The organism is Enterobacter sp. 6722112 (assembly GCF_058661685.1).
This window is the reverse complement of sequence record NZ_JBZWGR010000007.1, coordinates 3,546,890-4,469,635: the sequence shown is the minus strand read 5'-3', so window position 1 is coordinate 4,469,635 and position 922,746 is coordinate 3,546,890. Positions and strand designations below refer to the sequence as shown.

850 protein-coding genes, 12 tRNA genes, 13 rRNA genes, 1 other RNA gene, 15 pseudogenes, 2 riboswitches and 1 other annotated feature (2 of these 894 only partly in view) are annotated in these 922,746 nt (G+C 55.6%); of the genes and pseudogenes, 485 read left to right on the top strand and 406 right to left on the bottom strand.

The genetic code is table 11. The features are described 5' to 3' along the window. On the bottom strand, window positions 1-295 hold the 5' portion of the coding sequence (locus AC4OVU_RS22840) for a lipocalin family protein (protein WP_110292776.1). 230 nt of this gene lie to the left of the window's left edge; 295 of the gene's 525 nt are visible here — the first part of the coding sequence; its start codon is at window positions 293-295; its stop codon lies off the left edge, out of view. Between the two features lie 117 nt (window positions 296-412). Between AC4OVU_RS22840 and AC4OVU_RS22835 the strand changes: the two genes are divergently transcribed. The 4 genes from AC4OVU_RS22835 to AC4OVU_RS22820 all read left to right on the top strand — a co-directional run bounded on the left by AC4OVU_RS22835 (window position 413) and on the right by AC4OVU_RS22820 (window position 3,945). Then, entirely contained in the window at window positions 413-1,138 is a 726-nt protein-coding gene (locus tag AC4OVU_RS22835; protein WP_032103799.1) for a MerR family transcriptional regulator, read from the top strand. A 99-nt stretch (window positions 1,139-1,237) separates the two neighbouring features. Beyond that, window positions 1,238-1,648: a hydroxyisourate hydrolase gene (uraH, locus tag AC4OVU_RS22830; RefSeq protein WP_491928792.1), complete on the top strand. Its 411-nt coding sequence runs from the start codon at window positions 1,238-1,240 to the stop codon at window positions 1,646-1,648. A 102-nt stretch (window positions 1,649-1,750) separates the two neighbouring features. Further along, a complete protein-coding gene (locus AC4OVU_RS22825; RefSeq protein ID WP_015570076.1) occupies window positions 1,751-2,710 on the top strand; it encodes a YbgA family protein in 960 nt (319 codons plus the stop codon). Window positions 2,711-2,856: 146 nt separating this feature from the next. Beyond that, window positions 2,857-3,945, top strand: coding sequence for an AAA family ATPase (locus tag AC4OVU_RS22820; protein ID WP_033487005.1), 1,089 nt, complete (start codon window positions 2,857-2,859; stop codon window positions 3,943-3,945). A 28-nt stretch (window positions 3,946-3,973) separates the two neighbouring features. On the opposite strand, the gene AC4OVU_RS22815 is transcribed toward AC4OVU_RS22820, so the two are convergent. The 14 genes from AC4OVU_RS22815 to AC4OVU_RS22750 all read right to left on the bottom strand — a co-directional run bounded on the left by AC4OVU_RS22815 (window position 3,974) and on the right by AC4OVU_RS22750 (window position 17,802). After that, window positions 3,974-4,927, bottom strand: a complete 954-nt coding sequence (locus tag AC4OVU_RS22815; RefSeq protein ID WP_017383650.1) for a GlxA family transcriptional regulator — start codon at window positions 4,925-4,927, stop codon at window positions 3,974-3,976. Window positions 4,928-4,952: 25 nt separating this feature from the next. Then, entirely contained in the window at window positions 4,953-5,732 is a 780-nt protein-coding gene (locus AC4OVU_RS22810) for an MBL fold metallo-hydrolase (RefSeq protein WP_110292772.1), read from the bottom strand. An 89-nt stretch (window positions 5,733-5,821) separates the two neighbouring features. Continuing rightward, a complete protein-coding gene (locus tag AC4OVU_RS22805) occupies window positions 5,822-7,072 on the bottom strand; it encodes an HlyD family secretion protein (protein ID WP_017693988.1) in 1,251 nt (416 codons plus the stop codon). A gap of 6 nt (window positions 7,073-7,078) precedes the next feature. Further along, window positions 7,079-7,828, bottom strand: coding sequence for a hypothetical protein (locus AC4OVU_RS22800; RefSeq protein WP_110292773.1), 750 nt, complete (start codon window positions 7,826-7,828; stop codon window positions 7,079-7,081). Further along, the gene (locus AC4OVU_RS22795; protein ID WP_491928791.1) at window positions 7,825-9,921 is read right to left on the bottom strand and encodes a peptidase domain-containing ABC transporter; all 2,097 of its coding nucleotides are present in this window, start codon (window positions 9,919-9,921) and stop codon (window positions 7,825-7,827) included. The genes AC4OVU_RS22800 and AC4OVU_RS22795 overlap by 4 nt, the downstream gene beginning before the upstream one ends. Before the next feature lie 67 nt (window positions 9,922-9,988). After that, entirely contained in the window at window positions 9,989-10,174 is a 186-nt protein-coding gene (locus tag AC4OVU_RS22790) for a hypothetical protein (protein ID WP_001196016.1), read from the bottom strand. Between the two features lie 23 nt (window positions 10,175-10,197). Next, entirely contained in the window at window positions 10,198-10,392 is a 195-nt protein-coding gene (locus tag AC4OVU_RS22785) for a hypothetical protein (protein WP_013094846.1), read from the bottom strand. Between the two features lie 73 nt (window positions 10,393-10,465). Beyond that, the gene (locus AC4OVU_RS22780; RefSeq protein WP_110292775.1) at window positions 10,466-11,119 is read right to left on the bottom strand and encodes an EcpB family pilus assembly chaperone; all 654 of its coding nucleotides are present in this window, start codon (window positions 11,117-11,119) and stop codon (window positions 10,466-10,468) included. A gap of 6 nt (window positions 11,120-11,125) precedes the next feature. Beyond that, on the bottom strand, window positions 11,126-12,724 hold the full coding sequence (locus tag AC4OVU_RS22775; protein ID WP_023302845.1) for a fimbrial adhesin EcpD family protein: 1,599 nt from the start codon (window positions 12,722-12,724) through the stop codon (window positions 11,126-11,128). Continuing rightward, window positions 12,702-15,296 (bottom strand): CS1-pili formation C-terminal domain-containing protein, encoded by a 2,595-nt coding sequence (locus tag AC4OVU_RS22770; protein WP_040117024.1) that lies wholly within the window; start codon window positions 15,294-15,296, stop codon window positions 12,702-12,704. Before AC4OVU_RS22770 ends, AC4OVU_RS22775 begins: the two co-directional genes overlap by 23 nt. Before the next feature lie 6 nt (window positions 15,297-15,302). Beyond that, window positions 15,303-15,980 carry an EcpB family pilus assembly chaperone gene (locus AC4OVU_RS22765; RefSeq protein ID WP_015570085.1) on the bottom strand — a complete coding sequence of 226 codons (678 nt, stop codon included), beginning with the start codon at window positions 15,978-15,980 and terminating at the stop codon, window positions 15,303-15,305. Window positions 15,981-16,025: 45 nt separating this feature from the next. Further along, on the bottom strand, window positions 16,026-16,649 hold the full coding sequence (locus AC4OVU_RS22760; RefSeq protein WP_003860995.1) for a common pilus major fimbrillin subunit EcpA: 624 nt from the start codon (window positions 16,647-16,649) through the stop codon (window positions 16,026-16,028). 256 nt (window positions 16,650-16,905) lie between these two features. Next, entirely contained in the window at window positions 16,906-17,346 is a 441-nt protein-coding gene (locus tag AC4OVU_RS22755; RefSeq protein ID WP_258364702.1) for a hypothetical protein, read from the bottom strand. 18 nt (window positions 17,347-17,364) lie between these two features. Then, entirely contained in the window at window positions 17,365-17,802 is a 438-nt protein-coding gene (locus AC4OVU_RS22750) for a hypothetical protein (RefSeq protein WP_491928790.1), read from the bottom strand. A 53-nt stretch (window positions 17,803-17,855) separates the two neighbouring features. Here AC4OVU_RS22750 and AC4OVU_RS22745 point away from each other — a divergent pair, with 53 nt between their 5' ends. Then, window positions 17,856-18,836, top strand: coding sequence for an IS5-like element IS5 family transposase (locus tag AC4OVU_RS22745; protein ID WP_000019403.1), 981 nt, complete (start codon window positions 17,856-17,858; stop codon window positions 18,834-18,836). A gap of 107 nt (window positions 18,837-18,943) precedes the next feature. Here AC4OVU_RS22745 and AC4OVU_RS22740 read toward each other — a convergent pair whose 3' ends face one another. Then, complete coding sequence (locus AC4OVU_RS22740) at window positions 18,944-19,375, bottom strand: winged helix-turn-helix domain-containing protein (protein ID WP_491928789.1); 432 nt, start codon at window positions 19,373-19,375, stop codon at window positions 18,944-18,946. A gap of 374 nt (window positions 19,376-19,749) precedes the next feature. Here AC4OVU_RS22740 and AC4OVU_RS22735 point away from each other — a divergent pair, with 374 nt between their 5' ends. The 4 genes from AC4OVU_RS22735 to AC4OVU_RS22720 are packed head-to-tail and all read left to right on the top strand — an operon-like array spanning window position 19,750 to window position 24,667. After that, window positions 19,750-20,334 (top strand): fimbrial protein, encoded by a 585-nt coding sequence (locus AC4OVU_RS22735; protein ID WP_017383657.1) that lies wholly within the window; start codon window positions 19,750-19,752, stop codon window positions 20,332-20,334. 52 nt (window positions 20,335-20,386) lie between these two features. Continuing rightward, entirely contained in the window at window positions 20,387-21,079 is a 693-nt protein-coding gene (locus AC4OVU_RS22730; RefSeq protein ID WP_015570089.1) for a fimbrial biogenesis chaperone, read from the top strand. A gap of 15 nt (window positions 21,080-21,094) precedes the next feature. Next, window positions 21,095-23,587, top strand: a complete 2,493-nt coding sequence (locus tag AC4OVU_RS22725; protein ID WP_110293057.1) for a fimbria/pilus outer membrane usher protein — start codon at window positions 21,095-21,097, stop codon at window positions 23,585-23,587. A 15-nt stretch (window positions 23,588-23,602) separates the two neighbouring features. After that, window positions 23,603-24,667: a fimbrial protein gene (locus tag AC4OVU_RS22720; protein ID WP_491928788.1), complete on the top strand. Its 1,065-nt coding sequence runs from the start codon at window positions 23,603-23,605 to the stop codon at window positions 24,665-24,667. 6 nt (window positions 24,668-24,673) lie between these two features. Here the strand turns inward: AC4OVU_RS22720 and AC4OVU_RS22715 are convergent, their stop codons facing one another. After that, the gene (locus AC4OVU_RS22715; RefSeq protein ID WP_047364899.1) at window positions 24,674-25,309 is read right to left on the bottom strand and encodes a LuxR C-terminal-related transcriptional regulator; all 636 of its coding nucleotides are present in this window, start codon (window positions 25,307-25,309) and stop codon (window positions 24,674-24,676) included. A 570-nt stretch (window positions 25,310-25,879) separates the two neighbouring features. Here AC4OVU_RS22715 and AC4OVU_RS22710 point away from each other — a divergent pair. Further along, window positions 25,880-26,500 carry a LuxR C-terminal-related transcriptional regulator gene (locus AC4OVU_RS22710; RefSeq protein WP_110292831.1) on the top strand — a complete coding sequence of 207 codons (621 nt, stop codon included), beginning with the start codon at window positions 25,880-25,882 and terminating at the stop codon, window positions 26,498-26,500. Window positions 26,501-26,575: 75 nt separating this feature from the next. Next, window positions 26,576-27,256: an EAL domain-containing protein gene (locus AC4OVU_RS22705; RefSeq protein ID WP_047364897.1), complete on the top strand. Its 681-nt coding sequence runs from the start codon at window positions 26,576-26,578 to the stop codon at window positions 27,254-27,256. Between the two features lie 33 nt (window positions 27,257-27,289). Here AC4OVU_RS22705 and nlpA read toward each other — a convergent pair whose 3' ends face one another. Both nlpA and AC4OVU_RS22695 read right to left on the bottom strand, forming a co-directional pair. Next, entirely contained in the window at window positions 27,290-28,090 is an 801-nt protein-coding gene (nlpA, locus tag AC4OVU_RS22700; protein ID WP_020480549.1) for a lipoprotein NlpA, read from the bottom strand. 229 nt (window positions 28,091-28,319) lie between these two features. After that, window positions 28,320-29,819 carry an MDR family MFS transporter gene (locus AC4OVU_RS22695; RefSeq protein WP_015570095.1) on the bottom strand — a complete coding sequence of 500 codons (1,500 nt, stop codon included), beginning with the start codon at window positions 29,817-29,819 and terminating at the stop codon, window positions 28,320-28,322. Window positions 29,820-29,897: 78 nt separating this feature from the next. Between AC4OVU_RS22695 and AC4OVU_RS22690 the strand changes: the two genes are divergently transcribed. Further along, a complete protein-coding gene (locus tag AC4OVU_RS22690; RefSeq protein WP_017383663.1) occupies window positions 29,898-30,545 on the top strand; it encodes a TetR/AcrR family transcriptional regulator in 648 nt (215 codons plus the stop codon). Here AC4OVU_RS22690 and AC4OVU_RS22685 read toward each other — a convergent pair. Beyond that, window positions 30,542-30,961 carry a GNAT family N-acetyltransferase gene (locus tag AC4OVU_RS22685; RefSeq protein ID WP_032646705.1) on the bottom strand — a complete coding sequence of 140 codons (420 nt, stop codon included), beginning with the start codon at window positions 30,959-30,961 and terminating at the stop codon, window positions 30,542-30,544. The two genes, AC4OVU_RS22690 and AC4OVU_RS22685, sit on opposite strands and share 4 nt — an antisense overlap. Before the next feature lie 185 nt (window positions 30,962-31,146). On the opposite strand from AC4OVU_RS22685, the gene AC4OVU_RS22680 reads away from it, so the two are divergent. The 6 genes from AC4OVU_RS22680 to AC4OVU_RS22655 all read left to right on the top strand — a co-directional run bounded on the left by AC4OVU_RS22680 (window position 31,147) and on the right by AC4OVU_RS22655 (window position 39,045). Beyond that, window positions 31,147-31,716 carry a TetR/AcrR family transcriptional regulator gene (locus AC4OVU_RS22680; protein ID WP_000104919.1) on the top strand — a complete coding sequence of 190 codons (570 nt, stop codon included), beginning with the start codon at window positions 31,147-31,149 and terminating at the stop codon, window positions 31,714-31,716. Between the two features lie 147 nt (window positions 31,717-31,863). Next, on the top strand, window positions 31,864-32,985 hold the full coding sequence (locus AC4OVU_RS22675; protein ID WP_110292828.1) for an efflux RND transporter periplasmic adaptor subunit: 1,122 nt from the start codon (window positions 31,864-31,866) through the stop codon (window positions 32,983-32,985). Next, complete coding sequence (locus AC4OVU_RS22670) at window positions 32,985-36,095, top strand: efflux RND transporter permease subunit (protein ID WP_491928787.1); 3,111 nt, start codon at window positions 32,985-32,987, stop codon at window positions 36,093-36,095. Before AC4OVU_RS22675 ends, AC4OVU_RS22670 begins: the two co-directional genes overlap by 1 nt. Further along, entirely contained in the window at window positions 36,095-37,459 is a 1,365-nt protein-coding gene (locus AC4OVU_RS22665; RefSeq protein ID WP_039269378.1) for an efflux transporter outer membrane subunit, read from the top strand. Before AC4OVU_RS22670 ends, AC4OVU_RS22665 begins: the two co-directional genes overlap by 1 nt. A 49-nt stretch (window positions 37,460-37,508) precedes the next feature. Continuing rightward, entirely contained in the window at window positions 37,509-38,666 is a 1,158-nt protein-coding gene (locus AC4OVU_RS22660; RefSeq protein WP_110292826.1) for a multidrug effflux MFS transporter, read from the top strand. An 82-nt stretch (window positions 38,667-38,748) separates the two neighbouring features. Continuing rightward, window positions 38,749-39,045: a YicS family protein gene (locus AC4OVU_RS22655; protein WP_003861030.1), complete on the top strand. Its 297-nt coding sequence runs from the start codon at window positions 38,749-38,751 to the stop codon at window positions 39,043-39,045. A 48-nt stretch (window positions 39,046-39,093) separates the two neighbouring features. Here the strand turns inward: AC4OVU_RS22655 and AC4OVU_RS22650 are convergent, their stop codons facing one another. Beyond that, a complete protein-coding gene (locus tag AC4OVU_RS22650; protein WP_015570102.1) occupies window positions 39,094-40,044 on the bottom strand; it encodes a LacI family DNA-binding transcriptional regulator in 951 nt (316 codons plus the stop codon). 293 nt (window positions 40,045-40,337) lie between these two features. Between AC4OVU_RS22650 and AC4OVU_RS22645 the strand changes: the two genes are divergently transcribed. The 6 genes from AC4OVU_RS22645 (at window position 40,338) to AC4OVU_RS22620 (ending at window position 46,247) form a co-directional block, all read left to right on the top strand. Then, the gene (locus AC4OVU_RS22645) at window positions 40,338-40,652 is read left to right on the top strand and encodes a PTS sugar transporter subunit IIB (RefSeq protein WP_003861034.1); all 315 of its coding nucleotides are present in this window, start codon (window positions 40,338-40,340) and stop codon (window positions 40,650-40,652) included. A gap of 11 nt (window positions 40,653-40,663) precedes the next feature. After that, window positions 40,664-41,989, top strand: coding sequence for a PTS sugar transporter subunit IIC (locus tag AC4OVU_RS22640; RefSeq protein ID WP_491928786.1), 1,326 nt, complete (start codon window positions 40,664-40,666; stop codon window positions 41,987-41,989). Window positions 41,990-42,006: 17 nt separating this feature from the next. Beyond that, window positions 42,007-43,383, top strand: coding sequence for a glycoside hydrolase family 1 protein (locus AC4OVU_RS22635; RefSeq protein WP_045141768.1), 1,377 nt, complete (start codon window positions 42,007-42,009; stop codon window positions 43,381-43,383). A gap of 5 nt (window positions 43,384-43,388) precedes the next feature. Continuing rightward, window positions 43,389-43,691, top strand: coding sequence for a PTS lactose/cellobiose transporter subunit IIA (locus AC4OVU_RS22630; protein ID WP_014168006.1), 303 nt, complete (start codon window positions 43,389-43,391; stop codon window positions 43,689-43,691). Window positions 43,692-43,827: 136 nt separating this feature from the next. Then, a complete protein-coding gene (locus tag AC4OVU_RS22625; protein WP_017694006.1) occupies window positions 43,828-45,207 on the top strand; it encodes a carbohydrate porin in 1,380 nt (459 codons plus the stop codon). A 134-nt stretch (window positions 45,208-45,341) separates the two neighbouring features. Beyond that, a complete protein-coding gene (locus AC4OVU_RS22620) occupies window positions 45,342-46,247 on the top strand; it encodes an EamA family transporter (RefSeq protein ID WP_017383673.1) in 906 nt (301 codons plus the stop codon). Between the two features lie 48 nt (window positions 46,248-46,295). Here the strand turns inward: AC4OVU_RS22620 and nepI are convergent, their stop codons facing one another. The 3 genes from nepI to AC4OVU_RS22605 form a co-directional block, all read right to left on the bottom strand. Further along, window positions 46,296-47,486, bottom strand: coding sequence for a purine ribonucleoside efflux pump NepI (gene nepI / locus AC4OVU_RS22615; RefSeq protein WP_110292825.1), 1,191 nt, complete (start codon window positions 47,484-47,486; stop codon window positions 46,296-46,298). Window positions 47,487-47,655: 169 nt separating this feature from the next. After that, the gene (locus AC4OVU_RS22610) at window positions 47,656-48,174 is read right to left on the bottom strand and encodes an SRPBCC domain-containing protein (RefSeq protein ID WP_017694007.1); all 519 of its coding nucleotides are present in this window, start codon (window positions 48,172-48,174) and stop codon (window positions 47,656-47,658) included. A gap of 97 nt (window positions 48,175-48,271) precedes the next feature. Beyond that, window positions 48,272-48,724: a DUF1198 domain-containing protein gene (locus tag AC4OVU_RS22605; RefSeq protein WP_045338704.1), complete on the bottom strand. Its 453-nt coding sequence runs from the start codon at window positions 48,722-48,724 to the stop codon at window positions 48,272-48,274. Window positions 48,725-48,823: 99 nt separating this feature from the next. On the opposite strand from AC4OVU_RS22605, the gene AC4OVU_RS22600 reads away from it, so the two are divergent. Beyond that, window positions 48,824-49,726, top strand: a complete 903-nt coding sequence (locus tag AC4OVU_RS22600; RefSeq protein WP_110292824.1) for a LysR family transcriptional regulator — start codon at window positions 48,824-48,826, stop codon at window positions 49,724-49,726. On the opposite strand, the gene AC4OVU_RS22595 is transcribed toward AC4OVU_RS22600, so the two are convergent. From AC4OVU_RS22595 to AC4OVU_RS22540, 12 genes and pseudogenes are all read right to left on the bottom strand, one after another. Further along, window positions 49,714-50,718, bottom strand: coding sequence for an alpha/beta fold hydrolase (locus tag AC4OVU_RS22595; protein WP_110292823.1), 1,005 nt, complete (start codon window positions 50,716-50,718; stop codon window positions 49,714-49,716). The genes AC4OVU_RS22600 and AC4OVU_RS22595 overlap by 13 nt on opposite strands. Window positions 50,719-50,881: 163 nt before the next feature. Continuing rightward, window positions 50,882-52,273 (bottom strand): hexose-6-phosphate:phosphate antiporter UhpT, encoded by a 1,392-nt coding sequence (gene uhpT, locus AC4OVU_RS22590; protein ID WP_006808805.1) that lies wholly within the window; start codon window positions 52,271-52,273, stop codon window positions 50,882-50,884. A gap of 132 nt (window positions 52,274-52,405) precedes the next feature. Then, window positions 52,406-53,716, bottom strand: coding sequence for an MFS transporter (locus tag AC4OVU_RS22585; protein WP_032668899.1), 1,311 nt, complete (start codon window positions 53,714-53,716; stop codon window positions 52,406-52,408). Next, window positions 53,709-55,214: a signal transduction histidine-protein kinase/phosphatase UhpB gene (uhpB, locus tag AC4OVU_RS22580; protein ID WP_110292822.1), complete on the bottom strand. Its 1,506-nt coding sequence runs from the start codon at window positions 55,212-55,214 to the stop codon at window positions 53,709-53,711. Before uhpB ends, AC4OVU_RS22585 begins: the two co-directional genes overlap by 8 nt. Continuing rightward, window positions 55,211-55,804, bottom strand: coding sequence for a response regulator transcription factor UhpA (gene uhpA / locus AC4OVU_RS22575; protein WP_003861054.1), 594 nt, complete (start codon window positions 55,802-55,804; stop codon window positions 55,211-55,213). Before uhpA ends, uhpB begins: the two co-directional genes overlap by 4 nt. Before the next feature lie 82 nt (window positions 55,805-55,886). Further along, the gene (ilvN, locus tag AC4OVU_RS22570; RefSeq protein ID WP_015570113.1) at window positions 55,887-56,174 is read right to left on the bottom strand and encodes an acetolactate synthase small subunit; all 288 of its coding nucleotides are present in this window, start codon (window positions 56,172-56,174) and stop codon (window positions 55,887-55,889) included. A 3-nt stretch (window positions 56,175-56,177) separates the two neighbouring features. Further along, window positions 56,178-57,866 carry an acetolactate synthase large subunit gene (gene ilvB / locus AC4OVU_RS22565; RefSeq protein ID WP_015570114.1) on the bottom strand — a complete coding sequence of 563 codons (1,689 nt, stop codon included), beginning with the start codon at window positions 57,864-57,866 and terminating at the stop codon, window positions 56,178-56,180. A 106-nt stretch (window positions 57,867-57,972) separates the two neighbouring features. Further along, a complete protein-coding gene (ivbL, locus tag AC4OVU_RS22560) occupies window positions 57,973-58,071 on the bottom strand; it encodes an ilvB operon leader peptide IvbL (protein ID WP_057979964.1) in 99 nt (32 codons plus the stop codon). Between the two features lie 107 nt (window positions 58,072-58,178). Beyond that, a complete protein-coding gene (locus AC4OVU_RS22555; protein ID WP_032668901.1) occupies window positions 58,179-58,658 on the bottom strand; it encodes an Hcp family type VI secretion system effector in 480 nt (159 codons plus the stop codon). Between the two features lie 195 nt (window positions 58,659-58,853). Further along, window positions 58,854-59,309, bottom strand: a complete 456-nt coding sequence (locus tag AC4OVU_RS22550; protein WP_491928785.1) for a hypothetical protein — start codon at window positions 59,307-59,309, stop codon at window positions 58,854-58,856. Window positions 59,310-59,315: 6 nt separating this feature from the next. After that, window positions 59,316-60,341, bottom strand: a complete 1,026-nt coding sequence (locus tag AC4OVU_RS22545; protein ID WP_040118421.1) for an IS630 family transposase — start codon at window positions 60,339-60,341, stop codon at window positions 59,316-59,318. Between the two features lie 54 nt (window positions 60,342-60,395). Beyond that, window positions 60,396-60,665 (bottom strand): annotated as a pseudogene (locus tag AC4OVU_RS22540) (hypothetical protein); the annotation flags it as partial. Window positions 60,666-61,391: 726 nt separating this feature from the next. Between AC4OVU_RS22540 and tisB the strand changes: the two are divergent. From tisB to emrD, 4 genes are all read left to right on the top strand, one after another. Then, on the top strand, window positions 61,392-61,481 hold the full coding sequence (tisB, locus tag AC4OVU_RS22535; protein ID WP_017383683.1) for a type I toxin-antitoxin system toxin TisB: 90 nt from the start codon (window positions 61,392-61,394) through the stop codon (window positions 61,479-61,481). A 64-nt stretch (window positions 61,482-61,545) separates the two neighbouring features. After that, window positions 61,546-61,992: a GNAT family N-acetyltransferase gene (locus AC4OVU_RS22530; protein ID WP_003861064.1), complete on the top strand. Its 447-nt coding sequence runs from the start codon at window positions 61,546-61,548 to the stop codon at window positions 61,990-61,992. Between the two features lie 62 nt (window positions 61,993-62,054). Further along, on the top strand, window positions 62,055-62,888 hold the full coding sequence (locus AC4OVU_RS22525) for an EamA family transporter (RefSeq protein WP_110292659.1): 834 nt from the start codon (window positions 62,055-62,057) through the stop codon (window positions 62,886-62,888). 175 nt (window positions 62,889-63,063) lie between these two features. Continuing rightward, the gene (gene emrD, locus AC4OVU_RS22520; protein ID WP_040118260.1) at window positions 63,064-64,248 is read left to right on the top strand and encodes a multidrug efflux MFS transporter EmrD; all 1,185 of its coding nucleotides are present in this window, start codon (window positions 63,064-63,066) and stop codon (window positions 64,246-64,248) included. Here emrD and AC4OVU_RS22515 read toward each other — a convergent pair. Both AC4OVU_RS22515 and dsdC read right to left on the bottom strand, forming a co-directional pair. Then, a pseudogene (locus AC4OVU_RS22515) lies at window positions 64,154-65,239 on the bottom strand (cellulase family glycosylhydrolase); the annotation flags it as partial. The gene emrD and the pseudogene AC4OVU_RS22515 sit on opposite strands and share 95 nt — an antisense overlap. 84 nt (window positions 65,240-65,323) lie before the next feature. After that, window positions 65,324-66,250 (bottom strand): DNA-binding transcriptional regulator DsdC, encoded by a 927-nt coding sequence (dsdC, locus tag AC4OVU_RS22510; protein WP_491928804.1) that lies wholly within the window; start codon window positions 66,248-66,250, stop codon window positions 65,324-65,326. A gap of 204 nt (window positions 66,251-66,454) precedes the next feature. On the opposite strand from dsdC, the gene dsdX reads away from it, so the two are divergent. Both dsdX and dsdA read left to right on the top strand, forming a co-directional pair. Beyond that, window positions 66,455-67,792, top strand: coding sequence for a D-serine transporter DsdX (dsdX, locus tag AC4OVU_RS22505; RefSeq protein WP_023295668.1), 1,338 nt, complete (start codon window positions 66,455-66,457; stop codon window positions 67,790-67,792). Between the two features lie 17 nt (window positions 67,793-67,809). Beyond that, window positions 67,810-69,096, top strand: a complete 1,287-nt coding sequence (gene dsdA, locus AC4OVU_RS22500; protein WP_110292660.1) for a D-serine ammonia-lyase — start codon at window positions 67,810-67,812, stop codon at window positions 69,094-69,096. An 82-nt stretch (window positions 69,097-69,178) separates the two neighbouring features. On the opposite strand, the gene AC4OVU_RS22495 is transcribed toward dsdA, so the two are convergent. The 4 genes from AC4OVU_RS22495 to AC4OVU_RS22480 all read right to left on the bottom strand — a co-directional run bounded on the left by AC4OVU_RS22495 (window position 69,179) and on the right by AC4OVU_RS22480 (window position 72,897). After that, window positions 69,179-69,526: a DUF202 domain-containing protein gene (locus tag AC4OVU_RS22495; RefSeq protein ID WP_017383689.1), complete on the bottom strand. Its 348-nt coding sequence runs from the start codon at window positions 69,524-69,526 to the stop codon at window positions 69,179-69,181. After that, window positions 69,516-69,863, bottom strand: a complete 348-nt coding sequence (locus AC4OVU_RS22490; RefSeq protein ID WP_003861080.1) for a YidH family protein — start codon at window positions 69,861-69,863, stop codon at window positions 69,516-69,518. Before AC4OVU_RS22490 ends, AC4OVU_RS22495 begins: the two co-directional genes overlap by 11 nt. Before the next feature lie 92 nt (window positions 69,864-69,955). After that, window positions 69,956-71,278, bottom strand: coding sequence for a 6-phospho-alpha-glucosidase (locus tag AC4OVU_RS22485; protein ID WP_015570123.1), 1,323 nt, complete (start codon window positions 71,276-71,278; stop codon window positions 69,956-69,958). Continuing rightward, entirely contained in the window at window positions 71,275-72,897 is a 1,623-nt protein-coding gene (locus AC4OVU_RS22480; protein ID WP_017694019.1) for an alpha-glucoside-specific PTS transporter subunit IIBC, read from the bottom strand. The genes AC4OVU_RS22485 and AC4OVU_RS22480 overlap by 4 nt, the downstream gene beginning before the upstream one ends. 222 nt (window positions 72,898-73,119) lie before the next feature. Here AC4OVU_RS22480 and AC4OVU_RS22475 point away from each other — a divergent pair, with 222 nt between their 5' ends. Further along, entirely contained in the window at window positions 73,120-73,866 is a 747-nt protein-coding gene (locus tag AC4OVU_RS22475; protein WP_017383690.1) for a GntR family transcriptional regulator, read from the top strand. Here the strand turns inward: AC4OVU_RS22475 and AC4OVU_RS22470 are convergent. The 3 genes from AC4OVU_RS22470 to ibpA form a co-directional block, all read right to left on the bottom strand. Next, complete coding sequence (locus AC4OVU_RS22470) at window positions 73,834-75,495, bottom strand: putative transporter (RefSeq protein WP_032103318.1); 1,662 nt, start codon at window positions 75,493-75,495, stop codon at window positions 73,834-73,836. The genes AC4OVU_RS22475 and AC4OVU_RS22470 overlap by 33 nt on opposite strands. 191 nt (window positions 75,496-75,686) lie before the next feature. Further along, window positions 75,687-76,115 carry a small heat shock chaperone IbpB gene (gene ibpB / locus AC4OVU_RS22465; protein WP_015570126.1) on the bottom strand — a complete coding sequence of 143 codons (429 nt, stop codon included), beginning with the start codon at window positions 76,113-76,115 and terminating at the stop codon, window positions 75,687-75,689. A gap of 136 nt (window positions 76,116-76,251) precedes the next feature. Further along, entirely contained in the window at window positions 76,252-76,662 is a 411-nt protein-coding gene (ibpA, locus tag AC4OVU_RS22460) for a small heat shock chaperone IbpA (protein ID WP_006177605.1), read from the bottom strand. Next, window positions 76,656-76,730 (bottom strand) — a sequence feature (ROSE (Repression Of Heat Shock gene Expression) occurs in the 5'-region of heat shock genes and acts as an RNA thermometer to modulate expression.). It overlaps the preceding gene by 7 nt. A gap of 247 nt (window positions 76,731-76,977) precedes the next feature. Here ibpA and AC4OVU_RS22455 point away from each other — a divergent pair. After that, on the top strand, window positions 76,978-77,310 hold the full coding sequence (locus AC4OVU_RS22455; RefSeq protein ID WP_017383693.1) for a YceK/YidQ family lipoprotein: 333 nt from the start codon (window positions 76,978-76,980) through the stop codon (window positions 77,308-77,310). On the opposite strand, the gene AC4OVU_RS22450 is transcribed toward AC4OVU_RS22455, so the two are convergent. The 8 genes from AC4OVU_RS22450 to AC4OVU_RS22415 all read right to left on the bottom strand — a co-directional run bounded on the left by AC4OVU_RS22450 (window position 77,307) and on the right by AC4OVU_RS22415 (window position 85,531). Then, on the bottom strand, window positions 77,307-78,536 hold the full coding sequence (locus AC4OVU_RS22450; protein ID WP_072202415.1) for a YidR family protein: 1,230 nt from the start codon (window positions 78,534-78,536) through the stop codon (window positions 77,307-77,309). The two genes, AC4OVU_RS22455 and AC4OVU_RS22450, sit on opposite strands and share 4 nt — an antisense overlap. A gap of 51 nt (window positions 78,537-78,587) precedes the next feature. Beyond that, window positions 78,588-79,925: an MFS transporter gene (locus AC4OVU_RS22445; protein ID WP_015570129.1), complete on the bottom strand. Its 1,338-nt coding sequence runs from the start codon at window positions 79,923-79,925 to the stop codon at window positions 78,588-78,590. 117 nt (window positions 79,926-80,042) lie between these two features. Next, window positions 80,043-81,191: a galactonate dehydratase gene (gene dgoD, locus AC4OVU_RS22440; RefSeq protein ID WP_048973091.1), complete on the bottom strand. Its 1,149-nt coding sequence runs from the start codon at window positions 81,189-81,191 to the stop codon at window positions 80,043-80,045. After that, window positions 81,188-81,805 (bottom strand): 2-dehydro-3-deoxy-6-phosphogalactonate aldolase, encoded by a 618-nt coding sequence (locus AC4OVU_RS22435; RefSeq protein WP_047729024.1) that lies wholly within the window; start codon window positions 81,803-81,805, stop codon window positions 81,188-81,190. Before AC4OVU_RS22435 ends, dgoD begins: the two co-directional genes overlap by 4 nt. After that, entirely contained in the window at window positions 81,789-82,667 is an 879-nt protein-coding gene (locus AC4OVU_RS22430; RefSeq protein WP_047050629.1) for a 2-dehydro-3-deoxygalactonokinase, read from the bottom strand. Before AC4OVU_RS22430 ends, AC4OVU_RS22435 begins: the two co-directional genes overlap by 17 nt. Continuing rightward, complete coding sequence (gene dgoR, locus AC4OVU_RS22425) at window positions 82,664-83,353, bottom strand: D-galactonate utilization transcriptional regulator DgoR (RefSeq protein ID WP_003861109.1); 690 nt, start codon at window positions 83,351-83,353, stop codon at window positions 82,664-82,666. The genes AC4OVU_RS22430 and dgoR overlap by 4 nt, the downstream gene beginning before the upstream one ends. Window positions 83,354-83,579: 226 nt before the next feature. Next, window positions 83,580-84,392 (bottom strand): sugar-phosphatase, encoded by an 813-nt coding sequence (gene yidA / locus AC4OVU_RS22420; protein ID WP_023295661.1) that lies wholly within the window; start codon window positions 84,390-84,392, stop codon window positions 83,580-83,582. Window positions 84,393-84,505: 113 nt separating this feature from the next. Next, a complete protein-coding gene (locus AC4OVU_RS22415; RefSeq protein WP_023295660.1) occupies window positions 84,506-85,531 on the bottom strand; it encodes a zinc-dependent alcohol dehydrogenase family protein in 1,026 nt (341 codons plus the stop codon). A 113-nt stretch (window positions 85,532-85,644) separates the two neighbouring features. Here AC4OVU_RS22415 and AC4OVU_RS22410 point away from each other — a divergent pair, with 113 nt between their 5' ends. Then, window positions 85,645-86,580, top strand: coding sequence for a LysR family transcriptional regulator (locus tag AC4OVU_RS22410; RefSeq protein ID WP_017694028.1), 936 nt, complete (start codon window positions 85,645-85,647; stop codon window positions 86,578-86,580). Between the two features lie 33 nt (window positions 86,581-86,613). Here the strand turns inward: AC4OVU_RS22410 and gyrB are convergent, their stop codons facing one another. From gyrB to dnaA, 4 genes are read right to left on the bottom strand one after another with little or no spacing between them, the layout of a single operon-like run. Then, window positions 86,614-89,025, bottom strand: coding sequence for a DNA topoisomerase (ATP-hydrolyzing) subunit B (gyrB, locus tag AC4OVU_RS22405; protein WP_033487038.1), 2,412 nt, complete (start codon window positions 89,023-89,025; stop codon window positions 86,614-86,616). Window positions 89,026-89,053: 28 nt separating this feature from the next. Further along, a complete protein-coding gene (gene recF, locus AC4OVU_RS22400; protein ID WP_000060091.1) occupies window positions 89,054-90,127 on the bottom strand; it encodes a DNA replication/repair protein RecF in 1,074 nt (357 codons plus the stop codon). Further along, window positions 90,127-91,227 carry a DNA polymerase III subunit beta gene (dnaN, locus tag AC4OVU_RS22395; protein ID WP_003861122.1) on the bottom strand — a complete coding sequence of 367 codons (1,101 nt, stop codon included), beginning with the start codon at window positions 91,225-91,227 and terminating at the stop codon, window positions 90,127-90,129. Before dnaN ends, recF begins: the two co-directional genes overlap by 1 nt. A 4-nt stretch (window positions 91,228-91,231) precedes the next feature. After that, complete coding sequence (dnaA, locus tag AC4OVU_RS22390; RefSeq protein WP_017383700.1) at window positions 91,232-92,626, bottom strand: chromosomal replication initiator protein DnaA; 1,395 nt, start codon at window positions 92,624-92,626, stop codon at window positions 91,232-91,234. Between the two features lie 601 nt (window positions 92,627-93,227). Here dnaA and rpmH point away from each other — a divergent pair. The 9 genes from rpmH to AC4OVU_RS22345 all read left to right on the top strand — a co-directional run bounded on the left by rpmH (window position 93,228) and on the right by AC4OVU_RS22345 (window position 100,747). Then, window positions 93,228-93,368: a 50S ribosomal protein L34 gene (gene rpmH / locus AC4OVU_RS22385; RefSeq protein WP_000831330.1), complete on the top strand. Its 141-nt coding sequence runs from the start codon at window positions 93,228-93,230 to the stop codon at window positions 93,366-93,368. Between the two features lie 16 nt (window positions 93,369-93,384). Continuing rightward, window positions 93,385-93,744: a ribonuclease P protein component gene (gene rnpA / locus AC4OVU_RS22380; RefSeq protein WP_006808764.1), complete on the top strand. Its 360-nt coding sequence runs from the start codon at window positions 93,385-93,387 to the stop codon at window positions 93,742-93,744. Then, window positions 93,708-93,965 carry a membrane protein insertion efficiency factor YidD gene (gene yidD / locus AC4OVU_RS22375; RefSeq protein WP_001307474.1) on the top strand — a complete coding sequence of 86 codons (258 nt, stop codon included), beginning with the start codon at window positions 93,708-93,710 and terminating at the stop codon, window positions 93,963-93,965. Before rnpA ends, yidD begins: the two co-directional genes overlap by 37 nt. 2 nt (window positions 93,966-93,967) lie before the next feature. Beyond that, window positions 93,968-95,611 carry a membrane protein insertase YidC gene (gene yidC, locus AC4OVU_RS22370; protein WP_003861138.1) on the top strand — a complete coding sequence of 548 codons (1,644 nt, stop codon included), beginning with the start codon at window positions 93,968-93,970 and terminating at the stop codon, window positions 95,609-95,611. 72 nt (window positions 95,612-95,683) lie between these two features. Continuing rightward, window positions 95,684-97,048: a tRNA uridine-5-carboxymethylaminomethyl(34) synthesis GTPase MnmE gene (gene mnmE / locus AC4OVU_RS22365; RefSeq protein ID WP_058685129.1), complete on the top strand. Its 1,365-nt coding sequence runs from the start codon at window positions 95,684-95,686 to the stop codon at window positions 97,046-97,048. A gap of 111 nt (window positions 97,049-97,159) precedes the next feature. Beyond that, complete coding sequence (locus tag AC4OVU_RS22360; protein WP_015570137.1) at window positions 97,160-98,335, top strand: MFS transporter; 1,176 nt, start codon at window positions 97,160-97,162, stop codon at window positions 98,333-98,335. Further along, complete coding sequence (gene yidZ / locus AC4OVU_RS22355) at window positions 98,304-99,275, top strand: HTH-type transcriptional regulator YidZ (protein ID WP_017383702.1); 972 nt, start codon at window positions 98,304-98,306, stop codon at window positions 99,273-99,275. Before AC4OVU_RS22360 ends, yidZ begins: the two co-directional genes overlap by 32 nt. Before the next feature lie 122 nt (window positions 99,276-99,397). Then, complete coding sequence (locus tag AC4OVU_RS22350; RefSeq protein WP_110292662.1) at window positions 99,398-100,144, top strand: 4'-phosphopantetheinyl transferase family protein; 747 nt, start codon at window positions 99,398-99,400, stop codon at window positions 100,142-100,144. 36 nt (window positions 100,145-100,180) lie between these two features. Continuing rightward, window positions 100,181-100,747 carry an NADPH-dependent FMN reductase gene (locus AC4OVU_RS22345; protein ID WP_003861147.1) on the top strand — a complete coding sequence of 189 codons (567 nt, stop codon included), beginning with the start codon at window positions 100,181-100,183 and terminating at the stop codon, window positions 100,745-100,747. An 88-nt stretch (window positions 100,748-100,835) separates the two neighbouring features. Here AC4OVU_RS22345 and adeP read toward each other — a convergent pair whose 3' ends face one another. Continuing rightward, complete coding sequence (gene adeP, locus AC4OVU_RS22340) at window positions 100,836-102,173, bottom strand: adenine permease AdeP (RefSeq protein ID WP_017383704.1); 1,338 nt, start codon at window positions 102,171-102,173, stop codon at window positions 100,836-100,838. Between the two features lie 165 nt (window positions 102,174-102,338). On the opposite strand from adeP, the gene yieH reads away from it, so the two are divergent. Beyond that, on the top strand, window positions 102,339-103,004 hold the full coding sequence (gene yieH / locus AC4OVU_RS22335) for a 6-phosphogluconate phosphatase (protein WP_110292663.1): 666 nt from the start codon (window positions 102,339-102,341) through the stop codon (window positions 103,002-103,004). 44 nt (window positions 103,005-103,048) lie between these two features. Here yieH and phoU read toward each other — a convergent pair whose 3' ends face one another. The 24 genes from phoU to asnC form a co-directional block, all read right to left on the bottom strand. Continuing rightward, complete coding sequence (gene phoU, locus AC4OVU_RS22330; RefSeq protein ID WP_003861153.1) at window positions 103,049-103,774, bottom strand: phosphate signaling complex protein PhoU; 726 nt, start codon at window positions 103,772-103,774, stop codon at window positions 103,049-103,051. Between the two features lie 26 nt (window positions 103,775-103,800). Beyond that, complete coding sequence (gene pstB / locus AC4OVU_RS22325; RefSeq protein ID WP_003861154.1) at window positions 103,801-104,574, bottom strand: phosphate ABC transporter ATP-binding protein PstB; 774 nt, start codon at window positions 104,572-104,574, stop codon at window positions 103,801-103,803. A gap of 47 nt (window positions 104,575-104,621) precedes the next feature. After that, window positions 104,622-105,512, bottom strand: coding sequence for a phosphate ABC transporter permease PstA (gene pstA, locus AC4OVU_RS22320; protein WP_003861156.1), 891 nt, complete (start codon window positions 105,510-105,512; stop codon window positions 104,622-104,624). Further along, window positions 105,512-106,471: a phosphate ABC transporter permease PstC gene (pstC, locus tag AC4OVU_RS22315; RefSeq protein ID WP_015570141.1), complete on the bottom strand. Its 960-nt coding sequence runs from the start codon at window positions 106,469-106,471 to the stop codon at window positions 105,512-105,514. The genes pstA and pstC overlap by 1 nt, the downstream gene beginning before the upstream one ends. Window positions 106,472-106,599: 128 nt before the next feature. Continuing rightward, the gene (gene pstS, locus AC4OVU_RS22310; protein ID WP_017383706.1) at window positions 106,600-107,640 is read right to left on the bottom strand and encodes a phosphate ABC transporter substrate-binding protein PstS; all 1,041 of its coding nucleotides are present in this window, start codon (window positions 107,638-107,640) and stop codon (window positions 106,600-106,602) included. A 246-nt stretch (window positions 107,641-107,886) separates the two neighbouring features. Beyond that, complete coding sequence (locus AC4OVU_RS22305; protein WP_110292664.1) at window positions 107,887-108,939, bottom strand: fimbrial protein; 1,053 nt, start codon at window positions 108,937-108,939, stop codon at window positions 107,887-107,889. A 9-nt stretch (window positions 108,940-108,948) separates the two neighbouring features. Next, entirely contained in the window at window positions 108,949-111,426 is a 2,478-nt protein-coding gene (locus tag AC4OVU_RS22300) for a fimbria/pilus outer membrane usher protein (protein WP_032672189.1), read from the bottom strand. Between the two features lie 38 nt (window positions 111,427-111,464). Beyond that, window positions 111,465-112,148, bottom strand: a complete 684-nt coding sequence (locus AC4OVU_RS22295) for a fimbrial chaperone (RefSeq protein ID WP_032672190.1) — start codon at window positions 112,146-112,148, stop codon at window positions 111,465-111,467. Window positions 112,149-112,243: 95 nt separating this feature from the next. Next, window positions 112,244-112,768: a fimbrial protein gene (locus AC4OVU_RS22290; protein ID WP_032668932.1), complete on the bottom strand. Its 525-nt coding sequence runs from the start codon at window positions 112,766-112,768 to the stop codon at window positions 112,244-112,246. Between the two features lie 331 nt (window positions 112,769-113,099). Next, window positions 113,100-114,929, bottom strand: coding sequence for a glutamine--fructose-6-phosphate transaminase (isomerizing) (glmS, locus tag AC4OVU_RS22285; protein WP_015570148.1), 1,830 nt, complete (start codon window positions 114,927-114,929; stop codon window positions 113,100-113,102). 225 nt (window positions 114,930-115,154) lie between these two features. Beyond that, entirely contained in the window at window positions 115,155-116,525 is a 1,371-nt protein-coding gene (gene glmU, locus AC4OVU_RS22280) for a bifunctional UDP-N-acetylglucosamine diphosphorylase/glucosamine-1-phosphate N-acetyltransferase GlmU (protein WP_023302808.1), read from the bottom strand. A 138-nt stretch (window positions 116,526-116,663) separates the two neighbouring features. After that, the gene (locus AC4OVU_RS22275; protein ID WP_006177560.1) at window positions 116,664-117,083 is read right to left on the bottom strand and encodes a F0F1 ATP synthase subunit epsilon; all 420 of its coding nucleotides are present in this window, start codon (window positions 117,081-117,083) and stop codon (window positions 116,664-116,666) included. Between the two features lie 20 nt (window positions 117,084-117,103). After that, on the bottom strand, window positions 117,104-118,486 hold the full coding sequence (atpD, locus tag AC4OVU_RS22270; RefSeq protein ID WP_015570150.1) for a F0F1 ATP synthase subunit beta: 1,383 nt from the start codon (window positions 118,484-118,486) through the stop codon (window positions 117,104-117,106). 31 nt (window positions 118,487-118,517) lie between these two features. Further along, window positions 118,518-119,381, bottom strand: coding sequence for a F0F1 ATP synthase subunit gamma (gene atpG, locus AC4OVU_RS22265; RefSeq protein ID WP_003862364.1), 864 nt, complete (start codon window positions 119,379-119,381; stop codon window positions 118,518-118,520). Window positions 119,382-119,432: 51 nt separating this feature from the next. Continuing rightward, window positions 119,433-120,974, bottom strand: coding sequence for a F0F1 ATP synthase subunit alpha (gene atpA / locus AC4OVU_RS22260; RefSeq protein WP_003862367.1), 1,542 nt, complete (start codon window positions 120,972-120,974; stop codon window positions 119,433-119,435). A 12-nt stretch (window positions 120,975-120,986) separates the two neighbouring features. Continuing rightward, window positions 120,987-121,520: a F0F1 ATP synthase subunit delta gene (gene atpH / locus AC4OVU_RS22255; protein ID WP_015570151.1), complete on the bottom strand. Its 534-nt coding sequence runs from the start codon at window positions 121,518-121,520 to the stop codon at window positions 120,987-120,989. Window positions 121,521-121,534: 14 nt separating this feature from the next. Continuing rightward, entirely contained in the window at window positions 121,535-122,005 is a 471-nt protein-coding gene (atpF, locus tag AC4OVU_RS22250) for a F0F1 ATP synthase subunit B (protein ID WP_003862370.1), read from the bottom strand. A 48-nt stretch (window positions 122,006-122,053) separates the two neighbouring features. Further along, on the bottom strand, window positions 122,054-122,293 hold the full coding sequence (gene atpE, locus AC4OVU_RS22245) for a F0F1 ATP synthase subunit C (RefSeq protein WP_000429386.1): 240 nt from the start codon (window positions 122,291-122,293) through the stop codon (window positions 122,054-122,056). Between the two features lie 49 nt (window positions 122,294-122,342). Further along, the gene (atpB, locus tag AC4OVU_RS22240; RefSeq protein ID WP_003862373.1) at window positions 122,343-123,158 is read right to left on the bottom strand and encodes a F0F1 ATP synthase subunit A; all 816 of its coding nucleotides are present in this window, start codon (window positions 123,156-123,158) and stop codon (window positions 122,343-122,345) included. A gap of 8 nt (window positions 123,159-123,166) precedes the next feature. Next, on the bottom strand, window positions 123,167-123,547 hold the full coding sequence (gene atpI / locus AC4OVU_RS22235; protein ID WP_003862375.1) for a F0F1 ATP synthase subunit I: 381 nt from the start codon (window positions 123,545-123,547) through the stop codon (window positions 123,167-123,169). Window positions 123,548-124,162: 615 nt separating this feature from the next. Then, on the bottom strand, window positions 124,163-124,786 hold the full coding sequence (rsmG, locus tag AC4OVU_RS22230) for a 16S rRNA (guanine(527)-N(7))-methyltransferase RsmG (protein WP_017383708.1): 624 nt from the start codon (window positions 124,784-124,786) through the stop codon (window positions 124,163-124,165). A 102-nt stretch (window positions 124,787-124,888) separates the two neighbouring features. Next, window positions 124,889-126,778 (bottom strand): tRNA uridine-5-carboxymethylaminomethyl(34) synthesis enzyme MnmG, encoded by a 1,890-nt coding sequence (gene mnmG, locus AC4OVU_RS22225; protein WP_003862379.1) that lies wholly within the window; start codon window positions 126,776-126,778, stop codon window positions 124,889-124,891. Between the two features lie 374 nt (window positions 126,779-127,152). Continuing rightward, window positions 127,153-127,602: an FMN-binding protein MioC gene (gene mioC / locus AC4OVU_RS22220; RefSeq protein ID WP_003862381.1), complete on the bottom strand. Its 450-nt coding sequence runs from the start codon at window positions 127,600-127,602 to the stop codon at window positions 127,153-127,155. A 90-nt stretch (window positions 127,603-127,692) separates the two neighbouring features. Beyond that, entirely contained in the window at window positions 127,693-128,151 is a 459-nt protein-coding gene (gene asnC / locus AC4OVU_RS22215) for a transcriptional regulator AsnC (RefSeq protein WP_003862383.1), read from the bottom strand. Between the two features lie 151 nt (window positions 128,152-128,302). On the opposite strand from asnC, the gene asnA reads away from it, so the two are divergent. Continuing rightward, window positions 128,303-129,295: an aspartate--ammonia ligase gene (gene asnA, locus AC4OVU_RS22210; RefSeq protein WP_003862385.1), complete on the top strand. Its 993-nt coding sequence runs from the start codon at window positions 128,303-128,305 to the stop codon at window positions 129,293-129,295. Here the strand turns inward: asnA and viaA are convergent, their stop codons facing one another. Further along, window positions 129,296-130,747, bottom strand: coding sequence for an ATPase RavA stimulator ViaA (viaA, locus tag AC4OVU_RS22205; RefSeq protein WP_491928784.1), 1,452 nt, complete (start codon window positions 130,745-130,747; stop codon window positions 129,296-129,298). It lies immediately after the preceding gene. Beyond that, window positions 130,741-132,237, bottom strand: a complete 1,497-nt coding sequence (ravA, locus tag AC4OVU_RS22200; protein ID WP_003862389.1) for an ATPase RavA — start codon at window positions 132,235-132,237, stop codon at window positions 130,741-130,743. The genes viaA and ravA overlap by 7 nt, the downstream gene beginning before the upstream one ends. A gap of 222 nt (window positions 132,238-132,459) precedes the next feature. On the opposite strand from ravA, the gene kup reads away from it, so the two are divergent. The 7 genes from kup (at window position 132,460) to rbsR (ending at window position 140,397) form a co-directional block, all read left to right on the top strand. Beyond that, window positions 132,460-134,328 carry a low affinity potassium transporter Kup gene (kup, locus tag AC4OVU_RS22195; RefSeq protein WP_006808744.1) on the top strand — a complete coding sequence of 623 codons (1,869 nt, stop codon included), beginning with the start codon at window positions 132,460-132,462 and terminating at the stop codon, window positions 134,326-134,328. 214 nt (window positions 134,329-134,542) lie between these two features. Further along, window positions 134,543-134,962 carry a D-ribose pyranase gene (rbsD, locus tag AC4OVU_RS22190; protein ID WP_045906982.1) on the top strand — a complete coding sequence of 140 codons (420 nt, stop codon included), beginning with the start codon at window positions 134,543-134,545 and terminating at the stop codon, window positions 134,960-134,962. A 7-nt stretch (window positions 134,963-134,969) separates the two neighbouring features. Next, window positions 134,970-136,475 (top strand): ribose ABC transporter ATP-binding protein RbsA, encoded by a 1,506-nt coding sequence (gene rbsA, locus AC4OVU_RS22185; protein ID WP_058700879.1) that lies wholly within the window; start codon window positions 134,970-134,972, stop codon window positions 136,473-136,475. Window positions 136,476-136,479: 4 nt separating this feature from the next. After that, window positions 136,480-137,445, top strand: coding sequence for a ribose ABC transporter permease (rbsC, locus tag AC4OVU_RS22180; RefSeq protein ID WP_003862395.1), 966 nt, complete (start codon window positions 136,480-136,482; stop codon window positions 137,443-137,445). A 27-nt stretch (window positions 137,446-137,472) separates the two neighbouring features. Then, window positions 137,473-138,363: a ribose ABC transporter substrate-binding protein RbsB gene (gene rbsB / locus AC4OVU_RS22175; protein WP_003862397.1), complete on the top strand. Its 891-nt coding sequence runs from the start codon at window positions 137,473-137,475 to the stop codon at window positions 138,361-138,363. 108 nt (window positions 138,364-138,471) lie between these two features. Beyond that, window positions 138,472-139,401, top strand: a complete 930-nt coding sequence (gene rbsK, locus AC4OVU_RS22170; RefSeq protein ID WP_015570155.1) for a ribokinase — start codon at window positions 138,472-138,474, stop codon at window positions 139,399-139,401. A gap of 3 nt (window positions 139,402-139,404) precedes the next feature. After that, window positions 139,405-140,397: a ribose operon transcriptional repressor RbsR gene (rbsR, locus tag AC4OVU_RS22165; RefSeq protein WP_003862402.1), complete on the top strand. Its 993-nt coding sequence runs from the start codon at window positions 139,405-139,407 to the stop codon at window positions 140,395-140,397. Here the strand turns inward: rbsR and mdtD are convergent. Further along, window positions 140,363-141,796, bottom strand: coding sequence for a multidrug transporter subunit MdtD (mdtD, locus tag AC4OVU_RS22160; protein WP_003862403.1), 1,434 nt, complete (start codon window positions 141,794-141,796; stop codon window positions 140,363-140,365). The genes rbsR and mdtD overlap by 35 nt on opposite strands. Then, window positions 141,793-142,500, bottom strand: coding sequence for a FadR/GntR family transcriptional regulator (locus AC4OVU_RS22155; protein WP_110292658.1), 708 nt, complete (start codon window positions 142,498-142,500; stop codon window positions 141,793-141,795). Before AC4OVU_RS22155 ends, mdtD begins: the two co-directional genes overlap by 4 nt. Window positions 142,501-142,955: 455 nt before the next feature. Between AC4OVU_RS22155 and AC4OVU_RS22150 the strand changes: the two genes are divergently transcribed. The 4 genes from AC4OVU_RS22150 to rrf (AC4OVU_RS22135) all read left to right on the top strand — a co-directional run bounded on the left by AC4OVU_RS22150 (window position 142,956) and on the right by rrf (AC4OVU_RS22135) (window position 147,933). Then, a 16S ribosomal RNA gene (locus tag AC4OVU_RS22150) occupies window positions 142,956-144,497 on the top strand. A gap of 84 nt (window positions 144,498-144,581) precedes the next feature. Further along, a tRNA-Glu gene (locus tag AC4OVU_RS22145) sits at window positions 144,582-144,657 on the top strand. Between the two features lie 183 nt (window positions 144,658-144,840). Further along, window positions 144,841-147,745 (top strand): 23S ribosomal RNA (locus AC4OVU_RS22140). Window positions 147,746-147,817: 72 nt separating this feature from the next. Continuing rightward, window positions 147,818-147,933 (top strand): 5S ribosomal RNA (rrf, locus tag AC4OVU_RS22135). Together the 16S, 23S and 5S rRNA genes with 1 tRNA gene alongside form the textbook arrangement of a ribosomal RNA operon. 99 nt (window positions 147,934-148,032) lie before the next feature. On the opposite strand, the gene mobB is transcribed toward rrf (AC4OVU_RS22135), so the two are convergent. Together mobB and mobA are read right to left on the bottom strand one after the other, a co-directional pair. Further along, window positions 148,033-148,536 (bottom strand): molybdopterin-guanine dinucleotide biosynthesis protein MobB, encoded by a 504-nt coding sequence (gene mobB / locus AC4OVU_RS22130; RefSeq protein WP_017694039.1) that lies wholly within the window; start codon window positions 148,534-148,536, stop codon window positions 148,033-148,035. Then, window positions 148,533-149,117, bottom strand: a complete 585-nt coding sequence (gene mobA, locus AC4OVU_RS22125; RefSeq protein WP_017694040.1) for a molybdenum cofactor guanylyltransferase MobA — start codon at window positions 149,115-149,117, stop codon at window positions 148,533-148,535. Before mobA ends, mobB begins: the two co-directional genes overlap by 4 nt. A gap of 68 nt (window positions 149,118-149,185) precedes the next feature. On the opposite strand from mobA, the gene AC4OVU_RS22120 reads away from it, so the two are divergent. The 3 genes from AC4OVU_RS22120 to dsbA all read left to right on the top strand — a co-directional run bounded on the left by AC4OVU_RS22120 (window position 149,186) and on the right by dsbA (window position 151,168). Continuing rightward, window positions 149,186-149,455 carry a YihD family protein gene (locus AC4OVU_RS22120; protein WP_003861904.1) on the top strand — a complete coding sequence of 90 codons (270 nt, stop codon included), beginning with the start codon at window positions 149,186-149,188 and terminating at the stop codon, window positions 149,453-149,455. Window positions 149,456-149,530: 75 nt separating this feature from the next. Further along, window positions 149,531-150,517 carry a serine/threonine protein kinase gene (locus AC4OVU_RS22115; RefSeq protein ID WP_491928783.1) on the top strand — a complete coding sequence of 329 codons (987 nt, stop codon included), beginning with the start codon at window positions 149,531-149,533 and terminating at the stop codon, window positions 150,515-150,517. A gap of 27 nt (window positions 150,518-150,544) precedes the next feature. Then, the gene (gene dsbA / locus AC4OVU_RS22110; protein ID WP_015569896.1) at window positions 150,545-151,168 is read left to right on the top strand and encodes a thiol:disulfide interchange protein DsbA; all 624 of its coding nucleotides are present in this window, start codon (window positions 150,545-150,547) and stop codon (window positions 151,166-151,168) included. A 22-nt stretch (window positions 151,169-151,190) separates the two neighbouring features. Here dsbA and yihG read toward each other — a convergent pair whose 3' ends face one another. Further along, entirely contained in the window at window positions 151,191-152,099 is a 909-nt protein-coding gene (yihG, locus tag AC4OVU_RS22105; RefSeq protein WP_032620765.1) for a 1-acylglycerol-3-phosphate O-acyltransferase, YihG family, read from the bottom strand. A 439-nt stretch (window positions 152,100-152,538) separates the two neighbouring features. Here yihG and polA point away from each other — a divergent pair, with 439 nt between their 5' ends. Continuing rightward, window positions 152,539-155,331, top strand: coding sequence for a DNA polymerase I (gene polA, locus AC4OVU_RS22100; RefSeq protein ID WP_032652015.1), 2,793 nt, complete (start codon window positions 152,539-152,541; stop codon window positions 155,329-155,331). A gap of 166 nt (window positions 155,332-155,497) precedes the next feature. Continuing rightward, window positions 155,498-155,545 (top strand): small protein SpfP, encoded by a 48-nt coding sequence (gene spfP / locus AC4OVU_RS22095; RefSeq protein WP_071892919.1) that lies wholly within the window; start codon window positions 155,498-155,500, stop codon window positions 155,543-155,545. Between the two features lie 98 nt (window positions 155,546-155,643). On the opposite strand, the gene yihA is transcribed toward spfP, so the two are convergent. Continuing rightward, window positions 155,644-156,273 (bottom strand): ribosome biogenesis GTP-binding protein YihA/YsxC, encoded by a 630-nt coding sequence (yihA, locus tag AC4OVU_RS22090; RefSeq protein WP_003861913.1) that lies wholly within the window; start codon window positions 156,271-156,273, stop codon window positions 155,644-155,646. Between the two features lie 579 nt (window positions 156,274-156,852). Here yihA and yihI point away from each other — a divergent pair. Next, window positions 156,853-157,368 carry a Der GTPase-activating protein YihI gene (gene yihI / locus AC4OVU_RS22085; protein ID WP_015569898.1) on the top strand — a complete coding sequence of 172 codons (516 nt, stop codon included), beginning with the start codon at window positions 156,853-156,855 and terminating at the stop codon, window positions 157,366-157,368. A 188-nt stretch (window positions 157,369-157,556) separates the two neighbouring features. Next, on the top strand, window positions 157,557-158,930 hold the full coding sequence (gene hemN, locus AC4OVU_RS22080; protein WP_110292939.1) for an oxygen-independent coproporphyrinogen III oxidase: 1,374 nt from the start codon (window positions 157,557-157,559) through the stop codon (window positions 158,928-158,930). A 100-nt stretch (window positions 158,931-159,030) separates the two neighbouring features. On the opposite strand, the gene AC4OVU_RS22075 is transcribed toward hemN, so the two are convergent. The 4 genes from AC4OVU_RS22075 to glnA all read right to left on the bottom strand — a co-directional run bounded on the left by AC4OVU_RS22075 (window position 159,031) and on the right by glnA (window position 163,302). Next, window positions 159,031-159,141: a YshB family small membrane protein gene (locus tag AC4OVU_RS22075; RefSeq protein WP_017382667.1), complete on the bottom strand. Its 111-nt coding sequence runs from the start codon at window positions 159,139-159,141 to the stop codon at window positions 159,031-159,033. A gap of 110 nt (window positions 159,142-159,251) precedes the next feature. Continuing rightward, window positions 159,252-160,664: a nitrogen regulation protein NR(I) gene (gene glnG / locus AC4OVU_RS22070; RefSeq protein ID WP_003861919.1), complete on the bottom strand. Its 1,413-nt coding sequence runs from the start codon at window positions 160,662-160,664 to the stop codon at window positions 159,252-159,254. 11 nt (window positions 160,665-160,675) lie between these two features. Further along, window positions 160,676-161,725, bottom strand: coding sequence for a nitrogen regulation protein NR(II) (gene glnL, locus AC4OVU_RS22065; RefSeq protein ID WP_003861923.1), 1,050 nt, complete (start codon window positions 161,723-161,725; stop codon window positions 160,676-160,678). Window positions 161,726-161,892: 167 nt separating this feature from the next. Beyond that, entirely contained in the window at window positions 161,893-163,302 is a 1,410-nt protein-coding gene (glnA, locus tag AC4OVU_RS22060) for a glutamate--ammonia ligase (protein ID WP_003861925.1), read from the bottom strand. Window positions 163,303-163,679: 377 nt separating this feature from the next. Here glnA and typA point away from each other — a divergent pair, with 377 nt between their 5' ends. Then, a complete protein-coding gene (gene typA / locus AC4OVU_RS22055; protein WP_006808726.1) occupies window positions 163,680-165,503 on the top strand; it encodes a ribosome-dependent GTPase TypA in 1,824 nt (607 codons plus the stop codon). An 80-nt stretch (window positions 165,504-165,583) separates the two neighbouring features. On the opposite strand, the gene ompL is transcribed toward typA, so the two are convergent. From ompL to yihU, 7 genes are all read right to left on the bottom strand, one after another. Continuing rightward, a complete protein-coding gene (ompL, locus tag AC4OVU_RS22050; protein ID WP_003861929.1) occupies window positions 165,584-166,270 on the bottom strand; it encodes a porin OmpL in 687 nt (228 codons plus the stop codon). A 74-nt stretch (window positions 166,271-166,344) separates the two neighbouring features. After that, window positions 166,345-167,769, bottom strand: a complete 1,425-nt coding sequence (locus tag AC4OVU_RS22045) for an MFS transporter (RefSeq protein WP_017382668.1) — start codon at window positions 167,767-167,769, stop codon at window positions 166,345-166,347. Window positions 167,770-167,812: 43 nt separating this feature from the next. After that, window positions 167,813-169,195, bottom strand: a complete 1,383-nt coding sequence (locus AC4OVU_RS22040; RefSeq protein ID WP_006808723.1) for an MFS transporter — start codon at window positions 169,193-169,195, stop codon at window positions 167,813-167,815. Between the two features lie 45 nt (window positions 169,196-169,240). After that, window positions 169,241-171,265: an alpha-glucosidase gene (locus AC4OVU_RS22035; protein ID WP_023304654.1), complete on the bottom strand. Its 2,025-nt coding sequence runs from the start codon at window positions 171,263-171,265 to the stop codon at window positions 169,241-169,243. A gap of 16 nt (window positions 171,266-171,281) precedes the next feature. Continuing rightward, window positions 171,282-172,523 carry a sulfoquinovose isomerase gene (gene yihS, locus AC4OVU_RS22030; RefSeq protein ID WP_017382670.1) on the bottom strand — a complete coding sequence of 414 codons (1,242 nt, stop codon included), beginning with the start codon at window positions 172,521-172,523 and terminating at the stop codon, window positions 171,282-171,284. Window positions 172,524-172,537: 14 nt separating this feature from the next. Beyond that, entirely contained in the window at window positions 172,538-173,413 is an 876-nt protein-coding gene (gene yihT / locus AC4OVU_RS22025) for a sulfofructosephosphate aldolase (protein WP_100135133.1), read from the bottom strand. A 17-nt stretch (window positions 173,414-173,430) separates the two neighbouring features. Continuing rightward, window positions 173,431-174,321: a sulfolactaldehyde 3-reductase gene (gene yihU / locus AC4OVU_RS22020; protein ID WP_100135134.1), complete on the bottom strand. Its 891-nt coding sequence runs from the start codon at window positions 174,319-174,321 to the stop codon at window positions 173,431-173,433. A gap of 155 nt (window positions 174,322-174,476) precedes the next feature. Between yihU and AC4OVU_RS22015 the strand changes: the two genes are divergently transcribed. The 6 genes from AC4OVU_RS22015 to fabY all read left to right on the top strand — a co-directional run bounded on the left by AC4OVU_RS22015 (window position 174,477) and on the right by fabY (window position 179,221). Further along, window positions 174,477-175,373, top strand: a complete 897-nt coding sequence (locus tag AC4OVU_RS22015) for a sugar kinase (RefSeq protein ID WP_110292391.1) — start codon at window positions 174,477-174,479, stop codon at window positions 175,371-175,373. 34 nt (window positions 175,374-175,407) lie between these two features. Next, window positions 175,408-176,208, top strand: coding sequence for a DeoR/GlpR family DNA-binding transcription regulator (locus AC4OVU_RS22010; protein ID WP_045142558.1), 801 nt, complete (start codon window positions 175,408-175,410; stop codon window positions 176,206-176,208). A gap of 118 nt (window positions 176,209-176,326) precedes the next feature. Then, window positions 176,327-176,926, top strand: a complete 600-nt coding sequence (gene yihX, locus AC4OVU_RS22005; RefSeq protein ID WP_003861947.1) for a glucose-1-phosphatase — start codon at window positions 176,327-176,329, stop codon at window positions 176,924-176,926. After that, complete coding sequence (locus AC4OVU_RS22000) at window positions 176,920-177,801, top strand: virulence factor BrkB family protein (RefSeq protein WP_003861949.1); 882 nt, start codon at window positions 176,920-176,922, stop codon at window positions 177,799-177,801. Before yihX ends, AC4OVU_RS22000 begins: the two co-directional genes overlap by 7 nt. Next, a complete protein-coding gene (gene dtd / locus AC4OVU_RS21995) occupies window positions 177,798-178,235 on the top strand; it encodes a D-aminoacyl-tRNA deacylase (RefSeq protein ID WP_015569909.1) in 438 nt (145 codons plus the stop codon). Before AC4OVU_RS22000 ends, dtd begins: the two co-directional genes overlap by 4 nt. Before the next feature lie 44 nt (window positions 178,236-178,279). After that, a complete protein-coding gene (gene fabY / locus AC4OVU_RS21990) occupies window positions 178,280-179,221 on the top strand; it encodes a fatty acid biosynthesis protein FabY (protein ID WP_015569910.1) in 942 nt (313 codons plus the stop codon). 8 nt (window positions 179,222-179,229) lie between these two features. On the opposite strand, the gene AC4OVU_RS21985 is transcribed toward fabY, so the two are convergent. Then, window positions 179,230-180,150: an alpha/beta hydrolase gene (locus AC4OVU_RS21985; protein WP_110292390.1), complete on the bottom strand. Its 921-nt coding sequence runs from the start codon at window positions 180,148-180,150 to the stop codon at window positions 179,230-179,232. Window positions 180,151-180,348: 198 nt separating this feature from the next. Here AC4OVU_RS21985 and AC4OVU_RS21980 point away from each other — a divergent pair, with 198 nt between their 5' ends. Both AC4OVU_RS21980 and AC4OVU_RS21975 read left to right on the top strand, forming a co-directional pair. Continuing rightward, window positions 180,349-180,591, top strand: coding sequence for a ribbon-helix-helix domain-containing protein (locus AC4OVU_RS21980; protein ID WP_015569912.1), 243 nt, complete (start codon window positions 180,349-180,351; stop codon window positions 180,589-180,591). A gap of 2 nt (window positions 180,592-180,593) precedes the next feature. After that, window positions 180,594-180,965: a type II toxin-antitoxin system VapC family toxin gene (locus tag AC4OVU_RS21975; RefSeq protein ID WP_077266491.1), complete on the top strand. Its 372-nt coding sequence runs from the start codon at window positions 180,594-180,596 to the stop codon at window positions 180,963-180,965. Between the two features lie 39 nt (window positions 180,966-181,004). On the opposite strand, the gene fdhE is transcribed toward AC4OVU_RS21975, so the two are convergent. Genes fdhE through fdnG form a run of 4 tightly spaced genes read right to left on the bottom strand, consistent with a single transcriptional unit; the run spans window position 181,005 to window position 186,528 of the window. Beyond that, window positions 181,005-181,934 carry a formate dehydrogenase accessory protein FdhE gene (gene fdhE, locus AC4OVU_RS21970; protein WP_003861956.1) on the bottom strand — a complete coding sequence of 310 codons (930 nt, stop codon included), beginning with the start codon at window positions 181,932-181,934 and terminating at the stop codon, window positions 181,005-181,007. Beyond that, window positions 181,931-182,566: a formate dehydrogenase cytochrome b556 subunit gene (fdoI, locus tag AC4OVU_RS21965; protein ID WP_003861958.1), complete on the bottom strand. Its 636-nt coding sequence runs from the start codon at window positions 182,564-182,566 to the stop codon at window positions 181,931-181,933. The genes fdhE and fdoI overlap by 4 nt, the downstream gene beginning before the upstream one ends. Then, a complete protein-coding gene (gene fdxH, locus AC4OVU_RS21960; RefSeq protein WP_014072386.1) occupies window positions 182,563-183,465 on the bottom strand; it encodes a formate dehydrogenase subunit beta in 903 nt (300 codons plus the stop codon). Before fdxH ends, fdoI begins: the two co-directional genes overlap by 4 nt. Before the next feature lie 12 nt (window positions 183,466-183,477). Continuing rightward, window positions 183,478-186,528: a formate dehydrogenase-N subunit alpha gene (gene fdnG / locus AC4OVU_RS21955; protein ID WP_085929672.1), complete on the bottom strand. Its 3,051-nt coding sequence runs from the start codon at window positions 186,526-186,528 to the stop codon at window positions 183,478-183,480. Window positions 186,529-186,899: 371 nt separating this feature from the next. Here fdnG and fdhD point away from each other — a divergent pair, with 371 nt between their 5' ends. The 6 genes and pseudogenes from fdhD (at window position 186,900) to AC4OVU_RS21925 (ending at window position 193,057) form a co-directional block, all read left to right on the top strand. Beyond that, the gene (fdhD, locus tag AC4OVU_RS21950; RefSeq protein WP_017382677.1) at window positions 186,900-187,736 is read left to right on the top strand and encodes a formate dehydrogenase accessory sulfurtransferase FdhD; all 837 of its coding nucleotides are present in this window, start codon (window positions 186,900-186,902) and stop codon (window positions 187,734-187,736) included. Between the two features lie 114 nt (window positions 187,737-187,850). Then, window positions 187,851-188,063 carry a YdgH/BhsA/McbA family protein gene (locus AC4OVU_RS21945; RefSeq protein WP_015569916.1) on the top strand — a complete coding sequence of 71 codons (213 nt, stop codon included), beginning with the start codon at window positions 187,851-187,853 and terminating at the stop codon, window positions 188,061-188,063. A gap of 486 nt (window positions 188,064-188,549) precedes the next feature. Beyond that, window positions 188,550-189,263 carry a DUF1120 domain-containing protein gene (locus AC4OVU_RS21940; RefSeq protein WP_015569917.1) on the top strand — a complete coding sequence of 238 codons (714 nt, stop codon included), beginning with the start codon at window positions 188,550-188,552 and terminating at the stop codon, window positions 189,261-189,263. Window positions 189,264-189,340: 77 nt separating this feature from the next. Then, complete coding sequence (locus AC4OVU_RS21935; RefSeq protein WP_129541635.1) at window positions 189,341-190,027, top strand: fimbria/pilus chaperone family protein; 687 nt, start codon at window positions 189,341-189,343, stop codon at window positions 190,025-190,027. A 26-nt stretch (window positions 190,028-190,053) separates the two neighbouring features. After that, window positions 190,054-192,467 (top strand): annotated as a pseudogene (locus AC4OVU_RS21930) (fimbrial biogenesis usher protein). Further along, a complete protein-coding gene (locus tag AC4OVU_RS21925; protein ID WP_110292388.1) occupies window positions 192,458-193,057 on the top strand; it encodes a DUF1120 domain-containing protein in 600 nt (199 codons plus the stop codon). The pseudogene AC4OVU_RS21930 and the gene AC4OVU_RS21925 overlap by 10 nt, the downstream one beginning before the upstream one ends. Window positions 193,058-193,098: 41 nt before the next feature. Here the strand turns inward: AC4OVU_RS21925 and AC4OVU_RS21920 are convergent, their stop codons facing one another. After that, window positions 193,099-193,422: an AzlD domain-containing protein gene (locus AC4OVU_RS21920; protein ID WP_015569921.1), complete on the bottom strand. Its 324-nt coding sequence runs from the start codon at window positions 193,420-193,422 to the stop codon at window positions 193,099-193,101. Continuing rightward, window positions 193,422-194,081, bottom strand: a complete 660-nt coding sequence (locus tag AC4OVU_RS21915) for an AzlC family ABC transporter permease (protein ID WP_015569922.1) — start codon at window positions 194,079-194,081, stop codon at window positions 193,422-193,424. Before AC4OVU_RS21915 ends, AC4OVU_RS21920 begins: the two co-directional genes overlap by 1 nt. A 103-nt stretch (window positions 194,082-194,184) precedes the next feature. On the opposite strand from AC4OVU_RS21915, the gene AC4OVU_RS21910 reads away from it, so the two are divergent. The 4 genes from AC4OVU_RS21910 to AC4OVU_RS21895 all read left to right on the top strand — a co-directional run bounded on the left by AC4OVU_RS21910 (window position 194,185) and on the right by AC4OVU_RS21895 (window position 199,297). Next, complete coding sequence (locus AC4OVU_RS21910) at window positions 194,185-194,733, top strand: helix-turn-helix domain-containing protein (RefSeq protein ID WP_003861973.1); 549 nt, start codon at window positions 194,185-194,187, stop codon at window positions 194,731-194,733. Between the two features lie 17 nt (window positions 194,734-194,750). Then, complete coding sequence (locus AC4OVU_RS21905; protein WP_003861974.1) at window positions 194,751-195,746, top strand: LacI family DNA-binding transcriptional regulator; 996 nt, start codon at window positions 194,751-194,753, stop codon at window positions 195,744-195,746. Between the two features lie 105 nt (window positions 195,747-195,851). Next, window positions 195,852-197,975, top strand: coding sequence for an alpha-galactosidase (locus tag AC4OVU_RS21900; RefSeq protein ID WP_047734721.1), 2,124 nt, complete (start codon window positions 195,852-195,854; stop codon window positions 197,973-197,975). 44 nt (window positions 197,976-198,019) lie between these two features. Further along, window positions 198,020-199,297 carry an MFS transporter gene (locus tag AC4OVU_RS21895; RefSeq protein WP_015569924.1) on the top strand — a complete coding sequence of 426 codons (1,278 nt, stop codon included), beginning with the start codon at window positions 198,020-198,022 and terminating at the stop codon, window positions 199,295-199,297. Here AC4OVU_RS21895 and rhaM read toward each other — a convergent pair. The 9 genes from rhaM to rhaB all read right to left on the bottom strand — a co-directional run bounded on the left by rhaM (window position 199,285) and on the right by rhaB (window position 209,177). Then, the gene (gene rhaM, locus AC4OVU_RS21890) at window positions 199,285-199,599 is read right to left on the bottom strand and encodes an L-rhamnose mutarotase (RefSeq protein WP_015569925.1); all 315 of its coding nucleotides are present in this window, start codon (window positions 199,597-199,599) and stop codon (window positions 199,285-199,287) included. The genes AC4OVU_RS21895 and rhaM overlap by 13 nt on opposite strands. Further along, window positions 199,596-200,744 (bottom strand): lactaldehyde reductase, encoded by a 1,149-nt coding sequence (fucO, locus tag AC4OVU_RS21885; protein ID WP_110292387.1) that lies wholly within the window; start codon window positions 200,742-200,744, stop codon window positions 199,596-199,598. Before fucO ends, rhaM begins: the two co-directional genes overlap by 4 nt. Before the next feature lie 97 nt (window positions 200,745-200,841). Then, window positions 200,842-201,846: an ABC transporter permease gene (locus AC4OVU_RS21880; RefSeq protein ID WP_015569926.1), complete on the bottom strand. Its 1,005-nt coding sequence runs from the start codon at window positions 201,844-201,846 to the stop codon at window positions 200,842-200,844. After that, on the bottom strand, window positions 201,843-202,847 hold the full coding sequence (locus tag AC4OVU_RS21875; RefSeq protein ID WP_047364481.1) for an ABC transporter permease: 1,005 nt from the start codon (window positions 202,845-202,847) through the stop codon (window positions 201,843-201,845). Before AC4OVU_RS21875 ends, AC4OVU_RS21880 begins: the two co-directional genes overlap by 4 nt. Continuing rightward, entirely contained in the window at window positions 202,847-204,349 is a 1,503-nt protein-coding gene (locus tag AC4OVU_RS21870) for a sugar ABC transporter ATP-binding protein (RefSeq protein WP_110292386.1), read from the bottom strand. Before AC4OVU_RS21870 ends, AC4OVU_RS21875 begins: the two co-directional genes overlap by 1 nt. A 106-nt stretch (window positions 204,350-204,455) precedes the next feature. Further along, the gene (rhaS, locus tag AC4OVU_RS21865) at window positions 204,456-205,442 is read right to left on the bottom strand and encodes a rhamnose ABC transporter substrate-binding protein (protein ID WP_015569929.1); all 987 of its coding nucleotides are present in this window, start codon (window positions 205,440-205,442) and stop codon (window positions 204,456-204,458) included. An 82-nt stretch (window positions 205,443-205,524) separates the two neighbouring features. Further along, on the bottom strand, window positions 205,525-206,355 hold the full coding sequence (rhaD, locus tag AC4OVU_RS21860) for a rhamnulose-1-phosphate aldolase (protein WP_110292385.1): 831 nt from the start codon (window positions 206,353-206,355) through the stop codon (window positions 205,525-205,527). A gap of 96 nt (window positions 206,356-206,451) precedes the next feature. Beyond that, window positions 206,452-207,711: an L-rhamnose isomerase gene (gene rhaA / locus AC4OVU_RS21855; RefSeq protein WP_110292384.1), complete on the bottom strand. Its 1,260-nt coding sequence runs from the start codon at window positions 207,709-207,711 to the stop codon at window positions 206,452-206,454. Further along, window positions 207,708-209,177: a rhamnulokinase gene (gene rhaB / locus AC4OVU_RS21850; RefSeq protein ID WP_110292383.1), complete on the bottom strand. Its 1,470-nt coding sequence runs from the start codon at window positions 209,175-209,177 to the stop codon at window positions 207,708-207,710. The genes rhaA and rhaB overlap by 4 nt, the downstream gene beginning before the upstream one ends. A 301-nt stretch (window positions 209,178-209,478) precedes the next feature. Between rhaB and rhaS (AC4OVU_RS21845) the strand changes: the two genes are divergently transcribed. Beyond that, window positions 209,479-210,315, top strand: a complete 837-nt coding sequence (rhaS, locus tag AC4OVU_RS21845) for an HTH-type transcriptional activator RhaS (RefSeq protein WP_015569934.1) — start codon at window positions 209,479-209,481, stop codon at window positions 210,313-210,315. 73 nt (window positions 210,316-210,388) lie between these two features. After that, window positions 210,389-211,237 carry an HTH-type transcriptional activator RhaR gene (rhaR, locus tag AC4OVU_RS21840; protein WP_017382695.1) on the top strand — a complete coding sequence of 283 codons (849 nt, stop codon included), beginning with the start codon at window positions 210,389-210,391 and terminating at the stop codon, window positions 211,235-211,237. Here the strand turns inward: rhaR and rhaT are convergent, their stop codons facing one another. Beyond that, complete coding sequence (rhaT, locus tag AC4OVU_RS21835; protein WP_015569935.1) at window positions 211,238-212,272, bottom strand: L-rhamnose/proton symporter RhaT; 1,035 nt, start codon at window positions 212,270-212,272, stop codon at window positions 211,238-211,240. Between the two features lie 288 nt (window positions 212,273-212,560). Between rhaT and sodA the strand changes: the two genes are divergently transcribed. Next, window positions 212,561-213,181, top strand: coding sequence for a superoxide dismutase [Mn] (gene sodA, locus AC4OVU_RS21830; protein WP_047736671.1), 621 nt, complete (start codon window positions 212,561-212,563; stop codon window positions 213,179-213,181). A gap of 66 nt (window positions 213,182-213,247) precedes the next feature. Next, window positions 213,248-213,931, top strand: coding sequence for a 6-hydroxyaminopurine reductase (gene yiiM, locus AC4OVU_RS21825; protein ID WP_017382697.1), 684 nt, complete (start codon window positions 213,248-213,250; stop codon window positions 213,929-213,931). Between the two features lie 43 nt (window positions 213,932-213,974). On the opposite strand, the gene cpxA is transcribed toward yiiM, so the two are convergent. Then, window positions 213,975-215,348: an envelope stress sensor histidine kinase CpxA gene (gene cpxA / locus AC4OVU_RS21820; protein WP_015569937.1), complete on the bottom strand. Its 1,374-nt coding sequence runs from the start codon at window positions 215,346-215,348 to the stop codon at window positions 213,975-213,977. Then, the gene (gene cpxR / locus AC4OVU_RS21815) at window positions 215,345-216,043 is read right to left on the bottom strand and encodes an envelope stress response regulator transcription factor CpxR (RefSeq protein ID WP_003862004.1); all 699 of its coding nucleotides are present in this window, start codon (window positions 216,041-216,043) and stop codon (window positions 215,345-215,347) included. The genes cpxA and cpxR overlap by 4 nt, the downstream gene beginning before the upstream one ends. Window positions 216,044-216,193: 150 nt before the next feature. Here cpxR and cpxP point away from each other — a divergent pair, with 150 nt between their 5' ends. The 6 genes from cpxP (at window position 216,194) to AC4OVU_RS21785 (ending at window position 222,339) form a co-directional block, all read left to right on the top strand. Beyond that, on the top strand, window positions 216,194-216,700 hold the full coding sequence (gene cpxP / locus AC4OVU_RS21810) for a cell-envelope stress modulator CpxP (RefSeq protein ID WP_003862006.1): 507 nt from the start codon (window positions 216,194-216,196) through the stop codon (window positions 216,698-216,700). Between the two features lie 153 nt (window positions 216,701-216,853). Then, window positions 216,854-217,738: a CDF family cation-efflux transporter FieF gene (gene fieF / locus AC4OVU_RS21805; RefSeq protein ID WP_110292382.1), complete on the top strand. Its 885-nt coding sequence runs from the start codon at window positions 216,854-216,856 to the stop codon at window positions 217,736-217,738. A gap of 184 nt (window positions 217,739-217,922) precedes the next feature. After that, window positions 217,923-218,885 carry a 6-phosphofructokinase gene (gene pfkA, locus AC4OVU_RS21800; protein ID WP_003862009.1) on the top strand — a complete coding sequence of 321 codons (963 nt, stop codon included), beginning with the start codon at window positions 217,923-217,925 and terminating at the stop codon, window positions 218,883-218,885. Between the two features lie 231 nt (window positions 218,886-219,116). Next, window positions 219,117-220,106 carry a sulfate ABC transporter substrate-binding protein gene (locus AC4OVU_RS21795; protein WP_045142629.1) on the top strand — a complete coding sequence of 330 codons (990 nt, stop codon included), beginning with the start codon at window positions 219,117-219,119 and terminating at the stop codon, window positions 220,104-220,106. A gap of 111 nt (window positions 220,107-220,217) precedes the next feature. After that, complete coding sequence (locus AC4OVU_RS21790; protein ID WP_003862014.1) at window positions 220,218-220,961, top strand: CDP-diacylglycerol diphosphatase; 744 nt, start codon at window positions 220,218-220,220, stop codon at window positions 220,959-220,961. A gap of 73 nt (window positions 220,962-221,034) precedes the next feature. Next, on the top strand, window positions 221,035-222,339 hold the full coding sequence (locus AC4OVU_RS21785) for an SLC13 family permease (RefSeq protein WP_045142630.1): 1,305 nt from the start codon (window positions 221,035-221,037) through the stop codon (window positions 222,337-222,339). A 36-nt stretch (window positions 222,340-222,375) separates the two neighbouring features. Here the strand turns inward: AC4OVU_RS21785 and tpiA are convergent, their stop codons facing one another. Further along, window positions 222,376-223,143, bottom strand: coding sequence for a triose-phosphate isomerase (tpiA, locus tag AC4OVU_RS21780; protein ID WP_110292381.1), 768 nt, complete (start codon window positions 223,141-223,143; stop codon window positions 222,376-222,378). 111 nt (window positions 223,144-223,254) lie between these two features. Next, window positions 223,255-223,851: a DUF1454 family protein gene (locus AC4OVU_RS21775; RefSeq protein WP_064489291.1), complete on the bottom strand. Its 597-nt coding sequence runs from the start codon at window positions 223,849-223,851 to the stop codon at window positions 223,255-223,257. A 112-nt stretch (window positions 223,852-223,963) separates the two neighbouring features. On the opposite strand from AC4OVU_RS21775, the gene AC4OVU_RS21770 reads away from it, so the two are divergent. Continuing rightward, window positions 223,964-224,383, top strand: a complete 420-nt coding sequence (locus tag AC4OVU_RS21770; RefSeq protein WP_006808672.1) for a DUF805 domain-containing protein — start codon at window positions 223,964-223,966, stop codon at window positions 224,381-224,383. Here AC4OVU_RS21770 and fpr read toward each other — a convergent pair whose 3' ends face one another. The 4 genes from fpr to AC4OVU_RS21750 all read right to left on the bottom strand — a co-directional run bounded on the left by fpr (window position 224,384) and on the right by AC4OVU_RS21750 (window position 228,712). Then, window positions 224,384-225,130: a ferredoxin--NADP(+) reductase gene (fpr, locus tag AC4OVU_RS21765; RefSeq protein WP_110292380.1), complete on the bottom strand. Its 747-nt coding sequence runs from the start codon at window positions 225,128-225,130 to the stop codon at window positions 224,384-224,386. Window positions 225,131-225,226: 96 nt separating this feature from the next. Continuing rightward, on the bottom strand, window positions 225,227-226,237 hold the full coding sequence (glpX, locus tag AC4OVU_RS21760) for a class II fructose-bisphosphatase (RefSeq protein WP_015569942.1): 1,011 nt from the start codon (window positions 226,235-226,237) through the stop codon (window positions 225,227-225,229). Between the two features lie 99 nt (window positions 226,238-226,336). Continuing rightward, a complete protein-coding gene (glpK, locus tag AC4OVU_RS21755; RefSeq protein ID WP_006808669.1) occupies window positions 226,337-227,845 on the bottom strand; it encodes a glycerol kinase GlpK in 1,509 nt (502 codons plus the stop codon). A 21-nt stretch (window positions 227,846-227,866) separates the two neighbouring features. Then, the gene (locus tag AC4OVU_RS21750) at window positions 227,867-228,712 is read right to left on the bottom strand and encodes an MIP/aquaporin family protein (RefSeq protein ID WP_015569943.1); all 846 of its coding nucleotides are present in this window, start codon (window positions 228,710-228,712) and stop codon (window positions 227,867-227,869) included. Between the two features lie 399 nt (window positions 228,713-229,111). On the opposite strand from AC4OVU_RS21750, the gene zapB reads away from it, so the two are divergent. After that, window positions 229,112-229,351, top strand: coding sequence for a septal ring assembly protein ZapB (zapB, locus tag AC4OVU_RS21745; RefSeq protein WP_003862031.1), 240 nt, complete (start codon window positions 229,112-229,114; stop codon window positions 229,349-229,351). Between the two features lie 584 nt (window positions 229,352-229,935). On the opposite strand, the gene rraA is transcribed toward zapB, so the two are convergent. The 7 genes from rraA to priA all read right to left on the bottom strand — a co-directional run bounded on the left by rraA (window position 229,936) and on the right by priA (window position 237,870). After that, on the bottom strand, window positions 229,936-230,421 hold the full coding sequence (gene rraA, locus AC4OVU_RS21740) for a ribonuclease E activity regulator RraA (RefSeq protein WP_003862032.1): 486 nt from the start codon (window positions 230,419-230,421) through the stop codon (window positions 229,936-229,938). Between the two features lie 92 nt (window positions 230,422-230,513). Next, window positions 230,514-231,440, bottom strand: coding sequence for a 1,4-dihydroxy-2-naphthoate polyprenyltransferase (gene menA / locus AC4OVU_RS21735; protein WP_085929678.1), 927 nt, complete (start codon window positions 231,438-231,440; stop codon window positions 230,514-230,516). Between the two features lie 62 nt (window positions 231,441-231,502). Beyond that, window positions 231,503-232,834, bottom strand: coding sequence for an ATP-dependent protease ATPase subunit HslU (gene hslU, locus AC4OVU_RS21730; protein WP_045344672.1), 1,332 nt, complete (start codon window positions 232,832-232,834; stop codon window positions 231,503-231,505). A gap of 9 nt (window positions 232,835-232,843) precedes the next feature. After that, complete coding sequence (gene hslV / locus AC4OVU_RS21725) at window positions 232,844-233,374, bottom strand: ATP-dependent protease subunit HslV (RefSeq protein WP_003862036.1); 531 nt, start codon at window positions 233,372-233,374, stop codon at window positions 232,844-232,846. Between the two features lie 94 nt (window positions 233,375-233,468). Beyond that, window positions 233,469-234,437 (bottom strand): cell division protein FtsN, encoded by a 969-nt coding sequence (ftsN, locus tag AC4OVU_RS21720; protein ID WP_047055747.1) that lies wholly within the window; start codon window positions 234,435-234,437, stop codon window positions 233,469-233,471. A 92-nt stretch (window positions 234,438-234,529) separates the two neighbouring features. After that, the gene (gene cytR, locus AC4OVU_RS21715) at window positions 234,530-235,555 is read right to left on the bottom strand and encodes a DNA-binding transcriptional regulator CytR (protein ID WP_110292363.1); all 1,026 of its coding nucleotides are present in this window, start codon (window positions 235,553-235,555) and stop codon (window positions 234,530-234,532) included. A gap of 119 nt (window positions 235,556-235,674) precedes the next feature. After that, on the bottom strand, window positions 235,675-237,870 hold the full coding sequence (gene priA, locus AC4OVU_RS21710; protein WP_032104298.1) for a primosomal protein N': 2,196 nt from the start codon (window positions 237,868-237,870) through the stop codon (window positions 235,675-235,677). Window positions 237,871-238,070: 200 nt separating this feature from the next. Here priA and rpmE point away from each other — a divergent pair, with 200 nt between their 5' ends. Then, complete coding sequence (gene rpmE, locus AC4OVU_RS21705; protein WP_003862040.1) at window positions 238,071-238,283, top strand: 50S ribosomal protein L31; 213 nt, start codon at window positions 238,071-238,073, stop codon at window positions 238,281-238,283. 48 nt (window positions 238,284-238,331) lie between these two features. Here the strand turns inward: rpmE and metJ are convergent, their stop codons facing one another. Continuing rightward, window positions 238,332-238,649: a met regulon transcriptional regulator MetJ gene (metJ, locus tag AC4OVU_RS21700; RefSeq protein WP_006179183.1), complete on the bottom strand. Its 318-nt coding sequence runs from the start codon at window positions 238,647-238,649 to the stop codon at window positions 238,332-238,334. A gap of 275 nt (window positions 238,650-238,924) precedes the next feature. Between metJ and metB the strand changes: the two genes are divergently transcribed. The 4 genes from metB to katG all read left to right on the top strand — a co-directional run bounded on the left by metB (window position 238,925) and on the right by katG (window position 245,950). Further along, on the top strand, window positions 238,925-240,085 hold the full coding sequence (gene metB, locus AC4OVU_RS21695) for a cystathionine gamma-synthase (RefSeq protein ID WP_015569951.1): 1,161 nt from the start codon (window positions 238,925-238,927) through the stop codon (window positions 240,083-240,085). A gap of 2 nt (window positions 240,086-240,087) precedes the next feature. Continuing rightward, complete coding sequence (locus AC4OVU_RS21690) at window positions 240,088-242,520, top strand: bifunctional aspartate kinase/homoserine dehydrogenase II (protein ID WP_110292365.1); 2,433 nt, start codon at window positions 240,088-240,090, stop codon at window positions 242,518-242,520. A gap of 213 nt (window positions 242,521-242,733) precedes the next feature. Next, entirely contained in the window at window positions 242,734-243,624 is an 891-nt protein-coding gene (gene metF / locus AC4OVU_RS21685; RefSeq protein ID WP_003862045.1) for a methylenetetrahydrofolate reductase, read from the top strand. Window positions 243,625-243,769: 145 nt separating this feature from the next. Further along, the gene (gene katG, locus AC4OVU_RS21680) at window positions 243,770-245,950 is read left to right on the top strand and encodes a catalase/peroxidase HPI (RefSeq protein ID WP_017383105.1); all 2,181 of its coding nucleotides are present in this window, start codon (window positions 243,770-243,772) and stop codon (window positions 245,948-245,950) included. A 92-nt stretch (window positions 245,951-246,042) separates the two neighbouring features. Here katG and gldA read toward each other — a convergent pair whose 3' ends face one another. From gldA to argE, 3 genes are all read right to left on the bottom strand, one after another. Beyond that, complete coding sequence (gene gldA, locus AC4OVU_RS21675; protein WP_003862047.1) at window positions 246,043-247,146, bottom strand: bifunctional L-1,2-propanediol dehydrogenase/glycerol dehydrogenase; 1,104 nt, start codon at window positions 247,144-247,146, stop codon at window positions 246,043-246,045. Between the two features lie 206 nt (window positions 247,147-247,352). Next, the gene (ppc, locus tag AC4OVU_RS21670; RefSeq protein WP_110292366.1) at window positions 247,353-250,004 is read right to left on the bottom strand and encodes a phosphoenolpyruvate carboxylase; all 2,652 of its coding nucleotides are present in this window, start codon (window positions 250,002-250,004) and stop codon (window positions 247,353-247,355) included. A 271-nt stretch (window positions 250,005-250,275) separates the two neighbouring features. Further along, window positions 250,276-251,427, bottom strand: coding sequence for an acetylornithine deacetylase (argE, locus tag AC4OVU_RS21665; protein ID WP_015569956.1), 1,152 nt, complete (start codon window positions 251,425-251,427; stop codon window positions 250,276-250,278). A gap of 88 nt (window positions 251,428-251,515) precedes the next feature. Here argE and argC point away from each other — a divergent pair, with 88 nt between their 5' ends. From argC to oxyR, 4 genes are all read left to right on the top strand, one after another. Further along, window positions 251,516-252,520 (top strand): N-acetyl-gamma-glutamyl-phosphate reductase, encoded by a 1,005-nt coding sequence (gene argC / locus AC4OVU_RS21660; protein ID WP_110292367.1) that lies wholly within the window; start codon window positions 251,516-251,518, stop codon window positions 252,518-252,520. Between the two features lie 6 nt (window positions 252,521-252,526). Beyond that, entirely contained in the window at window positions 252,527-253,303 is a 777-nt protein-coding gene (argB, locus tag AC4OVU_RS21655) for an acetylglutamate kinase (RefSeq protein WP_015569958.1), read from the top strand. A gap of 105 nt (window positions 253,304-253,408) precedes the next feature. Next, a complete protein-coding gene (argH, locus tag AC4OVU_RS21650; protein WP_110292368.1) occupies window positions 253,409-254,782 on the top strand; it encodes an argininosuccinate lyase in 1,374 nt (457 codons plus the stop codon). Between the two features lie 305 nt (window positions 254,783-255,087). Beyond that, complete coding sequence (gene oxyR, locus AC4OVU_RS21645; protein ID WP_003862055.1) at window positions 255,088-256,005, top strand: DNA-binding transcriptional regulator OxyR; 918 nt, start codon at window positions 255,088-255,090, stop codon at window positions 256,003-256,005. Here oxyR and sthA read toward each other — a convergent pair. Continuing rightward, window positions 255,988-257,388, bottom strand: coding sequence for a Si-specific NAD(P)(+) transhydrogenase (gene sthA, locus AC4OVU_RS21640; RefSeq protein WP_110292369.1), 1,401 nt, complete (start codon window positions 257,386-257,388; stop codon window positions 255,988-255,990). The genes oxyR and sthA overlap by 18 nt on opposite strands. Before the next feature lie 196 nt (window positions 257,389-257,584). Here sthA and fabR point away from each other — a divergent pair, with 196 nt between their 5' ends. Together fabR and AC4OVU_RS21630 are read left to right on the top strand one after the other, a co-directional pair. Beyond that, window positions 257,585-258,223, top strand: coding sequence for an HTH-type transcriptional repressor FabR (fabR, locus tag AC4OVU_RS21635; RefSeq protein ID WP_003862059.1), 639 nt, complete (start codon window positions 257,585-257,587; stop codon window positions 258,221-258,223). A 9-nt stretch (window positions 258,224-258,232) separates the two neighbouring features. Further along, on the top strand, window positions 258,233-258,592 hold the full coding sequence (locus tag AC4OVU_RS21630) for a YijD family membrane protein (protein WP_017383113.1): 360 nt from the start codon (window positions 258,233-258,235) through the stop codon (window positions 258,590-258,592). 80 nt (window positions 258,593-258,672) lie between these two features. Here the strand turns inward: AC4OVU_RS21630 and trmA are convergent, their stop codons facing one another. Then, window positions 258,673-259,773: a tRNA (uridine(54)-C5)-methyltransferase TrmA gene (trmA, locus tag AC4OVU_RS21625; RefSeq protein ID WP_003862063.1), complete on the bottom strand. Its 1,101-nt coding sequence runs from the start codon at window positions 259,771-259,773 to the stop codon at window positions 258,673-258,675. A gap of 104 nt (window positions 259,774-259,877) precedes the next feature. Next, a riboswitch (cobalamin riboswitch) is annotated at window positions 259,878-260,053 on the top strand. A gap of 66 nt (window positions 260,054-260,119) precedes the next feature. On the opposite strand from trmA, the gene btuB reads away from it, so the two are divergent. The 9 genes from btuB to AC4OVU_RS21580 all read left to right on the top strand — a co-directional run bounded on the left by btuB (window position 260,120) and on the right by AC4OVU_RS21580 (window position 268,544). Then, window positions 260,120-261,970 carry a TonB-dependent vitamin B12 receptor BtuB gene (gene btuB / locus AC4OVU_RS21620; protein ID WP_110292370.1) on the top strand — a complete coding sequence of 617 codons (1,851 nt, stop codon included), beginning with the start codon at window positions 260,120-260,122 and terminating at the stop codon, window positions 261,968-261,970. Further along, window positions 261,915-262,766: a glutamate racemase gene (gene murI, locus AC4OVU_RS21615; RefSeq protein ID WP_003862067.1), complete on the top strand. Its 852-nt coding sequence runs from the start codon at window positions 261,915-261,917 to the stop codon at window positions 262,764-262,766. Before btuB ends, murI begins: the two co-directional genes overlap by 56 nt. Before the next feature lie 386 nt (window positions 262,767-263,152). Further along, window positions 263,153-264,694, top strand: a 16S ribosomal RNA gene (locus AC4OVU_RS21610). 70 nt (window positions 264,695-264,764) lie between these two features. Then, window positions 264,765-264,841 (top strand) — tRNA-Ile (locus tag AC4OVU_RS21605). 105 nt (window positions 264,842-264,946) lie between these two features. Beyond that, window positions 264,947-265,022 (top strand) — tRNA-Ala (locus tag AC4OVU_RS21600). A gap of 170 nt (window positions 265,023-265,192) precedes the next feature. Beyond that, a 23S ribosomal RNA gene (locus AC4OVU_RS21595) occupies window positions 265,193-268,098 on the top strand. 70 nt (window positions 268,099-268,168) lie between these two features. Continuing rightward, window positions 268,169-268,284: ribosomal RNA gene (gene rrf, locus AC4OVU_RS21590) — 5S ribosomal RNA — on the top strand. Between the two features lie 55 nt (window positions 268,285-268,339). Beyond that, window positions 268,340-268,416, top strand: a tRNA-Asp gene (locus AC4OVU_RS21585). A gap of 52 nt (window positions 268,417-268,468) precedes the next feature. Further along, window positions 268,469-268,544 (top strand) — tRNA-Trp (locus AC4OVU_RS21580). Window positions 268,545-268,643: 99 nt separating this feature from the next. Here AC4OVU_RS21580 and hdfR read toward each other — a convergent pair. Next, window positions 268,644-269,465, bottom strand: a complete 822-nt coding sequence (gene hdfR, locus AC4OVU_RS21575) for an HTH-type transcriptional regulator HdfR (protein ID WP_045339136.1) — start codon at window positions 269,463-269,465, stop codon at window positions 268,644-268,646. 118 nt (window positions 269,466-269,583) lie between these two features. Here hdfR and AC4OVU_RS21570 point away from each other — a divergent pair, with 118 nt between their 5' ends. Continuing rightward, window positions 269,584-269,922 (top strand): MaoP family protein, encoded by a 339-nt coding sequence (locus tag AC4OVU_RS21570; protein WP_006808641.1) that lies wholly within the window; start codon window positions 269,584-269,586, stop codon window positions 269,920-269,922. A gap of 27 nt (window positions 269,923-269,949) precedes the next feature. Here the strand turns inward: AC4OVU_RS21570 and AC4OVU_RS21565 are convergent, their stop codons facing one another. Then, window positions 269,950-271,470, bottom strand: coding sequence for a YifB family Mg chelatase-like AAA ATPase (locus AC4OVU_RS21565; protein ID WP_032620478.1), 1,521 nt, complete (start codon window positions 271,468-271,470; stop codon window positions 269,950-269,952). A gap of 340 nt (window positions 271,471-271,810) precedes the next feature. On the opposite strand from AC4OVU_RS21565, the gene ilvL reads away from it, so the two are divergent. From ilvL to ilvA, 7 genes are all read left to right on the top strand, one after another. Then, entirely contained in the window at window positions 271,811-271,909 is a 99-nt protein-coding gene (gene ilvL / locus AC4OVU_RS21560; protein ID WP_001311244.1) for an ilv operon leader peptide, read from the top strand. 86 nt (window positions 271,910-271,995) lie between these two features. Beyond that, complete coding sequence (ilvX, locus tag AC4OVU_RS21555) at window positions 271,996-272,046, top strand: peptide IlvX (protein ID WP_166792073.1); 51 nt, start codon at window positions 271,996-271,998, stop codon at window positions 272,044-272,046. A 2-nt stretch (window positions 272,047-272,048) separates the two neighbouring features. Beyond that, complete coding sequence (gene ilvG, locus AC4OVU_RS21550) at window positions 272,049-273,695, top strand: acetolactate synthase 2 catalytic subunit (RefSeq protein ID WP_017382572.1); 1,647 nt, start codon at window positions 272,049-272,051, stop codon at window positions 273,693-273,695. Continuing rightward, window positions 273,692-273,955, top strand: coding sequence for an acetolactate synthase 2 small subunit (ilvM, locus tag AC4OVU_RS21545; protein WP_003860184.1), 264 nt, complete (start codon window positions 273,692-273,694; stop codon window positions 273,953-273,955). Before ilvG ends, ilvM begins: the two co-directional genes overlap by 4 nt. A gap of 18 nt (window positions 273,956-273,973) precedes the next feature. Then, window positions 273,974-274,903 (top strand): branched-chain-amino-acid transaminase, encoded by a 930-nt coding sequence (ilvE, locus tag AC4OVU_RS21540; RefSeq protein ID WP_003860182.1) that lies wholly within the window; start codon window positions 273,974-273,976, stop codon window positions 274,901-274,903. A 60-nt stretch (window positions 274,904-274,963) separates the two neighbouring features. Then, window positions 274,964-276,814 (top strand): dihydroxy-acid dehydratase, encoded by a 1,851-nt coding sequence (ilvD, locus tag AC4OVU_RS21535; RefSeq protein WP_008501574.1) that lies wholly within the window; start codon window positions 274,964-274,966, stop codon window positions 276,812-276,814. Between the two features lie 2 nt (window positions 276,815-276,816). Beyond that, the gene (gene ilvA, locus AC4OVU_RS21530; protein ID WP_026094330.1) at window positions 276,817-278,361 is read left to right on the top strand and encodes a threonine ammonia-lyase, biosynthetic; all 1,545 of its coding nucleotides are present in this window, start codon (window positions 276,817-276,819) and stop codon (window positions 278,359-278,361) included. A gap of 45 nt (window positions 278,362-278,406) precedes the next feature. Here the strand turns inward: ilvA and ilvY are convergent, their stop codons facing one another. Next, on the bottom strand, window positions 278,407-279,297 hold the full coding sequence (ilvY, locus tag AC4OVU_RS21525; RefSeq protein WP_017693777.1) for an HTH-type transcriptional activator IlvY: 891 nt from the start codon (window positions 279,295-279,297) through the stop codon (window positions 278,407-278,409). Window positions 279,298-279,449: 152 nt separating this feature from the next. On the opposite strand from ilvY, the gene ilvC reads away from it, so the two are divergent. Then, window positions 279,450-280,925: a ketol-acid reductoisomerase gene (ilvC, locus tag AC4OVU_RS21520; RefSeq protein WP_006808634.1), complete on the top strand. Its 1,476-nt coding sequence runs from the start codon at window positions 279,450-279,452 to the stop codon at window positions 280,923-280,925. Between the two features lie 38 nt (window positions 280,926-280,963). On the opposite strand, the gene trmL is transcribed toward ilvC, so the two are convergent. From trmL to lldP, 5 genes are all read right to left on the bottom strand, one after another. Then, the gene (gene trmL, locus AC4OVU_RS21515) at window positions 280,964-281,437 is read right to left on the bottom strand and encodes a tRNA (uridine(34)/cytosine(34)/5-carboxymethylaminomethyluridine(34)-2'-O)-methyltransferase TrmL (protein ID WP_003860178.1); all 474 of its coding nucleotides are present in this window, start codon (window positions 281,435-281,437) and stop codon (window positions 280,964-280,966) included. Window positions 281,438-281,482: 45 nt separating this feature from the next. Then, a complete protein-coding gene (locus AC4OVU_RS21510; protein WP_047718912.1) occupies window positions 281,483-282,823 on the bottom strand; it encodes an MFS transporter in 1,341 nt (446 codons plus the stop codon). 180 nt (window positions 282,824-283,003) lie between these two features. Then, complete coding sequence (gene lldD / locus AC4OVU_RS21505) at window positions 283,004-284,191, bottom strand: FMN-dependent L-lactate dehydrogenase LldD (protein WP_015572772.1); 1,188 nt, start codon at window positions 284,189-284,191, stop codon at window positions 283,004-283,006. After that, window positions 284,188-284,961 carry a transcriptional regulator LldR gene (lldR, locus tag AC4OVU_RS21500; RefSeq protein WP_006808630.1) on the bottom strand — a complete coding sequence of 258 codons (774 nt, stop codon included), beginning with the start codon at window positions 284,959-284,961 and terminating at the stop codon, window positions 284,188-284,190. The genes lldD and lldR overlap by 4 nt, the downstream gene beginning before the upstream one ends. Further along, the gene (gene lldP / locus AC4OVU_RS21495; protein WP_003860175.1) at window positions 284,958-286,613 is read right to left on the bottom strand and encodes an L-lactate permease; all 1,656 of its coding nucleotides are present in this window, start codon (window positions 286,611-286,613) and stop codon (window positions 284,958-284,960) included. The genes lldR and lldP overlap by 4 nt, the downstream gene beginning before the upstream one ends. Window positions 286,614-287,712: 1,099 nt before the next feature. Here lldP and AC4OVU_RS21490 point away from each other — a divergent pair. The 4 genes from AC4OVU_RS21490 to AC4OVU_RS21475 are packed head-to-tail and all read left to right on the top strand — an operon-like array spanning window position 287,713 to window position 292,588. Then, the gene (locus AC4OVU_RS21490; protein ID WP_015572771.1) at window positions 287,713-288,294 is read left to right on the top strand and encodes a fimbrial protein; all 582 of its coding nucleotides are present in this window, start codon (window positions 287,713-287,715) and stop codon (window positions 288,292-288,294) included. Between the two features lie 30 nt (window positions 288,295-288,324). Continuing rightward, complete coding sequence (locus tag AC4OVU_RS21485) at window positions 288,325-288,999, top strand: fimbrial biogenesis chaperone (RefSeq protein ID WP_023295610.1); 675 nt, start codon at window positions 288,325-288,327, stop codon at window positions 288,997-288,999. A 4-nt stretch (window positions 289,000-289,003) separates the two neighbouring features. Continuing rightward, window positions 289,004-291,484: a fimbria/pilus outer membrane usher protein gene (locus tag AC4OVU_RS21480; protein WP_053070194.1), complete on the top strand. Its 2,481-nt coding sequence runs from the start codon at window positions 289,004-289,006 to the stop codon at window positions 291,482-291,484. A 9-nt stretch (window positions 291,485-291,493) separates the two neighbouring features. Beyond that, entirely contained in the window at window positions 291,494-292,588 is a 1,095-nt protein-coding gene (locus tag AC4OVU_RS21475) for a fimbrial protein (protein ID WP_110292787.1), read from the top strand. Between the two features lie 32 nt (window positions 292,589-292,620). Here AC4OVU_RS21475 and AC4OVU_RS21470 read toward each other — a convergent pair whose 3' ends face one another. From AC4OVU_RS21470 to AC4OVU_RS21455, 4 genes are all read right to left on the bottom strand, one after another. Further along, window positions 292,621-292,983, bottom strand: coding sequence for a YibL family ribosome-associated protein (locus AC4OVU_RS21470; RefSeq protein ID WP_015572767.1), 363 nt, complete (start codon window positions 292,981-292,983; stop codon window positions 292,621-292,623). A 58-nt stretch (window positions 292,984-293,041) separates the two neighbouring features. Beyond that, window positions 293,042-293,632: a mannitol operon repressor MtlR gene (mtlR, locus tag AC4OVU_RS21465; RefSeq protein ID WP_032651946.1), complete on the bottom strand. Its 591-nt coding sequence runs from the start codon at window positions 293,630-293,632 to the stop codon at window positions 293,042-293,044. Then, window positions 293,629-294,777, bottom strand: a complete 1,149-nt coding sequence (mtlD, locus tag AC4OVU_RS21460; protein WP_023304617.1) for a mannitol-1-phosphate 5-dehydrogenase — start codon at window positions 294,775-294,777, stop codon at window positions 293,629-293,631. The genes mtlR and mtlD overlap by 4 nt, the downstream gene beginning before the upstream one ends. A 101-nt stretch (window positions 294,778-294,878) precedes the next feature. Further along, the gene (locus AC4OVU_RS21455; protein ID WP_110292786.1) at window positions 294,879-296,786 is read right to left on the bottom strand and encodes a PTS mannitol transporter subunit IICBA; all 1,908 of its coding nucleotides are present in this window, start codon (window positions 296,784-296,786) and stop codon (window positions 294,879-294,881) included. 436 nt (window positions 296,787-297,222) lie between these two features. On the opposite strand from AC4OVU_RS21455, the gene AC4OVU_RS21450 reads away from it, so the two are divergent. The 3 genes from AC4OVU_RS21450 to selB all read left to right on the top strand — a co-directional run bounded on the left by AC4OVU_RS21450 (window position 297,223) and on the right by selB (window position 301,155). After that, window positions 297,223-297,831 carry a glutathione S-transferase gene (locus AC4OVU_RS21450; protein WP_015572763.1) on the top strand — a complete coding sequence of 203 codons (609 nt, stop codon included), beginning with the start codon at window positions 297,223-297,225 and terminating at the stop codon, window positions 297,829-297,831. Window positions 297,832-297,934: 103 nt separating this feature from the next. Then, a complete protein-coding gene (gene selA, locus AC4OVU_RS21445; RefSeq protein WP_064489867.1) occupies window positions 297,935-299,320 on the top strand; it encodes an L-seryl-tRNA(Sec) selenium transferase in 1,386 nt (461 codons plus the stop codon). Next, window positions 299,317-301,155: a selenocysteine-specific translation elongation factor gene (gene selB / locus AC4OVU_RS21440; protein WP_017693788.1), complete on the top strand. Its 1,839-nt coding sequence runs from the start codon at window positions 299,317-299,319 to the stop codon at window positions 301,153-301,155. The genes selA and selB overlap by 4 nt, the downstream gene beginning before the upstream one ends. A 3-nt stretch (window positions 301,156-301,158) precedes the next feature. Here the strand turns inward: selB and AC4OVU_RS21435 are convergent, their stop codons facing one another. Next, on the bottom strand, window positions 301,159-302,043 hold the full coding sequence (locus AC4OVU_RS21435) for an ROK family protein (protein WP_015572761.1): 885 nt from the start codon (window positions 302,041-302,043) through the stop codon (window positions 301,159-301,161). Window positions 302,044-302,209: 166 nt separating this feature from the next. Here AC4OVU_RS21435 and aldB point away from each other — a divergent pair, with 166 nt between their 5' ends. The 3 genes from aldB (at window position 302,210) to AC4OVU_RS21420 (ending at window position 304,602) form a co-directional block, all read left to right on the top strand. After that, a complete protein-coding gene (aldB, locus tag AC4OVU_RS21430) occupies window positions 302,210-303,748 on the top strand; it encodes an aldehyde dehydrogenase AldB (RefSeq protein ID WP_110292785.1) in 1,539 nt (512 codons plus the stop codon). A gap of 249 nt (window positions 303,749-303,997) precedes the next feature. Further along, window positions 303,998-304,183: a type II toxin-antitoxin system HicA family toxin gene (locus AC4OVU_RS21425; RefSeq protein ID WP_110292784.1), complete on the top strand. Its 186-nt coding sequence runs from the start codon at window positions 303,998-304,000 to the stop codon at window positions 304,181-304,183. A gap of 14 nt (window positions 304,184-304,197) precedes the next feature. Continuing rightward, a complete protein-coding gene (locus AC4OVU_RS21420; protein WP_110292783.1) occupies window positions 304,198-304,602 on the top strand; it encodes a type II toxin-antitoxin system HicB family antitoxin in 405 nt (134 codons plus the stop codon). A 55-nt stretch (window positions 304,603-304,657) separates the two neighbouring features. Here the strand turns inward: AC4OVU_RS21420 and AC4OVU_RS21415 are convergent, their stop codons facing one another. Both AC4OVU_RS21415 and AC4OVU_RS21410 read right to left on the bottom strand, forming a co-directional pair. Further along, complete coding sequence (locus AC4OVU_RS21415; protein WP_110292782.1) at window positions 304,658-306,607, bottom strand: glycoside hydrolase family 127 protein; 1,950 nt, start codon at window positions 306,605-306,607, stop codon at window positions 304,658-304,660. 10 nt (window positions 306,608-306,617) lie between these two features. Continuing rightward, the gene (locus tag AC4OVU_RS21410) at window positions 306,618-308,018 is read right to left on the bottom strand and encodes an MFS transporter (RefSeq protein WP_110292781.1); all 1,401 of its coding nucleotides are present in this window, start codon (window positions 308,016-308,018) and stop codon (window positions 306,618-306,620) included. 226 nt (window positions 308,019-308,244) lie between these two features. Between AC4OVU_RS21410 and AC4OVU_RS21405 the strand changes: the two genes are divergently transcribed. Beyond that, on the top strand, window positions 308,245-309,063 hold the full coding sequence (locus AC4OVU_RS21405) for an AraC family transcriptional regulator (protein WP_032649828.1): 819 nt from the start codon (window positions 308,245-308,247) through the stop codon (window positions 309,061-309,063). Here the strand turns inward: AC4OVU_RS21405 and araD are convergent, their stop codons facing one another. From araD to yiaK, 8 genes are all read right to left on the bottom strand, one after another. Next, the gene (araD, locus tag AC4OVU_RS21400) at window positions 309,064-309,759 is read right to left on the bottom strand and encodes an L-ribulose-5-phosphate 4-epimerase (RefSeq protein ID WP_023304611.1); all 696 of its coding nucleotides are present in this window, start codon (window positions 309,757-309,759) and stop codon (window positions 309,064-309,066) included. It abuts the gene before it with no gap. Next, window positions 309,753-310,613, bottom strand: coding sequence for an L-ribulose-5-phosphate 3-epimerase (locus AC4OVU_RS21395; protein ID WP_017693794.1), 861 nt, complete (start codon window positions 310,611-310,613; stop codon window positions 309,753-309,755). Before AC4OVU_RS21395 ends, araD begins: the two co-directional genes overlap by 7 nt. Before the next feature lie 2 nt (window positions 310,614-310,615). Continuing rightward, window positions 310,616-311,269 carry a 3-keto-L-gulonate-6-phosphate decarboxylase UlaD gene (gene ulaD / locus AC4OVU_RS21390; protein WP_017693795.1) on the bottom strand — a complete coding sequence of 218 codons (654 nt, stop codon included), beginning with the start codon at window positions 311,267-311,269 and terminating at the stop codon, window positions 310,616-310,618. Beyond that, on the bottom strand, window positions 311,266-312,771 hold the full coding sequence (locus AC4OVU_RS21385) for an FGGY-family carbohydrate kinase (RefSeq protein WP_015572756.1): 1,506 nt from the start codon (window positions 312,769-312,771) through the stop codon (window positions 311,266-311,268). The genes ulaD and AC4OVU_RS21385 overlap by 4 nt, the downstream gene beginning before the upstream one ends. Window positions 312,772-312,847: 76 nt before the next feature. Next, entirely contained in the window at window positions 312,848-314,167 is a 1,320-nt protein-coding gene (locus AC4OVU_RS21380; protein WP_022652031.1) for an MFS transporter, read from the bottom strand. A 45-nt stretch (window positions 314,168-314,212) separates the two neighbouring features. After that, a complete protein-coding gene (locus AC4OVU_RS21375; RefSeq protein WP_045339158.1) occupies window positions 314,213-315,139 on the bottom strand; it encodes a DUF4862 family protein in 927 nt (308 codons plus the stop codon). 26 nt (window positions 315,140-315,165) lie between these two features. Then, window positions 315,166-315,633 (bottom strand): YhcH/YjgK/YiaL family protein, encoded by a 468-nt coding sequence (locus tag AC4OVU_RS21370; RefSeq protein ID WP_015572753.1) that lies wholly within the window; start codon window positions 315,631-315,633, stop codon window positions 315,166-315,168. Between the two features lie 10 nt (window positions 315,634-315,643). Further along, on the bottom strand, window positions 315,644-316,642 hold the full coding sequence (gene yiaK / locus AC4OVU_RS21365; protein WP_015572752.1) for a 3-dehydro-L-gulonate 2-dehydrogenase: 999 nt from the start codon (window positions 316,640-316,642) through the stop codon (window positions 315,644-315,646). A 224-nt stretch (window positions 316,643-316,866) separates the two neighbouring features. Between yiaK and yiaJ the strand changes: the two genes are divergently transcribed. Further along, window positions 316,867-317,685: an IclR family transcriptional regulator YiaJ gene (yiaJ, locus tag AC4OVU_RS21360; RefSeq protein ID WP_015572751.1), complete on the top strand. Its 819-nt coding sequence runs from the start codon at window positions 316,867-316,869 to the stop codon at window positions 317,683-317,685. Between the two features lie 3 nt (window positions 317,686-317,688). Further along, the gene (locus AC4OVU_RS21355; protein ID WP_023295598.1) at window positions 317,689-318,144 is read left to right on the top strand and encodes a 4Fe-4S dicluster domain-containing protein; all 456 of its coding nucleotides are present in this window, start codon (window positions 317,689-317,691) and stop codon (window positions 318,142-318,144) included. Between the two features lie 7 nt (window positions 318,145-318,151). Here the strand turns inward: AC4OVU_RS21355 and avtA are convergent, their stop codons facing one another. Together avtA and AC4OVU_RS21345 are read right to left on the bottom strand one after the other, a co-directional pair. Continuing rightward, window positions 318,152-319,405, bottom strand: coding sequence for a valine--pyruvate transaminase (gene avtA, locus AC4OVU_RS21350; RefSeq protein ID WP_110292780.1), 1,254 nt, complete (start codon window positions 319,403-319,405; stop codon window positions 318,152-318,154). 190 nt (window positions 319,406-319,595) lie between these two features. Continuing rightward, window positions 319,596-321,626: an alpha-amylase gene (locus AC4OVU_RS21345; RefSeq protein WP_023304609.1), complete on the bottom strand. Its 2,031-nt coding sequence runs from the start codon at window positions 321,624-321,626 to the stop codon at window positions 319,596-319,598. A 314-nt stretch (window positions 321,627-321,940) separates the two neighbouring features. Between AC4OVU_RS21345 and AC4OVU_RS21340 the strand changes: the two genes are divergently transcribed. Continuing rightward, window positions 321,941-322,765 carry a protein bax gene (locus AC4OVU_RS21340; protein WP_023295596.1) on the top strand — a complete coding sequence of 275 codons (825 nt, stop codon included), beginning with the start codon at window positions 321,941-321,943 and terminating at the stop codon, window positions 322,763-322,765. Between the two features lie 35 nt (window positions 322,766-322,800). Here the strand turns inward: AC4OVU_RS21340 and xylR are convergent, their stop codons facing one another. From xylR to xylF, 4 genes are all read right to left on the bottom strand, one after another. Continuing rightward, a complete protein-coding gene (gene xylR / locus AC4OVU_RS21335; protein ID WP_032620462.1) occupies window positions 322,801-323,979 on the bottom strand; it encodes a D-xylose utilization transcriptional activator XylR in 1,179 nt (392 codons plus the stop codon). A gap of 33 nt (window positions 323,980-324,012) precedes the next feature. Beyond that, complete coding sequence (gene xylH, locus AC4OVU_RS21330; RefSeq protein ID WP_003860151.1) at window positions 324,013-325,194, bottom strand: xylose ABC transporter permease XylH; 1,182 nt, start codon at window positions 325,192-325,194, stop codon at window positions 324,013-324,015. Continuing rightward, on the bottom strand, window positions 325,172-326,713 hold the full coding sequence (locus AC4OVU_RS21325) for a xylose ABC transporter ATP-binding protein (protein WP_032651914.1): 1,542 nt from the start codon (window positions 326,711-326,713) through the stop codon (window positions 325,172-325,174). The genes xylH and AC4OVU_RS21325 overlap by 23 nt, the downstream gene beginning before the upstream one ends. 72 nt (window positions 326,714-326,785) lie before the next feature. Next, window positions 326,786-327,778, bottom strand: a complete 993-nt coding sequence (gene xylF, locus AC4OVU_RS21320) for a D-xylose ABC transporter substrate-binding protein (RefSeq protein ID WP_006808602.1) — start codon at window positions 327,776-327,778, stop codon at window positions 326,786-326,788. A gap of 371 nt (window positions 327,779-328,149) precedes the next feature. On the opposite strand from xylF, the gene xylA reads away from it, so the two are divergent. Both xylA and xylB read left to right on the top strand, forming a co-directional pair. Continuing rightward, complete coding sequence (xylA, locus tag AC4OVU_RS21315) at window positions 328,150-329,472, top strand: xylose isomerase (protein WP_026080557.1); 1,323 nt, start codon at window positions 328,150-328,152, stop codon at window positions 329,470-329,472. Between the two features lie 59 nt (window positions 329,473-329,531). Next, window positions 329,532-330,986 (top strand): xylulokinase, encoded by a 1,455-nt coding sequence (gene xylB / locus AC4OVU_RS21310; RefSeq protein WP_103269657.1) that lies wholly within the window; start codon window positions 329,532-329,534, stop codon window positions 330,984-330,986. Between the two features lie 52 nt (window positions 330,987-331,038). On the opposite strand, the gene AC4OVU_RS21305 is transcribed toward xylB, so the two are convergent. After that, on the bottom strand, window positions 331,039-332,034 hold the full coding sequence (locus AC4OVU_RS21305) for an acyltransferase (protein ID WP_045911885.1): 996 nt from the start codon (window positions 332,032-332,034) through the stop codon (window positions 331,039-331,041). A 184-nt stretch (window positions 332,035-332,218) separates the two neighbouring features. Here AC4OVU_RS21305 and AC4OVU_RS21300 point away from each other — a divergent pair, with 184 nt between their 5' ends. The 3 genes from AC4OVU_RS21300 to glyS all read left to right on the top strand — a co-directional run bounded on the left by AC4OVU_RS21300 (window position 332,219) and on the right by glyS (window position 335,675). Further along, complete coding sequence (locus AC4OVU_RS21300) at window positions 332,219-332,524, top strand: YsaB family lipoprotein (protein WP_017693801.1); 306 nt, start codon at window positions 332,219-332,221, stop codon at window positions 332,522-332,524. 160 nt (window positions 332,525-332,684) lie between these two features. Then, on the top strand, window positions 332,685-333,596 hold the full coding sequence (gene glyQ / locus AC4OVU_RS21295; RefSeq protein ID WP_003860141.1) for a glycine--tRNA ligase subunit alpha: 912 nt from the start codon (window positions 332,685-332,687) through the stop codon (window positions 333,594-333,596). 9 nt (window positions 333,597-333,605) lie between these two features. Continuing rightward, the gene (gene glyS, locus AC4OVU_RS21290; RefSeq protein ID WP_110292779.1) at window positions 333,606-335,675 is read left to right on the top strand and encodes a glycine--tRNA ligase subunit beta; all 2,070 of its coding nucleotides are present in this window, start codon (window positions 333,606-333,608) and stop codon (window positions 335,673-335,675) included. 142 nt (window positions 335,676-335,817) lie between these two features. On the opposite strand, the gene fadA is transcribed toward glyS, so the two are convergent. After that, a complete protein-coding gene (fadA, locus tag AC4OVU_RS21285; protein WP_000416981.1) occupies window positions 335,818-336,981 on the bottom strand; it encodes an acetyl-CoA C-acyltransferase FadA in 1,164 nt (387 codons plus the stop codon). A gap of 9 nt (window positions 336,982-336,990) precedes the next feature. Then, window positions 336,991-339,180, bottom strand: a complete 2,190-nt coding sequence (gene fadB, locus AC4OVU_RS21280; RefSeq protein ID WP_110292778.1) for a fatty acid oxidation complex subunit alpha FadB — start codon at window positions 339,178-339,180, stop codon at window positions 336,991-336,993. Between the two features lie 190 nt (window positions 339,181-339,370). Here fadB and pepQ point away from each other — a divergent pair, with 190 nt between their 5' ends. The 11 genes from pepQ (at window position 339,371) to birA (ending at window position 350,974) form a co-directional block, all read left to right on the top strand. Continuing rightward, window positions 339,371-340,702 (top strand): Xaa-Pro dipeptidase, encoded by a 1,332-nt coding sequence (gene pepQ, locus AC4OVU_RS21275; RefSeq protein WP_110292777.1) that lies wholly within the window; start codon window positions 339,371-339,373, stop codon window positions 340,700-340,702. Further along, window positions 340,702-341,316, top strand: coding sequence for an IMPACT family protein (locus tag AC4OVU_RS21270; protein ID WP_015572737.1), 615 nt, complete (start codon window positions 340,702-340,704; stop codon window positions 341,314-341,316). The genes pepQ and AC4OVU_RS21270 overlap by 1 nt, the downstream gene beginning before the upstream one ends. Window positions 341,317-341,357: 41 nt before the next feature. After that, complete coding sequence (gene trkH / locus AC4OVU_RS21265; protein WP_006808591.1) at window positions 341,358-342,809, top strand: Trk system potassium transporter TrkH; 1,452 nt, start codon at window positions 341,358-341,360, stop codon at window positions 342,807-342,809. A gap of 10 nt (window positions 342,810-342,819) precedes the next feature. Next, entirely contained in the window at window positions 342,820-343,365 is a 546-nt protein-coding gene (hemG, locus tag AC4OVU_RS21260; protein ID WP_017382603.1) for a menaquinone-dependent protoporphyrinogen IX dehydrogenase, read from the top strand. Window positions 343,366-343,720: 355 nt separating this feature from the next. Further along, window positions 343,721-345,262 (top strand): 16S ribosomal RNA (locus AC4OVU_RS21255). Between the two features lie 70 nt (window positions 345,263-345,332). Continuing rightward, window positions 345,333-345,409 (top strand) — tRNA-Ile (locus AC4OVU_RS21250). Between the two features lie 105 nt (window positions 345,410-345,514). Continuing rightward, window positions 345,515-345,590: transfer RNA gene (locus AC4OVU_RS21245), tRNA-Ala, on the top strand. Window positions 345,591-345,760: 170 nt separating this feature from the next. Then, a 23S ribosomal RNA gene (locus AC4OVU_RS21240) occupies window positions 345,761-348,666 on the top strand. Window positions 348,667-348,736: 70 nt separating this feature from the next. Further along, window positions 348,737-348,852 (top strand): 5S ribosomal RNA (rrf, locus tag AC4OVU_RS21235). A 134-nt stretch (window positions 348,853-348,986) separates the two neighbouring features. Continuing rightward, a complete protein-coding gene (murB, locus tag AC4OVU_RS21230) occupies window positions 348,987-350,015 on the top strand; it encodes a UDP-N-acetylmuramate dehydrogenase (RefSeq protein ID WP_110292657.1) in 1,029 nt (342 codons plus the stop codon). Continuing rightward, window positions 350,012-350,974 carry a bifunctional biotin--[acetyl-CoA-carboxylase] ligase/biotin operon repressor BirA gene (gene birA / locus AC4OVU_RS21225; protein WP_017384195.1) on the top strand — a complete coding sequence of 321 codons (963 nt, stop codon included), beginning with the start codon at window positions 350,012-350,014 and terminating at the stop codon, window positions 350,972-350,974. Before murB ends, birA begins: the two co-directional genes overlap by 4 nt. A 35-nt stretch (window positions 350,975-351,009) precedes the next feature. Here the strand turns inward: birA and bcsG are convergent, their stop codons facing one another. From bcsG to bcsE, 3 genes are read right to left on the bottom strand one after another with little or no spacing between them, the layout of a single operon-like run. Continuing rightward, window positions 351,010-352,689 carry a cellulose biosynthesis protein BcsG gene (bcsG, locus tag AC4OVU_RS21220; RefSeq protein ID WP_110292656.1) on the bottom strand — a complete coding sequence of 560 codons (1,680 nt, stop codon included), beginning with the start codon at window positions 352,687-352,689 and terminating at the stop codon, window positions 351,010-351,012. After that, entirely contained in the window at window positions 352,682-352,876 is a 195-nt protein-coding gene (bcsF, locus tag AC4OVU_RS21215) for a cellulose biosynthesis protein BcsF (RefSeq protein ID WP_017384193.1), read from the bottom strand. Before bcsF ends, bcsG begins: the two co-directional genes overlap by 8 nt. After that, window positions 352,873-354,435, bottom strand: a complete 1,563-nt coding sequence (gene bcsE, locus AC4OVU_RS21210) for a cellulose biosynthesis c-di-GMP-binding protein BcsE (RefSeq protein WP_110292655.1) — start codon at window positions 354,433-354,435, stop codon at window positions 352,873-352,875. Before bcsE ends, bcsF begins: the two co-directional genes overlap by 4 nt. Before the next feature lie 174 nt (window positions 354,436-354,609). Here bcsE and bcsR point away from each other — a divergent pair, with 174 nt between their 5' ends. The 9 genes and pseudogenes from bcsR to AC4OVU_RS21165 all read left to right on the top strand — a co-directional run bounded on the left by bcsR (window position 354,610) and on the right by AC4OVU_RS21165 (window position 370,460). Then, a complete protein-coding gene (bcsR, locus tag AC4OVU_RS21205) occupies window positions 354,610-354,798 on the top strand; it encodes a cellulose biosynthesis protein BcsR (RefSeq protein ID WP_003861175.1) in 189 nt (62 codons plus the stop codon). Between the two features lie 11 nt (window positions 354,799-354,809). Next, a complete protein-coding gene (gene bcsQ / locus AC4OVU_RS21200; protein ID WP_003861177.1) occupies window positions 354,810-355,562 on the top strand; it encodes a cellulose biosynthesis protein BcsQ in 753 nt (250 codons plus the stop codon). After that, window positions 355,559-358,174 carry a UDP-forming cellulose synthase catalytic subunit gene (gene bcsA / locus AC4OVU_RS21195; protein ID WP_110292654.1) on the top strand — a complete coding sequence of 872 codons (2,616 nt, stop codon included), beginning with the start codon at window positions 355,559-355,561 and terminating at the stop codon, window positions 358,172-358,174. Before bcsQ ends, bcsA begins: the two co-directional genes overlap by 4 nt. A gap of 10 nt (window positions 358,175-358,184) precedes the next feature. Further along, window positions 358,185-360,608 carry a cellulose biosynthesis cyclic di-GMP-binding regulatory protein BcsB gene (bcsB, locus tag AC4OVU_RS21190; protein WP_491928782.1) on the top strand — a complete coding sequence of 808 codons (2,424 nt, stop codon included), beginning with the start codon at window positions 358,185-358,187 and terminating at the stop codon, window positions 360,606-360,608. A gap of 6 nt (window positions 360,609-360,614) precedes the next feature. Continuing rightward, window positions 360,615-361,721 (top strand): cellulose synthase complex periplasmic endoglucanase BcsZ, encoded by a 1,107-nt coding sequence (gene bcsZ / locus AC4OVU_RS21185; protein ID WP_017384189.1) that lies wholly within the window; start codon window positions 360,615-360,617, stop codon window positions 361,719-361,721. Beyond that, window positions 361,703-365,174, top strand: a pseudogene (bcsC, locus tag AC4OVU_RS21180) (cellulose synthase complex outer membrane protein BcsC). The gene bcsZ and the pseudogene bcsC overlap by 19 nt, the downstream one beginning before the upstream one ends. Before the next feature lie 120 nt (window positions 365,175-365,294). Then, the gene (gene hmsP, locus AC4OVU_RS21175) at window positions 365,295-367,301 is read left to right on the top strand and encodes a biofilm formation regulator HmsP (RefSeq protein WP_110292652.1); all 2,007 of its coding nucleotides are present in this window, start codon (window positions 365,295-365,297) and stop codon (window positions 367,299-367,301) included. 159 nt (window positions 367,302-367,460) lie between these two features. Next, complete coding sequence (gene dctA / locus AC4OVU_RS21170; protein ID WP_015571524.1) at window positions 367,461-368,747, top strand: C4-dicarboxylate transporter DctC; 1,287 nt, start codon at window positions 367,461-367,463, stop codon at window positions 368,745-368,747. Between the two features lie 222 nt (window positions 368,748-368,969). Further along, complete coding sequence (locus AC4OVU_RS21165) at window positions 368,970-370,460, top strand: M16 family metallopeptidase (RefSeq protein WP_023295577.1); 1,491 nt, start codon at window positions 368,970-368,972, stop codon at window positions 370,458-370,460. A gap of 62 nt (window positions 370,461-370,522) precedes the next feature. On the opposite strand, the gene kdgK is transcribed toward AC4OVU_RS21165, so the two are convergent. After that, on the bottom strand, window positions 370,523-371,452 hold the full coding sequence (kdgK, locus tag AC4OVU_RS21160; protein ID WP_017384186.1) for a 2-dehydro-3-deoxygluconokinase: 930 nt from the start codon (window positions 371,450-371,452) through the stop codon (window positions 370,523-370,525). A 230-nt stretch (window positions 371,453-371,682) separates the two neighbouring features. On the opposite strand from kdgK, the gene pdeH reads away from it, so the two are divergent. Both pdeH and AC4OVU_RS21150 read left to right on the top strand, forming a co-directional pair. Then, a complete protein-coding gene (gene pdeH, locus AC4OVU_RS21155; protein WP_015571521.1) occupies window positions 371,683-372,456 on the top strand; it encodes a cyclic-guanylate-specific phosphodiesterase in 774 nt (257 codons plus the stop codon). 65 nt (window positions 372,457-372,521) lie between these two features. Continuing rightward, complete coding sequence (locus AC4OVU_RS21150; protein WP_110292651.1) at window positions 372,522-374,564, top strand: AsmA family protein; 2,043 nt, start codon at window positions 372,522-372,524, stop codon at window positions 374,562-374,564. Between the two features lie 510 nt (window positions 374,565-375,074). Here the strand turns inward: AC4OVU_RS21150 and AC4OVU_RS21145 are convergent. The 3 genes from AC4OVU_RS21145 to AC4OVU_RS21135 form a co-directional block, all read right to left on the bottom strand. Continuing rightward, the gene (locus AC4OVU_RS21145) at window positions 375,075-376,397 is read right to left on the bottom strand and encodes an MFS transporter (protein ID WP_015571519.1); all 1,323 of its coding nucleotides are present in this window, start codon (window positions 376,395-376,397) and stop codon (window positions 375,075-375,077) included. A 261-nt stretch (window positions 376,398-376,658) separates the two neighbouring features. Further along, entirely contained in the window at window positions 376,659-377,684 is a 1,026-nt protein-coding gene (gene yhjD, locus AC4OVU_RS21140; RefSeq protein WP_023295574.1) for an inner membrane protein YhjD, read from the bottom strand. A 50-nt stretch (window positions 377,685-377,734) separates the two neighbouring features. Further along, the gene (locus AC4OVU_RS21135; RefSeq protein WP_015571517.1) at window positions 377,735-378,634 is read right to left on the bottom strand and encodes a LysR family transcriptional regulator; all 900 of its coding nucleotides are present in this window, start codon (window positions 378,632-378,634) and stop codon (window positions 377,735-377,737) included. 119 nt (window positions 378,635-378,753) lie between these two features. On the opposite strand from AC4OVU_RS21135, the gene AC4OVU_RS21130 reads away from it, so the two are divergent. Both AC4OVU_RS21130 and AC4OVU_RS21125 read left to right on the top strand, forming a co-directional pair. Beyond that, window positions 378,754-379,512, top strand: a complete 759-nt coding sequence (locus tag AC4OVU_RS21130; RefSeq protein WP_017384183.1) for an SDR family NAD(P)-dependent oxidoreductase — start codon at window positions 378,754-378,756, stop codon at window positions 379,510-379,512. A gap of 174 nt (window positions 379,513-379,686) precedes the next feature. Then, complete coding sequence (locus AC4OVU_RS21125; protein WP_017384182.1) at window positions 379,687-380,289, top strand: response regulator transcription factor; 603 nt, start codon at window positions 379,687-379,689, stop codon at window positions 380,287-380,289. On the opposite strand, the gene AC4OVU_RS21120 is transcribed toward AC4OVU_RS21125, so the two are convergent. Continuing rightward, the gene (locus AC4OVU_RS21120; RefSeq protein ID WP_015571514.1) at window positions 380,268-380,606 is read right to left on the bottom strand and encodes a lysozyme; all 339 of its coding nucleotides are present in this window, start codon (window positions 380,604-380,606) and stop codon (window positions 380,268-380,270) included. The genes AC4OVU_RS21125 and AC4OVU_RS21120 overlap by 22 nt on opposite strands. Window positions 380,607-380,683: 77 nt before the next feature. After that, the gene (locus AC4OVU_RS21115; protein ID WP_110292750.1) at window positions 380,684-381,217 is read right to left on the bottom strand and encodes a GNAT family N-acetyltransferase; all 534 of its coding nucleotides are present in this window, start codon (window positions 381,215-381,217) and stop codon (window positions 380,684-380,686) included. Window positions 381,218-381,363: 146 nt separating this feature from the next. On the opposite strand from AC4OVU_RS21115, the gene AC4OVU_RS21110 reads away from it, so the two are divergent. Beyond that, on the top strand, window positions 381,364-382,950 hold the full coding sequence (locus tag AC4OVU_RS21110; protein WP_023304591.1) for an STY4199 family HEPN domain-containing protein: 1,587 nt from the start codon (window positions 381,364-381,366) through the stop codon (window positions 382,948-382,950). Window positions 382,951-383,007: 57 nt separating this feature from the next. On the opposite strand, the gene AC4OVU_RS21105 is transcribed toward AC4OVU_RS21110, so the two are convergent. From AC4OVU_RS21105 to AC4OVU_RS21090, 4 genes are all read right to left on the bottom strand, one after another. Further along, complete coding sequence (locus AC4OVU_RS21105) at window positions 383,008-384,657, bottom strand: alpha,alpha-trehalase (protein WP_015571511.1); 1,650 nt, start codon at window positions 384,655-384,657, stop codon at window positions 383,008-383,010. 241 nt (window positions 384,658-384,898) lie between these two features. Beyond that, window positions 384,899-385,186: a hypothetical protein gene (locus AC4OVU_RS21100; RefSeq protein WP_032655457.1), complete on the bottom strand. Its 288-nt coding sequence runs from the start codon at window positions 385,184-385,186 to the stop codon at window positions 384,899-384,901. A gap of 171 nt (window positions 385,187-385,357) precedes the next feature. After that, on the bottom strand, window positions 385,358-386,710 hold the full coding sequence (gene gorA, locus AC4OVU_RS21095; RefSeq protein WP_017384179.1) for a glutathione-disulfide reductase: 1,353 nt from the start codon (window positions 386,708-386,710) through the stop codon (window positions 385,358-385,360). Between the two features lie 70 nt (window positions 386,711-386,780). Then, entirely contained in the window at window positions 386,781-387,623 is an 843-nt protein-coding gene (locus AC4OVU_RS21090; protein ID WP_006808562.1) for a 23S rRNA (adenine(2030)-N(6))-methyltransferase RlmJ, read from the bottom strand. A 208-nt stretch (window positions 387,624-387,831) separates the two neighbouring features. On the opposite strand from AC4OVU_RS21090, the gene prlC reads away from it, so the two are divergent. After that, a complete protein-coding gene (gene prlC / locus AC4OVU_RS21085) occupies window positions 387,832-389,874 on the top strand; it encodes an oligopeptidase A (RefSeq protein WP_032649784.1) in 2,043 nt (680 codons plus the stop codon). 7 nt (window positions 389,875-389,881) lie between these two features. After that, on the top strand, window positions 389,882-390,634 hold the full coding sequence (rsmJ, locus tag AC4OVU_RS21080) for a 16S rRNA (guanine(1516)-N(2))-methyltransferase RsmJ (RefSeq protein WP_017693818.1): 753 nt from the start codon (window positions 389,882-389,884) through the stop codon (window positions 390,632-390,634). Window positions 390,635-390,767: 133 nt separating this feature from the next. Here the strand turns inward: rsmJ and uspA are convergent, their stop codons facing one another. Further along, a complete protein-coding gene (gene uspA, locus AC4OVU_RS21075) occupies window positions 390,768-391,205 on the bottom strand; it encodes a universal stress protein UspA (protein WP_003861223.1) in 438 nt (145 codons plus the stop codon). A gap of 283 nt (window positions 391,206-391,488) precedes the next feature. Between uspA and uspB the strand changes: the two genes are divergently transcribed. Further along, on the top strand, window positions 391,489-391,824 hold the full coding sequence (uspB, locus tag AC4OVU_RS21070) for a universal stress protein UspB (protein ID WP_003861224.1): 336 nt from the start codon (window positions 391,489-391,491) through the stop codon (window positions 391,822-391,824). A 54-nt stretch (window positions 391,825-391,878) separates the two neighbouring features. On the opposite strand, the gene pitA is transcribed toward uspB, so the two are convergent. Beyond that, entirely contained in the window at window positions 391,879-393,378 is a 1,500-nt protein-coding gene (gene pitA / locus AC4OVU_RS21065; RefSeq protein ID WP_003861225.1) for an inorganic phosphate transporter PitA, read from the bottom strand. Between the two features lie 228 nt (window positions 393,379-393,606). Between pitA and AC4OVU_RS21060 the strand changes: the two genes are divergently transcribed. The 7 genes and pseudogenes from AC4OVU_RS21060 to AC4OVU_RS21030 all read left to right on the top strand — a co-directional run. Beyond that, entirely contained in the window at window positions 393,607-394,809 is a 1,203-nt protein-coding gene (locus tag AC4OVU_RS21060; RefSeq protein ID WP_110293109.1) for a BaiN/RdsA family NAD(P)/FAD-dependent oxidoreductase, read from the top strand. Between the two features lie 142 nt (window positions 394,810-394,951). Next, window positions 394,952-395,794 (top strand): TnsA endonuclease N-terminal domain-containing protein, encoded by an 843-nt coding sequence (locus tag AC4OVU_RS21055; protein ID WP_000090707.1) that lies wholly within the window; start codon window positions 394,952-394,954, stop codon window positions 395,792-395,794. Then, window positions 395,781-397,904, top strand: coding sequence for a TnsB C-terminal domain-containing protein (locus AC4OVU_RS21050; protein ID WP_000351433.1), 2,124 nt, complete (start codon window positions 395,781-395,783; stop codon window positions 397,902-397,904). The genes AC4OVU_RS21055 and AC4OVU_RS21050 overlap by 14 nt, the downstream gene beginning before the upstream one ends. Continuing rightward, window positions 397,904-398,515 (top strand): annotated as a pseudogene (locus AC4OVU_RS21045) (AAA family ATPase); the annotation flags it as partial. The gene AC4OVU_RS21050 and the pseudogene AC4OVU_RS21045, both read left to right, overlap by 1 nt. A gap of 54 nt (window positions 398,516-398,569) precedes the next feature. Next, a pseudogene (locus AC4OVU_RS21040) lies at window positions 398,570-399,267 on the top strand (IS1 family transposase). 79 nt (window positions 399,268-399,346) lie between these two features. Continuing rightward, window positions 399,347-399,769 (top strand): annotated as a pseudogene (locus AC4OVU_RS21035) (IS1-like element IS1X4 family transposase); the annotation flags it as partial. Between the two features lie 16 nt (window positions 399,770-399,785). Beyond that, window positions 399,786-400,394: pseudogene (locus tag AC4OVU_RS21030) on the top strand (AAA family ATPase); the annotation flags it as partial. Between the two features lie 33 nt (window positions 400,395-400,427). On the opposite strand, the gene AC4OVU_RS21025 reads toward AC4OVU_RS21030, so the two are convergent. Then, window positions 400,428-401,635 (bottom strand): IS3 family transposase gene (locus tag AC4OVU_RS21025; RefSeq protein WP_089617520.1). Its coding sequence is split into 2 segments (ribosomal slippage): window positions 400,428-401,314 and window positions 401,314-401,635, totalling 1,209 coding nucleotides; the frame shifts between segments, so codons are not numbered across the junction. A gap of 84 nt (window positions 401,636-401,719) precedes the next feature. Here AC4OVU_RS21025 and AC4OVU_RS21020 point away from each other — a divergent pair. The 5 genes and pseudogenes from AC4OVU_RS21020 to AC4OVU_RS21000 all read left to right on the top strand — a co-directional run. After that, window positions 401,720-401,983: pseudogene (locus AC4OVU_RS21020) on the top strand (ATP-binding protein); the annotation flags it as partial. A 40-nt stretch (window positions 401,984-402,023) separates the two neighbouring features. After that, window positions 402,024-403,580, top strand: a complete 1,557-nt coding sequence (locus tag AC4OVU_RS21015; protein ID WP_058661229.1) for a TnsD family Tn7-like transposition protein — start codon at window positions 402,024-402,026, stop codon at window positions 403,578-403,580. Between the two features lie 11 nt (window positions 403,581-403,591). Then, a complete protein-coding gene (locus AC4OVU_RS21010; protein ID WP_164525681.1) occupies window positions 403,592-404,518 on the top strand; it encodes a hypothetical protein in 927 nt (308 codons plus the stop codon). A gap of 352 nt (window positions 404,519-404,870) precedes the next feature. After that, window positions 404,871-405,170 carry a helix-turn-helix domain-containing protein gene (locus tag AC4OVU_RS21005; RefSeq protein WP_001097216.1) on the top strand — a complete coding sequence of 100 codons (300 nt, stop codon included), beginning with the start codon at window positions 404,871-404,873 and terminating at the stop codon, window positions 405,168-405,170. Between the two features lie 563 nt (window positions 405,171-405,733). Beyond that, on the top strand, window positions 405,734-407,560 hold the full coding sequence (locus AC4OVU_RS21000; protein ID WP_001239419.1) for an AAA family ATPase: 1,827 nt from the start codon (window positions 405,734-405,736) through the stop codon (window positions 407,558-407,560). A 168-nt stretch (window positions 407,561-407,728) separates the two neighbouring features. Here the strand turns inward: AC4OVU_RS21000 and copM are convergent, their stop codons facing one another. The 4 genes from copM to silR all read right to left on the bottom strand — a co-directional run bounded on the left by copM (window position 407,729) and on the right by silR (window position 411,057). Continuing rightward, window positions 407,729-408,079 (bottom strand): CopM family metallochaperone, encoded by a 351-nt coding sequence (copM, locus tag AC4OVU_RS20995; RefSeq protein ID WP_000647571.1) that lies wholly within the window; start codon window positions 408,077-408,079, stop codon window positions 407,729-407,731. A gap of 147 nt (window positions 408,080-408,226) precedes the next feature. Further along, window positions 408,227-408,658: a silver-binding protein SilE gene (gene silE / locus AC4OVU_RS20990; RefSeq protein WP_000790485.1), complete on the bottom strand. Its 432-nt coding sequence runs from the start codon at window positions 408,656-408,658 to the stop codon at window positions 408,227-408,229. 244 nt (window positions 408,659-408,902) lie between these two features. Then, complete coding sequence (gene silS / locus AC4OVU_RS20985) at window positions 408,903-410,384, bottom strand: copper/silver sensor histidine kinase SilS (protein ID WP_000555733.1); 1,482 nt, start codon at window positions 410,382-410,384, stop codon at window positions 408,903-408,905. Next, window positions 410,377-411,057: a copper/silver response regulator transcription factor SilR gene (silR, locus tag AC4OVU_RS20980; protein ID WP_000697966.1), complete on the bottom strand. Its 681-nt coding sequence runs from the start codon at window positions 411,055-411,057 to the stop codon at window positions 410,377-410,379. The genes silS and silR overlap by 8 nt, the downstream gene beginning before the upstream one ends. 189 nt (window positions 411,058-411,246) lie before the next feature. Between silR and silC the strand changes: the two genes are divergently transcribed. From silC to AC4OVU_RS20925, 11 genes and pseudogenes are all read left to right on the top strand, one after another. Further along, complete coding sequence (gene silC, locus AC4OVU_RS20975; protein ID WP_001507116.1) at window positions 411,247-412,632, top strand: Cu(+)/Ag(+) efflux RND transporter outer membrane channel SilC; 1,386 nt, start codon at window positions 411,247-411,249, stop codon at window positions 412,630-412,632. A 27-nt stretch (window positions 412,633-412,659) separates the two neighbouring features. Further along, the gene (locus AC4OVU_RS20970) at window positions 412,660-413,013 is read left to right on the top strand and encodes a Cu(+)/Ag(+) efflux RND transporter periplasmic metallochaperone SilF (RefSeq protein ID WP_001246152.1); all 354 of its coding nucleotides are present in this window, start codon (window positions 412,660-412,662) and stop codon (window positions 413,011-413,013) included. Window positions 413,014-413,126: 113 nt separating this feature from the next. Continuing rightward, window positions 413,127-414,419: a Cu(+)/Ag(+) efflux RND transporter periplasmic adaptor subunit SilB gene (silB, locus tag AC4OVU_RS20965; RefSeq protein WP_001446341.1), complete on the top strand. Its 1,293-nt coding sequence runs from the start codon at window positions 413,127-413,129 to the stop codon at window positions 414,417-414,419. Between the two features lie 10 nt (window positions 414,420-414,429). Further along, complete coding sequence (silA, locus tag AC4OVU_RS20960) at window positions 414,430-417,576, top strand: Cu(+)/Ag(+) efflux RND transporter permease subunit SilA (protein WP_110293178.1); 3,147 nt, start codon at window positions 414,430-414,432, stop codon at window positions 417,574-417,576. Window positions 417,577-417,661: 85 nt separating this feature from the next. Then, window positions 417,662-418,102, top strand: coding sequence for a DUF411 domain-containing protein (locus AC4OVU_RS20955; protein WP_000720618.1), 441 nt, complete (start codon window positions 417,662-417,664; stop codon window positions 418,100-418,102). Between the two features lie 127 nt (window positions 418,103-418,229). Then, window positions 418,230-418,529 (top strand): annotated as a pseudogene (locus AC4OVU_RS20950) (YHS domain-containing protein); the annotation flags it as partial. Window positions 418,530-418,608: 79 nt separating this feature from the next. Beyond that, the gene (gene tnpA, locus AC4OVU_RS20945) at window positions 418,609-419,013 is read left to right on the top strand and encodes an IS66-like element accessory protein TnpA (protein WP_491928619.1); all 405 of its coding nucleotides are present in this window, start codon (window positions 418,609-418,611) and stop codon (window positions 419,011-419,013) included. Continuing rightward, window positions 419,010-419,357 carry an IS66 family insertion sequence element accessory protein TnpB gene (gene tnpB / locus AC4OVU_RS20940; protein WP_000612626.1) on the top strand — a complete coding sequence of 116 codons (348 nt, stop codon included), beginning with the start codon at window positions 419,010-419,012 and terminating at the stop codon, window positions 419,355-419,357. Before tnpA ends, tnpB begins: the two co-directional genes overlap by 4 nt. Window positions 419,358-419,405: 48 nt before the next feature. After that, the gene (locus AC4OVU_RS20935; protein ID WP_004201219.1) at window positions 419,406-420,944 is read left to right on the top strand and encodes an IS66-like element ISKpn24 family transposase; all 1,539 of its coding nucleotides are present in this window, start codon (window positions 419,406-419,408) and stop codon (window positions 420,942-420,944) included. A gap of 38 nt (window positions 420,945-420,982) precedes the next feature. Continuing rightward, window positions 420,983-423,142: pseudogene (gene silP, locus AC4OVU_RS20930) on the top strand (Ag(+)-translocating P-type ATPase SilP); the annotation flags it as partial. A gap of 40 nt (window positions 423,143-423,182) precedes the next feature. Next, window positions 423,183-423,380 (top strand): DUF2933 domain-containing protein, encoded by a 198-nt coding sequence (locus AC4OVU_RS20925; protein WP_000843494.1) that lies wholly within the window; start codon window positions 423,183-423,185, stop codon window positions 423,378-423,380. Window positions 423,381-423,413: 33 nt separating this feature from the next. Here the strand turns inward: AC4OVU_RS20925 and AC4OVU_RS20920 are convergent, their stop codons facing one another. Beyond that, window positions 423,414-424,151 carry a peptidoglycan DD-metalloendopeptidase family protein gene (locus AC4OVU_RS20920; RefSeq protein ID WP_000287499.1) on the bottom strand — a complete coding sequence of 246 codons (738 nt, stop codon included), beginning with the start codon at window positions 424,149-424,151 and terminating at the stop codon, window positions 423,414-423,416. Between the two features lie 274 nt (window positions 424,152-424,425). Then, the gene (locus AC4OVU_RS20915) at window positions 424,426-424,875 is read right to left on the bottom strand and encodes a copper resistance protein (protein WP_079953524.1); all 450 of its coding nucleotides are present in this window, start codon (window positions 424,873-424,875) and stop codon (window positions 424,426-424,428) included. 234 nt (window positions 424,876-425,109) lie between these two features. On the opposite strand from AC4OVU_RS20915, the gene pcoA reads away from it, so the two are divergent. From pcoA to AC4OVU_RS20875, 8 genes are all read left to right on the top strand, one after another. Further along, window positions 425,110-426,927: a multicopper oxidase PcoA gene (gene pcoA / locus AC4OVU_RS20910; RefSeq protein ID WP_000925243.1), complete on the top strand. Its 1,818-nt coding sequence runs from the start codon at window positions 425,110-425,112 to the stop codon at window positions 426,925-426,927. Between the two features lie 5 nt (window positions 426,928-426,932). Next, on the top strand, window positions 426,933-427,823 hold the full coding sequence (gene pcoB, locus AC4OVU_RS20905; protein WP_072252507.1) for a copper resistance outer membrane transporter PcoB: 891 nt from the start codon (window positions 426,933-426,935) through the stop codon (window positions 427,821-427,823). A 39-nt stretch (window positions 427,824-427,862) separates the two neighbouring features. Next, window positions 427,863-428,243: a copper resistance system metallochaperone PcoC gene (gene pcoC, locus AC4OVU_RS20900; protein ID WP_000025662.1), complete on the top strand. Its 381-nt coding sequence runs from the start codon at window positions 427,863-427,865 to the stop codon at window positions 428,241-428,243. Window positions 428,244-428,298: 55 nt separating this feature from the next. Then, window positions 428,299-429,177: a copper resistance inner membrane protein PcoD gene (gene pcoD, locus AC4OVU_RS20895; RefSeq protein WP_229692861.1), complete on the top strand. Its 879-nt coding sequence runs from the start codon at window positions 428,299-428,301 to the stop codon at window positions 429,175-429,177. Between the two features lie 54 nt (window positions 429,178-429,231). Next, on the top strand, window positions 429,232-429,912 hold the full coding sequence (gene pcoR / locus AC4OVU_RS20890) for a copper response regulator transcription factor PcoR (protein ID WP_001188930.1): 681 nt from the start codon (window positions 429,232-429,234) through the stop codon (window positions 429,910-429,912). Beyond that, window positions 429,909-431,309, top strand: coding sequence for a copper resistance membrane spanning protein PcoS (gene pcoS, locus AC4OVU_RS20885; RefSeq protein WP_001211180.1), 1,401 nt, complete (start codon window positions 429,909-429,911; stop codon window positions 431,307-431,309). The genes pcoR and pcoS overlap by 4 nt, the downstream gene beginning before the upstream one ends. Before the next feature lie 217 nt (window positions 431,310-431,526). Next, on the top strand, window positions 431,527-431,961 hold the full coding sequence (gene pcoE, locus AC4OVU_RS20880; protein WP_000723069.1) for a copper resistance system metallochaperone PcoE: 435 nt from the start codon (window positions 431,527-431,529) through the stop codon (window positions 431,959-431,961). 430 nt (window positions 431,962-432,391) lie between these two features. Further along, window positions 432,392-433,417, top strand: coding sequence for a TerC/Alx family metal homeostasis membrane protein (locus AC4OVU_RS20875; protein ID WP_015571505.1), 1,026 nt, complete (start codon window positions 432,392-432,394; stop codon window positions 433,415-433,417). A gap of 60 nt (window positions 433,418-433,477) precedes the next feature. Here AC4OVU_RS20875 and AC4OVU_RS20870 read toward each other — a convergent pair whose 3' ends face one another. The 3 genes from AC4OVU_RS20870 to AC4OVU_RS20860 form a co-directional block, all read right to left on the bottom strand. Further along, complete coding sequence (locus tag AC4OVU_RS20870) at window positions 433,478-434,140, bottom strand: HAD family hydrolase (RefSeq protein WP_003861228.1); 663 nt, start codon at window positions 434,138-434,140, stop codon at window positions 433,478-433,480. A 106-nt stretch (window positions 434,141-434,246) separates the two neighbouring features. After that, complete coding sequence (locus tag AC4OVU_RS20865) at window positions 434,247-435,041, bottom strand: SDR family NAD(P)-dependent oxidoreductase (protein WP_017384097.1); 795 nt, start codon at window positions 435,039-435,041, stop codon at window positions 434,247-434,249. 32 nt (window positions 435,042-435,073) lie between these two features. Beyond that, window positions 435,074-435,955, bottom strand: coding sequence for a LysR family transcriptional regulator (locus AC4OVU_RS20860; protein WP_110293048.1), 882 nt, complete (start codon window positions 435,953-435,955; stop codon window positions 435,074-435,076). Window positions 435,956-436,054: 99 nt separating this feature from the next. Here AC4OVU_RS20860 and AC4OVU_RS20855 point away from each other — a divergent pair, with 99 nt between their 5' ends. The 8 genes from AC4OVU_RS20855 to arnF all read left to right on the top strand — a co-directional run bounded on the left by AC4OVU_RS20855 (window position 436,055) and on the right by arnF (window position 444,231). Further along, the gene (locus AC4OVU_RS20855) at window positions 436,055-436,561 is read left to right on the top strand and encodes a phenolic acid decarboxylase (protein ID WP_017384099.1); all 507 of its coding nucleotides are present in this window, start codon (window positions 436,055-436,057) and stop codon (window positions 436,559-436,561) included. Between the two features lie 324 nt (window positions 436,562-436,885). Beyond that, a complete protein-coding gene (gene arnB / locus AC4OVU_RS20850) occupies window positions 436,886-438,025 on the top strand; it encodes a UDP-4-amino-4-deoxy-L-arabinose aminotransferase (RefSeq protein WP_110292446.1) in 1,140 nt (379 codons plus the stop codon). Between the two features lies 1 nt (window position 438,026). After that, window positions 438,027-439,010: an undecaprenyl-phosphate 4-deoxy-4-formamido-L-arabinose transferase gene (gene arnC, locus AC4OVU_RS20845; RefSeq protein WP_045348748.1), complete on the top strand. Its 984-nt coding sequence runs from the start codon at window positions 438,027-438,029 to the stop codon at window positions 439,008-439,010. Continuing rightward, the gene (gene arnA / locus AC4OVU_RS20840; protein WP_015571500.1) at window positions 439,007-440,989 is read left to right on the top strand and encodes a bifunctional UDP-4-amino-4-deoxy-L-arabinose formyltransferase/UDP-glucuronic acid oxidase ArnA; all 1,983 of its coding nucleotides are present in this window, start codon (window positions 439,007-439,009) and stop codon (window positions 440,987-440,989) included. The genes arnC and arnA overlap by 4 nt, the downstream gene beginning before the upstream one ends. Beyond that, window positions 440,986-441,888, top strand: coding sequence for a 4-deoxy-4-formamido-L-arabinose-phosphoundecaprenol deformylase (arnD, locus tag AC4OVU_RS20835; RefSeq protein WP_062939217.1), 903 nt, complete (start codon window positions 440,986-440,988; stop codon window positions 441,886-441,888). The genes arnA and arnD overlap by 4 nt, the downstream gene beginning before the upstream one ends. Then, window positions 441,885-443,528, top strand: coding sequence for a lipid IV(A) 4-amino-4-deoxy-L-arabinosyltransferase (gene arnT / locus AC4OVU_RS20830; RefSeq protein ID WP_015571498.1), 1,644 nt, complete (start codon window positions 441,885-441,887; stop codon window positions 443,526-443,528). The genes arnD and arnT overlap by 4 nt, the downstream gene beginning before the upstream one ends. After that, window positions 443,528-443,851 carry a 4-amino-4-deoxy-L-arabinose-phosphoundecaprenol flippase subunit ArnE gene (gene arnE, locus AC4OVU_RS20825; protein WP_015571497.1) on the top strand — a complete coding sequence of 108 codons (324 nt, stop codon included), beginning with the start codon at window positions 443,528-443,530 and terminating at the stop codon, window positions 443,849-443,851. Before arnT ends, arnE begins: the two co-directional genes overlap by 1 nt. Next, the gene (gene arnF, locus AC4OVU_RS20820) at window positions 443,848-444,231 is read left to right on the top strand and encodes a 4-amino-4-deoxy-L-arabinose-phosphoundecaprenol flippase subunit ArnF (protein WP_017693827.1); all 384 of its coding nucleotides are present in this window, start codon (window positions 443,848-443,850) and stop codon (window positions 444,229-444,231) included. The genes arnE and arnF overlap by 4 nt, the downstream gene beginning before the upstream one ends. Here arnF and acpT read toward each other — a convergent pair. The 20 genes from acpT to AC4OVU_RS20720 all read right to left on the bottom strand — a co-directional run bounded on the left by acpT (window position 444,203) and on the right by AC4OVU_RS20720 (window position 460,854). Beyond that, window positions 444,203-444,796, bottom strand: coding sequence for a 4'-phosphopantetheinyl transferase AcpT (acpT, locus tag AC4OVU_RS20815; RefSeq protein WP_017384106.1), 594 nt, complete (start codon window positions 444,794-444,796; stop codon window positions 444,203-444,205). The two genes, arnF and acpT, sit on opposite strands and share 29 nt — an antisense overlap. 2 nt (window positions 444,797-444,798) lie before the next feature. After that, window positions 444,799-446,028, bottom strand: a complete 1,230-nt coding sequence (locus tag AC4OVU_RS20810; RefSeq protein WP_017384107.1) for a beta-ketoacyl-ACP synthase — start codon at window positions 446,026-446,028, stop codon at window positions 444,799-444,801. Beyond that, window positions 446,025-446,756 carry a 3-ketoacyl-ACP reductase FabG2 gene (locus AC4OVU_RS20805; RefSeq protein ID WP_026080665.1) on the bottom strand — a complete coding sequence of 244 codons (732 nt, stop codon included), beginning with the start codon at window positions 446,754-446,756 and terminating at the stop codon, window positions 446,025-446,027. Before AC4OVU_RS20805 ends, AC4OVU_RS20810 begins: the two co-directional genes overlap by 4 nt. Continuing rightward, window positions 446,750-447,223 carry a hotdog family protein gene (locus AC4OVU_RS20800; RefSeq protein ID WP_026080666.1) on the bottom strand — a complete coding sequence of 158 codons (474 nt, stop codon included), beginning with the start codon at window positions 447,221-447,223 and terminating at the stop codon, window positions 446,750-446,752. Before AC4OVU_RS20800 ends, AC4OVU_RS20805 begins: the two co-directional genes overlap by 7 nt. Further along, window positions 447,223-448,389 (bottom strand): beta-ketoacyl-[acyl-carrier-protein] synthase family protein, encoded by a 1,167-nt coding sequence (locus AC4OVU_RS20795; RefSeq protein WP_023304573.1) that lies wholly within the window; start codon window positions 448,387-448,389, stop codon window positions 447,223-447,225. Before AC4OVU_RS20795 ends, AC4OVU_RS20800 begins: the two co-directional genes overlap by 1 nt. 1 nt (window position 448,390) lies before the next feature. Beyond that, a complete protein-coding gene (locus AC4OVU_RS20790) occupies window positions 448,391-448,969 on the bottom strand; it encodes a DUF3261 domain-containing protein (protein ID WP_110292447.1) in 579 nt (192 codons plus the stop codon). Further along, complete coding sequence (locus tag AC4OVU_RS20785) at window positions 448,966-451,287, bottom strand: MMPL family transporter (RefSeq protein WP_110292448.1); 2,322 nt, start codon at window positions 451,285-451,287, stop codon at window positions 448,966-448,968. Before AC4OVU_RS20785 ends, AC4OVU_RS20790 begins: the two co-directional genes overlap by 4 nt. Then, entirely contained in the window at window positions 451,256-451,861 is a 606-nt protein-coding gene (locus AC4OVU_RS20780) for an outer membrane lipoprotein carrier protein LolA (RefSeq protein ID WP_110292449.1), read from the bottom strand. The genes AC4OVU_RS20785 and AC4OVU_RS20780 overlap by 32 nt, the downstream gene beginning before the upstream one ends. Next, window positions 451,858-452,280 (bottom strand): acyl-CoA thioesterase, encoded by a 423-nt coding sequence (locus AC4OVU_RS20775; RefSeq protein ID WP_006812302.1) that lies wholly within the window; start codon window positions 452,278-452,280, stop codon window positions 451,858-451,860. The genes AC4OVU_RS20780 and AC4OVU_RS20775 overlap by 4 nt, the downstream gene beginning before the upstream one ends. Before the next feature lie 3 nt (window positions 452,281-452,283). Then, window positions 452,284-453,975: a glycosyltransferase family 2 protein gene (locus AC4OVU_RS20770; protein ID WP_110292450.1), complete on the bottom strand. Its 1,692-nt coding sequence runs from the start codon at window positions 453,973-453,975 to the stop codon at window positions 452,284-452,286. After that, complete coding sequence (locus AC4OVU_RS20765; protein WP_033488080.1) at window positions 453,966-454,316, bottom strand: ApeI family dehydratase; 351 nt, start codon at window positions 454,314-454,316, stop codon at window positions 453,966-453,968. The genes AC4OVU_RS20770 and AC4OVU_RS20765 overlap by 10 nt, the downstream gene beginning before the upstream one ends. Beyond that, complete coding sequence (locus AC4OVU_RS20760) at window positions 454,303-455,649, bottom strand: class I adenylate-forming enzyme family protein (protein WP_110292451.1); 1,347 nt, start codon at window positions 455,647-455,649, stop codon at window positions 454,303-454,305. Before AC4OVU_RS20760 ends, AC4OVU_RS20765 begins: the two co-directional genes overlap by 14 nt. Next, window positions 455,642-456,241, bottom strand: a complete 600-nt coding sequence (locus AC4OVU_RS20755) for a COG4648 family protein (protein WP_023304569.1) — start codon at window positions 456,239-456,241, stop codon at window positions 455,642-455,644. The genes AC4OVU_RS20760 and AC4OVU_RS20755 overlap by 8 nt, the downstream gene beginning before the upstream one ends. Next, on the bottom strand, window positions 456,213-456,464 hold the full coding sequence (locus tag AC4OVU_RS20750; protein ID WP_003861262.1) for an acyl carrier protein: 252 nt from the start codon (window positions 456,462-456,464) through the stop codon (window positions 456,213-456,215). The genes AC4OVU_RS20755 and AC4OVU_RS20750 overlap by 29 nt, the downstream gene beginning before the upstream one ends. Before the next feature lie 11 nt (window positions 456,465-456,475). Further along, window positions 456,476-456,733: a phosphopantetheine-binding protein gene (locus AC4OVU_RS20745; RefSeq protein WP_003861263.1), complete on the bottom strand. Its 258-nt coding sequence runs from the start codon at window positions 456,731-456,733 to the stop codon at window positions 456,476-456,478. Beyond that, complete coding sequence (locus tag AC4OVU_RS20740; RefSeq protein WP_110292452.1) at window positions 456,714-457,529, bottom strand: lysophospholipid acyltransferase family protein; 816 nt, start codon at window positions 457,527-457,529, stop codon at window positions 456,714-456,716. Before AC4OVU_RS20740 ends, AC4OVU_RS20745 begins: the two co-directional genes overlap by 20 nt. Next, window positions 457,526-458,248, bottom strand: coding sequence for a beta-ketoacyl synthase chain length factor (locus AC4OVU_RS20735; RefSeq protein WP_015571484.1), 723 nt, complete (start codon window positions 458,246-458,248; stop codon window positions 457,526-457,528). The genes AC4OVU_RS20740 and AC4OVU_RS20735 overlap by 4 nt, the downstream gene beginning before the upstream one ends. Before the next feature lie 125 nt (window positions 458,249-458,373). Continuing rightward, window positions 458,374-459,423, bottom strand: coding sequence for an AI-2E family transporter (locus AC4OVU_RS20730; protein WP_003861270.1), 1,050 nt, complete (start codon window positions 459,421-459,423; stop codon window positions 458,374-458,376). A 135-nt stretch (window positions 459,424-459,558) separates the two neighbouring features. Next, on the bottom strand, window positions 459,559-460,116 hold the full coding sequence (locus AC4OVU_RS20725) for a DcrB family lipoprotein (RefSeq protein WP_003861272.1): 558 nt from the start codon (window positions 460,114-460,116) through the stop codon (window positions 459,559-459,561). A 72-nt stretch (window positions 460,117-460,188) separates the two neighbouring features. After that, window positions 460,189-460,854 carry a 7-cyano-7-deazaguanine/7-aminomethyl-7-deazaguanine transporter gene (locus tag AC4OVU_RS20720; protein ID WP_006812293.1) on the bottom strand — a complete coding sequence of 222 codons (666 nt, stop codon included), beginning with the start codon at window positions 460,852-460,854 and terminating at the stop codon, window positions 460,189-460,191. 169 nt (window positions 460,855-461,023) lie between these two features. On the opposite strand from AC4OVU_RS20720, the gene tusA reads away from it, so the two are divergent. From tusA to AC4OVU_RS20700, 4 genes are all read left to right on the top strand, one after another. Next, window positions 461,024-461,266: a sulfurtransferase TusA gene (gene tusA / locus AC4OVU_RS20715; RefSeq protein ID WP_032653764.1), complete on the top strand. Its 243-nt coding sequence runs from the start codon at window positions 461,024-461,026 to the stop codon at window positions 461,264-461,266. Between the two features lie 233 nt (window positions 461,267-461,499). Continuing rightward, a complete protein-coding gene (locus AC4OVU_RS20710; RefSeq protein ID WP_015571483.1) occupies window positions 461,500-462,471 on the top strand; it encodes a TRAP transporter substrate-binding protein in 972 nt (323 codons plus the stop codon). A gap of 12 nt (window positions 462,472-462,483) precedes the next feature. After that, window positions 462,484-462,993: a TRAP transporter small permease gene (locus tag AC4OVU_RS20705; protein WP_015571482.1), complete on the top strand. Its 510-nt coding sequence runs from the start codon at window positions 462,484-462,486 to the stop codon at window positions 462,991-462,993. Between the two features lie 10 nt (window positions 462,994-463,003). Continuing rightward, a complete protein-coding gene (locus AC4OVU_RS20700; RefSeq protein WP_491928781.1) occupies window positions 463,004-464,290 on the top strand; it encodes a TRAP transporter large permease in 1,287 nt (428 codons plus the stop codon). Window positions 464,291-464,389: 99 nt separating this feature from the next. Here AC4OVU_RS20700 and zntA read toward each other — a convergent pair whose 3' ends face one another. Both zntA and AC4OVU_RS20690 read right to left on the bottom strand, forming a co-directional pair. Continuing rightward, window positions 464,390-466,561: a Zn(II)/Cd(II)/Pb(II) translocating P-type ATPase ZntA gene (zntA, locus tag AC4OVU_RS20695; protein ID WP_110292453.1), complete on the bottom strand. Its 2,172-nt coding sequence runs from the start codon at window positions 466,559-466,561 to the stop codon at window positions 464,390-464,392. Between the two features lie 76 nt (window positions 466,562-466,637). Then, window positions 466,638-467,264 (bottom strand): lysoplasmalogenase, encoded by a 627-nt coding sequence (locus AC4OVU_RS20690; RefSeq protein WP_003861515.1) that lies wholly within the window; start codon window positions 467,262-467,264, stop codon window positions 466,638-466,640. A 129-nt stretch (window positions 467,265-467,393) separates the two neighbouring features. Between AC4OVU_RS20690 and AC4OVU_RS20685 the strand changes: the two genes are divergently transcribed. After that, complete coding sequence (locus AC4OVU_RS20685; protein ID WP_017384123.1) at window positions 467,394-467,753, top strand: DUF2500 domain-containing protein; 360 nt, start codon at window positions 467,394-467,396, stop codon at window positions 467,751-467,753. Window positions 467,754-467,836: 83 nt separating this feature from the next. On the opposite strand, the gene AC4OVU_RS20680 is transcribed toward AC4OVU_RS20685, so the two are convergent. Both AC4OVU_RS20680 and rsmD read right to left on the bottom strand, forming a co-directional pair. Continuing rightward, on the bottom strand, window positions 467,837-468,118 hold the full coding sequence (locus AC4OVU_RS20680; protein WP_017384124.1) for a DUF1145 family protein: 282 nt from the start codon (window positions 468,116-468,118) through the stop codon (window positions 467,837-467,839). Next, window positions 468,102-468,704 (bottom strand): 16S rRNA (guanine(966)-N(2))-methyltransferase, encoded by a 603-nt coding sequence (gene rsmD, locus AC4OVU_RS20675; RefSeq protein ID WP_015571477.1) that lies wholly within the window; start codon window positions 468,702-468,704, stop codon window positions 468,102-468,104. The genes AC4OVU_RS20680 and rsmD overlap by 17 nt, the downstream gene beginning before the upstream one ends. Before the next feature lie 127 nt (window positions 468,705-468,831). Between rsmD and ftsY the strand changes: the two genes are divergently transcribed. From ftsY to livJ, 6 genes are all read left to right on the top strand, one after another. Then, the gene (gene ftsY / locus AC4OVU_RS20670; protein ID WP_015571476.1) at window positions 468,832-470,292 is read left to right on the top strand and encodes a signal recognition particle-docking protein FtsY; all 1,461 of its coding nucleotides are present in this window, start codon (window positions 468,832-468,834) and stop codon (window positions 470,290-470,292) included. A gap of 2 nt (window positions 470,293-470,294) precedes the next feature. Then, window positions 470,295-470,960 carry a cell division ATP-binding protein FtsE gene (gene ftsE, locus AC4OVU_RS20665; protein WP_006812284.1) on the top strand — a complete coding sequence of 222 codons (666 nt, stop codon included), beginning with the start codon at window positions 470,295-470,297 and terminating at the stop codon, window positions 470,958-470,960. Then, entirely contained in the window at window positions 470,953-472,008 is a 1,056-nt protein-coding gene (gene ftsX, locus AC4OVU_RS20660; protein ID WP_017384126.1) for a permease-like cell division protein FtsX, read from the top strand. The genes ftsE and ftsX overlap by 8 nt, the downstream gene beginning before the upstream one ends. Window positions 472,009-472,258: 250 nt before the next feature. Continuing rightward, on the top strand, window positions 472,259-473,116 hold the full coding sequence (gene rpoH / locus AC4OVU_RS20655; RefSeq protein ID WP_000159624.1) for an RNA polymerase sigma factor RpoH: 858 nt from the start codon (window positions 472,259-472,261) through the stop codon (window positions 473,114-473,116). Window positions 473,117-473,252: 136 nt separating this feature from the next. Beyond that, complete coding sequence (locus tag AC4OVU_RS20650; RefSeq protein ID WP_017384127.1) at window positions 473,253-474,518, top strand: 4-aminobutyrate--2-oxoglutarate transaminase; 1,266 nt, start codon at window positions 473,253-473,255, stop codon at window positions 474,516-474,518. Window positions 474,519-474,715: 197 nt separating this feature from the next. Further along, window positions 474,716-475,816, top strand: coding sequence for a branched chain amino acid ABC transporter substrate-binding protein LivJ (gene livJ / locus AC4OVU_RS20645; protein WP_015571474.1), 1,101 nt, complete (start codon window positions 474,716-474,718; stop codon window positions 475,814-475,816). 162 nt (window positions 475,817-475,978) lie between these two features. On the opposite strand, the gene panM is transcribed toward livJ, so the two are convergent. Then, window positions 475,979-476,362, bottom strand: a complete 384-nt coding sequence (panM, locus tag AC4OVU_RS20640) for an aspartate 1-decarboxylase autocleavage activator PanM (RefSeq protein ID WP_015571473.1) — start codon at window positions 476,360-476,362, stop codon at window positions 475,979-475,981. Window positions 476,363-476,786: 424 nt separating this feature from the next. On the opposite strand from panM, the gene livK reads away from it, so the two are divergent. The 10 genes from livK to ugpQ all read left to right on the top strand — a co-directional run bounded on the left by livK (window position 476,787) and on the right by ugpQ (window position 486,879). After that, window positions 476,787-477,896, top strand: a complete 1,110-nt coding sequence (gene livK / locus AC4OVU_RS20635; RefSeq protein WP_023295547.1) for a high-affinity branched-chain amino acid ABC transporter substrate-binding protein LivK — start codon at window positions 476,787-476,789, stop codon at window positions 477,894-477,896. 46 nt (window positions 477,897-477,942) lie between these two features. Next, window positions 477,943-478,869 carry a high-affinity branched-chain amino acid ABC transporter permease LivH gene (gene livH / locus AC4OVU_RS20630; RefSeq protein ID WP_015571470.1) on the top strand — a complete coding sequence of 309 codons (927 nt, stop codon included), beginning with the start codon at window positions 477,943-477,945 and terminating at the stop codon, window positions 478,867-478,869. After that, the gene (locus AC4OVU_RS20625) at window positions 478,866-480,143 is read left to right on the top strand and encodes a high-affinity branched-chain amino acid ABC transporter permease LivM (RefSeq protein ID WP_003861542.1); all 1,278 of its coding nucleotides are present in this window, start codon (window positions 478,866-478,868) and stop codon (window positions 480,141-480,143) included. The genes livH and AC4OVU_RS20625 overlap by 4 nt, the downstream gene beginning before the upstream one ends. Beyond that, entirely contained in the window at window positions 480,140-480,904 is a 765-nt protein-coding gene (gene livG / locus AC4OVU_RS20620; RefSeq protein ID WP_003861544.1) for a high-affinity branched-chain amino acid ABC transporter ATP-binding protein LivG, read from the top strand. The genes AC4OVU_RS20625 and livG overlap by 4 nt, the downstream gene beginning before the upstream one ends. A gap of 1 nt (window position 480,905) precedes the next feature. Then, window positions 480,906-481,619, top strand: coding sequence for a high-affinity branched-chain amino acid ABC transporter ATP-binding protein LivF (gene livF, locus AC4OVU_RS20615; RefSeq protein WP_015571469.1), 714 nt, complete (start codon window positions 480,906-480,908; stop codon window positions 481,617-481,619). Between the two features lie 247 nt (window positions 481,620-481,866). Next, the gene (gene ugpB, locus AC4OVU_RS20610) at window positions 481,867-483,183 is read left to right on the top strand and encodes a sn-glycerol-3-phosphate ABC transporter substrate-binding protein UgpB (RefSeq protein ID WP_045333883.1); all 1,317 of its coding nucleotides are present in this window, start codon (window positions 481,867-481,869) and stop codon (window positions 483,181-483,183) included. A 157-nt stretch (window positions 483,184-483,340) separates the two neighbouring features. Beyond that, a complete protein-coding gene (ugpA, locus tag AC4OVU_RS20605; protein WP_003861551.1) occupies window positions 483,341-484,228 on the top strand; it encodes a sn-glycerol-3-phosphate ABC transporter permease UgpA in 888 nt (295 codons plus the stop codon). After that, window positions 484,225-485,070 (top strand): sn-glycerol-3-phosphate ABC transporter permease UgpE, encoded by an 846-nt coding sequence (ugpE, locus tag AC4OVU_RS20600; RefSeq protein ID WP_015571468.1) that lies wholly within the window; start codon window positions 484,225-484,227, stop codon window positions 485,068-485,070. Before ugpA ends, ugpE begins: the two co-directional genes overlap by 4 nt. A 1-nt stretch (window position 485,071) precedes the next feature. Continuing rightward, the gene (locus AC4OVU_RS20595; RefSeq protein ID WP_110292456.1) at window positions 485,072-486,142 is read left to right on the top strand and encodes a sn-glycerol-3-phosphate import ATP-binding protein UgpC; all 1,071 of its coding nucleotides are present in this window, start codon (window positions 485,072-485,074) and stop codon (window positions 486,140-486,142) included. Next, on the top strand, window positions 486,139-486,879 hold the full coding sequence (gene ugpQ, locus AC4OVU_RS20590) for a glycerophosphodiester phosphodiesterase (RefSeq protein ID WP_110292457.1): 741 nt from the start codon (window positions 486,139-486,141) through the stop codon (window positions 486,877-486,879). The genes AC4OVU_RS20595 and ugpQ overlap by 4 nt, the downstream gene beginning before the upstream one ends. On the opposite strand, the gene AC4OVU_RS20585 is transcribed toward ugpQ, so the two are convergent. After that, window positions 486,869-487,240, bottom strand: a complete 372-nt coding sequence (locus AC4OVU_RS20585; RefSeq protein ID WP_017384131.1) for a DUF2756 family protein — start codon at window positions 487,238-487,240, stop codon at window positions 486,869-486,871. The two genes, ugpQ and AC4OVU_RS20585, sit on opposite strands and share 11 nt — an antisense overlap. Window positions 487,241-487,362: 122 nt before the next feature. Between AC4OVU_RS20585 and ggt the strand changes: the two genes are divergently transcribed. After that, on the top strand, window positions 487,363-489,108 hold the full coding sequence (gene ggt, locus AC4OVU_RS20580; RefSeq protein WP_072203352.1) for a gamma-glutamyltransferase: 1,746 nt from the start codon (window positions 487,363-487,365) through the stop codon (window positions 489,106-489,108). 87 nt (window positions 489,109-489,195) lie between these two features. On the opposite strand, the gene yhhY is transcribed toward ggt, so the two are convergent. Next, window positions 489,196-489,684: an N-acetyltransferase gene (gene yhhY, locus AC4OVU_RS20575; protein ID WP_015571463.1), complete on the bottom strand. Its 489-nt coding sequence runs from the start codon at window positions 489,682-489,684 to the stop codon at window positions 489,196-489,198. Between the two features lie 309 nt (window positions 489,685-489,993). Between yhhY and AC4OVU_RS20570 the strand changes: the two genes are divergently transcribed. From AC4OVU_RS20570 to gntU, 5 genes are all read left to right on the top strand, one after another. Continuing rightward, window positions 489,994-491,031: an oxidoreductase gene (locus tag AC4OVU_RS20570; protein ID WP_047718145.1), complete on the top strand. Its 1,038-nt coding sequence runs from the start codon at window positions 489,994-489,996 to the stop codon at window positions 491,029-491,031. A 123-nt stretch (window positions 491,032-491,154) separates the two neighbouring features. Then, window positions 491,155-491,850: a pirin family protein gene (locus AC4OVU_RS20565; RefSeq protein WP_003861565.1), complete on the top strand. Its 696-nt coding sequence runs from the start codon at window positions 491,155-491,157 to the stop codon at window positions 491,848-491,850. Window positions 491,851-491,941: 91 nt separating this feature from the next. Then, window positions 491,942-492,937: a gluconate operon transcriptional repressor GntR gene (gene gntR / locus AC4OVU_RS20560; RefSeq protein ID WP_003861567.1), complete on the top strand. Its 996-nt coding sequence runs from the start codon at window positions 491,942-491,944 to the stop codon at window positions 492,935-492,937. Between the two features lie 126 nt (window positions 492,938-493,063). Then, a complete protein-coding gene (gntK, locus tag AC4OVU_RS20555) occupies window positions 493,064-493,591 on the top strand; it encodes a gluconokinase (protein WP_003861569.1) in 528 nt (175 codons plus the stop codon). 3 nt (window positions 493,592-493,594) lie between these two features. Continuing rightward, window positions 493,595-494,935: a gluconate transporter gene (gene gntU / locus AC4OVU_RS20550; RefSeq protein WP_003861572.1), complete on the top strand. Its 1,341-nt coding sequence runs from the start codon at window positions 493,595-493,597 to the stop codon at window positions 494,933-494,935. A gap of 153 nt (window positions 494,936-495,088) precedes the next feature. Here the strand turns inward: gntU and AC4OVU_RS20545 are convergent, their stop codons facing one another. Next, window positions 495,089-495,535, bottom strand: a complete 447-nt coding sequence (locus AC4OVU_RS20545) for a hypothetical protein (RefSeq protein WP_110292458.1) — start codon at window positions 495,533-495,535, stop codon at window positions 495,089-495,091. 365 nt (window positions 495,536-495,900) lie between these two features. Beyond that, a complete protein-coding gene (gene yhgN, locus AC4OVU_RS20540) occupies window positions 495,901-496,494 on the bottom strand; it encodes an NAAT family transporter YhgN (RefSeq protein ID WP_003861574.1) in 594 nt (197 codons plus the stop codon). 178 nt (window positions 496,495-496,672) lie between these two features. On the opposite strand from yhgN, the gene asd reads away from it, so the two are divergent. The 6 genes from asd to glgP all read left to right on the top strand — a co-directional run bounded on the left by asd (window position 496,673) and on the right by glgP (window position 507,384). Beyond that, entirely contained in the window at window positions 496,673-497,776 is a 1,104-nt protein-coding gene (gene asd / locus AC4OVU_RS20535) for an aspartate-semialdehyde dehydrogenase (RefSeq protein WP_110292459.1), read from the top strand. 239 nt (window positions 497,777-498,015) lie between these two features. Beyond that, window positions 498,016-500,202, top strand: a complete 2,187-nt coding sequence (glgB, locus tag AC4OVU_RS20530; RefSeq protein ID WP_017384137.1) for a 1,4-alpha-glucan branching enzyme — start codon at window positions 498,016-498,018, stop codon at window positions 500,200-500,202. Further along, window positions 500,199-502,172: a glycogen debranching protein GlgX gene (glgX, locus tag AC4OVU_RS20525; RefSeq protein WP_017384138.1), complete on the top strand. Its 1,974-nt coding sequence runs from the start codon at window positions 500,199-500,201 to the stop codon at window positions 502,170-502,172. Before glgB ends, glgX begins: the two co-directional genes overlap by 4 nt. A 17-nt stretch (window positions 502,173-502,189) precedes the next feature. Further along, a complete protein-coding gene (glgC, locus tag AC4OVU_RS20520) occupies window positions 502,190-503,485 on the top strand; it encodes a glucose-1-phosphate adenylyltransferase (protein ID WP_017384139.1) in 1,296 nt (431 codons plus the stop codon). Continuing rightward, complete coding sequence (glgA, locus tag AC4OVU_RS20515) at window positions 503,485-504,918, top strand: glycogen synthase GlgA (protein ID WP_017384140.1); 1,434 nt, start codon at window positions 503,485-503,487, stop codon at window positions 504,916-504,918. Before glgC ends, glgA begins: the two co-directional genes overlap by 1 nt. Window positions 504,919-504,936: 18 nt before the next feature. After that, the gene (glgP, locus tag AC4OVU_RS20510) at window positions 504,937-507,384 is read left to right on the top strand and encodes a glycogen phosphorylase (RefSeq protein WP_015571454.1); all 2,448 of its coding nucleotides are present in this window, start codon (window positions 504,937-504,939) and stop codon (window positions 507,382-507,384) included. Between the two features lie 87 nt (window positions 507,385-507,471). On the opposite strand, the gene glpD is transcribed toward glgP, so the two are convergent. After that, entirely contained in the window at window positions 507,472-508,980 is a 1,509-nt protein-coding gene (glpD, locus tag AC4OVU_RS20505; protein WP_015571453.1) for a glycerol-3-phosphate dehydrogenase, read from the bottom strand. Window positions 508,981-509,265: 285 nt separating this feature from the next. Between glpD and glpE the strand changes: the two genes are divergently transcribed. Genes glpE through AC4OVU_RS20490 form a run of 3 tightly spaced genes read left to right on the top strand, consistent with a single transcriptional unit; the run spans window position 509,266 to window position 511,251 of the window. Then, window positions 509,266-509,598 (top strand): thiosulfate sulfurtransferase GlpE, encoded by a 333-nt coding sequence (gene glpE / locus AC4OVU_RS20500; protein ID WP_110292460.1) that lies wholly within the window; start codon window positions 509,266-509,268, stop codon window positions 509,596-509,598. 47 nt (window positions 509,599-509,645) lie between these two features. Continuing rightward, window positions 509,646-510,476, top strand: coding sequence for a rhomboid family intramembrane serine protease GlpG (gene glpG, locus AC4OVU_RS20495; RefSeq protein ID WP_015571451.1), 831 nt, complete (start codon window positions 509,646-509,648; stop codon window positions 510,474-510,476). 16 nt (window positions 510,477-510,492) lie between these two features. Further along, the gene (locus tag AC4OVU_RS20490; protein WP_017384141.1) at window positions 510,493-511,251 is read left to right on the top strand and encodes a DeoR/GlpR family transcriptional regulator; all 759 of its coding nucleotides are present in this window, start codon (window positions 510,493-510,495) and stop codon (window positions 511,249-511,251) included. 98 nt (window positions 511,252-511,349) lie between these two features. Here the strand turns inward: AC4OVU_RS20490 and malT are convergent, their stop codons facing one another. Continuing rightward, window positions 511,350-514,055 (bottom strand): HTH-type transcriptional regulator MalT, encoded by a 2,706-nt coding sequence (malT, locus tag AC4OVU_RS20485; RefSeq protein WP_491928780.1) that lies wholly within the window; start codon window positions 514,053-514,055, stop codon window positions 511,350-511,352. Between the two features lie 572 nt (window positions 514,056-514,627). Between malT and malP the strand changes: the two genes are divergently transcribed. Both malP and malQ read left to right on the top strand, forming a co-directional pair. Further along, the gene (malP, locus tag AC4OVU_RS20480; protein ID WP_015571448.1) at window positions 514,628-517,021 is read left to right on the top strand and encodes a maltodextrin phosphorylase; all 2,394 of its coding nucleotides are present in this window, start codon (window positions 514,628-514,630) and stop codon (window positions 517,019-517,021) included. Between the two features lie 9 nt (window positions 517,022-517,030). After that, on the top strand, window positions 517,031-519,109 hold the full coding sequence (gene malQ / locus AC4OVU_RS20475) for a 4-alpha-glucanotransferase (RefSeq protein WP_048973144.1): 2,079 nt from the start codon (window positions 517,031-517,033) through the stop codon (window positions 519,107-519,109). A gap of 111 nt (window positions 519,110-519,220) precedes the next feature. Here malQ and gntT read toward each other — a convergent pair whose 3' ends face one another. From gntT to gntX, 3 genes are all read right to left on the bottom strand, one after another. Then, complete coding sequence (gene gntT / locus AC4OVU_RS20470) at window positions 519,221-520,537, bottom strand: gluconate transporter (RefSeq protein WP_017384145.1); 1,317 nt, start codon at window positions 520,535-520,537, stop codon at window positions 519,221-519,223. Window positions 520,538-520,842: 305 nt separating this feature from the next. After that, on the bottom strand, window positions 520,843-521,418 hold the full coding sequence (nfuA, locus tag AC4OVU_RS20465) for a Fe-S biogenesis protein NfuA (protein WP_003861601.1): 576 nt from the start codon (window positions 521,416-521,418) through the stop codon (window positions 520,843-520,845). Between the two features lie 61 nt (window positions 521,419-521,479). After that, complete coding sequence (gntX, locus tag AC4OVU_RS20460; protein ID WP_110292650.1) at window positions 521,480-522,160, bottom strand: DNA utilization protein GntX; 681 nt, start codon at window positions 522,158-522,160, stop codon at window positions 521,480-521,482. Between the two features lie 36 nt (window positions 522,161-522,196). On the opposite strand from gntX, the gene bioH reads away from it, so the two are divergent. After that, on the top strand, window positions 522,197-522,979 hold the full coding sequence (gene bioH / locus AC4OVU_RS20455; RefSeq protein WP_047731219.1) for a pimeloyl-ACP methyl ester esterase BioH: 783 nt from the start codon (window positions 522,197-522,199) through the stop codon (window positions 522,977-522,979). On the opposite strand, the gene feoC is transcribed toward bioH, so the two are convergent. From feoC to greB, 5 genes are all read right to left on the bottom strand, one after another. Continuing rightward, the gene (gene feoC, locus AC4OVU_RS20450; protein ID WP_017384148.1) at window positions 522,954-523,190 is read right to left on the bottom strand and encodes a [Fe-S]-dependent transcriptional repressor FeoC; all 237 of its coding nucleotides are present in this window, start codon (window positions 523,188-523,190) and stop codon (window positions 522,954-522,956) included. The genes bioH and feoC overlap by 26 nt on opposite strands. A gap of 11 nt (window positions 523,191-523,201) precedes the next feature. Beyond that, window positions 523,202-525,520, bottom strand: coding sequence for a Fe(2+) transporter permease subunit FeoB (gene feoB / locus AC4OVU_RS20445; RefSeq protein WP_110292649.1), 2,319 nt, complete (start codon window positions 525,518-525,520; stop codon window positions 523,202-523,204). A gap of 30 nt (window positions 525,521-525,550) precedes the next feature. Beyond that, a complete protein-coding gene (gene feoA, locus AC4OVU_RS20440; RefSeq protein ID WP_015571441.1) occupies window positions 525,551-525,778 on the bottom strand; it encodes a ferrous iron transporter A in 228 nt (75 codons plus the stop codon). A gap of 319 nt (window positions 525,779-526,097) precedes the next feature. Continuing rightward, window positions 526,098-528,428, bottom strand: a complete 2,331-nt coding sequence (locus AC4OVU_RS20435; RefSeq protein WP_015571440.1) for a Tex family protein — start codon at window positions 528,426-528,428, stop codon at window positions 526,098-526,100. Window positions 528,429-528,515: 87 nt separating this feature from the next. Further along, window positions 528,516-528,989: a transcription elongation factor GreB gene (greB, locus tag AC4OVU_RS20430; RefSeq protein ID WP_017384149.1), complete on the bottom strand. Its 474-nt coding sequence runs from the start codon at window positions 528,987-528,989 to the stop codon at window positions 528,516-528,518. 228 nt (window positions 528,990-529,217) lie between these two features. On the opposite strand from greB, the gene ompR reads away from it, so the two are divergent. Then, complete coding sequence (gene ompR / locus AC4OVU_RS20425) at window positions 529,218-529,937, top strand: osmolarity response regulator transcription factor OmpR (protein WP_001157751.1); 720 nt, start codon at window positions 529,218-529,220, stop codon at window positions 529,935-529,937. After that, entirely contained in the window at window positions 529,934-531,280 is a 1,347-nt protein-coding gene (gene envZ, locus AC4OVU_RS20420) for a two-component system sensor histidine kinase EnvZ (RefSeq protein WP_003861615.1), read from the top strand. Before ompR ends, envZ begins: the two co-directional genes overlap by 4 nt. A gap of 93 nt (window positions 531,281-531,373) precedes the next feature. Here envZ and pckA read toward each other — a convergent pair whose 3' ends face one another. Then, window positions 531,374-532,990 (bottom strand): phosphoenolpyruvate carboxykinase (ATP), encoded by a 1,617-nt coding sequence (pckA, locus tag AC4OVU_RS20415; RefSeq protein ID WP_015571439.1) that lies wholly within the window; start codon window positions 532,988-532,990, stop codon window positions 531,374-531,376. Between the two features lie 421 nt (window positions 532,991-533,411). On the opposite strand from pckA, the gene AC4OVU_RS20410 reads away from it, so the two are divergent. Then, window positions 533,412-535,124 carry a DUF4153 domain-containing protein gene (locus tag AC4OVU_RS20410; RefSeq protein WP_372670149.1) on the top strand — a complete coding sequence of 571 codons (1,713 nt, stop codon included), beginning with the start codon at window positions 533,412-533,414 and terminating at the stop codon, window positions 535,122-535,124. Between the two features lie 122 nt (window positions 535,125-535,246). On the opposite strand, the gene hslO is transcribed toward AC4OVU_RS20410, so the two are convergent. From hslO to AC4OVU_RS20390, 4 genes are all read right to left on the bottom strand, one after another. After that, the gene (gene hslO / locus AC4OVU_RS20405) at window positions 535,247-536,125 is read right to left on the bottom strand and encodes an Hsp33 family molecular chaperone HslO (protein WP_023304550.1); all 879 of its coding nucleotides are present in this window, start codon (window positions 536,123-536,125) and stop codon (window positions 535,247-535,249) included. 24 nt (window positions 536,126-536,149) lie between these two features. Next, window positions 536,150-536,551: a ribosome-associated heat shock protein Hsp15 gene (gene hslR, locus AC4OVU_RS20400; protein WP_017693863.1), complete on the bottom strand. Its 402-nt coding sequence runs from the start codon at window positions 536,549-536,551 to the stop codon at window positions 536,150-536,152. After that, window positions 536,548-537,231: a GMP/IMP nucleotidase gene (gene yrfG, locus AC4OVU_RS20395; RefSeq protein WP_000550486.1), complete on the bottom strand. Its 684-nt coding sequence runs from the start codon at window positions 537,229-537,231 to the stop codon at window positions 536,548-536,550. Before yrfG ends, hslR begins: the two co-directional genes overlap by 4 nt. A gap of 64 nt (window positions 537,232-537,295) precedes the next feature. Continuing rightward, window positions 537,296-539,434 carry an intracellular growth attenuator family protein gene (locus AC4OVU_RS20390; protein WP_017384151.1) on the bottom strand — a complete coding sequence of 713 codons (2,139 nt, stop codon included), beginning with the start codon at window positions 539,432-539,434 and terminating at the stop codon, window positions 537,296-537,298. A 327-nt stretch (window positions 539,435-539,761) separates the two neighbouring features. Between AC4OVU_RS20390 and nudE the strand changes: the two genes are divergently transcribed. After that, window positions 539,762-540,322: an ADP compounds hydrolase NudE gene (gene nudE / locus AC4OVU_RS20385; RefSeq protein WP_003861622.1), complete on the top strand. Its 561-nt coding sequence runs from the start codon at window positions 539,762-539,764 to the stop codon at window positions 540,320-540,322. 94 nt (window positions 540,323-540,416) lie between these two features. Here the strand turns inward: nudE and mrcA are convergent, their stop codons facing one another. Continuing rightward, window positions 540,417-542,969, bottom strand: a complete 2,553-nt coding sequence (gene mrcA, locus AC4OVU_RS20380) for a peptidoglycan glycosyltransferase/peptidoglycan DD-transpeptidase MrcA (protein ID WP_491928779.1) — start codon at window positions 542,967-542,969, stop codon at window positions 540,417-540,419. A gap of 120 nt (window positions 542,970-543,089) precedes the next feature. On the opposite strand from mrcA, the gene AC4OVU_RS20375 reads away from it, so the two are divergent. The 12 genes from AC4OVU_RS20375 to trpS all read left to right on the top strand — a co-directional run bounded on the left by AC4OVU_RS20375 (window position 543,090) and on the right by trpS (window position 553,053). Further along, on the top strand, window positions 543,090-543,863 hold the full coding sequence (locus AC4OVU_RS20375) for a type IV pilus biogenesis protein PilM (RefSeq protein ID WP_110292646.1): 774 nt from the start codon (window positions 543,090-543,092) through the stop codon (window positions 543,861-543,863). Beyond that, complete coding sequence (locus AC4OVU_RS20370) at window positions 543,863-544,354, top strand: PilN domain-containing protein (RefSeq protein WP_047745740.1); 492 nt, start codon at window positions 543,863-543,865, stop codon at window positions 544,352-544,354. Before AC4OVU_RS20375 ends, AC4OVU_RS20370 begins: the two co-directional genes overlap by 1 nt. A 3-nt stretch (window positions 544,355-544,357) precedes the next feature. Further along, complete coding sequence (locus tag AC4OVU_RS20365; protein ID WP_110292645.1) at window positions 544,358-544,810, top strand: HofO family protein; 453 nt, start codon at window positions 544,358-544,360, stop codon at window positions 544,808-544,810. Beyond that, complete coding sequence (locus AC4OVU_RS20360) at window positions 544,800-545,204, top strand: HofP DNA utilization family protein (RefSeq protein WP_045907644.1); 405 nt, start codon at window positions 544,800-544,802, stop codon at window positions 545,202-545,204. The genes AC4OVU_RS20365 and AC4OVU_RS20360 overlap by 11 nt, the downstream gene beginning before the upstream one ends. Further along, a complete protein-coding gene (gene hofQ / locus AC4OVU_RS20355; protein WP_023295533.1) occupies window positions 545,116-546,354 on the top strand; it encodes a DNA uptake porin HofQ in 1,239 nt (412 codons plus the stop codon). The genes AC4OVU_RS20360 and hofQ overlap by 89 nt, the downstream gene beginning before the upstream one ends. Before the next feature lie 286 nt (window positions 546,355-546,640). Then, window positions 546,641-547,162 carry a shikimate kinase AroK gene (gene aroK / locus AC4OVU_RS20350; RefSeq protein ID WP_003861630.1) on the top strand — a complete coding sequence of 174 codons (522 nt, stop codon included), beginning with the start codon at window positions 546,641-546,643 and terminating at the stop codon, window positions 547,160-547,162. A gap of 57 nt (window positions 547,163-547,219) precedes the next feature. Then, window positions 547,220-548,308, top strand: a complete 1,089-nt coding sequence (aroB, locus tag AC4OVU_RS20345) for a 3-dehydroquinate synthase (protein WP_047728584.1) — start codon at window positions 547,220-547,222, stop codon at window positions 548,306-548,308. Between the two features lie 92 nt (window positions 548,309-548,400). After that, a complete protein-coding gene (gene damX / locus AC4OVU_RS20340) occupies window positions 548,401-549,705 on the top strand; it encodes a cell division protein DamX (RefSeq protein WP_110292644.1) in 1,305 nt (434 codons plus the stop codon). Window positions 549,706-549,772: 67 nt separating this feature from the next. Continuing rightward, entirely contained in the window at window positions 549,773-550,585 is an 813-nt protein-coding gene (gene dam, locus AC4OVU_RS20335; protein WP_015571432.1) for an adenine-specific DNA-methyltransferase, read from the top strand. A gap of 39 nt (window positions 550,586-550,624) precedes the next feature. Beyond that, complete coding sequence (gene rpe / locus AC4OVU_RS20330) at window positions 550,625-551,302, top strand: ribulose-phosphate 3-epimerase (protein ID WP_003861634.1); 678 nt, start codon at window positions 550,625-550,627, stop codon at window positions 551,300-551,302. Further along, complete coding sequence (gph, locus tag AC4OVU_RS20325; RefSeq protein WP_015571431.1) at window positions 551,295-552,056, top strand: phosphoglycolate phosphatase; 762 nt, start codon at window positions 551,295-551,297, stop codon at window positions 552,054-552,056. The genes rpe and gph overlap by 8 nt, the downstream gene beginning before the upstream one ends. Then, window positions 552,049-553,053 (top strand): tryptophan--tRNA ligase, encoded by a 1,005-nt coding sequence (gene trpS, locus AC4OVU_RS20320; RefSeq protein ID WP_015571430.1) that lies wholly within the window; start codon window positions 552,049-552,051, stop codon window positions 553,051-553,053. The genes gph and trpS overlap by 8 nt, the downstream gene beginning before the upstream one ends. 137 nt (window positions 553,054-553,190) lie before the next feature. Here trpS and AC4OVU_RS20315 read toward each other — a convergent pair whose 3' ends face one another. The 5 genes from AC4OVU_RS20315 to tsgA all read right to left on the bottom strand — a co-directional run bounded on the left by AC4OVU_RS20315 (window position 553,191) and on the right by tsgA (window position 559,322). Then, the gene (locus tag AC4OVU_RS20315) at window positions 553,191-553,361 is read right to left on the bottom strand and encodes a YhfL family protein (protein WP_008503029.1); all 171 of its coding nucleotides are present in this window, start codon (window positions 553,359-553,361) and stop codon (window positions 553,191-553,193) included. 142 nt (window positions 553,362-553,503) lie between these two features. After that, complete coding sequence (gene cysG, locus AC4OVU_RS20310; RefSeq protein ID WP_110292643.1) at window positions 553,504-554,877, bottom strand: siroheme synthase CysG; 1,374 nt, start codon at window positions 554,875-554,877, stop codon at window positions 553,504-553,506. A gap of 134 nt (window positions 554,878-555,011) precedes the next feature. Continuing rightward, entirely contained in the window at window positions 555,012-555,338 is a 327-nt protein-coding gene (nirD, locus tag AC4OVU_RS20305) for a nitrite reductase small subunit NirD (protein WP_015571429.1), read from the bottom strand. Then, window positions 555,335-557,878, bottom strand: a complete 2,544-nt coding sequence (nirB, locus tag AC4OVU_RS20300; protein ID WP_017384160.1) for a nitrite reductase large subunit NirB — start codon at window positions 557,876-557,878, stop codon at window positions 555,335-555,337. Before nirB ends, nirD begins: the two co-directional genes overlap by 4 nt. Window positions 557,879-558,137: 259 nt before the next feature. After that, a complete protein-coding gene (gene tsgA, locus AC4OVU_RS20295; RefSeq protein WP_015571426.1) occupies window positions 558,138-559,322 on the bottom strand; it encodes an MFS transporter TsgA in 1,185 nt (394 codons plus the stop codon). A gap of 278 nt (window positions 559,323-559,600) precedes the next feature. On the opposite strand from tsgA, the gene ppiA reads away from it, so the two are divergent. The 4 genes from ppiA (at window position 559,601) to argD (ending at window position 562,764) form a co-directional block, all read left to right on the top strand. Continuing rightward, a complete protein-coding gene (gene ppiA / locus AC4OVU_RS20290; RefSeq protein ID WP_003861649.1) occupies window positions 559,601-560,173 on the top strand; it encodes a peptidylprolyl isomerase A in 573 nt (190 codons plus the stop codon). 104 nt (window positions 560,174-560,277) lie between these two features. Further along, entirely contained in the window at window positions 560,278-560,862 is a 585-nt protein-coding gene (locus AC4OVU_RS20285) for a putative adenosine monophosphate-protein transferase Fic (RefSeq protein WP_023295530.1), read from the top strand. Between the two features lie 30 nt (window positions 560,863-560,892). Beyond that, complete coding sequence (gene pabA / locus AC4OVU_RS20280; protein WP_017693873.1) at window positions 560,893-561,456, top strand: aminodeoxychorismate synthase component 2; 564 nt, start codon at window positions 560,893-560,895, stop codon at window positions 561,454-561,456. An 87-nt stretch (window positions 561,457-561,543) separates the two neighbouring features. Next, window positions 561,544-562,764 carry a bifunctional acetylornithine/succinyldiaminopimelate transaminase gene (gene argD / locus AC4OVU_RS20275; RefSeq protein ID WP_491928778.1) on the top strand — a complete coding sequence of 407 codons (1,221 nt, stop codon included), beginning with the start codon at window positions 561,544-561,546 and terminating at the stop codon, window positions 562,762-562,764. Here the strand turns inward: argD and AC4OVU_RS20270 are convergent. Further along, complete coding sequence (locus AC4OVU_RS20270; RefSeq protein ID WP_110292642.1) at window positions 562,761-564,848, bottom strand: YccS/YhfK family putative transporter; 2,088 nt, start codon at window positions 564,846-564,848, stop codon at window positions 562,761-562,763. The two genes, argD and AC4OVU_RS20270, sit on opposite strands and share 4 nt — an antisense overlap. Window positions 564,849-564,905: 57 nt before the next feature. Then, a complete protein-coding gene (crp, locus tag AC4OVU_RS20265; RefSeq protein WP_000242758.1) occupies window positions 564,906-565,538 on the bottom strand; it encodes a cAMP-activated global transcriptional regulator CRP in 633 nt (210 codons plus the stop codon). Window positions 565,539-565,848: 310 nt separating this feature from the next. Between crp and AC4OVU_RS20260 the strand changes: the two genes are divergently transcribed. Then, the gene (locus tag AC4OVU_RS20260; RefSeq protein WP_015571423.1) at window positions 565,849-566,253 is read left to right on the top strand and encodes an OsmC family protein; all 405 of its coding nucleotides are present in this window, start codon (window positions 565,849-565,851) and stop codon (window positions 566,251-566,253) included. 85 nt (window positions 566,254-566,338) lie between these two features. Here AC4OVU_RS20260 and AC4OVU_RS20255 read toward each other — a convergent pair whose 3' ends face one another. The 3 genes from AC4OVU_RS20255 to AC4OVU_RS20245 are packed head-to-tail and all read right to left on the bottom strand — an operon-like array spanning window position 566,339 to window position 568,476. After that, window positions 566,339-567,208 carry a phosphoribulokinase gene (locus tag AC4OVU_RS20255; protein ID WP_003861663.1) on the bottom strand — a complete coding sequence of 290 codons (870 nt, stop codon included), beginning with the start codon at window positions 567,206-567,208 and terminating at the stop codon, window positions 566,339-566,341. Between the two features lie 30 nt (window positions 567,209-567,238). Then, window positions 567,239-567,457 carry a YheU family protein gene (locus AC4OVU_RS20250; protein WP_014171926.1) on the bottom strand — a complete coding sequence of 73 codons (219 nt, stop codon included), beginning with the start codon at window positions 567,455-567,457 and terminating at the stop codon, window positions 567,239-567,241. Further along, window positions 567,457-568,476 (bottom strand): hydrolase, encoded by a 1,020-nt coding sequence (locus AC4OVU_RS20245; protein WP_017693875.1) that lies wholly within the window; start codon window positions 568,474-568,476, stop codon window positions 567,457-567,459. Before AC4OVU_RS20245 ends, AC4OVU_RS20250 begins: the two co-directional genes overlap by 1 nt. A 228-nt stretch (window positions 568,477-568,704) precedes the next feature. Between AC4OVU_RS20245 and mdcA the strand changes: the two genes are divergently transcribed. The 8 genes from mdcA (at window position 568,705) to mdcH (ending at window position 575,751) form a co-directional block, all read left to right on the top strand. After that, window positions 568,705-570,360, top strand: a complete 1,656-nt coding sequence (mdcA, locus tag AC4OVU_RS20240) for a malonate decarboxylase subunit alpha (protein WP_015571421.1) — start codon at window positions 568,705-568,707, stop codon at window positions 570,358-570,360. Then, window positions 570,360-571,217, top strand: coding sequence for a triphosphoribosyl-dephospho-CoA synthase (locus tag AC4OVU_RS20235; RefSeq protein WP_110292641.1), 858 nt, complete (start codon window positions 570,360-570,362; stop codon window positions 571,215-571,217). Before mdcA ends, AC4OVU_RS20235 begins: the two co-directional genes overlap by 1 nt. A gap of 9 nt (window positions 571,218-571,226) precedes the next feature. Continuing rightward, on the top strand, window positions 571,227-571,526 hold the full coding sequence (mdcC, locus tag AC4OVU_RS20230) for a malonate decarboxylase acyl carrier protein (RefSeq protein WP_000411786.1): 300 nt from the start codon (window positions 571,227-571,229) through the stop codon (window positions 571,524-571,526). Continuing rightward, a complete protein-coding gene (locus AC4OVU_RS20225) occupies window positions 571,519-572,352 on the top strand; it encodes a biotin-independent malonate decarboxylase subunit beta (RefSeq protein ID WP_017384167.1) in 834 nt (277 codons plus the stop codon). The genes mdcC and AC4OVU_RS20225 overlap by 8 nt, the downstream gene beginning before the upstream one ends. Continuing rightward, a complete protein-coding gene (gene mdcE / locus AC4OVU_RS20220) occupies window positions 572,352-573,152 on the top strand; it encodes a biotin-independent malonate decarboxylase subunit gamma (RefSeq protein ID WP_110292640.1) in 801 nt (266 codons plus the stop codon). The genes AC4OVU_RS20225 and mdcE overlap by 1 nt, the downstream gene beginning before the upstream one ends. A 123-nt stretch (window positions 573,153-573,275) precedes the next feature. Then, complete coding sequence (locus tag AC4OVU_RS20215; protein WP_000222846.1) at window positions 573,276-574,235, top strand: AEC family transporter; 960 nt, start codon at window positions 573,276-573,278, stop codon at window positions 574,233-574,235. Between the two features lie 2 nt (window positions 574,236-574,237). After that, window positions 574,238-574,855 carry a malonate decarboxylase holo-ACP synthase gene (locus tag AC4OVU_RS20210; RefSeq protein ID WP_017693876.1) on the top strand — a complete coding sequence of 206 codons (618 nt, stop codon included), beginning with the start codon at window positions 574,238-574,240 and terminating at the stop codon, window positions 574,853-574,855. Next, a complete protein-coding gene (mdcH, locus tag AC4OVU_RS20205) occupies window positions 574,855-575,751 on the top strand; it encodes a malonate decarboxylase subunit epsilon (RefSeq protein ID WP_110292638.1) in 897 nt (298 codons plus the stop codon). Before AC4OVU_RS20210 ends, mdcH begins: the two co-directional genes overlap by 1 nt. A gap of 84 nt (window positions 575,752-575,835) precedes the next feature. Here mdcH and AC4OVU_RS20200 read toward each other — a convergent pair whose 3' ends face one another. Continuing rightward, window positions 575,836-576,768 (bottom strand): LysR substrate-binding domain-containing protein, encoded by a 933-nt coding sequence (locus AC4OVU_RS20200; protein ID WP_017384171.1) that lies wholly within the window; start codon window positions 576,766-576,768, stop codon window positions 575,836-575,838. A gap of 15 nt (window positions 576,769-576,783) precedes the next feature. Then, window positions 576,784-578,688: an ABC transporter ATP-binding protein gene (locus tag AC4OVU_RS20195; RefSeq protein WP_045142204.1), complete on the bottom strand. Its 1,905-nt coding sequence runs from the start codon at window positions 578,686-578,688 to the stop codon at window positions 576,784-576,786. Window positions 578,689-578,820: 132 nt separating this feature from the next. Here AC4OVU_RS20195 and kefG point away from each other — a divergent pair, with 132 nt between their 5' ends. The 4 genes from kefG (at window position 578,821) to slyD (ending at window position 582,076) form a co-directional block, all read left to right on the top strand. Next, complete coding sequence (gene kefG, locus AC4OVU_RS20190; RefSeq protein ID WP_003861686.1) at window positions 578,821-579,372, top strand: glutathione-regulated potassium-efflux system ancillary protein KefG; 552 nt, start codon at window positions 578,821-578,823, stop codon at window positions 579,370-579,372. Beyond that, complete coding sequence (gene kefB, locus AC4OVU_RS20185; protein ID WP_284965237.1) at window positions 579,372-581,177, top strand: glutathione-regulated potassium-efflux system protein KefB; 1,806 nt, start codon at window positions 579,372-579,374, stop codon at window positions 581,175-581,177. The genes kefG and kefB overlap by 1 nt, the downstream gene beginning before the upstream one ends. A 13-nt stretch (window positions 581,178-581,190) precedes the next feature. Then, entirely contained in the window at window positions 581,191-581,391 is a 201-nt protein-coding gene (locus AC4OVU_RS20180) for a YheV family putative zinc ribbon protein (protein ID WP_003861689.1), read from the top strand. 94 nt (window positions 581,392-581,485) lie between these two features. Then, window positions 581,486-582,076, top strand: coding sequence for a peptidylprolyl isomerase (gene slyD / locus AC4OVU_RS20175; RefSeq protein WP_003861691.1), 591 nt, complete (start codon window positions 581,486-581,488; stop codon window positions 582,074-582,076). A 51-nt stretch (window positions 582,077-582,127) separates the two neighbouring features. On the opposite strand, the gene AC4OVU_RS20170 is transcribed toward slyD, so the two are convergent. Further along, window positions 582,128-582,346, bottom strand: a complete 219-nt coding sequence (locus AC4OVU_RS20170; RefSeq protein WP_003861693.1) for a protein SlyX — start codon at window positions 582,344-582,346, stop codon at window positions 582,128-582,130. A gap of 238 nt (window positions 582,347-582,584) precedes the next feature. Here AC4OVU_RS20170 and fkpA point away from each other — a divergent pair, with 238 nt between their 5' ends. The 11 genes from fkpA to bfr all read left to right on the top strand — a co-directional run bounded on the left by fkpA (window position 582,585) and on the right by bfr (window position 590,786). After that, a complete protein-coding gene (fkpA, locus tag AC4OVU_RS20165) occupies window positions 582,585-583,403 on the top strand; it encodes an FKBP-type peptidyl-prolyl cis-trans isomerase (protein WP_003861695.1) in 819 nt (272 codons plus the stop codon). A gap of 167 nt (window positions 583,404-583,570) precedes the next feature. Continuing rightward, window positions 583,571-584,293, top strand: coding sequence for a helix-turn-helix transcriptional regulator (locus AC4OVU_RS20160; protein ID WP_003861697.1), 723 nt, complete (start codon window positions 583,571-583,573; stop codon window positions 584,291-584,293). Then, window positions 584,293-584,679, top strand: coding sequence for a sulfurtransferase complex subunit TusD (gene tusD / locus AC4OVU_RS20155; RefSeq protein WP_015571410.1), 387 nt, complete (start codon window positions 584,293-584,295; stop codon window positions 584,677-584,679). The genes AC4OVU_RS20160 and tusD overlap by 1 nt, the downstream gene beginning before the upstream one ends. Further along, window positions 584,679-585,038: a sulfurtransferase complex subunit TusC gene (gene tusC, locus AC4OVU_RS20150; protein ID WP_003861700.1), complete on the top strand. Its 360-nt coding sequence runs from the start codon at window positions 584,679-584,681 to the stop codon at window positions 585,036-585,038. The genes tusD and tusC overlap by 1 nt, the downstream gene beginning before the upstream one ends. A 7-nt stretch (window positions 585,039-585,045) precedes the next feature. Next, window positions 585,046-585,333 (top strand): sulfurtransferase complex subunit TusB, encoded by a 288-nt coding sequence (gene tusB / locus AC4OVU_RS20145; protein ID WP_015571409.1) that lies wholly within the window; start codon window positions 585,046-585,048, stop codon window positions 585,331-585,333. A 124-nt stretch (window positions 585,334-585,457) separates the two neighbouring features. After that, a complete protein-coding gene (gene rpsL, locus AC4OVU_RS20140; protein ID WP_000246815.1) occupies window positions 585,458-585,832 on the top strand; it encodes a 30S ribosomal protein S12 in 375 nt (124 codons plus the stop codon). A 96-nt stretch (window positions 585,833-585,928) separates the two neighbouring features. Next, complete coding sequence (gene rpsG, locus AC4OVU_RS20135; protein WP_003861706.1) at window positions 585,929-586,399, top strand: 30S ribosomal protein S7; 471 nt, start codon at window positions 585,929-585,931, stop codon at window positions 586,397-586,399. Window positions 586,400-586,495: 96 nt separating this feature from the next. Then, the gene (gene fusA / locus AC4OVU_RS20130; RefSeq protein ID WP_006812195.1) at window positions 586,496-588,610 is read left to right on the top strand and encodes an elongation factor G; all 2,115 of its coding nucleotides are present in this window, start codon (window positions 586,496-586,498) and stop codon (window positions 588,608-588,610) included. Window positions 588,611-588,679: 69 nt separating this feature from the next. After that, on the top strand, window positions 588,680-589,864 hold the full coding sequence (gene tuf, locus AC4OVU_RS20125) for an elongation factor Tu (protein ID WP_017693880.1): 1,185 nt from the start codon (window positions 588,680-588,682) through the stop codon (window positions 589,862-589,864). 178 nt (window positions 589,865-590,042) lie between these two features. After that, complete coding sequence (gene bfd, locus AC4OVU_RS20120; protein ID WP_003863268.1) at window positions 590,043-590,237, top strand: bacterioferritin-associated ferredoxin; 195 nt, start codon at window positions 590,043-590,045, stop codon at window positions 590,235-590,237. Between the two features lie 72 nt (window positions 590,238-590,309). Continuing rightward, window positions 590,310-590,786, top strand: a complete 477-nt coding sequence (gene bfr / locus AC4OVU_RS20115; protein ID WP_003863270.1) for a bacterioferritin — start codon at window positions 590,310-590,312, stop codon at window positions 590,784-590,786. On the opposite strand, the gene AC4OVU_RS20110 is transcribed toward bfr, so the two are convergent. Next, window positions 590,770-591,243 carry a prepilin peptidase gene (locus tag AC4OVU_RS20110; protein ID WP_017383731.1) on the bottom strand — a complete coding sequence of 158 codons (474 nt, stop codon included), beginning with the start codon at window positions 591,241-591,243 and terminating at the stop codon, window positions 590,770-590,772. The two genes, bfr and AC4OVU_RS20110, sit on opposite strands and share 17 nt — an antisense overlap. A gap of 380 nt (window positions 591,244-591,623) precedes the next feature. On the opposite strand from AC4OVU_RS20110, the gene rpsJ reads away from it, so the two are divergent. The 31 genes from rpsJ to AC4OVU_RS19955 all read left to right on the top strand — a co-directional run bounded on the left by rpsJ (window position 591,624) and on the right by AC4OVU_RS19955 (window position 606,453). Then, window positions 591,624-591,935 carry a 30S ribosomal protein S10 gene (gene rpsJ / locus AC4OVU_RS20105; RefSeq protein WP_001181005.1) on the top strand — a complete coding sequence of 104 codons (312 nt, stop codon included), beginning with the start codon at window positions 591,624-591,626 and terminating at the stop codon, window positions 591,933-591,935. A 32-nt stretch (window positions 591,936-591,967) separates the two neighbouring features. Next, window positions 591,968-592,597 carry a 50S ribosomal protein L3 gene (gene rplC, locus AC4OVU_RS20100; protein ID WP_003863274.1) on the top strand — a complete coding sequence of 210 codons (630 nt, stop codon included), beginning with the start codon at window positions 591,968-591,970 and terminating at the stop codon, window positions 592,595-592,597. Between the two features lie 10 nt (window positions 592,598-592,607). Beyond that, window positions 592,608-593,213, top strand: a complete 606-nt coding sequence (gene rplD / locus AC4OVU_RS20095; RefSeq protein ID WP_000424395.1) for a 50S ribosomal protein L4 — start codon at window positions 592,608-592,610, stop codon at window positions 593,211-593,213. Continuing rightward, complete coding sequence (rplW, locus tag AC4OVU_RS20090) at window positions 593,210-593,512, top strand: 50S ribosomal protein L23 (RefSeq protein WP_000617546.1); 303 nt, start codon at window positions 593,210-593,212, stop codon at window positions 593,510-593,512. Before rplD ends, rplW begins: the two co-directional genes overlap by 4 nt. A 17-nt stretch (window positions 593,513-593,529) precedes the next feature. Further along, the gene (gene rplB / locus AC4OVU_RS20085) at window positions 593,530-594,351 is read left to right on the top strand and encodes a 50S ribosomal protein L2 (protein WP_000301859.1); all 822 of its coding nucleotides are present in this window, start codon (window positions 593,530-593,532) and stop codon (window positions 594,349-594,351) included. A 16-nt stretch (window positions 594,352-594,367) separates the two neighbouring features. Next, window positions 594,368-594,646 (top strand): 30S ribosomal protein S19, encoded by a 279-nt coding sequence (gene rpsS, locus AC4OVU_RS20080; protein WP_001138117.1) that lies wholly within the window; start codon window positions 594,368-594,370, stop codon window positions 594,644-594,646. A 14-nt stretch (window positions 594,647-594,660) separates the two neighbouring features. Further along, window positions 594,661-594,993 (top strand): 50S ribosomal protein L22, encoded by a 333-nt coding sequence (rplV, locus tag AC4OVU_RS20075; protein ID WP_002919773.1) that lies wholly within the window; start codon window positions 594,661-594,663, stop codon window positions 594,991-594,993. Between the two features lie 17 nt (window positions 594,994-595,010). Continuing rightward, the gene (rpsC, locus tag AC4OVU_RS20070) at window positions 595,011-595,712 is read left to right on the top strand and encodes a 30S ribosomal protein S3 (protein WP_000529945.1); all 702 of its coding nucleotides are present in this window, start codon (window positions 595,011-595,013) and stop codon (window positions 595,710-595,712) included. A gap of 12 nt (window positions 595,713-595,724) precedes the next feature. Next, window positions 595,725-596,135, top strand: a complete 411-nt coding sequence (gene rplP / locus AC4OVU_RS20065) for a 50S ribosomal protein L16 (RefSeq protein ID WP_002919759.1) — start codon at window positions 595,725-595,727, stop codon at window positions 596,133-596,135. Next, window positions 596,135-596,326 carry a 50S ribosomal protein L29 gene (gene rpmC / locus AC4OVU_RS20060; protein WP_003863282.1) on the top strand — a complete coding sequence of 64 codons (192 nt, stop codon included), beginning with the start codon at window positions 596,135-596,137 and terminating at the stop codon, window positions 596,324-596,326. Before rplP ends, rpmC begins: the two co-directional genes overlap by 1 nt. Next, complete coding sequence (rpsQ, locus tag AC4OVU_RS20055) at window positions 596,326-596,580, top strand: 30S ribosomal protein S17 (protein ID WP_002438707.1); 255 nt, start codon at window positions 596,326-596,328, stop codon at window positions 596,578-596,580. The genes rpmC and rpsQ overlap by 1 nt, the downstream gene beginning before the upstream one ends. A 166-nt stretch (window positions 596,581-596,746) precedes the next feature. Further along, the gene (gene rplN / locus AC4OVU_RS20050) at window positions 596,747-597,118 is read left to right on the top strand and encodes a 50S ribosomal protein L14 (protein ID WP_002919748.1); all 372 of its coding nucleotides are present in this window, start codon (window positions 596,747-596,749) and stop codon (window positions 597,116-597,118) included. Between the two features lie 10 nt (window positions 597,119-597,128). Beyond that, window positions 597,129-597,443 carry a 50S ribosomal protein L24 gene (gene rplX / locus AC4OVU_RS20045; RefSeq protein ID WP_003863287.1) on the top strand — a complete coding sequence of 105 codons (315 nt, stop codon included), beginning with the start codon at window positions 597,129-597,131 and terminating at the stop codon, window positions 597,441-597,443. 14 nt (window positions 597,444-597,457) lie between these two features. Then, complete coding sequence (gene rplE, locus AC4OVU_RS20040) at window positions 597,458-597,997, top strand: 50S ribosomal protein L5 (RefSeq protein ID WP_003863290.1); 540 nt, start codon at window positions 597,458-597,460, stop codon at window positions 597,995-597,997. A 14-nt stretch (window positions 597,998-598,011) separates the two neighbouring features. Beyond that, window positions 598,012-598,317 carry a 30S ribosomal protein S14 gene (rpsN, locus tag AC4OVU_RS20035; protein WP_003863291.1) on the top strand — a complete coding sequence of 102 codons (306 nt, stop codon included), beginning with the start codon at window positions 598,012-598,014 and terminating at the stop codon, window positions 598,315-598,317. A 30-nt stretch (window positions 598,318-598,347) separates the two neighbouring features. Beyond that, window positions 598,348-598,740, top strand: coding sequence for a 30S ribosomal protein S8 (rpsH, locus tag AC4OVU_RS20030; protein ID WP_006178918.1), 393 nt, complete (start codon window positions 598,348-598,350; stop codon window positions 598,738-598,740). A gap of 12 nt (window positions 598,741-598,752) precedes the next feature. Continuing rightward, window positions 598,753-599,286, top strand: coding sequence for a 50S ribosomal protein L6 (gene rplF / locus AC4OVU_RS20025; protein ID WP_006178917.1), 534 nt, complete (start codon window positions 598,753-598,755; stop codon window positions 599,284-599,286). Between the two features lie 9 nt (window positions 599,287-599,295). Then, on the top strand, window positions 599,296-599,649 hold the full coding sequence (gene rplR, locus AC4OVU_RS20020) for a 50S ribosomal protein L18 (protein ID WP_003863297.1): 354 nt from the start codon (window positions 599,296-599,298) through the stop codon (window positions 599,647-599,649). Between the two features lie 14 nt (window positions 599,650-599,663). Then, window positions 599,664-600,164 (top strand): 30S ribosomal protein S5, encoded by a 501-nt coding sequence (gene rpsE / locus AC4OVU_RS20015; RefSeq protein ID WP_003863299.1) that lies wholly within the window; start codon window positions 599,664-599,666, stop codon window positions 600,162-600,164. Between the two features lie 6 nt (window positions 600,165-600,170). After that, window positions 600,171-600,350: a 50S ribosomal protein L30 gene (rpmD, locus tag AC4OVU_RS20010; protein ID WP_003863301.1), complete on the top strand. Its 180-nt coding sequence runs from the start codon at window positions 600,171-600,173 to the stop codon at window positions 600,348-600,350. A 3-nt stretch (window positions 600,351-600,353) separates the two neighbouring features. Further along, window positions 600,354-600,788: a 50S ribosomal protein L15 gene (gene rplO / locus AC4OVU_RS20005; RefSeq protein ID WP_003863304.1), complete on the top strand. Its 435-nt coding sequence runs from the start codon at window positions 600,354-600,356 to the stop codon at window positions 600,786-600,788. A gap of 7 nt (window positions 600,789-600,795) precedes the next feature. Beyond that, window positions 600,796-602,127, top strand: a complete 1,332-nt coding sequence (secY, locus tag AC4OVU_RS20000) for a preprotein translocase subunit SecY (protein WP_003863305.1) — start codon at window positions 600,796-600,798, stop codon at window positions 602,125-602,127. Window positions 602,128-602,158: 31 nt separating this feature from the next. Continuing rightward, entirely contained in the window at window positions 602,159-602,275 is a 117-nt protein-coding gene (rpmJ, locus tag AC4OVU_RS19995; RefSeq protein ID WP_000868187.1) for a 50S ribosomal protein L36, read from the top strand. Window positions 602,276-602,421: 146 nt separating this feature from the next. Beyond that, window positions 602,422-602,778 (top strand): 30S ribosomal protein S13, encoded by a 357-nt coding sequence (rpsM, locus tag AC4OVU_RS19990; protein ID WP_003863308.1) that lies wholly within the window; start codon window positions 602,422-602,424, stop codon window positions 602,776-602,778. A 16-nt stretch (window positions 602,779-602,794) separates the two neighbouring features. After that, window positions 602,795-603,184, top strand: a complete 390-nt coding sequence (gene rpsK / locus AC4OVU_RS19985; RefSeq protein WP_003863312.1) for a 30S ribosomal protein S11 — start codon at window positions 602,795-602,797, stop codon at window positions 603,182-603,184. A 32-nt stretch (window positions 603,185-603,216) separates the two neighbouring features. After that, window positions 603,217-603,837 carry a 30S ribosomal protein S4 gene (gene rpsD / locus AC4OVU_RS19980; protein WP_003863314.1) on the top strand — a complete coding sequence of 207 codons (621 nt, stop codon included), beginning with the start codon at window positions 603,217-603,219 and terminating at the stop codon, window positions 603,835-603,837. 25 nt (window positions 603,838-603,862) lie between these two features. Continuing rightward, complete coding sequence (locus AC4OVU_RS19975) at window positions 603,863-604,852, top strand: DNA-directed RNA polymerase subunit alpha (RefSeq protein ID WP_002919219.1); 990 nt, start codon at window positions 603,863-603,865, stop codon at window positions 604,850-604,852. Window positions 604,853-604,892: 40 nt separating this feature from the next. Then, window positions 604,893-605,276: a 50S ribosomal protein L17 gene (rplQ, locus tag AC4OVU_RS19970; protein WP_001216368.1), complete on the top strand. Its 384-nt coding sequence runs from the start codon at window positions 604,893-604,895 to the stop codon at window positions 605,274-605,276. Between the two features lie 107 nt (window positions 605,277-605,383). Next, window positions 605,384-605,752 (top strand): DnaJ family domain-containing protein, encoded by a 369-nt coding sequence (locus tag AC4OVU_RS19965; protein WP_023295520.1) that lies wholly within the window; start codon window positions 605,384-605,386, stop codon window positions 605,750-605,752. Between the two features lie 2 nt (window positions 605,753-605,754). Next, window positions 605,755-606,180 carry a Zn(2+)-responsive transcriptional regulator gene (gene zntR, locus AC4OVU_RS19960; protein ID WP_110293171.1) on the top strand — a complete coding sequence of 142 codons (426 nt, stop codon included), beginning with the start codon at window positions 605,755-605,757 and terminating at the stop codon, window positions 606,178-606,180. A 57-nt stretch (window positions 606,181-606,237) separates the two neighbouring features. Further along, complete coding sequence (locus AC4OVU_RS19955) at window positions 606,238-606,453, top strand: alternative ribosome-rescue factor A (RefSeq protein ID WP_017383729.1); 216 nt, start codon at window positions 606,238-606,240, stop codon at window positions 606,451-606,453. Here the strand turns inward: AC4OVU_RS19955 and mscL are convergent, their stop codons facing one another. The 5 genes from mscL to def form a co-directional block, all read right to left on the bottom strand. Then, window positions 606,454-606,867, bottom strand: coding sequence for a large-conductance mechanosensitive channel protein MscL (mscL, locus tag AC4OVU_RS19950; protein ID WP_003863335.1), 414 nt, complete (start codon window positions 606,865-606,867; stop codon window positions 606,454-606,456). Between the two features lie 146 nt (window positions 606,868-607,013). After that, entirely contained in the window at window positions 607,014-608,390 is a 1,377-nt protein-coding gene (trkA, locus tag AC4OVU_RS19945; RefSeq protein ID WP_491928777.1) for a Trk system potassium transporter TrkA, read from the bottom strand. Between the two features lie 22 nt (window positions 608,391-608,412). Next, complete coding sequence (gene rsmB, locus AC4OVU_RS19940; protein ID WP_129541191.1) at window positions 608,413-609,699, bottom strand: 16S rRNA (cytosine(967)-C(5))-methyltransferase RsmB; 1,287 nt, start codon at window positions 609,697-609,699, stop codon at window positions 608,413-608,415. Window positions 609,700-609,751: 52 nt separating this feature from the next. Further along, on the bottom strand, window positions 609,752-610,699 hold the full coding sequence (fmt, locus tag AC4OVU_RS19935; RefSeq protein WP_017383727.1) for a methionyl-tRNA formyltransferase: 948 nt from the start codon (window positions 610,697-610,699) through the stop codon (window positions 609,752-609,754). 24 nt (window positions 610,700-610,723) lie between these two features. Continuing rightward, window positions 610,724-611,233 (bottom strand): peptide deformylase, encoded by a 510-nt coding sequence (gene def / locus AC4OVU_RS19930; RefSeq protein ID WP_006812188.1) that lies wholly within the window; start codon window positions 611,231-611,233, stop codon window positions 610,724-610,726. A gap of 127 nt (window positions 611,234-611,360) precedes the next feature. Between def and dprA the strand changes: the two genes are divergently transcribed. The 6 genes from dprA to AC4OVU_RS19900 are packed head-to-tail and all read left to right on the top strand — an operon-like array spanning window position 611,361 to window position 615,144. Further along, entirely contained in the window at window positions 611,361-612,485 is a 1,125-nt protein-coding gene (gene dprA / locus AC4OVU_RS19925) for a DNA-protecting protein DprA (RefSeq protein ID WP_110293174.1), read from the top strand. Next, on the top strand, window positions 612,457-612,930 hold the full coding sequence (gene smg / locus AC4OVU_RS19920; protein ID WP_000460665.1) for a DUF494 family protein Smg: 474 nt from the start codon (window positions 612,457-612,459) through the stop codon (window positions 612,928-612,930). The genes dprA and smg overlap by 29 nt, the downstream gene beginning before the upstream one ends. A gap of 26 nt (window positions 612,931-612,956) precedes the next feature. Continuing rightward, window positions 612,957-613,511, top strand: a complete 555-nt coding sequence (locus AC4OVU_RS19915; RefSeq protein WP_032649692.1) for a DNA topoisomerase family protein — start codon at window positions 612,957-612,959, stop codon at window positions 613,509-613,511. Then, window positions 613,504-614,076, top strand: a complete 573-nt coding sequence (tsaC, locus tag AC4OVU_RS19910; protein ID WP_017383724.1) for an L-threonylcarbamoyladenylate synthase type 1 TsaC — start codon at window positions 613,504-613,506, stop codon at window positions 614,074-614,076. Before AC4OVU_RS19915 ends, tsaC begins: the two co-directional genes overlap by 8 nt. Window positions 614,077-614,080: 4 nt before the next feature. After that, window positions 614,081-614,899: a shikimate dehydrogenase gene (aroE, locus tag AC4OVU_RS19905; protein ID WP_032104911.1), complete on the top strand. Its 819-nt coding sequence runs from the start codon at window positions 614,081-614,083 to the stop codon at window positions 614,897-614,899. Further along, a complete protein-coding gene (locus tag AC4OVU_RS19900; protein ID WP_015571398.1) occupies window positions 614,896-615,144 on the top strand; it encodes a DUF1488 family protein in 249 nt (82 codons plus the stop codon). Before aroE ends, AC4OVU_RS19900 begins: the two co-directional genes overlap by 4 nt. Here the strand turns inward: AC4OVU_RS19900 and AC4OVU_RS19895 are convergent. Next, window positions 615,120-615,674: a gamma carbonic anhydrase family protein gene (locus AC4OVU_RS19895; protein WP_023295516.1), complete on the bottom strand. Its 555-nt coding sequence runs from the start codon at window positions 615,672-615,674 to the stop codon at window positions 615,120-615,122. The two genes, AC4OVU_RS19900 and AC4OVU_RS19895, sit on opposite strands and share 25 nt — an antisense overlap. 477 nt (window positions 615,675-616,151) lie before the next feature. On the opposite strand from AC4OVU_RS19895, the gene AC4OVU_RS19890 reads away from it, so the two are divergent. From AC4OVU_RS19890 to rrf (AC4OVU_RS19865), 6 genes are all read left to right on the top strand, one after another. Continuing rightward, a 16S ribosomal RNA gene (locus AC4OVU_RS19890) occupies window positions 616,152-617,693 on the top strand. An 84-nt stretch (window positions 617,694-617,777) separates the two neighbouring features. Further along, a tRNA-Glu gene (locus AC4OVU_RS19885) sits at window positions 617,778-617,853 on the top strand. Between the two features lie 183 nt (window positions 617,854-618,036). Then, window positions 618,037-620,942 (top strand): 23S ribosomal RNA (locus tag AC4OVU_RS19880). A gap of 72 nt (window positions 620,943-621,014) precedes the next feature. Next, window positions 621,015-621,130 (top strand): 5S ribosomal RNA (gene rrf / locus AC4OVU_RS19875). Between the two features lie 14 nt (window positions 621,131-621,144). Next, window positions 621,145-621,220 (top strand) — tRNA-Thr (locus AC4OVU_RS19870). A gap of 43 nt (window positions 621,221-621,263) precedes the next feature. Then, window positions 621,264-621,379: ribosomal RNA gene (rrf, locus tag AC4OVU_RS19865) — 5S ribosomal RNA — on the top strand. 335 nt (window positions 621,380-621,714) lie between these two features. On the opposite strand, the gene AC4OVU_RS19860 is transcribed toward rrf (AC4OVU_RS19865), so the two are convergent. The 3 genes from AC4OVU_RS19860 to AC4OVU_RS19850 form a co-directional block, all read right to left on the bottom strand. Further along, window positions 621,715-621,936: a lipoprotein gene (locus AC4OVU_RS19860; protein ID WP_003860364.1), complete on the bottom strand. Its 222-nt coding sequence runs from the start codon at window positions 621,934-621,936 to the stop codon at window positions 621,715-621,717. A gap of 248 nt (window positions 621,937-622,184) precedes the next feature. Next, window positions 622,185-625,298: an efflux RND transporter permease subunit gene (locus tag AC4OVU_RS19855; RefSeq protein WP_110293176.1), complete on the bottom strand. Its 3,114-nt coding sequence runs from the start codon at window positions 625,296-625,298 to the stop codon at window positions 622,185-622,187. 11 nt (window positions 625,299-625,309) lie between these two features. Next, the gene (locus AC4OVU_RS19850) at window positions 625,310-626,449 is read right to left on the bottom strand and encodes an efflux RND transporter periplasmic adaptor subunit (protein ID WP_110293177.1); all 1,140 of its coding nucleotides are present in this window, start codon (window positions 626,447-626,449) and stop codon (window positions 625,310-625,312) included. Between the two features lie 396 nt (window positions 626,450-626,845). On the opposite strand from AC4OVU_RS19850, the gene envR reads away from it, so the two are divergent. Beyond that, window positions 626,846-627,493, top strand: coding sequence for an acrEF/envCD operon transcriptional regulator (gene envR / locus AC4OVU_RS19845; RefSeq protein WP_023295515.1), 648 nt, complete (start codon window positions 626,846-626,848; stop codon window positions 627,491-627,493). Here envR and AC4OVU_RS19840 read toward each other — a convergent pair. After that, a pseudogene (locus tag AC4OVU_RS19840) lies at window positions 627,488-629,573 on the bottom strand (putative bifunctional diguanylate cyclase/phosphodiesterase). The gene envR and the pseudogene AC4OVU_RS19840 overlap by 6 nt on opposite strands. Window positions 629,574-629,713: 140 nt before the next feature. After that, window positions 629,714-629,878: a DUF2556 family protein gene (locus AC4OVU_RS19835; protein WP_032669065.1), complete on the bottom strand. Its 165-nt coding sequence runs from the start codon at window positions 629,876-629,878 to the stop codon at window positions 629,714-629,716. A gap of 366 nt (window positions 629,879-630,244) precedes the next feature. Between AC4OVU_RS19835 and AC4OVU_RS19830 the strand changes: the two genes are divergently transcribed. The 4 genes from AC4OVU_RS19830 (at window position 630,245) to AC4OVU_RS19815 (ending at window position 633,372) form a co-directional block, all read left to right on the top strand. Further along, window positions 630,245-631,471: a tyrosine-type recombinase/integrase gene (locus AC4OVU_RS19830; RefSeq protein WP_491928776.1), complete on the top strand. Its 1,227-nt coding sequence runs from the start codon at window positions 630,245-630,247 to the stop codon at window positions 631,469-631,471. 92 nt (window positions 631,472-631,563) lie between these two features. Further along, window positions 631,564-632,382, top strand: coding sequence for a hypothetical protein (locus AC4OVU_RS19825; RefSeq protein ID WP_127348256.1), 819 nt, complete (start codon window positions 631,564-631,566; stop codon window positions 632,380-632,382). 94 nt (window positions 632,383-632,476) lie between these two features. Beyond that, entirely contained in the window at window positions 632,477-632,761 is a 285-nt protein-coding gene (locus tag AC4OVU_RS19820) for a helix-turn-helix transcriptional regulator (protein WP_045340731.1), read from the top strand. A 20-nt stretch (window positions 632,762-632,781) separates the two neighbouring features. Next, a complete protein-coding gene (locus AC4OVU_RS19815) occupies window positions 632,782-633,372 on the top strand; it encodes a Rha family transcriptional regulator (RefSeq protein ID WP_045340732.1) in 591 nt (196 codons plus the stop codon). A 123-nt stretch (window positions 633,373-633,495) separates the two neighbouring features. Here the strand turns inward: AC4OVU_RS19815 and AC4OVU_RS19810 are convergent, their stop codons facing one another. Continuing rightward, window positions 633,496-633,690, bottom strand: a complete 195-nt coding sequence (locus AC4OVU_RS19810; protein ID WP_024194847.1) for a hypothetical protein — start codon at window positions 633,688-633,690, stop codon at window positions 633,496-633,498. Here AC4OVU_RS19810 and AC4OVU_RS19805 point away from each other — a divergent pair. The 7 genes from AC4OVU_RS19805 to AC4OVU_RS19775 all read left to right on the top strand — a co-directional run bounded on the left by AC4OVU_RS19805 (window position 633,677) and on the right by AC4OVU_RS19775 (window position 638,064). Then, window positions 633,677-634,036: a host cell division inhibitor Icd-like protein gene (locus AC4OVU_RS19805; protein ID WP_491928775.1), complete on the top strand. Its 360-nt coding sequence runs from the start codon at window positions 633,677-633,679 to the stop codon at window positions 634,034-634,036. The genes AC4OVU_RS19810 and AC4OVU_RS19805 overlap by 14 nt on opposite strands. Beyond that, a complete protein-coding gene (locus tag AC4OVU_RS19800) occupies window positions 634,029-634,217 on the top strand; it encodes a hypothetical protein (RefSeq protein ID WP_001549752.1) in 189 nt (62 codons plus the stop codon). Before AC4OVU_RS19805 ends, AC4OVU_RS19800 begins: the two co-directional genes overlap by 8 nt. Next, the gene (locus AC4OVU_RS19795; RefSeq protein WP_004150967.1) at window positions 634,210-634,524 is read left to right on the top strand and encodes a hypothetical protein; all 315 of its coding nucleotides are present in this window, start codon (window positions 634,210-634,212) and stop codon (window positions 634,522-634,524) included. The genes AC4OVU_RS19800 and AC4OVU_RS19795 overlap by 8 nt, the downstream gene beginning before the upstream one ends. Continuing rightward, window positions 634,521-634,889, top strand: coding sequence for a hypothetical protein (locus AC4OVU_RS19790; protein ID WP_049007535.1), 369 nt, complete (start codon window positions 634,521-634,523; stop codon window positions 634,887-634,889). The genes AC4OVU_RS19795 and AC4OVU_RS19790 overlap by 4 nt, the downstream gene beginning before the upstream one ends. After that, window positions 634,886-635,251 (top strand): hypothetical protein, encoded by a 366-nt coding sequence (locus AC4OVU_RS19785; protein WP_045340734.1) that lies wholly within the window; start codon window positions 634,886-634,888, stop codon window positions 635,249-635,251. The genes AC4OVU_RS19790 and AC4OVU_RS19785 overlap by 4 nt, the downstream gene beginning before the upstream one ends. Then, window positions 635,251-637,386 (top strand): DUF927 domain-containing protein, encoded by a 2,136-nt coding sequence (locus AC4OVU_RS19780; protein WP_491928774.1) that lies wholly within the window; start codon window positions 635,251-635,253, stop codon window positions 637,384-637,386. Before AC4OVU_RS19785 ends, AC4OVU_RS19780 begins: the two co-directional genes overlap by 1 nt. 342 nt (window positions 637,387-637,728) lie before the next feature. Next, window positions 637,729-638,064, top strand: a complete 336-nt coding sequence (locus AC4OVU_RS19775; RefSeq protein ID WP_491928773.1) for a hypothetical protein — start codon at window positions 637,729-637,731, stop codon at window positions 638,062-638,064. A 47-nt stretch (window positions 638,065-638,111) separates the two neighbouring features. Here the strand turns inward: AC4OVU_RS19775 and AC4OVU_RS19770 are convergent, their stop codons facing one another. Further along, complete coding sequence (locus AC4OVU_RS19770; protein WP_491928772.1) at window positions 638,112-638,624, bottom strand: hypothetical protein; 513 nt, start codon at window positions 638,622-638,624, stop codon at window positions 638,112-638,114. A 266-nt stretch (window positions 638,625-638,890) separates the two neighbouring features. On the opposite strand from AC4OVU_RS19770, the gene AC4OVU_RS19765 reads away from it, so the two are divergent. The 10 genes from AC4OVU_RS19765 (at window position 638,891) to AC4OVU_RS19720 (ending at window position 645,436) form a co-directional block, all read left to right on the top strand. Then, entirely contained in the window at window positions 638,891-640,057 is a 1,167-nt protein-coding gene (locus AC4OVU_RS19765) for a phage major capsid protein (protein ID WP_491928771.1), read from the top strand. Between the two features lie 51 nt (window positions 640,058-640,108). Then, a complete protein-coding gene (locus tag AC4OVU_RS19760; protein WP_172701059.1) occupies window positions 640,109-640,669 on the top strand; it encodes an HK97 family phage prohead protease in 561 nt (186 codons plus the stop codon). 1 nt (window position 640,670) lies between these two features. Continuing rightward, a complete protein-coding gene (locus AC4OVU_RS19755; protein WP_172701058.1) occupies window positions 640,671-641,897 on the top strand; it encodes a phage portal protein in 1,227 nt (408 codons plus the stop codon). Continuing rightward, entirely contained in the window at window positions 641,894-642,232 is a 339-nt protein-coding gene (locus AC4OVU_RS19750) for a phage head closure protein (protein ID WP_032655287.1), read from the top strand. The genes AC4OVU_RS19755 and AC4OVU_RS19750 overlap by 4 nt, the downstream gene beginning before the upstream one ends. Then, window positions 642,229-642,522 carry a head-tail connector protein gene (locus AC4OVU_RS19745; protein ID WP_032655285.1) on the top strand — a complete coding sequence of 98 codons (294 nt, stop codon included), beginning with the start codon at window positions 642,229-642,231 and terminating at the stop codon, window positions 642,520-642,522. Before AC4OVU_RS19750 ends, AC4OVU_RS19745 begins: the two co-directional genes overlap by 4 nt. Beyond that, complete coding sequence (locus AC4OVU_RS19740; RefSeq protein ID WP_127791643.1) at window positions 642,522-642,965, top strand: HNH endonuclease signature motif containing protein; 444 nt, start codon at window positions 642,522-642,524, stop codon at window positions 642,963-642,965. Before AC4OVU_RS19745 ends, AC4OVU_RS19740 begins: the two co-directional genes overlap by 1 nt. Next, window positions 642,958-643,110: a hypothetical protein gene (locus AC4OVU_RS19735; RefSeq protein WP_165410125.1), complete on the top strand. Its 153-nt coding sequence runs from the start codon at window positions 642,958-642,960 to the stop codon at window positions 643,108-643,110. The genes AC4OVU_RS19740 and AC4OVU_RS19735 overlap by 8 nt, the downstream gene beginning before the upstream one ends. Window positions 643,111-643,240: 130 nt before the next feature. Continuing rightward, window positions 643,241-643,597 (top strand): phage terminase small subunit P27 family, encoded by a 357-nt coding sequence (locus AC4OVU_RS19730; RefSeq protein WP_000113647.1) that lies wholly within the window; start codon window positions 643,241-643,243, stop codon window positions 643,595-643,597. Beyond that, window positions 643,581-645,242 (top strand): terminase large subunit, encoded by a 1,662-nt coding sequence (locus AC4OVU_RS19725; protein WP_049040949.1) that lies wholly within the window; start codon window positions 643,581-643,583, stop codon window positions 645,240-645,242. The genes AC4OVU_RS19730 and AC4OVU_RS19725 overlap by 17 nt, the downstream gene beginning before the upstream one ends. Before the next feature lie 2 nt (window positions 645,243-645,244). After that, entirely contained in the window at window positions 645,245-645,436 is a 192-nt protein-coding gene (locus AC4OVU_RS19720) for a hypothetical protein (RefSeq protein WP_001549737.1), read from the top strand. 153 nt (window positions 645,437-645,589) lie between these two features. On the opposite strand, the gene fis is transcribed toward AC4OVU_RS19720, so the two are convergent. From fis to acuI, 12 genes are all read right to left on the bottom strand, one after another. Continuing rightward, window positions 645,590-645,886: a DNA-binding transcriptional regulator Fis gene (fis, locus tag AC4OVU_RS19715; RefSeq protein ID WP_491928770.1), complete on the bottom strand. Its 297-nt coding sequence runs from the start codon at window positions 645,884-645,886 to the stop codon at window positions 645,590-645,592. A 23-nt stretch (window positions 645,887-645,909) separates the two neighbouring features. Continuing rightward, window positions 645,910-646,875, bottom strand: coding sequence for a tRNA dihydrouridine synthase DusB (dusB, locus tag AC4OVU_RS19710; protein WP_006812176.1), 966 nt, complete (start codon window positions 646,873-646,875; stop codon window positions 645,910-645,912). Between the two features lie 330 nt (window positions 646,876-647,205). After that, complete coding sequence (locus AC4OVU_RS19705; protein ID WP_110292545.1) at window positions 647,206-647,946, bottom strand: carbonic anhydrase; 741 nt, start codon at window positions 647,944-647,946, stop codon at window positions 647,206-647,208. A 137-nt stretch (window positions 647,947-648,083) separates the two neighbouring features. Continuing rightward, entirely contained in the window at window positions 648,084-648,965 is an 882-nt protein-coding gene (prmA, locus tag AC4OVU_RS19700; protein ID WP_015572021.1) for a 50S ribosomal protein L11 methyltransferase, read from the bottom strand. Between the two features lie 11 nt (window positions 648,966-648,976). Then, entirely contained in the window at window positions 648,977-650,428 is a 1,452-nt protein-coding gene (gene panF / locus AC4OVU_RS19695; RefSeq protein WP_040118164.1) for a sodium/pantothenate symporter, read from the bottom strand. Continuing rightward, on the bottom strand, window positions 650,418-650,660 hold the full coding sequence (locus AC4OVU_RS19690; protein ID WP_003860385.1) for a YhdT family protein: 243 nt from the start codon (window positions 650,658-650,660) through the stop codon (window positions 650,418-650,420). The genes panF and AC4OVU_RS19690 overlap by 11 nt, the downstream gene beginning before the upstream one ends. 108 nt (window positions 650,661-650,768) lie before the next feature. Next, complete coding sequence (gene accC, locus AC4OVU_RS19685; RefSeq protein WP_003860388.1) at window positions 650,769-652,118, bottom strand: acetyl-CoA carboxylase biotin carboxylase subunit; 1,350 nt, start codon at window positions 652,116-652,118, stop codon at window positions 650,769-650,771. A 10-nt stretch (window positions 652,119-652,128) separates the two neighbouring features. Then, on the bottom strand, window positions 652,129-652,593 hold the full coding sequence (gene accB, locus AC4OVU_RS19680; protein WP_015572018.1) for an acetyl-CoA carboxylase biotin carboxyl carrier protein: 465 nt from the start codon (window positions 652,591-652,593) through the stop codon (window positions 652,129-652,131). A gap of 21 nt (window positions 652,594-652,614) precedes the next feature. Next, window positions 652,615-653,067, bottom strand: a complete 453-nt coding sequence (gene aroQ / locus AC4OVU_RS19675; protein WP_003860391.1) for a type II 3-dehydroquinate dehydratase — start codon at window positions 653,065-653,067, stop codon at window positions 652,615-652,617. 234 nt (window positions 653,068-653,301) lie between these two features. After that, entirely contained in the window at window positions 653,302-653,901 is a 600-nt protein-coding gene (msrQ, locus tag AC4OVU_RS19670; protein WP_003860393.1) for a protein-methionine-sulfoxide reductase heme-binding subunit MsrQ, read from the bottom strand. Further along, entirely contained in the window at window positions 653,902-654,903 is a 1,002-nt protein-coding gene (gene msrP, locus AC4OVU_RS19665) for a protein-methionine-sulfoxide reductase catalytic subunit MsrP (protein WP_015572016.1), read from the bottom strand. A gap of 77 nt (window positions 654,904-654,980) precedes the next feature. After that, the gene (gene acuI, locus AC4OVU_RS19660) at window positions 654,981-655,955 is read right to left on the bottom strand and encodes an acrylyl-CoA reductase (NADPH) (RefSeq protein ID WP_491928769.1); all 975 of its coding nucleotides are present in this window, start codon (window positions 655,953-655,955) and stop codon (window positions 654,981-654,983) included. Between the two features lie 184 nt (window positions 655,956-656,139). Here acuI and csrD point away from each other — a divergent pair, with 184 nt between their 5' ends. From csrD to tldD, 8 genes are all read left to right on the top strand, one after another. Beyond that, window positions 656,140-658,080 carry an RNase E specificity factor CsrD gene (gene csrD / locus AC4OVU_RS19655; protein WP_110292546.1) on the top strand — a complete coding sequence of 647 codons (1,941 nt, stop codon included), beginning with the start codon at window positions 656,140-656,142 and terminating at the stop codon, window positions 658,078-658,080. Window positions 658,081-658,362: 282 nt separating this feature from the next. Then, complete coding sequence (gene mreB / locus AC4OVU_RS19650; RefSeq protein ID WP_000913396.1) at window positions 658,363-659,406, top strand: rod shape-determining protein MreB; 1,044 nt, start codon at window positions 658,363-658,365, stop codon at window positions 659,404-659,406. A 62-nt stretch (window positions 659,407-659,468) separates the two neighbouring features. Next, on the top strand, window positions 659,469-660,485 hold the full coding sequence (mreC, locus tag AC4OVU_RS19645) for a rod shape-determining protein MreC (RefSeq protein WP_491928768.1): 1,017 nt from the start codon (window positions 659,469-659,471) through the stop codon (window positions 660,483-660,485). Further along, complete coding sequence (gene mreD, locus AC4OVU_RS19640; protein ID WP_003860402.1) at window positions 660,485-660,973, top strand: rod shape-determining protein MreD; 489 nt, start codon at window positions 660,485-660,487, stop codon at window positions 660,971-660,973. Before mreC ends, mreD begins: the two co-directional genes overlap by 1 nt. Before the next feature lie 9 nt (window positions 660,974-660,982). Continuing rightward, the gene (locus tag AC4OVU_RS19635) at window positions 660,983-661,576 is read left to right on the top strand and encodes a Maf family protein (protein ID WP_040118162.1); all 594 of its coding nucleotides are present in this window, start codon (window positions 660,983-660,985) and stop codon (window positions 661,574-661,576) included. After that, window positions 661,566-663,035 carry a ribonuclease G gene (rng, locus tag AC4OVU_RS19630; RefSeq protein ID WP_003860405.1) on the top strand — a complete coding sequence of 490 codons (1,470 nt, stop codon included), beginning with the start codon at window positions 661,566-661,568 and terminating at the stop codon, window positions 663,033-663,035. The genes AC4OVU_RS19635 and rng overlap by 11 nt, the downstream gene beginning before the upstream one ends. A 42-nt stretch (window positions 663,036-663,077) precedes the next feature. Further along, window positions 663,078-666,884 carry an AsmA2 domain-containing protein YhdP gene (yhdP, locus tag AC4OVU_RS19625; protein ID WP_110292547.1) on the top strand — a complete coding sequence of 1,269 codons (3,807 nt, stop codon included), beginning with the start codon at window positions 663,078-663,080 and terminating at the stop codon, window positions 666,882-666,884. 83 nt (window positions 666,885-666,967) lie between these two features. After that, window positions 666,968-668,413 carry a metalloprotease TldD gene (gene tldD, locus AC4OVU_RS19620; protein ID WP_017382710.1) on the top strand — a complete coding sequence of 482 codons (1,446 nt, stop codon included), beginning with the start codon at window positions 666,968-666,970 and terminating at the stop codon, window positions 668,411-668,413. 49 nt (window positions 668,414-668,462) lie between these two features. On the opposite strand, the gene aaeR is transcribed toward tldD, so the two are convergent. Continuing rightward, window positions 668,463-669,389, bottom strand: coding sequence for an HTH-type transcriptional activator AaeR (gene aaeR, locus AC4OVU_RS19615; RefSeq protein WP_491928767.1), 927 nt, complete (start codon window positions 669,387-669,389; stop codon window positions 668,463-668,465). A gap of 179 nt (window positions 669,390-669,568) precedes the next feature. On the opposite strand from aaeR, the gene aaeX reads away from it, so the two are divergent. From aaeX to AC4OVU_RS19590, 5 genes are all read left to right on the top strand, one after another. Beyond that, window positions 669,569-669,772 carry a p-hydroxybenzoic acid efflux pump operon protein AaeX gene (aaeX, locus tag AC4OVU_RS19610; RefSeq protein ID WP_003860416.1) on the top strand — a complete coding sequence of 68 codons (204 nt, stop codon included), beginning with the start codon at window positions 669,569-669,571 and terminating at the stop codon, window positions 669,770-669,772. Between the two features lie 7 nt (window positions 669,773-669,779). Continuing rightward, on the top strand, window positions 669,780-670,712 hold the full coding sequence (gene aaeA / locus AC4OVU_RS19605; RefSeq protein WP_017382713.1) for a p-hydroxybenzoic acid efflux pump subunit AaeA: 933 nt from the start codon (window positions 669,780-669,782) through the stop codon (window positions 670,710-670,712). Between the two features lie 5 nt (window positions 670,713-670,717). Continuing rightward, on the top strand, window positions 670,718-672,685 hold the full coding sequence (gene aaeB, locus AC4OVU_RS19600) for a p-hydroxybenzoic acid efflux pump subunit AaeB (protein ID WP_048246793.1): 1,968 nt from the start codon (window positions 670,718-670,720) through the stop codon (window positions 672,683-672,685). A gap of 86 nt (window positions 672,686-672,771) precedes the next feature. Continuing rightward, on the top strand, window positions 672,772-674,226 hold the full coding sequence (locus tag AC4OVU_RS19595; RefSeq protein ID WP_063405268.1) for an NAD-dependent succinate-semialdehyde dehydrogenase: 1,455 nt from the start codon (window positions 672,772-672,774) through the stop codon (window positions 674,224-674,226). 45 nt (window positions 674,227-674,271) lie between these two features. Continuing rightward, the gene (locus AC4OVU_RS19590) at window positions 674,272-674,544 is read left to right on the top strand and encodes a barstar family protein (RefSeq protein WP_003860424.1); all 273 of its coding nucleotides are present in this window, start codon (window positions 674,272-674,274) and stop codon (window positions 674,542-674,544) included. A gap of 59 nt (window positions 674,545-674,603) precedes the next feature. On the opposite strand, the gene yhcN is transcribed toward AC4OVU_RS19590, so the two are convergent. Together yhcN and argR are read right to left on the bottom strand one after the other, a co-directional pair. Then, entirely contained in the window at window positions 674,604-674,867 is a 264-nt protein-coding gene (gene yhcN, locus AC4OVU_RS19585; RefSeq protein WP_023304501.1) for a peroxide/acid stress response protein YhcN, read from the bottom strand. Between the two features lie 378 nt (window positions 674,868-675,245). Continuing rightward, window positions 675,246-675,716: a transcriptional regulator ArgR gene (argR, locus tag AC4OVU_RS19580; protein ID WP_003860428.1), complete on the bottom strand. Its 471-nt coding sequence runs from the start codon at window positions 675,714-675,716 to the stop codon at window positions 675,246-675,248. A gap of 397 nt (window positions 675,717-676,113) precedes the next feature. On the opposite strand from argR, the gene mdh reads away from it, so the two are divergent. After that, window positions 676,114-677,052: a malate dehydrogenase gene (gene mdh, locus AC4OVU_RS19575; RefSeq protein ID WP_003860429.1), complete on the top strand. Its 939-nt coding sequence runs from the start codon at window positions 676,114-676,116 to the stop codon at window positions 677,050-677,052. Between the two features lie 51 nt (window positions 677,053-677,103). Here mdh and degS read toward each other — a convergent pair whose 3' ends face one another. The 3 genes from degS to zapG all read right to left on the bottom strand — a co-directional run bounded on the left by degS (window position 677,104) and on the right by zapG (window position 680,200). Next, entirely contained in the window at window positions 677,104-678,171 is a 1,068-nt protein-coding gene (gene degS / locus AC4OVU_RS19570) for an outer membrane-stress sensor serine endopeptidase DegS (protein WP_003860430.1), read from the bottom strand. 92 nt (window positions 678,172-678,263) lie between these two features. Beyond that, the gene (gene degQ / locus AC4OVU_RS19565; RefSeq protein WP_015572006.1) at window positions 678,264-679,631 is read right to left on the bottom strand and encodes a serine endoprotease DegQ; all 1,368 of its coding nucleotides are present in this window, start codon (window positions 679,629-679,631) and stop codon (window positions 678,264-678,266) included. Window positions 679,632-679,801: 170 nt separating this feature from the next. After that, window positions 679,802-680,200 (bottom strand): Z-ring associated protein ZapG, encoded by a 399-nt coding sequence (gene zapG, locus AC4OVU_RS19560; RefSeq protein WP_003860432.1) that lies wholly within the window; start codon window positions 680,198-680,200, stop codon window positions 679,802-679,804. A gap of 189 nt (window positions 680,201-680,389) precedes the next feature. On the opposite strand from zapG, the gene zapE reads away from it, so the two are divergent. The 10 genes from zapE (at window position 680,390) to nanQ (ending at window position 689,030) form a co-directional block, all read left to right on the top strand. Next, the gene (gene zapE, locus AC4OVU_RS19555; RefSeq protein WP_110292548.1) at window positions 680,390-681,520 is read left to right on the top strand and encodes a cell division protein ZapE; all 1,131 of its coding nucleotides are present in this window, start codon (window positions 680,390-680,392) and stop codon (window positions 681,518-681,520) included. A gap of 292 nt (window positions 681,521-681,812) precedes the next feature. Then, window positions 681,813-682,241 (top strand): 50S ribosomal protein L13, encoded by a 429-nt coding sequence (gene rplM / locus AC4OVU_RS19550; RefSeq protein WP_003860434.1) that lies wholly within the window; start codon window positions 681,813-681,815, stop codon window positions 682,239-682,241. A 15-nt stretch (window positions 682,242-682,256) separates the two neighbouring features. After that, the gene (gene rpsI / locus AC4OVU_RS19545) at window positions 682,257-682,649 is read left to right on the top strand and encodes a 30S ribosomal protein S9 (protein WP_003860436.1); all 393 of its coding nucleotides are present in this window, start codon (window positions 682,257-682,259) and stop codon (window positions 682,647-682,649) included. A 307-nt stretch (window positions 682,650-682,956) separates the two neighbouring features. Further along, window positions 682,957-683,595, top strand: a complete 639-nt coding sequence (sspA, locus tag AC4OVU_RS19540) for a stringent starvation protein SspA (RefSeq protein ID WP_003860438.1) — start codon at window positions 682,957-682,959, stop codon at window positions 683,593-683,595. A gap of 5 nt (window positions 683,596-683,600) precedes the next feature. After that, window positions 683,601-684,098: a ClpXP protease specificity-enhancing factor gene (gene sspB, locus AC4OVU_RS19535; protein ID WP_110292559.1), complete on the top strand. Its 498-nt coding sequence runs from the start codon at window positions 683,601-683,603 to the stop codon at window positions 684,096-684,098. Between the two features lie 102 nt (window positions 684,099-684,200). Further along, window positions 684,201-684,983 carry a transcriptional regulator NanR gene (gene nanR / locus AC4OVU_RS19530; RefSeq protein WP_017382717.1) on the top strand — a complete coding sequence of 261 codons (783 nt, stop codon included), beginning with the start codon at window positions 684,201-684,203 and terminating at the stop codon, window positions 684,981-684,983. A gap of 122 nt (window positions 684,984-685,105) precedes the next feature. After that, entirely contained in the window at window positions 685,106-685,999 is an 894-nt protein-coding gene (nanA, locus tag AC4OVU_RS19525) for an N-acetylneuraminate lyase (protein WP_015572001.1), read from the top strand. Window positions 686,000-686,111: 112 nt separating this feature from the next. Then, on the top strand, window positions 686,112-687,602 hold the full coding sequence (locus AC4OVU_RS19520) for an MFS transporter (RefSeq protein WP_015572000.1): 1,491 nt from the start codon (window positions 686,112-686,114) through the stop codon (window positions 687,600-687,602). An 88-nt stretch (window positions 687,603-687,690) separates the two neighbouring features. Further along, complete coding sequence (gene nanK, locus AC4OVU_RS19515) at window positions 687,691-688,563, top strand: N-acetylmannosamine kinase (RefSeq protein WP_015571999.1); 873 nt, start codon at window positions 687,691-687,693, stop codon at window positions 688,561-688,563. Beyond that, window positions 688,563-689,030, top strand: coding sequence for an N-acetylneuraminate anomerase (nanQ, locus tag AC4OVU_RS19510; RefSeq protein ID WP_172609137.1), 468 nt, complete (start codon window positions 688,563-688,565; stop codon window positions 689,028-689,030). The genes nanK and nanQ overlap by 1 nt, the downstream gene beginning before the upstream one ends. 89 nt (window positions 689,031-689,119) lie before the next feature. Here the strand turns inward: nanQ and AC4OVU_RS19505 are convergent, their stop codons facing one another. From AC4OVU_RS19505 to gltB, 4 genes are all read right to left on the bottom strand, one after another. Continuing rightward, window positions 689,120-690,412, bottom strand: coding sequence for a cytosine deaminase (locus tag AC4OVU_RS19505; protein WP_015571997.1), 1,293 nt, complete (start codon window positions 690,410-690,412; stop codon window positions 689,120-689,122). Continuing rightward, window positions 690,402-691,652 carry a cytosine permease gene (codB, locus tag AC4OVU_RS19500; RefSeq protein ID WP_110292550.1) on the bottom strand — a complete coding sequence of 417 codons (1,251 nt, stop codon included), beginning with the start codon at window positions 691,650-691,652 and terminating at the stop codon, window positions 690,402-690,404. The genes AC4OVU_RS19505 and codB overlap by 11 nt, the downstream gene beginning before the upstream one ends. Window positions 691,653-691,839: 187 nt before the next feature. Further along, entirely contained in the window at window positions 691,840-693,258 is a 1,419-nt protein-coding gene (gene gltD, locus AC4OVU_RS19495) for a glutamate synthase subunit GltD (protein ID WP_017382721.1), read from the bottom strand. Between the two features lie 9 nt (window positions 693,259-693,267). Next, window positions 693,268-697,728 carry a glutamate synthase large subunit gene (gltB, locus tag AC4OVU_RS19490; protein ID WP_045334237.1) on the bottom strand — a complete coding sequence of 1,487 codons (4,461 nt, stop codon included), beginning with the start codon at window positions 697,726-697,728 and terminating at the stop codon, window positions 693,268-693,270. A gap of 687 nt (window positions 697,729-698,415) precedes the next feature. On the opposite strand from gltB, the gene mnmL reads away from it, so the two are divergent. After that, entirely contained in the window at window positions 698,416-699,357 is a 942-nt protein-coding gene (gene mnmL / locus AC4OVU_RS19485; RefSeq protein WP_096152317.1) for a tRNA modification radical SAM protein MnmL/YtqA, read from the top strand. Here mnmL and AC4OVU_RS19480 read toward each other — a convergent pair. Beyond that, window positions 699,337-700,839, bottom strand: coding sequence for a helicase HerA-like C-terminal domain-containing protein (locus AC4OVU_RS19480; protein WP_023304496.1), 1,503 nt, complete (start codon window positions 700,837-700,839; stop codon window positions 699,337-699,339). The genes mnmL and AC4OVU_RS19480 overlap by 21 nt on opposite strands. Window positions 700,840-700,976: 137 nt before the next feature. On the opposite strand from AC4OVU_RS19480, the gene AC4OVU_RS19475 reads away from it, so the two are divergent. Further along, a complete protein-coding gene (locus tag AC4OVU_RS19475) occupies window positions 700,977-702,623 on the top strand; it encodes a dihydroxyacetone kinase subunit DhaK (RefSeq protein WP_032649667.1) in 1,647 nt (548 codons plus the stop codon). Window positions 702,624-702,715: 92 nt separating this feature from the next. Here AC4OVU_RS19475 and ahr read toward each other — a convergent pair whose 3' ends face one another. The 5 genes from ahr to pepA all read right to left on the bottom strand — a co-directional run bounded on the left by ahr (window position 702,716) and on the right by pepA (window position 709,373). Next, window positions 702,716-703,735: an NADPH-dependent aldehyde reductase Ahr gene (ahr, locus tag AC4OVU_RS19470; protein WP_003861889.1), complete on the bottom strand. Its 1,020-nt coding sequence runs from the start codon at window positions 703,733-703,735 to the stop codon at window positions 702,716-702,718. 83 nt (window positions 703,736-703,818) lie between these two features. Beyond that, window positions 703,819-704,322 (bottom strand): GNAT family N-acetyltransferase, encoded by a 504-nt coding sequence (locus AC4OVU_RS19465; RefSeq protein ID WP_017693907.1) that lies wholly within the window; start codon window positions 704,320-704,322, stop codon window positions 703,819-703,821. 123 nt (window positions 704,323-704,445) lie between these two features. After that, window positions 704,446-707,301, bottom strand: a complete 2,856-nt coding sequence (locus AC4OVU_RS19460; protein ID WP_110292551.1) for a valine--tRNA ligase — start codon at window positions 707,299-707,301, stop codon at window positions 704,446-704,448. Continuing rightward, on the bottom strand, window positions 707,301-707,744 hold the full coding sequence (holC, locus tag AC4OVU_RS19455; protein ID WP_003861884.1) for a DNA polymerase III subunit chi: 444 nt from the start codon (window positions 707,742-707,744) through the stop codon (window positions 707,301-707,303). Before holC ends, AC4OVU_RS19460 begins: the two co-directional genes overlap by 1 nt. Window positions 707,745-707,861: 117 nt before the next feature. Then, on the bottom strand, window positions 707,862-709,373 hold the full coding sequence (gene pepA / locus AC4OVU_RS19450) for a leucyl aminopeptidase (RefSeq protein WP_003861882.1): 1,512 nt from the start codon (window positions 709,371-709,373) through the stop codon (window positions 707,862-707,864). 265 nt (window positions 709,374-709,638) lie between these two features. Here pepA and lptF point away from each other — a divergent pair, with 265 nt between their 5' ends. The 5 genes from lptF (at window position 709,639) to mtgA (ending at window position 715,900) form a co-directional block, all read left to right on the top strand. Then, window positions 709,639-710,739 carry an LPS export ABC transporter permease LptF gene (gene lptF / locus AC4OVU_RS19445; protein WP_003861881.1) on the top strand — a complete coding sequence of 367 codons (1,101 nt, stop codon included), beginning with the start codon at window positions 709,639-709,641 and terminating at the stop codon, window positions 710,737-710,739. Continuing rightward, window positions 710,739-711,821 carry an LPS export ABC transporter permease LptG gene (gene lptG / locus AC4OVU_RS19440; protein WP_001147540.1) on the top strand — a complete coding sequence of 361 codons (1,083 nt, stop codon included), beginning with the start codon at window positions 710,739-710,741 and terminating at the stop codon, window positions 711,819-711,821. The genes lptF and lptG overlap by 1 nt, the downstream gene beginning before the upstream one ends. A 137-nt stretch (window positions 711,822-711,958) precedes the next feature. Beyond that, window positions 711,959-714,292 carry an aerobic respiration two-component sensor histidine kinase ArcB gene (gene arcB, locus AC4OVU_RS19435; RefSeq protein WP_017382727.1) on the top strand — a complete coding sequence of 778 codons (2,334 nt, stop codon included), beginning with the start codon at window positions 711,959-711,961 and terminating at the stop codon, window positions 714,290-714,292. A 232-nt stretch (window positions 714,293-714,524) separates the two neighbouring features. After that, window positions 714,525-715,178 carry an isoprenoid biosynthesis glyoxalase ElbB gene (gene elbB, locus AC4OVU_RS19430; protein ID WP_015571987.1) on the top strand — a complete coding sequence of 218 codons (654 nt, stop codon included), beginning with the start codon at window positions 714,525-714,527 and terminating at the stop codon, window positions 715,176-715,178. After that, window positions 715,175-715,900 carry a monofunctional biosynthetic peptidoglycan transglycosylase gene (gene mtgA, locus AC4OVU_RS19425; RefSeq protein WP_045348879.1) on the top strand — a complete coding sequence of 242 codons (726 nt, stop codon included), beginning with the start codon at window positions 715,175-715,177 and terminating at the stop codon, window positions 715,898-715,900. Before elbB ends, mtgA begins: the two co-directional genes overlap by 4 nt. A gap of 39 nt (window positions 715,901-715,939) precedes the next feature. On the opposite strand, the gene npr is transcribed toward mtgA, so the two are convergent. From npr to AC4OVU_RS19370, 11 genes are all read right to left on the bottom strand, one after another. Beyond that, on the bottom strand, window positions 715,940-716,212 hold the full coding sequence (gene npr, locus AC4OVU_RS19420; RefSeq protein ID WP_003861872.1) for a PTS phosphocarrier protein NPr: 273 nt from the start codon (window positions 716,210-716,212) through the stop codon (window positions 715,940-715,942). After that, on the bottom strand, window positions 716,209-717,063 hold the full coding sequence (gene rapZ / locus AC4OVU_RS19415; RefSeq protein ID WP_110292552.1) for an RNase adapter RapZ: 855 nt from the start codon (window positions 717,061-717,063) through the stop codon (window positions 716,209-716,211). The genes npr and rapZ overlap by 4 nt, the downstream gene beginning before the upstream one ends. A gap of 45 nt (window positions 717,064-717,108) precedes the next feature. Beyond that, the gene (ptsN, locus tag AC4OVU_RS19410) at window positions 717,109-717,600 is read right to left on the bottom strand and encodes a PTS IIA-like nitrogen regulatory protein PtsN (RefSeq protein WP_003861869.1); all 492 of its coding nucleotides are present in this window, start codon (window positions 717,598-717,600) and stop codon (window positions 717,109-717,111) included. Between the two features lie 82 nt (window positions 717,601-717,682). Beyond that, the gene (gene hpf / locus AC4OVU_RS19405) at window positions 717,683-717,970 is read right to left on the bottom strand and encodes a ribosome hibernation promoting factor (protein WP_003861866.1); all 288 of its coding nucleotides are present in this window, start codon (window positions 717,968-717,970) and stop codon (window positions 717,683-717,685) included. Window positions 717,971-717,992: 22 nt separating this feature from the next. Further along, entirely contained in the window at window positions 717,993-719,426 is a 1,434-nt protein-coding gene (rpoN, locus tag AC4OVU_RS19400; RefSeq protein ID WP_023295498.1) for an RNA polymerase factor sigma-54, read from the bottom strand. Between the two features lie 47 nt (window positions 719,427-719,473). After that, entirely contained in the window at window positions 719,474-720,199 is a 726-nt protein-coding gene (gene lptB, locus AC4OVU_RS19395; RefSeq protein WP_023304493.1) for an LPS export ABC transporter ATP-binding protein, read from the bottom strand. 6 nt (window positions 720,200-720,205) lie between these two features. Further along, window positions 720,206-720,760, bottom strand: a complete 555-nt coding sequence (gene lptA / locus AC4OVU_RS19390) for a lipopolysaccharide ABC transporter substrate-binding protein LptA (RefSeq protein ID WP_006812136.1) — start codon at window positions 720,758-720,760, stop codon at window positions 720,206-720,208. Then, a complete protein-coding gene (gene lptC, locus AC4OVU_RS19385) occupies window positions 720,729-721,304 on the bottom strand; it encodes an LPS export ABC transporter periplasmic protein LptC (RefSeq protein ID WP_015571983.1) in 576 nt (191 codons plus the stop codon). Before lptC ends, lptA begins: the two co-directional genes overlap by 32 nt. Beyond that, window positions 721,301-721,867 (bottom strand): 3-deoxy-manno-octulosonate-8-phosphatase KdsC, encoded by a 567-nt coding sequence (gene kdsC / locus AC4OVU_RS19380; protein WP_017693909.1) that lies wholly within the window; start codon window positions 721,865-721,867, stop codon window positions 721,301-721,303. Before kdsC ends, lptC begins: the two co-directional genes overlap by 4 nt. Before the next feature lie 14 nt (window positions 721,868-721,881). Beyond that, entirely contained in the window at window positions 721,882-722,868 is a 987-nt protein-coding gene (kdsD, locus tag AC4OVU_RS19375; RefSeq protein ID WP_003861853.1) for an arabinose-5-phosphate isomerase KdsD, read from the bottom strand. 13 nt (window positions 722,869-722,881) lie between these two features. After that, on the bottom strand, window positions 722,882-723,859 hold the full coding sequence (locus AC4OVU_RS19370; RefSeq protein WP_003861852.1) for a calcium/sodium antiporter: 978 nt from the start codon (window positions 723,857-723,859) through the stop codon (window positions 722,882-722,884). Window positions 723,860-724,086: 227 nt separating this feature from the next. Here AC4OVU_RS19370 and mlaF point away from each other — a divergent pair, with 227 nt between their 5' ends. The 7 genes from mlaF to murA all read left to right on the top strand — a co-directional run bounded on the left by mlaF (window position 724,087) and on the right by murA (window position 728,880). Further along, window positions 724,087-724,899 (top strand): phospholipid ABC transporter ATP-binding protein MlaF, encoded by an 813-nt coding sequence (gene mlaF, locus AC4OVU_RS19365; protein ID WP_017382730.1) that lies wholly within the window; start codon window positions 724,087-724,089, stop codon window positions 724,897-724,899. A gap of 7 nt (window positions 724,900-724,906) precedes the next feature. Further along, window positions 724,907-725,689: a lipid asymmetry maintenance ABC transporter permease subunit MlaE gene (gene mlaE, locus AC4OVU_RS19360; protein WP_003861848.1), complete on the top strand. Its 783-nt coding sequence runs from the start codon at window positions 724,907-724,909 to the stop codon at window positions 725,687-725,689. Between the two features lie 4 nt (window positions 725,690-725,693). Then, complete coding sequence (gene mlaD, locus AC4OVU_RS19355) at window positions 725,694-726,242, top strand: outer membrane lipid asymmetry maintenance protein MlaD (RefSeq protein WP_006812131.1); 549 nt, start codon at window positions 725,694-725,696, stop codon at window positions 726,240-726,242. Between the two features lie 18 nt (window positions 726,243-726,260). Continuing rightward, the gene (gene mlaC, locus AC4OVU_RS19350; protein ID WP_006812130.1) at window positions 726,261-726,896 is read left to right on the top strand and encodes a phospholipid-binding protein MlaC; all 636 of its coding nucleotides are present in this window, start codon (window positions 726,261-726,263) and stop codon (window positions 726,894-726,896) included. After that, window positions 726,896-727,189, top strand: a complete 294-nt coding sequence (gene mlaB, locus AC4OVU_RS19345; protein WP_003861843.1) for a lipid asymmetry maintenance protein MlaB — start codon at window positions 726,896-726,898, stop codon at window positions 727,187-727,189. Before mlaC ends, mlaB begins: the two co-directional genes overlap by 1 nt. A gap of 126 nt (window positions 727,190-727,315) precedes the next feature. Beyond that, a complete protein-coding gene (gene ibaG, locus AC4OVU_RS19340) occupies window positions 727,316-727,570 on the top strand; it encodes a BolA family iron metabolism protein IbaG (RefSeq protein WP_003861840.1) in 255 nt (84 codons plus the stop codon). A 50-nt stretch (window positions 727,571-727,620) separates the two neighbouring features. Next, window positions 727,621-728,880, top strand: a complete 1,260-nt coding sequence (murA, locus tag AC4OVU_RS19335; protein WP_006812128.1) for a UDP-N-acetylglucosamine 1-carboxyvinyltransferase — start codon at window positions 727,621-727,623, stop codon at window positions 728,878-728,880. A gap of 63 nt (window positions 728,881-728,943) precedes the next feature. Here murA and sfsB read toward each other — a convergent pair whose 3' ends face one another. Continuing rightward, window positions 728,944-729,231, bottom strand: coding sequence for a DNA-binding transcriptional regulator SfsB (gene sfsB / locus AC4OVU_RS19330; RefSeq protein ID WP_020480545.1), 288 nt, complete (start codon window positions 729,229-729,231; stop codon window positions 728,944-728,946). A 229-nt stretch (window positions 729,232-729,460) separates the two neighbouring features. Further along, entirely contained in the window at window positions 729,461-730,432 is a 972-nt protein-coding gene (gene ispB / locus AC4OVU_RS19325; RefSeq protein WP_006812126.1) for an octaprenyl diphosphate synthase, read from the bottom strand. A 257-nt stretch (window positions 730,433-730,689) separates the two neighbouring features. On the opposite strand from ispB, the gene rplU reads away from it, so the two are divergent. The 4 genes from rplU (at window position 730,690) to cgtA (ending at window position 733,530) form a co-directional block, all read left to right on the top strand. Continuing rightward, complete coding sequence (gene rplU / locus AC4OVU_RS19320; RefSeq protein WP_003025032.1) at window positions 730,690-731,001, top strand: 50S ribosomal protein L21; 312 nt, start codon at window positions 730,690-730,692, stop codon at window positions 730,999-731,001. Between the two features lie 19 nt (window positions 731,002-731,020). After that, a complete protein-coding gene (gene rpmA / locus AC4OVU_RS19315) occupies window positions 731,021-731,278 on the top strand; it encodes a 50S ribosomal protein L27 (protein WP_003861831.1) in 258 nt (85 codons plus the stop codon). 95 nt (window positions 731,279-731,373) lie between these two features. Continuing rightward, window positions 731,374-732,339: a DMT family transporter gene (locus tag AC4OVU_RS19310; RefSeq protein ID WP_063624333.1), complete on the top strand. Its 966-nt coding sequence runs from the start codon at window positions 731,374-731,376 to the stop codon at window positions 732,337-732,339. A 15-nt stretch (window positions 732,340-732,354) separates the two neighbouring features. Further along, window positions 732,355-733,530, top strand: a complete 1,176-nt coding sequence (gene cgtA / locus AC4OVU_RS19305) for an Obg family GTPase CgtA (protein WP_006812124.1) — start codon at window positions 732,355-732,357, stop codon at window positions 733,528-733,530. Window positions 733,531-733,563: 33 nt separating this feature from the next. On the opposite strand, the gene pmrB is transcribed toward cgtA, so the two are convergent. The 3 genes from pmrB to dacB are packed head-to-tail and all read right to left on the bottom strand — an operon-like array spanning window position 733,564 to window position 736,702. Further along, entirely contained in the window at window positions 733,564-734,607 is a 1,044-nt protein-coding gene (gene pmrB, locus AC4OVU_RS19300) for a two-component system sensor histidine kinase PmrB (protein ID WP_017693913.1), read from the bottom strand. Further along, window positions 734,604-735,266 carry a two-component system response regulator PmrA gene (gene pmrA / locus AC4OVU_RS19295; RefSeq protein WP_015571977.1) on the bottom strand — a complete coding sequence of 221 codons (663 nt, stop codon included), beginning with the start codon at window positions 735,264-735,266 and terminating at the stop codon, window positions 734,604-734,606. Before pmrA ends, pmrB begins: the two co-directional genes overlap by 4 nt. Before the next feature lie 2 nt (window positions 735,267-735,268). Further along, entirely contained in the window at window positions 735,269-736,702 is a 1,434-nt protein-coding gene (gene dacB / locus AC4OVU_RS19290) for a serine-type D-Ala-D-Ala carboxypeptidase (RefSeq protein WP_015571976.1), read from the bottom strand. A 228-nt stretch (window positions 736,703-736,930) separates the two neighbouring features. Between dacB and greA the strand changes: the two genes are divergently transcribed. Beyond that, window positions 736,931-737,407 (top strand): transcription elongation factor GreA, encoded by a 477-nt coding sequence (gene greA, locus AC4OVU_RS19285; RefSeq protein WP_006812122.1) that lies wholly within the window; start codon window positions 736,931-736,933, stop codon window positions 737,405-737,407. Window positions 737,408-737,558: 151 nt separating this feature from the next. Here greA and yhbY read toward each other — a convergent pair. Next, window positions 737,559-737,859: pseudogene (gene yhbY / locus AC4OVU_RS19280) on the bottom strand (ribosome assembly RNA-binding protein YhbY). 127 nt (window positions 737,860-737,986) lie between these two features. On the opposite strand from yhbY, the gene rlmE reads away from it, so the two are divergent. The 6 genes from rlmE to AC4OVU_RS19250 all read left to right on the top strand — a co-directional run bounded on the left by rlmE (window position 737,987) and on the right by AC4OVU_RS19250 (window position 743,578). Beyond that, window positions 737,987-738,613, top strand: coding sequence for a 23S rRNA (uridine(2552)-2'-O)-methyltransferase RlmE (rlmE, locus tag AC4OVU_RS19275; RefSeq protein WP_003861812.1), 627 nt, complete (start codon window positions 737,987-737,989; stop codon window positions 738,611-738,613). Between the two features lie 102 nt (window positions 738,614-738,715). Continuing rightward, window positions 738,716-740,650 (top strand): ATP-dependent zinc metalloprotease FtsH, encoded by a 1,935-nt coding sequence (gene ftsH, locus AC4OVU_RS19270; RefSeq protein ID WP_003861810.1) that lies wholly within the window; start codon window positions 738,716-738,718, stop codon window positions 740,648-740,650. Window positions 740,651-740,748: 98 nt separating this feature from the next. Continuing rightward, a complete protein-coding gene (gene folP / locus AC4OVU_RS19265; protein ID WP_017693916.1) occupies window positions 740,749-741,597 on the top strand; it encodes a dihydropteroate synthase in 849 nt (282 codons plus the stop codon). Further along, window positions 741,590-742,927, top strand: coding sequence for a phosphoglucosamine mutase (glmM, locus tag AC4OVU_RS19260; protein WP_003861804.1), 1,338 nt, complete (start codon window positions 741,590-741,592; stop codon window positions 742,925-742,927). The genes folP and glmM overlap by 8 nt, the downstream gene beginning before the upstream one ends. Window positions 742,928-743,149: 222 nt before the next feature. Further along, window positions 743,150-743,482, top strand: coding sequence for a preprotein translocase subunit SecG (gene secG, locus AC4OVU_RS19255; protein WP_003861803.1), 333 nt, complete (start codon window positions 743,150-743,152; stop codon window positions 743,480-743,482). A 9-nt stretch (window positions 743,483-743,491) separates the two neighbouring features. After that, a tRNA-Leu gene (locus AC4OVU_RS19250) sits at window positions 743,492-743,578 on the top strand. A 187-nt stretch (window positions 743,579-743,765) separates the two neighbouring features. Here AC4OVU_RS19250 and argG read toward each other — a convergent pair. After that, complete coding sequence (gene argG, locus AC4OVU_RS19245) at window positions 743,766-745,112, bottom strand: argininosuccinate synthase (protein WP_015571974.1); 1,347 nt, start codon at window positions 745,110-745,112, stop codon at window positions 743,766-743,768. Window positions 745,113-745,398: 286 nt separating this feature from the next. On the opposite strand from argG, the gene AC4OVU_RS19240 reads away from it, so the two are divergent. From AC4OVU_RS19240 to mtr, 12 genes are all read left to right on the top strand, one after another. Next, a tRNA-Met gene (locus AC4OVU_RS19240) sits at window positions 745,399-745,475 on the top strand. 207 nt (window positions 745,476-745,682) lie between these two features. Next, the gene (rimP, locus tag AC4OVU_RS19235) at window positions 745,683-746,135 is read left to right on the top strand and encodes a ribosome maturation factor RimP (RefSeq protein ID WP_014833432.1); all 453 of its coding nucleotides are present in this window, start codon (window positions 745,683-745,685) and stop codon (window positions 746,133-746,135) included. Window positions 746,136-746,163: 28 nt separating this feature from the next. Then, complete coding sequence (gene nusA / locus AC4OVU_RS19230; protein WP_003861798.1) at window positions 746,164-747,666, top strand: transcription termination factor NusA; 1,503 nt, start codon at window positions 746,164-746,166, stop codon at window positions 747,664-747,666. 24 nt (window positions 747,667-747,690) lie between these two features. After that, window positions 747,691-750,378, top strand: coding sequence for a translation initiation factor IF-2 (gene infB / locus AC4OVU_RS19225; RefSeq protein ID WP_006812117.1), 2,688 nt, complete (start codon window positions 747,691-747,693; stop codon window positions 750,376-750,378). 106 nt (window positions 750,379-750,484) lie between these two features. Then, a complete protein-coding gene (gene rbfA, locus AC4OVU_RS19220; protein ID WP_003861793.1) occupies window positions 750,485-750,889 on the top strand; it encodes a 30S ribosome-binding factor RbfA in 405 nt (134 codons plus the stop codon). Further along, window positions 750,889-751,839, top strand: a complete 951-nt coding sequence (gene truB, locus AC4OVU_RS19215) for a tRNA pseudouridine(55) synthase TruB (protein WP_017693918.1) — start codon at window positions 750,889-750,891, stop codon at window positions 751,837-751,839. Before rbfA ends, truB begins: the two co-directional genes overlap by 1 nt. A 154-nt stretch (window positions 751,840-751,993) precedes the next feature. Beyond that, the gene (rpsO, locus tag AC4OVU_RS19210) at window positions 751,994-752,263 is read left to right on the top strand and encodes a 30S ribosomal protein S15 (protein ID WP_003861789.1); all 270 of its coding nucleotides are present in this window, start codon (window positions 751,994-751,996) and stop codon (window positions 752,261-752,263) included. Between the two features lie 242 nt (window positions 752,264-752,505). Then, window positions 752,506-754,644 (top strand): polyribonucleotide nucleotidyltransferase, encoded by a 2,139-nt coding sequence (gene pnp / locus AC4OVU_RS19205; protein WP_017693919.1) that lies wholly within the window; start codon window positions 752,506-752,508, stop codon window positions 754,642-754,644. Between the two features lie 110 nt (window positions 754,645-754,754). Beyond that, entirely contained in the window at window positions 754,755-755,639 is an 885-nt protein-coding gene (gene nlpI / locus AC4OVU_RS19200) for a lipoprotein NlpI (RefSeq protein ID WP_491928766.1), read from the top strand. 107 nt (window positions 755,640-755,746) lie between these two features. Continuing rightward, window positions 755,747-755,827 (top strand): protein YrbN, encoded by an 81-nt coding sequence (gene yrbN / locus AC4OVU_RS19195; protein ID WP_097397692.1) that lies wholly within the window; start codon window positions 755,747-755,749, stop codon window positions 755,825-755,827. Then, complete coding sequence (locus tag AC4OVU_RS19190; protein ID WP_003861780.1) at window positions 755,820-757,715, top strand: DEAD/DEAH family ATP-dependent RNA helicase; 1,896 nt, start codon at window positions 755,820-755,822, stop codon at window positions 757,713-757,715. The genes yrbN and AC4OVU_RS19190 overlap by 8 nt, the downstream gene beginning before the upstream one ends. A 142-nt stretch (window positions 757,716-757,857) precedes the next feature. After that, window positions 757,858-759,102: a tryptophan permease gene (mtr, locus tag AC4OVU_RS19185; RefSeq protein WP_015571971.1), complete on the top strand. Its 1,245-nt coding sequence runs from the start codon at window positions 757,858-757,860 to the stop codon at window positions 759,100-759,102. Window positions 759,103-759,191: 89 nt separating this feature from the next. Here the strand turns inward: mtr and AC4OVU_RS19180 are convergent, their stop codons facing one another. From AC4OVU_RS19180 to ubiU, 3 genes are all read right to left on the bottom strand, one after another. Then, complete coding sequence (locus AC4OVU_RS19180; RefSeq protein WP_110292554.1) at window positions 759,192-760,199, bottom strand: luciferase-like monooxygenase; 1,008 nt, start codon at window positions 760,197-760,199, stop codon at window positions 759,192-759,194. Window positions 760,200-760,277: 78 nt separating this feature from the next. After that, a complete protein-coding gene (locus tag AC4OVU_RS19175) occupies window positions 760,278-761,156 on the bottom strand; it encodes a U32 family peptidase (RefSeq protein ID WP_015571970.1) in 879 nt (292 codons plus the stop codon). A gap of 7 nt (window positions 761,157-761,163) precedes the next feature. Continuing rightward, on the bottom strand, window positions 761,164-762,159 hold the full coding sequence (ubiU, locus tag AC4OVU_RS19170) for a ubiquinone anaerobic biosynthesis protein UbiU (protein ID WP_003861773.1): 996 nt from the start codon (window positions 762,157-762,159) through the stop codon (window positions 761,164-761,166). A 221-nt stretch (window positions 762,160-762,380) separates the two neighbouring features. Here ubiU and ubiT point away from each other — a divergent pair, with 221 nt between their 5' ends. Both ubiT and AC4OVU_RS19160 read left to right on the top strand, forming a co-directional pair. Next, window positions 762,381-762,905, top strand: a complete 525-nt coding sequence (gene ubiT, locus AC4OVU_RS19165; protein WP_063405147.1) for a ubiquinone anaerobic biosynthesis accessory factor UbiT — start codon at window positions 762,381-762,383, stop codon at window positions 762,903-762,905. Beyond that, on the top strand, window positions 762,899-763,402 hold the full coding sequence (locus AC4OVU_RS19160) for a GNAT family N-acetyltransferase (protein ID WP_110292555.1): 504 nt from the start codon (window positions 762,899-762,901) through the stop codon (window positions 763,400-763,402). Before ubiT ends, AC4OVU_RS19160 begins: the two co-directional genes overlap by 7 nt. Here the strand turns inward: AC4OVU_RS19160 and AC4OVU_RS19155 are convergent. Next, entirely contained in the window at window positions 763,389-763,718 is a 330-nt protein-coding gene (locus AC4OVU_RS19155; RefSeq protein ID WP_003861768.1) for a GIY-YIG nuclease family protein, read from the bottom strand. The genes AC4OVU_RS19160 and AC4OVU_RS19155 overlap by 14 nt on opposite strands. Window positions 763,719-763,732: 14 nt before the next feature. On the opposite strand from AC4OVU_RS19155, the gene AC4OVU_RS19150 reads away from it, so the two are divergent. Continuing rightward, window positions 763,733-764,167, top strand: a complete 435-nt coding sequence (locus AC4OVU_RS19150) for a YhbP family protein (protein ID WP_015571966.1) — start codon at window positions 763,733-763,735, stop codon at window positions 764,165-764,167. Here AC4OVU_RS19150 and AC4OVU_RS19145 read toward each other — a convergent pair. Continuing rightward, window positions 764,147-764,665: a type 1 glutamine amidotransferase domain-containing protein gene (locus AC4OVU_RS19145; protein ID WP_015571965.1), complete on the bottom strand. Its 519-nt coding sequence runs from the start codon at window positions 764,663-764,665 to the stop codon at window positions 764,147-764,149. The two genes, AC4OVU_RS19150 and AC4OVU_RS19145, sit on opposite strands and share 21 nt — an antisense overlap. 128 nt (window positions 764,666-764,793) lie before the next feature. Between AC4OVU_RS19145 and AC4OVU_RS19140 the strand changes: the two genes are divergently transcribed. Next, complete coding sequence (locus AC4OVU_RS19140) at window positions 764,794-765,438, top strand: NAD(P)H-binding protein (RefSeq protein ID WP_023304489.1); 645 nt, start codon at window positions 764,794-764,796, stop codon at window positions 765,436-765,438. Window positions 765,439-765,478: 40 nt separating this feature from the next. Beyond that, window positions 765,479-766,516: a permease gene (locus tag AC4OVU_RS19135; protein WP_023295492.1), complete on the top strand. Its 1,038-nt coding sequence runs from the start codon at window positions 765,479-765,481 to the stop codon at window positions 766,514-766,516. Window positions 766,517-766,565: 49 nt separating this feature from the next. Here the strand turns inward: AC4OVU_RS19135 and dolP are convergent, their stop codons facing one another. Genes dolP through AC4OVU_RS19115 form a run of 4 tightly spaced genes read right to left on the bottom strand, consistent with a single transcriptional unit; the run spans window position 766,566 to window position 770,254 of the window. Then, window positions 766,566-767,141, bottom strand: coding sequence for a division/outer membrane stress-associated lipid-binding lipoprotein (gene dolP, locus AC4OVU_RS19130; protein WP_006812102.1), 576 nt, complete (start codon window positions 767,139-767,141; stop codon window positions 766,566-766,568). Window positions 767,142-767,150: 9 nt separating this feature from the next. After that, window positions 767,151-767,741 carry a DnaA initiator-associating protein DiaA gene (gene diaA / locus AC4OVU_RS19125; protein ID WP_003861754.1) on the bottom strand — a complete coding sequence of 197 codons (591 nt, stop codon included), beginning with the start codon at window positions 767,739-767,741 and terminating at the stop codon, window positions 767,151-767,153. Window positions 767,742-767,762: 21 nt separating this feature from the next. Then, a complete protein-coding gene (locus AC4OVU_RS19120; RefSeq protein ID WP_003861751.1) occupies window positions 767,763-768,158 on the bottom strand; it encodes a YraN family protein in 396 nt (131 codons plus the stop codon). Then, the gene (locus AC4OVU_RS19115) at window positions 768,116-770,254 is read right to left on the bottom strand and encodes a penicillin-binding protein activator (RefSeq protein ID WP_022651910.1); all 2,139 of its coding nucleotides are present in this window, start codon (window positions 770,252-770,254) and stop codon (window positions 768,116-768,118) included. Before AC4OVU_RS19115 ends, AC4OVU_RS19120 begins: the two co-directional genes overlap by 43 nt. A gap of 61 nt (window positions 770,255-770,315) precedes the next feature. On the opposite strand from AC4OVU_RS19115, the gene rsmI reads away from it, so the two are divergent. Continuing rightward, the gene (rsmI, locus tag AC4OVU_RS19110; RefSeq protein ID WP_000809144.1) at window positions 770,316-771,179 is read left to right on the top strand and encodes a 16S rRNA (cytidine(1402)-2'-O)-methyltransferase; all 864 of its coding nucleotides are present in this window, start codon (window positions 770,316-770,318) and stop codon (window positions 771,177-771,179) included. 67 nt (window positions 771,180-771,246) lie between these two features. Here rsmI and AC4OVU_RS19105 read toward each other — a convergent pair whose 3' ends face one another. The 11 genes from AC4OVU_RS19105 to kbaZ all read right to left on the bottom strand — a co-directional run bounded on the left by AC4OVU_RS19105 (window position 771,247) and on the right by kbaZ (window position 783,344). Beyond that, a complete protein-coding gene (locus AC4OVU_RS19105; RefSeq protein WP_023304487.1) occupies window positions 771,247-773,136 on the bottom strand; it encodes an alpha-galactosidase in 1,890 nt (629 codons plus the stop codon). A 16-nt stretch (window positions 773,137-773,152) separates the two neighbouring features. Next, the gene (locus AC4OVU_RS19100) at window positions 773,153-774,325 is read right to left on the bottom strand and encodes a MalY/PatB family protein (protein ID WP_023304486.1); all 1,173 of its coding nucleotides are present in this window, start codon (window positions 774,323-774,325) and stop codon (window positions 773,153-773,155) included. 12 nt (window positions 774,326-774,337) lie between these two features. Further along, window positions 774,338-775,909: a maltose/glucose-specific PTS transporter subunit IIBC gene (malX, locus tag AC4OVU_RS19095; protein WP_110292557.1), complete on the bottom strand. Its 1,572-nt coding sequence runs from the start codon at window positions 775,907-775,909 to the stop codon at window positions 774,338-774,340. Window positions 775,910-776,026: 117 nt separating this feature from the next. Then, on the bottom strand, window positions 776,027-776,899 hold the full coding sequence (gene kbaY / locus AC4OVU_RS19090; protein ID WP_032104419.1) for a tagatose-bisphosphate aldolase subunit KbaY: 873 nt from the start codon (window positions 776,897-776,899) through the stop codon (window positions 776,027-776,029). A gap of 12 nt (window positions 776,900-776,911) precedes the next feature. After that, the gene (locus AC4OVU_RS19085; RefSeq protein WP_015571960.1) at window positions 776,912-778,057 is read right to left on the bottom strand and encodes an SIS domain-containing protein; all 1,146 of its coding nucleotides are present in this window, start codon (window positions 778,055-778,057) and stop codon (window positions 776,912-776,914) included. 246 nt (window positions 778,058-778,303) lie between these two features. Further along, window positions 778,304-779,437, bottom strand: a complete 1,134-nt coding sequence (nagA, locus tag AC4OVU_RS19080) for an N-acetylglucosamine-6-phosphate deacetylase (protein WP_023304484.1) — start codon at window positions 779,435-779,437, stop codon at window positions 778,304-778,306. Further along, window positions 779,434-779,868: a PTS galactosamine/N-acetylgalactosamine transporter subunit IIA gene (gene agaF, locus AC4OVU_RS19075; protein ID WP_017382441.1), complete on the bottom strand. Its 435-nt coding sequence runs from the start codon at window positions 779,866-779,868 to the stop codon at window positions 779,434-779,436. The genes nagA and agaF overlap by 4 nt, the downstream gene beginning before the upstream one ends. Window positions 779,869-779,885: 17 nt before the next feature. Next, window positions 779,886-780,764, bottom strand: coding sequence for a PTS N-acetylgalactosamine transporter subunit IID (gene agaE / locus AC4OVU_RS19070; protein WP_017693933.1), 879 nt, complete (start codon window positions 780,762-780,764; stop codon window positions 779,886-779,888). Further along, window positions 780,754-781,533 (bottom strand): PTS N-acetylgalactosamine transporter subunit IIC, encoded by a 780-nt coding sequence (agaW, locus tag AC4OVU_RS19065; protein ID WP_003861730.1) that lies wholly within the window; start codon window positions 781,531-781,533, stop codon window positions 780,754-780,756. Before agaW ends, agaE begins: the two co-directional genes overlap by 11 nt. 10 nt (window positions 781,534-781,543) lie before the next feature. Beyond that, window positions 781,544-782,017 carry a PTS N-acetylgalactosamine transporter subunit IIB gene (gene agaV, locus AC4OVU_RS19060; RefSeq protein WP_003861728.1) on the bottom strand — a complete coding sequence of 158 codons (474 nt, stop codon included), beginning with the start codon at window positions 782,015-782,017 and terminating at the stop codon, window positions 781,544-781,546. Window positions 782,018-782,036: 19 nt separating this feature from the next. Continuing rightward, a complete protein-coding gene (kbaZ, locus tag AC4OVU_RS19055) occupies window positions 782,037-783,344 on the bottom strand; it encodes a tagatose-bisphosphate aldolase subunit KbaZ (RefSeq protein ID WP_047741486.1) in 1,308 nt (435 codons plus the stop codon). Between the two features lie 239 nt (window positions 783,345-783,583). On the opposite strand from kbaZ, the gene AC4OVU_RS19050 reads away from it, so the two are divergent. Continuing rightward, window positions 783,584-784,387 carry a DeoR family transcriptional regulator gene (locus AC4OVU_RS19050; protein WP_017693937.1) on the top strand — a complete coding sequence of 268 codons (804 nt, stop codon included), beginning with the start codon at window positions 783,584-783,586 and terminating at the stop codon, window positions 784,385-784,387. Between the two features lie 540 nt (window positions 784,388-784,927). Here AC4OVU_RS19050 and garD read toward each other — a convergent pair. Continuing rightward, entirely contained in the window at window positions 784,928-786,499 is a 1,572-nt protein-coding gene (garD, locus tag AC4OVU_RS19045) for a galactarate dehydratase (protein WP_110293054.1), read from the bottom strand. Window positions 786,500-786,866: 367 nt separating this feature from the next. On the opposite strand from garD, the gene garL reads away from it, so the two are divergent. The 12 genes from garL to AC4OVU_RS18985 all read left to right on the top strand — a co-directional run bounded on the left by garL (window position 786,867) and on the right by AC4OVU_RS18985 (window position 801,759). Then, a complete protein-coding gene (gene garL / locus AC4OVU_RS19040; RefSeq protein WP_129541202.1) occupies window positions 786,867-787,637 on the top strand; it encodes a 2-dehydro-3-deoxyglucarate aldolase in 771 nt (256 codons plus the stop codon). Between the two features lie 21 nt (window positions 787,638-787,658). Next, on the top strand, window positions 787,659-788,549 hold the full coding sequence (gene garR, locus AC4OVU_RS19035; RefSeq protein ID WP_015571956.1) for a 2-hydroxy-3-oxopropionate reductase: 891 nt from the start codon (window positions 787,659-787,661) through the stop codon (window positions 788,547-788,549). A 56-nt stretch (window positions 788,550-788,605) separates the two neighbouring features. Beyond that, window positions 788,606-789,751, top strand: a complete 1,146-nt coding sequence (garK, locus tag AC4OVU_RS19030; RefSeq protein ID WP_284965207.1) for a glycerate 2-kinase — start codon at window positions 788,606-788,608, stop codon at window positions 789,749-789,751. A 32-nt stretch (window positions 789,752-789,783) separates the two neighbouring features. Then, window positions 789,784-790,160: RNase P RNA component class A (gene rnpB / locus AC4OVU_RS19025), an RNA gene on the top strand. A gap of 327 nt (window positions 790,161-790,487) precedes the next feature. Continuing rightward, window positions 790,488-791,513, top strand: coding sequence for an IS630 family transposase (locus AC4OVU_RS19020; RefSeq protein ID WP_040118421.1), 1,026 nt, complete (start codon window positions 790,488-790,490; stop codon window positions 791,511-791,513). A 417-nt stretch (window positions 791,514-791,930) separates the two neighbouring features. Further along, window positions 791,931-792,851 carry a transcriptional regulator TdcA gene (tdcA, locus tag AC4OVU_RS19015; RefSeq protein WP_006812085.1) on the top strand — a complete coding sequence of 307 codons (921 nt, stop codon included), beginning with the start codon at window positions 791,931-791,933 and terminating at the stop codon, window positions 792,849-792,851. Window positions 792,852-792,947: 96 nt separating this feature from the next. Further along, window positions 792,948-793,937 (top strand): bifunctional threonine ammonia-lyase/L-serine ammonia-lyase TdcB, encoded by a 990-nt coding sequence (tdcB, locus tag AC4OVU_RS19010; RefSeq protein ID WP_023304478.1) that lies wholly within the window; start codon window positions 792,948-792,950, stop codon window positions 793,935-793,937. Between the two features lie 10 nt (window positions 793,938-793,947). Further along, entirely contained in the window at window positions 793,948-795,279 is a 1,332-nt protein-coding gene (tdcC, locus tag AC4OVU_RS19005; protein WP_006812083.1) for a threonine/serine transporter TdcC, read from the top strand. A 30-nt stretch (window positions 795,280-795,309) separates the two neighbouring features. Then, window positions 795,310-796,518: a propionate kinase gene (gene tdcD / locus AC4OVU_RS19000; RefSeq protein ID WP_032618950.1), complete on the top strand. Its 1,209-nt coding sequence runs from the start codon at window positions 795,310-795,312 to the stop codon at window positions 796,516-796,518. A 15-nt stretch (window positions 796,519-796,533) separates the two neighbouring features. After that, complete coding sequence (gene pflB / locus AC4OVU_RS18995; protein WP_110292320.1) at window positions 796,534-798,828, top strand: formate C-acetyltransferase; 2,295 nt, start codon at window positions 796,534-796,536, stop codon at window positions 798,826-798,828. A gap of 274 nt (window positions 798,829-799,102) precedes the next feature. Continuing rightward, window positions 799,103-800,434 carry an SLC5/6 family protein gene (locus AC4OVU_RS18990; protein ID WP_017693942.1) on the top strand — a complete coding sequence of 444 codons (1,332 nt, stop codon included), beginning with the start codon at window positions 799,103-799,105 and terminating at the stop codon, window positions 800,432-800,434. Between the two features lie 20 nt (window positions 800,435-800,454). Then, on the top strand, window positions 800,455-801,759 hold the full coding sequence (locus AC4OVU_RS18985) for an L-cysteine desulfidase family protein (RefSeq protein WP_015571948.1): 1,305 nt from the start codon (window positions 800,455-800,457) through the stop codon (window positions 801,757-801,759). An 80-nt stretch (window positions 801,760-801,839) separates the two neighbouring features. Here the strand turns inward: AC4OVU_RS18985 and AC4OVU_RS18980 are convergent, their stop codons facing one another. Beyond that, complete coding sequence (locus AC4OVU_RS18980) at window positions 801,840-802,541, bottom strand: pirin family protein (RefSeq protein WP_017382430.1); 702 nt, start codon at window positions 802,539-802,541, stop codon at window positions 801,840-801,842. Window positions 802,542-802,645: 104 nt separating this feature from the next. On the opposite strand from AC4OVU_RS18980, the gene yhaJ reads away from it, so the two are divergent. After that, complete coding sequence (gene yhaJ, locus AC4OVU_RS18975; RefSeq protein WP_003862655.1) at window positions 802,646-803,548, top strand: DNA-binding transcriptional regulator YhaJ; 903 nt, start codon at window positions 802,646-802,648, stop codon at window positions 803,546-803,548. A 38-nt stretch (window positions 803,549-803,586) separates the two neighbouring features. On the opposite strand, the gene AC4OVU_RS18970 is transcribed toward yhaJ, so the two are convergent. The 11 genes from AC4OVU_RS18970 to AC4OVU_RS18920 form a co-directional block, all read right to left on the bottom strand. Continuing rightward, complete coding sequence (locus AC4OVU_RS18970; protein ID WP_015571946.1) at window positions 803,587-803,952, bottom strand: DUF805 domain-containing protein; 366 nt, start codon at window positions 803,950-803,952, stop codon at window positions 803,587-803,589. A 106-nt stretch (window positions 803,953-804,058) separates the two neighbouring features. Further along, entirely contained in the window at window positions 804,059-805,045 is a 987-nt protein-coding gene (locus AC4OVU_RS18965; RefSeq protein WP_017382429.1) for a glutathione S-transferase family protein, read from the bottom strand. 72 nt (window positions 805,046-805,117) lie between these two features. After that, window positions 805,118-805,510 (bottom strand): DoxX family protein, encoded by a 393-nt coding sequence (locus tag AC4OVU_RS18960; protein ID WP_023304475.1) that lies wholly within the window; start codon window positions 805,508-805,510, stop codon window positions 805,118-805,120. 205 nt (window positions 805,511-805,715) lie between these two features. Continuing rightward, on the bottom strand, window positions 805,716-806,012 hold the full coding sequence (locus AC4OVU_RS18955; protein ID WP_003862649.1) for a YqjK-like family protein: 297 nt from the start codon (window positions 806,010-806,012) through the stop codon (window positions 805,716-805,718). Further along, the gene (locus AC4OVU_RS18950) at window positions 806,009-806,407 is read right to left on the bottom strand and encodes a phage holin family protein (RefSeq protein WP_003862647.1); all 399 of its coding nucleotides are present in this window, start codon (window positions 806,405-806,407) and stop codon (window positions 806,009-806,011) included. Before AC4OVU_RS18950 ends, AC4OVU_RS18955 begins: the two co-directional genes overlap by 4 nt. Window positions 806,408-806,409: 2 nt before the next feature. Continuing rightward, window positions 806,410-806,715, bottom strand: a complete 306-nt coding sequence (locus AC4OVU_RS18945; RefSeq protein ID WP_003862645.1) for an ElaB/YgaM/YqjD family protein — start codon at window positions 806,713-806,715, stop codon at window positions 806,410-806,412. 29 nt (window positions 806,716-806,744) lie between these two features. Next, a complete protein-coding gene (locus AC4OVU_RS18940; RefSeq protein ID WP_017382428.1) occupies window positions 806,745-807,113 on the bottom strand; it encodes a DUF1090 domain-containing protein in 369 nt (122 codons plus the stop codon). 143 nt (window positions 807,114-807,256) lie between these two features. Continuing rightward, entirely contained in the window at window positions 807,257-807,640 is a 384-nt protein-coding gene (mzrA, locus tag AC4OVU_RS18935; RefSeq protein ID WP_003862640.1) for an EnvZ/OmpR regulon moderator MzrA, read from the bottom strand. Window positions 807,641-807,642: 2 nt separating this feature from the next. Then, window positions 807,643-808,305: a DedA family general envelope maintenance protein YqjA gene (gene yqjA, locus AC4OVU_RS18930; protein ID WP_003862638.1), complete on the bottom strand. Its 663-nt coding sequence runs from the start codon at window positions 808,303-808,305 to the stop codon at window positions 807,643-807,645. 341 nt (window positions 808,306-808,646) lie between these two features. Further along, window positions 808,647-809,423 carry a transcriptional regulator ExuR gene (exuR, locus tag AC4OVU_RS18925; RefSeq protein ID WP_003862635.1) on the bottom strand — a complete coding sequence of 259 codons (777 nt, stop codon included), beginning with the start codon at window positions 809,421-809,423 and terminating at the stop codon, window positions 808,647-808,649. A 188-nt stretch (window positions 809,424-809,611) separates the two neighbouring features. Beyond that, window positions 809,612-810,910, bottom strand: a complete 1,299-nt coding sequence (locus AC4OVU_RS18920) for an MFS transporter (RefSeq protein ID WP_015571942.1) — start codon at window positions 810,908-810,910, stop codon at window positions 809,612-809,614. Between the two features lie 475 nt (window positions 810,911-811,385). Here AC4OVU_RS18920 and uxaC point away from each other — a divergent pair, with 475 nt between their 5' ends. Continuing rightward, entirely contained in the window at window positions 811,386-812,798 is a 1,413-nt protein-coding gene (gene uxaC, locus AC4OVU_RS18915) for a glucuronate isomerase (RefSeq protein WP_023295485.1), read from the top strand. A gap of 17 nt (window positions 812,799-812,815) precedes the next feature. After that, the gene (locus tag AC4OVU_RS18910; RefSeq protein ID WP_015571940.1) at window positions 812,816-814,303 is read left to right on the top strand and encodes a UxaA family hydrolase; all 1,488 of its coding nucleotides are present in this window, start codon (window positions 812,816-812,818) and stop codon (window positions 814,301-814,303) included. Window positions 814,304-814,389: 86 nt separating this feature from the next. On the opposite strand, the gene sstT is transcribed toward AC4OVU_RS18910, so the two are convergent. The 4 genes and pseudogenes from sstT to AC4OVU_RS18890 form a co-directional block, all read right to left on the bottom strand. Beyond that, complete coding sequence (sstT, locus tag AC4OVU_RS18905) at window positions 814,390-815,631, bottom strand: serine/threonine transporter SstT (RefSeq protein WP_017382425.1); 1,242 nt, start codon at window positions 815,629-815,631, stop codon at window positions 814,390-814,392. Between the two features lie 256 nt (window positions 815,632-815,887). Further along, entirely contained in the window at window positions 815,888-816,853 is a 966-nt protein-coding gene (locus AC4OVU_RS18900) for a TerC family protein (protein WP_023304474.1), read from the bottom strand. 251 nt (window positions 816,854-817,104) lie between these two features. Further along, the gene (locus tag AC4OVU_RS18895; RefSeq protein WP_003862623.1) at window positions 817,105-818,103 is read right to left on the bottom strand and encodes a Gfo/Idh/MocA family protein; all 999 of its coding nucleotides are present in this window, start codon (window positions 818,101-818,103) and stop codon (window positions 817,105-817,107) included. Between the two features lie 70 nt (window positions 818,104-818,173). Further along, window positions 818,174-818,677 (bottom strand): annotated as a pseudogene (locus AC4OVU_RS18890) (YgjP-like metallopeptidase domain-containing protein). Between the two features lie 83 nt (window positions 818,678-818,760). Between AC4OVU_RS18890 and rlmG the strand changes: the two are divergent. Continuing rightward, window positions 818,761-819,897: a 23S rRNA (guanine(1835)-N(2))-methyltransferase RlmG gene (gene rlmG, locus AC4OVU_RS18885; protein ID WP_015571936.1), complete on the top strand. Its 1,137-nt coding sequence runs from the start codon at window positions 818,761-818,763 to the stop codon at window positions 819,895-819,897. Between the two features lie 103 nt (window positions 819,898-820,000). Here the strand turns inward: rlmG and AC4OVU_RS18880 are convergent, their stop codons facing one another. The 3 genes from AC4OVU_RS18880 to lsrR all read right to left on the bottom strand — a co-directional run bounded on the left by AC4OVU_RS18880 (window position 820,001) and on the right by lsrR (window position 824,791). After that, complete coding sequence (locus AC4OVU_RS18880; RefSeq protein WP_015571935.1) at window positions 820,001-822,022, bottom strand: NADPH-dependent 2,4-dienoyl-CoA reductase; 2,022 nt, start codon at window positions 822,020-822,022, stop codon at window positions 820,001-820,003. Between the two features lie 184 nt (window positions 822,023-822,206). Continuing rightward, on the bottom strand, window positions 822,207-823,787 hold the full coding sequence (gene lsrK, locus AC4OVU_RS18875; RefSeq protein ID WP_045327433.1) for an autoinducer-2 kinase: 1,581 nt from the start codon (window positions 823,785-823,787) through the stop codon (window positions 822,207-822,209). 32 nt (window positions 823,788-823,819) lie between these two features. Next, a complete protein-coding gene (lsrR, locus tag AC4OVU_RS18870) occupies window positions 823,820-824,791 on the bottom strand; it encodes a transcriptional regulator LsrR (RefSeq protein ID WP_110292318.1) in 972 nt (323 codons plus the stop codon). 215 nt (window positions 824,792-825,006) lie between these two features. Here lsrR and lsrA point away from each other — a divergent pair, with 215 nt between their 5' ends. From lsrA to lsrG, 6 genes are read left to right on the top strand one after another with little or no spacing between them, the layout of a single operon-like run. After that, on the top strand, window positions 825,007-826,494 hold the full coding sequence (gene lsrA / locus AC4OVU_RS18865; RefSeq protein ID WP_032669124.1) for an autoinducer 2 ABC transporter ATP-binding protein LsrA: 1,488 nt from the start codon (window positions 825,007-825,009) through the stop codon (window positions 826,492-826,494). Beyond that, the gene (gene lsrC, locus AC4OVU_RS18860) at window positions 826,491-827,522 is read left to right on the top strand and encodes an autoinducer 2 ABC transporter permease LsrC (RefSeq protein ID WP_110292317.1); all 1,032 of its coding nucleotides are present in this window, start codon (window positions 826,491-826,493) and stop codon (window positions 827,520-827,522) included. The genes lsrA and lsrC overlap by 4 nt, the downstream gene beginning before the upstream one ends. Continuing rightward, entirely contained in the window at window positions 827,523-828,500 is a 978-nt protein-coding gene (gene lsrD, locus AC4OVU_RS18855) for an autoinducer 2 ABC transporter permease LsrD (RefSeq protein WP_032103364.1), read from the top strand. A gap of 1 nt (window position 828,501) precedes the next feature. Further along, on the top strand, window positions 828,502-829,503 hold the full coding sequence (lsrB, locus tag AC4OVU_RS18850) for an autoinducer 2 ABC transporter substrate-binding protein LsrB (protein ID WP_017382416.1): 1,002 nt from the start codon (window positions 828,502-828,504) through the stop codon (window positions 829,501-829,503). Window positions 829,504-829,514: 11 nt separating this feature from the next. Beyond that, window positions 829,515-830,402: a 3-hydroxy-5-phosphonooxypentane-2,4-dione thiolase gene (lsrF, locus tag AC4OVU_RS18845; RefSeq protein WP_110292316.1), complete on the top strand. Its 888-nt coding sequence runs from the start codon at window positions 829,515-829,517 to the stop codon at window positions 830,400-830,402. Continuing rightward, window positions 830,399-830,692, top strand: a complete 294-nt coding sequence (gene lsrG, locus AC4OVU_RS18840; protein WP_017694768.1) for a (4S)-4-hydroxy-5-phosphonooxypentane-2,3-dione isomerase — start codon at window positions 830,399-830,401, stop codon at window positions 830,690-830,692. Before lsrF ends, lsrG begins: the two co-directional genes overlap by 4 nt. Before the next feature lie 294 nt (window positions 830,693-830,986). On the opposite strand, the gene AC4OVU_RS18835 is transcribed toward lsrG, so the two are convergent. After that, a complete protein-coding gene (locus AC4OVU_RS18835; protein ID WP_284965205.1) occupies window positions 830,987-831,676 on the bottom strand; it encodes a B3/B4 domain-containing protein in 690 nt (229 codons plus the stop codon). 42 nt (window positions 831,677-831,718) lie between these two features. On the opposite strand from AC4OVU_RS18835, the gene AC4OVU_RS18830 reads away from it, so the two are divergent. After that, window positions 831,719-832,321 (top strand): helix-turn-helix domain-containing protein, encoded by a 603-nt coding sequence (locus AC4OVU_RS18830; protein ID WP_032655173.1) that lies wholly within the window; start codon window positions 831,719-831,721, stop codon window positions 832,319-832,321. A 34-nt stretch (window positions 832,322-832,355) separates the two neighbouring features. On the opposite strand, the gene AC4OVU_RS18825 is transcribed toward AC4OVU_RS18830, so the two are convergent. The 9 genes from AC4OVU_RS18825 to ygjG all read right to left on the bottom strand — a co-directional run bounded on the left by AC4OVU_RS18825 (window position 832,356) and on the right by ygjG (window position 841,730). Continuing rightward, complete coding sequence (locus AC4OVU_RS18825; protein WP_023295473.1) at window positions 832,356-833,072, bottom strand: fimbria/pilus periplasmic chaperone; 717 nt, start codon at window positions 833,070-833,072, stop codon at window positions 832,356-832,358. Next, entirely contained in the window at window positions 833,065-833,586 is a 522-nt protein-coding gene (locus tag AC4OVU_RS18820; RefSeq protein WP_017692635.1) for a fimbrial protein, read from the bottom strand. The genes AC4OVU_RS18825 and AC4OVU_RS18820 overlap by 8 nt, the downstream gene beginning before the upstream one ends. Before the next feature lie 9 nt (window positions 833,587-833,595). Then, window positions 833,596-834,141: a fimbrial protein gene (locus AC4OVU_RS18815; RefSeq protein ID WP_193547454.1), complete on the bottom strand. Its 546-nt coding sequence runs from the start codon at window positions 834,139-834,141 to the stop codon at window positions 833,596-833,598. 9 nt (window positions 834,142-834,150) lie between these two features. Then, entirely contained in the window at window positions 834,151-835,158 is a 1,008-nt protein-coding gene (locus AC4OVU_RS18810) for a fimbrial protein (RefSeq protein ID WP_023295472.1), read from the bottom strand. Beyond that, a complete protein-coding gene (locus AC4OVU_RS18805; RefSeq protein WP_063150847.1) occupies window positions 835,159-837,783 on the bottom strand; it encodes a fimbrial biogenesis usher protein in 2,625 nt (874 codons plus the stop codon). Between the two features lie 60 nt (window positions 837,784-837,843). After that, window positions 837,844-838,554, bottom strand: a complete 711-nt coding sequence (locus tag AC4OVU_RS18800) for a fimbria/pilus periplasmic chaperone (RefSeq protein ID WP_045336403.1) — start codon at window positions 838,552-838,554, stop codon at window positions 837,844-837,846. Between the two features lie 46 nt (window positions 838,555-838,600). Continuing rightward, window positions 838,601-839,134, bottom strand: a complete 534-nt coding sequence (locus AC4OVU_RS18795) for a fimbrial protein (protein ID WP_017382406.1) — start codon at window positions 839,132-839,134, stop codon at window positions 838,601-838,603. Window positions 839,135-839,205: 71 nt separating this feature from the next. Continuing rightward, the gene (locus AC4OVU_RS18790) at window positions 839,206-839,748 is read right to left on the bottom strand and encodes a fimbrial protein BcfA (protein WP_017382405.1); all 543 of its coding nucleotides are present in this window, start codon (window positions 839,746-839,748) and stop codon (window positions 839,206-839,208) included. A gap of 602 nt (window positions 839,749-840,350) precedes the next feature. Beyond that, on the bottom strand, window positions 840,351-841,730 hold the full coding sequence (gene ygjG, locus AC4OVU_RS18785; RefSeq protein ID WP_020480128.1) for a putrescine aminotransferase: 1,380 nt from the start codon (window positions 841,728-841,730) through the stop codon (window positions 840,351-840,353). Between the two features lie 422 nt (window positions 841,731-842,152). On the opposite strand from ygjG, the gene AC4OVU_RS18780 reads away from it, so the two are divergent. Both AC4OVU_RS18780 and AC4OVU_RS18775 read left to right on the top strand, forming a co-directional pair. Continuing rightward, entirely contained in the window at window positions 842,153-843,673 is a 1,521-nt protein-coding gene (locus tag AC4OVU_RS18780; RefSeq protein ID WP_015571918.1) for a methyl-accepting chemotaxis protein, read from the top strand. A 239-nt stretch (window positions 843,674-843,912) separates the two neighbouring features. Further along, entirely contained in the window at window positions 843,913-845,472 is a 1,560-nt protein-coding gene (locus tag AC4OVU_RS18775) for a methyl-accepting chemotaxis protein (RefSeq protein WP_284965204.1), read from the top strand. Here the strand turns inward: AC4OVU_RS18775 and AC4OVU_RS18770 are convergent. Continuing rightward, window positions 845,469-845,963 (bottom strand): PadR family transcriptional regulator, encoded by a 495-nt coding sequence (locus AC4OVU_RS18770; RefSeq protein WP_017382401.1) that lies wholly within the window; start codon window positions 845,961-845,963, stop codon window positions 845,469-845,471. The two genes, AC4OVU_RS18775 and AC4OVU_RS18770, sit on opposite strands and share 4 nt — an antisense overlap. Before the next feature lie 145 nt (window positions 845,964-846,108). Between AC4OVU_RS18770 and AC4OVU_RS18765 the strand changes: the two genes are divergently transcribed. Further along, window positions 846,109-846,873, top strand: a complete 765-nt coding sequence (locus AC4OVU_RS18765; RefSeq protein WP_017692642.1) for a siderophore-interacting protein — start codon at window positions 846,109-846,111, stop codon at window positions 846,871-846,873. On the opposite strand, the gene AC4OVU_RS18760 is transcribed toward AC4OVU_RS18765, so the two are convergent. Together AC4OVU_RS18760 and AC4OVU_RS18755 are read right to left on the bottom strand one after the other, a co-directional pair. Beyond that, window positions 846,874-848,043, bottom strand: coding sequence for a coiled-coil domain-containing protein (locus AC4OVU_RS18760; protein WP_015571915.1), 1,170 nt, complete (start codon window positions 848,041-848,043; stop codon window positions 846,874-846,876). A gap of 321 nt (window positions 848,044-848,364) precedes the next feature. Next, window positions 848,365-848,544: pseudogene (locus tag AC4OVU_RS18755) on the bottom strand (type VI secretion system tube protein Hcp); the annotation flags it as partial. 206 nt (window positions 848,545-848,750) lie between these two features. Here AC4OVU_RS18755 and AC4OVU_RS18750 point away from each other — a divergent pair. Continuing rightward, window positions 848,751-849,143 (top strand): polymorphic toxin type 44 domain-containing protein, encoded by a 393-nt coding sequence (locus tag AC4OVU_RS18750; protein ID WP_110292532.1) that lies wholly within the window; start codon window positions 848,751-848,753, stop codon window positions 849,141-849,143. Further along, window positions 849,121-849,585, top strand: a complete 465-nt coding sequence (locus tag AC4OVU_RS18745; protein ID WP_017692646.1) for a hypothetical protein — start codon at window positions 849,121-849,123, stop codon at window positions 849,583-849,585. The genes AC4OVU_RS18750 and AC4OVU_RS18745 overlap by 23 nt, the downstream gene beginning before the upstream one ends. A 453-nt stretch (window positions 849,586-850,038) precedes the next feature. Here the strand turns inward: AC4OVU_RS18745 and AC4OVU_RS18740 are convergent. Then, a tRNA-Ile gene (locus AC4OVU_RS18740) sits at window positions 850,039-850,114 on the bottom strand. 124 nt (window positions 850,115-850,238) lie between these two features. Between AC4OVU_RS18740 and mug the strand changes: the two genes are divergently transcribed. Beyond that, complete coding sequence (gene mug / locus AC4OVU_RS18735) at window positions 850,239-850,745, top strand: G/U mismatch-specific DNA glycosylase (RefSeq protein ID WP_017384024.1); 507 nt, start codon at window positions 850,239-850,241, stop codon at window positions 850,743-850,745. A 101-nt stretch (window positions 850,746-850,846) separates the two neighbouring features. Here mug and rpoD read toward each other — a convergent pair whose 3' ends face one another. The 3 genes from rpoD to rpsU all read right to left on the bottom strand — a co-directional run bounded on the left by rpoD (window position 850,847) and on the right by rpsU (window position 854,914). Then, window positions 850,847-852,691 carry an RNA polymerase sigma factor RpoD gene (gene rpoD, locus AC4OVU_RS18730; protein ID WP_491928765.1) on the bottom strand — a complete coding sequence of 615 codons (1,845 nt, stop codon included), beginning with the start codon at window positions 852,689-852,691 and terminating at the stop codon, window positions 850,847-850,849. 149 nt (window positions 852,692-852,840) lie between these two features. Next, complete coding sequence (dnaG, locus tag AC4OVU_RS18725) at window positions 852,841-854,583, bottom strand: DNA primase (protein WP_023304449.1); 1,743 nt, start codon at window positions 854,581-854,583, stop codon at window positions 852,841-852,843. Between the two features lie 115 nt (window positions 854,584-854,698). After that, entirely contained in the window at window positions 854,699-854,914 is a 216-nt protein-coding gene (gene rpsU / locus AC4OVU_RS18720) for a 30S ribosomal protein S21 (protein WP_001144069.1), read from the bottom strand. Between the two features lie 236 nt (window positions 854,915-855,150). Between rpsU and tsaD the strand changes: the two genes are divergently transcribed. Continuing rightward, window positions 855,151-856,164 carry a tRNA (adenosine(37)-N6)-threonylcarbamoyltransferase complex transferase subunit TsaD gene (tsaD, locus tag AC4OVU_RS18715; RefSeq protein WP_015571911.1) on the top strand — a complete coding sequence of 338 codons (1,014 nt, stop codon included), beginning with the start codon at window positions 855,151-855,153 and terminating at the stop codon, window positions 856,162-856,164. A gap of 43 nt (window positions 856,165-856,207) precedes the next feature. On the opposite strand, the gene ureG is transcribed toward tsaD, so the two are convergent. The 10 genes from ureG to plsY all read right to left on the bottom strand — a co-directional run bounded on the left by ureG (window position 856,208) and on the right by plsY (window position 864,022). Further along, window positions 856,208-856,825 (bottom strand): urease accessory protein UreG, encoded by a 618-nt coding sequence (ureG, locus tag AC4OVU_RS18710; protein ID WP_014071813.1) that lies wholly within the window; start codon window positions 856,823-856,825, stop codon window positions 856,208-856,210. Window positions 856,826-856,834: 9 nt separating this feature from the next. After that, window positions 856,835-857,509 carry an urease accessory protein UreF gene (locus AC4OVU_RS18705; protein ID WP_110292531.1) on the bottom strand — a complete coding sequence of 225 codons (675 nt, stop codon included), beginning with the start codon at window positions 857,507-857,509 and terminating at the stop codon, window positions 856,835-856,837. After that, on the bottom strand, window positions 857,509-858,048 hold the full coding sequence (locus AC4OVU_RS18700; protein WP_015571909.1) for a HupE/UreJ family protein: 540 nt from the start codon (window positions 858,046-858,048) through the stop codon (window positions 857,509-857,511). Before AC4OVU_RS18700 ends, AC4OVU_RS18705 begins: the two co-directional genes overlap by 1 nt. Before the next feature lie 9 nt (window positions 858,049-858,057). Further along, window positions 858,058-858,522 carry an urease accessory protein UreE gene (ureE, locus tag AC4OVU_RS18695; protein WP_060459974.1) on the bottom strand — a complete coding sequence of 155 codons (465 nt, stop codon included), beginning with the start codon at window positions 858,520-858,522 and terminating at the stop codon, window positions 858,058-858,060. A 9-nt stretch (window positions 858,523-858,531) separates the two neighbouring features. After that, window positions 858,532-860,235: an urease subunit alpha gene (gene ureC / locus AC4OVU_RS18690; protein ID WP_110292530.1), complete on the bottom strand. Its 1,704-nt coding sequence runs from the start codon at window positions 860,233-860,235 to the stop codon at window positions 858,532-858,534. Further along, window positions 860,228-860,542, bottom strand: coding sequence for an urease subunit beta (locus AC4OVU_RS18685; protein ID WP_015571906.1), 315 nt, complete (start codon window positions 860,540-860,542; stop codon window positions 860,228-860,230). Before AC4OVU_RS18685 ends, ureC begins: the two co-directional genes overlap by 8 nt. Window positions 860,543-860,552: 10 nt before the next feature. Continuing rightward, window positions 860,553-860,855 (bottom strand): urease subunit gamma, encoded by a 303-nt coding sequence (locus tag AC4OVU_RS18680; RefSeq protein WP_003862556.1) that lies wholly within the window; start codon window positions 860,853-860,855, stop codon window positions 860,553-860,555. Between the two features lie 10 nt (window positions 860,856-860,865). After that, window positions 860,866-861,693, bottom strand: a complete 828-nt coding sequence (locus AC4OVU_RS18675; RefSeq protein ID WP_015571905.1) for an urease accessory protein UreD — start codon at window positions 861,691-861,693, stop codon at window positions 860,866-860,868. Window positions 861,694-861,848: 155 nt separating this feature from the next. Continuing rightward, on the bottom strand, window positions 861,849-863,315 hold the full coding sequence (locus AC4OVU_RS18670) for an MFS transporter (RefSeq protein ID WP_032669210.1): 1,467 nt from the start codon (window positions 863,313-863,315) through the stop codon (window positions 861,849-861,851). A 92-nt stretch (window positions 863,316-863,407) separates the two neighbouring features. Next, complete coding sequence (gene plsY, locus AC4OVU_RS18665) at window positions 863,408-864,022, bottom strand: glycerol-3-phosphate 1-O-acyltransferase PlsY (RefSeq protein WP_017384031.1); 615 nt, start codon at window positions 864,020-864,022, stop codon at window positions 863,408-863,410. A 107-nt stretch (window positions 864,023-864,129) separates the two neighbouring features. Here plsY and folB point away from each other — a divergent pair, with 107 nt between their 5' ends. Next, a complete protein-coding gene (folB, locus tag AC4OVU_RS18660; protein ID WP_015571902.1) occupies window positions 864,130-864,498 on the top strand; it encodes a bifunctional dihydroneopterin aldolase/7,8-dihydroneopterin epimerase in 369 nt (122 codons plus the stop codon). Between the two features lie 106 nt (window positions 864,499-864,604). Further along, complete coding sequence (gene bacA / locus AC4OVU_RS18655; protein WP_003862545.1) at window positions 864,605-865,426, top strand: undecaprenyl-diphosphate phosphatase; 822 nt, start codon at window positions 864,605-864,607, stop codon at window positions 865,424-865,426. A gap of 13 nt (window positions 865,427-865,439) precedes the next feature. On the opposite strand, the gene AC4OVU_RS18650 is transcribed toward bacA, so the two are convergent. Together AC4OVU_RS18650 and AC4OVU_RS18645 are read right to left on the bottom strand one after the other, a co-directional pair. After that, entirely contained in the window at window positions 865,440-866,681 is a 1,242-nt protein-coding gene (locus AC4OVU_RS18650) for a multifunctional CCA addition/repair protein (protein WP_017692652.1), read from the bottom strand. A gap of 60 nt (window positions 866,682-866,741) precedes the next feature. Then, a complete protein-coding gene (locus AC4OVU_RS18645; protein ID WP_001303390.1) occupies window positions 866,742-867,362 on the bottom strand; it encodes a TIGR04211 family SH3 domain-containing protein in 621 nt (206 codons plus the stop codon). 237 nt (window positions 867,363-867,599) lie between these two features. Here AC4OVU_RS18645 and AC4OVU_RS18640 point away from each other — a divergent pair, with 237 nt between their 5' ends. Genes AC4OVU_RS18640 through hldE form a run of 3 tightly spaced genes read left to right on the top strand, consistent with a single transcriptional unit; the run spans window position 867,600 to window position 873,249 of the window. After that, window positions 867,600-868,901: a CYTH domain-containing protein gene (locus tag AC4OVU_RS18640; protein WP_017384034.1), complete on the top strand. Its 1,302-nt coding sequence runs from the start codon at window positions 867,600-867,602 to the stop codon at window positions 868,899-868,901. Between the two features lie 21 nt (window positions 868,902-868,922). Next, complete coding sequence (gene glnE, locus AC4OVU_RS18635; RefSeq protein WP_017692653.1) at window positions 868,923-871,778, top strand: bifunctional [glutamate--ammonia ligase]-adenylyl-L-tyrosine phosphorylase/[glutamate--ammonia-ligase] adenylyltransferase; 2,856 nt, start codon at window positions 868,923-868,925, stop codon at window positions 871,776-871,778. Between the two features lie 40 nt (window positions 871,779-871,818). Beyond that, on the top strand, window positions 871,819-873,249 hold the full coding sequence (hldE, locus tag AC4OVU_RS18630) for a bifunctional D-glycero-beta-D-manno-heptose-7-phosphate kinase/D-glycero-beta-D-manno-heptose 1-phosphate adenylyltransferase HldE (protein ID WP_040118125.1): 1,431 nt from the start codon (window positions 871,819-871,821) through the stop codon (window positions 873,247-873,249). A gap of 115 nt (window positions 873,250-873,364) precedes the next feature. Here hldE and ubiK read toward each other — a convergent pair whose 3' ends face one another. Then, window positions 873,365-873,661: a ubiquinone biosynthesis accessory factor UbiK gene (ubiK, locus tag AC4OVU_RS18625; RefSeq protein ID WP_000566823.1), complete on the bottom strand. Its 297-nt coding sequence runs from the start codon at window positions 873,659-873,661 to the stop codon at window positions 873,365-873,367. Between the two features lie 120 nt (window positions 873,662-873,781). After that, window positions 873,782-873,932, top strand: a riboswitch (FMN riboswitch). 105 nt (window positions 873,933-874,037) lie between these two features. On the opposite strand from ubiK, the gene ribB reads away from it, so the two are divergent. Next, window positions 874,038-874,691, top strand: coding sequence for a 3,4-dihydroxy-2-butanone-4-phosphate synthase (gene ribB / locus AC4OVU_RS18620; protein ID WP_015571897.1), 654 nt, complete (start codon window positions 874,038-874,040; stop codon window positions 874,689-874,691). A 44-nt stretch (window positions 874,692-874,735) separates the two neighbouring features. Here the strand turns inward: ribB and AC4OVU_RS18615 are convergent, their stop codons facing one another. The 5 genes from AC4OVU_RS18615 to zupT form a co-directional block, all read right to left on the bottom strand. Beyond that, window positions 874,736-875,797 carry a fimbrial protein gene (locus AC4OVU_RS18615; RefSeq protein WP_045141809.1) on the bottom strand — a complete coding sequence of 354 codons (1,062 nt, stop codon included), beginning with the start codon at window positions 875,795-875,797 and terminating at the stop codon, window positions 874,736-874,738. Next, on the bottom strand, window positions 875,781-876,542 hold the full coding sequence (locus AC4OVU_RS18610) for a fimbrial biogenesis chaperone (protein ID WP_032655065.1): 762 nt from the start codon (window positions 876,540-876,542) through the stop codon (window positions 875,781-875,783). The genes AC4OVU_RS18615 and AC4OVU_RS18610 overlap by 17 nt, the downstream gene beginning before the upstream one ends. Window positions 876,543-876,551: 9 nt before the next feature. After that, complete coding sequence (locus tag AC4OVU_RS18605; RefSeq protein WP_110292529.1) at window positions 876,552-878,996, bottom strand: fimbria/pilus outer membrane usher protein; 2,445 nt, start codon at window positions 878,994-878,996, stop codon at window positions 876,552-876,554. A 76-nt stretch (window positions 878,997-879,072) separates the two neighbouring features. Beyond that, window positions 879,073-879,633: a fimbrial protein gene (locus tag AC4OVU_RS18600; RefSeq protein ID WP_032672010.1), complete on the bottom strand. Its 561-nt coding sequence runs from the start codon at window positions 879,631-879,633 to the stop codon at window positions 879,073-879,075. Between the two features lie 267 nt (window positions 879,634-879,900). Next, window positions 879,901-880,674 carry a zinc transporter ZupT gene (zupT, locus tag AC4OVU_RS18595; RefSeq protein WP_015571892.1) on the bottom strand — a complete coding sequence of 258 codons (774 nt, stop codon included), beginning with the start codon at window positions 880,672-880,674 and terminating at the stop codon, window positions 879,901-879,903. A 130-nt stretch (window positions 880,675-880,804) separates the two neighbouring features. Between zupT and ygiD the strand changes: the two genes are divergently transcribed. Continuing rightward, a complete protein-coding gene (gene ygiD, locus AC4OVU_RS18590; RefSeq protein WP_017692656.1) occupies window positions 880,805-881,593 on the top strand; it encodes a 4,5-DOPA-extradiol-dioxygenase in 789 nt (262 codons plus the stop codon). An 82-nt stretch (window positions 881,594-881,675) separates the two neighbouring features. Here ygiD and AC4OVU_RS18585 read toward each other — a convergent pair whose 3' ends face one another. The 3 genes from AC4OVU_RS18585 to tolC form a co-directional block, all read right to left on the bottom strand. Next, the gene (locus AC4OVU_RS18585; protein ID WP_017384039.1) at window positions 881,676-882,836 is read right to left on the bottom strand and encodes a glutathionylspermidine synthase family protein; all 1,161 of its coding nucleotides are present in this window, start codon (window positions 882,834-882,836) and stop codon (window positions 881,676-881,678) included. Window positions 882,837-882,838: 2 nt separating this feature from the next. Then, window positions 882,839-883,504: a DUF1190 family protein gene (locus tag AC4OVU_RS18580; RefSeq protein WP_003862522.1), complete on the bottom strand. Its 666-nt coding sequence runs from the start codon at window positions 883,502-883,504 to the stop codon at window positions 882,839-882,841. Between the two features lie 194 nt (window positions 883,505-883,698). Beyond that, the gene (gene tolC, locus AC4OVU_RS18575; RefSeq protein WP_491928764.1) at window positions 883,699-885,177 is read right to left on the bottom strand and encodes an outer membrane channel protein TolC; all 1,479 of its coding nucleotides are present in this window, start codon (window positions 885,175-885,177) and stop codon (window positions 883,699-883,701) included. A 203-nt stretch (window positions 885,178-885,380) separates the two neighbouring features. Between tolC and nudF the strand changes: the two genes are divergently transcribed. From nudF to parE, 5 genes are read left to right on the top strand one after another with little or no spacing between them, the layout of a single operon-like run. Next, window positions 885,381-886,013, top strand: coding sequence for an ADP-ribose diphosphatase (gene nudF / locus AC4OVU_RS18570; RefSeq protein ID WP_017384042.1), 633 nt, complete (start codon window positions 885,381-885,383; stop codon window positions 886,011-886,013). Next, window positions 886,010-886,432 (top strand): DUF1249 family protein, encoded by a 423-nt coding sequence (locus tag AC4OVU_RS18565; RefSeq protein ID WP_003862516.1) that lies wholly within the window; start codon window positions 886,010-886,012, stop codon window positions 886,430-886,432. Before nudF ends, AC4OVU_RS18565 begins: the two co-directional genes overlap by 4 nt. 27 nt (window positions 886,433-886,459) lie before the next feature. After that, window positions 886,460-887,287, top strand: coding sequence for a 3',5'-cyclic-AMP phosphodiesterase (gene cpdA, locus AC4OVU_RS18560; protein WP_017384043.1), 828 nt, complete (start codon window positions 886,460-886,462; stop codon window positions 887,285-887,287). Then, window positions 887,287-887,868 (top strand): esterase YqiA, encoded by a 582-nt coding sequence (gene yqiA, locus AC4OVU_RS18555; RefSeq protein ID WP_015571888.1) that lies wholly within the window; start codon window positions 887,287-887,289, stop codon window positions 887,866-887,868. The genes cpdA and yqiA overlap by 1 nt, the downstream gene beginning before the upstream one ends. Before the next feature lie 28 nt (window positions 887,869-887,896). Next, window positions 887,897-889,789 (top strand): DNA topoisomerase IV subunit B, encoded by a 1,893-nt coding sequence (gene parE, locus AC4OVU_RS18550; protein ID WP_017384044.1) that lies wholly within the window; start codon window positions 887,897-887,899, stop codon window positions 889,787-889,789. An 85-nt stretch (window positions 889,790-889,874) separates the two neighbouring features. Here the strand turns inward: parE and AC4OVU_RS18545 are convergent, their stop codons facing one another. After that, entirely contained in the window at window positions 889,875-892,004 is a 2,130-nt protein-coding gene (locus AC4OVU_RS18545) for a TonB-dependent siderophore receptor (protein WP_015571887.1), read from the bottom strand. A 384-nt stretch (window positions 892,005-892,388) separates the two neighbouring features. On the opposite strand from AC4OVU_RS18545, the gene AC4OVU_RS18540 reads away from it, so the two are divergent. From AC4OVU_RS18540 to AC4OVU_RS18520, 5 genes are read left to right on the top strand one after another with little or no spacing between them, the layout of a single operon-like run. After that, window positions 892,389-893,201, top strand: a complete 813-nt coding sequence (locus AC4OVU_RS18540) for an ABC transporter ATP-binding protein (protein ID WP_017384046.1) — start codon at window positions 892,389-892,391, stop codon at window positions 893,199-893,201. After that, window positions 893,198-894,181 carry a FecCD family ABC transporter permease gene (locus AC4OVU_RS18535; protein WP_045348147.1) on the top strand — a complete coding sequence of 328 codons (984 nt, stop codon included), beginning with the start codon at window positions 893,198-893,200 and terminating at the stop codon, window positions 894,179-894,181. Before AC4OVU_RS18540 ends, AC4OVU_RS18535 begins: the two co-directional genes overlap by 4 nt. Further along, on the top strand, window positions 894,178-895,218 hold the full coding sequence (locus tag AC4OVU_RS18530) for a FecCD family ABC transporter permease (protein WP_017692658.1): 1,041 nt from the start codon (window positions 894,178-894,180) through the stop codon (window positions 895,216-895,218). Before AC4OVU_RS18535 ends, AC4OVU_RS18530 begins: the two co-directional genes overlap by 4 nt. Before the next feature lie 9 nt (window positions 895,219-895,227). Then, complete coding sequence (locus AC4OVU_RS18525; RefSeq protein WP_015571884.1) at window positions 895,228-896,178, top strand: iron-siderophore ABC transporter substrate-binding protein; 951 nt, start codon at window positions 895,228-895,230, stop codon at window positions 896,176-896,178. Next, window positions 896,175-897,050: a MurR/RpiR family transcriptional regulator gene (locus tag AC4OVU_RS18520; RefSeq protein ID WP_015571883.1), complete on the top strand. Its 876-nt coding sequence runs from the start codon at window positions 896,175-896,177 to the stop codon at window positions 897,048-897,050. The genes AC4OVU_RS18525 and AC4OVU_RS18520 overlap by 4 nt, the downstream gene beginning before the upstream one ends. 41 nt (window positions 897,051-897,091) lie before the next feature. On the opposite strand, the gene AC4OVU_RS18515 is transcribed toward AC4OVU_RS18520, so the two are convergent. Next, window positions 897,092-897,931, bottom strand: a complete 840-nt coding sequence (locus AC4OVU_RS18515) for an AraC family transcriptional regulator (protein WP_062938528.1) — start codon at window positions 897,929-897,931, stop codon at window positions 897,092-897,094. A gap of 166 nt (window positions 897,932-898,097) precedes the next feature. Between AC4OVU_RS18515 and AC4OVU_RS18510 the strand changes: the two genes are divergently transcribed. Genes AC4OVU_RS18510 through AC4OVU_RS18500 form a run of 3 tightly spaced genes read left to right on the top strand, consistent with a single transcriptional unit; the run spans window position 898,098 to window position 902,425 of the window. Further along, entirely contained in the window at window positions 898,098-899,912 is a 1,815-nt protein-coding gene (locus AC4OVU_RS18510; protein WP_110292228.1) for a DUF2264 domain-containing protein, read from the top strand. A 31-nt stretch (window positions 899,913-899,943) separates the two neighbouring features. Beyond that, on the top strand, window positions 899,944-901,209 hold the full coding sequence (locus AC4OVU_RS18505; RefSeq protein ID WP_110292227.1) for an oligosaccharide MFS transporter: 1,266 nt from the start codon (window positions 899,944-899,946) through the stop codon (window positions 901,207-901,209). A gap of 28 nt (window positions 901,210-901,237) precedes the next feature. Next, window positions 901,238-902,425, top strand: a complete 1,188-nt coding sequence (locus AC4OVU_RS18500) for a glycoside hydrolase family 88 protein (protein ID WP_110292226.1) — start codon at window positions 901,238-901,240, stop codon at window positions 902,423-902,425. Window positions 902,426-902,457: 32 nt separating this feature from the next. Here AC4OVU_RS18500 and lysM read toward each other — a convergent pair whose 3' ends face one another. From lysM to qseB, 5 genes are all read right to left on the bottom strand, one after another. After that, window positions 902,458-902,898, bottom strand: coding sequence for a peptidoglycan-binding protein LysM (gene lysM / locus AC4OVU_RS18495; RefSeq protein WP_014885249.1), 441 nt, complete (start codon window positions 902,896-902,898; stop codon window positions 902,458-902,460). A 153-nt stretch (window positions 902,899-903,051) separates the two neighbouring features. Then, on the bottom strand, window positions 903,052-903,366 hold the full coding sequence (locus tag AC4OVU_RS18490; protein WP_015571877.1) for a putative quinol monooxygenase: 315 nt from the start codon (window positions 903,364-903,366) through the stop codon (window positions 903,052-903,054). 30 nt (window positions 903,367-903,396) lie between these two features. Next, a complete protein-coding gene (locus AC4OVU_RS18485) occupies window positions 903,397-903,978 on the bottom strand; it encodes an NAD(P)H-dependent oxidoreductase (RefSeq protein WP_015571876.1) in 582 nt (193 codons plus the stop codon). Between the two features lie 104 nt (window positions 903,979-904,082). Beyond that, window positions 904,083-905,432: a quorum sensing histidine kinase QseC gene (gene qseC, locus AC4OVU_RS18480; RefSeq protein ID WP_032655040.1), complete on the bottom strand. Its 1,350-nt coding sequence runs from the start codon at window positions 905,430-905,432 to the stop codon at window positions 904,083-904,085. Then, the gene (gene qseB / locus AC4OVU_RS18475) at window positions 905,429-906,088 is read right to left on the bottom strand and encodes a quorum sensing response regulator transcription factor QseB (RefSeq protein WP_017692662.1); all 660 of its coding nucleotides are present in this window, start codon (window positions 906,086-906,088) and stop codon (window positions 905,429-905,431) included. Before qseB ends, qseC begins: the two co-directional genes overlap by 4 nt. A gap of 139 nt (window positions 906,089-906,227) precedes the next feature. On the opposite strand from qseB, the gene AC4OVU_RS18470 reads away from it, so the two are divergent. From AC4OVU_RS18470 to AC4OVU_RS18450, 5 genes are all read left to right on the top strand, one after another. Further along, a complete protein-coding gene (locus tag AC4OVU_RS18470) occupies window positions 906,228-906,629 on the top strand; it encodes a YgiW/YdeI family stress tolerance OB fold protein (protein ID WP_023304432.1) in 402 nt (133 codons plus the stop codon). 118 nt (window positions 906,630-906,747) lie between these two features. After that, window positions 906,748-909,006 carry a DNA topoisomerase IV subunit A gene (gene parC / locus AC4OVU_RS18465; RefSeq protein ID WP_491928763.1) on the top strand — a complete coding sequence of 753 codons (2,259 nt, stop codon included), beginning with the start codon at window positions 906,748-906,750 and terminating at the stop codon, window positions 909,004-909,006. A 163-nt stretch (window positions 909,007-909,169) separates the two neighbouring features. Beyond that, window positions 909,170-909,907, top strand: coding sequence for a 1-acylglycerol-3-phosphate O-acyltransferase (gene plsC / locus AC4OVU_RS18460; RefSeq protein WP_003862497.1), 738 nt, complete (start codon window positions 909,170-909,172; stop codon window positions 909,905-909,907). Between the two features lie 61 nt (window positions 909,908-909,968). Further along, window positions 909,969-911,381, top strand: coding sequence for a cell division protein FtsP (ftsP, locus tag AC4OVU_RS18455; protein ID WP_017692665.1), 1,413 nt, complete (start codon window positions 909,969-909,971; stop codon window positions 911,379-911,381). Window positions 911,382-911,511: 130 nt separating this feature from the next. After that, window positions 911,512-913,686 carry a YgiQ family radical SAM protein gene (locus tag AC4OVU_RS18450; RefSeq protein ID WP_017692666.1) on the top strand — a complete coding sequence of 725 codons (2,175 nt, stop codon included), beginning with the start codon at window positions 911,512-911,514 and terminating at the stop codon, window positions 913,684-913,686. A gap of 86 nt (window positions 913,687-913,772) precedes the next feature. On the opposite strand, the gene dkgA is transcribed toward AC4OVU_RS18450, so the two are convergent. Both dkgA and yqhD read right to left on the bottom strand, forming a co-directional pair. Next, window positions 913,773-914,600: a 2,5-didehydrogluconate reductase DkgA gene (gene dkgA, locus AC4OVU_RS18445; RefSeq protein WP_003862493.1), complete on the bottom strand. Its 828-nt coding sequence runs from the start codon at window positions 914,598-914,600 to the stop codon at window positions 913,773-913,775. 105 nt (window positions 914,601-914,705) lie between these two features. After that, on the bottom strand, window positions 914,706-915,869 hold the full coding sequence (gene yqhD / locus AC4OVU_RS18440) for an alcohol dehydrogenase (RefSeq protein ID WP_032103337.1): 1,164 nt from the start codon (window positions 915,867-915,869) through the stop codon (window positions 914,706-914,708). Between the two features lie 195 nt (window positions 915,870-916,064). Between yqhD and AC4OVU_RS18435 the strand changes: the two genes are divergently transcribed. Then, window positions 916,065-916,964, top strand: coding sequence for an AraC family transcriptional regulator (locus tag AC4OVU_RS18435; RefSeq protein ID WP_017382749.1), 900 nt, complete (start codon window positions 916,065-916,067; stop codon window positions 916,962-916,964). Window positions 916,965-917,009: 45 nt separating this feature from the next. Here the strand turns inward: AC4OVU_RS18435 and yghB are convergent, their stop codons facing one another. Continuing rightward, a complete protein-coding gene (gene yghB, locus AC4OVU_RS18430) occupies window positions 917,010-917,669 on the bottom strand; it encodes a DedA family general envelope maintenance protein YghB (protein WP_015571869.1) in 660 nt (219 codons plus the stop codon). 142 nt (window positions 917,670-917,811) lie between these two features. Beyond that, window positions 917,812-918,999, bottom strand: a complete 1,188-nt coding sequence (gene metC / locus AC4OVU_RS18425; RefSeq protein WP_015571868.1) for a cystathionine beta-lyase — start codon at window positions 918,997-918,999, stop codon at window positions 917,812-917,814. 251 nt (window positions 919,000-919,250) lie between these two features. Here metC and exbB point away from each other — a divergent pair, with 251 nt between their 5' ends. Both exbB and exbD read left to right on the top strand, forming a co-directional pair. Beyond that, entirely contained in the window at window positions 919,251-919,982 is a 732-nt protein-coding gene (exbB, locus tag AC4OVU_RS18420) for a tol-pal system-associated acyl-CoA thioesterase (protein WP_003862482.1), read from the top strand. A 4-nt stretch (window positions 919,983-919,986) separates the two neighbouring features. Further along, window positions 919,987-920,412, top strand: coding sequence for a TonB system transport protein ExbD (gene exbD, locus AC4OVU_RS18415; protein WP_001251472.1), 426 nt, complete (start codon window positions 919,987-919,989; stop codon window positions 920,410-920,412). Between the two features lie 80 nt (window positions 920,413-920,492). Here the strand turns inward: exbD and AC4OVU_RS18410 are convergent, their stop codons facing one another. Together AC4OVU_RS18410 and AC4OVU_RS18405 are read right to left on the bottom strand one after the other, a co-directional pair. Then, window positions 920,493-920,918, bottom strand: coding sequence for a hypothetical protein (locus AC4OVU_RS18410; protein WP_017382748.1), 426 nt, complete (start codon window positions 920,916-920,918; stop codon window positions 920,493-920,495). Between the two features lies 1 nt (window position 920,919). Then, on the bottom strand, window positions 920,920-921,324 hold the full coding sequence (locus AC4OVU_RS18405) for a hypothetical protein (protein ID WP_032649523.1): 405 nt from the start codon (window positions 921,322-921,324) through the stop codon (window positions 920,920-920,922). A gap of 103 nt (window positions 921,325-921,427) precedes the next feature. On the opposite strand from AC4OVU_RS18405, the gene AC4OVU_RS18400 reads away from it, so the two are divergent. Together AC4OVU_RS18400 and AC4OVU_RS18395 are read left to right on the top strand one after the other, a co-directional pair. Continuing rightward, the gene (locus AC4OVU_RS18400; RefSeq protein ID WP_033487658.1) at window positions 921,428-921,931 is read left to right on the top strand and encodes an ESA_00282 family adhesion-associated protein; all 504 of its coding nucleotides are present in this window, start codon (window positions 921,428-921,430) and stop codon (window positions 921,929-921,931) included. Between the two features lie 43 nt (window positions 921,932-921,974). After that, window positions 921,975-922,463, top strand: coding sequence for a TIGR00645 family protein (locus tag AC4OVU_RS18395; protein ID WP_006811956.1), 489 nt, complete (start codon window positions 921,975-921,977; stop codon window positions 922,461-922,463). Between the two features lie 113 nt (window positions 922,464-922,576). Here AC4OVU_RS18395 and AC4OVU_RS18390 read toward each other — a convergent pair whose 3' ends face one another. Further along, a protein-coding gene (locus AC4OVU_RS18390; protein ID WP_017382745.1) for an aldo/keto reductase crosses the window boundary here: on the bottom strand, window positions 922,577-922,746 show its end. 871 nt of this gene lie beyond the right edge of the window; only the last 170 of its 1,041 coding nucleotides appear in the window; its start codon lies off the right edge, out of view; the stop codon is at window positions 922,577-922,579.

Sequence of the window (922,746 nt, the reverse complement as noted above, 5' to 3'; positions counted from 1 at the left end):
GTTTGCCGGTAAAGTACGCCTTTCCTTCGCTCTCATTCCATTTTTTCTTCACCGGATCGTAGCCGCGGTTCAGTACGCTGATACCGCCATCGCTGCGCTTGCCGTACGTCGCGGTGACCTGTTCCAGACCGCGCTCGAAGCGATTTTCCAGTCGGGCGACTTCATACCATTTGCCGAGATAGCGGCTGGCATCAAAGCCGGTAATGGGCTGCACGCCTTTCGGCGGCGTGGGAGATTTACAGGCAACCAGCGTCAGCGCAATGGCGACACCGGTAACGACAGGCCATAGCCTCATGAGAACTCCTTTCATTTACGCGGTTGGACGTTAAGTGTAGCGCACCCGTGCGGCGCTTCATCCCGTCGGGGAATATTCGTAGTATATTGAGACAACTCCTTCTCTTCGGATGCAGACATGGCTTACTCCATCGGCGAATTCGCCAGACTCAGCGGCATCACCGCCACCACGCTGCGGGCGTGGCAGCGACGCTATGGCTTGCTCAAACCCGAGCGTACGGACGGCGGTCACCGCCTGTACAGCGATGAGGACGTTCAGCAGGCGCTGAAAATCCTCGACTGGGTAAAAAAAGGCGTACCCATCGGTCAGGTAAAATCACTGCTGGAACGCCCTGCGCCGCGCCGCGCCAATAACTGGCAAACCCTGCAACAGGCCATGCTGCAAAAGTTGCAGGAGGGGAAAATTGAGTCCCTGCGTCAGATGATTTACGACGCCGGACGCGAATACCCAAGGCCAGAGCTGGTCACTAACGTGCTGCGTCCGTTGCGCAGCCAGATATCGGCCAACGTCGCCGCCGCCATGACGCTGCGTGAGATCCTCGACGGCATCCTCATCGCCTATACCTCGTTTTGCCTTGAGGGCGATAAAAAAGCGCCGGGCGATAACATCCTCATCAGCGGCTGGCATCTGAACGACCCCTGTGAGATCTGGCTTGAAGCTCTGACGCGCACCGGCCAGGGCCACCGCATCGACATACTGCCGGTTCCCCCTGCCGCGCTGGCCCCGGAAATTTTCCCGGACCGCAAATGGCTGCTGGTCACCAGCGGTAAACTTACCGCCGTGCGGAAAAAGCAGGTTGCGCAGTGGCAGCAGCAGGTTTCCCTTGAGGTGATTATCCTCTGATTATTTTCTGCTGAGGCAATCTTCACGAAAAGTTGAATATTTTTTCGCACAGCGAGTGCTAACGTTTTCCTGTCACCGACAACTCAACAGGAAAACACGATGAAAAAGACACTCCCTTTGATGATGCTGGTTACAATGGCTTTCGCGCCTGCCGCGTTCAGCGCCCCGGCAGGCACCCTGAGCGTTCACGTTCTGGACCAGCAAACCGGTATGCCGCCAGCGGATGTGGCCGTCACGCTGGAGAAGCAGGAGCAGGACAAGTGGACCCCGATTGCCAGCGGTAAAACCGACCACGACGGGCGCATCAAATCGCTCTATCCGCAGGATCAGGATATGGCGCCTGGCGTGTATAAAGTGACCTTCAAAACCGCCGATTACTTCCACGGTAAAAAGCTGGACTCCTTCTTCCCGGAAGTGCCGGTGCTGTTCACCGTCACCCGCACCAATGAAAAACTGCACATCCCGCTTCTGCTCAGCCAGTACGGTTACTCAACCTACAAGGGCAGCTGATTGCTCTTGATTTTAAAGACGATTTAAAAATAATCCCGCCAATACTTGGACAAATACGCATTGTTGTGTAACTTTTAGGTATGAGATCGGGAGGTGCACACCATGACAACAAAACCTGTGCTGGGTATTAGCGGATGTTTGACCGGTTCCGCCGTTCGCTTTGACGGCGGGCATAAGCGTATGGGCTTTGTGATGGATGAGCTGGCGCAGTGGGTCGCTTTCCGTCCGGTATGCCCTGAAATGGCTATCGGCCTGCCCACGCCTCGTCCGGCGCTGCGTCTGGTGATGACCACCGGCGGCGAGACAGAAATGCGGTTCAGCAAAGCGCCGCACGATGACGTCACGCAGAAGATGGCCGCATTTACGGCGGATTATCTGCCGAAAATCGGCGATCTGGCGGGTTTTATCGTCTGTGCAAAATCGCCCAGCTGCGGCATGGAGCGCGTGCGGCTGTACGACGAAAACGGCAACCGGGGCCGCAAGGAGGGTGTCGGGCTGTTCACCGCCGCCCTCCTTGAAACTTTCCCCTGGCTGCCCGTCGAAGAAGACGGTCGCCTGCACGATCCGGTACTACGGGAAAACTTTGTTGAGCGCGTTTTCGCTCTCCACGAACTGAACGTAATGCGTAAAAATGGCCTGACGCGCCGTGCCCTGCTGGACTTTCACAGCCGCTATAAGCTTCAGCTTCTGGCGCACCATCAGGCAGGCTACCGTGAAATTGGTCCGTTCGTGGCATCACTGCACGAGTGGGACGATCTGGACGCGTTTTTCGTGACCTATCGCGACAAGCTGATGACGATCCTGAAAAAACCCGCTTCGCGGAAGAATCACACTAACGTGCTGATGCACATTCAGGGCTATTTCCGTAACCAGCTGAACAGCCGCCAGCGTGGAGAACTGCGGGATGTGATCCTGCATTACCGGGACGGGCTGCTGCCGATCCTCGCGCCGCTGACGCTGCTGAAGCATTATCTGGCTGAATACCCTGACCGGTATCTGATGACGCAAAACTACTTTGATCCCTATCCTGATGATTTGGGTCTGCGTCTGGCCGTTACCTGATAAGAAAGAAGCGAAGGCCCTGTTGACCCACAGAGGCCCAAAGCAGTACCCCGTTTAGACGACACCCTCACTGTCGTCTTTTTTTTGCGCTCAGCGTAGAATACTGTAATTCTGTACAGGTTAAGCGTGCGCAGCGGAGTACCCCGATGATCAAAAATTTGCATATTCAGAACTACCGCTCAATTCGCGATATGTCGCTTGAGCTGGAACAGCTCAATATCGTGTTCGGCCCCAACGGCACCGGAAAATCCAATATTTATAAAGCGATTTACCTGATGCACAGCGCGGCGCAGGGGCAATTCTCCCAGGCGCTGGCGAACGAGGGGGGAATTTTGAAAGTGTTCTGGGCGGGCAAAACCCGCAGCGACCAGCTACGACGCATGAACCTGGCGGTGGAAACGGAAACCTATGAATATGAGCTTCAGGTCGGGTTCGTGGAAAAGCTGCCCTACCCCTCACAGTTTCAGCTCGATCCGGTGATCAAAGAGGAATCTATCTGGCTCGGCGGACAGCACCGTCGCCCGTCGTCACAGCTGATGAAGCGTAAGAATCAGGCGGTATTCCTGAACAACGTGCATCACGAAAAAGTGACCCACAGCGGTACGCTGTATGAGAACGAGTCGGTGTTCGGTCAGCTCGGTGAACCGCACCTCTACCCCGAAGTGTCGCAGATGCGCGAGTCCCTGCGTAACTGGCGATTTTATCACGAGTTTTCCGTCTCATCCGGCTCGGCGATCCGTGCCCCGCAGGTGGGCTTTCGTTCCCCGGTGCTGGCCAGCGACGGCGCGAACCTGGCCGCCGCGTTTCAGACCATTGTCGAAATTGGCGACGAGCTGCTGCTGATGCGCATTCTCGACCAGGCCTTCCCCGGCTGCGTGTTTTACAGCGACAACACCGGCGGGCGCTTCCGCATGATGATGCAGCGCGAGGGGCTGAGCAGACCGCTGGAACCGGCAGAGTTCTCCGACGGCACGCTGCGTTTTTTGTGCCTGGCGGTGGCGCTGTTAAGCCCGCGCCCTCCCGCATTCATCGCCCTCAACGAACCGGAAAACAGCCTGCATCCGCAGATGCTGCCCGCTCTGGCAAGCCTCATTGCCGAGGCCAGCCGCTACTCGCAGATCTGGCTCACCAGCCACTCGCCGGAGCTGGCGCAGTTGATTGAGAAGCACCGATCGTTTTCGCTGTATCAGCTGTCGATGGCGGAGGGGGAGACGAGGATGGAGAGGCTGGGGTAATTGCCAGGTGGCGCTACGCTTACCTGGCCTACTGGCGAGTACGAAACGTCTTGCGCCACTCCGCCGGGCTGACGCCAAAGCGCGCCTTAAATTGCTGCCGATACGTCACCGCTGATAAAAACCCCACCTGCCCGGCGACATTTTCGATTGGCAGGTTGCCGGACTCCAGCAGGATCTGGCTGCGCCGCAGGCGCTCGGCGGTAAGCCAGTCGGCAACGCTCATGCCCGTCGCTTTGATAAAATGGCGGGTCAGCGTGCGCCGGCTCATCGACACCACTTCCGCAAGAGAGTCCAGGTTATGCGGTTCGGAAATATGCTGCTGAAGGTAGTCAATCAGACAGTTAATCCGCCCATCACGGGTATCTTTCGGCACAGGTTGCGCAATAAACTGCGCCTGCCCGCCCTCTCGGTGCGGCGGGACGATCATCCGGCGGGCAATCTGATTGGCGACGACGCTGCCAAAGCGCTGGCGGATGATGTACAAACAGCAGTCGAGCGCGGCGGCGGTACCCGCCGAGGTAATCATATTGCCGTCATCCACGTAGAGGGCGTTGATATCCAGTCGGACGTCCGGAAATAGCGACTGGAACTGGCGTTCAAACTCCCAGTGAGTGGCGGCCCGTTTGCCGCTGAGTATGCCCGCATAGCCCAGCACAAACGATCCCAGACACAGCCCAACAATTTCCGCCCCGTTGTCTCTGGCCTGAACCAGGCTGTCGAGCAGCGTCTGAGGCGGGCGCTCCAGAACGTGCTGCCAGTAGGGTACAACCACAATTTCAGCCGATGCGATCGCGGAAAAATCCTGCGTCGCATGCAGGGCAAAACCGTCTTTCGAGTTCAGGAATCCCGGTTTTTCAGCGCAGATCGTGACGTTAAAGCGCTTTTCCCCGGATACCGTGTCGCCAAACAGGATGCATGGGACGGAGTAGTGGAACGGGCTAAACCCGTCCACCGCGACAATGGCAACGTTAATAAGCGGCATCTGTCTCTCCTGTCCCCTTTAACAGTCAGAATATAACGGTTTCGCCGTCCTGGGGAATGCTCACCGCGTCACCTGCCTCGTTGGCATCAACATACTCGCGCAGCGCGCGGCGGGTCAGCAGGCAGTGGTTGAGAGCTTCCATATGGGTCGCGACAAGCTGCGCCTGTGGCAGCTGGAAGTGGACGTTCAGCACATCTTGCTCGCCCATGATAATTGGCCCGAAGCCAATCACATGCGCATAACCGGCATTAAGCACCACCACATCCGGCTGGTGTTTTTGCAGGTCGGCGGCCACCTCTTCACGCCAGATCGTATCCCCGGCGATATAGAGCGTCTTCTCATCCGGGTGGCTGAAGACCACGCCGCAGGCTTCGCCTAGCCGTTCTGCCAGTTCCGGCACCGCGTAGGCGCGGTCAGTACCGTGCTGGCCGCCGTGGGTTTTCACTATCCGGATATCGCCGTACGTTGTTTCCCCGGTCATGATCGTCAGGTTGGTAAATCCCTGGCTGCGCAGCAGCGCGGCATCGCTATCATTTTGCACGTAGATCGGCTTGCCTTTGGCGATCAGCTCAACGGCGTGCTGATCCCAGTGATCGGCATGGGTATGGGTGACGATCACCGCGTCAGCATCCAGAAGCGTTTGAACGTCAACGGGAAGCTCGACCATCGGGTTGCGAATATCAGCCCGCGCCGTGCCGGGAAAACCCGGATAAGTGCCTTTTGGCGCCAGCATTGGGTCGATTAAAAAGCGTTTTCCCGCGTAAGTGATCAGCTGGGTGGCATTGCGAATTTGCGTAATGTTCATGGGCTATCCTCCGGTTGGTATGAGAAGGAGAATAGCCCCAGGGTGCCGTTAAGAATGTGGGCTAAAGGGCGATGATCGATGAAATCGGGTCAATCGATAAACCGCTTGCGTACCCTTTCCAGCGGCGCAATCAGCAGATTGATAAGCGGCTTACGATCGATAACGATATCGGCGTTCACCGTCATTCCGCCCATCAGCATGCGCTTTTTCTTGTCCGGGTCGGTAAACCAGGAGGGGACGCGCACTTTAGCCAGGTAGTAGTTCTGCCCCTCCTGGAGCGGGATCAGCGCCGAATGGGCATCAATGTTTACCTCATAGAAATCGGACAACGTCGCTTCCACGGAACCGTATTTGTCTACGGGCCAGGAGTCGAAGCGCAGCTTGACCTTATCGCCTTTCGCCACGCGCCCCACCCCCGTTGCCGGAACATACAGGTACCCCTCCATCGTCGCCGCGGTATTTTTACGGATCACCACCACCACCTCGCTATTTTGCGTAATGGCCCGGCCAGGCGGGAAGTTAATCGCCACCACGTAACCGTCGGAAGGGGCCAGCATCGCCATGGTGGAACTTCCCCGGCTGGACAGGTTGCGGTCAATTTCGCTGATGCGGTTTTTCACATACAGCTGCTCTTCGCTCAGAGAGTCAATTTGCGACTGGGTGCTGTCGGTCAGGCTGGTTTTTCGTGCCTCAAGCTCAAGAATAGTGCTCTCCTCCAGCGTCAGGTTGAGCTGCGCATTGAGCACATCGTTGTGGCTTTTATCGAGATCCACTTTGGAGACATAGCCCTTCCCGGAGACGGATTTCCACGCCTCGTAGGTGTCGGTGCTGTTTTTTAACAACGCGCGCAGCTTCTTCACCTTATCGCGGGAAACGGCGATCTGCTTGTCAGTGAGAGCCAGCTGCTGCGCCAGATTTTTGCGATACGACGCAATCGAGTCCTCAATGGCCTGGATGCGCTGCTCGCTGCGCTTCTTCTCCGCTTCCATCTGCTGGCGGTCAAACTGCACCACCGAGCCCTGCTTGCCGCCATAGTCCTGCGACACGGTGAACAGCGGATCGTTTTCCTTCACGTACTGGCCCGGCCGTACGGCAAAATCCACAAGCGTACCGGACTCTCTGGCGCGGACTTCCACATCGCCCTGCGCCGGGATCAGCACCCCGCGTGCCAGCGTGGTTTCCGAAAAGTTAAAGACAATCGCAAAGACCAGCAGGCAGAGAAAAAAGGTGATGAACAAGGTCAGCACGGCTTTCAGCCGTGGCGCGTTGATGTGATAGCTTTTTGAGAAATGATGCGGGATCAGCGCCCGCCGCTGTCGGCTTCGGTTTTTTAATTTCACGATATGTCATCCATGATAAATCACTGAAAGATCGTCCCATGCACTCCAGAGCGTGGGGGTTTTGCGCAGCGCGTTCAGCGTGTCGGCGGCGGCCTGACGGTAATCCTCTGGCGCATACGCCTGACTCTCCAGCCCAAACTCCACCGCATGCAGCGAACAGATCGGCAGCAGCGTTCGGACGCTGTAGCCATAGCGCGATAAAAACCGCGTTGAGACATCCGTTAACCACGCCTTTTGATCCCCTGCCTGGGTGGAGAACAGCGGCGCATCCGGCAGGCGTTCGTCCATCAGCAGCACCGTCACCAGGCGGTGAGGGGCGAAAAACGAGCTGGCGCGTCGGCCTTCGTGCGCGGCCATCAGCTTATGCAGCGCAGGGTGACGGGTAATAAACTGAAAGCGCACATCGGCTGGCGCGGTGGCGAGCAGCGCATCCACGATCAGACCAAAGCCCGCCCAGCGCATTCCCAGAAGCAGGGTGCGAGATGAACTGTAAAACGCCTGCTCCTGCGTCCACTGCGCCACGTACGCGTGCAGATCGAAGCGGACGTTGCGCGCCCAAAGCGCGGGCGGGAAGATCTGCTCCACGAAGTTAAACCCGCTCAGCTCATGGGCGTTCTGATGCAGAAAATCAGCCGGGACATCGGCCTCCGGGCAGCGCATAAACTGGCTGTAGTTTTGCGTGATCCGGTTTGCCAGCAGCGTGCGCCCGGCCTGGCGCGCGCAGAGTCGCGCATAGAGACGCGGCAGAAACATCATTGCTCATTCTCCCGCAGGGTGCCGTTTTCCATGGTATAGAGACACCCCTGACAGCCCACCACGTCCGGCGAGTGGGTGACAAACACCAGGCCAATCCCCAGGCTACGCAGGTTCGCCAGCACTTTCTGCGCGGTCGTTTTATCCAGGTTCGCCGTCACTTCGTCACAGAGCAGAAGCTTAGGCTGGCTGTACAGGGCGCGCGCCAGAACCAGACGCTGCATCTCCCCGGCAGAGAAAAAGGTGTTCCCCGGCAGCATCTCCGTTTCGTAGCCGTGCGGCAGCCTGGCGACGACGTGGTCCACCTCCGCCAGCCGACACGCGGCAATGACCTGCTCTTTATCCGGTGCGCTGTCAAAGCAGGCGATGTTGTCCAGAATCGAGCCGGTGAAGAGAATATCGTCCGCATGGACGATGCGGATGTGCTGACGCAGCGAGGAAAGATCGCACTCCTCAATGGGGATCTTATTGATCCGCAGCGTGCCAGACGATGCCAGCAGCATGCCGGAGATCAGACGCAGCAGCGTGGTTTTCCCCGACCCGCTCTGGCCCACAATCACCGCTTCTTCGCCCTGCTTCAGGGTCATATTGATATGCTGTAGCGTGGCCTCCCGGCCAGGATAGGCAAATGAGACATCCTCAAATTGCAGACAGACCGGCGAGGTGACAATCCGCTTCCCAAACTGGCTGGTTTCAGAGGGGGCAAACAGCAGGTCGCCCACGCGATCCAGCGGCCCCTTGAGGGCATTTTTGTCCAGCAGCTTCTGCGCCACCTGCACCATGGCATCGGAAAAATAGCGCTTATAGCTGATATTGGCGTAAAGCATCCCGATGCTCATCTGCCCTTCCAGGATCAGCCACGCGCCAAAGCAGACCACCAGCAGCTGCTCGGCATTGATCACCAGCAGCGAAGCCACGTCAAAGCGGGCCAGCAGCCGCTCTTTACGCATCAGCCCGGCGATGTGTTCGCGCTGGGATTTATCCATCACCGCATCCCGGGCCTGCTCCATATTGTTCGCTTTGAGCGTAATGATCCCTTTCTGCGTCTCCACCAGCAGGGATTCATACTGGGCGGTGCGCTCGATGGAGTCATCCACCGCGCGTTGATAGGGGCCGATCAGCGAAAAGCGGATCAGGAAAAACACGCCCATCAGCAGCATCGTCAGCAGCGCAATTTTGACGTTATACAGCAGCATAAACAGCAGGCTGGTGACGGCGATCAGGCTGGAAAAGAGAATTTGCACGTAACCATTGCTGATGAACTCCGCGCAGGCGTGGAGCGATTTTTCAATGGCCAGCACGATGCCCGGCGGGCGCGAGCGGAACCAGCTGGTCTGGGTGCGCAGCATGTAGTGGCGCACGGACTGGCTTAAATCGTCATAGGCAATGTTACTCATCAGGATCTCAAGCAACTGCTTGAGGAATTTACCGATGACTTCAAAGATAAAGACGATAGCGAAGATCGCGGTGAGCAGGATCACCAGATCGCTGTCGCTGCGGGAAATGGCCTCATCCATAATCAGCTGCACGTAGGTGGGGCTTGCCAGCATGGTGATGAGGGTAAAAATACAGAGCACAAACAGCAGCAGCTGGCGCTGAAACAGGCTCGGGGATTTATTGGCTAACCGGCCAAGCGTGAGCTTTTCATCCGGGGATTTCTTTTCGAAGCACGGCGTGGGCTTAAGCTCAAGAACATAGCCGGAAAAGAGTTTTTCCGCCTCTTTCAGACGGTAACGACGCACGCCGCTGGCGGGGTCGTGAACGGTCACGCTGCGGCTGTCGATCTTCACGATGACCACGAAATGGTTGCCGCGCCAGAAGGCGATGAGCGGCAGCTCAGACGTTTCTATTTCAGTGATTTCGCCTTTAAGCACCCGGCCAGACATATTTTTATCGCTGGCAAGGGTCATCAATTCCGCCATTGAGGTTCCCGCATCGGCGGAAACGGAAATCTCCCGGCGCAGCTGGCTGACGGAGACATGGTGGTCGTAGTGCCCCAACACCATCGCCAGGCAGGCCAGTCCACATTCGGTAAATTCATGCTGGCGAATAACAGGGGTCTTACCCTGTTTTTTATACTGAAAGAGCGAAAACATAATGATCCGTGGCTGAAATAAAAAAATGGCCCGGCAATGCGGGCCATGCGTACAACGTGCTTCTCGCTTAGGCGCTGAAGAAACCGCCGATGAAGCCGCCCACCAGGCCGAACACGCCGCCGATGGTGCCGCCCAGCGCGCCTAACATCTGGCTGCCCGCGTTATAGCCCGCGCTTGCGCCCTGAATAGCGGCAGCAAACGGATCCCAACCACCGATGATGGCCTGTGCTTTTTTGAAATCGATAACTTGCATGAGTCTTTTCCTGTTAACGTGAATTAGTTGTAGCTACCAACCAGCGCACCCAGGAAGCCCATTGCGCCACCCAGAATTCCGCCAACCACACCGCCAACCATGCCCATGATGCTTGCGCCGGTGTCGTAACCCAGCTGTGCACCTTTAACCAGACCAGCGAACGGGTTTAACGCGCCACCGATAATGTCTTTCGCTTCTACGAATGAAATCGCTTTCATTTTTATCTCCTGTAGTGATGGATCTTTAGCATGATGCTAAAGGCTAATTTCCTTTTATGAAGGAAAGCGGTTGCTACGGGCAGGTGGTAAGCGGAATGATTTTATTGCCATAAATAATCATCCGCCTTGCAGCCTGCCGGGCATTATCTATTTCCAGCCGTTGCCCCGGCGGAATATATTTTGAATTGTTGTATTGCGTACTGCACCCTTCCGAGGAAACATATTTAAAATAGGTATTCCCGGTATTACTCACCACCCCGTTGCTAAACGCATAATCAAAATGTCGTGTCCATGGACGGACAATCAAAATAGCCTCAAGCGAGACCACCACATCCGACTGGATGCGCTGGCCTTTGCGCGTGATAACCTTTGCCTGGAGCGGCGTCTCGGTGAATTTTACGCGATAGTATCGCTCTTTGTTGTCATGCGGGCCGGTATAATAAAATTTAAAACCCGCGCGTTCACCGCTCCCCAGCGTTAATTGCTTAGGCGAATACATGACTTCGCCGTCTTTTATTTCGGTTTCTTTTCCCTTCTCTTTAGGAACGTCTACCTGAATAAGCGAAACGGTATAATTCTGACGCTCGCTGGTATCGTTTTTTATCGGCTGAAAAACAACTTCTCTTTCGGGAAGAAAATCAATACTCAGACTTTCGATAATTAAAGCATTTGCCCCTGTGGAAATGAAGCAATTTATTGCAAAAATAGCCAGGAATTTTCCAGTCATGGTTGATTAATTCCAGGATGCGCTAACATCTATTCTTCCCTGCGCGGTCACTTCGCCAAACCAGCTATTTCCGTCATAGGTGGTTTTCGATACCGGATTATCCATAACGAACTGGAGGATCAGCGGTGTTTTCCAGAGCCACATATCGGTCACGCCGGAACTCATTTTGTCCCACTCTTCCGCATGGGTGGCCGGCGCCGGGATCGACAGTACTTCGCCTTTACAGTTGTGCGCCATCAGCGTCTGGCTTTTCCCCACCAGCACGTTGCCCGGAATGGGAACCGTGAAACCGTTGCCGCTAAAGGCGCAGTAGTCCACCCCATTCAGGCTTTGGGTAGGCCCGGTGACTTTTACCGTGACCGCAATCGCCGCATCTTTTTGCGCCCCGCTGTAGGTGATGGTGTAGGGGATCTCAATGGGCGCTTCGCCGATAATGCCTTTCCCGGAGCCGCCCAGACCGTCAGGATCGAGGGTGTAATCCGGGTTGTCTGGCACAATCTCCAGCCCGGGCTCGATAGGGTTAATCACCAGGCCGCCCCCCGGCTGGAAGCAGAAATCCGCCGCCAGCGAGCTGTTGCCGGGCGTCAGACACAGGCTGACGATATTGCCAATGTTGCTGCCGTCCCCCGCCTGCGCCACGCTCAGAATTAACGCTTTCGGCAAAAAGATTTTAAGGGACGCTTTGCCGCCGTTTTTCTGCGGCGCTGCAAGGAAGGTGTTCGCCAGGACACGCGTATCGCTCAGGATACCGCCGGAGATACTGTACCAGGTGTTTTCATCGAAGGTCAGCTCGGCGGCAAGCCCGGTGCCGCCGCTCATGTGCGATTGCAGCACGCTGTTGACGCGGGAAGAGGTGAGCGCCAGCCCCCCGTTGTAACCGGAGATATCCTCCCCAACAAACGTGTATTCGAGCAGGTCGCACAGGACGCCAGAGACCGTGTTGCGGGTGTATTTGGTGCAGGTGGCCCCCGTTGATCCATCGACAATCGTCACCTCACCGCTGATCGGGTCAATCCCCAGGTTAAGCGCCCTGGCGTTGGTCATGGTCAGCGTGCCCACCTTGTGAAGCGTATTGGTGGTGGTCACTTTGTTGATGGAGCTGATTTGCGGCGTGGAGGTGATGGTCACTTCATCCCCTGGCGCGGCGTTGAGCAGATAGTTAAAGAACGGATCGCCCAGTACCCAGCGCCCGTATGACGTGCCGGGCTCCATCACCGGCGGCTTAACCACCATCGACGTGTCGGTATAGCTGGTCGTCGGGGTGTACCCCGTGTTGCCGCAGGACGAGGAACACGCCGTCCCTTTGAAGAACGGAGAGGCGCTGGAACCGGTCACCGAAAAGTCGATGGTCAGCGCGCTGCCTGCCGGACCGCTGTAGCTGTTGTCCGGGATGTAAGTGGCGATACCGTTATTCGTTTTCGCACTCAGGGTCGGCCACTCGCGCGAACCGTGTAAAAACGCGGTCGACGTGCTGTTCAGACTAAACAGCCCCGCGCTGTTTCCCGTCCCGTTATTGTCCGGGTTATTAATGGCGAAATAGGGCAGCTCCTGCGCCTGGGCCGCCGCGCTCATCAGCAGTAAATTAAGAGCGAATATCTTTTTCATCGTCACGTTCCTGCGTTCCTTTTGCTTCCTGCCAGACAAAATCGCCTTTGTCGCAGGAGATGTCCCCGAGCCACAGCGCACCGCGGTTAGACTCGATGTCCAGGCGCACTTCGCAGACGCTGTCGTCCGGCGTGGCGATACTCAGGACAGGGTTGTTCTTATCAACGTCGATCACGAAGCGTCCGTCGTTTTCCGTCCGGGTCAGCCCGACATGGTTTTTGATCTGCATGGCGCCAACCGGGGCCCCGTTTGCATCCACAAGACGACCAAACAGGGTGACGATTTTCTTCACCTGCGGCTTCATCACCACGGTATTGCCCGGATAAACCGTGATATGGCGACGCGCATTCGCGCCAATCTCATAGCTTTCCGTACCGGTTTCACTGTTCATCACTTCCAGGTCATAAGCCTGGTATGCCGGCAGCGACAGCCAGGTTTTATCCCCTTTGATGCGTTCTGCCCGGCCGTTAAGCTTCAGGGTCAGCGCTTCATCAGATTTGAGACCGGTACTGACAATCACCCCTGCGCTTTCGGTGCCTTTCCCGGCGGCGATGGCCTCTTTGGACCAGCCCACGCTGCCGTCACTGGTCAGCGTGGAGTTCCAGCCTTTACTCATGCCGCTCTGGACGCTGAGGATGTTGCTGTTCCACGGCGTGTCGAAGTTCACGCTGCCGCCGCCGCTTACGCTGCGATCCTGGCGGCTGTTAAAGGCTTTCGAGACGTTGGCGGTAGCCGATTTCAGGTAATCGCCCTCAAACTGGCGGCTGGCGCTGACGTTCAACGCCGTGCCGGTATCGCGATTGTGGGAAACGCCAACCGACACGGTATTGCCGAGCGGTATGGCGAAATCGAGCATTACGTAACGATCTTTCTCTTCGTAATACCCGTCGTATTTGTTGCGCGACATCCCCACCCGCAGGCGCGCCGTACCGTAGCGACCGGCGTATAACCCCTGGGAGTAGTCCAGCTGATAGCGTTTATAGCGATAGAGGTCGTCTTCCTGACGCATCAGGCTCAGGTTGCCTGCCGAGGGCAGGCCGAATGACGGCAGGCTAAAGGAAGCGCCCCAGGTGTTGCCCTTGCTCTCATAGATATCCAGGAACTTGCCGCTGGAGAGCTGTTCATGGGAGTACCACACCGAGCCGATCTGCCACGGCAGGCTGAGATTCGCCCCATAGTTGGCGCGATACGTTCCGTCGGAGGCGGCCATGGTCTGGGTATTCACCGAGAAATAGCCCGTCAGGTTCAGGGAGGCCCACAGCTCGCTGACGATGTGTTCCCGCATCATGTAGGTAGAGGCGTTCCAGTCGACCATCCCGCTGCGCTTGCTGAACGAGGCTCCCACCAGCGACATGGTGTCTTTATGTTTGGTGTCGTAATCGTAGTAGTAGGTGTTATCCTGCTCGTTTTTGCGTTTCGCGTATTTTTTATAATTGACGACGGATTTATCGCGGCTATACATCCCGCCCCACATCTGCCAGCGCAGCGTTTCCGACACGTTGCTGGAGAACGGTTTATTTACGGTGTACATGCTGCGCGACACGGTGCGGCTTCCGCTCACCACTTCAACTTCGACGCTGTAGATCCCGTAGGGCAGGCTGCTGGTGTCAATTTCATGGTTGCCGACGTCAAAGCGCTGAATGCCGATAAGCTGCCCGTCACGGCGAATACGGGCCTCGCCCGCCGTGGGGAAATAGACCACCACCGGCGTCAGAGAGAGCGTGTTGTCGCGCTTGCGGGAGTTGGCCTGGTTGCCCATGGAAACGCCGTAGACTTCCCCGCCTGAAATCCCGCTGACGCTCGCCAGAGACTGCATCGCCCAGCCGTTCAGCATGCCCGCGGCGTAGCGCATCCCCTGATAGTCGCGCTCCCACATAACCGCGTTCATCTGGGTATCGCTGCTGTTCTCGTTGACGTAGCCAGAGCCGTCGATCAGCACATGATCGACGCCCATTGAGATCCAGTTTCTCGCGTTCAGATAGCCCGACGACCAGCTGTCACCGTAGCCGCTCTCGGTGTGATACGCTCCGAGGTTGTAGGAGAACGTGCCGCTCAGGTCGTCAGACTCCGGCGCATCAATGTCCACCTCACGCGGGCGAATATTCACCCCGTAGTCGCTCTGCGACAGATTCAGCAACAGGCGCATTTTTTTCTGATCCAGTTCGAACGCCGAACCCGCGCTAACAGGAATACGCATCTGGTCATCAAACTGCTTATCGTTAATGCTTTGCAGTAACGCCCGCATCTCTTTTGACAGACGAATGCCGTTATCAGACTCCTGGACCTGAACATCCCTCAGCCCCAGCTTCAGATCTTTTGCAAAGAGCGTCACGTCACCGATACGAACATATTCGCTCGCCGTGCCTTCGTGGTTCCCTTGTTGTGCTGAGTGTGGACGCGTATTCACCAGATAGACGGGAATTTTGATCCCCTGCTCCAGCAGTGCATAAAGCGAGTCGGGAAAACGGTAATTAGCGATAACCACGGAGCTTGAGGCTGCATGCGCAAGCGCGGGCAGCGTGCCGGATGCGCAAGCCATCATCACCGGCAACACTAATTTATTTTTCACCATGCATCCTTACTTAACAGGAATGAACTGTTTCAGGTCCCATATTCCGAGATGAAAATGGTTATCCGTAACGTTGATATCCTCGATAGCGCGCGAGGTCTCTGGCATCAGGTAGAAGTTTTTGCTACACGGCGTGCCGGGGGATTCCGGATTCGGCTTCAGGCAGGTCCCGGTCGCATTGACGCGAAACGAGGTGTTCCCTTTATTGGTTATTTTTCCCGCCACATAGACGAAATCAATCTTCTTATCCCGGGGCTGAACCACCAGAATGGTGCTCACCACCGCACGCGTCATCCCGGTGCCGTTTTTTGGCGAACCGCTGTCCACCTCTTCGCTTACCCCTTCATCCGTGAAGGTAATGCGGTAGTAACGCTCTTTGTTATCGGCGTTCCCGTGATAGTAAAATTTGACAATATTGCTGGTACCGGCGGGCATTACCATGCGCGTGGGCGTCAGCAACAGTTCGTCCACTTTCTCCGGATTAATGACGATCCCTTCATCCATTGGGCTGCTGATCCGCTGTGCGCGAACAGAAACAATACGCACGCTGTCTGCTTCGTTTTTTATTTCCTTGGCGGTGGAGTCAGCATCCGCAGAAATAATGGTGGTGACTTTTCCCACATTAATGGCCAGCGCGGAGGAAGAGATAAATAATAAAAATAAGAAGGTGGATTTGAGGTTAAACATGCTATTTCCCTAAACAGGGGCTTGCGCCCCTGGATCGATCAGGCCTTAGCCCCAGGTTGCGCGGAACGCAACAGACACGGTCCCTTCCCACAGGCTGTTGGTCAGGTCTTTGAACTCTTTCGCAGTACCCGCGTTGTCCTGAGCGGAGTCAACGTAGAAGACGAATTTGTCCTGGCCGGTAATTTCGGTATCTGCCGCCGCGCCTGCACTGGTGGTCAGGTTCCACAGGCCAGAAGAGACGCCGGTGTTAGAAGAAGAATCAACCAGCGTGGTCCATGCGGTCGATTTCGCCCCCACGGTGCCACCGATAGAGCCCAGGTCGTTACCGCCCCAACGCGCACCCACTTTCAGCTTGGTCGCTTCACCACCCACGCTGAACAGCGTGTTGTTTGAATCGTCGAGGATAGCTTCGAGTTTGAAGCTGGTCGCCGTAGAGTGATCGCCACGGATAGCCACATCAAACAGACCGGTATCGGTGTTGAAAGATTTGGTATTGGCGCTGTAAACGAAGTTCAAAGCACGCGTTGGCGTAACAACCAGATCGGATTCGCTGTCTTTGGTCGCGGTTGCCTGCCAGGTGGCAGAAGCCGTCGTTTCAGCTGCATTAACTGCGCTCAGGGCAGAAACAGACAGCAGGGAGCCCAGAACGATAGCGTTCAGTTTGTTCATTTATTTAGTCCTTCAAAAAAGAATCCACGTGTATAAAAAGGGGAGCCCCTTTTTCGAGGCGGAGTATAGACAGCCGCAAAATAACGAGGCAATACAGAAAAATTCACTCGACGGAGAGTAACAATAAAAATATAAATAAATTTCTCGTATCTTATTGTTACGTATTGAGTAAATTACTCAATTTCCCGAGTAATAGATAAATATCGATTTTTCAATAAAGAGAAATATCAGGACGTCGGGACAGCCACACACATCATTACAGGCAACACCAGCCCTTAATTAACCACGCATGTTTTTTTACGCTGGTAATATAGAAGAAGTTGATATTATCAAGTAACATTTCGTTTACAACGCCATCCGGCGCCGCATCATCTTCAGATTTATTCAGCTTTTTATCCTTAATATAAAAGATATTGCTGCCGTCGACTTTTTCCACGCTGAGCGTGTAATTTCTGTCAATCAGGTAGCTTTTGCCCTCTTTCTTGAGTACGCCTTTATGAATAACCGTCACAACATCTTTGTTGTTAAACAGGAAAAGCGTGGTTAGCGACATATCGGTTGACTCACCCGTGGAATAGGTTTTCCAGGAAATGGTATCTGACTGGCAGCCAAACCCCTCATCCTGCGTTCTGGTAAAATAGACCCATAACAACGCGATGACAGACAGCGCCAGTACGATACTGAACAGTACACTCATTTTAGTCCTTGACATATTTTAACTCCCGGTCAGGCTTCTGTAAGAAATGCAGTTCTTATAATCGTCGATACTGTCCTGCTGATAACAGATGGCCAGGAAATAATTTTCTATCTGCGACTTTTTAAACCTGGAATAGTAAGCATCTGCAACCTGATGTTGACAGTCGATATGTTGACTGGCGATGACCTCTTTTACGTGATTAAAGTAGTGCTGTCGCGGCTGATACATATTCTTATCGATCAGGTATATCGTACACCTGTCCACTTTACCGAGCAGATGCATATCAGAATCTTTCAGGCTCTCGGCATAGGAATCCCGCTGGTGCAACAGTAAAACAGCGGTGCCGGTAACAATAATCAATAATAACGTGCAGAGAGAAATAAAGAGTCTGTGCAGCGATATTATTTGTTTAGGCGGATCGGCATCTTTCTTATGCGCTAGGGAAGGTGCGAACAAGTCCCTGATATGAGATCATGTTTGTCATCTGGAGCCATGGAACAGGGTTCATCATGAGTCATCAACTTACCTTCGCCGACAGTGAATTCAGCAGTAAGCGCCGTCAGACCAGAAAAGAGATTTTCCTCTCCCGCATGGAGCAGATTCTGCCATGGCAAAACATGGTGGAAGTCATCGAGCCGTTTTACCCCAAGGCTGGTAATGGCCGGCGACCTTATCCGCTGGAAACCATGCTACGCATTCACTGCATGCAGCATTGGTACAACCTGAGCGATGGCGCGATGGAAGATGCTCTGTACGAAATCGCCTCCATGCGTCTGTTTGCCCGGTTATCCCTGGATAGCGCCTTGCCTGACCGCACCACCATCATGAATTTCCGCCACCTGCTGGAGCAGCATCAACTGGCCCGCCAATTGTTCAAGACCATCAATCGCTGGCTGGCCGAAGCAGGCGTCATGATGACTCAAGGCACCTTGGTCGATGCCACCATCATTGAGGCACCCAGCTCGACCAAGAACAAAGAGCAGCAACGCGATCCGGAGATGCATCAGACCAAGAAAGGCAATCAGTGGCACTTTGGCATGAAGGCCCACATTGGTGTCGATGCCAAGAGTGGCCTGACCCACAGCCTGGTCACCACCGCGGCCAACGAGCATGACCTCAATCAGCTGGGTAATCTGCTGCATGGAGAGGAGCAATTTGTCTCAGCCGATGCCGGCTACCAAGGGGCGCCACAGCGCGAGGAGCTGGCCGAGGTGGATGTGGACTGGCTGATCGCCGAGCGCCCCGGCAAGGTAAGAACCTTGAAACAGCATCCACGCAAGAACAAAACGGCCATCAACATCGAATACATGAAAGCCAGCATCCGGGCCAGGGTGGAGCACCCATTTCGCATCATCAAGCGACAGTTCGGCTTCGTGAAAGCCAGATACAAGGGGTTGCTGAAAAACGATAACCAACTGGCGATGTTATTCACGCTGGCCAACCTGTTTCGGGCGGACCAAATGATACGTCAGTGGGAGAGATCTCACTAAAAACTGGGAATAACGCCTTAAATGGCGAAGAAACGGTCTAAATAGGCTGATTCAAGGCATTTACGGGAGAAAAAACGGCTCAAACATGAAGAAATGAAATGACTGAGTCAGCCGAGAAGAATTTCCCCGCTTATTCGCACCTTCCCTAGCGTATCGAATGCTTCAGAAGCAGATTCTTCGCTAAGCGTTGAAATAACCGGCGGCCTGACCGTGTGGTGTTCAATATGCGCGGCAAGGCTAAATCCCTTGCCACGTATCGTTTTTATCAGTAAAGGGTCGCAGCCTAATGTACGAAATGCTTTTCTGATTTCACTTATGGCAACATTCAGACTCACCGAAGAACCAGAGAAACCATGATCCTCCCAGACCTTCTTTATCAGGTCGTCTCTGTCGAGTGTTTTACCATTATTGATGATAAGTTCATAAAGCAGACGACCCGCCTGGTTAGATAACTTAATGGATGACTCTTCCTCTCCATTAATCATGATCATACCGGTGTCGACTTCATAAAGCATTGTAAGATCAATGAGATACTTCATATTATTATTACGCCATTGTTAAATTTTTGTGCATTTGCCAGGCAATAATAAGTCTAAAGTTTGTGTGGTCAAGTCGCGTGATATTAATTGAGAGATGAATTCATAAAGCTTCATTAATTAACGATTATTAAAGCATTAATAAAAATCTTCGAACCAACGCATTTAGGTTAAAACATTAAAAAAAACATACTGAAAAGATTATAATCTTAAACTTTATAAGTTGTTGGAATAATGTTTTGTTATGTACTTTTTTAGTGCAACATAATATCGTCAAAGCATTCTCCCGAGTCGCCATGCGTCTAGCCGGTACATCAGGGACATGTGTAGCCGATTAACATTCATTTTAAATAACACAAATCTTCATGGAGTTTATCATGTTCAAATCGATCATGACCGTATCACTGCTGGCCGCCGCTATTGCCTCTACCAGCGCAGTGGCCGCAGACAATTCGGCGGGTGGTATCATTAACTTTACCGGCGCTATTACCGATACAACCTGTACCATTAACGGCGGTAAAAGCGCGGACTTTACCGTTGCGCTTTCCCCTATTTCGGTAAAAGATGCGGGCACCACGGTTGGCCTGATCACCCGAAATAAAAAATCTATTGCGCTGACATTCTCTGGTTGCTCACCAGCAGCCGGAACGACCGGTACCCCGCTGAAAGTTTATTTCTCCAGCGCGGATAATATTTCCACTGACGGTAAATACCTGCTGAATAACAGCGTGAACGAAAGCGATGCCAGCGTGGCACGTAATGTCGGCTTTGCGTTAGTGGAGCCAGGTTCGTCTACGCCTATTACCCTGAACCAGCCTTACACGACAAATATTATGGGTACAGCGACCGCGCCAGATTCCGAAACGCTGACGCTGGACGTTTATTACTATAAAACAAACGCCGCTGCCGCCACCGTGGGCGAGTTAAGCTCCAACGTAACGTATACCATTTCCTACCTGTAATAGTGATTATTCAGGCTCTGTTTTCGCAGAGCCTGTATTTAAGGTTGCAATCATGCGCAAGGCAATTTTGCTGGCAGGCTTACTGCTAAGCACGGGTCACTCATGGGCCAATATTGTCATTAATGGCACCCGTGTCCTTTATCCTGAAAATAACAAAGAGGTGATCGTCCAGTTAATGAATACGGGCGATGCGCCGGCTCTGGTACAATCCTGGATAGATGACGGTGATATTAATTCCACGCCGGAAACAGCCAATGTGCCGTTTCTGTTGTCGCCGCCGGTGATAAAGGTTAACGAACATAATGGTCAACAGCTTCGTATTAAAAAGCTGCCGTCCAGCTTGCCTGCGGATCGCGAATCCGTCTTTTTCCTGAATGTCCTCGACATTCCGCCCAGACCTGAAAATCTGCAAAACCAGAATACCGTTCAGCTGGCGATTAAATCCCGTATCAAACTTTTTTATCGGCCCGCTGCGCTGAAAGGCACGCTGGATGACGCGGTGGCGAAACTGACGCTCGCCGCCGACGGCGATCGCTTTCGCATTACAAATAACAGTCCGTTCCATATTACGGTCGCCAATATTTCGCTGGGTAAAACGAAATTGCTCCAGGAGTCCCCGATGGTTTCCCCGTTTGGGCAGCTGACGGTCGCCGCCAAAAATACGGTTAAGCGCGGACAGACCTTCCAGCTGATGTATGTGGACGATCTTGGCGCGTATAAAACCCGGACTTTCACCAGTCAGTGATCGGAAAGACTCACCATGAAAATGAAACAAAACAGACTCTGTCTGCTGGCAGTCTGCACGCTTCTGCTTTCGCATAAATCAGGGGCCGTCTCGTTTGATCCCTCCCTGCTTGCTGGCGCATCCGGTGAGTCCGATTTGTCTCGCTTTTCCGAAAACAACGCCATGCCTGCCGGCAGTCAGGAGATGGATATCTACGTAAACGGCAGCTGGAAGGGACGTTATACCGTCATCTACGGCGAGCAGCGTGACGACATCCGCCTTGCCTGGAAAGATGCCCGGTCGCTGGGCATCAACACCACGTCCGTGCCTGCGCCCGCCATTGCGCACGGGCAGGTTCAGCTGCGCGATCTGGTTCAGGGCGGTGAAGTCAAAACCGATACCAGCACCCTGAGTCTGGCGCTTACCGTTCCGCAGGCGGCCGTGCTGCGTACTGAAGAAGGTTACATTGCCCCCCAGTTCTGGGACGAGGGGATACCGGCGCTGATGCTCTCGTGGAACACGACCTGGTATAACACCCGCGCGAAAGGCACTGCGAAAGACACAAATGATGATTTTTATGCCGGGCTGGATTCCGGCGCCAACCTGTTCGGCTGGCAGTTTCGCGACAGCAGCGCCTGGCGGAAAACCGCCAGCGGAGAGAGTAGCTGGCAGAATAATACCCGCTACCTGCGCCGTCCCCTGGCCTCGCTGAAATCCAACCTGACGCTGGGTGACTTTTATATTCCTGGCGATCTGTTTGATTCCCTGCGCGTGCGCGGCGTGTCGCTGGCGTCGGACATGAAGATGCGCCCAAATTCACAGCAGGGTTTTTCACCAGTGGTTCACGGCGTGGCACGGACGAACGCCCTGGTGAAAGTTATCCAGAATGGCAACGTGATCTATCAGGAGAACGTGCCGCCGGGCCAGTTTACCCTCGACAGCATTCAGCCTACCGGCTCCGCGGGCGATTTGCTGGTGGTGGTGCGTGAAGCGGACGGTTCACAGCAGTCCTTCACGGTGCCGTTTTCCGCCGTGCCCGGGATGCTAAAAGAAGGGGTGAGTCAGTACAGCGTGGTGGCGGGTAAAGTGCACCAGAACACGCTCGATGCCGAACCCGCATTCATGCAGGCCACGCTGCGCTACGGGTTTAATAACCTCATCACCGGGTATACCGGGACGATTATTAGCGATAACTACCAGGCCGGGCTTGTCGGTACCGGGTGGAACCTTCCCTTTGGCGCGGTCTCGTTTGATGTCACCCACGCCAAAACCACCCTACAGGATCGCACCAGCAGCGGTCAGAGTTATCGCGTGTCGTACAGCAAATTTATCGATACCACCGCCACCAACTTCACCCTGGCAGCCTATCGCTATTCCACTAAAGGCTATTACAGCTTCAGCGACGCGCTCTATTCGCGCGAAGGGTATCAGCGCCTGAGAGCGCAGTACGACGACTATGAAGATCGGTTTGGCGTCGCGCCCGACATGTCGCTAAGCACCTGGGACGCCCTGCGCGCGGCGCAGCCCAAGAATACCTTTACGCTTAACCTTAATCAGCGCCTGCTCGATAACTGGGGCACGGTGTTTGTCTCCGGCACACAGCGCGATTACTGGAACTCACAGCAAACCACGCGCGAATATCAGATGGGCTATTCCAACGCCATCGGCCGCGCCAGCTATACCCTGTCGGCCAGCCGGGTACGGAACAGGGACAGTGAAGAAGAGACGCGCCTTTACCTCTCCCTCAGCCTGCCGTTCTCGCTGTTTGATAATAATGCGTGGATCACCTCCAGCCTGACGGCCAGCGATTCGCATTACGAACAGAGCAATATCAGCATGAGCGGAAACGCGCTGGCGTCGAACCGCCTGAGCTACACCCTCTCCGGCAGTAATGCGCGGGGGGGTAAAAATGCGGCAAGCGTTAACGCCGCGTACCGTTCGAACTTCGCGACACTCTGTGGCTCTTACAGCGAATCCTCCGACTACCGCCAGACCGGGCTCAGCGGACGCGGAAGCCTGGTGGCCTACCCGTGGCACGTTCTCGCCTCAAACGAAACCGGCACAACCATGACTATCGTCGATGCGCCAAAGGCGGAGGGGCTGATGGTGAACGGCGATGAAAGTATTATGACGAACCGCGATGGCGTGGCGCTGGTGCCTTACGCCACCCCGTATCGCAAAAACGCCATTACGTTAACCGAAACGGAAAACAGCGCAGGCGCGGAGGTGATCGGCAATATGGCTAACGTGGCGCCTTACGACGGGGCGGTGAGCTATATCCGCTTCGAAACCGACAAGCGCCAGTCATGGGTACTTCATGCGACGCGCGCCGACGGCAAACCGCTGCCCTTTGGCACCGAAGTGCTGGATGAACACGGTGGATCTGTCGGGTATGTCGGCCAGGCCAGCGTACTGTATATCCGCGCTGAACAGCCGCCACGCACGCTCAACGTGCATCTCCGCGGCGGGAAGTGCGAAATCTCCTCCCCGGCCTGGGGGCTGAACAGCCCCTCATCGGTTTGCCATTAATTACGGATTATCAAAATGTTACGATCATTCATGTTCCTGCTCCTCACCAGCATTAGCGGGATGAGCTATGCCACCTGCTCCGGCAGCAGCATCGTTTATGGCACACCGATTACCATTGATTTATCGGATAAGCTGAGCCCGGCCACGCCCACATGGACCGGCAGCTTCAGCACCCAGTACAGCGGCTCGTTCAACTGTACGACGGGTAACAGTGAATTTTCTTACACGCCGATCCTCTCGACCGACAGCAAATACGCGACCATCCTCGGGTTCAGCAACAACAAGTATATGGTGCGGGCGGAGATCACCAATCCCCCGGCCAATAAAACCCTGTCTACCAGCGGTAGCCATACGGCGTCTGAGCTGAACACACCGTTTACGGTTCGCTTCACCCTCGTTAACCAGAGCGGTACCACCCTGACGGGGGATACGGCGAACATGAGCGACGTTCTGTTCGTCAGCGACATGAGCGGGTTATCCATCTGGGAAATCATCACCTGGCCAATCAATCAGGTCATCAAGATAGCGCAGTGGTTATTCAGCGGGTTCAAGTGGCCTTACGACAACCGAGATATGTTTGGTCAACCGATGATCATCAAATACGCGCCGAAACTGACTACCTGTTCCTTTGATAATGCGGGGCTGACCGTGGCGCTGCCGACGCTCGGCATTCCCCAGCTCAGTGCATCCTCACAGCCGGGGCTGACGCCTTTTTCACTGAACATGAGCTGTCAGAACGTCGGGGTTAATGGCAATTCCGATCGGGCAATTGAGATGTTTCTGTCCAGCACGCAGCTGCTCTCAACCGACAGCTCGGTGCTGATCGACAGCAGCAGTAGCGCGGCGCAGGGCGTGGGGCTCCGCCTGATAAAACGTGACGCCCCGCAAACGCCGGTGACCTTCTCTACCTCAACCACCAGCCGTGGCAACGCCACGATGATTTTCAGCGTGGCGGCTGGCGCGGCGCTGGACGAACATTTCACCCTTCCGATGGCGGCGTACTATTACGTGTGGGCGCCCGCCCAGGTGAGCCAGGGTAAGATCAATACATCGGCTACGCTGAATATTATCTATCCCTGATGTGAACTATTCCTCCATCTTTCCAACCGCTTGCACATACTTAATCAGTTCGCTGTGGTTGGAAAGATTCAGCTTTTTCATTGCATTGTGTTTCTGTGTCGCAATGGTACTGACCGAACGGTTTCGATGACGGGCAATCTCCGTCGTTGAAAATCCTTCCACGATAAGATGAAGCACCTCCCACTCTCTGGCCGAGAGGATGGAACGCGCCCGGGAGCCGGACCGCATTACCCGCCTGAGCCACGAAGAGATCGACGGTTTTTGCCCGTCCGCCATGAGCAACGCGGGTAATTCCTTTTTCAGTTCAGTCAATTCATCCTGCTGACTGATGGTTAATTCAAATTTCATCTCCAGAACTTTTTTTAACAGCCCGTAAGGCAGCTCGGGCACCAACAGAACACGCCTGACGTGATGGATTTTACATAAAGATGTAAAACGGCTGCTGACCTCCGCACTCCACTCTTTATGATTAAGCAGATAATTAAATTCAGTGAAGAAAACATCCACGTTATTATCCGCCACCGCCGCCAGCGCCTGTTCAGTGGAATCGACCTGAGTAATGTTCAGTACGTAATCGGGTAAAAGATCATGGAGCGCCCGGAATATTATCTCTTTAAATATATTTATTTTGTAAAACACCATTACCCTTACGATACGTTCAGTATTATTCATGTCTTTTCTAAATTCTCGTGACCGGAGGAAAATGATAATAGTTTATGTACTCACCACTCACAACCTCTTCGCGCCAGGATTTTATCCTTCTCAGGCTTAAAAATCTGAACAAGGACATTAAATTCATAGAAAAAATTCTATTTTATTCTGCACGCCGTTTCCCCTCGCAGATAAAGCCCTGTCGATAATCCTGCCACGATCACAATTTTTCTTACAGGAACAGCAGTAAATCACTGAAAAAGCGGTGGATTAACCCCATTAATCAACTACCTAACACTTAATATCCACTCCTTTACAGAATAAAAACCTGTCATGAATATTATTAGAAGATTAAAACAATTGCATATACCATTAAAACCATTTTTCAATTTTATCTTCCGCTAATAATTGGCTTCAGCTTTACTCGACGGTTTGTATTGGCTTACATTGATGCCATCGCATCGCGTTATTTAAAAAAGTGCTCGCTATTCTTTTAATAAGAGAGTGCGAACCGCCATTTTCTCTTATATGGACTGTTTACTCAGCGAAAGGAGAATGCCAATGCAAAATAAAAAAACAATTCACGTTGCCGTTGTTGACAGCTGCGAATTCACGATGATTGGCCTGCAATCGCTTGGAAAGCGTGAGCCTGATGAAAAACACAACGTTATTTTCCATGGATTTACCCATATCGAAGAACTTGCTTTGAGTGAACAACTCTTTGATATCATCATTTATGATCCGTTGAATACGCGTCATTTCCGGGTGACGACGAATGACGACATTCTCTGCATAAAACAGAAACAAGTGACGGCGAAGATCTATATCTATTCGTTATCCGCCGGCTATTTGAAATTTAAACATGTTGATGGAGTCATCAGCAAAAGAGTCTCCCTGGGGGATATCAAAGCGCTGTGGCAAATACTGATGAGCCAGACGCCGCAAGAGTCTGGCCGTTATAACGTAGGCATGACGACCCGCTTACGCACCCCGGCGAGGCTGTCCAGCGAGGAGGCCAGCGTATTGCGCGGCTATTCCTGTAATCTCAAAACCAAGCAAATCGCCCGCCAGCTGGGGTGTAACGTCAGGCTGGTTTACTTCTATAAGAACAACGCCATGAACAAGCTTAAAGCCGTGCGTGGCCCCTCGTTTTACCAGAGCATTCGCTGGATCCTGAATTAAGAATTTGACCGTGTGTCGTTTGCCTTTTGTTCCCGTGTCCGCGGGAACCTTTTTTCATTTCCTGAAGGCTGTTCCATGTATACCGTTCTTCCCTCTCCCCTGTTGCAACGTATCTCAGGGCTGCGATTCCAGCCGCTTGTCGATCTTCATTCGGGCCAGGTGTTCGCGCATGAAGTTCTCGTGGAGATCCATAACGTCAATCTTGAGGTGCTGTTTGCCTCGCTGCCCTCGCGCAGCGCGCTGCAAATCTTCTTCTGGCAGGCCAACACCCTGTTACAGATACCCGCCCGGGACGCTTACTGGCTAAACCTTCCGGCAGAACACCTTCTCGACGAACGCGCTATCCGGTTGTTGCTGGCGTTACGCCATCAGCAGCGGTTAACGATTGAAATTCAGGATCCACTCACCATCACACGGCTGAGCGAGGCTGAGCAACGTCGTCTTCATGCCACGCTTGTTCGGTTAAAAGAGGCGGGATGGCAAATCTGGCTGGACGATTTAACCCGGGAGTTGGCTGAGGCGTTCGCGCGGCTTGCGCTGCCGCTGGATGGGGTAAAAATTGACCGCTCAGCGCTGCGCGAGCGCGCGCCGCTTGCCCCGTTTGTACAGGAGGTCAGGGCAGGTATCGCGCAATCAATTCTTATAGAAGGCATCGAAAACTCGCGGGATCTGGCGCGCGCCCGCGCGTCCGGCGCACAGTCTGGTCAGGGTTTTCTGTGGCCCGAAAGCCGAACCGATGCCCGCGTAACGCTTTGACGGCCAGCGGAGCGCTGGCCTTTTTACCGGGGCTTACCAGCCCGGCACCGCGCCACCGTTAAAAATGGTCTCCGCCGCTTTCGCCACTTCCGGCGACTGATAGGACTGGATAAATTCCTTCACGTTTTCGGCGTCTTTGTTCTCTTCACGCGTGACCACAATATTCACGTAGGGTGAGTTTTTGTCTTCGATAAAGACGCTGTCGTGTACCGGAGAAAGCCCCGTTTGCTGGAGATAGGTGGTACTGATGATGGCCACATCCACTTTCGGATCGTCCAGCACGCGCGGCAGCTGCGCCCCTTCCAGCTCCATAATCTGTAAGTTTTTCGGGTTCGCGGTAATATCCAGCGCCGTTGGCAGCAGGCCAACATCCGGTTTAAGGGTAATCAGCTTCTCTTTTTGCAGCAGCAACAGCGCGCGGCCAAGGTTGGTGGGATCGTTTGGAATCGCAATGGTTGCGCCGTCCTTCAGCTCAGAGACCGATTTAATCTTTCGGGAGTAACCCGCCATCGGGAAGACGAAGGTATTGGCCACGGCGACCAGCTTGTAATTGTGCGCCTTGTTATCTTCTGCGAGGAACGGGCGATGCTGGAAGACGTTGGCGTCCAGTTCGCCCTGGTTGGTGGCATCGTTGGGTAGCAGCGAGCCGCTAAAGCCCACCAGCTCAACATCCAGACCGTATTTCTCCTTTGCCACCTTTTTGGCGACTTCCGCCACGTCCTGCTCAGCGCCATTGATCACGCCGACTTTAATGTGTCTGGCATCATTGCCGCCCTGATCACAGCCCGCGAGCAGCAGGCCAGTCAGGAGAAGCGCACCCAATCGAAGTTTCACGAGACAGTTCCTTTTGATAGACGTTTTGAAGACTATATCGACAACGAGACGGCAGGCTAAAAAACGAAAAGGAATCAGTAAGACGGTTAAGTTATATGCGGCCTGTTGCCGGGTGGCGCTGCGCTCACCCGGCCTACGTGACGGGGGAAGTGTAGGCCCGGTAAGCGTAGCGCCACCGGGCGATGGGCATCAGGCTACGGTAGTCCAGGCGCAAGCAGAACCGCTTCCCTCACGCCTGCCGACGCAGCGGCGCTTCGCGCAAAAACCACGACAGCACAAACGCCAGCACCATAATCCCCGCCGCCAGCATGAATACCGCATGGATCGCCGAGCCGAACGCATCCAGATAGTCCAGACGCAGGGCATCAGGCAGATGGTGTATGGCAACGGGATTAAGTTCGCGCGGCAGTTCCGCCCCTTCCGGCAGCCTGTCGATCAGGCCTGATTGCAGAATATGGGTGAACACCGCGCCAAACAGCGCAACGCCAATCGCCCCGCCAATGGAACGGAACAGCGTCACCCCAGACGTCGCGACGCCGTATTGATCGGCTGACACGCTGTTCTGCACCGCCAGCACCAGCACCTGCATCACCAGTCCCAGCCCCATGCCCAGCACGCCGGTAAACAGGTACAGCTGCCAGGTTGGGGAGGTGATTGAAATGCGCGTCAGTAATACCATCCCCACCACGCCGAGCAGCGTGCCGAGGATCGGGAACAGACGATATTTCCCGGTACGGCTGATGATGCGCCCGCTGATGATGGAGGTGAGCAACAGCCCCCCCATCAGGGGGATCAGCTGCAAACCGGCCTGCGTCGGCGTGGCGTCTTTTACCACCTGTAAATAGAGCGGCAGGAAAGTGACGGAGCCAAACAGCGACATGCCGATAATAAAACCGATCAGGCTACAGAGCAGGAAGCTGCGGTCGCGGAAGAGCGACAGCGGGATAATCGGCTCCCACGCCAGCCGCTCTTCGTAGATAAACCCGGCGATCCCCGTCAGGCCGAAGGCCAGAATGCACCACAGCTGCGGGTCGCTCCATTGGCGGATCGTCCCGCCCTCGGTGGTAAACAGAATGATGCACAGCAACGCCATGCTGAGGTAAATCGCCCCCAGGTAGTCAATCTCATGCTTGCTGCGCCGCGCGCTGCCGTGGAAAACCGCGCCAATCACCAGCAGGGCAAACAGCCCCAGCGGCAGGTTGATGTAGAAAATCCAGCGCCAGGATGCGTGCTGAACGATAAACCCGCCGATCAGCGGCCCTATCACCGTCGCCAGGCCAAACACGCCGCCAAACAACCCCTGATAGCGACCCCGATCGGCAGGCGGGATCACGTCCGCCACGGCAGCCATGCTGATCACCATCAGACCGCCGCCCCCCAGCCCTTGCAGGGCGCGCATCAGCACCAGCTGGGTCATGTTCTGCGCCAGACCGCACAGCGCGGACCCTACAAGAAACAGCACAATCGCGATTTGCAGAACGATTTTTCGGCCAAACAGATCGCCGAATTTGCCGTACAGCGGCACCACGATGGTCGAACTGAGGATATAGGCCGTTACCACCCACGAGAGCTTATCCAGCCCGCCCAGCTCACCGACGATGGTCGGCAGCGCGGTGGAGACAATGGTCTGATCCAGCGCCGAGAGCAGCATCACCAGCAGGAGTGCGCTGAACAGCAGCTTAATCGACGGCGCCTTTTTCGCAGGTTGAGTCATTACGTCGGACTCCATAAGACATCACTTGAAATTAATTAATCGTATAATTAATATTTGTGGAAGTGATGAATAAGATCAAGAGATACGGTGACCATGCCAGCACAAAAGGACAATTCTGAACCCCGCCGCCCCGGTCGGCCACGCGGCGGCAAGCGCGTTACCGCCAGCCGTGAACAGCTGCTGGATATCGCCCTGAACCTCTTTTCCCGCCAGGGGATCGCCAATACGTCGTTGAACGCCATCGCCCGCGAAGCAGGCGTGACGCCCGCCATGCTGCACTACTACTTCAACTCCAGAGAACAGTTGCTGGATGCGATGATTGAGGAGCGCTTCCTGCCGTTACGCGAGCGGATCGGGGCGATTTTCGCCGACAACCGGGATTCGCCGGTGGATGCCCTGACGGAAATGGTCAGGGTGCTGGCCGAACTGGCGGAAAAGTATCGCTGGTTTGCCCCGCTGTGGATGCAGGAGGTGATTGGCGAGATGCCGGTACTGCGCACCCATTTGCAGGCACGCTTTGGCGATGAGAAATATCACACCACGCTGGCAACCATCAAAGGCTGGCAGCAGGAAGGAAAGCTGAATCCGGCGCTGGCCCCCGAACTGCTGTTCACAACGCTGCTGAGCCTGGTGCTGGTGCCGTTCTCCCGCATGCGCAATGACGAGAGGCTAAGCGCCCTCTCACCGGAGATCGTGGTGCGCCACGTGTTAGCCGTGATTGGCACCGGGATCGGCGGTTAAAGATGTTTGGTCAGATAGTGTCTCTGCATTCCCTGATAAGGGTAATCCTGCAAGGACATCTGCACCTGATAACCCTGCTTTTCATAGAACGGGCGCGCCTGGAAGCTGACCGTATCCACCAGCGCGTGACGACAGCCTTTGCGACGGGCCTCCTCTTCAGCCGTTTTGATAAGCTGGCTTCCCACGCCCGTTCCCCGCACGCTGTCGCTGACCCACAGATAGTCGATGTTCAGCCAGTCGCCTTTCCGTACGCCGATTAACCCGCCCAGCATGACGCCATTGTCGTCTCGCATATATACGCCAATATCGCCGCCAAACGACGGCAGATCTAAAAACTGCGCGTTATAGGCTCTTAGCCCCGTTAATAATTCTTCTTTTTCTTCGGCTGTGACATTATCTGTAATGCTCAGATGCATAATTCTCTCCTTATTTTCAGCGCAATCTGAATATCTCACAGCTTAACCTTCATAAAAACTCCTTATTTTCTCCATTGTTTATACCTGGAAATATTCATTCAATATGTAAATAAAAAAAGCCTTTCCAATAGTCTCCGAAAACGTATAATGAGAACGATCATTCTCATTTTTTACGGTAGCCGACAATGAGTACAAAGCTGGAAGAACGACAAAAACTGCGCCAAGACGAAATCATTACCGCCGCGCGCCGCTGCTTTCGCGCCAGTGGATTTCACGCTGCCAGCATGTCGCAGATCGCCAGCGAAGCCAGGCTCAGCGTCGGACAAATCTATCGCTATTTCAGTAACAAAGACGCGATTATTGAAGAGATGATCCGGCGCATTATCGACTCACGTATTGAAGAGATGCAGGGCAAAACCCTGGTTGAAGGGATGCCGCAGGCGCTTGCCTGGCGCCAGACGCTTAACGAAGACGATGACGCGCTGATGCTCGAAATGTCCGCAGAGGCCACGCGCAATCCGCTGGTGGCAAACATGCTGATCGAAGCCGAAGCCCGCATGTTCGCCAATGCCTGTGAGCACCTGAAAAAGCAGTTCCCTCACCTGAGCGATGAGCATATTCGCTGCTGCGTGGAGATTACCGCCGTGATGATCGAAGGCACGATTTACCGTCGACTCACGCCTTTAAAAGTACCATCAGAACAATTAGAGCCTATATACCAGAATATTTTAAATATGATTTTCTCTGCGAAGTAATCGCATGTGAATAATTAGCGGAAATAAGTAATTTCCCTTTTTTCATTTCTGGCTCAGCCAGAGATGCGGGATCGCTGTGCTTTTAATTAGCCCTCCTCCCTGTTAAGCGATTAACAGGGCAGGCTTCGTTCACCCTGGAAAAAGATTATGAAAACCATAACAACCTCCATCGCGGCATTACTCCTCCTGACAGGGTGCGATAATGCGCAAACATCTGCTCCTCAACGTCCTCTTCCGGAAGCGGGGATTGTCACCCTCATGAGCCAGCCGGTGTCCGTCGTCAGCGAGCTGACCGGCCGCACCGCCGCCGCAATGAGCGCCGAAGTGCGCCCCCAGGTAGGTGGCATTATCCAGAAGCGCCTGTTCACCGAAGGCGATACGGTCAAGGCCGGGCAGGCGCTGTATCAGATCGATCCTTCCAGCTACCGCGCCGCGTATGATGAAGCCGCCGCCGCACTGAAACAGGCGCAGGCGCTGGTGCAGGCCGACTGCCAGAAAGCCCGGCGTTATGCGCAGCTGGTGAAGGACGACGGCGTATCACGTCAGGATGCGGAAGACGCGAAGTCCACCTGCGCGCAGGACAAGGCCAGCGTCGAGTCAAAGAAAGCCGCGCTGGAAAGCGCCCGCATTAACCTCAACTGGACCACCGTCACCGCGCCGATTGCCGGACGTATCGGCATCTCCTCTGTGACCCCCGGCGCGCTGGTGACCGCCCAGCAGGATACCGCGCTGGCCACCATTCGCGGGCTGGACAGTATGTACGTCGATTTAACCCGTTCCAGCGCCGATCTGCTGCGTTTACGCAAGCAAACCCTCGCCAGCAACAGCGATACGCTGAACGTGTCGTTGATTCTCGAAGACGGCAGCAGCTACAGCGAAAAAGGCCGCCTGGCGCTGACCGAAGTGGCGGTGGATGAGTCTACCGGCTCAGTTACCCTGCGCGCCGTCTTCCCGAACCCGCAGCATCAGCTTCTGCCGGGCATGTTCGTTCGCGCCAGAGTGGATGAAGGCATCATGAATGACGCGATCCTCGCCCCGCAGCAGGGCATCACCCGCGACGCCAAAGGCACCGCCACCGCGCTGGTGGTGAACGCCAGCAACAAGGTGGAGCAGCGTCAGCTCGAAACGGGCGACACCTACGGCGACAAATGGCTGGTGCTGAGCGGTTTGAAGGCGGGCGATAAGCTGATTGTGGAAGGCACCGATAAAGTCACCGCCGGGCAGGAAGTGAAAGCTGAAGAGATGAAAACCAACGGAGGAAACGCCTGATGTTTTCCCGTTTCTTCGTGCGTCGCCCGGTCTTTGCCTGGGTTATCGCCATTCTCATCATGCTCGCCGGGATGCTGGCGATCCGCACGCTGCCCGTTGCGCAGTACCCGGACGTGGCTCCGCCGTCGATCAAAATCTCCGCCACCTATACCGGTGCCTCCGCACAGACGCTGGAAAACAGCGTGACGCAGGTGATCGAGCAGCAGCTCACCGGGCTGGATAACCTGCTCTACTTCACCTCCACCAGCAGCTCGGACGGGTCAGTGAGCATTACCGTCACGTTTGAACAGGGAACCGATCCGGACACCGCTCAGGTACAGGTGCAGAACAAAGTCCAGCAGGCGGAATCGCGCCTGCCGACCGAGGTGCAGCAGTCCGGGATCACCGTCGAAAAATCCCAGAGCAACTTCCTGCTGATCATGGGCGTATATGACAAAACCGACACCGCCAGCAGCTCGGATATCGCCGACTGGCTGGTGATTAATATGCAGGATCCGCTGGCGCGCGTGGATGGCGTCGGTAGCCTACAGGTGTTCGGTGCAGAATACGCGATGCGCATCTGGCTCGACCCGGCGAAGCTGGCGTCGTACTCGCTGATGCCCTCCGACGTGCAGAGCGCGATTGAAGCGCAGAACGTGCAGGTTTCCGCCGGTAAAATCGGCGCGCTGCCCTCGTCGAACGCCCAACAGCTGACCGCCACCGTCCGCGCTCAGTCGCGTCTGCAAACGGTCGATGAGTTCAAAAAGATCATCGTCAAGAGCCAGTCCAACGGTGCGGTGGTGCGCATCAGCGACGTCGCGCGCGTGGAGATGGGCAGCGAAGATTACACCGCCACCGCGAAGCTGAACGGCCACCCGGCGGCGGGTATGGCGGTGATGCTCTCACCGGGCGCCAACGCGCTTAACACCGCCACAGCGGTAAAAGATAAGATCGCCGAGTTCAAAAAGTCGATGCCGGAAGGCTACGACGTAGCCTATCCGAAAGACAGCACCGAGTTCATCAAAATCTCCGTTGAGGACGTGATTCAGACGCTGTTCGAAGCCATTATCCTCGTGGTGGTGGTGATGTACCTGTTCCTGCAAAACATCCGCGCGACGCTGATCCCGGCGCTGGCGGTGCCGGTGGTGCTGCTGGGCACCTTCGGCGTGCTGGCGCTGTTCGGTTACTCCATCAACACCCTGACGCTGTTTGCGATGGTGCTGGCGATAGGGCTTTTGGTGGATGACGCCATCGTGGTGGTGGAAAACGTCGAGCGTATTATGCGCGACGAAGGGCTGCCCGCCCGGGAAGCGACCGAAAAATCGATGGGCGAAATTTCCGGCGCGCTGATCGCCATTGCGCTGGTGCTCTCTGCGGTATTCCTGCCGATGGCCTTCTTCGGCGGCTCTACCGGGGTCATTTACCGCCAGTTCTCGGTCACCATTATTTCGGCGATGTTCCTCTCCGTGGTGGTGGCGCTGACCCTGACGCCCGCGCTGTGCGGCTCGATCCTGAATCACACCGCTCCGCACAAAAAGGGCTTCTTCGGCGCGTTTAACCGCTTCTACAGTAAGACCGAGCACGGCTATCAGAACAAGGTGCTGCGCGCCCTGCGCCGTTCCGGTGGCATGCTGGTGATCTACGCCCTGCTCTGCGGCGCGATGGGGTTCGCCATGCTAAAACTGCCGGGCAGCTTCCTGCCAACCGAAGACCAGGGTGAAATCATGGTGCAGTACACCCTGCCCGCCGGCGCAACCGCGGTGCGTACTGCCGAGGTAAGCCGCCAGGTACGCGAGTGGTTCCTCACCAAAGAGAAAGCCAATACCGACGTGATCTTCACCATTGAAGGCTTCAGCTTCAGCGGCAGTGGCCAGAACGCCGGGATGGCGTTCGTCTCCCTGAAAAACTGGTCAGAGCGCAAAGGCAATGAGAATACCGCCCAGGCCATTGCCCTGCGCGCCACGCAGGAGCTGAGCACCATTCGGGATGCCACAATTTTCGCCATGACGCCCCCGGCGGTGGATGGTTTAGGCCAGAGCAACGGCTTTACCTTTGAGCTGATGGCCAGCGGCGGCACCGACCGCGACGCGCTGCTGAAACTGCGTAACCAGCTGATTGGCGAAGCCAACCAGGACAACTCGCTGCACGCCGTGCGCGCCAACGATCTGCCGCAGATGCCGCAGCTTCAGGTGGATATCGATAACAACAAAGCCGTGTCGCTGGGGCTCTCCCTGAGCGATGTTACCGACACCCTCTCCAGCGCCTGGGGCGGCACCTACGTGAACGACTTCATTGACCGTGGCCGCGTGAAAAAGGTCTACATCCAGGGCGACAGCGACTATCGCGCGGTGCCATCGGATCTTAACAAATGGTATGTGCGCGGCAGCGACAGCACCATGACCCCGTTCTCCGCCTTCGCCACCACCCGCTGGGAGTATGGCCCGGAAAGCCTGGTGCGCTACAACGGCTCGGCGGCGTATGAGATTCAGGGCGAAAACGCCAGCGGCGCCAGCTCCGGTACGGCGATGAGCAAAATGGAGCAGCTGGCGAATAACCTGCCGTCCGGCAGCACCTGGGCATGGAGCGGTTTGTCGTTGCAGGAAAAACTGGCAAGCGGTCAGGCAATGAGCCTCTATGCCCTCTCGATCCTGGTGGTGTTCCTGTGCCTGGCGGCGCTGTATGAGAGCTGGTCGGTGCCGATTTCGGTCATCATGGTGATCCCGCTAGGGGTGCTGGGTGCGGCGGTTGCCGCCTCCCTGCGCGGCCTGAACAACGACGTCTATTTCCAGGTGGCGCTGCTGACCACCATCGGTCTGTCGTCGAAGAACGCTATTCTGATTGTCGAGTTTGCCGAAGCCAAAGTGGCCGAAGGCTACTCCCTGACGCGCGCCGCCCTGCGGGCCGCCCAGACGCGTCTGCGTCCGATCATCATGACCTCGCTGGCGTTTATCGCAGGCGTGACGCCGCTGGCGATTGCCACCGGCGCCGGGGCCAACAGCCGCGTGGCGATCGGTACCGGTATTATCGGCGGGACGCTGGCCGCGACGCTGCTGGCCATCTTCTTTGTTCCTTTATTCTTTGTACTGGTGAAACGTCTGTTCTCCGGTAAGCACGCAAACCGGAGGTCATAATGTTTCGTGTAACCGTATTAACGTTAGCGCTGCTGAGCGCGGGCTGTGTGTCATTAGATCCCACGTATCAGCGCCCGGACGCCCCCGTCCCGGCGACGTTGCCGGGCGCCCATGGCGAAGCCAACGCCGTGGTGAGCCAGTGGCAGCAGGTGATGAATGATGCGCGGTTGAAAAGCGTGGTGACGATGGCGCTCAACAGCAACCGCGACGTGCAAAAAGCGATTGCGGATATCGACGCCGCCCGTGCCCAGTATGGCGAAACGCGCTCGTCCCTGTTCCCGACGGTGGACGCGGAACTGAGCCACACCCGCAGCCGCACGCTGGCGAGCGGCGTCGCGACAAGTGACGAAGCCAACGGCGCGGTCTCCAGCTTCGAACTGGATCTGTTTGGCCGCAACCAGAGCCTGTCGCGTGCCGCGCGTGAAACCTGGCTTGCCAGCGAATTCACCGCGCAGAACACGCGCCTGACGATGGTCAGCGAGCTGACCACGGCCTGGGTGACGCTGGCGGCGGATAACAGCAATCTGGCGCTGGCGAAGTCCACCCTGGAGAGCGCCGCAAACTCACTCAAGATTGTGAAGCGCCAGCAGGAAGTGGGCGTGGCAGCGGCAACGGACGTCAGTGAAGCGATGGCGGTTTACCAGCAGGCGCGCGCCAGCGTGGCGAGCTACCAGACGCTGGTGATGCAGGACAAAAACGCTCTCAACCTGCTGGCGGGCGATACGGTGCCCGAGAACCTGCTGCCCGACACGCTGGAGAGCCTGAGCGACAACGCCATCACGCTGATCCCGGCGGGCGTCAGCTCCAGCGCGCTGCTGCGTCGTCCGGACATTCAGGAGGCGGAACATAACCTGCTGAGCGCCAACGCCAACATCGGCGCGGCGCGCGCCAACTTCTTCCCGACCATCTCGCTCACCGCCAGCGCGGGCGTCGGCAGCGATTCGCTGTCGTCCCTGTTCAGCCACGGGATGAAGGTCTGGTCGTTTGCACCTTCCATCACCCTGCCGCTGTTCAGCGGCGGCAACAATATGGCGCAGCTGCGCTATGCGGAAGCCGAGAAAAAAGGGTTAATTGCGACCTATGAGAAAACCATCCAGAGCGCGTTCAAGGACGTGGCCGACGCGCTGGCCCGGCGCGAAACGTTGAGTGAACAGCTTGATGCCCAGCGTGAATACGTGGCGGCGGAGCAAAAAACGCTGGATGTGGCGACGCGCAGTTACAAGGCTGGCGCGGGCGATTATCTGACGGTGCTCACCGCGCAGCGGTCGCTGTGGTCGGCGCAGGAATCACTGATTGCCTTGCAGCAAACCGACCTGGAAAACCGCATCACGCTGTGGCAGTCGCTGGGCGGCGGGATCCAGTAACATCACTGCCGGGCGGCGCAACGTTGCCCGGCCATCAGAGTAAATACCTATGGCAAAACTCTCTTTTTCTTTCGCGGCCATCCTTGGCCTGCTGACGGCGATCGGGCCGCTGTGTTCCGATTTTTATCTTCCGGCGCTGCCGGAGATCGCCACCCAGCTCAACACCTCCACAACGCTGACGCAGCTTTCTCTTACCTCGGCGCTGATTGGCCTGGGGCTGGGACAACTTTTTTTCGGCCCGCTAAGCGATCGCATCGGACGTAAAACGCCGCTGCTGTTCTCACTTTTGCTGTTTGTACTGGCTTCAGTGCTTTGTGCCAGCACGCAGAATATTTACGCCCTAATCGGCTGGCGATTTGTGCAGGGCGTTGCCGGGGCGGGCGGCTCCGTACTTGCCCGCTCTATCGCCCGTGATAACTATCATGGCACGATGCTAACGCAGTTTTTTGCCCTACTGATGACGGTCAACGGCATCGCGCCCGTGGTGTCCCCGGTACTCGGTGGCTATATCGCGTCGCATTTCGACTGGCGGATGCTGTTCTGGGTAATGGCAGGGGCGGGTCTGGCGCTGCTGATCGTCAGCCAGCTTTTTATCCGCGAGTCCCTCACAGAGAAACAGGGCGGGGGATCGCTGACGCAAACCGCCAGGACGGTACTTAAAAATCGTCGCTTTATGCGCTACTGCCTGATCCAGGCCTTCATGCTGGCGGGGCTGTTCGCCTATATCGGGGCATCCTCCTTTGTGATGCAAAACGAGTATGGCCTGAGCGCCATGCAGTTCAGCCTGCTGTTCGGTGTGAACGGTATCGGCCTGATCGTCTCAGCGCTGATTTTCTCCCGTCTGGCACGCCGACACCCGGCGGAAGGGTTAATGCAAATAGGCCTGGTGTTGGCCGTAACCTGCGCGGGGCTGACGTTGCTCTTTGCGTGGATGCAGCTTTCCGTTCCGGCACTAATTGCACTCTTTTTCACCGTCGCATTTAACAGCGGGATCAGCACCATTGCGGGTTCAGAAGCGATGAGCGCAGTCGACGCGAAGGAGTCCGGCACAGCGTCAGCCATTCTGGGCATGCTGATGTTTTTATTCGGCGGGATCGCAGCGCCTCTTGCCGGTATCGGCGGAGAAACGATGCTGAAAATGAGTCTCGCGGTGTTAGTAAGCTATGGCATTGCACTGGCGATCGGATCTCGCACGCAGAATGCGTAAATTCATACTTTTGGCTTGAATCGCGTTGATGAATGTAACGATATATTTCAGGGGAAGCATGTGACTTTCAAAGGAGGTTTCGATGAAATCTGCACACCTGGTTTGCCTGCTCGTTTGCCTGATTTTCGCTGCGTTTGTTCACGCGCAGGAGAAGAGCGCTCCGGAGAAAGAGGCCCAGATAAAACAGCAGGTCCTGAAAGATGTGAAGAAAACCTGTACCCCGCAGAAAAAGCAGAGCGATAAGGCCTGGCAGGCGATGATTTTGTCGTCTGAGGCCAATCAGCTGCTGATCAAAAACGCCATCACCGCCGTGAAGCGTGACAACCTGGACGCCTACTGGGATGCAGTAAGTCAGGTGGATTGTATGGAAGATTACTGAGGGTTGAGCGCCGGGTGGCGCTGCGCTTACCCGGCCTACATCACACGTTTAACGCTTCCGCACATCCGGAATAATCAAATCACCGCGCAGAACGTAGGACCCGAGCATCTGCGTTTTCTCTGTCAGCCAGCTCACGATGCGCGCCGCCATGGCGTCCATGGAATACTCAATGGCCGGGATCACCGGAATACCCGGCAGATGCAGCGAACCGCCGAGGCTGAAAACCATGATGTCTTCCGGTACCGATTTATTAAACGCCTGTAACTGCGGGATCACCCGCTGGGCTTCCTGCTCATCCGCCACCAGCAGCGCGTTGAAGTTCAGCGTGGACGCGTTGTTGAGTAATTCCTGAAGCGCAACGGACGATGAAGTCGCGTCCATAAACACGAGGTTGCGATTAAAGGGCAGGAAGTTTTTCTCCAGCGCGTGTTTGTAGCCCAGCAGCACCTGATCGGCAAAGCCGCTGCCTTGCGGGTGGATCAGCGCTATCTGGCGACGCCCCTGGCTGGTGAGATAGTTACAGGCCGTTTCAGCCGCGAACGCGTGATCGAACTGAATGCTATTGGCGTTATCGGCTTCCATACAGTCGACCAGAATCACGTTGTCCATGTCCACGTCCAGCGGGAAACGCGCGCCAATCACCAGAATGTCATCACATAAACCGCAGGAGAGTTCTTCAAGGGCGTTCATCACTTCTGTTTTTGTGTGTGCGAAACGCAGCAGCAGATGTTTTTGATGCTGGCTGAGGTGTTTTTCCAGCGCGTACAGGTAACCGGTGGTCTGGTTAATGTTTTCCTGCGCGCAAATCACCCCAATGCAGCCCGTCGACTGGCTGAGCAGCGACTGGGCGATCACGTTGGGACGATAGTTCAGCTCGTCCACCGCTTTCAGAACAGCCTGGCGGCTGGCTTCTTTAACGCCACGCGACCCGCTCAACACCCGTGATACCGTGGCTTTGGACACCCCGGCCAGACGCGATACATCGTTGATTGTAGACATCTCTCTCCCCTGTCAGACGCAACTGGCGTCTGTAATTTCCATCACCGCTACGGCTCACATTATAGCCACAACGGAGTATATCCGTTTCCGTTTTCCATGGAAACCGATTTTCCGTTTCCACTCAATTTGATGCCAAAACAGCCAAATTATGTGACCCACATCCGGTTAATTAGCCTCATAAGTATTGGATCTTGATGGTTATCACACTTCTGTCTTTTATAAATGGAAACCGGTTTCCGTATCATGTCCAATCATCCTCGCAATAACTTTTTACATTTTGAGGATGGTTGTCGATGTTCAAGATTATGCTGTGCTGCTCTGCCGGGATGTCCACCAGCCTGCTGGTCAGCAAAATGATCGATGTTGCAAAAGAACGGGGCTTGCCCGTGAAGATAGATGCGTATGGCGTATCCGAATTTGATACGCAGTTTCCGCACTATCAGGTGGTGCTTCTCGGACCGCAAGTGAAATACATGTTAAAGACGCTCTCAGACAAGGCAGCGACGCAAGGCATTCCGGTGCAGCCCATCGACATGATGGATTACGGCATGCAGCGTGGCGATAAAGTACTGGACTATGCTCTGTCGCTCATCGAAGCGGCACACTAAAAGGTGTTCACATGAGTTCGTTATATCAATCCATGGTCGCGGTGATTGAGCAGTCAATTACGCCGCTGGCCGCGAAGCTCGGTCAGCAAAAGTATGTGATTGCCATCCGCGACGGCTTTACCGCTGCGCTGCCGTTTATGATCATCGGCTCGTTTATGCTGGTGTTTATCTTCCCGCCGTTTTCGGCGGATACCACCAACAGCTTCGCCCGCGGCTGGCTGGATTTCTCCGAGACCTACCGCGAACAGCTGATGCTGCCGTTTAACCTCAGCATGGGCGTGATGACCTTCTTCATCTCGGTAGGGATTGGGGCAAGCCAGGGGCGTCAGTTTAACCTCGATCCGGTGATGTCCGGCCTGCTGGCCTTTATGGCCTTCCTGCTGGTCGCCGCGCCCTATGCCGATGGCAAAATTTCGACCCAGTATCTCTCCGGTCAGGGGATCTTCACTGCGCTTATCACCGCGATCTACTCCACTCGCGTCTATGCGTGGCTGAAACAGAACAACGTCACCATCCGCCTGCCGAAGGAAGTGCCGACCGGCGTGGCGCGTTCGTTTGAGATCCTGATCCCGGTGATGGTGGTGATCGGAACGCTGCACCCGCTGAACCTGTTCATTGAAGCGCAGACCGGGATGATCATCCCGCAGGCGATTATGCACCTGCTGGAGCCGCTGGTGTCGGCGTCTGACTCGCTGCCCGCCATTCTGCTCTCCGTGCTGCTGTGCCAGATCTTCTGGTTCGCTGGTATCCACGGGTCGCTGATTGTCACCGGCATCATGAACCCGTTCTGGATGGCGAACCTCTCTGCAAACCAGGCGGCGCTGGCGGCGGGCGCGGCGCTGCCGCACGTTTATCTGCAAGGTTTCTGGGATCACTACCTGCTGATTGGCGGCGTAGGCTCCACCCTGCCGCTGGCGTTCCTGCTGCTGCGTAGCCGCGTTACCCACCTGCGCACCATCGGCAAAATGGGCGTGGTGCCAAGCTTCTTTAACATCAACGAACCGATTCTGTTCGGCGCACCGATCATCATGAACCCGATGCTGTTTATCCCGTTCGTGTTTGTTCCGCTGGTCAACGCCTGCCTGGCGTACGGCGCAACCAAACTCGGCTGGCTGGCTCAGGTGGTTTCGTTAACCCCGTGGACCACGCCCGCGCCGATTGGCGCCTCGTGGGCGGCGAACTGGGCGCTGAGCCCGGTGGTGATGTGCCTGGTCTGCATGGTGATGTCCGCCCTGATGTACCTGCCGTTCCTGCGCGCCTATGAGCGTACGCTCATCAAAAATGAAGAGCAGAAAGCCCAGGCAACCGTCGGCACCGCTGAAACAGTCAGCAATTAAGTCAAAGAGGAAGGGTCATGAAATACGCATTTCCCGATAACTTCTGGTGGGGCAGCGCAAGCTCCGCTCTCCAGACGGAAGGGGCAAGAGAGGGCGAAACCACGTGGGATTACTGGTTTGCCCGCGAGCCGAACCGTTTTCACAACGGCGTGGGGCCGCAGCACACCTCCACGTTTTATCAGCACTGGAAAACGGACATTCAGCTGTTAAAGCAGCTGAACCACAACAGCTTTCGCACCTCGATTAGCTGGGCGCGCCTGATCCCCGACGGTATCGGTGAAGTGAGCCCGGACGCGGTCGATTTTTACAATCAGGTCATTGATGAGCTAAACGAGCAGGGTATCACGCCGTTTATCACCCTGTTCCATTTCGACATGCCGATGGCGATGCAGGAGATTGGCGGCTGGGAAAACCGTGACGTGGTGGACGCGTACGCCCGCTATGCGCAGATTTGCTTCGAGCTGTTCGGCGACCGCGTGCTGCACTGGTTTACCTTCAACGAGCCGATTGTTCCGGTGGAAGGCGGTTATCTGTACGACTTCCACTACCCGAACGTGGTGGATTTTCGTCGGGCAGCCACCGTGGCGTATCACACCGTGCTGGCCCACGCGAAGGCCGTTCAGGCTTACCGCGCCGGACACTACGCGGGTGAGATCGGCATCGTGCTCAACCTGACGCCGTCGTACCCGCGCTCCCGGAACCCGGCGGACGTGAAGGCGGCGCACATAGCGGATCTGATGTTTAACCGCAGCTTCCTCGACCCGGTGCTGCGCGGGGAGTATCCGGCGGACCTGGTGGCATTGCTGAAATCTTACGATCAGCTGCCCGCCTGCAAGCCGGAAGACGGTTTCCTGATTGCGGAAGGGAAAATCGACCTGCTCGGCGTTAACTACTATCAGCCGCGTCGCGTGAAGTGTCGCGACAGCGCGGTGAACCCGCAGGCGCCGTTTATGCCGGAGTGGTTCTTTGATAATTACGAGATGCCGGGCCGTAAGATGAACCCGTACCGCGGCTGGGAAATCTACGCGCCGGGTATTTACGATATTCTGGTTAACCTGCGCGATAATTACGGCAACCCTCGCTGCTTTATTTCGGAAAACGGCATGGGCGTCGAAAACGAGCAGCGCTTTATTGAAAATGGCCAGATTAACGATCAATACCGCATCGATTTTATTTATGAGCATTTATCGTGGCTGCACAAAGGTATTAGCGAAGGCTGCAATTGCCTTGGCTATCATATGTGGACGTTTATTGATAACTGGTCGTGGTGTAACGCGTATAAAAATCGCTACGGTTTTATTCAGCTCGATGTAGAGACGCAGCAGCGCACCATTAAAAAAAGCGGAGAGTGGTTTGCCGCCACCGCCTTAAATAATAGTTTTGATAAAGAGTAATGATGATGATCGCACTAGAAGAAGCCGTAATGGAAATTATCGTCAACGCCGGCCAGTCCCGCAGCCTGTGCTTTGAAGCCCTGCACGCGGCGCGTCAGGGCAACCTTGACGAGGCCAAAAGCCTGCTGCGCGAAGCCGACGGCTACGCACGCCAGGCGCACAAGATGCAGACCAAACTGATCGAGCAGGATGCGGGCGAAGCCCGCCAGCCGATGACCTTAATTATGGTGCACGCCCAGGATCATTTAATGAATTCCTTATTAGCGCGCGAGTTATCCGAAGAAATTATTCATTTATATCAGAGATAGTCTATGGCGAAATAATTACTGTAATACCTCTGTACCCTAAATAGAGATCCACTTGTTCTGATGATAGCGACATACTCTGTCAGATCGGAGCGGGATGGTTATTGTCTGAATAAAATTAAACTATATTGAGATAACCATGAATACGATTAAAAAACTTCCAGTAACCATGGCGGTTATCGCCGCGCTTTGCCCAATTTCCGTCCTCGCTCAGGAATTCACTCAGGAGCAAATCGACGCCATTGTGGCGAAAGCGGTGGATAAAGCCCTGGCCGAGCGTCAGGCCAAAATGGATGCTGCGGTCGCGAAAAAAGCGGACGTGGTGACCGAGCCGCAGAGCGCGGCGCAATCTCCGGATATGGCGATCCCGTTCGGGGTTAAATTTACCGGCTACGCCCGCTACGGCGCGCACTTCCAGGCCGCCGATCAGAAATACGTGGCGGTGGACGGCTCCTACAACGGCGCGTCCGCCATTGGTCGTCTGGGCAACGAAGGCAACGGCGGCGAGTTCCAGCTCTCTAAAGCCTTCAAGGGCGAAAACGGCGCCATCTGGGACATCAACGTGATGATCGACCACTGGGGCGACGAAGTTAACCTCAAGAAAGCCTACGCCGGCGTGACCAACATTATGGCCTCCAACCCGAACGCCTACTTCTGGGCGGGTCGCGACTTCCACCAGCGTCCGCAGCAGGGCATCAACGATTACTTCTGGATGAACCACGACGGTCAGGGCGCCGGGGTGAAGAACTTCGACATCGGCGGCGTGCAGTTTGACGTGGCCGCCGTGGCAGCGGTGGAATCCTGTAGCCCGGAAGTGATGGAGGACGAAGCGAACCCGTCGCGCATCACCTGTACCGGCGGGTCCGGCACGGGCGACAAAGGCAACTACGCCGCGACGTCTAAAATCCATGGTATGAAGCTCGGTCCGCTGGATCTGGAGCTGTACGCCAACTACGGCTTTGACTCGAAAGCGGTGGAGAGCGACGAACGTCTGAACGCCTGGCAGGGCGGCGTGGTGCTGAGCCACACCAACGACAGCGGCGTGAACAAGGTGATTGCCCGCTACTCCGATAACGCGGACAACAGCGTGTTCAACAAAACCGAGGATCTGACCACGGTCTACGCCAGCTTCGAAGGGCTGTACAAATTCACCCAGGCGACGCAGGTGGAGTATCTCCTCGCCTTCCATGACTACGACAACAGCCGCGATAAGACCGACAACCGCAAGAACTACAACGCCATCGTGCGCCCGATGCACTGGTGGAACGACGTTCACTCCACCTGGCTGGAAGCGGGCTGGCAGCACGTGGATTACGACAACGGCGGCGACAACAAGGGCTGGAAGCTGACCCTGTCGCAGAACATGTCTATCGCCATGGGGCCGGAGTTCCGTCCGATGCTGCGCTTCTACGTGACCGGCGGCAAGGTGGATAACGAACGTACCGCGCGCGTGAACAATACCAAAGATGAGACGCTGGACGACTTCAACGTCGGCGCGATGTGGGAGGCGTGGTTCTAGTACAGCGACGTTTGTTTCGCCCGGCGGCGCTGCGCTTGCACGGGCCTACAAAACCTTGTAGGCCGGGTAAGCGCAGCGCCACCCGGCAAGATCCCATGTTATGCTACAAAAAAACCAACATAACAGGGGAGAACATGGGTTCCACACGCAAAGGGATGCTCAACGTCCTGATCGCCGCCGTTTTATGGGGCAGTTCCGGGGTTTGCGCGCAGTACATCATGGAGAAAAGCCACATCTCTTCGCCTTACCTGACCATGGTTCGTCTGCTGTTTACCGGCGTGATCCTGCTGACGCTCTCCTTCGTTCACGGCGACAAGATTTTCTCGGTCGTCAAAAACCGCAAAGACGCCCTCAGCCTGCTGTTTTTCTCGCTGGCTGGCGCGCTTACCGTGCAGCTCACCTTCCTGCTGACAATTGAAAAATCCAACGCCGCGACGGCCACCGTGCTCCAGTTTCTGTCGCCGACCATTATCGTGGCATGGTTTGCGCTGGCGCGGAAAACGCGTCCCGGCATATTTGTCTTATCCGCGATTTTCACGTCGCTTGTGGGTACCTTCCTGCTGGTAACCCACGGCGACCCGACGTCGCTCTCCATCTCGCCGGCCGCGCTGTTCTTCGGTATCGCCTCGGCGTTTGCCGCGGCGTTTTATACGACGTACCCGTCGACGCTTATCGCCCGCTACGGCACGCTGCCGATTGTCGGCTGGAGTATGTTGATTGCGGGACTAATGCTGACGCCGTTCTACGCCGGACGCGGCACCACCTTCGTGATCGACGGGGGCCTGCTGCTGGCGTTTTTCTACCTGGTGGTGATAGGTACCGCGCTGACGTTCAGCCTGTATCTGAAAGGCGCACAGATGATCGGCGGGCCGAAGGCGAGCATTCTGAGCTGCGCCGAGCCGCTGAGCAGCGCGCTGCTGTCGGTGGTGTTGCTGGGGGTGGCATTCACCCTGCCGGACTGGCTGGGGACGCTGCTGATTGTGTCGTCGGTGGTGTTGATTTCGATGGATTCGAGAAGACGGGTTCAGACATCGGCGTAGCCTGATGCCCTCACCCCAACCCTCTCCCACGGGAGAGGGAGAAAAGCACTACTTCGCCTTAACCTTCCCCGCCACCAGCAGCGCGGTCAGCAGCATCAGCGTGCCGGAAATTACCAGCGGCGAGGTCAGCCCCAGGTGGTCGAGCGCTACGCCGCCCACCGCCGCGCCGCAGGTATTCGCCAGCTGGATCACCGCCACCTGAATCGACCCGGCTTTTTCCGCCTGATCGGCAAGCGAGCGGGTGATCCACGTCGACCAGCCCACCGGCACCAGCGCAAAGGCAAAGCCCCAGATAATCGCGATCGCCGAAGCGACCCACTTATCGCTGCCCCACAACACCAGCGCCGCGGCGCTGATCGCCAGCACCAGCGGGGCACCCGCCAGCGCCACCTTCAGGGAGCGCTTCAGGAACTGGGACGACAGCGAGGTGCCGACAAAACTGGCGATCCCGAAGCTCAGGAGCACCAGCGTCAGGCCATCCACGTCAAAGCCCGCCATGGTCATATACACCGGGCGGATATAGGTGAAGAAAGCAAACTGCCCGGCAAAGGCCATGAAGATGGCGGTCATCCCCGCCAGCACGCCCGGGCGCTTCAGCAGCGCGAACATGTTCTGTTTGTGGTGCGCCGCTTCCCCCGGAAGGGACGGCAGCGCCTTCCACACCCAGATAATGCACAGCACGCCCATCACCGCCGCCGCGTTGAACACGTTACGCCAGCCGATAATCCCGCCGAGGAAACTGCCCAGCGGCGCGGCGATCACCAGCGCGATGGAGACCGCGCCGAAGATGACGGACAAGGCTTTTGGCACCGTACGCGCGGGCACCAGGCGCATGGTCAGCGAGGCCGACATCGCCCAGAAGCCGCCTAATCCCAGCCCCAGGCAGGCACGGCCGAGCAGCAGCAGGGTGAAGCTTTCAGCGAAAGAAACCAGCAGGCAGGAGAGCGTCAGCAGCACGCTGAACAGAATGACCACCTTGCGGCGGTCGATGGTGCCGATCGCCTGGGTGATAAACAGGCTGGCGAACATCGCCACAAACGCGGTGACGGTCACGGACTGCCCCGCCACGCCCTCGGAAATGCCCAGATCCTGCGCCATCGGCGTCAGCAGGCTGACCGGCAGGAACTCGACGGTGATCAGGCAGGCGACGCAAAATGCCACGGAGAAAACCGCCAACCAGTTGGGGCGTGAAACCTCTTTGGCCTGCGGTGTAGTCGTGGGCTGGGTATGTTCTGTCATGGCATCACCTGAAGATAAAAACGTGCGGAAAAGTCGCGCAGTTTATCATCAAAAGTGTGACGAATTTAACGTTTCGACAACTTTTGTCGTTTTTTAATGCCGGGCGGCGCTGCGCTTGCGCCGGCCTACGGGCTTGTAGGCCCGGTAAGCAAAGCGCCACCGGGCAAAATTACCCGCGAGCCTTAAGAGCGGCATTCGCTAATCCCACGATCCACTCCTGATGCCCGTTAATCATTGGGTTCGGCACCGTGCGCGCTAATTCCTGCGCCGGCACGCCTTTCTGCGACTCCTGAGTCAGAATGCGCACGCGGTTTCCCGGCAGGTCTTCAAACAGCCAGGCGTGGATCACGTCCAGACGCGAATTTGCATCCCCTTCTACCCAACCGTGCCACGCGATACGCGCGGCTTCGCCCTCCACGGGCGGAACATACTCCGTCACCTGCGCCTCAACCGGGAAGCCAAAGGTGGTGAAGCGGAAGCGGGCGTTGGCGCTCAGCGCCGGGCCGCTGCCGTCGTGAAAACGGATATCTTCGGCGTTGCTGTAGTAGTTCGGCCACAGGGTGGTGTCGTTGAGCTGCGCCCAAATCTCTTTTGCGCTCAGCCCGGCGACGATGATTTCGTTGGAGGCAAAGTTATCGGTGGTGCCGGGCAGGTAGTCGTTCGGCCAGATAATGGCGGATTGTTTCATGGTTCACCTCATCGGTTAGTTGATAAGGTGATGGTGCGCCTGCGGGTGATATAAATCTAATGACGATGCTTTATACTCTTCATCACGTTTTGTGATATCAGTGCAGGTAAAACACGCCCTCTTCCGGCAGGAAAAGCTGGTTGTAGCGCAGCTGGAAGGCGTTGAACTCCTGCGGGTCTGGCTCTATCTCGCGCATAAAGCCGAGCGCGAGGCGGATTTGCGCGTCGGTGATCGGCGCGGCCAGACGGGCTTTACGCAGCATGCGGTGCCAGGTATGCAGATTCTCTTCGCTGGCGTCGACGATGCAGACCTGCCAGATCAGCAGCACCTGGGCGGCATTTAGCAGATGCGCCTCGTCGGGGCGTTCAAGATAGCGGATAAACTCATTGCCCGGCGTTTTACCGAACTGGTCAATCATCGACTCGACCGGCATCGGGGTGATCCCCAGCCGCTCGCTTAAACGTTTGATGGCGCGGCGGGAGTCTGAGGTCAGGACACGAAATCCAACCACAAACACCACGGCAAGCGTTGCCAGCATTATCCAGACCATGCGTTCTCCTTAGACTAGCCGCCCATCATAGCGGGAAACGCAGCGCGTCAACAGCGGGCAGCGCCATAATAGTAAACGGAAAAGAGGTGGAAAAACGTCATGAAAGCGGATCTGCGCACGCTGGATCTTAACCTGCTGAAAACGCTGGATGCCCTACTGGACGAACGCAGCGTCACCCGCGCGGCGGCGCGTCTTGCCCTGACCCAGCCAGCGGTAAGCGGCATGCTTAACCGCCTGCGGGATTACTTTGAAGACCCGCTGTTTATCCGCGCGCCGCACGGCATCGTGCCTACCACCCGGGCGGAAGCAATGGCGGCTCCCGTCAAACGCATTCTGGCAGATATCGACGAGCTGCTTCAGCCGATCGCCTTTGATCCGCTCACCGCAACGTTCACCTTCACGCTTGCCGCGACCGACTACGCCCTGCGCGCGGTCGTCGTGCCGTTTATCGCTGCGCTTAAGGTGCAGGCGCCGGGTATTCGCGTGCGCGTGGTGCCTGTGGAATCTGACCGTCTGGTCAGCCAGCTCGAACAAGGCTCTGTCGACGTGGCGCTGATCACCCCGCACGCCACGCCAGATGAGCTTCACAGCCGGGCGCTTTATGATGAACGGTACGTTTGCATGATGCGTGCCGATCATCCGGATGCCGGACAGCCCATGACGTTAGACCGGTTTTGCGCCCTGGAGCATGTGCTGGTCTCTTACGAGGGCGACGGTTTTCGCGGCGTAACGGATGGCGCGCTGGAGAAAACTGGCCGAACGCGGCATGTTGGCTTATCGGTGAGTAACTTTTTAGTCCTGCCGGACGTGCTGGCCCTCAGCGATATGATTGCCGTTGTGCCATCACGCATAGCGGAAAAGCAGACGGGGATGTTCGTCTGCGAGACGCCGGTTCCCGTGCCCGGCTTTACCAAAAGCATGGCCTGGCACGGCAGAACGCACCGCAACCTCGCGCAGGCGTGGCTGCGCGGGCTGTTGCTGGAGACCAGTCAGCGCGCCTGAAGCCCTTTCAGCAGCGCCTCGTGGAAGCGGGCAGGATCCTGCATCTGCGGCGCGTGGCCCATGTCGTTAAATTCAATCAGCGTCGCGTGCGGAATGCGCTTCGCCGTCTCTTTGCCCAGCACCGCGTAATTGCCGAGCGTCTTGCGGATCTCCGGTGGGGCGAGATCCTTCCCGATGGCGGTGTTGTCCTTCGTGCCGATCATCAATAATACCGGCATCTTCAGCTCGCTAAATTCATAGACGACCGGCTGGGTATAAATCATGTCGTAGAGCAGCGCCGAGTTCCACGCCACGCGCGCTTTGCCCGGCCCGTTGTTTAACCCGGCAAGCATGGTGACCCAGCGCTCGTACTCCGGCTTCCACTCCCCGGCGTAGTAGGTGTTTTTCTCGTACTGACGAATACCGTCGGCGCTGACTTTTAGCTCGCGCTGGTACCACTGGTCGACCGTAATATGCGGCACGCCGCGCGCTTTCCAGTCTTCAAGCCCTATTGGGTTCACCATCACCAGCTGCTCCACCTGCTGCGGCCACATCAGCGCGTAGCGGGTCGCCAGCATGCCGCCGGTCGAATGGCCGATAACCGTGACGCGATCAACGCCCAGCGTTTTCAGCAGCGCGTGGGTGTTATCCGCCAGCTGCTGGAAGGTGTACTGATAATGCTCCGGCTTGGTGGATTTGCAGAAGCCGATCTGGTCGGGTGCGATCACGCGATACCCGCTGGCTGCAAGCGCGCGGATCGTGCCGTCCCAGGTGCCAGCGCAGAAGTTTTTGCCGTGCATCAGCACCACGGTGCGGCCGTTGGGTTTTTCCGGCTTCACGTCCAGGTAAGCCATATCCAGAGGCTGGTTCTGCGAGGTAAAGGTAAAGTGTTTTACCGGCCAGCCGTAGTCAAAACCTTCCAGCTTCTCGCCGTAGGTGGGGGCATCCGCGGCCATTGCGGGGGAGGCCAGCGCCATCAACAGCGCCAGGCAGGACAATCGTCGGGTCAACATGCAAGCTCTCCGTTAGCAAAAGGGGCTAAGGCTGCACGAAAGGCGGCAGCAAAAAAAACTGTAGAGCATGGAGAGGGGCGGGTGTGTAAAGCGGGGTAAAGGTAGGATACGCAAATAAAAAAAGCCCAGCATCACACACCGGGCAAAGAAGTTACCTGCACACTCAGGCTACTTTTAATTTCTGCGCACGGTTCTCACGGCGGATCTTACGCTCTTCCAGCACCGCAACCATCGCCATCAGGACGATACAGCCAATCGCTGCCGCATCCAGCGCGGCAAAGGTGCCCGCCCAGCCGGTGAGGCCGAAAATTGGCGTGCCGTCGGCGATCATGCCCAGACCGAGCTTGGCGAAGCTGTCGCCGATCAGGTAAGCGAAGGTGCCTTTAATCCCATCGGCTGCGCCGATCGCTTTTTTCGGCACAAAGCCAACCGCCGCCACGCCGATCAGCAGCTGCGGACCGAACACCAGGAAGCCGAGCGCAAACAGCGACGCCAGGTAAACGTACTGGTTGCTGGCGTGCTGGTAAACGCCGAGCGTGGCGATAATCAGCGCCAGCGCGACGCAGGCCACCAGCGCGCGACGGCCGTTGGCGAGGTCCGAGAGCCAGCCCCACAGCAGGGTGCCGACCAGCGCGCCCACCTCGAACAGAGTGAAGCCCTGAATCGCCACCTCTTTCGAGAGCTTCAGCTCCTGGAAGGCATACACGGTGGACCACTGGTCGATACCGATACGCACCACGTACAGGAAGATGTTCGAGAAGCAGAGCAGCCAGATCACTTTGTTTTTCAGCACGTACTCAACAAAGATCTGCCATTTGGACATCTCGTTTTCTTCGGTCTCTTTGTCCTCCTCGCTGATCTCCTCCCCGAACAGCTCTTCAGCTTTGCCGAGGCCGTAGGATTCCGGGGAATCGCTGCCGTAGCGCAGGCCGATAAAGCCGACAATCAGGGCGATAATCGACGGGAAGATAAACATGCCAATCACGTGGCCGTCGAACAGGTAGTTCGCACCGAACAGCGCCACGCCGGCCGCGCCCGCTCCGCCGAGGTTGTGGGAGATGTTCCACATGCCGAGGTACGAACCCCGCTTGCGGCGCGGGGTCCATTTGGTGATGGTGGAGTAGCTGCACGACCCGCCGGTGCTCTGGAAGAAACCGCTCAGGGCGTAGAAGGCGATCATCAGGAACAGGCTGACGGAGCCTGCGCCCATGCTGGCGCTGAAGCCGAGCATACAGATGGCGGAGAGGATCAGCATAAACGGCAGGAACTGCTTGGTATTTTTGCCGTCCGCGTAGTAGGACACAACCGTTTTCCCCACGCCGTAGGTGATGGAAAAGCCCAGGCCAATCATCCCCAGCTGCGTCATGCTCAGCCCGTAGGTTGAGATCATGTCGTTCTGCGCGATGTTAAAGTTTTTGCGGATCAGGTACATGGTCAGGTAGCCGATGAAGACCACCAGATAGGACTGCATGAACGGTTTGAACCACATCTTGCGCCGCACGTCGAGCGGCAGATCCAGGGTCGGCTTGCGCACCTGATTTAAGAAGGCCAGCATGACTGAGTTACTCCTGAGCTGATTTTTGCAGCATTGTAAAAACCAGCCAGGAGAGATGCCTGAGACAGCGTCCAGGTGAAACCGGGAAAATTTCTTAGTTTTGCGCGTCTCGGCAGCAAAAGGTGAGGCGCGTCACGCTTCGCGCGGTGCCTGCGCGTGCAAAAACGGCAGCAGCAGCAAGGCGGAGATGCCCGCCGCGATGGCGATCACCGCGAAGAACCCGCTCCAGTGCCAGATGTCGATCACCCGCGCCAGCGGCCAGCCGGAGAGCGATGCGCCAAGGTAGGCAAACAGCCCGACAAAGCCCGTCGCCGCGCCTGCCGCCTCTTTGTGGGAACACTCCGCCGCCGCCATGCCGATCAGCATCTGCGGGCCAAAGACGAAGAAGCCGATGGTGAAGAAGCACGCCGCCTGCATCACGTAGCTGGCGAACGGCATCAGCCACAGCGAGCCGACGGAGAGTAAGATCCCGGCAGCAAAAATCAGGTTCATCGGACCACGGTTGCCGTTGAACAGCTTATCCGAGCCCCAGCCCGCCACCAGCGCGCCGATAAACCCGCCCAGTTCAAACATGGTCACCGCCGAGTTGGCGGTCACCAGATCCACGCCGAGCGTCTCGGACATGTACAGGTTGCCCCAGTCGTTGATGGCCGCGCGCACCACGTAGACCAGCACGTAGCAGAGCGACAGCAGCCAGATGTAGGGGTTTTTCAGCACGTATTTGGTGAGGATCTCCTGGCGGGACAGCCCGGCCCCTTCCTGCTGCTGGGCGATCTCCATCTCGTCGTGCCGCCAGTCACCTACCGGTGGAAGGCCGACGGTTTGCGGCCTGTCGCGCAGGCGCCAGCAGAGGAACAGCCCGGCGACAATCGCGAGGCCACCGGCAATCATCATCCCCGCGCGCCAGCCGTAGTGCAGCGCCGCCGCGCCGACCACCATCGGGATCAGCGCCCCGCCGACGTTATGCGCGGTATTCCATATCGCCCACCAGCCGCCGCGCTCGTTGCGTGAGTACCAGGCAGTGAGCAGGCGGGCGCAGACCGGCGCGCCCCAGCCCTGGAAAAAGGCGTTCAGCGCCCACAGCAGGGCGAAGGCCCATAGCGACGTCGAGAAGCCAAACAGGATGTTCACCACCCCGGTGGCGATCAGCCCAACGCCCATAAAATAACGCGCGTTGGAGCGGTCGCTGACGATGCCGGAGAAGAACTTCGACAGGCCGTAGGTGATGTAAAACAGCGTCGCCAGCAGGCCGATATCGGTGCGCGTCATCACGCCGCTGGCGAGGATTTCCGGTGCGGCGGCGTTGAAGCTTTTGCGGGTGAAATAGAACAGCGCGTAGCCGAGCCAGATGGTAATCAGGATATGGCGACGCCAGTAGCGGTAGCGGGCATCGATTTCCGCTTTGTTGCTTAGCGGGGCGGCGCTGGCGGGGGTTTTAAACATGGTGCGTCCTTAACGGCAAACTGACGCTGACGCGCGTCCCGTGGGTGCAGGAGATGTTCAGCGTGCCGCCCAGCGCCTTTACGCGCTCGCGCATGCCCGCAAGACCAAACCCCTGCTGGCCGGAGCCCGGCGGCAGGCCGCAGCCGTCGTCTTCAATCACCAGCATCAGGCGCTCGTCCTGCTGCCAGCCCTGGATCGTTACCGCGCTGGCGCTGGCGTGTTTGACGATGTTGTTCAGCCCTTCCTGGCAGACGCGGAAAAGGGTCACGCGCTGGCCTTCGCTCAGCACAGGTTCGTTAATGCGCCAGTCGAGATGGCTGACAATCCCGCGGCTCTCCAGCTCCATCTCGCGCATCAGAGAGCGTATTGCCTGCTCGAGCGAAAGATCGTCAAGCTGGCGCGGGCGCAGCCGCCCTAACAGGCGACGAACGGAATCATAGACGCCCAGCGAAAGCTGTTCGATATGCGCCCCGCCCTGCTTCACGCCCGCGTTTTCTGCCGCCAGGCGCTGAATAATGCCCGCCTGGGTGCGGATGGCGGTGATGGTCTGGCCGATGTCATCGTGCAGCTCGCGAGCAACCTCCTGGCGCACGCTCTCTTCCGTCTCCAGCAGACGCTCCGCCAGACGGCGGTTGCGCGCCAGCTCGGCTTGCAGAGACTGGTTCAGCTCGCGCAGGCGCTGTATGCCCGCGCCGAGCAGCAGCCCGGTCAGGCTCTGGGCCAGCAGCGAGAGCAGCAGATCTACCGGGTGATCGTGCCAGGTCTGGCTGGCAATCAGCGCGATGGCGTTCATCAGCGTGGCGATCAATGCGCCCTGCCAGCCGTAATGCCAGGCAAGGGCGATGATCGGCAGCGCCAGACAAAACGGCGTGAAGCGTGATAATTCAGCGGGCAGACCAAGCTGCAACCACAGGCTCACCACAAACAGCAGCAGATACCAGATCAGGTGCCGGGCGCGCCAGTTCACCGGCTGGGAGACCAGCGCCGGGCCGAGCGGCTGCCAGACGGTGCTGGTAAGGTAATGCCAGAAAACCAGGCAGGTCGGGGCCAGCGTCAGGCCGCCGGTAAGGGTCAACAGCAGGGCGTTAAGCACCTCCTTTTCACCCAGCCACGGCAGGGACTGCAACAGCGCGGCGGCAATCAGCGCCGCCCCCTGACGCAGCAGCGTGCGCCAGTCGCGCTGGTGACGGTAGCGGGAAATCAGGGCGACCGGGATAAGCGTGAGCAGGCTTCCGGTCATCAATAAAGGCAGATGCGCCAACGCCACTTCCTGCGCCAGCCAGATCAGCATCAGCCACTCTGCGCCCAGCAGCACCGGCCAGTAGCCGCGCGGGCATTGCAGCATTAGCCCCAGCCGCAGGCCAAAGGGGAACAGCAGCACCGCCAGCTCCGGGCGCTCGACAAGATGCAGGCTGATACTCCACAGACAGAACCACGCGGCGGAGAAGATGAAAAAGCTGGCAACAACGGCGATCAGCCGCGAAAACAGGGAGTTCATTGCCAGCTGTCAAACATACGGCGCGCCAGCTCGACATCGTTACTGACGTTGAGTTTTTCCATCAGGTTGGCGCGATGAACGTGAACGGTCTTTGGCGACAGCCCCAGCTCTACGGCAATCTCTTTCACCGACATGCCCTGGGCAAGTTTCTCTGCCACCTGGCGCTCGCGTCTGGTGAGCGGATCCTGCCGTCCCGCCGCCAGCTTGATGGCAATATCCGGCGTCAGGTAGCAGCCGCCGGTGGAGACGGTACGCACGGCGGCAATCAGCTCGTCCGGGCTACAGCGTTTAGAGAGAAACCCGCGCGCCCCCGCGTTGAGCGCCTGCTCGACCAGCGCCGGGCTGTCGTGGACCGAGAGCATAATCGTCGCCATCCCTTTCGGCAGCTGGCTTAACAGCTCCAGCCCGGAGAGGTCCGGCATGGAGATATCGCAGATACAGACCTGCACCCCGCGTCCCGGCAGGCCCGCCAGCGCCTCGCGTCCTGAGCCAAACTCGGCCACGACCTGAAAATCCGGTTCGAGGTTTAAAAGCTGGGCAAAGCCGGAGCGAACGATAAGGTGGTCGTCGATAAGGGCGATGGTGGTCATGCGTGTTCCTGCGGTCTGAAAATGCCGGATGGCGCTGCGCTTATCCGGCCTACAAGAGCGAAAGACGCTTACCTTAAGCGATTTACTCAAAAAACACCGCAATTTTGTTAAACATGGTGGGATCGGACTGGTTGCGTGCCACTTTGGTGACGTCCTCCAGCTTGTCGATCTGCGCCATCATCTGCTCCAGACGCTGGTCGTCGTTCACCAGTAGCCAGATGCGGCTGTGCTCGCTGCCCTGAATCGGCAGACACAGAATACCTTCCACGTTAAACGCCCGACGGGCAAAGAGCCCACAGACGTGGGTCATGACGCCTGGGTGGTTGCGGACGGTGAGTTCCAGAATGACGTTATCACATTGTTTCTGCATGGCTTATTCCCCCACCATCTCAGTATTTGCCGCACCCGGCGGCACCATCGGATACACTTTTTGTTCAGGGTCGATACGCACGTGGATCAGCGCCGGGCCAGGGCGAGAAATCGCATCCTGCAACGCCGCGTGGGCATCTTCTTCGGCGTTCAGATCGCAGGTGTGCAGGCCAAAACCAGCGGCAATCTGCATGAAGTTGATCATCCCCGGATAGGTCGCCGCAAACACGCCCTGCTTGTAGAACAGGCTCTGCTGCTGGTGCACCAGACCCAGCGCCTCGTTGTTCATCAGAATGATTTTGACGTCTAACTGGTTTTCGGCCGCCGTCGCCATCTCCTGAATATTCATCATCAGGCTGCCGTCACCGGAGAAGCAGATCACCTTACGGTCCGGGTTGGCGAGCGCCGCGCCAACCGCTGCTGGCAAGCCGAAGCCCATGGTGCCAAGGCCGCCGGAGGTCAGCCACTGGCGCGGGCGGTTCAGCGGATACGCCTGAGCGGTCCACATCTGATGCTGGCCGACGTCGGTGGTGATAATCGCGCTGTCATCCACGCAGGCGGCGACGGCGTTGATAAGACCATAGTGGCTCAGCGGGTCGCCCTCGGTTGGGATAGCGCCCGGGAACTCCCGTTGCAGATCGGCTACCAGCTGGCGCCAGTCCGCGCGGTCGGTTGCCTCCGTCTGCGGGATCAGCTGCGCCAGCACCTCGGCCACGTCGCCCTGGATCGCCACGTGCGGCTGCTTGATTTTACCCAGCTCGGCGCGGTCGATATCCACGTGAATGATTTTGGCGTTCGGGCAGAACTGCTCGGTTTTGCCAATCGCCCGGTCATCAAAACGCGCCCCCATAACTATCAGCAAATCCGCCTCTTGCAGGATGTAGTTGGTGCTGCGCGCGCCGTGCATGCCCAGCATGCCGAGAGAGAGCGGGTGCGCTTTTGGCAGCATACCCAGCGCCATCAGGGTCATAGTGGTGGGCAAATTAGCTTTTTCAGCGAACTGGCGGATTTCATCCGCGGCGTTGATCGTCCCGCCGCCCAGATAGAGCACCGGGCGTTTGGCGGCGTTGATCATCGCCGCCGCATCGCGCACGCTCTCAGCGCTGAATTCTGGCGCGGGGGCACGGTCACCCGGCTCCGGCAGAACGTCGATCTCAATTTCTGCGGTCTGGACATCCTTAGGAATGTCTATCCACACCGGGCCCGGGCGGCCAGACTGCGCAATGCGGAACGCATCGCTGATAACCTGAGGCAGCTCGCTGATATCGCGAACTAAATAGTTATGTTTGGTGATGGGGATAGAGATGCCGTAGGTGTCGACTTCCTGGAACGCATCGGTGCCGATCATCGAGGACGGCACCTGGCCGGTAATGCAGATCAGCGGAATGGAGTCGAGACGCGCGTCGGCGATGGCGGTCACCAGGTTAGTGGCGCCCGGCCCGCTACAGGCCATACAGACCGCCGGTTTACCCTGGGTACGCGCCATGCCCTGGGCGATAAAGCCTGCGCCCTGCTCGTGGCGCGCCAGCACGTGGCGGATCTGTGTGCTTTGGCTTAACGCATCATACAGCGGCAGTACGGTCCCACCCGGGATGCCCGCAACGGTGGTGATGCCCTGTCGTTCCAGTAAATGAACAATCAGCTGCGCGCCTGTAAAACGCGTCTTGGTGGATGTTGTGCCCGAACTTGCCATGCTCCAGTCCTTTTCTTCTGAGCCAGCCTTCCGGGGAGGGTCCTAAACGAAAAACCCCGCCCGGTTTGCGCCGGCGGGGTTTTGGATTCGTGTGTTGATCCAGTCCCTACGGCGCATTGCCGACGACCACCACCACACGCACGACGACCACTGCGGCAGGTTGCGCAGTTTTTAGTAGGGTCGAAGTGAAGATGGATGAAGTCATTGGGGACCTGTGTTTGGAATCATTAATTGAATTTATACAAACACAGGTTTTCGGATGTGACAATGGAAATATTTTCATCTGCGCAAAAATGCGTCAGGGATCACGTTTCAGTACGTTGCTCGCTCATTCCAGGTGTCACTATAGATGACATTGCCGTCGCAATGCTTCCAGGTGATTTTCTCGTAGCGTATGAGAACCGTTTCAAGGTGGGTTCCGGTGTTTGCGCCGGGATACAGGTCTGGTGTGATTGAGGTTATTTTCACATTCTCCAGGAAGATATTAAAATACTCCTGTTCAAAACCCGCCTCATTAATCTGATACATCTTAATAGTGGCTGACTTGAGCGTTCTTCCCGTACTCAATGCGCGAAAGAGAAGCGGGGTTACACGATCAAATTCTTTTTGAAACATGATGGGCATGTGTATACGCGTACCCGTCAATTTCCCGGTATTCCCGTCGACCGGGACGTTGACATTATGAGTGAACGTTTTAAGTTCAATTGCACCTTCACGCCCTGACACAAGGCAAGGGCCAACCATGGGAGAACCATTTTCATCTGTTAAAAACAAATAAGCTGGGTTTGACATAAAAATCCTTTTAATAACATTTAATCGTATTTATCAAAGTGGCCAAAAATCATCGGGTGAACAATAATAAACACAACGATAGCAATGAATATTAGTAAGACCCAGTGGTCAGGTACCAACCACAGGAACAAAGAGGCGCACGCAAAAATATAAACAGGGAATAAAATATCCGTTAATAGAATTGATAACAGACTTTTAAACATGCTCCTTGCCCTTTAAGTCTTTATAAATTGCATCGAAATCCTTATAGAATCCCAACTGCACCTTCTTAATGAGTTCAGACAGGAAAGGCTCAAAAAAGTAGTAAAGCATCTCCAGTTGTGCGGCATAGAGGGTGGCGTAATACTTAGGGTCCAATGTTTTCAGGCGACGAGCAGCAAGAGCGCACTTCTGTTCCGTTCCAATCAATTGAAGCGCCATGACTACGTTAGGTACGCGGCGTGCAAGCCGTTCGACGACGATTTCAGACAGCAGGCCAGATTCGGAAAGGGATTTGGCCAGACCCCATGCTATCGCTAAACGCGCGGCCTTGCTGGTCGGTATGTTATTAACAAGCCCGGTTACTTTTGAATCCATCTTACGAACGCGATTGTTTTCATTTCCATTTTCAGAATCGGAAATAACACTTTCAAAATAAAGATATATACCCAATAAACCTCAAGATGCAGGTTTGAGCACCTGAAAATGATCGTTAATTCGGGACGTCAGAAAACCCGCTATCCCCGGTAACGTATGGCTGAAAAATTCAGATATTGCATCCCTGAACTCCCTGCTGTTGCTGAAGTAGCGGTTATTCCGGGCATGTTCGTTCATTAACTTCCACATTCGTTCTATCGGATTCAGGTTCGGGCTGTACGGCGGGAGGTAATGAAGTTTTATATTTACCACCTCCGCCCAGTCTTTCACTAACTGTGAACGGTGATAACCAGCACCATCCAGAATAACATGAACTTTCTGCTGATAATCTGGATAAATTTTACGTATCTCATTGAAAAAACGAGATACGTTGTATTCATTAACCGTTTTATATTCGCAGATTAGCGGATGTTCCGGGGCCTTCAGATTCAGCGCCCCCATGATATTCAGCCGTGTACGACTACCTGTTGTTTTTACCGCTTTTCTCTGGCCTTTACGTATCCAGCCATAACCTATTTTGGTGGCCTGAGTCGGATGGACAGCATCAATAAAAAGAACCGGTTCATCACCTGCGGTGGCTTTGAGTTCCTCATAATATTCAATGAATTGCTTTTGTTTCTCTTCACTGAATTTATGCGGGACGCCTGACGGTTTTTTATAGGTGAAGCCGTTCCGGTGCAGCCACTTATTCATTCCCGGAATGCTGAAAACGATGTTCCATGTCCGCGCGACAAACGCGACAATATCACGGGTATGGTAAAATAAATTGTCGGATAAGTGGCTGATTAAAAAAGCCGTTTGTTCAGCGCTGAGTTTGCTGTCTGAGCCGCCATTTTCGGGCTTCAGCTTGCCTTTGTTCAGAAACTCGCTGATATGGTGGTCAACAGTAGTCTGATGCAGGCGTAAAGCCTGAGCGATCATGGCCGAACTCCAGCCCTCGGAGGCCAGAAGAATGGCTTTAATGCGATCGCAAACGCGCTTATCACGACTGGAGTCATGAAGACGCTCAAGTTCAGCTTTTTGTTGGTCAGTGATAAAGATTTTCATGGGGACAGCATGATCTCCTGTTGCTGAAAAATCAAGCGTCTTCAATGATCACGGGTATAGCATGTGTGCTATTACATCGCGATAACGGTAAAGCGAGAGAATTGAGAGGTACATTCTCTTTTCTTCTGAGAGAAGCTCGTCACACACATCGTGATAGCTGGGGATTAAGCATGATGAGTACCAACTTACACGCTCAATTCCTGAGTAAATATCAGAGCCGATCCCCTGTAATGCTTTCCATGTCCCTGCTACGCCCTGCTGTCCATAAATAGCCAACTGCCTGTCGCTTTGGAACTTCATCTTTAAATAATCAGATGCCTGCATAATGTATCCATACTATGCGCGTGGTTATAGATAGTACAATGAAAAATCGAATAATTCAAATTAAGGAGGGTTAACCCCGCAAATATTTAAGGAAAATATAAATTAGTTCATTATTATTTACTGCAATTATAGTCGATACCATTTTTTCACTTTCAGAAGAGTATTGATGTCTGGAATGAGTTTATGTATTGAGAGACGTAAACTTGTATAAGTGGCCTAGAACCAGAACCACTGCTTATTAGAACTTATTAAATTAATCATTGAATCATACTGCATGCCAGCCGCACCCATTGCCAATAAGTCAACAAGCACCTTTTCTGGGCTGCCCTGAAAACAAAAAACCCCGCCTAAGCGAGGTTTTTATCAGGGTTTTGCGGTTGGTTGCCGCAGAACACACTGTGTTACGTCAACGCGAAAAGTATACGCGATCGAAGACGAACGCGCAATTCCGGCACGGATTTTGACGTTTTTGAGTATGGATCGCCTTCCAAATTTTGTCCATAAAATACTGTTCATACATACAGTATTTATCTATACTGAGGGTGTTCGCAGTGAGCGAGGGGGCCGCAGTTTACCGGCGCAACGAAGTCCTGGCTGAAACGGGTGGTGCCGTCAGTGCCTTAACCCCTGAAGTGAGCACACTGTGTTACGTCAATCCAGGTGCTGGCCACAGGCGGCGGAAAGGTACGCCAGCATCGTGCTCCTTTTAACCAAAAGGAGACGCGTATGAGCGTCGTGGATATGGTCATACTTGTCCTCAAACTCATTGTTGCTGTATTGCAACTGCTTGATGCTGTCCTGAAATACGTTCGGTGATTCAGGTTCAAGTCGCACCTGAGAGGGGCGGGCAACCGCCCCTCTTTAATAACGAGGGAATGCTATGTCGCGTCTGTTAATTGAGCCTGTCACGCCCGATGAACCCGGGTATATCGCCCTGAAGGCGGAGAGTATCGCGTTGAATTTCAATATGCTGCGCAGGCTGGAAGAGAACTGGCAGCGGGGTGAAAACCGCTTTAACGCGCCGGGTGAAAAACTGCTGGGGGCGTTTCTTAACGGCAGGCTGGTGGGCGTGTGCGGCCTTAATCGCGATCCGTTCAGCCAGCAGCCGCGCGCCGGACGTATTCGTCATCTCTACGTCAGCGAGAAGTGCCGTGGGCAGGGCATAGGCAAACAGCTTTTGACCGTGGTGATGGCGGATGCCAGCATCTGGTTTGATTTTCTTAATACCCATGCGCCGGAAACCGCGTACGGATTTTACCATCGGGCGGGCTTCAGGCTGGTGTCAGACGAACCCCGGGTGACGCACCGCCTTTTTTGCGCAGTGTAAGCGGCTGGCAGCATCGACGGGTGAATGTTACAGTTGGATGACATTTCACCAACCGATACGCCATGACCATCACCGTTTTCTGCATTTTACTGTTCGCCGCACTGCTGCATGCCAGCTGGAACGCCATCGTTAAAGCCGGAACGGATAAACTCTACTCGGCGATCGGAGTCAGCGGTTCAGCCGCGCTTATTGCCCTGATTTTACTGCCCTTCTCTCCTCAGCCAACTGCCGCAAGCTGGCCATATTTGTTCGTCTCCTGTGCGTTACAGGTGGTGTACACCGTGCTGGTAGCGAAGACCTATCAGGTCTCCGACATGAGCCAGACCTACCCCCTTATGCGCGGGACGGCTCCTCTGCTGGTGGCGCTGATCAGCGTATTAATGCTCGGGGATCATCTCTCCTGGCTTGCCTGGTCCGGCATTGGGGTCATTTGTCTGTCGATTCTGGCCATGGCGATGAACGGCCGCATGCAGTCACGCAAGGGGATCTGGCTGGCGCTGCTGAACGCCTGTTTTATCGCCGGGTATACCCTGGTGGACGGCACCGGTGTGCGACTCTCGGACACTGCGCTGGGCTATACGCTCTGGACCTTCTTCATGAACGGTTTCTGCCTGCTGAGCTGGGCAATGGTGGCGCGGCGTCGCGAAGCGTCCAGCTACCTGCGCCTGCACTGGAAAAAAGGGCTGCTCGGCGGCGTCGGGACGATGGGATCTTACGGTCTGGCACTCTGGGCGATGACCCAGGCACCGCTGGCTGTGGTCGCGGCACTGCGTGAAACCTCTATTCTCTTCGGCGCATTAATCGCATTTGTGCTTTTAAAAGAGAAGGTTGCCGGCCTGCGCATCGCGGCGGCACTGGGTATTGCTGCCGGTGCGGTCCTGCTGCGCCTGGCGTAATTCGCTGGCAACATTAGTTGCCGATCTTGTTTACAAATCCTGCCTTCACGTCTTCTGTCATTCATCACAGTAATGCTTAAATTGTCATCTCTCTGTGGTAGATTCCTCGCGCATTTATGGGAATGCGTAGTCACTTATTCTTTATTTATCTCTTTTGGCAAAAGTATTCAGCGACATGAAAAAGCAACGGAACGTGAACTTATTGTTGATGCTGGTGTTACTGGTGGCCGTCGGGCAGATGGCACAAACCATCTACATTCCGGCGATTGCCGATATGGCAAAAGATCTGAGCGTCCGCGAAGGTGCAGTCCAGAGCGTGATGGCAGCCTATCTGCTGACCTATGGCGTTTCACAGCTGGTTTATGGTCCCCTGTCCGATCGCGTCGGGCGTCGTCCGGTTATTCTGGTGGGCATGAGCATTTTCATGGTAGCGACGGTGATTGCCATTACCACTCACAGCCTGACCGTCCTGATTGCCGCCAGCGCCCTTCAGGGCGTGGGCACCGGCGTTGGCGGGGTTATGGCGCGTACCCTGCCGCGTGATATGTACCAGGGCACACAGCTTCGTCACGCCAACAGTCTGTTAAATATGGGTATTCTGGTCAGCCCGCTGCTGGCCCCGCTGATTGGGGGTCTGCTGGACACCGTCTGGTCCTGGCGCGCCTGTTACGCCTTCCTGCTGGTGCTGTGCATTATTGTCACCTTCAGCATGGCGCGCTGGATGCCGGAAACCCGCCCAAAAGACGCGCCGCGCACGAAGCTCATCGCCAGCTACAAAACGCTGTTCGGTAATGGGTCCTTTACCTGTTATCTGTTGATGCTAATCGGCGGCCTGGCGGGAATTGCGGTGTTTGAAGCCTGTTCCGGCGTGCTGCTGGGCGCAGGCCTTGGCCTGAGCAGCATGGTGGTGAGTATTCTGTTTATTCTGCCGATCCCGGCGGCGTTCTTTGGCGCATGGTTCGCCGGACGTCCGAACAAGCGTTTCTCCACGCTGATGTGGCAGTCGGTGATCAGCTGTCTGCTGGCCGGGCTGATGATGTGGATCCCGGGGCTGTTTGACGTGATGTCGGTCTGGACGTTGCTCATCCCGGCAGCGCTGTTCTTCTTCGGCGCGGGCATGCTGTTTCCCCTCGCCACCAGCGGCGCGATGGAGCCGTTCCCGTTCCTCGCAGGCACGGCAGGCGCGCTGGTGGGCGGTTTGCAGAACATCGGTTCCGGCGCGCTGGCCTGGCTTTCGGCTATGATGCCGCAGACCGGGCAGGCGAGTTTGGGCCTGCTGATGACGCTAATGGGGCTGCTGATTTTGCTGTGCTGGCTGCCGCTGGCGTCGCGTGCCTCGCATCACGAACAGCCGGTTTAACCGCATGATGGCCCGGCTTCTCGCCGGGCTTTTCACAGACGGGCGCAATCATCGCCTGCAATAGCCGCTCTGGGGCAGGCCGCCACGCCCCCTCTTCCCCGTCATAAAACTGAATATCGGCGTTTATCGCATACGGGATGTTGGCCTGTTGCAGCTCGCACGCCATAAACGTGGCAAACGCCATCTGCGAGGCGGTTGGCGTCAGGCTTTTCGATTCGCCCACGCCCCAGCCGCCAACCCAGCTCACGTGCCCGGTTTTTTGCTGCCAGTGCAGCGCGGCGTTGATTCGGTTACGGATAGCCGCTTTCTCAGCCGCGGTTCCGGACGTCCACGGGTATTTGCCGTTCGTTTTCAGCGGACCCCAGGGGAAAATATGCCACTCCGCCAGCAGGTAATTCTGGCTGTGCGCGGGCAGCTTCAGGCTGGATAAATCCTCCGGCGCGGCGCGCAGACGAGGGGCGATAAAAATCATGCGGCTGGCATCAATGGCGTGAATGTCTTTGATCGCTTTCTCATACACCCGGTTGAGCGAAGCAACGTTGTGGTTGAGCTTGTCCGCCGGTTCGTAGATCAGGTCAAAGCCCAGCAACGGCGAGCGCTGACCAAAATAGTGCGCCACGGCAATCCACCAGTTAATCACCTCTTTTTCGGTATCCGCTTTCGGGTCGTTTTTATATTCATCGGCCTGATAAGCGATGATGGGGATGACGCCGTATTGCTCACAGGCCTCCACCAGCTTACGCAGGTGAATCAGCCGCGCTTCCGTCGGTTCGCCCGCCACCCGGATACGGACATGGTGTATGCCTTTCACCTGAAAATCACGGACCACCAGCGGGTCGAACTCGCGGATACCGCGCTCGGTGCGTGCCCAGTCGACATCCATTCCGACGCCCAGCATCTGCGCGTAACGGGCAGCCGTCAGCGGCGGCTCAGCGGCAATCGCCCAGCCGGAAGAGAGTAAGATCGCAGTGGCAATAAAAGGCTTTAACACGGTTTACCCTGGATAAATCAAAAGCATTACCTGTATTTAGCACGCTTTTTCACATTTGGTGTAGAGCGAAAGCGTAATAATTCTTCAACCCGCCAGTTCTCTTAGCCAGCCGATAAAGGCGTCAATTTTCGGCCACTGACGGCCGGGAAGCGTTGAGACGTAATAATGCTGATGGCACTTGAGAGTTTTCCCATCAAAGGGTGCGATCAACTCCCCTCGTTCGAGATGTTTTTGCACCAGCCGCTTTCTCCCCATCGCCACCCCCACATTATTCATGGCCGCGATAATGGCTAAATCAGAGCGATCGAAGCCAATACCCGATGACAACGGCATATTCGCCGCGTAATGCTGCGCCCAGCTCAGCCACTCATCCGTACCGGAATCATTGCTCCAGGCCTGACGGTCGTGCAGTAACGTGCAGTGGCTGAGGTTATGAGGGTTTTTCAGCAGTTCATGCTCCCGGGCATACGCCGGCGAGCAGACGGGCAAAATCTCTTCATCCATCAAAAAGTGATGAGAAAGGTGGTTTGGCGGCGTATCGTCGAAATAGAGCGCCAGATCGATGCCGGTTCGCTGCATGTTGACGTAATCATTACCAGTCAGAATAGTAAGTGAAATCGACGGGTAGCGGCGGGTAAAATCCCCCAGCATCGGCACCAGCCAGCACTGGGCGATCGACGGCCGGGAGTACACCGTTAGCGTACCTGACAGCGCCTGGTTTTTAATATCCAGGATCTCCTGATTCAGGGTGTCGAGGGACGATTTCAGCGTCCAGTAAACGCGCTTGCCTTCCTGCGTCAGCTCCACTTTACGGTGTGAGCGGACAAACAGCTGAATGCCCAGCTCCTCTTCCAGCAGATTTATGCGGTGGCTCACCGCGCTGGGGCTGAGCGACAGCTCCGCCGCCGCCAGCGCGAAGGACTCATGCCGGGCGGCCACTTCAAAGGTGTACATTTTCGACAGTTGCCAGCCGTTTAACAGCCGGTTTCTGCCTTCATTCGCATCGGTCATCACAATTCCCATACGTAATTTCTGCGTTCAGCATACCGCTCAAGAATGAATTTATGTGAACCTAATACGAGTTAAGTGCGCTTTTTAGAACACAGTCACTCAGTTGATCCAATCTGGCTCATCTGAACGCCAATTTATATCGTTTGTCAGCCCACGCCGTTTTTTCGTCCAATACCCCCAGATGACATAAGGGTGAGGTGAGATATGGGATCTCAGGTCTGGGTTGTGGCAACGCTGCTTGTCAGCATCGTATTGATTGTTTTAACCATCGTAAAACTGAAGTTTCACCCGTTCCTCGCGCTGCTGCTGGCAAGCTTTTTCGTCGGCGCGATGATGGGGATGAGCCCGCTGGATATGGTGAACGCCATTGAGAGCGGGATTGGCGGTACGCTGGGCTTCCTGGCGGCGGTTATCGGTCTTGGCACTATTCTCGGCAAAATGATGGAAGTCTCCGGCGCGGCAGAGCGCATCGGGATTACGTTGCAGCGCTGCCGCTGGCTGTCGGCGGACGTGATTATGGTCCTGGTCGGCCTGATCTGCGGCATTACGCTGTTTGTGGAAGTGGGCGTGGTACTGCTGATCCCGCTGGCGTTTTCCATCGCCAAAAAGACCAACACGTCGCTGCTCAAGCTGGCCATTCCGCTCTGTACCGCACTAATGGCAGTGCACTGCGTGGTGCCTCCGCATCCGGCCGCGCTGTTTGTCACCAATAAATTAGGGGCGGACGTCGGGACGGTGATTGTCTACGGTCTGATGGTGGGCCTGATGGCGTCTCTGGTTGGCGGCCCGCTGTTCCTGAAGCTGCTCGGCGATCGTCTGCCCTATAAGCCGGTTCCGGCGGAATTTTCAGACCTGAAGGTGCGGGAAGAACACACGCTGCCGTCGCTGAGCGCCACGCTGTTCACCGTGCTGCTGCCGATTGCCCTGATGCTGGTGAAAACCATTGCCGAGCTGAACATGGCAAAAGAAGGCTCGCTGTATACCCTGCTGGAGTTTATCGGCAACCCCATCACCGCGATGTTTATCGCCGTGTTTTTTGCCTACTACCTGCTGGGGATCCGCCAGCACATGGGCATGGGCGCAATGCTGACCCATACGGAGCACGGCTTTGGCTCTATCGCCAACATTTTGCTGATTATCGGCGCGGGCGGCGCGTTCAACGCCATCCTTAAAACTAGCGGTCTGGCGGAGACGCTGGCGCATATTCTCTCGAACCTGCATATGCACCCTATCCTTCTCGCCTGGCTGGTGGCACTGGTGCTGCACGCCGCCGTCGGTTCGGCAACGGTAGCGATGATGGGTGCCACGGCGATAGTGGCGCCGATGCTGCCGCTCTACCCGAACGTAAGCCCGGAGATCATCACCATTGCCATCGGGTCCGGCGCTATTGGCTGCACGATCGTGACCGATTCTCTCTTCTGGCTGGTGAAGCAATACTGCGGCGCGACCCTGAACGAGACCTTCAAATACTATACGACGGCGACGTTTATCGCCTCGGTGCTTGCACTTGGCAGCACATTCCTGCTTTCTTTCATTATCTGAGCGCGAAGAGACGTATTATGGAAAACGCAACTATCACTACTTTAACCGCACAGTTTCCTCTGGTTGAGGATCTGATTGCCCTGAAAGAAACCACCTGGCTTAACCCGCGCACCACGACGCTGGCGGAAGGATTGCCGTATGTCGGGCTGACCAAAGCCGACGTGGACGACGCGCACGCGCGCCTGAAACGCTTTGCGCCGTATCTGGCGAAAGCGTTCCCGGAAACGGCGGCAACGGGCGGGATTATCGAATCCGACCTGGTCGCGATCCCGGCGATGCAGGCGCGGCTGGAGAAAGAGTCCGGTAAGGCCATTCCAGGCACGCTGCTGCTGAAAAAAGACAGCCATCTGCCGATTTCCGGCTCGATCAAAGCGCGCGGCGGCATCTATGAGGTGCTGACTCATGCGGAGAAACTGGCGCTGGACGCCGGGTTGCTGAGCCTTGAAGACGACTACAGCGTTCTGCTGGAGCCGCGCTTTAAGAACTTCTTCAGCCAGTACAGCATCGCGGTGGGCTCAACCGGCAACCTGGGGATGTCCATCGGCATTATGAGCGCCCGCATTGGCTTTAAGGTGACGGTGCATATGTCCGCCGACGCCCGCGAGTGGAAGAAAGCCAAACTGCGCAGCCACGGCGTGATCGTCGTGGAATATGAGCAGGATTACGGCGTGGCGGTGGAGCAGGGACGCAAAGCGGCGGAAAGCGATCCGAACTGTTTCTTCATTGACGATGAAAACTCCCGTACGCTGTTCCTGGGCTATGCGGTTGCTGGCGAGCGCCTGAAGGCGCAGTTTGCCGAGCAGGGCCGCGTGGTGGATGCCGATCATCCCCTGTACGTCTATCTGCCGTGCGGCGTCGGCGGTGGTCCCGGCGGCGTGGCGTTTGGCCTGAAGCTGGCCTTTGGCGATAACGTCCACTGCTTCTTCGCGGAGCCAACGCACTCACCATGTATGCTGCTGGGCGTTTATACCGGGCTGCACGATGAGATTGCGGTGCAGGATCTGGGCATTGATAACGTGACGGCGGCGGACGGTCTGGCGGTAGGGCGTGCGTCCGGCTTCGTGGGCCGCGCGATGGAGCGCCTGCTCGACGGGTTCTATACCCTCTCCGATCAAAGCATGTACGACATGCTCGGCTGGCTGGCGCAGGAGGAAGGGATTCGCCTGGAGCCGTCGGCGCTGGCGGGGATGGCCGGGCCGCTGCGCGTGCAGGCGGATGCCAACCCCACGCACCTGGTCTGGGCGACCGGCGGCGGCATGGTGCCGGAGGATGAGATGGCGAAGTATTTAGCTAAAGGGAAGTAATTATGCCGGGTGGCGGCTACGCCTTACCCGGCCTACAGTTCGCGGCAGTTGTAGGCCCGGTAAGGCGCAGCCGCCACCGGGCTTATAAGCTCATAATTTGCTGAATGTGAGTAACTGCAAAGAGTAAAGACAGAGACAGCACAGCCAACGCAATCAGGAACTTATCCCGCACCGCTTTCGGCTGCGCAAAGTCGTTCTGCGCCACGTCCATCAGGTTACGGCTGCGGGTGTAGCGCCATAAAATGACGGCTACCAGCGCCAGCACAACAATGGAGATCCAGAATGGCGCCCCCGTGCGGTGCCAGTTGTGCTTAATGGCAAGAGCGATCAGCGCGCCATACCCCAGCAGCGTGCGCAGCCAGGCCAGCGAGGTTCGCTCCGGCTGAAGCCCGGGGTCCGCTTCCCGCCGTGCTTTGCGGCTATCCGGCATACAACACCAGTAACATCACTACGCCCGCAACCATCAGCAAAATCGTACTAATGATGAGCAAGCCGCGCGTGTAGGGGAGATCCTGCTTCAGACGCATCGCCTTTTCATTTCTAAGCCAGCGCAGATAGCCATAAATCGCCAGCACACCGGCAATCAGGCACAGCAGCAGGGCCAGCACTTCGCGAATCAACGGGGTGGCAAAATCGGGGGCGAGCTGATCAAGACCGACACCTGCGGCCAGAAAGCCCAGGGCGGTGCGGATCCACGCTAAGAACGTGCGTTCGTTAGCCAGTGAGAAGCGGTAGTCCGGTGCTTCACCGAGGCGGGAAATGTTCATGAAGGTTCCTTGTCGTGCTGCATGCAGGCTTCAGCATAGCGTAATTCAGCCAGGACAAGGAGACCGGCATCTGGCGATGCCGGTCAGGAAAATTAATGCAGTTCCGGCCAGTACTCTTTGTTGGCTTCAATCAGATCGTCCAGAATCGCCTTCGCCACCGACGCGCTCGGTACGGTTTTCGACAGGGTAATCGCCTGCCATAGTTTCTGATACGAGCGCTGCTCCCAGGCGTCCACCACCAGTTTTTCCACCGCCACCTGCTGGCTCATGAGCCCTTTCTGGAAGTGCGGAATATCACCAACGGTCAGCGGCTCCGGTCCGTTGTGGCCGACCAGACAAGGGATTTCTACCATCGCGTCGGCGTCAAAATTATGGATAGCCCCATTGTTAGGCACAATCAGCAGCATACGTTCCTGGGTATTAAAGGCGATCGCGGTCGCCAGATCGACGATGTACGACGCATGTTCGTCGATTTCCAGTTCACCGGCAGAAGAATGACCGGCTTCGATAATCGCCCGGCATGAACTGAATACATGCTTCTCACGGTGATCCATCACTTCATTGGCGCGGGTACGCTCCGGGTTGGAATGGGCGACCACATAGTCCGGGAACAGGTAATACTTCAGGTAGGTGTTCGGCATGGTGTCCGGATCCAGCGCCTGTACGTCTTTAGCCTTGGCGAAAGTATCATTCCAGCTCGCTTCAGTATGCGCATCTTCCGAAGGCGGAACATAACCGTTTTTCGCCACGTATTCGCGCAGTTTCGGCATCAGATCGTTGCCGTTCAGATCTTCAATCGACGTCCACCAGCCGAAGTGGTTCAGACCGTAGTAGCGCACGCGCATCTCTTTGCGGTCTTTCAGACCGACGATTTGCGCCATACGTCCTTCAATGCCGATCGGCATGTCGCAGATGTTGAGAATTTTCGCGTTCGGACGCAGGCGGCGCGTGGCTTCCGCGACAATCGCCGCCGGGTTGGAGTAGTTCAGCATCCACGCGTTCGGGGAGTACTGCTCCATGTAATCCACCAACTCCAGCACGCCGCCGATGGAGCGCATGCCGTAGGAGATGCCGCCCGGCCCGCACGTTTCCTGGCCCAACACGCCGTGGCGCAGCGGGATTTTTTCATCTTTTTCACGCATGGGGTATTTGCCCACGCGAATATGCGCCATCACGAAATCCACATCGGTAAAGGCCGCTTCAGGATCGGTGGTGTAACTAAATTCAATCTCCGGCGCCTGCTCCTTAAGGATGATTTTGCACGCCTCGGCGATGATCTCCTGACGTGCTCCGTCATTGTCATAGAACTTCAGCGCACGCAGCGGGAAACGGTCACGGTTGGCTAACAGCATCAGGACGATACCAGGCGTGAATGTACTGCCGCCGCCTGCAATAACAACTGAGAATTTTTTCATGATATAGCCTCTGTCAGAGTGGTTTGTTCGTTTGTTAAGGGGGTTTTCATCAGCGATTCCAGCTGGTCGCGCACCTGAGGAACGTGCAGACCGACAATCACCTGTATGCCGTTGCCGCGCCGCACCACACCGTGTGCGCCCAGGGCTTTGAAGACGTCGTCGCTTTGGGTTTTCGTCATATCCACCAGGGCGATACGCAAGCGGGTGGCGCAGTTATTGATACTTTCGATGTTTGCTGCGCCGCCGAGCGCCTGTAAGAACCCAGCAGCCTGCCCGACCTGCTGGCTGGCTGCCGCCGGGGCGGTGGTTTGCCCGCGCGCGGCCTTATAGTCGGCTTTGTTGTAGAGTTTGATTTCGCTCTCTTCCCGGCCCGGCGTTTTGAGATTCAGACGTTCGATAAGCGTTCTGAAGACCACGAAGTAGATCCCGGTGAAGCAGAGGCCGATGCCAATCTGGGTGAATACCGTCGAGGCGTGGTTATGGAACATCGGGATCCAGTTTTGCGGCAGGAACTGGTCCAGCAGACCGCCCCCCATGTTCCCCACCACCCCGAAGGTATACATCACCGTCGCCATCGTTGCGGCCAGCACGGCGTGGATGGCAAACAGCAACGGCGAGATAAACAGGAAGGTGAACTCCAGCGGTTCGGTAATGCCCACCAGCACGGCGGTAAGCGTGGCCGGGATCAGCAGACCTGCCACTTTGACGCGGTTCTCCGGCGACGCGGTATACCAGATAGCCAGCGCAATACCGACTGAGCCAAACACCTTAGAGTTGCCGTGCAGCGCGAATCCGCCCTCCGGAAACAGCGTTTTCAGCGGCACAGTGCTCTGGCTGAATTCCTGAAGGTGCTGTGCCCAGTAGACCTGAATGCCGCCTTCTACCGCAGCCGGGCCGAAGATAAACGGGCCGTAGACAAAGTGGTGCAATCCGGTTGGGATCAGAATGCGTTCCAGGAAGGTATAGACCCATACGCCCAGCGCACCAGCGGTACGTAGAAAGGCCTGCAACGACTCAATACCCATCTGCACTTTCGGCCATCCCAGCAGCGTCAGCCAGGCGCAGGGGATCATGACGAAGAACGCGAGGATAACGACAAACGAGGTGCCCTGGAAAATCCCCAGAAAGACCGGCAACGGCTTGTCGAAAAATCGATTGTGGATGGCGGTGACGAGCCCGGAAATGATAATCGCCCCGATGATGCTGGTATCAAGCGTTTTGATTCCGGCAATCATCGCCAGCCCGCTGCCGGCAGTGGGTTCAGCAGAGAAGTCGACGCCAAAGAAGTGACCCCAGGTCATCCCCATCGCGTTGATAAAGTAGTTCCAGGTCAGGAAGCTAATCAGCACCGCCAGACAGGCGCGGCCCTGCGCCTGCTTTGCCAGGCCAATCGGTAAGCCGACAGCAAAAATCAGCGGCATATTTCGGAACACCGCCCAGCCGCCCTCTTCGATGATGTGAACAATTTGCGCGAACAGATTATCCGGCGCGGTTAAGGCCTCACCGACAAACAGCGGATTGCGAAGCATGATGGCGATCCCAACCACGATCCCGGCAAAGGGAAACAGCAAAACCGGGGTGAACATGGCGCCGCCAAAACGTTGTATTTGACTGAGCATTTTTAAATCCTCATGAAACAACCTGTAGGGGATAGAGGCCTTTATGGTTTTTTACTGGCCTGAGGTGAGCATAAGAACTTACTGATGCAGCAACATGGTATGCCGCTGCGATTCGTGATCGCATTCATGGTTTTAATTTGACCAATCAGGTCTACTTTTTAAACTAAACATAGACAAGTTAAGACGTAATCCACGCCATGATGTGCGCAGAGAGGTCTACTGGTGATCTACAAATCAATTGCCGATCGGCTGCGGCTGCGGCTGAATTCCTCGGACTACAACATTGGTAGTCCGTTACCTGGAGAAAAAGCGCTGGCAAAGGAGTTTGGCGTAGCCCGGATGACCATCCGCAAGGCGCTGGATCTGCTGGTAAGCTGGGGGCTGGTTGAACGTCGACACGGCAGCGGGACGTTCGTGGCGCGCAAAGACGTTCATCATGAAACGACTAACCTGACCGGGCTGGTGGAGGTGCTGCGCCAGCAGGGGAAAGAAGTGCAGAGCAAGGTGTTGCAGTTTGAAGTGATGCCCGCGCCGCCCGCTATCGCCAGCCAGCTGCGGATTCAGGTTGATGAGCGGATCTATTTTTCAAGGCGGGTGCGTTACGTGGACGGAAAACCGCTGATGCTGGAGGACAGCTTTATGCCGGTGAAGCTGTTCCGCAATCTTTCCCTGGCGCATCTCGAAGGATCTAAGTTTGATTACATCGAGAAGGAATGCGGGATCACCATCAGCGGCAACTACGAGAGCCTGACGCCGGTGCTGGCAGATAAACAGCTGGCCGGTTATATGAATGTGCCGGAACAGACGCCGCTGCTGCGCATCACCTCCCTTTCCTACAGCGACAGCGGCGAGTTCCTCAATTATTCCGTGATGTTCCGGAACACCAGCGATTACCAGGTGGACTACCATTTGCGGCGTATCCACCCGGAAGACTTGTTAGCCCATCCCCCAGAACAGCACCGCCAGTAGCTGCGGGGTGATGATGCGCAGAAACATCACCAGCGGATAAACCGTGGCGTAGGACAACGCCGCCGCGCCGCTGGTGGCGTGCAGGTTGTTGGCGAACGCCAGCGCGGGCGGATCGGTCATGGAACCGGCCAGCATGCCGCACAGCGTGAGATAGTTCATTTTAGCGAAGATACGTGCCAGTAATCCGACCGTTATCAGTGGGATAGCGGTAATAAATATGCCGTATCCTACCCAGCTCATCCCTTCGCCGTTCACCAGAGTATCGACAAAATCGCCGCCGGATTTCAGCCCCACCACTGCCAGAAACAGCACGATGCCTAACTCCCGCAGCGCCAGGTTAGCGCTCGGCGGCATAAACCAGTAGAGCTTGCCGACAGAGCCGATACGCCCGAGAATCAGCGCCATAATGAGCGGCCCGCCTGCCAGACCCAGCTTCAGTGCTACCGGGAAGCCGGGCACGTACAGGGGGATGGAGCCAAGCATGACGCCAAGCCCGACGCCGATAAAGACCGGCAGCATCTGCACCTGCTGGAGTTTTTGCTGGGCGTTGCCTACCATGTCCGCTACGGCATCAATGGATGAGGGACGCCCGACGAGGTTGAGAATATCACCGAATTGCAGGCTGGCATCCTGGCTGGCCACCAGCTCGACACCGGCGCGGTTAAGCCGGGAGATCACCACGTCATAACGCTCTTTAACCTGCAAATCGCGTATTTTCTTGCCCAGGACTTTCTCATTGGTCACTACCACCCGCTCCACGCGCATGTCCGTTCCACGGGTTGAGAGTGATGTATCCACCTCCTGACCGATCACCAGCCGGGCATTGTTTAAATCCGCCGGTTGCCCTACCAGATGCAGGAGATCGCCGTGCTGAATAAGGGTATCCGGTGAAGGCACCATCAGCGTTTCATCACGTTTCAGGCGGGAACAGATAATGGTCGCGCTGTTCAGAATGGGAACATCCTGTATCGCCATATTGTTCAGGTTGGGGTTTTCGACGCGAATGTTGATGGTTTTAATGAGCGCATGGCCGTTGGTCAGCGTGCTTTCATGCTCTTTTGCCTCCTGCTCGACGTTAACGCGGAACAGCACGCGCACCAGCCACATCGAGAGCAAAATACCGCAAATGCCAAACGGATAGGCCATGGCGTAGCTCATCCCCATCTGATCGACGACATCAGCAGGGATACCCAGATCGCGCAGAATTTGCTGGCCCGCCCCGAGCGCGGGCGTATTCGTGACGGCGCCGGAGAAGATGCCCAGCACAACGGGCAGCGGAATCGCGAAGAGTTTATGCAGAATGGCGGTAACCAGCCCACCCATCACGACGATGCCGAAGGCAAAGAGATTAAGGCGTAAACCGGAGACGCGCAGGGAAGCGAAGAAGCCAGGTCCCACCTGAATACCGATGGTATACACAAAGAGGATCAGGCCGAACTCCTGGATGAAATGCAGCATATCGGCGCTGAGCACCCACCCAAGCTGGTCGGCAAAATGGCCGACAAAAATCCCGCCGAACAGCACCCCGCCGATGCCAAATCCGACGCCGCGGATTTTGATATTCCCCAGCCATAGCCCCACTACCGCGACAAGGGCCAACACGCTAACGGTTAACGCGATATCACTCATGATCCACATCCTGTGTATAACCATAGTTATGCTAAGGATTCTCTCAGAGCTGACGGCGGTTGTATGGGCGATGGCGCACAAAAAAGCCCTGCCGGGGCAGGGCTTCATGGCATCTGTGAGCGAGTCGGGTGGCGGCTGCGCCTTACCCGACCTACAGGATCGGCAGGTTTTCCACCCGGCAAAAACGTGGTTTAGCTGTTCAACGCCGGGCGTTCGCTAATGGCGATGCGCTGAGGCGCAATGGCTTCCGGCACGTTACGGGTGAGGTCAATGTTCAGCAGCCCGTTAGTGAACGTCGCGCCAGAAACTTCCATATGGTCTGCCAGGGTAAAGCTCAGGCTAAACGGCTGAGTGACAAGCCCCTGATGCAGCCATTTGGTCTCGGTGTCTGGTTTTTCCGGTGACCCTTTCACGGTCAGGCGCGTACCCTCCAGCTGGATGTCGAGATCTTCCTGGCGGAACCCGGCCAGCGCAAGCGTGATGCGGTAGTGGTTATCATCGCTTTTTTCGATGTTGTACGGCGGAAAGGTCTGCTGTTCGGTTGCGCTTTGCAGCGCGTTAGCCAGTTTGTCAAAACCTATCCACTGACGCAGCAGGGGGGATAAATCGTAGTTACGCATACTAAATCTCCTTCTGAGAAGCGAGTTCGGCACAGTTTAATTTTGTGCACAGTTGTACCTGCAAACCCTTGCGGATTCGCATATGCTCCCGTTACGGCAAGCAAGTTCGGGTGGGCCGCTCACGCGACCCGCGTAATTAGTTGATTTCGATACGACGCGGTTTTTTCTCTTCCGGAATCACACGTTCCAGTTCGATAAACAGCAGGCCGTTCACCAGGTTCGCGCCCTTGACGTGGATGTTCTCAGCCAGCTGGAACTTGCGCTCAAAGTTGCGCTCTGCGATGCCCTGGTAGAGGTAGGTTCGTTCTTTCTGCTCGGCCGTATGGGAGCCTTTCACCACCAGCAGATTGTCCTGCGCGGTGATCTCCAGTTCGCTCTCTGCGAAACCGGCAACAGCAATCGCAATGCGATAGTGGTTTTCGTCAACCAGTTCAACGTTGTAAGGAGGATAGCCGTTGCTCTGGCTCTGGTTGTTTTCTAAGTGGTTGAACAGACGATCGAAACCAATGGCAGAACGGTATAGCGGAGAGAGATCGAAATTACGCATGGATAAATGCTCCTGAAATCAGCGAGAAAATGTAGCCTTCCACCATGGACAGGCTTCTGCTTCCCCGAACACCCATCAGGCGTGTCCGTTATCGGGTTACATTCTTAAAATGGGTCTGGATACGGCCTTTTCAAGACTGTTGATGTGAGATTTTTTTGCACTTTGCTGGTTGTCGCATAGACTCAGGGGCACAGCACAAAGGGTTAAATTGCGATGACGACCACAGTGCGGGAGTTTTGAGCTATCCATTTTGGACGCGCCTCGCTATAACCCTGAGTTGCAGGTCAATGCCGTGCTACTAAAGATGACTGAGTGATGATGAGAAATGTTCTGATTAAGCTGGCGTCGTTCAGCGGGGTTGTTTTACTTTGCGGGTGTTCGAGCGTGATGTCGCACACCGGCGGTAAAGAAGGAACATATCCGGGGACGCGCGCCAGTGCCGCAATGATCTCTGATGATGAGACAAACTGGGGTACCAAATCTCTGGCGATTCTTGATATGCCGTTTACGGCGGTTGCCGATACGCTTCTGCTGCCGTGGGATATGTTCCGCACCGACAGCTCAGTGCGTTCGCGCGTTGAGAAAAGCGAGCAGGAAAAGCTGGCGACCAATTCCGTCATCCCGCCCGCAGAGATGCCTCCACGCTAATTCTGTGCGGTTTCCGTTAGCCACAGCTGGCGGAAACCGTCCTTCTCTTCCATCCATGCAATAAATCGTCCGTCCGGGGAAAACACCACAGCGTCAGCAGACGGCGGATTGCCGTGATCGGACGTCAAAAACGTCACCTCTCCGGTCTGCGCATCGCAGCAGGCAATACGGCCTGCAAGCACAAATCCCAGCCCGTTGCCGGAAGGATGCCAGTTAAAGGCCGACTGAATATCACGCTCAGTGTGGGTCAGCTGACGCGGCTCGCCGCCCTCAGGGGAGATAAGCCACAGCTGCACAACGCCGTTATCGTCCCGCATTAAAAACGCAATCTGCGTCCCCTGCGGATTGCTGCGCACCCAGTGGCGCGGTACGTTCACCAGCCCCGGATACGCCTTCTGATGGGTGAAGGTTAAGCGACGTTGCGTTACGCCCGCAGGCGGCGCGGGCATTGTATCAGGCGTTCCCTGCAACGGCGCATCGCCCGCCCGTTTCCAGCCCTGCTCGTCTTTGGGGAGATCGACAATAAACAGTTCGGGCACTTTCTCGCCTTTCGCAGACACCGTATCGCCGATAAACGCCAGCCTGTCGTTGCCCACCCAGCCCTCTTCATAGGCGCGGTTTACCTCATCGCTGCCCGGTTTCGGGTTCGGCGTTGTCCGGCTTACCAGTACGCTCCAGAAGGTGCCGGCATATTCCCGCGGATGGTTCCCCTGTGGGTTTACTGGGCCAAAAGGCGCCGCCACCCCGACGTTACGCAAATCCAGCTGCGGATCGCGCGCGTGCAGCACATGGTCGTTGTAGGTAAAGCTGACGAACTGCCCGTTCGGGCTAAAAACGTGGACGTGGCTGCCGCCACGCAGCGCCCCTGCGGTGTAAGGCGCGGTGATATCCATTGCATCAAGATTGCTCACCTGACCATTGTGCGCAATCACCCCCTGACGATGGTGAAAATCATACTGCCAGTCTGCATCCGGGTTTTTCGGGCCGTGGATAAAAACATATTTGTCCTGCGCCGGATGAACGGTTACCACGCCGACATGCGCGCCGTCAGTCGCACGGTAGATCGCCTCAACCTCGCCCGTACTAACATTGACCCGCTCAATGGTTTCACCGGTAAACGACGCGCCGGACGGGCGGACATCATAGACAAGCCACTGGCTGTCTGGCGTCCAGGTGTTGATGTTGGTGAGCTGGTGGTTGCGGGAAGCGAAGGTGATTTGTTTCATGAAAATACCCTGATGCGCGGTTATCGCATCAGGGTAAAACATCCGAAGGGATTAGCCTACTCGTTTAACGTCGCCGACCAGCAGGATGTAGGAGAGCGCCCCGATCAGCGCCACGGCAGAGATATACACCAGAGCCGGACCAAAGCCGTAGTCCTGCGCCAGGTAACCGATGACCAGCGGTACGGTGATCCCGCCCAGGCCGCCAACGAAGTTAAACACGCCACCAGTCAGGCCGATCAGACGCATCGGCGCCAGGGACGACACCAGCGACCAGGTGATGGAGGCAAAACCGTTTCCGAAGAACGCTACCGCCATCAGGGTCATGATCCACACCGGATCGTTGGTGTAGTTCGCTCCCATGATGCAGGTAGAGATCAGCAGTCCGCAGATAATTGGCGTTTTACGCGCAACGCCCAGTGAGAAGCCTTTTTTCACCAGTTTGTCCGCCAGCCAGCCCGAGAGCAGCACGCCGAAAAACGCCGCAAGGAACGGTACGGTGGTCATAAAGCCCGCCTTCAGCGCGGTAATGCCCTTCTCCTGCGTCAGATAGTTCGGGAACCAGGTGAGGAAGAACCACAGCGTGGAGGTCACTGCGAACTGGCCCAGATATACGCCCACCAGCTTACGGTGGAAGACCAGCTTCCAGTCCGCTCTGGTCAGCGGCTGGCGCGCCTCTTTTTTCACCGGCGCATCGCCGTCCACCAGGCCACCGCCGTCGCGGATGTAGTCCAGTTCGGCTTTGGTGATGCTTTTGGTCAGGCGCGGCGGCTGATAAACCTTAAACCAGATGAGCGACCAGATAATGCCGATCCCGCCGGTGACGATAAACACCCAGTGCCAGCTCAGCAGCTCCTGGATCCAGATTAACAGCGGCGTCAGAAACGCCAGACCAACAAACTGCCCGGAGGTGTAAAAACCAACAGCGGAAGCGCGTTCGTGTTCAGGGAACCAGCTGGTCACCATGCGGTTGTTGGTCGGAAACGCCGGCGCTTCAAACACCCCGGTGATGGCGCGCAGGCCAATCAGCGACATCAGCCCGGTCGCGAAGCCCTGGAACAGGGTCGCCACGGACCAGCCAAAAATAGCGATAAAGTAGGTCAGACGTGAACCCACGCGGTCAAGGAACCAGCCACCGGGGATCTGACAGAGCGTATACAGCCAGGCAAACGCCGAGAAGACGTAGCCCATTTCCGCTTTGGTGATGCCAAACTCTTCCTGAATATGAGCCGATGCCACGGCAAGGTTGGCGCGGTCGACATAACAGATGACCACGGTAATAAAGATCATGATCAGCGTCAGGTAACGACGACGCCCGGTTTTTGCAGCAGTAACTGGAATATCCATCGCAATCTGTCTCCAGATTTTGGGCATAGCGAAGCCGCTCACCATGCCCTGTAATTTACAGAGGGTTATATTTTTTCTATGTACGTTTTTTTTGCCCGGTGGCGCTTCGCTTACCGGGCCTACGAGAGAGTAGGCCGGATAAGCGTAGCGCCATCCGGCGATTTACCACTCGGCTACGGAACCGTCTTCAAGACGCCACAGTGGGTTACGCCAGTCCGGCGCACTTTTACTCAGCTCAATGACTTTGGCTTCGTCGATCTCCACGCCAAGGCCCGGCTTTGTTAACGGTTTAAAGAAACCACCTTCCATGCTGAAGTCTTCTTTGTTTTTCACAAAGTCGAGCAGCTCCGCGCCCTTGTTATAGTGTATGCCCATGCTTTGTTCCTGGAACACCGCATTGCGGGAGACGAAGTCGACGTGCAGGCAGGCCGCCAGCGCAATCGGCCCAAGCGGACAGTGCGGCGCCAGCGCCACATCGTAGGCTTCTGCCATTCCGGCAATTTTGTAGCATTCGGTGATGCCGCCCGCGTGGGAGAGGTCCGGTTGCAGGATCGCAATGCCGCCCGCTTCCAGCACGCGTTTAAACTCGAAGCGCGAGAACATGCGTTCCCCCGCCGCGATGGGAATGTGCGTCTGTTCAGCCAGTTTCGGATAGTATTCCGCCTGCTCGGCCAGCACCGGCTCTTCGATAAACAGCGGGCGATACGGCTCCAGCTCTTTAATCAGCACTTTGGCCATTGGCGCGCTGACGCGGCCGTGGAAATCCAGACCAAACTCAATCTCGTTGCCGAAAGCCTCGCGGATTTGCGCCACGGTGTTCACCGCCCGGTCTACCGCGCGCGAGTTGTCTATAACGCCCATCTCTTCGCAGCCGTTGAGTTTGAAGGTGTCAAAACCGATGTTGCGCAGTTGCCGGATACCGTTGATCACTTCCGCAGGGCGGTCACCGCCCACCCAGCTGTAGGCTTTGATTTTGTCGCGCACCAGGCCGCCCATTAATTGCCAGACCGGGGCATTCAGCACTTTGCCTTTGATATCCCACAGCGCCTGATCAATACCGGCGATGGCGCTCATCAGGATCGGACCGCCACGGTAAAATCCCGCCCGGTACATGACCTGCCACAGGTCGTTGATGCGCGCCGGATCCTGGCCAATCAGGTATTCGCCCAGCTCGTGAACCGCGGCTTCAACGGTGCGCGCACGGCCTTCAATCACCGGCTCGCCCCAGCCAACCACGCCTTCGTCGGTTTCGATTTTCAGGAACATCCAACGCGGGGGTAAACGATACGTGGTGAGTTTGGTTATTTTCATTGCACTGCCTCTCGATACGCTTTCACAAATGCTGCCGCCTGCTGTGCGGTACGCTCAACGGGCTGCCCGGCACGATAGAGATCGCTGCCCAGCCCGGCGCCCACACAGCCCGCTTTTATCCACTGCACCAGGTTTTCCGGCGTGACGCCACCCACGGCAAAGACCGGCACGCTGGCGGGTAAGACCGCTTTCAGCGCTTTGATGTAATTCGGACCAAAGGCCGACGACGGGAAAATTTTGAGAGACTGTGCGCCCGCATCGAGGGCGGCAAAGGCTTCTGTGGCCGTGGCGCAACCCGGGCAGACGGTCATGCCGTACTCCACCGCCCGGCGGATCACCTCGGGGTTGATATTCGGTGTGACGATAAGCTTGCAGCCCATCTTCGCCAGTTCATCCACCTGCTCCGGCTGTAATACGGTGCCAGCGCCAATCAGCGCCTTATCACCAAACGCCTTCACAACTGCCGGAATGCTTTTTTCCCACTCCGGGGAGTTGAGCGGGATTTCCACCGCGTCGAACCCGGCGTCGATCACCGCGCCAACGTGCGCTAAGGCCTCACCGGGCGTGATACCGCGCAAAATCGCGATCAGGGGAAGTTCAGTTTGCCACTGCATGAGCGATGCTCCTTATGCCTGCCTGAAATGCCGTGTCGCCTTCCACCGCAGCAACATCCCGTCCGATAGCGTGGAACGCCTGGCGGTAACGAGACGTCAGCGATGAACCCGCGACGAGCGTGATGGCCTGCTGCCCGGCGAACGCGTCGCTCAGGGTGGCGACTTCTGCGCCAATCAGCAGGCCGGACAGAAATTCGCTGACCTGTTCGCGCGGAAGATTTCCCAGCACGTGCGAGGCGCGAACCTCAAAAAGTTGCGGCAAAACGACAGGGGAGGCGATCCCGCGCTCAAGCCCGGCGGCAAACGCTTCCGGCGAAGGGGTCTGCTCCGGCAAACCGGCCCCCACCAGCGAATGCTTAAGCAGCAAGTGGTGCAGTTCGCCGGTCATCACGGTGCGGAAATCATGAATTTGCTCAGCATCCGCCAGAACCCATTTGCAGTGCGTCCCGGGCATGACGTAGACAGAAGAAGGAGAAAGGGTGCGCGCCCCGAGCAGCTGCGTCTCTTCGCCGCGCATCACGTTATGGTTATCGTCGCGAGAGACGCATAAACCGGGAATAATCCAGACATTGTCGTCAACGGACGTTAACTGCTCGCCAACGGCGGTGAAATGCACCGGAACCGACAGGTAAGGCGCGACCTTCCACCCCACGTTACTGCCGACCATTCCGGCCATCACCACTGGCGTTGTACCGTCGCGCCAGTTTTGTGTCACCTCTGCTAACACCGCTGCGGGGGATTTACCGTTCAGGCGCGTCACACCTGCTTCTGATTGCCTGCTTTCCAGGCACTGCTCACCCTGGTAGAGCCAGGCGCGCAGATTGGTCGATCCCCAGTCAATTGCGATGTAGCGTGATGTCATGTGATTTCCTTCAACCTTCGTGTCGAGCTGGCGATCATGGTCAGCGCCGCCTGCTCTGCCGCATCGCCGTCCTGATGCCGTATCGCATCGAACAGCGCTTTATGTTCCTGAAGCGTTTTCGGCATGTTGGCCTCATCGCCCATCCAGGTACGTTCAAATACTGCTCGCTGTAGCGAGCTGATCGCCACGCTAAGCTGCTGTAAAACCGGGTTATGCACCGACTGCAATACCGCTTCGTGGTAGCGAATGTCCGCTTCGTTGAACGCCTCCCGATTCTGGTTATTGGCGATCATGTCATTTAAAGCCGACTCAATCTGAGCCAGGTCACCTGACGTTGCGCGCTCAGCCGCCCAGCGGGCGATAGCCGGTTCCACCAGATTTCGGACTTCGCTCATCGCGCCGATAAGCCGTGGGTCGTAGTCGTTTTCCAGCACCCATTGCAGAACATCGGTATCGAGGTAGTTCCACTGGTTACGCGGCGCCACAAACGCGCCGCGATAGCGCTTCATTTCAATCAGCCGCTTCGCCATCAGCGAGCGGAACACTTCCCGGATGATGTTGCGCGAGGTTTCAAACTCCTCGCACAGTTCCGCCTCTGCTGGTAGCGGCGAACCGGGAACGTATTTGCCACCCACAATCTGAGTGCCCAGCGTGATGACAATGCGATCGGTTTTATTGAGTGTCATGGAGAGTCCTTGTGCTCTGTAAGTCCATCACTACTTTACCGCGACCGCTGAATTTCGCCTCACTTTTGCAGTACAAACGTGAGGCCTTCCGCCTTTGCTGTGGTGATAATGTAGTACAATCAATTAATGTTGTACTACAATACAGATCACAAAAAGAACAATTCGATAAATTCAGGGCCAAAAAAAGCCCCGGTTAATAACCAGGGCTAATCTTTCAAAGCACTTGTTACGACAGAACGAATTTCTCGATCGCCCAGGCAACGCCGTCTTCCAGGTTAGATTTGGTCACGAAGTTCGCCACTTCTTTTACCGACGGGATGGCGTTATCCATCGCCACGCCCATGCCCGCATATTCGATCATCGCAATATCGTTTTCCTGGTCGCCCAGCGCCATGATCTCCTCAGGCTTGATGCCCAGCGCATCGGCAAGCGATTTGACGCCCGTGCCTTTATTGACGCGTTTATCAAGGATTTCGAGGAAGTACGGCGCACTTTTCAGCACGGTGTATTTCTCTTTTACCTCAGCCGGAATGCGTGAGATGGCTTTGTCGAGAACCGCAGGTTCATCAATCATCATCACTTTCAGGAACTGGGTCGCCGGGTCCATTTTCTCCGCTTCGCAGAACACCAGTGGAATGGTTGCAACGTAGGACTCGTGCACCGTGTAGTAGCTGATATCGCGGTTGGCGGTGTAAAGCGTATTGCGATCGAGCGCGTGGAAGTGAGAGCCCACGTCGCGGGAGAGTTTTTCCAGGAAACGGTAGTCATCATAGCTCAGTGCAGTTTGCGCCACCGTGCTGCCATCGGCTGCCTTTTGCACCAGCGCGCCGTTATAGGTGATGCAGTAATCGCCAGGCTGGTTCATGTGCAGCTCTTTCAGGTAACTGTGCACCCCGGCATACGGGCGTCCGGTGGTGAGCACCACGTTCACGCCTTTTTCGCGTGCGGCGGCGATCGCATTTTTAACGGCAGGAGAGATAGTGTGGTCTGGCAGCAGCAGCGTGCCGTCCATATCGATTGCAATGAGTTTGATAGCCATGAGGTCCCCGGGATAAATGAGTGCTACCTCATGCTAACGCGATTAAGCACACAAAAATAGAGCTACCTTGCGCAACAAAAAGCCCCTTTTACGTTTATCCCGGGAACGGGAACTCACTCGCGGGTGAGAACGATTTTGCCAAACGCACCGCGATCCAGATGTTCAAGCGCCTGTTCCAGCTCGTCAAAGCGGTAGCGATGCTCAATCACCGGTTTTAACTCCGTGACATCAACAGCACGGACAAAATCTTCCAGCGCCCGGCGGTGTCCAACCCCAATCCCCTGAATGACGGGAGATTTCAGCAACAGCTCGCTTGCAGGCAGAGAAATTTCTGTCCCGGCCAGCACGCCAATGACCGATATCCGCCCATGAACGGCAACGGCGCGCAGGGAATGTCTCAGGTTCTCCCCACCCACCGTTTCGATAATATGGTCGATGCCGCGATCCTGCGTCAGTGCCAGCGTATTTTCAGCCCAGTCGCCTTTCAGTCGGTTGATGCCCTGGCTGGCCCCCAGCTTTTTGGCCCGCGCCAGTTTTTCATTACTCCCCGACGTAACAATAACTTCTGCGCCGTGCGCTTTTGCTATCTGCAAAGCGAATAGCGCCACACCGCCCGTCCCTTGTACCAGCACCGATTGCCCGGCGCGTAAATGACCGCGCTCCACCAGCGCGAACCATGCGGTAAGCCCCGCGCAAGGAAGCGTGCTGGCCTCAGCGTCATCCAGGCTTTCCGGGGACGCCACCAGCGCGTTTTCACTCACAATCACATATTCGGCCAGCATGCCCTGGAAGTATCCACCGGACGTTTTATAGGGCAAATCGCGCGCGTCTGCCTGCGGCTTGCCGTCGATCCATTCCGGGAAGAAGGTTGAGATGACGCGTGCGCCGGGCTTGAAACGCGTAACGCCTTCGCCGATGCTGTCCACCACGCCTGCCATGTCAGATGCTGGGGTAAACGGGAAGGAAAGCGGAATCGGCATCGTGCCTTCAATCACCATTTTATCCCGGTAGTTGAGCGCAACGGCTTTAACCCTTACGCGAACCTCCCCCGGGCCTGGCTGTGGAACAGGCTCCTGAACGAGCCTGAGGCTTTCACGACCAAGGGCATCCATTGACCAGCGTTGCATTGTTTCAGTCATTTTTTTCTCCTGTCATCAGATGATTTTCAGTTCTGACAGTCTACCGTTGACTCAGCGTCGCCAGTGGCGATAAGTTTTCCCTTCATTGATGACCAAATTGACACAATCCGTCCATGACCGATACGCTGAAAGATATTCCCGTTTTCGTTGCCTCCGTTGAGGCAGGAAGTTTTGCCCAGGCCGCCGTCCGTCTGCATTTGTCGCGCTCGGCGGTAGGAAAAAGCATTGCTCGTCTTGAAGAGAGGCTGGGGGTTCGTCTGTTTCATCGGACCACCCGCAGTCAGAGGCTGACCGATAACGGCGCGCTTTTTTATGAACGCTGCCTGCGCGCGCTGGAGGAGATCCGTGGCGCTGAATCGCAGCTTGAAACCGGAAAACATCAGGTCAGCGGTCGGCTGCGTGTTGCCGTGCCGGTGCTGTTTGGTCGCCAGTGTATCGCCCCGCTGCTAATAGAGCTGGCGCAGGAGCATCCAGGGCTTGAGCTTGAAATGTCCTTCAGCGACCGCGTCGTGGATCTCGTGGAAGAAGGGTTTGATATGGCGGTGCGCAATGGCGCTCTGGCTGACAGCAGCGTGCTGGTCGCCAGAAGGCTGGGGGAGCACCGGATGGTGCTGTGCGCCGCGCCGGATTATCTGCTTAAGAATGGCCAGCCGCAAACCGTTGATGATTTACGCCAGCATACGGCCATTAACTACACGCGTGCGGGCAGAGTCCTACCCTGGCAGCTGATGGATTACGATGGCACGTCGCGCACGTTTATTCCCCGCTCATCGCTCAATATGGATGATTTGCAGGCGATCTGCGACGCGGCGCTGGCCGGCCACGGCCTTGCATGGTTACCCTGCTGGATGGTCATTAAAGAAATTCAGCAGGGAGATCTTGTCCCGCTCTTAAAGCAGGCCCCGGATGTACGCTTCGACGTTCATGCCGTCTGGCAGCAGACGCCACACCTGCCGCTAAGGGTAAGAATTGCCATAGATATGCTGGTCAAACGTTTACCGGCAGTGATGTCGCTGGAGTTTCCTGCGTCCATAAAAAAGCCGCGCTGAAGCGCGGCCAGTTATGCTGTCGTAAAGCGACGATTAAATATCGATATTCGCCGCCTTCAGGGCGTTCTCTTCGATGAAGGCGCGACGTGGTTCAACCGCATCGCCCATCAGGGTCGTGAACAGCTGATCCGCTGCGATTGCGTCTTTAACGGTGACGCGCAACATGCGACGGCTTTCCGGATCCATGGTGGTTTCCCACAGCTGATCCGGGTTCATTTCGCCCAGGCCTTTATAACGCTGAATAGAGAGACCACGACGGGACTCTTTTACCAGCCACTCCAGCGCCTGTTCGAAGCTGGCTACCGGCTGACGACGTTCGCCACGTTCGATAAACGCATCGTCTTCGATCAGACCGCGCAGCTTCTCGCCGAGGGTGCAGATACGGCGGTATTCCGGACCGGCCACAAATTCGTGCTCCAGCGGGTAGTCGGTATCGACGCCGTGGGTACGCACGCGGACGATCGGCTCGAACTGCTGCTCAGCGTTCTGCTGGACGTCGAACTTCCACTGGCTGCCATGCTGCTCTTTCTCGTTCAGCTCGCTCACCAGGGTGTTCACCCAGCGGGTGACGGTCTGCTCGTTGCTCAGATCGGCTTCGGTCAGGGTCGGCTGGTAAATCAGCTCTTTCAGCAGCGCTTTCGGATAGCGACGCTCCATACGGCCAATCATTTTCTGCGTGGCGTTGAACTCGGAGACCAGACGCTCCAGCGGCTCACCGGCCAGCGCTGGCGCGCTGGAATTTGCGTGCAGGGTCGCACCATCAAGGGCGATCGCGATTTGGTACTGATCCATCGCGTCGTCATCTTTAATGTACTGTTCCTGCTTGCCTTTCTTCACTTTGTACAGCGGCGGCTGGGCAATGTAGACGTGGCCGCGCTCAACGATTTCCGGCATCTGACGATAGAAGAAGGTCAACAGCAGCGTACGGATGTGCGAGCCGTCGACGTCCGCATCAGTCATGATGATGATGCTGTGATAGCGCAGTTTGTCCGGGTTGTACTCGTCGCGACCAATGCCGCAGCCCAGCGCGGTGATGAGCGTCGCCACTTCCTGAGAAGAGAGCATCTTGTCGAAGCGCGCTTTCTCAACGTTAAGGATTTTACCCTTCAGCGGCAGAATCGCCTGGTTCTTGCGGTTACGGCCCTGCTTCGCAGAACCGCCCGCGGAGTCCCCTTCCACAAGGTACAGTTCAGACAGCGCCGGGTCGCGTTCCTGACAGTCAGCCAGTTTGCCCGGCAGGCCTGCCAGGTCCAGCGCGCCTTTACGACGGGTCATTTCACGCGCTTTACGCGCCGCTTCACGGGCACGCGCCGCATCGATAATTTTACCCACCACGATTTTCGCGTCGGACGGGTTTTCCAGCAGGTATTCACTCAGCAGTTCGTTCATCTGCTGTTCAACCGCCGATTTCACCTCAGAAGAGACCAGCTTGTCTTTGGTCTGTGAGGAGAACTTCGGATCCGGCACCTTCACGGAGACCACGGCAATCAGGCCTTCACGGGCATCGTCGCCGGTGGCGCTGACTTTCGCTTTTTTGCTGTAGCCTTCTTTGTCCATGTAGGCGTTCAGGGTTCGGGTCATCGCCGCGCGGAAGCCCGCCAGGTGCGTACCGCCATCGCGTTGTGGAATGTTGTTGGTGAAGCAGTAGATGTTTTCCTGGAAACCGTCGTTCCACTGCAAGGCCACTTCCACACCGATACCGTCTTTTTCAGTAGAGAAGTAGAAGATATTCGGGTGAATTGGCGTTTTGTTCTTGTTCAGATACTCAACGAACGCCTTGATACCACCTTCGTAATGGAAGTGGTCTTCTTTGTTGTCGCGTTTGTCGCGCAGACGAATCGACACGCCGGAGTTCAGGAACGACAGTTCACGCAGGCGTTTCGCCAGAATGTCGTACTCGAATTCGGTGACGTTGGTGAAGGTTTCGAGGCTCGGCCAGAAACGCACCATGGTACCGGTTTTATCGGTATCACCCGTGACGGCCAGCGGAGCGTCAGGCACGCCGTGCTGGTAGATCTGACGGTGAATTTTGCCTTCGCGCTGGATAACCAGCTCCAGCTTTTGCGACAGAGCGTTTACTACGGATACGCCTACGCCGTGCAGACCGCCGGAAACTTTATAGGAGTTATCATCGAACTTCCCGCCTGCGTGCAGAACGGTCATGATGACTTCCGCAGCAGATACGCCCTCTTCCGGGTGAATACCGGTTGGGATACCACGACCGTCATCGGTAACGGACACGGAGTTGTCCGCATGGATCGTGACCACGATGTCTTTACAGTGACCCGCGAGCGCTTCGTCGATAGCGTTATCTACCACCTCGAATACCATGTGGTGCAGACCGGTGCCGTCATCCGTGTCGCCGATATACATACCCGGGCGCTTACGCACCGCATCCAGCCCTTTCAGGACTTTGATACTGGAGGAGTCATAAGAATTCGACATCAACGTTTCTCGCTCATTTCAACTTGGGTTAATCCGTTATTTTACCCTTTTCCACGGTAAACATCTTCGAATTTTCGTCCGACATGTCTATAACGTGTTCAGCACTAATGGCGCTGACGAAAACCTGCGACTGCGTGGCTTTTAAGCGGCTGGCAAGCAGCCCGCGCCGCGCGTCGTCAAGTTCCGAGGCAAAATCATCTATCAGGTACAGGCAGCGTCGCCCGCTCTCTCGAGTGAGGAACTCCCCCTGCGCCAGGCGCAGCGCGCACATCAGGAGCTTCAGCTGCCCGCGCGACAGCGTGTCTTCCACCGGCGCACCGTCGGCACGAATGCGGAAATCCGCCTTGTGCGGGCCGTGCGCGGTGTAGGTCAACATGCGATCGCGCTCGAAGCTTCTCTCTAACACCTCGGCATAATCCGTCTCTTTTTCCCAGCCACGCTGAAAAGAGAAGGTGAGAGAGAACTCGGGTAAAAACTGTTTACAGGTGTCGGCCATGTCTTCGGCGATACCTGCGCTGTATTCGGCACGCCAGCGGCTGATTTGTTCCGCAAGAGGGATGAGTTCCATGTCCCACGGACGCAGCTGAGCGTAGCGCGTGACCTGGCGCAATGCGGCGTTACGCTGTTTAAGCAGACGCTTCAGGTTGCTCCAGGCGTTAAAGAAACCGGCTTCATTGTGAAAGCATCCCCAGTCGAGGAACGCTCTTCTGTATTTGGGGCCGCCGTTGAGTAAAGTAAACCCCTCGGGCGTAATCAGCTGCATCGGCATCAGCAGCGCCAGCTCCGCCACTTTGTGGCCATCGGTGCCGTCGATGCGCACCTTGCTGTCGCCCTGCTTGTCTTTGGTCAGGCCGATGGCGGTTTCCCGCTCTGCGCCCTGCAAACGCCCGTGCAGAACAAAAGATTCCTGCTCGTGGCGAATCACGCGACCAATCTGCAAACTGCGAAACGCCCGGCCGTGGCCGAGCGTATAGATGGCTTCCAGCACGCTGGTTTTGCCGCTGCCGTTCGCGCCAACCAGGAAGTTAAAGCCAGGGGATAAAGCGAGATCCGCGCTTTCGATATTGCGAAAGTCGCGGATCAACAGACGGGTGAGCGACATTACAGTCTCATTGGCATGACAACATAAGCAGCCGACTGTGATGCGGCATCTTCAATCTGTACGCTCGAAACGGAGTCAGTCAGCAGGATGCGAACGTTCTCGCATTTCAGTGCATTCAGCACATCCAGCACATAGCTGACGTTGAAGCCGATTTCCATCTCAGCCCCGGCGTAGGTGACGTCCAGAATCTCTTCTGCCTCTTCCTGCTCCGGGTTGTTGGCGGTGATTTTGATCTGGTTTTCACTCACGTACAGACGTACGCCGCGGAATTTCTCGTTGGAGAGAATAGCGGCACGCGCGAACGCCTGCTTGAGGATGTCGCAACCCGCCTCCAGCGTTTTATCCGGGTTCTTCGGCAATACGCGGCGATAATCCGGGAAACGACCGTCTACCAGCTTCGATGTGAAGACAAAATCGCCCACGTGGGCACGAATATTGTTGCTGCCGATCTGCACGCGCAGCGGCGTGTCGCCGCCGTCGAGCATGCGCATCAGTTCAATTACGCCTTTACGCGGTACGATCACCGAATGGTTTGGCAGTGAATCGCCAATCGGCATGGAACAAACCGCCAGACGGTGACCGTCGGTCGCCACGGTACGCAGCTCTTCACCTTCGGTTTCGAACAGCATGCCGTTTAAGTAGTAACGAACGTCCTGATGCGCCATGGAGAACTGCGTGGCTTCAATCAGACGCTTCATCGTCGCCTGTGGCAGGGTGAATTCAACTTCGCTCTGCCAGTCGTCCAGGTTCGGGAAGTCCGCAGCGGGCAACGTGGAGAGGGAGAAACGGCTGCGGCCAGAGCGCACCAGCATGCGGTCGCCCTCCAGCTGCACTGCGATTTCAGCGCCTTCCGGCAGCCCACGGCAAATATCAAAGAATTTACGTGCCGGAACCGTGGTCGCGCCCGCGTCGTGCGGCTGAGTCAGCGTAACGCGCGCGATCATTTCCATTTCCAGATCTGTGCCGGTCAGCGACAGCGTACCGTCCGCGACCTGAAGCAGCAGGTTTCCAAGAATAGGCAGCGTAGGGCGGCCGCCTAATGGGCCACTCACCTGTTGCAGCGGTTTTAATAAATGTTCACGTTCAACGGTAAATTTCATAGCGTCACGATGATAATGTTCTGATTAAATTGGAAAAATCTTCTTTTATGTCGTGGCTTTCTTCGCGTAACTGCTCGATCTTGCGACAAGCGTGCAGCACGGTCGTATGGTCACGGCCACCAAACGCATCACCGATTTCCGGCAGGCTGTGGTTGGTTAGCTCTTTTGCCAGCGCCATCGCCATCTGACGCGGACGCGCCACCGAGCGGGAACGACGTTTAGACAGTAAATCTGCCACTTTGATCTTGTAGTACTCAGCCACCGTCTTCTGAATATTGTCGATAGTGACCAGTTTTTCCTGCAAAGCCAATAAATCGCGCAGCGCTTCACGCACAAAATCGATGGTGATCGCCCGACCGGTGAAGTTGGCGTTGGCGATAACGCGATTCAGCGCCCCTTCCAGTTCACGCACGTTGGAACGCAGACGCTTGGCAATGAAGAACGCCACTTCACCCGGCAGGCGAATGTCGTTCTCGTCGGCTTTTTTCATCAGGATCGCGACGCGGGTTTCCAGCTCCGGCGGCTCGATCGCCACGGTCAGGCCCCAGCCGAAGCGGGATTTGAGACGATCTTCAACGCCGTTGATCTCTTTTGGATAACGATCCGAGGTCAGAATGATCTGCTGATTGCCTTCCAGCAGGGCGTTAAAGGTATGGAAAAACTCTTCCTGCGATCGTTCTTTATTGGCAAAGAACTGAATGTCATCGATCAGCAGCGCATCAACGGAACGGTAGTAGCGTTTAAACTCTTCGATCGCATTGTTTTGCAGGGCTTTTACCATGTCCTGAACGAAGCGTTCGGAGTGCATATACACCACTTTCGCATTGGGCTTACGCGCCATAATGCCGTTACCCACCGCATGCAGCAGGTGCGTTTTACCGAGACCCGTGCCGCCATACAGAAACAGCGGGTTGTAAGCGCCACCGGGGTTATCGGCTACCTGGCGAGCCGCCGCGCGCGCCAGCTGGTTCGACTTACCTTCAACGAAGTTATCGAACGTGTGTTTCACGTTAACGTTAGAGCGGTAGGTAGGCTCAGCGGGGGCCGGAACGTTATCCCAGCCCTGACGAACCGGTGCAACGCGAGGCGCTGGCGCGGGCGCCGCCTGTGCAGGGGCTGCCACATTGACAACTTCACGAACGGTTTGGGTGACCGGCTTTGTGCCCACTTCAAAACGCAGCTGTGGGGCATCTGACCCGCAGAAATCGTTCAGCAGTCCATTGATGTTATTAAGGTATTTATCCCTTACCCAATCGAGCACGAAACGGTTTGGCGCATACAAAGCCAGCGTGTTATCGCTCAGTTCCGCCTGCAACGGGCGGATCCACATACTGAATTCTGTGGCTGGTAACTCATCCTGCAATCGGGCAAGACACTGCTGCCAAAGCGAAAGTGACACGGCGGACTCCACTCGAACAATAAAAGAAAACTATTGAATATTCATGATTGTTGGCGCACATCGACATGACCCTGTGCAAAAGGGTGATGTGCGAACCGCTATCTGCGGTTATACCCGGCCTGGATCGCTGGATCCCGATCGGGACCGCGGATCATAGCCTAAACTGAGCCAGAGATCTTCTGTTTCTCACAGATTCTTCCCGATTTATCCACAGGAAGATCCGGAATCGGGTAAGTGTAAACGATCCTGACGCGAGTGCCTCGCGATTTAGGCCGCATATTGGAAAATTTAATGAGCACAGACAATTTTTGGCTTAAATGATCTAACGAAGATCCGGGACGATCCTTGCGCTTTATCGTTGAGCCCGTATAATCCTCGACCCGGCGCGTGATGCTCATCTTCCTGCGTCGTCCGCTGCTCATTTTCCACGCGAAAACGTGCGGAAATACACAGGGATTTAAGGAAAGAGAATTGACTCCGGAGTGTACAATTATTACAATCCGGCCTCTTTAATCACCCACGGCTTCGGCGTCCGTCATTCGAAACTCGGTCGGGCATCCGCAAAAGTCATGAATTTTTTCAAGTTTAGGTAGAAATCGCCATGAAACGCACTTTTCAACCGTCTGTACTGAAGCGCAACCGTTCTCACGGCTTCCGTGCTCGTATGGCTACTAAAAATGGTCGTCAGGTTCTGGCACGTCGTCGTGCTAAAGGCCGCGCTCGTCTGACCGTTTCCAAGTAATAAAGCTAACCCCTGAGTGGTTAAGCTCGCATTTCCCAGGGAGTTACGTTTGTTAACTCCCACTCATTTCACTTTCGTCTTCCAGCAGCCATTACGGGCTGGCACGCCGCAAATCACCATCCTCGGCCGCCAAAATTCGCTGGGGCATCCCCGCATCGGTCTCACAGTCGCCAAGAAAAACGTTAAGCGTGCGCATGAACGCAACCGGATTAAACGTCTGACGCGTGAAAGCTTCCGTTTACGTCAGCACGAACTGCCTTCAATGGATTTCGTGGTGGTGGCTAAAAAAGGGGTTGCCGACCTCGATAACCGTGCTCTCTCGGAAGCGTTGGAAAAATTATGGCGCCGCCACTGTCGCCTGGCTCGCGGGTCCTGATAGCCCTCATTCGGGTCTATCAACGCCTGATTAGTCCGCTACTCGGGCCACACTGCCGTTTCACGCCAACATGCTCAAGCTACGGAATTGAGGCATTGCGCAGGTTTGGAGTGATAAAAGGCAGTTGGTTGACGGTGAAACGCGTATTAAAATGCCACCCTTTACACCCAGGTGGAGACGACCCCGTCCCTCCAGGACCTTTTGATACCAGAGAACACTAACGATGGATTCGCAACGCAATCTTCTTATCATCGCTTTGTTGTTCGTGTCTTTCATGATCTGGCAGGCATGGGAGCAGGATAAAAATCCTCAACCCCAGCAGCAGACCACGCAGACCACGACCACCGCAGCGGGTAGCGCCGCCGACCAGGGCGTACCGGCCAGTGGCCAGGGGAAACAGATTACGGTTAAGACCGATGTGCTTGAGCTGACTATCAACACCCGTGGTGGTGATGTTGAGCAGGCGCTGCTGTTGACCTACCCGAAAGAGCTGAAGTCTACCGAACCGTTCCAGTTACTGGAAACCACGCCTGAATTTATCTACCAGGCGCAGAGCGGCCTGACCGGTCGTGATGGCCCGGATAACCCGGCTAACGGTGCGCGTCCACTGTATAACGTCGAGAATGACACGTTTGTGCTGGCTGATGGTCAGAACGAACTGGTTATCCCGATGACCTACACCGACGCGGCAGGCAACACCTTCACCAAAACCTTCACCCTGAAACGCGGTGAGTATGCGGTGAACGTGGGCTACAGCGTACAGAACGCCGGTGCGAAACCACTGGAAATCTCTACCTTTGGTCAGTTGAAGCAGTCCATCAATCTGCCGTCTCACCGTGACACCGGAAGCAGCAACTTTGCGCTGCATACCTTCCGTGGCGCGGCTTACTCCACGCCAGATACCAAGTACGAGAAATACAAATTCGACACCATTGCCGATAACGAAAACCTGAACGTCAGCTCTAAAGGCGGTTGGGTCGCAATGCTGCAACAGTATTTCGCGACGGCGTGGGTACCGAATAACGACGGTACGAACAACTTCTACACCGCGAACCTCGGCAACGGTATTGCAGCCATCGGCTACAAATCTCAGCCGGTTCTGGTGCAGCCGGGTCAAACCGGGAAACTGGCAAGCACCCTGTGGGTCGGCCCGGAAATCCAGGACAAAATGGCTGCCGTTGCGCCGCACCTGGATCTGACCGTCGATTACGGTTGGTTGTGGTTCATCTCTCAGCCGCTGTTTAAGCTGCTGAAGTTCATCCACAGCTTCCTGGGTAACTGGGGCTTCTCCATCATCGTTATCACCTTTATCGTTCGTGGCATCATGTACCCGCTGACTAAAGCGCAGTACACCTCCATGGCGAAGATGCGTATGCTACAGCCGAAGATTCAGGCTATGCGTGAGCGTCTGGGCGATGACAAACAGCGTCAGAGCCAGGAGATGATGGCCCTGTATAAAGCAGAGAAAGTGAACCCACTGGGTGGTTGCTTCCCGCTGCTGATTCAGATGCCAATCTTCCTTGCGCTGTACTACATGCTGATGGGTTCCGTTGAGCTGCGCCACGCGCCGTTCGCTCTGTGGATCCATGACCTGTCCGCACAGGACCCGTACTACATCCTGCCGATCCTGATGGGCGTGACGATGTTCTTCATCCAGAAGATGTCTCCGACCACCGTGACCGACCCGATGCAGCAGAAGATCATGACCTTTATGCCGGTCATCTTCACCGTGTTCTTCCTGTGGTTCCCGTCAGGTCTGGTGCTGTACTATATCGTCAGCAACCTGGTGACCATCATCCAGCAGCAGCTGATTTACCGTGGTCTGGAAAAACGTGGCCTGCATAGCCGCGAAAAGAAAAAGTCCTGATTCGGTAACTTAACGCTAAAATAAGGGCGGTCGATTGACCGCCTTTTTTATTTGTATTGAACGAGAGCAACCATGAGCCATAACGACACTATCGTCGCCCAGGCAACCCCACCGGGACGCGGTGGTGTAGGCATTCTGCGCATCTCCGGCCTGAAGGCGCGTGAGGTGGCCGAAGCGGTGCTGGGTAAACTGCCAAAGCCGCGCTACGCTGATTATCTGCCGTTTAAGGATGCCGACGGCACACCGCTGGACCAGGGCATCGCGCTGTGGTTCCCCGGCCCAAACTCCTTCACCGGCGAAGACGTGCTGGAGCTTCAGGGTCACGGCGGCCCGGTGATCCTCGACCTGCTGTTAAAACGTATTCTGACCCTGCCTGGCCTGCGCATTGCAAAGCCGGGTGAGTTCTCCGAGCGTGCTTTCCTCAACGATAAGCTCGACCTGGCGCAGGCCGAGGCGATTGCCGACCTGATCGACGCCAGTTCCGAACAGGCAGCCCGCTCCGCGCTGAATTCGTTGCAGGGGGCATTTTCCACACGCGTGAATCACCTTGTGGAAGCACTTACTCACCTGCGAATCTATGTCGAAGCGGCTATCGACTTCCCGGACGAGGAGATCGACTTCCTCTCAGACGGTAAAATTGAAGCTCAGCTCAACCAGGTGATGAACGATCTCGATGCCGTTCGCGCCGAAGCGCGCCAGGGCAGCCTGCTACGTGAAGGAATGAAGGTGGTGATTGCTGGTCGCCCCAATGCCGGAAAATCGAGCCTGCTGAACGCCCTGGCGGGCCGTGAAGCGGCGATCGTGACCGACATAGCCGGCACCACCCGCGATGTCCTGCGCGAGCATATCCATATCGACGGCATGCCGCTGCACATCATCGACACCGCTGGCCTGCGCGATGCGAGCGATGAAGTCGAGCGTATCGGTATCGAACGCGCCTGGCAGGAGATCGAGCAGGCCGACCGCGTGCTGTTTATGGTGGACGGCACGACAACCGACGCCGTTGACCCGGCTGAAATCTGGCCAGACTTTATCGCCCGTCTCCCGGCTAAACTGCCGATCACCGTGGTCCGCAACAAGGCCGACGTTACCGGCGAAACGCTGGGCATCAGCGATGTGAATGGTCACTCACTTATTCGCCTGTCGGCCCGTACCGGTGAAGGCGTGGAAGCCCTGCGTAGCCATCTCAAACAGAGCATGGGCTTCGACACCAGTATGGAGGGCGGCTTCCTGGCACGTCGTCGTCACTTGCAGGCGCTGGAAGAGGCGGCTCGCCACCTTGAGCAGGGTAAAGCCCAGCTGATCGGCGCGTGGGCCGGTGAACTGCTGGCGGAAGAGCTGCGTCTGGCGCAGCAGAACCTGAGTGAGATCACCGGGGAGTTTACGTCGGACGATCTGCTGGGTCGGATTTTCTCGAGCTTCTGCATTGGTAAGTAATTCCCGTTAATACAGGGTGATTTCCTCCAGGGAAATCACCATTGTCCAAATGGCAACTCGCTTAATCCCTCCACGCCCCCTATCCTGCTTGCCTGCATCTATGGGGGATTTATGGCTCGTTTTCTGTTCTGTAGTTTTGCGCTGGTTCTGCTGTATCCGTCCGGCATTGATATGTATCTGGTGGGGCTACCGCATATTGCCCGCGATCTGGGTGCCAGCGAGGCGCAGCTGCACATCGCGTTTTCGGCCTACCTCGCGGGAATGGCGTCGTCGATGGTATTTGCCGGGAAAATCGCGGATAAAGCAGGCCGTCAGCCCGTCGCCATTACGGGTGCAGTTATCTTTGCGCTGGCATCAGTACTGTCTTCAGTAGCTCAGGAAAGCACAATGTTCCTGTCAGGCCGTTTTATCCAGGGCATTGGCGCGGGTGGCTGTTACGTGGTGGCGTTTGCTATTCTTCGCGATACCTTAAGCGCCCAGCGCCGCGCTAAAGTGCTGTCGATGCTGAACGGCATTACCTGCATCATCCCGGTGCTGGCACCGGTTGTAGGCTACCTGATTATGCTTAAATTTCCGTGGCAGAGTCTTTTCTGGACCATGGCCGCAATGGGCGCCATCGTCTTTATCCTGTCCGTGACGGTGCTGAAAGAGACCCATCCCGGTTCGCAACAGCCATATCACACCGCAACCCTCCATCCGGCTGAAAAGCTGATGAATCGCTTTTTCCTGAGTCGGCTGACAATCACCACGCTTAGCGTGGCGGTGATCCTCACCTATGTAAACGTTTCCCCGGTGTTGCTGATGGAGACGATGGGCTTCGATCGCGGTGAGTATTCGACGGTGATGGCGCTAACCGCGATGGTGAGCATGGCGGTTTCATTCTCCACGCCCTTTGCGCTCAACATCTTCCGCCAGCGCACGCTGATGCTCACCTCACAGACGCTGTTCCTCGCCGCAGGCGTGATCCTGGCGACCGCCACCTCACACGCTGTAATGCTGGTGGGCATTACTCTGATCTGCGCCGGATTCTCCGTCGGCTTTGGTGTGGCGATGAGTCAGGCACTTGGCCCGTTTTCATTGCGGGCAGGCGTGGCAAGCTCGGTGCTGGGCATTGCGCAGGTCTGCGGTTCGTCACTGTGGATTTGGCTGGCGGCGGTGATCGGCCTTAACGCGCTGAATATGCTGATCGGGGTTCTGATTGGCTGTAGCATACTCTGCATTACCTTACTTATGGTCATCCAGCCCGCGGCGCACTATGAAGAAGCCCATCAGCAGTCTCGATCTTAATCTTTTACTTTGCCTGCAACTTTTGTTGCAGGAGCGCAGCGTCACCAAAGCCGCGAAGCGGATGAACGTGACGCCGTCCGCGGTGAGTAAATCGCTGGCGAAGCTGCGCGACTGGTTCGACGATCCGCTGTTTGTGAAAACGCCTTTAGGGCTACTGCCCACGCCGCTGACGGTGAGTCTGGAACAGGACTTGGCCGACTGGATGCAGATTGGCAACCAGATCCTCGATAAATTCCACCATAGCTCTCCAGGCGGGCTTAAGTTTGTGCTCGCCGCCGAAACACCGCTGATGCTGATCCGCTTTAATACCCTGCTGGAGCAGGTGAATGAACGCTACCCACAGGCGACGGTGAAGCTGCGCCAATGGGATTACGATTCGCTGGACGCCATTACGCGCGGAGAAGTGGATCTGGGCTTCACCGGGCGTGAAACGCACCCTCGCTCGCGCGAACTGCTAAAGCTGATGCCGTGGTTTATCGACTACGAAATCCTGTTCAGTGACCGTCCGTGCGTGTATTTGCGCGAGGATCATCCCGCGCTCCAGGAAGCGTGGGATCTGGAGACGTTTCTGCGCTACCCGCATATCAGCATCTTCTGGGAACGCAGCGACACCTGGGCGCTCGATGAGGTGCTAAGGGAGATGGGCCGGGAGCGTAACATCGCCATGAGTTTGCCCGGTTTTGAACAGTCGATGTTTATGGCAGCCCAGCCGGATCACAACTACATTGCCACTGCGCCGCACTACTGCCATCACTACAATCAACTCCACCAGCGTAATCTGGTCTGTCTGCCCATTCCCATCGATGAGGCGCAGGCAGAAAAGCTCACCGTCCCCTTCACGCTGATCTGGCATAAACGGAACAGCCATAATCCGAAAATCCTCTGGCTGCGCGAGACGATCAAAGCGCTGTATACCGCACCAGGTCAGGTTTTTGCCTAAGATAATGTAAAGTTCGGTGCTCAGGCTTCTCTTATTTCCATTTACTGATTAAAACAGAAGCTGAGTTAAGCGATAATCATGTAACCGTTTAACCGACTACGACCATTATCAAGGAGCGAAAAATGGCTACGCATTTTGCACGAGGAACATTAACGGAAGGGCATCTCGTATCGGCCAGAATATCTTCAGCCTGTCACAGTGAGGCGCTCAAACTACCTGAACACCGCAGGACGCGGTTTTTAGCTTCCAGAGCGCTCCTCGCAGAACTGCTTTTTATGCTCTACGGCACCAGCGAATTACCGGACATACTCACCCAGCCAGAAGGTCGCCCGGTTTTTGCGGACCCGGCACTCCCCCATTTTTCCATTGCGTATACCGGCAACATTGTTGGCGTCGCGCTGACGACGGAAGGTGATTGCGGCCTGGATATGGAGCTACAACGCGTCACGCGCAGCTTCCATGGTGCGAACGCGCTCGATGAATACCCGCTCTCCAGCAATGAAAAGCTGTGGATACGTAACCAGAACGACCCCGTTGAAGCCAGAGCGCAGCTCATTACCCTTCGCCAGAGCATCCGCAAACTGAGCGGCGCGGCGTCAGACGACGCCAGCCTGTTGCAGCTGCTCCCCGGCTCCGGACGCCTGCGCGCGACAAAAGCCTCGCTGGTAGAGGCGCTCTGCGACGCTGAGGACGTACTGATCTGGTCCGTTGCGGTGACCCCCGCCATCGAACGGCTGAAAATCTGGGAGTTTGACAGCACTCGCGGTTGGCGTAGTCTTCCGGATGTACCTGAGCGCGCCAACGAGCCCGCCGCGCGCCTGATGCGATTAACCAGTTTACCGGCAGAAAAAGCATACACCCATAGCTGATCCGTCCAGGATCATCATGATGAAACAGGAGTAATCATGTCTGATACGTTGAAAGTTGTTACGTTACTGGGAAGCCTGCGCAAAGGTTCTTTTAACGGGATGGTTGCCCGTACGCTGCCGCAGCTGGCGCCTGCGGGAATGGAGATCAGTGCCCTGCCGTCCATTGGCGACATCCCGCTTTATGATGCTGACGTTCAGCAGGAAGAAGGGTTCCCGCAGAGTGTGGAAGCGATAGCCGAGCAAATCCGTCAGGCTGACGGCGTGGTGATTGTGACGCCTGAGTATAACTACTCGGTGCCGGGTGGTCTGAAGAACGCCATTGACTGGCTGTCCCGTTTACCGGAGCAGCCGCTGTCTGGTAAACCTGTGCTGATCCAGACCAGCTCAATGGGCGCCATCGGCGGCGCGCGCTGCCAGTATCACCTGCGTCAGATCCTGGTGTTCCTGGATGCGATGGTGATGAACAAGCCGGAATTTATGGGCGGCGTGATTCAGAACAAGGTCGACCCGCAGACGGGTGAAGTGGTGGATCAGAGTACGCGTGACCATCTCTCTGGCCAGCTGACCGCGTTTGGGGATTATATTAAGCGGGTGAAGGCCTGATAAAAAAGCCCGGTGGCGCTAGCGCTTACCGGGCCTACATTCGTCAGTAGGTCAGGTAAGCGAAGCGCCACCTGACACCACCAGCATCTTAGTGTGCATCAATAAACACAATCTTCAGCACAAACAGCAGCGCCACAATAATCACGCACGGGCTAAGTTCGCGGAAGCGGCCGGTACCGATCTTCATCACGCAGTAAGAGATAAAGCCCAGCGCGATACCTTCGGTGATCGAGAAGCTGAACGGCATCATCACCGCGGTAATAAATGCCGGAACGGCTTCCGTCAGATCTTCCCACTTCACGCGCGCCAGGCTTGAGGTCATCAGCACGCCGACGTAGATCAGCGCGCCGGCTGCCGCGTATGGTGGCACCATCCCCGCCAGCGGAGAGAGGAAGATCACCAGCAGGAACAGCAGACCCACAACTACCGCCGTCAGGCCGGTACGACCACCCACGGACACACCGGAAGAGGATTCAATGTAAGCGGTAACAGACGAGGTACCGATGAAAGAGCCTGCAACGGAAGAGATGCTATCCACATACAGCGCCTGCTTCATGCGCGGGAATTTGCCTTTTTCATCTGCCAGACCCGCTTTGTCGGTCACGCCAATCAGCGTACCGGAGGAGTCAAACAGGTTGACCAGCATGAAGGAGAAAATCACCCCGGCCAGTCCCAGGTTCAGCGAGCCCGCCAGATCAACGTGGCCAATCACGGTAGAGACGCTCGGTGGCGCAGAGACGATACCGTTGTAATGCACGTCACCCAGCATCCAGCCCAGCAGTGTGGTCACAATGATAGAGACCAGCACCGCAGCATGGATGTTGCGCGATGCCAGGATCGCGATGATAAAGAAGCCCAGCACGCCCAGCAGCACGCTGTGAGAGGTCAGGTTACCAATGCTCACCAGCGTTTCCGGGTTCGCCACGATAACGCCAGCGTTTTTCAGCCCCATCATGCCGATGAACAGACCGATACCGCTGGTGATGCCCACGCGCAGGCTCACGGGAATGTTCGCAATCATCCAGTAGCGCACGCGGAAGATGGTCAGCAGCAGCAGGCCGACCGCGCCCCAGAAAATAGCGCCCATCCCAACCTGCCACGGCAGGCCCATCGCCTGAACCACCACGAACGCAAAGAACGCATTCAGACCCATTGCCGGGGCCAGCGCCACGGGCAGATTAGCGAAAACGCCCATCAGGATGCTGCCAAGGGCCGCGATCAGACAGGTGGTTACAAAGACGGCGCTGGTGTCCATGCCAGCCACGCCCAGAATTTGCGGGTTAACGAAAACGATATAGACCATCGTCAGGAAGGTAGTAAAACCGGCGATCACTTCGGTGCGTGCCGTTGTGCCGTGCTCGCGCAGTTTGAACACGCGCTCAAGCAGCCCCTGACCAGACGTCTGGGTAGTGTGTTGTTGACTCATCATCAATTTCCGAACAAGGAGGGAAAATTCGTCGCTATCCTATACCAAAATGCGACAATAGTGGCGGTTACGGGATACTTTTTTCATTGATTTTGCTTATACGGCAACGATTGCGTCCCGGTGAACTGCCGTACGAAAACGTTAAACTTGTTAAAAGGGAAAGGCATGTCCGGAATTGAAGCGGTATTTTTCGACTGTGACGGTACGCTGGTCGACAGTGAGGTCATTTGTTCCCGCGCGTATGTCGCCATGTTCCATGAATTTGGTATTACGCTCGATCTCGAAGAGGTGTTCAAACGCTTTAAGGGCGTGAAGCTGTACGAGATCATCGACATCATTAACGAAGAGCACGGGGTGGATCTGGTGAAAGCGGATCTGGAACCGGTGTACCGCGCCGAGGTCGCACGCCTCTTCGACGCCGAGCTGGAAGTTATCGCCGGCGCTAACGCGCTGCTGGATGCGATGACGGTGCCGATCTGCGTAGTCTCTAACGGACCGGTCAGCAAAATGCAGCACTCGCTCGGCAAGATGGAGATGTTGCACCACTTCCCGGAAAAACTGTTCAGCGGCTACGATATCCAGCGCTGGAAGCCCGATCCGGCGCTGATGTTCCACGCGGCGAAGGCGATGAACGTCAACGTGGAGAACTGCATTCTGGTGGATGACTCATCTGCCGGCGCGCAGTCAGGGATTGATGCGGGGATGGAGGTGTTTTACTTCTGCGCCGATCCGCACAACAAGCCGATCGACCATCCAAAAGTGACAACCTTTACCGATCTGGCGCAACTGCCAGCGTTGTGGAAGGCGCGCGGGTGGGATATTACGCGTTGAATTAACGTAGGGCGGGTAAGCGTTAGCGCCACCCGCCACACATATCACTCTTTCGGATCTTTACCCGCCAGCAGCTTGTCCAGCTCGTCGCCGCCCACGTGTCGGAAATCCTGCCCCTTCACGAAATAGAAAATGTATTCGCAAATGTTCTGGCAACGGTCACCGATACGCTCGATGGAGCGCGCACAGAACAGCGCGGTCAGTACGCTTGGAATGGTACGAGAATCTTCCATCATGTAGGTCATCAGCTGACGCACAATGCCTTCGTATTCCTGGTCAACTTTCTTGTCTTCACGGTAGATACGGACCGCTTCGTCCAGATCCATGCGCGCGAAAGCGTCCAGCACGTCGTGCAGCATCTGCACGGTGTGGCGCCCGAGAGACTCCAGGCTCACCAGCAGCGGCTGGTGCTGCTGGGAGAATTTCTCCAGCGCGGTACGGCAGATTTTATCCGCCACGTCACCGATACGCTCCAGCTCGGCGATGGTTTTGATGATCGCCATCACCAGACGCAGGTCGCTCGCCGTCGGCTGACGCTTCGCAATGATGCGCACGCAGGCTTCGTCGATGGCGACTTCCATCATATTGACGTTGTGGTCGCCTTCAATAACGCGCTTCGCCAGCTCGCTGTCCTGGTTGTGCATCGCCGTGATCGCGTCAGAAAGCTGCTGCTCGACCATGCCGCCCATGGTCATCACCTGGGTGCGAATGCTTTCCAGCTCTGCGTTAAACTGGCCGGAAATGTGTTTATTAAGATTGAGGTTGTCCATGGTTTCTCCACATGCACTAAGGCAAATCAACCGTAGCGGCCAGTAATATAATCTTCGGTTTGTTTCTTCGCCGGACGAGTGAACAGCGCGTCCGTATCGCTGAACTCAATCAACTCGCCCAGATACATAAACGCCGTGTGGTCAGAACAACGTGCAGCCTGCTGCATGTTGTGGGTCACGATCACCACGGTGTAATCCTGCTTCAGCTCGGTGATCAGCTCTTCGATACGCCCGGTTGAGATCGGGTCCAGGGCTGAGCACGGCTCATCCAGCAGCAAGACTTCCGGGCGAATGGCGATACCGCGCGCAATGCACAGACGCTGCTGCTGACCACCGGAGAGAGAGTACCCACTCTGGTGAAGTTTATCTTTGGTTTCGTTCCATAATGCGGCCTTGGTCAATGCCCACTGCACGCGCTCGTCCATATCCGCACGGGAGAGCTTCTCAAACAGACGCACACCAAAGGCGATGTTGTCATAGATCGACATCGGGAACGGCGTGGGTTTCTGGAATACCATCCCCACTTTCGCACGCAGCAGGGCGATATCCTGGGTATTGGTCAGGATGTTGTCACCGTCCAGCAGAATTTCACCTTCTGCGCGCTGCTCCGGATAGAGCGAATACATTTTGTTAAAGGTGCGCAGCAGCGTGGATTTGCCACAGCCGGACGGACCGATGAATGCCGTTACCTGGTTCTTTGCGATATCCAGGTTGATATTCTTCAGGGCATGGAATTTGCCGTAGTAGAAGTTCAAATCACGAACCTGAATCTTACCCGGGGCAGTATCAACCATACTCATTGACTCATTTCCTCATTCGGCGCCGCGATGTGCCGCGCCGTAAAAATTTAACCGTGTTTCTTCTTCGCGAAAATGACGCGCGCCAGAATGTTCAGCAACAGTACGCAAAGGGTGATGATCAGCACCCCGGCCCAGGCCAGCTGCTGCCATTCCGCGAATGGGCTCATCGCAAATTTAAAGATCGTCACCGGCAGGTTGGCGATCGGCTGCATCATGTCCGTGCTCCAGAACTGATTGGAGAGGGCGGTAAACAGCAGCGGTGCGGTTTCACCGGCGATACGGGCGATAGCCAGCAGGATACCGGTCATGATCCCCGAGACGGACGCTTTCAGGGTGATAGCCGAAATCATCTTCCATTTAGGCGTACCCAGCGCGTAAGCCGCTTCACGCAGGCTGTCCGGCACCAGTTTCAGCATGTTTTCAGTGGTACGAATAACGATAGGCACCTGCAACAGCGCCAGCGCAATCACACCCGCCCAGCCGGAGAAGTGTTCCATTTGCGCCACCACGATGGTGTAAACAAACAGACCCACGACAATCGACGGGGCAGAAAGCAGAATGTCGTTAATGAAGCGGATGACTTCAGCGATCCAGGACTTGCGGCCATATTCCGCCAGATAGATACCCGCCATGATGCCCAACGGCGTACCGAAAACGGTCGCCCACAGGATCAGCAGGCCGCTGCCCGCCAGGGCGTTTGCCAGACCACCACCCGCCGTGTTCGGCGGCGGCGTCATCTCGGTGAACAGCGCCAGGGACATTCCATCAATACCCCGGGTGATGGTGGACATCAGGATCCAGATCAGCCAGAACAGGCCGAACGCCATCGTCGCCATGGAAAGCGTCAACGCAATGCGGTTTTTAATCCGGCGCTTTGACTGCATTTTGCGACGGGATTCCGCAAGCTGAGCGGTGTTTTGCATGTCGAGAGTCGCCATTAGCGTGCCCCCTCGTTTTTAGCCAGACGCATAATCATCAGCTTGGAGATAGCCAGCACAATAAAGGTGATAACAAACAGGATCAGGCCCAGTTCCATCAGCGCGGCGACGTGCAGCCCGGATTCCGCTTCGGCAAATTCGTTCGCCAGCGCAGAGGTAATACTGTTCCCCGGCATATAAAGCGAGGCGCTGTCGAGCTGGTAGGTGTTGCCGATGATAAAGGTGACCGCCATGGTTTCACCCAGCGCGCGGCCTAAGCCCAGCATAATGCCGCCAATCACCCCGTTTTTGGTGAACGGAAGGACGATGCGCCAGATAACTTCCCAGGTGGTGCAGCCGATGCCGTAGGCGGACTCTTTCATCATCACCGGGGTTTGTTCGAAGACATCGCGCATGACCGCCGCAATGTACGGAATAATCATGATGGCGAGGATCACACCTGCCGCCAGAATGCCGATACCGAATGCCGGGCCGGAGAACAGCGCCCCCACAAACGGAATGGCAGAGAGAACGTTACCGACCGGCTCCTGGAAGTACGTCGCAAACAGCGGCGCGAAGATAAACAGGCCCCACATGCCGTAAACGATACTTGGGATGGCCGCCAGCAGTTCAATGGCGATACCCAGCGGACGTCGCAGCCAGCCTGGCGCCAGTTCCGTCAGGAACAGGGCAATACCAAAGCTCACCGGAACCGCAATCAGCAGGGCGATAAAAGAGGTCACCAGCGTGCCGTAAATCGGCACCAGCGCACCATAAATATCGTTCGGCGCATCCCACTCTTTGGTCCACAGGAAGGCGAAACCAAATTTTTGAATGCTCGGCCAGGAGGAGAAAATCAGGGACACGATAATGCCGCCCAGCAGCAATAGCACAATCAGCGCAGCCAGTTTCACCAGCGCGCTGAAAATCATGTCACCTTTTTTACCCGGAGGGTTAAATGCAGGCTTGGTTGCAGCCATAAATTACTCTTCTGTTTGAGACGTTTTTACGAATATGCCCGGCGGCGCTGACGCTTACCGGGCCTACAGAGTAAACCGTAGGGCGGGTAAGCGCAGCGCCACCCGCCATCTTCGTTAAATATATCCTGTTAATACAGCGCTTTACCGCTGCTGTCTTTCACGTTGGTTTTCCATGCAGCACGGATCTGCTCAACCACGCTGTCTGGCAGGCTGGCGTAATCCAGATCGTTAGCCTGTTTGCCGCCATTTTTATATGCCCAGTCGAAGAACTTCAGCACTTCAGCACCCTGCTCAGGCTTCTTCTGCTCTTTGTGGACCAGAATGAAGGTGGTAGACGTGATAGGCCATGCATCGTCGCCTTTCTGGTTGGTCAGGTCCTGCGCGAAGGATTTGCTCCAGTCAGCGCCTTTCGCGGCGTTGGCGAAGTTCTCTTCGGTCGGGCTAACCGGTTTGCCGTCGGCAGAAACCAGTTTGGTGTAAGCCAGGTTGTTCTGCTTAGCGTAAGCGTATTCTACGTAACCGATGGAGCCTGGCAGACGCTGTACGAAGGCTGCGATACCGTCGTTGCCTTTACCGCCCAGACCGGTTGGCCAGTTAACGGTAGAGCCGGAACCGACTTTAGATTTCCACTCTTCGTTCACTTTCGCCAGGTAGCTGGTGAACACGAAAGAGGTACCAGAGCCGTCAGCACGACGAACCACCGCGATATTCTGCGAAGGCAGCTTAACGCCCGGGTTCAGCTTAGTGATGGCTTCGTCATCCCATTTTTTGATTTTGCCCAGGTAGATGTCACCCAGGGTTTTGCCGTCCAGCACCAGCTCGCCTGATTTCAGGCCAGGGATGTTAACAGCCAGCACAACGCCGCCGATCACGGTCGGGAACTGGAACAGGCCTTCCTGATTCAGTTTCTCATCAGACAGCGGAGCGTCGGATGCGCCGAAATCAACGGTATTCGCGGTAATTTGTTTTACGCCACCGGAGGAGCCGATACCCTGATAGTTGACCTTGTTACCGGTCTCTTTCTGGTAGGTATCCGCCCATTTGGCATACACCGGCGCAGGGAAGGTTGCACCAGCGCCAGTCAGGCTTGCTGCTGCAAAGGCAGAGAAAGCGCTCATTGATAAGGTCGCGGCGACAACAGTTGCGACAGTGGTACGCATAACTTTCATAATGTCTCCTGCAAGGATTTCGTAAATCATTGTTTAAGTGGCTACGATGAGCAAAATAGGACAAACAGGTGACAGATAAATGTACGAAATATGACAGTTTTATGACAAAGCCAGCGACAGATGTAACCACTTGAAAAATATAGCCATTAATTCACGACATGGTCATATTTTTGTCATCTTTTTTGTAATGAAACAGTTTTAGCGTAGCTGATATGACAACGGCTGTCATAAACAGCCGTTGTCATTTTAATGTGCGATTTCAATCGTCAGAGTTGCCGTTGCATTGAACTGGCCTGGTTTGGGTCTCGCTCCCGTTGCGCTGGCAGGTGCGCTTGAAAATGTCAGCGATCCCAGCGTATCCCCCATGATGTCGGGAATTTTAGTCGTTTCTGCTTCAAGGTTGCCGCCATTCGTATTCACTTCCCGATTGTATTTGTCGTAGACCTTAATTCCTACGTCTTCGTTGTCCGTCGCAATCATCGAATTATCAGAAGCCACGGCTGAGGCATGCAGGGTTGCGCCGAGCTTGTCGTAGAACATCATATTGGTGCATTTGATGTTCACGGTACGCGTGATTTTGCGATCGGTCAGCGCTTTCCCTTTCGTCGACGAAAACTCTGACGCCAGGATTTTATTGAAATCAAAAACAATGGCCTGCCCCTCGTCAATCTCACAGGATTGAGGAACCGTCACTGTTCCCTGAACAATCACATCAGAAATAATCTCATTCGAGACGGTACGCGGATCGATGGTGGCATAGATATTCGCCACCACCGTCGCCGGGATCGTCATCACCCCGGTGAAGGCTTTTTTAACGTACAAATAGATCTGCCCCGAGCCGCCGCTATAAAACGTGGTGGCGGAACTTACGCCGCTGTGACATTGATAGGGAGTACCGGTTTTATTAGGCAGATGATCAAAGGGCACTGCCGTATAACCGACACCGAGTATGTAAACAAGCAGGCCGATATCAACGTTATCATTCAGGTTAAAATAGGCGACATTGTTCCTGCTTCCCGCAGGCACCAGCGCTGGATTAACGACGCTGGTGATATAGGTATGATCGTAACTCTGATTCGGCCCGGTCAGACAGTAGCAGGTACCTTTAAACGAGGTATTGTTGTTATTCACATTAATAAGCGTTGACGTTCCGGCTATATTGTCCGTAATGGAAAACTGCTCTGTAAAATTCAGGTAGTTATGATATTTGCCATTGTCTGGCGCGCAGTAGCCGGTTGGGGCCGCATGCGCATAGAAGACGCAGGTCAGTAAGGCTAAAAGACCGTATTGCAGTTTCATTTTAATCCTTTATCGACACGTGACGGGCATCTGCACCAGTCCAGCGTCAGGCTGTTGTTGAAGCGTGTATTCCGCCCGACAGGTTGCGCCGTCGTTAAGCGTCAACGTAAATTGCCCCTTTTCCGGCAGGCCTGAGAGATAGAGTTCGCCCTCTTCTCCGACAATGCCCGTAACGCTTCCGGTGTCCAGCGTTGCCGATCCCGTTGCCCCAAAAGGCGCAGGTTTGCCATTGCTGAGATGAACGTTGAAAAGGATGCGGTAGCCGATATGCGTAACGAATTCCGCTTTTACTACCGCTCCACGGGTGGGAACCAGATTCTGGACGCTTTTTTCCAGTTCAACATTGCCAGAGGCAAAGTCGCTGTCGCCAATTGCGATACGATTTTCATCATAGGGTGACAGCTGCGTTTTTACGGTGTAGCCGCGCCAGTCCGTCGCGACACCGCTGCTGTTTTCCACCGCCAGGCCCGCCGCTCCTGGAGCTTTCACCAGCGCGACGGTTTCTCCCATTTCCTGTGAGAAGGTGACACCTTCTGAATGCAGTAGAATGCCGCCGCTGACGCCATAATTGAGACTTCGGGTTTCGTTGCTCCAGGCATAGTTACCTTTCATGGAGCCATAAGCCGCGTCCCATGCCAGTCCCGCATTCCCCCCCGTACTGCCGCCACTTTCATCAACGGATTGCTGTATGTTCCAGTTCAAGTTGTTGTTCTGAAGCAGCCTTCCGTTCAGGCCTACCTGATGGGAGACGCTGTTTTTATTGTTGCCAGTAACGTTATAGTTGGCGTAGGTGTTCGGTAACCACTGGGAGAGCGGAAGCGAGAGTGACAGCATGAAAACGTGTTCGTTTTCGCCATCCTTTTCCCAGTCCCCATCGTGATGATTCGCAGTATCGGTATAGTTCCATGACGCATTCCACGTCATCTGTTTCCAGCTGTTGCTGTAACCAATCTGGATCAGCCGTTCAACGCTATCCGTTCGCCAGTACTGTTCACGGCTCAGCGTCAGGTAAATATTTCCATACCCCTGCGCAAAAGGTTGTGTCCACGTTCCCTCCAGACGGCTTCTGCGGTTACCCGTTTGCCAGAACGTCTCGCTATCGCTCCTGCGGGAAGCCCACTCATCCAGGGTATAAAATCCTTCCGTTGAATAGCGATAGCCTACTATTCGCAGGCTGGTATTACTTACATCGAACGTCTTGGAATAGAGAAAACGCCAGGATTGCCCCTGCTCCGTATCATCGACAAAACGAGACGCCGCATGGGTGACATCCATCGATATCGCCCCGATCTCGCCGAGATCCTGACCAATACCAGCCGCTATGGCAGTGTAATTCTCAGCTAACTGTGTGCCGCCATACAGCGTCATTCCCCCTTGCATGCCGCGTAAAAGCTGAGCCTGCAATAAATCAGGTGAATAGCGATCGCTGTTGTTCAGTTCGCCAATGCTGATATCAAAGTCCGTCTGGCCTTCCCGTCGCAATATCGCCAGGGAAGCATAAGGCTGCGTAAAATGCTGCTCACTACCATCTTCTTCTTTGATCGTAACGTCGAGATCGCCCCCACTGCTGGTGGTGTTGAGATCGGTCAGGGCAAACGGCCCCTGAGGAACAGCAGATTGATAGATAATGTAGCCATTCTGACGAATGGTGACGACGGCATTACTTTTAGCAATGCCCCGGACGACGGGTGCGAAGCCGTTCAGACTATCCGGCAGCATGTCATTATCGGTATACAGGCGCACGCCGCGCACCTGGCTGCTATCGAATAGATCATTTGCCGTCCAGGTATCCCCCATCATTATCTGGCTTCGCAGGCTGGCAATATCACGTTGTAAATACGTACTCGCAGAATGATAACTGCCGTTGCTGTTTACCGCATTGAGGGTGCTGTAGTTGCGAAGTCGCCAGCTGCCAAGGTTAATACCGCTACGCATGTTCAGATAATACAGATCGTCACTGTCATAGTCTGATTTCAACGTCTGGGTGGTTGAAAAATCATAATTCACCATCAGGGCATTAATACCCTGATCCCAGCGTGAAGGCGGAATGGCGTCACGCGCTGAAGAATCCATATAAATCTGCGGTATAGAGACCCGTAACGCGAGCTTTTCGTCATCCAGAACCCATGTAGCTCCCGCCAGCGGGGGAACGGGCTCGCAGCGGCTGGTGTTAATCGTAGCCAGTGCTTTTATGGCATCCACTTTTATGCCAAACGTAGCCAGCGTATTTTTTAAGTCGCGGAAACAGGGCTGGAGTGCGCTCTCGTTGTTTGTTCGAAAAAAATGGATTTCACGGCGCTCAAAAAAGCGCTCGTTGATATAAATATCAACCTGATAATCCCCTTCAGGGAGATTATCGGGCCGGCTAAACTGACTGATATCAATGTCGACCGGATGTTCAAGTTCTAACAATCGTGAGTTAAAGGTTTCACCAGCAGCGTGCCCGGAATACGTGCCGCTGACCCACAGCGACACCAGGGATAACATAAAATAGATGCGCTTCAACGTTAACCATCTCGCCTGAGTCAAAGGGGGTGTTTGATGGCGTCGCTTATCGCGCCATAATCATTGATGCTATGCCAGATGAGTGTCTTACTCGCGACACCAGCGGGTAAGGGAATGTTGAGCGTCTCAAAGGGCTTAATCATCGCCAAATCCAGCGGTTTGCCGTCTACAGCAACATCAATAACGTTGATATGGATAGCCGTAGGATTATTAACCACCAGGGTATTGCCTTGTTTGCGCCAGATGACTTTTAGGCTGGCGGTTTCAGGCTTTTCAGTAATGCTGGCAGGGCGCCAGAATAACTTAATGCGCGTTTTAATCGCGATTTCCAGCTTGCTGTTCTGTTTGTCCGGCGTTGGAGGGATATTCTTAACATTCAGCCAAAAGACAGATTCCCGCTCGGTGGGTAAATCGCCTTTTGTTTTAATAATGCGCAATACGCGCTCCTGTTTTGGCTCCAGCCTTGAAACAGGAGGAATAACGGTAAACGGTGGTTTCGTTTTCTCTGTGGCTAAAAAAGGATCAATCCATGCCTGAATCAGATAGGGTAAGGAAGTATCATTATTTATTACAGAAATAGTGGTATCTGTTTTATTGCTGGGGAAAATAATCCGCGTACCACCGATAATAATCCCACCCCATGAGGGAGAGGCACACACGACTAAAAAGAGAATAATAAAAATATCGATAAAACGCCTGCGCATATCATATCCTGTGACAGGCCTGCGAGGTTTCGCTGTCCATTAGACGTAAAGAAACCTGCCTTGCCAGGCCTGATTTTATTTCGGAAAGCTAGAGGTTAATTACTGTAAGTGATAGTAAATTCAGAATCCGCATTTGCCACACCTGGCGTTACGGTTGCGGAGGTAGCCATATAGCGAGCCATGAACGGCAGTGTCGCCTTGCCATCAGCGTCGATATCTGCACTGACTGACTGGTTGTAAAGCTTCAGCAAGCTGTTGTCAGCACGGTTGTAGATGGCAACGGCAACCCCTGTAGCTCCACCAGCGTTCAGTTTAAGGTAACCGTCTCCATCTTCTGTACCATCAAAGCGAGCGGTGGCTTTTTTATATGTATCAGGGCAATTTTCAAGATCGATCTGGAAAGCCTGTACGGAAGCCGTCGAGCCTGCACCAGAAAAGGCGGATTTATTGACTTTACCAAGGTCAACGGTTTGAGTTTGTGTTGGCGCAGTAACCTCACAGGTGCTGTCAATAATTTCGCCTGTAAAGTGTACAGTACCATTGCCGTTCCCCGCGTGCGCCTGCCAACCTAAAATCAAAGATGAGCAAACTAATGCGCTTTTAAAAAGTTTTCCATTCATTATGACATTATCCTGAAGTTATGAATAATCATGTTTCATTATTAAAACAAATATTGCCGAACCATCCCGGCCAGGAAATAGTAAACTGAAAAATGAAAATAACAAGGAGAAATAATATTGTATTAATTATTACTGATGGAATAAGAGAATAAACATAAGCGTTTTATTACTTAATATAATTTTATATCACACAGAAAAGTCGACACACTGTAATTAGTTTTTATTTAATAAGAAGTGGGAAACTTTATTTTTCAGAAAATATTTATGTTTTGATATAAAAATAACCCCGTAATCATAAATTAACGGGGTTATTCCTAAGTGATATATAATATTATTCTACGGTAACAGACTTCGCCAGATTTCGCGGCTGATCAACGTCGGTGCCTTTGATCAGCGCGACGTGATAAGCCAGCAGTTGCAGCGGAACGGTATAGAAGATCGGCGCAATCACCTCTTCCACATGCGGCATCTCGATGATGTGCATGTTGTCGCTGCTGGCGAAACCGGCATCTTTATCCGCAAAGACGTACAGAACACCACCACGGGCGCGCACTTCTTCGATGTTAGATTTCAGTTTTTCCAGCAGTTCGTTGTTCGGTGCCACCACGATAACCGGCATATCCGCGTCGATCAGCGCCAGCGGGCCATGTTTCAGTTCACCTGCCGCGTAAGCTTCAGCGTGAATGTAAGAGATCTCCTTCAGTTTCAGCGCGCCTTCCAGCGCAATCGGATACTGATCGCCACGCCCCAGGAACAGGGAGTGATGTTTGTCAGAGAAATCTTCCGCCAGCGCCTCAATGCGTTTGTCCTGAGACAGCATTTGCTCGATACGGCTCGGCAGCGCCTGAAGGCCATGCACAATGTCGTGTTCAACGGAGGCATCCAGACCTTTCAGACGCGCCAGTTTCGCCACCAGCATCAGCAGAACGGTTAACTGAGTGGTAAACGCCTTGGTGGAAGCCACGCCAATTTCAGTACCGGCTTTGGTCATCAGCGCCAGATCGGATTCACGTACCAGCGAAGAGCCCGGCACGTTACAGATGGCCAGCGAGCCCAGGTAACCCAACTCTTTAGACAGACGCAGCGCCGCCAGGGTATCAGCCGTTTCGCCAGACTGAGAAAGGGTGATCATCAGGCTGTTACGACGCACCGCAGATTTGCGGTAGCGGAACTCAGACGCGATTTCCACATCACACGGCACGCCCGCCAGGGATTCAAACCAGTAGCGCGAGACCATACCGGAGTTATAAGAGGTACCGCAGGCCACGATCTGAATGTGCTCGACTTTGCCCAGCAGTTCGTTGGCATTGGCGCCCAGCTCGCTCAGATCCACTTCGCCGTGGCTGATGCGCCCGGTCAGGGTGTTTTTAATGGCGTTTGGCTGTTCGTAGATCTCTTTCTGCATGTAGTGACGGTAAGCACCTTTGTCGCCCGCGTCGTATTGCAGGTTTGATTCGATCTCCTGACGCTTAACCTGCTCGCCTTTCGTGTCGAATACGGTCACGCTGCGACGTGTCACCTCGGCAATGTCTCCCTCTTCCAGGAAGATAAAGCGACGGGTAACCGGCAGCAGCGCCAGCTGGTCGGAAGCGATAAAGTTTTCACCCATGCCCAGACCAATCACCATCGGACTACCGGAACGCGCGGCCAGCAGCGTGGACGGGTCGCGGGAATCCATGATCACCGTACCGTAAGCACCACGCAGCTGAGGGATAGCGCGCAGCACCGCATCACGCAGTGTACCGCCCTTTGCCAGCTCCCAGTGCACCAGGTGAGCAATCACTTCGGTGTCGGTTTCAGAGACGAAGGTATAGCCGCGCGCTTTCAGTTCTTCACGCAGCGGTTCGTGGTTTTCGATAATGCCGTTATGCACCACCACAATGTGTTCAGACACATGCGGGTGTGCGTTGCCTTCAGATGGCTCACCGTGGGTCGCCCAGCGGGTATGTGCAATACCGGTGCCACCGTGCAGCGGATGTTCTTCCGCAGCCTGGGCCAGCATCTGCACTTTACCGAGACGACGCAGACGGGTCATATGACCTTCTGCATCGACCACAGCCAGACCGGCTGAGTCGTAACCACGGTATTCCAGACGACGTAAACCTTCGAGAAGGATTTCAGCAATATCACGCTGCGCAACTGCGCCAACAATTCCACACATAGTTAGATTTCCTGATTATGGCGTTATGCCATGCGTTGTCGCTGACCTGTATTTGCCCTTTCCGGGCGCCCCGAGCCTTGTAGAGAGTGGGGTTATTTTTATGGGTACTGCTTGTGGGGGGAGATATATATTTATCTCCTCTCCCGGGTTTGCCTGATGTCGGCTACGCCTTATCAGGCCTACTCAATCGTAGGGCGGGTTAGCATAGCGCCACCCGCCTTGTTGTTACTTCTTCTTCACCGGGCGTTTCCAGCCCTGCTTGCTGACCTGCGGCACACGGCTTAACACCAGCTCGTTCTCGGCCACATCGCGCGTAACGGTTGTCCCGGCGGCAATGGTCACGCCTTTGCCCACGGTGACGGGCGCCACCAGCTGGGTATCGGAGCCTACAAACACATCATCACCGATGATGGTTTTAAACTTATTGGCACCGTCATAGTTACAGGTGATGGTTCCAGCACCGATGTTTACGTTGTCGCCAATTTCCGCATCGCCCAGATAGGTCAGATGACCGGCTTTCGAGCCCTTACCCAGACGCGCTTTTTTCATTTCCACAAAGTTACCTACGTGAGCGCCTTCCAGCAGCTCAGCGCCCGGGCGCAGACGCGCAAACGGGCCGATGGTACATGCCGCCTCAAGATGGGCATCTTCCACCACGCTGTACGGGCTGATTTCGCAGTCGTCACCGATCACGCTGTTTTTAATCACGCAGCCAGTGCCGATTTTGACGCGGTTGCCCAACGTGACGTTACCTTCCAGGATAACGTTAGTATCTATTTCAACGTCGCGCCCGTGGGTCAGCGTGCCACGCAGATCGAAACGCGCCGGATCGCGCAGCATAACGCCCGCGAGCAACAGCTTTTCTGCCTGCTCGGACTGGTAAATACGCTCCAGGCGAGAAAGCTGGAGACGGTTGTTTACCCCGTCCGTTTCGCTGATGCGAGCCGGGTGAACGGCGGCAATTTCACGCCCTTCGTGGTACGCCATCGCAATAATATCGGTGATGTAGTATTCACCCTGCGCGTTGTTATTGTTGAGTCTGGACAGCCAGCGCTTCATATCCGCACCGTTCGCAATCAGGATGCCGGTGTTGATCTCCTGAATCTGGCGCTGTTCGTCAGTGGCATCTTTATGCTCAACAATCCCGGTTACCTTGCCGTTTTCACGCGTAATGCGGCCATAGCCGGTTGGATCGTCCAGCACGACGGTCAACAAACCGATGCCGCCCTGCGGTTTGGCTTCACGCAGGCGAGTGAGGGTTTCAACGGAGATCAGCGGGACGTCGCCGTAGAGCATCAGGATATCTTCATCATCAGCGAAGAAGGGTGCAGCCTGCTGCATCGCATGGCCTGTACCCAACTGTTCTGCCTGTAGCACCCAGTTGAGATTGTCATCACGCAGCGTTTTTTTCAGCAGGTCGCCGCCATGTCCATAAACCAGATGCACCTGGCTGGCGCCTAATTCATTCGCTGCATCAATAACATGCTGAACCATTGGCTTTCCTGCCAGCGTGTGGAGCACCTTAGGCAGATCGGAATACATGCGGGTACCTTTGCCTGCGGCAAGGATCACCACGCTCATCGCACTGTTTAACATACGCATCCTGACGGTAGTTTGTGTGAGAAGTAAAAACGTTTGATGCTTAAAATTCTACATCTTTTTCATCATGAATTAAGGCCGAAAAAAAAAGCCAGTCTGGGATCCAGACTGGCTTTTGTGCTTTTCAAGCCGGTGTTACATCGCTTTTTTGGTCAACTCGATAACGCGCAGTTTCGCGATCGCTTTGGCCAGCTCCGCAGACGCCTGAGCGTAATCCACGTCACCATGAGAGCTGCTAATGTGCTCTTCAGCCTTACGCTTCGATTCCAGGGCTCGCGCTTCGTCGAGATCCTGGCCACGAATAGCGGTATCGGCCAGAACGGTCACACTGCCTGGCTGCACTTCAAGAATGCCGCCGGACAGATAGATAAACTCTTCATGACCGAACTGTTTAACGATGCGGATCATACCAGGCTTAATGGCGGTGAGCAGCGGTGCGTGACCCGGGAAAATACCCAGTTCACCTTCACTACCCGTTACCTGGATTTTCTCGACCAGACCAGAGAACATTTGTTGCTCTGCGCTGACGACGTCCAGGTGGTAAGTCATTGCCATATCACCCTCCGATTAAGGCGTTAAAGTTTTTTGGCTTTTTCCACGGCTTCTTCGATGGAACCAACCATGTAGAACGCCTGCTCTGGCAGGTGATCGTATTCGCCTTCCATGATGCCTTTAAAGCCACGGATGGTGTCTTTCAGGGAAACGTATTTACCCGGTGCACCGGTGAATACTTCCGCAACGAAGAACGGCTGGGACAGGAAGCGCTGGATCTTACGCGCACGTGCTACCACCAGTTTGTCTTCTTCAGACAGTTCATCCATACCCAGGATGGCGATGATGTCTTTCAGTTCCTGATAACGTTGCAGCAGGGACTGTACGCCACGCGCGGTGTCGTAGTGCTCCTGGCCAACAACCAGTGGATCCAGCTGACGGCTGGTGGAGTCCAGCGGATCAACGGCCGGGTAGATACCCAGAGACGCGATCTGACGGCTCAGTACCACGGTTGCATCTAAGTGAGCAAAGGTGGTGGCTGGGGATGGGTCAGTCAAGTCATCCGCAGGTACGTATACCGCCTGAACGGAGGTGATAGAACCGGTTTTGGTAGAGGTGATACGTTCCTGAAGAACACCCATCTCTTCCGCAAGCGTAGGCTGATAACCTACCGCTGAAGGCATACGACCCAGCAGTGCAGATACTTCAGTACCGGCCAGGGTGTAACGGTAGATGTTATCAACGAACAGCAGAACGTCACGACCTTCGTCACGGAACTTCTCAGCCATGGTCAGGCCGGTCAGCGCAACGCGCAGACGGTTTCCTGGTGGCTCGTTCATCTGGCCGTAAACCAGGGATACTTTATCCAGAACGTTGGAGTCGGTCATTTCGTGGTAGAAGTCGTTACCCTCACGAGTACGTTCACCCACGCCCGCAAACACGGAGTAACCGGAGTGCTCGATCGCGATGTTACGGATCAGCTCCATCATGTTTACGGTTTTACCTACACCCGCACCACCGAACAGACCGACTTTACCGCCCTTCGCGAACGGACACATCAGGTCGATAACTTTGATGCCGGTTTCCAGCAGTTCCTGAGAGCTGGACAGCTCTTCGTAGGAAGGTGCCGCGCGGTGGATAGCCCAACGCTCTTCTTCACCGATGTCGCCTTTCATGTCGATTGGCTGACCCAATACGTTCATGATACGACCCAGCGTTGCTTTACCTACCGGGACTTCGATCGGGTGCTCAAGGTCTTTTACTTCCAGACCACGACGCAGACCGTCGGAAGAACCCATGGCGATGGTACGCACGATACCGCCGCCGAGCTGCTGCTGAACTTCCAGCACCAGGCTCTCGTTACCATTCTGTACCTCAAGCGCGTCGTACACGCGTGGTACGGCGTCCTGAGGGAACTCGACGTCCACCACGGCGCCGATTACCTGGACAATCTTTCCAGTAGCCATCTTGAATCCTCTACGTAATTCGTAAACCTGGTTAAACCGCGGCGGCCCCCGAGACGATCTCGGTGAGTTCCTGAGTAATGCTGGCCTGACGAGCTTTGTTGTAAACCAACTGCAGCTCTTTAATCAGGCTGCCGCCATTATCGGTCGCGGCTTTCATCGCCACCATTCGTGCGGCCTGCTCGCTGGCCAGGTTTTCTACAACGCCCTGATAAACCTGAGATTCAACGTAACGACGCAGCAGGGTATCCAGCAGCGGTTTCGGATCGGGTTCATACAGGTAATCCCAGGCTTTCTGTTTCAGCTCGTCATCTTCTGATGCCGGTAACGGCAGCATCTGAGTGAGCGTAGGCACCTGAGACATGGTGTTAATAAATTTGTTGCTGACAACGTACAGTCTGTCCAGACGGCCTTCATCGTAGGCCTGCAACATCACTTTAACCGGGCCGATCAGTTCGGACAGGGACGGGTTATCACCCATACCGGTCACCTGAGCGACAATGTTGCCGCCAACGGAGTTAAAGAAAGAGACGCCTTTAGAGCCAATCAGTGCCAGATCGCACTGAACGCCTTTATCGGACCAGCCTTTCATATCCGCCAGCAGTTTTTTGAACAGGTTAATGTTCAAGCCGCCACACAGACCACGGTCAGTCGACACCACCAGGTAGCCCACGCGCTTAACGTCGCGTTCTTCCAGGTAAGGGTGCTTATATTCCAGATTACCGTTCGCAAGGTGACCAATCACTTTGCGCATGGTCTCTGCATAAGGACGGCTGGCCGCCATGCGATCCTGCGATTTACGCATTTTGGAAGCGGCGACCATCTCCATCGCTTTAGTGATCTTTTGCGTGTTCTGGACGCTTGCGATCTTACTACGTATCTCTTTTGCGCCGGCCATGAGCTTCTCCTCAATGCCAGACGGCTTGTCCTGAGACAAGCCGCCGGACGATTACCAGGATTGGGTTGCTTTGAAGGAATCGAGGATAGCTTTCAGCTTGCCTTCGATTTCGTCGTTATAGCCACCGGTCTGGTTGATCTCTTGCATCAGCGGAGCGTGATCACGGTCGACGTAAGCCAGCAGAGCGGCTTCGAAGCTACCGATTTTCGCCAGTTCCACATCTTCGAGGTAACCGCGTTCAGCCGCGAACAGTACCAGGCCCTGCTGAGCAACAGACATTGGCGCGTACTGTTTCTGCTTCAGCAGCTCGGTCACTTTCTGACCGTGGCTCAGCTGTTTACGGGTTGCTTCGTCCAGATCGGATGCGAACTGAGAGAACGCAGCCAGTTCACGATACTGTGCTAGCGCGGTACGGATACCACCGGACAGTTTCTTGATGATCTTGGTCTGAGCAGCACCACCCACACGGGATACGGAGATACCCGGGTTAACCGCCGGACGAATACCGGAGTTAAACAGGTTGGTTTCCAGGAAGATCTGACCATCGGTAATGGAGATTACGTTGGTCGGAACGAACGCAGAAACGTCACCCGCCTGGGTTTCAATGATCGGCAGAGCGGTCAGAGAACCTGTTTTACCCTTCACTTCACCTTTGGTGAAGTTCTCGACGTATTCCGCGTTAACGCGGGAAGCACGCTCCAGCAGACGAGAGTGGAGGTAAAATACGTCGCCCGGGAATGCTTCACGTCCTGGTGGACGACGGAGCAGCAGGGAAACCTGACGATAAGCAACGGCCTGTTTAGACAGGTCATCGTATACGATCAGCGCATCTTCACCGCGGTCACGGAAGTATTCGCCCATTGCGCAACCGGCGTATGGCGCCAGGTATTGCAGTGCAGCAGATTCAGACGCGGTTGCTACCACAACGATGGTGTTAGACAGTGCGCCGTGCTCTTCCAGTTTACGAACCACGTTGGAAATGGTGGACGCTTTCTGGCCGATAGCCACGTACACACATTTGATGCCGGAATCACGCTGGTTGATGATGGCGTCGATTGCCATCGCGGTTTTACCGGTCTGACGGTCACCGATGATCAGTTCACGCTGACCACGACCGATTGGGATCATGGCGTCAACGGACTTATAACCCGTCTGCACTGGCTGATCAACGGACTGACGGTCGATAACGCCTGGTGCGATAACTTCGATTGGGGAGAAGCCATCGTGCTCAACCGGACCTTTACCGTCGATTGGCGCACCCAGGGTGTTAACAACGCGACCCAGCAGGCCACGGCCAACCGGTACTTCCAGAATACGGCCAGTACACTTAACCTTCATGCCTTCGGCAAGGTCAGCGTATGGACCCATCACAACGGCACCTACGGAGTCGCGCTCCAGGTTCAGTGCGATAGCGTAACGGTTACCCGGCAGGGAAATCATCTCACCCTGCATACAATCGGCCAGGCCGTGGATGCGGATAACACCGTCACTTACAGAAACAATAGTACCTTCGTTGTGAGCTTCACTCACAACATTGAACTGAGCAATGCGCTGCTTGATCAGTTCGCTGATTTCGGTGGAATTCAGTTGCATGCTCCAGTCCCCTTAAGACTGCAAGACGTCTGCAAGGCGCTCAAGACGGCCGCGTACGCTGCCATCAATGACCATATCACCCGAGCGGATGATTACGCCTGCCATTACAGACTTATCGATTTTGCAATTCAGCTTAACTTTGCGTGACAGACGTTTTTCCATCGCGGCGGTGATTTTCGCAAGCTGTTCGTTACTCAGTTCAGTCGCAGAAGTTACTTCAACTTCAGCGGTAGCTTCACTAAGGGCACGTAAGTGCTCAAACTGCTCGAGAACATCCGGGAGCACACGGAGACGACCATTTTCCGCCATCACCTTAATCAGGTTCTGGCCGTTGGCATCCAGTTGCTCTCCGCACACGGCGATAAACGACGCGGCGAGGGTTTCAGGCGCTAACGCACCAGAAAGCAACTCGGCCATTTGTTCGTTTTTCGTCACCTCAGCGGCAAACGCCAGCATATTCTGCCAGCGATCGACATTTTGGTGTTCGACAGCAAAGTCAAAAGCTGCTTTGGCGTAGGGGCGAGCTACCGTAACAAATTCAGACATCAGCCCCTCCCTCCTTACAGTTCAGCGACAAGTTTGTCCACGATGTCGCTGTTAGCAGCTTCATCCACGGAACGTTCGATGATCTTCTCGGCGCCAGCAACAGCCAGAATCGCAACCTGCTTACGCAGTTCTTCACGAGCACGTTTACGCTCAGCTTCAATTTCAGCCTGAGCCTGTGTCACGATCTTAGTACGTTCCTGTTCTGCTTCAGCTTTGGCTTCGTCCAGGATCTGAGAACGGCGTTTGTTAGCCTGTTCAATGATTACCTGAGCTTCAGCTTTCGCTTTTTTCAGCTGGTCTGTCGCGTTGGCCTGTGCAAGGTCCAAATCTTTCTTAGCGCGTTCTGCGGAAGCCAGACCGTCAGCAATTTCTTTCTGACGTTTTTCAATGGCAGCCATTAAAGGCGGCCATACATACTTCATGCAGAACCAGACAAAGAGAATAAACGCGATGGCCTGGCCGAGGATTGTTGCGTTCATGTTCACAGCACAATACCTCTTAAATTTCTGTGGCTTGGGGTTTTAAAACAACTACTACGCGACAGCAAACATCACGTACAGACCCAGACCTACAGCGATCATTGGGATTGCATCCACCAGACCCATAACGATAAAGAACTGAGTACGCAGCAGAGGAATCAGATCAGGTTGACGCGCTGCGCCTTCCAGGAATTTGCCCCCGAGGATGCCGATACCGATCGCAGCACCGATAGCCGCCAGACCCATCATCACAGCGGCAGCCATGTACAGCAGATCCATATTCAGGTTTTCCATGACAGTCTCCAGTTTGTTTCAATTAAAACGTAGTAGTGTTGGTAAAAAATCAGTGCTCTTCAGACGCCATCGACAGATAGACGATCGTCAGAACCATGAAGATAAAGGCTTGCAGCGTAATGATCAGGATGTGGAAAATGGCCCATGGCACATTCAGAATCCACTGTGACCACCACGGCAGAAGACCCGCGATCAGAATGAAAATCAGCTCACCCGCATACATGTTGCCGAACAGTCGCAGACCCAGTGAAACAGGTTTGGACAGCAGGCTAACGCCTTCCAGGATCAGGTTGACCGGAATAAACGCCCAGTGGTTGAACGGCTGCAAGGTAAGCTCTTTCACAAAGCCGCTTACGCCTTTCATTTTGATGCTGTAGAACAGAATGAGGATAAATACGCCCAGCGCCATCGACAGGGTGATGTTCACGTCGGCAGACGGAACCACGCGCAGTGCAGGCAGGCCGAGTACGTGCTCACCGATCCAAGGTAAGAAATCGATAGGCAGGAGGTCCATCAGGTTCATCAGGAAGACCCAAACGAACACGGTCAGGGCCAGCGGAGCAATCAGTTTGCTCTTACCATGGTACATGTCTTTCACGCTGCCATGGACGAAGCCGATGATCATCTCGATGAACGTCTGGAATTTCCCTGGAACACCGCTGGTCGCCTTTTTAGCAACGCTGCGGAACATGGCCAGGAACAGAAGACCCAAAACCACCGAGAAGAACATGGAGTCGATGTTGATCGTCCAGAAGGTGGCCGGGGGGTTATGTGGATCCACCAGCGAGAATGTACGCAGGTCCAGCTGAAGGTTATTCAGATGGTGACCTATGTAATCCTGCGGCGTCATATTTTCTGAAGCCATGATGCCTTTTACCCTTTGTTATTGATTACAGCTGGAGCCAGAACTTGTACCACCAGCACCAAAACCCACGTTGCTATCAGCGGCATGAATACCACTTTCAAAACCGCCAGCGCCATCACCAGTAGAGCAAAGGTCAGCAACACCTTACACACTTCGCCGAGAGCGAAGGACCAGGCCACGCGGCCTTTGGCGGGTGTATGCGCCTGATGACGCCAGGCAAAAATCATAAACAACACGTTTGGCAGAACCACCGCCAAACCTCCGCACGCGGCGGAGATGCCCCAGAAGGGGTCTTTGAGGCTAAACAGCAGTCCACTTGCTATCACAGCCAGAAACTGAATGAACAGAAGCTTACGAGCAACGTTTCTACTCAAGAGCGACACAGACATCACGTTTTTACTCCTGCTCCCTTCGAGGTATGCCGCGTGTCGTATAAAACGTCCTTTAAGGCTCAGAGTCAAGCATCAAAAAGCGGTCAAATTATACGGTGCGTACCCGTGATTTCAAACATTAAGTAGCGAAAAGGTGAATAAATGTTTAAATATTTTTCCCCAGTCCTATTTTTCAACTTTTGACCTAAGTGCCGACCTTCAGGCAAAACTGCAAACAGCGCGGAAACGTTGGTGATAAAGCGTGCACGAGATCACAAAATACACATTTGCGATAAAGTGGTATTTATCAAAGACGTAAAACGATTTATTTCATCTGTATGAAATTAAAGCAAAAAAATCGCAACTATTTTTAAAACAGAGCCATATACAACAAAAACCTTTTATTGACATTCTTAATAAATATTTAACATTCCATTCTTGTTGCCTTTACCCACTTTTAGCAGGCTGATATTTTCATGGTTGATTATCCTCAGAGTGAACAACTCACTTCAGGTTAACCATAAGAAAACCCATGGTAACAACAAGGTTAAATTAACAACGGCCAAAACAGACGGGATGTGCTGCTTTTTAACACGATCAGAACAGCACAAATTCCACATTTTTTATTAATTTTTAAAAAGTGTTTGGCTTAATTATCACCAGATGACGCTCACCTTCGAGCTGAGGGATCTGAAGTTTCTCAATGGATTCGACAGCAAAACCGTCCGGAAGCAGCTCGATTTCGTCCCCCGGAAGTTGCCCTTTCAGCGCATAAAAACGCCCCTTCTCCGCCGGCAGGTGTTTGCACCAGCTCACCATGTCATTGAGTGACGCAAATGCGCGGCTGATAACGCCGTCAAACGGTGGCTCAGCCGGGAACTCCTCTACCCTGCTCTGCACGGGCGTGATGTTTTCCAGCTTCAGCTCATGCTGGACCTGGCGTAAAAAGCGTACGCGCTTACCCAGGCTGTCCAGCAGCGTGAATTGACTCTCCGGTCGAACAATAGACAACGGAACGCCCGGCAAGCCCGGGCCGGTGCCCACGTCGATAAAACGTTCCCCGTTCAGATACGGCGCCACGACGATGCTATCGAGAATATGGCGAATCAGCATCTCGTTGGGATCGCGTACGGAGGTGAGGTTGTACGCTTTATTCCATTTGTTCAGCATATCGACATAGGCCACCAGCTGATTTTTCTGGTGATCGGTGAGCGAAATACCTGCCTGTTCCAGCAGACGAGAGAGTTTATTGAGCACGGTGGATACCTGTTGAGAAACTTAAGTGGCGGGTGGCGCTTCGCTAACCCGCCCTACGGGTTCAGTAGGCCCGGTAAGCGCCACCGGGCAATTTTCAGAGCATTACGCGCTGCGGCGCAGCATACCCTGCTTTTTCAGCCACACCAGCAGAATCGAAATCGCGGCAGGTGTGACGCCGGAGATACGTGAGGCCTGGCCAATCGACACAGGTTTGTGATCGTTCAGCTTAGCGATCACTTCGTTGGAAAGGCCCGTCACCTGACGATAGTCCAGCATTTCCGGCAGCAGCGTGTTTTCGTTGCGCTGCTGTTTTTCGATCTCATCCTGCTGACGCGCGATGTAGCCTTCGTATTTCACCTGGATTTCGACCTGCTCGGCCGCTTCCGCGTCTTCAAGGCCCGGCGCGAACGCGGTCAGTTTGACCAGATTCTCGTAGGTGACTTCAGGACGGCGCAGCAGATCTTCCCCGCTGGCTTCGCGCGACAGCGGTGCTGTTAAGTGAGCGTTTACTTCGGCAGCGGTTTCCGCCTGCGGATTCACCCAGGTGGTTTTCAGGCGCTGACGTTCCTGTTCGATACGCTCCAGCTTCTCGTTGAAGCGCGCCCAGCGTTCGTCATCCACCAGACCCAATTCACGGCCCACCTCAGTCAGACGCAGATCGGCATTGTCTTCGCGCAGCATCAGGCGATATTCCGCACGAGAAGTAAACATGCGGTACGGTTCTTTGGTCCCCAGCGTGCAGAGATCGTCGACCAGAACGCCCAGGTAAGCCTGAGAACGCGCCGGTGCCCAGCCCTCTTTCTCGGCAGAGAAGCGAGCGGCGTTCAGACCGGCCAGCAACCCTTGTGCGGCAGCTTCTTCGTACCCGGTGGTACCGTTAATCTGGCCTGCGAAGAACAGACCCTGGATGAATTTGCTTTCCAGCGTCGGCTTCAGGTCGCGCGGATCGAAGAAATCGTACTCAATAGCGTAGCCAGGACGAACGATCTTCGCGTTTTCCATGCCCTGCATTGAACGCACAATCTGCATCTGCACGTCGAACGGCAGGCTGGTGGAGATGCCGTTTGGATAAATTTCGTTAGAGGTCAGCCCTTCAGGTTCGAGGAAGATCTGGTGCTGGTTACGATCGGCAAATCGCATCACCTTGTCTTCGATCGACGGGCAATAACGTGGGCCGATCCCTTCGATCACACCGGCGTACATTGGGCTGCGATCGAGGTTATTGCGGATCACGTCATGGGTTTTTTCATTGGTGTGCGTGATGTAGCACGGCACCTGCTGCGGATGCTGAGCCGCATTGCCCATGAACGAGAACACCGGCATCGGGTTATCGCCGTGCTGCTGTGCGAGCACGCTGAAATCAATGGTGCGCGCATCAATACGCGGCGGCGTACCGGTTTTCAGGCGGCTTACGCGCAGCGGCAGTTCACGCAGACGACGAGATAACGGAATCGACGGCGGATCGCCAGCACGGCCACCGCTGTAGTTGTCCAGACCAATATGGATTTTACCGTCCAGGAATGTCCCGACCGTCAGCACAACCGCTTTTGCGCGGAACTTAAGACCCATCTGGGTCACGGCGCCAACAACACGATCGTTCTCCACGATAAGATCTTCTACCGCCTGCTGGAAGATCATCAGGTTCGGTTGGTTTTCCAGCGCGGTGCGCACAGCCTGACGGTAAAGCACGCGGTCTGCCTGTGCACGGGTGGCGCGAACAGCCGGACCTTTACTCGCGTTTAGTATCCTAAACTGAATGCCCGCATGATCGATCGCTTTCGCCATCAGGCCGCCAAGTGCATCCACTTCTTTTACCAGGTGTCCTTTCCCAATGCCGCCAATCGCCGGATTACAGGACATTTGTCCCAGCGTGTCGATATTGTGTGTCAAAAGCAGGGTCTGCTGACCCATTCGCGCTGCGGCCATTGCGGCCTCAGTGCCTGCGTGACCCCCGCCAATGATGATGACGTCAAAAGGATCCTGATAAAACATGGTGGTCTGCCTCGCGTAAAGCGGTATGAAAATGGATTGAAGCCCGGGCCGTGGATTCTACTCAACTTTAGTCTTTCGAGAAAGCATTGGGATCCTGGGCTATTAAAAAGAAGATCTTTTTATTTAGAGATCTGTTCTATTGTGATCTCTTATTAGGATCGCAGACCTCTGTGGATAAGTCCGATCCCATAAATAAGATCATGCAGTTAGGAAGGATCGTTTGCTGTGAATGATCGGTGATCCTGGACCGTATAAGCTGGGATCAGATCGCCACTTTATACACAGGTCAAAAACTAAACCAACGTTGTTCTTTGGATAACTACGGCTTAATACGAGCTTTTAACCAGAGTTATCCACATCTGATCGCACGATCTTTAATCGTTTTTGAGTAAATTTTTCCATTCCGCGAGCCAGATCTCGGCTGGATCTTCGGGAATATCATGATCGAGGATGTTGATCTTTAGCGTTTCACCCAGCTGTTTTGCTCCGCAGGCGGTCACCGCAGCTTCTACTTTCTCTATGGCGCCACAGAAAGTGTCATATTCACGGCTGCCGATCCCCACAGCGCCAAACCGGACGTTTGACAGATCGGGCTGTTGTTCCAGCAGTTCGTCATATAAAGGTTGCAGGTTATCCGGCAGATCGCCCGCGCCGTGCGTGGAGGTGATCAGCAGCCAGACCCCGTCAGTCGGGAGATCTTCCAGCAGCGGTCCGTGCAGCGTTTGTGTAGAAAAGCCCGCATCTTCCAGCTTCTCAGCCAGATGTTCCGCTACATATTCCGCACCGCCCAGGGTGCTGCCGCTGATAAGAGTAATGTCCGCCATTGATCGCTCGCTCAGATAAAGAGGCGGCCATTGTACGCTGTGAACGAGCTGGGATCTACCTGTGGAAAATGTGGGAATGAAATTGCCCGATCACGGGCGGATAGTACGCATGATCGGGTTTTGCAGGGAGATCAGGGTTTCAGTGGACTGAATTTCATCGATTGTTTGGATCTTGTTGATAAGTACCTGCTGGAGGGCGTCAATGGATCGGCACATCACCTTTATAAAGATGCTGTAGTGCCCGGTGGTGTAGTACGCCTCGGTGACTTCATCCAGCGCGTTCAGTTTCTCCAGCGCGGAGGGGTAATCTTTGGCGCTTTTCAGAATAATGCCGATGAAGCAGCAGACGTCGTAGCCAAGTTGCTTCGGGCTGACATCAATGCGTGCGCCGGTGATGATCCCGGCCTGCTTCATTTTCTCGACGCGAACGTGAATGGTCCCCGGGCTGACGCCAAATTGTTTCGCCAGTTCGGCATACGCGGTGCGTGCGTTGGCCATTAGCGCTTCCAGAATGCCGCGGTCCAGATTGTCGATCTGATAATTTTCCATAGGTTTTTCTTATGAAGATTAATGATTCCCTCTATTCTAGCGTCTTATTTTAACGAATCAAAAGTGAAGGCGGCTTTTTATTGATGGGTTATTGAATTAAGCGCCTGTTCTGTTGCTTAATCAGTATCAACAGGACGCAGGAGTATAAATAATGAAAACCGCTTACATCGCAAAACAACGCCAGATCAGTTTCGTAAAATCCCATTTTTCCCGCCAGCTGGAAGAGAAGCTTGGCCTTATTGAAGTTCAGGCGCCGATTCTGAGCCGCGTGGGTGACGGGACGCAGGATAACTTGTCTGGTTGCGAAAAAGCGGTACAGGTAAAAGTGAAAACACTGCCAGACGCCCAGTTCGAAGTGGTTCATTCCCTGGCGAAGTGGAAGCGTCAAACCCTGGGACAACACGACTTCAGCGCGGGCGAAGGGCTTTACACGCACATGAAAGCCCTTCGCCCCGATGAAGACCGCCTTTCCCCGATTCACTCTGTCTACGTTGACCAGTGGGACTGGGAGCGCGTAATGGGAGATGGCGAGCGTCACGTCGGTACGCTGAAATCCACTGTTGAGGCGATCTACGCCGGGATCAAAGCAACCGAAGCGGCCGTGAGCAAAGAGTTTGGTCTGGCACCGTTCCTGCCGGAAACGATCCACTTTGTTCACAGTCAGGAATTGCTGAGCCGTTTCCCGGATCTGGATGCCAAAGGCCGTGAACGCGCGATCGCCAAAGAGCTGGGCGCGGTATTCCTTATCGGCATTGGCGGGAAATTGTCTGATGGTAAACGTCACGACGTCCGTGCGCCGGATTACGATGACTGGAGCACCGTGGGCGAAAGCGAATATGCCGGTCTGAACGGCGATATTCTGGTCTGGAACCCGGTTCTGGAAGATGCGTTTGAACTCTCTTCGATGGGGATCCGCGTGGATGCTGAAGCACTGAAGCGTCAGCTGGCCGTGACCGGTGATGAAGATCGTCTGCAACTGGAGTGGCACCAGGCACTGCTGCGCGGTGAAATGCCGCAGACCATCGGCGGTGGTATTGGCCAGTCTCGTCTGACCATGCTGCTGCTGCAACTCTCTCACATTGGTCAGGTACAGTGTGGGGTCTGGCCGCAGCAGGTACGTGAGAGCGTCGGTTCTCTTCTTTAATTAACGTCGCCAGCGTCTGAGCAGGCGGCTACGCAACCCGGTATCAAAGCGCCAGATATGATCGAAGATGCGCATGATGCCGGGTTTTCCATGTGCAGACATCGCCACGGCATGGAAACGGTGCTGGTGCACGCGCTGCATCTCCTTCACTTTATTCACGACGTCGTCCGGCAGCCGCTGGGCAATAAAATCGGAAATCACCACCGCATCCGCGTCGTACCAGTCTCCGCCCTGCATGCGCTCAATGATGCTGCGAAAACAGCTGGCCAGATCGGTGCCGCCGCGAAAGCGCTGGCTTAAAAAGCGGATCGCCTGCTCCAGCCCCTGTGGGCTGGTCAGTTCATACCCCACCACTTCGCTGGAAAATAACATGATGTAGCAGCGACGACGATCGGCGAGCGCCACGCGCATCAGGGCCAGGCAGAACGCTTTTGCGCACTGTTCATTAAAGCCCCCCATCGATCCGGACGTATCGACGCAAACAATAAATGGGCCGCGCGGTTGCTCATCAAAATCCTGGTGCACTACCGGACGCTGGCTGATCTTCTCGCGCCAGGCTTCGCCATGCAGTCGATAGGTAATGAGCTGTTTTTCCACCAGCCGACGATAAAACTCATACTCCAGTTCGGTCATTCCCAGCGTGCTGAGTTCCGTGGGCAGCAGGCGCAGGATGTCATCGCTTTGCTGTAGCCCGTCCACCTGCTCCGGTACGGTGGAGGGTTCGCGTACCAGCGTACGGAAGGTCTCCATCGGCGCATCTTTCTTTGGGACCGACCGGGCCTCCCGGGAGCGGCCGAGCTGTTCTGCAAGCTTCATCAGCTCCGGCTGTTGCGCCAGAAAGTCGCCGTACTTCACGATCAGCTGATAATCGCCCCGCTTTAACTGGCCGGCACTCATATCCCAGAGTCGACCGGCGGCGTTTTCATTCTCCACCAGCACCTGTTCTAAATGGCCGCTCAGGGTCATTCGCTCCTGGACTTCACTGAGCAACTGTTCGCGCTCTTCGTCCAGCAACTGCTGATTAAGGGCCGTGGCCTGGACCACAAGGCTCAGACGCCAGCGCTGTAAAAACAGCGTATGCAGGGCGGGAGTAAAGCTGGGGTTGTCAGTGACCAGCGCTCTGGCCTGGCTGGCAAACGGGGAGTGAACGTTATCAAGCAGCGTCAGGGTTTGCTGTAGCTGGGCAATAAACTGCGGTGTTGAAAGCCGCTGGCACTGCTGGTAACCAGCCACTTCCTCTGTCAGTTCCGGCGGGACTTCCGTCTCCTTAAACCGCTGTCGCAGGTTATCGCGCCAGCGGGGCAGATCGTCCGTCATTGCTTTTCGGAGCTTCGGGAATTTTTCAAAGAAGGCCGCCAGCTGCGGTGAAGCGAGCAGGGTAATGACGACCTCTTCGATCAACCCTTCTTCGCTAACCGCCAGCATGACGTTAAGCGTGTCCAGCGTTAGCATTGACGCGCCTGTTTGATCTGCGCGCTGACATCCTGCAAGCTGGCTTCAATGCGACCTAACCAGTCGCTATGGATAAAGAGGCATTTCTGCTGCTCGCTGAAGCGCGTGTGCTGCTGATGCCATTCGTTATCCAGCGCGTCGAGCTGCTGTTTGATCTCCTCCGGAACAGTATCGGAGGCCGTGCCCGGCAGCGCCAGGCGCGATCCCTGAAGGCTGACGTCGCGGATCACAAGGTGCTGGCTGCTGTCGACTTCCATCGACAGCGGCTGTGCAAAGCCGATACCGTTGAGTTTACCGCGGATCTCACCGCCTTTATCCAGCCACTGAACCAGCGCAACGCGTTCGATCGTCACGTGCACAACCTGCATATCATGAAGCTTCAGCGGTTGCTGAAGAAGAAGCGTGAGCGAGGCGTCAGTCAGCCCGGCGGGCAGTTCATAGTGCGGTTTACGGGCAAACATCCCGCCAAGACGGTTCACCTTCAGCGCGGTTTTGTCACTTTGCTGCTGCTGGAGCTGAAGGCGACGTTGGGCAATCGCGCCTAGTTGATTAAGCATCGACTGTTGACCCCACGCGTGTCCGGTCATCAAAACGTCCAGCTGCTGTTGCATCAGATTCATCCCTTCTGCGTCGTGCCACAGGCAGTCTTTCAGCAGGATCAGATCGATTGGGGCGACAGCATCGCGGCCGCTAAACAGCGCGCTTGCCTGGAGCAGGCGAATGGCTTTTTTCCAGCGACGATCGGAGACGTACGGCGCGGAAGGCAGCAAATCAAGCTGCTGGCGCAGCATAAAGATCAGCTCAAAAACGGGATCGGGCAGTTTTATCTTGCCGATCTCCTCCTGCCACTGGTGGTATTCCTCGTCCGTGACCTGCAATGACGCTGCCACCGGGTTTTCGTTTTCATCCTGCTGGCTTACCAGCATGGAACGGAAGTTTGATTTATCCTGGACTTTATCCAGCCACAGGCGGATCAGCATACGGTCATACAGCGCTTCCAGGCTGCTGTCGGCTTCGGGCAATTCGTTAGACGCGGCCACCAGCAGGCGCATGGGGATCTTCTCTTCGCTGGCGCCGTTGCGGAAGCGGCGTTCGTTAATTGCCGTCAGCAGGGTATTCAGAATGGCCGGGCCGGCTTTCCAGATCTCATCAAGAAAGACGATTTCCGCTTCCGGAAGATAGCCCGCCGTCAGACGTTCATAGCGTCCCTCATCTTTTAACGCCTGAATGGAGAGTGGGCCGAAAACTTCTTCCGGCGTGGAGAAGCGCGTCATCAAATACTCGAATGCGCGCGCGTTCTGGAAAGCGAATTTGAGGCGGCGTGCGATCAGACTTTTGGCAATGCCCGGCGGGCCCAGCAGAAATACGCTTTCCCCACTCAGCGCCGCCAGTAAACAGAGGCGAATGGCGTGGCTACGCTCGTAAAGGCCTTTCTCCAGCGCACTGCTGAGGCGGGAAATTCTTTCTGCTAATAAATGTGAGTGAGCCATAATAGTTTTGCATCCTTTCGCCGTCGTGGCGGCTAATTGAAGCGAGTATAGACGTTTCGGTCTGGCCTGGTAATAGGCTGAAGTGCGGCGCTATTTTCTTTGCGCTACATTAATGCGGCTGCATTTAGGGGTACGATTTTGCATTGAATCGTGCATACTGTGCGCTTTTTGTGGGCCAAGGGACTAAGCACACATTTGTTATTCAAACGAAAAGACTAGTCTATGAGCACTGATAATAAGCAATCATTACCCGCAGTAACGCTTGCGGCGATCGGGGTTGTCTACGGTGATATCGGCACCAGCCCGCTTTATACGCTTCGTGAATGTCTGTCCGGTCAGTTTGGTTTTGGTGTAGAGCGTGACGCCGTATTTGGTTTCCTCTCGCTCATCTTCTGGCTGCTGATCCTGGTGGTCTCCCTTAAGTATCTCTCTTTCGTAATGCGGGCTGATAACGCGGGCGAGGGCGGTATTCTGACCCTGATGTCCCTTGCCGGGCGCAATACGTCCGCAAGAATGACCTCCGTGCTGGTCATCATCGGCCTGATTGGCGGCAGCTTCTTCTATGGAGAAGTCGTGATTACGCCGGCGATTTCTGTAATGTCGGCCATAGAGGGGCTGGAGATTGTCGCGCCACAGCTTGATACGTGGGTGGTGCCACTCGCTATTATCGTGCTGACGTTGCTGTTTGCCATACAAAAACACGGTACCGGGCTGGTGGGTAAGCTGTTCGCGCCTATTATGCTGGCCTGGTTCCTGATCCTGGCGGCGCTGGGCTTACGCAGTATTATCGCCAACCCGGATGTCCTGCACGCGCTGAACCCAATGTGGGCGGTGCATTTCTTCCTTGAATATAAAGTGGTGTCGTTTGTGGCGCTGGGCGCGGTGGTGCTGTCCATTACCGGTGTTGAAGCGCTGTATGCGGATATGGGCCACTTCGGGAAACTCCCTATTCGCGTCGCCTGGTTTAGCGTGGTCTTGCCTTCACTGGTGCTGAATTACTTCGGTCAGGGCGCTCTGCTGCTTGCACACCCTGAAGCGATTAAAAACCCGTTCTTCCTGCTGGCGCCGGACTGGGCGCTGGTTCCGATGCTGATCCTGGCGACGCTGGCGACGGTCATTGCCTCTCAGGCTGTCATTTCCGGCGTATTCTCCCTGACGCGTCAGGCCGTGCGTCTGGGATATCTCTCCCCAATGCGCATTATCCATACCTCGGAGATGGAGTCTGGCCAGATCTACATTCCCTTCGTCAACTGGCTGCTCTATTTCGCGGTGGTGATTGTTATCGTCAGCTTTGAGCACTCCAGTAATCTGGCGGCGGCGTACGGTATCGCGGTAACCGGAACGATGGTGTTGACCTCTATTCTCTCCACCACCGTGGCGTACCGTAACTGGCACTGGAATAAGTTCCTCGTGGGGCTGATCCTGGTTGGCTTCCTCTGCATCGACGTGCCGCTGTTCTCTGCGAACCTCGACAAGATTGTCTCCGGCGGCTGGCTGCCGCTGACGCTGGGTCTGGTGATGTTTATTGTGATGACGACGTGGAAGAGCGAACGTTTCCGCCTGCTGCGTCGTATGCATGAGCACGGTAACTCTCTTGAGGCGATGATCGCCTCGCTGGAGAAATCCCCACCGGTGCGCGTGCCGGGCACAGCGGTGTATATGTCTCGCGCGCTGAACGTGATCCCGTTTGCGCTGATGCATAACCTCAAGCACAACAAAGTGCTGCACGAGCGCGTGATCCTGCTGACGCTGCGTACCGAAGATGCGCCGTACGTTCACAACGTGCGTCGCGTACAGATTGAACAGCTGTCGCCAACCTTCTGGCGCGTGGTGGCAAGCTACGGCTGGCGCGAAACGCCGAACGTGGAAGAGGTGTTCCACCGCTGCGGTCTGGAAGGCCTGAGTTGCCGCATGATGGAGACGTCGTTCTTTATGTCCCATGAGTCGCTGATCATCGGCAAGCGCCCATGGTATCTGCGCCTGCGCGGCAAGCTGTATCTCATTCTGCAACGTAACGCCCTGCGTGCGCCTGACCAGTTTGAGATCCCGCCTAACCGCGTGATTGAGCTGGGGACGCAGGTCGAGATTTAACCCTTCTGAATATGCCGGGTGGCGCTGCGCTTACCCGGCCTACCAGACCCGTAGGCCCGCGCAAGCGTAGCGCCGCCGGGCAATTTTCCTCTATTGCATTTCACTTAGCGAAACGTTTCGACGTTGATCACAAATCCGTTACGTCATGATGGTTTTCTGAACACTTCTGCGGCTACACTGTTTTTAGCGAAACGTTTCGCTAGTGGAGCAAAAAATGAAGAAAGGCACAGTACTCAACTCAGAAATCTCATCGGTGATTTCCCGTCTTGGGCATACCGATACGCTGGTGGTTTGCGATGCAGGCTTACCGGTTCCGCGCAGCACAACCCGTATCGATATGGCGTTAACGCAGGGCGTACCCTCGTTCATGCAGGTACTGGAAGTGGTCACCGCGGAGATGCAGGTTGAGGCGGCCATTCTCGCGGCGGAAATCGAACAACATAATCCGCAACTCCACGAAACGTTGCTCAGCCACATTGAGCAACTGCAACAGCACCAGGGAAACACCATAGAAATTCGTTACACAACGCACGAGCAGTTCAAACAACAAACCGCAGACAGTCAGGCGGTGATTCGCAGCGGGGAGTGCTCCCCGTATGCGAATATCATTCTCTGTGCTGGCGTCACCTTCTGAGGCCATCATGGACGCATTACTGCAACTCAAAGGGATCGATAAGTCGTTCCCGGGCGTAAAAGCCCTCTCCGGTGCGGCGCTGAACGTCTATTCCGGGCGCGTCATGGCGCTGGTGGGCGAAAACGGCGCCGGCAAATCCACCATGATGAAAGTGCTGACCGGTATCTACCAACGCGATGCCGGTTCGCTGCTGTGGCTGGGTAAAGAGACCACCTTTAACGGCCCGAAATCCTCTCAGGAAGCGGGCATCGGCATCATCCACCAGGAGTTGAACCTGATCCCGCAGCTCACCATTGCGGAGAACATCTTCCTCGGCCGTGAGTTCGTGAACCGGTTTGGCAAAATCGACTGGAAAACCATGTATGCCGAAGCGGACAAACTGCTGGCGAAGCTGAATCTGCGCTTTAAGAGCGACCGACTGGTGGGCGACCTTTCCATCGGCGATCAGCAGATGGTGGAAATCGCGAAGGTGCTGAGCTTCGAGTCGAAGGTCATCATTATGGATGAACCGACCGACGCCCTGACCGATACCGAAACCGAATCCCTGTTCCGCGTGATCCGTGAGCTGAAATCCCAGGGCCGCGGCATTGTCTATATCTCACACCGCATGAAAGAGATCTTCGAGATCTGCGACGACGTCACCGTCTTTCGCGACGGGCAGTTTATTGCCGAGCGCGAAGTGGCAACCCTGACCGAAGATACCCTGATTGAAATGATGGTGGGACGTAAGCTCGAAGATCAGTATCCGCATCTGGAGAAAGCGCCGGGAGAAATCCGCCTGAAGGTGGATAACCTCTGCGGGCCGGGTGTGAATGACGTCTCCTTTACTCTGCGCAAGGGCGAGATCCTTGGCGTCGCGGGCCTGATGGGCGCGGGGCGAACCGAACTGATGAAAGTGCTCTATGGCGCACTGCCGCGCACCAGCGGCTACGTTAACCTTGACGGCCATGAGGTGGTCACCCGCTCGCCGCAGGATGGCCTGGCGAACGGCATTGTCTATATTTCCGAAGACCGTAAGCGCGACGGCTTAGTGCTGGGCATGTCGGTGAAAGAGAACATGTCCCTGACGGCGCTAGGCTATTTCAGCCGAAGCGGCGGCAGCCTGAAACACAAAGATGAGCAGCAGGCGGTCAGCGATTTTATCCGTCTCTTTAACGTTAAAACCCCATCGATGGAGCAGGCGATTGGCCTGTTGTCCGGCGGGAATCAGCAGAAAGTGGCGATTGCCCGCGGGCTGATGACGCGCCCAAAAGTGTTGATCCTTGATGAACCTACCCGCGGCGTGGACGTGGGCGCGAAGAAAGAGATATATCAGCTGATTAACCAGTTCAAGGCCGACGGTCTGAGCATCATTCTGGTCTCTTCCGAGATGCCAGAGGTATTAGGCATGAGCGATCGCATTATCGTCATGCATGAAGGGCATCTCGGCGGTGAATTCACTCGCGAGCAGGCCACCCAGGAAGTTCTGATGGCTGCCGCTGTGGGCAAGCTTAATCGCGTGAATCAGGAGTAAGAAGATGACTACCCAGGCTGTTTCTGGTCGCCGCTATTTCACAAAGGCATGGCTGATGGAACAAAAATCGCTGATTGCCCTGCTGGTGCTGATCGCGATTGTCTCGACCATGAGCCCGAACTTTTTTACCGTCAATAACCTGTTCAACATTCTTCAGCAGACCTCCGTCAACGCCATTATGGCGGTGGGGATGACGCTGGTGATTTTGACCTCGGGTATCGATCTGTCCGTCGGTTCCCTGCTGGCCCTCACCGGCGCGATCGCCGCGTCGATTGTTGGTATTGAGGTCAACGCGCTGGTGGCCGTTGCCGCTGCCCTGGCGGCAGGTGCGGCAATTGGCGCCGTAACCGGCGTGATTGTGGCGAAAGGTCGCGTTCAGGCGTTCATCGCCACGCTGGTGATGATGCTGCTGCTGCGCGGTGTGACCATGGTGTACACCAACGGCAGCCCGATTAATACCGGTTTTACCGATAACGCCGATCTGTTTGGCTGGTTCGGTATCGGTCGCCCGCTGGGTGTCCCGACCCCGGTCTGGATCATGGCTATCGTCTTCCTGGCGGCATGGTACATGCTGCACCATACCCGTCTGGGTCGTTATATCTATGCGCTGGGCGGTAACGAAGCGGCAACGCGCCTGTCCGGTATCAGCGTTAATAAAGTCAAAATTATCGTTTACTCCCTGTGCGGCCTGCTGGCGTCTCTGGCGGGCATCATCGAAGTGGCGCGCCTCTCTTCCGCGCAGCCAACGGCGGGTACGGGCTATGAGCTGGATGCCATCGCGGCAGTGGTTCTGGGCGGTACGAGCCTTGCGGGTGGTAAAGGTCGCATTGTTGGGACATTGATCGGCGCACTGATCCTCGGTTTCCTGAATAATGGTTTGAATTTGTTAGGTGTTTCCTCCTATTACCAGATGATCGTTAAGGCAGTGGTGATTTTGCTGGCGGTACTGGTAGACAACAAAAAACAGTAACTGACGACACTACAGGACATCTTAGATATGAACATGAAAAAACTGGCTACCCTGGTTTCTGCTGTCGCGCTGAGCGCAACCGTAAGTGCTAACGCCATGGCGAAGGACACCATCGCGCTGGTTGTCTCTACCCTGAACAACCCGTTCTTCGTCTCTCTGAAGGATGGCGCGCAGAAAGAAGCAGATAAACTGGGCTACAACCTGGTGGTGCTGGATTCTCAGAACAACCCGGCGAAAGAGCTGGCTAACGTTCAGGACTTAACCGTTCGTGGTACCAAAATCCTGCTGATCAACCCAACCGATTCCGACGCGGTCGGTAACGCCGTGAAGATGGCAAACCAGGCGAAGATCCCGGTCATCACCCTTGACCGTCAGGCAACGAAAGGGGATGTGGTCAGCCACATTGCGTCTGATAACGTACTGGGCGGTAAAATCGCTGGCGACTACATCGCGAAGAAAGCAGGTGAAGGCGCGAAAGTGATCGAGTTGCAGGGGATCGCCGGGACTTCCGCGGCCCGTGAACGTGGTGAAGGTTTCCAGCAGGCTGTAGCGGCGCACAAATTCAACGTGCTGGCGAGCCAGCCGGCAGACTTCGACCGTACAAAGGGCCTGAACGTCATGCAGAACCTGCTGACCGCGCATCCTGATGTGCAGGCGGTATTCGCACAGAACGACGAAATGGCGCTCGGTGCGCTGCGTGCGCTCCAGACTGCGGGTAAATCAGATGTGATGGTTGTCGGATTTGACGGCACGCCGGATGGTGAAAAAGCAGTAAATGATGGCAAACTGGCTGCGACCATCGCTCAGCTGCCTGAGCAAATTGGCGCGACTGGCGTGCAAACTGCCGATAAAGTGCTGAAGGGCGAAAAAGTTCAGGCCAAATATCCTGTTGACCTGAAACTGGTCATTAAGCAGTAAAGGCGATTCAGGCAGTCGCTGGCTGCCTGAGGGACACCAAATAAAAGAAAAGTGTGGCATACGCCACCGGGTAATACCGGTGGCGCTCTCAGATGGACACCTCAATACATGAAAACCGCAGGCAACCTCGTCGTCCTTGGCAGTATCAATGCCGATCACATTCTTAACCTTGAAACGTTCCCCACTCCGGGCGAAACCGTCACTGGCAATCAGTATCAGGTGGCGTTCGGCGGTAAGGGCGCAAACCAGGCGGTTGCCGCCGGACGCAGCGGGGCGAATATCGCGTTTATCGCCTGTACGGGTGATGACGATACCGGCGAGCGCGTACGCAAACAGCTGGCAAGCGACAACATCGACATTGCACCCGTCAGCGTGGTTGCAGGGGAATCTACCGGCGTGGCGCTGATTTTCGTCAATGCGGAAGGTGAGAATGTCATCGGTATTCATGCAGGGGCTAATGCCGCGTTAACGACTGAACGCGTCGAAGCGCAGCGTGGAATCATCGCCGGAGCGGAAGCCCTGCTGATGCAGCTGGAGTCACCGGTTGAAAGCGTGCTGGCCGCCGCGAAAATTGCGCATGAAAATCATACGTCTGTCGTACTTAACCCTGCGCCTGCCCGTGTATTATCAGATGAGCTGCTGGCGCTGGTGGATATCATCACCCCGAACGAAACCGAAGCGGAAAAGCTGACGGGTATCCGTGTCGAAAATGATGACGATGCCGCGCGTGCCGCGCTTGCACTGCATGAAAAAGGCATCGGCACCGTAATCATCACCCTCGGCAGCCGTGGGGTGTGGGCTAGCGTCAATGGCGAAGGCCGTCGCGTACCGGGCTTTAAGGTCAAAGCCATTGATACCATCGCCGCAGGAGACACCTTCAACGGTGCGCTGGTAACGGCGCTGCTGGAAGGAAAAGCAATGGATGACGCGATCCGCTTCGCGCATGCCGCCGCTGCGATTGCGGTGACGCGTAAAGGCGCTCAGCCTTCTGTTCCATGGCGTAAAGAGATTGATGAATTCTTAAGTCAGCAGGGGTAACGCTTGGCCACAATGAAAGATGTCGCCCGTATGGCGGGCGTTTCTACCTCGACTGTCTCCCACGTAATCAATAACGATCGCTTCGTCAGCGAGGCGATTCGGGAGAAAGTTGACGCTGCAATTAAAGAACTCAACTATGCGCCGTCTGCGCTGGCCCGCAGCCTGAAGCTCAACCAGACGCGCACCATCGGCATGCTGATCACGGCCAGTACCAACCCTTTTTATTCTGAACTGGTGCGCGGCGTGGAGCGCAGCTGCTTCGAGCGCGGCTACAGCCTGGTGCTGTGCAATACCGAAGGCGATGAGCAGCGCATGAACCGTAACCTGGAAACGCTGATGCAAAAACGCGTCGACGGGCTGCTGCTGCTCTGTACCGAAACGCATCAACCTTCGAAAGAGATCATCCAGCGTTATCCTTCTATTCCCACGGTGATGATGGACTGGGCGCCGTTCGACGGCACCAGCGATCTGATCCAGGATAACTCGCTGCTGGGCGGCGATATGGCGACTCAGCATCTGATCGATAAAGGTCATACCCGCATTGCCTGTATTACCGGCCCGCTGGATAAAACCCCGGCGCGCCTGCGTCTGGAAGGCTATCTTTCGGCCATGGAACGGGCGGGGCTTGCCATTCCTGATGGCTATCGCATCACCGGCGATTTCGAATTTAACGGTGGATTTGAAGCAATGCAGAAACTGCTGGCGCAAGAGCCGCGTCCGCAGGCGGTGTTTATCGGTAACGATGCGATGGCATTCGGAGCATATCAGGCGCTGTATCAGGCGGGATTACGTGTTCCGGACGATATGGCGATCGTCGGTTACGATGATATCGAACTGGCGCGCTACATGACGCCCCCACTGACCACCATCCATCAGCCGAAGGATGAACTGGGCGAGCTGGCCATCGATGTGTTGATCCACCGCATGGCCCAGCCCACGCTGCAACAGCAACGTTTGCAGCTTACTCCTGTTCTGATGGAACGCGGTTCGGTTTAGCCTTCTCTTTGTGACGCTCTTTAATCAGGTTCCGGCCGTCTTTTGGTTTTAACAACATAAAGACCACCGCCGATACCACGGTAAGCGCGCCCATAGTGATAAAGGTATAGTGGAACTGCTCAACGGTATTTGTACCGTCAAACCCTTCATAAAACCGCAGTACCGCCGCGCTCACGGCAACCCCGAGGCTGATCGACAGCTGTTGAGTGACCGCCAGTACGCTGTTGCCGCTGCTGGCATTCTCGTCGGTGAGGTCCGCAAGGGTGATGGTGTTCATCGACGTAAACTGCGTCGACATGGCCATACCCAGCACAAACAGCGGCAGGATCAGCATCCAGATTGGTAACGCCGCAGATTGCAGGGAGAACTGCGCAATCATCAATCCGATAAAGATCGTCACGCCAACCAGCGTCTTACGATAGCCAAACCAGCGCAGCACCTGCGTGACCGTCGATTTTGCCAGAATCGAGCCCATCGCCGTGGGCGCCATCATGCAGCCAGCAATCAGGGCCGGATAGCCGAAACCGACCTGGAGCATCAGCGGCATCAGGAACGGTACGCAGCCCGTGCCCAGACGCGAGGCAATATTGCCCGCGATCCCGACGGAGAACGTTCGGGTGTTAAACAGAGATAAAGAGATAAGCGGTGTCGGATGGCGACGCGCATGACGTATATATAGAAGGAACAGCAGAATACCGCTGAGGATGACGGCCAGCGCCAGCCACGTCGCTACGATTTTCTCGCCAAACAGCTCCATCCCGCTGGAGAACAGGACCAGGCTCAGGCCAAACAGGAAGAAACCACCCATATCGAAGCTGCGTCTTGGCGTGGTGAAGTTCGGCATATATTTGCGGGCATAAATCAGCCCTGCCACACCAATCGGAATATTAATCAGGAAGATCCAGTGCCAGCTAGCCCAGGTCACCAGTACGCCGCCGAGAACCGGGCCAAGTATCGGGCCGACCAGGCCCGGCATAGTCACAAAGTTGAGCACCGGGAGCAGTTCGCTGCGCGGATAGGCGCGTAATAACGCCAGACGCGCGACGGGCATCATCATCGCGCCGCCTATCCCCTGTAGAACGCGGAAGATAACCAGTTCCGTCAGAGAGGTGGAGAGGGCGCAAGCCAGAGAACCGAGCGTGAACAGCGTCACCGCCAGCATGAACACTTTGCGTGTGCCGAAACGATCGGCCAGCCAGCCGCTGACCGGAATAAGCATCGCCACTGTCAGGGTGTAGCTGATGATGGCGGATTGCATCGCCAGCGGGGAGCGGTTAAGGCTTTGGGCTATGGCGGGAAGGGCGGTATTGAGGATAGTGGCATCCAGTGCCTGCATAAAGAACGCCATGGCTGCAATCCACGGCAGTCCGGCCATACTGCGTGCTTTTTTCTCTGTCATTTATTTATCTGCTGGTGGGTTGGCGCGGCCAGCAACGCCTGGCACGCACTCAGGGCTCGCTGCCCGTCGCTCTCCTGAATGGCATCGACTATCGCCTGATGCAGATCCAGCTTCACCACCTCATCCTGCGTGATAGAGGTAAAGTAAGTGTGGTACACAGAATGGAATAAAGAAGCAAAGGAGGTCAGGAAAGGATTTCCGCTCATATTATAGATATGTTCATGCCAGGCCATATCGACCGCTATCCAGCGCTCGCGGTTAAAGTGCTTTTTCAGATCCACCATCTCTTCCATCAAAGTATTGAGCTGCGCTTTTTGCTCGGCTGTGCCGAGCGTGGCGGCAAGCAGGCAGGCCTGAGGCTCAAGACTGCTGCGCATGACCAGAAAGTGATCGACGACCTGATTAAAGTTATCTTCGGTCATCCACCAGGTGAGTAACTCCTGATCGAGAAAGTTCCAGTTTCCCTGAGGCATAACGCGGGTGCCAATGCGCGGGCGTGGAAGCACCATCCCTTTCGCCGTTAATGTTTTTACCGCTTCGCGAACGGCGGTACGGCTAACGCCAAACTGATCTCCCAGCTCCATCTCGCTTGGCAGGATGCTACCTGGAGCATATTTACCCGCTAAGATCAGCTGCGCCAGTTTCTCTGCCAGCACATAGGACAGGTTTTTTTGAGCTGCCAGCTGTTGTGCGCTTAATGGCATCGCTTTTATTCCTTAAATATTGATGCGGTTAATTATGCCATCTCAGGTGTGATTGTGGTTGCAGATACATCAAATAGAACAATTTGTAGCTTGAACTCATCGCTTTTGGTGAAAAAAAACACGGTCAGAAACTTTTTTTAAATTTCCTCTTGTCACTTCAGAAGAACTCCCTATAATGCGCCTCCACTGACACGGAACAACGGCACGCAAGCCGCCGGGTCAGCAGAGAAAAGCAAAACAAACGCTTGACTCTGAAGCGGGAAAGCGTAATATGCACACCCCGCGCCGCAGCGAAAACGAAGCGGCACTGCTCTTTAACAATTTATCAGACAATCTGTGTGGGCACTCAAAGTGACATGGATTCTTAATGTCCTCGGACACTAAATGAATACCAAGTCTCAACGAGTGAACACGTAATTCATTACGAAGTTTAATTCATTGAGCATCAAACTTTTAAATTGAAGAGTTTGATCATGGCTCAGATTGAACGCTGGCGGCAGGCCTAACACATGCAAGTCGAACGGTAACAGGAAGCAGCTTGCTGCTTCGCTGACGAGTGGCGGACGGGTGAGTAATGTCTGGGAAACTGCCTGATGGAGGGGGATAACTACTGGAAACGGTAGCTAATACCGCATAACGTCGCAAGACCAAAGAGGGGGACCTTCGGGCCTCTTGCCATCGGATGTGCCCAGATGGGATTAGCTAGTAGGTGGGGTAACGGCTCACCTAGGCGACGATCCCTAGCTGGTCTGAGAGGATGACCAGCCACACTGGAACTGAGACACGGTCCAGACTCCTACGGGAGGCAGCAGTGGGGAATATTGCACAATGGGCGCAAGCCTGATGCAGCCATGCCGCGTGTATGAAGAAGGCCTTCGGGTTGTAAAGTACTTTCAGCGGGGAGGAAGGCGATAAGGTTAATAACCTTGTCGATTGACGTTACCCGCAGAAGAAGCACCGGCTAACTCCGTGCCAGCAGCCGCGGTAATACGGAGGGTGCAAGCGTTAATCGGAATTACTGGGCGTAAAGCGCACGCAGGCGGTCTGTCAAGTCGGATGTGAAATCCCCGGGCTCAACCTGGGAACTGCATTCGAAACTGGCAGGCTAGAGTCTTGTAGAGGGGGGTAGAATTCCAGGTGTAGCGGTGAAATGCGTAGAGATCTGGAGGAATACCGGTGGCGAAGGCGGCCCCCTGGACAAAGACTGACGCTCAGGTGCGAAAGCGTGGGGAGCAAACAGGATTAGATACCCTGGTAGTCCACGCCGTAAACGATGTCGACTTGGAGGTTGTGCCCTTGAGGCGTGGCTTCCGGAGCTAACGCGTTAAGTCGACCGCCTGGGGAGTACGGCCGCAAGGTTAAAACTCAAATGAATTGACGGGGGCCCGCACAAGCGGTGGAGCATGTGGTTTAATTCGATGCAACGCGAAGAACCTTACCTACTCTTGACATCCAGAGAACTTTCCAGAGATGGATTGGTGCCTTCGGGAACTCTGAGACAGGTGCTGCATGGCTGTCGTCAGCTCGTGTTGTGAAATGTTGGGTTAAGTCCCGCAACGAGCGCAACCCTTATCCTTTGTTGCCAGCGGTTAGGCCGGGAACTCAAAGGAGACTGCCAGTGATAAACTGGAGGAAGGTGGGGATGACGTCAAGTCATCATGGCCCTTACGAGTAGGGCTACACACGTGCTACAATGGCGCATACAAAGAGAAGCGACCTCGCGAGAGCAAGCGGACCTCATAAAGTGCGTCGTAGTCCGGATTGGAGTCTGCAACTCGACTCCATGAAGTCGGAATCGCTAGTAATCGTGGATCAGAATGCCACGGTGAATACGTTCCCGGGCCTTGTACACACCGCCCGTCACACCATGGGAGTGGGTTGCAAAAGAAGTAGGTAGCTTAACCTTCGGGAGGGCGCTTACCACTTTGTGATTCATGACTGGGGTGAAGTCGTAACAAGGTAACCGTAGGGGAACCTGCGGTTGGATCACCTCCTTACCTTAAAGAACCTGCCTTTGTAGTGTCCACACAGATTGTCTGATGAAAAGTAAATAGCAAGGCGTCTTGCGATTGAGACTGTACGTCCCCTTCGTCTAGAGGCCCAGGACACCGCCCTTTCACGGCGGTAACAGGGGTTCGAATCCCCTAGGGGACGCCACTTGCTGGTTCGTGAGTGAAAGTCACCTGCCGTCATATCTCAAAACTGACTTGCGAGTCATGTTTGAGATATTTGCTCTTTAAAAATCTGGATCAAGCTGAAAATTGAAACGACACACAGCTCATGTGTGTTCGAGTCTCTCAAATTTTCGCAATCAGAAGATGAAACATCTTCGGGTTGTGAGGTTAAGCGACTAAGCGTACACGGTGGATGCCCTGGCAGTCAGAGGCGATGAAGGACGTGCTAATCTGCGAAAAGCGCCGGCGAGGTGATATGAACCTTTGACCCGGCGATGTCCGAATGGGGAAACCCAGTGCAATCCGTTGCACTATCGTTAACTGAATACATAGGTTAACGAGGCGAACCGGGGGAACTGAAACATCTAAGTACCCCGAGGAAAAGAAATCAACCGAGATTCCCCCAGTAGCGGCGAGCGAACGGGGAGCAGCCCGGAGTCTGAATCAGCTTGTGTGTTAGTGGAACGGTCTGGAAAGTCCGACGGTACAGGGTGATAGTCCCGTACACGAAAATGCACATGCTGTGAACTCGAAGAGTAGGGCGGGACACGTGGTATCCTGTCTGAATATGGGGGGACCATCCTCCAAGGCTAAATACTCCTGACTGACCGATAGTGAACCAGTACCGTGAGGGAAAGGCGAAAAGAACCCCGGCGAGGGGAGTGAAAAAGAACCTGAAACCGTGTACGTACAAGCAGTGGGAGCCTCTTTATGGGGTGACTGCGTACCTTTTGTATAATGGGTCAGCGACTTATATTCTGTAGCAAGGTTAACCGTATAGGGGAGCCGAAGGGAAACCGAGTCTTAACTGGGCGTTAAGTTGCAGGGTATAGACCCGAAACCCGGTGATCTAGCCATGGGCAGGTTGAAGGTTGGGTAACACTAACTGGAGGACCGAACCGACTAATGTTGAAAAATTAGCGGATGACCTGTGGCTGGGGGTGAAAGGCCAATCAAACCGGGAGATAGCTGGTTCTCCCCGAAAGCTATTTAGGTAGCGCCTCGTGAACTCATCTTCGGGGGTAGAGCACTGTTTCGGCTAGGGGGCCATCCCGGCTTACCAACCCGATGCAAACTACGAATACCGAAGAATGTTATCACGGGAGACACACGGCGGGTGCTAACGTCCGTCGTGAAGAGGGAAACAACCCAGACCGCCAGCTAAGGTCCCAAAGTCATGGTTAAGTGGGAAACGATGTGGGAAGGCACAGACAGCCAGGATGTTGGCTTAGAAGCAGCCATCATTTAAAGAAAGCGTAATAGCTCACTGGTCGAGTCGGCCTGCGCGGAAGATGTAACGGGGCTAAACCATGCACCGAAGCTGCGGCAGCGACACTATGTGTTGTTGGGTAGGGGAGCGTTCTGTAAGCCGTTGAAGGTGTGCTGTGAGGCATGCTGGAGGTATCAGAAGTGCGAATGCTGACATAAGTAACGATAAAGCGGGTGAAAAGCCCGCTCGCCGGAAGACCAAGGGTTCCTGTCCAACGTTAATCGGGGCAGGGTGAGTCGACCCCTAAGGCGAGGCCGAAAGGCGTAGTCGATGGGAAACAGGTTAATATTCCTGTACTTGGTGTTACTGCGAAGGGGGGACGGAGAAGGCTATGTCAGCCGGGCGACGGTTGTCCCGGTTTAAGCATGTAGGCGGAGGTTCCAGGTAAATCCGGTACCTTATTAACGCTGAGGTGTGATGACGAGGCACTACGGTGCTGAAGTGATAAATGCCCTGCTTCCAGGAAAAGCCTCTAAGCATCAGGTAACACGAAATCGTACCCCAAACCGACACAGGTGGTCAGGTAGAGAATACCAAGGCGCTTGAGAGAACTCGGGTGAAGGAACTAGGCAAAATGGTGCCGTAACTTCGGGAGAAGGCACGCTGATGTGTAGGTGAAGCCCCTGCGGGTGGAGCTGAAATCAGTCGAAGATACCAGCTGGCTGCAACTGTTTATTAAAAACACAGCACTGTGCAAACACGAAAGTGGACGTATACGGTGTGACGCCTGCCCGGTGCCGGAAGGTTAATTGATGGGGTTAGCGGCAACGCGAAGCTCTTGATCGAAGCCCCGGTAAACGGCGGCCGTAACTATAACGGTCCTAAGGTAGCGAAATTCCTTGTCGGGTAAGTTCCGACCTGCACGAATGGCGTAATGATGGCCAGGCTGTCTCCACCCGAGACTCAGTGAAATTGAACTCGCTGTGAAGATGCAGTGTACCCGCGGCAAGACGGAAAGACCCCGTGAACCTTTACTATAGCTTGACACTGAACACTGGTCCTTGATGTGTAGGATAGGTGGGAGGCTTTGAAGCGTGGACGCCAGTCTGCGTGGAGCCAACCTTGAAATACCACCCTTTAATGGCTGGTGTTCTAACGTAGACCCGTAATCCGGGTTGCGGACAGTGTCTGGTGGGTAGTTTGACTGGGGCGGTCTCCTCCCAAAGAGTAACGGAGGAGCACGAAGGTTGGCTAATCCTGGTCGGACATCAGGAGGTTAGTGCAATGGCATAAGCCAGCTTGACTGCGAGCGTGACGGCGCGAGCAGGTGCGAAAGCAGGTCATAGTGATCCGGTGGTTCTGAATGGAAGGGCCATCGCTCAACGGATAAAAGGTACTCCGGGGATAACAGGCTGATACCGCCCAAGAGTTCATATCGACGGCGGTGTTTGGCACCTCGATGTCGGCTCATCACATCCTGGGGCTGAAGTAGGTCCCAAGGGTATGGCTGTTCGCCATTTAAAGTGGTACGCGAGCTGGGTTTAGAACGTCGTGAGACAGTTCGGTCCCTATCTGCCGTGGGCGCTGGAGAATTGAGGGGGGCTGCTCCTAGTACGAGAGGACCGGAGTGGACGCATCACTGGTGTTCGGGTTGTCATGCCAATGGCACTGCCCGGTAGCTAAATGCGGAAGAGATAAGTGCTGAAAGCATCTAAGCACGAAACTTGCCCCGAGATGAGTTCTCCCTGAGACCTTGAGTCTCCTGAAGGAACGTTAAAGACGATGACGTTGATAGGTCGGGTGTGTAAGCGCAGCGATGCGTTGAGCTAACCGATACTAATGAACCGTGAGGCTTAACCTTACAACGCCGAAGGTGTTTTGGCGAAGAGACAGACAATCAAATTTCAGCTTTGATACAGATTAACAGAATTTGCCTGGCGGCTTTAGCGCGGTGGTCCCACCTGACCCCATGCCGAACTCAGAAGTGAAACGCCGTAGCGCCGATGGTAGTGTGGGGTCTCCCCATGTGAGAGTAGGGAACTGCCAGGCATCAAACAAGTGAAGAGGCCATCCGGAAGGATGGCCTTTTTGCGTTTGTACGTCGAAAAACGGCAGGCCGGGCAAGGCGAAGCCGCCACCCGGCAGATCTCAGACTGCACACCACGCCAAAATAAACGCTGCAATCCCCTCCACATTATTCAAATCCAGAACCGGTACTTCCAGCGACAACGCAACGTCACTGGCCACGGCAATCACATGCTCATCCAGCATTAGTTCGCTAACATCATGCCCGGCGCCGTTTCTGAACAGCAAGATCTTAGGCACGGCCTCATGCTTAAACCCCTCAACCAGCACCAGATCCAGCGTGGAGTGATCCATCCGGCTGACAAGATAAGCGAGATCCAGCGGTGCTTCATCCGGTGTTTCTGTCATTAACGCCCAGCGCTGGTTACTCGCCACCATCGTTTGTGCAGCGCCAGCCTTACGCAGCTCATAGCTATCTTTCCCCGGCTTATCGACATCCATGTTATGGTGCGTATGCTTAATCAATCCGGGACGAATGCCTTTGGCGCAAAGTGCAGGTATTAGTTTTTTTAGCAGCGTAGTCTTCCCGGTGCCACTCCAGGCAGAGATCGCTAATACGGGGATCATTTCTTCTCCTGCATTATCTGCAAATCTTCCGTCGTGTTTACATTCACAAACGCCGATTTCATGTCGCTGAAATCAACGGAATGCCCTCCGGACTGACGCATAAATACCATAACGCGTCGCTCTCCTGCGGCCAGGTAATCTTCCAGCGCTGATATTAACGAGCGATTAATCAATGCGATCGTTGGATGGTCGCGTTCACCGTCGTGTACCCAGACGACGGGAGCACCACCGCGCCGCTGCACCAGACGTTCAACCAGGCAGGACGGGATGAAGGGCGTATCACATGAACAAAAGAGAAACCACTCTCCATGCGACTGCTGCATAACGGAAAGCATTCCCGCCAGCGGACCGGGGTAGTCCACCAGGTTATCCTGATAAACCGGATACCCGCTGCGCTGATAAATATCAACATGTCGGTTAGCGCTGATCGCCATCGAGGACACCTGATCTGCAAGCGTATCAGCAACATGCTGCCATAATGGTGTGTTATTCAGGAGCTGAAGCCCCTTATCCTTTCCGCCCATACGCGTTGCCCTGCCCCCGGCCAGAACAACTCCGATGATTTCCTGGCATTGATTCACGAATATCGCCTCTTTTATTGTGGGATTGACCCTGCTAACGTGTCTCTCTAAATGAAAGGAGCACTACCATGAAATGTAAACGTCTTAATGAAGTCATTGAGCTTCTCCAGCCGGCCTGGCAAAAAGAGCCAGAGCTGAATCTGATGCAATTTTTACAGAAACTGGCGAAAGAGTCAGGTTTTGATGGCGAACTGGCAGACCTTTCTGACGACATCCTGATCTACCACCTGAAAATGCGTGACTCGGCTAAAGATGCTGTTATTCCTGGCATTCAGAAAGATTATGAAGAGGATTTTAAAACCGCATTACTGCGTGCCCGAGGCGTAATTAAAGAGTAAAAGCTTGTAAGCGGAGCCACCGAAATCGCCACAAGATGATATCCTGAATCATTCGTATAATTTCCGGATGATCGGATGAACGACCAGGCTTTTACTTTCCAGACACTACACCCGGATACCATTATGGATGCGCTGTTCGAGCAGGGTATTCGGGTGGATTCCGGGTTAACCCCTTTAAACAGCTACGAAAACCGTGTCTACCAATTTCAGGACGAAGAGCGCCAGCGCTTTGTCGTAAAGTTTTACCGTCCACAGCGCTGGTCCGCAGAACAAATTCAGGAAGAGCATCAGTTTGCCCACGATCTGCTGGATGATGATGTTCCCGTTGCGGCACCGCTCAAATTCAATAACCAAACGCTGCTGACCCATCAGGGCTTTTACTACGCGGTATTTCCGAGCCTGGGCGGAAGACAGTTTGAGGCGGATAATATCGATCAGATGGAATGGGTTGCCCGCTATCTGGGGCGCATTCATCAGACGGGACGTAAAAAACCGTTTGTTGCCCGTCCGACGATTGGTGTTCAGGAATATCTTATTGAGCCGCGACAGGTATTCGAAACATCGGCGCTGATCCCGAATGCCCTAAAGGATAATTTCCTCACGGCGACCGATAAGCTTATTGATGCTGTAAAAGCCTGCTGGCGGGATGATATTACTACTCTGCGCCTGCACGTTGACTGCCACGCCGGGAATATTCTCTGGCGTGAAGGGCCGCTATTTGTCGATCTTGATGACGCACGTATGGGACCCGCGGTGCAGGATCTGTGGATGCTGCTCAACGGTGATAAAGCCGAGCAGCGCATGCAGCTTGAGACCATAATTGAAGCTTATGAAGAATTTAGCCCCTTTAATTCAGACGAAATTGCCTTGATAGAACCTTTACGTGCGATGCGATTTGTTTATTATCTCGCGTGGTTAATCAGGCGTTGGGAAGACCCGGCTTTTCCCCGAAATTTCCCCTGGCTTACCGGGGAGGATTACTGGCGCAACCAGATATCCACATTTACCGCGCAGGTTAAGGTTCTACAGGAACCCCCTTTGCAATTAACGCCGATGTATTAATTGGACACACCCAGGAGAGAGTTAATCATGAAAAAAATTTGGCTGGCGCTGGCTGGTATGATTCTGGCATTTAGCGCAACTGCTGCGCAGTTTACCGACGGCAAGCAGTACATTACGCTGGACAAGCCTGTTGCTGGCGAGCCTCAGGTGTTGGAGTTCTTCTCCTTCTACTGCCCGCACTGCTACGAGTTTGAGCAGGTACTTCATGTTTCTGACAACGTGAAGAAAAAGCTGCCGGAAGGCACCAAAATGACGAAATACCACGTTGAGTTCCTTGGTCCACTCGGTAAAGATCTGACTCAGGCATGGGCGGTCGCGATTGCGCTGGGTGTGGAAGATAAGATCACCGCGCCTCTGTTTGAAGCCGTACAGAAAACCCAGACCGTACAAACTACGGCAGATATCCGTAAAGTGTTCGTGGATGCCGGTGTTAAAGGTGAAGACTACGACGCTGCCTGGAACAGTTTCGTGGTGAAATCTCTCGTGGCACAGCAGGAAAAAGCTGCCGCTGACTTCCAGTTGCAGGGCGTGCCGGCGATGTATGTTAACGGCAAATACCAGGTGAATATGCGTGGTATGGACACGACCAGCATGGATATCTTCGTACAACAGTACGCTGATACCGTGAAATACCTGGTTGAGAAAAAGTAACAAACATAAAGAAAAACGCCGGTCACTGACCGGCGTTTTTGTATGAAGATTTAATCTTAGCTATCTGCTCGTCTTTCTCTTTCCAGAGTGTATTAAGCCAAAGCTGGAAACGACGTTTGAAGTTTTTATCGTTGACATAATCCCCGTGCAGTTCAGTGTTGACGGGCATCAGATCAACGCGGACAACGATACGCGTCAGCCTGCCGCTGAGCATATCGTAGAACGGCGTCCTGTCATTTTCCGGATAGCAGAGCGTTACGTTCAACAATTTATCGAACTGCTCACCCAGCACGTTGAGCGCCATTGCGATGCCCGCAGCCTTTGGCGGCAACAGGTTCTGATAAGGAGAACGAGTCTGCTGGCGCTTCTCTTCGGTAAAGCGTGATCCTTCGACGAAGTTAACAATGGTGGTGGGATGCGCGCGAAACTTCTCGCAAGAACGGCGCGTGGTTTCCACGTCCTTACCGCGGCGTTCCGGATGACGAATTAAATAGCTGCGTGAATAGCGTTTCATAAACGGCATATCCAGCGCCCAGCAGGCCAGTCCAATGAAAGGCACCCAGGCCAGCTGCTGTTTCAGAAAGTATTTGTTCATCGGAATGTGTTTGCGAAACAGTACGCACAATACAACGATGTCGGCCCAGCTGTGGTGATTGCAGATCAGCAGATACCAGTTCTTTTTGTTCAGCTTCTCCAGCCCCTGAACATCCCACTTCAGCCAGGGGTTCAGATGCAGCAGGATCGCCAGCCCTTCACACCAGCAGTACATCATAAAATTACAAAAAGCAGACACCGCGCGCCATACCGGAGGGACAGGCAGCAGAAGTTTAATTATTCCGGCAACGATGATTGGCACAGAACAGGCGATGGTAACCAGAATAGTTAAAATGACGCTTAACCATAATGTTATCGCTGCGAGTATTCTCGACATAATGAATTTATTCAGATAGTTAGCTGTAATTGAGCAGCCGGCTATCCGGTGCTGGGCGCCGATCTTATCAGAAATTCGCTCAGACCAGGGCGGTTTCACACCAGGAGGCTGCGGCTTTTCCTGCCAGGCAGCGAATTTTTGCATATAGACAGAGTGCTTAAGTCTTATATCCACATAGACTAAATAAACATCAGTGAAGCGCGATCTTAAGTGATCTTATAGCAATGCTTTGATTTTATTAGATAAATAATTTTTCAGTATCACTTTTATAAATCTGTTATTCACCTGTATTAAAAATATGCACAAACTTATCCACAGTTTTGTTTTGCGAGCGATCTTCCCGATCGCAAAATCTTTTTCTGTATAAAGCGCTAAAACCTGATGTTTTCATCCTTCTGTGGCATCCTTTACCCATAAATTCATAAAAGGCACGGACATTATGGTTCAGATCCCAGAAAACCCACTTATACTCGTCGATGGCTCTTCTTACCTGTATCGGGCGTATCATGCGTTTCCTCCTCTGACCAACAGCGCAGGGGAACCTACCGGCGCAATGTACGGCGTGCTGAATATGCTTCGCAGCCTGATTCTGCAATACCACCCAACCCATGCGGCCGTGGTGTTTGATGCAAAGGGTAAAACCTTCCGCGATGAATTATTTGAGCACTACAAATCTCACCGTCCCCCTATGCCTGACGATCTGCGTGCGCAAATTGAACCGTTGCACGCTATGGTGAAAGCGATGGGGCTGCCACTGCTGGCGGTCTCAGGCGTTGAAGCTGATGACGTAATTGGTACCCTGGCGCGCGAAGCGGAAAAAGCAGGCCGCCCGGTTCTGATCAGTACCGGTGATAAAGACATGGCGCAGCTGGTAACGCCCGGGATCACGCTGATCAACACCATGACAAACACCATTCTTGGCCCGGAAGAAGTGGTCGCCAAATATGGCGTGCCGCCAGAGCTCATTATTGATTTCCTCGCCCTGATGGGCGATTCCTCGGATAACATTCCTGGCGTACCGGGCGTAGGCGAAAAAACAGCTCAGGCGCTGCTGCAAGGGCTGGGCGGGCTGGATACGCTGTATGCAGAACCCGACAAAATTGCCGGTCTTACCTTCCGTGGCGCAAAAACCATGGCCGGAAAGCTCGCCGATAACAAAGAGGTGGCTTATCTCTCCTATCAGTTGGCCACCATCAAAACTGACGTAGAGCTGGAGCTTACCTGCGAGCAGCTGGAAGTGCAGGAACCCGCCGCCGACGAACTGCTTGGCCTGTTCAGAAAATACGAATTTAAACGCTGGACCGCGGATGTTGAAGCCGGGAAATGGCTTCAGGCGAAAGGGGCTAAACCTGCGGCGAAGCCGAAAGAGACCATCGTTGTCGATGCCGAAGAGCAGGCAGAAGAAGAGGCGGCAGCGCTCTCCTTCGACAACTATGAAACCATCCTTGAAGAGTCACGGCTCATCGCCTGGATTGAAAAGCTGAAAAAAGCGCCAGTATTTGCTTTCGATACCGAAACAGACAGCCTTGATAACATTACGGCTAATATGGTGGGCCTGTCATTCGCAACGGAGCCGGGTATTGCAGCCTATGTTCCGGTGGCTCACGACTATCTGGATGCGCCGGAGCAAATCTCCCGCGAGCGCGCCTTTGAACTGCTGAAGCCGATTCTGGAAGACGAGAAAGCGCTGAAGGTCGGGCAAAACCTGAAGTACGACCGCGGTATTCTGCAAAACTACGGCATTGAGCTGCGTGGTATCGCTTTTGACACCATGCTGGAATCTTACATTCTGGACAGCGTGGCGGGCCGCCATGATATGGATTCCTTATCCGATCGTTGGCTGAAACACAAAACCATCACCTTTGAAGAAATTGCCGGTAAGGGCAAAAATCAGCTGACCTTTAACCAGATCGCGCTGGAAGAAGCAGGCCGCTACGCCGCGGAAGACGCTGACGTCACGCTACAGCTGCATCTCAAAATGTGGCCGAAATTGCAGAAGCACGAAGGGCCGCTGAATGTGTTCCAGAACATTGAGATGCCGCTGGTGCCTGTGCTGTCCCGCATTGAGCGCAATGGCGTTAAAATCGACCCAACGGTGCTGCATAACCACTCTGGTGAGCTGGCGCAGCGCCTGACCGAGCTTGAACAGAAGGCTCATGAGCTTGCTGGCGAGGCATTTAACCTGTCTTCACCGAAACAGCTGCAAACCATCCTGTTTGAAAAACAGGGTATCAAGCCGCTGAAGAAAACCCCGGGTGGCGCCCCTTCAACGTCTGAAGAGGTGCTGGAAGAGCTGGCGCTGGACTATCCGCTGCCAAAAGTTATTCTGCAATACCGTGGTCTGGCTAAGCTGAAATCGACCTATACCGACAAACTGCCGTTGATGATCAACCCGAAAACGGGCCGCGTGCACACCTCCTATCACCAGGCTGTGGCGGCGACCGGGCGACTTTCGTCAACCGATCCTAACCTTCAGAACATTCCGGTGCGTAATGAAGAGGGCCGCCGTATTCGCCAGGCTTTCATTGCGCCAGAGGATTATCTGATTGTCTCCGCGGACTACTCGCAAATCGAACTGCGTATTATGGCGCACCTGTCACGCGACAAAGGCCTGCTGACGGCCTTTGCCGAAGGGAAGGACATCCACCGGGCAACCGCTGCCGAAGTGTTTGGGCTGCCGCTGGAGAGCGTGACAAACGAGCAGCGTCGTAGTGCAAAAGCGATCAACTTCGGTCTGATTTACGGCATGAGTGCCTTTGGTCTTTCACGCCAGCTCAATATCCCGCGTAAAGAGTCGCAGAAGTATATGGATCTCTACTTCGAGCGGTATCCGGGCGTGCTGGAATATATGGAACGTACCCGCGCACAGGCGAAAGAGAAAGGATACGTTGAAACGCTGGATGGCCGTCGTCTCTACCTTCCGGACATCAAATCCAGCAACGCCGCGCGCCGGGCTGGTGCTGAACGTGCTGCGATCAACGCCCCTATGCAGGGCACTGCGGCGGACATCATTAAACGCGCAATGATTGCCGTCGATGCCTGGCTCGAAAAAGAGAAACCGCGCGTGAAAATGATCATGCAGGTACACGATGAACTGGTCTTTGAAGTTCATAAAGACGATCTGGAGACGGTCTCTCAGAAGATCCATGAACTGATGGAAAACAGCATGAAGCTGGACGTACCATTGCTGGTGGAAGTGGGTAGCGGCGAAAACTGGGATCAGGCTCACTAAGGGTTATCGGAATAACGCGCGTTTTATGTAAGTAAGCAACATAAGTACGCGCGTTTTGTGACGATCATTAGAATTCCCTATGTAAAGAATGAAAAAAAACTACAAAAAGTGCTTTGTCCAGCGATAAAAAAAGAGTAGAGTTAACGACGTAGGGTACAGAGGTAAGATGTTCTATCTTTCAGACCTTTTACTTCACGTAATCGGATTTGGCTGAATATTTTAGCCGCCCCAGTCAGTAATGACTGGGGCGTTTTTTATTGCGGCAAAGAAAGTTTCAGGCGAAAAAAAGCGCGGTCATCGCCGCGCCTGTTGTTACTCTGCTTCCGCTTCAGTCGCCGGTTCCAGATCGTTAAACCAGCTGTCGAGCTTCTGTCGCAGTTTATCCACGCCCTGCTTTTTCAGCGAGGAGAACGGTTCAACCTGTACATCACCGTTGAATGCCAGCACCGCTTCACGAACCTTGTTCACCTGCGCCTTGCGCGCGCCGCTTGCCAGCTTATCCGCTTTTGTCAGCAGCACCAGCACCGCAATATCGCTTGCCACCGCCCAGTCAATCATCTGCTGGTCGAGATCTTTTAGCGGATGACGAATATCCATCAGCACCACCAGACCTTTCAGACACATGCGTTTTTCCAGGTATTCACCCAGCGCACGCTGCCATTTGATCTTCATCTCTTCCGGTACCTGCGCGTAACCGTAGCCCGGTAAATCGACCAGGCGTTTGCCTTCAGCCACTTCAAACAGGTTAATCAGCTGAGTACGGCCAGGTGTTTTTGAGGTACGCGCCAGGTTTTTCTGATTGGTGAGCGTATTCAGGGCACTGGATTTTCCCGCATTGGAGCGGCCAGCAAATGCCACTTCAATCCCTGTGTCTGAGGGCAGGTGGCGAATATCGGGCGCACTGGTGACAAAATGCGTCTGTTGGTAGTTCCAGGTAGTCACGTGGTCGTCTCCAAAAATCGTAATCTGCGGGGATTATACCTGAATGCGGGCAAAAGGCTTTTCCCTTCGTCATTGACATGTAAGTGAAAGCCCTACGGAATGTAAGAGATCTGCCCTTAAGCGTATGAGAAATTTAAGAGAAATCGCAGGCGCTAAAAAACTCAAAATATTAAAATTCAAAGAGTTATTAATGAGTAATTATCTGAAAATCCGGTTTTGTACCTTTTCATAGCTTGTTAGTTTAAGGGACCAAGGTAAAGTGTGTGCCAGGGCGAGGATGCCAACAGGATAACGACTTAAGGATAAGGGTCAGGAGCGCCAGGAGGCGAAGACTCAGGATTGTCAGGACGACCGGCGCCTGGAGGCGTTTTTAACAGGAAACGGAACCGTATCACGGACGGTAGTAGCCAAGGGATAAACAGGGTTTGTTGCAGGCAAACAGGGAATGTCTGACCCGTTAAGGGTTGTGAGTCAGGAAAAAAGGCGACAGATTGCTCTGTCGCCTTTTTTCTTTGCTTGCTTTCTGCTAGATTTCGCCGCAATTCTATACTGAAGAAAACGACTTAAAGATAAAACATCATGAAAAAACCGACCTCCGCTGCGGGCGTGAAACGCCCTGCAAAAGCACGCCGCAAAACGCGCGAAGAACTGAATCAGGAAGCGCGCGATCGCAAACGCGATAAAAAACATCGTGGCCATGCTGCGGGTAGCCGTGCTAACGGTGGCGGTGCCGCAGGCGCTTCTGCAAAAGGCAAACAGCAGAAAGATCCTCGTATCGGCAGTAAAACTCCCATTCCACTGGGCGTGACAGACACGCCGGTCACTAAGCAGCACAAACCAAAGAGCGAGAAACCTATGCTTTCACCGCAGGCTGAGCTGGATATGCTGGAGAACGATGAGCGCCTGGATGCGCTGCTGGAACGTCTTGAAGAGGGTGAAACCCTGACCGCTGAAGAGCAGTCCTGGGTGGACGCCAAACTGGACCGCATTGATGAACTGATGCAGAAGCTGGGTCTGTCCTACGATGATGAAGAAGACGAAGAGGAAGACGAAAAGCAGGAAGATATGATGCGTCTGCTGAAAGGTGGAAACTAACATTTGCACCCGGCAGGTACACTCGTCCTGCTTATAACCCTTCCGGTTATATGTTATCTGGTGTGGTTATTCGTTAAACTACGGCGGTTGTCGCGGCGACAGAAGTGGCTGCGCACCCGAATGATGGCCCGCAACGGGACCAGAACGGGCCGCCGTATACGAACGCGACACCAACGGAAGGAGTGAGCATGTCTGTACCATCTATCGACTGGGATTTGGCCCTGATCCAGAAATATAACTATTCCGGGCCGCGTTATACCTCATACCCCACCGCGCTGGAGTTTTCTGATGCTTTCGGCGAGGCGGATTTTCAGCAAGCTGTGGCGCGCTATCCCGAGCGCCCGCTGTCGCTCTACGTCCATATTCCGTTCTGCCATAAGCTCTGCTACTTCTGCGGCTGCAATAAAATCGTTACCCGCCAGCAGCACAAAGCCGATCAATACCTCGATGCGCTCGAACAGGAAATTCTGCACCGCGCACCGCTGTTTAAAGGGCGTCACGTCAGCCAGCTTCACTGGGGCGGTGGTACGCCAACTTATCTGAATAAAGCGCAGATCAGCCGCCTGATGGCGCTGCTGCGCGGCAATTTTAGTTTTAACGACGACGCCGAAATTTCGATCGAGGTCGATCCGCGTGAAATCGAGCTGGATGTGCTGGATCATTTACGCGCCGAAGGTTTCAACCGCCTGAGTATGGGCGTACAGGACTTCAACAAAGAAGTACAGCGCCTGGTAAACCGCGAGCAGGACGAAGCGTTTATCTTTGCCTTACTCAACCATGCGCGTGAAATCGGCTTTACCTCAACGAATATAGACCTGATTTACGGCCTGCCGAAGCAGACGCCGGAGAGCTTCGCCTACACGCTTAAACGCGTGGCTGAGCTTAACCCGGACCGTCTGAGCGTCTTTAACTATGCGCACCTGCCGACGCTGTTCGCCGCTCAGCGCAAAATCAAAGATGCGGATCTGCCTTCCGCCCAGCAGAAGCTGGACATTTTGCAGGAGACCATCGCCTCGCTGACCGAAACCGGCTATCAGTTTATCGGAATGGATCACTTTGCCCGCCCTGACGATGAACTGGCGATTGCCCAGCGCGAAGGTGTTCTCCACCGTAACTTCCAGGGCTACACCACCCAGGGCGATACCGATCTGCTCGGAATGGGCGTCTCCGCCATCAGCATGATTGGCGACTGCTACGCCCAGAATCAGAAAGAGCTGAAGCTGTACTATCAGCAGACAGACGAAACCGGCAACGCGCTGTGGCGCGGCATTGCGCTAACGCGCGACGACTGCATCCGTCGGGACGTAATTAAGGCGCTTATCTGCAACTTCCGTCTCGAATTTCGCGAGGTGGAGTCGCAATGGGATCTGCAATTCAGCGATTACTTTGCCGAAGACCTGAAGCTTCTGGCGCCGCTGGCGAAAGACGGGCTGGTGGATGTGTCGGAGAGTGCGGTTGTCGTCACGCCGAAAGGACGTCTGTTGATTCGTAATATCTGCATGTGCTTCGATGCCTATCTGCGTCAGAAGGCGCGTTTACAGCAGTTCTCGCGGGTGATTTGAGCTGCAATGCCGGGTGGCGCTTCGCTTACCCGGCCTACATCTCGCACTTATGTAGGCCGGGTAAGGCGAAGCCGCCACCCGGCTTTTCATCAACAGCTCGTTAGCTAAACAGCCCAACCAGTGCCGCACACAATACCGCCGCAACGGCAGTTTGTGGCGTGTGGCTTTCTGCTGCTCCGCTCGAAAGCAAAGTCACTAATGATTCCAGCATGATGCTCCCCCCTGTTTCCGGGCACGATCATACAAAACTCATCGGAACAGTAAAGCGCAAAATAACGGCACTTTGCGCTCAATTAGTAACCTTTACACAGCGGAGTAAGATCACTCCATTCCCAGCTCTTTCAGCTTGCGCGTCAGGGTGTTTCGACCCCATCCCAACAGGCGAGCCGCTTCCTGTTTGTGGCCCTGGGTATGACGAAGCGCGGTAGTCAACAGCGTGCGCTCCATCTCAGGCTGCGCTTCGGAGAGCAGATTTTGATGACCGGAACGCAGCGCGCGATCTGCCCACTGCGCCAGCAGCGTCGCCCAGCTGTCCGGCAGCGCATGTCCGGCGGTGCTTTCGGGCACGGTGGCTTCAAACAGCTCGGCGGGGAGATCCTGAATCAACACTTCCTGTCCGGCGGCCATCACGGTCAGCCAGCGACAGGTGTTTTCCAGCTGACGCACGTTGCCCGGCCACGCCAGACGGGTGAGGGCGGCATCCGTTTCCGGATGAAGCTGCTTGGCTTCCACGCCTAGCTCGCGGGCCGCCACTTGCAGGAAATGGCGCGCCAGACGCGGGATATCTTCCCGACGCTCGCGCAGCGGCGGGAGGTGGACGCGGATCACGTTCAGACGATGGAATAAATCCTCACGGAATTTCCCCTCCTGCACGCGCAGCTCCAGGTTCTGGTGCGTCGCGGCAATAATACGCACGTCCACCTTCACCGGCGCATAGCCGCCCACGCGGTAAAACTGGCCATCTGCCAGCACGCGCAGCAGTCGGGTCTGAACATCCAGCGGCATATCGCCGATTTCATCCAGGAATAGCGTTCCGCCGTCAGCCTGTTCAAAGCGTCCCTGACGAATGGTATTTGCCCCGGTAAACGCCCCTTTTTCGTGGCCGAACAGCTCAGATTCAATCAAATCTTTGGGGATCGCCGCCATGTTCAGGGCGATGAAAGGCGCTTTCGCCCGCGGGCTGTGGCGATGCAGGGCGTGCGCAACCAGCTCTTTACCGGTCCCTGATTCACCGTTAATCAAGACGCTGATAGACGAGCGCGACAGACGCCCGATGATGCGAAACACGTCCTGCATGGCCGGCGCTTCACCGATGATGTCCGTCGTAGGCCCGAAATCCGGCGCGTGTCGGGGCTGCTGTTGCTCCTGATAGTGACTGATGGCGCGTTCGACCAGGGCAACGGCTTCGTCGATATCAAACGGTTTTGGCAGGTAATCAAACGCCCCCTGCTGGTAGGCGCTAACGGCGGCATCCAGGTCGGAGTGGGCGGTCATTATGATGACCGGAAGCATGGGGTGGCGCTGTTTGATCTGCTTTAAGAGCGCCAGTCCGTCCATGCCCGGCATGCGAATATCCGAGAGCAGAACGTCCGGCGTTTTGGTGGTGAGTGCGTCGAGCACTTCGCTGCCGCTCTCAAATGTCGTGCAGCTTAATCCCGCTCCTGTGAGCGCGCGTTCAAGCACCCAACGGATGGAGCTATCGTCATCGACTACCCAGACTATCCCTCGTTGCATAAACGTCACCTTTATTTTTTAATCGGCAGGAAAACCGAAAACTCGGTATGTCCCGGCCAACTGGTAAATTCAATTTTGCCGGAGTGTTGGTCAATCAAATTACGGGCGATGGATAACCCCAGCCCGGTGCCGCCTTCGCGACCGCTGACCATCGGGTAGAACAGGGTGTCCTGGAGATGCGGCGGGATCCCCGGCCCGTTATCTTCCACATCAATACGTGCCGCCAGACGATAACGCACGCCGTGCAGCGTCAGCTGGAACGCGGTGCGGGTACGCAGAATAATTTCGCCACCCTCCGGGCCCAGCGCCTGCAACGCGTTACGCACAATGTTCAACAGCACCTGTTCAATCTGGTCCGGATCGTGCGCCAGCTCCGGCAGGCTTGGGTCGTAATCACGCACCAGCGTGACGTTATCTGGCAGCTCCATAGAGACGAGTTTCACCACCCGCTCCGCGACCTTGTGAATGCTTTCTGAAACATGCATCCCCGGCTGCTGCGGCCCGAGCAGACGATCGACCAGATTACGCAGACGGTCCGCCTGCTCGATAATGACGTTGGTATACTCCGCCAGGGCAGGGTCAGGCAGCGCTTTGGTCAAAAGTTGTGCCGCACCGCGTAAGCCGCCCAGCGGGTTTTTAATTTCATGAGCCAGCCCGCGCACCAGGTCGCGCGCCGCAATCTGCTGCGCATGCTGAAGCTGCTCCTGGCTGAGACGACGCTGGTTATCCATCGGCGCCATTTCCAGCAGAATCATGCCATCCGGCAGGCGCTGTGCGGTGAGGGACAAAATATGCGAGCGTCCGTCAATCACCAGCGTCACTTCGTTATCGGTGAAGCCCTGACCCGCCTGCAAACTCTCCTGCATCAGGCCAATATTCAGCGAGAAATAGCTCAGCAGTTCCGGCAGCGGCGTGCCAAACAGTTTACGGGCGCTTTGGGCGAGCAGCTGCTGCGCCGCCGGGTTGGCGTAATGCACCGCCAGCTCGTCGTCGACCAGCAAAATACTGTTAATCAAAGAATTGAGGATCTGCCCAGCATCGGGCAGCGTGCCAGTTGCCATTCAGCAGTCTCCTGGAGTCGTTGCACTATTTTAGTGCAGTATAGCGTTTTAGAGGTAAAAAGCGCGTGAGATCAGGTTGTTGGTGGAGAAAAAAGCCCATCCGAAGATGGGCTAAAGTTTCCACGGCAACTACTCCCGACGCGTATGCGCCGGGTAAAACAAATCAATTAAACGCTGTAGTACAGTTCGAACTCAACCGGGTGCGGCGTCATGCGAACGCGGTCGTTTTCTTCGGTACGCAGCGCGATGTAAGCGTCGATAGCTTCATCGGTGAACACGCCGCCAGCGGTCAGGAACTCACGGTCTGCGTCCAGCGCTTGCAGGGCTTCTTCCAGAGAGCCGGCAACCTGTGGGATCTCTTTCGCTTCTTCTGGCGGCAGGTCGTACAGGTTTTTGTCCATGGCTTCGCCCGGGTGGATCTTGTTCTTGATACCGTCCAGACCGGCCATCAGCAGTGCTGCGAAGCACAGGTATGGGTTAGCCGCCGGGTCCGGGAAGCGCACTTCGATACGACGCGCTTTCGGAGACGCCACCACCGGGATACGGATAGACGCAGAACGGTTACGGGCAGAGTAAGCCAGCATCACCGGTGCTTCGTAACCTGGGACCAGACGCTTGTAGGAGTTGGTGGTCGGGTTCGCCAGGGCGTTGATCGCTTTAGCGTGCTTGATAACACCGCCGATGTAGTGCAGCGCCTGCTCAGACAGACCCGCATATTTGTCGCCAGAGAACAGGTTGGTGCCGTTCTTGGACAGGGACATGTGGCAGTGCATACCGGAACCGTTGTCGCCGAACATGGGTTTTGGCATGAAGGTCGCGGTTTTACCGAAACGGTGCGCAACGTTGTGCACAACGTATTTGTAGATCTGAATCTCATCCGCTTTCTTAGTCATGGTGTTGAAGCGGGTTGCGATTTCGTTCTGGCCAGCCGTTGCCACTTCGTGGTGGTGCGCTTCAACAACCAGGCCCATCTCTTCCATGATCAGACACATGGTAGAACGGATGTCCTGTGAAGAATCGACCGGAGGAACCGGGAAGTAACCGCCTTTCACGCCCGGACGGTGACCTTTGTTACCACCTTCGTATTTGGTGGAAGAGTTCCATGCGCCTTCGATGTCATCGATAGCGACGTGGGAACCAGAAATGGAAGCGCCAAAACGGATGTCGTCGAACAGGAAGAACTCTGGCTCTGGCCCGAACAGAACGGTGTCTGCGATGCCGGTAGAACGCAGGTACTCTTCAGCGCGTTTTGCGATGGAGCGTGGGTCACGGTCATAGCCTTGCAGCGTGCCAGGTTCCAGGATATCGCAGCGGATGATCAGCGTAGGTTCTTCGTAGAACGGGTCAATGAGCGCAGTGGTTGCGTCTGGCATCAGAACCATGTCGGATTCGTTAATGCCTTTCCAGCCGCCAATGGAGGAGCCGTCAAACATTTTGCCTTCTTCAAAGAATTCGGCGTTCACCTGATGAGCAGGGATCGTGACGTGCTGTTCTTTACCTTTGGTATCGGTGAAGCGCAGATCAACAAACTTCACTTCATGTTCGTTCAGCATCGTCAAAACGTGTTCAGCGGACATACTTAACTCTCCAGATTGGTCATTGTCGTCGTGGTAACGAGGTCTTCAAATCGGCTGGGCTGCCATATTTTTACTGTATTTCTGTAAAGCGAAATCTGTGCCAACTTTTAAAACACCCCAAAAAGGCGTTATCATGCGCACCATAGTGCAGAAGGGCTGCACCACATTGGATTTGTTGCACCATTATAGTGCTTCTGTGTGAACATCGAGCACCATATTGGTGCAATTTACGTTAAAGTGCCCTTTTACCGCTCCGTGAAAGCGATCACAAAGCATCTCTGCAATACTTGTTTGCGGGGGATGTTTGTGATCCTGTTTTGTAGTGCGATTAATCCGTGTACAATAACGCGCTATTTCTAAATGCCTGAGGCAAAGTTGTGATCGAAAAATTGCGTAATATCGCCATCATCGCGCACGTCGACCATGGTAAAACTACCCTGGTTGATAAGCTGCTACAGCAGTCCGGTACGTTTGATGCTCGTGCCGAAACTCAAGAGCGTGTGATGGACTCCAACGATTTGGAGAAAGAGCGTGGGATTACCATCCTCGCCAAAAACACCGCTATCAAATGGAATGACTACCGTATCAACATCGTTGATACCCCAGGGCACGCCGACTTCGGTGGTGAAGTTGAGCGCGTGATGTCCATGGTGGATTCCGTGCTGCTGGTGGTTGACGCATTTGATGGCCCTATGCCGCAAACGCGCTTCGTGACCAAAAAAGCATTTGCCCACGGCCTGAAACCTATCGTTGTGATCAACAAGGTTGACCGTCCTGGCGCGCGTCCTGACTGGGTTGTTGACCAGGTCTTCGACCTGTTCGTTAACCTCGACGCGACCGACGAACAGCTGGACTTCCCTATCGTTTATGCGTCTGCGCTGAACGGTATCGCCGGTCTGGATCACGAAGACATGGCGGAAGACATGACTCCGCTGTACCAGACGATTGTTGACCGCGTTCCTGCGCCAAACGTTGACCTGGAAGGCACCCTGCAAATGCAGATCTCTCAGCTCGACTACAACAACTACGTTGGCGTAATCGGCATTGGTCGTATCAAGCGCGGTAAAGTGAAGCCTAACCAGCAGGTCACTATCATCGATAGCGAAGGCAAAACCCGTAACGGTAAAGTCGGTAAAGTTCTGACTCACCTGGGTCTTGAGCGTATCGAGAGCGACATCGCTGAAGCGGGCGACATCATTGCCATCACCGGTCTGGGTGAACTGAACATCTCCGACACCATCTGCGATCCGCAGAACGTCGAAGCGCTGCCAGCCCTGTCCGTTGATGAACCAACCGTATCCATGTTCTTCAACGTCAACACCTCTCCGTTCTGTGGTAAAGAAGGTAAGTTTGTTACCTCTCGTCAGATCCTTGACCGCCTGAACAAAGAGCTGGTGCACAACGTTGCGCTGCGCGTTGAAGAAACCGAAGACGCTGATGCATTCCGCGTTTCGGGTCGTGGTGAGCTGCACCTGTCTGTTCTGATTGAGAACATGCGTCGTGAAGGTTTCGAGATGGCGGTTTCCCGTCCGAAAGTTATCTTCCGCGAAATCGATGGCCGTAAACAAGAGCCATTCGAAAACGTAACGCTGGACGTTGAAGAACAGCACCAGGGTTCTGTGATGCAGGCACTGGGTGAGCGTAAAGGCGACCTGAAAAACATGAATCCAGATGGCAAAGGCCGCGTACGTCTCGACTACGTGATCCCAAGCCGTGGCCTGATCGGCTTCCGTTCTGAGTTCATGACCATGACTTCCGGTACCGGTCTGCTGTACTCCACCTTCAGCCACTACGACGACGTTCGTCCGGGCGAAGTGGGCCAGCGTAACAACGGCGTGCTGATCTCCAACGGTCAGGGTAAAGCGGTTGCGTTTGCGCTGTTCGGTTTGCAGGATCGCGGTAAGCTGTTCCTGGGCCACGGCGCTGAAGTTTACGAAGGCCAGATCATCGGTATTCACAGCCGTTCTAACGACCTGACGGTAAACTGCCTGACCGGTAAGAAACTGACCAACATGCGTGCGTCCGGTACTGACGAAGCAACGGTTCTGGTTCCACCGATCAAGATGACGCTGGAGCAGGCTCTGGAATTCATCGATGATGACGAACTGGTCGAAGTGACGCCTCAGTCAATTCGTATCCGTAAACGTCACCTGACCGAGAACGATCGTAAACGTGCAATGCGCGGTGCGAAAGAAGAGTAATTCGGTTATGCCGTAGGCCGGGTAAGCGCATGCGCCACCCGGCAACGAAAAAGCCGCTGAGCGATCAGCGGCTTTTTTTATTAGAACGAATACCGCAACCCTAAACGGATCCGGTACTGCTCGCGGTTGTAATCATTCCATCGGTCCAGCCACTGTAGCTCAAGATACGGCAGCCAGTTTCTGTCGATCTTATAGCTGAATTTATTGGTAATTTCCCAGTGATGATCTTTGCCATTTTTGCTGTGGTAATCATTCACCCGCTGGAAAAAGTGCGGCTCAAAGGTGTAGAAAAACGCATCCGTCACTTTGAAATTCCAGTAGTTGGCAAATTCATGTGTGTCGTTCTTATCCATCTGCCCGTTATAGTCCGGCGTATCGTAATTGTTATGGTTATAGCGATAGCGGAACGTCAGATTAAACCAGTCCGTAAATTTATAGTTAGTATCTAAATAAACCGCGCCACCTGATCCTGCGCTGCTGTCATTAATCAAGCCGCCGGGCTGGAAGGTCAGTTTGTCGGTCGGTTTGAAGAGTGGATACCACCCCTCAATTTCGTTATAGCTGTGCTTCAGTTCGTCCCATTTCCCCACGTTATAAGCGTTGGTGAACATCAGTCCCGCGCCCATATCGAAGTTATAGCCCGCACGCAGGATCACTTCGTGCAGCTCAGAGGCGGTGTTGTAGGCTTCGCGCGTTTCGACATAGGCCCCGGCAAAAACCGGGCAGGACACAGACGACACGATCAGTACGGTGATGATTCTTTTCATAATTTGTCCATGTATCAGGTACAGAAAGGCCTCCCTCCTGATAAACAGGAAGGACATACTGGCCGGATTTATTGTTATAAAGTGACTGCTGACGCTTTATTGTTGGTGGTTATCTCAGGGGTATTTGCTGTCTGTTTTTTCCGTTTTCCAATCTCCTCGATAATAAAGGCGAAGCGCGCTTCGTTGAGTTTATAAAACAGCCCCATGGTCACGGCGGCAACGATCGCCAGGCCGCACGGCCAGAGGAAAATAAGCTGGCGCAACCCAAGCAGCGTGCCTGCGCTCTGTACGGCATGGGGAACATAGCCAATCTGGGTCAGCATGATACCGGGCAGAAAACCGGCCAGCGCCGCGGAGATTTTGCGCGAGAAGGTATAGCCGGTATACACCGACCCTTCGGCGCGGATCCCGGTTTTCCACTCGCCGTAATCAACCGTATCCGGCACCAGCGCCCAGTTCAGGCTGTTCACAAACGCGGTGCCGAAAAAGGCCATGCAGGAAAAGAGCACGAACAGCAGGGAACTGGTTCCCCAGACGAAGTTCAGCACGTCGCCCACCGCCCATAGCGTCAGCCCGCCCAGATAGACCGGCTTCTTGCCAAAGCGCTTCACCGCGCCAGGCACCAGAAACACGCCAATCAGAATGCAACCCATGCTGAAAAAGCCCATCCACGACAGGAGATGCAGATCGTTCAGCACGTACTGGGTGTAATAGACCTGAATCGCCAGCTTGATGTTAAACGCGGCGAGGGTACACAGGTTGGCGATGCACAGCACCAGCAGCGGCGGATTGCGGAAAATCGCGCAGAACGATTTCAGAATGCCGGGCTTATGGTGATCGGGCGTAAGCTCGACGTAGCGCTCTTTCACCCCGCTGTAGCACCACCACATGCAGAACAGTCCCCCGGTGACGAACACCAGCGCGGCCACCAGATAGCCGAGTGAGGGCTGGCTGACGAACAGCGCCTGAATCGGCATAAAGCCGACAGTACAGAGCAACAGTCCTACCGTTGCGCCGCCCTGACGCCACGCCGCAAGCTGCGCGCGCTCGTTCGGGTTTTTGGTGATGGCCGGAACCATTGCACCGTAGGCGCAGTTCATCAGGCTGTAGCAGAGGCCAAACATCATGAAGAGCACGGTGGCGAGGGCCGTTTTCACCGTCAGGCTAAAGTCGTTGGCCATAAACTGCGCCGTGGCCACCAGCGCCACCGGAACGGAGGCGTAGAGAATGAATGGCCGGAATTTGCCCCGCGCGCCGATATTACGCCGGGAGTCCAGCAGCACCCCGGTCAGCATGTCGGTAAACGCGGTAAAGAACTTGGCGACCAGAAAAATGATGCCGCCGTAGAACGCGGGCATGCCCAGCTCGTCCGTGTAAAACTTTAGCAGATACAGCGTGCCAATACACAGCATCAGGTTCGAGCCAAAATCACCCATCCCGTAGGCGCACTTCTCTCGCAGGCTCAATTTCAGGGTTAACGGATCAGTATTATGTGTCATGGTCGATCCTCAAAGCGCCCCGCAGGGCGCTCAATCACGTCATTTATGCCGTACGTTTGCGCAGCTCAATTTCTTCCACGATGCGCACATACATCTTCTCGTTAAGGTTGTAGAAGCAGCCCATCGCCACGATGGTGATGACTGCCAGCAGACTCGGATAGATAAATATCAGCTGCCGTAGCCCTTCAACCGTGCCGGCGGATTGCACCACGTTGGGCACATAGCCGATCTGCGTGAGCATGATCCCCGGGAAGAAGCCCGCCAGCGCCTGCGATACCTTACGGAAGAAGGTAAAGCCGGTGTAGACCGTCCCCTCGGAGCGTACGCCGGTGCGCCACTCGCCGTATTCCACGGTATCGGACACCAGCGCCCAGTTCAGGCTGTTCACGAACGCGGAGCCGAAGAACGCCAGGCAGGAGAACGCCACGAAGCTCACCGAGCCGCCGCCGAAGAAGTAGTTAAGCAGATCGCCCGCCACCCAAATCGTCAGCCCGCTGATGTAGACCTTTTTCTTGCCGAAGCGCCGCACCGCGCCGGGCATCATAAAGACGCCGATAAAAATACAGCCCATGCTGAAGAAGCCCATGTACGACAGCAGGATCGGGTCGTTCAGTACGTACTGCGTGTAGTAGACCTGAATGGCGAGCTTAACGTTAAAGGCGCCCAGCGTGCACAGGTTAGCGATGCACAGGATAAACAGCGGACGGTTCCCGGCGATGGCGCGAAACGACTGCAACAGCCCCGGTTTCTGCGCCGGGTTAGCAGGCTGCGTCTCGACGTAACGCTCGGTTACGCCTTTATAGCACCACCACATAAAGAACAACCCGAACAGCGAGAAGAGGGTGGCGGCAAAGATGTAGCCAAGCTGGTCGTTGCCCTCAATCAGGTTCATCACCGGGACAAAGCCCACCGTACAGAGCAGCAGACCCAGCGTGGCGCCGCCCTGGCGCCAGGCGGCCAGCGAAGCACGCTCGTCCGGGTTTTTGGTAATGGCGGGCACCATCGCGCCGTAGGAGCAGTTCATCATGCTGAAGAACAGGCCGTACAGCATGAACAGCACCGTCGCCATCACCGTTTTACCGGTAATTTCAAACGGTGTGCCGACGAAGTTAGCTATCGCCAGCAACGTTACCGGGAAGGCTGCATACAGCACGAACGGGCGGAATTTCCCTTTCGGGCCGATCTTGCGCCGGGAATCGAGCATGATCCCGGTGCCCATGTCGGTGAAGGCGGTAAAAAACTTTGCAATCAGGAAGATAATCCCGCCGTAGGTGCCAGGCAGCCCCAGCACGTCGGTGTAGAACTTCAGCAGATACAGCGTGCCGATATCAAGCAGGATGTTAGAGCCGAGATCGCCCATCCCGTAGGCGAGTTTTTCTTTAAACGGCAGGCGCAGGGTTGCCGGATCAGAAGTATGTTGACTCATTATTGTTCTCCGTCTGCCCGCAGGTTTCCCCGCGGGCGAGCCTTATCAGATATGACGTAAGGTGCTAAACAGATCTGCCCATTCGCTGTGCTGGCGATAGAAGACCGGCGGTTTGCCGAGCGGGGCATCAACGGTGATGGCACCGCCCTGGCAGGTTTCCCCGGTCCACGCATTGACCCAGGTGTCCTGCGGCAGATAGAGCGACCAGTCGCGGCGTCCCTCTTCATGAACCGGCGCCACCAGCAGATCGCGGCCAAACAGGTACTGGTATTTCAGCGTGTAGGCGCGCGCATCGTCCTCGAAGTGCAGGAACAGCGGGCGCATCACCGGTAGGCCGCTCTTCGCATTCTGCGCTACCGCAGCTTTGATGTACGGCTTCAGAGTGGTGAAGACGGTGGTCATGCGCGCGAAGTGGGCGATAGTTTCCGCGTCGCCATCGAACTGCCAGTTATCGCCAGGGCGGTTGCCCTCGTGGGTACGCATCATCGGCGTAAAGGCGCTGAAGTCGCACCAGCGCAGCAGCAGCTCTTTGCTGCGCTTCATCTCGAAGAGGGTCGTATAGCCGCCAATGTCGCTGTGGTGCAGCCCGTGCCCGGTCATCGCCAGCGACAGCGCCGCCGGTACGACGGACGCCAGACCATCGTCCAGGCTCCAGTCGACGTTCTGATCCCCCGCCCACATCATCACCGAGTGTTTCTGGCTACCGGTGTAGCCCGCGCGCATGAAGAACAGGATCTCCCCGAGCTTGCCGGTCTCCTCCAGCGCTTCGTAGTTACATTTCGCCCACAGGGCAGGCCAGGCGTTATGCATGATCTCCGCGCTCACGCCGTTGTGCAGGAAGGTATCGGTCGGCAGATATTCCCCGAAATCGGCCATCCAGCCGCCGCAGCCCAGTTCGATCAGGTTCTTTTTGATCACCTCTTTGTACCAGCTGTAGGCTTCCGGGTTAGTCAGGTCGATAACGCCCGCGTAGAACTCGCCGAACTCAACGTGGTAATCCTTGCCGTCGGCATCTTTGGTCAGATAGCCGCGCTTCGACGCCTCTTCGCAGAGATCTTTATCGCTGGCGACGTACGGGTTGATATAGGAGAGGAACTGCACGCCTTCCTCTTTCCACTGCGCAATCCGCTCATCAAGCTGCGGATAGAGCGCGCTGTTCCACTTCCAGTTCCACATTACGCGTTTGCCAAAGGAGGTCATCCGGATGCCGGACCAGTCCTGCGCCCAGATGCCGTTTACCTTCACGCCGCCCTCGCGCATGGCGTCGAGCTTCTGCTGACACACCTCGGTGCCGCCCTGAATACCCAGCGTCACGCCGTCGTAAACCCAGTCCGGCAGTTCAGGCTGACGCCCCAGCAGGCCGGTCAGTTTTTCCAGCAGATCGACGTAGGTTTCTGCGCATTCGAAGCGCAGCGTGGCGTTATCTTCCCAGAATGCCAGCTCGTGGAAGTCCGGCGCGCTGAAGTCGAAGTTCATATAACAGCTGTTATCCACGTGGCAGTAGTACTTCTGGGTGCTCACGAAGGTAGGCTGTGGGAAGAAGGTCCAGTAGTAATCGCCGCCCGCGTTCTCTTTGCAGTCGGCCTGCCAGGTGACGTAAGTCTGCTTGTTGCGGCCCACGCCCTGCTCGCTGGTCCACAGCGGGAACGGCTTGCCGCGCAGATCGAAATACGAGAACTGCTCGCCGCAGCCGTAGATATGATCGTCAGGCTGAGCCGCCAGCCGCAGCCAGATGCGGTTATGGCTGGCGGCGTCATTTTTCAGCTTCAGCTCCAGACGGCCCTCACCATCCACGCCCACCAGCAGCGTCGCGCTCACCGCGTCGCCGCGGGTAAAGCGGATTGCCCAGCCCGCGCTTTGCTGCGTGACGGTCGCGTTCGTCAGGGCAATCTTTTCGTTAAGCTTGTCTTTGATGCTGAAATTGCCGCGAAACATCTCGATATCCGCTTCGCCTGCACCGATCCACAGGCAGGGGGCATCCGCAGAGTGGGATAAAATCAGACGGTCCTGCCAGCGCAGGGTGAAACCACTTTCGTTATTTTTCAGGTCAATATTGTGTAGGGTACGCATAAAAACTCCGTCTTTATTATTTGGCCAGGCTATCCAGTAATCCGGCGGCTACGGCAGGGGCTAAGCCCGGCGCCAGCGGCAGGCGGGGGATCACCAGGCAGTGCAGCAGGTGGTAAATATCCTGCTTGCCGTCCCAGACTTTGGTGGTCACTTCGTTATTGGTGTCCAGCTCCTGCCACCAGGAACCGTTTTCGTAATCCATCAGGTACTTGATGCAGTAATCCCACCATTTCTGATACCAGGCTTCGTACTGCGCCTCGCCAGTGACGGTGTAGAGGGCATAGGCCGTGCCCATCGCCTCGACGATTGGCCAGCGCACGCGTTCGCGCACGATAGGCTTGCCGTCCCAGCCCACGGAGTAGACAAAGCCGTCCGCCCCGTCGGGTGCCCAGGCGTCGCGAATAGTGGCGTGAAACAGGCCTTTCGCATCTTCCAGCAACCATTCCGGCGGGGTTTCAAAGCGGGCTTCCAGCGCGGCACGCAGGTGCAGCATCAGGCGGCCCCACTCGATCCAGTGTCCCGGCGTGCCGCCGTAGGCGCGGAAGCGGTGGGCAGGGTTATCGATGTTGTAATCGCGGATCGGGTTCCAGCTGGTGTCGAAATGCTCGTTAACGCGGTACTCCCCTTTGCGCGCCACGTCGTGAATAATCACCGAGGCGATGCGCAGGGCGCGGTCGAGCCATTTCCGGTCGTGGGTCACGTCATAGACGATGAGGAAGGCTTCCACGGCGTGCATATTGGCGTTACCGCCGCGATAGTCTTCCGTTTTGCTGAAGGCTTCGTCCCAGGACTCCAGGCACATCTGCTCCTGTTCGCTCCAGAAGTAGCGCTCAATCACCTCGATGGCATTGTCCAGCAGCTTGCGTGCCTGCGGGTGGCCGGTGGTGACGGCGCTCGCCGCGCCCAGCAGGACGAAGAAATGCTGATAGCCCTGCTTGGACGCATCAATCACGCCTTCATCGTTTACGCAGGCGTACCAGCCGCCGTGCTGTTTGTCGCGCAGCGGACCGTTCAGGGCATTAATGCCGTGCTCAACCAGGGCGTACGCGCCGGGACGCCCCATGTTCGCCGCCACTGCGTAAACGTGCAGCATGCGGGCGGTGATCCACAGATGGGTGCCCATATCGCTGCGCACCTGCCCGTTATTGCCCAGCCAGCCAAAGCCGGTCGGTACGGCGGCGTTTTTACCGAAATCGAGAATGCGGTCGGTCTCTTGTTCGAGCCAGCGGTTATGGCTCAGGGTGTTAAACCATTTCATGTTCGGGTCCTTTCTTAACGGCGAGCCATCATTTCGTCGACGATCTCACCCAGACGCTGAAGTTTTGGTACGGAAATATCACGCAGCATCAGCTCGGTGTCCGGCAGGCCAATCACCGATGACCAGACGGCGCGACCGGCTAAAAAGCCTGATGCCCCCGCCTGCATGGCGACGCTTACGGCACGCGGGAATAACTTATCGTCCACGCCGGAGGAGAGGATCACCCACGGCATGGCGATGTTCTCGTTCAGCTTCTGCGAGGCCGTCAGCAGTTCCTGCTGCGTGCCCTTGCCAAACAGCGGCATTTCCACTTTGTAGAGGTCGGCACCGCTGTTGCCCAGCTCTTTGGCCGCATCGATAATCGCCTGCTCGCGGTCAAACGCGGCGCCGCGGCGCGGTGGACGCACAACCGGCTCGATAATGCTCAGCAGTCCGTTGTCGTGGCACAGCGTATTGAACGCCTTCACCATCTCCAGGCGCTGCTGTGGATCTTCATCGCTGCGCCACAGCACCAGCAGCTTCAGCGCCTTGCCGCCATCGCGTTTAACCGCCTGCGCGTCGACGTTCTTGTCGATCACCACGCTGTCGACCGGAATGCCGTTCCCCGGGATAAACTCGTCGGCGGCGACAATCATTGCGCAGCTTTTGGCCACGGCCTGCTGCTCGACAATCTGGCGGTAGCAGAACTGCTGGTCGACGAGGATCGCAGAGGCGTACGGCGACAGAATTTTTGCCGCATTGACTTTAAAATCCGTCAGATGCTGGTCGGTTACCGGCACCGGCGCGCCTGCGGCGGCAAACATCAGGCGCATCGCTTCGCGCTGATCCACGGCCAGCATCGCAAAACCGCCGGAAGGTCGGGTGATATCTTTCAGGGTGTACATCGTCATTCCTCAGTCCTTTCGTATCAGTGTGTTTTTTTCAGCCCGGCAGATGCGCGAACCTGTTCAAGAATGGCTGTCCAGTCTTCGCGCCCGCGCCCGGCGGCGCGTGCCTGGTTGTAAACTTCGCGGGAAGCCGCGCCCAGCGGCATCGGAACGTGGAGCTGGTTGGCCACGTCGAGGGCGATCCCCAGATCCTTATGCGCAAGGTCGATCATGAAGGCGGGTGAAAGATCCCCTTTCAGCACCTTGTTCGGCCATGACGTGGTGAAGTGGCCTTTACCCGCCGGTGTGCCGCTCATCACCTTGAGCGCCACGTCAAAGGAGAGGCCAAGCGCTTCGCACAGTACGGCGGCCTCGGCGGAAAGGGCGTTCAGGGCGATGCTCATGTAGTTATTGATGAGCTTCACGCGGATGCCCATGCCCGGCCCGCCAGCGTTAATCAGTTCATTGCCCATCGCCATTAAGACGGGGGTGGCGCGCTCAATCTGCGGCGCCGTACCGCCCGCCAGCAGGAGCAGCGTACCGGCGATGGCATGGTCAGAGGTGCGTCCGACGGGCACGTCCATCAGGCTGAAGCCTTGCTCAGTCATGTCGCGGATCAGCGCGTCGGTTTGCAGCGGGTGAATGGTGGACATATCAATGACCAGTGCGTCGCGGGATAACCCTTCGCACACGCCGTGCTCGCCGAACAGCACGCTGCGCACCAGGTCGCCGTTTGGCAGCATAGTGATCACGAATTCGGCATCCGTTGCTGCCTGTGCGGGCGTAGCCGCCGCCCGGGCTCCGCTCTCTACCAGCGCCTGAACCGCCTGCGGGTTCACATCAAAAACGTTAAGCTGGTGGCCCTGTTTCAACAGATTCTTCGCCATGGGCGCGCCCATCTGTCCTAAGCCGATAAATGCGATTGCTGACATGCCTCTCTCCTGTCACATCGTGTCAATTTTTGCGCGTTTGTGGTGTCTGTTTTTGATCGTATTTGTAATTTATAGTCAAAAAATTGACACGGGTCACTTTTTAAACATTTGGTGAAATTAAAATGAAGGCATCAGAAATCGCAGAAGGAATCACCATGACTCGCATCGTTTGTGTCGGCATTACCGTGCTGGATCGCATCTGGTATCTCGATGATTTACCGAAAGAAGGTGGGAAATATGTCGCAAAAGATTATACGGAAGTGGGCGGCGGCCCGGCGGCAACGGCGGCGGTGGCAGCCGCGAAACTGGGTGCGGAAGTGGATTTTATTGGCCGGGTGGGGGACGACGATACCGGCAGACGGCTGCTCGCGGAGCTGGAATCCCTGGAGGTGAATACCCGCTACACGCGCGTGTGTAAGGGTGCCCGATCGTCGCAATCGGCGGTGCTGGTGGACGCAGGTGGGGAAAGAGTGATTGCCAACTACCCCAGCCCCGATCTCCCTGCGTCGGCAGACTGGCTGCAAGAAATCGACTTCTCTCAGTGGGACATTGTCTTAGCCGACGTGCGCTGGCATGACGGGGCAAAACAGGCATTTACCCTGGCCCGCCAGCAGGGCGTACCGACGCTGCTGGATGCGGATGTCACCCCGCAGGACATCGCGGATCTGATTGCCTTAAGCGACCACGCGGCCTTCTCCGCGCCAGGACTGCGGCGGTTCACGCAGCTGGATGAAACCGAAAACGCACTTAAGAAAGCACAAACGCTCACAAATGGACATGTGTATGTCACACAGGGGCGAGACGGCTGTTTCTGGCTGGAAAACGACACGCTATGTCATCAGCCTGGTTTTGAAGTGAACGTCATTGATACCACCGGGGCGGGCGACGTGTTCCACGGTGCGCTGGCGGTCAGCCTGGGGCAGAAATTACCCGCCGCAGACGCCGTGCGTTTTGCCAGCGCCGTCGCAGCACTGAAATGTACAAAGCCCGGCGGGCGCGCGGGTATACCCGACTGTGATCAAACCCGCTCTTTTTTGTCACTTTTTGTATAAAATGCGGGGCGTGATGGTTTTCAGAGGACAGCCCATGAGCCTTACCGAACTGACCGGCAACCCGCGTCACGATCAGCTGCTGACGCTGATTGCCGAACGCGGCTATATGAACATTGATGAACTGGCGCAGCTGCTGGATGTCTCCACGCAAACCGTGCGCCGGGATATCCGTAAGCTCAGCGAGCAGGGGCTGATCACCCGTCATCACGGCGGCGCGGGCAGGGCATCCAGCGTGGTCAACACGGCGTTCGAACAGCGTGAAGTCTCGCTTACCGAAGAGAAACGGGCGATTGCCGAAGCGATTGCGGACTATATTCCCGACGGTTCGACCATTTTTATCACCATCGGGACGACCGTGGAGCACGTTGCCCGGGCACTGCTTAACCATAATCATCTGCGCATCATCACTAACAGCCTGCGGGTGGCGCACATTCTTTATAAGAATCCGCGCTTTGAGGTGATGGTGCCCGGCGGTACGCTGCGCCCGCATAACGGCGGCATTATCGGTCCTGCGGCAACGGCGTTCGTGTCAGGATTTCGCGCAGATTACCTGGTCACCAGCGTCGGGGCGATAGAGCACGACGGCGCGATGATGGAATTTGACGTTAACGAAGCCAGCGTGGTGAAAACCATGATCGCTCACTCCCGTCACATTTTACTGGCGGCCGATCATACGAAATACCACGCCTCCGCGGCGGTTGAAATCGGCAACGTGGCGCAGGCGACGGCGCTGTTCACCGATGAGCTGCCCGGCCCGGCGCTGCAAAATCACCTCAAATCCAGCAAGGTTGAGGTTGTCGAAGTCAATTCCGGAGAAGAGCAGCAGGCTGGCTGAAAATCCTATGGCCCGATATTGCGATTCGGGCCTTTCCTTTCTCTAAGCTGAATCTGGCGCATAGCTAAAGTTTCTCTTTCCCGCTACAGTTACTTTTCCACGGCGAAAGGAGATAAACATGCTTTATATCTTTGACTTAGGAAATGTAATCGTCGATATCGATTTTAACCGGGTGCTGGGCGCATGGAGCGATTTTAGCCGTGTTCCGCTGGCGACGTTAAAGCAGAATTTCGCGATGGGTGAGACTTTCCATCTGCACGAGCGCGGTGAGATCAGCGATGAAGCGTTCGCAGAGCGTTTCTGTCAGGAAATGGGTCTCTCGTTAAGCTACGAGCAGTTTTCCCACGGTTGGCAGGCCATATTTGTCGCGATCCGCCCCGAAGTGATCGACATCATGCACAAGCTGCGCGAGCAGGGGCATCGTGTCGTCGTCCTGTCGAATACCAACCGCCTGCATACCACCTTCTGGCCGGATGAATACCCGGAAATCCACGCGGCGGCAGATAAGGTGTATCTCTCCCAGGAGATGGGGATGCGTAAACCTGAGGCGCGCATCTATCAGGCGGTATTGCAGGAAGAAGGATTCACGGCGGCGGATGCGGTCTTTTTTGACGACAACGCCGATAATATAGAAGGGGCTAATCAGTTAGGTATCACCTCCATTCTGGTGACCGGAAAAGAGACGATACCGAACTACTTTGCGAAGCAGTTATGCTAAAAACCGTTCATCAAAAAGCCAATCACCACACGCGCCCGCTGAGGGCGTGGCTGAAACTCCTCTGGCATCGCATTGACGAGGACAACATGACCACGCTGGCGGGCAATCTCGCTTACGTGTCCTTGCTCTCGCTGGTGCCGCTGGTGGCGGTGATTTTTGCGCTTTTTTCGGCGTTTCCGATGTTTGCCGATGTGAGCATGCAGCTTCGCCATTTTGTTTTCGCGAACTTTATTCCTGCCACCGGCGATGTGATCCAGAACTACATTGAACAGTTTGTCGCAAACTCCAGCAAGATGACGGCGGTGGGGGCATGTGGGCTTATTGTTACCGCGCTGCTGCTGATGTACTCCATCGACAGTGCGCTCAACACCATCTGGCGGAGCAAAAAAGTCCGCCCGAAGGTTTACTCCTTTGCCGTCTACTGGATGATTTTAACCCTTGGCCCATTGCTGGCGGGGGCAAGCCTGGCGATCAGTTCCTACCTTCTTTCGCTGCGCTGGGCGACCGACTTAAACAGCGTGATCGATAACGTGCTGCGTATCTTCCCGCTGATTTTATCGTGGCTTTCGTTCTGGCTGCTCTACAGCGTGGTACCAACCACGCGCGTACCCAACCGGGATGCCGTGGTGGGTGCGCTGGTCGCGGCGTTGCTCTTTGAGCTGGGCAAGAAAGGATTCGCGCTTTATATCACCATGTTCCCCTCTTATCAGCTGATTTACGGCGTGCTGGCGGTGATCCCCATTTTGTTTGTCTGGGTCTACTGGACGTGGTGTATCGTCTTGCTTGGCGCCGAAATAACTGTCACTCTCGGGGTCTACCGCGAACTCAAAAAAGCAGCAGAAGCTGAAAAACAACAAGAAGCAGACCAACCATGATTGCATTGATTCAGCGCGTAACCCGTGCCAGCGTCACCGTGGCGGATGAGGTGACGGGTGAAATTGGCCCAGGACTTTTGGTGCTCCTGGGTGTCGAAAAGGATGACGACGAACAAAAAGCCAACCGCTTGTGTGAGCGCGTACTGGGCTACCGCATTTTCAGCGATGCGGAAGGCAAGATGAACCTGAACGTTCAGCAGGCGGGCGGCAGCGTGCTGGTGGTCTCCCAGTTTACGCTGGCCGCGGATACCGAACGCGGCATGCGCCCGAGTTTTTCGAAGGGCGCGGCACCGGATCGCGCAGAAGCCCTTTACGAGTACTTTGTTGAGCGCTGTCGCCAACAGGACATGAATACACAAACCGGACGATTCGCTGCGGATATGCAGGTTTCGCTGGTGAACGATGGCCCCGTCACATTCTGGCTCCAGGTATGAGCCAACTGGCGGCATGGCCGCGGGTAACAAGAGAGAGTACAGCTATGTATCACCTTCGAGTACCGCAAACGGAAGAAGAATTAGACGCTTATTACCATTTCCGCTGGGAAATGCTGCGCAAGCCACTGCATCAACCTAAAGGCTCTGAACGCGACGCCTGGGACGCGATGGCGCACCACCAGATGGTGGTTGATGAAGAGGGCAACCTCGTTGCCGTGGGACGTCTGTATATCAATGCCGACAACGAAGCTTCAATCCGCTTTATGGCCGTTCATCCCTCCGTGCAGGACAAAGGCCTTGGAACGCTGATGGCTATGACGCTGGAATCCGTTGCCCGTCAGGAAGGGGTCAAGCGTGTCACCTGTAGCGCCCGCGAAGATGCCGTTGAGTTCTTTGCCAAGCTTGGTTTCGTGAATCAGGGGGAAATCACCGCCCCGCAAACTACGCCGATTCGTCACTTTTTGATGATCAAACCCATCGCCACGCTGGACGATATTCTCCATCGCGCCGACTGGTGCGGGCAGCTCCAGCAGGCATGGTATCAGCACATTCCGCTCAGTGAAAAAATGGGTGTGCGTATTCAGCAGTACACCGGGCAAAAATTTATTACCACCATGCCGGAAACCGGCAACCAGAACCCGCACCATACCCTGTTTGCCGGCAGCCTGTTTTCACTCGCCACGCTCACCGGCTGGGGACTGATCTGGCTGATGCTGCGCGAACGTCATCTCGGCGGCACCATTATTCTGGCCGATGCCCATATCCGCTACAGCGCCCCGATCAGCGGCAAGCCGAGCGCGGTTGCTGACCTGGGCGCACTGGGTGGCGATCTCGACCGTCTGGCGCGTGGACGTAAAGCACGCGTACAGATGCAGGTGGAGCTGTTCGGCGATGAAACGCCAGGCGCGGTGTTTGAAGGCACCTATATCGTTCTGCCAGCGAAGCCGTATGGCGCGTATGAAGAGGGCGGGAACGAGGAGGAGTAGTCTCCTTTTCATTCTCGCCCGGCATGGTTAATGCGCCAGGCAATATCTCGCATAACGTCTCGCGCTGACTGGCTAATTCCACCCAACTGGAAGAAGCCGTGAATTACACCCCGCCATCGTGGAGCGGTACACTTCACGCCTTGCTCCGTGAGGCGCTGATAAAGCGCCTCGCCTTCGTCGCGTAACGGATCATACTCCGCGGTAACAATATGGACCTTCGGCAGACCGCTAAAGTCGTTGCGCCACAGTGGGCTGACTTCAGGATGTTGACGGTCGGCTCCAGCCAGATACATTTCATAGCCGCTCAAAAGGGTATCGCGAGTAATCACGTAATCCATGCCATTGAGGGTATAGCTTTCAAAACTGGCCGTAGCGTCGAGCATGGGGTAGATAAGAATGAGCTGCGCGGGATCCCAGAGACCTTTGGCCTTAAGCCGCAATGACGTTACCAGCGCAAGATGACCTCCCGCACTGTCTCCACAAAGTGTAATCCGGTTTTTATCCACACCTAATTGTTCTGCATTTTGCCAGACAAGATCTGCCGCTCTCTCTGCATCGTCATGCGCAGCGGGGAAAGTATGCTCGGGTGCGAGTCTGTACTGAACCGCAATGACCCGACAGTTACCGTAAAACGCCAGTTGGCGAAGCTGATTATCATGGGTTTCAAACCCACCGCTGACAAAACAACCGCCATGATAGTAGAGGACACAAGATAACGTTTCAGGGGCATTGAAAGGCGAAAATACCCGAAAGGTCATATCCTCAAGAACAAGCGTTTCAACCTGGACACGCGTTTCTGTTTCCCCGGCTAGCGCTGTGCTGGCGACATATCCGCTTCTCCGGTCATCAATACTCTGCTTTCGCGAGGAAGGTCGTCCTGCGGCAATAAACTCCTGTACCAGCTTATCAATACCCTTTTCCAGTGCCATGATTACGTCCTTTTACTGTGTTTTTATACAGTTTATAGCCTGGTTTACAGCAGATGAAAACAGAGAAATGTTGAGAGGTGCATATTGTGGAAAGTGGCTCGCAAAATCGATCATTCCCTAAAAAACGTCCTTTCACCCTAAATTGATAAAGAGTATTTTGCCTGAAAATTAACCAAAGATGATATACTAAGGTGATATATGAGCGTTTTGGCGGAACTTGATATGGGCAGAATACTTATTGATTTGTCTGATGACGTGATTCAACGTTTGGATAATCTCAAGCAATTGCGAAATCAGCCACGTGCTGAACTGCTTCGGGAAGCGATAGAACTGTATCTCGACCAGCAGAGTTCTTCTGTTATCCGAAATGCGCTTGGTCTGTGGGGAGACAGAAAAGAGGACGGGCTTGAGTATGAACGCAAGCTGCGTGAGGAGTGGTAATCATGGAGCACATGGCAGTGTTTGATACCAATATTCTCATTGATCTCTTCAACAACCGTGTTGAAGCTGCGGATGCGATTGAGCATACCGCGTCGCATCGTGCCATCAGCTTAATTACCTGGATGGAAGTAATGGTGGGCGCTCGCAGGCATGGTCATGAAGCGAAAACGGCAGCCGTGATGGGCGCTTTTGAAATTATTGATGTGTCTCGGGATATTGCGGAAAGAAGCGTTTTACTACGTGAGAAGCATGGAATGAAACTGCCTGATGCTATCATTCTGGCCACAGCGCAGAGCAGAAAATGTCCGTTGATTTCTCGCAACACGAAAGATTTTGCGGGTATTGACGAGGTCCTTACGCCTTACCAGGTGTAGGCCGGGCAAGCTCGCGCCGCCCGGCACTCTCACAGGAGATTACTCCCCTTCACCCGGGAACAGGAACGGGTTGATCGAGCTGCGGGCAAAGCCCTCCTGCTCCATCTTCGCGTCCAGAATCAGCGAGGCGAGATCGTCGGCTACGGCTTCGACTTTCGGGTCTTTTTCCTGATACAGAATCTTCAGGTAGGTCCCGCAGTCGCCGCAGCTCTCCGCTTTCACCGCCGCGTCTTCATTTTCCAGCGACCAGTAGTTCAGATCGCGGGTCTGTTCGCAGTTGCTGCACTTGATGCGCACCACGTGCCACTCGGTTTCACACAGGTTGCAGTGCAGGTAGCGCAGCCCCTGAGTGGTGCCGATTTGCACCATGCTGGAGACCGGCATTGAACCACACACCGGGCAGAACTGGCGCGCTTCGCCGTATTCGGCGCGGGCTTTACCTGGAATCAGGCTCGCCATTTGCGCCCAGTAGAGCGACAGCGCAGCCCAGATGAACGGCGCTTTATCGCTGCTCACCAGTGAGAAGTCGGAAGCAAACAGCGCGCTCGCCATCTCTTCCAGCTCCTGATCGGAGGCTTTTTCCAGGTTCTCAATGACTGCCAGCGCCGTGCCGCTCATCTCGGGCTTCAGCTCGGCGATCAGGGAATGCAGCAGCTTATGCCAGTGCTTGTCGCGCGGCAGGACGTGAATATCCAGCGGCGGTTTGCCCTGCTCATTGGCTTCCTTGATGCGTGCGGTCAGGTCCATTTGCAGCGGATGGTCGTACAGCACCACTTCCTGCGCATGGGCGACCAGCGCGGCAAAACGCAGAAAATCGCCCAGCGGGTTGTTCTCTGCCAGCTCGCGCAGACGCTCTGCGCGGCGGTTGTAGAGGTTCTTGAGTCTGGGGAATAACAACGGCGGAATATACTCCGCCGTACGTTTCTCGCTCGACCCCAGCTCATCTTGCGGGATTATGCGAATACTCATTCAGATGACTTTTCCTGTTTCTGGCGGACTTCTCGGTACCAGCGCGGGTGATGTTTCTTCGCCCACGTTTTGGTGACCCAGCCTTCCACCATCGCGGTAATGGTGCCTTTCACCCAGAGGGCGGCGTAAATATGCACCATGATAACCACAATTAACGCCACTGCGGCAAATGAATGCAGCATCAGCGCGAATCGGATCACCGGGATTGAGAAAGCAGGCGCAAAGTACGGACGCCAGATGATCACGCCGCTCACCAGCAACAGGACCAGGAAGATAATCGCCGCCCAGAATACGCATTTCTGGCCGAAGTTATAACGCCCGGTATCACCCACTTCCTCGTTGACGACGATCTTACGAATATTCTTCGCCCAAAAGATATCATCCCGATTGATTAGGTTATGGTGCCAGTAACGGAAAAACATGATGATGAACGACGCGAACATGATGACGCCCACAAACGGGTGCAGTATACGCGCCAGCTGTGGTGTCCCCATGATCTGCATCAGCCAGTTGAAGGACGGGAAGAAGAACCCCAGCCCGCTTATCGCCGCCAGCATGAAGCAGAAGGCGGTGACCCAGTGGTTGATGCGTTCCGGCGCGGTGTAGCGCACGATGGTGTCACGTTTTCTCATTTGCGCACCTCGTCTTTCTCTTCATGCAGGTTGTCGTCTTCCTCTTCCGCACGGTTCGGACCAACGCCGACGTAGTGGAAGATGCTCGCTGCGAAGGTGGCCGCAAAACCGACCGCGGCCAGCGGTTTCCAGATGCCTTTCCAGAACTTCACGGTCGCGCTGATTTCCGGGTTCTCCGGCAGGCCGTGATACAGATTCGGCTTGTCGGCGTGGTGCAGCACGTACATCACGTGCGTACCGCCAACCCCGGCCGGATCGTACAGGCCTGCGTTATCGTAACCACGGGTTTTCAGCTCGCCCACGCGCTCTGCCGCCAGCGTTTTCATATCCTCTTTGGAGCCAAAGTGGATAGCGCCAGTTGGACAGGTCTTCACGCACGCTGGCTCCTGGCCGACATTTACGCGGTCAACGCACAGCGTACATTTGTAGACGCGGTTGTCTTCCGGGTTCAGGCGCGGCACGTCAAACGGACAACCCGCGATGCAATAGCCGCAGCCAATACACTGCTCGGACTGGAAGTCGACGATGCCGTTGGCATACTGAATGATAGCCCCTTCTGACGGACACGCCTTCAGGCAGCCCGGATCCGCACAGTGCATACAGCCATCTTTGCGGATAAGCCATTCCAGTTTGTCGTTCTGCTCCACTTCCGAGAAACGCATTACCGTCCAGGACTTGGCGGTCAGGTCCGCCGGGTTGTCGTACACCCCGACGTTGTGACCCACTTCGTCACGGATGTCGTTCCACTCTGAACAGGCCACCTGACAGGCTTTACAGCCGATACAGGTGGTCACGTCGATAAGCTTCGCCACTTCCTGCTGGTGGTCCCGCGCCTGAGGCGCGGGCGTGAAACCGTTAGTCGCGGAACGACGGATAATGTCTTGAGATTGATAAGCCATAAGTCGTCTCCGTTACACCTTTTCCACGTTCACGAGGAAGGCCTTAAACTCCGGCGTCTGCGTGTTCGCATCGCCGACGAACGGCGTCAGGGTGTTCGCAATGAACCCTTTCTTCGCCACGCCCTCATAACCCCAGTGAATTGGGATGCCGATGGTATCCACCTGCTGACCGTGAACGTTCAGCGTGCGAATACGCTTGGTCACCACCGCCTTGGCTTTGATGTAGCCGCGGTTAGAGGAGACCTTCACGGTATCGCCATGGGCAATGCCGAGTTTGTTCGCCAGCTTCTCGCCGATCTCCACAAACTGCTCCGGCTGCGCGATGGCATTCAGCAACGCGTGCTTGGTCCAGTAGTGGAAGTGCTCGGTCAGACGGTAAGTGGTGCCGACATACGGGAACTTGTCCTTTTTACCCAGCGCTTCAAAATCGCCCTTGAAGATGCGGGCTGCCGGGTTAGAGACCACGTTCGGGTGCAGCGGGTTGGTACCCAGCGGCGTCTCAAACGGCTCGTAGTGTTCCGGGAACGGACCTTCCGCCATCTTATCGATAGCAAACAGGCGCCCCATCCCTTCAGGCTGCATGATAAACGGCCCGACATCGCTGCCTGGTGCGGCAGTGCTGTAGTCCGGAATATCCACGCCGCCCCATTTCGCGCCGTCCCACTTCAGCAGCTGACGCTTCGGATCCCACGGGTTGCCCTGCGGGTCAGCTGAGGCGCGGTTATAGAGGATGCGGCGGTTAAGCGGCCATGCCCATGCCCAGCCCAGCGTATTGCCGAGGCCCGACGGGTCGGCGTTATCGCGGTTGGCCATCTGGTTGCCTTTCGGCGTCCAGCTACCGGCAAAGATCCAGCAGCCGCTGGAGGTCGTACCGTCATCGCGCAGGTGCGCAAAGGTGCTGAGCTGATCGCCTTTCTTCGCCAGCACCGCACCGGTCGCCGGGTCGATAACGTCCGCCAGCGCCTTACCGTTGCTCTCCATCGCCACTTCTTCCGGAGACGGATTCTCTGGCGTCGAGTAGTTCCAGGTCATGTTCAGCACCGGCTCAGGCGTTGCGCCGCCTTCAGCCGCGTACATTTTACGCAGACGTAAGAAGATACCGGCCAGGATCTCGCCGTCGTTCAAGGCGATGCCCGGGGCATCCGCGCCTTTCCAGTGCCACTGCAACCAGCGGCCGGAGTTGACGATAGACCCGTTCTCTTCCGCGAAGCAGGTAGACGGCAGACGGAACACTTCGGTCTGAATCTTCGACGGATCGACATCGTTCGACTCACCGTGGTTCTGCCAGAACGTCGACGTTTCGGTATTGAGCGGGTCAATCGTCACCAGGAACTTCAGCTTCGACAGAGACTCGACAACCTTGTTCTTGTTCGGGAACGACGCCACCGGGTTAAAGCCCTGGCAGATATAGCCGTTGACCTGGCCCTGGTGCATCATTTCGAAGTACTGAAGTACGTCGTAACCTTTGTCCCACTTCGGCAGCCAGTCAAAGCCCCAGCTGTTTTCCGCCGTCGCCTTGTCGCCGTAGAAGGCTTTCATCAGCGAGACGAAGAACTTCGGATAGTTGCCCCAGTAGTTCACCTGGCCTTCGAGCAGCGGTTTTGGCGTGCTGGCCGTCAGGTAGGTTTGCAGATCGGTCTGTTTCTCGCTCGGCAGGTTCATGTAACCCGTCAGGCTCTGAGACAGCAGGCCGAGGTCGGTCAGACCCTGAATGTTGGAGTGACCGCGCAGGGCGTTCACGCCGCCGCCTGCCATCCCCATGTTGCCGAGGAGCAGCTGAACCATCGCCATGGTGCGGATGTTCTGCGCGCCGATGGAGTGCTGCGTCCAGCCGAGCGCATACAGGAACGACGCGGTTTTATCTTTCGCGCTGGTTTCCGCAATCAGCTCGCACACCTTCAGGAAATCCGCTTTCGGCGTCCCACAGATGTTTTCGACAACCTCCGGCGTATAGCGGGAAACGTGCTCTTTCAGCAGGTTCCACACGCAGCGCGGGTGTTGCAGGGTGGTGTCGCGCTTCGCAAAGCCGTTTTCGTCCAGCTCGTAGTTCCAGCTGGTTTTGTCGTATTTGCGTTTTTCGGCGTCATAACCGCTGAACAGGCCATCTTCGAAGTGGTAATCCTCACGCACGATCAGGCTGGCGTTGGTATAAGCTTCGGTGTACTCGCGGTTATATTTTTCGTTGGTCATCAGGTACAGCAATACGCCTGACAGGAAAGTGATGTCAGTACCTGAACGAATAGGGGTGTAGAAATCCGCCACTGACGCTGTACGCGTAAAGCGGGGATCGATCACAATCAGCTTCGCGCCGTTGTGGATTTTGGCTTCCATCGCCCAGCGGAACCCGACAGGGTGCGCTTCAGCGGCGTTACCGCCCATCACCACAATGAGGTTGGCGTTTTTGATGTCGACCCAGTGGTTGGTCATCGCACCGCGACCAAATGTTGGAGCAAGACTTGCTACCGTTGGTCCGTGTCAGACACGCGCCTGGTTGTCGACCGCGAGCATACCGAGTGCGCGCGTAAATTTCTGGGTTAAATAGCCGGTTTCGTTACTCGACGCTGAAGCACACAGCATGCCGGTGGAGAGCCAGCGGTTAACGGTGGTGCCTTCGGCATTCTTCGCGATAAAGTTGGCATCGCGGTCTTCTTTCATCAGCTTAGCGATGCGATCGAACGCTTCCTCCCAGCTGATTTGCTGCCATTTGTCAGAGCCGGGAGCGCGATACTCAGGAAACTTCAGGCGGCTTTCGGAGTGGATAAAATCTACCAGACCGGCCCCTTTCGGACACAGCGCACCACGGTTGACCGGGTGATCCGGATCGCCTTCGATGTGGAAAATGGATGCTTTGGCGTTTTTCGCACCGTCGCCGAGGCTATACATTAACAGCCCACAGCCGACGGAGCAGTACGTACAGGTGTTACGGGTTTCGCGGGTGCGCAGCAGTTTATACTGCCGTGTTTCCGCCAGCGCTACACCGGGCGCAAAGCCCAGTGCCGCCGCCGTGGTGCCTGCCATACCGCCAGCGCAGATCTTAAAGAACTGCCTTCTGCTGACCTGCATGGGTCACTCCTTGGTTCATTACGACATTGCTATGTAGTTTTACTTTGCGGTTGAGAATTAACCGCAAAGGAGAAAAATTTGCATTAATCCCTCATTTCTCCGAGGGATAAGCCCAGAATACCACAATGTCGGTACGCCTGTTCTAACGGGGTTAAAACAAAGTGAACGTATTATCACGGCATTGATTATAAAATGTGATATCAATCACATTTTATCCTGTGCATGTTAAAGAGGTGTAGCAGCTGATCGGTTGCACCCCTCCGTATTGAGTAGGAGAATGGTTGCTGAAAAGTTGATCCATACTATGCGTAAGGCCTGCCGTTTGTGTTGCAATAGCAGGCTCACTTCCGTGGTTGTTCAGGAATACCGTTGTGTCTAAACAAAACCGTGCTGCCCACGTGTCGCCACTGCCTGCGGGCATTGTGGAACTGTCGGTACACAGACCGCCTCACATTTCACATGCCACGCCGGATTTTCTGGCGGAAGAGGTCCCCGTTGCCCTGGTTTACAACGGGATTTCGCATGTGGTGATGATGGCTTCGCCGAAAGATCTGGAACTGTTCGCCATAGGTTTTTCCCTCTCGGAAGGCATCATTGCGCATCCGCAGGAGATCTACGGTATGGATGTGGTTCAGGCCTGTAATGGTCTTGAAGTACAAATCGAACTCTCCAGTCGTCGCTTTATGGGGCTGAAAGAGCGCCGCCGGGCGCTGGCCGGACGTACCGGCTGCGGCGTGTGCGGCGTTGAACAGCTTAACGATATCGGTAAGCCCGTCGCGCCGCTGCCGTTTACCCAGACCTTCAACCTCGGTAACCTCGACAAAGCCCTGGAGCACCTCAATGATGTCCAGCCCATAGGTCAGCTGAGCGGCTGTACACATGCTGCGGCGTGGGTGCTCCCGTCGGGCGAGATCGTCGGAGGTCATGAAGATGTGGGCCGCCATGTGGCGCTGGATAAGCTGCTGGGCCGTCGCGCGCGTGAAGATGCCGTCTGGCAGCAAGGGGCCGCGCTCGTTTCCAGCCGCGCCAGCTATGAAATGGTGCAGAAAGCGGCCATGTGCGGCGTGGAGATCCTGTTTGCGGTGTCGGCTGCGACAACGCTGGCGGTCGAAGTGGCAGAGCGCTGCAACCTGACGCTGGTGGGGTTCTGCAAGCCGGGCAGGGCGACAATTTACACCCATCCGCAGCGATTAATTGTTAATCAGTAATTTTGAATGAGTATAGCAAAACCTTCCGCTTTTAGTTGTTCATGATGAGGGCTAGTATTTATCTCATCAAGGCACGGTGCCTTATCTAAACAACTTAACGAAAAGGTTTATCTCATGAAAAGCATCAAAACTTTTGTCGCTGTAATCGCTCTGGCTGCTTCTTTCGGTTCTTTCGCTGCGCAGACTGTGACTGCATCCGCCTCTACCCTCGATGGCGCAGAAGCCAAAATCGCCGCACAGGCTCAGGAAGCGGGCGCGTCATCCTACAAAATTACCCAGGCATTCACCGGTAACCGCGTACACATGACCGCTGAACTGAACAAATAAGTCATATAGCCGCTGTCCCTTGCTCTTCGGAGCAGGGACAGGTTTCATTCTGCTCCCCTGTTTTAACCCGCCTTCCTGTACAAACCGCCTGTATTTTCAACCTGACAGAAGATAGCCATATCCTCCGGGATATTTCTTATTGGTTGAATAATAACTATAATGTGCCGTCCGGTTGAGTTACCCTTACTTAAAAATCAGCAATCTCATACATGATCTAAATACAAGGTCTGACCAGTTCTTTTAATTCATTTCAATAATGTATGATTTCATGTCTTTCAGACTGTATTTCGGGGTTTATTATATAAATAATCAATAATTGATCCCAAATAATAAGGAAATCCTCAGGCTTTAATCCTAAAGAGATTCGGAGTCATTGACCCCGGTTATTCATGATGATAGTTTCAAAAACAATATTAAATCTTTACCCCTAAAACCAAATATTTCTCTTTTGGTTTATTTTGTATTTAACTCATATAAGGAAATTAAATGAACGCGATGTTTAAAAAAGGAGTGCTGGCATCTGTACTGGCAGTAGCGGCGTCTTCAGCAATGGCGGCTTCCAGTGTTGATATTCAGGTTACGGGGAAAATTGTTCCGTCTTCCTGTACACCGGCATTTATTAGCGGTGGCGGTATTGCTGATTTTGGTACCATGAAGGTGGCTAGTCTGAATTCCACCACCCCAACCCCTCTGGCGGATGTTAAAATTATCCCTATTTCTATTACCTGTGAAGAAGCGACCCGCGTTGGCGTGACCTTTAACGATTCGCATGTGGATTCTGCGCCTACGGAGAATATGCCGGTGAACTTTATTGATTCGGATTTCATTACCAGTGCGGGTTTTACGGCTGGCCTGGGGATGTATGGCGATAAGAAGATTGGCGCTTATTCAATGGGTATCCAAAAGACCGACGGGGCGACGACTAACGGAGACGGTGTAAACCTTTATCCAATCTTCACCAGCGATAACGGCGCATCATGGGGAGTTAAAAGCGGGTTTCGCTACTTACAGGTGAAACCTGATAAGAGTGAGATTTATTCCTTCACAGATCAAGCGACCGGTACAGTGGCACCTGTTGCACAAACTAAAATTAACTTCAACGTGGGCATTGCCGCGATGATTAACCCAACCAACGATTTAAATATCACGGATGAAGCCACCCTGGACGGCTTAACCAACGTTGAGCTGGTTTATCTGTAATCACCCCCACGTATCATGAAATACCTGACACCTCACCCCGGTGGGGTGTCCTATACCAATATTAATGGACTAATATTATGCTGCTTTTAAAGAGAACGCTGATCTGTGCCTGCCTGCTGGCCTCATTCAACGGTATGGCTGCCGGGATGGTGCCGGATACCTCGCTGCTTATTGTCAATGAAGACAAGCAGGGGGCCAGCATGGATGTCAAAAACACCGATGCTGAAGCACAGCTGCTGTACACCAAAATTATTGATCTCCCGGACGACCCCAAACCGGGTCTGATTGCCACGCAGCCGGTTGTGCGCGTAGATGCGGGTAAAACCCAGCGCGTGCGTTTTGTGCTGAAAAATAGTAATGAGCCGCTGAAGGTGGAACATTTTAAGCGTGTCATTTTTACCGCTATCCCACAGCGTGAAAAAAATAAAGTTAAAGTGGTGTTTAGCCAGAACCTTCCCGTCATTATTCACCCGGCTGGCCTGGCGGTAAATATTGAACCCTGGAAGGCACTCACCTGGCAGATAAAAAATGGCAATGTCACGGTTGAGAATAATACGCCTTATGTCGTCCGACTGGAGCAAAAGGTGAAATTAATGGCCTCGGGTACGATCGCGACATTAGCTAAGACCTACATTCTTCCTGGCGAAAAAATGACGGCCAGCGCGTCAGTCAAAATATCAGCATCCGAAAAACAAATCGAAATCTATCCGGCAACGCGTTATGGCTACAAGGCAGGGAATTATATCGCCGACCTTCAGCAATAAAATCACTTAACAAACATGGAGTAGTTATGTTAAACGGTTCCTGTAAAAAGGGAATGCTCGTGTTTTGCCTTAGCGTGCTGGCATTTAATATTCGGGCTGAGATTTCCTCTAATGCGAATGAATCTCTGGAACTGGCGCGAGCCATATTTGACAGCGATGCTTTAAAAAATAACGGGCTTGATCCGGCCATTGCGGATTACTATTCCCTCACTCCCCGTTTTACCCCTGGCTACCATAATGTGACGGTTAATATTAATGGTAAGCAGCGCAATATTATGCCCGTGAAATTTGATGAGGAAGGAACGCCCTGTATTGATAAAGCGTTTCTGGAAAACGCGGGCCTGATTAAACAGACGAAAAGAGGCACCTGCCCGAAGATTTATCACTACTGGTCCGGATCAACGATTCAGACTTCGCCGGATATTGATGAAATATCGGTTGTTGTACCGCCTGAAGCGATCGACCCTGATTATGGCCGACAGTTCGCCGAGGTGCGTGGCGGACGTGCAGCCATGCTGAATTACTCCATGTTTGGCACCCATGATCACTATGATGATGAGAACGCTGACCGTTTCCAGTCGACCTTTGAAATGGGCTTTAATGCCGGAGACTGGATTGTGCGCAGCACGCAGTTCATTAGCGACGGCAGCGATCAGGATTTTGATGTCGACTCCCTCTACACATATGCCCAGCGTACCTTTACCGATTATGGCGTGATGGTGCAGGGTGGCCAGATTAACATCGCCAACAGCCGCTTCAGTATTCCGGGAATTTACGGGGTCCAGATGATGCCGGATACCGCACTCACTCCTCAGGTGGGGACGGGCGTCGAAGTCAGCGGTATTGCCCGTAATCCGCAGGCGCGCGTCGATATCCGCCAGGGCGGACAGCTTATTTACTCAACGCTAGTTCCTGCCGGTCCGTTCAACCTGGATGACGTGCCGCTGGCGAACCTCAACACCGACCTGAACGTAACGGTCACCGAGACTGACGGCAGCGAAAACCGATTCACTGTCTCGGCAAGTACGTTCCGCAGCAATCATATAGGCCGTGCCCCGGGCTTTACGCTGGCTATGGGCCGCGTTGAAGACATGGACTCACGCTTTGAAAATCCGTGGGTGGTGTCCGCCAACAACGGCTGGTCTGTCAATAAGCGTGTCAATTTCCTGGCCGGTATGGTGATGGCGGATAACCACTATTATGGCTTCTCCGGCAACCTCGATACCATACCCATGCAGAACCTGTATGCCTCGTTGGGTTTTCTGGCGTCAATAGACAACCAGACGCAAACCGACGGCAACAAAACGACGCTGGATCTGGGTTACTCCCTGCCGTGGGGCATTGGGCTTTCGCTGGGCGGTAGCTATGGCACACCGGACTATCGCGAGATGGCGGAACTTTACGGCGACGATGACGATATGTCGCAAACCAAATACGACACCAGCGTCGGTATCAACTGGTCGAGTACCACGCTGGGCCGCTTTTCCCTCAGCTATTATCGCAACGAGAGCTGGAACAGCGACTATGACAGTCGCCGGTTTATCTCGTCGTGGTCACAGACTTTTAAATACTTCAACGTGAGCGTGAACTGGGAGTCGGATGTCAGCCGGCACGACAGCAGCGACAACGATCAGTTTTACGTAAACGTGTCGATCCCGCTGGGACGCTCAGGCGTGACAACCAGCTCCTGGTATCGCGAGAGCGAAGGTAAGCGTCGCGGGCGATGGGCTCGCTCAACGCTGAGAACCAGTACACGGTGGGGGTCACTCAGGACCAGGAAGAGAACACCACCAGCTGGGACAGCTCGCTGAACAGTAATCTGCATTACACCAACCTGGCGCTGGCGGCAGGAGGAGATAACGACAGCAATACCAACTACTCAGCAGCATTAAGCGGCGGGATTGTCGCCCACAGCGACGGGGTGACCTTCTCGCCTTACCGCGTGACCGATACGTACGCCATTGCCAGACTGGATAAACCGGTGGCTGGCATCGAGATAGGTACCCCGCGCGGCGCGGTATGGACCGATAAATGGGGCCAGGCGATTATTCCTGCGCTGTCGCCATTCCGTGAAAGCACGATTGAGATCAACACGGAAAGCCTGCCAGGCAATCTGGACGTAAGAAATGGCAGAACAGCGATCAAAGCGTCTCACGGCGCTGTGGCGAAGTGGGAGTTTGCGACGTTAAGCCAGCGCCGCGTGCTGCTCAGTATACGCCGTGCGGACGGTACGCCGCTGCCGGAAGGTGTCTCGATTGTGGACGCGGCAGGGGAGTATGTGACGAGTGCGCCAGAAGACGGCGTGATCTTCCTGAACGATATCTCTGCCAGCCAGCAGCTGTATGCGAAGCTGGATGAAGGGCGTTGCAGGCTGACGTACACCCTGCCGGAGGCAGAACCGAATAAATTCTATGAAGAGGTGACAGGGAAATGTCTCTGAATAACGTTTGTCAATACGCGCTGATGCTTATGCTGCTCTGCGGCGCAGCGGGACTTTCGGGAATGGCGCAGGCCGATGACGGCGCCTGTGAAATGATGTCGGCGGTGAAGAAAGTCGATTACGGGCGCTACCGTAAAGAGGATATGCGGCAAACGTCCGCTGAACATATTGGCAAAGTGTACAACGGTTATGCTTCTGTGATGCGTGAAGTTCAGGTTTCGGTGCTGTGTCCGGATGTGCGCAAAATGCGCATCTCCGTAGACGGGATTGCCCGACAGAACCTGGCGTATCGTTTTACGGACAGCGGCGCGATGAAAATCGAATTCAAAGATGGGCGGGTGGACGGGAACCCCGTGCAGCTGGCCGCGGTCGATATTGGCGCGGTAGCCGTTCAGGGAGGCGCTTCTCAGGTGACGCTAAAGCCGGAAAAAGCGCTGGCTGCGGTAAACGGTACAGAAGTGGCGGGCGAGCAGTTTGTCGCCACCATGATGATCACGACCTATCTCTCTGACAAGGCGTTTAGCGTTACTAACACCACGGATTTTGAAGAAACGCTGACGCTTAACGTCGATACGCTTCCTGCGCATTAACCCCTCAGATGCCCGGCAGCGCTGTTCTGTCGGGCATTTTCTTAGTGGATCCCCGCCAGACGCAGCAGCGCCGTCACCACCGCCGCCGCGACGATCACCACAATTAACGGCATTTTGCGCCAGGCCAGAAACACCGCGAACCCCACCCCCAGTACGCGCGCCATCCCGGCAAAATGGTCCCCTTCATAAAACGTTGTTGCCAGCGCGACGGAGAACAACAAAACGGTTGCCGCGTCTGAAAGCAGCGCCTGCGACCGTTCAGAAAGCGCCAGCCGGCTACCGAGTTTCGCCCCGCCGAGACGCATCAGATAGGTTCCGGCAGAAAGAATGGCGATGCCGAGAATAAAGACCGTCATGTTTTCCATTATTTTTTCCTCGCGGCAAGGCCGAGCAAAGAGAGCAGCACCGGCAGGCCAACCGGCGCAAACGGTACGGCGGCCAGCGACAACACTGCGCCGCTACAGGCGCGGATCAGCGTGGTACGGTTTTTAAATGCCGGCACCACTAACGCCAGCAGGATCGCCGGGAACACCGCGTCCAGCCCGATGGTTTCCGGGTCCGGCAGCAGCTTGCCGACCATCGCGCCCAGCACCGCCCCCAGCGGCCAGATGATTGCCACGCCCAGGCCGCACAGCCAGTAGGCCGCTTTACGCTGCTCGGCGGTTTTTTGCGACAGGCCGAACACCACACTTTCATCATTCATGATATGACAGCCCAGAAAGCTCAGGCCGCGCTTGCCCACCAGTTCACGCACCGTAACGCCGAACGGCACATGGCGCGCGTTAACCAGTAAACCGGCTGCTGCCGCTGCCAGCGGATTGCCGCCGCTCGCCACGATGCCGATAAACATAAACTCGGATGCGCCTGCCAGCACCGTGAGGGAGAGGACAAACGGTACCCACAGCGGGAAACCGTAGGCCATCGCCAGTGAGCCATAAGACATGCCGACCACGCCCACCGCGAGGCAGACCAGGACGATCGCTTTTATCGTGTCGCCTTTCAGGCAAGAGAGGTGATTCTTCATACCATTTTAGCCATATCGAACGTATTTCCATTATAATGAACGCATCAGAAACGTTTTACAAGACGAACGATTCGTTCGTTATAGAGAGAAAGAGGCCGTTATTATGACGCAGCCAATCAGCGTGATCGCCAAAAGCCTGGTGCGAGAACGCTTGCGAACCGGGCTCTCACTGGCGGAAATTGCCCGCCGTGCCGGGATCGCCAAATCCACGCTTTCTCAACTGGAGTCTGGCAACGGCAATCCTAGCCTGGAAACGCTGTGGTCGCTTTGTGTGGCGCTGGATATTCCGTTTGCCCGGTTACTGGAGCCGCAGCAACCCGTCACGCAGGTGATCCGCCGCGGCGAGGGCACAAAAGTCGTCGCCGGGCAGGCGAACTACGAGGCGATTTTGCTCGCGGCGTGTCCGCCTGGCGCGCGTCGTGATATCTATCTGCTGCTGACTCAGCCGGGGGCAGACCGTATTTCCCAGCCCCATCCGCCTGGTTCGGTTGAGCATATTATCGTGACCCAGGGGCGGGCGATGGTCGGACTGATCGACGCGGCGGAAGAGCTCGGCCCGGGAGATTACATTTGCTACCCCGCTGACCAGCCGCATATCTTTAAGGCGCTGGAGCCAGATACGCACGCGCTGCTGGTGGCGGAACAAAACTAACAAAGATACGGAAAATCATGTCGCTTAAAGCCATTGCCAAAGAACTGGGGCTGTCTGTTACCACCGTCAGCCGCGCCCTCAACGGGTATGACGACGTTTCTGCTGAGACGCGCGCCCGCGTGGAAGCGGAGGCCCAGCGCCGTGGCTACCGACCAAATACCTTTGCCCGTCGCCTGAAGATGGGCAAAATCGACGCCGTCGGGCTGGTGTTTCCGGTGCATCCTGTTCCGCTCAATAACAGCGTTTTTATGGACATGGTCGGCGAAATTAGCCACGAACTGGCGCGACATGAGATTGACCTGCTGCTCATCGCTGACGACGATCTGGCGGACAAACACAGCTATATGCGCATGGTGCAGAGCCGACGCGTGGATGCGCTGATTGTGGCGCATACGCTGGATCACGATCCGCGTCTTGAGCAGCTACAGGCCGCCGGGTTCCCGTTCCTGGCGCTCGGCCGCAGCCAGCTCCCGCAGCCGTACGCGTGGTTCGATTTCGACAACTATGCCGGCACATATCAGGCCACCCGCTGGCTGATCGAGAAAGGCCATCAGCGCATTGCGCTGCTGGGCGAAAGCAACAACCAGGCATTCATCACCCAGCGCCGCCAGGGCTACCTGGACGCGCTGCGGGAAGCCGGACTTTCCAGCGAATGGCTGCGCGCCATGCCCCCTTCGCGTCGCGTGGGGTATGCCACCACGCAAGAACTTCTCTCCCTGCCGCAGCCGCCCACGGCCATCATTACCGACTGCAACACCCACGGCGACGGCGCAGCGATGGCCCTGGCGCAGATGGGGCGCTTAACCGGTGAAAATGCCGTTTCGCTGGTGGTCTATGACGGCTTACCGCAGGACAGCATTGTCGATATCGACGTCGCGGCGGTGATCCAGTCTACCCGTCAGGGTGTCGGGAAACAGATTGCCGATATGGTGCGCCAGCTGATTAATGGCGACGACATTGACACCCTTCAGGTGCTCTGGCAGCCAGAATTCTCCCCAGGCCAGACTGCCTGATTACACCAAAAATTCCAGACCCGATCACAGATCCGAAACGTTTTGGTTTGTATCCGAAACGTTTCGGATCAACACTCAGGACATCCCGATGACAGGAGATGTCTGATGCAAGATTCCATTTTTCGACTTGAAAGCAATACGGTTGACGTGGTGGTAAAAACCCACCCGTTCGCCGAAATTCTCTACTGGGGGGCACACCTTGAGCACTTTTCGCCGCAGGATGTGCTGAGTATTGCGCGCCCGGTTGCTAATGGCAGGCTGGACGTCGACTCCCCCGTCACGCTGATGGCAGAGCTGGGGCATGGGCTGTTTGGCTCGCCGGGCATCGAGGGGCACCGCCAGGGGCTGGACGGATCGCCGGTATTTAAAACCACGCAGGTGCAGCAGGCGTTAAACGCCCTGACAATCACTGCTGAAGACGAGCATGCAGGCCTGCGTCTGACCAGTGAAATAACGCTGGATGCCAGCGGCGTACTGGTGGTGCGTCATGGGTTAACCAACCTGAAAACGCAGGCGTGGCAGGTGGATCGCTTTGCCGTGACGCTGCCGGTGGCCGAACGCGCGCAGGAGGTGATGGCCTTCCACGGACGCTGGATCAGGGAGTTTCAGCCGCACCGCGTGATGCTTGAACATGACAGCTTTGTGATTGAAAACCGTCGGGGTAAAACCTCCCATGAACATTTCCCGGCGCTGATTTCAGGTACGCCGTCATTCAGTGAAATGCACGGCAACGTCTGGGGTATACATCTGGGCTGGAGTGGTAACCACCGCCTGCGCGCAGAGGCGAAAACCGATGGCCGCCGCTATATGCAGGCCGAAGCGCTCTACCTGCCGGGTGAAATGGCGATTGAAGAGGGGGAAACGCTCTGGACGCCGCGCCTGTATGCCAGTCACTCCCCGCACGGGCTGAACGGCATGAGCCAGCAGTTCCACCGCTACCTGCGCGACAATGTTATCCGCTTCCCGGAAGATAAACCGCGCCCGGTGCACCTCAATACCTGGGAGGGGATCTACTTCAACCACGACCCGGACTACATCATGCGCATGGCCGACGAGGCCGCAGCGCTGGGTGTCGAGCGCTTTATCATTGACGACGGCTGGTTCAAAGGCCGCAACGACGACCACGCCGCGCTGGGCGACTGGTATCTGGACGAGAAAAAATACCCGAACGGCCTAAAGCCGGTAATCGATCACGTTAAACAGCTCGGCATGGAGTTTGGTATCTGGGTTGAGCCGGAGATGATTAACCCGGATTCCGATCTGTATCGCGCGCACCCTGACTGGGTGCTGGCGCTGCCGGGCTACGCCCAGGCGACCGGGCGACACCAGCTGGTCCTCAATCTCAATATTCCGCAGGCCTTTGAATATCTGGTCGAACGCATGAGCTGGCTGCTGGGCGAACACGCGGTCGACTACGTGAAATGGGATATGAACCGCGAGCTGGTGCAGCCAGGGCACAAGGGCAAAGCCGCCGCCGACGCCCAGACGCGCCAGTTTTACCGCCTGCTGGACGTGCTGGGCGAGCGCTTCCCGCACATTGAGTTTGAATCCTGCTCGTCCGGCGGCGGGCGAATCGATTATGAAGTGCTGACCCGCTGCCACCGCTTCTGGGCGTCCGACAACAACGACGCGCTGGAGCGCAACACTATCCAGCGCGGCATGAGCTACTTCTTCCCGCCGGAGGTGATGGGCGCGCATATCGGTCACCATAAATGTCACGCCACCTTCCGCCAGCACAGCATTCAGTTCCGCGGGCTGACGGCGCTGTTTGGTCACATGGGGCTGGAGCTGGATCCGCTCACCGTCGATGCGCAGGAGCGTGAAGGCTATCGCCATTACGCCGCGCTGCACAAGCAGTGGCGAGAGGTCATTCATCACGGCACCCAGTGGCGCGTGGATATGCCGGACGCCACCACCCTGGCGCAGGGTATAGTGAGCGAAGACAAGACGCAGGGGCTGTATTTGGTCAGCCAGCTCGCGATGCCGGATTACACCCTGATGATGCCGCTGCGCATGCCGGGGTTAGACGCCAGCGCGCTGTACCGCATCACGCTGCTCGATCACCCGAACATCCAGATTACGGGCGAGGGCGGGCACACCATGCGTAAGCTGCCGGCGTGGATGAACGCGCCGCAAACGGTAAGCGGTGAGTGGCTGATGCAGGCGGGTATTGCACTGCCGATTCTGGATCCGGAAACCGCCATTCTGATTGGTGTGGAACGCGTGTAAGGGTGACGGGCCGGGCAACCGGCCCTCCGTTGAGGATAAAAATAATGAACACAACAACCTGTACCCACAAAGACAACCCTAATTTCTGGATCTTCGGGCTGTTCTTCTTTCTCTACTTCTTCATCATGGCCACCTGCTTTCCGTTCCTGCCGATCTGGCTGTCGGACATCATCGGCCTGAACAAAACCCATACCGGGATTGTTTTCTCCTGCATCTCGCTGTCGGCCATTGCCTTCCAGCCGGTGCTGGGGGTCATTTCGGACAAGCTGGGGCTGAAAAAACACCTGCTTTGGATCATCTCGGTGCTGCTGTTCCTGTTCGCGCCGTTCTTCCTGTACGTCTTCGCCCCGCTGCTGAAAACCAATATCTGGCTGGGGGCGCTGAGCGGTGGGTTGTATATCGGCTTTGTCTTCTCAGCGGGGTCGGGGGCGATTGAGGCCTATATTGAGCGCGTAAGCCGCAACAGCTTTTTTGAGTACGGCAAGGCGCGTATGTTCGGCTGTCTCGGCTGGGGGCTGTGCGCCTCAACTGGCGGCATCCTGTTCGGCATCGATCCGTCGTACGTCTTCTGGATGGGGTCGGCCGCGGCGCTGTTGCTGATGCTGCTGCTGGTGGTCGCGAAACCGAAGCCTAACCAGACGGCGCAGGTGATGAACGCCCTGGGCGCGAATCAGCCGCAGATCACCGCTAAAACCGTCTTTACCCTGTTCCGCCAGCGCAGAATGTGGATGTTCATCCTGTACGTGATTGGCGTGGCCTGCGTGTATGACGTCTTCGACCAGCAGTTTGCCACCTTCTTCAAAACCTTCTTCGCCACGCCGCAGGAGGGGACCCGTGCCTTTGGTTTCGCCACCACGGCGGGGGAAATCTGTAACGCGATCATTATGTTCTGCTCGCCGTGGATCATTAACCGCATCGGCGCGAAAAACACGCTGCTGATTGCCGGGGTGATCATGGCGACGCGCATTATCGGCTCGTCGTTTGCCACCACCGCCGTGGAGGTGATTGCCCTGAAGATGCTGCACGCGCTGGAAGTCCCGTTCCTGCTGGTGGGGGCATTCAAGTACATCACCGGGGTGTTTGATACGCGCCTGTCGGCCACCATCTACCTGATTGGCTTCCAGTTTGCCAAACAGTCGGCGGCGATCTTCCTCTCCGCCTTTGCCGGAAATATGTATGACCGGGTCGGCTTCCAGGAGACGTATCTGATACTGGGCTGCTTCGTGCTGGCGATCACGGTGGTGTCGGCGTTTACGCTGAGTGGCAGGCGGGAGATTGCTGCCGCCTCGGGGGCAGCAGCGTTAACACATCAGTCCAGGTAAAACACCTCTTTCAGCGCCGAACTCACCGGGCTGTTATCCGGGTTCGACGGCATAACGTCACCCATATATTTCCACCAGCGCTGGCAGACATCGGTGTTTGCCACCGCGTTCCAGCGCTCTTCCGATTCAATCTCCACCGTCGCAAACAGCAGGTTGCGAGCTTTGTCGAGATAGATGGCGTAGTGGTGCGCGCCGTGGGCTTTCAGTACCGCCTCCAGCTCAGGCCAGATCGGGTTGTGGCGACGTGCGTACTCCTCGTGCGCGTCCGGGTTTACCTGCATCACAAACGCTTTGCGGATCATAAAGCCTCCAGGTACAGCTCGCGGACCTCATCGCGGCTGGCGGTGCGCGGGTTGCACGGCGCGCACGGGTCGGCGAGGGCTTTATCCAGCCAGCCTTCAATATCGGCTTTGGCGACGCCGAGCTGGCTAAATCCGGACGGAATGCCGACGCGAGCGCTCAGGTCGCGAATCGCCTGAATGGCCGACATGCTGGCGGCTTCGTCGCTCATGCCGCGCGTGTCAACGCCCATCGCCTGCGCCACGCGGGCGAAACGTGCGACCGCGTTCGGGCGGTTAAAGTTTTCGATGATCGGCAGCAGAATGGCGTTGCACACACCGTGCGGCAGGTTGTGCGTCGCGCCCGGCTGGTGCGCCAGGGCGTGCACCAGCCCCAGACCGGCGCTGTTAAACGCCATGCCCGCCAGATACTGACCAAAGGCCATCTGCTCGCGCGCTTCCAGGTTGTGACCGTCGTCGACCGCTTTCGGCAGCCACAGGTTGATCAGGCGAATCGCTTCCAGCGCGTTGGCATCAGTCAGCGGGTGCGCGCCGACGGACACGTAGGCTTCAATCGCATGAGTCAACGCATCCATGCCGGTTGCGGCGGTCACGGAGGCGGGAATATCGAGCATCACGCTGGCATCGTCCACGGCGATATCCGGGATGATGTTCGGGTCGATAATCACCTCTTTCACCTGCCGCGCGGCGTCAATGATCACCGCGTTGCTGGTCATCTCCGCCGCCGTGCCTGCGGTGGTGTTGATCGCCACCAGCGGCACGCCCGCGTTTTTCACCTTGCCGACGCCGGAGTAATCGGTTGACGGACCAGGGTTGGCGGTGAGGATTTTGATCGCCTTGGCAGTATCAATCGGGCTGCCGCCGCCAAAGGCAATCAGGTAATCACACTCCGCATCCTGATATGCCGCATAGCCTTTTTGCACCAGCGCTTCCGTCGGATTCGGGAATACCTCATCGAACAGGTGATACGACATCTGATGGGCGTCGAGCGCGGAAAACAAACTGTCGAGCAGGCCAAGTTTCACCAGCTGGCCGTCGGTGACAATCAGCGCTTTTCCCCACTGTTTGTTTGCCACCAGATTGACCATATCGCCGATCGCGCCCGCGCCGTGCAGGCTGATTTTTGGAAGCGCCAACATAAAGCTCATGATAATTCTCCTTAATTACTGTGATTTTTATGCCCGGCGGCGCTGCGCTTGCGCGGGCCTACGGTTAAGTAGGCCGGGTAAACGCAGTGCCACCCGGCTATGAGATCCGTCTTCGCTGCATCACCCGGCGGGTAATAATCGGCAGCGAAATCACCACGATCAGCATCGCGCCGATAATCACCGACATCACAATGCCGGGCACGTTGAGCAGGCTCAGGCCGAAGGTCACCAGCCCCATCAGGAAGGCGGCGATAATCACGCCCACCATGCTGCCGGACCCGCCGAGAATATTGACGCCGCCGAGCACCGCCATCGTCACCACCGCCAGCTCCCAGCCCATCGCGATGGTCGGGCGGGTACTGCCCAGACGCGAGGTGAGCAGCACCGACGCCAGGCCGGACATCAGTCCTACCAGCGCAAACAGGATCAGGTTGTGGCGCTTCACGTTGATGCCGGAGTACCACGCGCCGGTCGGGTTGTTGCCGATGGCGTAGGTGCGGCGGCCAAAATTGGTGCGGTGCAGCACAAAGGCAAACAGAGCGGCCAGCACGATAAACAGCGCGAACTCAAACGACAGCGCGCCCCAGACGTAGCCCTGGCCGAACCAGGCGAAGCTCTCCGGGTAGCTGTTCAGCGCCTGGTCCCCGAGCAGGATGTAGGTGATCCCGCGGTACAGGCTCATGGTGCCGATGGTGATGACGATGGACGACAGGTTAAAGCGCGTCACCAGAATACCGTTGAACAGCCCGCACAGTAGCCCGACGCCTAATCCCACGCACACCAGCAGTGGCGTATCGACGCCCGCTGCCGCGCAAAAGCCCATCACCGTGGAGCTGAGCGCGATGGTGGAGGCCACAGACAGGTCAATTTCCCGGGCGATAATCAGCATCGCCATCGGCAACACAATGATCGCTTTTTCCGTGAAGTTGAACGTCGCGTCGGAGAGGTTCCAGATATTGAGGAAGTAGGGCGAGGCGAGCGCGTTCACCACAAACACCGCCAGCGTCACCGCCAGCAGGAAGCCCTCCCAGCACAGCAGGCGCTGGAAGATGCCCGGCGCAGAAGTGGGTTTGAACTCTTCAGATGTCATCATTTTGCTCATGGTTTCACCGCCAGTTTCTGACGTGCCAGCGCCGCGTCGCGCAGGATCAGCCTGCCTTTGCGCCTGTTGCCGCGCTCGTTCAGCAGCACAGCGATGACAATGACCGAGCCGGAAATCGCCATCTGCCAGAACGGGGAGACGCCGATCACCGGCAGGGCGTTGTTGATGACGCCAAGGAACAGCGCCCCGAACAGACAGCCGAGCACGCGGCCGGTGCCGCCCATGGTGCTGATCCCGCCAATCACACAGGCTGCCACCACCTGCAATTCAAAACCGTTAGCGACGTCAACATACGCAACGGCAAAGCGTGATATCCACAGGTAGCCGCAGAACCCGGCCAGCAGACCGGAAAGGCAGAAGCTGATGAACTGCATTTTCCCGGCGTTGATCCCGGTGTAGTACGCTGCCGTGGCGTTCCCGCCTGCGGTGTAGAGCGCCCGTCCGGTGCGACTGTAGCGCAGGAAGTAGCCCACCAGCAGCAGTACGGCGATGGCGCACCAGCTCAGCACCGGCAGGCCCAGCACTGACGCACGCGGCAGGCCGAGGAAGTTTGCACCCATCTGGTTGGAGTTCACCCAGCCGCCGCCGGAGAGCAAAAAGATCATTCCGCGGTAGATGCTCATGGTGCCGAGTGTCACCACAATCGCCGGAATGCCCAGTTTCCACACCAGCAGGCCGTTTATTGCGCCCATCAGCAGCCCAAGCGCGCTGGCAAGGATCAGCAGCGCCCAGACGGGCACGTCCGGGTAATGGAAATTAATCAGGGCGACAATCATCCCGGTCAGGGCCAGATTAGCCGCCATCGACAGGTCGATGCCTTTAGTGAGCAGCACCATCATCTGCCCGAGCGCGAGGACGATCAGAATGGCGGTGTCGTTAAACATCTCCACCAGGTTGCCCGGTGCGATAAACGATGGCACGCGGCTGCCAATGGCGACGACCATCAGGACAATCACCGCGCCAAGCAGCGCCTCGCGGTGTTTTAACAGTGAGGTAAGCATTATGCCGCCTCCTGTTTTGCACCGCTGGCGGCGCTGACGATGGTTTCCGCCGTCGCGTCTCCCGCCTGGTATTCGGCCACCATCAGCCCCTCGTGCATGACGATAATGCGATCCGCCATGCCCATCACTTCCGGCAGTTCGGACGAGACCATAATCACCGCCAGCCCCTGACTGACCAGCTCGGACATAAACTGATGCACGGCTGCCTTTGAGCCGATATCGATGCCTTTTGTTGGCTCATCGAGGATGATCACGTCAGGGTGCGTCGCCAGCCATTTGCCGATCACCACCTTTTGCTGGTTGCCGCCAGAGAGGGTCTCCACCGCCTGCTTCCAGCTGAAGGCTTTCACTTGCAGGCGTTTGGCGTACTCGTCCGCCAGCTTCCATTCGCGGTCGTCATGCAGCACGCCGTTCGGATTGAGCCTGCTGAGCTGAGGCAGGCTGATGTTCTGGGCAATCGGCAGGGCGATAATCGCCCCCTGTTTCTGCCTTTCTTCCGGCACACAGACGATACCGGCCTTGATCGCATCCGCAGGCTGGCGGAAGCGCCGGGGCTGTCCGTTGAGGATAATTTCCCCGGACGATGGCCGCGTGACGCCGGAAAGCGCCTGCATCAGCTCGGTACGCCCGGCACCCACCAGCCCGTAAAAGCCGAGGATCTCCCCTTTACGCAGGGAGAACGAGATATGCGCAAACTCGGTCGGATGGCAGAGGTTTTTCACCTCCAGCACCGTCTCGCCTTTTTCGCAGTCGATTTTCGGGAAGGTTTGGGTAATGGCGCGCCCGACCATCATCGACACCATCCGCTCCTCGGTGATCTCATTTATTGCCCCTGCACCGACGGACACGCCGTCGCGCAAAATGGTGTAGTGATCGGCCAGCTCAAAAATCTCGTCGAACTTGTGGGAGATAAACAGGATGGCTTTTCCCTCCTGCTTTAAGCGCTCCACAATCTGGTAAAACTCGAGGATTTCATGCTGTGACAGCGCCGCCGTGGGTTCATCGAGGATCACCACCTGCGCCTCAAACGACAGCGCGCGGGCAATCGCCACCATGTGACGCTGGGCGATGCTCAGGGTTTTCAGCGTTGCGCGCGGGTCGATTTGCACCTCAAGGCGGGCGAGAATAGCCTGCGCCCGGCGGTGCATTTCCGGCCAGTCGAGCTTTTTCAGGAAGCCTTTGTGAAGGTACTGACCGACAAAGATATTTTCGGTGACCGAGAGTTCATCGAACAGGACGGTTTCCTGGTGAATGGCGGTGATGCCCATTTTATGCGCCGACTCCGGCGTCGGAAGGTGAACGGGGATCGCCTTGTAAAGAATTTCGCCCTCGTCGGGCTGGTATATGCCGGTCATCACTTTGACCAGTGTCGACTTGCCCGCGCCGTTTTCGCCGATAAGCGCCGTCACTTTGCCGGGCCACAGCGCAAGCTGCACGTTCTCAAGAGCACGCACGCCGGGGAACACCTTGGTGATGCCAGAAAGCTGTAGCAATGGGGTCATGATAGTTCTCCGTTTGGTTCACCCTCACCCCGACCCTCTCCCAAAGGGAGAGGGGGTTAACGTTCCCTCTCCCTTTGGGAGAGGGCTAGGGTGAGGGGGGAAAGGATCAAAAGATTTTTGAGAACTTATCAATATTGCTGGCATCGTAAACGAACGGCTCGGCCATCGCGCCGTTGCCGTCGGCATCCAGCTTCACTTTGCCCAGCTTGCCCATGCTGGCCTCGCCTTTCGTGGCGTTGCCTTTCACCAGGTCATCCGCCAGGTAGGTTGCGGCATAGCCCAGGTCAATCGGGTTCCAGATGGCAAAGCTCTTGCTTGCGCCGGACTTCACCGCGCCCGCCATCTCAGACGGCAGGCCTAAACCGGTGACGTACACTTTGCCAATCTTGCCCTGGTCCTTCACCGCCTGCGCGGCAGCCACAATGCCCACGGAAGAAGGCGAAACAATAACTTTCAGCTCCGGGTAGGTTTTCAGCAGGCCGACAGCTTCGCGGTAGCTCTTGTCAGAGAGATCGTCCCCGTAGGCCACGGTCACCAGATTGACGGACGGGTACTTCGGCAGCACCTTTTTCATCTCCGCAATCCAGGTGTTCTGGTTGGTGGAGGTTGGCGTGGCGCTCAGCACCGCCACATCGCCTTTCTCCACGTTCAGCGCTTTCAGGGCATCGGCGGCGAGCTTGACGTTGGTTTCGCCAATCAGGGCGTTATTGGACGGGTTGAGGTGGATCTGACGCCCGGCTTTCGCCACGCCGGAATCCCACGACACAACCTTGATGCCGCGCTGCATCGCTTTTTTCAGCACCGGCACGACGGCGTCCGGATCGTTCGCGGAAATCGCGATCGCATCCACGCCCTGGGCGATCAGCCCGTTCAGCACCTCGATCTGCGCTTCCGCCGTGGTGGTGGTCGGGCCGGTATAAATCACTTTTACATCGCCTAACTCTTTGGCCGCCTCCTGCGCGCCGACGTTCGCTGCCTCGAAGAATCCATTCCCTAAGGACTTCGCCACCAGGGCGATTTTCACTTCTGCTAAAGCGGAACCGGACAACGCCAGAGCGGCAACGGTGAGGATCAAGCTTGCTTTTATTTTCATTGCTTTTACTCCACTGACTTGAGTTAGTTGTAGGGATTGCAGGTGGTTTTCACCCCGTCTCGGTGAGCGGGGCGCGATGTTGTTATTGGTACAAATCTAACGCCGACTGCATGGGGGTGACGCCAAAGCGTTTACCCAGGGCGATCAGTTCTTCCCGGATGATGGTCTGCTTCATGCCGCCCATGGAATAGACCTTCACCAGCACTTCCGCGGATTTCTCGGCGGTGTCGATCAGGCCGAAGGTTTCATCCAGCGTCGGGCCGCTGCCGAAGACGCCATGGAACGGCCACAGCACCAGTGAATGTTTCTGCATGTCCGTCGCGGTTGCCTGGCCGATTTCGTCGGTGCCCGGCACCATCCACGGCAGAATGCCGACGCCGTCCGGGAACACCACCAGACACTCGGTGCTGCCTTCCCACAATTTGCGGGTGAAGAAATCAGAATTGTTTTCCAGCACGTAGGTCAGGGCGATCAGGTTGGTGGCGTGGCAGTGCATGATCACGCGGTCCTTGCCATTGGTCGCCTTGATGCGCTCGCAGTGGGAGAGGAAGTGCGCCGGCAGCTCAGAGGTTGGCACCGCCTCATCCGTCAGCCCCCACAGAATGTGGTAGCCCGCGCCGTCGCTATCCACTTTCACTACGCCGAGGTTGGCCTGCGGGTCGAGCTGAACGTTGCGGAAGAACTTCCCGGAACCGGTGACGATAAACGGCGTGTTGGCGAGCAGCGGCATCGGCTGGCTCAGGGCGATATAGCGCGGCTTCTGGTGGAAATCGGCTGCGAACGGTTCGATATCCGCATCGTCCAGGCGTAGCGTCAGGTTGCCGCCGTTGCGCTCGTCCCAGCCCTTCAGCCAGGCGTCGGAGGTGGCTTTGATCATGCCCTGGACGAACCAGGAGGTGGTGATGGTCTGCATACTGTGTTTCCTTTGAAAATGCCGGGTGGCGCTACGCTTACCCGGCCTACTTTTACCTGTAGGCCCGGCAAGCAACGCGCCGCCGGGCAATGTTTTTTACTGACGAGCGGCAAGAACGTCTTTCTCATATGCCCGCACGTTGTCCAGCCACTGGCTGCCCGCAGGCGCATCGTGACGCTGGCAGTACATCTCCCACACCGCCTGCCACGGCAGGGATTTCTGCTCTTCCAGCAGCGCCAGGCGCGCGGTGTAGTCGCCGTTTTCTTCCAGCTGTTTCAGGGCGGCGACAGGCTCCAGCAGCGCGCGCAGCAGGGCTTTCTTCATGTTGCGGGTGCCGATAACCCACGCCGCGATGCGGTTGATGGAGGCGTCGAAGAAGTCGAGGCCAATGTGTACGCGGTCGAAGAGGTCGTGGCGGATGATTTCGCTGGCAATCGCCTGGGTTTCGTCATCCAGCAGCACCACGTGGTCGCTGTCCCAGCGCACCGGACGGCTGACGTGCAGCAGCAGGCGCGGCACGAAGAGCATGGCGGCGGAGATCTTGTCGGAGATCACCTCGGTTGGGTGGAAGTGGCCGGCATCCAGGCACAGCGCGGTCTGGCGGCTGGTGGCATAACCCATGTAGAACTCGTTCGAGCCGACGGTGTAGCTCTCGGCGCCAATGCCGAACAGCTTGCTCTCGACGGCGTCGATGTGGTGCGCCGGGTCCAGCTTCTCGCTGATGGCTTCATCCAGCGCGGCCAGCAGGCGCTGGCGCGGGGCCAGTCGGTCTACGGTGATATCCTTCATGCCGTCCGGGATCCAGATGTTCATCACCGACGGCGTGCCAAGCTGCTCGCCGAAATACGCAGAAACGCGGCGGCTGGCTTTGACATGGTCGATCCAGAACTGGCGGATTTCGTCGTTGACGTGCGCAAGGGTAAAGCCGTCCGCGCTCAGCGGGTGCGAGAAGCAGGAGGGGTTAAAGTCCAGGCCCAGCTTGTTGGCTTTCGCCCACGCCACCCAGTTCGTAAAGTGCTCCGGTTTGATTTCATTACGCGCCACCGGCTCGTCGGATTCGAGATAAATGGCGTGCAGATTCAGGCGCTTTGGCCCGGGGATCAGGCTCAGCGCCAGCTCCAGATCCGCACGCAGTTCGGTGGCGTTGCGCGCTTTGCCCGGATAGTTACCCGTGGCCTGAATCCCCCCCGTCAGGGAACCGCCCGGGTTCTCGAAGCCAGCAACGTCATCACCCTGCCAGCAGTGCATGGAGACGGGCAGACGGTCGAGCTGGCGCAGCGCCTCTTCGACATCCACGCCGACGGCGGCGAAACGCTGTTTAGCCAGGTCCCAGGCTTGTTCAAGTTGAGTGGTCATGCGCAAAGCTCCTTAGTCAGTCGTTTTTGCTGAAACTGCGCCCGGTAGCGGGCAATTTCATGGCAGGGATGGGGGGTGAAGGTGGTCAGGCTGTTATTCGCCGTCACCACCGAACGGAAATCGTCGACGTTTGAAAGTTCGTCCAGGGTCATCAGCTGAATGCCGATATTGCCGAGCGTGGAGGCTTCAATCGGACCTGCCACCACGGTAATGCCGCAGGCATCCGCGCAGAGCTGGTTCAGCAGCTGGTTCTGGCAGCCGCCGCCCACGATATGCAGCTGCGTGAACGGTTTGCCGCGAAGGTCAGCCAGCTCGCTCAGGATGTCGGCATAGAGCAGGGCGAGACTGTCAAAAATGCAGCGCGCCAGCTCGGCGGGGCGGGAAGGTACCGGCTGTCCCGCTTCAAAACAGGCGGCCTGGATTTCAGCGCTCATGTGCGCCGGATTGATAAAGCGGTCGTCGTTCGGGTTAATCAGGAAGGTGCAGGCCTTCAGCGTTTCGGTTTCCGCGATAAGCGCGGGCAGGTCGGTGATGTTCTGCTCTTTCCGCACCCGCTGGAGCAGCCACAGGCCCATGATGTTCTTCAGCACCCGGTAGCGCCCTTCGGCGCCACCTTCGTTAGTGATGTTCGCCGCCAGTGCGGCATCGCTGGTGTAGGGTGTTTTGCTCTCAAAGCCCATCAGCGACCAGGTGCCGGAAGAGAGGTACGCCGCGTCTTTGCCGGCGAGCGGCGAGGCAATGACCGCGCTCGCGGTGTCGTGACTGGCGACGGCGACAACAGGGATTTCATTCCCCTGCGGGCAAAGCCAGTGGCCGATCACATTGCCCGGATGGGTTGGCGCGCCGAACCAGGACGGCGAGGCGCCCGTCCAGGCCAGCAGATGTTCATCCCAGTTATCGGTGTTGATGTTAACCAGCTGCGTGGTGGTGGCGTTGGTGTATTCCCAGTTCATGTTGCCGGTCAGACGGTAGCTTAAGTAGTCCGGGATCAGCAGCGCATGCGCCACCTTTTCGACCAGCTCTGGCTGTTGCTCAACCACCGCGCGCAGCTGATACAGCGTGTTAAACGGCAGAAACTGAATGCCGCTGCGACCATAGATGTTCTCCTTGCCAAGCTGGGCAATGGCGTGCGCCATTAGCCCATCGGTGCGGCTGTCGCGGTAGGAGACGGGCAGGCCGACGCGTTCGCCGTGACTGTCCAGCAGTAGGTAATCCACACCCCAGGTATCAATACCGATACTGTCGATGCGAATACCGTCTTCGCAGACGTTGTGAAGTCCGGTGCGGATCTCTGCTTCCAGGGCGTCGATATCCCAGGTAACAAAACCGTCCTGTTTTTGCAGACAATTGGCGAAACGGTGCATTTCGCGAAGCGTAAGGGTGTGCAGGTCGCAGTCCCAGGTGGCGAGCATTACACGGCCGCTGGATGCGCCTAAATCGACAGCCACACAATGGCGAAAAGTCATGGTCGGGTCCTTTCTTAAGTCATTAGCGAGGAGTGTAAGAAAGGGAAGAAATAGCCACCTTCTCGCCACTGACAGCCCAAATCTCGCGCTGGCAAGAAAGCAAAGATGAACGTGAGGGAGTTCACAGTTTCCAGTAATGGCGGGGTTTGCAGGCAGTGTGACGCTGACCGCATTTCCTGATCTTTCCGTCTGTTTCTTGAAAAACCGACAGCTTTTGCGCGGTTTGCTGTCAAAAATTTAAGGTGAGCGTGGAAGGCCTTAATTACTATTTTGAGAACTTTTCTCATTGGTGGGGGCCGTTATGACCGTACTGCACAGCGTCGATTTTTTTCCTTCGGGGGCTTCGCCGGTCGCGATTGAGCCACGGCTGCCTCAGGCTGCGTTCCCGGAGCATCATCATGATTTTCATGAAATTGTGATTGTTGAGCACGGAACGGGCATCCACGTGTTTAACGGTCAGCCGTATACCATCAGCGGCGGTACGGTGTGCTTCGTGCGCGATCACGACAGGCACCTGTATGAACATACCGACAACCTTTGCCTGACCAATGTGCTCTATCGTTCTCCGGATGCGTTCCAGTTTCTCTCCGGGCTGAATCAGCTGTTGCCGCAGGAGAAGGACGGTCACTACCCCTCGCACTGGCGGGTGAATCAGTCCACGTTGCAGCAGGTGCGTCAGCTGGTGAGCCAGATGGAGCAGAGCGAGGATGGACAGGAGACGCACGCCATTGCTACCCGCGAGCTGCTGTTTATGCAGCTGCTGGTGCTGCTGCGGCGCAGCAGCCTGGTGGAAGGGCTGGAAAATAACGACGCGCGCCTGAATCAGCTGATGGCCTGGCTGGAAGATCATTTTGCCGAAGATGTCTGCTGGGAAACGCTGGCGGATGACTTTTCGCTCTCGCTGCGCACGCTGCATCGTCAGCTCAAGCAGCATACCGGGCTGACGCCGCAGCGCTACCTCAACCGTCTGCGCCTGATCAAAGCGCGGCACCTTTTACGTCATACCGACGAAAGCGTCACCGATATCGCCTATCGCTGCGGATTCGGCGACAGTAACCACTTTTCGACGCTTTTTCGCCGGGAGTTTAACTGGTCGCCGCGCGATATTCGTCAGGGGAAAGACGCGTTGCTTCAGTAACGCGAGGGCAGTCACCGTTTTTTTGCTGCAAAAAGGCTAATAATGTCCGGTTATTCGCCGTAGAGGTTGTGGTGTGGCTGCTCAGCTCATTCTTCGCAAAGATGATTTTTTTGCCTCCGCGAGTCAGGCCGTCGCGGTGGCCGACCGCTACCCGCAAAACGTCTTTGCCGAGCACACCCACGAGTTTTGCGAGCTGGTGCTGGTATGGCGAGGCAACGGCCTGCACGTCCTCAACGACCGCCCCTACCGCATCACGCGCGGAGACCTGTTCTACATCCGCGCTGAAGACAAACACTCCTACGCCTCGGTTAACGATCTGGTGTTGCAGAACGTCATCTACTGCCCCGACAGACTTAAACTGAATGTCGACTGGGCGGGCAATATCCCCGGTTTTCATGATGCCAGAGGCGAACCGCACTGGCGCTTAAGCAGCAACGGCATGGCTCAGGTGCGCCAGACGATTTCCCAGCTGGAGCAGGAGAGCCAGAAGAGCGATCCGGTGGCAAACCAGATGTCGGAGCTGCTTTTTGCCCAGCTGGTGATGACCCTGAAGCGGCATCGTTACGCTACGGATAATCCCTCTGCTACCACGCAGGAAGCGCTGCTGGATAAGCTCATCACCCGGCTTGCGGGCAGTCTGAACAAGAGTTTCGTGCTGGAAAAATTCTGCGAGCAGGAGCAGTGCAGCGAGCGCGCGCTGCGCCAGCAGTTCCGCACCCAGACGGGGATGACGGTCAACCACTATCTGCGCCAGCTGCGCATCTGCCACGCCCAGTACCTGTTACAGCATACGGAGCTGATGGTGAGTGAAGTGGCGATGCGCTGCGGCTTTGAGGACAGTAACTACTTTTCGGTGGTGTTTAACCGTGAGGTGGGGATGACGCCGGTTCAGTGGCGTCATCGCAGTCGAAAGGCAGCGTAATCAGTTCGCCATGCCGAGGCCGACGATATTGGCCGCAATGATAATCACCACACAGCCCAGGCTCAGCACGCCAACCGGACGACGCCCGGCATTGTTCCACTCTTTCAGCACCAGCCCAACCAGCCCGCCGCACAGCACGTAGAAGCTCATGTGCAGCATCCAGCTCATGTAGTCATACTGCGCCGGAATACTGGCGTGACCCCAGGCGTAGAAGAAGAATTGCAGATACCACATCAGACCGCCGAGGGCGGAGAGCAGGACGTTGGTGACGATCAGCGGTTTTGCCAGCGAGAAGTCGGCTTTTACCGACAGGTTCTTCACTTTTGCCAGACGAATGAAGCAGAAGCCGAGGTTTACCAGCGCGCCGCCGCCCATGATCACCACGTAGCTTGGCAGGGCAACGTACAGCGGATCGACGCCCAGCGCCGCAGCGGCGTCGTGCATCGGTTTGGCGGCGTTCATGGCGAACGACATGCCCGCCGAGAATACGCCGCACATCACCGCCAGCAGCAGCCCTTTCTTCAGGTTGAACTCTTCGGCTTTGATGCCCATCTTGCGTTCTTTCAGCTGGCCTGCGCGGGTGACGATGCCCACGCCGATCACCGCCACCAGCACGCCCAGCAGCGTCATTCGCCCGCCCTGAGTGTTGATCAGCACGTCGAAGTGGCCGTTGAGGATTGGCGTCATCAGGGTGCCAACAATCAGCGTAATGCCAATCGCGATGCCAATCCCCATCGACATGCCTAGGTAGCGCATGGTGAGGCCGTAGTTGATATTACCGATGCCCCACATCGCGCCGAACAGGAATACCGGCAGCAGGGTGGAGGCGTTGAAGGAGGAGAAGTAGCCCCAGAAATCGGGCAGCAGCATGGCGCTGATTGTCCACGGCAAAATCAGCCAGGACACGGTGCCGCCAACGGACCACATGGTTTCCCATGACCAGCCTTTCACCTTTTTAAACGGGGCATAGAAACAGGCTGCACTGGCCGCGCCTATCAAATGCCAGAAAATACCCATCGTAATCGCATGATTCATTTTTACATCCTCATCGTTTTTATAGCCGGAGGCTTCCCGCCGACTTGATGAGTGTAAAAATGAGGCGGTTTGGGAACCTTCAGAAGGTTGCCGCACTTTTGTTCAGGATGGCAATCACCACGTTAAGCACGTGAGCAGACTCACAATTTTGTCATTTATCAAAAATCTAATAACCTTATAAAAAATACGGCATTGATAATCATTTTCAATATCATTTAATTAACTATAATGAACCAACTGCTTACGCGGCATTAACAGCTGTGCCGCCCGACAATAATGGAGAGGATTATGAGTTATACACTGCCATCCCTGCCGTATGCCTACGACGCACTGGAACCGCATTTCGACAAGCAGACGATGGAAATCCATCACACTAAACACCACCAGACCTATGTGAACAACGCGAATGCTGCGCTGGAAAGCCTGCCAGAGTTCGCTAATCTGCCTGTTGAAGAGCTGATCACCAAACTGGACCAGCTGCCGGCAGACAAGAAAACCGTGCTGCGCAACAACGCGGGCGGTCACGCTAACCACAGCCTGTTCTGGAAAGGCCTGAAAACCGGCACCACCCTTCAGGGCGACCTGAAAGCGGCTATCGAGCGTGACTTCGGTTCCGTTGACAACTTCAAAGCGGAATTCGAAAAAGCCGCTGCAACCCGTTTCGGCTCTGGCTGGGCGTGGCTGGTCCTGAAAGATGACAAACTGGCGGTCGTTTCTACCGCTAACCAGGACTCCCCGCTGATGGGTGAAGCTATCTCTGGCGCATCCGGCTTCCCAATTCTGGGTCTGGACGTGTGGGAACACGCTTACTACCTGAAGTTCCAGAACCGTCGCCCTGACTACATCAAAGCCTTCTGGGATGTAGTGAACTGGGACGAAGCAGCAGCGCGTTTCGCCGCTAAAAAATAAGGTTGCATTGACGCCTGTGAGAAGCGAGTCTGATGACTCGCTTTTTTTGTATCTGAAGGAGTGGAGATGCATTACCCGGTGAATGTGTTTACAGGCAAGGTAAGGGAGTACGAAGGCAGCCGCCCGAGCGCCATCGCCAAAGTGCAGGTCGACGGTGAGCTGACGTTGACCGATCTCGGGCTTGCGGGTGACCAGCAGGCTGAAAAGAAAATCCACGGCGGGCCCGATCGCGCGCTGTGCCACTATCCGCGCGAGCACTATCAGCACTGGAAAGCCGAATTTCCTGAACAGGCGGACCTCTTCGTCGCCCCCGCGTTTGGCGAAAATCTCTCAACGGAGGGGCTGACGGAGAAGAACGTCTTTATCGGCGATATTTACCGCTGGGGCGATGCTTTGATTCAGGTCACCCAGCCGCGCTCACCGTGCTTTAAGCTTAATTACCATTTCGGCATTCAGGATATGTCGGCCCAGCTGCAAAACGCGGGTAAAACCGGCTGGCTGTATCGCGTTGTGCAGGCGGGACAGGTTTCGGCGGATGCGCCGCTTGAGCTGGCTTCGCGCTTGAGTGAGGTGTCGGTATACGAGGCCTGCGCAATTGCCTGGCATATGCCGTTTGATGACGAGCAGTATCACCGCCTGCTGTCAGCGGCGGGATTATCCACCAGCTGGACCAGAACGATGCAGAAGCGGCGGTTAAGCGGCAAGATCGAGAGCAGTTCGCGGAGATTGTGGGGGAAAGAGGTTCCGTAGAAAGTAGGCCGGGTAAGGCGAAGCCGCCACCCGGCACATACGGTTACGAACGCTTATACAGCGGCAGCCATAGCGTTAACCTCAGCCCGCCCAGCGGGCTGTCATCGGCTTTCACCCAGCCACGGTGCTGTTGCATGGCGGTTTCAACAATCGCCAGACCTAGCCCCGTACCACCAGATTCACGGTCGCGCGCCTCGTCGGTGCGGTAGAACGGACGGAAAATCTGCTCGCGATCTTCCGGGCTGACGCCAGGACCATCGTCATCGACAATGACGGTAATCCCGTCTTTATCCACCGAAAACGCCACTTCAATCTTCGTGTGCGAATAGCGCAGGGCGTTACGCACGATATTCTCCAGCGCGCTTTCCAGCGTGTTGGGGTTACCGTAGAGCGGCCACGGGCCCGGCGGGAAGTTGACGGTGAACGATTTGCCCATCTGCTCCGCTTCGAACGCCGCGTTGTCCAGCACCTCATGCCAGAGGTGATTGGCTTTCACCGTTTCGCTCACCAGCGCGTTTTTCTGCTGATTGCGCGACATCACCAGCAGATCGTTGATCATGCTGTCCAGGCGATGCGCTTCCGTCTCAATACGCTCCAGCTCTTTGCTCTCGCCGCTGCGGCGGCGCAGCAGGGCGGTACCCAGCTGTAAGCGCGTGAGCGGCGTCCGCAGCTCGTGGGAGATATCCGACAGCAGGCGTTGCTGCGCGGTCATCATGCGGTCAAGAGCAGAGACCATCTGGTTAAAACTGGTTCCGGCGGCCAGGAACTCCTGCGGCCCGGATTCCAGCTCCGGATGCTGCCTCAGGTTGCCCTGCGCCACTTCGTCCGCCGCATTTTTCAGCTTACGCGCCGGTTTCGCCAGGCTCCACGCCAGCCATAACAGCAGCGGGGAACTGACCAGCATCGTGACAATCAACAGCAAAAGCGGACGGTCAAACAGCAGGTTGATAAAGTCGGACTGGGAACTGCTCGCAGGGCGAATCAGATAGAGCTGGTAATTGTCTTCCCCATCCCGCACCGAGAAAGGACCGACCATCTCTACCCGACCATATTTCTTTTTCTGTGGGTGATCGGCATTATCCGCCTGGCCAATAAAGTTGCGGATAATCTGCATTTCATTGCGATCGGCCCCAATCACGCGGCCTTCACTGGTGACCAGTAAAAGACGTTGTCCGGGGGGCGCCCACTTGTCGATAGCGCGAAACAGCCTGCGCCACCACATTAAATCGTTCGGCGGATCGTTTGCCAGCTCCGCTTCCACGTGCTGCTCGATCATCACGCCCTGACGTTGCTCGCTGTCGAGTAGCTCCGTCATCTGGCGTGAGTCGAGTTTTGGCAACATCAAAACGAGCATTAAAACCAGTGCCAGCGTCAGCCAGAAGATGGCGAAGATGCGGGCGGTTAAGCTGCCTATCATGAAGCGGAAACCATCAGATAACCACGACCACGCAGGGTTTTGAACCAGGGATGACCGTCTTTACGCTCCGGCAGCTTACGGCGCAGGTTCGAGATATGCATGTCGATGGCGCGGTCAAACGGGGTGAGGCGTTTGCCCAGCACTTCCTGGCTTAAGTGTTCACGCGACACCACCTGGCCGAGATGCTGCGCCAGCAGATACAGCAGGGTGAACTCGGTGCCGGTTAGCTCCAGCGTTTCACCGTCGAAGCTCGCTTCCTGGCGGCCCGGGTTCAGGCTCAGGGAGTCTACTTCCAGCGTAGGCGAGCTGTTGTCGGTATTCTGCTGCTGCTCGCTCCAGTGAGAGCGGCGCAGGATCGCGCGAATACGGGCCACCAGTTCACGGTCGTTGAACGGCTTAGGTAAATAGTCATCCGCACCCAGCTCAAGGCCGAGTACGCGGTCAAGCTCGCTGCCGCGTGCGGTCAGCATAATGACGGGGGTCTGGTGTGTCTGGCGAAGCTCTTTCAACGTATCAATACCGTTTTTCTTCGGCATCATGACGTCGAGCAAAAGTAAATCGATGCTGTCGTCAAGGAGACTCAGCGCCTGTTCCCCATCATGGGCAACCAGGACGTTGAAACCTTCCATGTCGAGCAACTCCTTTAAAAGAGATGTGAGCTCTCGGTCATCATCAACTAACAGGATTTTATTCATTGTTTAAATACCTCCGAGGCAGAAATTACGACATCAAGGCTATCTAATCCATGACTTTACGTTGTTTTACACCCCCTGACGCATGTTTGCAGCCTGAATCGTAGACTGTCTCTCGTTGAATCGCGACACGAAAGATTTTGGGAGCAAGTGATGCGCAAAGTTACCGCTGCCGTCATGGCCTCAACGCTGGCCTTCAGTGCGTTTAGCCAGGCTGCTGTAGCTATCATCAGCGATAACGGTTCCTCAGCAGAGGGCGCAACGCAGCACAGCAGCCAAAGCCATATGTTTGACGGCATAAGTTTAACCGAACATCAGCGTCAACAGATGCGAGATCTGATGCAGAGGGCAAGACACGACCAGCCCCCTGTTAATGTTAGCGAAATGGAGACAATGCATCGCCTTGTCACCGCAGAAAATTTTGACGAAAGCGCTGTACGCGCTCAGGCCGAAAAAATGGCGCAGGAACAGGTTGCCCGCCAGGTAGAGATGGCGAAGGTTCGCAACCAGATGTTCCACCTGCTAACGCCCGAGCAGCAAGCGGTTTTGAATACCAAACATCAGCAACGGATGAACCAGTTGCGTGAGGTTGCACGGATGCAGCGAAGCTCAGATATGACGCTTTTCAGTAGCAATAGCAGTACCCGTAGTAACCAGTAAACCCTGTTTTCCTTGCCATAGACACCATCCCTGTCTTCCCCCACATGATGTGGGGGTTTTTTTTGCCCATCGTTCAGGTTTGTTAACGCTTTATTCATCCTTTCACTCCACCACCATCCGTTATACTAGCGCCATGGCATGACAGGAGTGTTTATGAATCAATCCTATGGACGGCTGGTAAGCCGGGCCGCAATAGCCGCGACGGTGATGGCGTCGTGTTTGCTGATCATTAAAATTTTCGCGTGGTGGTACACCGGGTCGGTCAGTATTCTGGCGGCGCTGGTGGATTCACTGGTGGATATTGCCGCCTCGCTGACCAACCTGCTGGTGGTGCGCTACTCGCTGCAACCGGCGGATGAAAAGCATACGTTTGGCCACGGCAAAGCGGAATCGCTGGCTGCGCTGGCACAAAGCATGTTTATTTCGGGCTCCGCCCTTTTCCTGTTTTTGACCGGCATTCAGCACCTTATTTCGCCTTCTCCGATGAACGATCCGGGCGTTGGCGTGGTCGTAACGGTAGTTGCACTTATAAGCACACTTGTTCTTGTAACGTTCCAGCGCTGGGTTGTACGCAAAACACAAAGCCAGGCTGTACGGGCCGATATGCTTCATTATCAGTCTGATGTTATGATGAATGGGGCTATTCTTATTGCGCTCGGTCTGGCCTGGTATGGCTGGCATCGGGCCGATGCGTTGTTTGCGTTAGGGATAGGGATCTATATTTTATACAGCGCGTTGCGGATGGGGTATGACGCGGTGCAGTCGCTTCTTGACCGTGCGCTTCCGGACGCAGAACGTGATGAAATTTATGCCATCGTGACCAACTGGCCTGGCGTCAGTGGTGCTCACGATCTTCGTACGCGGCAGTCAGGGCCGACCCGCTTTATTCAGATTCATTTGGAAATGGAAGACAACCTGCCACTGGTTCAGGCGCATATGGTCGCTGAACAGGTGGAGCAGGCGATTTTGCAGCGTTTCCCTGGGTCAGACGTCATTATTCATCAGGATCCGTGCTCTGTCGTACCCAGGGCGTTTTGAGCTTTCGTAATTCGTTGTAAAAAAGTGAGCCAGAGCAGCATTTTGTGGATAAATTACCACCATATGGCCTGACCTGAATCAATTCAGCTGGAAGGGATTGATATACTATTTGCAGTATTCGACGGTTGAACAGTTTCTTCCGGCAGCAGATTTCAATTTTGCATTCCTAAGTTCAGAGGTAGTCATGATTAAGAAAATCGGTGTGTTGACAAGCGGCGGTGATGCGCCGGGCATGAACGCGGCAATCCGTGGGGTTGTCCGTGCAGCGCTGACGGAAGGTCTGGAAGTTTTTGGTATCTATGACGGTTACCTGGGTCTGTATGAAGACCGCATGGTTCAGCTCGACCGCTACAGCGTGTCTGACATGATCAACCGTGGCGGTACTTTCCTCGGTTCTGCGCGCTTCCCGGAATTCCGTGACGAACACATCCGTGAAGTGGCTATCGAAAACATGAAAAAACGGGGTCTGGATGCGCTGGTGGTTATCGGCGGCGACGGCTCGTACATGGGTGCAAAACGTCTGACTGAAATGGGCTTCCCGTGCATCGGCCTGCCTGGCACCATCGACAACGACATCAAAGGCACCGACTACACCATCGGTTACTTCACCGCGCTGGGTACCGTTGTGGAAGCGATTGACCGCCTGCGTGACACCTCTTCCTCACACCAGCGTATTTCTATTGTTGAAGTGATGGGCCGTTACTGCGGTGACCTGACTCTGGCGGCGGCAATTGCCGGTGGCTGTGAGTTCGTGGTGGTGCCGGAAGTGGAATTCAGCCGTGAAGATCTGGTCGCTGAAATCAAAGCCGGTATCGCGAAAGGTAAGAAACACGCCATCGTTGCTATCACCGAGCACATCTGTGACGTTGACGAGCTGGCGAAGTACATCGAAACCGAAACCAAACGCGAAACCCGCGCGACCGTTCTGGGTCACATTCAGCGTGGTGGTTCCCCAGGCCCGTACGACCGTATCCTGGCGTCCCGCATGGGCGCGTACGCGATCGAGCTACTGCTTCAGGGCCACGGCGGCCGCTGCGTCGGTATTCAGAACGAGAAACTGGTTCACCATGACATCATCGATGCCATTGAAAACATGAAGCGTCCGTTCAAAGGTGACTGGCTGGACTGCGCGAAAAAACTGTACTGATTGGCTCTGTTGCCCGGTGGCGGCAAGGTAAATGCAAAACGGTAACCCTTGGGTTACCGTTTTTTATGGTTGCTCCCTCTCCCGTGGGAGAGGGTTGGGGTGAGGGCATCAGGCCGCTCATTCACTTTTTTTATTCCTGCACGTTATAGCCAATCTTTTTTTATTCTTTAATCATCGGTTAGCTTTCTGGCACGCTGCATTCATCAAAACACTACACAAGAGAGCTGGGCGATGAATAAATGGGGCGTGGGGTTAACATTATTGCTGGCATCGACCAGCGTTCTGGCAAAGGACATTCAGTTACTGAACGTGTCGTACGATCCGACGCGTGAACTATACGACCAGTACAACAAAGCCTTCGCGGCGCACTGGAAACAGGAAACCGGCGATAACGTGGTGGTTCGCCAGTCTCACGGCGGTTCCGGTAAGCAGGCGACATCGGTGATCAACGGTATTGAAGCCGACGTGGTGACCCTGGCGCTGGCTTATGACGTGGACGCGATCGCGGAGCGTGGCCGTATCGACAAAAACTGGATCAAGCGTCTGCCGGACAACTCTGCGCCATACACCTCGACCATTGTCTTCCTGGTGCGTAAAGGCAACCCGAAACAGATTAAGGACTGGAACGACCTGATTAAGCCAGGCGTGTCTGTCATTACCCCGAACCCAAAAAGCTCCGGCGGCGCACGCTGGAACTATCTGGCAGCCTGGGGCTACGCGCTGCACCACAACAACGGCGATCAGGCCAAAGCACAGGACTTCGTCAAAGCACTGTTTAAAAACGTCGAGGTGCTGGACTCCGGCGCGCGCGGCGCAACCAACACCTTCGTCGAACGCGGCATTGGCGACGTGCTGATCGCCTGGGAAAACGAAGCCCTGCTGGCGACCAACGAGCTGGGTAAAGACAAGTTCGAGATCGTCACCCCGAGCGAATCGATCCTGGCTGAGCCGACCGTCTCCGTCGTCGATAAGGTTGTTGATAAGAAGGGCACCAAAGCGGTGGCGGAAGCCTATCTGAAGTACCTCTACTCACCTGAAGGGCAGGAAGTTGCGGCGAAAAACTTCTACCGCCCACGCGATGAGGCCGTCGCGAAGAAATACGAAAACGCCTTCCCGAAACTGAAGCTGTTCACTATTGATGATGTGTTTGGCGGCTGGACCAAAGCGCAGAAAGAGCACTTCTCTAACGGCGGCACCTTCGACCAGATCAGCAAGCGCTAAGCGTTTTACAAAGAACGACACGGTAACCCGGTGTGAGAAATCCGCCGGGTTTTTTATTTGGTCATCATTTTGCGTTACTCTTTTGCCTCTATTGAAAACAGGGAACGCGTTGTGAAAAAAATTATCTTACTGATTCTGATCGTTATCGCCCTTGCCGCAGGCGGCGTGTACTGGATGAAAGCGGGTAATCCGAATGCGTTGCGTCATATCGTTCTCGACCAGTGTGTGCCCAACCAGCTGCATAACCGTAACCCGGCACCGTGTGCGCAGGTGAAGCCAGATGCGGGCTACGTGGTGTTCAAGGACCGCAACGGGCCGCTGCAATACCTGCTGATGCCCACGTACCGTATCAACGGCACCGAAAGCCCGCTGCTGACTGAGCCGCAGACACCGAATTTCTTCTGGCTGGCATGGCAGTCTCGTCATTTTATGAGCATGAAACGGGGGGCCGACGTGCCTGACAGCGCCGTTTCGCTGACCATCAACTCCCCGACCGGGCGCACGCAAAACCATTTTCATATCCACATCTCCTGTCTGCGCCCAGACGTGCGCGAGAAGCTGAACGCGTCGCAGGGGCAAATCAGCACCCAGTGGTTACCGCTTCCGGGCGGGCTGGAAGGGCATGAATACCTTGCCCGTCGGGTGACGGAGAACGAACTGGTGCAGCGCAGCCCGTTTATGATGCTGGCGGAAGAGCTGCCGGAAGCCCGCGATCATATGGGACGCTTCGCGCTGGCGATGGCGCAGCAGTCGGACGGCTCGTTTGTATTGCTGGCGACAGAGCGTAACCTGCTTACCTTTAACCGCGCGTCGGCTGAGGAATTGCAGGATCATCAATGCGATATCCTGAAGTGACCCCACCATAAATAGCGTTTACTCGCCCTGCCTGTCGCCGTAGACTTGCTGAAAAATTCTACAGGAGACAGGTATGTCGCTCTGGTTAACGCATCCTCTGCTGCTTCCCTCGCTGATCGTCGGCGTCACCATCGTGCTGTGGGCGACGTCGCTGTTGCCGGAATTTATCACCGCGCTGCTGTTTTTCACGGCGGCGATGACCGCCAGAATCGCCCCGCCGGAAGTGATCTTCGGCGGCTTCGCCTCGTCTGCCTTCTGGCTGGTGTTCAGCGGCTTTGTGCTGGGTGTGGCGATTCGGAAAACTGGCCTAGCGGACAGGGCCGCCCAGGCGCTGTCGGCAAAGCTTACCGACTCCTGGGTGCTGATGGTGGCGAGCGTTGTGCTGCTGAGCTATGCCCTGGCATTCGTGATGCCGTCGAACATGGGACGTATTGCGCTGCTGATGCCGATTGTCGCCGCGATGGCGAAGCGGGCCGGCATTCCTGATGGCTCGCGGGCCTGGTTTGGCCTGGCGCTGGCGGTCGGGTTTGGCACCTTCCAGCTCTCGGCCACTATTTTGCCCGCCAACGTGCCAAACCTGGTGATGAGCGGCGCGGCGGAAGGCTCATACGGTATCCACCTCAACTATGTCCCGTATCTGCTGCTGCACACCCCGGTGCTGGGTATTCTCAAAGGCCTGATTCTGATTGGCCTGATCTGCTGGCTGTTCCCCGGCAACCCGAAACCGGCGAAGGATCTCGCGCCATCGGAACCGATGGGGCGTGACGAAAAACGACTCGCCTGGCTGCTGGCGGTGGTGTTGACGATGTGGGTGACGGAGAGCTGGCATGGCGTTGGGCCAGCGTGGACGGGGCTGGCGGCCTCGGTCATCGTTATGCTGCCGCGCATCGGTTTTATCACCGGGGAGGAGTTCTCGGCGGGGGTGAATATGCGCACCTGTATTTACGTCGCGGGTATACTCGGGCTGGCCATTACGGTGACGCAGACCGGTATCGGTGCGGCCGTAGGCGAGGCGTTGCTCCATATCATGCCGCTGGATGCAGACCGCCCGTTTACCAGCTTCCTGGCGCTGACGGGGATCACCACGGCGCTCAACTTCATTATGACCGCCAACGGCGTTCCTGCGCTGTACACCACGCTGGCGCAGAGCTTCTCCGACGCGACCGGCTTCCCGCTGCTGTCGGTGATCATGATTCAGGTGCTGGGGTATTCCACGCCGCTGCTGCCGTATCAGGCGTCGCCGATTGTGGTGGCGATGGGCTTAGGGAAAGTGCCTGCGAAGGCGGGGATGCTGCTCTGTCTGGCGCTGGCGATTGCGACGTATCTGGTGCTGCTGCCGCTGGATTATTTGTGGTTTAGCGTGTTAGGTCGTTTGTAGGGCGGGTTAGCGAAGCGCCACCCGCCACAAAGGCAATTACGCCTGCTTAGCCGCTTCTGCCGCTTTAACGATCACCGCGAAAGCGTCTGCTTTCAGGGATGCGCCGCCAACCAGTGCGCCATCGATGTCTGGCTGGGTGAACAGCTCAGCTGCGTTTGATGCGTTAACGGAACCGCCGTACTGGATGATGACCTGCTCAGCCACTTTCGCGTCTGCTTTTGCAATGTGGTCACGGATGAACTTGTGCACCGCCTGTGCCTGCGCTGGAGTTGCAGATTTGCCGGTACCGATCGCCCAGACTGGCTCGTAAGCGATAACCGCGCCTTCGAACGCTGCCGCGCCCTGGGTTTTCAGCACAGCGTCGATCTGACGTGCGCACACTTCTTCGGTTTTGCCTGCTTCGTTTTCTGCTTCGGTTTCACCGATGCACAGAACCGGGATCAGACCCTGCTCTTTCAGCACAGCGAATTTCTTCGCGATGAACTCATCGGATTCTTTGTGATAGATGCGACGCTCGGAGTGGCCGATGATGATGTATTTCGCGCCGATATCTTTCAGCATTTCAGCGGAGGTTTCACCGGTGAACGCGCCAGACAGGTTAACGTCAACGTTCTGCGCGCCCAGAATGATGTGGCTGCCGTCAGCGGCACGTTTAGCCAGATCCAGGTACATATCCGGCGGAGCGATAGCAACCGCGCAGCCGGTCACGCCAGCCAGCTCTTTACGCAGGTTAGCAACCAGTTCGTTTACCATGTGGCGGCTGCCGTTCAGTTTCCAGTTACCCATCACTAAAGGATGTCGCATTTCAATTCTCCACGCTCAATAAGCGAATTAAGGAATATGGCCGCCCTGTCGGGCAGCATGGTCTGTGAATCAGTATAGAGATTTTCCCTCGAAAGGCTTTGCTTTTTGTCATTAATTCGCCCCCTCGAGTGCGTCTGATAGGGCCAGCTTAATCGGTTCAACCGCGAAGGTCAGCCCCTTTTCGCCGTTATCTGCGACGACATAGCGAACGGCACCTTCCGTATCGGCGTAATAGCGTTTGTTTTTCCCGGCGGTAAGCAGTTTTTGCAGCTTTTGCTGGCTTTGCGCTTTCGTGAAGGTGGGGGTAAAGGCGCGCAGAATAGCGCTCATGTACTCCAGCGCTTTCGCTTTCGCCGCTTTCTGCTCTGGCCCCTGAATCGGCAGCCAGGTGATCTGCATACTTTTGATTTTTAACGTTCCGCGCTCAAGGGCGGTAGAGGCATACAGATTCTCGTTAATTTTGCTGGCCGCGCGGGTCAGGGTCGGCGTATCGCGGGCGCTGTCAATCGCACGGAACTCTCCCAGCGGAAGTGAGGGGTTTTCTTTGTTGAAGGCTTCGCGGAACTGGCTGATAGATTGATCGAAAGAGGGGGCGCCCGCCAGAAGATAGGGGGCGGTGACCGGGGAAGCCGTTTCCGAGGCATACAGGGAAAAACTGGCGCTCAGCATCGCTAAACACAAATAAAGAGAGTGTGCCGAACTTTTCATCAACATTGCCCCTGGCCGTCATTGCCCATGATTAAAACGATATCTGGTCGGCTTGTCAAAAGGTCACAACTCCAGGGTAAAATGCGGGCTAAACAATAATAAGGAACCTTACATGACCATACAGCAGTGGCTGTTTTCATTCAAAGGGCGTATTGGACGCCGTGACTTCTGGATCTGGATTGCAACGTGGGTTGTCGCCATGCTGCTTCTGTTTTTTGTTGCCTACAACGCATGGCTGAGCACGCAAACGGCGGCATTTGCGCTGGTCTGTTTACTGTGGCCAACCGCCGCCGTAGTGGTGAAACGTCTGCACGATCGTGGCCGCTCCGGCGCATGGGCTTTCCTGATTATTCTGGCGTGGATGCTGGTGGCGGGGAACTGGTCAATGCTGCCCTCAATCCTCCCATGGGTGGTGGGCAGACTGCTGCCGACGGTTATCTTTGTAATGATGGTTGTCGAACTGGGCGCGTTTATCGGCACCCAGAGCGAGAACAAATATGGAAAAGATACCCTTGAGGTGAAGTACCGCTGATCACCAGTAGTGTTCGGCGGTCATGTGGCCCGGCCGGCGGCGAAGGTGCTTCGTCATCTGCCGGGTATCCTTCAGCAACTGCTGCGTATCGCGTACCATCTGCGGGTTACCGCACAGCATCACATGGCTGGTTTCGGTATTCAACGGTAAACCCACCGCTTCTTCCAGCGCGCCGCTTTCAATCAACGCCGGAACGCGACCGGTTAACGAGCCGGCTGCGGTTTCGCGGCTGACCACCGTCTGAATTTTTAACTTCCCGCCATATCGCTGTTCCAGCGCCTGCATCTGCGGCAAATAGCTCAGGTCTGCGGCGTAGCGCGCGGCGTGAACCAGCACGATATTTTTAAAGCGCTCCAGATCTTTGCCGTATTGCAGAATGGAAAGATACGGGCCAATGGCCGTGCCGGTCGCCAGCATCCAGAGCGTGTCACAGTCGGGGATTTCATCCAGCACGAAGAACCCCGCCGCGTCGGAGACAATCTGCACTTCATCGCCCGGCTTCAGCGCGGCGAGGCGTGGGCTGAGCTTACCGTCCGGGACGGTGACCAGATAGAACTCAAGGTCCGGGTTATCAGGCGCATTAACGTAAGAGTAGGCGCGCTGTACGCGTTCACCGTCGATATCCAACCCGAGCTTGGCAAACTGCCCGGCAGTAAACGGATGAACGGGAGCGTGCAGCGTGAGGCTAAATAGCGCATCGGTCCAGAACTGTACCTTTGTGACTTTACCTGTTACCCAGTCCGCCATGATCTTCTCCTGTGCTGTTTCTCTCTTCTATCTTCCGTACTTGCGGGAAACATTTCCAGCCCATTCGGGCCGGAAAGCTCTATCGATCAAACGGTTTTACAGAATGTGCGTCTGTACGTCCGGATCTTTACGATCGAGATAATGAATGGACTTAATGCGACGAATGGTGCGGGATTTACCACGGATCAGCAGGGTTTCAGTGGTGGCCATGTTGCCCTTGCGGGTGATGCCGTCCAGCAGATCGCCTTTGGTGATGCCGGTTGCGGAGAAGACCACGTTATCGCTGCGGGCCATCTCGTTCAGCGCGAGCACTTTATTGGCCTCGATGCCCATCGCCGCGCAGCGCGCCAGTTCGTCTGCACCAATGCGAAGGTTCTCGTCGCTGTCGCCTTTGACCTCATGGCGTGGCAGCAAACGCGCCTGCATATCGCCGTCCAGCGCGCGGATCACTGCCGCAGAGACCACACCCTCCGGCGCGCCGCCGATGCCGTAAAGCACGTCGACTTCGCTGTCAGGCATGCAGGTCAGAATAGAGGCGGCAACGTCGCCATCCGGAATAGCAAACACGCGTACGCCGAGCGCTTGCAGGTACGCAATGGTGGCGTCGTGGCGCGGTTTCGCCAGAATGGTCACGGTGAGTTCGCTGAGCGCTTTACCCAGCGCCGCAGCGATATTGCGCAGGTTGGCGTCCAGCGGCAGGCTAAGGTCGATAGCGCCTTTAGCGCCAGGACCGACGATCAGTTTTTCCATATACATATCGGGGGCGTTGAGGAAGCAGCCCTTATCGCCCACCGCCAGTACCGCCAGCGCGTTGGCCTGGCCCATCGCCGTCATGCGCGTGCCTTCAATCGGGTCGACCGCGATATCCACCGCATCGCCTTTGCCCGTCCCGACTTTTTCACCTATATAGAGCATCGGCGCTTCGTCGATTTCGCCTTCGCCAATGACGATAGTGCCATCGATATTGACCTGATTAAGCACAATGCGCATGGCGTGGACGGCAGCGCCGTCTGCGGTATTTTTGTCGCCACGGCCCAGCCACTTGTAGCCTGCGAGGGCGGCAGCTTCGGTGACGCGGGAAAACTCGATAGCAAGTTCACGTTTCATGAGGTACTCGTACAATCAAAAGGAATTGCACGAAGTTTATCACAGAGTGGGGTTACGAGTTCCCTCTCCCCTAAGGGGAGAGGGTTAGGGTGAGGGGGATTACTCGTCGTGCTCTTCCCACGCCAGGGCACGTTTCACCGCTTTCTTCCAGCCGCTGTAGCGGTAGTTGCGCTCGGTGGTTTCGATGCCAGGACGGAATTCGCGTTCGATAACCGCTTTTTCCTGAAGCTCGTCGAGGTTTTGCCAGAAGCCAACCGCCAGACCTGCCAGATACGCCGCGCCCAGCGCCGTCACTTCTCGCACCTCAGGACGTTCAACGCGGGTGCCCAGAATGTCGGACTGGAACTGCATCAGGAAGTTGTTCGCGACCGCACCGCCGTCCACGCGCAGGGCGTGCAGACGAATGCCGGAGTCAGCCTGCATCGCTTCCAGCACGTCGCGCGTCTGGTAGGCGATGGATTCCAGCGTCGCGCGAATGATGTGGTTTGAGTTCACGCCGCGCGTCAGGCCGAAAATCGCGCCGCGGGCATACGGATCCCAGTACGGTGCGCCCAGACCGGTGAACGCTGGCACCACGTACACGCCGTTGGTGTCTTTCACTTTGGTCGCGAAGTATTCGGAGTCAAACGCGTCGCTGATCAGCTTCATCTCGTCGCGCAGCCACTGAATGGAAGCACCCGCCATGAATACCGCGCCTTCCAGGGCATAGTTCACTTCGCCGCGCGGGCCGCAGGCGATGGTGGTCAGCAGACCGTTTTCTGATTTCACCGCTTTCTCGCCGGTGTTCATCAGCATAAAACAACCGGTGCCGTAGGTGTTCTTCGCCATCCCTTCCTTGACGCACAGCTGGCCGAACAGGGCCGCCTGCTGGTCACCGGCGATACCGGCGATAGGAATACGGGTGCCACCTTTACCGCCAATGTTGGTCTGGCCGTATACTTCAGAAGACTTACGGACTTCTGGCAGCATCGCGCGCGGAATGTCCAGCGCGTCCAGCATCTTGTCATCCCACTCAAGGGTGTTGATGTTGAACAGCATGGTGCGCGAGGCGTTGGTATAGTCGGTAACGTGAACGCGTCCCTGAGTCATCTTCCAGATAAGCCAGGTATCGACGGTGCCGAACAGTAGCTCGCCACGTCGTGCGCGCTCGCGTGAACCTTCCACGTGGTCAAGGATCCACTTCACTTTGGTGCCGGAGAAATACGGGTCAACCACCAGGCCGGTGGCGCTGCGCACGTACTCTTCCATTCCTTCGCGCTTCAGCTGTTCGCAGATCTCTGACGTACGACGGCACTGCCAGACAATGGCGTTGTAGATGGGCTTACCGGTTTCGCGCTCCCAGACCACAGTCGTTTCACGCTGGTTGGTGATACCGATAGCGGCAATCTGGTCAGAACTGATGTCGGCTTTCGCCAGCACTTCCACCAGCGTGGAGCTTTGCGACGCCCAGATCTCCATCGGGTCGTGTTCTACCCAGCCTGGACGCGGATAAATTTGCTCAAATTCGCGTTGAGACACGCTGACAATGTTCGCGTCATGATCCATTACGACAGCGCGGGAGCTGGTGGTGCCCTGGTCGAGCGCAACGATATATTTTTTTTCGGTCATGGTATGTGTCCCGTAGTCAGATTACAGCGAAGCTTTTTGTTGTGTGGTGGAAGCCGTCTCTTTCTCCTCTTCCACACAGGTGTCGCACGGTAAGTGGCGACCAATTAATTTGCGATAGCCGAATGCGCCCAGCGCCGCCCCTACGATTGGCCCGAACAGCGGAACCAGGAAGTAAGGAATGTCTTTGCCGCCCGTGAAGGCGACATCGCCCCATCCCGCAAAGAAGGCGAAGGTTTTTGGACCCAGGTCACGCGCCGGATTCATCGCAAAGCCGGTCAGCGGACCCATGGATGCGCCGATCACCGCAATCAGAAGGCCAATCAAAAGTGGTGCCAGCGGGCCGCGCGGAATGCCGTTTCCGTCGTCGCCCAGCGCCATAATGACGCCCATCAGAATAGCGGTAATCACCATTTCAACTGCGAACGCCTGCACAAAATTGATATGCGGATTCGGATACGTTGAGAAAATGCCTGCCAGATCCAGACTTTCGACACTGCCACGCACCATATGATGCGTCTGTTCGAAGTCGATGAAAAGATTGTAATAAAGCCCGTAAACTAACGCCGCTGCGCAAAAGGCGCCGGCAAATTGCGAAATGATGAAAGGAACAACTTTGCGTCCGTCAAAGCACGCGAATAGCCACAACGCGATGGTCACCGCCGGGTTAAGATGTGCGCCGGAAACCCCTGCGGTCAGGTAGATGGCCATCGCCACGCCCAGACCCCAGATAATACTGATTTCCCACTGACCAAAACTGGCACCCGCCACTTTCAGTGCTGCGACACAGCCTACTCCGAAGAATATCAACAACCCGGTACCCAGGAACTCGGCAATACACTGGCCTTTTAAGGTTGATGTCTGACTCATAATCGGAATCCTGCAAAAGAGTAATGTTTATTGTTTGCGTGACCGCCCGTGACAGTCACGATGCCCTGTAGACATAGTGTTAATTTATCGTTAACGAGCACAAACGAGAAATATCGAAATCTAAATGTGTGGTCTGCGTCAATAAAATGAGCGTTTTCGCGCCATAAAGCGCGTTTTTGCATCAGATAATGATTATGGGCTGAATCATTTCTTTAACTTATGGGTTAACAACTTAGGGGTATATGCGGCGAACGCACCAGGACGAGGCCGAAAAGTGTTGCAAACCGCGATCTGCGTGGCATGCCGCTGGACAGGGGCGACGGCGCTCCATACAATCGGAACATATGTTGTGCGCGTTTACGTTAAAGCGTCGCCTTGCAATTCAGGAGAGGTAGGATCATGTCTTTAGAAGTGTTTGAGAAACTGGAATCGAAAGTACAGCAGGCGATTGACACCATCACGCTGCTGCAAATGGAAATTGAAGAGCTGAAAGAAAAGAACAACTCCCTGTCACAGGAAGTTCAGAATGCTCAGCACAGCCGTGAAGAACTGGAGCGCGAAAACAACCAGCTGCGCGAACAGCAGAACGGCTGGCAGGAACGCTTGCAGGCGCTGCTGGGACGTATGGAAGAAGTTTGATTTCCTTAGGGAATGAATTGAACAGGCCGGGTAAGGCGAAGCCGCCACCCGGCTTTTTTATGGTTTCCCTAACCGATATCAAACCATAAAAAAGGCCGCCCTGGGCGGCCTTAACGCTACTTGTCCTGCGCTGTCGTAGCAAAAGCAACAAACCCAACAGGTTCATCGCTCTTTACAACGAGTACGCTGGCGACAATGAACGCGATACATAAATAGCGTTTCATTATGCGGTCCCTGCTGCTTACCGCTCCACCGTTCACCACCGGTGATAAGTCGGTGGACACAAGCCCGGTTAAAGGTTGCTTTACGGTTGTGAATACACCTTTCCCTGGACCGATGCCCATTTGCGAGATGGCGGAAAGGGACACAGCATCATAATGAGCAACAGCTGCGGAGTTAAGGTTTCCACACATAATTAGGAATTTATAAAGGGTCGACAGGGGTTACCTGAGGAATGAACCAGGGTAAGATAAAAATCCTGGTTAAAGGTTGCAATATCACCCAACGGACCGCGAATCCCGAGGGACAAAAAAACCGCCACATTGCTGTTGGCGGTTTTTTTATGCATCTCGCTTACCGATTAACTACTCAATATCCAGCGCATCCTCAGAAAGGATAATGCCGGTATTGTCAGCATAAAGGTGGTCACCCGAGAAGAAGGTCACGCCGCCGAAATTGACGCGCACGTCGCTTTCGCCGATGCCTTCACCCGCTGCGCCAACCGGAATGGCGGCAATGGCCTGAATACCGATATCCAGGTCTTCGAGATCGTCCACCTGGCGCACGGAGCCGTAGACCACAATCCCTTCCCACTCGTTTTGCACCGCAAGGCGGGCGAGGTCCGCATCGATCAGTGCACGGCGCACTGAACCGCCACCATCCACCAGCAGGACGCGACCACGACCGTTCTCTTCGAGCAGATCGTACAGCAACCCGTTGTCCTCGAAACATTTCACCGTGATGATTTGTCCGCCAAACGACGACCGTCCACCAAAGTTGGAGAACAGGGGTTCAACGACGTTGACATCTTCCTGGTAGATGTCACAAAGCTCGGAGGTATCGTATTTCATAGGTTTAACGCTCTGTTGCTGCGAATGTGTTCAGTATATCGTGCGAAATGCGTTGTTGGCAAAATCATCAATTGTTAATTGATATTTGTCAGCTAACTCAGCGTCTGGCTTAAGACAATCCCGATGACGAACAGCAGGTTAGTCAGTAACGCGCCTTTTACCGTACGTTCCAGCATCGGTGGCATGGCGGCCGGGCTGAGTTCACGCATGACGTAGCGGGCCTGCTTAATCAGCAGCGGTGCGGCGAGCACAAACAGCCAGCCCCAGAGGCTGTGCAGCGAACTCAGATTGAACAGCGCCAGGCAGACCAGCGCGCCGATGAGCAGGCAGGCGTGATAGCGGCGTGCATTCACCGGACCCAGACGCACGGCCAGCGTGTTTTTACCGTTCTCGCGGTCGCTATCGATGTCGCGCAGATTATTGATATTCAGCACCGCCGTCGCCAGCAGACCACAGGCGGTCGCCGGCAGGAACAGGGCAGGGATCACCGTGTGCGCCTGTAAGTACCAGCTTCCCATCACGCTCAGCCAGCCGAAGAACACCAGCACGGAGATGTCGCCCAGACCAATATACCCGTAAGGACGCGTCCCGACGGTATAGGTAATGGCTGCAATAATGGCGAGCAAGCCCAGCACCAGGAAGCCAATGAAATCACTGGTGGTTTTCGAGGCGACCGTCACCAGCGCCAGCCCGGACAGGCAAATCAACACCACGGTGATAATCAGCGCCCGCTTCATCTGTGCCTGGGTAATCACCCCTTTTTGCATGCCGCGCAGCGGCCCGATGCGGTCAGGCTTGTCGCTGCCTTTTACCGCATCGCCGTAATCATTGGCGAGATTAGAGAGGATTTGCAGCAGCCCGGCGGTGACAAGCGCCAGACCTGCTACCAGCGGATCGAAATGACCCTGCCACCAGGCAAGCGTGGTACCGACGATAATGGCGGCAAAAGCCAGAGGAAGCGTTTTAGGACGCAGACTTTCGAGCCACGCCTGTGTACGGCTGATATCAGTCATAGTTATTTAGCCAATAAAAATGGGGGCCATAGCCCCCATCAACAGTGATGAAAATGCATTGAACGCGATTATAGAATAAAACGGCTCAGATCTTCATCTGCCACTAACGCATCCAGGTGTTTGCCCACATAGTCTGCGTCAATGGTAATGCTTTGACCGTTAAGGTCGCTCGCATCATAAGAGATGTCTTCCATCAGGCGTTCCAGCACGGTGTGCAGACGACGCGCACCGATGTTCTCGGTGGTTTCGTTGACCTGCCACGCGGCTTGGGCGATGCGCTTGATACCGTCATCGGTAAATTCAATGTTCACGCCTTCGGTCGCCATCAGCGCTTTGTACTGTACGGTCACAGAAGCGTTTGGCTCAGTCAGGATACGTTCGAAATCTTCGGTGGTCAGCGCCTGCAACTCGACGCGGATTGGCAGACGTCCCTGAAGTTCCGGGATCAGGTCAGACGGGCTGGCAATCTGGAACGCACCGGAGGCGATAAACAGAATGTGGTCAGTTTTAACCATGCCGTGCTTGGTGGAGACGGTGCAACCTTCCACCAGCGGCAGCAGGTCGCGCTGAACGCCTTCGCGTGAGACATCCGGGCCGGACGCATTGCTGCGCTTACAGATCTTGTCGATTTCGTCGATAAACACGATACCGTGCTGCTCAACCGCGTCGATAGCATCCTGTTTCAGCTCTTCCGGGTTAACCAGCTTCGCGGCTTCTTCTTCAATCAGCAGCTTCATCGCGTCTTTGATTTTCAGCTTACGCGCTTTCTGCTTCTGTCCGCCCAGGTTCTGGAACATGGACTGCAACTGGCTGGTCATCTCTTCCATGCCCGGAGGCGCCATAATTTCTACGCCCATTGGCGCGGCAGCGAGATCGATCTCAATCTCTTTGTCGTCCAGCTCGCCTTCGCGCAGTTTTTTGCGGAATGCCTGACGCGCAGCAGAAGGTTCAGGCTGCTGTTCAGCCTGTCCCCAGTTGTTTTTTGCCGGTGGGATCAGCACGTCGAGAATACGCTCTTCGGCCATCTCTTCGGCGCGATAGCGGTTTTTCTCAATTGCCTGGACACGCACCATCTTAATCGCCGAGTCGGTCAGGTCGCGGATGATGGAGTCCACTTCTTTACCCACATAGCCCACTTCGGTGAACTTGGTGGCTTCAACTTTGATGAACGGCGCGTTAGCCAGTTTGGCCAGACGACGGGCGATTTCGGTTTTACCCACACCGGTCGGGCCGATCATCAGAATATTTTTTGGCGTCACTTCGTGGCGAAGCTCTTCGTCGAGCTGCATGCGACGCCAGCGGTTACGCAGTGCGATAGCCACGGAGCGCTTGGCGTCGTCCTGGCCGATAATGTGCTTGTTCAGTTCGCTGACAATTTCGCGTGGGGTCATTTCAGACATGGGCGATCCTTACGCTTTAGACGGTAATTCTTCGATGGTGTGATTGTGGTTGGTATAGATGCAGATATCACCTGCAATATCCAACGCTTTCACCGCGATATCGCGCGCGTTCATGTCGGTATTTTCCAACAGCGCACGGGCTGCGGCCTGGGCGTACGGGCCGCCAGAGCCGATGGCAATCAGGTCGTTTTCAGGCTGAACCACGTCGCCGTTACCGGTGATGATCAGCGAGGCGTTTTCGTCAGCCACGGCCAGCAGCGCTTCGAGCTTGCGCAGCATGCGGTCGGTACGCCAGTCTTTTGCCAGCTCAACGGCGGCTTTCACCAGATGACCCTGATGCATTTCCAGTTTGCGTTCAAACAGTTCAAACAGCGTGAAGGCATCAGCCGTGCCGCCTGCGAAACCGGCGATCACTTTGTCGTTATAAAGACGACGTACTTTCTTCACGTTGCCTTTCATGACGGTATTACCCAGCGTGGCCTGGCCATCACCGGCAATTACCACCTGGCCGTTACGGCGTACACTTACTATTGTTGTCACGAGCAGACCCCCTGGTTACAGATTCGGGAAACAGAAGCCCTGAGCCTGTGCTCAGGGCTGAATTAAATGATAGATGGGGGGGATTTTGGGGGTTTCAACCCCCGGAGGCGAGTCGAATGCAGTTTGTGTGGCCAGCCACTTTCAAACGGGAAATGGTGCCGTCTGCGTTTTCTTTGCCTTTGACCGGTCCAATCACTACGCGATTCCAGCCGTTGTTGGTGGTAATGCGAGAGTCAAATCCTTCAAATGCCAGCTGAGCACGCACCGTTTCTGCCTGTTCGGCGCCTTTAAACGAACCGCACTGAACCATCCAGCGGCGTTCATCTTTTTTCTCAGCCGTCTGCTTCGGTGCCTCGGTCTCTTTGGTGACCGGCGCAGCCTGCTGCGTTTTTGGCTGTTGCGCAGTGGTATGCGCAGGCGTCTGCAACAGATCCTGATACGGCTGTGCCGTTTGCTTCTGCGGCTGCGCCTTCGGTTGCTGCTGGACAGGCTGAGTTTGTACGGTACGCGTCTGCTGCTGCGGTTGTGAACGCGGCTGCTGTACCGGCTGCGTCTGCGTCCACTGCTGCTGTTGCGTTTGCTGCTGAGCCTGACGCTGGCGCTGCAACGTTTGCTGACGCTGCGCCGGGGTTTGTTCGTTCCACGGTACTTCGTTCAGCTGCGTAGGCTGCTGGCGCATGTCCGCCTGCATCTGAGCGAGCAATTGACGCTGTTCGTCCGTCAGCTGATCGGCATTCTTTACTTCACCCCCGGCAGAAGGCTCGGTAGGCGCACGTACGCCAGGCTGGCGGCTTTCCAGCTCTTTAATGTAGCGCCAGCGCTCTTCAGGCTTCGGCGGCAGGCCGTTGCCGACGACCTTGTTACCCTGAAGGGCTTCAGACTCTTCTTTTTTATGATGCGTAATGAAGTAGAGGCCGCCAATAAAGGCCACCAGCACAGCCGCAGCAATGGCGACCATAGCTGGGGAGACAGCAGACAGGCTGCGTTGCTTGCTTTTTGAACTACTCTTTTTGCGTCGCGAAGGTGCCGGCTGGCCGCGACGTACATAATCTCGTTGTGCCACTATCGTTTCGCTGTATTTATTCGTTCGTCAGCCCGCCATGTTACTTAAGCGACGGGGCTTTGACCAGATAAGGGTGTCGAAAGGTATTTACTTTAAGTTAATGCCTGGGTAGAGCCGCGCACAATCAGCTCACAATCCAGTAGCCGTGACCCACTGCTAACTGTTTGACCGTGCAGCTGATCCAGCAAAAGCAGCATCGCTTCACGGCCGATGTCATACCGCGGCTGTGCAACGGTCGAAAGCGGCGGATCGCAAAACTCCGAAAGTGAAATATTATCAAAACCGATTATCGACAGGTCCTGCGGCACGCGCAGGCCGTGACGTTTGGCGTAGGATAACGCCCCCAGCGCCATCACGTCGCTGTGGCAGAAGACCGCGGTGGGCGGTTCTGGCAAGGACAGCAATTTTTCCAGCGCCTGCCCGCCCGCTTCAAAGGTGAAATCACCGCGCGCAATGTAGTGCGGATCGACGATAGCCCCGGTACGGCGCAGCGCCTGAACGTAGCCCTGCAAGCGGTAATGACACAGCGGCATCTCTTCTGGTCCGGCGATACAGCCGATACGCTTATGCCCCAGTTCCTGAAGATAGTTCACGGCGTTGAATGCGGCGGTGAGGTTATCGATATGAACGGTTGGCAGCTCCAGCTCCGGCGCGAATTCGTTCGCCATGACCATCGGCGGTAAATTGCGCTGTTCTTCAATGCTGGCATCAAACGGCAGGCGTGAGCCAAGCAGCAGCATGCCATCAATCTGCTTGGTGATGATCAGGTCGATGAACGTTTTTTCCTGCTGGTTCTGGTGAGCACAATCGCCAATCAGCACCAGATAGCCCTGGGCGGCGGCCGTGACCTCAATGCCGCGGATGATTTCGCTGAAGAAGGGATCGCAGATATCCGGCACGATCACCAGGATGGTGCGGGATTCGTTGCGTTTAACGTTGCGCCCCATGGCTTGCGGGAAATAACCGACCTCAAGCGCCGCCTTTTCAACCCGGTTTCGGGTCGCCTGGGAGACTTTGTCAGGGTTCATCAATGCGCGGGACACGGTTGCTGTTGAGACTTGTGCTTTCTCGGCAACGTCTTTCATGGTCGCCGAGGCAACCTCTTTCCTGGACTTCAACGTCTTCTCCTCGCCTGAACACCGAACTGCGGACAGCACCATTTTTACAGATAGTTAATGGAATCGGTTACAGAATTTTCATAAAAAGTGTGAGGCGCATTAAATTTTTCGATCCGTCTTCAGCCTTCAATCGGATCGACGTCAAGAACCCACTTCACTTTTCGCGCTTCCGGTAGGGTATTGATCAGCGCCAGCGTGCCGCTGACGATCTGCTGTAAACGGATACGCGAGGGGTGCTGAAGTAAGAGTTGCCAGCGGAAACGGCCCCCGCGTTTCGGGGCGAGCGCGGGTACCGGGCCTAAAATCCACAGCTGATTATCCACCAGCGGGCTGGCTTGCAGGAGGTTTCTCAGCTGTTGCAGGAACAGCGGCGCCTGCTGGTTATTATGATCTTCCGCACGGATGATAACGTGGCTGGTCCACGGAGGAAGCTGCATCGTCTGACGTTCGGCCAGCGCCTGGTCCGCGAAGGCGTCATAGCCTTTGTGCAGCAGAGTTTGCAGCAGCGGATGTTCAGGGTGGTGCGTTTGCAGCACCACCTCGCCCTGCTTACCCGCTCGACCAGCGCGACCGGCAACCTGGGTATAAAGCTGGGCGAAACGCTCGGCGGAGCGAAAATCCGCGGAGAACAGCGCGCCGTCGACGTCCAGCAGGGCGACCAGCGTCACGTCCGGGAAGTGGTGCCCTTTCGCCAGCATCTGAGTACCAATCAGGATGCGCGCGCCGCCGCGATGCACTTCCGCCAGTTGCTGCTCCAGCGCCCCTTTACGGCTGGTGGTATCCCTGTCGATACGGGAGATGGGTACGTCCGGGAAGAAGGGCGCGAGCGCCTGTTCAAGCTGTTCCGTTCCCAGACCGACCGGCACGATGTGCGTTGAGCCGCAGGACGGGCACTGACGGGGGACCGGACGCTGGCTGTCGCAGTGGTGGCAGCGCAAATGGCGCTGAGCCTGGTGGAAGGTGTAGTAGTGATCGCAGCGCGGGCACTCCGCGATCCAGCCGCAGTCGTGGCACAGCAGCGCAGGCGCGAAGCCGCGGCGGTTCAGGAACAGGATCACCTGGTTGCCCGCCTGCAAATGCTGGCGCATGCGGCTAATCAGCGCAGGCGCTAACCCGGCCTGCACCTGCTGGCCTTTCAAATCCAGCACATGCTGAATGGCCGGGCGGGCATTCCCCGCACGGCGCGTCAGGCGCAGCATGTGGTATTTACGCTGGCGAACGTTGTGCAGCGTTTCAAGCGCGGGGGTGGCGGACCCGAGAATAATGGGGATTTGCTCGCTGTGGGCGCGGTACACGGCTAAGTCGCGGGCGTGATAGCGCCAGCCTTCCTGCTGTTTATAGGAGCTGTCATGCTCTTCATCGATTACGATAACGCCGAGATTTTTAAAGGGCGTAAACAGCGATGAACGGGTGCCGATCACAATTGCTGCTTCGCCGTTTTTCGCTTTCAGCCAGGCGCTGAGGCGCTCGCTGTCGTTCAGGCCGGAGTGCAGGACCTCAACGGGCGCATTAAAGCGTTCACGAAAACGCGCGATGGTTTGCGGCGTCAGGCCGATTTCCGGCACCATCACCAGCGCCTGTTTGCCCTGCGCGAGCACGTTTTCCAGCACGCTCAGATACACTTCGGTTTTACCGGATCCGGTGACGCCCGCCAGCAGCCAGGCGGAAAAATGGTCGGCGGCGCTGTGAATCGCGCCCACGGCGGTGGCCTGCTCGGTATTCAGACGCAGACGATCGCCCGAGACGGAAAAGCCGTCGCGCCAGTCGTGAAGGGCAGGTGCTTCACTGGCCAGCTCGCTCAGCCCTTTCTTCCTTAATGCCTGCAACGCGGTTTCGCTTACCTCAAGCTCGTCGACCTGATGGCGCCAGATTTTTCCCTGGCGCAGCGCGGCCAGCGCCTGCTGCTGTTTCTGCGAGCGCTTCAGGCTGTTAATGTCCACCGCCTGGCCCTGCTCGGTGGCAAACCAGTACCACATTGGCGCGTGGCTGGCGCTCTTGCCCTGGCGCAGCATAATGGGCAGGGCATGGAACAGCACGTCGCCAATCGGATGATGATAATAATCTGCCGCCCACAGCAGCAGTCGCCAGGTGCTGGTGGAGTAAACCGGCTCGCTGTCCAGCACCTCAACAACCGATTTCAGCTCGTTAAGCGGCAGTTCGCTGTGTTCGCTGACGGACACCACGATCCCCACGCGCTGCTGTTTGCCAAACGGCACGGTCACGCGACAGCCCGCTTTGGCGCTCATGCTGTCGGGCAGCAGGTAGTCAAAGGTGCGGGGAAGCGGAACGGGCAGGGCAACGTGAGCGACGGGCATCGAATCTTCCTGACTTGAAAAGTGGCGCGTTAGTATACACATTAGTGAAAGCGGCGTGCGGATCAGTTTGCATACGTTGGTCAAATTCTGTATGATTCGCCGCCTTTGGTGTATTTTACGCCAAAGAACTTACATTCAACATCGCGTGGTGTCTGGCGTTAGGGCTGGAAGAGCGACGCGGCCTTAACTGAGGTTCTCCCATGAAAAAAGATATTCACCCGAAATACGAAATGATTACTGCAAACTGCTCTTGCGGTAACTCTATCCAGATCCGCTCTACCGTGGGTCACGATCTGAACCTGGACGTGTGCGGCAAATGCCACCCGTTCTACACTGGTAAGCAGCGTGATGTTGCAACCGGTGGCCGTGTTGACCGCTTCAACAAGCGTTTCAGCATCCCGGGCGCTAAATAAGTTTCCCGAAAAAAAGGCACCGCAAGGTGCCTTTTTTGTATCCGCTTATCAGTATTCCCACGTATCCGGGTCGATACCCAGTTCACGCATGATCACCTTCGCCTCTTCTGGAATTTCGTCACTGCGCTCTTTGCGCAGATCGTCATCGTTCGGCAACGGTTGGCCGGTAAACGCATGCAGGAACGCTTCGCACAGCAGTTCGCTGTTGGTGGCGTGACGCAGGTTGTTCACCTGACGACGCGTACGTTCATCGGTGAGGATCTTCAACACCTTCAGAGGAATGGACACCGTGATTTTCTTGACTTGCTCACTCTTCTTACCGTGCTCAGCGTATGGGCTGATATATTCGCCGCTCCATTCAGCCATGAGATACCTTTAATCCTCTCAGTCATTAATCTAAAGGTGCAAAACCGGTAACCATCAGTTTTGAACCGTAATCTTGCGTAGTTTACCGTAGAGACGATACCGAGGCACGGATATTGCCGCTGTAGCGTGTCCTAAAGCATATAATTTTAACGGCTATTTGCACATTGCTCAATCTATACGCAAAGAAGTTTAGATGTCCAGATGTATTGACGTCCATACTTTCAATGTTTACTCTGGTGCCTGACTTTTCACCTCATTCGCCAGGAAGCCTCACCATGACGCGTAAACAGGCCACCATCGCAGTGCGTAGCGGATTGAATGATGACGAGCAGTACGGCTGCGTTGTCCCGCCAATTCATCTCTCCAGCACCTATAATTTCACCGGATTTAATGAACCCCGCGCGCATGACTACTCGCGTCGCGGCAATCCTACGCGTGACGTCACGCAGCGCGCGCTGGCGGAACTGGAAGGCGGCGCGGGTGCGGTATTAACCAATACCGGCATGTCTGCCATTCACCTGGTGACTACGGTGTTCCTGAAACCTGGCGATCTGCTGGTGGCGCCGCACGACTGTTATGGCGGCAGCTATCGTCTGTTTGATAGCCTGGCGAAACGTGGCTGCTACCGTGTGCTGTTTGTCGATCAAAACGACGAACAGGCGCTGAAACAGGCGCTTGCCGAGCAGCCGAAGCTGGTGCTGGTGGAAAGTCCAAGCAATCCATTGTTGCGCGTAGTCGATATTGCGAAAATTTGTCAGCTCGCAAGGGATGCGGGAGCGATAAGTGTAGTGGATAATACGTTCCTCAGTCCGGCCCTTCAGAACCCACTGGCACTGGGTGCCGATCTGGTGTTGCATTCATGCACTAAATATCTGAACGGCCATTCTGACGTAGTAGCAGGTGTGGTGATTGCCAAAGATCCTGAGGTAGTCACCGAACTGGCATGGTGGGCCAATAACATTGGCGTCACCGCGGGCGCGTTCGACAGCTATTTGCTGTTGCGCGGCATCCGTACGCTGTCGCCGCGTATGGACGTGGCGCAGCGTAATGCCCAGGCGATCGTGGATTTCCTGAAAACCCAGCCGCTGGTGAAGAAGCTTTATCACCCGTCGCTGCCGGAAAATCAGGGGCACGAGATTGCCGCGCGCCAACAGAAAGGATTTGGCGCGATGTTAAGTTTTGAACTGGACGGTGACGAGCAAACGCTGCGTCGCTTCCTGAGCGGGTTGTCATTGTTTACGCTGGCGGAATCCTTAGGGGGAGTAGAAAGCTTGATCTCCCACGCCGCAACCATGACGCACGCAGGTATGGCACCCGAAGCACGTGCCGCCGCCGGGATTTCCGAGACGCTGCTGCGTATCTCGACCGGTATTGAAGATTCTGAAGATTTAATTGCCGATCTGGAAAATGGCTTCCGGGTCGCAGCCAAGGGGTAATCATGAGTGTGATAGCGCAGGCAGGGACGAAGGGTCGTCAGCTGCACAAGTTTGGTGGTAGTAGTCTTGCTGATGTGAAATGTTACCTGCGTGTCGCAGGGATCATGACCGAGTATTCACAGCCGGGGGACATGATGGTTGTCTCTGCGGCGGGCAGCACCACCAACCAGTTGATTAGCTGGCTGAAACTGAGCCAGACCGATCGCCTCTCTGCGCATCAGGTGCAACAGTCCTTACGTCGTTACCAGAGTGAACTGATTGCCGGTTTGCTGCCTGCGGACGTGGCGGACGGGCTGATTAGCGCTTTTACGCACGACCTTGAGCGTCTGGCCGCTCTGCTGGACAGCGGCATTACCGATGCAGTGTATGCGGAAGTGGTTGGCCACGGTGAAGTGTGGTCTGCGCGCCTGATGGCCGCCGTGCTGCAACATCTTGGTGTGGAAGCCGCCTGGCTCGACGCGCGTGATTTCCTGCGTGCCGAACGTGCCGCGCAGCCGCAGGTGGACGAAGGGTTGTCTTACCCGCTGCTGCAACAGCTGCTGGTGCAACATCCTGGTAAATGTATTGTCGTCACCGGTTTTATCAGCCGCAGCAATGCTGGCGAAACCGTTCTGCTGGGCCGCAACGGCTCTGACTACTCGGCAACGCAGATTGGCGCCCTGGCGGGCGTGTCCCGCGTCACCATCTGGAGCGACGTGGCCGGTGTCTACAGCGCGGACCCGCGCAAAGTAAAAGATGCCTGCCTGCTGCCGCTGCTGCGTCTCGACGAAGCGAGCGAACTGGCGCGTCTGGCGGCCCCGGTGCTGCACGCGCGCACGCTACAGCCGGTTTCCGGCAGCGACATCGACCTGCAACTACGCTGTAGCTACACGCCGGATCAGGGTTCCACCCGCATTGAACGCGTGCTGGCATCCGGTACGGGCGCGCGCATTGTCACCAGCCATGATGACATCTGCCTGATTGAGTTCCAGGTGCCTGCGGGCCAGGATTTCAAACTGGCACACAAAGATATCGACACCATCCTGAAACGTGCCCAGGTGCGTCCGCTGGCCGTTGGCGTACATAACGATCGTCAGCTGTTGCAGTTCTGCTATACCGCTGAAGTGGTGGACAGCGCCCTGAAAATTCTGGATGAAGCGGGCCTGCCGGGCGAGCTTCGCCTGCGTCAGGGGCTGGCGCTGGTGGCGATGGTGGGCGCGGGCGTCACCCGTAACCCGCTCCACTGCCACCGCTTCTGGCAGCAACTGAAAGGTCAGCCGGTGGAGTTCACCTGGCAGTCGGAAGAGGGCATCAGTCTGGTTGCCGTGCTGCGTAAAGGGCCAACCGAAAGCCTGATTCAGGGTCTGCACACCTCCCTGTTCCGCGCGGAAAAACGCATCGGCCTGGTACTGTTCGGGAAAGGGAACATCGGTTCCCGCTGGCTGGAGCTGTTCGCCCGCGAGCAGGTAACGCTTTCGGCGCGTACCGGGTTTGAATTTATTCTGGCAGGGGTGGTGGACAGCCGCCGCAGCCTGCTGAACTACGAAGGGCTGGACGCCAGCCGGGCGCTGGCCTTCTTTAACGATGAAGCGGTTGAGCAGGATGAAGAGTCGCTGTTCCTGTGGATGCGCGCGCACCCGTACGACGATCTGGTGGTGCTGGATGTGACCGCCAGCGAACAGCTGGCCGATCAGTATCTGGATTTCGCCAGCCACGGTTTCCACGTCATCAGCGCCAACAAACTGGCGGGCGCGAGCAGCACTGATAAATACCGTCAGATCCATGACGCATTCGAAAAAACGGGCCGTCACTGGCTGTATAACGCCACCGTTGGCGCGGGCCTGCCAGTGAACCATACCGTGCGCGACCTGATTGAAAGCGGCGACAGCATTCTGGCGCTGAGCGGGATCTTCTCCGGCACGCTCTCCTGGCTGTTTTTGCAGTTTGACGGCACCGTTCCGTTCACCGACCTGGTGGATCAGGCGTGGCAGCAGGGCTTAACCGAGCCGGATCCGCGCGTTGACCTTGCCGGTAAAGATGTGATGCGTAAGCTGGTGATCCTGGCGCGTGAAGCCGGCTACGACATTGAGCCGGGTCAGGTACGCGTTGAGTCTCTGGTGCCTGCGGGCTGCGAGGAAGGGTCCGTTGATCACTTCTTCGAGAACGGTGACGAGCTGAACGAGCAGATGGTGCAACGTCTGGAAGCGGCTAACGAGATGGGCCTGGTGCTGCGTTATGTGGCGCGTTTCGAGGCGAACGGTAAAGCGCGCGTGGGCGTGGAGGCGGTGCGTCCTGAACATCCGCTGGCGGCGCTCCTGCCGTGCGACAACGTCTTCGCCATCGAAAGCCGCTGGTATCGCGATAACCCGCTGGTGATCCGTGGCCCGGGCGCGGGACGCGATGTCACCGCCGGAGCCATTCAGTCTGATATTAATCGTCTGGCTAAGCTGCTGTAACCCCTCACCCTAACCCTCTCCCCAATGGGGAGAGGGCGTGCTTCTCACCCCCATCATGAACGCCCTTCATCTTTCCTGAACAAACCTCACCGTTAATGTTGATTATTTCTGTTGACGTCATCCCGCTTTTCCGTCATTTTTACATCTGGACGTCTAAACGTATAGAAGTTCACAACACAACAAACAACGACACGCGAAAGATAGAGGTAAGGTATGAGCTTTTTTCACGCCAACCAGCGGGAAGCCCTGAATCAGAGCCTGGCCGAAGTAAACGGCCAGATTAACGTCTCTTTTGAATTTTTCCCGCCGCGCACCAGTGAAATGGAGCAAACCCTGTGGAGCTCTATCGATCGTCTGAGCAGCCTCAAGCCGAAGTTCGTCTCCGTGACCTACGGCGCCAACTCCGGTGAGCGTGACCGCACGCACAGCATCATTAAGGGCATTAAAGATCGAACCGGTCTGGAAGCGGCACCGCACCTGACCTGTATCGACGCCACCCGTGATGAATTGCGCGCCATTGCCCAGGACTACTGGAATAACGGCATTCGCCACATTGTGGCCCTGCGCGGCGACCTCCCGCCAGGCAGCGGCAAGCCAGAGATGTTTGCCGCCGATCTGGTCGGGCTGCTGAAAGACGTTGCCGACTTTGATATCTCCGTGGCCGCCTACCCTGAAGTTCACCCGGAAGCCAAAAGCGCCCAGGCGGATCTGCTCAACCTGAAGCGTAAAGTGGAGGCCGGTGCTAACCGCGCGATTACTCAGTTCTTCTTTGACGTGGAAAGCTACCTGCGCTTTCGCGACCGCTGCGTCTCGGCGGGTATTGATGTCGAAATCATTCCTGGCATTCTGCCGGTCTCGAACTTCAAACAGGCGAAGAAATTCGCAGATATGACCAACGTGCGCATTCCGCTGTGGATGTCCAAAATGTACGAAGGGCTGGACGACGATCCGGAAACACGTAAGCTGGTGGGGGCCAATATCGCGATGGACATGGTGAAGATTTTAAGTCGCGAAGGGGTGAAAGATTTCCATTTCTATACCCTGAACCGCGCGGAAATGAGCTACGCCATTTGCCATACGCTCGGTGTTCGCCCGGCGCTGTAAAGTAAAAAACCCCTCATAAAATGAGGGTTTTTTAATCGAACGGAGAGTTAAAAGGTATTAGCTATCGAATCTGTGGATTAATTCAACTATCTCTTATCGCTAGTGGTGTATATCGTAACGGTAACACTGTAAAGGGAGCATAGCGATGAGCATGTCAGACGAGACCAATAACGCGGCATCCGCCGGCAAATGTCCGTTCCACCAGGGCGGCGTCGATCATAGCGCGGGTGCAGGTACCGGCAGCAAAGAATGGTGGCCTAAACAACTTCGCATCGATCTACTTAATCAACACTCCAGCCGTTCTAACCCTCTGGGTGAAGACTTCGACTACCGCAAAGAATTCAGCAAGCTCGACTATTCCGCCCTTAAGGGCGATCTCAAAGCACTGTTAACCGACTCACAACCGTGGTGGCCTGCCGACTGGGGCAGCTATGCGGGCCTGTTTATCCGTATGGCCTGGCACGGTGCGGGTACCTATCGCTCCGTTGACGGTCGCGGCGGCGCCGGACGCGGTCAGCAACGCTTTGCACCGCTGAACTCCTGGCCGGATAACGTCAGCCTGGATAAGGCTCGCCGCCTGCTGTGGCCAATTAAGCAAAAATACGGACAAAAAATCTCCTGGGCTGACCTCTTTATCCTCGCGGGTAACGTGGCGCTGGAGAACTCCGGCTTCCGCACCTTTGGTTTCGGTGCCGGGCGTGAAGACGTCTGGGAACCGGATCTGGACGTGAACTGGGGCGATGAAAAAGCCTGGCTGACCCACCGTGACCCGGAAGCGCTGGCGAAGCGCCCGCTTGCGGCCACCGAAATGGGCCTGATTTACGTTAACCCGGAAGGGCCGAACGCCAGCGGTGAACCGCTGTCTGCGGCGGCGGCGATCCGCGCCACCTTTGGCAACATGGGCATGAATGACGAAGAGACCGTCGCGCTGATTGCGGGCGGCCATACGCTCGGTAAAACGCACGGCGCAGGTGAAGCCACGCACGTGGGCACTGACCCGGAAGCGTCGCCGATTGAAGCGCAGGGCCTGGGCTGGGCCAGCACGCACGGCACCGGTATTGGCGCTGACGCCATCACCTCCGGGCTGGAAGTTATATGGTCTCAAACCCCGACCCAGTGGAGCAATTACTTCTTCGAGAACCTGTTCAAATACGAATGGGTGCAGACGCGTAGCCCGGCGGGCGCAATTCAGTTCGAAGCCGTGGATGCGCCGGAAATTATGCCTGACCCGTTCGACCCGTCGAAAAAACGCAAGCCAACCATGCTGGTCACCGACCTGACGCTGCGTTTTGATCCGGAATTCGAGAAAATTTCCCGTCGCTTCCTGAACGATCCGCAGGCCTTCAACGAAGCCTTTGCGCGCGCGTGGTTCAAGCTGACCCACCGCGATATGGGGCCAAAAGCGCGGTACATCGGCCCGGAAGTACCGAAAGAAGATCTGATTTGGCAGGATCCGCTGCCTCAACCGGTGTTCCATCCGACGCAGGAAGATATTGAAAGCCTGAAAGCGGAAATCGCGGCCTCTGGTCTCTCCGTGAGCGAGCTGGTTTCCGTGGCCTGGGCGTCGGCATCGACCTTCCGCGGCGGCGACAAGCGCGGCGGTGCCAACGGCGCGCGTCTGGCGCTGGCGCCTCAGCGCGACTGGGATGTGAACGCCGCAGCGGTGCGGGCGTTACCGGCTCTGGAAGCCATCCAGCGCACCACCAACAAAGCTTCACTGGCCGATATCATCGTGCTGGCGGGTGTCGTAGGCGTTGAGCAGGCTGCGAAAGCCGCAGGTGTTTACGTCAACGTACCGTTCACCCCGGGCCGCGTGGATGCGCGTCAGGACCAGACGGACATCGAGATGTTTAACCTGCTCGAACCGGTTGCTGACGGTTTCCGCAACTACCGTGCGCAGGTGGATGTATCCACCACGGAGTCGCTGCTGATCGACAAAGCCCAGCAGCTGACCCTGACTGCGCCGGAACTGACGGTGTTGATCGGCGGTTTGCGCGTACTGGGTGCAAACTTCGATGGCAGCAAGAATGGCGTGTTTACCAACCGCGAGGGCGTGCTGAGCAACGACTTCTTCGTTAATCTGCTGGATATGAACACCCAGTGGAAGGCGACCGACGACTCAAACGAGCTGTTTGCCGGTAGCGATCGCGCCAGCGGGGAAGTGAAATACACCGCGACCCGCGCCGATCTGGTCTTCGGTTCAAACGCCGTCCTGCGTGCGCTGGCCGAAGTTTACGCCAGCAGTGATGCACACGAGAAGTTCGTTCGTGATTTTGTTGCCGCATGGGCGCGAGTGATGGATTTGGACCGGTTTGATGTGAAGTAACCATTGTGCCGGGTGGCGGCTACGCCTTACCCGGCCTACAAATTAAAGTGCCATGTAGGCCGGGTAAGCGCAGCTCCACCCGGCTTTTTTCGTTACTCCCACTCCTGCAAGAACCGCTGTCCGTACTGGTCCGCCACCAGCAGCGCCGCATAGACCTGATCCGGCGTGACGCCGCCAGGCATGTTGTGAATGGTTTCCCCTTCGGCGCAGGACGCCTCCGCGATCAGCCGCATTTTGGCCGGAATATCCTCTTTGATATTCAGCTGCGCCAGCGTGATCGGCAGCCCAACACTGTGGCAAAGCGCGGCGACGGTCTCAATTTCTTCAACCGGCGCGTTCTCCAGTACCAGTTGCGTCAGCGTGCCGAACGCGACCTTTTCACCATGGTAGAAATGATGCGCATCCGGCACCGCCGTCATGCCGTTGTGAATGGCATGCGCCGCCGCCAGCCCGCCGCTTTCAAAGCCCACGCCGCTGAGATAGGTGTTGGCTTCGATAATGCGTTCCAGCGCCGGTGTGACCACGTGCTGTTCCGCCGCCAGCATCGCTTTCTCGCCCTCTTCAACCAGCGTGTTGTAGCACAGCTCTGCCAGCGCTAACGCTGCCTGCGTGCACTTGCCGCCCGCCATGGTCGTCGCGCCGCTACGTGAGCAGGCACGCGCTTCAAACCAGGTTGCCAGGGCATCGCCAATCCCGGCGGCCAGCAGGCGCGCAGGTGCGCCCGCCACCACTTTGGTATCGACAATCACCATGTTCGGGTTGTGCGGCAGCATCAGGTAGCGATCGAACTCGCCGCTGTCGGTATAAATCACGGAAAGGGCGCTGCACGGCGCATCGGTGGAGGCAATGGTCGGGGCAATGGCCACCGGCACGTCCATAAAGTGGGCCAGCGCTTTGGCAGTATCCAGCGTTTTTCCGCCGCCGATACCCAGCACCGCCAGACAGTCAGCGCTGTCGGCCAGCTTTTTCAGGCGATCGATTTCATTTTGCGAACATTCGCCACCAAATGGTGCAATTTCGGCATGGAGTCCGGCTTTTTTAAAACTCTGGCGCAGGGTTTCTTCAGCAAAACCCAGCACAAATTTATCGCCCACCACCAGCCAGCGATTTGCCAGCGGCTTCAGGTAGTCGCCGAGGCGAGTGAGAACATCTGCGCCCTGGATGTATTTTCCCGGGGATTGAATGACACGGTCCATAACATTACTCCCTTAGTGTTTGAGGTAAATTCTGTCCTGTTCGAACTGCACTAAGAGTGACTCTACTCCCGGCGTGCCGGTCATTTGTTGCGCTACGTCTAAGGGAAACGTGATTGCCTTACCGGTGGCAAAGATTGAGGGGGAGATCAGGGAAGGGGGAAGATCGAGAAGTGCCCGGCAAGCGTAGCGCTGCCGGGCACTGAGCATTAACCGGTGTTGCGCATACCTGCCGCAACGCCTGCTATCGTTACCATCAGCGCCTGTTCAACGCGCGGATCCGGCTCTTTACCTTCCTCCTCCGCCAGACGCGAACGGTGCAGCAGTTCAGCCTGTAAAACGTTCAGCGGGTCGGTGTAGATGTTACGCAGCTGGATAGACTCGGCGATCCACGGCAGGTCTTCCATCAGGTGGGAGTCATTAGCGATATCCAGCACCACTTTAATATCGCCTTCAAGCAGCTCGCGCAGCTCTTTACCCAGCGCCCACAGCTCTGGTTTCACCAGACGCTGATCGTAGTATTCCGCCAGCCACAGGTCGGCTTTCGAGAAGACCATCTCCAGCATGCCCAGACGGGTAGAGAAGAACGGCCAGTCACGGCACATGGTTTCCAGTTCGCTCTGCTTTCCGTCTTCCACCACTTTTTGCAGCGCCGCACCGGCACCCAGCCAGGCCGGCAGCATCAGACGGTTTTGTGTCCAGGCGAAGATCCACGGAATGGCGCGCAGGGATTCAACGCCGCCGGTCGGGCGACGCTTGGCCGGGCGCGAACCCAGAGGCAGTTTACCCAGCTCCTGCTCAGGCGTTGCTGAGCGGAAGTAAGGCACAAAGTCTTTGTTTTCACGCACGTAGCCGCGATAGAGGTCGCAGGAGATGTCAGACAGCTCGTCCATGATCCGGCACCAGGACTTTTTTGGCTCCGGCGGCGGCAGCAGGTTGGCTTCCAGGATCGCACTGGTATAGAGCGACAGGCTGCTGATGGTCACTTCCGGCAGGCCGTACTTGAAGCGGATCATCTCACCCTGCTCGGTCACGCGCAGGCCGCCTTTCAGGCTTCCTGGTGGTTGAGAGAGCAGCGCTGCGTGTGCAGGCGCACCGCCACGACCAATGGAGCCGCCGCGTCCGTGGAACAGGGTCAGTTCAATACCGGCTTTTTCGCAGGTTTTGATTAGCGCATCCTGCGCCTGATACTGCGCCCAGGAGGCTGCCATCACGCCCGCATCTTTCGCGGAGTCGGAATAGCCAATCATCACCATCTGTTTGCCCTGAATAAAGCCGCGATACCAGTCGATGTTCAGCAACTGGGTCATCACGTCGTTAGCGTTGTTCAGGTCGTCGAGGGTCTCAAACAGCGGGGCCACTGGCAGAGCATAGTCAATGCCCGCTTCTTTCAGCAGAAGGTGAACGCCCAGCACGTCGGACGGGGTCTTCGCCATGGAGATCACATAGGCGGCCACCGATCCTTTCGGCGCATCCACGATCGCTTTACAGGTGTTGAGCACTTCGCGGGTGTCGTTGCTTGGCTCCCAGTTGCGCGGCAGCAGCGGGCGCTTGGAGTTCAGCTCGCGGATCAGGAACGCCTGTTTGTCGGCTTCTGACCAGCTTTCATAGTCGCCGATGCCGAGGTAGCGGGTCAGCTCGCCCAGTGCTTCGGTATGACGGGTACTTTCCTGACGAACGTCGATACGCACCAGCGGCACGCCGAAACACTTCACGCGGCGCAGGGTGTCGAGCAGTTCGCCGTTGGCAATGATGCCCATCCCACAGGCCTGGAGCGATTTATAGCAGGCGTACAGCGGCTCCCAGAGCTGTTCGTTCTGGCTCAGCAGACCTTCCGGCTTCGGCAGGCGCTGGCCTTTAAGGCGCGCTTCCAGCCAGGCCTGAGTGGCCATCAGCTGACCGCGCAGTTTTTTCATCAGGAAACGGTACGGTTCGCTGGCGCCTTCTTCACCGGCCAGCGCGCGCAGTTCCGGCGTGGCTTCCACCATCGACAGCTCGGAGATCAGCACCTGAATATCTTTCAGGAACAGGTCGGTCGCTTTCCAGCGGCTCAGCAGCAGGACGTGACGGGTGATTTCCGCCGTCACGTTCGGGTTGCCGTCGCGGTCGCCGCCCATCCAGGAGGTGAAGCGCACCGGAACAAAATCAACCGGCAGGCGGTAGCCCAGGTTCTCTTCAAGCTGTTCGTTCAGCTCGCGCAGGTAGTTGGGGACCCCTTCCCACAGGCTGTTTTCCACCACCGCAAAGCCCCATTTGGCTTCGTCGACCGGGCTTGGGCGATGCTTACGAATTTCATCCGTGTGCCAGGACTGGGCAATCAGCTGGCGCAGACGGCGCATAAGCTGGTTACGTTCGTAGTCGGCAATGTCTTTGTTATCCAGTTGCTTCAGACAGTTGTTCACTTCCACCATTTTGTGGATCAGCGTACGACGGGTGATTTCGGTTGGGTGTGCGGTCAGCACCAGCTCCAGCGAAAGGGATTCCACCGCTTTTTTGATGGTCGCTTCGTTGAGGTCGGGCTGGTCTTTGAGTTTACGAAGGGTGCGGGCAATGACTTCCGGGTTGCTGGCCGCTTCGCCTTTTGGCGAAATGCTGTGGTATTGCTCAGCGGTGTTTGCCAGGTTCAGAAACTGGCTGAAGGCGCGGGCAACGGGCAGCAGCTCATCGTTAGAGAGGTTCTGCAAGGTGGTGAGCAGCTCCTGACGATTGGCCTCGTTACCGGCGCGGGAAGATTTGGACAGCTTGCGGATGGTTTCAACGCGGTCGAGGATGTTCTCCCCCAGTGCGTCTTTGATGGTATCTCCAAGCACTTTGCCGAGCATACTGACATTACTACGCAACGCGGAATATTGTTCGTTCATAAAAACCCAGTCACCCCATCATTTTTGTTTATGCCCATGCGAAAATCTTCTGGACATTATTTTGTCATCTCCCTTTATAAAGCCACGTAAAACCCCCGTCGTCAATTGCTGCGAAAACGGTTCAGCAAACGAATAAATGTGGGCAATTTACGAAATTTAATTCGTATTGCGTCAGATAAGAGATGCTTATGGGAATGTGACGAAGATCATGCGATTTGTTGCCCTCACCCTAACCCTCTCCCACAGGGAGAGGGGACTGTTCGGTGCGTTTTTAATGCCAGCAGAAGTGATGCACAACCTGGGTAATGAGTTCGCGAGTGGGCTTGATGAAGCGGGTTTCGAGATATTCGTCCGGCTGGTGGGCCTGGTTGATGGAGCCAGGGCCCAGAACCAGCGTCGGGCACAGCGTCTGAATAAACGGCGCTTCGGTGCAGTAGTTCACCACGTCGGTTTTCTCACCGAGCAGTTTTTCCACCACCTGAACCAGCTGATGGTCAGGCGGACATTCGTAGCCTGGAATCGGCGGATGCAGTTCGGAGACCGTCAGACGGCCCGGCCAGCGCTCGCTGACCGGTGCCAGCGCTTCGTTCAGTAAGCCATCCAGATCGCTCAGCGTCATGCCCGGTAGAGGACGGATATCCATATGCAGTTCGCAGCAGGCGCAGATACGGTTGGACGCATCACCGCCGTGCAGGCTGCCGAGGTTTAGCGTCGGATACGGCACGGTGAACGCCTCGTAGTGATAGCGCTCTTTCAGATCGTCGCGCAGGGTCATGATGCGGCCAATCGCGTCATGCATCAGCTCGATGGCGTTCACGCCGCGCGCCGGATCGCTGGAGTGGCCGGACTGTCCGAGCACGCGCACCGCGGTAGAAATATGGCCTTTGTGCGCCCGAATCGGTTGCAGAGAGGTCGGTTCGCCGATGATCGCGCAGTCAGGACGAATCGATGTGTTTTCAGAGAAATAACGTGCGCCCGCCATGCTGGTCTCTTCATCGGCGGTCGCCAGAATGTAGAGCGGCTTTTTCAGGGTTGTCACGTCCACGTCACGCAGCGCGTCGAGGATAAAGGCGAAAAAGCCTTTCATGTCGGCGGTGCCCAGACCATAAAGCTTGTTGTCATGCTCGGTCAGCGTGAACGGATCGCGCGTCCAGCGGCCATCATCAAACGGCACGGTGTCAGTGTGGCCAGCCAGCAGCAGGCCGCCCGCGCCATGTCCGGTACTGGCGAGCAGGTTAAATTTGTGGCGTGTTCCGGGGACGGGCTGAACCTCAACGTTAAACCCAAGATCGCTAAACCAACCCGCCAGCAGATTGATTAAAGACTCATTGCTCTGATCCAGGGCTTCTTCCGTCGCGCTGATGGAGGGTGTGGCAATCAGGGCGCGGTAAATCTCGATAAATGGCGGTAAGTTCATTTTCATTGTTGACACACCTTAGGTCGTGATAGTATCAATATTCATGCAATAAATGTGAATAAAAATACATTATCGTTGAGCATAAAGGAACCCGATGTTGAATACGCTGATTGTAGGCGCTAGCGGTTATGCGGGCGCAGAGCTTGTAAGCTACGTAAATCGCCACCCTCATATGACCATAACCGCTTTGACCGTGTCAGCGCAAAGCAATGATGCCGGAAAGTTAATTTCCGATTTGCATCCACAGCTTAAAGGCGTGGTTGATTTGCCTTTGCAGCCCATGTCTGACATCAGCGAGTTCACCGACGGCGTTGACGTTGTGTTTTTAGCCACGGCGCATGAAGTTAGCCACGACCTGGCACCGCAATTTTTAGCGGCCGGCTGCGTGGTCTTTGATCTCTCCGGCGCGTTTCGCGTTAACGACAGCGCGTTCTACGAAAAATATTATGGTTTCACCCATCAGCACCCGGATCTGCTCGAAAAAGCGGTGTACGGCCTGGCGGAGTGGAGCGCTGACAAAATGAAAGAAGCGGATCTGATTGCCGTGCCGGGCTGCTACCCGACGGCGGCGCAGCTTTCCCTGAAGCCGCTGATCGACGCCGGTCTGCTGGATCTGAACCAGTGGCCGGTGATCAACGCCACCAGTGGCGTGAGCGGCGCCGGGCGCAAAGCGGCGATCTCCAACAGCTTCTGCGAAGTGAGCCTTCAGCCGTATGGCGTGTTTAATCACCGCCATCACCCTGAAATCACGACGCATCTGGGTGCGGACGTCATTTTCACCCCGCACCTCGGCAGCTTCCCGCGTGGGATCCTCGAAACCATTACCTGCCGCCTGAAGCCGGGTGTGACCAAAGAACAGGTGAGCGAGGTCTTCACGCAGGCGTATGCGGATAAACCGCTGGTGCGCCTGTATGACAAAGGCGTGCCGGCGTTGAAAAACGTGGTTGGCCTGCCGTTCTGCGACATCGGCTTTGCCGTGCAGGGCGAGCATCTGATTGTGGTCGCCGCAGAAGATAACTTACTCAAAGGCGCTGCCGCACAGGCAATGCAGTGTGCAAATATTCGTTTCGGCTTCCCTGAAACGCAGGCTCTTATTTAAGGTGTGATGATGAATCCATTAATTATCAAACTCGGTGGTGTACTGCTGGACAGCGAAGAAGCGCTGGAGCGCCTGTTTACCGCACTGGTGAACTATCGCGAATCACACCAACGTCCGCTGGTGATTGTGCATGGCGGCGGTTGCGTGGTGGATGAGCTGATGAAAGGGCTCAACCTGCCGGTGAAAAAGAAAAATGGCCTGCGCGTGACGCCAGCGGATCAGATTGACATCATTACCGGCGCGCTGGCGGGAACGGCGAACAAAACGCTGCTGGCGTGGGCGAAGAAACACCATATCGCCTCCGTTGGCCTCTGTCTGGGCGATGGAGATAGCGTAAAAGTGACCCAGCTCGACGAAGAGCTTGGCCATGTTGGACTGGCGCAGCCAGGTTCGCCTGAGCTGATTAACACCCTGCTGGAAGGCGGTTTCCTGCCGGTGGTGAGCTCAATCGGCGTGACCGAAGAGGGCGAACTGATGAACGTCAATGCGGACCAGGCGGCGACGGCGCTGGCGGCAACGCTGGGCGCAGACCTGATCCTGCTCTCCGACGTGAGCGGCATTCTGGACGGCAAAGGCCAGCGCATTGCGGAAATGACCGCCGCAAAAGCCGAGCAGCTGATCGATCAGGGCATTATCACCGACGGCATGATCGTTAAAGTTAACGCCGCGCTGGATGCGGCCCGCACGCTGGGCCGCCCGGTGGATATCGCCTCCTGGCGTCACGCAGAGCAGCTTCCGGCGCTGTTTAACGGCACGCCGATTGGCACGCGTATTCTGGCTTAAGATTCTGTGCCGGATGGCGCTTCGCTTATCCGGCCTACGTGAATTTTGTAGGCCCGGTAAGCGCAGCGCCACCGGGCAAAAATATCATCATTAAGGAAATTCGTTATGGCACTTTGGGGTGGGCGTTTTACACAGGCAGCGGATCAGCGGTTCAAACAGTTCAACGACTCTTTGCGCTTCGACTACCGCCTGGCCGAACAGGATATTGTCGGCTCTGTGGCCTGGTCCAAAGCGCTGGTGACCGTTGGCGTGCTGACCGCAGACGAACAGCAGCAGCTGGAAGAGGCGCTGAACAACCTGCTGGAAGAGGTGCGTCTGGATCCGGAGCAAATCCTCCAGAGCGATGCCGAAGATATTCACAGCTGGGTGGAAGGCAAACTGATCGACAAAGTCGGCCAGTTGGGTAAAAAGCTCCATACCGGGCGTAGCCGTAATGACCAGGTGGCGACCGACCTGAAGCTGTGGTGCAAAGAGACCATCGGCGAACTGCTGGCGGCGAATCGTCAGTTGCAGAGCGCACTGGTGGACACCGCGCAGAGCAATCAGGATGCGGTGATGCCGGGTTATACCCACCTGCAACGCGCGCAGCCGGTGACGTTCGCGCACTGGTGTCTGGCCTACGTTGAGATGCTGGCGCGTGATGAGAGCCGTTTACAGGATACCTTAAAGCGTCTGGACGTCAGCCCGCTGGGCAGCGGCGCGCTGGCCGGTACGGCGTATGAAATCGACCGTGAGCAGCTGGCAGGCTGGCTGGGCTTTGCCTCCGCCACCCGCAACAGCCTGGACAGCGTCTCTGACCGTGACCACGTGCTGGAGCTGCTCTCGAATGCCTCTATCGGGATGGTGCACCTGTCGCGCTTTGCCGAAGACCTGATCTTCTTTAACTCTGGCGAAGCCGGGTTTGTAGAGCTGTCCGACCGCGTGACGTCCGGCTCCTCCCTGATGCCGCAGAAGAAAAACCCGGATGCGCTGGAGCTGATCCGCGGTAAGTGTGGCCGTGTGCAGGGCGCGCTGACCGGTATGATGATGACCCTGAAAGGGCTGCCGCTGGCATACAACAAAGATATGCAGGAAGACAAAGAGGGGCTGTTCGACGCGCTCGACACCTGGCTGGACTGTCTGCATATGGGCGCGCTGGTGCTGGACGGCATTCAGGTGAAACGTCCGCGCTGCCAGGAAGCGGCGCAGCAGGGGTATGCTAACTCTACCGAGCTGGCGGACTACCTGGTGGCGAAAGGCGTACCGTTCCGCGAGGCGCACCATATTGTGGGTGAAGCGGTGGTGGAAGCGATTCGTCAGGGTAAAGCCCTTGAAGAGCTGGCGCTTGCCGACCTGCAAAAATTCAGCGCGGTTATCGGGGATGATGTCTACCCGATTCTGGCCCTGCAATCCTGCCTGGATAAGCGTGCAGCGAAAGGTGGCGTGTCGCCGAAGCAGATAGCGCAGGCGATTGCGGATGCGAAAAACCGGTTGGTTTGAATAGTGCGGGCTGGTGCCCTCACCCCGGCCCTCTCCCACAGGGAGAGGGAGAAAAACGGAGCCTGGCTTAGTGCTGGGCTTTTTTTTACGCAAAAAAAAGCGGACCACGGGGTCCGCAAAAGTTCACGTTGGCTTTAGTTTTTCGAGTTTTGAGAGAAACTCGCTGACGGTGCGGGGACGTCAAGGGTCAAACACGTGCCGCCTCGTCTATGTGATGTATTATTCAACAGAATGCTTGATAGGGATAATCGTTCGTTGCTATGCTATCTATCGCCATGAACTATCGTGGCGACGGAGGATGAATAATGAATATTCGTGATCTTGAATACCTGGTAGCGTTAGCTGAGCATCGCCATTTTCGCCGCGCGGCAGACTCCTGCCACGTCAGCCAGCCAACGCTGAGCGGTCAGATCCGCAAGCTGGAAGATGAGCTGGGCGTGATGCTGCTGGAGCGCACCAGTCGTAAGGTACTGTTCACGCAGGCAGGTCTTCTGCTGGTGGATCAGGCGCGCACCGTACTGCGCGAGGTCAAAGTGCTCAAGGAAATGGCAAGCCAGCAGGGGGAAGCGATGTCCGGCCCGCTGCATATTGGCCTGATCCCAACCGTTGGCCCGTACCTGTTGCCGCAAATCATTCCGATGCTGCACCAGACGTTCCCGAAACTCGAAATGTACCTGCATGAAGCGCAAACCCATCAGCTGCTGGCGCAGTTAGACAGCGGCAAGCTCGACTGCGCGATCCTGGCGCTGGTCAAAGAGAGTGAAGCGTTTATTGAAGTACCGCTGTTCGATGAGCCGATGATGCTGGCGATCTATGAAGATCACCCGTGGGCGAACCGCGATCGCGTGCCGATGGCCGATTTGGCCGGTGAAAAACTGCTGATGCTGGAAGATGGCCACTGTCTGCGCGATCAGGCGATGGGCTTCTGCTTCGAAGCGGGTGCCGATGAAGATACCCATTTCCGCGCAACCAGCCTGGAAACGCTGCGTAATATGGTGGCGGCGGGAAGCGGTATTACGCTGCTGCCGGCGCTGGCGGTGCCGCACGAGCGTAAACGTGATGGCGTGGTCTATCTGCCGTGTATTAAGCCGGAGCCGCGTCGCACCATTGGTCTGGTTTATCGTCCGGGGTCACCGCTGCGCAGCCGCTATGAGCAGCTGGCAGAGGCCATCCGGGGTGCGATGGATGGCCATTTCGACAGCGCGTTAAAACAGGCGGTTTAAGCCGTTCAGCGCAGCTACCCGATAGGCTTCCGCCATGGTCGGGTAGTTAAAGGTGGTGTTAACGAAGTACTCAATGGTGTTACCGCCACCTTTTTGCTCCATGATCGCCTGGCCGATATGAATGATTTCCGCCGCGCGTTCACCGAAGCAGTGAATACCGAGGATCTCTTTCGTCTCGCGATGGAACAGGATCTTCAGCGTACCCACGCTCATTCCCACGATTTGCGCCCGCGCCAGATGTTTAAACTGGGCACGACCCACCTCGTAAGGCACCTTCATGGCCGTCAGCTGCTGCTCGGTTTTGCCGACAGAACTGATTTCCGGAATGGTGTAGATGCCCGTCGGGATATCTTCAATCAGATGCGCCGTCGCTTCACCTTTCACCAGCGCCTGTGCGGCGATGCGGCCCTGATCGTACGCGGCGGAGGCCAGGCTTGGGTAACCAATCACGTCGCCCACCGCGTAAACGTGCGGCAGCGCAGTCTGGTACATGCTGTTGACCTTGAGCTGACCGCGGCTGTCGGTTTCAAGCCCGATATTCTCCAGCTGCAATGAATCCGTGTTGCCGGTACGGCCGTTGGCGTACAGCAGGCAGTCCGCCTTCAGCTTCTTACCGGATTTCAGGTGCATGATCACACCGTCGTCGCAGCCTTCGATTTTCTCGTACTCTTCGTTGTGGCGAATCACCACGCCGCTGTTCCAGAAGTGGTAGGAGAGGGAATCTGACATCTCCTGATCGAGGAACGCCAGCAGCCGGTCGCGGGTGTTGATCAGATCAACTTTGACCTCCATTCCCCGGAAAATCGACGCATATTCGCAGCCAATCACGCCCGCGCCGTAGATGATCACATGGCGTGGCTCGTGGTGCAGGCTGAGGATGGAGTCGCTGTCGTAAATGCGCGGGTGCGAGAAATCCACGTCTGCCGGATGGTAAGGACGGGAGCCGCAGGCGATCACAAATTTTTCAGCGGTGAGCGTCTCAACCGAACCGTCGTGGCACTCCAGCGCCAGGGTTTGTTCATCCACAAAATGCGCGTTCCCTTGCAGAATTTCACAGTGGTTGCGCTCATAGAAACCCTGACGCATGCGCGTCTGCTGGTTAATGACCGTGTCTGCGTGATTCAGGATATCGGCAAAGGAGGAGCGAAGAAGTCGGGAGTGGTCGCTGTAAAGAGGGTTCTGGTTAAATTCGATAATGCGGCTAACGGCGTGGCGGAGGGCTTTCGAAGGGATGGTGCCCCAGTGGGTGCAACCGCCGCCGACGTTATGGTAGCGCTCAATAACCGCTACTCTGGCTCCCTGTTTTACCAGACCCATAGCAGCACCTTCGCCGCCGGGGCCGGAACCAATAACTATTGCGTCGTAATCGTAGGAATGTGGCATGGCAAGGCTTACCTGTTCTTATACATAAAAGCAACAGAATCATAACATCATTGCCAGGGTAACCCAATTATCGTTGTGCTTTTTTCGGGCAGTGGAGCACAAACCGCCCGTAAACAATCATTCACAAAGCCAGGTAAACAGATTAATTTTATTCTCTGGTATAGTGCCAACGGGCCTTTGGAAGGATTCAACTATCGTGATGGGCGTAAGAGCACAACAAAAAGAGAAAACCCGGCGTTCGCTGGTGGAAGCCGCATTCAGTCAACTGAGTGCTGAGCGGAGTTTTGCCAGTTTGAGCCTGCGTGAAGTGGCGCGCGAGGCCGGGATTGCGCCAACGTCCTTCTATCGTCATTTCCGTGATGTGGATGAACTGGGCCTGACCATGGTCGACGAGAGCGGTTTGATGCTGCGCCAGCTTATGCGTCAGGCGCGTCAGCGTATCGCCAAAGGCGGCAGCGTGATCCGCACCTCCGTGTCGACATTTATGGAATTTATCGGCAATAACCCTAACGCGTTTCGCCTGCTGTTGCGTGAGCGTTCCGGAACGTCAGCCGCGTTTCGTGCCGCCGTCGCGCGTGAAATTCAGCATTTCATCGCGGAACTTGCCGACTATCTTGAACTCGAAAACCATATGCCGCGTGCGTTTACTGAAGCACAGGCCGAGGCGATGGTGACGATTGTTTTCAGCGCGGGTGCCGAAGCGCTGGATGTCAGCATTGAACAACGTAAGCAACTCGAAGAGCGACTGGTATTGCAGCTGCGGATGATTTCTAAAGGTGCGTACTACTGGTATCGCCGTGAACAAGAGAAGTTGGCACATCAAAACGATGAGTGAAGGTGAGTAATGAAACAGTCAGGTCAGGATAAAGGAACGCTGTTGCTGGCATTGATCGCTGGCTTATCCATCAATGGTACGTTTGCGGCGGTTTTTAGCTCAATTGTACCGTTCTCGATTTTCCCGATTATCGCGCTGGTGCTGACGGTGTACTGCCTGCATCAACGTTATCTGAACCGCACCATGCCGGTTGGGTTACCGGGACTGGCCGCAGCCTGTTTTATTCTGGGTGTACTGTTGTACAGCACCGTGGTGCGCGCAGAGTATCCGGATATTGGCTCTAACTTCCTGCCTGCGGTACTGTCTGTGGCGCTGGTGTTCTGGATTGGCTCGCGCATGCGTAGCCGCAAGAGCCAGTTACCGGAGTAATGAATTATTTGTAGGGCAGGTAAGCGAAGCGCCATCTGCCAAAAAATGCCGGATGGCGCTACGCTTATCCGGCCTACAGATCACCGTGCGGTAAGTAAAACGCCGCACTCCATATGGTGCGTATACGGGAACTGATCGAACAGCGCCAGACGTTCAACCTTGTGCGTCTGGCTTAATGTTTCCAGATTCTTGCACAGCGTCTCCGGGTTACAGGAGATGTACAAAATACGCGGGTAAGCCTGCACCATCTTCTCGGTTTCGCTGTCCAGGCCACTGCGCGGCGGATCGACAAAAATTGTCTCACACTGGTAGCTCTTCAAATCAATCCCTTGCAGGCGGTTAAACTCGCGTACGCCGTTCATCGCCTGGGTAAATTCTTCTGCCGCCATACGAATAATTTGTACGTTATCAATATGGTTAGCGGCGATGTTGTACTGCGCGGCGGCCACCGACGGTTTGGCGATTTCCGTCGCCAGCACGCGCTCGAAATTACGCGCCAGCGCCAGCGAGAAGTTGCCGTTACCGCAGTAGAGCTCCAGCAGATCGCCCTTAGACCCTTCTGTCGCCTTCAGCGCCCACTCAAGCATCTGCACGTTCATGGCGGCGTTCGGCTGGGTGAAGCTGTTCTCTACCTGACGGTAAACCATCTCTTTACCTGCTACCGGCAGACGCTCGTCGATGTAATCCTGGTCCAGCATGATTTTGGTTTTGGTCGCGCGGCCAATCAGGTGCACGTTGATGTTCTGCGCGCGCAGCGCATCGCGCAGGGCTTCTGCCTGCTCGCGCCACTCGTCGGTCAGCGCTTTGTGATAGAGCAGAGAAACAATGGCCTGATTGCTTTGGGTGGTCAGGTAGTCAATCTGGAACAGCTTGTTGCGCAGCACCGGATTATTGCGTACACCGTCGATCATTAGTGTCATCAGCTGGTTGATGAGCTCACTCGCCGCCGGAAAACTGTCTACGCGAATACGGGATTTCGTCTGCTGATCGAAAATGATGTGGTACAGGTCATCGCCATCGTGCCAGATGCGGAACTCAGCGCGCATACGGTAGTGGCTGACCGGAGAACGAAACACCTCGGGAACCGGCGCGTTGAAAGGCGTCATCATACTTTGCAGGCGGACAACTTTTTCTGCCAGCTGTGCGTCGTACTGTTCTGTCGGGAGGTGTTCGGGGGTCATGATGCGTCCTGAGTGATAAAGAATTACGCGGGGATTGTAGGGATTGTGCAGTGGATGTCCAGATTTAATGGCTAATAGCTATCTGGACATCTATACGTGTCTAATTGTAGCATTCTGTTTCCGGTCTCCTGAGAGTGAAAAGGGAATCCAGTGCAAATCTGGAGCTGACGCGCAGCGGTAAAGACTGGCGGGATGAGAGTTGTAGACACTGTGAAAATGGGAAGTCTTCATCCGTATAACGCCACCCAGCCCGAAGACCTGCCGGGATCACGTCGCATTTGGTTTCATCATCGCGTGCTATCGATGAGGCCTGCGGCATCCTTCTTATATTGTGGATGCTTTAACAATGATTAAAAAAGTATCGCTGTTGACGGCATTTTCCGTCACGGCATTTTCGGGCTGGGCGCAGGAAAGCGCCGACTCGTTGGTGGTGACAGCAAACCGTTTCGAACAACCAGCAAAAACCGTTCTGGCTCCGACCTCCGTCGTGACCCGTGAGGATATTGAACGCTGGCAGGCAACGAGTGTTGTGGAAATCATGTCACGCCTGCCGGGTGTGGACATCGCACAAAGCGGCGGGATGGGGTCGACCTCTTCAACGTTTATTCGCGGTACGGAATCCCGCCATGTTCTGGTACTGATTGATGGTATCCCCCTGAATAATGCCGGGATCAGCAATGTTCCCGATTTAAGCCAAATTCCGACGTCGCTGATTCAGCGTATTGAGTACATTCGCGGCCCACGTTCGGCGCTGTATGGCTCCGACGCGATTGGCGGTGTGATTAACATCATTACCGGGCGCGACAAGCCGGGTGCGGAAATTTCTGCGGGTGTCGGTTCAAAGGGGTATCAAAACTATAACGGTGCCTTCCAGCAGGTGTTCGATAAAACCAAAATCACCATGGCCGGTGATTATACCTATACCCGTGGTTTTGATATTGCCGCAAAAGATGCCCCGCGCCAGCCAGACCGCGATGGTTTTATGAGTAAATCGCTGTTTGGCTCGGTGGAGCAGCAGTTTACCGACAGCGTCAGCGGATTCGTCCGTGGCTTTGGCTACGATAACCGCTCCGCGTATGACGGTTACGATCACTATGGTGCGACCGGCATTGATGGGCGGCCGGACACGCGTCAGGTTTACAGCCAGAACTGGGACACCGGGTTGCGCTATAACCAGGGTATTTTCCAGTCACAGCTGGTGGCAGGGTATGGCCGTAGCAAAGATCAGAACTATGATCCGAAAAAAGGCCGCTACGCTGACTCCGCAACCATGGATGACGTGAAGCAGTACACCACCCAGTGGCTGAATACGGTTGACGTGGGGCACGGCAATATCGGCGCGGGTCTGGACTGGCAGAAGCAGAAAACCCAGGCGGGTCCGGGCTATCTGGAAAAAGGTTACGAACAACGTAATACCGGCGTGTTCCTTTCGGCGATGCAGCAGTTCAACAGCGTGACGCTGGAAGCGGCGGCGCGTAATGACGATAACTCTAATTTTGGCAATCACGCCACCTGGCAGACCAGCGCCGCATGGGAGTTCATCGAGGGGTATCGCATCATCGGTTCTTACGGTACAGCGTATAAAGCACCGACCATGAGCCAGATCCACAGTAAAGATTACGGTAATCCGGATCTGAAGCCAGAAGAGAGTAAGCAGTGGGAAGGTGGCTTTGAAGGTCTGACGGGGCCGGTAAACTGGCGTGTGACGGGCTATCGTAATGATATCGATAACCTCATTAATAGCGACCCGCGGACTTACCGTTATTACAACGTCGATGAAGCCCGTATTAAAGGAATCGAGGCGACGGCCCAGTTCGACACTGGCCCGGTAGGGCATCAGATTTCTTACGACTACGTCGACCCGCGTAATGCGAAAACTAACGAAGTCCTGGCTCGTCGCTCAAAGCAACAGGTTAAGTATCAGCTTGACTGGCAGGTGTGGGATCTCGACTGGAATCTGGCGTACCGTTATCTGGGCACTCGCTATGACGTTGCCGTTGATCCGAATACCTACGCCACAGAACGCGTGAAAATGGGCGGCGTCAGCCTGTGGGACGTCGCGGTTTCATATCCTGTCACCTCTCATCTCACAGTTCGTGGTAAAATAGCCAACCTGTTCGATAAAGATTACGAGACAGTTTATGGCTACCAAACTGCAGGACGGGAATACACCTTGTCTGGCAGCTACACCTTCTGATCCGCGTCCCACCGTGCTGGTGTTTGATTCCGGCGTCGGTGGGCTGTCGGTCTATGATGAGATTCGGCAGCTCCTGCCGGATCTCCATTACATCTACGCCTTCGATAACGTCGCGTTCCCGTATGGGGAAAAGAGTGAAGACTTTATTGTTGAACGTGTGGTTGAAATCGTCACCGCGGTACAAAAGCGTTATCCCCTGGCGCTGGCGGTCATTGCCTGTAATACGGCAAGCACGGTCTCTCTTCCTGCCCTGCGCGAAAAATTCCCGTTCCCGGTTGTGGGCGTTGTTCCGGCAATCAAACCTGCGGCGCGTCTGACGGCGAACGGCATTGTGGGGTTGCTGGCTACGCGCGGTACGGTAAAACGTCCTTATACGCGTGAGCTTATAGAGCGCTTTGCCAATGAATGCCAGATCGCCATGCTCGGCTCCGCGGAGCTGGTGGAAATGGCGGAAGCGAAACTGCACGGCGAGACGGTATCGCTTGAAGAGCTGCGCCGTATTCTGCGTCCATGGCTGCGGATGCAGGAACCACCGGATACGGTTGTTCTCGGCTGCACCCATTTCCCGCTATTACAGGAAGAGCTGTTAAAGGTTCTGCCTGAAGGGACCCGGCTGGTGGATTCCGGTGCTGCGATTGCGCGTCGGACGGCCTGGCTGCTGGAACACGAGGCGCCGGATGCGAAATCAGCGGATGCGAACATCGCTTTCTGTATGGCGATAACAAAAGAAACCGAACAACTTTTGCCCGTTTTACGTCGTTATGGCTTCGAAACGCTCGAAAAACTGGCGCTGTAGCACGGTTTTGAGCAAAAAAGAGACGGTTGAACGTTTTTTTTCAAAGAGGGGTTGTCAACGTCGGAGAACTCCCTATAATGCGCCTCCACTGACACGGAACAACGGCTTACAAGCCGCCGGGACAGCGGGGTTCAGAGATGAATGCCAACAGAGAAAAGTGAAAATAATTGCTTGACTCTGAATGAGGAAAACGTAATATACGGGACCTCGCAACGATGAGCTGAAAGCCGCGTTGCAACTGCTCTTTAACAATTTATCAGACAATCTGTGTGGGCACTCAAAGTGACATGGATTCTTAATGTCCTCGGACACTAAATGAATACCAAGTCTCAACGAGTGAACACGTAATTCATTACGAAGTTTAATTCATTGAGCATCAAACTTTTAAATTGAAGAGTTTGATCATGGCTCAGATTGAACGCTGGCGGCAGGCCTAACACATGCAAGTCGAACGGTAACAGGAAGCAGCTTGCTGCTTTGCTGACGAGTGGCGGACGGGTGAGTAATGTCTGGGAAACTGCCTGATGGAGGGGGATAACTACTGGAAACGGTAGCTAATACCGCATAACGTCGCAAGACCAAAGAGGGGGACCTTCGGGCCTCTTGCCATCGGATGTGCCCAGATGGGATTAGCTAGTAGGTGGGGTAACGGCTCACCTAGGCGACGATCCCTAGCTGGTCTGAGAGGATGACCAGCCACACTGGAACTGAGACACGGTCCAGACTCCTACGGGAGGCAGCAGTGGGGAATATTGCACAATGGGCGCAAGCCTGATGCAGCCATGCCGCGTGTATGAAGAAGGCCTTCGGGTTGTAAAGTACTTTCAGCGGGGAGGAAGGTGTTGAGGTTAATAACCTCAGCAATTGACGTTACCCGCAGAAGAAGCACCGGCTAACTCCGTGCCAGCAGCCGCGGTAATACGGAGGGTGCAAGCGTTAATCGGAATTACTGGGCGTAAAGCGCACGCAGGCGGTCTGTCAAGTCGGATGTGAAATCCCCGGGCTCAACCTGGGAACTGCATTCGAAACTGGCAGGCTAGAGTCTTGTAGAGGGGGGTAGAATTCCAGGTGTAGCGGTGAAATGCGTAGAGATCTGGAGGAATACCGGTGGCGAAGGCGGCCCCCTGGACAAAGACTGACGCTCAGGTGCGAAAGCGTGGGGAGCAAACAGGATTAGATACCCTGGTAGTCCACGCCGTAAACGATGTCGACTTGGAGGTTGTGCCCTTGAGGCGTGGCTTCCGGAGCTAACGCGTTAAGTCGACCGCCTGGGGAGTACGGCCGCAAGGTTAAAACTCAAATGAATTGACGGGGGCCCGCACAAGCGGTGGAGCATGTGGTTTAATTCGATGCAACGCGAAGAACCTTACCTACTCTTGACATCCAGAGAACTTTCCAGAGATGGATTGGTGCCTTCGGGAACTCTGAGACAGGTGCTGCATGGCTGTCGTCAGCTCGTGTTGTGAAATGTTGGGTTAAGTCCCGCAACGAGCGCAACCCTTATCCTTTGTTGCCAGCGGTTAGGCCGGGAACTCAAAGGAGACTGCCAGTGATAAACTGGAGGAAGGTGGGGATGACGTCAAGTCATCATGGCCCTTACGAGTAGGGCTACACACGTGCTACAATGGCGCATACAAAGAGAAGCGACCTCGCGAGAGCAAGCGGACCTCATAAAGTGCGTCGTAGTCCGGATTGGAGTCTGCAACTCGACTCCATGAAGTCGGAATCGCTAGTAATCGTGGATCAGAATGCCACGGTGAATACGTTCCCGGGCCTTGTACACACCGCCCGTCACACCATGGGAGTGGGTTGCAAAAGAAGTAGGTAGCTTAACCTTCGGGAGGGCGCTTACCACTTTGTGATTCATGACTGGGGTGAAGTCGTAACAAGGTAACCGTAGGGGAACCTGCGGTTGGATCACCTCCTTACCTTAAAGAACCTGCCTTTGTAGTGTCCACACAGATTGTCTGATGAAAAACAGCAGTAAAAAACCTCTACAGGCTTGTAGCTCAGGTGGTTAGAGCGCACCCCTGATAAGGGTGAGGTCGGTGGTTCAAGTCCACTCAGGCCTACCAAATTTTTGCTGATGCTGCGTTGCGGCGACATTCACATACATAAGTATGCTTCGTGTCACCACGCCTTGCCTCAACAAAAATTACCGGTACAGAGGTGACTACGATGGGGCTATAGCTCAGCTGGGAGAGCGCCTGCCTTGCACGCAGGAGGTCTGCGGTTCGATCCCGCATAGCTCCACCATCTTTTACTGCGAACACAAGAAAACTTCAGAGTGAACCTGAAAAGGTGCACTGCGAAGTTTTGCTCTTTAAAAATCTGGATCAAGCTGAAAATTGAAACGACACACAGCTCATGTGTGTTCGAGTCTCTCAAATTTTCGCAATCAGAAGTGAAACATCTTCGGGTTGTGAGGTTAAGCGACTAAGCGTACACGGTGGATGCCCTGGCAGTCAGAGGCGATGAAGGACGTGCTAATCTGCGAAAAGCGCCGGCGAGGTGATATGAACCTTTGACCCGGCGATGTCCGAATGGGGAAACCCAGTGCAATCCGTTGCACTATCGTTAACTGAATACATAGGTTAACGAGGCGAACCGGGGGAACTGAAACATCTAAGTACCCCGAGGAAAAGAAATCAACCGAGATTCCCCCAGTAGCGGCGAGCGAACGGGGAGCAGCCCGGAGTCTGAATCAGCTTGTGTGTTAGTGGAACGGTCTGGAAAGTCCGACGGTACAGGGTGATAGTCCCGTACACGAAAATGCACATGCTGTGAACTCGAAGAGTAGGGCGGGACACGTGGTATCCTGTCTGAATATGGGGGGACCATCCTCCAAGGCTAAATACTCCTGACTGACCGATAGTGAACCAGTACCGTGAGGGAAAGGCGAAAAGAACCCCGGCGAGGGGAGTGAAAAAGAACCTGAAACCGTGTACGTACAAGCAGTGGGAGCCTCTTTATGGGGTGACTGCGTACCTTTTGTATAATGGGTCAGCGACTTATATTCTGTAGCAAGGTTAACCGTATAGGGGAGCCGAAGGGAAACCGAGTCTTAACTGGGCGTTAAGTTGCAGGGTATAGACCCGAAACCCGGTGATCTAGCCATGGGCAGGTTGAAGGTTGGGTAACACTAACTGGAGGACCGAACCGACTAATGTTGAAAAATTAGCGGATGACCTGTGGCTGGGGGTGAAAGGCCAATCAAACCGGGAGATAGCTGGTTCTCCCCGAAAGCTATTTAGGTAGCGCCTCGTGAACTCATCTTCGGGGGTAGAGCACTGTTTCGGCTAGGGGGCCATCCCGGCTTACCAACCCGATGCAAACTACGAATACCGAAGAATGTTATCACGGGAGACACACGGCGGGTGCTAACGTCCGTCGTGAAGAGGGAAACAACCCAGACCGCCAGCTAAGGTCCCAAAGTCATGGTTAAGTGGGAAACGATGTGGGAAGGCACAGACAGCCAGGATGTTGGCTTAGAAGCAGCCATCATTTAAAGAAAGCGTAATAGCTCACTGGTCGAGTCGGCCTGCGCGGAAGATGTAACGGGGCTAAACCATGCACCGAAGCTGCGGCAGCGACACTTATGTGTTGTTGGGTAGGGGAGCGTTCTGTAAGCCGTTGAAGGTGTGCTGTGAGGCATGCTGGAGGTATCAGAAGTGCGAATGCTGACATAAGTAACGATAAAGCGGGTGAAAAGCCCGCTCGCCGGAAGACCAAGGGTTCCTGTCCAACGTTAATCGGGGCAGGGTGAGTCGACCCCTAAGGCGAGGCCGAAAGGCGTAGTCGATGGGAAACAGGTTAATATTCCTGTACTTGGTGTTACTGCGAAGGGGGGACGGAGAAGGCTATGTCAGCCGGGCGACGGTTGTCCCGGTTTAAGCATGTAGGCGGAGGTTCCAGGTAAATCCGGTACCTTATTAACGCTGAGGTGTGATGACGAGGCACTACGGTGCTGAAGTGATAAATGCCCTGCTTCCAGGAAAAGCCTCTAAGCATCAGGTAACACGAAATCGTACCCCAAACCGACACAGGTGGTCAGGTAGAGAATACCAAGGCGCTTGAGAGAACTCGGGTGAAGGAACTAGGCAAAATGGTGCCGTAACTTCGGGAGAAGGCACGCTGATGTGTAGGTGAAGCCCCTGCGGGTGGAGCTGAAATCAGTCGAAGATACCAGCTGGCTGCAACTGTTTATTAAAAACACAGCACTGTGCAAACACGAAAGTGGACGTATACGGTGTGACGCCTGCCCGGTGCCGGAAGGTTAATTGATGGGGTTAGCGGCAACGCGAAGCTCTTGATCGAAGCCCCGGTAAACGGCGGCCGTAACTATAACGGTCCTAAGGTAGCGAAATTCCTTGTCGGGTAAGTTCCGACCTGCACGAATGGCGTAATGATGGCCAGGCTGTCTCCACCCGAGACTCAGTGAAATTGAACTCGCTGTGAAGATGCAGTGTACCCGCGGCAAGACGGAAAGACCCCGTGAACCTTTACTATAGCTTGACACTGAACACTGGTCCTTGATGTGTAGGATAGGTGGGAGGCTTTGAAGCGTGGACGCCAGTCTGCGTGGAGCCAACCTTGAAATACCACCCTTTAATGGCTGGTGTTCTAACGTAGACCCGTAATCCGGGTTGCGGACAGTGTCTGGTGGGTAGTTTGACTGGGGCGGTCTCCTCCCAAAGAGTAACGGAGGAGCACGAAGGTTGGCTAATCCTGGTCGGACATCAGGAGGTTAGTGCAATGGCATAAGCCAGCTTGACTGCGAGCGTGACGGCGCGAGCAGGTGCGAAAGCAGGTCATAGTGATCCGGTGGTTCTGAATGGAAGGGCCATCGCTCAACGGATAAAAGGTACTCCGGGGATAACAGGCTGATACCGCCCAAGAGTTCATATCGACGGCGGTGTTTGGCACCTCGATGTCGGCTCATCACATCCTGGGGCTGAAGTAGGTCCCAAGGGTATGGCTGTTCGCCATTTAAAGTGGTACGCGAGCTGGGTTTAGAACGTCGTGAGACAGTTCGGTCCCTATCTGCCGTGGGCGCTGGAGAATTGAGGGGGGCTGCTCCTAGTACGAGAGGACCGGAGTGGACGCATCACTGGTGTTCGGGTTGTCATGCCAATGGCACTGCCCGGTAGCTAAATGCGGAAGAGATAAGTGCTGAAAGCATCTAAGCACGAAACTTGCCCCGAGATGAGTTCTCCCTGAGACCTTGAGTCTCCTGAAGGAACGTTAAAGACGATGACGTTGATAGGTCGGGTGTGTAAGCGCAGCGATGCGTTGAGCTAACCGATACTAATGAACCGTGAGGCTTAACCTTACAACGCCGAAGGTGTTTTGGCGAAGAGACAGACACGATTTTCAGCCTGATACAGATTAAACAGAATTTGCCTGGCGGCTGTAGCGCGGTGGTCCCACCTGACCCCATGCCGAACTCAGAAGTGAAACGCCGTAGCGCCGATGGTAGTGTGGGGTCTCCCCATGTGAGAGTAGGGAACTGCCAGGCATCAAATTAAGTAGTAAGCCGGTGTATTAATCCGGTGGTTACAGAAGTATTCGGTGGAGCGGTAGTTCAGTCGGTTAGAATACCTGCCTGTCACGCAGGGGGTCGCGGGTTCGAGTCCCGTCCGTTCCGCCACTTATTAAGACATTAAGCCTGCCTTTCCGGCAGGCTTAATGGCAAAAACTTTAGGGGCGTAGCTCAGTTGGTAGAGCACCGGTCTCCAAAACCGGGTGTCGCGAGTTCGAGTCTCTCCGCCCCTGCCATATAGAATCCTTTGCTTCGGCAAAGGATTTTTTTTGCCTGCAAAACAGCTCAACACCTTCCTGAAGAATAAGCAGCCTGCGTTTCCGCAGGCTTTTGCGTTAATCCAGTATGCTGGTTTTTAACAGATCTTTTATCTGCGACTGCTTATCGCTGTTTTGCAGCCAAATGGCATACAGCGGCCTGGAGAGCGTTGTCGAATCGGTGACAACATGGAGTGTAGGTTTATTATCCGCCCAGCGAACAGGTAACCAGGTACAGCCTTTCAATGCGGGAAGATGCTGGCATGCGATCTCCGCTGAGCTTGTCGTGAGCTGCGGGATATCATCGCTGGCAATTAACCCCGTCTCGTGTTGCTGAAAATCAGGCCCCCATTCCAGGCGTAAATAATTCAGGTCGGCCTTCATCATTGCAGGCTCCGATGCATAGAGCGCCAGGCTAAACTGTCCAACAATCTGGCTGCTAAATTCGTCCATCTTGGGGGCTTCTGTGGTGATCAGCAGATCAAGCTGCCGCTCGTGGAGTTGCTTAACCAGCGACTGACGTTGCGCAATCCTCGCCTCAAATTGCAGATGGTTGTGTGTGCGATATAGCCGCATAAGCCATTGGCTGAGCATGCATTCCCATAGCGATGCGCTGGCACCGATCGAGAATTCATTATGCCGGGAGGTGTGCGCAACCTCCTTTCGCGCTGCCTGCCAGGTATTCATCAGGGTTTCTGCATAAGGCAACAACTTTTCACCAGCCGGAGTTAAACGAATATTGTTGCGATGGCGGGTAAAAAGGTTCACACCCAGTTGATTTTCCAGCTGTCGAATACGAAAACTGACTGCTGACTGCGTCAGGTAGAGGGCTTCAGCTGCTCGCCCAAAGTGTCGCGTTCTGCTCACTTCGAGGAAAGTTTTTAGCAATTCCGTATCCACATCTTTCTCCACAAAATTATTTGTCGTTATGATTTAAATGTTTTGTTTTACACTCTGTCAAGCGTAACTAATACTCCGCGCCATAAATAGCTCGGCCAAAGAATTAGGAGCGTGTAGGATGGCGGAAAGCTTTACGACGACTAATCGTTTTTTCGACAATAAACATTACCCGCGCGGGTTCTCTCGTCACGGCGATTTCACTATCAAAGAAGCTCAACTTCTTGAGCGCCATGGTTATGCCTTTAACGAGCTGGATCTGGGTAAACGTGAACCGGCAACCGAAGATGAAAAACAGTTTGTCTCTGTTTGCCGTGGTGAGCGTGAGCCGCAGTCTGATGCAGAACGTGTATGGATCAAGTATATGGCTCGCATTAAGCGTCCTAAGCGTTTCCATACGCTGTCTGGCGGTAAGCCGCAGATGGAAGGTGCAGAAGACTACACCGAGTCTGACGATTAAGAAGAGAAGGGGCTACGGCCCCTTTTTTTATGCCAGCATTTTTTGCAGATGCAACAGCAGCCGATCGATCGCACGATAACTTAATGCCTCCTGCAAATGCCGCCTCTCTATTCCGGGGCAGCCCTCCACGTCGGCGACCGTGCGCGCTACTTTCAACAAACGCTGCCACGCGCGAATGGATAGCCCAAACCGCGTCAGTGTCTCTTCCAGCCAGCCTGCATCTTCAGCGTTGAGAGAACAAAACTGTCGGATCCCGCTGTTATCCAGCCGGGCATTCAGCCTGTTCTGACGAGCATACTGCCGCGCCTGCGCCGCAATAACCCGTTCACGCACAGTTGCTGAGCTTTCGCCCCTAATACCGGTTTGCCTCAGCAGACCGGGCGGGGGCAGGGGGATCTCGAGAGATAAATCAAAACGGTCGAGGAAGGGGCCAGACAGCTTACTCAGATAGCGCAGCGTCTGCTCCGGCGTACAGCGGTTATGATTGCCCTGATAATGACCCGTAGGGCTAGGGTTCATCGCCGCGACTAGCTGAAACTGCGCAGGGTAGCTTATTTTGGCCCGAGTACGAGACAAATGGATTTCGCCGGATTCAATCGGCTCCCGCAATGCATCCAGCACGCGGCGTTCAAACTCTGGCAATTCATCCAGAAACAAAATGCCGTTGTGCGCCAGTGAGATTTCACCCGGTCCGGGGATCGAACCCCCGCCCACCATCGCGGTAAGAGACGCACTGTGGTGTGGAGAGCGGAAAGGACGGCGGCGCCACTGTTTATGCAGCGACGTAGAACTGACCAGGCTAAATATCGCGGCGCTTTCCAGTGCTTCATGATTATTGAGGGGTGGCAACAGGCCGCTCAATCTGCTCGCCAGCATCGTTTTCCCCGTGCCTGGCGGACCTATCAGTAACAGGTTATGCCCACCCGCGGCCGTTATCTCTAACGCCCGCTTACCCTGTTCCTGACCCATAATATCGCTGAGATCTTCGGGCGAAGCTGGCGCCACCTCGTCATTCTCCTGCGGCTCGGCAAGCTCGTGTCGGCCTTCCAGCCAGGCGCAAACCTCTTGCAAATGTCCTGCGACAAGACACCCCTTTTCGGCGATAAGGCTTACTTCAGAGGCATTTTCATTGGCCACAATGATTTGTCTTCCCGCGCGTATGGCTTCAAGCGCACCCGAGATTGCTCCGGGAACGCCTCTTAACGCGCCTGTAAGCGCTAATTCACCCACGAACTCACACGAGCTTAGCCCTGGCGTATTGAGCTGTTCAGAAGCCGCGAGAAGCGCTATAGCAATAGGTAAATCATATCGCCCTCCCTCCTTTGGCAAATCGGCGGGCGCAAGGTTAATGGTGATCTTCTTCGCCGGAAAAGCATAACCGCTATTAATAATTGCGCTGCGCACGCGATCCCTCGCCTCTTTAACGGTCGTTTCTGGTAAGCCGACCAGCGTCAGTCCGGGCAGTCCATTACTTAAATGAACCTCTACAGAAATAAGCGGTGCCTTCACGCCGATGGCCGCGCGTGTATAAACAACTGACAGTGACATAAGCCCTCCTTGGCGGTGACTATGCCAGCATCATTTTTTCCTGTTTAGCACTAATTCACTGAATTACGGCGCTCGTTCCAGCCTTTTAGCGGCAAAATGTAATCCTTACATGTCGGTGGAATCGGCCTCGCAGAAAAGAAATCATGCGCGCCTTGCCGGATGAAGCAGGACAAAAAAATGAAAAATCTTCATTTCTATTTTTTCCCTATATAAAACAACGATTTTGAAAGAAATAGTTCGCATGCTACAGATATAGGTCATAAAAAAATCTTGTGTCAGATGAAATATCTGTGGTAACTCTTTAGGTATTCCTTCGAACAAGATGCAAAAAGAACTGAAAATGACAGCCCTTCTACGAGTGATTAGCCTGGTCGTGATTAGCGTGGTGGTGATTATTATCCCACCGTGCGGGGCTGCACTTGGACGAGGAAAGGCTTAGAAATCAAGCCTTAACGAACTAAGACCCCCGCACCGAAAGGTCCGGGGGTTTTTTTATGACTAAAAAACTTAAATGAGGAGCAGAGAATGACGACTAGCACAAAATTCTGTTTCTCCAGATTTATGACGGGGAACTAACTATGAATGGGGCACAATGGGTAGTACATGCGTTGCGCGCGCAGGGAGTCGAAACCGTATTCGGTTATCCGGGTGGCGCAATTATGCCGATTTACGATGCACTGTATGACGGCGGCGTGGAACACCTGTTGTGCCGACACGAGCAGGGCGCAGCGATGGCCGCCATCGGTTATGCCCGTGCGACCGGTAAAACCGGCGTCTGTATGGCCACCTCCGGTCCGGGCGCAACGAACCTGATCACCGGCCTGGCTGACGCGCTGCTCGATTCCGTACCCGTGGTGGCGATCACCGGCCAGGTGGCCTCTCCGTTCATCGGCACCGATGCCTTCCAGGAAGTGGATGTGCTCGGTTTATCGCTGGCCTGCACCAAACACAGCTTCCTCGTTCAGTCTCTCGAAGAGCTGCCGCGGGTGATGGCCGAAGCGTTCGAGGTTGCCAGCTCTGGCCGTCCTGGCCCGGTTCTGGTTGATATCCCGAAAGATATCCAGGTTGCACTCGGCGATCTGGAGCCGCATTTCTCTACCGTGGAAAGCGATAATGCGTTCCCGCATGCAGAGGTGGAAGAGGCGCGTCAGATGATGGCGCAGGCCAAACAACCGATGCTGTACGTAGGCGGCGGCGTGGGCATGGCGCAGGCTGTTCCGGCGCTTCGCGCGTTCATTGCGACCACGCAAATGCCCGCCACCTGCACGCTGAAAGGTCTCGGTGCGGTAGAGGCGGATTACCCGTACTACCTCGGCATGCTGGGGATGCATGGTACCAAAGCGGCAAACCTGGCGGTGCAGGAATGCGACTTGCTTATCGCCGTCGGCGCCCGTTTTGACGACCGCGTTACCGGCAAGCTGAATACCTTCGCGCCGAACGCCAAAGTGATCCATATGGACATCGACCCGGCGGAGATGAGCAAACTGCGTCAGGCGCATGTCGCGTTGCAGGGCGATCTTAACGCGCTGTTACCGGCGCTGGAGCAGCCGCTGGATATCAACCCATGGCGTCAGCACACCGCTGATATGCGTACTGAACACGCGTGGCGTTACGATCACCCAGGCGACGCCATCTATGCGCCGCTGCTGTTGAAACAGCTGTCAGACCGTAAACCCGCAGACAGCGTGGTAACGACGGATGTCGGCCAGCATCAGATGTGGTCAGCCCAGCACATGACCTACACCCGCCCGGAGAACTTTATCACCTCGAGCGGCTTAGGCACGATGGGCTTCGGTCTGCCAGCAGCCGTTGGCGCGCAGGTTGCCCGCCCGAACGATACCGTTATCTGTATCTCCGGTGACGGCTCCTTCATGATGAACGTCCAGGAGCTCGGCACCGTGAAGCGTAAGCAGTTACCGCTGAAGATCGTCTTGCTCGATAACCAGCGTTTAGGCATGGTTCGCCAGTGGCAGCAGCTGTTCTTCCAGGAGCGTTACAGCGAAACGACCCTGACCGATAACCCCGATTTCCTCACCCTGGCCAGCGCCTTCGGCATTCCTGGCCAGCACATCACCCGTAAAGACCAGGTTGAAGCGGCACTCGACACCATGCTGTCAAGCGAAGGGCCATACCTGCTTCATGTCTCAATCGACGAGCTTGAGAACGTCTGGCCGTTGGTACCGCCCGGTGCCAGTAACTCACAAATGCTGGAGAAATTATCATGATGCAACATCAGGTCGCCGTGCAGGCTCGCTTCAACCCGGAAACGTTAGAACGCGTATTGCGCGTGGTTCGCCACCGTGGCTTTCAGATTTGCTCTATGAATATGGAAACGGCCACCGACGCGCAGAACATCAGTATCGAATTAACCGTTGCCAGCCCGCGGCCGGTCGACTTACTGTTTAGTCAGTTATCAAAACTGGTAGACGTTGCCCATGTTGCCATCTGCCAGAGCACAACCACATCACAACAAATCCGCGCTTAAGCGTGACAGGACGAAAAAATGACGACAAAAAAAGCTGATTACATTTGGTTCAATGGTGAGATGGTTCGCTGGGAAGACGCGAAAGTTCACGTGATGTCCCACGCGCTGCACTACGGCACCTCCGTGTTTGAAGGGATCCGTTGCTACGACTCTCACAAAGGGCCAGTGGTGTTCCGCCATCGCGAACACATGCAGCGTCTGCATGACTCAGCCAAAATTTATCGTTTCCCGGTCTCCCAAAGCGTTGATGAGCTGATGGAAGCCTGCCGCGAGGTGATTCGCCAGAACAAACTGACCAGCGCCTATATTCGTCCGCTGGTCTTCGTGGGTGATGTCGGCATGGGCGTCAACCCGCCCGCTGGCTATAACACCGATGTGATCATTGCCGCGTTCCCGTGGGGCGCCTACCTGGGCGCGGAAGCGCTGGATCAGGGGATCGACGCAATGGTTTCTTCCTGGAACCGCGTGGCGCCAAACACTATCCCGACTGCGGCTAAAGCGGGCGGTAACTACCTTTCCTCACTGCTGGTCGGCAGCGAAGCGCGCCGTCACGGCTATCAGGAAGGTATCGCGCTGGATGTGAATGGCTACATCTCCGAAGGCGCGGGTGAAAACCTGTTTGAAGTGAAAGACGGCATTCTGTTCACCCCGCCATTCACTTCGTCCGCGCTGCCGGGCATCACCCGCGACGCCATCATCAAGCTGGCAAAAGATCTGGGTATCGAAGTGCGCGAGCAGGTACTGTCCCGCGAATCCCTGTACCTGGCTGACGAAGTGTTCATGTCCGGTACCGCGGCTGAAATTACGCCGGTGCGTAGCGTCGATGGCATTCAGGTGGGCGAAGGCCGCTGTGGCCCGGTCACCAAACGCATTCAGCAAGCCTTCTTCGGCCTGTTCACCGGCGAAACAGAAGACAAATACGGCTGGTTGGATCAGGTTAATCACTAAATATAAATTTGGGACGGCACGCACCGTCCCATTAAATAGTCAGACGGGAGTAAATAAAGCATGCCTAAGTATCGTTCAGCCACCACCACCCACGGCCGTAATATGGCGGGTGCCCGCGCACTGTGGCGCGCCACCGGAATGACCGACGCCGATTTCGGCAAGCCAATTATCGCCGTGGTGAACTCCTTCACCCAGTTTGTGCCGGGCCACGTGCACCTGCGCGATCTCGGTAAGCTGGTCGCCGAGCAAATCGAAGCCTCCGGCGGCGTGGCGAAAGAGTTCAACACCATTGCGGTGGATGACGGTATCGCAATGGGCCACGGGGGAATGCTCTATTCACTGCCGTCGCGTGAGCTGATCGCCGACTCGGTGGAGTACATGGTTAATGCCCACTGCGCCGATGCGATGGTCTGTATCTCCAACTGCGACAAAATCACCCCGGGGATGCTGATGGCCTCCCTGCGCCTGAACATTCCGGTGATCTTCGTCTCCGGTGGCCCAATGGAAGCGGGGAAAACCAAGCTTTCCGACAAAATCATCAAGCTCGACCTGGTCGATGCGATGATCCAGGGCGCGGACCCGAAAGTCTCTGACGAGCAGAGCGACCAGGTGGAGCGCTCCGCGTGTCCGACCTGCGGCTCCTGTTCCGGTATGTTTACCGCCAACTCCATGAACTGCCTGACCGAAGCGCTGGGTCTTTCTCAGCCGGGTAACGGCTCGCTGCTGGCGACCCACGCCGACCGTAAACAGCTGTTCCTTAACGCGGGCAAGCGCATCGTTGAGCTGACCAAACGCTACTACGAGCAGGACGACGCCAGCGCGCTGCCGCGTAACATCGCCAGCAAAGCGGCGTTCGAAAACGCCATGACGCTGGATATCGCCATGGGCGGTTCCACCAACACCGTTCTGCACCTGCTGGCCGCCGCGCAGGAAGCTGAAATCGACTTCACCATGAGCGACATCGACAAGCTCTCCCGCAAAGTGCCGCAGCTGTGTAAAGTCGCGCCGAGTACCCAGAAGTACCACATGGAAGATGTCCACCGTGCGGGTGGCGTGATTGGTATTCTCGGCGAGCTGGATCGTGCCGGGCTGCTGAACCGCGACGTGAAAAACGTGCTCGGCCTGACGCTGCCGGAGTCGCTGGAGCAGTACGACGTGATGCTGACCAAAGACGACGCGGTGAAAAACATGTATCGCGCCGGTCCGGCGGGCATCCGTACCACCCAGGCGTTCTCGCAGGATTGCCGCTGGGACACGCTGGATGACGATCGCGCCGAAGGCTGCATTCGCTCGCTGGAACATGCCTACAGCAAAGACGGCGGTCTGGCCGTGCTGTACGGTAACTTCGCGGAAAATGGCTGCATTGTGAAAACCGCAGGCGTGGACGACAGCATCCTGAAATTTACCGGCCCGGCAAAAGTGTATGAAAGCCAGGACGAAGCGGTAGACGCTATCCTCGGCGGCAAAGTGGTGGAAGGCGACGTGGTGGTCATTCGCTACGAAGGGCCGAAAGGCGGCCCCGGCATGCAGGAGATGCTCTACCCGACCACCTTCCTGAAATCGATGGGCCTCGGCAAAGCTTGCGCGCTGATCACCGATGGTCGTTTCTCTGGCGGCACGTCAGGCCTCTCCATTGGTCACGTCTCGCCAGAAGCGGCAAGCGGCGGCAATATCGCGATCATCGAAGATGGCGACCTGATCGAAATCGACATTCCGAACCGCGGCATTCAGCTGAAGCTGAGTGACCAGGAGATTGCGGCCCGTCGTGAGGCGCAGGAAGCCCGCGGCGACAAAGCCTGGACGCCGAAAGATCGTCAGCGTGAAGTCTCCTTCGCCCTGCGCGCTTACGCGAGTCTTGCCACCAGTGCAGATAAAGGCGCGGTGCGCGATAAATCTAAACTGGGGGGCTAATGATGGCCGAGTCACAACCCTTATCCGCCGCCCCGGAGGGGGCGGAATACCTGAGAGCGGTACTACGCGCGCCGGTCTATGAAGCGGTGCAGGTCACGCCCCTGCAAAAAATGGACAAACTCTCTTCGCGTCTCGACAACGTCATTCTGGTGAAGCGTGAAGACAGGCAGCCGGTGCACAGCTTCAAGCTGCGCGGCGCCTACGCGATGATGGCCGGGCTGACGGACGAGCAGAAAGCGCGCGGGGTGATTACCGCCTCGGCGGGCAATCACGCGCAGGGCGTGGCGTTCTCCTCGGCGCGTCTGGGGCTGAAGGCGCTGATCGTGATGCCGGTCGCCACCGCAGATATCAAGGTCGACGCGGTGCGCGGGTTCGGCGGAGAAGTGCTGCTTCACGGCGCTAACTTTGACGAAGCCAAAGCCAAAGCGATTGAGCTGGCGCAGCAGCAGGGCTTCACCTGGGTGCCGCCGTTCGATCACCCGATGGTGATTGCCGGGCAGGGTACGCTGGCGCTGGAACTGTTGCAGCAGGACGCCCATCTCGACCGCGTTTTCGTCCCGGTGGGCGGCGGTGGCTTAGCCGCAGGTGTGGCGGTGCTGATCAAACAGCTGATGCCGCAGATCAAAGTGATTGCGGTTGAAGCGGAAGACTCTGCCTGCCTGAAGGCGGCGCTGGACGCCGGACATCCGGTAGATCTGCCGCGCGTCGGGCTGTTCGCCGAGGGCGTGGCGGTGAAGCGCATTGGCGACGAAACGTTCCGCCTGTGCCAGGAGTATCTCGACGATATCGTCACCGTCGACAGCGACGCTATCTGCGCGGCGATGAAAGATCTCTTCGAGGATGTGCGTGCGGTGGCGGAACCATCCGGCGCGCTGGCGCTGGCGGGAATGAAAAAATACATCGCCCAGCACAATATTCGCGGCGAGCGTCTGGCGCACGTGCTTTCCGGTGCCAACGTGAACTTCCACGGTCTGCGCTACGTTTCCGAGCGCTGTGAGCTGGGTGAGCAGCGTGAAGCGCTGCTGGCGGTGACCATTCCGGAAGAGAAGGGCAGCTTCCTGAAGTTCTGTCAGCTGCTGGGCGGTCGTTCGGTAACGGAGTTCAACTACCGCTTTGCCGATGCCAAAGATGCGTGCATTTTTGTCGGCGTGCGTCTGAGCCGTGGCGTGGAGGAGCGCAAAGAGATCCTCAGCCTGCTGCATGACGGCGGCTACAGCGTGGTCGATCTCTCCGACGACGAGATGGCGAAGCTGCATGTGCGTTACATGGTCGGCGGCCGTCCATCCAAGCCGCTCAAGGAACGCCTGTTCAGCTTCGAGTTCCCGGAATCGCCGGGCGCGCTGCTCAAATTTTTGCACACGTTGGGTACGCACTGGAACATCTCTCTGTTCCACTACCGCAGCCATGGCACCGACTATGGCCGCGTGCTGGCGGCGTTCGAGCTGGGCGAGCACGAACCGGATTTCGAAACGCGCCTGAACGAGCTGGGCTATGAGTGCCATGACGAAACCCACAACCCGGCGTTCCGTTTCTTCCTGGCGGGCTAAGGTTTGAACTGCGTGTAGGCCGGGTAAGCGCAGCGCCACCCGGCTTTAGTGGTTCGGCAATATCGTCCAGAACGCATCAATAAGCGGCTCATGCAGCCGCTTTTTTTGTGCGCACACGCCGAGCTCGAACGGCGTTTTCTCATCGCTGCGTTCTAAAATCATCACGCGATTGCGCACCGGCTCCGGGCTGTTTTCCAGCACCACTTCCGGTAGCAGCGCTACGCCGCAGCCGAGCGCCACCATCGATACCATCGCCTCATGGCCGCCGACCGTGGCGTAAATCGACGGGTTACTGATCTTCTGGCGGCGGAACCACAGCTCAATGCGGCGGCGCACCGGCCCCTGATCGGCCATGATAAACGGCACCGTGGACCAGTCCGGTTTCTCCACCGAAACCTGGTTGCGCACCGGGCAGGGCAGCGCCGGGGCAATCAGCACTACCGCCAGATTCTCCAGCATCGAGAACGCCACCGCCCCCGGCAGCGTTTCAGGTTTTCCGGCAATCGCCAGATCCGCTTCGCCCGTAACCACTTTTTCCATCGCGTCGGCGGCATCGCCAGTGGTGAGCTTAATTTCAACCGACGGATGTTCCGCGCGGAAGCGGTCGAGAATGGGGGGAAGATGGCTGTAGGCAGCGGTCACGGAACAGAAAATATGCAGCTCGCCGGAAAGCGACGGCCCCTGCTGGTCGATGGTGTGCCGCAGCTGCTGATACTGTAATAACGTCTGCTGAGCAAAGATGCGCAGCTCTTCACCTGCTTCCGTGAGGGTGACGGTGCGGTTATCGCGCACGAACAGCGGCTGGCCGAGGTCTTCCTCAAGGCGCTGGATCTGGCGCGACAGCGTGGAGGGGCTGACGTGCATCGCCCGGGCGCTACGGCCAAAGTGACGGCTTTCCGCCAGGTGCAGGAACATTTTCAGATCGCGTAAATCCACCGATTCCACTCCCTCTTTTTACATTGCATAAATTGCAATGTGACGTTGTGAATATATCAATTTCCGCAATAAATTTCCTGTTGTAATGTGGGTACATTCTCGCTGAAACGCGAACCGAACAATAAGACACACAACATCACGAGGTATCACCCATGGCTAACTACTTTAATACACTGAACTTGCGCCAGCAGCTGGCGCAGCTGGGCAAATGCCGCTTCATGGCGCGCGATGAATTTGCTGATGGCGCGAGCTACCTTCAGGGTAAAAAAGTGGTCATTGTCGGCTGTGGCGCACAGGGTCTGAACCAGGGCCTGAACATGCGTGACTCCGGGCTGGATATCTCCTACGCCCTGCGTAAAGAAGCGATTGCCGAAAAGCGTGCTTCCTGGCGTAAAGCGACCGAAAACGGCTTCAAAGTGGGTACCTACGAAGAGCTGATCCCGCAGGCGGATCTGGTGGTTAACCTGACGCCGGACAAGCAGCACTCTGACGTTGTGCGTTCCGTACAGCCGCTGATGAAAGACGGCGCCGCGCTGGGTTACTCCCACGGCTTCAACATCGTTGAAGTGGGCGAGCAGATCCGTAAAGACATCACCGTAGTGATGGTGGCACCGAAGTGTCCGGGCACCGAAGTGCGCGAAGAGTACAAACGTGGCTTCGGCGTACCGACGCTGATCGCCGTTCACCCGGAAAACGATCCGAAAGGCGAAGGCATGGCGATTGCCAAAGCCTGGGCAGCGGCCACTGGCGGCCATCGTGCGGGCGTGCTGGAATCTTCCTTCGTTGCGGAAGTGAAATCTGACCTGATGGGCGAGCAGACCATCCTGTGCGGCATGCTCCAGGCCGGCTCTCTGCTGTGCTTCGATAAGCTGGTGGAAGAAGGCACCGATCCGGCATACGCGGAAAAACTGATTCAGTTCGGCTGGGAAACCATCACCGAAGCGCTGAAGCAGGGCGGCATTACGCTGATGATGGACCGTCTGTCCAACCCGGCAAAACTGCGCGCGTTCGCACTCTCTGAACAGCTGAAAACCATCATGGCGCCGCTGTTCCAGAAACACATGGACGACATCATCTCCGGCGAGTTCTCTTCCGGCATGATGGCGGACTGGGCGAATGACGATAAGAAACTGCTGACCTGGCGCGAAGAGACCGGTAAAACCGCGTTCGAAACCGCACCACAGTATGACGGCAAGATCACCGAGCAGGAGTACTTCGATAAAGGCGTCCTGATGATCGCGATGGTGAAAGCGGGCGTTGAGCTGGCGTTCGAAACCATGGTGGATTCGGGCATCATTGAAGAATCTGCGTACTACGAATCGCTGCACGAGCTGCCGCTGATCGCAAACACCATCGCCCGTAAACGTCTGTATGAGATGAACGTGGTGATCTCCGATACTGCCGAGTACGGTAACTACCTGTTCTCTTACGCCTGCGTACCGCTGCTGAAAGAGTTCATGACCACCCTGCAAGCGGGCGATCTGGGCCAGGCGATTGCGGAAGGAGCGGTTGATAACGCGCAGCTGCGTGACGTCAACGAAGCGATTCGCAGCCACGAAATCGAGAAAGTGGGCCAGAAACTGCGTGGCTACATGACCGATATGAAACGTATCGCGGTAGCAGGCTAAACACGACGAATCGGGTGGCGTAAGCCACCCGAACTGTTTTAGCTACGCAATATCGCGCCGGGATAACCCAGCTGGCGCCACGCCTCATACACCACCACCGACACCGCATTCGACAGGTTCATGCTGCGGCTGTCCGGCATCATCGGAATACGAATTTTCTGCTCAGCGGGCAGGGCATCCAGAATGGTGGCCGGCAGGCCGCGGGTTTCCGGACCAAACATCAGATAATCCCCGTCCTGATAGCTTACGGCGCTGTGCGCTGGCGTACCTTTGGTGGTCAGGGCGAACATGCGCTGTGGTTTTTCGGATCCCAGAAACGCGGCGTAATCGTGATGACGAACGACGGCGGTAAACTCATGGTAGTCCAGCCCCGCGCGGCGCAGACGTTTGTCGTCCCACGTAAAGCCCATCGGCTCAATAATGTGCAGACGAAAACCGGTGTTGGCGCACAGGCGGATAATATTGCCGGTGTTCGGCGGAATTTCTGGTTCGAATAAGACGATGTTAAGCATGCTGCCCCCTTAATTGCGGGGGCAGAATAGCAGAAAAGAGAGGGACTAGGCGACGCCCGGCTCCTGCGCGCGGCTATACAGCATTTTGTAGACGGTTGCCGCCGCAGCCACGAGAGCAGGTACGCTGAGGATCATTAAAATACTGTCCGCCTGCCACTGCATGGAAAGAAGCTGGGCGCTGGTCATGGTGCCCGCCACGCCGCCGAAGCGGCCGATCCCCTGCATCCAGGCGATACCCGTCGCTCGGCACTCGGTAGGGTAAAAGGTGGCGGCCAGGGTCTGCATGCCCGACTGCGCGCCGTTCATCGCGATCCCCATCAGGAAAATTAACCCGCCAAACAGGGCGATATGGTTATGCTCAATGCCGAGTAAAAGAATCAGGCCCATCGTCAGCACGAAACCACACGCGACCACCTTGTGCGCTTCCCAGCGATCCATCATCCAGCCCGCGAGCAAAATGCCAGCGGTGCCGCCGAAGGTGAACAGCGAGGTAAGCCAGGCGGATTCCGTCAGCGCATATCCCATCCCCTGCATCAGCGTTGGCATCCAGCTCAGCAGGACGTAATAAATCACCAGCCCCATAAAATAGGTGACCCACAGCATCAGGGTGCCGGGCAGCCAGGGCATGGAAAACAGCTGCGACACGCTGCCTTTTTTCGACGCGACTTTCTCCTCCGCGAGGAAAAAGCCCGTGACGCTATCCAGCGTGCTGCGGGCGAACCGGCTGGCGATGCGGCGAACCTGGGCGACGTCTTTCCCGCGCTGCACCAGAAACTTCACCGACTCCGGCAACAGCAGCGCCAGCAGCACCGTTAAAATCAGCGGCGCAATCGCGCCGGTCAGCAGCACGCTTCGCCAGCCGTGGTGAGGGATAAGCCAGGACGAGATCGCCCCGCCGCCCGCCGCACCCAGCGGAAAGCCGCAGTACATGGTGTTAATTACCATGGCGCGGCAGCGCTGGGGGGCAAACTCGGAGATCAGCGTGATGGCGTTAGGCATGGCAGCGCCGAGGCCCAGGCCCGTCAGAAAGCGCCACAGCGTCAGGGTATTCAGACTTTGCGCCCAGGCCGTGCCCAGGCTCGCCAGGCCGAAGAACAGGCATGAAAAGACCAGTACGCGCTTGCGTCCCATCCGGTCCGATACCGGACCTGCAATCAGGGCTCCCAGCGACAGCCCCAGCAGCGCCGCACTCAGCACCGGCCCCAGATCCTGTTTATGTATTCCCCACTCTGTCGACAGCGTAGGCGCAATGTAACCCATCGCTGCGGTATCAAACCCATCAATCGCCAGCACCAGAAAGCCCAGCACAATAAGAAGCCAGTGAAACCCTGAAAAAGGACTTTCATCGATCACCTGCTGAATATCCACCCGACCTGAATACGTCATACGTTCCCCTCCGATGTGATGTTGTTTTTGTGTTCTTGTATTTGCTTGTCTATACAATTGCGGAGAGGCGGGGTGTGTCAAATTTTCTTATCCAGAATGTTACGCAGGTGTTATTTTCAACTAAAAAAGCGCCCGAGGGGGAAGTCGGGCGCGGAAGAAGGGAAGGCTAACCGGGGGAGATCAGGCCGCGTTTCCCTGAGAAAGAGGGGCCAGCGCCGCAGGCAGCTTACTGAGCTCCTGCACCAGAGAGTCTTTGCTGATTTCACCGATTGTTTTCGCACCGGTCAGCGTCATCGCCACCTTCATCTCTTTCTCGATCAGGTTCAGCAGATTCGCCACGCCCGCCTGGCCGCTGGTGGCCAGCGCGTACAGGTAAGCACGGCCCAGCAGCACGCTGTCCGCGCCCAGGGCGATCATGCGCACCACGTCCAGCCCGTTACGGATGCCGCTGTCGGCCAGGATCGCAATATCGCCTTTCACCGCATCGGCAATGGCCGGCAGGGCGCGGGCGGAGGAGAGCACCCCGTCAAGCTGGCGGCCACCATGGTTAGAGACCACGATCCCATCGGCGCCAAAACGTACCGCGTCGCGGGCATCTTCCGGGTCGAGGATCCCTTTGATCACCATCGGGCCGTCCCAGAATTCGCGGATCCACTCCAGGTCTTTCCATGAGATCGACGGATCGAAATTGTTCGCCAGCCAGCCGATGTAATCCTCCAGCCCGGTCGGTTTACCCAGGTAGGCCGAAATATTGCCCAGATCGTGCGGACGGCCGTTCACGCCCACATCCCACGCCCACTGCGGGTGCGTCACCGCCTGCCAGTAACGGCGCAGGGCCGCGTTAGGGCCGCTCATGCCGGAGTGGGCGTCGCGGTAGCGCGCGCCGGGGGTCGGCATGTCGACGGTAAAGACCAGCGTTGAGCAGCCCGCCGCTTTGGCGCGCTCCAGTGCGTTGCGCATAAAACCGCGATCGCGCAGGACGTACAGCTGGAACCACATCGGGCGCTTGATAGTTGGGGCGACTTCTTCAATCGGGCAGACGGACACGGTGGAAAGGGTAAACGGAATGCCTTTGGCATCTGCGGCGGCGGCGGCCTGCACTTCACCGCGACGGGCATACATGCCGCATAAACCGACAGGTGCGAGCGCTACCGGCATGGAGAGCGTTTCGTTAAACAGCTTCGTCTCAAGGCTCAGGTCAGACATATTCTTCAGCACGCGCTGGCGCAGGGCCACCTCCGACAGGTCTTCCACGTTGCGGCGCAGGGTGTATTCGGCATACGCCCCGCCGTCAATGTAGTGGAACAGGAACGGGGGCAAAATGCGCTGCGCCGCGGCGCGATAATCACTGGCTGCTGAAATAATCATGCTTTGTTCTCCCTGGAAATATCACTCTCGCCAGGCAGACGGGTAATACGCGCCTGTCGGGCCTGATCTTCATCGAATCGTTTAATGGTGGTATGCACGAAGCCGAGATGCGCCATCATCGCCTTGCGCGCGGCCTCGGCATCACCGGCCAGAATGGCGTTGAGCACCGCCTCGTGCTGTTCGGTCAGCTGAGCAAACACCGGCGGGACCAGATACATGCGCTGGCGGCTCTGCTTCACGGAGGATTGCAGCAGGTCGAAGAACCCGCGCATGGTTTGCAGCAGCACCACGTTGTGCGAGGCCTCGGCAATCGCCAGATGGAACCGCACGTCCGCCTGGGAGGCGATGTCCGGGTCGCTGCTTTGCGTGGCCTCAAAACAGGCTTTGAGCTTCTCTTTGTCGGCGTCGGTTGCCCGCATCGCCGCGTGCCACGCTGTACTGGTTTCGATGGCGTGACGCGCTTCGAGGATGTCGAAGCTGTAGTCCGGGTCGTTTTCCATCAGCGTCTTCAGCGGCTGCACGATGTTTTGTTCGGACCAGTCGTCATGCTGCCAGCGCACGAAGGTGCCGCCGCCGCGACGGCTCAGCAGCACCCCTTCACTAACCAGCGTCGCCAGCGCCTCGCGCAGTGAGTTGCGCGACACGCCAAGCTGAGCGGCAAGCTGACGCTCGGCGGGCAATCTCATGCCCGCTTCCAGCTGTTGTTCTTCTATCAGCGCCCGTACGCGAGTGGCAATCTCGTCGGACAGGCGTCTGGGCATCACTATCATGGAATCATCCAGGTTAAGACATAGGCCTGCAATGTGGTGATCACGCCCACCATGCAGGTAAATATCAGGCTGTGTTTAACGGTAAAGCGGAACAGATCCGACTCTTTGCCTACCAGCCCCACCGCGGCACAGGCAATGGCGATGGACTGCGGCGAGATCATCTTCCCGGTCACGCCGCCGGTGGTGTTCGCGGCGACCAGCAGCACGTCCGAGACGCCAATCTGCTGCGCAGCCGTGGCCTGTAGGGCGGCAAACAGGGCGTTAGATGACGTATCTGAACCAGTCAGGAACACCCCCAGCCAGCCGAGGAACGGCGAGAAGAAGGTAAACGCGTGGCCGGTATGCGCCAGCGCTAACGCCAGCGTCGACGACAGGCCGGAGTAGTTCGAAATAAACGCGAACGCCAGCACCATGCCGATGGAGTAAATCGGCAGCATCAGCTCTTTAATCGTCGCCGCAAAGGTCTGCACCGCGGCGGCAGGCTTCATGCGCAGCCACACTACGGAAAGGATAGCGGCAAACAGGATGGCCGTGCCGGTGGCTGAGAACCAGTCGAACTTAAACACTGCCGCATATGGCGTGGCGTCGTGCACCACCGGCGGCATACGGGCGACCATTTTGTCGAGGAACGGCACGGAGATATTAATCACCATGTCGTACAGCGCGCCGCCCGGGGCGAACAGGGCTTTAAAAGGCGGAATGCTCCACAGCGTCACGGTGGCGGTCAGGAACAGGAACGGTGACCATGCGCGCACAATCTGTCCGGCGGTATAGCCGGTGCGCGCCAGCGTCTGATCCACGTGCGATGCGCCCATGTCAGCAAAGCGGAAGATACGTACCGGCTGCCAGCGTTTCAGGAACAGCGTCAGGCAGACCAGCGACACCAGGGAAGAGATGATGTCCGGCAGTTCCGGGCCGAGGAAGTTGGAGCTGAGATACTGGGCAATGGCGAACGAACCGCCCGCTACCATCACCGCAGGCCAGGTCTCCTTCACGCCGCGCCAGCCGTCCATAATCGCCATGATCCAGAACAGCACGATAATGGTCAGGAACGGCAGCTGGCGACCCACCATCTGGCCGATCTCGAAGCTGTCCAGCCCGGTCACCTGGCCCGCCACCAGAATCGGAATGCCCATCGCGCCAAACGCCACCGGGGCGGTGTTCACAATCAGGCACAGGCCAGCGGCATACAGCGGGTTAAAGCCCAGCCCGACCAGCAGAGCGGCGGTGATCGCCACCGGCGCGCCAAATCCTGCCGCCCCTTCAAGGAACGCCCCGAAGGAGAAACCGACAATCAGCATCTGTAAACGCTGGTCCGGTGTAATAGAGAGAATCGACGAGCGAATAATGTCGAACTGCCCGGTTTTGACCGAGATTTTGTAGACAAAGACGGCGGCGATGATGATCCACGCAATCGGCCACAGGCCGTAGAAGAAACCATACACCACGGAGGCCAGCGCGCGATCGACCGGCATTTTATAGAAGAACAGCGCCACCAGCAGGGCGATGGCAACGGTGTACGTTGCGGCAAGGTAGCCCTTCAGCTTGAGCTTAATTAGCGCAAAGAAGAAGAACAGGATCGGTAGCGATGCGATCAGGCTCGACAGCCAGATATTCCCGGCCGGATCGTAGTTTTGTTGCCAGAGGCTCATGCAGGTCTCCTGAGGACCACACAGGTGTTCGGTCGGGTGAGTCTCTGCTCATCTCAGCGTCACACTTAGTGTAAAAGTGGTCCGTCCAATATTGTGATGTAGGGTTAATGGCAATAAATGGTTAACCAAGTGTTGCTATTCGGCAATGGTTTTGTGAAGTGGAGCATCAAAACTGTGAACGATGGATAGCTTTGCACATGATTGGTAGGACCAAACCCGCAAAATTAACTTACCGTGTGCGATGGGAGCGGTAGTCAGGTGGAGAGCATTACATTCGTTTTTGAGCAGATACGACGCGTAAAAGATGTTGAATAAAATGGGGAGGTGATAATATTACGTGAATTGAATGAGGTTTGTTTGCTTTATTTGTGTTTTTGAAAAGCTGTATATATGTGAGCAGAGTGATTTATTTCCTATAAATAAAATTTTTTTTGGTTAAAAATGCGAAATCTAAGCTGTAGCAAAAAATTTTAATTAAGGTAAATTTCACATATAGATTTTAACAGTGTATTACAAACGATCAATTGCTGATCGATAAAGAAATATCCTGTTTAACCGTGATTTTTCAGGATAAAGGGCAAGAATTTTTTGCTGAAGTGACATTTTTTGGCTAATAATATTCTGAAATAAATTGATCAAACAATGATCAGTTGGCTCTCTTGTAATTTAGTTACGGTATTAAAAGCAAATTAATAATTATCAGGGCAATCGAAAGGGGTTAAATTTGTTAGCTGAGTGTTAATTCCAGAGTGTTTACAGACGCGGCGTACTGCTTTTCAATACGTAGACGTTAAAAGGCATATGATTTACTATTTATTCAGAAGCAACGTTACAGAAGACATTAAATTTATTACTAACCACAACGTATTCAGTGTTATTTTCGGCCAGAAGTCATTTCCTCAGTTGCAGGATATCTGTGTATGGCCTTCTGAAAATATACGGATTATCACCATGGGATGGACCCTGCTTTATTCTATAAGGTCGCGTCACCCATTCTGCTAAAACCCTTTTGGTGGCGTTTTTAAATCCTTATAGCGGTTATTGTACCTGGTACAACAAGTCTATATCTGTTTAATTTACAGAGGGGAAAGTGTTCCAAATGAAAATCAAAAATGTGGCGCTGGCGATTGCCGCGGCGGGGCTGCTGTTATCTTCTCAATCAGTACTGGCAAGCAGTGATTCTGGTGTTAATGCTTCCCTGGATACAGGCGCTGGCTCGCAGAGCACAGGCGGCGTGATCAACTTTACCGGGAAAATCACCCTTATTTCCTGTGATATTACCCCTGCGTCAAAAAGCAAAACGGTAGACCTCGGCGCGTGGGCGAAAAGCTACTTCGACGATCACAGCGAAACGACGCCGCGTGAGTTCAAAATCAACGTAGAGAACTGCCCGGAGACGGTTGAATCGGTTGCGGTACTGTTTGACGGAACCAAAGATACGGTGAATGACACACTGCTACAGGTTACGCCAGGCGAAGGTATGGCGACGGGCGTCGGCGTGAAGCTTTATAACAGCGATCGCAGCACCGCGATTAAACCGGGTACGGTATCTGAAACAACCGCACCGGATGCTGAAGGCAATGCTGAATTAACGTTTTATGCCTCTCTCGACAAAGACGGTTCGGAAATTAACGCGGGCGACGTCAATGCCGTTTCCAACTTCCTGATGGTTTATAACTGATTTCACTCTCAGCCACCTCCAGAGATAATAATGATGAAACGTTTATCGTATATTATGCTCACTGCATTAATGGTTAGTTCTGCGTCAGTTTCCGCTGGCGTTGTAATGGGGGGAACACGGATCGTATACCCACAACACAGCAAGGAGGTGGCATTTTCTGTTTCTAATATGGAAAGTGCGGTTCCCTATCTTATTCAGTCGTGGGTTGAAGGTGATGGGCAGGATAAAAATAACGCTGCGCCATTTATTGTCACACCACCTCTGTTCAGACTTGATCCGGAGCAGACCAACACGCTGCGTATTCAATATACCGGCGCTCCGCTGCCCACAGATCGTGAATCTGTATTCTGGCTCGATATTAAAGCGATTGCGCCAAAGCCAAAAGAGAGCAGCAACGAATTACAAGTTAACGTTAAATCGAAATTTAAAATTTTCTACCGCCCGGACAACCTTAAAGGGGACGCTGCCACTGCCTGGCAGAAAATAACGTTTTCGCGGACGGGAAAAGGGCTTAAGGCCGCCAACCCGACGCCATACTACGTCTCTTTTTATCGACTGTCCGTTGGCGGGCATAAAATTGAGCAGCCGGGCATGATCGGTCCAGGGGAAATCCGCGAATGGCCTGTGTCCGCCTCCGGGGGCGTAAGCTGGTCGGCTATTAATGATTTTGGTGCCATCACCGCCACCCACACCCAGCCTCTTTAAGACCATGTCTTTTCGCCTGTTTCGTTACGCGCCGCTTTCGGTGTTGCTGCTTAGCTTCAGCCGCGCGGGGATGGCCGAGGATTACTTTGATCCCGCCGCGCTGGAGCTTTCCTCTACCGAACAGAAAACGGCGGATCTGCACTATTTCTCTGAAAAGGGCGGGCAGATGCCAGGCACCTGGCTCGTGACGCTGGAGATTAACGGACGCGAGGAGCGGCATCAGGAGATCACCTTCGTCAATGAGAAAGGCAGCCTGCAACCCGTTTTAAGCGTATCGCTGCTGGAAGCGCTTGGGGTGAATGTCAGGGCCATTCCTGCATTCTCACGGTTGCGGGAGGGAGAAACGTTCACGCACCTCGCGGATTTCATTCCGGCAGCGCGAACCTCCTATGATTTCAACCAGCAGCGTCTCTTTCTCAGCCTGCCGCAGGCGGCGATGAAACACCGCAGCCGTGGCTACGTGCCGCAGTCGCAGTGGGACGATGGTATCCCGGCGGCCTTTACTGATTACAGTCTGTCGGGCGGCCAGGCACATCATCAGCGTGGCGTCACGACATCCAGCTATCTGAGCCTGCGTAACGGTATCAATCTGGGGGCGTGGCGGTTGCGCAACACCTCCGCCTGGAGCCACAGCGACGCGGGCGGCGACCATTTTCAGTCGCAAAGTAGCTGGCTGACCCGGGATATTCGCCGTCTTAACAGCCAGCTACGGATCGGCGATGCCTGGACCGCAGGCGACGTCTTCGATAGCGTGGCGTTTCGCGGGGTACAGCTCACATCAAGCGAAAGCATGTTGCCCGACAGCCAGCGCGGCTTCGCACCAACCATCCGCGGCGTCGCACACAGCTTCGCTAAAGTCTCCGTTTCGCAAAATGGCTATGTGATCTATGAAACCTGGGTGGCCGCCGGGCCATTTATCATTAACGATCTGTTCCCCGGCGCACAAAGTGGCGATCTACAGGTGACGGTCACGGAAAGTGACGGCTCAACGCGCGTCTTTACCCAACCCTATTCTGCGGTGCCGTTTATGCGACGCCTGGGCAGCCTGAAATACAGCCTCAACGCCGGACGATTTCACTCCGGCTCCGGCGATGCGCGTTCACCTGAGTTTGTTGAAGGCGCTTTCTTCTACGGTCTGCTCTCCAGGATGACGGTGTATGGCGGCTTTCGTACGGCGAGCAACTATCAGGCCGGTGCAATTGGCGTAGGCAGAGGGTTTGGCGCATTTGGCTCGCTGGGCATTGACGATACGCTGGCAAAAAGCTGTTTACCCAATGGCAAAAGCGCGATGGGGCAGGCGTGGCGCATTCAGTATCAGAAAGATTTCAGCGCTACCGGCACCGCCTTCAACCTGGCGAGTTATCGCTATGCCTCGCGCAATTACTATGAATTCAGTGAACTGAATCAGTCTGACAGCCAACAGCTGCAACTCAATAATCGCCGTAGCCGCTCGCAGGTCACCTTCTCACAGACGCTGGGTCAGTTCGGCAGCCTCAGCGTCTCGGCATGGATGCAGGATTACTGGCATACGTCCGGGCAGGATAAAACCATCCACATTGGCTGGTACACCAGCTGGCGAGGCATTTCCTGGGGCGCGGGGTATGACTACACCGACTCAGCGCTTGAGCAGCATCCCGATCGTACCGTGTCGTTTAACGTCAATGTTCCGCTTGGTCACTGGTTACCGGACAGCTCGGTCAGTTACTTCATCAACCACAACAATCGTGGGATGACCACTCAGCAGGTGTCACTCAACGGCAGTGCGCTGGCGAATCGCAACCTTAATTACAGCGTTCAGCAGAGTAAGGCCAGCGAGGGACAAGCCGACAGTACCAGCCTGGCGCTGCAATACAACGGTGGCTACGGCAACGTCAGCCTCGGTTATGACCACAGCCGAAGCGGTAGCAACGCGAGCCTCGGACTCGCCGGAGGCGTTATCGCCACGCAGTATGGCGTCACGCTTAGCCAGCCGCTGGGCGATACCGTCGCCCTGCTACGCGTGCCCGGCGCGGCGAACGTTGAGCCGGAGGGCTACAACGGGATCCATACCGACAGCCGCGGCTATGCGGTCATGCCAACGCTCTCGGCGTACCGCAAAAATACCGTCAGTCTTGATACGGCGACGCTGGGTGAGAACGTCGACGTTGAGCAGAGCGGTCTGACGCTCATTCCCACCAGCGGCGCGGTGGTGCTGGCCAATTACAAAACCCACATTGGTTATCGCGTTCTGTTTTCCCTGCGCTACCACGGCGAACCGTTGCCGTTTGGCGCGCAGGCTGAAGTGGTGGAGCAGAACCGCCATTCTGCAAACCGAAGCATGGTCGCTGACGGCGGTCAGGCCTACCTGAGCGGCGTACCAGAGCGCGGCACCCTGCGCGTCAGCTGGTATCAGGACGGGGAGCAGCAGCAATGCCAGACACCTTTCAGACTGGGGAAAGCTCATATGGCCCCCGGTATCGCCACGCTGTCCGTTGAGTGCCATTAGAGGAATATCATGCGTCGTTTTATTCACTGGTTTTTCTATCTGAGCCTTCTTTCGCTTTTTGGCATGCTGAGTTTTCATGCCCATGCCCAGACTTCAACCTGCCGCACCACGCGCGATCAGTGGGTCGTTCAGGTGCCTTATGCCATTGGGTATGCGCCCGGCACGGCGGACTGGACGCAGATATCTGCGCCGATACAGTCTACCGGGGCGGATTTCTACAGCTGTGATGGCGGGAATGATGCCTGGCGTAGTATCGGCTTTGTCGACGTGGATAACCCCGTCGGCACCGTGGTTGGTGAAGACGGCGCGTCACGTCACGTCTATAAAACTCAGATCGACGGCATCGGCTACGCGCTGGGGTTCCGGGAACAGCAGTACTGCGGCGCCGATGCGGTACGCTATATTGACGGCACAAGTCAGGTGAATGGCAATGAGTCCAGGCGCATTTGCGACGCATCGCAAAACCCCGCCTTTGCCAGCGCCTCAATGTATAAAATGCAGTTCTGGGTGGTGTTTTACAAAATTCCAACGACCAGCGCCATGCCTGACGATAACGCCAATTCCCAGGAGCAAAATGTCGGATCGCTGATATTGCAGGCGGGAGAAAATCAAGCCAGCGCCACCAACGTGGCGACACCGGTACAGATCCATCTCGCCAGCTTCACCGTCAGGCGTACCAGCTGTTCAGTGGGCTCTCGCAGCATTCTTGTTCCCATGGGGAGCGTGAGCCAGCGTGAATTTCATGGCATAGGCTCCCGCGCCGGAGGCGGACGCTTCAGCATTCCGGTGACCTGCGAAAATAACACGGCGGTGAAGATGGGTTTCTTTGGCGATACCACGCCGGGCAACGATCGGGCGCTGGCATTGACGAAGCAGGAGGATAGCGCCAGCGGTGTCGGGATCGAACTGCTTTACGGTGACAATACCGGTTCGGTTCAGGGGCAGGTGGTACCGTGGAACACCCCACAGGTGTCAGCATTTGGGCAAGTGGGGGATAACCAGACGCAAACCTTCTGGTTTGATGCCCATTACCTTCAGACGGAAGAGAACGTGACGGCGGGAAAAGCGGATGCGATGGCGACGTTTAACCTGATTTACAACTGAGTTTCCCCTGCCGCAGCGGCAGGGGAGGACGATCAGAACGCGGTCTTACAAAAACCCGTCATCTCTTTCAGGCCCATTTCGCGACCAAGCTCAGTCATCGGGTGCACCACCACCAGGCCACGGACGCTTTTCTTCAGCTTGCCCATGTCGGCCTGCTCTTTTTTGGTGATCGCGCGGCGATGCGGCATGTTCATCAGCTTCTGCGCTTCTTTACTCAGCTTCTGGCCTTTCACTTCGCGCAGGCGTTCAATTTCCGCCTCCAGCTTCACGGACTCTTTTTCCAGCTCGGCATATTTCTCGGCGGAATCGACCAGGGAGAGGCCAGCCATCTGATGGCGGATCAGATCCAGACGGTCGCTCAGGCGTTTAATTTCGTTCTTTTCGACTTCTTTCATGACAAATAACTCTGAAAACGGGGAATTTACAGGGAAGGATACACCAATGTGTGCGGGCTTACTTCTGAAACGCTTTTTTTAAGCTGATTTTAGAAATCAGCTCAGTCAGGGAAAGCACCATGGTGGAGCGCACAACCTGTTGATAACGCAGCTTTTGCATCGCGTACAGATCAGGGTCGCTGTTATCAAACTGAGGTGCGGGAGGGAGCGCGGATACGCAGTGCAGTTCGCCGAAGGGCCCCAGTATCTCATCATCGGTAAAGGTGTACTCATTACCGTCATGATTGAGCTCTTCGCGCAGCGCCATTAACAGCTCGGCGTCTTCATACTCCTGGCGGTTCAGCACGCCAAGACCGTAAATCAGCTTCAGCCGTACCGATAAATCGCCCAGCGGTCCGTCTCCGTCCAGTAACGGTTCTACAGCATACTTTACCGCGTAGTCGTCTTTGCGAAACACCTGAAGCACCAGAATGTTCACCGCCTCGGTTAACAGCTCGACGGCGGCAATCAGGAAACTTCGTACGGTTTTGCCAGCATTCAGACGCTCAAGCACACGATTTTCAAAGGCCTGGGTTTGTTCCATTATTGCCTGCATATCTGACAATCTGTTATTCGGGCGCAGGCTAACCTGCGCCGGACTCTGCATCATTTGGTTGCGTTGTATGCGCTGACCGCCTCCGCAACTACGTCACTGTTGGCATCCAGACCGGAGATCTGCGCCAGCGCAGCCTGCGCGCCTTTGTCATCAATCAGCTGAGCCAGCTCAATCGCCTGCGGGTCCTGCTCGCTGCGGTAGTGCATGGCGGCAGCGATGCCCTTCACCAGGTTAGCGTGCGGCAGGCCGTATTCCAGCGTGCCCAGCAGCGGTTTAATCAGGCGGTCGCCCGCGCTTAGTTTACGCAGCGGCTGACGACCCACGCGCTCAACGTCATCTTTCAGATACGGGTTTTCAAAACGACCGAGGATTTTCTGGATGTATGCCGCGTGTTTATCAGCATCAAAACCGTAGCGTTTGATCAGCACCGCGCCGCTCTCTTCCATTGCCCCTTTGACCACCGCACGGATGTTCTCATCGAGGATCGCGTCACGAATCGTCTGATGACCGGCCAATTTTCCGAGGTACGCGGTTATAGCATGCCCGGTGTTCAGCGTGAAGAGTTTACGTTCGACAAATGCCATCAGGTTATCGGTTAATTCCATTCCCGGAATGGTCGGCAGCGCACCCTTAAACTGGGTTTTATCCACGATCCACTCGCTGAAGGTTTCCACGGTCACTTCCAGCGGGTCGTTGGTGGCGGATGCTGACGGCGGAACGATGCGGTCAACGGCGGAATCCACAAAACCCACGTGCGCTTCAACCCAGGCTTTATCTTCGTCTGCGACGGTCGCAAGAACATGGCCTTTCAGCTGCGTGGTGCCGCGCACCATGTTTTCACAGGCGATGATGTTCAGCGGCGTTTCAACGCCCTGTGCTTTACGCTTCGCCAGGCCTTTCGCGACCGCCGGGGCGATACGCTCAAGCACCACCGGACCCACGGCGGTGGTGACCAGATCAACGCTCGCGATGAGGTCAATCACGTCGTCGCCAATGCTGCTTACCGCGTTGACGCCAGAGACCGTTTCAACCTGTTCGTTTTCACCCACCACGTGAACCTGATAGCTATGACGGGCATTCAGGGCATCCAGAACCACCTGATTCACATCGGCGAATGTCAGGGTAATGCCCGCGTCTGCCAGCAGTTTACCGATAAAGCCACGACCGATATTACCTGCGCCAAAATGTAATGCTTTCATAGTGTTAACCTTCATCAATGTTTTTACCCGAGAGGGCTGGGGTGAGGAACGTTTTCCCCTCACCCTAGCCCTCTCCCCGGGGGGAGAGGGAAGAGGCGCTGTTACTTGTTCAGCAGGGCCAGAACTTCTTCAACGCTGGTGGTGTTGGCCAGACGCTCAATAACCGTTTCGTCATCCAGCGCGTTGGTCAGGCTGGTAATCACCTGGATATGCTCGTTGTTGCGAGCGGCGATACCAATCACCAGACGGGCGATGTCGTCCTCTTCTTCACCGAAGCGCACACCATCAGGATACTGACAGAACACCACGCCGGTTTTCAGCACGCGGTCTTTGGCTTCCACCGTACCGTGTGGAACCGCGATGGATTCACCCAGGTAGGTTGGGGTCAGCTTTTCGCGTTCCAGCATCGCCTCAACGTACTCAGGCTGAACGTAGCCGCCTTTCACCAGCTGCTCACCGGCGAAGCGAATGGCCTCTTCTTTATTGGTCGCCGTGCGGCCAAGGAAGATGTTTTCAGCGCCCAGTTTGAACAGATGCGCGTTGCTCTCGTCGAAGCTGTCTTGCAGGCTGGTACGCACTTTCACTTCGTTATCTTCATGGCGCTGCGCCGCCACCAGGCGTTCGGTCAGGCTGGCGTACAGGCCGCTGTCGAGGAAGTTGGTCAGGGAAATGTGCTGTGCCTGCGGTACCTGACGCATAGCGCGTTCGGTCAGATCGCGGTGCGTAATCACCAGGTCAACGTCCGGCGGCAGGCTGTTAATCGCGCTGTTGGTGACGGAGATGTTGGTCAGACCCGCATCCTGCACTTTCTTCCGCAGTACGCCCGCACCCATTGCGCTGGAGCCCATACCGGCATCACAGGCCACGATGATTTTACGCACGTGGCTCAGGTCGTTAGAGACATCACCCGCCGCCAGCGGCGTTGCGCCTTTGGATTCGGCTTTCATGTCATGCATACGACGGGTTGCCGCTTCGATATCGTCGTCTTCTTTCACCTTGCTGGTTTTCAGCAGGATAGCGGAGGCCACGAAGGAGACCGCCATGGCCGCACAGATCGCCGCGATGTTCGCGAAGTAGGCGCCTTTCGGGGTCATCGCCAGCACCGCCAGGATAGAGCCTGGAGAAGCAGGAGACACCAGACCACCGCCCAGTACGCTCAGGGTGAACACGCCGGTCATACCGCCAAGGATAACGGCCAGGATCAGACGTGGGTTCATCAGCACATACGGGAAGTAAATTTCGTGAATACCGCCCAGGAAGTGAATGATCGCCGCGCCGCCAGCAGACTGTTTCGCGCTGCCGCGACCAAAGAACATGTACGCCAGCAGAACGCCCATACCTGGACCCGGGTTCGCTTCAATCAGGAAGAAGATGGACTTGCCGAAATCGTGTGACTGCTGAATACCCAGCGGTGAGAAGATACCGTGGTTGATGGCGTTGTTCAGGAACAGGATTTTCGCTGGTTCAACAAAGATAGACGCCAGCGGCAGCATGTCGTGCGCCACCATGAAGTTAACGCCCGCCGCCAGCAGCTTGGACAGCACTTCAACCGCCGGGCCAATGCCGAGGAACGCCAGAATGGCGAGGATCATCCCGATGATGCCCGCAGAGAAGTTGTTCACCAGCATTTCGAAGCCGGATTTGATCTTGCCATCAACCCAGACGTCGAATTTCTTGATTGCCCAGCCGCCCAGAGGACCGGCAATCATCGCACCGAGGAACATCGGCATATCCGCACCGACGATCACCCCCATGGTTGTGATGGCACCCACGACGCCACCGCGGTCACCGCCAACCAGACGACCACCGGTATAACCGATGAGCAGTGGCAGGAGATAGGTAATCATTGGGCCAACAAGTTTTGCCAGCGTTTCGTTAGGCAACCACCCTGTCGGAATAAATAATGCGGTGATAATACCCCACGCGATAAACGCGCCGATATTTGGCATCACCATGTTGCTGAGGAAACGACCAAAGCTTTGCACTTTGATCTTGAAATCGGATGACATAAAACACCCCTTCTTATGTTTACGCTTAGGCTTGTGGCCCGAGGTTTATCGTTAATGTGCGGCGGCAGAGGTAGCCGGGCCCTGTTCTGATGCTGTGAAATCTGGCACTGAATCGTTCAACTGTCCAGACAGTGAAATTTTGTGTGATCTGAATCACATGAATGTAGGGGGTGAGGACATTAATGAAGTGATCGCGATCACATAACGAGTGTGTAAAAAAAATACATCGCTCAGAATTACGCCAAAATGGGCGGTGTTTTGTGATTTGCATCACAATGTTAAGTTGGTTGTTTGTTTCCAGATTGTGATTTGATTCACAAAATATTTTTATGCAGATTTCTCCCGTATCCCCTCATGGCAGGAATGCGATACGCACACCTGCCTTTTTCCACGGCTTGATCCATACTGACCTCTTTGTGGGCATTAAGGATAAGCAATGAAACTCATCGGCAGTTATACCAGTCCTTTCGTGCGTAAGATTTCGATTCTCCTGCTGGAGAAAGGGATTGAATTTGAATTCGTAAATGAACAGCCCTACAACGCAGAGAACGGCGTTGCGCAGTACAACCCGCTGGGGAAAGTCCCGGCGCTGGTAACGGACGAGGGCGATTACTGGTTTGATTCCCCGATCATTGCGGAGTACATCGAACTGCTTGGCGTTGCGCCAGCCATGCTGCCGGCGGATCCAAAAGCAGCGCTGGCGATGAAGCAAATTGAAGCCCTGGCGGATGGCATTATGGATGCGGCATTGACGTCCGTACGCGAGCAGGCAAGGCCCGCCGCCCAGCAGTCAGAAAATGAGCTGCTGCGCCAGCGCGAAAAAATCAGCCGCAGCCTGGATATGTGCGAACAGCTGATCCGCGACGGGAAAATTCAGAGCGATAGCCTGAATCTGGCGACGATCGCCATCGCCTGCGCCATTGGCTACCTCAATTTCCGCCGCGTCTCGCCGGGCTGGTGCGTGGATCGTCCGCTGCTGGTCAAACTGGCGGAGACGCTCTTCCAGCGCGAAAGTTTTGCCCGGACTGAACCGCCAAAGGCTTGATGCGGGTTATAACACTTCCTGGCGGGAGGCGGTACAATCCCCCCACATGTTAACTCCCTCTCCCGTCGGGAGGGGGGAAGATATTTACTCGCCAGGCGCATTCATGACTACTCATCATTCCCTCTACAGCCAGATCCCCGCTACCGATCGTCTGCTTCGTGACCCGCGCATCACTGCGGTGCTGGAGCAGTTTGGCCATACTGCAACGGTCGGCATGCTACGCCAGCTTCAGGACGATGCGCGTCGCCATATTCAGGCTGAGAACGCGCTACCCGGCTGGTGCGTGGCGTGGGAGCAGGAAGTTGAACGCAGGCTGAGCAAGCACGGGCAAAGCGCGTTGCGCCCGGTTATTAACCTGTCAGGCACGGTTCTGCACACCAATCTGGGCCGGGCACAGCAGGCCGAAGAGGCAACAGAGGCCGTCACCCGTGCCATGCGCTCGCCGGTGACGCTGGAGTACGATCTGGACGGCGCCGGGCGTGGGCATCGCGATCGCGCACTGGCGGATCTTCTCTGCCAGATCACCGGCGCGGAAGATGCCTGCATTGTGAATAACAACGCGGCGGCGGTGCTGTTAATGCTGGCGGCCATCGCGAGCGGAAAAGAGGTTGTCGTCTCTCGCGGCGAGCTGGTGGAGATCGGCGGGGCGTTTCGTATTCCGGACGTCATGCGCCAGGCGGGCTGCACGCTGCATGAAGTGGGCACAACCAACCGTACCCATGCAAAAGATTATCGCGCGGCGGTGAATGAAAACACCGCCCTGCTGATGAAAGTGCATACCAGCAATTACCACATTGAGGGTTTCACCAAAACGGTGGAAGAGGCCGAACTGGCCGCCATCGGGCGCGAGCTAAACGTGCCGGTGATTGCCGATCTCGGCAGCGGGTCGCTGGTGGATATGCGCCAGTACGGTCTGCCGAAAGAGCCCATGGTGCAGGAAATGGTTGCCGCGGGCGTAAGCCTGGTCAGTTTCTCCGGTGATAAATTGCTGGGCGGGCCGCAGGCGGGGATTATCGTCGGCAGGCGCGAGCTGATTGCGCAGCTACAGCAGCATCCGCTGAAGCGCGCCCTGCGTGCCGATAAAATGACGCTGGCCGCGCTGGAAGCCACGCTGCGGCTCTATCTCCACCCGGAGAAACTGGCTGATCGCCTGCCCACGTTGCGTTTGCTGAGCCGTGATGCGGCCTCCATTCGCGCGCAGGCGGAAGCGCTACTGCCGCAGGTTGCTCCTCATTACCCTGAGTTTGACGTTCGTAACGAGCCTTGCCTGTCGCAAATTGGCAGCGGCTCGCTGCCGGTGGACAGGTTACCGAGCGAAGCGCTGACGTTCACCCCGCGCGACGGACGCGGAAGCCAGCTTGAGGCGCTGTCGGCGCGCTGGCGCGCATTACCGACGCCGGTGATTGGCCGGATCGGTGACGGGCGCATGTGGCTGGATTTACGCTGTCTGGAAGATGAAGTGCGGTTTCTGGAGATGATGTTGAAATGATTATTGCCACCGCCGGTCATGTTGACCACGGCAAAACCACGTTATTGCAGGCCATTACGGGCGTGAATGCCGATCGCCTGCCGGAAGAGAAAAAGCGCGGCATGACCATTGACCTGGGTTACGCCTACTGGCCGCAGCCCGACGGTCGCGTGCTGGGCTTTATCGACGTGCCCGGCCACGAGAAGTTTCTGTCCAATATGCTCGCGGGCGTGGGCGGGATCGATCATGCTCTGCTGGTGGTCGCGTGCGATGACGGGGTGATGGCGCAAACGCGCGAGCATCTGGCGATCCTCCAGCTGACGGGAAACCCGCAGTTGACCGTCGCCCTCACCAAAGCGGACCGTGTGGATGAGGCGCGTATCGACGAGGTGCGTGAAGAGGTGCTGGCGGCGCTGAGTGAGTACGGTTTTAGGGATGCCGCACTGTTTGTCACCGTGGCGACAGAAGGCCGCGGTATCGACGCTCTTCGCGACCATTTGCAGCAGATCCCGTCTCGTGAACATGCCAGCCATCACCGCTTCCGTCTGGCGATAGACAGGGCGTTTACCGTGAAAGGGGCTGGGCTGGTGGTGACCGGCACCGCGCTGAGCGGCGAAGTGAACGTGGGCGATACCCTGTGGCTGACGGGCGTGAACAAACCGATGCGCGTGCGCGGGCTTCACGCGCAAAACCAGCCGGTGGAACAGGCCCACGCCGGGCAGCGTATCGCCCTGAATATTGCCGGTGATGCCGAAAAAGACCAGCTTAACCGCGGCGACTGGCTGCTGGCCGACGCACCGCCGGAGCCTTCTGAACGGATCATCGTTTCACTCCAGACCCACACGCCGCTGACCCAGTGGCAGCCGCTGCATATCCACCACGCGGCCAGCCACATCACCGGACGCGTGTCGCTGCTGGAAAACGATCTCGCCGAACTGGTGTTCGACTCCCCGCTCTGGCTGGCGGATAACGACCGCCTGGTTCTGCGCGATATTTCGGCGCGGGAAACGCTGGCGGGCGCGCGCGTGGTCATGCTGGATCCGCCCCGTCGCGGCAAGCGTAAGCCCGAGTATTTACAGTGGCTGGCCGCACTGGCCCAGGCCCGCGATGATAAGTCTGCGTTAGATATCCACCTTGAGCGTGGTGCGGTGGATCTGGCGGCGTTCGCGTGGGCGCGCCAGCTCAGCGGCGAAGGATTGCGTCTTCTGACGCAGGAGCCAGGTTTTATTCAGGCCGGCAACAGCCTGCTGAACGCGCCGGTGGCGGCGCGCTGGCAGCGCAAAGTGCTGAGCACGTTGGCGACCTACCATGAACAGCATCAGGATGAGCCCGGCCCGGGCCGTGAACGTCTGCGGCGCATGGCGTTGCCCATGGAAGACGACGCGCTGGTGTTGTTGCTGATTGAAAACATGCGTGAAAGCGGCGTGATTGCAAGTCATCACGGTTGGCTGCACCTGCCGGAGCACAAGGCCGGTTTTACCGCTGAGCAGGACGCGGTCTGGCAAAAAGTGGCGGCGCTGTTTGGCGATGAACCGTGGTGGGTGCGCGATCTGGCGCGTGAAACCAATACCGATGAGCAGCTGATGCGTCAGGTACTGCGCCATGCGGCGCAGCAGGGGATGATTGTGGCGATCGTGAAAGATCGTTATTACCGCAACGATCGGATCGTGGCATTTGCGAACCTGATCCGGGAGCTGGATCAGGCGCGCGGATCAACCTGCGCCGCAGACTTCCGCGATCGGCTGAACGTAGGACGCAAACTGGCGATTCAGATCCTGGAGTATTTCAACCGCATCGGGTTTACGCGTCGTCGTGGCAATGACCATGTGCTACGCGACGCGCAGTTATTTCCTTAAGCGTTAAGCGCTGCGCGCCTGCTTCTGCTTAGCCAGCCAGACCGCACCCAGCCTTCCCGCCTGGTTACCCAGCTCGCAGGGAAGGATGGGCACCCGGAGCGCTTCCCACTCCTCGAATCGCTGTAGGTATTTATCCAGCAGGAGATAGATTTTCTCCTGCTCGCTAATGCCGCCGCCAATCAGCACCGCCTGCGGATCAAACATGGAGATCACGCTGTAGATGCCCCGCGAGAGGAAATGCGCCCACTCTTCTATGGCCTCACGCAGATGCACGTCGCTGTCCATGCGTCTAAACAGCTCCTCACCGTCAGGCATCTCATCTTCCGACACGGCCAGCGCGCGGCGGCAGGCTTTCATCAGGCCGCTGGCGGACGCCACTTCGTGCATCGGCTCGCCGTTGTTGCCAACGGGCAGCACGCCAAACTCACCCGCCCGGTAGTGCGACCCACGGTAGAGATCGCCCTCCATGACGATACCGCCGCCGATGCCGGTGCCGATGGTGATGCAGACAAAATGCTCATAATCCTTACCGGCGCCCTGCCAGCGTTCGCCCAGCGCCGCGCAGTTGGCGTCATTTTCGGTTGTTACGGGGAGATCGGTCAGCTGTGCGAAAAGCTCGCACAGGTTTTCACCGTCAAGGTAATCCAGCGCCCCGGCCTTGGCCGCTTCGCCAGTATGGTGATTGATGTGGCCCGGAAAACTCACGCCGATGCCGACGATCTCATGCTCCTGGCGGTACTTATCCACCACCGCTTTCCACTTCTGTTTGAAGGTGCTTTCATCGTCAGGCGTATCATATTCATCGGATGTCAGTTCTTCGCCGTTTTCGTTGATCACGCCGTGTTTGATGTGGGTTCCGCCCACGTCAAAGCCGATAAATAGCTGCATTGCATCGTTCCTCATGAGCCCCTGAGCTATTAAGTATGGCTCCGGCGGCAGAAACGAAACGTAAAGTACGGTAATCCGTGATACGGCTCGTAAACCCGTTACCGGCTGGCGAGAAAATCACCAGCCGGAACTACCCTTGTTGTACACCTACTGCAAGGAGACGGTCATGACAAACAATCCTCCCTCATCGCGTATCCAGCCAGGCGAGTATGGTTTTCCCCTTAAGCTGAAGCCCCGCTATGACAACTTTATCGGCGGCGACTGGGTGGCGCCCGTCGACGGCGGATACTATTCCAACCTGACGCCCGTTACCGGCCAGCCGCTGTGTGAAATTGCCAGTTCGGGCAAGCGGGATATCGATTTAGCGCTGGATGCGGCGCATAAGGCGAAAGATAAGTGGGGACAAACGTCCGTTCAGGACAGAGCGGCCATTTTGTTCAAAATCGCCGATCGGATGGAGCAGAATCTGGAGCTGCTGGCGACCGCGGAAACGTGGGACAACGGCAAGCCGATCCGGGAAACCATGGCGGCGGACGTGCCGCTGGCGATTGACCATTTCCGCTATTTTGCGTCCTGCATTCGTGCCCAGGAGGGGGGAATAAGTGAAGTTGACAAAGATACCGTGGCGTATCACTTCCACGAGCCGCTCGGCGTGGTGGGGCAAATTATTCCGTGGAACTTCCCGCTGCTGATGGCGAGCTGGAAAATGGCGCCCGCGCTGGCGGCGGGTAACTGCGTGGTGCTGAAACCTGCACGCTTAACGCCGCTTTCGGTACTGCTGCTGATGGAGGTGATTGGCGACCTGTTGCCGCCGGGGGTCATTAACGTGGTCAACGGGGCCGGGGGAGAGATCGGCGAATATCTGGCTACTTCAAAGCGTATTGCTAAAGTGGCGTTTACCGGCTCAACGGAAGTGGGTCAGCAGATCATGCAGTACGCGACCCAGAACATCATTCCGGTCACCCTGGAGCTGGGCGGGAAATCGCCGAACATCTTCTTTGCCGACGTGATGGATGAAGAGGACGCCTTCTTCGACAAAGCGCTGGAAGGGTTTGCGCTGTTCGCGTTCAACCAGGGTGAAGTCTGCACCTGTCCGAGCCGCGCGCTGGTGCAGGAATCCATTTATGAGCGCTTTATGGAGCGGGCGATCCGGCGCGTGGAGTCGATTCGCAGCGGTAACCCGCTGGATAACGTCACCCAGATGGGAGCGCAGGTATCGCATGGCCAGCTGGAAACCATCCTCAACTATATTGATATCGGTAAAAAAGAGGGGGCCGATGTGTTGACCGGCGGTCGCCGTAAGGTGCTGGGCGGCGATTTGCAGGAGGGTTACTACCTTGAGCCGACCATCCTGTTCGGTAAGAACAACATGCGCGTTTTTCAGGAGGAAATTTTTGGACCGGTGCTTGCCGTCACCACGTTTAAAACCATGGACGAGGCGCTGGAGCTCGCCAACGACACGCAGTATGGCCTGGGGGCGGGCGTCTGGAATCGTAACGGTAATCTGGCCTATAAAATGGGCCGCGGCATTCAGGCCGGACGCGTATGGACAAACTGCTATCACGCCTATCCGGCTCATGCGGCGTTTGGCGGCTACAAGCAGTCGGGCATCGGGCGTGAAACCCATAAGATGATGCTGGAGCACTACCAGCAAACGAAATGTCTGTTGGTCAGCTACTCCGATAAACCGCTGGGGCTGTTTTAATCTCCGGGCTCAGGCCGTCCCGGGTGGGGTGACCTGAGCCGGGTTAAAGCCGGGTGGCGGCTTCGCCTTACCCGGCCTACGAGAGTGTCCGCATTTTTATCTGCAACATGACATGCCTCCTTCTTCTTTTCTCGACGCCTCTTCCTGTTTCGACAAAGCCTGGCTGCACTGCCTTTTTTAATGCGCTAATGTCATTCAATCCAGTAGTGGTGGTGTGTATCATGCGTATAATCAGGGAAGGGTTGGGATGTGAAAAGTGCGGATATTATTGCTGTTCTGGTTTGCCATGGCTGGAAATGTGTAAGAACGAAGGGAAGCCATCATCAGTTTCGCCATCCAGTGCAAAAAGGGTTGGTAACCGTTCCGCATCCTAAAAAGGACATTAAACCGGGCACTCTCGCACAGATCTGGCGACAGGCGGGCATTAAACACTGATATCAGGAGTAGTTATGTTTTATCCGGCTTACATTCATTCTGATTCCGACGGTAGCGCCAGCGGTTTCTTCCCCGACGTTCCGGGATGTTTTTTTGCGGGGGATTCACTTGATGACGCTTTTCAGGATGCACGTGATGCGCTCACGGCGCACTTCGAAGCGCTGTTTGAAATGGATGAAGCATTGCCTCTCCCGGGTAATGTCGAAGTGCACCTTGAAAATCATCCTGACGACTTCACAGGCGGGCAATGGTTGCTGGTGGATATTAATATGAAGCAGTTCGACGGCAGAGCCGAACGCATCAACATCACGATGCCTCGACGTTTGCTGGTGAAGATTGATTCCTTTGTCAGCGAGCATCCTCAATTCGGCAATCGAAGCGCATTTCTGGCCGAGGCAGCACGTCGCGTGCTGCCGTAGCATTCACCCTCTCCCGTGGGAGAGGGCTGGGGTGAGGGCAACAGGCCGCAGTTATTCAGCTTTCATCCACCCATATCCGCATTTCCCCTTCTCCCCGGTTTGCCCAGCTAAACCACGGAATAAAGATCAGCGTCCGGGGCTGACGTTCTACCGGCGAGTGGTCGTACTGCCACAGAGCATCAGTGTCCTTCGCCTGACACCCGATCCCTTCCGCCTGTATCAGCATCTTGTGCGCGAAAATGCCTTTGCCTTCGAAGACCCGAAACGCGCTGTCCTGGGGCAAAGAAAGGTTATGCAGATTTGCGCCGTTATCGGCTTCTTCCAGGCAGTAAACCAGCGGTCCACGCTGCAATGCGACTTTCCCCGCCTGCTGGCGCACCTGCGGGTTGCCGTACACGCGGCGGACCGGCATCGGTAACGTCAGCGTCAGCGTGTCGCCTTCCTGCCAGCTTCGGTTGAGGTATAAGTATCCACGGGAGACCTCGCCTGTAATGGTCTGACCATTGAGCGAAACAGCCGGTTCCGCACACCAGTCCGGCAGCCTCAGGGCCAGCGTGTGAGTCACCGGAACTGGTGAGGTAATCTCGATTTTCACCTGCTCATGCCACGGATAGTTCCCGCTAATCCGCAGCTGGAGGATGTTATCCCCAACCGGAATGGCGACGTCGTTCCCCACGTACAGGTTGATCAACAGCGCGTCCGGGCGAACGGTATAAATGTAGTGCCCCAGCGAGGTCAGCACGCGCGCAATATTCGGCGGGCAACAGGCGCAGCCGAACCAGCGCTGGCGCACCGGTTTGACGTGGTCATAGATATGGTTAAAGGCCAGGGTTTTCGGGTGCACTTCCAGCGGATTCACATAAAAGAAATGCTTACCGTCCAGCGCCATGCCGCCCAGCACCGTGTTGTACAGCGCGCGCTCCATCACGTCGGCGTAGTGGCCGTCCGCCTCCATCTCCAGCATCCGGCGGGCAAACATCATCAGGCCGATGGAGGCGCAGCTTTCGGCGTAGACCGTATCGTTGGGCAGATCGTAATCGCTGCTGAACGCCTCGCCGCTGCTTTGGGAGCCAATCCCGCCGGTGATGTACAGTTGGCGCTGTGCCATGTTGTTCCACAGCCGCAGGCAATCCTGACGTTTCCCCTCGTCGCTGCTCAGGCGCGCCAGATGTGCCATGCCCGCCATCAGATAGACAAAACGCACGGCGTGGCCGATGGCCGTTTGTTGTTCCGCAAGGGGCAGATGCGCCTGGCTGTAGGCTTTGTCCTTGACCATCCACGCCGGGCCATAGGTGTTCCAGTATGACGTTCCGCCGCGCTTCTCGTATTCGATATCGTAGAAGTGAGGCTGCGCGCCGCGTTCCTCAATAAAGTATTTCACCAGATTGAGATAGCGTTGCTCCTGCGTGACGTCGTACAGCCGCATCAGCGCCAGCTCGATTTCCGGGTGGCCAGGGTAACCGTGCAGCTGGTTTTCGCCCGGGCCAAACACGCTGTCGATATGATCCGCCAGCCTGCACACCACGTCCAGCAGGCGGCGTTTTCCGGTTCCCTGGAAATACGCCACGCCCGCTTCAATCATATGTCCGGCGCAGTACAGTTCGTGGCATTCGGCCAGATTGGTCCAGCGCTCGGCCGGTGCTTTCACCGTGAAATAGGTATTGAGATAGCCATCTTCGCACTGCGCCGCTGCGACCAGCTCGATCGCCTCGTCGGCGGTTTTTTCCAGTTCAGCATCCGGCTTCTGGCACAGCGACCACGCCACGGCTTCGAGCCATTTCGCCACGTCGCTGTCCTGAAAGACCATCCCGTAGAACTCCCCCTGTTCCAGACCGGCCGCAATGCGGAAGTTGGCGATGGCGTGGCTGGGTTCGGCCTCCGCCACGCGATCGTTAAGCGCATCCCACTGGTAGGGGATCACCACATCGCGGACCAGCCGTTGGTACTGACCAAGAAACGGGTCGTTGATTTTCAGCTGATGCAGGTCGGCTTCCATTATGGTCATATCGTTCTCCTCAGGACTGTACATGACGCTGGCGCAAATCGGTGGCAATGCGCGACATCACGGGATTGTTAAGCCTGCACCAGCGGATAGCGACCGCCAGCAGCAGGTGGAAAAGGGCAGGAAGCAGCGTCTCCATGGCGGAGATGCCCTGCAATGAGGCGGGTGTCTGGTTACCTGCGCCTGGCTGATAGGCCACGGCAATAAACACCAGGCTGATGATCCCGGCGCTGGATGCCCACGCGAGCTTGATGAAAAACAGATTGAAGGCGAAGTTCATCCCCGATGAGCGCACGCCGGTTTTCCATTCGCCGTAGTCATCGGCAAAGGCCATCAGCGAGAAGTGCAGCGGCAGCGTGAAGCCCAGGATCACGCCGTTACTTAAAATCACGATTAGCCAGAGCGTCTGGTGCGCCGGGCCACCCGGCAGGAACCACATTCCCACCGCAAGAGCAGCGAGTACCAGGTTGGTGTAGTAGTAGAGTTTGACGGTATCGATCCGCCGCGACAGCGGACTGACGATCACCGCGCCCAGAATGGCGGCAAAGGTCACCATGGTGAAAAACAGCGAGGTGTACGCCGTGCTGCCCTGAAGCACGTAGGTGATGAAGTACATGTATCCGCCGCCGCGAATGTTGAAGACGTTGATCAGCAGAAACGACATCACCAGCATCAGCAGCAGCTGATCATTTTTACGCAGGCCCGCCAGGTGCTCGCGCAGGGTGAATTTACCCATCAGCGCAAGCGGGACGCGCTCGCGCACCCAGAAGAAGCAGCACAGGAACATCACCACGGCGATGGCGCACAGCACGCCGACGCCCAGCTGATAACCCCGGGCGGCATTGCCCTGTCCCAGCTCTGACACCAGCCACGGCAGGCCAACGGAGACCAGAAAACCCGCCACGCCGCACAGTACGAAGCGCCAGGACTGGCAGGATATAACCTCGTTGTGACGGGTGGTCATGGTGTTGATCAGCGCGCAATATGGCACGTTGATGGCGGTATAGCCCACTGAAAGCAACAGATAGGTGCCGAACGCCCAGGCGATTTTCACGCCCATGCTGGCGTCCGGGACGGTGAAGGTCAGCACGCCGACGATCCCGATCGGAAGCGCGACCCACAGCTGCCAGGGACGAAAACGCCCCCAGCGGCTCTGCGTGCGGTCGGCAATCACGCCCATCACCGGATCGGAAATCGCGTCAAATACCCGAAGGGCAATAAACAGCGTGCCCACCAGCGCGGGCGTCAAGCCAAATACATCGGTATAGAAAAAGGTCAGGAAGTTCATGATCAGGCAGGTAATTACCGTGCCGCCCGCGTCGCCCAGGCCGTAGCCAATTTTCTCGCGGACTGACAACCGGTCATCGGCTGCCTGTTTTGCAACTTCTGCGTCTGTAATCGGTGTGGAAGTCATGGGGTAACTCCTCGATAAACGATTTTTTTATCGTATTTGTGCAAGGTACCCCATTTATTCTGCATTCAACGGGCAGACCAACAAGGGAAGGGAAAAGTATAAAAAGGTGACGATTCCGACCTGATGGTAAAACTGTGAGTTTGATCGAACCGTTCTGCTGATATTTATTAATAATCAAGGGATAAAGACAATATCAGCCACTATAAAAGCGGAAAAATGAATATCCATGCTTGAATTATCCATAGCACTTCCGATCAGGGTTCAAAATGGCGGGTTATTTATCTCCCGGGGCGTGGGCCGTCATCCCGCACGAAAATTATCTTCGTGGGAGATAATTTTTGTCGAAAAAGGGACATTAACGATCCAGGAGGAAAATACGCTGTTTGAGGTAAACGCTGGCGAGAGTTTATTACTTTGGCCGAAGCGGCGGCATGTCGGCGTGGAAGATTTTCCGGGCGATCTCAAATTTTACTGGCTGCATTTTGAGGTGGATGAACGCTTGCCGGTGTTGCCAGGCGCGACGCCGCTGTCGATTGAGCAACACTGTAGCGTGCGGGATCCGCAATATGTTATTGCGTTATTCCGTCAGTTTTTAAGCGAGCAGGAAAAATTACAGCGTAGCCAGGCGCTGGAGATAATTTTGCTGTTAATTTTGCAGCAGATATCGCTCTCGCCGGGATATGAAGATAAAGCGGATGATGCGGGCGCGGCAATGGCGTGGAAGGCCAAGCAGCTTATCCGCACGCACTTTCATTTGCCCCTGTCCACTTCGCAGCTGGCAAAAGAGCTGCACTGCAACGCAGATTACCTGGGGCGGGTATTTCGTCGGACGTTTCATTTAACCCTGACGGAGGCAATTCACCGCCAGCGCGTCAGGGCCGCTGAAAAACTGCTGCTGAACGATGCGGCCTCATTAACTGAAGTGGCCGCCCGGTGCGGTTTTAATGACGTGGGTTATTTCCGGCAAATATTCTCAAAACATACCGGGTTAACGCCCGCCGTCTGGAAACGGCGGTACTGTAAAGAGCATATTAATTCCGGATGATCACTGGCCGTAATAGGCATTTGCGCCATGCTTGCGCAGGTAATGCTTATCCAGCAATTCCTGCTGCATAACCGGAAGCTGAGGTGCAAGCTGGCGCGAGAAAAGCCCCATATAGGCGCACTCTTCCAGCACCACGGCATTGTGTACCGCATCGGCAGCGTCTTTGCCCCAGGCAAACGGGCCGTGAGAATGAACCAGCACCGCCGGGACCTGCATCGGGCTTATGTCGCGCTCCTCGAAGGTTTTGATAATGACTTCCCCCGTCTGGTATTCATATTCACCCGCGATTTCAGCCGGGGTCATCAGCCGCGTGCAGGGGATCGCACCGTAGAAATAGTCCGCGTGCGTCGTGCCCCACGCGGGTAAATCCTGCCCCGCCTGCGACCAGATGGTGGCGTGGCGGGAATGGGTATGCACAATGCCGCCAATTTCCGGGTAACGACGATACAGCGCGAGATGGGTCGGGGTGTCGGAGGAGGGCTTTTTACTCCCCTCGACCACTTTACCCGTGGCGATATTTACCACCACCATATCTTCTGCGGTCATCACGTCGTACTCCACGCCGGATGGTTTGATCACCATCATGCCGCTGGCACGGTCAACCGCGCTGACGTTGCCCCAGGTGAACGTCACCAGCTGGTGGGCGGGCAGGGCGAGATTTGCCGCCAGCACCTCGGCTTTGAGTTGTTCTAACATGTCATGCCTCCTTCCTGCATTCGGGCTTCAATCCAGCGGCGCGCCTGGATGATCTCCAGCACCGGCTCTTTGGCTTTCTCGGTCCACATTTCAATCAGAAATGCGCCGCGATAATTAAGTTGATTCAGCGTGTTAAACACGCCAACGAAATCGACGCAGCCCTCGCCAAACGGCACATCGCGGAACTGTCCGGGGCTTTGCTCGGTAACGGGCCGGGTATCTTTCAGGTGGATAGCGGCGATGCGGTCAATGCCCAGCGTCAGCTCGGCGGTGACGTCGTTGCCCCACGCGCTCAGGTTGCCGACGTCCGGGTAAACGCTGAACCACGGCGAGGCGAGCATGTCGTCCCACTTTTTCCACTTGCTGATGGAGTTCATAAACGCAGTGTCCATGATCTCTACCGCCAGCATTACCTGCGCGGCGGCAGCCTGCTCTACGGCCCACGCCAGCCCTTCGGCAAAGCGCTGTTGCGTGCCCTCATCGTGTTCCTCGTAGTACACGTCATAACCCGCAAGCTGGATGGTGCGAATACCCAAATCACGGGCCAGCCGGATGGCTTTGGTCATGATCTCGCGGGCGCGTTCGCGCACGATTTCATCGCGGCTGCCAAACGGGAAGCGACGATGGGCAGACAAGCACATCGACGGGATGGCCACGCCGGTCTCCAGCATCGCTTCCACAAGAGAGGCGCGCTGCGTGGTACTCCATTCAAGGCGCGATAAACGCTCGTCGGTCTCATCCACCGACATCTCCACAAAATCGAAGCCGCAGCTTTTTGCCAGAACCAGGCGCTCCGGCCAGGAGAGATCTTTTGGCAGCGCTTTTTCGTAAATGCCTAACGGATGCTGACGCATGGTTACTCTCCCCAGATGTCGCGGATTTGCGAATGGAATGCCTGTGCCACCTGCGGCGGATTATCGGCGCCTGCCAGCGCGCGCCCGGCAATGAAGGCTTTGACGTTGATCTGCTTAAACAGCGACAGGTCAGCGGGGGTGATACCGCCAGTTATAGAAAGCTGCAAACCGATATCGGACAGCGCCTTCATTTTGCTGAGATCCGCCTCACCCCACTGCTGGCCGCTGGCCTGTGCGTCGCGCCCGCGGTGGTAAATCGCCTGCTTCACCCCGATGCGATGCCACGCGCGCGCGTCGTCCAGCGTCCAGTTGCCAAACAGCTCCATCTGGATCTCGCCGCCGCCGCGCAGTGCGACCTCGTGGCCACGTTCAACGGTGGCCAGCGGGGCGGCACAGATGATGGTCATCCAGTTTGCGCCTGCGCCAAACGCCTGCTCAGCCAGCGTTTCTCCGGCATCGGCGACTTTCCAGTCCGCCACGATAATTTTATCCGGACACTGCGCACGCAGGGCGCGAACGGCGTTTAGCCCTTCGGTCAGGCATAGAATGGTGCCGGCTTCGACGATGTCGACGTGATCGGAAAGCGTCGCGACATCGCGCTGCGCGGCCTGAAGCGAGGTGTGGTCGAGCGCCAGCTGCAATAATGGTCGGCTCATAGGTCGTACTCCTTAACACGGGCGTGATAGCCCTGTAATGCTGAAATCAGTAGCTGGTAACGGTGATATTTGCGCTGGTAGGCGGCATGGGCACGCATGTCAGGTTCAATCATCCGGATGTCATGCCTGAGGGCGCGCTGAGCGGCGTAAAAATCGGGATAAAGGCCTGTACCGACGAGCGCGGCCAGCGCCGCACCGGAACAGCCGGTCTCTTCCACCTGCGGGAGTTCAATCGCCAGGCCGCTGACGTCTGCGAGCATCTGCATCCACACGTCCGAATGGGTTGGGCCGCCCGTCACACGCAACGCCTGCACGTGGGGAAAGCGTTCGAGCATACGGTTGAGGTGGGTCATGTGGCTGAATACCACCCCTTCATAAACCGCCTGGAGGAGGTGCGCGCGGGTATGCAGCGCCTGCAAGCCATAGAAGCCGCTGGTCATCTCCAGCCCGGCGTTGCTGCCGTAGAGGAAAGGCAGGAAGAACACATCGCTTTCAGCTTTTGGCAGGCTGGCCACGGCGTGGTTAATCTCATCGAATGACATATCGCCCCATTGGGCCGTCAGCCATTCCAGGTTGCCGGACGACGTGGGGCTGGCTTCATGAACGATGAACTGCTGCGGATGGACGTAGCGGCCATAGACGTAGGGGAAAGGCTCGTTGTCGCGGATGCCGTGGGCAATCCCACTGGTTACGGCCCAGGTCCCCATTACGGCATTCAGCGTATGTTCGTCATGCAGCCCGGCGCAGATCGCGGTGGAAACCACATCAAACAGTCCACCAACGACGGGAGTACCCGCCGTGAGACCGGTCAGTGCGGCTGCCTGAGCGGTGATTTCCCCGCAAATTTCTGCTGAACCGATAATAGGTGGCAGGGCACCGTCAATGTCGCTGATGCCGAGCCAGCGCGTGAGCTGCGGATCGTACTGCCCGGTATTCATGTTGTAGAGATTGGATTCCGAGATGTTGCTCTCTTCGCAGCCTTTGACCCCGGTCAGACACCAGCGCAGGTAATCGTGCGCCATCATCACGCTGCCAATTTGCTGATACCGCTGCGGCTCGTTCTCTTTAACCCAGCGCAGGAGTGAGGCCGGATGCCCCGTCCACAGCGTCTGGCGAGTATGCGGATAGAGCTTTTCGGGTATACCGTCCTGCTGCCAGCGTTGCACGATCTCCAGCGCACGGCGATCGGAGGAGAGTATGGCGTTACCCAGGGGGCGATCCTGTTTATCGAGCAGAAACAGCCCCTTGCCCTGGGCTGAAATGCCAACGCCTTTGATCTGACCGCCGTCAGCGCCTGAATTTTTGAGCAGCAGGGCGACAGTTTTGTGGCAGTGCTGCCAGAGCTGGTGCATATCCCGCTCGGCGTAGCCGGCGCGGGGGCTGAGCGTGGCCACTGAGCGGCGTTCAATACAGACTTCTTTGCCCTGGCTGTTGTATAAACCGGCTTTCAGATAAGTACCGCCACAATCGATACCCAGCCAGAAGGGCTCTTTTTCACTCATCTTCTTCTCGCTTAATTGCCGGGTGGCGCTTCGCTTACCCGGCCTACGGTTTGGTTTAGTGGGTCAGGTGAGGGCCTCAGGCCGCACGTTTATGTGGAGTCACCGTGGGGTTGGGCTCTGCTCCGGCATCGCATTTCGCCGGTAACAGCAGGGCCAGCAGCGATGCCAGCGCCAGCGAAACTGCCAGGCAGTAAACGCCTGCGTCTTTGCTGTACAGGGTGATCAGTACGCCTACCGCATAAGGACCGCAGAACCCGCCGAGGTTGCCCAGGGCATTAATCACGCCGCGAGCGCCACCCGCCATCTCAGCGCTGAACAGACGCGCCGGTATGGTCCAGAACACCCCCGCTGCGGATTGCAGGAAGAAGCCACAGCCCACCAGCGCGGCATAGGCCAGCCAGGTGTGCTCTTTCAGCGCCACGGAGAGGAACATGCAGAGCGCAAAGCCAATCAATGGCAGGGAGACAAACAGCTTGCGCTTGCCGGTGCGGTCAGAGAGCGAAGAGAACAGGAACATACCGGCAATAGCGCCGATGTAAGGCAGAATGGCGAGCATTCCCACCTGGCCGATGCTGGTGTGCGTCAGCTCCTTCAGAATGGTGGGCAGCCAGAGGGTGTAACCGTAAATGCCAGTCTGGTAGAAGAAGTTGAGGGCGATCAGCTGCCACATGGTTTTGTCAGACAGCACCGCGCTGAGCGAGGCGTTTTTCACCTCTTTACCCGCAATGGCCTGCTGCTCTGCCGCCAGCGTTTGTACCAGGTAGTTTTTCTCGGCCTCAGAGATCCAGCGTGCTTCCTGCGGTCGGTCGTAGACGGTGAACGCCCACAGCACCAGCACAACAACGGACATCAGACCTTCAATAATGAACAGCCAGCGCCAGTCGAGAGCGGTAATAATCCAGCCCGACAGCGGGGCGGTGATGATCCCGGCGATGGGCACGAACATGATCACAATCGCGTTGGCGCGGCCGCGCTCGGCATCCGGGAACCAGTTACTGATCATCGTGAGCACAACGGGCAGCATCCCACCTTCCGCCACGCCGAGTAAGAAGCGCAGCACCAGCAGCTGATACTGGTTGGTCACAAGCCCGGTCAGAACCGAGATCACCGCCCAGGCAACCAGCGACCAGCCGATAAACTTCTTACCGCTGCCGTGCACGGCAATTTTGCCGCCGGGAACTTGCAGGAACAAATAGCCGATAAAAAAGATCCCCCCCGCCAGGCCCGCCATCGTGGCGGAAATGCCCAGCTCTTCATCCATACCGCCGGGCATCGCAAAAGCTATATTTACGCGGTCCATATAGGAAATAATGCAGGCGATAAGAATAGGGGGAATGATCCTTAGCCAGCGCTGGCGCGGAATGTCCGCGTGTAGAGCATTAGAAGAAATATTCATAGTTAATATCTCATTGAAGGTAACCGGAAAATGTATTCTTTATTTTTATTGTGACGCTTTATTCATAGCGCTAATGCCGTCGCGCAAAATAGCGATGCGATGGCTGACGTCAGCATTAGCATTTATTTCCAGTAATTTAATACCGGAGAATTTCAATGTTGCGGCGCTCGCCGCAGTAAACAGCGTTTTTACATGTTCAGTGGACATGAGACTGTCGGCGCAGAACGAAGAAAACGGCGCGTGCAGATCCTGCCATTCTCCATACTCACCGTGAGGGGTCGTGCCCGAAAACATCAGCGCCCCCAGCTTCCCGGCAGCGAGTGCCGCCTGAACATGTTCCAGCGGAAGGGCGGTGTTGCGACCTTCGATGGCCGAACGTGCCCAGTTGATACAGACGCTGATATCGGTCTCTTTCACTACCTCCAGCACCTGCTCTAAGGGCAAGAACCCTTTACGCGGCGCCGGGCCATTCATCGCATCACAGTGTTCCAGCACCAGATCGCAGCCCCAGTCCCAGCTCGCGATTTCCCGTACCGAGCGGGAGAATGCTTCTGTCGCTTGCTCGACAGAATCATTACCCGCCTGCGGTGCGGCCTGCATTTCCAGAGCGATCACTTTCCCGGGAAAGCGGGTGTTAACGGCATCAATCTTTTGATGCAGATGGCGGTAATATTCAATGCACGCTTTACGCTGTTCTTCGTCCGCGGACGCCAGGCCAAACGCGCCGTTGCTGCCGCGGCGGCGCATGGTTTCCATAACGGCTGTGACAACGATCTGCCAGTCGCCCGGCGTATGACAAAACAGCCATTCATCACCAAACGGATGGAGATTTTCAAGGCAAGGTTGTTCCAGCCCGCGAATATTTGGCGTGTCGGAAAGTTCCCGCCAGAAGGCGTATTCTTCCTGCTCCCCTTTCTGGTGAAATGAGGGTGCACAGGGGTACGCACCAATAATAAAACCGGTGTTGGTCATTTCGCATTCCTGTATTTATCAGAAAATTAATCTAATTCGCTGATGGCCACTTTCACCACAATTTTACGAATTGCGGATCCCTTGTTTTTAATACAGGCAGGACGGTGAACATCCTGCGGGAAAAATATGGCGTAACTGCCAGGTATCATTTCGATAAATGACTCATGTTCGCTGTCGTGATAAAAAATAATATCCCGTTGCTCCAGCAATGATTCGCTGATTTTGTTATTCCCGGTATCAATAGCAATACCGATTTTTTCTTCGCCCCAGGCCAGAAACTGGATATCCAGATAGCGGCGATGGACTTCAGGGCGGTTCTCGTGCTGTTCCTTTGTGGTGAGGTCGAGAACCTGGGCGAAAATGTTGCGGCCTTCAATTTCGATCACGCCCGGCGCCAGGGTGGTGAAATCCGTGGTACGCAGAAAATTAAGCGCCTTTTCTATCGCCAGCGGCAGGCGACATGGATTTGGCTGTGCAATATGTCCGAATATCATGACCCACTCCTTACAGAGACTGGATTTTCGCCCACACGCTGTCGTCAACCGTGATGCCGTTGCGGCGATTCTCCTCCAGCAGGCGTGTGAACTCATGGCCTGGCAGACGGACGGCGACATTTTCATCAGCGCGTTCTGCGGTGGTGATGAAGTCCATGATGCGCTGTAGTTTGGCATCGCGGGTTGGACCGTCGATCAGGCGATCCACTTCGATGGCGATAAAGATCTGCGATACGCCGTATTCGTCGCTGTTGTCCTGGGTCACTTCCGCGACGGACGCGCCGTCAGAGAGCAGGGTGGCGATCATGTCGAGCACAATCGACAAGCCGGAACCTTTCCAGTAGCCCATGGGCAGAATGCGACGGTTTTTCTCAATCACGCCCGGCTCTCTGGTCAGATTGCCTTCATCGTCAAAGCCGCCGTCGACCGGTAATTCGCGTCCGGCCAGGCGATTCACCTCCAGCATGCCGTAGGAGAACATCGACATCGACATATCGACCATGGTGATTGGATTCGACGGGATAGCGACGATCAGCGGGTTTGTGCCGATGCAGCATTCTTTTGATCCCCACGCGGGCATCACGGCAATAGAGTTGGTCCAGCAGATGCCGATATAGCCTTTCTCCGCCGCCTGCCAGCCGTAGCTGCCGCCGCGCATCCAGTGGTTAGCGTTACGCAGCGCCACCAGGCCGATCCCGTGATCGGACGCCAGCTCGGTAGCACGGTCCATCATCTTCTTCGCCGTCAGGTTGCCGATGGAACGCTGGGCATCCCACTGTTCGATGGCACCTAATGTCGTTACGCGTTTCGGCTGGGCGTCAGGGATGATGTCGCCTGCGTCAAGCTGCTGAATAAATCGCGGGAAGCGGTTGACGCCGTGTGAATAAACGCCGGACTCCGTGGTGCGGGCGAACATCTCGGCGCAGGCGTCTGCGGTATCCGCTTTTACACCGCGATCGAGCAGAACCCGATTGAACGCCGCTTTCAACTCTTCGAAGGTCACTTTCATCCCTGTTCTCCTGTTTTTTTAGGGGCAAGTGCGAGTGCTTTTTTATCGCTAAATTTCACTATACGAAATCTGATTTCAAATATAACGATCAAATTTTGTCAGATCAACGACATTCACGTTTTTCAAAATCGATTAAAATCAAATGGTTGTGTTTTTTCTGTTGAGATCGTGAACTAAACCACACTTTGCGCTACCATCAGGGCGCGATAAACAGGAGCCATTTGATGAGCATAAAAGAGAGCGAAATGACGCAAGAAAAAGAGAGGCCAGCAGGTAGCCAGAGCTTGTTTCGCGGCCTGATGCTGATTGAAATCCTCAGTAACTATCCGAACGGGTGTCCGCTTGCGCATTTATCAGAACTGGCGGGGCTGAATAAAAGCACCGTGCACCGGTTATTGCAGGGGTTGCAGTCGTGCGGGTACGTGACGCCGGCGCCGGCGGCAGGGAGCTATCGTCTGACCACCAAATTTATCGCCGTCGGGCAAAAGGCGCTTTCATCGCTCAATATTATTCACGTGGCGGCGCCGCACCTCGAGGCGCTGAACATTGCCACCGGCGAAACGGTCAACTTCTCCAGCCGTGAAGATGATCACGCGATCCTGATTTATAAGCTTGAGCCGACAACCGGTATGCTGCGCACGCGCGCATATATCGGCCAGCATATGCCGCTCTATTGTTCTGCGATGGGCAAAATCTATATGGCGTTTGGCCATCAGGATTACGTGGCGAGCTACTGGGAAAGCCACCAGGAACAGATCCAACCTTTGACCCGCAACACCATCACCGAACTGAGCGCGATGTATGATGAGCTGGCGGAAATTCGCGATCACAGTATGGCGATGGATAAAGAAGAGAACGAACTGGGTGTGTCATGTATCGCCGTGCCGGTCTTTGATATTCACGGGCGCGTGCCCTATGCCATCTCCATTTCGCTGTCGACGTCGCGCATGAAGCAGGTGGGTGAGAAAAACTTGCTAAAACCGCTGCGTGACACGGCGGAAGCTATCTCGAAAGAACTGGGGTTTAACGTGCGCGAGGCGTAACTGATGAACCGATTTATTCTGACGGATCCAGAAAAATGTATCGGGTGCCGCACCTGTGAGGTGGCGTGCATGATGTCGCATCAAAGCAGCGCCACGCCAGAAGCGCTTACGTCACGGATCCGCGTGGTTAAGGGGGGTACCTTCACCACGGCCGTGGGCTGCCACCAGTGTGAAGATGCGCCCTGCGCGAATGTCTGCCCGACGGGGGCCATTCACCGTGCTGCGGGAGCCTGGCTCGTTGAGCAGGCTCGCTGTATCGGCTGCAAAAGCTGTATGGTGGCGTGCCCGTTCGGGGCAATGCAGGTTCGGGTCGTGGAAGATCGCGTTCAGGCGCTGAAATGTGATTTGTGCGCGCATCGCGAGGGCGGTCCCGCCTGCGTCGAAGCCTGTCCCACCCACGCGCTGCGCTGCATAGACCCCGCCAGATTACGCGCGGAACGGCTGCGTAATCTGGCCTGAGGTTTTATTAACCGGCTTCGCGCCAGGCGTTCTCAATCTCTTCGGCGAGAATTTTCACACCCGCTTCGATTTTTTCCGGGTCCGGGACGTAGTTCATGCGCATGCACTGGTGCGTGTGCGGCCACGGCTTATCCAGCCCCGGGAAGAAGTAATCCCCTGGCACCATCAGTACGCCACGTTTTTTCAGACGCTGATAAAGCAGCTCTGTCGTAATGGGCAGATCCTTAAACCACAGCCACAGGAAAATTGCCCCTTCCGGTTTATGGATCAGGCAGCGTTCTTCCGGTAAGTAGCGGCGAAGGATGGCAATAGTTTCCTGAACGCGCTGAGAGTAAAACGGCTTAATCACCTCATTCGACAGGCGCAGCAGGTCGTTACGCCTGATCATCTCGCACATCATCGCCGGGCCGATGCCGCCAGGAGAAAGGCTAATAATGCCGTTCATGTTGGTAATGGCGGTGATGATTTTCTCGTTAGCAATGATAATGCCGCAGCGGCTGCCCGGCAGGCCCAGCTTGGAGAGGCTCATGCAGAGGATGATATTCGGGTTCCATAGCGGACGCGCTTCGCTGAAGATGATCCCCGGGAACGGTACGCCATAGGCATTATCGATCACCAGCGGGATGCCGTGCTGATTCGCCAGCGCATCCAGCTTCATCAGCTCGTCGTCGGTGATCACGTTGCCCGTCGGGTTGGTGGGACGTGATACGCAGATCATGCCCGTCTCTTCACCGATATGCAGATGTTCAAAATCGACGTGATATTTGAACTGGCCCTCTGGCAGCAACTCGATATTCGGACGTGCGGAAACAAACAGGTCTTCTTCGAGGCCGGCATCGGCATAGCCGATATACTCCGGTGCCAGCGGGAACAGCACTTTTTTCGTGGTGCCGTCGGCGCGGCGTCCGGCGAACAGATTGAATAAGTAGAAAAACGCGCTCTGACTGCCGTTTGTCAGTGCAATATTCTGTTGTTCGATATCCCAACCCAGCGCTTCCCGCAGCATTGCCGCCAGAAGCGTCAGTAGTTCTGTTTTACCCTGAGGGCCGTCGTAATTACATAGCGCATCGGTTGCTTTACCGTTTTCCAGCATCTCTGCCAGCAGCGTCTGGAAGTAGGTGTTCATCTCCGGAATTTGAGCCGGGTTTCCGCCACCAAGCATGATAGCGCCTGGGGTGCGCAGCCCGTCGTTGAGGTCCTCCATCAGGCGGGTAATGCCTGAATGGCGGTTAAATTTGTCGCCGAATAGTGAAAACGTCATAGCAGGTGATCTGTCGGGCTTAATATGAAAGGCAGTAACCATAACGCCAGCACCGTGTTGGTGCAAATCGGCGAATGTGGTCGGATTTGTTGTTTTATGTGGTAGGTTTGTATTTGTGTGGTGAATTGTTCTGGTGAACGCCCCTCACACCGGCCCTCTCCCCCTGGGGAGAGGGTTAGGGTGAGGGGGTCTATTGATTACCCGCCCACACCACCATCACCTTATCGCCCTTGTGCTCGCGCACAAAGCCGTAGCCCTCTTTCATTGACAGCGTTGTTTGCTTGCCTTCACCCACCGCCGGATGACGGGCGCGGAACTGCCCCAGAAGCTGCCAGTGGGCGACAGTTAACGCCTGTTTACCCGTGACGTCCTGCCAGTTCATATCCGAACGGGTTCCCTGTAGCGGATCGGAGCCCGTCGGGCCGAATGGACGCTCTGATTCATCGCCGTAATAGATCTGGACGCTTCCCGGTGCCAGCAGCAGTAACTCAGCGGCGCGCTGGCCCCCTTCACGGAACAGACGCGTATCATGGGAGGAGAGATAGCTCAGCACATTAAAACTTTGCAGCTTTTCTGCCATTTGCTGCCAGGTCAAATCCATATCGGCCAGACAGTCCACCGCTTTCGCCGCCTGCTCCTGATAGTCAAAGTTGATCATCGCATCGAAGCCGTGGCGGTAATAATCGCTCTGCATCACGCCGTGGCCCCAGGATTCACCGGTCATCCAGAATGGCGCATTGTCGAGTTTTTTGTCCGGGTTGGCGGCTTTCCACGCGGCCAGCGCCTGGCTGGCCTGGTTTTTCAGTTGCTGCCAGGCTTCAGGCTCAACGTGCTTAGCGGTATCGACCCGGAAGCCGTCGATGCCGTAGTCACGTACCCACTGGCTGAGCCAGTGGGTCAGGTAATCTCGCGGCGTGAAATTCGTCATCACTTTCGCGTTGGTGTCGGGCTTGTGTTGATAAAAGTTCGGCAAACCTGACGGGATCTTAGATTCCGTTTTCAGATCCGGCAGGAAGGCCAGCGACATGGTCAGATCGTCAAAGCCCGGGTTGTCATAATCACCGATATCGGTACGGATCCATTTTTTACCCCACCATTTTTCCCATGCGGCTTTGTCACTGAAGTTGATGTAATCGTTGAAGCTGTGCCAGCTTTGACCGGCGCCTGGCTTCCAGTCAGTCCAGCGCTCGCCGAGGGTTTTTTTCAGCTCATCGCCCTGCAAATAGAGCGCGCCAAACTGATACTCCTGCATATCTGCAAGCGTCGCATAACCCGCGTGGTTCATGACAATGTCAAACAGGACGCGGATACCGCGCCTGTGCGCGTCGTCGACAAGCTGGCGTAAATCATCTTCGCTGCCCATGTTGGCGTCGAGTTTCGTCCAGTCCTGAGTGTAATAGCCGTGATAGGCGTAGTGGGGGAAATCCCCTTTGGTGCCGCCGCCAACCCAGCCGTGGATTTGCTCCAGCGGTGAGCTTATCCAGAGCGCATTCACGCCCAGTTGCTGAAGGTAATCCAGTTTGCTGGTAAGCCCTTTCAGATCGCCGCCGTGGAAAGTACCAATCTCCTGCATACCGTCTTTATGGCGGCCATAGCTGTTGTCGTTGGTGGGGTCGCCATTTACGAAGCGATCGGTCAGCACGAAATAGACGGTGGCGTTTTGCCAGCTGAATGGCGCGGGTTTGTCCGTCTCGGCGCGCTCAAGCAGCAGCAGGCCATTGCTGTTGGCGGCTGGCTGAAGAATTACTTTGCCGTTTTGAACGGTCGCGGTCTGTTTGCTGTAAAAATCACGCACCACCGTGCCTTCCGGAAAGGTGTTAACGACATCGATCGTGAGCGGTTTGCCGTCCCACTTCGGGCACTGGCGGGTAACGTTTGCGACAGGCTGTGGCGCCGCACTTTGTACCGTCAACATCAGCGTCGGCGTTCCCGAGCGCGTATCAATACGCATCTGATAAACGCCGTCACGGAATAACCGCCACTGCGGTGGGGTCCCTTCGCAGGGTTTGAGCGACAGCATCTCGTTGAGTTTAATGGCACCTGTCGGCTGCCAGCACGCGTTATCAAGACTCAACGTCAGCGGGCGGGTACCCTTCGCAAGCGTTGCCTGGCTGGTAAAGACGCCGGTACCTTCAGCGCTAAACGCGTTAAATTCCGGCGATGACCAGTCGGCATGCGCGAATGCGGGTAACATCAGAACAGCTAATGCAGTGCGTTTCATTCCATTTTCCTGTCGCGGCATTTTTGACCAGTGTGCCACTCGGCTCAGGGGAAAAACTCCTCCTCTGAGGCTTTCTGCCAGGAGGACGCGAAGGGATGAGTGATCCCGCGCAAAATTAGGCAGTTATCTGCGATATCGCGCACATTTTTCCAGTGCTGGTGATTTAATGAGCATGTTCCGGATGACATAGTTTCGGAATTGGACTATTTGTATACGTGCTCTTGAGGACTATTTTTGGTATGATTTGAGATTCCGCTCTCAAATTTTTGAAGAAAATAAGGTGTTGGAATGTTTATATCCGACCAGGAGACCTAATGATATCGACTCCCATTCGACGATATGGGGCCGCGATACTCATGTTACTCACCATGGCATTTTCAGGTGAGGTGCTTGCAAAGACGCACGCGGATACAACGAGTAAGAAAGCCCACGTAATAAAGACGACAAGCAGTAAGGTTAGCAGTAAACAAGAGTATTCTCGCAATAGTGCAAAGAGTAGTTCACTTCCTGATTTGCGAAAATACCCTTCCGGGACACCAAGGAAAAAAGCGTTTCTCCGGACGGTAATGCCTTACATTAAAAGTCAAAATGCCGCGATTACTGCGGATCGTAACTGGCTGATCTCCAAACAGTACGATAGCCGCTGGTCGCCGTCTGAGCGCACTCGCCTGAAAGACATCGCCAAACGCTATAAAGTGAAGTGGAGCGGGAACACGCGTCGTGTGCCGTGGAACACTCTGTTAGAGCGTGTGGACATTATTCCAGGCAGTATGGTCGCGACAATGGCCGCCGCCGAAAGCGGTTGGGGCACCTCGAAGCTGGCGCGCAACAACAACAATCTGTTTGGCATGAAATGCGCAAAAGGTCGTTGTACTAATGCACCCGGCAAGGTGAAGGGCTATTCACAGTTTGAATCGGTGAAAGATTCCGTGAATGCCTATGTGGTGAACCTGAACACCCATCCGGCCTACTCCTCGTTCCGTAAGTCACGCGCTCAGCTGCGTAAGGCGGATCAGGAAGTAACGGCTACGGCGATGATCCACAAGCTGAAAGGTTATTCCACTCAGGGACAGCGTTATAACAATTACCTGTTCTCCATGTACCAGGATAACCAGCGTCTGATTGCCGCACATATGTAATGAAAAACGCCTTCCACTTGAAGGCGTTCTTTTTTCTAGAGCAGGACTTCACTGTACCGTTCCCGGTACTCCTTCGGCGTGGTGTCATACTCTTTTCTGAACACCGAATAGAAATACTGAAGCGACGGATAGCCGCACATCTGTGAAATCTCGTTGATCGACAGCGAGGTGGAGATCAGCAGACTGCGCGCTTTCTCCAGCTTTTCCGCATGGATCACGGCGTGAATCGTCTCACCGACTTCCTCTTTGAACCGCTTCTCCAGATTCGAACGTGAAATGCCGACCGAATCGAGCACCTGATCGACCTTAATCCCTTTGCAGGCATGATTGCGAATGTAGTGCATCGCCTGAATCACGGCCGGATCGTTTAAGGAGCGGTAGTCAGTTGAGCGACGCTCGACCACGCGAACGGGCGGAACCAGCAGACGCTGGAGCGGCAGGGATTCGTTGGCTAACAGTCTGTGCAGCAGCTTTGCGGCCTGATAGCCCATCTGACGGGTACCCTGAGCCACGGATGAGAGCGCCACGCGCGACAGATAGCGCGTAAGCTCTTCGTTATCAATACCAATCACGCACAGCTTTTCAGGCACCGGAATATGCAAATGTTCGCACACCTGTAATACGTGGCGGGCGCGGGCGTCCGTCACGGCGATAATCCCTGTCTGGGGTGGCAGAGTTTGCAGCCAGTCAGCCAGGCGATTTTGTGCGTGCTGCCAGTTTTCTGGCGCGGTTTCCAGCCCCTGATAAACGACGCCGCGATACTTCTCCTGGGCAACCAGCTGGCAGAAGGCATATTCACGCTCCATCGCCCAGCGCTTTCCGCTGGTGGCGGGCAATCCGTAAAACGCAAAACGATGTACGCCTTTCTCCTTTAAATGGAGGAAGGCGGTCTCGACCAGAGCATGGTTATCCGTGGCGATATAGTGAACGGGGGGGTAATGTTCCGGTGTATGGTAAGAGCCGCCAACGCCCACGATAGGCACGTCGACGCCACTCAGCAACTGTTCAATCACGGGGTCGTCAAAGTCAGCGATGACCCCGTCTCCCAGCCAGTCTTTGATGTTCTCCAGACGGGTACGGAAATCTTCTTCGATGAAAATATCCCATTCGGATTGCGACGCCTGCAAATATTCGCCAACCCCTTCAACCACCTGCCGGTCATAGGCTTTGTTGGCATTGAATAACAACGTAATGCGGTGACGCTTTTCAAACATGGCTCATTTCCCAAATTAGTCACGATAGTGTTATCAGGCGCGCCGCTTGGTGGCAGAGTCCATCCAGACTGCCAGCAAAAGAATGGCACCCTTGACGATATACTGCCAAAACGTCGGCACGTCCATCATACTCATCCCGTTATCCAGCGAAGCCATAATAAATGCGCCCATCACCGCTCCCGCCACGCTGCCAATGCCCCCGGCGAGGCTGGTCCCGCCAATCACGCAGGCGGCGATGGCGTCCAGCTCGGCAATATTACCCGCAGACGGGGAGCCCGCCCCCAGTCGCGAACTGAGGATCAGCCCCGCGATGGCCACCATCAGGCCGTTGATGGCAAAGACGGCGAGTTTGGTGCGTTCTACGTTGATACCAGATAAACGCGCGGCTTCCAGATTGCCGCCGATGGCATAAATACGGCGACCGAATGCGGTACGTGTGGCCATAAACATTCCACCTAACAGCAACAGCGCCAGCAGCAGAACGGGCGTTGGGACGCCGCGATAATCGTTTAACAGCCAGATGGCGCCCAGCACAATCACCGCAGTAAGCGCCTGACGGCCGACAACCGAGGTTGAGGCAGGCGAGGCCAGCCCCAGCGCCTGGCGACGCATGCGTCCTCGCCATTGCCACGCGACAAACGCCATCAGCCCAACCACGCCGATCGTAAAACCGACGCCATCAGAGAGGTAGCTTTGGCCAATCTGGGACATCGAGGCGCTGGTCGGGGAGACGGTGGTGCCGTTGGTGATCCCAATCAGAATGCCGCGGAAGGCCAGCATCCCCGCTAAGGTGACGATAAACGACGGGACTTTACGGTAGGCCACCCACCAGCCATTCCACGCCCCCAGCAGCAGACCTAGCACCAGCGTGACCGCAATCGTCAGCGGCAGCGGCCAGCCTAGCCAGACGTCAAAAATTGCCGCCACGCCGCCGAGCAGACCCATCATCGACCCTACCGACAGGTCAATTTCCGCTGAGATAATCACAAAGACCATCCCCACCGCCAGGATCCCGGTGATGGCGGTCTGACGCAGCAAGTTAGAGACGTTACGTGCGCTCAAATAGGAGCCATCGGTCATCCAGGTAAAGAACAACATGATCACGATAATGGCGGCAATCATTACAAAAACTTGCAGATTCAGCGATTTAAGTCCTGCGAACGCACCGGGCGTCGGAACAGCGACTTTGATATCAGACGGGTTGCTTTTCGACATGGCGTTCGCTCCTTAAGGCAGCTTCCATCACCTGCTCTTGCGTCAGGTTCTGGTTGTTCAGGTTGGCTTTGAGTTTCCCTTCATGCATGACCAGCACGCGGTCGCTCAGCCCCAGCACTTCAGGCAATTCGGACGAGATAACAATGACGGCAATCCCTTGCTGCACAAGCTGGTTGATCAGCTTGTAGATTTCATACTTCGCGCCGATATCGATCCCGCGGGTGGGTTCGTCCAGAATTAAAATGCGCGGATTAAGCAGCAGGCAGCGCGCCAGAATCGCTTTCTGCTGGTTGCCGCCGCTCAGGCGTCCTATCGCCAGCTCCGGCGAGGAGGTTTTCACCTTTAGCCGGGCAAGCGACTGGAGAATACACTGCTGTTCTGCGGCATCATCCAGGCTGCCCAGCGCGCCGGAAAACTGGCTGAGCGCCGCCAGCGTGATATTTTTTCCCACCGCCATTACCGGCACGATGCCGTCTTTTTTGCGGTCTTCTGGCACCATGGCAATGCCCTTAGCAATAGCCTGCTGGCAGTTGTCGATTTTTACCGGCTGACCGTCGATATAAATTTTGCCTTCCCAGCGCCCCGGCCAGACGCCAAAGAGACACTGCACGGCCTCGGTTCTTCCCGCACCCACTAAACCCGCAATGCCGAGAATTTCGCCGCGGTGCAGCGAGAAGGAGAGGTTATCCACGCGCTTGATATGGCGGTTAACGGGATGCCACGCCGTCAGGTTTTCCACGCGCAGGAGCTCTTCGCCGATGGTGTGCGGTTCGTTGGGATACAGCGCGGTGAGTTCGCGACCCACCATCATGGTGATGATGTCATCCTCGCTCATGCCTTCTGCTTCACGCGTGCCGATGTGCTGCCCGTCGCGGATGACGCAGATGGTGTCGGAAATGGCTTTCACCTCATTGAGCTTGTGCGAAATATAGATGCAGGCGATACCGTGGTTTTGCAGATCGCGGATGATATTGAGCAGTACGGCGGTTTCCTGTTCGGTGAGTGAGGCGGTTGGTTCGTCGAGGATCAGCAGGCGCACCTGTTTGTTCAGCGCCTTGGCGATCTCGACCAGCTGCTGCTGGCCTAAACCTAAGTCGCCCACGCGCGTATCCGGTGAGATAGCCAGGCTCACCTGAGCCAGCAGTTTTTCGCAGCGCAGCGTCATGGTGTCGTAATCCAGTACGCCGTGGCGTGAGAGTTCGGCACCGAGAAAGATATTTTCCAGCACGGTAAGGTGCTTCACCAGCGCCAGCTCCTGGTGAATGATAGCGATGCCTTTACGTTCGGTATCGCGAATGTGCGTGGCCTGGAGCACCTCACCGGCAAAAACAATTTCGCCCTCGTAGCTGCCGTGCGGGTAGATCCCGCACAACACTTTCATCAGCGTGGATTTTCCCGAGCCATTTTCGCCGCACAGCGACATCACTTCGCCGGGATTCAGCCGCAGGCTTACGTTATCGACTGCTTTCACCGCTCCGAAGGCTTTGGTGATGCTTTTCATTTCAAGTAAATAAGACATAACTGCTCCGCATAGCCCAACAGATGAACAGGGCAGGTCAATGCGCCCCTGCCGGGCAGGGGCTGCGCTGGATTACAGTTCACTCTTCTTATGGAAACCGTCTTTCACCACGGTGGCGTCAATATTCTCTTTGTTGACTTCGATAGGGGTAAGCAGGCGAGCAGGTACGTCTTTCAGGCCGTTATTTAACGTCGCGTCTGCTTTAGGTTGCTGGCCATTGCCCAGCTCAACGGCAATTTCGGCGGCCGTATTGGCAAGCTCGGTAATGGGCTTATACACCGTCATGGTCTGGGTACCCGCGATGATGCGTTTTACACCCGCAAGGTCGGCGTCCTGGCCGGAAATAGCGACTTTCCCGGCCAGACCCTGCGCGCTCAGCGCCTGAATGGCGCCACCCGCAGTGGCATCGTTAGAGGCCACCACCGCATCGATTTTGTTGTTATTTGCGGTCAACGCGTTTTCCATAATTTTCAGCGCGTTTTCCGGTAACCAACCGTCAGCCCACTGGTCGCCGACGACTTTAATTTTGCCCTCGTCGATATACGGCTTCAGCACTTTCATTTGTCCCTGGCGGAACAGTTTGGCGTTGTTATCCACAGGCGAGCCGCCCATCAGGAAATAATTCCCCTGAGGCACTTTTGCGACCAGGCTTTTAGCCTGTAATTCACCCACCTTTTCATTGTCGAACGAAATATAATAATCAATATCGGCATTATTAATCATGCGGTCATAAGCCAGGACTTTTATCCCTTCCTGTTTCGCTTCTTTCACCACGTTGCTTAATACCTGGCCGTTATACGGGATAATGACCAGCACATCGACGCCACGGTTGATCATATTCTCGATTTGCGACATTTGCGTCTCTTCGTTGCCGTTAGCGGACTGAACGAACACCTCCGCGCCGAGAGATTCCGCTTTTTTAACAAAGATATCGCGATCTTTTTGCCAGCGCTCCAGGCGTAAGTCATCAATCGCCATGCCGATTTTGACCTCTTTGGCGTGTCCGGCAAAGCTTGCAAGCAGGAGAGTAGTGCAGAGCGTTAGGGTCAGGTTCTTTATCTTCATAATTATTAGGCCTTTTTGTAGGGGTATGTGTAGCTGAGATAAAAGAAACGTTCACTGCTGAGACGCAGCAAATTTTTAACGTGGAAAGGCCTGCTGGCAATTACAGATTTTTATCTTCTCATTACGATATTTGGTTTATTTCTGAATTTATGACCGCGATCGGATTTTAAAAAGCGTAACCTATTAATTACATTTGATTCTGGAATGCGCGCCGAAAAATAGTTTGTCTGCGCATTATTTTGCGAGCCAGCGCACAATTGCGCATTATCTCAATAGCAGTGTGAAATAACGTAATTGAGCAACCTCCAATGTCTATTCACTATTACTCCAGAAGCAAGACCACGCCGCATACCCTGATTATGGAGCTCAATATGCAAGCTTATTTCGACCAACTCGATCGCGTTCGTTTCGAAGGCACGAAAACGACCAATCCTTTAGCATTTCGTCACTACAACCCGGATGAGCTGGTGCTGGGTAAGCGCATGGAAGATCACTTGCGCTTTGCCGCCTGCTACTGGCACACCTTCTGCTGGAACGGTGCCGATATGTTCGGCGTGGGCTCTTTTGACCGTCCATGGCAACAGCCGGGCGAGGCCATTGAGCTGGCGAAGCGTAAAGCCGACGTCGCGTTCGAGTTCTTCCATAAGCTGAACGTGCCGTACTACTGTTTCCACGATGTGGACGTGTCGCCGGAAGGGGCATCGCTGAAAGAGTATCTGAACAATTTCGCGCAGATGGTCGACGTACTGGCTGAAAAACAGCAGCAAAGCGGCGTGAAGCTGCTCTGGGGTACGGCTAACTGCTTTACCAATCCTCGCTATGGCGCGGGTGCGGCAACCAACCCGGACCCGGAAGTCTTCAGCTGGGCGGCAACCCAGGTCGTGACCGCGATGAACGCCACGCATCAGTTGGGCGGTGAGAACTATGTACTCTGGGGCGGTCGTGAAGGCTATGAAACGCTGCTGAATACCGACCTGCGTCAGGAGCGTGAGCAGATTGGTCGCTTTATGCAGATGGTTGTGGACCACAAACACAAAATCGGTTTCCGCGGCACGCTGCTGATTGAGCCAAAACCACAGGAGCCAACCAAGCATCAGTATGATTATGATGTCGCCACCGTGTATGGCTTCCTGAAGCAGTTTGGTCTGGAAAAAGAGATCAAAGTGAATATTGAGGCTAACCACGCTACCCTGGCGGGCCACTCGTTCCATCACGAAATTGCCTCTGCGATTGCGCTGGGCATCTTCGGCTCTGTCGATGCTAACCGTGGTGATCCACAGCTGGGCTGGGATACCGACCAGTTCCCGAACAGCGTGGAAGAGAATGCGCTGGTGATGTACGAGATCATCAAAGCGGGCGGTTTCACCACCGGCGGCCTGAACTTCGACGCCAAAGTGCGTCGCCAGAGCACCGACAAATACGATCTGTTCTACGGGCATATTGGCGCGATGGACACCATGGCGCTGGCGCTGAAAGTAGCGGCCCGTATGATTGAAGACGGTGAGCTGGATAAGCGCGTGGCGAAGCGCTACAGCGGCTGGAACAGTGAGCTGGGCCAGCAAATTTTGAAAGGTCAGTTATCGCTTGCGGAGATCGCGAAGTACGCTGAACAGCATCAGCTTGCGCCGCAGCATCAGAGCGGCCATCAGGAGCTGCTGGAAAACCTGGTCAATCACTACCTGTTCGATAAATAACAGCATCCAGGCCCGGTAAGCGCAGCGCCACCGGGCATTTTCGTCAAAGGAGCCACCACATGTATATCGGGATCGATCTTGGCACGTCGGGGGTGAAAGCCATCCTGTTAAGCGAGCAGGGCGATGTATTAGCCACGCAGACTGAAAAGTTGCAGGTTTCACGTCCGTATCCGCTTTGGTCGGAACAAGATCCGGAGCAGTGGTGGCAGGCGACAGAGCGTGCGATGAAAGCCTTAGGCGAGCAGCATAGCCTGCGCGACGTGAAGGCGCTGGGCATTGCCGGGCAAATGCATGGCGCAACGTTGCTGGATAGTCAGCATCGCGTTCTGCGCCCGGCTATTCTCTGGAACGATGGCCGCTGTGCGGCAGAGTGCGCGATCCTTGAGGAGCGTGTGCCTGCATCCCGTGAAATTACGGGCAACCTGATGATGCCCGGTTTTACCGCGCCAAAACTCCTGTGGGTGCAGCGCCATGAGCCTGAGATTTTTCGTCAGGTGGCGAAGGTTCTGTTGCCGAAAGACTACCTGCGTTTTCGCATGACGGGGGATTTTGCCAGCGACATGTCTGACGCCGCGGGCACGATGTGGCTCGACGTGGCGAAACGGGACTGGAGCGAGGCGATGCTGGATGCCTGCCAGCTGACGCGCGACCATATGCCTGCGCTGTTTGAAGGCAGTGAAATCACGGGGGCTTTACAGCCTTCTGTTGCTGAACGCTGGAACATGCCAGCCGTACCTGTCGTTGCCGGCGGCGGCGATAATGCGGCGGGTGCGGTCGGCGTGGGGATGGTCGAGGCAGGGCAGGCCATGCTCTCACTCGGTACCTCCGGCGTCTATTTTGCCGTCAGTGACGGGTATCGTAGCAACCCTGGAAGCGCCGTACACAGCTTCTGCCACGCGTTGCCGGGTAAATGGCATTTGATGTCGGTGATGCTGAGCGCGGCTTCCTGCCTCGACTGGGCGGCAAAGCTAACCGGAATGGCGGACGTCCCGGCGCTTATCACAGCGGCAAAGCAGGCAGATGATAATGCCGGTGCGGTTTGGTTTTTACCGTACCTTTCCGGCGAGCGGACGCCGCATAACAACCCGGAAGCGAAAGGGGTGTTCTTCGGTCTTACCCATCAGCACGGCCCGGCAGAGCTTGCGCGCGCGGTGCTTGAAGGCGTTGGCTATGCTCTGGCGGACGGAATGGATGTCGTGCATGACTGTGGACTGACGCCATCCAGCATTACGTTAATTGGCGGCGGTGCACGAAGCAGCTACTGGCGGCAAATGCTTTCCGATATCAGCGGGTTGCAGCTGGACTATCGTACGGGAGGCGATGTCGGCCCGGCGCTCGGTGCGGCACGGCTGGCGCAAATTGCGCTGAACCCGGATAAACCACTGCACCAGCTTTTGCCCCAGCTGCCGCTTGAACGGCAGCATCGTCCTGATGCGAAAAATCATGCTCGCTATGCTGAAAGACGAGACGTGTTCCGCAAAATCTATCAGCAGCTTTTGCCGCTAATGTCATAAACAGGAGCCGGGTGGCGCTAACGCTTACCCGGCCTACCAGCCTTCAACCGGGTTAGCTTACAAACCTGCGCGTATCGATTCTTTGCAGCAACATTGACAGCAGCAGGCTGACAACCAGCGTAACGGTAAATATCCAGACAATATCCAGCACCGGCCAGCTTTTAAGCTCAACGCCGCGGGTGCGCAGGGCGTGGATCACCAGCGCGTGAAAACCGTAAATGCCCAGCGAGTGGCGAGAGATAAACCCCAGCACCGGAAGCGGGCGGGCATTCAGGGTGTTTTTAACCAGCGTCAGCAGAGAGATCGCGCAGATAAAGACCATCGGCCCGCAGTAGAGATACCAGGTATCGGCAAAGTTGCCGCGCCATTGCAGCTCATGCAGCGTCCCGCGAGAGATAATAAACACACCGACGAGAAACGCGGCCGCGCATAGCCAGTTTATTCCTCGCTTTTGCGTCTCCAACATGCCAATGGCGCGCCCCAGCATGCCGTACAGCACGTAATAAAACGTATCCCCGGTGATATAAAGGTTAACGGGCAGCCATTCAAAGCCATCAATTTTCTGTGAAACGGTATTCGGGTTGGCCACGATCCCGATTATTACCATCAAGGCCAGCAGCATTTTACCGCTGACGTTTTTTACCTGAATTAACGGTGACACCAGATAGATAACGATTATCGCGAAGAAAAACCACAGATGATAGAACACCGGTTTTTGCAACAAATTGAGCAGGGAACGTTCAGCGTTAATTGAAGTGAACAGGATGATATAGAGCAGCGAAATGGCGCTGTAAAACAGCAGACAGGAGACAATACGGATGAAATGTCTTGGCTGCGCGCTACGCTCGCCAAAAAAGAGAAAACCGGAAATCATAAAGAACAGCGGGACGCTCACGCGGGAGGCCGAGTTCAGAATATTGGCGACATCCCAGTTAACAGGGCTGATACTGTGCGCGTTCGTGACATACCAGGTCGTTGTGTGGATCATCACCACCATCAGACAGGCTATTCCCCGCAGGTTATCAATCCAGTTAATTTTTGACTGCATCAGTTCCTCTGTATTCCTGATAAAAAAAGTGTGACTGCGATTGTGTAAAACTTTTCCCTTGGAAAATTCTGAGTTTAGCCAGGCTAACTTGTAGGGAGCTGGCGAGATTCGCAGAATGACGGACTTTAATCTATAAACGTGTTGCTACTAAAAATAACAGCCACTGACCAGGGCGGTAATAAAAATGATGATGAAGCGTGGGGTGTCACTCTTTCTGTTGCTCTTATTAACAGGATGCAGTGCTTCTGAGGAGATACCTGTCCAAAAAGCGCAGCAGGGGAAAATGAGCCCGGAGCGTTCCCTGAATATGGAACAGCTGTGCAGGGATCAGGCGGCTCACCGCTATAATTCCGAAGCACAGAAAATTCATATAAACGGCTTCGAGCGCTTTCAGGGCAGCTATGAACTGAAAGGCTATACGGCGCGTAAAGAGGGCTTTGTCTGCTCTTTTGATGCAGACGGCCAGTTTTTACATCTCTCAATGCGTTAAATTGCTCGTATAAGCAGCAACCAGAGCCTTCGCAGGTTCTGGCTGTAGGGCTTATTCCCCAATTTTCCCTAAACAACCCCGTTTCGTACTGTATATCTTGCAGCCAGCGGGTATACTGATCCCTTCCATTTAAAACCACACGTATCCAGCACGAAATACTATGCAAAAGTTTGATACCAAGACCTTCCAGGGCCTGATCCTGACCTTACAGGATTACTGGGCTCGTCAGGGCTGCACCATTGTTCAACCTTTGGACATGGAAGTTGGCGCAGGCACCTCACACCCGATGACCAGCCTGCGCGCGTTAGGGCCAGAGCCAATGGCGACCGCCTATGTGCAGCCATCCCGTCGTCCGACCGATGGCCGTTACGGCGAAAACCCGAACCGTTTGCAGCACTACTATCAGTTCCAGGTGGTGATTAAGCCATCACCCGACAACATTCAGGAACTGTACCTCGGGTCACTGAAAGAGCTGGGTATGGATCCAACCATTCACGACATTCGTTTCGTGGAAGATAACTGGGAAAACCCAACGCTGGGTGCCTGGGGTCTGGGTTGGGAAGTGTGGCTGAACGGCATGGAAGTGACCCAGTTCACTTACTTCCAGCAGGTTGGCGGTCTGGAATGTAAACCGATTACCGGCGAAATCACCTATGGTCTGGAACGTCTGGCCATGTACATTCAGGGCGTAGACAGCGTTTACGACCTGGTCTGGAGCGACGGCCCGCTGGGTAAAACCACCTACGGCGACGTGTTCCATCAGAACGAAGTGGAGCAATCCACCTATAACTTCGAATACGCGGACGTGGACTTCCTGTTCACCTGCTTCGAGCAGTACGAGAAAGAAGCCCAGCAGCTGCTGGCGCTGGAGACTCCGCTGCCGCTGCCTGCCTACGAGCGTATTCTGAAGGCTGCCCACAGCTTCAACCTGCTGGATGCCCGCAAAGCGATCTCCGTGACTGAACGTCAGCGCTACATTCTGCGTATTCGTACCCTGACCAAAGCCGTTGCAGAAGCTTACTACGCGTCCCGTGAAGCCCTTGGCTTCCCGATGTGCAACCGAAACAAATAAGAGGCGGCCATGTCTGAGAAAACTTTCCTGGTGGAAATCGGCACTGAAGAGCTGCCACCAAAAGCCCTGCGCAGCCTGGCTGAATCTTTCGCTGCGAACGTCACTGCTGAGCTGGATAACGCTGGCCTGGCGCACGGTAAAATTGAGTGGTTTGCTGCGCCGCGTCGTCTGGCGCTGAAAGTGGCAAACCTGGCGGCGTCCCAGCCGGATCGCGAAGTTGAAAAACGTGGCCCGGCCATTGCTCAGGCGTTCGACGCGGAAGGCAAGCCGAGCAAAGCGGCAGAAGGCTGGGCGCGCGGCTGCGGCATCACCGTTGATCAGGCTGAGCGTCTGACCACCGACAAAGGTGAATGGCTGCTGTACCGTGCCCATGTGAAAGGCGAAAGCGCCGAAGCGCTGCTGCCTGACATGATCGCGACCTCGCTGGCAAAATTGCCGATTCCTAAGCTGATGCGCTGGGGCGCGTCCGACGTACACTTTGTGCGTCCGGTTCACACCGTGACCCTGCTGCTGGGCGATACCGTTATCCCGGCGACCATTCTGGGCGTGGCGTCCGATCGCGTGATCCGCGGCCATCGCTTTATGGGCGAGTCGGAGTTCACTATCGACAATGCTGACCAGTACCCGCAGATCCTGCTGGAGCGCGGCAAGGTCATTGCTGACTACGAACAGCGTAAAGCCAAAATCAAAGCGGACGCAGAAGACGCGGCGCGCAAAATTGGCGGTAATGCCGATCTGAGCGACAGCCTGCTGGAAGAGGTGACTTCGCTGGTCGAATGGCCGGTTGTACTGACCGCGAAATTCGAAGAGAAATTCCTGGCCGTTCCGGCAGAAGCGCTGGTTTACACCATGAAGGGTGACCAGAAGTACTTCCCGGTTTACGCCAACGACGGCAAGCTGCTGCCAAACTTCATCTTCGTGGCGAATATCGAATCGAAAGATCCGAGCCAGATTATCTCCGGTAACGAGAAAGTGGTGCGTCCGCGTCTGGCGGATGCCGAGTTCTTCTTCAATACCGACCGTAAAAAACGTCTGGAAGACAACCTGCCGCGTCTGCAAACCGTACTGTTCCAGCAGCAGCTGGGTACGCTACGCGACAAGACCGACCGTATCGCGGAGCTGTCCGGCTGGATTGCCCGTGAAATTGGCGCCGACGTTAACCACGCTACCCGTGCGGGCCTGCTCTCCAAGTGCGACCTGATGACCAACATGGTGTTCGAATTTACCGACACTCAGGGCGTGATGGGTATGCACTACGCGCGTCACGATGGCGAAGCGGAAGACGTGGCGGTAGCCCTGAACGAGCAGTATCAGCCGCGCTTTGCCGGTGACGATCTGCCGTCTAACCCGGTTGCCTGCGCCGTGGCGATTGCCGATAAGATGGACACCCTGGCGGGTATCTTCGGTATCGGTCAGCATCCGAAAGGCGACAAAGACCCGTTCGCGCTGCGTCGTGCTGCGCTGGGCGTGCTGCGAATCATCGTAGAGAAGAACCTCAACCTCGATCTGCAAACGCTGACCGAAGAAGCGGTACGTCTGTACGGCGATAAGCTGACCAACGCGAAGGTTGTGGATGATGTTATCGACTTTATGCTCGGTCGTTTCCGCGCGTGGTATCAGGACGAAGGTTACTCCGTTGATACCATTCAGGCGGTGCTGGCGCGTCGTCCGACCCGTCCGGCAGATTTCGATGCGCGTATGAAAGCGGTATCCCACTTCCGTACGCTGGAAGCGGCGTCTGCGCTGGCCGCGGCCAACAAGCGTGTATCCAACATCCTCGCGAAATCCGACGAAACGCTGAACGAGCGCGTCAACGCTGCAACCCTGAAAGAGCCGGAAGAGATTTCTCTGGCGATGCAGGTTGTGGTGCTGCGCGACAAGCTGGAGCCGTATTTCGCGGAAGGTCGCTACCAGGAAGCGCTGGTGGAGCTGGCGGAGCTGCGTGACATCATCGACGCCTTCTTCGAGAAAGTGATGGTGAACGTGGAAGATAAAGAGCTGCGGATTAACCGTCTCTCAATGCTTGAGAAACTGCGTGAGCTGTTCCTGCGCGTGGCGGATATTTCGCTGCTGCAATAACGTAAAAAACCCGCCCCTGACAGGCGGGAAGAACGGCAACTAAACTTTTTCTCTTCGTAGGCCGGGAAAGCGTAGCGCCTCCCGGCAAAAGCCCGATGGCGCGATGCTTATCGGGCCTACGTTACTTTGAGATACTTTTTCTTTACACCCTCTCAAACACCGTCGCGATACCCTGACCCAACCCGATACACATCGTTGCCAGACCAAACTGGGCATCTTTGCGTTCCATCAGGTTAATCAGCGTGGTACTGATACGCGCCCCGGAGCAGCCCAGCGGGTGACCGAGGGCGATCGCGCCGCCATTGAGGTTAATCTTCTCGTCGATCTGATCCATCAGCCCCAGATCTTTAATGCACGGCAGGATCTGCGCGGCGAACGCTTCGTTCATCTCAAAGAGATCGATATCACTTGCGCTCAGCCCCGCTTTTTTCAGCGCCAGTTTTGATGCCGGAACCGGGCCGTAGCCCATGATGGAAGGATCGCAGCCCACGACCGCCATCGAACGCACGCGGGCGCGTGGCGTCAGGCCTAATTCGCGGGCGCGGCTTTCGCTCATCACCAGCATCGCGGCGGCACCGTCGGACAGGGCAGACGAGGTGCCCGCCGTTACCGTGCCGGTGACCGGATCAAACGCCGGACGCAGGGTAGAAAGCGCTTCGACCGTGGTTTCCGGGCGGATAACTTCGTCGTAGCTGAACTGCTTCAGTACGCCGTCTGCGTCGTGACCGCCGGTTGGGATGATCTCATTCTTAAAGGCACCAGACTGCGTGGCGGCCCAGGCGCGGGCATGCGAGCGTGCGGCAAACGCATCCTGCATCTCACGGCTGATGCCGTGCAGACGGGAGAGCATCTCGGCGGTCAGGCCCATCATACCGGCGGCTTTCGCCACGTTGCGGCTCATGCCAGGATGGAAATCGACCCCGTGGCTCATTGGCACGTGGCCCATGTGTTCCACGCCGCCCACCAGACAGGCCTGCGCATCGCCGGTCATGATCATCCGCGCCGCGTCGTGCAGCGCCTGCATCGACGAACCGCAAAGACGGTTGACGGTGACGGCCGGAACCGAATGCGGGATCTCCGCCAGCAGGGACGCGTTACGGGCAATGTTGAAGCCCTGCTCCAGCGTCTGCTGCACGCAGCCCCAGTAGATATCGTCCAGCGCTGCTGGGTCCAGCGCCGGGTTACGCGCCAGCAGGCTACGCATCAGGTGCGCGGAGAGATCTTCCGCGCGCACGTTACGGAACGCACCGCCTTTTGAACGGCCCATCGGGGTGCGAATCGCATCAACAATGACAACCTTTTCCATTGTGACTCCTTAAGCCGTTTTCAGTTCGCCAACCGGACGGGCTGGCTCAACTGCTGGGTAGTAGGGTTCGTTATGGCGCGCTTTGTTACGCAGCCCTTCCGGCACCTCATAAAGCGGGCCGAGGTGCTGGTACTGCTGAGCCATATCGAGATAGCGGGCGCTGCCGAGCGTATCCAGCCAGCGGAACGCGCCTCCGTGGAACGGAGGGAAGCCGAGGCCGTACACCAGCGCCATATCCGCTTCTGCCGGGCTGGCGATAATGCCTTCTTCGAGGCAGCGCACCACTTCGTTGATCATCGGGATCATCATCCGGGCGATGATCTCATCGTCAGTGAAGTCGCGTTTCGGCTGACTGACGTCGGCCAGCAGGCCATCCACCGCCGGATCTTCTTCTTTTTTCGGTTTGCCTTTGCTGTCTTCTTTATAGCGCCAGAAGCCCAGACCGTTTTTCTGACCAAAGCGGTTGGCGTCGAACAGGGCGTCAATGGCGTCGCGATAGTCTTTCTGCATGCGCTGCGGGAAGCCCGCCGCCATCACCGCCTGCGCGTGATGGGCAGTGTCGATGCCGACAACGTCCAGCAGATACGCCGGGCCCATCGGCCAGCCGAACTGTTTTTCCATCACTTTGTCGATTTTGCGGAAGTCTGCGCCGTCGCGCAGCAGCTGGCTGAAACCGGCGAAGTACGGGAACAGCACGCGATTAACGAAGAAGCCCGGGCAGTCGTTAACCACGATCGGCGTTTTGCCCATCTTGCTCGCCCACGCCACCACTTTGGCGATGGTTTCGTCGGAGGTTTTTTCCCCACGGATCACTTCGACCAGCGGCATGCGGTGCACCGGGTTAAAGAAGTGCATCCCGCAGAAGTTTTCCGGACGCTTCAGCACGCTCGCCAGTTCGCTGATCGGAATGGTGGAGGTGTTAGAGGCCAGCACGGTTTCCGGACGCACCTTGTCTTCGGTTTCGGCCAGCACCGCTTTTTTGACTTTCGGGTTCTCGACGACCGCTTCAACCACCACGTCCACACGGTCGAAACCGCTGTATTCCAGCACTGGCTGGATGGTGGAGATCACGCCTGCAAGCTTCAGACCGTCAATTTTGCCGCGCTCAAGCTGTTTATTCAGCAGCTTGGCCGCTTCGGTCATGCCCAGCGTCAGGGATTTCTCGTTGATGTCTTTCATCACCACCGGCACGCCTTTCCAGGCAGACTGGTAGGCGATGCCGCCCCCCATAATGCCCGCGCCGAGTACCGCCGCGTGTTTTGGCGTTTCAACGTTTTTGGTGAGTTGTTTGGCTTTGCCTTTCACGAACTGATCGTTAAGGAAGATACCAACCAGCGCGCGGGCTTCGTTGGTGTGCGCCAGCGGGACAAAGCTCTGGTTTTCAAGCTTCAGAGCGTCATCACGGCCCAGACGGGCTGCCGCTTCAATGGTTTTCACCGCCGTGATCGGCGCCGGGTAGTGTTTACCCGCCGTCTGCATCACCATGCCTTTGGCGATGGTGAAGCTCATGGTGGCTTCAATTTTGCTGAGCTTTAATGGCTCCAGCTTTGGCTGACGTTTGGCTTTCCAGTCGAGATCGCCGTTAATCGCCTGACGCAGAATGGCGATAGCACCCTCAATCAGTTTTTCAGGCTTAACCACGCCGTCCACCAGGCCGATTTTCTGCGCCTGTTCTGCGCCGACATCTTTACCCGCGGCAATGATCTCCAGCGCGCTGTCGGCACCCAGCATGCGCGGCATACGCACGGAACCGCCAAAGCCCGGCATGATGCCCAGCTTGGTTTCCGGCAGGCCGATGCGCAGGTCCGGCGTCGCCAGACGGTAGTCGGTCGCCAGCACGCACTCGCAGCCACCGCCCAGCGCGTAGCCGTTAACGGCGGAAAGGGTCGGGACAGGCAGATCTTCCAGACGATTAAAAACGCTGTTGGCAAAGTGCAGCCACTGGCTCAGCTGTTCTTCGGGCACCAGGAACAGCGACAGGAATTCGGTGATATCCGCGCCAACGATAAAGGCCGCTTTGTTGGAGCGCAGCAGCAGCCCTTTCAAATCTGATTGCTTTTCAAGTACATCCAGCGCCTGGCCAAGACTGGCCACCGTCGCGGTATCAAGCTTGTTCACTGAGCCGGGGGCATCGAACACCAGTTCGGCAATGCCATCTTCCAGCCAGTCTACGTACAGGGTGTCGCCTTTGTAGAGCATGTCGGTCTCCTGAATCCAGCAATTGGATCTGGTCATACCAGATGAAACGGAGTGTGGAATTTATGTTAATAAAATGCAAATTAGTCATTAAGAAATTGCTGCGCTGATCACGGTCGGTGGAAATCACGCAGCCGGAGTGAGGTGTGCTAAGATGCGATGACTTGAGGTCAAAAAAACGAAAGGAAGAATGATGGACTCACTGGCTTCGCTTTATAAAAATCATATCGTTACCCTACAGGAACGTACCCGCGATGTACTGGCCCGCTTCAAGCTGGATGCCCTGCTGATCCACTCCGGCGAGCTGATGAATACTTTTCTTGATGACCATGCTTATCCCTTCAAGGCTAACCCGCAGTTTAAAGCCTGGGTGCCTGTCACGCAGGTTCCAAATTGCTGGCTGCTGGTGGATGGCGTGAACAAGCCGAAACTGTGGTTCTACCTGCCGGTCGATTACTGGCACAACGTGGAGCCGCTGCCGACCTCATTCTGGACCGAAGAAATTGACGTGATTGCGCTGCCAAAAGCAGACGGCATTGGCAGCCAGCTGCCAGCGGCGCGCGGCAACATCGGCTACATTGGTCCGGTTCCTGAGCGTGCGCTGGGTCTGGATATTCCGGCAGATAAACTCAACCCGAAAGGCGTGCTGGATTATCTGCACTACTATCGCGCCTACAAGACCGACTACGAACTTTACTGCATGCGTGAAGCGCAAAAAACGGCGGTGAATGGCCACCGTGCGGCGCACGAAGCGTTCCAGTCCGGTATGAGCGAGTTCGATATCAATCAGGCTTACCTGACGGCGACCGGCCACCGCGATACCGACGTGCCGTACAGCAACATCGTGGCGCTGAATGAACATGCCTCAGTTCTGCACTACACCAAACTTGATCATCAGGTTCCGGCTGAGATGCGCAGCTTCCTGCTGGATGCGGGGGCTGAGTACAATGGCTATGCGGCAGACCTGACCCGTACCTGGGCGGCGAATGCGGACACCGATTTTGCGCAATTGATCAAAGACGTGAACGACGAACAGCTGGCGCTGATTGGCACCATGAAGGCCGGAACCAGCTACGTGGATTATCACATCCAGTTCCATCAGCGCATCGCTAAACTGCTGCGTAAGCATCAGATTGTCAAAGACATGAGCGAAGAGGCGATGGTTGAGAACGATCTGACCGGGCCATTTATGCCGCACGGTATCGGCCACCCGCTGGGTTTGCAGGTTCATGACGTCGCGGGCTTTATGCAGGATGATACCGGTACGCACCTGGCGGCGCCGTCTAAATATCCTTATCTGCGCTGCACCCGCGTTCTGGCGCCGCGTATGGTATTGACCATCGAGCCGGGCATCTACTTTATTGAATCCCTGCTGGCGCCGTGGCGCGAAGGGCAATTCAGCAAGCACTTCAACTGGGAGAAAATTGAAGCGCTGAAGCCGTATGGCGGCATTCGTATCGAGGATAACGTGGTTATTCACGAGAACAGCATTGAGAACATGACGCGAGATCTGAAGCTGGCCTGATGGAAAGCTGGCTGATACCGGCCGAGCCGGTCACCTTTGTTGAGGAAATCAAGAAAAGCCGCTTTATCACGCTGTTGGCGCATACCGACGGCGTGGAGGCGGCGAAGGCGTTTGTCGAGTCCGTCCGCGCGCAGCACCCCGATGCCCGCCATCACTGTGTGGCGTGGGTCGCGGGGCCGCCAGACGACTCACAGCAGCTTGGGTTCTCTGACGACGGTGAACCGGCGGGTACGGCCGGAAAACCGATGCTCTCCCAGTTGATGGGCAGCGGCGTGGGTGAAATCACCGCCGTCGTGGTCCGCTACTACGGGGGCATTTTGTTAGGCACCGGAGGGCTGGTTAAAGCCTATGGAGGTGGTGTCCAGCAGGCGCTTAATCTGCTGATAACAACCCGCAAAACGCCACTTACGGAATATACTTTGTTATGCGATTACGCCCAGCTATCGGGTATCGAAGCACTGCTTAAACAGTTTAACGGTGTCATCGCACACAGTGATTATCAGGCAATGGTGCAATTACGCGTGGCGCTTCCTCAGGCGGAACTGGCTGCTTTTTCAGCAAAACTCGCTGATTTTAGTCGCGGTTCATTGCAATTACTGCCGATTGAAGAATAATCCCCACCTCACAATTTTGAATACCTAAGGAAGCGGCAGAGATGCATTTTCGTGCCATTACCCGAATCGTTGGATTGCTGGTCATACTTTTCTCCGGGACAATGATCATTCCCGGACTGGTGGCGCTCATCTACCGGGACGGCGCGGGGCGTGCATTTACGCAAACCTTTTTTGTCGCGCTGACGATTGGCTCCCTGCTGTGGTGGCCAAACCGCCGTGAGAAAGGTGAACTGAAATCCCGGGAGGGGTTTCTGATTGTGGTCCTGTTCTGGACGGTACTGGGAAGCGTGGGTGCGCTGCCGTTTATCTTCTCCGAACAACCGAATCTCACCGTCACGGATGCGTTTTTTGAATCGTTCTCTGGATTAACGACCACCGGGGCTACCACGCTGGTGGGGCTGGATTCGCTCCCGCATGCGATTCTCTTTTACCGGCAGATGCTCCAGTGGTTCGGCGGTATGGGGATCATCGTCCTGGCGGTGGCTATCCTGCCGATTCTGGGCGTCGGGGGGATGCAGCTTTACCGGGCGGAGATGCCCGGCCCGCTGAAAGATAACAAGATGCGCCCGCGTATTGCGGAGACGGCGAAAACCCTGTGGCTTATCTATGTCCTGCTGACGGTGGCCTGCGCGCTGGCGCTGTGGTTTGCCGGGATGCCTGCGTTTGATGCCATTGGGCATAGCTTTGCGACTATTGCTATCGGCGGGTTCTCCACCCACGACGCCAGCGTCGGCTACTTCGACAGCCCGACAATCAATACCATCATTGCCATCTTTCTGCTGATTTCAGGCTGTAACTACGGTCTACACTTCTCGTTGCTTAGCGGACGGAGCCTGAAGGTGTACTGGCGCGACCCGGAATTCCGGATGTTTATTGGCGTCCAGCTGACCCTGGTGGTTATCTGTACCTTGGTACTGTGGTTCCACGATGTTTATAACTCGGCGGTCACGACCCTGAACCAGGCCTTCTTCCAGGTGGTATCGATGGCGACAACCGCTGGTTTCACCACGGACAGTATTGCGCGTTGGCCATTGTTCCTGCCGGTGCTGCTGTTGTGCTCTGCGTTTATCGGCGGTTGCGCCGGGTCAACGGGCGGCGGTCTGAAGGTGATCCGCATCCTGCTGCTGTTCAAGCAGGGGAACCGTGAGCTGAAACGTCTGGTCCACCCGAATGCGGTTTACAGTATTAAGCTGGGGAACCGCGCGCTGCCGGAGCGCATCCTCGAAGCGGTGTGGGGATTCTTCTCCGCTTATGCACTGGTCTTTATTGTCAGTATGCTGGCGATTATCGCCACGGGCGTGGATGATTTCTCTGCCTTCGCCTCTGTGGTGGCAACGTTAAACAACCTGGGGCCGGGGCTGGGCGTCGTGGCGGATAACTTCGCCAGTATGAACCCGGTGGCGAAGTGGATCTTAATCGCCAATATGCTGTTTGGGCGTCTTGAGGTCTTTACGCTGCTGGTGCTGTTTACCCCAACATTCTGGCGTGAGTAAGGAGACATTGGTGAAAACGTTAATTCTTTTCTCAACGCGTGACGGACAAACGCGTGAGATTGCTTCATATCTGGCTTCTGAACTCAAAGAGCTGGGCATTTATTCTGATGTGGTGAACCTGAATCGCACAGAGCAGATTGCCTGGCAGGATTACGACCGCGTGGTCATTGGCGCTTCAATTCGTTACGGCCATTTCCATCCGGCGCTGGATCGCTTTGTGAAAAAGCATACGGCGGAGCTCGCTCAACTGCCTGGCGCGTTTTACTCGGTCAACCTGGTTGCCCGTAAAGCGGAGAAGCGTACGCCGCAGACCAACAGCTATACGCGCAAGTTTTTGCTAAGTTCGCCATGGCAGCCCGATATCTGTTCTGTCTTTGCTGGCGCGCTGCGTTACCCGCGTTACCGCTGGTATGACCGCTTTATGATCCGCCTGATCATGAAAATGACGGGCGGGGAAACGGATACGCGTAAAGAAGTGGTTTATACCGACTGGGCCCAGGTCGCCAGTTTTGCCCGTGAAATTGCGCGTTTAACGGACGATGCGCGGGATAAATAAGCGTTGAGTTTGAAAAGTGAGCGAACGGAAAGTTTTTTGTATTTAGTGCTTGTCACTTCAGAAGAACTCCCTATAATGCGCCTCCACTGACACGGAACAACGGCACGCAAGCCGCCGGGTCAGCAGAGAAAAGCAAAACAAACGCTTGACTCTGAAGCGGGAAAGCGTAATATGCACACCCCGCGCCGCAGCGAAAACGAAGCGGCACTGCTCTTTAACAATTTATCAGACAATCTGTGTGGGCACTCAAAGTGACATGGATTCTTAATGTCCTCGGACACTAAATGAATACCAAGTCTCAACGAGTGAACACGTAATTCATTACGAAGTTTAATTCATTGAGCATCAAACTTTTAAATTGAAGAGTTTGATCATGGCTCAGATTGAACGCTGGCGGCAGGCCTAACACATGCAAGTCGAACGGTAACAGGAAGCAGCTTGCTGCTTCGCTGACGAGTGGCGGACGGGTGAGTAATGTCTGGGAAACTGCCTGGTGGAGGGGGATAACTACTGGAAACGGTAGCTAATACCGCATAACGTCGCAAGACCAAAGAGGGGGACCTTCGGGCCTCTTGCCATCGGATGTGCCCAGATGGGATTAGCTAGTAGGTGGGGTAACGGCTCACCTAGGCGACGATCCCTAGCTGGTCTGAGAGGATGACCAGCCACACTGGAACTGAGACACGGTCCAGACTCCTACGGGAGGCAGCAGTGGGGAATATTGCACAATGGGCGCAAGCCTGATGCAGCCATGCCGCGTGTATGAAGAAGGCCTTCGGGTTGTAAAGTACTTTCAGCGGGGAGGAAGGCGATAAGGTTAATAACCTTGTCGATTGACGTTACCCGCAGAAGAAGCACCGGCTAACTCCGTGCCAGCAGCCGCGGTAATACGGAGGGTGCAAGCGTTAATCGGAATTACTGGGCGTAAAGCGCACGCAGGCGGTCTGTCAAGTCGGATGTGAAATCCCCGGGCTCAACCTGGGAACTGCATTCGAAACTGGCAGGCTAGAGTCTTGTAGAGGGGGGTAGAATTCCAGGTGTAGCGGTGAAATGCGTAGAGATCTGGAGGAATACCGGTGGCGAAGGCGGCCCCCTGGACAAAGACTGACGCTCAGGTGCGAAAGCGTGGGGAGCAAACAGGATTAGATACCCTGGTAGTCCACGCCGTAAACGATGTCGACTTGGAGGTTGTGCCCTTGAGGCGTGGCTTCCGGAGCTAACGCGTTAAGTCGACCGCCTGGGGAGTACGGCCGCAAGGTTAAAACTCAAATGAATTGACGGGGGCCCGCACAAGCGGTGGAGCATGTGGTTTAATTCGATGCAACGCGAAGAACCTTACCTACTCTTGACATCCAGAGAACTTTCCAGAGATGGATTGGTGCCTTCGGGAACTCTGAGACAGGTGCTGCATGGCTGTCGTCAGCTCGTGTTGTGAAATGTTGGGTTAAGTCCCGCAACGAGCGCAACCCTTATCCTTTGTTGCCAGCGGTTAGGCCGGGAACTCAAAGGAGACTGCCAGTGATAAACTGGAGGAAGGTGGGGATGACGTCAAGTCATCATGGCCCTTACGAGTAGGGCTACACACGTGCTACAATGGCGCATACAAAGAGAAGCGACCTCGCGAGAGCAAGCGGACCTCATAAAGTGCGTCGTAGTCCGGATTGGAGTCTGCAACTCGACTCCATGAAGTCGGAATCGCTAGTAATCGTGGATCAGAATGCCACGGTGAATACGTTCCCGGGCCTTGTACACACCGCCCGTCACACCATGGGAGTGGGTTGCAAAAGAAGTAGGTAGCTTAACCTTCGGGAGGGCGCTTACCACTTTGTGATTCATGACTGGGGTGAAGTCGTAACAAGGTAACCGTAGGGGAACCTGCGGTTGGATCACCTCCTTACCTTAAAGAACCTGCCTTTGTAGTGTCCACACAGATTGTCTGATGAAAAACAGCAGTAAAAAACCTCTACAGGCTTGTAGCTCAGGTGGTTAGAGCGCACCCCTGATAAGGGTGAGGTCGGTGGTTCAAGTCCACTCAGGCCTACCAAATTTTTGCTGATGCTGCGTTGCGGCGACATTCACATACATAAGTATGCTTCGTGTCACCACGCCTTGCCTCAACAAAAATTACCGGTACAGAGGTGACTACGATGGGGCTATAGCTCAGCTGGGAGAGCGCCTGCCTTGCACGCAGGAGGTCTGCGGTTCGATCCCGCATAGCTCCACCATCTTTTACTGCGAACACAAGAAAACTTCAGAGTGAACCTGAAAAGGTGCACTGCGAAGTTTTGCTCTTTAAAAATCTGGATCAAGCTGAAAATTGAAACGACACACAGCTCATGTGTGTTCGAGTCTCTCAAATTTTCGCAATCAGAAGTGAAACATCTTCGGGTTGTGAGGTTAAGCGACTAAGCGTACACGGTGGATGCCCTGGCAGTCAGAGGCGATGAAGGACGTGCTAATCTGCGAAAAGCGCCGGCGAGGTGATATGAACCTTTGACCCGGCGATGTCCGAATGGGGAAACCCAGTGCAATCCGTTGCACTATCGTTAACTGAATACATAGGTTAACGAGGCGAACCGGGGGAACTGAAACATCTAAGTACCCCGAGGAAAAGAAATCAACCGAGATTCCCCCAGTAGCGGCGAGCGAACGGGGAGCAGCCCGGAGTCTGAATCAGCTTGTGTGTTAGTGGAACGGTCTGGAAAGTCCGACGGTACAGGGTGATAGTCCCGTACACGAAAATGCACATGCTGTGAACTCGAAGAGTAGGGCGGGACACGTGGTATCCTGTCTGAATATGGGGGGACCATCCTCCAAGGCTAAATACTCCTGACTGACCGATAGTGAACCAGTACCGTGAGGGAAAGGCGAAAAGAACCCCGGCGAGGGGAGTGAAAAAGAACCTGAAACCGTGTACGTACAAGCAGTGGGAGCCTCTTTATGGGGTGACTGCGTACCTTTTGTATAATGGGTCAGCGACTTATATTCTGTAGCAAGGTTAACCGTATAGGGGAGCCGAAGGGAAACCGAGTCTTAACTGGGCGTTAAGTTGCAGGGTATAGACCCGAAACCCGGTGATCTAGCCATGGGCAGGTTGAAGGTTGGGTAACACTAACTGGAGGACCGAACCGACTAATGTTGAAAAATTAGCGGATGACCTGTGGCTGGGGGTGAAAGGCCAATCAAACCGGGAGATAGCTGGTTCTCCCCGAAAGCTATTTAGGTAGCGCCTCGTGAACTCATCTTCGGGGGTAGAGCACTGTTTCGGCTAGGGGGCCATCCCGGCTTACCAACCCGATGCAAACTACGAATACCGAAGAATGTTATCACGGGAGACACACGGCGGGTGCTAACGTCCGTCGTGAAGAGGGAAACAACCCAGACCGCCAGCTAAGGTCCCAAAGTCATGGTTAAGTGGGAAACGATGTGGGAAGGCACAGACAGCCAGGATGTTGGCTTAGAAGCAGCCATCATTTAAAGAAAGCGTAATAGCTCACTGGTCGAGTCGGCCTGCGCGGAAGATGTAACGGGGCTAAACCATGCACCGAAGCTGCGGCAGCGACACTTATGTGTTGTTGGGTAGGGGAGCGTTCTGTAAGCCGTTGAAGGTGTGCTGTGAGGCATGCTGGAGGTATCAGAAGTGCGAATGCTGACATAAGTAACGATAAAGCGGGTGAAAAGCCCGCTCGCCGGAAGACCAAGGGTTCCTGTCCAACGTTAATCGGGGCAGGGTGAGTCGACCCCTAAGGCGAGGCCGAAAGGCGTAGTCGATGGGAAACAGGTTAATATTCCTGTACTTGGTGTTACTGCGAAGGGGGGACGGAGAAGGCTATGTCAGCCGGGCGACGGTTGTCCCGGTTTAAGCATGTAGGCGGAGGTTCCAGGTAAATCCGGTACCTTATTAACGCTGAGGTGTGATGACGAGGCACTACGGTGCTGAAGTGATAAATGCCCTGCTTCCAGGAAAAGCCTCTAAGCATCAGGTAACACGAAATCGTACCCCAAACCGACACAGGTGGTCAGGTAGAGAATACCAAGGCGCTTGAGAGAACTCGGGTGAAGGAACTAGGCAAAATGGTGCCGTAACTTCGGGAGAAGGCACGCTGATGTGTAGGTGAAGCCCCTGCGGGTGGAGCTGAAATCAGTCGAAGATACCAGCTGGCTGCAACTGTTTATTAAAAACACAGCACTGTGCAAACACGAAAGTGGACGTATACGGTGTGACGCCTGCCCGGTGCCGGAAGGTTAATTGATGGGGTTAGCGGCAACGCGAAGCTCTTGATCGAAGCCCCGGTAAACGGCGGCCGTAACTATAACGGTCCTAAGGTAGCGAAATTCCTTGTCGGGTAAGTTCCGACCTGCACGAATGGCGTAATGATGGCCAGGCTGTCTCCACCCGAGACTCAGTGAAATTGAACTCGCTGTGAAGATGCAGTGTACCCGCGGCAAGACGGAAAGACCCCGTGAACCTTTACTATAGCTTGACACTGAACACTGGTCCTTGATGTGTAGGATAGGTGGGAGGCTTTGAAGCGTGGACGCCAGTCTGCGTGGAGCCAACCTTGAAATACCACCCTTTAATGGCTGGTGTTCTAACGTAGACCCGTAATCCGGGTTGCGGACAGTGTCTGGTGGGTAGTTTGACTGGGGCGGTCTCCTCCCAAAGAGTAACGGAGGAGCACGAAGGTTGGCTAATCCTGGTCGGACATCAGGAGGTTAGTGCAATGGCATAAGCCAGCTTGACTGCGAGCGTGACGGCGCGAGCAGGTGCGAAAGCAGGTCATAGTGATCCGGTGGTTCTGAATGGAAGGGCCATCGCTCAACGGATAAAAGGTACTCCGGGGATAACAGGCTGATACCGCCCAAGAGTTCATATCGACGGCGGTGTTTGGCACCTCGATGTCGGCTCATCACATCCTGGGGCTGAAGTAGGTCCCAAGGGTATGGCTGTTCGCCATTTAAAGTGGTACGCGAGCTGGGTTTAGAACGTCGTGAGACAGTTCGGTCCCTATCTGCCGTGGGCGCTGGAGAATTGAGGGGGGCTGCTCCTAGTACGAGAGGACCGGAGTGGACGCATCACTGGTGTTCGGGTTGTCATGCCAATGGCACTGCCCGGTAGCTAAATGCGGAAGAGATAAGTGCTGAAAGCATCTAAGCACGAAACTTGCCCCGAGATGAGTTCTCCCTGAGACCTTGAGTCTCCTGAAGGAACGTTAAAGACGATGACGTTGATAGGTCGGGTGTGTAAGCGCAGCGATGCGTTGAGCTAACCGATACTAATGAACCGTGAGGCTTAACCTTACAACGCCGAAGGTGTTTTGGCGAAGAGACAGACACGATTTTCAGCCTGATACAGATTAAACAGAATTTGCCTGGCGGCTTTAGCGCGGTGGTCCCACCTGACCCCATGCCGAACTCAGAAGTGAAACGCCGTAGCGCCGATGGTAGTGTGGGGTCTCCCCATGTGAGAGTAGGGAACTGCCAGGCATCAATCAAGTGAAGAGGCCATCCGGAAGGATGGCCTTTTTGCGTTTCTGCACCTGCTTCCTTTCCATAAACAAATCACCTATCCCCCCATATATACGGTAAACTATCCCGGTTTTTGCATCAGGATAGCGTCTATGAATCACTCCCTTAAGCCCTGGAATACCTTTGGTATTCAACGGAATGCTAATCAAATTGTACGTGCCGACAGTGCTCAGCAGTTGCTGAATGCATGGCAAAACGCAACAGAAAACGGTGAACCCGTACTTATTCTGGGCGAAGGAAGTAATATCCTGTTTCTCGATGATTTTGCGGGGACGGTAATCGTCAATCGCATCATGGGGATTGAGCGTAAAGAGAGCGCTGACAGCTGGCATTTACACGTGGGTGCTGGCGAGAACTGGCACCATCTGGTGCAATATACCCTTGAAAAAGGGATGCCAGGGCTGGAAAACCTGGCTCTGATCCCGGGCTGTGCAGGATCATCTCCTATTCAAAACATCGGTGCCTACGGCATCGAACTGAAACACGTCTGCGAATATGTCGACTGCATCGAACTCGCGACCGGAACGGCGAAGCGCCTGACCGCAGAGCAGTGCCGCTTTGGCTATCGCGACAGCATTTTCAAGCACGACTATCAGGATCGTTTCGTCATTGTGGCCGTTGGCCTGCGCCTGGCGAAAGCCTGGAAACCCGTTCTGACTTACGGCGATCTGACCCGTCTCGACCCGGCTACCGTCACACCGCGTGAGGTATTTGATTCCGTATGCCACATGCGAATGACCAAGCTCCCGGACCCGAAAGTAAACGGAAATGCGGGTAGTTTCTTCAAAAACCCGGTGATCAGCAGCGAAAATGCAAAAGCGTTTCTCGCCGGCTGGCCAACGGCCCCGCATTATCCTCAGGCGGATGGTAGCGTGAAGCTGGCCGCAGGCTGGCTTATCGATCAGTGTGAATTAAAAGGTACGACTCTTGGTGGCGCTGCTGTTCATCGTCAGCAGGCGCTGGTACTGATCAACCAGTCCAACGCGACAAGTGAGGATGTCGTCAACCTGGCGCATCATGTTCGCCAGCGCGTGGGCGAAAAATTCAACGTCTGGCTGGAGCCTGAAGTTCGCTTTATTGGCCGAACGGGCGAAGTGAATGCCGTGGAGACCATTGCGTGAAGGACAATACTATCCCGTTAACTCTCATCGGTATCCTTGCCGATGGCGAGTTTCATTCTGGCGAGCAGCTGGGCGAACAGCTGGGCATGAGCCGTGCTGCGATCAATAAGCATATTCAAACGCTCCGCGACTGGGGCGTGGATGTGTTTACGGTGCCGGGAAAAGGCTACAGCCTGCCGGAACCGATCCAGTTACTGAATGAAGAGGTCATCCGCAGCCAGATTGGGCACGGTAACGTCGCGGTATTGCCGGTCATTGATTCGACGAACCAGTATCTGCTGGATCGCCTGAGCGAGCTGAAATCCGGTGATGCCTGCGTTGCCGAGTACCAACAGGCAGGGCGTGGCCGCCGGGGGCGTAAGTGGTTCTCACCATTTGGCGCCAACCTCTACCTTTCCATGTACTGGCGGCTTGAACAGGGGCCAGCTGCGGCCATCGGGCTGAGCCTGGTCATCGGCATTGTGATGGCAGAGGTGCTGCACGATCTGGGTGCCGATCAGGTGCGGGTAAAATGGCCCAACGATCTGTATCTCAACGATCGAAAGCTGGCGGGGATCCTGGTTGAACTGACGGGAAAAACAGGCGATGCCGCACAGATCGTCATTGGGGCGGGACTGAACATGGTGATGCGAAACGTGCAGAACGATGTCGTGAACCAGGCCTGGACCAACTTGCAGGAAGCGGGGATCACCATCGATCGCAATACGCTTGCCGTCCGCATGATCAATGAGTTGCGTAGTTCGCTGACGCTCTTTGAACAAGAGGGGTTAGCGCCATTCCTGTCCCGCTGGGAAAAGCTGGATAACTTTATTAACCGACCGGTGAAGCTGCTGATTGGAGATAAAGAAATTTACGGCACATCACGCGGCATTGACGCGCAGGGCGCGTTGCTTCTTGAACAGGATGGCGTGATTAAGCCCTGGGTGGGCGGTGAAATTTCGTTACGAAGTGCGGAGTAACCCTCTCCCCACAGGGGAGAGGGTGTAGCAGGTCATCACTGCGGATACGGCACCCAATCCCCGGCATTCAGTCGGACATAAGGCTTATTCTGATACTGGATCACCACCGCATTGGCGTTTTCCGATACCTCCGCCGTTTGCGGCAGCCCGCTGGTGAGTTGATCCCAGTTCACGCTATCTTCCACAAACAGCTTACCGTCTACAGCGCGAGCAACCAGTTCCGAGATAGCCAGATAGCTGCTTGGCTGGGTGATTTCAATGGGCGCTCCCTGATGCGGCGCCTTCATGCCAAAGAACTTAATCCCGGCCGGAACGTTAGTGATGGACGGGCTTGGGATATCGCGCAGACCAGACACCTGCATCCTGTCGCCTTTCAGCGCCCCTCCGTGTTCTGGTGCTACCACCACCATCACTTTGCGACCTGATTTTTCCAGCTCGTTGAAGAACGCGTTCAGCTCGTCAAAGAACTTCTGAGCACGGGCCTTATAATCGGCCGTTTTACTCACGCCGGGATAATGGTTCCCGTCGTGCAGCGGCAGCGTGTTATAGAACGTCGCACTACGTGTCCCTTCCTCTTTGCCGACGGTATCTAACCAGCGCTGAAGCACGGCGGTATCGTCATACACTGGCGAGCCATCAAAGCCCAGCAACGTTACCGGCAGCCCTTTCTGGTCCATCAGCGGGGCCTGCATGCCACCCTGTTCACGCACTTCTTTCAGGAAGTTACCGAACTGACCGTTATGGCCCATCATCAGGTGCTGGGTAAAGCCCAGTTTTGCGAGGTTATCAAACAGATAACACTGGTTAGCTGCCGGCTGGTAGAGGTTCTTATGCGAAGGCTGTCCGCAGCTGGCGCGCAGCAGGCGGATAGCCGCCGGGCCGCTGTACGACGTGGCCGAGTTGAAGTCCTTAAACTGAATATCGAAATGCGACCACAGCGGGTGCGACATCAAACCAGCCGCGTCAACGTCAGCCCAGGACAGAGAACAGATGTTAATGACCAGCAGCTCAAACGGCTGAGCATCGGCAGGCAGCGCGTCCGGGAATTTCGTCTGACGCTTATCTTCCGCAGCGTAAAAACTGGAGAGCCACGCGTTCAGGTTAGTGGATGTCGGCGGTGCAGTCTGCGCAGGAATATCCCCAACCACAGGCGTATCCCCTGCTGTCGCAACGGTCGCGGCGGCGGAACCGCCCGTGGTGGTAACGGTTGTTGTCGGCTGACCGGCTGGCCACAGCGAGAAGCTCGGGCCCGTCAGCGTCAGCACGTTTAGCCAGATCATAATTGCGACGACAAACACCGTCACCCGGATCCACTGAGACAGGAACAGCCAGGCGACCAGCAGGACAAATACCGCGCCAATCATCTGCCAGTTAATAAAGCGCTCAACCAGATCGAGCATATAGTCCGCACTGAAACCTGCGACCTGGGAGCCCTGGCTCATGATGCTTTCAGGGCCGGGCAGCCAGGTATCATGCCAGAACAGGGCGAAACCGATGGGGATAGCGACCCAGTGACGTATACGGTGCAGCCTGAGGTTCGGGATTGGCATCAGCAGGAATGCCATAAACACCAGGTTAAGCAGAGGGTGGAAATTAAGATAGCCTGCCCACAGCAGACCAAACTTCACCAGAAAGTAGAAATTCCAGCCGGACAGGCCGCGCCAGTATTGCCAGAGTGGCGATGGCGCCGAAGAGGTATAGGTAGAATTAGTCATGTTTTCGGTTTGCCTTGACGTTCGGAGCGCGAGTCAGTGTTCCGGCGGGTTTAATATAGCGAGGTTTGACGAACAGTAATCTGATCGTATCGCGAATACGGCGCAGGGAATGGCGTGCATAGTAGCCAAGCGGCAAAAAAATCAGCGCGCACAGAACAACCAGTTGGATGATATCGCTGATATTCATAATGGCGCGCTCTCCTTGTTCTCATCCAGTAAGCGTAGCGGCTCGGGTACCCGTCGCCAGACATGCCCGTCATGTTTCGCGTTCAGAACCGGTTTGGCGCCGCTTGTGACAGGCAACGGTTTGGCCCACTTTTCAGGTGGCAGGGCACGCATCTGGACAAGCTCAGCCGCGATCAGGTTATCTTCAAACCAGACCATACGGTTCGAGAAGATATCCGCGGTAGGAAGCGGGAAGATATGGTTAAGCGCAGTATCCAGATCGTTCACCCGGCAGAAGGAGAGGAACAGCACCAGGCGGTTATCGCCAATGGTCATGATGTCCCCGATACGGTTAGGGCGGCACAGAGTAAGCGCCTGCTCAACGCGAATACCCGGCACGGGGCGCAGGGCAACCATCACCCCTTTTCCGTCTGCCGGTAACAGCGTATTGCTCATCATGTTGCCCACCGCATCGCAGAAGGTGTCCCATTTCTGGTAGCCGCGCAGTTTCATCGGCTGCGTCATTGAAAGCAGGGTGCTGATATCTTCCGGAACATGTCGATTAAACTGCTGGCCCTGGATGCTTTCGATCAGCGTCAGACAGCGCGACAGGGGAGCATTCCACGGAATGACCATATTCGCGCCGCAGCCCAGTAATAAGCGCTCATCGGTGGCGCGCAGGCTGGTATTATTTTCACGCACCACAATTTTTAACGCGCTGCCGCGCTGGCGACGTAATGTGTGAATGTGCCTTGCCAGCGTTTCGATTTGGTTATTCTGGATCAACGAGAAGATAATAGTCGCCGCCTGCGTGGTGCGCGCCTCATCAAATAAGGCTTCATTGGTATCGAACAGTGACCAGTGCTCAGACAGTGCAGGCGCACCTTCCAGTACCGCAATATGGCTCAGAACACGTTTTTCATCACTGCGTGGCTGAACTACCGTCTCTTCCTGTTGAGCAAGATGCCACTCATCCCCGACTTGTTTGAGTGTAAGTTGTTGTCGGGAGCTCACCCCTTTTTCATTGCACCAGAAAGCCACGTCGTAAAGATGGCTGTCGGTCTGGACCCGAATACTGGCCAGGCCATAGAGAGAACGGTATTCACTCATTAAAAGTGAAAAAAGCTTGTCATTATTACTGCCTGGGTTAACAACCAATAAGGTGCAATTTTGATTTTTTGCCCATCTGTTGATTCTTTCCAGCCATTTCAGCAGCTTTTCAGACGGTATATTTTGCAGGCCATCATTAGAGCATTTTAGAATCAGTAAATAGTGTTCAGGAACAATAGAACACTGAATATCGTGGGGTAAAAAGTATAGACTGTCAGCTTCCGCAGGCATGGAAAATAATCGTACTGTCTGGGGTCCACGGTCACTGTCGAGTCTGATGATTGACTTCGGCTCTTCGCCCATCGTAATGACGGCCACGCGGGAATCCTTCCCCTGCGCCGCTATCGTCTGGTTTACCAGACTGATGGCATCTTCATTACGATCCGTATTAACCCACCAGACTCCTCCGACTGGCATGTGGCGCAATTCGTCCCATAATGACTGGATGCCAATAGAAAATATGGAGTCCACGGTGTCCCTCTTTTCGTCGAATTTCTATGTCTCTCAGTTTACTAGCGAAAGCGTAGAAATAAACCTAACATTGAAATTAAAGAACATCAGATTTAGCATGTAAATGAAATTTAGTGGGCAGGACGCCTCGCTGCATCTGAATCTTATGATTTTACTCAAAGGGATGAAAAAAGAATGCAAAATAACGAACCCGCAACCCCAGTCGACTCAAGTCTGGGTTACACATTCCAGAACGATTTTTTGGCACTCACGCAGGCTTTTTCTTTGCCTGAAATAGATTACACCGATATTTCCCAGCGTGAACAGTTGGCGGCGGCTATTAAACGTTGGCCGTTATTAGCTGAGTTTGCCCAACAACAATAAGGAAGCCATTGATGGCTGTACTAGGATTACAGGGCGTCCGTGGTGGGGTGGGTACAACTTCCGTTACCGCGGCGCTGGCGTGGTCATTGCAGGTATTAGGTGAATCGGTACTGGTCATTGATGCCTGTTCCGATAATTTGCTGCGCATGTCATTCAATGTCGACTTTACGCATGCAAACGGCTGGGGACGCGCGCTTCTGGACGATAAAGACTGGCGGGATGCGGGTTTGCGTTATACCTCCCAGCTCGATTTGCTTCCCTTTGGTCAATTGACCGAAACCGAGCGCGGGAATGAAGCCGCGTACCAGCGCCTGTTCTCTCGCTTCATCACCGCATTGCAGAGCCTGAAAGAGAGCGGGCACTATCAGTGGATCCTACTGGACCTGCCGCACGGTGCCGCGTCGCTGACCCGCCAGCTGCTGGCGCAGTGCGACCATGTGCTCTCCATCGCGAACGTAGATGCGAATTGTCATATCCGTCTGCATCAGCAGCCGATGCCTGCCAATGCCCATATTCTGATCAACGATCTGCGCATTGGCAGCCAGATCCAGGACGATCTCTACCAGGTCTGGCTCCAGAGTCAGCGCCGCCTGTTGCCGATGGTGATCCATCGTGACGAAGCGATGGCGGAGTGCCTCGCGTCCAAACAACCTCTCGGGGAGTACCGTAGCGATTCACTGGCGGCGGAAGAGATCCTGACGCTGGCCAACTGGTGTCTGCTGCACTTTGCTAAACGGCCGGAGCCTGCCGGGAGTTCAGTATGAGCCGCCTGACTAACTGGCTGCTCATTCCGCCGGTCAGTTCGCGCTTAAGTGAACGCTACCGCCATTACCGTCATCACGGCGCCTCGTCGCTGAGCGCTGCGCTGGGCTGTTTGTGGATGATTCTGGCGTGGATGTTCATCCCCCTCGAACATCCCCGCTGGCAACGCATTCGTGCGCGCCACGGTGAACTCTATCCGCATATCAACCCTGACAAGCCGCGTCCGCTGGATCCCGCGCGCTACGCTATTCAGTCCATCTGGCTACTAACGACCTCAACGGGCGCGGAGAAAAAAACGTCCCGCTGGCGCAGCTTCGATCGTGTGCAGAACCTGCGTGAACACTACCACCAGTGGCTTGACCGGCTACCTGACCGGGTGGGCGACAAAACGGGTCATTTAGATAACCACAAAGAGCTCGGGCACCTACACCCGGGCTTGCGGCGTTTTATTCTCGGCGTGGTTGTGGTGTTCTCGCTGATTCTTGCGCTGGTCTGTATTACCCAGCCCTTCAACCCGCTGGCGCAGTTCACCTTCCTGATCCTGCTGTGGGGCGTGGCGCTGCTGGTGCGGCGCATACCAGGGCGTTTTTCTGCCCTGATGCTGATTGTGCTATCGCTGACCGTTTCCTGCCGCTACATCTGGTGGCGATATACCTCAACGCTGAACTGGGACGATCCGGTCAGCCTGGTGTGCGGCTTAGTGCTGCTGTTTGCTGAGACTTACGCCTGGATCGTGCTGGTGCTGGGTTACTTCCAGGTTATCTGGCCGCTGAATCGACAGCCGGTGCCGCTGCCAAAAGACACGACCCAGTGGCCTACGGTTGACCTTTTCGTGCCGACCTACAACGAAGATCTGTCGGTGGTAAAAAACACCATTTACGCCGCGCTGGGTATCGACTGGCCGAAGGATAAAATCAAAATCTGGATCCTCGATGACGGTGGCCGTGCCGAGTTCCGCCAGTTCGCGGACGAAGTGGGGGTAGAGTACATCGCCCGTACCACGCATGAACACGCGAAAGCCGGTAACATCAACAATGCGCTGAAATATGCCAAAGGGGAGTTCGTCTCTATTTTCGACTGCGACCACGTGCCAACGCGCTCGTTCCTGCAAATGACCATGGGCTGGTTCCTGAAGGAGAAAGAGCTGGCGATGATGCAGACGCCGCACCACTTCTTCTCGCCGGACCCGTTTGAACGTAACCTCGGCCGTTTTCGTAAAACCCCGAACGAGGGCACGCTGTTCTATGGACTCGTGCAGGACGGGAACGACATGTGGGACGCAACGTTCTTCTGCGGCTCCTGTGCGGTGATCCGCCGGAAACCGCTGGATGAAATTGGCGGGATCGCCGTCGAGACGGTCACGGAAGATGCGCACACCTCGCTGCGTCTGCACCGTCTTGGCTATACCTCCGCCTACATGCGTATTCCTCAGGCTGCGAGGCTGGCGACGGAATCCCTGTCGGCGCACATCGGCCAGCGTATTCGCTGGGCCCGCGGCATGGTGCAAATTTTCAGGCTCGATAACCCGCTGATGGGTAAAGGGCTGAAGCTGGCGCAACGGCTGTGCTACGTCAACGCCATGTTCCACTTCCTGTCCGGTATTCCACGGCTTATCTTCCTCACTGCGCCGCTGGCGTTCCTGCTCCTTCACGCTTACATCATCTATGCGCCTGCGCTGATGATTGCCTTGTTCGTTCTGCCGCACATGATCCACGCCAGCCTGACGAACTCGAAGATTCAGGGGAAATATCGCCACTCCTTCTGGAGTGAAATTTACGAAACGGTGCTGGCCTGGTACATCGCGCCGCCAACCATGGTGGCGCTGATTAACCCGCATAAAGGGAAATTCAACGTCACCGCGAAGGGCGGGCTGGTGGAAGAGGAATATGTCGACTGGGTGATCTCCCGGCCCTATATCTTCCTGGTGCTGCTGAATATTGTGGGCGTGATTGTTGGGATCTGGCGCTACTTCTACGGCCCGGAAAACGAAATTCTGACGGTCTTCGTGAGTATGGCGTGGGTGTTTTATAACCTGATTATCCTCGGTGGCGCGGTGGCGGTATCGGTGGAGAGCAAACAGGTTCGCCGCGCGCATCGCGTCGAAATAAGCATGCCAGCGGCCATTGCCCGCGACGATGGACATCTCTTCTCCTGTACCGTACATGACTTTTCGGATGGCGGTCTGGGTATCAAGATCAACGGTCAGGCGAAGGTGCTGGAGGGGCAGAAGGTCAACCTACTGCTTAAGCGCGGCCAGCAGGAGTATGTCTTCCCGACGCAGGTGGTGCGTGTGAGAGGAAATGAAGTGGGTCTGCAACTGATGCCGCTGACCAAAAAGCAACACATTGATTTTGTGCAGTGTACGTTTGCCCGCGCGGATACGTGGGCTCTCTGGCAGGACAGCTTCCCTGAGGATAAGCCTCTGGAAAGCCTGCTGGATATTCTTAAGCTGGGGTTCCGTGGCTATCGTCACCTTGCAGAATTTGCCCCGTCGTCGGTGAAATTAATTTTCCGGTCACTTACTTCACTGGTTTCCTGGGTCGTGTCGTTCATTCCGCGTCGACCTGAGCGAGATGAAGCGAAGCAGGCGGACCCGGTTATGGCTCAACAATGATGATAACGCGATGAAAACAAAACTTTCCTGGTTATGTGCAGTGGCAATGGGGATGAGTGCGCTCCCTGCAACAGTGGCTAACGCAGCGCCTGATAACGCAGCGGCCACGCCCGCGCCAACGGTGCCTGTCGTCGCGCAAGCGACCGATCCGGTTGTGACGGCCGCGCCGGGGCAGACGGAAAACGTCGTCCCGAATCAGCCGACGACGGGGAATACGCTGCCCGCCGACAACCCGGTGGTTGGGCAGGTCATGCCTGGCGTGCCGGGAGCCAGTGCGCCGGTGGTTGCCGAAAATACGCCGTCGCGTGATGTTAAGCTGACGTTTGCCCAGATCGCGCCTCCTCCGGGCAGCATGGTTCTGCGCGGCATCAACCCAAATGGCGGTATCGAATTCGGTATGCGCAGCGATGAAGTCGTGTCGAAAGCGATGCTCAACCTGGAATACACCCCATCGCCGTCGCTGCTGCCGGTGCAGTCCCAGCTTAAGGTCTATCTGAATGACGAGCTGATGGACGTCCTGCCCGTCACCAAAGAGCAACTGGGTAAGAAAACCCTGGCTCAGGTGCCGATTAATCCGCTGTTTATCACCGACTTTAACCGCGTGCGTCTGGAGTTTGTCGGCCACTACCGCGATGTCTGTGAAAACCCGGCCAGCAGCACCCTGTGGCTGGATGTCGGCCGTAACTCTTCGCTTCAGATGACCTATCAGCCGCTGGCGTTGAAAAACGATCTCTCCGCCTTCCCGGTGCCGTTCTTCGACCCGCGTGATAACCGTCCGCTGAACCTGCCGATGGTCTTTGCCGGCTCTCCCGATGTGACCGAACAGCTGGCGGCCTCTATCGTGGCATCCTGGTTTGGTTCCCGCTCCGGCTGGCGTGGTCAAAGTTTCCCGGTCATGTACGACAAAATGCCGGACAAAAACGCGATCGTGTTTGCCACCAACGCCAAACGTCCAGCTTTCCTGCGTGACCATCCGGAGGTGAAAGCGCCCACCATCGAGATGATCAGCCATCCGGACAATCCGTACGTGAAGCTGTTGGTGATCTTCGGCCGTGATGACAAAGATCTGGTGCAGGCGGCGAAAGGCATTGCGCAGGGGAATATCCTGTTCCGCGGTAACAGCGTTGTGGTGGACGAGGTGAAACCGCTGCTGGCACGTAAGCCTTATGATGCGCCGAACTGGGTACGTACCGACCGGGCCATCACCTTTGGCGAACTGAAAACCTATGAAGAGCAATTGCAGTCAACCGGGCTTGAACCTTCTCCTGTCAGCGTGTCGCTGAACCTGCCGCCGGATCTCTATCTGCTGCGCACCAACGGCATTGATATCAATCTGAACTACCGTTACACCGCGCCGGCGACCAAAGACAGCTCGCGCATGGATATCAGCCTCAACAACCAGTTCCTGCAATCGTTCAGCCTGACCAGCAGCCAGGAGACAAACCGGTTGATGCTTCGTCTGCCTGTATTACAGGGGCTGCTGGATGGCAAAACCGATGTGTCGATCCCGGCGCTGAAGCTCGGTGCGGTGAACCAGCTGCGGTTTAACTTCCAGTATATGAACCCCATGCCGGGAGGATCGGTGGAAAACTGCATTACCTTCCAGCCGGTGCAAAACCACGTGGTGATTGGTGACGACTCCACGATCGACTTCTCGAAGTATTACCACTTTATTGCGATGCCGGATCTGCGTGCCTTTGCTAACGCCAGCTTCCCGTTCAGCCGCATGGCAGACCTCTCTGAATCGATTGTCGTGATGCCAAAAGCGGCCAACGAAGGCCAGGTTACCACGCTGCTGGACACCATGGGCACCGTCGGGGCGCAAACCGGCTTGCCGGCGATCAACGTGACGGTGACGGATGACGGGAGCCAGATCCAGAACAAAGATGCCGATATCATGGTCATCGGCAACATTCCGGACAAGCTGAAAGACGAGAAGCGCGTCGATCTGCTGGTGCAGGCGGCTCAGTCATGGGTTAACACGCCGCTGCGTCAGACCGAGTTCCCGAGCATCATGCCGGACAGCGGCGATCGTCAGGCCAATATCAGGACGACCGTAAGCTCAACGGGTCCGATGGCCGCGATTGTCGGCTTCCAGTCGCCGTATAACGACCAGCGCAGCGTTATCGCCCTGCTGGCGGACAGCCCGCGCGGGTATGAGCTACTCAACACGGCCATGAACGACAGCGGTAAACGGGCGGCAATGTTCGGTTCCGTCTCGGTGATCCGTGAGTCGGGGGTAAACACCCTGCGCGTGGGGGATGTCTACTACGTCGGTCATCTGCCGTGGTTCGAACGCCTGTGGTACGCCCTGTCTAACCACCCGGTGCTGCTGGCCGTGCTGGCTGCGCTCAGCGTTGTACTGCTGGCGTGGGTACTGTGGCGTCTGCTGCGAATCATCAGCCGTCGTCGTCTTAACCCGGACCATGAGTAAGCGGTGATGAAAATCTTTCGCGGGTGTGTAGTCGCAGCGTTGATGCTGGCGGCGGCGAATCTTCACGCCGCCTGTCGCTGGCCTGCCTGGGAGACGTTCAAGCAGGATTATATGAGCGAAAGTGGGCGCGTCATTGATCCCAGTGACGCGCGCAAAATCACCACCTCCGAAGGGCAAAGCTACGGACTGTTCTTTGCCCTCGCGGCAAACGATCGCAAGGCGTTCGATCTGCTGCTGGCATGGACGCGCGATAACCTTGCCGAGGGAGATTTAACCCAACATCTCCCGGCCTGGCTGTGGGGGAAAAAGGACGACGAAACCTGGGCGGTTATCGACCCTAACTCCGCGTCTGATGCCGATATCTGGATTGCCTGGTCGCTGCTGGAAGCCGGGCGGCTGTGGAAAAATCCCGATTACACGCGCACGGGTAAGGCGCTGTTGACGCGCATTGCCAGTGAGGAAGTGGTGAAGGTGCCGGGGCTGGGTTCTATGCTGCTGCCGGGTAAAGTCGGTTTTGCCGAAGAGAGTGTCTGGCGCTTCAACCCCAGCTACCTGCCGCCGCAGCTTGCGAGCTATTTCACCCGTTTTGGCGCGCCGTGGACGACGCTCCGTGAAACCAACCTGCGTCTGCTGCTGGAGACCGCGCCTAAAGGATTTTCCCCGAACTGGGTGAAATACCAGAAAAAGGGCGGCTGGCAGCTGTCGCAGGATGCATCCCTGATCGGCAGCTACGATGCGATTCGCGTCTATCTGTGGGTAGGGATGATGAACGATAACGATCCGCAGAAAGCCCGGCTACTGGCGCGTTTCAAGCCCATGGCGACCACCACAATCAAACAAGGCTTGCCGCCGGAGAAAGTGGACGTCGCGACCGGGAAACGCACCGGAGATGGGCCGGTAGGGTTTTCTGCCTCCCTCCTTCCGTTTTTACAAAACCGGGACGCGCAAGCGGTGCAACGCCAGCACGTCGCCGATCGTTTTCCCGATAACAATGCTTATTACAGCTACGTTCTGACCCTCTTTGGACAAGGGTGGGATCAGCATCGTTTTCGTTTCACCGTGCAAGGTGAATTACTACCGGACTGGGGCCAGGAATGCGCACGTTCACACTGAATCTACTCACCTTATCGCTTGGCCTGGCGCTAATGCCCTTGGCCCAGGCCGCCAACTCCCCGCAGCAGAGACAGCTGCTGGAACAGGTCCGTCTGGGGGAATCCACCCAGCGTGAGGATTTAGTGCGCCAGTCGCTCTATCGCCTTGAGCTGATCGACCCCAACAACCCGGACGTGATTGCCGCGCGCTTCCGCTACCTGTTACGACAGGGCGATACGGCGGGCGCGCAAAAAGAGCTGGATCGCCTGAAAGGAATGGCGCCCGATTCCAGTGCCTATCAGTCCTCCCGTACTACCATGCTGCTCTCCACGCCGGATGGTCGCCAGTCCCTCCAGCAGGCTCGCCTGCTTGCCACCACCGGGCACACCCAGGAAGCCATTGCCGCGTATGACAAACTGTTTGACGGTAAGCCGCCCAGTGGCGACATCGCGACGGAGTACTGGAACGTGGTGGCGAAAGAGCCAGCCCGCCGCAACCTGGCCATTAATCAGCTTAAGAAAATAAACGCCAGCAGTCCGGGCAACGTCCCGCTACAGTCCTCGCTGGCACAGCTTTTGTTCCAGAGCGGACGGCGTGATGAAGGGTTTGCGGTGTTACAGGAGATGGCCAAATCGAATAATGGCCGCAGTCAGGCGTCGGACATGTGGTACCAGCAGATCAAAGATCAGCCGGCCAGCAGCGCCAGCGTTACCGCGCTGCAACAATACCTGAGCGTGTTCAGCGATGGCGATAACGTGACGGCGGCGCGCGCCCAGCTTGAAGCGCAGCAAAAACAGCTCGCCGATCCGGCGTTCCGCGCCAAAGCCGAAGGGTTAGCCGCAGTGGATGCCGGGCAGGGCAGTAAAGCGGTAACGGAGTTGCAAAAAGCAGTCAGCGCCAACCACGCCGACAGTGAAGCCGTAGGCGCGCTGGGGCAGGCCTATTCTCAGAAAGGCGATCGCGCGCGCGCGGTTGCGCAGTTTGAAAAGGCGATCGCCCTCGATCCGCAGAGCGATAACCGGGGCAAATGGGACAGCCTGCTGAAGGTCAACCGATACTGGCTGCTGATCCAGCAGGGGGATAACGCCCTGAAAGCCAACAATACGGCCCAGGCCGAACGCTATTACCAGCAGGCGCGCAATATCGACAATACCGACAGCTACGCGGTTCTGGGCCTCGGTGATGCGGCGGCGGCGCGCAAAGATAACGACGCGGCCGAGCGCTATTACCGCCAGGCGTTGCGGATGGACAGCGGCAACAGCAACGCGGTACGCGGTCTCGCCAATATTTATCGCGCGCAGTCACCACAGAAGGCGACGCAGTTTATTCAGTCGCTCTCTGCCAGCCAGCGCCGCAGCATTGATGATATTGAACGTAGCCTGACGAACGAGCAGTTGTCAGCCCAGGCCGAACAGCTGGAAAGCGAGGGGAAATATGCGCAGGCCGCAGAAATTCAGCGCCGACGCCTTGTGCTTTCCCCGGGCGACGTGTGGATCACCTACCGACTGTCACGCGATCTGTATAGCGCGGGTCAGCGCAGCCAGGCGGATAACCTGATGCGTCAGCTGGCAAGCCAGAAACCGGGCGATCCGGATCAGGTTTACGCCAGCGGGCTGTACCTGTCCGGTAACGATCAGGACCGGGCGGCGCTGGCGCATCTGAACACGCTGCCGCGCGACAAGTGGAACGGCAACATTCAGGCGCTGGCGGACCGCCTGCAAAGTAACCAGGTGCTGGAAACCGCCAACCGCCTGCGCGACAGTGGAAAAGAGCAGGAGGCGGAAACGTTGCTTCGCCAGCAGCCTCCGTCCACCCGTATCGACCTGACGCTGGCGGACTGGGCTGAACAGCGTGGCGATCATGAGGCCGCGAAAACAGCCTACAACACCGTCCTGCAACGCGAACCGCAGAACGAAGACGCGATCCTCGGCCTGACCGAGGTCTATCTTGCCCAGGACAACAAGGACGCGGCGCGCGCGGCGCTGGCGAAACTGCCCGCGGCACAGAACGGCGAACCGCTCTCCATCAATATGCAGCGCCGGCTTGCCATGGCGCAGGCTGGCCTGGGTGATCATGCCGCGGCAGAAAAGACCTTCAACGCCATTCTTCCGCAGGCCAAATCGCAGCCGCCTTCGATGGAAAGTGCGCTGGTGATGCGCGATGCCGCCCGTTTCCAGGCACAAAATGGTCAGCCTAAGCAGGCGCTGGACACCTGGAAAGATGCGATGGTCTCATCGGGCATCACAACGACCCGTCCGACCGATAACGACAGCTTTACGCGGCTCACGCGTAACGATGAGAAAGATGACTGGCTGAAGCGCGGCGTGCGCAGCGATGCAGGCGATCTTTATCGTCAGCAGGATCTGAACGTCACGCTGCAACACGACTACTGGGGCTCCAGCGGCACGGGAGGCTATTCCGACCTGAAAGCGCACACCACCATGCTCCAGGTTGATGCGCCGCTGTCGGATGGACGTATGTTCTTCCGTAGCGATCTGGTCAATATGAACGCCGGTTCCTTTGCCACCGATAACGGAACCTACGATCCGACATGGGGTACCTGTGCCGAAACGCCATGTCACGGCAGCACGAACCAGTCGGCCAACGGCGCCAGCGTGGCCGTCGGCTGGCAGAACAAAACCTGGGCGTGGGATATCGGTACAACGCCGATGGGCTTCGACGTGGTCGATGTGGTGGGTAGCCTGAGCTACAGCAACGATTTAGGGCCGATTGGCTACACCCTGAACGCCCATCGCCGTCCGATTTCCAGCTCGGTGCTGGCCTTCGCCGGGCAAAAAGATCCCAATACCGACACCACCTGGGGCGGCGTGCGTGCCACCGGTGGCGGCGTGAGCATGAGCTACGACAAAGGCGAAGCTAACGGGATCTGGTCAAGCCTGAGTGCCGACAGCCTCACCGGGAAGAATGTCGAAGATAACTGGCGCGTCCGCTGGATGACCGGCTATTACTACAAGCTCATCAATCAGAACAACGAACGCCTGACGGTGGGCGTGTCCAACATGCTCTGGCATTACGATAAGGATTTAAGTGGCTATTCGCTGGGCCAGGGCGGTTACTACAGTCCCCAGGAGTATGTGTCGGGTGAACTGGCGTAAACGCACAGAGAACTGGTCATGGGAGCTGGGCGGCTCCGTCTCCTGGTCTCATTCAAAAACAAAAGATGTGATGCGTTATCCGTTACAGGGGCTGATCCCGGACAATGAGCCAGGCCGTTATACCGATAAAGGTGTAATGGAAACCGGAAGTAGCTCGTCAGGGACGGGTTATACCGCAAGGGCGATTGTTGAACGCCGCGTGACGTCCAACTGGTTTGTCGGACTGGGCGTCGATATTCAGGAAGCAAAAGACTATACCCCGAGCCATGCGCTGCTCTACGTTCGGTATTCTGCCGCGGGCTGGCAAGGTGATATGGACTTACCACCGGAACCGCTGGTGCCTTATGCAGACTGGTGATCGGATTTTTTCTTAATCTAATTGTAAGTCTCTCTTAAAAGTGCAGCTATCGGGTATACTCGGGCGCACCAGGTTTACACCCTGGTGCGCCCTGCGCTTCGAGTTTTGTGGAGAGTCATTTTGCGTGTCAGCCGTTCCTTAACGATCAAACAGATGGCGATGGTGTCTGCCGTCACAATGCTGTTTGTCTTCATCTTCTGCGTCATTTTGCTGTTTCACTCCGTACAGCAGAATCGCTATAACACGGCTTCGCAACTGGAAAGTATTGCCCGCTCGGTGCGGGAACCCCTGTCAGCCTCGATCCTGAAAGGGGATATCCCCGAGGCGGAATCCATCCTGAAGCGCATTCAGCCCGCCGGTATCGTGAGCCGCGCGGATGTCGTGCTGCCGAACCAGTTCCAGGCGCTGCGGATGAGCTTTATCCCGGAGCGTCCCGTCCCGATGATGGTGATGCGCCTGTTTGAACTGCCGGTGCAAATTTCCCTGCCTCTCTATTCCCTGGAAAGACCGGCTAACCCGCAGCCGCTGGCCTACCTGGTGCTACAGGCCGACTCGTACCGCATGTATAAATTCGTCATGAGTTGGGTTGCTACGTTAGTGACTACTTACTTACTTTTGACACTAATGCTGAGCGTGGCGCTGACGTGGTGTATCAACCGGTTAATTGTGCATCCGTTGCGCCGCATAGCCCGGGAGCTGAACGACCTCTCTCCACAGGAGCACATGGGGCATCAGCTTCCCTTGCCGCGCCTGCATCACGACGATGAAATTGGCATGCTGGTCCGGAGTTACAATATCAACCAGCAGCGTGTCCTGCGTCAGCAGGAAGAGCTCAGTAGCAACGCCACCCGTTTTCCGGTATCCGATCTGCCAAACAAAGCGTTTTTAATGGCCTTGCTGGAGCAGACCGTCGCCCGCCAGCAGACCACCGCGCTGATGGTGATTGCCTGCGAAACCTTGCAGGACACGGCGGGCGTGCTGAAAGAGAGCCAGCGCGAGATGCTGTTGCTGACGCTGGTGGAAAAGGTGAAATCCGTTCTGGCGCCGCGCATGGTGCTCACCCAGGTCAGCGGTTATGACCTGGTGGTGATCGCGCACGGTGTTAAAGAGCCGTGGCACGCCATTACGCTAGGTCAGCAAGTACTCACTGTCATTAATGAGCGGCTGCCCATTCAGGGTATCCAGCTTCGCCCGAGCGCCAGCATCGGTATTGCGATGTACTACGGGGGGCTGACCGCCGAGCAGCTTTATCGTCGGGCCTTCTCGGCCGCATTCACCGCGCGCCGGAAAGGCAAAAACCAGATCCAGTTCTTTGATCCGGAGCAGATGGAAAAAGCCCAGCAGCGCCTGACGGAAGAGAGCGACATTCTGACGGCGATGGACAATCGCCAGTTTGCGCTCTGGCTACAGCCGCAGGTCAATTTGCGCACGAGTGAAGTGACCAGCGCCGAAGCGTTGCTGCGTATGCAACAGCCGGACGGCACGTGGGAGCTGCCTGAGGGGATGATCGAACGTATCGAGTCCTGCGGCCTGATGGTCACCGTCGGCTACTGGGTGCTGGAAGAGTCCTGCCGCCAGCTTGCGGCCTGGCAACAACGGGGCATCACGCTGCCGCTGTCGGTGAATCTCTCTGCGCTACAGCTGATGCACCCGACCATGGTGCCGGAGATGCTCGAGTTGATCCACCGCTACCGCATTCAGCCCCACACGTTGATCCTGGAAGTCACCGAGAGCCGTTGTATCGACAATCCTGACGATGCTGTCGCCATTCTGAAACCGCTGCGTAATGCCGGGATCCGCATTGCGCTGGACGATTTTGGTATGGGGTATTCCGGCCTGCGTCAGCTCCAGCACATGAAAACGTTGCCGGTGGACGTCCTGAAAATCGACAAAACCTTTGTGGATGGGCTGCCGGAGGATTGCAGCCTGGTACAGGCCATTATTCAGATGGCGCACAGCCTGAATCTGCACGTAATTGCCGAGGGTATTGAAACCGACGCCCAACGTGAGTGGCTGGCTGCGGCGGGCGTGGAGAGCGGACAGGGCTTCCTGTTTGACCGCGCCGTACCGACGGATATCTTTGAGCAACGCTATCTCGCCGACGCTGGCAATAACGCAAAAGTGTAATTTTGTTGCTGGCTTGTGCGAGCCAGCTCAAAGTTCTTAACATTTGTGTTTCAAATTTGAACCCCGTTTATTTCTGTCCTGTTATGTGGGTGTTATTTTAAAGCCGCAGGTTAACCATAACCTTACAAAGCCTGTAGTTTTTCTTTCCAGGGACACCCTATGAAAACCTCACTCTTCAAAAGTCTTTACTTCCAGGTCCTGACAGCCATCGCCATCGGTATTCTGCTCGGTCACTACTACCCGGAGCTGGGCGCGCAGATGAAACCGCTTGGCGACGCGTTCGTTAAGCTCATCAAAATGATCATCGCGCCGGTCATTTTCTGTACCGTGGTGACCGGTATCGCTGGCATGGAAAGCATGAAGGCGGTCGGGCGTACGGGGGCGGTTGCCCTGCTGTACTTCGAGATTGTCAGTACCATCGCGCTAATTATCGGCCTGATAATTGTCAACGTAGTACAGCCTGGCGCGGGCATGAACGTCGACCCGGCCACGCTGGATGCGAAAGCGGTGGCGGTTTACGCTGAACAGGCGAAAGATCAGGGGATTGTTGCCTTCCTGCTGGACGTGATCCCGAGCAGCGTGATTGGCGCGTTCGCCAGCGGAAATATCCTCCAGGTGCTGCTGTTTGCCGTGCTGTTTGGCTTTGCCCTGCACCGTCTTGGCAGCAAAGGGCAGCTGATTTTTAACGTCATTGAAAGCTTCTCGCAGGTGATCTTCGGCATCATCAACATGATCATGCGTCTGGCCCCGATTGGCGCCTTTGGCGCGATGGCCTTCACCATCGGGAAATATGGCGTCGGCACGCTGGTACAGCTTGGCCAGCTGATCGTCTGTTTCTACATCACCTGTATTCTGTTTGTGGTGGTGGTGCTCGGCTCCATCGCCCGTGCGACCGGCTTCAGCATCTTCAAATTTATCCGTTACATTCGTGAAGAGCTGCTGATTGTCCTCGGCACATCCTCTTCGGAGTCCGCGCTGCCGCGTATGCTCGATAAAATGGAAAAGCTGGGCTGCCGTAAGTCAGTGGTGGGGCTGGTTATTCCTACGGGCTACTCCTTTAACCTGGACGGCACCTCGATATACCTGACGATGGCGGCGGTCTTTATTGCCCAGGCCACTAACAGCCACATGGATATCTTCCATCAGATTACGCTGCTGGTGGTGCTTCTGCTCTCTTCAAAAGGGGCGGCGGGCGTAACGGGCAGCGGATTTATCGTGCTGGCGGCCACCATTTCGGCGGTGGGCCATCTGCCGGTGGCGGGCCTGGCCCTGATCCTCGGTATTGACCGCTTTATGTCTGAAGCCCGTGCGTTAACCAACCTGGTCGGCAATGGCGTGGCGACGATTGTGGTGGCGAAGTGGGTGAAAGAGCTGGATCACAAGAAGCTTAACGATACGCTGAATAACCGCACATCTGAGGACAAAACCCCCGGTTTATCCTCTTAATCCCTCATAAATGCCCGTATTCCCTTGTGGGGATGCGGGCACCTGCGCATAATAACTGTTCATACCTGTCATAATTCGACAAGATTTTTTTTGGGTATATTTCACTTCCGCCCGTGACGTTTAGTCGAACACGCTGTCTAATCGGAAGGTTTTCATCGTCATCTTTGAGTGCTCACGTCGCGAGACACTCTCTTTAACCAGGAATGTTGATCAGGGGTTCACATGCAGGGCACAAAAATTCGACTCTTAACCGGCGGTTTGCTGATGATGGCAGCAGCCAGTTATGTGCAGGCAGATGCGCTCCAGCCAGACCCGGCCTGGCAACAGGGAACACTGGCGAACGGTTTCCAGTGGCAGGTATTATCCACTCCGCAACGTCCGAGCGATCGCATTGAAATCCGTCTTTCTGTGAATACCGGCTCCCTCACTGAAAGCACCCAGCAGACCGGCTTAAGCCACTTTATTCCTCGACTGGCGCTCACCCAGAGCGGCAGTTTGCAGGCGGTTCAGGTGCGTTCTTTATGGCAACAGGCCATCGATCCGAAACGCCCGCTGCCCCCGGCTGTGGTCTCCTATGACTACACCATGTTTAACCTGAGCCTGCCCAACAACCGTAACGATCTGCTTAAAGAAGCACTGACCTATCTTTCGGATGCCACCGGCAAACTGGCGATTACGCCTGAGACCGTTAACTATGCGTTGAGCAACAGCGACATGGTGGCGACCTGGCCGACGGATACCAAAGAAGGCTGGTGGCGCTACCGCCTGAAAGGGTCAACGCTGCTTGGCCACGACCCGGCAGAGCCGCTGAAACAGCCGGTTGATGCCGCGCAGGTGAAATCTTTCTACCAGCAGTGGTACACCCCGGATGCCATGACCCTGATTGTGGTGGGCAACGTGGACAGCCGTGCGGTGATAGAACAGATCAACAAAGCATTTGGCGATCTGAAAGGGAAGCGTGAAACGCCCGCCCCTGTTCCTACCTTGTCCCCGCTGCGTCCTGAGACGGTCAGCATCATGACGGATACCGTGCGTCAGGATCGTCTTTCAATGATGTGGGATACGGCCTGGCAGCCGATCCGCGAGTCTTCTGCGCTGTTGCGTTACTGGCGTGCGGATCTCGCGCGTGAAGCGCTGTTCTGGCACGTTCAGCAGACGCTCAGCAAGAACAACGTGAAAGATATTGGCCTGGGCTTTGACTGCCGAGTGCTGTTCCAGCGCGCCCAGTGCGCCATTAACGTGGAATCGCCGGGCGATAAGCTGAATGCCAATCTCGGCGTGGTGGCGAAAGAGCTGGCTAAAGTGCGGAAAGAGGGCCTGTCTGAAGAGGAGTTTAACGCGCTGGTGGCGCAGAAATCCCTCGAATTGCAGAAACTGTTCGCCACCTATGCCCGCGCCGATACCGATATCTTAATCAGCCAGCGCATTCGCTCCTTGCAGAATCAGGTGGTGGATATCGCGCCGGAGCAGTATCAGAAACTGCGTCAGGACTTCCTGAACGGTCTGACCGTGGAGATGCTGAATCAGGATCTGCGTCAGCAGCTGTCGCAGGATATGGCGTTGATTCTGTTGCAGCCGAAAGGTGAGCCGGAATATGACATGAAAGAGTTGAAGGCCACCTGGAGCGCCATCATGGCGACGCCGCCGCAGCCAGCGCAAACGGCAGCCGATGATTTACACCAGGATGCGAGCGATATTCCGCAGGGCCAGTAAGCTCTGCGTTCCCTCAGCCCTGAGGGAGAGGGTTAGGGTGCGGGCATCAGCCCGCACAGTCCTTAAGCAGGCATCGCCTCGCGCGGAATAATCGCTCCGCGATACTGAATCACCGTGCTGGCCGTCAAATGACCGCGCTGCGCCGCCGCTTCCGGCGTCCCCCCCGTCAGACGTACCGCCAGATACCCCGCGCTGAAAGAATCTCCCGCCGCCGTGGTATCGATTACCTTCTCTTTCGCCAGCTTCACCGCCGGCACCTCTGTCACGGCTTCACCTGCAACCGCCACCAGGCAAGACTCCGCCCCGCGCTTGATCACCACTTCGCTGACCCCGGCAGCCTGCGTCCGGGCAATGACCTCATCAACCGGTTTTTCGCCCCACAGAGCATCTTCATCATCCAGCGTCAGGAAGGCGATATCGGTGCATTCGAGCATCTGCTGGTAGACCTGCTGCGTCTCTTCGCGGCTGGCCCACAAACGCGGACGGTAGTTGTTATCGAAAATCACCTTACCGCCATTGGCACGGCATTCGCGCAGCAGTGACAGCAGCTTTTCACGGCTCTCCTGGCTCAGGATCGCCAGGCTGATCCCGCTCAGGTAGAGGTAATCGAAGGTCGCCAGTTCTTCGCAAATGGCAGCGGCGGCCTCGCTTTCCAGCCAGAATTTGGCGGCCGCTTCATTACGCCAGTAATAGAAGGTGCGCTCGCCGGTGCTGTCGGTTTCGATGTAGTACAAACCCGGCAGGCGGTTTTCCATTCGCTGGATCAGCGAGGTCCCAACGTTTTCACCCTGCCAGGCTTCCAGCATCTGCTGGCTGAAGCTGTCCGTTCCCAGCGCGGTAACGTAGCTCACGCTCAGCGCGTCGGGGGCGACCTGACGGGCAATGTAAACGGAGGTGTTCAATGTATCGCCACCAAAACCGCGGCTGACTTCCGCGCCTTTCTGGGACAGCTCAATCATGCATTCGCCAATCACGGCAATTTTTTTAGACATAGTCGTGAACCTGAACAAAGAAATTAAGGGTAGTGTGCGCTGTGTGTTTTTTATGGTCAACTATATTAAAACGACGTTCCATTATTTTTTTTGAGCCAGCGCGTATTCCGGCATATTTCTGTCATCTTAATTTCATTTTCCCGGTGAATTGAACATAAAGTTCTCACCTGGCGGGCCGATAACTCAGTGACGAGTCCAGAAAGGCTATCCCATACAACAGGACATCCGAAATGAAGTCAGAGCAGGTTATCCAGCGGCTGAGCACTACGCCTGAGGCAAGTATTGAGAACTTGCAGGAGCATCGCTACTGGCTGCAATGTGAGCGAGCGTACACCTATCAGCCCATCTACCGTACCGATGGTCGGTTAATGGCGATTGAGGTGTTAACGGTCGTCACTCATCCATCGAATCCTTCACAGCGTATTGCACCGGACCGCTATTTTGCGGAGGTTGCCGTGCGTCAGCGTATCGACGTGCTGGAAGAGCAGCTGAGAATGCTGGCGACGAAGCAGGCGTTCTTCGAGCAGCACGGTATTCTGGCGTCGGTGAACGTGGATGGCCCAACCCTGATGGCGTTACGTCAGAACGCGACATTGCAGGCGCTGATTGCCACCTTGCCGTGGATGCGCTTCGAGCTGGTGGAACATGTTCAGCTGCCACAGGACTCCTCGTTTGCCTCGATGTGTGAGTTTGGCCCGCTGTGGCTGGATGATTTCGGTACCGGTATGGCCAACTTCTCCGCCCTGAGCGAAGTGCGTTATGACTACATCAAAGTGGCCCGCGATCTGTTTATCATGCTGCGCCAGACGCCGGAGGGACGGAACCTGTTTACGATGCTCCTGCAACTGATGAACCGCTATTGCCAGGGCGTCATTGTGGAAGGCGTAGAGACGCTGGAGGAGTGGCGCGACGTGCAAAATTCCCCGGCAGCGGCGGCACAGGGTTATTTCCTCTCTCGTCCTGTCCCCATGGATACCCTGGAAAAGGTGATAACCACCCTCTGATCTGCCCGCTTCCCTTTGTCTGAACTATAGTTTTAGAGGCAAGTTCATCAGGAAAGGGGACAACAATGACAAAAACAACCAGGGTGATTTCCTGGACAGCAGGGATTTTCTTGTTGCTGATCGTGGTCTTAATCATCATTATCGCCACGTTTGACTGGAACCGGCTCAAACCGACCATCAACCAGAAAGTCTCAACCGAGCTAAACCGCCCCTTCGCAATACGTGGCGATTTGGGTGTCGTGTGGGAGCGCCAGAAAGAGGAAACCGGCTGGCGAAGCTGGGTGCCATGGCCGCACGTTCACGCCGACGACATCATTCTCGGCAACCCGCCGGACATCCCCGAAGTGACCATGATCCACCTGCCGCGCGTGGAAGCCACGCTGGCGCCGTTAGCCCTGTTAACCAAAACGGTGTATCTGCCGTGGATCAAACTTCAGCAGCCCGACGCGCGGCTAATTCGCCTGTCAGAGAAAAACAACAACTGGACGTTCGATCTCGCCAGCAGCGGCGATAAAGATCAGAATGCGCAGCCCTCTTCGTGGTCTTTCCGCCTCGACAATATTCTGTTCGATCGGGGGAGGATCGCTATTGACGATAAGGTGAGTAAGGCTGACGTGGAGATCCTCGTCGATCCGCTGGGCAAGCCGCTGCCGTTTAGCGAAGTGACGGGCAGTAAAGCCAAAGGCGATGACAGCAAAGCGGGCGATTACGTCTTCGGCCTGACGGCGAAAGGGCGCTACAACGGCCAGCCGCTGACCGGTAAAGGCAAAATCGGCGGCATGCTGGCGCTCAGGAGTGAGGGCACGCCGTTCCCGGTGCAGGCGGATTTCCGCTCGGGCAACACCCGCGTGGCGTTCGTGGGCACGGTTAACGACCCGATGAACATGGGCGGCGTCGACCTCCAGCTTAAGTTTGCCGGGGATTCGCTGGGTGAACTGTACGATTTGACCGGCGTGCTGCTGCCGGATACCCCGCCGTTTGAAACGGACGGGCACCTGGTTGCCAAAATCAACACCGAAAAATCGTCCGTCTTTGACTACCGGAATTTTAACGGGCGCATCGGCGACAGCGATATCCACGGCACGCTGACCTACACCACCGGTAAACCGCGCCCGAAACTGGAGGGGGACGTTGAATCCCGCCAGCTGCGTCTGGCCGATCTTGGTCCGCTGATTGGCGTAGATTCGGGCAAAGGCACGAAGTCTAAAGAGGTTAAAAAGGACGTTCAGCCTGCGGGTAAAGTGCTGCCTTATGACCGCTTCGAAACCGACAAATGGGACGTGATGGATGCGGATGTACGCTTCAAAGGACGTAAAATTGAGCATGGCAGCACGCTGCCGCTGAGCAACCTCTCGACCCATATCATCCTGAAAAACGCCGACCTGCGCCTGCAACCGCTGAAGTTTGGCATGGCCGGGGGAACCATCTCATCGAATATCCACCTGGAGGGGGATAAAAAGCCAATGCCGGGAAGGGCGGAGATCCAGGCGCGTCGGCTGAAGCTGAAAGAGCTGATGCCGGACGTGGAGCTGATGCAGAAAACCCTCGGTGAGATGAACGGCGACGCGGATATTCGCGGCACGGGTAACTCGGTAGCGGCGCTGCTGGGTAGCGGAAACGGCAACCTGAAGCTGCTGATGAACGACGGGCTGGTGAGCCGTAACCTGATGGAGATCCTGGGGCTGAACGTCGGGAACTTTATCATCGGGCAAATCTTCGGTGACGACGAAGTACGCGTTAACTGCGCGGCGGCAAATCTGGATCTGGTCAACGGCGTGGCGCGTCCGCAGATCTTCGCCTTCGACACGGAAAACGCGGTTATCAACGTCACCGGTACCGCCAGCATGGCGTCCGAGCAGCTGGATTTAACCATCGATCCGGAAAGTAAAGGCATTCGTATCATTACCCTGCGCTCGCCGCTGTACGTTCGCGGAACCTTCAAAGATCCGCAGGCGGGCGTGAAGGCCGGGCCGTTGATTGCGCGTGGTGCGGTCGCCGCCGCGCTCGCTACGCTGGTCACTCCTGCGGCGGCGCTGCTGGCGTTGATTTCGCCGTCGGAAGGCGAAGCGAATCAGTGTCGGACGATTTTGTCGCAGATGAAGAAGTAGTCCCGTTTCTCCCTCTCCCTGTGGGGAGAGGGGGCTCCAGTAATTTGAAAGCAAAAGCTATAACGTTGCCTCAGAATAACTGAGGGCTTTCAGCGATGCCTCGGTCCGGCTGTAAATCGCTGAGGCGTTTCCTGTAGGCCGGGGCGAGGCGCAGGGATGCGCCGAGAGGGCGGGCTTTACAGGGATGTTACCTCCGCCCGTCCCCGATAAGCCGGAAGGAATAAGCCGAAGGCACCGCGAAGCGGCGATTTTCCGCCGGAAGCCCGGGTCGCCAGGGTGGTGGCGACTGAGCCACCCTGGCACGTTCACCGCTCATGTCGTGACAGAGTAGCAAGGAACATAAAGTGAACGGAATGACCACCTGAGCCGTATGTTCCCCCTCACCCCAGCCCTCTCCCTCAAGGGAGAGGGGGCCGTCTGTGCAGGCATTATTTTGTGGGGAGCCCTCAGCCCTGTGGGTGAGGGCTGAATCGTAGGCCGGGTAAGGCGTAGCCGCCACCCGGCATTCACTTACAGCGCCTGATGCTTCGTCTCGTGCGTCAGCAGCAGCGCAATCAGCGTCAGCGCTGCCATTGCCGCCAGATAGACACCCACATAGAACAGGCCATAGTTCGCCTGAAGCCATGTGGCGATATACGGAGCCACCGAGGCGCCCAGAATCGACGAAACGTTATAGGAGAACGACGCGCCGGTGTAACGCACTTCAGTCGGGAACAGCTCCGGCAGCAGCGCGCCCATTGGGCCAAAAGTCAGCCCCATCAGGCTCAGGCCAATCAGCAGATACGCCATCACCAGCGCAGGGCTACCTGAACCCAGCAGCGGCGGGAAGACAAACAGCGCGAACAGAATAATCAGCGAGGTGATGACGATCATGCTTGAACGACGGCCAAATTTATCCGCCAGCAGGCCCGCGATGGGCACCATCACACCAAATCCGATGACCGCCATCATCAGCATCCACAGCACTTCGTTACGCGGCAGGCCCAGGCCGACCGGCGCGGCGGCGGTACTGAAGGTCATGGAGTAAACGGTCATGATGTAGAACAGCGTGTAGGTTGCCAGCATGATGAACGTGCCCAGCACGGTCACGCGGAGGTGTTTGGTCAGCAGCGTCCCCAGCGGAACTTTAACCTGCTTTTTCGCCGCGGCGACTTTAGCGAAGACCGGCGTCTCGTGCAGCGACACGCGAACGTACAGGCCAATCAGCACCAGCACGGCAGAGAAGACGAATGGAATACGCCAGCCCCAGTTCATGAACTGTTCATCAGTCAGCAGCCAGGAGAGGAGCAGGAAGGTGCCGTTAGCGAAGAAGAACCCAATCGGTGCGCCCAGCTGCGGGAAAGAGCCATACAGGGCTCGTTTGCGCGCCGGGGCGTTTTCGGTCGCCAGCAGTGCCGCGCCGCCCCATTCCCCGCCCAGCCCCAGACCCTGCCCAAAGCGCGCCAGCGCCAGCAGCACAGGCGCCAGAATGCCAATAGTTTCATAGGTCGGCAGCAGGCCGATGGCGACGGTGGAGATCCCCATCGTCAGCAGCGAGGCAACCAGCGTCACTTTACGGCCGACGCGATCGCCAAAATGCCCAAAGACCGCTGAACCAATCGGACGCGCAACGAAGGCGATAGCAAAGGTGGCTAAAGACTGTAGCGTGGCTGCCGTCGGGTCGCCCTGAGGGAAGAAAATATGCGGAAAGACAATGACCGCAGCGGTGGCGTAAATATAAAAGTCGAAGAACTCAATGGCGGTGCCAATCAGCGATGCGACGACGACTTTATTGCGCGAGTTGACCGGAACGTGTTCCGCCCCTTCGTTAAGTGTGGTGGCTGTTGCTTGCATAATATTTTCTTATTTTTGGACGAACGAAGGGCCATATTAGGCATAGCAAAAGCGACATTTCAATCTGTAACAAAGGCGTGGTGTGGTCATAAAAGCAACAAAAAGCGGATAATTTTCAGACCAGCGAAAACACTTCCATGAAATGCTTCACACTTTTTAAATATCAGTCATTAAAACTGGTTTTGCGTTAAATAAAAAGTTACGACCTGGATTTATATGCTGAAATGGCGGATCGGGCTGAAATATCAGCCCGACATGATATCAGCGGTGGGTTTTACCCGGCATGCGCGGGTCATCTTTATACTCTGCCGTGGCGATCCACGCGGCGCAGAACAGCGTCAGGCGAGCGAAGAAATAGAAGAAAGCCATCAGCCCCAGCACCGAACCAAAGGCCGCGCCGGAGGGAGACTTCACCAGCGACGGCAGCGTATAGGTCATCACAATCTTGATCACCTCAAAACCAATGGCGGCAATCAATGTCCCGCGCATCAGCGCCTTCTTGCGCGGACGATGGCGGGGCAAACGCCAGAAGATCCAGAAGAACAGAAGGTAGTTAGCAAAGATAGAAATGGCCAGCCCAATGCCGCGCCAGGCCGGTTTCAGCCATTCAATGTAATCCAGGTACAGCGCGGAGATAATCATCTGCTGCGCGGAACCGGCGACCGAGGTGATGGAGAGCGTAATGACCAGCGCCACCAGCAGCCCAATCAGCGAAATAAAGTCGCGCAGATACTTCACCCATATCTTCTCCTGATCCTGCGGTCTACGCTCCCAGACGTCACGCGACTGGGCGCGAATAGCCTCACGCAGGTTGCCCATCCAGTTCACCCCGGAATAGAGCGCAATCAGCAACCCGACGATACCCACGGTGGTACGCTGCTGCACGGCGGTGTTGATGGTGCTTTTGAGCGTTGCGGCGAGCGTCTGGTCGCTGACGTTGGTCAGGATCTTATTGAAGATGTCCTGCAACAGCGTCGGGTGAGACGCCAGCACAAAACCGGCGGCGGCAAATGACACCATCAGGATGGGGATCATCGACAGGAACGAGAAATAGGTAATCGCCGCGCCAAACTGATTTCCCATGCGGTCGTTAAAGCGCTCAGCGGCGCGTATCAGGTGAGCAATCGCGGGTATCTGCTGAATTTTTTCGGCTATGCCGGTCACGGTGCCCAGCGCTTTACTGGCCGTTCCAGGCTCTTTCGGCGCTTCAGGTTCGTTATCCATCTTTTTGATGGGTTCATAATCTAAATGTTGAGTCGGTCGTTGCGGGTTATTTTCCGGCGTCACGCGCATTTTCCTTTTCGTTGAGCTGGATGTTACTGAATTATAGCTTGTGACTAGTCGACGTAACCTTTTGTGAGTTCGGTAAGCCACTCCATAAACACATGCACCCGGCGGGAGAGGTTACGGCGGTGGGGATAAATGAGGGAGACGGGCATCGGTTCAGCCCGGTATTGCGGCAGGATCTCAACGAGTTTTTTCGTGCGCAGGACATCACGTACCCCGACGCGCGGAACCTGAATAATGCCAAGCCCGGCGATACAGGCGGCCTGGTAGGTTTCCGTGCTGTTAACCGTCAATACGCCTCCCGTTTTTACCCACTGGGTCGCGCTGCCGTTGTAATACTCAAAACCCTGCGGACGCGTGCCCAGCGTGGCGGAGTAGTGGATGAGGGCATGCGAAGCCAAATCGTCCAGCGTCTCAGGGTAGCCGAATCGCGTCAGATAATCCGGGCTGGCGCAGTTAATCACCGAGAGTTTCCCAAGCGGGCGGGCGATAAGCCCGGAGTCCTTTAAGTTTCCCACGCGAACCACGCAGTCAAATCCTTCGCGGATGACATCGACCAGACGATCGCTGCTACTCAGCTCCAGCTCAATGCCGGGAAACTGTTGTAAAAATGCAGGCAGTTTCGGAATGACTACATTTCGCGCAATGGCAACGGGCATATCCACACGTAGCCGACCGCTGATGGTTGAAGGGTCGTGCAGGAACATGCCGTCCAGTTCGTCCAGATTCATCAGCAGATCTTTAGCGCGCTCGTAATAAACCATGCCGTCCTGCGTCAGGCTGACGCGGCGGGTAGTGCGGTGCAGCAGCTGCGTGCCCAGTGCGTTTTCCAGTGCCTGGATCTGTCGCGATACGCTCCCCTTCGGCAGGCTTAGCGTCTCCGCCGCGCGGGAAAAACTTTCCAGTTCCGCGACCCGAAGGAAAAGCTGCATTGCGTGTATTTTATCCATAGATGTGGGTCATTGTTGTTATGAATGAAACAGTGAAGCGCTGACGGCACTATTTATTGATTTTCTACCATCTAATAAGCTCTTTCTCAATCTTCATCACAGCCGAAACGAGGTGAATTATGAGTGAACGTATTGCTTTAGTGACGGGCGGTAGCCGCGGCCTGGGGAAAAATGCCGTTTTGAAGCTGGCCGCGGAAGGGACAGGCATCATCCTGACCTGGAACAACAGCCAGCAGGAGGCGCAGGAAGTTGTGCGCGAAATCGAGGGAACAGGTGGAAAAGCGGCAGCATTGCAGCTTAACGTCGGCGATACGGTAAGCTTTTCGCGCTTTGCTCAGCAGGTGAAGGATACCCTCAAACACATCTGGCAACGTGACACCTTTGACTATTTAGTGAACAACGCAGGTACAGGGTTATACGCACCCTATACCGAGACGACGGAAGCGCAATTTGATGATGCGCTGAACATTCACTTCAAAGGGCCGTTTTTCCTCACGCAACAGCTGCTGCCGCTCATAAAAGACGGAGGGCGGATCCTGAACGTCTCCAGCGGACTGGCCCGTTTTACTCAGCCCGGTTCAGGCACCTACGCGGCAATGAAAGGGGCGATGGAAGTGCTGACCCGCTATCAGGCAAAAGAGCTTGGTGCGCGCGGAATTTCCGTCAATATCATCGCGCCCGGCGCGATTGAAACCGACTTTGGGGGCGGACGCGTGCGGGATAATGCGGAGCTTAACCAGCTGCTGGCCTCGCAGACAGCGCTGGGACGCGTGGGCCTGCCCGATGATATTGGTGACGCCATTGCGGCGTTGCTCAGTGACAAACTGGGCTGGATGAATGCGCAACGTATTGAAGTTTCAGGCGGTATGTTCCTGTAATGTTCAGTCTTAAGGGGGAGGGAACCCTCTTAAGGAAATCCTTAAAACAGGTATGTCTAAATGCTGGAAGATATAAAGAGAGCTGGGTGATTTGTAACCTCTCCATTCATTGAGTTTTTTCTTAAAAAATGCCTCTGTAGAATCCCCCTTCGCTATTCTCAGAGGAGTAAAACGATGCGAGTAATCATGTTTGACAGGCAGTCATTATTTATTCATGGAGCGATGTACAGTTTGCAGAAGTTAATTCCGAAAATAGAGATGACAGGGGCTCGTCAGACTGATGAATTATGGGCGCAATTATCCGCGTCACCCTCCGCTATCGTCATGATAGATGGGTATTTAATTCGTGATAATGGTGTGGCTTTACTGGAAGAGATTATGGATCGTTTTCCAGCGTCGCGCGTGGTGTTGGTGTTAACGAAAAAAGAGCGACGTTGGGTTGAGCAAATGTTTCAGCGCAACGTGGTGGCGATAATTCCCCGCAATGCGAATCCCGAACGCTTTTCCGCAGTGCTGGATTCCGTATCGCGTGGAATGGTCTGTTTTCCCGGCGAGTGGCTGAAGCAGCACTCCTCTCAGGATGAACTGGCAGTGTTAAGCGAGCGCCAGCGTGAGGTATTGAAGTTACTGGCGGCCGGAGAGTCCAATAAAGAGATTGGTCGTAATCTCAACATCAGTGCGGCAACGGTAAAAGCCCATCTTGAGACGCTTTTCCGGCGTCTTGATGTCAAAAACCGGACGCAGGCCGCGATGTACTACACCCGGGCGACGGCCTGAAGGATCTTCTCAGGCAGAGGGGACTCTTCCCCAAAACTGAAGAGGGTTAATATCAGGGCGTCATGCTGCTGTTGGGTTAATGGGCGTTTGTTCATTTCCCGCAGTAGCGCCTCACATAATTGAATATCATTAAAAAGCAAATTCTCCGCCTCAATCGGCGTGATGAGACTGTTAAATTTTTCCCACTGGCGAATCACGTGACCATAACCAATAACCCATATACCCTTTTCGTCACGGTATTTCTCCAGGGAAAGACCCTGTTGTTTTTTAATTAATGCGATTGCAGCAGAAGATATCTGCATTGCATAACCCGTCATAAGCGTTTCCTCTTAGTGGCGCGACTATAGAGGAAACGCCTCCGGGGAAATATCCGCCAAATGGCTGTTGATCAGGTTTAACTGAACGGAAATTCCTTTTTCAGTAAACCGAATAGCCAGTCGTTATGCCATTGCCCTGAAAGGAAATAACTCTCACGCAACTCACCTTCCAGTTGAAAACCTGTTTTTTCCAGCAGTCGCCTTGAGGCGATATTTCCCGCCGTCACGGTGGCGGTGAGCCGACGGATATTACCCTGAGTCAGCGCGAAATCACACACAGCCCGCAGAGATTCAAAGCCGTAACCTTTCCCCTGCGCAGAGGGCGCAAAGAGAAAACCGACTTCAGCACAATCTGCTTCCCGGTGCACATAGCCGGTTACGCCCAGCGGCGTCTGGCTGGCCGTCTCACGCACCACAAGGCAGAGCCAGTGCGAGCTGCCCGGCATCCACGGCAACAGACGAGACTCAAAGGCTTCCCGAATGTCCGCCTCGCTACGCGCAGGGGCGACAAAACGCATCACCTCAGGATTTTGCTGTAGCGACAGAAAAAAGGGCCAGTCTTGCTCTTGCAGCGGCGAGCAGGTGAGACGCGCGGTGGTTAAGGTGGGCATGACGATCCTCCGGAGGCATTGCAAATGATTATAAGGTTGTCACTTTATTTCAACAGAAAGTCAGGTATGTTTAACCTCATATAAATAAAAAGAAAAACGACTTTTAATGCCGCTTTAGCGGTACTCATTGTCTCTCAAGGAAAACAATGATGATTAGCTCATCGCATCATACCCGCGAACAGTTTGAACACTGTCTGGCAGCGATCCGTCAGGCGTCTGTTGAAATTTTACTTCTGTTGAATGTACATGTTTCTGAAGGAAAAGATCCACGCTGGTTTCTGGAGCAACTGGATAGCGCCCGCCTGGGGCTGGGCGGGTGGGGCGCCGTAGCCAGGAAGCTGAATCTGAATGATGCGGAAATGACGGCCTTTACGCTGCAATTACGCTTGCTTCAGCAGCGTGTTCCCCAGTATGAAAGCGGGCAGGATGTCAGCGAAAATCAGCTGATTGCGGCGATGCGCTTCGTCACCTCCCTTGAATATCTGCGTCTGCAACAGCCCCTCCTGACCTACGAAACCGGGAGGGTGCCAGAGAAGGAGAGCCAGCTTCAGGCGCAGAAACAGGTGCGTGCCATTGAGCTGATGATTAAAGGGCTGATACAGCAGGCGTGGCCCGATCCGGTGCGGCTGAATAATCATCTTAAGACCTTGTTTAACGCTGAACGCGTGCGTCGCTGGCTGAAAAACGGTGAGATTAATGATGTTCTGAGCGGCATGTTGTTCAGCGAACTGGCCCAGCTGCTGGTGGATAAAAAAGAATTTAGCCGCTACTACGCGCCGCTGTTTAACGCTCCGGACATGCTGACGCTGCTGGTAGAGCCCCGCAAAACCCTGCAAACCTTCCTCGAAGATATTCGACAAATCCGCAACAGCATCACCGTGCAGCAGCCGTTAAGCGGGGCGCAAATCCAGCTGCTCGACTGCTATTACACGCAGATCACCCGCTCCGTTCAGCGCGCGTTTGAGGAAGGGCGGACACGCGTTAACCCGGCGGCGCTGATGGCGGTGGACGAAAGCGAGCTGCACGCGTTCTGGGAAAAGGCGCAAAAAATGGACCGCACCACAGGCGGCGATCTTTTTGAAGTGCGCGACAGTATAGAAAAACCGACTCAGCGCGCCGCGCGTACGCCAGAGCAGCGCGAACAGCTGATTTCCGGCGTGCTGTGGGGAGCGGTTGGCGTGATGGTTATCGCGATTGTCGTGGGGGGATTCTGGCTGGTGACCAGCAGTAAACCGCAGCCGGCTGTGGCCAGTACGGCATCTCCCGCGCAGGTGCAGGAAATGCGCGAAACGCCTTCCTCACGCGAGACGTTAACCCGCATGGGTGTTACCTGGGATGAGAATAATTTCCGCTCGGCCATCAATCGCAATGACACCCGCGTGGCGCTCCTGTTTTTGCAGGGCGGGATGGACTGGAAAATGTCATGGACGGAGGAGGCGTTGTCGGCAGGCTACGACGATGTACTGGAAGTAATGTTGCGCTACCGCCTGCAAATGACAGAGCAAAAGCCCTGCCGACGCTTTATTAATACGCTTAGCCATGCGATGGCGAACGGCGAATCGCTGACGCCTATGCGTAAGCAGTACCTGGAAGCATTCTGTACCGTTCCCGCGGTGGTGAAACGCCAGCAGCACGACGCCGATATGGCAACGCGCCGCGCGAAGACGCAGCCCGATGCCAGCACAAAAAAATGGCAGTCCATCCAGACTGCCATTTATGAGGTGATCCGCTGATTATTTTTCCCCCTCACTCTGCCCCTCAGGGGAGAGGGGCAGGGTGAGGGGTGAGGCTCAGGGCTCCCCATACAGCCCAATCAACCGCCGCACCACGCCATTCGTCCAGCCGAAGCCATCCTGCAACGGATACTCACCCCCGCCACCTTCGCGTGGCGTGCTGCTGGCGATGTGGTACTTCTCAATCAGCTTATGATGGGTTTTGTAGTAATGGTTCACCGTGTGCAGCCAGCTCCAGGCGATCTCATCTCCCAGCGAGTCGTTGCCGTACTGCTTGAACCCCTGGATCGCCATCCACTGGAGCGGCGCCCAGCCGTTCGGCTTATCCCACTGCTCCCCGGTTTCATATTCGGTGGCGAGAATACCGCCCGGCGTGAGCAGACGGGCTTTAACGGCATCGGACAGCCGTTCAGCCTGCTCATGCGTCGCCATGCCCACATAGAGCGGCACAATGCTGGCCGCAGAGAACAGCGCCAGGGCTTCACGCCGCCAGTCGTAATCACGATAACAGCCGTTCTCTTCGTCCCACAGATAGCGGTTCACCGCCGCGCGCCGGTCGCTGGCTTTCTGGCGGAACAGATCAGCCGTCTCTTTATCCCCTTTCGACGCGGAGATATTGGCGATAGCGCTCTCCAGTTTGAACAGGAATGCGTTCAAATCAATGGGGATAAATTGTGTCGTGCGGATGCTGGCCAGCCGCGCAGGATCGCGCAGCCAGCGGGATGAGTAATCCCATCCTGAGGCTGCCCCGGCGCGCAGGTCGCGATACACCTCGTTCGGCGGACGACCGGAATGACGGGCGGTTTCCACATCCTCAATCCACGATTCATCTCGCGGCGTGTCGCGATCGTCCCAGTAGCGGTTGAGCAATGAGCCATCCGGCATGCGTACCGCACTGCGATAGGCCTGATTGAGCAGCAGCGATTCCGCCCCGTCCATCCAGAAGGCGTACTCCATCTTAAGATGCTCAAGATAGCGCTTCGCCCCGCGCACGCCGTCCTCTTCAAACAGCTCCACCATCAGGGCAAAAACGGGCGGCTGGGAGCGGCTGAGATAGTAGGTACGGTTGCCGTTCGGGATATGGCCGTAGCGCTCAATCAGCCAGGCGAAGTTATCGGCCATACATTTCAGCAGATCGTTACGACCGCTTTCAGCAAGCCCCAGCATGGAGAAGTAAGAGTCCCAGTAGTAGGTCTCACTGAATCGCCCACCGGGCACAATATAGGCCTGAGGCAGCGCCAGCAGCGACGACCAAGGGATGTGATCCTGCGGCTCGCGCGTCAGCACCGGCCACAGATTATCAATATGTTCTTTCAGGGACAGGCCGGGGTCAGAGACGTACTCTTTGCTGTAGTCCTCCGGCAGCCAGAAGTGATTCTCCACAAAGCGCGCCAGGTCAAAATCACGGTGACGACGCACCTTGCGATAGCGGATCAAAATATCCAGCGGATCCATCTTCGGCGCGCAGTCGGGAAAGGTTTTGCTGTCCGCAAACAGCCGCGACGACTGGACGTGTTCAAACAGTTCAAGGTAGCGGTCTGCGGGCGTAAGGGCATCGGACGCCGGCAGCCCTTCAATCATTTCCGGTTCCGGCTCTGCCTCGATCATCTCATCCAGTTTTAACTCACAGGGATCGGTTTCGTAGCGCAGCTCTTCTGCAATCTCGAACTCGATATCCTCGGCAGTCTGTAGTTTCTGGTTGAACATGGTGTTCAGGACCTCCGGTTTTTGTCGTAACCAATACGGGTTTTTCCCGGCTATCTTTAAAGCGTAGACATTCGCTTCGGTTAATGCGGTGCGAAGTGTGCGGTAGATCACGCTTTCAAAATGGATTTAAACACGCTGAAAATCAGATATCCCTTTGATTATGAAATTATTAAATCAGAATCTTTGGAAACAGAGCAGGAATAAAATTCAGAGCATTCGGTATTCTGCATATAAGCACGGATTAATGTGCCTGACGCGCATCGCCCTGAAGGCTGTTGGCGGTTTGACTGGCTTTCTGGCTGGCGCCTTCGCTTTTATCCATCGCCTTGCTGGCTGCTTTTTCCGCATGGGCGGCGCTGTACGCAGCCAGATGGGAAATCACGATGGCGTAAATGCTCATTAACGACACCCACAGAATGCTGTTTTTCCACCACAGCAGGGTAGGAATAGTCAGTATCGCCCAAACCAGCGCGAGAACAAGGTGCATTTTGGCCATCAGTTTTGCGGTGATCTTTACGTGCATTTTCATATCTCTAATCTTTTTCCGTAGTAACAGGCGAACGCGTAGCGCTTTCTAAGATTAGTTAATTCCACCGCGGGTATCGGGTTATTTTGTTACCGTTTGTACACCCGTTGGGTTTACCCGCCAAAGGCATAAAAAAACCGGCCAGCTGGCCGGTTTTGTTGCGGATCAGACGGATCAGCGCATAGTCACAAACTCTTCCGCCGCAGTCGGGTGGATCGCCACGGTGTTATCGAAGTCTTTCTTCGTTGCGCCCATCTTCAGCGCCACCGCGAAGCCTTGCAGGATCTCGTCCATGCCGAAGCCAATGCCGTGGATGCCAACGATCTTCTCTTCCGGGCCCACGCAGACCAGCTTCATGCGGCACGGCTGACGGTGCGAGGTGACCGCGGTATACATCGCGGTAAACGCCGATTTATACACTTTCACCTGGTCATCGCCGTACTGCTCACGCGCCTGCGGCTCGGTTAAGCCGACGGTACCGATTGGCGGGTGGCTGAAGACCACGGTCGGGATGTTGCTGTAGTCCAGATGTTCGTCCGGCTTGTTATTAAACAGACGCTCGGAAAGACGACGTCCCGCCGCCACGGCAACCGGCGTCAGCTCTACGGCGCCGGTGTTATCACCGACGGCATAAATGCCCGGTACGCTGGTGTTCTGGAACTTATCAACGACAATGTAGCCTTTTTCATTGGTTTTCACCCCGGTTGCGGCCAGGTTGAAGTTGTCGGTGGCCGGTTCACGACCAATCGCCCAGATCAGGCAATCAACGGTCTGGCTGCGGCCATCTTCCAGCTCCAGAGTCAGGCTACCGTCCGCATTTTTCACCACCGCTTTTGGCACGGCGTTGGTGTGCAGGGTTGGGCCTTCGGCGTTCATCACCTCGACCAGCGTGTCGACGATCAGCGGGTCAAAGCTGCGCAGCGGCGCGTGTTTACGCACGAACAGGTGCGCTTCCGCTCCCAGGCCGTTAATCACGCCGGCCAGCTCAACCGCGATGTAACCTGCGCCCACAATGGCCACGCGTTCTGGCAGAGCAGGCAGCTCGAAGAAACCGTCGGAGTCGATACCGTATTCCGCGCCCGGAATGTTCGGGTGGCTCGGACGGCCGCCGGTGGCGATCAGGATGTGATCGGCGGTGATCGTCTCGCCGTTCACTTCGATCGTCTTCGCATCCACGAAACGGGCGAAGCCGCGGATCACGTCGACGTTATTCTTGCCCAGCACGTTATCGTACGAGGTGTGAATACGGTCGATGTAGGCGGTACGGCTGGCGATCAGTTTATCCCAGTCGAAGTGGTTGATGGTGGTGTCAAAGCCGTAGTCCGGGCCATACATATGGATAGCTTCACGGATTTGCGCGGCATGCCACATCACTTTCTTCGGTACACAACCCACGTTCACGCAGGTGCCGCCGAGTTCTTTGGCTTCAATCAGCGCACACTTCTGGCCGTACATGGCCGCACGGTTGATGGAGGCGATGCCGCCGCTGCCGCCGCCGATTGCGATGTAGTCATAATGCTTAGTCATAGCGTTGTCCTTAATCGTGAATTGCCGCGATTGTATACCTGAAATCAATAGTTTCCACCGATGGCTGCGATTACTCCGGCACGATCCAGCTCACGGTGGCGTGACCCGTACCGGCTGGCACCAGCGTTTTGTGCAGCCACGGCAGCACGTTGTTCATCTGTGCTTCGAGCTTCCACGGCGGGTTAATGACGATCATGCCGGACGCGGTCATGCCGCGCTGGTCGCTGTCAGGGCGCACCGCCAGCTCAATTTGCAGGATTTTACGAATGCCGGTCGCTTCGAGGTCTTTGATCATGCGTTTAATTTGCGCGCGCAGCACTACCGGATACCACAGGGCATAGGTGCCGGTCGCAAAGCGTTTGTAACCTTCGTTAATGCCGGTCACCACCGCCTGATAGTCGGTTTTGATTTCGTACGGCGGGTCGATCAGCACCAGGCCGCGACGGGAAACCGGCGGCAGTTTGGCTTTCAGCTGCTGGTAGCCATCGGCTTTGTCCACGCGGGCGCGGTTATCTTTCTGAAACTCAGAACGCAGCAGCGGGAAGTCGCTCGGGTGCAGCTCTGTCAGCTGAAGGCTGTCCTGCTCACGCAGCAGCTGGCGGGCAATCAGTGGTGAACCCGGGTAGTAACGCAGTTGGCCGTTGCGGTTGAAGTGATTCACCACGCCAATGTACGGCTCCAGCTCGGCAGGCAGATCGTCCTGCTGCCAGATACGCGCAATCCCTTCCAGATATTCACCGGTACGCTCGGCATGCTCGCCGCTCAGCTGATAACGGCCCGCGCCCGCGTGGGTGTCCAGATAAAGGAACGGTTTATCCTTTTCTTTAAGCGATTCGATGATCAGGCTCTGAACGGTATGTTTGAGGACGTCGGCGTGGTTGCCTGCGTGGAAGCTGTGGCGATAACTGAGCATGGGTAATGATATTCCGCTGAATTGACGATTTGCCACAGTTTACAGCAGAACGGCACAGATTACCCGCAGGCCCGGTAAGCGCAGCGCCAACGGGCGTTTTTCGACAACCTTCGGCATTGAAATCCTCTACACTTAACCCCATTACTGAAAACAATATGCACAGCGCCGGATGCGCGCTTCATTCATCTATTTCAACAGGACAGCGTTTATGACCAATCCATTACTGACGCCTTTTTCGTTGCCACCGTTTTCTAAAATCCTCCCTGAGCATGTGGTTCCGGCCGTTACCCAGTCGCTGAACAACTGCCGTGCGGCGGTAGAAAGCGTGGTCGCGCAGGGCGCGCCGTACACCTGGGAAAATCTGTGTCAGCCGCTGGCCGAAGTGGACGACGTGCTGGGGCGTATTTTCTCCCCGGTGAGTCACCTGAACTCGGTGAAAAACAGCCCGGAGCTGCGTGAAGCCTACGAACAGACCCTGCCGCTGCTCTCTGAGTACAGCACCTGGGTCGGTCAGCATGAGGGGCTCTACAAAGCCTACCGCGACCTGCGCGACGGCGACCACTATGCCGAACTGAACACGGCGCAGAAAAAATCGGTCGATAACGCCCTGCGTGATTTCGAACTGTCCGGGATTGGCCTGCCAAAAGAAAAACAGGTTCGCTACGGCGAAATCGCCGCGCGCCTGTCCGAGCTGGGCAACCAGTACAGCAACAACGTCCTCGACGCCACCATGGGCTGGACGAAGCTGATTACCGATGAATCTGAACTGGCGGGTATGCCGGAAAGCGCGCTGGCGGCGGCAAAAGCCCAGGCCGAAGCGAAAGAGCAGGAAGGCTTCCTGTTAACGCTGGATATCCCAAGCTATCTGCCGGTGATGACCTACTGCGACAACCAGGCCCTGCGCGAAGAGATGTACCGCGCCTACAGCACCCGCGCCTCCGATCAGGGGCCGAATGCCGGTAAGTGGGATAACAGCCCGGTGATGGCGGAGATCCTCGCCCTGCGCCACGAACTGGCACAGCTGCTGGGCTTCGACAGCTATGCCGATAAATCCCTTGCCACCAAAATGGCCGAGAACCCACAGCAGGTGCTCGACTTCCTGACCGATCTGGCGAAACGCGCCCGTCCTCAGGGTGAAAAAGAACTGGCTCAGCTGCGCGCCTTTGCGAAAGTGGAGTTCGGCGTGGACGAGCTTCAGCCGTGGGATATCGCGTACTACAGCGAAAAACAGAAACAGCACCTCTACAGCATCAGCGACGAACAGCTGCGTCCGTACTTCCCGGAAAACAAAGCCGTTAACGGCCTGTTCGAGGTGGTGAAACGCATCTACGGCATTACCGCGAAAGAGCGTACCGACATCGACGTCTGGCATCCGGACGTGCGCTTCTTCGAGCTGTATGACGAGAAAAACGAGCTGCGCGGCAGCTTCTATCTGGATCTTTACGCGCGTGAAAACAAACGTGGCGGGGCGTGGATGGACGACTGCGTGGGCCAGATGCGTAAAGCGGATGGTTCCCTGCAAAAACCGGTCGCCTACCTGACCTGTAACTTCAACCGCCCGGTGAGCGGCAAACCTGCGCTGTTTACCCACGATGAAGTGATCACCCTGTTCCACGAGTTCGGTCACGGCCTGCACCACATGCTGACCCGCATCGAAACCGCTGGCGTCGCCGGTATCAGCGGTGTGCCATGGGATGCGGTCGAGCTGCCAAGCCAGTTTATGGAAAACTGGTGCTGGGAGCCGGACGCGCTGGCATTTATCTCCGGCCATTACGAAACGGGCGAACCGCTGCCGAAAGAACTGCTGGATAAAATGCTGGCGGCGAAAAACTACCAGGCGGCGATGTTCATCCTGCGTCAGCTGGAGTTCGGCCTGTTCGACTTCCGCCTGCACGCCGAGTTCAGCCCGGAGCAGGGGGCGAAAATCCTCGAAACCCTGGCTGAGATTAAAAAGCAGGTCGCGGTTATTCCAGGCCCTACCTGGGGACGCTTCCCGCACGCGTTCAGCCATATCTTCGCAGGCGGGTACGCCGCAGGCTACTACAGCTACCTATGGGCCGACGTGCTGGCGGCAGATGCCTTCTCGCGCTTCGAAGAAGAGGGGATTTTCAACCGCGAAACCGGTCAGTCGTTCCTTGATAACATCCTGACGCGCGGCGGTTCAGAAGAGCCTATGGAGCTGTTCAAACGCTTCCGTGGCCGCGAGCCGCAGCTGGATGCGATGCTGGAGCATTACGGAATCAAAGGCTGATTGCTACGTGAAGATCTGCTTAGTAGATGAAACAGGCGCCGGGGACGGCGCCTTATCTGTTCTGGCGGCCCGCTGGGGGCTGGAACATGATGAAGACAACCTGATGGCGCTGGTGATGACGCCGGAACATCTGGAGCTGCGCAAGCTCGATGAGCCAAAGCTTGGCGGGATTTTTGTCGATTTTGTCGGCGGCGCGATGGCGCACCGGCGTAAGTTTGGCGGCGGTCGCGGTGAAGCGGTGGCCAAAGCGGTCGGCATTAAAGGCAGCTATCTGCCGGACGTGGTGGATGCCACGGCGGGGCTGGGGCGCGATGCCTTTGTGCTGGCGTCTGTCGGCTGTCGGGTGCGGATGCTGGAGCGTAATCCAGTTGTCGCCGCGCTGCTCGACGACGGGTTGACGCGGGGCTACGCGGACCCGGAAATCGGCCCGTGGTTACAGGAACGTTTGCAACTTATTCATGCCTCCAGCCTGACGGCGCTGACCGATATCACCCCGCGCCCGCAGGTGGTCTATCTCGACCCCATGTTCCCGCATAAGCAGAAAAGCGCGCTGGTGAAGAAAGAGATGCGGGTGTTTCAGTCTCTGGTGGGGCCAGATTTAGATGCCGATGGCCTGCTGGAGCCGGCTCGTCAGCTGGCGACGAAGCGGGTGGTGGTGAAGCGGCCGGACTATGCGCCGCCGCTGGCGGACGTTGCGACCACTAACGCGGTGACCACGAAAGGGCATCGGTTTGATATTTATTCGGGAACGCCAGAATAGTGCGGGCTGATGCCCTCACCCTAACCCTCTCCCACAGGGAGAGGGAACAAACATTAAAAACGGCAACCGTGTTGCCGTTTTGCTTTTACCTTGTAGGCCCGGTAAGCGTTAGCGCCACCGGGCTTTTTTGCACTTACTCGTCTTCTTCGTCACGCAGTGGAACAATCAGCATATCCACGTGTACGGTGTTAATCAGCTGGCGCGCGGAAGACATCAGCTTGCTCCAGAAGTCCTGGTGATGACCGCATACCACCAGGTCCATATCGTATTTCTTAATCGCATCAACCAGCACCTGGCCCAGATCGCCGCTACCGCTTAAGGTTTCAGTGATTGGATAGCCCGCGTTGGTAGAAAGCTCGCTCAGCGCGTGGTGAGTCTCTTCGGAGATGCGTTTCTGCATATCGCCGAGATTCACGTCGATCAGACCGGTGTAGAGGTCGGAGTAATTCACATCAACGTGAATCAGCGAAACTTTCGCGTTGTAGGGACGTGCCATGGATACTGCTTTATCAACCAGCACTTTACTCTCCGGGGAGAGGTCTACCGCGATGAGAATGTGTTTGTAAGCCATAGTGTTACTCCTTCCTTAAGTTATCGATGACTAAATGGGAAAGCCGTCGTCTGATGCTTTCATTACGGCCCAGTTAAACATATTTTTCAAGCTTTGGTGTTGATAACGATTAACCTTGTGGCAAAAAAATTAACGGATCTCCTACACTATTTAATGAGCCGTTCGGATATTAAAACGCGAACCGGATCGACTTTTGGTCATTCTTTCACTGAACTGTCTGTCAGGGCATTGGGGTGCGGTAGCTCAGGAGCCTTGCTTCGTGGGCGGACGCCGGGGAGGATGTATGATTAGCACCGTCGCATTGTTTTGGGCGTTATGCGTGGTTTGCATAGTGAATATGGCGCGCTACTTCTCATCGTTACGTGCGCTGTTAGTGGTACTTCGTGGTTGCGATCCGTTGCTTTATCAGTATGTGGACGGTGGAGGGTTCTTCACCTCGCACGGACAGCCCAGCAAGCAGATGCGTCTGGTGGGGTATATCTACTACCAACGCTACCGCGATCACCACGATGAAGAGTTTATCCGTCGCTGCGAGCGCCTGCGTCGTCAGTTCATTTTGACCAGCGCCCTGTGTGGTCTGGTTGTGGTGAGTATGATTGCGCTGATGATTTGGCACTGAGCATAAAAAAAGCGGGCCAGTTTCCTGACCCGCTTTTTTGTCGCCTTCAGCCGATTAAATCAGCTTCAGCGAAATCCAGTACAGACCGCCAGACAGCAGGATGGACGCCGGGAGGGTGAACACCCAGGCCATCAGAATGTTGGTCACGGTTTTACGCTGCAAACCGCCGCCGTCAACAATCATGGTACCTGCCACGGACGAAGAGAGTACGTGGGTGGTGGAGACTGGCATACCGGTGTAGCTCGCCAGACCGATAGATACCGCTGCCGTCATCTGCGCGGACATACCCTGCGCATAGGTCATGCCTTTCTTACCGATCTTCTCACCGATGGTGGTCGCCACACGACGCCAGCCAATCATCGTACCGATACCCAGCGCCAGCGCGACCGCCATGATGATCCAGATTGGCGCGTACTCAATGGTGTTGAGCATATCGCCTTTCAGTTTCTTCAGCAGACGTTGGTCGTCAGCATTAACCTCTGGCAGCTTCGCGACTTTATCCGTCACGTCGGAGATACAGAGCATGATGCGACGCAGTTGACCACGCTGTTCAACAGCCAGTTTGTCATAGCTTTCGATATCGGCCAGCATACCTTTCGCACGTTCCAGCGCGTTAATCGCGTTTGCCGGATGGCAATGGAACTCGCCCGGTGCCGTCGTTGCGCCTGACTCCGGAGAAGGAATCAGCTGGTCCACGCCGGTCGCTTTCTTCAGCAAATCAGGATGCTGCTGGAAGTAAGTCTCAACGTTGTTTACCGCATCACGGGTACGGGTGATTTCGTAACCGGAGGCGTTCATGTTAACCACGAAGCCCGCCGGTGCGACGCCAATCAGAACCAGCATCACCAGGCCGATACCTTTCTGACCATCGTTCGCGCCATGAGAGAAGGCGACGCCAATAGCGGAAATGATCAGCGCGATACGCGTCCAGAACGGCGGCTTTTTCTTGCCGTCTTTCTTCTCACGCTCTGCTGGCGTCAGATGGATACGCGCACGTTTTTTCGTGTTGCTCCAGTAGCGACGCAGGATGAAAATCAAGCCACCCGCCACCACCAGACCGACGATAGGGGAGATGATCAGAGAGCCGAAAATACCGAGAACTTTCGGGATATTCAGCGCATCAACGACGGAGGTCCCGGTCATCAGGGCATTGGTTAACCCGATACCGATAATCGCGCCGATGAGGGTGTGAGAGCTGGATGCCGGCAGGCCGAAATACCAGGTACCGAGGTTCCAGATAATCGCAGCAAGCAGCATTGAGAACACCATGGCCAGGCCATGACCGGAACTCACGTTAAGCAGCAGATCCGTTGGCAGCATATGCACAATGGCATACGCAACGCTCAGTCCGCCCAGGAGGACACCAAAAAAGTTAAATACCGCCGCCATCACGACCGCAAGCTGCGATCGCATTGCGCGAGTGTAGATAACCGTTGCTACTGCGTTTGCAGTGTCGTGGAAGCCGTTGATCGCTTCGTAAAACAGCACAAAAACCAGAGCAAGCAATAATAAAAGCCCGGTATGTAAATCCAGGCCGGCAAACAAATGTAGCATAGGACGTTACGCCATTTTGAGGACATGAACGCGGCGCATTATCCAGGACAAATGCGCAACGGGCAAAGTGAAATATAGACTTTTTTTGACATACCACCTGATTTGAGAAATGTGCCTGAAAGGATAATCTTTAAATATCAATGAAATGGCTTTGTAATATCTTTTTACGCTGGTGCGACCACTGAGGAAACTTTACAATCCGCGGCAGTTAACGAAGAGGATTTTGACGTGGAAAGGTTTGATGCCGTAGTAATTGGCGCCGGTGCGGCGGGTATGTTTTGTGCGGCGATGGCCGGACAAGCGGGTCGTCGCGTGCTGCTGCTGGATAACGGAAAAAAGCCTGGCCGCAAGATCCTGATGTCTGGCGGCGGGCGATGCAACTTTACTAATCTTTATGTCGAGCCTGCGGCCTATTTGAGCCAGAACCGTCATTTTTGCAAATCTGCGCTGGCGCGCTACACCCAGTGGGATTTTATCGAGCTGGTGGGTAAACACGGTATCGCGTGGCATGAGAAGACGCTGGGGCAGCTGTTCTGCGACGACTCCGCGCAGCAAATTGTCGATATGCTGGTGGCCGAGTGCGAGAAAGGCGGCGTAGTTATGCGCCTGCGCACCGAAGTGCTGGACGTCGCCCGTGACGAGCAGGGCTACACGCTGCAACTCAACGGTGAAACCGTCAGCGCCGATAACCTGGTGATCGCCAGCGGCGGCCTCTCGATGCCGGGGCTGGGCGCTTCACCGTTCGGCTATAAAATTGCCGAGCAGTTTGGCCTGAAGGTACTGCCCACCCGCGCCGGGCTGGTACCGTTCACGCTGCATAAGCCGCTGCTGGAACAGCTTCAGACGCTCTCCGGCGTGTCTGTGCCGTCGGTCATTACGGCCGAAGACGGCACGGTGTTCCGCGAAAATCTGCTCTTTACTCATCGCGGACTCTCGGGCCCGGCGGTATTGCAGATCTCCAGCTACTGGCAGCCGGGGGAGTTTGTCTCCGTAAACCTGGTGCCGGACTGCGATCTGGACGCCTTCCTTAACGAGCAACGCGCCGCGCATCCGAATCAAAGCCTGAAAAATACCCTGGCGATGCAGCTGCCGAAGCGTCTCGTGGAGTGCTTGCAGGTATTAGGGCAAATTCCGGATGTCGCGCTCAAGCAGCTCAACAGCCGCGAACAGGAAGCGCTGGTGGAGACGCTGACGAACTGGCGCGTACAGCCAAACGGCACCGAAGGCTACCGCACGGCGGAAGTGACGCTGGGCGGCGTGGATACAAACGAACTCTCATCCTGCACGATGGAAGCCCGCAACGTGCCGGGTCTTTATTTCATTGGTGAAGTGATGGACGTGACCGGCTGGCTCGGCGGGTATAACTTCCAGTGGGCGTGGGCCAGTGCCTGGGCATGCGCGCAGGCACTCGCTGATGTCCGAGGACAATAAAGTTGTACACAAAGCACTAAAGTTGTAACCATTCTCAAAAAACGACGCTAATGTTGTATACTTACTGAATGTGTAGTTATAGGGTTGGAGACTATAAAATGCACATATAGGTACGTATCAATGTCGTTTTTAGGGTACGATCATGGCTAGGGGTAGGCGTCTCAAATCCTATTTGGATTATGAAAATGCGCTAGGTGACGGCATAGGAGTGGGCTATGGCCAAAGTTATCAGCCCTGGCTTAGAGCTCAGGACGTTAAATCCCGTGGAAACCGTTCGATAGTCTTTGGCCTTAAGACGTTTCGAAACCATCATCTCCTTTCTTCTGTCGAAAGTAACTTTTTCTATCTGGCTGAGTTTAATGACTCGGTGATTGATATCCGGGAACAATTCCCACTCTTTCCTCTCCGGCTTACCCAACAAATAGCAAATCATCTACATTTTCAACATCCTATGGTGAGGGGAGTAAGAGGAGTACCTGTCGAAGTTCTGAATGTTATGACAACCGATTTTTTACTGACCTTGAGAACTCCTGAAGGCGGACTTCGATACAAAGCTATAGCAGTAAAACATAACGAGAGCATACCTGAACGCGAAGCCCAAAAACTTGAAATAGAGAGGATGTTTTGGCAGTTGATTGATGTTGAGTTTCAAATTTATGTTGGCTCGGAACTCAATAACGTCGTCGGTAAAAACATTTGCTGGGCTACTTCTGTATTAAGAGATGGTTCTGAATTTTATGATAAATATCCTCTTGATAAAATCCTATGGAAGCTTAAACCAGATGTTTATCCCATAGTAGGACTACGTGCAATGATTTCATCAATCTTTGGGGTAGATGCACAAGAAGCGATGATGTTATTGCAGGCAATGATTGGATTAAAAATGATAAATGTTGATTTATCATATCCAATACTCGAAACCGGTCTGATAAAGATAATTTCCAATGACCACTATATAGGACTGAACGCAAATGGATATTATTAGGAATTCAGTCTGGCTCTCTCAAGGCACTGATTTGCTTGCAGAGGGACTTTACCGTGTTTTGGATTTTGACAGAAAGGTCGATTTGTTAATTTTGTTTAAAATAAAATCAGAAAGAACGGGTAAGCCAATCCCTTTCTCATTTTCAATGTTTAAATATTATATTGAATCAAATAGCATAACTTGTAAAGATTATATATATCCTTCATATATGTTAGTAGATGAGAAAGAAATAACAGATAAAGACAGAGGAAGGCGAGATGAAAATTACAATATCATTAAAGATCTTGTAGATGACAGAATGTTTCTGTTCGACTATGCATTACATAAAAAGTCGCACCTTTTAATGGATTACTCCAGAAATAAAAAAATATCACAATATACTATCAGAACGCTTCTGGCGTTGTATTGGCGACATGGGCAGGATATTTATGCATTGCTACCCGCATTCTCGAACTGTGGCGCCGCTGGGAAAAGTAGAATCAAACATGAAATTAAACTTGGGAATTCCAAAAAAAACAGAGCATTACCTAATGAACGATCACGTGTTTTCATTCTTAATGAAAGAGATATAAATAATATTAGAAAATCTCTCATTACGTATCATTATAAAGTTAACGGAGATACGATAAAGAAAACATTAGAGAGACATATTGATTTGTATTTTAGGGATGAAATTAAAACAGCAAACCTAGAAAATAGAGCTCCATATGTTCCTTCTTTAAAACAATTTTCATACTGGAATAAAAAACTCTTCACTAAAGATTTCTCGATAAATAAGAAGAACACGAAAAAAGAAATAGACCTCAAAATGCGGGCGCTTTTAGGTAGTGTGGCTAATACAACTGTTTTGCCGGGTGATGTTTTCGAAATAGACTCAACTGTCGCTGATGTACATCTTATTTCGAGTTTAAACAGACGAAAAGTCATTGGGCGTCCTACTATTTATACAGTGGTGGATCGTGCAACAAGAATGATTGTTGGCCTTCATGTTTCTTTATACCATGCTTCATGGCGAGCCGCCCGACAAGCGTTAGCAAATTGCTTTATGCCAAAAAAAGAATATTGTAGATTATTTGGAATCTCTATTACTGATGATGATTGGCCTTGTTCTCACATTCCATTAACATTGATGTGTGACAACGGGGAGATGATTGGTCTTAAACCTCAGGAAGAGATGACCCCCCTGACAAAGCTTGAGTTTGCGCCAGTCGGTAGAGGCGACAGAAAAAGCATTGTTGAACGCTGTTTCGGCATTCTGAATGATGAGGTTATTCATAGGCTTATTGGAACAACACGAAGGGGAAAGATTGTTAAAGGAGAGCCAACACCGCAATCCAGGGCTTGTTTAACGATTCAGGAGGTCACGTCTTTACTGATTCGGGAGATACTTGCACATAATCAGAGAACGTATGAGGAACTGGCTTATATCAATCCCTTACTGATTGAAAATGATCTCGTAATATCACCAAAAAATAGTTGGATGATAAGCTTAAAGCACGGGAGATTCAGCGCAAGAGCCGTTGGGGCCGACGAAGTGATCGCACGATTGTTAATCCCTGTGAACGCTAACATTACCGCCGGTGGGATTCAGTACAATAATCTTTTTTATGAATGTGATCCTGAAATTGCATCAGGTGTCAGAGTATTTGGAAGAACCACTTGTGAAGCAAGAATAGATGACAATTGCGTAGATTATATATATGTAAGATTTGACAAAAATAGCATTTTCAAAAAACATTACCTACTTAAGAAAAGAGATGTATTTAAAGGGAAAGCTCATCTTGATACAGATGTAATGGCTGATTGGGTAGATACTCAAAAAGAAATTAATTTATTTACTCTGGATTCGCTCAGCAATATCAATAATAAAGATGAATTTAACAGGAAAGGTAACGAAAGATTAAATGAAATATACGAATCTCGCCGGGTACATGGTAAAGATATTAAAAAGAACAGGAAAAATGAACTTGATTCATTAGGGCGAACTCATGTTGCTAATGGAAGATCTGAACCCCTACTTCCTTCATCCAGTAATGTTCTGCTTTTGCCTGGCCGGGAGGAGAAACAAAGATGGTTAAAAGGTAAGAAGAAGACTGAGGACGCAGAATAATGAACCTTATACGGCGCGTTTCAGCGATATATAAAGAACAGGAGTTACCTGAGTATCGTGGCAATCCCTTAATTGAAGCACTTCCTGAAGCGCTTACGGAAGATGAAGTACTTCTGGAAATGAGTTATTTCCCCGAAATTGACGAAAAAATCCGCTGGACTGCCCCGGCGAATGTTAGAGAGCAGTATGTCGAACGTATAAAGAAATTCCGTTGCCCTCAAACCAATCTTATCCAGGCTTATAAGATGATCTTACGGGCACTTAGGGAAAGCTATGCAGCTCGTAATCCTTTAAAAAGCGGAACAATTCAATATCTTCATTACTATGGAAATGAGCGTCCTGATATTGAGCCAGAAAGTGGATATTTTAAATCCCAGGCTGAAACTATTACGATAGTTGGAATGAGTGGTTCTGGAAAAACTACCATGATTGAGCAAGTCATGGATCATTTCCCTCAGATTATAGAACACAGCAGCTATAAAGGAGTTTTTCCCGGCTTCAGTAAGCAAATTGTATGGGTAAAGATTAATTGTCCATACAATTCAAGTGTGAGAGACCTTTGTGAAGAGATTTTACAAAAATTAGATGATGCAATTGGTATTGAACGAACGGTAATGGTGCCAACTTACTGATTTAGTGTATGATGGTGTTTTTGAGGTGCTCCAGTGGCTTCTGTTTCTATCAGCTGTCCCTCCTGTTCAGCTACTGAAGGCGTGATGCGTAATGGCAAAAGTACTGCCGGGCATCAACGTTATCTCTGCTCTCACTGCCGTAAAACATGGCAGCTCACCTTCACTTATGCCGCTTCTCAGCCCGGTACGCACCAGAAAATCATTGATATGGCCATGAATGGTGTTGGATGCCGGGCAACCGCCCGCATTATGGGCGTTGGCCTCAACACGATTTTACGTCACTTAAAAAACTCAGGCCGCAGTCGGTAACCTCGCGCATACAGCCGGGCAGTGATGTGATTGTCTGCGCTGAAATGGACGAACAGTGGGGCTAGGTCGGTGCTAAATCACGTCAGCGCTGGCTGTTTTACGCGTATGACAGGATACGCAGGGTGGTGGTAGCCCACGTCTTCGGTGAACGCACTCTGGCCACACTGGAGCGTCTTCTGAGCCTGCTGTCGGCCTTTGAGGTCGTGGTATGGATGACGGATGGCTGGCCGCTTTATGAATCACGCCTGAAGGGAGAGCTGCACGTAATCAGCAAGCGATATACGCAGCGCATTGAGCGGCATAACCTGAATCTGAGGCAACATCTGGCAAGGCTGGGCAGGAAGTCACTGTCGTTCTCAAAATCGGTGGAGCTGCATGACAAAGTCATCGGGCATTATCTGAACATAAAACACTATCAGTAAGTTGGAGTCATTACCCGTCGCTGACATCGTGCAACGACACAGAGCTAACGCTTAGGGTGTCATTTCGCCCTCAGCCGGAACCGACCCCATACAGCCGGGCAGTGACGTCATCGTCTGCGCGGAAATGGACGAACAGTGGGGATACGTCGGGGCTAAATCGCGCCAGCGCTGGCTGTTCTACGCGTATGACAGGATACGGAGGACGGTTGTGGCGCACGTCTTCGGTGAACGCACTCTGGCCACACTGGAGCGTCTTCTGAGCCTGCTGTCGGCCTTTGAGGTCGTGGTATGGATGACGGATGGCTGGCCGCTGTATGAATCCCGCCTGAAGGGAAAGCTGCACGTTATCAGCAAGCGTTACACTCAGCGCATTGAGCGACATAACCTGAATCTGAGACAACATCTGGCAAGGCTGGGACGGAAGTCACTGTCGTTCTCAAAATCGGTGGAGCTGCATGACAAGGTCATCGGGCATTATCTGAACATAAAACACTATCATTAAGTTGGAGTCATTACCTGAACGAACTACACCTGAGATTAGAAATGGTGCTCTGGCTCGCCAGATTGCACAAAGAATTAAATCATCATTTTTGGGTATCCTTGTTATTGATGAAATGCAGAGGCTTAAATTTTCAAGAACCGGGGGTGAGAGTAAGTTGATTGATTTTTTACATGAAATTGTAGATTCCATGGGGGTATCTATGGTTTTTTGTGGAAATCATCCTTTTGACGAGACGCTGACAAAGAAAATGAGAATTGCCAGGCGGGCAGAGTCTGGTGGTTACATGAAAATTAAGAATGTTAGATACGATTCACAAGACTGGCAATCGTTTATTCATTATTTATGGCCATTACAATGGACAAATGTTGAAACTCCATTAAATGATGAGTTAAACGAAAAATTATTCATTTTATCTAAAGGCAATATTGGATTGGCTCAGATGATTTATCGGGGGGCACAATTAAAGGTTATCGGTAGCGGCAATGAAATCATCACTGGCGCAGTCTTGTCGGCCTCTGTACCGGTACTCGTGAGTCATACGGAGGAATATAAGGATACTCCACTCCCGGGGGCCGCGACTGAAGATGAGGAAGCTAAATGGCTCTCTGCATCTAATGAGGGTGATCTTGACCCTCCATCTCCGAACAGCTTTTGTATCTTAAGTTAACGATGTCCGCTGCCGCCGGTATTCCCTCGGGGAGTGATATCCCAGCGCGCTGTGCGGGTGGTTTTCATTGTAATGCGTGAACGCTACTGCAAGGTTTCGCAGTGCTGTTCTCACATCCGGTTTTGGCATGAACGCGATATAGTCTTCTTTCATCGTTTTCACGAACCGTTCGGCCATGCCATTACTCTGCGGGCTGCTCACCGCTGTTGTGCAGGGCTCCAGATTCAGCTCTCTCGCGAACCTCCGCGTTTCATACGCGGTATACGCTGAACCGTTATCCGTCAGCCACTGCACCGCTGTGTCGGGCAACCTGTCGCCGAAGCGCTTTTCCACCGACCTCAGCATCACATCCTGCACGGTCGAACTGTCATAGCCTCCCGTGCTTGCTGCCCAGTCTATGGCCTCACGGTCGCAGCAGTCCAGCGCGAACGTTACCCGCAGTTTTTCGCCGTTGTCGCAGCCGAACTCGAAGCCATCTGAACACCAGCGCATATCGCTTTCTGCCACCGCTATCTTGCCCTTATGTTCACGCTTCGGTCGCTCTGGTTTGTGATGCAACAACAACAGGTTATGCTCGCTCATTATCCTGTAAAGCCGTTTGGCATTCACAGGTGGCTGTCCCTCTGTGCGACGTTGCTTGCGCAGGATGCCCCACACGCGTCGATAACCATAACTCGGCATATCGCTGATAATGTTGAGGATAGCCGACAGTATTTCTGCGTCTGCTTCTTCATTACGCCGGTTACAGCGCCTGTCCTGCCAGTCGGCAGAACGGTTAATCCGCAGTGACAGTTGCGCACGCGACACGCCCATGGTCCGGCTGACCATGGCTATTCCCCGTCCTTTGGCAACAAGGGCGCGTGCGCTATCCATTTTCGCGACTGACCGTACTCCACGGCTTCTTTCAGGATCTCAACTTCCATCGTTTTCTTGCCCAGAAGGCGCTGAAGCTCCCGGACCTGCTTCAGAGCAGCAGTAAGCTCAGAAGCAGGAACGACTTCCTCTCCAGCCGCAACGGCGGTGAGGCTGCCTTCCTGATATTGCTTCTTCCACTTAAACAGCAGGCTGGGCTGGATACCATGCAGGCGGGCGACATGGGAGACATTCATACCCGGCTCCATCGTCTGCTGGATAATGGCGATCTTCTCCTGAGGAGTTTTACGTTTACGGACTTCTTGCCCTAACAGGATCCCGGTCATCTCAAAATTGGCGTTAGTGTTAGACATATATTCAAGCCTATCTCTTATCTGGAGATACAGCTACTGTCCGGTGTTTCAGGGGGCTACATCACTGCATCTAATGAGGGTGATGCTTCGGCTAAAATCATGGCAGAGAAGTCCCTAAAGTCTTTGATCCCTGGGGATATAGACAGGCCACAGCACAAGGAATTCGTAGGAAAAATAGACGAGGTTTTGCGCAATTTCGACGAGAAAATACTGTCTCTTGACCACGATCTTGTTATCAACAGAACAGCTGAAAAGAAAAATACCTACGATGCTCTTCAGCGTTGCGGGCTTATAAATATAGATCCACTTAATAAATTGTAATGAGGTAACAGTTCGTAACGGTCAAAGAGAGGTGTGGGAAATGAGAATGTTGCCTGTTTTGCCTGATGAATCCTTGTTCAGCCGGTTTTGTCGGACAACTACCGTGTACGGTATGTCCCCATCTTCTCTGTTAACGATCATTTTCAACAAACCTGATATGAACGTCCATCCAATTCTCAATTCAGGATTAAAGGCTATTTCTCTTCATACATCCGAAAGTGCAGATCAGCTCTGGCATGAACAGACTTTACTCCCTCTTTTTGCCTGGGCACTACCAATCAGTCGTAATGAAATTATGGATTTCAACACGACCCCTGCCAGGCTTAATCGATTGTGCCGCCTTAGTAATTTTTCACTAGGGCAGCGCACACTATTGAAGTTTTGCCCGGTTTGCGCTCGTGAAGATACTTTTCATTATGGTGTTACTTATTGGCATCTGGCGCATCAGCTTCATGGGGTTACAACCTGCCATCGGCATCCGGTAGCGCTTGAAAGCATCCATGTCCCTTCTTCACCGCACATACGTATTGGACTGATGCCTCCTGTTTCGTATACAGAACAACTTAGCAATGAGATAGACTTCGATTTTGCTAAGTTTTGTTATGAGTCCCTAAATATAATCAGAAGAAAAGATATTACACACCCCAATTACATGGATGTACTTAAAAAGTTGAATTTATTATCATTGGATGGAAATTTAAAGAAAAATGTATTCTACGCACATGTTTATGCTAAGTGCCAGTTATTTGGGGAGGGTTCATCGGGAATTATACCAACATCCCTAACTGATTATCATTACTGGGAGCCTATACTCAAAGACAAATGTTGTCAGCATCCCACAAAGCATCTTTTGCTTTGTTATTGTTTGTTAAATACTTGCTGGCCAACGTATGCAGGAAGTCGTACTAATAAAAAGAAAGAAATCTTTAAAAGTCATAAGAAATACAGTTTTCATATAGTTGAAAATAATACTAGTGTTAGCAACCTTGGGAAGGAATTTAGTCGCAGCAGATGTTACATTAAAACACTTATTTATAAAAAATACCTGAGGGCGTTTAAGCGAAACACAAAAATTAATATATTCACTGAATTGCTTATCAAGTCTATGGCTGTAAGGGGGTTTAGTCTGGCATCCATAGCTGAGAAAAACTCATTATCGGAAGGAGCTGTATCCTCTGTAATTTCATCTTGTTACGGTTTATGCTCATGGCGTAAAAAATGTAAAAAAGATTCTTTAAGACGGCGTCATAAGCAGAAAATATTAAGATTTATACATAATCAATCCGTTTCTATAACACGAAAGTTAGTCAAAGAAAGTTGTTATGCAAGTTTCTATTGGCTAAATAAACATGAATGTGACTGGCTTAATTCCTGTCTTCCTAAAACAATACGATGCTATAAAAATAAAAGAGTAGACTGGAGCGAGAGAGATATTATCTCATCATCATTAATAAATGATGTTTTATCTCAGGGGCAGTACTCGATGTCACTTACAAGTCTAGATGCTTTACTGGGAGGGCATGGCTGGCTTTTGAAATACAGAGATAAACTACCAATGACAATGATACTTCTCAGAAAAATGGAACTAATTAAATAAGAGGGAGTTATATGGTTTACGAAAATGAATTGTGGCACAGTTTTCTTCTGCGTTCACAGATAATGTATAACTTATCCAATTGCAGGAACATAATATCAAAGCATGGCGCACTAAGGTACGATGCCTTTCCTCGTTTCGAACTGATTGATATGTACAAATTGCATAGCTTGCAGGATATATATGACATTCTTGCCACTAGAAATGGTTATATACTAACTTCCAATATAGTGTCGTTATCTTCTGGTGTTTACGGGTATTTTAACGCTGTTGAAGATGCCTGTCGGAAAAATTTTCACATAACTAATTCATATCCATTGGTAAACATCTCAAACATTCGTTACTGTCACAAATGTATTGTTGAAGATATACACTCTAAAGGCATTGGTTATCTGCGTCATAGATGGTTGTTTGAATCTAAATGTGCAGTTCATAGTACCAGTTTATATGAGGTTTGTTTTGATAACTATTTGAATGCAGTGAAAGGACTTAGTGACTTAATTATAAGTGGAATAAATCCTCATGGTTATTGTTCCCTTGTGGTTGACGTTTCAAACCCTTTCAAAAATCCAGTGTATATATTACCATGTGCACGTAATAAAATTTTAAAATGGATTTCGGACAATAAAAATATGCTGATTTACTTTCTCTTTGATCTCTTCAAATGTAAGTCGCATTCAAGTTTATCTAAGGTTATCGAAGTCAAGATAATGCATGATAGATATATTTCTGCGGTGTTCAAGATGTTAAGTGAAGTTAATTTTTGTAATTTCAACTCATTTATTTCTGATATTTTTGAGGACGTAAGTTATGCCTCTATCGGACTTGATGATTATTCTGTTAATGTGCATTTTCTCAGGCTAAGGGCTGTAGATTGTAAATTTTGCCAGTTGAATGGTAAATATTTTTGCTCACTTTACAATGTAAAACTTCTTCGCTAATTTCACTTCATTTATAAAATACTAAGAAAGCTAGTTAGATAAGGTTTTATATTTTGACTGGGGCAGGAATAAATTATCACTCATAGAGTTTCCCTGGGGGTTACCACCTGTGTATGATGCCGGTTAGCAACAACGTCTAAAAGACCTGCGATCACGTGGGTCCCTCTCCAGCAAAGGGGCAAGGGGTGCTATATAACGGTGTACTGCTTACCCAATACGGCCTTGTATTTGAAAGATGCCGCATCTTGGCAAGATTCGTATTACAGCCTATAGTCTGTTAATGAGCATTACAGCCTATATGCTGTAAATCCCTGCGTTATGCTTGTTAACCCGTCGATACGGAAGGTCACTTATGAACACTCAATACGCTTTGAAGACTTTGAATCAGTTACGTCCTGTTTTAATCGGCTTTCGCAAAGCCAATGGACTGACGCAAAAAGATGTTTCTGAACGTTTGGGTATAACACAGCAAACTTATGCCCGACTAGAGGCCAACCCTGCAAGTGCGGGTTTTGAGCGTTTGTTTAGGGTGTTCAGCGTCCTTGGAGTGGAGATCGTACTTTCATCCAGGGAACCATTGTCAGATGCAAAGCCCGAATACGGAGCTATGCACAATTATTCTTCACTTCCAGCCAGGCGGGAGAAATGGTGACGCCTGGCGCTTCCCGGTCTAATTTTTCTTCAACAAGATTAACCCCTTAGCGGCCTGAAGTATCAGGTTGCGATAGAGCCTTTCATTTCTTCTGTTATGTTAAATACACCATTTTGAGCTATTTCGCTCGGCCTTAAATTATCTCTTCATTCTTCAGTGAAAATTTTATGTCGATCACGTTATCGATGAATTTAGGAAATAATCCGTAAATGAAAATCTATCTTCTTTTAAATTCATCAGTGTCAGTAGCAAATATTACGCATAAAAGAATGGTTATTATTATCATTTAAATTATAAAGCTCATGAGTCAATTCCAAAAAATATAATAAGCATTGAAATCATTACCCGTGATTCTGGAGTTTTAACTTTGCCATGTAACCAACCACAAGTTAGTTTCCGGTGTTTTGAGGGGCAGTAAAGTTCTGAAAGCGCGACCAGATCATAATCCCGAAATGTCGTTAAGATATTCTGAATAACGGTTATCCCTGCTTGTTGGCAGGCCTTTGAAAATATATTTTGTATTCAGGTTGCAGCAAAACGCTTTCTTACACACAGGACTTCATATGCGGCTCAGAAAATTAAAACTGAAAAACTTCAGAGGCTACAGAAACTCTACTGAAATCATTATTGATGAAAGCATGACGGGTATTGTCGGTCGTAATGACTTTGGGAAATCAACGCTTCTGGAAGCGCTGGCTATTTTTTTTGAAACAGAAGGAATGAAGGCTGACAAGAATGACATGAACTGTTTCAGCCTAAGAGAAGGGGACGGCCGTTTTGAAATAGCCTGTGAATTTGATGACCTGCCCGATTTTATCATGATCGACGACAGGGTGCAGACCACGCTCGCCTCAGAACATCTGCTGAATGAGGACGGCAATTTTGAAATCGTCAAAACGTTTAAAGCAACGACCTCAGGAAAACCGGAGCAGACCTGCATCCGCTGCATCCACCCGGATGAGGAGCCCCTGAGAAATTTACTGGGCATGAAAATTTCTGAGCTCAAGGCGGTGGGAAAAGAAGTTGAAAAAAATGTGGCGGATAAACGCACTGCATCGTTATGGCGTCAGGCCATCAGGGAAGCCGCAGCCCCCTATACCTGTTCGGAAATTATGCTGGATGTCGATAAAGAGTTCGGAACCGACACAAAATCATTATGGGGTAAGATCCTCGATTTGCTGCCCACGTATGCGATTTTCAAAGCCGACAGGGAAAGCAGCGACGGGGATTCCGAAGCTAAAAACCCCTTACAGCAGGCCGTAAAAGACGCTCAGGCTGCGCTGCAGGACAAAATTACAGCGCTGGAAAATGAGATTCAGGACAGCGTCCTGGATGTCGCACAGAGAACGCTGGATAAATTACGTGAAATGGCCCCCGAACTCGCCAGTGAACTGACTCCACGATTTAAGGAGAAACCCAAGTGGACCTTCAATTTCACCCTGGACGGGGAAAATGGCATCCCCATCAATAAGCGCGGCAGCGGGATAAGGAGGCTTATCCTGTTGAATTTTTTTCGGGCTGAGGCTGAAAAGAATGTCGCGGGGACGCCCAGAAATGTGATTTATGCCATAGAGGAGCCTGAAACGTCACAGCATCCGAACTATCAGATGATGCTGATGAAAGCGTTACTGGCACTGGCAGGCCAGCCGCACCGTCAGATTATCGTCACCACCCATGTCCCGGCGCTGGCCGGATTAATCCCTGTCGAAGGCGTACGTTATGTTACCCGAAATGAGGCGGGTGAACCCGTAGTAAAAATGCCGGATGACGCAGTGCTGAAGGAAGCCACTGAAAGCCTGGGGGTGCTGCCAGAGACCGGTATGGAAAGGGCGCAGGGGATTGTTCTGGTAGAGGGAAAGTCGGATGTTACTTTCCTGAGGCATGCGGCCAGTTCATTAAAACAGTCAGGTGCGCTGCCAGCCTCTCTGGAGGACGTGAAAATAGTGCCAGTCCTCATAGGAGGGTGTGGTAGCGTCAAACACTGGGTTACATTGAATCTGGCCAAAGATCTGGGGCTTCCCTGGTGCGTATTTCTGGACTCCGATATTGGGGGAGACCCTGCACAGGTTCTGTCCATCCAGAAGCGTAAAAAAGAAGTAGAGGAGGCCGGTAAGGTATTTTTCGCTACGCGCAAACGTGAGATAGAAAACTATCTGTGCCCGGATCTTATCGAGGAAATTACTGGTGTAGCCGTCACGTTTACGGACACCTGTGACGCTAAAAAAATAATCGGCCGGGCTGTGGGAATGAAACCCGATAATGTACTAGATAAATTCTGGCCTCAGATGACATCAGAAAGAATCATCTCAAGATCAACCTATCATGACGGAACGCAGGAGAGAAGCGAGCTGGTTGAGATCCTGAGCGACATTGTATCCATGACGAGATAATGTATTAAATAAGCATCTCAGGTGCATATATTCCGGTCCTCAACAAAGGACCGGAGTACAGAGTAGTAAAAACCCGCAATTAATCGGGTTTGAATTATATAAAGATTAACCGACTCCCGCGCCCAGGAACGATGTAAAATCACGCTTGTCGTGACATTTCTACAATGTTTACTTTTGACTATCAAGCCATTTATTCATCTGCTCAATTTCACCTTTTTGAGCTTTAATGATGTCCTGCGCGAGCTTTCTCATTTTCGGATCTTTTCCGTATTTGAGCTCGGTCTCAGCCATTGCTATTGCCCCTTCATGGTGCGCTACCATGCCTTTCGCAAAAGCCTTGTCGGGATCGGACTCATTTACGGCAGCCATCATTTTGTCATGCATGTCTTTCATGCCAGCCATATATTCCTGTGACGAAGCCGAGGTAGACATATCAGTCATTTTCATTTCTGAATGTTCTGCTGAAATCGCTGGCAGGGATAACATCAATACTGCAAATAAAGTGTTTCTGGCTTTCATAAAAAATATCCTTTTAGCGTTGATGCCCGTTAACTGTAGCAGAATCTGATAAAAATGCCCCCTGTAGGGGGCAAAGATGTTGCCATATATCCGGTTACGGAAAAATCTATCAAGGAAATAAGGACAGCACAGATACTTCCCTCGCCGTCAGCCTGCACTGAGCATGCGACGATGCGCTTCGGCCATGGCCTGATGTGGGCCAGACTGACCGTTATTCATAAATTCATGGGCAACTGCAGCTCTTTCATGCTCATTCATTGCCGCTAATGACTTCGACGGCCCGGTAGGGGAAACGGTCTGACTTCCCATCATCCTCTGATGACTTTCCACCATTTTCTGGTGCGCATCCGCCGACCCGTTCGTCATGGTTTCATGAGCAATAATGGCCTGTTCATGCTGGTCCATACCGGCCATACGAGGTGCAGTCCCCTGGATCCCGACAGGAGCCGCAGCAGACTGCATCTGGTGAGCAGGTGCCTGTGCATTGTTGACCCGCTCATGGATATTCACGGTTTCAGTGGCCCAGGCCGAAGAAATTAAGCCAAAGCCCAACAAGGATGCTAATACGATATTTTTCATGATAACTCTCCATTTCTTAATTAGTGATGTCCGGGGGAGTACAACCGGTGTTTTCAGTTCCATAACTGAAACAGGTTCGGAAGTGTTTATTTCTCCGGGAGGGGACTGGATATTCATTTCCTGGCGTCCACTGACGCCGGATATTGATAAAGCAATCCAGCCTTCCTGATAAGTTGCACTAATTATATCGAATGGCTTCTGTTTGCTGCATGACAGGCTAATGACATCTTTGTCATTTAAATCTTTATTCCCAGCACTGGGTGTCCGGAATCATTTTCTCCAGTCTGGGCACGGATAAGATAAAACGCGTTGAGTGTACGTCCGATTCCACCTGCACTCTTCCGTGATGTGCTTCCACGATTGACTTCACAATCGCAAGGCCGATGCCGCTGCCTTCTCCTTTTCGTTGTCTGGACGGATCCACCCGATAAAAACGGTCAAACAACCTTGATAAATGCTCTTCAGGGATTGGTTTCCCCGGATTTTCAATCACAAGGTCAAAAAAGCTCTCCTGCTCTCTTATTGAGACGGTGATTGCCTGTCCCTCTGGGGTATAACGCAGGGCGTTGGATAACAGATTATTGATCGCTCTTCTGAACATTTGTGGATCTCCCTCAACCAGGCAGGGCATCCCGTTAAATTTGAGCATAATATTGCGTTCTTCGGCCCAGGCTTCGAAAAACTCGAAGACTTTCATGACTTCTGCTCTGAGGTCAAACCGAACCCTGTCAGGTATCAGCTGATTATTGTCCGCCTGTGCCAGGAACAGCATGTCGCTGACCATTTTGGTCATCCGGTTATACTCTTCAAGGCTGGAATAGAGGACATCCTCAAGTTCCTTCTGCGTTCGATCCTGACTCAGAGCGATTTCAGTCTGCGTCACCAGATTGGTGATGGGTGTTCTGATCTCGTGCGCGATATCGGCAGAGAAATTGGCCTGGCGGGTAAAAACATCCTCAATCTTTCCAATCATATGATTGAACGAGATAACCAGCTGCTCCAGCTCAATGGGAACGCGTGTCGGTTCCAGCCGCGCATCAAGATTCTCGGAGGTGATGTTTTTAATGGCATTGCTGACATTACGAAGGGGCAGGTGCCCCTGACGGACAGCAATGCGAATGATCAGAACAATCAGCAGGCTTATCACGACGGCAATCGCAATCAGATTTTTTTTCAGCGCATCGAGGTAATGGAGATGGAAATTAATGGAGAGGCCAGTCAGCATGACATAGTTCTGCTGTTTGCCCTGAAATGTCGCCTGGCCAGAGGAGGCGATAATCCGGTACGTTTCCATCTTCATTCCGGACCCGGTATCCATCGCTCTCGCAGTATCCTCCACCGTCCAGAGAAAGACATCCCGTGCGCGGCTGTGCTCGCTAAAATCGGCTGAATTCACGGCCGGGCGTAGTGCTGCCCCCTGCGCAGAGCTGTACAGCACCTCACCCCGGGGATTGAGGAGCAAAAGGGCAACGTTGCGGTAGCTGGCGATCGATTCCTTTATTTTGCTTACTTTTTTTTCATCCGGATCTGCCGGGGACTGGAGTATACGGCTCAGTGTGGTGCTGATTTGTTGCAGATCGCTGACATCCTGCTCGGCAAAATGCTTTTCAACAGAATGCAGCATAAACCAGGTGAAGGCGATAAACGCCAGTATTGTGGACAGGCTGATAAAAAAGGTCAGCCGCAGAGCGAGTGAGAAAGGTCGTCTGGACGGTTTGCTATGCATCCGGGATCTCCAGCATGTAGCCCACGCCCCGCACTGTCTGGATCAGTTTTGTCCCGTAATCGTTGTCTATTTTAGCGCGGAGTCGCTTTACTGCGACATCAATCGCGTTAGTGTCGCTGTCAAAATTCATGTCCCAGACCTGAGAGGCAATCAGGGAGCGGGGAAGAACTTCTCCCTGATGGCGAATGAAGAATTCCAGCAAGCTGAACTCTTTACTGGTGAGCACAATGCGGTTCCCGGCGCGGCTGACTTTTCTGGATACGAGATCAACCGAGAGGTCAGCCACTTTAAGCTGGCTTTCCGTGATCATCGTGTTTCCCCGCCTGAGGAGGGTTCTTACCCGGGCGAGCAGTTCAGCAAACGCAAAGGGCTTCACCAGATAATCGTCCGCACCCAGCTCAAGTCCTTTGACCCTGTGTTCAATCGTGCCAAGGGCCGTCAGCAGTAATACCGGCATCCCCTTTCCGGCACTGCGCAGCATACGGATGATATCCCAGCCGTTTACATCAGGCAGCATGATATCCAGGATGGCTAAATCATACTCGGCTGTCATGGCAAGATGATATCCGGTCAGACCATTATCAGCGTGATCCACGACGAACCCCGCCTCTGTCAGCCCCTTGCTGAGATATTCACCTGTTTTAATTTCGTCTTCAACGATTAATATTTTCATCATGCTCCCCGGCTGGCTGCTAATGTCATTTTATTGCGCCCACGATCGTTATCAACGGATTACAGCAAAAATGACAACATTGTCATTATCCTGTCACCCGGCAAACAGAGAGCGTTCGGTAAAGTATCCCTATCAATACTCTGGACTTCGTTTGAACCATTTACCAGGTCTGCCTGTACGAGAAGCGTTATGTTCAAATTAAAATTACTCAGCATCAGTACCATATTCATCCTGGCTGGTTGTGTTTCTCTGGCACCTGAATATCAGCGTCCGCCAGCTCCGGTTCCCCAGCAGTTTTCATTGTCTAAAAACAGTCTGACGCCTGCGGTAAACAGCTATCAGGATACGGGCTGGCGAAACTTTTTTGTCGATCCCCAGGTCAGCAGGCTGATCGGTGAAGCCCTGAATAATAACCGTGATTTGAGAATGGCTGCCCTGAAGGTTGAAGAGGCCCGGGCCCAGTTCAACGTCACGGATGCAGATCGTTATCCCCAACTGAATGCCTCATCCGGGATCACATACAACGGTGGTCTGAAAGGTGACAAGCCGACCACACAGGAGTACGACGCGGGTCTGGAGCTCAGCTATGAGCTCGATTTTTTTGGCAAACTTAAGAACATGAGTGAGGCTGATCGCCAGAACTACTTTGCCAGCGAAGAAGCCCGTCGTGCCGTACACATCCTGCTGGTCTCCAACGTTTCACAGAGCTATTTCAGCCAGCAACTGGCGTACGAACAACTCCGTATTGCGCGGGAAACGCTGAAAAATTATGAACAGTCTTATGCATTCGTTGAGCAACAACTGGTGACCGGGAGTACGAACGTTCTGGCGCTTGAACAAGCCAGGGGGCAAATCGAAAGTACCCGCGCCGAAATAGCCAAACGAGAAGGCGATCTGGCTCAGGCAAACAATGCCCTGCAACTGGTGCTGGGAACGTACCGCGCAGTTCCGTCAGAAAAAGGGATTAAAGGTGGGGAGATCGCACCAGTAAAATTGCCACCAAATCTGTCGTCACAAATATTGCTGCAGCGTCCGGATATTATGGAAGCGGAATACCAGTTGAAAGCGGCTGATGCCAATATTGGCGCAGCGCGAGCGGCTTTTTTCCCGTCCATTACCCTGACCAGTGGTCTCTCCTCAAGCAGTACGGAGCTGTCCAGCCTCTTTACGTCAGGAAGTGGAATGTGGAATTTTATTCCTAAAATTGAAATTCCTATATTTAATGCTGGCAGGAACAAAGCCAATCTGAAGCTGGCTGAAATTCGCCAGCAACAGTCCGTGGTTAATTACGAACAAAAAATTCAGTCAGCCTTTAAGGATGTTTCCGACACGCTTGCGCTGCGCGACAGCCTTAGCCAGCAACTTGAGTCACAGCAGCGTTATCTTGATTCACTTCAGATAACTCTACAGCGTGCCAGAGGATTGTATGCAAGTGGTGCTGTCAGTTACATCGAAGTGCTGGATGCAGAACGTTCCCTCTTCGCGACGCAGCAAACCATTCTCGATCTTACCTATTCCCGACAGGTTAACGAAATTAATCTGTTTACCGCGCTGGGTGGCGGTTGGGTAGAGTAAATTTATTCAATTAATCAGGAAATTAAAATGCGTAATTCACTTAAAGCCGTTTTATTTGGTGCCTTCTCTGTCATGTTTTCTGCCGGTCTTCATGCTGAAACACATCAGCATGGCGATATGAATGCTGCCAGTGATGCTTCGGTACAGCAGGTTATCAAGGGCACCGGTATCGTTAAAGACATTGATATGAATAGTAAAAAGATTACCATTTCGCACGAAGCAATCCCGGCGGTGGGCTGGCCTGCAATGACCATGCGCTTCACTTTTGTTAATGCAGACGACGCTATCAATGCCCTGAAAACCGGCAACCATGTCGATTTCTCGTTTATTCAGCAGGGCAATATCTCCTTACTCAAAAGCATTAACGTTACGCAATCCTGATTAACAGTCCGGAGCGAATACATCCAGTGCGCCTGAACATTCATTATGGGATTACTGTGAATGAATAATCGTGCGCATATGCCAGGTGTTTTGATTTTTCAGCGAGAAATTGTATGGCTTCTTTAAAGATAAAATATGCTGCAATAATTATCAGCAGCCTCATAGCAGGGGGGCTGATATCGGTTACTGCCTGGCAGTATTTAAACTCATCACAAAAAACAGTACCAGCAGAACAAAAGGCACCGGAGAAAAAGGTACTTTTCTGGTATGACCCTATGAAACCGGATACCAAATTTGATAAACCCGGAAAATCGCCTTTTATGGATATGGACCTTGTGCCGAAATATGCTGATGAAAGTGGCGATAAAAGCAGTGGCGGGATCCGTATCGATCCAACTCAGGTTCAGAATCTGGGATTAAAAACGCAAAAAGTCACGCGAGGAATGCTGAATTATTCTCAGACAATCCCGGCTAATGTCAGTTACAACGAATATCAGTTTGTCATTGTGCAGGCGCGTTCTGACGGTTTCGTCGAAAAAGTGTATCCCCTGACGATTGGCGATCATGTGAAGAAAGGCACTCCGCTTATCGATATCACCATTCCTGAATGGGTTGAGGCACAAAGTGAGTTTCTGCTGTTATCCGGTACAGGCGGTACGCCAACCCAGATAAAAGGGGTTCTGGAGCGACTTCGTCTGGCTGGTATGCCGGAAGAGGATATTCAAAGGCTGCGTTCAACCCGCACAATCCAGACCCGTTTTACCATTAAAGCACCTATTGATGGTGTCATTACTGCATTTGACCTGCGCACCGGCATGAATATTTCCAAAGATAAGGTGGTGGCTCAGATTCAGGGGATGGACCCGGTCTGGATCAGCGCTGCAGTGCCAGAATCTATCGCCTATCTGCTGAAAGATACGTCGCAGTTTGAAATTTCGGTACCGGCTTATCCGGATAAAACATTCCATGTCGAAAAATGGAACATTCTTCCCAGCGTGGATCAGACAACCCGCACGCTTCAGGTCCGCCTCCAGGTTACTAACAAGGATGAGTTTCTCAAGCCGGGCATGAATGCCTATCTCAAACTGAATACCCAAAGTCAGGAGATGCTGCTGATACCAAGCCAGGCCGTTATCGATACCGGCAAAGAACAGCGCGTGATTACTGTTGATGATGAAGGCAAGTTTGTGCCGAAACAGATCCACGTTCTGCATGAATCACAGCAACAGTCCGGCATTGGCTCCGGTCTTAATGAAGGCGATACCGTGGTGGTCAGTGGCCTGTTCCTCATTGACTCCGAAGCCAATATTACGGGCGCGCTGGAACGTATGCGCCACCCTGAAAAAACAGAAAACAGTATGCCAGCAATGTCTGAGCAGCCTGTAAATATGCATTCAGGGCACTGAGGAGACGACGATGATTGAATGGATTATCCGGCGCTCTGTCGCCAACCGTTTCCTGGTCATGATGGGCGCACTGTTTCTCAGCATCTGGGGCACATGGACGATAATTAACACGCCGGTCGATGCGCTGCCTGACCTGTCAGATGTGCAGGTCATTATTAAAACCAGCTATCCCGGACAGGCTCCGCAGATTGTAGAAAACCAGGTCACCTATCCGCTTACCACCACCATGCTGTCCGTACCTGGCGCAAAAACCGTGCGTGGCTTTTCACAGTTCGGTGATTCGTATGTGTATGTCATTTTTGAAGACGGGACCGATCTGTACTGGGCCCGTTCGCGCGTGCTGGAATACCTGAATCAGGTTCAGGGCAAACTGCCTGCGGGTGTGAGCTCTGAAATCGGTCCGGACGCCACGGGAGTGGGCTGGATATTTGAATATGCCCTGGTCGATCGCAGCGGAAAACACGACCTTTCAGAACTGCGTTCTTTGCAGGACTGGTTTCTGAAATTTGAACTGAAGACCATCCCGAACGTGGCTGAGGTAGCCTCGGTTGGTGGCGTGGTGAAGCAGTACCAGATTCAGGTCAATCCGGTAAAACTGTCCCAGTATGGGATCAGCCTGCCCGAAGTGAAACAGGCTCTTGAATCGTCTAACCAGGAGGCCGGTGGTTCATCCGTTGAAATGGCCGAAGCGGAGTATATGGTCCGTGCCAGCGGTTATCTTCAGAGCATTGATGATTTTAATAACATCGTCCTGAAAACAGGTGAGAACGGCGTGCCGGTTTATCTGCGGGATGTTGCCCGCGTGCAGATCGGGCCCGAAATGAGGCGTGGTATTGCCGAGCTGAACGGCCAGGGAGAAGTCGCTGGCGGCGTGGTGATCCTGCGGTCGGGTAAAAATGCGCGCGACGTTATCACGGCAGTGAGGGATAAACTGGAGACGCTGAAGGCCAGCCTGCCGGAAGGCGTTGAAATCGTGACCACCTACGATCGCAGCCAGTTAATCGACCGGGCGATTGATAACCTCAGTTCCAAACTTCTGGAAGAGTTTATCGTGGTGGCCATCGTCTGTGCTCTGTTCCTGTGGCACGTACGTTCTGCCCTGGTGGCGATTATCTCTCTGCCGCTTGGCCTGTGTATCGCCTTTATCGTCATGCACTTCCAGGGACTGAACGCCAATATCATGTCGCTGGGAGGGATAGCGATTGCCGTCGGTGCGATGGTGGATGCCGCCATTGTGATGATTGAAAATGCGCACAAACGGCTTGAGGAGTGGGATCATCAGCATCCGGGTGAGCAGATTGACAACGCCACCCGCTGGAAGGTGATTACCGACGCCTCCGTGGAAGTGGGACCCGCGTTGTTCATTAGCCTGCTGATCATCACCCTGTCCTTTATTCCTATCTTTACCCTGGAAGGGCAGGAAGGTCGTCTGTTTGGCCCGCTGGCATTCACGAAAACGTACTCCATGGCGGGAGCGGCCGCACTGGCCATCATCGTCATTCCTATTCTGATGGGATTCTGGATCCGGGGGAAAATTCCTGCAGAGACCAGTAACCCCCTGAACCGGGTGCTGATCAAAGCGTATCATCCTTTGCTGCTGCGGGTCCTCCACTGGCCAAAAACAACCCTGCTGGTTGCGGCCTTGTCCATTTTCACGGTTATCTGGCCACTGAGTCAGGTGGGCGGTGAATTTCTGCCGAAGATTAACGAGGGCGATCTGCTGTATATGCCGTCGACCTTGCCTGGCGTCTCTCCGGCAGAAGCTGCAGCGCTCCTGCAGACAACAGACAAGTTAATCAAAAGCGTTCCTGAAGTGGCTTCTGTATTTGGCAAGACCGGTAAAGCAGAGACCGCAACGGATTCCGCGCCGCTCGAAATGGTGGAAACCACGATCCAGCTCAAACCTGAGGATCAGTGGCGTCCCGGCATGACAATTGACAAGATTATTGATGAACTCGACAGGACAGTCCGTTTACCGGGTCTGGCAAACCTCTGGGTGCCGCCTATCCGTAACCGTATTGATATGCTCTCAACCGGGATCAAAAGCCCGATAGGTATCAAAGTGTCCGGGACTGTTCTGTCCGATATCGACGCGACGGCGCAGAGTATCGAGGCGGTAGCCAAAACCGTGCCTGGCGTGGTGTCTGTCCTGGCTGAGCGACTTGAGGGCGGGCGCTACATCGATATCGATATCAACCGGGAGAAAGCCTCCCGCTACGGGATGACGGTAGGTGATGTCCAGCTGTTCGTCTCTTCAGCAATCGGAGGTGCTATGGTGGGTGAGACAGTTGAAGGGGTGGCCCGGTACCCTATTAACATTCGCTACCCGCAGGATTACCGGAACAGTCCGCAGGCGCTGAAACAGATGCCGATCCTGACCCCGATGAAGCAGCAGATCACGCTGGGCGATGTCGCGGATATTAACGTCGTTTCTGGACCAACCATGCTGAAAACCGAAAATGCCCGGCCAGCCAGCTGGATTTATGTTGATGCCCGCGGCAGGGACATGGTGTCGGTGGTTAACGACATTAAGACGGCCATCAGCGAGAAAGTGAAACTGAGACCGGGAACCAGTGTGGCATTCTCCGGACAGTTTGAACTGCTTGAGCATGCCAACAAGAAACTGAAGCTGATGGTGCCGATGACGGTGATGATCATTTTCATCCTGTTGTATCTGGCATTCCGCCGGGTTGACGAAGCCCTGCTGATCCTGATGAGCCTGCCGTTCGCCCTGGTTGGCGGAATATGGTTCCTGTACTGGCAGGGCTTCCATATGTCAGTGGCGACCGGAACCGGGTTTATCGCCCTGGCCGGGGTGGCAGCAGAGTTTGGCGTGGTCATGCTGATGTATCTGCGTCATGCCATTGAAGTGCACCCGGAATTGTCCCGTAAAGAGACGTTCACACCGGAAGGTCTTGATGAAGCCCTTTATCATGGTGCCGTGCTGCGTGTCCGGCCGAAAGCCATGACCGTGGCGGTGATCATCGCGGGTCTGCTGCCGATACTCTGGGGAACCGGCGCAGGTTCAGAAGTCATGAGCCGTATTGCGGCCCCCATGATTGGCGGGATGATCACAGCTCCGCTGCTGTCTCTGTTCATTATTCCTGCCGCCTATAAACTCATCTGGCTGCGCAGACATAAAAAGAGCGTGTCATAACCCTGAAAGGACACCCCTGCGGGTGTCCTTTTGCATAAATTCACCCTGACGTCAGGGTTTACATCGATAACATACAGAGGTGAGTATGAAAAAAATAATTTTAATGGCCCTGGCTTTTGGCCTTTCACTTCCGGCAATGGCAGGTGAAAAAGTAATAGACATGTACAAGTCTGAAAACTGTGGTTGCTGTTCCCTGTGGGGCAAGGCGATGGAAAAGGACGGGTTTGAGGTACGGACCCACGTCATGAATGATCAGGCTCTGTCAGCCCTGAAAGAAAAATATGCTGTTCCTGCTGAGCTGAGAAGCTGTCATACCGCAGTTACTGGTAATTTGATCATTGAAGGTCATGTGCCTGCCACAACGATACATAAGGCAATGCAGTCTGGTTCAGGGATTTATGGCCTTGCCACCCCCGGTATGCCTGCGGGAAGCCCGGGAATGGAGATGGGGGCCCGTAAAGAGGCTTACGATGTTATCGCATTCTCTCCGGAGGGCAGTAAAAAGATCTTCCAGCGAATCGAATAGTCAGCGGAACGGCTGATAACGGGACGCCGGTAGCAGGCACTCCTGTGCCGGCGACATTCGTGGTAATCGCATCCATGACATAACCTGAATACAGAAGACGCTTCAGGTTTGCATAAGGAGAGTTACTGTGAAAAATGACAATGCAGTGCAACACAACAACCAGACTGCCTCTGAACAGACATTATCCCCGGACGAGAGTCACGTATTGCATAAGGTGAGAGATCCCGTGTGCGGGATGACAATCATGCCCGATAAGGCGCACAGCAGCATTCGATACCAGGAGCATCAGCTTTATTTCTGCTCCGCCAGCTGTGAGAGCAAATTTAAAGCTCATCCCGATCATTATCTTACAGAAGATGCCAGTGAACATTCCCATCACCACCATCACCACCATCACCACGAGGTCATCCCTGATCAGATAAAACGTAAGCGTCGTCTCAGCACCGTCTGGCAGATCCTGAAATTCCTGAGAGGATAATGGACACCAAATATGGTGGACGCTATCCATGAAATCATTAACCGCAGTGCGTAAAAAAAGCCCTAATTATCCCGTTGAGTTCAAAATCAAAATGGTTGAACTCTCGCATCGACCAGAGATCTCCGTAGCGCAACTCGCTCGTGAGCATGGGATCAACGATAATTTGCTGTTCAAGTGGCGCCAGTACTGGCGCGAAGGAAAACTACGTCCTCCTTCAACAACAGAAAACAACGTGCCTGAGCTGTTCCCGATAACACTTGATGCCGAAGATGTTGTCCCTGCAACCTCCCCCCGGTCACAACCTGTAGCTGCTGCGGCACCTGAATCACTCAATATCAGCTGTGAAGTGACGTTCCGGCACGGATCACTCCGTCTGAATGGTGCCATCAGCGAAAATATCCTGAACCTGCTGATACGGGAGCTCAAACGTTGATCCCATTACCATCAGGGACAAAGATCTGGCTGGTCGCTGGCATCACCGATATGAGAAACGGCTTCAACGGCCTGGCGGCAAAGGTGCAGACGACGCTGAAAGACGATCCGATGTCAGGTCACGTTTTTATCTTCCGTGGGCGTAATGGCAGTCAGGTAAAGCTCCTCTGGTCTACCGGCGATGGACTGTGTCTGCTGACCAAACGGCTGGAGCGCGGCCGCTTCGCCTGGCCGTCAGCCCGGGATGGCAAAGTGTTCCTCACACCGGCACAGCTGGCGATGCTCCTTGAAGGTATCGACTGGCGGCAGCCTAAAAGACTGCTTACGTCACTGACTATGTTGTAGGCCTCTTTATCCTGGTCGACGCTGAATGAGCCTGGTAATATACCCGGTATGAACAGCTTACTTCCTGACGATATCGATGAACTGAAACGTCTCCTTGCCGAACAGGAGGCGCTGAACCGTGCCCTTCTGGAAAAGCTGAACGAGCGTGAACGCGAAATAGATCACCTGCAGGCGCAACTGGATAAGCTGCGCCGGATGAACTTCGGCAGCCGCTCCGAAAAAGTCTCCCGCCGTATCGCGAAGATGGAAGCCGACCTTAAGCAGTTGCAGAAAGAAAGCGATACCCTTACCGGCCGGGTGGATGACCCGGCCGTGCAGCGCCCGCTGCGGCAGACCCGTACCCGCAAACCGTTCCCTGAATCACTTCCCCGTGACGAAAAACGGCTGCTGCCGGCAGCGTCATGCTGCCCGGAATGTGGTGGTGCGCTGAGTTACCTGGGTGAAGATGCCGCCGAACAGCTGGAGCTGATGCGCAGCGCCTTCCGGGTTATCCGGACAGTACGTGAAAAGCATGCCTGTACTCAGTGCGATGCCATCGTGCAGGCCCCCGCGCCTTCACGGCCCATCGAGCGGGGTATCGCAGGACCGGGGCTGCTGGCCCGCGTGCTGAGTTCAAAGTATGCAGAGCACACCCCGCTGTACCGCCAGTCTGAAATATACGGCCGCCAGGGTGTGGAGCTGAGCCGCTCACTGCTGTCGGGCTGGGTGGATGCGTGTTGCCGGCTACTGTCACCGCTGGAAGGGGCGCTTCAGGACTATGTGCTGACTGACGGTAAGCTCCATGCTGATGACACGCCTGTCCCGGTGCTGTTGCCAGGTAATAAGAAAACGAAGACCGGGCGGTTGTGGACGTACGTTCGTGACGACCGTAACGCCGGGTCAGAGCTGGCGCCGGCAGTGTGGTTCGCTTACAGCCCGGACAGAAAAGGTATCCACCCGCAGAGCCATCTCGCTGGCTTCAGCGGTGTTCTGCAGGCGGATGCGTACGCCGGGTTCAACGAACTGTACCGCAATGGACAGATAACGGAAGCTGCCTGCTGGGCTCATGCCCGCCGCAAGATCCACGATGTGCACGTTCGCACCCCGTCAGCGCTGACGGAGGAAGCCCTGAAACGGATCGGTGAGTTATATGCCATCGAGGCGGAAATAAGGGGGATGCCGGCGAAGCGACGCCTTGCAGAACGTCAGCAAAAAGCTAAACCGCGGCTGAAATCCCTGGAAAGCTGGCTGCGTGAAAAGGTGAAAACGCTGTCGCGACACTCAGAACTGGCGAAAGCGTTCACGTACGTACTGAACCAGTGGCCGGCGCTGGCTTACTATACTGACGACGGCTGGGCCGAGGCAGATAACAACATAGCTGAGAATGCGCTACGGATGGTCAGCCTGGGCCGCAAAAACTACCTGTTCTTCGGTTCGGATCATGGAGGAGAGCGGGGAGCGCTGCTGTACAGCCTGATCGGGACATGCAAACTGAACGGAGTGGAGCCAGAAAGCTACCTTCGCCATGTGCTTGATGTTATAGCTGACTGGCCGATAAACCGGGTCAGCGAACTACTCCCCTGGCGCGTAGCACTGCCAACTGAATAACACATCCCCGTCAATACGGTTCTCGCTGCACGCTTACGATAAAACAGCCTCACCACCAGGCGGAGAACGATATTTCTGAAGGTGTGTGGACATGCCCGATGCACCCGGAGATACGCCGTCGTGGTCCAGGAAGCTGTCCTGTCTGTGGAATGGCACTGGAACCACTCGTAGCCACGGCATCCACGGGGCCAAGCGATGAACTTCGCGACATGACAAGACGCTTCTGGCTGGGGTTGTTGCTGGCGTTTCCGGTTCTGATACTCGAAATGGGATCTCATCTGTTTCCCGCCTTGAGAAATATAGTATCGCCACAGTACAACACATGGCTGCAGCTGCTTCTGGCCTCTCCTGTCGTGTTGTGGTGTGGCTGGCCATTTTTCGCCCGGGCCGGGATGTCGTTACGTAACCGTTCCCTGAATATGTTTACCCTTGTTGCTATGGGGACCGGCGTAGCCTGGGTTTACAGCGTCATTGCAACTGTCTTCCCCTCCTGGTTTCCTGCATCGTTCAGAAACATGGATGGCCTGGTGGCCGTTTATTTTGAAGCCGCGGCAGTAATTACGGTGCTTGTACTGCTGGGACAGGTTCTTGAGCTGCGGGCACGGGAACAAACCTCAGGTGCCATTACTGCGCTTCTGAACCTTGCCCCCAAAACCGCCAGGCGGCTGGACCATGACGGTCATGAAACGGATATTAATGCGGAAGATGTCCTGCCTGGCGATAAGCTCCGCATCAGACCTGGGGAGAGTATTCCGGTCGACGGTATCGTGGTCGAAGGCACAACAACCGTTGATGAATCGATGGTGACCGGGGAGTCTATGCCGGTTACCAAAACGGAGGGTGCCCCTGTCATTGGGGGGACGATTAATCAGACAGGTAGTCTTATCATCCGTGCAGAGAAAGTCGGAGATGAAACGATGCTCTCACGAATTGTTCAGATGGTCGCTGATGCACAGCGTTCGCGAGCCCCCATCCAGAGAATGGCTGACAGCGTTTCAGGCTGGTTTGTTCCTCTGGTGATACTTATCGCGGTTGTTGCTTTCGTGATCTGGTCTGTCTGGGGGCCCGAGCCCAGGATGGCGCACGGTCTGATTGCGGCTGTGTCGGTCCTGATTATTGCCTGTCCCTGCGCGCTGGGGCTGGCCACGCCGATGTCGATAATGGTGGGGGTGGGCAAAGGAGCCCAGGCCGGGGTGTTAATCAAAAATGCCGAAGCCCTTGAGCGTCTTGAAAAAGTGGACACGCTGGTTGTCGACAAAACAGGCACGCTCACGGAAGGTTCGCCTACGGTGACAGGAATTATCAGTCTCAGTCCGGGTGGGGAAGCCTCTCTTTTGCGTGTAACGGCCGCAGTGGAAAAAGGCTCGCAGCATCCGCTGGGTATGGCAGTCGTCAGAGCAGCACAGGAAAAGGGGATCGCAATACCCGCAGTCACTCATTTCGATGCGCCGTCGGGTAAAGGTGTCACAGGCGATGTCGAAGGTCAACGGATTGTTATTGGTAATGAACTGGTTATGCAGGAAAACAGTATCGTTGTTGATAATCAAAAGGCCGTTGCGGATACGTTGCGGATGGAAGGCGCTACCGTTATCTATGTGGCCACGGACGGGGACCTTGCAGGCCTGATAGCTATTTCGGATCCCGTGAAAGCAACCACGCCGGATGCACTTAAAGCGTTGCGTCAGGCGGGGATCCGCATCGTTATGCTCACCGGGGATAACCAGCTTACCGCTGAAGCAGTCGCACGGAAACTGGGAATAGATGAGGTTGAAGCCGGGATTCTGCCGGATGGCAAAAAAGCAGTGATAACCCGACTGAAAGCGTCTGGCCATGTGGTTGCGATGGCCGGAGACGGTGTGAATGATGCCCCGGCGCTGGCAGCGGCTGACGTGGGAATAGCCATGGGAACGGGTACAGATGTGGCAATTGAAAGTGCCGGAGTCACCCTTCTCAAAGGCGACCTGATGATACTGAACAGGGCCCGTCATCTGTCAGAGATCACCATGAAAAATATCCGACAGAATCTGTTTTTTGCATTTATCTACAACGCACTTGGTGTGCCGGTGGCTGCAGGCCTGCTTTATCCTGTGTATGGAATACTGCTGTCGCCAGTTATTGCGGCGGCGGCCATGGCTCTTTCTTCCGTCAGCGTCATTGTGAATGCGTTGCGTCTGAAAAGTGTCAGGCTCGGGAAATAACACTGAGTGAAGGGTCTGTTATGAACAGAAGGAGTCCAGTATGAAAAGTACCACCTATGCGCTTATTGCTGTCGCCGCGATCGCGGCATTTGCCCTCCTGCGAGAACACTGGTCACATGTGGCAGGTTACTGGCCATATCTGTTATTGCTGGTCTGCCCGCTAATGCATCTTTTCCACGGCCACGGAGGGCATGGGGATCACCAACATCACGGAAGCGAAAACGATAAAAAAAATTAATCCGGCAAACGGGGCCGCGTCGCGGTCCCGTTATCAGTCCAGGTATCGTTCGTAGTCTCTGGCATGCGCAAAGGCATGCTGTTCGAGTTTGTTATCAGCGGGTGCCGATGCCCGGAACGCCAGTGAATTAACAGGATTGTTATTGATGACCAGCTCGTAATGTAAATGAGGACCGGATGAACGTCCGCTGTTACCGGATAACGCAATAGCACCTCCCCGGGTAACTCTGGCCCCTTTAGTAACGAGTATTTTATTGAGGTGGAGATAGCGAGTTTTAACACCGGCTTTTCCCGTTACTTCAACAAAATATCCCATGGTACTGTTGTATTCGGCCCGGGTGATTTTTCCGTCGATGACGCTGACTATTTTCGTGTTCATGGGCATGGAATAATCAATGCCATTATGGGGACTCACTTTTCCCGATACCGGGTTAAGTCTTGCAGGATTGAAAGGTGAACTGAGTCTTGCTGTGGCTGGTAACGGATAATCGAGACTGCCTTTCCCGGAAGTATCGGAAAGATTATAGAACTTTTTGTCTGATATACGATACGCCGTGTAATTAAATGAGCCGGACGTAAATTTATAAGCCACTACACGTGATTTTCCCGCTTTCTTTTGCAGTACGAGTTTTAATGATTCATTTTTTTTCAAATGCCGAAGATTAAAGCGGGAAGGCAAAGAGCGCTGAAGGATAGCGATCTCGTTCGATTCCAGCCCCGAGCGGGTGGCTGAAAGGTAAGCATTTTCTTTTACGACATCGGTAGAATACATTTACTGGAATTCGCCGTTAGCATGAACACTGCGGCGTATGCTAGGGGTTTTCAGGAGGCGTGTCATCTGCCAGTTAATCGGGAGCACCGTTGATGGTCGTCATTTTTGTAACATATCTTGTTTCCCGTTTGCTCCTGAAGATCTGGGAACTGTATGACCAGCCTGACGGTGATGATTAACGGGACTGAAACAGGTTACGGCAGAGCAATATGGGGCTCATGTCCTGCTACGTAACCCGTCAGTAAAGCCCTGCTAAGCACTAACCCGCTTGCAGTTACCTGGAGGAATACAGGCCGGGAAGCTTTCTTGCCTGTGTCTGATGAGCTTCCGCACCGGCATTATTGACCTGCTCATGCACGAGGGCGGCTTTCTCTCCGGCATTCAGTTCGTTAAAAGAAGAAGAGGAGGTCTTTGAATTTGCACCACTGTCGGACAGCATTTTTTTATGTTCCTCAATCATTTTCTGATGTGCATAGGACGCGCTGTTGTTCATAAATGAATGAGCAACAATGGCCCTTTCATGTTCATTCATTTCAGAGAATGAGGGCGTGTTGTTTTTATTAACCCTGTCCGGTAAGTTTTCATGCGTCGAGGAATTCACATGACTGACGGCTGAGGCATTATTAACAAATCGATGTGCTTCATGGGCAATATCACTGGACTGAGCAAAAGCTGCCCCACAAAATAAAGCTGTAAACGCAGTGGCCGTGATTAATATATTCATGTGTAATTACCTTCTGAGGTACATAAAAGATGTCCTTATGATCATATATAAAAATAATCAACCTGTGGGGAAGATGACGTAAATGTAATACAGCTATGTACATTACACGATTGTAATGAATTTGTTTCTTAAGGTGTGCTAGATTCATTTCATTGTAAGTGGATGAACCAGTAATTTAATTTAAATCGGTTCTCGAATTCTGTCAGTAACCATACTTTAAATAAGGGAATGCGCATGCTGTTGAAAACGTCTCGACGAACTTTCCTGAAGGGGTTAACCCTCTCTGGCGTAGCCGGAAGTCTTGGCGTATGGAGTTTCAATGCGCGTTCCAGTCTGAGCCTGCCAGTTGCCGCATCCCTGCAGGGTACTCAGTTTGACCTGACCATTGGTGAAACGGCCGTCAATATCACGGGCAGTGAGCGTCAGGCCAAAACAATCAATGGAGGCCTGCCGGGGCCCGTTCTTCGCTGGAAAGAAGGTGACACCATTACCCTGAAGGTCAAAAACCGTCTTAATGAACAGACGTCCATTCACTGGCACGGCATTATTCTTCCGGCCAATATGGATGGTGTTCCGGGGCTGAGTTTTATGGGCATAGAGCCTGATGATACCTACGTTTACACCTTTAAGGTTAAGCAGAACGGGACTTACTGGTACCACAGCCATTCCGGTCTGCAGGAACAGGAGGGGGTATACGGTGCCATTATCATCGATGCCAGGGAGCCAGAACCGTTTGCTTACGATCGTGAGCATGTGGTCATGTTGTCTGACTGGACCGATGAAAATCCTCACAGCCTGCTGAAAAAATTAAAAAAACAGTCGGATTACTACAATTTCAATAAACCAACCGTTGGCTCTTTTTTCCGCGACGTGAATACCAGGGGGCTGTCAGCCACCATTGCCGATCGGAAAATGTGGGCTGAAATGAAAATGAATCCGACTGACCTCGCGGATGTCAGTGGCTACACCTACACCTATCTCATGAACGGGCAGGCCCCGCTGAAAAACTGGACCGGACTGTTCCGTCCCGGTGAAAAGATACGCTTACGGTTTATCAACGGCTCGGCAATGACCTATTTCGATATCCGTATCCCCGGGCTGAAAATGACGGTCGTGGCTGCAGATGGCCAGTATGTAAACCCGGTTACCGTTGACGAATTCAGGATTGCCGTTGCCGAAACCTATGATGTCATTGTGGAGCCTCAGGGTGAGGCCTATACCATCTTCGCACAATCCATGGACAGGACCGGTTACGCTCGAGGGACACTGGCCACGAGAGAGGGGTTAAGTGCTGCCGTTCCCCCCCTCGATCCTCGTCCTCTGTTGACCATGGAAGATATGGGTATGGGGGGAATGGGACATGATATGGCAAGAATGGACCACAGCCAGATGGGAGGCATGGATAACAGCGGAGAGATGATGTCTATGGACGGTGCTGACCTTCCGGATAGCGGGACATCCTCCGCGCCCATGGATCACAGCAGCATGGCCGGTATGGATCATTCCCGGATGGCCGGAATGCCGGGTATGCAAAGTCATCCTGCGTCAGAAACGGATAACCCACTGGTTGATATGCAGGCGATGAGCGTCTCTCCGAAATTAAATGATCCGGGTATTGGTCTTCGAAATAACGGAAGAAAGGTTCTCACGTACGCGGATTTGAAAAGCCGCTTTGAGGATCCTGACGGACGTGAACCTGGCCGTACCATAGAACTGCATTTAACCGGCCACATGGAAAAGTTTGCCTGGTCATTTAACGGAATCAAGTTTTCAGATGCCGCACCGGTGCTGCTGAAATACGGTGAGCGGCTCAGGATCACGCTGATCAACGATACCATGATGACTCACCCCATTCACCTGCATGGTATGTGGAGCGATCTGGAAGATGAAAACGGTAATTTCATGGTTCGTAAACACACAATAGATGTTCCCCCTGGTACAAAACGCAGTTACAGAGTGACAGCAGATGCGCTTGGCCGCTGGGCGTATCACTGCCATTTGCTCTATCACATGGAAATGGGAATGTTTCGTGAAGTCCGGGTGGAGGAATGATGCGAATGAAGAGAAATTTGAAGGCCATACCTGTTCTGGTCGCCTGTTTGTTTACCTCACAGCTTTCTATTGCGGCGGGCTCCGTCTCTGCAGATCCCCACGCCGGGCACGACATGTCTGCCATGCAGATGCCAGCAGATGAGAATTTCACTGAGATGACGTCAATGGAGCCCATTGTAACTGAGAGCAGAACGCCAATTCCGCCTGTTACCGATGCCGACCGGAAGGCTGCATTCGGCAATTTACAGGGGCATGCGATTCACGACAGTGCGATTAATTATCTGGTTCTGCTGGATCAACTGGAATGGCAACGGTCGGATAACACCAACAATTTCAGCTGGAGTGTTAACAGCTGGATTGGAGGCGACACAGATCGGATTTGGCTAAAGAGTGAAGGTGAACGAAGCAATGGGGAAACGGAGGCGGCTGAAGCGCAGTTACTCTGGGGACATGCGGTTGGCCCATGGTGGGATTTGGTTGCGGGTGTCAGGCAGGATTTCAGACCTGCTTCTGCCCGGACCTGGGCTGCTGTCGGTTTTCAGGGGCTGGCACTCTATAATTTTGAGTCTGAAATTACGGGTTTTGTCAGTAATGGCGGAAAAGCAGCCCTTCGTCTGGGAGGAGAATACGACGTTTTACTGACTAACCGGCTCATACTCCAGCCATCCTATGAGGTGAATTTCTACAGTCAGGATGATGAATCGCGGGGTCGCGGCAGGGGACTGACTGACACAGAGCTGGGGCTCCGGCTGCGCTATGAAATACGCCGTGAGTTTGCACCCTATATAGGCGTTTCCTGGAATCAACTTTACGGGAAAACATCCGATATGGCGAAAAGAGAAGGTGAGAAAGACCATCAGGTAGTATTCCTGGCGGGAGCCAGAATCTGGTTTTAACGCACTGATATAAAACACTCAACTAAACAGGTAAATAAAATGTCGATTTTAAATAAAGCCATTCTTACAGGTGGCCTCGTTATGGGCGTTGCTTTCTCTGCTATGGCCCATCCGGAATTAAAAAGCTCTGTGCCACAGGCTGATTCAGCCGTAGCGGCCCCGGAAAAGATTCAGCTTAATTTCTCGGAAAATCTGACCGTGAAATTCTCAGGTGCAAAATTAACGATGACGGGTATGAAAGGCATGTCATCACATTCTCCGATGCCGGTCGCGGCAAAAGTGGCGCCAGGCGCTGACCCTAAATCGATGGTCATTATTCCGCGAGAGCCTTTACCCGCTGGCACTTATCGTGTTGACTGGCGCGCGGTTTCTTCAGATACGCACCCTATTACCGGTAATTACACCTTTACAGTGAAGTAATATTATGAACGACCTGATTATGATTGTTATTCGTTTTCTTCTTTATCTGGATTTGATGGTAATATTTGGATTGCCATTTTTTCAGATATATGGAATAAGCGGTGTCAGACATGAAACCTATAACCTGACTAATTTCAGGTCGTTTATAACCTTTGCTGTTGTTACAGGCATCATTCTTACTGGCATTAATATGCTCCTGGTATCTAATGCCATGAGTGGAGTAACTGACCTCAGAGAATTATCCATCCATGTTATCGAGATGGTGATAGAAGAAACTGATGTGGGTATTAGCTGGATTGTCAGGCTCTGTGCCCTGTTTACCACACTCGGTGCTTTGTTCCTTTACACTAATAAGAGAGTATTGTCCTGCCTGCTGATGACGATGAGTGGGGGCGTGGCGCTGGCTACACTTGCCTGGGGAGGACACGCCGTTATGCATGACGGTCTGCATTACTATCTCCATTTACTGAGCGATCTGACCCATCTCGGCGCTGCAGGTGCCTGGACAGGTGCTCTGGTTGCATTTGCTATCCTGCTGATGCGCAGAAACGAGCATAATGCACAGAGCGTCATTGTGATATCTGACTCCCTGGCAAAATTTGCCACGGCAGGAACGGTGATTGTTGTAGCCCTGATCCTGAGTGCGCTGGTCAACTATCTGTATATTGCTGAGGGTAACTTAACTCCCTTATTCAATAGTTCCTGGGGGAGGATATTGCTTGCCAAGACGGCTCTGTTTGTTCTGATGCTTCTTCTGGCTGCAGCAAACCGGTTTCACCTGGGTCCCCGGCTTGAAGTTATGGTCAGGGAAGGGAATTATGATCGCAGCGTTGCCCTGATGCGAAACAGCATCCTGACAGAATTCGTTGTTGCGATTATCATTCTGGGCGCCGTAGCGTGGCTCGGAATGCTTGCTCCGTCTCAGGTCAGCTAGGGGACAGCCAAAGCTCATGCGTGAGATTTTTACTTTCATATCAGCGAGTTGACCATGCAGCGTATTTTAATCGTTGAAGACGAACAAAAAACAGGTCGTTACCTGCAGCAGGGACTGGTTGAGGAAGGCTATCAGGCCGATCTCTTTAATAATGGCCGCGATGGTCTCGGGGCCGCGTCGAAGGGACAGTATGATTTGATAATACTGGACGTGATGCTGCCTTTCCTCGACGGGTGGCAAATCATCAGCGCACTGAGGGAGTCCGGGCACGAAGAACCGGTCCTGTTTTTAACCGCAAAGGACAACGTGCGGGACAAAGTGAAAGGACTGGAGCTTGGCGCAGATGACTACCTGATTAAGCCCTTTGATTTTACGGAGCTGGTTGCACGTGTAAGAACCCTACTGCGCCGGGCACGCTCGCAGGCCGCAACAGTCTGCACCATCGCCGATATGACCGTTGATATGGTGCGCCGGACCGTGATCCGTTCGGGGAAGAAGATCCATCTCACCGGTAAAGAATACGTTCTGCTTGAGTTGCTGCTGCAACGCACCGGAGAAGTGTTACCCAGGAGTCTTATCTCGTCCCTGGTCTGGAACATGAATTTTGACAGTGATACGAATGTGATTGATGTCGCCGTGAGACGTCTGAGAAGTAAAATTGATGATGACTTTGAGCCAAAACTGATCCATACCGTTCGCGGTGCCGGATATGTCCTGGAGATCAGAGAAGAGTGAGGTTCAAAATTTCCCTGACCACACGCCTGAGCCTGATTTTTTCTGCGGTGATGCTTACGGTATGGTGGTTATCAAGTTTTATCCTGATTAGCACCCTTAATGGCTATTTCGATAATCAGGACCGCGATTTTCTGACAGGTAAACTTCAGCTCACCGAAGAGTTTCTTAAAACAGAGACGTTCAGGAACAAAACGGATATTAAGTCATTATCAGAAAAAATAAACGATGCGATGGTGGGGCACAATGGCTTATTCATTTCTATAAAAAACATGGAAAATGAAAAAATTGTTGAACTCTATGCCAAAAATTCTGTTGTTCCAGCGGTCCTGCTTAATAAGTCAGGTGATATTCTCGACTATATGATCCAGACGGAAGAAAATAACACCGTGTACCGCAGTATCTCGCGGCGGGTTGCCGTGACGCCGGAACAGGGTAAAAGCAAACATGTCATCATTACGGTTGCCACGGATACTGGGTATCACACCCTGTTTATGGACAAACTCAGTACCTGGCTGTTCTGGTTCAATATCGGTCTGGTCTTTATTTCTGTTTTTCTGGGCTGGCTGACCACACGTATTGGTCTGAAACCGCTACGGGAAATGACCAGTCTGGCTTCCTCCATGACCGTACACAGCCTGGATCAGCGTCTAAATCCCGATCTGGCTCCGCCGGAAATCTCTGAGACCATGCAGGAGTTCAATAATATGTTTGATCGCCTGGAGGGGGCATTCCGGAAACTGTCAGATTTCTCGTCTGACATCGCGCATGAGCTGCGCACACCAGTCAGTAATCTGATGATGCAGACGCAGTTTGCACTGGCTAAGGAAAGGGATGTTTCGCATTACCGCGAAATTTTATTCGCTAACCTGGAAGAACTGAAAAGGTTGTCACGAATGACCAGTGACATGCTTTTTCTGGCACGTTCAGAGCATGGTCTGCTGCGGCTGGATAAACATGATGTGGATCTGGCAGCCGAACTGAATGAATTACGTGAGTTGTTCGAGCCCCTGGCAGACGAAACAGGAAAGACAATCACGGTTGAAGGAGAGGGCGTTGTTGCCGGAGACAGCGATATGCTCCGACGTGCTTTCAGTAACCTGCTTTCCAATGCAATCAAGTATTCTCCCGATAACACCTGTACAGCGATACACCTTGAGCGTGACAGTGACTGTGTGAACGTGATGATTACGAATACGATGTCCGGCCAGGTTCCCGCTAATCTGGAACGTTTGTTTGACCGGTTCTATCGCGCAGACTCATCAAGGTTCTACAACACGGAAGGCGCGGGGCTGGGATTATCAATTACAAGGTCGATCATTCATGCTCACGGCGGCGAGCTGTCAGCAGAACAGCAGGGGCGTGAAATTGTGTTCAAAGTGCGCCTGTTAATGGATTAATCCCGTTGTTCAGGAGAAACCTGGAAGGTGACAAAATTGTCATCATTCAGTCACGCGATAAACAGAGGCGGTTTTTTATAATTATTCATAAATCAGGAGCAGCGTGATAACACAATCACCTGGTTCCTGGAGTGATGATTAACCCGCCCTGAGATCAACTGCTTTCTCTGTTATAAGCCATTGATTGTTTGGGTATGTAAACACCGGAGACCCAACCATGAAAAAGATTCTCGTATCATTTGTTGCCATTATGGCTGCCGCTTCATCTGCCATGGCTGCAGAGACAATGAACATGCATGACCAGGTAAATAATGCACAGGCACCTGCCCACCAGATGCAGTCATCTGCTGAAAAAAGTGCAATTCAGGGAGACAGCATGACAATGATGGATATGAGCAGTCACGATCAGGCCGCAATGTCCCATGACATGATGCAAAACAGCAATTCTGCTGCCCACCAGGACATGGCTGAAATGCATAAAAAAATGATGAAAGCTAAACCCGGAGCTACCAACGAAACAGCAAAGTCATTTTCTGAAATGAGCGAGCATGAGAAGGCCGCAGCTGTACATGAGAAGGCGAATAATGGTCAGTCTTCCGTTGTTCACCAGCAGCAGGCTGATAAGCATCGCAGTCAGATCACCCAGAATTAACCCGCAGCTCCACTTGTTAGACCCTCATTTGACGCCGAAGTCACTGGCTTACGCTCCCGTCCGGGAGCGTTTTTTTTTCCCATATATCAAACTTTAACTCTGAAGAGGTGGAAGTATCTGACCAACACTGTCACGTAACGCCAGATAACTACAAAAACACCTTTTTCCTCCTGTAAATTGCAGTTCCTGCAAGAACATCAAGGCATAATGTTGGAACAGCGTGTGATACACACTTAGCATCATGTTTTGTATGTGTTTTTTTTAAAACTTTACAACTTTAAAGTCTTTTTCAGGTTAAAGGATACAACTTTAATGTCTCTACACAGCTGAAAAGAACGGTTAATATTTATTTTTTTAGCGTGCTGCGTCCTTAACGGGTCCACGCTTTTTATTGTGTGCATGGTGTTTTGTCTTCTTAAAAGGGTTGTCTATGTCTGCTGCTCATCTCGGTTTCCCGACGGAAACCGTTGTTGTCTTCGTGGTGATGGCCGTTGGGGCGATGTTTATCGACCTCTTCATGCACCGTCACGATAAACCGATCTCGCTGAAAAGCGCGGTCATGTGGTCCATCTTCTGGGTCATGATGGCGATGGCCTTCGCCGGATTCTTATACGTGCACCACGGCGCGGAGATGGCCAGTCTGTTCCTGACCGGCTATGCGCTGGAAGAGGTGCTCTCCGTCGACAACCTGTTTGTGATGATGGCGATCTTCGCCTGGTTTGGCGTGCCGGATAGATATCGTCACCGCGTGCTCTACTGGGGCGTGCTCGGGGCGATTGTGTTCCGTGGTATTTTTGTTGCCATTGGCACCAGCCTGCTGAGCCTGGGACCGTATGTTGAGGTCATTTTTGCGCTGGTCGTCGGCTGGACGGCGGTGATGATGCTGAAACGCAATGAAGAGAGCGATGAAGTAGAAGATTACTCCAACCATCTGGCGTACCGCCTGGTGAAACGCTTCTACCCGGTGTGGCCAAAAATCAGCAGCCATGCGTTTATCCTGACCCAGAAAGAGGTGGATGCCGAACTGGAGAAACCTGAAAACAAGGATGTGATGGTAGGCCGCGTGAAGAAGGCGAAGCGCTACGCGACGCCGCTGCTGCTCTGCGTCGCGGTGGTGGAGCTGTCCGACGTGATGTTCGCCTTCGATTCCGTACCCGCAATCATCGCCGTCAGCCGTGAGCCGCTGATCATCTACAGCGCAATGATGTTCGCGATCCTCGGCCTGCGTACCCTCTACTTCGTGCTGGAAGCGCTGAAGCAGTATCTGGTGCATCTGGAGAAAGCGGTAGTGTTACTGCTGTTCTTCGTGGCGTTCAAGCTGGGGCTGAATGCGACCGACCACTTCTGGCATCACGGTTATAACATCGGCGCCACGGCAAGCCTGTTTGTGGTGCTGGGGGTACTGGCGCTGGGGATTATTGCGAGCGTGATGTTCCCGGGAAAACGTGAGGCCTGATGTACCGCTTTTCTCCCTCTCCCTGTGGGAGAGGGCCGGGGTGAGGGCACCGGGCCGCACCTAACCCTTAATTGGTGAATTTCGGCGCTTGCTCGGATGATGAAAATGCCGCCAGTGCGGATCCTGCGCCGCCGCCAGCAACTCGTGGTCGCCACGCGTGTCGCCCCAGGCGCGCAGGTGATACGCGTTCAAATCCCCATACACCTTCTCCAGCCTCGCCACCTTCTGGGCACAACGGCAGTTGTGGCCGGTGATCCGCCCGGTCAGCTTGCCGTCTTTCACTTCCAGCTGAGTGCCAATCAGCTTAATGCCGAGCTTATCGGCCCACGGCTGCAATACCAGCGCCGGGGAAGCAGAGCAAATCGTCACTTCCGCACCGGAATTGACCTCGTTGGCGACGGCCAGCACACCTTCCGGGCGCATCAGCTTGTTCCAGTATTTTTCACAGAAGGCTTCCGCCTGCTGACGTAACCAGTGCTCATCCACCCCCGTCAGGAAGGTTTTGATCAACACCTCTTTCAGCTCATCTCGCGTCAGCTTGCGGCGCACACAGTGCAGCGTAGGCAGGGCCATGCGCACCAGTCGGCCAGCAAAGTAGCGCTTGCCAAAGGCAAAGCGCAGGAACGGGATAAAACTGTCGTGGTGCGTCAACGTACCATCAAAGTCAAAGACAGAGAGCACGCTGGACTTCGCCACGGCTTCGTCGGCAATCATATTGGTCATAAATACGTCTTAGCTGAAATACACATTCTGTTCACTAGTTTACCTGCTTTACCTTCACAGTCCTTATATCAGGTCGCATTTTTTCCTGAACCTGTGGCCTGACGGGTCAAACAATGTCATCCACCACGCCGCCGTCAACGCGCAGCGCCGCGCCGGAAGTCGCGGAGGCCTGCATGGAACAGACATATACCACCATATTTGCCACTTCTTCCACCGTGGCGGCGCGCTGGATCACCGAGCTGGGGCGATTCGCCATCACGAACTCTTTCGCCAGCTGTTCCAGCGATTTACCGGTTCTTTCGATCTCGTCTTTCATCATCGCGGCAAAACCGTCCGACATTGTCGGGCCCGGCAGCACGCTGTTCACCGTCACGCCGCTGCCTGCCACGAACTTCGCCAGACCGCGCGCCAGCGAGAGCTGGGCGGTTTTTGTCACGCCATAGTGGATCATATCCGCAGGAATATTGCAGGCCGATTCTGACGAGATAAACACTACCCGACCCCAGCCCTTTTGTACCATGCCGGGCAGCAGGGCACGAGAGAGGCGCACGCCGGACATCACGTTGGTCTGCCAGTAGCGTTCCCAGGTCTCGTCGTCCGTGGAATAAAAATCCTGCTGGCCATAGATCCCGGCGTTATTCACCAGAATATCGACGTGCGAGGCGACCCTGAGCAGTTCGTCAACGCCCTCCTGCGAGCTTAGATCGGCGATGGCGGCACGGACCTGTACGCCAGGCACCACCTGCTGTAGCGCCTGAATGCCTTTGTTCACCGAGTCGACGCTGCGCCCGTTCACGATCACTTCCGCACCGCTCTCCGCCAGCCCGCGGGCGATGGCAAACCCAATACCGCCGGTGGACGCGGTCACCAGCGCTACTTTCCCCGTTAAATCAATTTTCATCATTCGCTCCTTGTCATCTTATGGTTCAAAACTTAAAGCGTAGCACTTGACGATGACGGCTCCTGTTTAAAAAGGCGCAACAGCGTCTCAACCTGCTCGTCCAGCGGGCTGAGGGAGCGTTTGACGATGAGGTGCAGCGGCGTGGCGCGACGTACGCCGTGGCTGAGCGGCAGCGTTTTAAGGATGCCCTGCTGGAGCGGGGTCTGAATGCGTTCTTCCGGTAACCAGCCGTATCCAACCTGATACATCACCGCTTCGATCGCGGCATCGATGGTGGAGAAGGTCCACGACTCCCCGGTGGGGTGAGCGGTGGGCTGGCTGTCTGCGATCTGAATGCGCGGCCACGGTCGTAGCACCTCGTCGTTAAGCGGTGTATCCAGCGCAAACAGCGGGTGAGCGTGATGCGCGACGGCAACAAAATCGATATTCATCAGCCATTCCCCCAGGCCGGTAATGTCCTGGCGGCGGGTTAAGACCATCACGTCGGCTTCATCATTGAGCGCATCCGCGCGGCTGTTTTCCAGCACCTCGGTAAGCCGCACCTGCGTTTGCGGGTACAGCTGCTGAAACTGGCGCAAAATCGCGAACAGCCGGCTGCGCGGAAAAATACTGTCTACCATCAGGTCGATACGGGTTCGCATCCCGCTGCGCAGGGTCGCAGCGCGCGTTTCAACATAGGCGAAGGCTTTCAGCAGCGGTTTAACCTGATTCAGCAACAGCTCACCCGCCGGTGTCAGCACGGCACGCCGTCCCTCTGTCATCAGGAGCGCCACGCCCAGCCGCTCCTGCAACAGCGACAGGTTATAGCTGACCGAGGACTGGCTGCGGTGGGTCTCTTCCGCCGCCTTAGCGAAGCTGCCAGCCTCGATGACTCTCTCCAGCAAGGCCCACTGTTCGAGCGTCGTCTTGTGCATAATTAATCTAAATTTTGGATGAATTTGATTCAAACATAGCGTTATTTATTCATTTTTTGAAGGGGTACGATCGTCTCATCAAAACAAAGGAGACATCGTATGAGCACCTTCGATAAACATGATTTAAGCGGCTTCGTCGGCAAACATCTGGTATATACCTACGATAATGGCTGGAATTACGAAATTTACGTTAAAAACGAAAACACCCTGGACTACCGTATTCACAGCGGTCTGGTGGGCAACCGTTGGGTGAAAGATCAGCAGGCCTACATTGTTCGCGTTGGGGAGAGCATCTATAAAATTTCCTGGACGGAGCCAACCGGTACCGACGTGAGCCTGATCGTGAACCTGGGCGACAGCCTGTTCCACGGCACCATCTTCTTCCCGCGCTGGGTCATGAATAATCCGGAAAAAACCGTCTGCTTCCAGAACGATCACATTCCACTGATGAATAGCTACCGTGATGCCGGGCCAGCGTATCCAACCGAAGTGATTGATGAATTTGCGACCATCACCTTCGTGCGCGACTGCGGTGCGAATGACGACAGCGTTATTGCGTGCGCGGCCAGCGAGTTGCCAAAAAACTTTCCTGATAATTTAAAATAAGCGCGACAATTAACTAAAAAGAAAAGTTCCCGACTCATTTCATATTTATTGGAAATGGTCGGGGATTTTTTTATTTGTTGATGTTTGGTTTAGATAATTGACTTTAATACGGTGAGCGGAATCACATAATAAATAATTCATAATTACTTAAACTATTGTTTAATAATGAATTTATATAAATTCACCCCTCCTTTTTATCACCATCTTAATTTTTCCCTAAGAAATGAACGTTACCTTGAGATGAGTTTATGGTTCGTTGAAATAAACGAATCGGCATTTGGTTAATATCAAAAAGTTGCCATGCATAACTCAAGGAAATTAATAATGCGTGATTTTTTGCCTTTTTCCCGGCCCTCAATGGGCGCGGAGGAAATCGCCGCGATACAGGAGGTAGTAACCTCCGGCTGGATCACCACCGGGCCGAAAAATCAGATGCTTGAAGAGGCGTTCTGTACGCTTACGGGAAACCGTCATGCGATTGCCGTCTCCTCTGCCACGGCGGGGATGCACGTCACCCTGATGGCGATGGGGATTGGTCCCGGCGATGAGGTGATTACGCCCTCCCTGACCTGGGTATCGACGCTGAATATGATCGTGCTGCTGGGTGCCATACCGGTGATGATCGACGTCGACAGAGACACGCTGATGGTGACGCCTGAAGCGGTCGACGCCGCCGTTACGCCTCGCACCAAAGCCATTGTGCCGGTTCATTATGCGGGTGCGCCGTGCGATATTGACGCCATCCGCGCCGTCGGTGAACGTCACGGTATTCCTGTCATTGAAGACGCGGCCCATGCCGCCGGAACGTACTACCACAGCCGTCATGTGGGCTGGCGGGGCACCGCAATTTTCTCCTTCCACGCCATCAAAAACATGACCTGCGCCGAAGGTGGGCTGGTGGTGACGGATGACGAGCAGCTGGCGCAAAACATCCGTAGCCTGAAATTCCACGGTCTGGGCGTTGATGCCTATGACCGCCAGACCCATGGCCGCGCGCCGCAGGCCGAGGTCATCACCCCGGGTTTTAAATACAACCTCGCGGATATCAACGCCGCGCTGGCGCTGGTGCAGCTCGGCAAGCTGGGCGAAGCCAACAGGCGCCGTCGCGACATTGCCGACCGCTACCTGCTTGAACTCTCGGATACCCCTTTCCAGCCGCTGTGCATTCCGTCATGGCCGCATCTGCACGCCTGGCACCTGTTTATCATTCGCGTGGATGAGGCCCGGTGCGGCCTCTCGCGTGATGCCCTGATGGCCGCGCTGAAGGAGCAGGGCATCGGTACGGGCCTGCATTTCCGTGCGGCACATACGCAAAAATACTACCGCGAGCGTTTCCCTGATGTGTCGCTTCCGAACTCTGAATGGAACAGCGCGCGTATTTGTTCTCTCCCTCTTTTCCCGGACATGACCCATGACGACACAACCCGCGTCATTACCGCGCTCCATCAGCTTGCAGGACATTGATATGTTCAGTGCGCCGCCTGTACAAAAAGTTTCCGTGGTGATCCCGGTCTATAACGAGCAGGAGAGCCTGCCGGAACTGATCCGCCGCACGACTGCCGCCTGCGAGACGCTCGGCAAAGCTTATGAAATTCTGCTGGTTGACGACGGCAGCAGCGACAATTCCGCGCGGATGCTGACCGACACCGCGCAGGCGGAGGGCAGCCACATTGTTGCCGTACTGCTCAACCGTAACTACGGCCAGCACTCGGCAATTATGGCCGGGTTCAGCCACGTTACGGGAGATCTGGTGATTACCCTGGATGCTGATCTGCAAAACCCGCCGGAAGAGATCCCGCGTCTGGTCGCCAAAGCCGACGAAGGCTACGACGTGGTCGGCACCGTGCGGCAAAACCGCCAGGACAGCCTGTTCCGTAAGCTGGCGTCTCGCACCATCAACCGTCTGATCCAGCGCACCACCGGTAAAGCGATGGGCGACTACGGCTGCATGCTGCGCGCCTATCGCCGCCACATCGTCGACGCCATGCTGCACTGCCATGAGCGCAGCACCTTCATTCCGATTCTGGCGAACACCTTTGCCCGTAAAGCGACGGAGATCCCGGTGCTGCACGCCGAGCGCGAGCACGGGGAGTCAAAGTACAGCTTCATGCGTCTCATCAACCTGATGTACGACCTGATCACCTGCCTGACCACCACGCCGCTGCGCCTGCTGAGCGTGTTCGGCAGCGTTATCGCGCTGGCCGGGTTTGCGCTTTCCGTTCTGCTGGTCGTTCTGCGGCTGGTCTTTGGTCCCCAGTGGGCGGCGGAAGGGGTCTTTATGCTGTTTGCCGTGCTGTTCACGTTCATTGGCGCCCAGTTCATCGGTATGGGTCTGCTGGGTGAGTACATTGGCCGTATTTACAACGATGTTCGCGCGCGTCCGCGCTATTTTATTCAACGTGTTGTCCGTCAGGAGCACCTGGCATCTCAAGAGGAAAACCACCCATGAAAACCGTCGTCTTTGCCTATCACGATATGGGTTGCACGGGCACGCAAGCCTTGCTGGACGCAGGCTTCGACATTACCGCCATCTTCACCCATCCGGATGTTGCCGGGGAAAACCACTTCTTCGGCTCGGTGGCGCGTATTGCGGCTGAACACGGTATTCCGGTTTACGCCCCGGACGATGTGAACCATCCGCTGTGGGTGGATCGTATTCAGAAGCTTGCGCCGGACGTGATTTTCTCTTTCTACTACCGCAATCTGCTTTGCGACGACATCCTGAGCGTGGCGACAAAAGGCGCATTTAACCTGCACGGCTCGCTGCTGCCTGCCTACCGTGGCCGTGCGCCGCTGAACTGGGCGCTGGTTAACGGTGAAACGGAAACCGGCGTAACGCTGCACAAAATGGTACGCCGTGCCGATGCGGGCGGTATCGTGGCACAGCTGAAAGTGGGCATTGGCGCTGATGAAACGGCGCTGGAGCTGCACCACAAGCTCTGCATCGCCGCGCAAAGCCTGCTTCGCGACGCGCTGCCGACGATCCGTCAGGGGACTTTTACCGAAACCGCGCAGGACGAAAGCAAGGCAAGCAGTTTTGGTCGCCGCACGCCGGAGGACGGGCGACTGGACTGGGCGAAACCGGCGCGTCAGCTGCATAACCTGGTGCGCGCCGTGACCGACCCGTGGCCGGGCGCGTACAGCTTCGCCGGGGTCAGTAAATTTATCGTCTGGAAATCCCGCGTGCGTGAGGACATTCCGGCGGCAAAACCGGGCACCGTCATCTCCGTCTCTCCGCTGATTGTGAGCTGCGGCGAGCAGGCGCTGGAGATCGTCACCGGACAAACGGATAACGGGCTGTACGTGCAGGGGGCGCAGCTGGCGCAGTCTCTGGGGCTGGTGGCGGGGGCGCTGATCACCAGCGCGCCGGTGGTGGCGATCAAACGCCGCACGCGCGTCTTAATCCTCGGCGTAAACGGGTTTATCGGTAACCATCTGACCGAACGGCTGCTGGAAGACGACAATTACGAGATCTACGGTCTCGATATCGGATCCGATGCGATCGGTCGATTCCTCACTAATCCCCGTTTCCACTTCGTTGAAGGGGACATCAGTATCCATTCCGAATGGATCGAGTACCACATCAAAAAATGTGACGTGGTGCTGCCGCTGGTGGCGATTGCCACCCCGATTGAATACACCCGTAACCCGCTGCGCGTGTTCGAACTCGATTTCGAAGAGAACCTGAAGATTATCCGCGACTGCGTGAAATACGATAAGCGCATCATCTTCCCGTCGACGTCGGAAGTGTACGGCATGTGTACCGACAATAACTTCGATGAAGACACCTCCAGTCTGGTGGTCGGGCCGATTAACAAGCAGCGCTGGATCTACTCCGTCTCCAAGCAGCTGCTGGATCGCGTGATTTGGGCCTACGGCGAGAAAGAGGGACTACGCTTTACCCTGTTCCGTCCGTTTAACTGGATGGGGCCGCGCCTGGACAACCTGAACGCCGCGCGTATCGGCAGCTCCCGCGCCATCACCCAGCTGATCCTCAACCTGGTGGAAGGTTCGCCCATTAAGCTGATTGAAGGTGGCAAACAGAAACGTTGCTTCACCGATATCAGCGACGGTATTGAAGCGCTGTTCCGCATCATCGAAAACAAAGACGGCCGCTGTAACGGAGAGATCATCAACATCGGTAACCCGGACAACGAAGCGAGCATCCGCGAGCTGGCGGAAATGCTGCTGGCAAGCTTTGAACGTCACCCGCTGCGCAGCCAGTTCCCGCCGTTTGCCGGTTTCCGCGAAGTGGAGAGCAGCAGCTACTACGGCAAGGGTTATCAGGACGTTGAGCACCGCAAGCCGAGCATCCGCAATGCGAAGCGCTGCCTGAACTGGACGCCGACGGTGAAGATGGAGCAGACCATTGATGAAACGCTCGACTTCTTCCTGCGCACCGTGGAGCTGTCGGAACAGGCATCATGAAAAAGGTCGGTTTACGCATTGACGTCGACACCTTTCGCGGCACGCGCGAGGGTGTGCCGCGGCTGCTGGAACTGCTGAGCAAGCACGACGTGCGTGCCAGCATTTTCTTCAGCGTCGGGCCAGACAACATGGGGCGTCACCTGTGGCGCCTGGTTAAACCGGCCTTTCTGTTCAAAATGCTGCGCTCGCGCGCGGCATCGCTCTACGGCTGGGATATCCTGCTGGCCGGAACCGCATGGCCCGGCAGGCGCATCGGCGCGGAAAATGAAGCGATCATCTGCAAGGCCGCGCAGCATCATGAAGTGGGGCTGCACGCCTGGGATCACCATGCCTGGCAGGCCTGGGCGGGCGTGTGGGATATCCCCCGCCTGGCGCGTGAGGTTGAGCGCGGCGTGCTGGAGCTGGAAGCCATTACCGGCCAGCCTGTGCGCTGTTCCGCCGTGGCGGGATGGCGGGCCGACCAGCGCGTGGTGAAGGCCAAAGAACACTTTGCCTTTCGCTACAACAGCGATTGCCGGGGCACCGGACCGTTTTTACCGCTGCTGGGGGAAAACCGAACCGGCACGGTGCAGATTCCGGTCACTCTTCCGACGTGGGATGAAGTGGTCGGGCGCGAGGTGAGTGCCGACAGGTTTAACCGTTACATTCTGGATGCGATGCACCGCGATGCCGGTACGCCGGTTTATACCATCCATGCCGAAGTGGAAGGCATTGCGTATCAGCAGGATTTCGACGCGTTGCTTGCGCTGGCGGCGCAGGAGGGCATTCAGTTCTGCCCGTTAAGCCAGCTGTTGCCGGAGGATCCTGGCACGCTGCCCCTGGGAAAAATCGTCCGTCGTGAAATGGCTGGCCGGGAAGGCTGGCTTGGCTATCAACAAACCGTGAGCCCGGCACTATGAAAACAGCCCGCTATGGCCTGACGCTTCTCGCCCTGTTTGTCGTTTACTACCTCCTTCCGGTCAACCTTCGCCTGTTATGGCAGCCTGATGAAACGCGCTATGCGGAAATCAGCCGCGAAATGCTGGCCTCCGGCGATTGGGTGGTCCCGCATTTCCTCGGGCTGCGTTACTTTGAAAAACCCATTGCCGGTTACTGGGTGAACAGCATCGGGCAATGGCTATTTGGACACACCAATTTTGCCGTTCGCGCGGGGGCGATATTCTGCACCGGGCTGACGGCGCTGCTGGTGATCTGGCTGGCCTGGCGTCTCTGGCAGGATAAGCGGGTGGCGATCTTCTCCGGCCTGATCTTCTTAACCCTGTTCCTGGTCTATGGCATCGGCACCTACGCCGTGCTGGATCCCATTATCACCCTCTGGCTGGTGGCGGCTATGTGCAGCTTCTGGCTGGCTTCGCAGGCGAAAACGATAGCCGGAAAAGCGGGGGGCTACATTCTGCTGGGGCTGGCCTGCGGCATGGGCGTCATGACCAAAGGCTTCCTGGCGCTGGCGGTACCGGTGATTGGCGTGCTGCCGTGGGTGATTGCGCAACGACGCTGGAAGGAGGTGCTGGTTTTCGGCTGGCTGGCGATCCTCAGCTGCGTACTTATCGTCCTGCCCTGGGGGCTGGCAATCGCTCAGCGTGAACCCGATTTCTGGCGTTACTTCTTCTGGGTGGAGCATATCCAGCGCTTTGCCCGGAGCGATGCCCAGCATAAAGCGCCGTTCTGGTACTATCTGCCGTTCCTCATCGCGGGAAGTCTGCCGTGGCTGGCGATGCTGCCGGGCTCGCTGCGCCTGGGATGGCGAGACAGAGAAAACGAGAGGGCGGGGCTTTATCTGCTGGGCTGGATAGTGATGCCGCTGCTGTTCTTCAGCATCGCCAAAGGCAAGCTGCCGACCTATATCCTGCCGTGCTTTGCGCCGCTGGCGATCCTGATGGCGCGCTACGCCTGCACCGTCGCCGAAAAAGCGTTACGTATTAACGGTGGGATCAATATCGCGTTTGGCGTGCTTGGCATGCTGGCGGCGCTGGTGGTATCGCCATGGGGGCTTGCTAAACATCCAGTCTGGACACCGGTCGAATTGTACAAAGTCTTCTGTGCCGTGGTGGCGTTTCTGGTCTGGGCCTCGGTGGGCTGGTTTACCCTTAAAAATCCGCAGCGCTGGTGGCTGGCGGCGCTTTGCCCTGCCGGGCTGGCCCTGCTGGTGGGTTTTGCGATCCCGGACCGGGTAGTGGATTCCAAACAGCCGCAGTCGCTGGTGGATTCCGTTCGCGAGCCATTACAGATGAGTAAATTCGTCCTGGCGAACAACGTTGGTATAGCCTCCGGGCTGGCGTGGGAGCTTCAGCGTAATGACATCATTTTGTATGGGCAGAGCGGTGAGCTGAAATACGGCCTGGATTATCCGGACGCTAAGGGGCGTTTTGTGAGCAAAGATGATATCGCGCACTGGCTTGAAGCGCATCGTCAGCAAGGACCGGTGTCGCTGGTGATCCTGCTGTCGAAAAACGACGACCTGGCCCGCGCCGGGCTGCCAAAACCGGACAACCTGACGATTCAGGGGCGTCTGGCTTACCTGCAATATCTGCCGCAGTGATGGCCTGGATCTGGCTGGTGCTGGCAAGCCTGTTGAGCTGCGCAGGTCAACTGTGCCAGAAACAGGCGACCCGGGCAGGCGGCGGTCAGCAGGTCGCCCTGTGGCTTGGGCTGGCCCTGCTGATGCTGGGTGGCGGGATGGTTGCCTGGCTGGTGGTATTGCAGCATCTGCCCGTCGGGGTGGCGTACCCCATGCTGAGCCTTAACTTTGTCTGGGTAACGCTGGCGGCAAAAATCGTCTGGCATGAGCCTGTCCCGCTACGTCACTGGCTGGGCGTCGGGTTGATTATCGTCGGGGTTATTTTGCTGGGAGGAAGCCTGTGAACGGTGCGTGTTGGGCGTTATGCAGCGTAGTGTTAGTCAGCGTGGCGCAGCTGCTGCTGCGTCATGCGATGGTGACGCTGCCCCCGATGAGCGACGCTTTCTGGGCAGCCCTCTGGCATATAGCCCCCGGTACGGGCGCGCTGATGCTGGGGCTGACAGGCTATTGCGCCTCAATGGGCTGCTGGTATCTGGCATTGCATCGTATGGCGCTCAGCAAAGCGTATGCCTTGCTGAGCCTCAGTTACATCCTGGTGTGGAGTGCTGCAATTTTACTGCCCGGCTGGGGAGAATACTTTTCCTGGCGCGGGCTGGCGGGCGTCGGCTTGATTATACTCGGCGTGCTGGTCATTTTTATGCCGCAGAAATACCGGAGTAAGTAACCGCTTCCGCCGTTAAGGTGAAAGGCGTAGGGGTACAGACCGCCAGGCTCAGCGAGCCGAAGCGTAGCTGACTGACCGGGAGGGGCTGGGCGGTGCTGTCAATACTGACAATCTGCCACGCGCTGCCGCCACGCTGTTTGACGATCGCCTCTTTGCGCGTCCAGATACGCCAGAATGCGGAAAGCTGCTCTTCCGGCGCTTCACGTTCCAGCTCGTCATGTTCGGTGAGGCTGAAAACGGCATTCGCCAGCGCCTGCCAGTTCTCCCGCGGGCGGATCACTTCGATATCGCAGCCCACTTCACCTTCATCGCTCATCAGCAGGGCAATGTCGTCCCCGCTGTGGCTCAGGTTAAACCACAGAGGATGGCCGTTAGCGAAGGCCGGTTTTCCCTGCTCGCCGTAAATTATCTCGGGAAGCGGTGAGGGGGATAAGGTTCTGGCGAGCAGCGTCCGGCCTGCAAGCCAGGAAGCGTGTCGTGCACCCTGAGGTGCCATGTCTGCGAGCGTTGACGCCAGCGGGTCCGCGCTAAGGGTGGAGATCTTTCCCAGTACAAACTGGTACATAGTTACGCCCAGCGTTTAATGATTATCGAGGTATTGATGCCGCCAAAGGCAAAGTTATTGCTCTGAATAAATTCGCAATCAATCGGGCGGGTTTCCCCCATAATATAATCTAAAGCGCCGCATTGCTCATCCGGTTGTCTTAAATTGAGCGTTGGCGTGAACCAGCCCTCCCGCATCATGTGCAGACTCAGCAAGGCTTCCAGCGCGCCGCAGGCGCCCAGGGTATGGCCGAAATAACTCTTTAAGGATGAGATGGGCACGCTGTCGCCGAAAATGGCGGCGGTCGCCTGACTCTCGGCGATGTCCCCGCGATCGGTTGCCGTGCCGTGGGCAGAAATGTAGCCAATCTCCTGAGGGCCAAGGCCCGCCATCGCCAGCGACTGCGCCATACACACCTGCATGGTTTCACGCTGGGGCTGGGTGATGTGCGCCGCATCGCAGTTGGTGGCAAAGCCCACGATCTCGCCATAGATTGTCGCCCCGCGCGCTCTGGCGTGATCCAGCGCTTCCAGCACCAGCGTGCCCGCCCCTTCGCCAATCACCAGACCATCGCGCTGAACGTCAAACGGCGACGGCGTGGTTTTTGGCGCGTCGTTACGCTGGCTGGTGGCAAACAGGGTATCGAAAACCGCCGCTTCCGACGGGCACAGCTCTTCCGCGCCGCCTGCCACCATCACCGTCTGGTAGCCGTGACGAATCGCTTCCCAGGCGTAGCCAATCGCCTGGCTGCCAGAGGTACAGGCGCTCGAGGTGGGGATCACCCGTCCGCGCAGGCCAAAGAACAGCCCGGTATTCACCGCCGTGGTGTGCGGCATCATCTGCACGTAGGTGGTGCCGGTGATGTTGTGGGTGTGCTTTTCGGTGAGCATAGAGGCAAACTCGCTGACCGGCCCGGTGCTGCCGGTCGACGAGCCGTAGGCGATGCCGGTCTGACCGTTGGTCAGCACCGCGTCGTCGATCAGTCCCGCCTGCTCCAGCGCCAGCTCGGTGGCGCGGGTAGAGAGCAGCGACACCCGGCCCATGGCGCGAATGCGCTTACGGGTATAGTGAGCGGGGAGAGTGAAGTCTTCAATCGGCGCGGCGAGCAGGGTTTGCAGGCCGTCATACGCCTGCCACTCCGTCATGGTACGCACCGCATTTTCATACTCGCGCAGACGGCGCGAGATGGTCGGCCAGTCCTCGCCGAACGCGGTGACGCCGCCCATGCCCGTAATCACTACCCGGCGGGTCATAGCATGCCTCCGTTAATCGAAATCACCTGACGCGTCACATAGCCTGCTTTATCCGACATCAGGTAACTCGCCAGCCCGGCGACCTCCTCGGCCTGGCCCATACGCTGCATCGGGATCATCGACATCGCCGCGTGCAGCGCAGCTTCGTCCATCTCGATCATGCCGGTATCGATCAGCCCCGGCGCGATGCAGTTGACGGTGATTTTGCGTTTTGCCAGCTCGGTGGCGAGCGCTTTGGTGGCGCCGATGATCCCGGCTTTCGCCGCGCTGTAGTTCACCTGCCCACGGTTGCCCATAATGCCTGACACCGACGACAGAGTGATGATCCGCCCGCCCTTGCGGGTGCCGATCATCGGCATAATGCAGGGATGAATGACGTTATAAAAACTGTCGAGATTGGTGTGGATCACGCTGTCCCAGTCATCGTCGCTGAGCGCCGGAAAAGCACCGTCGCGGGTAATACCGGCGTTACTGACCACGCCATACCACGCGCCGTGGTCAGCGATCTCCTGTTCCAGCACCGTGCGGCACTGCTCGCGGTTGCTCACGTCGAAGGTGAGTAAACGGCCCGCGCCGCCTGCCTGGACAATCGCTTCCAGCGTCTCCTGCGCGCCCGCTTCATCACGATGGTAATGCACGCCGACGGTGAAACCGTCCGCCGCAAGCTGAAGGGCGATAGCGCGGCCAATGCCTTTGCTGGCGCCGGTGACCAGTACGGATCTCATGATGGTGTTCCCTGGTTGAAAAGTGTGGTTAATTCTTCCTCGCTCGGCTGGAAGGTGTTCACGCGGCCCGTGGCGAGGGAGACACTATCCGCATGAATGGTGCACTCGAAGCTGCCAAAGCGTTCATCCTGCATCAGACGTTCGATGGTGATGATCAGCGTGCTGCCTGCGGCAAAATGCCCTGCGTCGCACACCAGCTCGCGCGCGCCCAGCACCATGCCCAGCGCACAGTGCGGCAGCCCTTTTTGCATCCGGTGCCATTCAGACCAGACGCCCACGGTCTGGGCCATCAGCTCCAGCGCAAACCAGCCAGGCAGGTTGCCGTCCGCGTCCAGGAACGGAGCCAGAACGCCCCGATCGTTCACCGTCACGCTGCAAACGGCGCGGTCATCGGTGACGCTTTCCACGCTCTCAAGCAGCAGCATCGGCGTGTCGTGAGGAAGATAATCCCCGGGAGGTAAGTAGCGCATCATACCCTCCCCAGCAGAAGGCTGGCGTTGTTGCCGCCAAACGCGAAGGAGTTTGACAGGATCGCCGGTTTATTCAGCGGTGCGCTCTGGTGCAGCAGGCCGAAGGCGGGCAGGGTGTCGTCTGGCGCGTAGCGGGAAAAATCCTGCGGCGGCAGCGGCAGATCTCGGGTCAGGATCAGCCAGCTCAGGGCGGCCTCGGTGATCCCCGCTGCGCCCAGCGTGTGGCCGGTAAGATGTTTCGTGGAGCTGCACGGCACTCGGTCGCCAAAGAGATCGTGGATCACCTGCGCCTCAATGCGATCGTTCAGCGGCGTGGCGGTGCCGTGCAGGTTGATATAGCCGACGTCCGCCGCCGTCATGCCCGCCTCGTTCAGCGCCTGGTTGATGGCGCGGATCGCCCCTTCGCCCTGCGGATGCGGGGCGGAAATATGGTACGCATCGCTGGATTCCCCCGCGCCCAGGAGCGCAACCTCGCCCGGCTCGCGGGTCAGCACCATCAGTGCCGCCGCTTCGCCAATGGTGATCCCCCGACGGTGGCGGCCAAACGGTTCGCACAGGGTTGGGGAGAAGGACTCCAGGCTGTTGAAGCCGTTGACCGGCATGCGGCTCAGGCTGTCGGCCCCGCCGACGATGGCGACGTCCACCAGCCCGGCGTCAATCAGACGACGACCGCTGACGATCGCCCGCGCGCTGGAGGAGCAGGCGGTTGAGATGGTATACGCCGGGCCGTCCAGCGCAAGCCAGCGGGCGAGAAAGCGCGACGGATCGCCCAGCTCCTGCTGCGGATATTGCCACTGCGGGCTGCTCTCGCCGTTCTGCGCGCGGCGCACGTACTCATCACCCTCGTCCAGCCCGGAGGTGCTGGTGCCCAGAACAACCGCCACGCGGTCGCGCCCCACGCGCGCAATGGCCGCATCGACGGCGGGCCGGATTTGCGCCAGCGCCGCCAGCAGCAGTTGGTTGTTGCGGCTGCGATGCGCAGAAAAAGACCCGGGGACAGGGGGAAGTTCACCCTCCACGCCCCCCAGCACGGCCTCGGGTAAGCCCTGTAGCCAGCCCGCACGCTGACGCATCCCGGGGGCCACGCCAGCGATCAGGTTCGCCGCTATTTCATCAGCCGAGTTGCCGAGCGCGTTGACCATGCCAACGGCAGAAAGGTAAATCATCTCAGTCACCCAGATATTGAATGGTGATGTGGTAGTGAAATGCGTGCTGCACAATGCTAATCGGCTCGCGCCTGCCGTTACGGTTCAGGTAGACAATTTCCGTGACCAGTTTGCCCTCGGGGTTGCGCAGTTCGCGTCTGGTGTCAGTATCGTTCAGCGTCCAGCCTTTCGGCAACTGCGGCTGCCAGGCGCTGAGCGGCCAGTGGCTCAGCATCACGTCGGCCAGCACCTGGCTGGCTGGCGGCAGCTGTGGCATCACAACCGACTGCTCGGTGTGGATCCCGATGTCGTCGTAGGTGGCGAGGAACAGGCGGATCCCGACGGAGGAGAGGCCGGCAAGCGTCACTTTATTTTCATCGGCGTTCAGCATTACCAGCAGCGACTGGGTCTGGCCTTTAAAACTGCCGGTAAGCAACTGCTGCGCGCGGATGGCAGGCGTGATGCCCGGCGGGGGCAGCGTGACGCGGGTGCCGGGCTGGAGCCAGGCCTGAGGGCGTGCGTCATCGCGGTTCGTCGTATGGCTACACCCCGCCAGCAGCAGGGCCAGCATCACTGCCGCCAGGCGAATGAAACGGGTCATGGTAAGTTCTCTTTGTTAGACGGCATCGCCAGCGGGGCGAGCAGGAACGCGGTGAAGATACCGCTCACCAGCACAATGCCAAAGCTGCTGATGGCCTGAGTGGTGCTGAACACCAGCATCCCCAGCGTCAGCAGGGTAGTCATCATGGCGAGGGTAATCGCCAGCATGGAGGTCAGCGGCGTGCCGCGCGGGTTGCTGAAAAACAGCGTGTAGTTAATGCCAATGCCGAGGACCAGGACCAGCGCCAGCAGGGAAAACAGGTTCACCGGATGGCCCGTCACGGCCAGCGCCGCCAGCCCGCCGGCCAGCGACAGCACGGACGGCACCAGCGCCACCAGCCCTTTTCGCCAGCCGAGGCGTAGCATCGCGCCGCAGGCAATCACCGCCAGCGCCACGCCCAGCAGCCCCGTCAGCAGCGAGCGGTAGAGCGCAAACAGGCTGTCGAAGCTGGCCTTACGGTCAACCCAGACGACCCCGGGATGGCGGGCGGCCAGCTCACCGAGCGCGGCGCTGTTTCTGACGCCATCGACCGGGACCAGCACACCGCTTTTGCCGTCCGGCAGCGTCAGCCACAGCAAACGCCAGCCCTCGCTGGCCGGGCTGGCGAGCCACGCTTCCACGCTGACAGGCATGGCGTTCAGGTTCGGTGGGACGGCGTTCAGCCCCGTGCTTTGCAGCATTTTCATCACCGTCGGCGCGGCGTTACGCAGAAGATGCAGATCGCTGTTCTGCCGCGCCAGCGAGTTCAGCGGCAGGGTGCGCCAGCGGGTTAATTCACCGGCTTTTTGCGCCTGCGCCAGCGCCGGGGTAAACGCCTCCAGCCGCTCCAGCGTTTCCTGAGCCGACGCGCCGTACACCACGAACCACTTCTGATCGACATTTTGCCCGGTCAGGGCGGTGATGGTTTTTTCCTGCGCCAGAATGTCCTGCGGCAGCGCCTGAAGCCGGGCGATATCGTCATCCACCCGCAGGCTGGCGATCCCGATGGCGGAGAGCAGCGCCAGCGCTACCGGCAGCCCGACAGAGAGGGCTTTACCGTCGCGCCAGGCGTTCAGCCAGCGCTGCATAATCCCTCTCAGGGGGACCGGGCGGACCGGCATGCCCCGGCACAGCCACGGATGCCAGAACATTACCGTCAGGCACGAGGCGCTCAGCCCTGCGGCGGCGAACACCGCCATCTGACGAATGCAGGGGAAGGGGGCCAGCATCATGAAGAGATACGCCACGACGGTGGTCAGCAGCGCCAGCAGCAGCGCGTTACGTACCTTCGCCAGGCTTTGCCAGGGCGAGTGTTCCGCGCCGTGCACCATCCGCTCCGTGAGGTAGTAAATCGTATAGTCCGCCGAGATGCCGATGATGCTCATGCTCATCACCAGCGTCATCAGGTGCAGTTCACCGAACAGCAGCAGCGTCACGACCGTCCCCGCCAGCGCGCCGATGGCAATGGAGAGCAGGCTCAGCAGCAGCGGACGCACGGAGCGAAACACCGACACAATCAGCAGGATCACCCCGAGCACCGTGGCGACGCCAAGCGTGGAAATATCGTTTTTAGCCTGCTGGCTGGCGTAATCGCTGTAGAACACCGTCCCGCGCGAGAGCAGCTGCGCCTGTGGATACTGGCTTTTCAGCGTCTGCTGCAACGCGTTAAGGGTAGTCACCAGCTGGTGGGTTTGCTGCATATCAAACGACGAGCCCGCCTGCTCGCCGTGCAGCAGATACCAGTAGTTCCCGGCCGCGTCTTTTGTCACCAGCCAGCCGTCCATCAGCTGCATCTTCTGGCTGTTTTTCGCCAGTGCGAGCTGCGCGCCGCGCATCAGCATCAGCGGATCGTTTTGCAGCTCCTTGCCGCTCACGCCGGAAAAGGCGGAGTAGAGCTGGGACAGGACCCACTGTGCCTGTGCTTCACCGCCGTTTTGCAGGCGGGCGCGGGTGGCCGGATCGACCAGGCCATTGCGGTGCTGCCAGAAGAAATCTCCCCAGGCCTGTTGCCCGGCGGCATCCAGCGGACCTTTTACGACACTCAGCGCCTGGCTGCGTTGCAGCAGGGTTAACCACTGCTTCGCCACGCGCGGGTCCGGCTGTTTGCCGGGGCTGACCAGCCAGATGAGCTGGCGGTCGAGGCGCTGCATAAATCCGTCGTTGAGAGCGGGAGGGATCGCGCCGAGCGTCTGTTTCGGCAGCATGGCGAGCACGCTGCTGTTCAGCCGCGCGCCGGGCAGCAGCGACAGCAGCACGCCCAGCAGGATCAGGCATACCGCGGCCCACAGCAGCGCCGGGCGCAGGGCGTTACGGTGCGGCAAAGCGCTGGCGTTCTGCATCGGTCAGGCGGGCGGGCGTCAGTTGGTGGCGGGAGAGGGCGATATCCGTCGTGTCGCCCTGCTTATCGTTCAGGCGAATGGATTCCAGATAGATCGCCCCCTTCAAATCAAGGGTGGAGAAAATCTTGTCCAGCGGCGTGGTGACGGGCGTCAGCACCAGCGACCAGCGGCCTTCGCCCAGGTCTTTGAAATCGACGCGGAAGTTCTCTTCCAGCACCTTGCGGTCGGCCTGGAACAGCGCCCGCAGCAGATGGTTGAACTGGAACATCTGCGGGTTAGTGTCGGCGGTAATGGTCTGCGGCGGCTGACCGTTGACGATCTGCACCATCCGTTTGTCATCCAGCAGCAGCGTCATCGGGAAGGGCGCTTTTTGATCCCACAGCAGGCCATTGTCACGGGCGATCAGCATCTCCCCCTGCGAGCGCAGGGGCTGAGGCATATCCTTGATCGTGCGGATCTGTTCGAAGTGTGCGCGCACTACCGGTTGCTCCGCAAACCGCTGTTGCAGTTCATCCAGCGTGATCGCGTTCACCAGCGGGCTTACCAGCAGCGCGAGTAGCGTTATCCATTTCATGGCGCGATCCCCATGCGTTCGAACAGAATGGCCGGGCTGACAAAGCACATCTCCCGGCTTGCTTCTTCCACCGCCACCTGAATCGTGTAGCCGGTGGTGGTGCGTTTCCCGGTTTGCGCGTCGAAGATTTGATAGGCGATGCGCAGACGGTTTTCAACCTCTTCAATGTGGGCGCGGACGCGAATGCGCTGCTCGAAGGTCACCGCGTCGCGGTATTTCACCCGGGTATCCACCACCGGCCAGACGTAGCCGGACGCTTTCATCTGGCGATAGCCGTAATCAAACTGGTTGAGCAGCGCTTCGCGGGCAATCTCAAAGTAGCGGAAGTAGTTGCCGTGCCACACCACGCCCATCATATCGACGTCGTGGAACGGAACGGTGATTTCAACTTCAGCCGTAAAGCGGGGATCGGTCAGCACCCTTTACTCCTTCTCGTTGACCTCTGGCAGCTGCCAGAAATCGAAAAAATTAAACCAGTCGAGCGGCGACAAGAGCGCGTAATGCTCCAGCCGCTGCGCATAGCGGTCGACGGTCTGCTGTAGCGCCTGCTGGCGTTCGCCGCGCGGCAGCAGCAGCGGGTCGGCAAACGGCTCGCAGTGCAGGGTCAGCTTTCCCTGCTGACAGAGGGCAAAAATCAGCACCACCGGGCAGCGCAAAATGGACGCCAGGATAAACGGCCCCTGCGGGAACGGCGCGGGCTGGCCCATAAATTCGCTCCATATCACCCGCCAGCTACCGCCGCGCTGCGGGGTGACGGCGATGCGATCGCCCACGATCGCCACCCATTCGCCGCGATCCAGCTTCTCTTTAATGAGGATCGCAGTCTCCGGGCCAATGTCGGTGACCGGCATCAGGTGAATGCCCGCCTGCGGTGCCATCTCCTCCATCACCTGCTTAAAGCGTCTGGCGTTGTCGCTAAAGACCAGCGCGTTGATGGTTTTTGCCCCTTCGCGCTGGGCCAGCGCCCGACAGGCTTCCACATCGCCAAGATGCGACGCGAGCAGCAGTTTGCCCTGAGGATCGTCGAGCCCCAGCGCCTCCTGCGCGCCTGGCGCAAAGACCAGATCGCGATGGAGTTTCATTTCGCCGCGCCAGCTGGCCACTTTATTCAGCATGGCATGACCGAAGCGCAGGAAGTGGGAAAAACTGTTTAGCCGCGCGAGGGGCGGCATTTGCCGCTGTGCCATCACCGTTTTAACCCGCGCCAGCCACTGCTGCGACGCCTGGCGCGCAGAACGGGCGGTCAGCCAGTATACGGCGGTGACCGGCCACAGCAGGGCGGTAAACGCCTTACGCCCCAGCAGCTGCCAGACGCGCAGCATCAGGCGCATGCCCCATAATCCTTTTACCTCCTGCTGCTGCGCCCAGTGCTGTGAGCGGCGACGCATCAGCAGGGAAGGAATGCGCGGCAGCATGCCGAGAAACAGACGGGTATGCATCAACGAGATGCGCACGTTGTCTTTCAGGGCATCAAAATGGGATACCCCGTCCGGCGGATAGGTCACGCGGGTGGGCAGAAAATAGCTGGTGTTGCCCTGCCAGTAGAGGCGCACCATCACTTCGGTATCAAAATCCATTCGCCTGCCGAGCGGCGTGGTTGCTGCAAGGCGCAGAACCGGGGCTATCGGGTAAACGCGAAACCCGCACATACTGTCTTTCAGTTGCAGGGAGAGGGTTTCAATCCAGACCCAGACGTGCGTTATCCAGCGCCCGTACAGGCGCGAACGGGGGATTGAGTCATCGTAAACGGGCTGCCCGGAAATGAGCGCATCGGGATGACGCCCGGCCAGCGCCAGCAGTTTGGGAATGTCCTCGATAGCGTGCTGGCCGTCAGCGTCCACCTGAACGGCGTGGGTGAAGCCGCGATCGGCGCAGGCTTTCAGCCCCTGCATCACCGCCGCGCCTTTGCCGCTGTTTTCGGCCAGCCGCAGCAGTGTGATCTGCGGACGATCCGCCGCCAGCGCTTCAAGCGTGCGGCGCGTGGTTTCATCGCTGCCGTCGTCCACCACCAGACAGGGCAGATCGAAAGGTGCCAGGCGCGCCAGCACCGAAGCCATCATCGCCCCGTGGTTGTAGCAGGGGATCAGCACGCAGGGACGGAAGGTTACTGACATAAGCGAATCTTCCCGCTGCTGGCGGTGTGGCGCTGGTTACCCGCATGGCGCTGGTAGCTAAAGGTCAGCAACTGGCGTTCAGGCTGCCAGGCAAGGAGCAGCGTGACCGTGTTCTCCGGCAACAGCGGGGCGGCGAACTTCACGTTCTGAATACTGTGAAAACGGTAGCCCGACGCCAGCGCGGCGGCGTAATGCATCACCCAGTCGAGCTGCGCCACGCCCGGCAGCAGCGGCTGTACGGCGAAATGTCCCTTAAACCAGAGCAGGTCAGGATCAAGATAAAAGGTTATCTCCAGATGCTGTGGATCGGGCTGGAGGCGCCCGATTTCAGGGATCTTCATGAAACAACTCCTGTAGCTGCGCAGTCACGCGCTTGTTCATGCTGTTGACCGGGATTTCATCAACGATCCGCCAGTAGCGCGGTACGGCAACCGGTTCAAGCCAGGGGCGAAGGGCGCGTCGCCAGGCGAGCTCCTGCGCTGTTTTGCTCTGTTCGTGTTGCTGACGCACCGCTTCATTCAGCACCAGCAATACGCCAATGCCCTGACGCCCGCCGCGCGTCACCGTCAGCGCGGCGGCCTCGCGGATGCCGTCCAGCGCCAGCAGGCGGCGCTCAATGTCATCGAGCGAAATGCGTTTATCCTCAATTTTGACCACCCGACCACGACGCCCGACGAGGCTGAACTGCCCGTCAGCCGTGAAGTGCAGGATATCATCCAGCACGATTCCCTCCGCCTCGGGGATCAGCGGCGACGTCACGCGATCGCCGTGAAACGCCACGCCGGGAAAAGGCTGCCAGCGCGTGCTTTCCTCCTGACGGTAGCGCCAGGCCATTACGCCCGTTTCCGTGCTGCCGTATATTTCATCCGGCCAGACGTTGAGCCAGGCCTGAACCGCGGCGACCTCCAGCCAGGGCAGTGCGCCGCCGGCGGAGACGAGCAGGTTGACGGGGGGCGGCGTCAGCGACGCGTCCAGCCGCTTGAGAAACGCCGGACTGCTGATGAAAAGATAGCGTTTATCGTCGGGAAGGGCAGAGAGCTGCTCGGCATAGTTGAGCAGGCTGGCATGCAGCGGCAGGCCGAGCGCCATGGGTAAGACAACACGAAACGTCAGGCCATACAGGTGGTGCAGCACCACGGAAGCCACGACGTGACAGCCCGCCAGACGCTCGCCAAAATGCGCCGCCAGCAGACGAGCCTCACGATCAAGGCTGACCACCGGCTTACTTACCCGCTGCGGCGAGCCGGTCGAGCCGGAGGTGTAAAGCTCGATCGTGCGCATCTCACCGATGGCAGGCAGCGGTGAAAAGGGATGGCCTGCCCGCTGCGCGGAAGCCACCCGCAGCTGTCGCCCCTGAAAATCGAGCGTGGTGTCGCTCAGGACGCCGCTGAACAGCGCCCGCTGTTCGTTAAGCTGCGCCGCCCGGCTGTGCCCGGGGAGGACCGGCGTTTTACCCGCATGCAGCGTCGCCAGCAGCGCGACAATAAACAGATAACCGTTTTCGATGCACAACGCCCAGCGCTCGCCATCTTCACGACGCAGCGTGTCGACCAGCTGAGTGACGTCGTGGCGCAGATCGCCAAGCGTCCAGAGATGGTCGTCCTGCCAGGCGACAGGGGTGTCGTCAGGGCGGGGCGCACTGAGCCACTGGCTAAGCGGAAGAGGGTTAAGCATCGTTTTTCATCGCCCGTTGTCGCACCACCCACTCGCCAGCCATCAGCGTGCCCATCAGGAGATAGGCAATCATCCCATTCCACAGCGTCCACAGACGGATATCGGCGTGTAATACGGTAAACAGCGCGATCGCCCCGTTGATAATAAAAAAGCCGCACCAGACCTGGGTAACCCGGCGCGTGTAACGTACCCCGACGGGGGAGAGATCCGGTTCACGCAGGCGCGCCAGCCGTTCAACGACAGGCATTGCCGTCCACAGCGAACCGCCAAACACCACCAGCATCACCAGATTCACCACCACCGGATATAACAGCACCCACTGGTGCGCGTGCAGGACGTAGCTCGCCGCGCAAAGCGCTATGCCAGCCAGCGCCACGCTCACGAACAGATAACGCAGGGGGCCGCCCTGCCGACGGGCCTGGCAGACGCGCAACAGCAGCACCAGCGCCATCACGGGCAGTATCCCGTGCAGGCTATTATTCGCCAGCCCGAAGCCGATCAAAAACGGCCATGCCAGCAGCATCAGCCCCGTCAGGGCGGGAAGAACTGGAATCGAACGCACGTTACGCGTCGCGCTGAAGCTGTTCCACAACGTCCACGACGTCCTGCACCGTGCGCACCGCTTTGAAGGTTTCGGGCTTGATTTTATGGCCCGTTTTCTTTTGCAGGTGCACCACCATATCGACGGCATCAATGCTGTCGAGGTCCAGATCCTCGTAAAGACGTGCCTCAGGGGTAATATCCTCTGGGGCGATTTCAAACAGCGTAATAAGAAGCGCAGAGACTTCCTGATAAATCGTTTGTTGTTCTGTCATAGCGGTCATTCTCAGGCGCGTTGTTGATGGATAAAAGCCGCGAGCGTGGCAACGGAATAGAAGTGCTGACGCATCTCGTCACTTTCGGCAGAAAGCACTACGCCGTACTGATTTTTTACCGCCAGACCCAGCTCAAGGGCGTCGATTGAGTCCAGACCGAGGCCGTCGCCAAAGAGCGCGGCGTCTGTATCAATATCCTCTGGGGTAAGTTCTTCCAGATTCAGCGTAGAGATAATGAGATTCTTAATTTCAAGATAGAGCGCTTGCATCTTTCGTTCCTGACAAAGATTGAAGACCGGTTGTTAACTGATGCTGCATATGCCGGTTTAACTGCCTTGCTGCCAGCGCGGGTTCGTGCTGACTCGCATCATAAAAATCATGAATGTTGATGCGTTCGCGAACATCCACGGTGAAAACAGGTTTGTTGGGGGGCACGTTATACCAGCTGCTCTGTTTATCCAGCATCCGTTCGCTACAGTGGATCACCACCACGCGCAAGGCGCTGTTGCAGCGAACGGCGATATTCGCCGCCCCACGTTGCAGGGTCATGGCTTCCCCCACCCGGGTGCGGGTGCCTTCGGGGAAGATAAGCAGGGTGTCGCCCTGGGCCAGACGCTGCTGGCTTGCGGCAAGCAGCGTGTCGGCTTCGCTGTTAATCAGATAGTCAGCCGCGCGGATCACGCCGCTGACGAACGGGTTACGCAGCAACGCGCTTTTCACCAGACAGTCGGTTTCGTTCATCACCGACGCCAGCAGAACGTAGTCCAGCAGCGAGGGATGATTCGCAATCACCAGACAGCCCCGCTCGGCGCGCAGAACGTCCAGGTTGTTGAAACGGTAATCCAGCACCCCTGCACCGCGTACCACCGCGAGGAACAGGCGAAAACTGGCAGAAATAGTGCGGCGTGCCAGGCGGCGACGTTGAGTGCGGTCGCGCTGGAAAATCAGCAGCAGGTTAAACCACACCAGCGACAGCGTCAGCCCGCCGAGGCCGAACAGGACGAAGCACAATCCGGTCATCAGCATCCGCCATACCCGATCGAGGCGGGAACGTAACCCTCTCATTGGCGCGTCCATTGCCACAGCAGGCGCTCGCCCGGCAGGGTAAACTGGCGCTCGTCCCGCAGGTAATGGCGAAGGAACTGGAGACTTTGCGGCAGCGCGGGCTCTTCAGGCGCGCGGTTGACGTGCGTTTCACAGCTGAGCGTATTTCCCGCCTCAATCACCAGCGCCAGCGCGTAGGGCCAGACGGGCATCTGCGGCGGCAGCCCGGCGTGATAAAAATCAGGCAGCAGACCGTCGAAATCCACCAGCAACACGCGGGAGTAGCCCGCATGCAGCAGGCTCAGCACGTCGCACAAGCTCTGCTGGAAGGTATCCATACCGGCGGAAACCGACGAAGAGACAACAGGCTGACGCGCGGCGATAGTAAGATTGCCGACCGCCGAGTTGTGTACCGACATGGCAAAATCGGTGGGGGAAACGGGCTGTTCTGCCGCCAGGGCCTGGAGAATACGGAAATTGCGCTCCAGCTCCCCATGACGGCTGCTGTAGACGACGGCATCGATGCGGTGTTTGCGCAGCATCATCAGGCCAAGATCGACGGCCAGCCTGCTGCCTGAATTCAGGCGGCGGGCGGTCATCATCGGCAGATCGGTCAGTTTCGCCAGCGGTGCAGCGGGATCGATGGCGTCAGACCGGCGTGACCATGCCTGCCATTCGTCGGCATCGCTGAGTCCTGGCGCTCTTGCCTGCCAGTCGATAAGGGTAAGTGTAAATTTCATCTACGCGCGTCCGCGATAAACCTGTTTCTGTGACTTTTTCTTCGCCAGCGCGATTTGCTGCGCACATCGTACAATGTTGTCGTCGCGCTGGCGAATAAACGTCACTTTTGACCCTTTCCACCCGGTTATCCCGGCAAACGGCTTTTTGGCCGACCCGGACCCAGAAGAATGGCGAGTTTACTGCCTCCTTTCGTGGTTTCCATCCAGATTTTACAGACGCTGGTGAGCGGCACGGAGAGCAGCATGCCCACCGGACCCAGCAGCCATCCCCAGATCAGTAACGATAAAAACACCACCATCGTCGACATGCCCAGACGGTGGCCCATCATGCGCGGCTCGAGAATGTTACCCAGCACCATATGCACGACAAGGAACAGCGCCCCTACCAGCATGCACTCATAAAAACCGTTAAACAGGAACGCCTGGATCATCGGCGGAACGGCGGAAAGCACCGCGCCGATATTGGGTACGTAGTTTAGTAAAAAGGCCAGCACGCCCCACATCAGCGCGAACTGCACGTCCAGCAGTACCAGCCCCAGCCAGACGATCACGCCGGTCCACAGGCTTAACAGCGTTTTCAGCGCCAGATATTTGGATACGCCCTTCAGCGCGCGGTGCAAGCCGGCAATGTGGATCTGAGGATTGTTCAGGGCAAAACGCAGTTTATACGGCACGTGGCGTACTTCGAACAACATAAACACCACCGTCATCACCAGCAGCAGAATGCTGGCCATTGCCCCGGAAAGCCCGGTCATCAACGTGGTGGCGTAGGTCATCACCTTCTCGGAATCCATCCGACGCAGCATCCGTTCCGGTGAGATATGCAGATTCACGAACGGCAACATGCGCTGAAGATCGACCAGCTTGCGCGTCAGCTCTTTATTGTACTGCGGCAGCATGGTGGAAAATTCGCTCAGCGAGGCAGCGAGCACGCCGAACAGCGCCGTCAGGACAACCAGCATCACCATCACCACAATGGTAATCGCGACCGGGCGGCTGATGCCCCGGCGTAAAAACCATGTCACTAGCGGGTTGAGCACAATGGCGAAAAACAGCGCCAGCAGAAGCTGAACAATGATATCCGCCGCCGCGTGGATACCCGCAAGGATAACCACCAGGCAGGCAAGTTTTAATAAAATATGAAGTCCGGCTTTGTCGGGCGGGCTGGCAGTCATAAGAATTCCTTTTTCCGGGGGGCGTGTTAATTGTAGTGCGCCGGATGGGCTTCGTCTGGCGTGTTAGTCTGAAAGTCGTGGCAAAAAAATGGCCCCCGGCGCAAGCGACGGAGGCCACAGCATCCTGGTGAACGATTACTGGATCACGAGGGTGTTAATGATGTTTTCAGCGGCGGTCTGCGCTTTCTGCTGATTGTCTGCCGGCAGGGTGATCTGCATGGTCAGCAGTTTATTGTCCACCTTGCCGAGCACCACGGAGGAGTAGGCGGTCTGGCCTTTGGCAGAGATGATGCTGTCCAGTTGTTGCAGCGTGTGGCCTTTCAGTTCAACAGACTTGTTGGTGACCACCTGAAGCTGCGGGTCGCGGCTGCGCTGCTGATCTTCCAGGCGTTTGGCCAGCACGCCCAGATCTTCGCTGGTATCGTCACCGACGATCACAATCACCGCTTTTTGGCCGGTGGCATCGGAATAGACGTGCATATTGTTCGCCTGGGTACCCAGCTTACCGCTCTGGTCGGTCATGTCCGCAGGCAGAGAGAAACTGAGTTTGCCATCCATCAGGCTCACCGGCTGACCGGTGGCGTTGCTTTCTGCTGACGCGCCCTGAGCAGGCGTTTTGGTGTCGCTGTTATCACAGGCTGCAAGGCCAACAACCAGCAGGCCAATCCCGACATATTTAACCAGATTGCGCATTGACTTCTTCCTTTCGATAAACGGCCATAACGGCTCATTCGTTCATCTTATCACAACTGATAAAGCGAACCCTTAACCTGCCTGCAATGCGGAGATTTCAGATTTATCTGCCAGCCTTTTCAGCAGCATATTCAACAGTACGCCGTACATCGGCAGGAAGAAGACCAGACTGATAAGCACCTTAAAGGCGTAGTCCACCAGAGCGATTTCCATCCAGTGTTCTGCCATGAAGGCGTCCGGGCTGCGCCAGAAGGCGATGAAGAAGAAGGCCAGCGTATCGCTCACGTTACCGAACAGCGTGGAGGCCGTTGGCGCCATCCACCAGCGATGGTTTTGACGCAGGCGGTTAAACACGTGGACATCGAGGATCTGCCCGAGGGCATAAGCCATAAAGCTGGCGGCGGCAATACGCGCGACAAACAGGTTGAAGTGCATCAGCGCGTCGAAGCCCTGCCAGCTGCCCATGTAAAACAGCGAGGAGATGGCGTAGGAGACAAACAGTGCCGGGATCATCACCGCAAAAATAATCCGCCGCGCCAGCGGTGCGCCAAATATACGCACGGTTAAATCCGTCGCGAGGAAAATAAACGGGAAACTGAACGCGCCCCAGGTGGTATGGAAACCAAAAATGGAGATGGGGAGCTGTACCAGATAGTTACTGGAGATGATCACCAGCAGATGAAATAGCGAAAGCCAGAACAACGCCTTGACGCGCTGCGATTGTGTAAAGGAGTTCATATTGTACCTTTTTGATTAATATTTGGGGTGAGGGAACCCAATAAAGCCGCCGCATGATACTGCTTTGACGACACTTTGCAATGGCTAATTTTCACGCAATCGTTAACCTGGTTTGCATTGGCGATAGCGGGGCGTAAACTACAGCCGTTTTTACCTGAACGAGAAGAAAATGACCGACCTGTTTTCCAGCCCAGACCACACGCTTGATGCTCAGGGCCTCCGTTGCCCGGAGCCGGTAATGATGGTGCGCAAAACCGTGCGCAACATGCAGACCGGCGAAACGCTGCTGATCATCGCTGACGACCCGGCTACCACCCGTGATATCCCCGGCTTTTGTACCTTTATGGAACATGAACTGGTGGCGCAGCAAACCGAGACCTTGCCGTACCGGTATTTGATTCGTAAGGGGTAAGTGCGGCCTGATGCGCGGCGGCGCTTCGCTTGCACGGGCCTACGGGTGTAGTAGGTCGGGTAAGGCGCAGCCGCCACCCGACAAGTACACATCACAATTTCGAACCATCGTTTCAAAATTTCGCGCTTTTGTGAGGCGCTTCACCCTCCCTTTTCCAGCCGTAGTCTAATTTTTAAGCGTCAAAAACTAAAACATCGTTTTAACGCTTATCTCACTACCCTGGAGTTGACTCAATGAAAACGACCCTCAAGCCGTTACTGGCCGCGCTGTGTCTGTCTGCTTTCGCCTGCACCGTTTCTGCCCAGACCATTAAAGCCGCCGATGTGCATCCCGAAGGCTACCCGAACGTGGTGGCGGTTCAGCACATGGGTGAAAAACTCAAACAACAAACCGATGGCAAGCTGGAGATTAAGGTCTTTCCCGGCGGCGTGCTGGGGGATGAAAAGCAGATGATTGAGCAGGCGCAGATGGGGGCGATCGACATGATCCGCGTCTCTATGGCGCCGGTGGCCGCCATCCTGCCGGATATCGAAGTGTTTACGCTGCCCTACGTATTCCGCGATGAAGACCACATGCACAAGGTGATCGACGGGGATATCGGCAAGCAGATCGGCGACAAACTCACCGCCAACCCGAAATCGCGTCTGGTCTTCCTTGGCTGGATGGATTCCGGCACCCGTAACCTGATCACCAAAGAGCCGATCGTCAAACCGGACGATCTGAAAGGGAAGAAAATCCGCGTGCAGGGCAGCCCGGTGGCGCTGGCCACGCTGAAAGCGATGGGGGCGAACTCGGTGGCGATGGGCGTCAGCGAGGTTTACAGCGGCATGCAGACCGGGGTGATCGACGGCGCGGAGAACAACCCGCCAACCTTTATCGCCCACAACTATATGCCGGTCGCCAAAAACTACACGCTGAGCGGCCACTTCATCACCCCGGAAATGCTGCTCTATTCCAAAGTGAAATGGGACAAGCTCAGCGCTGACGAACAGCAAAAGATCCTGGTGCTGGCCCGCGAAGCGCAGTTCGAGCAGCGCAAGCTGTGGAATGCGTATAACGACCAGGCGCTGGCGAAAATGAAGGCCGGCGGGGTGCAGTTCCACGACATCGATAAAACGGTGTTTATCAAGGCGACAGAGCCGGTGCGCGCGCAGTATGGCGATAAGCATCAGGATCTGATGAAAGCCATCGCTGACGTCCAGTAAACCGGAGTACGTATGTCCGAACTCTACCTGAAGTGGATGGACCGTCTGTACCTGTTCGCCATGGCGGTGGCAGGTATTTCGCTGTTGGTGATGACGATTGTCATCCCCATCGGCATTTTTTCACGCTACGTGCTCAATCGCGGCGAATCCTGGCCGGAGCCGATCGCCATTATCTGCATGGTGACGTTTACCTTTATCGGCGCGGCGGTGAGCTACCGCGCCGGGTCGCATATTGCGGTCAACATGCTCACCGACCGCCTGCCCGCGTCGCTGCAAAGAGTGTGCGCGCGGATGGTGGATCTGCTGATGCTGCTGATTTCAGGCCTGATGTGCTGGTACAGCTACTGGCTGTGCGTCGAGCTGTGGGAGCAGCCGGTGGCGGAGTTTCCGCTTCTGACCTCCGGCGAAAGCTATCTGCCGCTACCTGTCGGGTCGGCCATTTTGATCCTGTTTGTGCTTGAACGCCTGCTGTTTGGCTCGCAGGAAAACCGTCCGGTCGTGCTGATCGGCAATCACAGTTAAGGGGTGAACAATGGATGCGTTTGTTTTGTTATTCACCCTCGCCATTTTGCTGGCGCTGGGGATGCCGGTGGCCTTCGCCGTCGGGTTAAGCGCCGTGGCGGGGGCGTTGTGGATCGATCTGCCGCTGGAGGCGTTGATGATCCAGATCACCAGCGGGGTGAATAAATTTACCCTGCTGGCGATCCCGTTCTTCATTCTTGCCGGGGCGATCATGGCGGAAGGGGGCATTGCCCGACGGCTGGTCAACTTCGCGTACGTTTTTGTCGGCTTTATTCGCGGCGGGCTGTCGCTGGTGAACATCGTGGCATCAACGTTCTTCGGCGCGATTTCCTGCTCGTCGGTGGCGGATACGGCGTCTATCGGCAGCGTGATGATCCCGGAGATGGAGAAGAAGGGCTATCCGCGCGAATACGCGGCGGCGGTGACGGCCAGCGGGTCGGTGCAGGCGATCCTGATCCCGCCCAGCCACAACTCGGTGATTTACTCCCTGGCGGCAGGGGGAACGGTCTCCATCGCCACGCTGTTTATCGCGGGCGTGCTGCCGGGCCTGCTGCTGGGCGTGAGCCTGATGGTGCTCTGCCTGTGCTTCGCCCGCAAGCGCGGCTATCCGAAAGGGGACAAAATCCCGTTCAGGCAGGCGCTGAAAATCATGCTCGATGCTCTGTGGGGGCTGATGACGGTGGTGATTATCCTCGGCGGGATCTTGTCCGGGATCTTCACGGCGACCGAATCTGCCGCCGTGGCCTGCCTGTGGGCGTTCTTCGTCACCATGTTCATCTACCGCGATTACAAGTGGAATGAGCTGCCGAAGCTAATGTGTCGCACGGTGAAAACCGTCACCATCGTGATGATTTTGATTGGCTTTGCCGCGGCGTTTGGCGCGGTAATGACCTACATGCAGCTGCCGATGCGCATCACCGAATTCTTCACGTCGCTGTCCGATAACAAATACGTGATCCTCATGTACCTCAACATCATGCTGCTGCTGATTGGCACGCTAATGGACATGGCGCCGATCATCCTGATCCTGACCCCGGTACTGCTGCCGGTGACCAACTCGCTGGGGATCGATCCGGTGCATTTCGGAATGATCATGATGGTGAACCTGGGGATTGGGCTGATCACGCCGCCGGTCGGGTCGGTGCTGTTCGTGGCGAGCGCGGTGAGTAAGCAGAAGATCGAGCACGTGGTGCGGGCGATGCTGCCGTTTTACGGTATGTTGCTGGTAGTGCTGGGGATGGTGACATACATCCCGGCGATATCATTGTGGTTGCCGGGGGTGCTAGGGATGCAGTGACGCCGTTTTATGCCGGGTGGCGGCTACGCCTTACCCGGCCTACGGTTACGGTTCGGAGATGTTGTAGGCCCGGTAAGGCGTAGCCGCCACCGGGCATTTTTACCGACGGCGCAACAGCCGCAACGCGTTCGCCGTAACCAGCACCGTAGCCCCCGTATCCGCCAGCACCGCCAGCCACAGTCCGGTCATGCCGAGCAGGGTGGTGACGAGGAATATCCCCTTCAGCCCCAGCGCAATCCCAATGTTCTGGCGGATGTTGGCGCGCGTCGCCCGCGCCAGGCTAATCATCTGCGCCAGCCCGGTCAGGCGGTTGTGCGTCAGCGCCGCGTCGGCGGTCTCCAGCGCCACGTCGGTGCCGCTGCCCATCGCAATGCCGATGGTGGAAGCCTTCATTGCCGGGGCGTCGTTTATCCCGTCCCCGACCATCGCCAGCGGGGCATGACCGTTCAGCTCGGTTACCGCGCTGACTTTATCCGCAGGCAACAATCCGGCCTTAAACTCCAGCCCCAGCTCGCCGGCAATCGCCGCCGCCGCACGCGGGTTATCACCGGTCAGGATCACGCCCTGTACCCCCAGCCTGTGCAGCGCGTCGACGGCGTCTTTCGCATCGTCACGCAGGGTGTCGCGCAGCGCCAGCATGCCCATCGGTACACCGTCCTGCATCACGGCAACGACCGTCTGCCCGGCCTGCTCTAATGCCTCAACCTGTGGATTCGGGAACGCGCCTGCCGCGGCGATCAGCACTTTTTTGCCTTCGACCACAGCCTCAATCCCTGACCCGACCAGCGCTCGCTGGGCGGTTGCCGGAGGGATGGTCAGCCCGCGCCCCTTCGCTTCACGCACAATCGCCTGCGCCAGAGGGTGGGTGGAGCCCTGTTCAACGGCGGCGGCCAGTATAAGCAACTCGTCTTCACTGATGTCCTGCGGATACACGCCGGTCACCTGCGGCTTGCCGACGGTCAGCGTGCCGGTTTTATCGAAGGCGATGTGCTGAATCTGGCTCAGCTGTTCCAGCGCCGCGCCGCCCTTAATCAGCGCCCCGCGACGTGCCGCCGCCGCCAGCCCTGAGGTAATCGCCGCCGGGGTGGAGATCACCAGCGCACACGGACAGCCGATCAGCAGCAGCGTCAGCCCTTTGTAAATCCAGCCCTCCCACGGCGCGCCGAAGAACAGCGGCGGGACGACGGTGACCAGCAGCGCCACCAGCATGATGGCGGGGGTGTAAATCCGGCTGAAGCGATCGAAAAAGCGTTCTACCGGCGCGCGGCGCTCCTCGGCTTCTTCTATCAGCCTGAGGATGCGGTCGATGGCGCTGTCGCCCGGTTCGGAAAGGACCGTCAACTGCACCAGTCGGTCGACGCTGGTGGCGCCCGCAGGCACCTTTTCACCTGCCGCGCGCGCTACCGGGATGGATTCCCCGGTCAGGGCGCTTTCGTCAAAGCTCGCGGTGGCGGTAATGAGGGCCCCATCGGCTGGCAGACGTCCGCCTGCGGGCACTTCAATCACGTCGCCCGGGCGCAGGGTATTGATGGCGACCGTTTCACGCTGACCATGAATAACCCGCGTGGCGGTTTCCGGCTTCAGCGCCATCAGCGCGCTCACCCCTTTACGCGCCCGGCTCGCCGCCCAGCCCTCAAGGCGTTCGCCAATTAAGAACAGCAGCAGCACCATCGCCGCTTCGGCCGTCGCGCCAATAAACAGCGCCCCGATAGCCGCCACGCTCATCAGCGTTTCGATGGCAAACCAGCTGCCGCTTCTCATCAGACGCAGCGCCTGACGCGCAATCGGGAACAGGCCAACCAGCGTGGTGGCGATAAACGCCAGGTTGCCGAACGGGTGGTTGATTTGCTCCAGCCCCCAGCTCAGGGCCATCATGATGATGAGGGTAATGAGCGGCAGATTTTCTTTTAGCGGGGACGTTTTTTCTGCGGGCGCCGTTTCGCTGCGCAGGGTATAACCCGCTTTGCTGACGGCGGCTTCAACCTGTCTGCTGACGTCGTTTTCGGCGCTGACCAGCAGCTTTTCGGTAGCGAACAGCACCTGAACGTGTTTCACACCCGGCACCTGCTTCACCGCATTTTCCACTTTGCGGGCGCAGGCCGCGCAGTCCATGCCGTTGACCACCCAGCTGTAGTGATTGCCGTTTTCAGGCAGCGCTTCGGTCCGGGTTTCGCACGCGCCCTCGCAGCAGCATTCCTCTTTTGGCGGAACCGGGCTGAGCTTAAGTGCCGAGAATTGGGGAACTTTTTTAGGTATTTCTGGAGTCGACATGGCAGTCTCCGGTAATGATAATTTTCTCATTAACCGCAGCATACACTCTGGAGTCGACTCCAGAGTCAAGCGTTATTTAGATATACAGCGAACGCACAATCAGGAAGTGTCCGGCAAAGTAACAGGCGGCGGAAATCGCATTATCCGCACGGAAGCGGCGGCGATAGTGGCTGCCCAGCCAGACGATATTACCCAACAGCAACAGTGCGGCACCGAAGAACGCAGACATTGCCGGAGCGGTCGGACGGAAGAACCACAGCTCGCCCGCCAGCCACACCATCACCAGCGTCATGGCGATAAACGTACAGACCGGGAGACGCATCTCTTCCAGACGCGACCAGATCACCGCGATCAGCAGGGCGCCAATCACCAGCAGCACCAGCGGCAGCGGCCAGAAGAAGGAGAGCGTCATCTGGCTGGCAAAGTAGATGGTATAGAGCAGATGCGACAGGAAGAACGCCCCCACGGCGTACAGCAGGCGCTGGCGCGGCAGCAGGGTTAAGGCATCGCCAATCAGGGAAGCACATAGCCCCGCGAGGACAAGATAGCTAACGGCGTTAAACATCGGGGCCTGCCAGGCAAGCAACAGCAGGAGTAATAGCGTGACGGGTTTAAACAACCAGCGCTGCCAGGCTGGGCCACGGTAAGACGCATCGACGTAAAGCCATGCGGAAAAACAGACAGCGATAAATGACCAAAGCATATTAACTCCCTGTAACTGTTGAGGCTGAATGATCAGTTCCTGATCCAGTGTAGTGACGCGAGCGGGCGTTTGGCAATGCCGGGGCAGGCGAGGTATCCTGAATTCCGCATAATCTGATGGGATTTTTCAATGAGCAAGATGCCGCTGTTTTTCATTATCGTGGTGGCGATTATCGTCATTGCCGCCTCGTTTCGCTTCGTGCAGCAGCGCCGTGAGAAGGCCGACAATGACGCCGCGCCGCTGATGCAAAAGCGCGTGGTGGTGACGAACAAGCGTGAGAAGCCGCTTAATGACCGCCGCTCCCGCCAGCAGCAGGTGACGCCTGCGGGCACAACGATGCGCTATGAAGCGAGCTTTAAGCCGGAAACCGGCGGGCTGGAGATGACCTTCCGCCTGGAGGCGCAGCAGTACCACCAGCTGACGGTGGGGGAGAAAGGCACGCTGAGTTACAAAGGGTCGCGGTTTGAAGGTTTTGAACCGGAGCTGTAATTTTCCCCTCACCCCGGCCCTCTCCCAAGGGGAGAGGGTGTAATCGTCCCCTCTCCCCTTGGGAGAGGGTTAGGGTGAGGGGCCTACTTCTTCACCTGCGCCTTAAACTTCTTCATCCACACCAGCAGCTCAAACACGCCGAAAATAAACACCCGCAGCTGCTGCCAGCCGGTCATCGGTGGGCCATCTTTAGGCAGACCGTTTTTCAGCATCACCATCTGCAAGGCATGCATGAACGCGGTAAAAATCAGCGCCACGTTAATAAAGATATTCAGCGGACGCGGGAACGGGTGCACCAGATTCAAAATCAAAAATGCCCAGACGCACAGCATCAGCACGCGCCCTACGTTAATCAGTACTGGCATCGGATCCTCCTTGTGCCTGACGGTGATACAGACGATAAGCCACCTGGCCGGCGACCTTCTCGCGGTGTAGATCCCAGTGAACGGGAACGGGCGGCAGGCCATTTTCCACTTCGCTTTCAACGTAAATCAGCGCGTCGTCTGCCAGCCAGCCATTTTTTTCCAGCAACGATAATGTCTCTTCCAGCAGCCCTTTACGGAACGGCGGGTCAACAAACACCACGTTGAACGGCGTCCCCTGTTGGGCGAGGAAGCTCAGCGTGTTGGTATTCACCACTTTCGCGTTGGTTGCCTTCAGCGTAGCCAGATTTTGCTGCAATGTCTGCGCGACGCCGCGCTCCATCTCCAGCAGCGTGGCGCTGGCGGCATAACGCGACAGCGCTTCCAGCCCCAATGCACCGCTTCCGGCGAAGCAGTCCAGGCAGTTGGCGTCTACCATAGACGGGGCGAGCCAGTTAAACAGCGTCTCGCGAACGCGGTCCGTGGTGGGGCGTAAACCGGGGCTGTCCGGCACCGGTAATTTCCGGCCTCGCCACTGACCGCCGATAATGCGAATTTGACCGGCCGGGGCGCGGGTGGGTTTCTTCATCTCAGGAAAGCTCTGTTAACCATTGCCCTGCGATTGCGGGCGGTGATGTCAATTAAGTAAAGTGTTAGACTATTTCATCATTTTTTTAGCTTCCCTGTATATAGCGCCGCGAGGAGTGTAGTCGCAGATGGCAAAACAAAAAAAACGTGGCTTCTTTTCCTGGTTGGGTTTCGGTGAAAAAGAGCAAGAAACAGAACAGAAAACCGAAGAACAGCAGGTTGTAGAAGAGCCGTCACAGCCTGAAACGCCTGTCGAAACCGCTGCGGTTGTCGAAGCGGAAGAGCCAGCCCACAGCAAAGAAGAGATTGAATCCTTTGCCGAAGAGGTGGTTGAGGTTACTGAACAGGTTCAGGAGAGCGAAAAACCAGAGCCGGTTATCGTTGAAACCCTTAACGAAGCGCCGCAGGCCACTATCGAACACGAAGAGCTGCCGCTGCCGGAAGAGGTGAAAGCTGAAGAGGTTTCTGCCGAAGAGTGGCAGGCCGAAGCGGAAACCGTTGAAATTGTTGAGGCGGTGGAAGAAGAAGCGGCCCTTGAGCCAGAGTTGACCGACGAAGAGCTGGAAGCCCAGGCGCTGGCGGCGGAAGCGGCTGAAGAAGCGGTCATCGTCGTGCCGGTGGAAGCGCAGGCCGAAGAAGAGATCGTTCAGGAGCAAGAAAAACCGACCAAAGAAGGTTTCTTCGCGCGCCTGAAGCGCAGCCTGCTCAAAACCAAAGAAAACTTAGGTTCCGGATTTATCAGTCTGTTCCGCGGCAAAAAGATCGACGACGATCTGTTTGAGGAGCTGGAAGAGCAGCTGCTGATTGCGGACGTGGGCGTGGAAACCACCCGGAAGATCATCGCCAACCTGACCGAAGGGGCGAGCCGCAAACAGCTGCGTGACGCCGAGGCGCTGTACGGCCTGCTGAAAGACGAGATGGGTGAAATTCTCGCAAAAGTTGACGAACCGCTTAATATTGAAGGCAAAATGCCGTTTGTTATCCTGATGGTTGGCGTCAACGGCGTGGGCAAAACCACCACCATCGGCAAGCTGGCGCGCCAGTTTGAGCAGCAGGGCAAATCGGTGATGCTGGCGGCGGGCGATACCTTCCGTGCGGCAGCGGTGGAACAGCTTCAGGTGTGGGGCCAGCGCAACAATATTCCGGTTATTGCTCAGCACACCGGCGCGGATTCCGCGTCCGTGATTTTCGATGCCATCCAGGCGGCGAAGTCGCGTAACGTGGACGTGCTGATTGCGGATACCGCAGGGCGTTTGCAGAACAAATCGCACCTGATGGAAGAGCTGAAGAAAATCGTTCGCGTCATGAAGAAGCTGGACGAAGATGCACCGCATGAAATTATGCTGACTATCGATGCCAGCACCGGACAGAACGCCATCAGCCAGGCGAAACTGTTCCATGAAGCGGTAGGACTGACCGGGATCGCGCTGACCAAGCTGGACGGGACCGCGAAAGGCGGGGTGATCTTCTCCGTGGCCGACCAGTTCGGCATTCCTATCCGTTACATCGGTGTGGGCGAGCGTATTGAGGATTTACGTCCGTTTAAAGCGGACGACTTTATTGAGGCACTATTTGCCCGAGAGGACTAACAATGATTCGCTTTGAACACGTCAGCAAGGCCTATCTCGGCGGGAGACAAGCGCTACAGGGGGTGACATTCCACCTCCAGCCAGGCGAGATGGCATTCCTGACCGGCCATTCCGGCGCGGGGAAAAGTACCCTGCTCAAGCTGATCTGTGGGATCGAGCGGCCAAGCGCCGGGAAAATCTGGTTCAGCGGCCATGAAATTAGCCGTCTTAAGAACCGTGAAGTGCCGTTCCTGCGTCGTCAGATTGGCATGATTTTCCAGGATCACCACCTGCTGATGGATCGCACGGTTTTCGATAACGTCGCGATCCCGCTGATTATTGCTGGCGCCAGTTACGATGATATCCGCCGTCGCGTTTCGGCGGCGCTGGATAAGGTCGGGCTGCTGGACAAAGCGAAGAACTTCCCGATCCAGCTCTCCGGCGGTGAGCAGCAGCGCGTGGGTATCGCCCGCGCGGTAGTGAACAAGCCTGCCGTTTTGCTGGCGGATGAACCGACCGGTAACCTGGACGATGCTCTCTCTGAAGGGATCCTGCGTCTGTTTGAGGAATTTAACCGCGTGGGGGTCACGGTACTGATGGCGACGCACGACATGGGGCTGATCTCCCGCCGTTCGTACCGCATGCTGACCCTGAGCGACGGGCATTTGCACGGAGGCCACGGTGAATAAGCGTGATGCAATGAACCAGATTCGGCAGTTCAGCAACCGGTTTGACCGTTTCCGCAAGCCTCAGGGCGGCGGGGACGGCAATCGCAATGCGCCTAAGCGTGCCAAAGCGGCACCGAAACCGAACTCCCGCAAAACCAACGTCTTTAACGAGCAGGTGCGGTACGCCTTCCAGGGCGCGTTGCAGGATCTGAAAAGCAAACCGCTGGCGACGTTCCTGACGGTGATGGTGATTGCCATCTCCCTGACGCTGCCCAGCGTCTGCTACATGGTTTACAAAAACGTAAACCAGGCGGCGTCCCAGTACTATCCGTCGCCGCAGATCACCGTTTATCTGGATAAAGCCCTCGACGATAACGCGGCGGCTCAGGTGGTGGGGCAGATTCAGGCCGAGCAGGGCGTGGAGAAGGTGAACTATCTTTCCCGCGATGAAGCGCTGGGTGAGTTCCGCAACTGGTCCGGATTCGGCGGCGCGCTGGATATGCTTGAAGAGAACCCGCTGCCCGCCGTGGCGGTGGTGATCCCGAAACTCGATTTCCAGGGCACGGATTCGCTCAACACCCTGCGCGACCGCATTACCCGCATTAACGGGATTGATGAAGTGCGCATGGACGACAGCTGGTTTGCCCGTCTTGCCGCCCTGACCGGGCTGGTAGGACGCGTGTCGGCGATGATCGGCGTGCTGATGGTGGCGGCGGTGTTCCTCGTCATCGGTAATAGCGTGCGCCTGAGCATCTTCGCCCGTCGCGATACCATCAACGTGCAGAAACTGATTGGCGCAACGGATGGTTTCATCCTCCGCCCGTTCCTTTACGGCGGCGCGTTATTAGGTTTTTCTGGTGCATTTCTTTCATTGATATTGTCAGAAATTTTGGTGATGCGGCTGTCGTCTGCCGTGACTGAAGTGGCGCAGGTTTTCGGAACTAAGTTTGATATCAGTGGCTTAGGGTTCGATGAGTGCCTGCTGTTGCTGCTGGTGTGCTCCATGATCGGCTGGGTGGCGGCATGGCTGGCAACGGTTCAACATTTACGCCACTTTACTCCCGACTAATAAAAGCGTGATATAATCTTTCCCTGCACCGAGATGTTCGCTTGCAGGGAAAGCGTCCCTGTTGTCTCTTCCCCTGTAATCATCTTCATGTCACATTTTGTGCGTAATTTATTCACTGTTGCACCTGGAACTTGTGGATAAAATCACTGTCTGATAAAAGAGTGAATGCTAATCTCGTTGCTCAAACGCTTTGGCATGGTTGTTGCCTGACGGGGACAACCTGGACCAGAAGAAACATTGAGAGGAATGAATGACCAAAGAAATGCAAACTTTAGCTTTAGCCCCTGTTGGTAACCTGGAATCTTACATCCGGGCTGCGAACACCTGGCCGATGTTAACGGCTGAGGAAGAAAAGGAGCTTGCTGAAAAGCTGCATTACCAGGGCGATCTGGAAGCAGCTAAAACGCTGATCCTGTCTCACCTGCGCTTTGTTGTTCACGTTGCTCGTAATTATGCGGGCTACGGCCTGCCGCAGGCGGACCTGATTCAGGAAGGTAACATTGGCCTGATGAAGGCGGTACGTCGCTTTAACCCGGAAGTGGGTGTGCGACTCGTCTCCTTCGCCGTGCACTGGATCAAAGCGGAAATTCACGAATACGTCCTGCGTAACTGGCGTATTGTGAAAGTCGCCACGACGAAAGCGCAGCGCAAACTGTTCTTCAACCTGCGTAAAACCAAGCAGCGTCTGGGCTGGTTCAATCAGGATGAAGTGGAAATGGTGGCGCGCGAGCTGGGCGTTTCCAGCAAAGACGTCCGCGAGATGGAATCCCGTATGGCCGCGCAGGACATGACGTTTGATATGTCTGCCGACGACGACGCATCCGACAGCCAGCCGATGGCCCCGGTTCTGTATCTACAGGATAAAACCTCTAACTTTGCTGACGGCATTGAAGAGGATAACTGGGAAGACCAGGCGGCGAACAAGCTGACCTTCGCGATGGAAGGCCTCGACGAGCGTAGCCAGGATATTATCCGTGCCCGCTGGCTGGACGAAGATAACAAGTCCACGTTGCAGGAACTGGCCGACCGCTACGGCGTCTCCGCTGAACGTGTGCGTCAGCTTGAGAAAAACGCCATGAAAAAACTTCGCGCCGCTATCGAAGCGTAATTTCCGCGAAGTACACCGAGAACCCTCGAATGCAAATTCGGGGGTTTTGTTTTTTTAGCGCCCGCTCTGGCGAATTTCTTCCCCCTGGCAAACACTTACTGATGCGCTAAGCAGGCGACTTTCAGAGGGTGACAGGGTGAAAAATAACGAACTGAACGACCGGCGTTTACAGGCGACGCCGCGCGGTATCGGCGTCATGTGTAACTTCTATGCCGATAAAGCCGAAAACGCCACGGTGTGGGACGTGGAAGGTAACGAGTATATTGATTTTGCCGCCGGGATCGCCGTGCTGAATACCGGGCATCGTCATCCTAAAGTTATCGCCGCCATCGAAAAACAGCTTCACGCCTTTACCCATACCGCTTATCAAATCGTCCCCTATGAAGGTTATGTGGCGCTTGCCGAGCGCATCAACCAGCGCGTACCCATAGAGGGGCCAGCCAAAACCGCCTTCTTCTCAACGGGGGCGGAAGCGGTCGAAAACGCGGTGAAAATCGCCCGCGCGTACACCAGACGTCCCGGCCTTATCACCTTCGGCGGCGCGTTCCACGGCCGTACCTTTATGACCATGGCGATGACCGGCAAAGTGGCGCCCTATAAGCTCGGCTTCGGCCCGTTCCCCGGCTCGGTGTACCACGCGCAATTCCCCAACAGCCTGCACGGGGTTAGTACCGCCGAAGCGCTAAAAAGCCTGGAGCGCATCTTCAAAGCCGATATCGCGCCCGATCAGGTGGCGGCAATCATTATTGAACCGGTTCAGGGCGAGGGCGGGTTCAACGTCGCGCCCGCTGATTTTATGCAGGCGCTGCGTGCCCTGTGCGATACCCACGGGATTTTACTGATTGCCGACGAAGTGCAAACCGGCTTCGCCCGTACCGGCAAGCTGTTCTCCATGGAAAACCACTGCGTGAAGCCCGATCTGATCACCATGGCGAAAAGCCTGGCGGGCGGGATGCCGCTCTCTGCCGTCTCTGGCCGGGCGGAGGTGATGGATGCGCCCGCCCCGGGCGGGCTGGGCGGAACCTACGCGGGTAACCCGCTGGCGATTGCGGCGGCCCATGCGGTGCTGGATGTGATTGACGAGGACGATCTCTGCACCCGCGCGGCGCATCTCGGGCATCATCTGGTCGAGGTGCTGAATAAAGCGAAGGATGGCTGTCCGTATATCGCCGATATCCGTGGGCAGGGCTCGATGGTGGCGGTAGAATTTACCGATCCGCAAACCGGACAGCCGTCGCCCGAATTTACCCGTCAGGTTCAGGAGCGCGCGTTGAACGAAGGGCTGCTGCTTTTGAGCTGCGGCGTTTACGGCAACGTTATTCGCTTCCTCTACCCGCTCACCATCCCCGAAGCGCAGTTCCGTAAAGCGCTGGATATTATTTCCGCCTCGCTGACACGATAAAGCCAAAAGCCCGGCTGAAATGACAGTTGGGCTTATCATATTTTCATTTCAAATTAGCTATTCCAAAATCATAAAAATGGGGTATGTTTTAGCAGAGTATGCTGAAAAAGCGCGAACAGCACGCCTATAACTGAAATAAAGCGCTACACAACAACATCACAACAATCGTTATAACCATAATAATGGGGAATCTCAGGATGAACATGAAGGGTAAAGCGTTACTGGCAGGATGTATCGCGTTGGCATTCAGCACTATGGCCCAGGCCGATATTAAAGTGGCCGTGGTGGGCGCGATGTCCGGTCCGGTAGCACAGTACGGCGACCAGGAATTTACCGGCGCGGAACAGGCGGTTGCAGACATTAATGCTAAGGGCGGCATCAAGGGCGAAAAGCTGCAAATCGTAAAATATGACGATGCCTGTGACCCGAAACAGGCGGTCGCGGTGGCGAACAAAGTGGTCAACGACGGGATTAAATACGTTATCGGTCACCTGTGCTCCTCTTCCACCCAGCCCGCGTCTGACATCTACGAAGACGAAGGCATTCTGATGATCACGCCGGCCGCGACGGCGCCAGAGCTGACCGCGCGCGGCTATAAGCTGATCCTGCGTACCACCGGTCTGGACTCCGATCAGGGGCCAACCGCCGCGAAATACATCGTGGAAAAAGTGAAGCCGCAGCGCATCGCGATTGTTCATGACAAACAGCAGTACGGCGAAGGCCTGGCCCGTGCGGTGCAGGATAACCTGAAAAAAGCGAACGCCAACGTGGTGTTCTTTGACGGTATCACCGCCGGTGAGAAAGACTTCTCGACCCTGGTCGCGCGTCTGAAGAAAGAAAATATCGATTTCGTTTACTACGGCGGCTACCACCCGGAAATGGGGCAGATCCTGCGCCAGGCGCGTGCGGCGGGTCTGAAGACGCAGTTCATGGGGCCAGAAGGTGTCGCGAACGTTTCACTGTCTAATATCGCGGGTGAATCCGCTGAAGGGCTGCTGGTGACCAAACCGAAGAACTACGACCAGGTGCCTGCGAACAAACCTGTTGTCGATGCCATCAAGGCGAAGAAACAGGATCCAAGTGGTGCGTTCGTCTGGACCACCTACGCAGCGTTGCAGTCTCTGCAAGCGGGCCTGAACCAGTCAGCCGATCCGGCGGAGATTGCCACCTGGCTGAAAGCGAACTCGGTGGAAACCGTGATGGGGCCGCTGTCCTGGGATGAGAAGGGCGATTTGAAGGGCTTCGAGTTCGGCGTGTTTGACTGGCATGCCAACGGCACGGCGACTGACGCAAAATAAACGCAAAAAGGCAACGCAAGTTGCCTTTTTTAATGTTTTCTCCCTCTCCCCGTGGGAGAGGGCCGGGGTGAGGGCATCAGCCCGCTCAGCCCTCTTTTGCCCGGTGGCGCTTCGCTTACCGGGCCTACTATGAGCACCTCGCAGCCGCCACCCGGCTTTCTTTTAGCGCTTCTCCCACCCGTTCGCCTGCGCCGTAAATCCCAACGCCTGCATAAACGCCGCCATCACGCCGCGATCCTCTACGCCCACGTCGGCCATCCACCAGGAGGTTACGCTCGGGTTTTCGCGGATCACCTCTTCAATCAAATACTGCCCGACCCCGCGACGACGGGTCACGTCGCGCACGCGCAGGGAGTCCAGCGCCCCTTCCGTGCCGCTCAGCGTTACGCGGACGGCGGCCAGCAGACGTTCATTAAAACGCGCGGCATAGATGCGGTGGTTTTCATCGACGGCCAGCGATGAAGGGGAATATTCCGGCCAGATCTTGCCCAGGTCGATACGATCCTGGTCGCTAAAGGTCACCAGACGCACGATAGTCAGTTTCATTAGCTGCTTGTCCAAATCAAAAAGAGTAGGGCCAGTGTACTCAATTTATTTGCTCAGGCACTTTCTCTTTTTCTTCCCATTTACCAGGTGATTAGTTTTTTGGCAGCGCGATGGGCAGTTTGAAAACACATGGATCGAAAAATAAGCAGAATTTTAACCTGAAGGGCAGTGATTTATTCGGCGCTTTGTACCGTTATTTTATGCTGCAAACCGCGCTTTTATTTGTTTATCTCCGCCTAATTTCAGAATATTATCTTTGCTTAATCGCCTGAAAAATAGAGATTTTAGTCTGGTTTTTGACAAAAAACTGCGCTAAACCATTAAAGGCACTGGTAAAAATAGCGTTGTTCATAAAAAGTACAGAATGCTTTTTAACCATAATAAAACAAAATATAAACATGACATCACGAATGGGGATTCAGAGATGAAAAGGAACGCGAAGACGTTAATCGCGGGGATGGTCGCACTGTCGATCTCGCATGCCGCTATGGCAGACGACATTAAAGTTGCGGTAGTGGGGGCGATGTCCGGCCCTGTTGCCCAGTGGGGTGACATGGAGTTCAACGGCGCGCGTCAGGCCATCAAAGATATCAACGCCAAAGGCGGCATCAAAGGCGACAAGCTGGTAGGCGTGGAGTATGACGACGCCTGCGATCCTAAACAGGCCGTCGCGGTCGCCAACAAAATCGTTAACGACGGTATCCAGTACGTCATCGGGCACCTGTGTTCTTCCTCCACGCAGCCTGCGTCTGATATCTACGAAGACGAAGGCATTCTGATGATCACCCCGGGTGCCACCAACCCGGAACTGACCCAGCGCGGCTACCAGCACATCATGCGTACCGCCGGTCTGGACTCCTCTCAGGGGCCAACCGCCGCCAAATACATCCTCGAAACCGTTAAGCCGCAGCGTATCGCCATCATTCATGATAAGCAGCAGTACGGCGAAGGCCTGGCGCGTTCCGTGCAGGATGGCCTGAAAAAAGGCGGCGCAAACATCGTCTTCTTCGACGGCATTACCGCTGGTGAGAAAGACTTCTCCGCGCTGATCGCCCGCCTGCAAAAAGAGAATATCGACTTCGTTTACTACGGCGGCTACTACCCGGAAATGGGGCAGATGCTGCGCCAGGCGCGCGCCACCGGCCTGAAAACCCAGTTTATGGGGCCAGAGGGCGTCGGTAATGCCTCCCTGTCCAACATCGCGGGCGATTCTGCCGAAGGCATGCTGGTGACGATGCCAAAACGCTATGACCAGGATCCGGCGAATAAGGCTATCGTGGATGCGCTCAAGGCGCAGAAGAAAGATCCGAGCGGTCCGTACGTCTGGATCACCTACGCGGCCGTGCAGTCTCTGGCCACCGCGCTGGACCGTACCGGCAGTAAAGAGCCGCTGGATCTGGTGAAAGATTTAAAAGCACACGGGGCGAACACCGTGATTGGGCCGCTGAACTGGGATGAGAAAGGCGATCTGAAGGGATTTGAGTTTGGTGTCTTTAAGTGGCACGCCGACGGGTCTTCCTCGGTCGCCAAATAATCATCCCACCGCCCGGCTCACCGGGCGGGTATAAAAAGGTTTTCTTATGTCCGAGCAGTTTCTCTACTTCTTGCAGCAGATGTTTAACGGCGTCACGCTGGGAAGCACCTACGCGCTGATCGCCATCGGCTACACGATGGTTTACGGCATTATCGGCATGATCAACTTCGCCCACGGCGAGGTGTACATGATCGGTAGCTACGTCTCCTTTATGATTATCGCCGCGCTGATGATGATGGGCATCGACAGCAGCTGGCTGCTGGTGGCCGCCGGGTTTGTCGGCGCGATTGTGATCGCCAGCGCCTACGGCTGGAGTATTGAACGGGTGGCCTACCGGCCGGTGCGCAGCTCCAAACGCCTGATCGCGCTGATCTCCGCCATCGGTATGTCCATTTTCCTGCAAAACTACGTCAGCCTGACCGAAGGTTCACGCGACGTGGCGCTGCCAAGCCTGTTTAACGGCCAGTGGATTGTGGGGGCCAGCGAAAACTTCTCTGCCACCATCACCACCATGCAGCTGGTTATCTGGGTTGTGACCTTTATTGCCATGCTGGCCCTGACCCTGTTCATCCGCTACTCCCGCATGGGACGCGCCTGCCGCGCCTGCGCGGAAGATCTGAAGATGGCGAGCCTGCTCGGGATTAACACCGACCGCGTGATTGCCCTGACCTTCGTGATCGGCGCAGCGATGGCGGCGGTGGCTGGCGTGTTGCTCGGCCAGTTCTACGGCGTAATCAACCCGTACATCGGCTTTATGGCCGGGATGAAAGCCTTCACCGCGGCGGTACTGGGCGGCATCGGCAGCATTCCGGGCGCGATGATCGGCGGCCTGATCCTGGGCGTGGCCGAAGCGCTCTCCTCGGCGTACCTGAGCACCGAATATAAAGATGTGGTGTCGTTTGCCCTGCTGATTCTGGTGCTGCTGGTCATGCCTACCGGTATTCTGGGCCGTCCGGAGGTAGAGAAAGTATGAAACCGATGCATTTTGCGATGGCGCTGCTCTCTGCCGCCATGTTCTTCGTCCTGGCGGGCGTCTTTATGGGCGTCCAGTTAGGACTGGACGGCACGAAGCTGGTGGTGGATACCGCTCCCGACATCCGCTGGCAGTGGGTGTTTATCGGCACCGCTGTGGTGTTCCTGTTCCAGCTGTTGCGTCCGCTGTTCCAGAAGACGCTGAAAAACGTCTCCGGGCCGAAATTCGTCCTGCCGGCGATCGACGGTACAACGGTGAAACAGAAGCTGTTCCTTGTGGCGCTGCTGGTGGCTGCCGTGGCGTGGCCGTTTATGGTCTCGCGCGGGACGGTGGATATTGCCACCCTGACCATGATCTACGTGATTCTGGGGCTCGGTCTGAACGTGGTGGTGGGGCTGTCTGGCCTGCTGGTGCTGGGCTACGGCGGGTTCTACGCCATCGGCGCGTACACCTTCGCGCTGCTGAACCACTATTACGGCCTCGGCTTCTGGACCTGTCTGCCGCTGGCGGGGCTGGTCTCTGCCGCGGCGGGCTTCCTGCTCGGCTTCCCGGTGCTGCGCCTGCGCGGTGACTATCTGGCGATTGTGACCTTAGGCTTCGGCGAAATCGTCCGTATTCTGCTGCTCAACAATACCGAAGTGACCGGCGGTCCGAACGGCATCAGCCAGATCCCGAAACCGACCTTCTTCGGCCTGGAGTTCAGCCGTACCGCCCGTGAAGGCGGCTGGGATACCTTCAGCAATTTCTTTGGCATCAAGTACGATCCGTCCGACCGCGTGATCTGGCTCTATCTGGTGGCGCTGCTGCTGGTGGTGATTACCCTGTTCGTGATCAACCGTCTGCTGCGCATGCCGCTGGGCCGCGCCTGGGAAGCGCTGCGCGAAGATGAAATCGCCTGCCGCTCCCTGGGCCTGAACCCGACCCGCATCAAGCTGACCGCATTTACCATCAGCGCCGCGTTTGCCGGTTTCGCCGGGACGCTGTTTGCCGCACGTCAGGGCTTCGTCAGCCCGGAATCGTTCACCTTTGCCGAATCCGCCTTTGTGCTGGCGATTGTGGTGCTCGGCGGAATGGGCTCGCAGTTCGCCGTGATCCTCGCGGCTATCCTGCTGGTGGTCTCCCGCGAGCTGATGCGCGACTTTAACGAATACAGCATGTTAATGCTGGGTGGTTTGATGGTGCTGATGATGATCTGGCGTCCGCAGGGTCTGCTGCCGATGACCCGTCCACAGCTGAAGCTGAAACGCACACAGGCGAAAGGAGAGCAGGCATGAAGCCTTTATTATCCGTTAACGGCCTGATGATGCGCTTTGGCGGCCTGCTGGCGGTCAACAATGTGAATCTGGATCTGCACAAGAAAGAGATTGTCTCCCTGATTGGCCCGAACGGCGCGGGAAAAACCACGGTCTTTAACTGTTTGACCGGCTTCTACAAGCCGACGGGCGGCACCATCATGCTGCGCGACCAGCACCTTGAAGGGCTGCCGGGCCAGCAGATTGCCCGCATGGGCGTGGTGCGCACCTTCCAGCACGTGCGTCTGTTCCGCGAGATGACGGTGATTGAGAACCTGCTGGTGGCACAGCATCAGCAGCTGAAAACCGGGCTGTTCTCCGGCCTGCTGAAAACCCCGGCCTTTCGCCGCACGCAGGAGGAGGCGCTCGACCGCGCCGCGACCTGGCTCGACCGTATCGGCCTGCTCCAGCACGCCAACCGCCAGGCGAGCAACCTCGCTTACGGGGATCAGCGTCGCCTTGAGATCGTGCGCTGCATGGTGACCCAGCCGGAGATCCTGATGCTCGACGAACCAGCGGCAGGTCTCAATCCGAAAGAGACCAAAGAGCTGGACGAGCTGATTGCCGAGCTGCGCGACCATCACGACACCACCATCCTGCTGATTGAGCATGACATGAAGCTGGTGATGGGCATTTCGGACCGTATCTACGTGGTAAACCAGGGCACGCCGCTGGCAAACGGCACGCCGGAAGAGATCCGCAACAACCCGGACGTGATCCGCGCATACCTTGGTGAGGCATAAGATGGAAAAAGCGATGTTAACGTTCGACAAGGTCAACGCGCACTACGGCAAGATCCAGGCGCTGCACGACGTCAGCCTGCACATCAATCAGGGCGAAATCGTCACCCTGATTGGCGCCAACGGCGCGGGTAAAACCACGCTGCTCGGCACCCTGTGCGGCGACCCGCGCGCCACCAGCGGGCGGATTGTGTTTGACGGCAAAGATATTACCGACTGGCAGACGGCTAAGATCATGCGTGAAGCGGTGGCGATTGTCCCGGAAGGGCGCCGCGTATTCTCCCGCATGACGGTGGAAGAGAACCTGGCGATGGGCGGTTTCTTCGCCCATCGGGATGAATTCCAGACCCGCATCAAGTGGGTGTACGAACTCTTCCCGCGCCTGTGGGAGCGTCGTATTCAGCGAGCGGGCACCATGTCCGGTGGCGAGCAGCAGATGCTGGCGATTGGCCGCGCGCTGATGAGCCAGCCGCGCCTGCTGCTGCTGGACGAGCCGTCGCTTGGTCTTGCGCCGATCATTATCCAGCAGATTTTCGACACCATCGAGCAGCTGCGCAAAGAGGGGATGACCATCTTCCTCGTCGAGCAGAACGCTAACCAGGCGCTGAAGCTCGCTGACCGTGGCTACGTGCTGGAAAACGGGCGCGTGGTGCTCTCCGATACCGGCGATGCGCTGCTGGCGAACGAAGCGGTGCGGAGCGCGTACCTGGGCGGCTGAGCCGTCTGTATTGCCCGGTGGCGCTTACGCTTACCGGGCCTACGGATACCATGTAGGCCGGGCAAGGCGCAGCCGCCACCCGGCTTTTTTCATATTAACCCCCTTCACACAACCATCATCCCCCTGACGCCTGGCTGTCACTTATCTGTAAACAAACAGTTATTTTTCTGTCATTCGAGCATGTCATGTTACCTCGCGAGCATAAAACGCGTGATATCGCGCATCCGGCACAATAAGAGAGATGACAATGACATCGTTACGACACACAGCTTTGGGTCTGGCACTGGGTCTGGCTTTTGCGACGAACGCAATGGCTGTGACCACCATTCCGTTCTGGCATTCCATGGAAGGGGAGTTGGGTAAAGAGGTTGACTCCCTGGCGCAGCGTTTCAACGACACCCACCCGGATTACAAAATTGTGCCGGTGTACAAAGGCAACTACGAGCAGAGCCTGAGCGCGGGCATCGCCGCCTTCCGTACCGGTAACGCGCCTGCGCTGTTACAGGTTTATGAAGTGGGCACCGCCACCATGATGGCCTCCAAAGCCATCAAGCCGGTCTATGAAGTGTTCAAAGAAGCGGGCATTAACTTCGATGAATCCCAGTTCGTACCGACCGTCTCCGGTTATTACACCGATTCCAGAACCGGCCACCTGCTGTCCCAGCCGTTTAACAGCTCCACGCCGGTGCTGTACTACAACAAAGACGCCTTCAAAAAAGCCGGTTTAGATCCGGAGCAGCCGCCAAAAACCTGGCAGGATCTGGCGGAGTACACCGCGAAGCTGAAAGCGGCGGGGATGAAGTGCGGCTACGCCAGCGGCTGGCAGGGCTGGATCCAGATTGAAAACTTCAGCGCCTGGCACGGGCTGCCGGTTGCCACCCAAAATAACGGCTTCGACGGTACCGACGCGGTGCTGGAGTTCAACAAGCCGGAGCAGGTGAAGCACATCGCGCTGCTGGAAGCACTCAACAAGAAGGGCGACTTCAGCTACTTCGGGCGTAAAGACGAATCCACCGAGAAGTTCTACAACGGCGACTGTGCCATTACCACCGCCTCGTCCGGCTCGCTGGCGGATATACGTCACTATGCCAAATTCAACTACGGCGTGGGCATGATGCCGTACGACGCCGACGTGAAGGGCGCGCCGCAAAACGCCATCATCGGCGGGGCGAGCCTGTGGGTGATGCAGGGTAAAGACAACGGCACCTACAAAGGCGTGGCCGAGTTCCTCGACTTCCTGGCGAAGCCGGAAAACGCCGCCGAGTGGCACCAGAAGACCGGCTATCTGCCGATCACCAAAGCCGCGTACGACCTGACCCGCGAGCAGGGCTTCTATAGCAAAAACCCAGGGGCGGACATCGCGACGCGCCAGATGCTGAACAAGCCGCCGTTGCCGTTCACCAAAGGCCTGCGTCTGGGCAACATGCCGCAGATCCGCACCATCGTGGATGAAGAGCTGGAAAGCGTGTGGACCGGTAAGAAAACCCCACAGCAGGCGCTGGACTCTGCGGTAGAGCGCGGAAATCAGCTGCTGCGCCGCTTTGAGCAGTCGACGAAATCGTAATCCGTGATTCGCCCGGTGACGCGTAGCGATCCGGGCCTACGGGGATCGTGCGGGCTGATGCCCTCACCCCAACCCTCTCCCACGGGGAGAGGGAGAAATATTTGTAGGCCGGGTAAGGCGTAGCCGCCACCCGGCATTGTTCAGGAACCTAATCTCAATGTCCTCATCCCGTCCGGTGTTCCGTTCCCGCTGGCTGCCGTACCTGTTGGTCGCACCGCAGCTGGTCATCACCGTTATCTTCTTTATCTGGCCTGCGGGCGAAGCGCTGTGGTACTCGGTACAAAGCGTGGATCCGTTCGGGCTTTCCAGCCAGTTTGTCGGGCTGGACAACTTTACCGCGCTGTTCCACGACAGCTACTACCTGGACTCCTTCTGGACGACGATCAAATTCAGTGCGCTGGTCACCGTGAGCGGTCTTGTCGCGTCGCTGTTTTTCGCCGCGCTGGTGGATTACGTGGTGCGCGGCAGCCGTCTGTATCAGACCCTGATGCTGCTGCCCTACGCCGTGGCTCCTGCCGTGGCCGCCGTGCTGTGGATCTTCCTGTTTAACCCAGGGCGCGGGCTGATTACCCACTTCCTGGGCGAATTTGGCTACGACTGGAACCACGCCCAGAACAGCGGTCAGGCGATGTTCCTGGTGGTGTTCGCCTCGGTGTGGAAGCAGATCAGCTATAACTTCCTGTTTTTCTTTGCCGCGCTACAGTCTATCCCGCGTTCGCTGGTGGAGGCCGCCGCCATCGACGGTGCAGGGCCGGTGCGCCGCTTCTTCCGGCTGTCGCTGCCGCTGATCGCCCCGGTGAGTTTCTTCCTGCTGGTGGTGAACCTGGTGTACGCCTTCTTCGACACCTTCCCGGTGATCGACGCGGCGACCGCAGGCGGTCCGGTGCAGGCGACCACCACGCTGATCTACAAGATCTACCGCGAAGGCTTTGCGGGGTTGGATCTCTCCGCTTCTGCCGCGCAGTCGGTGGTGCTGATGTTCCTCGTCATCATCCTCACGGTGGTGCAGTTCCGCTATGTCGAAAGTAAGGTGCGCTACCAATGATTGAGAACCGTCGCGGGCTGACGATTTTCAGCCATACCATGCTGATTTTAGGGATTATCGTCATCCTGTTCCCACTGTACGTGGCCTTCGTCGCCGCCACGCTGGACACCAAAGCGGTGTTCGACACGCCGATGACGCTGATCCCAGGCGGGCATCTTTTCGAGAACATGAAGACCATCTGGACCCAGGGCGTGGGCGCCAACAGCGCGCCGTTCTGGCTGATGATGCTCAACAGCTTCATCATGGCGTTTGGCATCACCGTCGGCAAAATTACGGTGTCGATGCTCTCAGCGTTCGCCATCGTCTGGTTCCGCTTTCCGCTGCGTAACCTGTTTTTCTGGATGATTTTCATCACCCTGATGCTGCCGGTAGAGGTGCGTATCTTCCCGACGGTGGAGGTGATCGCCAACCTGAAGATGCTCGACAGCTACGCGGGCTTAACCCTGCCGCTGATGGCCTCGGCGACCGCCACCTTCCTGTTCCGCCAGTTCTTTATGACCCTGCCGGATGAGTTGATTGAAGCCGCGCGCATCGACGGGGCCTCGCCGATGCGCTTCTTCCGCGACATCGTGCTGCCGCTGTCGAAAACCAACCTCGCGGCGCTGTTTGTGATCACCTTTATCTACGGCTGGAACCAGTACCTGTGGCCGTTGCTGATCGTTCAGGACGTCAACCTCGGCACCGCCGTGGCAGGCATTAAAGGCATGATCGCCACCGGCGAAGGCACCACCCTCTGGAACCAGGTGATGGCGGCGATGCTGCTCACCCTTATCCCACCCGTAGTCATTGTTTTAGCCATGCAGCGCGCGTTTGTCCGCGGCCTGGTCGATAGCGAGAAATAAGATGGCAGGTTTAAAATTACAGGCAGTTACCAAAAGCTGGGACGGTAAAACCCAGGTCATTCAGCCGCTGACGCTCGACGTGGCGGACGGGGAATTTATCGTGATGGTCGGCCCGTCCGGCTGCGGAAAATCCACCCTGCTGCGTATGGTGGCCGGGCTGGAGCGCGTAACATCCGGGGATATCTGGATTGACCGCCAGCGCGTCACCGAGATGGAACCCAAAGATCGCGGTATCGCGATGGTGTTTCAGAACTACGCCCTCTATCCGCACATGAGCGTGGAAGAGAACATGGCCTGGGGGCTGAAAATCCGCGGCATGGGCAAAGGCCATATCGCGGAGCGTGTGAAAGAGGCCGCGCGCATTCTGGAACTTGACGGCCTGCTTAAGCGCCGCCCGCGCGAGCTCTCCGGTGGCCAGCGTCAGCGCGTGGCGATGGGGCGCGCCATCGTGCGCGACCCGGCGGTATTCCTGTTCGACGAACCGCTGTCAAACCTCGACGCCAAACTGCGCGTGCAGATGCGCCTTGAGCTACAGCAGCTGCATCGCCGCCTGAAAACCACGTCCCTCTATGTGACTCACGATCAGGTTGAAGCCATGACCCTCGCCCAGCGCGTGATGGTGATGAACAAAGGCATCGCCGAGCAGATTGGCACCCCGGTGGAGGTCTACGAAAAACCGGCCAGCCGTTTTGTGGCGAGCTTTATCGGCAGCCCGGCGATGAATCTGCTGGACGGGCGGATCAATACGGCGGGAACCCACTTCGAGCTGGAAAGCGGGATGGCGTTGCCGATCAACTGGTACTATCGTGGCTACGCCGGGCGTAAGATGACGCTCGGTATCCGCCCGGAGCATATTGGTTTGACGTCTCAGGCGGACGGCGGCGTGCCGCTGGTGATGGACACGCTGGAGATGCTGGGCGCAGACAACCTGGCGCACGGGCGCTGGGGCGAGCAAAAGCTGGTGGTGCGTCTGCCGCACCAGGAGCGCCCGAAGGCAGGCAGCACGCTGTGGCTGCATATGCCGGAAAATCACCTGCACTTATTTGACGGTGAAACAGGACAACGAGTATGAGCAACTGGCCTTACCCCCACATCGTCGCCCACCGTGGCGGCGGTAAACTGGCGCCGGAAAACACCCTGGCGGCAATTGACGTTGGCGCGCGCTACGGCCACACGATGATCGAGTTCGACGCGAAGCTGTCGAAGGACGGCGAAATTTTCCTGCTGCACGACGACAATCTCGAACGCACCAGCAACGGCTGGGGCGTGGCGGGCGAACTGCCGTGGCGTGACCTGCTGAAGGTGGATGCCGGTAGCTGGTACAGCGGCGAATTTAAAGGCGAACCGCTGCCGCTGCTGGCGGAAGTGGCGGACCGCTGTCGTCAACACGGCATGATGGCCAACATCGAAATCAAACCGACCACCGGCACCGGGCCGCTGACGGGTAAAGTGATTGCCCTTGCCGCGCGCGAGCTGTGGGAAGGGATGACCGCGCCGCTGTTATCGTCGTTTGACATCGACGCGCTGGAAGCCGCACAGGCCGCCGTTCCGGAGTTGCCGCGCGGGCTGCTGCTGGATGAGTGGCGAGAAGACTGGCGCGCGCTGGCGACCCGCTTAGGCTGCGTGTCGATCCACCTCAACCATAAGCTGCTGGATGAAGCGCGCGTGACGCTGTTGAAGGAGGCCGGTCTGCATATCCTGGTGTATACCGTCAACAAACCCCAGCGTGCAGCCGAGCTGCTGCGCTGGGGCGTGGACAGCATCTGTACCGATACGATTGACCAGATTGGGCCGAACTTTATTTATTAAGCATACTGCCGTTCTGCTGGGTCGGCAGCATGTGCTGCTGACCGCTGCTTTGCGACACCCCGCCCCCTAACATCCCACCGTTTGAGTTTGGCAGCGGCTGCTCCCGCATCTGGCCCTGCTGCACGCGCTGGGTGTTGGTATTCATCTGGTTTTGCAGGTGCTGCTGCTGCACCTGGGTCTGCGTTTTTAACTGCTGATTGAGCATCCCTTTCTGCTGCTGTTGCTGGCTCATCATCTCCGTCTGCATACGCTGCTGGCTCGGAATGACGTAGCCCGGCTGGTTCGGGTTGTTCAGGGTGTTGATTGGCTGTGCGAGCGCGGCGAACGGAAGCAGCGCGGTCAGGATCAGTAATCGTTTCATGGTTATCTCCTCCTTTGAGGCTTCTCTTAAGTTTACCCTGATTCCGGCATAACGATGATTTTTTAAGAGTTGTGAACCAGGCTTAAGCGGGGAATATGGGCCCCTTCACCTGGAGAACAATAATGATGAAACCAACCTTTTTGCGCTGGGTCGCCATCGCTGCGCTGATGGCAGGCGGCACATTTACCGTGGCGGCCAACCCGCCCGCCGCTCCTCCGGTCTCTTACGGCGTGGAGGAGGATGTTTTTCACCCCGTGCGGGCGACGCACGGCATGGTGGCCTCGGTTGACGCGCTGGCAACGCAGGTGGGCGTCGATATTCTTAAGCAGGGCGGTAACGCGGTGGATGCGGCGGTTGCGGTGGGATATGCGCTGGCGGTGACGCATCCACAGGCGGGGAACCTGGGCGGCGGCGGGTTTATGATGCTGCGCACCAAAGACGGTAAAACCACGGCCATCGACTTCCGTGAGATGGCGCCGAACCAGGCTTCCCGCGATATGTTCCTCGACGATCAGGGCAATCCGGACAGTAAAAAGTCTCTGACCTCGCACCTTGCCTCCGGCACGCCGGGCACCGTTGCGGGCTTCTCGCTGGCGCTGGAAAAATACGGCACGCTGCCGCTGAATAAAGTGGTGCAGCCTGCCATCAAGCTGGCGCGCGACGGCTTCGTCGTCAACGACGCGCTGGCGGACGACCTCAAAACCTACGGCAGCGAAGTCATTCCCAATCATGAGAACAGCAAGGCTATCTTCTGGAAAGACGGCGAGCCGCTGAAGAAGGGCGATAAGCTGGTGCAGAAGAACCTCGCAAAAAGTCTCGAACTGATTGCTGAAAACGGTCCGGACGCCTTCTATAAGGGGCCGATTGCCGATCAGATTGCCGATGAGATGCAGAAGAACGGCGGGCTGATCACCAAAGCGGATCTGGCGGAATATAAGGCGGTGGAGCGCGAGCCGATCAGCGGCACCTATCGCGGCTACGAGGTCTTCTCCATGCCGCCGCCGTCCTCCGGGGGGATTCACATCGTGCAGATCCTCAATATTCTGGAAAACTTCGATATGCACAAGTTCGGCTTCGGTAGCGCCGATGCCATGCAGGTGATGGCGGAGGCGGAGAAGCGCGCCTACGCTGACCGCTCGGAATACCTTGGCGATCCGGACTTCGTGAAGGTGCCGTGGCAGGCGCTGACCAACAAAGCCTATGCCAAATCGATTGCCGACGAGATCGACATCAACAAGGCTAAGCCGTCGAGCGAGATCCGCCCGGGCAAGCTGGCGCCGTACGAAAGTAACCAGACCACCCATTTCTCGGTCGTGGACAAAGACGGAAACGCGGTGGCGGTGACGTACACGCTTAACACCACCTTCGGTACCGGGATTGTGGCGGGCAACAGCGGCATTTTGCTGAACAACGAGATGGATGATTTCTCTGCCAAACCGGGCGTGCCGAACGTCTACGGGCTGGTCGGCGGCGATGCGAATGCGGTCGGGCCGAAGAAGCGCCCGCTGTCGTCCATGTCGCCCACCATCGTGGTGAAAGACGGCAAAACCTGGCTGGTGACCGGCAGCCCTGGCGGGAGCCGGATTATCACAACCGTGCTGCAAATGGTGGTGAACAGCATCGACTTTGGGATGAACGTCGCCGAAGCGACTAATGCGCCGCGTTTCCACCACCAGTGGCTGCCGGACGAGCTGCGCGTCGAGAAGGGCTTTAGCCCGGACACCATTAAGCTGCTTGAGCAGCGCGGGCAGAAGGTGGCGGTGAAGGAGGCGATGGGCAGCACCCAGAGCATTATGGTCGGGCCGGACGGGGCGCTGTTTGGCGCATCGGACCCGCGTTCGGTGGATGATTTGACGGCGGGGTATTGATTTTTTTGCCCGGTGGCGCTGCGCTTACCGGGCCTACAATGGCATGCACGTAGGCCGGGTAAGGCGAAGCCGCCACCCGGCAACAAACTACTTCATACGCGCCATATAATACGCGTCCACATATTCGCCGTTGCGCAGGGCGTAGCGCCTGCCGGTGCCTTCAATCTCAAACCCGTGCTTTTTGTACACCGCGATTGCCGGTTCGTTATCCACAAACACCGTTAACTCGATGCGGTCGACGCGCAGCCAGTTGTCGCACATATCGATCATGGTGCGAATCAGCGCGCTGGCCACGCCGCGGTTATGCCACTGCGCGCCAACGCAGATACCGAAATCGGCAACGTGGCTGCGGCGTGGTCGCTGGGCGACATCAATGGTGAGGTGGCCGACCACGATATCATCAATGCAGGCAACCAGCTGTTTAATGCCCGGCTGTTCGCCTAGCCGCATTTGCCACATTTCCATTGAAGGATGAGGAACCTGTAGCGTGTTGTGGTACACCTCCGGCTGGGCGTGGATCTGACGAATGGCGTCGTAATCTTTCGGTTCAGCGTGGCGTATCACTATCTCACTCATTCCTTGTTCCTCAGTCAGTTAAAAGTCCCTTCCAACATCAGTGACTTTAAAAGTTGAGTCAATCGCTATTTTTTGCAAAAAGTGTTGGACAAGTGCGAATGAGAATGATTATTATTGCTCTGCATTCAGGAAGACCTCTACGGGAACCTGAAAGCACGACATTGCTCACATTGCTTCCAGTATTACTTTAGCCAGCTTCTCGCTGGCTTTTTTTTGCCCTTTTTCTCCCTTTCCCCGTAGGAGAGGGCTGGGGTGAGGGCAAAACATGCGCTATGGTAAAACCCAGTAACCTTCCAAAAGGACTGAGCCATGACACTACATTGTGCATTTATTGGATTTGGCAAAAGCACCACGCGTTACCACCTTCCGTATGTTCTTAACCGAAAAGAGACCTGGCACGTGGCCCATATCTATCGCCGCCGCGCGAAGCCAGAAGAGCAGTCTCCGCAGTATTCCCATATTCATTTCACCAGCGATCTTGATGAGGTGCTTAACGACCCGCAGGTGAAGCTGGTGGTGGTCTGTACCCACGCTGACAGCCACTTTGACTACGCGAAACGCGCGCTGGAAGCGGGTAAAAACGTGCTGGTGGAAAAACCGTTCACCCCGACCCTCGCCGAAGCGAAGGAGCTGTTCGCGCTGGCGAAAAGCAAAGGGCTGACCGTCACGCCGTATCAGAACCGTCGCTTTGACAGCTGCTTTCTGACTGCAAAAAAGGCAATTGAGAGCGGCAAACTCGGCGAGATCGTGGAAATCGAAAGCCACTTCGATTACTACCGCCCGGTGGCGGAAACCCAGCCCGGACTGCCGCAGGACGGATCTTTCTACGGTCTCGGTGTGCACACCATGGACCAGATCATCTCCTTGTTTGGCCGCCCGGACCACGTGGCGTATGACATCCGCAGCCTGCGCAATAAGGCCAACCCGGACGATACCTTTGAAGCGCAGCTGTTCTACGGCGACCTGAAAGCCATCGTAAAAACCAGCCATCTGGTGAAAATCGACTACCCGAAATTTATCGTTCACGGCAAGAAAGGCTCCTTTATCAAGTACGGTATTGACCAACAGGAGACCAGCCTGAAGGCCAATATCATGCCGGGTGAACCGGGCTTTGCGGCAGATGATTCCGTGGGCGTGCTGGAGTACGTGAACGACGAGGGCCTGACGGTCAGGGAAGAGCTGAAGCCGGAAACGGGCGACTATGGACGCGTCTACGATGCGCTGTATGACACCCTCGCCACCGGCGCGCCGAATTATGTCAAGGAATCTGACGTTCTGACCAACCTGGAAATCCTTGAACGGGCCTTCGAACAGGCTTCTCCTGCCACGGTAACCCTCGCCAGATAAGCAAAAATGGCTCCTCTGCGCTTGTTCTAAATTTTTGAACAGAGGAGTCAATTTTCACCCTCTATGATCCCAGGGCGTTTGCGTCCACACTTACTCCATCGAAACGAACTGAGGGTGAAAACAATGATCTACTTACGCAAAGCAAACGAACGTGGTCACGCGAATCATGGCTGGCTGGACTCATGGCATTCATTCTCGTTTGCCGACTACTACGACCCGAACTTTATGGGCTTCTCCGCACTGCGCGTGATTAACGACGACGTGATTGATGCAGGCCAGGGCTTCGGTACCCACCCGCACAAAGACATGGAAATCCTGACCTATGTGCTGGAAGGGGCGGTTGAGCACCAGGACAGCATGGGCAACAAAGAGCAGGTTCCGGCGGGCGAGTTCCAGATTATGAGCGCGGGTACCGGGGTGCGTCACTCTGAGTACAACCCGAGCAAAACGGAAAAACTGCACCTGTATCAAATCTGGATCATTCCAGAAGAGACCGGCATCACGCCACGCTACGAGCAGCGCCGCTTCGACGCGAAACAGGGCAAACAGCTGGTGCTGTCCCCGGATGCGCGTGAAGGTTCCCTGAAAGTGCATCAGGATATGGAGCTGTACCGTTGGGCGCTGGCGAAAGATGAACAGTCTGTACACCAGATTGCCGCTAACCGCCGCGTGTGGATCCAGGTGGTGAAAGGTGAAGTGTCCATCAACGGCACCAAAGCGACAACCGCCGATGGCCTGGCAGTCTGGGATGAGCAGGCGCTCTCCGTGCATGCCGACAGCGAAAGTGAAATTCTGCTGTTTGACCTGCCGCCGGTCTAAATAATTTCTCAACCTTCCCTTTAAACGGGGAAGGTTGAGCTTTGTCCGTGATAAACTGAGCAAATCTCTCACTTCAAGATTTCTCAGGACGATGAAAAAGAAACGCCCCGTACTTCAGGATGTCGCCGATCGCGTCGGTGTGACCAAAATGACGGTCAGCCGTTTTTTACGTAACCCGGAACAGGTTTCCGTGGCGTTGCGTGGCAAGATTGCCGCCGCCCTTGATGAACTGGGTTATATCCCCAACCGCGCGCCCGATATTCTCTCCAATGCAACCAGCCGTGCGGTGGGCGTCCTGCTTCCTTCCTTAACCAACCAGGTATTCGCCGAAGTGCTGCGTGGCATTGAAAGCGTCACCGATGCGTTTGGCTATCAGACCATGCTCGCCCACTACGGGTACAAGCCGGAACTGGAAGAGGAACGTCTTGAATCCATGCTTTCCTGGAACATCGACGGCCTGATTTTAACGGAACGTACTCACACCCCGCGCACGCTGAAAATGATTGAAGTGGCAGGCATTCCGGTGGTGGAACTGATGGACAGCCAGTCGCCGTGCCTCGATATCGCCGTGGGGTTCGATAACTTTGAAGCGGCGCGTCAGATGACGGCTGCGATTATCGCCCGTGGTCATCGCCATGTGGCCTATCTGGGTGCGCGTCTGGATGAACGTACTATCATCAAACAGAAGGGATATGAGCAGGCGATGCTCGACGCCGGTTTAACCCCGTACAGCGTGATGGTGGAGCAATCTTCTTCTTACACGTCGGGTATTGAGCTGATGCGTCAGGCGCGACGCGAGTATCCGCAACTGGACGGTATTTTCTGCACCAACGATGACCTTGCGGTCGGCGCGGCGTTTGAGTGCCAGCGTCTGGGGCTCAAGATCCCGGATGATATGGCGATTGCCGGCTTCCACGGCCACGACATTGGCCAGGTGATGGAGCCGCGTCTGGCGAGCGTCCTGACCCCGCGTGAACGCATGGGCCGCATAGGTGCAGAACGCCTGCTGGCGCGCATTCGTGGTGAGGCAGTTACTCCTAAAATGTTAGATTTAGGTTTCACCTTGTCACCAGGTGGATCTATTTAATCCGACAAATTTGAAGTAGCTCACACTTATTCACTTCGCGCACGTTTGGATATTGCTTCTCTTATGCCCCGGCAGGACAATGTTACCGATAACTGTTACCCGTAACAATTGACTGAGGGACACCCTTTGAGCACGACTAATCACGATCACCACGTTTACGTCCTGATGGGCGTGTCCGGTAGCGGTAAATCTGCCGTGGCGAGCGAAGTGGCGCATCAACTCCAGGCTGCGTTTCTTGATGGTGACTTCCTCCATCCGCGCAGCAACATCATGAAAATGGCTTCCGGCGAGCCGCTGAACGACGACGACCGCAAACCGTGGTTGCAGGCGCTGAATGACGCCGCGTTCGCGATGCAGCGCACCAATAAAGTCTCCCTGATCGTCTGTTCCGCGCTGAAAAAAACCTATCGCGACCTGCTGCGCGACGGCAACCCGAACCTCTCTTTCATCTACCTGAAAGGCGATTTTGGGGTGATTGAAAGCCGCCTGAAGGCGCGTAAAGGCCACTTCTTCAAAACCCAGATGCTGGTAACGCAGTTCGAAGCGTTGCAGGAGCCGGGTGCTGACGAGCAGGATGTCTTAGTGGTTGATATCGATCAGCCGCTGGAAGGTGTTGTTGCCAGCACCATCGAGGTTATTAATAAAAGGCAGTAAGTTTTGAGTACATTAACGCTAGTTTTGACAGCAGTGGGTTCCGTATTGCTGCTGCTGTTTTTAGTGATGAAGGCACGTATGCACGCCTTCGTTGCTTTGATGGTGGTTTCTATTGGTGCCGGTCTCTTTTCCGGCATGCCGCTCGACAAAATCGCGGCGACGATGGAAAAAGGGATGGGCGGCACGCTCGGCTTCCTGGCCATTGTGGTGGCGCTGGGCGCGATGTTTGGCAAGATTTTGCACGAGACGGGCGCGGTCGATCAGATTGCCGTCAAGATGCTGAAATCCTTCGGCCACAGCCGTGCGCACTACGCGATTGGTCTGGCCGGTCTGATTTGCGCGCTGCCGCTGTTCTTTGAAGTGGCGGTGGTGCTGCTGATTAGCGTGGCGTTCTCCATGGCGCGGCATACTGGTACCAACCTCGTGAAGCTGGTCATTCCGCTGTTTGCGGGCGTGGCGGCTGCGGCGGCGTTCCTGCTGCCGGGGCCTGCGCCGATGCTGCTGGCCTCCCAGATGCATGCTGACTTTGGCTGGATGATCCTGATTGGCCTGTGCGCGGCAATTCCGGGGATGATTATCGCCGGTCCGCTGTGGGGCAACTTCATCAGCCGCTACGTTGAGCTGCACATTCCGGATGACATCACCGAGCCGCACCTGGGCGAGGGCAAAATGCCATCCTTCGGCTTCAGTCTGTCGCTGATCCTGCTGCCGCTGGTGCTGGTGGGCCTGAAAACCATCGCTGCGCGCTTTGTGCCGGTGGGGTCAACCGCTTACGAATGGTTCGAATTTATTGGTCATCCGTTCACCGCGATCCTGGTGGCGTGTCTGGTAGCAATTTACGGCCTGGCGATGCGTCAGGGCATGCCGAAAGACCGCGTGATGGAGATCTGTGGTGCCGCGCTGCAACCGGCGGGGATTATCCTGCTGGTGATCGGGGCGGGCGGCGTGTTCAAGCAGGTGCTGGTGGATTCCGGCGTTGGTCCGGCGCTGGGCGAAGCGCTGACCGGGATGGGGCTGCCGATTGCAGTCACCTGTTTCGTGCTGGCTGCGGCGGTGCGTATCATTCAGGGCTCCGCGACCGTAGCGTGCTTAACCGCCGTGGGTCTGGTGATGCCGGTGATTGAACAGCTGAACTACTCCGGTGCGCAGATGGCGGCGCTCTCTATCTGTATCGCGGGTGGCTCGATTGTGGTTTCTCACGTTAACGACGCGGGCTTCTGGCTGTTCGGTAAATTTACCGGCGCAACCGAAGCGCAAACCCTTAAAACCTGGACGCTGATGGAAACCATCCTCGGCACGACGGGTGCGGTTGTCGGGATGATTGCGTTTACGCTGCTGAGCTAATCCCTGTTTTCTCCCTCTCCCTGTGGGAGAGGGTTGGGGTGAGGGCATCAGGCCGCAGAGGGCGTATTTTGTCGGGTGGCGGCTTCGCCTTACCCGACCTACAAAAACCTCAGGTCCCGTAGGCCGGGTAAGCGTAAGCGCCACCCGGCTTTTTTACAGCGGCACGATGCCTTCCTTTGTGCGCAACCAGCGCGGCGCTTTCAGCGTATCACTGTAAAACCCCACTAAATCCTGCAACAAATCTCCTGCGACTCTTTTATCGCTCGCCGAGAGCGTTCGAGCCAACAGCATTTGCGTTAGCAACTGGCAATACCGTCCTAACTGATCCACTTCCGGCTCGAAGACCGGCACGTCCAGCGGCAGGTCATCCACCGTCAGGCTGGCTTTTAGATATTCCGGAACAGGTTCAAGCAGCGTGGGCTGGAGCAGGGCGAGGCAGGCGGAAAGCCGTCCGCATAGCGCCATCTTTTGTGCTGAATCGTCACATTCAACCAGCACGTCTACGAATCGCTCGCAGTTGTCTGCCAGTTCGGTGAAATCGGTAGTGTGATCGAACGGGGTAGTAAATAAAGTGTGAGAAAAGTTAGGGGGAGTAGTCATAAGACAGCCTCTAATGAGTTGAGTTGACCATCTTTGGAGGGACCAACCCCACTGGTGATGGACTGAACGGAGTTGGTCCTACCGGCCTCATCAGCTACCGGCGCGCCTTGCGGCGCCACCGTCCAGCCCACCATTGAAGTGTAACTGACTGCGCGATAAAAAGAGATTCATCGCGGATGAGGATAACAGGGGACCAACCCTGACGCCTGATTTTGCAGGCGCGGCAAGAAGATACTGCGTTGGGGGCGGAGTGGCAAGAGAGGCTCTGGAAGGCGGCTCGCAAAACGAATGAATATTTTTGATGGTAGAGGCATCAGGTCCCGTAGGCCGGGTAAGCGCAAGCGCCACCCGGCTTTTTTACATCTTCACCCTTTCATCCACGCCCGGATCCCGTCCAGGAACATCTGCGTTGCCATCATCACCAGAATTAGCCCCATCAGGCGCTCCAGGGCGTTTACCCCTTTCTCACCCAGCAGGCGCAGGAACAGCGACGACTGCAACAGGATAATAAACGTCCCGCCCCAGGCGATCAGCAGGGCAATCACCAGATGGCTCATCTGATTCGGATACTGATGCGACAGCAGCATCAGCGTCGCCAGAATCGTTGGCCCGGCGACCAGCGGAATTGCCAGCGGCACGATAAACGGCTCTTCACCCGCAGGCAGGCCGCTGCTGCTGCCCTCCGCGCTCGGGAAAATCATCTTAATAGCAATCAGGAACAAAATGATCCCGCCGGAAATGGAGACCGTTTCGGCGCGTAAGTTCAGGAAAGCGAGGATTTTTTCACCGGCGAACAGGAAGATAAACATCACCAGCAGGGCGATGAGCAGCTCGCGGATCATGATCGCCCGGCGGCGCTTCGGCTCGGTATGCTTCAGCACCGACATGAAGATCGGCAGATTACCGAGCGGATCCATAATCAGGATCAATAAAACCGCTGCGGAAATGATTTCACTCATCTTAAATTATCCCTGATACTTATTGTGGTCATTGCGATGATTAGCACTTTTTCTGATTGCCGGGCAATCATCGATTAATTTCGCTTGCGACTTTGGCAGCATTTTGTAATGTGAAGCATATCCCAGTTCAATACTGGCTTGCACAATCAGCACACACCCCTTGCAGGAAAAAAATGCTATGAAAAAAGTTGGTTTTATCGGCTGGCGCGGTATGGTCGGCTCTGTACTCATGCAACGCATGGTTGAAGAGCGCGATTTCGACGCCATCCGCCCGGTCTTCTTCTCCACTTCCCAGCTCGGCCAGGCTGCACCGTCCTTTGGGGGTACCACAGGCACGTTGCAGGATGCTTACGATCTGGAAGCGCTGAAGGCACTCGACATTATTGTGACCTGCCAGGGCGGCGATTATACCAACGAAATCTATCCGAAGCTGCGTGAAAGCGGCTGGCAGGGCTACTGGATTGATGCGGCCTCTTCGCTTCGCATGAAAGACGATGCCATCATTATTCTTGACCCGGTTAACCAGGGCGTCATCACTGACGGCCTGAACAACGGCGTGAAAACCTTTGTTGGCGGTAACTGCACCGTCAGCCTGATGCTGATGTCCCTCGGCGGCCTGTTCGCACAGGATCTGGTGGAGTGGGTCTCCGTGGCGACCTACCAGGCGGCCTCCGGCGGCGGCGCGCGTCATATGCGTGAGCTGCTGACCCAGATGGGCCAGCTGCACCAGAGCGTCGCTGCCGAGCTGGCAGACCCGGCGTCCGCCATCCTCGACATCGAGCGTAAAGTCACTCAGCTCACCCGCAGCGGCGAGCTGCCGGTGGATAACTTTGGCGTACCGCTGGCCGGTGGCCTGATCCCGTGGATCGACAAACAGCTGGATAACGGCCAGACCCGCGAAGAGTGGAAGGGCCAGGCTGAGACCAACAAAATCCTCGGCACCGCGAACACCATTCCGGTTGACGGTCTGTGCGTGCGTATCGGCGCGCTGCGCTGCCACAGCCAGGCCTTTACCATTAAACTGAAAAAAGATGTGTCTATTCCGACCGTGGAAGAGCTGTTGGCCGCACACAACCCGTGGGCGAAAGTGGTGCCAAACGATCGCGATATCACCATGCGCGAACTGACCCCGGCAGCCGTTACCGGCACGCTGACCACCCCGGTTGGTCGTCTGCGCAAGTTGAACATGGGGCCGGAGTACCTCTCCGCGTTCACCGTTGGCGATCAGCTGCTGTGGGGTGCAGCCGAGCCGCTGCGCCGTATGCTGCGCCAGCTGGCGTAATAATTTGTTAAACACGGGGGGTGATTGTCACCCCCTTTTTTTGCGTACTACATGGAGTAAAACGCAGATGTCTTATTTTTTATCAGGAGGACCCACGACGTTGGCTATGCTTTAAGGAAGATTTATTTCTCACCTGAGGGTAGGGCGGAGCAGAGAGGATTAACTGCACCGTTTAGGTCACATTAAAAGTCGTCCCGGAGCGCGTAAAAAGGGCGACATAAAAAAACAGGATGAACACCATGTCCGATCGTATTTCGAGAGACGTGATTAATGCGCTTATTGCGGGTCACTTTGCCGACCCCTTTTCTGTGCTAGGGATGCACCGTACAGAGGCCGGACTGGAAGTTCGGGCGCTGTTACCGGATGCAACAGAAGTGTGGGTTATCGAACCCAAAACCGGCCGCAAAGTGGGTAATCTGGAATGCCTCGACTCGCGTGGCTTCTTCTCGGGCGTCATGCCCCGCCGTAAAAATCCTTTTCGTTATCAGCTTGCCGTTATCTGGCACGGTCAGCAAAACCTGATTGACGATCCCTATAGCTTCGGCCCGCTCTTAAAAGAGATGGACGCCTGGCTGCTGTCCGAAGGGACCCATTTACGCCCCTACGAAACGCTGGGTGCCCATGCGGATACCATGGACGGTATCACCGGCACGCGTTTTGCCGTATGGGCGCCAAACGCCCAGCGCGTCTCCGTCGTCGGGCAGTTCAACTACTGGGACGGTCGTCGTCACCCCATGCGCCTGCGCCGGGAAACCGGCATCTGGGAGCTGTTTATCCCCGGCGCGCACAACGGTCAGCTCTACAAATTCGAGATGATCGATGCCAACGGCAAGCTGCGCATTAAATCTGACCCGTACGCCTTTGAGGCAGAGCTACGCCCGAATACCGCCTCGCTGATTTGCGGCCTGCCGGAGAAGGTTGTCCAGAGCGAGGAGCGCAAGCAGGCCAACCGCTTTGATGCGCCAATCTCCGTCTATGAAGTGCATCTCGGCTCGTGGCGTCGCCACACCGATAACAACTTCTGGCTGAGCTATCGCGAGCTGGCGGACCAGCTGGTGCCGTACGCCAAATGGATGGGCTTTACCCATCTGGAGCTGCTGCCGATCAACGAACACCCATTTGACGGCAGCTGGGGCTATCAGCCAACCGGGCTGTATGCGCCCACGCGCCGCTTCGGCACGCGCGATGACTTCCGCTATTTCATCGATGCCGCGCACGCCGCCGGGCTGAACGTGATCCTCGACTGGGTGCCGGGCCACTTCCCGTCGGATGATTTTGCGCTGGCAGAGTTCGACGGCACAAAGCTGTACGAGCACAGTGACCCGCGCGAAGGCTATCACCAGGACTGGAACACGCTGATCTACAACTACGGTCGCCGTGAAGTATCGAACTACCTGGTCGGGAACGCGCTGTACTGGATCGAACGTTTCGGCATTGATGCCCTGCGCGTGGATGCGGTGGCGTCGATGATCTACCGCGACTACAGCCGCAAAGAGGGGGAGTGGATCCCGAACGAGTATGGTGGCCGTGAAAACCTCGAAGCGATTGAGTTTCTGCGCAACACCAACCGGATTATCGGCGAGCAGGTGGAAGGCGCTGTGACCATGGCAGAAGAGTCCACCGACTTCCCGGGCGTTTCCCGTCCACCGGCAATGGGTGGTCTGGGCTTCTGGTACAAATGGAACCTCGGCTGGATGCACGACACGCTCGACTACATGAAGCTCGACCCGGTTTATCGTCAGTATCACCACGATAAGCTCACCTTCGGGTTGCTCTATAACTACACCGAAAACTTCATGCTGCCGCTGTCGCACGATGAAGTGGTGCACGGCAAGAAATCCATTCTCGACCGCATGCCGGGCGACCCATGGCAGAAGTTTGCCAACCTGCGCGCTTACTACGGCTGGCTGTTTGCTTTCCCGGGTAAAAAGCTGCTGTTTATGGGCAACGAGTTCGCTCAGGGCCGCGAATGGAACCACGATAGCAGCCTTGACTGGCATCTGCTGGAAGGTGCGGACAACTGGCACCACGGCGTACAGCGTCTGGTCCGTGACCTGAACCTGACCTATCGCCATCACAAAGCGCTGCACGAGCTGGACTTCGATCCGTACGGCTTTGAGTGGCTGGTGGTGGACGACCACGAGCGCTCGGTGTTTGTCTTTGTGCGCCGCGACAAGGCGGGTAACGAGGTCATTGTCGCCAGCAACTTCACGCCGGTGCCGCGCGAACACTACCGCTTCGGCATTAACCAGCCGGGTAAATGGCGCGAAATTCTCAATACCGACTCCATGCACTACCACGGCAGCAACGCGGGTAACGGTGGCCTGGTGCAGAGCGATGCCATTGAAAGCCACGGCCGTCCGAACTCCCTGAGCCTGACGCTGCCGCCGCTTGGTACAATCTGGCTGGTGCGGGAGGGTGAATGACGCAGCTTACGGCAGGTAAACCCGAACCGCTCGGGGCGAGTTTTGACGGAAAGGGGGTGAACTTCACGCTCTTTTCCGCCCATGCGGAGCGGGTGGAACTCTGTGTGTTTGACGGGGAAGGTAACGAGCACCGTTACGATTTACCGGCGCGCACGGGGGATACCTGGCATGGCTACCTGGCCGGAGGACGGCCGGGGATGCACTACGGTTTTCGCGTACACGGCCCCTGGGAGCCCTCTCAGGGGCACTGGTTTAACCCGGCGAAGCTGCTGATTGACCCGTGCGCGCACCGCGTGGACGGTGAGTTTAAAGATGACTCGCTGTTCCACGTTGGCTACGGCGAACCTGACCACCGCGACAGCGCGCCCGTCGCGCCCAAAAGCGTGGTGGTGCACGATCTCTACGACTGGGAAGACGATGCCCCGCCGCGCACGCCGTGGGGCAACACCGTCATTTATGAAGCCCACGTTAAAGGGCTGACATATCTGCACCCGTCAATCCCTAAAGAGATGCGCGGCACCTACAAAGCGCTTGGGCATCCGACGATGGTCGCGTACCTGAAGCACTTAGGGATCACCGCGCTGGAGCTGTTGCCCGTGGCGCATTTCGCCAGCGAGCCGCGGCTACAGCGTCTTGGGTTAAGCAACTACTGGGGCTACAACCCGCTGGCGATGTTCGCCCTCGACCCGCGCTACGCGGTGCAGCCGGAGAAGGCACGGGATGAGTTTCGCGATGCGGTGAAGGCGCTTCACGCGGCGGGTATCGAGGTCATTCTGGACGTGGTGCTGAACCACAGTGCGGAAAGCGATCTTGACGGCCCGACGCTCTCACAGCGCGGAATCGATAACCGTAGCTATTATTGGATCAGGGACGACGGCGATTACGAGAACTGGACCGGGTGCGGTAACACCCTCAACCTCAGTCATCCGGCCGTTACGCATTACGCGTACGAGTGCCTGAAATACTGGGTTGAGACGTTCCACGTGGACGGTTTTCGCTTCGACCTGGCGCCGGTGATGGGGCGCACCCCGGCGTTCAGCCAGCAGGCGCCGCTGTTTGAGGCCATCAAAAACTGCCCGGTGCTCTCAAAGGTTAAGCTGATCGCGGAGCCCTGGGACATCGGAGAGGGCGGTTATCAGGTGGGGAATTTCCCGCCGCTGTTTGCCGAGTGGAACGACCACTTCCGCGATGCCATCCGCCGCTTCTGGCTGACGCGCGATCTGTCGCTGGGGGAGTTTGCCGGTCGCTTTGCCGGCTCCAGCGATCTCTTCAAGCGTGACGGCAAACGTCCGTCGGCCACCATTAACCTGCTGACGGCACACGACGGTTTTACGCTGCGCGACTGCGTTTGTTTCAATCAGAAACACAATGAGGCAAACGGCGAGGAGAATCGCGATGGGACTAACAATAACCATAGCTTCAACCATGGTATAGAAGGGTTAGGCGGAAGTCTGGATGTGATCGAGCGGCGACGCGCCAGCGTTCATGCGCTGCTGACGACGCTTTTGTTGTCGCAGGGCACGCCGATGCTGCTGGCGGGCGATGAGCACGGCCACAGCCAGCACGGCAACAACAACGCCTATTGCCAGGACAACACCCTGACCTGGCTCGACTGGGGAGAAGCGAACAGCGGGCTGACCCATTTCACCGCGGCGCTGATCCATCTTCGCCAGCGCATCCCCGCGCTCACCGCCGACCGCTGGTGGGAAGAGGGCGACGGAAACGTTCGCTGGCTGAATAAAGACGCGCAACCGTTAAGCGCGCAAGAGTGGCAACACGGCATACCCTGTCTGCAAATCCTGCTTTCGGATGCGTGGCTGGTGACGCTGAACGCGACGGATGACGTCGCAGAGATTGTTTTACCTGACGGGGAATGGCGAGCCATTCCTCCCTTTGCCGGAGCGGATAATCCGGTTGTTATGGCTGTCTGGCACGGGCCTGCGCACGGAGTGTGCGTATTCCAAAGATGATAAAAAAGGAGTTAGTCATGGTTAGATTAGAGAAGAACGATCCGTTAATGTTGGCGCGCCAGCTACCATTAAAAACAGTTGCCCTGATACTCGCGGGCGGGCGTGGTACCCGTCTGAAAGATTTGACCATCAAGCGCGCCAAACCGGCCGTTCACTTTGGTGGTAAGTTCCGTATTATCGATTTTGCACTTTCCAACTGCCTGAACTCAGGCATTCGCCGTATTGGCGTCATTACCCAGTATCAGTCGCACACGCTGGTGCAGCACATTCAGCGCGGCTGGTCATTCTTCAGCGAAGAGATGAACGAATTTGTCGATCTGCTCCCGGCGCAGCAGCGCGTTCATGGGGAGAACTGGTACCGCGGCACGGCGGATGCCGTGACCCAGAACCTCGACATCATTCGTCGCTACAGCGCGGAATACATCGTTATCCTCGCCGGGGACCACATCTACAAGCAAGATTACTCCCACATGCTGATCGACCACGTCGAAAAAGGGGCGCGCTGCACCGTGGCGTGTCTGCCGGTGCCTGTTGCGGAAGCAACCGCGTTTGGCGTGATGCATGTAGATGGCGACGACAAGATTATCGACTTTGTCGAAAAACCGGCGAACCCGCCAACCATGCCGGGCGACGACACCAAATCGCTCGCCAGCATGGGGATCTATGTCTTTGATGCCGATTATCTTTATGAACTGCTGGAAGAGGACGACAAAGACGAAAACTCCAGCCACGACTTCGGTAAAGATATCATCCCGAAAATTACCAAAGCTGGCATGGCGTATGCACATCCCTTCCCGCTGTCCTGCGTGCAGTCCGATCCGAATGCGGAGCCTTACTGGCGCGATGTGGGAACGCTGGAAGCGTACTGGAAAGCCAACCTCGATCTGGCGTCCGTCACGCCTGAGCTGGATATGTACGACCAGAACTGGCCGATTCGCACGCATATGGAATCGTTGCCGCCGGCGAAGTTCGTTCAGGATCGCTCCGGCAGCCACGGCATGACGCTCAACTCGCTGGTCTCTGGCGGTTGCATTATCTCCGGTTCGGTGGTGGTGCAGTCCGTGCTGTTCCCGCGCGTGCGTATAAACTCATTCTGTAATATCGATTCGGCAGTTCTGCTGCCGGATGTCTGGGTAGGACGCTCATGTCGTCTGCGTCGCTGCGTTATCGATCGTGCCTGCATCATTCCCGAAGGGATGGTGATTGGGGAAAACGCGGAAGAAGATGCGCGTCGTTTCTACCGTTCGGAAGAGGGGATCGTGTTAGTAACACGGGAAATGTTGCGGAAGCTGCAAATCAAACAGGAGCGATGATGCAGGTTTTACACGTATGTTCTGAGATGTTCCCGTTGTTAAAAACGGGCGGCCTGGCGGATGTTCTTGGTGCATTACCAGCGGCGCAAATCGCCGGAGGGGTGGATACCCGCGTGTTGTTGCCCGCTTTTCCGGATATCCGGCGCGGTATTCCCGATGCAAAGGTTGTTACCCGTCGCGAGACCTTCGCGGGACGTATCACCCTGCTGTTTGGACATTACAATGGCGTAGGGATTTACCTGATTGATGCCCCGCATTTATACGATCGACCCGGCAGCCCGTATCACGATACCAACCTGTACGCCTATACCGATAACGTGATGCGCTTTGCCCTGCTCGGCTGGGTGGGGGCGGAAATGGCCGTCGGACTGGATCCGTTCTGGCGTCCGAACGTGGTGCACGCGCATGACTGGCATGCGGGGCTGGCTCCTGCGTATCTGGCGGCGAAGGGGCACCCGGCCAAATCGGTGTTTACGGTGCACAACCTGGCGTATCAGGGCATGTATTACGCGCATCATATGAATGACATCGATCTGCCATGGTCGTTCTTTAACATGCACGGACTGGAGTTTAACGGACAGATTTCGTTCCTGAAGGCGGGTCTGTACTACGCCGACCACATCACGGCGGTCAGCCCAACCTACGCGCGGGAAATTACCCAGCCGGAGTTCGGTTACGGTATGGAAGGGCTGCTGCAACAGCGCCACCGTGAAGGTCGCCTGTCGGGCATTCTGAACGGCGTGGATGAACAGATCTGGAATCCGGAAACGGACCTCCTGCTGGCGGCGCGCTATGGTCGCGACTCCGTGGAGGACAAAGCGGAGAACAAGCGCCAGCTACAGATTGCGATGGGGCTGAAGGTCAACGACAAGGTGCCGCTGTTTGCGGTGGTCAGCCGCCTGACCAGCCAGAAAGGGCTGGATCTGGTGCTGGAAGCGCTGCCGGGATTACTGGAGCAGGGCGGCCAGCTGGCGCTGCTCGGCGCGGGCGACCCGGTATTGCAGGAAGGTTTCCTCGCGGCCGCGGCGGAACATCCGGGGCAGGTGGGCGTGCAGATTGGCTATCACGAAGCGTTCTCGCACCGCATCATGGGCGGCGCGGACGTGATACTGGTGCCGAGCCGCTTCGAGCCCTGCGGCCTGACGCAGCTCTATGGTCTGAAATACGGCACGTTGCCGCTGGTACGCCGCACGGGCGGGCTGGCGGATACGGTGTCTGATAGCTCCCTCGAAAACCTGGCGGACGGTATCGCCAGCGGGTTTGTTTTCGAGGACAGTAATGCCTGGTCGCTGCTTCGGGCGATCCGGCGTGCTTTCGTCTTGTGGTCCCGTCCATCCCTGTGGCGTTACGTACAACGTCAGGCGATGTCCATGGACTTTGGCTGGCACGTTGCGGCGCAGTCCTACCGCGACCTTTATCAACGCTTGATGTAACGAGGCGAAGTTACTGATATGAATGCTCCATTTAGCTACTCTTCCCCCACGCTCAGCGTTGAGGCGTTGAAACACTCCATCGCCTATAAGCTGATGTTTACCATCGGGAAAGATCCCGTTATTGCCAACAAACATGAGTGGCTGAACGCCACGCTGTTTGCGGTGCGTGACCGTATGGTCGAACGCTGGCTGCGCTCTAACCGCGCCCAGCTTTCGCAGGAGACGCGACAGGTCTATTACCTGTCGATGGAGTTTCTGATTGGTCGCACCCTCTCCAATGCGCTGTTATCGCTCGGGATTTATGACGACGTCAAAAACGCACTGGAAGAGATGGGGCTGGATTTAGAAGAGCTGATTGACGAAGAGAACGACCCGGGGCTGGGTAACGGTGGTCTCGGGCGTCTTGCCGCCTGTTTCCTCGATTCACTGGCGACGCTGGCGCTGCCCGGGCGCGGCTACGGTATTCGCTACGACTACGGTATGTTCAAGCAGAACATCGTGGATGGTCGTCAGAAAGAGTCTCCAGACTACTGGCTGGAGTACGGTAACCCGTGGGAGTTCAAGCGCCACAACACGCGCTACAAGGTGCGTTTTGGCGGGCGTATTCAGCAGGAAGGGAAAAAATCCCGCTGGGTGGAAACCGAGGAGATCCTCGCCGTGGCCTATGACCAGATCATCCCCGGCTACGACACCGATGCGACCAATACGCTGCGCCTGTGGAACGCGCAGGCCAGTAGCGAGATCAACCTGGGTAAATTCAACCAGGGTGACTACTTCGCGGCGGTGGAAGATAAAAACCACTCCGAGAATGTGTCACGCGTACTGTATCCGGATGACTCGACCTACTCAGGCCGCGAGCTGCGCCTGCGTCAGGAGTATTTCCTCGTCTCGGCAACGATTCAGGATATCCTTAGCCGTCACTATCAGCTGCACAAAACCTATGCGAATCTGGCGGAAAAAACCGCCATTCACCTCAACGATACCCATCCGGTGCTGTCGATCCCTGAGCTGATGCGCCTGCTGATTGACGAGCATAAGTTCAGCTGGGATGACGCGTTTGAAGTAACCTGCCAGGTGTTCTCGTACACCAACCATACGCTGATGAGTGAAGCGCTGGAGACGTGGCCGGTGGATATGCTCGGCAAAATTCTGCCGCGCCATCTGCAAATCATCTTCGAGATCAACGACTACTTCCTCAAGACCTTGCAGGAGCAGTACCCGAACGATACCGGTCTGCTGAGCCGCGCCTCGATCATTGATGAATCCAACGGGCGTCGCGTACGCATGGCCTGGCTGGCGGTGGTGATCAGCCACAAGGTGAACGGCGTGTCAGAGCTGCACTCGAACCTGATGGTGCAGTCCCTGTTTGCGGACTTTGCGAAGATCTTCCCGACGCGTTTCTGCAACGTGACCAACGGCGTCACCCCGCGCCGCTGGCTGGCGCTGGCGAACCAGCCGCTCTCCGATGTTCTGGATGAGAACATTGGCCGCACCTGGCGCACGGATTTGAGCCAGCTGAGCGAGCTGGAGCAGCACATTGATTTCCCGACGGTGAATAAAGCGGTACGGGAAGCCAAGCTGCTGAACAAGAAGCGTCTGGCGGTCTGGCTGGCGATGCATCTGAACGTGGTGGCGAACCCGAAAGCGCTGTTCGACGTGCAAATCAAACGTATCCACGAGTACAAGCGTCAGCTGATGAATGTCCTGCACGTTATTACCCACTACAACCGCATTAAGGCTGACCCGACGGCGGAGTGGGTGCCGCGCGTGAAAATCTTTGCCGGTAAGGCGGCGTCCGCGTACTACATGGCGAAGCACATCATTCATCTCATCAACGATGTGGCGAAGGTGGTGAACCACGATCCGGACATTGGCGATAAGCTGAAGGTCGTGTTTATCCCGAACTACAGCGTGAGCCTGGCGCAGCTGATTATTCCGGCGGCGGATCTCTCTGAGCAGATTTCCACGGCGGGGACGGAAGCATCCGGCACCAGCAACATGAAGTTTGCCCTGAACGGCGCGCTGACTATCGGCACGCTGGACGGCGCAAATGTCGAAATGCTGGAGCATGTGGGCGCGGAGAATATCTTTATTTTCGGGAATACGGCGGAAGAGGTGGAGGCGCTGCGCAAGCAGGGCTACTCGCCGCGTGAGTATTATGAAGAGGATGACGAGTTACGCCAGGTGCTGACGCAAATCGCCACCGGCGTGTTTAACCCTGAGGAGCCCGGACGCTATCGCGATCTGGTGGACTCGCTGATTAACTTTGGCGATCACTATCAGGTGCTGGCGGATTACCGCAGCTACGTGGATTGTCAGGATAAGGTGGACGAACTGTACCGTCAGCAGGAGAAGTGGACCAGCGCCGCGATGCATAACATCGCCAACATGGGATACTTCTCGTCGGACAGGACCATCAAAGAGTATGCCGAGAATATCTGGCATATTGATCCGGTGCGGTTGTAAAAACAAAGCCCGGTGGCGCTGCGCTTACCGGGCCTACGGGATCGAGTAGGCCGGGTAAGGCGGAGCCGCCACCCGGCTTTTTTTTAATTACGACGCCAACGACAATTCACGCTTTCCCGCATGTTGTTGCAACCATTGCGCCACGCGAGACTGCTGCTCGGCATTCAGCCACATCCCTTCTTTAGTACGACGCCAGATAGCATCGTCCAGACGGCGCACCCATTCGTGTTCCACCAGATAGCGCAGTTCCGCTTCGTACAGCTCATGGCCAAAATGCTCGCCCAGATCGGCAATCTCTTTCGCCTCGCCGAGGAACAGTTCGGTGTTGCTGCCGTAGGTACGGGCATAGTGGCGCGCCATTCCTTCGGTAATGAACGGGAAGCGGCGACGCAGCTTCGCGGCGTAATCGTCGCGGTTATCGCCGATATCGCCGCCAGGCAGCACGGCGCCTTTCGTCCATGCCGGGCCGATGCCTTTGTAATACGGCGCCAGTTTCTCCAGCGCGTGCTCCGCCAGTTTACGGTAGGTGGTGAGCTTACCGCCAAACACCGACAGCAGGGGCGCCTGACCGTCCACGTCATGAATATCAAGCGTATAGTCACGGGTGATGGCCTGCGGTGAGTCAGACTCGTCATCACACAGCGGACGCACGCCGGAGTAGGTCCAGACCACGTCATCGCGCGCCAGCTGTTTCTTAAAGTGCGCGTTGTACACTTTCAGCAGGTAGCTGACTTCACTCTCGTCGATCTCTACGTTTTTCGGATCGCCTTTGTACTCTACGTCGGTGGTGCCGATGATGGAGAACTCGTCCATCCACGGGATCACAAACACGATGCGCTTGTCTTCGTTTTGCAGGATATAAGCCTGTTTCTGGGTATGCACGCGCGGCACCACAATGTGGCTGCCCTTGATCAGGCGGATGCCGTACGGAGAAGGCAGGTGCATACCGTCATCGAAGAACTGTTTTACCCACGGGCCGGTAGCGTTCACCAGGCCGCGCGCTTTCCAGCTGAACTTCTCGCCGGTATCCACGTCTTCCGCTTCCACAATCCACAGGCCGTTTTCGCGGCGTGCGGCGGTCGCGCGGGTACGGGTTTTCACCTCGCCGCCTTTCTTCTCGACCATCTGCGCGTTAGCCAGCACCAGACGCGCATCGTCCACCCAGCAGTCGGAATATTCGAAACCGCGCACGATTTCAGGCTTAAGGACCGACTCTGAGCCAAAACGCAAACCAGTCGAACCCGGCAGGCTGGTGCGTTTACCCAGATGATCGTACATAAACAGACCAATGCGGATCATCCACGCCGGACGCAGATGCGGGCGATGTGGCAGGCGGAAGCGCATCGGGATCGCCAGATGCGGAGCCATTTTCAGCAGTACTTCGCGTTCGGCCAGCGCTTCGCTGACCAGGCGGAATTCGTAGTGTTCCAGGTAGCGCAGGCCACCGTGGATCAGCTTGGAGCTGGCGGACGACGTCGCGCAGGCGAGATCGTTAGCTTCCAGCATCAGCACGGATAAACCGCGTCCTGCGGCATCAACCGCAATACCGGCACCGTTGATGCCACCGCCTATCACAATCAGATCTTTGGTTTCCATAACACCCTCATGCACTTTCGTTAAAGCTCAAAAATGTTCGATATCGCTCATAATAGCAAAGGAACGCGCTTTTGGTAACATCAAAAAAACAATTTAGAGTGATATGGATAACATAATGGCGTTTACCCGCCGCCAGGACGTACACTACGGGGTAAAATAGTGCGGTCTGATGCCCTCACCCCAGCCCTCTCCCACGGGGAGAGGGTGATCCGTTTCCCTCTCCCTCCGGGAGAGGGTAGGGTGAGTGGAAAACCGCACCACACCTGAATATAAGATGAGAACACCATGGATCAGTTTGAATGTATTAACGTAGAAGAAGCCCACCAGAAGATGCACCACGGACAAGCGGTGCTGGTGGATATCCGCGATCCGCAGAGCTTCGCGATGGGCCACACGCCGGGCGCATTCCATCTCACCAACGACACGCTGGGCGCGTTTATGCGCGATAACGACTTCGATACCCCGGTGATGGTGATGTGCTATCACGGCAACAGCAGTAAAGGCGCGGCGCAGTATCTGCTCCAGCAGGGTTACGACGCGGTGTACAGCGTCGATGGCGGCTTCGATGCCTGGCATCGTCATTTCCCGGCAGAAGTTGAATACGCGTTTGAGCGCTGATCCCGCTATACTGTCCCCTTTTGTGTGGAAATAAGCGACCGCTGCCCATGTTGATGATCACCTCTTTTAGCAACCCGCGCGTCGCCCAGGCGTTTGTCGACTATATGGCGACGCAGGGCATTATCCTGACTATTCAGCAGCATACACAGACGGATGTCTGGCTGGCAGACGAAAGCCAGGCCGGCCGCGTGAACGACGAGCTTGCGCGTTTTCTGGAAAACCCCGGCGACCCGCGTTATCTGGCGGCAAGCTGGCAATCCGGCCAGACCGGCAGTGGCCTGCACTATCAACGTTTTCCGTTTCTCGCCACCCTCCGCGAGCGCGCAGGACCGTTTACGCTGCTTTTGATGGCTGCCTGCATCATCGTCTTCATTATTATGAGCGTGGTGGGCGACCAGAGCGTGATGATTGCCCTCGCATGGCCCTACGATCCCTCCCTGCAATTTGACGTCTGGCGCTACTTCACGCATGCGCTGATGCACTTCTCGGTGATGCATATCCTCTTTAACCTGCTGTGGTGGTGGTATCTCGGCGGGGCGGTGGAGAAGCGGCTCGGCAGCGGCAAGCTGATTGTGATCACCCTTATCAGCGCCCTGTTAAGCGGCTACGTGCAGCATAAATTCAGCGGTCCGTGGTTTGGCGGGTTATCCGGCGTGGTGTACGCCCTGATGGGTTACGCCTGGCTCAGAGGCGAGCGCGACCCGGATAGCGGCATCTATTTACAACGTGGATTAATAACCTTTGCGTTAATATGGCTTATTGCCGGATGGTTTGATCTGTTTGGTATGTCTATCGCCAATGGTGCGCACGTTACCGGCCTGGCGGTTGGGCTGGCGATGGCGCTGGCCGATACGCTCCATGCGCGAAAACGAACATAATTCCCAGGGATATTTCATGAAACAAACACAACGTCATGACGCCATTATCGAACTGGTAAAAAAACAGGGATACGTCAGTACTGAAGAGCTGGTGGAGCAGTTTGCCGTCAGCCCGCAAACCATCCGTCGTGACCTCAACGACCTGGCCGATCAGAACCGTATTCTGCGTCACCACGGCGGCGCCGCGCTGCCGTCCAGCTCGGTGAACACCTCATGGCATGACCGTAAGGCGACGCAAACGGCAGAGAAAGAGCGTATCGCCCGTAAAGTGGCGAGCCAGATCCCGAACGGCGCGACGCTGTTTATTGATATCGGCACCACGCCGGAAGCGGTCGCCCATGCGCTGCTGAACCACGAGAACCTGCGCGTGGTGACCAACAACCTGAACGTGGCCAACACGTTGATGCAGAAAGACGATTTCCGCATCATCCTCGCGGGCGGCGAACTGCGCAGCCGCGACGGGGGCATCATCGGCGAAGCGACGCTCGATTTTATCTCTCAGTTCCGCCTCGATTTCGGCATTCTGGGGATCAGCGGCATCGACAGCGACGGCTCGCTGCTGGAGTTTGATTACCACGAGGTGCGCACCAAGCGTGCGATCATTGAAAACTCACGTCACGTGATGCTGGTGGTGGACCACTCCAAATTTGGCCGTAACGCGATGGTCAACATGGGCAGCATCAGCATGGTGGATGCGGTTTACACCGACGTAATGCCGCCGGCGGGCGTGATGCAGGTAATTAAGGATAACAATTTGCAGCTGGAATTGTGCTAGCGGTTGTGTCGGGTGGCGCTGCGCTTACCCGACCTACAAAATTTTCTCCCTCTCCCTGTGGGAGAGGGCCGGGGTGAGGGCATCAGACCGCAGAGGATCTACACTCCATATCCCATCATCTTCAACAGCTGCTGTGCATGCTGCACCGCATCCTGTCGATGCGCTACGCCCAGCTTCTGATACAGATTGCGAATGTGCGTTTTGATGGTGGTCGCCGCCACCGCCAGCTCACCGGCAATCTGCTCGTTGCTGTAGCCGGAATAGATCAGCCCCAGCACCTGCCATTCACGCTGGGTGAGCGGGCTGGTGCGGATAAGCTCCGGCACTTCCGGATGGTTCAGCAGACGTTCAACAAAGTTCTCATCGAAGTGCGCAAACTTGTGGCGGTGGTGCTGGTTAATCTCTCGCAGAATGCGCTGGGCGCGATGCTGATCCAGTTCTGGCAGTGTGTTGAGCTGAATCAGCTGGCGCAGCTGCTGGGCCATCACTTCACCCTCAATCACAAAGTGGCTGATAAACCCGGTGCGGTTCGCCAGCTGCAACGCTTCCAGCAGTACGCGCTGGGCATCGTTTTTACGTCCCGCCTGCCAGTAAAGCTGGTTTAACAGCAGCAGGTTGCGGTTTAAATCGCTCATCAGGCGCAGGCTGCGGGCGTTTTCGTTTAACTCTTCCAGCACAATCTCGGCAGGCTCAAAGTCACCCAGCAGGATCTGCACGCGAGCGATGTTGCGCCACTGGCTTTGCAGGAAGTGGTTATTGGCAAATTCCGGTTTAGGCGTATGACGCAGCCAGTTGGCGGCGGACTTTTTATCGCCGGTCATCTGCCAGTAAATCACCCGCACCTTATCGGCGTTGGATACCCAGTCGCTATGGTACTGCCCGTTGCCGAGCAGGTTTTCCAGGCGGTTAAGATGGTTGCGGGCATTATCCAGGTCGCCGCGCGCCAGCGAGCACTGCACCAGCAGAGCCAGACACTGGAGCTGCTGCTGCGGCTGGAAGCTCGAAAGGACATTCAGACCCTGGCGGGCGCTGCTTTCTGCTTCATCCAGACGCGACCATGCCCACAGCAGCTGAGCGCGAATACGCAACAGGAACTCGTGCATCGGCAGCTGTTCCAGATGCTGTTCACGGATCAGCTGGAACGCTTTCTCCTGGTTTTCCCAGGCGGCTTGCAGGAACCCCTGAGCAAATAAAATCTCGCTTTGCTGGATCAGGCTCCAGAGGGCGTAATGCCAGACATCGTGGCGGCGCGCCATCTGTTCGGTTTGCTGCATGAGTGAAAGCGAACGCGTGAGATCGCCCTTACAGTGCAGCACTTCGCCGTGTACCGAGGTGGCCACAATACGGCTGTAAAAATTCGCCAGCGGCAGCTCATCCAGCGCGACCATCGCCAGCCGTTCGGCTTCCTCAGGGTCACCGTCGTTAATCGCCACCTGCGCACGCAGGGCGTTAAATTCGCCATGCAGGGTGGTATCCATCTCGCTTTCCATCTCCTGCTCGGCGCGCGCCAGCAGGGTATTCACTTCGCTGTAGCGATGCTGGCTCTGCATCAGCCAGGCCTGGAGCAGCACCAGACGCGGATTCTCCAGCAGGCTTTCCCACGGCAGCGCTTTTAACGACTCTTCCAGCAGCGTCAGTTCACTGTGGTTGAACAGTCCCCACGCGTGGTTGAGCAGAATATCGCGCAGCATACCGGCATCCCCGGCGGCCAGCGCATGGTGGATAGCTTCGCTCGGGAAACCTTGCGCCATCCAGCTTTCGGCGGCGGCGCGGTGAATGTCAGGCAGCTCTGCGGCCAGTTCCCACTGGCAACGCTGGCGCAGGAAGCTGCCAAACAGCGGATGGTAGCTAAACCATTCGCCGGGATCGTCCATGCGCGTCAGGAACAGACCCTGACGTTCAATCTCTTCGAGCTGAAGCTGCCCGTTTTCAATGCCGGTGACGCGTACAATCAGCGCATCGTTCATGGAACGCAGCAGGGAGCTTTTCAGCAGGAAATGGCGGGTGGAGAGGTCAACGCTGTCGAGTACCTCATCCACCAGATAATCCGACAGGTGGCTGGCGTTGATGCCCGCCAGGCGGCGTGCGGACTGATGCGTCGGGCTGTTGTTTTGCCGCGCGGAGAGGGCAATCAGCTGAAGCGCCGTGGCCCAGCCGGCAACGTCATCGCACAGGCGGCTGCTTTCCGACGCCTCAATCGGAGACGTCAGGCGGCAGTCAAAGAACTGCTTCGCTTCCTGATGGGTAAAGGCCAGCTGCTGACTGCCGATTTCCAGCAGCTGATCGCGCACGCGCAGGTTGGCAATGCCCAACTGCGGAAGGTTACGCGACAGGACAACCAGCGTCAGGTTTTCCGGCTGATGGCGCAGGAAGAAACGCATGGACTCGTGAATAACCGGGTTGGTGATCAGATGATAATCATCAATCACCACATACAGCGGGCGATGCCATTCGGCCAGCTCGATAAACAGCTGGGAGAAAAGAGAGGACAGGCTGGCGTACTGGCGCTTTTGCACCATCACCTCGCTGGTGACGCAGTGTCCGTTGGTTGCCTGCTGAATCGCGGCTATTAAATAGCTGGCAAAACGCTCCTGCTGGTTATCCCCTACATCCAGGGAGTACCAGCCAAGATCGCTTTTACCTGCCGCCCATTGCGAAATGAGCGTTGTTTTTCCATAACCCGCAGGACTCGTAACCAGCGCCAGTCGGAAATTATGCGCACCGGAAAGTTTAGCCAGCAGGCGCTCGCGGACCACAGTATGGTCAAGACGAACCGGGCGACTTAATTTGGACGGAATCAACATAGTTTTCACTTCACTGTGGGGAATGAGAGAATTTATTTTTTTTGCGCTTCGTAATTAATATCTATAAGTTCGGCCAATAGAGGAACTATTGCAAGTTATGTCTGGGTTTGGAGGCTCTGAATTTGCACTCTGTCACAAAACATTCTCATCACTGATGGAACTTTCCGTAAATGGCTGGATGCCGCGCTGCTTCTGGCTTGTGTGCATAAGTCGCGGTTGCGCTGAAACTGGTTTCAGAAAGAGATAATGACGCTGAAGTTAATTAACTTCGGGGAAAGTTGCATCGGCTTAATAGGGGTGCTGAATAATCCCGACGCGCGGAAATATTATTCTACGTAAGTAATCATTTCAGCGATGATTAATTTCCTCCGAAACTGCATTTCATTTCTTTGACGCTCATCCGGGATCGCTTTTTCAGCGAAGCGCACACTCACACAGTGGCCTCGATCACACTTTTATGCTCATCCCCGCTACTCCTCCCTGTCTAATCCCCGACAGGAGGAGGAAGAGGCGCAATGAGCCAGGCACACTAGCGCTAAATGTTTTTACTCTCTACAGGATGCCGATTCCCTATGTCACAGCCTACTTTCAACAAAGCTCAATTTCAGGCTGCCCTGACGCGTCAGTGGCAGCGTTTTGGCCTTCATGCTGCAAACGAAATGACGCCTCACCAGTGGTGGCAGGCGGTGAGCGGGGCGCTCGCAGAGCAGCTGGACGCTCAGCCTGTGACGAAGCCCGTGAAAGGCCAGCGTCACGTTAACTACATTTCAATGGAGTTCCTGATTGGCCGTCTGACGGGTAACAATCTGCTGAACCTTGGCTGGTATCAGGAGGTCGGTGACGTGCTGAAAGAACACGACATCAACCTGACCGATCTGCTGGAAGAAGAAATTGATCCGGCGCTGGGTAACGGCGGTCTGGGACGTCTGGCAGCCTGCTTCCTGGATTCCATGGCAACCGTGGGTCAGTCGGCGATTGGCTATGGCCTGAACTATCAGTACGGCCTGTTCCGTCAGTCGTTTGCCGACGGCCATCAGATGGAAGCGCCGGACGACTGGCACCGCAATACCTATCCGTGGTTCCGCCACAACGCGCAGCTGGATGTGCAGGTCGGGATTGGCGGGAAAGTCACGAAGCAGGGGCTCTGGGAACCGGCGTTCACCATTACCGGTGAAGCCTGGGATCTGCCGGTACTCGGCTACCGTAACGGCGTGGCGCAGCCGCTGCGTCTGTGGCAGGCGAAGCACGCGCATCCGTTTAACCTGACCAAATTCAACGACGGTGATTTCCTGCGCGCCGAGCAGCAGGGGATCGATGCCGAGAAGCTGACCAAAGTCCTCTACCCGAACGACAACCATCTGGCGGGTAAAAAGCTGCGTCTGATGCAGCAGTACTTCCAGTGCGCCTGCTCCGTGGCGGACATTCTGCGTCGCCACCACCTGGCGGGCCGCAAGCTGGCTCAGCTGCCGGACTTCGAAGTTATTCAGCTTAACGACACGCATCCGACCATTGCCATCCCGGAACTGCTGCGCGTGCTGATCGACGAGCATCAGCTGAGCTGGGACGACGCCTGGGCCATCACCAGCCGCACCTTCGCCTACACCAACCACACCCTGATGCCGGAAGCGCTCGAGTGCTGGGATGAGAAGCTGGTGAAAACGCTGCTGCCGCGCCATATGCAGATCATCAACAAGATTAACGACCAGTTCAAAACGCTGGTGGAGAAAACCTGGCCGGGCGATAAGGCCGTCTGGGCGAAGCTGGCCGTTGTGCACGACAAGCAGGTGCGCATGGCGAACATGTGCGTGGTCAGCGGCTTTGCGGTGAACGGCGTGGCCGCGCTGCACTCGGATCTGGTGGTGAAAGATCTCTTCCCGGAATACCACCAGCTGTGGCCGACTAAGTTCCATAACGTGACCAACGGCATCACGCCGCGCCGCTGGATCAAGCAGTGCAACCCGCTGCTGGCCGGTCTGCTGGACAAGACCCTGAAGAAAGAGTGGGCCAACGACCTGGACCAGCTCATCAACCTGGAAAAACAGGCCGACAACGCGAAGTTCCGCGAGCAGTACCGCGCCATTAAGCTGGAGAACAAGGTTCGTCTGGCCGAGTTTGTGAAAATGCGCACCGGAATTGAGATCAACCCGAATGCGATTTTCGATATCCAGATCAAACGACTGCACGAGTACAAACGTCAGCACCTGAACCTGCTGCACATTCTGGCGCTGTACAAAGAGATCCGCGAGAACCCGCAGGCCGACCGCGTCCCGCGCGTGTTCCTGTTCGGTGCGAAAGCGGCGCCGGGCTACTACCTGGCGAAAAACATTATCCTTGCCATTAATAAAGTGGCGGCGGCGATCAATAGCGATCCGAAAGTGGGCGACAAGCTGAAGGTGGTGTTCCTGCCGGACTACTGCGTTTCTGCGGCTGAAATGCTGATCCCGGCGGCGGATATTTCCGAGCAGATCTCTACCGCCGGTAAAGAAGCGTCCGGTACCGGCAACATGAAGCTGGCCCTGAACGGCGCGCTGACCGTCGGCACGCTGGACGGTGCGAACGTCGAAATTGCCGAGAAGGTCGGCGAAGAGAACATCTTTATCTTCGGCCATACTGTTGAAGAAGTGAAAGCCATCAAAGCCAAAGGGTACGACCCGGTGAAATGGCGTAAAAAAGATAAAGTGCTGGATGCGGTGCTCAAAGAGCTGGAAAGCGGGAAGTACAGCGACGGCGACAAGCACGCGTTTGACCAGATGCTGCACAGCATGGACAAACAGGGCGGCGACCCGTACCTGGTGATGGCTGACTTCTCGGCTTACGTTGAAGCGCAGAAGCAGGTCGACGTGCTGTATCGCGACCAGGATGCCTGGACCCGCGCGTGTATCCTGAACACCGCGCGCTGCGGTATGTTCAGCTCTGACCGCTCAATCCGTGATTATCAGGCTCGTATCTGGCAGGCAAAACGCTAAGGAAGCGCGATGGAGAGTAAACGTCTGGACAGTGCCGCGCAGGCGGCGGGAATTAGCCTCAGTTACATCAATGCGCACGGCAAACCGCAGTCTATTGGTGCGGACACCAAAAGACGTTTGCTGGATGCCATGCACAAAACCGACGCGAAAGCGTCGGGTGCGCCGGTGCCGAACGTCAAGGTCTTTACCGCAGGCAAAAAGATGCCGCTGGCGGTGGAAGGGCGCGGCGAGTTCAGTTGGCTGCTCACCACCGAAGAGGGGCATCAGCACAAAGGCCATGCCACCGGCGGCAAAACCCTCAACCTTCCGGCGAAGCTGCCGGAGGGCTACCACACGCTTACGCTGACCCGGGACGACCAGCGTTTTCACTGTCGGGTGATTGTGGCGCCAAAGCGCTGCTATGAGCCGCAGGCGCTGCGTGAAGGCAAAAAGCTGTGGGGCGCCTGCGTGCAGCTCTATACCCTGCGTTCGGACAGCAACTGGGGCATTGGTGATTTTGGCGACCTGAAAAAGATGCTGGCATCTGTTGGTGAGCGCGGCGGCGCGTTCATCGGCCTCAACCCGATCCACGCCCTCTATCCGGCGAATCCGGAAAGCGCCAGCCCGTACAGCCCGTCTTCCCGTCGCTGGCTGAACGTGATTTACATCGACGTTAACGCGTTAGACGATTTCAAAAACAGCAAAGAGGCGCAGGCGTGGTGGAAGCTTGAGACCACGCAACAGCTGCTGAAACAGGCCCGCGATGCGGACTGGGTTGATTACGCCTCCGTTACCGCGCTGAAAATGGCGGCTCTGCGTCTGGCCTGGAAGGGCTTTGCGAAGCGTGACGACGAGCAGATGGCAGCCTTCCGCCAGTTTGTGATGCAGGAAGGTGAGAGCCTTTACTGGCAGGCAGCGTTTGATGCGCTGCATGCGTATCAGGTTCAGGAGGACGAGATGCGCTGGGGCTGGCCGGTGTGGCCGGAAGCCTATCAGTCCGTTGATACCCCGGAAGTGAAGGCATTCTGTGAGACGCATGCCGACGAGGTGGATTTCTATCTCTGGTTGCAGTGGCTGGCGTACAGCCAGTTTGCCGCCTGCTGGCAGGTGAGCCAGGGCTATAACATGCCGATCGGGTTGTATCGCGATCTGGCTGTCGGCGTGGCGGAAGGCGGGGCGGAAACCTGGTGTGACCGTGAACTTTACTGCCTGAAAGCTTCTGTGGGGGCGCCGCCGGATATTCTGGGCCCGCTCGGTCAGAACTGGGGCTTACCGCCGATGGATCCGCACGTGATGACGGCGCGTGCCTACGAGCCGTTTATCGACCTGCTGCGCGCTAACATGCAGAACTGCGGTGCGTTGCGTATCGACCACGTGATGTCCGTGCTGCGCCTGTGGTGGATCCCGTACGGTGAAACGGCTGACCACGGGGCGTACGTGCAGTATCCGGTGGACGACCTGCTCTCAATCCTCGCGCTGGAGAGTAAACGTCATCAGTGCATGGTGATTGGCGAAGATCTCGGTACCGTGCCGGTGGAAATTGTCAGCAAGCTCCGCGACAGCGGGGTTTACTCCTACAAAGTGCTCTATTTTGAAAACGACCATGAGAAAACCTTCCGCGCGCCGAAAGCGTACCCTGAACAGTCAATGGCAGTCGCGACGACGCATGATCTTCCTACGCTCAGAGGCTACTGGGAAAGCGGCGACCTGACGCTCGGCAAAACGCTGGGTCTCTACCCGGATGAAGAGGTTCTGCGTGGGCTGTATCAGGATCGCGAGCTGGCGAAGCAGGGGCTGCTGGATGCGCTGCATAAGCATGGCTGTCTGCCGAAGCGCGCCGGGCATAAGGCGTCGCTGATGTCGATGACGCCAACGCTTAACCGTGGCTTACAGCGCTATATTGCCGACAGCAACAGCGCGTTGCTTGGTCTGCAACCGGAAGACTGGATTGATATGGCGGAGCCGGTAAACATCCCCGGCACCAGCTATCAGTACAAAAACTGGCGCCGCAAGCTGTCCACAACGCTTGAAGCGATGTTCGCCGATGACGGGGTGAACAGGTTGATTAAGGATTTGGATAAACGGCGAAAAGCAGCCGCGAAGAAATGATAAAAAACCCGCCAGTGGCGGGTTTTTTATTGCCCGGTGGCGCTAACGCTGACCGGGCCTACGTGCATTAAGTAGGTCGGGTAAGGCATAGCCGCCACCCGACTTAATACATCAAACCACCATATTCAACAGCAGCACCCCGACCAGACCGCACACCGAAATAATGGTTTCCAGCGCGGACCAGGACTTGATGGTTTCACCGATGGTCAGGTTGAAGTACTCCTTGAACAGCCAGAAGCCCGGATCGTTCACGTGGGAGAAAATCACGCTACCGGAACCAACCGCGATAACCATCAGCTCAGGGCTGACGCCCGTGGTCGCAATCAGCGGCGCAACGATACCGCCCGCGGTAATCGCCGCAACGGTCGCAGAGCCCAGCGCGATACGCAACACCGCGGCAATAGACCATGCCATCAGCAGCGGGGAGACGTTGGTTTCATGCATCATGGCCGCGATGTATTTATCCACGCCGCTGTCGACCAGCACCTGCTTGAACGCGCCGCCACCGCCGATGATCAGCAGCATCATGGCAATGATTTTGATGGAAGAGGTCAGCGTGTCGTTGATCTGATCCATGGAACGACCACGGTTAAGACCGAAGGTGAACATGGCGATCAGGACCGCAATCAGCGTCGCCATCACCGGGTCGCCCAGGAACTCCGCAACGGACAGGAACGCGTGACCTTTCGGCAGAACCATCTCTGCTATGGCACGCATCGCCATCAGGATCACCGGTACCAGTGAGGTCCAGACGCTGACGCCAAAGCCTGGCATCTCTTCTTCAGTAAAGGTTTTGGCGCTGTACAGCCCTTCCGGGATAGGCTTATCAATGCCTTTCAGGAAGCGCGCATACACCGGGCCTGCCAGAATCACCGTCGGGATCGCCAGAATCGTACCAAACAGCAGGGTTTTACCCATATCGGCATGGAAGATGGTGGCGATAGCCGTTGGGCCCGGATGCGGCGGCAGGAAACCGTGGGTGACGGACAGCGCCGCAGCCATCGGCACACCCACGAACAGCAGCGGGATGTTGGCGGCAGCGGCGATGGTGAACACCAGCGGCAGCATCAGCACGAAGCCCACTTCATAGAACAGCGCGAAACCGACGGTAAAACCGGTTAACACCACCGCCCATTGAATGTTCTTCTTACCAAATTTGTCGATCAGCGTGGTGGCAATACGCTGTGCGCCACCGCAGTCCGCGAGCATTTTACCGAGCATGGCGCCGAAGCCCATGATCAGCGCCAGGCTGCCGAGCGTACCGCCGACACCGGCTTTAATGGAGCTGATAACTTTAACCAGCGGCATTCCCTGCATCAGACCGACTGCAAGTGCCACCAGAACCAGAGCGATAAATCCGTTCATTTTGAAGCGGATCATCAAGAGCAGTAATAACACAACACCGATAGCGACGATGACTAATGGCATGATTGACCTGGCCTTTGAATTGTTATGGGTAACGTCATTGTTTCAACGACAAATTCCGGTTGTCCCAACTGGGAACAGAGTGTTAACGGCACTCATACTGATGCCTGCGAAAACGTTAAGTTTAGTCGGCTGTTATAAGGGTGTTGAGTGCCCACGAGAATGATACGGGTAACATGCGGTGATTGAGAATCACCCAGGGAGGCAAAATTTGAATTATGAGACGCAGGTCAACATACAGAGGGGGAGGCAAGAAAAAGTAGGCCCGGTAAGCGCAGCGCCACCGGGCAATACAGACGGGTACTGAATCAGTAGTAAGAGTGCTCGCCGCGCTGGTGCTCGGTCAGATCGCGCACGCCTTTCAGTTCCGGGAATTCGTTCAGCAGCTGCTTCTCGATCCCTTCTTTCAGGGTTACATCAACCATGGAGCAGCCGTTACAGCCGCCGCCGAATTGCAGAATCGCCAGACCATCTTCGGTGATTTCCATCAGGGAAACACGTCCCCCGTGGCCGGCCAGCTGCGGGTTGATCTGCGATTGCAGCAGATATTCCACACGCTCCATCAGCGGGGCATCGTCAGAGACTTTACGCATCTTCGCGTTTGGCGCCTTCAGCGTCAGCTGAGAACCCAGCTGGTCAGTGACGAAATCAATCTCCGCATCTTCAAGATACGGCGCGCTCAGCTCATCAACGTACGCGGTGAGCTGTTCAAATTTAAGGGCAGTGTCAGTTGCTTCCACAGCATCCGGAGGACAATAAGAGACACCACATTCTGCATTCGGAGTGCCTGGATTGATCACAAACACGCGGATCTGCGTCCCTTCTTCCTGATTTGCCAGCAGTTTGGCAAAGTGCGCTTGTGCAGAATCGGAAATACGGATCATAGCTTTGGCCTAATAGTTGACTAAATTACCTGGGTATAATCATACGCCCATTGAAGAAGGGCTACAAGGTACGGCACAGACACCATACCTGAACTGACGCGGCGCCGCTTTGCAAAAGCAGTCGGGAAAGTTCAGCCACGGTACTGCCCGTGGTGACGACATCATCCACAATCGCGATATGGAGGCCGTTGACCGGCAATTCAAGGCGAAAGGCGTTTTTCAGGTTCCTTTTGCGCGACCGGGCGTTGAGCCGGTGCTGAACGGCAGTGGCATGAGTACGTTTCAGCGCAGAGGCTGGGTACCGGCAACCCAGCCAGTGGGCGAGCGGACGGCACAGCAGGTCGCTCTGATTGTATCCCCGCCGCCAGTGCCGACGCTGAAACAGTGGCACGTTCACAAGCGTGTCGACCGGCGGCAGCCCGCGCGTTCTTCGCGCCTGTAATACCGCCAGTAACAACAGGCGTGCCAGGGGCTGCGCCAGTGCAGTCTGGCTGGAAAACTTAAACTGATGAACCAGACGACTCAGCGGCAAAACGTAATCATCTACCGCCACCAGCGCGCTCCACGGCGGCGCTTTTTTCAGGCAACGGCCGCAGGGGAGCGTCTGGCTTACGGCAGGCAAGCCGCATTGCGGACAGCCCTTCAGGTAACCCAGTGCTCGCGTGCAAACGGAACAGACGCCCCACGCGCGCATCGCAAGTGGCATTCGGCATAGCCAGCACAAGCCGGGCACTGTTAGCATACGCAACCTCCATGTGAAAAAAGAGAACGTTAACTGATGAAGACGCTGTGGTGGCAGACCGTTGGGACGGGAAATTGTCATCTTGTGCTGCTGCACGGATGGGGACTGAACGCCGAAGTGTGGCGTTGCATAAGTGAGGAACTGGCCTCGCAATTCACGGTACACCTGGTGGATCTACCGGGCTATGGCCGCAGCCACGGCTACGGCGCGATGACGCTCGACGACATGGCGGAGCAGGTTCTGGAAGCGGCGCCGCAAAAAGCCGTCTGGCTCGGCTGGAGCCTGGGCGGGCTGGTGGCAAGCCAGATTGCGCTGCACCATCCTGCACGGGTCCAGGCGCTGATCACCGTTGCCTCATCACCCTGTTTCAGCGCCCGCGAGGCGTGGCCGGGCATCAAACCTGAGGTGCTGGCCGGGTTCCAGCATCAGCTGAGCGAAGACTTCCAGCGGACGGTGGAGCGTTTCCTGGCATTACAGACGATGGGAACAGAAACCGCCCGTCAGGATGCGCGGACGCTGAAGCAGACGGTGCTTTCTCTGCCGATGCCGGAGGTTGAGGTGCTGAACGGAGGGCTGGAGATCCTGAAAACGGCCGATCTGCGCGAGCCGCTGGCGTCGTTAACGGTGCCACATCTGCGTATTTATGGCTATCTGGATGGACTGGTTCCGCGCAAGGTGGTTCCGCTGCTGGATGCGCTGTGGCCGGAGAGTAAATCAATGGTGGTTGCCAAAGCGGCACATGCGCCGTTCATCTCTCATCCTGCTGAGTTTTGTTCGGCGCTGTCCGGTTTTATCAGCGAAGCGTCCACCACTCCCTGAGACAGGCTTTACCTTCAGGACAACTCTTACAACTGCCGGACAGACAACCGTCCGGCTCTTCCTGAATGCGCACGGCTTTCCCCATGGCCTCCAGCCTTTCCAGCATGGCATCGATCATCGGCTGCGGCGTATGCAGGCTGAGGCTGAGCTGCTTCGCCTCCATTCGCCCCTGTAACGCCAGTAAGTCACGAACCTGAATCAACGATGCCATCTTTCTTCCCCTTAGTGACAGTCGCCCGCAGGGCTGCTACAGCAGGTCGTCGGGGTTTTGCGCGTTGCCAGCAGGTTAACGTCAACGCGGCTACGCGCCCGGCGCAGCAGGCCAATCACCATCACGTTAAACAGGATCACCGCGAGGATACAGACCAGGCTGTAGCGCGGATGCTGGCTGTAATTGACGGCCTGATAAAACACGGTCGCCAGCGAGTAGGCAATGTTCAGCCCCCACAGAATGGAGAAGCCCATCCAGCCGCGGCTGGACTCACGGGCAATGGCGCCCATGACCGAGATGCACGGAATATAGAGCAGGACGAAGATCAGGTAGCTGTAGGCCGCCGACGCGCTGCCAAATTTCTGGCCCATCACGCCCATTGCTCCGGTCGCCATTTCGCCGTCGCCTTTGCTGGCTTCAATCGGGTTCGCCAGTACGCTCAGGCTGAAGGTGTCTTTCAGGCTCTGCCAGGTTTCTTCCACCGCGCCAAGCAGTTCATCGCCGAGGTTGAACGCTGTCGGATTAAACTCCTCTTCCTGGATGTTTTCCGCGGTGTAAAGCGTGTTCAGGGTGCCGACAACCACCTCTTTTGCCATCGCGCCGGTGAACAGGCCCACGGTTGCCTGCCAGTTGTCTTCCTGAACGCCAATCGGTTTGAAGACCGGCGTAATGATCCGGCTGACGGAGGCCAGGGCAGAGTCATTAATGTTGTCCGCGGCCTGGCCGCTCAGAGTGAAGCTGTTCAGGGCGCTCAGGAAAATGCTGACCACCACAATCACCTTACCGGCGCGCAGAACGAAGCCCTTCAGGCGCTGCCATGTCTGAATAATCAGGCTTTTCAGATGCGGAACGTGATAAACCGGCAGTTCCATCACGAACGGCGACGCTTCGCCACGCATGATGGTGTGCTTCAGCATCAGGCCGGTGAGAATAGCCATCACGATACCCAGCACATACAGGGAGAAGACGGCCAGCGCTCCTTCCTGACCAAAGAACGCCGCGGCAAAGACCGCGAAGATCGCCAGCCGCGCGCCGCAGGACATGAACGGCGCCATCATGATGGTCATCAGGCGTTCGCGCGGGGCATCCAGCGTACGCGCGCCCATGACTGACGGCACGTTACAGCCAAAGCCGACAATCAGCGGCACGAAGGATTTGCCCGGCAGCCCCAGCGCCTGCATCAGGCGGTCCATCACGAAGGCGGCGCGCGCCATGTAACCGGAATCCTCAAGGAAGGAGAGGAACAGGTACATCATGCCGATCTGCGGCACCAGCGGCAGGACGGTATTGATCCCGCCGCCGATCCCCTGCGCAAGGAAGATGGTCAACCATTCCGGGAAGTGGAGGGTGTAGCCCAGCCACTGAATACCGTGCACGAAGATAGCGACAGAGCCGCCATCAAAGATAGGTTGTAATGCACCGCCGATGTTAATGGCGAGCAGGAACATCACATACATCACCAGTAAAAAGATCGGTAAACCGAGGAAGCGGTTGAGCACAATTTTATCCACGGCGGCGGTGAAGCGGCTGGGTTCAGCGGTTAATGCATTGCTGACCACGTCACAGATAGCGGCGATGGCCTGATAGCGCGCATCCGCAATGTGCAGGGCCGGGTCATCCAGCTCGTCGCTAAGGCGAGCCTGTGCGACATCCAGCTTATCCGCCGCATCGCCTGCGTAGGCGCGGCTGTAGATATCGCCTTCCAGCATTTGCAGGCCAAGCCACAGACGTTGTCTGGCGGGCATGCTGTTATCCATCTCCTGCGCCAGCTGCCCGGCTTCGCGCAGCAGCGGCTGGGCGTAGTGCACCAGTTCGACGTCGGCATTGCCCGTGTGGCGGTCAATCGCCAGCTTCAGGGCGTCAATGCCGCGAGCGCGGGTGGAAACCAGCGGAACCACCGGGCAGCCCAGACGGGCGGAGAGGGCATCGACGTCGATGCGCAGCTTTTGCTTCTCCGCGATGTCGAGCATGTTAAGCGCCACGATGCAGGGAATACCCAGCTCCAGCAGCTGTAACGTGAGATACAGATTTCGTTCGAGGTTAGAGGCATCCACCACGTTGATAAGCAGATCCGCGTCGCCGCTCAGAATATAGTGGCAGGCAATTTGCTCATCGAGAGAGGTCTGGGATGAAATCGTGGTGAGGGAATAGGTCCCCGGTAAATCAACCAGCGTGACCTGATTATCTGTCGTGGTGAACTGGCCTTCTTTGCGTTCAACCGTCACGCCTGCCCAATTTCCCACACGCTGGCGTGCGCCAGTTAACTGATTAAATAAGGTTGTCTTGCCGGAATTAGGATTGCCAATTAAGCCAATAGTTAATTTTTTCATTGTAGTAGACTCACTGAAACCGCTGGCTTGTTAACGGGATAAAGATTCAATTTCAATTAATGCGAGATCTTTTTTACGCAGAACCAGATTAACGCGTCGGGTTTCGATATGAACTGGATCGCCCAACGGCGCAACGCGCACAACCTGGAATGATGAGCCGGGTAGCATGCCCAGTGACAGGAGCTTCTGCCGATAGGCCGGGCTTATCTCACGGGTAAAACCGATAATTTTCCACGCACTGTCTGGAGTGAATTGCATAGCGCCTGATTCCACGATAGGTTAAATAATCTACACTGCGATGATAATGAGAATAGTTTTTATCAGCAATAATAAAAATGTGACGGGATGTTGTTAATCGTATTAATTTGCGGTCTGCTTGACCTTGCTCAATATTTTCGAAATTGAGGTGAAAATAAAAAGAGGGCTATTTGTTAATGAGGTGATAATTCGTGGTTTAAATATGGATACAACATATTTATTTTAATTCCCTGCGGCCTGCTTGCCGGGCGGCACTGCGTTTGCCCGGCCTACAAAACCGTAGGCCCGGTAAGCGTCGCGCCACCGGGCATTTACAGCATTAGCGTTTCTTACCCATCGCCGCTGCCAGCGCATCCATCATCGCGCTGTTGCCCGCCGGCTGTGCGTCACGTCCGCGTGGCTTCGCGGCTTTCGCTGCCGGACGCTGCTGTTCACGGCCACCGCCATTACCGCCACGGCGCGCGTTAGTGTCGCCCGGCTGCTCGTCCAAACGCATGGTCAGGGCAATACGCTTGCGCTGGAGATCCACTTCCAGCACTTTCACCTTCACGATGTCGCCCGCTTTGACCACGGTGTGCGGATCTTCAACGAACTTGTCGGCGAGGGAAGAGATATGCACCAGACCATCCTGATGCACGCCGATATCCACAAATGCGCCAAAGTTGGTGACGTTGGTTACCGCCCCCTCCAGCACCATGCCCGGCAGCAGGTCGTTCATGGTTTCTACGCCCTCAGCAAAGGTCGCGGTTTTAAACTCAGGGCGTGGATCGCGGCCCGGTTTTTCCAGCTCTTTGATGATGTCGGTGACCGTCGGCACGCCGAACTGTTCGTCGGTGAAATCCACCGCTTTCAGGTTACGCAGCGCGCTGCTGTCGCCCATCAGGTCTTTCAGCGCCTGCCGGGTGGCGGCCAGGATACGCTCGACAACCGGATAGGCTTCCGGGTGAACGGTAGAGGCATCCAGCGGGTTATCGCCGTGGTTGATGCGCAGGAAGCCCGCGCACTGCTCAAATGCTTTTGGCCCCAGACGGCTCACCTTCAGCAGCTGCTGGCGGTTCTGGAACTGACCGTTTTCATCACGCCAGGCGACGATATTCTGCGCCATCATACGGGTCAGGCCCGCCACGCGGGTCAGCAGGGGCACGGAAGCGGTGTTCAGATCCACGCCAACGGCGTTAACACAGTCTTCCACTACCGCATCCAGCTTACGCGCCAGCTGCGTCTGGCTCACGTCGTGCTGATACTGGCCCACGCCGATGGATTTCGGGTCAATCTTCACCAGCTCCGCCAGCGGATCCTGCAAACGACGGGCGATAGAGACCGCGCCGCGCAGGGAAACGTCCAGATCCGGGAACTCCTGCGCTGCCAGTTCCGAGGCGGAATAGACAGATGCCCCCGCTTCACTGACGATCACTTTCTGCGCCGTCACTTTCGGGAACTGCTTCTGCACGTCGAGATAGAAACGTTCAGTTTCTCGGGACGCCGTACCGTTACCGATGGCAACCAGCTCAACGTTGTACTTCTCGCACAGCGCGGCGACGACGACAGCCGCTTTCGCTGCCTGACCGGTGTGCGGGTAAATGGTGTCGGTGGCAACCAGCTTGCCGGTGCCGTCAACCACGGCCACCTTCACGCCGGTACGCAGACCCGGATCGAGACCCATGGTGGCGCGCAGGCCAGCTGGCGCCGCCATCAGCAGGTCGTGCAGGTTACGGGCGAAGACGTTGATCGCTTCGTCTTCGGCGCGCTCGCGCACGGTGCCCATCAGCTCGGTTTCGAGGTGCATCAGCACCTTGATGCGCCAGGTCCAGCTCACCACGCCTTTGCGCCAGCTGTCCGCCGGGGCGTTGTTCAGGCGCAGGCCCAGATGGTCGATAATGATCTGCTCGCAGTGGCTCTCTTTTGGCGGCTCGTCAAACTGTGGATCGGCATTCAGGGAGAGTTGCAGCACGCCTTCGTTACGGCCGCGGAACATCGCCAGCGCGCGGTGAGACGGCGCGGTAGAAATGGGTTCGTGGTGATCGAAGTAGTCGCGGAATTTCGCGCCTTCTTCCTCTTTGCCGGACACCACGGTGGAGACGATATGCGCGTTCTTCCACAGGTAATCACGCACTTTGGCCAGCAGCGCCGCGTCTTCGGCGAAGCGCTCCATCAGAATATAGCGCGCGCCGTCCAGCGCGGCTTTGGTGTCCGCTACGCCTTTATCGGCGTCGATAAATTTGGCGGCTTCGGTTTCCGGATCGTGAGACGGCTCGTTCCACAGCAGATCGGCCAGTGGCTCAAGGCCGGCTTCGATCGCAATCTGCCCGCGCGTGCGGCGCTTCGGTTTGTACGGCAGATAGAGGTCTTCGAGCTCGGTTTTACTCAGGGTACCGTTAATGGCTTTTTCCAGGTCACTGGTCAGCTTGCCCTGCTCGCCGATAGATTTGAGGATCGCCTGACGTCGGTCTTCCAGCTCGCGAAGATAGCCCAGACGGGTCTCCAGGTTTCGCAGCTGCGTGTCATCCAGACCGCCGGTGACTTCCTTACGATAACGTGCAATAAACGGCACGGTGTTCCCTTCATCAAGCAGGCGAACGGCAGCTTCTACCTGTTCGGCTCTGGCCTGAAGTTCACCCGCAATAATGCGGCAGAGCGACTCTTTCATCATGGTCAGTTCATCTTGTGGATCGAAAATCAGGGGGATAGTTATACGGGCTGACACCAAAAAATGCCAGCCGGGGAGGGCGCTCTCGGACTATTTAACATACTCGATTTCGTTGACGTACCAGCTTGCTTCACCCGCAGGCGTCTGGACAACGGCTAAATCGCCTACCTCTTTTTTCAGCAGGGCGCGGGCCATGGGTGAGTCGATAGAAATGTAATCCTTACGACCGAAAATTTCATCGTAGCCGACGATACGAAAACGCAGGGTGTCGCCGCTGTCGTTTTCAATTTCGACCCACGCGCCGAAGAAGACTTTACCTTCCTGCTGCGGGGAGTAATCGACAATTTTGAGATTCTCGAGGCACTTCGTCAGGTAGCGTACCCGGCGATCGATTTCGCGCAGCCGCTTTTTATTGTACTGGTAGTCCGCATTCTCGCTGCGGTCGCCCAGGCTTGCTGCCCAGGTGACTTTTTTGGTCACTTCCGGACGCTCTTCGCGCCACAGGTAATCCATCTCTTTTTTGAGTTTCTCGTACCCTTCACGGGTGATCAGAGGCGTTTTCATGGTGCAGTCTTTAATGCCGGTTAACTGTCTTTGCGCACAATACGTAGCGCACAGTGTAACAGACAAGATTAATAATGATTTATGTGATGAAATGAACAGATAAGCTGCTGTTAAATATGCTTTGTAACAATTTCGTCTAGAATTTATACCAGAATTTGCTGGTCGAACCCGTGCACTTTTTTAGAATACGCTGTTCCAGGCTTATCCGAACCTTTGGGAGTACACACAATGCAAGAGAACTACAAAATTCTGGTCGTAGATGACGACATGCGCCTGCGTGCGCTGCTGGAACGTTATCTGACCGAGCAGGGCTTCCAGGTTCGTAGCGTCGCGAACGCGGAACAGATGGATCGTCTGCTGACGCGTGAATCTTTCCACCTGATGGTGTTGGACCTGATGCTGCCTGGCGAAGACGGGCTCTCTATTTGCCGCCGTCTGCGCAGCCAGAGCAACCCGATGCCGATCATCATGGTGACGGCGAAGGGTGAAGAAGTTGACCGCATTGTCGGCCTTGAGATCGGCGCTGATGACTACATTCCAAAGCCGTTCAACCCGCGTGAACTGCTGGCGCGTATTCGCGCCGTGCTGCGTCGTCAGGCGAACGAGCTGCCGGGCGCGCCATCTCAGGAAGAGGCCGTCATTGCATTCGGTAAGTTCAAGCTGAACCTCGGCACCCGTGAAATGTTCCGTGAAGATGAGCCAATGCCGCTCACCAGCGGTGAGTTCGCGGTGCTGAAAGCGCTGGTCAGCCACCCACGTGAGCCGCTCTCCCGTGACAAGCTGATGAACCTGGCGCGTGGTCGTGAATACTCCGCGATGGAGCGTTCTATCGACGTGCAGATCTCTCGTCTGCGCCGCATGGTGGAAGAAGATCCGGCGCATCCTCGTTATATTCAGACCGTGTGGGGTCTAGGCTACGTGTTTGTTCCGGACGGCTCTAAAGCATGAGGCGAATGCGCTTCTCGCCGCGAAGTTCGTTTGCCCGCACGCTGTTATTGATCGTCACCCTGCTGTTTGTCAGTCTGGTGACGACCTACCTGGTGGTGCTGAACTTTGCAATCCTGCCGAGCCTTCAGCAGTTTAATAAGGTGCTGGCATACGAAGTGCGTATGCTGATGACCGACAAACTGCAACTGGAGGACGGCACGCAGTTGGTTGTTCCCCCGGCGTTCCGTCGGGAAATCTACCGTGAGCTGGGCATTTCTCTCTACTCGAACGAAGCGGCGGAAGATGCCGGCCTGCGCTGGGCGCAGCACTATGAATTCCTTAGCCAGCAGATGGCGCAGCAGCTTGGCGGCCCGACGGAAGTGCGCGTTGAGGTCAATAAAAGCTCGCCGGTTGTCTGGCTGAAAACCTGGCTGTCACCCAACATCTGGGTGCGCGTTCCGCTCACCGAGATTCATCAGGGCGACTTCTCGCCGCTGTTCCGATACACCCTGGCGATCATGCTGCTGGCCATCGGTGGCGCATGGCTGTTTATTCGTATCCAGAACCGACCGCTGGTCGACCTGGAGCATGCGGCATTGCAGGTCGGTAAAGGTATTATCCCACCGCCGCTGCGTGAGTATGGCGCATCGGAAGTGCGCTCGGTAACGCGTGCGTTTAACCACATGGCGGCAGGCGTTAAACAGCTGGCGGACGACCGTACGCTGCTGATGGCGGGGGTCAGCCATGACCTTCGCACCCCGCTGACGCGTATCCGGCTGGCAACAGAGATGATGGGCGAGCAGGATGGTTATCTTGCAGAGTCCATCAACAAGGATATCGAAGAGTGTAACGCTATCATCGAGCAGTTTATCGACTACCTGCGCACCGGGCAGGAGATGCCGATGGAGATGGCGGATCTGAATGCGGTTCTGGGCGAAGTGGTTGCCGCCGAAAGCGGCTACGAACGTGAAATTGCGACCGACCTTCAGGCAGGTGAGATTCAGGTACGTATGCACCCGCTCTCCATTAAACGCGCGGTGGCGAATATGGTGGTTAACGCGGCGCGGTACGGCAACGGCTGGATCAAAGTCAGCAGCGGTACGGAACTCAACCGCGCCTGGTTCCAGGTGGAAGACGATGGTCCGGGCATTAAGCCTGAGCAGCGTAAGCACCTGTTCCAGCCATTTGTGCGCGGCGACAGCGCGCGCAGCACCAGCGGAACCGGCTTAGGCCTGGCGATTGTGCAGCGTATTGTTGATAACCATAACGGACTGCTGGAAATTGGCACCAGCGAGCGGGGCGGTTTGAGCATTCGTGCGTGGTTACCGGTGCCGGTTTTACGGGGGCAGGTGAAAGAGAGTTAAAAAAGGGGGGGGCCTGATGCCCTCACCCCGGCCCTCTCCCACGGGGAGAGGGAGAAAACATTAAAAAAGGCAACTTTCGTTGCCTTTTTGCTTTTACCTTGGTCCCGCACTCACCAGCGCAGCACCGGCCGGGGTGTCGGTATACTTCTCGAAGTTTTCGATAAACAGTTTCGCCAGCGATTCAGCCTTCTCACGCCACTGTTCCGGTGAACCGTAGGTGTTACGCGGATCCAGGATACGCGTATCCACGCCCGGCAGCGCTGTTGGGATCGCCAGATCGAACATCGGCAGCGTAAAGGTCTCAGCGTTATCCAGCGAACCATCCAGAATCGCGTCGATGATGGCGCGTGTATCTTTGATGGAGATACGTTTGCCCGTACCGTTCCAGCCGGTGTTCACCAGGTACGCCTGGGCGCCGGATGCCTGCATGCGTTTCACCAGCACTTCCGCGTACTGCGTTGGGTGCAGCGACAGGAACGCCGCGCCGAAGCAGGCGGAGAAGGTTGGGGTTGGCTCGGTCACACCGCGCTCGGTACCCGCCAGTTTAGCGGTAAAGCCGGAGAGAAAATGGTACTGCGTCTGGCTGGCGGTCAGGCGGGAAACCGGTGGCAGCACGCCGAACGCATCCGCGGTCAGGAAAATCACCTTCGTGGCATGACCCGCCTTCGATACCGGCTTGACGATGTTCTCGATGTGGTAGATCGGGTAAGAGACGCGGGTGTTTTCCGTTTTCGAGGCATCGTCGAAGTCGATAGAACCATCGGCACGCACGGTGACGTTTTCCAGCAGCGCATCGCGGCGAATCGCGTGGTAGATATCCGGCTCTGCCTCTTCCGACAGGCGAATGGTCTTCGCGTAGCAGCCGCCTTCAAAGTTAAACACGCCGTCATCATCCCAGCCGTGTTCATCGTCGCCAATCAGACGACGTTTTGGATCGGTGGACAGCGTTGTTTTACCGGTGCCGGAAAGGCCGAAGAACACTGCTACATCGCCTTTTTCCCCGACGTTCGCCGAGCAGTGCATGGAGGCGATACCGCGCAGCGGCAGCAGGTAGTTCATGACTGAGAACATCCCTTTCTTCATTTCGCCGCCGTACCAGGTACCGCCGATCAGCTGGATACGCTCGGTCAGGTTGAAGGCGATAAAGTTTTCGGAGTTCAGACCCTGCTCTTTCCACTGCGGGTTGGTGCATTTCGCGCCGTTCATCACGATAAAGTCAGGGGTGAAGTCTTGCAGTTCTTCATCGGTCGGACGAATGAACATGTTCTTCACGAAATGCGCCTGCCAGGCCACTTCAGTAATGAACCGTACGGAGAGACGGGTGTCGGCGTTAGCGCCGCAGAACGCATCAATAATAAACAGACGCTTGCCGGAAAGCTGATGGGTGACAAGTCCTTTCAGATGCTGCCAGGTTTCCGGGGAGAGCGGTTTGTTATCGTTCTTCCCTTTGCCCTTATCAGCCCACCACAGCGTATCGCGGGTGGTGTCGTCTCGGACGATATACTTATCTTTAGGCGAACGACCGGTAAAAATACCCGTATCGACGGCGATAGCACCCAGGTTCGTCAACACACCGCGCTCGTATCCTTCCAGTGCCGGATTGAGCTCTTCCTGATACAGCGTATCGTAATCGGGGTTGTAGACCACTTCCTGGACGTCGTGAATACCATAAGCCTTGAGATCTTGCGGGGTTAAACCATTAACACGCATATCACTGCTCCTTAGCCAATATGTACTGCCTGAAATTGTAGGGTTTTTCTGGGGATGTTAACCGCGACGGGGCTCATAGATTTACGTATCTGGTCAAAACCCTTACTAACGGAAAACGCTGCGACTCCAGTCACAGGGCGGGCAGATTATCGCAGGAATCGCTTTTTGGATGGGGAAAATGTTCTTAAAAGGTTAATCTCTGGTGAATTTATCCAGAAGAATGTGAATGTAATCGCATACATGTAAGAAAATTACGTAAGGGTTACACTGGCAAAACGATTCAGGTCTCTTGGGTCAGCTATTTTCAGAGTTTGAGGTGGGGGCCAGAGTTTTGCTTTGATGAGACAATAGATTTTTCATGAACAAGGGATGAGAAATGGAAAACCGTGAGACGTTATCCCCTTCAACGCGCGTAGCCGTCGTGCTGGCGGGGGCTCTACAGGGCGTAATTTGCTATGTAATCACGTGGTATATCGAGTACGCAAAATTGCCATCGGATACGCTGTGGCTGATGTGTGTAGTACCTGCCACCGTGGTAATGACAACCACATTGTCGCTTGCCATGACGTCATTCAAAAAGCCATTTTTGTGGCTGTCACTCGGGATGATTGGCGCGGCAGTCGCGGGGATGGGCGGCTGGCTTAAGTGGAGCGTTGCGGGGCTGGACAACTGGGATACCAGAAATGCGGTGCTCCTTTTCGGTTTTCATCTGTTCCTGATGACGCTTCTCCTGTTGCCATGGCTTCAGCGACGCCTTGAGACCGCACCGACGGACGCTTTCTACCGCGATTTCAACGATAAAAACTGGCATAACGCGCTGACATTTCTTCTTGTTTTTGTCTCGAATGGGCTGTTCTGGCTGGTGCTTTTCCTCTGGGCTGAGCTTTTTAAACTCATTGGCATCTCTTTTTTTGATCGGCTTTTCTTTAATTCTGACTGGTTTATTTCAGTGGCGATTGGTGTGGTTTCAGCCAGCGCGGCAGTACTTGCGCGTATGCAGGTTCGGCTGATTCTGGCATTGCAAAATCTCCTTACGCTTATCGCGACAGGTTTGCTTCCACTGATGGCTGCGCTGGCGCTGCTCTTTATAGGCATATTGCCCTTCGTTGGCTTAGAGGCTGTTTCAGCACGGATCTCGGCTGCGGGCTTACTGACGACGCTGGCGCTGTTACTGTTATTGCTGGTGACTGTCGTATGGCACCCACAACGTCAAAAGCTGCCTTACTTCTCTCCCCTGCGAGGAATGATTCATCTTGCCGTGATTATCGCTCCTGCGTATCCCGTCCTGGCGGGCTGGGCGCTCTGGCTGCGCATCGCACAGTATGGCTGGTCACCGGAGCGTCTGTACGGTGTGCTGATTACGATAGTGGCGCTGGTCTGGACGGTAGGATTCTGTCTTAGCGTACTTTTTTACCGTCGGGATCCACAAAGGCTCCAGGCTCATATCACTCCGGCTACCGGATTACTGGCGCTGATCTTCCTGGTGTTGGTCTATACACCGGTGCTTGATCCCTGGCGTATCAGCGTTGAAAGCCATATGGCGCGTTATCAGGATGGCAGAATAAACGCAGACCAGGTAAGCCTGTATATGCTCAGCAATACCGGACGAAAGGGGCGAGAGGCGATGCAAATGCTGCAAAATGATCCACAGTTTATCTCAAACCCAAAACGCCAGCGTGAAATAAATGGTCTTCTCTCCGGGAACGCTGGCGGAGCAGGTAAGATGACCGCCGCGATGCTGGAAAAACAGATCCAGCTCGCACCGGGAATGGCCCGTCCTGATAAGGCATTGTGGCGAGCCATGCTCAGCAATCAGTATCGCTTTGAGAGCTGCGATAGCGCCCAGAGAAACTGTTTACTCATGCCGCTGGATCTTAACAGCGACGGCAAGCCGGAAGCCGTGCTATTTCAATTTACCGATCGCAGGATCGTGGCTTACACACAAACCAACACGGGCTGGAGGATCGCCGGGGACGCGTGGAAAATGCCGGAGGCGTTGACCAGAGAAGAACTTGACCGCGCATTAAGGCAGAGGAAAGTGAAATCTGTCGTGAAGCCCTGGGCGGATATTGAGATTTTTGGGGAGCGTGTCGATATGAGCTACGACAGTTACAATAATGCGCAGTGGCGTTAGTGCTTTTTCTTGCCGGGTGGCGCTACGCTTACCCGGCCTACAATTAGCAATCATATCAAAAAATTGCACAATTCATTGTAGGCCCGTGCAAGCATAGCGCCGCCGGGCAACAGGCTCAGAGCTTAGTGAACCTGCGGGTCCGCCGGAGAGGCGTTATTGCGGATCTCCGCGATATCCATGGAATTGAACACGTAGTGCGTACCGCAGTAATCACAGTGCATATCGATCTCACCGTCTTCCGCCATGATGCTGTCGATCTCTTCATCCGGCAGCGTTTTCAGGGCGCCAGCACAACGCTCGCGAGAGCAGGTGCACTTAAATTCCACATCCTGCGGATCGTAAACCGTCACTTCTTCTTCGTGGTACAGACGCCACAGCACGTCGGTCGCCGACAGGGTGAACAGCTCTTCCGCTTTGATGGTTTCCGTCAGCGTTGCCAGATGCTCGAAATCATTGGTCTGCGCATCCTGCGCAGGCAGAACCTGAAGCAGCATACCACCGGCAGCAGGCTGACCATCCACTTCACCGGTGCGGATGAACAGGCGGGTTGGCAGCTGTTCGGAACGCATGAAGTAATCTTCCAGGCAGGCGGCAAGCGTGTCGCCTTCCAGACCGACAACGCCCTGATAGCGCTCACCCTCTTCAGGCGAGATCGTGATAACCAGGTAGCCATTTCCGACCAGCGTTTTCAGATCCGCATTTTCAGGGATATCGCCCTGAACGCGCGCCACGCCGCGCATCTGCTGCTGGTTATTGCCGTTGATCACCGCCAGCGACATCGGGCCATCACCCTGCAACTGAACGGTAATATCGCCAGCGAACTTCAGCGTGGCGGTCAGCAGGCTGGTGGCAACCAGCAGTTCGCCCAACAGGGTTTTCACCGGCAGCGGGTAGTTGTGGTTTTCCAGAATCTGTTTCCAGGTTTCGGATACGGTGACCAGCTCGCCGCGCACGGCGAATTGTTCAAACAGATAGCGGTGTAATTGGTCGTGTTGGGCCATTTTCATCTCTCGTGCAGGTGAGGGTTACTCGCTCTCACCGTGTTTAAATTTCATCAGATCGCGGCGCTCTTTTTTATCCGGTCGCCGGTCCGGGTGAGGCATGGTCAGCGCATTCATCTTGCGCGCCAGCGCGGTTTTCTCGCGCTTCTCTATGCTTTCGGCCGTCTCTTCATACAGCAAAACGGCTTCGGTTGCGGGCCGCCGCTGCTCGGTAATGGCTTTCACCACCACCGTTTTCTCATCGTTGCCCTGGCGAAGCGTTAGCGTGGCATTCAGTTCAACCAGCTTGCTCGGTTTGCTGCGCTGACCGTTGTAATGCACCTTTCCGCCATCAACCATTTCACGGGCAAGGGCGCGCGTTTTGTAAAAACGGGCGGCCCACAGCCATTTATCCAGTCTTACCCCATCAGCGGGTTTTTCTTTCATGGCGTCTCCTTCACGGTGAGTGAGGGGATCATCCGGCGATAGTCGTTCAGCCCCGGATGTCGCAGATAGCTTTTTTCAGCCAGGCCGGAATCCGGATTAGTCACGCCCAGACAATAGCGAATGCCAAAAGCGGCCGCAGAATCCAGAATCGGCTCGCTGTCGTCAATAAACAGCGTGCGTTCCGGCTGTAAACCGGTCTCTTCCACCACGGCATGCCACAACCGCTGATCCTCTTTCGGATAACCAAATGTGTGGGTGGAAAGCAATAAATCAAGGTGTGAAGCAAGACCGGTATGTTCCAGCTTCACGGCCAGGTTATGGGGATGCGCATTCGTCAGCAAAATGCGGCGCTTACCGCAGGCTTTCAGCGCATCCAGGAACGGGACCGTATCGTCGCGCAGTACGGCGCGTGCGCCCTGGGCGGTGGTCATGGCACAAATATCCAAACCGAGTCGCTCGCTCCAGTAGTCAAGACAGTACCAGTTTAGCGTATGCTGCACCGCGCTATATTGCGAACGAATGAATTCCTGCGCTTCCGCCGGGGAGATCCCCTGCTGTTCACCGTATGTTTCCGGGACCAGCTTTTGCCAGAAATAGTTATCAAAGGCGAGATCAAGCAGCGTGCCGTCCATATCAAGCAGGACGGTATCGACCGCCTGCCAGTCGATATTAAGATGCATAAGGGGGAACTCCAGCCAGAAGAAACGTGCGCGACAGGGTAGCACAACTTGTCGCGCAGGGACGTTATCCGATCAGGCTCTCGGAAGAGGAGATCAGTTTCGGGTTCAGGCAATTTTCGTAGTAGGCCTGGATTTCTGCCAGCCGCGTGCGGGAACGCTGATAGCGGCGTACGGCCTGATAACCGTTCCAGACAATGCACGCCAGCATTGCAATCAGCAGCAGGGATGTCCCTATATAGCGCCACAGGCCAGCGCTATCCGGCATACGGTGCAGGCCAATATGACGCGTGCCGTTGGCGTCGGTAAAGAGGGTGGTGACGATCCCTTCCGCGCTGAATGGCGTCTGCATCAGCATCTGCGCCAGACGCTGGAATTCGCTCCACTGCTCCTGGGCAGGATAGTCATACAGCGAAACCTGCGGATAAGGTTGATCCACCAGGTCGCTGCCTTCATCGCTGGCAATCACAAAACCGCCGGGCGCCGGGCTGTTAAGCGCCTGGGCGGCACGGGTGGTTTCACGCATCACGAAGGGGGCGGTAGAGGTCGCCACCAGGTTATCCAGCGACTCGGCGCTGACCGGACGCAGAAGCACGTTCACACCGTCCAGGCGTCCCGCTTCGGCGCGTTTCACCAGCGCGTCCCAGTCTTTGCTGTTGCCGAGGTTGACCAGCGCGTTCTTGAGCCGGATACAGTCATCCTGGGCGGAACAGAGATCCTCTGTTTTCAGGACGATTTCGCCAAAGTCATCCAGCAGTACCATGCCCGACTTCTGAATAGCCGAACGCAGGGCAGGGCTGACGCGAGAATCATCATCCGGTTTTGGATGGAGCTGGCGATTAATCGTCTGGGTGAGCGCAGTGGCCTTGTTGACCACATCCGATTCCGGCAGCGGTAGCGGAGAGGCGTCATTCCAGATGATCTGAGAGCAGTCGAACGGCGCGAACGGCGAGTTCTGGCGCGTGTTCCAGGCGCCCGGCGTGTGGATATTACACATCCCGGTGCCTTTGAGGCGCAACGTATCTCCCACGCGTACACCCGCTTCTTCGAGCTGCTGTACGCTGGTGGCTTCCACAGTTTGCGCCCCTTTGATCCACGACAGGGTAAATTTAATCGGCATATCCAGCGGCACGAAGAGCAGCAGCATGACGAAGATTAACGCGGCACCACCGGCAATCACCGCGCTGCGGAGCCAGTGCTGAAGCGGGAAGTTTTTCACTTCGTCGTGCAGGGATAAGTAGCGCCCCTGGCGTACAACGTGGCGGTCGAGATAGATATCAATATCCGTTTTGTGGCCAAGGTCCTGCGCAATCCACGGCTGCCAGTGGCGCGGATAGATAAGATCGATGATCCCGAGCGAGATATTGTTGATATGTTCCTGATCGTTCTCACCGAACAGTCCCCAGCGTTTTGGGGTTCCGCGCAGGCAGTGAATTTCGCGTAATGACGTTTTTGCCGGCGGAGCAAATATGCCCCACAGCCCGGCGGCCAGAAGCAGTACTGCGCCACCCGCGAGCCACGGAACAAACACGTCCGGCGTCAGCAGGCAGATGAAAAAGAGCAGGAACGAGGCGACAATCAACACCGCTTCGCGAATGCCATCCGGGCGGCTCAGGACGTACTCTTCATGCGTCTCCTGGCGGATGTTCAGCAGTTCGATCTGCTCAGTCTCTTCACCGCGAATAGAGGCCTGCGTTCCGCTTGCGCGTTCCAGCGCAAAGCGTGGCGCTTCCTGAACATATTCGCTCAGAGTATGACCATTGAGGGAGATAACCAGTGGCAGCGTATCGGTATGGATGAGCTCGACGCTGTTTTCGTCGTTAATATACTGCTCCCAGAAGGGAGGCAGGTGCACTTCAACAGAGTCGAGATAGTAACGCCACTTGTTGGGATCGTCGGTTGTAATGCCGTAGCGGGTAATGGAGCGCGTTACGCACAGAACGGTGTCACTTTGGGCGTTCAGGTTGAGCGATACGGGGGCGGCGCTGGCACCGGTAGGGCCAGGCGAAAGCCGGGATCGGTTCAGCGTGTCGAGATACTGCTCAACGGTGCTGCGTTCCTCTGGCGAAAGCTTGCGCGTGTTTGCCCCGGCAAACGCGTTCAAAAAGGGCAGCCGATAACGGCGATGTACGCGGCGCCTGAATACCCACACCGCAATCGACGCGCAGGCCAGCACAGCAGCGAGAAAAATCAAAATGGTGCTCATGCTTTCCCCATCTTACTTATCTTCTTACAGGTGTTGTCAGTCGCACCTTTTGTACAATGAATGAGATTCTGTGGTCGGCTATCGGCAAGTATGGAGTCTAACTTGAGCATGTTGACGCGCATCCCAGTGACCGGTAATGATAACAAAGCCTGTTCCGGCGCGATATCAGCAAATTCCTGGAAACATTTCAACCTCTTGACATTTGTTTTGAAATGAGAATCGCCTACAGTTACGTTGCATAAATGTAAATAAAGAGCAATTGACATTGCCGAAACCGTGCGGCGTATCGCACAATAAAGCCAGTTCACCCAGCAAAGACCCGTCAAGATGACCAAACCCTTACAAAAGCCCACCATTCTGAATGTTGAAACCGTCGCGAAATCGCGTCTGTTTAATGTCGAAAGCGTGGATCTGGAGTTCAGCAACGGTGTGCGTCGTGTTTATGAGCGTATGCGCCCCTCCTCGCGTGAAGCGGTGATGATTGTGCCCATCGTCGACGAGCACCTGATCCTCATTCGTGAATACGCCGTGGGCACAGAATCCTACGAACTGGGCTTCTCCAAAGGACTGATCGACCCGGGCGAAACGGTGTTTGAAGCGGCAAACCGGGAGCTGAAAGAAGAGGTCGGTTTTGGCGCGAAAGAGCTGACGTTCCTGAAAAAGCTGAGCATGGCGCCGTCCTATTTCTCCAGCAAAATGAACATCGTTGTCGCGGAAGATCTCTATCCTGAATCGCTGGAAGGAGACGAGCCGGAACCGCTACCGCAGGTTCGCTGGCCGCTGGCTCATCTGATGGATTTGCTGGAAGATCCTGACTTTAACGAGGCGCGCAACGTGAGCGCACTGTTCCTGGTGCGGGAGTGGCTGAAGGGGCAGGGGCGTTTGTAGCGCCACCATTAAAAACGGCAACGGAAGGTTGCCGTTTTGCATTGACGTTGTAGGCCGGGTCAGGCGTAGTCGCCACCCGGCTTTTTTGTTGGCGTCAGAACAGCTCGTGCGTTTCGCCGTTATCAATCAATTCCGTACCCACCTCATGCACTGCCTGCGTGGTTGGCTGAGTGCCCTCGATGAAATACTCGGCACGGCTGTTACCGCCATTCGCGAGCTGTCCGGTACTGCGGTCGATATTCACCGTCACCACGCCCGGTGGAGGCGTTATCGGCTGCTCTGGTACGCCCTCGAGAACGGCCTTCATGTATGCATCCCAGGCAGGTTGCGCACTCTTCGCGCCGCCTTCGTAACCGGAAATCTGATCTTTAATCGCGCCAGAGGCGGTCGTGCGCCCCAGATCGCGGCGGTGATCGTCAAAACCAATCCAGACGGAGGTGACAACCCCCGGGCCATAACCTGAGAACCAGGCATCTTTTGAACTGTTGGTTGTCCCGGTTTTGCCGCCGATGTCGTGGCGCTGCAAATCGCGGCCCGCTCGCCAGCCGGTGCCTTGCCAGCCCGGTTCACCAAAGATGTTGGTGTTCAGTGCGCTCTTAATCAGGAACGACAGCGGCGTGCTGATCACGTGCGGGGCATACTCCTGCGCGCCACTCTGGGCGACCAGCGCCTGATTGGCCTGTTCCAGCTGAGGCTGCGGCACCGCCAGATTCTGACGTTCCTGAGAGATCGCCACATCTTCCATATCCTTGTTTTCCAGGACATTGGATTTTGGCGTGTCGCCGTAAATCACCGGAATATCGCATTCAGGGCAGGCAATTTTCGGTTTCGCTTCAAACAGTACGCCGCCCTGATCGTTCTCTATTTTGCTGATGAAATACGGATCGACCAGGAAGCCGCCGTTCGCCATCACCGAGTAGCCACGCGCAACCTGGAGCGGCGTAAAGGACGCGGAGCCGAGCGCCAGAGATTCAGTATGAACGATGTTTTGCGCCGGGAAGCCAAAGCGTTGCAGATACTCTGCCGCATAATCCACGCCCATCGCACGCATCGCGCGAACCATGACCACGTTCTTCGACTGGCCAAGGCCCTGGCGCAGACGGATAGGGCCAGCGTATTGCGCCGGAGAGTTCTTCGGCTGCCAGTCAGAGCCCGCACCGGCATCCCAGCGGGAAATTGGCACGTCGTTGAGAATGCTGGCGAGAGTCAGCCCCTTATCCATCGCCGCGGTATACAGGAACGGTTTGATGTTCGAACCAACCTGACGCAGCGCCTGGGTCGCGCGGTTAAATTTGCTCTGGTTGAAATCGAACCCGCCAACCAGCGCCATCACGGCGCCGTTCTGCGGATTGATGGAGACCAGCGCAGAGTTTACGTCCGGCACCTGCGCCAGCCACCAGGCATCGCCGACCTGACGCACCCAGATTTGTTGTCCGGTTTGTACGACATCGGTCACTTTACGTGGCGTTGGCCCCTGAAGTGTGTCAGAACGGTATGGACGCGCCCAGCGGACACCCTCCATGCGCAGCGAAACGGATGTGCCATCGGCCATCATCGCCACCGCTTCCTGTGGATCGGCCTGGGTGACGACCGCCGGACGCAGCGGGCCATAGGTCGGCAGCGCTTTCAGGGAATCCGTGATTTTTTTACTGTCCCATTCGCTTTCACCCACTTTCCACAGCACGTTGGACGGGCCGCGATAGCCGTGACGCATATCGTAATCCATCACGTTATTACGCACCGCCTGCTGGGCAGCCTGCTGCACCTTGCGGGTCACGGTGGTATAGACGCGATAACCATCTTCATACGCTTTATCACCGTAGCGACTCACCATCTCCTGGCGAACCATTTCAGTAAGATACGGTGCAGAGAAGGCGATTTCCGGCGCATGGTAATTGGCGTCAATAACGTCGCTGCGCGCCTTATCGTACTCAGACTGGCTGATATAGCCTTCGCTCAACATACGCGACAGCACCACGTTACGGCGCGCGGTGGCGCGGTCCAGCGAGTAGAGCGGGTTAAACGTGGATGGCGCTTTTGGCAGGCCGGCAATGGTCGCCATTTCGCTCAGCGTGAGCTGATCGATCGGCTTACCAAAATAGACCTGAGCCGCAGCCCCTACGCCATAGGCGCGGTAGCCCAGATAGATCTTGTTGAGGTAAAGCTCAAGGATCTCGTCTTTGCTCAGCAGTTGCTCAATGCGGATCGCGAGGAACACCTCTTTGATCTTACGCATCAGCGTCTTTTCCGGGCTGAGGAAGAAGTTACGCGCCAGCTGCTGGGTAATGGTACTTGCCCCCTGAGAGGCATGACCGGAGAACAGCGCCACGCTTGCCGCACGGAAAATACCGACCGGATCGACACCGTGGTGCTCGTAAAAACGGCTGTCCTCGGTGGCGATAAAAGCCTTCACCATCACGGGTGGAATTTGATTTAAGGTCAGAGGGATACGACGTTTCTCGCCGTATTGCGCCATCAGTTCACCATCGGCGCTATAGACCTGCATAGGGATCTGAAGCCGCACATCACGAAGCGTGGCGACATCAGGGAGTTGCGGCTCGACATATTTGTACAAACCAATAATCGAGCCTGCTCCCAGCAGAATGCAACAGACTGCAAGGATCAATAAATACTTTACGAACTTCACCGGAGATTTCCCATTTGGTTTAGCCTGGGCAGTTTCTAAACAATCGCGCGGTAGTATAAAGGCAAGCCTGATTCATTGATATAGCCGTCACTCCGACGGGCGATAAGGAGATCGTGAAGCATGGCTTTTAAAACGTGGCAAACAGGCGTTCATATTCAACAGGATAAGGTGGTTGCGGTAGCGCTGACCAGAGAGCGGGCCGGTTGGCGTTTACGGCGCTGGTGGGCGGTGCCGCTGTCGGACGTCGTTATCGGGGAAGGCAAAATACTTAAGCCAGAACAGCTGGTTAACGCATTACGTGGCTGGCGGAAAACATTGCCGCACTCGCATCGGGTATTTCTCTCATTTCCGGCGACGCGCGTTCTGCAACGCGCGTTGCCCCGTCCATCCGTTACCTTGCGTGACAGCGAACAGCTCACCTGGGTAGGCGCCGCATTAGCGCGTGAGCTGGAGATGCCCGCCGATACGCTCTGTTTTGACTACGCGCAGGATACGTTCAGCAACACTTTTCAGGTTACCGCAGCGCAAAACAGAGAGGTCGATACCCTGTTGACGCTGGCGAACGCGCTGCGTTTGCGTCTGGCAGCAATCGCCCCGGATGCCGGCGCGCTGGCTAATCTTCTCTCTGCTGTTGCCCCCGCCCGGTGCGTCGCCTGGAGAGATCAACACCAGTGGCTATGGGCGATGCGTCACCAGTGGGGGCGGCGCTATACCACAGAAGCGGCGACGGTGAATGAACTGGCGGCGCTGCTTGCGCTTTCTCCTTCTGATATCGCCGTGTTTGATGCTGCCCGCGATCCCTGGGAAGCGGTGACGCTGTGCCAGCCGCCGTTGCCGGAATGCGGTGCTGGTTACACCGTCGCCCTGGCGCTGGCCATGAGCGAGGCGCCGTAATGAGCATGCCCAATCTTTTACCCTGGCGTCGGCAGCAACGTAATCAGCGCCTGCGTTTCTGGGGGCTGCTGTTTGCTGGCTCATGGCTGGTGATGCTGGCGGGGAGTATCAGCCTGCGGGCGACGCAGACTCTCGCGTTACAGGCGTTGCAGAGCGAACTGGCCGGGACACGTGCGGTACAGAAAGTATTGAGAGCCCGTCAGCCGCAGTCAGCGGGGCAGAAAACCCATTCGCCGCCGTCTGATCCGGCCTGGCAACCTGCGCTGGAGTCCCTTGCCAGCGCAATGCCCCGGCAGGCGTGGCTGACGGCGCTGCGTTATCAGCCACCCTCGCTGACCCTGACCGGCTATACCACCTCACTGCCAGCGCTCTCCGCCATGACCGATGCCCTGAAAAGGGTGACGGGATTTAACCCCGGACCGGCAGGCGAAATGCAACAGGATAGCCAGGGGCGATGGATGTTCTCTTTTCAACTACATAGCCGGAGGTAGCAGGTGGGTATCTGGTATCAACGCTGGACTAATGCACGTCCTTCCCGGCGCGTCCTTTGCTGGTTGATCGCATCGGGGCTTGTTGCGTGGGCAATTTGGGGACTGCTGCTCAGGCCCGCTGCTCTGCGTTACGCCGATATTCAGGCGCAGGCCATCAGTGCGAAGCGAATCAACGCCTCGCTGTGGCCAGAGGCCGGACGGAGAGCAGTGGTTACGCAAGTGATGCCCTCGCGGCTCTTTTCTCCCCTGGCTTTTCAGCGTGAGGGCGCAAGGCTGGTGTACTGGAAGCCGCAGCAGAGTGGGGGAGAGCTGGCGCTGGATGCCTCCTGGGGCGCGGTCCCGGCGCTCTTTTCCCGGCTGGCGCTTGAGAACGCGCGGGTGAGTGCGTTTTCCATCACCCCACAGGGCAAACAGTTACGCCTCAGCCTGCAACTGGAGATCGGTCATGCGCAGTAAAGCCCGTTTGCTGATCCTGCTTTCTCCACTTTTCCTGACCGGGATGCGGGATCCCTTCTCTGTACCGGAAGAGCGTTGCGCAGCCGGGCAGCTCAGCCAGTGGCGGTATCAGGGGGTAGTCAGCGGCAGCAGGGATATCGGCCTTATGCAGGACGGGCAGAAACGCTGGCACCGGGTAAATACGCAGGTGCGGTTACCGACAGGCTGGCGGGTGAGCGCGATAGATAAACAACAACTGACCGTTGATGTCGGCGACATGTGCGAGCCGAAGCGATGGACATGGCAACGAGAAGGAACGAAAAAAAGTGAAGATAAGGATAGGGCTGTTACTGGCGGCACTCAGCCAGCCCCTGTGGGCCGCGACGCCAAAACCAGTCACCCTGCTGGTGGATGATGTCCCGGTGGTGCAGATATTACAGGCGCTGGTGGCGCAGGAGGATCGCAATCTGGTGGTGTCGCCGGATGTCAGCGGTTCGCTTTCGCTGAATTTAACGCGGGTGCCCTGGAGACAGGCGCTTCAGACGGTAGTGAACAGCGCCGGGCTGGTATTGAGGGAAGAGGGCGGCATTTTTTATGTGCATACGGCGGCCTGGCAACGGGAGCAACAGACGCGTAAAGAGCAGGAGCGGGCCCAGCGTCTGCTTGACGCCCCGCTGCACTCTCACAGCATTCCGTTTGCTTATGCGGATGCGGCCGAATTGCAAAAAGCGGCAGAAAAGCTCTTAAGCCCGAAAGGCAGTCTCTCCGTCGACAAGCGCACCAACCGTTTTCTGGTCAGGGATAACCAGACGGTGGTGGATATGCTCCAGCGCTGGGCTGTGCAGATGGATCTGCCCGTCGAGCAGGTGGAACTGGCGGCGCAGATTGTGACCATCAGTGAAAAAAGCCTGCGTGAACTGGGGGTGAAATGGAACCTCGCTGACGCAACGGAGGCCGGTAAGGTGGGTCAGGTCACGACGCTGGGGGCGGACCTGTCGGTGGCCAGTGCAACCACCCACGCAGGGTTTAACATCGGGCGCATCAACGGCAGGATGCTGGATCTTGAGTTGTCGGCGCTTGAGCAAAAGCAGCAGGTGGATATCATCGCCAGCCCGCGGCTGCTGGCATCGCACATGCAGCCGGCCAGCATCAAGCAGGGCAGCGAAATTCCGTATCAGGTTTCCAGCGGCGAGAGCGGGGCGACATCCGTTGAATTTAAAGAGGCGGTATTAGGCATGGAGGTCACGCCGGTGGTCCTGCCGGGCGGTCGCGTGCGCCTGAAACTGCATATCAGTGAAAATATGCCCGGCCAGGTGCTGCAACAGGCAGACGGCGAAACGCTGGCGATCGATAAGCAGGAGATCGAAACGCAGGTTGAGGTAAAAAGTGGGGAAACGCTCGCGCTGGGCGGGATCTTTTCGCAAAAGAATAAAACCGGACGCGACAGCGTGCCCGTGCTGGGCAACATTCCGTGGCTGGGTCAGCTGTTCCGCCATGACGGAAAAGATAATGAACGGCGCGAGTTAGTGGTGTTTATCACGCCACGTCTGGTCAGTATTCAGTAATGGGTAACGATCCCCGCAATGATTTTGCATTCAGTTTGTTGCAGATGTTTGACGTGGGGCATGAATTAGCATACAAGGAGTACCGATTTGAGTTGGACTTACGTCTTATTTCCTTATGCGCCGGGAACGGTGATTTAATCAGTTGCCAAACAAGCCGGAGTATTGAGATAATTTTTCGTCTGACTCTCGCTCTATTGCAAATGAGGTTTCAGTTCATGTCCTGCTACGCCGGGTGTCTGCGCAGCGGGGATTACCATTAACGAATAGTCTTAGTAGTACCGAAAAAATGGCAGAGAAACGCAATATCTTTCTGGTTGGGCCTATGGGTGCCGGCAAAAGCACTATTGGGCGTCAGTTAGCTCAACAACTCAATATGGAATTTTACGATTCTGATCAAGAGATTGAGAAACGAACCGGAGCGGATGTGGGCTGGGTCTTCGACGTAGAAGGCGAAGAAGGTTTCCGTGACCGAGAAGAAAAAGTGATCAACGAACTCACGGAAAAACAGGGCATTGTGCTGGCAACTGGCGGCGGCTCTGTAAAATCTCGCGAAACCCGCAACCGTCTCTCCGCCCGTGGCGTAGTGGTCTATCTTGAGACGACCATCGAAAAACAGCTGGCACGCACGCAGCGTGATAAAAAGCGCCCGTTGTTGCAGGTTGAAACACCGCCACGTGAAGTTCTGGAAGCTTTGGCCGATGAACGCAATCCTCTCTACGAAGAGATTGCTGATGTGACCATTCGTACTGACGATCAAAGCGCTAAAGTGGTTGCAAACCAGATTATTCATATGCTGGAAAGCAACTGATTCTGGCTTTATATACACTCGCCTGCGGGTAAAAGCATTTAAGGTGGATGTCGCGTCATGGAGAGGATTACAGTTACTCTCGGGGAACGTAGTTACCCTATCACCATCGCGGCTGGTTTGTTTAACGACCCAGCTTCCTTCTTACCACTGAAAGCGGGTGATCAGGCGATGCTGGTCACCAACGAGACGCTGGCTCCGCTTTATCTCGACCGTGTACGTCACCTGCTTGAGCAGGCGGGCGTGAAGGTCGACAGTGTGATTCTGCCCGATGGCGAGCAGTACAAAAGCCTGACGGTACTGGATACCGTCTTTACCGCACTTCTGCAAAAACCGCATGGTCGTGATACAACACTGCTTGCCCTGGGCGGCGGCGTTGTGGGCGATCTGACCGGTTTTGCAGCCGCCAGCTATCAGCGCGGCGTGCGCTTTATTCAAATTCCAACCACGTTGCTCTCACAGGTCGATTCTTCTGTGGGCGGTAAAACGGCGGTTAACCATCCGCTCGGCAAAAACATGATTGGCGCGTTCTACCAGCCTGCCTCGGTGGTGGTGGATCTCGACTGTCTGAAAACCTTGCCAGCGCGCGAACTGGCGTCCGGCCTTGCAGAAGTGATCAAATACGGCATTATTCTTGACGGGGAATTCTTCACCTGGCTGGAAGAGAATATGGATGCGCTGCTGCGCCTCGACGGGCAGGCATTGGCCTACTGTATTCGCCGTTGTTGTGAGCTGAAAGCAGAAGTCGTTGCCGCAGATGAGCGTGAAACCGGCTTACGTGCTTTACTGAATCTGGGGCATACGTTTGGTCATGCGATCGAAGCCGAAATGGGCTACGGTAACTGGCTTCACGGTGAAGCTGTCGCTGCCGGAATGGTTATGGCGGCGCGAGCCTCTGAACGTCTGGGGCAGTTCAGGCCGGAAGAGACAGCACGTATCATCGCGTTGCTTAAACGTGCTGGCTTGCCGGTGAGTGGTCCGCAGGAAATGTCTGCGCAGGCGTACCTTCCCCACATGATGCGCGATAAAAAAGTATTGGCAGGTGAGATGCGTCTGGTACTCCCGCTTGCAATAGGGAAAAGTGAAGTGCGCGGCGGAGTGCCGCACGAAGTCGTACTTGGCGCTATTGCTGATTGTCAGCAGGCGTAACAACTAGAAAGGTCAGACCGCTGTAACAGGTGGTCGTTTTAGCTTCAGGTAAATGCAGAGTCGTTGGCAGAAGCCTTTGAGTGGGGTGTTAAATGGATGAATTCAAACCAGAAGACGAGCTGAAACCCGATCCCAGCGATCGTCGTACTGGTCGTTCTCGTCAATCTTCAGAACGTGATAACGAGCCGCAGATCAATTTTGACGATGTCGAACTGGATGCAGACGATCGTCGCCCTTCGCGTAGCCGTAACGCGCGAAATGAGCGAGAAGACGAGGAGTATGAATCCGAAGAAGAGTTAATGGATGAACAGCCTGTTGAACGTCGTCCGCGCAAACGTAAAAAAGCGGTAGCGGCAAAACCGGCCTCCCGTCAGTACATTATGATGGGCCTTGGCGTTCTGGTGCTGGTCTTGCTGATTGTCGGCATTGGGTCCGCGCTAAAAGCACCTTCTACCAATTCTACCGAGCAGACGGCGTCTGCCGAGAAGAGCATCGACCTGTCTGGTAACGATGCGAGCAACCAGGCGAATGGCGCTCAGCCTGCGCCGGGCACCACTTCCGCAGAGCAGACCGCAGGTAACACCAACGCTGGCCAGGATATCTCTCTGCCGCCTGTCTCTGCGACCCCGACTCAGGGCCAGGCGCCTGCGACGCCTGAAGGTCAGCAGCGTGTTGAAGTTCAGGGCGATCTGAACAATGCGCTGATGCAGCCGCAGAATCAGGAGCAGGTTAACGCTGCCGTGGTGAACTCCACGCTGCCAACTGAACCAGCCACCGTTGCGCCAGTTCATGGCAGCAATGCCCAGCAGCAAACGGCGACAACGGAAACCAAACCGCGCCAGACGCAGACTGCGCCACGCCAGGAGCGTAAGCAGGCTGTGATTGAGCCGAAGCGTGAGACGAAACCGCAAACCGTGGCAAAAGCGCCAGAAACGAAAGCGCCAGCGCAGACAAAACCTGCGGTGAGCCAGCCGGTTAAAGCGCCAACGCCTGCGGCAACCACTGCACCGAAAGCAACGGCGACCACAACCGCGCCTGCTGCAACAACACCTTCTGCAACAACACCTGCGGCTCCCGCAGCCAAAACGGGCGCTGCATCAGGTAAAACGACGGGCAACGTGGGTTCTTTGCAGTCGGCCTCTTCCAGCAACTACACCCTTCAGCTGAGCAGTTCGTCTAACTATGACAACCTCAACGCCTGGGCGAAGAAATCGAATCTGAAAAACTACGTGGTTTATCAGACGACCCGTAACGGTCAACCGTGGTATGTGCTGGTGAGTGGTATTTATGCTTCCAAAGATGAAGCAAAACGTGCCGTTTCCACGCTGCCAGCCGACGTGCAGGCGAAAAACCCGTGGGCGAAGCCGATTCATCAGGTGCAGGCCGATCTGAAGTAATGTTTAAAGCGCAGGATGCTGTCGGAGCTTTCTCCACAGCCGGAGAAGGTGTAATCAGTTAGTCAGCATGAAAAAAAATCGCGCTTTTCTGAAATGGGCAGGGGGGAAATACCCCCTGCTCGACGATATTAAAAAGCACCTGCCGAAAGGCGAGTGTCTTATCGAGCCCTTCGTGGGTGCTGGATCGGTGTTCCTGAATACCGATTTTTCTCGTTATATCCTGGCGGATATCAACAGCGACCTTATCAGCCTTTATAACATCGTCAAACTGCGTACCGATGAGTATGTGGAAGAGGCGCGGAAGCTGTTTACGCCAGAGAACAACAACCCGGATGTCTACTATCAGTTCCGCGCTGAGTTTAATCAAAGCCAGGATCCGTTCCGTCGCGCGCTGTTGTTTCTTTATCTCAACCGCCATGGCTACAACGGTCTGTGCCGGTATAATCTGCGTGGCGAGTTTAACGTGCCGTTTGGCCGCTATAAGCGTCCCTATTTCCCGCAGGACGAGCTGTATCACTTTGCTGAAAAAGCGCAGAATGCCGAGTTCTACTGTCTCTCCTATGAAGAGTGCATGGATCTGGCGGGCGTAAACTCGGTGGTCTACTGCGACCCGCCTTACGCGCCGCTGTCTGCCACGGCAAATTTCACCGCCTACCACACCAATAGCTTCAGCCCGGCCGAGCAGGCTCGTCTGGCTGAGATGGCGGAAAAGCTGGTCAGCAAAAGAATTCCGGTGTTAATTTCGAATCACGACACGCCTGATACGCGCGAATGGTACAAAGCCGCGAAGCATTTTCAGGTAAAAGTGCGGCGTAGCATTAGCAGCAACGGCGGCACACGTAAAAAGGTGGACGAACTTCTGGCGCTTTATCGACCCTGAGCCTTTGCCCGCCGGTAAACACATTTCAAGGAGATGCGGATGAAACAGTTTTTGATTGCCCCCTCAATTCTGTCGGCCGATTTTGCCCGCCTGGGTGAAGACACTGCCAAAGCTCTCGCGGCTGGCGCGGATGTCGTCCATTTCGACGTTATGGATAACCACTACGTTCCCAACCTGACCATCGGTCCGATGGTGCTTAAAGCACTGCGTAACTACGGGATCACCGCGCCCATTGACGTGCATCTGATGGTGAAACCGGTTGACCGCATCGTGCCTGATTTCGCCGCGGCGGGTGCCAGCATCATCACTTTCCACCCGGAAGCCTCCGAACATGTTGACCGCACGCTACAGCTGATCAAAGAGAACGGCTGTAAGGCGGGACTGGTCTTTAACCCGGCGACCCCGCTGAGCTATCTCGACTACGTGATGGACAAGCTGGACGTGATCCTGCTGATGTCCGTCAACCCGGGCTTTGGTGGTCAGTCATTTATCCCTCAGACCCTCGACAAACTGCGTGAAGTGCGCCGCCGTATCGATGAGTCTGGCTATGATATTCGTCTGGAAGTGGACGGCGGCGTGAAGGTCAATAATATCGGTGAGATTGCGGCGGCAGGAGCGGATATGTTCGTCGCAGGCTCCGCCATCTTCGATCAACCGGATTACAAAAAAGTCATTGATGAAATGCGCCGTGAACTGGCGAAGGTAAGTCATGGATAAATTGCAGGCTATTCGGGGTGTAGCATTTGACCTCGACGGCACGCTGGTCGACAGCGCGCCAGGATTAACCCGCGCCGTCGATCAGGCGCTATATGCCCTTGAACTCCCCGTTGCAGGCGAAGAGCGCGTCGTGACGTGGATTGGTAACGGTGCAGACGTGCTGATGGAGCGCGCGCTGTCCTGGGCTCGTCAGGAGCGTGCCTCTCAGCGTTCCGCGCAAGGTAAACCGAGTGTTGACCACGCGGATATTCCCCAGGATGAGCAGCAGCGTATTCTGCGCAAACTGTTCGACCGTTTCTACGAAGAGACCGTCGAAGAGGGTAGCTTCCTGTTCCCGGATGTCGCTGAAACGCTGAGCGCGCTACATGCCAAAGGCATCCCGCTGGGACTGGTGACTAACAAGCCGACACCGTTCGTTGCGCCTCTGCTGGAAGCGCTGGATATCGCGAAATACTTCTCCGTAATTGTGGGCGGCGATGACGTGCAGAATAAAAAGCCGCATCCGGAACCGCTATTGCTGGTGGCAGGAAAATTATCCTTAGCGCCTGCGGAGCTGCTCTTTGTCGGGGATTCCCGCAATGATATTCTGGCTGCCAGAGCGGCAGGTTGCCCGTCGGTTGGGTTGACCTACGGCTACAACTACGGTGAAGCCATTACGTTGAGTGAGCCGGACGTTGTGTTCGACCACTTCAAAGATTTGTTGCCCGCACTCGGGCTCTCGCACAGTGAACATCAGGAATTGAATAATGACTAAGCCCATCGTTTTTAGTGGCGCACAGCCTTCAGGTGAACTGACCATTGGTAACTACATGGGTGCGTTACGTCAGTGGGTGAGCATGCAGGATGACTACCACTGCATTTACTGCATCGTGGATTTGCATGCTATCACCGCGCGTCAGGATCCCGAGAAGCTGCGCAAAGCAACACTTGATACGCTGGCGCTGTACCTGGCGTGCGGTATCGATCCAGAGAAGAGCACCATTTTCGTTCAGTCTCACGTGCCAGAGCACGCGCAGCTGGGCTGGGCGCTGAACTGCTACACCTATTTCGGCGAGCTGAGCCGCATGACCCAGTTCAAGGATAAGTCTGCCCGCTACTCTGAAAACATCAACGCCGGTCTGTTTGACTATCCGGTGCTGATGGCGGCCGACATTCTGCTGTACCAGACCAACCAGGTGCCGGTGGGTGAAGACCAGAAGCAGCACCTGGAGCTGAGCCGCGATATTGCCCAGCGCTTCAATGCGCTTTACGGTGACGTGTTCAAAGTGCCTGAGCCGTTTATTCCGAAATCCGGCGCGCGCGTGATGTCGCTGCTGGAGCCGACCAAAAAGATGTCCAAGTCTGACGATAACCGCAACAACGTTATCGGCCTGCTGGAAGATCCGAAATCAGTGGTGAAAAAGCTCAAGCGTGCGGTGACCGACTCCGACGAGCCGCCAGTGGTGCGCTACGACGTGCAGAACAAAGCGGGCGTGTCTAACCTGCTGGACATTCTCTCCGGTGTGACCGGACAGAGCATCCCTGAGCTGGAAAAACACTTTGAAGGCAAGATGTACGGCCACCTGAAAGGCGAAGTGGCAGACGCCGTTTCCGGCATGCTGACCGAGTTGCAGGAGCGCTATCACCGTTACCGTAACGACGAAGCTTTCCTGCAAAAAGTGATGAAAGAGGGCGCGGAAAAAGCCAGCGCGCGCGCCTCCGAAACCCTGAAAGCGGTGTACGACGCTATTGGGTTTGTGGCGAAACCTTAAGCCGCTTTGCCGGGTGGCGCTTACGCTTACCCGGCCTACGGGACCGTGCAGGTCGGGTAAGGCGGAGCAGCCACCCGACAAAACTGACGAAACAAAAAAACCGGGACATCCCCGGTTTTTTTACGCCTGAAAAACGCTTACTGCTGTGCCGCCGGGCCGCAACCGCCGATGATCTTCGAAATGGAGATCGCCGGGTGAAGCAGGTAATCGTAGCTGCAATTATTTTTAGTATTTTGAACGTGACCGGTGCAGGCCGTCAGAGTTGATAACAGACCGACCAGAACGGCAGCTTTTGCCAGTTTGAACATACGCATTCCTTGTCAATAAATCGAAAATTGGATGTAACACGAGGGAATAAATGGAAAAGTTCCATTATGCGGGCGGTATGTTATCGACTGAGGTAAGAAGGGAGTAGTCCGCTTAAAGACTACTCCCGGGAGAGATTATGCGTTAGTGGCTGGAGAACCAGTTCAGTTTTTCGCGCAGGGCTACCACGCGACCCACCACAATCAGCGCCGGGCTTTCAACCTGCTGCGCCAGCTCGCCCAACTGCGTCAGCACGCCATCGACCACGCGCTGCGTAATGGCGGTGCCGTTTTCCACCAGTGCGACCGGCATATCTGCTTCCATGCCGTGCTCCAGCAGTTTCGCCTGGATCGTGGCTGCCTGATTTAGCCCCATATAGAACACCAGCGTCTGCTTTTCAGCGGCCAGATTATGCCAGTCCAGTTCGCTGCCGGTTTTCAGGTGGCCCGTCACCAGGCGCACGCTCTGGGCATAGTCGCGATGGGTTAACGGAATGCCGGAATAGGCAGAACAGCCGGACGCCGCCGTAATGCCCGGCACCACGGAGAACGGAATACCCGCGTTGCACAGGGTTTCCAGCTCTTCGCCGCCACGACCAAAGATAAACGGATCGCCACCCTTCAGGCGCACCACGCGCTTTCCTTTTTGCGCTTCCCGCAGCAGGGTCTGGTTGATCTCCTCCTGCGGTACGCAGTAATAACCTGCCCGTTTGCCGACGAACACGCGGTCAGCATCCCGGCGCACCAGATTCATGATGTCATCAGAGACCAGACGGTCATACACCACGATGTCCGCCTGCTGGATCTGCTGGAGACCCTTCAGCGTCAGCAGGCCCGCATCGCCGGGACCTGCGCCCACCAGCACCACTTCACCGCGATGGTCCAGCGGCTCGCTCAGGAGCTGTTCGGTCGTCTCTTCAACGGCTTTGGTGTCCTGATTGGCAAGGGACTGCGCCAGCCTGTCGTTGACAAAGAACTTCTCCCAGAAGCGACGGCGTTCGCCCACGGTTGCGAAGGTTTGCTTCACGCGGGAGCGCAGCTCCCCGGCGTATTGGGCAATCTGACCAAGATGCTGCGGCAGCACGGCTTCCAGTTTTTCCCGCAGCAGACGGGCAAGAACGGGCGAGCGCCCGCCGGACGACACCGCAATCATCAGCGGTGAACGGTCAATAATCGACGGCATGATAAAGCTCGCCTCTTTCGGCGCATCCACAACGTTACAGAAGATGCGGCGCGCTTCGCAGGCGTCGCTGACGCGCTGGTTAACGTCATCGTTATCCGTTGCGGCGATGGTCAGCCAGCAGGTATCCAGCAGGGATTCATCAAATTCGCCCTGCACCTGGGTGAGCATCCCTTCCTGCGCCCAGACGTCAAACTGTGGGGCAAAGGTGAGGGCGTTGACGGTCAGCCGGGCACCCGCCTCTAACAGCAGGCGTGCCTTGCGTTCAGCCACATCGCCGCCGCCCACGAGCAGGCAGTCGCGGTTGCGTAATTGACAAAAAATCGGCAGGTGATCCACGACGTTACCTCACAGCATTCATGGCGGGGGAAGAATTGACGTCAGGATAACAGCAGGAATCGTACAGAACATACGGTTTTTCCTGCCGTTACCCATAAGGGGTCATAAGCCTTTCCTATTGAAAAGGCGAGAGGTTACGCTTTCAGCTGCACCTCGCCGTCCTTCACGCGGACGTCGTAGTGTTTGACCGAGAAGCTTTCATCTTCCATGCAGAGTCCGTCGGTTAAGCGGAAGCGCTGCTTTTTCAGCGGGCTGGCAACCCACAGCTCGCCCTGGTGCTCCGCAATCAGACCGCGGGAGAGCACGCTGGCCTCGAAGAACGGGTCGATATTGCTGATGGCATAGACCTGTTCATCGTGGCGAGGGCGGAAAATCGCCACCTGCTCGTTGCCCAGCAGGGCACAGACGCCGGTTGCTGGCAGAATGTCGTTAATATTGCAGATGTTTACCCACTGGCTCATGCGTTTTCCTCCACCAGCATCACCGGAATACGTTCATACGGGGTCGCTGGACGATGCTGTTCGCGCTCCGGCACCACCTGCACGTTCGGGTCGCGCTGGGTGCTGTTGATAAAGTGTTTGAAGCGCGTCTGCGCTGCTGGCGTGTTCACGGTTTCGGTCCACTCGCAGATCACCGCCTCGCGCAGGCGAGTCATCTCGGATTCCAGCTGTTCATTCAGACCCAGCTTGTCGTCGATAATGACCGACTTCAGGTAGTCGATGCCGCCTTCGAGATTATCCAGCCAGGACGCGGTACGGGTCAGCTTATCGGCGGTACGAATGTAGAACATCATGAAGCGGTCGAGGTATTTGATCAGCGTATCGCGATCGAGATCGGCGGCCAGCAGATCCGCGTGGCGAGGTTTCATCCCGCCGTTACCGCACACGTACAGGTTCCAGCCTTTCTCCGTGGCAATGATACCCACATCTTTCCCCTGTGCTTCCGCACATTCACGGGTACACCCTGAGACGCCGAACTTCATTTTGTGCGGCGTACGGATGCCTTTGTAGCGGTTTTCCAGCTCTACGCCGAAGCCCACGCTGTCGCCCACGCCGTAGCGGCACCAGGTGCTGCCCACGCAGGTTTTCGCCATGCGCAGCGCCTTGGCGTACGCGTGACCGGTTTCAAAGCCCGCTTCAATCAGCTGACGCCAGATTTCCGGCAGGTCATCTTTCTGCGCTCCGAACAGGCCGATACGCTGGGAGCCGGTGATTTTGGTGTACAGGTTAAACTCACGGGCGATACGGCCCACGGCGACCAGCCCTTCCGGGGTAATCTCCCCTCCGGCAGAACGCGGGATCACCGAGTAAGTCCCGTCTTTCTGAATATTGGCCAGGAAGTTATCGTTGGTGTCCTGAAGCGGAGTGTGTTCTGGTTTGAGCACATATTCGTTCCAGCAGGACGCCAGCAGGGAACCGACGGTTGGCTTACATACTTCACAGCCATAGCCCTGGCCGTGTTTCTCCAGCAGTTCGTCGAAGGACTTAATGCCTTCCACGCGGATCAGGTGATACAGCTCCTGGCGAGAGTAAGCGAAGTGCTCGCACAGGTTGTTGTTCACTTCAATGCCCTGTTTTGCCAGCTCGGCGTTCAGCACCTGGGTGACCAGAGGAATACATCCGCCGCAGCCGGTCCCGGCTTTGGTTTCCGCCTTCAGCGCCGCAACGGTGTGGCAGCCTTTGTTAATGGCGGAGATCAGCATGCCTTTGGTCACGTCGAAGCAGGAACAGATTTGCGCGCTGTCCGGCAGTTTATCCACGCCGATGGACGGCTTACCGCTGGAGGCGTGCGCCGGGAGGATTAGCGCGTCCGGGTTCTCCGGCAGCTCAATGGCGTTCAGCACCAGCTGGAGCAGGTTACCGAAGTCGCTGGTATCACCCACCAGCACCGCCCCGAGCAGGGTTTTGTTGTCCTGGCTGACGATGAGACGTTTGTAGACTTCTTTGCTTTCGTCCAGATAAACATAGCTGCGGGAGTTCGGGGTGCGGCCATGCGCATCACCAATACCGCCCACGTCCACGCCCAGCAGCTTCAGCTTGGCGCTCATGTCTGCGCCGGTGAAGGCGTTTTCGCTGCCGAGGATATGGTCAACGGCGACCTGCGCCATTTTGTACCCTGGTGCAACCAGACCGTATACGCGGTTATTCCAGCTGGCGCATTCGCCGATGGCGTAGATATCCGGATCGGAGGTCTGGCAGGTATCGTTGATCATGATCCCGCCGCGCTGCGCAACGGCCAGACCGCACTGGGTGGCCAGCTTATCGCGCGGGCGAATACCGGTGGAGAAGACGATGAAATCCACTTCCAGCTCGCTGCCGTCTGCAAAGCGCATGGTTTTACGCGCTTCGGTGCCTTCCTGCACGATCTCTTTGGTGTTCTTGCTGGTGTGAACCTTCACGCCCATGCTTTCGATTTTACGGCGTAGCTGGTCGCCACCCATATGGTCCAGCTGTTCCGCCATCAGCATCGGGGCAAATTCGATGACGTGGGTTTCAACGCCGAGGTTTTTCAGTGCGCCTGCCGCTTCCAGACCCAGCAGACCACCGCCGACAACCGCGCCGCGTTTGCTTCGACGTGCGCAGGATTCAATGGCGTTGAGGTCTTCAATGGTACGGTAAACGAAGCAATCCTGGGTTTCCGACCCTTTAATAGGCGGGATCCACGGATACGAGCCCGTCGCCATGATCAGCTTATCGTAAAAAACCGTACGTCCGGCGCTGGAGTGGATCACTTTCTCCTGACGGTTGATGGTGATAGCGCGTTCGCCCACCAGCACTTTTACGCCATGCTTCTCGTAGAACCCTTCACGCACCAGAGAGAGCTCTTCGGCGGTATGGTGAGAGAAGTAGGAAGACAAGTGCACACGGTCGTACGCCTTGCGGGGTTCTTCACAGAACACGGTAATATCGAACTGCTCAGCATCGGCTTTATCGAGAAGATCCTCAATAAAGCGGTGGCCGACCATGCCGTTACCGATGATAGCGAGTCTGACTTTGCTCATTTTTGCCTCGATTTCTTTTCTATTACTGCCTACCTTAACGATTCAGCAGGGGCACTTATTGATGCAAATCAAATACGCCTTCACCTACCCCTTAGGGGGTATATCTATGATTTGTCAGGTTTTTTATAAGTGACGGATATTGTTTGATTTTTGTGCTTGCTCGTTTTTCGCACAAAATTAGTGGGGTTTTTACCCATCGGCGGGCAGGGCGGGTGAGCAGGGGGAAACCCCTTTGCAGTACGCAAAGGGGTTATGGCGATTAGTGGGTAGCTGTTGCCGGGTTGTGTTGACGGTGGCGGGTCACAAAGCCCAGCACGAAGCACATGATGAATACCACTGCATACAGACCGTTAGCGGTATGCAGCGCCGCCAGCGGGCCGCTGTGCGCAACAATCGGGCCCGTGACCACGAAGGTCAGCATGGTGCCGATGGTGCCGCAGGTCAGCACGAAGTTCACCAGCTTTGGCGAAGCCACTTTGGTCTGAAGGGAGCCAAGGGTGATGATTGAGGTATAGATCGCGCTGGAGAAGAAGCCCAGGGTCAAAATGAACCACGGCATATGTTCCGGGGAACCGTTGATGAACAGATACATCAGTACGGTTGCCAGACCTGCCAGGACGGTCAGAATACGTTGCAGGTCGAAGAAGCGCAGGATAAAGCTAAACGCCCACATGCCGAACATGTAAGACATCCAGAAATCGCTCACCAGCTTGCCCGCGTCGTTCAGGCTCATGCCCAGACCTTTGGCATATTCCGGTACCCAGGAGATAAAGCCCAGCTGGCCGAGGATGTAGCACAGGGCGGCAATGGAGAGGAACAGCACGCCGATACCCCATTTTTCTTTCGCAACCGGCTCGGACGTAGTCTGCGCTTTTTTGCCCAGCACCGGGAACTCGCAGCCGAAGGTGAGAACAAAGATCGCGACATAAACCAGACCAATGCAGGCATACACCCAGTACCACTCAATGCTGCGCGCCAGAAGATACGCGGCGACCATCGGGAAAATCATCCCGGCCATGCTGAAGAAGGAGTCGGTGAACAGCAGACGCGCGCCGCGCTGGCGGCCTTCATACATGTGCGTAATCAGGAACGTACCGATCGACATGGTGATCCCGCTCACCAGGCCCAGCACGAACATGGCGGCAGAGAAGAGGGCGATGCTGTGGCTCAGCATCAGGCCCGCCACGGCGGCAACCATCAGCACGAAGCCGAAACGCAGCTGCGTTTTCAGCGGCACGATTTCCATCAGCCAGGCATTCAGGAAAATAGAGATCAGGATCCCCGCGTTCAGGAAGGTGAAGGTGTTACTCATGCTGGAAACGGGCAGCTGGAAGTAGTCTGCGATATTTCCCATCACCATCCCGGTGACGATCACCAACGCGCCGGTCAGGGCGTAAGAGAAGAAGCTGATCCATGTGAGCTTGATGCGATTGCTGTTAGTCATGTCTGGCCTGTTAAAAGTAAAGAAAAACGCAATGACTGCGTTTGAGCGGGCAGATTTTAGTCGCGAAAGTGATCTAATTAAATCTTTTCAGAAAATTTTGAGCACAATTGCAGGCTTTAACGTGATGTAGATCACATTGCGTTGCGGGCTGAACAATCGTTTGCGCGGTAATAATTGTTTCAATTTGGTAAAATTAGGTAAAAGACTGGTCTGGGTTCATACTGCTCTTTAGAATCAAGCCATTCGCTTTTTATACTGCGCTTTGTTAAGGAATTCTCATGCTCAAATCAACACTGGCGGCTGTCGCAGCTGTGTTTGCTCTTTCTGCCGTTTCCCCTGCTGCGCTGGCAGCCAAAGGAGACCCTCACGTCCTGCTGACTACCTCTGCGGGGAATATTGAGCTGGAGCTGGATAGCCAGAAAGCCCCTGTTTCGGTGAAAAACTTCCTCGACTACGTGAACAGTGGTTTTTATAACAACACCACGTTCCACCGCGTGATCCCGGGCTTTATGATTCAGGGTGGCGGTTTTAACGAGCAGATGCAGCAGAAACAGCCTAACCCGCCCATCAAAAATGAAGCAGACAACGGCCTGCTGAACAAGCGCGGCACCATCTCCATGGCGCGTACGGCGGACAAAGACAGCGCCACCAGCCAGTTCTTCCTCAACGTGGCTGATAACGCCTTCCTGGACCACGGTCAGCGCGACTTTGGCTACGCGGTGTTCGGCAAAGTGGTGAAAGGCATGGATGTGGCGGATAAGATCTCTCAGGTTCAGACTCACGATGTCGGTCCATACCAGAATGTGCCGACTAAGCCTGTCGTCATTCTCTCCGCGAAAGTGCTGCCGTAACGTTCCCTCACACGGGCACATCTTGCCCGTGTCTTTCCACCCTCCCTGCGAAAGCGTGTTTTGCTGCTTATACTTGTGGCAAACGGACTATTCAGGGAGGCGTAGTGAAAAAACTCACCGACAAGCAAAAATCCCGTCTCTGGGAGCAACAACGTAAGGTCAATTTTCAGGCCAGCTGCCTCCTTGAAAAAGGCAAGGGTCCCGCTGAACCCGATATCGAGACGCTGGAACTGGGGCCTTCCGCACCGGGTTTACCCCATCTGTGTCTTATTCACCGCCATTTATTCCGCAACGAAATGAAAGGCGCGGGCGAGCTGCGTACCGCCGATATTTCTAAGGGCGACATTCCTTTTTGCCATTTCGAGTACATCGAGAAAGTGGGTAATGAGCTGATGGCTTCGCTGGAAAGTGATAAATATCTGGTGGGCCTTCAGAAAGCAGAGTTTACAGACAGAATCAGTCATTACTACTGTGAAATCAACATGCTACATCCGTTTATGAGCGGTAATGGCGTGGCCCAGCGGATCTTCTTTGAACAACTGGCTATTCATGCGGGCTATGTGCTGAACTGGCAGGGGATCGACCCGAACGACTGGGCAGCCGCCAATCAGAGCGGGGCAATGGGGGATTTGACAGCCCTGAACGCCATCTTTGCCAAAGTTGTGAGCGAAGCGCGGGAATCTGCGTAAAATAGGGCGGCCATTTTTTCAGGAGCCGCCATGATTCTGCTGATTGATAACTACGATTCCTTTACCTGGAACCTTTACCAGTATTTTTGTGAGCTGGGGGCAGAGGTGGTTGTCCGCCGTAACGATGAGATCGCGCTGGCTGACATTGACGCGCTGGCACCCCAGAAAATCGTGATTTCGCCGGGGCCGTGTACCCCTTCGGAGTCTGGCATCTCGCTGGAGGTCATCCGCCACTATGCGGGCAAACTGCCGATTCTGGGCGTCTGCCTGGGTCACCAGGCCATTGCGCAGGTCTTTGGCGCCACCATTGTCCGTGCCGCGAAAGTCATGCACGGCAAAACCTCACCGATCACGCACACCGGTACCGGCGTATTCCTGGGGCTAAACAATCCGTTAACCGTGACGCGCTACCATTCTCTGATCATTGATCCGCCGACCCTGCCGGCCTGCTTTGAGGTTACCGCCTGGAGCGAGACGCAGGAGATCATGGGCATTCGCCACCGCGAGTACGATCTGGAAGGGGTGCAGTTCCACCCGGAAAGCATTCTCAGCGAACAGGGGCACGCGCTGCTGGCCAATTTCCTTAATCGCTGAATATCTGTTGCCTTGTTGTGATTTTTTATGCATATTTTGTGATTATATTTTCACAGGCACTGTGACATAAAAATGGATGGTCATGACATGGCAACTGAACAACCAGCAATTACCCGCGCGACATTTGATGAAGTGATCCTGCCGATTTATGCACCGGCTGAGTTTATCCCGGTGAAAGGCAGAGGCAGCCGCGTCTGGGATCAGCAGGGCAACGAGTATGTTGATTTCGCAGGCGGTATTGCGGTGACGGCGCTGGGCCATTGCCATCCTGCGCTGGTGGACGCGCTGAAAACACAGGGCGAAACGCTGTGGCACACCAGCAACGTGTTCACCAACGAACCGGCGCTGCGTCTGGGGCGTAAGATCATCGATGCCACCTTCGCCGAACGCGTGCTGTTTATGAACTCCGGCACCGAAGCCAACGAAACCGCCTTTAAGCTGGCGCGCTACTACGCAACCACGCGTCATAGCCCGTACAAAACCAAAATCATCGCCTTCCATAACGCCTTCCACGGTCGCTCCTTCTTTACCGTTTCCGTTGGCGGCCAGCCGAAGTATTCCGACGGCTTTGGTCCGAAACCTGCGGATATCATCCACGTGCCGTTTAACGATCTGCACGCCGTTAAAGCGGTGATGGACGATCACACCTGTGCCGTGGTGGTCGAGCCCATTCAGGGGGAAGGCGGCGTCACGGCGGCCACCCCGGAATTTCTGCAAGGGCTGCGCGAGCTGTGCGACGAGCACCAGGCGCTGCTGGTGTTTGATGAAGTGCAGTGTGGGATGGGGCGTACCGGAGACCTGTTTGCTTATATGCACTACGGCGTAACGCCGGATATTCTGACCAGCGCGAAAGCGCTCGGTGGCGGTTTCCCGGTCAGTGCGGTGCTCACCACCCAGGATATCGCTTCCGCATTTCATGTGGGCTCACACGGCTCTACCTACGGCGGTAATCCGCTGGCGTGCGCCGTGGCGGGTGCGGCGTTCTACATCATTAATACGCCGGACGTCCTGAATGGCGTGAATGCGAAACGCGACCTGTTTGTGAAACATCTCCAGCAGATTGATGAACAGTTTGATGTCTTCAGCGACATCCGCGGCATGGGGCTGCTGATCGGCGCCGAACTGAAGCCGCAGTACAAAGGCCGCGCGCGCGATTTCCTGCACGCCGCCGCGCACGAAGGGGTGATGGTGCTCAATGCCGGGCCGGACGTGATGCGCTTTGCGCCATCGCTGGTGGTGGAAGACAAAGACATCGAAGACGGACTAACCCGTTTTGCCGCGGCGGTCGCGAAGATCGTCAGAGGCTAATACGCGGTTCGTTTTAACCGACGCGTTAACCAAATCCCGTGATGCGGGCGCTGACGCCATGCCACCGACGAAATGGTGTGCATGGTGTTCAGATGCCCCAGCACGCGCTGCAAATGCTGCTCCAGGGTGCTCATCGGCCCATGGGTCAGCGTCTCCGGCGCTTCCAGAATGTTCGAATCCCCTGACTCGCCCGGCGCGTCATACTCCAGACGCTGCTGACAGCGCTGCAACGCAATTTCACACGACTGCAAATAGCGCTGCGCCAGATCCGGCGTCAGCATCGTGTGCTCCCGCGCCAGCGTCGTCATGGCATTGATGTGCTCGACGATAAACTGGCTGTGCGTGACCCACAGCTTCATGTCAGCCAGATAGTGCGCGTTAAAGCCCGGCTCCTGCATGGCCTGGTTAAGGGAGTTGAACAGGGCGTTATGCGCCTGGTTGACCTTCATGCGCTCGTAGGCCAGCGGAGAGGGCTGCGGGTCATCGCTCAGAATAAGACGAATGGCCTGCTGATCGGCTTCGAGCGCGTCGTGGGCGTTCTGCCTCAGCAGCCCGCTTTGCCACTGCGGCCACAACCAGACCATGCCGCCAAAGGCGATCAGGCAGCCAATTAGCGTATCGACCAGCCGGGCAATAATAAACTGTTCCCCGTTAAGCGTGAGCAGTTGCAGGGTATACACCGCCGTGACCGTAAAGCCCACCATCGCCCAGCCGTAGTTTTTGCGGATGATCAGGTAGCTCACCAGCGTGATCGCCAGCATACCGGCCAGGGTATAGCCTTCCGGCACGTGAAAGTGCAGCGTCACGCCCGCGATAATCAGCCCCGCCATCGTACCGCCCGCCCGATGCAGAATGCGCACCCGCGTGGCGCCATAGCCGTTCTGGGTGACAAACAGCACGGTCATTAAGATCCAGTAGGGTTTCGGCAGGTGCAGGGCCATTCCCATCAGGCTGGCGATGCTCAGCATCACACTGATCCGCGCGGCATTGCGCAGGGCGGAAGATTTCAGTGATAGATAGCTTTTGAGCGCGGGCAGCAGCGGCAGCCGTTTTTGCTTATCGGCCATCAGGTCCCGGGCATAAAGCGGGCGCTGGGTGCGTAACACCCGGGCGATGCGGCTGAAATGCCAGGCAGCAAATTGCCCGACCGGGTTATCCGCGTGCTGACGCGCAATCTTTTCCAGCGCGCCGAGCTGTTTGTCCATGTTAAAGCGCGTCGGGTAGCGGTGATAGAGGATATCGTCAGCCAGCACCCGCAGGCGGGCCGCGACGGTCTGCGCGTTCCAGCGGATCACCGCTTCCGCATGGCTGCGCTCCACCAGCTTTTGCACCTCTTCCGGATTATGAAGGCTGACGGAGATATGCTCCTGCAAATCCAGCCCGACCTGGAAGGTTCGCAGCAGCGGCTTGTATTCATGATTTTTGTTGGCGGCAAGCATGTGCAACTGCTGATAGCACTGGCTGATCAGATCCACCACTTTTTGCTGGCGCGCCAGCAGCGGCGGCAGGGATTTTTCCGGGTCGGTATGTTGAGTGAGCAGGGTGTATTTTGCTTCGCAGTATTCAGCAAGCTGCACGTAGAGCAGGCTCAGGGATTCGCGCAGCGGCTGTTCCCGCCACAGCCAGAACCAGAACCAGTTAAACAGCCCGTACCATAGCGTGCCGAGGGCGTAAATCAGCAATGGCTCCCACACCGGCATATTGCCCGCAAGGCTTAAGGTGAAGATGGCGGCAATCAGCGACGCGGGAAGCAGGCGGGCGTGCAGCGAGCTGATTTCGGCGGTGACGCCGAGCGTCATCGCCAGCACGGTCAGGATCAACGGCAGAGGAATGTCGCGGGCCAGTAAAAGTTGTACGGCAAGGCTACAGCCGGCAAACAGGCAGCCGCCAATAATCAGACGTTTAAAAAAGCGTTTATGCGGCGTATCCAGACCGGCAATGTTGCAGCAGGCGGGCACGAGGGAAAACAGCAGGCCTTGCTGAAGATGTCCGAGGATCAGGCCCACGGCCACGGGAAGACACAGCACCAGCGTTTGTCGTAGTGCGTAGTTAACTTCCGGGTGATAGATCAGCCTGCGCCACATGAGGAGTAGAGACAAAAACGGCGTGCCACCCTGCGGCGGCACGCCGTTTGACCGAAATTAACGGGTTCCGTAGACCACGATAGTTTTACCGTGGGCAGAGATCAGGTTCTGGTCTTCCAGCATCTTCAGGATACGGCCCACTGTTTCACGGGAGCAGCCGACGATCTGACCGATTTCCTGACGGGTAATTTTAATTTGCATACCGTCAGGGTGGGTCATGGCGTCTGGCTGTTTCGCCAGGTTCAACAGCGTCTGCGCGATACGACCGGTCACGTCCAGGAAGGCGAGGTTACCCACCTTCTCAGAGGTCACTTGCAGACGGCGTGCCATCTGGGAAGAAAGACGCATCAGGATGTCAGGGTTGACCTGAATCAGCTGACGGAATTTCTTGTAAGAAATTTCAGCCACTTCACATGCTGTTTTTGCACGAACCCAGGCGCTACGTTCCTGGCCTTCTTCAAACAGGCCCAGTTCACCGATAAAATCGCCCTGGTTCAGATAAGAAAGGATCATCTCTTTCCCTTCTTCATCTTTGATCAGCACGGCCACCGAGCCTTTAACGATGTAATACAACGTTTCCGCTTTTTCACCCTGGTGAATCAGCGTGCTCTTTGATGGGTACTTATGAATGTGGCAATGAGACAAGAACCATTCGAGAGTCGGGTCTGTTTGCGGTTTGCCAAGCACCATGCGCTGTTATCCTCTGTTATAAGCTGTCACCAGAGTCATAAGATGCATCCGGACTCTGGGGTTGCAATCGAATTCTTACCCATACCTGGGAAGTCGGCTGTCGTAACGTTTCGCAGCCAGTAAAGTTTGATGTCCTCTGCATACATGTGTAACGTCAATGTATTACTGTAGCATCCAGAGTGTTTTAGCATAGCTTTCGCCGCGTGTCTCCTGGTGTCTCGCTTCAGCATGACGCAGGTCGCCTTCCGTTGCGAGAAATGTAACGTACACGTAATCTGTCATAAAAAATGCAACGTTGGAGTGAGTGAATATGCAAGCGCGTGTGAAATGGGTTGAAGGGTTAACGTTCCTGGGCGAGTCTGCTTCTGGGCACCAGGTTTTGATGGATGGCAACTCCGGCGATAAAGCGCCAAGCCCAATGGAAATGGTGCTGATGGCGGCAGGCGGATGCAGTGCGATCGACGTGGTGTCGATCCTGCAAAAAGGCCGTCATGACGTGACCGATTGTGAAGTGAAGCTGACGTCGGAACGTCGTGAAGAGGCGCCCCGCCTGTTCACGCATATTAATTTGCACTTTATCGTCACCGGCAAAGAACTGAAGGACGCGGCGGTCTCGCGTGCGGTTGACCTGTCTGCGGAAAAATACTGCTCTGTGGCGTTAATGCTGGAGAAAGCGGTAAAAATCACCCATTCGTATGAAGTGATCGCGGCTTAATTTTTGGCGGGTGGCGCTTCGCTGACCCGCCCTACAAAAGCACGCCCGTAGGCCCGGTAAGCGCAGCGCCACCGGGCAAAACAATTCACGCGATCTGCTTTCCTTCCATCAGCCGCTGCACCAGCGGTGTCATGATCAGCTCCATTGCCAGCCCCATTTTTCCGCCCGGTACCACTAACGTATTCATGTGCGAAATAAACGAACCCTGTAGCATCGCCAGCAGCCAGGGATAATCAATGCCTTCCAGGTTGCGGAAGTGGATCACCACAAAGCTCTCGTCCAGCGACGGGATGCTTTTTGCAGCGAACGGGTTAGAGGTGTCCACGGTGGGGACGCGCTGGAAGTTAATGTGGGTTCGGGAGAACTGCGGCGTCAGGAAGTTGATGTAATCTTCCATGGAGCGCACCACCGAGTCCATGACCGCCTCTCGCGAATGGCCGCGCTCGCTCATGTCACGCGTCAGCTTCTGGATCCACTCAAGGTTAACAATCGGCACCACCCCCACCAGCAAATCCACGTGGCGCGCCACGTCGTGCTGAGGCGTCACCACGCCGCCGTGCAATCCTTCGTAAAACAGCACGTCAGTCGGTTCCGGCAGCGGCTGCCAGGGCGTGAACGTGCCGGGGACCTGGTTCCAGGGCACGGCTTCATCGTAGGTGTGGAGATACTTGCGGGACTGCCCGGTACCGCTTTGCCCGTATTCACGGAAGGTTTGCTCCAGCAGGCCGAAGTCATTGGCCTCCGGGCCGAAGTAGCTGATGTGTTTACCCAGATCGCGCGCCTTGCGGATGGCCATATCCATCTCCGGGCGCGTGTAGCGGTGAAAGCTGTCGCCTTCTACCTCTGCCGCCCGTAAGTTAAGCTGGGCGAAGATCTTGCGGAAGGCGAGGCTGGTGGTAGTGGTTCCCGCCCCACTCGAACCCGTAACGGCAATAACCGGATGTCTGGCAGACATAGCAACTCCCTGACTGGAAAAGTGTAAAGATCAGCCGTGAAACGCGTTGCGTGGCATGATATTGACCGTCTCATGCAGTTCGGACCATACCAGCACCACGTCGCCGCTTTTAAGCTGGCGCTTAACATCGTTGACCTTTTGTTCAAGCGAACGTTCATGTTCACCATAATCGGTGCCTTCGCGCAAGACAAAGCTTTCAATCAGATTATCGAGCGTGTCGGGAGAGAGATCCTGCCAGGGAATAATCATTATTTACCGTCCAGATAAGCCGTTAACCAGTCGGGAATACGCGTCTCAAGCCACATTTTTGGCCGACGCAGCGTGCCGCCGACAAAGCCGACGTGTCCCCCGAATTGGGTGAGCTGATACTCCACATTGGCCGGCAGATGATCGGGCGCCGGAATCGAGTGGTGATCCATAAACGGATCATCTTTGGCGTGGATAATCAGCGTAGGTTTCGTGATTTGGTTCAGTAAAGGCATGGCGCTGCACTGACGGTAATAGTCAATCGCATCGGCAAAGCCGTGAATTTTCGAGGTGATCAAATCATCAAACTCGCGCAGGCGCTTCACGCGTTTGAGCTGTTGCAGCGTCACAGGCAGCGTATCCGGATAGGCCTTCAGCTTGCGCGCGGCGTTGGCTTTCAGCAGGTTGAGCAGGTAGCGCTGGTACACTCGCGAAAACCCCTTTTCCATATGATAGCTGCACTGCTCCAGCATAAAGGGCGCAGAGACGATCACCGCCGCATCCAGCGGTACGGCGTCGCTCTCCTTCGCCAGCAGGCAGGCCAGCATATTGCCGCCCAGCGAATACCCCACCGCTGCCGTTGGCGCCTCGCCGAAATTGTCTCTTAGCCAGCGCAGGAACCAGGTACCGTCCTCGGTTTCACCCGAGTGATAAATACGTTTCTGACGATTAGGCTCGCCGCTGCATCCGCGAAAATGCATCACTACCCCAAGCCAGCCGCGGGCTTTCGCCGCCTCAATGAGACCGTGTGCGTAAGGGCTGTGCAGGCTGCCTTCCAGACCGTGAAACACCACCAGACGGGGTTTATGTCTGGCCCGATCCGGATCTTCGCTCCAGGCGAGATCCAAAAAATCGCCGTCCGGCAAATCCAGCCGTTGCCAGTGCGGGGTGAACTGTACCTTGCGGCGGATCAGGCGCGGCAGCATGGTTTGCAGGTGAGGGTTAGCCACACCGCGCATGGGCACGAACTCTGCGCTCTCTTCGGCTGCAATGTCGAAGTCTGAGGGAATGATTTGGGTCATAAGGGCGATGCTGATTCTTGTCAGAAATTAACTATACCTTCCGAATTGTACCCCGTTTAGCCCGTTTTTCCGAAACATGAACTGATCCCGATCACAAATATTTACCTTGATTATTACTCTCAGGCTAATGATTTGGCTCTACGCTTAATTGATGCCTTTCTCACCAGAGCGCACACTTTACTCAACGTTAAGCAAATCAGAATGATGTGCTGAATCAGGAGGTTAATAATGTTATCTGGGCAAACACCCACCCGGCAATGGAACACCCGACGCAGTGAGAAAGCGCGTCGTCTGGCGTCCGTACCGGTGCAGGGCAAGGTACTGCCAACCGGCGATCTTGTCGCCATGCTGGAAAAACTGATCGCACCAGGCGACAAAGTCGTTCTGGAAGGCAACAACCAGAAGCAGGCGGATTTCCTTTCCCGTTCACTGGCGGAAGTGAACCCGCAAATCGTGCACGATCTGCATATGATCATGCCGAGCGTGGGCCGCAGCGAACATCTGGACATCTTTGAGAAAGGCATCGCCCGCAAGCTGGACTTCTCCTTCTCCGGTACGCAAAGCCTGCGAATCTCCCAATTGCTGGAGGATGGTCAGCTCGAAATCGGGGCGATTCACACCTACATCGAACTCTACTCACGTTTATACGTCGACCTATCGCCAAACGTGGCGCTGATTGCCGGTTTTAAAGCGGACCGCAAAGGCAACCTCTATACCGGGGCGAGTACCGAAGATACTCCGGCGCTGGTGGAAGCCGCCGCGTTCCATGACGGCATCGTCATCGCGCAGGTGAACGAGCTGGTGGACGACGAGTGCGACCTGCCGCGTGTGGATATTCCGGGCTCGTGGATTGATTTTGTGGTGGTTGCCGATAAGCCGTTCTTTATCGAACCGCTCTTCACCCGTGACCCGCGCCTGATCAAACAGGAACATATCCTGATGGCGATGATGGCGATTAAAGGCATCTACGCTGAACACCAGGTGCAGTCCCTGAACCACGGGATTGGCTTTAACACCGCAGCGATCGAGCTGCTGCTGCCAACCTACGGCGAACAGCTCGGACTCAAAGGCAAAATCTGTAAACACTGGACCCTGAACCCGCATCCAACGCTGATCCCGGCCATCGAAAGCGGCTGGGTGGAGAGCGTCCACTGCTTCGGCGGCGAGCTGGGAATGGAAGAGTACATCCGCGCCCGTCCTGACGTGTTCTTTACCGGTGCCGACGGCTCCATGCGCTCTAACCGCGCCTTCTGTCAGCTGGCAGGTCAGTACGCGGTCGATATGTTTATCGGCTCCACGCTACAGGTCGACGGTTACGCTAACTCCTCAACCGTGACTCGCGGCCGTCTTTCCGGCTTCGGCGGCGCGCCAAACATGGGCCACGATCCGCACGGTCGTCGCCACGCCACACCGGCCTGGCTGAACATGATCACCGAGCCTGACCCGATGCAGCGCGGTAAAAAGCTGGTTGTGCAGATGGTGGAAACCTTCCAGGCGGGCGTGAAGCCAACCTTCGTGGAAAAACTCGACGCCGTTGAGGTCGCGAAAGCCTCCGGTATGCCGCTGGCGCCGGTCATGATTTACGGCGATGACGTCACCCACGTGCTGACGGAAGAGGGGATTGCTTACCTCTACCGGGCGAAAGATCTGGAAGAGCGTCGCGCCATGGTCGCCGCCGTGGCGGGTATCACCGATATCGGTCTGGGCGTTGACGCCAAACGCGTGGCGGAACTGCGCCAGAGCGGCAAGGTTGTGTATCCGGAAGATATGGGCATTCGCCGCACCGATGCCACCCGTTCGCTGCTGGCGGCCGGTAGCGTCGCGGACCTGGTGGAATGGTCCGGCGGTCTTTACAACCCACCTGCGAAATTCCGGAGCTGGTAATGAAACTTCTGCCCCAGATCCAGGTTGAAGGCGGTGCCGAATGGCTGGCGCGAACCGCCACGCAGTGTCTGATTGACGAAGCACGTTTAAGCCCCAAGCCCGGTCTGGTGGACAGCCGGGGGAACGGCGCGCACCACGATTTATCGCTTGCGCTGATGGAGCGCTCCGCTCACAGCCTGACCCCCACGTTTCAGGCGCTGGCGCAGCAGAGCTGGCAGCGTCCGGCGGATATTGCCCTCAGGCAAACCGTTGGCCGCCTGGGTCGCGAAGGTGAACGGCAGATGATGGCCGCTACCGACGGCGTGAACACGCACCGTGGCGCGATCTGGGCGCTGGGATTGCTGGTGAGCGCGGTGGCGATGCTGGGCGGCGATGCCCGGGCGCAAACCGTCGCGAACACCGCCGCTCAGCTGGCGAAGCTGCCGGATGACGCGGCGCCGAAAGTGTTCAGCAAGGGGTTACGCGTTACGCACCGCTACCGTGTGCTGGGCGCGCGTGAAGAGGCTCAGCAGGCGTTTCCGCACGTTATGCAGCGCGCGTTGCCGCAGCTTCGCCTCAGCCGTCTCAACGGCAGCAGCGAAACGCAGGCCAGACTCGACGCGCTGATGGCGATCATGACCTCGCTCACCGACACCTGCGTGCTGTCGCGCGCCGGCATGGAGGGGCTGGACGCCATGCAGAACGGCGCCCGTGCGGTGCTGAACGCCGGAGGATGCGCAACCCTCGCGGGGCAGCAGGCGCTGGCGCGGTTAGACCGTCAGATGCTGGCGCTTAACGCCTCGCCGGGCGGAGCCGCAGACCTGCTTGCCGCCACGCTGTTTCTTGACCGCGCCGAAACGCCCTATTCAAAGCATTAAGAGGATGTTATGGAAAAAATCACATTGACCGTGCCCGCCAGCCGCGAAGTAAGCGGCAGGGCGCTGGCAGGGGTCGTCGGTTCCGGGGATATGGAGGTGCTTTTCACCGCCGAACCGGGCCAGACCTTAACCATTGATATCACCACCTCCGTCGACAACAGCCGCGGGCGCTGGGAGGCATTGTTCAACCGCCTGCAAACCGTCAGCAGCCTGCCCGCAGGTAAGCTGACCATCCACGACTTCGGCGCGACGCCGGGCGTGGCACGCATTCGTATCGAACAGGTTTTTGAAGGGGTGAACCATGCGTGATGACAGCAGCTTTATCGAATTAAAAGCGCGCCAGCGTGCGCAGGCGCTACTCGACGACGGCAGCTACCGCGAACTGCTGGATCCATTTGAAGGCATTATCTCTCCGTGGCTTGGGCCACAGGGGATTGTTCCTCAGGCCGATGACGGCATGGTGGTCGCGAAAGGGACCATCAACGGCCAGCCTGCGGTGGTGGTGGCGATTGAAGGCACCTTCCAGGGCGGCAGCATGGGCGAAGTGTCCGGCGCCAAAATGGCGGCAGCGCTGGAGCTGGCGGCGGAAGATAACCGCAACGGCATTCCGACTCAGGCGGTGCTGTGCCTCGAAACCGGCGGCGTACGTTTGCAGGAAGCCAACCTCGGCCTGGCGGCGATTGCCGATATCCACGCCGCGATCGTTGACCTGCGTCGCTATACCCCGGTCGTCGGGATTGTCGCCGGGACCGTGGGCTGCTTCGGTGGGATGTCTATCGCCGCGGCGCTGTGCAGCTACCTGATTGTGACCCGCGAAGCGCGGCTCGGCCTCAACGGTCCGCAGGTTATCGAGCAGGAAGCGGGCATTGAAGAGTATGACTCCCGCGATCGTCCGTTTATCTGGAGCATGACCGGCGGCGAAGTACGCTTTGAAAGCGGGCTGGTGGACGCGCTGGTGGGCGACGGCGTGAACGCGGTGAAAGCCGCGATGAACGAAGCCATCGCCAAAGGCGTACCGGCGAAACATCGCACCGATAACTACGACGATTACCTGAACCGTCTGACGAATTTCGACACCCGCAAACAGGCCGATGCCGAACAGATTAAAGCGCTTTTTGCCCGGGAGGTGAAATGATGACTAACTCAATTAGCCGTGGCGAACTCTGGCTGGAAACTCTGGCCCCGAACGCGAAACGTCTGGAGGGGTTATGCCCGTCCGTGCAGGCCGCAGACGGCGAGCTAAACGGTGAAACGGTGCGTTTTGTCACCGTGGTGCCGGACGCCAACAACCACTTCCCGCGCGCGGCGCAGGGTGAAGTCGGCCTGCTGGAAGGATGGACGCTGGCAAAAGTGGTCAGCGAAACCGTCGCCGCCGACGCAGATAAAGCCGTGAAGCGCCCGATTGTGGCGGTAATCGACGTCCCAAGCCAGGCCTATGGCCGTCGCGAAGAGGCGTTTGGTATCCACCAGGCGCTGGCCGGCGCCGCTGCCGCCTACGCTAATGCGCGGCTGGCGGGTCATCCGGTGATTGGTCTTATCGTCGGTAAGGCCATGTCCGGCGCGTTTCTGGCGCACGGCTACCAGGCTAACCGTCTGATTGCCTTCAACGATAAAGGCGTGCTGATCCATGCCATGGGCAAAGAGTCTGCGGCGCGCATTACGCTGCGTACCGTTGAGGCGCTGGAAAAACTGGCTGCAACCATTCCGCCAATGGCGTATGACATCAGCAACTACGCCACGCTGGGGCTGCTTTCCGACCTGCTGGATATCAGCAATCCGGATGCCCCTACCGAAAGCGATCTGACGCGGGTGAAAACCACCCTGCAACAGGCCATCAGCGACGCTCGTCAGGACACCACGTTGAAAAACCGTCTGGGTGCTGACAACCGCCGCAGCTCGGCGCTCGTACGTGAACGTATACGAGCCAGCTGGTAAGTAAAAAGAGACCTGCCAGATGCATCACCCCGTGGGCGCGCCCGTTGCGTCCACGCGGGAACCTGCATCCTGAAAATAATAAACATCGCGCCAGTGCTTAAACTTTTTTACTACAGGTGATTTATGACTTACGTAATTGTTCATGCTCTTGCACCGATTTTCGTCATCATGCTGCTGGGATTCTGGGCCGGTAAGGCAAAGATGGTCGATAACAAAAATGTTTCCCTGCTGAATATCTTCGTGATGGATTTTGCACTCCCGGCTGCGCTGTTCAGCGCCACCGTGCAAACCCCGTGGACCGGCATCGTGGCGCAGTCGCCGCTGATCCTGGTGCTCACCCTGGCGATGTGGATCACCTATGCGGTCATCTACTTCCTCGCGACGAAAGTGTTTAAAAAATCCCCGCAGGATGCGGCCGTGCTGACGCTTACCGTCGCCCTGCCAAACTACGCGGCGCTTGGCCTGCCGATTCTGGGCAGCGTGCTGGGCGAAGGCCCTTCAACCTCACTGTCCGTGGCGGTCTCCATCGCCTGTGGTTCAGTGTTGATGACCCCGTTCTGCCTGCTGATTCTGGAGCGTGAGAAAGCCCGCGCCGAAGGCAATAACTCGGGTTCAACGCTTTCCATGCTGCCGGTGCTGATGTGGCGTTCCATTAAAAAACCGATCGTGATGGGCCCGCTGCTGGGTGTGATCCTGTCCGCTATCGGCATCAAAATGCCGGAGCTGGTACTGGCGGCGATTAAACCGCTGGGACTGTCTGCGACCGCTGCGGCGTTGTTCCTGACCGGGGTGATCCTCTCCGCGCGTAAACTTCAGATCAACACCATGGTGATCACTTCCACTATCGCCAAGCTGCTGATCCAGCCAGCGATTGCCTGGGGTATCGTTTTAATCTTCGGTCTGCACGGTTCTGTGGCGATCACCGCCATCCTGATGATTGCGCTGTCCGCGGGCTTCTTTGGCGTGGTGTTCGGTAACCGCTTTGGCGTGCAGTCGCCGGATGCTGAAGCCGTGCTGCTGTTGAGCTCCGTACTGTGTATCCTGTCGCTGCCGCTGTTTATCTCGCTGACTTCAGGAATGTAATCATGACCACAACATTACGCCCACACGACCTCATCTGGCTTACCGCGCGCGACGCCCTGGAAGGGATTACCGAATCCTGGGTGGACGCGGCCTGGCATGCCGGACTACCGGTAGTGGTGCGGCGTGATGTTGATAATGAAGGCCGTATTCCCGTTGGCGTGCGCGGATTGCGCCGCGACCAGCGGGCGGCCGGATGGGTGAAGCCTGAGAACGTGTTGCGCGTGGTGTCGCCCGAAGATTTGAGCGTTGCCGCCGACCTGCTGCGTTCGCCGTTTATCACTCAGCCGCCGGTTCAGGTGGCGCTTCAGCTTGCGCAGCAGTCGTGGCCGTGGACGTGGGGGATAACCGGCAGTACGGGTTACGCGCTGGCGACCGGCATTCCGGTGATCCACGCCGACAGCGATCTCGATCTGCTCATCCGCGCCCCGCGTGCCGTTTCCCCTGAGGCGTTTACTGGCTGGCAGGCTCAGCTCAGCCGTGCGTTGTGCCGGGCGGATACGCAGGTGGACACGCCCGAGGGCGGATTCGCGCTGGCGGAATGGTTACGCGACGGCAAAACGCTGCTAAAAACGCAATGTGGACCGCGCCTGGTGGCGGATCCATGGCACAGGGAGGAGTAATGAAAATACTGTTTACCTTTCCGGGGCAGGGCACACAGCATGAAGGTATGCTGCAAAACCTGCCGGGAACGGAGCTGGAGCAGGCCCGTGCTGTGCTGGGGGCGGAAGTCGATACCCTGGACAGCGCATGCTCGTTAACCCACACCCGTGCGGTTCAGCTTTCGCTGTTGATTGCCGGCGTGGCGTGGGCGCGCGAGCTGGAACGTCGCGGCGTGTCGCCGGATATCGTCAGCGGGCTGTCCATTGGCGCTTATCCTGCGGCGGTTATCGCCGGCGCGCTGGACTTTACGGACGCGCTGAAGCTGGTGGCGTTGCGCGGCGATCTGATGGAGCAGGCATACCCGCACGGCTACGGCCTGACGGCGATTATGGGGTTGACCCTGCCGCAGGTGGAAAACCTGATTCAGGGGACAGGAACCTATATCGCTAACCTGAACGCCGAAACGCAGATTGTGATTGCGGGAACCGATGACGGCATGGCGCAGGTGGCGGAGCGCGCGCTGGCGAAGGGCGCAAGCAAGGCTAAGCGGCTGGCGGTGAGCGTGCCGTCGCACTGCGCGCTGCTGGCGGAACCAGCGAAGAAGCTGGCAGCAGCGTTTGAATCGGTCACGCTTTCACGTCCGCGCTGTGCGTACCTGAGCGGCAGTACCGGACGCGTGCTCTGGCAGCCGGAGAAAATTGCCGACGATCTGGCGATGAATATGGCGCGAACCGTGCGCTGGCAGGAGGCGGTGATTTCCGCTAACGAGCGCGAAGCGCGGCTGGCGATTGAGATGCCGCCAGGGGGTATTCTGACCTGTCTGACGCGGCAGGCGGCGTGGGAAGGGGAATCCATTTCGCTGGAGCGCAGCGGGGTGGACGTGGCGGTGCATCTGGCGGGTCGGCTTCAGCGGTAAGTTTTAGCCCGGTGGCGGCTGCGCCTTACCGGGCCTACTCCCGGATTGTAGGCCCGGTAAGCGTAGCGCCACCGGGCAATAACATCAGGCACTATCCTGCAAACTTCTCGCATACATCCGCCCTTCCGCGGCCAATGCCCGCAGGCTCGGATCCTGCTCGCGGTTGCGGGCAAAGACGATCGCAATCAGCTGCTGCATCTGGTACGGCTGCGCCAGCTTCAGTAGCTGCACCGAATTTTCATACACTTTCTTCATCCTGCCCGGCATCAGCGTAAACCCGACCCCCGCCTGCACCAGACTCAGCATCGAGAAGATATCGTTTACGCGCGTCACAATCTCCGGCTCGAAACCGGCGATATGAAACGCTTCCTGAAACCCGGCGTAAGTGGCGAACCCTTCCGCGAGGGCGACAAACTTCTGATCTTTATAGTCACGCAGATCGGCGGGGCCGCTGGTATTCAGCGTGGCAGAGGCCGGTGCGGCAAGGAAAATATCGTCATGGAACAGAGGAAGCACTTCGAGGCTGTTACGGTCGATATCGCTTTCGGAAATAGAGATTAAAATCGCATCCAGCGATCCCTCATCCAGCATATGGAGCAGGGTTTCGTTCGAGCCCATCGTCAGATCCATCTCCAGATCCGGACGGCGCAGCTTCATGCCCATTATCAGGCGCGGCACGGTTTCCAGCGTCAGCGAGTAGAGCGTGCCGACGCGCAACCGTCCCTGGCCGATACCGGCGATCTTGCGCGACTCTTCCAGCCCGCGCTCCATCACCTGCATCACCTCCTGACAATACTCCAGCAGCGTCCACGCGGAGGGGAGGGCAATCAGGTTACGCCCTTTGTGAGCAAAGAGCGGGCAGCGGACGTTCTCTTCGAGGGTATGCAGCGCGCGGTGCACGCTGACACCGCTCAGGCCGAGCGTTTCGGCGGTACGTGCGATATTGCCCTTCTCCATGAACGTCATGAAGATGCTGAGCTTACGGAATGTAATCTCGCTCGTGGTATCGAAGCCCATAACCCTCCCGGCGTGTTAGTCGGCTTGCAGCATCGCTTCCAGCTGTTCCTGCGCGTCCAGCCATGCCATTTCGCACTCTTCGAGGCTGGATTTGGTTTTCGCCTGAGTTTGCAGACAGTCCGTCAGCTCCGCTTTGCGGCTCTGATCGTACAGTTCGCTGTCGCCCAGCTTCTCTTCGACGGCAGCAAGCGTGGCGTTGAGCTTTTCCATCTCTTTTTCGAGACGGGCAATCTCTTTACGCAGCGGCTGCGTCTGGGTGCGCAGTTCCGCTTCACGGCGCTTCTGGTCTTTACGCGCCTGGGCGCTGTTGGCGTTGTCTTTCGCTGACTCTTCCGGCTGGTTTTCCTGCTTCTGCACTTCCGTCAGCCACTGCTGGTAATCTTCCAGATCGCCGTCGAACGGCTCCACTTTGCCGCCGTGCACCAGATAGAGATCGTCGGTGGTGGAGCGGATCAGGTGGCGGTCGTGCGATACGACAACCAGCGCTCCTTCGAACTCGATCAGCGCTTCGGTCAGCGCCTGACGCATGTCGAGATCGAGGTGGTTGGTTGGTTCATCAAGCAGCAGCAGGTTTGGACGCTGCCAGACGATCAGCGCCAGCACCAGACGGGCTTTTTCACCGCCGGAGAAGCGCTCGGTGTTTTCAGTCACCTTATCGCCCTGGAAGCCAAAGCCGCCGAGGTAGTCGCGCAGTTTCTGCTCCATCTCCTGCGGCGCCAGGCGCGCCAGGTGCTGGATCGGCGATTCATCCGCGCGTAAAAATTCCAGCTGATGCTGGGCGAAGTAGCCAAGCTTGATGCCTTTCGCCAGGCCGATTTCGCCGCTGACCGGGTTAAGCTCGCCCGCCAGCAGCTTGATCAGCGTCGATTTACCGGCGCCGTTACGTCCCAGCAGACCAATGCGTGAACCTGGCACCAGGTTGAGCTTGATAGAGTCGAGGATAATGCGATCGCCATAGCCCGCGCTCACTTTTTCCATTTTCAGCAGCGGGTTCGGCAGGCTCTCCGGCTCGCGGAAGCTGAAGTGGAACGGGTTATCCACGTGCGCCGGGGCGATCATCTCCATGCGTTCCAGCATCTTGATGCGGCTCTGCGCCTGCTTGGCTTTTGACGCCTTGGCCTTGAAGCGATCCACAAAGCTTTGCAGGTGCGCCACGCGCTGCTGCTGGCTTTCATACATCGCCTGCTGCTGGGCAAGGCGCGTCGCGCGCTGGCGCTCGAAAGAGCTGTAGTTGCCGGTGTATTCGAACATGCTTTGCTGTTCGATATGAATGATTTTATCCACTACCGGATCGAGGAAGTCGCGGTCGTGAGAGATCAGAATCAGAGTGCCCTGATAGCTCTTGAGCCACTTCTCCAGCCAAATAACCGCATCAAGATCGAGGTGGTTGGTTGGTTCATCGAGCAGCAAAAGGTCGGAGCGGCAGATCAGCGCCTGGGCCAGGTTAAGGCGCATGCGCCAGCCGCCCGAGAAATCGCTCACCGGGCGTTCAAGCTGTTCGTTGCTGAAACCCAGACCGTGCAGCAGGCTGGAGGCACGGGAGCGAATGGTCCAGGCATCGATGGCGTCCAGCTTGCCGTGGACGGTGGCGATGGCGTGGCCGTCGTTGCGTTCGTTGGCGGCGTTGAGCTCCGCTTCGAGCTTGCGGTATTCACGGTCGCCGTCGATAACATAGTCGAGCGCGGGTTCGCTCAGCGCGGGCGTCTCCTGGTTCACCCAGGCGAGCTGCCAGTTGCCCGGGAAGGTAAAGTTACCGCCATCCGCGCTTATCTCGTTTTTCAGCAGCGCCAGCAGGGTGGATTTACCGCAGCCGTTTTTGCCGACCAGCCCCACTTTCTGGCCCGGGTTGATGGTAGCAGTCGCGTTATCCAGCAGGACGCGCACGCCGCGACGAATTTGTAACGAGGAGAAAACAATCATAGAAGCGCCGTATGTTCCGACTATGTTAATTTGTCATTATGATAATGTAAGGTGTGGGCCATTTTCCCCACCGGGCCGCCATGGTAGCCCAAAACGACAACAATACACAAAAACAGAACCGGGAGGGGAGTGATGTCTCAGACAGCGAAAGTGCTGCTGCTGTATGCCCATCCGGAATCACAGGACTCGGTGGCGAACCGGGTGCTGCTTAAGCCGGCCACACAGCTCAGTAACGTAACGGTGCACGATCTCTACGCGCACTATCCTGATTTTTTTATCGATATTCCTTACGAGCAGGAACTGCTGCGTCAGCACGACGTGATTGTGTTCCAGCATCCGCTTTATACCTACAGCTGTCCGGCGCTGCTCAAAGAGTGGCTGGACCGCGTGCTGAGCCGGGGCTTCTCCAGCGGGGTGGGGGGCAACCAGCTGGCGGGAAAGTACTGGCGGAGTGTCATTACCACCGGTGAGCCGGAAAGCGCTTACCGTCACGACGGGCTGAACCGTTACCCCATGAGCGACATTCTGCGGCCGTTTGAGCTGACGGCGGCGATGTGCCGTATGCACTGGATGAGCCCGATTATTATCTACTGGGCACGGCGGCAGGATCCGAAAGCACTGGCGAGCCATGCCAGGGCCTATGGCGAATGGCTGGCGTCACCGATTCCGGCGGGAGGACGCTAATGGACGGTTCGAATTTACTCCTTGCCGGGGTGCTGTTTCTGTTTGCCGCCGTCGTCGCGGTCCCGCTTGCCGCGCGTCTCGGCATTGGCGCGGTGCTGGGCTATTTGCTGGCGGGGATCGCCATTGGCCCCTGGGGGCTTGGGTTTATCAGCGATGTGGATGAAATTCTCCACTTCTCCGAGCTGGGCGTGGTCTTCCTGATGTTTATCATCGGGCTGGAGCTGAACCCCGCCAAGCTGTGGCAACTGCGGCAATCTATTTTTGGCGTCGGGGCGGCGCAGGTGTTACTCAGCGCGGCCATTCTCGCGGGACTGCTGATGTTGACGCAGTTTTCCTGGCAGGCCGCGGTGATTGGCGGGATCGGTCTTGCGATGTCGTCGACGGCGATGGCGCTTCAGCTGATGCGCGACAAAGGGATGAACCGCAACGAGGCGGGGCAGCTGGGTTTTTCGGTGCTGCTGTTCCAGGATTTAGCGGTGATCCCGGCGCTGGCGCTGGTGCCGCTGCTGGCGGGCTCCGGAGACGATCATTTCGACTGGATGAAGATCTCCATGAAGGTGCTGGCCTTCGCGGGGATGCTGATCGGCGGACGGTTTTTACTGCGTCCGGTATTCCGGTTTATTGCCGCATCCGGCGTGCGCGAGGTATTCACCGCCGCAACGCTGCTGCTGGTGCTTGGCTCAGCGCTGTTTATGGATGCGCTGGGGCTGTCGATGGCGCTTGGGACGTTTATCGCCGGGGTGCTGCTTGCGGAAAGCGAGTACCGCCACGAGCTGGAGACCGCCATCGATCCGTTTAAGGGGCTGCTGTTAGGGCTGTTCTTTATCTCGGTGGGTATGGCGCTTAATCTTGGCGTGCTCTATACCCATCTGCTGTGGGTTATTGCGAGTGTCGCCGTGCTGGTGGCGGTCAAAACGCTGGTGCTGTATGTCCTCGCGAGGATTTACGGGCTGCGCAGCTCGGAAAGAATGCAGTTTTCCAGCGTGTTAAGCCAGGGTGGAGAATTTGCGTTTGTGCTGTTTTCCACGGCGTCGTCTCAGAAGCTGTTCAAAGATGACCAGATGGCGCTGCTGCTGGTGACGGTTACGCTGTCGATGATGACCACCCCGCTGCTGATGAAGCTGGTGGACAAACTGCTGTCGCGCCGCCTGAATCCCGCAGACGATGAAGACGAAGCGCCGTGGGTGGAAGATGATAAACCGCAGGTGATCGTCGTGGGCTTTGGTCGCTTCGGACAGGTGATTGGTCGCCTGTTGATGGCGAATAAAATGCGCATTACGGTGCTGGAGCGCGATATCAGCGTCGTCAACCTGATGCGCAAATATGGTTATAAGGTGTACTACGGCGATGCGACGCAGCTTGAGCTGTTGCGCTCGGCGGGGGCAGAGGCTGCGGAGTCCATCGTCATCACCTGCAACGATCCGGAAGACACGATGAAGCTGGTGGAGCTGTGCCAGCAGCATTTCCCGCATCTGCATATTCTGGCGCGTGCGCGTGGACGTGTGGAGGCTCACGAACTTTTGCAGGCGGGTGTGAAACACTTCTCCCGCGAAACCTTCTCCAGCGCGCTGGAGCTGGGACGCAAGGCGCTGGTTTCGCTGGGTATGCATCCTCACCAGGCGCAACGCGCCCAGATGCATTTCCGCCGGCTGGATATGCGAATGCTGCGTGAACTGATGCCCGTGCACAGCGACACGGCGCAGATCTCCCGCGTGCGGGAAGCGCGTCGCGAACTGGAGGAGATCTTCCAGCGTGAGATGCAACAGGAACGACGCCAGCTCGACGGCTGGGATGAATTTGAATAAAGGGTAACGAAAGATGGCTGTACGTAAACGCTTTATCGCGGGCGCAAAATGCCCATCCTGCCAGGCGCAAGATACACTGGCCATGTGGCGTGAAAATAATATCGATATCGTTGAATGTGTTAAGTGCGGTCACCAGATGCGTGAGGCCGACAAAGAAGCCCGCGATCACGTTCGCAAAGAAGAGCAAGTGATCGGCATTTTTCATCCAGACTAGCGATATGCTCTGAGTTTTTTTAAGCTTAAGGGTACACGGGTGCAGATTTCCGCTACAATCTGCGCCAGCAATTTTCCCACGCTCAGGAGATATCATGAAAGTAGCAAAAGACCTGGTGGTCAGCCTGGCCTATCAGGTACGTACAGAAGACGGTGTGTTGGTTGATGAGTCTCCGGTGAGTGCGCCGCTGGACTACCTGCATGGTCACGGTTCCCTGATTTCCGGCCTGGAAACGGCGCTGGAAGGCCATGAAGTTGGCGACAAATTCGACGTTGCTGTAGGCGCGAACGACGCTTACGGTCAGTATGACGACAACCTGGTTCAGCGCGTTCCTAAAGACGTATTCATGGGCGTTGACGAGTTGCAGGTTGGTATGCGCTTCCTGGCGGAAACTGACCAGGGGCCGGTTCCGGTTGAAATCACTGAAGTTGAAGACGACCACGTTGTGGTTGACGGCAACCACATGCTGGCGGGTCAGAACCTGAAGTTCAACGTAGAAGTTGTTGCGATCCGTGAAGCGACCGAAGAAGAGCTGGCTCATGGCCACGTTCACGGTGCGCACGGTCACGACCATGACCACGATCACGGCCACGACGGCTGCTGCGGTGGTCACGGCCACGACCATGGTCATGACCACGGCCACGGTAAAGGTGGTTGTGGTAACGGCGGCTGCGGTTGCCACTGATTCCGTACTCCGGAAAATAAAAAAGCGGGATAATCCCGCTTTTTTTACGCCTCAATAATGAGGTGGTGGCGTCTCTTCTGACTGAGAGGCAATGTTTGACGGCTGCGTGGCCTTCAGCTTTTCCGTCAGCAGGCGCATGTGATCGCGCAGTTTTGCCATTTCAAGCTCATGGGCCGTCACGGTCTGGTTCAGTTCTTCGATGGTGATGTCCTGAAAAGCCAGGCGGCTTTCCAGCTCAGCCAGTCTCGCTTCGATCGTTGTATCCTTCATCATTCACCTCGTTTATCTCTCATTCGCCATAATGGACCAGCGGCGGCGAAGTTTAGCTGACTTTTTCCCTAAGTACAGTATCCATCTCCCTGACAAGAAACTTATTTAAACAAAAATAGTCTGAAAAGAAGCGACATTCGGGGGAGTCTGTCTGTAGATTTCTTCCACAACGTTTTATAGTACGTCACTCATTTACGTTTAACACTGGGGTGAGAGACCTCAGGTCCTGGAGATATGGATGAAATCACTGTTTAAAGTTACGCTGCTGGCGACCACTATGGCTGTAGCGCTCAATGCGCCGCTGTCTTTCGCTGCTGATACTGCTGCGAAGCCTGCTGCGACTACAGACAGCAAAGCGGCATTCAAAAATGACGACCAGAAATCCGCCTACGCACTTGGCGCGTCTCTGGGTCGTTACATGGAAAACTCTCTGAAAGAACAAGAGAAACTGGGCATCAAACTGGACAAAAACCAGCTGATCGCAGGGGTTCAGGATGCGTTCGCAGACAAGAGCAAACTGTCTGACCAGGAAATCGAGCAGACTCTGCAAGCGTTTGAAGCGCGCGTGAAAGGCGCCGCTCAGACCAAGATGGAAGCAGACGCTAAAGATAACGAAGCGAAAGGCAAAGCCTACCGCGACAAGTTCGCTAAAGAGAAAGGCGTTAAAACCTCTTCTACTGGCCTGATCTATAAAGTTGAGAAAGAAGGTACCGGCGACGCGCCTAAAGACAGCGACACCGTTGTGGTGAACTACAAAGGTACGCTGATCGACGGTAAAGAGTTCGATAACTCTTATACCCGTGGTGAGCCTCTCTCCTTCCGTCTGGATGGTGTGATCCCGGGCTGGACCGAAGGCCTGAAGAACATCAAGAAAGGCGGTAAAATCAAGCTGGTCATCCCACCGGATCTGGCTTACGGCAAAACCGGCGTTCCGGGTATCCCGGCTAACTCCACGCTGGTATTTGATGTAGAACTGCTGGACATCAAACCGGCGCCGAAAGCGGATGCGAAAACAGACGCACCGGCTGACGACAAAGCCGCAGCAGCTAAGAAGTAATCCTGAAAAAAACCGCCGCCTTTACAGGCGGCGGTTTTTTTATTGCGGGGCAGATATAATTAACACTGGAAAGCGTTATACACGCTGTATTAATTTAGTTGTCCGTGTAGATAATGAGCCTGCCCTGAAAACCTAACGACAGGCTCCTGAAAAGGAGTGTTTTTTTCATGTCCAGGTCGCTTTTAACCAACGAAACCAGTGAACTTGATTTGCTGGATCAACGTCCATTTGACCAGACCGACTTCGATATTCTGAAATCCTACGAAGCGGTAGTGGACGGGTTAGCGATGCTCATTGGTTCCCACTGCGAAATCGTATTGCATTCCCTGCAAGATCTTAAGTGTTCCGCTATCCGCATTGCGAATGGTGAGCACACTGGCCGTAAAATTGGTTCGCCAATAACCGACCTTGCATTGCGTATGTTGCATGACATGACCGGCGCGGACAGCAGCGTCTCAAAATGCTATTTCACCCGCGCCAAAAGTGGCGTGCTGATGAAATCAGAAACGATCGCGATTCGAAATCGCGAACACCGGGTAATCGGTTTGCTGTGCATCAACATGAACCTTGATGTGCCATTCTCGCAAATCATGAGCACCTTCATCCCGCCAGAAACGCCGGACGTGGGCTCATCGGTGAACTTTGCTTCTTCGGTTGAGGATCTCGTGACCCAGACGCTGGAGTTCACCATTGAAGAGGTGAATGCCGATCGCAACGTATCCAACAACGCCAAGAATCGTCAGATCGTCCTGAACCTCTATGAGAAAGGGATTTTTGATATCAAAGATGCCATCAACCAGGTGGCCGATCGCCTGAATATCTCCAAACACACGGTTTACCTCTATATTCGCCAGTTCAAAAGCGGCGACTTCCTGGGACAAGACAAGTAATGCGTTTTGCGTTAATGGTGACGGGCCCGGCGTACGGTACCCAGCAGGCCAGCAGCGCGCTACAGTTTGCCCATGCGCTGCTTGATGCCGGTCATGAACTGGCAAGCGTCTTCTTTTATCGCGAAGGCGTATATAACGCGAACCAGTTTACGTCTCCGGCGAGCGATGAGTTTGACCTCGTGCGCGCCTGGCAAAAATTAAACGAAACGCAGGGCGTTGACCTGCATATCTGCGTCGCGGCGGCACTGCGTCGCGGCGTGACGGATGTGACCGAAGCCGAACGCCTTGGTCTGGCGGGGGCTAACCTGCAACCGGGCTTTTCGCTCAGCGGACTGGGTGCCCTGGCACAGGCGGCGTTGACCTGCGACAGAGTGGTGCAATTTTGATGAAGCGCGTAGCGTTTGTTTTTACTTCTGCGCCGCATGGCAGCGCTTCAGGCCGGGAAGGGCTGGATGCATTGCTCGCGACATCGGCTTTAACCGAAGATATCGGCGTCTTCTTTTTAGGCGATGGCGTATTCCAGCTTCTGGCAGGCCAACAACCGCAGGCCATTCTTGCGCGCGACTACATTGCGACCTTTAAAGTTCTGCCGCTCTATGACATTGAAACCTTCTATGTGTGCGCCGACTCGCTGGCCGCGCGTGGGTTAAACGAGAAAACACCGTTCGTGCTGGACGTGACGATCCTGACATCTGCTGCGCTGCGCGAACAACTCTCTCACTACGATACCGTTCTGACTTTCTGAGGCTGTCATGCTCCATACCCTGAGCCGTTCACCGTGGCAATGCGATATCGACACGTTACTGAGCATGCTGCGCGAAGGTGATGATCTGCTGCTGATTCAGGATGGCGTGCTTGCGGCGCTTGAAGGCAGCCGTTTTGTTGAAATCCTCGCTAATGCCCCCATAACAGTCTCTGCGCTGAAAGAGGATCTGGATGCGCGGGGTCTTTCTGGTCAAATTTCAGCCAAAATTGACGTGGTTGGCTATACTGATTTCGTCAATCTTACTGTGACGCACGCCAGTCAAATGAACTGGTGATTTGAGATCGCTGTATATTTCTTGACACCTTTTCGACGTAGCCCTAAAATTTCGCGTCCTCATATTGTATGAGGTCGTTTTATTACGTGTTTACGAAGCAAAAGCTAAAACCAGGAGCTATTTAATGGCAACAGTTAACCAGCTGGTACGCAAACCACGTGCACGCAAAGTTGCAAAAAGCAACGTGCCTGCGCTGGAAGCCTGCCCGCAGAAACGTGGCGTATGTACTCGTGTATATACCACCACTCCTAAAAAACCAAACTCCGCACTGCGTAAAGTATGCCGTGTGCGTTTGACTAACGGTTTCGAAGTGACTTCCTACATCGGTGGTGAAGGTCACAACCTTCAGGAGCACTCCGTGATCCTGATCCGTGGCGGTCGTGTTAAAGACCTTCCGGGTGTTCGTTACCACACCGTTCGTGGTGCGCTGGACTGCTCAGGTGTTAAAGACCGTAAGCAGGCTCGCTCCAAGTACGGCGTGAAGCGTCCTAAGGCTTAATGGTTCTCCGTTAAGTAAGGCCAAACTGATTTATCTTAATGTCAAACTAAACTCGTAGAGTTTTGGACAATCCTGAATTAACAACGGAGTAATCCCATGCCACGTCGTCGCGTCATTGGTCAGCGTAAAATTCTTCCAGATCCGAAATTCGGATCAGAACTGCTGGCAAAATTTGTAAATATCCTGATGGTAGATGGTAAAAAATCTACCGCAGAAGCAATCGTATACAGCGCGCTGGAGACCCTGGCTCAGCGTTCTGGTAAAAATGAACTGGAAGCCTTCGAAGTCGCTCTCGACAACGTGCGCCCGACTGTAGAAGTTAAGTCTCGCCGCGTTGGTGGTTCTACTTATCAGGTTCCAGTTGAAGTTCGTCCGGTTCGTCGTAATGCTCTGGCAATGCGTTGGATCGTTGAAGCTGCTCGTAAACGCGGTGATAAATCCATGGCTCTGCGTCTGGCGAACGAACTTTCTGATGCTGCGGAAAACAAAGGTACCGCAGTTAAGAAACGTGAAGACGTTCACCGTATGGCAGAAGCCAACAAGGCGTTCGCACACTACCGTTGGTAATCCCTTCGGAGTCGTAGTCACCAGGCGGGCGCTTCAGAGAAGCCGCCCGCTCTGGGTAACTTAACTGAACGCCTAAAGATATAAACGAGGAATCAAATGGCTCGTACAACACCCATCGCACGCTACCGTAACATCGGTATCAGTGCGCACATCGACGCCGGTAAAACCACTACTACCGAACGTATTCTGTTCTACACCGGTGTAAACCATAAAATCGGTGAAGTTCATGACGGCGCAGCCACCATGGACTGGATGGAACAGGAGCAGGAGCGTGGTATTACTATCACCTCCGCAGCGACTACTGCATTCTGGTCAGGTATGGCTAAGCAGTACGAACCGCATCGCGTAAACATCATCGACACCCCAGGGCACGTTGACTTCACCATCGAAGTAGAACGTTCCATGCGTGTTCTTGACGGCGCGGTAATGGTTTATTGCGCAGTTGGTGGTGTTCAGCCACAGTCTGAAACCGTATGGCGTCAGGCAAACAAATATAAAGTTCCACGCATCGCGTTCGTTAACAAAATGGACCGTATGGGTGCTAACTTCCTGAAAGTTGTTGGCCAGATCAAAACCCGTCTGGGCGCGAACCCTGTTCCGCTTCAGCTGGCAATTGGTGCTGAAGAAGGTTTCACCGGCGTTATCGACCTGGTGAAAATGAAAGCCATCAACTGGAACGAAGCAGATGCGGGCGTTACCTTCGAATACGAAGATATCCCGGCAGAGATGCAGGACCTGGCTGACGAATGGCACCAGAACCTGATCGAATCCGCAGCAGAAGCTTCTGAAGAGCTGATGGAGAAATACCTGGGTGGTGAAGAACTGTCTGAGCAAGAGATCAAATCTGCTCTGCGTCAGCGCGTTCTGAACAACGAAATCATCCTGGTAACCTGTGGTTCTGCGTTCAAGAACAAAGGTGTTCAGGCGATGCTGGATGCGGTAGTTGACTACCTGCCATCCCCGGTTGACGTTCCTGCGATCAACGGCATCCTGGACGACGGTAAAGATACTCCGGCTGAGCGTCACGCAAGTGATGACGAGCCGTTCTCTGCACTGGCGTTCAAAATTGCTACCGACCCATTCGTGGGTAACCTGACCTTCTTCCGCGTTTACTCTGGTGTGGTTAACTCCGGTGACACCATCCTGAACTCCGTGAAAGCGGCGCGTGAACGTTTTGGCCGTATCGTACAGATGCACGCTAACAAACGTGAAGAGATCAAAGAAGTTCGTGCGGGCGACATCGCTGCTGCTATCGGTCTGAAAGACGTGACCACTGGTGACACCCTGTGTGACCCGGATCACCCGATCATTCTGGAGCGTATGGAATTCCCTGAGCCGGTAATCTCCATCGCAGTTGAACCAAAAACCAAAGCTGACCAGGAAAAAATGGGTCTGGCTCTGGGCCGTCTGGCGAAAGAAGACCCATCATTCCGCGTATGGACTGATGAAGAATCTAACCAGACCATCATCGCTGGTATGGGTGAACTGCACCTGGACATCATCGTTGACCGTATGAAGCGTGAATTCAACGTTGAAGCAAACGTGGGTAAACCTCAGGTTGCTTACCGCGAAGCGATTCGCGCGAAAGTTACCGATGTTGAAGGTAAACACGCTAAGCAGTCTGGTGGTCGCGGTCAGTACGGTCACGTTGTGATCGACATGTACCCACTGGAGCCGGGCTCTAACCCTAAAGGTTACGAGTTCATCAACGACATCAAAGGTGGTGTAATTCCTGGCGAATACATCCCTGCCGTTGATAAAGGCATCCAGGAGCAGCTGAAAGCTGGTCCTCTGGCTGGTTACCCGGTTGTAGACATGGGTGTTCGTCTGCACTTCGGTTCTTACCACGACGTTGACTCCTCTGAACTGGCGTTTAAACTGGCTGCGTCTATTGCCTTTAAAGAAGGCTTTAAGAAAGCAAAACCAGTTCTGCTTGAGCCGATCATGAAGGTTGAAGTAGAAACTCCTGAAGAGAACACCGGTGACGTTATCGGTGACTTGAGCCGTCGTCGCGGTATGCTGCGTGGTCAGGAATCCGAAGTAACTGGCGTTAAGATCCACGCTGAAGTTCCGCTGTCTGAAATGTTCGGATATGCGACTCAGCTGCGTTCTCTGACCAAAGGTCGTGCATCATACACTATGGAATTCCTGAAGTATGATGATGCGCCGAACAACGTTGCTCAGGCCGTTATCGAAGCCCGTGGTAAGTAATCCACAGGATTAAAACCTAAGTCCCGTGCTCTCTCCGAAGGGGAGAGCACTATAGTAAGGAATATAGCCGTGTCTAAAGAAAAATTTGAACGTACAAAACCGCACGTCAACGTTGGTACTATCGGCCACGTTGACCATGGTAAAACTACCCTGACTGCTGCAATCACCACCGTACTGGCTAAAACCTACGGCGGTGCTGCTCGTGCTTTCGACCAGATCGATAACGCACCAGAAGAAAAAGCTCGTGGTATCACCATCAACACCTCTCACGTTGAGTATGACACCCCGACTCGCCACTACGCACACGTAGACTGCCCAGGCCACGCCGACTATGTTAAAAACATGATCACCGGTGCTGCGCAGATGGACGGCGCGATCCTGGTTGTTGCTGCGACTGACGGCCCTATGCCTCAGACTCGTGAGCACATCCTGCTGGGTCGTCAGGTAGGCGTTCCTTTCATCATCGTGTTCCTGAACAAATGTGACATGGTTGATGACGAAGAGCTGCTGGAACTGGTAGAGATGGAAGTTCGTGAACTGCTGTCTCAGTACGATTTCCCAGGCGACGACACTCCAATCGTTCGTGGTTCCGCGCTGAAAGCGCTGGAAGGCGAAGCAGAGTGGGAAGAGAAAATCATCGAACTGGCTGGCTACCTGGATTCTTACATCCCAGAACCAGAGCGTGCGATTGACAAGCCATTCCTGCTGCCAATCGAAGACGTATTCTCCATCTCCGGTCGTGGTACCGTTGTTACCGGTCGTGTAGAGCGCGGTATCATCAAAGTTGGTGAAGAAGTTGAAATCGTTGGTATCAAAGAGACTGCGAAGTCTACCTGTACTGGCGTTGAAATGTTCCGCAAACTGCTGGACGAAGGCCGTGCTGGTGAGAACGTTGGTGTTCTGCTGCGTGGTATCAAACGTGAAGAAATCGAACGTGGTCAGGTTCTGGCGAAGCCAGGCTCAATCAAGCCACACACCAAGTTCGAATCTGAAGTGTACATTCTGTCCAAAGACGAAGGCGGCCGTCATACTCCGTTCTTCAAAGGCTACCGTCCACAGTTCTACTTCCGTACAACTGACGTGACCGGTACCATCGAACTGCCAGAAGGCGTAGAGATGGTAATGCCAGGCGACAACATCAAGATGGTTGTGACGCTGATCCACCCAATCGCGATGGACGACGGTCTGCGTTTCGCAATCCGTGAAGGCGGCCGTACCGTTGGCGCGGGCGTTGTTGCTAAAGTTCTGGGCTAATTAATTAGCCCTGAAATAAAAAGGACGCTCCGGCGTCCTTTTTTGTTTTCTGCCGTTGGGGCATTGTCATAAAAATTCGCATTTTTTGCTTTCTCCCGCCACGTATTCCGACGCCCGCGCTATTGTAATCATAACCATTCTCACTTACACTTTGCGCATATTTTGAACGGGAGTCTTTATGTACGTTTGTTTATGTAATGGTGTAAGCGACAAAAAAATTCGTCAGGCCGTTCGCCAGTTTCAACCACAATCTTTCCAGCAGCTTCGCAAGTTTGTTCCGGTGGGAAATCAATGCGGTAAATGCGTTCGCGCAGCGCGTGAGATCATGCAGGACGAACTGATGCAGATCCCGGAATTCAAAGAGATCGCGTAAGCCTCTATCTTTTTTTTGACATCCCCGTAGCCCGATCTACGCTTCAATGAGTGGAAGCGGAGGGACTATATAATGAAAGGTGATGTTAAAATCATAAGTTATCTCAATAAATTATTGGGAAATGAGCTTGTCGCAATCAATCAGTATTTTCTCCATGCAAGAATGTTTAAAAACTGGGGACTGACTCGCCTCAACGATGTTGAATACCATGAGTCCATTGATGAAATGAAACACGCCGATAAATACATTGAGCGTATTTTATTCCTCGAAGGCATTCCTAACCTACAGGATCTCGGAAAACTGGGCATCGGAGAAGATGTCGAAGAGATGCTGCGTTCTGATCTCCGGCTGGAGCTGGAGGGTGCAAAAGATCTGCGTGAAGCCATTGCCTATGCGGACAGCGTACATGACTACGTCAGCCGCGATATGATGATCCAGATCCTGGCCGATGAAGAAGGGCACATCGACTGGCTTGAGACCGAACTGGATCTCATTAGCAAAATTGGCCTACAGAACTACCTTCAGTCTCAGATCAAAGTGGAAAGTTAATCAGGCTTTCCCAGCCAACGCATAAACCCGCTGCCGCCAGAAATGGCCCAAAAGGCAGTGGGTTTTTTAATGCCTGCTTATCAGGGGTAAACAACGAGAAAGCAACCAGATACAGCAGAGCCATTAACGCGGCCACTAATGCCAGTATTGGTAGTACACACCAGCCATGCCATGCCCCCAGCGCCGCCAGATATTTTATGTCGCCATATCCCATCCCTTCACGTCGGCAGATGAGCCGGTATCCCCAATAGATAATGGCGAATCCGGCATATCCTGTCATCGCACCCACTACCGCGCTCGGCAAAAAATCAGGATGGAGACAAAGCTGGTAGAGCAGGCCCGTCCATAGCAGCGGACAAAGAAATTTATCGGGAAGAAGCCCCGTGCGGATATCGGTGCGAACAAGCAAGGCCGATAACGCAAAATAGATCAACAGAAAGGGGAGGGACAGTAGCATAGCGAGAGCCTCAAAATGGTTTGAGCGCATACTCGTAATAATCTGCATGCCCGGCAATGTGTAAAAACAGCAATTGCGTAGCGGCTTCATACAAAGAGTTGAGAAGGGATACTTTGCATAAAAAATTGCGCGGCCTTACGTATAGTACGTCTTTGGCGCTTAATTTCTAAACGGCACTTGCGTCTTTCTCTGATTTACGTATAATGCGCGGGCTTGTCGTAATTGACGGCGGGTTCAATCTGAACCAGAGTAGCTCACTTTGTTACTCAACAATGCTCCCAATTGGGGAGCTACGTAAGAACGGTTACACTCTCCCATCAATCGTAATGGGTTTGAGGAGTAATCATTTTCGTTTATAAAATAATTGGAGCTCTGGTCTCATGCAGAACCAAAGAATCCGTATCCGCCTTAAAGCGTTTGATCATCGTCTGATCGATCAATCAACCGCGGAAATCGTCGAGACTGCTAAGCGCACTGGTGCGCAAGTCCGTGGTCCGATCCCGCTGCCGACCCGCAAAGAGCGCTTTACCGTTCTGATCTCTCCGCACGTTAACAAAGATGCGCGTGATCAGTACGAAATCCGCACTCACAAGCGTCTGGTTGACATCGTTGAGCCAACTGAGAAAACCGTTGATGCTCTGATGCGTCTGGATCTGGCTGCCGGTGTAGACGTGCAGATCAGCCTGGGTTAATCAGGTCATCGAGCGATTGAGAGGTTGAAACAATGATTGGTTTAGTCGGTAAAAAAGTGGGTATGACCCGCATCTTCACTGAAGATGGCGTTTCTATCCCAGTAACCGTAATCGAAGTTGAAGCAAACCGCGTTACTCAGGTTAAAGATCTGGCTAACGATGGCTACCGCGCTATTCAGGTTACCACTGGTGCTAAAAAAGCTAACCGTGTAACCAAACCAGAAGCGGGTCACTTCGCTAAAGCTGGCGTTGAAGCTGGCCGTGGTCTGTGGGAATTCCGTCTTGCTGAAGGCGAAGAGTTCACCGTAGGTCAGGACATTAGCGTTGAGCTGTTTGCTGACGTTAAAAAAGTTGACGTAACCGGTACCTCTAAAGGTAAAGGTTTTGCTGGTACCGTTAAGCGCTGGAACTTCCGTACCCAGGACGCTACTCACGGTAACTCCTTGTCTCACCGCGTTCCGGGTTCTATCGGTCAGAACCAGACTCCGGGCAAAGTGTTCAAAGGCAAGAAAATGGCAGGTCAGCTGGGCAACGAACGTGTAACCGTTCAGAGCCTGGACGTAGTACGTGTTGACGCTGAGCGCAACCTGCTGCTGGTTAAAGGTGCGGTCCCGGGTGCAACCGGTAGCGACCTGATCGTTAAACCAGCTGTGAAGGCGTAAGGGGATAGCAATGGAATTAGTATTGAAAGACGCGCAGAGCGCGCTGACTGTTTCCGAAACTACCTTCGGTCGTGATTTCAACGAAGCGCTGGTTCACCAGGTTGTTGTTGCTTATGCAGCTGGTGCTCGTCAGGGTACTCGTGCTCAGAAGACTCGTGCTGAAGTAACTGGTTCAGGCAAAAAGCCATGGCGCCAGAAAGGTACCGGCCGTGCGCGTTCAGGTTCTATCAAGAGCCCGATCTGGCGTTCAGGTGGCGTGACCTTCGCTGCGCGTCCACAGGACCACAGTCAAAAAGTTAACAAAAAGATGTACCGCGGCGCGCTGAAAAGCATTCTGTCCGAACTGGTACGTCAGGATCGTCTGATCGTTGTCGAGAAGTTCTCTGTTGAAGCGCCTAAAACTAAGCTGCTGGCACAGAAACTGAAAGACATGGCTCTGGAAGATGTGCTGATCATCACCGGTGAGCTGGACGAGAACCTGTTCCTGGCCGCGCGTAACCTGCACAAGGTTGACGTACGCGACGCGACTGGTATCGACCCGGTTAGCCTGATCGCCTTCGACAAAGTCGTAATGACTGCTGATGCTGTTAAGCAAGTTGAGGAGATGCTGGCATGATTCGTGAAGAACGTCTGCTGAAGGTGCTGCGCGCACCGCACGTTTCTGAAAAAGCGTCTACTGCGATGGAAAAAACAAACACCATCGTTCTCAAAGTTGCTAAAGACGCGACCAAAGCAGAGATCAAAGCTGCTGTGCAGAAACTGTTTGAAGTCGAAGTCGAAGTCGTTAACACCCTGGTAGTTAAAGGGAAAGTTAAACGTCACGGACAGCGTATCGGTCGTCGTAGCGACTGGAAAAAAGCTTACGTCACCCTGAAAGAAGGCCAGAACCTGGACTTCGTTGGCGGCGCTGAGTAAGTCGGAGGAGTAATACAATGGCAGTTGTTAAATGTAAACCGACATCTCCGGGTCGTCGCCACGTAGTTAAAGTGGTTAACCCTGAGCTGCACAAGGGCAAACCTTTTGCTCCGTTGCTGGAAAAAAACAGCAAATCCGGTGGTCGTAACAACAATGGCCGTATCACCACTCGTCACATCGGTGGTGGCCACAAGCAGGCTTATCGTATTGTTGACTTCAAACGCAACAAAGACGGTATCCCAGCAGTTGTTGAGCGTCTTGAGTACGATCCGAACCGTTCCGCGAACATCGCGCTGGTTCTGTACAAAGATGGCGAACGCCGTTACATCCTGGCCCCTAAAGGCCTGAAAGCTGGCGACCAGATTCAGTCTGGCGTTGATGCTGCAATCAAAGCAGGCAACACCCTGCCGATGCGCAATATCCCGGTTGGTTCTACCGTTCATAACGTAGAAATGAAACCAGGTAAAGGCGGTCAGCTGGCGCGTTCCGCGGGTACTTACGTTCAGATCGTTGCGCGTGACGGTGCTTATGTCACCCTGCGTCTGCGTTCTGGTGAAATGCGTAAAGTCGAAGCAGACTGCCGCGCTACTCTGGGCGAAGTTGGCAATGCTGAGCATATGCTGCGCGTTCTGGGTAAAGCTGGTGCTGCACGCTGGCGTGGTGTTCGTCCTACCGTTCGCGGTACTGCGATGAACCCAGTCGACCACCCACATGGTGGTGGTGAAGGTCGTAACTTTGGTAAGCACCCGGTAACTCCGTGGGGCGTTCAGACCAAAGGTAAGAAGACCCGCAGCAACAAGCGTACTGATAAATTTATCGTACGTCGCCGTAGCAAATAATTTTAGAGGATAAGCCATGCCACGTTCTCTCAAGAAAGGTCCTTTTATTGACCTGCACTTGCTGAAGAAGGTAGAGAAAGCGGTGGAAAGCGGAGACAAGAAGCCCCTGCGCACTTGGTCCCGTCGTTCAACGATCTTTCCTAACATGATCGGTTTGACCATCGCTGTCCATAATGGTCGTCAGCACGTTCCAGTCTTTGTTACCGACGAAATGGTTGGTCACAAACTGGGTGAATTCGCACCGACTCGTACTTATCGCGGCCACGCTGCTGATAAAAAAGCGAAGAAGAAATAAGGTAGGAGGAAGAGATGGAAACTTTAGCTCAACATCGCCATGCTCGTTCTTCTGCACAGAAGGTTCGCCTTGTTGCTGACCTGATTCGCGGTAAGAAAGTGTCGCAGGCCCTGGACATCCTGACCTATACCAACAAGAAAGCTGCGGTATTGGTCAAGAAAGTACTGGAATCTGCCATTGCTAACGCTGAACACAACGATGGCGCTGACATCGACGATCTGAAAGTCGCGAAAATTTTCGTAGATGAAGGCCCAAGCATGAAGCGCATTATGCCGCGTGCGAAAGGTCGTGCAGATCGCATCCTGAAGCGCACCAGCCACATTACTGTGGTTGTGTCCGATCGCTGAGACTCTGGAGACTAGCAATGGGTCAGAAAGTACATCCTAATGGTATTCGCCTGGGTATTGTAAAACCATGGAACTCTACCTGGTTTGCGAACACCAAAGAATTCGCTGACAACCTGGACAGCGATTTTAAAGTACGTCAGTACCTGACTAAGGAACTGGCTAAAGCGTCTGTATCTCGTATCGTTATCGAGCGTCCAGCTAAGAGCATCCGTGTGACTATTCACACTGCTCGCCCTGGCATCGTTATCGGTAAGAAAGGCGAAGACGTAGAAAAACTGCGCAAGGTCGTAGCGGATATCGCTGGCGTTCCTGCACAGATCAATATCGCTGAAGTTCGTAAGCCTGAACTGGACGCTAAATTGGTTGCTGACAGCATCACTTCTCAGCTGGAACGTCGCGTTATGTTCCGTCGTGCTATGAAGCGTGCTGTACAGAACGCAATGCGTCTGGGCGCTAAAGGTATCAAAGTTGAAGTTAGCGGCCGTCTGGGCGGCGCGGAAATCGCACGTACCGAATGGTACCGCGAAGGTCGCGTACCGCTGCACACTCTGCGTGCTGACATCGACTACAACACCTCTGAAGCGCACACCACTTACGGTGTAATCGGCGTTAAGGTATGGATCTTCAAAGGTGAGATCCTGGGTGGTATGGCTGCTGTTGAACAACCGGAAAAACCGGCTGCTCAACCTAAAAAGCAGCAGCGTAAAGGCCGTAAATAAGGAGCGTCGCTGATGTTACAACCAAAGCGTACAAAATTCCGTAAAGTGCACAAAGGCCGCAACCGTGGTCTGGCGCAGGGTACGGATGTTAGCTTCGGCACTTTCGGTCTGAAAGCTGTTGGCCGTGGTCGTCTGACTGCACGTCAGATCGAAGCAGCACGTCGTGCAATGACCCGTGCAGTTAAGCGTCAAGGTAAGATCTGGATCCGTGTATTCCCGGACAAACCGATCACCGAGAAGCCACTGGAAGTTCGTATGGGTAAAGGTAAAGGTAACGTGGAGTACTGGGTTGCCTTGATCCAACCGGGCAAAGTCCTTTATGAAATGGACGGTGTTCCGGAAGAGCTGGCCCGTGAAGCCTTCGGCCTGGCAGCAGCGAAACTGCCTATCAAAACCACCTTTGTAACTAAGACGGTGATGTAATGAAAGCAAAAGAGCTGCGTGAAAAAAGCGTTGAAGAGCTGAACGCTGAGCTGCTGAACCTGCTGCGTGAGCAGTTCAACCTGCGTATGCAGGCTGCAAGTGGCCAGCTGCAACAGACTCACCTGCTGAAGCAAGTGCGTCGCAATGTTGCGCGCGTTAAGACTTTACTGACTCAGAAGGCGGGTGCGTAATGACCGATAAAATCCGTACTCTGCAAGGTCGTGTTGTTAGCGATAAAATGGAGAAATCCATTGTTGTAGCTATCGAACGTTTTGTGAAACACCCGATCTACGGTAAATTCATCAAGCGTACGACCAAACTGCACGTACATGACGAGAACAACGAATGTGGTATCGGCGACAAGGTTGAAATCCGTGAATGCCGTCCACTGTCCAAGACTAAGTCCTGGACGCTGGTTCGCGTTGTAGAGAAAGCGGTTCTGTAATAGAGTACGCATTCTCAATACGAATAAACGGCTCAGCGATGAGCCGTTTATTTTTTCTACCCATATTGCAGAAGCGGTGTTATAATGCCGCGCCCTCGATATGGGGCTTTTTAACGGCTCTGATTTTAGAGTCTCAGGTAGTAGTTGACATTAGCGGAGCACTAAAATGATCCAAGAACAGACTATGCTGAACGTCGCCGACAACTCCGGTGCACGTCGCGTAATGTGTATCAAGGTTCTGGGTGGCTCGCACCGTCGCTACGCAGGCGTAGGCGACATCATCAAGATCACCATCAAGGAAGCAATTCCACGTGGTAAGGTCAAAAAAGGTGATGTGCTGAAGGCGGTAGTGGTGCGCACCAAGAAGGGTGTTCGTCGCCCTGACGGTTCTGTCATTCGCTTCGATGGTAATGCATGCGTTATTTTAAACAATAACAGCGAGCAGCCTATCGGCACGCGTATCTTTGGGCCGGTAACTCGTGAACTTCGTACTGAGAAGTTCATGAAAATTATCTCTCTGGCACCAGAAGTACTCTAAGGAGCGAATCATGGCAGCGAAAATCCGTCGTGATGACGAAGTTATCGTGTTAACCGGTAAAGATAAAGGTAAACGCGGTAAAGTAAAAAATGTTCTGTCTTCCGGCAAACTTGTCGTTGAAGGTATCAACCTGGTTAAGAAACATCAGAAGCCGGTTCCGGCCCTGAACCAACCAGGCGGCATCGTTGAAAAAGAAGCTGCTATTCAGGTTTCTAACGTTGCAATCTTCAATGCGGCTACCGGCAAGGCTGACCGTGTAGGCTTTAGATTCGAAGACGGTAAAAAAGTCCGTTTCTTCAAATCTAACAGCGAAACTATCAAGTAATTTGGAGTAGTACGATGGCGAAACTGCATGATTACTACAAAGACGAAGTAGTTAACAAACTCATGACTGAGTTTAACTACAATTCTGTCATGCAAGTCCCTCGGGTCGAGAAGATCACCCTGAACATGGGTGTTGGTGAAGCGATCGCTGACAAGAAACTGCTGGATAACGCAGCAGCTGACCTGACAGCAATCTCCGGTCAAAAACCGCTGATCACCAAAGCACGCAAATCTGTTGCAGGCTTCAAAATCCGTCAGGGCTATCCGATCGGCTGTAAAGTAACTCTGCGTGGCGAACGCATGTGGGAGTTCCTTGAGCGCCTGATCACTATTGCTGTTCCACGTATCCGTGACTTCCGTGGCTTGTCCGCTAAGTCTTTCGACGGTCGTGGTAACTACAGCATGGGTGTCCGTGAGCAGATCATCTTCCCAGAAATCGACTACGATAAAGTCGACCGCGTGCGTGGTTTGGATATTACCATTACCACTACTGCGAAATCTGATGAAGAAGGCCGTGCTCTGCTGGCTGCCTTTGACTTCCCGTTCCGCAAGTAAGGTAGGGTTACTGAATGGCTAAGCAATCAATGAAAGCACGCGAAGTAAAGCGCGTAGCTTTAGCTGATAAATTCTTCGCTAAACGCGCTGAACTGAAAGCGATCATTTCTGATGTGAACGCTTCCGACGAAGATCGTTGGAATGCGGTTCTCAAGCTGCAGTCTCTGCCGCGTGATTCCAGCCCGTCTCGTCAGCGTAACCGCTGTCGTCAAACAGGTCGTCCACATGGTTATGTGGGCAAGTTTGGGTTGAGCCGTATCAAACTGCGTGAAGCCGCCATGCGCGGTGAAGTGCCAGGCTTGAAAAAGGCTAGCTGGTAATTACCAATTGAATCACGGGAGTAAAGACAGATGAGCATGCAAGATCCGATCGCGGATATGCTGACCCGTATCCGTAACGGTCAGGCCGCGAACAAAGTTGCGGTCACCATGCCTTCCGCCAAGCTGAAAGTGGCAATTGCCAACGTGCTGAAGGAAGAAGGTTTTATCGAAGATTTTAAAGTTGAAGGCGACACCAAGCCGGAACTGGAACTTACTCTCAAGTATTTCCAGGGTAAAGCTGTTGTAGAAAGCATTCAGCGTGTCAGCCGCCCAGGCCTGCGCATCTATAAGAAAAAAGATGAGCTGCCAAAAGTAATGGCTGGTCTTGGTATCGCAGTTGTTTCTACCTCTAAAGGTGTTATGACTGATCGTGCAGCGCGCCAGGCTGGTCTTGGTGGCGAAATTATCTGCTACGTAGCCTAATCGGAGGAAAGAATGTCTCGTGTTGCTAAAGCACCGGTCGTTATTCCTGCCGGCGTTGATGTAAAAATCGACGGTCAGGTTATTACGATCAAAGGTAAAAACGGCGAGCTGACTCGTACCCTCAACAATGCTGTTGAAGTTAAACATGCAGATAACGCTCTGACCTTCGGTCCACGTGATGGTTTCGTGGATGGATGGGCTCAGGCTGGTACCGCGCGTGCCCTGCTGAACTCAATGGTTGTTGGTGTTACCGAAGGCTTCACTAAAAAGCTTCAGCTGGTTGGTGTAGGTTATCGTGCAGCTATCAAAGGGAATGCAGTAGGCCTGTCTCTGGGCTTCTCACACCCTGTTGAGCATCCGCTGCCGGCCGGTATCACTGCAGAATGCCCGACTCAGACTGAAATCGTGCTGAAAGGCGCTGATAAACAGCTGATCGGTCAGGTTGCAGCAGATCTGCGCGCCTACCGTCGTCCTGAGCCTTATAAAGGCAAGGGTGTTCGTTACGCCGACGAAGTCGTGCGTACCAAAGAGGCTAAGAAGAAGTAAGGTAACACTATGGATAAGAAATCTGCTCGTATCCGTCGTGCGACCCGCGCACGCCGCAAGCTCAAAGAGCTGGGTGCAACTCGCCTGGTGGTACATCGTACCCCGCGTCATATTTACGCACAGGTAATTGCACCGAACGGTTCTGAAGTTCTGGTAGCTGCTTCTACTGTAGAAAAAGCTATCTCAGAACAATTGAAGTATACCGGTAACAAAGACGCCGCAGCAGCTGTAGGTAAAGCTGTAGCTGAACGCGCTCTGGAAAAAGGCATCAGCAATGTTTCCTTTGACCGTTCCGGGTTCCAATATCATGGTCGTGTCCAGGCACTGGCAGATGCTGCCCGTGAAGCTGGCCTTCAGTTCTAAGGTAGAGGTGTAAGATGGCTCACATCGAAAAACAGGCTGGCGAACTGCAGGAAAAGCTGATCGCGGTAAACCGCGTATCTAAAACCGTTAAAGGTGGTCGTATTTTCTCCTTCACAGCTCTGACTGTAGTGGGTGATGGTAACGGTCGCGTTGGTTTTGGTTACGGTAAAGCGCGTGAAGTTCCAGCAGCGATCCAGAAAGCGATGGAAAAAGCCCGTCGCAATATGATTAACGTCGCGCTGAACAACGGTACCCTGCAACACCCAGTTAAAGGTGTTCACACGGGTTCTCGTGTATTCATGCAGCCAGCTTCCGAAGGTACCGGTATCATCGCCGGTGGTGCAATGCGCGCCGTTCTGGAAGTTGCTGGAGTTCATAACGTTCTGGCTAAAGCATATGGTTCCACCAACCCGATCAACGTGGTTCGTGCAACTATTGATGGCCTGGAAAATATGAATTCTCCAGAAATGGTCGCTGCCAAGCGTGGTAAATCCGTTGAAGAAATTCTGGGGTAATTGACCATGGCAAAGACTATTAAAATCACTCAAACCCGCAGTGCAATCGGTCGTCTGCCGAAACACAAGGCAACGCTGCTTGGCCTGGGTCTGCGTCGTATTGGTCATACCGTTGAGCGCGAGGATACTCCTGCTGTTCGTGGTATGGTCAACGCGGTTTACTTCATGGTTAAAGTTGAGGAGTAAGAGATGCGTTTAAATACTCTGTCTCCGGCCGAAGGCTCTAAAAAGGCGGGTAAACGCCTGGGTCGTGGTATCGGTTCTGGCCTCGGCAAAACCGGTGGTCGTGGTCACAAAGGTCAGAACTCTCGTTCTGGCGGTGGCGTACGTCGCGGTTTCGAGGGTGGCCAGATGCCACTGTACCGTCGTCTGCCGAAGTTCGGCTTCACCTCTCGCAAAGCAGCGATCACAGCGGAAATCCGTCTGTCTGACCTGGCGAAAGTTGAAGGCGGCGTTGTAGACCTGAACACGCTGAAAGCGGCTAACATTATCGGTATCCAGATCGAGTTCGCGAAAGTGATCCTGGCTGGTGAAGTTTCTACTCCGGTAACTGTTCGTGGCCTGCGTGTTACTAAAGGTGCTCGTGCTGCTATCGAAGCTGCTGGCGGTAAAATTGAGGAATAAGTAGCAGATGGCTAAGCAACCGGGATTAGATTTTCAAAGTGCCAAAGGTGGATTTGGCGAGCTGAAACGCAGACTGCTGTTTGTAATCGGCGCGCTGATTGTGTTCCGTATTGGCTCTTTTATTCCGATCCCTGGTATTGATGCCGCTGTACTTGCCAAACTGCTTGAGCAACAGCGAGGCACCATCATTGAAATGTTCAACATGTTCTCTGGTGGTGCTCTCAGCCGTGCTTCTATTTTCGCACTGGGTATTATGCCGTACATTTCGGCATCGATTATTATCCAGCTGCTGACGGTCGTTCATCCGGCCCTGGCAGAGTTGAAGAAAGAAGGGGAGTCTGGACGTCGTAAGATTAGCCAGTACACCCGTTACGGCACTCTGGTGCTGGCAATATTCCAGTCGATCGGTATTGCTACCGGTCTTCCGAATATGCCTGGTATGCAAGGTCTGGTATTAAACCCAGGCTTTGCATTCTATTTCACCGCTGTTGTAAGTCTGGTCACAGGGACCATGTTCCTGATGTGGCTCGGCGAACAGATTACTGAACGAGGTATCGGTAACGGTATCTCAATCATTATCTTCGCCGGTATCGTTGCGGGTCTCCCGCCGGCCATCGCCCATACTATCGAGCAAGCGCGTCAAGGCGACCTGCACTTCCTCCTGTTGCTGTTGGTTGCAGTATTAGTATTTGCAGTGACGTTCTTTGTTGTCTTCGTTGAACGTGGTCAACGCCGCATTGTGGTGAACTACGCTAAACGTCAGCAGGGTCGTCGTGTCTATGCTGCACAGAGCACACATTTACCGCTGAAAGTGAATATGGCGGGGGTTATCCCGGCTATCTTCGCTTCCAGTATTATTCTGTTCCCGGCAACCATCGCGTCATGGTTCGGGGGCGGTACTGGTTGGAACTGGCTGACAACAATTTCGCTGTATTTGCAGCCTGGGCAACCACTTTATGTGTTACTCTATGCGTCTGCGATCATCTTCTTCTGTTTCTTCTACACGGCGTTGGTCTTCAACCCGCGTGAAACAGCAGATAACCTGAAGAAGTCCGGTGCATTTGTACCAGGAATTCGTCCGGGAGAGCAAACGGCGAAGTATATCGATAAAGTAATGACTCGCCTGACTTTGGTTGGTGCGCTTTATATTACTTTTATCTGCCTGATCCCGGAGTTCATGCGTGATGCAATGAAAGTACCGTTCTACTTCGGTGGGACCTCACTGCTTATCGTTGTTGTCGTGATTATGGACTTTATGGCTCAAGTGCAAACTCTGATGATGTCCAGTCAGTATGAGTCTGCATTGAAGAAGGCGAACCTGAAAGGCTACGGCCGCTAACTGGTCGCCTGAGAAGTTACGGAGAGTAAAAATGAAAGTTCGTGCTTCCGTCAAGAAATTATGCCGTAACTGCAAAATCGTTAAGCGTGATGGTGTCATCCGTGTGATTTGCAGTGCCGAGCCGAAGCATAAACAGCGCCAAGGCTGATTATTTCGCATATTTTTCTTGCAAAGTTGGGTTGAGCTGGCTAGATTAGCCAGCCAATCTTTTGTATGTCTGTACGTTTCCATTTGAGTATCCTGAAAACGGGCTTTTCAGCATGGTGCGTACATATTAAATAGTAGGAGTGCATAGTGGCCCGTATAGCAGGCATTAACATTCCTGATCAGAAACATGCTGTGATCGCATTAACTTCGATCTATGGCGTCGGCAAGACCCGTTCTAAAGCCATTCTGGCTGCAGCGGGTATCGCTGAAGATGTTAAGATCAGTGAGCTGTCTGAAGAACAAATCGACACGCTGCGTGACGAAGTTGCCAAATTTGTCGTTGAAGGTGATCTGCGCCGTGAAATCAGCATGAGCATCAAGCGCCTGATGGATCTTGGTTGCTATCGCGGTTTGCGTCATCGTCGTGGTCTGCCAGTGCGCGGTCAGCGTACTAAGACCAACGCACGTACCCGTAAGGGTCCGCGCAAACCGATCAAGAAATAATCGGGGTGATTGAATAATGGCAAAGGCACCAGTTCGTGCACGTAAACGTGTAAGAAAACAAGTCTCTGACGGCGTGGCTCATATCCATGCTTCTTTCAACAACACCATCGTTACTATTACTGATCGTCAGGGTAACGCATTGGGTTGGGCAACAGCCGGTGGTTCCGGTTTCCGTGGTTCTCGCAAATCCACTCCGTTCGCAGCTCAGGTTGCAGCAGAGCGTTGCGCTGAAGCCGTAAAAGAATACGGCATCAAGAATCTGGAAGTTATGGTTAAAGGTCCGGGTCCGGGTCGTGAATCTACTGTTCGCGCTCTGAACGCCGCTGGTTTCCGCATCACGAATATTACTGATGTGACTCCGATCCCTCATAACGGTTGTCGTCCGCCGAAAAAACGTCGCGTATAACGCTCGTTTTTTAGGTTAGTTGGAGATAGAAAATGGCAAGATATTTGGGTCCTAAGCTCAAGCTGAGCCGTCGTGAGGGCACCGACTTATTCCTTAAGTCTGGCGTTCGCGCGATCGATACCAAGTGTAAAATTGAACAAGCTCCTGGCCAGCACGGTGCGCGTAAACCGCGTCTGTCTGACTATGGTGTGCAGTTGCGTGAAAAGCAAAAAGTTCGCCGTATCTACGGTGTGCTGGAGCGTCAGTTCCGTAACTACTATAAAGAAGCAGCACGTCTGAAAGGCAACACAGGTGAAAACCTGCTGGCTCTGCTGGAAGGTCGTCTGGACAACGTTGTATACCGTATGGGCTTCGGCGCGACTCGTGCTGAATCACGCCAGCTGGTTAGCCATAAAGCAATCATGGTAAACGGTCGTGTTGTTAACATCGCTTCTTATCAGGTTAAAGCGAATGACGTTGTTAGCATTCGTGAGAAAGCGAAAAAGCAATCTCGCGTGAAAGCCGCTCTGGAGCTGGCTGAGCAGCGTGAAAAGCCAACCTGGCTGGAAGTTGATGCTGGCAAGATGGAAGGTACGTTCAAGCGTCAGCCAGAACGTTCTGATCTGTCTGCGGACATTAACGAACACCTGATCGTCGAGCTTTACTCCAAGTAAAGCTTAGTACCAAAGAGAGGACACAATGCAGGGTTCTGTGACAGAGTTTCTAAAACCGCGCCTGGTAGATATCGAGCAAGTGAGTTCGACGCACGCCAAGGTGACCCTTGAGCCTTTAGAGCGTGGCTTTGGCCATACTCTGGGTAACGCACTGCGCCGTATTCTGCTCTCATCGATGCCGGGTTGCGCGGTGACCGAGGTTGAGATTGATGGTGTACTTCATGAGTACAGCACCAAAGAAGGCGTTCAGGAAGATATCCTTGAAATCCTGCTCAACCTGAAAGGGCTGGCGGTGAGAGTTCAGGGTAAAGATGAAGTTATTCTTACTCTGAATAAATCTGGCATTGGCCCTGTGACTGCAGCCGACATCACCCACGACGGTGATGTTGAAATCGTCAAGCCGCAGCACGTGATCTGCCACCTGACCGATGAGAACGCAGCTATTAGCATGCGTATCAAAGTTCAGCGCGGTCGTGGTTATGTGCCGGCTTCTGCCCGAATTCATTCGGAAGAAGATGAGCGCCCAATCGGCCGTCTGCTGGTCGACGCATGCTACAGCCCTGTAGAGCGTATTGCCTACAATGTTGAAGCAGCGCGTGTAGAACAGCGTACCGACCTGGACAAGCTGGTCATCGAAATGGAAACCAATGGCACAATCGATCCTGAAGAGGCGATTCGTCGTGCGGCAACCATCCTGGCAGAACAACTGGAAGCTTTCGTTGACTTACGTGATGTACGTCAGCCGGAAGTGAAAGAAGAGAAACCAGAATTCGATCCGATCCTGCTGCGCCCTGTTGACGATCTGGAATTGACTGTCCGCTCTGCTAACTGCCTCAAGGCAGAAGCTATCCACTATATCGGTGATCTGGTACAGCGTACCGAGGTTGAGTTGCTGAAAACGCCGAACCTGGGTAAAAAATCTCTTACCGAGATTAAAGACGTGCTGGCTTCACGTGGTCTGTCTCTGGGCATGCGCCTGGAAAACTGGCCACCAGCAAGCATTGCTGACGAGTAACCGGATCACAGGTTAAGGTTTTACTGAGAAGGATAAGGTCATGCGCCATCGTAAGAGTGGTCGTCAACTGAACCGCAACAGCAGCCATCGCCAGGCTATGTTCCGCAACATGGCAGGTTCACTGGTTCGTCATGAAATCATCAAGACGACCCTGCCTAAAGCGAAAGAGCTGCGTCGCGTAGTTGAGCCGCTGATTACTCTTGCCAAGACTGACAGCGTTGCTAATCGTCGTCTGGCATTCGCCCGTACTCGTGATAACGAGATCGTGGCAAAACTGTTTAACGAACTGGGCCCGCGTTTCGCGAGCCGTGCCGGTGGTTACACTCGCATTCTGAAGTGTGGCTTCCGTGCAGGCGACAACGCGCCGATGGCTTACATCGAGCTGGTTGATCGTTCAGAGAAAGCAGAAGCTGCTGCAGAGTAATCTGTAGTAACGTAAAAAAACCCGCCTCGGCGGGTTTTTTTATATCCGCAGAATCTCCACTTATCTACAATGTCTGTATCTTTTCTGCTCACCCCCTGGAGTTCATTATGTGGTTGCTCGATCAGTGGGCTGAACGCCATATTTGCGATGCCCAAAACAAAGGCGAGTTCGAAAATCTTCCCGGCAGCGGTGAGCCGCTGATTCTGGACGATGATTCACATATTCCCCCTGAATTACGGGCCGGTTATCGCTTACTGAAAAACGCAGGTTGTTTACCGCCTGAACTTCAGCAACGCAATGAAGCCGTCGAGCTTGCCGATCTGCTTAAAGGCATTCATAAGAATGACCCGCGGTACTCCGAAATCAGTCGTCGGTTGGCGCTCATCGAGCTAAAACTGCGCCAGACGGGAATGAATACTGACTTTTTGCATGGTGAGTACAGTGAAAGGTTAATGCAAAAAATAAACGAGGAGTAGCCATGTACCGCATAGGTGAACTTGCGAAGCTTGCTAACGTAACGCCGGATACTATCCGCTACTACGAAAAGCAGCAGATGATCGATCATGAGGTCAGAACGGAAGGTGGATTTCGCCTTTATACGGATAACGACCTGCAACGCCTTCGTTTTATCCGCTATGCACGGCAACTCGGCTTCACGCTGGAGTCGATCCGTGAACTGCTGTCGATCCGTATCGATCCTGAACATCATACGTGTCAGGAATCTAAAAGCATCGTTCAGGCCCGGCTGGATGAAGTTGAAGGACGCATTCAGGAGCTGCAAGCCATGCAGCGATCTCTGCAAAAGTTAAATGACGCGTGCTGCGGTACCGCTCATAGCAGTGTTTATTGCTCAATACTGGAAGCTCTTGAACAGGGCGCCAGTAGTGAAACTCAGGGTTGTTGATTTTTTATCAGCCAGGGACTAGACTCCCGCCGACATTAACTATGCTCAGGAGAAATGATGAGCCGCTATCAGCATACGAAGGGACAAATTAAGGATAACGCCATTGAGGCATTGCTTCACGACCCGCTTTTCAGACAGCGTGTTGAGAAGAACAAGAAAGGAAAAGGGAGTTATTTACGTAAAGGTAAACATGCACAACGGGGTAACTGGGAGGCCAGTGGCAAGCAAGCTAATCGCTTTTTTACCACTGGCCTTTCTGTTTCTGTCGCCTGATCAAACGCGGTTGTTCTGCTCTTTTAACAGATCGCGAATTTCAGTCAGTAAGACTTCTTCTTTAGTTGGTGCTGGCGGGGCAGCAGCCGGTTCTTCTTTTTTACGGTTAAGTCTGTTGATAAGTTTGATCGCCATGAAAATGGCAAATGCCACGATCACGAAATCAAATACGTTCTGAATGAATACGCCATAGTGCATTACAACCGCAGGGATATCGCCCTGAGCCTCCCGAAGGGTGAAGGCGAACTGTTTGAAATCAATGCCTCCAATCAACAGTCCTAACGGCGGCATAATAATGTCGGCGACTAATGATGAAACGATCTTACCGAACGCCGCACCAATAATGACACCCACAGCCAAATCCACCACATTCCCGCGCATCGCAAATTCGCGAAACTCTTTAATAAAACTCATTATGTTCTCCTTGTGCCAGCTGACGCCTATAAGTTTAACAAATGATTAGCTAATTGCCATTGGGGATAAATAATCGTTATGAAAAATAAAAGGCATGAAAATTAGAAGGTTAATATTTGGGTGCTCTCGTCTGAGCACCCAAATCATTACAGGAAGAACGGGCTTGGCTGGAATAAACGCTCGACGTCGGTAATAAATTTTTTATCGGTCAGGAACATAATAACGTGGTCACCCTGCTCAATACGTAAATTATCATTGGCGATCATGACATCGTTACCTCGCACTACGGCGCCGATAATGGTGCCTGGTGGAAGTTTAATTTCGTCGATCGCGCGACCAACAACGCGCGACGTCGTTTCATCCCCATGAGCGACGGCTTCAATGGCTTCAGCAACACCACGACGAAGAGACGACACGCCGACAATATCCGCTTTACGTACATGGCTTAGCAGGGCAGAAATGGTGGCTTGCTGAGGCGAAATAGCAATATCAATTACGCTACCCTGTACCAGGTCGACATAAGCCTTACGCTGGATAAGCACCATTACTTTTTTCGCCCCCATACGTTTAGCGAGCATGGCGGACATAATATTCGCTTCGTCGTCGTTGGTGACGGCAATAAAAAGATCAACCTGATCGATATGCTCTTCGGCCAGCAATTCCTGATCCGAAGCATCGCCATAAAACACGATAGTATTCTGAAGCTTTTCAGCCAGCTCCGACGCGCGCTGTTGATCTCGTTCGATCAGCTTCACGCTGTAGTCTTTTTCCAGCCGTCTCGCCAGACCTGCGCCAATATTACCGCCGCCAACCAGCATAATACGTTTATACGGTTTTTCGAGACGCTGAAGTTCACTCATCACCGCACGGATATGCTGAGAAGCCGCAATAAAGAAGACTTCATCCCCGGCTTCGACAATGGTGGACCCTTGCGGACGAATAGGTCTGTCGTGACGGAAAATCGCCGCAACACGCGTATCGATATGTGGCATATGCTCGCGCATTGTCGACAGGGCATTACCAATCAGCGGGCCGCCGTAATAAGCCTTCACAACCGCCAGGCTTACTTTTCCTTCCGCAAAGTTCACAACCTGCAACGCGCCCGGGTACTCAATCAGACGATAAATACTGTCGATAACCAGCTGTTCAGGGGCAATAAGATGGTCGATAGGTACTGCTTCGGAATTAAACAGCTTTTCCGCATCCCGGACATAGTCCGGGGAGCGAATGCGGGCGATGCGGTTCGGTGTGTTGAAAAGCGAGTAGGCCACCTGACATGCAACCATGTTGGTTTCATCAGAACTGGTTACTGCAACCAGCATGTCGGCATCGTCCGCGCGCGCCTCCCGAAGCACACGTGGGTGAGAGCCGTGCCCCTGTACAACACGAAGATCAAACTTGTCCTGCAAAACGCGCAGGCGATCGCCATTGGTATCCACAATGGTGATATCGTTGTTTTCGCCCACGAGATTTTCCGCCAGCGTTCCGCCAACTTGCCCTGCGCCCAGAATGATAATTTTCATCTTTCGTGACCTGTTCTCAACATCACTCTTTGATTAGCTTAGCGTAAAAGAAACCATCACCCTCTTCTGCGCCCGGCAGGTTTTGCAGACCCGGGTGCTCAGGTGTTCCCGTATCATGCAGCGTAGCGTCCGGGGTGCGTTTCAGGAAAGCCGCAATTTGCTGACGGTTCTCTTCCGGAAGAACAGAGCAGGTTGCATACACCAGGGTTCCGCCGGGTTTGAGATGCGGCCAGATGGCATCCAGAATTTCGGATTGCAACTGGGCAAGCTCCTTGATATCACGATCGCGACGCAGCCATTTGATATCGGGATGACGACGAATCACGCCAGTTGCTGAGCAAGGGGCGTCCAGCAAAATACGATCGAACCTGGTATCACCACACCAGTCTGCGGGTTTACGTCCATCGCCTTGCTTAACCTGAGCTTTCATACCCAGACGCTTGAGGTTGTCATAGACGCGTGAAAGACGCTGCTCATCAACATCCACGGCCATCACGCTGGCCTGCGGCGCCACTTCCAGAATATGCGTTGTTTTCCCCCCTGGCGCTGCACAGAGATCAAGGATCTGCTCCCCGTCTTTCGGTTCAAGCCAGGTCATGCAGCCCTGAGCGGATGCGTCCTGTACCGTTACCCAGCCCTCTTCAAAACCGGGTAATGCATGTACCGGTGCAGGGGAGGCTAAACGAACCGCATCAGGATAAGCAGCGTGTGTGAAGCCGCTCATTCCGGCCTCTTCCAGCAGGGCCAGCCATGCGTCGCGGGTATGATGGTTACGATTGACGCGTAACCACATCGGCGGACGTTGGTTATTGGCATCCACAATGTCTTGCCATTGCTGTGGGTAGGCTTTTTTAAGGCGATTCAGCAGCCATTCAGGGTGCAGGAAGCGCGATTCGCTTTGCGCAAATTCTGCCAGCAGTTCGTCCTGCTGACGCTGGAACTGACGCAGCACGCCGTTAATCAATCCTTTCAGCTGGGGACGTTTAATCGAAACGGCACCCTCCACTGTCTCAGCCAGCGCAGCATGAGGTGGAATGCGGGTATGAAGAAGCTGGTAGAAACCGACCATGATCAAATAATGCACGGTACGCTGCTTGCCGCTCATCGGGCGTGACATCAGCTTATTAATTAACCATTCAAGCTGAGAGAGGGTGCGCAGCACGCCAAAGCACAGCTCCTGAAGCAGGGCTTTGTCTTTATCGGAAACCTTTTGTTGCAGTGCAGGCAGGACATTACTCAGTGACTGGCCCTGCTCAATAACCTGCTCAACGGCCTGAGCCGCCATAGTGCGTAGATTTTGTCTTTTCATAACCGTAAAAATAAAAATGCCCGGAAACACCGGGCCTTAAGAGTAAATTTGTTCAGGCAAGGCGATTGCCAGGGATGAACCATTCACGACGGGAATTTAATAGATCCTGCGCGCTCATTGCCTTTTTACCGGCCGGTTGCAGCGATTCAAGATTCAGGATCCCTTCTCCGGTCGCAACCTGGATACCGTTTTTGCTGGCGTCGATAATCGTACCGGGCTCTGCCGAAGTATTGCCGTTAATAACTGAAGCTTTCCAGACTTTCACTGGCTGCTCATCAATCATCAACCAGCTCATCGGCCATGGATTAAAGGCGCGGATGCAGCGTTCGAGTTGAGCTGCTGACAGGGACCAGTCGATCCGGGCTTCTTCTTTACTCAGTTTTTCAGCATAGGTCACCTGTGCCTCATCCTGCACTTCAGGTGTCGCTGTATTGTCAGCAAGCTGTTGCAGCGTCTCAATCAGCCCCTGTGGGCCGAGATCCGCCAGCTTGTCATACAGCGTGGCGCTGGTATCTCCTGCGGTGATGGGACACGCCAGTTTATACAGCATGTCGCCCGTGTCTAAACCTACGTCCATCTTCATGATTGTCACGCCAGTTTCAGCATCGCCTGCCCACAGAGCGCGCTGAATAGGGGCTGCACCACGCCAGCGTGGGAGCAAAGAACCATGAACGTTAACACAGCCCAGGCGGGGCATATCGAGTACCGCTTTCGGCAGAATGAGGCCGTAAGCCACAACTACCATCACGTCAGCGTTCAGATCTGCCACTAACTGCTGGTTTTCCTGAGGTCGTAATGACGCAGGCTGGAATACCGGTAAACCATGCGTTTCTGCCAGCACTTTAACCGGGCCAGGCATCAGTTTTTTACCGCGGCCAGCCGGACGGTCCGGCTGAGTAAATACGCCAACAATCTGATGACCAGACGATAGCAGCGCGTCGAGATGACGCGCTGCAAAATCAGGGGTACCCGCGAAGATTATACGTAGTGATGTAGACACGTTATTCCTTGTATCCGGGGGGCGTTAAGCGCGAGAACGCAAACGATCCAGTTTCTCAACTTTCTGACGAATACGCTGTTGCTTCAGTGGTGAGAGGTAATCGATAAACAGTTTACCGACCAGGTGATCCATCTCATGCTGAATGCAAATCGCCAGCAGATCGTCGGCTTCCAGCTCAAACGGATTGCCGTCACGATCCAGTGCGCGGATTTTAACTTTTTCGGCACGTGGCACCAAAGCGCGCTGTTCAGGGATAGACAGACAGCCTTCCTCAATACCTGTTTCGCCGCTTTTTTCCAGCAGCTCAGGGTTAATCAGCACCAGGCGCTCATCGCGATTTTCAGAAACGTCGATCACAATAATACGTTTGTGAATGTCTACCTGGGTCGCGGCAAGGCCAATGCCTTCTTCAGCGTACATGGTATCGAACATATCATCGACGATACGCTGAATTTCTGCATTCACTTCTTTAACCGGTTCCGCGACGATGCGAAGGCGCTCGTCAGGAATATGTAACACTTGCAAAACTGCCATAAATTTCCAGAGTCGTGTTCAGGAGTTGATAAGAATATTACTTCTATTCTAGACAAATCCCCGGTCGATTGACAGCATCAGTGACCAATCGCAAAGATTGCTGAGGCTGCTTATGGCAGAGAAAAGGATGACGTCCACAGAGATATGGTTACGGCTTATAAACATCGGGTCGTTATACGGTGACGCGATGCTGGAGATTGCGCAGAGGCTGCTTCGCCAGGCAACCGTCGATGCTGAAGCTGTCAACGCGTCAGGGCTTTCGCCCAAACATGCCGTAAAGTTTTTTTCGTTCAGTGAGAGTGAGCTTGAACGTAGTCTGGAATGGCTGGAACACACCGACAACCACCTTCTCACAGCGGATGATCCTCGCTTTCCGCCATTGTTACGTTCTATACCTGATTTTCCCGGGGCGCTATTTGTGCGAGGCCGCGTTGACGTGCTTAATAGCATGCAGCTTGCGGTTGTGGGCAGCCGTGCGCCCTCGTGGTATGGCGAGCGGTGGGGGAAAATGCTGAGTGAACAGCTGTCCCAATGTGGCTTTACGATCACCAGTGGCCTGGCTTGCGGCATCGATGGTGTGGCACATCATGCGGCGTTGTCAGCAAAAGGGCGAAGTGTCGCTGTGCTTGGCAATGGTCTTTTTAGTCTCTATCCGCGTCGTCATCACATTCTGGCTGAGCATCTTATCGCTTCAGAGGGGGCGATAGTGTCTGAGTTTTCACTTTCGACATCGCCCAGACCGGGTAACTTTCCACGGCGTAACCGGATCATCAGTGGGTTAAGCCAGGGCGTGCTGGTGGTCGAAGCTGCGATTCGGAGTGGATCGCTGGTTACCGCAAGGTGCGCACTGGAGCAGGGGCGTGAAGTTTTTGCGCTACCCGGCCCGTTGGGGAACCCTGGCTGCGAAGGCCCTCACTGGCTGATAAAACAGGGGGCGACGCTGGTGACCTGTAAAGAGGATATCCTGGAAAATTTGCAGTATGGATTGCATTGGTTGCAGGATGATCTCCAAAAGCGACATATTTCATCGGATCAGGAGGCAGTAGCATTGCCATTTCCCAAGCTCCTGGCTAACGTAGGAGATGAGGTAACACCTGTTGACGTTGTCGCTGAACGTGCCGGCCAACCTGTGCCAGTAACGGTAGCACAGCTACTCGAACTGGAGTTAGCAGGGTGGATCGCAGCTGTACCCGGCGGCTATGTCCGATTAAGGAGGGCATGCCATGTTCGACGTACTGATGTATTTGTTTGAGACTTACATCCACAACGAAGCAGAAATGCAGGTGGATCAGGACAAATTAACACGGGATCTGACCGACGCAGGTTTTGAGCGGGAAGATATTTATAATGCGTTGATGTGGCTGGATAAGTTGGCTGATTATCAGGACGGCCTCGCCGAACCGATGCAGCTTGCTTCTGACCCATTGTCTGTGCGCATCTATACAGCTGAAGAGTGTGAAAGGCTGGATGCCAGCTGCCGGGGATTCATTTTATTCCTCGAGCAGATTCAGGTGCTAAACCTCGAAACGAGAGAGATGGTGATAGAGCGCGTCATGGCGCTGGATACTGCTGAGTTTGAACTGGAAGATCTCAAATGGGTGATCCTGATGGTTCTGTTCAACATCCCAGGCTGTGAAAATGCCTATCAGCAAATGGAAGAATTACTCTTTGAAGTGAATGAAGGTATGCTGCATTAATTCTATGTGCAGCAACAAGAGTTGTTATGGCCAAATCAGCACTCTTCACGGTGCATAAAAACGAGCCCTGCCCACAGTGTGGGGCTGAACTTGTTATTCGGTCCGGGAAACACGGTCCGTTTCTCGGTTGTTCACGCTATCCGGAATGTGATTATGTCCGTCCCCTGAAAAGCCAGGCGGACGGACATATCGTCAAAATTCTGGAGGGACAGCTTTGTCCACTCTGTGGCGGCGAACTGGCGCTGCGGCAGGGGCGGTTCGGGATGTTTATCGGATGCAGCCGCTATCCGGAATGTGAACATACGGAACAAATTGATAAACCAGATGAAACGGCAATTGCCTGCCCTCAGTGCCAGCGTGGTCAATTGGTGCAGCGCCGCTCTCGTTATGGCAAGACCTTCCATTCGTGCGATCGCTATCCTGAATGTCAGTTCGTTATCAATTTCAAACCAGTAGCGGGCGTCTGCCCTCATTGCGATTATCCGTTACTTATAGAAAAGAAAACCGCGCAAGGCTTGAAACGCTTTTGCGCCAGTAAACAATGTGGAAAGCCGGTTTCGGCGGATCAAATCAGTGAATAATAACCTGCCATCAGGCTCCATCGCGCAGGCGGTGGACATCCTGAAAAAAGAAGAAGTCATCGCCTATCCAACAGAAGCCGTTTTCGGGGTCGGGTGCGATCCTGACAGCGAAGTCGCCGTTAACCGTCTGCTGGCGCTAAAACAGCGGCCTGTCGAAAAAGGATTGATTTTGATCGCTGCGAACTACGAGCAGCTTAAGCCTTATATTGATGATTCCATGCTGACACCTGCACAGCGGGAAACCATTTTCTCTGCGTGGCCTGGTCCCGTGACGTTTGTTTTCCCTGCACAACCGACAACGCCGCGCTGGCTAACCGGGCGTTTCGATTCACTCGCGGTACGCGTTACCGACCATCCCTTGGTGGTGGAGTTATGCCAGGCATTTGGTAAACCCCTGGTTTCAACCAGCGCCAACCTGACCGGGCTTCCCCCTTGTCGGACAACAGAAGAAGTTCTGGCGCAGTTCGGGAATGATTTCCCTGTAGCCGTGGGTGAAACCGGGGGGCGTCTTAACCCGTCAGAAATTCGCGATGCCTTGACCGGCGAACGTTTTCGCCAGGGATAATGTTATGGAAACCTATGCTGTTTTTGGTAACCCGATCGCGCACAGCAAGTCGCCTCTGATCCATCAGCTGTTTGCAGAGCAATTGCAGATAGATCACCCGTATGGTCGGGTTCTTGCGCCTGTTGATGCATTTATACCGACGCTGAATAGCTTTTTTGATGCGGGTGGTAAAGGTGCGAACGTCACGGTGCCTTTTAAAGAAGAGGCTTTCGGGCGTGCGGATGAGCTGACCGAGCGTGCGTCGCTCGCTGGTGCCGTCAATACCCTTAAGCGGCTTGAAGATGGTCGCCTTCTGGGCGATAACACCGATGGCATAGGTTTACTCAGCGATCTGGAACGACTGTCGTTTATTAAACCAGGCTTTCGGATCCTGCTGATCGGCGCGGGTGGCGCGTCGCGCGGCGTATTGCTTCCTCTTCTTTCGCTGGATTGTGCGGTGACAATCACCAACCGTACCTTCTCCAGAGCAGAAGAACTGGCGGCGTTGTTCGCACACACAGGCAGCGTAACTGCGGTAGCACTTGACGATCTCGCGAGTCACGAATTTGATCTTGTGATTAATGCCACCTCAAGCGGCATTAATGGAGAGATCCCGGCGATTCCTGCATCCCTGGTTCATTCCCACATCTACGCCTATGACATGTTTTATCAAAAAGGGAAAACGCCATTTCTGACCTGGTGTGAACAACAGGGGGCAAAACACGTGGCTGATGGTCTGGGCATGCTGGTGGGGCAGGCGGCTCATGCGGTGCTACTCTGGCATGGCGTGTTACCTGCTGTAGAACCGGTGATCGAAAAGCTGAAACAGGAACTGATGGCATGAATCAGGCGATTCATTTTCCCGACAGAGAAATCTGGGATGAAAATAAGCAAGCGGTTTGTTTCCCGGTGCTGGTGCATGGAATGCAGCTCACCTGTGCGATTAAAGGGGAGACGTTGCATCAGCGCTTTGGTGGTTCAGATCCGTTAGCGGTCTTTTGCGAAAATCGCTGGGATCTGGAAGAGGAAGCCAGCGATTTGATCCGCGATCAGCAGGAAGACGATCAGGGTTGGGTCTGGTTATCCTGATCCAGATAGTCATTCTTCCATTTAACGTAATTGTTCGCTGAGTATTTCAATCCTTCGATCTCCGCCTCTTTTAGGGGGCGGATCTGTTTAACCGGACTGCCTAAATAGAGATAGCCACTTTCCAGACGTTTGTTTTGCGGAACAAGGCTTCCTGCGCCAATCATTACGTCATCTTCTACTATGACGCCATCCAGCAAAATCGATCCCATCCCAACGAGCACCCTGTTACCGATTGTGCAGCCGTGGAGCATCACTTTATGACCGACGGTGACATCTTCCCCAATGATGAGCGGATTGCCCTCAGGGTTATAAGATGACTTATGAGTCACATGCAGCACGCTGCCGTCCTGAATATTGGTGCGTGCACCGATCGCAACGTAGTTAACATCGCCCCGGATCGCGACGAGTGGCCAGATGCTGACATCCTCGGCCATGCGAACATCACCAATGACCACGCTGCTGGTATCGATCATCACGCGATCGCCTTTTTGGGGGAACAGATCTTTATAAGGACGTAATACTGCAAACATATCTACCTCGATACAGATGAGCGCTATTAAAGAAGACTTTGATCGTATTCCTGGATCGAGGCAAGGCAAAATGCGTCAATTTTTAAGCGGATCGGGTGGGTTTTCAGCGAAAAGAACGGAAAATCATCAGTTGGAAAAAAAGATCTAAAAAATACTTGTGCTAAAAACTGGGATCCCTATAATGCGCCTCCATCGACACGGCGGATGTGAATCACTTCACAGATAACCCGGTCGGCTGAAGAGAAAAAATCCTGAAATAACGGGTTGACTCTGAAAGAGGAAAGCGTAATATACGCCACCTCGCGACAGCGCGCTGAAGCGCGTCGCAACTGCTCTTTAACAATTTATCAGACAATCTGTGTGGGCACTCAAAGTGACATGGATTCTTAATGTCCTCGGACACTAAATGAATACCAAGTCTCAACGAGTGAACACGTAATTCATTACGAAGTTTAATTCATTGAGCATCAAACTTTTAAATTGAAGAGTTTGATCATGGCTCAGATTGAACGCTGGCGGCAGGCCTAACACATGCAAGTCGAACGGTAACAGGAAGCAGCTTGCTGCTTTGCTGACGAGTGGCGGACGGGTGAGTAATGTCTGGGAAACTGCCTGATGGAGGGGGATAACTACTGGAAACGGTAGCTAATACCGCATAATGTCGCAAGACCAAAGAGGGGGACCTTCGGGCCTCTTGCCATCGGATGTGCCCAGATGGGATTAGCTAGTAGGTGGGGTAACGGCTCACCTAGGCGACGATCCCTAGCTGGTCTGAGAGGATGACCAGCCACACTGGAACTGAGACACGGTCCAGACTCCTACGGGAGGCAGCAGTGGGGAATATTGCACAATGGGCGCAAGCCTGATGCAGCCATGCCGCGTGTATGAAGAAGGCCTTCGGGTTGTAAAGTACTTTCAGCGGGGAGGAAGGCGATAAGGTTAATAACCTTGTCGATTGACGTTACCCGCAGAAGAAGCACCGGCTAACTCCGTGCCAGCAGCCGCGGTAATACGGAGGGTGCAAGCGTTAATCGGAATTACTGGGCGTAAAGCGCACGCAGGCGGTCTGTCAAGTCGGATGTGAAATCCCCGGGCTCAACCTGGGAACTGCATTCGAAACTGGCAGGCTAGAGTCTTGTAGAGGGGGGTAGAATTCCAGGTGTAGCGGTGAAATGCGTAGAGATCTGGAGGAATACCGGTGGCGAAGGCGGCCCCCTGGACAAAGACTGACGCTCAGGTGCGAAAGCGTGGGGAGCAAACAGGATTAGATACCCTGGTAGTCCACGCCGTAAACGATGTCGACTTGGAGGTTGTGCCCTTGAGGCGTGGCTTCCGGAGCTAACGCGTTAAGTCGACCGCCTGGGGAGTACGGCCGCAAGGTTAAAACTCAAATGAATTGACGGGGGCCCGCACAAGCGGTGGAGCATGTGGTTTAATTCGATGCAACGCGAAGAACCTTACCTACTCTTGACATCCAGAGAACTTAGCAGAGATGCTTTGGTGCCTTCGGGAACTCTGAGACAGGTGCTGCATGGCTGTCGTCAGCTCGTGTTGTGAAATGTTGGGTTAAGTCCCGCAACGAGCGCAACCCTTATCCTTTGTTGCCAGCGGTCCGGCCGGGAACTCAAAGGAGACTGCCAGTGATAAACTGGAGGAAGGTGGGGATGACGTCAAGTCATCATGGCCCTTACGAGTAGGGCTACACACGTGCTACAATGGCGCATACAAAGAGAAGCGACCTCGCGAGAGCAAGCGGACCTCATAAAGTGCGTCGTAGTCCGGATTGGAGTCTGCAACTCGACTCCATGAAGTCGGAATCGCTAGTAATCGTGGATCAGAATGCCACGGTGAATACGTTCCCGGGCCTTGTACACACCGCCCGTCACACCATGGGAGTGGGTTGCAAAAGAAGTAGGTAGCTTAACCTTCGGGAGGGCGCTTACCACTTTGTGATTCATGACTGGGGTGAAGTCGTAACAAGGTAACCGTAGGGGAACCTGCGGTTGGATCACCTCCTTACCTTAAAGAACCTGCCTTTGTAGTGTCCACACAGATTGTCTGATGAAAAGTAAATAGCAAGGCGTCTTGCGATTGAGACTGTACGTCCCCTTCGTCTAGAGGCCCAGGACACCGCCCTTTCACGGCGGTAACAGGGGTTCGAATCCCCTAGGGGACGCCACTTGCTGGTTCGTGAGTGAAAGTCACCTGCCGTCATATCTCAAAACTGACTTGCGAGTCATGTTTGAGATATTTGCTCTTTAAAAATCTGGATCAAGCTGAAAATTGAAACGACACACAGCTCATGTGTGTTCGAGTCTCTCAAATTTTCGCAATCAGAAGATGAAACATCTTCGGGTTGTGAGGTTAAGCGACTAAGCGTACACGGTGGATGCCCTGGCAGTCAGAGGCGATGAAGGACGTGCTAATCTGCGAAAAGCGCCGGCGAGGTGATATGAACCCTTGACCCGGCGATGTCCGAATGGGGAAACCCAGTGCAATCCGTTGCACTATCGTTAGCTGAATACATAGGTTAACGAGGCGAACCGGGGGAACTGAAACATCTAAGTACCCCGAGGAAAAGAAATCAACCGAGATTCCCCCAGTAGCGGCGAGCGAACGGGGAGCAGCCCGGAGTCTGAATCAGCTTGTGTGTTAGTGGAACGGTCTGGAAAGTCCGACGGTACAGGGTGATAGTCCCGTACACGAAAATGCACATGCTGTGAACTCGAAGAGTAGGGCGGGACACGTGGTATCCTGTCTGAATATGGGGGGACCATCCTCCAAGGCTAAATACTCCTGACTGACCGATAGTGAACCAGTACCGTGAGGGAAAGGCGAAAAGAACCCCGGCGAGGGGAGTGAAAAAGAACCTGAAACCGTGTACGTACAAGCAGTGGGAGCCTCTTTATGGGGTGACTGCGTACCTTTTGTATAATGGGTCAGCGACTTATATTCTGTAGCAAGGTTAACCGTATAGGGGAGCCGAAGGGAAACCGAGTCTTAACTGGGCGTTAAGTTGCAGGGTATAGACCCGAAACCCGGTGATCTAGCCATGGGCAGGTTGAAGGTTGGGTAACACTAACTGGAGGACCGAACCGACTAATGTTGAAAAATTAGCGGATGACCTGTGGCTGGGGGTGAAAGGCCAATCAAACCGGGAGATAGCTGGTTCTCCCCGAAAGCTATTTAGGTAGCGCCTCGTGAACTCATCTTCGGGGGTAGAGCACTGTTTCGGCTAGGGGGCCATCCCGGCTTACCAACCCGATGCAAACTACGAATACCGAAGAATGTTATCACGGGAGACACACGGCGGGTGCTAACGTCCGTCGTGAAGAGGGAAACAACCCAGACCGCCAGCTAAGGTCCCAAAGTCATGGTTAAGTGGGAAACGATGTGGGAAGGCACAGACAGCCAGGATGTTGGCTTAGAAGCAGCCATCATTTAAAGAAAGCGTAATAGCTCACTGGTCGAGTCGGCCTGCGCGGAAGATGTAACGGGGCTAAACCATGCACCGAAGCTGCGGCAGCGACACTTATGTGTTGTTGGGTAGGGGAGCGTTCTGTAAGCCGTTGAAGGTGTGCTGTGAGGCATGCTGGAGGTATCAGAAGTGCGAATGCTGACATAAGTAACGATAAAGCGGGTGAAAAGCCCGCTCGCCGGAAGACCAAGGGTTCCTGTCCAACGTTAATCGGGGCAGGGTGAGTCGACCCCTAAGGCGAGGCCGAAAGGCGTAGTCGATGGGAAACAGGTTAATATTCCTGTACTTGGTGTTACTGCGAAGGGGGGACGGAGAAGGCTATGTCAGCCGGGCGACGGTTGTCCCGGTTTAAGCATGTAGGCGGAGGTTCCAGGTAAATCCGGTACCTTATTAACGCTGAGGTGTGATGACGAGGCACTACGGTGCTGAAGTGATAAATGCCCTGCTTCCAGGAAAAGCCTCTAAGCATCAGGTAACACGAAATCGTACCCCAAACCGACACAGGTGGTCAGGTAGAGAATACCAAGGCGCTTGAGAGAACTCGGGTGAAGGAACTAGGCAAAATGGTGCCGTAACTTCGGGAGAAGGCACGCTGATGTGTAGGTGAAGCCCCTGCGGGTGGAGCTGAAATCAGTCGAAGATACCAGCTGGCTGCAACTGTTTATTAAAAACACAGCACTGTGCAAACACGAAAGTGGACGTATACGGTGTGACGCCTGCCCGGTGCCGGAAGGTTAATTGATGGGGTTAGCGGCAACGCGAAGCTCTTGATCGAAGCCCCGGTAAACGGCGGCCGTAACTATAACGGTCCTAAGGTAGCGAAATTCCTTGTCGGGTAAGTTCCGACCTGCACGAATGGCGTAATGATGGCCAGGCTGTCTCCACCCGAGACTCAGTGAAATTGAACTCGCTGTGAAGATGCAGTGTACCCGCGGCAAGACGGAAAGACCCCGTGAACCTTTACTATAGCTTGACACTGAACACTGGTCCTTGATGTGTAGGATAGGTGGGAGGCTTTGAAGCGTGGACGCCAGTCTGCGTGGAGCCAACCTTGAAATACCACCCTTTAATGGCTGGTGTTCTAACGTAGACCCGTAATCCGGGTTGCGGACAGTGTCTGGTGGGTAGTTTGACTGGGGCGGTCTCCTCCCAAAGAGTAACGGAGGAGCACGAAGGTTGGCTAATCCTGGTCGGACATCAGGAGGTTAGTGCAATGGCATAAGCCAGCTTGACTGCGAGCGTGACGGCGCGAGCAGGTGCGAAAGCAGGTCATAGTGATCCGGTGGTTCTGAATGGAAGGGCCATCGCTCAACGGATAAAAGGTACTCCGGGGATAACAGGCTGATACCGCCCAAGAGTTCATATCGACGGCGGTGTTTGGCACCTCGATGTCGGCTCATCACATCCTGGGGCTGAAGTAGGTCCCAAGGGTATGGCTGTTCGCCATTTAAAGTGGTACGCGAGCTGGGTTTAGAACGTCGTGAGACAGTTCGGTCCCTATCTGCCGTGGGCGCTGGAGAATTGAGGGGGGCTGCTCCTAGTACGAGAGGACCGGAGTGGACGCATCACTGGTGTTCGGGTTGTCATGCCAATGGCACTGCCCGGTAGCTAAATGCGGAAGAGATAAGTGCTGAAAGCATCTAAGCACGAAACTTGCCCCGAGATGAGTTCTCCCTGAGACTTTAAGTCTCCTGAAGGAACGTTAAAGACGATGACGTTGATAGGTCGGGTGTGTAAGCGCAGCGATGCGTTGAGCTAACCGATACTAATGAACCGTGAGGCTTAACCTTACAACGCCGAAGGTGTTTTGGCGAAGAGACAGACAATCAAATTTCAGCTTTGATACAGATTAACAGAATTTGCCTGGCGGCTTTAGCGCGGTGGTCCCACCTGACCCCATGCCGAACTCAGAAGTGAAACGCCGTAGCGCCGATGGTAGTGTGGGGTCTCCCCATGTGAGAGTAGGGAACTGCCAGGCATCAAATTTAGCGTGCTGATATGGCTCAGTTGGTAGAGCGCACCCTTGGTAAGGGTGAGGTCCCCAGTTCGACTCTGGGTATCAGCACCACTTTATACTTAGGTTAAAGTTCGGCAAGAAGTAAAAGAATTTGTCTGGCGGCTTTAGCGCGGTGGTCCCACCTGACCCCATGCCGAACTCAGAAGTGAAACGCCGTAGCGCCGATGGTAGTGTGGGGTCTCCCCATGTGAGAGTAGGGAACTGCCAGACATCAAACAAGTAGAAAGGCCATCCGAAAGGATGGCCTTTTTGCGTTATCGCTCCAGCCAAACCAATTCCCTCATTCGATATTCCTGCTGTCGCCATTAATACCTCACGGACGTATTAAAGCGTTTTACCCTACTGAAACTGAAGTTGTGGAATGCATTATGCTGGCTCGCAGCAGCGTTAAATCAATTAAATGTTATGTACAGGTATGGGGTATAGCGGGGAGTAAGGTAGCGTATTGAATTTAATTAATATCTGATGCTATTCGTGATGAGGAATATACGTTCCTTATATCAGGGAAAAATAAAAGCGCGGCGATGGCCGCGCTTTTAGAAGCCTTATTTAGTCAGGGCGACAATACCGAGTGTCAGGCCAGCGATTGCCGCGGCGCCACCAGCAATCGCACCTGCTGTTTCCCAGTTATCCTGGGTAGTGCCCTTCATACAGGTATTGGTGTGAACCAGTCGCCCCTGATCGTCGTATACCGGTACACATGGAGAGTCGTGCGCGCAACCAGCAAGCAGCGCAGCGAGAAGTGCAACGGAAAGGAATCTTTTCATGATGTTACCTCAGTATGAACGCTTATTCGCTAAAGAGCCGATACAGCAATTAACGAACTGATGATTATTTTACCACCGCACTAATACCATGCAGCACGGGGAATAATCTCAATTTGTGTGGATTGTAAAAATTATGAAGAAAAAAGCGCGGGCACTGATTATTAATGGAGGAAATGTGAAGAGGGGATGTGTTTTTACATTGTTTTCAGGAAATAAAAAAGGCACCAGAGGTGCCTTTATGATTTTCATTAATCCTTGTGCTTTGTAAACCGTCTCCGGACAACCACAAAGAAAACAGGAACAAAGAAAATGGCCAACAGGGTGGCTGACAGCATCCCGCCCATCACGCCCGTCCCGACCGCATTTTGTGCCCCACTACCTGCACCGCTGCTGATGACCAGAGGCATAACACCAAGGATGAATGCCAGGGAAGTCATCAGGATAGGACGCAGACGCATACGCGAGGCTTCAAGCGTGGCTTCGATAATCCCTTTGCCTTCTTTATCCATGAGATCCTTGGCGAACTCAACGATCAGTATGGCGTTCTTGGCTGATAAACCAATTGTCGTAAGCAGACCAACCTGGAAGTAAACGTCATTGTTCAGCCCTCGCATTGATGCAGCCAGAAGCGCGCCGATCACCCCCAGCGGCACAACCAGCATGACCGAGAAGGGAATTGACCAACTTTCATAGAGGGCCGCCAGACACAGGAACACCACAATCAGTGAAATGGCGTACAGCGCCGGAGCCTGATTCCCGGAAAGTCGTTCCTGATAAGACATCCCCGTCCAGTCGTAGCCGATGCCGGAAGGCAGTTTTGACGCAAGGCTTTCCATAAACGCCATTGCCTCACCGGTACTTTTGCCAGGGGCAGACTCACCGAGGATCTCCATTGATGGCATCCCATTGTAACGTTCCAGACGCGGTGAACCGTACACCCAGTGAGAGCTGCTAAAGGCAGAGAAAGGCACCATTTCGCCGTTAGCGCTACGCACATACAGGCCGTTAATGTCTCCGGGTAGCATACGGAAGCGAGCATCAGCCTGGACATAAACTTTTTTCACCCGTCCGTGATCGATAAAGTCGTTCACATAGGTGCCACCCAGCGCTGTTGAAATCGTCTGATTGACGTCAGACACGCTCACACCCAGCGCCTGTGCCTTCTCCTGATCGACGTCCAGCTTGAACTGTGGCGTATCTTCCAGTCCGTTAGGACGCACGCGGACCAGTAAGTCAGGATGTTCTCTCACCATGCCCAGCAGCTGGTTACGCGCCTGGGTTAACTGCGTATGCCCCAGGTTTGCCTGGTCAATCAGTTCAAAGTCAAAGCCTGTTGCGGTACCCAGTTCAATAATGGCAGGCAGGTTAAACGGAAATACAAGACCGTCTTTGATCTGGCTGAACGCTTTCGTCGCGCGGCTGACAATCGCCTCAACGCCGTTTTCCTTGCCCGGACGTTCTTCCCATGGCTTCAGGCTGACGAAAGCGATACCGGAGTTCTGCCCCTGTCCGCTAAAGCTAAAACCGTTTACGGTAAAGACCGATTCAACGTTCGCTTTCTCTTTCGTCAGGTAATAATCCTGAACCTGATCGAGTACCTGCTGAGTACGCATTTGCGTCGCCCCTGCCGGCAACTGAACCATCGTCATAAACACCCCCTGATCCTCTTCCGGCAGGAAGGAGGAAGGCAGGCGCAGGAACAGAACTGCCATGCCGCCGACGATGATGACGTAAACCAGCAGATAGCGGCCGGTCTTACGTAAAATGCCGCTTACGCTGTTGCTGTAGTGCTCCACACTCTTATCAAAGAGCGCGTTAAACCAGCCGAAGAAACCACCTTTCTTTTCATGATGTTCGCTGGAAACCGGTTTGAGCAGCGTGGCACAAAGAGCAGGCGTTAATATCAACGCCACCAGTACCGACAAGGCCATCGCGGAGACAATGGTCAGCGAGAACTGACGATAGATAGCCCCGGTTGAACCACCAAAGAATGCCATCGGAATAAATACCGCCGAAAGCACCATGGCAATGCCCACCAGGGCGCCCTGGATTTGCTCCATCGACTTCTGCGTCGCCTCTTTTGGCGGCAGCTTGTCCTCAACCATGACGCGTTCTACGTTCTCGACCACCACGATGGCGTCATCGACGAGCAGACCTATAGCCAATACCATCCCGAACATCGTCAGGGTGTTAATGGAGAACCCGAACGCAGCCAGTACCGCAAAGGTGCCCAGTAACACCACGGGCACGGCGATCGTCGGAATAAGCGTTGCCCGCAGGTTTTGCAGGAACAAGTACATCACCAGGAACACGAGAACAATCGCTTCAAACAGTGTCTTCACCACTTCATGGATTGAGATCTTCACGAAAGGTGTGGTGTCGTACGGATACACGACTTTCAGGCCCTGAGGGAAGAAGGGCTGCAACTGCGCCAGTTTACTCTTGATGGCGGCAGCGGTATCCAGCGCGTTTGCGCCAGTCGCCAGCTTGATCCCCAGCCCCGTTGCTGCCTGGCCATTGATTTTGGTGACCATGTTGTAGTTTTCGCCACCCAGCTCAATGCGGGCCACATCTTTCAGGTGGACCATTGAACCGTCCTGGTTCACCTTCAGCGTCACACGACCAAACTCCTCCGGCGATTTCAGACGCGTTTGAGCAATAATTGAGGCGTTCAGTTGCTGCCCAGGTACGGACGGTGTTCCGCCCAACTGGCCCGCAGCAATCTGGTCGTTCTGCGTTTTTAGCTGGTTAATGATATCCAGCGGCGTGAGCTGATATTTGTTCATCGCGTTGCTATCCAGCCAGATGCGCATTGCATACTGGGCACCGAACAGCTGCACGTCACCGACGCCGGAAGTACGGCTGATCGCATCTTTTACGTTAGAAGCGACATAGTCGGAGATATCATCCTGCGTGAGGTTTTTATTGTCCGACACAAAGCCTGCAACCAGCAGGAAGCTGCTGCTGGATTTCTCCACGCCGATCCCCTGCTGCTGCACTTCTTGTGGCAGCAGCGGCATGGCGAGCTGAAGTTTGTTCTGAACCTGCACCTGCGCAATATCAGGATCTGTACCCGACTCGAACGTCAGGGTGATGGTGACGTTACCAGCGGAATCACTGGTGGACGACATGTACATCAAATTATCGATACCGTTCATGTTCTGTTCGATAACCTGAGTGACGGTGTCCTGTACCGTCTGGGCATCAGCGCCCGGGTAGGTTGCTGTCACCGCAACCGCCGGCGGCGCAATGGTCGGATATTGCGCGACCGGTAGTTTTAAAATGGCCAGCCCGCCCGCAATCATCAGAATGATGGCGAGTACCCAGGCGAAAACAGGCCGTTGAATAAAGAAATTAGCCATGTCGTTATTCCTTAACTGGCTGGAGTCGCTGCGGTATCAGGAATAGCCACGACGGTGACGCCAGGGCGAACTTTTTGCAGGCCGCTGATAATGACGCAGTCGCCGTTTTTGAGGCCTTCCGTGATCAGCCAGCGATCGCCAATCGCCTGCGGTGCAACGACAGTGCGTGATTCCACCTGGTTTTTCTCATTTACCACAAGCACGGTGGCATCTCCGCGTGGTGTACGGGTTACCCCCTGCTGAGGAACCAGAATGGCATCAGGTTGCGTACCTTCATCGATGCGCGCACGGACAAACATACCCGGTAACAGCATATGCTGTGGGTTAGGGAAGAGGGCGCGAAGGGTGATTGAGCCGGTACTTTCATCTACCGTGACATCAGAGAACTGGAGCGTCCCTTTCAGCGGATAAGGCTGGCCATTTTCCATCAGCAACTCGACGCTGCTGGTGTCTCCCTTTTGCAGGCTCGTCTGCTGCTTCAGGCGCATAAAATCGCTGCTGGATTGCGTCACATCGACATAAATGGGATCGAGTTGCTGAACCGTCGCCAGTGCAGTTGCCTGGCCATTAGTGACTAACGCCCCTTCGGTGACGCTGGATTTACCTATACGCCCGTTGATTGGGGATGTGACTTTCGTATAGGCCAGGTTGATCCGCGCGCTTTCAACGCCAGCCTTCGCGGCAACCACGCTCGCATCCGCCTGCTGGGCAGTTGCCACCGCCTGATCGTACTCCTGCTTGCTCACATATTGCGTACCAACCAGCGGAACGTAACGTTTCACCGTCAGATGGGCGATATTCGCCGCCGCCTGTGCTTTTACCAGTTCACCTTTCGCATTGTCGTAGGCTGCCTGATAGGTGGCCGGATCGATTTGATAAAGGGATTCACCCGCTTTAACGTCGCTGCCTTCGGTAAAATTACGGTGCAGAATGATACCACTTACCTGAGGACGAACCTCCGCAACACGATACGCGTCAGTTCTGCCGGGCAATTCTGTCGTTACGGCCAGTGGCGCGCTTTTAACAATATGAACACTGACCTGAGGAGCTTGCGCATGCTGCTGTGGGTTTTCTTGCCCATCGCACCCGGTGAGCAGCGCGGCACAGACAATGAAACCGGATAAGGGTAAGCATCTGAAGTGATTCGTCATTACTGTTCCTTAAACTACCCTTGAGCCGATATTTGCCATGAATCGGTGAAAGGGTGTGAGGCAAAAAATAGAAATGTAGCCGCGTATAATAATGAGGGTGTTTAATGTTTTTTAATTTATAAGTGCTGATGGAGCTTTTAAAAGTAAAAATCGGAATCTGACACAGTGCATTCGGTATTCTTTTTCTGTCAGGATAATCAACGAAATGTTTTCGGTGAATGCTATTCATATATTTTATGAATTTTATGTATTCGATTTATTCACGTGAATTATAAATTAAATGAATTGACTTTTTTTGTGCAAAATTAACACGGGTTTTGGTTAATACTTTGACTACACGACCACGGCAATATCCTTTGATAACGTATCAATTTTATGAGTAATGAGTAGCAGGTTATGGTGCGCAAAAAAAAAGAAGAGGCTCAAAAGACCCGCCAGCAGCTGATTGAAGCCGCTATCGGGCTATTCGCGACGCGTGGCGTATCCAGCACCACGCTTACCGACATCGCCGATGCTGCTCAACTCACTCGCGGGGCGGTTTACTGGCATTTCTCGAGTAAAGCGGAAATATTTAATGCAATATGGGATCAGCAATTGCCGATGCGTGAGATGATTCGTGACAGGTTAATACTTTCCGAAAATGACGACCCTTTGTTAATGCTTCGTGAACAATTTATTGTCGCACTACAATATATTGCGAGCGAGCCGCGGCAATATGCGCTTTTACAAATTTTGTATCATAAGTGTGAATTTCATGACGATGTGATTTCAGAATGTGAAATACGCAAGCGGATCGGTTTAAACGATGATTATCTTCGCAAGACGCTAAAGCGATGCATTGCTCGTAACGTTATCTCTTCGCAAACCAATATTGAACTAGCGCTGATTGTTTTCCACGCCTTTTTTAGCGGTGTCATTAAAAATTGGTTAATGGATAGCAACAATTTTAATCTGTACAAACAAGCACCGGCGCTGGTGGATAATATTCTGGCGACACTAAATATCACCCGAGTGGCGCCAGTGGTTTACGATACAGCCTCATGATCGCGTCCGGGGTGGCGACATCTCCCCGTGCTGGCACTGTTCCATAATAGCTTGCGCGGTAATCGGTTTGCCCAGCAGGTAACCCTGTAGCGTATTGCATCCCAGTTCTGTCAGAAAGGTTTGCTGCGCTGCGGTTTCGACCCCTTCCGCCACGACCTTCAGATTCAGCGTTTTTGCCAGGGCGACAATCGCCGAGACAATCGTCGCATCTTCGCTCTCACCACTTAACTCTTTCACAAAAGCACGATCGATTTTCAACTCGCAGGCGGGGAGTCGCTTAAGATACAGAAGGCTTGAGTAACCGGTGCCAAAATCGTCTATCGAGGCTTTTACTCCCGCATCCGTCAGCGCTGTCAGGACACGAACGCTTTCGTCCGGATTGTTCATTGCCGTGGTTTCGGTCACCTCCAGGATCAACATGCCGGGTGGTACGCTATGGCGCGTCAGACAATCGAGAACTGTTTTAACCAGCGACGGCTGTTCCGAACTGCAATGTAGAAAGATTCACCGCCATTGACCAGTCCGTGTGGCCCTGAAGATGCCATTCATGCAGCTGGCGGCAGGCCTCGTCGATTACCCAGTTTCCAATCGGAATAATCAGCCCCGTTTTCTCTGCCAGCGGTAGAAACAGGTCAGGGGAGAGTAACCCCTGTTTGGGATGCTGCCAGCGTAACAGCCCTTCGAACCCGAGGACTGGCCCGGCAGGAGCGTGGAATTTAGGTTGATAAAGCAGGCGTAACTCATTACGGTCGATGGCTTGCCACAGATCATTCATCAGCTGAAGATGCGTCTGCGCCAGCGTATTCATTGACGGCTGGAAGAAGTGATAGCCGTTACGACCCATATGTTTCGTGTGGTACATCGCAGCATCAGCGTTAAACATCAGTTCACGATCGGTTTTGCCATCGTGTGGATAGAGCGCAATGCCAATGCTCAGGGTGACCATCAGTTCATAAGGATCGAGATGGAACGGGCTATCAATGACGCGCACCAGTGAATTTGCCAGTGAGGCAGCATCATCCGGAGTGGCGGTTTCGGCCAGCAGGACGAATTCATCCCCACCGATACGCGCCAGCGTGTACTGGCCTTTCAACTGCAACAGCAAACGCTGAGTCACCGCTACCAGAAGCTTGTCACCGACATCATGACCATAGGCATCGTTGACGGTTTTAAAGCCGTCGAGATCCATAAACATCAGCGCGAAAGGGCTTCCTTCGCGATCGGCCTTGCTGATGGCCTGATCGAGGCGATCCTCAAGCAGAATACGATTGGGTAATCGCGTCAGCGTATCATGCAACGCCAGCTGTGCGAGTTCACGGTTCGCTTCTGCCAGTGATGAGGCCAGCAGCGAGGTACGAGCCTGAAGGCGGGCATCGAACATCGACACCAGCAGCGTAATCCCCAGAATAGCGAGCGCGACCACGCTAACCAGTATCGCCAGCCAGCTCCCGTTAATGCCATGATGGTGGACCATCGTCGACATCGGAAATTGTGCTGCTTCCATGCCAGCGTAATGCATGCCAGCGATAGCGATGCCCATGGTGATCGCCGCCCCCAGCCGCATCAACGCCATTCGTGCAGCTTCCTGACGTAAACGGAACGTCAGCCAAAGAGCGGCCAGTGAAGCGGCAAGGGCAATGACCACAGAGATAGCCACCCACGTTTTATCCCAGACAATACCCGGTGTGACCTCCAGGGCAGCCATACCGGTGTAGTGCATGGCAACAATGCCCGTTCCCATCACGACGGCGCCAGGCAGTAACCGACGCAAACGTAGCTGCTCGCCGCTAACGAGCCACAGGGCGAACATTGACGAGCTGATGGAGATAACCATCGAAAGCACGGTCAGGGCCGCGTTGTAACTCATGCTCATGGAAAGATCCATCGCCAGCATACCGATGAAATGCATCGCCCACACGCCAATCCCCATCGAAACACCGCCACCTGCCAGCCAGACGCGTGCAGCGACGCCCTGGCTTCCGGCAACGCGCGCAGCCATATTCAGCGCGGTGTAGGCGGCAAGAATGGCAACGATAAAGGAGATGACTACGAGGATTTGGTTGTATTGGCTAACCAGCATGGTCTATTCACTCGTTGTGAGACGTTAAGCAAGAGCGGTTGGAAAGGGCACAGACATTATCATCGTCAGGAAATGACGAAAAGTGATTTAAATCCCTGTTTTTATTAGGTGTTAACAGGGGTTTTACAGGATGGAAGCGGTTAGTCCAGCTCTGAGCAGTTGACCAGTTTAAGCGGGTTCACGGAATTCATATTGCGACATTTATCGGTTTCGGTGCTCATCAGTTCAATCCACTGCATCAGCAGCGCATCGAAAATGAAAATAGAGACAGCAAAAACGACCAGCCACCAGTATTTACGAATCATGTGTCATTCCGCGAAAAGAGAGCCTGTAAGTTGGTGGAAATATACACGAAAAGCGGACGTTGAAAAGTGGGGAAAGGGAAGGTTTACAAAGCGTTGACGGTTGCCTGTCCGGGCGATAAAAAAGGCGCTTCCCCATGCCGAAGAGCGCCTTTTTAAACAAGCAGTTAGCTAATCGAAATTAGTTCATGCCGTACTGTCAGATTAGCTGTTTTCATGCTTTGTGGTGGTTTTTATATTTTATTTAAAATCAATTGGTTATATGAAATTATGACTGTATATTGTTCCAGTGCTTTTTGTTGTTTATGCTATTATGCAAGCAATTCTGTATAAACATTTGTATAAACACTTTGGGCTGGGTGGTGGTCTATGGCTGGCGAACTTAACAAACTGAGCGACAGGAAGTTAAAGGGATTACATGGCATCCCGGCCAGTAAGATTGAGTTTTATGCTGATGGTGCCGGGTTGAGTGCTAAGGTAACGAAAGCTGGTGGCATTAGCTGGGTGTTTACTTACCGACTCGACGGGCAGAAGCTGCATCGGCTGACTCTGGGGCGCTACCCTGATATGAGTCTCAAAGAGGCCCGTTCCTCGCGTGATAAATGTCGTCAGTGGTTGGCCTCTGGTAAAGACCCAAAGCACCAATTGGCGCTAACTACTCAGGAAACGCTTAAACCGGTCACGGTGCAGGAAGCTATCGAATACTGGATACGCGAATATGCGGAAGAAAATCGTGCGAACGTTGAGCGGCACAAAGCGGAGCTACGCAAACATATTTACCCTTACATTGGGAAAATGGCGCTCGCTGACTGCGAAACCCGATACTGGCTTGACTGCTTCGACAGAATGAAAAAGAAAACGCCAGTTGCTGCGGGTTATGTATTCCAGATGTGTAAGCAGGCTCTGAAATTCTGCCGCGTTCGCCGTTACGCCGTCAGTACCGCCCTTGAAGATTTGAGTATTCCCGATGTTGGTAAAAAGCAGGCGAAAAAAGATCGGGTATTGAAAGATAAAGAGGTTGGGGGATTGTGGGCTGCTATATCGTCCGGCGATGTTTTTCTGCCTTACTACACAAACTTACTCAGGATCACCACTTTGTTTGGTTGCCGCACCCAGGAGGCCAGATTGTCAGAGTGGGCCGAATGGGATATGGAGGCGTGGGTGTGGACAGTACCAAAAGCGCATAGTAAAGGCGGTGAAAAGATTGTGCGTCCAGTTCCAGAGGCGATGCGTTCATTTATTGAAATGCTCCACGATGAAACAAAATCATCCGGCTACCTTCTTGGGGTTGTGAAGAATAGCGAAGCGGTTAGCCAGTGGGGCCGTAGTGTTTATAAAAAACTGGGGCATTCTGAACCGTGGACATTGCATGATCTACGGCGAACGCTTGCAACGCATATGAATAATATGGGTATAGCTCCGCACGTTGTTGAACAGTTGCTGGGCCACTCAATGCCAGGGGTTATGGCGATTTATAACCGTAGTCTGTATCTGCCGGAGAAACTGGACGCGCTGAATAAGTGGTATGATCGCTTAGAACTTCTTGCGGGTAATCATCAAAATGTGGTTCTGTTAACTGTAGAGAATAGAGATTAAACTGGTCTTGCGAGTCTAGGTCGGCCAACCGAAAAGCGGGAAACCCTACCCGCCTGGCTCGCAAGTTAATTAGGGGCGTTGAGGGTGGCGTCATGAATATTCCAATACCAGAATATTGTACTTTAGAGCGAGCATCAAAGTTAATTGGCTGTGAGATTGGCGACTTACTACATTTTGGTGAGATTGGTACGGTAACTATTTGTATTAAAGTACCTTCATCAACAAAGGCAATGGTTCATGTCTTCAAAAAAGATGAAGAAACCGTTTATGATATTGAAGCAGAATGGTCTTCTCGCGGAAAATACTCTGAGTTTGTGACTGTTGATGAACCAATGGAACATGCAGAGGATTATGAATATGAGTTTAGAATTCCTGCTTTTATCAGTGGCCTGTGGGGTATGTTGCGTTGTTCTGATTTTGGTCAACCATTTACACAAATTCCCTGTGAAGGTATGGTGGTCTTGACTGGTACTGACAGACCATTTCTTGCAATTCTAGATTTTCCCGGTTCGGAGTGGGGTGTTGAACAATTATTAAACATACAACCGGAAGATATGTATATATTAGGTGCTGACATCGAAAAAATTATAAATTATGCAGGGAAGAGATTGCCTGATAGATCGGATGAACATATCGATAATATCAATGTTAAGCCCAATGGTGAATTATTGGTGAGACATGAAGATAAATTATCGACCAAAACAATAAATAGCCGTGCGCAATTTATCAAGTCACTTTTATACACAATGTACGATTCTGATGTTGCTGAAAATCCAAGAAAATACTTTGATAATCCTGATAGTGAAATAAGTGAGCTTTTTAAAGCAAAAGGAATAAAGGCTCCCAATGGCAGGACTGTGCAAGCTTGGTTAAGTATGGTTGATATTCCCTTCATTGAAGGAAAATCATAACTGGAAAATCCAGTAATTTTCCGGAAAATTCCAGCAGAGCATTTTTCTAGACGTAACAATAGCCTCCACAAAACGCAGAAACAGTGGAGGCAACATGCCAAATATCATCTTTACCCCGCCAAATCCTGAGCAACGCCGCAGCCTTCTGGAAGAGTACGGATTCAAGTTCGATCGCCGTATTCGTGAAGATGAGTGCAGTGAAATGACCAGTCTTTCCCGTTCCAGCCGTTGGAAGATGGAGCAAGAGGGCCGCTTTCCTCCCCGCTGCCACTTTGGCCGCAATAGCTGCGCTTGGCTTCTTTCGGATGTGCTCTGGTGGGTTCGGAACCCTCCTGCCGTGGAAAACGTCAATAATCCGTACAGCCGCAAATCAGCATAATTAACTACAGGTAATCAACGATGAAAAAATTAAATGCCCGCGTGGGGCAGGGATTCGATCACTCTGAAAACAGCCTGATTGATAATTCAGTACCAACGATGAGCAGCTTGCAAATGGTTGAATACATCAATGCTGATCGGAAAGCAAAGTCCGAAGCGGAGGGGTTGGCTTTCCCGTGTAAAGAATACCGGGTACTGCAACACAAGGATTTTCTCAAGAAAACTCCGAAGGTTTTAGGTGGGGAGCACTCAGCGAAATTTTTCGCTCAGTACAAAGACAGTACAGGAAGATATCTGCCTTGCTATCAGTTCCCTAAGCGCGAAGCCTGCCTAATGGCTATGAGCTACAGCTATGAACTTCAGGCGGCAGTATATGACTACATGGAAGAGCTGGATCGCCAGAAGGGCGGTTATCTGGCCCATACCATCAATGAACTTCAGCATATTGTTGCTTCCGCTCGTCAGTTCTCCGATGAGGATTCGAGTGATGCAGGTCTTCGACTGAGAAAACGTCAGGATGATTTAGTGCTACTGGAGAGAGCGGAATATCTGGTTAAAAACCTGAGTCAGTTACCGCTTAACTTCGGGGGAGGTACTTCTGGTGAGAAATAAAACAAAGGCAGCTTTGCAGAGCTGCCAATGTCACTACGAAAAACCGAAACAGATTAAGCATACCAGGGTTAATGCTGGTGGTCAAAGAATGAGCCAGCGCAATTCTGCGCCCGCTGATTTTATTCAGCCTTTTGGCTCAATACCTTTCTTTCGGAGGGCTTCCCGGCCTAATTCCTTCATCCAATTTGCGAGACTAACACTCTCTGCTTGGGCTTCTTTTTCAAATTGCTCTTTAAGTTCGGGGGGGATTCGAATCTGGAACGCTGGTGCTTTCCCCGCTCCTTTTGGTTGCCGATCTCGTTTAATGGGTGTTGACATGTGCGTACCTATTGGCGTACTGTTTTCTTTAATAGGTACACACCTTAACACGGTGCTATCTAAAAAAACAACGCCCCGGACTGTTCGAGCAGTACCGAGGCGTCTCACCAAACCGTTAAGTGAGGTAACAGTTATGGCTGACAATCAGTCTACCCAAACTCGCCCGGAATTTACATGGAGATTTCTCTCCACCTCTGAGCGATACCCAACCGCAAAGCCGTTGGTAATCTACGTCAACGCATCCAGTGAGCAGGAAGCCCGAGACACCATGCCCGGCGTAACCCTCGTTTTCGCTGCCCGCCTGCCGTTCCACGCATTTCAGAGTATGGAGGTGCGCCATGCGTAAGGTCAAATGGTCGGAAATTGACATTGAAGATGAACTGCGCCGCCTGGAAGCGTTGCTCTCAACATCGCTGTATATGAATTTTGATGATGAAACCGAGTACAGCGTTGCGATGGATCTGATCAGCATGTCGTTGTCCCGCGTTCGTGAACTAAAAGCGGCAAGTGAGGTGACCCATGCGTGATATTTACCATCAGCTTGTTAAGAGCACTCCTGATTTTAAAAACTTCACTGATGAGGCTTTGGCTGAATCCAGCGATTTATATTCTGCTGGCGCATTTGCCATCAATAGTGCGCTCACACTGATCGGCAATCTGGCGTTTGATGCAACCAATGCAGAGGACTATTCCGATGAAGATGCCCGGCGTGATTTGATCCTTGTAAGCCATGCATTGCGTCACCTTCCCAGAATGGCGCAAGCACTCAATCAGAGTAGTGATGCTGCGGATTATGTGCGTACCCAGCGTAATAACGCGGGGGAGCAATCATGATCAGTAACTTGAAATTTAACGAGCTGGAAAACCGTGTCGATTTGCTGGTTAGCCGCGTCCTGGAGTTAGAACAGCAGGTGCGCACACTCACCGAAAGCCAGGGGGGAGATATTCCCCCCGGTATGGCTCCGGTCGCCACACTGGCGGCTGAGTTCGGCATATCGACGAAAAAAGCCGAAGAGCTGGCAAAAAACACGGGCGTAATGCTGGTAAGGATGAAAGCTGGTGGCTTTATCGCGCCGGATAGCAAATTCAGAGAGGTGGCGAGGCAGGTTCTGCGCGGCGCGAAGCGCAAATATGGATCGGCGTACTGGTATCACCCATTACTTGGCAAATTTCAGATGAGCGGAGGTATCCCACAATGACCGATATTTTTGAAGTGCTGGGATCGTTGTTCAGTAAGCTGACTGAAACCGTTATTGCTCATCAGATAGCGGAGACCGGTTCGGCGACATTGCTGGTGGAAAGCGATAAGTATATGGCCCGTTATCGCTTCACGCTGGAACCAGTGGCCACCTATAACGTGTTGGCGAAAACAATGGTTTTCGGTTGTGCTAAAGAGTTTGGCCGTGATCAGGGATTAACAAGGCTGCGCGATATTCTGCTGACCTGCTTTACCGACGATGGCGATATTAGCGAAATGGGGTTGCAGATAGTGAAAAGCTGCCACCTTGAATACCTGCATGAAGATTTGGAAGCGGATCTTTCCAATAAGGTGCTGCACTGATGAAGATGAAAAACGCTCCAAACATTAAGTGTCTGCCAAAGGACAAGTTTACTGAGGCGATTATTTTTGCAGGTGATGATGCTTATTCACACGCGCAGCACTGGATCGAGAGCGAGGGGAAAAGGGCGGGGGATGATGTGCCGCCAGTATATCTGGGTAAAAAACAGCTGGAGGAGCTTGAAAGGCTGAATATCATCGATCAGGGGCGTCGTTGCGTCCGCGTGATTAGAGCTGGTGAGCTTTCAGAAACTCAGGTGAGTATCATTGCTACCAAACTGGCACTGTCTGATGTGAAAGAGGCACGTTTGTTTAACGGTATGTTTGAGCCCCAGCCAAAAGAGAACTGGACGGATGTACTTCCACGGCTAAGGGAAGAGGCCGAGCGTGGGGAAAGTATTGTGGTAAATCTGCCTGTGAAAAAAAGGGAGCCAAAGCCTGAACCGGGTGATGAACTGAAACCCCGCGTAGAGAGCCGTAACGATGGCCTGTACTGGATCACGCCAAAGGTGGATAAGGACAGCGGAGAAATAATCAATAACGAAACGTGGTTGTGCTCGCCTCTCGAGGTGGTGGGGTCCGGTAGTGACGGTGCCGATCGCTATCTTGTTTTGCGCTGGCGTTCGCCGCGTGGCCACGAAGATATTACTAGGGCGATCCCCTGTGCTGATATCGGTGAGCGTGACGGCTGGCGCTCACTTAAAGCTGGTGGAGTGAATGTGACCACTAAAAGCACCTTCAGGGCGATTCTGGCCGACTGGTTGCAGCAATGTGGTTCAGGGCGCGAATGGATCATAAGCCATACCACTGGCTGGCATCATGGGGCATATATCATGCCTGATGGTGAAGTGATTGGTGATCCAGAAACCCCCATCCTCTTTAACGGTCGCAGCGCTGCATCTTCCGGGTATGCCATTGCTGGTACTGCTGCCACCTGGCGGGATTCCGTCGCCCGTCTGGCCGGTGGCAATCCGTCGATGATGCTGGGCGTGGCAGCGGCATTATCCGCGCCGCTTATTGGCCTGGTGGGTGCTGATGGTTTCGGCGTCCATTTGTTCGAGCAGTCGAGCGCCGGTAAGACCACTACCGCCAATATTGCGAGCAGCCTGTGGGGTGAGCCTGATGCGTTGCGGCTTACCTGGTACGGTACTGCGCTTGGCATAGCAAACGAAGCGGAGGCGCATAACGACAGCCTGTTACCGCTTGATGAGGTAGGACAGGGCAGCAGTGCCAAAGATGTTGCCACGTCTGCTTACACCCTGTTTAACGGTGCTGGAAAGTTGCAGGGAGCCAAAGAGGGCGGCAATCGGGAGCTTAAACGCTGGCGCACTGTGGCGATCAGCACCGGGGAAATGGATATTGAAACCTTCCTGGCTGCTGGTGGGCTGAAAGTGAAAGCGGGCCAACTGGTGCGCTTGCTAAACATCCCTATGGAGAAATCGACGGCCTTTAACGGTCTGCCAAACGGCAAGGCTCATGCTGACGCACTGAAAGAAGCCTGGATTGATAACCACGGGGCGGCGGGGCGTGAGTGGGTTAAATGGCTGGCGGCTAACCAGCAGGAGGCTAAACAGGCGGTGCGTGACGCGCAAACGCGCTGGCGCGGCCTCATCCCGGCGGATTACGGTGAGCAGGTACACCGCGTGGCCGAACGCTTTGCAATCCTCGAAGCCGCGCTGGTAACTGGTGCATCAATCACCGGATGGAGTGAACAGGCCAGCCGTGACGCTATCCAGCATAGCTTTAACGCCTGGGTGAAAGAGTTCGGCACGGGTAACAAAGAGCACCAGCAGATCATCGAGCAGTGCGAGGAGTTCCTGAATGCCTACGGTTTAAGCCGCTTTGCACCGTTGCCCTATGATCCGTCCAGTATGCCGATTCGCGATCTGGCCGGGTATCGAAAGCGCAAAAGCAGCCATGATGATTCGCCGCTGGTGTTCTATACGTTCCCCGCAACGTTTGAGAAGGAGATAGCTCAGGGCTTTAACGCCCGGCAGTTTGCCCGCGTGCTTGCCGCTGCTGGCTTGCTTTCTGAGCCGTCCAGCGGGCGTGGATACCAGCAGAAATCCCCGCGTATTGATGGGCGTCAAATCAACGTTTATGTGCTTCACCAGGTTGCGGAAGATGGAGAAGAATAAATTACACATGTGAGGGTTATTAATGTTGGTTCAGTTGGTTCAGTGTCTATTGGTTATGTTCATATGGCTGTTTTATATGGGTTTAATGTCAAAAAAATGAACCAACACTGAACCAACAAATAGCAGTTTTGAACCAACAAACGGGCAGTTTGAACCAACATTTTAGAACCTCATGGACTGAACCAACATGAAAATACCCAATGTTGGTTCAAATCGGGGCTTTGTTGGTTCACTCATCGAAAAATAATCCTTATAAAACAATAATCTTTACAAATTGAACCAACTGAACTGACTGAACCAACATAGTTTTGTATATATACGTGAAAAATAAAGAGGTCATTAATGAAACTGATTGGCAAAGATAACGGGCATATGAGCGATCTCAAGTTTCTCTACAGCGCCGTTGATGAGCTTTCAAATAAAGATGAGATTACGGTGACGGATTTTCTGGCTCTGAGCGCTTTTGTCACTTCTGAAAAACTTGATCTGGAATCGTACCAGTCTGGGCTGGAAGAAGGGGGGCAAGAGTTGTCGAAAGACGCCAGCGCTTACCTCGATCTTCTACAGATGATTGCGGCTGATTTGTCGTACCCAACCTCTGGCCTTGAGAACGCTATCCATAGCGCACAATCAACAGCAAGCTGGGCTTTCTATCAGTGGGGGCTGGATAAAGAATAATCATCCAGCCATATAAGCTAAAGGCCTGGTTTTTCCCAGGCCATATTTTAAAGCAGACCTAACAGCGCAGAAGCGCCAGCGCCAACGATACTGGCAACGGTGCTATTTTCCAGTAACTGTTTCAACATTGATTTAGCCTGTGGATCTCCAGATTTAGCTACTTTCTCGACAAGTTCAGTAATACTGATATTCACCAGCATATGATTACTTTCACCTATTTGAACTTGCTCACCACTGACGGAGCCAATATTAAAAGTTTTCATGCTCTTTGCTGTCCTGTGTGCGTCGGAAGAAAGATTCTCTACGGATAATGTAAGTAAGTGAGGATGCGTTGTACCTGCGTTCAGCGTTCCGTTCTCTGATATTGAAAGATCGACAACTTTAAGGCTTAACTCACGGCTTCCAATCTTCTGAATCAGAATATCGCCCAATTCAATTTGCGGTTCGTCAGTAAACGGGATATCTACCTGATTTTTTCCTGTGTTCCGGCTTCCTTTAAACTCCTCGCCGGAAATTAAAAAAATATCCGGGTATGCCATATCATCAAAATCGAAGTCCATAAAATCCCCCCCCAGAAGTGGTGTTTTTCCCGTTCATATTATCAAACTTTGTAAATTATTTGTTCTCCTGTTTTCGCTGCTGTTTGCGACAACATAGAGGTGTTTACTCATTGATTATTATGTATATCTTGAAGAGTGGCACTCAGACGTGAGCCGCCACTGTCCACCTGGTTTTTTTCCCGTTCTGCGACGGTTTCCTTTCCAGGTGGACATCCCTCCAAGCGCAGGTTTCACGTCTCAACATTAATTGTTACGGAAACCACTCCATGAAGAAATTACTTGAATTACGCCAGCAGAAAACCGCACTCAAAACCCAGATGCGTTCCATGCTGGAAAAAGCTGACAGCGAAAAGCGAAGCTTGAACGATGAAGAGGGAAAGCAGTTCGACGAACTCCGCGCCCAAGCTGATGCGCTTGAAGTTGAAATTACCCGCCTTGAGGCTGTCGCCGACGATCAGCGCAATTTGCCTGGTACTTCTGTTGAAGGTAAAGGTGTAAGCAACGATGAGCTGCGCCACTACATCATGACCGGCGATACCCGCTCTCTCTCCACGTTGGTGCAGGCTGACGGCGGCTATACAGTTATCCCTGAGCTGGACAAAGATATCATGCGCCAGTTGCAGGATGACAGCGTTATGCGCTCCATCGCCACGGTGAAGACCACCAAAACCAACGAATACCAGAAGCTGGTGTCAGTGGGCGGCACTACCGTTAAGCGCGGAACCGAAGGCGAAGCGCGTACCGAAACCAGCACACCGAAGATGGAGCGCGTTGATATCAAACTCAACCCGATCTACGCCTACCCGAAAACCACTCAGGAAATCCTCGACTTCTCCGAAGTTGATATTCTGGGTTGGCTGTCTTCCGAAATCACCGACACCTTCACTGCTACCGAAGAAACCGACTTTGTGAACGGCGACGGTGATAAAAAATCCAAAGGGTTCCTGTCCTATCCGCGTGCGGCCACCAGCGATAAAACCCGTCCGTTCGGCACGCTGGAGAAGATGGAAGCTGCTGCCGTTTCCTCTGATGGTCTGATCGACCTGCTGTATAAACTGAAAGCCAAATACCGCAAAAATGCCGTATGGGTGATGAACTCCAACACTGCCGCTACGCTGCAAAAGCTGAAAAACGGCAACGGGGATTACATCTGGCGCGATCGTCTGGTTGCCGGTTCTCCCGATACGCTGCTGGGCCGTCCGGTTCAGTATCTGGAAACTATGCCGGATGCGGAGGCAGGTAAAGCATTCCTCGCGGTAGGCGACTTCAAGCGCGGCTATTTCATCGTGGATCACACCACTGGCGTGCGTACCCGCCCTGACAACATCACCGAACCGGGTTTCCTGAAAATCCATACCGATAAATACCTGGGCGGCGGTGTAGTGGATTCCAACGCCATTAAGGTGCTTGAGCTTTCCGGCTCCGGTTCCTGATCTGACGTTTAAGGGGCTTCGGCCCCTTTTTGCCCTCTGTGGAGTCCAGTAATGAAAACAATAGATTTTGAAATCCGCACCTCCGATCTGAGCGCCAGCAATAAAAAGCTGGTGGGCTATGCCGTGCGATGGAACAGCCTGTCAGAAATTATCTGGGATGAATTTCGTGAGCAGTTCGCGCCGGGGGCGTTTAAAGACAGCCTGGCATCCGGTAGCGATGTGCGTGCGCTGTACGAACATAACTATACCCAACTGCTGGGGCGTACCAAATCCGGCACGCTGGTGCTGTCCGAGGACGATACCGGGCTGCGCTTCGAGCTGACCCCGCCGAACACCCAGCTTGGGAATGATGTGCTGGAGCTGGTGGAGCGCGGTGACATTTCCGGCATGAGCTTTGGTTTCCGTGCGTCAAAAGATTTCTGGGATACAGCGAAATTACCTTACACGCGAACCGTCATCACTGCTGAACTACGCGAAATCACCGTTACTTCTATGCCTGCTTACCCTGAGTCCGGCGTGGAGATTGCGCACCGGTCGCTTTTCTCCCAACATCCTGAACTGCGCCGCGCTGGCGATAACCGCCGCCGCTGGGCTGAATTAGCGGGGCTGTGATATGTGGAAAATCTGGCCTCGTAGCCGTAAGTCTGAACAACGCAGCATGACCATTGATGAGTTAATGGCGTGGGCAGGGATTCCAAATACCGGATCAGGCGAATATGTGTCTGCGGGTACTGCGGAATCTCTGCCTGCGGTGATGAACGCCGTGTCAGTTATCAGTGAGGCCGTGGCAACAATGCCCTGCTACCTTTACCGCGTCCGTAATGATAACGGGCGAGAGGCGCGGGAATGGCTGAGCAATCACCCGGTAGATTTTCTCCTGAACGAGCAGCCGAACGACTGCCAGACGCCTTACCAGTTTAAACGCACGATGATGCGTCACTGTCTGCTGAACGGTAACGCCTATGCGGTGATCCAGTGGGGCCGAGACGGGCAACCGCAATCCCTGCACCCGTATGCGCCTGGGAGCGTTGTTCCTGAGCGTATCGGCCAGCATAAATATAAATACACCGTTACTGAGCCGTTTACCGGGGCTGTGCGCACCTACCTGCAGGAAGAGATTCTGCACCTGCGTTACTCCACCGATGATGGTTTTCTGGGGCGTTCGCCGATCACCATCTGCCGTGAGGCGCTGGGGTTAGGTCTGGCCCAACAGCGCCACGGTGCCAGCATTATGAAAGATGGAATGATGGCTTCGGGGGTAGTGGTAACTAAAGAATGGCTCGACAGCGTGAAGGGCAAACAGGCAATGGATGCGCTGGAACGTTACAAAGGTGCCAGAAATGCCGGGAAAACGCCGATCCTTGAAGGTGGCATGGACTATAAGCAACTTGGCATGAGCAATCAGGATGCTGAGTGGCTGGCCTCCCGGCGCTTCTCCATTGAAGACATTGCCCGCATGTTCAACGTGTCCCCCATCTTCCTGCAGGAATACAGCAACAGCACCTACAGCAACTTTAGTGAGGCGAGCCGCGCATTTCTCACCATGACGATGCGTCCGTGGCTGGCGAACTTCGAGCAACAAATTAAATCCGCGCTGCTGGTGGCCTCTCCCGTTCCGGGAACCCGCTATCAGGTGGAGTTTGACTCTGTTGACCTTCTCCGTGCCACACCTACCGAGCGTTACGCCACTTATGAGCGCGGTATCAAGAACGGGATTATGAACCCGAACGAAGCCCGTGAGCGTGAGGGTATGCCGCCGCGTGAAGGTGGTGACGAATTCAGTCAGGCATGGAAGCAGGAAGTGAAGATCAGTAAAGATAGCAAGGACGGTGACTTATGAGAGCCGGAGGACTGAGAAGCCGCGTCACTATCCGGGTATTCACTACCGACCGTGATTCAACTGGTCAGGTTATTCAGGTGTGGGAAGACGGGGAAACCATCTGGGCTGAGGTTAAGGGGATCAGTGGTCGTGAACTGGTGGCGGCTGGTGCTGAGGTTGCCGAAGCAACGATCCGCGTCTGGGTGCGATTCCGCCGCGATATTACTGCCGCCAACCGCCTGAAGGTGCTGACTGGCCCGTTTGCCGGGGCAACGCTCAACATCATTGGACCACCGATACCGGACTCAGGCATGACGCATCTTGAAATTCTCTGCAAACAGGGGACCGAGAAATGACAACTGAAATCACCCTGGCTGAAGCAAAGCTGCATTGTCGTATTGATGGCAATGATGAAGACACGCTGATACAGGCGTACATCGATGCGGCGCTGGAGGTTTGCCAGAAGCATATCGGTAAGCGATTTGATAACGGTCTGGAGTTTACCCCCGCTATCAGGATCGGCTGTCTGATGTACGTCTCTCAGCTTTATGAGTACCGCACGATGATTGGTGACACTGAGGCGAAAGAGGTTCCGCTGGCTATATCTGCATTGTGGTCGGTCTATCGTGATGTGGGGGTGTACTGATGCCGTGGCAACCAATGCGCCGGTGCACCGAGCCGGGATGTAATAAGCGGGTGAGGTCCGGCAAGTGCGATGAGCACAAGCGAGAAGCATGGCGGGAACAGGATGCCAGACGCGGACACCGCCGCGCCCGTGGTTACTCAGTCTCATGGGAGAAGTATCGCGCTCAGTATCTGAAACGTCACCCCCTGTGTGTTGAGTGCCAGAAGCTGGGCCTCTACGTTCCTGCGAAGATTGTCGATCACATCATCCCTATCAACGGCGGTGATGATGTTCTGTTCTGGCCTGAGTGGAATCACCAGCCGTTATGCCAGACGCATCATAACCAGAAGACTACGCAACAGGACCCCATCACCAAAGCGAACCGCAAAGCAGGGCTCTACATCGAGCAGGAGGAACGGGCAGCGCAGCGCAATAACTGGATGTATGAGGCCCGCGATGAATGAGAAAGATGTGGTGAATCTTTATCAGTCGCTGGCCCGCTGCCGTGATGGGTTTATGCAGACCCGCACCAGATGCAATGAGCGCCAGCCAGTGAAACGCATGAGTGAGCGTGAGCGGGAGGTGATGGAATGCTTCCGCAACCGCTGACAGACCGCACAGATGGGGTGGGGGAGGTTTTCAGGACAAAACCCCAGCCGCAAGGCACCACCCGCCCCCTCAAATTTTTACGCACGGTGATTTTTTTGAAAATAAAACGCGATGGAAACGAGAAATTTTTATGGCAAGACCACCAAAACCGCCAGCTTACCTTGATGAGTTAGCCGCGCAGCAGTGGAAAGCGAAAGCGAAGCAACTGGCCGAGCGTGGCGATCTGACACCCGCCGACTGGAACAACCTTGAGCTTTTTTGCGTCAACTATTCGATGTACCGCAAAGCAGTGGAAGACCTTGCCAGCCGTGGGTTTAGCATTGTTAACAGCCAGGGTGGAGAGAGCCGAAATCCGGCACTGAGTGCAAAGGCCGATGCTGAAAAAATCATGATTAAAATGTCGTCGCTGCTGGGCTTTGATCCGGTAAGCCGTCGCCGTAACCCGGTGGAAACGGAAGAGGAGGACGAGCTTGACCGTCTGGAATGAGTACGCAAATGCGATAAAAACGGGTGAAATTCCGGCCTGTAAGCGCGTAAAACAGGCCGTGGAAAGGTACTTTGCAGACCTGAATGACCCCCGTTATGAGTTCGATACGGCGACCGTAGAGCGGTTTATTGCGTTCTCCCGGCTCTGTCCTCACGTCAAAGGCCCGCTTCGGGGCCAGCCAATCGAGCTGGAGCCGTGGCAGCAGTTCGCCTTTGCTAACCTGCTGGGCTTTAAAGTCAGAGAGACAGGCCGCCGTAAGTACAGCAGCGCCTTTATTGAGGTGCCGCGCAAGAATGCCAAATCCACCGTGGCCGCCATGCTGGCTAACTGGTTTCTGGTAATGGAGAAGGGCCAGCAGGATATCTACACGGCGGCGGTGAGTCGGGATCAGGCCCGAATAGTGTTCGACGATGCCCGCCAGATGTGCCTGCTGTCAAAACCGCTGAAAAAGCGCGTAAATATTCAGGCGCATAAGGTCATTTTCCCGAAGAGCAACAGCCTGCTAAAGCCGCTGGCGGCGAAAGCGGCCACTATTGAAGGGACTAACCCCAGCCTGGCGATTGTCGATGAGTACCACCTTCACCCGGATAACGGCGTTTACTCCGCCCTTGAGCTGGGTATGGGCGCCCGTCCGGAGGCGATTTTGTTTGCCATCACTACCGCCGGGAGTAACGTTGTCTCTGCCTGTAAACAGCATTATGACTACTGCTGTCAGATTCTGGCCGGGGAAGAGAGCAACGATTCACTGTTTGTCCTGATCTACGAGCTGGACGACGAAAGCGAGGTTGAGCAGCCGGAAATGTGGATCAAGGCCAACCCTAATCTGCATGTGTCCGTTGACGCGGCGAAACTGGAATCCACCATCCAGAAAGCGCGGGGTATACCGTCACAATGGGTGGAGATGCTGACCAAGCGTTTCAACATCTGGTGTCAGGGTTCCACACCGTGGATGGGGGCTGGTGCATGGGATGCCTGTGCACTCGATTATGCCGAAGAAGATCTGGCCGGGATGGAGTGTTACGCCGGATTTGACCTGTCCTCGACCAGCGATATTACCAGTGTGAGTTACGCTTTCCCGTTTGAACGCGAGATCAGGCTTCTTACCCGGCACTATCTGCCCGAAGCGCAGCTACTTAATGTTGCTAACAAAAATCGTGCCATCTATCGGCAGTGGGTAAAAGCGGGCTGGATACGAACCACCCCCGGCGACTGCATCGACTATGATCGCATCCGTGACGATATCCTGCGCGATGCTGAAACCTTCAATATCCGGCTGGTGGGCTTTGATACGTGGAACGCCACACACTTGCGCACCCAGTTGCAGGGGGCTGGCCTCGATGTAGAGCCGTTCCCGCAAACATATCTTAAATTCAGCCCGGTAGCGAAATCCTTTGAGGTTTTTGTTAACCGCAAGGTGGTACGTCATCGTGGCGATCCGGTTCTGGCCTGGGCGATTGGCAACGTGGTGATGGAGTCCGACGCCAACGCCAACATTAAGCCCAATAAAAAGAAGTCCTCCAACAAGATAGACCCTGCGGTTTCTGCGCTTATGGCGTTCGGCACATTCCAGGCAGAGCACGAGGATTTTGCATTCGATATGAGCGATAGCCATAAGCAGCGACTTGCGGAATTTACCGGGATTTGAACATGCTCAAACACAAGAAAATTGAATCTGTTATCGACGAAATGGCACGTCAATTGGGCCATGAACTTAACGGGCAGGATAAGCTGGTGATCCGTACTAAAACAGCTATGGTTTTGGCAGCTAAACAGCGGCACCGCCAGCGGATGGAAGCGCCCCCCTATCAGTGGCGAAAGCCAGATAAATTAAGGCGTTGAAAGAGGTTCATCTCCCATAAAGCACCAGTATTGTTCTGGTGCTTTTTTGTTTGTTCAGACAAAACTGTATAAACATCTGTATAAACATTAATAAAAAAGGCGCTATCCCATGCCGAGTAGCGCCTTTTTATTCAATAACATAGCTGAAATGTATCAGTTCATGCCGTGTTTTTTCAGTTTCTTACGCAGGGTACCACGGTTGATGCCCATCATCAGGGCAGCGCGGGTTTGATTACCACGGGTGTATTGCATCACCATGTCCAACAGTGGCTGTTCAACTTCAGCCAGTACCAGCTCATACAGGTCATTAACATCCTGACCGTTCAGTTGAGCAAAATAGTTCTTCAGTGCCTGTTTAACCGAGTCACGCAGGGGCTTTTGAGTCACCTGATCCTGAGAGTTAACGGTAGAAACGGTCAGTACGTCAGAATTTACGCGTTGTTCGAACATAGTTCTGTCAGCTCTTTATTTCATTACGCAAGATTTTCGAAGTATGCCTCCAACGCCTCCAGCTGTTCGCTGGCATCCTCAATGGCGTTGAATGTGCGCCGAAACTGGTCATTTGGAGCGTGCTCCTGGAGATACCAGGAGACGTGTTTACGCGCAATTCGGTACCCTTTTGCCTGGCCGTAGTGGTCATGCAATTCCCGAACATGCGAACAAAGCAAGCGCTTGACCTCTGCCAGAGGCAGCGGGGCAAGCAGCTCCCCAGTGTCCAGATAATGCTGGATTTCCCGAAAGATCCAGGGTCTTCCCTGAGCGGCACGTCCTATCATCAGAGCATCAGCTCCCGTATAGTCGAGCACAGCTCTGGCTTTAAGCGGGTCAGTAATGTCGCCATTCGCGATAATCGGAATGGAAACTTTCTGCTTAACTGCCCGAATGCTGTCGTATTCAGCTTCACCGTTGAACAAACAGGCGCGAGTGCGTCCATGAATGGTCAGGGCCTGAATGCCACAGTCTTCGGCCAGTTGGGCAATCTCTACGCAGTTACGGTGTTCCGGCGACCAACCCGTGCGAATCTTCAACGTAACAGGAACGTCCACTGCGCTGACAACCGCCGTCAGGATTGACTTCACCTGGTCGGGGTATTGCAGAAGGGCTGAACCTGCAAGCTTGCGATTCACCTTTTTGGCCGGGCAACCCATATTGATATCAATAATCTGGGCGCCACTTTCCACGTTAATACGCGCGGCATCTGCCATCTCTTCAGGCACGCTTCCGGCAATTTGCACGGTGCGGATACCTGGTTCATCCACGTGCACCATCCGAAGGCGGGACTTATCGCTTTCCCAAACCTGCGGGTTAGACGACATCATCTCGGAAACGGTTAATCCTGCTCCCATCTCGTAGCACAGCGTCCTGAACGGCCGGTCGGTAATACCTGCCATTGGGGCTGCGATCAGGCGATTTCTGAGCTGGTGGTGTCCGATGCGCATGAGTTAAGAAATGACCATACTGTGACTGCAAGGCGGCGTATATTACGCATTTTTTGCACGAGATGAAAGGCCAAACTTTGAACAATCCTCTGTTGTAGATCAAGGAATCGCCAGTCATTCTTTTTGGATAAGATTATTCGCTATTTAAATCATTGTGTTATGAATAAATGAACATTTTGTGGGCGCTTACAATTTCCCGTAACTTCTCATCATTTCTGAATAAATGAATCAATTGTCCGGGATAATCTGCTGCTATAAGCAGCAGATTATGGCGCTTCTTTGCGATCTGCGTCGCATTTCAGCACAGGATATCAGCGTAAAAAAATCGACTTATTCAACAACCAGACGGCCATGAAGCGGTTGAACCGGGCGGCTGTTTTCATGGTGCATGGTGTTAGTGAATTTTTGCAGCTGTTCAGCAGAGACGGTCTGCGGGTGCTTGAGCACCAGCCATGTCACCCCTTCTGAACACGGTGGCGTGGTCAGAGAGCCGCTAAAACGCCAGTAGGTTTTATCCGTGGGCAGTAATTTATTCATATCGAGGGTTGGCTTAATCGTTACGTTCTGGTCAACCTGTCCAGGCATCACGCCCCAGAGTTTATCCAGTTCAGTGTTTGCCGCGCCCTGATCGAACATAACGGCAACGACCGTCAGTTCGCCGTCAGCGTTTTTATGGACCAGATGCATTTCCATTGCGTATTTTTTACCGTGCACCGTGTTTTCGGATGGCGCATGGAAATGGAACTGCTGTAACGTCCAGCGCTGTTTATCAAGCGTGATGCTGTCGCGTGTATCGGCATTTTCACTTGCCTGGATAGTATGGCCGTTGTTTGTCAGAATGACCGGGCCGTCGATATAGTGCGTTTCCAGCGGAGAGATGTGGGCTTTGACCGTGTTATCTATGTTGACCGGCGACTGATACATTCCGCTTTTACACGTCTTGTACGCCTCGTCCAGTTCGCCCCAATGTTCCGGTGCGCCTTCTCCCTGATAACTCCAGTGTGATGCGTAAGCCGTAGCCGAAATCATGCTCAGCGCCAGCAGCGCTGCCTTGCCTGAAATGTGTTTCATCATATTCTTCCTGTGAATTTTATTATCCAAATCAATGAGTAACATTATGATTTGTGCGGTTATTTTATCGAAGAAAGGAAGAAGGCGGGAGAAAAAACCGAAGGGAAAAGGCGTGGTCAGACGACCACGCCAAACGCTTATTTTTTACGGCCGGTGATGCGACACCACTCTTCTTTCTCGACCACCGGGTCGAGCGCGAAGAGATCGGCGTAGGCTTCACAGACGCTGTCTGCCTGGCTGGCAAGGATACCGGACAGGCCCAGCAGACCGCCTTCAACCGGCAGCACGCTGATTAACGGCGCCAGCTCGCGTAACGGGCCAGCCAGGATATTCGCGACCACAACATCGGCTTTCATCGCCTCTGGCTGTGCATCGGGCAAATACAGTTCAAGGCGATCGGAAACGCCATTACGCTCGGCGTTATCACGGCTGGCCTGAATCGCCTGCGGATCGATGTCGATCCCGATGGCTTTGGCGGCGCCCAGTTTCAGCGCCGCGATAGCAAGGATCCCGGATCCGCAGCCGAAGTCGATCACGGTTTTGCCTTCCAGATCTAGGCCATCCAGCCATTGCAGGCACAGGGAGGTTGTCGGGTGGGTGCCGGTGCCGAACGCCAGACCCGGATCCAGCATCACGTTGACGGCGTTTTTATCGGGAACTTCACGCCAGCTTGGGCAGATCCACAGACGCTGACCAAACTGCATCGGATGGAAGTTGTCCATCCACTCGCGTTCCCAGTCTTTGTCTTCCAGCTGTTCAATTTTATGCGCGAAACCCACGCCCAGCAGCGGATGGTTTTCCAGAATCGCCACGACCTCTTTCATGTCGGTTTCTGCATCGAACAGGCCGATAACGTCCGTATCACCCCACAGGCGCGTTTCGCCTGGCAGCGGCTCAAAGACCGGCGTGTCATGCGTGTCCTGGAAGGTGATAGAGACCGAACCGGCCTCCATCAGCGCATCACTCAGTTCTTCGGCGTTCGCGCCGGTTGTGTTCAGTTTTAATTGGATCCACGGCATGGCAAAACTCTTTATTTATCAGTAGAAATCAGGGCAGTTTGTGGCACCGGTCGACCAAAACGGTTTCCCACCACAAACGCCAGTAAACTTATCAGTAACGAAGGCACGATCGGATGGAAGCCCAGATACTGAATTTTAAACGTGGCGAGAACAGCATACAGGACGCCCCCGACAATCATGCCGCTTAATGCACCCGCGGCATTCGCGCGTTCCCAGTAGAGCCCCAGCACCAGCGGCCACAGGAAAACGGCCTCCAGCCCACCAAAGGCGAGCAGGTTCAACCAGATGATCATCTCCGGTGGACGCCACGCGGCCAGCAGCAGCAACGCCCCCAGCACCAGGGTAATCACCGCCGACATGCGCTTGAGGCGTCGCTCATTTTCGACCTGTTCAGGACGCAAATTCAGATAGAGATCTTTAATGATCGTAGCGGAACTTTGCAGCAACTGAGCGTTGATGGTCGACATAATGGCCGCCATGGGTGCGGCGAGGAAAATCCCGGCGGCAAACGGCGGAAGCACTTTCACCATCAGGGTTGGAATGACCAGATCCGGTACGGTAAGGTCAGGGATCACCGCGCGTCCCAGCGCACCCGCCAGGTGCATACCGAACATCAGGATCGCCACCACAATTGTCCCGATAATGATCCCGCGGTGCACCGCTTTGCTGTCTTTATATGAGATGCAGCGCACGGCGGTATGCGGCAGGCCAATCACGCCAAAGCACACCAGTACCCAGAACGAGGTCATAAAGGTTGGAGAGAGGATGTCATCCGCCCCCTGCGGTGAGACCAGTTTCGGATCGATCGCTTCCAGGGTTTCAACCGCATGGCTCAGGCCCCCTGCGGCATGCACGATACCCACCAGCAGAACGAGGGTGCCAATGAGCATCACCATCCCCTGCATCGTGTCGTTGAGTACGCTGGCGCGGAACCCGCCAAATGCGGTATACAGCGCGATACTCACACCGAAAATGACCAGGCCCGTCTCATAGGGGATCCCGGCTGCCGTCTCCAGCAGTCGCGCCCCGCCGATAAACTGCACCGTCATTGCGCCAATAAACGCCACCAGCAGACTCAGGCTTGCCAGCCATACCAGCAAGCGACTCTGATAGCGGGCAAACAGCATATCGTTCAGCGTTACGGCATTGTAGCGACGGGCCAGAATGGCAAACTTTTTACCCAGTATGCCCAGAGAGAGCCAGATGGCAGGCAGCTGGATCATGGCCAGCAGTACCCAGCCCAGCCCGTACTTATAAGCGGCGCCGGGGCCACCGATAAACGAGCTGGCGCTGATGTACGTGGCGGTCAGCGTCATGGCCAGCACGACGCCACCCATAGAGCGGCTCCCGAGGAAATACTCGTTCAGAAAGGTGCCGGTCGAACGTTTACGCATCGCATAAACCGACAGGCCAAACACCAGGAACAGGTAAGCGATAAGGGGCAGAATGACTTCAAGCTGCATCATCGTCCTCCAGTGAAATATCGCGATAGATGAATTTCACCATCGCCCAGCACAGCAGGATAAACACCAGCGGCAGCAGCAGGCAGGCCATTTCAAACCAGTGCGGGAGGCCGGTAATGCCAATCGCCGAATCAGGTAAGTAAGCAGTTACTAACCACGCGGCGAGATAGAGAAGGGTCAGCCACAGCGCCCAGCGCGCTTCTTTATGGGCCTGAACAAAACGTTTGTCCATTTTTTGTCCCTTGTGGATGAAGAAAGCGGGGATTGTACATGATGGGGCTTAGCGATCCCCAGAAATAAAAAAGGCCGGATAATCCGGCCTTTTAGCAACACTGGTCTTTTACTTCTCGTTCAGACCGAGTTTTTTCTCCAGGTAGTGGATGTTAGTCCCACCATTCTGGAAGTGCTCGTCGCTCATAATGCGCATCTGGAGATCAACGTTGGTTTTGATCCCGTCGATGATCAGCTCCTGAAGGGCGTTCTTCATGCGGGCAATGGCCACGTCACGGTTTTCGCCGTAGCAGATCAGCTTACCGATCATTGAGTCATAATACGGCGGTACGGTGTAACCGGCGTAGATATGGGACTCCCAGCGCACACCAAAGCCACCCGGCGCGTGGAAACGCGTGATTTTACCCGGGCTTGGCAGGAAGGTATTCGGGTCTTCGGCGTTGATACGGCACTCTACCGCATGGCCTTTAACCACAACTTCTTCCTGTTTGATGGACAGCGGCTGACCGGCTGCGATACGCAGCTGTTCTTTGATCAGGTCAACGCCGGTGATCATTTCGGTAACCGGGTGTTCAACCTGAATACGGGTGTTCATCTCAATGAAGTAGAACTCGCCGTTTTCGAACAGGAACTCAAAGGTACCCGCCCCGCGATAGCCGATATCGACACACGCTTTGGCGCAACGCTCACCGATGTAGCGACGCAGTTCAGGCGTAATGCCCGGCGCTGGCGCTTCTTCGACCACTTTCTGGTGACGACGCTGCATGGAGCAGTCACGTTCTGCCAGATAGATCGCGTTGCCCTGACCGTCAGCCAGCACCTGAATTTCGATGTGGCGTGGGTTTTCCAGGTATTTTTCCATGTACACCATGTCATTACTGAAAGCCGCTTTCGCTTCCGCTTTGGTCATGGAGATGGACTGCGCCAGTTCAGCATCGCTGCGTACAACGCGCATACCGCGACCGCCGCCGCCGCCGGACGCTTTGATGATCACCGGATAGCCAATGCGTTTAGCATGGGCGCGGTTAGCATCCATATCGTCGGTCAGCGGGCCGTCAGAGCCCGGTACGGTTGGCACGCCGGCTTTTTTCATCGCGGTGATGGCAGACACTTTGTCACCCATCAGGCGAATGGTGTCGGCTTTCGGGCCAATGAAGATAAAGCCAGAGCGTTCAACCTGCTCAGCAAAGTTGGCGTTCTCAGAGAGGAAACCATAACCCGGGTGAATCGCGACCGCGCCAGTGATTTCGGCGGCGCTGATGATCGCCGGGATGTTCAGATAGCTTTTTACGGACGGAGCCGGACCGATACAGACCGTCTCATCCGCCAGCAATACGTGTTTTAAATCGCGATCCGCGCTTGAGTGCACGGCCACGGTCTTGATGCCCAGTTCTTTACAGGCACGAAGAATACGCAGTGCAATCTCGCCACGGTTGGCGATAACAATTTTATCCAGCATGTTCGCCTCGTTACTCGATGACGACCAGCGGCTCGTCAAATTCTACCGGCTGACCACTTTCGACCAGGATCGCTTTCACAGTACCTGATTTGTCTGCTTCGATCTGGTTCATCATTTTCATGGCTTCAACGATGCACAGGGTATCGCCTACGTTGACTTTCTGACCCACTTCGATGAACGCCTTCGCGTCCGGGCTCGGGGTGCGGTAGAAAGTACCAACCATTGGGGAACGTACGATGTGACCACTGATTTCTGTTGCAGCCGCAGGTGCCGCTTCTGCTGCCACTGGTGCAACGGCTGCGGAGAGCGCAGGCTGCTGCACTGGCGCAGCGTAAGCTTGCTGCATTACCGGGAAGCTAGCGGCCGGGGCTGCACGGCTGATGCGTACAGACTCTTCGCCTTCAGAAATTTCCAGTTCGGAGATGCCTGATTCTTCAACCAGCTCGATCAGTTTTTTAATCTTACGAATATCCATGAGTGGGTTCCGTACTCTTGTTTAGTGTGATTGTGACAAGCGTTTTACCGCTGTCTGTAAAGCGTATGAATAGCCGTCTGCACCCAGCCCACAAATCACGCCAGCGGCGATATCTGACAGGTAGGAATGGTGGCGGAACGGCTCTCGGGCGTGCACGTTACTCAGGTGGATCTCGATAAACGGGATACTCACCGCGAGCAGTGCGTCGCGTATAGCAACACTGGTGTGCGTAAACGCGGCCGGATTGATCAGGATATAGTCCACAGTGTCTTTAGCCTGATGAATACGGTCGATGATTGCGTACTCCGCGTTTGACTGAAAATGGTCCAAATCCACATTCAGCGAGGCTGCTTCCGTACTCAGACGGTTAACAATTTCGCTCAATGTCAGCGTGCCGTACTTCTCTGGCTCACGGGTGCCGAGCATGTTCAGGTTCGGACCGTTCAATACTAAAATTTGGAATTTGTCAGCCATTGTGCCGCTATCTCCTGCGATTTTCGGGTAAAAAACAACATATACCCTCAAAGCGCAATTGTCACCCTTTCAGAGGCCTAAAACCCCTGTCCGGAAAACCGAAGTCGCACATTATAACGATTTCGTAGCATTTGGCAGCTAAATACTGGTCTTATCAGGGAAGATTATCAACCGCTATCCGAAAAAGATTCGCGGTTGATAAATAATCTGCGGGAAAACGCACAGTTTCGTGAACTATCGCAACCACTGGCGGAACTTCTTGTAACGCCACGCTAAAAGGGCCAGGGCCAGCAGGGCGTAGATGACCGGCTGAGGGGATAAAATCTTCACCGACCACAGGTAATGAATCGGGGCGAGGATCGCGACAAGATAGACGAAGTTGTGCAGCAGTTGCCAGCGTCGACCCAGTTTTCGCTGCGCATACTGCGTGGATGTCAGCGTCAGCGCCAGTAAAACCAGCCAGCTTACGATACCCAGCGTCAGATAGGGACGCGTCACAAGTTCGCTGCCAAGGAGTGCCAGGTTGTTAATGCCCAGTTCCAGCAGGGCGTAGCTGGTGAGATGCAGCGTCGCCCAGGCAAAACACCATAGCCCTAAAAGCCGACGGGTGCGTATCAATAATGGCTGTTTAGCGTAGCGCGCCAGCGGTGAGACGAGCAAGGTCGCCAGCAAAAATTTCAGAGCCATCCGACCCGTAAAATGCTGAATATCTTTCGCCGGATCGGCACTAAACTGTCCCTGGCTGGCTGCCCAGAAGAGCCAGATAAAGGGGAGCAATCCTGCTAAATGCAGGAGTACCTTCAGCCAGGTTATCTGCTTTGCCGTTAAACGCACTTAGAAGTTCTCCCGTAAATTCAGCCCACGGTAGAGGGATGCCACCTCATCCGCATAGCCGTTAAACAGCAGCGTTGGCTGGCGTTTAACATCCAGCGCGCCGCCGGAGCCGATAAAACGTTCCGTTGCCTGCGACCAGCGCGGATGGTCAACGTGCGGGTTAACGTTGGCAAAAAAACCATACTCGTCAGGCGCAGCCAGGTTCCAGGTGGTGGGGGGGCGTTCACGGGTGAGCTTAATGCTGACGATCGATTTGATGCCCTTGAAACCGTATTTCCACGGTACGGTCAGGCGAATGGGCGCCCCGTTTTGCGGCGGTAGCGCTTTGCCATAAACCCCGACGGTGAGCAGCGTAAGCGGATGCATGGCTTCGTCGAGACGTAAACCTTCAACGTAGGGATACTCCAGCCCGCCGCCGATAAACCGATCCTTCTGGCCTGGCATCTCGTCCGGGGCGTAGCGCGTCTGGAAGGAAACATACTTCGCGTTGCTGGTGGGCTCAACCAGCGCCAGCAGTTTATGCAAAGGGAAACCTACCCACGGCACCACCATCGACCAGGCTTCCACACAGCGCATACGGTAAATGCGCTCTTCAAGTGGGAAGCGGGTGGTGAGGTCATGATGATCCAGCGTCAGCGGTTTTGCCACCTCGCCATCTATCTTCAGCGTCCAGGGATCGGTTTTCATGCTCCCGGCGTTGGCGGCAGGATCGGCCTTATCGAGACCAAACTCATAGAAGTTGTTATAGCCGGTGACTTTATCTTCCGGCGTCAGCGCCAGTTTATTCTGCCACTGCGCCGGTTTGGTGAAGTTAAGCGGTGCGCCGGAGGGGGCTTTCGGGCGATCGTTGCCCTTAAACCAGTCGAGCAGATCGGCATGGGCCGCAGGGGTGAGCGTCAGGGCGGTGGCGCTGATGCCAAGCATTTTCAGGATCTGGCGGCGCTGTAGCATAAAGACAGATTCAGACGTTACGTCGGCTTCCGTCAGTTTTCGGGTTTTCATGGCATCCTCCGTCAGGCGTTTTTCTAAGCATGACGGAGGAGGAGGGTTAGCGCGAATATGTCACGAAAATTTGAAGATTAGGCGATTTTAACCAGCGCACGACCGTGGAACTGATTGTCCATGATTTTATTGGCGAACTCTGGCGCCTGGCTCAGGGTAATCTCAGTGGCGCTCTGGTCAAAGAATGAGGCTGGCAGATCCTGCACCAGACGTTCCCAGGCCTCAGCTCGCCGCTCGGCTGGGGTCATGACCGAATCGACACCCTGAAGACGCACGTTACGCAGAATAAATGGCATCACCGTCGTCGGCAGGGCAAAACCACCCGCCAGTCCACAGGCCGCCACGCAGCCGTCGTAATTCATTTGCGCCAGCACCTTCGCCAGCACTTTGTCGCCGACGGTATCTACTGCGCCAGCCCAGACCTGTTTTTCCAGCGGGCGGGTCTCGGCGAATTCGTCGCGGCTCAGAATGCGGCTTGCGCCCAATTGACGTAGATAATCATGCGTACTTTCGCGGCCTGAGACGGCAGCGACCTGATACCCCAACTTGTGCAGCAGCGTGACGGCCGTGCTGCCCACGCCGCCGCTGGCGCCGGTGACGACAATTTCGCCAGAGTCAGGGCGGATCCCGGCCTCTTCCAGCGCCATCACGCACAGCATGGCGGTGAAACCTGCCGTGCCGATGATCATCGCCTTACGACCGTCCAGGCCTTTCGGCATCGGGACCAGCCAGTCACCTTTTACGCGCGCCTGCGCTGCCAGTCCGCCCCAGTGGTTTTCACCTACGCCCCAGCCGGTGAGCAGCACCTGCTGTCCGGCGTGAAAACGTGGATCTTCACTGGTATGTACGCGGCCTGCAAAGTCGATTCCTGGCACCATCGGGAAATTTCGGATGATTTTACCTTTTCCCGTAATGGCCAGCGCATCCTTATAGTTCAGGCTGGACCAGTCGATATCTACGGTCACGTCGCCCTCCGGCAGGCGGCTCTCCTCGATGGCTTGCACTGAGGCAACGGTTTTGCCGTCCTTCTGTTCTAAGATCAAAGCCTGCATACTGGGTCCTCACTAGGTTTGATGATGGGAAAATATGTTCTGATGACTATACTCGCTCAATGAAACGCAGTGCCGATTTAACGCAATAAATTGCCAGATACGCCAGGTTTGGTAGTATGCCGCATTTGAAATGCAAGTTAGTGCTCACTTGCACCCCCCTTCAACCCACGGAGTAATCTCAAGGATGCGATTAACGACGAAGTTCTCAGCTTTTATCACCTTGCTGACGGGGCTGACCATATTTGTCACGCTAATCGGCTGCTCGCTGAGCTTTTACAATGCCATCCAGGATAAGCTGGTTAACCGGGTTGAATCGGTTGCATCGGTTATCGACACTCGCCTGATTGCAACCTCCTTCCCGGCGCTTTCGCGTGAGCTGGATGAGTTAATGGTGCCTGTGGATATCGTGCAGATCGACATTAAACAGGGGAAGCAGACCGTTTTCAGCCATACCCGCCAGGGCAGCTATCGTCCTGCCGGCACGGTAGATCAGTATCGGGACGTCACGGTTAATTCACTTAAACATCCGGGTATGACAATTCATCTGATGTACCAGGATCCGATGAGCAACTATTTACGCTCGCTTATGACCACCGCGCCCTTAACCATCGCCGTTGCCTTTATCGTACTGCTGATTTTCCTCGCCGTTCGCTGGCAGCGTCGTCAACTTTCCGGCCAGGAACTGCTGGAAACACGCTCCGTGCGGATACTGAATGGCGAACGGGGTCCACAGGTGCGGGGATCGGCTTATGAATGGCCATCACGCACCAGTAGCGCCCTGGACGTGCTGCTCTCCGAAATCCAGTTTGCCAGCGATCAGCGTAGCCGTATGGACACGTTGATTCGCTCTTACGCCGCGCAGGATAACAAAACGGGCCTCAACAACCGTCTCTTCTTTGATAATCAGCTGGCTACCCTTCTTGATGACCCCGAAAAGGTGGGTACGCATGGCGTGGTAATGATGATTCGCCTGCCCGACTTCGATCTGCTCCGTGATACCTGGGGTCAGCGCGTGGCGGAAGAGAACCTCTTTACGCTGATTAACCTGCTGTCCACCTTTATTATGCGCTACCCCGGCGCGTTACTGGCACGCTACCACCGCAGCGACTTTGCCGTCTTGCTGCCGCATCGCACCTTAAAGGAGTCCGAGAGTATCGCCAGCCAGCTGCTGAAAGCCGTCGATGCGCTGCCCCAGAGCAAAATGCTCGACAGAGACGATATGGTGCATATGGGCATCTGTGCCTGGCGCGGCGGTCAGTCGACGGAGCAGGTGATGGAACATGCGGAAGCGGCCACGCGTAACGCCGTATTGCAGGGGGCGAACGGCTGGGCAGTCTATGATGATACGCTGCCGGAGAAAGGGCGCGGCAACGTGCGCTGGCGAACCCTGATTGAACAGATGCTTAGCCGGGGCGGACCGCGCATCTATCAAAAACCGGCGGTCATGAAGAATGGTCATGTTCATCATCGTGAGCTGATGTGCCGTATTTTTGATGGCACAGAAGAGGTTATCTCCGCGGAATATCTGCCCATGGTGTTGCAATTCGGATTGTCCGAAGAGTATGACCGTCAGCAAATCACCCGTCTCATTCCGTTTTTATCGTACTGGCCTGAAGAAAATCTGGCTTTACAGGTGACCGTCGAATCGCTGATCCGTCCGCGTTTCCAGCGCTGGTTACGTGACACGTTAATGCAATGCGAAAAATCGCAACGCAAACGCATTATTTTTGAACTTGCAGAGGCAGATGTAGGTCAACACATCAGCCGGTTGCGCCCGGTAGTGCGTTTAATCAATGCGCTTGGGGCTCGCGTGGCGGTAACCCAGGCGGGTTTGACGCTGGTGAGCACCCGCTGGATCAAAGAGCTGGATGTTGAATTATTGAAGCTGCATCCGGGTCTGGTAAGGAATATTGAAAAACGCACGGAAAACCAGCTGCTGGTACAAAGCCTGGTGGAAGCGTGCAAAGGAACGCAAACGCAAGTATTTGCCACAGGCGTACGTTCACGCAGTGAATGGCAGATGTTGACAGAGCGCGGCGTGACGGGCGGTCAGGGGGATTTTTTTGCCGCCTCTCAGCCGCTTGACACCAATGTGAAAAAATATTTGCAAAGATACTCTGTTTGACCTGCCGTTTACTTTGTTTTCACGTAGAATATCGCGCCTGTAGCTTTGAGTAAGACGAGCATAAAAGCCAGTGAACGACCTTTAGTGGGTTACAAGTGAAAGTGAGGGACGCTGCTGTTTACTCAGCCCTGAGGGATTCAGGGGATGAATTTGTAACAAAGGAAACGTGCTGCACTAATTTTCACCGTAGCAGACGATTTTTGCGCCTTGTCGCTGCTGCGTGTGGTTGGTAAAGTAAGCGGATTTTGTTTTCCGCCCCAGCTTTCAGGATTATCCCTTAGTATGTTGAAAAAATTTCGTGGCATGTTTTCCAATGACCTGTCCATTGACCTGGGTACCGCGAATACCCTTATTTATGTAAAAGGACAAGGCATCGTATTGAATGAGCCTTCCGTTGTGGCCATTCGTCAGGATCGTGCCGGCTCGCCAAAAAGCGTGGCCGCAGTAGGTCATGATGCGAAGCAGATGCTGGGCCGTACGCCGGGCAACATCGCCGCGATCCGCCCTATGAAAGACGGCGTTATTGCTGACTTCTTCGTGACCGAAAAAATGCTTCAGCACTTCATCAAGCAGGTTCACAGCAACAGCTTCATGCGCCCAAGCCCGCGCGTGCTGGTGTGTGTGCCGGTTGGCGCAACCCAGGTTGAACGCCGTGCGATCCGTGAATCCGCTCAGGGTGCCGGTGCGCGTGAAGTGTTCCTGATTGAAGAACCGATGGCTGCGGCAATTGGTGCGGGTCTGCCGGTTTCTGAGGCTACCGGTTCTATGGTGGTGGATATCGGTGGCGGTACCACTGAAGTGGCCGTTATCTCCCTGAACGGTGTGGTGTACTCCTCTTCCGTGCGTATCGGCGGCGACCGTTTCGACGAAGCCATCATCAATTACGTTCGCCGTAACTACGGCTCTCTGATCGGTGAAGCAACCGCAGAGCGCATCAAGCATGAAATCGGTTCTGCCTATCCGGGTGATGAAGTACGCGAGATCGAAGTTCGCGGTCGTAACCTGGCTGAAGGCGTGCCACGCGGATTCACCCTGAACTCCAACGAAATCCTGGAAGCGTTGCAGGAGCCGCTGACCGGCATCGTGAGCGCGGTGATGGTTGCGCTGGAACAGTGCCCGCCAGAGCTGGCTTCCGATATCTCCGAGCGCGGTATGGTTCTGACCGGTGGTGGTGCGCTGCTGCGTAACCTCGACCGCCTGTTAATGGAAGAGACAGGTATTCCTGTCGTAGTTGCAGAAGATCCACTGACTTGCGTCGCCCGTGGTGGTGGCAAGGCGCTGGAAATGATCGACATGCACGGCGGCGACTTGTTTAGCGAAGAGTAGTCGGGTGTGAGAGGGTAGCAATTCGCTACCCTTTCTCTCTGACGCGAGAATACGCATAGCCTATGAAGCCAATTTTTAGCCGTGGCCCGTTGCTACAGTTTCGCCTGATCCTGGCGGTTCTGGTTGCGCTCGGGGTCATTATTGCCGATAGCCGCCTCGGTACGTTCAGTCAGATCCGAACGTACATGGATACCGCCGTCAGTCCTTTCTACTTTATTTCAAATGGTCCCCGTGAACTGCTCGACTCCGTGTCGCAAACGCTCTCATCGCGTGACCAGCTCGAACTCGAAAACCGTGCGTTACGCCAGGAACTGCTGCTGAAAAATAGCGAGCTGCTGATGCTGGGGCAATATAAGCAGGAAAACGCCCGTCTGCGCGAACTGCTCGGCTCGCCGCTGCGCCAGGATGAACAGAAAATGGTCACCCAGGTAATCTCCACCGTAAACGATCCGTACAGTGATCAGGTGGTGATTGATAAAGGCAGCGTGAACGGCGTATACGAAGGTCAGCCTGTCATCAGCGATAAGGGCGTCGTGGGCCAGGTTGTGGCGGTTGCCAAACTGACCAGCCGCGTGTTGCTGATTTGCGATGCCACCCATGCACTGCCGATTCAGGTGCTGCGTAACGATATTCGCGTGATTGCCGCCGGTAATGGCTGCACGGACGATCTGCAACTGGAACACCTGCCTGCCAACACGGATATCCGCGTGGGCGACGTGCTGGTGACGTCCGGTCTGGGCGGTCGTTTCCCTGAGGGCTACCCGGTTGCGGTTGTCTCTTCCGTGAAGCTCGACACTCAGCGTGCCTACACCGTGATTCAGGCGCGTCCAACGGCCGGCTTGCAGCGTTTGCGCTACCTGTTGCTGCTGTGGGGCGCCGATCGTAACGGCGCTAACCCGATGACCCCGGAAGATGTGCATCGCGTGGCCAACGAACGCCTGATGCAGATGATGCCGCAGGTGTTGCCTGCGCCGGATGCGATGGGACCACCTGCACCCGTACCGGCTCCGGCGACGGGGTTAACGCAGCCGCTGCCGGATGCGCCCCCACCGCCGCAAGTCTCGGGTGGAGGGCAGTAGTGGCCAGTTATCGTAGCCAGGGGCGCTGGGTAATCTGGCTCTCATTCCTCGTTGCACTGTTGCTGCAAATTATGCCCTGGCCGGACGACATTCTTGTTTTCCGGCCAAACTGGGTATTGCTCATTTTGCTCTACTGGATCCTTGCCCTGCCGCACCGAGTAAATGTCGGCACAGGTTTTGTGATGGGTGCCATACTGGATCTTATCAGTGGCTCTACGCTTGGCGTCCGCGCCTTATCCATGAGCATTATTGCGTATCTCGTCGCACTCAAATTCCAGCTCTTTCGTAACCTTGCGCTCTGGCAACAGGCGCTGGTAGTGATGTTGTTGTCGCTCGCTGCGGATATCGTTGTTTTCTGGGCAGAGTTTTTAGTGATCAACGTCTCTTTCCGACCGGAAGTGTTCTGGAGTAGTGTAGTAAACGGTGTGCTCTGGCCGTGGCTGTTCCTGCTGATGCGTAAAATTCGCCAGCAGTTTGCCGTGCAATAAAAGGTTTCTATGACGTCTTTGTATCTTGCCTCCGGTTCTCCGCGTCGCCAGGAACTGCTCGCGCAGTTGGGTGTCTCCTTCGAACGCATCGTTACCGGTATCGAAGAAAAACGTGCTGAGGGTGAAAGCGCTCAGCAGTATGTCTCTCGTCTGGCGCGTGAAAAAGCGCAGGCGGGCGTGGCATGCGTGCCGCGTGACTTACCGGTGCTGGGTGCGGATACCATCGTCATTCTCAATGGTGAGGTGCTTGAGAAACCCCGCGACGCAGACCATGCGGCGCGGATGCTGCGTAGCATGTCCGGACAAACCCATCAGGTGATGACGGCGGTAGCGCTGGCAGACAGCCAGTACGTTCTGGATTGCCTTGTGGTAACGGAAGTGACGTTCAGAGTCCTCACCGACGAGGAGATCGCCGGCTATATCGCCAGCGGTGAACCTATGGATAAAGCAGGTGCATACGGTATTCAAGGGTTGGGTGGCTGTTTTGTCAGGAAGATAAATGGCAGCTATCACGCCGTAGTCGGCTTACCGCTGGTGGAAACGTATGAGTTGCTGAGCAATTTTAACTCACTGCGTGAGGGAAGGGATAATTATGACGGCTGAATTGTTGGTAAACGTAACGCCATCGGAAACCCGTGTGGCCTACATTGATGGTGGCATTCTTCAGGAAATTCATATTGAGCGTGAAGCGCGACGCGGAATCGTAGGCAATATCTACAAAGGTCGTGTCAGTCGTGTCCTGCCGGGTATGCAGGCGGCTTTTGTAGATATTGGGCTCGATAAGGCGGCGTTTTTACATGCCTCCGATATCATGCCGCACACCGAATGCGTGGCAGGCGAAGAGCAAAAGCAGTTTGCCGTGCGCGACATTTCTGAGCTGGTGCGTCAGGGCCAGGATCTGATGGTGCAGGTGGTAAAAGATCCGCTGGGCACCAAAGGCGCGCGTCTGACCACCGACATCACCCTGCCTTCACGCTATCTGGTCTTTATGCCGGGGGCGTCGCACGTCGGCGTGTCACAGCGTATTGAGAGCGAAAGCGAGCGTGAGCGCCTGAAAAAGGTGGTCAGCGCCTACTGCGACGAGCAGGGCGGGTTTATTATCCGTACCGCGGCGGAAGGGATCAGCGAAGAAGATCTGGCCTCGGATGCGGCCTATCTGAAGCGCGTCTGGACCAAAGTGATGGAGCGTAAAAAACGCAACCAGACCCGCTACAGGCTGTACGGTGAGCTGGCGCTCGCTCAGCGCGTATTACGCGATTTCGCCGACGCCCAGCTTGACCGCATCCGCGTGGACTCCCGTCTGACGTACGAAGCCTTACTGGAGTTCACCGCCGAATACATCCCGGAAATGCCGGGTCTGCTGGAGCATTACACCGGACGCCAGCCAATATTTGACCTCTATGACGTTGAAAACGAAATCCAGCGTGCGCTGGAGCGTAAGGTTGAGCTGAAATCGGGTGGCTATCTGATCATCGATCAAACCGAAGCGATGACCACCGTCGACATCAACACCGGCGCGTTTGTCGGCCATCGCAACCTCGATGACACCATCTTCAACACCAACATAGAAGCGACGCAGGCCATCGCGCGTCAGCTTCGTCTGCGTAATCTGGGCGGCATTATCATCATCGACTTTATCGATATGAACAATGAAGATCACCGCCGTCGCGTGCTGCACTCACTGGAGCAGGCGCTGAGTAAGGACCGCGTGAAAACCAGCATCAATGGCTTCTCGCAGCTCGGTCTGGTGGAAATGACCCGGAAACGGACCCGCGAAAGCGTGGAACATGTCCTGTGTAATGAGTGTCCAACCTGCCATGGACGCGGAACGGTAAAGACGGTGGAGACGGTCTGCTACGAGATCATGCGTGAGATTGTCCGTGTCCATCATGCCTACGACTCAGACCGTTTTCTGGTCTATGCTTCCCCTGCGGTGGCGGAGGCCCTGAAAGGGGAAGAGTCGCACGCGCTGGCAGAAGTGGAAATCTTTGTCGGCAAACAGGTAAAAGTACAAATTGAGCCGCTCTATAACCAGGAGCAGTTTGACGTCGTCATGATGTAAACGCAGTTCGCTGCGAGATTTAAGGCTGACAAGGAGAGACGCGTGAGGCGATTGCCGGGGATTTTACTGCTTACAGGGGCAACGCTGGTCGTGATTGTCGCGTTGCTCGTGAGCGGGCTGCGTCTCGCCTTGCCGCATCTGGACAGCTGGCGTCCGCAGATCCTGGCAAAAATCGAATCCGCCACCGGCCTGCCGGTGGACGTGAGTCATATCGAGGCAAGCTGGCAGAACTTTGGCCCGACGCTTGATGCGCGGGATATCAGCGCCAGCCTGAAAGATGGCGGCCACCTCAAAATCAAACGCGTCACCCTGGCGCTGGATGTCTGGCAAAGCCTGCTGCATTTGCGCTGGCAGTTTCGCGATCTCACCTTCTGGCAACTTCAGCTGATGACTAACACGCCGCTGCAAAGCGGCGACAGCGATCGGGGGCTGGAAACCAGCCGTATCAGCGATCTGTTCCTGCGGCAGTTCGATCATTTCGATCTACGCGACAGCGAAGTGAGCTTTATAACTCTTTCCGGCCAGCGCGCTGAGCTGGCGATCCCACAGCTGACCTGGTTAAACGGGAAAGATCGCCACCGCGCCGAGGGGCAGGTGAATCTCTCCAGCCTGAACGGGCAGCACGGCGTTATGCAGGTGCGGATGGATCTGCGTGACGATAATGGCCTGCTGAACAACGGCAGGGTGTGGCTACAGGCGGACGACGTGGACGTGAAGCCGTGGCTCGGTGAGTGGCTACAGCAAAACATGCAGCTGGAGACCGCGCGCTTCAGCCTGGAGGGCTGGATGACCCTGACGAACGGGACGTTCGCCAGCGGCGATATCTGGCTTAAGCAGGGGGGCGCGAGCTGGAAGGGGGAAAACCATCAGCATCAACTTTCCGTCGATAACCTCACCGCACACGTGACGCAGGATAAAGGCGGCTGGCAGTTCGCTATACCGGATACGCGCATCTCCATGGATAACAAACCCTGGCCGCGCGGCGCGCTGACGCTGGCGTGGATGCCGGAGCAGGACGTCGGCGGGATAAACGGTAAACGCAGCGACGAGCTGCGTATCCGCGCCAGTAACCTGGATCTGACGGCGATCGAAGGGCTGCGTTCAATGGCCGCAAAACTCTCCCCGGAGCTGGGCGAAATCTGGCTGGCGACGCAGCCGAGCGGGCAAATAAACCGGCTGGCGCTGGATGTTCCGCTCCAGGCTACGGAAAAGACGCGTTTTCAGGCGGTATGGAAAAATCTCGCATGGAAACAGTGGAAACTGCTGCCGGGTGCCGAGCACTTCAGCGGTAAACTGGAAGGAAGCGTGGAAAACGGCAGGCTGACGGCAGAAATGCAGGACGCGAAAATGCCGTACGAAACGGTCTTCCGTGCGCCACTGGAGATCGAAAAGGGAAATGCCATCCTCAACTGGCTGAAGAATGACAAAGGTTTTCAGCTCGATGGCCGCGATATCGATGTGAAAGCCAAAGCGGTACATGCCCGCGGTAATTTCCGTTATCTACAGCCTGAAGGCGATGAGCCGTGGTTGGGTATTCTGGCGGGCATCAGCACGGATGACGGTTCGCAGGCGTGGCGCTACTTCCCGGAAAACCTGATGGGGAAAGCGCTGGTGGACTATCTCAGCGGCGCTATTCAGGGCGGCCAGGCGGATAACGCCACGCTGGTCTACGGCGGCAACCCGCACCTGTTCCCGTATAAGCACAACGAAGGCCAGTTCCAGGTTCTGGTGCCTCTACGCAACGCCACCTATGCCTTCCAGCCGGACTGGCCGGCGCTGAAGAATCTGGATATTGAACTCAACTTCCTGAATGACGGCCTGTGGATGAAGACGGACAGCGTTGCGCTGGGCGGCGTAACGGCAAGCAACCTGACGGCAAACATCCCGGATTACTCCAAAGAGAAACTGCTGATTGATGCGGATATTAAGGGGCCAGGTAAAGCGGTTGGCCCGTACTTTGAAGATACGCCGCTGAAAGACTCCCTGGCAGCCACCCTTCAGCAGTTGCAGTTAGATGGCGATGTGAATGCTCGCTTACATCTGGATATCCCGCTGGACGGTGAAATGACCACCGCCAAAGGCGACGTTAGCCTTAATAACAACAGCCTCTATATCAAGCCGCTGGACAGCACGCTGAAAAACCTCAGCGGTCAGTTCAGCTTTGTTAACGGCACGCTGAAAAGTGAGCCGCTGAAAGCGACCTGGTTCAATCAACCCGTCAATATCGATTTCTCCACCACCGAGGGCGATAAAGCCTACCAGGTGGCGGTCAATATGGACGCGAACTGGCAGCCGTCACGCATGGATGTTCTGCCGAAGCCGATTGAGAATGCGGTGGACGGCGCGGTGTCATGGAATGGCAAGGTCGCCATCGACCTGCCTTATCATGCCGGTGCGCGCTATAACGTCGACATTACGGGCGATCTGAAAAACCTCAGCAGCCAACTTCCCGCGCCGCTGAATAAGAAAAGCGGTGAAGCATTGCCCGTCAATGTTAAGGTTGCGGGCAACCTTAACAGCTTCGATTTAACCGGAAACGCTGGTGGAACAAACCACTTCAACAGCCGCTGGCTGCTTAACCGCAAGCTGACGCTGGACAGAGCGATCTGGACGACGGACAGCCGTACCACGCCGCCGCTGCCGGAGCAGGCGGGCGTTGAACTGAATCTCCCGCCGATGGATGGCGCAGAGTGGCTGGCACTGTTCCAGAAAGGTGTCGGGCAAAACGTCGACCAAACGGCGCAGTTCCCGCAGTCCATTACCTTGCGCACGCCTGCGCTGACGCTGGGCGGGCAGCAGTGGAACAACCTGAGTATTGTCTCCCGGCCGACGGTAAACGGCTCAAAGGTCGAGGCGCAGGGGCGTGAGATCAACGGTTCGTTGACCATGCGCGATCACGCGCCATGGCAGGCGGCTATCCGTTACCTCTATTACAATCCGACCTTTACGGCGTCTAAAGCAGAGTCGACAAGCGCTTCTCCTGTCAGTGGCAGTGGGAGGTCGCGCGTGGATTTCAGCGGCTGGCCCGATCTCCAGTTGCGCTGTGCGGAGTGCTGGCTGTGGGGGCAAAAATATGGCCGTATCGACGGTGATTTTGCTATTCAGGGCAATACGCTGAGCCTCTCTGGTGGGCTGGTGGATACCGGCTTTGGCCGCATGACTGCCGCTGGCGAATGGGTGAACAAACCGGGTGAACAGCGCACCTCGCTGAAAGGCGATATTAAAGGCAACAAGCTGGACGCCGCAGCTAACTTCTTCGGCATTAGCACGCCGCTTCGCGGATCGTCCTTCGATGTGAATTACGATCTGCACTGGCGCGCAGCGCCATGGACACCCGATGAAGCTTCGCTTAACGGCATCCTGAAAACCCACTTCGGTAAGGGGGAGATTGCCGATGTGAGCACGGGGCGCGCCGGGCAGATCCTGCGTCTGCTGAGTTTTGACGCGCTGCTGCGCAAGCTGCGCTTCGACTTTAGCGACACCTTCAGCGAAGGTTTCTACTACGATTCCATTCGCAGCACGGCGTGGATCAAAGACGGCGTTCTGCACACCGACGACACGCTGGTGGACGGCCTGGAAGCGGATATCGCGATGAAAGGGTCAGTGGATCTCGTGCGCCGCGAGCTGGATATGGAAGCCGTAGTGGCGCCGGAGATTTCCGCAAGCGTGGGCGTTGCGGCAGCCTTTGTGGTCAATCCGATCGTCGGGGCGGCGGTGTTTGCGGCCAGTAAAGTGCTGGGACCGCTCTGGAGCAAAGTCTCGATTCTGCGCTATCGCATTACCGGGCCGGTTGATAAACCACAGATTAATGAGGTGCTGCGCCAGCCGCGCAAAGAAGCACAGCAATGATTTGACGTGGGCAGGTAATTGCCTCACTCTCAATAAATACGATCTTTATACCGCCACTGGCGGCAACGAACGAGTAGCAATAGATGAGTCTGAACCTGGTAAGTGAACATTTGCTCGCAGCGAACGGCCTGAGCCATCAGGACCTGTTCTCCATTCTTGGTCAACTGACCGAACGCCGCCTCGACTACGGCGATCTCTATTTCCAGTCGAGCTATCACGAATCCTGGGTTTTAGAAGACAGCATCATTAAAGATGGCTCTTATAACATTGACCAGGGCGTCGGCGTGCGCGCCGTCAGCGGCGAAAAAACCGGTTTTGCCTATGCAGACCAGATAAGCCTGGCCGCGCTGGAGCAGAGCGCGCAGGCGGCGCGAACCATTGTGCGCGATACAGGCGACGGACGGGTGAAAACGCTGGGTGAAGTGCAGCACGCTGCGCTCTATACCAGCATCGACCCGCTGCAAAGCATGAGCCGCGAAGAGAAGCTGGACATCCTGCGTCGCGTGGACAAAGTGGCTCGCGCGGCGGATAAACGCGTGCAGGAAGTCTCTGCCAGCCTAACCGGTGTTTATGAACTGATCCTGGTGGCGGCGACGGACGGTACCCTGGCGGCGGATGTTCGCCCGCTGGTGCGTCTCTCTATCAGCGTGCAGGTTGAAGACGACGGCAAGCGCGAGCGCGGCTCCAGCGGTGGCGGCGGTCGTTTTGGTTATGACTGGTTCCTGGGTGATGTTGACGGCGAAGCCCGCGCGGATGCATGGGCAAAAGAAGCCGTGCGCATGGCGCTGGTCAACCTGTCTGCCGTGGCTGCACCCGCCGGTACGTTGCCGGTGGTACTGGGCGCAGGCTGGCCGGGCGTGCTGCTGCACGAAGCGGTCGGTCACGGCCTGGAAGGTGATTTCAACCGTCGCGGGACGTCCGTATTCAGCGGTCAGATGGGGCAGCTTGTCTCCTCAGAGCTGTGTACCGTGGTGGATGATGGCACCATGCTCGACCGTCGCGGCTCGATTTCTATCGACGATGAAGGTACACCGGGTCAGTACAACGTGCTGATCGAAAACGGCGTACTGAAAGGCTACATGCAGGACAAGCTTAACGCGCGCCTGATGGGCGTTGCGCCGACGGGTAACGGCCGTCGTGAATCCTACGCACATCTGCCGATGCCGCGCATGACCAATACTTACATGCTGCCGGGCCAGTCCACGCCGCAGGAGATTATCGAATCCGTTGATTACGGTATCTTCGCGCCAAACTTTGGCGGCGGTCAGGTGGATATCACCTCCGGCAAATTTGTCTTCTCTACCTCAGAGGCGTATCTAATTGAGAAGGGCAAAGTGACCAAAGCGGTGAAGGGCGCAACCCTGATTGGCTCCGGCATTGAGGCCATGCAGCAGATTTCCATGGTCGGTAACGACCTGAAACTGGATAACGGCGTGGGCGTTTGCGGCAAAGAGGGCCAGAGCCTGCCTGTGGGCGTCGGTCAGCCTACGCTGAAAGTGGATAATCTGACGGTGGGCGGCACGGCGTAAATTTTCCCCCGCACTCTAACCCTCTCCCCAACGGGGAGAGGGGAAAAGCCTACTCTTTCCTTCTACCTCGCATGCCCTGAAACAGCTCCGCCACTTCCACAAAATAGTCCGTCAGATAGTTAATACAGACCTGCACCTTCAGCGGCAGCTTGTCCTTTTCGGTATAGAGCGCGTACACCGGACGCGGATCGGACTGGTAGCGCGGGAAGAGGATCTCCAGCACGCCGCTGTTGATCTCGTTGATCACCCACATCAGCGGTACGTAGGCGATCCCGGCCCCGGCCACCAGCCAGCGTGAGATGGTCATCGGATCGTTGGTTACGAAGCGGCCTTCAGGCAGCAGTTTAGTGGAAAGCCCTTCCGGCGCGATCAATTCAAATTCGTTATCTGGCCGAACGCTGTATTCCAGCCACGAGTGGTTGCTCAGGTCGGCAGGTTTTTCCGGCACGCCATACTGTGCCAGATAGCTTTTCGACGCGCAGACCACCATCGGCATGCTGCCCAGTCGACGCGAGAACAGGCTTGAGTCCTGCAACGCGCCAACGCGGATCACCACGTCTAACCCATCGGCAATCAGGTCCGGTGCCGGAATGCCCGTTACCAGATTAACGGTTAAACCGGGATACTCTTTCAGCATTTCCGCCGTCATGGCAGCGAGAACATTTTGTGCCATAGTTGAAGAACACCCGATACGCAGCGTGCCGATAGGCGTGTTGTTAAAGGCATAGAGCTGCTCGTGAACATCCTGCACCTCATGCAGCATTCGACGGCTGCCCTGATAGTAAATTTTACCCGCTTCCGTCAGCCCGATGCTGCGGGTGCTGCGGTTGAGCAGCTTCACCTGGAGCTCATCTTCCAGTTTTGACACTGTCTGGCTAATGGATGAGACGCTCATTTGTAGCTGACGTGCTGCGGCGGTAAAAGAGCCTTGCTCAACCACTTTCGCAAAGACGGACATGCGTTTTAGACGTTCCATTATTCACTCTGGCTTAAAAGTGATTTAGATCACATATGATAGATAACAGCATAACAGTTACGTTAATATATTATTAATTACATAACGGCTGCGCCACTCTCGCCCGGCAATTCTTGCTCTCCTGCGGCGGCGCGAGCTTAAAAATCCAGTAACCTGCACTCTCTTTAATCAAGGTCAACATGAGTCTGTTTCCCGTTATCGTGGTGTTCGGTTTGTCGTTCCCACCGATATTTTTTGAGCTTCTTTTATCACTGGCGATCTTCTGGCTGGTGCGCAAGGTGCTGGTCCCTACCGGGATTTATGATTTCGTCTGGCATCCTGCATTGTTCAATACCGCGCTGTATTGCTGCCTGTTCTATTTAATATCGCGCATGTTTGTCTGAGGTTGATGTGAAAACGCTAACAAGAAAAATCTCCCGCACTGCCATCACTATGGCGCTGGTCATCCTGGCGTTCATCGCTATTTTTCGCGCCTGGGTTTATTACACCGAATCCCCGTGGACGCGCGATGCGCGTTTCAGCGCGGAGGTGGTCGCGATAGCGCCCGATGTCGCCGGTCTCATTACGGCGGTCAACGTCCACGATAACCAACTGGTGAAAAAAGATCAGGTGCTGTTCACCATCGACCAGCCGCGCTATCAAAAAGCGCTGGAAGAAGCGGAAGCCGACGTGGCGTATTACAACGCGCTGGCCGCTGAAAAACGCCGTGAAGCAGGTCGCCGTAACAAGCTGGGCATCCAGGCCATGTCCCGGGAAGAGATTGATCAGTCCAATAACGTGCTGCAAACCGTGCTGCATCAGCTGGCAAAAGCGCAGGCGACGCGCGATCTGGCGAAGCTCGATCTGGAGCGTACCGTTATCCGCGCCCCGTCCGATGGCTGGGTGACCAACCTCAACGTCTATGCGGGTGAGTTTATCACGCGCGGCTCTACTGCCGTGGCGCTGGTGAAACAGAACTCCTTCTACGTCCTCGCCTATATGGAAGAGACCAAGCTGGAAGGCGTGCGTCCGGGCTATCGCGCCGAAATCACGCCGCTCGGCAGCAACCGGGTCCTGAAGGGAACCGTGGACAGCGTGGCCGCGGGGGTGACCAACTCCAGCAGTACCAATGATACAAAAGGGATGGCGACCGTCGATTCTAACCTCGAGTGGGTTCGCCTGGCGCAGCGCGTACCGGTACGCATTCGTCTGGATGAGCAGCAGAGCAACCTCTGGCCCGCAGGCACCACCGCGACGGTGGTGATCACGGGTGAAAAAGACCGTGATGCCAGCCAGGATTCTATCTTCCGTCAAATCGCCCATCGCCTGCGCGAGTTTGGTTGATCGCTATGGGCATTTTTTCCATCGCCAGCCAGCACATCCGCTTCGCCGTGAAGCTGGCATGCGCCATTGTGCTGGCGCTGTTTGTTGGCTTCCATTTCCAGCTTGAAACGCCGCGCTGGGCCGTTCTGACCGCCGCGATCGTCGCCGCCGGTCCAGCCTTCGCGGCGGGTGGCGAACCTTACTCCGGGGCAATTCGCTATCGCGGGATGCTGCGTATTATCGGCACCTTTATCGGCTGTATCGCCGCCCTGACCATTATCATCCTGATGATCCGCACGCCGCTGCTGATGCTGATTGTGTGCTGTATCTGGGCGGGTTTTTGCACCTGGGTCTCTTCGCTGGTGAAGGTGGAGAACTCGTACGCCTGGGGTCTGGCGGGGTATACCGCGCTGATTATTATCATCACCATTCAGAGTGAACCGCTGCTTGCTCCGCAGTTCGCCGTGGAACGTTGTAGCGAGATTGTCATTGGTATCGTCTGCGCGATTGTCGCAGATCTGCTCTTCTCTCCGCGATCCATCAAGCAGGAAGTCGATCGTGAGCTGGACGCGCTGATTGTTGCTCAGTACCAGCTTATGCAGCTGTGCATTAAGCACGGCGACAGCGAAGAGGTCGACAAGGCCTGGAGCGCGCTGGTGCGCCGCACGCAGGCGCTGGAAGGGATGCGCAGTAATCTCAACATGGAGTCTTCCCGCTGGGAGCGGGCCAATCGTCGTCTGAAAGCGATCAATACCGTCTCGTTAACGCTGATCACCCAGGCGTGTGAAACCTACCTGATTCAGAACACCCGCCCCGAAGTGGTAACGGATACTTTCCGCGAACTGTTTGATGAGCCCGTGGAGACGGTGCAGGACGTGCATCGACAGCTTAAACGCATGCGTCGTGTGATTGCCTGGACAGGAGAACGGGATACGCCAGTCACCATTTATACCTGGGTTGGCGCCGCAACGCGCTACCTGCTCCTGAAACGCGGCGTGATTAGCAACACCAAAATCAGTGCGGCGGAAGAAGAGGTATTGCAGGGCGAAGTGGTGATCAAACCGGAGTCCGCCGAGCGCCACCATGCGATGGTTAATTTCTGGCGTACCACCCTGGCCTGTATACTCGGCACGCTGTTCTGGCTGTGGACCGGCTGGACGTCCGGCAGCGGCGCGATGGTGATGATTGCCGTCGTCACCGCGCTGGCGATGCGTCTGCCCAACCCGCGCATGGTCGCGATCGATTTTCTGTACGGCACCTTTGCGGCGTTACCCATTGGCGCGCTCTACTTCCTGGTGATTATCCCCTCGACGCAGCAAAGCATGCTTTTGCTCTGCATCAGCCTGGCGGTGATGGCGTTCTTTATCGGGATTGAGGTACAAAAACGCCGTCTGGGATCGTTGGGTGCGCTGGCGAGCACGATTAACATCATCGTGCTGGATAACCCGATGACCTTCCATTTCAGCCAGTTCCTGGATAGCGCATTAGGTCAGCTGGTGGGCTGTTTCCTGGCGATGATGGTGATCCTGCTGGTGCGGGATAACTCTCAGGCGCGGACAGGGCGTGTGCTGCTGAATCAGTTTGTGTCGGCCGCCGTATCGTCATTGACTACCAACACCGCGCGGCGCAAGGAGAACCACCTGCCGGCGCTCTATCAGCAGCTGTTCCTGTTGCTGAATAAATTCCCGGGCGATGTCGCCCGCTTCCGCCTGGCGTTAACCATGATTATCGCGCACCAGCGTCTGCGGAACGCGCCAGTGCCGATCAACGATGATTTGTCCGCCTACCACCGCCAGCTACGGCGAACGGCGGACCATGTGATATCGGCATCGAGTGATGACAAACGTCGCCGCTACTTTAAGCAACTGCTGGAGGAACTGGATATCTACCAGGAGAAACTGCGGATCTGGGAAGCGCCGCCGCAGGTTACCGAGCCGGTAGAGCGGCTGGTGTTTATGCTGCACCGCTACCAGAATGCGCTGACAGACAGCTAATGAAGAGAAAACCGACGCCAAAAGCGTCGGTTTTTTTGTGGCTATACTTATTCTTGCAGGTTCAAACATCCAGGAAGGGAGGACACATGACAACCCAGGCTCTTCAGGACAGTATCCTTTTTCAGACCGGGTATCTGGTTAACGGTATCTGGAAAACACTCGACACCACGTTTGATGTGCTAAACCCGGCCACGGGTGAGGTGGTCGCGAAAGTGGCGAAAGCAGGGAAAGCCGAAACCGAAGAGGCCATTGCGGCCGCGACGAAGGCCTTTCCCGCATGGCGCGCAAAAACGGCAAAAGAGCGCTCCACGATCCTCTATCGCTGGTATGAACTGATTATCGAGAACAAAAGCTGGCTCGGGCGGCTGATGACTACCGAGCAGGGCAAGCCGCTGAAAGAGGCTGAAGGTGAGGTGGACTACGCTGCCAGCTTCATTCAGTGGTTTGCCGAGCAGGCCAAGCGCGCCAACGGTGAAATCATTCCTCCGGTTAAACCCGGCTCCCGTATTCTGGCCACTCGTGAACCTGTCGGGGTGGTTGCTGCTATCACGCCATGGAATTTCCCGATGGCCATGCTCACCCGTAAGCTCGGTCCGGCGCTGGCAGCAGGATGTACCGGCGTCATCAAGCCTGCAAACAACACGCCGCTGAGCGCCTTTGCGCTGCTGACGCTGGCGAAGCAGGCCGGTGTGCCGGATGGTGTGCTGAATGCGGTCGCGGGGAGCACCTCAGAAATTAGTGACGCCATTATGGCCAGCCATGACGTGCGCAAAATCTCGTTTACCGGATCAACCGCCGTCGGGAAAACGCTGGTTCGCAATTCCGCAGAGACCATGAAAAAGGTATCGATGGAGCTGGGCGGTAATGCGCCATATATCGTTTTCGAGGACGCGGATATTGAGGCCGCCGTCAAAGGCGCGATCGCCAATAAGTTCCGTAACGCCGGGCAGGTCTGCGTCAGCGTAAACCGTTTCTATATTCAGGAGACGGTCTATGACAAGTTTGTCAATCAACTTGCCGATGCGGTGAAGGCGCTGAAGGTGGGTAACGGTCTGGACGAGGGCGTCATTGTCGGCCCGCTGATTGAGCCTTCGGCTGTCGAAAAAGTCCGTGAGCACGTCGAAGATGCGGTAGCGAAGGGCGCCACGGTGCTGGCTGGGGGTAAACCGCACGAACTTGGCGGCAACTTCTGGATGCCAACCGTACTCGGTGACTGCCATGAAGGCATGAAGCTGGCAGAAGAGGAGACCTTTGGTCCCGTTGCCGCCTGCTTCCGCTTCACGTCGGAAGACGAAGTGGTTATGCGCGCTAACAATACGCCTTACGGGCTGGCAGCCTACTTTTATACCCAGAATCTCTCGCGCGTGTTCCGCGTCTCGCAGGCCATTGAGAGCGGCATGATCGGAATTAATGAATGTGCGGTCTCGACCGAGCTGGGTCCGTTTGGGGGCGTAAAAGAGTCCGGGCTGGGCCGCGAAGGGTCCGTGCTGGGGCTGGAGGAGTTTCTGGAAGTCAAAACCCTGCATATCGGGGGATTATAATAGACAGGGCGGCATTTGCCGCCCGCCTGTACCGGGTGGCTGGCAATGAAAATTTATACCTTTGATTTTGACGAAATTGAGAGTCAGGAAGACTTCTATCGCGAGTTTATTCGGGCGTTCGACCTGGAGCGGGGCAGCGTAAGCAATCTTGATATGCTGTGGGATGTGGTTACCGGCGATCGTCTGCCGTTACCGCTGGAAATCGAATTTACCCATCTGCCTGAAAAACTACGCAGACGCTTTGGTGCATTGATTTTATTGTTTGATGAAGCGGAGGAGGAGCTGGAAGGGCAACTGCGTTTCAACGTGCGCCAGTGATAAAAAAGCCCCTGACCGGGAGGTCAGGGGCAAGTCGTATGATGAGATACGACGAGGGTTTATTTGTACAGTTCTGCGGTAGCGTGCCAGTGGTCGCCACTGCGCGCTTCGATGATGCGATAGGATGACGCACCCTGTTCTTCCGCTTTTTTGTTCAGCATGTCGTGCATGTCCATCGGAGACGTACCGATGGCGCCAACAGAAACAGTCCCGATAGCCTGACGGGATTGTGCCTGTTCAGCATTAATGGTGTCGGCTGCAAACGCACCGAATGACAGGACTGACAGTACGCTCAGGGCAGCTACAGTGGTTTTAATTTTCATGATTATTTACCTCGTCAATTATTTTACTGGGGTCTTTGTTCTGTGACCCTCATCACAAAATCAAGTATACACTAATCACGCAAAAAATTAATACCAGACTAATGGTTTCGTCTGTTATTACGCGTTAAAAAATTCATTTTTTATAACGAGAATGCATAAAAAAGGGCAGCACAATGCGAGGTTTGTGGTTTTTTCTTGAATAAATCAAAGGGATAGGACAATTTGATTTTTAGTGCGATTTTGCGGCATATCATTCACTGAATGAATGTTAACAGGCGGTAAAAAGCACTATTTGCAAAAGTAGCAGGCAGAGAAAAGCAGGGTAAAACGAGGCAAGAGCAGAATGATCCCCGCAGCCAGGCGCTACGGGGCAGACAATTACAGCTCCTGTTCGAACAGGACCAGAATCGCTTCGTAGAGGTCTTTCACCGAGAAACCATTTGCCGGGGTGGTAAAAATGGTGTCATCGCCAGCGATAGTTCCGAGGATCCCCTCTGCTTTACCCAGCGAGTCCAGCAGGCGGGCAATCAGCTGGGCTGCGCCCGGGCTGGTGTGGATCACGACCACGGCATCGTTGTAGTCGATGTCCAGAACCAGGTTTTTCAGCGGGCTGGAGGTCGTTGGCACGCCAAGTTCAGCAGGCAGGCAATAAACCATTTCCATTTTGGCGTTGCGCGTACGCACCGCACCAAACTTGGTTAACATGCGAGAGACCTTCGACTGGTTGATGTTGTCGAAGCCTTGTTCCTGCAACGCCTGAACAATTTCTCCCTGAGAACTGAATTTCTCTTCTTTGAGTAGCGCTTTAAACGCCTTTACTAATTCTTCTTGCTTAGACGAGCTTCGCATAAGTCACCCGGAATATGACGATAGAAACAACATTATTATGCATGTGGATGAATTTTTATGCAAATTATCTACCTGGCACCAGGCTGAAATAATGTTATGAAAGGGAGAGATTTTATCAGATTTTGTTATCGGAAAACATGCCTGGGTCACGCCGCGCAAATAAGCTTAAAAGTAAATTAAATGTTATCAAAATGATGTTGTTTTGGTGGCGTGGCAGGGTGTATTGTAACCCCCTCTTAATTCGTTGTTGCCTGCATCCCGATAGTATTCAGGTGAAGGCGAAAGACGTGCGACCTCAAATTCTTTAGCGATGAAAATTGTAATTAATGACGTGCTGAATTATGGTCGCCGCAACGGAGTTACAGATACTTAAGTTAACCATAATAAGGAGTTTAGGATGAAAGTCGCAGTCCTCGGCGCTGCTGGTGGTATCGGCCAGGCGCTTGCCCTACTACTGAAAACCCAACTGCCTTCAGGCTCAGAACTCTCCCTGTACGATATTGCTCCGGTAACCCCAGGTGTGGCGGTTGACCTGAGCCACATCCCGACAGCTGTGAAAATCAAAGGCTTCTCCGGTGAAGATGCGCGTCCTGCGTTGCAGGGTGCCGACGTGGTGCTGATCTCCGCGGGTGTTGCGCGTAAACCGGGTATGGATCGTTCAGACCTGTTCAACGTCAACGCGGGCATCGTGAAAAACCTGGTTCAGCAGATTGCTGAAACCTGCCCGAAAGCGTGCATCGGGATCATCACCAACCCGGTGAACACCACCGTTGCTATCGCAGCAGAAGTGCTGAAGAAAGCGGGCGTTTACGACAAGAACAAACTGTTCGGCGTAACTACGCTGGATATCATCCGCTCCAATACCTTCGTGGCTGAGCTGAAAGGCAAGCAGCCAACGGAAGTGGAAGTGCCGGTTATCGGCGGTCATTCTGGCGTGACCATCCTGCCTCTGCTGTCGCAGATCCCGGGCGTGAGCTTCACCGAGCAGGAAGTGGCTGACCTGACCAAACGTATTCAGAACGCAGGCACCGAAGTGGTGGAAGCGAAGGCGGGTGGCGGTTCTGCAACCCTGTCTATGGGCCAGGCGGCGGCACGTTTCGGCCTGTCTCTGGTTCGCGCGTTGCAGGGCGAAAAAGGCGTTGTTGAATGCGCCTATGTTGAAGGCGACGGTGAACACGCGCGCTTCTTCTCTCAGCCGCTGCTGCTGGGTAAAAACGGTGTTGAAGAGCGTAAGTCTATTGGCACGCTGAGCGCGTTTGAGCAAAACGCGATGGAAGGCATGCTGGATACGCTGAAGAAAGACATTACGCTGGGCGAAGAATTCGTTAACAAGTGATCTTATCCCGGTAAAAAAAACGGAGCGTTAAGCTCCGTTTTTTTATGCCCGTCAGTTAGTGGCCGGGTATTCCTGGATGGTGACCTGAATCGTCAGCTTCTTGTCATTACGCATGACTTCAACAGGGATGATGGAGCCCGGGCGAATCTCAGCCACCTGGTCCATGGTTTCCAGCGCAGAGACCGCTGGCGTACCGTTGACGGAAAGGATAACGTCGTTCACCTGGATACCTGCGTTGGCCGCCGGGCCGCCAGGCGCCACTTCGTTGACCACAATCCCCTGGATCTGATCGATACCACCGCCCTGCGTATGCATCGGCGCGATTTCACGCCCGCCAATACCGATGTAGCCACGGATCACGCGGCCATCACGGATTAGCTTGTCCATGATCTTGGTCGCCAGCTGGAACGGAATGGCAAAGCCAATCCCTTCCGGCGTTTCGCCGTCGTTGCTCTTGTCGAAGGAGAGGGTGTTAATGCCCATCAGTTCGCCCAGAGAGTTCACCAGCGCACCGCCGGAGTTACCGTGGTTGATCGAGGCATCGGTTTGCAGGAAGTTCTGTCGCCCTGACGGGTTCAGGCCGATTCGACCGGTCGCGCTGATGATCCCCTGAGTGATGGTCTGGCCCAGGTTGTACGGGTTACCGATCGCCAGCACCACATCGCCGATGTGCGGCGTGCGTTTGCGATTAATCGGGATAGTCGGCAGACCGCCCGTGGCGTTGATCTTCAGCACCGCCAGGTCGGTAAGGCTGTCCGACCCCACCAGCAGGGCTTCAAACACGCGGCCATCCTGTAAGGCGACGATAATCTGGTCGGCATCGTTAATGACGTGTTTATTGGTGATGATGTAGCCCCGGTCATCCATGATCACGCCGGAACCGAGCGTGCGGATCTCCAGCTGGTTATGAGCGGAACTGTTAAGCCCGCGGTTATAGACGTTAACCACGGCGGGGGCAGCACGGCGTACCGCCTGATTGTACGTTGCAGGCGTTTCATCCGTGCTGTCGAACTGAGGAGCCGACAGTTTGTTGAACTGGCGTAAAGATGGCATAGCCACCAGCAGCAGACCGGCAACGATCAAACCAATGACAATTGAACGAAAGAGCTTTAAAAGCATGATGCGTGTGTCGTTAAAAAAGGAACGGTTTGCAGCATAACATGAGTTATCCGGACATCACACGCAGCGGCGATGTCCGGAGTCGCAAATGGTTAACGCAGTAAAATGTAGAGGGTGTCGTTGCCACGGATAATTTGCAGGGCAATGACCGCCGGTTTACTCTCCAGCACCTTACGCATTTCGGCAATAGACTGCACGCGAGTGCGGTTCACGCCCACGATCACGTCGTCCTGATGTAAACCTGCCTGCGCGGCCGGGCTGCTCTTCTCAACGGTAGTGACGGTAATGCCTTTCGTGCCGTTTTTAAGCTGACCGTCGCTCAGCGTAGCGCCCTGTAGAGCAGGGGAGATCTGTTCTGCGCTGGCGGAAGAGGAGGTGCTCTTGTCCAGCGTCACTTCCACGGTCAGTGGTTTGCCCTCGCGGATCAGGCCCAGCTTCACTTTAGCGCCCGGCTCCGTGGTGGCAATACGTGATCGTAATTCAGCGAAGCTGCTCAGCGGTTTATCGTTCAGGCTGACAATAATGTCGCCGGATTTCACACCCGCTTTCGCAGAGCCTGAGTTGGGCAGCACTTCGCTGACAAACGCCCCGCGCTGGACGTTGAGCTTAAAGGCTTTGGCGATATCGGCGCTCATCTCCATGCCTTTGATGCCCAGCAGACCGCGCTTAACCTCGCCAAACTGAATCAGCTGTTGAGACAGGGTTTTCGCCATGTTACTCGGAATGGCAAAACCAATCCCGATGCTGCCGCCGCCTGGCGCGAGGATAGCGGTGTTGATGCCGATCAGCTCACCGTTCAGATTAAGCAGCGCACCGCCGGAGTTGCCCCGGTTGATGGAGGCATCGGTCTGGATGAAGTTTTCCAGCCCTTCGAGATTCAGGCCGCTGCGCCCCAGGGCGGAGACAATCCCGGAGGTGGCGGTCTGGCCTAAACCGAACGGGTTACCGACTGCGACGGCAAAATCACCGACGCGCAGCTTATCGGAATCTGCAATGGCGATCTGGGTCAGGTTGCTGGGGTTTTGCACCTGTAGCAGGGCGATATCACTCTGATCGTCACCGCCGATCAGTTTGGCGTCAAACTCCCGACCATCGTTCAGCTGAACGCTGATTTTATCGGCCTGGCTGATCACGTGGTTATTGGTCAGGATATAGCCCTTAGCCGCGTCGATAATCACCCCTGAGCCCAGGCCTTCAAACGGCTGAGCCTGCTGATCCGGCGCGTCTTCGCCAAAATATTTCTTCAGCTCTTCAGGAATACGCTGGCTTTGGCGTGCCGTCCCTTCCACCTGAACGCTGACTACCGCAGGCAGGACTTTTTCAAGCATCGGCGCAAGGCTGGGAATGGCTTCTTGTCCAGGCACCTGCGAAGGCAGTGCCGCACTGGCGGGGAAGGACGCCGAGAGAGATAACCCGACACTTAACGCTAAGGCGCTCAACAGCTGGTTTTTTTTCTTCATTGATGCTGACTCTCGTATCCTGGAATGAAAAAGAACGGCCCCAAAAACATCTTGATGTTATTGAATTTTCAACCGCTGAACAATGAGGTGTTTGACTAAATAATAGCTGGGGACGGGAAGAAAGGACGGGCGCATAAGGTACGCCCGTAAAATTTATTCAGGTTGTGCGATTAATCGCGTTTTACGCCACCGCGCAGCAGGCCGGACGCGCCGTCTGAATAGTCGCGTGGCATCTGAACCGGAGCCTGATCGTTACCGGCTTCAGAATCAGCCAGACGATTGCGGAAGGGGTTGGTCTCCGCGGTCATTTCCGGCAGCAGGCTGCTGGAGCTTTTCGCCATGTGCTGGTAGAGCTGGCGATAATCTGTCGCCATGTTGTCCAGCAGCTCAGCGCTACGGGCAAAGTGGCTGACCAGCTCTTCGCGATATTCTTCCAGTTCGGCTTTGTTCTTTTCCAGTTCGTATTGCAGTGACTGCTGCTGACGCAATTTGCGGTTACCGAAACGCATGGCCACAGCACCAATGATGATGCCGACGACTAAACCGATTAGCGCATATTCCCAGGTCATGAACTTCTCCCGTTGTCTTGTTGTTCCGTAGGGTGTTGGCTCGGCTCCTGCCTGTGCCTGATTATGCCACTATAACCGCTATTTCCGCAGAAGTGGAATCCTGACGTATCATCGCGTAGTGTAGAACGGCCTTTTTTTCATCAGCCACGCGCGCTGGTGAGGTTTAACTAAAGGAATAACAACAACATCATGCAAAACCTGTCCCCTTCATCGCGTTACCAACTGGCCCTGAGCGAGGGCACACACCAGCCGGATGATGTCCAGCGTGAAGCGGTTAACCGCCTGGACACGATTTATCAGGAACTTCTGGCGAAACCCGCCGATGCGGTGCAGAGCAGTGGGCTGAAGGCGGCATTCGGCCGTTTACTGGGCAAAAAAGAGTCCACGGTAAACGCACCGGTTCGTGGCTTATATATGTGGGGCGGCGTTGGGCGGGGTAAGACCTGGCTGATGGACATGTTCTACCAGAGCCTGCCCGGCACGCGTAAGCAGCGCCTGCACTTTCACCGTTTTATGCTGCGGGTCCATGAAGAGCTGACGGCGCTCCAGGGCGAAACCGACCCGCTGGACATTGTGGCCGATCGCTTTAAGGCGGAAACGGACGTGCTCTGCTTCGACGAGTTCTTTGTTTCCGATATTACGGATGCCATGCTGCTGGGGGGGCTTATGAAAGCGCTGTTTGCGCGTGGGATCACCCTGGTGGCGACCTCCAATATTCCGCCGGATGAGCTTTATCGCAATGGTCTCCAGCGGGCGCGTTTCCTGCCGGCCATTGATGCTATCAAACAGCACTGCGATATCATGAACGTCGATGCCGGCGTCGATTATCGTCTGCGCACATTAACGCAGGCACACCTGTGGCTTTCGCCATTGAATGCCGACACAGCCCGCGAGATGGATAAACTGTGGCTGGCGCTGGCGCTGGCGGGAGCGCCGCGGGGTAACGCGCCAGCGCTGGAGATTAATCATCGTCCGTTGCCGACGCTTGGCGTAGAAAACCAGACGCTGGCCGTCTCGTTTGCAACGCTCTGCGTGGACGCCCGCAGCCAGCATGACTACATTGCACTTTCGCGTCTGTTCCATACCGTTATGTTGTGGGATGTGCCCGTTATGACCCCACTCATGGAGAGCGAAGCGCGCCGCTTCATCGCGCTGGTAGATGAGTTTTACGAGCGCCACGTTAAGCTGGTGGTCAGCGCCGAGGTGCCTTTATATGAGGTTTATCAGGGCGAGCGCCTGAAGTTTGAGTTCCAGCGCTGCCTGTCGCGCCTGCAAGAGATGCAGAGCGAAGAGTACCTCAAGCGTGAGCATATGCCGTAATAAATGCTCCCCTCTCCCCGTGGGAGAGGGGCTGGGGGTGAGGGCACCAGACCGCACAATACCTGACCCCGAAAAACCCATTCCAAATCACATTTAAGGGTCGATCTTTGACCTCAACTTCTCTATAATCTTGCGACCCCACGTTACGAGAAGGTTTTTTTCCCGAAACTTTCTATGTGTCGGCATGTGCTATTCGAAGGGGTAGGTTTGCCGGACTTTGTCGTGTGAACCTCAACTGACTAAACGTTTGGGTGTTCACCAACGTGTAACTTATTATTTGGGTAAGCTTTTAATGAAAACTTTTACAGCTAAACCAGAAACCGTACAGCGCGACTGGTATGTTGTTGACGCGACCGGTAAAACTCTGGGCCGTCTGGCTACTGAACTGGCTCGTCGCCTGCGCGGTAAGCATAAAGCGGAATACACTCCGCACGTTGATACCGGTGATTACATCATCGTTCTGAACGCTGACAAAGTTGCTGTTACCGGCAACAAGCGTACTGACAAAATGTACTACCACCACACCGGCCACATCGGTGGTATCAAAGAAGCGACCTTTGAAGAGATGATTGCCCGCCGTCCTGAGCGTGTGATTGAAATCGCGGTTAAAGGCATGCTGCCAAAAGGCCCGCTGGGTCGTGCTATGTTCCGTAAACTGAAAGTTTACGCAGGCAACGAGCACAACCACGCGGCACAGCAACCGCAAGTTCTTGACATCTAATCGGGATTATAGGCAATGGCTGAAAATCAATACTACGGCACTGGTCGCCGCAAAAGTTCCGCAGCTCGCGTTTTCATCAAACCGGGCAGTGGTAAAATCGTAATCAACCAGCGTTCTCTGGAACAATACTTCGGTCGCGAAACTGCCCGCATGGTAGTTCGCCAGCCGCTGGAACTGGTTGATATGGTAGAAAAACTGGATCTGTACATCACCGTTAAAGGTGGTGGTATCTCCGGTCAGGCAGGTGCGATCCGTCACGGTATCACCCGCGCGCTGATGGAGTACGACGAATCCCTGCGTTCTGAACTGCGTAAAGCTGGCTTCGTTACTCGTGACGCTCGTCAGGTTGAACGTAAGAAAGTGGGTCTGCGTAAAGCACGTCGTCGTCCACAGTTCTCCAAACGTTAATCCATTCTGCTTACGCAGAACGATTGGCGAAAAACCCGCTTCGGCGGGTTTTTTTATGGATAATGCGCAGGTTATCCACAGTAACATTTCATATATCTTCTCTTTTTCCACATTTCCGGAATCCCCTCACCACAAAGCCATCAAAATCTGGTAAACTATCATCCAATTTTCTGCCCAAATATCGGTGAATACTCGATTTTTGTTCGATTCTTGAACAATGTGTCTTCTCTGGGATGGGCGATACATCATCTGGCTGGCCCCGTTGGGCTGGTAGCAGTAAAAATTCTGAATATACCTGGAGGTTTTCATGGCTGTCGCTGCCAACAAACGTTCGGTAATGACGCTGTTTTCTGGTCCTACTGACATTTATAGCCATCAGGTTCGTATCGTGCTGGCCGAGAAGGGTGTCAGTTTTGAGATCGAGCATGTGGAAAAGGATAACCCGCCTCAGGATCTGATCGATCTCAACCCGAGCCAAAGCGTACCGACGCTGGTGGATCGCGAGCTGACCCTGTGGGAATCCCGTATCATTATGGAATACCTGGATGAGCGTTTCCCGCATCCGCCGCTGATGCCTGTTTATCCTGTTGCGCGTGGCGAAAGCCGCCTGTACATGCAGCGTATCGAGAAAGACTGGTACTCGCTGATGAACGTTATCGTCAACGGTTCCTCTTCTGAAGCGGATGCTGCACGTAAACAGCTGCGTGAAGAGCTGCTGGCGATTGCGCCGGTATTTGGTCAAAAGCCTTTCTTCCTGAGCGACGAGTTCAGCCTGGTGGATTGCTACCTGGCTCCGTTGCTGTGGCGTCTGCCAACCTTGGGCGTAGAGTTCAGCGGCCCTGGCGCGAAAGAGCTGAAAGGCTACATGACTCGCGTCTTTGAGCGCGACTCTTTCCTGGCATCTTTAACTGAACCGGAACGTGAAATGCGTCTCGGCCGAGGCTAATGACTGTGGAAATGTCACAACTTTCACCACGCCGTCCGTATCTGCTGCGCGCCTTCTATGAATGGCTGCTGGATAACCAGCTCACGCCGCACCTGGTTGTGGATGTGACGTTGCCGGGCGTGCTGGTTCCAATGGAATACGCGCGCGACGGACAGATTGTACTGAATATTGCGCCACGCGCAGTGGGTAACCTGGAGCTGGCGAACGACGAAGTGCGCTTTAATGCGCGCTTCGGCGGCGTGCCGCGTCAGGTTTCCGTGCCGCTGGCAGCTGTGCTGGCTATCTACGCCCGTGAAAACGGTGCGGGCACCATGTTTGAGCCGGAAGCGGCTTATGATGAAGAGGTTGCCAGCCTGAATGATGATGAGGCATCCGATGAACGCGAAAGCGACACGGTAATGTCTGTCATCGATGGCGATAAGCCCGATCATAATGACGACACCGATCCGGATGACGAGCCACCACCACGCTGTGGTCGTCCCGCACTGCGCGTTGTGAAATAAACAAACAGGCCCGACGGGCCTGTTTTGCTTTCGGTCCCTTTTCGCCCCCTCTAATTTCCTGTGTTATGATGAACTGTTTTCCTTCAATGGCACCGGACTGCAATGAAACCGACTGATCTTAAAGCTGAAAACTCTGATGAAACCATTGGTCGCAGCCTGCGCCGTCGGCCGCTGGCGCGCAAAAAACTGTCTGATATGGTGGAAGAAGAGCTGGAGCAGATGATCCGTCGGAAGGAATTTGCCCAGGGAGAGCAGTTACCCTCCGAGCGCGAACTGATGGAGTTCTTCAACGTGGGTCGCCCCTCGGTGCGCGAAGCGCTGGCGGCGCTAAAGCGTAAAGGGCTGGTGCAGATTAACAACGGTGAACGTGCCCGCGTAACCATGCCGTCTGCCGATACCATCATCAGTGAATTGTCGGGAATGGCGAAAGACTTTCTGACCCAGCCCGGCGGTATTGCCCATTTCGAGCAGCTTCGCCTGTTCTTTGAATCCAGCCTTGTTCGTTATGCCGCAGAATATGCCACTGACGATCAGATTGCGCAGCTCACAAAAGCCCTGGAGATCAACAGCCAGTCCCTGGATGACAACACGCTATTTATTCGTTCCGATGTCGATTTTCACCGCGTGCTGGCGGAGATCCCCGGCAATCCGATCTTCAATGCGATCCACGTTGCGCTGCTTGACTGGTTAATTGCGGCGCGTCCTAAAGTGCCGGACGCAGAGCTTTATCAGCATAATGAAGTCAGCTATCGCCAGCATATCGCAATTGTGGATGCGATCCGCCGCCGCGATCCCGATGAAGCGGATCGGGCGTTGCAAACTCACCTTAACAGCGTCTCCGCCACCTGGCACGCTTTCGGCCAGCATTCAAAAGCCAAAAAATAACGATCCTTTAGTGAAGCAGATCGCAATATAAGCGTTCTGTATTCTACTGCTGCTTAATTGATCTGGTATAACAGGTATAAAGGTATGTCGTTATAACAAACACACGATCGATTGAGGTAACTATGGCAACGCAATTACGCGGCGTAATGGCCGCACTCCTGACCCCGTTTAACTCTGAGCAGATGCTGGATAAAGAAAGCCTGCGCCGTCTGGTGCGGTTCAATATTGAACAGGGTATCGATGGGCTGTACGTCGGCGGTTCAACGGGAGAGGCCTTTGTACAGAGCCTTTCGGAACGAGAGCAGGTGATGGAGATTGTGGCGGAAGAGGCGAAGGGGAAAATCACGCTCATCGCCCATGTTGGCTGCGTCAGCACGGCGGAAAGCCAGCAGTTAGCCATGGCCGCCGCCCGCGTCGGTTTTGACGCTGTATCCGCCGTCACACCGTTTTACTATCCCTTTAGCTTTGAAGAACATTGCGATCATTACCGTGCAATTATTGATTCGGCGGATGGTCTGCCGATGGTGGTCTATAACATTCCGGCGTTAAGCGGCGTGAAGTTAAGCCTGGATCAGATCAACACGCTGGTAACGCTCCCCGGCGTCGGCGCGCTGAAGCAAACCTCCGGCGATCTCTTCCAGATGGAGCAGATCCGTCGCGAACATCCGGATCTGGTGCTCTATAACGGCTATGACGAGATCTTCGCCTCCGGCCTGCTGGCCGGCGCGGACGGGGGGATCGGCAGCACCTACAACATTATGGGCTGGCGCTACCAGGCGATCGCTAAAGCGGTTCGTGAAGGGGATAACGCCACCGCACAGCGCCTGCAAAGCGAATGCAACACGGTGATCGATCTGCTGATTAAAGCCGGGGTGTTCCGTGGTCTGAAAACGGTTCTGCACTATATGGACGTGGTATCCGTGCCGCTGTGCCGTAAGCCGTTTGCCCCTGTGGATGAAAAATTCGTGCCAGCGCTGAAAGCGCTGGCGGAGCAGCTAATGGCGGAAAAACGCTAACGCATAGCCGGGGGCGCTTCGCCTTATCCGGCCTACAAAAACATGCTACGTAGGCCGGATAAGGCGCAGCCGCCATCCGGCAAAACGACAGAGAAATCGTCGGGAGAGTGAAATGAGTAAGTCTACCCAAAGCATCCCGTGGTACCGCCATCTTACCCGTCCTCAGTGGCGCGCCTTCTCCGCCGCCTGGCTGGGATATCTGCTTGATGGCTTCGATTTTGTATTGATAGCCTTAGTCCTGACAGAAATAAAAAGCGAGTTTGCCCTGACGACAGTGGAAGCGGCGAGCCTGATTTCGGCGGCCTTTATATCGCGCTGGTTCGGCGGCCTGCTGCTGGGCGCCATGGGCGACCGCTATGGCCGCAAGCTGGCGATGATCACCAGCATCGTGCTCTTTTCCTGCGGTACGCTGGCCTGCGGTTTTGCGCCGGGTTACGTCACCCTGTTTATCGCCCGCATGGTGATAGGCATGGGGATGGCGGGGGAATATGGCTCCAGCGCAACCTATGTGATTGAAAGCTGGCCAAAGCACCTGCGCAACAAGGCGAGTGGTTTTCTGATTTCCGGTTTCTCCGTCGGCGCCGTGGTTGCGGCCCAGGTCTACAGCCTTGTCGTGCCCGTCTGGGGCTGGCGGGCGCTGTTCTTTATCGGCATTCTGCCCATCGTCTTTGCCCTGTGGCTGCGGAAAAATATTCCGGAAGCTGAGGACTGGAAAGCGAAGCACGAAGGCAAAGCCCCGGTGCGCACCATGGTTGATATTCTGTATCGCGGCAAATACCGCGTCATCAATATGGCGATGACGCTGTTTGCCGGTACGGCGCTGTGGTTCTGTTTTGCAGGCGAACTCAACAACGCGGGGCTGGTCGTTATTCTCGGCCTGCTGTGCGCCATCGTCTTTATCAGCTTTATGGTGCAAAGCAGCGGTAAACGCTGGCCGACGGGCGTCACGTTGATGGTTGTCGTGCTCTTCGCCTTTCTCTACTCCTGGCCGATTCAGGCGCTATTACCCACTTATCTGAAAACCGACCTGGCCTATGATCCGTCAACGGTGGCGAAGGTGCTGTTCTTTAGCGGCTTCGGCGCGGCAGTAGGCTGCTGCGTGGGTGGTTTTCTCGGTGACTGGCTTGGCACCCGCAAGGCCTATGTCTGTAGCCTGTTGGCCTCACAGCTCCTGATTGTTCCCGTCTTTGCGATCGGCGGCGCCAATGTCTGGGTGTTGGGCTTGTTACTCTTTTTCCAGCAGATGCTGGGGCAGGGGATCTCTGGGATCTTACCCAAACTCATCGGTGGCTATTTCGATACCGACCAGCGTGCGGCGGGTCTGGGCTTTACCTACAACGTTGGCGCGTTGGGTGGCGCGATTGCCCCGGTGATTGGCGCGCTGTTGTCGCAGGATATGGCGCTGGGCACGGCCCTGGGATCGCTCTCCTTTGGCCTGACGTTTGTGGTGATCTTGCTTATTGGTCTGGATATGCCCTCCCGCGTTCAGCGCTGGATCAGGCCAGAAGCCCTGCGTACGCATGACGCTATTGACGGTAAACCTTTCAGCGGAGCCGTCCCGTTTGGCGGCGATAAAAGCGCTTTAGCGAAAAGCAAAAGTTAATCCGCTTGCCCGGACCTGTACCGGGCACATTCGTAAGGGATGAAGTATGTCACAACGGGATAAAAACATTTCCGAGCGGGGCGGTGCTATGACGACACTGGCGATAGACATAGGTGGAACTAAACTTGCCGCCGCCCTGGTGGATGACGGTTTACAGATCCACGCGCGACGCGAATGCCCTACGCCCGCCAGTAAGACGCCTGACGCACTGCGTGAGGCGCTGGCTGAGCTGGTCAAGCCGTTACAGACCCAGGCAACGCGTGCGGCCATTGCCTCAACCGGAATCATTCAGGACGGCAATCTGCTGGCGATTAACCCGCAAAATCTCGGAGGATTGCACCATTTTCCGCTGGTGCAGACGCTCGAAGACATTGCTGGTTTGCCGACCCTGGCGATCAATGATGCTCAGGCTGCGGCATGGGCGGAATATCACGTTAGTGCGAAGGAAATTAAAGACATGGTATTCCTGACTGTTTCAACGGGCGTGGGGGGCGGCGTAGTCAGTAACGGGAAACTCGTGACCGGAAGCGGCGGACTGGCAGGGCATCTTGGGCATACGCTCGCCGATCCAAACGGCCCGCAATGCGGATGTGGTCGCGTGGGGTGCGTGGAAGCCATCGCGTCTGGTCGCGGTATTGCCGCCGCAGCCAGGGGAGAGCTTGCAGGATGCGATGCAAAAACGATTTTTGCGCGCGCGGCAGAGGGAAATAAACAGGCGGCGGAACTGGTACAACGTTCTGCACAGGTACTGGCGCGGCTTATTGCCGACACGAAAGCGGTGATGGACTGCCAGCGCGTGGTGATAGGCGGCAGCATCGGGCTGGCAGGAGGGTATCTGGCGCGGGTCCGCGCGTATCTTGAGGAGCATCCTTCTGTTTATCACGTTGAATTAACCGCCGCGCACTATCGACACGATGCGGGCTTACTGGGCGCGGCGCTGTTAGCTCAGGGAGAAAGATGATGTTTTTTGGTGAGATTCGGACGCTTCCCTCCACGGGGTTGCATCCCGTTCTTCTGGAGGCGCTAACCCTCGCGCTGGCTGCCCGTCCGCTGGAAAAAGCGGCAGGACGTTATGAGCTTCGCGGTGAGGATATCTTCATGAATGTGATGACGTTTGCCACGCAGTTTCCAGACCAGAAGAAAGCGGAACTGCATGAGCAATATATTGATATCCAGGTGTTATTGACGGGAGAAGAGCGCATCCTCTTTGGCGTGACGGGCTCGGCACGCCAGCGTGAAGATTTTCATCCTGAAGAAGATTATCAGTTGTGCAGTGAGATTGCAGATGAACAGTGTGTCACCCTCCGGTCGGGGATGTGCGCCGTATTTATGCCGGGAGAGCCACATAAGCCAGGATGCGCAATCCTTGAGCCAGGCGAGATAAAGAAAGTCGTGGTGAAGGTACGCGCCCGCTTGCTGGATACGTAGTTTATAGGCCTGATGGCGCTTCGCTTATCAGGCCTGCGGGCATAACGTAATTTGCAGGCCGGATAAGGCGCAGCCGCCATCCGGCAATGTTATTCGATATTCTGGCGCTTAAACGTCACCGCTTCCGGCTGCGTCAGGTGCAAGGTTGTCTGGCTGGGCACCGTCTCGGCAATCACCTTGCCGTGGCGAACAGAGTATCGTGCCGGCGTCTGGCGACGAACTGCATCAAACCCATTCTCTGCCGGGAGAATCACCAGGTTTGCTGTATTCCCAACGCGCACGCCATAGTCCTGCAAATCGAGCGTTTTCGCGCTGTGGGTAGTGATCAGGTTAAGCCCATCATTTATTTGCCCGTAACCCATCAGTTGGCAAACGTGCAGCCCCATATGCAGAACCTGAAGCATATTCGCGGTTCCCAGCGGATACCACGGATCGAAAACGTCGTCATGACCAAAGCAGACGTTGATCTCCGCTTCAAGCATTTCTTTGACGCGTGTGATGCCTCGGCGTTTGGGATAGGTATCGAAACGGCCCTGCAAATGCGTGTTAACCAGCGGGTTTGCCACGAAGTTAATGCCTGACATTTTTAACAGGCGGAACAGTCGGGACGTATACGCGCCATTATAGGAGTGCATCGCCGTGGTATGGCTGGCGGTCACGCGTGAACCCATTCCGTCACGATGTGCCAGTGCGGCAACGGTTTCAACGAAGCGCGATTGTTCATCATCAATTTCATCACAGTGGACATCGATCAGTCGGTCGTACTTTCTGGCCAGGGAAAACGTTTTATGCAGCGACTCAACGCCATATTCACGCGTAAATTCAAAGTGGGGGATTGCGCCGATGACATCCGCCCCTAAACGCACGGCTTCCTCAAGCAGTTCTTCACCGTTCGGATAAGAAAGAATGCCTTCCTGCGGGAATGCCACAATTTGCATATCGACCCACGGGGCGACTTCCTGCTTCACCTCCAGCATGGCTTTCAGTGCCGTAAGGGTGGGGTCCGAGACGTCAACGTGTGTACGTACGTACTGAATGCCGTTGGCGATTTGCCACTTCAGGGTCTGCATCGCGCGAGTTTTAACGTCTTCGTGGGTAAGCATCGCCTTGCGTTCGGCCCAGCGCTCGATTCCCTCGAAAAGCGTGCCGGACTGGTTCCAGTTCGGTTCACCCGCCGTTTGCGTTGTATCCAGATGGATATGCGGCTCGATGAAAGGAGGGATAACCAGCCCGCATTCGGCGTCCAGCACCTGACCGACTGGCGCAGAGGCGGTTTCCTGAGGATCGATACGGCTGAAGCGTCCGTCCTCAATCGTGATTTGCCATAAACCCTCTTGCCCCTGCAAACGGGCCTGACGGATAGTGAGGGAATTATTCTGCATGGGAAACCTCCGAAGGATTAGCAAGGGTACGTTTGGCGAATGGGTTTAACACCAAATAGCTGAAGATGCCACCCAATACTGCGTTAACGGGGACAATTCCCGGAATGTAGTGCCCGGCAGCAACACCCAGGGCGACCGAGAAAATGGCAATCCAGTTAACGGACACAAATTTTGCGTGGTCGAAGCTGGCATAGCGGCGGCGATTAATCAGGTAGTCGGCGATAATCACCCCGCCAACCGGCGGAATCGCTGCCGACAAAAAGGTCAGCCAGCCAACGAAGTTGTTGTATAGCCACAGCGCGCACAGCGTACCGATAATGCCATTAACCACCGACAGCGTACGGCTGGAAAGACCAGTAATATTGGCGAAACCCAGACCAGAGGCGTACAACGCGTTGTCATTGGTGGTCCAGATATTCAGGCCAAGAACGACAATGGCCGGCAGCAGCAGTCCCTGGGCGATCATCACGTCAGAAATATCGGCCTGTCCTACGGCGGCAGCGCCTGCCGCACCGAAGATAAACATCAGCGAGTTGCCAAGGAAAAATGCCACCATCGCCACCAGAACGGCACCTTTGGCATTGCGGCCAAAGCGGACGAAGTCGGCGGTCAGCGTGCCTGCGCTGATAAACGAGCCTACGACCAGCGCCAGCGCGCTGGAAAAGTTGAGCGGCGTCTGCGGCACAATGGATTTGAGGTGGTCCAATCCTCCCACGCCGTCCACCGCCAGCCAGACGGAGTAGCTACCCAGGATGACGATAGCGGGTACGGCGATGATGGATAAAATCGTCAGTGCCGAGATGCCAAAAAAAATGGTTAACGTCATCAACAGGCCGGAAACTGCAATCAGGATGTTCACGTCGATGCCCGTGGCTTTACTCACCGGGATGGCAAACATCGCTACGCCGACGCCAAACCACCCTACCTGCGTACCGCCTAAAAGCATGGAGGGAAGCCAGGAACCTTTTATACCGAACGAGTAACGCGCAAGAAGATGGGTTGAGAGGCCGGTTTTTGCGCCAATGTAGCCAAGAAAAGCAGTGTAAATACCGAGGAGGAGATTGCCGAAGAGAACTGCGAGGAAGAAATCATTATAGGAAAGACCGGTACCGAGCGTGCCTCCGGTCCACATACTGGCGGAAAAAAACGTTAACCCTAACATCACAAAAGTGAGTGGAACCACGCCTTTCCGCGCCGCCAGAGGGACGGGGCCCTGGCTATAATTGTTATCTTGCGACACAATGCCTCCTTGAATTTTGGCCAAAAAATCCGCCGCATAATATACATTTTTTTCACGAAAGCAAACGTTTACGTCGGGATTTACGCTGCTTTTTTGCTTAAAAAGGCACCATTAACTTAAGGGTAGGCTACTGAAAACAGGCTCCCCAGCGTTCCGCTTTATGCTTCTGCCGGGGAGTCAGAGGGGCTTACACTTCCAGGAAGTTCATGATCCCGTCAGCCGCTTTACGGCCTTCGGCAATCGCCGTGACCACCAGGTCAGAGCCGCGAACGATGTCGCCACCGGCGAAGATTTTCGGGTTGCTGGTCTGGAACGCGTTATCGCTGCCTTCTGGCGCAATGATGCGGCCTTGAGAGTCCAGCTCTACGCTGTGCTTCGCCAGCCACTCCATGCTGTGAGGACGGAAACCAAACGCCATCACCACGGCGTCAGCCGGGATCACGTGTTCAGAACCGGCCACGATCTCCGCGCGACGACGGCCTTTCGCATCTGGCGCACCCATCTCCGTGCGCGCCATCTTCACGCCGCTCACTTTACCGTTGGCATTCACTTCAATACCCAGAGGCTGGATGTTGAACTGGAACTCGACGCCCTCTTCACGTGCGTTTTTCACTTCGCGCTTAGAGCCCGGCATGTTCTCTTCGTCACGACGGTAGGCACAGATGACATGCGCCGCATTCTGGCGAATGGAGGTACGCACGCAGTCCATCGCGGTATCACCGCCGCCCAGCACCACCACGCGTTTGCCTTCCATGCTGACGAACGGCTCATCGGCGGTCTCGCCGTAGCCCATTAGCTGTTTGGTATTCGCAATCAGGAACGGCAGCGCGTCGTACACGCCTGGCGCATCTTCGTTCTCCAGACCACCGCGCATGGACTGATAAGTGCCTACGCCCAGGAACACGGCGTCGTAATCTTTCAGCAGGTCGTCGAGCTGCACGTCGCGGCCCACTTCGGTGTTGAGTTTGAACTCAATGCCCATGCCGGTGAAGATTTCGCGGCGGCGGGTCATCACCTCTTTCTCCAGCTTGAAGGCCGGGATACCGAAGGTCAGCAGGCCGCCAATCTCCGGGTGGCGATCAAAGACCACCGCCTTCACGCCGTTACGGGTCAGCACGTCCGCACAGGCCAGGCCTGCCGGGCCCGCGCCGATAATCGCTACGCGCTTGTCGGTTTGACGCACACCGGTCATATCCGGGCGCCAGCCCATCTCGAACGCTTTATCGTTGATATAGCGTTCGATGTTGCCGATGGTTACCGCGCCAAACTCGTCGTTCAGCGTACAGGAGCCTTCACACAGACGATCCTGAGGGCACACGCGGCCGCACACTTCCGGCAGGGTGTTGGTCTGATGAGACAGCTCGGCGGCTTCAAAAATACGCCCTTCGTTGGCCAGCTTCAGCCAGTTCGGGATGTAGTTATGGACCGGACACTTCCATTCGCAGTAAGGGTTACCGCAGGACAGGCAGCGGTCTGCCTGTGCTTTGGCCTGGCCTTCTGAAAACGGCTCATAGATTTCAACAAATTCAATTTTACGGATCTTCAGCGGTTTCTTTGGCGGATCAACACGCTGAAGGTCGATAAACTGGTAAACGTTCTGGCTCATCTGAATTCCTTACTGCGCCTGCACGCGCAGCTCTGCTGCGCTACGACTACGGTGACCCAACAGGGCTTTAACATCGCTGGACTTCGGCTTCACCAGCGCGAATTTCGCAGAGAACGCCGGCCAGTTGGCCAGGATCTCTTCGCCGCGCGAAGAACCGGTATGCTGCACGTGTTCGGTAATTAAACCGCGCAGGTGTTCTTCGTGGATGGCCAGCGTATCAACGTCCAGCACTTCCACCAGCTCCGGGTTCACGCGTTTGCGGAACTCACCGTCTTCATCCAGGACGTAGGCAAAACCGCCCGTCATGCCCGCGCCAAAGTTCACGCCGGTTTTACCCAGGACGCACACAATTCCGCCCGTCATGTATTCACAGCCGTTATCGCCGATGCCTTCCACCACGGTGATGGCGCCGGAGTTACGCACCGCAAAACGTTCGCCCGCACGGCCCGCGGCAAACAGACGACCGCCGGTTGCGCCGTACAGACAGGTATTGCCGATGATGCTCGCTTCATGGCTGCGGAAGGCTGAACCAACCGGAGGACGCACCGCCAGCAGACCGCCCGCCATGCCTTTTCCGACGTAGTCGTTGGCATCGCCGGTCAGGTATAACTCAACTCCGCCTGCGTTCCACACGCCGAAGCTCTGACCCGCGGTACCGCTGAAGTGCGCGGTAATCGGATCCGACGCCAGACCCTGGTCACCGTGCGTTTGCGCGATGTAACCGGAGAGGGACGCACCCACGGAACGGTCGGTGTTGCGGATATCAAACCAGAACGTTTTGCTCTGCTTCTCATCCACATACGGCTTCGCCTGTTGCAGCAGCTGTGCGTTCAGCACGCCGTTGTCGAACGGCGGGTTGTTCTCGGTACAGTAAACCGCTTTGCCAGGATGCGGCTGAGCGGTTTCCAGCAGCTTAGACAGCTCCAGCTTCTGCTGCTTGGCCGTGAAGCCCTCAAGCTCTTTCAGCAGGTCGGTACGGCCAATCAGGTCTACCAGACGCTTCACGCCCAGCTGCGCCATCAGCTCGCGGGTTTCACGGGCGATGAAGTCAAAGTAGTTGGTCACTTTGAACGGCAGGCCGTGGTAGTGATTTTTACGCAGCTTTTCGTCCTGGGTAGCAACGCCCGTTGCACAGTTGTTCAGGTGGCAAATACGCAGGTATTTACAGCCGAGCGCAACCATCGGGCCGGTACCAAAGCCGAAGCTTTCCGCTCCCAGAATCGCCGCTTTGATGATGTCGAGGCCGGTTTTCAGTCCGCCGTCCACCTGCAAACGGATCTTGTGACGCAGGCCGTTAGCGACCAGCGCCTGCTGGGTTTCCACCAGGCCGAGCTCCCACGGACAACCCGCGTATTTCACGGAGGAGAGCGGGCTTGCGCCGGTGCCGCCGTCGTAACCGGCGATGGTGATCAGATCCGCATAAGCTTTCGCCACGCCGGTGGCAATGGTGCCAACGCCCGGTTCGGAAACCAGCTTCACGGAGATCATCGCTTTCGGGTTGACCTGTTTCAGGTCGAAAATCAGCTGCGCCAGATCCTCGATAGAGTAGATATCGTGGTGCGGCGGCGGGGAGATCAGCGTCACGCCCGGCACTGAATAGCGAAGCTTAGCGATGTATGGGGTGACTTTATCACCCGGCAGCTGACCGCCTTCACCCGGTTTCGCACCCTGCGCGACTTTAATCTGAATCACGTCGGCGTTAACCAGGTACGCAGGCGTTACGCCAAAGCGACCAGACGCCACCTGCTTAATACGGGACACTTTATTGGTGCCATAGCGGGCCGGATCTTCACCGCCTTCGCCGGAGTTGGAGTTGCCGCCGATGCTGTTCATGGCTTCCGCCAGCGCTTCGTGGGCTTCCGGGCTCAGCGCGCCGATAGACATCGCCGCGGTGTCGAAACGTTTGAACAGCTCAGACGCGGGTTCAACCTCGTCAATGCTGACCGCTTCATCACCCGGATTGAGGGCAATGAGATCGCGCAGCGTCGCTGCCGGACGGTTGTTCACCAGCTCTGCATACTGCTGATAATCGCTGTACTCGCCGCTCTGCACCGCCTGTTGCAGCGTGCGCACCACGTCCGGGTTATAAGCGTGATACTCACCCCCGTGGACATATTTCAGCAGACCGCCCTGTTCCAGCGGCTTACGTGCCAGCCAGGCGCGCTTCGACAGGTTCACCAGATCCTGCTGGAAGTCAGCAAAACCGGCGCCGCCGATACGGCTGATCACGCCCTGGAAGCAGAGGTTGGCGACGTCGTCATGCAGGCCGACTGCTTCAAACAGCTTCGAGCAGCGGTAAGAGGCGATGGTCGAGATGCCCATTTTGGACATGATTTTGTACAGACCTTTGTTGATGCCGTTACGGTAGTTCAGCATCACGGCGCGGTAGTCTTTGTCGATCGCGCGGGTATCTACCAGGCGGGCCAGCGTTTCGTAGGCCAGATACGGGTAGATTGCCGTGGCGCCAAAGCCTAACAGCACCGCAAAGTGGTGCGGGTCGCGCGCGCTCGCGGTTTCAACGATGATGTTGGCATCGCAGCGCAGGCTCTTGTCCACCAGACGCGTCTGGATAGCCCCCACCGCCATGGGTGCAGGCACCGGCAGACGGTTTTTCGCGATGTTGCGGTCAGACAGCACCAGCAGAACGGTGCCGTTACGCACCATCTGCTCGGCTTTATCGCACAGCGCGTTCACCGTCTCTTCGAGGCTCGTTTCGGTCACGTCGAAGGTGATATCGAGCGTGTCGGCGCGATAGTGCTCCTCGGTCATGGTGGTGAGCTGTTTGAAATCGGAGTACAGCAGGATCGGTGATTTAAAGGTCAGACGGTGCGCCTGGCCTTCAGCTTCACAGAAGACGTTCATCTCACGGCCGATGCTGGTGGCCAGCGACATGACGTGGGCTTCGCGCAGCGGATCGATTGGCGGGTTAGTGACCTGCGCAAACTGCTGACGGAAGTAGTCATAAATAATGCGTGGCTGGCTGGAGAGCACGGCAAACGGGGTATCGTCACCCATTGAGCCGACCGCTTCCTGGCCGTTTTCACCGAGCACGCGGATAACCGAGTCCAGCTCTTCCGCGCTGTAGTTAAACTGCTTCTGGAAGCTCGCGAGGGTGTCATCGTCCAGCTCGCGGCTGCCCACTTCTTCGTCCGACAGATCTTCAAACGGCACCAGACGACGCACGTTTTTCTCCATCCACTCTTTGTACGGATGGCGGCTCTTCAGATCGTTGTCGGTTTCGGCGGAATGCAGAATACGCCCACCGCGGGTGTCGATCACCATCAGCTCGCCCGGTCCGACGCGGCCTTTCTCGACCACTTCGTCTGGCTGGTAATCCCAGATCCCGACTTCAGAGGCACAGGTGATGAGCTTGTCTTTGGTAATAACGTAGCGCGCCGGACGCAGACCATTACGGTCCAGGTTACAGGCGGCAAAACGACCGTCGGACATAACGATGCCCGCCGGGCCGTCCCACGGCTCCATGTGCATGGAGTTAAAGTCGAAGAACGCGCGCAGCTCAGGGTCCATATCCGGGTTGTTCTGCCAGGCCGGTGGCACGAGCAGACGCATGGCGCGCACGATGTCCATCCCGCCCGCCAGCAGCAGTTCCAGCATGTTATCCATGGAGCTGGAGTCCGAGCCGGTTTCGTTCACGAACGGCGCGGCATCGTGCAGGTCCGGGATCAGCGGCGTCTGGAATTTATAGGTACGGGCGCGGGCCCACTGGCGGTTGCCGGTGATGGTGTTGATCTCGCCGTTATGCGCCAGGTAGCGGAACGGCTGCGCCAGCGGCCAGCGTGGAACGGTGTTGGTGGAGAAGCGCTGGTGGAACAGGCAAATGGCCGATTCCAGACGCAGGTCCGCCAGGTCCAGGTAGAAGCGCGGCAGGTCAGCCGGCATACACAGACCTTTATAGATGTTCACAAGGTTAGAGAGGCTACAGACGTAGAACTCTTTATCATCCAGAAGACGTTTTTCAATGCGGCGGCGGGCGATAAACAGACGGCGTTCCATATCACGCGGACGCCAGCCCGCAGGCGCATTGACAAAAATCTGTTCAATACGAGGCAGCGAGGAGAGGGCGATTTCACCGAGCACCCCTTCGTTGGTTGGCACATCGCGCCAGCCGACGATCGACAGGGTTTCACGCTGAAGTTCTTCTTCAACGATGCGGCGTGAGGCGGCAGCTTTTTCAGGATCCTGATTCAGGAACAGCATACCGACAGCGTAGTTTTTGGCTAAACGCCAGCCGCGCTCTTCCGCTACGATACGGAAGAAACGATCCGGTTTTTGCAGCAGCAGGCCGCAACCGTCGCCGGTTTTACCATCGGCAAGGATGGCGCCACGGTGCTGCATACGGGCCAGTGCGTGAATAGCAGTACGCACTACCTTGTGGCTAGGTTCGCCTTCTATGTGGGCGATCAGGCCGAAACCACAGTTATCCTTCTCAAGGGATTTATCGTACAACATATCAGTGAACCTCCCCAGGCTCGTCGGGCTTCCCACTGAACTTTACCGTGGCGCACAGGCGCAGAAAGAGCATGGCGACGGGGTTAGCGTTTCATACGCGGACCTCGCATTCGCCCTCTTTTTCATCCTTTCGCGCAGGTAAACAAGTTTGAGGACTTGCTTCAGAGGGAATCTCAATTACTGCATAAATATGATGAGCAGGCCGCTCATCCAGAAAGCTTCCAGCGGATTTCCAACTTATCGGGAATTGGTACACAGGTCAAATGGCAATCTTATTTATACAAAAATGTGCTAAAGCGTAGTTATCTTTTTGTTTTTAATATGTATTTAACTATTTTTACAACCACTTAAAGCACCGGGGAGGTGCAGGGGAGTGTGATCTGACTCACTATATGAAAGCGGTATTATCGATGCAGCGTGCTGAAATGCAGATTTATAGCAGAATATTAATCTGGTGTTGCATTCAAACCCGCATAAAATCACTGTTTTTCAGTCCTGGCGCTATAAATGAAAAAAACCATCAGAACATAAGGAAAAGTAATTACGTACAGGGTGAATGAAATCTCGGTAATCGTGATTATTTATTCAAACAGATAAAGGCCGTCCAGGGCGATTGATCCAGGTCATCGCCGACAGAGGCTAAAAATGGCAGGCTTGTCCCCTTTCTTCGGGACGGTCTATCAGATTATGCAGTTACAGAAATTAGTCAATATGTTTGGCGGGGATCTTTTGCAGCGCTATGGGCAAAAGGTTCACAAACTGACGCTGCACGGCGGCTTTAGCTGCCCGAATCGCGATGGCACCATCGGGCGTGGTGGCTGCACTTTCTGTAACGTGGCCTCGTTTGCTGACGAGGCCCAGCAGCATAAATCTATCGCTGAACAGCTCGCCCATCAGGCGAGTCTGGTGAATCGCGCGAAGCAGTATCTGGCCTATTTCCAGGCCTACACCAGCACGTGGGCTGAGGTGCAGGTGCTGCGCTCGATGTATCAGCAGGCGGTTGCTCAAGCGAACATTGTCGGGCTGTGCGTGGGGACGCGTCCGGACTGCGTGCCGGAGGCCGTGCTGGATTTACTTAGTGAGTACAAAGAGAAGGGCTACGAGATCTGGCTGGAGCTGGGCTTGCAGACCGCGCATGACAAAACCCTGCACCGTATCAATCGCGGGCATGATTTCGCCTGCTACCAGCGCACCACGCGTCTCGCCCGTGAGCGTGGATTAAAAGTCTGCTCGCATCTGATTGTCGGCTTGCCAGGAGAAGGGCAGCAGCACGGGCTGGAAACGCTGGAAAAAGTCGTCGAGACCGGCGTGGATGGCATTAAGCTGCATCCGCTGCATATCGTGAAGGGCAGCATAATGGCGAAAGCATGGGAAGCGGGGCGGTTAAGTGGTATCGAACTCGACGACTATACGGTGACGGCGGGGGAGATGATTCGCCACACGCCTCCGGAGATTGTTTACCACCGCATCTCGGCCAGCGCCCGCCGCCCAACGCTTCTGGCACCGCTCTGGTGTGAGAACCGCTGGACGGGGATGCTGGAAATCGACCGCTATCTACAGGAGAACGGCGTACAGGGGTCGGCGCTTGGCCGCCCGTGGGTTCCCCCGCTACCGGCGACGGCCGCCTAGCAGACTTCCCAGCATGCCGCGTACTATCTGGTTGGTAATCTGACGCGTCGCGCTTTTTGCCATGGTCTGAACCACGCCATCGCGTTTGCCGCCGCGTGGCCCGGTGCTACCGAACAGAATATCTTTCAGCCCGCCGAGAATGCCGTCGTCCACGGCAACAGATTGCCCTTTTGCGGCAGGGGCATCCTGCGATTCGGCAGTCGCCTGCACCCCTTTTTGCAGCATCTCGAACGCGGATTCGCGATCCACCTCGTCTTCATACTTCCCGTACACCGGGGAGTGATTAATCAGGGCGTTGCGTTCATCGTCCGTTACCGGCCCCATGCGCGAGCAGGGCGCAATCACCATCGCACGCTCGACAACTGTCGGGCTGCCTTTTGCATCGAGGAACGAAATCAGCGCTTCACCGGTACCCAGCGCCTGAATGGCGGTTTCGGTATCAAAGGCCGGATTGGCGCGCATGGTTTGCGCCGCGGCTTTCACCGCTTTCTGATCTTTCGGCGTAAAGGCGCGCAGGGCGTGCTGCACGCGGTTACCCAACTGCCCCAGTACGTTGTCCGGAATATCCGACGGGTTTTGCGACACAAACCAGACCCCGACGCCTTTGGAGCGGATCAGGCGGATAACCTGTTCAATTTTATCCAGCAGCACCTGCGGCGCGTCGTTAAACAACAGGTGCGCTTCGTCAAAGAAGAACACCAGTTTGGGTTTTTCCAGATCGCCTGCTTCCGGCAGTTGTTCGTACAGTTCAGAGAGCATCCACAGCAGGCTGGCGGCGTAAAGCTTCGGCATCTGGTAGAGCTTCTCTGCGCTCAGAATGTTGATGATGCCTTTGCCGCTGCTGTCGGTACGCATCCAGTCTTTGATATCCAGCATTGGCTCGCCGAAGAAGTGTTCGGCACCCTGTTGCTCCAGCGTCAGGAGCCCACGCTGAATGGCGCCCACCGAGGCGCTGCTGATATTGCCGTACTGGTTCTGGAAGGATTTGGCGTTATCGCCAATGTACTGGGTGATGGCGCGCAGATCTTTGAAGTCGAGCAGCAGTAGCCCCTGATCGTCGGCGATACGGAAGATAATGTTCAGTACCCCGGACTGCACGTCGTTGAGGTTAAGCAGACGGGCCAGCAGCAGCGGGCCGAGGTCGGAGACGGTGGCGCGCACCGGATGGCCTTTTTCGCCGAAGATATCCCAGGCCACCACCGGATTACCGTGCGGCGTCCAGTCGGTGATGCCGATATTTTTCAGGCGCTCGAGGAGTTTTTCTGACGCTGCACCTTCCTGAGCCACCCCGGTTAAATCGCCCTTCACGTCAGCCATAAATACCGGCACGCCAGTCTCTGACAACGACTCAGCCAGCTTTTGCAGGGTGACGGTTTTTCCCGTCCCGGTCGCGCCGGTGATCAGGCCATGACGGTTCGCCATCGCGGGCAGTAAAAACAGCTCTTTTTCCAGCGTCCTGGCGATTAACAATGGTGTACTCATGATGCACGTCCTCTCGTAGTCCTGGGTGGAGTATAGGCAACCTGACGGCAAAATGTCTGCGTAAATTCCTCACTTTGCGGCGCATTATCCAGTGCGGACTATGCTTTTGCATACGGTAAACAAAATTTTGGGAAACTATGTCCAGATTCTTTTTTAACGACCGCAAACAGCTTGTCAACGATGCCATTGAAGGCATACTTCTCTCGGCGCCGCACGGTAATCTCGTCAAACTGGATATCGATCCGGCCATCCGCGTGGTGGCACGCGGCGACTGGGATAAAAGCCGCGTGGCGGTGATCTCCGGTGGCGGCTCCGGCCATGAACCGGCACATGCCGGGTTCGTCGGTAAAGGCATGCTTACCGCAGCGGTGTGTGGCGATCTGTTCGCTTCCCCAAGCGTCGATGCGGTCCTCAATGCCATTGTGGCGGTGACGGGCGATCGTGGCTGCCTGCTGATTGTGAAAAACTACACCGGTGACCGGCTTAACTTTGGCCTGGCGGCGGAAAAAGCCAAACGCTACGGCCTGAAGGTCGAGATGGTTATCGTGGCGGATGATATCGCCCTACCGGATAACAAGCAGCCGCGTGGTATCGCGGGAACGGCGCTGGTGCATAAGATTGCGGGATATGCGGCAGAACAGGGGAAATCGCTAAACGACGTGCGGGATATTGCGCAACAGGCCTGCGATAACCTCTGGAGCCTGGGGGTTGCGATGCAAACCTGTAACCTGCCGGGTAGCGATGATGAAGAAGGACGCATCAGGCAAGGCCACGTGGAGCTGGGGCTCGGGATTCACGGCGAGCCGGGGGCATCGGTGGTGGATACGCAGAACAGCAGGGCGATTATCGATACGCTGGTGACGCCGCTAAAAGCCCAGGCGGGTGACGGGCGCTTTGCGGTGCTGATCAACAACCTCGGCGGCGTGTCAGCGCTGGAGATGGCTCTGCTCACCAAAGAGCTGGCGCATTCGGCGTTGAAAGAGAACATTGCGTATCTGATTGGCCCGGCGCCGCTGGTGAGTGCGCTGGATATGAAAGGCTTTTCGCTAACGCTGTTAAAGCTCAACGATTTCTTCGAGAAGGCGATTCACGCCGAGGTCGAGACGCTGGGCTGGCAGAAGCCCGTCGCGTTCGCGCCCCTGCGTACCGTCCCCCATAGCGCCCTTCATGATCGCGTGGAATATACCCCGTCGGACAATCCGCAGGTGAGCGAGGCCGTCGCCTCGGTAACGAAAACATTGATCCAGCTGGAAAATCGCCTTAACGCGCTGGATGCCAAAGTAGGCGATGGCGATACGGGCTCCACCTTTGCGCAAGGGGCGCGGGATATTGCGCAGCGACTTGAGGAGAACAACCTGCCCCTTAACGACGTGCCGACATTACTCCTGCTGGTGGGGGAGCGGCTGGCAACGGTGATGGGCGGATCGAGCGGCGTATTGATGTCGATCTTCTTCACGGCGGCAGGACAAAAGCTTCACGATGGACAGTCGCTACCTGAAGCATTGCTGAGCGGACTGGCGCAGATGAAGCAGTATGGCGGTGCAGATCTCGGCGATCGTACGCTGATCGATGCCCTGCAACCGGCGCTGGAGGCGTTACAGAAAGGCAATATTCAGGCGGCAGCGCAGGCCGCGCAGCAAGGGGCTGAAGCAACGGCGAAAATGGCGAAAGCTGGCGCGGGGCGTTCGTCGTACGTGAATAAAGAGAATCTGGACGGGGTGATGGATCCGGGGGCGGTCGCGGTGGCGGAAGTGTTTAAGACTATGGTAGATGCAAAACGGTAACAACCGTTACCGTTTTTAGTGTTTGCGCCCTCTCCCTGTGGGAGAGGGTTGGGGTGAGGGCATCAGGCCGCACATTCCCCGGCAATCTCACATCAGAAATCCGCTTTCAACACCACGCGGTAGCGGGCTTTGCCGTCGCGCACGTGCTGGATCGCTTCGTTGATTTTTGACATCGGATACAGTTCGGTGGTCGGTGCCACTTTTGTGCGTCCGGCAAACTTCATCAGCTTGCGCAGCTCGTACGGTGTACCGGTCGCGGAGCCTGACACGCTGCGATCCCCGCCGATCAGGGTAAACGCCGGAACCGGCAGCGGCTTCATCACCGCACCCACGGTGTGGAAGTTACCGCCGTAGGCCAGGGCTTCAAAGTACGGCTGCCAGTCGAGATCGACATTGACGGTGTTGATGATCAGGTCAAACTGGCCTGCCAGAGCGGTGAGCGCCTGGGGATCGCGACTGTTCACCACTTTATCCGCACCCATCGCCAGCACTTCCTGCTCTTTCGCCGGGTTAGAGCTAAACGCCGTCACTTCACAGCCCATCGCGTGCAGCAGCTTGATGGCAATATGCCCCAGCCCGCCAATCCCGATCACGCCCACGCGGCTGGTGGCGGTAATGTGATGCATCAGCAACGGTTTAAAGACGGTGATGCCGCCACACAGCAGCGGACCTGCGGATTCAATATCAATGCTGTCCGGCAGCGGGATAACCCATTGCCAGTCGGCGCGCAGCTTATCGGCGAAACCGCCCTTGTTAAGGATGGTCGGCGTTGCGCCCTCAAGGCAGTTTATCTGGTTGCCGCTGATACAGGCGTCGCAGTGGCCGCAGCTGCGTGCCGTCCAGCCGATACCCACGCGCTGGCCCACTTTCAGCCCTTTGTCCTGCGCAGCGCTGCCGAGCGCCACGACGCGGCCAATGACTTCGTGTCCGGCCACCAGCGGATAGCTGGAGAAGCCCCATTCGTTATCGATCATCGAGAGATCTGAGTGGCAGATCCCGCAGTAATCAACCTGTACTTCGACGTCTTCCGCTTTTAGTTCGCCCGCATCGTACTCGTACAGCTCAAGTTCTGCACCCGCCTGCGGTGCGGCGTAGCTTTTTATCTTCGACATCGCATTTCCCCTGTTTTGGTGTGAATTGTGAGTGTAGAGCATTCAGTTTACAGACGCTTAACAGAAGACGGCAGGAACAAAACTTACAGATTTTTCAGCATCCTGACTTCGCAGTCCACGTGGCCCGTGCAGCCCAGTGGCGCATCAATATGCTCAAAGCCGAGATGTTCATACAGGCCAATGGCCTCTTTAAGGAAAGCGGTGGTTTCAAGGTAGCAACGTTTAAAGCCCTGTGAGCGTGCATGTTCCAGGGCGACCAGCGCCAGCTTTTTCGCCAGGCCTTGTCCGCGTATCGTTGGCAGGAAATACATTTTCTGAAGTTCACAGATATCCGGCTCGCTGCAAAGCAGTGGGGCAATGCCGCCGCCGCCCACGACCTGGCCGTCCTGCTCGATGACCCAGTAGGCATGGCCCGGCTGGCTGTACAGCTGAAAAAGTTCGTCCAGATTTGGGTCGGCCACGGTGTAGCCTTTGTCGGCGGTCAGGCCATATTCGGCAGAAACCGTGCGGATAACGGCGGCGATAGCCGGGTTGTCCTGCTCAGTGATCCGACGCATTGTCGTCGCGACGGGGGTAATCACGCTCATAGCATTACTCATGACAAAAATTGACACACAACTGCTGTTAATAGCACCGCAGAAAGGGGAGTGCAAGCGAGGAGTTTTCAGGAAGGATACCCCTTACGCCCTGAAGCGTAAGGGGTAAAAGCATTACAGCGCCGCGATAACCGCCTGCTGCTCGATCAGTTTGGTCTTCGCATCGGCGAAGGCAACCAGACGCTCACGCTCTTTGGCGATGACCGCTTCCGGCGCGCGGGCCACAAAGCCCTCGTTCGCCAGTTTGCTTTCGATTTTGCCAATTTCCACGTCGACTTTCGCCACTTCTTTCGCCAGACGCGCCAGCTCCGCATCTTTGTCGATCAGGCCCGCCATCGGGATCAGCAGCTCCGCGCCGTCGATGATTTTGGTCACGGAAACCGGACCTTTGTCATCGGCAGGCAGCACGGTGATGCTTTCCAGACGCGCCATGGTTTTCAGGAAGGTGTTGTTCTCGGTGACGCGACGAACGGCAGCTTCGCTGCAACCGCGCAGCAGCAGCTCCAGTGGTTTACCCGGAGCGATGTTCATTTCCGCGCGGATGTTACGTACCGCAACGATCGCCTGTTTCAGCCACTCGGTATCCGCAGACGCGGCTTCATCCACTTTCGCGGCGTCGAATGCCGGGAACGGCTGGAGCATGATGGTATCGGCGTTAATACCGGCAATCACCTTCACGCGCTGCCAGATGGTTTCGGTAATGAACGGAATGATCGGGTGCGCAAGGCGCAGCAGACCTTCCAGAACGGTAATCAGCGTATTACGCGTGCCGCGCAGTTCCGCTTCAGAACCGCCGTTCATGACCGGCTTCGCCAGCTCCAGGTACCAGTCGCAGAACTGGTTCCAGGTGAATTCGTACAGAATGCCTGCCGCGATGTCGAAGCGGTAGCTGTCCAGCGCGTCGCGGAATGCTTTCACCGTCTGGTTAAATTCCGCGAGGATCCAGCGGTCTGCCAGAGACAGGGTCATTTCGCCGCCGTTAAAGCCGCAATCCTGATCTTCGGTGTTCATCAGCACGAAGCGGCTGGCGTTCCACAGCTTGTTACAGAAGTTACGGTAACCTTCCAGACGCTTCATATCCCAGTTGATGTCACGACCGGTGGAGGCCAGCGCCGCCAGGGTGAAGCGCAGGGCGTCGGTACCGTGAGATTCTATCCCGTTCGGGAACTGCTTCTCGGTACGCTTGCGGATTTTCTCCGCCAGCTGCGGCTGCATCATGTTGCCGGTACGTTTTTCCAGCAGCTCTTCCAGAGAGATACCGTCCACCATATCCAGCGGGTCGATAACGTTACCCTTGGATTTGGACATCTTCTGGCCTTCGTCGTCGCGGATCAGGCCGGTCATGTAGACGGTATGGAACGGAACCTGCGGCTTGCCGTCTTCGTCTTTGATGAAGTGCATGGTCATCATGATCATGCGGGCGATCCAGAAGAAGATGATGTCGAAGCCGGAGACCATCACGCTGGTTGGGTGGAACTGACGCAGCGCGTCGGTGTTTTCCGGCCAGCCGAGGGTGGAGAAGGTCCACAGCGCGGAGGAGAACCAGGTATCCAGCACGTCTTCGTCCTGGCGCAGGGCAACGTCAGCGCCCAGGTTGTTTTCCTGACGCACTTCCTCTTCGGTGCGGCCAACGTAGACATTGCCTTCGTTGTCGTACCATGCCGGGATACGGTGACCCCACCACAGCTGACGGGAAATACACCAGTCCTGAATATCGCGCATCCAGGAGAAGTACATGTTTTCGTACTGCTTCGGCACGAACTGAATGCTGCCGTTCTCAACCGCTTCCACAGCCGGTTTCGCCAGCACGTCGGCACGCACGTACCACTGGTCGGTCAGCATTGGCTCGATAACCACGCCGCCACGGTCGCCGTACGGCACGGTCAGATCGTGAGGTTTAATCTCTTCCAGCAGGCCGAGTGCGTCAACGGCGGCTAAGATGGCTTTACGCGCGGCAAAGCGCTCCAGCTTCTGGAACTCAGCCGGGATGTCGCTGGAATAAACGTCGGATTCGTTGCCTTTGGTGTCATACACTTCTGCGCTTTCGCGGATATCGCCGTCGAAGGTCAGAATGTTGATCATCGGAAGTTGATGACGACGACCGACTTCATAGTCGTTGAAGTCATGCGCCGGGGTGATTTTCACGCAGCCGGTGCCTTTTTCCATGTCGGCGTGTTCGTCGCCCACAATCGGAATACGGCGGTTCACCAGCGGCAGCACCACGAATTTGCCGATCAGATCTTTATAACGCGGATCTTCCGGGTTAACGGCCACGCCGGTATCGCCCAGCAGGGTTTCCGGACGGGTGGTCGCCACCACCAGGTAATCTTTACCGTCGGCGGTTTTTGCGCCGTCGGCCAGCGGATAGCGGATGTGCCACATGGAGCCTTTAGACTCGCGGTTTTCCACTTCCAGGTCAGAGATGGCGGTGCGCAGTTTCGGGTCCCAGTTGACCAGGCGCTTGCCACGATAAATCAGGTCTTCTTTGTACAGGCGCACAAAGACTTCTTTCACGGCGTTGGACAGGCCTTCATCCATGGTGAAGCGCTCGCGCTCCCAGTCTACGGAGTTGCCGAGACGGCGCATCTGACGGGTAATGGTGCCGCCGGATTCCGCTTTCCACTGCCAGATTTTGTCGATGAACGCGTCGCGACCGTAGTCGTGGCGGGTTTTACCCTCTTCAGCGGCAATTTTACGCTCAACCACCATCTGGGTCGCGATACCCGCGTGGTCAGTCCCCGCCTGCCACAGGGTATTTTTGCCCTGCATGCGCTGGTAGCGGATCATGGTATCCATGATGGTCTGCTGGAAAGCATGCCCCATATGCAAACTGCCGGTGACGTTCGGCGGCGGGATCATGATGCAGAAGGACTCTTTGCTTTCGTCGCCGTTAGGCTTGAAATAGCCCTGCTGTTCCCAGTGCTCGTAAAGCGGCTGTTCGATATCGCGTGGGTTATATGTCTTTTCCATTATTTCCAGGTTGCCGTATTCAGGTTAAAACCGGCCAGGCGGTACGCTTTGTAGCGTTCGCGCGCCAGTTGTTTCAAAGATTCTTCGTAAGGGACAAAGTCTACCACTTCTGTGAAAGCGGTGGCAAAATCTGCAAAGTCTGTCCGCAGGCTAATGAGAATGTCGCGCGCGCTGCTGTTGCGTTTTTGCGGCCAGGCAATCTCCACCGGTGCCCCGCCGCGTGGACCTTCGCCCGACAGGTTATGCGGAACAAAACTCTCCGGCGGGCGCGCCCATAGCGCTTCATCCAGGCGAATCGCCTGCTGCTCATCTTCACAGGCAATCAGGACGCGTTTACCTGCGCGCCAACGTTCTGCGGCAATTTCACACACCAGCTGTTCAACGGCGCTGAGGCCATCCTGATGGGTGTCATTGTCCAGAAGGTAGAACGTTGCATTCTTCATATATGGGGCTTCTTGTCGTGGATTTAAATGCAAAGCCGGGTGGCGCTTCGCTTACCCGGCCTACGGTTGAGTGGCGTGTAGGCCGGGTAAGGCGTAGCCGCCACCCGGCGTTTTACATCACTCGTCGCCGTTAAAACCCGCACGATTGAGCAGGAACTGCGACAGCAGTGCCACCGGACGTCCGGTCGCGCCTTTGGCTTTACCGGAGCGCCATGCGGTCCCCGCGATGTCCAGGTGCGCCCAGTTGTACTTGCGGGTAAAGCGCGCCAGGAAGCAGCCCGCGGTAATTGCTCCGCCAGGACGACCGCCGATGTTCGCCATGTCTGCGAAGTTAGACTCCAGCTGTTCCTGGAACTCGTCCCCCAGCGGCAGACGCCACGCGCGGTCGCCGGCCTGCTCGGACGCGCCGATCAGCTCATGCGCCAGCGGGTTGTGGTTCGACATCAGGCCGGTGATGTGATGGCCCAGCGCGATCACGCAGGCGCCGGTCAGGGTAGCCACGTCGATAACCGCTTCAGGTTCGAAACGCTCAACGTAGGTCAGCACGTCGCACAGCACCAGACGGCCTTCGGCGTCGGTGTTCAGCACCTCAACGGTCTGGCCGGACATGGTGGTCAGCACATCACCAGGACGATAAGCGCGGCCGCCAGGCATGTTTTCGCAGCCCGCCAGCACGCCGATCACGTTGATGGGCAACTGAAGTTCCGCGACCATGCGCATGACGCCGTAAACCGCCGCCGCGCCGCACATGTCGTACTTCATCTCATCCATGCCTTCTGAAGGCTTGATGGAGATACCGCCGGAGTCGAAGGTCAGCCCTTTACCGACGAGCACGATGGGTCGCGCATCTTCTGACGGATTGCCCTTGTACTCAATGACCGACATCAGGGATTCGTTCTGGGAGCCGTTACCGACCGCCAGATAAGAGTGCATCCCCAGCTCTTTCATCTGCTGTTCGCCGATAACGCGGGTGATGACGTTCTTGCTGTAGGCGTCAGCCAGCTGGCGCGCCTGAGACGCCAGGTACGCGGCGTTACAGATGTTTGGCGGCATATTGCCAAGATCTTTTGCCGCTTTAATACCGGCGGCAATGGCCAGACCGTGCTGAATAGCGCGCTCGCCGCTGGTCAGCTCGCGACGGGTTGGCACGTTAAAGACCATTTTACGCAGCGGGCGACGCGGCTCGCTTTTGGTGGTCTTCAGCTGATCAAAGCTGTAGAGGCTCTCTTTTGCGGTTTCGACGGCCTGACGCACTTTCCAGTACGTGTTGCGGCCCTTAACGTGCAGCTCCGTCAGGAAGCAGACGGCTTCCATCGAACCAGTATCATTCAGTGTATTAATGGTTTTCTGAATAACCTGCTTGTACTGGCGCTCATCAAGCTCACGTTCTTTACCACAGCCAATCAGCAGAATACGCTCGGACAGGACGTTCGGAACATGGTGCAGCAACAAGGTCTGCCCTGGTTTGCCTTCCAGTTCGCCACGGCGCAGCAGGGCGCTGATATAACCGTCGCTGATTTTATCGAGTTGCTCGGCGATCGGGGAGAGTCGGCGTGGTTCAAAGACGCCCACAACGATGCAGGCACTCCGCTGTTTCTCCGGGCTACCGCTTTTTACACTGAACTCCATGCACTACGCTCCTGAATCTTAAAGACAACGGCGGCGGCTACGGATAGAATTGAAACCTTTCGTAACTCATGTCCGCCGTTGTGGTGACTTCGTGTTAATCTTACGTTACTACGGTTTCGACACGTCAATAAATGTCATGAAGCGCGAATCCGCCGGGTTTTTTAATCTTAGCGATGATTTCGACGACTCAAGAGAATAAATGACGTTTAAGCCATGAAACAAGCTAAATTCCTGCATAAGACGAGTTTTAACGGGCGTATTTAAAGTGATAATCATAAGATATCTGGTTCGGGAGACGCTGAAGAGCCAACTGGCGATCCTCTTTATCCTCCTTCTGATCTTTTTCTGTCAGAAGCTGGTCAGGATCCTCGGCGCGGCGGTTGATGGCGAAATCCCAACGAATCTGGTGCTTTCCCTGCTCGGGCTTGGCGTGCCGGAAATGGCGCAGCTTATCCTGCCGTTAAGCCTGTTCCTTGGTCTGCTGATGACCCTGGGTAAGCTCTATACCGAAAGTGAAATCACCGTGATGCATGCCTGCGGCCTCAGTAAAGCCGTACTGGTAAAAGCAGCCATGGTGCTGGCGCTGTTTACGGGCATTGTTGCCGCGGTTAACGTCATGTGGGCGGGGCCGACCTCCTCTCGTCATCAGGATGAGGTGCTGGCGGAAGCAAAAGCTAACCCGGGGCTGGCGGCGCTGGCGCAGGGGCAGTTCCAGCAGGCTACCGACGGTAACTCCGTGCTGTTTATCGAAAGCGTCGATGGCAACCGCTTCAATGACGTGTTTCTTGCTCAACTGCGCCCGAAAGGTAACGCTCGGCCTTCTGTGGTGGTGGCGGACTCCGGTCAGCTGTCTCAGCGTAAAGACGGCTCTCAGGTTGTCACGCTGAACAAAGGAACGCGTTTCGAAGGCACGGCTATGCTGCGCGACTTCCGTATTACCGATTTTCAGAACTACCAGGCCATCATTGGCCATCAGGCCGTCGCGCTCGATCCCACGGATACTGAGCAGATGGATATGCGCACCTTAATGAATACCGATACCGATCGTGCGCGTGCTGAACTGCACTGGCGTATCACGCTGGTATTCACCGTATTTATGATGGCGCTGATGGTGGTTCCGCTGAGCGTGGTAAACCCGCGCCAGGGCCGCGTGCTGTCGATGCTGCCAGCGATGCTGCTGTATCTGGTGTTCTTCCTGCTGCAAACCTCAATCAAGTCTAACGGCGGGAAAGGAAAAATTGACCCGATGATCTGGACCTGGGTCGTGAATGGTTTGTATCTGCTGCTGGCAGTCGGACTCAACTTGTGGGACACGGTGCCTGTGCGTCGTCTTCGTGCCCGGTTTACGCGTAAAGGAGCCATCTAATGCAGGCGTTTGGCGTACTTGACCGCTATATCGGTAAAACGATTTTCACCACCATCATGATGACCCTGTTCATGCTGGTGTCGCTCTCGGGCATTATCAAATTTGTCGACCAGCTGAAAAAAGCCGGGCAGGGGAGTTACGACGCGTTGGGCGCCGGGATGTATACCCTGCTCAGCGTACCAAAAGATGTGCAGATCTTCTTCCCGATGGCGGCCCTGTTGGGGGCGCTGCTGGGCCTGGGGATGCTGGCTCAGCGTAGCGAGCTGGTGGTGATGCAGGCATCGGGTTTTACCCGTATGCAGGTTGCGCTGTCGGTGATGAAAACCGCGATCCCGCTGGTGCTGTTGACCATGGCGATTGGCGAATGGGTCGCGCCGCAGGGCGAACAGATGGCGCGTAACTACCGTGCTCAGGCTATGTACGGCGGTTCACTGCTCTCCACGCAGCAGGGATTATGGGCGAAAGATGGTCAGAACTTTGTCTATATCGAACGCGTGAAAGGGGACGATGAACTGGGCGGCGTGAGCATCTATGCCTTCAATAACGATCGTCGTTTACAGTCGGTGCGTTATGCCGCCTCCGCTAAATTTGATGCGAACAACAAGCTGTGGCGGTTATCCCAGGTTGATGAATCTGACCTGACGAACCCGAAACAGATCACCGGTTCGCAGACCGTTAGCGGTACCTGGAAAACCAACCTGACGCCGGACAAGCTTGGGGTGGTAGCGCTCGATCCCGATGCGCTCTCCATCAGCGGTCTGCATAATTACGTGAAGTATCTGAAATCGAGCGGACAGGATGCGGGGCGTTACCAGCTCAACATGTGGAGCAAAATCTTCCAGCCGCTGTCCGTGGCCGTGATGATGCTGATGGCGCTATCGTTCATCTTTGGACCGCTGCGTAGCGTGCCGATGGGGGTTCGCGTGGTAACCGGTATCAGCTTTGGTTTTGTGTTCTACGTCCTCGATCAGATTTTCGGTCCGCTGACGCTGGTGTATGGCATTCCGCCAATTATCGGCGCACTGTTGCCGAGCGCCAGTTTCTTCCTGATCAGCCTCTGGATGCTGCTAAAACGCTCCTGATAAACCTTCTTCCTCGCTCCCGGTTGCCCGGGGGCGAGGCTAATCTCCTGTTTCACCCCGCACTTTTTCTCACAACCTTCAACGCCTCGCCGTGAATTTGAGTATTATTGAGCGATAAAGTCGTGAAGGGATCCTCTATGAAGCAAATTCGAATGCTGGCCCAGTACTACGTCGACCTGATGATGAAGCTCGGGCTGGTGCGTTTTTCCATGCTGCTGGCGCTGGCGCTGGTCGTTCTGGCCATCGTCGTGCAAATGGCCGTGACCATGGTTCTGCATGGTCAGGTCGAGAGCATCGACGTGATCCGCTCTATTTTCTTTGGCCTGCTGATTACCCCATGGGCGGTCTATTTTCTCTCCGTGGTGGTTGAGCAACTGGAAGAGTCCCGACAGCGTTTATCGAAACTGGTGGATAAGCTGGAAGAGATGCGCGAGCGCGATCTCAAACTCAACGTCCAGCTCAAGGACAACATTGCCCAGCTGAATCAGGAAATTTCAGACCGTGAGAAGGCGGAAGCCGAGCGTCAGACCACGCTTGAGCAGCTAAAAGTTGAGATGAAAGAGCGTGAAGTGACGCAGATCCAGCTTGAACAGCAATCCTCTTTCCTGCGCTCGTTCCTCGATGCGTCGCCGGATCTGGTGTTCTACCGTAATGAAGATAAAGAGTTCTCCGGCTGTAACCGGGCCATGGAACTGTTGACCGGGAAAAGCGAAAAGCAGCTGATCCACCTGAAACCTCAGGATGTCTATTCCGAAGAGGCGGCAGCAAAAGTGATGGAGACGGATGAAAAGGTCTTCCGCCATAACGTTTCGCTGACCTATGAGCAGTGGCTGGACTATCCTGACGGGCGCAAAGCCTGCTTTGAGATCCGCAAAGTGCCTTATTACGACCGGGTGGGGAAACGTCATGGTCTGATGGGCTTTGGCCGCGATATCACCGAGCGTAAGCGCTATCAGGATGCGCTGGAGCGCGCCAGCCGGGATAAAACAACCTTCATCTCCACCATCAGCCATGAACTGCGCACCCCGCTGAATGGCATTGTGGGGCTGAGCCGCATTCTGCTGGATACCGAGCTGACCAGCGAGCAGGAAAAATACCTGAAAACGATCCACGTCTCGGCGGTCACGCTGGGCAATATCTTCAATGATATTATCGACATGGATAAGATGGAACGCCGTAAAGTTCAGCTCGACAACCAGCCGGTTGATTTTACCGGTTTCCTCGCGGACCTGGAAAACCTGTCAGGTTTACAGGCTCAGCAAAAAGGGTTGAGCTTTGTGATGGAGCCAACGCTGCCGTTGCCGCATAAAGTGGTGACGGACGGCACACGTCTGCGGCAGATCCTGTGGAACCTCATCAGCAACGCCGTGAAGTTTACCCAGAAGGGGCAGGTTGCGGTGCGCATTCGCTATGACGAAGGCGACATGCTGCACTTTGAAGTTGAGGACTCGGGTATCGGCATTCCTCAGGAGGAGCAGGATAAGATCTTCGCCATGTATTATCAGGTTAAAGACAGCCACGGCGGTAAACCGGCGACCGGTACGGGCATTGGACTGGCGGTGTCGAAACGTCTGGCGAAAAGTATGGGCGGGGATATCACCGTTGCCAGCCAGCCGGGTAAAGGCTCCACCTTTACGCTTACCGTCCACGCGCCTGCCGTGGCGGAAGAGGTGGAAGATACGTTTGAGAACGACGATATGCCGCTGCCAGCCCTGCACGTCCTGCTGGTGGAAGATATTGAGCTGAACGTCATTGTCGCCCGGTCGGTACTGGAAAAACTCGGTAACAGCGTGGATGTGGCGATGACCGGGAAAGCCGCGCTGGAGATGTTCACGCCGGGCGAGTACGACCTGGTGCTGCTCGATATTCAGCTACCGGACATGACCGGGCTGGATATCTCCCGCGAGCTGACGCGCAAATATGCTCCTGACGAGCTGCCGCCGCTGGTGGCGTTGACCGCAAACGTGCTGAAAGATAAAAAAGAGTACCTCGAGGCCGGTATGGACGATGTGCTCAGCAAGCCGCTGGCGGTACCCGCCCTGACGGCGATGATCAAGAAGTTCTGGGATACCTGTGATGAAGAGGAGAGCACCATGACGTCTGTTGATAGCGCTAAAGCCCAAACGATACTGGATACCGCCATGCTGGAGCAGTATATCGATCTGGTGGGACCAAAACTGATCACCGATGGCCTGGCCGTGTTCGAAAAAATGATGCCGGGCTATCTGAACGTGCTCGAATCCAACCTGACGGCGCGTGACCAGAAGGGCATCGTCGAAGAGGGACATAAAATCAAAGGCGCGGCAGGATCGGTCGGGTTACGCCATCTCCAGCAGCTGGGCCAACAGATTCAGTCGCCTGATTTACCTGCCTGGGAAGATAATGTAGGTGATTGGGTCGAAGAGATGAAACAAGAGTGGCAAAACGATGTGGCAGTGCTGAAAGCCTGGGTGGATGCCAGAAAAAAATGACCCCGGCTATACCGGGGTGCGCGAATACTGCGCCAACACCAGGGAAATCGTGGCTGCGCCTGATTTTTGTGGGTTGTTTTCGCATGGACGCCGCCTGAAAATTGAGGCCGCACGCAGATAAGATAGCAAATCTTAAACAGTTTGTTACATGAATCAGTGAAATGTGTGAAGCATAGCGTTTTAATCAGAATTTTTAATGTGCTTCAGCGAGTTGCATAGAAGGATCGTCAGAATGAAAAAGATTGGTGTCGTGCTGAGCGGATGTGGTGTTTACGATGGTTCAGAGATACATGAAACCGTATTAACGCTGCTGGCATTATCGCGCCAGGGGGCAGACGTTATCTGCTTCGCCCCGGATAAAACCCAGGCAGACGTGATTAATCATCTCACCGGCGAGCCAATGGCGGAAAGCCGTAACGTGCTGATTGAAGCGGCGCGTATTGTGCGCGGCGATATTCACCCGCTGGCACAGGCCGATGCCGCTGAACTTGATGCGCTCATCGTGCCGGGCGGTTTTGGCGCGGCGAAAAACCTGAGCACGTTTGCAACGGAAGGCACGGCGTGTCATGTCGATCCCGATTTGAAAGCGCTATCGCTGGCGATGCATGCGGCAGGTAAGCCGCAGGGCTTTATCTGCATTGCGCCGGCCATGCTGCCGAAGATTTTTGATTTCCCGCTGCGGCTCACGATCGGAACCGACATTGATACCGCTGAGATTGTCGAGGATATGGGCGGCGAACACGTGCCATGTCCGGTAGACGACATTGTGGTGGACGAGGACAACAAGATCATCACCACGCCAGCGTATATGCTGGCGCAGAACATTGCCGAGGCTGCCGCAGGCATTGAAAAGCTGGTGGACAGAGTGCTGGTCCTGACCGAATGAGTCGTAAATTCTCCCCCGGCGGGTGGTTAAAACGGATCCTGCTGCGTATTGTGATGGTCCTGGCTGTGTTCTGGGGCGGCGGTATTGCGCTGTTCAGCATCCTGCCCGTCCCGTTCTCGGCCGTGATGGCAGAGCGGCAGATTAGCGCCTGGCTCTCTGGGGATTTTGGCTATGTTGCCCATTCTGACTGGGTCAGCATGGATGCAATCTCGCCGTGGATGGGGCTGGCGGTCATTGCGGCAGAAGATCAGAAATTCCCGGACCACTGGGGTTTTGACGTGGCGGCTATCGAGAAGGCGCTGGATCATAATGAACGTCATGAAAACCGCGTCCGCGGCGCATCGACGCTTTCTCAGCAAACGGTAAAAAACCTGTTCTTATGGGACGGTCGCAGCTGGGTGAGAAAAGGGCTGGAGGCCGGGCTGACGCTGGGCGTCGAGACGGTGTGGAGCAAAAAACGCATTTTAACCGTCTACCTGAATATCGCGGAATTTGGTGACGGCGTATTTGGTGTCGAAGCGGCATCGCAGCGCTATTTTGGCAAGCCCGCCAGCAGGCTGACTATGTCCGAAGCGGCACTGCTTGCCGCCGTGCTGCCGAACCCGCTGCGTTTTAAGGCCAGCGCCCCGTCAGGCTACGTGCGAAGCCGCCAGGCGTGGATTATGCGTCAGATGCGCCAGCTGGGTGGGGAAGGGTTTATGGAGCGAAATAATCTTAGGTAGGGCGGGTAAGCGCAGCGCTACCCGCCGACATGGCGAACGTTAGTCTTCGTCAAACCCGGCGTTGAACAGGGCAATCACTGCCGCCAGCGCTTCTTCTTCCTGCGGGCCGGTGGCTTCAACTTCAATCTGACGGCCTTTGGCAGAATCCAGCATCAGTAGCGCAATCACGCTGTTGGCTTCTGCCTCGGTTCCCTCGTCGTTGCGCAGCAGCACCTCAGCATCAAAACCCTGCATCAGTTCAAACAGCTTCATCGCCGGGCGCGCATGCATGCCCAGCTTGTTGGTGATTTCGACGGTCTGTTTTACGGTCATGTTTTGCGTTTTTCCAGCGTGCGATGACGGGACTGAACGTTCTTCCCGCGTGAGCGGAAGTAATCGGCCAGCTGTTCGGCAATGTAGACCGAACGATGTTTACCGCCGGTACAGCCAATCGCCACCGTCAGGTAGCTGCGATTGTTTGTTTCCAGCATAGGTAACCATAGCTCAAGGTAGCTTCGCGTCTGGTAGATAAAATTGTGTACTTCTGTGTGTCGATCGAGGAACGCTGCCACCGGCTTATCCAGACCGGTCATCGGACGCAGTTTCGGATCCCAGTGTGGGTTCGGCAGGAAACGCACATCAAAAACGTAATCCGCATCGATAGGTATGCCGTGCTTAAAGCCGAAGGATTCAAACACCATCGTCAGTTCGCGCTCGCGCTTGCCGAGTAAGCGCGTACGCAGCATTTCCGCCAGCTCGTGGACGGACATTTCGGAGGTGTCGACAATCAGGTCGGCCCGGGAACGCAGCGGCTCAAGCAGATCGCTCTCTTTATCGATGGCGCTTTCCAGCGAAAGATTTTTACTGGAGAGCGGATGCAAACGACGTGTATCGCTGTAGCGACGGATCAGCGTGTTGCGGTCAGCGTCCAGGAACAAGAGCTGAGGCGAGAAGCATTCCGGCAGGCTGTTCATTGCCTGCTCGAAGATTTCCGGCGATTCCGGCATGTTACGCACGTCGATACTGACGGCGGCAGAGATTTGCCTGTCCCCCAGCGTCCGCGCCAGATCGGGTAACAACACTACCGGCAGGTTATCTACACAGTAAAATCCCATGTCTTCCAGCGCGCGCAGGGCCACGGACTTCCCGGACCCCGAACGACCGCTGACGATCATCAGCACCATGTTCCGTTTCTCCTCAGGGCAGCCGTTCTGAAGGCCCTTTCCCGATTATGCCTCATCCTGATTGCCTTCTGCTTCAGTGATAATTTGATAAAGCTCTTCATCACTTTGGGCTGAGCGCAGTCGACGACAAATGGTTTTATCCGCCAGACGTTTGGCAACCAGCGACAGCGTGTGCAGGTGGGTTTTGGTCTGATCGGCAGGAACCAGCAGCGCGAAAAGCAGATCCACAGGCTGGTTATCGATGGCGTCAAAAGCGATAGGCGTTTCCAGTTGCACAAACACCCCCACGGCACGCAGCGTATCTTCTTCCAGCTTGCCATGCGGGATCGCAATGCCATTGCCGATGCCGGTACTGCCCATTTTTTCACGGGTCAGAATGGCTTCAAACACGATCTGCGGCGGCAGACCCAGCTGTTTTGCGGCCAGCTCACTGATGATTTCCAGCGCACGTTTTTTGCTCTGGCAGTGAACGCCACTGCGGGTACAATCCTGGTTAAGGACATTGCTCAGTTGAAGAGCGGAATCGTTGTTTATCATAATTTCACCTAAGCGCTAACTGTACAAATGGCCTGTTGTGTTTCACAACAGGCCGTCCTGCACCCGTTAACTGCCCGGACAATTAGTGTTGTTTCAGTTTATCTTTATGTTTATTGAGCTGTCTCGCAAGCTTATCAATCAAGCCGTCGATAGCCGCGTACATGTCTTGCCCTTCCGCACTGGCATGGAGTTCCCCTCCGTTGACGTGCAGGGTCGCATCCGAGATATGCGTCACTTTCTCCACTTTCAACACAACATAGACCTGGTTGATCCTCTCGAAATACTGCTCGAGTTTCGCAAACTTAGTGTTTACAAAATCGCGTAAAGCCTCAGTAATCTCGACGTTATGTCCGGTGATATTGAGCTGCATAGTGTCTTCCTTATCGGTTGTGTCAAACCAGTTGTTTACGCTGGTTAGACGGCGGAATGGATAAAGACTCTCGATACTTCGCGACAGTACGACGTGCCACCATAATACCCTGATCGGACAGCATGGTGGTTAACTTACTGTCACTGAGTGGCTTCGCGGGGTTCTCCGCGGCGATCAACTTCTTCACCAGTGCGCGAATAGCCGTTGACGAGGCTTCGCCGCCGCCTTCGGTGTTCACGTGGCTGGAGAAGAAATACTTAAGCTCAAAAATACCGCGTGGGCTGTGCAGATATTTCTGCGTGGTCACGCGGGAAATGGTTGATTCATGCATCTCGACGGCCTGGGCGATGTCTGCCAGCACCATCGGTTTCATAAACTCTTCGCCCTGCTCAAAGAACGCCTGCTGCTGTTCGACAATACAGCGGCTGACGCGCAGCAGCGTGTCATTACGGCTCTCCAGGCTCTTGATCAACCAGCGTGCTTCCTGAAGGTTGCTGCGAATGTATTGATTATCAGCGTCGTTACGGGCGCTGGTGCACATGGAGGCGTATTGCTGGTTGATTTGCAGGCGAGGAATGCTGTCGGCGTTCAGTTCAACGACCCACCGGCCATTGTGTTTTCTCACCAGCACATCAGGAATGACATATTCCGGTTCGCTGGTCTGGATCGACTGCCCCGGACGCGGATCGAGCGACTGGATCAGATTCACCGCTTCCTTCAGCACCTCTTCTTTCAGGCGTGTGACGCGCATCAGGGTGCGGAAGTCGTGATTCGCCAGCAGATCCAGATGATCGCTGATGATGAGCCGGGCTTCGTCAATCCACGGTGTCTCTTTGGCAAACTGCGAAAGCTGGATCAGAAGGCAGTCGCGCAGATCTTTCGCGGCGACACCTATCGGGTCGAAACGCTGAACGCGTTTCAGAACGGCTTCGATCTCTTCCAGTTCAATCTCGTCATTGCCGATGCTTTCAAGAATCTCGTCCAACGTCACGGTCAAATAGCCCGTGTCGTCAACGGCATCGACAATCGAGGTGGCAATGGCGCGATCGGTATCGGAGAAAGGGGTCAGCTCTACCTGCCACATCAGGTAGTCCTGAAGCGACTGGGTGGTTTCGCCCTGGTAGACCGGGAGTTCATCGTCCTGGTAGTCTGCACGTGTCCCGGAAGGGGTACCCGCGGTGTAAATTTCATCCCAGCTGGCATCCAGCGGCAGTTCGTCCGGCATCTCTTTCTGTTCGAGCGCATCTACGGAGTCGAGCGTTTCTGTGTCCTGCGTCTGCTGGGCGTCTACCTCGTCATGAAGATCGGTTTGCTCCAGCAGCGGATTGCTGTCCAGCGCCTGCTGGAGCTCCTGCTGGAGTTCTAACGTGGACAGCTGCAACAGACGGATTGCCTGCTGTAGCTGCGGCGTCATGGCCAGTTGCTGGCTGAGCCGTAATTGCAAACCTTGCTTCATGTTCAGAGCGTTTTTCTCCGGTTCGGCGTGACTTAACCTCTACCCTATCAGAGTCTGAAGTCTTCCCCAAGGTACACGCGCTTAACATGCTCATCTTCGAGGATTTGCTGCGGCGTACCGTGGGCAATCAGATGGCCCTGGCTCACTATGTAGGCGCGCTCACACACGGCCAGCGTTTCACGAACGTTGTGGTCCGTGATCAGTACGCCAAGCCCGCTGTCGCGCAGGTGCTCAATGATACGTTTGATATCGATAACGGAGATGGGGTCAACGCCCGCAAACGGTTCATCCAGCAGGATGAATTTTGGGTTTGCTGCCAGCGCGCGCGCAATCTCAACGCGGCGGCGTTCACCACCGGACAGCGCCTGGCCGAGGCTGTCACGCAGATGCTCGATATGAAACTCTTCCATCAGCTCGTTCGCACGGTCAGAGCGCTGCTCGCTGGTCAGATCGTCACGGATCTGGAGCACGGCCATCAGGTTGTCGAACACGCTTAAGCGGCGGAAAATAGACGCTTCCTGCGGCAAATAGCCGATGCCACGACGCGCGCGGGCATGCAGCGGCAGCAGGCTGATATCTTCATCATCGATGATGATGTTGCCGGCGTCACGCGGGACGATGCCCACCACCATGTAGAAGGTCGTGGTTTTACCCGCCCCGTTAGGGCCAAGCAAACCCACGATTTCGCCGGAGTTGACGGTCAGACTGACATCTTCGACGACGCGGCGGCCCTTATACGCTTTCGCGAGGTTTTTTGCAGTTAAAGTTGCCATAACGAATTAGTTACTCTTTTTCTGTGCCGGAGCCTGACCGTTGTTCTTGTCCTGCAACTGCGAAGGCACAAGCACGGTCGTGACGCGTTTGCCTTTTTCGCTGGAGGCCTGCATTTTCTGCTCTTTCACCAGATAGGTGATCTTGTCGCCTTTGATATTGCTGTCCAGCTGTTCTAGGTAAGCATTACCGGTCAGGATGACCAGATCCTTCGCCAGTTCATAGTGCATATGCGAGGCATGGCCTTTCACCGGCTTGCCGTTGTCCTGCATCTGGTAGAAGGTGGCCGGGTTGCCATAACCATCGATAATCTCTTTGCCCTGCTCGCCGCCCGGACGGGTAACGACCACTTTGTCGGCGTTGATTTTAATGGTGCCCTGGGTCATGACGACGTTGCCGGTAAAGGTGACGACGTTACCCTGCATATCCAGAGACTGGGTATCGGATTCAATATGAATCGGCTGTTCGGTGTCGCCAGTCACAGCAAGCGCGGGAAGACTGGCCGCCAGCAGCGCGCTGGCGATAACAACTTTAAGGCTGAGTTTGTTTGTTTTGAATTTCATAGGAGGTTCTAACCTTTTCAATCAGCTCGGCGTTTTTGCTGCGTAAGTTCCCGCGCATTCTTAAACCGCTGGAATTAAATGTTGTGCCATACAGGGTGACTAGATCCTGCGACGTGACATCCTGGGTGACCAGGTTGATCTGGGCGTTATCCGTCGTAATTTTTCGCAGTTGCGCGTCAGCGGTCAGGGCGTTGACTTCAACGTGACCATACAGGTAAAGCATACGGTCATTTGTCAGTTTTGCCCGGTCAGACTTGATAGACCACGTCGGCACTTTGTCCGTATCAAAGGTGGTCATGACCGGTTGGGTAAACCACGAGGTACCGTCATCTGAAAAATATTCTACATGCTGAGCAACGAGGCGATAGTTCAGCGCGCCTTCCGGGCTATAGACCACGGTGTCGCTGTGATCGCTTTTGTAGGTCGGGTCGCTCGTGTTAACCACTTCCGCTTGCGTATCATCGCGGTCAGCGAGGTTGACGCCAATCAGTACCAGGGCGACAAGCGCAAGCAGAATGATAACCCAACGTCTGGTTTTACTCATATCGATTGCCCTTTCGCCTCATCAAGCTTGCCCTGCGACAGCAGAAGCAGATCGCAGACTTCACGGACGGCGCCGCGGCCACCGTGAATATGGGTAACGTAATCAGCACGCGGGATCAGCAGCGGGTGCGCGTCAGCCACGGCGATGCTCAGACCCACCTCCGCCATCACTGGCCAGTCGATCAAATCATCCCCGACGTATGCCACATTCTCTGGTGCAATGGCCAGTTTTCCCAGCAGATCCCGGAAAGCTACCATCTTATCAGACTGCCCCTGATAGAGATGGGTAATGCCCAGCGTTTCACACCGATCTTCTACCAGTTTAGCTTTCCGCCCGGTGATGATAGCAACTTCAATACCGGACGTGAGCGCACAGCGGATACCGTAACCGTCGCGAACGTTAAAGGCTTTCAGCTCTTCGCCGTTATTGCCCATATAAATCAGACCGTCGGAGAGCACACCATCCACATCGAGGATCAACAGGCGGATATTTTCCGCCTTTGCCATCATGTGGGCGCTCACCGGGCCATAACAGGTTGCAAGGGATGCACCCGCATTACTCATTGTCTTATCCTTCATTACACTACGCCAGCGCGCAGCAGATCATGCATATGTACCACACCCAGCAGTTGGTCGCCATCGGCAACCATCACTGAGGTAATATGACGGGACTGCATCAGGTTCAGCACATCTACCGCCAGCGTGCCCGGACGGACGCGGATCCCGCCTGGCGTCATCACATCAGCAATGCCCAGCGTTCGGACATCCACACCCATATCGAATACCCGGCGCAGGTCGCCGTCGGTGAAAATGCCCTGAATCTTCATCAGATCGTCGCAGATAACCGTCATGCCCAGGTTTTTACGGGTGATCTCCAGTAACGCGTCGCGCAAAGAGGCCTCTTTGCTCACGTGCGGGATCTCATCTCCGGTGTGCATAATATCGTTAACCCGCAGCAGCAGTTTGCGCCCGAGCGCGCCGCCGGGATGAGACAGGGCAAAATCTTCAGGCGTAAAACCGCGGGCTTCCAGCAGCGCAACGGCAAGGGCATCGCCCATCACCAGCGCGGCGGTTGTGCTGGAGGTCGGCGCCAGCCCCAGCGGACAGGCTTCTTTAGGCACTTTCACGCACAGGTGAATATCCGCCGCACGCGCCATGCTGCTTTCCGGTCGGCTGGTCATGCAAATCAGCGGTACGTGCAGACGCTTCAGCACCGGGATCAACGCCAGGATTTCATTCGATTCCCCGGAGTTGGACAGCGCAATAACCACGTCCTGCGGCGTAACCATGCCGAGGTCACCGTGCGCGGCTTCACCGGGATGAACGAAGAATGACGACGTGCCGGTACTGGCAAAGGTCGCCGCCATTTTGCGTCCGATATGGCCGGATTTGCCCATCCCCATCACCACGACTTTGCCGGCACAGTAGAACATCTTCTCACAGGCCAGACTAAAATCCTGATTAATGTACTGATCTAACTGCGCCAGACCTTCACGTTCAATCTCCAGAACGTCTTTGCCTGCTTTCTGAAAGTCAAAACCCGGCTGCAATTCTATTTGCGACATAATGCGTTTCCGTTTACCCAGAGAGAAGAGGCGAAAGCCAGTACAGCATCGCCAGCCATACGATAAATCCACCCGTCAGCAGCGCGCCTGCGCCTTTGCCGATCTGCTCTTTTCGCCGCCAGCAGAGCAGGGCGAAAATCACGCTGACCAGCAGCATCACACCGTAATCGCGCGTGAAAACCATAGGGTTAAACGGCCCCGGCGAGATTAGCGCCGGCAGCCCCGTCACGATCGCGATATTGAAAATATTCGAGCCAATGATATTGCCGATGGCGATATCATCTTCCCCTTTACGCGCCCCGGCGATGGCGGTGGCCAGCTCTGGCAGGCTGGTGCCGATGGCGATTACCGTCAGACCGATTGTCAGTTCGCTCATCGCAAACGCGTTCGCCAGCACCGTCGCGTTATCGACCACCATCCGCGTGGCCATTGGCATGATGATCAGCGCGACGCCCAGCCACAGCAGGGCGACGGGTAAGGTCCCTTCCCGGGGCAGCTCGGCGAGATGCTCACGCGTAAGGCTATCGTTACCCTGTTTTTCCGCCAGACGTGCGATCTTCACGCTGTAAAGCAACCAGATCACGGCCAAGGCGAGCAGGAATATACCGTCACCGACGCTCAGCACCCCGTCATAAAGTACGTAGCCTGCCAGCAGACTGACGACTAACATTAACGGCAATTCCCGGCGCAAAACATCAGAATGCACGCGAAATGGATGCAGTAATGCGGCTAAGCCTAAAATCAGTAAGATATTGACGATGTTAGAGCCAATCGCGGTGCCGATAGCGAGGTCGACCTGCCCATGCAGCGAGGCTGAAACAGAAACGATGATTTCAGGAAGCGATGTGCCTACACTGACCACCGTCATGCCGATAATGATGGGCGGCATGCCAATGAGTCGACAGAGAATGGATGCGGCAAAGACCAAACGGTCAGCACTGTAGACCACCAACAGTAAACCAATTATTAACAGTGCTGTTGCTAAAAGCATCAAAAGTCCTTTCTTCAGGTATACTCGCTGGTCCACTGCGCACGAATGTTGGCGCCAGAAGAAGTCTGAGACGTAACGAATTCCTAATTTTGACTTTATGCGCCGGAAAAGTAAAACAAATGCCAGCTTTCGCTAACCCCAATAGTGAATATTCTGTAAAAATGCGGGGTTTAGGGCTGATTTACGCTTCATGCCAGCCGTGAAGCAAGGTAAGTAAGGAACCATAAATGAGCCAAACGATGGCGAATATAGTCGATGTCCGGGGCGTCAGTTTTTCTCGCGGCAACCGGTTAATATTTGATGATATTTCGCTGACCGTGCCGCGCGGTAAAATCACCGCCATCATGGGGCCGTCAGGGATCGGTAAAACCACGTTGCTGCGTCTTATCGGCGGGCAAATCCCCCCTGACAGCGGCGAAATTCTCTTCGACGGCGAAAATGTCCCGGCGATGTCTCGCTCGCGCCTCTACACGGTTCGCAAACGGATGAGCATGCTCTTTCAGTCGGGCGCGCTGTTCACGGATATGAACGTTTTTGACAACGTGGCCTATCCGTTGCGTGAGCACACCCATCTTCCTCCTGAGCTGTTGCACAGTACGGTGATGATGAAGCTTGAAGCCGTGGGGCTGCGGGGGGCTGCGAAACTCATGCCGTCCGAACTCTCGGGTGGGATGGCGCGCCGCGCCGCGCTGGCGCGTGCTATTGCCCTGGAACCCGATTTAATCATGTTCGATGAACCGTTCGTCGGGCAGGACCCCATCACCATGGGCGTGCTGGTGAAGTTAATTTCGGAGCTGAACAGCGCCCTTGGCGTCACCTGCGTGGTGGTTTCCCACGACGTGCCGGAAGTGCTGAGTATCGCTGATTACGCCTATATTGTGGCTGACAAAAAGATCGTCGCCCACGGCAGCGCGCAGGCGTTGCAGGAGAATGGCGATCCGCGCGTGCGGCAGTTCCTGGACGGTATCGCAGATGGGCCGGTGCCTTTCCGCTATCCGGCGGGCGACTATCATGACGATTTACTCGGAATAGGGAGTTAAGCCACTCATGCTGTTAAATGCGTTGGCGGGTCTTGGACACCGTGGCCTAAAAACCATCAGTACGTTCGGGCGTGCCGGATTAATGTTGTTCAACGCGCTGGTCGGCAAACCGGAGTTCCGCAAGCATGCGCCGTTACTGGTACGGCAGCTTTATAACGTCGGCGTGCTGTCGATGCTTATCATCATCGTGTCGGGTCTGTTTATTGGCATGGTGCTGGGGTTGCAGGGGTATCTGGTGCTGACAACCTACAGCGCGGAAACCAGCCTTGGCATGCTGGTGGCGCTCTCGCTGCTGCGTGAACTCGGGCCGGTGGTTGCCGCGCTGCTGTTCGCCGGGCGTGCCGGGTCAGCGTTGACGGCGGAAATTGGCCTGATGCGCGCCACCGAGCAGCTCTCCAGTATGGAGATGATGGCAGTCGATCCGCTGCGCCGGGTAATCTCGCCGCGCTTCTGGGCCGGGGTTATCTCCTTGCCGTTACTGACTATCCTCTTTGTGGCGGTAGGTATCTGGGGAGGCGCGCTGGTTGGCGTTAACTGGAAAGGCATTGATGCCGGATTCTTCTGGTCTGCCATGCAGGACGCCATCGATCTGCGGATGGATCTAGTGAACTGTCTGATCAAGAGCGTGGTTTTCGCTGTGACGGTTACCTGGATTGCGTTGTTTAATGGTTACGATGCCATTCCGACGTCGGCGGGCATTAGCCGTGCAACGACGCGTACTGTCGTACATTCGTCGCTGGCCGTTTTAGGTCTGGATTTTGTGCTCACCGCACTGATGTTTGGGAATTGAGTTCATGCAAACGAGAAAAAATGAAATTTGGGTTGGCGTGTTTCTGCTTCTGGCGCTGCTGGCCGCGCTGTTCATCTGCCTGCGAGCGGCGGACATCACCTCTGTTCGCGCCGAGCCGACGTATCGTGTCTACGCGACTTTCGATAACATCGGCGGCCTGAAAGCGCGCTCACCGGTGCGTATTGGTGGCGTCGTTATCGGACGTGTCGCTGACATTACGCTTGATGAGAAAACCTATCTGCCGCGCGTCGCGATGGATATCGAAGAGCGCTATAACCACATTCCGGACACCAGCTCGCTTTCTATCCGCACCTCTGGCCTGCTGGGGGAGCAATATCTGGCCCTTAACGTTGGTTTTGAAGATCCTGAGCTGGGAACGACTATCCTTAAAGACGGTAGCGTAATCCAGGATACCAAGTCAGCGATGGTGCTGGAAGATATGATTGGTCAGTTCCTTTACAACAGTAAAGGGGATGATAAAAAGTCTGACGATGCCCCTGCGCAGAGTGAAGACCACACCAACGTCGAACCGACGCCAGGCGCGACGAATTAATTTCAGGAGAAGTCATTCATGTTTAAACGACTGTTAATGGTTGCCATGCTGGTCATTGCCCCTCTTACCGCGGCGCACGCTGCGGATCAGAGTAACCCGTACAAACTGATGGATGAGGCCGCGAAGAAAACCTTCGACCGTCTTAAAAACGAACAGCCAAAAATCCGTTCTAACCCTGATTATCTGCGTGATGTGGTGGATCAGGAACTGCTGCCGTATGTGCAGATCAAGTATGCGGGCGCACTGGTGCTGGGCCGTTACTACAAAGACGCGACCCCTGCACAGCGCGAGGCTTACTTTGCGGCGTTCCGTGAATACCTGAAACAGGCTTACGGCCAGGCGCTGGCGATGTACCACGGGCAGACCTATCAGATTGCCCCTGAACAGCCGCTGGGCGATGCCACTATCATTCCTATTCGCGTGACGATTATCGATCCAAACGGTCGTCCACCGGTTCGTCTGGACTTCCAGTGGCGTAAAAACAGCCAGACCGGAAACTGGCAGGCGTACGACATGATCGCTGAAGGCGTCAGCATGATCACCACTAAACAGAACGAGTGGAGCGATCTGCTGCGCACTAAAGGCATCGATGGCCTGACGGCTCAGCTTCAGTCCATCTCTCGTCAGAAAATTACCCTGGACGAGAAGAAGTAATGTCACAGCAGCTTAGCTGGGCGCGTGACGGCGAGACGTTGACGCTGACGGGAGAGCTGGATCAGGATCTGCTTAACCCGCTGTGGGACGCTCGCCATAACGCGATGCAGGGCGTGACGCTGATTGATCTCCATGGCGTTACGCGGGTAGATACCGCCGGTATCGCCCTGCTGGCGCACCTGGTGGCCACGGGCAAAAAGCAGGGGAGCAGCGTTACCCTGACGGGGGTAAGCGATAACGTGATTACCCTTGCACAGCTTTACAATTTGCCCGAAGACGTATTACCTCGCTAATTTTTTCAGTACGTTACTTCTGAAAGCCCCGACAGTTTACGCGTCGGGGCTTTTTGCTTGTTTAAGACCGCGCCACTTTGCTCTAAGATGTTGAGCTTGTTTTCACTATCAGATGATGTAGACCCCATGGAAAATAATGAAATCCAGACTGTGCTGATGAATGCACTCTCCCTTCAGGAAGCCCACGTCTCTGGCGATGGCAGTCACTTCCAGGTTATTGCTGTGGGTGAGATGTTCGACGGAATGAGTCGCGTGAAGAAACAGCAGGCTGTGTACGCGCCGCTGATGGAATACATTGCGGATAACCGCATCCACGCCCTGTCGATTAAAGCGTTCACCCCACAGGAGTGGGCACGCGATCGCAAACTAAACGGTTTTTGAGCTGAGGGCGAAACGCCCGCAGCACGGTTGAATTTATAAGAGAGCAAACGATGGATAAATTTCGTGTACAGGGACCCACGCGTCTCCAGGGCGAAGTCACAATTTCTGGCGCTAAAAACGCCGCGCTGCCCATTCTTTTCGCTGCGCTGCTCGCAGAAGAGCCGGTAGAGATCCAGAACGTACCGAAGCTGAAAGATATCGACACGACCATGAAGTTGCTCGGCCAGTTGGGCACCAAAGTGGAGCGTAACGGTTCCGTCTGGATCGATGCCAGCAACGTGAACAACTTCTCAGCGCCGTATGAGCTGGTGAAAACCATGCGTGCTTCCATCTGGGCGCTTGGTCCGCTGGTGGCGCGTTTCGGTCAGGGACAGGTTTCACTGCCGGGCGGATGCGCTATCGGCGCGCGTCCCGTTGACCTGCATATCTTCGGCCTGGAAAAACTCGGCGCAGAGATCAAGCTGGAAGAGGGTTACGTTAAAGCGTCCGTCAATGGTCGTCTGAAAGGCGCGCACATTGTCATGGACAAAGTGAGCGTGGGCGCAACGGTCACCATCATGTCGGCTGCTACGCTGGCAGAAGGCACTACCATCATCGAAAACGCCGCCCGTGAGCCGGAGATCGTGGATACCGCGAACTTCCTGGTCGCGCTGGGGGCGAAGATCAGCGGGCAGGGCACAGACCGTATCACCATCGAAGGCGTTGAACGTCTGGGTGGTGGTGTGTATCGCGTACTGCCAGATCGTATCGAAACCGGTACCTTCCTGGTGGCCGCGGCCATTTCTGGCGGTAAGATTGTCTGCCGTAACGCCCAGCCGGATACCCTGGATGCGGTGCTGGCGAAACTGCGCGATGCGGGTGCGGATATCGAAATCGGTGAAGACTGGATCAGCCTCGATATGCACGGGCAGCGTCCTAAAGCCGTTAACGTGCGTACTGCGCCACATCCGGCATTCCCGACGGATATGCAGGCACAGTTCACGCTGTTGAACCTGGTGGCCGAAGGCACGGGCTTCATCACGGAAACTATCTTCGAAAACCGTTTCATGCACGTACCGGAACTGATCCGTATGGGTGCGCATGCTGAGATTGAAAGCAACACGGTAATTTGCCACGGCGTTGAAAAACTGTCCGGTGCGCAGGTGATGGCGACCGATCTGCGCGCGTCTGCGAGCCTCGTATTGGCAGGTTGTATTGCGGAAGGGACTACCGTTGTCGATCGTATCTACCACATCGATCGTGGATACGAGCGTATTGAGGACAAACTGCGCGCGCTGGGTGCAAATATCGAGCGTGTGAAGGGCGAGTAATCGTTCCGGCACCCCCCTGCCATAACAGGCCGGGGGATTGCTGTTCCTGTCAATCCTGGTGCATCAGTCCTGATGTGCTTTCTTCGTTTTGCCCTGGCGCATCATGCGCGTTCTGTCGATAAATTCATGGGTAATAGGATCGTGGTAGCGTGACGGCCATATCACCCACGGATGCGTATCCAGCGCCGTCGCGATAATCAGTTCCCCCTTCGGCCATGGGCGGGTCAGGGCGTTTGCCAGCGTCGACGAGCTTAGCCCATGACGACGTGATTCGGCAGCCAGCGATGTTCCTTTTTTACGCAGTGCCGCAATAATGTCAGCAGAATGCCAGTCGATGAATTTTGTATCCATAATGCTGTCCTTGTGTTCGTTATCGTCCACGTCGTTTCGTGTGAAAAGACAGCATTACTATACTCACTTCGAACATGTGTTCTAAAAAGTTCATGTTACGAGAAGCAATATTCAGAATAAGGCACGGCTTTATACATGCGGCCTGTAACCCGATGGGCTTACGCGGAAATGTAATTTATTGGTGTGTACTGGAATCTCCCTGCGTGGGCGCAGGGAGATGAGGAGGGGATTATCGGTCGCGCTGGACGGCGATGTGCGCGAGGCCGATTAGCGCATCACGCCATGGGCTGTCGGGAATGACCTGAATGGCGGCGATGGCTTTGTCCGCTTCTTCTTCAGCGCGCTGACGCGTCCATTCCAGGGAGCCGCAGATAGCCATTGTTTCCAGTACCGGTTCCAGAAGATGGCGTCCATTTCCCTGCTCGATAGCCTCCCGGATCATTTTCGCCTGCTCTGGTGTGCCATTGCGCATCGCGTGGAGCAGCGGCAGCGTTGGCTTGCCTTCGTTCAGGTCATCGCCGACGTTTTTACCGAGCGTTTCGCCATCCGCGCTGTAGTCCAGCAAATCATCAATCAGCTGGAACGCGGTGCCGAGGTAACGGCCATAGTCCTGAAGGCCCTTTTCCTGAGCTTCGCTACAGCCTGCCAGAATGCCGGAGCATTGCGCGGCGGCTTCGAACAGACGTGCGGTCTTGCTGTAAATCACCCGCATATAGTTTTCTTCGGTGATGTCCGGGTCGTTGACGTTCATCAGCTGTAGGACTTCACCTTCAGCGATAACGTTCACGGCTTCTGACATCACTTCCAGCACCTTCAGCGAGCCAAGGCTGGTCATCATCTGGAAGGCGCGGGTATAGATAAAATCGCCTACCAGAACGCTTGCCGCATTACCAAACGCGGCGTTGGCGGTGGCTTTACCACGACGCATGTCTGATTCATCCACAACATCGTCGTGAAGCAGGGTGGCGGTGTGGATAAATTCGATCAGCGCCGCGATCGTGACGTGGGCATTTCCCTGATAGCCAACCGCGCGTGCGGCCAGAATGGCAATCATCGGACGAATACGTTTACCGCCGCCGCTGACGATGTAATAGCCCAACTGATTGATCAGCTGAACGTCAGAGTTGAGTTGCTCCAGGATTGCTGCATTCACACCCGCCATATCTTGCGCGGTTAACTCATTGATTTTTTCTAAATTCATCGCAAAAGCCGGGCTTTTTATCCTGTTTATCCCACACGAGATGGGTACACAAAGGGTTTCGGTTTATAAATAGTATTGCTGATTGTACTGAAAAAACGGCTCAGATAAACGTTACCGTATGTGTTGTGTTTTTTTTCTTCATGTATTGATGGTAGCACTTGTCAAAGGCTCGCGTTTTGCGTAATATTCGCGCCCTATTGTGAATATTTATAGCGCACTCTGAATCATACGAGGATGTGCGCGGAAGCGGAGTTTATATGTACGCGGTTTTCCAAAGTGGTGGTAAACAACACCGAGTAAGCGAAGGTCAGACCGTTCGCCTGGAAAAGCTGGACATCGCAACTGGCGAATCTGTTGAGTTCGCTGAAGTTCTGATGATCGCAAACGGTGAAGAAGTCAAAATCGGCGTTCCTTTCGTTGATGGCGGCGTTATCAAAGCTGAAGTTGTTGCTCACGGTCGTGGCGAGAAAGTTAAAATCGTTAAGTTTCGTCGTCGTAAACACTATCGTAAGCAGCAGGGCCACCGTCAGTGGTTCACTGATGTGAAAATTACTGGCATCAGCGCCTAAGACCTGAGGAGAGATTTAAATGGCACATAAAAAGGCTGGCGGCTCCACACGTAACGGTCGCGATTCAGAAGCTAAACGCCTGGGCGTTAAGCGTTTTGGTGGCGAATCCGTTCTGGCGGGTAGCATCATCGTTCGTCAGCGTGGCACCAAGTTCCACGCGGGTACCAACGTAGGTTGCGGTCGTGACCACACTCTGTTTGCTAAAGCAGACGGTAAAGTGAAATTTGAAGTTAAAGGCCCGAACAACCGTAAATACATCAGCATCGTTGCTGAGTAAGGTTTTCTCGGTCCGGTAACGGATTAAAGCCCCGCAACGTGTTGCGGGGCTTTTTACATTGGAAACCCGGAAAATTTTCTGTAGGGAAAACGGGCATGAAGCAGCAGGCCGGCATGGGTATTCTTTTGGCGCTCACTACCGCAATGTGCTGGGGTGCGCTGCCAATTGCAATGAAGCAGGTACTGGAAGTCATGGAGCCACCGACGGTGGTGTTTTATCGCTTCCTGATGGCAAGCATAGGCCTGGGCGCCATTCTGGCCGTCAAAGGTAAGCTGCCACCGCTGCGCATCTTCCGAAAACCGCGTTGGCTGGTGTTACTGGCTATCGCGACGGGCGGTCTGTTCGGTAACTTCATTCTGTTCAGCTCTTCCCTGCAATATCTTAGCCCTACAGCGTCGCAGGTGATTGGTCAGCTTTCACCGGTCGGCATGATGGTCGCCAGCGTATTCATCCTCAAGGAGAAGATGCGCGGCACGCAGATCATCGGGGCAAGCATGCTGCTTTGCGGGCTGGTGATGTTCTTTAACACCAGCCTGATTGAGATTTTTACCCGCCTGACGGATTACACTTGGGGTGTCATTTTTGGGGCGGGCGCAGCAACGGTCTGGGTGAGTTATGGCGTCGCGCAAAAGGTGTTATTGCGCCGTCTTGCCTCACAGCAGATCCTCTTTTTGCTGTACACTTTGTGTACACTGGCATTATTGCCTTTAGCGAAGCCGGGTGTAATTACCCAGCTCAGCGACTGGCAACTGGCGTGCCTCATTTTTTGTGGGCTGAATACGCTGGTCGGTTATGGCGCTCTGGCTGAAGCCATGGCGCGCTGGCAGGCAGCACAGGTGAGCGCCTTAATCACGCTTACCCCGCTGTTTACGCTGTTATTTTCAGATTTGTTATCAATGGCCTGGCCCGATGTCTTCGTCAAGCCGATGCTCAACCTGTTGGGTTATCTCGGTGCGTTTGTCGTGGTTGCGGGCGCGATGTATTCCGCCATTGGTCATCGTCTCTGGGGGCGTTGGCGCAAAAATGAAGCGGTTGTAATAGTCCCCCGCTCAGGCGAATGAGTTACGGAGAGTAAAATGAAGTTTGTTGATGAAGCGACGATTCTGGTCGTGGCAGGTGATGGCGGTAACGGTTGTGTAAGCTTCCGCCGTGAAAAATATATTCCTCGTGGCGGTCCTGACGGCGGTGACGGTGGGGACGGTGGCGACGTGTGGCTGGAGGCGGATGAAAACCTCAACACGCTGATCGACTACCGTTTCGAAAAATCTTTCCGCGCCGAGCGTGGCCAGAACGGCCAGAGCCGCGACTGTACCGGTAAACGCGGTAAAGACGTGACGATCAAAGTGCCGGTGGGTACGCGTGTCATCGATCAGGGCACGGGCGAAACCATGGGTGATATGACCAAACACGGTCAGCGCCTGATGGTGGCGAAAGGCGGCTGGCATGGTCTGGGTAACAGCCGTTTCAAATCTTCCGTTAACCGTACCCCGCGTCAGAAAACCATGGGTACCCCGGGTGATAAGCGCGACCTGCAACTGGAACTGATGCTGCTGGCGGATGTGGGGATGCTGGGTATGCCAAACGCCGGTAAATCGACGTTTATCCGTGCGGTCTCTGCGGCGAAACCCAAAGTAGCGGATTATCCGTTTACGACGCTGGTGCCGAGCCTGGGCGTTGTCCGTATGGATAACGAGAAGAGCTTTGTGGTCGCTGACATCCCGGGTCTGATTGAAGGGGCAGCAGAAGGCGCCGGTCTGGGTATTCGCTTCCTGAAGCACCTTGAGCGTTGTCGCGTACTGTTGCACCTCATCGACATCGATCCAATCGACGGTTCCGATCCGGTTGAAAACGCCCGTATTATTATCGGCGAGCTGGAGAAATACAGTGAAAAACTGGCGCAAAAACCGCGCTGGCTGGTATTTAACAAGATCGACCTGATGGATAAAGCGGAAGCTGAAGCGAAAGCTAAAGCGATTGCCGACGCGATGGGTTGGGAAGATAAGTACTATCTGATCTCTGCCGCCAGCCAGGTTGGCGTGAAAGATCTCTGCTGGGATGTGATGACCTTTATCATCGAGAATCCGGTTGTTCAGGCAGAAGAGGCGAAACAGCCTGAAAAAGTCGAATTCATGTGGGATGACTACCACCGCCAGCAGCTCGAAGAGCTGGAAGCGGAAGAAGATGATGAAGACTGGGACGATGACTGGGATGAAGACGACGAAGAAGGCGTCGAGTTCATCTACAAGCACTAACCCCTGTATAAAGCCCCTTAACGGGGCTTTTTTTTATCCTATTTTCGCCGGTAACCAACAGCTGGCGATGAGGCCGCCCTCAGCGCCGTTCTCCAGCGTTAAATGGCCATGATGGAGCTGTACGATACGCTGTACGATGCTCAGCCCAAGGCCGCTGCCGCCGTAGCGCTGGTCGAGACGTCGGAAAGGTTCGGTGATCGACTGGCGGTGCGCCTCATCAATACCCGGCCCCTGATCGGTAACGCTCACCCGGGTACCGCCCTCCGTCGCTGTTAATGCCACTTCAATGGTTGTGCCTGCCGGGCTGTAGCGGGCGGCATTCTCCAGAAGGTTCCTTAGCATCAGACGTAACAGGACGGCGTCCCCCTGAACCGTCAGCACGCTGTGGGCCGGCCATATTACCGTATGCTCTTTGGCTTCATGCTCCAGGCTGAGCGGAGCAATGATCGTCTCCGTCCAGTTCACGGTATCGTAATGGCCGCTGGCCATCGCCTGCCCGGCACGCGCCAGCATCAGCAGCTGTTCCACCGTGTGCATCAACTGATCGATACGGCTTATCAGTGGCGTGGCCTGCGGGGAACCGGACTGAGCCATCAGTTCCAGATGGAGCCTGATCCCCGCAAGCGGCGTACGTAACTCGTGTGCCGCATCGGCGGTAAACAGGCGTTCCTGTTGAATAGTGTGGTCCAGCCGGGCGAGGAGTTGATTGAGCGACGTGGTCACAGCGCCTATCTCTTCCATATCGGAATACATCGGCAGGGGAGTCAGATTATCCGCCGAACGGTTCGCAAGGCTGGCGCGAAGTTTGTTGAGTGGTCGGGTGATCCAGGTGACTGCCCAGAATGAGAAGAGCAGGGTAAAACCGACCATCACCAGAGAAGGGACCAGCAGGGAGGCAATGGCTTCGCGGATCTCTTTTTCGACATGGTTGTTGCGCGCTTTGGCGGACAACGTTTCGTTCACCAGAAAACCGATCTGCTCGCGGCTCTCATGCCACAGCCAGACTACGCTAATGAGTTGAAAAAATAGCAGAATAACCGCCAGCAACACCATTAATCGCCGGCGCATACTGTTCATTTCTGGCTCTCCAGACGGTAACCCACGCCGCGTACGGTTTTGATGCGATCTTTACCGAGCTTGCGCCGCAGATTATGAATGTGAACTTCAAGCGTGTTTGATCCCGGATCGTCCTGCCAGGAGTAGATGTCCTGTTGCAGCGTTTCACGGTGCACGGTCTGCCCGCTGCGCATGATCAGGCGCGTCAGCAGAGCGAACTCTTTTGGCGTCACTTCCACAGGCTGAGACTGGCGCAACACCTGCTGAGTTTGCAGATTGAGGGTGATATCTCCGTCCGTCAGCAGGTTGTCGCTGTGGCCCTGATAGCGGCGGATCAACGCCCGTACGCGAGCCTGTAGCTCGGCAAGGGCGAAGGGTTTTACCAGATAATCGTCAGCGCCAGAATCCAGCCCGTTAATTCTGTCTTCAATGGCATCGCGGGCGGTGAGAATCAAGACGGGATTCTCAACCCCGCGACGACGCCACTGGCAGAGCAGCGTCGCGCCGTCTTTATCCGGCAGCCCCAAATCCAGGATCACGAGGCTGTATTCACCGCTCTGGATCAGGGCATCTGCTTCAGCGGCCGTGGTGGCACAATCCAGGGCGTAGCCTTCATTCCCCAGCGCCAGCGCTAACCCTTCCTGCAATAACAGATCGTCTTCAACTATCAGTAGTTTCATCGCTAGTTATTCTGGTAGATGTCCTTATAGAGCCTGCTTTCGAAACGCACCAGTGGAATACGGCGATTGCGCTGGTCAGCCGGTTCGACGGCATAGCCGGAAAGATACTGCACAAATGCCATGCGTTGTCCGCTGGCGGTAGTGATAAAACCGGCAAGGTTGTAAACGCCTTGCAGGGAACCCGTTTTGGCTGACACTTTGCCATCCACGCCCGCAGCGTGAAGGCCCGCGCGGTACTGAAGAGAGCCGTCATGTCCGGCAAGCGGCAGCATCGTAATAAAGTTTAGCTCAGCGTCATGCTGAGCAATGTACTGCAACACCTGCATCATGGTGGCCGGCGAGATCAGGTTATGACGCGATAAACCGGAACCATCGACGGCGATCGTATTGCCCAGATCGATACCCGCCTGCTGGCGCAGGATCTGACGTACGGCATCAGAACCGGCCCGCCAGGTGCCCGGCACACCAAAGCGCGCGTGCCCGATCATGCGGAACACCGTATCGGCAATCATGTTATCCGACTTTTTCAGCATAATCTTAAGCAAATCATGCAGTGGCGCGGACTGTTTGCTGGCAATGACCGTGCCTGGCTCATTCACCTGCGTCTGGCGCAGCAGCGTTCCGGTGTAGGTTATGCCCGCCTGCTTCAGCTCATCTTTAAAAATGGCACCGGCATAGCCTGCGCCATCCTGAATGGCGAAGGCCAGCGGGAGGGGATCGGACCGCTGGGTCAGGCAGCCGGTGAGCGTATAGCGATTGAGATCGCCCGGTACCACGTCCAGCTCGCAATACTGCGCCTCCGGGGAGCCTTTCGCCAGCGTCCGCACCTGGCTGAACATCGTGACCGGGTAGTATGAGGCCACGCGGATAAAAGCTAAGTCATTTGGTTTTGGCGCGCTGTAAAGCGATACGGAGAAGCAGTTACGGTCAACGATGGCGGCGGCTGGCGGGGCGCTAAAGCACTGCGTCATGTCGTTCCACGGCCAGCCAGGCGCTTTATCGTGGCTGGCGAAAATGGAGGTGTCGATCAGCACGTTGCCATCAATTTTTGTTACGCCGGATTTTTTCAGTACCGCCACCATATTGCGGACATCCTGGCGCTTAAAGGTGGGATCGCCACCAAAACGGGCGATAAGATCGCCTTTCAGTTCGCCACCCTCAACGTTACCTCTGGTTTCAAGGGTGGTAGTAAAACGGAAGTCAGGCCCGAGCTGGAGCAGGGCGGCGAGGGCAGTGATCACCTTCTGGGTACTGGCAGGCAGCGCCATCTGTTGACTGTGATAGTCAATCTCGGGAGCCTGCGCGCCAACCTTCTGCACCATCAGGGCAAGGTTCGCGCCGGCGGGCAGTTGATTAATGTACTCATCAACATTCGCGGCCTGAACGGTGAACGTTATACTGGTAGTCAATCCGATGATAAAACTGGAAAATCGCATAATCTCGCGCTAACAACCCGAAAACAAACCGTCATACTACGGTGCATGGCACTGTAAAGTAAACGATGACCCATAGTGAACTTCGCGGTAAAATGCGTATCAAATTGAAAAATTGCTGCTGACCTGGGGCGTTGCTCCCGGGTCGGTTTTCTTTTTGCTTCTGGCCTGTTCAGGTGGGCTGGAGCAGGGAACACTGCTCCCAACAGGAATGTTTAAGAGGTATAACAAATGCAAGCTATTCCGATGACCTTACGTGGTGCCGAAAAACTGCGCGAAGAGCTGGATTTTCTCAAATCCGTGCGTCGCCCTGAAATCATCGCCGCTATCGCGGAAGCGCGTGAGCATGGCGACCTGAAAGAGAATGCTGAATACCACGCGGCGCGTGAGCAGCAGGGTTTCTGTGAGGGGCGCATTAAAGATATCGAGGCGAAACTGTCTAACGCGCAGGTTATCGATATCACCAAAATGCCAAATAATGGCCGTGTGATCTTCGGCTCTACCGTCAGCGTCCTGAATCTGGACAACGACGAAGAGCAGACCTATCGCATCGTGGGTGATGATGAAGCGGACTTCAAACAGAACCTGATTTCGGTGAACTCGCCGATTGCTCGTGGCCTGATTGGCAAAGAGCAGGACGATGTGGTCACCATCCGCACCCCTGGTGGTGAAGTGGAATACGAAATTATTAAGGTTGAATACCTGTAATTCGCTTCTCTACTAAGATGTTGATACATTGTAAAGAAAAGAAAAAGGCCGCATAGCGGCCTTTTATCAACTCAAGGAGCATGGCATTTTGCTCGCCTGCTGAAAGAAATCCCTCGTTTCACACAGAAAATGTGTTCGATTCAGGATATCCTTAACGTGGCAGCGAGATTTTGCGCTCTTTAGATGGGCGATAGAGCACCAGCGTTTTACCGATGACCTGTACATTACAGGCGCCGGTTTCGCGCACGATGGCTTCCACGATCAGGTTTTTAGTGTCTCTGTCTTCAGACTTCAGAGGCGATTTTCACCTTGATCAGCTCGTGGTGTTCCAGCGCTTGTTCAATCTCGGCAAGCACCCCTTCGGTCAAACCATTGTTGCCAAGCATCACTACAGGCTTGAGCGGATGTGCCAGACCTTTAAGGTGCTGTTTTTGTTTAGTACTCAGATTCATCGTATATTTTTGCTTACGTTGGGATTGAAAACGGTTCATTCTACCGCCATCTCCCTAATATCGCCAAATAGCTGCGTAGAAATTTACGTCACAGGCAAGCAACGATGAACCAGGACGGAAATGTTAAATGACAGGTAAAAAGCGTTCTGCCAGCTCCAGCCGCTGGCTTCAGGAACACTTTAGCGATAAATATGTTCAACAGGCGCAGAAAAAGGGGTTGCGTTCCCGCGCCTGGTTTAAACTTGATGAAATACAGCAAAGTGACAAACTTTTTAAACCGGGAATGACGGTGGTCGACCTCGGTGCGGCACCTGGCGGATGGTCCCAGTATGCGGTTACGCAGATCGGCGGAACGGGCCGAATCATCGCATGCGATCTTTTACCAATGGATCCCATCGTCGGTGTCGACTTCCTTCAGGGCGACTTTCGTGATGAATTAGTGCTTAAAGCACTACTTGATCGTGTAGGTGACAGTAAGGTCCAGGTTGTCATGTCGGATATGGCGCCAAATATGTGTGGAACACCGGCGGTGGATATCCCCCGCGCCATGTATCTGGTGGAACTAGCGTTAGAAATGTGTCGTGATGTACTAGCGCCTGGTGGTAGTTTTGTTGTGAAGGTGTTTCAGGGCGAAGGTTTCGAGGAGTATCTTAAGGAAATTCGCTCCCTGTTTGCGAAGGTCAAAGTTCGTAAGCCGGACTCTTCCCGGGCCCGTTCCCGTGAAGTGTATATTGTAGCGACCGGGCGAAAATGATAACCGGTAGATTTCAGGCGAAAGTTTGAATGAAACTGGATATAGAGTATCCTGACGCTGTTTTTAACACAGTTGTAATATGAGGTTAATCCCTTGAGTGACATGGCGAAAAACCTAATACTCTGGCTGGTCATTGCCGTTGTGCTGATGTCAGTATTCCAGAGCTTTGGGCCCAGCGAGTCGAATGGCCGCAAGGTGGATTATTCTACCTTCCTGCAAGAGGTCAATCAGGACCAGGTTCGCGAAGCGCGTATCAACGGACGTGAGATCAACGTTACCAAGAAAGATAGTAACCGTTACACGACTTACATCCCGGTGAACGATCCTAAGCTGCTTGATAACCTTCTGACCAAAAACGTCAAAGTGGTAGGCGAGCCGCCGGAAGAACCAAGCCTGCTGGCTTCTATCTTCATTTCCTGGTTCCCGATGCTGCTTCTTATCGGCGTCTGGATCTTCTTTATGCGCCAGATGCAGGGCGGTGGTGGCAAAGGTGCCATGTCGTTCGGTAAGAGCAAGGCGCGTATGCTGACGGAAGACCAGATCAAGACCACGTTTGCTGACGTAGCAGGTTGTGACGAAGCAAAAGAAGAGGTGGGTGAACTGGTTGAATACCTGCGCGAGCCGAGCCGTTTCCAAAAACTGGGCGGTAAGATCCCGAAAGGCGTCCTGATGGTCGGCCCTCCGGGTACCGGTAAAACCCTGCTGGCAAAAGCCATCGCGGGTGAAGCGAAGGTGCCGTTCTTTACTATTTCAGGTTCTGACTTCGTTGAAATGTTCGTGGGTGTCGGTGCATCTCGTGTGCGTGACATGTTCGAGCAGGCTAAGAAGGCAGCACCGTGCATCATCTTCATCGATGAAATCGACGCCGTAGGCCGCCAGCGTGGCGCAGGCCTGGGTGGTGGTCACGATGAACGTGAGCAGACGCTGAACCAGATGCTGGTTGAGATGGACGGCTTCGAAGGTAACGAAGGTATCATCGTTATCGCGGCAACTAACCGTCCGGACGTACTCGACCCTGCGCTGCTGCGTCCAGGCCGTTTTGACCGTCAGGTTGTGGTCGGTCTGCCGGATGTTCGCGGTCGTGAACAGATTCTGAAAGTGCATATGCGACGCGTACCGCTGGCGCCAGATATCGACGCGGCAATCATTGCGCGTGGTACTCCAGGCTTCTCCGGTGCGGATCTGGCTAACCTGGTCAACGAAGCAGCACTGTTTGCCGCTCGCGGTAACAAGCGCGTGGTGTCCATGGTGGAATTCGAGAAAGCGAAAGACAAAATCATGATGGGGGCGGAACGTCGCTCCATGGTGATGACGGAAGCGCAGAAAGAGTCCACGGCATATCACGAAGCGGGCCACGCGATTATCGGTCGTCTGGTGCCGGAACACGATCCCGTACACAAGGTGACGATTATTCCGCGCGGTCGTGCGCTGGGTGTGACCTTCTTCCTGCCTGAAGGCGACGCGATCAGCGCCAGCCGTCAGAAGCTGGAAAGCCAGATTTCAACCCTGTACGGCGGTCGTCTGGCTGAAGAGATTATCTACGGTGCGGAACATGTTTCCACCGGTGCGTCGAACGATATTAAAGTGGCGACAAACCTGGCGCGTAACATGGTGACTCAGTGGGGCTTCTCCGACAAACTCGGTCCGCTGCTGTATGCAGAGGAAGAGGGCGAAGTATTCCTGGGCCGCTCTGTGGCAAAAGCGAAACATATGTCCGATGAAACGGCACGTATCATCGACCAGGAAGTGAAAGCGCTGATTGAACGTAACTACGCTCGCGCCCGTCAGATCCTGAACGACAATATGGACATCCTGCATTCGATGAAAGATGCGCTCATGAAATATGAGACCATCGATGCACCGCAGATTGACGACCTGATGGCGCGCCGCGAAGTGCGTCCGCCGGCAGGCTGGGAAGACCCAGGCGCGTCTAACAATTCTGACAACAATGGCACCCCGCGTGCGCCGCGTCCGGTCGATGAACCGCGTACGCCAAACCCGGGCAACACCATGTCAGAGCAGTTGGGCGACAAGTAAGTCACTGCTGTTGAAGCGTTTGTCTGTATCTCAAACCCTGGAGCTTGCTCCGGGGTTTTTCTTATCTGTTTAACCACATTAATCCCAGGGACTTCACCATGAAACTATTCGCCCAGGACTCGCATCTCGACCTTTCACATCCCCATGTGATGGGGATCCTGAATGTCACGCCTGATTCCTTCTCTGACGGCGGCACGCATAATTCGCTTATCGACGCGGTTAAACACGCGAATTTAATGATTAACGCGGGTGCCACCATCATTGACGTTGGAGGGGAGTCAACGCGGCCTGGCGCGGCGGAGGTTTCGGTGGAAGAAGAGCTGGCGCGCGTGGTGCCGGTGGTAGAGGCTATCGCCCGGCGCTTTGAAGTGTGGATCTCCGTTGATACCTCCAAACCCGAAGTGATCCGTGAAGTGGCGAGAGTGGGCGCTCACATTATCAATGATATCCGCTCGCTGACCGAGCCGGGCGCGATTGAAGCCGCCGCAGAAACCGGGCTACCGGTGTGTCTGATGCATATGCAGGGTCAGCCTAAGACAATGCAGGAGGCGCCAAAATATGAAGATGTGTTTGCCGACGTCACCCGCTTCTTTACTGAGCATATCGAACGCTGTGAACGTGCGGGTATCGCAAAAGAGAAATTGCTGCTCGACCCGGGCTTCGGTTTCGGTAAAAATCTCTCACACAATTACGCGTTGCTTGCGCGCTTATCAGAGTTTCATCAGTTCGGCCTGCCACTGCTGGTGGGAATGTCGAGAAAATCGATGATTGGTCAGTTGTTGAATGTCGGGCCGAGCGAACGTCTGAGCGGCAGTCTGGCCTGCGCGGTGATTGCCGCGATGCAAGGTGCACACATCATTCGCGTCCATGACGTAAAAGAAACAGTAGAAGCCATGCGTGTGGTGGAAGCCACACTGGCAGCGAAGGAAAACAAACGCTATGAGTAATCGTAAATATTTTGGTACCGATGGCATCCGTGGGCGCGTAGGCGATGCGCCAATTACCCCTGACTTTGTCCTGAAGCTGGGCTGGGCAGCGGGGAAAGTGCTGGCGCGTCATGGCTCCCGTAAGATCATTATTGGGAAAGATACCCGTATTTCGGGTTATATGCTGGAGTCCGCGCTGGAAGCCGGGCTGGCGGCGGCGGGGCTTTCAGCTTCCTTTACGGGGCCAATGCCGACCCCTGCTGTTGCCTATCTGACCCGCACCTTCCGTGCGGAAGCGGGCATCGTTATTTCCGCTTCCCATAACCCGTTCTATGACAACGGTATCAAATTCTTCTCCATCGACGGCACCAAACTGCCGGATGACGTGGAAGAGGCGATTGAAGCGGAAATGGAAAAAGAGATCACCTGTGTTGACTCCGCTGAGCTGGGTAAAGCAAACCGTATTGTCGATGCCGCAGGCCGCTACATTGAATTCTGCAAAGGCACTTTCCCGAATGAGCTGAGCCTGGCACACCTCAAAATTGTGGTGGACTGTGCCAACGGTGCGACTTACCACATTGCGCCGAATGTGTTCCGCGAGCTGGGTGCGAAAGTGATCACTATCGGCTGCGAGCCGGACGGTCTGAACATCAACGAAGAAGTTGGCGCGACAGACGTGCGTGCCTTGCAGGCGCGTGTCCTGGCTGAAAAGGCCGATCTGGGTATTGCCCTGGATGGCGATGGTGACCGTGTGATCATGGTTGACCACGAAGGTAACAAGGTCGATGGCGATCAGATCCTCTACATCATTGCGCGTGAAGGCCTGCGTCAGGGGCAACTGCGCGGTGGCGCGGTGGGCACGCTGATGAGCAACATGGGGCTCGAACTGGCGCTGAAACAGCTCGGTATTCCGTTTGTCCGTGCGAAAGTGGGTGACCGCTACGTGCTGGAAAAACTCCAGGAGAAAGGCTGGCGTATTGGCGCGGAAAACTCCGGCCACGTGATCCTGCTCGATAAAACCACCACCGGTGACGGTATTGTGGCGGCGCTTCAGGTTGTTGCCGCGATGGCGCGTAACCATATGAGCCTGCACGATCTGTGCAGCGGCATGAAAATGTTCCCGCAGATTCTGGTCAATGTGCGTTTCACCGCGGGTAAAGGCGACCCGCTGGAAAATGATAACGTGAAAGCGGTGATGGCAGAGGTGGAAGCGACTCTTGGCAGCCGTGGGCGCGTCCTGCTGCGTAAGTCGGGTACCGAGCCGCTGATCCGCGTGATGGTGGAAGGCGAAGACGAAGCGCAGGTAACTGAATTTGCGCACCGTATTGCGGATGCAGTCAAAGCTGCATAATCTTTCAGAATAAGTGTTTAAAAAGGCGGCGTTTGCCGCCTTTGTTTTAAGCAATGAATGGCTTTTTGCTGTTTTTTTCCGCAGTTGATGCAATGCCTCGAAAATGCCCTTGCGAAGGTGATTCGCTTTGGTTAGTATTCACACCCGCTTCAGTGGGAAACAAAATCCTGCTAATTGGTCGAAGCATTGGTATGCGGCAAATCCGCAAGGAACAGGTTGATTATGTACGAAGCTCTTTTAGTTATTTTCCTTATTGTAGCCATCGCTCTCGTAGCGCTGATTATGCTACAGCAAGGTAAAGGCGCTGATATGGGAGCCTCCTTCGGAGCAGGCGCTTCCGGTACGCTGTTCGGTTCAAGTGGTTCTGCGAACTTCATGACCCGTACGACGGCGATTCTGGCTACGCTGTTCTTCATCATCAGTCTGGTGCTGGGCAATATCAACAGCAACAAGACCAGTAAAGGAAGCGAGTGGGAAAATCTGAGCGCGCCAGCAAAAACTGAGCAAACTCAGCCAGCTGCACCGGCTAAGCCAACCAGCGATATCCCGCAGTAAGTATTCCGTACCGAGGTGGTGGAATTGGTAGACACGCTACCTTGAGGTGGTAGTGCCCTAACGGGCTTGTGGGTTCGAGTCCCATCCTCGGTACCAATATTCCAGAAGAAAGACGTCGCAAGACGTCTTTTTTTTCGTCTGTACATTCTGTGTATCCGATCTTTTGTAGGGCGGGTAAGCGCAGCGCCACCCGCCGTTTTGCCCGGTGGCGCTGCGCTTACCGGGCCTACGAAGACCACAAAAAAGGCGCCCAATGGGCGCCTTTTGCATGACTTGCTGTCGATTATTTCTTATCGCTGTGTTCCAGGTTCTCAACCTGAGGGAGGCCATTACCGGAACTGGCGGAGAGCAGGCCATTCTCAACATAGTTGAACAGCTTCTCACGGGTATCGGTGATGTCCAGGTTACGCATGGTCAGCTGGCCAATACGATCGTCCGGAGAGAACACTGACTCACCTTTCTCCATGGTCAGACGCTCTGCTTTATAGGTCAGGTTGTCAGACACGGTATTGAGGATGGAGTAATCATTTCCGCGACGCAGTTCCAGCGTCACTTCGCCGGTGATTGCGCTTGCCACCCAACGTTGCAGGGCGTCACGCAGCATCAGCGCCTGTGGATCAAACCAGCGACCCTGATACAGCAGTTTGCCCAGCTGACGGCCATGAGAGTGATACTGCTCAATGGTGTCTTCGTTGTGAATACCGGTCAGCAGACGCTCGTAAGCGATGTGCAGCAGCGCCATCCCCGGAGCTTCGTAAATGCCGCGGCTTTTCGCTTCGATGATACGGTTTTCGATCTGATCGCTCATACCCAGCCCGTGACGACCGCCGATGCGGTTTGCTTCCAGCATCAGTTCAACATCGTCGGAGAAGGTTTTACCGTTCAGGGCAACCGGATGACCACGTTCGAAACGCACGGTCACTTCTTCCGCCGGGATCTTCACGTTCTCATCCCAGAACTTCACGCCCATGATCGGGTTAACAATTTTTACGCTGGAGTTCAGGAATTCCAGGTCTTTCGCTTCGTGCGTCGCACCCAGCATGTTGGAGTCGGTTGAGTAGGCTTTCTCAACGGACATCTTGTAGTCAAAGCCGCAGGCAATCATAAACTCAGACATTTCATGACGGCCACCCAGCTCGTCGATGAAGTCGGTATCCAGCCACGGTTTGTAGATCTGCAACTCGGCGTTGGTCAGCAGGCCATAACGATAGAAACGTTCAATATCGTTGCCTTTATAGGTGCTACCGTCCCCCCAGATGTTCACGCCATCTTCTTTCATGGCGGCAACCAGCATAGTGCCGGTGACGGCACGACCCAGCGGGGTGGTATTGAAATAGGTCAGGCCGCCGGTCGTATTATGGAAAGCACCGCACTGGATTGCGGCAATCCCTTCGGCAACCAGCTGCTTACGGCAGTCGATCAGACGTGCGTTCTCTGCGCCATATTCCATGGCACGACGAGGGATCGCGTCATAATCTTCCTCGTCCGGCTGACCCAGGTTCGCAGTATATGCATAAGGAACCGCTCCCTTCTGGCGCATCCACAGCAGTGCAGCGCTGGTATCCAGGCCGCCAGAAAAAGCGATGCCAATACGTTGTCCTACCGGGAGATGCTTGAGAATCGTCGTCATATAATAAAACCCTGCTTGATTGACTGATTAGAGACCGCTTTCGCTCTCGATGCATGTTTATGCAAAATAAGTGAGTATTCATTTAATCATCTTTTATCGACGACCGAAAGAGACGTGTGCGTTTTTTGTAAAAATTTCCCTTTTATTGCCCTGGCTGAAGTTGGGTTGACAGGTGGGGTCAACTATCAATATACTGAACGCCGATTTTACGTCCCGTCTTCGGTACCAAATCCCAGCATTATTTGCAAATTCTGTCCAAAACGCGTAGAATTTGCCACGTTTCAGGCGCGGGGTGGAGCAGCCTGGTAGCTCGTCGGGCTCATAACCCGAAGGTCGTCGGTTCAAATCCGGCCCCCGCAACCACTTTCCCATAAAGTTCTTTTTCAAATATACTGTGAAGACTTAGAGCCTTCGTAGCTGGATTTGAAAAAATGCTTTCGGAGAGTGCTCCAGGCCACAGTTGTGGCTATAGGGTTCAGTTATCTAAAGCCCCGATTTATCGGGGTTTTTTGTTATCTGACTACAGAATAACTGGGCTTTACGCCCTTTTTTTATGTCTTGGGGGTGGGCTTGTCCACATTAGAGCAAAAATTAACAGAGATGATTACTGCGCCGGTCGAAGCACTGGGCTACGAACTGGTCGGCATCGAATTCGTTCGCGGCCGTACATCCACACTGCGCATCTATATTGATAGTGAAGATGGCATCAATGTTGATGATTGTGCTGATGTCAGCCACCAGGTGAGTGCGGTTCTTGATGTTGAAGATCCGATTACCGTTGCGTACAACCTGGAAGTTTCCTCACCTGGCCTCGATCGTCCGATGTTCACGGCCGAGCACTACGTGCGCTTTACCGGTGAAGAAGTGGCTCTCGTTCTGCGTATGGCCGTACAGAACCGCCGTAAATGGCAGGGAATTATCAAAGCCGTTGATGGTGAAATGATCACGGTGACAGTCGAAGGCAAAGATGAAGTGTTCGCGCTGAGTAATATCCAGAAGGCGAACCTGGTTCCCCACTTTTAACAGTCTGGATTGAGGTGAAAAGCCCGCGATGAACAAAGAAATTTTGGCTGTTGTTGAAGCCGTCTCCAACGAGAAATCACTGCCGCGTGAGAAGATTTTCGAAGCGCTGGAAAGTGCACTGGCTACAGCAACCAAGAAAAAATACGAACAAGAGATCGATGTTCGCGTAGAAATCGATCGTAAAAGCGGTGACTTCGATACATTCCGTCGTTGGGTAATCGTTGAAGAAGTGACCCAACCGACCAAAGAGATCACGCTGGAAGCGGCACGTTTTGAAGACGAAAGTCTGAACGTGGGTGACTACGTTGAAGATCAGATTGAATCTGTTACCTTCGACCGTATCACCACCCAGACCGCGAAGCAGGTTATTGTGCAGAAAGTGCGCGAAGCCGAGCGCGCGCTGGTTGTCGATCAGTTCCGCGATCAGGAAGGCGAAATCATCACTGGTGTGGTGAAGAAAGTGAACCGCGACAACATCTCTCTGGAGATCAAATCCGAAGGGCTGCCGGGTAACGCTGAAGCCGTGATCCTGCGTGAAGACATGCTGCCGCGTGAAAACTTCCGCCCAGGCGACCGTATTCGTGGTGTGCTGTATGCCGTACGTCCTGAAGCGCGTGGTGCACAGCTGTTCGTGACGCGTTCTAAACCAGAAATGCTGGTTGAACTGTTCCGTATCGAAGTGCCGGAAATCGGCGAAGAAGTTATCGAAATCAAAGCGGCGGCCCGCGATCCGGGTTCCCGTGCGAAAATTGCGGTGAAAACCAACGACAAGCGTATCGACCCGGTCGGTGCTTGCGTCGGTATGCGTGGCGCACGTGTTCAGGCGGTTTCTACCGAACTGGGCGGCGAGCGCATTGATATCGTTCTGTGGGACGATAACCCGGCGCAGTTCGTGATCAACGCAATGGCACCGGCTGATGTGGCGTCTATCGTTGTTGACGAAGACAAACACACCATGGATATCGCTGTAGAAGCGGGCAACCTGGCGCAGGCGATTGGCCGTAACGGTCAGAACGTACGTCTGGCGTCACAGCTGAGCGGCTGGGAACTCAACGTGATGACCGTTGATGACCTTCAGGCCAAGCATCAGGCTGAAGCCCACGCGGCGATCGATACCTTCACCAAATACCTGGACATTGACGAAGACTTCGCCACTGTGCTGGTTGAAGAAGGTTTCTCTACGCTGGAAGAACTGGCCTACGTGCCAATGAAAGAGCTGCTGGAAATTGACGGTCTGGATGAACCAACCGTTGAAGCCCTGCGTGAACGCGCTAAAAACGCACTGACCACCCTGGCGCTGGCTCAGGAAGAAAGCCTTGGCGATAAGAAGCCGGCTGATGACCTGCTGAATCTGGAAGGTCTTGATCGTGCGATTGCGTTCAAGCTGGCTGCCCGTGGTGTTTGTACGCTGGAAGATCTCGCTGAGCAAGGCGTTGATGACCTGGCCGATATCGAAGGTTTAACCGACGAGAAAGCCGGCGAACTCATCATGGCCGCACGTAATATTTGCTGGTTCGGCGACGAAGCGTAATAAACTGTAGCAGGAAGGAACAGCATGACTGATGTAACTGTAAAATCGCTGGCTGCTGAGATTCAGACCTCCGTGGACCGCCTGGTACAGCAATTTGCTGATGCAGGGATCCCGAAGTCCGCTGATGACTCGGTGACCGCGCAAGAAAAACAAACCTTGTTAGCGCACCTGAACCGTGAACACGGCTCTACGCCTGACAAGTTAACGCTACAGCGTAAAACGCGTAGCACGTTGAACATCCCTGGTACCGGTGGCAAAAGCAAGTCGGTACAAATTGAAGTCCGCAAGACGCGCACCTTTGTAAAACGTGATCCGCAAGAGGCAGAACGCCTTGCCGCGGAAGAGCAGGCACAGCGTGAAGCGGAAGAACAAGCTCAGCGTGAGGCAGAAGCCACTGCCAAACGTGAAGCAGAATTAAAAGCTGAACGTGAGGCCGCAGAAAAAGCGAAACGCGACGCCGGTGAAAAAGCGAAGCGTGACGCTGCGGAAAAAGACAAAGTGAGCAATCAACAGACCGACGAAATGACCAAAACTGCCCAGGCTGAAAAAGCCCGCCGTGAAAATGAAGCTGCCGAGCTGAAGCGTAAAGCGGAAGAAGAAGCCCGCCGCAAGCTTGAAGAAGAAGCTCGCCGCGTCGCCGAAGAAGCGCGTCGCATGGCAGAAGAAAACGAGAAGAACGGTGTGAATACCGCTGAACCAACTGAAGATACCAGCGATTATCACGTCACCACGTCTCAGCATGCGCGTCAGGCAGAAGACGACAACGACCGCGAAGTTGAAGGTGGTCGTGGCCGTACTCGCAGTGCAAAAGCTGCGCGTCCTGCGAAAAAAGGTAACAAACACGCCGAATCAAAAGCTGACCGTGAAGAAGCGCGTGCAGCGGTTCGCGGCGGTAAAGGCGGCAAGCGTAAAGGTTCCGCTCTCCAGCAGGGCTTCCAGAAGCCTGCTCAGGCCGTTAACCGTGACGTTGTGATCGGCGAAACCATCACCGTTGGCGAACTGGCTAACAAGATGGCGGTGAAAGGCTCTCAGGTCATCAAAGCGATGATGAAACTGGGCGCAATGGCCACCATCAACCAGGTCATCGACCAGGAAACCGCACAGCTGGTTGCCGAAGAGATGGGCCACAAAGTTATCCTGCGTCGTGAAAACGAGCTGGAAGAAGCAGTCATGAGCGACCGTGATACGGGCGCAGCGGCTGAACCGCGCGCACCGGTCGTGACCATCATGGGTCACGTTGACCACGGTAAAACCTCTCTGCTTGACTACATTCGTTCTACTAAGGTTGCCTCCGGCGAAGCGGGTGGTATTACCCAGCACATCGGTGCTTACCACGTAGAAACCGAAAACGGCATGATCACCTTCCTGGATACCCCAGGCCACGCAGCGTTTACCTCAATGCGTGCTCGTGGTGCTCAGGCAACGGATATCGTTGTTCTGGTTGTTGCTGCCGACGATGGCGTGATGCCACAGACCATTGAAGCTATCCAGCACGCGAAAGCGGCGCAGGTGCCTCTGGTTGTCGCAGTTAACAAAATCGATAAGCCAGAAGCCGATATGGATCGCGTGAAGAACGAACTGTCCCAGTACGGCGTTATGCCGGAAGAGTGGGGCGGTGAAGCGCAGTTCATCCCTGTATCTGCAAAAGCAGGTACCGGTATCGACGACCTGCTGAACGCTATCCTGCTTCAGGCTGAAGTTCTGGAGCTGAAAGCGGTTCGTAAAGGTATGGCGAGCGGCGCGGTAATCGAATCCTTCCTGGATAAAGGACGTGGTCCGGTTGCAACCGTTCTGGTTCGCGAAGGTACTCTGCACAAGGGCGACATCGTTCTGTGTGGTTTCGAATACGGTCGCGTTCGTGCGATGCGTAACGAACTGGGTCAGGAAGTGCTGGAAGCGGGTCCGTCCATTCCAGTGGAAATTCTCGGCCTGTCCGGTGTTCCGGCTGCCGGTGACGAAGTCACCGTGGTACGTGACGAGAAGAAAGCGCGTGAAGTCGCTCTGTATCGTCAGGGTAAATTCCGTGAAGTGAAGCTGGCTCGTCAGCAGAAATCCAAACTCGAGAACATGTTCGCCAACATGACCGAAGGCGAAGTTCACGAAGTGAACATCGTTCTGAAAGCGGACGTTCAGGGTTCTGTGGAAGCGATCTCCGACTCCTTGCTGAAACTGTCTACCGACGAAGTGAAAGTGAAGATCATCGGTTCTGGCGTAGGTGGTATCACCGAAACCGACGCAACCCTGGCAGCAGCGTCCAACGCGATCCTGGTTGGCTTCAACGTTCGTGCTGACGCATCTGCGCGTAAAGTGATTGATGCTGAAAGCCTGGATCTGCGTTACTACTCCGTCATCTATAACCTGATTGACGAAGTGAAAGCAGCGATGAGCGGCATGCTGTCTCCTGAGCTGAAACAGCAGATCATCGGTCTGGCTGAAGTACGTGACGTGTTCAAATCACCGAAATTCGGTGCGATCGCGGGCTGTATGGTTACCGAAGGGACCATCAAGCGTCACAACCCAATCCGCGTACTGCGTGACAACGTGGTTATCTACGAAGGTGAGCTGGAATCCCTGCGCCGCTTCAAAGATGACGTTAACGAAGTCCGTAACGGCATGGAATGTGGTATCGGCGTGAAGAACTACAACGACGTTCGCGTTGGCGATATGATCGAAGTGTTCGAGATCATCGAAATTCAGCGTACCATCGCGTAATCTTCGTCAACTGAAGATTAATTAGCGTAGGCCGGGTAAGCGAAGCGCCACCCGGCAGTAATTTTAAAAAGGGGCTTAAGCCCCTTTTTTGTCTGGAGAATTTATTATGGCGAAAGAATTTGGTCGCCCACAGCGCGTCGCGCAGGAGATGCAGAAAGAGATCGCTCTCATTCTGCAACGTGAAATCAAAGATCCACGCGTGGGTATGATGACCACCGTGTCTGGCGTGGAAATGTCCCGCGACCTGGCGTACGCCAAAGTGTTTGTTACTTTCCTGAATGACCAGGATGAAGACGCCGTGAAGAACGGCATTAAAGCGTTGCAGGAAGCCTCTGGTTTCATCCGCTCTCTGCTTGGCAAAGCAATGCGCCTGCGTATCGTGCCAGAGCTGACCTTCTTCTACGACAACTCGCTGGTTGAAGGTATGCGTATGTCCAACCTGGTGACCAGCGTGGTGAAACATGACGATGAGCGTCGTGTTAACCCGGCGGACGACAGCAAGGAGGACTGATGAGTCGTCCTCGTCGTCGCGGTCGTGACGTGCATGGCGTGCTGTTGCTGGATAAACCACAGGGCGCATCCAGCAACGACGTGCTGCAAAAAGTGAAGCGTATTTATAACGCCAACCGTGCAGGGCACACTGGCGCGCTGGATCCGCTGGCAACCGGCATGCTGCCGATCTGCCTGGGGGAAGCGACAAAGTTTTCCCAGTACCTGCTGGATTCGGATAAGCGCTACCGCGTGATTGCCAAACTGGGCCAGCGCACGGATACCTCCGATGCAGATGGCCTGGTGGTGGAAGAGCGCCCGGTGACCTTCAGCGCGGAGCAACTTGATGCGGCGCTGGACAGCTTCCGTGGTGATACGCTACAGGTGCCGTCGATGTATTCGGCGCTGAAATATCAGGGCAAAAAGCTCTACGAATATGCGCGTCAGGGCATTGAGGTTCCGCGTGAAGCTCGTCCGATTACCGTGTATGAGTTGCTGTTCATTCGCCACGAAGGTGATGAACTCGAGCTGGAAGTACACTGTTCGAAAGGGACCTATATCCGCACCATCATTGATGACCTCGGTGAAAAGCTGGGCTGCGGCGCGCATGTGATTTATCTGCGTCGTCTGGCGGTCAGCAAATATCCGGTCGAACGCATGGTGACGCTTGAGCATCTGCACGCCCTGGTTGAACAGGCGCAAGCGCAGGGCGTTGCGCCAGCCGATCTGCTGGACCCGCTGCTGATGCCAATGGACAGTCCGGCAGTGGACTTCCCGGTTGTTAATCTTCCTTTAACATCGTCCGTTTACTTTAAGAACGGAAACCCGGTTCGCACATCGGGGGCGCCGCTTGAGGGCCTGGTACGCGTGACGGAAGGTGACGAAGGGAAATTCATCGGTATGGGCGAAATGGACGGCGAAGGGCGTGTGGCGCCGCGTCGTCTGGTCGTCGAATATCCGGTCGAAGCGTGACGGTGATAACGCCTCACCTTGCGATAAGCAGGGGAGACGAGTAGAATATCGCCGCTTAACGCCTGGTAAATTGTTTAACAATCTGCGGGGCGTACATGGGATAGCTGAATTAGAGATCGGCATCCTTACATTCTTTATACTTTGGAGTTTGAAAATGTCTCTAAGCGTTGAAGCTAAAGCTAAAATCGTTTCTGAGTTTGGTCGTGGTACTAACGACAGCGGTTCTACCGAAGTTCAGGTTGCACTGCTGACTGCACAGATTAACCACCTGCAAGGTCACTTTGCAGAGCACAAAAAAGATCACCACAGCCGTCGTGGTCTGCTGCGTATGGTTTCTCAGCGTCGTAAACTGCTCGACTACCTGAAGCGTAAAGATGTTGCACGCTACACCGCGCTGATCGAGCGTCTGGGCCTGCGTCGCTAATTCTTGCGAGTTTCAGAAAAGGGGGCCTGATGGCCCCTTTTTTCAACCAGACGGCAGCAATTCAATGGAAACTATTGTATTGTTGCTATAAATGATCTTCATTGCAGAGGTTCGCGCGGCTAATGAGAGGCTTCACCCATGGGGGTGTCGGTTGTCATTAGTCGCGAGGATGCGAAGAAGGTCGGGTTAAATCGTCAGCACACCTGAGGTGTGCTTTCAAACATTTAAGAAAGGACAGAATTTTGCTGAATCCGATCGTTCGTAAATTCCAGTATGGTCAGCATACCGTCACGCTGGAAACCGGCATGATGGCGCGTCAGGCTACTGCTGCCGTTATGGTAAGCATGGATGACACCGCTGTATTCGTTACCGTAGTTGGCCAGAAAAAAGCTAAACCAGGTCAGGACTTCTTCCCACTGACCGTTAACTACCAGGAGCGTACCTACGCTGCCGGTAAAATCCCGGGTGGCTTCTTCCGTCGTGAAGGCCGTCCAAGCGAAGGCGAAACCCTGATCGCGCGTCTGATTGACCGCCCGGTTCGTCCGCTGTTCCCGGAAGGCTTCGTAAACGAAGTTCAGGTTATTGCGACCGTTGTTTCCGTTAACCCACAGGTTAACCCGGACATCGTTGCTATGATCGGCGCATCTGCGGCCCTGTCACTGTCTGGTATTCCATTCAATGGCCCAATCGGTTCCGCGCGCGTTGGCTACATCAACGACCAGTACGTACTGAACCCAACTCAGGAAGAGCTGAAAGAGAGTAAGCTGGACCTGGTTGTTGCCGGTACTGAAGCCGCGGTTCTGATGGTTGAATCCGAAGCTGAACTGCTGAGCGAAGATCAGATGCTGGGCGCTGTGGTATTTGGCCACGAGCAGCAGCAGATCGTTATCCAGAACATCAACGACCTGGTGAAAGAAGCCGGTAAACCACGTTGGGACTGGCAGCCAGAAGCGGTGAACGAGGCGCTGAACGCACGCGTTGCTGCACTGGCAGAATCTCGTCTGAGCGACGCATACCGCATCACCGACAAACAGGAGCGCTATGCTCAGGTTGATGTGATCAAATCTGAAGTGACCGCGACCCTGGTTGCCGAAGACGAAACGCTGGACGCTAACGAGATTGGCGAAATCCTGCACGCCATCGAGAAAAACGTTGTTCGTAGCCGCGTCCTGGCAGGCGAGCCGCGTATCGATGGCCGTGAAAAAGACATGATCCGTGGTCTGGACGTGCGTACTGGCGTACTGCCACGTACTCACGGTTCTGCGCTGTTCACCCGTGGTGAAACGCAGGCGCTGGTAACCGCGACCCTGGGTACCGCACGTGACGCACAGATCATCGACGAACTGATGGGCGAGCGTACTGACAGCTTCCTGTTCCACTACAACTTCCCTCCGTACTCTGTGGGCGAAACCGGTATGGTTGGCTCACCGAAGCGTCGTGAAATTGGTCACGGTCGTCTGGCGAAGCGCGGCGTGCTGGCAGTGATGCCAGAAGCAGACAAATTCCCGTACACCGTACGTGTGGTGTCTGAAATCACCGAATCCAACGGTTCCTCTTCTATGGCTTCCGTGTGTGGTGCCTCTCTGGCGCTGATGGATGCAGGCGTGCCAATTAAAGCCGCCGTTGCGGGTATCGCAATGGGTCTGGTGAAAGAGGGCGACAACTACGTTGTTCTGTCTGACATTCTGGGTGACGAAGACCACCTGGGCGATATGGACTTCAAAGTAGCGGGTTCCCGTGACGGTATCTCTGCCTTGCAGATGGATATCAAAATTGAAGGTATCACCAAAGAGATCATGCAGGTTGCTCTGAACCAGGCTAAAGGTGCGCGTCTGCACATCCTGGGCGTGATGGAACAGGCGATTAATGCGCCGCGTGGTGATATTTCTCAGTTCGCCCCACGTATCCACACCATCAAGATCAATCCAGACAAGATCAAAGATGTTATCGGTAAGGGCGGTTCTGTTATCCGTGCACTGACCGAAGAAACGGGCACCACCATCGAAATCGAAGATGACGGTACTGTGAAAATCGCAGCAACCGACGGCGAGAAAGCGAAATACGCTATCCGTCGTATCGAAGAGATCACGGCAGAAATCGAAGTGGGCCGTATCTACAATGGTAAAGTGACCCGTATCGTTGACTTTGGCGCATTCGTTGCCATCGGTGGCGGTAAAGAAGGTCTGGTACACATCTCTCAGATCGCTGACAAGCGCGTTGAGAAAGTGACCGATTACCTGCAAATGGGTCAGGAAGTACCGGTGAAAGTTCTGGAAGTTGACCGCCAGGGCCGTATCCGTCTGAGCATTAAAGAAGCAACCGAGCAGTCTCAGCCTGCTGCGGCACCGGAAGCCCCGGCTGCTGAACAGCAAGGCGAGTAAGGTTGCCATTTGCCCTCCGCGCAGGCGGAGGGCTTATTATCAGGCAGGACGCCTTGTTAAGCCGCCGGGGGACAGGACGTTCATCCAATAGTTGTCTTCGGGAGTGGGAAATGAAGCCTTTTTTGCGCTGGTGTTTCGTTGCGACAGCTTTAACGCTGGCAGGATGCAGCAACTCTGCCTGGCGTAAGAGCGAAGTCCTCGCAGTGCCATTGCAACCGACTTTGCAGCAGGAAGTCATTCTGGCACGCATGGAACAAATACTTGCCAGTCGGGCTTTAACCGATGACGAACGCGCACAGCTTTTATATGAGCGCGGAGTGTTGTATGATGGTCTCGGTCTGAGGGCACTGGCGCGAAATGATTTTTCACAAGCGCTGGCGATTCGACCTGATATGCCTGAAGTATTCAATTACTTAGGCATTTATTTAACGCAGGCAGGCAATTTTGATGCTGCCTATGAAGCGTTTGATTCTGTACTTGAGCTTGATCCAACTTACAACTACGCGCACTTGAATCGCGGTATCGCATTGTATTACGGCGGTCGTGATAAGTTAGCGCAAGATGATCTGCTGGCGTTTTATCAAGACGATCCTAATGATCCTTTCCGCAGCCTGTGGCTTTACATCGTTGAGCAGAAGCTCGATGAGAAGCAGGCCAAAGAAGCACTGAAACAGCGCTTCGAGAAATCGGACAAGGAACAGTGGGGATGGAACATTGTCGAGTTCTACCTGGGCAACATTAGCGAAGCAACGCTGATGGAACGCCTCAAGGCGGACGCAACGGATAACACCTCGCTCGCTGAGCATCTCAGTGAAACCAACTTCTATTTAGGTAAGTACTACCTAAGTCTGGGGGATATGGACAGCGCTACGGCACTGTTCAAATTAGCGGTTGCTAACAACGTACATAACTTCGTTGAGCACCGTTATGCATTGTTGGAATTATCGCTCTTGGGCCAGGAGCAAGACGACCTGGCAGAATCGGACCAGCAATAGCTGACGACATAAACATCAGCCCGTAATCTTTTGATTGCCATCACCTTCACTGGTGAGGGCGTTGTTGTTCGTCAATACACCTAATTTGAGCCGGTTCACACTTTTCAATGAAAATTGCTAATCATTTTCACGATGAGCTAAGTAGACTGGCCGCCATTAATATCGAGGCACTTGTACTACATGGCTGAATTCGAAACCACTTTTGCAGATCTGGGCCTGAAGGCTCCTATCCTTGAAGCCCTTAACGATCTGGGTTACGAAAAACCATCTCCGATCCAGGCTGAGTGTATCCCACACCTGCTTTCTGGTCGTGACGTGCTGGGCATGGCCCAGACTGGTAGCGGTAAAACCGCAGCATTCTCGCTGCCGCTGCTGAACAACATTGATCCGGACCTGCGCGCGCCGCAGATCCTCGTCCTGGCTCCAACCCGTGAACTGGCTGTTCAGGTTGCTGAAGCTATGACGGAATTCTCTAAACATATGCGCGGCGTAAACGTGGTAGCCCTGTACGGCGGCCAGCGTTATGACGTGCAGTTACGCGCCCTGCGCCAGGGTCCACAGATTGTTGTCGGTACGCCGGGCCGTCTGCTGGATCACCTGAAGCGCGGTACCCTGGACCTCTCTAAACTGAGCGGTCTGGTACTGGACGAAGCCGATGAAATGCTGCGTATGGGCTTCATCGAAGACGTAGAAACCATCATGGCGCAGATCCCGGAAGGTCATCAGACCGCTCTGTTCTCTGCAACCATGCCAGAAGCGATCCGTCGCATTACCCGCCGCTTCATGAAAGAGCCGCAGGAAGTGCGTATTCAGTCCAGCGTGACCACTCGCCCGGACATCAGCCAGAGCTACTGGTCTGTGTACGGCATGCGCAAAAACGAAGCGCTGGTACGTTTCCTGGAAGCAGAAGATTTTGATGCGGCGATCATCTTCGTTCGTACCAAAAACGCGACCCTGGAAGTGGCTGAAGCCCTGGAGCGTAGCGGCTACAACAGCGCAGCGCTGAACGGCGACATGAACCAGGCCCTGCGTGAGCAGACTCTGGAGCGTCTGAAAGACGGTCGTCTGGATATCCTGATTGCAACCGACGTGGCAGCACGTGGCCTGGACGTTGAGCGTATCAGCCTGGTTGTAAACTACGATATCCCAATGGACTCCGAGTCTTACGTTCACCGTATCGGCCGTACCGGTCGTGCGGGTCGTGCAGGCCGTGCGCTGCTGTTCGTTGAGAACCGCGAGCGTCGTCTGCTGCGTAACATTGAACGCACCATGAAGCTGACCATTCCAGAAGCCGAGCTGCCAAACGCAGAACTGCTGGGCAAACGCCGTCTGGAAAAATTCGCCGCGAAAGTACAGCAGCAGCTGGAAAGCAGCGATCTGGATCAGTACCGTGCGCTGCTGTCCCAGATCCAGCCTGTCGCTGAAGGCGAAGAGCTGGACATGGAAACCCTGGCCGCAGCACTGCTGAAAATGGCGCAGGGCGAACGTAGCCTGATCGTGCCACCTGATGCGCCGATGCGTCCTAAGCGTGAGTTCCGTGACCGTGACGATCGTTTCGAACGTCGTGGCGACCGTAACGACCGTGGTCCACGTGGTGACCGTCCAGAGCGTGGTGGTGAAGACCGTCCACGTCGCGAGCGTCGTGACGCTGGCGAAATGGAACTGTATCGCATTGAAGTGGGCCGTGATGATGGTGTTGAAGTTCGTCACATCGTTGGCGCGATCGCTAACGAAGGCGACATCAGCAGCCGTTACATCGGTAACATCAAGCTGTTCGGTTCCCACTCCACCATCGAGCTGCCAAAAGGCATGCCGGGCGAAGTACTGCAACACTTTACTCGCACCCGCATCCTGAACAAGCCGATGAACATGCAGCTGCTGGGCGATGCACAGCCACGTCCTGACCGTGGCGGCGAACGTCGTGGCGGTGGTCGCGGTTTCGGTGGCGAGCGTCGTGAAGGCGGTCGCAGCGAAGGTCGCGGTGGTGAAGGCCGTCGTTTCTCCGGTGAGCGCCGCGAAAACCGTGGTCCACGCCGTGAAGAAGGCGCCAGCCGTCGTCGTTTCGGTGACGCGTAAGCCTTTCGCTTCTGACGTAAAGTAAAGTATACAGCCCCGATAGTTGCTATCGGGGCTTTTTTTATTCCTTTTGTACTCTTGTACTGGTACAGTGCAACACACTAAAATGCAGAACCACATTTTTCACTGGAGATAAGGCCGCATGGCAACACTAACCACCACCCAAACGTCACCTTCGCTGCTTGGCGGCGTGGTGATCATCGGCGGAACCATCATTGGTGCCGGGATGTTTTCCCTGCCTGTGGTCATGTCCGGTGCGTGGTTCTTCTGGTCGCTGGCGGCGCTGGTTTTCACCTGGTTCTGCATGCTCCATTCCGGGCTGATGATCCTTGAAGCAAACCTGAACTACCGCATTGGCTCCAGCTTCGACACCATCACCCGAGATCTGTTGGGCAAAGGCTGGAACCTGGTGAACGGGCTGTCCATCGCGTTTGTACTCTATATCCTGACCTACGCGTACATTTCAGCGAGCGGGTCGATTCTGCATCACACCTTCTCAGAGATGTCGCTGAACGTTCCGGCGCGTCTGGCGGGTCTCTGCTTCGCGCTGGTCGTGGCGTTTATCGTCTGGATGAGCACCAAAGCGGTCAGCCGCATGACGGCGATCGTGCTGGGCGCAAAGGTCATCACCTTCTTTCTGACCTTCGGCAGCCTGCTGGGGCACGTCACGCCGGCCACGCTGTTTAACGTTGCGGAAGTGAACACCTCCTACACGCCGTACCTGCTGATGACGCTGCCATTCTGTCTGGCGTCGTTCGGCTACCACGGCAACGTACCGAGCCTGATGAAATACTACGGCAAGGATCCGCGAACCATCGTGAAATGCCTGGTTTACGGCACGCTGCTGGCGCTGGGGCTGTATGTGATCTGGCTGCTGGGGACGATGGGTAACATCCCGCGTCCGGAATTTATCGGCATTGCGCAGAAGGGCGGTAACATTGATGTGCTGGTACAGGCGCTGAGCGGTGTGCTGAACAGCCGCAGCCTGGATCTGCTTCTGGTGGTCTTCTCTAACTTTGCGGTAGCGAGCTCATTCCTCGGCGTGACGCTGGGCCTGTTTGACTACCTGGCGGATCTGTTTGGTTTTGATGACTCTGCTATGGGGCGCTTCAAAACCGCGCTGTTGACCTTCCTGCCGCCGATTGTGGGCGGCCTGCTGTGGCCGAACGGTTTCCTGTACGCCATCGGCTATGCGGGACTGGCGGCCACCATCTGGGCGGCGATTGTACCGGCGCTGCTGGCGCGCAAATCACGTAAGCGCTTCGGCAGCCCGAAATTCCGCGTCTGGGGCGGAAAACCGATGATTGCGCTGATTCTGGTATTTGGTATCGGCAATGCGGTGGTGCACGTGCTGTCGAGTTTTAATCTGTTGCCGGTATATCAGTAAGTTTTTGTGCCGGATGGCGGCTACGCCTTATCCGGCCTACGCGATCCCGTAGGCCCGGTAAGCGAAGCGCCACCGGGCAAAGCAAAAAACTACCCCACCAACTCCTCTTTCACCTGCATCGCTAAATCAAACGAATGCAGACGCGCCTGGTGATCGAAAATCTGGCCGTTAACCATAATCTCATCCGCCTGGGTTTCACGCAGCACCGCCTCCAGCCCGTGACGCACTTTCGCCTTATCACCCACCAGCGACATACTCAGAGCCTGCTGCACGCCATACTGCTCGGAGGCCGACCACAGCTGATGCATATTCTCTACCGGCGGCGGCAACTGGCCCGTCTCGCCGCGACGCAGCTTCACAAACGCCTGCTGCATAGAGGTAAACAGGAATTCCGCGTCGCGGTTGCTGTCGGCGGCAATGATATTGATACACACCATCGCATACGGCTTCTCCAGACGTTCAGACGGTTTGAAGTGCGTACGATAAAGATGCAGTGCCTGATGCAGCATATCCGGTGCGAAGTGGGAAGCGAACGCGAACGGCAGCCCCAGTTGAGCGGCGAGCTGTGCGCTGTACAGGCTTGAGCCTAACAGCCATACCGGGATCTTTTCCCCGTACCCCGGCACAGGACGCACGTGCGGGTTCGGATCCCGCGCGTCAAACCAGTCCACCAGCTCGGCCACATCGCGCGGGAAGTTATCGATATCGCCGCTCATATGGCGACGCAGGGCGCGCATGGTCGGCTGGTCGCTGCCCGGCGCGCGGCCAAGCCCTAGATCAATACGGCCCGGATAAAGGGTATTCAGCGTCCCGAACTGCTCGGCAATCACCAGCGGGGCGTGGTTCGGCAGCATCACACCGCCGGAGCCCAGGTGCAGAGTGGTGGTATTCGCCGCCAGATAGCCAATCAGCACCGAGGTGGCGGCGCTGGCGATGCCCACCATATTGTGGTGCTCCGCCAGCCAGTAGCGGTGATAGCCGCGCTTTTCGGTAAGCTGAGCAAGATCGAGAGAGTGCGTGAAGGCTTCTCTGGCCGAGGAGCCTTGTGGGATCGGCGCCAGATCCAGCACCGAAAACGGAATGGTTTTGTCAGTCATAACAGCTCACTTTGTCGACGGTCAATCTTTAATACTGCATTAAAAAATGATAACCGTTGTTAACAAAGTGAGCCTTTTTTACGCCTGCAATTCCAGCCCGGCGAGACGTCGCCAGTAACCGTTGCAGTCGCTGTTTGCGGTCAACGGTAGCGGCGAGGCGCCGTTTTCGTTGGCGCGGAAGGCGTCCAGCATCGCGAAAACACCGGTATCAAGCGGCGAAAGACGCACCATATCCACCAGCCCGTGCATTGACGCCAGTTCGTTGCCGAGGTTATAGACGTAACCGCTCATGGTCTGAATGCCGTTGAGGACAAACACCTGCTGGTTCTCCTGCGACAGCATACTGCGGCCGTTCGGGTACTTAATGCAGCAGGTTTCGCACTCGTCTTTCGGGCGATCTTCGGAACGTGCGGTGAAGCAGCGGGCAGAGTAGGCCAGCGGCAGATGCCCATAGCTCAGGACTTCCACTTCAAACTTGTTGCGAATGCCCAGCTCTTCGCACTGATTCAGCAGGTTGGCCAGCCAGTCGCGGGAGAGCTCTACTGGCATGCACCAGCGTGTCATCCCCTGTTTGAGCAACAGGCGCAGGGTCACCGCGTTATAGCAGTTCAGCGCATGTCCGGCGACAAACGGCAGCTTACGCTCGGCACACAGGTTTACCACGCCCAGGTCGCTCGCCTCCAGCAGGAACTCACCGTTTTCGACGTAGCGCTTCAGCTCGCCCAGTTCAGAGGACGCCTGCACCAGCGCCAGCGTCGAGAGCACCACCTGCTTGCCGCTGCCGGCCAGGTTTTTCGCCATATCCAGCCAGTCGCCCACTTTGGTGGCGCGGCGCTTGCTGCACACCGCTTCGCCGAGGTAAATCACATCGGCGCTGCTGTTAGCCGCCTGCTGGTAAAAATCTTCCAGCGTCTCTTTTGGCCAGTAGTAAAGCACCGGCCCTAATGAATATTTCATGATTATCTCACTGCCATTTACGGTGGTACGCGCCGAGCGTAGTTTGGGTGCCTTCAGACATCGCGCCGAGCGTCTCCATCCAGGCCGCTTGTGGAGCATAGTTTTGCGGGTCCGCCATGCAGCGGTCGATGGCCTGACGCCACACCTTCGCCACCTGGCTCACGTAGGCCGGGCTGCGCTGGCGGCCTTCGATTTTCACCGAGGCAATATTGGCGGCCAGCAGTTCCGGCAGCAATTCCAGCGTGTTGAGGCTGGTGGGCTCCTCCAGCGCGTGGTAGCGCTCGCCGTCCACCAGATAACGGCCTTTGCACAGCGTCGGGTAGCCCGCGTTTTCACCGTCCTGATAGCGGTCAATTAACACGTCATTCAGGCGTGACTCCAGTCCCTGCGGCGTTTGCTGCCAGCGAACGAAGCGGGCAGGCGAGCAGGCACCGACGGTATTTGGCGATTCCCCGGTGAGATAGGAAGAAAGATAGCAGCGGCCTTCGGCCATGATGCACAGGCTGCCGAAGGCAAAAACCTCCAGCGGCACTGGCGTGACGCGCGCCAGTTGCTTAACCTGATGAATAGAGAGCACGCGCGGCAGCACCACGCGGGCTACGTCAAAGTGTCGATGATAAAAACGCACGGCCTCTTCATTGGTGGCCGATGCCTGAACAGAGACGTGGCGCTCAATATGCGGATAACGTTCTGCCGCATACTCAAGCATGGCGAGGTCGGCCAGGATCAGCGCATCGGCGCCCAGCTGGGCCGCCATATCCACGGCGCGCTGCCAGCGGGCATAGCCATCAGGATGGGCAAAGGTATTGATGGCGATGTGCAGTTTGCGCCGGTGCTGGTGAACGAAGTTAACGGCTTCCTGAAGCTTTTTCTCCGTAAAGTTAAGACCCGCAAAATGGCGGGCGTTGGTATCATCTTTCAGCCCGATATAGACCGCATCGGCCCCATTTTCGATGGCCGCCTTAAGCGCCGGAAGGTTTCCGGCAGGGCAGAGCAGCTCCATAATTTATCCCGATGTTGTCGATCGCAGGGATCGTAAAAAATGTTAACGAGCTGGGATTTTAATTAACCCATACGCGACAATTTTTGATTTAAGGCAGCTAATGGCGTATTGATGGCACCAATAATGAGGTATACCGGACAACGGTTTGTTGATTTACGCCGCTATCTTCTTGTCGGGATATGGCAAAATAGCAGGACTATAGCTATCAGGGAGTAAAGCTCGTGCTGGATAAACTGCGTTCACGTCTCGTACAATTTGGTCCATCAATGCTGAGCGTGCCGGTAAAACTGGCGCCGTTCGCGCTTAAACGCCAGGTGCTGGAACAGGTACTGAGCTGGCAGTTCCGCCAGGCGCTACAGGACGGTGAGCTGGAGTTTCTGGAAGGCCGCTGGTTAAAGATTGAAGTGCGCGATATCGGGTTGCGCTGGTTTACTTCCGTTGAGAACGATCGGCTGATCGTCCGTGAAACCGCCGAGGTGGATGTCAGCTTTAGCGCGGATGCCAGCGATCTGCTGATGATTGCCGCGCGCAAACAGGATCCGGACACGCTCTTCTTCCAGCGTCGTCTGGTGATTGAAGGCGACACGGAGCTCGGTCTGTACGTCAAAAATTTAATGGATGCCATTGAGCTGGAGCAGATGCCGAAAGCGCTGCGTATGATGTTGATGCAAATGGCAGATTTCGTTGAGGCCGGGCTAAAAACCCCGCCGGACAGTAAACACACTTCAGTAGGTGAGCCATGCTGATTCGAGTCGAAATTGGGATTGATGCGCCGGGTATCGATGCGTTGTTACGCCGCTCTTTTGCAGGCGACGCCGAAGCCCAACTGGTTCACGATCTTCGCGAAGATGGCCTGATTACGCTGGGCCTGGTTGCCACCGACGATGAAGGGCAGGTGGTCGGCTACGTGGCCTTCAGCCCGGTGATTGTGCAGGGCGAAGAGTTGCAGTGGGTCGGCATGGCGCCGCTGGCGGTGGATGAAAACTACCGTGGCCAGGGCCTGGCGCGACAGCTGGTCTATGAAGGGCTGGATTCCCTGAATGAATTTGGCTATGCCGCTGTCGTCGTTCTGGGCGATCCGGCGTTCTATGAACGTTTAGGTTTTGAGCCAGCGGCTAAACACGATCTGCGCTGCCACTGGCCGAGCACGGAAACATCTTTCCTGGTGCATCCTCTGGCGGATGATGCACTCGACGGCGTTACCGGTCTGGTGGAGTACCACGATCATTTCAATCGTTTTTAAGCAGGCTTTCGCGTAGCGCCTCGAAAGAGCCGTCCCCGTTGACGAGACGCTCTTTCTGGCGCTTCGTCAGCTGCTTGATGCGGTATTCCAGCCTGAGCGCCAGGGATCTGTCGCCCACGGCGGCTGAAAACGCTAACTGAAGTTCACCTTTCCCCCGCAGTGCTTTCGCCCCTTTCCCCGTTTGATGTTGTAAAAAACGCCGTGCTACATCGGTAGTGATCCCGGTGTAGAGTGCGTTATCAGCGGTTCGGACAAGATAGAGAAACCAGCACACGGTAAACAGATTCAGTATGTTAAGGTGAACGCACCATAGCATGAGAGAGAGCGAAAATGGAAACACTGGCCGCCATTAACCGCTGGCTGGCAAAGCAGCATGTCGTGACCTGGTGCGTCTGTAAAGACGAGGAGATGTGGTGCGCAAATGCCTTTTATTACTACGATCCCGAGCGCGTGGCCTTTTACGTGATGAGCGAAGATAAAACGCGGCATGCGCAGATGACGGGCCAGCGGGCAAAAGTGGCGGGCACGGTAAACGGTCAGCCTAAAACCGTTGCGCTGATCCGCGGGGTCCAGTTTAAAGGCGAAATTCGTCGCCTGGAAGGTGAGGAGAGCGACGCGCAACGTAAACGCTATACGCGCCGCTTCCCGGTGGCCGCGGCGCTAAAAGCCCCGGTGTGGGAAATCCGCCTTGATGAGCTGAAATTTACCGACAACACCCTGGGCTTTGGCAAGAAGCTGCACTGGTTACGCGCCGAGCAGGCGTAGCGCTTCACGGTTAAACGCTGGCAGATCGTCCGGTGTACGGCTGGTGATCAGCTGATCGTTATCGTTCACAACTTCCTGATCGTAGAACTCGGCTCCCGCGTTTTTCAGATCGATAACGATCGGCTTCACCGCGGTGAGCTTACGCCCGCGTACCACCTCGGCGCTGATCAGCAGCTGCGGACCGTGGCAAATGGCAAATACCGGTTTACCGGTGCCGACGAAGTCACGGGTAAAGGTGACGAAACGCTCGTCTCCGCGCAGGGAATCCGGTGAATGACCGCCCGGTAACAGCAGGGCGTCGAAATCCGACGGGCTGACGTTATCAATGGATTCGTCAATGGTCACGCTGGCTTCGCCCTTATGGCCCTTCACGGTTTTACCCGCTTCTTTCTCGATGGTGACCACCTCGTGGCCCGCCTTGCGGAATGCCTCTGCTGGCGACGTAAATTCTGAATCTTCAAACTCGTCGGTAATCAAGACTGCGATTTTTTTACCCATGCTTCCTCCGTTGTTTTCGCTTCAGACTGTTTTTTTCCCGTTTGTGGTAAATACTTACCGGTAACAGACTTTTAAGTGTGGTAGAGCAGGCCCAGAACGCAAACGGACAATTCTGTAAAGGGGATAAGATGAGTCAGGTACTGATTACCGGCGCAACCGGGCTGGTGGGTGGACATCTGCTGCGGCTGCTGATCCAGGATCGGCATATCAATTATATCGCCGCCCCGACGCGTCGCCCGCTGTTGGATATCACCGGCGTCTATAACCCGCACGATCCACAGCTCACCGACGCGCTGGCGCAGGTGCAGGATCCCATTGATATCGCCTTTTGCTGCCTTGGCACCACCCGACGGGAAGCGGGTAGTAAAGAAGCTTTTGTCCATGCGGATTACACACTGGTGGTGGATACCGCCCTGACGGCGAAAAAGCTGGGCGCAAAACATTTCCTGGTGGTCAGCGCGCACGGCGCGAACGCAGGCTCGCCGTTTTTTTACAACCAGGTGAAGGGCAAAATGGAAGAGGCGTTAATCGCGCAGAAATGGGAGCGCCTGACCATCGCGCGGCCTTCCATGCTGATGGGGCACCGTGACGAACGTCGTTTTAACGAGTCTTTTTTCGCTCCGCTGTTTCGCATTCTGCCGGGTAACTGGAAGTCCATCGAGGCGCGGGATGTCGCGCTGGCGATGCTAAAAGAGGCGCTGGCTCCGTCGCAGGAGGGGGTTAATATTATCCCTTCGGCAAAACTGCGTGAAATCGCGCAGGGCGAGGCGTAAACTTCCCCGGCTTATTAAATAACACCTTCCGGGGAATGGTATGACTGGTCAGTCTTCATCTCAGGCGGCAACACCTGTTCAGTGGTGGAAGCCCGCACTCTTCTTTCTCGTGGTCATCATTGGCCTCTGGTATGTGAAATGGCAGCCGTACTACGGTAAAGCCTTCACCGCCGCCGACACCCACAGCATCGGTAAATCGATTCTCGCGCAGGCCGATTCCAGCCCGCTACGCGCGGCGTGGGATTACGCCATGGTCTATTTTCTTGCCGTCTGGAAAGCGGCGGTATTGGGCGTATTGCTGGGCTCGCTGATTCAGGTACTTATCCCGCGTAACTGGCTGGTGAAAACCCTGGGACAGCCGCGCTTGCAGGGCACGCTGCTGGGGACGATTTTCTCCCTGCCGGGCATGATGTGCTCCTGCTGCGCCGCACCGGTGGCGGCGGGTATGCGCCGACAGCGTGTGTCGATGGGCGGCGCGCTTGCCTTCTGGATGGGTAACCCCCTGCTGAACCCGGCAACGCTGGTGTTTATGGGCTTCGTTCTCGGCTGGCATTTTGCGTTTATCCGTCTGGCGGCTGGCCTGCTGACGGTGGTGCTTGTCGCTACGCTGGTGCAGCACCTGGTGAAAGACAACGAGGCCGGGCCTGCCTCCGTTGAGCTGGACGTCAGCGAGCCGCAGGGCAGTTTCTTTGCTCGCTGGGGCAAAGCGCTGTGGCAGCTTTTCTGGAGCACCATTCCGGTCTATATCCTGGCCGTACTGGTGCTGGGGGCGGCGCGCGTCTGGCTGTTCCCGCATGCGGATGGCGCTATCGACAACACGCTGATGTGGGTGATTGCGATGGCGGTGGCCGGGTGCCTGTTTGTGATCCCAACCGCGGCGGAGATCCCGATTATTCAGACCATGATGATGGCTGGTATGGGGACCGCACCGGCGCTGGCGCTGCTCATCACGCTGCCGGCGGTGAGCCTGCCGTCGCTTATCATGCTGCGTAAGTCATTCCCGGCGAAAGCGCTGTGGCTGACTGCGGGGCTGGTGGCGTTGAGCGGAGTTATTGTGGGGAGTATGGCGCTTGTGTGAAAAAAGCCCGGCGGCGCTAGCGCTTACCGGGCCTGTAGTCAGGTGGTAATTACTTAATGTAAGTAAAGGCGGTGGTGACGTGTTTCACGCCGCTCACCCGGCTGGCGATATCCGCCGCCGCTTTCCCTTCACGTTCCGTCACCAGACCCAGCAGGAATACTTCGCCGTTCTCCGTGGTCACTTTCACGTTTGAGGATTTCACCTGGTCGGTACCCAGCAGCTGGGAACGCACTTTGGTGGTGATCCAGGTATCAGATGACGCGGTGCCGAGACCAATCGGCTGGCCCTGGCGGATCTCGTTAAACACTTCCGCCGTGCCTTCCACACCCATCGCGATCTGTTTGGCGCGCGAGGCGAGTTCAGGATTTGGCGCCTGGCCTGCCAGCAGCACTTTGCCCTGATAAGCCGTCACGTTGATGCGTGCTTCCTTCTTGATCTGCTCGTCTTTCGACAGCGCACTGTTTACGCGCAGCTCAAGCGTACCGTCATCCACCTGCGTCCCAACGGTGCGCGGATCGGTCGCTGCTTTGGTGCCGACCGCTGCGGTGCCGACTACAGCGGCAGCGATGCATCCCTGAAGCAGTAATGCAGACATCACGACTGCAAGGGCCGATAAAACCTTCATGAGAACTCCTTAATCATCCTGGTGAGGGAAAAGCGTGTTATCGATCAGATCGCATAAGCAGTTCACCGTGAGCATATGCATCTCCTGGATGCGGGCGCTACGGTGCGAAGGAATGCGGATCTCCACATCCTGCGGCCCCAGCAGGCCAGCCAGCTCTCCGCCGTCGTAACCGGTCAGGGCGACAATCGTCATATCCCGGGTCACTGCCGCTTCAACCGCTTTAACGATATCCCGGCTGTTACCGCGCGTGGAGATCGCCAGCAGCACGTCTCCGGCATGGCCTAAGGCGCGCACCTGCTTGGCGTAGATTTCGTCATGCAGACGATCGTTGGCAATCGCAGTTAAGACCACGTTATCGGTGTTTAGTGCAATGGCAGGTAAACTCGGGCGCTCGGTTTCGAAGCGATTGATCATGCTGGCAGCAAAATGCTGTGCGTTAGCAGCGGACGTGCCATTGCCACAACAGAGGATTTTGTTGCCGTTGAGCAGCGACTGAACCAGCGTCATCGCTGCACGCGAGATCGCGTCCGGAAGGGCTTCCGCCGCGGCAATCTGCGTTTGAATGCTTTCTGTGAAGCACACTTTAATTCGTTCGAGCACGGTATCCCTTTAAAATCTTATTTATGCGTCTTCGCCAAACGCGTTTTTAAGCCAGTCGATCGCATTTCCGGTGAAGGCTACCACATCGAAACGGCAATCCACAGTATCAAAACTCCCATTATGGCGGGCAAGCCACAAGTGGGCAGTCTGTAATAATTTTTGTTGTTTGGCGAGCGTCACGCTGGCGGCAGCACCGCCAAAACGGGACGACTGTCGGTAGCGAACTTCAACAAACACGATGGTCTGACCGTCTTTCATGATCAGGTCAATCTCGCCGCCGCGCCCGCGAACGTTGGCGGCGACAAAGCGCAGTCCTTTGCCTTCAAGCCAGCGACGCGCCTTTAACTCCCACGCGTCGCCGGTCTGTTTACGGCTTAACTGGCCGGGACAATCTGCCCCTGCTGGTATTTGAGCCATGATAACTTCCTGTTAATCACACAATCCTGATCGGCGGTCAGATCGCCGGTATTCCCGTTAAGCTCGAAGCCCGGTACCTGACGCATCTGGGTGAAGTGGTTTGCCAGCGCCCAGGCATCGACGCCCATCGCGTACAGACGCGCCAGGGAATAGTCATTGCGCACCGCGCCCAGCGCCTGCTGCATCAACTGCGGGTTGCTGCCTGCCAGCATGGGGATCTCGCTGTATTGCAGTCCTTCCATTTCCAGACGGAAATCCGGGCCTGCGGTACCCTGTGCGCTGCGTGAGCTGGCGTAGAGCGTTGCGCCGCTCTGGCTGCCGTTACGCATGGCGATCATCGGTTTGATAAAGGCGATCTCTTCCGGGGTAGCGACGATGTATGCCGAATCCACTTTACCGCCGCCGCTGATTTGCGCGTCGGTAGGTGGCGCCGGGATCGTCAGACCGCCGATGGTGACGCTCTGCTGCTGCGGCAGGCTGGCGGATACCGGGCTACCGTTGAGGGCAATACCTGCCCCGCCGTTCACGCCCGCTCTCAGTTCGGAAGCTGAGCCAAATTTCTGCTGCAACACCACGCCACCGCCAAGGGTCTGCCACTCTTGCGCAAACGCGTTGGCAACGCGATCGCCCAGCGTGCTGCGTGGGATCAGCAGCAGCGGCGCCTGCTTGCCCTGCTCGTGAATATGGCGGGCCGCATCGCGGGCTTCATCCTCCGGAGAGAGGGCGAAGTAACAGATATTGGCGCGGTTCTGAACCTGCTCAGGCTGGTTAAGCGCCAGCACGTTCAGCGTGGTGTTGCTCTTCATCAGCGCTTCCACGTTGTTTTTCAACAGCGGGCCGACAACGATGCTGGCCCCGTCCTGCTGAACCTGCGCCAGCACCTGGTCAAGCGGCTGGGCGCTGGTGTCGTAGATTTTCAACTCTGCACCAGGATAAGCGCTGGTGGTGGCCACAGCCTGCGGCTGGGTTGCTGGCTGCTGTTCCGGCTGCGCGGTTTGCGGCTGAGGTTGTTCTGCCGTCGCGGGCGCCGGTGTTTCAGCCGGGGCCTGTGTTGCCGCAGGCGCTGGGGTAGCAGGCTGCGTCGTTGGGGCGGTAACCGGATTCTGCATGGTGCCCTGCGCAGGGGTTTGCGCGGTGGTCAGGTCGCTGGTTTCGGCGGCGGACGGGCTGACAACGTCATTCACATTCGCCGCCTGTGCAGCCTGCGCCGGAACCGCGCTGCCGCTGACGGCGGTGGTGCCGTTTTTCGCGGCTTCAAAACCTTGCTGAATGGCGCGACCAAACACCGCAGCCTGACCGTTTAACGGCAGCAGCAGGGCGATTTTGCTGGTGGAGGCGGGCTTAAAGTTTTGCACGTTCACCAGCTGCGTTGGCAGCATTTTCGCTCCCGGGTTTTGCGGGTAACGCTTTTGCCAGTCGGTAATGCCGGCTTTCAGCATGTTCGGATCGCTGCGGTTGTTGAACCACATCTGTTGCAGATCCAGCCAGCCTTGCAGGACATTTTCATCGGCGTTGATTACCAGCGCCTTGGCCTGATCCTGGGTCATGGAGGCGAGCGCCTGCCAGGTTGCGTCAATATTTTTTTGCTTGTCTGCACCCGCGAGCAGAGGCTCCTGGGCAATCAGCGCGCGGAGTAGCGTCAGGGAAGGGCGACCCTGCTCAGCGGTGATACCGGCCTGCCAGAAACGGGCCTGCTGGTTTTTATCCAGCGTGCTGAGATCGATGGTGCCGAGGATCTTCTTCGCGCCGTCGTAATCTTTTTGCGCGACCTTCAGTTCTGCCGACAGCAGCGTCTGCTCATGGCGCTGAGTGTCGTTAAGATCCTGCGGCAGCTGGCTGAACAGCTCGGCGGCCTGCTGGGTTTTCCCTTCTTTCAGCAGTGCACGAATGGCGAGTAATTGCCAGTTGATCCTGGTATCATTTGTACTCTGCGACATTTGTTGCAGATAAAAGCCAGAATCAGCCTGAGCGGATCCCTGCATATGAGCAGTGCTCTGGTCAGGTGCCTGGGTGCCGCAGCCGGTAAAGATCAGGGCTGCCAGCAGGAGGGGCACGCTGTGCGCGGCTTTTTTTCGAAGAAACGTTAACGGTACCATACTGTATCCAGTGATTTTTTTACGCAATGCTCAATATTAAATCGGCAATACGGACGAAACAATGAAACAACACGAAACGGCAGATAATTCTCAAGGCCAGCTTTATATTGTACCTACTCCTATCGGGAATTTGTCTGATATTACCCAACGTGCGCTCACCGTATTGCAAGCTGTTGATTTAATTGCGGCTGAAGACACCCGTCATACCGGTTTACTGCTACAACACTTTGCCATCAACGCCCGTTTGTTTGCCCTGCACGATCACAATGAGCAACAAAAAGCCGAAACGCTGGTGGCGAAGCTTAAAGAAGGGCAGAACATCGCGCTGGTCTCCGATGCGGGAACGCCGCTGATCAACGATCCGGGCTACCATCTGGTACGCACCTGCCGGGAAGCTGGCATCCGCGTTGTGCCGCTGCCGGGGCCGTGCGCGGCGATTGCGGCGTTAAGCGCTGCGGGTCTGCCGTCCGATCGTTTCTGCTACGAAGGTTTCCTGCCAGCTAAATCCAAAGGTCGCCGCGATGTATTAAAGGATCTGGAAGCCGAACCGCGTACGTTGATCTTCTACGAATCCACTCACCGTCTGCTGGAAAGCCTGGAGGATATGGTGACCGTCTGGGGCGAAGGGCGCTACGTGGTGCTGGCGCGCGAGCTGACCAAAACGTGGGAAACCATTCACGGTGCGCCGGTCGGCGAACTGCTGGCGTGGGTGAAAGAAGACGAAAACCGCCGCAAGGGCGAAATGGTGCTGATTGTCGAAGGCCACAAAGCGCAGGAAGACGCTCTGCCTGCCGATGCGCTGCGTACGCTGGCCCTGCTACAGGCTGAACTTCCTCTGAAAAAAGCGGCGGCGCTGGCGGCGGAGATCCACGGCGTGAAGAAAAATGCGCTGTATAAATATGCGCTGGAGCAGCAGGGGGAGTAAGACCCTGCCGCCTGTTTTGCCGGGTGGCGGCTTCGCCTTACCCGGCCTACACCGTGTCAAAGCCTCACTATTTCCCCGGCATCGCCTCAAACACCAGCGTTTCCAGCGGTTGCAGCGTAATCACCACAGCGTTTTTATACTCCTCTGGTACGGTCGAATTACTGCCGTACACGGCTTTCAGGGTAAACTGGGAACGCTCTCCTGCCGGGATCTCAAAATCTTTGGTTAAATCCAGGAAGTAACGTTGCGGTTTATCCGACGGGTTTCGTAAGCCAAAAATCGCTTTGTCTTTACTCCATGAGGCCCAGCCGTAAACCTCAAGCGAAGTTGGGTCACCGCCAATCCAGTGAGTATCCACCAGCACGCTGGCATTCTCACGCGACCATTTCGCCGCCTGCGCCAGGGTATCCCACTTCGCCTTATTCAGCATGGACGGCGTAATGTACAGCTCCTGAAGCTGAGTTCCGGTTGCAAAGTAGCTCCAGACCTGATCGGCAAAATCGCTGTCTGTTTGCACTTTCTCGAGTCCATAGTAAGCGTTCTCTGCGCTGACGATCCCGTGGTACATCAGTGAGTTCAGCGGGAACAGCGGACCTTTACGCACGATGGATCGCCAGGTTTCGGCATCGCGGTAGGTCATCCACTGCTGCACTGGCGTGCCGGGGCCGTACAGGTTGATATCATCGCCCTGACGCCAGATTGAATCAGCATAGAACAGCCAGGACGGGCTGGCGTCGGTGCCGGTGGTCAGGTTGATAAACAGGTTCGGATTTGCGCTGCGCATGTTGTGCAGCAGGGCAATGGACGCGTCAAAATCCGATGCAAATGGGCTGCCCTTGATATGCGAATTGGCGTTACCCATTCCGTCGAGCTTGAACGAGGTAATATGCTCGTTTTTGATCAGCTTGATGATCTGATCGTTAAAGTTTTTAAAATAGTTCGGCCCCGACAGCGCCAGCTTGCCGTCTACGGTTTCGAAACCATACTCTTTTGCATGCGAGACGCGAATATCGCGCGGCTTGTTGTATCCGCCCCACGGAGAAAGCCACAGCCCAACCGAGCTATGCAGGCTGTCGGCTTTTTCCCTGACTTTGCCAAAACCGTTGCTGAATGCCGGGCCAAACAGCCAGCGTCCGGTGCGATCGTCCCAGCCATCGTCCAGCAGGAACGCGTCCAGCGCCACCCCGCGTCCGGCAATAAATTCTTTATTCCATTCGTCCATCCGCCCAATGACATCCTGCTCGGAGTAAGGGGTAAAGAAGCCGATGTCCATCCAGCTGTTGTAGTGCAGGTAAGGCTTATAAGGCCGCGGACGCACGGCATCGATAAACTGGTTTACGCTGCGGCGCAGCTGATTAGTTTCCGGGAAAGTGCCGAACCAGGTGGTAAAACTAACCGGTGTCTCAGGCAGAATTGGCGTTTTCAGCTCCACGTTGAGGTTCGTGGTGGCTTCATAAGCGTAAGTATTCACAATCGGTTTGTCTGGCAGGATGAAGAACGAGTCGGCCACGATTGGCGAGCTGTTAATCGCCCCGTCAACGTAAGGTGCCTGAGACTGCTTCTTCGTCGGGAAGAAGGTAATTTTCGCTACGTCCCGCGGCTGCCCGACGGCGGCGATGGTGTAGCCAATGCTGGCGTATTTTCCCTTCACCAGGTTCAGTTTCACCGTTACGATAAAATCCGGATGCGTAAAGTCGATGACTATCGCATTGTCCTGCTTTTCGACGTGCTTGATTTTGAAATCAGCGGTGTGGATTTTTGTTTCATCCGGTAGCGTCAGAAAGAACAACTCCTGGGGCGTGAGCGGATGGTTAGCTTTGCTGTCCGTTACCACTACCGTTGCGTTTGCATCATCAAACGAAAGGGCAATATTGTCGTTACTGAGCGCGTAGTTTGCTGCCGCCGCACCATGAGAAACACAGAGAGTCAGCAGCGAGAGAGTGAGCATTTTTTTCATCGGGGTAAGATCCTTATCAGTAATGCTTCAGCATTCGGTTGATGGACTGTTCCAGCCAGTAGCGCTGGGTGCCGAAGTTAATACGCAGGTAGTTTTCGCCGTTTTGTACGTAGTGGCTGCCATCTTCAATGACCACGCCAGCCTGTTTTGCGAAATGTTGAGTTAGCGCCGTCGCACTGCGATCGTCCGCACTGACGTCTATCCAGGCGAGATACGACGACTCCGGGTTCATCATCTTCCATGCAGGGAAATGGGTCTGAATGGCATCCGCAAGGTAGCGGGCATTGCCGCGCAGATAACCATTCAGCGCGTCGAGCCATGGCAGACCTTGCTGATAAGCCAGAATAATTCCCCACACGCCGAAGATATTGGGCGAGGTAATGGAGTTCTTCTCCAGCTGCTGGCGGAAACGCTGGCGCAGCGAATCGTCTGGAATCATTGAGTAGGATGTTTTTAGCCCGCCAAGGTTGAAGGCTTTATTGGGGGAGGTCAGCACAATCAGGTTGTCCTGGGCGGCACAGCCCGAAGTCAGACAACTGACGAATGTACCGTCCAGAATGTGCTCGGCGTGAACCTCATCAACCACCAGAATCGTGCCGTAGCGCTTACAGAGATCGGACACCTGACGTATCTCATCCGCGCGCCAGATTCGGCCCGAGGGGTTATGCGGCGAGCAGAAGAACCACAGTTTTGGACGGTGAGTTTTGAGCTGAACTTCAATCAGATTAAAATCCAGCTGATAGCGGTTTTCCTTCACGCTCAGCGGATTTGCAAGCACCCGCACGCCCTGTCGCTGTGTCGCCATCGCAAACGGGTCATACACCGGGGTATTCATCATCACGCAGTCGCCGGGTTTGCAGAACGCCTGAACCGTATAGTGCAGCGTGGAAACGGTGCCGTAGGTCAGGGTGATCCATGACTTATGCACCTCAACCTGATGACGGGTGCGCTGGAAGGCGATGACCGCATCGTAGAATTCGTCGAAGCACCAGGTGTAACCGAAGGTGCCATGCTCCACGATGCGCTGGAAGCCTTCAATCACGGCGGGTGGCGAGGTGAAATCCATGTCTGCTATCCACAGCGGGATAAATCCCTCCGGGACATCACCGAAACGCGAGCACACAAACGTATGATCCCATTTACGGCATTTATCGCTTTTACGCTCAATGATTCTGTCGAAATCAAACACAACGTCCCCCTGTTAAATTAAGGCTTCAATGCCGGATTTGACGCTCTGCACCTGCGGACCGATGATCACCTGAACGCTGTGGGCATCAAGCACCACTACTGACAAGGCGCCCGCGGCCTTCAGCGCCTGCTGGTCGATAAGCCCCATATCTTTTACCACCAGACGTAAGCGGGTAATGCAGTTGTCGAGCGACTCAATATTCTCTTTACCGCCAAGCGCGCGAAGAATAAGCCCATGATCGTATTTCGATTTTCCACGTGCCCGGGTATTGGCTTCCACCGCCTGGAGCGCACCCTGCGCGTCAACCTCACGGCCCGGCGTTTTAATATCGTGCCTGAGGATGTACCAGCGGAAGACGAAGAAGTAGATAGCAAACCAGGCGATACCCACCGGGAACAGCAGATACCATTTGGTCGACATCCCCTGCATGACGCCGAAGATCAGCAGATCCAGAATGCCGCCGTCGGTGTTGCCGATGGTGACGCCGAGCAGCGCCATCACCATCAGCGACAGGCCAGACATAACGATATGAAACGCGTAAAGCACAGGGGCAATAAACAGGAACAGGAACTCAATCGGCTCTGAAATACCCGTGACAACTGAAACCAGCACGCCTGAAAGCAGCAGCCCTTTAATCACCGGACGGTTTTCCGGGCGCGCGGTGCGGTAGATAGCGTAAGCCACGGCAGGCAGGCCGAAGATAAATGTCGGCATAAACCCTTGCGATAAAAATGCCGTAACGTGCGGGCTAAACGGCAGGCCAGCTTTCAGCTCGGCGTAGAAAATGTTCAGCGCACCGGCCACTTCCTGGCCGTTAACCATCTCAATGCCGCCCGCCGGGGTGAAGCGCACCATCGCCAGCAGGATGTGGTGCAGGCCAAAAGGTTTGAGCAGCAGTACGCCTACGCCATACAGGAATGGCCCAAAGACGCTGGTGCTCTGGATGATATGACCAATCCCGGCAATGCCCATTGCCACATATTCCCACAGCAGGGGGATAAACAAGCCGACCAGCGACAGGGTGAGGGCGGTAATGATGGGCACAAAACGAATGCCGCTAAAGAAGGCAAACGCGTCGTGCAGCACCGTGTCCTGGAAACGTTCGTGCAGGAAGTAGGTGATCACCCCTACCACAATGCCGCCGAGCACGCCCATCTCCAGCGTTTGAATGCCAAGCACAATGGATTGTCCCACCTGTCTCATGGTGGCGGCATCCGCAAGCTGGTGGGTGGCGGTCAGGTAGTAGTTGATGCTCATGTTCATCAGCATGTAGCCAACGAATCCGGCAAAAGCGCCCACCGCTTTATTACGTCTGGCAAGGCCCATCGGGATCGCCATGGCAAACATCAGCGGCAGATAGGTAAAAGCAAAGCCGCCGACCATGGCGATAAAACCAAAGGTGAGCTGCGTTAACTCGCCGCCCAGAAAGGGAAAACTTTTGATGGTGGAAGGGCTGGTGACAGAACTACCGATACCTAACAACAACCCCATAAAGGCCAACAGTGAGACCGGGAACATAAACGTCTTTCCCAGGCTCTGGAAAAACTCCCACGCTTTCGATTTAAACGACTTTTCCTGTGTCATGTAGGGACTCCTCGGTTTTTTAGGATAATGGAAGGCGCTGTCCGGCTTAAGGACGCGCCTTCATATTTGCGAGGCTTATAGTTATTTTTTTAGGTACTAACGTTATGCGCGATGGGTTCAGGCTTCAGCCGCAAGCAGCAGCCGGTTCGCCGAGCCGCAAACGGTGATTTTGCTTCTGACCACCTCTTTCATGGCATCCATGCCGACGCGCATGTAGAAGCGCGGATCGTTGCCCTGTGGGTTCTCGGCAAACCAGGCTTTGACTGCGTCAGAGAAGGCGATTTTCAGCTCTGTTGCGACGTTAACTTTGCAGACGCCCAGCTCAATGGTGCGGCGCACATCCTCATCCGGCACATCACTCGCACCGTGCAGCACCAGCGGCACTGTCACTACCTCGCGGATCTCGGCCAGCCGCTGGAAGTCGATTTTTGGGCGTTTGGTATAAAGACCGTGCGCGGTACCGATGGCAACGGCGAGGCTGTCCACGCCTGTCATTTCGACAAAGCGTTTTGCTTCCTGCGGGTCGGTCAGGAACGCGCTTTCGGCGTCGACGCTCATGTCATCTTCCACTCCGCCCAGTCGGCCCAGTTCGGCCTCGACGCTACAGTCGTTGAGGTGGCAGAAATCGACGACCGATTTCACCAGCTTGACGTTTTGTTCGAAGGGGTAATGGCTACCGTCGATCATTGCGCTACGTACGCCGGCATGGACTTTGCGGCGAATGTCGTCCAGCGATTCGTGGTGATCGAGGTGTAGCGCCAGCGGCATGTCATAAGTAAGGGAATATGCGCTGCACAAGGCGTAGATCTCTTCCAGCGCAATATGTTTAAACGTCCCCGGCGTACCCGCGAGGATCACCGGCGATCGCATTTCGCTACAGACTTCGAGGATCGCCTGGATCGTCTCGGCGTTATGGATGTTAAAGGCCGGAACGGCATAGCCCTTCGCCTGTGCGTCCTGCAAAAGATATTTGGTAGAAATAATACTCATGAGCCTGTCCTCTTAAGCCTGCCACGGATGAATAACGACGCCCTGGACCACACGGTTAACCGTACCGCTGGCGGATGGCGTATCCGGCGTATTGCCAACGTGCAGAGACTGGGTCAGTGCGAAGACCTGGGCGTACATCAGGAAGCAGAACGCCTGCTCCATATCGTTAAATGAACGGGAAGGCGGCAGCAGGATATGCGGGCCAGCTTCAATGACCGGATCCGTTTCGGCTGCAATGGCTACCACGCGCATGGCCTGACGATCGCGTCGCAGTTCGGCGAGCAGATCCCGATCGTACTGACGCGTATACGGATGGCTGGAGACAAACACGACGACCAGCGTTTCGTTGTCCACCAGCGACTTAGGCCCGTGACGGAAACCCGTTGGCGAATCGTAGAATGCCGCCAGCTTGCCGGCGGTCAGCTCCAGCACCTTCAGCGCAGACTCCCGTGCGGCGCCCTGTAATCCACCGCTGCCCAGATAAACAATGCGTTTCCACGGTTCGTTACCAAAGACGCCGGGACTGAAATCGCCAAGCGATGTGAGGATCGCCTGACAGCGATCGGACACGTCGCGGAACGTTTTGCTGTTGATCGTTTCCGGTGCGAATACCGCCAGGCAGCTCGCCATCATGGTGGTGATGCTGCTTGTCATCGCGAACCCGCGATCGTGCGTTTCGGCTGGCATGAGCAGAGCGCAGGCGTTATCGCTGTCGACAGCATTCTGGTACAGGCTGCCTGCTTCATTACAGGTGATCGACAGGTGGTAGCACTCCGGTACAAACTGATTCGCCAGCTCAACGGCGGCGACGCTCTCCGGGCTATTGCCAGAACGGGCGAAAGAGACCAGCAGCAGCGGGTGCGAAGGGCTGAAATAATCCATCGGGTTGGTGACCAGATCGGTCGTAGGTATCGCGGTGATGTTTTTCCCCGTGTGGCTGGCAAGCCATGGCGCAATGATGTCGCCGATAAAAGCAGACGTACCCGCGCCGGTCAGAACGATCCGCAGATCGGGCTTGCGCAACAGTGGCGTCAGAAAACTGTCGATCGACGCGCGCAGATTATCAATATTGTTGAGCGAGCGAAGCCAGCTGGCTGGCTGCTGGCGGATCTCTTTTTCGGTCCAGGTGCCGGTGGTGGCGATAGTGGTTTGTGGCATAACTCAGTCCTTAGTCGTGTGAATTCCACATCAGACGCTGGCAAATGTGTCGCTATCTTTCGTTTCGTTTCACTTGTTCACTTTAGCAGTTAAATAAAATTTATAGAAAAGAAATCGAAAGTTCAATGGCGAAAAAGAAATAAAACGAAAAGTGTGATCGCGAAAGGAAAGGCGAAAATCAAGGAAAGGAAAAGAAAGGCCTTACGATCGTCTTCCGTAAGGCCAACAGGGCACACTGTGAAGGGGCTACAGGGAAAGAGCCTGACCCTGGATCCAGATCTGCCGGAGGTGTAAACCCGCATCCAGCGCAAGAACATTGGCGCGTTTGCCTGGCGCTAACGTTCCCAGCAGGTGATCCATACCGAGCAGACGAGCAGGATGCAGCGAGGCCATATGGATTGCGTTTTCTGGGGCGATCCCCGTATGCTCCACCATATTTCGCACGGCGGCATCCAGCGCGAGCGTGCTGCCCGCCAGCCCGCCTGAGGCCGTGCGGACAACGCCGCCCTGCATCTCGACATTTTCACCACACAACGTATAGCGCCCATCAGGCATACCCGCCGCCTGCATGGCATCGGTAATCAGCACCGTACGATCCTTCGCGCAGCAACAACATAGCCGCATGGCTCCAGGATGAACGTGATGCCCGTCGGCAATAAGCTCCAGCCACGCGCGTGGGTCCGTAAGCCCGGCGCCAACCATGCCGGGCTCCCGGTGGTGTAACCCCGTCATGCCGTTGTAGCAGTGCACCAGCCCGGCTGCGCCTGCATCAAATGCGGCCAGGGTTTGCGCGTATGTAGCGGCGCTGTGGCCCAGCATGACGCGTATCCCTTTTTGCTTGAGGTGATGGATCGCCTTCAGGGCATCCACTTTTTCCGGAGCAAGCGCCACTACCCGCAGCGTGTTCTGCGAAACCGCAATCAGCTCATCAAGTTCCGCGAGATCCAGTTCGCGAAACAGTTCTGGCGGGTGCGCCCCTTTGTTCTGCGGTGTAAAGTACGGGCCTTCCAGATAGCTGCCCAGGATCTGCGCGCCGGGGCCACCGGCATGACAGCGCCGGGCAATGCGCCGTAACGCGCCATGGATCGCCTCCAGCGGAGCGGTGACGGTGGTAGGCAGAAACGCCCCCACGCCTTCACGCGCTTTGTGCATGGCTAACCGGTCCAGCACGTCGGGCGCATCATCCATCACATCCACACCCGCGCCGCCGTGGACGTGAATATCAATGTATGCCGGGCAAAGCAGGTCTGCCTCGCGGGTATTAACCCCTGCCGGAATCGGCTCGATGGCGGTGATGACGCCTCTATCCATACGCAGCTGATGGTCATCCAGCCAGCCCTGCCCGGTAAGCAGACGACGCGCGCGCAGCAGTTGCCTCATATCCCTTCCTCGGCGGGCGCTTCCTCGCGACAGCGTGCAAGTTCATCCACCAGGCTGGTCAGGCCGCGATGGCCGCACTCCAGCGCCTGCAAACGAAAGGCTTCACTGCTTAACCCGTCGCGCTCCAGAACCATCTCCAGCAAAAGCTGGAGATTGGTGCCGGTGATCACTTCGCTGCCGGGGCGCTGCATCGCGAGGGTAGAGGCCACACGAAACGGCGTACCGCCGAGAAGATCGGTGAGAAACACGATATCGTGCTCTGCATCCAGTTCATTCACTGCCTGCTCAAGCTGCGCGGTCAGCCGCGCAGTGGTGGAGCTTTCCGGAAAATCGATGGCGATAAACTGCGGCTGTTCGCCGAGGATTTGCTTCATCGCCTGTTCCAGCCCGCTGGCAAAACCGCCGTGACCCGTCAAAATAATGCCTAACATCGCAACCTCTTTGCTTTTTACAGGAAGTGACAGAATTTACCGACAACGCCCAGCACCACGGTGATACCAATCAGGCGCAGCGGGCTCCAGCCACGGCGTACCAGCCAGAACATGGTCAGGGTGTAGACCAGCGGCAGAAAGGCGGGCATCAGTTTGTCGATCACATCGGTTTGCAGTTTGACGACCGCATCCCCGGCTTTAATCTCGAGTGTGGTATTCAGGCGCACATAGGTTGCCACAAGCGCGCCGATCACTGTCATCCCGACAATGGACGCAGCATGACCAACCTTTTTGGTGTTGGCCTTGATCAGCGGGATCGCGGCGACACCCATTCGGTACGCATAGTGCGCCAGACCAAAACGCAGGCCGAGATGCACCACGTTAAACAGCACGATAAAAACCACCGCGCCAAGAATGGAGCCCTGTAGCGCAAGGCTGGCGCCAATCCCCCCGCAGATGGGCAGCAGGGTCAGCCAGAACATGGCGTCACCAATGCCACCGAGCGGTGCGCCGACGGCAATTTTAGTGCTCTGGATGCTGTTCACATCCTGCTTGGAACGCTCCATTGCCAGAATAATGCCGATGACGAAGGTCACCAGGAACGGGTGGGTGTTAAAGAAGCCCATATGGCCTTTCATGGCGCGCGCCAGGTCCCGCTTATTGGTGTGGATCTTTTTCAGCGCGGGCAGTAGCCCATACAGCCAGCCGGAGGCCTGCATACGCTCGTAGTTAAACGAGGCCTGTAGCAGCATGGAACGCCAGGCGACACGGTTAATATCCTTTTTCGTTAGCTCAGCACCAATACTCTGGTCTTCGTAGACGTTTTCATTCACGCCGGTCAGCAGTGTCTCTTCACTTTCAGACACGCCCGGCAGGGTGGTGTGATTAGATGCCATCTTCAAATTCCTCTTTCTGGGCCGCAGGCGCCGTGGGTTCAGGCGATTTGCGCAGCAGGTCGATCAGCGCCATCGCCAGCGCAGCCGCGGCAATCGCCAGCACCGGGAGTTTCAGCCAGGCCGCGGCGACAAAGCCGATAATGAAGTAAGGGATGTAAACGTTTTTCATCATGATCTTCAGCAGCACGGCGAAGCCGATCGCTGGCATGATGCCGCCCGCGACGCCGAGACCGTCGATCAGACGTTCCGGCAGCACGTCAATGGCGGTTTTCGCATGTTCAGCCCCGAAGTAGATGGGCAGAAACGCGCACAGGAAGTAGAAGACGCCGAGCGCCAGCAGTGCCAGATAGTTGACCCGTTCAATACCACGGGTGTCTGCGTTAGCCGCCATGCGATCGCAGCGGGACATCACGCCGGACATCACCGAGAAGAGGAAAGTGATCCCCATCTGAACCGCCACGGCAAACGGCACGGCGACCCCAACGGCGACATCCGGCTTCACGCCTGTAGTAATGGCAAATGTGGTGCCAACGATGGTGCCGATAATCACGTTTGGCGGCTGCGCGCCCGCCAGCGGCGCGAGTCCCATCCAGACCAGTTCTAACGTACCGCCGGTCAGAATTCCGGTGTGCAAATCGCCCAGAATCAGGCCAACCAGTGGCCCGAGCACCACCGGACGGTGCATGTGTGTTAAGCCGTTAAACATATCCAGGCCCGCTATAAAGGCGAGAAGCCCCAGCGCGAAAGCCTGCAACAGACTGATTTCCATTGTGAATCCCTCAGAGCAGTTTAAAGAGATCCAAAGCAGTCTCTGTTGGAACGCCCTGAACGAAGCATTCCACTCCGGCCGCCTTCAGGCCGTTAAACGCGGCGATATCGTTCGCGTCTACAGATACCGTTTTGGCAATTTGCTGTTTGCCACTGGCGTAATGCATATTTCCGACGTTAATACGGGTGATGGGCACGCCGCCCTCGACCAGCGTTAAAAAATCAGCCGGTGTTTTACAGACCAGCAGAATTTTCTGCCGGTCGGCGGCGCGATGAATGTTGTCGATCACTTTTTGCAGGGACCAGAAACGCACGGCGATGCCTTCCGCCAGCACCATCTCCATCAGGTTTTGCTGAACCGGATCGTCTGCAACCTCGTCATTTGCCACCAGCACCAGGTTCGCCCCCGCAAACCCCACCCACTGTACGCCCACCTGACCGTGGATCAGGCGTTCATCAATGCGGCATAAGACAATGTTTGGCATAGCGTTTTCCTCTTTTTAATTATGCGTGTTGAGTCGTTACGCCTTCGCAGGCGGCATGGTACTGCTGGAGTATGTCCTGAATGTGGTCGAGGATGAGTTCCCGTGGTGTGGACCTGAGAGCGCCATCGCGAACTTTGCTGTACTGCAACGGCAGATACTGGCTGATCAGCGGCAGCGGGATCGGTTCATCCGCCAGGTTGCGTACCAGCCGCTCAAAGGCGTCGTCAATCTGGCTGTCTGGCCAGTAATAGCGCACGCGGTCGGAATAGCTGTAACCGCGCGCCAGGCGACGGGCATTGCCGTCGCCGTGATAGTGGCTTTGCCAGTATTCCGGGCGATCGAGCATCACGTTTTCCAGGACGTGACGCAGCCCTGAGCAGGCTTTTGCCGGCAGCAGCTCTTCTTCAATTGCTGCCAGTGAGAACAGCGCTTCGCGCAGCGCGAAGGTTAGCGCAGGGCCGACTTTCAGAATGGCGAAGTGATCTTTCACCAACTGGCGCAGCGCCTGCGGCGTCTGGTAATCGGTAGAGTGTGCTTCAAATACAAGCGTGTCGTAGGCTTCAACCATCTCGCTCAGCGCGACGGCTTTATGCGGTTGATAGTCACAAACCTGCGCATGGTCGAACTCAACGCCAGGCTGAACCACCAGGCCAATAATGCGCGGCCAGATGTCGCTTAACCCTTCCTTCTCGAATGCGTGGCGGTGTGCCTCAAGCGTGGCGCGTGCCGCCTCTGGCGTGGTGACCTCAAGCTCGGTCAGCGTCTCGTGTGCCCCACCGGGAACCGGAACTTCCGTGCCGATAACGTAGACCAGATCGGCTATGCCAAATTGCTCGAGACAGGTGGTTTCGGCAATTTTAGCCAGCCGAGCGGCACGCCCGGCAACGATTGCATCGGTTAACGGAACCGGGTCGTCTTCGCAGGACATGCTGCAATCGAGGTGAATTTTTTTAAATCCGGCCGCCACGTAGCTTCTGATCAGATCGTCGGCGTTCGCCATCGCCTGCGAAGCCGGCAGGTTTTGCCAGCGGTTTGGACCTAAATGATCGCCGCCAAGGATCAGCTGCGAGGTGGGGAAACCAAGAGATCCCGCCAGCTTGCAGACAAACCCATAAAAATCGGCGGGCGTCATACCGGTATAACCGCCAAACTGATCCACCTGGTTTGAGGTGGCTTCTATCAGCAGGGGCGTCTGTTGTGAATGGGCGTAACGTAGTGCAGCTTCAAGTACCAGTGGATGTGCGGAACAGACGGCATAAATCCCGTTTGTATTCCCCCGTTTATGTTGTTCCACCATTTCTGTCAGATGTTTCACTTTCCTCTCCATTTCGGATGGTGTTGGTATTTATCTTTCGTTTTGTTTCATTTGATACTGCATTATGGTGAGGTAAAAATAAAACGAAAGATAATAGTTTTCCGATCTGTTTCACAAAAGAAACATAATGAAAGGTTTCAGTGGCGGTTAAGCTTGCGTCCGCACACCATACAGGGCTTGCATTCCCTCAAAAGAAAGGCGTTAATAAGCAAAACGAAATGAAACGAAAGTGTATTTACTAAGGAGCTCGTATGAGCAGCACCGATTCGTCCGCAGAGAAGCGCATCACCGGCACCAGTGAAAGGCGAGAGCAGATCATTCAGCGGTTGCGGGCGCAGGGAAGCGTGCAGGTTAACGATCTTTCTCTTTTATTCGGCGTGTCGACGGTGACGATCCGTAACGATCTGGCCTTTCTGGAAAAGCAGGGGATTGCCGTTCGCGCTTACGGCGGCGCGCTGATTTGCGAAGGCAATGCCCCCGGCGTGGAGCCGTCCGTTGAGGACAAAAGTTCCCTTAATACGGCAGTGAAGCGCAGCATCGCGCAGGCGGCGGCTGAACTGGTGAAGCCGGGTCACCGCATTATTCTGGACTCCGGCACCACAACCTTTGAAATTGCCCGCATGCTGCGCCAGCACACCGATGTCATTGCCATGACCAACGGGATGAACGTGGCAAACGCGCTGCTGGAAGCGGAGGGCGTAGAGCTGCTGATGACCGGCGGGCACTTGCGCCGTCAGTCGCAGTCCTTCTACGGCGACCAGGCGGAGCAGTCCTTACAGAATTACCATTTTGACCTGCTGTTCCTGGGCGTCGATGCCATCGATCTCGACCGGGGGGTGAGTACGCACAACGAGGATGAAGCCCGTCTGAACCGCAAAATGTGCGAGGTGGCGGAGCGTATTATCGTTGTCACGGACTCCAGCAAGTTTAATCGTTCAAGCCTGCATAAAATTATTGATACCCAGCGGATCGACATGATTATCGTTGATGAAGGCATTCCGGCGGAAAGCCTGGAAGGGTTACGCAAAAGCGGGATCGATGTGGTGCTGGTCTAAAGGGGCTTTTCCCCTCACCCTAACCCTCTCCCCATAGGGAGAGGGTTCCCCAGTAATTTGAAAGCAAAAGCGATAACGTTGCCTCAGAATAACTGAGGGCTTTCAGCGATGCCTCGGTCTGGCTGTAAATCGCTGAGGCGTTTCCTGTAGGCCGGGGCGAGGCGCAGGGATGCGCCGAGAGGGCGGGCTTTACAGGGATGTTACCTCCGCCCGTCCCCGATAAGCCGGAAGGAATAAGCCGAAGGCACCGCGAAGCGGCGATTTACCGCCGGAAGCCCGGGTCGCCAGGGTGGTGGCGACTGAGCCACCCTGGCACGTTCACCGGTCATGTCGTGACAGAGTAGCAAGGAACATAAAGTGAACGGAATGACCACCAGAGCCGTATGTTCCCCCTCACCCCAGCCCTCTCCCTCAAGGGAGAGGGGGCCGTCTGTGCAGGCATTATTTTGTGGGGAACCCTCAGCCCCATAGGGGGGAGGGGACTGCCCGGTGCGGTTTTTTACCCTCTCCCCTGTGGGGAGAAGGCAGGATGAGGGGCCATCAGGTCACCGGCGCCGGGTTAAACACCGCCAGCGAGTTATGCAATCCCCATTGATCGGAGAAGGTTTTCTTCCGCCCGCTTGCCACATCCAGAATGAAGTGGAACAGCTTCCAGCCCACCTCTTCAATACTCTCTTCCCCGGTGGCGATGGTGCCCGCGTTGATATCCATTAAGTCATACCAGCGGTTTGCCAGCTCGGTGCGGGTCGCCATTTTGATCACCGGTACCGCCATCAGGCCGTACGGCGTGCCGCGCCCGGTGGTAAAGACCTGTACCGTAATGCCGGACGCCACCTGCTGGGTGCCGCACACGAAATCACTGGCAGGCGTTGCCGCATAGATCAGGCCGCGTTTGGTTGGTCGCTGGCCAGGGGAGAGCACTTCCACAATCGCGCTCTGGCCGGATTTGGCAATCGATCCGAGGGCCTTTTCCACCACGTTGGCCAGGCCGCCTTTCTTGTTACCCGGAGACGGGTTGGCGCTGCGGTCGGTTTTGCCCATGTCGAGATAGTTATCGTACCAGGCCATCTCCTCCAGCAGGCGTTTGCCCACCTCTTCGTTGACGGCGCGCGGCGTGAGCAGGTGGATAGCATCACGCACTTCGGTCACTTCGGAGAACATCACCGTGGCGCCGCAGCGCACGAACAGATCGGAGGCATAACCGACCGCCGGGTTAGCGGTGACGCCGGAAAACGCATCGCTGCCGCCACACTGTGTCCCAACGACCAGTTCAGAGGCCGGGCAGGTTTCACGCTGGCGTTTGTTCAGCTTCTCCAGATGGCGCTCTGCCACCTGTAAAATGTCGTCGATCATCGATCTGAAGCCGACATGGTGTTCATCCTGAAGACGCACAATACTGGCATCGTCAACCGGAATGGCTTTCACATCTTCCGTACCCTGCAACAGGCGTTCTGGCTGCAATTTTTCACAGCCGAGACCAATCACCATGACCTCACCGCCAAAGTTTGGGTTAAGGGCGATATTGTGAATCGTGCGGATCGGCACGACCGCTGCGGGCGCGTTGATCGCCACGCCGCAGCCGTACAGGTGGTTAAGACCCACCACGCCGTCAACGTTGGGGTATTTCGGTAGCAGATCGCGCTCAATAATTTTCACCACATAATCCACTACGCCCGCCACGCAATGCACGCTGGTGGTGATGCCAAGCAGGTTTTTGGTTCCCACGCTGCCATCCGCGTTGCGGTAACCTTCGAAGGTATAACCCTCCAGCGGAGGCAACGGCTCAGGGACGCGGGTAGCCAGCGGCAACGACTCCAGCGGCGGGGCGGTGGGCAGCTCAACCAGCGACTCCTCAATCCAGCTACCCTGCGGGATAGCGCGCACCGCATAGCCGATGACTTCGCCGTAGCGCACGATTTCGCCCTGCGCCGGGATATCGACCAGTGCGACTTTATGCCCCTGCGGAATGTGCTCAATCAGCTCCGGGCCATCCGGAAAGCGGGTGCCAGCTTTTAAGCCATTGTCGTTGACAATAATCGCCACGTTATCGGTATCGTGCACTTTTATATAGAACGCCGTCGGCGACGCCTGTCGAATTTCAATATCGGCCATTGTTCACTCTTCTCCAGCAAAATATCTGATACTAAATATAGCCAGATGGTTAATTGTTTCTTATTGAGGAAATAAAGAATGCCAGGAGAGGAAAGGTGAGAATGTGATCGCGATCGCTCCCGAACCACTAATCGTTGATTCTGTGCATCAGCGCCCACTGTGTTGGGCATATGCTCAAAATAGCGTGCTACTCCCGTTGGATAATTGAGCATTGAGACAATGTGCTGCCGGGTGGTGACGATTATACTGAATGACGATTTTATAACGCCAAAATTCAGTCAGGAAAATAAATATAACGCTGACGCTGAGTCGGAATAAATAAGAAAAGCTACTGGCTAAAACTGCGGAATTAAAAAAGGTATAAGTAATGAGTAACGACATCTTCCCGAATAAATTTAAAGCGGCCCTCGCGGCGCATCAGATTCAGATTGGCTGCTGGTCTGCGCTGGCCAACCCCATCAGCACCGAAGTGCTGGGCCTGGCCGGGTTCGACTGGCTGGTGCTGGACGGCGAACATGCGCCAAACGATATCAACACGTTTATTCCGCAGCTGATGGCGCTGAAAGGCAGCCACAGCGCGCCGGTGGTGCGTTTACCCACCAACGAGCCGGTGATCATCAAGCGTCTGCTGGATATCGGCTTCTACAACTTCCTGATCCCGTTTGTTGAAACGGAAGAAGAAGCGGTGCTGGCCGTGGCGGCGACCCGCTACCCACCGGAAGGGATCCGCGGCGTGTCCGTCTCGCACCGCGCCAACATGTTTGGCACCGTGCCGGACTATTTCGCTCAGTCCAACAAGAACATCACCATTCTGGTTCAGATCGAGAGCCAGCAGGGGGTCGATAACGTCGACGCTATTGCCGCGACGGAGGGGGTAGACGGCATTTTCGTCGGCCCGAGCGATCTGGCGGCCGCCTTTGGTCATCTGGGCAACGCCAGCCATCCGGACGTGCAGCGCGCAATTCAGCACATTTTTGCCCGTGCCAAAGCGCACGGTAAACCGTGCGGCATTCTGGCGCCAGTGGAAGCCGATGCCCGCCGCTACCTGGAGTGGGGCGCAACGTTTGTTGCCGTGGGCAGCGATCTCGGCGTATTCCGCGCCGCCACGCAGAAATTAGCGGACGCTTTTAAAAAATAACCATCATTGAGGAAACAGATTATGACGCTGAAAGTGGGTTTTATTGGCCTGGGTATCATGGGCAAACCAATGAGCAAAAACCTCATCAAAGCAGGTTACTCACTGGTGGTTTTAGATCGTAATTCAGACGCGGTGGCAGAGGTGATTGCGGCTGGCGCAGAAACGGCGACAACCGCAAAAGCGATTGCTGAGCAGTGCGACGTGATTATCACCATGCTGCCAAACTCCCCGCACGTGAAAGAGGTGGCGCTGGGTGAGAACGGCATTATCGACGGCGCGAAGCCGGGTCTGGTGGTGATCGACATGAGTTCTATCGCACCGCTGGCAAGCCGCGAAATCAGCGAGGCGCTGAAAGTGAAAGGTGTGGAGATGCTGGATGCGCCAGTCAGCGGCGGCGAACCGAAAGCCATCGACGGCACCTTGTCGGTGATGGTGGGGGGCGATAAAGCCGTGTTTGACAAATACTACGACCTGATGAAAGCCATGGCTGGCTCCGTGGTGCACACCGGTGAAATTGGCGCAGGCAACGTCACCAAGCTGGCAAACCAGGTGATTGTGGCGTTGAACATCGCGGCCATGTCCGAAGCGCTGACGCTGGCCACCAAAGCGGGAGTTAATCCGGATCTGGTCTATCAGGCCATTCGCGGTGGTCTGGCGGGCAGCACCGTGCTGGATGCCAAGGCGCCGATGGTGATGGATCGTAACTTCAGGCCGGGCTTCCGCATCGATCTGCACATTAAGGATCTGGCGAATGCGCTGGATACCTCCCACGGCGTGGGCGCGCAGTTGCCGCTGACTGCCGCCGTCATGGAGATGATGCAGGCGCTGCGTGCGGACGGTCTGGGCACCGCCGATCACAGCGCGTTAGCGTGCTATTACGAAAAACTGGCGAAGGTTGAAATTGCTCGCTAATGACGTCCTGCCCGGTGGCGTTACGCTTACCGGGCCTACGGCTCAGGCATACAACTATGAAAATCGTAATCGCGCCAGACTCTTATAAAGAAAGCCTGTCTGCCACCGAGGTGGCGCAGGCGATAGAAAAAGGATTTCGGGAAATTTTCCCCGACGCTCATTACGTGTCTGTTCCCGTTGCTGACGGCGGAGAAGGTACGGTTGAAGCGATGATCGCTGCGACGCAGGGCACCTGGCAGCAGGCTGTCGTCACCGGCCCGTTAGGGGAAAAGGTGAAGGCCAGTTGGGGGATCTCGGGCGACGGTACCACCGCGTTTATCGAGATGGCCGCCGCCAGCGGCCTGGTGCTTGTTCCTCCCGCGCAGCGTAACCCGCTGGTCACGACGTCGCGCGGGACGGGGGAGCTGATCCTCAGCGCGCTGGATAAAGGCGCGCGCAACATCATTATCGGTATCGGCGGGAGCGCAACCAACGATGGGGGCGCGGGTATGATGCAGGCGCTGGGCGCGAAGTTTACGGATGCGAACGGGACGGAGATCGGCTACGGCGGCGGCAGCCTGATGGCGCTTAACTGGATTGATATTTCCGATCTCGATCCGCGTCTTCAGGGATGCGCAATCCGCGTCGCCTGTGACGTGACGAATCCGCTGGTCGGTGAAAGCGGCGCGTCGCGTATCTTTGGCCCGCAAAAAGGCGCCACGGAGGAGATGATCCTCGAACTCGACGCCAATCTTAGCCACTACGCCGGGGTGATCAAAAAATCGCTGCGCATTGACGTCAACCGGGTTCCGGGGGCTGGCGCCGCGGGCGGCATGGGCGCAGCGCTGATGGCCTTCCTGGGCGCTGAGCTGAAAAGCGGCATCGAGATTGTCACTCAGGCGCTCAATCTTGAAGAACATATTCACGACTGCACGTGGGTGCTGACCGGGGAAGGGCGCATCGACAGCCAGAGCATTAATGGCAAAGTGCCCGTCGGTGTGGCGAGCGTCGCCAAAAAATACCATAAGCCGGTGATCGGGATTGCCGGAAGTCTGACGCAGGATGTGGGTGTGGTGCATCAGTACGGCATCGACGCGGTGTTCAGCGTACTGACCCGCATCGGTTCACTGGAAGAGGCGTTCCAGGGAGCGTATGACAACATTTACCGCGCCTCGCGGAATATCGCGGCCACATTGCAGGTAGGCATGCGTAGCCAGGGGTGACAGCGGCGCGCAAACCCTCTATACTGCGCGCCGAAGCTGACCAGACAGTCGCCGCTTCGTCGTCGTCCCTTTCGGGGGAGACGGGCGGAGGGGAGGAAAGTCCGGGCTCCACAGGGCAGGGTGCCAGGTAACGCCTGGGGGGGAAACCCACGACCAGTGCAACAGAGAGCAAACCGCCGATGGCCCGCGCAAGCGGGATCAGGTAAGGGTGAAAGGGTGCGGTAAGAGCGCACCGCGCGGCTGGTAACAGTCCGTGGCACGGTAAACTCCACCCGGAGCAAGGCCAAATAGGGGTTCACATGGTACGGCCCGTACTGAACCCGGGTAGGCTGCTTGAGCCAGTGAGCGATTGCTGGCCTAGATGAATGACTGTCCACGACAGAACCCGGCTTATCGGTCAGCTTCAACTTCTTACGAAACCCCGCTTCGGCGGGGTTTTTGCTTTCTGAAGGTTGCAGGCCGGGTAAGCGAAGCGCCAAACGACATCAATTCTCAATTTTGCGACGCTAAGCACATTTCACTATTTGCCTGACTGTGTGTTCCTCTCATCTGCTGCGCATGATCGTAATCACAAAATTTAACGCTGTAAAATTAGAAAATTTTAGTGTTGAGAAGATGTTGTAAATGTTTAGTCAGTGATGCCGAATGTTATTCATTTGATAATTTAATATTGAATCTATACCCGTGATCATTGAAGACGCTTGATTTTTCAGCAACAGGAGATCATGCTGTCCCCATGAAAATCTTTATCACTGACCAACAAAAAGCTGAACTTGAGCGTCTTCATGACTCCAGTCGTGATAAGCGCGTTTGCGATCGCATTAAAGCCATTCTTCTGGCCTCCGAGGGCTGGAGTTCGGCCATGATCGCTCAGGCTTTACGCCTGCATCAGACTACTGTTGACCACCATATCAGCGAGTTTCTGAACAAAGGCAAGCTGAAGCCCGAAAATGGCGGCTCAGACAGCAAACTCAGCGCTGAACAAACGGCTTTTTTAATCAGCCACTTATCCGACAATTTATTTTACCATACCCGTGATATTGTCGCGTTTGTCGCGCGGACATGGAACATCGTTTTCAGCATTCCGGGAATGAATAAGTGGCTGCACCGGAACGGCTTCACCTATAAAAAACCGTCAGGCGTCCCGCATAAATTCAGTGAAGAGAAACAAAAGCAATTCATTGAATATTATGAGGAACTCAAAGCCACCGCAGGTGATGAACCGGTTCTTTTTATTGATGCTGTCCATCCGACTCAGGCCACCAAAATAGGTTATGGCTGGATACGTAAAGGCCAGAGAAAAGCGGTAAAAACAACAGGTAGTCGTACACGGCTGAATATCATGGGGGCGCTGAATCTGAAGGCCCCGGAACATCCGCTAATCTGCGAATATAAAACGGTTAATGAATACAACGTATCTCGTTTTTTCAATGAGATACGTAAAATTTATCCAGATTATCAGCAGAAAGTTCATGTTATTCTGGATGGTGCTGGTTATCACCGTTCACAGTTAGTGAAAGACTGGGCGGAGGTGGTAAATATAAAACTTCATTACCTCCCGCCGTACAGCCCGAACCTGAATCCGATAGAACGAATGTGGAAGTTAATGAACGAACATGCCCGGAATAACCGCTACTTCAGCAACAGCAGGGAGTTCAGGGATGCAATATCTGAATTTTTCAGCCATACGTTACCGGGGATAGCGGGTTTTCTGACGTCCCGAATTAACGATCATTTTCAGGTGCTCAAACCTGCATCTTGAGGTTTATTGGGTATAAAAACATTCTTCTGGTGAATGTGTGATATATCCCACTCTTTAACCGGAAAGTGAATAAATATTCCTGGTAAAGTTGATAAACCACAAAAATGTTTTAAAGGAATAATGGTGTTTTATTAACCTTTAATTGCCTGAAAGATAGCCTTTATTAATATTTTTAAAGCAAAAAAATTCACGCTGGTTATTGCCATAAAATAAATTTATTACCGCGTTTTTTATTGATCAATATCAGCGTAAATGCGTATTTTTATTGTGATAAGCATTTAATTTATAAAGACATAAATAGATTTCTGGTGCGATTGAAAACAGAGCGTCCTGGCAAATTGTGAGTAACAGCACATACCCCCTGAAACAATATTGGGTAGAATCCGCTGCGTCATAGGGAAATAAGCGCAGAATATTATGAATACTATTATTCTACCGAAAACACAGCACCTCGTGGTATTTCAGGAAGTCATCAAAAGTGGCTCCATAGGTTCTGCTGCAAGACAACTGGGGCTGACGCAACCTGCCGTCAGCAAAATCATCAGCGACATCGAATCCTACTTTGGGGTGGAAGTGATGGTGCGTAAGAACACCGGCGTAAAACTCACTGCCGCCGGTCAGGTGCTGCTGTCCTACGCTGAGTCGATCACCCGCGAAATGAAAAACATGGTGAGCGAGATTAACAGCCTCAGTTTCAGTACCGTCATGGACGTCTCTTTTGGCTATCCGTCGCTGATTGGCTTCACCTTCCTGTCCGGGATGATCAAAAAATTCAAGGAAGTGTTCCCGAAAGCGCGCGTCTCAATGTATGAAGCGCAGCTCTCTTCATTCCTGCCCGCCATTCGCGATGGCCGGCTGGATTTCGCCATCGGCACGCTGAGCGACGGGATGCAGCTTCAGGATCTTCACGTTGAGCCACTGTTTGAATCCGAGTTTGTGCTGGTGGCGAGTAAATCACGAACGTGCACCGGCCCGACCAGACTGGCATCGCTCACGCACGAGCAGTGGGTGATGCCGCAAACCGATATGGGCTACTACAACGAACTCCTGACCACCCTGCAAGACAACCACATAAGCATTGAAAACATCGTCCAGACCGATTCCGTCGTCACCATCTATAACCTTGTCCTCAATGCCGATTACCTGACGGTGATCCCCCGTGACATGATTGCGCCATTCGGCTCGGACCAGTTTATTGTTCTGCCGGTGGAAGATGAATTACCCGTGGCGCGTTATGCCGCCGTGTGGTCAAAAAATTACAGTATTAAAAAATCGGCGTCAGTATTAGTTGAACTGGCAAAACAATATTCGTCGATGAATATCGAAAAACGACGATAGAAATAATGATGATTTAAAACACCCGGAGCGACGCTTTTTAACGCTCTGATACCCTGACTTTGCCTGAAAACAATGAATTATTATAACGAGGATATTATGCACATTACTTACGATCTCCCGGTGACCATTGAAGATATTCAGGACGCCAGAAAAAGACTGGCGGGAAAGATCTATAAAACCGGTATGCCGCGCTCGAATTATCTGAGCGAACGGTGTAAGGGTGAGATATTCCTGAAATTTGAAAATATGCAGCGTACCGGTTCGTTTAAAATACGTGGGGCATTTAATAAATTAAGCTCGCTGACCGATGCGGAAAAACGCAAGGGCGTGGTGGCCTGTTCCGCAGGGAACCACGCGCAGGGGGTCTCTCTCTCCTGCGCCATGCTCGGCATCGACGGCAAAGTGGTCATGCCGATGGGCGCGCCGAAATCCAAGGTTGCCGCCACGCGTGACTACTCTGCCGAAGTGGTGCTGCACGGCGAGAACTTTAACGACACCATCGCCAAAGTGAGCGAAATCGTCGAGATGGAAGGGCGCATTTTTATCCCGCCTTACGACGATCCGAAAGTCATTGCCGGCCAGGGCACCATCGGCCTGGAAATCCTCGAAGATTTATATGACGTGGATAACGTGATTGTCCCCATCGGCGGCGGCGGTTTAATTGCCGGTATTGCGACAGCAATTAAATCCATCAACCCGACTATCAATATTATCGGCGTGCAGTCTGAAAATGTGCACGGAATGGCGGCATCGTATCAGGCCGGAGAAATAACCAGTCATCGTGTTACCGGCACATTAGCTGACGGCTGCGACGTGTCTCGCCCAGGTAATTTAACCTTCGAAATTGTTCGTGAATTAGTCGATGACATTGTGCTGGTCAGCGAAGACGAGATTCGCAACAGCATGATCGCGCTTATTCAGCGAAATAAGGTGGTCACGGAAGGTGCCGGTGCGCTGGCGTGCGCGGCGTTATTAAGCGGCAAGCTGGACCACTATATTCAGGGCCGAAAAACCGTCTGCATTATTTCCGGCGGCAATATTGATCTCTCCCGTGTTTCCCAAATTACCGGCTTCGTTGACGCATAAAGGATGACTTATGAGCAACACAGAAAGCATTATCGTTGGCCAGACAAAAACGTCCACCTGGCGTAAATCGGATACCACCTGGACGCTCGGCCTGTTTGGTACCGCCATTGGCGCAGGCGTGCTGTTCTTCCCTATCCGTGCAGGCTTTGGCGGCCTGATCCCTATCCTGCTGATGCTGGTACTCGCGTTCCCGATTGCCTTTTACTGCCACCGCGCGCTGGCGCGTCTGTGTTTGTCCGGCAGTAACGTCTCCGGCAACATCACCGAAACGGTGGAGGAGCATTTTGGTAAGACCGGCGGGGTGGTGATCACCTTCCTCTACTTCTTTGCCATTTGCCCGCTGCTGTGGATTTACGGCGTCACCATTACCAACACCTTTATGACCTTCTGGGAAAACCAGCTCCAGATGCCCGCCCTGAACCGCGGCGTGGTGGCGCTGTTCCTGCTGCTGCTGATGGCCTTTGTTATCTGGTTCGGTAAAGACCTGATGGTGAAAGTGATGAGCTACCTGGTGTTCCCGTTCATCGCCAGCCTGGTGTTAATTTCTCTCTCGCTGATCCCGTACTGGAACTCGGCGGTGATCGACCAGGTTAACCTGAGCGATATCGCCTTCACCGGTCATGACGGCATTCTGGTCACGGTGTGGCTGGGGATCTCCATCATGGTCTTCTCCTTCAACTTCTCGCCTATCGTCTCCTCGTTTGTGGTCTCCAAGCGCGAAGAGTACGAACCGGAGTTCGGGAAAGAGTTTACCGAGCAGAAATGTTCCAAAATCATCGGTCGCGCCAGCCTGCTGATGGTAGCGGTGGTGATGTTCTTCGCCTTTAGCTGCCTGTTTACGCTCTCTCCGCAGAACATGGCGGACGCCAAAGCGCAGAACATTCCGGTGCTCTCTTACCTGGCGAACCACTTCGCGTCGATGTCAGGCAGTAAATCCACGTTCGCCACGGTGCTGGAATACGGCGCCTCCATCATCGCGCTGGTCGCTATCTTTAAATCCTTCTTCGGCCACTATCTGGGCACGCTGGAGGGGCTGAACGGTCTGATCCTCAAGTTCGGTTACAAGGGCGACAAGAAGAAAGTCTCCGTGGGCAAGCTGAACACCATCAGCATGGTCTTCATCATGGGCTCCACCTGGATTGTGGCCTACGCCAACCCGAACATCCTGGACCTTATTGAAGCCATGGGTGCGCCAATTATCGCCTCTCTGCTGTGCCTGCTGCCGATGTACGCCATCCGCAAGGCGCCTGCGCTGGCGAAATACAAAGGCCGGACCGAGAACATCTTCGTAACCGTGGTCGGCCTGCTGACCATTCTGAACATCGTGTACAAACTGTTTTAAACCAAAGCTCAGGAAGAGCGGAGCCATACCATGATTGAGTTTCCGGTAGTACTGGTCATTAACTGCGGATCGTCCTCTGTTAAGTTCTCGGTGCTGGACGCCGCAGGCTGCGATGCCCTGATGACGGGCATTGCGGACGGCATCAACACAGAAAAAGCCTTTATTTCCGTGAATGGGGGTGAGCCGGTCAGACTGGCTCACCAGGACTACGAAGGGGCGCTGGCCGCCATCGCCCTGGAGCTGGAGAAACGCAACCTGATGGGCAGCGTGGCCTTGATTGGCCATCGCATTGCCCACGGCGGCGACCTCTTCAGCGAGTCGACCCTGATCACGGAAGAGGTGATGGCGCAGATCCGCCAGGTCTCCCCGCTGGCGCCGCTGCATAACTACGCCAACCTGAGCGGCGTGGAAGCCGCCGGGCGCCTGTTCCCCGGCGTGCAGCAGGTGGCGGTATTTGATACCAGCTTCCACCAGACCATGGCGCCGCAGGCGTATTTGTACGGCTTGCCGTACCGCTATTTTGAAGAGTTGGGCGTGCGTCGCTACGGTTTCCACGGCACCTCTCACCGCTACGTGTCGGCGCAGGCGCACGCGCTGCTCGGGCTCTCTCCCGATGACAGCGGCCTGGTGATTGCCCATCTCGGCAACGGGGCGTCCATCTGCGCGGTGCGTAACGGCGTAAGCGTGGACACGTCCATGGGGATGACGCCGCTTGAAGGACTGGTGATGGGCACGCGCTGCGGCGACGTGGATTTTGGCGCGATGGCGTGGATTGCCCGGCAGACCGGCCAGTCGTTCGAGGATCTGGAGCGCGTGGTCAACAAAGAGTCCGGGCTGCTGGGGATCTCTGGCATCTCCTCCGATTTGCGCGCGCTGGAGAAAGCCTGGCATGACGGCAACGAGCGGGCGCGGCTGGCAATAAAGACCTTTGTCCACCGGATTGCGCGACATATCGCCGGTCATGCCGCGTCCCTGCACCGTCTGGATGGCGTGGTGTTTACCGGCGGGATCGGTGAGAACTCCGTGCTTATCCGCGCGCTGGTGGTGGAGCATCTTAAGGTGTTTGGCATCATCCTCGACGAGTCCAAAAATGCCCTGCCGGGCAGCGCGGGCGAGCGCGTGATCTCCACCGAGTCGTCCCGCGCGGCCTGCGCGGTGATCCCTACCAATGAAGAAAAAATGATCGCACTGGACGCCCTCCGTCTTGGGAAGGTTACTCCGGCTGCGGCTTACGCCTGATAAAGCGAGAATCTGATGAAAGTAACAATCGATACGGGCGTCGCGCCTTACAGCGATGCATGGGCCGGGTTTCGCGGTGAAGAATGGAAAAACGCCATTAACGTGCGCGATTTTATTCAGCATAACTACACCCCTTATGAAGGCGATGAAGCTTTCCTCGCGCAGGCGACGCCAGCAACGACGGCGCTGTGGCAGAAGGTGATGGTCGGCATTCGTCAGGAGAATGCTACTCACGCTCCGGTGGATTTTGACACCAACATCGCCACTACTATTACCGCGCACGGGCCGGGCTATATTGATCAGGAGCTGGAGACGATCGTTGGCCTGCAAACCGACAAGCCGCTCAAGCGCGCCCTGCATCCGTACGGCGGGATCAACATGATCCGCAGCTCGTTCGAAGCCTACGGTCGCGAGATGGATCCGCAGTTTGAATATCTCTTCACAGACCTGCGCAAAACCCACAACCAGGGCGTGTTTGACGTTTACTCCCCGGAGATGATGCGCTGCCGCAAATCGGGGGTGCTGACCGGTCTGCCGGACGGCTACGGGCGCGGACGCATCATCGGCGACTACCGTCGCGTGGCGCTGTACGGCATCAGCTATCTGGTGCGCGAGCGTGAATTTCAGTTCGCCGATCTCCAGGGGAAACTGGAGCGCGGAGAAGATCTGGAGGACACGATCCGCCTGCGCGAGGAGCTGGCGGAGCATAAACGTGCGTTGCTCCAGATCCAGCAGATGGCGGCGAACTATGGCTTTGATATTTCACGTCCGGCGATGAATGCGCAGGAAGCGGTGCAGTGGGTCTACTTTGCCTACCTTGCCGCAGTGAAATCCCAGAACGGCGGGGCGATGTCACTGGGGCGCACGGCCTCGTTCCTCGATATCTACATTGAACGCGACATGCAGGCAGGAAGGCTGAATGAGGTGCAGGCCCAGGAGCTGATCGACCACTTCATCATGAAGATCCGCATGGTGCGCTTCCTGCGCACGCCGGAGTTCGACACGCTCTTCTCCGGCGATCCGATCTGGGCCACGGAAGTGATTGGCGGCATGGGGCTGGATGGCCGTACGCTGGTGACCAAAAACAGCTTCCGCTACCTGCATACCCTGCACACCATGGGGCCTGCGCCGGAGCCAAACCTGACGATCCTCTGGTCCGAACAACTGCCGATCGCGTTCAAGAAATACGCCGCGCAGGTGTCGATCGTCACCTCCTCGCTGCAATACGAGAACGACGATCTGATGCGCGCCGACTTCAACAGCGACGACTACGCCATTGCCTGCTGCGTCAGCCCGATGGTGATCGGCAAGCAGATGCAGTTCTTCGGCGCACGCGCCAACCTGGCGAAAACGCTGCTGTATGCAATCAACGGCGGGGTGGATGAGAAGCTGAAGATCCAGGTGGGGCCGAAAACCGAGCCGCTGCTGGATGAGGTACTGAATTACGACACCGTAATGGCGAGCCTCGATCACTTCATGGACTGGCTGGCGGTGCAGTACATCAGCGCGCTGAATCTCATTCACTACATGCATGATAAATACAGCTACGAAGCCTCGCTGATGGCGCTGCACGACCGGGACGTCTACCGCACCATGGCCTGCGGCATTGCCGGGCTGTCGGTGGCGGCGGATTCCCTGTCGGCCATCAAATACGCCACGGTAAAACCGGTGCGCGACCACACTGGTCTGGCGGTCGATTTCGTCATCGAAGGCGACTATCCGCAGTACGGCAACAACGACGATCGCGTGGACAGTATCGCCTGCGATCTGGTTGAGCGCTTTATGAAGAAAATCCAGGCGCTGCCGACGTACCGCAACGCGGTACCGACGCAGTCGATCCTTACCATCACCTCCAACGTGGTTTACGGGCAGAAGACCGGCAACACGCCGGACGGACGTCGCGGCGGCACGCCGTTTGCGCCTGGCGCCAACCCGATGCACGGGCGCGACAGAAAAGGGGCGGTGGCGTCGTTAACCTCGGTCGCCAAGCTGCCGTTCACCTATGCCAAAGACGGGATCTCCTACACCTTCTCCATCGTGCCGCAGGCACTGGGCAAGGACGAGCCGGTGCGCAAAACCAACCTTGTTGGGCTGCTGGACGGATACTTCCACCACGAAGCGACCATTGAGGGCGGGCAACACCTGAACGTCAACGTGATGAACCGGGAGATGCTGCTGGATGCCGTCGCCCATCCGGAAAACTATCCGAACCTGACGATCCGCGTTTCAGGTTATGCGGTGCGGTTTAACGCCCTGACGCGCGAGCAGCAGCAGGACGTGATTTCGAGGACGTTTACGCAGGCGATGTAATACAGGCTTCATCTTCAGCCTCCTCAAATGGGGAGGCTTTTAATTTTGTGAACGCCGTCAATTTTAGAAAACTTACTCTCCTTTCTGCTATCCCGAAGTAATATTATTCTCTCGCTTTAGAAAATCCCTATAAAAGTTGTGACTTTTTTCTCCCGCGCTCCGGATATGATCTTCCCATATCAATAACTCACACCTGCACCCTCTGACTCGCAATCGCTGGCGATCGGAACCTTATAAAAACAACCAGTTACCCTACAAAATAAGCGAGTGCCCAATGAATATGGCAACAAACAGCAGTGTGATTGTGAGTGATTCCCCTGCGGCAAGGCGGGCGGGAATGAGCGAAAGCGAATGGCGAGAGGCGATCAAATTCGACAGCACCGATACGGGCTGGGTCATCATGAGTATCGGGATGGCTATCGGCGCGGGCATCGTTTTTCTTCCTGTGCAGGTCGGGTTAATGGGGCTGTGGGTGTTTTTACTCTCGTCGATAATTGGTTATCCGGCTATGTACCTGTTCCAGCGCCTGTTTATTAATACGCTGGCGGAATCACCGGAATGCAAAGATTACCCGAGCGTCATTAGCGGTTATTTAGGTAAAAACTGGGGCATCTTATTGGGTGCGCTTTATTTCGTGATGCTGGTGATCTGGATGTTTGTCTATTCCACGGCTATCACCAACGACAGCGCATCCTACCTACACACCTTCGGCGTAACCGACGGTTTGCTGTCGGAAAATCCGTTCTACGGCTTATTCCTGATCTGCATTCTGGTCGCCATTTCGTCGCGCGGTGAAAAACTGCTGTTTAAAGTCTCCAGCCTGATGGTGCTGACCAAATTATTTGTGGTAGCGGCGCTGGGGCTTTCGATGATTGGCCTCTGGCATTTAGCCAACGTCGGTATGCTGCCGCCGATGGGCCTGCTGATTAAAAACGCCATTATTACGCTGCCTTTCACCTTAACCTCCATTCTGTTTATTCAGACATTAAGCCCGATGGTGATTTCCTATCGTTCACGGGAAAAATCCGTTGAGGTGGCGCGTCATAAAGCGCTGCGGGCAATGAATATCGCCTTTGGCGTGCTGTTTGTGACGGTCTTTTTCTACGCGGTCTCCTTTACGCTGGCGATGGGGCACGACGAGGCGGTAAAAGCCTACGAGCAGAATATTTCCGCCCTGGCAATCGCAGCACAGTTCATCAGCGGTGACGGTGCGGGCTGGGTCAAAATCGTCAGCGTGATCCTCAACATTTTTGCCGTGATGACCGCGTTCTTTGGCGTCTATCTCGGCTTTCGTGAGGCGACGCAGGGCATCGTGATGAACATCCTGCGCCGCAAAATGCCGGCGGAGAAAATCAATGAAAGCACCGTCCAGCGCGGGATTATGCTGTTCGCTATCCTGCTTGCCTGGAGCGCGATTGTGTTAAACGCGCCGGTGCTGAGCTTTACCTCCATCTGTAGCCCTATTTTCGGGATGGTGGGTTGCTTAATTCCGGCGTGGCTGGTCTACAAAGTGCCCGCACTTCATAAATATAAAGGCGTATCGCTGGTGATTATTGTGATTACCGGGCTGCTGCTTTGTGTTTCTCCTTTCCTCGCCTTCTCATGAGGTTAAATAAGGTCGTAACGATGTCTGAGCAAATTAATCCTTTATGGAACCATTTTATTCGCGCCGTGCAGGAAGAGGTAAAGCCTGCGCTGGGCTGTACCGAACCCGTCTCGCTGGCGCTGGCGTGCGCGATGGCTGCCGGACAGCTTGACGGTGAGGTGACGCGTATCGAGGCGTGGGTATCGCCGAACCTGATGAAAAACGGGCTTGGCGTAACGGTGCCCGGCACCGGTATGGTCGGTTTACCCATCGCGGCCGCGCTGGGGGCGACAGGCGGTAATGCACACGCCGGGCTGGAGGTGTTGAAAGACGCGTCGGCCGAGGCGCTAACGCGCGCCAAAGCACTGCTGAACGCAGGTCTGGTGCAGGTGAAATTGCAGGAGCCGTGCGAGGAGATCCTCTATTCACGCGCCTGCGTTTACGTCGGTGAATCCTCGGCGATGGTGACCATCGCTGGCGGGCACACTCGCGTGGTGGAGGTAGTTTGTCAGGGCGAAACGCGCTTCAGGCTTGACGATCGTCAGAGCCAGAACAACGACGATCCGCTGGCGGTACTCTCGACCACCACGCTGTCGCAGATCCTTGAGTTTGTAGAGCAGGTGCCGTTTGACGCGATCCGCTTTATCCTCGATGCGGGGCGGCTGAACGATGCGCTCTCCCGCGAAGGTTTGCGTGGCAACTGGGGGCTGCATATTGGCGCGACGCTCAATAAACAGCGCGCACGCGGCTGGATGGCGCAGGATCTGGGTTCAGACATTATTATCCGCACCAGCGCAGCCTCGGATGCCCGCATGGGAGGCGCGACGCTGCCGGCGATGAGCAACTCGGGTTCCGGGAATCAGGGCATCACCGCCACCATGCCGGTAGTGGTGGTGGCTGAGCACGTTCAGGCCGATGACGAACGGCTGGCGCGGGCGCTGATGCTCTCGCATCTGTCGGCTATCTATATCCACTACCAGCTTCCGCGCTTGTCCGCGTTGTGCGCGGCGACAACGGCCGGAATGGGGGCAGCGGCGGGTATGGCGTGGCTGATGGGCGGATCTTACCAGACCATTGCCATGGCGATCGGCAGTATGATCGGCGACGTGAGCGGGATGATCTGCGATGGGGCCTCTAACAGCTGCGCAATGAAGGTCTCGACCAGCGTCACCAGCGCCTGGAAAGCCGTGATGATGGCGCTGGATGATACTGCGGTGACGGGTAACGAGGGGATTGTGGCGCACGACGTGGAACAGTCTATCTCTAACCTGTGCGCCCTGGCGTGCCGCTCAATGCAGGCGACGGACCGGCAGATCATTGAGATTATGGCGAGTAAGGTGTTGTGATTTAATCCAACCCGTTACCCCTCACCCTAACCCTCTCCCATAGGGAGAGGGAACCGATCGAGCGAGGGGGCGTGTTGATCTTAAACCGGCAAATCAATCAGCAGCGCGCGCAGCGGCGTATCGGCAACCAGGGTGATATTCGCTTCGTCACGAATAAACGCCCCGTCACCGCAGGTGAGCGCTTCTTTCTCTTCCGTATGCGTGACCGCATGCACCGTTCCGTGAATGGACTGCAAATAGGCACGCGGGCCATGAAGCTGGAAGCTCGCCTGTTCACCTTTTTTCAGTTCGATATGGTGCAACCACACCTGCTGGCGCAACTGCAAGCTGCCTTTGCTGCCGTCTGGCGAGGCAATCAGCTGCTGTTTACCGCCCTTCAGATCGATTTTTTGCACCAGCGGATTTTCCCGCTCCGGACAGGCATCCAGCCACAGCTGCATGCGGGTCAGCGTTTTATCTTTGCTGAGGTTATGCTCGCTGTAGCTAATACCTGGCTGCGTGGAAATTAACAGCGCCTCGCCAGCCTTCGCCTGGACATGATTGCCCTCGCTATCGCGGTATTCTGCCTCGCCTTCCAGGATCAGGTTCAGGATATCGACTTTAGGGTACGTGCGCGGCTGGAAGGACGCGCCCGGGGCGAGCACTTCCTGATTCAATACGCGCAGTGAAGCGTAACCGAGGAGTTTAGGGTCAAAGTAGTGTCCAAAGGAAAAGGTGTAGCGGGCCTGCAACCAACCGAAATCGGCTTGTCCGCACTGTTTCGCTGTTCTTGTCGTAATCATAAACTTGACCTCTCTTTACACTAAATCAATGGTAAAGGTATGGACGCTGCATTGTTAGCCAGATATTCTGCCTGGTATGTTCAAATTTCCTGAATGAGAACGAGATGGCTAAAGAGAGAGCATTGACGCTTGAGGCGCTTCGCGTCATGGACGCGATTGACAGGCGCGGCAGTTTTGCCGCGGCGGCAGATGAACTGGGGCGCGTTCCGTCTGCCCTGAGCTATACCATGCAAAAGCTGGAAGAGGAGCTGGATGTTGTGCTCTTTGACCGTTCCGGTCATCGAACAAAATTCACCAACGTTGGGCGGATGCTGCTGGAGCGCGGCCGCGTATTGCTGGAAGCGGCGGATAAGCTGACGACGGATGCCGAAGCGCTGGCCCGCGGCTGGGAAACCCATCTGACGTTAGTGACCGAAGCGCTGGTGCCCACCGAGGCGCTGTTCCCGCTGGTGGACAGACTGGCCGCGAAAGCCAATACCCAGCTGTCGATCATCACTGAGGTGCTGGCCGGGGCGTGGGAGCGTCTTGAGACGGGCAGGGCGGATATCGTGATTGCGCCGGACATGCATTTCCGCTCATCGTCAGAAATCAATTCGCGCAAACTGTACAGCGTGATGAACGTCTACGTCGCAGCCCCGGATCACCCTATCCATCAGGAGCCGGAGCCGCTCTCTGAGGTCACGCGCGTGAAATACCGCGGTGTGGCGGTCGCGGATACCGCCCGAGAGCGCCCGGTGTTAACGGTACAGTTGCTGGATAAACAGCCGCGACTGACGGTAACGTCGCTGGAAGATAAGCGACAGGCACTCCTGGCGGGGCTGGGCGTGGCGACTATGCCGTATCCGTTTGTCGAAAAGGACATTGCAGAAGGGCGGCTGCGCGTCGTCAGCCCGGAATACACCAGCGAAGTGGATATCATTATGGCGTGGCGTCGCGACAGCATGGGCGAAGCCAAATCGTGGTGTTTGCGTGAAATTCCCAAGCTCTTTGCCCACCACAACAAATAAGCGTAGGCCCGGTAAGCGTATGCGCCACCGGGCAGAATTTACGCGCTTGCCTTAGGATCCGGACCAAAGCGGTTTTCGCCCGGCGTTCCGCTCTGACAGTTGAAAATCAAAATCACGATCCAGCCGATAAGCGGGATCAACAGCAACAGCAGCCACCACGCCGAACGATCGGTGTCGTGAAGACGACGAAACAGTACGGCCCATGAAGGCAGCAGAACTAACACACCATAAATGGTGGTGAGAATGCCTTCACCCCCCTCGCGTTCCCAGCCGAGGATCTTGTCCACAATGCCCAGCACCATAATCAGGACGAAGTTCACCAGAACGAACATCCAGTACTCTTTACGGCGGGCACGGCCACCAAATCCAACGTAGTTGCGCAGTACTTTTAAATACCAGTCCATTTTTCCTTGCCTCTTAATCAGTCAATCACTTGTTTTCTAAGCGATCGAGGTAAGGATAGATGTATGCTGTGAATTAAAAAAGGGAATCAATTGATTCCCTAAATAATTATCCGAAACGCACGTCGCGCCCGTGCGGTTCATCCAGGTCCTGCCACGGGCCAATGGAGATAATGCCCGTTGGGTTGATGGTCTTATGACTGCGGAAATAGTGGGTGCGAATATGGTCAAAATTGACCGTCTCCGCAATCCCCGGCATCTGATAGATGTCGCGCAGGAAACCGTGCAGGTTCAGGTAATCACTGATGCGATGCTTGTCGCACTTGAAGTGGGTGACATATACCGGATCAAAGCGGATCAGCGTCGTCCACAGGCGGATGTCTGCTTCGGTGAGGCGATCGCCCGCTAAATAACGATGCTGGCCGAGGATCTGCTCCAGGCGCTCCAGGGATCCAAACACGTTGCCGACCGCTTCGTCGTACGCTTCCTGACTGGTGGCAAAGCCCGCTTTGTAGACGCCGTTGTTGACGTTGTCGTAGATCCAGCCGTTCAGCTCGTCAATTTTCTCGCGCAGCTCAACCGGGTAGTAATCCCCGGCGCGTGCACCGTGAGCGTCAAACGCGGTATTGAACATGCGAATGATTTCAGCGGATTCATTGCTGACGATCGTCTGGTTTTTCTTGTCCCACAGCACAGGCACCGTTACGCGTCCGGTGTAGTGCGGATCGGCGCGCAGATAGAGCTGATACAGGAAATCGTGATGATAAAGCTCATCACCCGTCGCGGCCGGGAAGCCACTGTCGAACGTCCAGCCGTTTTCCAGCATCAGCGGGTTGACCACCGAAACCGGAATTAACGATTCGAGACCTTTAAGTTTGCGCACAATCAGCGTGCGGTGCGCCCACGGACAGGCGAGAGAAACATACAGATGATAACGATCTTTTTCCGCCGCAAAGCCCCCTTCGCCACTCGGGCCGGGTGCGCCGTCGGCGGTCAGCCAGTTACGGAAGGCCGAAACAGAGCGCTTAAAGCGTCCACCGGTGGATTTGGTGTCATACCAGACATCCTGCCAGACGCCGTCTACGAGTTGTCCCATTTTTTACTCCTCCGTCAGATAGCAAAAGCGAGGAGATGTCTCCTCGCTTTGAATGTAATCATTATAGCCTGCTTACCACTTCTTATTCAGAAGACGGTCGATGCTGTAGGCGCCCGGACCCGTGATAGCCAGCAGCAGGAAGCCGCCCGCGATGGTCAGGTTTTTCATGAACATCAGGGAGTTCACGCCTTCCGCAAAGTTGCTGTGGAAGATGAACGCGGTCAGCAGGGTAAAGCCTGCGGTGAACAGCGCCGTAGTGCGGGTCAGGAAACCGAACAGCACTGCCAGGCCGCCGCCGAACTCAAGCAGAATGGTCAGTGGCAGCAGGAACCCCGGCACGCCCATCGCTTCCATATACTGCTGAGTGCCCGCATAGCCGGTAATTTTGCCCCAGCCTGCGGTGATGAACAGAACAGGCATCAGAATACGCGCTATCAGTACACCAACATCTTCTAATTTTTTCATTTTACTCTCCAGGAAACCACATCAGCGGCTAAACGTTATTTGCTTGCAAATTCGGGTAGATACCGCGTCTTTGCTGTCGATGGAGAGGAGTGTAAACGGGGCGGATGGCAAATGTTAGCAAGGAAAACTGTTAATCTTCTTCAAAGATATTGAGTAAGGGAGGGGGTTTTGCCGGGTGGCGGCTACGCCTTACCCGGCAAGAAGGCTAGCGCAACTGCTGCTGTCGCAGCGTGGTTTTCACCAGACGCCAGGCGCTCCAGGCGCCAAAGCCGCGGCGTGCCCAGCGGATCAGCATGTTAGGATGCCGAACCGACCAGATCGCCATCACGCTGCTGCCGACCAGCGCCCATGAGCGCAGGCTCAGGACCGTGTTCCAACCGCGGTCAAACCGATGCGTGGCTTCAACCCAGTCTCGACGGCTGGCAGACAAATCCAGCCGCTGCTGCTGGATTTGGCTCAACAGATACGCTTTCCGCTTTTGACGTTCGGCTTTGTCGCTCACGACTTATCATCCTCCAGCAGGGCGCGGTCGTTGGCCAGCTCCTGGCGCGTATGGCGCAGGAAGGTCGACGTGCGCGCTTTATGCAGGGTCCAGATACCGCCTATCAGCGCCGCCACCAGCAGAACCACGGTAGTCGCAATCATCGCGTTCAGACGATACTGTGGATCGATAGCCCAGATGATTAACACCATCAGGCTCATCAGACCAAACGCGGCAAAGAGCATCGTAAGCCCAAGCATGAGCAGCATCTGGAAGAGGTTGGCTTTCTCCTCTTCCAGCTCCACTACCGCAAGCCGGACGCGCGTTTCGGCAATCCCGACCAGCGTCGTAAGAATACGCTGGCCGATGCCGAGGACGTTTTTAGCAGGCCCTTGTGCGTGACGTGGATCTTCCATAATCAACGACGCGTCAGCAGGACACCCAGCACCACACCCACTGCGGCGCCAATACCTACACCCGTCCATGGATTATCACGTACATATTCGTCTGCGCGCGCTGCCGCTTCGCGGGTTTGTTTCGCCAGCGCATCACCGGTTTCGCCCAGACGGTAACGGCTCTCTTTCAGTGCCTGCTCCGCTTTGCTGCGCAGTTTACTTACTTCTTCTTTCGATTTATCCGCAGAAGAGTTCAGCACCTCTTCCAGGGTGTCCGCCAGGGATTTCAGTTCAGCGCGCAGATTTTCTGAAGTTGTATCTTTTGACATGATTCTCTCCTGTTGAGATTTCCGTTAACTCAATAATCGCGAGCTTCCAGCGCTTTCAGTTCGTCCTGCGCCTCTTGCAACTTCCTCTCGCGCTTGGCAATTTTTTCCGCATCACCTTTCTCTTTCGCTTCCTGTAGGTCTTGACGGCGCTCGGCTATCTCGTCCTTCTGTTCAGCGATTTTTTCCTGATGATCGGCACGCAGCTTGCTGTCCGTACAGTTGTCTTTCACTTCGCTCAACGCTTTTTTCAGCCCGTCGATCCGGTGCTGATTGTTATGCTTTTCGGCATAACTGATTTCGCGTTGGATATCCTGTTCTTTCTCCTGACAAAGAGACATAGCGAAGGAAGCTGTGCTTAAAGAAAAAAGGGCCAGAGCCAGAGTGATGCGGTATTTCATTATAGAAACCTTCCATTGTGTTACGGCGTAAGCCGTGTTCCAGAACTATGCGGAGAACATCTGAGGGGTGCTCCGCGTACTTAAGCATAGTAAGTAAACGGGAGTTTCACCAAAGTAGGTGAAAATATTCGGAATCTTAGTCGTTAACCAAATCGATGCGACGTGTCGCGTAACCGTGACATCCAGGAGGCTACGTGGCTGTCATCATCCTGTTGCGCAATGATGTAACCCTGCGGCAGCGTGCGGTCCAGCACGGCTTTCGCCGCGGCGCTTTGCGCACTGGAGTCAAATTTTATCAGCAGCACATCGTCTTGCGGCGTGATGCTCTTAAAGCGGATCCCGTTTGCGTCCAGATGATGCCAGATGGAAAAACCATCCGGCACGCTGGTTCCCTGGCTCACAGGACGGATAGCCAGCGTCGACTCCTGATGCTGTAGCGCAGACCACAGCAGGATAAGAGCGCTGAACATCATCAGCGCGACGATAGCGTAAGAGAAGCGGCGCAGCGCGAGCGGGGAGATAACCATCGTTAACCCCTGGCTCCGTATTTCTTCTTCCACAGTACGACCAGGGACCCGACCAGGCCAAACACCAGCAGAACGACGGGCAGCAGCATCAGGCAAGACATCAGCTGATCTTCATATTTCATAAAGACCGGCGTTTTACCCAGCGCGTAGCCGAGCGTGGTCAGGATCAGCACCCACAGCAAGCCGCTCATCCAGTTAAAGAACTGGAAGCGCGTACTGCTCAGGCCGGACAAGCCCGCAATGGTGGGCAGCAGGGTGCGTACGAATGCGATAAAGCGGCCGATTAGTAAGGCGGAAAGCCCATGCTTATGGAAAAGGTGGTGCGCTCGCTGGTGGTAATGGGCCGGAAGGTGCGAAAGCCAGTTCTGAACGATTCGCGTGTTACCCAGCCATCGCCCCTGAATGTAACTCACCCAGCAGCCCAGGCTGGCGGCAATGGTCAAAAGCAGGACCGTTTGCGGGAAAGCCATCGCCCCTTTTGCACAGAGCACCCCGACCAGCACCAGCAGGCTGTCGCCGGGTAAAAAGGCAGCAGGCAGCAGACCGTTCTCAAGGAACAGGATCATAAATAACACAAAGTAGAGCATGCCAATCATGGACGGGTTGGCCAGCGTTTCGAAATCCTGAGCCCAGAGGGCGTTCAGTAGTTGGGTCAAAAGTTCCATTCAGTGTTCCTGGAAATCGGTTAACGTCACGCCTGTCATTCGGGAAAACAGCACGGCGACATTGTTATGATTTCATTATGGTCGCTCGCGGACACATTGATGTGTGGCCAACACTGTTCCCTGTTAATTGGCTGGTTAGCAAGCACTAACTTACAAAATAACGAAGTGAATCCAATTGTAACAAAGCCCGACGTTCTGCGTCACAGAATTTGAGGGGAAACACGATTTTGGCGTAAGCCACGGAGGGGAGCGAGATATTTTACAAAGGCTGACACTATAGAGGTTTTCTTACCCTGTCTGGCCGGAAGGCGCGGCGGTGCGCCTGCCAGCCGTTCGGGGGATTATTTTGCGAGATTGGTCGCGGTATCGAGGTGAACGACCGGATTATCGGCAAAAAGATAGCGGTCAGCGTTAAATTCAAAGTCATCACTTGTTTCATTAAACAGCATCTGTTTGGTGTTCTCCAGGTGCTGCCACATTGCCAGTTTCGCCGCATGCGGATCTTTACGAATCAGAGCCTTAAGAATCTGGTCGTGGTCGTCACACCAGTTATCTACCGTACGGGAATCAATGTGATCGTGCAATTTCTTCCAGTACGGGTTGTGAACGCGCTGAGTCCACATTTTTTCAACGATTGCCGCCAGCGCCGTGTTCTGAGTCGCAAGGGCGACCTGGACGTGGAATTGCAGGTCCCATTCGGAATCGCGGAAACATTTTTCTTTACGCGCATGATCCTGGATTTCCATCAGCTTCATGATGTCCTGCTTGGTCACCTGCGTCGCAGCAAATTCCGCAATGTTGCTTTCAATCAGCTGGCGAGCCTGGAGAAGCTCAAACGGACCGTAGCTGGCAAACTCCAGACTTTCGTCCGGGGTGGGGGAGTGTTTCGCCTGGCTGGAAATCACATGAATGCCGGAACCTTTGCGTACCTCAACATACCCTTCCACTTCCAGCATGATGATGGCTTCGCGGACCACCGTGCGGCTGACGCTTTTTTCATCCGCAATGAAACGCTCAGCGGGAAGTTTATCACCGACAAGATAGACCCCTTGCTCGATGCGATCTTTCAGCTCGGCGGCAAGTTGTTGATATAAACGACGTGATTCGGTGATTTCCATATGCGCTCCAGGCAGGGTACGGCGAATGATTTGTTATACCACTTTTGCGTGCCACTCTCCAGATTTCACCATGAAAAAAGCCGCCCGGAGGCGGCTTTTGAGAAGATTTTGCCGGGTGCGCTTCGCTTGCGCGGGCCTATGGGTTTTGTAGGCCGGGTAAGGCGTAGCCGCCACCCGGCACAACAACGCTAACTCTGCGTCGCCGGTCCCCCAAGGGACTCTTTCGCCAGTTCATCGGCGGATTTGCTCTTCAGCACCGTCCAGATAACCACCGCACCCATCAGGTCGAAGATAGCCAGTACCGCGAACAGCGGGCTGAAACCAATCGTATCTGCCAGCGCGCCGACCACCAGCGCAAACAGGGTACTTGCGGTCCAGGCGGCCATCCCGGTCAGGCCGTTGGCGGTAGCGACTTCGTTACGACCAAACACGTCGGACGAGAGCGTAATCAGCGCACCGGACAGAGACTGGTGAGCAAAGCCCCCGATACACAGCAGGGCGATAGCCACGTAAGGGCTGGTGAACAGGCCGATCATGCCCGGGCCGATCATCAGCAGGGCGCCCATGGTGACCACCATCTTACGGGACACAATCAGGTTCACGCCAAACCAGCGCTGGAACAGCGGTGGCAGGTAGCCGCCGACGATACAGCCCAGGTCTGCAAACAGCATTGGCATCCAGGCGAACATCGCGATCTCTTTCAGGTTAAAGCCGTAAACTTTAAACATGAACAGCGGGATCCAGGCGTTAAACGTACCCCAGGCCGGTTCTGCCAGGAAGCGTGGCAGGGCGATACCCCAGAACTGACGGGTGCCCAGGATCTGCCAGACGGACATCTTTTTGCCGTTGTCGGTCTGATGCTGAGATTCCTGACCATTGATAATGTAGTCACGTTCTTCGTCAGACAGCTTTTTCTGATCGCGTGGGTGTTTATAGAAGATCAGCCACGCCATGGCCCAGGCAAAGCTCAGCACACCGGAGATGATGAACGCCATCTGCCAGCTGTGCATCACAATCGCCCACACCACCAGTGGCGGAGCAATCATCGCCCCGATGGAGGAGCCCACGTTGAAGTAACCGACAGCGATTGAACGCTCTTTTGCCGGGAACCATTCAGAGCTGGCTTTCAGACCCGCGGGGATCATCGCTGCTTCGGCAGCACCTACCGCACCACGCGCCAGCGCCAGTCCGCCCCAACTGCCGGCCAGCGCGGTCGCCCCACAGAAGACGGCCCAGGCTACAGCGAAGAAGGCATAACCAATTTTTGTACCCAGAATATCAAGAACATAACCTGCAACAGGCTGCATTACGGTGTAAGCGGCAGAGTAAGCCGCAATGATGTAAGAGTATTGCTGCGTGGAGATATGTAACTCTTCCATCAACGTTGGCGCCGCTGCTGCCACGGTGTTACGTGTCAGGTAGCCCAGCACGGTGCCGAGCGTCACCAGTGCGATCATGTACCAACGTAACCCTTTAATTTTACGCATGTAAAACCTCATCGTTATGTTATTTCCGTGTCGGGACACGGCAACAACTCAACCGTTGCCGGGAGCTGTTCTGTAACGGGAGGGGCGTAACCGGGAACCTGTCCCGGAACGGCCCGAACCTTGCCATAAGTAATCGTGCTAAGTCGGCTTCCGTACCGTTAAATCCGATGTATCAAACACCGGTAATGCATTCCGTCGGCTTATAGTTTGCGACGGCGAAAAGATAACTTGTCATACAACTTTAAAAGGTGAGTGACATCACAAAAGTGTGAATCTTTGTAGGGACATTATGCGGCGTGCGCAAAGCCAGAACTGGCGCGGTCTGCGAGAGGGTTTACCCCTTTGAGGGTAATTTATTTGTCGACGTTTATTGATCTAACTCACGAAAAAAACGTCGGACTCTGGAAATTGGTGTGATAACTTTGCAGCATCTGAACATAAGCTTTCTGACGCTCCCGTAATGAGGAAGACGATAATGACACCGTTTATGACCGACGATTTTCTGCTAGATACCGAATTTGCTCGCCGCCTGTACCACGACTACGCAAAAGACCAGCCGATTTTCGACTACCACTGCCATTTACCGCCGCAGCAGGTTGCCGAAAATTACCGTTTCAAAAACCTGTATGATATCTGGCTGAAGGGTGACCACTATAAGTGGCGCGCAATGCGCACCAACGGCGTGGCCGAGCGCCTGTGTACCGGCGACGCGACCGATCGCGAGAAGTTTGACGCCTGGGCCGCTACCGTTCCTCACACCATCGGTAACCCGTTATACCACTGGACGCACCTCGAACTGCGTCGTCCGTTTGGTATCACCGGCAAGCTGCTTTCTCCCGCCACGGCGGATGAAATCTGGGATCAGTGCAACGAACTGCTGGCGCAGGATAGCTTCTCGGCGCGCGGCATCATGAAGCAGATGAACGTGAAGATGGTGGGCACCACCGACGATCCGGTCGACTCTCTGGAGCATCACGCGGTTGTCGCGAAGGACAGCACCTTTGACATCAAAGTGCTGCCAAGCTGGCGCCCGGATAAAGCCTTCAACATCGAGCTGCCGACATTTAACGACTACATGGCGAAGCTGGCGGAAGTTTCGGATACCGACATTCGTCGCTTTGACGATCTGCAAACCGCGCTGACCAAACGTCTGGATCACTTTGCCGCACACGGCTGTAAAGTGTCTGACCACGCGCTGGACGTAGTGCTGTTCGCGGAATCCAGTGAAGCTGAGCTGGACAGTATTCTGGCGCGTCGTCTCTCCGGCGAAGCCCTGAGCGAGCACGAAGTGGCGCAGTTTAAAACCGCGGTGCTGGTGTTCCTCGGTGCGGAATATGCCCGTCGCGGCTGGGTTCAGCAGTATCACATCGGCGCGCTGCGTAATAACAACCAGCGTCAGTTCAAACTGCTGGGCGCGGACGTAGGCTTTGACTCCATCAACGACCGTCCGATGGCGGAAGAGCTGTCAAAACTGCTGAGCAAACAGAACGAGCAAAACCTGCTGCCAAAAACCATTCTGTACTGCCTGAACCCGCGCGATAACGAAGTGCTGGGCACTATGATCGGCAACTTCCAGGGCGAAGGGATGCCGGGCAAGATGCAGTTCGGTTCCGGCTGGTGGTTTAACGATCAGAAAGACGGCATGGAGCGTCAGATGACGCAGCTGGCGCAGCTCGGCCTGCTGAGCCGCTTCGTTGGCATGCTGACCGACAGCCGCAGTTTCCTCTCCTATACCCGCCATGAATATTTCCGCCGCATTCTGTGCCAGATGATTGGCCGCTGGGTGCACGCGGGCGAAGCGCCAGCGGATATCCAGCTGCTGGGCGAAATGGTGAGAAACATCTGCTTTAACAATGCGCGTGACTACTTCGCCATTGAACTGAACTAAGGCCGTTTGAGGTTGATATGCAATACATCAAAATCCATTCGCTGGATAACGTTGCCGTCGCGCTGGCCGATTTAGCCGAAGGGACGGAAGTGACCTTCGACAACCAGTCGGTGACGTTACGCCAGGCCATTGGACGTGGACATAAGTTTGCCCTGATCCCCATCGCGAAAGGGGAGAACGTGGTGAAGTACGGTTTGCCCATCGGTCATGCGCTGGCGGATATTGCGCCGGGTGAATACATTCATTCCCACAATACCCGCACCAATCTCAGCGATCTGGACGAGTACAGCTATCAACCTGACTTCCAGGCAGAAGAAGGACAGGCGGCCGATCGTGAGGTGCAGATCTACCGCCGCGCCAGCGGGGAGGTGGGGATCCGCAATGAACTGTGGATCCTCCCGACCGTCGGCTGCGTGAACGGGATCGCGCGTCAAATTCAGACGCGTTTCCTGAAAGAGACCAACAATGCTGAAGGCACCGACGGCGTGCATCTGTTCAGCCATACCTACGGTTGTTCCCAGCTGGGCGACGACCACATCAATACCCGCACCATGCTGCAAAATATGGTGCGTCACCCGAACGCGGGGGCGGTGCTGGTGATTGGCCTCGGTTGTGAAAACAATCAGGTCGACGCCTTCCGCGACACGCTGGGCGAGTTCGATCCTGAGCGCGTGCACTTTATGGTGTGTCAGCACCAGGACGACGAAGTGGAAGCGGGCGTTGAACAGCTGCACCAGCTGTATGAGGTGATGCGTCACGACAAGCGCGAGCCGGGCAAGCTGAGCGAACTGAAGTTTGGCCTGGAGTGCGGCGGATCTGACGGGCTTTCCGGCATTACCGCTAACCCGATGCTGGGCCGCTTCTCAGATTACGTGATTGCCAACGGTGGCACCACGGTGCTGACCGAAGTGCCGGAGATGTTCGGCGCAGAGCGCATTCTGATGAGCCACTGCCGCGACGAAGAGACCTTTGAGAAGACCGTCACCATGGTCAACGATTTCAAACAGTACTTCATCGCCCATAACCAGCCGATTTATGAGAACCCGTCGCCGGGAAACAAGGCGGGCGGGATCACCACGCTGGAAGAGAAATCCCTGGGCTGCACCCAGAAAGCGGGCGCCAGCCAGGTGGTGGACGTGCTGCGCTATGGTGAGCGTCTGAAAACGCACGGTCTGAATCTGCTGAGCGCACCGGGCAACGATGCGGTCGCCACCAGCGCGCTGGCGGGGGCGGGCTGTCACATGGTGCTGTTCAGTACCGGACGCGGCACGCCGTACGGCGGATTTGTGCCAACGGTGAAAATCGCCACTAACAGCGAGCTGGCGGCGAAGAAAAAACACTGGATCGACTTTGATGCCGGCCAGCTGATCCACGGCAAAGCGATGCCGCAGCTGCTGAGCGAATTCGTGGACACGATTGTGGAATTTGCCAGCGGCAGGCAGACCTGCAACGAGAAGAACGACTTCCGCGAGCTGGCGATCTTTAAGAGTGGTGTGACGCTATAAGTGCTTTGTCGGGTGGCGCTAGCGCTTACCCGACCTACTAAACCCTGTAGGCCCGGTAAGGCGTAGCCGCCACCGGGCTTTTCTTTTTAACTGCGCAGGGCGTTCTTCGCTAAACGCGCGTCTTCCGCCTGACAGGCCGCTGCGGTAAACAGCACGTCGGTAGAGGAGTTCAGCGCGGTTTCGCAGGAATCCTGCAATACGCCGATAATGAAGCCGACCGCGACAACCTGCATGGCAATCTCGTTCGGAATACCGAACATGTTACAGGCCAGCGGGATCAGCAGCAGCGAGCCGCCCGCCACGCCGGATGCGCCACAGGCACACAGTGATGCAACGACGCTCAGCAGCAGCGCGGTTGGCAGATCCACCGGAATGCCCAGCGTATGCACCGCCGCCAGCGTCAGCACGGTGATGGTGATCGCCGCACCTGCCATGTTCACGGTTGCACCCAGAGGAATCGACACCGAATAGGTATCGCGATCCAGATTCAGCTTCTCCGCCAGCGCCATGTTGACCGGAATGTTTGCCGCCGAGCTGCGGGTGAAGAAGGCATACACGCCGCTTTCACGCAGGCAGGTCAGCACCAGCGGATACGGGTTGCGGCGGATCTGCCAGAACACCAGCAGCGGGTTGATCACCAGCGCCACCAGCAGCATACAGCCGACCAGGACGACCAGCAGCTGCGCGTAGCCCCACAGTGCATCGAAACCGGTGGTTGCCAGCGTGGAGGAGACCAGACCAAAGATCCCGACTGGCGCAAAGCGAATCACCAGCTTCACCATAAAGGTGACAGCGTTGGACATATCGTTCACCAGGTTTTTCGTGGTCTCGTTACCATGACGCAGCGCGAAGCCCAGACCGATCGCCCAGACCAGGATGCCGATGTAGTTCGCGTTCATCAGCGCGGTGACGGGGTTAGAGACCATGCTCATCAGCAGACCGCGAAGCACTTCCACAATCCCGGACGGCGGGGTGATATCACCGGCCGCGCTGGTCAGGTGCAGCGTGGACGGGAACAGGAAGCTAAACACCACGGCCGTTAAGGCAGCAGAGAAGGTTCCCAGCAGATACAGGAACAGAATAGGGCGAATGTTGGTTTTTTGTCCGTGCTGGTGGTTGGCAATCGACGCCATCACCAGCATCAGCACCAGTACCGGGGCGACGGCCTTAAGTGCGCCAACGAAAAGGGTGCCGAGCAGCCCCGTCGCTTCCGCGGCAGGTTTTGACACCATCGCCAGCAGAATACCCAGTACCAACCCGACCAGAATTTGTTTTACAAGACTGCCCTGCGCCAGGCGCGCGAACAGACCGCGTGATTGTGTGCTCATACGTTATTCCTGAGTGAAATTGCGTTCCATCCTGGATGTGCTCTAAGTCACATTTGTGTCCGGATGTAAGTATTTGTTTGCCTGGTTGAGTATCAGGGAAAGCAGCGAAAGGCGGAAGCGTAAAATGCTGGATTTTACGTGTTGCGTCATGTTTTTTAACTATTGGTTAACGAAAGTGCCGGGTGGCGCTGCGCTTACCCGGCCTACGGGGTGACGTTGTAGGCCCGGTAAGCGTAGCGCCACCGGGCAAAACGCACTAAGCCTGCTGCTTCTTATCGTGCTGGCGGTTAACCCAGGTATTGATAATCAGCGTCACCAGCAGAATGCCAAACACCACGCCGAGCGAAATGGCGATCGGAATATGGTAGAAATCGACGATCAGCATCTTGATACCGATAAACACCAGAATCACCGACAGACCGTACTTCAGCATTGAGAAGCGCTCTGCCGCACCCGCCAGCAGGAAGTACATCGCACGCAGGCCGAGGATGGCGAACAGGTTTGAGGTCAGCACGATGAACGGGTCGGTAGTGACCGCGAAGATAGCCGGGATACTGTCCACCGCGAAAATCACGTCGCTCAGTTCGACCAGAATCAGCACCAGCAGCAGCGGGGTGGCGAACAGCAGGCCGTTCTTACGCACGAAGAAATGCTCGCTCTCGATCTTGTCCGTCATGCGCAGATGACCCCGGATCCACTTCACCAGCGGCTTATCACCGATCCCGGTATCGTCTTCTTTCGCCAGCGCCATTTTTACCCCGGTGAACAGCAGGAACGCGCCAAATACATACAGCAGCCATTCGAACTGGGTAATCAGCCAGCTACCGGCGAAGATCATGATGGTACGCAGGACAATAGCGCCCAGCACGCCGTACACCAGCACGCGACGTTGCAGAGCCGCAGGCACGGCGAAGTAGCTGAACAGCATCAGCCAGACGAAGACGTTATCAACCGCCAGCGCTTTTTCAATCAGATAGCCGGTGAGGAAGGCGAGTGCCTGAGGATCGGCCACCGCGCGGCCTTCGGTTGAGGCCAGATACCACCAGAAGGCGGCGCAGAAGAGGAGTGAGAGGGTAACCCATACCAGCGACCAGACGGCGGCGTGCTTGACGCTCATGCCGTGCTCGCCGCGACGACCCTGCAAAAAGAGGTCGATTGCCAGCATGATGAGCACGACAACCGCGAATCCGCCCCACAGCATTGGAGTGCCGACAGAATGCATACTATTTTCCTTACACATAAAAAACAAAAACGGCCATGGTCAGAAGACGATAGCCGTTAGCTTTTTATGCATAGACCTCGCCTTCCGGCAAGGTCTCACTTACAACCACGAAGGTTGCCCGGCGACCGGATGCGGTTTTGCACGCATCGTAATGACGATCCACCGGCGAAGAAGTTACTCCCCTTTGCAGGTAACAAATTATGTCAGACCATCGGTTTCGTCAATGGTCTGCACGATTTCATTACACAGTTTTACGCGACGGCTTCCACATTCACGCCGTCTGCGGGGAAGATCACGCCAGTCTGTCGGCGGATCTCCGTTTGCAGCTTCGCCGTGGTGCGGCTGATCGCCAGCCCCGGGTGGTTCACTTCGTTGTCTTCTACCAGACGGGCGAAGACCTCTGCCTCATAGAGCATAGTGTTAATATGCTGAGGCTGCGTCAGCTCCTGCGCTTTGCCGCCGCGGGGAACGATGCTTAGCTTCTGGCATTCGGAGATTTTTTCGATCACCAGCGAGCCGTCTTCGCCCTGAATTTCGCTTGGCAGTACGGAGTCACTGACCTTCGAGTGCTGCAACGTCACGCTAAAATCACCGTAGTCCAGCACCACAACGCCGTGTGCATCCACGCCGCTTTCCAGCAGGCTGGCGGTGGCGGTTACGCCGTGCGGTTCACCCCACAGGGCGACCGCAGAGGCCAGGCAGTAAAAACCGATATCCATAATCGAGCCATTCGAGAATGCCGGGTTAAAGGTGTTCGGGTTTTCGCCGTCCAGGTAGCGCTGGTAGCGCGAGGAATACTGGCAGTAGTTGATAAAGGCTTTACGCACTTTGCCAATTTTCGGCAGCGATTGCTGCAACAGCAGGAAGTTCGGCAGGCTGGCGGTTTTGAACGCTTCAAACAGTACCACCTGGTTTTCGCGGGCAAGCGCAATGGCGGCTTCCACTTCCTCAATATTCGAGGCGAGCGGCTTCTCGCAGATCACATGCTTTTTGTGGCTGAGGAACAGCTTCGTTTGCGGGAAGTGCAGAGAATTCGGGCTGGCGATATAGACCGCGTCAATGGCGTCGCTTTGCGCCATCTCATCGAGCGAGGTGAACAGATGTTCAACCAGGTAGTCATTCGCAAAACTCTGCGCCTGCTCAAGGCTGCGGGAATAGACTGCGGTGAGCTTATATTTGCCGGTTTCGTGGGCGGCGTCGACGAACTGGCGCGTGATCCAGTTCGTACCGATGACTGCGAAACGTATCATAAACGGTTACGTACTCCGTAGCAGGGAACCTAAAGCCACTGTAGCACGTCATCATGACATTTCGCGTGCGCTACTGCGCATTACTCTTTAACGATAAATGCGTCAGCCACAAACGGGTATCAAACTCCAGCTGGTGGTACTGCGGCTCCATATGGCAGCACAGGGAGTAGAACGCTTTGTCGTGCTCTTTCTCTTTCAGGTGCGCCAGCTCGTGCACCACGATCATCCGCAGAAAGGCTTCCGGCGCATTGCGAAAGACGGTCGCGACGCGGATCTCCGCTTTGGCCTTCAGCTTGCCGCCCTATACGCGGGAGATGGCGGTATGCAGGCCGAGCGCGTTTTTCAGCACGTGGATCTTATTGTCGTACATCACCTTGTTGATCGGCGGGGCGCTCTTAAGATACTGGTTTTTCAGATCCTGCGTATACTGCCAGAGGGCTTTGTCAGTCGCGAAATCATGCGTGCCCGGGTAGCGTTTTTCCAGCACCGCGCCGAGCTTTCCCGCGGCAATCAGGTCACGAACCTGGGAAAGTAAATGCTCCGGATAGTCCTGGAGATAAGTCAGCTGGTTCATCAAAACCCCAAAATAGTGTGAAAACGGGTATACTCACGCACCCTTTTCAGGGATACGCCAAATTTTACCATTCAGGAGGGCCGATGAGCCACTTAGACAACGGTTTCCGTTCACTCAACCTTAAACGTTTCCCGGAAACGGACGACGTTAACCCGCTTCAGGCGTGGGAAGCGGCGGATGAATATCTGCTGCAACAGTTGGATGGGACTGAAATCAGCGGCCCGGTTCTGATCCTGAATGACGCGTTTGGCGCGCTGGCCTGCGCGCTGGCGGAACATGCGCCTTACAGTATCGGCGATTCTTACTTAAGCGAGCTGGCGACGCGTGAAAACCTGCGTCACAACGATATCGAAGAATCCAGCGTGAAGTTCCTCGACAGCACCGCGGACTACCCGCAGGCGCCGGGCGTGGTGCTGATTAAAGTGCCCAAAACCATGGCGCTGCTGGAGCAGCAGCTTCGCGCGCTGCGTAAGGTCGTGACGCCGGATACGCGTATTATCGCGGGTGCCAAAGCGCGCGATATTCACACCTCGACGCTGGAATTGTTCGAGAAAGTGCTCGGCCCGACCACCACGACGCTTGCCTGGAAAAAAGCGCGCCTGATCAACTGTACCTTCAGCGCACCGGCGCTGGCCGACGCGCCGGAGACGCTGAGCTGGAAGCTGGAAGGCACCGACTGGACCATCCACAACCACGCGAACGTTTTCTCCCGTACCGGTCTGGATATCGGCGCACGCTTCTTTATGGAACATCTGCCGGAAAACCTGGAAGGGGAAATCGTTGATCTCGGCTGCGGTAATGGCGTGATTGGCCTGACGCTGCTGGCGAAGAACCCGGAGGCCAGCGTGGTGTTCAGCGACGAATCGCCGATGGCGGTGGCCTCCAGCCGTCTGAACGTGGAAACCAACCTGCCGGAGGCACTGGATCGCTGCGAGTTTATGATCAATAACGCGCTGTCGGGCGTAGAGCCTTTCCGCTTCAACGCGGTATTCTGTAACCCGCCGTTCCACCAGAAGCACGCCCTGACGGATAACGTCGCGTGGGAGATGTTCCACCACGCGCGCCGCTGCCTGAAAATCAACGGCGAGCTGTATATCGTGGCCAACCGCCACCTGGACTACTTCCACAAGCTGAAGAAGATTTTCGGCAACTGCGTCACCATTGCCACCAATAACAAATTCGTGGTGCTGAAATCGGTGAAGCTGGGGCGTCGTCGGTAAGATTGGGTATGTGCGGCCTGATGCCCGGTGGCGCTTCGCTTACCGGGCCTACAATGGCCTCGAGCCCGTAGGCCGGGCAAGCGAAGCGCCGCCCGGCAATGCCCTAGATCGCCAGAGCTAACTTCGTCCCCTGCGCAATTGCCCGCCGCGCATCCAGCTCCATCGCTACATCGCACCCGCCGATCAAATGCACCGTTTTCCCCGCCTCACGCAGCGGATCCGCCAGATCCCGCTTCGGCTCCTGCCCGGCGCACAAAATCACATGATCCACGCGCAGCAGTTGCGGTTCGCCGCCGATCAGCACGTGCAGCCCGTCGTCGTCGATCTTCTGGTAGCTCACCCCCGGGATCATCTTCACCCCGCGCGAGAGCAGGGTGGCGCGGTGGATCCAGCCCGTGGTTTTCCCCAGCCCTTCACCCGGCTTGCTGGCTTTACGCTGGAGCATCACGATCTGACGCGGGCTTTTCGGCAGCTGCGGACCTTCCGGGCGTAAACCACCGGACTGACTGAGGCTGGTATCAATGCCCCATTCCACGCAGAACTCAGCGATGTTCTGGCTGGTGGCTTCGCCCGGCTGGCTTAAATACATCGCGGTATCAAAACCGATCCCGCCGCAGCCGATGATCGCCACCTTCTCGCCAACCGGCGCTTTGTCCCTTAATACATCCAGATAGCTCAATACCTTCGGATGATCGATGCCTTCGATCGCTGGCGTGCGCGGGGCGATCCCACTCGCGAGGATCACCTCGTCGAAACCGATCAGATCCGCCGCGCTGACAAACTGTTTAAGCCGCAGATCGACGCCCGTCACCTCGATCATCCGGCGGTAATAGCGCAGCGTTTCGTAGAACTCCTCTTTGCCGGGGATCTGTCTGGCGATAGTAAACTGCCCGCCGATTTCCGCCAGCGCATCAAACAGCGTCACGCTGTGCCCGCGCGAGGCGGCATTGACTGCAAACGCCAGGCCCGCCGGCCCTGCACCCACCACGGCCAGACGCTTCTTGTTGACCGCAGGAACGATCGGCATTTTGGTTTCATGGCAGGCGCGGGGGTTAACGAGGCAGGAGGTGACCTTGCCGACGAAGATCTGATCCAGACACGCCTGGTTGCAGCCGATGCAGGTATTAATCTCGTCCGCACGGCCGCTTTGCGCTTTGGAGAGCAGTTCGGCATCCGCGAGGAACGGGCGCGCCATCGATACCATATCGGCATCGCCGCGTGAGATCACATCCTCCGCCACCTGCGGATCGTTAATGCGGTTGGTGGTGACCAGTGGAACGGAGACTATGCCTTTCAGCTTGCGCGTTACCCAGCTGAACGCCGCGCGCGGCACCGGCGTAGCGATGGTCGGGATGCGCGCTTCGTGCCAGCCAATCCCGGTGTTGATGATGGTGGCGCCAGCGGCTTCAATCGCCTGCGCCAGCTGCACGGTTTCGTCGAACGTGCCGCCGCCCTCCACCAGGTCGAGCATCGACAGGCGGAAGATGATAATAAAATCCGCACCCGCACGTTCACGCACCGCGCGCACCACCTCCACGGCAAAACGCATCCGGCGGGCATAGTCGCCACCCCATTCGTCGTCGCGCTGGTTGGTGCGTGCGGCGAGGAATTCGTTGATCAGATAGCCTTCCGAGCCCATCACCTCAACGCCGTCGTAGCCCGCTTCCCGCGCCAGCGCCGCGCAGCGGGCAAAATCGTCTATCAGCGCCAGGATCTCGTCGTGGCTGAGGGCATGGGGAGTAAAGCGGTTAATCGGCGCCTGAATAGCCGAGGGGGCAACCAGGTTCGGCTGATAGCTGTAGCGTCCAGTATGCAGAATTTGCAGGGCGATTTTGCCGCCCTCGCGGTGGACCGCGTCGGTCACAATGCGGTGATGCGGCAGCTGTGACGCATCGTTCAACACTGCGCCGCCCTCCATCGTCACCCCGGAAGGGGCAGGGGCTACGCCGCCGGTGACAATCAGCGCCACCCCGTGGCGCGCGCGCTCGGCATAGAAGGCTGCCAGACGTTCAGCCCCGTCCGGACGCTCCTCCAGCCCGGTGTGCATCGAGCCCATCAGCACGCGGTTTTTGAGGGTGGTGAACCCCAGATCGAGAGGGGCGAATAACGACGGGTAGCGGCTCATAGTCTCTTCCAGTGTAAAATTATTGTTATGTGGTCGGATGAGTTACTAATTTAGCCAGCGGCAGCGGAAAGGTAAAAGCGGGATCGAATGATTGTGATAGATCTCAAAGAACTTCCCCGGTTGCGCTGCGCTTACCGGGGCTACAAACCGTAGGCCGGATAAGCGCAGCGCCATCCGGCGTATTTTACGGCGCCGCTGCCCGCACCAGCCCCGGTGCCTGCCACATCGACGTCGTCAGCCCGCTGTCCACCAGCCCAAGCTGGTCGGCATACACCGCCTGCCATTTCTGCATCATGCCGTCGTACAGCTCGCGGTGCTGCGGGTTCGGCGTGAACTCGCGGCTCCACTTCACCAGCCGCTCGCCCGTCGAAGCCATATCCGCAAACAACCCCGCGCCAGCACCTGCCGCAATCGCGCAACCCAGCGCCGTCGCTTCCTTCACTTCCGGCACGCGCACCGGCAGCCCGGTAACGTCGCTTAAAATCTGGCTCCACAGGGCGCCTTTGGCCCCGCCGCCCGCAAACACCAGGCTCTCAAACGTCACGCCGGAGAAGCGCGAAATCTGCGCCAGGTTGCAGGCCGAGACGATGGCCGCGTTCTCTTCCAGCGCGCGGAACAGCGTCGCTTTGTTGCACTTTTCCGGGTCGATGGAGAGGTTAATAAACGACGGCGCTGCGTGATACCACTGCTTAAAATGCATCGCGTCGGAGAAGATCGGCATCACGCCGTGGGAGCCCGCCGGGACGCGGCTCGCCATCTCTTCGAGCAGGGAGTAGGTGTCCATTCCCATTCGTTCGGCAATCAGCTTCTCTTCGGCGCAGAAGGCGTCGCGGAACCAGCGCATGGTTAGCCCGGTAAAGAAGCTGATCGACTCCGCCTGCGCCATGCCGGGGATGACGTGCGGGTTTACGCGGATGTTCATCTCAGGGTCGGTGCGCACCTGCGGCAGATTCACCACCTGCTGCCAGAAGGTGCCGCCGAGAACCGCCGTTTGTCCGGCGCGCACCACGCCCAGCCCCAGACAGCCCAGCTGCACGTCGCCGCCGCCCATCACCACCGGTGTGCCTTCGCGCAGGCCGCTCTGCTGCGCGGCCTCTTTGGTGACAGCGCCCAGCACGGTGCCGGTCTCTTTCACCGGGGAGAGGATATCGGCGCGCAGCCCGGCCATGTCGAGCAGCGCCGGACGCCAGTCGCGGGAGAAGAGATCCAGCATGCCGGTGGTGCCCGCATTGGACGGATCGACCGCCAGCTCCCCGGAGAGCTTCGCCGCCAGCCAGTCGCTGATCATGGTGATGGTGGCGGCTTTACGATAAATATCCGGACGATGGTGCGCCAGCCACAGCAGGCGCGGCATGGCGCTGAGGGCAAGCGTCTGGCCGGAAACATCATACACTTCGGATTCAAACCGGTAGTCGTGGATCTCTTTGAGTTCAGCCACCTCGCGGCTGGCGCGGGCGTCGACGTTGGCGCAGGCCCAGATAGCCTCGCCGTTGCGGTCGTACAGCACAATCCCTTCGCGCATCGAGCAGCAGGCGACGGACTGAATATCCGCCGCGCTCAGGCGTGCGCGCTCCAGCGCCTGATGAATACACCGGCAGGCCAGCCGCCAGTTGGTGTCGAGGTCGAACTCCATCGAGCCCGGCACGTTCTCCACGCTCAGGTGCTTCCACTCGGCCTGGCCAACGGCAATCTGGTTGCCCTGTAAATCAAAAATCACGGCGCGAACGCTGCCTGTCCCTGCATCTAACGCTAAAAGGTAACTCATGAGCTTGCCTCGTGTCAGGCGCAGGGCTGCTCTTATCCGGCCAGAGCCAGCACCGCGCGGGCTGTCGTCTCTTCCGTCACCAGGCCATTAATACGGCGACCTTTCAGTGCGGCATAAATCGCATCGGCTTTCTCTTCCCCTCCGGCCACGCCTACGATGGTGGGCAGCTGCGCCAGTTCATCGAGCGTGACGCCCAGTAATTCTTTGTGGATCTCCAGCTCCTCAACGCATTCCCCTTCGGCATTAAGGAAATAGCCAAGGATATCGCCCACCGCGCCTTTACGGGCGTACATCAGCTGTTCACCTTCGCTGATATAGCCGGAGCGCAGTATCGTCGCGTCACGGCGCTGGTTTACCGAGCCAATCCCGACCACCGCCACGTCAGCCGCGGTGGCGGCGAGGATCACGTCCCGCACGCTGGTTTCGCGCTTTAAGATCCCGGCGGCTTCAGCGGATGACACGCGAAGCGGGGCGGGGATCATGCTGACGCTACAGGCTGCATCCAGCTGGCCGATACCGGTCATATACGGCCCGACGCCGCCGGAGAGCGTCACCAGGCGGATCTGCTGCGAGCTGATAAAGCCGCTTAAGTGTTGCAGACTGCTCATGGTGGTTTCACCGAAGCCCACCGCTAACAGCTGGCCGGGTTGCAGTACGCCCATCAGCGACTGTGCCGCGCCAATGCCCAGCCGCACGTTCATCGGCGGCGTATTCAGGGCGGGCATCACGCGCACCAGCTTCAGGCCAAATCGTTGTTGCAGCTCGGTTTCCAGCGCCAGGCAGCCCTCGTAGCGGGAGTTGATCTGCACGCGGATCACCCCGGACTGACGGCCTTTCTCCAGCAGGCGGGAGATCTTCAGGCGCGGCAGCCCGAGCCGTTCGCCGATGTCGTTCTGGGTCAGCCCGTCGTGGTAGTAGCACCAGGCCACGCGCGCCACCAGCTCCTCTTCCGCCAGTGCCAGCCCGGCAAACCGTCCTTCTTCCGCAGTGCGTTTATCGCTCATAATTGAACTCTTATAAAAATTTAGATCATATGTTCGTGATGGTGCGACGTGAAAATGTGAGCCACGCGACAAAACGGATCTTTTCGATCGTTTCCGCTTTATCTGAATCTCAATCGATAAAACTGTGATCCCTGCACGGTTGTAAATATAGTTCACCGTCTACGCTTTTGAACATTATTAAATCTAAAAATCATTTGTTCAATAGCGGAGCGATGATGACACCACTTCTCGACGCGCGTGATATCAGCAAGCAGTTTTCAGGCGTACCGGTCTTAAAAGGCATTGATTTCACGCTGCTTGCGGGGCAGGTGCATGCGCTGATGGGCGGTAACGGCGCGGGAAAATCGACGCTGATGAAGATCATCGCCGGGGTAGAAACCCCGGATAGCGGTGAACTTTCGGTGGCGGGTGAGTCTTTTGCACGGCTTACCCCGGCGCAGGCGCACAGGTTAGGCATTTATCTGGTGCCGCAGGAGCCGCTGCTATTTCCCAACCTGACGGTGCGGGAAAACATCCTGTTTCGTCTGCCGCGAGAGCGCGATCGGGAAAAACGCCTGGCGGAAAAACTCCGGCAGCTGCAATGCCAGCTTAACCTCGACGCTACCGCCAGCACCCTCGAGGTGGCGGACCAGCAGATGGTGGAGATCCTGCGCGGGCTGATGCGCAACGCCAGAATTCTGATCCTTGATGAACCCACGGCCTCGCTGACGCCCGGTGAAACCGAACGGCTGTTTCGCCAGATCCGCGCCTTGCAGGATCTTGGCGTCGGGATTGTTTTTATCTCGCATAAGCTGCCGGAGATTCGACAGCTGGCGAGTCACGTCTCAGTGATGCGCGACGGCGCGGTGGTGCTCAGCGGCGAAACTGCGCATTTTGACGATAACGCCCTGATCGCCGCCATGACGCCTGTAAGCCGGGAAGCATCCCTGAGCGATACGCAAAAGCTGTGGTTGGCGCTGCCGGGCAACCGCCGCACCCAGGCGCAGGATTTTCCCGTGCTGCGCGTGGAAGCGCTCACCGGGGAGGGCTTTATCGATCTCAGCCTTGAGATTTACGCCGGGGAGATTGTCGGTCTGGCCGGGCTGGTGGGGTCCGGGCGCACCGAGTTTGCCGAAACGCTCTACGGCCTGCGTCCGGTTCGCGGCGGGCGGGTGTGGCTGGAGAGCCAGGAGATCACCGCCGATCCGGTCAGTTCACGCCTGCAAAAAGGGCTGGTCTATCTGCCGGAAGACAGGCAGGTGTCCGGCCTGTTTCTCGACGCGCCGATCCGCTGGAACACCGTGGCGCTGAACGAGCCGTCGCTCTGGCAGCAGCGAAAGCGGGAGTCTGCGGTAGTGGAACGCTATCACCGGGCGCTGGGGATCAAGCTCAACCATGCGGATCAAACCGTGCGCACGCTCTCCGGTGGTAATCAGCAGAAGGTGCTGCTGGCGCGCTGTCTGGAGGCCAATCCGCTGCTGCTGATCGTCGATGAACCGACGCGCGGCGTGGACGTATCGGCGCGCGCCGATATTTATCAACTGCTGAAAAGCGTGGCGGCGCAGAACGTGGCGGTATTGATGATCTCAAGCGATCTTGATGAGTTTCCCGGCCTCGCGGACCGCGTGCTGGTGATGCATCAGGGCGTACTCAGCGGCGAACTGCCGCGCCACGCCGTCAGCCTCGACCGGATGATGGCGCTGGCGTTTGGAGGGCAATCATGAAGATCTTACTGAAAAACCGCGAGTTGAGCGCGTTTCTGGCGATCCTCGCCCTGTTCGCCGTGCTGGTGGCGCTGAACCCGTCCTACTTCAGCCTGCAAACGCTGGGGATGATTTTCGCCAGCGCGCAGATCCTGATTTTGCTGGCAACCGGCGCGGCGCTGGTGATGCTGACCCGCAATATCGACGTCTCAGTTGGCTCCATCGTCGGGCTGTCTGCCATTGCCGTCGGCGTGGCGCTCAATAGTGGCTACAGCCTGCCCGTTTCAATCCTCTTCGCGCTCTCGACTGGTGCGCTGGCCGGAGCGTTCAACGGGTTTCTGGTGGTGGGCCTGCGCATTCCGGCGATTGTCGCCACCCTCGGCACGCTGGGGCTGTACCGCGGGGCGATGCTGCTCTGGACCGGCGGGAAGTGGATAGAAGGGCTGCCGCCGGGGCTGAAATCTCTCTCTGAGCCCGCCGCCGTCGGCATTTCGCCGCTCGGCATGCTGGTGTTGATTATCGCGGCCACCGGCGCGTGGACGCTGTCGCGCACCGCCTTTGGACGTGATTTTTACGCCGTGGGGGATAACCTCGCCGCCGCGCGCCAGCTGGGCGTGGCGGTGAACCGCACCCGCATGATCGCCTTTACCCTCAACGGCATGCTGGCGGCCTGCGCCGGGATTGTGTTTGCCTCACAGATTGGCTTCGTGCCCAACCAGACCGGCAGCGGGCTGGAGATGAAGGCCATCGCCGCCTGCGTGCTGGGTGGCATCTCGCTGCTGGGCGGCACCGGCACGCTGGTCGGCGCCTTCCTCGGCGCGTTCTTCCTCACCCAAATCGATACCGTGCTGGTGCTGTTCCGGCTCCCGGCCTGGTGGAACGACTTTATCGCCGGGCTGGTGCTGCTGGGTGTGCTGGTGCTCGACGGGCGGCTGCGTCAGGCGCTCTCACGGCATCAGCGGGCGCTGAAATACAGCCGTTTCCAGCCGGGTAACAAAGGGGGAAAGCACGTTACCCCGTTTCCGAAACGCAAAAAAGAGGTGGCGTAAATGAGGCTTAACTGGGAAAGCGCGCTGCTGATTTTACTGGTGCTGGAGATCCTGCTCTTCGGCGCCATCAACCCGCGCATGCTTGATATCAACATGCTGCTGTTCAGCACCAGCGACTTTATCTGCATTGGCATCGTGGCGCTGCCGCTTACGCTTGTGATTATCAGCGGCGGGATCGATATTTCCCTCGGCTCAACCATCGGCCTGTGCGCCATCGCGCTGGGGGTGATGATGCAGGCAGGGTGGCCGATGGCGGTTGCCATCCCTCTGACGCTGCTGCTCGGCCTGCTGTGCGGGCTGGTGAATGCGGCGCTGATCCACTACACCGGCATCAGCCCGTTGGTCATTACCCTCGGCACGCTCTACCTCTACGGCGGCGGGGCGCTGCTGCTCTCCGGCATGGCGGGGGCGACGGGCTACGAGGGGATCGGCGGCTTCCCGGACAGCTTTACCACCTTCGCTAACCTCACGGTGGTGGGCCTGCCGATCCCGCTGGTGCTGTTCGCGGTGATTACCGCTTTCTTCTGGCTGATTACCCACCGCGGGCGCTTTGGTCGGCATCTGTTTTTAATCGGCCAGAATCCGCGTGCGGCGCGCTATGCGGCGCTGTCGGTGAACGGCATGCCGTACGCGCTGTACGGCCTGGTGGGGGTAGCCTCGGCGGTTGCCGCGCTGGTGATGGTTTCCTATTTCGGTTCCGCGCGCTCGGATCTGGGGCGCGATTTACTCATGCCCGCGCTCACCGCCGCCGTACTCGGCGGGGCAAATATCTACGGCGGGTCAGGTTCGGTTGTCGGTACGGCGCTGGCGGCGCTGCTGGTGGGGTACCTGCAACAGGGTTTACAGATGGTCGGCATCCCCAACCAGGTGTCGAGCGCGCTGTCAGGGGCGCTGCTGGTTGTGGTGGTGATGGGACGTTCGCTGAGTCTGCACCGCGAATGGGTGCGTTCTCTCTTCAGAAAACTATCCGGAGCGTAAGATGAAAACAAAACTATTCGTCCTGGCAATGGCCCTCAGCTTCGCTTCGGCGCAGGCGGCGGACCGCATTGCCTTTATCCCGAAACTGGTAGGCGTGGGATTCTTCACCAGCGGCGGCAACGGCGCGAAAGAGGCGGGGAAAGATCTCGGCGTGGACGTGACCTACGACGGCCCGACCGAGCCGAGCGTCTCCGGCCAGGTGCAGCTGATCAATAACTTCGTCAACCAGGGCTATAACGCCATTATCGTCTCCGCCGTGTCGCCGGACGGCCTCTGCCCGGCACTGAAGCGCGCGATGCAGCGCGGAGTCAAGGTCCTGACCTGGGATTCCGACACCAAACCGGAGTGCCGCAGCATCTACATCAACCAGGGAACGCCGGAGCAGCTCGGCGGCCTGCTGGTGGAGATGGCGGGCAAACAGGTCACCAAACCGAACGCGAAAGTGGCGTTCTTCTACTCCAGCCCGACCGTTACCGACCAGAACCAGTGGGTGAAAGAGGCAAAGGCCAAAATCGAGAAAGATCATCCTCAGTGGCAGGTCGTCACCACCCAGTTTGGCTATAACGACGCCACCAAATCTCTGCAAACCGCCGAAGGGATCTTAAAAGCCTATCCGGATCTGGATGCGATCATCGCCCCGGACGCCAACGCCCTGCCAGCCGCGGCACAGGCGGCGGAAAACCTGAAACGGGAAGGGGTGGCGATTGTCGGCTTCAGCACGCCGAACGTGATGCGCCCGTACGTTGAGCGCGGCACGGTGAAAGCCTTCGGCCTGTGGGATGTGGTGCAACAGGGCAAAATTGCGGTCAATGTCGCCGATCGTTTACTGAAAAAAGGCGATCTTAACCCTGGCGACAGCGTCGACGTGAAAGATATCGGGACGCTGAAGGTCGAGCCGAACAGCGTGCAGGGCTACCAGTATGAGGCGAAGGGCAACGGCATCGTGCTGCTGCCGGAGCGGGTGGTGTTCACCAAAGAGAACATCAACAAATACGATTTCTGACGGGGGAGCAAATGGCTGATTTAGATGACATCAAAGACGGCAAGGATTTTGGCATCGGCACGCCGCAGCAGAATGTGCCGTACACCCTGAAGGGCTGCGGCTCGCTGGACTGGGGAATGCAGTCGAGGCTTGCGCGCATCTTCAACCCACAGAGCAACCGCACGGTGATGCTGGCCTTTGACCACGGCTACTTTCAGGGGCCGACCACCGGCCTTGAGCGTATCGATCTCTCCATCGCGCCGCTGTTTGGTGAAACCGACGTGCTGATGTGCACCCGCGGCATCCTCAGGAGCCAGGTGCCAGCCGCGACCAACAAACCGGTGGTGCTGCGCGCCTCCGGCGGTAACTCGATTCTGGGCGAGCTGTCCAACGAGTGCGTGGCGGTGGCGATGGAGGACGCGCTGCGCCTGAACGTCTGCGCGGTGGCGGCGCAGGTGTATATCGGAAGCCCGTTTGAGCATCAGTCGATCAATAACATCATCAAGCTTGTCGATGCGGGGGCGCGCTACGGCATGCCGACGCTGGCGGTGACGGGCGTCGGGAAAGAGATGGCGCGTGACGCGCGCTATTTCTCGCTTGCCAGCCGCATCGCCGCCGAAATGGGAGCGCAGTTCGTCAAAACCTACTACGTGGACGAGGGCTTTGAAAAAGTGACCGCCAGCTGCCCGGTGCCGATTGTCATCGCAGGGGGCAAAAAGCTGCCAGAGCACGAGGCGCTGGAGATGTGCTGGCGCGCGATCGACCAGGGCGCATCCGGCGTGGACATGGGGCGCAACATCTTCCAGTCCAGCGCGCCGCTCGCCATGCTGAAGGCGGTGAAGAAAGTGGTTCATGAGAACCTGAGCGCTCGGGAGGCGTTCCAGTTCTGGCAGGAAGAGAAACAGGGAGAAGCAAAATGAACGTGACGCTGGTGGAGATTAATATTAAACCCGAGCGGGTAGACGAGTTTCTGGAGGTATTTCGCGCCAACCACGAGGGGGCCATCAAGGAGCCGGGAAACCTGCGCTTTGATGTCTTGCAGGACCCGCGGGTGAAAACCCGCTTCTTTATCTACGAGGCCTATAAGGACGAAGAGGCGGTGCTGGCGCATAAGCAAACGCCACACTATCTGGCGTGCGTGGATAAGCTTGAAGAGCTGATGTCAGAGCCGCGCAAAAAACGCTGTTTTGTGGGGTTGTTGCCGGAGTAGCGGCTTTGCCCGGTGGCGCTGCGCTTACCGGGCCTACGGGGGATGGTGCGGTGTTTGCCCGGTGGCGCTGCGCTTACCGGGCCTACGGGGGATGGTGCGGTGTTTGCCCGGTGGCGCTGCGCTTACCGGGCCTACGGGGGCGAGATGGTGCGGTATTTGCCCGGTGGCGCTGCGCTTACCGGGCCTACGGGGGATGGTGCGGTGTTTGCCCGGTGGCGCTAACGCTTACCGGGCCTACGGGTACGGGGGGGGTGATTTTGTAGGCCGGGTAAGCGAAGCGCCACCCGGCGTTGTTCACGCCAGCTCCAGCAACTGAATACGCGCCGTCGCGCCCGGCATCAGCTTTTGCAGATTGCTCACCAGCTCATCGCCAGCTTCCTGTAATGCCGCCAGCGGCATCGACGGCAGGCTTTCGAGAATAAACCACATGGATTGCGCCTGGCTGTCCAGACGCGTGCGTACCCCCTGTCGCCAGTTCCAGCGGCGGCAGGTGACGCCGAGATCGTCACGCCAGATAACTTCGCCTGGCTCCGGATTTTCTACAACCGGCTCACCTTCTTTAAAGGTATCAAACGGCTCGCTGCCGTCGGCCAGCGTCAGGCGCGGCGCTCCCGAGTAAGCCGCCAGATTTTCTCCCCCTACCGGAATAGCGTAGCGGATACTGATGGCATTATAGACATCCACCACCGGGTCGAGCGGCGGCAGCGAACTGTCTCTCATCACGCGCTTGCGCAGGGCCGAGGCCGAGCAGGGCGTACGTTTGGGTTTTGCACCAAAGGCTTTAAACACCTCATCCCAGGCGGCGAGATGATTTTCTGCCCAGGGCACATCATCATTGAGCATCTGCTGGCAGGCCTGCGCCAGCGCAGCGGGCGCAACCTCCGGTTGGGTAATCGGGGCAGCTTCAACCAGAATGCTCAGTGCCCGAAAGCCGGGCGCGATCCCGACAAGTCGCGAATCTATTGACGGTGTTAGAAGAGACATAAATAATCCTGTATTGACTGTTTTATACCATGGTAGTGACCAATGACTGATAAAGTCAATATAATGACCGATGCGGGCGCCGATGTTGCCCAGGTAAGCCTGGCCGTGGCGAACCGTATCCGCAGCTGGCGGAAAGAGAAAAAGCTGTCGCTGGACGAGCTTTCCCGCCGCGCCAGCGTCAGCAAAGGCATGCTGGTGGAGATCGAAAAAGGGGCTGCCAACCCCAGCATTGCCATTCTGTGCAAACTGGCCGCCGCGCTTGGCGTCTCGGTGGCAGACATCGTTAACGTCTCCAGCGAGCCGCAGGTACACATTATTCAGGAAGAGGCGATCCCGGTTCTGTGGCAGGGCGCACAGGGCGGTTATGCCAGATTGCTGGCAGGCACCGCAGGCCCGGACATGATTGAGCTGTGGCAGTGGGAGATGCAGCCGGGAGAGCGCTTTACCTCTTCGGGGCATCCGGCGGGAACCTTTGAGCTGCTGCACGTGAACGAAGGCATGTTAACCCTGACGGTGGACGAGACGGTGGTACAGGTTAATGCTGGCGCGTCGGCGGTAGCGAAAACGGAAGCGGCGCACGGCTATGCCAATGAGGGAGAAAAAGTGCTGCGCTTTACCATGACGGTAGCGGAGTTTCACCGCTAGTGTCGGTCCGCTGCCAGGATACCCCCGCGAGCAATTATTTCACCGTGCGGGCGATCGAGGGCAATATCCGCCCCTCGTCGCTCAGCGACTGCCAGGTGAGCTGGCATCTGGCAGTCCCTTTACACCAGTCCGTTTGTCGCTGGCTCAGAGGGGCGACAACGCCGGCGTTATCCACCCGCGTTCCGTTAACGGAAAGCTGATACAGCGTGACGTAATAAGGCGACGGGTTTTCAACCGTCAGCCCGTCGGCGGTCAGCTGCCAGCGTAGCTGACGATAGGCCAGCGCCGGTTCGCCCTGAAGCCCCTCCGGGCGATAGATAAACTTCATGCTGGAACGTACCGCCATCTGAACGTTATCGCTGTGACGCTGGCTGGCCGGAATGGAGGCAATGCTTAGCGTGAAAAGCGTTTCGCGATCGGCAGGAAGCGGCGCATCGGCGCGAAACAGACGGATCTTATTCTCACGTCCGGGCTGGAGTGCAAAAAGTGGCGGCGTCGCGGTAAACCACGCGGTGGCCGCTTCGGGGGGCTGCTGCGCCCCCGGCCATCGGCCGCCGCGATAAATTTTTGTGCCAATCAGATACGGCAGCGAGGACTTATTGCGCACGGTGACGCTGATAGCGCGCTGATCCTGAGGATAAACAAACCGCGTGCCGCCAATCACCACCCCGGCCTGAGCAGGCAAGAGCCAGAAAGACGCGGCGGTCAGCAGGGCTATCCCCGCTTTTTTCAGCAGGCTGGCCTCACGCATAGGTCAGCACAAAGGTGGCGGCAGCGTTAGCCACCCCCGGCGTAACGGCGTTCGTCACGGCGAGGTAGCGGGCGTAAAAATGCAGCGCCAGGGTGGTCTGGTCATTGCTTAGCGCGAACGGCAGGCTTTCATCCCCCATGGCGATCAGCGATTTATCAGGATTATAGAGGCCGATAGCCACGCCGGTTGCATAGTCCGGCCCGCCGGTCAGGGCCAGCAGATCGCTATTGTTACCGTCCGGCGTGCCTTCAAAATGGGTGCTGACGGCGGATAACCCGGCGCCGCAGGCTTCAAGGTTAATAGTGAACGGCTCATAGGGCGTTTCGTTTTTTTGCCCGGCCAGCTGGCGGGCCGCCACATCATGCATCTCCACTACCAGCTGTTCCGAGCCGGGGGAGACAATACAGGTTTTGCCTTTCACCACGCCGGTAATATAGACCGTGCCGTCATGGGCGAGCGTCTTGCCTGACAACAGCAGCGCGCAACAGATAAATAACCTGTTCAGGATCGTCATTCTGTCTCCTTACTGGTAAAGCAGATCGAAATACATCACGGCGGTGGCGTTGCCGGTGGTGACCGTCGGCAGCGTAGATTTATAGCGCAGGAAGAAGGTCAGCGTGTTATCGCCCGGCAGCAGGGGATATAGCGGCGACTCGGTATTATTGATCGGGACAGACGCCCGCGCGCTGTCGAGCAGCTCGACTGCCAGTCCGGTCGCCATCATGTGCTGCGTCCCTTTTCCCGTATCTGAGAGGGCAAGCAGCGTGGGATCGTTGGCGTCCGCGTCGCCGGTAAACCAGACGGTCGTGCCGCCGATTGCGCGGGTGCAGTTTTTGAGCGTGATGGCAAACTGCTTTTCCGGTGTCGTGGCGCCCACGCGCGGAAATTCCTCTATCGTAAATTCACCCAGGTCGATCGTTTGCTCTGCGCTGTTAGTATCGACGTTACAGGATTCCCCAACGATGGTGCCGATAAACTGCACGTTAAAGCTTGTGTCGTCAGCCTTCACCAGCGGCGGGTTTAACAGGGCCACGCTCAGCCATACGGTGTTTTTCCATGAAATGGTCATTACGCTTCCTCAGGCGAAATCAATGCGTAACAGCGCCAGCGCCCTGAAGACGCCCAGCTCTGGCGACTGCCCGGTGGTGCTGATGGGGTAGGCTTGCAGCGTCACGTCCGCGCGTCCTGACATATCCGTGGTAAAGGGGACGCTGCTTGAGAACACGTTTGGCCGCAGGATCTCGCCCTGCGGGCTGGTCACGACGACGGCCACGTCCGGGTTATCCGTCGCCAGCGCGTTGGCGAAACGAGCGTCTGCCGTCCCCTGTACCCGCAGGGTGAGCTGCGCCGGTGAGTTGACATCAGCGTTGCATTCGATCGGCACGGTAAAGGTTTTTGGCGCTACGCTGTCGGGTCGCTGTCCGGCCTGGGTGAAATCGCCGTGGTAGAGTGCCCCAAAATCGACGGTGACGGTTTGCCCGGCGTTAATCACGCAGTTTTGCGGGACGGTTATTACGCCGCTGTAGGTGATCTGATAAACGATTACGGTGGGCCGGTCATTTTCCGTCGTGGTGACATAGACGTTAAACATCAGTTTCGGCGGGATCACGACCGAGCCGATGAACGGCCTGACAATCTGTATTTTGAAGGTCAGATTGCTGTCGTTCACCGGGAAGACGCCGCCCGTATCCACCTCTTCATGCCCCCCCATGTGGACATACTCCACCGGCGGATAAAAATCGCCGATGGTGGCATCATGGATTTTCATCGCACCGATAATATAATCCGGATCAAGCTGTAAATATTTCCACTCGCCTTCCGTTTTGACCACGGGGAAAGGTGAGATATAGGTACGATAGGTGCGCTTCTCCCAGTTGCCTGGGGGACAGGTGGCGTTGACGTGGATATCCTGGGTTCGGTTCAGCTCTGTACCGTTGCCCTTGATGTTTTGATCCGTGGTGAGCGTGGTGGTCAGATCGTAATTCACCATGGAAATTCCGCCGTTAGCGTTTTTGCACGTTGCGGCCAGGCTGCTCAGCGAAAAAAGTAGCCCAGCGGCAGAGAGAAGCATCATCCTTAATTTCATTTATGAACACTCCATGGTGATCCGCAGCAGCGGCTGTTTGCTTTCAGGTAAGTGGTAGTTGGCCGTACAGCGCTTATCCGCCCCTTCTCCCCATTGCGCCTTCAACACTCCCTTTTGGCTCAGGCCGGAGAGGTAGGTTTCGCCTTCTTCGCCTACGATGGTGTCGCTGCCGTTATCGTCGCGGGAAACCATGGCGCCAAACGGCACCGGCTTGCCGTGGTAGCGCAGCGTTACCAGCGCGCGTGCGCCCAGACGGGCGTTAAACGTGGCGCGCACGATGGCGCCGTGGGTCGGCACCACGCTGGTGACGGCATCATCGATATCCATGGCGTCTGAGAGGGAGTTAATGTCCAGCGCCATCCTGTTCAGATGGTAGGCCGAGGCGTAAGGCACCACCGCATAGCCGCGTCCGTCGGTATGGATACCGGGTTCATTCTCGACGCTGACGTCCGCTGCGCCCGGTACGGCAATCAGCACGTTGGTATCACCCAGTGGCTGGCTTAAGGTGATGCCGTTGCGGTGGGCTACCACGCCTCCGCTCAGGCCGTAGGTCACTTCCCGATAATCGCCGTTATCGCTGTAGTTGTAGCCCAGGCTGGCGTTGCCGTAGGCGGCATCGTATTCCAGACTGGCGGAACCTTGCGAGCCAGCCCCCTGGCTGGCATAACCTTCCTGCACGCTGTAGTTAAGGTTGTTCTCCGCCAGCAGCGTGCCGTTAATCCCCGCGTTCTGAGACGTTTCTCCATGTTTATTGGCGCTCATGCCGTAGGTGGCATAGGCGTAGTTCCGCTTCTGGCTGACGTCATTGGCAGGTGAAAGCCACTGGCTAAGCGGGAAGGAAAGGTTAATCGCATAAATCTCATCGCTATCCGACATGCCCGGCGATTTGTTGTAGTTGTAGGTCAGGCTGTATGAGATCCCGGCCCAGGTACCGCTGTATCCCACCTGGACGAGCGTGTTTTTGTCGTCCGTGTGCCAGTAGCTCTGCTGGCTTCCGGTCACGAACAGCGAGCCGAGCCTGCCTAGCTGCTGCGAAATATTGAATTGAAGCTTGCCGCGTTTAGTCCAGTTGAGGTTGTAGTAGTCCAGCCAGTTCGTGGCCTCATTCGCGTCATCCTGCTCCGCATCGCCCGTATAGCCCTGCATATGTGTGTAGGTTGTCTCATCCAGGTTATAGAACCCGGACGTGGAGTAGCGGTAGCCCAGCAGCTGGAAGTTCGTACCCATCTTGTTGAGGGATTTGGCATACAGGAAACGAAGAGACTGCCCCGTATGGCTGGTGTCGTCGGCCAGCGTACTGCGCGCGTGGGTAACGTCGAGAGAGACGGCGCCAAAGTTGCCCATATTGAGGCCAGCGCCAAGAGCCAGCGCGTGATAATCGCCGGAAAGCTGTGAGCCGCCATAGACGGTTACGCCCTGCGGTAGCCCCCAAATCAGCGTGCCCTGGGCAAAATTCACCTCGTCCTGCTGACCGTTATTGCTGCGGTACTGTGCCGCCGTCAGGGCATACTTCACCCGCCCTTCGCGCTGGAGGAGCGGTACGGCGGAGTAAGGAACGGAATAGCGGGAGATACTGCCGTCCGTCTCCTTCACTTCTACCGTGAGGTCGCCGCTGGAGGAGGTTGGGAAGAGATCGTTAATGGCGAAGGCGCCGGGCGGAACGTAGCTCTGGTAAAGACTATAGCCGTTCTGCTTGATGGTGACCTGCGCGTTGCTTTTGGCAATTCCGCGAATGGTGGGCGCAAAGCCTTTCATGCTGTCTGGCAGCATGTTGTCGTCCGAGGCGATCTGCGCGCCGCGAAAGGGAAGGCTGTCGAAAATTTCCGACGAGGTATAGCTATCGCCCACCGTCAGTCTGCCCTTTAGCGGAATCACCGTCCGCTCAAGATAGGTGTTGATATGTTCCCATTCGCTATGGCGGTTCTCGTCGCTGTTATAGTAGTTCCACGTCGAGTAGTCCCGCAGACGCCACGCACCAAGATTCACCCCGCTGTTCAGGCCGAGGAAATAGCTTTTGTGGGTTGTGCCGTTTTCGCTGCGATCGCGGCTGTATGAGCCGCTAAAGTTATAGTTCAGCAGCAGAGCGTTAATACCTTCATCCCACTGCTCTGGCGGGATATAGCCGCGCGCGTTGTTGCGTAATGCGGCCTGCGGAATGCTGATTTCCAGACGCTGCTGTTCGAAATTAAAGAGAGTGGCAGCGGCCGGAATAATGGCGGCAATGTCCACGCAGCTGTCGGCTTTCGCGGCGGCCAGCGCCGGGAATGCCTGAACGTTGACGCCCAGGTTTTCATACGCTTTGGGCGTCAGGCAGGCCATTAGCCCCGTGTCGTCGCCCTGTACGGCTCCGTCCGTTACGGTTCTGGCGATAAAGTTGATATCGCGGGTGGTGACAAATGTCCCATTCAGCCAGAGATCCACGCGATAGACGCCCGGCGCCTGGCCATTTGTTGAAAAACGGGAGAGATCCGCCACGGCGGAAGGATCGCTCGACAAAAATGCCGGGTTAAAAAAATACTCCGCGCGCACGGTGATGGACGAAAGGAGTCCCGCAATCGTCAACGCCAGCGGCGTTAGCGACGCTCTGACGAGCGCGTTAAATCTTCGTGGCTGAACACGCTTCATGTCTTCCCTTACCTGCGAGGCTTTTAATGACAAAACGTCATACGTAACGCCGTATACGACTTATTTCGCGCATGACTGAACGGGCGTGTTGGCACCAAAGTCATTAACGGTCTGAAACCTCACGCTGCCAGTGCCGCCACCGGGGATCTCCACCACCAGGTTATTTTTGGGCGCTACCATGTTATTTGCCAGATGCGTGCTGCCGACGAAAAACTGAACCAACGAAACGTAATAAGGCGATGGATTGGTAATAGTGACTTTTCCATTGGTGACTGAGCAGGTTAATGTTTTGGGCGCATCAATAGAGAGCGACGGCAATTTTTTCGGCCGGATAAAAAGTTTAATAACGCTCTGGGTGGCAATTTGTAGCGTATTACCGGAAAGCTTATTTTTCTCGACGGAAGGAATGGCTTTGCTGTTCAGATAGAAAACGCTTTCACGATCGACAGGCAGATCGGGGCCCACGTACATAATACGCAGGGTATTCTCTTTTTTAGGATGGATAACAAACAGCGGCGGCGTAATGACAAAATCCGCTGATTTTGCCCCTTCGGCGTTGGACACCCAGCTCTGAATTAAAAAAGTGGTATTCGTTGAAGAGTTAATAATGGCTAATGAAGCCTGCTTATCACCCTGGGGATAAATCACCCGGGTTCCCCCGAGCGCGATACCGCCTGCGCTGGCAGAACCGGCCATCCCCATCGCGAACAGAGCCGTTAGCGCGCCAGCTATCAGACGAGTCAGTTTACAGCGTGATGTAATGATACGCATTGTTCCCTCAGTTTCTCATGTGTCAGGCTTCTTGCCTGTGAGTCAGTTATTGGTAAAAAACGATGAACCAGACCTGCGCGTTCGCGGTACCAGCGTTGACGCTATCTTCGGTAGCGCGATACCTGGCGATATAGCTCAGCCGGTTTTCACCGTCCTGCAAAGGTCTGTACCAGGGGGGCGCGGTGTCTGGCTTTACCAGGTTCCCCATCGCATCGAATAGACCGATACCAATCCCGGTGGCGGCGCCAGGCCCATAGCCCGCGCGAAAAACCTGGGGATCGTTGCCGTCAGACTCGCCGCTAAACAGCACCCCGGCGCGCTGGCTTACGCTGGTGTCGCATGCTTCCAGCGTGATGAAGAAGGGTACCGGTTTGGCCCAGTCACCGGCGGCGATGAACTGGCTATTGCGTACCTGTCCCATATGCACGATTTGATCCTGGGAATCCATGCTGACGGAACAGGCCGCATTGACGACCTGACCCTGAAAGGTCACGCTTCCATCGTCCTTTGCCGCGGCTGGCAATACGGCAAAAAGCGCAGTGCCGGCTATCAGCAGCGCCCGATTTATGGATTGCTGCATTGCGAACTCTCTAACGCTTGCCGGACAACGCTTCTCCGCCCGCAGGCGAAGAAGCGAGATCGGCTAACGAATCAGGAATAAACCATCTGGAACGTTGCGACGGAGGAGACGTTGCCCGGCTCGGCCGCGCCTGTGGCCACGTAATCCACGCTCAGCGGGATGATGTTTTCGCCGTTGATCAGCTTAACGTTGGAGGAGGTATCGCCAATGTTCAGCGCCTGGCCGTCCGGCCCGAACAGTTGCAGCGCAACGTTTTTGGCCGAGCCTGCGCCAGCGGTGTTCGCCAGGCTGCCTTCTACAGCAGGGTCCTGCTGGCCGTTAAAGATCACGGCGGCATTCTGGCTAACGGTGGCGTCGCAATCTTCCAGAACGATTTTAAAATCTTCTTTCTGGTTGGCCTGCATGCCGACCGTTGTCAGCTTGACGGTACGCACCTGGCTCAGGGTAACGGTCTGGTCTACGGAGTCAGCCGCGACGGAACAGGCGGCGTTTACCACCTGGCCGACAAAGTTGACGGTCCCGCCGGAAACGGTAACGGTATCGGCCTGCGCATTAATTGCCATGCCACCAGCCAGCGCGCCGGCAACAGCCATTGCTATAACTTGCTTTTTCATACAAATCCTTTTTAGATAAACATCATGCTGTCAATTGAAATAATATATTCACAATGTCATGTGAATCTTTTTTCGAGGCAGTGGTATAGGATATGTTTTTAGATTAATATATTATTTTTACCCAGGGCGTTGTTACTGGTTTTATATCATCCGCCACTGCGCTGATGAATGAGGGGATTCTACGGATTAAATAATATTATATCAATGTGATAATGGGTTGATGTTTTATTAGTTTTACTAAATATAAAATTAACTCATAATTTATTTGTTTGAATGATAGTGCACGCCGTCAGAACCGCATTTCTATTCGCTGGTCGGTTTTATTAATGTCTGCGATGAATGTCATCGTGGTTTTGTTAATAATGCAAGACGTTACGGCTGTCATTATTCGGACATGCGTTGGGAATGCGGTGGTGTTATTATCCGGCTGCTTTTACAATCTGATATTACATAAAGAAATATTTTAAATTTATATGATGAACCGTGTTTGCACTTATGCACATTATTCCTCAGTCTGACTGCATAAAGAAATCCCTGGCGTATCCCAGGGATTTCTTTGCATATCGCCCTGATACTGCTAAAAGGGCAGGAAAAATAAATGTTCAGGCGGATGTTACGGCAATACGTAATGCCGCCAGCGCTTTACGCGCCGCCTTCAGCACTTGCTCACACTGCTCAATGGTAAGCGTCAACGGTGGCTCAATGCGGATGGTTTTCGAGTTGTTAAGCGTTCCCGCCACCAGTACCCGCTGGCGGAACATCTCGCTTGCGAAGCTATAACCGGTTTCGTTATCAACGAACTCAATCGCCATCAGCATCCCTTTCCCGCGCGCATCCTGTACCAGATCCGGATATTCCCGGCCCAACTGACGGAAGCCGTCCAGCAGCATGTCGCCTTTCTGCTCCGCTTGCGCGGGCAGGTTTTGCTCCAGCAGCACGTTGATGGTGGCCAGCGCCGCCGCACAGGCCAGCGGGTTACCGCCAAAGGTGGTGGTATGTAAGAACGGGTTATCGAACAGCACCGAGAAGACCTCCTCAGTGGCGACCGTTGCGCCAATCGGCATCACGCCGCCACCGAGCGCTTTCGCCAGGCACAGAATGTCCGGCTGAACGTTCTCGTGCTCGCAGGCGAACATCTTGCCGGTGCGCCCCATCCCGGTCTGCACTTCGTCGAAGATCAGCAGCGCGCCAAACTCATCGCACAGCTGACGCACGGCGGGCAGATAGCCCTGCGGCGGGAGGATCACGCCGCCTTCACCCTGAATCGGCTCCAGGATCACCGCCGCCACGTCGTCGCCGGTTTTACGGCATTCACTCAGCACGATGCGCATGGCGTTGATGTCGCCAAACGGCACGTGGCGGAAGCCCGGCAGCAGCGGCATAAACGGCTTGCGGAAGGTAGATTTAGCGGTCGCCGACAGAGCGCCCAGGGATTTCCCGTGGAACGCGCCGCTGGTGGCGATAAAGGTAAATTTCCCGCGCGGCGACTGGTACGCTTTGGCGAGTTTAATCGCCGCTTCGACCGATTCGGTGCCGCTGTTGCTGAAGAAGCTGTATTTCAGCTTACCGGGCGTTAAGGCTGCCAGCGTTTTCGCGAGCATGGCGCGAAGCGGATCGAGCAGTTCCTGGCTATGGAGAGGTTGTTTCGCAAGTTGATTCTGTACGGCGGAAACCACAACTGGATTACGGTGCCCCACGTTGAAAATACCAAAACCACCCAGGCAATCGATAAACTCCTGTCCCTGGGTGTCGACAAGCGTATTCAGACTGCCCGCTTGCCACTCTACGGCTCCGTAATCCCCGCCGGCGGTAACAGATTTGCGATACTCCAGAAAACCTGGATTCACATGCTCCTTAAAGTAATCAATGACCTCACGGTTAAGTTGTTTCATCTCCTCATGATCAAGCGTTCGCTTCTCAATGAGATTCAGTGCGTGCGCGGTACAGGCAAGAGCCGAGGCGCTGGAAGGTAACCTGTTCAAAATATGCTCCCGGGGATCGCGTATCACATGATACTGAGTTAAGTATTGCAGGGATTACGCCACCTCAGATGCCTTAACAAAAATCGGGATAAACGCCAGGTGAAATCAAAGTTGCACAATATTTAATCATGCCATCGCGCGCCGCACGGGATAAGGGATAACGAGCCGGGGATGGGGTGTCGTCAATTGCACTGCTCCAGGGCAGGGAATGCGCCTTAAGTGTGCACCGGGGTATCATGCTTTGTAGGTAGTTTCATGCCGAAAGTATTTTAAATCAATTAATTAGAAAAACGTACGAAAAGTGCGGTTTAACCGAGATTTGCGATCTCAATCATATTTAACAACTAAAGATAAATTTTTTATCGCCGAAAAAACATAAGCCACAAAATTAACATTCAAATAACCTGCAAGGGATGCTCACTATGTCCTCTCCTGACTATGTCACCCAGAATGAATATCCGCTGGACGATGACACCACGCTTATGTCGACCACCGACCTCCACAGCTACATGACCCACACTAACGACACCTTTGTGCAAGTGAGCGGCTTTACGCTCCAGGAGCTGCTCGGGCAACCGCACAACATTGTGCGTCATCCGGATATGCCGAAAGCGGCTTTTGCCGACATGTGGTACACGCTGCAAAAGGGCGAACCCTGGAGCGGGATTGTCAAAAACCGACGTAAAAATGGCGATCACTATTGGGTACGTGCCAATGCGGTACCAATGGTGCGTAACGGCCAGATGACGGGCTATATGTCCATTCGTACCCGCGCCACGCAGGACGAGGTCGCCGCGGTGGAGCCGCTTTATAAGGCGCTCAACGAAGGACGCTGCAAAAAACGCATTCATAAAGGGCTGGTGGTGCGCAAAGGCTGGCTCGGCAAACTACCGGCGATGCCGCTGCGCTGGCGCGTGCGTAGCGTAATGGCGGTACTTTTCGCGGTGATGGCCGCAACGCTTGTTGCCAGTGCCGCGGGCTGGGCTTCGCTGGTGGCGGCAGCCGTGGTGATGCTGCTTGGCACCCTGGTGTTTGAGCAACAGATTGTCCGCCCGGTGGAAAACGTCGCACGGCAGGCGCTCAGGGTCGCTACCGGAGAGCGTAACAGCGTGCAGCATCTTAACCGCAGCGATGAACTGGGGCTAACGCTGCGGGCCGTCGGACAGCTGGGGCTGATGTGCCGCTGGCTGATCAACGACGTCTCCAGCCAGGTGGTGAGCGTGCGCGACGGCAGCGACAGGCTGGCGCAGGGCAATGAAGATCTCAACGACCGCACGCGCCAGACCGTGGCTAACGTGCAGCAGACCGTGGCAACAATGAACCAGATGGCGGCGTCGGTGCAGAGTAACTCTGAGACCGCAGCCGAAGTCGACAAGCTATCGATGGCCGCCAGCAGCGCGGCCACGCAGGGGGGCACCGTGATGCAGACCGTGGTGAAAACCATGGATGACATTGCCGACAGTACCCAGCGCATTGGCTCTATTACCTCGCTTATCAATGACATCGCCTTCCAGACCAATATTCTGGCGCTGAACGCTGCGGTTGAGGCGGCACGCGCGGGCGAGCAGGGGAAAGGCTTTGCGGTGGTGGCGGGCGAAGTGCGTCATCTTGCCAGCCGCAGCGCGAACGCGGCTAACGATATTCGCAAGCTGATCGACGCCAGCGCCAGCAAAGTGCAGTCGGGCGCCGAGCAGGTCCACGCCGCGGGACGTACTATGGATGATATTGTCGAGCAGGTGAAAAACGTCACGCAGCTCATCGCGCAGATCAGTCACGCCACCTCAGAGCAGGCGACAGGCCTGACAGAGCTGACCCGTGCTGTGGCAGAGCTGGACAGCATTACGCAGAAAAATGCTGACCTGGTCGAAGAGAGCGCGCAGATTTCCGCGATGGTTAAGCACCGGGCCGGACGCCTTGAAGATGCGGTTACCGTGCTGCATTAAGAAATGTATGCTTCGATAAAGCCGTTTATTCCTCCGGGATAAACGGCTTTTTTGTTTTTCAGAATAAGTTATGTTGTTAATGAAATATTAAGTAACTAAAAAAAGCGCCCGGTTTTTAATTGTTACAATCCAGATTCATTGAGAGTGAAAAATAAAAAAACGATCAAAGTCATAAAGTTAGCGTGTTTCCTGTCGATAACAGCGATCGTCTGAGAAATAATCACATCGATGGGGTAAATATGTTCATACATGACGTAAAGATCGGCACGAAATTATTTCTGGCGTTTGGATTATTTATTGTCCTGATGGTCGTCAGCGCAAGCTTGTCTCTGATGAGCCTGAATCGGGCAAACAATGGAATGCAAACCATCCTTACCAGCGACTATCCAACGACGGTAAAAGCGAACCAGTTAATCGACAACTTCCAGGAATTTATAAGCACGCAGCAGCTCATGCTGCTGGACGAACAGGGGACGTACACGGCGCAATCAGAGCAGCGTCTGAAGGCGATCAGCGAGCGCATCTCCTCAATCCTGAGCGAGCTGGACAACGCTCTCAAGGATAAAAAATCCCAACAGGTGCTGGCCGATATCCACGGCGTACGCCAGCAATATCTTGACTCGCGCTACCGCATTTTGCAGGCCGTGCAGAATAACGACCGTGCGGGCGCGATAAACGAAATGATGACCAACACCCTGAATCTGCAACAGTCCTATAAAGCGAAAGTGCAGGCGCTGATTGCGATCCAGGACCATGAAATGCAGAGTGCGGGCGAGCAGGTGGAAGGCGATTTCCGCACCAATCGTCTCCTGCTGGTCCTGATTACGCTTTTCAGCGTCGCGGCAGCCAGCCTGACTGGCTGGTTCATTGTGCGATCCATTACCCGACCGCTGAACGACGCGGTGAATTTTGCGGAGGCCATTGCCGATGGCGATCTCACCGGCAGCATTATCTCGCACGGTAAAGATGAAACCGGACTGCTACTCACCGCACTGATGGAGATGAAAACGCGCCTGCTGGAGATTGTGCAGCAGGTGCAAACCGGATCGGAAAACATCTCCAGCGCCGCCGCGCAGATTGTCGCGGGAAACCAGGATCTGGCTGCCCGCACGGAGGAGCAGGCCAGTTCCGTTGAACAAACGGCCGCGTCGATGGAGCAGATCACCGCTACGGTGAAGAACACCGCGTCCCACACCGGAGAAGCGACGAACCTGTCTGCCGATGCGGCTGCCGTGGTCAAAAACAACGGCGAGATGATGAAGCAGGTCACCAGCAAGATGCGCCTGATTAACGGAACATCGAACAGGATGTCCGACATTATCGACCTGATCGACGCCATTGCCTTCCAGACTAATATTCTGGCGCTAAACGCGGCGGTCGAAGCGGCGCGCGCGGGTGAGCATGGTCGCGGCTTTGCGGTGGTGGCGGGCGAGGTACGCCAGCTCGCGCAGAAAAGTGCAACATCTGCGAGTGAGATCCGCCAGCTGATTGAAAGCTCCACAAGCCAGACGCAGGACGGCATGAACCTTGTGGAGAAAGCCAGCGGGCTTATCAACGGCATGGTCGGCAACGTGGAGGAGATGGACGTAATCCTGCGTGAGATTCGCCAGGCCAGCCATGAACAGACGGAAGGCATCTCGCAGATCAACAGCGCGATTGGCCTGATAGACGCCACCACCCAGCAGAACTCCGCGCTGGTGGAGGAGTCCGTTGCGGCGGCGGCATCCCTTAACGAACAGGCGATGCACCTGAAAGAGCTGGTCCGGGTGTTCCGCGTGAGCGACGGCGTGCTGGCTTAATCCAGCTGGGAGATCTCCAGCGCCGCGCGGTCAATCACGCCGATAATCTGTTTCAACTGCGCGTCGCTGAGCTCTCCCTGATTAACCTTCAGATCCAGTACCGCTTTGAAGTTATCCAGCGCCCGCTTCATCTGCGGGTTTTTGCGCAGCTGGAACCCGACGGAGCGCGCCTTGATACGCGTCTGGATCTGCTCCAGCTGTTCCCGGTTGTCATCCAGCCATTGCTGTCCGGCGGCATTAATCGCAATCCGCTTCCGGCCGTTCTCTTCTTCGGTAATAGTGATAAGCGCCTGATCCTGCAAGTAATCCAGCGTCGGGTAGATCACGCCAGGGCTAGGCGTGTAATGTCCCTGCGTCAGGTTTTCGATCTCTTTAATCAGCTCGTAACCATGGCTCGCGTTGCGGGTCAGGATATCCAGGATCACCAGCCGCAAATCGCCATGACCAAAAAATCGTGGCCGGCGTCCGCCGCCGTCGTGTTCGTGTCGCATGTTTTTCCCTCAATTTGATATATCTAAACTATATCTAAGATATATTCAGATGTAATCTAAAAAATCTTGATTTCTTAGTTAATAGCAATCATTATCATTAAAAATTCATTCCGATATATCGTATTCACCTGAGAAGGGCATCAACATGGCATCTACCCGTTACCCTCAACGTGTCCGCAATGACCTGCGTTTTCGTGAGCTGAACGTGCTGCGCACTGAGCGAGTCAGCGCAGGATTTCAGCGCATTGTGCTAGGCGGCGAGGCGCTGGAGGGCTTTAGCTCTCGCGGCTTTGACGACCATACCAAAGTCTTTTTCCCGGCACCGGGCACCACTTTCGTGCCGCCTGTGGTGACCGATGAAGGCATCGACTGGGGCGACGGCACGCGTCCGCAGGCACGTGACTATACCCCGCTGTACGATGACGAAAAACATGAGCTGGCGCTCGATTTCTTCGTTCATGATGGCGGCATTGCCAGCAACTGGGCGGTAGAGGCTAAGGTGGGCGACAAGCTGACCATCGGCGGGCCGCGCGGTTCGCTGGTGGTGCCGGAAGATTACGCCTGGCAGCTGTACGTGTGCGACGAGTCGGGGATGCCCGCGCTGCGCCGCCGTTTAGAAGGCATCGCAAAACTGCCTGTTCGCCCGGCGATCCACGCCATCGTCACCGTGGGCGATGCGGCGTATCAGGACTATCTGGCACACCTGAGCGGGTTCAACATCACCTGGGTTATCGGCCACAACGAGCAGGCGATGGCCGACCATCTTGCCGCGCTGGCCGTGCCGGAAGAGGATTACTTTATCTGGCTGACCGGGGAGGGGAAGGTGGTGAAACGCCTGAGCCGTCAGTTTGAAAGCGACGCAATTGACCCGCAGCTGGTGCGTGCCAGCGCGTACTGGCACGCCAAATAATCAGGCAGCGGGATCCAGCTGCGCTTCGCTCACCTGATGTTCGAGCGAGGCGCATACCTCTTTCAGCGCTTTCTCCTGCTGGGCAAAGTAGGCTTCCATATTGCTGAGCGACGAGACGAGCAGCCAGGACTCTTCCTTCTCCAGCTCTGCCAGCTCGTTCACCAGGGTGTCGATTTGCTCACGCACCTGCGCCATCTTTTTACGAATACGTTCAAGGTCGTTCAGCCTGTCGCTCGCCATCATTGGTTCGAATCCTTGTTGCAGACGGGCGACCAGCGAGCGAATGGCCTTCACGTCGCCGCGCTGTTTGGCCTGGTTGAGTTGCACCATCATCCTGTTGGCTTCCTCTTTTAAATCATCGGCAACCAGATCCGGGTGGCATAGCTTGCTCGCCTGACGCCAGAGCCGCTTCAGCTCGTTCCGATCCTCTTCTGAGAGATCCTTGCCTTTACGCAGGCGAACTTCGGCATCATGATGCTGTTCGCGATACTTCTTGTACTCTTCGTTGGCCTCATCGCGCGCCTGACGTGCCGGCTCTTCTTCACGCGTTAAACCGGTCTCCAGCTCCATTGCTTCGGCCAGCAGGTTGGCAATCAGATTGCTTTGCTGCTGAAGATGTTTGCGCGCCTCTGCCGCCTGAACGGAATCCGCAGGCAGATCTCGCCAGCGCCGGGTGAGCGTTGTCAGAACCTCTACGGCCTGCGCCATATAGTCCTGGCAGCGGCGGTAATCCTCTTCCCGACGACGCGTCTCCGCCTGCTGACGACGCAGGTTAAGCTCCGCCAGCGTTTTACGCAGGGCGAGGATCTGCTGCATCAACGGCCCGAGGCGGGAGAAATAGAGATCGTTGAACTCATCTAGCTGCTGTACCCGGGCGTTACGGCGATCAATCAGATCGCGCAGACGCTCTTCCAGGGCTTTCAGCTCCAGCTTGCTGGCCGCCAGCTGTGGGTCACGCCACGGGGTAACGGCGCGCTGGCTTTGCAGCCAGGCGGTGATAGCGCGAAGGGCTGCGGTATAATTTTTCTGCTCAAGCGCCGCGACGATGGACAGGAGTTCATCGTCAAAGGCTTCCTCTTTGAGACGTTTCAGCTGGCTCCGGATGATGTCGTCATCTTCCAGCTCAATGGCATTTTTAATGATTTCTAGCCGTTTGATCGGTGTGCTCATGATGCCTTTCGCTCTGGAGCTTAAGTATTTGAGTTAAGGTTAGTTGTTGTAAAAGCTACAGGAAATAATACACACGGATGATGATCGGCGCGATGGGGGATTTCTTTAGTTTTTAGGGTTTGTGAAAGAGTGAGAGTTATTGAATCTTCCTTCTGGAACGGGGAGCACGGGGTTAAATGTGACCTTAGAGTTCACTTTTGAATGCGTGAACCGAGAAACTCGAAAATTTGGGGTTCTGGAGGCGTGCAGCGGCAGCGGTACGCCGCAATAACTGCCAGAGAATGCTTAACAGCATTAAGCATGATTAAAATATCCCAAATGTATAAGAAGTGCGGAGAGCTGGAACCGGGTTATCTTGCCGGTGTTGTTATCGGTCGGAACTAACAAGCCGTGACTAAAAGAGAGGATCTCTATACTACCTTCTCTATTTTGAACATTCACAGATCCCTTAATCGGGTTGCCGCCATCATCCTTAAGCCATAGATAAGCAGGAATAGCCATTTTTAAAACTCCATTTCCATTGAGGGTAAACCCTCATTAATGACTAAATACGGATCGCAGGTGATACAAATTGTGTTATAGGTTCGTGTTATTTAATTTCGTTACTTATTGATGTTGCAAATAAAATTAATAAATTGATCTTCAGCAGTACGCATTACCGTTATTGCTCTTATGTTGCCCTTTTTGCCTGGCAGAAAGGAAGAACGATGGCATGTATACCGATTTATCCACCCCGCGGGCTGGAGATATTGCGCGAACACATAAGGCTCGCGCGGGCGCGTCACGAAGTCCAGAATATGGCCGCCCCGCTTACGTATACGTGGTTTTATGAGCGAGTAAGAAACGGCGGGCCGTGGGATTACAAACAACATAAACGGGCTTATGCTGACTTCGGGAATTTCCATTACGGCGCTGTGGGTTATGCAGCGTGCATCCCTGCAAAGATTTTGCTTATTGCTGCCGGCGCGGCGCAGTGGAAAGCCGGCACATCAAGACCCGAATGGGGTAATTTCACGGGGACCCCGCCGTTTGGTGGTGATCCGATTGACCAATTTTGGATAAAGCAAGGCATCGACTATGTTAAACAGCATCACTTTTAGGACGCTGCACTGGATCGCCACTATTCTTATGGCCCTGGCGGTCGCGGGGTACTGTTATTTCCAACATATACAGCGTTTAACTGTTAGTGATCGGCTATATCAAGTTCGCCAGCTCACGCCCCGGACCTGGTTATACATTACTGAGTATGACGGCTCGAACATGACCACCGGGGAAGTGTATCGTTATTTTTTAGCGAGTAAGATTGACGGTGATCCGCTGGTGGCTCTCGAAAAACAACATATCGCGCCCACGCTTACAGCGAATACCGCCCGCGCAAAAGTTGAAGGCATAGGCAACAATATCTCATTTACTGTTCACGGCACTGTGTACAGCTTTACAACGTCCGCATTTTTTTATGATGCTGAGGGAATAGCGGCCGCGCCGTCAATTGACTTAACGGCCCGTGGCGAGAGCTGGGACAAGGGGAAATTTAGTCGATAGATAAATATTTATTTAAAAATCCCTTGCGGTCGGGTCAATGATCCGATGAGCCGCGTGTAAGTTTTCACGGCGTACCCGTAGCCGTTCATGGGGCAGAAGTACATTGTGGTTGTCCACCGGGTTCGAACAGGGTGATTGCCCCGCCCGGCCAGTGGCTGGGACGTGGACGTGACCCGGTTGATGTTGCCAGGGAAGAACACGCCGCAAAGCTGGCAGCAGAACAGCCAGCATAAGCATTATTGAGGGGGGCAAGCAGAACCGAAGCAGTGATGAAGATCCGTTTCATTCATACCCTTGCAATAGTGGTTACTGCATGAAGGTGATTAGATCCAGGAGTGTATGAACGGTAATAAATTAACTATAAAACACTATGGTTAATTTTTTGGAATATCCCCGGCATATCCCTGGAAAAAAGAGGCTGGTGGGTAACTCCTCGCCAGCCCTTGCTGTATTTGGTGGCCCCTGCTGGACTTGAACCAGCGACCAAGCGATTATGAGTCGCCTGCTCTAACCACTGAGCTAAGGGGCCGTGGCGGTGAATTATAAAGTAACTCCCCTCAGCAATCCAGCCATTCACACCTGCCTGCTGTTTTTATAAACAACGCATAATCAATCCTTTATACTTACCTTAAGATGCATAGACAGGAGTAGAGATGATCAACGATATTCTGGCCCCTGGCCTGCGGGTGGTGTTCTGCGGTATCAATCCGGGTAAGTCATCGGCGCACACCGGTTTTCACTTTGCTCATCCGGGAAATCGCTTCTGGAAGGTGATCCACCAGGCCGGTTTTACCGACAAACAGCTTAAGCCGGAAGAAGAGCAGCAGCTGCTGGATACGCGCTGTGGCATCACCATGCTGGTCGAGCGACCCACGGTACAGGCAAGCGAAGTGAATCTGCATGAGCTGCGCGCTGGCGGGCGTGAGCTGATCGCGAAAATTGAAGACTATCAGCCCGCGGCGCTGGCGATCCTCGGCAAGCAGGCCTACGAGCAGGCGTTCAGCCAGCGCGGCGCCAGCTGGGGTAAGCAGAACATTACCATTGGCGTAACGCAGGTGTGGGTGCTGCCAAACCCGAGCGGGCTGAACAGGGCGACGCTGGACAAGCTGGTGGAGGCGTATCGGGAACTGGATGAGGCGCTGGTGGTGAGGGGGCTTTAGCTCCTCTGCGGCTTGATGCCCTCATCCTGACCCTCTCCCACAGGGAGAGGGAATAAACAAAAAAAAGCTCCCGATTGGGAGCTTTTTCATTTCAGGACCGATTAATCGTCCAGGAAGCTACGCAGCACTTCAGAGCGGCTCGGATGGCGCAGCTTACGCAGCGCCTTCGCTTCGATCTGACGGATACGTTCGCGGGTAACGTCAAACTGTTTACCCACTTCTTCCAGCGTGTGGTCGGTGTTCATGTCGATACCGAAACGCATACGCAGCACTTTGGCTTCACGGGCGGTCAGGCCAGCCAGCACGTCGTGCGTAGCGGCACGCAGGCTCTCGGTGGTGGCAGAGTCCAGCGGCAGCTCGAGGGTGGTATCCTCGATGAAATCACCCAGATGCGAATCTTCATCATCACCGATTGGCGTTTCCATGGAGATTGGCTCTTTAGCGATTTTCAGCACTTTACGGATCTTGTCTTCCGGCATCAGCATGCGTTCAGCCAGCTCTTCCGGCGTCGGCTCGCGGCCCATCTCCTGCAACATCTGGCGAGAGATACGGTTGAGTTTGTTGATGGTCTCAATCATATGCACCGGAATACGGATGGTGCGCGCCTGGTCTGCGATAGAGCGGGTGATCGCCTGACGGATCCACCAGGTAGCATAGGTGGAGAACTTGTAACCACGACGGTATTCAAACTTATCTACCGCTTTCATCAGACCGATGTTGCCTTCCTGAATCAGATCCAGGAATTGCAGGCCACGGTTGGTGTATTTCTTGGCGATAGAGATAACCAGACGTAAGTTCGCTTCAACCATCTCTTTCTTAGCACGGCGGGCTTTCGCTTCACCGATGGACATACGACGGTTGATGTCTTTCACCTGCTCGATGGTCAGGCCGGTCTCTTCTTCAATCTGATGCAGTTTTTGCAGGCCGCGCTGTACGTCTTCTTTCACGTCGTGCAGCTTTTCAGACCACGGCTTGTTCATCGCGATAGCGGCGTTGAACCAGGTTTCGCTGGTTTCATTGCCGGTGAAGAGGGTAATGAAGTTCTTCTTCGGCATTTTGCACTGTTCAACGCACAGCTTCATGATGATACGTTCCTGGGTACGTACGCGATCCATCATCACGCGCATGCTGTTCACCAGGTAGTCGAACTGTTTTGGCACCAGGCGGAACTGTTTGAACACTTCAGACAGCTTCAGGATCTCTTCCTGAGCGGCGGCATGGCTGCGGCCTTTCGCTTTGATGGTGTCACGCGTCACTTCGTACTGGGTACGCAGCTCGGCAAACTTCTCACGCGCCAGTTCAGGGTCGATGCTGTTGTCATCGTCGCTGCTGTCGTCCTCTTCTTCTTCATCTTCGTCTTCGTCGTCATCCATCTCTTCCTGAGACAGCTCAGAACCGACGTGAGTGGCGGTTGGCGCCATATCTTCTTCAGCGTTCGGGTCGACAAAGCCAGTGATCAGATCGGACAGACGCGCTTCTTCCGCTTCAACGCGATCGTACTGCTCCAGCAGATAGGTAATCGCTTCCGGGTATTCGGCAACAGAGCACTGAACCTGGTTGATCCCGTCTTCGATGCGTTTTGCGATGTCAATTTCGCCTTCGCGGGTCAACAGTTCAACGGTACCCATTTCGCGCATGTACATGCGGACCGGGTCAGTGGTACGCCCGATTTCAGATTCCACGCTGGACAGGACCTGTGCAGCAGCTTCTTCCGCATCTTCGTCAGTGTTGTTGGAGGTTTCAGTCAGCAACAGATCATCGGCATCCGGTGCTTCTTCCATCACCTGAATGCCCATGTCATTGATCATTTGGATGATATCTTCGATCTGATCTGAATCGACGATATCTTCCGGCAGATGGTCATTGACCTCGGCATAGGTCAGATAGCCTTGCTCCTTACCGCGTTGGACAAGAAGTTTCAGCTGTGACTGCGGGTTTTGCTCCATAAGACGGTATCCACACTTAATTCGTTTGATTGGTGTCGGCGATGGGCTGCCAACCTTTAAAGCGAGGGCGTACTTATATTTTTGCCGCTGCCTCTCAGTGCGGCTGCCGGGGGCTTCCCGATCGATATTCGGCACTTAAGCCGTTAAATTCATTTTTTTTCCAGGGCTTGTCTGATTTCCCAGAACTCCCTGCGCTCTTCACTGCTTAAACCATGCGTGCGATCGCGAGCTATCAACTCTTCTTGTCGCTGTTCAAGCATTGAATCAAAGATTCGGTTTAGCGTGTCGGTGAACATTTTTTCAACATTCTCATCCCTTATATCGTTCCAGGCTGAGAGTTTTTCAAGTGTTGAGTATTCATTTGTCCCACGATAGTTCTCTAGAAGCTGCCCCGTATTAAGGCCTGGCTGTGCAACACAAAGACTTACTAACTCGTTGAACAAGCTGAGTCCTGGTAGTTTGCTCTGCACTAACCCATGCAAAGGTGGAACCAACGGAGCCAGATTCGGGTTTTGCACCAGCAGCCCTATAAGTATACGCATAGGAGTTTGTTTTATCTGCTGAGTGGGGCGTACGACACCACTTTCTGCCTGTTTTGGCATTAAACGATCAAGCTGGGCGTCGTCAAAAATTCCCAACTTCAGACCTAGCATCTGGCGCAGCTGAATACGGTGCGCATCGCCAGGGACCTGACTGATAAGCGGCAACGCTAGTGCAGCCAGTTGCGTACTGCCATCCGGTGAACTCAAATCGACCCGTGGCAATAGACTGTTAAATAAAAACATTGAGAGCGGCTGAGCCTGCTCCATCCTTGCTTCAAATGCCTCTTTACCCTCTTTACGAACCAGCGTATCCGGGTCTTCACCATCGGGCAGAAACATAAAGCGTAGCTGACGTCCGTCTGTCATGTAAGGCATTGCGGTTTCAAGCGCACGCCATGCGGCATCTCGGCCTGCACGGTCGCCGTCGTAACAACAAATGACGTTGTTAGTCGCCCGGAATAACATATGCATATGGTCGGCTGTAGTCGATGTTCCCAGCGAAGCAACGGCATAATGAATACCGTATTGCGCCAAGGCAACCACATCCATATATCCTTCGACAACCAACAATCGTGGTAGCTCAGCATTATGCTGCTGGGCTTCATAAAGGCCATAAAGCTGGCGGCCTTTATGAAAAATCTCTGTTTCCGGAGAGTTAAGGTATTTCGGCGTATCATTACCCAATACACGTCCACCGAAACCAATCACCCGGCCCCGTTTGTCGCGAATCGGGAACATCACTCGATTGCGGAAACGGTCATAAGTTCTTCCCTGGTCGTTGTTGACCAGCATTCCGGCATCGAGCAGCAGTTTCCTGTTGTCGACATTACCACCGAAACGTTTTAACGCGTTATCCCAGCCTGGCGGAGCAAAACCAATTGCAAACTGCTGAACAATCTCGGCACTTAGACCTCGTTGATTCAGATACTGGCGTGCTGGTTCGGCGTTGGGTTGGGTGAAGGATTGCTGATAAAAATCATTTAACCCTTCCATTAATTGATAGAGATTTTGCCTCTGATGGCGTTCTATCTGACTCAGGCCAGTTCCCGCTTCATACGGCACTTCAAGGTTATGCATCGCCGCCAGCTCTTCGACGGTTTCAACGAACTCGAGCTTGTCGTAGTTCATCAAAAAATCGACGGCATTACCGTGTGCGCCACAGCCGAAGCAATGGTAGAACTGTTTTTCACCGTTTACGGTGAAAGAGGGGGTTTTTTCGTTATGGAACGGACAGCACGCATGGTAGTTCTTGCCCTGCTTTTTTAGCTTCACCCGCGCGTCGATGAGATCGACGATGTCGGTTCTGGCAAGCAGGTCATTGATGAAAACGCGTGGGATTCTTCCGGCCATATGCCCCAAAAATTTAAGCGACTTATAAACGAAAACAAGCCGCGCATTCCTTCCGGAAGCACGGCCTTACGACTACAACTCTGTCTGTCAATTGAGGGCTGTGGCCCTCAACAGATTAGTACAGACGAGTACGGCGTGCGTTTTCGCGAGCCAGTTTCTTCGCGTGACGTTTCACAGCGGAAGCTTTAGCGCGCTTACGTTCGGTCGTTGGTTTTTCATAAAACTCACGACGACGAACTTCAGCCAGAACACCTGCTTTCTCGCATGAACGTTTGAAGCGACGCAGTGCTACGTCGAACGGCTCGTTTTCACGTACTTTAATTACCGGCATGTAACTCTCACCTTTAATAAATTCGGTTTGCCGCTGGCATCAACGCCAGCTTATTTCAAAATGGTGCGGAATTTTACTGCAAATGCTGCTGCTTTGTAAAGCACCGATGCGATTTTGAAAGGGACTTTAATAAGGGTGAGGAGTATACACGAGGCTTCTTCCTGGGGCGAACAAAGTTTTACAACAATCCGCCCAGGCTCTACACTGCGCGGTATTGAAAAGAGGTAAAACAAGTCATGCGTGTACTGGGTATTGAAACATCCTGCGATGAAACCGGCATCGCGATTTACGACGACGAAAAAGGGCTTCTGGCCAACCAGCTGTATAGTCAGGTGAAATTGCACGCTGACTACGGCGGCGTCGTGCCTGAACTGGCCTCTCGTGACCACGTGCGTAAAACGGTTCCCCTGATTCAGGCGGCGCTTAAAGAGGCCGGGTTGAGTGCAAAAGATATTGATGCCGTGGCCTATACCGCAGGGCCGGGCCTGGTCGGCGCGCTGCTGGTCGGCGCAACGGTAGGGCGTTCGCTGGCCTTCGCGTGGGATGTTCCGGCCATTCCGGTTCACCATATGGAAGGGCACCTTCTGGCGCCGATGCTGGAAGACAATCCGCCAGAGTTCCCGTTTGTGGCGCTGCTGGTTTCCGGTGGGCATACCCAGCTGATTAGCGTAACGGGCATTGGCAAGTACGCGCTGCTGGGCGAGTCGATCGACGATGCTGCCGGTGAAGCCTTCGACAAAACCGCCAAGCTGCTGGGGCTGGATTACCCGGGCGGCCCGATGCTGTCGAAAATGGCGTCGCAGGGAACGGAAGGGCGCTTTGTCTTCCCGCGACCGATGACCGACCGTCCGGGGCTGGATTTCAGCTTCTCTGGCCTGAAAACTTTCGCGGCCAATACTATCCGCAATAATGACGACAGTGAGCAGACCCGTGCCGATATCGCCCGTGCGTTCGAAGACGCGGTGGTGGATACGCTGATGATCAAGTGCAAGCGCGCGCTGGATCAGACCGGCTTTAAGCGCCTGGTGATGGCCGGTGGCGTCAGCGCTAACCGCACGCTGCGCGCGAAGCTTGCCGAAATGATGCAAAAACGTCGCGGGGAAGTGTTCTATGCGCGTCCGGAGTTCTGTACCGATAACGGGGCGATGATCGCCTACGCCGGGATGGTGCGTCTGAACGCCGGCGCAACGGCTGACCTGAGCGTGTCCGTGCGTCCGCGCTGGCCGCTGGCGGAACTGCCGGAGGCGTAACCCTCACCCTAACCCTCTCCCACAGGGAGAGGGGATCATGGCTCTACACCCGCAACATTCCTTTCTCTTCCAGAAACGCAATAATCGTCGCCAGCCCGTCACCCGCTTTCAGGTTGGTAAACGTCCACGGACGCTCGCCGCGCATGCGATTAGTGTCGCGCTCCATTACCTCCAGCGACGCACCGACGTACGGCGCGAGGTCGGTTTTGTTGATCACCAGAAAATCGGATTTGGTGATCCCCGGCCCGCCCTTGCGCGGGATTTTTTCCCCTTCGGCCACGTCGATGACGTAGATGGTGAGGTCCGCCAGCTCCGGGCTGAAGGTCGCGCTCAGGTTATCCCCGCCGCTTTCCACGAAGATCAGATCCAGATTGCCGAACTTCTCGCTCAACGCTTCCACCGCCGCCAGGTTCATTGAGGCATCTTCGCGGATGGCGGTATGCGGGCAGCCGCCCGTTTCCACGCCCACGATGCGCTCTGGCTCCAGCGCACCCGCCTCGGTCAGGATGCGCTGATCCTCTTTGGTGTAGATATCGTTGGTCACCACCGCCAGGTGATAGGTGTCGCGCATCGCCTTGCAGAGCGCTTCCAGCAGGGCGGTTTTGCCCGACCCTACCGGGCCGCCCACGCCCACGCGCAGGGGATGTTTGTAATCAGCCATGTTGACTCCTCAGGAACGGAATAGTCGTGAATATTGGGTTTCATGGCGCGCGGAGGCGATGGCCGACAGCGGCGTAGCGGCCCCCAGCGCGTCGTCGCCACGTAAAAATGCCTGTTCAAACCCGGCGGCAAAATGGTCGCTCAGGTCGATAATCAGCTGTTGTGCGGCCTGCTGCCCAAACGGTACCAGCTTGACGCCCACCATCACCGCGCTCTCTATCCAGCTGTAGCCCAGGCTCAGCGCCAGCTCGCGCGCGTTAATGCCCCAGCGCACGCCGAGCCACGCCATGCCGCCGAGCTGGCTTCGCATCAACAGCGGCAGCCATTCTGGCGGGCAGGCGGGTTCCCAGCTTTTAATCAGGCGCGTAAAGGCCGCGCCACGGTTGCGTTCTTCATCGCGCAGCTCGCGCGTTTCCCGGCAGGCGAGCAGGTATGCCGTCCAGCGTTTTGCTGCCGCGATGTCCTGCTTCGCGCAGGCACAATACAGGCGGATAAACAGCGGCAGGTCGACGCAGAAAAAGCTCTGCTCCATCTGCTGGATCTGCCAGCGCCTGAAGGCCTCAGCGTCCGTGACCCACCCGGCCTCGACAGCCCACTCCAGCCCCTGCGACCAGGTAAACGATCCGACCGGCAGGCTACTGCTGGAGAGCTGCATCAGGCGCAGCCGCTGGCGGGCGTGCTCCATCAGCTCATCAGCGCCAGCAGGGCGGAGACGATCAGCCCGCCACCGAAGGTTTTACGCAGGCCGTCGTGACGGCGCAGCAGCAGCCCTGCCGCGAAGCTGGCACACAGCACCGTGGCGCTGGCTAACATAAACCCGCTGGTGAAGAGCCAGAAGCTGTGGCCGGACATCTCCACGCCGTGCGCCCAGCCGTGGAACATCGCCAGGGCTGGCACCGCCAGCAGCAGGCGATTTTCAGTCTTAAACATCATCACGCCGCAGACCGCCAGCGAGGCGATAATCAGCATCTCCATGCCGCTAAAGCCGCCGAGCAGGCTGCCCGCAACGGCACCAGCAAGCATCATGCCGAGCGTCGCTAACGGCAACAGCAGCTTGCGGCCGCTCAGGGCGGAGAGCACGCCAGCCCCCGTCAGCATCAGCAGGTGATCCAGCCCGGTCAGCGGATGGAGAAATCCGGCCTGGAAGCTGTCGGTCCCGTGGCCGGGATGTGCGAGCGCGGGAACGGAAAAAGCCAGCAGTAACAGCGGTAAGTACTTGCGCATGATGAGTCCTTAATGTGAATGAGCGTGAGAGTGGCTATGGCTGTGGGCATCGCTGGTGTAAGCGCCCGCTTCCGGTTCAAATGGCAGGTTGGCGAAGGTCACCTCCAGCCCGAACTGACGCAGCATATCGTCGAGGACGTGGTCGTGGTGGTAGCGCAGTTCGCCAGGCATTATTTGCAGCGGTACGTGACGGTTGCCCAGGTGATAACAGGCGCGGGCGAGCAGGAACGGGTCGGCGCAGCGCACCACGGAAACCGACTCCGGGGCGGCGATCACTTCGATCACCTCGCTGCCATCGTCGGTAGTCAGCAGGTCGCCCCCGCGCAGTAGCAGGCCGCGCGGCAGCATTAGCCCGGCTTCGCGGCCGTCGTTCAGCGCCACGCGGGCGCGGCTTTTTACCCTCACATCAATCGGTAGCGTGACGCTGGCGGTAATCGGATGCGCATGGTCCAGGCGTTGGGTTAAATAGATCATCATGACTCCTCAAAACAGAAAATAGCGTTGCGCCATCGGCAAAACCTCTGCCGGTTCGCTGGTGATCAATTCGCCGTCGACGCGTACCTCATAGGTTTGCGCGTCAACGGTGATATTCGGCTGTAAATCGTTGTGGATCATGTCGGCCTTTTTCACCGACCGGCAGCCTCTCACCACCGCGGTGGCACTTTGCAGTCCGAGCCGTTGCGGAATGCCGCTGGCATCAGCAGCCTGAGAGACAAACGTCAGCCGCGTGGCGTGGCGTGCGGCACCAAGGGCACCAAACATCGGGCGGTAATGTACCGGCTGCGGCGTGGGGATCGAGGCGTTGATGTCGCCCATCGGCGCGCAGGCGATCATCCCGCCTTTGACGATGGTGGCGGGTTTGACGCCAAAGAAGGCGGGGGACCAGACCACCAGATCCGCCAGCTTGCCCGCCTCAATAGAACCGACCTCATGGGCGATGCCGTGGGTCAGCGCCGGGTTGATGGTGTATTTGGCGACATAGCGCTTCACGCGGAAGTTATCGTTATCGCCGGTCTCTTCCGGCAGTGTGCCGCGCTGCACCTTCATGCGGTGCGCCACCTGCCAGGTGCGGATAATCACTTCCCCCACGCGGCCCATTGCCTGTGAATCTGACGAGGTGAGCGAGAACGCGCCGATATCGTGCAGCACGTCTTCGGCGGCGATGGTCTCCCGGCGAATGCGGGATTCGGCAAACGCTACGTCCTCGGCGATATCCGGGTCGAGGTGATGGCAAACCATCAGCATGTCCAGGTGCTCGTCGATGGTGTTGACCGTGTAGGGCAGCGTCGGGTTGGTGGAGGAGGGCAGAATATTCGGGTGCGCGCAGGCGGTGATGATATCCGGCGCATGGCCGCCGCCCGCCCCTTCGGTGTGGAAGGTGTGGATGGTGCGCCCATCGATGGCGGCCAGCGTGTCTTCGACAAAACCGGACTCGTTCAGCGTGTCGCTGTGCAGCGCCACCTGAATATCCATCTCTTCAGCGACCTCCAGCGAACAGTTGATGGCCGCAGGCGTCGCGCCCCAGTCTTCGTGGATCTTAAGCCCGATGGCACCTGCGGCGATCTGCTCGCGCAGCGCGTCCGGGTTGGAGCCGTTCCCTTTACCCAGCAGGCCAATATTCACCGGTAGCGTATCGGCTGCCTGCAACATGCGGGCGATATACCACGGCCCCGGTGTGCAGGTGGTGGCGTTTGTGCCTGCCGCAGGCCCGGTGCCGCCGCCGATCATGGTGGTGACGCCAGACACCAGCGCCTCTTCCGCCTGCTGCGGACAGATCCAGTGGATGTGGGTGTCGATCCCGCCTGCGGTGACGATCTTCCCTTCGGCGGCGATCACTTCCGTTGCCGCGCCAATCGGGATCGTCACGCCGGGCTGGATGTCCGGGTTTCCGGCTTTGCCGACGGCGAAGATCCGCCCATCTTTTACGCCGATATCCGCTTTCACGATCCCCCAGTGATCGACGATCAGCGCGTTGGTGAGCACCAGATCCACGCAGTCGTCGGCGGTCATCTGCCCCTGTCCCATGCCGTCGCGGATCACTTTTCCGCCGCCGAATTTAACCTCTTCGCCGTAGATCGTGAGATCGTCTTCCACTTCGATCCACAGCTCGCTGTCGGCCAGCCGCACTTTATCCCCGGTAGTGGGGCCGAACATATCGGCATACGCCTGGCGTGAAATCTCAGCCATGTTTCACCTCGCCCATGACCTCGCCGCGAAAGCCGAAAATGCGCTGTGCGCCCGTCACCTGCACCAGCGTCACTTCCCGCTTCTGGCCGGGCTCGAAGCGCACGGCAGTGCCGGCCGGGATGTTCAGCCGGTAACCTCGGGTGGCTTCGCGATCGAACTTCAGCGCCGGGTTGACCTCGTAAAAGTGGTAGTGCGATCCGACCTGGATCGGCCTGTCGCCGTGGTTTTCCACGATCACACTTCGGGTTTCGCGCCCGACGTTGAGAGCAATGTTTCCGGACTGGATCCGGTATTCGCCTGGGATCATCACGCGCTCCTTACACGATCGGGTTGTGGACGGTGACGAGCTTGGATCCGTCCGGAAAGGTGGCTTCCACCTGGATATCCGGGATCATCTCCGGCACGCCTTCCATCACCTGATCGCGCGTCAGGACGTGGCGGCCGGCTTCCATCAGCGAGGCGACGGTTTCGCCATCGCGCGCGCCTTCCATAATAAAGGCGCTGATCAGCGCGACCGATTCCGGGTAATTGAGCTTTACCCCGCGCGCGAGGCGGCGTTCGGCAACCAGCGCGGCGGTGAACAGCAACAGCTTGTCTTTTTCTCTGGGAGTCAGTTCCATAGCGTTTCTCTTATGTTTGCCAGATGCGCGGCGAACAGGCGGTTTTGGAAGTTAAAAGCGGGCGAAGCGACTGCCAGATATCGCGCATCACCCGCTGACAAATCAGGTTGTCGTGGGAGAGAAAACGCACCGACAGCAGATCGTCGGTGAGCGTCGCCCCGCCAACGTTTTCCAGCGGGGCGAGAAGCGCACGCACCGCGTCGAGAAGTGCTTCCCGGGCCGGATAGAACAGCAGCGTGCCGACCCACGGATGGTCCGCGACGGGCGTCAGATCGCCACCGCTGAGATGCAGTCGCTCAATCAGACGCGGCTCGCCATCCACCCACACCTCAAGGCGGTTCTCCAGCGTGCCGTGGCTGAAGGTTTCGTTTATCACCGGACGGCCCAGACAGTACAGCTCCCACGCCAGCAGCGTGCTGGTGGCGTGCAGGTGAAAGACGGAACGCAGCGCGGCGTTAGCGCCGGGGAAAATAATGGTGTCCTGCGGCAGCCACTCCAGCGTGGCCTCTTCGTCGAGGTAAAAATGCTGACTGAGGCAGGCCAGCGGGCCGTTGCTGCGATAGAACTTACTGGCGCCGGGCATGGTGATGAGGGCATGGCTTTTGGCGTCGAGCCGCACGGAAATATCCAGCGTATCTCCGCCCACAATTCCGCCTGGCGGGTGCAGCAGGTAAAGGTGGCAGGTTTCCCCTTCGGGATAAAACGGACGCTGAACGGTGAGCGGCCCGCTGTGACGCGCGGAATGGAGGAGGGTTTTCTCAGGGGTATGACAAAACTGGAGGGCAAGCGAGGCCTGCCAGCCTTTGTATGAATTATCAGTGACCTGAGTTGCTAACATGGTGCTTCCATTTCCACACTATCGGGGTACGTTTCAGTATGCCCTGGCGGAAATGAAGGCTGTCATATGAGTCGCTTATGGATAAAAAAACGGCTCATGTGAGCCGGTTTCAGTAATGCAGGCCGGGTAAGCGCAGCGCCACCCGGCAAGAAAGGCTAGCGATAATCCTCTGCATCCACATCATACCCCGACGGCTCCCAGCGGATCGCCAGCAGCGACGCCAGACCGATAAACGGCGCCAGCGCAATCACCCAGAACACGGCGGTATCCAGCGAGGCGACCAGCAGCGGGAACAGAAACAGTGACAGCGTTGAACTGCTGCGCATCAGCGTCTGGTTAAGCCCCACGCCCACGCCGCGCAGCGAGGTCGGGTAGCTCAGGGAGGCAAACGTCATGGTATGCGCACCTGGACCAAAACCCTGACCAAACAGGAACAGCGCCAGCATCGCGACGGCGAATACGCCTTCCGTAGCCCCGTCAGGGCGGCCAATCAGCGCCAGGCCGAGCAGTGCCGTAAGCTGGCACGCATAACCCGCCAGAGACATCCGCCATGCGCCGAAGCGCGGAACATAGCGCACCGCCAGCAGCCCGCCGACAAACGCGAACAGCAGGTTAAGCGCCAGCGAGATCAGAATGGTCGTCAGCATCGACTGCACAAAGAAGCTGGAGATGATCACCGGCAGGCCAAAGGCTACGGCGTTATAGGCGAACGAGGAGACCACTGACAGCAGCGTGGCGAGCGTGGTACGCCGCAGATAGATACCGCGGAACAGGTTCAGGTAGTTCGACCATTTTGCCTTGTTCACGACAGGCGCGGGCTGGTCGAGCGCATCCTGCGGTACGTGGGCATTAATATTGTAAGACTGCCGCAGGATGGACGCCGCCTCCTTCAGATTGCCCTGATTCGCCGCCCAGACCGGGGATTCGCTCATATAGCGGCTGCGGATGGCGATAATCACCAGCGCGGGCACCGCGCCAAAGCCAAGGATCAGACGCCAGAGCCAGTCGCTGTGGCTTTCCGGCAGCACGGCGTAAAAGAAGAGCACCAGAAGATAAGAGATGCTGATGGCCGCGTACCAGGTGGGGCACCACATTGCGACGCTGGAGGCTTTATTCCCCGGGCCTTTCAGCCTGGCGAACTCGCTGAGAAACGCCATCGCGACGGGAAGGTCGATCCCAACGCCAAGACCCATCACAAAGCGCGCGCCCGCAAGCACATATTCGTTCGGGGCCAGCGCACAGGCGATAGCGGCAACGACAAAGAACACCATGTCGGCCATAAAGACGCGGTAGCGCCCGATTTTATCAGTAAGATAGCCGCCGAGCAGCGCCCCGACAATCGCGCCAAAGGTAATCGCCGAGGCTACCATGCCGGTACCGGCGGGCGTCAGGTTAAATTCGCGGGTGATGTCTTTGATGCCGAATGCCAGCGCGCCGAGATCGTAGGCATCGAGGAAAATTCCCCCGAGCGCGATACCGACCACGATGCGGGCATTGGCCCGGCCCTGAGAGCCGTCGTTAACCAGACGTGAAACGTCCGATGCGCTGCGTACCCACTTGATGTCGCCATCCGGGGTGTTTCCTGCCGTTGGAAGGGGAGTTGAATCTGTGATTTCTGCCATTTTCTTTTTGTGTGGTTGTGTTGTGTCTCTAACAGTTACCACAGGCAGAAGGTGACAAAAATCACATTTGGTTATAAGGCATAACGAACGGTTTACTGAGCGTCTTTCTTTTTACGCCTGAGCTTCGTCCAGATCTTCGTTTCCTTACGCCGCCACAGGCGCTGAATGTTGTCGTGGTGGCGCAACAGGATCAGACACGAGAGCATCGACACCGGGAAGGTAAACTGCGGTTTAAACCACCAGACATAAAACGGGGCGATCAGTGCGCTGACGATGGCGCCCAGCGACGAATAACCGCTCAGCAGAATGGTCAGCAGCCAGGTGCCCGCCATCACGCCGGTGAGATCCCAGCCGATCGGCGCAATCGCGCCAAACGCGGTGGCAACGCCTTTACCGCCTTTAAAACCAAAGAAAACGGGCCAGATGTGGCCGACGCAGGCGGCGATGGCAATCAGCCCCAGCCAGAAGGGTGTGACGCCGAGCGCATACGCGCCCCAGACGGGAAGCATTCCTTTCAGAACATCAAAAATCAAAACCGCTACGGCTGCTCCCTTGCCGCCAATTCGTAGTACATTGGTCGCCCCCGGATTCCCGGAACCACTTTCACGCGGGTCAGGCAACCCGGCGATGCGGCAGACCAGAATGGCGCTGGAGATTGAGCCGCAAAGGTAGGCGAGGATAATCATTCCAGGCGCGATTGCACTCATAACGCTGTTCCGTTTTGAAAATGTATCTGTATTCTCAGCATCTGTGGATAATACGCATAATTCGCCGGAAGTGGTATCCGGTTTAGCCAAAAAGCAGGCAGGTCGTGATGGATATTGTATTTATAGAGCAACTTTCGGTAATCACCACAATTGGTGTTTACGACTGGGAACAGACCATCGAGCAGAAACTGGTGTTCGATATCGAAATGGGCTGGGACAACCGCAAGTCAGCAAAAAGCGATGATGTGAATGACTGTCTGAGCTACGCCGACATCAGTGAAACGGTCATCGCCCATGTGGAAGGGCAACGTTTTGCGCTGGTAGAACGCGTGGCGGAAGAGGTAGCAGACCTGCTGCTGAGCAAATTTAACTCCCCATGGGTGCGCATTAAGCTAAGCAAGCCGGGAGCGGTGGCGCGCGCCGCCAATGTGGGCGTGATTATCGAGCGTGGCACAAATCTGAAAGGAAAGATTTAACGTCATAATAGCTAAACCATTTTAGGTTATATCGGTCTTAAAGCTGTATCTTTCACGGTTGTCCGCGTGGGACACCGTTTTTTTATATCTTTTTAGGGGTTTATAGATGAGCGATATGCACTCGCTGCTGGTTGCGGCAATACTGGGTGTGGTCGAAGGATTGACGGAGTTTTTGCCGGTGTCCAGTACGGGCCATATGATTATCGTTGGCCATCTCCTGGGCTTTGAAGGCGATACCGCAAAGACGTTTGAGGTGGTGATCCAGCTGGGCTCTATCCTGGCGGTGGTCGTGATGTTCTGGCGACGTCTGTTTGGTCTGATCGGTATCCACTTCGGGCGTTTGCCGCAGCGTGAAGGAGAGGGCAAAGGGCGCCTGACGCTGATTCATATTCTGCTCGGGATGATCCCGGCGGTGGTGCTGGGGCTGGTGTTCCACGACACCATTAAATCGCTCTTCAACCCGATTAACGTGATGTACGCGCTGGTTGTCGGCGGCTTCCTGCTGATTGCCGCCGAAGTGCTGAAGCCAAAAACCCCGCGTGCGGAAGGTCTGGACGATATGACGTATCGCCAGGCGTTTATGATTGGCTGCTTCCAGTGTCTGGCGCTGTGGCCGGGCTTCTCCCGTTCAGGGGCAACCATTTCCGGCGGGATGCTGATGGGCGTGAGCCGTTACGCGGCGTCTGAGTTCTCGTTCCTGCTGGCGGTGCCGATGATGATGGGTGCCACCGCGCTGGATCTCTACAAAAGCATCGGCTTCCTGACCGTGGGCGACATTCCGATGTTCGCCGTGGGCTTTATCACCGCCTTTATTGTGGCGTTGATCGCCATCAAAACCTTCCTGCAACTGATTAAGCGTATTTCGTTTATTCCGTTCGCGATCTACCGCTTTATCGTCGCGGCTGCCGTGTACGTGGTCTTCTTCTGATGACCGACCGCCCTCAGTCTTTCGGCTGAGGGCAACGTTTTTCCTTCCACGCTGCAACAGCATCAATCCGCCGCTTCGTCAGCTCTTCGCGGATCGCCGGGCCTTTAAACCCTGCCTCCACTACCTCTTTTGTTGGCACCGCTTTCGCCACGTCCCACGCCTCACGCAGCAAACGACCTTGTGGATAATCGGACGCTTCAAACCCGGTGCGGCCGCGCACGTCGGCTTCGCTGGTCAGCGCAATTTGCTCCACGCGCTGCGGTTTGCGCCAGGCGTCGATGTTATCAAACAGCCTGACGATGGTGGCGGGTTTCAGGATCGGGAAGGTGTGGATCAGGTCGTGAAACTCGGCCACCAGTTTTGCCAGATCGCGAATGTCATTCGGCACGCGCAGGCGCTGGCAAAGCCCTTCAACCAGCTTCACGCCAGCCGGACCGTGCCCGTGGTGGCGTGGCCACAACTCCTTTGGCGTTAACCCTTTGCCGAGGTCATGGCAGAGGGTGGAAAAGCGCACGTCCACCTCCGGGCTGAGCATGGCGGCCATGCTCAGCGTCATCAGGGTGTGAATGCCGGTATCAATTTCCGGGTGCCATTTCGCCGGGGCGGGCACGCCAAACAGCGCGTCTATTTCCGGGAACAGCACTTTCAGCGCCCCGCAGTCGCGCAGAACCTGGAAAAAGACCTGCGGATTACGGGTAGTCAGGGCGTTTTCGGTCTCTTTCCAGACGCGTTCTGGCGTCAGGTGTTCCAGCTCGCCCGCGTCGGTCATGGCCGTCATCAGCGCCATCGTCTCGTCGGCGATGCGGAAGCTGAGATGGGCATAACGGGCGGCAAAACGCGCCACGCGCAGTACGCGAAGCGGATCTTCAGAAAAGGCGGGGGAGAGATGGCGTAAAAGACGGTCACGCAGATCGTTCTGGCCGCCGTAGACATCGATAATATGGCCGTTTTCGTCCTGCGCCAGGGCGTTAATGGTGAGATCGCGGCGCAGTAAGTCCTGCTCCAGCGTCACATCCGGCGCGGCATAGCAGGTGAAGCCGGTATAACCGGAACCGGATTTCCGTTCGGTACGCGCCAGGGCGTACTCTTCCCGGCTTTTCGGATGGAGGAACACAGGAAAATCGCGGCCTACCTGCTGGTAGCCCGCGTCAATCATCGCTTCGGGCGTGGCACCGACCACGACCCAGTCTTTATCTTTGACCGGCAGACCTAATAACGCATCACGTACCGCACCACCGACCAGATAACTCTTCACGCCAACACTCCCGTTTTCTCTTTTCGCAAGATGATACGTAAGTGTGGCAGAGAAGACGAGTTAGTTCATCCAGCGGTCTTTACGTTTACGGCTCGGGATAAGGTGAGGAAGCACCAGACCCAGCACCAGACCGACGCCAAGCACCCCGCCGCCATACATAAACCACTGCATGATGATGGTGCGTTGTTTGTCATCCAGCTGTAGATTCGCGGCGTTCACTTTCTTCTGCGCGACGATGAGCTCATTTTTCAGCTTCTGATTTTCATCTTTCAGACCGGCGATCACGCTGTCGCTTTGCGCCACTTTCTGCTGCATCTCTGCGGTGCGCTGGTTCCAGGTGCCGTCAATGTTGTTCAGCTTATCGGTCAGGGTTTTCACCTGATTTTCCAGGTCCGGCACGCGGGTGCGCAGGCTTGGCACCGTGCTCAGCTCTTTCAGCGGGATCCATGAGGTGCGGCCAGAGCTGTCACGAACCTGACCGTAATTGGTGTCTGCATTGGTTTGCAGCAGAGTCACTTCCTCGCCGGCATTTACCGTACCCACGAGGCGATAATTGTCTCCAGGGCCGCTGCGTACCCAGGTATTCAGTTCATCAGAAACGTAACGTTTCTCTTCAGCGTGGACCGCGGTTGCGGCGCTAAAAGCGAGTAAAGTAAGTCCAATCAGGCGTAATTTAAGCATATCAGTCGTTATTTTCATAAAAAGTGGAACGATAGTAGTGGTATCAGTGTCGCTACGCAAAGGATTCATCATCAATCGGAATCATCTGTGTCATGATTTCCACCGCTTTAAACTTTTACGCCCGTCAAATTGCTCATTGCGTGGCAATTTGGCGCAAAATACTATGTACTGACAAACAAATGGCGAGGAAGTTCGCCTTCATCGACGCGTCTGTGACGCACGCAAAAGTACAAGGCTATGGCACAAGAGATCGAATTAAAGTTTATCGTCGAAAAAGACAGCGCTGACGCGCTCCGCCAGCATCTGAATACGCTGTCCGGCGAGCACCATGAACCCGTACAGCTGCTCAACATCTATTACGAAACGCCGGACAACTGGCTGCGCAACCACGATATGGGCCTGCGCATCCGGGGTGCGAACGGGCGCTACGAGATGACGATGAAAATCGCCGGTCGCGTGGTGGGCGGTTTGCACCAGCGTCCGGAATACAATATCGACATCAGTAAGCCAGAACTTGAGCTGGATCGTTTTCCGGCGGAAGTGTGGCCGGAAGGAACGCTGCCCGCAACGCTGTCGGCAGAGGCGCAACCGCTGTTCAGCACCGATTTCTGGCGCGAAAAATGGCTGGTGACGGAAGGCAAGAGCCGCATTGAGATCGCGTTTGATCGGGGTGAAATTAAGGCGGGTGAAGAGCAGGAGCCGATCTGCGAATTGGAACTCGAACTGCTGGAAGGCGAGGCGAGCGACGTGCTGAAGCTGGCGCACAAGCTGGTGAACCAGCCTGGCCTGCGTCAGGGCAGCCTGAGTAAAGCGGCACGCGGCTATCACCTGGCCGCCGGGAATGCGCCGCGCGTGCTGCGAGAAACCCCGATTCTGCGCGTTGTGCCGAAAGCCTCCGTTGAGCAGGGCATGGAAGCGGCGCTGGAGCTGGCGCTCTCTCAGTGGCAGTACCACGAGGAGCTGTGGGCGCGTAACGTGAAAAATGCCAAAAAACAGGTGCTGGCCGCTATGGGGCTGGTGCGTCATACCCTGACGCTCTTTGGCGGCATTGTACCGCGTAAAGCCAGCACTCACTTACGTGATTTGCTCACTCAAACCGAAACGCTGATGCTTTCCGACGTGTCGGCACAAACGGCGATCTACAGCCCGCAAAACGCCGGCGCGAAACTGGCGCTGACCGAGTTTCTGGTGACGCGCGGCTGGCGCACGTTCCTCGATGCGAAAGGGCAGACCAAAATCGCGGAAAACTTCAAACGTTTTGCGGATATCCACCTCTCCCGTCACGCGGCCGAGCTGAGAACCACCTTTGCGCATCCGCTGGGCGACCAGTATGGCGATCAGCTTCCCCGCCTGGCGCGTAACATCGACAGCATGTTGCTGCTGTCAGGTGCGTATGAGGGCGTGAAGGCGCAGGCCTGGCTGGAGAACTGGCAGGGGCTGAAGCATGCCATAGAGACCCGTCAGCAGATCGAAATCGAGCATTTCCGCAACGAGGCCATTTCGCAGGATCCGTACTGGCTGCACAGCGGAAAACGTTAATTCTGGCAAGGAACCCCTGATATGCCGCTTTCTTCGCAGTTACAGCAGCACTGGCAGACCGTTTGCGAACGCCTGCCTGAGTCGTTACCCGCGTCATCGTTAAGCGAGCAGGCGAAAAGCGTGCTCACGTTCAGTGATTTTGTGCAGGAGAGCGTCAGCGCCAACCCGGACTGGCTGGCAGAGCTGGAAAGCGCGCCGCCGCAGGCGGACGAGTGGCGGCATTATGCTGGCTGGCTGCAAACCGCGCTGGCAGAGGTGGCAGACGAAGCCACGCTGATGCGCGTACTGCGTCAGTTCCGCCGCCGGGTGATGGTACGCATTGCCTGGGCGCAGGCGCTGGAGCTGGTGAGCGAAGAGAGTACCTTGCAGCAGTTGAGCGAGCTGGCGCAGACGTTGATTGTCGCCGCGCGGGACTGGCTCTACGCCGCCTGCTGTAAAGAGTGGGGCACGCCGTGCAGCGAAGACGGGGTTCCGCAACCGCTGTTGATTCTGGGGATGGGCAAGCTGGGCGGCTGCGAGCTCAATTTCTCCTCAGACATCGATCTGATTTTTGCCTGGCCGGAGAACGGCTCCACGCGCGGCGGTCGTCGCGAGCTGGACAACGCCCAGTTCTTTACTCGCCTGGGGCAGCGGCTGATTAAGGCACTGGATCAGCCCACCCAGGATGGTTTTGTCTACCGCGTGGATATGCGTTTGCGTCCGTTTGGCGACAGCGGTCCGCTGGTGCTGAGCTTTGCCGCGCTGGAAGATTATTACCAGGAGCAGGGTCGCGACTGGGAGCGTTACGCGATGGTCAAAGCGCGGATCATGGGTGACAGCGACGATGCCTGGGCCAACGAGCTGCGCGCCATGCTGCGCCCGTTTGTGTTCCGCCGCTACATCGACTTCAGCGTGATCCAGTCCCTGCGAAATATGAAAGGGATGATTGCCCGCGAGGTGCGTCGCCGTGGCCTGAAAGACAACATCAAGCTCGGCGCGGGCGGTATTCGTGAGATCGAATTTATCGTCCAGGTCTTCCAGCTAATACGCGGCGGGCGTGAACCTTCTCTGCAATCCCGCTCGCTGCTGCCGACCCTGAGCGCTATCGAACAGCTGCATCTGCTGCCGGAAGGCGATGCGCAAACGCTGCGTGACTCTTATCTCTTCCTGCGTCGTCTGGAAAATTTGCTGCAAAGTATCAACGACGAACAGACCCAGACGTTACCGGGCGACGAGCTGAACCGGGCGCGTCTGGCCTGGGGGATGCGGGTGGATGACTGGGCGGCGCTGACGGAACGGCTGGAAGCGCATATGGCGGGCGTGCGCCGCATCTTTAACGATCTGATCGGCGACGACGAAAGTGAATCGCAGGACGATGCGCTCTCCGAGCACTGGCGCGAGCTGTGGCAGGACGCGCTCCAGGAAGATGACACCACGCCGGTGCTGGCGCACTTAAGCGACGATGCCCGCCATCGCGTGGTGGCGCTGATTGCCGATTTCCGCTTCGAACTGAACAAACGCGCCATTGGCCCACGCGGTCGTCAGGTGCTGGATCATCTGATGCCGCATCTGCTGAGCGATGTCTGCTCCCGCGAGGATGCGCCGGTGCCGCTGTCGCGCATGATGCCGCTGCTGAGCGGGATCGTCACGCGTACCACTTACCTCGAACTGTTAAGCGAGTTTCCCGGTGCGCTGAAGCACCTGATTTCCCTCTGCGCCGCCTCGCCGATGGTGGCGAACAAGCTGGCGCGTTATCCGCTGCTGCTGGACGAACTGCTCGACCCGAATACGCTGTATCAGCCTACGGCGACGGATGCCTACCGCGACGAGCTGCGTCAGTATCTGCTGCGCGTACCGGAAGAGGACGAAGAGCAACAGCTTGAGGCGCTTCGTCAGTTTAAGCAGGCGCAGATGCTGCGCGTGGCGGCGGCAGATATCGCCGGCACCCTGCCGGTAATGAAAGTGAGCGATCACTTAACCTGGCTGGCGGAAGCGATCATCGACGCGGTTGTCCATCAGGCGTGGGTGCAGATGGTGGCCCGCTACGGGCAGCCGAAACACCTTGCAGAGCGCGAAGGCCGCGGTTTTGCGGTGGTGGGTTACGGCAAGCTGGGCGGCTGGGAGCTGGGCTACAGCTCCGATCTGGATCTGATTTTCCTCCACGACTGTCCGGCAGACGTCATGACCGACGGCGAACGTGAGATTGACGGGCGGCAGTTCTACCTGCGTCTGGCCCAGCGCATTATGCACCTGTTCAGCACCCGCACCTCATCCGGCATTCTGTATGAAGTGGATGCGCGTCTGCGCCCGTCCGGCGCGGCAGGCATGCTGGTCACCTCGACGGAGGCTTTCGCCGACTATCAGAAGAACGAAGCCTGGACGTGGGAGCATCAGGCGCTGGTGCGCGCCCGCGTGGTATACGGCGATCCGCAGCTCAAAACGCAGTTCGATGCGATCCGCAAGGCGGTCATGGCGACCCCGCGCGAGGGCAGTACGCTGCAAACCGAAGTGCGGGAAATGCGGGAGAAGATGCGCGCGCACCTTGGCAACAAACATCGCGATCGCTTTGATATTAAAGCCGATGAAGGCGGCATTACCGATATCGAGTTTATCACTCAGTACCTGGTGCTGCTGCACGCGCACGATAAGCCGAAGCTGACCCGCTGGTCGGATAACGTGCGCATACTGGAACTGCTGGCGCAGAACGACATTATGGATGAGCAGGAGGCGCAGGCATTAACCCGCGCCTACACCACGCTGCGTGATGAGTTGCACCATCTGGCCTTACAGGAACAGCCGGGCCATGTGGCGCTGGACTGTTTCGCCGATGAACGCGCGCAGGTGACCACAAGCTGGCAGAAGTGGCTGGTGGAACCGTGCGTAACAAAACAAGTGTGATATTATCGCGCGCAAATTGTGAATCTTTCTGGAGTCAGGAATGAAAGTAACACTGCCAGAGTTTGAACGTGCTGGAGTTATGGTTGTCGGTGATGTGATGCTGGATCGCTACTGGTATGGGCCGACCAGCCGTATCTCTCCGGAAGCGCCGGTGCCGGTAGTTAAGGTCGACACCATTGAAGAGCGTCCAGGCGGCGCGGCAAACGTGGCGATGAACATAGCCTCGCTGGGCGCGCATTCGCGTCTGGTGGGCCTGACCGGCATTGACGATGCGGCGCGTGCCCTGAGTCAGTCGCTGGCGGACGTGAACGTGAAGTGCGACTTCGTTTCTGTTCCGACCCACCCAACCATCACCAAGCTGCGCGTCCTGTCGCGTAACCAGCAGCTGATCCGCCTCGATTTCGAAGAAGGATTCGAAGGCGTTGATCCTGAGCCGCTGCACGAGCGTATTAGCCAGGCGCTGGGCAATATCGGCGCGCTGGTGCTGTCTGATTATGCCAAAGGCGCGCTGGCGAGCGTGCAGACCATGATCCAGCTGGCGCGTAAAGCCAGCGTACCGGTACTGATCGATCCGAAAGGCACCGATTTTGAGCGCTATCGCGGCGCAACCCTGCTGACGCCAAACCTCTCTGAGTTCGAAGCGGTGGCGGGCAAGTGCAAAACTGAAGAAGAGCTGGTTGAGCGCGGCATGAAAATCATCGCTGATTTCGAGCTGTCTGCGCTGCTGGTGACCCGTTCCGAGCAGGGCATGACGCTGCTGCAACCGGGCAAGGCGCCGCTGCATATGCCAACCCAGGCGCAGGAAGTGTACGACGTGACCGGTGCCGGTGATACGGTGATTGGCGTGCTGGCGGCGACGCTGGCGGCGGGTAACTCCCTGGAAGAAGCGTGCTACTTCGCGAACGCCGCGGCGGGCGTGGTCGTTGGTAAACTCGGGACCTCCACCGTTTCGCCAGTCGAGCTGGAAAACGCGGTGCGTGGGCGTGCGGATACCGGCTTTGGCGTCATGACCGAAGACGAGCTGAAAGTGGCCGTTGCTGCCGCGCGCAAACGCGGTGAAAAAGTGGTGATGACTAACGGCGTGTTCGACATCCTACATGCGGGTCATGTCTCGTATCTGGCGAATGCGCGCAAGCTGGGCGATCGCCTGATTGTGGCGGTCAACAGCGATGCCTCAACCAAACGTCTGAAGGGTGAAACGCGTCCGGTGAACCCGCTGGAGCAGCGCATGATCGTGCTCGGCGCGCTGGAAGCGGTGGACTGGGTGGTCTCATTTGAAGAAGACACCCCGCAGCGCCTGATTGCCGGAATTCTGCCTGACCTGCTGGTGAAGGGCGGTGATTACAAACCAGAGCAAATCGCAGGTAGCGAAGAGGTCTGGGCGAATGGCGGTGAAGTGATGGTGCTCAACTTTGAGGACGGGTGTTCAACCACCAACATCATTAAGAAGATCCAGAAAGACAGTCAGTAAAAAACGGGCCAACAGGCCCGTTTTTTTATGTCGGGTGGCGGCTGCGCCTTACCCGACCTACGCGTTCATCCAGGCCCGGTAAGGCGTGGCCGCCACCGGGCACAACAGGCCGCACTTATGCCTGGTCATCCACCGGTGGAATAGCTGGCGCTGGCTTCACTTCTTCCGGCGCATTGCGGCTCTCCAGCTCGCTCAGACGCTGTTCCAGCAGCGCCAGCTTCTCGCGGGTGCGCAGCAGCACCTGCGTCTGCACGTCAAACTCTTCGCGACTGACTAAATCAAGGCGAACCAACTGTGCCTGCAACGTCTGGCGGATTTTCTTCTCAACGTCATCACCAAACTCACGAATACCTTTCGGCATGGACTCATGAACCTGACGCGCGATCTGCTCAATTTTCTTTGGGTCAATCATTGTCGTTTCCCTTGATGAAAAGGTGTTAGTGCCTATTGTAGCGCGTCATGCCGTGGGTTAAACAAAATTGTTTGAAGCTTATGCATTGCCCAGGGTAATCAATAGCGTTATAGTTATCTCGCTTATTCTCAGGGCGGGGCGAAATTCCCCACCGGCGGTAAATCAGCTTAACGCTGAAAGCCCGCGAGCGCTTTGGGTGAATTCTCAAAGGTCAGCAGATCCGGTGTAATTCCGGGGCCGACGGTTAGAGTCCGGATGGGAGAGAGTAACGATCCAGTCGGGCATGGCCCGCTCACGTTATTTTTTTGCCGCTAGTACGGCGCTCCTAAGACTGCCCTGATTCTGGTAACCATAAAGTTAATGAGGTTTTTTTACCATGAATCAGACGCTACTTTCCTCTTTTGGCACTTCAACTCAACGTGTTGAACATGCACTGGATGCACTGCGCGAAGGCCGCGGTGTGATGGTGCTTGACGATGAAAACCGTGAAAACGAAGGCGACATGATTTTTGCCGCCGAGAACATGACCGTTGAGCAGATGGCGCTGACCATCCGTCACGGTAGCGGCATCGTATGCCTGTGCATCACCGAAGACCGTCGCAAGCAGCTTGATCTGCCGATGATGGTTGAAAACAACACCAGCGCCTTTGGTACCGGCTTCACCGTGACCATTGAAGCAGCGCATGGCGTAACCACCGGTGTGTCGGCGGCTGACCGCCTGACTACCGTGCGTGCAGCGATTGCTGATGGTGCGAAACCATCCGATCTGCACCGCCCTGGTCACGTCTTCCCGCTGCGCGCGCAGCCGGGCGGCGTGCTGACCCGTGGTGGTCATACCGAAGCGACCATCGATCTGGTGACGCTGGCTGGCTTCAAACCCGCAGGCGTGCTGTGCGAACTGACCAACGATGATGGCACCATGGCGCGCGCGCCGGAGTGCATCACCTTTGCGCGACTGCACAATATGCCAGTGGTGACGATTGAAGATCTGGTTGAGTACCGCCGGGCGCACGAGCGCAAAGCCAGCTAAACATGCTGATGTGAAAAAGCCGGGGAAACCCGGCTTTTTTGTTTCTAGTGGTAGTTAATTTTGAACAGTACCACGGTTTCAAACGGCCCGGACTGAATCGCTTTCCCTTCTTCCCGTGAAAGTTCAGCCGTGTAGTTTTGCTCAACATTCATCGTATCGCCCGTAAAATCGGCGTACTCCTTGTACTGGTTGAAGGTGTAAGGCTCCGTTCCGTTAAGAATACGCAGCTTTAACCCATTCCCTATCAGTACCGCGGTGTCGTCTGCGCTAAGCGTTTCGGTTGTGTAAAACGACGAGTCCATCTTAAATCCGTCCGAGCACTGGGCATCCTGCACTTTGGTGGTTCGTATTGAAAACGTGCGCATACGCGTCTGCTGATTCACAATGTCGCGCGCGCTGAAGGCGCCGAAGTCGATCTCCTGATTTTCAGGGAAAATGCTAAACGTCGCTCCACAATCAAGCACCGTAATGTTTTGCAGTCCGTTGATGTGATACTTGAGGTTCTTCGCGTCGGCCATCTGATTAACGCCACCCTTACCGTCAAACTGCACAACGATGTAATCGCTGAGCGAACTGATATAACCATGTGGCGGCATAGCCTTAATTCGCACGAAAAGTCGTAATCGGGCGACGAACGTGCGTGAAATATGGATATCATCCGGATTGCCGGAGCAGATGCGATTCTCCCAACCCATCTGGCGGATTTGATCCGCGGTGTAAATGGTGATGTTATCGTTGTCCAGGCACTGGCGGGTATCCACGCCGTTGGGCTGGCCCGTGGCATCGTAATCTATGCCTTCATAGGTGACGCCCAGTTCATAATAGGGATCGGTTGCGGCAGGATAAGGGTTCACCCATGCAAAGACATCTTCCAGCTCAAAATTGCTCGTGACGTTGTTATCACACGTCACCGGAATTTTAATGTCATCAGACTCCCATATTTTTTGACCAACCTGAGCGTTGCTGGGTATCGCAAAAGGGGTGATCGTTTTTGTCTCCTCGACGGGGCCGCCAGATCCACCCAGATAGCAGTTAAGCGCCAGCGCATCTTTCAAAGGCAGCGCTGAAAGCAGCAGTATAAACAGGAAACTAGCGAGCTTTTGCATCTTTATCGATTTTCCGTTCGGTAAGTTTACATAGCGCCGTTCCGGTGCACTGCACGTCGACTTTTTTTAGGGCGCCGTAATCGTCGATATAGCCGATGCTGTAATAACTACCGTGGTAATCGCCGGTAGAGGCGGTTGCCGTGGCGAAAGGCGCAATCATCAGACTGTCAAAACCCGGCAGCATGGTTTTGGCATTTTTGCTCAGCCACGCCAGCGTGATGTAGTACGGCGTAGGGTTGTGGATCGTGAGTCCTTTCGCGCTGGCGGTAATTTCCATGCGCATTTCAGTCAGTTCGCCAGATTTTTTGCGAATCGCTTCCGGACGCCAGAACAGCTTAATTCGGCTCTGCATGGCAACCTGCATCACGCTGCGCTCCTCGCTGGCGCTGGTGCTTTTTGGCGGTACTTCACGCAGGTTGAAATAAAACAGCGATTCCCTGTCTTTTGGCAGCTGGCGGGTAGCGGCTTGTTTAACAATTCTTACCTGCGACGAGGCGCCTGCTTCGATACGTTGAATAGGGGGAAGCGCCATAAAGTGCGTATCTTCTTTTTGCCCCTTTTCATCTTCAATCCAGGAGAGCGCCAGATAAGGCAGCGCCTTGCTCTGGTTGTCCACTTTCAGGCTGCTGGCCTTGTCGCTTTCTGGAAAAACAATGCGCGTGCGGTCCAGATTAATGGCCGCATGGGTGGTAAATGCTGTGCTGATTAGCATCAGGCACAGGCTTTTAATCGGCGTTAATTTCATGATGATTTCTTACTGACACGGCAGTATCAACTGCATACTGTTTTCTAAGTGAGAAGGTAACGAGAAGCGACACTGTTGGTTGTCGCCCCATGTCACGCGAAACTGCTGTTCTGGCTCAACGGCGCCCAGCCAGACGTGGCCTTCATCGGCCACCATCCCAACCTGCAAATCGCTTTCTTCCAGGCGAACAATCGCCCCGAGCGGTGGCGTTCCTGATGACATCCGCAGAACGCCTGCCACGTCCTGACCTGCACGCGTGGCAATCTGACGAAAACCAATGGCCCCCTCAGTCCAGGTTGAGGTCACGACGCGGTTGTCCACGTCCACGCCATCCGGAAGGTTGTTCATATTGATCTGCACGCTGTAGGGGGAATAGCTGGAGAATGACGGCAAAACGCCGATGCCAAAACGGTTGGTCTCATCTCGCGACATGTTCAGCGGGATATTGCCTACCCCGTCGGTGCTGACCATTACGCGGGGTTCATTACCGTAGCTGCGCCGGTGCAGCGCGGCGCCTTTCACCGTTGAGGTGAAGGAACCGCTCCAGCTTGCGCTAAGGGAGTTATATTCGTCAGCTTTATAGCTGCCGGAGAGATTGAGATCGCCGTACGCAGAATAATGCTGATAATTCCCGCTGACCTGCGCGCCGGAATCTGGCTTCCCGCTCTCCGCGCCCGCGGAAACGCCCCAGGTGTTATTGCGATCCGACGTGTCGTACCACGACACGTTATGGCTCAGCGTGTCGCGGTTACGCAGGTCATAGTTAAGTCGATGATCGGGATCGAGCGGTACGCTGAGCGAGAGATAGAACTGAGTATCGTCACTTTCGTCTTTCTCATCGTAATGCGTTTTACTCCAGGACAGGGTTACGCCAAGGTTCTTCCAGCGGCCCATATCAAAGTTGTAGCCCGCCGTGATACTGCCGGTCGTGGAGGGTGAATCATTCCACCATGTCTGACGCAGCATATTGACGTACAGGTTCAGGGATAACGCCGAAATGTACTGGCTTGCCGTCACGCTCAGGGTTTGTTTTTCCGACTGGCGGTCACCGTCGTCATAATCAAGGTAGCGGGCGTAGCTCAAAAACTGTGGATCTGAGTAGCGGTAGCTGGCGAGCGTAAGCTGACTGCCGGTGGTATCGAAACGCTTGCTGTAGTTAATGCGATAGCTGTAACCCGTCTGGCTGCGCTGGTGTGGCAGCTGGCTGGTGGCCTGCGTGACGTCAAAAGAGAGCGCCCCCAGCCAGGCCATATTCTGGCCGATCCCGGCAGCGAGGGAACGATAGCGGTCGCCATCGGCCAGCGTACCGCCATACAGGGAGGTGTGCGACAGCATGCCCCAGGAAAATTCGCCGCTCATGAAGGCGTTATCTTCAACGTCATGGGAGGCGCCCTGGCGCGCTTTACCCGCCGCGAGCTTGTAGCGCACCTGACCCTTGCGCGTTAAAAATGGTACGGATTCGGCCGAGACCTGGAAGGTGCTGACGCGTCCATCCTCTTCCGTGACTTTGACGTCCAGCGTGCCCTGAACCGACTGGTTAAGATCCTGAATAACAAAAGGACCTGGCGGCACTTTACTCTGGTAAATCACGCGATTGGCAAGGCTTACGGTTACCGTGGCGTTGGTTTGCGCTATCCCGGTAATCTGCGGGGCATAGCCGCGCAGCGACCATGGCAGCATACGTTCATCGCTGATTAGCGATGCGCCGGTGTAGGTAAAGGCGTCAAAAATTGCGGACTGGAAATCCGTTTCACCCAACGTCAGTTTCGCACCGATCGAGGGCAGAGGGCGGAACATATACACGCGTGAAAAACGTCCATTATGCTCCGAGCCTGCGTCAGTATGGCTTTGCGTGTACTGGTAATCGCTGCGTAGCCGCCACGCGCCCATGTTCGCACCGGCGGTGCCATAGGTATTGGCGTTGTCATTGTTGCTGCCGCTATTGGGCTGATAATGGCTGGCAAAAAGATTGTAATCCAGCAGTACGCCCGGCACGCCGATGTCCCAGGTGGATGGCGGCATCCAGTCAACCGCACGGTATTGCAGCCACGCCTGGGGGATGGTCACTTTCAGGGTCTGGCTGCCTTGCTCAAAAGTAAATCGGATGTCGGGTCTGGCGGAGAAATCAACGCATCCCTCTTTCTCAGGCAAAGCGTGGCGAAAGTCATCCTGCAACGCAAAGGTATCGACCAGCTCGGGGGGAATACAGACCTGAACGGCGTTATTTATTTCTCGCCAGCGAAGCTGCCAGCCATTTGCCAGCGGAATATCATTGACGGCAACCGTAACGAAATAGCTTCCCGGCGTAACCGATATTTGATCTTTAAACAGTGATAAATCGACGCTGCCGCGCTGATCTTTATCGATGGCGTTTATATTAAACTCGGTGGCAGAGGCAACTTTCGTCATTAACAGGGACGCAATGATGATTATCCATTGTAATTTGTATGTCATCATCCTGTTACTCGAGTAAATAGAGAGTGCCGACCGGCATGAATTACCAGTCGGCTGGTGCCGTGACGTAACAGAATTATTTGTACATCAGGACGTAGTTAGCCGTGGCTTCAACCTGGCCTGCCGTCGCAGTTTTACCTGTAGGGACTTCCATAACCGCTTTGAAATGCAGCGTCTGGGTGGTTGAACCCGCCAGCAACTCAACCTCGTTGGCCTCTCCCAGCGTGATAGCAGACTCCGCGTTATCCAGCAGACGCACCCCCACGTTCTGCGCACCGCTTGCATAGGTGTTGCTCATCAGGCTGGTATCCGCCGCGTCTGTCGCTGCGCTGGTAAAGGTCACATCCACTTTGGTAATTGGCGTGTCGGTCTCGTCTGCCGGATCGTCAAGCTGGCAGTTTTCCAGATTGATATCGACCGGAACCGGGGTAGATTTTTTGTTGGCGTTGATAACGGCCGTGGTCACTTCACCCAGATCGACTTCTTTATCAACGCTGTCTGGTGCGATACTGCACGGTGCGTCAATAACAATACCTTTGAATTTGATTTTTCCTGAGCCTTGATCATCTGCAAAAGCAGCACCCGATACAATGACTGCCATAGCCGTCGCTAACAGTAGTTTTTTACCCATATACATGAAAATATCCTTTTTCAGAGTGATTCATAATGTGAATATTAATTTCAGAATACTCGCGAAGTATACGAATTGGGGTGGGGAGACGCGATTAACATGACTTAAATATATTTTTAGATGGTTTTAATTAATATTTGCAGGCTATTTTAAGAGGCGTGGTTTTTCGGGGTTTTAACAGGTCTATATTTTTCAGGTTATTATAGGTGAAATATATAGGATTGTTTTTTTGAATAATATATAGCCTCCGTATAAAACGGAGGCTATATATTCTTAGCCAATACCGGCCGTTTGCAGCAGTACCAGACTCATCCCCATCACTGACATTCCACACAGTACGCCGTAGCTGGGGTTATTGTTGGGATCGATCTCTTTCGCCAGCGGCATCAGCTCATCGACAGAGAGCGCGACCATAATCCCGGCCACGGCAGCCATAATCGCAGCCATCACAATCGGGGAGACGAGGCTACCGAGGATCAGCCACGCCAGCACGCCGCCGAGAATTTCAGCCATCCCGGAGATACCCGCCCAAAAGACAGCCGTACGTTTTGAACCCGTGGCGGCATAAACGGGCCCGGCAACGGCAAGTCCTTCAGGAATATTGTGCAAAGCCACGGCCAGCGCCACACCAAAACCCATTTCCAGGTTGCTGCTGGCCGTGACATAGGTGGCGATACCTTCCGGAAAGTTATGCAGGCTGATACCCAGCGTCAGCAGAATGGCCGTGCGTTTGATATTGCCCGGGATGGGGGTAACGCTTTTTTGCATTAAATCCTGCGGGTGCGCGTGAGGAAGAATACGGTCGAGCGCAAAATAACCCAGCAGTCCAATGATAAACATGCCATAGCCCAGAACAGGCGACATACCTTCGGTGTGAAGCGCGGCGGGCAGCATCTCCATCAGCGAGATAAGCAGCATGATCCCGGCGGCGAAACCCAGCGAGAAGGCCAGAAGGCGATTAGAGGGTTTTTGCCCGAGTACCCCGAGGAACGCACCGATAAAGGTTGCGGCGCCCGCGAGTAAGGTCAAAATCAACGGTACTGACATGCATTCTCCTTAAGCGATATCTGACATTCAAATTTCCTGATGATGATCTTCACGGTTATCTGCGTTCATCTTCACCTGAATGCGCGTAATGTAGGCCCATCACATTGACACCTCCTCTAAGGATATCACCATGTCTTCTTCTCGTATGCCAGCACTGTTTTTAGGCCATGGCAGCCCAATGAACGTCCTGGAAGATAACGTCTATACCCGTGCCTGGCGTCAGCTGGGTGAGACGTTACCGCGTCCGAAGGCAATTGTGGTGGTCTCTGCGCACTGGTTTACCCGGGGTACCGGTGTGACGGCTATGGAAGCGCCAAAAACGATTCATGATTTTGGCGGCTTTCCGCAGGCGCTGTATGACACGCATTATCCTGCTCCGGGCTCCCCCGAGCTGGCGCAGCGGCTCGTTGATCTGCTCGCCCCTGTTCCGGTTGCGCTGGACAAAGAAGCCTGGGGCTTTGACCACGGCTCATGGGGGGTGTTGATCAAAATGTATCCGGATGCCGATATCCCGATGGTGCAACTGAGTATCGACAGCACCAAACCGGCTGCCTGGCACATGGAGATGGGGCGTAAGCTGGCTTCGCTTCGTGATGAGGGCATCATGCTGATTGCCAGTGGCAACGTGGTACACAATCTGCGTACGGTACGCTGGCACGGTGAAAATACGCCGTACCCCTGGGCAACAGCCTTTAATGACTATGTAAAAGACAACCTGACCTGGCAAGGGCCGGCCGAACGACACCCTTTGGTGAACTATCTGGATCACGACGGCGGTTCGCTCTCTAACCCGACGCCGGAACACTTCTTGCCATTGCTGTATGTATTAGGCGCGTGGGATGGTCAGGAGGTTATTACAATCCCGGTCGACGGTATTGAGATGGGGAGCTTGAGTATGCTGTCGGTGCAGGTGGGGTAAAAACATGTCGGGTGGCGGCTTCGCCTTACCCGACCTACATATTGAGCGTAGGCCCGGTAAGCGTAGCGCCACCGGGCAAGTCTTACTCGACGAAAATATGCGGGTAGAAACGCGACAGATCCTGCGTAATCAGCGCGCGATCTTCGCGAATGCCAATCCCGGCAGGCTGATCGTTAATAAGCCAGCTGCCGATCAACGTATAGCTGTCGCCAAACTTCGGCAGTTGATAAAACGCCTGGACGATCATCCCTTCTTCACCGTACGGCCCTTCAACCGCTTCCAGCGTTTTACCGTTTTCGATAATCGAGACGTTTGCCCCTTCACGGGAGAAGATTGGCTTAACGACGTATTTCTCCATCGGTGGGAAATCATCTTCAGCAAAGTAAGCAGGCAGCAGGTTCGGGTGATTCGGGAACATCTCCCACAGCATCGGCAGCAGGGCTTTATTGGAGATAATGCTCTTCCAGGCCGGTTCCAGCCAGCGCACGCCGGCGTCTTCCAGTTTGGTAGAGAACATTTCCCGCAGCATGTATTCCCACGGATAGAGCTTGAACAGGTTGCTGATGACCTGATCCTGCATGTCCGTAAACTGACCTTTTTCACCTAAACCGATATCTTCGATATAGAGGAATTCCGTCGCCACTTCCGCTTCGGCTGCGCAGTCCTGCAAATACTGAACCGTACCGCGATCTTCTTCGGTATCGCGGCAGCAGGCGAGGTGCAACAGGTTGAAACCGTGCTGTTCACGCAGTTCGACGAAACGCTCAATCAGCTTTTCCTGAAGGCTGTTGAACTGGTCGCTGCCTTCGGGCAAGTTTCCGGCATTCGCCTGATCTTCCAGCCAGATCCACTGGAAGAACGCGGCTTCGTACAGAGAGGTTGGTGTATCCGCGTTGTTTTCTAAAAGCTTCGGTTCACCCACGCCATCCCATGCCAGATCGAGGCGAGAGTAGAGCGAAGGCTGGTTCGTTTTCCAGGACTGACGAACAAAACTCCAGGTGTGCTTCGGAATGCGGAATTTGGTCATCAGCTCATCGCTGTCGATGACTTTTTCTACTACCTTCAGGCACATCTGGTGCAGCTCTGCGGTTACCTCTTCAAGCTTTTCGACCTGAGCGAGCGTGAGCTTATAGTAAGCATCTTCACACCAGTACGGCTCGCCGTACATGGTGTGAAAGTTGAAACCGTATTCGGTGGCTTTTTCGCGCCAGTCCGGGCGCTCAACAATACTGACTCGTTCCATGATCAGCCGCCCATTGAGCGAGTTGAGGAGCCGGTCGCACTACGCTGCATGGTGGTTTGTTTGGCAACAGACTCACCAAAGCCGCCACGGGTAATGGTGCTGGTGGTGGCTGGTTTCGGCGCCATTGCGGTTTTCGGTACGGTCATCGTACGGCCTGGCGTTGCAGCACCGTAACCCTTGCCGGTGGCATCGGTGTATTTACCGTAGGCCGGGCTGTTCGGGTTTTTGGAGCTAAACAGCGGCTGCTGCTGGTAGCCCGCACCGCCGCTCATCAAACGGCCCATCATATAACCCGCCATCAGCGGCATCCAGAAGCTGCCGCTGGACTGTGCCTGCGCCTGGTTTTCCGGTGCCATACCCGCCTGAGCAGGTGCCTGCTGGCACTGGCCTTCACCGAATTCGGCTACACAGTCTTCGCGAGAGGCATATTTCGGCGCGGTACGTTCCGCTTCTTTGAGGGCGTTGTTATAGGCCGTCGTACACTCAGCGGCTTTACCGGTTGCGCTCGCGCAGTCGTCGGCGTTTTGATACAGCGAAACCGTTTCGTCGTTTTGCTCACAGCCTGCCAGCATAAAGACGGCGGTGACCGCCAGCGCGACAGGTGTCAGGTGGCGTGCGTTCCAGCTTTTGCGGAACGACGCGTGATTCATCGTTTTTGTCCGTTTCATATTTGTCTTCCAGGACCCAGTGGTAATAACGCTCAGGATAGAGGATGAGTGGTTGAAAATGAAGCGAAGAGGGGCGAAATGCGGGGGATCTTTACGTTGGCTTACGTTCAGGTGTGATTTTGCGCCGGGTGGCGCTGTGCTTACCCGGCCTACGGTTAAGTAGGCCCGATAAGCTCAGCGCCATCGGGCAAGGCTTAATGACGGAACGGATTCGTACCGCTGCTGGCAGGTGCGGTGCTACGCGCTGCCGCTGGCTGCGCAAGCGGGGCGCTGCTGTTAGGGGTGAAATTATCAACGGCGGCATCCTGCTGTGGATTTTCCGGCGCGACGCTGTCAGGCGACGTAGGGACCGGTTTGCCCAGCGTGCTGTTCAGCATTTGCAGATCCTGCTCGTTCAGCGTACCCAGCGCCTGCTTGATGTTCAGCTGGTTAATCAGATACTGATAACGTGCGCTGGAGAGCTGCTGTTTCGCGTTATACAGCGTGGTCGTTGCGTCTAACACGTCCACGATGGTACGCGTACCTACGGAGTAACCCGCTTCGTTCGCATCCAGTGAGCTCTGGGCAGAGACGACGGCCTGTTTATAGGCGTTGATGCTGCTGATAGAGGCATTTACGTTGTTGTAGGAAGAACGCACGGTCTGCACCACGTTGCGGTGTGCGCTTTCCAGCTGCTCGCTGGCATCCACAAAGTTGTACTGCGCCTGTTTAACCTGAGAGTTAACCATCCCGCCCTGGTACAGCGGCAGAGAGAAGCTCAGACCCACTTTGTTCTGGCCAACGTTGCTGTCGTCATAGGCCTGAGAGGTCGTTTTAGACCCGCTGTAGCTGGTGTCCGATACGCCGGTAGAGGCGCTCAGGCTCAGAGTTGGCAGGTGACCATCCTGTGCAAGACGGATCTGTTCGCGCGCCAGATCCTGGCTCAGGCGTGCCTGCAACAAGGTCAGGTTGCGGTTTTCCGCTTCTTTCAGCAGGGCGTTAACCGCCTGCGGTTTGTCCGTTTTGAAACTATCCACGTTCAGAGAGGCCAGCTCAGGATAGTAGTTACCGGTGACCTGACGCAGTGCTTCCAGGGCGTTGTCGAGGTTGTTACGTGCGGTCACTTCGTTAGCCAGTACGGTATCGTACTGTGAACGGGCGTTCTGCACGTCAGTAATGGCGACCAGGCCCACGTTAAAACGCTGGGTGGTTTGATCTAACTGACGGTAAACCGCCTGTTTCTGCGCTTCGGTGTAGGAGAGGGCGTCAATCGCGCTCAGAACCTGGAAATAGGCGGTCGCGGTATTCAGGATCAGCGTCTGCTGATCGGTCTGATAGGTGACATCCTGAATGCCGGCGCTCTTTTCCTGCAAGCTCAGTTCCCGCCATTTGGACATGTCGAACAGGGTTTGTGTAAGCTGTAAAGAGGCGCTGGTGGCATTCGAATCGATGCCATTGTTATCGCGAAAACCGTTAGTGTAGGTATAATCTGCACCTAAGCCTAACTGCGGCAGCAGTGGACTACGTGCTTCGTTAATCTTTTCAAACGCAGCATCACGATCGGCCGCTGATTTACGTAAATCAGGGTTGCCCAGACGTGCCTGCTGGTAGACCTGTAACAGGTTTTCTGCCTGGCTCATTGCACTGAAGCCCGTCAGGCTCAGGCCGATAAGGATGGGGAGCAATTTCTTCATTTGCATTCCTTGTTGTGAAGCAGTATTAGCGCTGATCTAATTAAAAATAATTGCCGATTCTAACAGAATCATCCACACCAAAAGGTTGGCGTAACGTGCCATCTGGCGGTAATTTGCTCCAATCTACCATATAGCCATACAAACGGCAGCCAAACAGCCTTGAAATTCACAATTTCATCACCATTGCTACCAGGACTCGACCGATGCAAAAACCAGAAAACGTGCCTGTCACCTTCGCCAAAAACGATGTAGAAATTATTGCACGAGAAACGCTTTATAGCGGTTTTTTTTCAATGGAACTTTACCGTTTCAGGCATCGTCTGTTTAACGGTGAGATGAGCGGTGAAATCAAACGCGAAATTTTTGAGCGCGGGCATGCGGCTGTGTTGCTACCCTATGACCCTGTGCGTGATGAAGTGGTGCTGGTCGAACAGGTGCGTATTGCGGCTTATGATACCAGCGATACGCCATGGTTGCTGGAGATGGTGGCAGGGATGATCGAAGAAGGTGAGTCGGTCGAAGACGTCGCTCGCCGTGAGGCGCTGGAAGAGGCGGGCCTGGCGATCGGCCGGACGAAACCGGTGTTGAGCTACCTGGCAAGCCCGGGTGGGACAACGGAACGTTCATCTATTATGGTGGGCGAAGTGGACGCCAAGACAGCGGAAGGGATCCACGGTCTGGCAGATGAAAACGAAGATATTCGGGTTCATGTGGTGAGTCGGGAGCAGGCTTACCAGTGGGTAGAAGAGGGGAAAATCGACAACGCAGCGTCTGTCATCGCCCTGCAATGGCTACAGCTGCATTATCAGACATTACGACACGAGTGGAAAAAATGAAGCGTTATACACCTGACTTCCCAGAAATGATGCGCCTGTGCGAAACCAATTTCGCCCAGCTGCGCCGCCTGCTGCCGCGAAACGACGCGCCCGGCGAAACGGTGAGCTATCAGGTGAGCAACGCGCAGTATCGGTTAACGATAACAGAATCAACGCGCTACACTACGCTGGTGGAGATTGAGCAAACGGCGCCGAGCATCAGCTACTGGAGCCTGCCGTCGATGACGGTACGTCTTTATCATGACGCGATGGTCGCTGAAGTGTGTTCAAGCCAGCAGATCTTTCGCTTTAAAGCGCGGTATGATTACCCGAATAAAAAGTTGCATCAACGCGACGAAAAGCATCAAATTAACCAGTTTTTAGCCGACTGGCTAAGATATTGTTTAGCACATGGAGCAATGGCGATTCCGGTTTGTTAGCGTCATAAACCTACCTAAGGACACCATTTGGAAAGCCTGTTGAACCTGACTGTTGCTGGTGGGGCGCCAGTCAGGATATTACAAATCACCGACACCCACCTTTTTGCCGAAAAGCATGAGACGCTTCTGGGCGTGAACACCTGGGAGAGTTATCAGGCGGTTCTTGACGCGATCCATGCTGAAAAGCGGCCATGCGATCTGATCGTCGCGACGGGCGATCTGGCGCAGGATCAATCCTCCGCAGCCTATCAGCATTTTGCTGAAGGGATTGCGAGCTTTAGCGTGCCTTGCGTCTGGCTACCGGGCAATCACGATTTTCAACCCGCTATGTACAGTTCGCTTCAGGATGCGGGGATTTCACCGGCAAAATGTGTCTTTGCGGGGGACCAGTGGCAAATTCTGCTCCTCGACAGTCAGGTGTTTGGCGTTCCGCACGGTGAGTTGAGCGACTATCAGCTTGACTGGCTGGAGACAAAACTGGCCGCCGAACCGAATCGCAATACGCTGCTGTTGCTGCATCATCACCCGCTGCCGGCGGGCTGTAGCTGGCTCGATCAGCACAGCTTACGCAACTCTGCGGCGCTGGACGGCGTACTGGCGAAATTTCCGCGCGTGAAAAATTTGCTGTGCGGGCACATTCACCAGGAACAGGATCTCGACTGGAATGGTCGCCGCCTGCTCGCGACGCCCTCTACCTGCGTGCAGTTTAAGCCGCACTGCGCCAACTTTACGCTGGATACCATCGCACCGGGCTGGCGCTGGCTGGAACTGCATGCCGATGGCTCGCTGACCACCGAAGTTTGCCGTCTGACCGGGGCTCAATTCCGCCCGGATACCGCTTCGGAAGGCTATTGATGTCGACGCTTCTCTATCTGCATGGGTTTAACAGCTCACCACGATCGGCGAAAGCGACGCAGCTTCGCCAGTGGCTGAGCGCGAATCATCCCCACGTGGAGATGATTATTCCGCAGTTGCCCCCTTATCCGGCGGATGCGGCAGAGATGCTGGAATCGATCGTGCTTGAACACGGCGGCGAATCGTTTGGCGTTGTCGGGTCGTCGCTCGGCGGCTACTACGCCACCTGGCTGTCGCAGTGCTTTATGTTACCCGCTGTCGTCGTCAACCCGGCGGTCCGGCCATTTGAGCTGTTAAGGGACTTTCTTGGCGAAAACGAGAACCCCTACACCGGCCAACAATATGTGCTAGAGTCACGCCATATTTACGATCTCAAAGTTATGCAGGTCGACCCGCTTGAAGCGCCCGATCTTATCTGGCTGCTGCAACAGACGGGAGATGAAGTGCTGGATTACCGCCAGGCAGTGGCGTATTACGCATCCTGCCGCCAGACTGTAGAAGAGGGCGGTAACCATGCTTTCACGGGCTTTGAAGATCATTTCACCCAGATTGTCGATTTTCTTGGACTGCACAGCCACTGACAATCAATGCGAATTGCTAGCTTAAATCATGACGCAAACCTATAACGCTGATGCCATTGAGGTACTCACCGGGCTTGAGCCGGTTCGCCGCCGCCCGGGGATGTACACCGATACGACGCGCCCAAACCACCTGGGCCAGGAAGTAATTGATAACAGTGTGGACGAAGCGCTGGCAGGCCATGCCAGACGCGTGGACGTTATCCTGCACGCCGATCAGTCGCTGGAAGTTATCGACGACGGCCGCGGCATGCCGGTAGATATCCACCCGGAAGAGGGTGTTCCAGCCGTTGAGCTGATCCTCTGTCGTCTGCACGCGGGCGGTAAGTTCTCCAACAAAAACTACCAGTTCTCCGGCGGCTTGCACGGCGTGGGGATCTCCGTGGTTAACGCCCTGTCAAAGCGCGTGGAAGTGAACGTTCGTCGCGATGGCCAGGTGTATAACATCGCGTTTGAAAACGGCGAAAAAGTGCAGGATTTGCAGGTCGTCGGGACGTGCGGTAAACGCAACACCGGCACCAGCGTCCATTTCTGGCCTGACGAAAGCTTCTTCGACAGCCCACGCTTTTCCGTTTCTCGCCTGACGCACCTGCTGAAAGCCAAAGCGGTGCTGTGCCCGGGCGTGGAAATCACCTTTAAAGATCACGTAAACAACACCGAACAGAGCTGGCGCTACGAAAAGGGTCTGAACGACTACCTGTGCGAAGCGGTTAACGGCCTGCCGACCCTGCCGGAAAAACCGTTCGTCGGGAATTTCGAAGGTGACACCGAAGCGGTGGACTGGGCGCTGCTGTGGCTGCCGGAAGGCGGTGAGCTGCTGACGGAAAGCTACGTCAACCTGATCCCAACGCTGCTCGGCGGGACGCACGTCAACGGCCTGCGTCAGGGGCTGCTGGATGCGATGCGCGAGTTCTGCGAATACCGCAACATTCTGCCGCGCGGCGTGAAGCTTTCCGCAGAAGATATCTGGGACCGCTGCGCCTACGTGCTCTCCGTGAAGATGCAGGATCCGCAGTTTGCCGGTCAGACTAAAGAGCGCCTGTCGTCACGCCAGTGTGCGGCGTTCGTCTCCGGCGTGGTGAAAGATGCGTTTACCCTGTGGCTGAACCAGAACGTTCAGGCCGCAGAAATGCTGGCTGAAATGGCCATCTCCAGCGCCCAGCGTCGCCTGCGCGCGGCGAAGAAAGTGGTGCGTAAAAAGCTGACCAGCGGCCCCGCGCTGCCGGGCAAGCTGGCGGACTGTACCGCCCAGGATCTCAACCGCACCGAGCTGTTCCTGGTGGAAGGGGACTCGGCAGGCGGATCGGCCAAGCAGGCGCGCGATCGTGAATATCAGGCGATCATGCCGCTCAAGGGTAAGATCCTCAACACCTGGGAGGTCTCGTCTGATGAAGTGCTGGCCTCGCAGGAAGTACACGACATCTCCGTGGCGATCGGCATCGATCCGGACAGCGACGATCTGAGCCAGCTGCGCTACGGCAAGATCTGTATCCTCGCGGATGCGGACTCCGATGGTCTGCACATCGCCACGCTGCTCTGTGCGCTGTTCGTGAAGCACTTCCGCACGCTGGTGAAAAACGGTCACGTCCACGTGGCGCTGCCGCCGCTGTACCGTATCGACCTTGGCAAAGAAGTCTACTATGCGCTGACGGAAGAAGAGAAAGCGGGCGTGCTGGAGCAGCTCAAACGCAAGAAGGGCAAACCGAACGTTCAGCGCTTTAAAGGGCTGGGCGAGATGAACCCGATGCAGCTGCGTGAAACCACCCTGGATCCGAACACCCGCCGTCTGGTGCAGCTGACCATCAGCGATGAAGACGAACAGCAAACCAACGCCGTGATGGATATGCTGCTGGCCAAGAAACGTTCTGAAGACCGACGTAACTGGCTCCAGGAGAAAGGCGATATGGCGGATATTGAGGCCTGATGTCCCCTCACCCTAACCCTCTCCCACAGGGAGGGGGTTAGGATCGTAGGCCCGGTAAGCGTTAGCGCCACCGGGCTTTTTTACGTCAAAACTCCATCTTCACCGTAAACTGCACTTCACGCGGGTCGCCAATCTGGTTGCCCAGGTTGTTGGTCGCAATCGACGACGTGTAGTAGGTCTTATCGAACAGATTCTTCACGTTCACCTGTAGCGTCACCGGATATTGCAGCTTCATTTTGTACGCCGCAAATGCATCCGCCACGAAATAGCCCGGCAGATAATAATCCGCACCGTTAGTCGCTGAGCGGCGGCTTACGCCGTGCCCGCCGCCGCCAATTGTCAGCGTATTCCCGGCAAACGCATTGTGAATATCGTACGTCAGGAACAGGGAGCCGGTATGGCGCGGTACGTTCGGCAGCGGTTTGCCCGCGTAGTCCGGGTCTTCCAGCACCTTCGCATCGGTATAGCCGTAGCTGGCGATAATGTTGGTGTTCTCGGTCAGCGATCCGGCGAGATCCACTTCGACACCCTGCGAGCGCACGCGGCCCGCGGTTTTGGCGACGGTTTCATCACCGACGCTCTCGGTGTACAGCACGTTGCGCTTGTGGATATCAAACAGCGCGATGTTGGCGGTAATGCCGTCGAACAGGTCGAATTTAGCGCCTATTTCATACGCGTTCGACGTTTCCGGCGGCAGGTCGCCGATGTAGCTCGCAATGGACGACTGCGGCATAAACGTCTGGGAATAGTTGGCAAACAGGGAGACTGCCGGCGTGAGCTTGTATACCAGGCCCAGCTTCGGCGTCCACTGGTCGTCGCGGCTGTCGGTGTTGACGTTAAACGGACGGCCTTTGCCCGCGTACTGGGTGTAATACTGGTAGCGCAGTCCGGCAACGGCGATCCATTTATCGGTCAGGTACAGCGCGTCCTGCGCGTAGGCGGAGTAGCTCTCCTGCTTGATGGTTTGATCGCTGTCGGCTGCCGAGACGGTGGTGCACTTGCCGAGGCTGCCGTAGCTCGGGTTGTAAATATTGAAATCCTTAACGTTCTTACAACGGATCATGTCCGTGCGCAGCAGATCGTAATTCTCATACGACACGCCGGTCAGGATCTCATTGTAAAAGCCCGCGATGTCCACGTTCCCCTGCAAATCTGCCCGCGTTGTGTGCATACGCTGGGTCGAACCCTGGGTCGCATCCACGCGGCGGGTCAGGTTGCCGGTTTTTGAATCGTAGGCCATCACGCGAGCCTGGTTATCGCTGTACTTATCCTGGCTGTAGCTGTAGTCGAACTTCGCGGTCCACTGGCTGTTGAGCCGATACTCCGCGTTAAGCTGAGCGAGGTCGGACTGACCGTCGGTCACGTTAAATGGCTCATCAAAGCGGGTTTTGCGATCGACGTCGACGGCCTTTTTGGTGTTGAGATCGAAGATCGTTCCGCGATCGAACGGCGTTTTATAGTCGCGATGCGAATAGAGCACGGTCACGGTGGCATCATCGCCGAACCAGGTCAAAGACGGGGCGATAAAGGTGCTGCGTTCGGTGCCGAAATTACGCCAGTAATCCTCGTCCTGATACTCCCCCGTCAGGCGATAGGCCAGACGCGTACCTTCAATTGGACCGGTGACGTCAAACTGTCCGCTACCGCCGCCAAAGCTGGTTGATGTGGCAGAAATCGAGCCGCCGAAGGTTTTCTCCGGGCGTTTGGTCACCACGTTAATCAGGCCGCCGGGGTCGAGAATACCGTAAAGGGTCGAGGCCGGGCCTTTTAGCACCTCCACGCGCTCGGTTGCGGCATTGAAGCTGCGCGGCAGCACGGTGCGCAGGCCGTTGGTCATGATCGAGCCATCGCGGTTTGCGCCGAAGCCACGGCGCACGAAGGCATCCTGCGTGCCGCCCAGGGTGTTGGTCTGCACCACGTTGCTGACGTTATACAGCGCCTCGTCTAGCGTGGTCGCGTTTTGGTCTTCCAGCACTTTATCGCTGACGGTATTGACCACCTGCGGGATGTCCAGCATCGGCATGTTGGTCAGCGTGGCGGTGGAGGTGTTCAGGGGCTGATAGCCGCTGGTGGCGTCGGTGGAAGCGTAAGGATCGGCAGTGACGGTAAGCGTCTCACCGTCTTTTGCTGCTGCGTGCACCAGAGGCGCCATGAACAGGAGTGAAAAGAGCGCGCGCCCTTTTACCCCGGCGAATGAAGGTGTGAACTTAGCCATTACATCTGTTTTCCCAAAATATCCTGCGATGAAATGCTCGCGGAAGAATGTGTGAGTCATTGCCCTTACGCTCTGTCCGTTAGCCTCTACGGCATCGGACTTGTAATTGAGAATCATTCAAGCATGAGGGCATGTAGTAGTAAATGGAATAAATAAAAATTTCGCTACAGAGGTTTCTCTCTGGCTAACACGCTTCGCTTTCTTCTTTAAGCTATTGAAAATAATTAATAAAAATGAATTTTAATTTGTGCGGTGACGCTCAATTATCCCTGGGATTTACAGGGTATATCTTCGCTTGACTACTACATGGAGCGGCGGCAAACTCACAAAAGAGAATGAGTTTTATTTTTATTTGTTGGTTTTTTTTCTTACGTTGGCGTTCACGTGGCTCACTACATCAAAAAGCCGGGACTGGTTCTTGAGAACCTCTCCGCGGGTTACCAGAAAAAAATCATCGTTGATGATATCTCCCTTGCGATCCCCCAGCAGAAAATGACTGTTCTGGTGGGCGCAAACGGCTGCGGAAAATCGACGCTGTTAAGTACCCTCGCACGGCTGCTTCAGCCGCTCGGCGGCAGCGCGGTGCTGGACGGCAAAGCCATCCACTCGCAGCCAACCAAAGCGGTCGCCCGCCAGCTCGGGATCCTGCCGCAGTCTCCGCTGCTTCCAGAAGGGTTAACCGTATTTGAGCTGGTCTCGCGCGGACGTTTCCCCTGGCAGAACGTGATGCGCCAGTGGAGCGAGGAAGACGAGCGGGCCGTGGAAGAGGCGTTACGCCTGACCGGAACGGCAGAGTTTGCCCATCATCTGGTTGAAAGCCTGTCCGGCGGCCAGCGCCAGCGCTGCTGGATCGCTATGGTGCTGGCGCAGCAAACGCCCTATATCCTGCTGGATGAACCCACGACGTACCTCGATCTTCGCTACCAGGTGGAGATCCTCGAACTGCTGCACACGCTGACGCGCCGGCACGGGCGCACCGTGGTGGTGGTTCTGCACGATCTCAACTTCGCCGTGAATTACGGTGATTCGCTGGTCTTTTTACGTCAGGGAAAGGTCGAGGGGGTACTGCATGAGGGCGACGCCTGCACGCCGGAGCTAATCAAAGCGGTGTTTGACGTCGACGTGCATATGTCGGTTAACCCGCTGACCGGCAAGCCGTTCTTTATGCCGTTCCGTCAGGCTGACGACAAACCATGATGCGCACATCTGTGGCCTTTATTCTCTTTACGCTGCTGCTTCTGGCAGGCGCGATTGCGCACCTGAGCATCGGGGCGCGCGTTATCGCCCCCCGGACGGTAGTAGACGCATTTTTCCACTTCGACCCGCGCAATTTTGAGCATAGCGTGATCGTCAGGCTGCGCTTGATGCGGCTGTGCGCCGCCCTGGTGGCGGGCGCGGCGCTCGGCGTCGCGGGCGTGCTGCTGCAATCAGTGATCCGCAACCCGCTCGGCGAGCCGCATATCCTGGGGCTGAATGCAGGGGCGGCGCTGGCGGTGGTGCTGACGAGTGCCCTCGGGCTGTCGCTGCCGTTTGGCCGCCCTCTGATAGCCGCAGCTGGCGCCGCCGCGCTCTTTTTGCTGGTGCTAACGTTCTCCTCATCCGGGCGTACCGGTCTCACGCCGATGAAGGTCACGCTGTGCGGCGTGGCAATGTCGGCATTTGCCTCATCGATAACCGCCACGGTGTTGATTCTGGATGAACAGACGCTGCTGGCCATGCGGACCTGGCTTGCGGGGGATGTGGCGGGAGTCACCGGCGAGACGATCGCTAGCGCCGCGGGGGCCGCTGCCGTGGGTTTTGCGCTGGCACTCTGGCTGTCGCCGTCGCTGAACATGCTGGCGCTGGGCGAGAGAATGGCGCAGGGGCTTGGCGTGTCGCTGCTGAAAACGCGCCTGCTCGCGCTGCTGGCCATCGCCCTGCTGTGCGGCGCGGCGGTTTCAGTTGCCGGACCGATCGGGTTTATCGGACTCGTGGTGCCGCAGCTGATTCGCCGTCTGGTATCGGTGGACCTGCGCGTGATGGTGCCGCTTTCAGCTCTCTGCGGGGCGCTGGTTCTGCTGATGGCGGATATCGCCGCCCGTACGCTATTTACGCCGTATGAGCTGGCAACAGGCGTGATGACTGCGCTGGTCGGCGCGCCGGTCTTTATCCTTATGGCGTCAAGGATGTTCAAATGAACCGGGCTGGATTGAGGGCAGTACGATTTTTCTCCTTCTCGGCGCTGGTTCGCCCGAGGGCGCTGCTGTATCTGGCCGTATTATCGCTTGCCGCTCTCCTGCTGCTAAGTTTTGGCCTGACGCACGGTTCGCTGCCCATTCCTGCTTCCGCCATCGGACGTGCGCTGTTTTATCCTGAACGTCTGACGGCGGATGCGCATTACATTGTGATGGATATCCGCCTGCCGCGCCTGCTGATGGCGGTGCTGTGCGGCGCGATGCTCGGCATGGCGGGGGCGGCCATGCAGTCCATTACCCGCAACGGCCTTGCTGACCCCGGTCTTATCGGCGTGAAAGAGGGCTGTAGCGCGGCGGTGCTGCTGCTGATTTTTCAGTTTCCGGGATTGGGGCCGTACTGGCGTCCACTTATCGGCATGGCCGGTGGGCTGCTGACCGCGCTGCTGGTAGTGGCGCTGGCGCGTGATATCTCGCGCCCGCGATTCATCCTGATCGGCATCGGCGTGTCATGGGCGTTTGCCGCCGCGATGGGGGTCTTTATGACGACCGCCGACGTGCGCGACGTCCAGACGGCGATGCTGTGGCTGGCGGGGAGCCTGCATGCAGCAAGCTGGACGCTGGTCAGCATCGCTGCTGCCTGGACAGTGCCGGCGTTTGCGCTGCTGCTCTTTACCGCACGCGCCGCAGACGTAGCCTTGCTCGGCAACCACACTGCGACGGGGCTGGGCGTGCGGACTTCACGCCTCGCGCTGCTGCGCGTGTTTGCCCCCGTGGTGCTCACCGCGGCCTGCGTCTCCTGCGTGGGGAGTATCGGCTTTGTCGGGCTGATTGCCCCGCACATGGCGCGCCTGCTGCTGCGCGGAGGGCAAACGGCACTGCTGACGGGAAGTGCCGTACTGGGCGCGCTGCTGGTGCTGCTGGCGGATAACGTCGGGCGGCTGGCATTTCTCCCGTTGCAGCTGCCGGCGGGAATTGTCATTTCACTGATTGGCGGACCGTTTTTCCTGCTGCTGCTCTGGCAGCGTCGGGATCGATTTTAGGGGATAAAAATGCGCGTATTTTTTGCAATGCTGGTGCTGGTGGGTTTTGCTGTAGGAGCCGCAGAGCCAACGCAGACGTTTACTGACGACCTGAACCGCAACGTGGTGGTGCCGGTTAACCCGAAGCGGATTGTGTCCCTGCACGACCTGGATATCACCATTCCGCTGATCGAGCTTGGCGTACCGCCGGTTGCCAGCCATGGCCGCACCCGACCGGACGGCAGCCATTTTCTGCGTTCCAGCGGTATGCTGACGGGCATCGATTTTGATAATTCCGACATCACATTCATCGGCACCGCGGATATCGATATTGAAGCCATCGCCGCGGCGAAGCCGGATCTTATCATCACCGAGCCGACCCGCAACACGCCGGTCGAACAGCTGGAAAAAATTGCCCCGACGGTGAGTATCGATCACCTCGACGGCGGTGCGCCGGAGATCTACCGCAAGCTGGCGCAGCTTACCGGGACAGAGGCGCGGCTGAAGATTCTGGAGCGTCGCTATCAGGAGCAGATCGAGGCGCTAAAGGCGACCATCGATACGAGCAAACTGACCGTCTCGGTGATTCAGGCCAATCAGGGCAAAATCAACGCCATGCACAGCTACCACTCGCTTGGGCGCGTGCTGCGCGACGCAGGGTTCAGGTTCCCGCCACTGATTGAGAGCATCCCGGAGGGCGGGCGCATCGACGTCAGCGCCGAGCGCCTGCCGGAGCTGGATGCTGATTTTGTCTTTGCCACCTGGCGCGGGGACACCGGCGGAAAACCGCAGGACGAGCTGGCGGCGATGGATGCGGTGATGCCGGGCTGGTGTCAGTTTCTCAACGCCTGCCGAACCGGGCATTACGTGCTCATCTCCCGCGAGGAAGCGATCTCAAATTCATTTGCCTCGCTGGGGCTGATGGCCGCGCAGGTGCAGTCGCAGATAGCGGGCCGTCCGCTGCCGGAGGCCGCACGATGATCCGAAAAATTGATGTCTACGGCGACCGCCTCCGCTCGCGGGCGCACCAGCTGACGCCGCGTCTGCTGCAGGTGGCGAGCTATATCAATGAAAATCGTGAAGCGGTTATGGAGCAGACGGCAATGGAGATTGCCGCTGTGCTACACACCTCGGACGCCACCGTGGTGCGTGCCATTCAGGCGCTTGGGTTTGGCGGGCTGCGGGATCTCAAGCAGACCCTGGAGCAGTGGTTTGGCCCGGTGGTCACCTCCAGCGAGAAGATGTCCACCACGGTAAACACGCTTACCAGCGACGTCGACGCGAGCATCGATTTTGTGCTGGAAGGCCATCAGCACACCTGCGCGGTGTTGTCCGAACCGGGCAACCGCTACGCGATGGCGCAGGCCGTGTCGCTGCTGGCGCAGGCGAGACAGGTCGCTATTTTTGGCATTGGCGCATCCGGCATTCTGGCCGAGTACACCTCGCGACTGTTTAGCCGTATAGGCTTGCCTGCGATCCCGCTCAACCGCACCGGTATTGGCCTCGCCGAACAGCTGATTGCCCTACAGCGCGGTGACGTGCTGGTAATGATGGCGCAAAAATCCGCGCACCGGGAGGGGCAGACCACGCTGCGCGAAGCGAAGCGCCTGGGTATTCCCACCATTTTGCTGACCAACGCCACGGACTCGCGCTTTAGCAAAGAGGCAAGCGTAGTGATCCACGTCCCGCGCGGCGGCGAGAAGGGCAAAATCCCGCTGCACGGCACGGTGCTGCTGTGCCTGGAGATGATTATTCTGTCCGTCGCCTCCACCGAGCCGCAGCGCACCATCAAGTCGATGAAGCGCATCAACGAGTTACACCGCGGATTAAAGCCGGGGAAGAAGAGCGGATGATCTTCCCCCTCTCCCCGTGGGAGAGGGCTGGGGTGAGGGCGTCAAACCGCACGATGGTTCTTCCTGTACTGCAACGGCGTCTCGCCAATCCCCTTTTTAAATGCGCTGATAAACCACGTCACGTCGGAAAATCCCGCCTGTGCGGCAATGTCACGCACGCTCGAATCCGTGTGGAGTAAACACTCGCACGCCTTACGCAACCTTAGCGTGTTCAGGTAGTCGTGAATTTTTTCGCCCGTTTCCGCATGGAATTTTCGCGATACGTAACTGCGCGATTTACCCAGCTCTTCGGCCAGCGCATCCAGACGAAATTTCTCCTGATAATGCTCGTCGAGCCAGAACATTACCTGGCTGGCGATCCCCTGGCTGTTGCCCGGCTCACCGTCGCGATCGTCGGGGAGCATCGCGAACAGGCCGATCAGCAGGCTGGCGATGCTCTCGCCGTTCATCGGCGGTTTATAGCAGCTAAACAGATGGTGGATATGGTGGTGACAGTGGGCTAAATCGGCGACCCACGCTTCGCCGCCACGGCGTGACAGCCGCTCCAGGCGCTGCCGGGTCTGGGGAAAATCCCGCAGGATCTTCAGCACCGCGTGCTGGTCGAGATGAATAATGGTGCGGCGGTAAATTGCCTCCGCCTGTTCGTCCACCATGACCTTGTGCAGCGTAAAAGGCGGGAAGAAAAACAGTCGTCCGGGGCGCATGGTGTAGTGACGATTATCGACAATCGCCACGCCAAAGCCCTCTTCCACATAGAGGATCTCCAGACACTGATGCCAGTGATGGTAGCGCACCGTATTGGCAAACAGGCGGCTGAACGAGGCTACGGTATCGTTCAGGGTGATCAGTTCAAGAAGATCGGATGTTGGCGTGTCGCGCATAGTGCAATAAAACTCAACTTTTTCCCGTCTGACTGTCTTTATAAACCACCTTTTTAAATTTTCTCAACTGGAGGTTTATTCATCGTTCACGCCTGTGACATGGCTAACATTTCTGCCCCTTGCGGATTCACTATGCTTTGCCGCAGTTGATTACGAGGGCGAACCGATGTGGGCGGCAAACATAGAAAAATCAAATCCGTTGTCTTCACGCCAGGAGGTAGTGGCGTCGTTGAATGCACTTTTACAGGCGCTGGACACGCAATTTCCGGCGAACCGTTCGCGATTCCCGCTGGGCAACACCTGCGCCCATTACACCGCGGATATTGCGCAGATGGAGGGACTTTCCCGCGCGCTCTGGGGGCTGTTTCCGCTGATGGCATCCGGCGAAAGCACGCCGTTCAGCGAGAAGTACCTTACTGCCATTAAGCTTGGTACCGACCCGCAAAGCAGCGGCTACTGGGGTGAAACTGGCCCGTACGATCAGCGTCTGGTGGAGATGGCGGCCTACGGTCTGGGGCTCGCTCTGCTGGGGGATAAACTCACCGCGCACTTTACCGGGCGCGAGGTGATGAACCTGCACGCGTGGCTCAACCAAATCACCGACGCGCAGATGCCGGACAGCAACTGGAACTATTTTGCCATTATGGTCCAGCTCGGCTTTAAGCGCGCCGGCCTGCCGTACGATCGGGCCGCCATTGACCACCGCTTTGCGCTGATGGACGCCTACTACCTCGGCGATGGCTGGTATTCCGACGGTCCCGGCCGCCCGAAAGATTACTACATCTCCATGGCTTTCCATTTCTACGGCCTGATTTACGCCACCCTGAGTGACGACGAGGCGAGGGCGAAGGTGCTGCGCGAGCGCTCGCGTCTGTTCGCGGAAGACTTTATCTACTGGTCCGCCGCCGATGGCGCCTCGGTGCCGTTTGGCCGCAGCCTGACCTACCGCTTTGCCATGGTTGCCTTCTGGAGTGCGGTGGCCTTTTCTCAACTGGACGTCTTCACCCCGGGCATCGTGAAGGGCATTGTGCTGCGGCATCTGCGCTGGTGGCAGCAGCAGTCGATTGTCGATCGCGACGGTATTCTTACCCTGGGGTTTGCGTATCCGAACCTGGCGATGTGCGAGGATTACAACTCCCCCGGTTCACCGTACTGGGCGCTGAAAACCTATCTGATTCTGGCGCTGCCGGAAGCACACCCGTTCTGGCAGGCGGAAGAACAACCGCTGCCCGCGCTTGCTGAAAAACATGTGATTCCGCATGCGCAGCAGATCCTGATGCATTCGAAAGATTCGCAGCACGTCGTCATGCTCACCGCCGGTCAGCTGGAGCTGAACAACTACGTCAACACCGAAGCGAAATACACCAAATTTGCCTACTCCAGCCGCTTCGGATTCACCCTTGAGCGCGGGCGTTTTGGCCTGAAGCATGCCGCCTGCGATTCCATGCTGCTGCTGGCGGACGGAGATGACTATTTCCGCGGTCGTCGCGAGTGCGAAGAGGTTCGGGTGGATGAAAATTACATTTTCTCGCGCTGGTTGCCGTGGCGCGACGTGCAGATTGCGACCTGGCAGATCCCGTTCGGGGAGTGGCACCTGCGCCTGCACCGTATCAACAGCGCGCGCACTCTGCAAACCGTCGAGGGCGGCTTTGCGGTGATGAAAACCGCCCACCAGGTGCGCGAACGCGGTTGTTATCTGTTGGCTGAAAACGGCAGCAGCGTCATTGTCGATCTTTCGCCGATCATTCAGCGCCAGCCAGACAGCATCGTCACGCCGCCGAACAGCAGCATTATGTTTGCGGAGTGCGCCTCCATTCCGCTGTTGAAAGCTGACCTCCCGCAAGGGGAAAGCTGGCTCTGTTGCGCCGTTCTGGCTGGCGGAAAACAGCCCGCTGCGGCGACGCCGCAGCTGAATATAACCCATAACCAGGTCGTGATTCGCGAACCCGGAAGCGAACGTAAGCTGTCGTTCACATTATAAAAATCTGGCCCTACACCCCGGCGAGGATGATATGAAAAGCACATCGACAACCAACAGAACTGAATATTACAAAATCAGCAGCTTTATCTTTCTCTATTTCTTTACCTGGTCTGCCAGTATTGGTCTGCTGGCGATCTGGCTCGGTCAGAAAGCCAACCTGAGCGGATCGGTGATTGGAACCGTCTTTGCGGTGAACGGGATATTCTCCGTTATTCTCAAGCCGATCTACGGCTATATTCTCGATAAGATCGGCATGAGCAAATATCTGCTCTATTTTGTGGTGATCATGTCGGCCCTGATGGCGCCATTCTTTATTTATGTTTACCAGCCGCTGTTAATGTCTAATACCCTGCTGGGGATTATTATCGGCGCGCTCTATTTAAGCTTTGCCTGGTACGCGGGCGTGGCGGCGTGTGAATCCTATTCCGACCGCTTTAGCCGTTTGAATGGCATGGAGTTCGGGCAGATCCGTATGTGGGGATCGCTCGGTTGGGCGGTGGCGTCATCTTTCTCCGGCCTGCTGTTCAACCTCTCACCGGCGTATAACTTTATTCTCGGCAGCGTGGCGTCGGTGGTGATGCTGATTGTCCTTCTGAGCCTGAAAGTGAACACTAACTCCGCTCACGCAGGCGAGGTGCTGACGAAAGAGAAAATAGCCCCGTCTGACGTTTACGCCCTGCTGCGTAACCGCAAATTCTGGGCCTTCTGCCTGTACGTGGCGGGCGTGGCGTGGATGATGTTTATCGCCGAGCAGCAATTCTCGCGCTATTTCGTCACCTTCTTCGATGATATTCATGAGGGCAACGCCGTATTCGGCTATCTCGGGACCGTACAGTCGGGCATGGAATTTGTCATGTATATGGTGGTCCCGCTGTTTGTGAACTTTATTGGCGCCAAACGCGGGCTGTTAATTGTCGGGCTGGTGGTTGGGGCGCGTCTGATTATTTCCGGCATGTGTGATTCACACCTGTTAATTTCAGTGCTTAAGCCGCTGTACGGTCTGGAAATTTGTCTCCTGCTGGTGTCAGTATTTAAATATATCGCCGAGCATTTCGACAAGCGCGTCAATGCCACCATGTATTTACTCGGCTATCAGGCGATGCTCTACGTTGGCAACGTGGTGGTCTCTTCCCCTGCCGGCTATATGTATGACCGTATTGGCTTTGAGCACACCTATATCATCATGGGCGCAACGGCGCTGACCTTTACCCTTATTTCTGCTTTTACGTTATCCGCCTGTCAGAGCAAATGGCGCGGGGCTCGTGCGCTGAACGTAGTAGAAACGTCAACACGATAAATTACGCCGTCAAAGAAGGAACCGAAATATGTTAAGTCGTATCAAAGAAGAACGTCTGCCTGTTATCGTTGCGCCCGTTGACTCCCGCGCATTCAGCGATGAACTGAATTCGGCGCGCAGCCACGTTCTCGACCTGATTAGCCGTCATTTAACGGAGTTCGGCGACAAATTCCCGGCGGAAACCTGCCAGAACGGTTTTTATCCGCTGACTGACAACGTGGAGTGGACCACCAGCTTCTGGACCGGGCAGCTGTGGCTGGCATGGGAGATGAGCGGCGAGGAAAAATTCCGCGCGATGGCGGAAAAACACGTGCGCTCGTTTGGCCTGCGCATCGCCGGGCGCAACGACACCAACACCCACGATTTAGGCTTCCTCTACACGCTCTCCTGCGTAGCCGCGTGGCGGCTGACCGGAAGCCGCGAGGCGCGCGGCTTCTCGCTGCTGGCGGCGGAAGCCCTGCTGGAACGCTTCCACGAGAAGGCGAAAATCATCCAGGCGTGGGGCGATCTCTCCGATCCGGAGCAGGCCGGGCGGATGATCATCGACTGCAACATGAACCTGCCGCTGCTCTACTGGGCAACGGAGCAGACGGGCGATCCGCGCTTTGCCGACGCCGCAAAAGCGCACGTCATGCAGGCCGCGACATACCTCATTCGTGACGATGCCTCCACCTTCCACACCTACTATATGGATGTGGCAACCGGCGCACCGCGCTACGGCAACACCCAGCAGGGCTACGCCGACGACTCCTGCTGGTCGCGCGGGCAGGCTTGGGGCATTTACGGTTTCCTGCTGAGCTATATCTATACCGGCGACGAAACGATGATCGCCCTGTCAAAACGGCTGGCGAACTACTTCCTCAATCGCCTGCCGGAAGACTACGTCTGCCACTGGGATCTGGCGCTGGTGGGCACCGACGCACTGCGTGATTCTTCCTCGGCGGCAATTGCGGTGTGTGGACTGCTGGAGCTGGTGAAACATCTGCCGGTCACAGATCCGGATCGCGAACGTTACCTCGAATGGGCGAAAGGGATTATGTCCTCGCTGACAAAGCACTATCTGATGGGCAAAGAAGAGAAGGGCAACGGGCTGCTTAAGCACTCGGTGTATCACCTGGCGAGCAATAAAGGCGTGGATGAGTGCACGAGCTGGGGCGATTACTTCTACGTTGAGGCACTGGTGCGTTTTACGCAGAGCTGGAAACTGTACTGGTAAAAACAGTCGGGGGGTAACCCCCGACTTATCGATCACGCTTTCGGAATACGCAGCGTCTGACCGGGATAGATCTTATCCGGGCTGGAGAGCATTGGGCGGTTAGCCTCAAAAATCTTATTGTACTGGTTGGCATCGCCGTACACGGTTTTAGAGATTGCGCTCAGGGTATCGCCGGATTTCACCGTATAGTAGGTGGCTTCATCTTTGGCATCTGTTGCGGTGATATTGTTCTCCACTTCGCTGACGCCCGCGATGTTGCCGACGGCGACCTGGATTTTTTCTTTCTGCTCCTGCGTCAGCCCGTCGCCCGTCACGCTGGCCTTGCCGTCAGTGACGTTAACCTGAACCTTATCGGAACCGGGAATGTTGAGTTTCTTGAGGTGCTCGGTGATTTTGTCGCCCTGACCTTTATGATCGGTCAGGTTATCCCACAGCTTTTCGCCTGCTTCTTTTACGAAGTTAAAAAGTCCCATTCCATCCTCCTGTTAACAATGAAGTCAGAATAAGCATAGCAGTTGAGTATTAAGATGATACAAAAAGCCCGGTGGCGCTAGCGCTTACCGGGCCTACGAGTCAGGTTTTGTAGGCCGGATAAACGCAGTGCCACCCGGCAAATTTCACGGAACTTAAACCCCTTGCTCCAGAATACGGATATGGGTATCCAGCACGTCACCTTTTACCGCCTCACTCCACGCTTTCATGTGCGGAGTCTGCAAATGCGCTTCAAGGTGCGCGACGGTTTCCCACTGCTCAACCATGATGATTGAGTCTGGCGCGGTCGCCTGGAAGCTTGCGCTGGTGGCGGCGTCCACCATCGGCGCGTAGCCGTGGCAGCCTTCTTCTTTCAGTACGGTCGGGATGATCTTCGCGAACTCATCCAGTACCGCCTGGCGGTGATGTTGGCCAGGACGCGTACGGATTTCAGCAATAACGGTAAGCATAATTAACTCCTTCTAATTCCAGGCTACCAGTTAAGCAAAAATTTCCGCGAGATGCTTGCGATATTCTGCGATATAGCGCGGGACGTCCGGCATTTTAATCACGTCGTTGACGATAAAGGTCGGCAGCGGCTCCATACCCAGGAACTGATTCGCCTTGTGGAACGGCAGATACGCGCCGTCTACGCCCACGCCTTCGAAGAACTGATCTTGCTCAGTGAACGCTTCTAGCGGGGCATTCCAGGTCAGGGAGAGCATGTATTTCTTGCCCTGAATCAGGCCGCCGGAACCGTATTTTTTAGACGCGTCTGAGCGGGTGCGGCCGTCGCTGGCATACAGCGAACCGTGACCTTCGGTAAACACATCGTCCATGTATTTTTTCACGGTCCACGGTGCGCCCATCCACCAGCCCGGCATCTGCCAGATAACCACGTCGGCCCACAGGAAGTTCTGCACTTCGGCCTTCACGTCGTAATCGCTGTCCGCGCGCACGACCTTAACATCATGTCCGGCGTCGCGCAGGAAACCATCCGCGACCTCGGTCAGGGTGTCATTGAGCTGGCCTTTAGAGTGCGCAAATTCTTTCGCGCCGTTGATAATCAGAATATTGCTCATTATTTGTCCTCGATGCTGAGAGTATGCCGGGTATTCTACGCGCGAGGACGGAGCGGAAAAATAAGCAAAATGTGCAAAGTCTTTTGCGCTCAGCGCAATAATGGCTACCAGCTGACGGTCACCTCAAAGCCCCCTTCCGGCGCATTGCCCAGCGAGACGCTCATCCCATGTAACGTCGCGATACGCTTGACGATAGACAACCCCAGACCGCTGCCGGTGGCGTCCTGGCCCGGTGGACGATAAAAGCGCTCGCCGAGACGCGCCAGCGCATCGGAAGAAATGCCCGGGCCGTTGTCGCGCACGGTAAAGCTTTGGGTATGCAGCGTCACGTCCACCACGCTGCCGCGCGGGCTGTAACGAACGGCGTTGTCCAGCAGGTTACGCGCCAGAAGGCTCAGCAGTAGCGGCTGTCCGTGACGCATCACCTCGGGCGCGTTGACGTTGAGCCGAATATCAATGCCCGCCTGCTGCGCCGGATGCCAGATATCCAGCACCGCGGATTGCAGCAAATCGGCCATCATCACGGGTTCGACGTCATCAAGATTATCCAGTGAATCCAGGCGCGACAGGGTGAGAAGCTGGTCCACCAGCCGGGAGGCGCGGTCGATGCCCGCATGCAGCTGCCCCAGCGCTTTAGACTGCGCCCCGGGATCGTCAAGGGAAAGCTGCGCCACGTCGGTTTGCACCTTCAGCGCGGCCAGCGGGCTGCGCAACTCATGGGCGGCATCCGAGGTGAAGCGGCGCTCGCGGGCCATCATCTCCTGCGTACGGGCGAAAAGATGGTTAAGCGCATCAAGCAGCGGGCGAACCTCCGTCGGCACGCCGTGGGTGGGCAGCGTATCGGTCGCATCCGGCGAGCGCGAGCGCAGGGTCTGCGCCAGTTTTTTCAGCGGTTTCAGTTCCCGGCTCAGCAGAACAATCAGCAACAGTAGCATTACGGGCAGCGCCACCAGCCACGGCGTCAGCTGCGAGCTGACCACGTCCAGCGCCATATCCTGTCGGTACTCCCACTCCTGGCCAACCACCACGCGGTATTTCCCGTCCGGAGAAGTCAGCCACAGGAAACGCCATTCGTCGTTGTCATCCTGCAAGCGACCGTCATCAAACCCGTCCCGGCGGTAGAGGTAAGGTATGTCGCGCCCGTTTTCGCCGTCGTTAAGCACCATGCTGCCGTCGGCGGTGAAGATTGCGAAGGCCAGCGCATCGTCGTCCAGATGGCCGTGTTTGGCTTTTTTCGGTACCTCGCGCATGCGTTCCGGGGCGCGGAGTTCGTCCACGTCCATCGTCAGCAGCCGTTTGGCAAACAGCATCTGCTGGGTATCGAATAGCTTATCGAGCTTGTCGGTCGTCTGGTGCCAGGCCACCACGCTTGCGGCAAACCAGGCCGCCAGGGACAGCAACAAAAAGAGGAGCGTCAGGCGCAGCTTCAGGCTCAGGCGTAGGGTCAGTTTCATGCGTCACCCAGGGTATAACCGATGCCGTGCACGGTGCGGATAAATTCGCTGCCGAGCTTGCGGCGTAAATGATGAACGTGGACTTCGACGGCGTTGCTGGAGACGTCATCATCCCAGTTGTAGAGTTTCTCCTCGATGGTCTTGCGCGGCAGCACGCGGCCCGCGTTGCGCATCAGCAGCTCCAGCAGGGCGAACTCTTTGGGTTTGAGCACCAGCGTTTCGCCCTCCAGCGTGGCGACAAGACTTGCCGGATCGAGCGTGACCTTGCCGTGACGCAGCTCGCTGCGCGCCTGCCCGTGACTGCGGCGCACCAGCGCTTCAAGGCGGGCCGCCACTTCAATCAGCGCGAACGGCTTACACAGGTAATCATCCGCCCCCAGGCGTAACCCTTCGACGCGCTGATTCAGCGCATCCCGCGCGGTCAGGATCAGCACCGGTTCGCTCTTACCGCTTTCGCGCCAGGCGCGCAGGATCTCAAGCCCGTCGATTTCTGGCAGCGTCAGGTCCAGCACCACGGCATCATACGGCGCGGTGTACAGGGCCGCCTGCCCGGTTTTACCGTCGGTAAACCAGTCCACGTTAAAGCCCATTTTGCTTAAGCCCGCTTTGATGCCGTCGCCGATGAGCCTGTCGTCTTCTACCAGTAAAATGCGCATATTTCCTCCTTGATGCCGTCAGTAAACCTTCTGCAAGCGCCTGCTGTACAGTAAAAATAAATAAATTTTCCCCTTAAGAAGTTGTTAAGGTTTACCCTGTTTAATGGATTGTGAAACGACATTAAAGGGAGAGATAAAGATGAAAAAATTCGCTGCAATTGCTGCCATCATGATGATGACCACGGCCCCTGTCTTTGCTGCACAGGGTGGCTTCTCTGGCCCATCTGTGACACAGAACCAGACGCAAACCCAGCAGGGTGGCTTTGTCGATAACAACGCCAACCTCACCACCGCGGCTAAAGTGAAAGACCTGAAGGACGATGCCTGGGTGAAGCTGCGCGGGAACATTACCGAGCGCCTGTCCGATGACCGTTACACCTTCCGCGATGAGAGCGGCACGGTGGTGGTGGAGATCGACCACAAGCGCTGGAACGGCGTGACGGTGACGCCCCAGGATAAAGTCGAACTCCAGGGTAAAATCGATAAAGACTGGAACGAGTTTGAAATCGACGTGAAGCAGGTTATCAAGCTGAACAAATAACCCGGAAAGGGCCGCTTATGCGGCCCTTTTTCTTTGTGACTCAACTCGCCAGATGAGGTAGTATCTGCGGCAATATTGCCTGAAACCCATCGGTTTCTGAGTTGAGGAATCACACGTAATGAGCGATATGGCAGAGCGCCTCGCGCTACATGAATTCACGGAAAACGCCTACCTGAACTACTCCATGTACGTCATCATGGACAGGGCGTTGCCGTTTATCGGGGATGGCCTGAAGCCCGTTCAGCGCCGCATCGTCTATGCGATGTCCGAACTGGGGCTGAATGCTACCGCCAAGTTTAAGAAATCCGCCCGTACCGTCGGCGACGTGCTGGGTAAATACCATCCGCACGGCGACAGCGCCTGCTATGAAGCGATGGTGCTGATGGCCCAGCCGTTCTCTTATCGCTATCCGCTGGTGGATGGCCAGGGGAACTGGGGGGCACCGGACGATCCGAAATCCTTCGCGGCAATGCGTTATACCGAATCCCGCCTGTCTAAATATGCCGAAGTGCTGTTGGGCGAGCTGGGGCAGGGGACGGTCGACTGGGTGCCAAACTTCGACGGTACGATGCAGGAGCCGAAGATGCTGCCTGCGCGTCTGCCGAACATCCTGCTGAACGGCACGACCGGTATCGCCGTGGGCATGGCGACGGACATTCCGCCGCACAACCTGCGTGAAGTGGCAAAAGCCGCCATCACCCTGATTGAGCAGCCGAAAACCTCGCTGGACGATCTGCTGGATATTGTGCAGGGGCCGGACTATCCGACCGAAGCCGAGATCATCACCTCGCGCGCGGAAATCCGCAAAATCTACCAGAACGGTCGCGGCTCCGTGCGCATGCGCGCGGTGTGGACCAAAGAAGACGGGGCCGTGGTGATCACCGCGCTGCCGCACCAGGTGTCCGGTGCGAAGGTGCTGGAGCAGATCGCCTCCCATATGCGCAATAAAAAGCTGCCGATGGTGGACGACCTGCGCGACGAATCGGACCACGAAAACCCGACCCGTCTGGTGATCGTGCCGCGCTCTAACCGCGTGGACATGGAGCAGGTGATGAACCACCTGTTCGCCACTACCGATCTGGAAAAAAGCTACCGCATCAACCTGAACATGATTGGTCTGGACGGTCGTCCGGCGGTGAAAAACCTGCTGGAGATCCTCACCGAATGGCTGGCCTTCCGCCGCGATACGGTGCGCCGTCGTCTGAACCATCGTCTGGAAAAAGTGCTTAAGCGCCTGCATATCCTCGAAGGTTTGCTGGTGGCGTTCCTCAACATTGACGAAGTGATCGAGATCATTCGTACCGAGGACGAACCTAAGCCTGCCCTGATGTCGCGCTTTGGCATCAGCGAAACCCAGGCCGAAGCGATCCTCGAACTGAAATTGCGCCATCTCGCCAGACTGGAAGAGATGAAGATCCGCGGCGAGCAGAACGAGCTGGAAAAAGAGCGCGATCAGCTTCAGGCGATTCTGGCATCCGAGCGCAAGATGAACACCCTGCTGAAGAAAGAGTTGCAGGCCGATGCCGACGCCTTTGGCGACGACCGTCGTTCTCCGCTGCACGAGCGCGAAGAGGCGAAGGCGATGAACGAGCACGACATGCTGCCTTCCGAGCCGGTGACCATCGTGCTTTCCCAGAGCGGCTGGGTACGTAGCGCTAAAGGCCACGATATCGACGCGCCGGGTCTGAGCTACAAATCTGGTGACAGCTTCAAGGCGGCGGTGAAGGGCAAGAGTAACCAGCCGGTGGCGTTCATCGACTCCACGGGCCGCAGCTACGCCATCGACCCGATCACGCTGCCGTCTGCGCGCGGCCAGGGCGAACCGCTAACTGGCAAGCTGACGCTGCCGCCGGGCGCCACGGTGGACCATATGCTGATGGAGGCCGACGATCAAAAACTGCTGATGGCGTCTGATGCGGGCTACGGCTTTATCTGTACCTTCAACGATCTGGTGTCGCGTAACCGTGCTGGTAAGGCGCTGATTAGCCTGCCGGATAACGCACACGTCATGCCGCCGCTGATCATCGAGAACGAAAGCGACATGCTGCTGGCGATCACCGCTGCCGGACGCATGCTGATGTTCCCGGTCAGCGATCTGCCGGAGCTGTCGAAAGGGAAGGGCAACAAGATCATCAGTATCCCGTCAGCGGAAGCGGCAAAAGGCGTCGATGGCCTTGCGCATCTCTTCCTGCTGCCGCCGCAGAGCACGCTGACCATTCATGTCGGCAAGCGTAAAATCAAACTGCGTCCGGAAGAGTTGCAGAAGGTGGTGGGTGAGCGTGGACGTCGCGGCTCACTGATGCGCGGCCTCCAGCGAATCGACCGCGTGGAGATCGACTCGCCGGCGCGCAGCAAAGCGGACGACAGCGAAGAGTAACCTGTTTCATCCCCCCTCTTTCCGGAGGGGGAATTACCATAAAATTTCCCGTAAAAACGTTGTTAATTCGTGCGTTGCGATTAACAATACGCGCTCGTAATAAAGTCCTTACCTGGCCACAGGTGAAGTATAATTGTCAGCTGTCAGGGCTTCAGAGGTCGCTATGCTATACATTGTTCGTCTCATTCTTACCGTTATTTATTGCATTCTGGTCTGTATTTTCGGATCGATTTATTGCCTGTTCAGCCCGCGTAACCCAAAGCATGTCGCGACGTTTGGCCACATGTTTGGTCGTCTTGCGCCGCTGTTTGGCCTGAAGGTTGAAAAGCGTCTGCCTGAAGGGGCGGAGAATTTCGGTAACGCCATCTATATCGCTAACCATCAGAACAACTACGATATGGTGACGGCCTCAAATATTGTTCTTCCGCCGACCGTAACCGTGGGTAAAAAAAGCCTGCTGTGGATCCCGTTTTTCGGTCAGCTGTACTGGCTCACCGGTAACTTACTGATTGACCGTAACAACCGCGCCAAAGCGCATGGCACCATTGCGGAAGTGGTGGATCAGTTTAAAAAGCGCCGGATTTCCATCTGGATGTTCCCGGAAGGGACGCGCAGCCGTGGTCGCGGCCTGCTGCCGTTTAAGACCGGCGCGTTTCATGCTGCAATTGCGGCAGGCGTTCCAATTATTCCCGTGTGTGTTTCCAATACATCGAATAAGATTAATCTTAACCGTCTGAATAACGGACTGGTCATTGTCGAAATGCTGCCGCCGGTAGATACCTCAAAATACGGTAAAGACCAGGTGCGCGAGCTGGCCACGCACTGCCGCGAGCTGATGGCTCAGCATATTGCGCAGCTCGATAAAGAAGTTGCAGAGCGAGAAGCCGCCGGTAAGATTTGACCCGGTGTCGTGTAAGGGAAAACGAATTCCCGCGTTGTTAGTCGTTTCAGATGGAGCTTATATGTCACTCAGTCGGCGTCAGTTTATTCAGGCTTCGGGTATCGCCCTTTGTGCGGGTGCGATGCCGCGGACAGCCAGCGCCGCCGGGCAGCAACAGCCGCTGCCTATTCCGCCGTTGATTGAATCCCGTCGCGGGCAGCCGCTATTCCTCACGCTTCAGCGTAGCCACTGGTCCTTTACCCAGGGAACGCGCGCGCAGGTATGGGGCATTAACGGACGCTACCTCGGGCCGACCATTCGCGTGTGGAATGGCGATGACGTTAAGCTCATCTACAGTAACCGTACGACGGAAAATGTCGCGATGACCGTCAGTGGTTTGCAGGTGCCGGGGCCGCTGATTGGCGGCGCGGCACGCATGATGTCGCCGAATGCCGACTGGGCGCCCGTCCTCCCGATTCGTCAGAGCGCGGCGACATTGTGGTATCACGCCAACACCCCGAACCGCACCGCCCAGCAGGTCTACAACGGCCTGGCCGGAATGTGGCTGATTGAAGATGAGGTCAGCAAAACGCTGCCGATCCCGAATCACTACGGCGTTGATGATTTCCCGATCATTATTCAGGACAAGCGGCTGGATAACTTCGGCACGCCGGAGTACAGCGAGCCGGGCAGCGGTGGTTTTGTGGGCGATACGCTGCTGGTTAACGGCGCGCAAAGCCCGTATGTCGAAGTGTCTCGTGGCTGGGTGCGCCTGCGTCTGCTGAATGCCTCTAACTCGCGCCGCTACCAGTTGCAGATGAGCGACGGCCGCGCGCTGCACGTGATTTCAGGCGATCAGGGGTTATTACCTGCGCCGGTATCGGTAAAACAGCTGGCGCTGGCGCCGGGCGAACGTCGTGAGATCCTCGTGGATATGACCAACGGGGATGAAGTGTCCGTGACCTGCGGCGAAGCGGCAAGCATTGTTGACCGTATTCGCGGCTTCTTTGAACCGTCGAGCGTGCTGGTCTCCACGCTGGTGCTGACGCTGCGCCCGACCGGCCTGTTGCCGCTGGTGACCGACAGCCTGCCGATGCGCCTGCTGCCGCAGGAGATTGTGACCGGCCCGGCAGTACGCAGTCGCGATATCAGCCTTGGCGACGATCCGGGCATCAACGGTTCGCTGTGGGACGTAAACCGCATTGATATCACCGCCCAACAGGGAACATGGGAGCGCTGGACCGTCCGCTCGGAGATGCCGCAGTCGTTCCATATTGAAGGGGTGTCATTCCTGATCCGCAACGTCAACGGGGCGATGCCGTTCCCGGAAGACAGGGGCTGGAAAGATACCGTCTGGGTGGATGGCCAGGTCGAACTGCTCGTCTACTACGGTCAGCCTTCCTGGCCGCACTTCCCGTTCCTGTTCCACAGCCAGACGCTGGAGATGATGGACAGGGGATCGGTAGGGCAGATGCTGGTGAATCCGGCACCATAAAACGCTTTCTCCCTCTCCCTGTGGGAGAGGGTTGGGGTGAGGGCAACAGCCCGCACAATACCCCTTCATTTCCCCCGGTAAACCAGCGTATAATCCCGCTCCTTTTGTCTATTTTTTCTTCGGAAGCATTATGAGCGCTATTTCCCTGATCCAGCCGGATCGCGACCTCTTCTCCTGGCCCCAGTACTGGGCAGCCTGCTTTGGACCGGCGCCGTTCCTGCCGATGTCCCGGGAAGAGATGGATCAACTGGGCTGGGACAGCTGCGATATCATTCTGGTGACGGGCGATGCGTATGTCGATCACCCGAGCTTTGGCATGGCGATCTGTGGCCGTATGCTTGAAGCCCAGGGCTTCCGCGTGGGGATCATCTCCCAGCCTGACTGGAACAGCAAAGACGACTTTATGCGTCTGGGCAAGCCTAACCTGTTCTTCGGCGTGACCGCGGGCAACATGGACTCGATGATCAACCGCTATACCGCCGACCGTAAGCTGCGCCATGACGACGCTTACACGGCTGACAACGTGGCGGGTAAACGTCCCGATCGCGCGACCCTCGTCTACACCCAGCGATGCAAAGAAGCATGGAAAGACGTGCCGGTGATCCTGGGCGGCATCGAGGCGAGCCTGCGCCGCACCGCACACTACGACTACTGGTCTGATACCGTGCGCCGTTCGGTGCTGGTGGATTCGAAAGCCGACATGCTGATCTTCGGCAACGGCGAGCGTCCGCTGGTGGAGGTGGCGCATCGCCTGGCGCAGGGTGAACCGGTCAGCGAGATCCGCGACGTACGCAACACCGCGATCATGGTGAAAGAGGCGCTGCCGGGCTGGAGCGGGGTGGATTCCCGCATTATCGATATGCCGGGCAAAATCGACCCTATCCCGCATCCGTACGGTGACGATCTGCCGTGCGCGGATAACAAACCGGTTGAGCCGAAGAAAGCGGAAGCGAAGGCCGTGGTGGTGCAGCCGCCGCGTCCGAAGCCGTGGGAAAAAACCTATGTGCTGCTGCCGTCTTACGAAAAAGTAAAAAGCGATAAAGTACTTTACGCCCACGCGTCGCGCATCTTACACCATGAAACCAACCCCGGCTGCGCGCGAGCGCTGATGCAAAAGCACGGCGAGCGCTATATCTGGGTTAACCCACCGGCGATCCCGCTCTCTACCGAAGAGATGGACAGCGTCTTTGCTCTGCCGTACAAGCGTGTGCCGCATCCGTCATATGGCAACAGCCGTATTCCGGCGTACGAGATGATCCGTTTCTCAATCAACATCATGCGCGGCTGCTTCGGCGGGTGCTCATTCTGTTCGATCACCGAACATGAAGGCCGTATTATTCAGAGCCGTTCCGAAGAGTCGATTGTTAACGAGATCGAAGCGATTCGCGACACGGTGCCGGGCTTTACCGGCGTGATCTCCGATCTGGGTGGTCCAACGGCCAACATGTACATGCTGCGCTGTAAATCGCCGCGCGCCGAGCAGACCTGCCGTCGTCTCTCCTGCGTCTATCCGAGCATTTGCGAGCATATGGACACCAACCACGAGCCGACGATCAATCTTTACCGTCGCGCCCGTGACCTGAAAGGCATCAAGAAGATCCTGATCGCCTCCGGCGTGCGTTACGACATTGCGGTGGAAGATCCGCGCTACATCAAAGAGCTGGCGACGCACCACGTTGGCGGTTATCTGAAGATCGCCCCGGAGCACACCGAAGAAGGCCCGCTGTCCAAAATGATGAAGCCAGGCATGGGCAGCTATGACCGCTTTAAACAGCTGTTTGATACCTATTCAAAACAGGCGGGGAAAGAGCAGTATCTGATCCCATACTTCATCTCCGCACACCCCGGCACCCGTGATGAAGACATGGTGAATCTGGCGCTGTGGCTGAAGCAGCGTCGATTCCGTCTGGATCAGGTGCAGAACTTCTACCCGTCGCCGCTCGCCAACTCGACGACCATGTATTACACCGGCAAAAACCCGCTGAGTAAGATTGGTTATAAGAGCGAAGACGTGGTGGTGCCGAAAGGGGATAAACAGCGCCGTCTGCATAAAGCGCTGCTGCGCTATCACGATCCGAAAAACTGGCCGCTGATCCGTCAGGCGCTGGAAGAGATGGGGAAAAAGCACCTGATCGGCTCGCGTCGTGATTGCCTGGTGCCAGCGCCAACGCTGGAAGAGATGCGCGAAGCGCGCCGCCAGAACCGTAACACGCGCCCGGCGCTGACCAAGCACACGCCTATTGCGCATCAGCGTTCGAACGGTGTTGCGGGAACGAAGAAGAACGTAAAACGTAAGACCGGTTAAACCTGTAACAATGCCCGGTGGCGCTGCGCTTACCGGGCCTACAGGTCTAACCCTCTCCCCTCCGGGGAGAGGGCAGGGTGAGGGGATCACCCGCCAAACTGATCCGGGTCCGGCCCAAGCCGTTTGCCCTGATCCAGCTTCGCAATTTCACCCAGCTCGTCTTTATCCAGGCGGAAATCCCAGACGTCGAAGTTCTCGGCGATACGCGATGGCGTGACCGATTTCGGGATCACCACCAGACCGCTATCCAGATGCCAGCGAATGACGATCTGCGCCGGGGTTTTACCGTACTTATCCGCCAGTTCACGGATGATTTTCTGGTCAAACACCCCTTCGCCGCCCTGGGCCAACGGGCTCCAGGATTCGGTCTGGATCTTGTGCGTGGCGTTCCATGAATGAAGCTGGCGCTGCTGCATCAGCGGGTGCAGCTCAATCTGGTTAATCACCGGCGCGACGCCCGTTTCATCAATCAGGCGTTGCAGATGATGAACCTGGAAATTACAGACGCCGATGCTTTTTATCAGCCCCTCTTTTTGCAGTTCAATCATCCCTTTCCAGGCATCAACGTAATGGTCGATAGCCGGTACCGGCCAGTGCATGAGATAAAGATCGACGAAATCGAGCTGGAGTTTCTCCAGACTCTCCTGCAACGCTTCGCGGGGACGCTTTTGATCGTCGTTCCACAGCTTGGTGGTGATGAAAAGCTCATCCCGGGGAACGCCGGCGCTGGCAAGCGCTTTCCCCACGCCGTCCTCGTTTTTATAGGCGGCGGCGGTATCGATGGACCGATAGCCGACTTCCAGGGCTTTATGAATGGCGGAGACGACCTCGTCGTTACCGGCTTTCCATACACCTAGCCCCAGCTGGGGCATCACGTTGCCGTCCTGTAGCTTGATTACGGTTTGGTTTGCCATTTTTCCTCCTTCAGGTGCTCATCGCCGGAGGGAACCTCCGACGATGTGATGTGCATTAAGTCTGGACGAAATGTCAAAAAACGAAAGTCAGGATCCTAAAAACGCTTAGCGTGCCGCTTCGTAAATACGACGGCTGACGTCCAGGGTGATGTCGCCATGCTCGCCGATCTGCGTCATGCCGTGTGCTTCCAGTTTCGCCAGCAGGGCAGGGATGGAGCTGCCGTCCAGGCCGTAGCCAGAGAGACGCGTTGGCACGCCCAGGCTTTCAAAGAAGTGACGGGTGGCTTCAATCGCGGCATCGATACGCGCATCGTCGGAACCGTCGGTGATGTTCCACACGCGTTCGGCGTACTGGAGCAGTTTGGCGCGTTTAGCGTCACGTTTTTCGTTCCACAGCGCAGGCAGAACCACCGCCAGCGTCTGGGCGTGATCCAGGCCGTGCATCGCCGTCAGCTCGTGGCCGAGCATATGGGTAGCCCAGTCCTGCGGCACGCCTGCGCCGATCAGGCCGTTCAGCGCCTGGGTGGCAGCCCACATCACGTTGGCACGCACGTCGTAATTTTCAGGCTCTTTCAGCGCTTTTGGACCTTCTTCAATCAGCGTCAGCAGAATGCCTTCCGCGAAACGATCCTGAATTTTGGCGTTTACCGGGTAAGTAACGTACTGCTCAACGGTGTGAACAAAGGCGTCGACCACGCCGTTCGCCACCTGACGCGCAGGCAGGGTATAGGTGTAAACCGGATCGAGGATCGCGAACACGGGCTGAACGTGTTCGTTCATAAAGGCCTGCTTGTCACCGGTGGTTTTACGGGAGATGACCGCGCCTTTGTTGGACTCTGATCCGGTGGCCGGCAGCGTCAGCACGGAGCCCATCGGGATCGCACTGCTGATGTCGCTGCCGCCCGTTTCCAGAATATGCCACGGGTCGATGTCGTCAGCGTAATGGGCCGCCGCCGCGATGAATTTGGTGCCGTCCAGCACGGAACCGCCGCCGACCGCCAGCAGGAAGGTAATTTGCTCCTCACGGGCGATTTTTACCGCGTTCATCAGCGTTTCATAAGACGGGTTAGGCTCGATACCGCCGAACTCGCGCACGTCCAGACCTTCCAGAGCGCTGTACACCTGATCCAGTACGCCGGTTTTTTTCACGCTGCCGCCGCCGTAGGTAATCAGGACGCGGGCGTCAGCGGGGATTTGCGCGCGCAGGTCGGCGATGGCGTCTTTACCAAACAGAATGCGGGTTGGGGTATGAAGATTAAAGTTGTTCATGGCTTGTTCCCTGTAGTGGGTAAAAAATCGTGGTGGCGCAGAAGGCAACCTGATGCTGCTCATTGTGGCGGGCAGGCGCTATCCTCTCAATGCACATTCCTGCCGATGTCTTGCCCATTTCTACAGCGCGCTGGAGAAACGGTAAGAAAATGCGCACACTGTCAGCGTCGGAAACCGTACCCGGAGTAACTGAAAATGAACCGTGATGCCATCTGCCGCCAGCTAACGTCGCAGATTAAAAGACTGATAGATAACGGAAATGATTCGGCTGAGCTGCTGCCGGATATCCGATTGCTGTACGGTACCCAGCCCGGGACGCGCACCCCGGTGATGTATCAGCCCGGCATCGTGTTTCTCTTTTCTGGCCATAAGATTGGCTATATCAATGAGCGCGTGTTCCGTTACGACACCAATGAATATCTGCTTCTGACAGTACCTTTACCCTTCGAATGTGAAACTTTCGCGACAGAGGAGGTACCGCTGGCCGGGATCCGCGTCAACGTCGACATCCTCCAGTTGCAGGAGCTGCTGATGGAGATTGGGGAGGACGAACTTTTCCGGCCGTCAATGGCGGCAAGCGGTATCAACTCCGCGACCCTGTCGGAGGAAATTCTCTGCGCGATTGAACGCCTGTTAGACGTGATGGAAAGGCCGCTGGATGCGCGTATTCTCGGAAAACAGATTATCCGCGAAATTCTTTACCATGTGCTGCTGGGACCGGGCGGCGGGGCGCTGCTGGCGCTGGTAAGCCGACAAACGCACTTCAGCCTGATTAGCCGCGTGCTGAAGCGCATCGAGAGCCAGTACACGGAAAACCTCAGCGTTGACCAGCTGGCAGCGGAAGCCAATATGAGCGTCTCGGCGTTTCACCATAACTTTAAATCCGTCACCAGCACGTCGCCGTTGCAGTACCTCAAAACCTACCGTCTGCATAAGGCGCGGATGCTGATGATCCACGATGGCATGAAGGCCAGCGCCGCGGCGATGCGGGTCGGGTATGAAAGCGCGTCGCAGTTTAGTCGGGAGTTTAAGCGTTACTTCGGCGTCACGCCGGGGGAAGATGCGTCACGTATAAGAACAATGCAGGGAGCCTGAGGGGAAACGGAGGCCGGGTAAGCGGTAGCGCCACCCGGCTTTTATTTATGCGCTGCAATACTTTTTCTTAATCACCACCGCAATGGTACCCACCAGCCCTGCAACCAGCAGGAAAATCGGCAGGATCATCAGGAAGGTCATCACCTGGTCTTCATGGCGCTTAACAAAGGGGATCATATTCAGCGCGTAGCCGAGCGTGGTGACCACGCCTACCCAGAGCAGGGCGCTCAGCCAGTTGAAGAACTGGAAGCGGCGGTTAGAGAGGCCTGAAATACCCGCCATGGTAGGCAACAGGGTACGAACAAACGCCAGAAAACGCCCGGCAAGTAACGCCAGCAGGCCGTGACGGTCAAACATGCAGGTCGCGCGCTGGTGATATTTATGCGGCAGCTGCGCCAGCCAGCCTTTCACCACGCGAGTGTTTCCAAGCCAGCGCCCTTGCAGGTAGCTCAGCCAACAGCCGAGACTGGCCGCAGAGGTGAGGATCACCATTGTCGGTGCGAAGTCCATCACGCCCTTGCCGATTAACGCCCCTGCGAGCAGGAGCAGGCTGTCACCGGGTAAAAATGAGGCTGGCAGTAATCCATTTTCCAGAAACAGCGTCGCGAACATCACGAAATAGACAATCCCGACGACATGCGGGTCCGCCAGCGCGGCAAAATCGTGTTGCCAGAGCGCCGTGATGATATTTTGAATAACAGCCATGGACTTTCCTGTGGAACAGCAGATATAACGCTATTGTACTCCCAATTTTGCCTGTCGGGGTTGATCGCAGGCGCATCTCATACAGACTTTTCTGCTTGCGGTGTTCAGAATAGCGTCCGGGGAGTACATTTCAGCCAGCACTTTACACGATGCGCTCAAATCCTGCCGATAAATCCGCAATTAAATCGTCCACATTTTCCAGCCCGATATGCAGGCGGATTAAGGTCCCCTCGAAGTCCACCTCGCCGCCCGGGCGCAGGGCCGCAATCTGCTCCGGCTGGTTGGGCAGGATCAGCGATTCAAACCCACCCCATGAATAGGCCATGCTGAAGAGGGTAAAGTTATCCAGATAGCTTGCCAGTTCGGCGTCATTCAGGCGCTTTTTAAGAACAAATGAGAACAACCCGCTGCTGCCCGTAAAGTCACGTTGCCAGTATTCGTGGCCCTTGCTGCCCGGCAGCGCCGGATGGTTAACGCGCTCCACCTGCGGATGCAGCGCCAGCCACTGTGCAATTTGCAGGCTGCTTTCGTGATGCTGACGCAAACGCACACCGAGCGTACGGATGCCCCGGCTGGTCATGTAGGCGGTATCGGCATCCACCATCTGGCCCATCAGGTAGGCGTTTTCACGCAATTGATCCCAGCAGCGGGCGTTAGACACCGCCGTACCGATCATGCCGTCGGAATGGCCAATCAGGTATTTGGTCGCCGCCTGAATGGAGATATCGATGTCAAATTCCAGGGCTTTAAACAGCACACCTGCCGCCCAGGTGTTGTCGATCATGATGATCGCTTCCGGCGCTATGCTGCGCACCGCCTTCACGATGGCCGGGACGTCATGCACTTCCATGGTGATGGAACCGGGAGATTCCAGGAACACAACGCGCGTGTTGGGCTGAATAAGCGCGGCAATACCGGCCCCAATCAGCGGATCGAACCAGCTGGTGGTGACGCCGAGCTTGCTGAGTATTTTGGTGCAGAAGTCCTGGCTTGGCTCGTAGGCGGTATTGGTCATCAGGACGTGGTCACCCTGTTCCACAAACGCCAGAATGGTATTGGCGACCGCCGCCGCGCCGCACGGGAACAGCGCGCAGCCCGCGCCGCCCTCCAGTTCACACATGGCTTCCTGCAACGAGAAATGGGTTAACGTGCCACGACGACCGTAAAACAGCCCGCCCTTCGCGCGATTACGCGTAGCGATTTTTTTATCTTCAACGGTATCAAACACCAGCGAGGAGGCGCGCTGGATCACGCTGTTGACCGAGCCCTGCGTGTATTTCTTACTGCGTCCTGCCTGCACCAGCGTGGTCTCAAGCTGCTTTTTAGTCATGTTCGCTAACCCTATTTTTATACGTCTGGACGTCCAGACTACCACGATTGTCAGAATGTGCATCCGGATGCTTATCGAATAAGCAGAAAATATTATCAAAAATTCGCATAAGAAATTTTTACTGCGTAAGCGCAAGGAAAGTGAGCGAAAATTACGGCACTATGTAAATACTAATGAGAACTACTATCAATTCGACGACGTTTTGATATTATTACGTTCAGATTTTGTGATTTGCGTCCTGGAGATACAGAGTGGGTAATAATTTGATGCAGACGGATCTCTCCGTTTGGGGCATGTATCAACATGCTGACATCGTAGTTAAGATTGTGATGATCGGCCTGATTCTGGCGTCCGTGATCACCTGGGCTATCTTCTTCAGCAAGAGCGCCGAACTTCTTTCACAAAAACGCCGCCTCAAGCGTGAGCAGAAGCAGCTGGCGGAAGCCCGCTCTCTGGATCAGGCTTCTGATATCACCTCATCCTTCCATGCGAAAAGCCTGACTACCCTGTTAGTGAACGAAGCGCAGAACGAGCTGGAACTCTCCGCAGGCAGTGAAGATAACGAAGGCATTAAAGAGCGTACCGGCTTCCGTCTGGAGCGTCGCGTTGCGGCCGTGGGTCGTCATATGGGCCGCGGTAACGGCTACCTGGCGACTATCGGCGCCATCTCCCCGTTCGTCGGCCTGTTCGGTACCGTCTGGGGCATCATGAACAGCTTTATCGGTATCGCCCAGACGCAGACCACTAACCTTGCGGTCGTGGCGCCGGGTATCGCAGAAGCGCTGCTGGCCACGGCTATCGGTCTGGTTGCCGCTATCCCGGCGGTTGTTATCTATAACATCTTCGCGCGCATGATTGGCAGTTACAAAGCCACACTGGGTGACGTTGCCGCGCAGGTTCTGCTGCTGCAAAGCCGCGATCTGGACCTGAACGCCAGCGCCGTTAAACCGGTACATGCGGCGTCCAAACTGCGCGTAGGTTGATTGTATGGCAATGCGTCTTAATGAAAATCTGGACGATAACGGTGAAATGCATGAGATCAACGTGACGCCGTTTATCGACGTGATGCTGGTTCTGCTGATTATCTTTATGGTTGCCGCACCGCTGGCGACGGTGGACGTGAAGGTGAATCTGCCTGCGTCCTCCAGCCAGCCGCAGCCGCGTCCGGAAAAACCTATCTACCTGTCCGTGAAGGCCGATAAGTCCATGTTCCTGGGCAACGATCCGGTAACGGATGCCTCGGTTATTCCGGCGCTGGACCAGCTGACCGGCGGCAAGAAAGACACCACCGTTTTCTTCCGCGCGGATAAAACCGTCGATTATGAAACCATGATGAAGGTAATGGACACGCTGCATCAGGCGGGATACCTGAAGATTGGTCTGGTCGGCGAAGAGAAAGCGGCCGCGAAGTAAAACGAAGGCTTTTGCCGCCTTCCCTGCCGGGTGGCGGCGTCGCCTTACCCGGCCTGCATTCCGCAACAATCATTGTTGACTCACACTGAAGGCGCCGTCGGCGCCTCTTCATCAAGCGCTACACAGGTCACGTTTGAAGTTCGGTAATGACCTTCCGAGAGTTTACGGGTCAGGCGCAGGGTGGCTGTCTCGCGTGCCAGCAGGTACTGATAGTTCGCCTCCAGTCGCCCGAGGATCTTCTCTTTAAGCTCAGGGCGCTGTTCAATAATGGCGTTCATCACCGCGCCGTAAATCTCCTCCTTGGCCTGCAAGGCGTAAATCTCCCGACGATTCTGCCATTTCAGGCGCACCAGCGTGGCCGGAATCGAAACCAAATCCTGCGTAATTCGCGTCATCTCGTCATTTTTTATCTTTTTCAGGGCGTCGAGATTCTGCTTTAAGATAAATTCATCGCTTTTCTTATCATCTAAAGTCAAATAAACGTTATTACCGCTGTCATCATTCACGTTAATCTTCCCCCAGGTTATAAAAAATGGGATTGTTTTTTTCACGCGTAATTAAATTAAGCCAAATTTCATTGCCGGCCTCATTTATTTGCTGCGTTTTCTCGGTCATTATTTGACTTAGCGTCTGGGCATCTATTTCCCCTTCGGCCTGTAAATCATTTAGTAGATGAACTAAGGCTTCAATCTTGATGGCGCGAAATAAACGCTCTTTTAAATGGCGATCGTGCTCTTCCAGCACCATATTACGGGATTTGCCGGTGCGTGAAACACCAATTAATATGTCGGCTTCATAGTCGGAGAGTTTTCTTTTTCCTTGAGTGAAATTCGCCTCTTTATCTGCTTCCGTCGAAGGCTGTTCCACAGGCGTAATGTGGTACTTTGCCGGGACAAGATTGTCGGGCAGCATTTTAATTTCCTTTAATTTCAAAAAAGGTGGGGGTGGAAAAAGGGTGAGATTCGTTGACAATAACATGAGGCAATTTTAAAATAAAAAAAAATGGAGCCTACCCATGAACAGCATTTTCTTTACGGTCATAACGTTACTATTACTGACCGCTGGCGTGCTTTTATTGATGCAAGAGTTAAATAAACCGAAAGCGTCAAAAGACGTCAGTGAACCGCCGCAGCCTGAATTGATGTCGAAAGAGGAGGGGGAAGATCATTTCTCCGTATTGATGAACGCCGTGACGCCGGTCTGGTACTGGCGGGTAAATCACGAATATATCGATTTTCTCCATGCGACAATTAAGCGAATGAAAATGGCTGAAATTAATGATACGCCCGGCCTGTTCGACGCGCAGCGCCGTTGTAGCGACCTTAATTCGGCGGTTTATAAATATTACGACAATATCAAAAAGCGCTGTCTGAATGGCGAGAAGGTGTCGTACTCCGATTTAGACGTATTAAATCTGCGCCAGTGTTTTCGCGAGTTTAGCCTGGAAGCCTACCCGGAACTGGTCGCGCTGGTCTGGCCGGAGTATGCGCGTCCGGATGTGGATCCCAACGAGGTATAGTTGAGATATACTGAGCGCTGGTTTCGTTTGCAGACAGGATTTTATGGAACGCTTCTTTGAAAACGCAATGTATGCCTCTCGCTGGCTGCTCGCACCCGTCTATTTTGGTCTCTCCCTGGCGCTGGTCGCCCTGACGATCAAGTTCTTCCAGGAGATATTTCATGTCCTGCCAAACATTTTCTCCGTGGCAGAAGCCGATTTGATTCTGGTTCTGCTGTCGCTGGTGGATATGACGCTGGTGGGGGGATTACTGGTGATGGTGATGTTCTCCGGTTATGAGAATTTCGTCTCTCAGCTTGATATCGCCGAGCACAAAGAAAAGCTCAACTGGCTGGGGAAAATGGATGCCTCATCGCTGAAGAATAAAGTCGCGGCGTCGATTGTGGCGATTTCGTCTATACACCTGTTACGCGTCTTTATGGACGCGAAAAACGTCCCGGATAATAAGCTGATGTGGTATGTGATTATCCACCTGACGTTTGTGCTGTCGGCGTTTGTGATGGGGTATCTGGATAAGATCAGTAAGAAATAGATTCACCATGCCCCTCACCCTGCCCTCTCCCCAGAGGGGAGAGGGTGTTCAAGTTCCCTCTCCCCTCTGGGGAGAGGGTTAGGGTGAGGGGCGAAAGCATCGGACCGCACTATTTATTTATCCGACGACGCCTGCCACAAATTCAGCTCACCATCCGCAACGTGCTGGTCAATCCGCGTCAGTTCATCTTCGCTAAAGCGCAGGTTATTCAGCGCCTGAACGTTCTCTTCCAGCTGCTCCGGGCGGCTCGCGCCAATCAGCACCGACGTTACACGCTCATCTT

Coding starts and splice junctions, on each gene's coding strand:
- AC4OVU_RS22835 (WP_032103799.1), top strand. CDS start 413: ATGGCTTACTCCATCGGCGAATTCGCCAGACTCAGCGGCATCACCGCC.
- uraH (WP_491928792.1), top strand. CDS start 1,238: ATGAAAAAGACACTCCCTTTGATGATGCTGGTTACAATGGCTTTCGCG.
- AC4OVU_RS22825 (WP_015570076.1), top strand. CDS start 1,751: ATGACAACAAAACCTGTGCTGGGTATTAGCGGATGTTTGACCGGTTCC.
- AC4OVU_RS22820 (WP_033487005.1), top strand. CDS start 2,857: ATGATCAAAAATTTGCATATTCAGAACTACCGCTCAATTCGCGATATG.
- AC4OVU_RS22815 (WP_017383650.1), bottom strand. CDS start 4,927: ATGCCGCTTATTAACGTTGCCATTGTCGCGGTGGACGGGTTTAGCCCG.
- AC4OVU_RS22810 (WP_110292772.1), bottom strand. CDS start 5,732: ATGAACATTACGCAAATTCGCAATGCCACCCAGCTGATCACTTACGCG.
- AC4OVU_RS22800 (WP_110292773.1), bottom strand. CDS start 7,828: ATGATGTTTCTGCCGCGTCTCTATGCGCGACTCTGCGCGCGCCAGGCC.
- AC4OVU_RS22795 (WP_491928791.1), bottom strand. CDS start 9,921: ATGTTTTCGCTCTTTCAGTATAAAAAACAGGGTAAGACCCCTGTTATT.
- AC4OVU_RS22790 (WP_001196016.1), bottom strand. CDS start 10,174: ATGCAAGTTATCGATTTCAAAAAAGCACAGGCCATCATCGGTGGTTGG.
- AC4OVU_RS22785 (WP_013094846.1), bottom strand. CDS start 10,392: ATGAAAGCGATTTCATTCGTAGAAGCGAAAGACATTATCGGTGGCGCG.
- AC4OVU_RS22780 (WP_110292775.1), bottom strand. CDS start 11,119: ATGACTGGAAAATTCCTGGCTATTTTTGCAATAAATTGCTTCATTTCC.
- AC4OVU_RS22775 (WP_023302845.1), bottom strand. CDS start 12,724: ATGAAAAAGATATTCGCTCTTAATTTACTGCTGATGAGCGCGGCGGCC.
- AC4OVU_RS22770 (WP_040117024.1), bottom strand. CDS start 15,296: ATGGTGAAAAATAAATTAGTGTTGCCGGTGATGATGGCTTGCGCATCC.
- AC4OVU_RS22765 (WP_015570085.1), bottom strand. CDS start 15,980: ATGTTTAACCTCAAATCCACCTTCTTATTTTTATTATTTATCTCTTCC.
- AC4OVU_RS22760 (WP_003860995.1), bottom strand. CDS start 16,649: ATGAACAAACTGAACGCTATCGTTCTGGGCTCCCTGCTGTCTGTTTCT.
- AC4OVU_RS22755 (WP_258364702.1), bottom strand. CDS start 17,346: ATGAGTGTACTGTTCAGTATCGTACTGGCGCTGTCTGTCATCGCGTTG.
- AC4OVU_RS22745 (WP_000019403.1), top strand. CDS start 17,856: ATGAGTCATCAACTTACCTTCGCCGACAGTGAATTCAGCAGTAAGCGC.
- AC4OVU_RS22740 (WP_491928789.1), bottom strand. CDS start 19,375: ATGAAGTATCTCATTGATCTTACAATGCTTTATGAAGTCGACACCGGT.
- AC4OVU_RS22735 (WP_017383657.1), top strand. CDS start 19,750: ATGTTCAAATCGATCATGACCGTATCACTGCTGGCCGCCGCTATTGCC.
- AC4OVU_RS22730 (WP_015570089.1), top strand. CDS start 20,387: ATGCGCAAGGCAATTTTGCTGGCAGGCTTACTGCTAAGCACGGGTCAC.
- AC4OVU_RS22725 (WP_110293057.1), top strand. CDS start 21,095: ATGAAAATGAAACAAAACAGACTCTGTCTGCTGGCAGTCTGCACGCTT.
- AC4OVU_RS22720 (WP_491928788.1), top strand. CDS start 23,603: ATGTTACGATCATTCATGTTCCTGCTCCTCACCAGCATTAGCGGGATG.
- AC4OVU_RS22715 (WP_047364899.1), bottom strand. CDS start 25,309: ATGGTGTTTTACAAAATAAATATATTTAAAGAGATAATATTCCGGGCG.
- AC4OVU_RS22710 (WP_110292831.1), top strand. CDS start 25,880: ATGCAAAATAAAAAAACAATTCACGTTGCCGTTGTTGACAGCTGCGAA.
- AC4OVU_RS22705 (WP_047364897.1), top strand. CDS start 26,576: ATGTATACCGTTCTTCCCTCTCCCCTGTTGCAACGTATCTCAGGGCTG.
- AC4OVU_RS22695 (WP_015570095.1), bottom strand. CDS start 29,819: ATGGAGTCCGACGTAATGACTCAACCTGCGAAAAAGGCGCCGTCGATT.
- AC4OVU_RS22690 (WP_017383663.1), top strand. CDS start 29,898: ATGCCAGCACAAAAGGACAATTCTGAACCCCGCCGCCCCGGTCGGCCA.
- AC4OVU_RS22685 (WP_032646705.1), bottom strand. CDS start 30,961: ATGCATCTGAGCATTACAGATAATGTCACAGCCGAAGAAAAAGAAGAA.
- AC4OVU_RS22680 (WP_000104919.1), top strand. CDS start 31,147: ATGAGTACAAAGCTGGAAGAACGACAAAAACTGCGCCAAGACGAAATC.
- AC4OVU_RS22675 (WP_110292828.1), top strand. CDS start 31,864: ATGAAAACCATAACAACCTCCATCGCGGCATTACTCCTCCTGACAGGG.
- AC4OVU_RS22670 (WP_491928787.1), top strand. CDS start 32,985: ATGTTTTCCCGTTTCTTCGTGCGTCGCCCGGTCTTTGCCTGGGTTATC.
- AC4OVU_RS22665 (WP_039269378.1), top strand. CDS start 36,095: ATGTTTCGTGTAACCGTATTAACGTTAGCGCTGCTGAGCGCGGGCTGT.
- AC4OVU_RS22660 (WP_110292826.1), top strand. CDS start 37,509: ATGGCAAAACTCTCTTTTTCTTTCGCGGCCATCCTTGGCCTGCTGACG.
- AC4OVU_RS22655 (WP_003861030.1), top strand. CDS start 38,749: ATGAAATCTGCACACCTGGTTTGCCTGCTCGTTTGCCTGATTTTCGCT.
- AC4OVU_RS22650 (WP_015570102.1), bottom strand. CDS start 40,044: ATGTCTACAATCAACGATGTATCGCGTCTGGCCGGGGTGTCCAAAGCC.
- AC4OVU_RS22645 (WP_003861034.1), top strand. CDS start 40,338: ATGTTCAAGATTATGCTGTGCTGCTCTGCCGGGATGTCCACCAGCCTG.
- AC4OVU_RS22640 (WP_491928786.1), top strand. CDS start 40,664: ATGAGTTCGTTATATCAATCCATGGTCGCGGTGATTGAGCAGTCAATT.
- AC4OVU_RS22635 (WP_045141768.1), top strand. CDS start 42,007: ATGAAATACGCATTTCCCGATAACTTCTGGTGGGGCAGCGCAAGCTCC.
- AC4OVU_RS22630 (WP_014168006.1), top strand. CDS start 43,389: ATGATCGCACTAGAAGAAGCCGTAATGGAAATTATCGTCAACGCCGGC.
- AC4OVU_RS22625 (WP_017694006.1), top strand. CDS start 43,828: ATGAATACGATTAAAAAACTTCCAGTAACCATGGCGGTTATCGCCGCG.
- AC4OVU_RS22620 (WP_017383673.1), top strand. CDS start 45,342: ATGGGTTCCACACGCAAAGGGATGCTCAACGTCCTGATCGCCGCCGTT.
- nepI (WP_110292825.1), bottom strand. CDS start 47,486: ATGACAGAACATACCCAGCCCACGACTACACCGCAGGCCAAAGAGGTT.
- AC4OVU_RS22610 (WP_017694007.1), bottom strand. CDS start 48,174: ATGAAACAATCCGCCATTATCTGGCCGAACGACTACCTGCCCGGCACC.
- AC4OVU_RS22605 (WP_045338704.1), bottom strand. CDS start 48,724: ATGGTCTGGATAATGCTGGCAACGCTTGCCGTGGTGTTTGTGGTTGGA.
- AC4OVU_RS22600 (WP_110292824.1), top strand. CDS start 48,824: ATGAAAGCGGATCTGCGCACGCTGGATCTTAACCTGCTGAAAACGCTG.
- AC4OVU_RS22595 (WP_110292823.1), bottom strand. CDS start 50,718: ATGTTGACCCGACGATTGTCCTGCCTGGCGCTGTTGATGGCGCTGGCC.
- uhpT (WP_006808805.1), bottom strand. CDS start 52,273: ATGCTGGCCTTCTTAAATCAGGTGCGCAAGCCGACCCTGGATCTGCCG.
- AC4OVU_RS22585 (WP_032668899.1), bottom strand. CDS start 53,716: ATGTTTAAAACCCCCGCCAGCGCCGCCCCGCTAAGCAACAAAGCGGAA.
- uhpB (WP_110292822.1), bottom strand. CDS start 55,214: ATGAACTCCCTGTTTTCGCGGCTGATCGCCGTTGTTGCCAGCTTTTTC.
- uhpA (WP_003861054.1), bottom strand. CDS start 55,804: ATGACCACCATCGCCCTTATCGACGACCACCTTATCGTTCGCTCCGGC.
- ilvN (WP_015570113.1), bottom strand. CDS start 56,174: ATGCAGAAACAATGTGATAACGTCATTCTGGAACTCACCGTCCGCAAC.
- ilvB (WP_015570114.1), bottom strand. CDS start 57,866: ATGGCAAGTTCGGGCACAACATCCACCAAGACGCGTTTTACAGGCGCG.
- ivbL (WP_057979964.1), bottom strand. CDS start 58,071: ATGACTTCATCCATCTTCACTTCGACCCTACTAAAAACTGCGCAACCT.
- AC4OVU_RS22555 (WP_032668901.1), bottom strand. CDS start 58,658: ATGTCAAACCCAGCTTATTTGTTTTTAACAGATGAAAATGGTTCTCCC.
- AC4OVU_RS22545 (WP_040118421.1), bottom strand. CDS start 60,341: ATGAAAATCTTTATCACTGACCAACAAAAAGCTGAACTTGAGCGTCTT.
- tisB (WP_017383683.1), top strand. CDS start 61,392: ATGAGCGTCGTGGATATGGTCATACTTGTCCTCAAACTCATTGTTGCT.
- AC4OVU_RS22530 (WP_003861064.1), top strand. CDS start 61,546: ATGTCGCGTCTGTTAATTGAGCCTGTCACGCCCGATGAACCCGGGTAT.
- AC4OVU_RS22525 (WP_110292659.1), top strand. CDS start 62,055: ATGACCATCACCGTTTTCTGCATTTTACTGTTCGCCGCACTGCTGCAT.
- emrD (WP_040118260.1), top strand. CDS start 63,064: ATGAAAAAGCAACGGAACGTGAACTTATTGTTGATGCTGGTGTTACTG.
- dsdC (WP_491928804.1), bottom strand. CDS start 66,250: ATGACCGATGCGAATGAAGGCAGAAACCGGCTGTTAAACGGCTGGCAA.
- dsdX (WP_023295668.1), top strand. CDS start 66,455: ATGGGATCTCAGGTCTGGGTTGTGGCAACGCTGCTTGTCAGCATCGTA.
- dsdA (WP_110292660.1), top strand. CDS start 67,810: ATGGAAAACGCAACTATCACTACTTTAACCGCACAGTTTCCTCTGGTT.
- AC4OVU_RS22495 (WP_017383689.1), bottom strand. CDS start 69,526: ATGCCGGATAGCCGCAAAGCACGGCGGGAAGCGGACCCCGGGCTTCAG.
- AC4OVU_RS22490 (WP_003861080.1), bottom strand. CDS start 69,863: ATGAACATTTCCCGCCTCGGTGAAGCACCGGACTACCGCTTCTCACTG.
- AC4OVU_RS22485 (WP_015570123.1), bottom strand. CDS start 71,278: ATGAAAAAATTCTCAGTTGTTATTGCAGGCGGCGGCAGTACATTCACG.
- AC4OVU_RS22480 (WP_017694019.1), bottom strand. CDS start 72,897: ATGCTCAGTCAAATACAACGTTTTGGCGGCGCCATGTTCACCCCGGTT.
- AC4OVU_RS22470 (WP_032103318.1), bottom strand. CDS start 75,495: ATGAGTGATATCGCGTTAACCGTTAGCGTGTTGGCCCTTGTCGCGGTA.
- ibpB (WP_015570126.1), bottom strand. CDS start 76,115: ATGCGTAACTACGATTTATCCCCCCTGCTGCGTCAGTGGATAGGTTTT.
- ibpA (WP_006177605.1), bottom strand. CDS start 76,662: ATGCGTAATTTCGATCTCTCTCCGCTATACCGTTCTGCCATTGGTTTC.
- AC4OVU_RS22455 (WP_017383693.1), top strand. CDS start 76,978: ATGATGAGAAATGTTCTGATTAAGCTGGCGTCGTTCAGCGGGGTTGTT.
- AC4OVU_RS22450 (WP_072202415.1), bottom strand. CDS start 78,536: ATGAAACAAATCACCTTCGCTTCCCGCAACCACCAGCTCACCAACATC.
- AC4OVU_RS22445 (WP_015570129.1), bottom strand. CDS start 79,925: ATGGTGAGCGGCTTCGCTATGCCCAAAATCTGGAGACAGATTGCGATG.
- dgoD (WP_048973091.1), bottom strand. CDS start 81,191: ATGAAAATAACCAAACTCACCACGTATCGTTTACCCCCGCGTTGGATG.
- AC4OVU_RS22435 (WP_047729024.1), bottom strand. CDS start 81,805: ATGCAGTGGCAAACTGAACTTCCCCTGATCGCGATTTTGCGCGGTATC.
- AC4OVU_RS22430 (WP_047050629.1), bottom strand. CDS start 82,667: ATGACATCACGCTACATCGCAATTGACTGGGGATCGACCAATCTGCGC.
- dgoR (WP_003861109.1), bottom strand. CDS start 83,353: ATGACACTCAATAAAACCGATCGCATTGTCATCACGCTGGGCACTCAG.
- yidA (WP_023295661.1), bottom strand. CDS start 84,392: ATGGCTATCAAACTCATTGCAATCGATATGGACGGCACGCTGCTGCTG.
- AC4OVU_RS22415 (WP_023295660.1), bottom strand. CDS start 85,531: ATGACTGAAACAATGCAACGCTGGTCAATGGATGCCCTTGGTCGTGAA.
- AC4OVU_RS22410 (WP_017694028.1), top strand. CDS start 85,645: ATGACCGATACGCTGAAAGATATTCCCGTTTTCGTTGCCTCCGTTGAG.
- gyrB (WP_033487038.1), bottom strand. CDS start 89,025: ATGTCGAATTCTTATGACTCCTCCAGTATCAAAGTCCTGAAAGGGCTG.
- recF (WP_000060091.1), bottom strand. CDS start 90,127: ATGTCGCTCACCCGTCTGTTGATCCGCGACTTTCGCAATATCGAAAGC.
- dnaN (WP_003861122.1), bottom strand. CDS start 91,227: ATGAAATTTACCGTTGAACGTGAACATTTATTAAAACCGCTGCAACAG.
- rpmH (WP_000831330.1), top strand. CDS start 93,228: ATGAAACGCACTTTTCAACCGTCTGTACTGAAGCGCAACCGTTCTCAC.
- yidD (WP_001307474.1), top strand. CDS start 93,708: ATGGCGCCGCCACTGTCGCCTGGCTCGCGGGTCCTGATAGCCCTCATT.
- yidC (WP_003861138.1), top strand. CDS start 93,968: ATGGATTCGCAACGCAATCTTCTTATCATCGCTTTGTTGTTCGTGTCT.
- mnmE (WP_058685129.1), top strand. CDS start 95,684: ATGAGCCATAACGACACTATCGTCGCCCAGGCAACCCCACCGGGACGC.
- AC4OVU_RS22360 (WP_015570137.1), top strand. CDS start 97,160: ATGGCTCGTTTTCTGTTCTGTAGTTTTGCGCTGGTTCTGCTGTATCCG.
- yidZ (WP_017383702.1), top strand. CDS start 98,304: ATGAAGAAGCCCATCAGCAGTCTCGATCTTAATCTTTTACTTTGCCTG.
- AC4OVU_RS22350 (WP_110292662.1), top strand. CDS start 99,398: ATGGCTACGCATTTTGCACGAGGAACATTAACGGAAGGGCATCTCGTA.
- AC4OVU_RS22345 (WP_003861147.1), top strand. CDS start 100,181: ATGTCTGATACGTTGAAAGTTGTTACGTTACTGGGAAGCCTGCGCAAA.
- adeP (WP_017383704.1), bottom strand. CDS start 102,173: ATGAGTCAACAACACACTACCCAGACGTCTGGTCAGGGGCTGCTTGAG.
- yieH (WP_110292663.1), top strand. CDS start 102,339: ATGTCCGGAATTGAAGCGGTATTTTTCGACTGTGACGGTACGCTGGTC.
- phoU (WP_003861153.1), bottom strand. CDS start 103,774: ATGGACAACCTCAATCTTAATAAACACATTTCCGGCCAGTTTAACGCA.
- pstB (WP_003861154.1), bottom strand. CDS start 104,574: ATGAGTATGGTTGATACTGCCCCGGGTAAGATTCAGGTTCGTGATTTG.
- pstA (WP_003861156.1), bottom strand. CDS start 105,512: ATGGCGACTCTCGACATGCAAAACACCGCTCAGCTTGCGGAATCCCGT.
- pstC (WP_015570141.1), bottom strand. CDS start 106,471: ATGGCTGCAACCAAGCCTGCATTTAACCCTCCGGGTAAAAAAGGTGAC.
- pstS (WP_017383706.1), bottom strand. CDS start 107,640: ATGAAAGTTATGCGTACCACTGTCGCAACTGTTGTCGCCGCGACCTTA.
- AC4OVU_RS22305 (WP_110292664.1), bottom strand. CDS start 108,939: ATGAAACTGCAATACGGTCTTTTAGCCTTACTGACCTGCGTCTTCTAT.
- AC4OVU_RS22300 (WP_032672189.1), bottom strand. CDS start 111,426: ATGTTATCCCTGGTGTCGCTGTGGGTCAGCGGCACGTATTCCGGGCAC.
- AC4OVU_RS22295 (WP_032672190.1), bottom strand. CDS start 112,148: ATGCGCAGGCGTTTTATCGATATTTTTATTATTCTCTTTTTAGTCGTG.
- AC4OVU_RS22290 (WP_032668932.1), bottom strand. CDS start 112,768: ATGAATGGAAAACTTTTTAAAAGCGCATTAGTTTGCTCATCTTTGATT.
- glmS (WP_015570148.1), bottom strand. CDS start 114,929: ATGTGTGGAATTGTTGGCGCAGTTGCGCAGCGTGATATTGCTGAAATC.
- glmU (WP_023302808.1), bottom strand. CDS start 116,525: ATGTTAAACAGTGCGATGAGCGTGGTGATCCTTGCCGCAGGCAAAGGT.
- AC4OVU_RS22275 (WP_006177560.1), bottom strand. CDS start 117,083: ATGGCAATGACTTACCACCTGGACGTCGTCAGCGCAGAGCAACAAATG.
- atpD (WP_015570150.1), bottom strand. CDS start 118,486: ATGGCTACTGGAAAGATTGTCCAGGTAATCGGCGCCGTGGTGGACGTC.
- atpG (WP_003862364.1), bottom strand. CDS start 119,381: ATGGCCGGCGCAAAAGAGATACGTAGTAAGATCGCAAGCGTCCAGAAC.
- atpA (WP_003862367.1), bottom strand. CDS start 120,974: ATGCAACTGAATTCCACCGAAATCAGCGAACTGATCAAGCAGCGCATT.
- atpH (WP_015570151.1), bottom strand. CDS start 121,520: ATGTCTGAATTTGTTACGGTAGCTCGCCCCTACGCCAAAGCAGCTTTT.
- atpE (WP_000429386.1), bottom strand. CDS start 122,293: ATGGAAAACCTGAATATGGATCTGCTGTACATGGCTGCCGCTGTGATG.
- atpB (WP_003862373.1), bottom strand. CDS start 123,158: ATGGCTTCAGAAAATATGACGCCGCAGGATTACATAGGTCACCATCTG.
- atpI (WP_003862375.1), bottom strand. CDS start 123,547: ATGTCTGTGTCGCTCTTGAGTAGAAACGTTGCTCGTAAGCTTCTGTTC.
- mnmG (WP_003862379.1), bottom strand. CDS start 126,778: ATGTTTTATCAGGATCCTTTTGACGTCATCATCATTGGCGGGGGTCAC.
- mioC (WP_003862381.1), bottom strand. CDS start 127,602: ATGGCGGACATTACTCTTATCAGCGGCAGCACCCTGGGCGGTGCGGAA.
- asnC (WP_003862383.1), bottom strand. CDS start 128,151: ATGGAAAATTATCAGATCGACAATCTGGACCGCGGCATTCTGGAAGCG.
- asnA (WP_003862385.1), top strand. CDS start 128,303: ATGAAAACCGCTTACATCGCAAAACAACGCCAGATCAGTTTCGTAAAA.
- viaA (WP_491928784.1), bottom strand. CDS start 130,747: ATGCTAACGCTGGACACGCTTAACGTCATGCTGGCGGTTAGCGAAGAA.
- ravA (WP_003862389.1), bottom strand. CDS start 132,237: ATGGCTCACTCACATTTATTAGCAGAAAGAATTTCCCGCCTCAGCAGT.
- kup (WP_006808744.1), top strand. CDS start 132,460: ATGAGCACTGATAATAAGCAATCATTACCCGCAGTAACGCTTGCGGCG.
- rbsD (WP_045906982.1), top strand. CDS start 134,543: ATGAAGAAAGGCACAGTACTCAACTCAGAAATCTCATCGGTGATTTCC.
- rbsA (WP_058700879.1), top strand. CDS start 134,970: ATGGACGCATTACTGCAACTCAAAGGGATCGATAAGTCGTTCCCGGGC.
- rbsC (WP_003862395.1), top strand. CDS start 136,480: ATGACTACCCAGGCTGTTTCTGGTCGCCGCTATTTCACAAAGGCATGG.
- rbsB (WP_003862397.1), top strand. CDS start 137,473: ATGAACATGAAAAAACTGGCTACCCTGGTTTCTGCTGTCGCGCTGAGC.
- rbsK (WP_015570155.1), top strand. CDS start 138,472: ATGAAAACCGCAGGCAACCTCGTCGTCCTTGGCAGTATCAATGCCGAT.
- mdtD (WP_003862403.1), bottom strand. CDS start 141,796: ATGACAGAGAAAAAAGCACGCAGTATGGCCGGACTGCCGTGGATTGCA.
- AC4OVU_RS22155 (WP_110292658.1), bottom strand. CDS start 142,500: ATGCCATTAAGCGCACAACAGCTGGCAGCTCAAAAAAACCTGTCCTAT.
- mobB (WP_017694039.1), bottom strand. CDS start 148,536: ATGATCCCCGTATTAGCGATCTCTGCCTGGAGTGGCACCGGGAAGACT.
- AC4OVU_RS22120 (WP_003861904.1), top strand. CDS start 149,186: ATGAAATGTAAACGTCTTAATGAAGTCATTGAGCTTCTCCAGCCGGCC.
- AC4OVU_RS22115 (WP_491928783.1), top strand. CDS start 149,531: ATGAACGACCAGGCTTTTACTTTCCAGACACTACACCCGGATACCATT.
- dsbA (WP_015569896.1), top strand. CDS start 150,545: ATGAAAAAAATTTGGCTGGCGCTGGCTGGTATGATTCTGGCATTTAGC.
- yihG (WP_032620765.1), bottom strand. CDS start 152,099: ATGTCGAGAATACTCGCAGCGATAACATTATGGTTAAGCGTCATTTTA.
- polA (WP_032652015.1), top strand. CDS start 152,539: ATGGTTCAGATCCCAGAAAACCCACTTATACTCGTCGATGGCTCTTCT.
- yihI (WP_015569898.1), top strand. CDS start 156,853: ATGAAAAAACCGACCTCCGCTGCGGGCGTGAAACGCCCTGCAAAAGCA.
- hemN (WP_110292939.1), top strand. CDS start 157,557: ATGTCTGTACCATCTATCGACTGGGATTTGGCCCTGATCCAGAAATAT.
- AC4OVU_RS22075 (WP_017382667.1), bottom strand. CDS start 159,141: ATGCTGGAATCATTAGTGACTTTGCTTTCGAGCGGAGCAGCAGAAAGC.
- glnG (WP_003861919.1), bottom strand. CDS start 160,664: ATGCAACGAGGGATAGTCTGGGTAGTCGATGACGATAGCTCCATCCGT.
- glnL (WP_003861923.1), bottom strand. CDS start 161,725: ATGGCAACTGGCACGCTGCCCGATGCTGGGCAGATCCTCAATTCTTTG.
- glnA (WP_003861925.1), bottom strand. CDS start 163,302: ATGTCCGCTGAACACGTTTTGACGATGCTGAACGAACATGAAGTGAAG.
- ompL (WP_003861929.1), bottom strand. CDS start 166,270: ATGAAAAGAATCATCACCGTACTGATCGTGTCGTCTGTGTCCTGCCCG.
- AC4OVU_RS22045 (WP_017382668.1), bottom strand. CDS start 167,769: ATGACACATAATACTGATCCGTTAACCCTGAAATTGAGCCTGCGAGAG.
- AC4OVU_RS22040 (WP_006808723.1), bottom strand. CDS start 169,195: ATGAGTCAACATACTTCTGATCCGGCAACCCTGCGCCTGCCGTTTAAA.
- AC4OVU_RS22035 (WP_023304654.1), bottom strand. CDS start 171,265: ATGCGTACCCTACACAATATTGACCTGAAAAATAACGAAAGTGGTTTC.
- yihS (WP_017382670.1), bottom strand. CDS start 172,523: ATGAAATGGTTTAACACCCTGAGCCATAACCGCTGGCTCGAACAAGAG.
- yihT (WP_100135133.1), bottom strand. CDS start 173,413: ATGACGATGTACACCCTGAAAGATATCACCCGACCTTCCGGCGGTTTT.
- yihU (WP_100135134.1), bottom strand. CDS start 174,321: ATGTCAGCAATCGCATTTATCGGCTTAGGACAGATGGGCGCGCCCATG.
- AC4OVU_RS22015 (WP_110292391.1), top strand. CDS start 174,477: ATGACTCGCATCGTTTGTGTCGGCATTACCGTGCTGGATCGCATCTGG.
- AC4OVU_RS22010 (WP_045142558.1), top strand. CDS start 175,408: ATGAGCCTTACCGAACTGACCGGCAACCCGCGTCACGATCAGCTGCTG.
- yihX (WP_003861947.1), top strand. CDS start 176,327: ATGCTTTATATCTTTGACTTAGGAAATGTAATCGTCGATATCGATTTT.
- AC4OVU_RS22000 (WP_003861949.1), top strand. CDS start 176,920: ATGCTAAAAACCGTTCATCAAAAAGCCAATCACCACACGCGCCCGCTG.
- dtd (WP_015569909.1), top strand. CDS start 177,798: ATGATTGCATTGATTCAGCGCGTAACCCGTGCCAGCGTCACCGTGGCG.
- fabY (WP_015569910.1), top strand. CDS start 178,280: ATGTATCACCTTCGAGTACCGCAAACGGAAGAAGAATTAGACGCTTAT.
- AC4OVU_RS21985 (WP_110292390.1), bottom strand. CDS start 180,150: ATGGCACTGGAAAAGGGTATTGATAAGCTGGTACAGGAGTTTATTGCC.
- AC4OVU_RS21980 (WP_015569912.1), top strand. CDS start 180,349: ATGAGCGTTTTGGCGGAACTTGATATGGGCAGAATACTTATTGATTTG.
- AC4OVU_RS21975 (WP_077266491.1), top strand. CDS start 180,594: ATGGAGCACATGGCAGTGTTTGATACCAATATTCTCATTGATCTCTTC.
- fdhE (WP_003861956.1), bottom strand. CDS start 181,934: ATGAGTATTCGCATAATCCCGCAAGATGAGCTGGGGTCGAGCGAGAAA.
- fdoI (WP_003861958.1), bottom strand. CDS start 182,566: ATGAGAAAACGTGACACCATCGTGCGCTACACCGCGCCGGAACGCATC.
- fdxH (WP_014072386.1), bottom strand. CDS start 183,465: ATGGCTTATCAATCTCAAGACATTATCCGTCGTTCCGCGACTAACGGT.
- AC4OVU_RS21945 (WP_015569916.1), top strand. CDS start 187,851: ATGAAAAGCATCAAAACTTTTGTCGCTGTAATCGCTCTGGCTGCTTCT.
- AC4OVU_RS21940 (WP_015569917.1), top strand. CDS start 188,550: ATGAACGCGATGTTTAAAAAAGGAGTGCTGGCATCTGTACTGGCAGTA.
- AC4OVU_RS21935 (WP_129541635.1), top strand. CDS start 189,341: ATGCTGCTTTTAAAGAGAACGCTGATCTGTGCCTGCCTGCTGGCCTCA.
- AC4OVU_RS21925 (WP_110292388.1), top strand. CDS start 192,458: ATGTCTCTGAATAACGTTTGTCAATACGCGCTGATGCTTATGCTGCTC.
- AC4OVU_RS21920 (WP_015569921.1), bottom strand. CDS start 193,422: ATGGAAAACATGACGGTCTTTATTCTCGGCATCGCCATTCTTTCTGCC.
- AC4OVU_RS21915 (WP_015569922.1), bottom strand. CDS start 194,081: ATGAAGAATCACCTCTCTTGCCTGAAAGGCGACACGATAAAAGCGATC.
- AC4OVU_RS21910 (WP_003861973.1), top strand. CDS start 194,185: ATGACGCAGCCAATCAGCGTGATCGCCAAAAGCCTGGTGCGAGAACGC.
- AC4OVU_RS21905 (WP_003861974.1), top strand. CDS start 194,751: ATGTCGCTTAAAGCCATTGCCAAAGAACTGGGGCTGTCTGTTACCACC.
- AC4OVU_RS21900 (WP_047734721.1), top strand. CDS start 195,852: ATGCAAGATTCCATTTTTCGACTTGAAAGCAATACGGTTGACGTGGTG.
- AC4OVU_RS21895 (WP_015569924.1), top strand. CDS start 198,020: ATGAACACAACAACCTGTACCCACAAAGACAACCCTAATTTCTGGATC.
- rhaM (WP_015569925.1), bottom strand. CDS start 199,599: ATGATCCGCAAAGCGTTTGTGATGCAGGTAAACCCGGACGCGCACGAG.
- fucO (WP_110292387.1), bottom strand. CDS start 200,744: ATGAGCTTTATGTTGGCGCTTCCAAAAATCAGCCTGCACGGCGCGGGC.
- AC4OVU_RS21880 (WP_015569926.1), bottom strand. CDS start 201,846: ATGAGCAAAATGATGACATCTGAAGAGTTCAAACCCACTTCTGCGCCG.
- AC4OVU_RS21875 (WP_047364481.1), bottom strand. CDS start 202,847: ATGCTTACCTCACTGTTAAAACACCGCGAGGCGCTGCTTGGCGCGGTG.
- AC4OVU_RS21870 (WP_110292386.1), bottom strand. CDS start 204,349: ATGACCCCATTGCTACAGCTTTCTGGCATCACCAAGGTGTTCCCCGGC.
- rhaS (WP_015569929.1), bottom strand. CDS start 205,442: ATGAAAATAAAAGCAAGCTTGATCCTCACCGTTGCCGCTCTGGCGTTG.
- rhaD (WP_110292385.1), bottom strand. CDS start 206,355: ATGCAGACCATCACCACCTCCTGGTTCGTCCAGGGCATGATCAAAGCC.
- rhaA (WP_110292384.1), bottom strand. CDS start 207,711: ATGACCACTCAACTTGAACAAGCCTGGGACCTGGCTAAACAGCGTTTC.
- rhaB (WP_110292383.1), bottom strand. CDS start 209,177: ATGACTTTTCGCCATTGTGTGGCTGTCGATTTAGGCGCATCCAGCGGC.
- rhaS (WP_015569934.1), top strand. CDS start 209,479: ATGACCGTACTGCACAGCGTCGATTTTTTTCCTTCGGGGGCTTCGCCG.
- rhaT (WP_015569935.1), bottom strand. CDS start 212,272: ATGAATCATGCGATTACGATGGGTATTTTCTGGCATTTGATAGGCGCG.
- sodA (WP_047736671.1), top strand. CDS start 212,561: ATGAGTTATACACTGCCATCCCTGCCGTATGCCTACGACGCACTGGAA.
- yiiM (WP_017382697.1), top strand. CDS start 213,248: ATGCATTACCCGGTGAATGTGTTTACAGGCAAGGTAAGGGAGTACGAA.
- cpxA (WP_015569937.1), bottom strand. CDS start 215,348: ATGATAGGCAGCTTAACCGCCCGCATCTTCGCCATCTTCTGGCTGACG.
- cpxR (WP_003862004.1), bottom strand. CDS start 216,043: ATGAATAAAATCCTGTTAGTTGATGATGACCGAGAGCTCACATCTCTT.
- cpxP (WP_003862006.1), top strand. CDS start 216,194: ATGCGCAAAGTTACCGCTGCCGTCATGGCCTCAACGCTGGCCTTCAGT.
- fieF (WP_110292382.1), top strand. CDS start 216,854: ATGAATCAATCCTATGGACGGCTGGTAAGCCGGGCCGCAATAGCCGCG.
- pfkA (WP_003862009.1), top strand. CDS start 217,923: ATGATTAAGAAAATCGGTGTGTTGACAAGCGGCGGTGATGCGCCGGGC.
- AC4OVU_RS21795 (WP_045142629.1), top strand. CDS start 219,117: ATGAATAAATGGGGCGTGGGGTTAACATTATTGCTGGCATCGACCAGC.
- AC4OVU_RS21785 (WP_045142630.1), top strand. CDS start 221,035: ATGTCGCTCTGGTTAACGCATCCTCTGCTGCTTCCCTCGCTGATCGTC.
- tpiA (WP_110292381.1), bottom strand. CDS start 223,143: ATGCGACATCCTTTAGTGATGGGTAACTGGAAACTGAACGGCAGCCGC.
- AC4OVU_RS21775 (WP_064489291.1), bottom strand. CDS start 223,851: ATGAAAAGTTCGGCACACTCTCTTTATTTGTGTTTAGCGATGCTGAGC.
- AC4OVU_RS21770 (WP_006808672.1), top strand. CDS start 223,964: ATGACCATACAGCAGTGGCTGTTTTCATTCAAAGGGCGTATTGGACGC.
- fpr (WP_110292380.1), bottom strand. CDS start 225,130: ATGGCGGACTGGGTAACAGGTAAAGTCACAAAGGTACAGTTCTGGACC.
- glpX (WP_015569942.1), bottom strand. CDS start 226,237: ATGAAACGTGAACTTGCTATCGAGTTTTCCCGCGTCACCGAAGCTGCC.
- glpK (WP_006808669.1), bottom strand. CDS start 227,845: ATGACCGAAAAAAAATATATCGTTGCGCTCGACCAGGGCACCACCAGC.
- AC4OVU_RS21750 (WP_015569943.1), bottom strand. CDS start 228,712: ATGAGTCAGACATCAACCTTAAAAGGCCAGTGTATTGCCGAGTTCCTG.
- zapB (WP_003862031.1), top strand. CDS start 229,112: ATGTCTTTAGAAGTGTTTGAGAAACTGGAATCGAAAGTACAGCAGGCG.
- rraA (WP_003862032.1), bottom strand. CDS start 230,421: ATGAAATACGATACCTCCGAGCTTTGTGACATCTACCAGGAAGATGTC.
- hslU (WP_045344672.1), bottom strand. CDS start 232,834: ATGTCTGAAATGACCCCACGCGAAATTGTCAGCGAACTGAACAAGCAC.
- priA (WP_032104298.1), bottom strand. CDS start 237,870: ATGCCCGTCGCTCACGTTGCCCTGCCCGTTCCGCTTCCCCGCACCTTT.
- rpmE (WP_003862040.1), top strand. CDS start 238,071: ATGAAAAAAGATATTCACCCGAAATACGAAATGATTACTGCAAACTGC.
- metJ (WP_006179183.1), bottom strand. CDS start 238,649: ATGGCTGAATGGAGCGGCGAATATATCAGCCCATACGCTGAGCACGGT.
- metB (WP_015569951.1), top strand. CDS start 238,925: ATGACGCGTAAACAGGCCACCATCGCAGTGCGTAGCGGATTGAATGAT.
- AC4OVU_RS21690 (WP_110292365.1), top strand. CDS start 240,088: ATGAGTGTGATAGCGCAGGCAGGGACGAAGGGTCGTCAGCTGCACAAG.
- metF (WP_003862045.1), top strand. CDS start 242,734: ATGAGCTTTTTTCACGCCAACCAGCGGGAAGCCCTGAATCAGAGCCTG.
- katG (WP_017383105.1), top strand. CDS start 243,770: ATGAGCATGTCAGACGAGACCAATAACGCGGCATCCGCCGGCAAATGT.
- gldA (WP_003862047.1), bottom strand. CDS start 247,146: ATGGACCGTGTCATTCAATCCCCGGGAAAATACATCCAGGGCGCAGAT.
- ppc (WP_110292366.1), bottom strand. CDS start 250,004: ATGAACGAACAATATTCCGCGTTGCGTAGTAATGTCAGTATGCTCGGC.
- argE (WP_015569956.1), bottom strand. CDS start 251,427: ATGAAAATGAACTTACCGCCATTTATCGAGATTTACCGCGCCCTGATT.
- argC (WP_110292367.1), top strand. CDS start 251,516: ATGTTGAATACGCTGATTGTAGGCGCTAGCGGTTATGCGGGCGCAGAG.
- argB (WP_015569958.1), top strand. CDS start 252,527: ATGATGAATCCATTAATTATCAAACTCGGTGGTGTACTGCTGGACAGC.
- argH (WP_110292368.1), top strand. CDS start 253,409: ATGGCACTTTGGGGTGGGCGTTTTACACAGGCAGCGGATCAGCGGTTC.
- oxyR (WP_003862055.1), top strand. CDS start 255,088: ATGAATATTCGTGATCTTGAATACCTGGTAGCGTTAGCTGAGCATCGC.
- sthA (WP_110292369.1), bottom strand. CDS start 257,388: ATGCCACATTCCTACGATTACGACGCAATAGTTATTGGTTCCGGCCCC.
- AC4OVU_RS21630 (WP_017383113.1), top strand. CDS start 258,233: ATGAAACAGTCAGGTCAGGATAAAGGAACGCTGTTGCTGGCATTGATC.
- trmA (WP_003862063.1), bottom strand. CDS start 259,773: ATGACCCCCGAACACCTCCCGACAGAACAGTACGACGCACAGCTGGCA.
- btuB (WP_110292370.1), top strand. CDS start 260,120: ATGATTAAAAAAGTATCGCTGTTGACGGCATTTTCCGTCACGGCATTT.
- murI (WP_003862067.1), top strand. CDS start 261,915: ATGGCTACCAAACTGCAGGACGGGAATACACCTTGTCTGGCAGCTACA.
- AC4OVU_RS21570 (WP_006808641.1), top strand. CDS start 269,584: ATGGCGGAAAGCTTTACGACGACTAATCGTTTTTTCGACAATAAACAT.
- AC4OVU_RS21565 (WP_032620478.1), bottom strand. CDS start 271,470: ATGTCACTGTCAGTTGTTTATACACGCGCGGCCATCGGCGTGAAGGCA.
- ilvL (WP_001311244.1), top strand. CDS start 271,811: ATGACAGCCCTTCTACGAGTGATTAGCCTGGTCGTGATTAGCGTGGTG.
- ilvG (WP_017382572.1), top strand. CDS start 272,049: ATGAATGGGGCACAATGGGTAGTACATGCGTTGCGCGCGCAGGGAGTC.
- ilvM (WP_003860184.1), top strand. CDS start 273,692: ATGATGCAACATCAGGTCGCCGTGCAGGCTCGCTTCAACCCGGAAACG.
- ilvE (WP_003860182.1), top strand. CDS start 273,974: ATGACGACAAAAAAAGCTGATTACATTTGGTTCAATGGTGAGATGGTT.
- ilvD (WP_008501574.1), top strand. CDS start 274,964: ATGCCTAAGTATCGTTCAGCCACCACCACCCACGGCCGTAATATGGCG.
- ilvA (WP_026094330.1), top strand. CDS start 276,817: ATGGCCGAGTCACAACCCTTATCCGCCGCCCCGGAGGGGGCGGAATAC.
- ilvC (WP_006808634.1), top strand. CDS start 279,450: ATGGCTAACTACTTTAATACACTGAACTTGCGCCAGCAGCTGGCGCAG.
- trmL (WP_003860178.1), bottom strand. CDS start 281,437: ATGCTTAACATCGTCTTATTCGAACCAGAAATTCCGCCGAACACCGGC.
- AC4OVU_RS21510 (WP_047718912.1), bottom strand. CDS start 282,823: ATGACGTATTCAGGTCGGGTGGATATTCAGCAGGTGATCGATGAAAGT.
- lldD (WP_015572772.1), bottom strand. CDS start 284,191: ATGATTATTTCAGCAGCCAGTGATTATCGCGCCGCGGCGCAGCGCATT.
- lldR (WP_006808630.1), bottom strand. CDS start 284,961: ATGATAGTGATGCCCAGACGCCTGTCCGACGAGATTGCCACTCGCGTA.
- lldP (WP_003860175.1), bottom strand. CDS start 286,613: ATGAGCCTCTGGCAACAAAACTACGATCCGGCCGGGAATATCTGGCTG.
- AC4OVU_RS21490 (WP_015572771.1), top strand. CDS start 287,713: ATGAAAATCAAAAATGTGGCGCTGGCGATTGCCGCGGCGGGGCTGCTG.
- AC4OVU_RS21485 (WP_023295610.1), top strand. CDS start 288,325: ATGATGAAACGTTTATCGTATATTATGCTCACTGCATTAATGGTTAGT.
- AC4OVU_RS21480 (WP_053070194.1), top strand. CDS start 289,004: ATGTCTTTTCGCCTGTTTCGTTACGCGCCGCTTTCGGTGTTGCTGCTT.
- AC4OVU_RS21475 (WP_110292787.1), top strand. CDS start 291,494: ATGCGTCGTTTTATTCACTGGTTTTTCTATCTGAGCCTTCTTTCGCTT.
- AC4OVU_RS21470 (WP_015572767.1), bottom strand. CDS start 292,983: ATGAAAGAAGTCGAAAAGAACGAAATTAAACGCCTGAGCGACCGTCTG.
- mtlR (WP_032651946.1), bottom strand. CDS start 293,632: ATGATGCAGAGTCCGGCGCAGGTTAGCCTGCGCCCGAATAACAGATTG.
- mtlD (WP_023304617.1), bottom strand. CDS start 294,777: ATGAAAGCATTACATTTTGGCGCAGGTAATATCGGTCGTGGCTTTATC.
- AC4OVU_RS21455 (WP_110292786.1), bottom strand. CDS start 296,786: ATGTCATCCGATTTCAAGATCAAAGTGCAAAGCTTTGGTCGTTTCCTC.
- AC4OVU_RS21450 (WP_015572763.1), top strand. CDS start 297,223: ATGAAACTCATCGGCAGTTATACCAGTCCTTTCGTGCGTAAGATTTCG.
- selA (WP_064489867.1), top strand. CDS start 297,935: ATGACTACTCATCATTCCCTCTACAGCCAGATCCCCGCTACCGATCGT.
- selB (WP_017693788.1), top strand. CDS start 299,317: ATGATTATTGCCACCGCCGGTCATGTTGACCACGGCAAAACCACGTTA.
- AC4OVU_RS21435 (WP_015572761.1), bottom strand. CDS start 302,043: ATGCAGCTATTTATCGGCTTTGACGTGGGCGGAACCCACATCAAACAC.
- aldB (WP_110292785.1), top strand. CDS start 302,210: ATGACAAACAATCCTCCCTCATCGCGTATCCAGCCAGGCGAGTATGGT.
- AC4OVU_RS21420 (WP_110292783.1), top strand. CDS start 304,198: ATGTTTTATCCGGCTTACATTCATTCTGATTCCGACGGTAGCGCCAGC.
- AC4OVU_RS21415 (WP_110292782.1), bottom strand. CDS start 306,607: ATGACCATAATGGAAGCCGACCTGCATCAGCTGAAAATCAACGACCCG.
- AC4OVU_RS21410 (WP_110292781.1), bottom strand. CDS start 308,018: ATGACTTCCACACCGATTACAGACGCAGAAGTTGCAAAACAGGCAGCC.
- AC4OVU_RS21405 (WP_032649828.1), top strand. CDS start 308,245: ATGCTTGAATTATCCATAGCACTTCCGATCAGGGTTCAAAATGGCGGG.
- araD (WP_023304611.1), bottom strand. CDS start 309,759: ATGTTAGAACAACTCAAAGCCGAGGTGCTGGCGGCAAATCTCGCCCTG.
- AC4OVU_RS21395 (WP_017693794.1), bottom strand. CDS start 310,613: ATGCGTCAGCATCCGTTAGGCATTTACGAAAAAGCGCTGCCAAAAGAT.
- ulaD (WP_017693795.1), bottom strand. CDS start 311,269: ATGAGCCGACCATTATTGCAGCTGGCGCTCGACCACACCTCGCTTCAG.
- AC4OVU_RS21385 (WP_015572756.1), bottom strand. CDS start 312,771: ATGAGTGAAAAAGAGCCCTTCTGGCTGGGTATCGATTGTGGCGGTACT.
- AC4OVU_RS21380 (WP_022652031.1), bottom strand. CDS start 314,167: ATGAATATTTCTTCTAATGCTCTACACGCGGACATTCCGCGCCAGCGC.
- AC4OVU_RS21375 (WP_045339158.1), bottom strand. CDS start 315,139: ATGACCAACACCGGTTTTATTATTGGTGCGTACCCCTGTGCACCCTCA.
- AC4OVU_RS21370 (WP_015572753.1), bottom strand. CDS start 315,633: ATGATATTCGGACATATTGCACAGCCAAATCCATGTCGCCTGCCGCTG.
- yiaK (WP_015572752.1), bottom strand. CDS start 316,642: ATGAAAGTGACCTTCGAAGAGTTGAAAGCGGCGTTCAATCGGGTTCTG.
- yiaJ (WP_015572751.1), top strand. CDS start 316,867: ATGAGCATAAAAGAGAGCGAAATGACGCAAGAAAAAGAGAGGCCAGCA.
- AC4OVU_RS21355 (WP_023295598.1), top strand. CDS start 317,689: ATGAACCGATTTATTCTGACGGATCCAGAAAAATGTATCGGGTGCCGC.
- avtA (WP_110292780.1), bottom strand. CDS start 319,405: ATGACGTTTTCACTATTCGGCGACAAATTTAACCGCCATTCAGGCATT.
- AC4OVU_RS21345 (WP_023304609.1), bottom strand. CDS start 321,626: ATGAAACGCACTGCATTAGCTGTTCTGATGTTACCCGCATTCGCGCAT.
- AC4OVU_RS21340 (WP_023295596.1), top strand. CDS start 321,941: ATGATATCGACTCCCATTCGACGATATGGGGCCGCGATACTCATGTTA.
- xylR (WP_032620462.1), bottom strand. CDS start 323,979: ATGTTTGAAAAGCGTCACCGCATTACGTTGTTATTCAATGCCAACAAA.
- xylH (WP_003860151.1), bottom strand. CDS start 325,194: ATGTCGAAAAGCAACCCGTCTGATATCAAAGTCGCTGTTCCGACGCCC.
- AC4OVU_RS21325 (WP_032651914.1), bottom strand. CDS start 326,713: ATGTCTTATTTACTTGAAATGAAAAGCATCACCAAAGCCTTCGGAGCG.
- xylF (WP_006808602.1), bottom strand. CDS start 327,778: ATGAAGATAAAGAACCTGACCCTAACGCTCTGCACTACTCTCCTGCTT.
- xylA (WP_026080557.1), top strand. CDS start 328,150: ATGCAAGCTTATTTCGACCAACTCGATCGCGTTCGTTTCGAAGGCACG.
- xylB (WP_103269657.1), top strand. CDS start 329,532: ATGTATATCGGGATCGATCTTGGCACGTCGGGGGTGAAAGCCATCCTG.
- AC4OVU_RS21305 (WP_045911885.1), bottom strand. CDS start 332,034: ATGCAGTCAAAAATTAACTGGATTGATAACCTGCGGGGAATAGCCTGT.
- AC4OVU_RS21300 (WP_017693801.1), top strand. CDS start 332,219: ATGATGATGAAGCGTGGGGTGTCACTCTTTCTGTTGCTCTTATTAACA.
- glyQ (WP_003860141.1), top strand. CDS start 332,685: ATGCAAAAGTTTGATACCAAGACCTTCCAGGGCCTGATCCTGACCTTA.
- glyS (WP_110292779.1), top strand. CDS start 333,606: ATGTCTGAGAAAACTTTCCTGGTGGAAATCGGCACTGAAGAGCTGCCA.
- fadA (WP_000416981.1), bottom strand. CDS start 336,981: ATGGAAAAGGTTGTCATTGTTGATGCGATTCGCACCCCGATGGGCCGT.
- fadB (WP_110292778.1), bottom strand. CDS start 339,180: ATGCTCTACAAAGGCGACACCCTGTACGTAGACTGGCTGGAAGATGGC.
- pepQ (WP_110292777.1), top strand. CDS start 339,371: ATGGACTCACTGGCTTCGCTTTATAAAAATCATATCGTTACCCTACAG.
- AC4OVU_RS21270 (WP_015572737.1), top strand. CDS start 340,702: ATGGAAAGCTGGCTGATACCGGCCGAGCCGGTCACCTTTGTTGAGGAA.
- trkH (WP_006808591.1), top strand. CDS start 341,358: ATGCATTTTCGTGCCATTACCCGAATCGTTGGATTGCTGGTCATACTT.
- murB (WP_110292657.1), top strand. CDS start 348,987: ATGAATCACTCCCTTAAGCCCTGGAATACCTTTGGTATTCAACGGAAT.
- bcsG (WP_110292656.1), bottom strand. CDS start 352,689: ATGACTAATTCTACCTATACCTCTTCGGCGCCATCGCCACTCTGGCAA.
- bcsF (WP_017384193.1), bottom strand. CDS start 352,876: ATGAATATCAGCGATATCATCCAACTGGTTGTTCTGTGCGCGCTGATT.
- bcsR (WP_003861175.1), top strand. CDS start 354,610: ATGCAAAATAACGAACCCGCAACCCCAGTCGACTCAAGTCTGGGTTAC.
- bcsQ (WP_003861177.1), top strand. CDS start 354,810: ATGGCTGTACTAGGATTACAGGGCGTCCGTGGTGGGGTGGGTACAACT.
- bcsA (WP_110292654.1), top strand. CDS start 355,559: ATGAGCCGCCTGACTAACTGGCTGCTCATTCCGCCGGTCAGTTCGCGC.
- bcsB (WP_491928782.1), top strand. CDS start 358,185: ATGAAAACAAAACTTTCCTGGTTATGTGCAGTGGCAATGGGGATGAGT.
- bcsZ (WP_017384189.1), top strand. CDS start 360,615: ATGAAAATCTTTCGCGGGTGTGTAGTCGCAGCGTTGATGCTGGCGGCG.
- dctA (WP_015571524.1), top strand. CDS start 367,461: ATGAAAACCTCACTCTTCAAAAGTCTTTACTTCCAGGTCCTGACAGCC.
- AC4OVU_RS21165 (WP_023295577.1), top strand. CDS start 368,970: ATGCAGGGCACAAAAATTCGACTCTTAACCGGCGGTTTGCTGATGATG.
- kdgK (WP_017384186.1), bottom strand. CDS start 371,452: ATGTCTAAAAAAATTGCCGTGATTGGCGAATGCATGATTGAGCTGTCC.
- pdeH (WP_015571521.1), top strand. CDS start 371,683: ATGAAGTCAGAGCAGGTTATCCAGCGGCTGAGCACTACGCCTGAGGCA.
- AC4OVU_RS21150 (WP_110292651.1), top strand. CDS start 372,522: ATGACAAAAACAACCAGGGTGATTTCCTGGACAGCAGGGATTTTCTTG.
- AC4OVU_RS21145 (WP_015571519.1), bottom strand. CDS start 376,397: ATGCAAGCAACAGCCACCACACTTAACGAAGGGGCGGAACACGTTCCG.
- AC4OVU_RS21135 (WP_015571517.1), bottom strand. CDS start 378,634: ATGGATAAAATACACGCAATGCAGCTTTTCCTTCGGGTCGCGGAACTG.
- AC4OVU_RS21130 (WP_017384183.1), top strand. CDS start 378,754: ATGAGTGAACGTATTGCTTTAGTGACGGGCGGTAGCCGCGGCCTGGGG.
- AC4OVU_RS21125 (WP_017384182.1), top strand. CDS start 379,687: ATGCGAGTAATCATGTTTGACAGGCAGTCATTATTTATTCATGGAGCG.
- AC4OVU_RS21120 (WP_015571514.1), bottom strand. CDS start 380,606: ATGACGGGTTATGCAATGCAGATATCTTCTGCTGCAATCGCATTAATT.
- AC4OVU_RS21115 (WP_110292750.1), bottom strand. CDS start 381,217: ATGCCCACCTTAACCACCGCGCGTCTCACCTGCTCGCCGCTGCAAGAG.
- AC4OVU_RS21110 (WP_023304591.1), top strand. CDS start 381,364: ATGATGATTAGCTCATCGCATCATACCCGCGAACAGTTTGAACACTGT.
- AC4OVU_RS21105 (WP_015571511.1), bottom strand. CDS start 384,657: ATGTTCAACCAGAAACTACAGACTGCCGAGGATATCGAGTTCGAGATT.
- AC4OVU_RS21100 (WP_032655457.1), bottom strand. CDS start 385,186: ATGAAAATGCACGTAAAGATCACCGCAAAACTGATGGCCAAAATGCAC.
- gorA (WP_017384179.1), bottom strand. CDS start 386,710: ATGACTAAGCATTATGACTACATCGCAATCGGCGGCGGCAGCGGCGGC.
- AC4OVU_RS21090 (WP_006808562.1), bottom strand. CDS start 387,623: ATGCTCAGTTATCGCCACAGCTTCCACGCAGGCAACCACGCCGACGTC.
- prlC (WP_032649784.1), top strand. CDS start 387,832: ATGACCAATCCATTACTGACGCCTTTTTCGTTGCCACCGTTTTCTAAA.
- uspA (WP_003861223.1), bottom strand. CDS start 391,205: ATGGCTTACAAACACATTCTCATCGCGGTAGACCTCTCCCCGGAGAGT.
- uspB (WP_003861224.1), top strand. CDS start 391,489: ATGATTAGCACCGTCGCATTGTTTTGGGCGTTATGCGTGGTTTGCATA.
- pitA (WP_003861225.1), bottom strand. CDS start 393,378: ATGCTACATTTGTTTGCCGGCCTGGATTTACATACCGGGCTTTTATTA.
- AC4OVU_RS21055 (WP_000090707.1), top strand. CDS start 394,952: ATGGCTAGGGGTAGGCGTCTCAAATCCTATTTGGATTATGAAAATGCG.
- AC4OVU_RS21050 (WP_000351433.1), top strand. CDS start 395,781: ATGGATATTATTAGGAATTCAGTCTGGCTCTCTCAAGGCACTGATTTG.
- AC4OVU_RS21015 (WP_058661229.1), top strand. CDS start 402,024: ATGAGAATGTTGCCTGTTTTGCCTGATGAATCCTTGTTCAGCCGGTTT.
- AC4OVU_RS21010 (WP_164525681.1), top strand. CDS start 403,592: ATGGTTTACGAAAATGAATTGTGGCACAGTTTTCTTCTGCGTTCACAG.
- AC4OVU_RS21005 (WP_001097216.1), top strand. CDS start 404,871: ATGAACACTCAATACGCTTTGAAGACTTTGAATCAGTTACGTCCTGTT.
- AC4OVU_RS21000 (WP_001239419.1), top strand. CDS start 405,734: ATGCGGCTCAGAAAATTAAAACTGAAAAACTTCAGAGGCTACAGAAAC.
- copM (WP_000647571.1), bottom strand. CDS start 408,079: ATGAAAGCCAGAAACACTTTATTTGCAGTATTGATGTTATCCCTGCCA.
- silE (WP_000790485.1), bottom strand. CDS start 408,658: ATGAAAAATATCGTATTAGCATCCTTGTTGGGCTTTGGCTTAATTTCT.
- silS (WP_000555733.1), bottom strand. CDS start 410,384: ATGCATAGCAAACCGTCCAGACGACCTTTCTCACTCGCTCTGCGGCTG.
- silR (WP_000697966.1), bottom strand. CDS start 411,057: ATGAAAATATTAATCGTTGAAGACGAAATTAAAACAGGTGAATATCTC.
- silC (WP_001507116.1), top strand. CDS start 411,247: ATGTTCAAATTAAAATTACTCAGCATCAGTACCATATTCATCCTGGCT.
- AC4OVU_RS20970 (WP_001246152.1), top strand. CDS start 412,660: ATGCGTAATTCACTTAAAGCCGTTTTATTTGGTGCCTTCTCTGTCATG.
- silB (WP_001446341.1), top strand. CDS start 413,127: ATGGCTTCTTTAAAGATAAAATATGCTGCAATAATTATCAGCAGCCTC.
- silA (WP_110293178.1), top strand. CDS start 414,430: ATGATTGAATGGATTATCCGGCGCTCTGTCGCCAACCGTTTCCTGGTC.
- AC4OVU_RS20955 (WP_000720618.1), top strand. CDS start 417,662: ATGAAAAAAATAATTTTAATGGCCCTGGCTTTTGGCCTTTCACTTCCG.
- tnpA (WP_491928619.1), top strand. CDS start 418,609: ATGAAATCATTAACCGCAGTGCGTAAAAAAAGCCCTAATTATCCCGTT.
- AC4OVU_RS20935 (WP_004201219.1), top strand. CDS start 419,406: ATGAACAGCTTACTTCCTGACGATATCGATGAACTGAAACGTCTCCTT.
- AC4OVU_RS20925 (WP_000843494.1), top strand. CDS start 423,183: ATGAAAAGTACCACCTATGCGCTTATTGCTGTCGCCGCGATCGCGGCA.
- AC4OVU_RS20920 (WP_000287499.1), bottom strand. CDS start 424,151: ATGTATTCTACCGATGTCGTAAAAGAAAATGCTTACCTTTCAGCCACC.
- AC4OVU_RS20915 (WP_079953524.1), bottom strand. CDS start 424,875: ATGAATATATTAATCACGGCCACTGCGTTTACAGCTTTATTTTGTGGG.
- pcoA (WP_000925243.1), top strand. CDS start 425,110: ATGCTGTTGAAAACGTCTCGACGAACTTTCCTGAAGGGGTTAACCCTC.
- pcoB (WP_072252507.1), top strand. CDS start 426,933: ATGAAGAGAAATTTGAAGGCCATACCTGTTCTGGTCGCCTGTTTGTTT.
- pcoC (WP_000025662.1), top strand. CDS start 427,863: ATGTCGATTTTAAATAAAGCCATTCTTACAGGTGGCCTCGTTATGGGC.
- pcoD (WP_229692861.1), top strand. CDS start 428,299: ATGGTAATATTTGGATTGCCATTTTTTCAGATATATGGAATAAGCGGT.
- pcoR (WP_001188930.1), top strand. CDS start 429,232: ATGCAGCGTATTTTAATCGTTGAAGACGAACAAAAAACAGGTCGTTAC.
- pcoE (WP_000723069.1), top strand. CDS start 431,527: ATGAAAAAGATTCTCGTATCATTTGTTGCCATTATGGCTGCCGCTTCA.
- AC4OVU_RS20875 (WP_015571505.1), top strand. CDS start 432,392: ATGTCTGCTGCTCATCTCGGTTTCCCGACGGAAACCGTTGTTGTCTTC.
- AC4OVU_RS20870 (WP_003861228.1), bottom strand. CDS start 434,140: ATGACCAATATGATTGCCGACGAAGCCGTGGCGAAGTCCAGCGTGCTC.
- AC4OVU_RS20865 (WP_017384097.1), bottom strand. CDS start 435,041: ATGAAAATTGATTTAACGGGGAAAGTAGCGCTGGTGACCGCGTCCACC.
- AC4OVU_RS20860 (WP_110293048.1), bottom strand. CDS start 435,955: ATGCACAAGACGACGCTCGAACAGTGGGCCTTGCTGGAGAGAGTCATC.
- AC4OVU_RS20855 (WP_017384099.1), top strand. CDS start 436,055: ATGAGCACCTTCGATAAACATGATTTAAGCGGCTTCGTCGGCAAACAT.
- arnB (WP_110292446.1), top strand. CDS start 436,886: ATGCGTGATTTTTTGCCTTTTTCCCGGCCCTCAATGGGCGCGGAGGAA.
- arnC (WP_045348748.1), top strand. CDS start 438,027: ATGTTCAGTGCGCCGCCTGTACAAAAAGTTTCCGTGGTGATCCCGGTC.
- arnA (WP_015571500.1), top strand. CDS start 439,007: ATGAAAACCGTCGTCTTTGCCTATCACGATATGGGTTGCACGGGCACG.
- arnD (WP_062939217.1), top strand. CDS start 440,986: ATGAAAAAGGTCGGTTTACGCATTGACGTCGACACCTTTCGCGGCACG.
- arnT (WP_015571498.1), top strand. CDS start 441,885: ATGAAAACAGCCCGCTATGGCCTGACGCTTCTCGCCCTGTTTGTCGTT.
- arnE (WP_015571497.1), top strand. CDS start 443,528: ATGGCCTGGATCTGGCTGGTGCTGGCAAGCCTGTTGAGCTGCGCAGGT.
- acpT (WP_017384106.1), bottom strand. CDS start 444,796: ATGTACCAGTTTGTACTGGGAAAGATCTCCACCCTTAGCGCGGACCCG.
- AC4OVU_RS20810 (WP_017384107.1), bottom strand. CDS start 446,028: ATGACCCGCCGGGTAGTGATTACGGGCATGGGCGGCGTCACCGCGTTC.
- AC4OVU_RS20800 (WP_026080666.1), bottom strand. CDS start 447,223: ATGCGCTACTTACCTCCCGGGGATTATCTTCCTCACGACACGCCGATG.
- AC4OVU_RS20795 (WP_023304573.1), bottom strand. CDS start 448,389: ATGATTTACCTTTCTGCCGTTGGCATGGTCAACGCGCTCGGCAACTCG.
- AC4OVU_RS20790 (WP_110292447.1), bottom strand. CDS start 448,969: ATGACCCGTTTCATTCGCCTGGCGGCAGTGATGCTGGCCCTGCTGCTG.
- AC4OVU_RS20785 (WP_110292448.1), bottom strand. CDS start 451,287: ATGCAGAACGCCAGCGCTTTGCCGCACCGTAACGCCCTGCGCCCGGCG.
- AC4OVU_RS20780 (WP_110292449.1), bottom strand. CDS start 451,861: ATGAAATGGATAACGCTACTCGCGCTGCTGGTAAGCCCGCTGGTGAAC.
- AC4OVU_RS20770 (WP_110292450.1), bottom strand. CDS start 453,975: ATGTCAGTAACCTTCCGTCCCTGCGTGCTGATCCCCTGCTACAACCAC.
- AC4OVU_RS20765 (WP_033488080.1), bottom strand. CDS start 454,316: ATGAAGATCCCTGAAATCGGGCGCCTCCAGCCCGATCCACAGCATCTG.
- AC4OVU_RS20760 (WP_110292451.1), bottom strand. CDS start 455,649: ATGCTTAACCCTCTTCCGCTTAGCCAGTGGCTCAGTGCGCCCCGCCCT.
- AC4OVU_RS20750 (WP_003861262.1), bottom strand. CDS start 456,464: ATGACAGAACAACAAACGATTTATCAGGAAGTCTCTGCGCTTCTTATT.
- AC4OVU_RS20745 (WP_003861263.1), bottom strand. CDS start 456,733: ATGCAAGCGCTCTATCTTGAAATTAAGAATCTCATTATCTCTACGCTG.
- AC4OVU_RS20740 (WP_110292452.1), bottom strand. CDS start 457,529: ATGAGAGGGTTACGTTCCCGCCTCGATCGGGTATGGCGGATGCTGATG.
- AC4OVU_RS20735 (WP_015571484.1), bottom strand. CDS start 458,248: ATGAAATTTACACTTACCCTTATCGACTGGCAGGCAAGAGCGCCAGGA.
- AC4OVU_RS20730 (WP_003861270.1), bottom strand. CDS start 459,423: ATGACTGCCAGCCCGCCCGACAAAGCCGGACTTCATATTTTATTAAAA.
- AC4OVU_RS20725 (WP_003861272.1), bottom strand. CDS start 460,116: ATGCGCAATCTGGTTAAATATGTCGGGATTGGCCTGCTGGTTGTTGGC.
- AC4OVU_RS20720 (WP_006812293.1), bottom strand. CDS start 460,854: ATGAACTCCTTTACACAATCGCAGCGCGTCAAGGCGTTGTTCTGGCTT.
- tusA (WP_032653764.1), top strand. CDS start 461,024: ATGACCGACCTGTTTTCCAGCCCAGACCACACGCTTGATGCTCAGGGC.
- AC4OVU_RS20710 (WP_015571483.1), top strand. CDS start 461,500: ATGAAAACGACCCTCAAGCCGTTACTGGCCGCGCTGTGTCTGTCTGCT.
- AC4OVU_RS20705 (WP_015571482.1), top strand. CDS start 462,484: ATGTCCGAACTCTACCTGAAGTGGATGGACCGTCTGTACCTGTTCGCC.
- AC4OVU_RS20700 (WP_491928781.1), top strand. CDS start 463,004: ATGGATGCGTTTGTTTTGTTATTCACCCTCGCCATTTTGCTGGCGCTG.
- zntA (WP_110292453.1), bottom strand. CDS start 466,561: ATGTCGACTCCAGAAATACCTAAAAAAGTTCCCCAATTCTCGGCACTT.
- AC4OVU_RS20690 (WP_003861515.1), bottom strand. CDS start 467,264: ATGCTTTGGTCATTTATCGCTGTCTGTTTTTCCGCATGGCTTTACGTC.
- AC4OVU_RS20685 (WP_017384123.1), top strand. CDS start 467,394: ATGAGCAAGATGCCGCTGTTTTTCATTATCGTGGTGGCGATTATCGTC.
- AC4OVU_RS20680 (WP_017384124.1), bottom strand. CDS start 468,118: ATGCCAGTACTGATTAACGTAGGGCGCGTGCTGATGCTGTGCGTCTGG.
- rsmD (WP_015571477.1), bottom strand. CDS start 468,704: ATGAAGAAACCCACCCGCGCCCCGGCCGGTCAAATTCGCATTATCGGC.
- ftsY (WP_015571476.1), top strand. CDS start 468,832: ATGGCAAAACAAAAAAAACGTGGCTTCTTTTCCTGGTTGGGTTTCGGT.
- ftsE (WP_006812284.1), top strand. CDS start 470,295: ATGATTCGCTTTGAACACGTCAGCAAGGCCTATCTCGGCGGGAGACAA.
- rpoH (WP_000159624.1), top strand. CDS start 472,259: ATGACCAAAGAAATGCAAACTTTAGCTTTAGCCCCTGTTGGTAACCTG.
- livJ (WP_015571474.1), top strand. CDS start 474,716: ATGAACATGAAGGGTAAAGCGTTACTGGCAGGATGTATCGCGTTGGCA.
- panM (WP_015571473.1), bottom strand. CDS start 476,362: ATGAAACTGACTATCGTGCGTCTGGTGACCTTTAGCGACCAGGATCGT.
- livK (WP_023295547.1), top strand. CDS start 476,787: ATGAAAAGGAACGCGAAGACGTTAATCGCGGGGATGGTCGCACTGTCG.
- livH (WP_015571470.1), top strand. CDS start 477,943: ATGTCCGAGCAGTTTCTCTACTTCTTGCAGCAGATGTTTAACGGCGTC.
- AC4OVU_RS20625 (WP_003861542.1), top strand. CDS start 478,866: ATGAAACCGATGCATTTTGCGATGGCGCTGCTCTCTGCCGCCATGTTC.
- livG (WP_003861544.1), top strand. CDS start 480,140: ATGAAGCCTTTATTATCCGTTAACGGCCTGATGATGCGCTTTGGCGGC.
- livF (WP_015571469.1), top strand. CDS start 480,906: ATGGAAAAAGCGATGTTAACGTTCGACAAGGTCAACGCGCACTACGGC.
- ugpB (WP_045333883.1), top strand. CDS start 481,867: ATGACATCGTTACGACACACAGCTTTGGGTCTGGCACTGGGTCTGGCT.
- ugpA (WP_003861551.1), top strand. CDS start 483,341: ATGTCCTCATCCCGTCCGGTGTTCCGTTCCCGCTGGCTGCCGTACCTG.
- ugpE (WP_015571468.1), top strand. CDS start 484,225: ATGATTGAGAACCGTCGCGGGCTGACGATTTTCAGCCATACCATGCTG.
- AC4OVU_RS20595 (WP_110292456.1), top strand. CDS start 485,072: ATGGCAGGTTTAAAATTACAGGCAGTTACCAAAAGCTGGGACGGTAAA.
- ugpQ (WP_110292457.1), top strand. CDS start 486,139: ATGAGCAACTGGCCTTACCCCCACATCGTCGCCCACCGTGGCGGCGGT.
- AC4OVU_RS20585 (WP_017384131.1), bottom strand. CDS start 487,240: ATGAAACGATTACTGATCCTGACCGCGCTGCTTCCGTTCGCCGCGCTC.
- ggt (WP_072203352.1), top strand. CDS start 487,363: ATGATGAAACCAACCTTTTTGCGCTGGGTCGCCATCGCTGCGCTGATG.
- yhhY (WP_015571463.1), bottom strand. CDS start 489,684: ATGAGTGAGATAGTGATACGCCACGCTGAACCGAAAGATTACGACGCC.
- AC4OVU_RS20570 (WP_047718145.1), top strand. CDS start 489,994: ATGACACTACATTGTGCATTTATTGGATTTGGCAAAAGCACCACGCGT.
- AC4OVU_RS20565 (WP_003861565.1), top strand. CDS start 491,155: ATGATCTACTTACGCAAAGCAAACGAACGTGGTCACGCGAATCATGGC.
- gntR (WP_003861567.1), top strand. CDS start 491,942: ATGAAAAAGAAACGCCCCGTACTTCAGGATGTCGCCGATCGCGTCGGT.
- AC4OVU_RS20545 (WP_110292458.1), bottom strand. CDS start 495,535: ATGACTACTCCCCCTAACTTTTCTCACACTTTATTTACTACCCCGTTC.
- yhgN (WP_003861574.1), bottom strand. CDS start 496,494: ATGAGTGAAATCATTTCCGCAGCGGTTTTATTGATCCTGATTATGGAT.
- asd (WP_110292459.1), top strand. CDS start 496,673: ATGAAAAAAGTTGGTTTTATCGGCTGGCGCGGTATGGTCGGCTCTGTA.
- glgB (WP_017384137.1), top strand. CDS start 498,016: ATGTCCGATCGTATTTCGAGAGACGTGATTAATGCGCTTATTGCGGGT.
- glgX (WP_017384138.1), top strand. CDS start 500,199: ATGACGCAGCTTACGGCAGGTAAACCCGAACCGCTCGGGGCGAGTTTT.
- glgC (WP_017384139.1), top strand. CDS start 502,190: ATGGTTAGATTAGAGAAGAACGATCCGTTAATGTTGGCGCGCCAGCTA.
- glgA (WP_017384140.1), top strand. CDS start 503,485: ATGCAGGTTTTACACGTATGTTCTGAGATGTTCCCGTTGTTAAAAACG.
- glgP (WP_015571454.1), top strand. CDS start 504,937: ATGAATGCTCCATTTAGCTACTCTTCCCCCACGCTCAGCGTTGAGGCG.
- glpD (WP_015571453.1), bottom strand. CDS start 508,980: ATGGAAACCAAAGATCTGATTGTGATAGGCGGTGGCATCAACGGTGCC.
- glpE (WP_110292460.1), top strand. CDS start 509,266: ATGGATCAGTTTGAATGTATTAACGTAGAAGAAGCCCACCAGAAGATG.
- glpG (WP_015571451.1), top strand. CDS start 509,646: ATGTTGATGATCACCTCTTTTAGCAACCCGCGCGTCGCCCAGGCGTTT.
- AC4OVU_RS20490 (WP_017384141.1), top strand. CDS start 510,493: ATGAAACAAACACAACGTCATGACGCCATTATCGAACTGGTAAAAAAA.
- malT (WP_491928780.1), bottom strand. CDS start 514,055: ATGTTGATTCCGTCCAAATTAAGTCGCCCGGTTCGTCTTGACCATACT.
- malP (WP_015571448.1), top strand. CDS start 514,628: ATGTCACAGCCTACTTTCAACAAAGCTCAATTTCAGGCTGCCCTGACG.
- malQ (WP_048973144.1), top strand. CDS start 517,031: ATGGAGAGTAAACGTCTGGACAGTGCCGCGCAGGCGGCGGGAATTAGC.
- gntT (WP_017384145.1), bottom strand. CDS start 520,537: ATGCCATTAGTCATCGTCGCTATCGGTGTTGTGTTATTACTGCTCTTG.
- nfuA (WP_003861601.1), bottom strand. CDS start 521,418: ATGATCCGTATTTCCGATTCTGCACAAGCGCACTTTGCCAAACTGCTG.
- gntX (WP_110292650.1), bottom strand. CDS start 522,160: ATGCTAACAGTGCCCGGCTTGTGCTGGCTATGCCGAATGCCACTTGCG.
- bioH (WP_047731219.1), top strand. CDS start 522,197: ATGAAGACGCTGTGGTGGCAGACCGTTGGGACGGGAAATTGTCATCTT.
- feoC (WP_017384148.1), bottom strand. CDS start 523,190: ATGGCATCGTTGATTCAGGTTCGTGACTTACTGGCGTTACAGGGGCGA.
- feoB (WP_110292649.1), bottom strand. CDS start 525,520: ATGAAAAAATTAACTATTGGCTTAATTGGCAATCCTAATTCCGGCAAG.
- feoA (WP_015571441.1), bottom strand. CDS start 525,778: ATGCAATTCACTCCAGACAGTGCGTGGAAAATTATCGGTTTTACCCGT.
- AC4OVU_RS20435 (WP_015571440.1), bottom strand. CDS start 528,428: ATGATGAAAGAGTCGCTCTGCCGCATTATTGCGGGTGAACTTCAGGCC.
- greB (WP_017384149.1), bottom strand. CDS start 528,989: ATGAAAACGCCTCTGATCACCCGTGAAGGGTACGAGAAACTCAAAAAA.
- ompR (WP_001157751.1), top strand. CDS start 529,218: ATGCAAGAGAACTACAAAATTCTGGTCGTAGATGACGACATGCGCCTG.
- envZ (WP_003861615.1), top strand. CDS start 529,934: ATGAGGCGAATGCGCTTCTCGCCGCGAAGTTCGTTTGCCCGCACGCTG.
- pckA (WP_015571439.1), bottom strand. CDS start 532,990: ATGCGTGTTAATGGTTTAACCCCGCAAGATCTCAAGGCTTATGGTATT.
- hslO (WP_023304550.1), bottom strand. CDS start 536,125: ATGGCCCAACACGACCAATTACACCGCTATCTGTTTGAACAATTCGCC.
- hslR (WP_017693863.1), bottom strand. CDS start 536,551: ATGAAAGAAAAACCCGCTGATGGGGTAAGACTGGATAAATGGCTGTGG.
- yrfG (WP_000550486.1), bottom strand. CDS start 537,231: ATGCATCTTAATATCGACTGGCAGGCGGTCGATACCGTCCTGCTTGAT.
- AC4OVU_RS20390 (WP_017384151.1), bottom strand. CDS start 539,434: ATGAGCACCATTTTGATTTTTCTCGCTGCTGTGCTGGCCTGCGCGTCG.
- nudE (WP_003861622.1), top strand. CDS start 539,762: ATGACCAAACCCTTACAAAAGCCCACCATTCTGAATGTTGAAACCGTC.
- AC4OVU_RS20375 (WP_110292646.1), top strand. CDS start 543,090: ATGGCTTTTAAAACGTGGCAAACAGGCGTTCATATTCAACAGGATAAG.
- AC4OVU_RS20370 (WP_047745740.1), top strand. CDS start 543,863: ATGAGCATGCCCAATCTTTTACCCTGGCGTCGGCAGCAACGTAATCAG.
- AC4OVU_RS20360 (WP_045907644.1), top strand. CDS start 544,800: ATGCGCAGTAAAGCCCGTTTGCTGATCCTGCTTTCTCCACTTTTCCTG.
- aroK (WP_003861630.1), top strand. CDS start 546,641: ATGGCAGAGAAACGCAATATCTTTCTGGTTGGGCCTATGGGTGCCGGC.
- aroB (WP_047728584.1), top strand. CDS start 547,220: ATGGAGAGGATTACAGTTACTCTCGGGGAACGTAGTTACCCTATCACC.
- damX (WP_110292644.1), top strand. CDS start 548,401: ATGGATGAATTCAAACCAGAAGACGAGCTGAAACCCGATCCCAGCGAT.
- dam (WP_015571432.1), top strand. CDS start 549,773: ATGAAAAAAAATCGCGCTTTTCTGAAATGGGCAGGGGGGAAATACCCC.
- rpe (WP_003861634.1), top strand. CDS start 550,625: ATGAAACAGTTTTTGATTGCCCCCTCAATTCTGTCGGCCGATTTTGCC.
- gph (WP_015571431.1), top strand. CDS start 551,295: ATGGATAAATTGCAGGCTATTCGGGGTGTAGCATTTGACCTCGACGGC.
- trpS (WP_015571430.1), top strand. CDS start 552,049: ATGACTAAGCCCATCGTTTTTAGTGGCGCACAGCCTTCAGGTGAACTG.
- AC4OVU_RS20315 (WP_008503029.1), bottom strand. CDS start 553,361: ATGTTCAAACTGGCAAAAGCTGCCGTTCTGGTCGGTCTGTTATCAACT.
- nirD (WP_015571429.1), bottom strand. CDS start 555,338: ATGAGCCAGTGGGTAAACATCTGCAATATTAACGACATTCTGCCAGCA.
- nirB (WP_017384160.1), bottom strand. CDS start 557,878: ATGAGCAAAGTCAGACTCGCTATCATCGGTAACGGCATGGTCGGCCAC.
- tsgA (WP_015571426.1), bottom strand. CDS start 559,322: ATGACTAACAGCAATCGCATCAAGCTCACATGGATCAGCTTCTTCTCT.
- ppiA (WP_003861649.1), top strand. CDS start 559,601: ATGCTCAAATCAACACTGGCGGCTGTCGCAGCTGTGTTTGCTCTTTCT.
- pabA (WP_017693873.1), top strand. CDS start 560,893: ATGATTCTGCTGATTGATAACTACGATTCCTTTACCTGGAACCTTTAC.
- argD (WP_491928778.1), top strand. CDS start 561,544: ATGGCAACTGAACAACCAGCAATTACCCGCGCGACATTTGATGAAGTG.
- AC4OVU_RS20270 (WP_110292642.1), bottom strand. CDS start 564,848: ATGTGGCGCAGGCTGATCTATCACCCGGAAGTTAACTACGCACTACGA.
- crp (WP_000242758.1), bottom strand. CDS start 565,538: ATGGTGCTTGGCAAACCGCAAACAGACCCGACTCTCGAATGGTTCTTG.
- AC4OVU_RS20260 (WP_015571423.1), top strand. CDS start 565,849: ATGCAAGCGCGTGTGAAATGGGTTGAAGGGTTAACGTTCCTGGGCGAG.
- AC4OVU_RS20255 (WP_003861663.1), bottom strand. CDS start 567,208: ATGTCTGCCAGACATCCGGTTATTGCCGTTACGGGTTCGAGTGGGGCG.
- AC4OVU_RS20250 (WP_014171926.1), bottom strand. CDS start 567,457: ATGATTATTCCCTGGCAGGATCTCTCTCCCGACACGCTCGATAATCTG.
- AC4OVU_RS20245 (WP_017693875.1), bottom strand. CDS start 568,476: ATGACCCAAATCATTCCCTCAGACTTCGACATTGCAGCCGAAGAGAGC.
- mdcA (WP_015571421.1), top strand. CDS start 568,705: ATGTTATCTGGGCAAACACCCACCCGGCAATGGAACACCCGACGCAGT.
- AC4OVU_RS20235 (WP_110292641.1), top strand. CDS start 570,360: ATGAAACTTCTGCCCCAGATCCAGGTTGAAGGCGGTGCCGAATGGCTG.
- mdcC (WP_000411786.1), top strand. CDS start 571,227: ATGGAAAAAATCACATTGACCGTGCCCGCCAGCCGCGAAGTAAGCGGC.
- AC4OVU_RS20225 (WP_017384167.1), top strand. CDS start 571,519: ATGCGTGATGACAGCAGCTTTATCGAATTAAAAGCGCGCCAGCGTGCG.
- mdcE (WP_110292640.1), top strand. CDS start 572,352: ATGACTAACTCAATTAGCCGTGGCGAACTCTGGCTGGAAACTCTGGCC.
- AC4OVU_RS20215 (WP_000222846.1), top strand. CDS start 573,276: ATGACTTACGTAATTGTTCATGCTCTTGCACCGATTTTCGTCATCATG.
- AC4OVU_RS20210 (WP_017693876.1), top strand. CDS start 574,238: ATGACCACAACATTACGCCCACACGACCTCATCTGGCTTACCGCGCGC.
- mdcH (WP_110292638.1), top strand. CDS start 574,855: ATGAAAATACTGTTTACCTTTCCGGGGCAGGGCACACAGCATGAAGGT.
- AC4OVU_RS20200 (WP_017384171.1), bottom strand. CDS start 576,768: ATGGGCTTCGATACCACGAGCGAGATTACATTCCGTAAGCTCAGCATC.
- AC4OVU_RS20195 (WP_045142204.1), bottom strand. CDS start 578,688: ATGATTGTTTTCTCCTCGTTACAAATTCGTCGCGGCGTGCGCGTCCTG.
- kefG (WP_003861686.1), top strand. CDS start 578,821: ATGTCTCAGACAGCGAAAGTGCTGCTGCTGTATGCCCATCCGGAATCA.
- kefB (WP_284965237.1), top strand. CDS start 579,372: ATGGACGGTTCGAATTTACTCCTTGCCGGGGTGCTGTTTCTGTTTGCC.
- AC4OVU_RS20180 (WP_003861689.1), top strand. CDS start 581,191: ATGGCTGTACGTAAACGCTTTATCGCGGGCGCAAAATGCCCATCCTGC.
- slyD (WP_003861691.1), top strand. CDS start 581,486: ATGAAAGTAGCAAAAGACCTGGTGGTCAGCCTGGCCTATCAGGTACGT.
- AC4OVU_RS20170 (WP_003861693.1), bottom strand. CDS start 582,346: ATGAAGGATACAACGATCGAAGCGAGACTGGCTGAGCTGGAAAGCCGC.
- fkpA (WP_003861695.1), top strand. CDS start 582,585: ATGAAATCACTGTTTAAAGTTACGCTGCTGGCGACCACTATGGCTGTA.
- AC4OVU_RS20160 (WP_003861697.1), top strand. CDS start 583,571: ATGTCCAGGTCGCTTTTAACCAACGAAACCAGTGAACTTGATTTGCTG.
- tusD (WP_015571410.1), top strand. CDS start 584,293: ATGCGTTTTGCGTTAATGGTGACGGGCCCGGCGTACGGTACCCAGCAG.
- tusC (WP_003861700.1), top strand. CDS start 584,679: ATGAAGCGCGTAGCGTTTGTTTTTACTTCTGCGCCGCATGGCAGCGCT.
- tusB (WP_015571409.1), top strand. CDS start 585,046: ATGCTCCATACCCTGAGCCGTTCACCGTGGCAATGCGATATCGACACG.
- rpsL (WP_000246815.1), top strand. CDS start 585,458: ATGGCAACAGTTAACCAGCTGGTACGCAAACCACGTGCACGCAAAGTT.
- rpsG (WP_003861706.1), top strand. CDS start 585,929: ATGCCACGTCGTCGCGTCATTGGTCAGCGTAAAATTCTTCCAGATCCG.
- fusA (WP_006812195.1), top strand. CDS start 586,496: ATGGCTCGTACAACACCCATCGCACGCTACCGTAACATCGGTATCAGT.
- bfd (WP_003863268.1), top strand. CDS start 590,043: ATGTACGTTTGTTTATGTAATGGTGTAAGCGACAAAAAAATTCGTCAG.
- bfr (WP_003863270.1), top strand. CDS start 590,310: ATGAAAGGTGATGTTAAAATCATAAGTTATCTCAATAAATTATTGGGA.
- AC4OVU_RS20110 (WP_017383731.1), bottom strand. CDS start 591,243: ATGCTACTGTCCCTCCCCTTTCTGTTGATCTATTTTGCGTTATCGGCC.
- rpsJ (WP_001181005.1), top strand. CDS start 591,624: ATGCAGAACCAAAGAATCCGTATCCGCCTTAAAGCGTTTGATCATCGT.
- rplC (WP_003863274.1), top strand. CDS start 591,968: ATGATTGGTTTAGTCGGTAAAAAAGTGGGTATGACCCGCATCTTCACT.
- rplD (WP_000424395.1), top strand. CDS start 592,608: ATGGAATTAGTATTGAAAGACGCGCAGAGCGCGCTGACTGTTTCCGAA.
- rplW (WP_000617546.1), top strand. CDS start 593,210: ATGATTCGTGAAGAACGTCTGCTGAAGGTGCTGCGCGCACCGCACGTT.
- rplB (WP_000301859.1), top strand. CDS start 593,530: ATGGCAGTTGTTAAATGTAAACCGACATCTCCGGGTCGTCGCCACGTA.
- rpsS (WP_001138117.1), top strand. CDS start 594,368: ATGCCACGTTCTCTCAAGAAAGGTCCTTTTATTGACCTGCACTTGCTG.
- rplV (WP_002919773.1), top strand. CDS start 594,661: ATGGAAACTTTAGCTCAACATCGCCATGCTCGTTCTTCTGCACAGAAG.
- rpsC (WP_000529945.1), top strand. CDS start 595,011: ATGGGTCAGAAAGTACATCCTAATGGTATTCGCCTGGGTATTGTAAAA.
- rplP (WP_002919759.1), top strand. CDS start 595,725: ATGTTACAACCAAAGCGTACAAAATTCCGTAAAGTGCACAAAGGCCGC.
- rpmC (WP_003863282.1), top strand. CDS start 596,135: ATGAAAGCAAAAGAGCTGCGTGAAAAAAGCGTTGAAGAGCTGAACGCT.
- rpsQ (WP_002438707.1), top strand. CDS start 596,326: ATGACCGATAAAATCCGTACTCTGCAAGGTCGTGTTGTTAGCGATAAA.
- rplN (WP_002919748.1), top strand. CDS start 596,747: ATGATCCAAGAACAGACTATGCTGAACGTCGCCGACAACTCCGGTGCA.
- rplX (WP_003863287.1), top strand. CDS start 597,129: ATGGCAGCGAAAATCCGTCGTGATGACGAAGTTATCGTGTTAACCGGT.
- rplE (WP_003863290.1), top strand. CDS start 597,458: ATGGCGAAACTGCATGATTACTACAAAGACGAAGTAGTTAACAAACTC.
- rpsN (WP_003863291.1), top strand. CDS start 598,012: ATGGCTAAGCAATCAATGAAAGCACGCGAAGTAAAGCGCGTAGCTTTA.
- rpsH (WP_006178918.1), top strand. CDS start 598,348: ATGAGCATGCAAGATCCGATCGCGGATATGCTGACCCGTATCCGTAAC.
- rplF (WP_006178917.1), top strand. CDS start 598,753: ATGTCTCGTGTTGCTAAAGCACCGGTCGTTATTCCTGCCGGCGTTGAT.
- rplR (WP_003863297.1), top strand. CDS start 599,296: ATGGATAAGAAATCTGCTCGTATCCGTCGTGCGACCCGCGCACGCCGC.
- rpsE (WP_003863299.1), top strand. CDS start 599,664: ATGGCTCACATCGAAAAACAGGCTGGCGAACTGCAGGAAAAGCTGATC.
- rpmD (WP_003863301.1), top strand. CDS start 600,171: ATGGCAAAGACTATTAAAATCACTCAAACCCGCAGTGCAATCGGTCGT.
- rplO (WP_003863304.1), top strand. CDS start 600,354: ATGCGTTTAAATACTCTGTCTCCGGCCGAAGGCTCTAAAAAGGCGGGT.
- secY (WP_003863305.1), top strand. CDS start 600,796: ATGGCTAAGCAACCGGGATTAGATTTTCAAAGTGCCAAAGGTGGATTT.
- rpmJ (WP_000868187.1), top strand. CDS start 602,159: ATGAAAGTTCGTGCTTCCGTCAAGAAATTATGCCGTAACTGCAAAATC.
- rpsK (WP_003863312.1), top strand. CDS start 602,795: ATGGCAAAGGCACCAGTTCGTGCACGTAAACGTGTAAGAAAACAAGTC.
- rpsD (WP_003863314.1), top strand. CDS start 603,217: ATGGCAAGATATTTGGGTCCTAAGCTCAAGCTGAGCCGTCGTGAGGGC.
- AC4OVU_RS19975 (WP_002919219.1), top strand. CDS start 603,863: ATGCAGGGTTCTGTGACAGAGTTTCTAAAACCGCGCCTGGTAGATATC.
- rplQ (WP_001216368.1), top strand. CDS start 604,893: ATGCGCCATCGTAAGAGTGGTCGTCAACTGAACCGCAACAGCAGCCAT.
- AC4OVU_RS19965 (WP_023295520.1), top strand. CDS start 605,384: ATGTGGTTGCTCGATCAGTGGGCTGAACGCCATATTTGCGATGCCCAA.
- zntR (WP_110293171.1), top strand. CDS start 605,755: ATGTACCGCATAGGTGAACTTGCGAAGCTTGCTAACGTAACGCCGGAT.
- AC4OVU_RS19955 (WP_017383729.1), top strand. CDS start 606,238: ATGAGCCGCTATCAGCATACGAAGGGACAAATTAAGGATAACGCCATT.
- mscL (WP_003863335.1), bottom strand. CDS start 606,867: ATGAGTTTTATTAAAGAGTTTCGCGAATTTGCGATGCGCGGGAATGTG.
- trkA (WP_491928777.1), bottom strand. CDS start 608,390: ATGAAAATTATCATTCTGGGCGCAGGGCAAGTTGGCGGAACGCTGGCG.
- rsmB (WP_129541191.1), bottom strand. CDS start 609,699: ATGAAAAGACAAAATCTACGCACTATGGCGGCTCAGGCCGTTGAGCAG.
- def (WP_006812188.1), bottom strand. CDS start 611,233: ATGGCAGTTTTGCAAGTGTTACATATTCCTGACGAGCGCCTTCGCATC.
- dprA (WP_110293174.1), top strand. CDS start 611,361: ATGACGTCCACAGAGATATGGTTACGGCTTATAAACATCGGGTCGTTA.
- smg (WP_000460665.1), top strand. CDS start 612,457: ATGTTCGACGTACTGATGTATTTGTTTGAGACTTACATCCACAACGAA.
- AC4OVU_RS19915 (WP_032649692.1), top strand. CDS start 612,957: ATGGCCAAATCAGCACTCTTCACGGTGCATAAAAACGAGCCCTGCCCA.
- aroE (WP_032104911.1), top strand. CDS start 614,081: ATGGAAACCTATGCTGTTTTTGGTAACCCGATCGCGCACAGCAAGTCG.
- AC4OVU_RS19900 (WP_015571398.1), top strand. CDS start 614,896: ATGAATCAGGCGATTCATTTTCCCGACAGAGAAATCTGGGATGAAAAT.
- AC4OVU_RS19895 (WP_023295516.1), bottom strand. CDS start 615,674: ATGTTTGCAGTATTACGTCCTTATAAAGATCTGTTCCCCCAAAAAGGC.
- AC4OVU_RS19860 (WP_003860364.1), bottom strand. CDS start 621,936: ATGAAAAGATTCCTTTCCGTTGCACTTCTCGCTGCGCTGCTTGCTGGT.
- AC4OVU_RS19855 (WP_110293176.1), bottom strand. CDS start 625,298: ATGGCTAATTTCTTTATTCAACGGCCTGTTTTCGCCTGGGTACTCGCC.
- AC4OVU_RS19850 (WP_110293177.1), bottom strand. CDS start 626,449: ATGACGAATCACTTCAGATGCTTACCCTTATCCGGTTTCATTGTCTGT.
- envR (WP_023295515.1), top strand. CDS start 626,846: ATGGTGCGCAAAAAAAAAGAAGAGGCTCAAAAGACCCGCCAGCAGCTG.
- AC4OVU_RS19835 (WP_032669065.1), bottom strand. CDS start 629,878: ATGATTCGTAAATACTGGTGGCTGGTCGTTTTTGCTGTCTCTATTTTC.
- AC4OVU_RS19830 (WP_491928776.1), top strand. CDS start 630,245: ATGGCTGGCGAACTTAACAAACTGAGCGACAGGAAGTTAAAGGGATTA.
- AC4OVU_RS19825 (WP_127348256.1), top strand. CDS start 631,564: ATGAATATTCCAATACCAGAATATTGTACTTTAGAGCGAGCATCAAAG.
- AC4OVU_RS19820 (WP_045340731.1), top strand. CDS start 632,477: ATGCCAAATATCATCTTTACCCCGCCAAATCCTGAGCAACGCCGCAGC.
- AC4OVU_RS19815 (WP_045340732.1), top strand. CDS start 632,782: ATGAAAAAATTAAATGCCCGCGTGGGGCAGGGATTCGATCACTCTGAA.
- AC4OVU_RS19805 (WP_491928775.1), top strand. CDS start 633,677: ATGGGTGTTGACATGTGCGTACCTATTGGCGTACTGTTTTCTTTAATA.
- AC4OVU_RS19810 (WP_024194847.1), bottom strand. CDS start 633,690: ATGTCAACACCCATTAAACGAGATCGGCAACCAAAAGGAGCGGGGAAA.
- AC4OVU_RS19800 (WP_001549752.1), top strand. CDS start 634,029: ATGCGTAAGGTCAAATGGTCGGAAATTGACATTGAAGATGAACTGCGC.
- AC4OVU_RS19795 (WP_004150967.1), top strand. CDS start 634,210: ATGCGTGATATTTACCATCAGCTTGTTAAGAGCACTCCTGATTTTAAA.
- AC4OVU_RS19790 (WP_049007535.1), top strand. CDS start 634,521: ATGATCAGTAACTTGAAATTTAACGAGCTGGAAAACCGTGTCGATTTG.
- AC4OVU_RS19785 (WP_045340734.1), top strand. CDS start 634,886: ATGACCGATATTTTTGAAGTGCTGGGATCGTTGTTCAGTAAGCTGACT.
- AC4OVU_RS19780 (WP_491928774.1), top strand. CDS start 635,251: ATGAAGATGAAAAACGCTCCAAACATTAAGTGTCTGCCAAAGGACAAG.
- AC4OVU_RS19775 (WP_491928773.1), top strand. CDS start 637,729: ATGAAACTGATTGGCAAAGATAACGGGCATATGAGCGATCTCAAGTTT.
- AC4OVU_RS19770 (WP_491928772.1), bottom strand. CDS start 638,624: ATGGACTTCGATTTTGATGATATGGCATACCCGGATATTTTTTTAATT.
- AC4OVU_RS19765 (WP_491928771.1), top strand. CDS start 638,891: ATGAAGAAATTACTTGAATTACGCCAGCAGAAAACCGCACTCAAAACC.
- AC4OVU_RS19760 (WP_172701059.1), top strand. CDS start 640,109: ATGAAAACAATAGATTTTGAAATCCGCACCTCCGATCTGAGCGCCAGC.
- AC4OVU_RS19755 (WP_172701058.1), top strand. CDS start 640,671: ATGTGGAAAATCTGGCCTCGTAGCCGTAAGTCTGAACAACGCAGCATG.
- AC4OVU_RS19750 (WP_032655287.1), top strand. CDS start 641,894: ATGAGAGCCGGAGGACTGAGAAGCCGCGTCACTATCCGGGTATTCACT.
- AC4OVU_RS19745 (WP_032655285.1), top strand. CDS start 642,229: ATGACAACTGAAATCACCCTGGCTGAAGCAAAGCTGCATTGTCGTATT.
- AC4OVU_RS19740 (WP_127791643.1), top strand. CDS start 642,522: ATGCCGTGGCAACCAATGCGCCGGTGCACCGAGCCGGGATGTAATAAG.
- AC4OVU_RS19735 (WP_165410125.1), top strand. CDS start 642,958: ATGAATGAGAAAGATGTGGTGAATCTTTATCAGTCGCTGGCCCGCTGC.
- AC4OVU_RS19730 (WP_000113647.1), top strand. CDS start 643,241: ATGGCAAGACCACCAAAACCGCCAGCTTACCTTGATGAGTTAGCCGCG.
- AC4OVU_RS19720 (WP_001549737.1), top strand. CDS start 645,245: ATGCTCAAACACAAGAAAATTGAATCTGTTATCGACGAAATGGCACGT.
- fis (WP_491928770.1), bottom strand. CDS start 645,886: ATGTTCGAACAACGCGTAAATTCTGACGTACTGACCGTTTCTACCGTT.
- dusB (WP_006812176.1), bottom strand. CDS start 646,875: ATGCGCATCGGACACCACCAGCTCAGAAATCGCCTGATCGCAGCCCCA.
- AC4OVU_RS19705 (WP_110292545.1), bottom strand. CDS start 647,946: ATGAAACACATTTCAGGCAAGGCAGCGCTGCTGGCGCTGAGCATGATT.
- prmA (WP_015572021.1), bottom strand. CDS start 648,965: ATGCCGTGGATCCAATTAAAACTGAACACAACCGGCGCGAACGCCGAA.
- panF (WP_040118164.1), bottom strand. CDS start 650,428: ATGCAGCTTGAAGTCATTCTGCCCCTTATCGCTTACCTGTTCCTGGTG.
- AC4OVU_RS19690 (WP_003860385.1), bottom strand. CDS start 650,660: ATGGACAAACGTTTTGTTCAGGCCCATAAAGAAGCGCGCTGGGCGCTG.
- accC (WP_003860388.1), bottom strand. CDS start 652,118: ATGCTGGATAAAATTGTTATCGCCAACCGTGGCGAGATTGCACTGCGT.
- accB (WP_015572018.1), bottom strand. CDS start 652,593: ATGGATATTCGTAAGATTAAAAAACTGATCGAGCTGGTTGAAGAATCA.
- aroQ (WP_003860391.1), bottom strand. CDS start 653,067: ATGGCTGACAAATTCCAAATTTTAGTATTGAACGGTCCGAACCTGAAC.
- msrP (WP_015572016.1), bottom strand. CDS start 654,903: ATGAAAACCCGAAAACTGACGGAAGCCGACGTAACGTCTGAATCTGTC.
- acuI (WP_491928769.1), bottom strand. CDS start 655,955: ATGCAGGCTTTGATCTTAGAACAGAAGGACGGCAAAACCGTTGCCTCA.
- csrD (WP_110292546.1), top strand. CDS start 656,140: ATGCGATTAACGACGAAGTTCTCAGCTTTTATCACCTTGCTGACGGGG.
- mreB (WP_000913396.1), top strand. CDS start 658,363: ATGTTGAAAAAATTTCGTGGCATGTTTTCCAATGACCTGTCCATTGAC.
- mreC (WP_491928768.1), top strand. CDS start 659,469: ATGAAGCCAATTTTTAGCCGTGGCCCGTTGCTACAGTTTCGCCTGATC.
- AC4OVU_RS19635 (WP_040118162.1), top strand. CDS start 660,983: ATGACGTCTTTGTATCTTGCCTCCGGTTCTCCGCGTCGCCAGGAACTG.
- rng (WP_003860405.1), top strand. CDS start 661,566: ATGACGGCTGAATTGTTGGTAAACGTAACGCCATCGGAAACCCGTGTG.
- tldD (WP_017382710.1), top strand. CDS start 666,968: ATGAGTCTGAACCTGGTAAGTGAACATTTGCTCGCAGCGAACGGCCTG.
- aaeR (WP_491928767.1), bottom strand. CDS start 669,389: ATGGAACGTCTAAAACGCATGTCCGTCTTTGCGAAAGTGGTTGAGCAA.
- aaeX (WP_003860416.1), top strand. CDS start 669,569: ATGAGTCTGTTTCCCGTTATCGTGGTGTTCGGTTTGTCGTTCCCACCG.
- aaeB (WP_048246793.1), top strand. CDS start 670,718: ATGGGCATTTTTTCCATCGCCAGCCAGCACATCCGCTTCGCCGTGAAG.
- AC4OVU_RS19595 (WP_063405268.1), top strand. CDS start 672,772: ATGACAACCCAGGCTCTTCAGGACAGTATCCTTTTTCAGACCGGGTAT.
- AC4OVU_RS19590 (WP_003860424.1), top strand. CDS start 674,272: ATGAAAATTTATACCTTTGATTTTGACGAAATTGAGAGTCAGGAAGAC.
- yhcN (WP_023304501.1), bottom strand. CDS start 674,867: ATGAAAATTAAAACCACTGTAGCTGCCCTGAGCGTACTGTCAGTCCTG.
- argR (WP_003860428.1), bottom strand. CDS start 675,716: ATGCGAAGCTCGTCTAAGCAAGAAGAATTAGTAAAGGCGTTTAAAGCG.
- mdh (WP_003860429.1), top strand. CDS start 676,114: ATGAAAGTCGCAGTCCTCGGCGCTGCTGGTGGTATCGGCCAGGCGCTT.
- degS (WP_003860430.1), bottom strand. CDS start 678,171: ATGCTTTTAAAGCTCTTTCGTTCAATTGTCATTGGTTTGATCGTTGCC.
- degQ (WP_015572006.1), bottom strand. CDS start 679,631: ATGAAGAAAAAAAACCAGCTGTTGAGCGCCTTAGCGTTAAGTGTCGGG.
- zapG (WP_003860432.1), bottom strand. CDS start 680,200: ATGACCTGGGAATATGCGCTAATCGGTTTAGTCGTCGGCATCATCATT.
- zapE (WP_110292548.1), top strand. CDS start 680,390: ATGCAAAACCTGTCCCCTTCATCGCGTTACCAACTGGCCCTGAGCGAG.
- rplM (WP_003860434.1), top strand. CDS start 681,813: ATGAAAACTTTTACAGCTAAACCAGAAACCGTACAGCGCGACTGGTAT.
- rpsI (WP_003860436.1), top strand. CDS start 682,257: ATGGCTGAAAATCAATACTACGGCACTGGTCGCCGCAAAAGTTCCGCA.
- sspA (WP_003860438.1), top strand. CDS start 682,957: ATGGCTGTCGCTGCCAACAAACGTTCGGTAATGACGCTGTTTTCTGGT.
- nanR (WP_017382717.1), top strand. CDS start 684,201: ATGAAACCGACTGATCTTAAAGCTGAAAACTCTGATGAAACCATTGGT.
- nanA (WP_015572001.1), top strand. CDS start 685,106: ATGGCAACGCAATTACGCGGCGTAATGGCCGCACTCCTGACCCCGTTT.
- AC4OVU_RS19520 (WP_015572000.1), top strand. CDS start 686,112: ATGAGTAAGTCTACCCAAAGCATCCCGTGGTACCGCCATCTTACCCGT.
- nanK (WP_015571999.1), top strand. CDS start 687,691: ATGACGACACTGGCGATAGACATAGGTGGAACTAAACTTGCCGCCGCC.
- nanQ (WP_172609137.1), top strand. CDS start 688,563: ATGTTTTTTGGTGAGATTCGGACGCTTCCCTCCACGGGGTTGCATCCC.
- AC4OVU_RS19505 (WP_015571997.1), bottom strand. CDS start 690,412: ATGCAGAATAATTCCCTCACTATCCGTCAGGCCCGTTTGCAGGGGCAA.
- gltD (WP_017382721.1), bottom strand. CDS start 693,258: ATGAGCCAGAACGTTTACCAGTTTATCGACCTTCAGCGTGTTGATCCG.
- gltB (WP_045334237.1), bottom strand. CDS start 697,728: ATGTTGTACGATAAATCCCTTGAGAAGGATAACTGTGGTTTCGGCCTG.
- mnmL (WP_096152317.1), top strand. CDS start 698,416: ATGCAGTTACAGAAATTAGTCAATATGTTTGGCGGGGATCTTTTGCAG.
- AC4OVU_RS19480 (WP_023304496.1), bottom strand. CDS start 700,839: ATGAGTACACCATTGTTAATCGCCAGGACGCTGGAAAAAGAGCTGTTT.
- AC4OVU_RS19475 (WP_032649667.1), top strand. CDS start 700,977: ATGTCCAGATTCTTTTTTAACGACCGCAAACAGCTTGTCAACGATGCC.
- ahr (WP_003861889.1), bottom strand. CDS start 703,735: ATGTCGAAGATAAAAAGCTACGCCGCACCGCAGGCGGGTGCAGAACTT.
- AC4OVU_RS19465 (WP_017693907.1), bottom strand. CDS start 704,322: ATGAGCGTGATTACCCCCGTCGCGACGACAATGCGTCGGATCACTGAG.
- AC4OVU_RS19460 (WP_110292551.1), bottom strand. CDS start 707,301: ATGGAAAAGACATATAACCCACGCGATATCGAACAGCCGCTTTACGAG.
- holC (WP_003861884.1), bottom strand. CDS start 707,744: ATGAAGAATGCAACGTTCTACCTTCTGGACAATGACACCCATCAGGAT.
- pepA (WP_003861882.1), bottom strand. CDS start 709,373: ATGGAGTTCAGTGTAAAAAGCGGTAGCCCGGAGAAACAGCGGAGTGCC.
- lptG (WP_001147540.1), top strand. CDS start 710,739: ATGCAGGCGTTTGGCGTACTTGACCGCTATATCGGTAAAACGATTTTC.
- arcB (WP_017382727.1), top strand. CDS start 711,959: ATGAAGCAAATTCGAATGCTGGCCCAGTACTACGTCGACCTGATGATG.
- elbB (WP_015571987.1), top strand. CDS start 714,525: ATGAAAAAGATTGGTGTCGTGCTGAGCGGATGTGGTGTTTACGATGGT.
- mtgA (WP_045348879.1), top strand. CDS start 715,175: ATGAGTCGTAAATTCTCCCCCGGCGGGTGGTTAAAACGGATCCTGCTG.
- npr (WP_003861872.1), bottom strand. CDS start 716,212: ATGACCGTAAAACAGACCGTCGAAATCACCAACAAGCTGGGCATGCAT.
- rapZ (WP_110292552.1), bottom strand. CDS start 717,063: ATGGTGCTGATGATCGTCAGCGGTCGTTCGGGGTCCGGGAAGTCCGTG.
- ptsN (WP_003861869.1), bottom strand. CDS start 717,600: ATGATAAACAACGATTCCGCTCTTCAACTGAGCAATGTCCTTAACCAG.
- hpf (WP_003861866.1), bottom strand. CDS start 717,970: ATGCAGCTCAATATCACCGGACATAACGTCGAGATTACTGAGGCTTTA.
- rpoN (WP_023295498.1), bottom strand. CDS start 719,426: ATGAAGCAAGGTTTGCAATTACGGCTCAGCCAGCAACTGGCCATGACG.
- lptB (WP_023304493.1), bottom strand. CDS start 720,199: ATGGCAACTTTAACTGCAAAAAACCTCGCGAAAGCGTATAAGGGCCGC.
- lptA (WP_006812136.1), bottom strand. CDS start 720,760: ATGAAATTCAAAACAAACAAACTCAGCCTTAAAGTTGTTATCGCCAGC.
- lptC (WP_015571983.1), bottom strand. CDS start 721,304: ATGAGTAAAACCAGACGTTGGGTTATCATTCTGCTTGCGCTTGTCGCC.
- kdsC (WP_017693909.1), bottom strand. CDS start 721,867: ATGAGTAATGCGGGTGCATCCCTTGCAACCTGTTATGGCCCGGTGAGC.
- kdsD (WP_003861853.1), bottom strand. CDS start 722,868: ATGTCGCAAATAGAATTGCAGCCGGGTTTTGACTTTCAGAAAGCAGGC.
- AC4OVU_RS19370 (WP_003861852.1), bottom strand. CDS start 723,859: ATGCTTTTAGCAACAGCACTGTTAATAATTGGTTTACTGTTGGTGGTC.
- mlaF (WP_017382730.1), top strand. CDS start 724,087: ATGAGCCAAACGATGGCGAATATAGTCGATGTCCGGGGCGTCAGTTTT.
- mlaE (WP_003861848.1), top strand. CDS start 724,907: ATGCTGTTAAATGCGTTGGCGGGTCTTGGACACCGTGGCCTAAAAACC.
- mlaD (WP_006812131.1), top strand. CDS start 725,694: ATGCAAACGAGAAAAAATGAAATTTGGGTTGGCGTGTTTCTGCTTCTG.
- mlaC (WP_006812130.1), top strand. CDS start 726,261: ATGTTTAAACGACTGTTAATGGTTGCCATGCTGGTCATTGCCCCTCTT.
- mlaB (WP_003861843.1), top strand. CDS start 726,896: ATGTCACAGCAGCTTAGCTGGGCGCGTGACGGCGAGACGTTGACGCTG.
- ibaG (WP_003861840.1), top strand. CDS start 727,316: ATGGAAAATAATGAAATCCAGACTGTGCTGATGAATGCACTCTCCCTT.
- murA (WP_006812128.1), top strand. CDS start 727,621: ATGGATAAATTTCGTGTACAGGGACCCACGCGTCTCCAGGGCGAAGTC.
- sfsB (WP_020480545.1), bottom strand. CDS start 729,231: ATGGATACAAAATTCATCGACTGGCATTCTGCTGACATTATTGCGGCA.
- ispB (WP_006812126.1), bottom strand. CDS start 730,432: ATGAATTTAGAAAAAATCAATGAGTTAACCGCGCAAGATATGGCGGGT.
- rplU (WP_003025032.1), top strand. CDS start 730,690: ATGTACGCGGTTTTCCAAAGTGGTGGTAAACAACACCGAGTAAGCGAA.
- rpmA (WP_003861831.1), top strand. CDS start 731,021: ATGGCACATAAAAAGGCTGGCGGCTCCACACGTAACGGTCGCGATTCA.
- AC4OVU_RS19310 (WP_063624333.1), top strand. CDS start 731,374: ATGAAGCAGCAGGCCGGCATGGGTATTCTTTTGGCGCTCACTACCGCA.
- cgtA (WP_006812124.1), top strand. CDS start 732,355: ATGAAGTTTGTTGATGAAGCGACGATTCTGGTCGTGGCAGGTGATGGC.
- pmrB (WP_017693913.1), bottom strand. CDS start 734,607: ATGAACAGTATGCGCCGGCGATTAATGGTGTTGCTGGCGGTTATTCTG.
- pmrA (WP_015571977.1), bottom strand. CDS start 735,266: ATGAAACTACTGATAGTTGAAGACGATCTGTTATTGCAGGAAGGGTTA.
- dacB (WP_015571976.1), bottom strand. CDS start 736,702: ATGCGATTTTCCAGTTTTATCATCGGATTGACTACCAGTATAACGTTC.
- greA (WP_006812122.1), top strand. CDS start 736,931: ATGCAAGCTATTCCGATGACCTTACGTGGTGCCGAAAAACTGCGCGAA.
- rlmE (WP_003861812.1), top strand. CDS start 737,987: ATGACAGGTAAAAAGCGTTCTGCCAGCTCCAGCCGCTGGCTTCAGGAA.
- ftsH (WP_003861810.1), top strand. CDS start 738,716: ATGGCGAAAAACCTAATACTCTGGCTGGTCATTGCCGTTGTGCTGATG.
- folP (WP_017693916.1), top strand. CDS start 740,749: ATGAAACTATTCGCCCAGGACTCGCATCTCGACCTTTCACATCCCCAT.
- glmM (WP_003861804.1), top strand. CDS start 741,590: ATGAGTAATCGTAAATATTTTGGTACCGATGGCATCCGTGGGCGCGTA.
- secG (WP_003861803.1), top strand. CDS start 743,150: ATGTACGAAGCTCTTTTAGTTATTTTCCTTATTGTAGCCATCGCTCTC.
- argG (WP_015571974.1), bottom strand. CDS start 745,112: ATGACGACGATTCTCAAGCATCTCCCGGTAGGACAACGTATTGGCATC.
- nusA (WP_003861798.1), top strand. CDS start 746,164: ATGAACAAAGAAATTTTGGCTGTTGTTGAAGCCGTCTCCAACGAGAAA.
- infB (WP_006812117.1), top strand. CDS start 747,691: ATGACTGATGTAACTGTAAAATCGCTGGCTGCTGAGATTCAGACCTCC.
- rbfA (WP_003861793.1), top strand. CDS start 750,485: ATGGCGAAAGAATTTGGTCGCCCACAGCGCGTCGCGCAGGAGATGCAG.
- truB (WP_017693918.1), top strand. CDS start 750,889: ATGAGTCGTCCTCGTCGTCGCGGTCGTGACGTGCATGGCGTGCTGTTG.
- rpsO (WP_003861789.1), top strand. CDS start 751,994: ATGTCTCTAAGCGTTGAAGCTAAAGCTAAAATCGTTTCTGAGTTTGGT.
- nlpI (WP_491928766.1), top strand. CDS start 754,755: ATGAAGCCTTTTTTGCGCTGGTGTTTCGTTGCGACAGCTTTAACGCTG.
- yrbN (WP_097397692.1), top strand. CDS start 755,747: ATGAAAATTGCTAATCATTTTCACGATGAGCTAAGTAGACTGGCCGCC.
- AC4OVU_RS19190 (WP_003861780.1), top strand. CDS start 755,820: ATGGCTGAATTCGAAACCACTTTTGCAGATCTGGGCCTGAAGGCTCCT.
- mtr (WP_015571971.1), top strand. CDS start 757,858: ATGGCAACACTAACCACCACCCAAACGTCACCTTCGCTGCTTGGCGGC.
- AC4OVU_RS19180 (WP_110292554.1), bottom strand. CDS start 760,199: ATGACTGACAAAACCATTCCGTTTTCGGTGCTGGATCTGGCGCCGATC.
- AC4OVU_RS19175 (WP_015571970.1), bottom strand. CDS start 761,156: ATGAAATATTCATTAGGGCCGGTGCTTTACTACTGGCCAAAAGAGACG.
- ubiU (WP_003861773.1), bottom strand. CDS start 762,159: ATGGAGCTGCTCTGCCCTGCCGGAAACCTTCCGGCGCTTAAGGCGGCC.
- AC4OVU_RS19160 (WP_110292555.1), top strand. CDS start 762,899: ATGCTGATTCGAGTCGAAATTGGGATTGATGCGCCGGGTATCGATGCG.
- AC4OVU_RS19155 (WP_003861768.1), bottom strand. CDS start 763,718: ATGCTATGGTGCGTTCACCTTAACATACTGAATCTGTTTACCGTGTGC.
- AC4OVU_RS19150 (WP_015571966.1), top strand. CDS start 763,733: ATGGAAACACTGGCCGCCATTAACCGCTGGCTGGCAAAGCAGCATGTC.
- AC4OVU_RS19145 (WP_015571965.1), bottom strand. CDS start 764,665: ATGGGTAAAAAAATCGCAGTCTTGATTACCGACGAGTTTGAAGATTCA.
- AC4OVU_RS19140 (WP_023304489.1), top strand. CDS start 764,794: ATGAGTCAGGTACTGATTACCGGCGCAACCGGGCTGGTGGGTGGACAT.
- AC4OVU_RS19135 (WP_023295492.1), top strand. CDS start 765,479: ATGACTGGTCAGTCTTCATCTCAGGCGGCAACACCTGTTCAGTGGTGG.
- dolP (WP_006812102.1), bottom strand. CDS start 767,141: ATGAAGGTTTTATCGGCCCTTGCAGTCGTGATGTCTGCATTACTGCTT.
- AC4OVU_RS19120 (WP_003861751.1), bottom strand. CDS start 768,158: ATGGCTCAAATACCAGCAGGGGCAGATTGTCCCGGCCAGTTAAGCCGT.
- AC4OVU_RS19115 (WP_022651910.1), bottom strand. CDS start 770,254: ATGGTACCGTTAACGTTTCTTCGAAAAAAAGCCGCGCACAGCGTGCCC.
- rsmI (WP_000809144.1), top strand. CDS start 770,316: ATGAAACAACACGAAACGGCAGATAATTCTCAAGGCCAGCTTTATATT.
- AC4OVU_RS19105 (WP_023304487.1), bottom strand. CDS start 773,136: ATGAAAAAAATGCTCACTCTCTCGCTGCTGACTCTCTGTGTTTCTCAT.
- malX (WP_110292557.1), bottom strand. CDS start 775,909: ATGACACAGGAAAAGTCGTTTAAATCGAAAGCGTGGGAGTTTTTCCAG.
- kbaY (WP_032104419.1), bottom strand. CDS start 776,899: ATGAGTATTATTTCTACCAAATATCTTTTGCAGGACGCACAGGCGAAG.
- AC4OVU_RS19085 (WP_015571960.1), bottom strand. CDS start 778,057: ATGCCACAAACCACTATCGCCACCACCGGCACCTGGACCGAAAAAGAG.
- nagA (WP_023304484.1), bottom strand. CDS start 779,437: ATGAGGCAACTGCTGCGCGCGCGTCGTCTGCTTACCGGGCAGGGCTGG.
- agaF (WP_017382441.1), bottom strand. CDS start 779,868: ATGTTAGGCATTATTTTGACGGGTCACGGCGGTTTTGCCAGCGGGCTG.
- agaE (WP_017693933.1), bottom strand. CDS start 780,764: ATGGCATCTAATCACACCACCCTGCCGGGCGTGTCTGAAAGTGAAGAG.
- agaW (WP_003861730.1), bottom strand. CDS start 781,533: ATGGAAATCAGTCTGTTGCAGGCTTTCGCGCTGGGGCTTCTCGCCTTT.
- agaV (WP_003861728.1), bottom strand. CDS start 782,017: ATGCCAAACATTGTCTTATGCCGCATTGATGAACGCCTGATCCACGGT.
- kbaZ (WP_047741486.1), bottom strand. CDS start 783,344: ATGGAGAGGAAAGTGAAACATCTGACAGAAATGGTGGAACAACATAAA.
- AC4OVU_RS19050 (WP_017693937.1), top strand. CDS start 783,584: ATGAGCAGCACCGATTCGTCCGCAGAGAAGCGCATCACCGGCACCAGT.
- garD (WP_110293054.1), bottom strand. CDS start 786,499: ATGGCCGATATTGAAATTCGACAGGCGTCGCCGACGGCGTTCTATATA.
- garL (WP_129541202.1), top strand. CDS start 786,867: ATGAGTAACGACATCTTCCCGAATAAATTTAAAGCGGCCCTCGCGGCG.
- garR (WP_015571956.1), top strand. CDS start 787,659: ATGACGCTGAAAGTGGGTTTTATTGGCCTGGGTATCATGGGCAAACCA.
- garK (WP_284965207.1), top strand. CDS start 788,606: ATGAAAATCGTAATCGCGCCAGACTCTTATAAAGAAAGCCTGTCTGCC.
- AC4OVU_RS19020 (WP_040118421.1), top strand. CDS start 790,488: ATGAAAATCTTTATCACTGACCAACAAAAAGCTGAACTTGAGCGTCTT.
- tdcA (WP_006812085.1), top strand. CDS start 791,931: ATGAATACTATTATTCTACCGAAAACACAGCACCTCGTGGTATTTCAG.
- tdcB (WP_023304478.1), top strand. CDS start 792,948: ATGCACATTACTTACGATCTCCCGGTGACCATTGAAGATATTCAGGAC.
- tdcC (WP_006812083.1), top strand. CDS start 793,948: ATGAGCAACACAGAAAGCATTATCGTTGGCCAGACAAAAACGTCCACC.
- tdcD (WP_032618950.1), top strand. CDS start 795,310: ATGATTGAGTTTCCGGTAGTACTGGTCATTAACTGCGGATCGTCCTCT.
- pflB (WP_110292320.1), top strand. CDS start 796,534: ATGAAAGTAACAATCGATACGGGCGTCGCGCCTTACAGCGATGCATGG.
- AC4OVU_RS18990 (WP_017693942.1), top strand. CDS start 799,103: ATGAATATGGCAACAAACAGCAGTGTGATTGTGAGTGATTCCCCTGCG.
- AC4OVU_RS18985 (WP_015571948.1), top strand. CDS start 800,455: ATGTCTGAGCAAATTAATCCTTTATGGAACCATTTTATTCGCGCCGTG.
- AC4OVU_RS18980 (WP_017382430.1), bottom strand. CDS start 802,541: ATGATTACGACAAGAACAGCGAAACAGTGCGGACAAGCCGATTTCGGT.
- yhaJ (WP_003862655.1), top strand. CDS start 802,646: ATGGCTAAAGAGAGAGCATTGACGCTTGAGGCGCTTCGCGTCATGGAC.
- AC4OVU_RS18970 (WP_015571946.1), bottom strand. CDS start 803,952: ATGGACTGGTATTTAAAAGTACTGCGCAACTACGTTGGATTTGGTGGC.
- AC4OVU_RS18965 (WP_017382429.1), bottom strand. CDS start 805,045: ATGGGACAACTCGTAGACGGCGTCTGGCAGGATGTCTGGTATGACACC.
- AC4OVU_RS18960 (WP_023304475.1), bottom strand. CDS start 805,510: ATGAAAAAATTAGAAGATGTTGGTGTACTGATAGCGCGTATTCTGATG.
- AC4OVU_RS18950 (WP_003862647.1), bottom strand. CDS start 806,407: ATGGAAGATCCACGTCACGCACAAGGGCCTGCTAAAAACGTCCTCGGC.
- AC4OVU_RS18945 (WP_003862645.1), bottom strand. CDS start 806,715: ATGTCAAAAGATACAACTTCAGAAAATCTGCGCGCTGAACTGAAATCC.
- AC4OVU_RS18940 (WP_017382428.1), bottom strand. CDS start 807,113: ATGAAATACCGCATCACTCTGGCTCTGGCCCTTTTTTCTTTAAGCACA.
- mzrA (WP_003862640.1), bottom strand. CDS start 807,640: ATGGTTATCTCCCCGCTCGCGCTGCGCCGCTTCTCTTACGCTATCGTC.
- yqjA (WP_003862638.1), bottom strand. CDS start 808,305: ATGGAACTTTTGACCCAACTACTGAACGCCCTCTGGGCTCAGGATTTC.
- exuR (WP_003862635.1), bottom strand. CDS start 809,423: ATGGAAATCACCGAATCACGTCGTTTATATCAACAACTTGCCGCCGAG.
- AC4OVU_RS18920 (WP_015571942.1), bottom strand. CDS start 810,910: ATGCGTAAAATTAAAGGGTTACGTTGGTACATGATCGCACTGGTGACG.
- uxaC (WP_023295485.1), top strand. CDS start 811,386: ATGACACCGTTTATGACCGACGATTTTCTGCTAGATACCGAATTTGCT.
- AC4OVU_RS18910 (WP_015571940.1), top strand. CDS start 812,816: ATGCAATACATCAAAATCCATTCGCTGGATAACGTTGCCGTCGCGCTG.
- sstT (WP_017382425.1), bottom strand. CDS start 815,631: ATGAGCACACAATCACGCGGTCTGTTCGCGCGCCTGGCGCAGGGCAGT.
- AC4OVU_RS18900 (WP_023304474.1), bottom strand. CDS start 816,853: ATGCATTCTGTCGGCACTCCAATGCTGTGGGGCGGATTCGCGGTTGTC.
- AC4OVU_RS18895 (WP_003862623.1), bottom strand. CDS start 818,103: ATGATACGTTTCGCAGTCATCGGTACGAACTGGATCACGCGCCAGTTC.
- rlmG (WP_015571936.1), top strand. CDS start 818,761: ATGAGCCACTTAGACAACGGTTTCCGTTCACTCAACCTTAAACGTTTC.
- AC4OVU_RS18880 (WP_015571935.1), bottom strand. CDS start 822,022: ATGAGCCGCTACCCGTCGTTATTCGCCCCTCTCGATCTGGGGTTCACC.
- lsrK (WP_045327433.1), bottom strand. CDS start 823,787: ATGAGTTACCTTTTAGCGTTAGATGCAGGGACAGGCAGCGTTCGCGCC.
- lsrR (WP_110292318.1), bottom strand. CDS start 824,791: ATGAGCGATAAACGCACTGCGGAAGAAGGACGGTTTGCCGGGCTGGCA.
- lsrA (WP_032669124.1), top strand. CDS start 825,007: ATGACACCACTTCTCGACGCGCGTGATATCAGCAAGCAGTTTTCAGGC.
- lsrC (WP_110292317.1), top strand. CDS start 826,491: ATGAAGATCTTACTGAAAAACCGCGAGTTGAGCGCGTTTCTGGCGATC.
- lsrD (WP_032103364.1), top strand. CDS start 827,523: ATGAGGCTTAACTGGGAAAGCGCGCTGCTGATTTTACTGGTGCTGGAG.
- lsrB (WP_017382416.1), top strand. CDS start 828,502: ATGAAAACAAAACTATTCGTCCTGGCAATGGCCCTCAGCTTCGCTTCG.
- lsrF (WP_110292316.1), top strand. CDS start 829,515: ATGGCTGATTTAGATGACATCAAAGACGGCAAGGATTTTGGCATCGGC.
- lsrG (WP_017694768.1), top strand. CDS start 830,399: ATGAACGTGACGCTGGTGGAGATTAATATTAAACCCGAGCGGGTAGAC.
- AC4OVU_RS18835 (WP_284965205.1), bottom strand. CDS start 831,676: ATGTCTCTTCTAACACCGTCAATAGATTCGCGACTTGTCGGGATCGCG.
- AC4OVU_RS18830 (WP_032655173.1), top strand. CDS start 831,719: ATGACTGATAAAGTCAATATAATGACCGATGCGGGCGCCGATGTTGCC.
- AC4OVU_RS18825 (WP_023295473.1), bottom strand. CDS start 833,072: ATGCGTGAGGCCAGCCTGCTGAAAAAAGCGGGGATAGCCCTGCTGACC.
- AC4OVU_RS18820 (WP_017692635.1), bottom strand. CDS start 833,586: ATGACGATCCTGAACAGGTTATTTATCTGTTGCGCGCTGCTGTTGTCA.
- AC4OVU_RS18815 (WP_193547454.1), bottom strand. CDS start 834,141: ATGACCATTTCATGGAAAAACACCGTATGGCTGAGCGTGGCCCTGTTA.
- AC4OVU_RS18810 (WP_023295472.1), bottom strand. CDS start 835,158: ATGAAATTAAGGATGATGCTTCTCTCTGCCGCTGGGCTACTTTTTTCG.
- AC4OVU_RS18805 (WP_063150847.1), bottom strand. CDS start 837,783: ATGAAGCGTGTTCAGCCACGAAGATTTAACGCGCTCGTCAGAGCGTCG.
- AC4OVU_RS18800 (WP_045336403.1), bottom strand. CDS start 838,554: ATGCGTATCATTACATCACGCTGTAAACTGACTCGTCTGATAGCTGGC.
- AC4OVU_RS18795 (WP_017382406.1), bottom strand. CDS start 839,134: ATGCAGCAATCCATAAATCGGGCGCTGCTGATAGCCGGCACTGCGCTT.
- AC4OVU_RS18790 (WP_017382405.1), bottom strand. CDS start 839,748: ATGAAAAAGCAAGTTATAGCAATGGCTGTTGCCGGCGCGCTGGCTGGT.
- AC4OVU_RS18780 (WP_015571918.1), top strand. CDS start 842,153: ATGTCCTCTCCTGACTATGTCACCCAGAATGAATATCCGCTGGACGAT.
- AC4OVU_RS18775 (WP_284965204.1), top strand. CDS start 843,913: ATGTTCATACATGACGTAAAGATCGGCACGAAATTATTTCTGGCGTTT.
- AC4OVU_RS18770 (WP_017382401.1), bottom strand. CDS start 845,963: ATGCGACACGAACACGACGGCGGCGGACGCCGGCCACGATTTTTTGGT.
- AC4OVU_RS18765 (WP_017692642.1), top strand. CDS start 846,109: ATGGCATCTACCCGTTACCCTCAACGTGTCCGCAATGACCTGCGTTTT.
- AC4OVU_RS18760 (WP_015571915.1), bottom strand. CDS start 848,043: ATGAGCACACCGATCAAACGGCTAGAAATCATTAAAAATGCCATTGAG.
- AC4OVU_RS18750 (WP_110292532.1), top strand. CDS start 848,751: ATGGCATGTATACCGATTTATCCACCCCGCGGGCTGGAGATATTGCGC.
- AC4OVU_RS18745 (WP_017692646.1), top strand. CDS start 849,121: ATGTTAAACAGCATCACTTTTAGGACGCTGCACTGGATCGCCACTATT.
- mug (WP_017384024.1), top strand. CDS start 850,239: ATGATCAACGATATTCTGGCCCCTGGCCTGCGGGTGGTGTTCTGCGGT.
- rpoD (WP_491928765.1), bottom strand. CDS start 852,691: ATGGAGCAAAACCCGCAGTCACAGCTGAAACTTCTTGTCCAACGCGGT.
- dnaG (WP_023304449.1), bottom strand. CDS start 854,583: ATGGCCGGAAGAATCCCACGCGTTTTCATCAATGACCTGCTTGCCAGA.
- rpsU (WP_001144069.1), bottom strand. CDS start 854,914: ATGCCGGTAATTAAAGTACGTGAAAACGAGCCGTTCGACGTAGCACTG.
- tsaD (WP_015571911.1), top strand. CDS start 855,151: ATGCGTGTACTGGGTATTGAAACATCCTGCGATGAAACCGGCATCGCG.
- ureG (WP_014071813.1), bottom strand. CDS start 856,825: ATGGCTGATTACAAACATCCCCTGCGCGTGGGCGTGGGCGGCCCGGTA.
- AC4OVU_RS18705 (WP_110292531.1), bottom strand. CDS start 857,509: ATGGAGCACGCCCGCCAGCGGCTGCGCCTGATGCAGCTCTCCAGCAGT.
- AC4OVU_RS18700 (WP_015571909.1), bottom strand. CDS start 858,048: ATGCGCAAGTACTTACCGCTGTTACTGCTGGCTTTTTCCGTTCCCGCG.
- ureE (WP_060459974.1), bottom strand. CDS start 858,522: ATGATCTATTTAACCCAACGCCTGGACCATGCGCATCCGATTACCGCC.
- ureC (WP_110292530.1), bottom strand. CDS start 860,235: ATGGCTGAGATTTCACGCCAGGCGTATGCCGATATGTTCGGCCCCACT.
- AC4OVU_RS18685 (WP_015571906.1), bottom strand. CDS start 860,542: ATGATCCCAGGCGAATACCGGATCCAGTCCGGAAACATTGCTCTCAAC.
- AC4OVU_RS18680 (WP_003862556.1), bottom strand. CDS start 860,855: ATGGAACTGACTCCCAGAGAAAAAGACAAGCTGTTGCTGTTCACCGCC.
- AC4OVU_RS18675 (WP_015571905.1), bottom strand. CDS start 861,693: ATGTTAGCAACTCAGGTCACTGATAATTCATACAAAGGCTGGCAGGCC.
- AC4OVU_RS18670 (WP_032669210.1), bottom strand. CDS start 863,315: ATGGCAGAAATCACAGATTCAACTCCCCTTCCAACGGCAGGAAACACC.
- plsY (WP_017384031.1), bottom strand. CDS start 864,022: ATGAGTGCAATCGCGCCTGGAATGATTATCCTCGCCTACCTTTGCGGC.
- folB (WP_015571902.1), top strand. CDS start 864,130: ATGGATATTGTATTTATAGAGCAACTTTCGGTAATCACCACAATTGGT.
- bacA (WP_003862545.1), top strand. CDS start 864,605: ATGAGCGATATGCACTCGCTGCTGGTTGCGGCAATACTGGGTGTGGTC.
- AC4OVU_RS18645 (WP_001303390.1), bottom strand. CDS start 867,362: ATGCTTAAATTACGCCTGATTGGACTTACTTTACTCGCTTTTAGCGCC.
- AC4OVU_RS18640 (WP_017384034.1), top strand. CDS start 867,600: ATGGCACAAGAGATCGAATTAAAGTTTATCGTCGAAAAAGACAGCGCT.
- glnE (WP_017692653.1), top strand. CDS start 868,923: ATGCCGCTTTCTTCGCAGTTACAGCAGCACTGGCAGACCGTTTGCGAA.
- hldE (WP_040118125.1), top strand. CDS start 871,819: ATGAAAGTAACACTGCCAGAGTTTGAACGTGCTGGAGTTATGGTTGTC.
- ubiK (WP_000566823.1), bottom strand. CDS start 873,661: ATGATTGACCCAAAGAAAATTGAGCAGATCGCGCGTCAGGTTCATGAG.
- ribB (WP_015571897.1), top strand. CDS start 874,038: ATGAATCAGACGCTACTTTCCTCTTTTGGCACTTCAACTCAACGTGTT.
- AC4OVU_RS18615 (WP_045141809.1), bottom strand. CDS start 875,797: ATGCAAAAGCTCGCTAGTTTCCTGTTTATACTGCTGCTTTCAGCGCTG.
- AC4OVU_RS18610 (WP_032655065.1), bottom strand. CDS start 876,542: ATGAAATTAACGCCGATTAAAAGCCTGTGCCTGATGCTAATCAGCACA.
- AC4OVU_RS18605 (WP_110292529.1), bottom strand. CDS start 878,996: ATGACATACAAATTACAATGGATAATCATCATTGCGTCCCTGTTAATG.
- AC4OVU_RS18600 (WP_032672010.1), bottom strand. CDS start 879,633: ATGTATATGGGTAAAAAACTACTGTTAGCGACGGCTATGGCAGTCATT.
- zupT (WP_015571892.1), bottom strand. CDS start 880,674: ATGTCAGTACCGTTGATTTTGACCTTACTCGCGGGCGCCGCAACCTTT.
- ygiD (WP_017692656.1), top strand. CDS start 880,805: ATGTCTTCTTCTCGTATGCCAGCACTGTTTTTAGGCCATGGCAGCCCA.
- AC4OVU_RS18585 (WP_017384039.1), bottom strand. CDS start 882,836: ATGGAACGAGTCAGTATTGTTGAGCGCCCGGACTGGCGCGAAAAAGCC.
- AC4OVU_RS18580 (WP_003862522.1), bottom strand. CDS start 883,504: ATGAAACGGACAAAAACGATGAATCACGCGTCGTTCCGCAAAAGCTGG.
- tolC (WP_491928764.1), bottom strand. CDS start 885,177: ATGAAGAAATTGCTCCCCATCCTTATCGGCCTGAGCCTGACGGGCTTC.
- nudF (WP_017384042.1), top strand. CDS start 885,381: ATGCAAAAACCAGAAAACGTGCCTGTCACCTTCGCCAAAAACGATGTA.
- AC4OVU_RS18565 (WP_003862516.1), top strand. CDS start 886,010: ATGAAGCGTTATACACCTGACTTCCCAGAAATGATGCGCCTGTGCGAA.
- yqiA (WP_015571888.1), top strand. CDS start 887,287: ATGTCGACGCTTCTCTATCTGCATGGGTTTAACAGCTCACCACGATCG.
- parE (WP_017384044.1), top strand. CDS start 887,897: ATGACGCAAACCTATAACGCTGATGCCATTGAGGTACTCACCGGGCTT.
- AC4OVU_RS18545 (WP_015571887.1), bottom strand. CDS start 892,004: ATGGCTAAGTTCACACCTTCATTCGCCGGGGTAAAAGGGCGCGCGCTC.
- AC4OVU_RS18535 (WP_045348147.1), top strand. CDS start 893,198: ATGATGCGCACATCTGTGGCCTTTATTCTCTTTACGCTGCTGCTTCTG.
- AC4OVU_RS18530 (WP_017692658.1), top strand. CDS start 894,178: ATGAACCGGGCTGGATTGAGGGCAGTACGATTTTTCTCCTTCTCGGCG.
- AC4OVU_RS18525 (WP_015571884.1), top strand. CDS start 895,228: ATGCGCGTATTTTTTGCAATGCTGGTGCTGGTGGGTTTTGCTGTAGGA.
- AC4OVU_RS18520 (WP_015571883.1), top strand. CDS start 896,175: ATGATCCGAAAAATTGATGTCTACGGCGACCGCCTCCGCTCGCGGGCG.
- AC4OVU_RS18515 (WP_062938528.1), bottom strand. CDS start 897,931: ATGCGCGACACGCCAACATCCGATCTTCTTGAACTGATCACCCTGAAC.
- AC4OVU_RS18510 (WP_110292228.1), top strand. CDS start 898,098: ATGTGGGCGGCAAACATAGAAAAATCAAATCCGTTGTCTTCACGCCAG.
- AC4OVU_RS18505 (WP_110292227.1), top strand. CDS start 899,944: ATGAAAAGCACATCGACAACCAACAGAACTGAATATTACAAAATCAGC.
- AC4OVU_RS18500 (WP_110292226.1), top strand. CDS start 901,238: ATGTTAAGTCGTATCAAAGAAGAACGTCTGCCTGTTATCGTTGCGCCC.
- lysM (WP_014885249.1), bottom strand. CDS start 902,898: ATGGGACTTTTTAACTTCGTAAAAGAAGCAGGCGAAAAGCTGTGGGAT.
- AC4OVU_RS18490 (WP_015571877.1), bottom strand. CDS start 903,366: ATGCTTACCGTTATTGCTGAAATCCGTACGCGTCCTGGCCAACATCAC.
- AC4OVU_RS18485 (WP_015571876.1), bottom strand. CDS start 903,978: ATGAGCAATATTCTGATTATCAACGGCGCGAAAGAATTTGCGCACTCT.
- qseC (WP_032655040.1), bottom strand. CDS start 905,432: ATGAAACTGACCCTACGCCTGAGCCTGAAGCTGCGCCTGACGCTCCTC.
- qseB (WP_017692662.1), bottom strand. CDS start 906,088: ATGCGCATTTTACTGGTAGAAGACGACAGGCTCATCGGCGACGGCATC.
- AC4OVU_RS18470 (WP_023304432.1), top strand. CDS start 906,228: ATGAAAAAATTCGCTGCAATTGCTGCCATCATGATGATGACCACGGCC.
- parC (WP_491928763.1), top strand. CDS start 906,748: ATGAGCGATATGGCAGAGCGCCTCGCGCTACATGAATTCACGGAAAAC.
- plsC (WP_003862497.1), top strand. CDS start 909,170: ATGCTATACATTGTTCGTCTCATTCTTACCGTTATTTATTGCATTCTG.
- ftsP (WP_017692665.1), top strand. CDS start 909,969: ATGTCACTCAGTCGGCGTCAGTTTATTCAGGCTTCGGGTATCGCCCTT.
- AC4OVU_RS18450 (WP_017692666.1), top strand. CDS start 911,512: ATGAGCGCTATTTCCCTGATCCAGCCGGATCGCGACCTCTTCTCCTGG.
- dkgA (WP_003862493.1), bottom strand. CDS start 914,600: ATGGCAAACCAAACCGTAATCAAGCTACAGGACGGCAACGTGATGCCC.
- yqhD (WP_032103337.1), bottom strand. CDS start 915,869: ATGAACAACTTTAATCTTCATACCCCAACCCGCATTCTGTTTGGTAAA.
- AC4OVU_RS18435 (WP_017382749.1), top strand. CDS start 916,065: ATGAACCGTGATGCCATCTGCCGCCAGCTAACGTCGCAGATTAAAAGA.
- yghB (WP_015571869.1), bottom strand. CDS start 917,669: ATGGCTGTTATTCAAAATATCATCACGGCGCTCTGGCAACACGATTTT.
- metC (WP_015571868.1), bottom strand. CDS start 918,999: ATGACTAAAAAGCAGCTTGAGACCACGCTGGTGCAGGCAGGACGCAGT.
- exbD (WP_001251472.1), top strand. CDS start 919,987: ATGGCAATGCGTCTTAATGAAAATCTGGACGATAACGGTGAAATGCAT.
- AC4OVU_RS18405 (WP_032649523.1), bottom strand. CDS start 921,324: ATGCTGCCCGACAATCTTGTCCCGGCAAAGTACCACATTACGCCTGTG.
- AC4OVU_RS18400 (WP_033487658.1), top strand. CDS start 921,428: ATGAACAGCATTTTCTTTACGGTCATAACGTTACTATTACTGACCGCT.
- AC4OVU_RS18395 (WP_006811956.1), top strand. CDS start 921,975: ATGGAACGCTTCTTTGAAAACGCAATGTATGCCTCTCGCTGGCTGCTC.